The organism is Burkholderia sp. JKS000303, assembly GCF_002563755.1.
Classification (GTDB): Bacteria; Pseudomonadota; Gammaproteobacteria; order Burkholderiales; family Burkholderiaceae; genus Burkholderia; species Burkholderia anthina_B.
Map to the genome: position 1 here is coordinate 113,631 of NZ_PDBZ01000001.1, position 922,746 is coordinate 1,036,376.

The following is a 922,746-nucleotide window of genomic DNA, read 5'->3' on the forward strand; positions in this document are numbered from 1 at the left end:
GTCTGGTAGTCGTCCTTGATCGCCGAGCCGTCGAACGCGTGCATCGCGACCGGCGCGGCCGCGTTCGAGATCATCGGCGCGTCGGGCACGCCGAGATTGTCGTGCACGACCTGCAGGAAGTTGTCGAAGTGGCCATCGTGGTTCAGCAGCGACTGCACCGTGTAGCCGGCGGCCGCCAGCTGCGAGAACAGGTAGCACTGCTGCGGCGCGGGCTTGTACAGGTCCGCATGCGCTTCCTGGCCGCAGGTTGCGCGCAGCACGCGGATCGCGGCCGGGCCGCTGTAGCTCGCGGCCGTGCTGAAGTTGTTGAACAGGTAGTCGAAGTGGCTCAGCATCGGGTGGTTGCGCACCTTCGCGGCGTCGAGGTCGTCCCACGACAGCGAACAGATGTGCAGCACGATCACGTCGAACTGCGTGGACGGATCGTTGCCGAGATGGCCGAACGCGACCTGCCGCTGCGACTCCTGCGCGCGGAACGTCGCGAGCGCCGCGTTGTGATCCTCGGGCTGGTCGGAACGCCCGTCGTTGCCGTTGGCGAGCTGCTGCGCGGGCGGTGCGACGACGCGCGCCATCAGCCCGTTGCCGGCCTGCCACAGCGGCATCACGATCAGCACGGCGAGCACGAAGGTCGCGACGCGCAGCCAGCGGTTCACGATGAAATAGACGATCAGCACGCCCGCCACCGTCAGCACCAGCATCGGCGGCAACAGGCGCGGCAGCAGTTCCATCCAGTAGTCGAGGCGAAACGTGCTGACCTCGCGCGCGGCTTCGGCGAGCCGCGCGAGCGGCGGCGCGTGCAGCTCGCGCGCGAGCAGCGGCACCGCGATCGCGATCGCGACGAGCTGCCGCACGATGCGCCACACGCGCTGCCGGATCGGCGCGCTCGCGACGAGCACCAGTGCGAACGCGAGGTTCGCGAGCCACATCGGCTGCAGGTGGCCGGTCGCGAACAGCGCGAACTTCAGGATGAAATACAGATTCCAGAACGTCATCTAAACCACTCCGTCATGAGCGCCGCGTCAGTCGCGCGCCCGATCGAGCTTCGGCGCCAGCATGGTCTGCACGCTGCGCGCCGCACCCTTCCACATCCGGACGTACCCGTCCACGCCCACCTGCAGCACTTCCTTCAGCCCGCGCAGCGGCGTGTCGGGGCGAGCGCCCGCGTGCCAGTCGAGCCACGCGTCCGCGCGGCCGAACGTGCACTGCACGAGCTGGCGCTCCTGTTCGAGCGTGAGCGCCTCGAAGCTCACGCCGACGTGAGTCGGCGTCACGCGGCTCACGCGCACCGGGAACGGGAACGGCCGGTCGCCGCGCGACACGCACACCGTCAGCGTGTCGCCGACCGCGAGCGGCAGCCCCGGCACCGCTTCGAGGCCGAGCCCGCCCGTCGAGTAGTCGCTCGTGAAGCACGCGGCCGTCGAGCCGTCGGCGAGCAGCAGCGTCGCCGGCACGCGCATCGCGATCCGGTGCGTGACGCGCACCTGCTTCGTCTCGCGCGCCACCGCCAGCGCCGCGCCGAGCATCGCGAGGTTGTAGACGGTCCAGCCGAGCGTGATCAGGATCGTCGCCGCCTCGTCGCCCTGGTCGGCCACGAGCCGCCAGAGCCCGGCGACGATCGCGAGCACGTTCAGCGCGAACAGCACGAGATACGGCTTCGACGTCGACCAGTCGACGTAGCCTTCGTCGATCTTGCCGCCCTTGTCGGTCACGTTGAACTTGCCGTGCTTCGGGCTGAAGAACGCGACGGTGGTCGGCAGTGCGATGTACCACGCCAGCACCGATTCGTAGACCTCGGCCCAGAACGAATGGCGGTAGCGCCCCTGCATCCGCGAGTTCGCGACGTTCGCGAGCACCAGGTACGGGATCACGTAGCTCGCGAGCGCGACCGACGACGCATTGATGAAGTACAAGTGGAAGAACAGGTACGCGAGCGGAATCGACAGGAACACGAGCCGCTGAATCCCGTAGAAGAAGTGCAGCATCGCGTTGCCGTAGCAGATCCGCTGCACGAAGCCGAGCCCGCGCCCGAGGAACGGGTTGTCGATCCGGAAGATCTGCGCCATCCCGCGCGCCCAGCGGGTGCGCTGCTTCACGTGGCCCGCGAGGCTTTCCGTCGCGAGACCGGCCGCCTGCACGGTCGGCAGGTACGCCGACGTGTAGCCGCGGCGATGCAGCTTGAGCGCCGTGTGCGCATCCTCGGTCACGGTTTCGACCGCGACGCCGCCCACCTCCTCCAGCGCGCTGCGCTTGAGCACCGCGCACGAGCCGCAGAAGAACGTCGCGTTCCACAGGTCGTTGCCCGACTGCACGAGCCCGTAGAACAGGTTGCCCTCGTTCGGGATCTCGCGGAACGTGCCGAGGTTGCGCTCGAACGGATCGGGCGAGAAGAAATGGTGCGGCGTCTGCACCAGCGCGCACTTCGGGTCGCGCAGGAACACGCCCATCGTGGTCTGCAGGAACGAGCGCGTGGGCACGTGATCGCAGTCGAAGATCGCGATGTACTCGCCATGCGTCTTCGGCAGCGCACGGTTGATGTTGCCGGCCTTCGCGTGGCGGTTGTCGTCGCGCGTCAGGTAGCCGATGCCCGCCTCTTTCGCGAACGCCTCGAACTCGGGGCGCCGGCCGTCGTCGAGCAAATACACGCGCAGCTTGTCGGTGGGCCAGTCGATGCTCTGCGCGGCGAACGCGGTCGGCTTCACGACCGACAGCGGCTCGTTGTAGGTCGGGATGTAGAGGTCGACGCTCGGCCATTCGTCGGGATCGTCGGGCAGCGGCACGATCGGGCGATCGAGCGGCCACGCGGTCTGCACGAAGCCGAGCAGCAGGATCATCCACGTATAGGCTTCGGCGCCGTACAGCAGATAGCCGGCGACGGCCTCGACGGGGCCGCGGAAGTCGAGCGTCTGCGTCGTGCGCCACCACACGTAGCGCACCGTCGCGAGCAGCGCGAGCGACGCGAGCGCGAGGGTCGGCAGATGTCCGGGCAGGCGGCGCAGCGCGAGCGCGAGCACCGCGACGATCGCGAAGAACGCGAACTGCGCGTTGGGCATCAGCGGCGACATGCCGGCCGCGGCCCACATCACCGCGCCGGCGATCAGCAGCAGCGGCGCGAGCCAGCGGTGCCGGCCGACGCCGTTCGCGCGCGCATCGAGCCAGCCGCCCCAGCGCGCCCACGGCAGGCGCTCGAGCTGCGCATTGACGCGCTTCGCGAGCGCGCGCGCCGCAACGTAGACAGGCACGACGCAGGTGTCGAACCACGCGAGCGGATCGCGCGCGGGCCGGCCGTCGGCGCCGCGCGGCGCACGCACGATCGCGCGCCACAACCATTCGCGCGGGCTCAGCGGCTGCAGCACGCCCCAGTCGCGCGCGAGCCGCAGGAAGCCGGCGCGCACCCAGCGGCGCACGGGGTCGGGCCGCCCGGGCGGCGGCGCATGAAAGAACAGCCGCACGAGCCAGTCGAGCAGCGTGCGCTGCACCGGCAGCCCGATCCCGCGCGCGCACCAGTCCGTCACCCTGCGACGGGCCATGCCCCAGCGCGACGCGAAGGCGGCCTTCATCGCGACGCTCCCGTGCGGCCGGCCACCGCTGCCGAGAGCCACGCATCGACCCAGTTCGCGACGCCGCTCAGGTCGTGCGACGCCTGCGAATACGGCGCGTCGTCGAAGATCCAGCTACCGCGCGCCAGCGCTTCCGGCACGGCGGCATCGACGTGGATGCGTTGCTCGAGCATCGACGCCGGCCCCGCGACCGCGCGCAGCATCCCGAGCGCGTCGCGCTGCATGTCGCGCGCCGGGTTCAGCCGGTTCACGACGATCTGCAGTTCGCCGCCACCGGCGCGCAGCGCGTCGAGACGCGCGGCGACCGTCGCGCATGCCACCGGGTCGGGCGGCACGACGACGAGCGTCAGGTCCGCGCGGCGAATCGCCTGCTCGGCCTGCGGCGACGGATAGCGTGCGGTGTCGACCAGCACGACGCCGTCGACCGGCAGCGCGATCTCGTCGAGCGCACGCGACAGCCACGCGGGATCGGCCACGAGCCGCGCGTCGCACGCGGCGGCGCCCGCCGCGTCGACCTGCCCGTACGGCACGAACAGCACGCCGTCGGCATTGCGCCATGTCTGCGCGTGCCACGGCGCGGCATCGCCGAGCAGGCTGTGCGCGAGACCGTGTTCGGCCGGCGTGTCGAGCCCGAGCATCGCGCCCATCAGGTTCTGCGCGTCGAATTCGACGGCGACGACCGGCCGGCCGCGGCGCGCGAGCAGCACCGCGAGCGCGGCGGCGAGCGTCGTGCGGCCCGCGCCGCCCGTCGTCGACGTCATGGCGATCGTCTTCATCGGGTCGCCTCGCCGGTGCGGCCGGCATCGGGCAGCAGGCGCCCGCGCAGCGCGACCGGCACGAGCTCGCACGGCACCGCTTCGCGCCGGTTGATCCCGCGCGGCGCGTGGAAACCGCGGCCGATGCCCAGGTGCTGGGCGACGATCCACACCGGCACCGCGATCGCGAGGCCGACGATGAAACCGATGACGAGTTCGGCGATCATGCGCCCTCCGGCTTGCGCAGCGGCATCGCACTGCGAATGGCGCCGCGCGCACGCGCGGCGGGAAATACGGGAAGCTGCGCCGGGGCAGCGGCGGCCGGCACGGCGTCGGCGTCGGCGTCGGCATCGGCCGGCGCCGGTTGCGGCGTCGCATCGGTCAGCCGCGCGGCCGCGGCCGGCGCATCGCTCGCGGCACCCGGTTCCGTCCGTCGTGCAACGTTGCCTTCGCGTTGGGGCGGCACCTGCGCCGCCGCGAACAGGTCGCTGTAGTCGGCGATCGGCGCGCGCCGGTTCTCGGTCTTCAGCACATCGAGTTCCTTGTCGATGCTGTCGTGCCCGAGACACACGACGCGGTCCGACAGCGTATCGACCGGCACCTCGAAGATCCGCGCGAGCGCGTCGCCCGCATCGGCCGGCTCGCATGCGAACAGGAACACGTACAGGTGCCCGGCATCGGCCGTCACGACGTCGCCCGCGCGGCGCGGCCGGCAGTGCCGCAGCGCATCGACGTGCGACACGCCGGGCAACAGCGCGATCTTCGCGAGCGTGTGCGGCAGCGACAGCACGGCGCCGCGATCGAGCACCGCGCGGATGCGCAGGCAGAACGCGCCGACCGGCAGGTAGCCGAGCACCGAATCGCCGAGCGCGGCCGCGAGCGCCGCGCGATAGTCGGGCGCGACGGGCCGCGCATAGAGCTGCCCGCGCAGCGCGTGCACGGCGGCCTGCATGCGCGACACGGGCAGGTCGCGCGCGACGACGCGATTCGCGCCGACGCTCAGCAGCAGCATCTCGAACTGCTGGCGCAGCACTTCGTCACGCTCAACGACGGCGATCTTGAGTGCCCCCCCGCATTGCCGGCGCAGCGCATGAACCGCCGCGCACAGCGCTTCGAGCTGCGCATGCGAGCGGAATGCCAGTACCGCGGTCGCGGCCTGGGCGTGCGTGCAGGCGGCGACGACGGCCGCGTTGTCGTCGACGATTTCCCAGTCGGCGGGTACGCGGCTCGCGTCGTCGAGTATCGCGCGGCTGACGACGACACGGTCCTCGTCGGTCGCGAGCTTCATCCGGCGCGCGGGCTCGGTCGCGTCGCCATCCGCGATCGCGGCGAGCCGGCCGCTCGGCGCAAAGCGCAGCGGCCGCACTTCGCCGGCCGCGAGCATGTCGCCGGCGCGCCAGAAATCGACGACCCACAGCAGTTCGCCGTGCGTGCGCTGCAACTGCGCGACACCGGCGCACACGCCGTGGAATTCGCCGCGCGGCGCGCGGCTCGCGTCGCGCACGAGCGGCGGATCATCGGTGTTCGAATCGGCGCCGATGCGGGCGATCTCCGGGTCGAGCAGCAACACGAGCGCAATCCGGTGCGTGCGGCACCAGTCGGCGAGCGCATGCCCCTCTTCCGCGAGCGCGGCCGGATCGTCCCAGCTGAACCAGCGCTGCGCGCCTTCGATGAAATACACCGAGCGCGCCCGAAAACCGTAGCGCTTCATCGCGCGCAAGCCGCCCGTGAGCCGCGCGAACGGCCCGGGTGCCGTGCGGCGCGGTGCGTCCGGTTCCGTCGCGGCGGCGGCGTCCGCCGGCCCGGCGGCCGGCGGCATCGCCAGCACGTTCAGATTGCGCGGCCAGCCGGCCGGATGGGCGCCGCCCGCGAAACCGCGCGCCTGCATCTGCCCGGCGACTCGCGCGGCGTCCCGTGCGAGCACCACCGTCACGTCGCGCGTGCGGGATTGCCGCGCGCTTTCCCAGACGAGCGCGTCGCAGGCCGGCGTGCCGGCGGCCGCATACACGGCATACAGGCGGCCCGCTTCCAGCGGCGTCCAGGCATCGGGCAGCCCGTCGATCGCGAGCCGGCTCAGCGGGCCGGCGCGACCGCCGGCCGGACCCGTGCGCAGCAGCAGGCGCAGGCGGCCCAGCAGGCCGGCGGCGCCGAGCGCGGGACGAGTCGCATCGATTTCGGTATTCACGCGTTCCCCTAGTAATCCGAATAAAGCTGCACTGGCGTCGGCGTGACGAGCCAGTTGCGCTCGGCGCGCGCATCGAATGCGTAGCGCAGGTAGACAAGTGCCGAGCTCGGCGCATAGTCGTGCGACCGGTCGACATGCAGTTGCGCACCGACGCTCAGGTGCGGATTCACGCGATATTCGACGATGCCGTTCACGCCGTACGAGAACGATACGCCGGCCGTCGAACTGCCCGCGTAGACCAGGCCGGCCGCTTCCTGCAAGGCGCGCTGGTCCGCGAAGGTCGGGTAGAACAGCGAATCCTTCTCGTAGCTGTTCGAGATCCCGGCCGTGACGGTCAGATCCCACGACAGCGCGTCGCGCCGCCCTGCCCATTCGATCGGCACGCCCAGCGACAGGTAGCGCTGCGGGCTGTAATAGCCGCCTTGCCCGTACGTGTAGTAACGCAGGTTCTGCGCGTAGTGCCACGCGTTGCCGACGAGCCCGGTGCTGACCTTCATCGTCGCGCGTTCGTACACGGGCACCGTGAAGCCCGAGCGCAGCGTAACTTCCGCGTTACGCTCGACGTTGTTGCCGGACAGCACGCCCGCGCCGAGTTCGGCGAACAAGTTCACGCGGCCGATGTCGACCGACCCACGCAGGTTCACGCCGTCGCGGTGCACACCGCCCCACACCGCGCCGGTCCACGGGTCGCGCATCCCTGCATACGACAGCACGCTGCTCGTTTCCGGCCGCCGCGATGCATTCACGGTAAAGCTCGCCGGACCCGCATCGAAGCGATAGCGCACGCCGCCGACCAGGTAATGCACCGGGAAGCCGAGCGGCGACGTGCCGAGATCGAAGCGCCACGCGTCCGTACGATAACCGGCGCCGATCGCGACACCCGTCATCGGTTGATGCAGGTCGCCCTGCCGATTCGCGATCACCCCGGCGGCCAGTAGATTCCACGGAAACATCGACGATCCGGCCAGGGCGTTGAGCCCCCCGTAGGTCCCGAAGGTCTTCAACGAATACGCGTTCGGGTCGCTCGTATCGAGCGTGCCGGCGTCCAGATGCACGGTGTCGAGCTGCAGGAACGCGTGCCCGTCGTAACGCACCGGCATCTGCATGTAGATCGGCACCTGCTGCGCGCGGTATGCGGAAATCCCTTCGTCGCCCGACTTGTACGCGGGCAGCCAGCCGGTCTCGATCTCCGGGTTGCGCCGCTGTTCGAGATCCGCGAACGCGGCCTGCGCGGGCGTGCGGCCGTCGCGGCCCGGGCTCACGCCGCTCGTGCGCTCCTGCGACTGCGACAGCCGGTACAGCGACGCGGCATCGTCGTAGCGACCCTGCGCTTCGGCCACGCGCCCGGCCGCGACCGTCACGTCGGCGCGCGCCGGGTAGGCGGCCTGCAACGGGTCGGTCACCTGCGCGGCTTCGTCCGGGCGGCGCAGCGCGTTCAGGCGGCGCACGATCGACAGCCGCGTGTCGACGTCGTCGTCCGGTGTGCGGGCGAGCACGGCCTGCACGCGTGCGAGCGCGGCCGCGCGATGGCCGCTGTCCTCGTCGATCCGCGCGAGCGCGAGCTGCGTATCGGCATCGTCCGGCGTGCGCGCGACGACCGGCGCGAGTGCGTCGCGCGCCGCATCGTAGTGCCCCTGCGCGCGTTCGAGATCGGCCAGCTCGAGCGCGTAGCGCTTGTCCTCGCGGCCCGCCGGGCTCGCGCGGGAAAGCACCGTGCGGGCACGCGCATAGTCCTGTTGCGCGATCGCGTCGTCGGTCTGCCGCAGCACCAGCCGCAGCGACTGATCCTCGATCCGCGCGGTCTGCGCGGGCGTCAGCCCGGGTTCGCGGCGCAGCGTGTCGAGCCACGCGGCGAGCGCATCGTCGCTCCCCGCGCTGCCGAGCAGGTCGCCGTAGCGCAGCCGCACGTCCACATCGGCCTCCTGCGGATGCGCGGCGATCCAGTCGTGCAGCGGCGCGAGGCCGCGCCCGGGTTCGCCCGCGTCGATCCACTGCGCGCCGATCGCGGCGAGCATGTCGGGATCGTCCGGCGCGCTCGCCTGCGCATGCGCGAGCGACGCCGCAAACGCCGCGCGATCGCCGCGACCGAGCGCGCCGCGCGCGTCGGCCAGCGCGCTTTCGGCGTCGAGCTTGCGCGCGAGCGCACGCATGCCGTCGGTGCGCCGCGCATCGTCGACGCCGGCAAGCGCGGCCTGTGCGCCGGCGATGTCGTCGATCGAGTTGCGATACAGCGCGCCCGCATAGCGCATCTCGGGCGTATCGCCTTGCGCGAGCCCGTCGTCCATCACCGTGCGGCCGAGCTGCGGCAGCCCCATGTCGCGGTAGAGCCGCGCGAGCGCGAAGCGCGTCCACGCGGCGTCGGGCGCTGCACGCACCGCCGCTTCGTAGCGCTGCGCGGCCGGCCCGCGTTCGCCCTTGTCCGCCAGTGCCTTCGCCTGGCTCGCGAGCAGGTCGGCACGCAGGCCGTCGAGCGCGCGGCGATCGTCGCGGCCCGTCACGCGGCCTTGCAGCGCATCGAGCAGCGGGCCGATGCGGTCCGCACGGCCGGTGTTTTCATACAGCGTCGCGGTATCGCGCACGGCCGACAGGCTCGGCACGCGCGCGGCCAGCAATTCGCGCAGCAACGGCTCGGCATGGGTCCAGTCGCGCTGCGCGAGCAGCGCATCGGCGAGCTGCAGCTTCGCGTCCGGGCTGTCGGGCTGCATCGCGAGCGCGGCGCGCGCCGCCCGCTCGGCATCCTGCGCATGCCCGGCCGACGCTGCCGCGCGGCCTTGCGCAAGCAGCCCCCAGAACTGCGCGGTGCGCGCAAGGCTCTGCCATTTGCCGCGCTGGTCGGTCGCGAGCGTCGCCGCCCGCGCGAACAGCGCACGCGCTTCGTCGTGCCGGCCTTCGCGCAGACGCAGCATGCCCAGGCCGCCGACCGCCTCCGCGTCGTCGGCGCGCGCCCGCGCGGCACGCGCGAGCAGCGGGTCGGCCGCGGCCAGATCGCCGCGCGCGAGCGCCTGCAGCCCGCGCTGCTGCGCGATGTAGTCGGGATCGCGTTCGAGCCGGCGCTGCGCGTCGCGCTGCCGGTCGAGTTCGGCGACGCGGTCGCGAAACTCGGTGTCGTCCGGCACCAGCGCGAGATACGCATGCAACGCGTCGGCATACGCGGGATCGGTGCCGGCGGACTGCAGCACGCGCCGCCACACGGCCATCGCTTCGATGTGGTCGACGTCGGTGCGCTTCGCGAGCGACCACGCGATCCGGTTCGCCTCCACGCGCGTGTCCTCGCGCTGGTTCAGGAGCCGCGCGAGCGCCAGCGCCGCGCCGGTGTCCTGCGGGTCGGCCGCGACCGCACGGCGCAGCGCGGCGATCGCGGGCTCGCGCCCGCCCGGTGCATTCGCGACGATCTGGTAGTACTCCGCGCCGAGCGCGCCGGACGGCGCGCCGTTCGGAAACAGCGCGACGATGCGCTGCGCGGCTTCGTCCGCGCGGCCGCTGCGCGCGAGCAGGCGGATCTGCGCCATCTCGCCGCGGCCGCTCGTCGCGACGCGATACTCGTCGGCCGCGCGCCGCGTGTCCCGCGCGCTCGGCGCACTCGCCTGCAGCCGCGCAAGCGCGGCCTGCGCGCCTTTCGCATCGCCGAGCCGCAGCAGCACGCGCATCTGCTCCGCGAGCAGTTCGGGATCGTTCGGCGCGATCAGCAGCCCTTTGCGCACCGCATCGCGCGCAAGGTCGTCACGATGCTTGACGCCCCACATGCGCGCGGTCGCGAGCTGGCGTTGCGCGTCGGTGAGATCGGCCGGTGCCGGTGCCAGCGCGGCGTTCGGCGCAACGGCTTTCGGCGCCGCCGCGACGGCGGTCGCGGCCGGTGCGGCCACGCAGACCGACGACGCGAGCCATGCGAATCCGGCCATGCGCGGCGCGGCGCGCTTCATCGGGCCGCGCATGAACGGCCCTCCCAGCGCGCATCGAGCGAACCGTCCGCACCGAACCGGTAGCGGCCGTCGCGCCAGCCGAGGCCGAACAGCGTCAGCACGCTCGTGTAGTAGCCGGGCGCCGTCTGGCGCGCGAGCGTATCGACCCGGGCGGCCTGCGCATCGGCGAGCGCGTGCTGACCGCGGGCATCGAGGAACGGCACGGCCGCCGCGGAGAACCCGCCGTTGCCGTCGTTCGGCCCCGCGACGCCAGTCGTCGTGTCGACCTTCTCGGGTGGCGCGCCATGGGCGGCGATGTAATCGGCGAACGGCGCGAACCGCGCGAGCAGCGGCGCGGCAAGCGGATCGGTGCGATCGAGCATGCCGGCCCACAGGTACACGCGGATCGCGTTGTACGCGCTTTCCGCATGCGTCTGCGGATCGGGCCCGAAGCCCGTACCCGGCCGATACAGCGCCCAGTCCGGCGAGAAGCCCTTCGGCGCGGTGTCGAGCAGCACGCGGCCGGTGCTGGTCGCGAGCGCCGCCCAGCGGCGATCGTCGGGCAGCCGCGCGGCGAGCCCGCGTATCACTTGCGGCGGCGAATAGCTCGGGTTCACGCGGTACTGGCCGTCGGCCAGCTTGAAACCGACCGGCCCGGGCAGCAGCGTGATGCCGAGGCCCGGCACGCTCGCCGTCTCGTCGGCGAGCACCCGCTTCGCCAGCAGCGCGCCGCGCGCGGTGTAGCTGCGCTCGTGCCACAGCCGCCCGGCTTCCAGCAGCGTGTATGCGATCCACAGGTCGGCATCCGACGCCGCGTTCGCGTCGAGCACGCGCCACGTGCCGTCCGGCGCGCGGCCCCACAGCCACGCCGGCAGACGGGCACTCAGGTCGCCTTGCGCGAGGTTGTTCTCGGTCCATGCGAGGATCGTGTCGAACGCGTGCCGGTCGTTCGCGACCAGCGCGAAGAACAGTCCATACCCCTGCCCCTCCGATACCGTGCGCGAATCGGCCGAGCCGACGTCGATCACGCGGCCGTCGGTCGACACGAAGTCGCGCTTGAACGCATCCCAGCGCGGCCACGCCGCGCTGCATGGCGCATCGGCCGCGCCGCTTTGCGCCGCCCGCGCGTCACCGGCCGCACCGGCCGCCGCGCAGGCGGCCGTGACGGCCAGCAGGAGCGCCGTGCCGACGCGGCGCGCCGGCTGCGCGGCCCGTCGCCTTGCGATTGCCCGCGCCATCCGTTACATCCCCCGTCGACGCGCGGCGATTCTCTGCAGCACGCTGAACACGCCGAGCGCGAGCAACAGCCCCGCGACGACGCCGACCGCGCCGAGCATGACCGGGTGCCGCGCCGCGTGCGTCCACACGCGCGCATACCACGGCACGAAGCCGACCACGTACGGTTCGCCGACGCGCAGGCTGTCGACCTGCCCCGGTCTCACCAGCGCGAGGTCGCCCTGCAACTGCGACACGAGGCCGGGTTTCTGGAACACGTCGAGCAGATCGCCCAGGTGCGGCTGGTCCGTCGCCGTCAGCGCGACGACACTGCGGCCGTGGCTGCCCGGCAGCTCGAACCCGGCGAGCGCCGCGAGCGGGCCCGACTGTTCGATGTGCGCGCCGCCGTCGGCCAGCCCGACGCCGTTGCGCCAGCGCTCCTTCACCGAGAACGCGACCCGCGTCGCGCCCGCGCCGGCCTGCTCGTCGATCGCGAGCGGCAGCGACGCGCGCCACTGCGACAGCAGCGGCGACGCGGGCGAGCCGTCGATCACGAGCAGGTCTTTGCGGCCGGCCAGCGCGGCAACGTCGCCGGGGCGCGCGACCTGCACGCGCAGCGCCGGGAAACCCGTCCACTGCCCCATGTGGCCGAGCATCGTCAGATAGGCTTCGAGCTCCTGCGGCGACGGACGATCCGGCATCACGACGGCCGTCTGCGACAGGTCGGCGAAGCGCGTGAACGGAAAGCCGCTGTTCGCGAAGAACGCGAGGTTCGGCAATTGCGCGTAATGGACGAAGTGCGAGAAGTCGATCGTCGAATCGGGATCGATCGCCGCGCGCTGCGGTTCGCTCGCGGCGCTCGAGCAGAGCCCCGTCTTCTGCGAATCGAGCGTGAAGCGGAACTGCAGCTGGTTGCCGCTGCCGACGCGGAACGCCGGGATGTCGACGTCGCTCGTCACGCGCCCTTCCGGCACCGACAGCAGCGGCAGCTGCATGCGCCCGCGCGCGTCTTCCGCGTGCGCCGGCCCGAGCCGGTACGACTTCACGAGCTGATCGTTGATCTCGACGGCGAGCGTCGAGTTGTCCTGCACGGTCGGCGCCGTGTAGCGGTAACGCAGCGTAATCGGCACGCCCGAGCCGTTCCACGAATGGAGATCGGCCGGCACGCGCAGGTTCAGGCGGATCGCGTCGGGCGTCGTGCCGCGCACTTCGAGCTCGTGCGGGTCCGACACGAGCTCGCGGAACGTGATCGGCCGGTTCACCGGCAGCCAGCGCGGCGCGTCGTACGGCTTGCGCGGCGCACCGAGATCGACGTGCGCGACCGTCGCCGCCGGCCCCGACAGCGCCGCGCGGCCGAGCACGAGCGTCGCGACCGCGTCGTCGACTTCGGCCGCCGTGCGGCCCGTCAGCACCAGCAGCTTGCGGCCCGGCGCGGCCGGGTTGTCCGTGACGGCGAGCATCGGGCCGTTGACGGGCGGCAGCACGAGGCCGGCCGGCAACGTCGCGGCCGTGCCGACCACGACCGCCTGGTCGTCGGCCGGCAACGTCGATCCGACCGGAAAGCGCGCCTGCCGGTAGTCGGCCTGCGCGCCGAACCACGACGCGAGCACGCCGGCGCTGCGCAGCGTCGCCGAGTCGGGCGATGCCGGCAGCACGAACGGCAGCCGCAGCAGCCCGTTGTCGCGCCGGTCGAAGAACGGCGCGGGCAGCAGCGCGAGATCGTTCGGCAGGCGCACCGGCGATTCGTCGAGCAGCAGCTCGCTGGTCGGGCTCACATCGGCCCACAGCGCCGAGTTGGACGGATCCTCGCAATGATCGAGCGTGTAATGCGCGATCAGGCGCAGGCCGATCTGGTTGAAATCGGAGAAGTAGCGCGGATCGATCGGGATGTCCTGGGTGACCGTGCGGCCCGCGTGCGACGCATCGAACGGCACGGTCGCGACCACCTCGCCGTTCACCGACACCTTCAGGTGCGACATCGGGAACACGAGCGACGGCGAGTACGCGTAGGTCAGGCGCAGCCGCGCGCCGGTGACCACGCGATCGAGCCGCACGCCGGCGTTGATCGTGCGCGCATCGTCGGCACCGCGCAGGCGCAACGGATCGAACGCGCCGAGCGACGCGAACGGCAGGTGCACGGTCGTCGCCGGCAAGCCGGCCGACGCGGCACCGGCCGCGCTGGCCGCCGCAGGCGCGGCCGCGAGCACCGACGCATCCGCTACGGCGGCAGACGCCCCGGCGGCGGACGCCGGCACCGCCGGCATCGGCGCGGCCGACAACGCCGCCGCATGGAACGCGCCAAATGTGGCGACCGACAGGACGAACAACGACGCGGCGGGTTTCATGCGCCGCTCCCCATCGTTCCGATCATCCGGTCATCAAGCGCGTCGGCACCCGCGCACACCAAGCAGCCATGCCCATGAATGCACATCCCCACTGCTTCCCCTCACTTGTCTGGCCTGAACAGGCTGTATCGAAACGACGCGGCGAATTGCTCGATTGCCGATTCGCTCTACTCGTGCGCCTGGCACCGGCGCTCGCTCATTCGTCACACTATCTCAAAAATAGGACAAAACTTACCCCGATTCGCAACGATGAGGCAAAAAAGACTCGGTTCGGTCGGAAATGCTGAACACAACGATCGAGTGGCAAAAATTGCGTCGTTGCTGGCGGCCGGACCGACCGGCATACTGCCGGCGCGAATGGGACTGGCGGGACACCGCCGGCGGCCTGTTGCGGGCCGCCCGAAACGCGCTGTCGCGTGGGCGGCGCGTATGCTACCGCAAGCGCACGCGCAGCGCCGCCCTTTATTCATGGAAAACTGACTTGGATCAAATCGTCGACACTGCCACCCCGTCTCCCGCCACGCTGTTGCGCATCATCGCCACGCAAACCGAGATCGCGAAACTCGGCCTCGACCTCGGCAGCGTGATGGCCTATGTGACCGAGCAGGTGCCGCACCTGACGGGCGCGAGCGGCGCTGCGGTCGAGTTCGCCGAAGGCGACGACATGGTGTACCGCGCCGCATCGGGCTCCGCCGCCGGGATGCTCGGGCTGCGGTTGCGCCGCTCGGGCAGCCTGTCGGGCCTGTGCGTGACGCGCGGCGAATTGCTGCACTGCACGGATTCGGAAACCGACCCGCGCGTCGACCGCGATGCGTGCCGCCGTGTCGGGCTGCGCTCGATGCTCGTGATGCCGCTCATGCACGCGGACACGACGGTCGGCGTGCTGAAGGTGATGTCGCCGAACGTCGACGGGTTCTCGGCCGCCGATGCCGGCGCGCTGCGGCTCACGGCCGAACTGATCGCCGCCGCGATGTTCCATGCGGCACGCAACGAGGCCAACGAACTCTATCTGCGCGCGACGCACGACGCGCTCACCGGCCTGCCGAACCGCGCGCTGTTCTACGACCGTCTGCGCCAGTCGATGCACACCGCGCTGCGCGCGAACGGCCGGCTCGGCATCCTCAACATCGACATGGACGGGCTCAAGCCGATCAACGACGGCTACGGTCACCGCGCGGGCGACGCCGCGCTGCGCGAGATCGCCACGCGGATGCTGGGCGCCGTGCGGCGCTCCGATACGGTCGCGCGCGTCGGCGGCGACGAGTTCGCGGTGATCCTGCCGAACGTCGGCGGCCGCGACGATGTCGACGCGCGACGCATGCGGCTCGCGCAGCAGGTCGGCGAACCGTTCGAATTCGAAGGACGGCCGCTGGCGCTCGGCGTCAGTGTCGGCGTCGCGCTGCTGCCCGACGACGGCACCGACATGACGGCGCTGATCGAGCATGCGGACCAGGCGATGTATGAGGCGAAGCGGATGCGGGGGCCGCGCGCGGTCCGCGCATGACACATGACGCGCGGATAGCGGCCCGGCGCCGCAGACGCACCGCACCCGCCCCCTAACCGACTTGCGGCAGCGCGATCGCGATCCCGACCACGATCCACTGCACGATCGCGACCAGCACGCCGGCGCGGCACAGCCCGACCGCGCCGCGCACGCGCGCGTCCAGCGCCCGCCCGACCTTCCCTTCGTCGATCCAGCCGAGATCGGCGAGCGCCCGGTCGAGCGCGGCCAGCCCGTCGTCGACCGGTGCGTCACCCGACGCCGCGCGTGCCAGCGCGGCGAACAGCCGCCGGTCGATCTCGATGCGCACCGCGTACCACAGCGCGGCAATCCCCGTCCCGGTGCTGATCACGGCCAGCAATACACGCGCGATCGTCGCCGGCGCCCAGCCCGCCGCGATCCACCAGCCGGCGCCCGCCGCGGCCAGCGCGGCCGCGATCGCCCACGCGCCCGCATCGAGCGCGCCGCGCGCGGCGGCAATCCTGAAGGGGGCGGACGGGTCGCGCATCACACGCCTCCCGTGACGCGGCGGCGATCGATCCAGTCCTGCAGCACCGTCACGCCGTCGTCCGACCAGACCGCGTGCGGGCGCACCGCCCGCACCGCCGCGAGCGCTTCGCGCGCATCGCCGAACCCGCGCCGCGCCGCCAGCCACGCGGCCGCGCACAGCACGCTGCGCCCGTAGCCGAGCGCGCAGCAGACCAGCACGTCGCGCCCTTCGCGATGCAGCCGTTCGAGCGCCGCAACGGCCGCCGCGAGCTGCGCCGCGCTCGGCGCGACGAGGTCGAGTTGCGGCACCGCCGCATAGGCCAGCGACGCGTCGGCCGCGACCCAGCGCGGCATCTCCGCGGTCAGGTCGACGAGCGCCGTGAAGCCGTAGCGCCGCATGTCGCGCGTCGTCGGCGTACGGCCGATCGACACGCGCTCGTCGATCCGCACCGGCGCCGGCTGCCGGACGGTCCACAGCCGCGAATTGACGAATGCGCCGGCAATCGTCGGCGCGAACAGCCAGCGGATGAACACCGGGAAGCGGCCCGCGTCGTCCTTCTGGAACGCACCGGGCGCCCCGCGCCGGTAAATCCACGCGACGCACGCGAGCGCCAGCGCGCCCCATCCCGCCGCCAGCGCCCAGCCCGGCGCATGCGACACGCAGCCAAGCGCGACGAGCGCGGCCAGCCCCGCGCCGAGCGCATAGCGGCGCGCGAGCGCGCGACCGGCGCCGGACGGCGAACCTTCTGCGCCCGGCAAGCGGCCCGCGGCATCGCGCAACGGAAACAGGAACAACGCGAAACAGCCGACGGCCGCGCCGGTCGGCACGTCGATCGCATGATGCTGGTAAGTCGTGAGCACCGACACGCCGATCGCCGCGAACCACAGATGGAGCACGGCGCGCGCGGCCGTGCCGCGCAGATGCTTCGCGTAGACGGCCCACAGCACGACGAGCAGGCCGATATGCAGCGACGGCGCCTGGTTGTACGGCTTGTCGAAGCCCATCAGCAGCGTGAACAGCGCACCGGCCACACCGCCCGCTTCGGGCCGCTCGAAGCCGAAGCGCAACGGCCACGCGACGAAGCACGCGACCGACACGAGCTGCACGGTCAGCAGCCGCTTCACGTGATCGAGCAGGTCGTCGCGCCGCGTCCAGAACAGGAACGACAGCGCGTACAGCAGATCGATTGACCAGTACGGCACGATGGTCCACGGCACGAACGGGATCGCATGTTCCCAGCCGAACGCGAACGTCGGCACCGCGGCGCGCTGCGCGGCGAGCCAGTTCGCGAAGCCGTACGTGGAGAAGAACACCGCGCCCATCACCGCGAGCCAGCCGACGCGCAGCGCGAGCGACGCGTCGCGCGGGCCGGCCGCCGGCTTGGCCAGCGCGCCGCCCGCGCCGCCGCCGAGCGCGCTCATGATGCGTCGACCCGCTGCGCGAGGCTCACCGTGAAAATGCCCATCTCGTCGATCCGCTGGTCGAGCTTGCGGAACCCCGCGCGCGCGACGAGCTCGTCCATCTCGGCCTGCGACCGGCGGCGCATCACCCACGTCGCGTCGCCGCGATGGTTGTTCAGCGCCCGCGCGATGAATTCGAGCTGCGGATGCCACGGCTGCCCGGTGTAGACGAGATAGCCGCCGGGCGGCACCGCGTGCGCGAGCCCGCGCAGCGAGCGCTCGATCAGCGCGTTCTCGCCGAACAGTTCATACAGCCCGGACACGATAGCCAGCGTCGGGCGCGGCTCGAGCGTCGCAAGCGACGCTTCGTCGAACGCGTCGCCGCGCTCGAAACGCGCGATCGGATCGAGGCCGCGCTGCGCGATCAGCACGCGCCCGGCCTCGACGTTCGGCGGGCTGTAGTCGCGCAGCGTGATGTCGTCGGGCGCCGCGCCGTCGCGCTCGGCAGCCGTCGCGATCGCGTCGAGCACATAGCGCCCGTGGCCTGCCGCGATGTCGACGATCCGCACCGGTTCGCCATGGCCACGCAGCCGGCCGATCGCCGCGCCGATCAGCTCCTGCAGATGCACCTTGCGCTGGCGGATGCCGACCCAGCCCGGCGAATCGAGATACGTGCGGTCGATCAGCGCGCCGACGCCGAGCCGCCCCTGTGCGCGGTTGCGGTACACGTAGTCGAGCGTCGAGCCCGAATCGAAGCCGAGCCGCAGCCCGAGCGCGATGCCGTCGGACAGCGCGCCGCCGGCCTTCAGCCCGGCCCGCGTGATCGCCCAGTACGCACGCGCGAACGGATTCGCGGGCGGGCGGCCGAGCGCCGCGTATTCGTCGTGGAACGCGCCGCGCCGGTCGGCATCGGCGAGCGACACGCGCGGGCTCGGCGCATCGAACTCGCGCAGCACGAAGCTGCGCAGCGGCGCGAGCGCCTGCGCGCGATCGCGCTCGCCCAGCGTGTCGTGATAGAAGCCCGGCAGCACGATGCGCTCCTTGCGGGCGGCGCCGAGCCGCTCGAAGAAACGGTCCTGCGGGCCGCGATGCACGACCCAGTCGGCGCCCGAGATCAGCAACTGCGTCGGCACGGTGATCGCGGCCGCATCGGCGACGATCCGCTGCGCGGTGTCGTGCAGGTCGAGCAGCATGTTGACGGCGATCGGCCGCGTGATCAGCGGATCGGCCGCATAGCTCGCGATCCGTTCCGGGTCGTGCGTGAGGAATTTCGGCTTCACGTAGCTGTTCACGTAGAAGAGCCCGCGCAGCTTGTGCATCAGCCGCAGGCCCGGCCGCGCGAGCGGGACGTACAGCTTGATGTGGAACGCCGGCGACGCGACGACGAGGCAGCGGATCGGCGGTGCGTAATCGTGCGCCCAGGTGGCCGCGAGCACCGCGCCGACGCTCTGGCCGATCACGGCCATGTCCTCGATCGCGATGCCGTGGGTGTCGCGGATATGTTCGACGAAGGTCTGCAGGTCGCGCACCGATGCGGCCGCGCTCGGGCTGTAGCCGCGCGCGCCGGGCGAGCGGCCGTGGCCGCGCGCATCCCACGCGAAGAACGCGAAATCCGGCAGGTCGAGTTCGTCGACGAGGTGCGCGACGCGCGCCGAATGTTCGTGGCCGCGATGCAGCAGCACGATCGCGCCGCGGCAGCGCGGGGCCATCGCGGGCCAGTGGCGATAGAACAGCGTTTCGCCGTCGTGCGTGATGAAGTCGGCCTCGCGGGCCGTGCGTGCGCTCATGCGTTTCTCTCTCGTTTCATTATTCGAATCATGCGGCGCCGCCCTCCGGCGCCGGTCAACCTGCTGCCGTCAGCCGCCCGCTTCGGCGATGCCGGCCTGCACGCGCCGCACCGCCGTCACGATCGACAGCACGATCAGCAGCCGCCACAGCCACGCGGCGACGCCGCCGACCGGCAATCCGAAGCCGATCCACAGCGCGAATGCGCCGAGCGCGAGCGCGCGGTCACTCTTGCCGAACGGGCCGTCGTAGCGGCGCGTCGCACCGACGAGCGGCCCGATCAGGCCCGCGCATTCGACAATCACCGCCGTCAGCGCGAACAGCCAGACGTCTGCCGGCGCGAACGCGGGAATCGCGAGGAACGGCAGCACGAGCGCGATGTCGGACACGACGTCGCCAAGCTCGTTCAGGTACGCGCCGAGCGTGCTCTTCTGTCCGTGTTCGCGCGCGAGCATGCCGTCGATCGCGTTCAGCGCCATCCGTGCGAACAGCCAGATCGGAATCAGCAGGAACAGCACGCGCGCGAACACGCCGAGCCCGGCCAGCGCGCCGACGACGATCGAGCCGCCGGCCGCGAACAGCGTGACCTGGTTGGCCGTGACGCCGCGCTCGGCGAGTGAATCCGCGAACGGACGAAGACGGTTCTGGAATTTCGGTTTGAGTGCGTAGAGGCTCATCGTTTTATTGGTTCTGCACGTCCGGGCACGTTTGCAGCCGCCCTGCCCGGGCGGCGCAACCGCCGGCGGCGGGCTGTCGACAGGTGGTCGTATCGTCGCCGAGCGGCCCGGACGCGTCAAGCCGCACGCCGGCCGTGCCGCACCGGGCAATCTGGCGTTTTCGACGGAAACTCGCGATAATCCGCTGGCCCGCGCGCGCAGTCATCCGTTCGAACTGCAGACGGGCACTCGTGCAACAGCCGATTTTCACGCCGTCGACCGGCGCATTCGCCGCGCAGCAACCCGCGCCGGCGGATCGTCCGATTATCGCGGCCCTGCGACAGGCAGCCACGAATTTGAAAAAACTTAAACAATGGCCGTCCGGCGCGCATCCTGCCGCGCCGGCATTCCGGGATTCCGCCTGCCGCGCCTGCGCGGCCGCGCGGGCATGCACGCAGGAGGCGCCGCGCCGATGAACATCCTGAACGTCTGGCAGCGCGATTTCCTGCTGTCCATCGTGCGACTCGTCGCCGGCGCGTATCCGGTCTGGCATCAGGCGCCGCCGTCGCCGACGCAGAAGATCTACTTCTCGAACCATACGAGCCACATCGACACGCTCGCGATCCTCGCCGCGCTGCCGCGCGACGTGCGCGCGGTCGTGCGGCCCGTCGCGGCGCGCGACTACTGGGACAGCAGCGACCTGAAGCGCCACATCGCGCAGAAACTGCTGAACGTCGTGCTGATCGACCGTCACCGCGAAAACGGCGGCGATCCACTCGAACCGGTGCGCGATGCGCTGCGGCAAGGCCACTCGATCATCATCTTCCCGGAAGGCACCCGCGGCGCCGACGTGTTGCCGCAGCCGTTCAAGAGCGGGCTGTTCCACCTCGCGACCGAGTTTCCGAACGTCGCGCTGGCGCCCGTCTATCTCGAGAACCTGCAGCGCATCATGCCGAAGGGCGCGATCTGGCCCGTGCCGCTGATCTGCAAGGTGCACTTCGGCGCGAACGACGCGCTCGGTGCCGACGAAGACAAGCCGACCTTCCTCGCCCGCATGCACGACGCGATCGTCGCGCTCGCGCCGCCGCAGCGGCCGGCCGGCTGAACGCGCGCCCTCCTCTTCCTTTTCCGGATCTCCCCATGCGAACTCTCTTCTGGGAACTGGTCGCGGGCGTCACCGGCGTGCTGGTGATCGCGACCCTGATCGGCGCGATCCTCGGCGCGCGCAGCGGCGGCACCAGCGCGACGATCGTCAACCTGAACCAGCGCATCCGTGCGTGGTGGGCCATGATCGCGATCATGGTCATCGCGATCGGCCTCGGCAACAACGTCACGTATCTGGTGTTCGCGCTGCTGTCGTACCTGACGCTGCGCGAATTCATCACGCTCACGCCGACCACCGCGAGCGACCATACGACGCTCTTCATCGCGTTCTTCGTCGCCATTCCGGTGCAGTACCTGCTGCTCGGGATCAACTGGTACGGGATGTACTCGATCTTCGTGCCGGTGCACCTGTTCTTCGCGATGTCGCTGGTGTCGGCGCTCACGCAGGACACGCGCGAATTCCTGAGCCGCAACGCGAAGATCAACTGGGCGCTGATGGTGTGCGTGTACGGGCTGAGCCACGCGCCGGCCGTGCTGATTCTCGACATCCCGCACTACGCCGGGCAGAACGCGCTGCTGCTGTTCTTCTTCCTGTTCGTCGTGCAGATCAGCGACGTGCTGCAGTACGTGGTCGGCAAGCTGTTCGGACGGCGCAAGATCGCGCCGCGCCTGTCGCCGTCGAAGACGGTCGAAGGCTTCATCGGCGGCGGCCTGCTCGCGACGCTGTGCGGCGCGTCGCTGTATCGCGTGACGCCGTTCAGCTTCGGCGCGGCGTTCGGGATCTCGCTCGCGATCGTGATCGCGGGCTTCGTCGGCGGGCTCGTGCTGTCGGCCGTGAAGCGCTCGCTCGGCACGAAGGACTGGGGCTCGATGATCGCGGGCCACGGCGGGATGCTCGATCGCGTCGACTCGATCTGCTTCGCCGCGCCGGTGTTCTTCCACCTCGTGCGCTATCTGTACGTGTGATGCCCGGGCGGGCGCCGCGGGCAGCACCATGCTGCCCATTGCCTGCGCTCCCCGCTCAGTACCCTGCCCGCAGCGCCTTCGGCACCACGTAACGCCCGTGCGCCGCATCGAACTTCACCGTGTAGCGCGCATGGATGTCCTTGCCGCCGCGCTCGCCCGTCTCCGTGACCGTCAGCGGATAAACGTCGCCCGTGCCCGTCGTGTCCGGCACGATCGCGAACGTGCGGCTCTCGCAATGCGCCTTCGCGTTGTCACAATCGAGCGACCCGCTGTTGTCCATCGTTTCGTTGATGCGCGGCGCGGCGTCGACGATCGCGTTGCCGAGCGGCAGCCAGATCGACCGGCTCGCCTGCGTATAGCCCTGCAGCGTGATGCCGTCGCCGATCACGAAGCCGAACAGGTGCGGGCCGAGCCGCTCGATGCGCACGGTGCCGGGCTCGCCGCCCTTGCCCGACGCGATGTCCGTCTTCTTCACGACGGGTTCGAGCGTGCCGCCGTCCTGGCTCGGCTTCAGCACGTACAGGTCGATCGTGCCCGTCGTGCCGTCCGAATCCATGCCCGGCATCCCGTTCTGGACAGCCGCCTCGGTCTCGCCGCACATCGCGAGCAGCGTGCGCGGGCCGTCGGCCGTCGCGACGCGCAGCGAGCCGCACGACGAATAGATGAAGTCGCCCGCATCCGACTGCCAGCCCTTGCGATCGGCGCGCCACGTGCCGTACGTGTCGCGGATGAACGTCTGCAGCTGACGCTCGGGATGAATCGGCTCGGCCGCGTGGACCGGCGACACCGCGGCGAGCGCGGTGAACACCGCGAGCGCGGACAACACGGCGAGCGTGGCCGCGAATGGCTTGACGCGGGCTTTCGGGTTCTGGTCGTTCATGAGGGCGTTCGATTCGAGGGGAAAGGTCGATGCGGGCGGGCGATCAGGGTTGCCGCGGCGCGATGCCGGTGCCGTCGGGTTGCAGCCGCGCACGCGGCACCCAGCCGTCGGCCGTGCCGTGCGTGCGCGGGTTCAGATAGGTGATCGACGTGAACCGGCCGTATTCGGTCCGCGCGTCGACGTGATCGTGCTCGACGATGAACAGGCCGTCGATCCGGCACGCGTCGTCCGGCGCGGAAAAGAACGGCAGCCGGCCCTTGCCCGTCACGACGCGCCCGGCGTCGCTGCCCGTCACGTAGTCGCCCCGCGCCTGCGCGCGGCGGTTCAGCGCGTCGCAATCGACAGCGCCGTGCATGGCTGCGGCGGGATGGGCAGAGGCGGCCGGCGCCGCCACGCACGTCGATACGTAGCGCGCCAGCGCGTGCCGGTCGATCTTCAGCACGTCCGGCTGGTCGGGATCGCGCGTGATGTCGAGCGCGCGCAGCGCATGCGTGTCGAGCGTGACCCAGCCGATCGTCGCGTCACGGTTCGGCGTGCCCGGATGGTCGGGCGTCACGAACAGCCGGACGCCCTGCACGCCTTCCGGTTGACCAGTCAGCACCGCGGGCTCGGCATGGATCGCCCGTCGATCGAGCGCGGTGTGCCGCAGCGCCGGCACGATCAGCTGCGTGAGCCGTGCGTCGCACGACGCGGGCGACGCCGCGTGAGCCGCATGCGCGGCGGCCACCCCGACGCCCGCCAGCGCGACGCGCACGGCGAGCGCCGCGAGCCGGCGGCCGCGCCCGGCCTCGCCATTCGCGCCGGCCGGCGTTACGATCTCGTTCTTCATTCCTGGATCCGGTCGATGCGCGCGGCCCGTGCCGCACGCGCGGGCCAGTGCCCGCGAGCCCGTAGCGTACACGCTCGGTGCGGCATCGCAAGCGCGCAGCGCACCGGTCCGGCCCGACATGGACACACGCATGAACCTGAGCTTGCAGGACATCGCCTGGCACCGGTCGGTCGGCCGACTCGTCGAGTCGCTCGACCAGCCGGGTTTCTGGCTCGCGCTGATCCGGCTGATCGAGGAATACGTCGCGATCGACAGCTGGGTCGTGCTGATGTTCGGCGACGACCGCCCGCAGGTGTTCGCCGAATGTCCGTACGAAGGCGGCGGCCCCGACCCGCTCTTTCGCGACTACGTGCAGGGGCTGTACCAGCTCGATCCGTTCTATATCGCGAACCGCGATGCCCCGAAAAGCGGCCTGTTCCGGCTGTCCGACGTCGCGCCCGAATGCTTTCGCGACACCGAGTACTACACGCTGTACTTCACGCACAACGTCGTCGAGGACGAGGTGCAGGTCAACGTCGTGCTCGACGACACGCGCACGCTGTGCCTGTCGCTCGGCAGCAGGCGGCGCTTCAGCCCCGAACAGGTCGCGCTGCTCGACCTGATCCGTCCGTGGGTCGCCGGCCTGATGCGTCAGCGGCTCGCGTTCGAGCCGCCCCCCGCCGAGCCCAGCGAGCCCGCTACGCCGCGCCGGACCGACAGCGCGGCGCGCGGCGGTTTCGAACACGCGATGGCGCGGCTCGGCACGCCGCTCACCGCGCGCGAACTCGACGTGATCCGGCTGATTCTGAGCGGCCGCTCGAACAAGGAGGTCGCGAACAAGCTGTCGATTTCGGCGGAAACGGTCAAGGTGCACCGGCGCAATATCTACGCGAAACTCGACATCAATTCGCAGTCGGAACTGTTCTCGTTGTTCCTGCACGCGCAGGCCGGGACGTGACGCTCGGCGCGGCGACCGCAGCGGCCCGCCCCGTCACACGCCGTCGCGCCGATACGCGCTATCGGATGCGCCGTCTGTGCAAGCGCCGCCACCCTCTCTATCCTTGCGTCGTTCGATGCCGTCCGTCCGTTCGACACGGGCGGTAGATGGTGGCCTGGGTTCTGATAGCACTATCCTCGTCCATCAGGACCTCTTCGCCGGCCCTTGCAGAGGGGCCGGCGCTTTTTCCCGACCTTGCCGTTGCCCCCCGCAGCAGGACATCACGGCGCCGGGCGCCCCCGGCGCACGCCCGGCGGCCGGTGCAGAGATCAATACCCCCGACGGGTTAACGCGTCGGCGGGATGGGGAACCCGGCGCGTTCGGCGCATACTGGCGCTCATTCCCATCCGTTCCGCCGCCATCGCGACGGACCATCGCTACCGAACCCGCCCATGAAACTGAAGCTCGACATCGTCCAGCTCGCCGGCCGCGACGGCGACACGCGCTACAACCTGCAACGCACGCTCGATGCAATCGCGAGCTGCGCGCCCGGCACCGACCTCGTGATGTTTCCGGAAGCGCAGCTCACCGGCTTTCTCGATCCGTCGGAGCTCGAGCGCGTGGCCGAGCCGCTCGACGGCCCGAGCGTCGGCGCGGTGATCGCGGCCGCGCGGGCGCGCAACGTCGCGGTGGTGGTCGGGCTGATCGAGAACGACGGCGGGCGCTTTTACAACACGACCGTGTTCGTCACGCCGGACGGCATCGCGCTGCACTATCGCAAGACGCATCTGTGGGTATCGGAGCGCGGCGTCGTACTGCCCGGCGACCGCTACGCGACCGTCGAATGGCGCGGCGTACGGATCGGCCTGCTGATCTGCTACGACAGCGAATTCCCCGAAAGCGGCCGCGCGCTCGCGGCGCTCGGCGCGCAGTTGATCCTCGTGACCGACGGCAACATGGAGCCGTACCGCCAGGTCCACCGCACGTCGGTCTCGGCACGCGCGATGGAAAACCAGCTGTTCGCGGTCGTCGCGAACCGCGTCGGCGGCAGCACGCACGACGTCGTGTTCGCGGGCGGCAGCCTCGCGGCCGATCCGTTCGGGAACCTGATTTTCGAAGCCGGCACCGGCGAATCGCGCCACACGGTCGAACTCGATCTCGAGCAGGTCGCCGCGTCGCGCGCGGTCTACGACTATCGCGCCGACCAACGCCTGCCTATCGGCGGCGAGCGCATCGAGCACGCGGACGGACGGTGGGAGTGGCTGATTCCGTGAACGCCGGCACGGCCGCGCCGCATCATCACACCGGCACCGGCACGTCGATCGCCAGCAGCGCCGAGCTGACCGACTTGCCGTGCGCATCGAGCGCGAGCGAACGCGTGACGCCGCCGCCGAGCGCATCGCGCAACACGAAATTGAATGCGGCGAGCGCCGGCAATTCATGACGCACGACGTCGCCGTGCACGATGCCCGCGAGCCATGCCTTCACGGCCTGCGCATCGAGATGCGCGCGCAGATGGTCGTAATGACGCGGATCGCGGCAGATGACCGACACGTTCAGCGTATTGCCCTTGTCGCCGGTGCGCGCATGCGCGAGTTCACGCAGTTGCATCATGCCTCCACGAATGAAAACGACGGCGTCACGGCCGCACGCGGCAACAGCACCGACTGTACGGCGATCACCTCGCGCGTCGACTTGAAAGCGCCGCCGCCGCCGGCCGGCCCGTTCGTATAAAGCGTCTCGACTTCGTTGCCGATCCGCGCGGCCTCCGCCGCACTCGCCGCGCGGCCGGCCACCCGGATGCGGACCTCGGCCGGTTCGCCGCGCACCGCAGGCGTCGCCGTGCCGTACAGCGAATCGACGCCGATCAGGTCGAAACGCAATTCGGTCGCGGCCACGCCGGTCAGCGCGAGCCGTTCACGCACGATCTCGAGCGCGAGACGCGCGCGCGCCAGCGCACCGGGTCCGCCGTACGAGATCTGCCCTTCGCCGATATGACCGTCGACATACGCGACCGATACCTTCAGCGTGTCGGTGCGCGCCGTGCCGCGCCCGCCCGTCACGCGCACGCGGTCGGTCGCTTCCTCCGCGACGGCCACCCGCGTGAAATCCGCGACCACGTCGGGCTGCAGGTAGCGCGCCGGATCGTGAATCTCGTACAGCAACTGTTCCTTGCAGGTGGCCGCGCTCACGCGGCCGCCCGCGTGCGGCACCTTCGTGATCGTGACCGAGCCGTCGGCCTCGACCTCGCCGATCGGGAACCCGAGGCGCGCGAGATTCGGCACGTCCTTGTAACCCGGATCCGCGAAATAGCCGCCCGTCACCTGCCCCGCGCATTCGAGCAAATGGCCGACGACGGTTGCCTGTCCGAGCGTGTTCCAGTCATCCATCCGCCACCCGAACGCGTGGATCAGCGGCGCGACGAACAGCGACGGATCGGCGACGCGCCCGGTCAGCACGATGTCCGCGCCGGCCGCGAGCGCGTCGACGATCGGCGCGGCACCGAGATACGCGTTCGCGGACACGATGCGCTCGCGATACGCGGCAACCTCGTCGCCCGACTCCTCGAAGCGGAACGCGCCGCGCAGCACCACGTCGAGCACGTCGTCGCCCTCGACCGCCGCGACCTTCAGCCCCGCGAGGCCGAGCGACTGCGCGATCTGCGCGGTGCGCCGCGCCGCCGCGCGCGGATTCGCCGCGCCCATGTTCGACACGATACGCACGCCCCTGGCCGCGGCCACCGGCAGCACGGCGCGCATGCGCGCGTCGAGCAGCGGGTCGTAGCCGAGCGCCGGGTCCTTGCGGCGCGCCTGCTGCGCGATCGCGATCGTGCGCTCGGCCAGGCATTCGAAGACGAGATAGTCGAGCCGACCGTGTTCGGCCAGTTCGACCGCGGGCTCGATCCGGTCGCCCGAGTAGCCGGCGCCCGCGCCGATGCGCACGCGCGGTTGATATGAAGGCTTTGCTGTCATGTCCGTACCGTCGTCCGGCGCACGCGCGCCGGCAAAAATCAAAAGATGCCCAGCACGACGCACGCGATCGTCATCACGATCGAGGCGCCGAACAGCAGCGGGAACGTGAACTTCTGGTGCTCGGCCAGCTCGATCCCGCACAGGCCGACGACGAGAAACGTCGCGGGCGTCAGCGGGCTGACCGGGAACCCGGTCGTCATCTGGCCGAGCAGCGCGGCCTGGCCGACATGCACGGCCGGCACGCCGAGCTGGCCGGCCACTTCGGCGATCACCGGCAGCACGCCGAAGTAGAACGAATCGGGATCGAACAGCATGCTGAGCGGCATCGACGCGAAACCGAGCACGACCGGAATGTGGCCGGCCATCGACGGCGGCACGAAGCCGACCGCCGCCTGCGCCATCGCCTTCAGCATTCCGCTGCCCTGCATGATCCCGGTAAACACGCCGGCCGCGAGCAGAATGCCGGCCATCATCAGCGCCGCCCGCGCATGCGCGTCGATGCGCTTGCGCTGCATGTCGACGTCCGGGTAGTTCACCATCAGCGCGACGCACAGCCCGACCATGAACATGATCGCCGGCGGAATCTTCTCGCCCATCACGACCATCGTGCCGAGCACGACGAGCGTCAGCACCAGGTTGAACCAGAACAGGTGCGGGCGGCGCAGCGCCTGCTCGTCGGGCGTCAGCTCGCGTTTCGGCAGCGGGATCGACGCGTCGTTGCCCGACAGGCCGAGCCGCTTCTCCTCGCGCCGCCCGAGCCAGTACGCGACGCCGAACACGAACACGAGCCCGATCGCCTGCACCGGAATCAGCGGATTGAACAGCGCCGACACCGGCAGGTGCAGCGACGCCGAGGCGCGGATCATCGGCCCCGTCCACGGCAGGAAGTTGATCCCCGCGGCCATCGACACGGCCGCGGCCAGCACGCGGCGGTCCATCTTCAGCCGGTCGTACAGTGGCAGCACCGCCGGAATCGTCACGAGAAAGCAGACCGCGCCCGAGCCGTCGAGGTGGATCAGCAGCGCGAGCAGCGTCGTCCCCATCACGATGCGCGTGGGCCGCGTGCCGACCGCGCGCAGGATGCGGTCGATGATCGGGTCGAGCGTGCCGGCATCGGTGATGGTGCCGAAATAGAGGATCGCGAACACGAACATCCCGACGACGGGCGCGAGGCCCTTCAGCCCGTCGATCACGAACTTGCTCGTATGCAGCCCGAAGCCGCCGATCAGCGACGCCGCGATCGGCACGATGATCAGCGCGACGAGCGGCGACATGCGTTTGGACAGAATCGCGGCCAGCAGCACGACGATCGTGCCCAGCCCGAGTAACGGCAGCATCGGTGTCTCCTACCTTGTCTTTTGTTGGAGACGAGCGTAAGGTCGGCGCAGCGATAGCACAATTGAAATGATTTGATCGCAGCAATCACGAACCGTTATGGATCTGAACCTTCGCGACATCCGCGCGTTCGTCACCGTCGCGCACGCCGGCAACTTCACGCGCGCGGCCGCGCGGCTGCATCTGTCGCAGCCGGCGCTGACCGTGCAGATCAGGCGGCTCGAGGAAATCGTCGGCGCGCGGCTGTTCGACCGCAACAGCCGCAGCGTCGCGCTCACGCAGACCGGGCGCGAACTGCTGCCGCTGCTGCAACGCTCGCTCGACGACATGGAGCGCGTGCTGCGCGATGCGCGCGCGCTCGGCGAAGGCGCGAGCGGCACGGTGCGGCTCGCGTGCCTGCCGACCTTCGCGTCGAGCCTGCTGCCGGAGCTGATCCAGTCGTTCCGGCGCGACGTGCCGCGCGCGGGCTTCGAGATCCGCGACGGCGTCGCGAGCCTGGTCACCGCGCTGGTACGCAACGAGGAAGCCGATCTCGGCCTGACGGGCGGCGATGCGTTCGACGCGTCGCTCGACGTGCTGTATGCGGGCGCCGACCAGCTCGTCGCCGTGTGCCCGAAGGATCATCCGCTCGCGCGCAAGCGGCGCGTGCGCACCGCCGATGTCGCCGCCGTGCCGCTCGTGCTGACCGCGCAGGGCACGAGCGTGCGCAGCGTCGTCGATGCTGCGCTGGAAGCGGCCGGCTGCACGCCGGAGATCGCGTGCGAGCCGACCTACATGATGACGGCCGTCGCGATGGTGCGCGGCGGCCTCGGCGTGACGATCCTGCCCGCGACCGCGCGCGAGGTGCGCGCCGAACCCGACCTCGTCGCGAAGCCGATCGACGACCCGGCGTTCGTGCGGCCGATCGCGCTCGTCGCGAAGCGCGGACGCACGCTGCCGCGCGTCGCGCAGGCGTTCGCCGACGTCATGCTGGCGGAATTGAAAAAGCGCGCGTGAGCCGCGCGCTTCGGATGACGGAACAGTACTCCCGCGGCGCTTACTGCGGGTCCGTCGGGTCCGGGTCGACGTGCATCGATTCGCCGATCGCATAGAAGTTGCCGCCCGCGATGTAGTGCAGGCTGCGCAATGCCGGATCGGCCGATTCGAAATACCAGTGGCCGTCGCGGAACACGCGCGTGTCCGACCACGCCCCCACCACTTCGCCGATGAACAGGTCGTAGGCCTGCTGGTTGTGCGGCTCCGGAATCAGCTTGCACGCGAGCCAGCCCGAGCAGCCGGCGACGAACGGCAGATCGTGGCCTTCGACGTCGAACAGCGTGACGCCCGCTTCACGCAGCTTGTCGGGCCGCTCGGCAAGGCTGTGGCTGCCGACCACGTGCGTGAGCTTCAGTTGCGCGGCGGTTGGCACCTGGATCACGAACGTGCCGCTGCGCTCGACCAGCTCGCGCGTCTTCGCGGACTTGTCGAGCACGACGGTAAGCTTCGGCGGCAGGAAATCGAGCGCGCATGCCCACGCGGCGGCCATCACGTTGTCGACGCCGTCGTGGCGGGCCGACACGAGCACGGTCGGGCCGTGGTTGAGGAGGCGGTAGGCTTTCTTCAGCTCCACCGGAGCGATATGACTGTCCATGCGAATTCCCTGGAAAGCGGCGCGAAGCGCGCCGGCCGAAGACCGCATTCTCGCATTCAATGGCGGTCTTCGCTGGCCGTGCACGCAGGCGCGTGCCGCACACCGTCAGCGCCGTCCCGCCGCCCAGTCGATCGCCGCGTCGAACAACCCGACGCCGGCCGGCGACAGGTTCACGAACGTGTCGTTGTCGAGGAAAAACATCACGCGCCGCGCCGGCGCGATTGCTTCATAGTCCATCGTCGCGCCCTTCTCGTACGCGAAGATCGCGGCCTTGTCCGGCTGTCCGTACACGGTCGCGATCGTGATCGCGCCGAGCCCCGGCTTGCCCCAGCTCATCGGCGCCTGCTTGCCGTACACGTTGACCGCGCCCGCCGGCAGCCCGGCCGAGACCGGATGCGGCGCGTTGACGAGCCACAGATAGCGTTCCTTGCCCGTTTCGCCGAAGTCGACGTCGTGGCGCTTGCCCGTCATCGCGAGATCGTCGAGCAGGTCGTTCTCCCACGTGACGAGCGGCTTGTCGAGCATGCGCCAGCCGGGCCGCACGTTCTTCGACGACACCGTCGACGAGATCACGACGAGGTCGGCGTCGCGCGCCGCGTCGGGCGTCGCGCTTTCGTCGATCAGGCGCACCGCGTAGCCGCGCTCGCCGAGATGCTGGCCGATCCGTTCGTCGACCTTCAGGTTCGGGCCGTGCAACTGCACGAGCATCGCAACGCGCGTGACGGCCGGCGCTGCAACGGCGGCATCGGCGGCGAAAGCCGGGGCGCTTGCCGACAGGGACAGGCCCGCGCACAACGCCAGCGCCGCGCCGGCGAGCGAGCGCAATGCGCGACGCCGCGTGCCGGCGGCCACGGCGCGCACGGCGCCGGTCTTCATGTTCCGGTTCATCAGGGTCTTCTCCGAAGCCACGCGTCGTGATGCGCGACGCGCGGCGATTGTGTGAATCAGCGTGAATCGGGCGAATTGCGTGAATCGCCCGTTCAGAACTGCAGCGTGGTCAGCAACGACACCTGCCGCGCATCGCCGATCGCGACGAAATAGCGGTTCGCGCTCGACGGGTAGTACGTGCGGTTGAACAGGTTCTTCACGTTCAGCTGGAACGACAGCTTCTGCTTGCCGAGCCGCGTGTCGTAGGTCGCGAACGCGTCGGCGAGCACGTACGACGGCAGCGTGAAGCTGTTCGCCGAATCACCGGGCCGCGCGCCGACGTAACGCACGGCCGCGCCGATGCGCAGGTCGTCGCCGCCTGCCAGCGTGCCGACGTCGTAGACGGCCGCGAGCGACGCCGTGTGGCGCGCGACGTTCCACAGCCGGTTGCCCGCGTACAGCGGATCCTCGGTAGTCTTCGCGTCGATGTACGCATAGCTCGCGATCACGTTCACGCGCTCGCCGATCCTGCCCGACAGGTCGATCTCGACGCCGCGCGAGCGCGCCCTGCCCGACGTGCGCCAGTCGGTCAGCTTCGTCGTGTCGTTGAACTGCGACACGAGCACGTTCTTCTTGTCGATGTTGAACAGCGCAAGCGTGCCGGTCATCCCGCCCGGCAGGTCGAGCTTGCCGCCGAGTTCCCATGCGGTCGCTTCCTCGGGCGGCGTCGCGGCATCGATCACGTAGCCCGACGTCATCGGCGCGATCGACGACGACGGTTTCAGCGACTGCGAATAGCTGCCGTACAGCGAGAACGCATCGGTCCACTTGTAGACGACGCCCGCGCGCGGCAGCCACTTCGAGCCGCTGAGGTCGGTGTTCGCCTTGAACGGCCGGCCTCGCCCGGCAACCTGGTTGTACGTGATGTAACGCAACCCGCCGGACACGATCCACTTGTCGGTCAGGTGGATGCTGTCCTGGAAGAACACCGACGTATCGTGCAGCGTGTCGGTCTGGTCGCTGTCGCTCGCGGACACCGTGCTCGACGGCGGCAGCAGCCCGTACACCGGATCGATGTAGCTGAACGGCGTCTTCACGGCCTGGCGCAGCAGATCCTTGCGATAGATGCGGCGATACTCGGTGTCGACGCCCAGTTGCACGTCGTGACGCATCCCCGCGAGCGTCAGCTTGCCGTTCACGTAGCCGACGCCGTAGCTGTCGGTGCTGAGCGAGCCGTGCGTCGCGTCGTTGCTGCGCGACAGCGTGCCCGTCACCGGGTCGACGCCGGTCGTGCGCAGCTGGTTCGCGTCGTAAGTCTCGCGGTTGTAGCTGTAGCCGACATGCGCGCTCCAGTCCGCGTTGAACTGGTGATCGACGCTCAGCTGCGCAAGGTGCGATTCGCCGTCCATGTTGTTGAACGGCTCGTCGATGCGCCGCCGCGCCGGAATGTCGAGCGGCGCGTTGGTACGCGGATCGAGCGCGGTGCCGCGATCGAACGGCGAATGGAACGTCCGGTATTCGTAGAACACGACGACTTGCGTATCGCGGCCGTACCATGCGAGCGACGGCGCGACGAAGGTCTGCCGGTATTCGCCGAAGTTGCGCCAGTACTGCTCGTTCGACTGGTCGACGATCAGCCGGTACGCAAGCCGCGAATCGCCGATCGGGCCGGTCGAGTCGAAGGTCGCGCTGCCGCCGTTCCTGCCGTGCCCGAAGGTCGACGCGCCGAGCGAGATCGCGTTGTAGCGCGTCATCTGCGGCTGCTTGCTGACGACGTTCACCACACCGCCCGGATCCATCAGCCCGTACAGCAACGACGTCGGCCCCTTCAGCACCTCGACGGTATCGACCGCCGCGTTGAACGAACGCCCCTGCACGATCGGCATCCCGTTGTGCATGATCGAGCCGTCGCGGTTGTCGCCGAAGCCGCGCTTCATGATCGTGTCCTGCGTGCCCGCGAGCGTGTTGCCCTGCGTGATGCCGCTCACGTTGCCGAGCGCGTCGTCGAGGTTGCGCGGGCGCTGGTCGCGCAGTACCTGCGCCGGCACCACGTTGACGGCCTGCGCGGTGTCGAGCAGCGGAATCTCGGTGCGCAGCACGCCCGCTTCCTTCGGCGGCCGGTAGCTTTGCGCGCGCAGCGCGCTGTCGCGCACGGTGATGGTCGGCAGCTCGGGGGCCGCCTCGGTGCCGGCCGCCGCGGCCGGTGCAACCGCGCCGTTCGCGCGCATCAGCGTATAGCCGCCGCCCGGCTGGCGCAGCGCGACGAGCCCCGTGCCCGCCAGCAGGCGATCGAATGCGCCGTCGATGTCGAACCGGCCATGTACGCCGCCGCTCGTGCGGCCGGCGGCCAGTTCGGCGGGAAACGCGAGCAGGATGCCGGCATCGCGTCCGAACCGGTTCAACGTCGCTTCGAGCGGGCCGGCCGGAATGTCGAACGCGCGGCGCGATGCGCGTTGCGCGGCTGGCGCCGTGTCCGCGTCGGTATCGGTGTCGGCCAGCGCGGGCAGCGGCAGCAGCGCCGACAACAGGACGGCGCCGGCCAGACGGCGAGCCAGGTGGCGCGGCGTGGCGGGTGCGGCCGCGCGCGACGCGCACGGCAGATGACGGGCGGGCGCCGGGCGGCGCCGATGCGTGAGACGAATGGAAACCATGATCGAGGTGTCGGTGGACGATGGGCCAGTGCTGCTTTCACTACCCATGTCACGCGAACATCGAGAAACAGCTCAGCCGGATGAAAAATATTTTCGCGGTACTCATGAACGGGCCGGCACGACCGTCGCCCAGTGGCGCGTCACGTATTCGACGTCGATCGGCAGCGTCGCCTTCAGCGTGTCGAGCACGCGCGCGGGATCCTCGAGCGGATAAGTGCCCGACACGCGCAGGTCGGCCACGGCCGCATCGCAACGCAGACTGCCGCGCCGGTAGCGGTCGAGCTCGGCGACGAGATCCGCGAGCCGCATGCGCGACGCGACGAGCATCCCGGTCGTCCATGCCGATGCAAATGCATCGAGCGGCGCCGGCGCGCCGATCGCGTCGCGCGTGAAATCGGCGCCCTCGCCCGCCGCGATCACGCGCGTACCGGCCGTCGCGTCGACGGGCTGCACGCGCACGGCGCCCGCGAATACCTCGATGCGCGTCGCGCCGTCGCGCTGCCGCACCGCGAAGCGCGTGCCCAGCGGCCGCAGCTCGCCTTGCGCGGTCGCGACCGCCAGCGGCCGTGCCGGCGTGCGGTCGTCGTGGCCGCTCGTCACCATGATCGTGCCGCGCAGCAGGTGCAGGCGGCGGGTCGTGGCGTCGAAGTGCACGTCGAGCGCGGTATCGGTATCGAGCACGACGACCGTGCGATCCGCGAGCGTCACCGTGCGCCGCTCGCCGACCGCGGTGCGCAGGTCCGCCGGCCAGATCGCCGCGCGGCGCGCGGGCTCGGCCATCCATGCGGCGCCACCCGCGAACAGCAGCACGGCCAGCGCCTTCACGGCCGCGCGACGGCGCGGCGAACGACGCGGCAGCAGCGCCGCATGCGCGGCCTGTGAGTCGAGCCCGGCCGCGAGCCGGCCGATGCGCGCCTCCATCGTTTCGATATGACGCCACGCCGCGTCATGCGCCGGATCCTCGGCGCGCCAGCGCGCGAGTGCGCGCGCGAACGTATCGTCGGTGCGGCCGGCCTGCCGCTCGACCCACCATTCGACCGCGCGACGCGCGACCTGCGGCGGCACCGCCGGCGCTCCCGGGGCGGCCATCGGTCAGGCCGCCATCGCGAAGAAGCACTGCGTGCCGGCCTTCACGAGATAACGCTTCACCGTCGCGAGCGACACGCCGAGTTCGCGCGCGATCTCCACCTGTGTGAGCCCGTCGAGCTGCGCGAGCAGGAACGCGCGCTTCGCGGCGCTCGGCAACCCGTCGAGCAAGCGGTCGATCTCGACGAGCGTCTCGAGTACGACGGCCCGCTCCTCCGGCGACGGCGCATACGCTTCGGGGCGTTGCGCGAGCACGTCGAGATACGCGCGCTCGATCTGCTCGCGCCGCCAGTGATTCGACAGCACGCGCTGCGCGACCGTCGTCAGGAACGCGCGCGGCTCGTCGGCACCGATCGGCTCGTCGCGGGCCAGCAGCCGCACGAAGGTGTCGTGTGCAAGATCGGCCGCGCGATGCGCGCAACCGAGCCTGCGGCTCAGCCAGCCGCGCAGCCACGCATGATGGCCGGCATAGAGGGCGTCGATTTCTCGATGGAGGGACAGCTTGTCAGCGGACATGGCCGGGTTCCGGGGGCGCGCAGGCGGCAATTCTGTAAATGAGAATGATTATTATATACAAAACCAGGCACGCAACCCGCGGGATCGACGAGTCCACTTCGGGGCGACTCGCACAGCGCGCGCGATAACATGCCCACCCCGCATCGCACGAGCCAATTCATTAAATAATGATTTGATCAATCGGCGACGAATGCCCCGTCTCCGGAATTCAGCCGAAAATCCCGCGGAATTATCACGAATCCGGCAATACGCCGATCCGCAATCTCGAATACCAAACCGATTGATGCGCATTTCTCAATAATGCGAATCCCTCAATGGCCCTTTCCGAAGAATGCAACTGTCTGCTTTAGGTAACATCGGAGAATTTCATTTTTGTCGTTCGCGTGTGGCTCTGTAGTCTCCTGCCATTCCGGTTTACCGATGCCAGTCAATACGCAAGGAGATGACATGAAACGCACGACCCTCTCGCTGCTGTCGATCGCGTCGTTCGCGGCCATGCCCGCCGCGCAAGCACAGACGAGCGTCACGCTGTACGGCGTGGTCGACACGTCGATCACCTACGTGAATCATGCGCAGGGCAAGGACAGCGCGTGGATGCTGGGCAACAGCAGCGCGGGCAACCTCGCCGGCAGCCGCTGGGGCGTGAAAGGCACCGAGGATCTCGGCGGCGGCCTGAAGGCGCTGTTCCAGCTCGAGAACGGCTTCGACCCGAGCAACGGCCGCCTGGGCCAGAGTGGCCGCCTGTTCGGCCGGCAGGCGTTCGTCGGCCTGACGAGCGACCGTTACGGCACGCTCACGTTCGGCCGCCAGTACGATCCGCTCGTCGACCTCGTGCAGGGCATCACCGCCGACAACTATCTCGGCAGCGTGTTCGCGACGCCGGGCGACGTCGACAACTACGACAACAGCTTCCGCGTCGACAACGCCGTGAAGTACACGTCCGCGGTGTATTCGGGCCTGCAGTTCTCGGCGATGTATTCGTTCGGCGGGATCGCCGGCAGCACCGGCGCCGCGCAATCGTATTCGGCCGCCGTGACGTACAACAACGGGCCGTTCAGCGTCGCGGGCGGCTACTTCCACGCGACCAACAGCCCCGCATCGAACACGATCCGCGACGGCTGGAACAGCTCGTCGGACGGCACCTTCGACGGCCCGGTCAACAGCGGCTATGCAAGCGCGCACTCGATCGGCATCGCGCGGATCGCGGGCCAGTACGTCGCCGGCCCGTTCACGTTCGGTCTCGGCTACAGCAACGCGCAATACCGCCGCGACGCGAGCTCCGCCTTCAACTCGAACGAGCACTACAACACCGGGCAAGGCTTCGTGAACTACCAGGCGACGAATGCGCTGCTCGTGGGCGTCGGCTACAGCTACACGCGCTCGGGCGGCGACACGTCGGCGACCTATCACCAGGTGTCGGCCGGCGCGGACTACAACCTGTCGAAGCGCACCGACGTGTACCTGACCGCCGCGTACCAGCACGCGAGCGGCCGCACCGGCGACGGCACCGGCGGGTCGATGGCCGCGCAGGCGTCGATCGGGTCGTATGGCTATGCGGGCACGAGCTCGCAGACCCTCGTCAACCTCGGGCTGCGTCACCGCTTCTGATCGGCGGCGGCCGGCTGCGCATTGCACGATCGGCCGGCGCCCGATCGACGATCGACCGACACGGCGGCTTCGGCCGCCGTCGTCGTTTCCGGTGTGCGCATCGGTGGGCACTCGGCTCGCGATGCGCGTCGCTCATTGGCACCTTCGCACATTCGCGGCAAAACTGACGCACAGCGTCAGCTTCGCGACTGCCATCGCGTGAGGCAGCACGCACCCGGCAAGCAGTCCTTTTTACCGATTGCAGCGGGTCGCACCGACGCCGGCCGCGCTGAAAACACGCGCCGGACGGCCGCCAAATGCAAAGGAAAGTGTGATGCGAGCCATTTGTCTGCTCGCTATGGCACACTTCGCGTCTGCGTAATTTCCTTGCACCGGGCGGCCGGATTCCGCCCCATCCTGCCATGCCGCGTCAGACTGCCCGTTCGATCAGCCACACCACGCCGAAGATCGCCGCCACGCTCGCGATGTCGTGCGCGCTGCACGGCATCGCGCGCGCCGACTGCCTCGACGACGCGGCCACCTTCCAGAAGGTCAGCGTGAGCCTGCTGCGCGGCATCGCGCAGGTCGAATCGGGGATGAATCCGAGCGCCGTCAACGCCAACACGAACGGCACCGTCGACATCGGCCTGATGCAGATCAACAGCACGTGGCTGCCGACCCTCGCACGCGAAGGCATCACGCGCGAAAGCCTGTTCGATGCGTGCACCAATGCGTATGTCGGCGCGTGGATCCTGTCGCAGAACATCCGCCAGCTCGGTGCGAACTGGAACGCGATCGGCGCGTACAACGCCGCGTCGCCCGACAAGCGCCTCGCGTATGCGCGCAAGGTCTATGATGCAATCCGGACCATGCCGGATTCGCCGGATACTCCCATGCCCATCCTTCCACCGTCCTTTACGCCGCCGCAGCAGGTGCAGCCGTACAACCCGTTCGCGAGCCTGAGCGGATCGGCGCCGGCGATCACGCGGCCGCGCACGCTCGCGCCGGCCGCCCCGCCGCCGCAACCGCAAGGCGGCCCCGCCGGCCCGGCCGGCACGTACAACTTCGGCTGGACCGTCACGGGCGCCGACCAGGCCAAGCCGACCCAGGTGTTCGACGACGGGTCGCGGATCTACGTGCAGTTCAGCGACATGAAGCACGTGCCGGCGATCTTCACCGAAACGTCGTCGGGCCGCGTGCTGATGTCGTGGGAGCTGCAATTCCCGTATGCCGTTTTGACGCGTCCCGCGCAAACGTTAATCTTCCAGCTCGGGCCGTTCGAGGCGCGCGCGCAACGCGGCGGGGCCGGCACGGCGACGACGCAGGCAGGCGCCGGCGCGGCAGCGGGAACGCCGCGTTCAGGCGCGCCGGCGGCCGGGACGGCGACGGCCGGCACGGCGCCCGCGTCGAAGCACGGCGCGAATGCCGCAGCCAAGCGCACCGCATCGGCCGATGCGCTGTGGTACATCGACACGGCGTCCACGTCGGGTTCGGCCGCGCCGACCAGCACGGCGAACACCCCGCCGGCAGCGACCGCGACGACCACACCGGCGACGTGGCCCACCGCCGTGACGTCGAGCACGCCGCCGCCCGTGGCGACGCCTCAGGCCCCGGCCGCGACGACGCCGGCTCGACGCGTCAGCACCGACGCACTCTGGTACATCTCGAAGTAACGCACGAGACGGCGGAGCACTACCGGACGACCGTCGTGCCGGACGGCGTCGATACGGTCGACACCAGCGAGTGGTATACGTCCGCGACGCGGTCCAGGAACGATTTGTCGGGCGCGGTCGCGATTTTCTGCATCGCCCGCGTATTCATGTAGTTCTTGATCGACACGAGGTGGCTCCACACCGCCTCGATGTCGCTCTCGGCCATGCTGTCGTGCACGTGCTTCACGAACAGCGGATACATCGCCTCGACCTGCGGCAGGCGATCGCCCGGATTGCTCCAGAGCCAGAACAGCGCCTGCGCTTGCGGGTCGGTATTGAACATCGATGCCGGCAATTCGCCGTCGAGCTGCTTCATCGCCTGCTTCCGGTCGAACCCGTATCCCGGTTGCGTACCGTGGTGCTTCTGGTAGTCGATCTCGCGCACCAGCTTCTCGTAACGCCCGTACGCCAGCGGATTGGCCGCGCCGCCGAGCCAGCCCGGCTTGCGCGCGGCCGCGGCCGTGCGATTCTCGGCCTGGTCGTACCACATGCGCAGCCACTGGATATACACGACCATGTGGCCCTTCAGCTCGCCCTGGATGTCCTTCGGCAGGTCGGTCACGACGACCGGACGCGGCGGCGTCGGGTCGGGCACACGGCAACCGTCCGTCATGTCGGGCACGGGCTTCGGATTGAGGAAATCGAGCGGCCCGGTCGATGGTTTCGGCAGCGCCGACGGATAGCCGAGGCCAGCGCCCAGCGGCGTCAGCGGCGGAATCTCGCGGGTCGTCGCCACGAGCTTCTTGACGGCCATCCGGTAGTCGAGCTGGAAACTCTGGACCTCCTGCGGCGCGACGATCTGCTGATACAGCGCGCCGTCCTCGTTCGCCAGCGCGGTCAGGCTCGGCATCGGAATACCCGCGCCGTATGCGCGGTGGTACATCATCTCGAGCGGCAGGCGCGCCAGCTTGTCGGAAATACCGTCCTCGCCTTCGATCGCGCCGCCGCCAACATCCACCTGCGCACCGGGAAAGAGGCGCTCCTGGCGCCGGCCGCGCATGTCGGCCGGGTCGACACCGAGCATCGTCAACGGCTTGTACACGCGCAGTTCGTGCGCGGCCGCGTAGTGCACGCATTTCTCGATGTCCGGCGACAGGATCAGATCCGACGACACCGCGTTGCTCAGCGGGATGTAGCCCGTCAGCAGGTTGTCGTCGAAGCGGTTCGTCACGCAGTCGAACAGCCCCACGAACTTGATCTTGACCGATACGCCCTGGTACTTGCCGCCCTTGGCCACTTCGTCGAGCAGTTGCTTGGCAAACGCCAGCGCCAGGCCGCCGCCCATGTCGTAGCCGAAGATCGCGACATGAATCTTGTTCACCGTGCCGGCCTGCGTCGCACCGGCCACCGCCGCCTTGAAGTCCTCTTCGGCCGCCTTCAGGCGCGTATCCACCCCCGTATTGAACAGCGCGGCGCCGAGCTTCGTGTCGCGCGTGAGCTGGAACGACTCGGCCAGCGAACCCAGCGTTTCCTTGCCGACCTCCTTCAGCACCGCCTTCGGAAGCCGGTACGGATATTTGACGACGTCGCGCCAGAAGCCCTTCCACTCGTGACTCAGGTAACGCAGCGCGCGATTCTTTTCCGCCCCCGGCCGCTCGATCGCGCGCTCGACCCGCTTGCGCACGTCGCCCATCCCTTGCTTCGCCTTGCCGGTCAGCGTATCGAGCGTGTCGCTCACGCGGTTGCCGAGCGTCGGATTCTTGATCTTGCCGCTCTGCGTCCACGCGTCCTCGGCGACCTTCATCCCCTTTTCCTTGGCCTTGCCGACAGTCTGCTCCTCGAGCTTGGCGCCGGCCTTCTCGCTGGCGGTATCCGTCGCCTTGTCCTTCAGGAGCTTGCCCAGCACGCCGGCCTCGGGATCGAAATCCGCACCGAGACCCGGATAGTAGAAGCGCCGCATGTTCTTGTTCTTCTTGTCGTACGCGGCGTTGAACAGCTTCAGGATGTTGGTTCGCGGGCCGTCCTTCTCGCCGAAACCGAAGCCGTCGAAATAGAAGCTCACCCACAGCATGTGTTCGCACGCGGGACACATCTGCTCGGCCTCGGCCTTGACGCGGTCCGACTCCGCGGAGGCGGCGTCCTTCTTCAGGTTGATTTCGGCCATGGCGCTCATTTCTCCTGCGTCGGCTTGAGTTCGGGCGCGTTCATGTCGTCGACCCACTGCAACTCGGCGGTGCCGTTCTTGCGGAAATACACGCGCAGATAGCGCGACGTCGACGATTCCGGCTGCGGAATGGTCACGTCGATCGTCTTGCGCTCGGGCGGGATGCCGCGCTGAATGTCGTCCAGCGGCTGCGCGAATTCCCAGAACAGCTTCACCGTCTGCCCCGGCGTCACCTTGCAGCCGCACGCGAAGCCGCCGCCGCCGCCGAATGCCTCGCCGTCCTCGCGCGCCGACGGATTGCCGAAGCATCCCGACTTGTGCTCGTTGTCGAGCCAGAACTCGTGCAGCTTGCGGCCGTACTCGTTGTATCCGGTGACGCACACGTTATGCGGCTCCGCCGCCACGTCGACGCCGTGCTTGCTGCATGCGGCGAGCACACCGAGCCCGACCAGCGCCAAAACGTGCATCCCTGCTCTGAATTTCATCGATACCCTCGCAAACTTGCGTCGTTGTTGCCGTCACCGCGCAACGGCGGATCGAACCGGTTACAGGTGTCGTCGCCGCGGACGAATCCGTTCATCGCGATCGCGACGAACGCGCCGACGACCGGAACGGCATGGACGAGCGTCCACCATCCCGACTTGCCGATGTCGTGCCAGCGCCGTACCGACACCGCGACGAGCAGCCAGATCATCACGATCGCGAACGCCCATCCGGCCAGGTCGACGACCGTCTGCGCCCGCTGCGCGGCGGGCAGGTCGGCCAGCGTGTCGAACCCCGAGCCGGCGACGAGCAACGGCACGGTCACGCTCCACCATTGCATGCGCCCGGCCCGGCCGCGCCACGAAAACAATGCAGCCACGCTCATCGCCGCGCCTCCTGCTCCGTCCCGGCATCCGCAGCATCGTCATGTTCGAGCAGGCGCTCGAGCAACGCATCGCACAACGCATCGTGATCGTGCCGATGCGCGGCGATGCACTCGGCGACGCTCGCATCGTCGAGCCGCACGTGACCGACCATCGCCAGCGTCGCACCGATCCGGTACGCGAGCCGGTCATCATCGAGCCCCTGTGCATCCAGCACGCCGAACAGGTGACGCATGCGCGCGTAAGTCTCGAACGGATCCGCGTCGACGGGGATCCGGCCGTTGCGTCGCAATTCGGCGAGCACGGCGTCCGGCCGGCTGTCGCGACGCAATGCGTCGAGCTCCCGGGCGTCCATGCGCGCATAGAAGATCCGTTCGTGCCGGCGCGGATGCCGCACCGTCCCGACGGTGCCGTCGCGACGCACCCAGGTCCACGACACGCACGGCGACAACAGCGCCTGATAGCGCGACTCGGACAGCGCGGCCGCCAGCGTCTCGAACACCGCCGCGTCGTAAAACCGCAGCAGGCCGTCGCGATCGTCGGGCAGTGTCACGCGCGTCCTGACGCCGAGTTTCGGCGCGAGCGCGTCGAGCGGATACACGCTGACCAGCGACAGAAACGCGAACGGCCGCCGGGCGAGGTGCCGCTCGAGCAAGGCCGACACGTGCGGCGCATGATAGTCGCACACCAGCGCGCAGACCTCCGGATGGCTCGCCTCGGGCTGCCCCGCGAACACGTTGTGAACCCGCCCTTGCGCGATCAGCTCGCGCCACGGCGCCGCGTTGATCGGCAGTTGCGACGCATCGGCCAGCAGATAGCGATGGGCATCCGGAAACGCCGCATGCTCGGCGGCGGCCGTCGTGTCCCAGGTCTGAAGCAGCACGGTCATCGCCATCACCCGCGCGTGGCGATCGCTTCGTGGCGATGCGCGAGATCCCGCATGCATTCGACGCACGCGGGCTTGTTCATCGACGGCAACTGCACGTTCGCGAAACGCGGGCCGGTCAGCGTGTGCTGGGCCGCATGGAACGTTGCCTTGCCCGGCGCACCGATCACGATGTCGTTGCCTTCCATCTTCAGGAACGCGTTGGCGGCCGTCAGCAGCAGCCGCTTCGGCGACTGCAGCGCGACACTCGCCTGCGCGCTCGACACCGTCACCGCACGCTGCGCATTGGCGTCGAGCGTCCCGGCGTTCTGCGCCTGCACGGTGACGACACCCGTCGCCGCGTGCAGCGCGATCCCGACGGCGGACACCGGGCGGCTGCCGCCCGACATGCCGTGCGTGTACAGCGCGATGCCTTCCTTCGCGACGACGCTCGACTTGCCCTGGACCGTGACCTGCACGTCGCGTCCGGCGCTCAGCACGGTTTGCGTGCCCGACGTCCATACGTGACTTTGCGCCGTCAGCGCGGCGACACCGGCCGCGCCGTGCGCGACGAGATGCGGATGCTGCCACGCAACGGCACCGCCGCCGGCACCGCCCGCGCCATTGCCTGCACGCGTCGCACCGAGCGACGTCTGGCTTTGCTGCAGACCGTCGATCGCGGCAAGCGGCGGCGCAGCGGCCACCGTGGCGCCGCCGGCAGTCGCAGCACCGGCCTGCGCCGTGCCCGGCTCCGCGCCCTGCTTGCGCGCGAAATCCGCGAGCCCCTGCAGCATCTCGCGTTGCTGCACGAGCACCTGGCTCGCGGCGCTCGCGTCCATCTGGTTCACGCCCGGCGCGGTGCTGATCAGCAAGCCGGCGCCGGCGCGCAGCGCGCCGGCGGCCTGCGTCGACAGTTCGGCGCCGTAGCCGCGATCGGCCAGACGCTGGTTGTCCTGCACCTGCTTGATGTGCCCGAGCGTCAGGCCGCTGTCGTGATCGGTCGTCGACAGGCGCGCACTCGACTGGCCGGCCGTATCGTCGAGCATGAATTGGCGCGAGCCGCCCGCGCCGGTCTGGCTCGCGCTCAGGTCCTGCGTCTTGAAGCCGGTCAGCACCGCCGCATGCTCGTTGCCGGCAAACCAGGCCGCCGCATTGGCCGTGCTGCTGCTCGGGCCGCCCACGAGCGCATTGTGCTGCGCGTCCGCGTTGCCTTGCCCGTTGTACAGCGCGGCGACCGCAACCGGCCGGTCCGGCTGGCCTTCCAGCCACTCGGTCCAGACTTCCTGACCGACGCGCGGCACGCTCACCCCGCCCCAGTTGTCGCCGCCGACCGGCGTCACCATGCGCGTCCAGGTTCCCGCGCCGCGATCGGCCGGCGCGTTCGCCGCGCGCGGATGGTCGTCGCGACTCGCGGCATTCTGCCCGCGCTGCGCGTGATGCTGGATCCGGATCCGGTGATCGCGCTCGGTGTGGACCGGATCGCCCGCGCCGACCACGACGGTCGTCTGGGCGCCCGGCATCAGGGCGACCGGATGCACGCGCGCACCGTGTCCGTTCGGTGCCAGCGGCCGGTAGGCCTGGTCGAACGGCAGCGCGGAGAAGCGATTCCGGTAGACCTCGTCGCCATCCACGAGCGCGCCGCCGTCGTGCGTCGTGGCGTCGAATGCCGCGTGCAATGCCGGTGCGGCGCCCTGCTCGCCGGACGCGGCGCCGAGCATGGCCGGAATCGCGCCCAGCCGCTGCGCGATCGCGCCGTGCACGTCGGCGCCCACGTTCGCCTGCGCGTCATGCTCGACGCGCAGGCACACGAACGCGCGCGATGCATCGAGCGACGGATGTTGCGACATCGCGAAGTGCAGCCCCGGCCGCAGATCGCGACGCGTGCCGCTGCCTTCGGCCTGCAGCGCTGCCACGCGCTGCGCGTCGAGTTGCTGCTGCGCGCGCTGGTCGCCGATCGCGGTGGTCTGGAACGCGTACGGACCGGCGACGTCGCGATCCTCGCCCGGCGCGACCGCGCCGCTTGCGCGCATGCCGGACGGACGCGTCGACAGGCTTCGATGATCCCAGCTCGCGCGCGCGACGCTGCCGATGCGCCAGCGGCGCGCGTTCAGGAAGTGGCGGATGCCGCCGCGCGGATCGCCGTCGCTCGTCTGATGGAAGCCGACGATCTCCGCGTCGGCCGGCGCGAAATGCTGGTTCGTGTCCGCGAGGACGAGCGTGTGCTTGCCGAGGTTCGCCGACTGTGCGTCGCCTTCGTGTTCGAACCAGTAGAAGATGCCCTCTTCCGCCCACAGGCGTTCGAGAAACGCGAAGTCCGATTCCCCCGCCTGCGCGGTCAGGCTGCGGCTCGCGTATCTCGCCGGGTCGGCGAGCGCCCAGCGCCATGCCGGCGCGATCGCGCCGCGCGCGTAGTGCGCGAAGATCTGCTCGCTGATCTCGATCACGCTCGCGTTCACGAAGTTGTAGCTGTCGACGCGCTGCTGCAGCAGCGCGAGCCACGGTTCGACGACGAGCCTCACGCGCGCGAGCCCGCCGTTGTAGCCGACGAGCTCCGCCGCGATCACATGACCATGAAACGGGCGCCGGGCATCCTGCCCGTCCGCGACCTGCCATTCGAGGAGGATCGGCGCGCCGATCAGCTGGTCGAGCGGCACGTCGGGACGCTCGCTCAGCGCGGTGACCTGGAACCGGAAGCCGCCGCGATCGAGCGACTCCCATCCGTGCAGGCGCTCGGCGACGAGCTTGTCCGCGCCGAGCGGCGTGGTCAGCCACAGAAACCGGTCGTGCTGCGACCAGCCGCGGAAGAACGTCTGGATGAGGTCAGATTGGGTCGACATGATGTGTGGGTTCGGGGTTCGCGGGGCTATGTCTCAAATCCGGGCATGCGTGAGGCGGTACGCGTATTACGGCTCGGTCAACGCGACCGCAGGCAGTGTATCCATCCGGGTCAACACTTTTCCCTTCATTTCGCAAGATCGTGGAGAAACGCCAGCTTGTCGTTGATCTCATCGCTGGATCGATATTGCAGCTGGCCCTGGTAACGCGCTCCATTCCGATGGAACGAATACGCGAGGACCGATCCGATATTCCGGCCCGGGACCGAAGCGATCTCGCCATTGGCCGGCATCCGCCTCACCTGATCCAGCTCCGGCCGGTATTGATCGTTCAGTTCTGCCGTGTATTTTTCGATGCCTCTGTACTTCGCCGGCTGCATGATGTCCAGATCACGCGCTCGCGGAAAATAGGCAACATGCTTCGACGGCTTGATCGGGTCCGGGCTGTTGGGTATTCCAAAGTAGTCTCGGTCTTCTTCAGCCAATGTGGGCGCCGTCGTGCCGAACAGAAACACCGCCGCCAGAAAATACGACGCGTGTTGCGCGCATCGGCGCGTCCTGCTTTCGGCTCGACGGGCACCTATGCCGTTCCTGGTCGTCGGCGTCGCACGCAGCGAGTATTCAGTCTGCATCACGTCACTCCCGCGTCAAACCGACCGACGGAATCGGATCCGTCCATGTGAAGAACCTGCCGGACATCTCGTCCGGCTTGTCGACCTTGCCCTGCATCAGACCGGCAAAATCGTAGGTGCCGGTTTCCATGCGCTGAATCGGCGAATCGCTGTCGAACGACACTGCATCGTAGGGAACCGCGAACCCGAGCCGGGTCACGTCACCCGGCTTGACGGCGATTTCTCCGGCGTAGCGACGCGACGCATCGATCAGATACTTGCTGCCAAGGCGCACCTTGAAGTCGGCACCGGCGCTGTTGCTGCCCTGGACTTCGACATATTGCCGATTCGGGATCGCCAGATTGTCCGTCCAGGTATCCGGACCATCGATGATGACCTCGTGCCGGCCTGCGTTCGTGAATTCGAGTTCGACCAGCAAGCGATTCGAGTCGGAGCGAATCGACAATGCCGGACGAAGATTGATCTCCGGTTTTCCCTGACTCGGCAGTGCCTTCGCGAGCGAATACAACGCGACGATCTTCTCCTGTACCGGCTTTTCCGCCTGGTAGTTGAACGCGCCTTCGTAGTGATGTCCGTCCATGTCGAACGAATAGGACAAAACTGGTCCCGCGTTGACCGCGTCCCGGACCGCCGCATCCCGTTTGCTCAGCACGAGCCGGATTGCCGCGAGTTGTCGGGCATAGGCGCCGCTCGATTCGACCGTATATTTCCCGATGCCCAGATAACGCCCCTGCGAACTGTGATCGAGGTCCCTGCCGCGCGAATAGTAGGAAATCGTCTTGCCGTCATCGGTGATCACCAGGTCGGGCGCGGGATTGGTCTGCCCGGATCCGCTACGAATTTCGAAACGGCCGCGCTCGTCGTGCGCAGACGCGATGTCCGTCGCGCAGAGATTCAATGCCATCATCGCCAGGATCCATGTCACGCGCATCACGTCAGGATTACTTTCCAGTCAGTTTCACGTTGTCCAGCCGGTTCATCGGCGTAAAGATCCGCCCGTCCATTTCCTGCGGACGACGGATGTCGACGTTGACCGAGCCGACGAAGACATAGTTGCCGGCCTCGATACGCCGGATCGACGAGCGGGCGTTATAGGTCAGATCCGCGTACGGCACGCGAAATTCCACCGTTTCAGGCTGCCCCGGCTTCACGACGATTTCGTGCCGATAGTGACGGGACGTGTCACTCAGATATTTGCTGACAAGCCTGATGTCAAATTGAACGTTGTCGCTACCGCCACCGATCTGCACATATTGCAGATCGGGACTCGCCAGATCCGGCGACCAATGATCCGGGCCGTCGATCGTGACGTCCTGTCTTCCATCGTTCGAGAACGTCATCTCGACAACCAATAGCGCTTGCGCGGACCGCACCGAGAATTGCGGATGCAGATTGATCTCCGGCGTGCCGTGCGCCAGCAAATCATGGGCGAGGTCGTAAAGCACCGAGAGCTTGTCGTTGAATTGATCGTCGAACTGGTAGTTGTACGTCCCTTCGTAGCGATGGCCGCCCTTGTCGAACGAATAGACGAGCACGGACCCTGCATTGAATGCATGGAGCTGAGGGATCGTTCTGCTGCTCAACGCTGCCTTCACCGTCTCGACCTGTTTGCGAGAGGCGCCCGTCAGCTCGGCCGTATATTTCCCGATCCCGACGTAACGCGTCAGCGGCATCGGATCCAGATCCCGTCCACGCGAAAAATACGACACCGTTCGGCCGTCAGTCTTGAAAACGATCGGCGGCGACGGATTGACCTGCCCCTGTCCGCTACGAATTTCAAAATAGTCCGGGCGATCTTGTGCAAGCGCCATTTTCAACACTCCGAAAGAAATCATCGACATCGCAACAGCGACGAAAATCCGTTTCATTTCAGCACTTCCCAGTCGATTCCGGTTTTGCCGTTGAACCAGTCACGGAAGCCATACATGTAGTGCTTCGGAATTTCCGGCTTCTCCTTGAACATTCCGCGGCCCATCAAGTTCGTTTCGGTGGAGCGCTGCCAGTTGTCGTCAAGTTGCGCCATGGTCACGTCGACCAGATGCCTTGAGTTGATGTATTTCCCGAACACGGTGCCTGCGTCAATGAAGTACTCGTCCGGCCAACCGAAGAGATGCCCGCTCTCATGCGCGATCGCATTCTGGGTCGATACCGGGACATACCGCTGCTGCTGATCGTCCCACACGACTTGCACTTCGCCCCAATGCTTCGAGTTCGCCCGCGTCACCTGTGGAAAGAGATCGATCTCGGCATGGAATGCCCCGGTCTGAACGAGTTCGACTTCAAGTTTCACCTTGACCTTGCAGGTACATGCCTTGCCGAGCGGACACTCCTTCGGCTGCATCGAGTAGTTCCCGCGGTTCAATCCTTCCTCGATGCGCTTCTTGAATCCAGACACGGCAGCAAGACCACCGGGCCGGCCCACCGTCCTGATGATCCTGTCCTGCCGTATGCCGTCACTGTTGTACGGCACCGAAAACGGCTTGCCCGTCGACGGATCCATATAGACGCGCCCCTGGTTGATCCAGTATTGATCCTTCAAATGGACCTTGATACGGACGGTTGCCGTCACGGTCGCCGTCGCCGGGGCATAGCCGATATCGTACGTCCCGCTCGCTGCGGCAAATCGAAGCCAGTTGAGTTGCCCGTCCTTCAACTTGGGATTGCCATCCGCGTCCGTCTCATAATAGTCGGCGCTCCCCATGTTGACCGTATGCCGCTCCGGCTTGATAGCGGGAACGTGAAGGTTGCACGGTCCACTTTGCGCCGCCCGACCTTTTTTCGGCATGCCGTCCAGTTCACTGGAAACGGGTGGCGGAGTCGAATAACCGAGCGACGGGCCCCGCCCCGCATCGGCCGCTGTTGGTGCAGGGGCGGAGGGCGCGGGCAACGGCTGACCAGGCGCATATGAAAACGCCCGAGTCGCCACGCCCGCCCCACCCGCTCCCGATACCGCCGCGCCGGCCACCGAACTCGCCGCGCCCGTCACCGCCGCACCCGCCGCACTCACCCCCGACGCCACCGCCCCCCGTCCCGCCGGACTCGCCGCCAGCGCCTGCACGAGGAAGTCACACGGATCGCCCTGCGGCAACACCGGCAGCGCCGGCAGCTTCACGCTCGTCGCGCGCGGCCCCGGGAACGGATGCCCGCCCGACTTCACCGCGAACTGCCCCGGCGTCTCGACGATGATGTCGCCGCCCTTCAGCGTGATCCGGTTCGGTCCCTGCTGCAGCACGATCGCGTCCTGCGCAAGCACGTCGACCCGCTCGTCGGTCGACGTCACGCGCAAGGTCTGGTCCGCGAGAATCTCCATCGTCGACGCGTGCGCCTCGACGCTCACCGGCCCTTCGCCCGCGATTGCCTTGAGCCCGCCCGCCACGCTGTACAGGCTCGCCGCATCGCCCGTCGCCGCGGCCACGGTCGCGCCGGCACCGACGTGCGCATCGCCGAGCGACGTCACGTGAACATGCTTCGCCGCATACGACACCGCACTGTCCGGCGTCGTCACCACGATGTTCTCCGGCGACTCCATCAACACCGCGGGCGTCGCGAATCGCTCGACGGGGTCGCCGCCGTCGCGCTGCGTCCCGTTCGGCTTGGTCGCGCTCTGGCCGCCCGCGCTGCCCGCATACTTGCCGTCCTGCGCGGGGTCGATCGCCTTCAGGAAATCCGTCTGCGCCGCATTCGCGCTCAGGCCGACCGCCTGCGCGCCCGTGGCCGCCCGGTCGAGTTCCTGTGCCGTCTTGGCCGCATCCTTCAACTGCTCCACGCGTTCGGCGACATCCAGCTGCGTCGACGCACCGAGCTGGCGCGCGGTACTCGACATCAGCACGCCCGCGCCGGCCCGCACGACGCCCCAGCCCTGCGTCGCGAGTTCGAAGCCTTCGCCGCGATAGGCGCCGCGCATCGTGCCCTGCTGGTCGATCAGATAGCCCTGCGCGAGATGCGTGCCGGCCGTCGAATTGTTCAGCTCGTGGCGCAGCTGTCCGGCCGCATCGTCCATCACCCAGCGGCTGCCCGGCTGCCCGTCGAGCGTTTGCGTCTGCAATCCCGTCAGCGATCCTGAATGATTCGCATCGCTGCCCTCGCCGGCCGAGAACGGCGGCCGCACGCGGCCGCCATACACCTGGCCGAGCACGACGGGCGCGTCAATGTTGCCGGACTCGAAGCCGACCACGACCTCCGCCCCCACGCGCGGGACAAACGCATGGCCGAAATTCGGCCCGGCCGCCTGTTCGGCGACGCGAACGAGGATGCCCGACCGTTGATCGCCCGGCGCATGGCCGGCCGGATTGGACCGGCTCGCCGTATCGGTCAGCCCGCCCGGCAGCGGCGCGAGCCCGCGCATCCACGGAAACTGGATGCGGACCTGGTGATCGCGCGTGCTGCTGACGCGGCCGCCCGGCTCGCCGACCACGATCGCGGTCTGCACGCCGGACACGGTCGGCCGGTCGCGGAACGGCGGCACGATCGGCGTGCCTTCCGGCACCGCGACGAAGCGGTTGCGATAGTGCCCCTGCTCGAGCTCGCCGCGCCCGAACAGCTGCCCGATCTGCGCGCCGAGATTGTTGACGGCCTCGTGCTCGATCGACAGCGGTACGAACCGCACCGCGCCGCCCAGATAATCGTTCAGCGTATGCACGTGGCCGATCTCGAGCGTGCGCGACGTGCCGCCACCACGGTAGATCCGCTTCGCAAGCTGCAGCGCGTCGAGACGCTGTTCGGCATAACGCTGCGCATCGCCGCTCGTGTCGAACCGGCCGGCACGCTGGCCGTCGTAGATCTCCCGCACCGGCAGCAGCGGCGCATCGGCGTTGGCCGGTTGCTGCGCATGGCCGGCGAGCGCGTGGAGTTCGCTGGCCTTCCAGCTCGTCGCCACGACGCGATCCGACACGAGCTGACGCCGGTCCGAGAATTGCGTGATCACGCCGTCCGGATCGCCGACGTCCTGCGCATTGAACGCGATGGCGCTGCCGTCGGGCAACCGCGCATGGCGGTCGAACACGACGACGGCATGATCGCCCGATGGTGCGTTGCCCGCGTCCTGCCCGTGCTCGATGCGAAACGACAGCCCGGCTTCCGACAACTGTCGAAACACGAAATCGAGATCGGTTTCGCGATACTGGCCGCGCAGACGGAACGCACGCAGCGGCTCGACCAGCTCGTAGCGCCGATGCGCTTCCGGGTAATCGCCGAACACCTGTTCGCAGATCCCCTCGGCATCGAGATCGACGAAATACAGGCAATTGCGGCGCAGTTGCAGCAACGCGAGCCACGATTCCATCGTCAGCCGATAGCGCGTGAATTCGCCGTCGCTCTCCGCATACGCGGCATGCGTGACGTAACCGTTCCAGCAGCGTTCGCCCGCCGCCGTCGCGAGACGCAGCCGCATCGCACTGCCGATCAGCGGCGCCAGATCGAGAAACGGCTCGCTCGACAGCACGTCGATCTCGAACCGGAACGATTCGCTGATCCCTTCACGGCCGTGAAAGCGCTCGACCACGAATGCGCCCGGCATCGCGGTATCGATCTGGATATGGCGGGTCGCTTGCCCGTATCCCGTTAATGCGGCAACTAGATCCATGTCGTGTCTCGGCAATCGTGCGCGCGTGCGTATTGCGCCGGCTGGTTCGTATCGAAGCGGTTCTGCGGTGCGACGGCGGCCGGCCGCCGCACCGCGAAGGCAGTGCGTCGGGCCATCACGGAACGATCCCGTTCATGTCGATCTTGTACTTCAGCATCTGGCGCTGCGCCTCCATGTCTTCCTGCACGCTGGGCACGTACGGCGCATCCCAGCGCACGCCGTTTACGTAGACGGTACGCCAGCGCAGGTAACCCCACACGAACGAAAACTCGCGCCCCGAATCCTGCAGCGCGAGACCGCCCGTGACGTTCGGATCGGTCAGCACGGCACTGTCGGTCGGCGCATTCGCGTCCTTGGCTGCGCGCGCCTTCTGCGCGGCCTGCTGCGCGGCGTCGTAGCGTTTCAGGATGTCGGCCTGCTGCGCGCTCAACGGCGAACGCGGTTCGGGTTCCGGCACCGCGCTGACCCCGGGCCCGAGCCCGAGCGCGCTCGCGCCCATCACCTGCATGATCTGCGACGGCCCCGGCAAGCCGAGCTGCTGACGCTTCTGCCACGCCGCATGCTGGCGCTCGAATTCGGCCTGGCGGGTTTTCAGCGCCTTGATCTGGTTGTGGTTCCACACGTCGTCGTCGTCGCCGAGCGGCTTGAACCACGCGCGCGAGTCGTGCATGAAGTTGTCGTACAGCGCGCTGATCGGCGCCTCCGGCGGCCCCATGTTCCAGTCGCCCCGCACCTCGAGCCACTGCCGCCATTTCTCGTCGAGCTGCAGCTGGAAGAAATCCTCGGCGCGCTTCGCGCTCTGGCGCACCACCGGACCGACGAACGGAATCGAGGACTCCAGGCCCTGGATGATCGGCAGAACGGCCGGAGAAATGAAGGCTGCGGCTTTCGGGTTCTGCGTGAGCTTCTTGCTGATCGTGCTGCCTGCGTAACGGCTCACGGTCGAGCCGCCCTGCTTCTCGCAGTCGAGCAAGTCGCGCCACTCGAGCCGCAACTCCTCGTTCGCGCTGTCGAGATCGGCCGCATCCTGCGGATAGGCGGCCTTGGCGGCAATGAACGATGGTTGCGTACGCAAGTTGTCGAGCCGCATCCTGCGCCAGCGCAGATACAGCCCGTAGTGCGCGCGCATCAGGCCCGGCGTGCCGTGCTCCTTGGCATAGTAGTAGTTCGCGCTGGTGTTCACGTAGGCGGAAAACGCGCGCTTGAGCGCGGGCGAAATCGCGAACGCCGCGGCCGCTTCGGCGGCGACGCCCGGCCCCTTGATGTCGAGCGGCACGCCGGCCTTGCGCGCTTCGCGATACATGTCGAGCAGCGGCACCTGCGACAGCTTGTCCGCATCGCCGGTGCCGCGCCCTTGCTCACCCGGCCCGTAACCGCCGCCGACGTCCGAATGGACGCCCGGATAGACGATCTCCTCGCGGCCGTCCACCGACGCATTGATCAGGTCGAGCGGGAACGATCCGCGCGGCTCGTGCGCGGCGACCATGTGAACGCAGCGGCGGATGTAGTACGGCAGCCCCATCAGCTCCTTGCGCCCCCAGCCGCCGTGCCCGTCGAACAGCGTCGCGGCCGTACTTTGCGCGATGCCGACCGACGCCACCGTATCGAACAGGCCGAGAAAGTCGTACGACACGGGCACGCCGCACAGGCTGAAATCGGCGTCGAGCGCATCGTTCAGCCAGTTCGAGAACGTGCGGGCCTCGGCCGCGCCGCGCGAAAAACCGAACACGTACAGGCGGATGCGCTGCAGCTTCGGCTTGCCCTTGACCAGCAGATCGCCGACGCGCGCTTTCAACTCCGCGCAACGGGCCTGCAACGCGACGCGACGCTTGTCGTCCCACGCCCGCATCGTCGCGGTCCAGTTCGCCGTATCGACTTCGCGCTTGAGCTGCGCCCAGATCGTGTCGCGATCCCAGGTCAGTTCGATCCCGTTCTGCTCGGCCGCCATCAGCTTGAGCGCACCGGCGCTCGAACTGCCGCGCGCGTTGATGTCGCCCAGACTGCCCGGCTTCGGCGGCGTGCCGCCGAGGTCGATGCCCTTGAAGTTCAGGTCGACGCTGACGGCCTTCGCGAGCGCCTTGTCGCTCTTGCCGAGCGCCGCGGACAGCGAATTGCCGAGCGCGTGCGCATGCACGACGTTGTGGATCTGCAGCAGCGCCCAGTTGATGCGCCCCTCGCCGGCCCACCCGGTCGCGGCACCGGCCGCGGCCTGCAGCCCGACGCCCTGGTCGCCGATCTCGTCGACGAACGGCGTGCCGACGCCGGCTACGTAGATGGCGCTGTGATACTTGTCGCGGGGAAACACGTCGAACAGCCGCGCGACGTTGCTGTGCTTGCCGCCCGCGCGATCGCGATCGGCGTTGTTGCGCGTGCCGTCGAAGAAGACGCCGATATGCAGCGTCTTGCAGCAACTCATCCCGTCGTCGTCCTGCAGCCGGCGCATGATCGCGTCCTGCTCCTCCCGGGTGACGACCCCGACGTCCGGCCGGTCAGCGCTCGCGAAGCGGAAACTCATGGCGTGATCCTCTTGTCGGGATGCGGGCACTGCGGATCTCCGTTGCGCAACGTGAAGTGCCCCGGACACGCTTCGTCGGGCGCCTGGAGATTTTCGGGGAAGCCGCGGTAGCCGGGCATCCACTGCGACGCATAGACCTTGATCCGGTCGTGCGGAAAGAACAGGACCCACAGGAAGCCGTCCGAGAATGTGTCGTAGCGCTCGACCGGCACGACCCGGCTCGCGAGCGCCTTCGGATCCTTCCGGTACAGGGTGTCGTCACGCCACTGCAGGTTGACGGTCAGCCCGGGATGCCATTGCTTCGGCAACGCGACACAGCAGATGATCGCGCCGCCGCCGCTGCCGATGCGCGCCGGCACCGTCCCGCCCCAGGTGCCGTCGACGTAGAACGCGCCGATCGGAACATCGGTGTAGTTGAGGGCATTCAGCTTCAGCCCCATCGTGCCGGACGCGGCGGCCGCGCTCGCGACGCCCGACGCGCCGGACACACTCGACGCCGAAGACGGCACGTCGGTCGCGCGCGAACATCCGGCCGTCCCGAGCAGGATGGCCATGAACATCAGCAGCCGAGCGGCAAACGTCGTGGAACCGGCATTCAAACTCATCGCTTCATCCTCTTGTCCGACGCCGTCCGGCGCGGATCCTGTCAATTGCGTGTACCCCGTCGCCTGCTTCGCGGACACACCCGTGTCCCGCGCCGGCCCGCGAGCCCGGACCGTGCTACGCGGACGACGTCGCCGGCGCCAGTTCCGTCACCAGATATCCGGCCGCCACGAGCGCATCGAGCGCGGCCCGCGACGCTGCCGCGGGCGGCCCGTCGTGCCGTGCCCACGCCGCACTCACGCACGCATGGGCTTGCGACGGAGTGGCCACCAGACGGCCGAAACTCTCCGGACGCTGGCGGACATGAAACAGCAGCGTGTCGATCTTCGCGGCCTGCCGCAACTGCTCGATCTGATCCTCGTCGAGCACGTAGGGCTCGCCGTCGCGCCCGACCTCCGTGTCGTCGCCCGCCGCCTGGCTCGCGTGGTCCACCTCGAGCGCCGTGAGCGCTACAAGCGCCCCGGTGCGGTCGAACACGTGCCACGCGCCGATGCCGTCCGTGAAGCGGCGGCGCTGCGCGGGCGTGAGCGCCGCGAGCCAGGCGGGCAGGCAACGCGTATCGGCGAAACGCACCAGAAACGCTTCGCCGTCGGCCGCCGCGCTCGCCTCCATCTGTCCGCGCAGATGCACGGCGAGCGCGGCGGTATCGCGCGCACCGTGCAGCAGGCTCACCATCGGCCGGCCGGACGTCTCGCGCAGCACCGCCGCGAGCATCGCCGTGCGTGCCGCGGCGTCGGCCGGCAATGGCACGAGGCAAGGCGAAATCGTCAGCAGGTCGTCGCCGTCGTACACGCCTTCGTACAACACGACGACGGCATCGTCGCGGTCGACCGCGGGCAGCCGGTCGCGCAATGCCGGCGCGAAACCCATGTCGAGCAGCAGATGCCAGCGGCCGTCGGCCGGCGCGCGCCCGAACAGCGCATCCAGGCGGTCCGGCGTGTCGTCGGGATAGCGGTCGATCCAGTCGGGCGTGTCGATCGTCATGCTCAGATCGCCTTGCCCGCCAGCGCGCTGCCCGACTGCATCGCATGCAGCAGGCATTCGACGCAGACCTTCTCGGGAAACTGCGGCAACGGCGTATTCATTTGATCGGGGCCCACGAAGGAATGCTGCGCGGCATACACGACGAATTTGCCGGGGCAGCCGAACGTGACGTCGCCCCCCTCGATCGTCACGTGCGCACCACCGCTCACCGCGAGATGCACGGTCTGCTTCGCGGCGATCTCGACAGCCGCGCTCGCGGAGGCGAGCTTCACGTCGTCGCGCGCACGCAGGCCCAGCACGTCGCGCTGCGCCTGCAGCGTCAGCCCGTCCTTGCCGGCGATCAGGCTCATGCCGACACCGTCGGCGTGGCTCGCGCCAGCCAGCCAGCCGATGCCCTGTCCGCTGTGAATGCGCAGCTGCTGCGCGGCGGCGAGATTGAAGTCGGTGCCGCTGCCGAGCGACAGCGTTTCGCCGGCCGCCCATTGCAGCGCCTGTCCGGCGATCAGCCCGTGCCCGCCCCGTGCCTCGATGCCGAGCACGGCGTCGCCCGTATGCGGCAGTGCGTTGCCGGTCGATCGCTGCGCGGCGTCGGCCGACGCCTGCGCGTAGCCGTTCGCGCCGACCGTAGTCGCGAAGCTCTGCGCGAGCGCGTCGAGCGGTGCGGCGCTGCCGTTCAGCGACGACTGGCCTGCCTGCTCCACGCCGCGCTGCGCGGCGAACGGCAGCGTCCCGTGCGCATCGGCCGTCTTGTCGAACCGGCCGACCAGCGCGGTGTGCCGGGCGAGGAGCGCCTGCAGCGCGGAGGCATCGCCCGCGGGCTGCGCGGCACCGGCGGGAGCATAGCTCGACACCAGCAGGCCGCGCGTCGCACGCATCGCACCGTACGCATCCGAGCGCAATTCGACGCCCTGGCCGCGAAAACTGCCGAGATAGTTGTCCGACTGATGACGCAGATGACCGAGGTTCAGTTGCGTCGCCGCATGCGTGGTCGCCATCTGCAGGCGCCCCATGCCGTCGGAATCGTCCGTGACGAGCTGGTTGTGGCCTTGCCCGTCGAAGCCCTGGCTCTTGAAGCCCGACAGCGCACCGGCGTGATTGTGGCGATCGGTGCCGCCGCCCGCGCCGTGCCACGCGGGGCTGAGCCCGCTCGCGAGATTGCCCTGCGCGCTCGGCGCATGATCGCCCGCCTGCGTATAGATCGACGGGTCGAGCGGTTTTCCGGCCGCACCGCCTGGCGAAGGCGACTCGCCGCCTTCGCCACGGCCGTTGAACAGGCCGCCGAGCACGATCGGCCGGTGGATCAGCCCGTGGTGAAACTGCACGAGGACTTCATGGCCGATACGCGGCACCTGCTGAAGGCCGTGCCCGTCGCTCGCGAGCCGTTGAATGGCGCGCGTCGGGTACGTGCCCGCATCGTCTTCCGCCTGCCAGTGAAAGCGAACCCGCAACCGTCCCTGCGCATCGGCGTGCACCGGCCCGGTCGAACCGGGTTGCGCGCTGCCGGTCGGACCGACGACGATCGCCGTCTGCGCACCCAGCGCCGTCGCGACCGGATTGAGTCGCTGTCCGGTGCCATCCGCCAGCGAGGGCCGCCACACTTGCGTGCGCGGCACCGCGTCGAACCGGTTCGCGTAACCGCCGGCCTTCGCGTGCCGGAGCACGCGCGGATCGAGCGCCGTCGCCGGCAACGGTCCGAGCTGCCGTTCGATGGCTTCCATGACGGTCGCCGGAAGATTGTTGATCCCGATGTGCTCGACGTGCGTCAGCAGGAACGCCTCGGGCGCCGCGGCGCCGCGCACCGCTTGCCAGCCGGTATCGACGAGTCTCAGCGCGCGGCCGGCGCGCGCCGTGCGCAGCGTGCCGTAGCCGGTCCAGAAACTGGCGCGCGACACGATCGCGTCGGCCTGGCGCCGCGCCGTGTCTTCCGCGTCGCGCAGGGTGTCGAACGCCTCGGGCCCGACGTCGTCGTAGAGCTCGCGCGCGCCGTTCGGCCGCCCCAGATTCGTGCTCGCGGTGGTCGCGTGGTTCGCGCGGTAATCGCTGCTGATCAGTGTGATGCGGTCGGCCGTCAGCGACAGCGACTGCCCGATCCCCAGGACCACGTCGTCGGTGTCGGTCGCCGTCCCGCTCGCCCGCCGCGGCACCCCGCCGCGGCGCGCCGACGTATCGTCCTCGGCCAGTTGCGCGCTGTCGTCGAAGACCAGCATCGCATGCCCGGCCGGCGCGTCCTCGTCCTCGACGAAACAGAATCCGAAGCCGGCCTCGGCCAGCAGATGCTGAACGAATTCGTAGTGCGTATGCGTGCGGTACTGCACGCGGTACGCCACCGGCCCGAGCGCATCGAGACGCCGGCTCGCGTCCGGCGTGAGACGCCACCGCGCAATCCCGGCATACGGCGCGAACACCGTGTCGAGCACGTCGGCGAGCGTCTGGTTCACGAAGGTTCGCTCGTCGCGCGCATGCGTGAGCGCCGCGAGCCACGGCACGATCCGGAGATGGTAGCGGGCGAGGCCCGCGTCGTAACCGATGCACTCGGCGTCGGCGACGAGTCCGCTGCGCAGCGTCGTCGTGCCGTTCGCGAGCGTGGTGCGAATCGCGACACGCTGGCCGAGCATCGCGTCGAGATCCAGTGCCGGGTCCGTCGACAGCGCATCGACGTTCCATTGAAAGAGATCGGAGAGCGATTCGCGGCCGGTCCAGCGCTCGATTTGAAATGCGGCAAGCGCGCCGGAGCCGTCCAGCGAATACAGGCGATTGAATGCGCCGAAAAGAGACGCAAATTCCTTGATGACGCTCATGCGATTCCCGCTCTCTCAGGATTTGACGTTTTTAAATGCATATTACTGTGACGAACACGGGACGATGCACGCTTGCCGGCATCGCGATCACCATGGCGCACCGGCGGGAAACGCGCCCCCTTCAACACCGCCCGGCACGCGCGCCCTTCCGCCATCAGGCCGCCCCACGCCAGCGGGACCGAGCAATGCGACCCCTATTTGAAGCTTTCTATTTTAAATTACACCGTCAGGCTGCGCCATAGACAAACAAACCTAGATTTAAAAACGCAGGCCTTGACGTGCGGGCTTCACGCACGATAATGACTCCCTTCAGTTCGACAGGTATATTACAGCCCGACCGAAACAGGAAATTATTTCCGAAAGGTAATAAATACTGATTCGGTCGGTATTCATTCGAAAAGCGTTGCCGATAACAGCCGCGACTGCCTCCGCACCGAGCGGCCAGGTCACGATGCATCGACGATGATCCCGGCAAGGAGCCCATCCGGATGACCCAACCCTTCATCGTCCTTGGCGACAAGCACAGCCACGGCGGCACCGTGACCAGCGCGTCCACGCTGTCGTCGGTCGACGGTCGCGGCATCGCGCGCCGCAACGACACGGTGACGTGTCCGATCCACGGCCCGAATCACATCGTCGACGGCGACGACACGATGATCGTGCAAGGCGAAGGCGTCGCGCGCGACGGCTACAAGACGGCTTGCGGCGCCGTGCTGGTCGCGAGCCGGACGGCGGGCAGCGACGGCAGTTGACACGCAACGCCGGCAAGTCACGGGGAAATCGACGGAAATGATCACGGGGTTGCGCAAAACGGCGTTCGTCGCCGCGCTATTCGTTGCGGTGTGGGTCGCCATGCTCGTCTGGTGGAAAACGACCCACCATGCGCCGACCGCCAGGGAGTGGTTGCTGTGCGGACTCGTGCTGCCGGCATCGCTCGCCATCTGCGCGGCCTGGCTGCGCCAGGGACTCGGTCAGCGCCCGGCGCGCACGGCCGCCGCACCCGCGCGCTCGCCCGCATCGACGGCGGCCGCGGCCGCGCAGGATGGCGCGTCGCAAACAGGGTCGGCCCTGCTGCTCGACAGCAGCGTCAGGCTGCCGACCGGGGCGACGACGGCAGACATCGACGCGGCGGCCCGGGAAGAACGTCCGGTCGCGCTTCATGCCGAACTGCAACGTCCGGACGGAACCGGGGTATTCGCCAGTACCGTCGAATCCGTGTCGCTCGACCGGTTCGATACGAGCCTGCTCGAGCCCGGCACACACGACACGCTGCAGGACGAGCACTGGCGCGCGCTGCTGCTCGCCGCCGATGCGCTCGACGAATTGCGCGAACGCCACGCCGTGCTGTCCGGCGCAGACGCCGACGCGCCGCCGCTCAGGCTCCACCTGCTGATGCCGGAGCGCTGGCAACCGGTCGCCGCAACCCTCGCCGCATGGCTCGATGCCCACACGGCGCGCGAAGCAGTCGCGCCGGGCATCGTCCGCGCGCCACTGCGCATGATTGCCGATCCCGTACAGGCATGGACGGTCGTCGACGAACTGATCCAGGCGTTGCACCTGCAACCGTCCGGCGATCTGCACGTCGTCCTCGCATTCGATTCCACCGCGAGCCAGGACGCCGTCGACGCGCTGGATCGCGCCGGCCGGCTCTACGGCCGCGACCGGCCGAACGGCGTGATGCCCGGCGAAGGCGCATGCGCACTGCTGCTCGGTCATCCCGACGCGCCGCACGCGACGCCGGTGCCGTCGATCCATCGGCTCGTGTCAGCGCGCCGCGCGAGTTCCGCCGATCATGGCAAGGTCGAATCGGCGACGCTCGGGCAACTGCTCGCGACGGCGGGTGCGCACCTGTCGGCGTTGCGCCCCGACCTGACGGCGCCCGGATTCGTCACCGACGCCGATCAACGCAGCAGTCGTCGCACCGAAGTCGTGACGGTCGGCGAACAGACGTGGGGGAACGACGCCGCCGAACGCAGCCGCCATCTCGGGCTCGCCAACGGGGCCAGCGGCGCGGCACTCGCGCTGGCTACGCTGGCGGTCGCCGCCGATCACGCGACGGAGGAACAGCAAGCGGTACTGGCCACATCGGTCAGCGATCCGCTCGCACGCGGCGTGATGCTCGTCACGCCCGCGGCGGCGGCCGGCACGGCTGCGCCGGCGCTGCAATCCGGCAGCGTCGCCGCGTGACCGTACACGTCGGCCGGCACTTCCCTGCCGGCCTGACCCGTCACCCGCGCCGCACCCAGATCACCTTCCCGTCGCGAATGCCGAGGTCGCGGCGCTCCATCCGATAGTCCATCGTGCCCGGCAGCGACTGGCCGTCGCGCTCGAGCACGCGCCACAGGCAGCCGTCGAGCAGCGCGGCCGCATCGGCCTCGCGCTTGCCGATCAGCGCGTCGTCCGGCGCGGCATCCGTCTTGCACGCCTTCGCCGCGCCCGGCGGGACGCCGATCGGCGCGGCACCGCCGGCCGTGGCGTCGGGGTGTTTCGCATTCATGTCCGCACATCCTGCAAAGGTTGCGCTCGCAACGAGTGCTGCGAGCAGCGCGATCGTGTGCTTCATCGTTTTCTCCCTGTCGCGGCCCGGCGCAATGCCGGAGCCGCCTGCATGTTACCGCACGCGATTCGCGGCAATGGGGCATCGCTGGCGACATGCGCGCGCCGGCAGCCCGCTCAGAACTTGTAGGTCGCGCCGGCCATCCCGTAGTAGTTGCTGCGCGACTGGACGATCGGGCTGTCGCCGTAGCGTCCCAGCAGTCGCGTCACGCCGCCGGTCGCGAGTACCGACCAGTGCCGCGACACGTCCCAGTTCCACGCGACCGACATCGTCGCGCTGTCGATCCCGCCGCCCGTCGAATACGGCCTGAACCGGCTCGTCATCGATTGCGCATCGGTCACGCCGTAGAACGTCTGCATATAGCGTCCGGTGCCGCCATGCACGCTGCCCGTCACGATGATCTGGTGCTGCGCGGTCTTCAACACCGGCACCGCGAGATCGACGTGTCCCGACACGCCGTGCGACGTGTGCGTCACGGGCGTGTCGACCGAGACGCTCAGTTCGGCCGCGTTGAACAGCGTCACGCCCGCCCGCACGCCGACGAGCACCGAGCCCGGAATCCGGCCCATCCCCTTCAGGTAGTCCGAACCCGGCAGGTCGAAGCGGTTCTCGTCCGCGCGGCCCGGATCGTAGTTCACCGCCGCCGACACGAACACGCCGTGCGGCAGGTCCAGCCGGTAGCCGGCGCCCGACGTGCTGTCGATGAAGAAGCCGTTGCCGAACGCCGCCGAAAACAACGGCGCGACGACGCCACGATACTGGTTGCTCCCCTGGTAGCGCGGTGCGGCGCCGCCGCCGAGCGACAGCGAATACTGGTTTTCCGCGTGGGCGGCGGCGGCGAGGGTCAGGCTGGCGAGCGGCATGCAATAGCGATAGCGTCGAAGGGTTGGGCGCACAATATTCAGATGAAAGTGACGGAGCCCGAAGTCTAGGTGTCGCCGCGCGCCCGAACTGTCCGGAATCTGCGGGGAATCTGTGCTCAATTGTGTCGGATTGTTCGCGATTGTCGCGTCGTGGCCCCGGCTGCCGGAACGCCGGATAAAATTCGCGTGCCGCGCCGCACGCCTGCCCGGGTGTGGGACGACGCGCGCGTTTCGAAGAGACCATGAACGACAATCCGCTCAAATACCGTGTGCTGCTGATCGAGGACGACGACCGTCTCGCGCAACTCGTGCGCGAATACCTCGACAGCTATGAATTCTCCGTGACGGTCGTGCGGCGCGGCGACCTGGCCGTCGCCGCCGTGCGCGAGCACCAGCCGGCGCTGGTGATACTCGACCTGATGCTGCCGAATCTCGACGGGATGGAAGTGTGCCGGCGCATTCGCGCGTTCACCAACGTGCCGGTGCTGATCCTCACCGCGCGCGCGGACGTCTACGACCAGGTCGCGGGCCTCGAAACCGGCGCCGACGACTACGTGACCAAGCCGATCGAGCCGCGCGTGCTGGTGGCGCGCGCCCGCGCGCTGCTGCGCCGCGCGCAGCCGCCCGTTGCCGACCTGTCGGCCGCCGCACCCGAAGCGCTCGTGTTCGGCGAACTGACGATCTCGCCGCCGAACCGCACGGTCACGTGGCGCGGCGAACCCGTCGACCTGAAGACGGCCGAATTCAACCTGTTGCTGATCCTCGCGCGCGCGGCCGGCACCGTGCTGAGCCGCGACGACATCCTGAAACAGTTGCGCGGGATCGAATTCGACGGACTCGACCGCTCGGTCGACTCGGGCATCTCGAAGCTGCGCCGCCGTTTCGAGGATGCGTCGTCGGAGCCGCACAAGATCAAGACGATCTGGGGACGCGGCTACCTGTTCAGCCCTTCCGCGTGGGACGAATAAATGCTGCGCCCGTTGATCAGGCTGTACCTCATCGTGATCCTGTCCGGTGCCGTCTCGATCGCGTTCATTCAAATCGGCTTCGACCGGATCTTCTACGAGCGCGCGGCACAGGCGCAGCGTGAGTCGCTGACGACCTATGCGTTCGTGCTGAACGACTATCTGGAACGCCATCCCGGCGCGCAGCGTACGCTCGCGCTGCGCGAACTCGCGCAGCACGGCAACGAAGGATTCGACTTCCTGACGATGGCGAACGCGCGTGCGCAACTGCACGGCACGCCGCTGCGCGACCTCGAGAGCGGCCGGATCTCGATCAGCTACGACGGCAAGGATTACTACATGCCGCTCGCGGACGGCTCCGTGCTGCACGCGCGCCCGATCCAGCCGTTCGATCTCGACATCAAGATCTATGCGTACCTGCTGCTCGCGCTCGCCGCGCTGCTGGCGGTCGTGCTGTGGATCTCGTATCACTGGCGCGATCTGCGCAAGCTGCAGGAGGCCGCACGCGCGTTCGGCGCCGGGTACCTGTCGACGCGCGTGAAGCTGTCGGGCCGCTCGAACGTCTACGAGCTGTCGCAGCAGTTCAACGACATGGCCCAGCGCATCGAGGCGTCGATCAAGCAGCAGCGCGAAATGATGCACGGCATCTCGCACGAGCTGAAGACGCCGCTCGCGCGCCTCGAATTCGGGCTCGCGCTGCTTGCGGAAACGGACGAGGACGGCCGCACGCGCGAGCGCCGCGACGAGCTGCGACGCGACGTGCGCGAGCTCGACGATCTCGTCACCGAACTGCTGACGATCGGACGACTGGAACAAGGCGCGAGCGAACTCGCGCCGATGGAAGTCGTCGTCGATGCGCTGATCGACAGCGTCGCCGGCAACGTCGCGAACGATGTCGCCGATCGCGGCCTCGTGCTCGACGTGTCGACCGCCGGCACGCCGGCCGCCCACGTGTGCGATCCGAAGCTCGTCGCCCGCGCGCTGCTGAACCTGATCCGCAACGGCGCACGCTATGCGTCGCACACGGTGCGGCTGTCCGCGGCGAGCGATGCGTCCGGTGCACTGATCCTGAGCGTCGACGACGACGGCCCCGGCATTCCGGTCGCCGATCGCGCACGCGTGTTCGAACCGTTCCAGCGACTCGATTCGAGCCGCGACCGTCAGACCGGCGGGTTCGGTCTCGGCCTCGCGATCGTGCGGCGCGTCGCACTCGTGCACGGCGGCGATGTGCGGCTCGAGGATTCGCCGCTGGGTGGCGCGCGCTTCGTGATCACGCTGCCGGCGCGGACCTTGCCGGTGTTCCTGGGGTGACGCGCCGCCGACCCGTGCGGCGCATACGCGCCAACTCCCGTCGTCGCGGCCCGATGCCGGATAGCGCCGCTCGCCTCGCACCGGTCTGCTTCCGGTTCTCGTTACGTCGTATCGATCTTCTGGCTGCCGGCCGGCCCGCCCGGTACGGCCCCCGGCGAAAAGGTCAGACGATATGCAAATTTCAACCAGGCGTGTCGACCGCGCGGGCAGCAGCGGCCCGCATCTAGCCGTGATGCATCGCACGATCCATCAGATCCCGGCAGATCGCTCAGTACTCCAGCACACTTATCCCGAATGCGGTTGAGCCATCTCGCGACTGAACCGCTGCATTCGCGCACGTGACTTCGTCAGGCTCGATGCATGCGCAACCGTCCTGATGAATGATTTCGCAGCGATGCGCGATGCGCCGGCACCTGCCCGGCATGCGCGAGCCATTACGTATCGTTACCCCGCCGAACACACCGACAGCCGCTACCCGCACCGCGCGCCTTGGTTCGCGCGGCGAATGTGCCCGTCCGCCGCCCCTGCCGTCTGCGAGGTTTGCTTACACACCGCAAAGGCTTTTCATGATCCAACCCGTTAGCCTTGGATCACCGCTCGTACCCGCATTGGCATGCGACCCGTTCAACCTTCGATACGCCGGACGCTCATCATGAAACAGCCTGCTCTCCACTCCGCCACCGACAACCGCCGTCGCATCGCCACCGCTGCGGCCGCATGCGGCGTGCTCGCCGCCGCCTGGTTCGGCAACATCGCGCCGGCTTCCGCGCAGGTCATGGTGCTGGCGCCGCCGGCGCCCGTCTACGAAGCCGCGCCGGCGCCGCGCGTCGGCTATGCGTGGGAACGCGGCTACTGGGCGTGGCAGTATGGCCGCTATGTGTGGGTGCCCGGCCACTGGACCGGGATCGAACGGCGCGTGGTGGTCGCACCGCCGGCCCCGCCCGTCGCGCAGGTGATGCGTGTGTCGGCCGACGCGCTGTTCGCCTTCGATCGCGGCGACCTCGCCGACATCCTGCCCGGCGGCCGCGCGGACATCCGCGACATCGCGGCAAAGCTGAGCGCGTCGCGCTTCGCCCGCATCGAAGTGCGCGGCTATACCGACCGGCTCGGTTCGGCTCCGTACAACCTGCAACTGTCGCAGCGTCGTGCGAACGCGGTGAAGGCACTGCTGGTGCAGCACGGCATCCCCGCCGATCGGATCGACGCGCGCGGGCTCGGCGAACAGGATCCGATCACGCATTGCAGCGACAACCAGTCGCACGACAGTCTCGTTGCGTGCCTGCAGCCCGATCGCCGCGTCGAGATCGTGACCTTCGCACGCACGGACGACCGCTACGGCCCGCCGCAGCGGCCCTACCAACCGTACCAGTCGTACCGGCAGTAACGGCCGACGCTCACGATTCGGCCAGCGCGACCGTGCGCGCGAGTCGCGCCGGCGCGGTTTCCTTCAGCGCCAGCGCGACGATCAGGCCGAGCACCAGCGCCCCCATGCCGAGCTGCATGATGTACTGGATGCCGAAATGCTTCGCGACGTAGCCTGCGACCGACGGCGCGATACCGCCGCCGAAGATCTCGCCGACACCGATCACGAGCCCGGACGCCGTGGTCATCAGCTGCGCGGGCACGGCTTCCGCGCTGATCGGCCCGACCGTCAGCGTGATCATCGCGAACACGAAGAAGATCGTCGCCAGCAGCCCCGCGAACAGCGCGACCGGATTCGCGCCGGTGCGCGAGAACGCCCATAACGACACGAACGCGCCGATCACCGACAGCACCATCACGGGCCGGCGCCCGATCCGGTCGGACAGCGCGGGCATCGCGATCCCGCCGAGCGTGCCGCCGATACCGGTCGCGGACAGCACGAAGCCCATTTGCTGCAGGCCGAGATGCAGATAGTCGGTCAGGTAGTTCGGCAGCAGCGCGCTCAGCACGATCAGGCAGGTCAGCCAGCACAGCATCCCGACGAAACACAGCGGCACGTTCCGGTAGCGCAGCACGTCGCGCCACCGATGGCTGCCCGCGTCGCCCGCCTGCGTATGCGCGGCCGCGCGCTCGGCGCTGGTGTCGCGCAGCACCTTCCACGTCAGCACGCAGACGACGAGCCCCGGCAGCGCGACCATCGCGAAGATCCAGTGCCACGGCACGACGCGCATCAACTGCGTGACGACGATCGGCGCGATGCCGAGCCCGAGCAGCGGCAGCGCCGCCTGCTGGATGCCGACGTTGCGGCTGTGACGCGCCGGATCCGACGCATCGAGCGTGGCGGTGATACTCGACGGCGTGTACGCGCCTTCCGCGAAGCCCATCACCGCGCGGATCGCCATCAGGCTGCCGACGCCCCATGCGAGCCCGCTCGCGCAAGCCAGCAGCGAGAACGCGAGCATCGCGGGAATGATGACCTTGCGATGGCCGAAGCGATCGGACAGGTTGCCGGTCACGAGCGCGGATACGCCCCACGCGACCGACAGCGCCGCCGTGATGTGGCCGAGATCCTGATAGTCGAGATTGAGGTCCCGCATCATCACGGGAAAGAGCGGCATGATCATGAAACGGTCGACGCCGACGAGCCCGAATCCGAGCGCGAGCAGCGCGACGATCTTCCATTCGTACGAGGTGTCCCGACCGGACACGCGTGCGTTGTTCATCTGGTTTCTCCACGAGGTGCGCAGGGCTGCGCGGTCAGAACACGGTGTGCATGCCGATGCGTGCAATCGCCTGGCTGGCGCCGGACGATGCGCCGTCCGGGTCCAGCACGCCGTTGATCTGCGCCTGGGCGCCGCTGTTCGCGCGCTGCCACGCGCCGCTCGCATAGACCATCGTGCGCTTCGACAGGTGGTACTGGACGGTGGCCGTGAGCTGATGCGCATGGTTGTCGTCGAGCGTCGCGTTGCCCTTCATGTACATGTAGTCTGCGCCCAGCGTCATCGCGTTCGTCAGCGTCCACGTGCCGCCCAGCTCGCTCATCCACGCAGCGCCGCCCGACGCCGCGTTGCGCACCGTCGTGAACAGCGCGCTCAAGTTGACCGGGCCGAAGCCGTAACGCAGGCCGGCGCCCCAGTTGCGCACGCTGGTCGAAGCCGCGCCCGCCTGCGCGCCGTATTTCTCGTTCGTATAGGCGGCCGCCGCACCAAACGTTCCGATCGAATAGTCCGCGCCGACGCTCACCGTGTTGTTCGCGCCGATGCTGCCGGGCACGCCGCCGACGCCGTACAGCGCGCCGAATTTGAATCCGCCGATCACCGGGCTCACGTACTTCACCGCATTCGCGACGCGCTGGCTGCCGGCCATCCGGTCCCAGTCGAATGCGCCGGTCGGATTGCCCGGCAGCGCGAGCTTCTGGAACGGGCCGTTGCGCAGGTTGTACAGGCCGCCCACGTCGCGCGCCGCATCGACGCCGCCAAAGAACAGCGCATCGGCCATGAACTCGTACTGGTTGCCAAGCGTGATCGTGCCGTAGCGGTCGTTCTGCACGCCGACGAATGCGGTACGCGCGAACAGCCCGTCGCCGATCGTCGTGCCGGAGCCGATCGCGATCTGACTGACGAGCTGGAAAATCACGTGCGTGCCGCCACCGATGTCTTCGCTGCCGCGCAGCCCGACGAGGCTCGGCGTGAAAATCCCGTCGTCGAATTTGACGACGCCGTGACCGCCTTCATTGCTGACGTAGCTCACGCCCGCATCGAGCAAGCCGAACAGCGTGACGCTGCTCTGCGCGTTCGCCGTGCACGTATGCCCGAGCGCCAGCAGGCCGATTGCACAGGTCTTTTTGCCGACCATCCTGATCTCCAATGATGATTCGTTATACTGATTGATGTGATGAAAATGAAAATCCGGAACGCCGGACCGGGCGGTCCGGCGCAAGGCGCGCCGGCGCGAGCCGGCGGCATCTGATGACGGTCAGGCGGCTTCGGTGTTTTCGAAGAAGTAGTCCGGCACGTCCGGCCCCCAGAGATACAGCGAATCCTCCGGCGGGTGGTCGCCGACCGGCCACTCGACGCCCGCGCCGACATAGTCGATGTCGGCGGAGTATTCCCAGAACGACCCCCACGGATCGCGCACGTACTGGAAGTAGTTGGAGCCCAGCACATGACGCCCGACGCCCCAGCCTTCCACGTAACCGGCCCGCTGCATCTGCATCTTGCCGAGCCCGACGTCGTCTACGGCCGGCACGTCCCATGCACTGTGGTGCCAGCCCTTCGCGCTGCCCTGCGCGAACGCGACCAGATGATGGTCGCTGCCGTGGCGCGCATGCAGGAACGCGACGATGCCCGCGGCGCCGTCGGACAACGAGAGCCCCAGCGCCTGCTCGTAGAACGCGATCGCGCGACCGATGTCCGGCGTGAACATCAGCACGTGCGACAGCCGCGCCGGATGCACGACCGGCGCGTCGCCGCGAAACAGCGCGCCGCGCTGCGGCCGGATCCCGGTTGCGCGCGGCACCGCCGGCTTGCATCCCGGCGTCGTCTTCGCGCCCGCCTGCAGTTGCATCAGGTTTCCGTCGGGATCCTCGAACCAGAAGCCGTCGTCCGGCGCACGCCCTTCGGCCGGCGTCGCCGCACGGCCGCCCGCCTCGAGAATCTGCGCGCGCAGCGGCTCGAAATCGTCGGCAAAGCAGTTCAGCGACAGATACGCGAGCCGCTTGCGCGGCCCCTCGCACAGCGTCACCCAGACGTGGCCGCCGGCTTGCGTACGCAGCCGCAATTCGTGCCCGCTCGCCTCGACGTCGAAACCGAACGCCGTCACGAAGCGACGGGCATCCGTCAGGCTCGGCACCTCGAGTGCGAAATGGTCGATGCTATGGATACCGAACTGGGCCCGCTTCCTTGTCGCAATCGTCATTCCGACCTCCGTTACGCTTCGGCCAGTGCGGCCGCATCGACATTCGCGCGCGCCTGCGGCACGCCACCGAGAATCCGCGCGAGCACGCGCCGCAGCGCACCGGCCGGATCGTCCGCCAGCGCTTCCGAACGCCACGCGACGAAGCGGTCCGGCCGCACCAGCACGCAACCGTGATCCTCGATCTCGCGCTGTCGCGCCCAGTCGCCGTACACGTCGAAGGTCGACGTGCCCTGCTCGATCGCCACCGTGCGGATCGCGATGCCGAATTCGTCGCCGACCTGCTTCGCCGCATCGAGCCACGCGCGTCCGCCTGCGCCGGTCAGCACCGTGAACGCGCCGTTCCCGACGAGGTCGAGCGTCGACACCTGCGTGCCGTCGTGCTGGATCCACGCGTGCGGAATCGATGCGCCGGGCGTCGTCGTCGGATGATAGTAAAGCTCCGGGTCGCGCGACGGAATCGGGAATGTCGCGCCGTCGCGCACGATCGCGGACGACGTGTAGTGCTGCCCGAGCTCGACGCCGTGGCAGTTGAACTGATAGTTCTGCAGTTCGACCGCGTCTGCGAGCGCCTTGCGGCGCTTGCGGCCCGCGTCGTCCTCGGCGAACAGCCCGTCGAGCGACGCCCAGCCCTCTTCGATGCTCTGCCCCTCCGAGAAGCCGAGCGCCTTCGCGATCGGCAGCATCTCGCCGACCGATTTGATCGCACGATTGACGACCGCCTCGGCCACCGGCTGGCGTTCGTCCGAATACGTCTGCAGCAACGCAGGCGATGCCTGCCCCTTCACGATCATCGCGAGCTTCCACGCGAGGTTGAACGCGTCCTGCACCGACGTGTTCGAACCGAGCCCGTTCGCCGGCGGATGGCGGTGCGCGGCGTCGCCCGCAATCGCGACGCGCCCCTTCACCATGTTGCGCGCGACCATCCGGTTGATCGTCCATTTCGATACCGCCTTCACGCGGATCGGGATGTCGGGGTCGCCGATCGTCGCGCGCGCCCGCGCGATCACCGCGTCATGGCTCAGGTCGGGCTCGCCGTCCTTCGGGTTGTACATGAACAGCAGCACCCATTCGTTCCACGGCCGCACGCAGATGTACGTGCCGCTGCCGACCCAATAGTCGCTGCCCGGCTGGCTCATCCAGTACAGCACGCCCGGGCGGTGCGCGGTGTATTTCTCGAGGTCGACTTCGAGCCAGCAGTTCACCGCGCAGCCAAGCCCCATTTCGCCGTCCAGCTCAAAGCCCAGCTGCTTGACCACGAGGCTCTGCGCGCCGTCCGCGCCGATCGCATAGTCGGAGATCACTTCGATCTCCTCGCGCGTGACGACGTCGACGAGCTGCGCGATCACCGCATCTTCCGTCTGACGAATCGACACGAGCTCGGTGTTGAACAGGATGCGCGCGCCGTACTCGCGCGCCGCACCGAGAATCACCGGTTCGAGCAGGTGCTGCGGCGCATTGCACATCTGCGACGGGCTCGCCGCCTCGTAGTCGGCCTTGCGCCGCGTGCCGGTGCCCCAGGTCTGCAGCCGTGCGATCTCGCGATCGGCGAAGCTCGTCGCCCATACGTTGTTCGTCATCAGCTCGTTCGGCGTCGCGAGCGCACGTACGCGCGCCTCGATGCCCAGGTCGCGGAACACCTCGACCGTGCGCTGGTTCGTGATGTGCGCGCGCGGCGAATGCGCGGTGCCCGGATAACGCGTGATCGCCAGCACGTCGACGCCGTACTTCGCGAGTAGCGCCGCGCTCGTCAACCCGGCCGGCCCTGCGCCGACCACCAGTACCGGAACTCGAATCTGTCTCATGTCTTCCTCAGTCTCTTGATGGGTCCGTTCAGCGGCCGGCGTTCATTGCGCCGCGTCTTCGTCGCGCACCCGGTTACGCAGGATGCCGAGCCCTTCGATCTCGACCTCGCACACGTCGCCGTCGCGCATGATCAGCTTCGGTTCGCGCGCCCAGCCGATGCCGGCCGGCGTGCCGCTGACGATCACGTCGCCCGCCTCCAGCGTGATCGCCTCGCTGACGATCGCGATCAGCGTCGCGACGTCGAACAGCATGTCGCTGGTGTTCGCCGACTGCACGACCTTGCCGTTCAGCCGCGTTTGCAGCGGCAGGCCGGCGCCGCCGGCCGGCAACTCGTCCGCGGTGACGAGCGCGGGCCCGAATGCGCCGGTGCCGTCGAAGTTCTTGCCGACCGTCCATTGCGGCGCCTTGAACTGGTACTCGCGCACCGACCCGTCGTTGAACACCGAGTAGCCGGCCACGCAGTCGAGCGCGCGCGCCTTCGGCACATGACGGCCACCGCTCTTCAGCACGACGGCCAGCTCGCCTTCGAAGTCGAGCGAATCGGACACGCGCGGCCGGATCATCGGTGCGTCGTGCCCGATCAGGCTCGTCGTGAAGCGCGGGAACAGGGTCGGATAGGACGGCTGTTCATACGGACTTTCCTTCGTATGGTCGGCGTAGTTCAGGCCGACGCAGATGATCTTTCCGGGGCGGGCAAGCGGCGGCAGCCACGTCACTTCGTCGACGTGAAAGGTCGGGCCGGCCGACGCGTGGCGCTCGGCGAAGTCGACCAGATCGATACCGCTCGCGAGCAACTGCTCGAGCGTCGCGTCGCCGAGCGACACGATGGCCGAGCCGCGCTGCACGCCGAGCATCCGCTTGCGGCCATCGGCCGAAAAATTCACATAACGCATGACATCTCCAGTTCAAGGGGGTCGCCGCCGGGTTGGCCACGATTTAGATACAAATTTAGAAAATATATATATTTTCGTCTTTTGATGTTTACCCTAGGATGTGCATACGTCCCCATGTTCTGCATATAATTTGGCCATCAGGAGGGAAACATTCGTGGACATGACGTTTGACGACGCAACGGCCAGCGGCTCGCGCACCATGGCGTCGGTACTGGCCGACACCATCCTTCGCGACATCGTGTCGGGTGCGCTCGCGCCCGGCTCCAAGCTGAAGATCCGGGAACTGGCCGACCGCTATCAGGCCGGCGTGATCCCGCTGCGCGAGGCCGTGTCGCGGCTCGCGATGAGCGGTTTCGTCGATGCGGAGGACCAGCGCGGCTTTCGCGTCACGCCCGTCTCGCGCGCGGATCTGGAGGACATCACGTCCGTGCGGCAATGCATCGAGTCCGAAGCGCTGCGCGATGCGATCGGCAGCGGCAACCTCGAATGGGAAGCCTCGGTGCTCGCCGCGTTCCACCTGGTGAACAGCCTGCCGACCGTCGTCGACGAACCGCCGCGGATGAACCCGGACTGGGAACGCGCGCACGACCATTTCCACGCGACGCTGCTGGCCGGCTGCCGCTCGAAATGGCTCAAGCATTTCGCCGCGACGCTGCGCACCCAGACGGCCCGCTACCGCCATCAGTCGCTGCGCAGCCAGCATGCGGGCGAACGGGACGTCGGCCGCGAACACGAGGAAATCGTCAAGGCCGTGCTCGCGCGCGATGCCGATCGCGCGTGCGAACTGCTGCGCCGGCATTTCGCCGTCACCGCCCAGCTCGTGCTCGAAGACACCACGCCCGCCGACGGTGCACCGCCGGCCATGCGCATCGCCAGCAAGACGCGCGCGCGACGCTAGGCCGCGCGTACCGTTCATCACCCATCCGCACCACCGGATCGAGCGGCGCATTCGCGACGCCCGTCGCCTTCAAACCAATCAGTGATCCTTAACATACCGCCCATGTTATCGGTATGTTCGCCCGTTCGCGCGTGCATTCCGTTCGAAGAACGAGAACACTATGTTCTGTCCGCGCGCGCTACGCACCGCACCTTGAATCGCATAAGCTGACGACACTCGCCGGCACCCGAATCCGGCGAATCGCCAGGCGCGGGCCATGTCGATGTCGCGGTTGAACGTCGCGACCCGATCGTCGCGGCACCGCACCGCAGCAGAATCGCATCGCGCCCGCACGACGGGGCGGCGCGATCGTGATCCCCAGCCTCCCACCACCCTGATCTGGAGAGAACCATGGCAAGCGAACCGATTCGCGACCCCGCGAACGACCACCTGCTCACCCCGCAGAATGCGGCGTTCATAGTCATCGATTACCAGCCGGTCCAGGTGAACTCCATCGCGTCGATGGATCGCCAGCTGCTGATCAACAACATCGTCGGCGCGTCGAAAGCGGCCGTTGCGTACGGCCTGCCGATCGTCCACTCGACCGTCAACGTGAAGACCGGCCTGAACAAGCCGCCGATCCCGCAACTGCGCGCCGCGCTCGAAGGCTATCCGACCTACGATCGCACCAGCATCAACTCGTGGGAAGACGTCGAGTTCCGCAAGGCCGTCGAAGCCACCGGCCGCAAGAAACTCATCATGACCGCGCTGTGGACCGAAGCGTGCCTGACCTTCCCCGCACTCGACGCGCTGAAGGCCGGCTACGAGGTCTACGTGGTCGTCGATGCGGTCGGCGGCACGTCGGTGGCCGCGCACGAAGCCGCGCTGCGCCGCATCGAGCAGGCCGGCGGCCAGATGATCAGCGTCGCGCAGTTGTTCTGCGAACTGCAGCGCGACTGGGCACGCAGCGCGACCGTCCCCGCGTTCATCGACCTGTTCATCCAGACCGGCGGCACCGCCGGCATCCAGTTCTCGTACGACAAGAGCTGATTCGCGACGGCGAATGCCGTTGCCTGCCGCGGCTGCGCTCGTCCGTTCCGGGGCGAATGCAGCCGCGACGGGATGTTGCGTCGGCGCCCGACGCCGACGCCTTTCCTTCGACCGAAACCGAATACGAACGCGTCATGGACGACTATCTGCTGTTCGCAGGCCGCTTCTTCATCGCGCTGATGTTTGTGCTGAGCGGAATCAACAAATTCCTGTTCTTCCAGCACGGGCTCGACGAGGTCCGCGCGAAGAACCTGCCGCTACCGCGCGTCGCGCTCTCGAGCACGATCATCGTCCAGCTCGTCTGCGGCATCGCGATCATGGCCGGCTTCCAGACGACCCTTGCGTCGCTGCTGCTCGCGATCTTCACGCTCGCGACCGCGGTGGTGTTCTACGACTTCTGGAACCAGCAAGGCAACCAGCGCACGCTGATGCTGACCGGCTTTCTCGAGCACATCAGCATCATCGGCGGTTTCATCATCCTGATCGCCGCCGGCCCCGGACGCCTGGCCGCGCATGCATGAGCCGGTGTGCGCACCGCGGCCCTGCACGCGCACGCCATCGAGGAGAACGAAGATGACGACACTGCACATCGTCGCCGTGCTGTACGCGAAGGCCGGCCATGAGGCACGCCTGCGGACCCGGCTCGCGGAGCTCGTCGAGCCGTCCCGGCAGGAGCACGGCAACCTGCGCTACGAACTGCTGCTCGACGACGCCGACCCACGCCGCTTCGTGTTCGTCGAGATGTGGGAGAACGCGCAGTCCCATGCGCGCCACCACAACGAGGGGCCGCACATCCTCGCGTTCCAGGCCCGCGACTGGGACGCCGTCGAGAAGGTCGACGTCTATCGCCTCACGCAGATCGCCTGACGCGTCTGCGCACCGGCCAGCGCGCCGCCATCACGGCAGTGCGAAGCGATCGTTCCACACACGGAACACTGAGGACAATCCGGCCCGTCTATCGACACGTGACACCTTCCACTACGCTTGAAGCCGTCCCGACTTCCCACGGCATCAGGCACGCGTGAAGCACCCAGCTCCCGACCCGCCCGATCGTGTTGCGGCCGCCGCCGCACAGCGCGCTTTCGTCGCACGAATCGTGCGGACCGGGGTGACGGGGGCCGCGGCCTTTTCCGTCGAGCGCCGCCGGCAGCCTGGACGCAGCGCGTGCGGCCGCGCTCGACTCACGCCCAACGACATTCGGACTGCATCATGAAATCCCTGAACATAGACGATATCCAGGCCTTCCTGTTCGCCGTCGAGCGGCAGAGCATCACCGAATCCGCGCGCCGGCTCGGCCTGTCGAAATCCGTCGTCAGCAAGCGCATCAGCGACCTCGAGCGCACGCTCGGCGTCCAATTGCTGATGCGCTCCACGCGCAACGTGACGCCGACCGAAGCCGGCGTGACCTTCTATCGCGCCGCGTCGGAATCGATGCGCCGGCTCGTCGACGTCGCCGAGAAAATCGCCGAACGCTCGCACGGGCTGTGCGGCGAACTGCGCATCACGTCGCCGGCAAGCCTGACGCGCCGCTGGCTCGGGCCGGTGATCGCGAAGTTTGCCGCCGCGCATCCGCAGTTGCGCGTCACGCTCGAGACCGACGATCGCACGGTGAACCTCGAAGTCGAGCGCTTCGACGTCGCGCTGCGCTCCGCCCGGCTGCCCGACAGCGCGCTCATCGCGCGCCGCGTCGCCGCATGCGAGCGGGTGGTCGTCTGCAGTCCCGGCTATCTCGCGGCACACGGTGAGCCCGCGTCGATCGACGCGCTGCTCGAGCACCGGTGCGTGAACTACAGTCACACGGCGCCGTCGGCCACCTGGACGTTCGCCACGCCGGGCGGACTCGGCAAGCCGCGCACGATCAACCCGGGCAGCGTGTTCCTGTCGAACAACGGCGAAACGCTGCGCGATGCCGCGGTGCACGGCATCGGCATCGCGATGCTGCCGCGCTACATCGTCGACGAAGACCTGCGCGACGGCCGGCTGGTACGCGTGCTCGCCGACGACCCGCCGCAGGACGAAGTGATTTACGCGGTCTATCCGCGCAACCCGTATGCGAGCAACAAGCTGAAACTGTTCATCGAGCACGTGCGCATCGCGCTGCTCGATCGGCCGTGGTCGGCCGGCCCGGACGCCGCGCTGCCTGCCGAAACGCTGGCCACGAATTCGGCCTGACGCGATGCGCGCTTCCGTCGTCAGAACCGCGCGTTTCCCGTCGGCCCCGTCCCGCCGGAGCCGTCCGCTCGCCACGCCATGCCACCGACCAAGCGCATGCTGACGAAGCCATTCCGTGCGGCGCAACTCGCGCACACGCTGCTCGACATGAGCCGCGAATACGGACGCACCGACGGTGCGCGTCTGATCCATGTCGCGAAGACGGTCATCGCGGTCGTGCTCGCGATGGGCGTGTCGATGCGGCTGGAACTGACGGCGCCGCGCACCGCGATGGTGACCGTCGTGATCCTGATGATGCATCAGCACAGCGGGATGGTGATGGCGCGCGGCTTCTATCGCGGCGTCGGCATGCTGGTCGGCAACCTCGCCGCGATCGTGCTGATCGGCGCCTTCCCGCAGGAGCGCGTACTGTTCCTCGGCGTGCTCGTGCTGTGGATCGGCTGCTGCACATGGGGCGCCGCGTACTTCCGGAACTATCAGTCGTACGGCTTCGTGCTCGCCGGCTACGCAACCTGCATCGCCGCGATCCCGTCGATCGACCGGCCCTACGACATCATCGCCAACGTCGTCACCGGGCTAGGCGAGGTATCGATCGGCCTCCTGTCGGCCGGCGTCGTCAGCGCGCTGATCCTGCCGCGCCACGTCCGCGCGATGCTGATGAAGACCGGCGAAGACCACTATGCGGATTTCATCGGCTTCGTGCGCGCCGCGCTCACGCAGAACCTGCCGACCGACGAGCAGAGCCGCCGCTACCTGCGGCTGCTCGCCGCGCGCGCGCAACTCGAGAACCTGCGCAGCGCGGCGGTGTTCGAGGATCCCGACCTGCGCGCACGCAACGACATCATGACGCGCATGGCCGGACAATTCCTCGATGCCGGTGCGCGCTTTCATGCGCTACATCAGTATCGCGTACGCATCGCGCACGGCGACGATCGTCATGCGGCCGGCGTGCTGTCGGCCGCCTGCGACGACGTCGCGCGCGTGCTGCCGCCGGACGACCCCGCTCGCGCGTTCGACCTGCGGACCGTCGAACAGCTCGTCGACGCACTCGACCAGGCCGTCGCCCGACTGCCCGACGGCCACACGCCGGAACCGGCACCGGACGCACGCGACGCGCATCAGGCGCTCACCGGCCTGTCGCTGCTTCACCAGGCACTCGACAGCCTGCGCGCGTATCTCGCGGACTTCATCGCGATCCGCCGGCAGTCGCCGCCGGTCGCGGCTTCGGCCTCTTCTGCCGCTTCGTCCGATACGGCGCGAACCCGAGCCCCCGTGCGCATCGCCACTTCCGCGAACCGCATGGTGTCCGCGGCGGCGGGGCTGCGTGCGATCGTCGCTGTGTCTGCGGTGTCGCTGTTCTGGATCGCATCGGGCTGGACCGGCGCGGCCGGCGCCGTGGTATCCGCAACCATCGCTAGCGCGCTGTACTCGATCATGCCGGCGCCGGCGGCGGCGACCCGTCAGGTCGCGCTCGGCTGCACGGTCGCGTGGCTCGCGAGCATCGCGTTCAATTTCCTGCTGTTGCCCGACATGGACGGTTTCGCGCCGCTCGCCGCGGCGTTCGCGCTGTTCATCGCGATCGGCGCATACCTGAACTCGTTTCCGAAAACGGCCGCGTTCGGTCTCGGCTTCAACATCTACTTCTGCTTCCTGACCAACGTCACCAATCCCGGTGTCTATGCCCCCGCCACGACGCTCGATGCGGGCTTCTCGTCGATTCTCGGCATCGTGGCCGCGTCGCTCGCCTATTCGGTCGTCGCGCCGTATGCGGGCGACTGGGCGACGGGCCGCTATCTCGCCGCGCTGCGGCGTCTCGTGTCGGTCGATGCGTGCTTCGGCACGCTCGACGGCCTGATGGCGCGCTTCGACGCCGGCGTGCGCGACTTCACGCTGCAGATCGCCGCGCGCCCCGCAACCGGCCACCTCGGCCAGCAGGCGTTGTTCGCTTGGAGCTTCGCGTCGCTCGAGATCGGCCGCAGCATCGTCGACCTGCGCACGGCCGGCGCCGCCGAACCGCCCGGCGGCGCGTGGCGCACGCGTGAACACGCGCTGTGTGCGACGGTCTCGCACCTGTTCGACATGCCGTCACCCGCCACGCTGCACGACGCCGACCGCGCGGCCCGCGACGCGCTCGCCGTGCTAACCGCCGCACCTCCGCTGACGTCCGGCGCCGCGCAGCGGCTGGCCGACTGCGTCCGTTTCATTCTCGTGTCGCTGCAATGCAACCTCGTCCCGCTGCAACGCGGGCCGGCTTCGCCCACTCCACCCCGTGCGCCCAATGATGCCCGCGCGTAATCCCGAGCGCCGCACTGCGGCACGCTCGCTTCCTCCCCTCGCCGCGCGCGGCATCGCGGCGCTCGCCGCGCTGTGGCTCGGCGCGTGTGCGCACACCGGCGGCATCGCGCCGCGCGCGACGCTCGTCGATGCGGCCACGGTCGCGAACGGGCTGCCGGCATCCGCGTCGCAGGCGTCGTGGCCGCGCGACGACTGGTGGCGCGCGTGGCGCGATCCGCAGCTCGACACGCTCGTCACCGATGCCGTGACCGGCAGCCCCGCGCTGCGTGTCGCACAGGCGCGTATCGACCGCCACGCCGAGCTTGCGCGTATCGCCGGCGCGTCGCGCTACCCGAGCGTGTCCGCGAGCGGCGATTTCGGCCGCACGCGCTTTGCGCGGTTCGACAGCCCGAGCCCGCCCGGCGGCAACACGGTCTGGAACAATTCCGTCGGCGCCGACCTCGGCTATCCGCTCGACCTGTGGGGCAAGCATCGCGCGGAACGCGAAGGCGCGCTCGACAGCACGCTGGCAGCCGAAGCCGATGCGCGCGTCGCGCGCCTGACGCTCGAGACGGCGGTCGCGCGCACCTATGTCACGTTCGCGAAGACGTTCGATCAGCGCGACGTCGCGCTTGCGACGCTCAAGCGCCAGCAGGACGTCGTCGCCATCATCGAGCGCCGCTACCGGGCGGGGCTCGCGAGCCGCTTCGAGATCACGCAGGCGAACACGCCGGTCGCCACGACCCGCGCGCAGATCGAGGAACTCGACCGGCAGGTCGCGGTGCTGCGCAACGAACTGGCCGTCCTCACCGGACGCGGGCCGGGTGTCGGCGCGGCACTGACGCGCCCAGCGCTGCGGCTCGACGTGCCGGTCGCGCTACCCGCGAACCTGCCCGCCGAACTCGTCGGCCATCGGCCCGACATCAGCGCCGCGCGCTGGCGCGTCGAAGCGATGGCCAAGGGGATTCACGCGGCGCACGCCGACTTCTATCCGAACATCGACCTGATCGCGAGCGCAGGGCTCGCGTCCGCCGCCTTCGGCGGCTTCTTCACGTTCATCAACAACGATGCGATGACGCACGGCTTCGGCGCGGCCATTTCGCTGCCGATCTTCGACGGCGGCGTGCGCCAGGGCCGCTACGGCGTCGCGGTCGCCGATTACGACCTCGCGGTCGAGACGTACAACGAGGCCGTTCTCGCGGCGTTCCGCGACGTCGCCAACCAGGTCGTGTCGCTGCAGTCGCTCGCGCAACAGCAGGTCGACATCACTGCCGCGAATGCGTCCGCGCAACACGCGTTCGACTATGCGACGCAGGGCTATCGCGCGGGGCTCACGGACTACCTGAACGTGCTGTCGACCCAGACGGAGCTGCTGCAGGCGCAGCAGGCGCTCGCGAACGTGCGCGCCGCGCGTCTCGACGCCTGGGCGCAACTGATGATGGCGCTCGGCGGCGGCGTCGAACCGACGGGCGACGTCGCCGCCCGGCCACCGCAAGGAGCGCCCGATGTTCGCTGAATTTCCGTTCGCGTCGTTGCTGGTGCCCGGGCTGCTGCCCGCGCTCATCGGCTGTGCCGTCGCATTCCGGATCGTCGACCGCGTGCTCGCGCGCGCCGGGCTCTACCGGCACGTGTGGCATCCGGCGTTGTTCCGCGTGTCCGTGTTCGTGTGCCTGTTCTGCGGCGCCGGCCTGCTGCTGGCCGGCTGATGGATCACCCTGTTTCGTATCGAGTCAACATGCGTGCCCAAACCTCTTTCCGCGTGGCGGTCACCCTGCTGCTGTTCGTTGCCGCCGTGCTGCTCGCCCACGCGCTGTGGAATCGCTACATGTATGCGCCGTGGACGCGCGATGGACGCGTCCGCGCCAAGGTCGTCAATATTGCACCGGACGTGTCGGGCATCGTGACCGACGTGCTGGTCGCCGACAACCAGCAGGTCCACCGCGGCGACGTGCTGTTTCGCATCGATGCCGAGCGCTTTCGCTATGCGCTCGCGCAAGCCGATGCGCAGGTCGCGCTGCGCAAGGCCGAGCTCGACATGCGCCGGCAGCAGGCATCGCGTCGCGCGCGGCTCGACAGCGCGGTGATCTCGGCCGAAGTACGCGAGGACGCCGGGTCGGCCGCGCGGCAGGCGCAGGCCAACTACGACGCGGCGCTCGCCACGCGCGACGTCGCGCGCCTGAATCTCGCGCGCAGCGAAATCCGCGCGCCCGTCGACGGCTACATCACGAACCTGAACTTGTACCCGGGCGACTATGCGACCGCGGGTGTCGCGCGCCTCGCGCTGATCGACGCGCATTCGTACTGGGTCTACGGCTATTTCGAGGAAACCAAGCTGCCTCAGGTACACGTCGGCGATCCGGCGGAAATCCGGCTGCTCGCAGGCGGCCCGTCGCTGACCGGGCACGTCGAAAGCGTCGCGCGCGGCATCAGCGATCGCGACAACCCGGCCGGCTCGACGCTGCTCGCCGACGTCAATCCGATCTTCACGTGGGTGCGGCTCGCGCAGCGCGTGCCGGTCCGGATCCGGCTGGACGGCGCGCCGCCCGGCGGATTCCTTGCGGCGGGCACGACCTGCACGGTCACGCTGCGTCCGGCGCGGCACGCGGTGGCAAACAACGCGCCGCAGAATGGGCACCCATGACGGCGCCGCGCCCGCATGCATCCGTGTTCGATATCGGGCAACACCGTGTTCTGCGCGGCATGCCTTCCGGCCGCGATGCATGCGCTTTTACACTGGGCATTCCGGCGATCCGCGGCAGTCGTCCATTTCGACGCCCGTGCGTCAGCCGATCCCGTACCGGCCGTGTCATCGCACGGCCCCGATCAATCCCGACCGACGCGATCTTCGTTGGCCGGCAGGAGGCTCGCCATGGCATTCAGCGCAACTGATGATTCCCGGCGTCTCGCCGGACAGCCGACGCAGCACGGCTCGTTGCGGCGCGACGCAGATCGCTATCGCGTCGTTCGCGCCGGAGGCCACCCATCATGCTGACCGTCTCTTCCGTCGGCATTGCGCCGCGCGCATCGGCACCCGGGCGCAGCGTGATTCAGGTCACGCTGCTCGAGTGGTCGCGCGAATCGCTGCTCGTGCGCTGGGTCGAGAGCGGCCGCCTGCACTACGGCGAACAGAAATGGCGGCGCGCGCTCGCGCGACGCGACGGCCGATGCGCGTATTCGGGCCGCGCGATCGTTCAGGGCGAAGCCGTGTTTCGTCCGACCGGGCGCCCACGGCCCGCGAATCACCTCGCGATGATCGCGGTCGACGCGGTCGCGGCCCTCGATGCGTGACGGGTGGCGCCGTGCCGGCCAGGCGGAACGGCGCTTGCTTCACGCGCCCGTTTTGCGACAGGTCATCCGGAATCCGCACGCATCGCGACCGGATACGTTGCCCGGCAGGCGACAGTGCGTCACGCGCGGGCCGGCTTATCGTTCGATGCAATCGCGGGTATCTTCAACACAGGCTGTCTGATCCCGGCAGCTTCATCGGCATCGTGTCTCAACCGGCCGTTCGTGCCGTCACGATCCCCGCCGCCCAAAAAGGAAACCGATCATGGAATTCGTACTGGACCACTCGCTCGACGACGAGACCGCCCGCGCGGTCGAACATGAAATCTGGCGCGTCGACCCTGACGCAAAGATCGAGCTCGATCGCGCCACATCGCACGTGAAGGTCGAATCGTGGCTGTTCCCCGAGGAATTCATCGTCGCGTTCGAAGACGCGGGCTACAGCGTCAGGATCAAGGATCACTGACGCGTGCGGGCCGGCATCAACGCATGCCGGCAACCGCCACTCACTCGCCGCCCTTGAACGCCGGCAGTTGCTGCCCGAGCCGCGCGCCCATTTCGGCGCCGAGCGCCTGCAGCGCATTGAACGGGCGAATCATCACCTCGAACTCGACGATTCGCCCGTCGTCGTCGAAGCGGATCATGTCGATGCCCTTCAGCCGCTTGTCGCCGATCGTCGCGCTGAATTCGAGCACGACGCTCGTGCCATCGTCGTCGGCGAACTGGCGGTGGTATTCGAAGTTCTCGAGGATCGTGATCACCGTGCGCAGCGCCAACAGCAGCGCGGGCGCCGGTCCATACGGCTTGAATGCCATCGGCGAGCGGAACACGGCGTCCGGATGAACGATCGTGTGCAGCGCGCCGAAGTCCTTGTGTTCGATCATCGCGTGCCACGCATCGAGCGATTTCGCGACAGCGGGAGGCAGATGCGATAGGGGTTGCATGTTCAACGACTCCGGTAACGTCACGCAAAAGACATCGAATGCCGGCGGCACGCCATCAGGCTGCCGCCGCGCTCCTGCTGCAGCACGAATCACGCATCCGGCAGGATCACCACCTTGCCCTTGACCTGCCGGTTCGCGATCCGCGCGATCGCATCGGCCGCGCCCGACAGCGGCACGCGCTCGGTGATCGCGGGCCGGACCTTGCCGGCCGCGAACCATTGCGCGAGCTGGCGCATGTTCGCCATGTGCTGCGCCGGGTCGCGCCGCACCGCGTCGCCCCAGAACACGCCGAGGATGTCGCGCTCCTTGAGCAGCGCCAGGTTCAGCGCGATCTTCGGAATCTCGCCGGCCGCGAAACCGACCACGAGGAACCGGCCGCGCCACGCGGTCGCGCGTAGCGCCGCCTCGCTGTACGCGCCGCCAACCGGGTCGTAGACAACATCCGCGCCGCGCCCGCCGGTCAGTTCGTCGACGCGGCGCCGCAAGTCTTCCGTTGCATAGTCGATCGTGTCGTCGGCACCGGCTTCGCGGCACAACGCGAGTTTCTCCGCGCTCGACGCGGCCGCGATCACGCGCGCACCCAGCGCCTTCGCGATCTCGATCGCGGCCAGCCCGACGCCGCCCGCCGCGCCCAGCACGAGCAGCGTCTCACCCTGCTGCAGACGCGCACGCTGCTGCAGCGCATGCAGCGACGTGCCGTAGGCCAGCACGAGTGCCGCGCCCTGCTCGAACGTCATCCCCGGCGGCAGCGCCGCGATCTGGTGCATGTCGGCCACGCATTGCTCGGCGAAGCCGCCGTGCCCCGTGAATGCCACCACTTCGTCGCCGGGCCGCCACTGGCTCACGCCGTCGCCGACCGCGTCGATCACGCCCGCGAATTCCGCACCGGGCGAGAACGGCAGCGCCGGCTTCACCTGATACAGCCCCTGCACGATCAGCGCATCGGGAAAATTCAGCGACGCCGCCTTCACGCGAATCCGCACCTGGCCCGCGGCCGGTTCGGGAATCGCGACGTCGTCGATACGCAGGCGGTCGATCGGGCCGAACGCGGTACACAACAGGGCTTTCATGTTCTCGTCTCTCCTCGCGCGGCGTGGCCGCGCATCCATACGGCAGCGGGACGCACCCGCGCGATCGGCTCGCGACGCTGGCACAGCGGCCTGCATCGCGTTACCGTCATCCGTGCATCGCGACGCTCAGAACCACGCGTCGCGCATGTCGAGCGTCGTCGTGTCGACACTCGCCAGCAGATCGAGCTGCGCATCCACCTTCGGCAGCTCCCAGCGAAAGAAATAGCGCGCGGCCGCACGCTTGCCGTCGCGGAAATCGTCGTCGTGGCCGTGCGCCGCAAGCGTCACGTCGAGCCACAGCCACGCGACGACGAGATGACCGAACGCCTCGAGATAGACGCTCGCGTTCGCAAGCCGCACTTGCGGATCGCCGAGCGCGGCCAACGCACGCGTGACGTCGACGAGCCGCGCCCAGCGCTGCGCGAGCGCGTCGGCCTGCGTGCGCGTCTCGCCGCCGGCCGTCCGCGCGCGCGCGACGGTCGCGCCGATGCGCGCGTCGAGCGCAAGCAGCAGCGCCCCGTCGTCCTGCACGACCTTGCGGCCCAGCAGGTCGAGCGCCTGAATGCCGTGCGTGCCTTCGTGAATCGGGTTGAGACGATTGTCGCGATAGAGCCGCTCGACCGGATAGTCGCGCGTGTAGCCGTAGCCGCCGTGCACCTGGATCGCAAGATCGTTCGCAACAAGACACCACTGCGACGGCCAGCTTTTCGCGATCGGCGTCAGGATGTCGAGCAGCCGCGTGGCGTCGGCGCGCACTGCCGCGTCGGTGTGCGCGCGCGCTTCGTCGACCAGCCGCGCGCAGTACAGGATCAGCGCGAGAGCGCCCTCGACATACGCCTTCTGCGCGAGCAGCATGCGCCGCACGTCCGGATGCGCGACGATCGGCGCCTGCGGCGCGGCCGCGTCCTTGCCGGACGGTCCGAGCGGGCGACCCTGCGGCCGGTTGCGCGCATAGTCGAGCGCGTGCAGGTAACCGGTGTAGCCGAGCGCCACCGCGCCCGCGCCGACGCCGATGCGCGCCTCGTTCATCATGTGGAACATGCAGGCGAGACCGTGATTCGGCTTGCCGACCAGATAGCCGATCGCCCCGGCGCGCCCCTGCGGACGATGGCGCGTGCCTTCACCGAAGTTCAGCAGACAGTTGGTCGTGCCGCGATACCCCATCTTGTGGTTCAGCCCGGCGAGCACCACGTCGTTGTGCTCGCCGCGCGCAGCGCCATCGTCACCCGGCAGATACTTGGGGACGATGAACAGCGAAATGCCGCGCGTGCCGGGCTGGAGCCTGCCGTGTTCGTCGGGAATCTTCGCGAGCACAAGGTGAACGATGTTCTCGGCCAGTTCATGCTCGCCGCCGGAAATCCACATCTTGTTGCCGGTGATCCGGTAGCGCGGGCCGAGCGGCGTGTCGCATTCGAAATCCGCGCGCGTGACGATGTCGGACAGCGACGAACCGGCTTGCGGTTCGGACAGGCACATCGTGCCGAAGAAGCGCCCTTCCAGCTCGGGACGCGCGAACGCGTCGATCTGCGCGGGGCTGCCATGCGCGAGCAGCAGATTCGCGTTCGCGACGGTAAGAAAGGGATACGCGGCGGTCGCGATGTTCGCGGCCTGGAAGAACAGGAACGACGCGGCTTCGACGAGCTTCGGCAAGCGCATCCCGCCGAACGCTTCGTCCTGGCCGGCTGCGATCAGGCCGGCATCCGCGAAGGCCCGTACGGCCGGCGCGACTTCGGGAATCAGCGTCACGCGTTCACCGTCGAACTGCGGCTCCTCGCGGTCGCCGCGCGCCGCATGCGGCGCGAACAGGTCGGCGGCGATGCGCTCGCTCGTGTCGAGCACTGCATCGAACGTCTCGCGGCTGTGCTCCGCATAGCGCGGCAGCGCGGCGAGCGCGCCGGCATCGAGCCAGTCGTACAGCAGGAACGCGAGATCGCGTCGCGACATCAACAGGCTCATCGCGATGCCCTCCGCGTGACCCGCATCGCCCGCGTCGCCGACGGCCGCCCATGCGCCGTCCGGTCGATCCGCGTGCGCTCGATCGATGCATGCTCCATCACGTCTGTCTCCTGTCGACCAGCGCCAGCGCTTTAGCGCTTACGCTGGTCCCATGCTTCACGGTCGGGCGGCGCGCCGGCGCGCCCGTTGGCTCCGGTTGCCGGAACCGGATGATTGGGTCGGTGACTGCAAGTGCTGGCGGAAATTTAGCACGACCGTTCTAAAACGACAATGCGTGAACCTGCGCATCGACCGGCGCGCCGCGCGCACGCCGGAATCCGCGGCGTGCGCCGGGCCATGGCGGCCCGGCGCACGATCGCGCATCAGCCCGCTTTCGGTTTCGAAAGCTGCTCCGCGACCGGCAGGCTGCGGATGCGCGTGCCGGTCGCCGCGAAGATCGCGTTGGTCAGCGCCGGCGCGATCGGCGGCAGGCCCGGCTCGCCCACGCCGCCGAGCGGCGTCGCGTAGTCGTCCGGTGCGACCAGATGCACGTGGATTTCGCGCGGCGCCTCGTTCATCCGGAGCACCTGGAAGCCGTTGAAATTGCTCTGTTCCGGCTGCCCGTCCTTGAACGTGATCTCGCCGTGCAGCGCGAGGCCGAGCCCCATCACCACCGCACCTTCGAGCTGCGAGCGCACGCGCTCCGGGTTGACCTGCGGCCCGCAGTCGATCGCGATGTCGACACGCGGCACGACAATCGCGCCGTCCGCGCCGACCTGCACTTCGCACACGGCCGCCGTATACGACACGAAGCTGCGGTGCGCGGCGATCCCGAGCCCGTGCCCGCTGGGCAACTTGCGCCCCCAGCCGGCTTCGCGCGCGACCGTCTCGACCACGCGCCGCAAGCGCCCGGTGTCGACCGGATACAGCGCCGGATCCTCGCCGTAGTTCACGTTCTTCACCGTGATGTGCGGCTCGAAACGTCGTGCGGGGCCGATCAGCTCGAGCAGAAAATCCTTCGGGTCGCGACCCGCCGCGTGCGCGAGTTCCGACACGAAGCTCTGGATCCCGAATGCGTGCGGAATGTTGTACACCGAACGAAACCAGCCGATCCGCGTATGTGCTTGCGCGGCCGGGTTCTCGATCCGCACGTTCGGGATGGCAAACGGCAGGTCCGCGATGCCTTGCGCGAGTTCGCCCGGCTGCTCGTGCACGACGCCGGCCTTGAACGTCGACTGGATCGACGGCGCGACCGTGCGATGCTGCCACGCGACCACCTTCCCCGCCGCATCGAGACCGCCGTCGAACGCCTCCAGCGACACCGCATGGAAATAGTCGTGCGCGATGTCGTCCTCGCGCGTGAACGTCAGCTTGACCGGCGCACCCGTCGCCTTCGACAACAACGCCGCTTCCACCACGTAGTCCGGCTTCGACTTGCGACCGAAACCGCCGCCAAGCAGCGTCACGTTCACCGTCACGTGCTCGGTCGACAGGCCGAGCGCCTTCGCGATCTCGTCGCGTGTGGTCTGCGGCGCCTGCGTGCAGGTCCACACTTCGCAGCGCCCGTCGGCCACACGTGCGACGGCTGCCGGCGGCTCCATCGTCGCGTGCGCGAGATGCGGAATGTAGTACGTCGCGCGCACCCGTTTTGCGGCGCCTGCGAGCGCCGTGGCGGCATCGCCGTCGTTGCGGATCACGTCGCCCGGCTGCGCGGCGGCCGCTTCGAGCGTCTTGCGGTACGCGGCCGAATCGTAGCCCGCGTTCGGTCCGCGCTTCCAGTCGATCTTCAGTTGCGCGCGCGCCTGAATCGCCGTCCACGTGTCGCGCGCGATCACGGCCACGCCGCCGAGCGGCTGGAAGCCGGACGGCAGCGGCGTCGACGCGAGTTGCACGACCTTGACGACACCCGGCAGCTTCTCGGCGGCCGACGCATCGAACGACGCGACCGTATCGCCATACGCAGGCGGACGCGCGACGACCGCATACAGCATGCCGTCGAGCCGCGTGTCGATGCCGTAGTGCGCGCGGCCGCCGACGATGTCGCGACCGTCGATCAATGCCGTCGCGCCCTTGCCGATGTAGCGGAACTCCGCCTGCGCCTTCAACGGCACGGTTTTCGGATCGGGCACCGGCAGCGCCGCCGCTTTCGCGGCCAGTTCGCCGAAACCCAGTGTGCGGCCGCTCTTCGTATCGACGACCTCGTGCACCGTCGCCTTCACCTGACGCGCGTCGACGCCCCACGTCGCCGCGGCAGCCTGCTCGAGCATCGTGCGCGCCGCCGCACCCGCGCGACGCAGCGCGGCGAAGCTCTGGCGCAGGCTGCGCGAGCCGTCCGTGTTCTGATTGCCGTAGCGCGGCTCGTCGCCGACTGCCTGCGCGACCTTCACGCGCGCCCAGTCGGCGCCCAGTTCGTCGGCGACCACAAGCGCGACGCTCGTGCGCACGCCCTGCCCCATCTCCGAGCGGATGCAGGTCACCGTCACCGTGCCGTCCGGTGCGATCGCGACGAACAGGTGCGGATCGTCGCGCAATCCGTGCGGCATGCCCGCCCCGCCGTACTGCGGATTCGGGCTGACCGGCGGCTGAACCGCCGCGGCCGCATGCGCGAGCGACGGCACGCCGAAGGCGAGCAGCAGCCCGCCGGAGGCGAAGCCGAGCAGCAGCGCGCGCCGGCTTTCGTTGTGAACCGAGAGTTCCGGCGCATTCATGCGGCACCTCCACGGCGCACCGCCAGCCGGATCGCCGCGCGGATCCGCGTGTAGGTGCCGCAGCGGCAGATGTTGCCGGACATCGCGTCGTCGATGTCGGCATCGCTCGGATGCGGGTTCGTTTTCAGCAGCGATGCGGCCTGCATGATCTGGCCGGACTGGCAGTAGCCGCATTGCGCGACGTTCAGTTCCTGCCATGCTTGCTGCAGCGGATGGGTGAGATCGGTCGACAACCCTTCGATCGTCGTCACGCGCTTGCCGGATGCGGCCGCGACCGGCGTGATGCACGAGCGGATCGCCACGCCGTCGAGGTGCACCGTGCACGCGCCGCACAGCGCCATCCCGCAGCCGAACTTGGTGCCCGTGTCGCCGAGCACGTCGCGCAGATACCAGAGCAACGGCATGTCGGGATTGCCGTCGAAATGCTGTTCGCTACCGTTGACGGTCAGCGTGATCATCGTTCACCTCCTGTTTGCGGCGCCGCGTGGCGCGGGCGTCGGGTGGGGATTTGAACGGCGCTGGGCACATTCCGAACGACCAGGTGGGCCTGACGCCGTTTCGTTTCTCGATCGCGTCGGCTGACGACACGATCGGGGCGATGCCGTGAACGGATTCCGCCATCCGGTTGCTGGTGCGACGGTTCGGCGCAATGCCGGCGGTTTGCGCAGCGCGTTCGCGTGGCTCGCCGATCGCATTATCAGACGAATTCCGGTTTGTCGTCCGGTCGGGGGGATTCGGGGGTTGGGCGATCGGTGCGGCGGTTCGGCCGGGCCGCAAAATCGCCGTACGTATGCAGTGCGTTCAGCGTGCTGGCGTGTAGTGGAACGGATCTGCGGACGCGGCGACGTGGCATTCCTGTCGGACACGTTACGAGAATGATTGGCCCGCCCTACACGATTCGAACGTGTGACCTACGGCTTAGAAGGCCGTTGCTCTATCCAACTGAGCTAAGGGCGGTCGAGGAACAAAGACACGGCACACGACCCGGGCCGCATTTGACGCGCGAAGCTTGAAGCACCACCACAACCAACCGGTGCGAAGCCCCGAAACGAAACGGGCCCGGCATGAAGCCGAGCCCGAAATTATACCCGATCATCGCGCCACATCACGCGCGAGCGGTGCTGCAACCATCAAACCGGCTGCGCATGCAGCATGAACCACCCGAGACAGAACACCCCGGCGATCACGCAATACACGCCGAACGACGCCAGGCGCCCGCGCCCTTCGAAATAGCGCATCAGGAACCGCACGCTCAGGTAAGCGGCGATCGCCGTCAGCACGCCGCCGAGCAGCGCGTCCGCGAGCTGGCCCTGCGCATGGAACAGCTTCGGCAGCTCAAGCACGCCCGCCGCGAAAATGATCGGCGTGCCGAGCAGGAACGAAAACTCCGCGGCCTTCTCGGCCGTCAGCCCCGCCGCATTGCCGGCGATCATCGTCAGCCCGCTGCGCGAGAATCCCGGAATCAACGCGCCAACCTGCGCGAGACCCACCAAAAACGCCTGCTTGAACGTCATCTTCTCGGGCGGCTGATGCACACGGCTGCGCTGGATGCGGTCACCGACCCACAGCAGCACGCCGTTCACGATCAGCGCGATCGCAACGATGCGCAGATCGTGGAACACACGCTCGATGCGCTTCTCGAGCAGCAGACCGACGATCCCGGTCGGAATCGTGCCGATGATCAGCGCCCACATCAGGTGCCCGTCGTCGTTCTTGCGGCCGCCGAGCTGCGCGAAGAAACCGCTGATCAGCGCGATCCAGCGCGCGCGGAAATACCACAGCAGCGCAAGCGCGGTGCCCAGGTGCAGTGCAACAAGGAACGGCAGCAACTGCGGCGCGTGCTTGTCGATGTGCATGCCGAACAGCGCCGGCACGAGCAGCGTGTGGCCGAGGCTGCTGACGGGGAACAGCTCGGTGACGCCCTGCAGGACGCTCAGGAATACCAGAAACCAGAGACTCACGCGTCGGTCCTCTTAGTAGTGATCAATCGGGGAGAAAAGCGGACGGCGCGGGGCGCGTCCGAAAAAAGGCGCCCCGATTATGCCGAGCCAGGATTACCGCGCCAAGGCATTTACCCGGCTTTTGCGGCAATGCACACAAACGCTTGCAAATTGTAAGTGCGCAGAAAGCAAAAGGCCCGCCATTTGCATGGCGGGCCTTGCCAATCCGGAAGAACTTGCCGTCAGCGGCCTAGCTGGTAGAAAAATAGTACCGTGCTGCCGGTAAACATGCCGAACAGTGCGAGTCCCATTGCCATTGCCAGATCCATGGCCCCCTCCAGAAGTGTCATGACCCGGCAACATCACCGGTTTACAGGCATTATCCAGACCGTCGGCAATCTGAAAAACTCGCGATTTCCCGAGAAGGGTTTTCCCCGACCGCCGCGCGACCGATAATGGAGCGCGCCGTTGCGCACCCCGCCCACCCGTTCATACCGATTCGCCATGCCGATCTTCCAGCAGCACGACATTCATGAACTTCACGCCGGCCCGTCGCTCGTTCGGGTCGCCCCGCAATTCGGCGGCCGCCTGCTGTCGTGGCACGTCGACGGCGAACCGGTCATCTTCTGGCCGGAAACCGCCGACTGGAGCAATCTCGCACGCGTGCGCGGCGGCAACCCGCTGCTGTTCCCGTTCCTCGGCCGCCACCGCGTCGACGGCGAACTCGGCCGCTGGCGCGATGCCGCCGGCGTGGTTCGCGACCTGCCGATGCACGGCTTCGCGCGCGATCTGCCGTTCGCGGCACACCCGTCGGCCGACGGCGCCGCGCTGTCGATGACGCTCGAGGCGAACGACGCGCTGCACGCCAGCTATCCGTTCGACTTCCGCTTCGAAGCAACCTACCGGCTCGCCGACGCGCACACGCTCGACGTCGCGCTCACGACGACCAACCGCGGCGACACGCCGCTGCCGTACTACGCGGGCCACCACTTCTATTTCGCGCTGCCGCACGGCGAACGCGACGAAACCACGCTCGAGCTGCCGCCGACGCACCGCTGCCTGCAGCAAGCAGACGGCTCGATCAGTACCCCCGAACCCGGCGCGGCCTCGTACAGCCTCGGCGATCCGGACATCCTCGATCGCTTCCATTGCCTCGACGGCGCGTCGTCCGCCCCGGTACGCATCGTGATGCCGGGCCGCCGTCGCACGATCGAGATCGCGCTCGACGTGCCGGGCTCGATCCCGTGGTACGCGGTCACGAGCTGGACGGAAAAACCGGACTCGGACTTCTACTGCGTCGAGCCGTGGCTCGGCCTGCCGGACGCGATCCACAACGGCCTCGGGCTGCGCATGCTCGCACCGGGCGCGTCCGAAACGGCCGCATTGCGCATTCGCGTGCTGCCGCTCGCCGACTGACATCGCGCGCACCGGACCGGTGCGCGACGGTGCGGCCCGCGGCCCGAAACTGCGGTGCGCGGGTCGAACCCGTTAAAATCGGGCGTTTTGTGTTGCTTGCCGCGTTGCGCGCGGCAGGGTTTTTGCGAGGTTCAATGTTCGGAACAACAACGAAGCGGCTCTTCGCGGCCGCCTGCGCCGCGCTGCTCGTCGCGTGCGGCTCCGCCCCCGTCGGCCCGGGGTTCTATCGCGTCGAACGCGGCGACACGCTGTACAAGATCGCGCGCGCGAACCGCACGTCGATGCAAAACATCGTGCGCTGGAACCAGATCACGAACCCGGACGCGATCGAGGTCGACCAGGTGCTGCGCGTCGCGCCGCCGCCCGGCACGACGACCGCGTCGACCACCGGCACGGGCAGCGCGGGCCGCAGCCGCCCGGCACCTTCCGCACCGGTCGAGTCGGCGGTCAAGCCGGCCACGAGCATCGCACTGATCTGGCCGGCCGCCGGCAACGTGGTGCGCAGCTTCGACGGCTCGAACTCGAAGGGCATCGATATCGCGAACTCGGCGGGCACGCCGGTGATGGCCGCGGCACCCGGCGTCGTCGTCTACGCGGGCAACGGCTTGCGCGGCTACGGCAACCTGATCATCCTCAAGCACAACTCGGACTACCTGACGGCGTACGCGCACAACCGCGCGCTGCTCGTGAAGGAAGGCCAGTCGGTCACGCAGGGGCAGACGATCGCCGAGATGGGCAACAGCGACAGCGATCGCGTCGCGCTGCACTTCGAGCTGCGCTACAGCGGCCGCTCGATCGATCCGGCGCGCTACCTGCCGTCGCGCTGAGCACGCGACAGACGACATGCGGTGCCGGGTCGCATCGCGTGTCGTCGCAACAGATCGGAAAGGTTGTGTCAGCGTCGGCGCAGACGGCCGGTGAAACGGCCGGACAGCGGATCGACGCAGCTGGCGAACACCACCAGCGCCCCGATTCCGAACAGGCTGAACCCCGCAGCTATCAGAAGCAAATCCATGGTCACATTACTGTTTTGTCGTGATCTTATGCGTCATTGCGGAATCGTGCACTGAGCGGCCCTCGTCGCACGACCCCGAACATTCCCTATCTATCAGACGCCATTGTGGCTTCGATCGCGTGAAATGCCGATGTAACTCGTCGACGCAATCCGACGATCGCTGCCGAGGAGACATGTGATGCTGCCCGCTGCCGACCGCTACGAAGACCTGCTGTCCCGCTTCACGTGGGGCGTTCCGGCCCGCTACAACATCGGCGTGGATGTCTGCGACAAGTGGGCCGACGGCAGCGGACGGCTCGCGCTGATCCACGAAACGGCGCAAGGCGACGTGTCGCGCATCACGTTCGACGACCTGAAGAATGCTTCTAACCGGCTCGCGAACAGCTTCGCGCGCGCGGGCCTGCGACGCGGCGACCGGATCGGCATCTTCCTCGCGCAGGGCCCCGAGACGGCCATCGCCCACCTCGCCGCGTACAAGCTCGGTGCGATCGCGGTGCCGCTGTTTACGCTGTTCGGCGTCGACGCACTCGAATACCGGCTGGCAAACAGCGAAGCCGCCGCACTCGTCACCGACGCGGCCGGCTACGCGAAGATCGCGCCGCTACGCGCGCAACTGCCGGCGCTGCACACGTGCTACTGCATCGGCGACGATGCACCCGACGCGCCGGGCGTGCTGCGCTACGACGCCGCACTCGCCGCCGAATCGCCCGATTTCGTGCCGGCGGACACCGCCGCCGACGATCCGGCGGTGATCATCTATACGTCCGGAACGACCGGCAAGCCGAAAGGCGCGCTGCACGCGCATCGCGTGCTGCTCGGCCACCTGCCGGGCGTCGAGATGTCGCAGCAATGCTTCCCGCGCGACGCGCGCCTGTTCTGGACGCCCGCCGACTGGGCGTGGATCGGCGGCCTGCTCGACGTGCTGCTGCCGTCATGGCATCACGGCGTGCCCGTGCTCGCGCGCCGTTTCGAGAAATTCGACGGCGAGGCCGCGTTCGCGCTGATGGCGCGGCACGGCGTGACCCACGCATTCCTGCCGCCCACCGCGCTGAAGCTGATGCGCACGGTGCCGGCGCCGCGCGAACGCTACGCGCTGTCGCTGAAATCGGTCGCGAGCGGCGGGGAATCGCTCGGCACCGAGCTGACGGCGTGGGGACGCGAGGCGCTGGGCGTCACGATCAACGAGTTCTACGGGCAGACCGAATGCAACATGGTGCTGTCCTCGTGCGCGGCGCTGTTCGACGCGCAGCCGGGCGCGATCGGCAAGGCTGTGCCCGGCCACACGGTCGCGATCGTCGACGAACACGGCACGCCGCTGCCGCCGGGCGTCGAAGGGCGCATCGCGGTGCGCCGTCCCGATCCGGTGATGTTCCTCGAGTACTGGCGCAATCCGGACGCGACGCGCGACAAGTTCGCGGGCGACTACCTGCTCACGGGCGACACCGGCACGATCGACGCCGACGGTTTCGTGCGCTTCGTCGGCCGCGACGACGACGTGATCACGAGCGCCGGCTACCGGATCGGCCCGGGGCCGATCGAGGACTGCCTGCTCACGCATCCGGCGGTGCGGATGGCGGCCGTGGTCGGCGTACCCGATGCGACGCGCACCGAGATCGTCAAGGCGTTCGTCGTGCTGAACCCCGGCCATGTCGGCGACGATGCGCTGGTCCAGGCGCTGCAGGCACACGTGCGCACGCGCCTGGCCGCGCACGAGTATCCGCGCGCAATCGCGTTCGTCGACGGCCTGCCGATGACCGCCACCGGCAAGATCGTGCGCCGCGCACTGCGCGACGCGTGAGCAGCTTGCGGCCGGGCGGGCATCCGGCCGCCCGCCCGGATGGTTTATAGTGGCGCCACGCAGTCTTTCCAACGAACAACCGATGTCCTCCCACCAACACGATTCCGCCGCGGGCGCGTCGCACAGCCCGCTCTACGCCAAACTCCTCGGCGAAACCGCCAAGATCGACTGGTGCGATCTCGAACGCTTCTTCGCACAGGGCAAGTTGCTGTCGGTCGCGCGCGACCTCGATCTCGTCAGCGTCGCGGAAGCGATTGCCGACGACGCGTCGGAACAGGTCACGCGCTGGTTGTCCGCCGGCCTCGTCGCACGCATGCCAGCGGAAACCGCCGCCGACTACGCGGCGCGCAATCCGGAGCTGTGGGCGGTCGTCGTATCGCCATGGGTGTGCGTGCAGGAACGCGCCTGACGCGTCCGCCATGTCTGAATCCGCATTACCGCACGGGGCCGGCACCGGGCCGGCTGCCGGGTCGGTTGCCGTCTCGCACCGTCGCGTCCTCGCGCTCGCCTTCCCGATCGTCCTTGCGAACCTCACCCAGCCGATTCTCGGCGCGGTCGACACGGCCGTAGCCGGCCATCTCGACGGCGCGCAGTATCTCGGCGGCGTCGCGCTCGGCGGGCTGTTCTTCAATTTCGTGTTCTGGGGCTTCGGCTTCCTGCGCATGGGCACGACGGGCCTCGTCGCGCAGGCGCACGGCGCCGGCGACGCCGTCGGCATCCGCCTGAACGTGCTGCGCGCGCTGATCGTCGCATTCGCGCTCGGTGCGGCCGTGCTCGCCCTGCAAGTGCCGCTGCTGTCGTTCACGTTGACCGCGCTGGGCGGCAGCGACGCGGTTCGCGCGACGGCCCTCGCATACGGTCACGCCCGTATCTGGAGCGCCCCGTTCGCACTCGCGAACTACGTCGTGCTCGGCTATCTGCTCGGCGTGCAGCGCGTACGGCTCGCGCTCGTCGCACAGGTCTTCATCAACGCGGTGAACATCGGCGCGGTGTTGCTGTACGTGTACGGCTTCGGCTGGGGTATCGGCGGAATCGGCGCGGCGACCGCCACCGCAGACGCGTGCGGCTTCGCGCTCGGCGCCTGGATGCTGTGGCGGCTGCGGCCGCGCGGGCTGGCGCCGCTCGCCGCGCGCGACCTGATCGACCGCGCGGCACTCAAGCGGCTGATCGTGCTCAATCGCGACATCTTCCTGCGCACGCTGTGCCTACTCGGCGCATTCGGCTGGTTTGCACACCTCGGCGCGAAACAGGGTGACGCGACGCTCGCGGCCAACGCACTGCTGCTGAATTTCCAGACCTTCATGGCGTACGGGCTCGACGGCTTCGCACATGCGGCCGAGGCGCTCGTCGGCGCGGCGGCGGGTGCGCGCGATCGCGCCGCGCTCCGGCAAGCCGTGCGCGTCACGCTGCTGTGGTCCGTGCTCGGCGCGCTGCTGTTCGCACTCATCTATTGGGCGGCGGGCGGCTGGATCGTCGCACAGCTGACCGACCAGGCCGGGATCCGCGCAGTCGCGCTGCAATACCTGCCGTGGGCGGCGATCTCGCCGATCGTGTCCGTGTGGGGATTCCTGCTCGACGGCGTGTTCATCGGCGCGACGCAGACGCAATCGCTGATGCGCGCGATGGTCGCGTCGTTCGCAATCTTCATCGCTGCCACGCTGGCCGCCGTCGGCCCGTTCGGCAATCACGGGCTATGGTTCGCACTGCTGCTCTTCATGGTCGCGCGCGGCGCGACGCTCGCACGCTACCTGCCCGCGCTGATGCGCCGGATCGGCGCCGACGCGCCGGCTGCCGGCGCGTGACGGCCGCGCGGGCCGAGCATTATTTCGCCGGAGGCACCGACCCCGGCTCGCCGAGCATCGACGGCGGCGTCATGTCGGTCGGCACACCGTGATAATCGGCCGGGTCTTGCGGCGGATGGCCGCGACGGGCGTCACGGGGATCGCTGCTGCAGCCGGCAAGAATGGACGCGGCCAGCACGGCCAGCATGAAACGGGTCATCGAAAGCGCTCCGGAAAACGGCGCGCCCATCGCGCGCCAGAACCGGGCCGAGTCTAGCGGAATTCCGGGTTAGAGGTCGTCCCGCGCATGTTCTACTATGTACGCATGGCGCTGTGCCGTTGAAAGGAGGCTGCCATGACGTCTGAAGAAATCGCTGGCCTGATCGGCCTGTTCATCGGTCTGATGGTGCTCGTCGCCCTGTCCTACTTCGAGTCGCGCGAATACAAGCGCAGCCATGGCGGCGAAGGGATGATCCATCACTGGATGGCTGAACACCACCTGCTCGACTGGCGGCGCAAGCACTAGCAAGCCGCGCCGCCGTCCGGGCCGCCGCATGTGCGGCCCGCCTGCTGACGCACCCGCCCGGGCGCGCTGGAGAGCGGCGTACCGTCCGAATTAACGGGGTTCGATACCGTAGCATCGTCCGAATGGCCGAACGCCGTCGCGTGGCGGATTGCCAGGCGACGGCGTTCGCTTGCGCGCGCCGGACAGGCGCGCCGTGATCCGGACGATGCTCAGCCCAGGAAGTGCCGGGCGTAGCGTGCGTTGATATCCGACAGGCGGAACAGCGTGAGGAAATCCGCGCAATTGAAGTCGGGATCCCAGGCCGGCGCGCCGCAAATCTTCGCGCCGAGGCGCAGATAACCCTTGATCAGCGGCGGCGGCGCGACGGCCGTGCCCGTCTGCAGTTCGTCGACCGGCAACGCCGTATGCGGGAACGCGCGGTATTCCGGCGCCGTCAGCGAACCGGCCGACAGCGACTGATACAGGTTCGCCGCATAGTGGCCGCCGTCGGCCATCGACACGCTCGCGCAGCCGAGCATCGTTTCGTAGCCGTTCTGCATCATGTACGCGCCGAGGCCACCCCACAGCGCCATGATCACGGCGCCGCTGCGGTAATCGCTGTGCACGCACGAGCGACCGACCTCGACCATCTTGCCGCGCAGGTGCGTGAGACGCGACAGATCGAATTCGCCTTCCGCATACAGACGGCCGACACGCGCGGCCTGGTGCGGCGGCAGCACGCGGTACGTGCCGACCACCTTCAGCGTATCGAGATCGCGCACCAGCAGGTGGTCGCAATAGGCGTCGAACGGATCGACGTCGAGACCGGACGGACCGCTGAGCTGTGCGCCCATCTCCTCGGCGAATACGGTGTAACGCAGGCGCTGGGCTTCGCGCAGTTCATCTTCGGTACGCGCCCAGGCGGCGCGCAGACGGTATTCCGATGTGACGGTTTCAGCAGCGCGCGGCAGGTGGCGCCGCGTCGTGTCGAGGGGAAGCGAGGCAAAAGGGAGCGTAGGCGTCGGCAGTTCTCGCATTAGGCTTTCCTGGTCGTAAGGAAGAGGACGACATGCCAGCAATGTAGTAACCGGCCGTTACCGTTCTGTGGCACGACCGTGTCCTTTCAATGACGTGTCGCCGAACTGACTTTAGCAGAAAGCTTGCAAAACCGTATGATGAATGCCTTCAAGCCCTTTACACGAGGTCCGGGGTCAATACCGCGCGCAGCACGGCCTGCCGGCTGCCGTCGCGCGTGCGGCTCGCGAGCCACACGATGCCGCCCTTTTTGACGCTCCAGCTGTCGTCGCTGCCCGCGATCAGCTGCGCGGCGACGCTGCCGAGGGTCGGCTGGTGGCCGACGATCACGACCGTCGGTGCGATGCCTTCCGGCCAGCCGGCCGCCGTGAGCACGTCGTCGACGCTGCCGCCCGGCGCGAGCGCGTCGATCGTGCGGTACTGGTCGGTCAGCGCCTCGACCGTCTGCACCGTGCGGGCCGCCGGGCTCGCGAGGATCACGCTGCTCGATTCGAGCCGGCCGCGCAGCCATTTGGCCATGGCCTGCGCTTCCTTGCGCCCGCGGGTGGTCAACTGGCGCGCGAGGTCGCTTGCCGCGTAGTCCTCGGCTTCGGCGTGACGCCACAGGATCAGGTTCATCATGATTTCTCTCCATGCGTTGGCAACGATCCGGCCACACGTGCGTGCGCGGCGATCGCCATGCAAATTGTCGCCAATCGCGGCCGGCTCGGGATCACGTACCTCACATCATATGCATAACGTGATTGACTCCGTCACCGATTAGACGATATTATCTTTGGCTCGTCGGAGCGTAGCGCAGCCTGGTAGCGCATCTGATTTGGGATCAGAGGGTCGTAGGTTCGAATCCTATCGCTCCGACCACGATATACGACAAGGGTTGCAAGCCATCGCGCTTGCAACCCTTTTTCGTTTTTGTCGGCCATCACGAGCCGCGCGGCGCGCAACCCGCGCACGAATCTTGCGGGAACACGCGATAATGTCCGCGACCAACCCGCAACCGCGCATGAAAAAACACGCTATCAAGGCCGCCCTCTTCGGCGCGCTGCTCGCGCTCGGCGCGACCGGCACCGCGTCGGCCAAGTCGATCGACGGCGCGCTCGACTGCCACTCGAACGGCCACCAGTTCGTCGCACCGCTGCTCGCAGCCGGCGACATCCAGTCGGAGCCGATGCACGTCGAACCCAATTCGGTGAACGCGTTCCGCACGAACCATCCGCTGACCGCGTACGGCTTCGGCGTGTACGTCGTGCTCGGCTATCAGGCGAACGATCCGATTTTTCAGCCGGGCGACGGCACGCCGATCGGCGAGTGGGCGTACGGTGTCGTGGTACGCGGCACGAAAAACGCGGTCGAACAGGCCGTGCGCAAGGCCGGCAGCGACGCGACCGTCAAGCAGGCGTTTCCGTTCCTGACCGCGATCGTGTGCTCGGACTGAGCGCATCGCAACCCATGCAGGACCGCGGCAGCGCGCATCGGCGAGCCGCCACGCCCGCCTCACCGCGTCATTACGCGCCGGTATAGACGACGCGATACGGAATACCGACCTTCTCCCACTCCGCCGCTTCCTGGCTGAGGCTGTAGTCGGTCAGCGGGTTCTGCTCGACCCATGCGCTCGGCAGCCGCACTTCATAGCCACCCTTCTTCATCTGCGATACGGAGATGTTCGGCAGCCCCGCATCGGTCCGGCGCCGGCACAGCAGCGCCGCGAGCCGCAGGCAGAACAGCAGCGGCCATTCGACCTCGCGCGCCTGCGACAGCTTGCCGAGCTTGCCCGCATGACCGAGCACGAGCGCGGCGAGGCGCGCCTGGTCGGTCCGCGAGAAACCCGGCATGTCCGCGTTGCTCGCGATATAGGCCGAATGCTTGTGATACGCACTGTGCGAAATCGACAGACCGATCTCGTGCAACGCGGCGGCCCAGCCGAGGAACATCCGGCCTTCCTCGAGCGCTTCGTCGTCGGTTTCGTCGAGTTCGTCGTAGAACCGTGCCGCCAGCGCACCGATGCGCTCGGCCTGCGCGCGATCGACGCCATAGCGACGCGTGAAGCCCTCGACGGTCACCGCGCGCATGTCCTCGTGCTGGGTCCGGCCGAGCAGGTCGTACAGCACGCCCAGACGCAGCGCGCCGTCGGTCGTGTCGACGTAGTCGACGCCCAGTTCCTCGAACACCGCAAGCATGATCGCGAGGCCGCCGGCGAGCACCGGCACGCGATCGGGCTTCAGCGCAACCAGCTTCAGCCGGTTCACGTTCTCGGACTTGATCAGCGCGCGCTTCAGCCGTTCGAGGCCGCCGCGCGAAATACCGTGTGTGATGCCCGCGTCGTTGAAGCCGTTCGCCTCGACGAGTTCGGCGAGCGCACGCGCGGTACCGGACGAACCGATCGCCTGGTCCCACCCCGCCTTCTTGTACTCGCTGGAAATGATCTGGATCTCGCGCTTGGCCGCGAGTTCGGCCTGCCGCATCGTGTATTCGTCGACGTTGCCGGCCGGGAAGAATGCGCGGCTGTGACTCACGCAGCCGATATAGAGACTCTCCATCACGATCGGCGTGTAGTGCGAGCCGATGATGAATTCGGTCGAGCCGCCGCCGATGTCGACGACGAGCCGCTTGCCGGCACTCGCCGGCACCGAATGCGCGGCACCCGCATAGATCAGGCGCGCCTCTTCGCGGCCCGCGATCACTTCGATCGGGAAACCGAGCGCCGCTTCGGCCTCGCCGAGAAATTCGCCCGCGTTCTTCGCGACGCGCAGCGTGTTGGTCGCCACCGCGCGCACATGATCGGGATGGAAGTCGCGCAGGCGCTCGCCGAACCGCTTGAGTGCCTCCCAGCCACGCTCCTGCGACGCGCGATCGAGCATCTTGTCGCTCGACAGGCCCGCGGCCAGTCGCACGGGCTCACGCAGCGCATCGACGGGATAGATCTGGCTGCCCGCCGGCGTTTCCTCGATGCGTCCGACGATCAGCCGGAAGCTGTTCGAGCCGAGATCCACGGCAGCCAGCAAGTGGGGGGATGTAACCATCAGAAGGGGGCTCCGTGCGCGTTCCCCCGCAGTCGCCGGTCCGGGCACCGCAGGGCGATCAATCAAAGGCGACATTTTAAGCGTGGAACGCTTGCCGTTGCCACGCTTCACGGGCATGTACACCGGTAGATTGTATATGTCCGAAACATTTATGAGACAAAATGGTTCCAGCGTAGAATTTCCCGATATAAATACACCCTTGTCATCATCACGTCATCGTACCGTGAGAGTTTCCGAGCGTCCTTTCGAATCATCGCCCGAATCACCCCCTACTCTGCCGATGTCCGTCCGTTATCCACTTCTCAATCGTGAACTGGGCATCCTCGGTTTCAACGAGCGTGTACTGGCCCAGGCGGCCGACCCGCAAATTCCGTTGCTCGAGCGCTTGCGTTTCATCTGCATCACGAGCAGCAACCTCGACGAATTCTTCGAAGTCCGGATGGCGGGCCTTCAGGAACAGATTCGCGACAACCCCGGTGCACTGACGCCCGACGGCATGTCGTTACAGCATGCTTACGACCTCGTCGTCGAGCGCGCGCAGCGACTGGTCCACCGTCAGTACACGATGCTGCACGAAACCGTGCTGCCCGCGCTCGAGCAGGAAGGCATCTACTTCCATGCGAGCGAGACGTGGAACGACGCGCAGCTCGAATGGGCGCGCGGCTACTTCTTCGATGAACTGCTGCCGGTGCTCACGCCGATCGGCCTCGATCCCGCCCACCCGTTCCCGCGCGTGCTGAACAAGAGCCTGAACTTCGTCGTCGAGCTCGAAGGCCGCGACGCGTTCGGCCGCCAGGCCGTGATGGGCATCGTGCAGGCGCCGCGCGCGCTGCCGCGCGTCGTGCGCATGCCGCAGGCGCTGTCGGGCTTCGAGCACGGCTTCGTGTTGCTCAGCTCGTTCATGCAGCGCTTTGTCGGCGAACTGTTCCCGCAACTCGTCGTGAAGAGTTGCAACCAGTTCCGCATCACGCGCAACAGCGAGCTGTTCGTCGACGAGGACGAAATCACGAACCTGCGCGTCGCGCTGCAGGGCGAACTGCCCGCGCGCCACCTCGGCAACGCGGTGCGGCTCGAAGTGTCGGCCGACACGCCGTCGCACATCGTGCGACGCCTGCTCGAGGAAAGCCTGCTCGACGACAGGGACTGCTATCGCGTGGCCGGCTCGGTGAACCTCGTGCGCCTGATGCAGATTCCCGATCTCGTCGATCGCCCCAACCTGAAGTTCGCGCCGTTCACCGCATCGATTCCGCCCGCGATCACGAATGTGCCGACGATGTTCGACGCAATCGACAACGGCGACATCCTGCTGCACCACCCGTACGAGAGCTTCCAGCCGGTGCTCGAACTGCTGCAGCAGGCCGCGAAGGACCCGAGCGTCGTCGCGATCAAGCAGACGATCTACCGCACCGGCACCGATTCGCCGCTGATGGACGCGCTGATGGAAGCCGCGCGCAACGGCAAGGAAGTGACCGTCGTCGTCGAACTGCTCGCGCGCTTCGACGAGGAAACCAACATCAACTGGGCGTCGCAGCTCGAGGCCGTCGGCGCGCATGTCGTGTACGGCGTGGTCGGCCACAAGTGCCACGCGAAGATGATGCTGATCGTGCGGCGCGTCGTGCAGGGCGGCAAGGCATCGCTGCGCCGCTACGTGCACCTCGGCACCGGCAACTATCACCCGCGCACCGCCCGCCTCTACACGGACTTCGGGCTGATGACGGCCGACCAGAAGATCTGCGAGGACGTCCACCACGTGTTCCAGCAACTGACCGGGATCGGCGGCGAGCTGACGCTGCACGATCTGTGGCAGTCGCCGTTCACGCTGCATCCGCGCATCATCGAATCGATCCGCGCAGAAATCGACAACGCACGCGCCGGCAAGCGCGCGCGCGTGGTGGCGAAGATGAACGCGCTGCTGGAGCCGTCGGTGATCGCCGCGCTGTACGAAGCGTCGCAGGCGGGCGTCAAGGTCGACCTGATCGTGCGCGGCGTGTGCGCACTGAAGCCGGGTGTGCCGGGACTGTCGGAAAACATCACGGTGCGCTCGATCGTCGGCCGCTTCCTCGAACACCACCGCATCTACTATTTCCATGCGGGCGGCGCCGAAGATGTCTATCTGTCGAGCGCCGACTGGATGGATCGCAACCTGTTCCGCCGCGTCGAAGTCGCGTTCCCGATTCGCGAGCGCAAGCTGAAGCGCCGCGTGATCGCCGAAGGCTTGTCGGTCTGCCTCGGCGACAACCAGTCGGCATGGCTGATGCACAGCGACGGCCACTACCGCCGGCGCCGTGCGGGCAAGACGATCCGCAGTGCGCAGCTCGGCTTGCTCGCGAAGTTCTGCTCGTAGGAAGGCGACGCATCCGGCGCGCGCGTTCTGGCGCGCCGGGCAGCAAACGAAAAAGGCACAGCCCGCGGGCTGTGCCTTTTTCGTTTCAGGTCGCACGCGTGAACAACGCGCACGATCCGCATCAAGCCATCACATCTTCACGCCTCGAACGTGGCCGGCCGGATCGCGATGATTCGCGCGGCCGGGAAGCGCGCGGTAAACGTGCTGCCGCGCCCTTCCTCGCTCTGCACGTACAGGTGCGAGTCGTGCCGCTGCAGCACGTGCTTGACGATCGCGAGGCCGAGGCCCGTGCCGCCCGTATCGCGCGAGCGGCTGCGGTCGACGCGGTAGAAGCGCTCGGTGAGCCGCGGCAGGTCGGCGGCCGGAATGCCGAAGCCACTGTCGGTGACGGAGAACACGCCCTGCGCACCCTCGCGTCGCCACGTCACGCAGATCTTGCCGCCATCGGGCGTATAGCGGATCGCGTTGGTGACGAGATTCGCGAACGCGCTGAACACCTCGGTCTGCGCGCCCGTGACGCCGAGCGTCTCGTCGATCGTGAAGGCGATCTCGTGATGCCCGTTCGACAGCGTCTGCGCATCTTCCTTCAGATGGTCGAACACGGCACGCATGTCGATCGCGCGATCGGTCGGCGGCTTGCTCTCGCCCTCGAGCTTCGCGAGCACCAGCAGGTCGGTCACGATGTGCCGCATCCGCGAGGCCTGCTGCTCCATCATCTCGAGATAGCGCGCGCGATCTTCCTCGTTCAGCGGCAGCTCGCGCATCGTCTCGAGAAAGCCCGACAACACGGTAAGCGGCGTCTTCAACTCGTGCGACACGTTCGCGACGAAGTCGCGGCGCATCGCGTCGGTACGCTCGAGCTCGGTGATGTCCTGCGTGAGCAGCAGCTTGCGGTTCTCGCCGTACGGAAACACCTGCACGGCCAGCACGTTCTGCCGCGAGTCGCCCATCCCGCGCATCACGAGCGTCTCGTCGTAATGCTGCGCGTTCAGGTAGCGGACGAAATCCGGATGACGCACCAGGTTCGTGACGTGCTGGCGCAGGTCGCGCTTCGCATCGAGGCCGAAGTGCACCTCGGCGATCGCGTTGCACCACTCGATCTGGTCGTGGTCGTCGAGCATCGCGACGCCGTTCGGCGACGCCTGGATCGCCTGGATGAAGCGCGAATGCTGCTGTTCGACCTGCCGCACCTGCGCATGCCACTGCTTCGCGAGCTTGTGCAGCCGGTAGTAGATTTCGCCCCAGATGCCCGGTGCGCTCGGCACCTCGCCATAGACGGGCGCATCGAGCAGACGCCACAGGCGTTGCGTATGGAAGGTACTGAAGAAGCCCTGCGCGACCAGCATCACGACCGCGAACCCGAGGGCCGCGGTCGGGCCGGCGAACACGCCGACCAATACGCTGATCAGCACGAGCAGCACGAGCGACACGAGAAAGCGCGCCCAGATGATGTTCATGATTCAGCGCCCGAGAGAATGAACGGCATGCCGTGGCACACGGCATGTCCGGAACGATACGTTACGCGTGCTTGGCGAGCCGGTAGCCGCTGCCGCGCACGGTCTCGATCATCGCATCGCAGCCGGCCGGTTTCAAGGCCGCGCGCAATCGTTTGATGTGGACGTCGACGGTGCGCTCTTCGACGAACACGTGATCGCCCCAGACCTGATCGAGCAGTTGCGTGCGGCTGTGCACGCGCTCCGGGTGCGTCATGAAGAAATGCAGCAGGCGGAATTCGGTCGGACCGAGATCGAGCTTGATCTCGCTGCCGTCGCCGTGCGCGGCCACGCGATGCGTGGCCGGGTCGAGCCGCAGCCCGTTGATCGACACGACGTCCTCGGTCAGCTGCGGCGCACGGCGGCGCAGCACGGCCTTGATGCGCGCCATCAGTTCCTTCGGCGAGAACGGCTTGGTCACGTAGTCGTCCGCGCCGATTTCGAGGCCGAGCACCTTGTCCTGCTCGTCGCCGCGCGCGGTCAGCATGATGATCGGGATGTGCTTGGTCCGTTCGTTGTTGCGCAGGTCGCGCGCAAACGCGATACCGGACTTGCCCGGCAGCATCCAGTCGAGCAGCACGAGATCGGGCAGCACATCGCTGATCAGGTTCTGCGCCTGCTCCGCGTTGTACGCGCGGATCGGGCAGTGACCGGCATGCTGGAGATTCACCGAGATCAGTTCGGAAATCGCGGGCTCATCTTCAACGACGAGAATGTTGCTGGGCATCGGCACCTCTTTTTTTCCCTGTACGTAGACGCGTTAACTGTTGGCTTCGCGATCGAGCGTGTCGCGCGGCTGGTGCCGCACGTCGGTGCCCTTCACGATGTAGATGATGAACTCGGCGATGTTCTTCGCGTGGTCGCCGATCCGTTCGATCGCCTTCGCGATGAACAGGTATTCGAGACCGACCGAGATCGTGCGCGGATCTTCCTGCATGTACGACACGAGCTTGCGCACGAACGCACGGAATTCCTGGTCGATTTCCTTGTCGTCCTTGACGATCTGCGCGGCGGCCACCGTATCGAGGCGCGCGAACGCGTCGAGCGCGCGGCGCAGGATCGTCACGGCCATCTCGCCCGATATCTTGATCTCGGCGATGTTCACCGTGCGCGCGGCCGGTTCGTCGACCAGGCGACGCACGCGCTTCGCGATCTTCTCGGCCTCGTCGCCGGCGCGCTCGAGGTTCGTAATCGTTTTCGAAATCGACATCAGAAGACGCAGGTCACGCGCGGCAGGCTGTCTCCGCGCGATGATGTTGCCGCACTCCTGGTCGATCTCGACTTCCATCGCGTTCAGCGTTTCCTCGGCCGTGATCACGCGCTCGGCCGCGTCGCGGTCGAACTCGTTCAGCGCGTGCATCGCGCCGACGATCTGCGACTCGACGAGCCCGCCCATTTCCAGCACTTTCGACGACACGGCATTGAGATCCGCATCGAACTGGCTCGACAGATGTTTATCCGACATGGTTGTTGTTCTCCGTCATCAGCCGAAGCGGCCGGTGATGTAGTCTTCCGTTTCCTTGCGCACCGGCTTGATGAAGATCTTTTCGGTTTCGCCGAATTCGATCAGCTCGCCCAGGTACATGTAGGCCGTGAAGTCCGAGCAGCGCGCAGCCTGCTGCATGTTGTGCGTGACGATCACGACCGTGTAGTCGCTCTTCAGCTCCGCGATCAGCTCTTCGATGCGGCCCGTCGAGATCGGGTCGAGCGCCGAGCACGGCTCGTCGAGCAGCAGCACTTCCGGACGGATCGCGATGCCGCGCGCGATGCACAGACGCTGCTGCTGGCCGCCGGACAGACCATAGCCGCTCTGGTTCAGCTTGTCCTTCACTTCGTTCCACAGCGCGGCTTTCGTCAGCGCCCACTCGACGCGATCGTCCATCTCCGAGCGCGTGAGCTTTTCGAACATCTTCACGCCGAACGCGATGTTGTCGTAGATCGACATCGGGAACGGGGTCGGCTTCTGGAACACCATGCCGATCCGCGCGCGCAGCAGCGAAATGTCGCGCTTGGTGGTCAGCAGGTTCTCGCCGTCCATCATGATTTCGCCTTCGGCGCGCTGCTCCGGATAGAGCGCGTACATCTTGTTGAACGTGCGCAGCAGCGTCGACTTGCCGCAGCCCGACGGGCCGATGAACGCCGTCACCTTCCCTTCGGGAATGCGCAGGTTGATGTTCTTCAGCGCGTGGAACTTGTTGTAGAAGAAGTTGAGGTTGTTGACCTCGATCTTCGCGTTCAGCGGCTCCAGCGGACGGCCATGCGTCGCGTCTTGCGTGCCGGCGGGCGCTGCGGTGCGCTCGACGGGATTCAGGTGGCTCTCTGCCATATTCATCGGATTGCTCCGCCGTTACTTTTTCGAGAAGATCGAGCGCGCCAGGACGTTGAGTCCGAGCACCCCGAGCGTAATCAGGAACACGCCTGCCCATGCGAGCGACTGCCATTCCGCGAACGGGCTCATCGCGAACTTGTAGATCGTGACGGGCAGGTTGGCCATCGGCTGGCTCATGTCCCACGAGAAGAACTGGTTCGACAGGGCCGTGAACAGCAGCGGCGCCGTTTCGCCGGCGATCCGTGCGATCGCGAGCAGCACGCCCGTCACGATCCCGCCGACCGACGCGCGCAGCGTGATCTTCAGCACCATGCGCCACTTCGGCGTACCGAGCGCGACGGCCGCTTCGCGCAGCGCGTTCGGCACGAGCTTCAGCATGTTCTCGGTCGTGCGGATCACGATCGGAATCTGCAGCAGCGCGAGCGCGATGACGCCGGCCCAGCCCGAGAAGCGGCCGGACTTCGCGACCACGATCGCGTACACGAACAGGCCGATCACGATCGACGGTGCCGACAACAGGATGTCGTTGATGAAGCGGATCGTGCCTGCCAGCAGGTTCTTCTGGCCGTATTCGGCGAGATAGACGCCCGCGAGGATGCCGATCGGCGTGCCGATCAGCGTGCCGAAACCGCACAGCAGCAAGCTGCCGACGATCGCGTTCGCGAGACCGCCGCCCTCGGTGTTCGGTGCCGGCGTCGATTCGGTGAACAGCTGCAGCGACAGGCCGCCGATACCGAGGTGCACGGTCGTGTACAGGATCCACACGAGCCACAGCAGGCCGAATGCCATCGCGCCGAGCGACGCGGCGAGCGCGATCGCGTTGGTGACCTTGCGCTTGCGCTGCAGGCGGTTGCGCATCGCGTCGAGCATGGCGCCGTCCGGCCCCGGGAAATTCATGATGGGCTCGCTCATTTCTTGCCCTCTCCCTTCTCGAGACGCAGCAGCAGCAGTTTGGAGATGGACAGCACGATGAACGTGATCACGAACAGGATCAGGCCCAGTTCCATCAGGGCGGATGTATGCAGGCCGGGCTCCGCTTCCGCGAATTCGTTCGCGAGCGCCGACGTGATGCTGTTACCCGACGCGAACAGCGACACGCTGTCGAGCAGGTTCGTGTTGCCGATCACGAAGGTCACGGCCATCGTTTCGCCGAGTGCGCGGCCGAGGCCGAGCATCACGCCGCCGATCACGCCGGTCTTCGTATAGGGCAGCACGACCTTCCACATCACTTCCCACGTCGTGCAGCCGATCCCGTACGCCGATTCCTTCAGCAGCACGGGCGTGACTTCGAACACGTCGCGCATCACCGACGCGATGTACGGGATGATCATGATCGCGAGGATCACGCCGGCCGCGAGAATGCCGATGCCGATGGGCGGGCCTGCCGTCAGCGGGCCGAGCACCCACACGTCCTGGAACAGACGGCCGATCGGCTTCTGGAAATATTCGGCGAAGATGGGGGCGAACACGAGCAGGCCCCACATGCCGTACACGATCGACGGAATCGCGGCGAGCAGCTCGATCGCGATGCCGAGCGGGCGGCGCAGCCACACGGGCGACAGTTCGGTGAGGAAGAGCGCGATGCCGAAGCTGACCGGCACCGCGATGACGAGTGCAATGAGCGACGTCACGATCGTGCCGTAGATCGGCACGAGTGCGCCATAGACATCCGAGTTCGGATCCCACTCGGATTGCCACAGGAAGCCGAGGCCGAACTTCTCGATGGTCGGCAGCGACGCAATGATCAGGGAAACGATGATCCCGCCCAGCAGCAGCAGGGTCACGATCGCGGCAAGCCGTGCAAGGCCGCCGAAGATAACGTCGCCGAGACGGCTCGGCGCGCGCTGCGACGCGGCGTCGGCGGACCGGGAAGACGTATAGGAAATTTCAGACATGGGTGCCTGTTCTGGATCGCCGGGCGCCGTGACGCCCGGCCTTACCGCACACGCTACCCGGCCTGCACGGCCGGGCAGCGAACCGCTGTATTGCTTACTCCGCGGCGACCGGCTTGCCCGATGCGTCCGTGACCTTCACCTTCCACTGCTTGCGGATCTCGGCCGTGACTGCCGGCGGCAGCGAGATGTAGTCGAGGCTGTCGGCAGCCTTCTCGCCGTTCTTGAACGCCCAGTCGAAGAACTTCAGCGTTTCGGCGCCCTGGCCCGGCTTGTCCTGCTTCGCGTGCAGCAGCACGAACGTCGCGCCGACGACCGGCCATGCTTCCTTGCCCGGCTCGTCCGTCAGGATCTGGTAGAACGACTTCGACCAGTTCGCGCCTGCAGCCGCTGCCTTGAACGTTTCGGTCTTCGGCTCGACGACGGCACCCGACGTGTTCTTCAGCGCCGTGTACGTCATGTTGTTCTTCTTCGCGTACGCCCATTCGACGTAGCCGATTGCGCCCGGCAGACGCTGCACGAAGGCCGCAACGCCGTCGTTGCCCTTGCCGCCCGTGCCCGTCGGCCAGTTGACCGTCGTGCCTTCGCCGATCTTCGACTTCCAGTCGCTGTTGACCTTCGACAGGTAGTTCGTCCAGATGAAGCTCGTGCCCGAACCGTCAGCGCGGCGAACGACTGCGATGTCCGTATCCGGCAGCTTGACCTTCGGGTTCAGTGCAGCGATCGCCGGGTCGTTCCACTTCTTGATCTTGCCGAGGTAGATGTCGCCGAGCACCGGGCCCGACAGCGTCAGTTCACCGGCCTTCACGCCCGGCACGTTGACGACCGGCACCACGCCGCCGACCACCGTCGGGAACTGGAACAGGCCTTCCTTCTCGAGCTCGTCGTCCTTCAGCGGAGCGTCCGAACCGGCAAAATCGACCGTCTTCGCGTTGATCTGCTTCAGGCCGCCCGACGAACCGATACCTTGGTAGTTCACCTTCGCGCCGCCGGACTGCTGGTAGTCAGCAGCCCATTTCGTATAGATCGGCATCGCGAACGTGCTGCCTGCGCCCGTGATGTCGGCAGCTTGCGCGGCGACTGCGAAAAGCGCGCCAGCCAGGCCGGCAATCGCGGTTTGCATCAATTTCATGAGACCTCCAGTGTGTGAGCGGATGACTACGGCACCGCGAAGGTTAGGGGCTCCTCATGACGGTAATGTGACAATCAATGAAACTGGCGTGACAGTAACATGACCGGTTGAAAGGGTGTGGCGGGCGGTGCGCACGGGGTCGTGGAAGCCCCGCGCGGCGGGGATGGCGGCAAGAATTGCCGGTCCGGGAGAGGTGCCCGGACACCCGCTGACGGGAGGGATCAGCGAGTCGTGGCGCGGCGAAAACGGGGCCGGAAAGCCCCGTCGACGCATCGACACGATCAGGGTCGAGCCGCATCTTCCGTCAGACGAAATCCGCGTCGAAGGCGCCTTTCAGTTAGATCGCAAACCTTTGCGACCCACGAAAATGCGGCGCCCGAAGGCGCCGCTTGTCGATGCACCGAAGGGCGATGCGCACGCGGCCGGACCGTCGTACGCTCGCCGCTGCGGGTCAGGCCGTTGCTTCGCGCACCGCGTCGGCAATCGCCTCCGCGTGGCGGGTCGCGTCAGCCGCCAGCTGCGCCTCCACCATCACGCGCAGCACGGGCTCGGTGCCCGACGCGCGGATCAGCACGCGGCCGCGGTCGGCCAGCGCGCGCTCAGCCGCGTCGATCGCCGCGCGAATCGATGCGCTGCCCTTCCAGTCGGCATCCGGCTTCATCCGGACGTTGATCAGCTTCTGCGGGAACAGCGTGACGCCGTCGAGCATCTGCGCGAGCGTGCGGCCGCTGCGCTTGAGCGCGGCCAGCACGAGCAGCGCCGACACGATGCCGTCGCCGGTCGAATGCCGGTCGAGCGACAGGATGTGGCCCGAGCCTTCCGCGCCGAGCTGCCAGCCGTGCTCGCGCAACTGCTCGAGCACGTAGCGGTCGCCGACCGCCGCGCGCACGAACTTCACGCCTTCGCGCTGCAACGCGACTTCGACCGCGAGGTTCGTCATCAGCGTGCCGACTGCGCCGTCGACCTTGCCGTCGGTCGCGATGCGGTCCTTCACGAGCACGTAGAGCAGCTCGTCGCCGTTGAACAGCCGGCCCGTCGCATCGACGACCTGCAGGCGGTCCGCATCGCCGTCGAGCGCGATGCCGAGGTCCGCATGGTTCGCCCGCACCGCGCGCACCAGCGCGTCAGGCGCCGTCGCGCCGACGCCGTCGTTGATGTTGAAGCCGTTCGGCGCGACGCCAATCGGGATCACGTCCGCGCCGAGCTCGTGGAACACGTGCGGCGCGATCTGGTATGCCGCGCCGTGCGCGCAGTCGATCACGAGCTTCAGCCCGCGCAGGTCGAACGCGGCCGGGAACGTGCTCTTGCAGAACTCGATGTAGCGGCCGGCCGCGTCGTCTAGGCGGCGCGCCTTGCCGAGACCGTCCGACGCCGCACATTCGAGCGGCTTGTCGAGCCACGCTTCGATCGCGGCTTCGGTGTCGTCGGGCAGCTTGTTGCCGTCCGCGGAAAAGAACTTGATGCCGTTGTCGTGATACGGGTTGTGCGACGCGCTGATCACGACGCCGGCCGACAGGCGCAGCGCACGCGTCAGGTACGCGACGCCCGGCGTCGGCATTGGGCCGGCCAGCATCACGTCGACGCCGGCGGCCGAAAAGCCGGCCTCGAGCGCGGCCTCGAGCATGTAGCCCGACACGCGCGTGTCCTTGCCGATCAGCACCGTCGGGCGCGCACCCGCCGCGACGTCGGCCGAGCCGGCCAGTACCTTGCCGGCGGCATAACCGAGGCGCAACACGAAATCGGGCGTGATGGGCGCCTCGCCCACCGTGCCGCGAATGCCGTCCGTGCCGAAATATCGACGTCCCATGGCGAATCTTCCTCCTTCGTCTTCTTGACTTATCGTTGCCGCGCGGCTTCGCGCACGGCGTTCCATACCTTCAGCGCATCGACCGTCGCGGCGACGTCGTGCACGCGCACGATCGCCGCGCCCCGCCCGACCGCACACAACGCGGCCGCCACGCTCGCCGCGACGCGCTCCATCGGCGGCTTGCCGCCGATCACCGCGCCGAGCATCGACTTGCGCGACATGCCCGCGAGAATCGGATAAGCGCGCCCGTCGGGCCGCACGGGCGCCGTGTCCGGCAACGCGGCCAGCAGCGCGTAATTGTCGTCGACCACGGCCTTGCCGAACCCGAAGCCCGGATCGACACAGATCCGCTCCGGCGCGACGCCCGCATCGCGCAGCGCCTGCGCGCGTTCAGCGAGAAAATCGCGCACGTCGGTCACGACGTCGCCGTAGTCCGGCTCGCCGACCTGCATCGTCTGCGGCTCGCCGAGCATGTGCATCGCGCACAACCCGCTGTTGCCTTCGCGCACCGCGTCGATCGCTCCCGGCTGGCGGAATCCCCAGATGTCGTTGATCAGGTCCGCGCCGGCAGCGAGCGCCGCGCGCATCACGGCCGGCTTGTAGGTGTCGATCGACAGCGGCACGTTCAACGGCCGCAGCGCTTCGACCAGCGGGATCACACGCGCGAGCTCCTCGTCGAGCGGCACCGGCGGCGCACCAGGGCGCGTCGATTCGCCGCCGATATCGATCAGGTCGACCCCATCGGCGATCATCCGCTCGGCCTGGCGCAGCGCGTCGTCGCGCGCGAGGAAACGGCCGCCGTCGGAAAACGAATCGGGGGTCGCGTTGACGATGCCCATCACGAGCGGACGTTCGAACGTCAACGAGAAACGGCCGCACTGGAGCGGCGCGGGGGTGCAGGCAGGAACAGCGGGATCGGACACGGGCGGGAGGCGTTGATGAATGCAAAACGGGCCGGTGTGAAGCCACACCAGCCCGTGAACGGTGCTACAGCGAAGGTCAGACCGGCGAAGCAGGCGCCGGCGCGTTGCCGGGCTTCACTTCGGCGGTCGTGCCGCCACCCGACGAATCGCCGCCGACAGCCGGCGAACTCTTCGGCGAGCGCGGCGGACGCCCTTCCATGATGTCGTTGATCTGATCGGCGTCGATCGTTTCCCACTCCATCAGTGCGGCCGTCATCGCTTCGACCTTGTCGCGGTTCTCTTCGAGCAGGCGGCGAGCGAGGCCGTACTGTTCGTCGAGCACGCGGCGGATTTCGCCGTCGACCTTCTGCTGCGTCGCTTCCGAAATCGTGCGCGTGAAGCCGCGGCCGAACGGACCGTTGTCGCTCTCGTCGTCGACGTAGACCATCGGCCCGAGTGCGTCGGTCATGCCGAAACGGGCCACCATCGCACGCGCCGTCTGCGTCGCCTTGTTGAAGTCGTCCGATGCGCCGGTGCTGATCAGGTTCAGGAACAACTCCTCGGCCACGCGGCCGCCGAACAGGATCGCCAGGCGATCGAGCAGGTAGTCCTTCGAGTACGTTTCGTTGTCATGCTCCGGCAGCTGCCACGTGACACCCAGTGCGCGACCGCGCGGGATGATCGTGACCTTGTGCACCGGGTCGGCCTTCGGCAGCAGCTTCGCGATCACCGCGTGGCCCGACTCGTGGTAAGCCGTCGCGCGCTTCGCTTCTTCGCGAATCACGGCCGACTTGCGCTCCGGACCCATGAAGATCTTGTCCTTCGCGTCCTCGAAATCCTGCATCTCGACGATACGCTTGCCGCGACGGGCGGCGAAGAGTGCCGCTTCGTTCACGAGATTCGCAAGATCGGCGCCCGAGAAGCCCGGCGTGCCGCGTGCAATGACTGCCGCGTCGACGTCGTTCGAGATCGGCACCTTGCGCAGGTGCACTCGCATGATCTGCTCGCGGCCGCGGATGTCCGGCAGGCCGACGTAGACCTGGCGGTCGAAACGGCCCGGACGCAGCAGCGCCTTGTCGAGCACGTCGGAACGGTTGGTTGCCGCGATCACGATCACGCCCGAGTTCGCTTCGAAGCCGTCCATCTCGACCAGCATCTGGTTCAGCGTCTGCTCGCGCTCGTCGTTGCCGCCGCCCATGCCGGCGCCGCGATGGCGACCGACCGCGTCGATTTCGTCGATGAACACGATACACGGCGCATGCTTCTTCGCCTGCTCGAACATGTCGCGCACACGGGCCGCGCCAACGCCGACGAACATTTCGACGAAGTCCGAACCCGAGATGCTGAAGAACGGCACCTTCGCCTCACCGGCGATCGCGCGGGCGAGCAGCGTCTTGCCGGTACCCGGCGGGCCGACCAGCAGCACGCCGCGCGGAATGCGACCGCCCAGCTTCTGGAATTTCTGCGGATCACGCAGGAAGTCGACGAGCTCGGACACCTCTTCCTTCGCTTCGTCGCAGCCCGCGACGTCGGAGAAGTTCACCGCGTTGTTGTTCTCGTCGATCAGCCGCGCACGCGATTTCCCGAACGAGAATGCGCCGCCTTTGCCGCCCCCCTGCATCTGCCTCATCATGTAGAACCAGAACACGATGATCAGGATCGTCGGCCCGAGGTAGTACAGCGCGGACATCAGCGCATTCGGCTCGTCGTCGGCCTTGCCGCTGACCTGCACGCCATACTTCATCAGATCGCCGACCATCCAGATGTCGCCGGGCGACACGATCTGGTATTTCTGGCCATCAGCCGGAGTGACGGTGATGTTGCGCCCCTGCACGACGACATTCTTGACCTTGCCGGTCTTGGCGTCGTCCATGAACTGCGAATAGGACACACCTTCCTGGACGCGGGGCTTGTCGAACTGCTTGAACACCGTAAACAGCACCAGTGCAATCACCAGCCACACTGCTGCCTTCGAAAACATATTGTTGTTCAAAGCACCACTCCTTCACTCGTAGACGAGCGCCTACATTTTCCTTGCGGCGCTCCTCGGTCATTCTAATCCAGTCCGACCACCCTCGCCATAAGCATTGACAACCGCCGCGATAGCGATTCGCTTGTCAGGCAAGGGCCGGAGCCCGTTTGCGGCATCCTGCCCCACATTACCGCGGATGCTTCAGCTGCCGACCCAAAATGAACGTTTCGGACGATTTGTCGCGGGACGCCTTCGGCTTGCGCGGCGCGACGACCTTAAACTGCTGTTTGAACTTTTCAACGATCTGACTGTAACCGCTGCCGTGGAAACACTTCACCAGCAGCGCCCCGTCCGGCTTCAGGTGGTTCTGCGCGAATTCGAGCGCCAGATCGCACAGATGCTCGATGCGCGCCGCGTCCGCCGTCGCCACGCCGGAGAGGTTGGGGGCCATGTCGGAAATAACAAGGTCCACCGAGCGACCTTCGAGCACTTCTTCGAGTTGGTGGAGGACATCGTCCTCGCGGAAGTCGCCCTGCAGGAAGTGGACGTCGGCGATCGGCTCCATCGGCAGGATGTCGAGCGCAACGATCGTGCCGTCGATGCCGCCTTCGCGCGCCGCATCACGCTTCTTGCCCTGCGCGAGCTTGTTGCGGGCATACTGGCTCCAGCTGCCCGGCGTGGCGCCGAGGTCGACGATCACCTGGCCCGGACGGATCAGCTTGTCCTGCTCGTCGATTTCCTTCAGCTTGTACGCGGCGCGCGCGCGATAGCCCTCCCGCTGCGCCATTTTGACGTACGGGTCGTTGATGTGGTCGTGCAGCCAGTGCTGGTTAAAGCGGTTTTTTGCCATTCGAGAGAGAGATTGCTGCTATTTGCTTCGTGAAGCCGTGCTTTTGGCGGATAATACGCGTCTTCTTCGCGCGGCTGCGGCCCCTTTCAGGGCCCAAGCCGCGATTTTACGTGGTTTCGGCGCGCGGCTGACGTGGTAACTGTCCGCGATTCGCATCTGATGCAGCGCGCCCCTATTTAGATTTCGATATTTCCATGCCCGCCCTTTCGCTTTCCCCCGCCGAGCGCTCCGCGCTGCGCTCCCAGGCCCATGCGCTCAAGCCCGTCGTGCTGATCGGCGCCGAAGGGCTCACCGACGCCGTGCTGAAGGAAATCAAGGTGCACCTCGGCGCGCACCAGTTGATCAAGATCCGCGTGTTCGGCGACGAGCGCGACGCGCGCGTTGCCATTTACGACGAGATCTGCGATCGCCTGAGCGCGGCGCCGATCCAGCACATCGGCAAGCTGCTGGTGATCTGGAAGCCCGAGGCTGCCGAAGCGGCCCCGACCCGCGGTCGCCGTGCCGGCACGCTGCCGAGCGCAGCCGAAGCGATCGACGACCGGAAAGGTGGCGCACCGCGCACCGTCAAGGTCATCAAGGTATCGCCGAACGCGAGCCCCGTGCGTCGTCCGAAGCCGACGAAGGTCGTCGTGCGCGGCAACGAGCGCGTGACGGCAGGCGGTACGGTGAAACGTGCGAAAAAGCGTCAGGCCAGCACGAAGCGGCCGCACCAGGGCAAGTAAGCCTGCTGCGCGGCACGGGAACCCCCGTGCCGCCCTGCCCCCGCGACGCTCAGGCGTCGCGTGCGGGCAAACGCCAGATCAACATCAGACCCAGCACGCTCTCGACCAGATAGAACAGGCTCGAGACGCCGTGCAGCATCCCGAAGCGGCTCGCATACGGCGAGTTCGCAATATCGGTGCCCGCGTCCATCGCGGCCACCCGCAGCGCGTTCATGAACGGCTGCAGCGCGAAATACCCGACCAGCACGCACACGACCATCGCGGCGACGATCCAGCGCACGCGACGATAATCGCCGCTGCCGCGCCGTACCTGTTGATTCGACAATGCGAGCAGCAGCACGCCGCAGACGACACCGAGGATCGCCTCGATGCGAAACAGCTGGGCGGCGACCGTACCGGCCGTCATCCGCTCCAGCGTCTTGAACAGCACGGGCGCGACCGCATACCCGATCGTCAGCAGGCTGCCGACCCACACGGTCGACAGCAGACGGAACACGCGATGCGGCATCACGTCGCCCCGCTTCAGACGTAGCTGACCGAGATGATTTCGTATTCGCGCACGCCGCTCGGTGCCTGCACCGCCGCGACGTCGCCTTCGCTCTTGCCGATCAGTGCACGCGCGATCGGCGAGCTGACCGAGATCAGGCCATGATCGATATCGGCTTCGTCGTCGCCGACGATCTGGTACTTCACGGTGTTGCCCGACTCGAGATCCTCGAGTTCGACCGTCGCGGCAAACACGACGCGGCCATCGGCGTCGAGCACGGAGGGGTCGATGATTTGCGCGGCGGACAGCTTCGATTCGAGTTCCGCGATGCGGCCCTCGATGAAACCCTGCTTTTCTTTCGCTGCGTCGTATTCGGCGTTTTCGGACAGATCGCCCTGTGCGCGTGCCTCCGCGATCGCGTTGATCACGGCCGGCCGCTCGACGGACTTGAGGCGCTGCAATTCATCGCGCAGTTGCTCTGCGCCACGCTTTGTCAACGGAATGGTGCTCATAAACGGCTCAATCGCTAAAAACGGCTATAAAAAAAATCACCGCGATTAAGCGCGTTTCCGATGAACTGGAAACACCGCCTAATCGCGGCACGTGTTGCTTCGACAGGTAACTGACTACTTAGTTTAGGCGAGCGTGAAGACCTTGTAAATCATAGACTTCCAGATCCTTCAGGTAGCGCAAGCCTTCCACCGCCGCGCGCGCACCCGACATCGTCGTGTAGTACGTGACCTTGTGCGCCTGCGCGCTCATGCGGATCGAACGCGAATCGGCGATCGCCTGGCGCGTCTCGTCGACCGTCGTGAACACGAGTGCGATCTCGCCGTTCTTGATCATGTCGACGATGTGCGGACGGCCGTCCTTCACCTTGTTGACGACCTTCACCGGCACGCCGGCCGCTTCGATCGCGGCAGCCGTGCCCTTGGTCGCGACGATCGGGTAGCCGAGGTCGTGCAGCATGCGCGCGACTTCAACTGCCTTCGGCTTGTCGGCGTCCATCACGGTCAAGAGCACCGTGCCCGACTCCGGCAGGCGCGAACCGGCCGCGAGCTGCGACTTGAACAGCGCTTCGCCGAACGTCTGGCCGACACCCATCACTTCGCCGGTCGAACGCATTTCAGGCCCGAGGACCGGATCGACGGTCGGGAACTTGACGAACGGGAACACCGCTTCCTTCACGCTGAAGTACGGCGGCTCGACTTCCTTCGTCACGCCCTGCTGCACGAGCTTCTGGCCGACCATCGCGCGCGCCGCGATCTTCGCGAGCGGCAGGCTGGTTGCCTTCGACACGTACGGCACCGTGCGCGATGCGCGCGGGTTCACTTCCAGCACGTAGATCACGTCCTGCTTCGAACCGTCTGCCTGCGGCACCTGCTGGATCGCGAACTGCACGTTCATCAGGCCGACCACGTTCAGCGCCTTCGCCATCGCGCCCGTCTGGCGCTTCAGCTCGGCCACGGTTTCCTTCGACAGCGAGTACGGCGGCAGCGAGCATGCCGAGTCGCCCGAGTGGACGCCCGCCTGCTCGATGTGCTCCATCACGCCGCCGATGAACACCGCTTCGCCGTCGCAGATGCAGTCGACGTCGCATTCGATCGCGTCGTTCAGGAAGCGGTCGAGCAGCACCGGCGAATCGTTCGACACCTTCACGGCCTCGCGCATGTAGCGCTCGAGGTCGCGCGGCTCGTGGACGATTTCCATCGCGCGGCCGCCCAGCACGTACGACGGGCGCACGACGAGCGGGTAGCCGATTTCGGCTGCCAGCGCGAGCGCTTCTTCTTCGGCGCGCGCGGTACGGTTCGGCGGCTGGCGCAGGCCGAGGTCCTGCAGCAGCTTCTGGAAGCGTTCGCGATCTTCGGCCGCGTCGATCATGTCCGGCGACGTGCCGACGATCGGCACACCGTGCGCCTCGAGGTCGAGCGCGAGCTTCAGCGGCGTCTGGCCGCCGTACTGGACGATCACGCCGACCGGCTTTTCCTTGTCGACGATTTCGAGCACGTCTTCGAGCGTCAGCGGCTCGAAGTACAGGCGGTCGGACGTGTCATAGTCGGTCGACACCGTTTCCGGGTTGCAGTTGACCATGATCGTTTCGTAACCGTCCTCGCGCATCGCGAGCGCCGCGTGCACGCAGCAGTAGTCGAACTCGATACCCTGGCCGATCCGGTTCGGGCCGCCGCCCAGCACCATGATCTTCTTGTTGGTGGTCGGCTGCGCCTCGCACTCTTCCTCGTAAGTCGAGTACATGTACGCCGTTTTCGTCGCGAACTCGGCCGCGCAGGTGTCGACGCGCTTGTAGACCGGGCGCACGTTCAGTTCGACGCGACGCTTGCGGACGTCTTCCGGCGATGCGCCGAGCAGCTTCGCGAGGCGACGGTCGGAGAAACCGCTCTGCTTCACGTAGCGCAGCTCGTCGAACGTCAACGATGCGAGCGTGCGGCCCGACAGCGCCTTTTCCTTCAGGATGATCTGCTCGATCTGCGCGAGGAACCACGGGTCGATCGCCGTTTCCGCGAAGATCTCTTCGGCCGTCATGCCGATGCGGAACGCATCGCCGACGTACCAGATGCGGTCCGGGCCCGGCTCGTGGATCTCGATCGCGATCTCGTCGCGGTCTGTCGACTTCTCGTCGAGACCGTCGACGCCGACTTCGAGGCCGCGCAGCGCCTTCTGGAACGATTCCTGGAACGTGCGGCCGATTGCCATCACTTCACCGACCGACTTCATCTGCGTGGTCAGGCGCGAATCGGCTTCGCGGAACTTCTCGAACGCGAAACGCGGGATCTTCGTGACGACGTAGTCGATCGTCGGCTCGAACGAGGCCGGCGTCTGGCCGCCGGTGATTTCGTTCTTCAGCTCGTCGAGCGTGTAGCCGACCGCCAGCTTCGCCGCGACCTTCGCGATCGGGAAGCCGGTTGCCTTCGACGCGAGCGCCGACGAACGCGACACGCGCGGGTTCATTTCGATGACGACCATGCGGCCGTCCTTCGGGTTGATCGAGAACTGGACGTTCGAGCCGCCCGTGTCGACGCCGATCTCGCGCAGCACCGCGAGCGATGCGTTACGCAGGATCTGGTATTCCTTGTCGGTGAGCGTCTGCGCCGGCGCGACCGTGATCGAGTCGCCGGTGTGCACGCCCATCGGGTCGAGGTTTTCGATCGAGCACACGATGATGCAGTTGTCGGCGCGGTCGCGCACGACTTCCATCTCGTATTCCTTCCAGCCGAGCAGCGATTCCTCGATCAGCAGTTCGCGCGTCGGCGACAGGTCGAGGCCGCGCTTGCAGATCTCTTCGAACTCTTCGCGGTTGTACGCGATGCCGCCGCCCGAGCCGCCGAGCGTGAACGACGGACGGATCACGACCGGATAGCCGGGGCCGCCGGTGTACTCCATGATCTCGGCGTGCACCTTGGTCGCCTCTTCCATCGAGTGCGCGATGCCCGAGCGCGCGGAACCGAGACCGATCTTGGTCATCGCGTCCTTGAACTTCTGGCGGTCTTCCGCCTTGTCGATCGCTTCCGGCGACGCGCCGATCAGCTCGACGCCGAACTTCTCGAGCACGCCGTGGTGGTGCAGGTCGAGCGCGCAGTTCAGCGCGGTCTGGCCGCCCATCGTCGGCAGGATCGCATCCGGGCGCTCCTTCTCGATGATGCGCGCGACGACTTCCCACGTGATCGGCTCGATGTACGTGACGTCGGCCGTGTTCGGGTCGGTCATGATCGTCGCCGGGTTGCTGTTCACGAGGACGACCTTGTAGCCCTCTTCACGCAGCGCCTTGCAAGCCTGCGCGCCCGAATAGTCGAACTCGCAAGCCTGGCCGATGATGATCGGGCCGGCGCCGATGATGAGGATGCTTTTGATGTCTGTGCGTTTTGGCATGGCTTGTGAATTCAGTAAGTAATCTGTGTCGTGGCGTTGTCGCGGATCGGCGGCTGCGCTCAGCTCATGGTGGCGAGCGCCAGCTTCACCGAGAAACCGATGAACAGGCCGCCCACGCTGCTCGCCGCACCCGCCGCGAGCTTGCGGCGGCGACGGAAATGCTCGGCGAGCCGTGCACCCGCGAAGATCAGCGTGCTCAGGTACAGGAAGCTCGCGCATTGCGCGATCGCCCCGAGCACGACGAACGACAGCGCGGGATGCGGGAATGCCGGGTCGACGAACTGGATGAAGAACGAGATGAAGAACAGGATCGCCTTCGGATTCAGGAGGCTCACGACGAGCGCCTTGCGGAACGGCCGCTCGCCGTCGACCGTGCGCGGCGCGTCGGCCGGCGTACCGGCGGGCGTACGCAGCTTGTGCCACGCGCTGCGCAACATCCCCGCGCCGATGTACAGCAGGTATGCGGCGCCGCCGTACTTGACGACGGAGAACAGCAGCGGATTGGCCTTCAGCAGCGACGCGACGCCCGCGGCGGACAGCACCATCAGCACCGTGTCGCCGAGGAACACGCCGCAGGCCGCGCGATAGCCGGTCTTCACGCCGCGCTGCGCCGCAAGCGACAGCACGTACATCGAGTTCGGCCCCGGCAGCAGGATGATGAAGATCACGCCGAACACGTAGGTCCAGATATCCGTGATGCCGAGTGCGTGGCCGAACATGATGCGAATCTCCCGTTCTTCGGTTACGTCAGTTGCGTCAGGCGTTGCGCTGCTTCGCCGCGTCCATCAGTGCGGTGAAACGGTCGAACAGGTAGCCGATGTCGTGCGGGCCGGGCGACGCTTCCGGGTGGCCCTGGAAGCAGAATGCCGGCTTGTCGGTCAGCTCGAAGCCCTGCAGCGTGCCGTCGAACAGCGACACGTGCGTCACGCGCGCGTTGGCCGGCAGCGAATCCGCGTCGACCGCGAAGCCGTGGTTCTGCGACGTGATCACCACGCGACCGTCGCCGAGATCCTTCACCGGGTGGTTCGCGCCGTGGTGGCCCGTCTTCATCTTCAGTGTCTTGGCGCCGACCGCGAGGCCCATGATCTGGTGACCGAGGCAGATGCCGAAGGTCGGCACGCCGCGCTCGATGAACTGCTTCGTCGCCGCGATCGCGTAGTCGCACGGTTCCGGGTCGCCCGGGCCGTTCGACAGGAAGATGCCGTCCGGATTCAGCGCGAGCGCGTCAGCGGCGCTCGCCTCGGCCGGCAGCACCGTCACGTGGCAGCCGCGCTCCGCGAGCATGCGCAGGATGTTGTACTTGACGCCGAAGTCGTACGCGACGACGCGGTACTTCGGGGCTTCCTGCATCCCGTAGCCGCTGCCGAGGCGCCATTCGGTCTGCTTCCACTCGAACGGCTTGGTGGTCGACACGACCTTCGCGAGATCCATGCCCGCGAGGCCCGCGAACGAGCGCGCGAGCTCGATCGCCTTCGCCTCGTCGTCCGAGCCGGCCAGGATGCAGCCGCTCTGCGCGCCCTTGTCGCGCAGGATACGGGTCAGCTTGCGGGTGTCGATGCCGGCGATGGCGACGACGCCCTCGTCGCGCAGGTAGTCACCGAGCGTGCGGTCCATGCGGAAGTTCGATGCGAGCGTGGGCAGATCACGGATGATCAGGCCGGCGGCATGGACTTTCGTGGCTTCGACGTCTTCGGCGTTGACGCCGTAGTTGCCGATATGCGGGTAGGTGAGCGTGACGATCTGACGCGCGTAGCTCGGATCAGTCAGGATTTCCTGATAGCCGGTAATCGCGGTGTTGAACACGACTTCACCGATCGTGTGGCCTTCGGCCCCGATCGAATAACCACGAAAGACCGTGCCGTCGGCGAGTGCAAGCAAGGCGGGAGAAAAAGACGGCAACACGGGAGGCTCCTTGGGGAACACCCTGCTGCCGACCTGTTTATCCTGCCGCGCGAGCGCCGCGCTGCGTAGGCGCGCGGAGTCGCTTGCTGGACGCGACCTGCGTTGTCGAGACGCGAACCCGGCGCGTGGCGCACGAGGCTTCGCGGCATCGCCCGACAGGCGGCGTGCGGCGGATGAACGGGATGAGTGAGGTAGGCGCTAGGGTGCGAGGTTGATCAGCACAAACTTTCAAATTATAGCCCGAAAATGGCCTTATCTTCAATCGAGATATGGCCGTCCGATCGTACACGCCGTGCGCGCGACGCCCTGGCAGGCGCGCAGCACACGCTGCTGCGGCCCCGTTTTCGCGGCCGCCCTACCCGTCAGCGTACCGCCGGATCGGCGTGCTTGCCAGCGCGACGCGCGGGCCACACATACCAGACGGCGCTCGCAAGCTGCAGCGCGAGCAGCACGCTCCACGCGGTGACGTGCGCCGTGACCGGGTAATGGCCGTCGACGGCCGGCCAGTGCGACAGCACCGCGCCGATACCGATCTGGAACGCAAAGATCAGCACGAAGATCACCAGCGTGAGCGTCGTGTTCGCGCGCCCGATCAGTTGAGCCGGGAAGTGACCGGCCAGCACCGCATAGGTCAGGATCCCGACGCCGCCGAACATCCCGTAGGCTGCCCACAGCACGGCCGGCGGCAGCGGCACGCGCGCGATGATCGCGACCTGCGTGACGACGAACAGCGCCATGCCGACGCCGCAAAACGCCTGGACCGACACCCCGCGCCGCTCGAGCACGCGTGCGGCGGCGCCGAAGCCGACGCAGCCGGCCATCATCGCGAAGCCGAGCACCGACACGAGCCGCGCGGCGTGCTGCGCATCGAACCCCGCGACATCGCGCAGGTACGGCCCGACCCACAGCGACTGCATCGCGTAGAACACGCCCTGCGTGACGATCGAGAACGACGAGATCTTCCAGAACGCGCCGCTGCCGAGGATGTGCCATGTGCCCTTGAACTGGCTGACGAGCCCGCCCTGGTGGCGCGGCTGCTCGGCTTCCGGCGCACCGAGACCGATCGCGGCCGCGACGGCGATCGTCAGCACGGCCAGCCCGCCGCAGATCACGCGCCAGCTCGTCAAGCCGAGCAGCCAGGTGAGCGGCGAGCCGACCGCGACACCGCCCAGGCCGCCCACGGCCATCACGAGACCGTTGACGAGCGGCAGCCGGCCAACCGGGAAATGCTGCGCGAGCGCCTTGAACGCCGCGCCGAGGCACACCGACACGCCGACGCCGATCAGGAGCCGGCCGATCATCATCGTGCCGAGATCGTGCGCAACGCCGAATACCGCGGCGCCGGCCGCCGCGAACAGCAGCATGCCGGCTGTCACGCGGCGCGGGCCGAAGTGGTCGAGCAGCACGCCAGCCGGAATCTGCGCGCCCGCGAAGCCGAGGAAATAGAGACTGGTGAGCAGCCCGAGATCGGCCGCCGACAACCCGAGCTCGTGCGTGACGAACGGCGCAAAGCCGAGATTGACGCCGCGAAACACGTACGACACGAAATACCCGAGCGCAAACAGCGCGAGCACCCTCACCTGCACCGACGACATCCTCTCTCTCCCGTTGTTATTCCGGCCCCCGCACAGCAGCGGCGCGCGCCGCGCACAAACGAAAACGCCGTCACCTCGGTGACGGCGTTGCTTCGCGTTTCGTCGGATGACGGCGCGCGTCGCGCGGCCCGGCCGGACCGCCGCGATGCGATTGTATCGCGTTACTTCTTCTTGCCCTTGTGGGCAGCCGCCTTCGGTGCCACCTTGGCCGGCGCGGCCTTCGCGGGCGCCGCCTTGGTGCGTGCCGCCGGCTTCGCGGCGCCGTGCTTCGCACCGCGCTTGCCGCCGACCGCCAAGCTCGCACGCTCGATATGCGCGCCGCCGACCGACGTCGCGATCCGCTCCGGACCCGGCTCGGCCGGCACCGCACGGCCGACCGGCACGTGCAGCACGATCGCCTGACCCGGCATCACCAGATCGCGGTGCGTGCGGTTCCACGCCTTCAACTGACCGATCGACACGCCGTAGCGGCCGGCCAGCGCCGCCATCGACTGCTTGCGGCGCACGCGGATCAGCATCTTGCGCGTGTCGGGCACGTCGGGCTCCATCGCGAGCACGGCGTTTTCCGCCACGTCCGCACTGATGTCCTCGTCGTCGTCGTCGCTGCGCGGCACGACGATCGTCGAGCCCGGCTTCAGGCGCATGCCGGCCGGAATCTTGTTGACCGACATCAGCGTATCGGCGTCGACGCCGATCTTCTCGGCGATCGCGGCCGGGCGCGCACGCTCGCTGACCGTGTAGGTGGTCCACGACGACAGCTGGCCGTTGTACGCCTTCAGGTTCTTCTCGAACGCCGCCGCGTTGTCGAACGGCAGCAGGATCTGCGGCTCGGTCGCCCCCAGGATCACCGGCTTCGAGAACGACGGGTTCAGCGAGCGGAACTCGTCGAGCGACAGGTTCGCGAGCTTCGCGGCCACCGCGACGTCGATGTCGTGCGACGTGGTAACGGTCACGAAATACGGGTGGTTCGGAATGTCGGGCAGCGAAAGGCCGTACTGCTGCGGATTCGCGATGATGTTCTTCACCGCCTGCAGCTTCGGCACGTAGTTGCGCGTCTCGTTCGGCATCCGCAGGCTCTGGTAGTCGGTCGGCAAGCCGGCCGCCTGGTTGCGCGCGATCGCGCGCTGCACGTTGCCTTCGCCCCAGTTGTACGCGGCCAGCGCGAGATACCAGTCGCCGAACATGTCATGCAGGCGCGACAGATAGTCGAGTGCCGCGCTCGTCGACGCGAGCACGTCGCGTCGTTCGTCCTGCCACATGTTGCGCTTCAGGTTGTACGTGCGACCCGTGCCGGGCATGAACTGCCACATGCCGGCCGCCTTCGCGACCGACAGCGCCTGCGGGTTGTAGGCGGACTCGATGAACGGCAGCAGCGCGAGCTCGGTCGGCATGTGGCGCGCTTCGAGCTCCTCGACGATGTGGTACAGATATTTCTGCGAGCGCTCGGTCATGCGCTGCACGTAATCCGGGCGTTGCGTGTACCACGTCGTCTGCATGTCGACGAGGTCGCTCTGCAGGTCCGGCATCTGGAAGCCGCGACGAATGCGCGCCCAGAGATCGGTGTCTGCACTGGTCAGGTCGCCGACAGATTGCTTGTCGACGTCGACAGTTTCTTTGGCGGTGGCTGATTTACGGAGGTAGGTGGACGTCGCCTGCGAATCGGCGGCGTTGTTCGCGACAGGGCCCTGGCTCGCACAAGCGGCGAGTAGCAGAACCATCAGCGCGCTCAATATAAGTCGCATGAAAATCTCGGCTTCCGACGGCTGGAAATTGCAGGCGATACTACGGAAGTGCGTGCTTCACGTCAATAAAAACACCGAAAACTCAGCGAAATCCTACATTTGGAGCAATTTTTACAGGCACCACCTGAGCTTTGGAGTCCTCCGGAATGCCTCGGGAATGGGTCATCGGAAGCGGTTCTTCCACTCGCGCATCAGCGTGAAGGCCGTCAGGCGATCCGACACCGTTTCGTGAAGCTCGGCCTCGAGCGTCGCGCGAATGGCGCCGCTGTCGGACCGCATGAACGGGTTCACCGCGCGCTCGTGCGCGATCGTCGTGGGCAGGGTCGGCACGCCGCGCGCGCGCAGCGCCTGCGCATCGTCGCGCCAGGCGGCGAGTGCCGCATTGCCCGGCTCGCACGCAAGCGCGAAGCGGATGTTCAACAGTGTGTATTCGTGTGCGCAATGCACGCGCGTGTCGCCGGGCAGCGCCGCGAGCGCGTCGAGCGACGCGAGCATCTGCGCAGGCGTGCCTTCGAACAGGCGGCCGCAGCCGCACGAGAACAGCGTGTCGCCGCAGAACACGTGCGGGGTCGCGGCGCCCTGCCCGGCCGCCTGGAAGTACGCGATATGGCCGCGCGTGTGACCCGGCACGTCGAGCACGTCGAAGGCGAGCGCGGGCGCGTCGAGCGTCACGCGATCGCCGCCCGCGAGCGGGTGCGTGACCACGCCGATCGCTTCTGCCGCCGGGCCGTAAACGGTCAGCGGCACATTGTCCGGTTGGCTATCGCGCAGTGCCGCGACACCGCCGACATGGTCGGCGTGATGGTGCGTGAGTAAAATAGCGGTCAACCGCCAGCCGCGTTCGGCAAGAACCCGACGCACCGGCGCGGCTTCACCCGGATCGACGGCGATCGCATCGCGGCCGTCCGAGACGAGCCAGATATAGTTGTCTTCGAATGCCGGTACCGGCACGTATTCCAGCTCGTTCATGGGCGCGCAATCATCGTTATGTCTGACCGACAAATTATAGACTGGCCCGCCTGGACCGACTCGCCGCCCGGCCGCTACGTACTGGGCTGGGAGCAGGCGCAGCTCGACCGGATCGTGTCCGACGTCTTCGGATTTCACGCGCTGCAGCTCGGGCTGCCGCAGCTCGACGCGCTGCGCGAGAACCGCATGCCGTATCGCGGGCTCGTGCTCGATCCGGCCAGCGGCGCGAGCGCGCCGTACCAGTACCCGTGGGCGCGCGAAGCGCACGCACCGGAGCATGCGCCGGCCGATCGCAGCACGACCTGGAGCGACCTGCTCGACCTGCCGTTCGAGTCGCAGAGCGTCGACCTGATCGTGATGCCGCACACGCTCGAATTCACGTCCGACCCTCACCGCCTGCTGCGCGAGGCTGAGCGCGTGCTGATGCCGGAAGGCCAGCTCGTGATCACCGGCTTCAATTCGCTGAGCCTGTGGGGGATGCGGCAATCGTTCGGCCGGATGGCCAATCGACCGTTCGTGCCCGCCGCGCGCGACCAGATCGCGTTCATCCGGCTCAAGGACTGGATCAAGCTGCTCGGCTTCGATCTTGAGCGCGGCCGGTTCGGCTGTTACCGTCCGCCGCTCGTCACCGACAAATGGCTTGCCCGCTACGGCTTCATGGAAGCCGCCGGCGACCGCTGGTGGCCGATCTTCGGCGCCGTCTACATGGTCACGGCCGTCAAGCGCGTGCGCGGCATGCGCCTCGTCGGCCAGATCAGGAAGAAGAAGCCCGTGCTCGCGCCGGGCCTGACGCCGGCGGCCACCCCGACCTCTCATCAAGAACACTCATGACCACCGACACCATCGACATCTATACCGACGGCGCCTGCAAGGGCAATCCCGGCCCCGGCGGCTGGGGCGCGCTGCTGCGCTACGGCGACCGCGAAAAGGAACTGTTCGGCGGCGAGCCCAACACGACCAACAACCGCATGGAACTGATGGGCGTGATCGCCGCGCTCGAGGTGCTGAAGCGGCCGTGCCGCGTGATCGTCCATACCGACTCGCAATACGTGCAGAAAGGCATCAGCGAGTGGATCCACGGCTGGAAGAAGAAAGGCTGGGTCACCGCGGCGAAAACGCCGGTGAAGAACGCCGATCTGTGGAAGCGGCTCGACGCCCTCGTCGCCCAGCACGAGATCGAGTGGCGCTGGGTGAAGGGCCACGCCGGCCACCCCGAAAACGAACGCGCGGACGCGCTCGCGAATCGCGGCGTCGAATCGCTCGTGGCCTGAGCCCAGGCCGCCCTACTGTCTTTCCTGATTTATCCGACATGCGCCAGATCATTCTCGATACCGAAACCACCGGCCTGAATCCCCGCACGGGCGATCGCCTGATCGAAATCGGCTGCGTCGAGCTGCTGAACCGGCGGCTCACCGGCAACAACCTGCACATCTACGTGAACCCCGAGCGCGACAGCGATCCGGGCGCACTGGCGGTGCACGGCCTCACGACCGAATTCCTCAGCGACAAGCCGAAATTTGCCGAAGTCGCCGACCAGATCCGCGACTTCGTGAAGGACGCCGAGCTGATCATCCACAACGCGCCGTTCGACCTCGGGTTCCTCGACGCGGAATTCGCACGGCTCGGGCTGCCGCCGTTCACCGAGCATTGCGGCGACGTGATCGACACGCTCGTGCAAGCCAAGCAGATGTTCCCGGGCAAGCGCAACTCGCTCGACGCGCTGTGCGACCGCTTCGACATCAGCAACGCACACCGGACGCTGCACGGCGCACTGCTCGACTCGGAGCTGCTCGCCGAGGTCTATCTCGCGATGACGCGCGGCCAGGACAGCCTCGTGATCGACATGCTCGACGACGCGGACGCCGCCGGCGGCGCCGCGAATGGCCAGCGCATCTCGCTCGCGTCCCTCGACCTGCCCGTTCTCGCCGCGAGCGACGACGAGCTCGCCGCGCACCAGACCCAGCTCGACGAACTCGACAAGTCGGTCAAGGGCACCTGCGTGTGGCGCAAGAGCGCCGACGCGGACACCCCCGCAGCCGCCTGACGCGGCGCCTCGGCGGCCATAGCGGCCGAGCCTGCAGCCGCGCTCACACGCGCGGCTGCAGCGCGATGACGGCCATCCCGCCGAGCGCGAGCACCGCGCCGGCCACGTCCCAGCGGGTCAGCGCGACACCGTCGACGACCCGCAGCCAGATCAGCGCCACCGCGATGTACACGCCGCCGTACGCGGCATATGTGCGCCCCGCCGCGCTCGGATGCAGCGTCAGCAGCCACGCGAACACGGCCAGCGACAGCGCGGCCGGCACCAGCAGCCACACGGGCCGCCCGCCCTTCAGCACGAGCCACGGCAGGTAGCAGCCGACGATTTCGGCCAGCGCAGTGACCGCGAACAGCGCCGCGATCTTCATCAGTTCGGTCATCCGGTTCCTCGCAGATTCGGCCCACGTCCAGAGGGCGGCGCGACCCCGCCGCGCGCCGCCGATCATACCGGAACCGGTCCCGCCGGAAGCCCCGCCACACGGGGGATTCCGGGCAATTTGCACGATCGTCTGCCATCGTGCTATCATGTGGCCTGTTTCAACATTCAATCTCTGTCTATTCGATTTCGAAAGGAGTCCGTCCGCGCGTTGCGGGCCGGTGCTTCGACCGAAATTGCACCCACAGGAAAGCCCGCCCGACAGGCCCGCTTTTCTCGTTTCGTTGCCCCTCCGGGGCGCTTGCCGGAACGCCGGACACTGTGTCCGCACCGGCATCTGCCGCTCGCATCACGCGGCCCATTCTTCATGAGCGCACCGTCGCGACGGCCCATCGGGCCCGCGTCGAAGCAGTCCCTTGCAGCTTCTTGCCGCCCAATGTGCAGTAAGTGCTTAAAGGCTTGCCCCGACGCGCAGCACACGACATCGCGCTTGCCGGCAAACCGTGTCGGACGGCCCGCCCGTTCCGGCGCAGTCAAAGGAGTGCATGACCTTGACCGCAACACACGTCAGCCCGACCGCTGCTTCTTCCTCCCCGTCGTCCGCCGAGGCCCCGCTCGCCGCGGATGACATTACCGTCGTCGACCAGAGCCTGCTCAAGCGCGCCGTCAGCGCGATGGCCATCGGCAATGCGATGGAATGGTTCGACTTCGGCGTCTACAGCTACATCGCCGTCACGCTCGGCAAAGTGTTCTTCCCGTCCAGCAGCCCGTCCGCGCAGCTGCTCGCGACCTTCGGCACGTTCGCGGCCGCGTTCCTCGTGCGCCCGCTCGGCGGCATGGTGTTCGGCCCGCTCGGCGACCGCATCGGCCGCCAGCGCGTGCTCGCCGCCACCATGATCATGATGGCCGTCGGCACCTTCGCGATCGGCCTGATTCCGAGCTACGCGTCGATCGGCATCATGGCGCCCGTGCTGCTGCTGGTCGCCCGCCTCGTGCAGGGCTTCTCGACCGGCGGCGAATACGGCGGCGCCGCGACCTTCATCGCCGAATTCTCGACCGACAAGCGCCGCGGCTTCATGGGCAGCTTCCTCGAGTTCGGCACGCTGATCGGCTATGTGATGGGCGCTGGCGTCGTCGCGCTGCTCACCGCGTCGCTGTCGCAGGAAGCGCTGCTGTCGTGGGGCTGGCGTGTGCCGTTCCTGATCGCGGGCCCGCTCGGCCTGATCGGTCTGTACATCCGGATGAAGCTCGAGGAAACGCCCGCGTTCAAGCGCCAGGCCGAAGAGCGTGAAGCGCAGGACAAGGCCGTGCCGAAGACGCGTTTCCGCGAAACGCTGATGCGCAACTGGCGCGCGCTGCTGCTCTGCGTCGGCCTCGTGCTCATCTTCAACGTGACCGACTACATGGTGCTGTCGTACCTGCCGAGCTTCATGTCGTCGACGCTGCACCTCGACGAGTCGCACAGCCTCGTGCTCGTGCTGATCGTGATGGTGCTGATGATGCCGCTGACGCTCGCCGCCGGCCGCCTGTCGGACAAGGTCGGCCGCAAGCCGGTGATGCTCGCCGGCTGCGTGGGCCTGCTCGTGCTGTCGATCCCGTCGATGATGCTGATTCATGCGGGCACCACTGCATCGGTGTTCGCCGGCCTGCTGATCCTCGGCGTGCTGCTGTCGTGCTTCACCGGCGTGATGCCGTCGGCGCTGCCGGCGCTGTTCCCGACCGAGATCCGCTACGGTGCGCTCGCGATCGGCTTCAACGTGTCGGTGTCGCTGTTCGGCGGTACGACGCCGCTGATGACCGCGTGGCTCGTCGACGTCACCCACAACCTGATGATGCCCGCGTACTACATGATGGGCGCCGCCGTGATCGGCATCGTGTCGGTCGTCGCGCTCGCCGAAACCGCGCGCCAGCCGCTCAAGGGCTCGCCGCCGGCCGTCGCGTCGCGCCGCGAGGCACACCAGCTCGTGCGCCAGCTCCGCGAGGACGACGCCGCGGAAATCTACAGCGTCGGGACGCCCGCGCGTGCCTGAGCGTCGCCCATGAAAAAGCCCCGGCCGAAGCCGGGGCTCGATCGAATCCGATCCGCCCGACCGGCTTGCGCCAGTCGGGCTTTTTTTATGTGCGCGGCAGAGGCCCGCTCATGCGTGTGCTTCGCAGTGACGGCAGAAGATCAGCGCGCGCGAACGCGACACCGCAGCCTGCGCGCCACGCGCGGCGACGATCAACCCGACCTGGCTGAGATTGAAATCGCGCTCGACCATCAACTGCGTCAGCGCGGCAAGCGGCAACACGACGGACGGGTGGTACAGGCTCGATTCGATCAGCGCTCTCATCATCGGCTCCATCAGGCAATGCATATTCGATGGAGTGGATTCTAGGGACGGGACTCGTCCGGATAAACAGCGCGAATGCGAAGTCACTTGTCGGCGGCTGCGAACAATCGACGATTCCCTTGTCCGGCGGGGCCGAGCGGGCGACGCGTGGTCGGCTCGGTCGAGCAAAAGGATCGACGCAGCGCGAATTTCCGGAAGCGGCGTCGCATGAAAGCGTGGCGCCGCATGCCGGATGACGGTCAACGGGGCGATGCGTACCGGGTGGTGCCTGCACCGATCCCGCCGGGCTGCACGCCGATCTCACCGCTGCGGCGCACAGCCCCGCCCTCGCCGGCCGACACAATCGAGACGCCAGCGTCAGTCCAGCGGCGTCTCGACGAACGCCGGCAACGCCTCGGCACGCACTGAATGTGCAGCGAGCGCCGGATAACGGGCCGGATCGATTCGGCCGAGCGCCGGATATTCGGCGGCCATGTACTGCGTGAAGCGCCACGCGACCGCCACCGTCACGTCCGACTGCAGCAGGCGCGCGCCGCCGAGCCAGTCGTTCGCAGCTGCGACGAGCGGCTCGAGTTCGCCGTACGCAGCCTCCAGCTGGCTCAGCACGCGCTCGAGCCACGGCGCGTGCTGCTTGTCGGCCGGCCGCAGCGCCTGCTCGTACACGACCTGCACCGTCTTCTCGGCCGCCGCCAGCGCAAAGCCGACCGGCACGAGCGCGCGCAGCCGCGCATCGGCGGCGTCGGGCAGCAGGCGCCGCTCCGGCGCGACGCGATGGTCGAGGTAATCGACGATCAGCGACGAGTCGATCAGCTTCGTGCCATCGTCGGTCACGAGCGTCGGCGCCTTGACGACCGGGTTGATCGTCCGGAACCGGTCGAAGTGACGGAACACCGAGATCGACTCGTGTTCGAACGGCAGGTCGAGCAGCTTCGCCGAAATGGCGACACGGCGCACGAACGGGGAATCCAGCATGCCGATCAGCTTCATCGCAAACGCTCCACGTGAGGGAATGGGACCGACGACTGTAGCAGCGCCGCGCGACGCCGCCTAGCGCGACGACGCTTAACGCAGATCATTCGGTCACGTATCCGACACCCGCTGCGCGGCTGGAGTGACCATAATGCAGATTCACGCCCCTTCCGCGTCAAGGTTCTCCATGTGGTACGCCGTCGTCGAGCAGCAGCGGGAATGGATGCGCGCATGGCGCGCGGCGACGCGTCATGCGTTCGATGCGTGGCCGGCCACGACGCTGCCGCACGCCGCGTCGTCGTGCTACGACGACCTGTTCGAGCCGCTGCTCGGGCCGCCCGCCGGAGCGCCGCGCTTCGATATCCGGCGGCCGGCCGTCGACGAACGGCTGGTCGCGCGCACGCCGTTCTGCCACTTGCGGCGCTTCGCGCGCGAGAACGCGCAGCGCACGGTGCTGCTGTGCGCGCCGCTCGCCGGGCACGCGGCCGTGATGATGCGGGAGAGCGTCGAGACGCTGCTGGCCGACGGCGACGTGTGCGTGACCGACTGGGTCAATGCGCGCGACATCCCGGTCGCGTCGGGCCGCTTCGGGCTCGACGAGTACGTGGCGACGCTCGACGGCTTCGTCGATGCGCTCGTCCAGGATGACCGGCCGCTGCACGTCGTCGCCGTATGCCAGGCCACCGTGCCCGCGCTCGGCGCTCTCGCGCTGCGCGCCGCGCGCGGCCTGCCGCCGCCGGCGAGCATCACGCTGATCGGCGGCCCGCTCGACGCGCGCGTCAATCCGACATCGCTCGGCACCACTGCCGCATCCCGTTCGCTGACGTGGTGCCGCCGCCACCTGATCGACATCGTGCCGCCCTGCTTTCCCGGCCACGGCCGGCACGTGTTCCCGACCTATCTTCAGCAAGGCGAGATCGCGCTGCTGTATCCGCAGCGCTTCCTGCTGCTGATCGAAGACTACGCGCGCGCCGCGTCGCACTTCGACATGACGGGGCTGGCCGACGCGCGGCGCGCGCTGCGCGAATACACGGCGCTGCTCGACATGCCGGCCGAGTACTTCCTGGATACCGTCGATATCGTGTTCCAGCGGATGTGCCTGGCGAACGACACGTGGGCGGTGGGCGGCCGGCGCGTCGAGCCGGCCGCGCTGCGCGGCGTCGCGCTGCTGACCGTCGAAGGGGCGTGCGATGCCGTCACCGGCGCCGGGCAGACGCATGCCGCACTCGATATGTGCCGCGGCCTCGCGGCCGGCGAACGTCACCGCATCGACATCGCCGCATGCGATCACTACGGATTGTTCACGGGCGCGCGCTGGCACGGCGACGTCCATCCAGCGCTGCAGCGCGTGTTCGCGCTGGCCGAAGCCGAGCGCACCGGAACACGCCGGCGCAGGGTCAGGCGGACGTAGCGCTGTCGTCCCGGGCGCGGGCCGCGTCGAGCAGCGCGCGCACTTCGTCGTCCTCGGTCTGCTCGAAACGCGCGTAGAACTGGCTGATCCCGAAGAACCGCAGCGGTTGCGACACCGTCACGAACGCATCGGCGAGATCGTCGAACGCATGCCGGGTGCCGGCCGGTGCAACGGGCGCGGCGGCCACGATGTGCGCCGGATGACGCTCGCGCAGCGCCTGTAGCGCAACGCGCATCGATGCGCCGGTCGCGACGCCGTCGTCGACCACGATCGCGATTCGGCCGTCGACCGGCAACGGCGGCCGGGCGCCGCGATACAGCGCATCGCGACGCTGCAGTTCGTCGGTCTCGCGCGCGATCACGTCGGCAAGCTGTGCGCCGGTCACGCCCAGTGCACGAATCGCCGAGCGCTGCAGGTGGACTGCCCCGCCGGTCGCGATCGCACCCATCGCGAACTCGGGATCGGACGGCGCCCCGAGCTTGCGCACGACCAGCACGTCGAGCGGCGCGCGCAGCGCAACGGCGACCGGAAATGCGACCGGCACGCCGCCGCGCGGCAACGCGAGCACGACGACGTCGCGTCGCCCCGCATAGTCGTGCAGCGCGTCGGCCAACTGACGGCCCGCGTCCGCACGATCGGCAAAATACTCGGTCACGATCGGCTCCCTGCCGTGGCGCCGGATCCGCGCAGCCCGCACCGGCGCCTGTCCAACGAGCATGGTTCATCGGCCACGCCGATGCAAGCAGGGTCGCAACCGCACCGGCGAGAGGCCGGTTGGCGCGTTCACAGAAGGAAGGATGGCGCGCTGTTCGTTCGGGCCGGCGTGTGGGTCAGAGCCCGGCCGCCTGCCGATACAGCCGCCAGAACGACTGCGCATACGACTGCGCGAGTTCAGGGGCACGCTGGAACACGTTCACCGTTTCCGCATGCACCGCGGCGCCGTCGGACAGCGTCGTGAGCGCGACGCTGTCGTCGACGATCACGAAGCGCGGTGCCGGGTCGCCGTGCCGCGAGTCGATCGCCACGTCGACGCCGGCCGATTTCAGATAGCCTGCGCCGCTGTACTTGCCGGCTTGCGACGAGCGCACCAGCACGACACGCACTTCGACGCCACGCAAGCACGCCGCACGCAGCGCCGCCGCGACCGCGGGCGGCACATACGCGTAGCCGGCCAGCAGCACGCGGCGCTGGGCCTGCCCGATCAGGTCGACGGTCGCATCGGCCGCCGCATTGTCATACGAAAAGTATGCGCCGACCGAGGCGGCGTCGGACGGAATCGGGCTGGCGTGGGCGGTCGCGGCGCAGCCGAGCGCGGCGAAAAGGAAGGCGACGGGTCTCATGGCGGGCGCCATTGTAGCGACGCCAATTCGCGTGGCAAGCGCTCGCTGCAACGCTGCTGCGCCGGCGCAACACCCGACGTGCGACGGCCGGTCGCCGGGCTGTTTCGAGCCCGATTTCGGCGCCCGTTTCGCGGTGGATTGGCGAGGTTTTCGCGCGGCCGGCGTGCCGCCCGTCAGCCGGCCGACACGCGTGCGAGCCAGTTCGCGACGCCGTCGACGGAACGGAAATCCGCGACGCTGCGCGCCGGCAGTGCCGGATACGCGCCGCTCGCCATCTCGGCCAGCGCGCGGCCGGGGCCAAGTTCGAGAAACGCGGTCGCACCGGCCTCGACGCACGCGGCCAGGCAGGCCGCCCACTCGACCGGCTCCGCGATCTGCCGCGCGAGCTTGTCGAGCCCCGCATCGGCATCGAGCACCGACGCGCCGTCGATCCCCGAAAACAGCCGCGTGCCCGGCAGCGGCCGGCGCACGTTCACCGCCGCCAGCGACGCACGAAACACGGGCACCGCCGACGCGAGACGGCGGGTGTGCGACGCAATCCGCACGCAGACTGGCGCCACGCGCAGCGCACCGTCGCGCACCGCGTCGTCGGCCACCGCATCGACGTCGGCCTGGCGCCCGGCGACCACGAACGCGTCGCCGGGATTGGCGATCGCGATCGCCGCATCGCGGCCGTCGCACAGCTGCGCGAGCTGCGCGCGCGTCAGCCCGCGCACGAACGCCATCCGTTCATCGCCCCCGCTCGCGGCATCCATCGCTCGCGCACGCGCATCGGCCAGGTCGAGCGCGTCGCGCGGATCGATCATTCCCGCGACGCTCCACGACGCGACTTCGCCGACGCTGTAGCCGGCGACGCAGCGACGGCGCGGCCATACCGCATCGAGCAGCGCTGCCGCCGCGAGCGCCTGCACCGTGCAGAGAATCTGCGCGGCGCGGTTCTCGCGCAGCGCGTCCGGTGCGGCGGTCCGCACCCAGTTGCGCGGATCGTCGCCAAGGAGCCGGCCCGCGTGCGCGAACAGCGCATCGGCCTGCGGCGCCGTGCCGGTCAATTCGAACATGTCGGCGCGCTGCGCGCCTTGCCCCGAACACAGGATCGCCAGCGTCATCGCCCCTCCCCGTCCGCTTCGAGCGCATCGACGAACACGCTCATCGCCAGCAGGTCGGCCGCGCCGCCCGGGCTCAACCGGCGTGCGACGAACGCATGGTGCGCCGCGACCGCGTGCAACCGCCAGTCGCGGGCGCGGACGCCGCCGCGCGCGACGAACGCACGCGCGGTCGCCTGCGCGAAATCGAGGCCGGCCTGGCCGCCCCGGTGCAGCAGATTGGTATCGTCGAGCGCGGCGATCAGCGCGAAGCACGCGTCGACGCGCGCGGCATGTGCGTCGTCCGGCACGCTGTGCCGGGCGCGGCGCAGCGCCGGCAACCCGACGCGGTAAACGGTCGTGAAGCCGTCGGCCGCCTCGCGGCGTGCGCCGCCCACGCCATAGCGACGGCTCGCCCGCTCACCGTGGCTGTCGGGCAGCCGCGGGCCGCCGAGGATCTCGGTGCCCCAGCGCTGCGCGACGCATGCACCGAGCGTCATCGTGCGGGCCACGCGCGTCGGGCCGGGCGCCATGCGCCGGCCCGCGGCCGCACACAGCAGACCGAGCCCGAAAATCGCGCCGCGATGCGTATTGACGCCGCCGGTCGCGGCCAGCATCGCGTGTTCCGCACGCAGGCCGATCTTGCGCAGCACGGCCATGTCCGCGTCGCGTGCGCCGGCGTCGGCCAGCTCCGCGAAGTACGGCCGCAATACCGCCGCGCTGCGTTCGAACGTCGCGGCATCCATGTCCGCGTGGCTGCCGGTGTCGACGTGGCTGACGAGCCCCGGCTTCGGATAGGTCTCGATTTCCAGCACGAGGCTGCGCTCCGCCAGCTCGGCGATGCGCTCGGCATCGGACGGCGCCGCTACGCGGCAAGCAGCCCAGGCATTCATTGCGCGCCTCCCGTGAATGCGTCGGCCGACATCAATTCGACGGCGATCGCGGTCTTGACCGCGACTTCGGGCAGCCGCGCATGCAATTCGCGCCAGTTCACGCCCGCGCCGTCGCCGCGCAGCAGTTCGCCGTCGATGCGCATCGGCGCGCGCGCGTCGATGTCGGCCAGCCCGTCGAGCAGCGGCGCGAGCAAGGCGGCGTCCGGCAGCGGAACAACCATGTCGAGATCGGAGGATTCGCTCAGATAGCGCTCGCCCGTCAGCGCCTGCCACGCGAGGCTGCCGAACACGCGGCCCTGCACGCCGCAGCGCGCGGTGAGCGCATCCAGTTCACGTAGCGTCGCATGCCATGCATCGGGGGCGGCGGCGAGTACGTCGACCAGCGCAGGCAGCGGGCCGACCGACGCGAGCGCGTCGGCCGCGACGTTCAGCGCGACGCGCCGCTTGCCCGCGGCAGGCGGCAGCGGCAAGCCGAGCGGCACGCGACCGGCATCGGCCTCGTCGGGCGACGCGCGGCGCACGATGAGCGGCCAGCCGTGCGCAGCCCACGCCTGGACGAGCGCATCAGCCGCGAGCGCCGGATCGCGGGCACCCGCGTCACGCCACCCGTCCGCCGTCAGCGTGACGAGCGTGTGGCGGCGCAGCGGTGGGTCAGCGTGCGGCACGCGCAAGTGCCTCGACGCGCTGCGCGACGTCGGCCGCGACCGGCCGGCCGCGCGCCGCACGACCATCGACGCGCTCGGCCGGCATGCCGAGCCATGCGCCGACCTGCGTGTCGAGCGCGCGGGCCGGATCGAGCACGGCGTCGACGGCGCCCATCTTCACGAGGTTGTCGAGCCCCGGCGCGAACACCGGCGTCGAGCGCGCCATTTCCTTCAGCACGTCGATCGGCAGCTTCGTCACACGCGACATCGACGGCAGGTCCATCACTTCCGGCTCCGCGCCCGGCACCGCGAGCAGCGTGCGCGTCGCGAGCGCGGTCGCGATGAACGCGCCCGCGGCCGTATGGCCGTACAGCAGGCCGATCGTGCGGTGCCCGGCGAGCTCCGCGTGCATCAGGCATTTCGCGAGATGCGACAGGCATTCGTTCAGGCCGAGCAGTTCGTCGCGCTTGCTCATCCGCTGGCTGTCGCTGTCGACCAGCACGAGAATCGGCGTGTCGCCGCCGCGCTCGATCGTGTCGAGCACGTGCGACGCGAGCGTCACGGCTTCGTCGATGCCGAACGGCAAACGGTCGGCGACGCCGATCACGTCGACGCGCGTGCCGGCCAGTTCCGCGTGGCCCGTGAGCAAGCCGCCGGTTCGCGCGATCGAATGGCCGTTGGGGAACAGCGAGGTCAGTACTTCATCGAGCGTCATGCTGCGGCTCCTGCAATTGATCAGCCAGCTTCGCGAATTCGTCGTCGGGCATGCCGGGAATCGCTTCGGGCTTGTCCGCGCCGAGCGCCCGCCACACGTCGAGTGCATCCTTGCATGCGCCGAACCGTTCGACACGCGCTTCGAGACGCGCCTGCTCCGCGCGCAGCATCGCCGTGTCGAACGCCGGCGCACGACCGAGCAGTTCGAGCGCGGCGGCGCGAAACGCGCCGGGCGTGTCCGCGACGTAACGGTCCGCGCCGCCGATCAGCCGGCGGTGCTTGCCGCCCATCGTGCGCCAGATCAGCGCGCGGTCCTTCGCATCGAATTCCTCGACGCCGCGATTGGTCTCGATCACTTCAGGCCCCGACACGCTGATGCGGCCTTGCTCGGACACCGCGAGCGCCGAACAGCATGCGGCGAGCAGACCGCCGCCGCCGTAGCAACCCGCGCGCCCGCCGATCAGCCCGATCACCGGCACGCCGGCCGCGCGCGCTTCGACGAGCGCGCGCATGATCTCGGCGATCGCCAGCTCACCCGCGTTCGCTTCCTGCAGCCGCACGCCGCCCGTATCGAACAGGATCAGCACGGGCGTGCCGAGTTCGCGCGCCGCGCGCAGCAGCCCCGTGAGCTTCGCGCCGTGCACTTCGCCGAACGCGCCGCCCATGAAGCGGCCTTCCTGCGCGGCGACGAACACCGGCTGGCCGTCGAGCCGGCCGTGGCCGACCACCATCCCGTCGTCGAACTGCTGCGGCAGGTCGAACAGCGGCAGGTGCGGGCTCGTCACGCGCTCGCCCGGCCCGAGAAATTCGGTGAAGCTGCCCGCGTCGAGCAGCCCGTCGACGCGCTGGCGCGCCGACGCCTCGTACCAGCTCGCACCGTTCGCGACGAACGCCGGTGCATCGTGAATCACGTCGGTCATCATGCGTCCCCCTCGATCGCGCGCACGGCCTGCGCGAGCCGCAGCGACACCATGTCGGGCCGCGCGCCGCCGTCGTTGATCGACAGCTTCAGGCCGCCCGGCGTGCGCCGTTCGACGAAGTCCGACACGACGGCCTGCCATACCGCGCCGAAACCGACCGCCGCGGTGCGAATGTCGATCTCGCATTCATTGCCCGGCAGCACGCGCTCGACGAGCACTTCGAGATTGCCGGACGCGACCACGCCGACGAGCGCCGTAGCCAGCTCGCCCTTCGCGCGATCGCGCGCGGTGAAGCGGTAGTTCAACTGTTCCATGCCCTCTTCCTCACCAGTTGCGGAACCGGGCCGGCGGCGCGTACAGGCCGCCCGACCAGTGCACGAGATCCTTGATCGAGCGCGCGGCGAGCCAGCGGCGGTCGGCGTCGAGCGGATCGATGCCGAGATCCTCCGGGCGGCGGATCACGCCACGCTCGCGCAGGCGCTCGACCATCTTCCTGTCGCGGCCGCGGCCGATTTCCGTATAGCCGGCCACGCCGCGGATCGCATGCTCGCGCTCGTCCTTGTCTCGGCACATCAGCAGGTTCGCGATGCCTTCCTCGGTGACGATGTGCGTGACGTCGTCGCCGTAGACCATGATCGGCGCGAGATCGAGCTGCAGCTTGTCGGCGAGCTTCAGCGCGTCGAGGTTCTCGACGAACATCGGCACGTTCTTGTCGCCGAACGTCTCGCCGATCTGCACGACCAGCTTGCGGCCGCGCCGCAGCGCCGCCGGCGTGTCGGGGTCGGCTTCCGCGCCGGCCTTCAGCCACGGCTCGCTCGGATGGCGCCGGCCGCGCGCGTCGCTGCCCATGTTCGGCGCGCCGCCGAAGCCGGCGATCCGCTCGGCCGTGACCGTCGACGAATGACCGGACAGGTCGATCTGCAGCGTCGAGCCGATGAACATGTCGCATGCATAGAGGCCGGCGGTCTGGCAGAACGCGCGGTTCGAGCGCAGCGACCCGTCGGGGCCCGTGAACCACACGTCGGAGCGCGCGCGGATGTAGTCGTCCATCCCGACTTCGGAGCCGAAGCAGTGGATCTGCTCGACCCAGCCCGACTCGATCGCGGGAATCAGCGTCGGGTGCGGATTGAGCGCCCAGTGCGTGCAGACCTTGCCCTTCAGCCCGAGCTTCGCGCCGTAGGTCGGCAGCAGCAGCTCGATCGCGGCCGTGTTGAAGCCGATCCCGTGGTTCAGGCGCTTGATGCCGTACGGTTCGTAGATGCCCTTGATCGCGAGCATCGCGGTCAGGATCTGGGTCTCGGTGATCGCGGCCGGGTCGCGCGTGAACAGCGGCTCAACGTAGAACGGCCGGCCGGCCTCGACGATGAAATGCACGCGGTCGCCCGGAATGTCGACGCGCGGCACCTTGTCGACGATGCGGTCGACCTGCGCGATCACGATGCCGTCCTTGAACGCGGTGGCTTCGACGACGGTCGGCGTGTCTTCCGTGTTCGGGCCGGTGTACAGGTTGCCGTCGGCGTCGGCGCTGACCGCCGCGATCAGCGCGACCTGCGGCGTGAGGTCGATGAAGTAGCGCGCGAACAGCTCAAGATACGTATGCACCGCGCCGAGCGCGATCTTGCCGCCGAACAGCAGCTTCGCGATCCGCTGCGACTGCGGGCCGGAATACGCGAAATCGAGCCGCTTCGCGATCCCGCGCTCGAACACGTCGAGATGCTCGGGCAGCACGACGCCCGACTGCACCATGTGCAGATCGTGCACCTTCGCGCTGTCGACATCGGCGAGCGCCGTCGCGAGCAGGTCGGCCTGCTTCTGGTTGTCGCCTTCGAGGCAAACGCGGTCGCCAGGCCGCAGCACCGCTTCGAGCAACGCGACGGTGTCGCGCGCATCGACCCGCTTGCCCTGCGCGTACGCCGCACCGGCCGCGAGGCGTGCATCGCGCGCCTGCCGCGCGTGATTCCATCCCGTCATGAACAGTTCTCCCGCTTCGATGGTTCAGCGGCATTCTAAGCCTGGCGCCGCCGCCGATTGATGATGTTGACGAATGCGACTCAGAGGACGCCGCGATGGATGCTGCCCGCGACGGCCCGCGCCTGCCGGCTGCACGCGCGGGCCACCCGAATCGGACGTGGCGGCCGGCTACGCGCCGACCAGCGCACGCGTCGTGAAGAACAGCACCGACGGCCCGAGCAGGCAGCCGACGCCGGTATGGAACGTCGCGACCAGCGCGCCGTACGGTACGAGCCGGCGATCGGTCGCGGCAAGCCCGGCGCTCACACCGCTCACCGTGCCGGCCAGGCCGCCGAAGATCATCGCGGAGCGCGGCGTCTTCAGGCCCATGAAGTTGGCCGCAACCGGCGTGCCCACCATCACGATGATCGCCTTGACGAGCCCCGTCGCGATGCTGAGCGCGATCACGTCGGAACTCGCGCCGATCGCCGCGCCCGTCACGGGCCCGACGATGTAGGTGACGGCGCCCGCGCCGATGGTCGTCATGCTGACGGCATCGGTATAGCCGAACGCGCGCGCGATGCACGCGCCGACGATGAACGGCAGCACGGTGCCGAGCAGCAGCGATACGACGCCGACGAGGCCCGCCTTGCGCGCCTCGGTCGGCTGCACTTCGAACGCGGTCGCGACGATCGCGAAATCGCGCAGCATCGCACCGCCCATCAGCCCGACACCCGCAAACAGCGGCACGTCGGCCAGCCCCTTCTCGCCGCCGGTGAACGCGCCCCCGACGTAGGCGAGCGCAAGACCGATCACGATCGCGATCGCGGAGCCGTGTACGCGGCCGAACGTGAGCTTGCGCGACACGATCGACGACAGCCACATGATCAGGCCGACCAGTGCGAACGACGCGACGAGCCCGTTATGGGCGACGGTTTTTTCGAGCATCTGCAACATGGCGGCCTCCTTCACTGTTCGTCGAGTTGCGGCACGCCCGCGAAGGCCGTGTCGTCGCGCCCCATGCGCACGAGTACCGCGATGCAGCATGCGCAGATCGCGACCGCGCCGATGGCGGCGAGCAGCGCGACCGGGCCGCCCTTCAGCGCGGCGACGACGTTCTGGTTCGCGGCCATCGCGACGACGACCGGGATGTACATCGCGCCCCAGAAACCGACGCCGGCCTCGGTCTCCTTCGGCAACCAGCCGCGCCGGTGCAGCCATAAACGCAAGCAGATCAGCAGCAGCATCGCGATGCCGACGCCGCCGACGTTGGTCTTCACGCCGATCGCGGTGCCCAGCAGGTCGCCGAGGAACAGTCCGGCCAGATGGCAGAACGCCAGCAGCGCGGTTCCGTAGATGATCATGAGTCGTCTCCAGTCTCTTCGTGACGGGCGCCTGACGCGTGCAAGAGCCAGGGCCCGCACGCCGATCCCGCGCGCGGATGGTCTGTCTCCTGCGGCGGTGCGCCGCGGCCCGGCGGCTCGTCGTGCGAGCGCGTTCTCGGGCGGTCGATGGGATGATGCGGTTTCGGGCCGGACGCCGGATGCCTTAGACTGACCGAGGCAGCCGGCGGTGCGACACGTGCTGCGCGTCCGCTGCGCCCCGTTTGCACGAGCCGCACCGGGGCGTATCCGATACTAGCCCCGCAAAATCCGGCCATTTATGAAGTTGTCGAAACCGATTCAGTGGATTTAGCAATGCGTCCCTTACCGCCCGAGCTGCTGCGCAGCTTCGTCGCCGTCGCCCAGTCCGGCAGTTTCACCGCCGCGTCCGAGCGCGTGAGCCTGTCGCAGTCGACCGTCAGCCAGCACATCCGCCGCCTCGAGGAGCTGCTCGACCGGCCGCTGTTCGAGCGCGACACGCGCAACGTGCACCTGTCGCAGCACGGCGACGCGCTGTTCCGCTACGCGGTGCGCATCCTCGAGTTGATGGACGAGGCCGTCACGTCGGTGTGCGGGCCGCCGCTGTCGGGCAAGGTGCGGCTTGCGATGTCGGAGGATTTCGCGTCCGCGCACCTGACGGCGGCGCTCGCGAGCTTCGTGCAGCGCAATCCGGAAGTCGAGCTCGCGATCTCGACGGGGTTGTCGGGCGACCTGTTCGATGCGCTCGACGAAGGCCGTCACGATCTCGTGTTCGCGAAGCGGGTCGCGGGCAGCCGGCGCGGCCGCGTGATCCGCAGCGAACCGCTTTACTGGTGCACCGGCCCGGATTCGCGCATTACCGGCCACGAGGCCGTGCTGCCGCTCGCGATGCACCCGGAGCCGAGCGTGTCGCGTCGCCGCGTGCTGGAATCGCTCGAGGCGGTCGGCCGGCCTTACCGGATCGCCGTCGTGAGCAGCAGCATCGCGGTGCTGCGCGCGGCCGCGAGCGCGGGGCTCGGCGTCAGCGCGTTCGCCGGCTACGTGATTCCGGCCGGGCTCGCGCGGCTCGACGCCGGGCTGCCCGAACTCGGCGAACTCGAATACGTGATCGACCGGCCGGCGGCCGCGTCGCGCTCGACGCTCGCGCTCGAAGCGACGCTGATCGCGGCGGCAGCCGAGCTGTAATCGCACCGGTCGCGCGCGTCATCATGGAACCCACGGCGACGCCCTGCTGCGGCGTCGCGCGCAACTGACCGTCTTGCCCGGAACGCGTCAGCGTCTGCGCAGTGCCCGCTCGCGAGAATAGGACCCGTCGGAATGCACGGCAGCGTGCCGTGTGTCCGCTGTCCCGTCCCCTGATCGGAGCACACCATGAACGTCATGCGATTCGCCGTCGCGACCGCCGCAGCCGCGCTGTTGTCCCCCGCCTTTGCCCAAACCGGCGCGCCCGCCCCCGAGCAGGGCCTCACGCGCGCGGAAGTCCTCGCCCAGTTGAAGCAGGCCTATCTCGACGGCGAACTGCCGACCAACGACAGCAACTATCCGCCGAACGCCGCGACGCGCGCGCGCAATCGCGAACTGGTGCAGGCCGCGCGGCCCGCCTGGCTCGCGCAGACACCGCAGGCGCCGCAAACGAGCGTTCAGCAATAGCCGCCACGCCGCGTGGCACGGCGCGGCGACAGGCTCAAGGCAGGAAGCTGCGACGCCGCGCGTCGATCAGCTCGACGAGCAGCCGGTCGCGCTCGGCGGCGAGCGCCTGCATCGAGCGCTCGCCCTGGATCGCGCGCAGTTCGTCGTTCAGCTTGCGATCGACGTCCGGATCGAACGACGGCGTGCCGAGATCGTCCCACCACGTCGTGATCGGCCCCGACAGATGTTCCAGGAAGTGCGCGATCCCGCCCGCGCCGCCGCCGAGGTGATAGGTCAGGCACTGCCCCATCAGCCCCCAGCGCAAGCCCGGGCCCCACGCAACGGCCTTGTCCGCATCGGCGACGCTCACCACGCCTTCGCCGACGAGGTGATACACCTCGCGGAACAGCGCGGCCGCGAGCCGGTTCGCGACGTGGCCCGTCATTTCCTTGTTGAGCACGATCGTCTGCTTGCCGAGCGCGTCGTAGAACGCCTTCACGCGCGTGATCACGCCGGCGTCGGTCGCGTCGCCGCCCACCAGCTCGACGAGCGGAATCAGGTGCGGCGGGTTGAACGGATGCGCGATCAGGCAGCGCTCCGGATGCTTGTCGCACGCGGTCTGGATCTCGGACATCTTCAGGCCCGACGAGCTCGATGCGATCGGGACGTGCGCCGGCAGCACGTCGTCCATCTGACGATACAGCGCGCGCTTCAGGTCGAGCCGCTCGGGGCCGTTTTCCTGCACGAAGTCGACACCGTCGAGCGCGCGCACGAGATCGGCGTCGAACGACAGCCGTGCGGAAAGTTCGGCGGCCCGCTCGCCGAGAAACGCGGCAAGCGCGTCGCGCAGCCGTGCGTCGGCCTGCGGCGCGGGATCGGTCGCGACGACGTCGAAGCCCTTCGACAGATAGAAAGCCGCCCAGCTCGCGCCGATCACGCCGGCCCCGACGATCGCGATGCGTTGAATGTCCATGCTCTTCCCGTCTCCGTGGTCTGTGGATAGCGCGACGATTGTCGCATCGTTTCACATCGTCGCGCGTTGATGCAGATTGCAATGTCCCTCTTGAAAACCACCGAGGCGGACTCTAATTACCGGTTACCCGGCAGTGCCCGTCACGCGCACTGCCCCCGTTTCGACTCGGCGGAAAGCCGCGCATCGCAGTCGCCATCGGCGTCGCATCGTCGCGTCTTTCGCGTTTCATGTTCCGGAGGAATTTCATGAGCGGCATTCATCACGGCCACGACCTGTTCGACGAATTCGCCCGCGTGCAGCGGCAGATGGCAAGCCTGTTCGGCGAGCCGCCGACCGGCATCCGCGCGGTGCGTCCCGGCGCGTTTCCCGCGCTGAACGTCGGCACCACCGACGACGCGATCGAGATCGTCGCATTCGCGCCCGGCATGAGCGCGGCCGACTTCGACGTATCGATCGACAAGGACCTGCTGACGATCAGCGGCGAACGCAAACCCGCGCCGCGCGACGCCGGCGACGATGTGCGCAGCTATGCGCAGGAACGCTTTCACGGCACGTTCCGCCGCGTCGTCGAGCTGCCGCAGCATGCCGATGCCGACAACGTCAGCGCCCGCTACAAAAACGGCTGCCTGCTGATTCGCATCGGCCGGCGCGAGGCATCGAAGCCGCGTGCGATCACTGTTCAGTAACTTTCAGGAGAACGACATGAATACGAGCCAGACCCTGAGCGAACGCCAGAGCGGTGCCACGCATGCTGCCGCTGCCGCCACCGACGCCGCGCGCCGGCCCGCGATCACGCCGGCCGTCGACATCGTCGAGGACAAGCAGCGCGTCACACTGCGTGCCGACCTGCCCGGCGTGCCGCGCGAAAACCTCGACGTGAAGGTGCACGACAACACACTGACGATCGAAGCCGACACGCGTATCGACACGCCGGCCGAGCTGCGCGTCCGGCATGCCGAAGTGCGCGCGCCGCGCTATGCACGCACCTTCGTGCTGAGCCCCGATCTCGACACGTCGAGAATCGATGCGAACCTGCGCGACGGCGTGCTCACGCTGACGATTGCGCGTCGCGAAGAAACGCGCCCGCGCCGCATCGACGTGACGGCCGGCAACGCGTAAGCGCCGGCACACGTCGTCGCGCGACACGCATGTAAAAGCCCCGCCAGACGCGCTGCCTGACGGGGCTTTTTGCAATGTGCGTGCAATGTACGACGCGGTGTGCACGCACCGCCACGATCAATCGAAGTCGAACAGGTCGAACACCGATTTCTTGCGGCGCTGGCCGTCGCGCCGATAACGATCGTCGTGCGAACGACCGTCGCGGCCCCAGCCATCGTCGCGCGTGCGCGGTGGCTGCGCATCGTGCCGCATGGGCGCGTCGTCGCGGCGCGCCGGCGCATCGCCGGTTTCACGCGCAAGCAGCTTGTCGAGTTCGCCGCGATCGAGCCACACGCCGCGGCAGGTCGGACAGTAGTCGATCTCGATCGACTGGCGCTCGGCCATCAGCAGGTCGGGCGTCTTGCAGACCGGACATTTCATCGCGCTTCTCCTTGGGTTGCGAATTCCGTGTCGCGGGCAAGCCGGTCGAGGCCGGCCGCCCGCGCGCTGGCTCAGTCACTCAACGACCTTCGACGCGCGCCGCACGCTTGCCCTTCGCGCGCCGCGCCAGCATGTTCATGCCCTCGACGAACGCCGAGAACGCCATCGCCGCGTAGATATAGCCCTTCGGCACGTGCGAGCCGAAGCCTTCCGCGATCAGCGTCATGCCGATCACGACGAGGAACGACAGCGCGAGCATCACGACGGTCGGGTTGCGGTCGATGAAGCGCGCGAGCGGCTGGGCGGCGAACAGCATCACGGCCACCGCGACGATCACCGCGACGAACATGATCGGGATGTGCTCGGTCATGCCGATCGCGGTCACGATGCTGTCGATCGAGAACACGATATCGAGCATCACGATCTGGCCGATCGCCGCCCACATCGTCAGGCTGGCCGCGCCGCCGGACGCGCCGTCCGCGTCGCCGTCGCGCGACACGTGATGATGGATCTCGGTCGTCGCCTTCCACACGAGGAACAGGCCACCCGACAGCAGGATCAGGTCGCGCCACGAGAATGCGTGATCGAACAGCGTGAACACGGGCGTGGTGAGGCTCGCGATCCATGCGACGCTGCCGAGCAGCGCGAGGCGCATCACGAGCGCGAGCGCGATGCCGACGCGCTGCGTGCGGGCGCGCTGCGCTTCGGGCAGCTTGTTGCTGAGGATCGAGATGAAGATCAGGTTGTCGATGCCGAGCACGACTTCCATCACGACGAGCGTCAGGAGTGCCGCCCAGACGGCGGGATCGGCGGCAAGCGTCAGCAGGTAGTCCATGAAAAGGGCCGATACGAAAGTGGAAAGCCCGATGATAGGCCCCCCACGACTTCGTAAAAATCAGAGAAAATAGGATCTTTGGTTCGGTTTTTACGAAATAACGATCCGATGCTGAATTTTCGACATCTGTACTATTTCTGGGTCGTCGTGAAGGAAGGCGGCTTCGCGCGCGCCGCCGAGCGGCTCGACATGGCCGTGCAGACGATCAGCGCGCAGGTGCGCGAGCTCGAGAAGTCGCTCGGCCACCAGCTGCTGCGCCCGGCCGGGCGCGGCGTCGCGATGACCGACGCCGGGCAGGCCGCGTATGCGCGCGCGGAAGTCATCTTCGAGATGGGGCGGCTGATTCCCGACGACGTGCGCGCGGCGGCGAGCCAGCCGACCGTGCGGCTCGCGGTCGGTCTCGCGGACGGGATCTCGAAGCTGGCCGCCCATGCGCTCCTCGCGCCGGTGCTCGATACGCCCACGCTGCGGCTGCTGTGCCACGAAGGCGAACACGATGCGCTGCTCGCGGAGCTGGCGCTGCACCATCTCGATCTCGTGCTGGCCGGCCAGGGGGCGCCATCGGGGTCGAACCTGCGCGTGACGAGCGAGCGGCTCGTCGCGTCGCCGGTCGACTGGTACGGGCCCGCGGCACTCGTCACACCGGCCGCGCGACAGCACTTTCCGCAGTGCCTCGCCGAATTGCCGGTGCTGCTGCCGACCGCCCATTCGGCGCTGCGCGCGCGTCTGGACCTGTGGCTGGAGCGCGAACGGATCATCCCGCGCGTGGCCGGGGAATTCGAGGACAGCGCGCTGATGGCCGTGTTCGCCGCGCGCGGCCTCGGCGTATTTCCGCTCAGCGAACTCGGTGCGAACGATGCATCGCTGCTGCGCGGGCTGCGCCGGCTCGGCCGCGCGGGCGACGTGACCGAGGAAATCCACGCGATCCGCTCGCGGCGCGGCGAACACCATCCGCTGACATCGCAACTGCTCGCCGCCGCGCGGCCCGCGCCGGCCGGCTGAAGCGAGCGCGACATCAAACGAAACTATAATGACGCCCCGGCCATACGAGATTGCCCGCGGAAATTGCCCGCGCGCCGCGCAGGCACCGCCGCGGCGCGGCGTGCGCGCACGGCGCCCGCAGCCGCCGCACGGCATCTCGCCGAGCCTTTTGAAAGACGCCATGCACAACCGATTTCGCCTGTTTTCCGTTTCGTGCGCGCTCGCGGCCGCGACCGTGCTGGCGGCGTGCTCGTCGCCGCCCAAGCCGATCTACCAGCAGGAACAGTTCGACGCGACCAGCAGCCCGTATTCGCACACGTTCCACTCGAAATCCGACGCAGCCTGCGAAGCCGCGCGGCGCGCGCTGCTGAGCCAGGGCTATGTCGTGTCGTCGTCGCGCAACGATGCGGTCGACGGCAGCAAGAATTTCCAGCCCAGCAACGACATGCACGTCGTGATCGAGTTTCACGTCGTGTGCGCGGACGCGAACGCGGACGGCTCGTCGAGCATCGCATACGTGAACGCGGTGCAGGATCGTTACACACTGAAGAAGTCGAATACGTCGGCGAGCGTCGGGCTCAGCGTGTTCGGCTCGCTGTCGCTGCCGATCGGGTCGAGCGACGATGCGCTCGTGAAGACCGCGAGCGAAACGATTCCGGCCGGCGTGTTCTACGAGCGCTTCTTCAACCTCGTCGAGCACTTCCTGAAGATCGATCCGGCCCGCCGCGATCGGGCGGCCGTGAAGGCGGCCGAGAAGGAACCGGTCGCGCCGCTGCCCGAGCCCGCGCCGACGCCGCAGGGCGAGCCGATCAAGATGACGACGCCGGTCGTGCCGACGCCGCCCGCCGCGCCGGTGCCGCTTTCGGTGCCGAGCGTCGCGCCGGCGACGGGGACGTCGGTGGTGCCGGCCGTGCCCGGTGCTGCTTCGGCCGTGGTCGCGCCGGGGGCGATGCGGGCTGTTGTGCCGGGGGCGGGTTTGGTGCCTGCTTCGACCTCGGTTCCCGCTGCGGCCCCGGTGCCTGCTTCGGCTCCGGTTCCTGCTTCGGCCTCGGTTCCCGCTTCGGCGTCGGTTCCCACTTCGGCGTCGGCCCCCGCTTCGGCCTCGGCCCCCGCATCAACTTCGTCGCCAACCGCTACCCCGGCCCCCGCTCCCGGCCCGGTATCGACGCCTGCCGCTGCCGCCCCGGCATCGGCCGCCTCTGCGCCAGTGCCTGCGTCCGCGACACCCGCATCCGCACCCGCGTCGTCGAACACCCCGCCCGCAGCCGCCGATTCGGCCACATCGTCGACACCGGCCGGTGCAAGCGCACCAGCTGCCAACTAACGCGCGTTCCGCCGCCCTGCGCCGTGCCTCGCGAGGCGCGGCGCGATCGCCCTTCTCCGGCCCGTCCAACGACCTTCCGGGCCGCACGCCGGCAGCCCGTCACGCATCGTCGCTGCGCAGCGACTGACGATCAAGGTCGACGCGCCACGACAGCCCCGCGCGCCTTCCGCGCAAAACCTGCCGGAATGTCCCACAGCCTGGCCTTCCCGCCTTACCTCAGCGTCGCATTCAGCGTCTGCAGATACTCGACCGTCGCCGTCACGCCACCGCAGACGATCACCGCGATATTCGACGCCGTCTCAAGCACCGGCACCGACGCTTCAAGCGCGGCCAGCGCAGCGCCGCATGCGGGTTCGACGACGATCCGCTGCTCGTCCAGCAACCGCAGCGACGCGGCCACCGCTTGCGCATCGGACACGACGACCGGATGGATCGCGTGCCGCGTCGCCCATTCGACCGCCGCGTCGCAGGGCCGCTTCGCGCCGAGCGATGTCGCGATGCTCGTGATCGCCGGCAACTCGACCGGATGCCCCTGGGCGATCGAACGCGCATAACAGTCGGCCCCTTCCGTCTCGACCGCGACGACCGGCACGTCGTGCCAGCCGTTGCGCGCGAGCCCTTCGAGCACGCCGCACAGCAAACCGCCGCCGCCGACCGCCAGCACGACCGCGTCGGGCTTCGGGCCGCTCGCCGCCATCTCGTCGATCATCGTCGCGTGCCCCTGCCACAGCACGGGATCGTCGAACGGATGCACGAACGCGTCATGCGGGCCGACCACCGACAGCGCGAACGCATTCGCCTCGACCCAGCTCGCGCCGTGCACGACGACCTCCGCACCCTCGGCGCGGATCAGCTCGCGCGCGCGGGCCGACGCGCTTTCCGGCACGACGACGAGTACCGACACACCGAGCTCGCGCCCGCAGTACGCGACCGCGATGCCCGCATTACCACCCGACGACGATACGAACCGTCGCGCGCCGGCCGCATGCCGCGCCTCGCAGACGGCGCCGATCCCGCGCAACTTGAACGAACCGGACGGCTGCAGCGCATCGAGCTTGAGCAGGACGTTCGTGCCGAGCCGGCGCGACGCGATTTGCGAACGGATATACGGAGTCTGGATATGAAGCGGCATGGTGCGGGACAGGGTGAGGATGGTGTGACGGAAGGCGCGCGCCGACGGCAAGCCGGTGCGCCATGGAAACCATCGTACGGCACGCGCATCATGCTTTCCAATACCATTGAATGGCGTTTGCTATGCTTTGCAGGCATACCCCGTCAATCTGAACCGGAGCCCGCGCCGCATGCGCCAGATCGAACTGCGTCACCTGCGTTATTTCGTGGCGGTCGCGCAAGCCGGCAGCGTGATGGCCGGCGCCCGCGCGGCCGGCATCGTCCAGCCGGCGCTGTCGCGTCAGATTCGTGAGCTCGAGGAAGCGATCGGCACGCCGCTGCTGATCCGCCGCGCGACCGGCGTCACGCTCACGGCGGCCGGTGCGAGTTTCCTGCAGGACGCGACCGCCCTGCTCGCGACGCTGCACGACAGCCGCGAGCGCGCGTTGCGCAGCGCGGCCGGCCAGCTCGGCGAACTGCGGCTCGGCGCGCTGCCGAACTGCCTGCCGCTGCCGATCGTCGCAGACGTGCTGAAAGCGTTTCGCGACGCGTGCCCGGACGTGAAACTGTCGATCGCGCCGATGCTGTCGGCCGAGCAGGCGGCGGCGCTGACGCGCGGCCAGCTCGACGGCGGCATCATGGCGTGGCGTCGCGACGAGGCGCCGCACCTGTCGGGCGTGCGGCTGCTGAGCGACCGCTTCGTGCTCGCGATGCCCGCGCCGCCCGGCGAGCACCTTCACGCACCGCGCACGCTGGCCGACGTCGCACACGAGCCGTTCGTGTGGTTCGACGCGCAACGCTCCGCGGCGCACCACCGGTTCCTGATGGCGCAATGCGAGCGGGCCGGCTTCACGCCTCGCATCGCCCAGGTCGGCAGCGACATCCCGACGCTGATCGGCCTCGTCGCGGCCGGCATGGGCTGCGCGTTCGTGCCGGAAAGCGCGGCGCCGACGTGTCCGCACACGGTCCGGCTCATCGCGCTCGACGAACTCGCGAGCCGCTTCGACATCGAGTTCGTGTTCGACGGCGCGCCGGCGTCGGCGTCACCGATCGTCGCGCGGTTCGTCGAAGCCGTGCGCGAAGCGACCGGTGACGCGGCCTGACCCGAGACACCGCGGGATCGGCAGCCGGACCCTCCGCGACGGCCCTACCCGCCGCGGAGTGCGACGCCCTAAACGGCGGCGCAAATGCACGAAAAACCTTTCATATGGATGACAAACCATGCCACCGCGTCGGTATTTTTAAATTGACACCAAAAACGGTCGTTTAACGACACTTCGAATTGTTATGGACCGAAATATACTGCGCGCGCATCCAACCCTCGTGCCAAAGAGAGGATGCTTTTCCCACCCCGGTCACGGTCCCCCTGTGACCGGGGTTTTTTTGCTCTTGGGCCACGCCGGCAACGGGTTCGCGACGACGATGCGGCACGCCCGCGGCGCAACATGATGGTCGTGCGAGCATGTCGGCCGACCGCTTCGCCGAGGCCGCCTGCATTGCGTCGGAAAGCAGCCGTAGCCCCGGCCGCGCCCGTCAAGCCCGAGTGCGCCGCTACACCCGGCAACCCCGCTGCGCCGGCGCCGAAATCCAGTCGCACGGCACGGGCTCACTCGCGCACCCGGCCGTCGGTCACGCGCAAATCGCCGAAAGCCCCGCCCTGCGGGCCGCGCGCGCACGTCGACCACGCCCGCATTGTTGACATTAAATCAAGATAATTTCGCCTGCATGCGGCTTTTTCCGCAAAAGTAATGCAGGCACACTTCAGCCTGTCCACAACGGCGCGATGCCGTTGCCCAACGCTTACAGGAGCACTTCGCGTGAACACCACGACTTCTTCTCCTTCCCGCCCGGGCGGCAGCGCCGCGCTGCCGCTGCTGGCACTCGCCGCCGGTGCGTTCGGCATCGGCACGACCGAGTTCTCGCCGATGGGCTTGCTGCCCGTGATCGCCGACGGCGTGCACGTGTCGATTCCGAAGGCCGGCATGCTGATCAGCGCCTACGCGATCGGCGTGATGGTCGGCGCGCCGCTGATGACGCTGCTGCTCGCGCGCTGGTCGCGCCGCTCGGCGCTGATCGCGCTGATGTCGATCTTCACGATCGGCAACCTGCTGTCGGCCATCGCGCCGGACTACACGACGCTGCTGCTCGCCCGACTCGTCACGAGCCTGAACCACGGCGCGTTCTTCGGGCTCGGCTCGGTGGTCGCGGCGAGCCTCGTGCCGCGCGAGAAGCAGGCCAGTGCCGTCGCGACGATGTTCATGGGCCTCACGATCGCGAACGTCGGCGGCGTGCCGGCCGCGACGTGGCTGGGCCAGATCATCGGCTGGCGCATGTCGTTCGCGGCAACCGCGGGCCTCGGCATCATCGCGATCGCCGGCCTGTTCGCCGCGCTGCCGAAGGGCCAAGCCGGCAAGATGCCGAACCTGCGTGCCGAACTGTCGGTGCTGACGCGCCCCGTCGTGCTCGGCGCACTCGCCACTACGGTGCTCGGCGCCGGCGCGATGTTCACGCTGTATACGTACGTCGCCCCGACCCTCGAACACCTGACGGGCGCCACGCCCGGCTTCGTGACCGCGATGCTCGTGCTGATCGGCGTCGGCTTCTCGATCGGCAATATCGCCGGCGGCCGCCTGGCCGACCGCTCGCTCGACGGCACGCTGGTCGGTTTCCTGCTGCTGCTGATCGTGACGATGGCCGCGTTCCCGCTGCTCGCCAGCACGCATGTCGGTGCCGCGATCACGCTGCTGGTCTGGGGTGTCGCGACGTTCGCGGTGGTCCCGCCGCTGCAGATGCGCGTGATGCGTGCCGCACACGAAGCACCGGGCCTTGCATCGGCCGTGAACATCGGCGCGTTCAATCTCGGCAACGCGCTCGGCGCGGCAGCCGGCGGTGCGGCAATCTCGGCCGGCTTCAGCTACGCGGCAGTGCCGGTCGTCGGCGGGCTGATCGCCTCGGCAGGGCTCGCAGTCGTCGCGCTGCAAGTCGTCCAGCGCCGCCGCGCGCCGGCCGCCGCGAATTCCTGAACGCGCCCTCGCCGCCCCCGCGAATCGCGCGGGCAAACCGGACTTGAAGCATGCATGTCAACGGCCGCGCAATGCGGCCGTTTTTTCGCCCTTGAAAAACGCCAATTCAGCGCTTTCGGTATATTCGACCGCCAATTACCTCGATCACTGCGACGATGAGAATCAATTAATTGCACCAATGAAACCGGTTCGACACTCCGGATCTTAACCCCGCAACTTCGTCAATCATTTCGAATCGACAATTTCGCTCCATATCGCGAGCGCGATATTCAGCCTCTTGCACGCCACTTCCCTGGCCTGGCGCGGGACGCAGAAACGATTACCGACGAGCAGGAAAATTCTTCAGCCATTACCGTATTCACCACAAAAAATCGTAATTCTTTCCCGATTTATTCAACCATCGGAAACGCCATCGGCAACAGAATGTAACAAGCCAATAAATAGGATTGAAAGGCGGAGAAATTCGTACCAGCATTGATCCTGTCGCGGCACGAAATGCCCGATACACAATCCGATAGAAAAAACAATCAATGAGGGATCAGCGTGAAAGTCGCCATCGTTTCCACGACATTGTCGCTCGCACTGTCGATCGGCCTTTCGTCTGCCGCCGCAGATGCGGCCACCTATTCGAACGGCACCGCGACCGCAACCTTCAACGTGACGCTCACACTCCAGCCGAACTGCACGATCGCCGCGACCCCGCTCAGCTTCGGCACCAACGGGGTGCTCGCCACCGCGATCAACCAGCAGACGACCGTCAGCGTCACCTGTACCAACACGACGCCGTACAACGTCGGCCTCGATGCCGGCTCGGTTACGGGTTCGAGCGTCGCGAGCCGGCTGATGGCCGGCACGGCGACCGGCAACACGACGACGACCGTCGGCTTCCAGCTGTACCAGGATGCCGGCCACACGACGCTCTGGGGCAACACGCAAGGCACCAACACGGTGGCCGGCACCGGCACGGGCGCCGCGCAGTCGCTGACCGTCTACGGCCAGGTGCCCGCACAGGCGACGCCGAAGCCGGATACCTATCAGACGACGGTGACCGCGACGGTCTACTTCTGACGGGCGCCGCTTCGGATGACCGCGTTACGTCGAATGCTCGCCGCGCTGCTGTGCGCGGCCGGCGCCGCGCATGCCGCGTCGCTGCAGATTTCCCCCGTCACGATCGAGTTCGGCGCCGACGACACGGCGACCGGCGTCACGCTGCGCAATCCGGGCGAGCGGCCCGTGTACGGGCAGGTGCGCGTATTCCGCTGGGATCAGGCCGACGGCCACGACACGCTGACGCCGACGCAGGACCTCGTCGCAAGCCCGCCGCTGATCGAGATCGGCACCCAGTCGGAACAGCTGGTGCGCGTCGTGCGCGCGTCGCGCATCGCGTCCGGCACCGAGCAGAGCTACCGGCTGCTGATCGACGAGCTGCCGCAACCCGGCGAAACGCCGACCAACGGCGTCGCGATCCGGCTGCGCTACTCGATCCCGGTCTTCGTCGAGCCGGCGACCAACGGTGCGCCGCAACTCGCGTGGACGCTGCTGCACGACAGCGGCGGCTGGGTGCTGCGCGTGCGCAACGGCGGCGCCCGGCGCGCGCAGCTGGCGTCGGTCGAGCTCGTGGCCGCCGACGGCCATGCGTATCCGCTCACGCGCGGGCTGCTCGGCTATGCGCTCGCGGGCAGCACGAGCCAGTGGAGCGTGCCGCTGCCGCCCGGCATCGCGCTCGGCGGCAAGGTCACGGTGCGCGCGGCGGTGAATGCACAGCCGGCCAGCGCGGTCGTCTCGGTGGAGCCGCCGGGTTAGACCGCCGGTGCGCCGCCCGGCTTCCTCCCCTTCGCCCCGCGCCGCGACGTTGCCGGCCAGTGTGCCCGGAACGCGGCGGCATCCGCCGCGCGCCGCGCTCGCGGCCGTCGTGGCCGGCGCCCTGCTCGCCCTCGGCAGCGCTCGCGCGGCCGAGCCGTCGGCGCTCGTGATGGCCGACAGCACGCACGACGTGATCCTCGAAGTCAGCGTCAACGGCGAAAGCACGGCGCTGCTCGCGCACTTCAGCGAACACGACGGGCACCTGTCGGCGAGCGGCGCCGACCTGCGCACGATCGGCTTCGCGACCGAGCGGCTCGGGATCGCCGACGCGGCGACCGTCGACCTCGACACGATTCCGGGCCTGCGCTATCGCTACGACGTCGCGCACCAGAGCGTCGACCTGCAGATGCCCGACGACCTGCGTCGCCCGTACGCGGTCGACAGCCGCGCGCTGCCGGCCACGCACGCGGCCACGTCGGCGCGCGGTGTCGCGATCAACTACGAGGCGTACGCGCAGACGATCGGCGAACGGCAGTTCTCGCTCTATACCGACGTGCGCTACTTCGATCCGAACGGCGTGTTCGACAACACCGGCACCGCGTACTTCTACAACGGTCGCCGGCACTACACGCGCTTCGACACGTCGTGGAGCCGTTCGGACCCGGTGCGGCCGAGCACGACGCAGATCGGCGACGCGATCTCGGGATCGCTCGCATGGACGCGCTCGGTGCGCCTCGGCGGGTTCCAGTGGCGCAGCAACTTCGCGCTGCGGCCCGATCTCGTGACGTTCCCGATTCCATCGCTGTCGGGCTCCGCCGCGGTGCCGTCGGCGGTCGACCTGTACATCAACAACGTGCGCCAATACACGGGCAACGTGCCGAGCGGCCCGTTCATCATCCACGACGTGCCGGGCATCACCGGCGCCGGCCAGGCGACCGTCATCACGCGCGACGCCCTCGGGCGCACCGTCGCCACGTCCGTGCCGCTCTATGTCGATACGCGGATGCTGTCCGCCGGGCTGTCGAGCTATTCGTTCGAGGCCGGCTTCCTGCGCCGCAATTACGGACTGCAATCGTTCGACTACGACGCGCGGCCCGCGGTCAGCGGATCGATGCGGCATGGCGTCAGCGACACGCTGACCGTCGAAGGACACGCCGAGGCGACGGGCGGCCTCGTCAACGCCGGCGTCGGCGCGCTGCTGCGGCTGGGCAATGCGGGCGTCGTGAGCGGCGCGGTCGCGGGCAGCGCGGGGGGCTATCCGGGCACGCAACTGAGCGTCGGCTATCAGTTGATCCACCCGCGCTTCTCGATCAACGCGCAGACGATCCGGGCATTCGGCCGCTACGGCGATCTCGCGTCGCGCGACGGCGCGCCCGTGCCGTCGGCCACCGACCAGGTGACGCTCGCGCTGCCGTTCGTGTACCGCCAGACGCTGTCGCTCAGTTACATCGGCTACCGGCTGCCGCAGGGACCGAGCGCGCGGATCGGCACGGTGTCCTACACGCTCGGGCTCGGCGATCTCGCGTCGGTGAGCGTGAGCGCGTACCGCGATTTCTCGCAGCACGGCACGAGCGGCGCATTCGTCTCGCTGAACATCGGGCTCGGCCGCAACACGTCGATCAACGCGAGCGTCGGCCGTCAGCACGGTCAGTCGAACTACACGATCGATGCGAGCCGTCCGCCGGACTACGACGGCGGCTGGGGCTGGGGCGTACAGAACGGCGCCGCCGGCGCGGTGCCGTACCGGCAGGCGCAGTTGCGCTACCTCGGCCATGCCGGCGAAGTCATTGCAGCCGCGCAGAGTCTCGATCGCCAGACCGGCGCGTCGCTCGACGTCAACGGCGCGCTCGTGTTCATGGACCGCAGCGTGCAGCTGTCGCGCCGCATCGACGACGGCTTCGCGCTCGTGTCGACCGACGGCGTCGCGGGCATCCCCGTGCTGCACGAGAACCGCGTGATCGGCCGCACCGATCGCGCCGGCCACCTGCTCGTGCCCGACCTGAATGCATATCAGAACAACCAGATCGCGATCGACGCGATGAAGCTGCCGGCCGATGCGCGGATCGCGCGCACCTCGATGACGATCGTGCCGCAGGCGGAATCGGGCGTGATCGCGCATTTCGGCGTGTCGCGCTATCGCGCGGCATCGGTGAGCCTGCGCGACGACGCAGGGCAGCCCCTGCCGGCCGGCGCGCGCGTGCATCACGTCGAGAGCGGCGCGGACACGATCGTCGGCTACGACGGCCTCACCTTCATCGACGGACTCAAGGAGGACAACCATCTCGTGATCGATTACGGCACCCGGCACTGCACCGCGCAATTCTCGTTCACGGCCCCCGGCAACGGCACGCTGCCGACCGTCGGGCCGCTCACCTGTCACGCGACGCGATGAAGACCGTCCTGCTGCTCTTCATCGTATTCGCCGCGTGGTGCGGCATGCCGCGTCACGCGCAAGCCGAGACCTGCACGGCCACCGCATCGACGGTGAGCTTCGGTTCGGTCAGCCCGATCTCGCGCGCGGCGGTCGCCGCAACCGGCGCGCTCAGCGTCACCTGTACATGGTCGGCCATCACCCTGACGCCGAACGTGCTCGTGTGCCTGAGCCTTGGCGGCACGAGCCCGCGCAGCCTCGTCAACGGCAGCAATACGATGCAGTACGACCTGTATCTGGATGCCGGGCATACGACGGCGTGGGGCTCCGTGTATTCCGGCACGACGCCGGCCTCCGTCACGCTCACCAAGCCCGCGCTCGGCACGAGCGCGAGTGCGACGGTCACGATCTACGGGCAGATCGCGCCGAACCAGCCGACCGTGCCGACGACCGGCAACGCGAGCACGGTCTACTCGCAGCAGTTCGGCGGCAACACGACGTCGCTCAATGCGGGGTTCTATCTGCTCGGCGCGCCGACCTGCGCGTCGCTGACGACGTCGAACGGCACCTTCCCGTTCAGCGCGACGGCGACGGTGATCAACAACTGCAACATCAGCGCGACCAACGTCAGCTTCGGCACGTCGAGCGTGCTGTCGGCGACGCTCGCGGCAACCGGCTCGATCACCGCGCAGTGCACGAACGGCGACGCCTGGAAGATCGCCCTGAACGGCGGCGGCAGCGGCAACGTGACGGCGCGCCAGATGCAGCGCAGCGGCGGCGGCGGCGCGATCGGCTACGGGCTTTATCTCGATGCGGCACACTCGACCACGTGGGGCGACGGCACGGGCGGCAGCTCGACGGCCACCGGCGTGGGCACCGGCGCGTCGCAGGTCGTGACGGTGTACGGCGCGGTGCCGGCGCAAACGACGCCCGCGCCCGGCAACTACAGCGACACGATCACGGCGACGATCAGCTTCTAGCGCAACAGCGGCGCCGCGGACCAGTCAGAACGTGACGGTCCATGCGGGCGACGCGCCCGTGCCGAGGTCGGACGGCGATGCCGAATGCGGGCCGGATGGACGCGCGCGGCTGAGCATGAACGGGGTGCCGTGCTGGCAACGCACGCTCGGCACGCCGGCATCGGCCGCCCGGCGCGCACCCGTGCCAATCGAGCAGATCTCCGGAATGGTGAGACTGATCCGGAGCGGAATCGACGGCTCCACCGCGCTGCCGAGCGACACTGCGCCCAGCAGCGCGAGCGCCAGCGCGCCGCGTGCGATTCGGCCGATCGACTGCATCGCTCCGCTCTCCTTCAGGCATCCGTTGAACGTACTCAAGGAGTATCGGCGCGCGCATGGAAAACTTGAGCGCAACCCATGTGGTCCGGCCCCGCTTCGCGCGGCGAGCGGGTGGGGAATTCGCGGGACATCGCGCAGAAGCGGCCTGGCGACCGCACGATGAACGCAGCCGGCACGCATTCTCGACGGACGGACATAACCGCCCGAACACGCGGATACGAAAGAAGCGGGCGCCGGCCTGCCAGGCCCGGCGCCCGATGCTGCATCGGTCAGAACCGATGCACGATGCCGAGCTGCACGCCGCGGGCGTTCGCGCCCGGATAGGCGAGCGGCAGGCCCGGGTTCGCCGCACCGGCGAGCGTGTACCCCGCCTGGTTCCGGTTGCGCAGGTACGACAGCGCGCCATAGAAGCTCGTGCGCTTCGACAGGTCGTACTCGTACATCAGCCCGAACTGGTCCGCGTTGTCGCCCTGCGACGTCTGGTCGTGCAGGTACGCATAGCCGAGCGCGACGTAGTTCGCCGGGTTGAGCTGATACTTGACCGACAACCCGTACACGCGCGAATCGATCCCGAGGTCGTCCCACTTCACCGCGGAGAAGCCGCCGTACACGGTGGCCTTGCCGATCTCGTACGACGCACCGGCCATGATCGTGCGATCGGTCGTAGTCGCCGTCGTGTTCTTCAGCCACTGCCCCGCGACGAACGCCGCGAACGGCCCGTGCTCGTAGGTCAAGTCGAACTGCTGGCTGGAGCCCGCGGAACGCACGCCGCCCGCGTCGCCGAAGCCGAAGTACAGCCCGGCCTGGAACCCGGCGATCTCGGGGCTCTGGTACGACAGCGTATTGCTGGTGCGGAACGAGAACACGGTCAGGTTGTCCATGCCGGACGCCTGCGTGACGCCGCCGAACGCATCCTGTCCGCCCTGGTCGTTGAACAGCGGCGAATTCTGGCGGCCCGCGCGCACCTTGCCCCACTGCCCGGCGATGCCGACCCACGCCTGCCGGTTGAACATGCTGCCCGTGCTCGCGAGCGAACCGTCGTTCGGGTTGAAGCCGTTCTCGAGCGCGAACTCGATCTTCTGCCCGCCGCCGATATCCTCGCCGCCCTTCACGCCGAACCGGCTGCCCCACTGGCCGCCGGAGCCGATCGCCGCCGTATAGCCGTTGCCGGTGTTGACGTACTGCGCGAACTCGTCGATCACGCCGTACAGCGTGACGCCGTCCTGCGCGCAGGCCGCGCCCGAACCGGCGATGCATGCCGTCGCGACTGCGATGCGAAGACCGGCGTGCACCGGCCGCGCGCGGGAACGATTTCCTCGTGCGTTCATTTTCTTAGTCCTGCTATTCAATTGAAGGAGAATGAAACGATGCCGGGCACGGTGGTCTTGCCGTGCCGGCATCGCGTGTAATCAAGTGGGGATACGGTGCGGCCCATCGCGCAGCGCGCGAAGGGCCGCTCGGGCCGGCTGCATGCCGGCCCGGCGGGCGACGCGATGCGTCAGTGCTGAACTTCGCCGCGTTCGAGCGGCAGGATCAGGCGCTCGGGGATGCTGCGGCGCGATGCGCGCGCGCCGATGTAATACAGCACGGCCGGCACGATCAGGCCGAGGATCCACGAGATGTCGGTGCCGCCGAGCGCATCGACGAGCGGGCCCGTATAGATGTGCGTCGACATGAACGGCAGTTGCACCAGGATGCCGACCACGTAGATCGTGATCGCCATCACGTTCCAGCGGCCGTAGCGGCCGTCCGGATCGGACAGCGCCGGCACGTCGTAGCGCGAGCGCGTGAAGCAGTAGTAGTCGACGAGGTTGATCGCGCTCCACGGCGTGAAGAACGCGAGCAGGAACAGGATGAACGCGGTGAATTCCTTCAGGAACGAATGGCGGCCGGCGAGCGCGATCAGCGTCGACACGCAGATCATCCCGACGATGTACACCAGACGGCTGCGCGACGACACCGCGCCCTTGCCGCGAAAGCCGCTGACGATCGTCGCCATCGACATGAAGCTGCCGTACGCGTTCAGCGCGGTCACCGTCACCTTGCCGAATGAAATGCTGAAGTACAGCAGCGCAGCCACGGCGCCCGTCGAGCCGAGACCGACGATATACGACACCTCGTGGTGCGCGAACTGGCTGCCGGCGAGCGCGGCCGCGAACACGCCGAACACCATCGCCGCCTGCGCGCCGATCACCGAGCCGAGGCCGACCGCGAAAAACGTGGCGACCGACGACGTCAAGCGCGGCAGGTAGCGCGAATAGTCGGCGACGTACGGGCCGAACGCGATCTGCCACGACGCGGACAGCGACATCGACAGCAGGAAGCTCGCGAGCGAGAAGTGCTTGTTCGCGAGCAGCGCGCCGACGTCGTGATTCGCGAACAGCTGCGTGAACATGTAGACGAACGCGATGATGCCGATCACGCTCGCGATCCGGCCGACGAAATGGATCGCACGGTAGCCGAACACGGTCAGCACGACGATCACGGCCGCGAACAGCAGGATGCCGGCCGCGTCGTCGACGTGCAGCAGCTGCGCGACGGCCTGCCCGGCGAGCACCGAACCGCTGGCGGAAAAGCCGATATACATCAGGCACACGAGCACGATCGGGATCATCGCGCCGTACACGCCGAACTGCACGCGGCTCGAGATCATCTGCGGCAGCCCGAGCTGCGGGCCCTGCGCACCGTGCAGCGCCATCACGGCGCCGCCGACGAACTGGCCGAGCAGCAGCGCGACCAGCGACCAGAACACATCGCCGCCGAGCACGACCGCCAGTGCGCCCGTGACGATGGCCGTGATCTGCATGTTCGCCGACAGCCACAGCGTGAACTGGCTCAGCAGGCCGCCGTGGCGTTCGGTGTCGGGGATGAAGTCGATCGAACGGACCTCGATCAGGCCACCGGCTTTTCCACTGGGATTCGTTGACACGGGTAAATCTCCAAGATACTGAGGATCACAAATGGTTTGGACGAGACAGGAACCTGCCGAGCCGCCCTTTCGGCTCTTCGCGTGCGGTGCGCCGTGGATCGCCGGCATGCGCCACGCACGGTCTGCACGCTGGCGCGCAACCGGCACGACGTGTACCGACATTGCCAGCGGATGATCTTGTATATACAACTTGCGTGATATCGGTGATTACCCGGTATCGGGGCATTTTGGAAATCGTCCGAATAATCAGGACTTATCCGATCTTCACGGTCGCAAGTTGAGCGTTTGAAAAATGAAAGGTTTGGCGCCGGAAAGCGGTGCCGGATTTGAAGCGCGCGACGGGCGCGGCGTGGGTGGAGACGATCGGCATGAAGCGGCCGCGCGAATGCGCGGCGCGTGCAGCGGGGGTCTAATGCGATCGAATCGCGGGTGTGCTGCGCGATCCGCAGCGTCAGGATTTCATCGCCGGCATCGTCCAGTTGCCCGGTCGACGTCCAGCCGAGATGCCGGTAGAAACCGTACGAACGCGATGCCGGATCGGATCGTTCATCGTTCGATGTGTGGCGTTGCCGTCACCGCGCGCCGCGACGGCGCGATGCATGCAGGCAGATCAGTTCCAGCGCGATCGTCGCGCCGGCCAGCGACGTGATTTCCGCGTGATCGTACGGCGGCGACACTTCGACCACGTCCATCCCGACCAGGTTGATGCCGTTCAGATGACGCAGGATCTCGAGCGCCTGATGGCTCGACAGCCCGCCCGAAACCGGCGTACCGGTGCCCGGCGCGAACGCCGGATCGAGACAATCGATGTCGAACGTCAGGTAGACCGGATGATCGCCGACGCGTTCGCGAATGCGCGCGGCGACCGCCGCCGGCGTCGACGCGTGCACGCTGCGCGCATCCTGGATGTCGAATCCCATCGGTTCGTCGTTGGTCGTGCGAATGCCGATCTGCGCCGAGCGTTCGGGCGCGACCCACCCTTCGCGCGCCGCGTGATAGAACATCGTGCCGTGATCGATGCGCTTGACGTCGCGATCGGGCCACGTGTCGGTGTGCGCATCGAAGTGCACGAGCGACAGCGGGCCGTGCACCTTCGCATGCGCCTTCAGCAGCGGATACGTGATGAAGTGATCGCCGCCGAGCGTCAGCATCGCGCAGCCGCGCGACAGGATCGCCTCCGCGTGCCGCTCGATCGCGCCCGGCACCGACTCCGGCTGCCCCAGATCGAACGCGCAGTCGCCATAGTCGACCGCGGCCAGCACGTCGAACGGATCGAAGTCCCACGGCCACGGACGCTCCCACGCGATCCCGGTCGACGCGATGCGCAGCCCGCGCGGGCCGAAGCGCGTGCCCGGCCGGTGCGACGCGGCGGAATCGAACGGCACGCCGGTGATCGCGAGATCGACCCCGTCGAGATCGCGGCTGAAGCGCCGCCGCATGAAGCTCGTCGCCCCGGCGAAGCTGGGTTCGGCCTGCGTGCCGTAAAGGCTGTCGCGCGTGAACGCGAGATCGTTCTGGCTCATCGTCGGATTCCTGTCTGGTGGAGAGGCCGGTCGCACGAGCGACGACCCGATACCGATTCTGCCGCGATCGCTTCCAACGAAAAATATGAACTAACATAAGCCGACTTCACAAAACGCGATGTATTGCCATGCTGACCCGCTTGAGAGACCTGGATGTGCAGTTGCTGCGGCTCTTCGTCACGATCGTCGAGAGCGGCGGCTTCAGCGCGGCGCAAGGCACGCTCGGGATGGCGCCGTCGACCATCAGCACGCAGATGGCCAAGCTCGAGACGCGCGTCGGCTTCCGGCTGTGCGAGCGCGGCAAGCGCGGCTTCCGGCTGACGCCGAAAGGCGAACGCGTGCTGCAATCGACGCGGCGGTTGCTGCAGGCGATGGACGTATTCACGCGCGATACGCAGCATGTGTCGGGCACGTTGCTCGGCGAGCTGCGCATCGGGCTGTCCGAACGGCTCGCGCCGGACATCGCCGAATCGCTCGCAACGGCCGTCGGCCGCTTTCGCGAACAGGCGCCGGACGTGCTGATCGAGATGCTCGCGATGGCGCCCGACGAACTGGAGCGCAGGCTGCTGAAAGGCGAATTGCAGCTGGCGGTCGGCTACTTCTCCGGGCACCAGGCCGGGCTGCACTACGCACCGCTGTTCGTCGAGCAACAGTCGCTCTATTGCGGCGCCCGGCATCCGCTCGCCGCGAAAAAAGCCGTGTCGATGAACGATGTCGCGCAGGCGAGCAACGTCGCGCGGCTCTACAAGACCAACACGGCCGGCTCGGCGCTGCGCAACGCGCAGCCGACCGCGTTCTCCGAAAACGTCGATGCCGACGTGATCTTCATCCTGTCCGGCGCGCACGTCGGCTTCCTGCCGGACCATGTCGCGGCGCCCTGGGTCGCGGCCGGCAAGATGCGCAAGCTGCTCGCGAGCAGGCTGAGCCACACGGTCGAATTCCAGCTTGCGACGCCGAGGAACAGCGACGGCGGCGAAGCACTGGACGCGTTCGCCGATGCGCTTGCGGAACAGTTCGGGCTGCTCGACGGTTTCGCGCGCGGATAGCCGGCGCGGCAACGGCGGCCGCGCGCCGCCGGCTGCGGACGATCAGACGAGCCGATCCGACGCGACGACGTGTATGCCCGGTCGCGCATCGAGCGCGGCGTCGAGCAATGCGCGGGCGATCCGCGCTGCGGGATTCACGCGCCATTTCATCGGCAGCACGGGGCCGGCGAGGCTCAACGCAAGGACGAACAAGCGTTCGCCGAACCTGAATTCGTCGCGGCTGCCGCCGATCAGGCCGGGCCGCACGCAGGTGAGCGATGCGAACCCGACGCCCGCGAGCGCACGCTCGACCTCGCCCTTCACGCGGTTGTAGAAGATGCGCGACGCCGGATCCGCGCCGAGCGCGGAATTCAGCACGTAAGTCGGCGTGCCGTGCCGGTGCGCGAGGCGCGCCACCGCGAGCGGGTAGTCGTGATCGACACGCCGGAACGCAGCCTGCGAACCCGCGGTGCGCATCGTCGTGCCGAGCGTGCAGATCACCGCGTCGGCCTGCCACCAGTCGGCCGCCTCGGGCAGAGCGTCGAAATCGACTTCCCGCGCCTGCATCTTTGGATGCGGCGACAACGGCCGGCGCGCGACGACGACGACCTGGTCGACCCGCGCATCGGCGAGCGCGACTTCGAGGACGTGCCGCCCGACGAGTCCGGTCGCGCCGACGAGCAACAGTTTCATGTCAGGTTTTCCGTATGAGGCGTGCGCAGGTTCGCCGTAAGCAACCACGCGCGCCCGACAGCCCGCTGCCGCATCGCGATGCCCGACCCGCTCGCGGCCGATGAATCCGGCTGGATATCGACACGATGAACGGTTCGCGCGGGAGGGTCAACACCGACCTGCGGCATCCGCTATGCGCCGGTTGCCGCCTGCCGCGACACGCTCGGCGCCACGCCCGTCCAGCGCTTGTACGCCTGCGAGAACGACGACATGTCGCTGAACCCCAGCTCCTCCGCGATCTCCTTGATCGACAGCCGCCCTTCGGCGACCAGCGCCTGCGCGCGTGTCTTGCGCACCGTGTTCGAGATGTCGCGAAAGCATGCGCCCTCCTCCTGAAGCCGGCGCTTGAGCGTGCGCTCGCTCGTGTTGAGCAGCGTCGCGATGTCCTTCAGTTGCGGCGGCCGGTCGAACGGCCGCGTGGCCAGATATTCGTTGAGGAACGACACGAGATCGACGCGGGTGCGCCGGCGCGTGATCAGCTCCGCGCACATCCGCTCGCACATCGCGGCGGTCGCGGCATTGGCCTGCGGCAACGGTCGTTCGAGATGCGCATGCTCGAACGTGATCGCGTTGGCCGGCCGACCGGACCGGACCTGCGTGCCGAGCACCTGCGGCACGCCCGGCTCGGCGTCGTACGCGAGATCGAACGTCGCGAGCCCGAACGCGCTGCCGATCACGTCGCGCAGCACGCGGCAGGTGGCGCCCATCGCGCGTTCGACGAAGAAGCGCTGCAGCGGCGCGGACAGTTCGGGCGCCGCGTCGAACGCGATCGCATCGTGCCGCCCGGCCCGGCGGTAGGTCATCCCGACGAACGTGTAGGTCAGCGCCAGATAACGCCCCGCCAGCGCGACGGCGTCCATCCCGGTCGCGCTGCTGAGCAGCCCGTACCCGAGCAGTCCGTAAGCGGACAACTGGTACGACAGGCCCACCTTCAGGCCGACGCCCGGCTCGTCGCCGGTCTGCGCGAGCAAATTCGACGCTACCGCCAGCTCCTGCGCGGCCAGCACCGTGAAGTCCGGGTCGGCAAGCTGCTTGAGCGTGAGTTGCGAGCCTTTCAGCAGGGCCGCCGGCGCGATCCTGCGGTCGCGGCCGAACGCGATCATCAACAGGACCGAAGCCGGGCTGCGGGCAAAGTTCCAGACGTTCATCGGACGCCTCGTGACGAGTGTTGGCCTAGATTCTAAAGCGGTTGGCCCGCGCCAGCATGGTCGCCGCGCAGCCGCCGGATCATGATGGGATCCATCGAAACCGCCGTTTCAACCCAATCGACCGGAGTCCGCCGCCATGTCCAAGACCTACGCAGACCAGCCCGTCTGGCGCGCCATGCAAAGCTTCCTGCCGCCCGACTTCCAGTGGGCGGCCGATCACCAGCCGCACGAGGAATGGTGGCGCTGGAACGGTCATCGCCTCCATCTCGACACGTATCGCAATCCTCAGGCGAAAGTGAAGGCAATCCTGTTTCATGGCGTCGGCACCAACGGCCGGCAGATGTCGATGATCGTCGGCGAGCAGCTCGCGCGCCGCGGCTACGAGACGATCGCGGTCGACATGCCCGAGTACGGGATGACCGAGGTCGAGCGCGGCGCGCTGGTGCGCTACGACGACTGGGTGCGCGCCGGCAGCGACCTGATCGACGCGGAGCGCGCGAAGGACGATCGTCCGGTCGTGCTCTACGGGTTGAGCGCGGGCGGCATGCTGACCTACCACGTCGCCGCGCTGAACGGCAAAGTCGACGGCATCGTCGGCATGACGTTCCTCGACCAGCGCGTGCAGCAGGTGCGCGACGAAACCTCACGCAACCTGTTCATGAGCCGCGTCGGCGGCCCGATGACGCACTTCACCGCGAAGACGCCGCTGCGCGCGATGCGCATCCCGATGTCGCTCGCGAGCAAGATGCACGCGCTCGTGAACCGCGACGACGCGCTGAAGGTCTGGCTGTCGGACCGGACCTCGGCCGGCAACGCGATGACGATGGCCTTTCTCGATTCGTACATGTCGTATCGGCCGGTGGTCGAACCGGAGGATTTCCGCGTCTGCCCGATCCTGCTCACGCAACCGGCCGCGGACCGCTGGACGCCGCGACACCTGAGCGAGCCGTTCCTCGCGCGCATTCGCAACGTGCCGGTCAAGGTCGTGATGCTGGACAACGCCGGCCACTATCCGCTCGAACAGCCGGGGCTCGCGCAGATGGTCGATGCGATCGATGCGTTTTATCGGGATGTGACGGCACAGCCCGCGGCCAAGGTGCGGACGCTTTCGTGACCGGTTCTCGTTGGTGAGGTCCGGCAGGCCCGGCCCCCATTACCTGAAGCGCGCCGATCCTCCGGTTGCCGCTTCAGCGAGCCGGCTTGCCCGCCATCGCCACCGATCATTTGCAATCCGAAGAACCCGCTTTCTTCACGCCCCATCCCCCCTTTCCGCCACAAACAAAAAAGCCCCGCCGTAGCGGGGCTTCGCACTGTCGTACCTGCCGGCGCGAGAGTACGTCACACGTGCAACGCATGCCCCAACGCACGCAGCGCGGCCTCCTGCATCGCTTCGCCGAGCGTCGGATGCGCGTGGATCGTGCCGCCGATGTCTTCGAGCCGCGCCCCCATCTCCAGCGACTGCGAGAACGCCGCGGCCAGCTCCGACACGCCGCGCCCGACCGCCTGCCAGCCGACGATCAGGTGATTGTCGCGCCGCGCGACGACGCGCACGAACCCGTCGGTCACCTGCAGCGTCATCGCCCGCCCGTTCGCCGCGAACGGGAACGATGCGCTCAGGCAATCGACGCCGGCCGCGTGCGCATCGTTCGGCGACCAGCCGGCCGTCACGATCTCGGGATCGGTGAAGCACACGGCCGGGATCGATGCCGGCATGAACTGGCGGCGCCGGCCGGCAACCAGCTCGGCCACCATCTCGCCCTGCGCCATCGCACGATGCGCAAGCATCGGCTCGCCCGCGACATCGCCGATCGCCCAGACGTTGCGCATCGACGTCCGGCATTCGTCGTCGATCCGCAGCGCGCGGCCGTTGCGCTCGAGCATCAGCGACTCGAGCCCGAAGCCGTCGACACGCGGCCGGCGGCCAACGGCGACCAGCACGCGATCGGCCGGCAGCGTCTGCTCCGCGCCGTCGGCCGCCTGCACGCGCACCGCGCCGTGTTCCGCGAGCCCAAGCACCTTGTGGCCGAGCAACAGCCGCACGCCCAATCGCGCGAGCGAATCCGCGACCGGCCGCGCGAGTTCGGCATCGTACGCGGGCAACACGCGCTCGGCCGCTTCGACGACGCTGACGTCGACGCCGAGCTTGCGATAGACGGTCCCGAGTTCGAGCCCGATATACCCGGCCCCGACGACGACCAGCCGCTTCGGCAGCGTCGCGGGCGACAGTGCCTCGGTCGACGACACGACGTGTCCGCCGAACGGCATCGACGGCAGCGCGGCCGGCTCGGAACCGGTCGCGAGCAGCAGGTGTTCGCAACCAATCCGCACCGTATCGCCGCCGGTGACGACGTCGACCGTCTTGCCGTCGATCACGCGCGCGTCGCCGTGCAACACGCGCACGCCGTGCTTCTTCAGCAGCGCGCCGACGCCGCGCGTGAGCCGCTCGACGATGCCGTCCTTCCATGCGACGCTTTTCGCGATGTCGATCTCCGGCGTGCGCACGCGAATCCCGAGCGCCCCTTCGCCGGCCTGCCCGCATGCCTGCTCGAACGCGTCGGCGACGTGGATCAGCGCCTTCGACGGAATGCAGCCGATGTTCAGGCAGGTGCCGCCGAGCCGTTCACGCTCGACGAGCACCGTCGGAATGCCGAGCTGCCCCGCGCGAATCGCGGCGACGTAACCGCCCGGACCGCCGCCGATCACGAGCAACGTGGTGTGTTCGTTCTTCATTGCGCTCACTCCACGAACAGCAGCGCCGGGCGCTCGAGCAACCCGCGCACGGCCTGGATGAATTCGGCCGCATCCGCGCCGTCGACGACGCGATGGTCGAACGACGACGACAGGTTCATCATCTTGCGCGCGACGATCGCACCGTCGCGGATCATCGGCCGCTCGACCATTCGGTTCACGCCGACGATGCCGACTTCGGGATGGTTGATGACCGGCGTCGAGACGATGCCGCCGAGTGCGCCGAGGCTCGAGATCGTGATCGTCGATCCGCTGAGCTCGTCGCGTTGCGCACGGTTCGCGCGCACCGCGTCGGCCAGCCGCGCGATTTCGGCCGAGATCGACCACACGTCGCGCGCTTCCGCATGACGCAGCACCGGCACCGTGAGGCCGCCGTCCGTCTGCGTCGCGACGCCCATGTGCACCGCGCCGTAACGCGTGACGACACCGGCTTCGTCGTCGTAGCGCGCGTTGATCTGCGGGAAGTCGCGCAACGCAACCACCATCGCGCGAATCAGCAGCGGCAGCGGCGTGAGCCGGCCGCGCGTGTCGCCGTAGCGGCGGTTCAGTTCCGCGCGCAGCGATTCGAGCTCGGTGACGTCGATCTCCTCGACGTAGCTGAAGTGCGGGATGCGGCGCTTCGCTTCCTGCATCTTGCGCGCGATCGCGCGCCGCAGGCCGATCACCGGCACGTCGGTTTCGTCGTTGCGTTCGTCATAGCCGTGCGCTTGCGACGCACGCGCCGTGCCGCCGCCCGTGCGCGCATACGCATCGAGATCCGCATGCAGGATCCGCCCGGCTTCGCCGGTGCCGCGCACATAGCGCAGCTCGATGCCCATGTCCCATGCGCGCTGGCGTACCGCCGGCGATGCGAGCGGCCGCTCGCCGGGCGCGAGTGCGGCACGCGGCGACGCGGCGTGTTCGGCGCGACGCGGCTCGGCCGGCGCGCGATTCGTCGCTTGATGTGTTGCGTTCAACGACGCCGGTGCGTCGGAGGTTGCGGGCGCAGCCGATACTTCGGATGACTTGGCATGTACATCGGCCGCTTCAGCCGCGGCCGGACGCGGCGTCGCGTCCGTGCCGGCATCGCGCCCCTTCGCACCCAGCTTCAGGTTGCCGTCGCCTTCGACTTCCAGACGAATCAGCTCGCTGCCGACCGCCATCATCTCGCCGATCCGGCCACCGAGTTCCAGCACCTTGCCCGCGACCGGCGACGGAATTTCCACCGCCGCCTTGTCGGTCATCACGTCGGCGAGCGGCTGGTCTTCCGCGATCGTCTGCCCCGGTTGCACGTGCCAGGCCACCAGCTCGACCTCGGCAATCCCTTCGCCGATATCCGGCATCTTGATGACATGAATCCCCATCTCAGGCCTCCATCACGCGTCGCAACGCTTCGCCAACCCGGGCCGGGCCGGGGAAATACGCCCATTCCTGCGCGTGCGGATACGGCGTGTCCCACCCTGTGGTGCGCTCGACCGGCGCCTCCAGGTGGTAGAAACAGTGCTCCTGCACGAGCGACACCAGTTCCGCGCCATAGCCGCACGTGCGCGTCGCCTCGTGCACCACGACGCAGCGACCGGTCTTGCGCACCGACGCGACGATCGTGTCGAGATCGACGGGCCACAGCGTGCGCAGGTCGATCACTTCCGCGTCGATGCCGGTCTCCTCGGCGGCGGCGAGCGACACGTGAACGGTCGTGCCATACGTCAGCACCGTCACGTCGTTGCCGGGCCGCACCACGGCCGCCGTATCGAGCGGCACCGTGTAATAGCCTTCCGGCACCGCGCTGCCCGGATGCTTGAGCCACGACGTGACCGGACGCTCGTGATGGCCGTCGAACGGCCCGTTGTACAGCCGCTTCGGCTCGAGGAAGATCACTGGATCGTCGTTCTCGATCGACGCGATCAGGAGCCCCTTCGCGTCATACGGATTCGACGGCATCACCGTGCGCAATCCGCAGACCTGCGTGAACATCGCCTCCGGGCTCTGGCTGTGCGTCTGGCCGCCGTAGATGCCGCCACCGCACGGCATCCGGATCGTCATCGGCGCGATGAACTGGCCGGCCGAGCGATAGCGCAGCCGCGCGCCTTCCGACACGATCTGGTCGGACGCCGGGTAGAAGTAGTCCGCGAACTGGATTTCGCAGACCGGACGCAGGCCGTACGCCCCCATCCCGACCGCCGCGCCGACGATCCCGCCTTCCGAGATCGGCGCATCGAACACGCGCGACTTGCCGTACTTCGCCTGCAACCCTTCGGTGCAGCGGAACACGCCGCCGAAGTAGCCGACGTCCTGCCCGAACACCACCACGTCGCCGTCGCGCTCGAGCATCACGTCCATCGCCGAGCGCAACGCCTGGATCATCGTCATCGGCTGCGCGGTTGCCGTCGTCGTTTCATGTTGCGCCATGATCACGCTCCCAGTTCCTGGCGCTGGCGGCGCAGGTGCGCGGGCAGCTCCTTGTACACGTCGTCGAACATCGACGCCGGCGACGGAATCCGGTCGTCGGCCAGCGTCCCGAATTTCTCCGCTTCCTTCTGCGCGGCGATCACCTCCGCTTCGAGCTCGGCCGCGAGCGCGTCGTGCGCGCTGTCCGACCAGATGCCCTTCGCGATCAGATGCTGCTTGAAACGCGCGATCGGATCGCCGAGCGGGAAATGGGCCCAGTCGTCGCTCGGCCGGTATTTCGTCGGATCATCGGACGTCGAGTGCGCGCCCGCACGGTAGGTCACCCATTCGATCAGGGTCGGCCCGAGATTGCGGCGCGCGCGTTCGGCCGCCCAGGTGGATGCCGCGTAGATCGCGAGGAAGTCGTTGCCGTCAACGCGCAGCGAAGCAATGCCGCAGCCGACGCCGCGTCCGGCGAAGGTCGTGCCCTCGCCGCCCGCGATCGCCTGGAACGTCGAGATCGCCCACTGGTTGTTGACGACGTTCAGCACCACCGGCGCGCGATACACGTGCGCGAACGTCAGCGCGGTGTGGAAGTCGGCTTCGGCCGTCGCGCCGTCGCCGATCCATGCCGACGCGATCTTCGTGTCGCCCTTGATCGCCGACGCCATCGCCCAGCCGACCGCCTGGATGAACTGCGTCGCGAGGTTGCCGGAAATCGAGAAGAAGCCGGCTTCGCGGTCCGAATACATCACCGGAAGCTGACGCCCTTTCAGCGGGTCGCCTTCGTTCGACATCAGCTGGCAGATCATCCGGTCGAGCGGCACGTCGCGCGCGATCAGGATGCTTTGCTGGCGGTAGGTCGGGAAGCACATGTCGCCGTGACGCAGCGCCATCGCATGCGCGGCGCCGATCGCCTCTTCGCCGAGGCTCAACATGTAGAACGAGATTTTCTTCTGACGCTGCGCGATCATCATGCGCGCGTCGAAGATGCGGGTTTTCAGCATCGCGCGCATCCCGGCGATCAGGCGCGCATCGTCGAGATCGGGGGCCCACGGACCGACGGCTTCGCCGTGGTCGTCAAGCACGCGCACGAGGCTCCGTGCGAGATGGGCGGTATCTGCCGCGGCAACGTCGATCGGCGGGCGGCGAACCGCGCCGGCCGGCGATAGATGCAAATAGGAAAAATCCGTCTTGCAGCCCGGACGCCCGGTGGGCTCCGGCACATGCAGACGCAATGGCTCTGACAGGCTCATCGTGTCGTCTCCACGCTCGATTGTGTCTCACGCTGATAAAAACGCGCGGCCGGTTGCCGACTCACGCGCGGGCTGGCGTGCGGATAAGCACGCCAACCTTGGAAATCTATGCGTTAGCGCGCCGGACGTCGATGACCAAGGCGCTCGTTTGCCGTGAGCAGATTTGCCATGACGAATCGGAATGGGCGATCGGCGCCACCAGGGCGGCGAACGACGGGTGCGTGTGCTGCGATGCGTCAACGGCCGGTGAAGCCGCGATCGTGTCGGAGGGGGCAAAGCAAAAGACCCCGCGAAATCCTGGATCTCGGCGGGGTCCTGGTGCGTCCGGGCGCTTCAGCGTTCGCGCGCCCGGTCGCTCGGGTGCGCGACGAATTACGCGTCAGGGCGCGAAATGTCGAACCGGCTGTCGGGCTTCACGTGCACATAGGCCGACGGGCCGCCCGCACGCAGAATGATGCCCGCGCCGAACGTGTCGAAGATGCCGTCCTTCAGCAGGTCCTGGCGAATATGCACGGCGACGACTTCGCCGAGCACCAGCGTGGCCGGCGTGTCGACGCCGTGGTGATCGCGCAGCCGGAGCACCTCGGTCACCTTGCATTCGAAGTTGACGCCGCTTTCCGCCACGCGCGGCACGTTGACGAGGCGCGACGGAATCGCGGTCAGGCCGCCGAGGTCGAATTCGTTCACGTCGTACGGCACCGCGGCGCAGGTCTGGTTCATCTTTTCGGCGAGGTCGCGCGTCGCGAGGTTCCAGACGAATTCGCCGGTTTCCTGCACGTTGCGCAGGCTGTCCTTCGCGGCCGTGCTCGAAAATCCGATGATCGGCGGACGATAGTTGAACGCGTTGAAGAAGCTGTACGGTGCGAGGTTCAGCGTGCCGTCGCTGCCGCGCGACGAGATCCAGCCGATCGGGCGCGGGCCCACGATCGAGTTCAAAGGATCGTGCGGCAGGCCGTGGCCTTGCGACGGTTCGTAATAGTGGTAGCTCGAGTCGGTCATGGCGGGTGGTCTTGCAGGAAGCAAACTGCGTTGAAGACGATCGACGGAACGCATGGGCCGATGGCGGCGCAGGCGTTCGGTGCGACGCGCGCGCCAGTATCACATGACGTCGTGTTCGTCGCAGTGAAGCGCACCCGCGAGCCGTGCCGCAGTGTCGCCGTGTCGATGCCTGCGGCGCGCCCAATAAAAAACCCGCGAGCGCATCGCTTCTCGCGGGTTTTCAGACCTTCGTCGAATCGCATCGGGGCGATCGGTGGTGCCGGGGACCGGACTTGAACCGGCAAGCCAATTAAGGCGGCGGATTTTCGTCACACTGCTTCTTTCAAAGCCGGCGTCGTCGGAACGACATCGTTCGTGCGCTGGACTATGCCTTCGCCGTCGCGCGCGGGCGTGATCGCCGCCCGTGCGCCTTAGGCGCCCCCCGTCTAGTCTCTACACCTTCCACGCGGGCGTTGTACCGCGAGGCTTGGCTCGGCGTTGCCTCGATGCGCGCATCAGGGGTTTCACCGAATTTGAAGGGTTCTGCACCGGCCGTTTCCGACCGGGCACTCAATCTTTTAAGTCCGCTATGTTTACCAATTTCATCACCCCGGCAAAAGGGCGGACGCGATTCTACCATTGCTTGCGCATGCGTTCCCTGATTCGGACACATCGCATCGCGATGCCGCGTGCTTTCGTACGCCATCTGCACCGGATTCATATGCCGTAATCCATGCCGATGCGGCACGCATACCAATTTCCTCCCGCGCCGCAACATCCGCCGATACAATCGAAGCCCCCCTGCCCGACGGGCGCCAACCGTCTGATGTTTGTGTCGTGTTTTTTACGAAACAGACGTCATGCGCGTCATCGCGAAGTCACAAACGTTTTCGATAATTTCCCGGCCGAAAACGTTTACATCGCGTAATTTCATGACCCCGACCATCAAGGACGTTGCCGCGCTCGCCGGCTTCTCGATCGCCACCGTGTCGCGTGCGATCAACGCGCCGCATACCGTCAGTCCCGCCACGCTGGCGACGATCCGCTCCGCGATCGACGCGCTGCAGTTCCGCCCGAGCCCGCTCGGCCGGCAGTTGCGCGGCGAACGCACGCGGCTCGTCGGCGTCGTCGTGCCGACGCTGTCGAACCCGGTGTTCGCCGACTGCCTGCAAGGCATCGACGAACTCGCGACCGCGGCCGGCTTCAAGCTGATCCTGATGACGACCGAATACGACGCGGCGCGCGAGCGCCACGCGATCGAGACGCTGCGCGAGCAGCGCGTCGAAGGGCTGATCCTCACCGTCGCCGATGCCGATACGCATCCGCTGCTCGACATGCTCGACCGCGACGGCCCGCATTACGTGCTGATGCACAACGACACGCAACGCCGCCCGTCGGTGTCGGTCGACAACCGCAGCGCGGCCTACGACGGCGTGCGGATGCTCACCGCGCGCGGCCATCGCCGCGTGCTGATGCTGGCCGGCTCGCTCGCCGCATCGGATCGCGCGCGCCAGCGCCATCTCGGTTACGCGCAGGCGCTCGAGGAAAGCGGCGTCGCGACGCTGCCGCCCGTCGAAGTCGACTTCAACGCGCCCGAACTGCCCGATGCGGTGCTCGCGCATCTCACCGCGCAAGCCACGCGCCCGACCGCCCTCTTCTGCAGCAACGACCTGCTCGCGATGGTCGTGATGCGCGGCCTGCGCCGCGCGGGCTTCTCGATTCCGGACGACCTGTCGGTGCTCGGCTTCGACGGCATCGCGATCGGCGAGCTGCTCGCCCCGCCGCTGGCGAGCGTCGCGACGCCGAACCAGGACATCGGCCGCCATGCATGGCGCCGCCTCGTCGAATGCATCGGCGGCGCGACGATCGAGCGCGCATCGCTGATCCTGCCGCACACGGTGCGCGACGGCGCGACGGTCGCGCCGCCGTCCGCCGACCTTCAACTGCGCCACGCCTGAGCACGCGCGCCGCGCCATCGTGCGCGGCGCGACGACCTGCACCTACCCTCGTCCGGAGACCCGCCGTGTCCTTTCGCCTGACCTCGCTGCTGCGCGTGCTCGCCGCGCCCGTCGCGTGCGCCGCGCTCGTCGCGCTCGTCGCGCTCGCCCCTGTCGCCCACGCCGACGAAACCGCGATCTGCTACAACTGCCCGCCCGAATGGGCCGACTGGGCCGCGCAAATCGCGGCGATCAAGCAGAAGACCGGCATCCGCGTGCCGTTCGACAACAAGAACTCGGGCCAGGCAATCGCGCAACTGATCGCCGAGCAGAAGAGCCCGGTCGCGGACGTTGTCTATCTGGGCGTGTCGTCGGCGTTCCAGGCGAAGGACAAGGGCGTGATCGCGCCGTACAAGCCCGCGCACTGGAACGACATCCCCGCGAACCTGAAGGACCCGCAAGGCTACTGGTTCGCGATCCATTCGGGCACGCTCGGCTTCTTCGTGAACAAGGACGCACTCGACGGCAAGCCGGTGCCGCGTTCGTGGGCCGATCTGCTGAAGCCCGAATACAAGGGCATGGTCGGCTACCTCGATCCGTCGAGCGCGTTCGTCGGCTATGCGGGCGCGGTGGCCGTGAACCAGGCGCTCGGCGGCAGCCTCGACAACTTCAAGCCGGCACTCGACTGGTTCCGCAAGCTGAAGGCGAACGCGCCGATCGTACCGAAGCAGACCGCGTATGCGCGCGTGTTGTCCGGCGAGATTCCGATCCTGCTCGACTACGACTTCGACGCGTATCGCGCGAAGTACAAGGATCACGCGAACGTCGAATTCGTGATTCCGAAGGAAGGCACGATCGCGGTGCCGTATGTGATGGGCCTCGTGAAGGGCGCGCCGCACGATGCGAACGGCAAGAAGGTGCTCGACTTCGTGCTGTCCGACGAAGGCCAGAAGCTGTGGGCGAATGCGTACCTGCGGCCGGTGCGCGCGCAGACGCTCGGCGCGGACGTCGCATCGAAGTTCCTGCCGGCGAGCGAATACGCGCGTGCGAAGCCGGTCGACTTCGGCAAGATGGCAGCCGGCCAGCAGGCGTTCGGCCTGCAGTATCTGCAGGTGATGCAGTAAGCGGCCGGATTCACGCGATGCTCGACCTGACTTTCCCGCTGCGCTGGCGTGTCGCGCTCGTCGCGCCGGCGCTCGCGGTGTTCGCCGCGTTCTGGCTGCTGCCGATGGTGTCGCTCGTGCAGGTCTCGGCCGACGGCGCGTTCTTCACGCAATACGCCGCGCTGCTCGGCAATGCGCGCTACATGAAGAGCCTCGCCGAGACGATCGCGTTGTCGGCCGGCGTCACGCTCGCGACGCTCGCGCTATCGACGATCTCCGGCCTGCTGCTCGCGCGTCGCGAGTTCGCGGGCAAGCGCGTGCTGCTCGCGCTGCTCACCTTTCCGCTCGCGTTCCCGGGCGTCGTGGTCGGCTTCATGGTGATCATGCTCGCCGGCCGGCAGGGGTTGATCGGGATGCTGTCCGCGAAGCTCACCGGCGACAAGTGGGTGTTCGCGTATTCGGTGACCGGGCTGTTCGTCGGCTACCTGTACTTCTCGATTCCGCGCGTGATCGTCACCGTGATCGCGGCCGCGTCGAAACTCGACGCGTCGCTCGAGGAAGCCGCGCGCTCGCTCGGCGCGTCGCCGTGGCGCATCTTCATCGACATCGTGCTGCCGGCCCTCGCACCGGGCCTGATCGCGGCCGGCGCGATCTGCTTCGCGACCGCGATGGGCGCGTTCGGCACCGCGTTTACGCTCGCCACCGACCTGAACGTGCTGCCGATGACGATCTACACCGAGTTCACGCTGAACGCGAACATCGCGACGGCGGCCGGCCTGTCGATCGTGCTCGGCGTCGTCACGTGGATCGTGCTCGCGCTCGCGCGCCGGTTCACCGGCCACACCGCCGCCGCCGCGGCCTGAGGATTCCTCCATGCAATCGCTTTCCGGTTCCTCCGCGCCATCGCCGGCGCCCGCTCCGTCGCATGCGAACGGCGCCGCCCGACGTGCGCCGCGCGTCACGGGGGCGCGCACGATCGCCGCGCTGCAATGGGGCGTCACGCTGCTGCTGTGCGCGTTCCTGATCGTGCCCGTCGTGATGTCGGTGCTCGCGGGCCTCACCGTCAACTATTTCCGCGGATTGTCGAGCGGCCTCACGCTGCGCTGGCTCGAACAGGTGTGGCAGCAGTATCAGGGGTCGGTCGCGCTGTCGCTCGGCGTCGCGTTCGCGACGCTCGCGATCGTGCTCGCGGTCGGCGTACCGGCCGGCTATGCGCTCGCGCGCAGCAAGAGCCGCGTCGCCCGCGTGATCGAGGAAGCGCTCGTGCTGCCGGTCGCGCTGCCGGGCCTTGCGTCGGCGCTCGCGCTGCTGGTCGTATACGGCGGCTTCACCGCGTTCCGGATGAGCCTGTGGTTCATCGTCGTCGGCCACGTCGTGTTCACGCTGCCGTTCATGGTGCGCGCGGTCGCGGCCGTCGCGGCGGGTGCCGACCTGCGCACGCTCGAGGAAGGCGCGGCGAGCCTCGGCGCGTCGTTCGTCACGCGCTTCGTCACGATCGTGCTGCCGAACCTGCGCCCCGGCATCGTCGCCGGCGCGCTCGCGGTACTCACGCTGTCGATCGGCGAATTCAACCTGACGTGGATGCTGCATACGCCCGATACGAAAACGCTGCCGGTCGGGCTCGCCGACACCTATGCGTCGCTGCGTCTCGAAGTCGGCAGCGCCTACACGATCGTATTCCTGCTGATGACGCTGCCGCTGCTCGTCGCGATGCAATGGCTCGGCGTCGATCCGTCCGGCGCGCGCGCCGTGAAGCGCCGCCCGCGCTGAACCGCGCTGACTCTCCCGTTTCCATGAAACTCGATTCCACTTCCATCACCCTGACCCGCTGCGCGAAGACGTTCCGCGGCACGCGCGTGCTCGAACCGCTCGACCTGGCGATCGGCGCGGGCGAAACGCTGGTGCTGCTCGGCCCGTCGGGCTGCGGCAAGACGACGACGCTGCGGCTGATCGCGGGCCTCGACACGCCGGACGCCGGCGGCACGATCGCATTCGGCGCCGACGACGTGACCGCGCTGCCGATCGAGCGCCGCCAGGTCGGCATGGTGTTCCAGAACTACGCGCTGTTCCCGAACCTGACGGTGCGCGGCAACGTCGGCTACGGACTGAAGATTCGCAAGACCGAGCCGCGCGTGCTGCGCGAGCGCGTCGACGAACTGCTCGCGATGATGCGGCTCGACGCGCATGCGGACAAACCGGTCGATCAGCTGTCGGGCGGCCAGCGGCAGCGCGTGGCGCTCGCGCGTGCGCTTGCGGTGCGCCCGCGCGTGCTGCTGCTCGACGAGCCGCTGACCGCGCTCGACGCGAAGCTGCGCGACGTGCTGCGTCGCGAGATGAATGCGCTGCTGCGCGAGCTCGGCGTGACGACCGTGTACGTGACGCACGACCAGGCCGAAGCGATGGAGCTCGGCGACCGGATCGTCGTGATGGGCGCGGGCCGCATCGAGCAGATCGGCACGCCGCGCGACATCTACTACCGGCCGGCGAACCGCACGGTCGCGCAGTTCATCGGCACGCTGAACCGGCTTGCAGGACAATGGCGTGACGGCGCGCTCGTGACGACCGGCGGTTCGATCGTCACGCCGCATGCCGCCGACGAATGGTTCTTCCGCCCGGAGGACGCGCAGCTCGCCGATCCCGCGCATGCGCCGCTGCGTGGCGCGATCGGTGCGTGCGCGTTCCTCGGCGAGCGCACGCGGCTCACGATCGAGCACGCGGCGCCCGACGCGCTCGTGATCGACGTGCCGGGCCGCATCGAGCTTGCACGCGGCACGGCCGTCGGCATCGCGATCGCGGCGGAAGGCCTGATCGCGCTCGCCGCGTGATGCCGCCCCACGATAACCCCCTATTCCGAGGAACGACGATGCTGCTTGCTCAAATCAGCGATCTCCACATCAAGCGTCCGGGGCAACTCGCGTACCGGCGCGTCGACACGGCGGCCGCGCTCGCGCGCTGCATCGCGAAGCTGAACGCGCTCGTGCCGCGCCCCGACGCCGTGCTCGTCACCGGCGACCTGACCGACTTCGGCCACGACGACGAATACCGCCATCTGCGCGAGCTGCTCGCGCCGCTCGAGATTCCGTACTACCTGATGATCGGCAATCACGACGACCGTGCGGGACTGCGCCGCGCGTTCGGCGATCGCCCGGAATTGCACGACGGCGAATTCGTGCAGTACGCGCTCGATATCGGCGCGGTGCGCGTGCTCGCGCTCGACTCGCAGGTGCCCGGCTCGAGCCACGGCGACCTGTGCGACGCGCGGCTCGCGTGGCTCGCCGCGCAGCTCGATGCCGCGCGCGAGCAGCCGGTGATCGTCGCGCTGCACCACCCGCCGTTTGCATCGGGAATCGGCCACATGGACGCGCTGCGCCTCGCGCCCGCCGCCGCCGCGAAGCTCGATGCGCTGCTGCGCGCGCATCCGAACGTCGAGCGCGTGCTGTGCGGCCACGTGCACCGGACGATGTTCACGCGCTTCGGCGGCACGCTCGCGTCGGCCGTGCCCGCGCCCGCGCATCAGGTTGCGTTCGACCTGCGCGCGGATGCGCCGTCCGCGTTCCGGCTCGAACCGCCGGCGTTCGCCGTGCACCTCCATACGCCGGAAACGGGGATGACGTCCCATCATGTGTACGTGGACGAAGGCGACGGGCCCTATCCGTTCTACGAACCAAGCGGCGCACTGGTCGACTGAGCGCGCGTATCGCGCGCGACGACGGACGGCCGCGGCTGCGGCCATCGCCATGGCCGATCCGGCCCCGTAGTCGCCGATGGCCGGCCATCGGTGCGGGGACGACCGGCCTCGGGCTGCCCCCGGCCCGGCCGGCAGATTTCACGGTGCTCCGGTATGATCGGCACCCTCGATCGGCACCCGGCCGCCTGCGCAACCGACGCTGCGCCGCGGCGGGCCACCTCACTCCGTTCCGTTGCAATCATGTCTTCCGCTTCCACCGACCGTCCGACCGACGCCGCCTCGCCCCACTATTCGCGCAGCCTGCTGTTGCTGCTCGCAACGATCGCGGGCGTATCGGTCGCGAACATCTACTACAACCAGCCGCTGCTCGACAGCTTCCGCTCGGCCTTTCCGGACGGCGCGTCGTGGATCGGCGCGGTGCCGACCGCCACGCAGCTCGGCTATGCGGCCGGCATGTTCCTGCTCGCGCCGCTCGGCGACCGTTTCGACCGCCGCATGCTGATCCTGATGCAGATTGCCGGGCTGTCGATCGCGCTGATCGCGGCCGCGACTGCGCCGTCGCTGGCGGTGCTGGCCGCCGCCAGCCTCGCGATCGGCGTGCTCGCGACGATCGCGCAGCAGGCCGTGCCGTTCGCGGCCGAGATCGCGCCGGCTGCCGAGCGCGGGCATGCGGTCGGCACCGTGATGAGCGGCCTGCTGCTGGGCATCCTGCTCGCGCGGACGGCGGCCGGCTTCGTCGCCGAGTATTTCGGCTGGCGGGCGGTGTTCGGCGCATCGGTCGCGGCGCTCGTTGCGCTGGCCGCGGTGATCGTGCTGCGGCTGCCGCGCAGCTCGCCGACGTCGACGCTGCCGTACGGCAAGCTGCTCGGCTCGATGTGGCACCTGGCGGTCGAATTGCGCGGGCTGCGCGAGGCGTCGCTGACGGGCGCGGCGCTGTTCGCCGCGTTCAGCGCGTTCTGGCCGGTGCTCACGCTGCTGCTCGCCGGCGCGCCGTTCCACCTCGGCCCGCAGGCCGCGGGCCTCTTCGGGATCGTCGGTGCCGCGGGTGCGCTGGCCGCGCCGTACGCGGGCCGCTTCGCGGACAAGCGCGGCCCGCGCGCGATCATCTCGCTCGCGATCGCACTGCTGGCGGCATCGTTCGTGATCTTCGCGCTGTCGGGCACGAGCCTGGTCGGGCTCGTGATCGGTGTGATCGTGCTGGATGTCGGCGTGCAGGCCGCACAGATTTCGAACCAGTCGCGCATCTATGCGCTGAAGCCCGAAGCGCGCAGCCGCGTGAACACCGTGTACATGGTGTGCTACTTCATCGGCGGCGCGCTCGGCTCGTCGGCGGGCGTTGCCGCGTGGCACGCGTTCGGCTGGACCGGCATGTGCGCGGCCGGGCTGCTGTTTACCGCGCTCGCCGGCTGGTTCCACCATCGCGGCGCAAGCCGCGGCTAGGGCCTGTTCACCATCACGCGCTGGTGCGCGACTCGGCCGGTGCGGTGGCGGGCGGCGGCGTGAACGCCTGCGCCGGATCCATGACGACCGCGGGATCCACGACCGCCGCCGGGGCCGGCACGGCGAGCGTCACGGCCGACGGCGTCAGGATCGGTGCTTCATCCGGCACCGCGGCCTGATCGGGTGCGGGCGTGGCTTCGGCGGCGAATGCGGCTGCCGGTGCTGACGACATGTGCACGGCCGGTGCGGGCGCCCCGGGCGATGCCGCTGCAGCGGCAGCCGCGCGCGCAGCGGGCCGGCGTGCGGGATCGAACAGGAACGACAATCCGACGCTGCCGAGAATCGCGACCGTCGCGATCACGGTCGCCTTCGTCACCGGTTCGCCGAGCATCAGCGCGCCGAGCGCGACCGCGACGATCGGGTTCACGTACATGCAGCTGCTCGCGATGATCGGGCTCGTATGGCGAATCAGGTAGCCGTACGCGACATACGCCGCCATCGTGCAGAACACCATCAGGTACAGAAACGCGAACACGGGCACCGCCGCGACCTGCTCGATGCGCTCGCCGACCAGCCATGCGGCGAGCGTCGACATCAGCCCGCCCAGCCCGATCTGCAGCGAGGTCGACAGGAACAGGTCCGACGGCAGCTTGAGCCGCGTCGCCAGATGCGCGCCACCCGCCCAGAACAGCGCGCCGGCCAGCACGCAGATCGTGCCGAGCGCCGAGTTCGCGGCAGCCGCGCCGCCCGAGTTCAGCACGACGATACCGACCATCCCGAGCGCGACGGCCGCCCACTCACCCTTCGTCACCGGGCGCCCGGCGACCGCCGCGATCACGGTCGCGAACAGCGGCACCGTGGCGACCATCACCGCGGCCGAGCCGCTGCTGACCGTCCGCATGCCGAGCGCGATCGTGCCGGACGACAGCGCGACGAGCATCGTGCCGACGATCGCCGAGTTGCGGATCTCCAGCAGCGTCGGCCATTCCGGCTTGCGCCGCAGCGCGAAGATGAACAGGCCGATCCCGCCGATCAGGTTGCGCAGCCCCGACAGCATCAGCGGCGGGAACGACTCCAGCGCGAAATGCAGGCCGCTGTACGTCGAACCCCAGACGAAATAGATGAACACGAGCGCGAGTGCCACGCGGCCGCCGCGGCTTTGCGGCAGGCGGATGCGGAACGGCAGACGGGCGAGGAAATCGAGGAGGCGGTCGAGCGGTGTCATCGTTCAGCCTGCCCGCACGACGTGTCGCGTGCTCCGCTGAAAGACGCCGGAGATGCCGGCAAACGGCCCTGACGGGACCGGGAAGGCGGAGACGAACGTGCGGAACGACATGGCAGTGCGAACGGCGACGAATAAGAACCGGCAAGCGGCGGCAGAGGGACAAAAAAACGTGCGCAAACCGCTTCGGCTGCGCACGATCGGCATTATGGCATCAAGGATTCGAAAGCATCGTCGGACTCGTCTGAAAGGATAACGACTGATGTTTCGGCGCGACATTTTCGGGTCGCCGGACGCGCCGCATTCGGGGCCGGATGCGTGCTGCGCGGGTGTGGCGGACGCCCTGCGTGCCCCCCTTCCCGCACACCGCGATCGACACCCTGGCCTGATGGCCAGTCATGCGCTTCAGGTGTCGTCGCGCGCTTGTCGTGACGGTCTGCATGCCCGCGCGGCGACATTCCGTTCATTCGATACGCACATCACCCATACAAAATTTTGTATAATTCCACTATTCTTACGCCGAAACCGGTTGTCTTCGTCGGTGGTGCGCTGGACGCGCTGCGCGGCTTTCCGCTGCCGGCACGCCGCGAAGCCGGCCATCAGATCGACCAGGTGCAGCGCGGCATGGCGCCCGACGATTGGAAACCGATGCGCACCGTCGGCCCCGGCGTGCGGGAAATCCGGTTGCGCGATGCGAGCGGCGCATTCCGGATCGTCTACGTCGCGACCTTCGCCGACGCGATCTACGTGCTGCACTGCTTTCGCAAGCAATCGGCACGCACCTGCAAGGCCGATATCGAACTGGCCACCCGGCGCTATCGCGCGCTGACGATGGAGAGGAAACGATGAGCAACGAACGCTATTCGAATGTCTGGGATGCAATCGAGGGCCAGCCGGCCGAGGCCGAGAACATGAAGCTGCGCTCCGAGCTGATGATCGCGCTCAAGCAGCGCATCGCACGGCTCGAACTCAGCCAGGCCGAGGCCGCGAAACAGCTGGGCGTCACACAGCCGCGCGTCTCCGATCTGCTGCGCGGCAAGATCAACCTGTTCGGGCTCGACGCGCTCGTGAACATGGCCGCGGCGGTCGGCCTGCGCATCGATCTGCAGGTGCGCGAATCCGCGTGACGTGACACCCGCGATGGCCAGCGCATCGCGACATACGCATGCGCCGCCACCGCATGCCACGCACCGCTCACGATCCCCCGAACCAGTTGTACCCCTGGTCGACCCAGTAGCCGCCCGGAAACGTATCGGTCACGAAGATCTCCATGATGTGCTTCGGGTTCTTGTAGCCGAGCTTGGTCGGCATCCGCAGCTTCATCGGGAAGCCGAATTCCGGCGGCAGCCGGTGCCCGTCGTAATCGAACGCGAGCAGCGTCTGCGGATGCAGCGCGGTCGGCATGTCGATGCTCTCGTAGTAATCGTCGGCGCACTTGAAGCCGACGTACTTCGCCCGCGTATCGGCACCGGCGCGTGCGAGAAACGCGCCGAACGGCGTGCCGCCCCAGCGGCCGATCGCGCTCCACCCTTCCACGCAGATATGCCGCGTGATCTGTTCCGCATGCGGCAGCGCATACAGTTCGTCGAGCGTCCACACGCGCTTGCCCGTCACGCGACCGGACAGCACGAGCCGATACGTCGACGCATCGACGTGCGGCACGTCGTCGATCCCGTAGTACGCGTTGAACGGGAACGGTCGCGTGATGTCGGCTTCGGTGTAGGTCGGCGCGAGCCGCTCGCCGCTGAACAACCACGCCTGCACGCGGTCGTTCATGCGCGACACCGTCTCGAGGAACGTGTTGACCGACGCGTCGTCCTTCAGCGTGCAGCCGGTCAGCATCGTCAGGCCGCCGAGCGTCAGCACGCGCCGATTGAACAGCCGCCGCGACGGCATTTCGAGCGCGCGGCGCACGTCGAGCTCGAGCGACTTCCGGTCGAGCGTCCAGCGCGAACCGTCGCGCTTGTATTCGGATTCCGACATGATGATTTCCTCACCCGAAGTTGACGGGTCAGCGCCCGCGCAGCATCGCGAGCAGCGAGCGCGGCACCAGCAGCGCCATCGCGACGTGAACGACGACGAATGCGACGAGCAGCGACATCGCCCAGAAGTGCACGACCCGCGCGTTGTCGTAGCCGCCGAACACTTCGCGCAGCAGCGGGAATTGCACGGATTTCCAGATCGTGAGCCCCGACAGCACCAGCACGACGAGATCGACGATCGCGGTCAGGTAGGCGGCACGCTGCACCGCGTTGTAGACGCTCAGGTCGTCGTGCGACAGCCGCCCGCCCAGCGCGGCACGGATGTCGCGCCAGATCGATGCCGGCGTGACGGGCAGCATCTTGCGCGCGAGGCGCCCCGTCGCGATCGACATCGCGAGGTAGAACAGCCCGTTGCCGACCAGCAGCCACATTGCCGCGAAATGCCATTGCAGCGCGCCGCCGAGCCAGCCGCCCAGCGTGAGCCCATGCGGAAACACGAACGGCGGATAGATCGGCGACGCGTCGTAGATGCGCCAGCCGGACAGCACCATCAGGATCGCCGCGAGCGCGTTGAGCCAGTGGCTCGCGCGTACCCACAGCGGATGAATCGGGCGCGCGGGCGGCGTGGCGGCTGCGCGGCCGGTAGCGGGAACGGTTTGCATGATGAAGACTCCCAGAATGTGTCGGCGGGACGGGACGCGATGCGGGCGGGCGGCCGTCGTGCGACGCACGCGCCGGCCGCACCGCGTCCGCCTCCGTCAGTTCGACGGCGCCATCTTGTCGCCCGACGACTTGCCCATCTCGTCGTGCGACATCGCGTCTTTTTTCATCGCATGCTTCTTCATGCCGTTCTTCTTCATGGCATCGTGGCCCATCGCATCCTTGGCCATGGCGTCGTGGCCCATCGCGTCCTTCGACATCGACGAACCCGGCTGCGACATCGCGTCGTTCTGCGCATACGCGCCCGTGGCGATCGTGGCGAAGGCGGCGACGCAAGCGGCAATCAGTACTTTTTTCATGACATCTCTCCAAAACATGGGTTTAAGGAGCCGAATAGACGGACGACGTCGCGGGAAATGACAGCCGCTGCGAAAATTTTTTTGAGATTGCGCGAAAGCGCGTCATGCTGCACCGCTTCGCCGCTGCCGGCCAAGCCGTGGGGCCATGCGGCGGCGACACACGCTGCCATTTCGACGGGCCATCGTACTGCCCGCCATGCTGCGGCCGCACCGGGGCAGCCGATCCTGTCCCGGTTGAAACCGCCGCCAAGCCGGTGTATCGTGTGCGCTGCTAACGCGGGGGTCCTGCAATGCGCTCGGTCAAACAACCGGCATTGCGGGTGAGAAATACCCTTTGAACCTGATCTGGATAATGCCAGCGCAGGGAAGCGTACGGATTTCGCCGCCATCCTTCTGACGAAATCCGCCGCCTCACCAAACCTCGTCTCCTGCTTAGCTCGAGCCCCACATTCGTCAAGGGCTCCGGGCAAGCGCCGACGCGCCTGTCCGGCGCTCACACAGGAGATTGCATGAACGCCAATCCGAAGTTTCTGTCTGCCGACGCCCACGTCGACGCCGCTGCCGTCGCGCCGCTGCCCAACTCGCGCAAGGTTTATGTAACCGGCTCGCAGCCCGACATCCGCGTGCCGATGCGCGAAATCACGCAGGCCGACACACCGACCGGCTTCGGCGGCGAAAAGAATCCGCCGATCTACGTGTACGACACGTCGGGCCCCTACACCGATCCGGACGCGAAGATCGACATCCGCGCGGGCCTGCCCGCGCTGCGCCAGGGCTGGATCGAAGCACGCGGCGACACCGAAACGCTCGACGGCCTGTCGAGCCAGTACGGCCTCGAACGTGCCGCCGATTCGGCCACCGCCGACCTGCGTTTCCCGGGCCTGCATCGCAACCCGCGCCGCGCGCAAGCCGGCAAGAACGTCACGCAGATGCACTATGCGCGCCAAGGCATCATCACGCCGGAAATGGAATACATCGCGATCCGCGAGAACCAGCGCCGCGCCGAATACCTCGAGAGCCTGAAGTCGAGCGGCCCGAACGGTGCGAAGCTCGCCGCGATGATGGGCCGCCAGCATCCGGGCCAGGCGTTCGGCGCCGCGGCCTACGGTGCGAACGCGCTGGCCGAGATCACGCCGGAATTCGTGCGCTCGGAAGTGGCGTGCGGCCGCGCGATCATCCCCGCGAACATCAACCACCCGGAATCCGAGCCGATGATCATCGGCCGCAACTTCCTCGTGAAGATCAACGCGAACATCGGCAACTCGGCCGTCACGTCGTCGATCGGCGAGGAAGTCGACAAGATGACGTGGGCGATCCGCTGGGGCGGCGACACGGTGATGGACCTGTCGACCGGCAAGCACATCCATGAAACGCGCGAGTGGATCATCCGCAACAGCCCGGTGCCGATCGGCACGGTGCCGATCTACCAGGCGCTGGAAAAGGTCAACGGCAAGGCCGAGGACCTCACCTGGGAAATCTTCCGCGACACGCTGATCGAGCAGGCCGAGCAAGGCGTCGACTACTTCACGATCCACGCGGGCGTGCGCCTGCAATACGTGCCGCTCACCGCGAACCGGATGACGGGCATCGTGTCGCGCGGCGGCTCGATCATGGCGAAGTGGTGCCTCGCGCATCACAAGGAAAGCTTCCTGTACGAACACTTCGAAGACATCTGCGAGATCATGAAGGCGTACGATGTGAGCTTCTCGCTCGGCGACGGCCTGCGCCCCGGCTCGATCTACGACGCGAACGACGAAGCGCAGCTCGGTGAGCTGAAGACGCTCGGCGAACTCACGCAGATCGCATGGAAGCACGACGTGCAGGTGATGATCGAAGGCCCCGGCCACGTGCCGATGCAGCTGATCAAGGAGAACATGGATCTCCAGCTCGACTGGTGCAAGGAAGCGCCGTTCTACACGCTCGGGCCGCTGACCACCGACATCGCACCGGGCTACGACCACATCACGTCGGGCATCGGCGCCGCGATGATCGGCTGGTTCGGCACCGCGATGCTCTGCTACGTGACGCCGAAGGAACACCTCGGGCTGCCGAACAAGGACGACGTGAAGGAAGGGATCATCACGTACAAGCTCGCCGCGCACGCCGCCGACCTCGCCAAGGGCCACCCGGGCGCGCAGGTACGCGACAACGCGCTGTCGAAGGCGCGTTTCGAGTTCCGCTGGGAAGACCAGTTCAACATCGGTCTCGACCCGGACAAGGCTCGCGAATTCCACGACGAGACGCTGCCGAAGGATTCGGCGAAGGTCGCCCACTTCTGCTCGATGTGCGGCCCGCACTTCTGCTCAATGAAGATCACGCAGGACGTGCGCGAGTTCGCCGCGCAGCAAGGCGTGTCGGAAACCGAAGCGCTGAAGAAGGGGATGGAAGTCAAGGCGGTCGAGTTCGTGAAGACCGGCTCCGAGATCTATCACCGTCAGTAAGCGTTCGCGGCGGTCCGCACGGACCGCATCGCGCCGCACGAAGCCCGCTTTCGAGCGGGCTTTTTTGCGCCCCGGCGCCGCATGCCGCGTGCCTGCCGCCCCAGGCGAAACAAATGATTACGAAACCGCCGGAGGCTTAACAAGTCCTTACAGCGACGTCCGGAGACGGCGGGTAGATTGGGTTCATGCGCGGCCGCCAGCCGGTCGCGCGCCCTCCGTTCACTACCACAAGGACAACGATCATGAATACGATTCGGCGTTTTGGGGTATGCGCTCTGCTCGTCGCGACGGTGGCCAGCCTGTCGGCCTGCGATTCGATGTCACGACGTCAGCGCGATACGGCTGTCGGCGCGGGCGTCGGCGGCGTGGCCGGCGCGGCGATCGGCGGCAGTGCGCTGTCGACGCTGGGCGGTGCGGCGGCCGGCGGCATCATCGGTAACCAGATCGGCAAGTAACCGGCCCGGTATCGCGCCCCGTCGCCGCGCGACACGCGGCGCTTTTTCGGCAGACGGCGTTTCCGCAGTGCGGAAGCGCCGTTTTCGCATGGGGCGCCGTGCTTGCCCGGCGGCCATCGCCGGCGCGTGCGGAAATGATCCGTTACCGTTTTGCGCCCCGTGTCATCGCCGCGCGGCCTAAGCTTAAGCATCTGCCGATTGCCGGCCCCGCCGGAGAGAGATCATGACCAGGACCTTCGTCGCCGCGGCGCTCGCGTGCGCGACACTCGCCGGCTGCTACTACCCGTATGGCTACTATCCGCCCGGCTATTACGCAGCGGCGCCCGTCCAGCCGGCGCCCGCGTATGTGGACCCCGGCCCCGCGTACTACTATCCCGCACCTGCCTATGCACCGGCATGGGGCGGCTATTGGGGCCCGGCAATGTCGCTGAACTTCGGGTTCGGCGGACACGGCGGCTGGCACCATCACTGAGCGCGCCCGGCTCGCCTGCGCGGCCCGCGGCGAGCACTTCCGGTTTCTTGCCGTTTCATTCCGTCGTGAAACGACGGTGCGGTAACGCGGTGTAAGATTCATCGCATCCCGTCCCGTCGCCCTTCACGATCGATGTCGCCCAAGAACGCCTTTCTGCTCACCATCCTCGCCGCCCTGTGGGGCGCGTCGTTCCTGTTCATCCGGATCGGCGTCGCTGAATTCGGCGTCGCCCCGCTGATGGCACTGCGGGTCGGCATCGGCGCGCTGCTCCTGATCGGCCTCGCGCTGACCCGCTTCAAGCCGGCCGAACTCGCCGCCCGGCTGCGCCAGCACGCGGTGCCATTGTTCGTCGTCGGCGTACTGAATTCGGGTGCGCCGTTCTGCCTGTTCGCCTATGCCGAACTGACGCTGTCGGCCGGCGTGACGTCGGTGATCAACGCGACGGCCCCGCTGTGGGGCGCGCTCGTCGCGTATGTGTGGCTGAAGGACACACTGTCGCTGCCGCGCACGCTCGGCCTCGTGATCGGCTTTGCCGGCGTGCTCACGCTCGTGTGGAACCAGATCGCGAACGCGCACGGCAGCACCGGCGCCAGCGCCACCGCGCTCGCGGCCGCCGCCGCGCTGGGTGCGACACTGCTGTACGGGATCGCGGCCAACTACACGAAGCGCAAGCTCACCGGCGTCGATCCGCTCGTCAACGCGACCGGCAGCATGATCGGCTCGACCGTGCTGCTGCTGCCGTTCGCGATCGCGACCTGGCCGGCCGCGACGGTCAGCGCGCACGCCTGGGGCGCCGTGCTCGCGCTCGGCATCGCATGCACGGGTATCGCGTATTTCATCTACTTCTTCCTGATCTCGCATATCGGGCCGTCCCGCGCGATTACCGTCACGTTCGTGATTCCCGTGTTCGGCCTGCTGTGGGGCGCGCTGTTCCTCGGCGAGCGCGTGTCGGTCGTGATGATCGAAGGCTGCGCGATCGTGCTGGTCGGCACCGCGCTCGCGACCGGCGTGATCAAGCGGATTCCCGGCGTGCGCACGCGCGGCGGCAAGGCGGCCTGAGCCGCGCGACGGCGCCCCCGCTGTTGCTCGTCGGGTTTCCCGCGACCGGCGCGATCCGGCCGATGGCCGCGCACGGTCGCGCGGCCATCCGGCGTTCCGGCGCCCGCTTCGTTCGACTCGGTTGATCTCGCGCAATGGCGCCGGCACGGCGCCTGTTTAGCGTTTGCGTCTGGAGTTACCCTGATACGCGAGCCGCCTCGTTCCCGTTACACTCGGAATACTCATCCGCAGAAGGCGGTTACGATGCACCACGTTCTTTCGCGTCCACCTGCGCGTGCGACTGCTTCAGCGTGGCGGCACGATACCGCCCCCCCGTTCGCCGGGCACCGTTGACATGAAGCCCCTTCGCGACCTCTCGCTCAATTCCCTGCTCGAACGCCTCAAGCCAACCCCGAGCGGCTGGCTCGCCACCTATCGCAACACGACGCTGCGCAGCGTGTTTCAACCCGTGCTGTCGATCACGCACAAGCGCGTGGTCGGTTACGAAGCGCTGCTGCGCGTCGTGGATACGGACGGCACGCTGCTCTCGCCGATCGCGCTGTTCGACAGGACCCGCGCCGACGCCGACGCGCTGCTGCTCGACCGGCTCGCCCGCTGCCTGCATACGGCCAATTTCGTGTCGCAAGGCATCGGCGACGGCTGGCTGTTCCTGAACGTGACGCCGCGCGTGCTCGATTCGGGCCTCGTGCAGCGCGAATTCGTCGAGGCGCTGTGCCGGCATTTCGCGCTGCCGCCGAACCGCATCGTGCTGGAGGTCGTCGAACAGCCGGCACGCGACGAAGCCGCGCTCGCGCGCACGATCGACATGATCCAGCATCGCGACTTCCTGATCGCGATCGACGATTTCGGCACCGGATTCTCGAATTTCGACCGCGTGTGGCGCGCACGGCCCGATATCGTCAAGCTCGACCGTTCGCTCGTCGAGCGCGCGACGTGGTCGGCCGACGATCGCCGCATCATGCATCACCTCGTGTCGATGCTCCATCAGGCCGGCGCGATGGTGCTCGCCGAAGGTGTCGAAAGCGACGATGCGCTGCAGGCGCTGATGGAGGCCGACATTGATTTCGTCCAGGGCTTCCAGTTCGGCCAGCCCGATGCGTCGATCGCGCACGCGAGCGCCGCGGTGCCCGCGATGCTCGACGCCGCGTGGCAACGCTTCATCGCTCACCGGCATACGCCGGTCGTCGCCGAACAACCGGGCTTCGACGCGATCGAGCGGCTCGTGCTTGCCGGTGCGGCCACATTCGCGGCGAGCGGCAACCTGAACGATGCCGCGCAGCGCGTATTCGCCGTGCCGGCCGCGCGCCGCGTGTTCGTCACGGACGAGATCGGCGAGCAGTTCCTGCCGTCGATCGGCGCGCGCCCCGAGGACGGCCAACCGAGTGCTGCCCGCCTTTCGCCACTGTTTCCGGAAACCCACAGCAACTGGTCGCGGCGCCCGTACTTCCAGCGCGCGATCGCCGCGCCGGGGCGCGTCGCGCTGATGGGCCCGCACTTCTCGCTGACGGAAGGCCGCGACTGCTACACGGCGGCGGTCGCGATTCGCGCGCAGAACCGCCTCGTCGTGTTCTGCGTCGATTTCGTGCTCGACAGCGCGGGAACCGTGATGCGGTAACGGGGCGCGGCACGCTCTGCCGCGTGCCGCATCGACCGCGCTTTCGTCAGTCGACGATCTTCCCTCTTCCCGACTTCACCGCGCTGCGGCGCGACTTGTGTTCGAGCCGCCGTTCCTTCGATGCGCGCGTCGGCCGCGTCGCGACCCGGGCCCGCGGCGTGAACGCGACGCTGCCGATCAGCGCATCGAGCCGCGCGAGCGCCGCGTCGCGGTTTTTTTCCTGGGTACGGTACTCCTGCGACTTGATCACGACGATGCCGTCGCGCGTGATGCGCTGGTCGGACAGCGCGAGCAGCCGCTCCTTGATGACGGGCGGCAGCGACGACGCACGGATGTCGAACCGCAGGTGAATCGCGCTCGACACCTTGTTGACGTTCTGCCCGCCGGCACCCTGCGCGCGCACGGCCGTCCATTCGACTTCGGCCGGATCGAGCGTATAGCGGATCATCATCGCGACGTCTCCTTGCGGCGGTGCGCAAGCGCCTCGTCGACGCGCGCGGCGAGCCCCGAATCGCGCTGCGTGCGGGTTGCGACCGCCTGCGCCAGCACGCGCCGCGGGCCGATCACCTGCACGCGCGTACGGGCGCGCGTGACGGCCGTATAGACGAGTTCGCGCGTGAGCACGCGGCCGAACGACGCCGGCAGCACGAGCGCGGCCTCGTCGAATTCCGAGCCCTGCGATTTGTGGACGGTGAGCGCGAATGCCGTTTCGTGCGGCGGCAGCGCCGCAGGCGACACCGCGCGCACGGTGCCATCCGCGCGGCGGAACCACACACGCAGCACGCCATGCGCGTCCGGCAACGCGATGCCGATGTCGCCGTTGAACAATCCGAACGCATAGTCGTTGCGCGTCACCATGATCGGCCGCCCGGTAAACCAGTGCGCACCGACCGCAAGCGGCACGCGCGCCACGTGACGCACATGCGCGGCCACGAGTGCATTGACGTGCTCGGCGCCGCGCGAACCGGTGCGCGTCGCGCACAGGATCCGGAACCGGTTGAGCGCATCGAACAGCGGCAGCGGATCGGGCACCGGCGCCGCGAGCGCGACGCGCAACGCATCGAGGTACGCACCGAACCGGCGCGCGAGCCGTTCGACCGTCGACGCTGCAAGCATATCGCCCGCATCGTCGTGGAACGACGCGGCGGCCGTATCGTCCATCGGCAACGCGTCGAGCGCGGCCTGCACGTCGCCGCGGCGAATCGCCAGTGACAGCCGGCCGATCGGCGAATCGAGACCGAAGCGGTAATTGCGTTCGAGCCACACGACGCAATCTGCGAGCGGCGCCGGCGCGGGATGGGCGGCCGTGGTTTCGCCGGCTTGCGGTGCGACCGCGAACGCCCGCGCCGCATCCGCTGCCTCGCCCGCCTCGAACGGAGCAAGCTCGATCGCGTCGAGCCATGCGAGTTCGTCGGGTTCGATCCATGCGGGGCCGGGGCCGGACGCGCGGGCATCGGTCGCGGAGCGGGTGTCGCTCGACGCAACGTCTGCCGGCTGCGACGACGCAGCCGGTTGTGCGGCGTCGGTCGGGGACACCGCGTCGTCCTGCGGTTCGTCGTCGAACAGCGACGCCTGACGCGTATCCGGTTTCGTTCGCGACGCCGGCTTGCGCGTGGCCGTAAACGACGCCCGTATGGACGCCTGGACCTGCGCCGCGACTGCAGCGGCAGCCGTGTGCGCAGCCGCTCCCGTTTCGGCGGCCCCGTCGTCCGGCACCGGCAACGCCGCAACGAATGCGGCTTCGTCGATGCCGAGGGCCTGCGCGATGCGCGTGCGCGCCGCGGCGGTAAACGTCGGTCGCGCGCTCAGTTCGGCGAACACCGCGCCGGCCTCGACCGCGGCCAGCTGGTCCTTGTCGCCGAGCAGCACGAGCCGCGCACCCGGCGCGAGCGCGTCGAGCAGATGCGCGGCGAGCGCGACGTCGATCATCGACGCCTCGTCGACCACGATCAGGTCGTACGGCAACGGATTGTCGCGATGATGGCGGAAGCCCGCTGCCCCGCCGCCGCCCAGCAGGCGATGCAGCGTGTACGACGTGTCGGGCAGGCGCGCGGCGAGTTCCGGCGGCAGGTCGCCGGCCCGCGCGTGCAGCGCTTCCTGCATCCGCTGCGCGGCCTTGCCGGTGGGCGCCGCCAGCGCAATGCGCAACCCCGGATGCGCGTCGAGCAGGCACGCCAGCACGCCGACGACGGTCGTCGTCTTGCCGGTGCCGGGGCCGCCGCTGACGATCGTCACGCGCCCCGTCAGCGCGACGATCGCCGCGACGCGCTGCCAGTCCACATCGCCCGTCGCCGGCCCGAAGTAGCGCGCGAGACTGTCGCGCAACCGCTCGGGCGACAACGCATCGTCGGGTGCCGCCTCGCCGGCCTGCGCGACGAGCGCATCGGCGAGCCGCCGCTCGTAGTCGAAATAACGCGACAGATACAGATGGCCGTGCCGGTCGACGATCAGCGGCCTCTCGTCGCCGCGGGCAAGCGTGCCGAATGCCACCACGCCGCTCGCGGCAAGCGCGGCGCGCACGTCGTCGAGCGGTTCCTCGTAGCGCTGCGCGAGCGCGCCGAGCGACACGCACACGTGGCCGCCCGCCGTCGCCCGGCTCGTCGCGAATGCGGCACGCGCGGCCCAGCGCGCGGCCGCGGCCGGCGCGCCCGCGCGGCGCGACAGGTCGCCGATGCGGCGCGCGAATCCTTCCGCGAGTGCAATGCCGAAATCGGCCGGCTCGGGCAGCCGCGCAACCAGGCCGCCGGTGAATTCGAACGTATCGTCGGCAACGTTCATGCGCGGCCCCCTTCCATCATCCGGTCGAGCGCGTCGACGAGTTCGCGCGCGGGCCGCCGCGCATACACACCGGCCGGCTCGCCGCCACTGCGCCAGTCGGGCCGCACGCCGCGCACGAACAGGTACAGGTAGCCCGCGATATGCGTGTCGTAGTCGTAATCGGGCAGTCGCCCGCGCAGATAGCGATGCAGCGCGACCGTGTAGAGCAGCGCCTGCAGGTGATACGCATGATCAGCCATCGCGACGTCGAGCGCGCGCGGGCCGTAGGAGTCAGGCGTATTGCCGAGATGGTTCGACTTCCAGTCGACGATCCAGAACCGGCCGTCGTGTTCGACGATCATGTCGATGAAACCCTTGATGAAACCGGCGAGCATGCCCGCCTCCAGTGCAACGTCCGGATAGCCGTGCGCGACCAGCAGCCGGCGCAGCGCGCCCAGCTCGAGCGACGGCACCGGGAACAGGAACCCCATTTCGTCGAGCCGCTTCGCCGGATCGAGATCCGCAAGCCGCATGCCCGGCACGAGCTCCGTGCTGACGACGTCGCCGACGAGCCGCGCCATCATCGCCGGCAGCCGCACCCCGAGCTCGGGTTCGGCCTCGACCGGCCGGTCGTGCAGCGCGCCGAGCGCCGCTTGGTGCCATGAGTCGGGCGCCGTGAAGCGGCTCAGTTCGAACAGGCGGTGCAGGCACTCGCCGGCTGCCGCGCCGCGCGGAAACACGAGGATGTCGTCGTCCGGCGGCTCGGCCGCGACCGTGTCGGCCACGGCGAATTCGCCGCCCGGTGCGACCGCGGCAAGCGCATCGTGATCGGGCCGCAGCTCGTCGTCCGGCACGATCGCGACACCCGCCTCCTCGCGCGCCATCGACGCGGTCAACGAACTGAAGCTCGCCATCCGCCACGCATCGCGCAGCACGCGCGTCGCATGACGGGCCGCGAGCGTCTGCGACGCATCGTGCCCGGCCGCGAGGCGCTCGCGACGCGCGGGCACCGGCAACGGCGCGACACTCACGGGGCCGCCCGCCAGTGCTTGCCATGCGGCGTCGAGCGCCGCTTCGTCGGGCGGCTCGTCGAGCCACGCGTCGAACGCCTGACCGGCGCCCGCGACGAGCCAGTTGAGCACGCTGCGTCGCGCCTCGCGGGTCGACCGCGACGACAGATACGGCCCGGCGACGAGATAGCACCGATAGACCGCGCGCGTGAGCGCCACGTAGACGAGCCGCGCGCGTTCCGCCGCCTGCTCGCGCAACGCCTGACGCGCCGCGTGCGCAGCCGCTTCGTCGTCGCACCCGTAATGCAGCACCGCGTCGCCCGCGTCGTCGTGATACTCGCGCGCGTCGGGCAACCCCGATGCGGACGGTTCGCGCAGGCCGCCGTCGTTCAGGAACGGGCAGAACACGACCGCGTATTCGAGGCCCTTCGACTTGTGCACGGTCACGATCTGCACGAGGTTGCGATCGGATTCGAGACGCAATTGCGCTTCCTCGCCGCCGCCGTCGAGCCGTTGCGCGGCAAGCCAGCGCAACGTCGGTGCGATGCCCGGTTGCGCGGACGCGCGCGCCTGCGTCAGTTCGGCCAGGTGATTGATGTCGGTCACGCGGCGCTCGCCGTCCGCACCGGCCATCAGCCGCTCGGCGATACGCAGCTCGCGCGTGAACGTGCGCCACATCACCGCGAAGCCGCGTTCGCGCCACAGCAGCCGATAGCGCGAAAAACGCTCGACCCAGCTCATCGCATCGGCGCTGTCGGACGCTTCGCGTGATGCGTCGCCGTCACCCTGCTCCATGCGCCACAGCGCACCCGCATCGAGGCCGAACCAGTCGGCCGCGAGCGCCGCGCGCAAGCGCCGCAGATCGCCCGGCGCATCGATTGCCGCGAGCACGCGTTCGAGCTGCTCGGCGTCGCCGGTCGAAAACACCGACGCCTGCGCGAGCTCGACGCTGCCGATGCCCCAGGTGGCAAGCACGCGCTTCACGAGACTGCCCTGCCGGTGCGTCTGCACGAGCACCGCGATGTCGCCCGGTGACAGCGGCGTGTCGCCGAGCCGCGCGTGCCCTTCGCGCGCGCCGCGCATCAGTCGCGCGATCTCGGCCGCGCAGGCCTGGGCGGCCTGCGCCTGCGCATCGCGCTTGAGCAGCGTGCCGTCGCCGCCCGGCAGCGTCCAGATCCGGAAATCGCCGGCCGGGCCCGGGTCGGTGCCGTCGACGAACGGCGCACGCACCCGCGTGCCGGCCCGCACCGCGTAATAGTCGAGCCCGTCGAGCACGAACGCGCGCGGATTCGACATGAACAAGCGGTTGCACGCGTCGACGATCGCCGGCGTCGAGCGCTGGTTGACCGCGAGCGTATAGCACGCGCTCGCGCTTGCCCGCGCGGCCAGGTAGGTATGCAGATCCGCTGCACGGAAGCTGTAGATCGCCTGCTTCGGATCGCCGACGAGAAAGAGCGGCCCGCGCGGCGCGAAAATCCGGTCGAAGATCGCGAACTGCAGCGGGTCGGTATCCTGGAATTCGTCGATCAGCGCAGCCGGATAGCGTTCGCGCAGCGTCTCGGCGAGCCACGGATGCGTGTGCAGCGCGCGATACAGGTTCGCGAGCAGGTCGTCGAACGACACGACGCGGCGCGTACGCTTGCGCTCGGCCAGTTCGGCCGGCGCCATGTCGAGCCAGTCGGCGATCAGCGCGAGCCAGCGCGCCTGCTGCGTGGCCTCGGCCGCGGCCACCGCCGCGTCGAGCGCGTCGGCGACGTCGAAGAACGGGTGCTCCGGTGTCGCGCCGCCCTTTTTCGTCGCTTTCACGAGCGCGGTGCGCGTGAGCTTGAGCGCGGGCTTCGGCAGCGCGGCCGTCGCATTGCCCTGCGCGAAATGCGCGGACCACGCGCCGAGTGCATCGACAACCGCGTCGGGCTTGTGCGAGCGCTGGTTAAGCACGGGCTGCGCCGTGCGCAACAGCGCGTCGATCGCGTCGCGCTCATCAGCCCACATCCGTGCGGCCTCCTCGAAGCACGCGGCGGCGGCGGCCTCCGCCGATTCGTCCGGCTCGCCCACGCCATCCCAGCGCAGCGCGGCAAGCGGCTTCTTCAGCCGACGGGCGAGCTGCGCATCGAGCGCAGCCGGCCCCGCGCCCGAATCGACGAGCCACGTCGCGAAACCGGGCCAGCGTGCGGCCATCGGCTCGACCCGAGTGCGCCAGAAGTCCGCCGCGAGCTCGAAGCGCAGCGCCGCATCGTCGGCCTGCATGTCGAACGCGAACGGCATCGCGGCCGCGAACGGCGCTTCCTGCAACGCCCGCTGGCAGAACGCGTGGATCGTATGGATCGCCGCCTGGTCGAACGCGCGCAGCGCGCGCTGGATCCGCTTCGCGGCGATCTCGGGATCGAGCGCGCCGGCTTCGCCGAGCGTCGTCTCGAGCAGCCGTGCGACGAACGGATCGCCGCCGTCGTCGCCCGTCGCGAGCGCATGCGCGAGCTGCGCGAGCCGCCCGCGAATCCGCTCGTGCAGTTCGGCAGTCGCCGCCTTCGTGAAGGTCACGACGAGGATCTGGTCCGCGCCGAGATCCTTTTCGAGCAACAGGCGCACGTACAGCGCGCAGATGTTCCACGTCTTGCCGGTGCCGGCGGACGCCTCGATCTGGTTGACGCCGTCGAGCGGACACGCGAACACGTCGAGTTCGAGCGCCGCCTGCGGCTGGGATGCGGCGCTCATGCGACCTCCTTCAGGTGTGCGAGCATCGGCTCGAACACGAGCCGCGCGAGTGTGCCGAACGGCTCGTCGAGCGATGGGTGCGCGCCACGCCACGCGATCGCGATGGCCGGGTCGTCGGCTTCGCTCGCGACACGCTCGTTGACCCACACGCTCGCGGCCTTGGCCTCGCCGTCGGACACGCGCGCCCATGCGCTGCGCGGAAAGAACCGCAGCGGCATGCGCCGCCCCGCGCGAAACAGCGCGGCAAGCGGCGCGAGCTGCTCGAGCGGCGCCGCGACCGGCGTGAGTTCGAATGCGCCGCCGCTGCCGAACCACAGCGTGCGACGCGGACCGTCGGGCACCACCGCGCAGTAGACGAGGTGCACGAGCCACGCGGACAGATAGTCGCGCGCGCTCGGCCGGGCATAGCGATAGATGATCTGCCCTGCAGGCGTCAGCCGGTTCAGCGTGCCGTGCAACGCGAGCGGCTCGCTCACCGCGTCGCCGGCCAGCATCGCATCGTCGGCACCGAACAGCGCCTGCTCGGTGTCCGGCCATGCGGGCACGACTTCGAGCGTAAACGGCCGCCGCTCCATCCCGTCGGCGAGCGCGTGCCGTACATTCGATGCGAGCTGCGTCATCGAGCCGAGCGCCTGATCGCGCCAGACGGCGCCCGTCGCGCCGCCCGGCAGTTCCGGGCTGGCGTCCGCGATACGCTGCGCATGGTCGTGCACGCCGCCGTCGCCCGATTCGATCAGGAGCGGCAGCACGCGCTCGGCGAGCGCGTCGCTGCCGGCGAAATCGAGCGCGAACGGCTCCGTGTCGAGCAGTTCGGCCTGCGCGTCGGACAGCACGATGCCGAGCCGCGCGCGCAGCAACGCACGCGCCGGATGCCGCCAGAAACGTTCGAATTCGCTGAACGCGACGGGTTCGGCCGGCTCGGCCGGCAACGGCTGCGCGAAGAACGGCTGCTCGCGCGTCGCATCGCGCGACGCTTCGGCCGCGAGCAGCGCCGCAAGCGTCGCGCGCTCGGCGTCGTACGAAGCCAGTTCGCTGTCGGGCCGGAAATACGCAGCCGCGAATGGTTGCAGGGGATGCTCGACGACGAACGCGCGCCGCGCGGCATCGACCTCGTCCGGTGCGGCGTCGGGGCCGGCCGTGACGAGCGCAAGATGGTCGAGCAGTTCATCGACGAGCGCTGCGGGCGGCAACGGCGCGTTGTCGCGGATGCTGCGCCCCGTATAGGCGATCAGCAACCGGTCGCGCGCCGCGAGCAGCAGATCGAGAAACAGGTTGCGCTCGTCGTCGCGGCGCTGCCGGTCGCCGAGCTTCGGCAGCACGGCCATCAGGTCGAACTCGTCCGCGCGCGCGAGGCTCGGCAGCACGCCGTCGTCCATCCCGAGCAGGCAGACGACGCGATACGGCAACCCGCGCAGGCTCGTCAGCGACGAGAACGTGACGCCGCCCCACGGCACCCCGCCGCGCGCCGGATCGTCGAGCGCAGCAGCCAGCCCCGCGCGCACGACCGCCGCCGGCAACGCCTCGTCGGCCGCGCCTTCGATCATGGCGGCCAGCATCGCGTCGAGCGCGTCGCGCACGCCCGCGAGCGCGTCGGCATGCGCAGCACCGGAATCGAAGAAGCGCGCGAGCGTGTCGGCGAACAGTTCGCTCCAGGCACTCGGCGTATGCGCGTCGGCGAGCTGCCGCGCGAAGCCGTCGAGGTCGTCGGTGAAGCGCGCGAGCCGGCCGAGCAGTTCGGCCTCGCTGCCGGTGGCCGCCTCGATCGGCAGCCATGCACCGACCGGGGCCGCCCCTTCGGGCATCGCATAACCGAGGAAGAGCCGCGCGAGCGCATCGGAGAACGTATGGCGCGGCGCGGGCACCGCCACGTCGTCGCTCGTCGTCGGCGACAGCCCGCGCCGCGCGCCGGCGGCCGCAAGCCAGGTCTGCACCGTCTCGAGCGCGGCCGCGTCGATCCCGTAGCGGGCCGCCACCGCGTCGACGCGCAGCCATTCGACCAGCTCCGGCGCACCGACCTGCCGCTCCGGCAGCGCGAGCCATTCGAGCAGCACGCGCGCGACCGGGTTCGCCTGCGACGGCGGCAGGCCGGTGATCCGGTAAGGCACGCGCGCGCCGCCGGCGCCCGCCGTGCCGAATACGGCATCGATCAGCGGCCCGGCCGCCGCGAGATCGGCGACCGCCACCAGCACGTCGGACGGCTGCAGCGTCGCGTCGGCGTCGAACCACGCGAGCAGCCGGTCATGCAGCACCTCGAGCTGGCGCGCGAGGCTGTGGCACACGTGTACCTCGATGCCGCGTTCGGCCGGCGCATCGCCGAGTTCGGCCTCCGGCCGCAGGTCGAGGATCGCGTTCTGCACACGCGCGAGCCAGGTGGGCGCGGGATTCCCGACGAAACGCGACGCATCGCCTGACGCGGCGCTTTCGGTCAGCTCGTGCAGCATGTGCAGTTGCGCCTGCGTCTGCCGGCCCCACTCCGCGAGCAGCGGGTGGCCGACTTCCTGATAGTCGAGCCGCCCGGCCGCATCGAGCGCCTCGGCATGCGCGGCGGTGACGATGTCGAACCAGAATTCGCGGCACGGGTTGAGCGCATAGACACGCACGTCGATCCAGCGCGACAGCTCGCGCAGCAGCGCGACGTGCAGCGGCGGCATGGTCGGCAGCGCGAACACGCTGACCGACTCCGGCCAGTCGACGCGCGCGACGCTCTCGCGATCGAGGTTGCGCGCCTCGACGAGAAAGCGATGCGCGGGCGGCGTGCCGCTGTCGCTCAGCTCGGCGAGCAGCGCGCGCCACAACGCGGCCTGCCACTGCTCGTCGTCGCGCGTGGCGTCGCTGATGCCGCGCGGCGCGGCGTCGCCCGCGAGCACCGACTCGCCGGCCTGCCAGGCGGCCAGCCATTCGGGCCGATAGGTCAGGTAATGATCGAGCACGGCCGCGACGCGCTGCGCGAGCTCGTAGCGCATCGCATCGTCGGACGCGGACAGATACGCGGCGAGCCGCGGCGACGCGCGCCACGGCGCGTCGCCCGCGGCCTGCGCGAACAGCCGGTAGCAGCGCCACACGAGCCGGTCCGGTGCGAACGGCGAGCGCCTGGGGACCTCCATCACGCGGCCGATCTGCGCCCACAGCCATTGCGCGAGATACGTGAACTCGACGTTCGCGCACACGCCGTGGCGCGCGGCGATGTCGAGTTCGAGACGGCGGCGTAGCGCCGCGCTCGGCACGATGACCTGCTGCTGCGCCCACGGGCCGTTGCGGGCCGGGAACGCGGCCAGATCGTCGAGCAGCGCGTCGGCCAACGTTTCGTGACGGTTCGAATAGAAGAGATGGAGCATGAAGCGGATGTCGGTGCGTCGCGCCGGCCGGGCCGGGCGAACAGGAGCACCAAGGATAGCAAAAGGGCCGTCGCGGCGAAGCTCGTCCGAACGGCCAGGTTTTGCGGACCGCGAAATACGATAGACTCGTCGCCAGTCAATACGCCGCCCCGGGCGTCTTCGTCTGCCATTCAGCCCATCGATGCGCTATTCGGTCGAAATCAGAAAGTTTTTCTACAGCCAGTATTTTTTCGGCGGCCTGCGGATCGCGGTCGGCGTGTCGCTGCCGGCGGTACTGTGCCTGATCGTGTTTCACGACCGGGATCTCGGCTTCACGATCTCGACCGGCGCGCTCGGCGCGTGCGTCGTCGACATGCCCGGCCCGCTCAAGTACAAGCACAACGAAATGCTCGCGTGCAGCGTGATCGGCTTCCTGGCCGCGCTCGCGACCGGCCTCGCGACGCCGAACATCTTCGCGCTGTGGCTGACGATCGTGCCGCTCACGTTCGTGCTGTCGCTGATCGTCGTGTACGGCAACCGCTGGCCGCAGATCAGCTTCGCGACGCTGTTCATGATGGTGATGACGCTCGAGGAGAAGTTCACGCCGCTGCAGGCGTTCATCAACGCCGGCTGGATCCTCGCGGGCGGCCTCTGGTACACGTACTGGGCAACTCTCGTGTCGCAATGGCAGGCGCGCCGGATCGAGCAGCAGGCGCTCGCCGAAAGCCTGTTCGCGTGTGCCGACTACCTGCTCGCGCGCGCGCAGTTCTACGATCTCGAGGCCGATCTCGACGAGTGCTACCGCAATCTCGTCGCCAAGCAGATCTCGGCGGTCGAAACGCAGGAAACCGCGCGCGACATCGTGCTGCGCAACCTGCCGAAGCTGCGCCGCGGCAAGCTCGACCCCGGCCGCACGACGATGTACAACCTGTTCATCAACAGCGTCGACCTGCATGAGCTGTTCGTCGGCGCGCACACCGACTACCCGCTCGTGCGCAACACGTTCGGCGGCTCGGACCTGATCATTTTCTACCGCGACCTGATCCGCAAGGCAGCCGCCGATCTCGAGGAGATCGGCCTCGCGGTGCTCGAGAACCGCGCACCGCATTCGCGGATCAGCGTGAAGGCCGAGCTGCGCGCGATCGAGTACGAGATCGAGCTGATGCGCAAGAAAAACTTCGCGGCTAACAATCCGGAAGCGTACGCGGCGGTGCTCGCGACGTTCCGGCGCATCTGGAGCGCGACGCGCCTGATCGACCGGATGCGGCGCAACCTGTCCGGCCATGCCGACCCGCAGCAGACCGAACTGAAGATCGACAAGGCGCTCACGCGCTTCCTGCAGCGTCGCCGGATGTCGCCGCTGCTGATCTTCTCGAACCTGAACATGCGCTCGCCGAGCTTCCGCCACGCGCTGCGCGTGACGATCGCGGTGGCCGTCGGCTTCTGGCTCGGCCGGCTGCTGCCGCTCACGAACGCGTACTGGATCGTGATGACGAGCATCATCATCCTGAAACCCGGCTATTCGCTGACCAAGCAGCGCAACGCGCAGCGGATCATCGGCACGCTGATCGGCTGCGCGGCGAGCATCGCGCTGATCTACACGGTGAAGGAGCCGCACCTGCTGATCGCGATCATGTTCGGGTCGATGGTGATGAGCTACAGCCTGCTGCTGTTCAACTACACGGCGAGCGTCGTGTTCACGTCGTCGTACGTGCTGCTGATGTTCCACCTGCTCGCGCCGGGCAGCATGCGGATCATCGGCGAACGCGCGATCGACACCGTGGTCGGCTGCATGATCGCGATCGCCGCGAGCCGGCTGTTCCCGTACTGGGAATACCGGTTGATGGGCAAGCTCGTCACCGACATGCTCACGTCGACCCGCAAGTATTTCGAGGCCGCGTGGCGCGCCGGGCGCGGCGTGTCGTCGCCGCCCGTGCCGGTCGCCGACGGTGCGGCCGTCGTGCCGGGCGTCGCCGCGGCAATCGAAACGCCGGCCGCGAGCCTCGACGACGACTACCGGTACCGCCTCGCGCGCAAGGACGTGAACATCGCGTTCGCGAACCTCGGCCAGGCGTTCCAGCGGATGATGATCGAGCCGAAGGCGCACCAGCGCTTCGTGCCCGAGCTGAACGACCTGCTCGTGCAGACGCACGTGCTCGGCGCGCAGATCACGGCCGCGGCCCCGCTGATCCGCAGCGCGTGTGCGGCCGACGACAACTTCGTCCACGACGACGCGCTGCACCGCGGCCTGTCCGCCGTGCTCGACAACCTCGAAAAGGCGGAATCCGGCGAACCGCCGCCGGCCGACCAGCTCGACGCAACGAAGCAGATCACGCGCGAGCTCGACGCGATGGTCGTCTCCGCGGAAAAATCCGACGCGGTCGGCGCCGAACTCACGCACGACCTCAAGGTGCTCGCGCACCAGTGCAAGCAAATGCTTGCGTCATCGCTGCTGATCCGCAAGGACGCGAGCGTCATCCGCCTGCCCGCATGACGTCGTTCCGCCGGCGCTCGCCCCGCGCGCAGCGGGGCAGCCGCCGGCGCGCCCCGCTGCGGCCCGCCCCGCACGCGTGACCCTCCCGCTCCGCGCGGCGGCCCGCCGGCCGCGCGCTCGCGTGATCCCCGATTCCGCCGGTTGCGCCAGTCAGGGAATACCCGATTCCGGCCATCTGCCCGGCTTGTTATCATTCGTTCACATTTTAAGTTGTATAGACAACTTGAGCCAACCGGACCGGCCCGCTCGCCCGGTCCGTAGCACAACGATATCGGAGACTCGATGAAGAACTTGCAACGCCACCTGAGCGCGCGGCACATCCGCTTTCTCGCGCTGGGCTCGGCGATCGGCACCGGTCTGTTCTACGGTTCCGCGTCGGCGATCCAGCTCGCGGGCCCGGCGGTGATCCTGGCCTACATCCTGGGCGGCGCGGCCGTCTACATGGTGATGCGCGCGCTCGGCGAGATGGCCGTGCGCGAGCCCGTCGCCGGCTCGTTCGGCCACTACGCGACCGAAAACCTGGGCCCGTTCGCCGGTTTCGTCACCGGCTGGACCTACACGCTCGAAATGGTGATCGTCGCGATCGCCGACATCACCGCGTTCGGCATCTACATGGGCTTCTGGTTTCCGGACGTCCCGCAATGGATCTGGGTGCTCGGCGTCGTCGCAGTCATCTGCGGGCTGAACCTGTGCCATGTGAAGGTGTTCGGCGAGCTCGAATTCTGGTTGTCGATCATCAAGGTCGGCGCGATCGTCGCGATGATCGGCGGCGGCGTCGCGATCCTGCTGACCGGCATGCACTTCGGCCATTCGGCCGACGTGCCGACCTTCGCGAACCTGTGGAACCATGGTGGCTTCTTCCCGAACGGCGTCGGCGGCCTGATCGCGTCGCTGTCGGTCGTGATCTTCGCGTACGGCGGCATCGAGGTGATCGGGATGAGCGCCGGCGAGGCGAAGGATCCGGAGCGCGTGATTCCGCGCGCGATCAACGCGGTGCCGGCGCGTATCCTGCTGTTCTACGTGCTGACGATGGTCGTGTTGATGTCGATCAGCCCGTGGACGGGCGTCGGCAACGACGGCAGCCCGTTCGTGCAGATCTTCTCGGCGCTCGGCGTGAAGTCGGCCGCGACGATCCTCAACCTCGTGGTGATCAGCGCGGCGATCTCGGCAATCAACAGCGACATCTTCGGCGCGGGCCGGATGATGTTCGGGATGGCGCGGCAGGGCCAGGCGCCGCGCGTGCTGATGACGACGTCGCGGCACGGCGTGCCGTGGGTCACGGTGCTCGTGATGGCGGGCGCGCTGTTCGTCGGCGTGGTGCTCAACTACCTGATGCCGAAGGACGTGTTCCTGGTGGTCGCGGCGATCGCGACGTTCGCTACCGTGTGGGTGTGGCTGATGATCCTGCTGTCGCAGGTCGCGATGCGCCGTCGGCTGTCGAGCGCGGAAGTCGCCGCGCTGAAGTTCAAGGTGCCGCTGTGGCCGGTGGCGCCGGCGCTGACGATCGCGTTCATGGGTTTCGTGATCGTGATGCTCGGCTGGTTCGACGACACGCGCGTCGCGCTCTACGTCGGCGCGGCTTGGCTCGCGCTGCTCGCGGTCGTGTTCTACGCACGGATCCGCCCGAAGTTTGCCGCTGCGTCACGTTGACGCACGACTGATTTCCCCCGCGCGGGCGCCGGTTTCGGCGCCCGTTTTTCTTTCGGCACGGCGCGACGCAGCGCGTGTCGTCAGCCGCCCGTTCCGCGCGTCGCGGTGCCTGCCGCTGCCAGCCGCTGCCCGACCGCCAGGGTCCGGCAGCGCCCGCTCGTTCAGTGCGACGCGGCGCTCGCGCTCGCAGCCTCGGCCGGATGAGCCTCGTCGTATGCGCGCTTCTGCGACACCGCGTTGTACAGGATCGTCCCGATCACGAGCAGCACGGCCACGACGATCAGGATGCTCACGTTGCGGACAGGGTTCTTCTTGCGCTGATCGTTCATGGTCGGGGCGACTCCGTCAATTTTGTCGAAGCGGGCATTCTACGCGCTTGCGCACGTGCTGCGACGCCCCGTTTGCGTTCCGTCTCCCGCCCTTCTTCCGCTGTCCGCCGCAACCTTTCATTTGATAATCGTTCCCATTCCGATTTAGAATCCCAAATCTTTCGCTTTGTAATGTTTCGGGTTGCTCGGGCGGCAGGCACGCCCCGGAACGCTCCTTCGCCCGCCTGCCTCACCGGAGTCTCCATGTCGAATCCGCGCACCCGCCTGCTGCCGCTCGCCGGCGCCCTCGCCTTTGCCGCCGCCGCATTCGCGCCGCCGGCCCAGGCGGCCGAGGAAGTCAGCCTGTACACCACGCGCGAACCGAAGCTGATCCAGCCGCTGATCGACGCGTTCACGCAGCAGAGCGGCGTCAAGGTCAACACGGTGTTTGTGAAGGACGGCCTGCTCGAACGGGTGAAGGCCGAAGGCGCGCAGTCGCCCGCCGACGTGCTGATGACGGTCGATATCGGCAACCTGCTCGATCTCGTCGACGGCGGGCTCGCGCAACCGGTGCGCTCGAAGCTGCTCGACGACGCGATTCCGGCGAACCTGCGCGGCGCGCAAGGCGACTGGTATGCGCTGTCACTGCGCGATCGCGTGCTGTATGTGGAAAAGGACCTGAAAGTCGACGCGTTCCGCTACGAGGATCTCGCCGATCCGAAATGGAAGGGCAAGGTCTGCATCCGCTCGGGGCAGCATCCGTACAACACCGCGCTGGTCGCCGCGATGATCGCGCACGACGGCGAAGCCGCGACCGAAAAGTGGCTGCGCGGCGTGAAGGCGAACCTCGCGCGCAAGGCGACCGGCGGCGACCGCGACGTCGCGCGCGACATCCTCGGCGGCATCTGCGACGTCGGTCTCGCGAATGCGTACTACGTCGGCCACATGAAAAACGCGGAAGCCGGCACCGACGCGCGCAAGTGGGGCGACGCGATCAAGGTCGTGCGGCCGACGTTCGCGAACGCGAAGAGCGGCGGCACGCACGTGAACATCAGCGGCGCGACGGTCGCGAAGCACGCGCCGCACAAGGCCAACGCGGTGAAGCTGCTCGAGTATCTGGTGTCGCCGCAAGCGCAAGCGCTGTACGCGCAGGCGAACTACGAATACCCGGTGCGCGCGAACGTGAAGCTCGATCCGGTGATCGCGAGCTTCGGCACGCTGAAGGTCGACCCGCTGCCGCTGGCTGAAATCGCGAAACACCGCAAGGCGGCCAGCCAGCTCGTCGACAAGGTCGGCTTTGACAACTGATGCATCCATCGTCCGCGCGCGCCGCCAGCCGTTGCGCCCGCGCGCGGGCAGCCTGTCGCTGATCGCAGCCGTCGCGATCGCCGCAACGGTCGCGGCGCCGCTCGCGGTGCTGGTCGCCGCCGCATTCGGCGCCGATCTCGCGCACTGGCGGCATCTCGCCGAATTCGTGCTGCCGCAGGCGCTCGCCAATACACTGCTGCTGCTCGCGGGCGTCGGTGTCGTCGTCACGGTGATCGGCACCGGCTGCGCGTGGCTCGTCACCGCGTACGACTTCCCCGGCCGGCGAACGCTGACGTGGGCGCTACTGCTGCCGCTCGCGGTGCCGACCTATATCGTCGCGTTCGCGTACCTCGACCTGCTGCATCCGATCGGCCCGGTGCAAAGCGCGCTGCGCGCGCTGCTCGGCTTCGACAGCCCGCGCCAGTTCCGCCTGCCCGACCTGCGCTCGCTGCCCGGCGCGATCTTCGTGCTCGGCTTCGTGCTGTATCCGTATGTGTACCTGAGTACGCGCGCCATGTTCGTCACGCAGTCCGCGAGCCTGCTCGAAGCCGCGCGCACGCTCGGCGCAGGACGCATCGCGACGTTCTGGCGCGTCGTCGTGCCGCTCGCGCGCCCCGCGATCGCGGTCGGCGTGAGTCTCGCGCTGCTCGAAACGCTGAACGACATCGGCGCGTCGGAATTCCTCGGCGTGCAGACGCTGACCGTCTCGGTCTACACGACCTGGATCACGCGCTCCGACCTCGCCGGCGCCGCGCAGATCGCACTCGCGATGCTCGCGATCGTCGTCGGCATGATCGCGCTCGAACGTTACGGACGCCGCCGCCAGCGCTACGCACACGGCCGGCGTATGCGGCCGATCGCGCCGCGCCAGCTGACGGGCGCGGCCGCCTGGAGCGCCGCGGCGCTCTGCTGGCTGCCCGTGCTGCTCGGCTTCGGCGCGCCGGCCGCGTATCTCGCGGCCGAGACCGGCAAGCGGCTGCATCTCGTCGGCGGCGTATCCGCGCAACTGCTGACCGGGCTCGCGAACACGCTGACGATCGCCGCCGCCGCGACCGTCGCGACGCTCGTGTGCGGGCTCGTCGTGGCGTGGGCGGCGCGCGCGCAGCGCGACAGTGCGCGGGCGGGTCCGGCTCGCGCATGCGCGCGGATCGCGAGCCTCGGCTATGCGGTGCCGGGCACCGTGCTCGCGATCGGCCTGCTGATCCCGTTCGCGGCGGCCGACCGGCTGCTCGGCGCGGCGCTCGGCCGCAACGGGCTGCTGCTGATGGGCTCCGCAGCCGCGCTCGTGATCGCCTACGCGGTGCGCTTTCTCGCGATCTCGACCGGCAGCATCGAGGCCGGCCTCGCACGGATTCCGCCGTCGCTCGAACAGGCCGCGCGCTCGCTCGGCGAGACGGCCGGCGGCACGCTGCGCCGCGTGCACCTGCCGCTGCTGCGGCCCGCGCTCACGACGAGCGCGCTGCTCGTCTTCGTCGACGCGATGAAGGAGCTGCCGGCGACGCTGCTGCTGCGCCCGCTGAATTTCGACACGCTCGCGACCTGGCTGTATGCGGAAGCCGCGCGCGGCACCTATGAGGAAGGCGCGGTCGCCGCGCTCGCGATCGTGCTGGCCGGGCTCGTGCCGGTGATCCTGCTCGCGCGCACCCGCCACAAGATCGGAGCCTGACACCGTGAACCTGCTCGAACTCGACGACCTCTGCGTCGCCTACGACACGCCGCAAGGCCGCCGCACGGTGGTCGACGGGCTGAGCCTCGCGCTGCCGCGCGGCGACATCGGCTGCCTGCTCGGCGCGTCGGGTTGCGGAAAGACCACCGTGCTGCGCGCGATCGCCGGCTTCGAGCCGGTGCGCATGGGGCGCATCGTGCTGGACGGCACGCCCGTCGCGGCACCGGCGCTCGACGTGCCGCCCGAGCGGCGGCGCATCGGGATGATGTTCCAGGACTACGCGCTGTTCCCCCACCTGAGCGCGGCCGAGAACGTCGCGTTCGGCCTGCGCCGGCTGCCGAAGGCCGAACGGCGCGTGCGGGTCGCCGACATGCTCGATCTCGTCGGTCTCGCCGATTCGGGCGACGCCTATCCGCACGAACTGTCGGGCGGCCAGCAGCAACGCGTCGCCCTCGCCCGCGCGCTCGCGCCGTCGCCGGAACTGCTGCTGCTCGACGAACCGTTCTCCAATCTCGACGTCGATACGCGCGAACGGCTCGCGTTCGAACTGCGCGAGATCCTGAAGCGCACCGGGCACACGGCGATCCTGGTCACGCACAACCAGGCGGAAGCATTTGCGATCGCCGACCGGATCGGCGTGATGAAGGATGGCCAGCTCGCGCAATGGGACACGCCGTATGCGCTGCATCGCCATCCGGCCAGCCCGTTCGTCGCGGAGTTCGTGCGCCGCGACGCGCTGGCGGACGAACGCGCGCGCGCACTGGCACGGGGCCGCTGAGCGCGCGGTCACGGCGCATCGTGGTCGGGAGCGCACCCCCGCTCGCCCCCGCCGCAACTTGTCGCGGAATGCCGCCCCGATGCCCCCTACGCCGGCTCGGAAAGATCGCGCACGGGCAGCGCGGTCGAATACTTGATCTGCTCCATCGCGAACGACGAGCTGACGTCGAACAACGGCACCGTCCGGATCAGTTGCTTGTACACGCGATCGTAATCGTCGATGCCGGCCACCACGACGCGCAGCAAATAGTCGGTTTCGCCGCTCATCCGGTACACCTCGACGACCTCCGGCATGTCGCGCACGGCCTGCGTGAAGCGCTGCGCCCACTCTTCGGTGTGCTGGTTGGTGCGGATCGCGACGAACACGGTCGTGCCGACGCCGAGCTTGCGCGGATCGCACAGTGCGACCTGCGCGCGGATCGCGCCGGTTTCCTTGAGCCGCTGCACACGCTTCCAGCATGGCGTCTGCGACAGGTTCACCCGCTGCGCGAGCTCCGCGATCGGCAGTGTGGCATCTGCCTGCAACAGCTCCAGCAGCTTGCGATCGATGGCATCCATTTACCCGGTCCTTCTTCGATAGAAATTTTTTCTATGCATTCAGCATGACGGGGAACAATATGGAATCCGCCGCGCCGCGTCGACCGGGATAAATACCAATCGAGCGCGGGACGATCTGCGGTGCGCACTTCCGTTCGCACCGGCAGGCCCGAAATCAGCACGCCAAACGAAACAGGCGACTCCCCCCGTCAAGGGGGAGTCGCCTGGAATCACGACCCGTGGCGGGGCGGCGCCGCGCGCAATCCATGCCGCCGCTTACGCACCGCCCGCCGCGATACCGCTCAATACGCGACCGTCGCGATCTCGCGCACGAAGCTGTCCTGCTCGAGCGCATCGACGAACGCGACCGCGTAGTCTTCCGCCGAGATCTTGCTGTTACCCTGCGCGTCGGCGATCAGCTTGCCGGCGCCGGTACGGAACGTGCCCGTGCGCTCGCCCGGCGCGATCAGCGCGGCCGGCGCGAAGAACGTCCAGTCGAGATCGCTGACCGTTTCGAGGTAGCCGAGCGCATCGCGATGTGCGAGCGCGACCGCCTTGTATGCGTCCGGAAAACCTTCGGTGTCGACGAGCTGCTTGCCGGGCGCCACTTCGAGCGAACCGGCGCCGCCCACCACGACGAGCCGCTTCAGGCCCGCTTCGCGTGTGCCGGCAACCAGCGCCTTCGCCGCCACGACGACCTTCGCGGCATCGTCCTGTTTCGGGCCGTACGCGCTCGCGACGACGTCGTGCCCCGGCAGCGCGGCTGCAATGCTGGCCGCATCGAACAGATCGGCCGCCTTGGCGGTGATGCCGTCACCGGCCGCGCCCGGATGGCGCGACAGTGCGGTCACGCGATGGCCGCGACGCGCGGCTTCCGCGGCGATGCACGAGCCGATCATGCCGGTGGCGCCAAACAGGGCGATGTTCAAGGTACGTTGCGTCATGTCGATTCTCCAGAAATAAAAAGTAACTAAAGTAATTACATATAAGACCGAAAAAAACGGAGCAAACGCCCCGTCGCGCCGGTCGCCGCGCCTGCGCGCCGCCCGGCCTCCTGCCCTGCCGCTTCCATTGCCCGCGCTTACCCGCTCGCGCGCCCGGCCGCCCGGCCGCGCTGCTCCGATTCGAGCACGTCCGCCGTGACGTCGGCCAGCGTACGCGTGGCGAGCGATGCTTCCATCGCGCGCTGCGCGTCGCCGATATAGTCGATCAGCACGCCCTGGATGTGCCGCCCGACGAGGCACGCCGGATTCGGCGCCTCGCGGTGCAGCGCAAAGAGCTGCGCATCGTCGACCGCGCGATACACGTCGAGCAGCGTGATGTCGCCGGGCTCGCGCGCCAGCAGCGCACCGCCGCCGGCACCGAGCTGCGACGTGGTGAGCCCCGCGGCCGCCAGCATCGACAACAGCCGGCGGATCAACGCCGGATTCGTGTTCACGCTGCCCGCAATGATGTCGGACGACAGCGGCGCACCTTCCTGCATCGACAGCAAGGCAAGCACGTGAACGGCAAACGCGAACCGGCTGCTGGTATTCATTCCTCACTCACTCGGCTGGCGCCGGCCCGAACCGCGACCGGTGACAATGTGTAACCACTATAATTACATTTCACGGATTGTGCAAGCCCGCGTTCAGTTGCTGGCAGGCTTCGCGCCTGTCGCATTCTGCTGGCTCCATTGCTGGAGCTTCTTGCCGGCCTCCGCCATCTTCGCACCCGCTTCGGATGCCGCATGCGCGACGACCGACGAAGCTGCCGCATCGAACTGCGCCTGCGCGGCGGACGCGAGACCGCTCGCGGACAGCGGCGGCACGGCCGACGCCGCCGACGCGATGCCGGCCTTCGCGGCGTCGATCTGCTGGTTGACGGTGCTCGCCACCTGGTCGAGCGCCTTGGCCGCATTGTTCGCGGCATCGGCGGCCGCGCTCGCGGCCGTATCGGGTTGCGTGGCCGGCGTGCCGGACTTCTCGCAGCCTGCGAGCAACAACACGGCGCCCATCGTCGCGACCGCCAGCACGGCGCCGGGCGCGCGACGCGCCCGCCAAGTCTTCATCTTCATCAGCAATCTCCGGCCGTGCGTCGCACGGCCTGAATGGTTGAACCGACGTCGATGATACCGCCTGCAGAACGGGGCCAATGACGACGCACGATTAAAAATGCCTTTCAATTTCGGACTCGTCTGATTCAATCGCAGGCGAGACGACACTAAAGTGGGCAGGCTTCGATCCGCATCGTCCGTATCCGCTTCTTCATGGCTTTCCTCATCGACTGGTTCATCACGCTGGCTGCCGTACTCGCCACGACCCTGTTCCTGTGCCTGCGTTCGCCGTCCGCATACCGTCTGCGCGTCGCCGGGCACGCGCGCCGCGTCGCATCCGCGCGCCTGCTCGCGCAGGCCGTGATCGGCTTCTGGACGGCCGCGCTGATCGTCGCGCAAGGCATCCTCGGCCCCGGCGGCAACGGCCAGTCACCCGCGGGCGTCGCGGCGCTCGCGTTCGCCGCGCTCGGGCTGACGGCCGTGGCCACCTACTGGTCGGCGTGCGCGCTGCGGTTGCGCCGCGCGCGCACGCTGTTCGCGCGCCGCTGACGCGCCAGCGCGGTGCATCGCGGCGCACCACGCCGCACCGCGCCACGCGTCGCACGCACCAGTTCCGCCCGCCACGCACCACGCGCGTGCATCTGATGCGGCCCCTTGACCGTGCCTCGTCTGCCCCGCAATCGTGCACGCATCACCGGAATGCCGCACCGCCCGGCCTTCCGCACCAATTGCACGCAGCCGTTCACCAAGTTGGCTCGATACTTGCATTCGTTGCCCGTTTTTTGCGCAAGGAAGCCACGGCATGGATGGTCTGAAATCCGGCGTCGACACACTGTTCCTGTTGATCGGCGCCGTCATGGTGCTCGCGATGCACGCGGGCTTCGCATTTCTCGAGCTCGGCACGGTCCGCAAGAAGAACCAGGTCAACGCGCTCGTGAAGATCCTGGTCGACTTCTCCGTGTCGACGCTCGCGTACTTCTTCATCGGCTACACGATCGCGTACGGCGTCGAGTTCTTCGACGACATCGGCACGCTGTCGCAGCACAGCGGCTACGCACTCGTGCGCTTCTTCTTCCTGCTGACGTTCGCGGCGGCCATCCCCGCGATCGTGTCCGGCGGCATCGCCGAGCGCGCGAAATTCAATCCGCAGCTCGTCGCGACGCTGATCATCGTCGGCTTCATCTATCCGTTCTTCGAAGGGATCGCCTGGAACGGCCGCTTCGGCGTGCAGGACTGGCTCACGCATGCGTTCGGCGCGCCGTTCCACGATTTCGCCGGCTCGGTCGTCGTACACGCGTTCGGCGGCTGGGTCGCGCTGCCGGCCGTGCTGCTGCTCGGCGCGCGCCACGGCCGCTATGCGAAGGACGGCCGGATCGCCGCGCATCCGCCGTCGAACATCCCGTTCCTCGCGCTCGGCGCATGGGTGCTCGCAGTCGGCTGGTTCGGCTTCAACGTGATGAGCGCGCAGACGCTCGACAAGATCAGCGGCCTCGTCGCCGTGAATTCGCTGATGGCGATGGTCGGCGGCACGCTCGCCGCGTGGATGGCCGGCCGCAACGATCCGGGCTTCACGTACAACGGCCCGCTCGCGGGCCTCGTCGCGGTATGCGCGGGCTCCGACGTGATGCACCCGATCGGTGCGCTCGTCACGGGCGCCGTGGCCGGCGCGCTGTTCGTCGCGATGTTCACGTGCGTGCAGAACAAGTGGCGCATCGACGACGTGCTCGGTGTGTGGCCGCTGCACGGCATGTGCGGCGCGCTCGGCGGGCTCGCGGCCGGCGTGTTCGGGCAGCCCGCGCTGGGCGGCCTCGGCGGCGTGTCGTTCGTGTCGCAGCTGATCGGCACGCTCGGCGGCATTGCGATCGCGACTGCGGGCGGCACGCTCGTCTATGGCGCGCTGAAGGCGACCGTCGGCCTGCGCCTGGATCGCGAAGCCGAATTCGACGGCGCCGACCTGTCGATCCATCGCATCTCGGCCACGCCCGAGCGGGACTGAGTGCGATTACGCGCGACCGGGTGCGATCGAGCACGTTCGAGCGCGCGACGGGCATCCGGCAGCCTGCCTGACGGATGCCCGACACAACATTACGTTTTCAATTCAAAAAACTTTCATCCAGCACCCCTACACTTCCGTCCAGTTTTCAACTTGCCTTCGCGAAGCCTGCAAATAGCCTGCTTCGCGAAGCCGATTCTTCCAACAATCGAAACTGGACTCCACATGCCCGCGTTGCCCAATGCTTCCCGTCGTCAGGCCCTGAAGATCCTCGCCGGCGCGCCCATGCTGCCTCTCTCCGGCCTCGCGCTGCCGGCCCTGCTGACAGGTTGCGGCGGCGACGACAATCCCGCATCAGTGACGACGCCGGCAGCCGCCGCCTACACGTCGGCGGCATTCTCGGCGATGGCCGCCCCGACGCTCGACAACGCGGCCGCGATGGCCACGACGACGGTCGGCTCGACGCTGGCGGTGTCGTTCTCCGACGGCTCGTCGCGCAACTTCAAGCTCGCGTACCGGCCGTTCTTCGTGACGGGCGACATGGTGCCGGACGGCAAGGGCGGCACGACGCTCGCAGGCGGCTACTACGACATCAACAACCAGCCGATCATCGACCGCTCGGTCGCCGGCAAGGAGCGCCAGTTCTATTCGGACTGCCCGGACGGCAGCTCGCTGCTGACGGTGAAGAACGCGAACGTGGCCGGCGTGAAAGGCAACACGGTGTTCGCGGTCGTGCAGTTCGAATACACGACGCGCGACCAGGCCAGCGCATCGCAGTACGGCCAGCTGCCGTCGCCGATCGCGGTGATCACGCTCGACCAGGATCCGTCGAACGGCGCGCTGAAGGTCGTCAAGTATCACAACGTCGACACGTCGAAGGCGCACGGCCTGTGGATCACCTGCGGCGCGAGCCTGTCGCCGTGGGGCACGCACCTGTCGAGCGAGGAATACGAGCCGGACGCGACGAAGGCCGCGACCGACGCGCAGTTCAAGGCATTCAGCAAGAACACGTTCGGCGACGAGGCCAAGGCCAACCCGTATCACTACGGCCACCTGCCCGAGATCACGGTGAACCCGGACGGCACGGGCACGGTCAAGAAGCACTACTGCCTCGGCCGCATCTCGCACGAGCTGATCCAGGTCATGCCGGACCAGCGCACGGTGATGATGGGTGACGATGCCACCAACGGCGGCGTGTTCATGTTCGTCGCCGACAAGGCGGCCGACCTGTCGGCCGGCACGCTGTACGTCGCGAAGTGGGCGCAGACGTCGTCCGCCGGCGCCGGCAGCGCGACGCTGACGTGGATCAAGATCGGCCACGCGACGAGCAGCGAGATCGAGGCGCTCGCGAACAAGCTGAAGGCGTCGGACATCATGGACCTGACGACGACCGATCCGAGCGATGCGAGCTACACGAAGATCCACTTCGGCGGCAAGTTCAACTGGATGCGCATCAAGCCCGGGATGGAAAAGGCGGCCGCGTTCCTCGAGACGCACCGCTACGCGGCGCTCATCGGCGGCAGCATGGCATTCACGAAGCTCGAAGGCACGACGGTCAATGCGAAGGACAAGATCGTCTACACGGCGATGTCGCGGATCGAAACGTCGATGGTCCAGGGCAACGCGGTGTCGCGCGACGTCGCGGTCGACAAGAAGATCGCCGCGGGCGCCGTCTACGCGCTGAACCTGAAGGCCGGCCAGCGCGACACGTCGGGCGCCGCGATCGACAGCGAATGGGTGCCGGTCGACATGGGCGCGCCGGCCGCGCTCGTCGGCGAGGATCTCGCGACGGCGGATGCACTGGGCAACCTCGCGCACCCGGACAAGATCGCGAACCCCGACAACCTGAAGTTCTCCGAAAAGCTGCGCACCCTCTTCATCGGCGAAGACTCGGGCATGCACGTGAACAACTTCCTGTGGGCGTACCACGTCGACACGAAATCGCTCACGCGCGTGCTGTCGTGTCCGGCCGGCGCCGAATCGACGGGCCTGCACGCGGTCGACGAGATCAACGGCTGGACCTACATCATGAGCAACTTCCAGCACGCGGGCGACTGGGAGTCGCCGCTGCACGACAAGGTCAAGCCGACGCTCGATCCGCTCGTGCGCGCGAACTTCAAGGACCGGTTCGGCGCAAGCGTCGGCTACCTGACCGCGGAGCCGACCAGCATCAAGCTCGCGAAGGCCTGAGCACCGCGCGAGGGGCCGCAGGTCCGATCGGGCGCCCCTCGCCACCCCGCTTCTTCATCACGTTTCATTCGTCGGCGCTCCACGCCGGTTTATGCGCGATGCCCGTTCGGGCGTCGCGCTTTTTTTTGCGTGCGCCGCACGCACGCGCGAGCCGGGTCGAGCGGGTGTTTTCAAACGATCGGGGATAATACGGGCCTGACGCGTCCGGCGGACGGGCAAAAAAAAAGCGCCACGGAGACCGTGGCGCTAAAAAAGTTCTAGCCATTCCGAGGGCCGTGCTAGAACCTGAGAGACTGCGCGAAACACCGTTGCCGGTTAAACTCCTGAAACGATGTTTCGAAAACGTGAGACATTCTTTCCGTTTCCGCCTGACAAGTCAAGCGGTATTTGCACCGGTTTCTTCACTTTCCGGCAACGCCGCTTTGAACGTTTTCCTAATAAACCAAGGGTGAACCCGTAAAATCTCATCCAATGAACGATTCACCCCGGTAACGTGCATCTTTTGACAATTATCGTACGATACCAACAAAATTGAAATCGAGTTTCGGAAATAGAGAGAATCCCTCGTGTCGACATCTGTAACGCCTCCCGCACCCCGAGAACGCGAATCGTCGCCCGACGAGATCACTGCGCTCGCCCGCGGCCTCGCCGTGCTGCGCCGCATCGCAGCCGCCGACGCCCCGGTCAGCAACCGCGAGCTGACCGAACTGACCGGCATCCCGAAGCCGACCGTATCGCGCATCACGGCGACGCTCGTCAGCGCCGGCTTCCTGTTCCAGTTGCCCGACAGCGAGCGCTTCGTGCTGACCGCGTCGGTGCTCGAGCTGAGCCACGGCTTCCTGCGCAACTTCGACATCCGTGCGCGTTCACGGCCGTTCATGATCGAGCTCGCCGAGCGCACGTCGCTGTCCGTGCACCTCGCGGTGCGCGACCGGCTCGACATGGTCGCGATCGACGTGATCCGGCCGCGCTCGGCCGTGCTCGTCACGCGCCTCGAGATCGGCTCGCGGATGGACATCGCGCGCACCGCCGTCGGCCGCGCGTATCTCGCGGCGCTGGAGGACGAAGAACGTCGCGCGCTGCTCGACGCGCTGCGCACGACGGCCGGCGACGACTGGCCGCACGTGTCGGCTCGCCTGAACCCCGCGCTCGACGAGGCGATGCGCGAAGGCCATGCGATCGCGATCGGCGAATGGCGCGAAGGGCTGAACGCGGTCGCGGCCGGATTCGTCGGCCCGTCGGGCCAGCGCTACTCGGTGAATTGCGGCGGCGCGGCAAGCCAGTGCTCGCCCGAATGGCTGCAGGAACACGTGGTGCCGGCCCTACACGCATGCATCGCGAAAATCACCCGCGAGATCGGCGGCGCACCCGCCCGGCGGGTCGACCTGTAATGGATTCGTCATCGTTCTGTCGCGTTCTGTAACGAGAGTAACCCGTTGAAAGATAGACCACTGGACTCTAACGGGGACGGGACGTAGGATCATGCCCATCGTCGCGCCGCATTCGCGGTGCGCACCGCTCTTTTCTCGCGCGGATCGGAAGGGCCCGGACCGAGCCGGCCCGCCCGGCACCGCATGCCCACGCGCAGCTTCGCACCTGTTTCCCCGGCACGCCGCGCCGTCTTCCTGACAGAACACGATGGACAACCAACAAAAGCCCACGCCCCCTTCAAAAGATCCCGCCTCCCCCGCCGCTCGCCGTCCGCGTCGCGCGCGGGTGATCGGCACGCTTGCGGTCGTCGTCATCGGCGGCCTGCTGTGGTGGCATCCATGGAGCCGTACGCCGGCCAGCGCGCCGGCAGCGGGCGGCGCGGCGTCCGGCGCCGCGGCGGGCGGCGGCGGGGGTGGTCATCGTGGCCGCGGCGGCCCGGCGGCAATGGCGAACGTGCCGCAGCCCGTGTCGGTCGCGACCGCGACGCAAGGCGAGATGCCGATCGTGCTGTCCGCGCTCGGCACCGTGACGCCGCTCGCGAACGTGACGGTCAAGACGCAGTTGTCGGGCTATCTGCAGTCGGTCGCGTTCCAGGAAGGCCAGATCGTCAAGAAAGGCGACCTGCTCGCGCAGATCGACCCGCGTCCGTACCAGGTGTCGCTCGAGAACGCCGAAGGCACGCACGCACGCGACGAAGCGCTGCTCGCGACGGCACGCATCGACCTGAAGCGCTACCAGACGCTGCTGTCGCAGGACTCGATCGCGTCGCAGACGGTCGACACGCAGGCCTCGCTCGTCAAGCAATACGAAGGGGCGGTAAAGACCGACCAGGCGGCGATCGATTCCGCGAAGCTGAACCTCACGTACGCGCGCGTCACGGCGCCGGTGTCGGGCCGGGTCGGCCTGCGCCAGGTCGACCCGGGCAACTACGTGACGCCGGGCGATACGAACGGGATCGTCGTGATCACGCAGTTGCAGCCGATGAGCGTGATCTTCACGACGTCGGAAGACAACCTGCAGCAGATCCTCAAACAAGTGAACACGGGCCAGAAGCTGTCGGTCACCGCATACAACCGCGACAACACGGTGCCGCTCGAAACGGGTTCGCTCGCAACGGTCGACAACCAGATCGATACCAGCACCGGCACGGTCAAGCTGCGCGCGATGTTCGATAACAAGGGCGGCCTGCTGTTCCCGAATCAGTTCGTCAACACGCGGCTGCTCGTCGACGTGCTCCGCAATGCGACCATCGTGCCGACGTCCGCGGTGCTGACCGGCTCGATCGGCCAGTTCGTCTACATCGTGAAGCCCGACAACACGGTGACGGTGCGCAAGGTCACGGCCGGCCCGGTCGACGGCGAGCGCACCAGCATCGCGAGCGGCGTCGCGATCGGCGAGCGCGTCGTCACCGACGGCTCCGACCGGCTGCGCGAAGGCGCGAAGGTCTCGATCCCGGCCGACAAGCCGAAGGCCGCGTCCGGCGCGCATGGCGCCGCGGCGGCGTCGGGCGCCTCGGGTTCGGCCGGCCACCACGGCGGACACAAGCATGGCGCGTCGCAGGCTGCGGCCCCCGCGGCCCAGTAACGCGCGGGCCGCTCGATGAATCCATCCCGCCTCTTCATTCTCCGGCCGGTCGGCACCGCCCTCCTGATGGCGGCGATCATGCTGGCCGGTATCGTCGCGCTGCGCTTCCTGCCGCTCGCCGCCCTGCCCGAAGTCGACTACCCGACGATCCAGGTCCAGACCTTCTATCCGGGCGCGAGCCCGGAGGTGATGACGTCGTCGGTCACCGCGCCGCTGGAGCGGCAGTTCGGCCAGATGCCGTCGCTGAACCAGATGTCGTCGCAAAGCTCGGCCGGCGCGTCGGTGATCACGCTGCAGTTCTCGCTCGACCTGCCGCTCGACATCGCCGAACAGGAAGTGCAGGCCGCGATCAACGCGGCCGGCAACCTGCTGCCGTCCGACCTCCCGGCCCCGCCGATCTACGCGAAGGTCAACCCGGCCGACGCGCCGGTGCTGACGCTCGCGATCACGTCGAAGACCCTGCCGCTCACGCAGGTGCAGGACCTGACCGACACGCGTCTCGCGATGAAGATCTCGCAGATCGCGGGCGTCGGCCTCGTGAGCCTGTCGGGCGGTAACCGGCCGGCGGTGCGGATCCAGGCGAACCCGACCGCGCTCGCGCAGTACGGGATGAACCTCGACGACCTGCGCACGACGATCTCGAACCTGAACGTGAACACGCCGAAGGGCAACTTCGACGGCCCGACACGCGCGTACACGATCAATGCGAACGACCAGCTCACCAGCGCCGACCAGTACAACGACGCGGTAGTCGCGTACAAGAACGGCCGCCCGGTGATGCTGACCGACGTCGCGAAGGTCATCGCCGGCTCGGAGAACACCAAGCTCGGCGCATGGGTCGATTCGGAACCCGCGATCGTGCTGAACGTGCAGCGCCAGCCGGGCGCGAACGTGATCGCGACTGTCGACGCGATCAAGGCGCAGTTGCCGAAGCTGCAGGAAACGCTGCCCGCGGCGCTCGACGTGCAGATCGTCACCGACCGCACGACGATGATCCGCGCGGCCGTGCGCGACGTGCAGTTCGAACTGCTGCTCGCCGTCGCGCTGGTCGTGCTGGTGATGTACCTGTTCCTCGCGAACATCTACGCGACCATCATCCCGAGCCTGTCGGTGCCGCTGTCGCTGATCGGCACGCTCGCGGTGATGTACCTGGCCGGCTTCTCGCTGAACAACCTGTCGCTGATGGCACTCACCATCGCGACCGGCTTCGTCGTCGACGATGCGATCGTGATGATCGAGAACATCGCGCGCTACGTCGAGGAAGGCGACACCGGGCTCGAGGCCGCGCTGAAGGGCTCGAAGCAGATCGGCTTCACGATCATCTCGCTGACGGTGTCGCTGATCGCGGTGCTGATCCCGCTGCTGTTCATGGGCGACGTGGTCGGCCGCCTGTTCCACGAATTCGCGATTACGCTCGCGGTGACGATCGTGATCTCGGCGATCGTGTCGCTCACGCTCGTGCCGATGATGTGCGCGAAGCTGCTGCGCCATTCGCCGCCGCCCGAGAGCCACCGCTTCGAGGCGCGCGTGCACCGCGGGATCGACTGGGTGATCGCGCGCTACGCGGTCGCGCTCGAATGGGTGCTGAACCGCCGGCGCTCGACGCTCGTCGTCGCGCTGATCACGCTCGGGCTGACCGCCCTGCTCTACGTGTACGTGCCGAAGGGCTTCTTCCCCGCGCAGGATACCGGCGTGATCCAGGCGATCACGCAGGCGCCGCAGTCGATTTCGTACAGCGCGATGGCCGAACGCCAGCAGGCGCTCGCGGCCGAGATCCTGAAGGATCCGAACGTAGAGAGCCTCACGTCGTTCATCGGCGTCGACGGCAGCAACATCACGCTGAACAGCGGCCGGATGCTGATCAACCTGAAGGCGCGCGACGATCGCTCCGAAACCGCTGCGCAGATCATCCGCGACCTGCAGCAGCGCGTCGCGAACGTGACGGGCATCTCGCTGTTCATGCAGTCGGTGCAGGATCTGACGATCGACTCGACCGTGAGCCCGACGCAGTACCAGTTCATGCTGACGAGCCCGAACGAGGACGAGTTCGCGACCTGGGTGCCGAAGCTCGTCGCGCGGCTGCAGCAGGAGCCGTCGCTCGCCGACGTCGCGACCGACCTGCAGAGCAACGGCCAGTCGGTCTACATCGAGATCGACCGCGCGAGCGCCGCGCGCTTCGGCATCACGCCGGCGACCGTCGACAACGCGCTGTACGACGCGTTCGGCCAGCGTATCGTGTCGACCATCTTCACGCAGTCGAACCAGTACCGCGTGATTCTCGAGTCCGAGCCGAAGGAACAGCACTACGCGCAGTCGCTGAACGACATCTACCTGCCGTCCGCGGGCGGCGGCCAGGTGCCGCTGTCGTCGATCGCGTCGTTCCACGAACGGCCGTCGCCGCTGCTGGTCTCGCACCTGTCGCAGTTCCCGTCGACGACCATCTCGTTCAACCTCGCGCCGGGCGCGTCGCTCGGCGAGGCCGTGAAGGCGATCGACGCCGCGGAGAAGGACATCGCGCTGCCCGGCTCGTTCCAGACGCGCTTCCAGGGGGCGGCGCTCGCGTTCCAGGCGTCGCTGTCGAACCAGCTGTTCCTGATCCTCGCGGCCGTCATCACGATGTACATCGTGCTCGGCGTGCTGTACGAGAGCTACATCCACCCGATCACGATCCTGTCGACGCTGCCGTCGGCCGGCGTCGGCGCGCTGCTCGCGCTGATGATCACCGGCCACGACCTCGACATCATCGGGATCATCGGGATCGTGCTGCTGATCGGTATCGTGAAGAAGAACGCGATCATGATGATCGACTTCGCGCTCGAGGCCGAACGCGTCGAAGGCAAGCCGCCGCGCGAGGCAATCTATCAGGCGTGCCTGCTGCGGTTCCGGCCGATCCTGATGACGACGCTCGCCGCCCTGCTCGGCGCGGTGCCGCTGATCGTCGGCTCCGGCGCAGGTTCCGAGCTGCGCCAGCCGCTCGGGATCGCGATCGCCGGCGGCCTGGTCGTGTCGCAGGTGCTGACGCTGTTCACGACGCCGGTGATCTACCTCGGCTTCGACAGCCTCGCGCGTCGCGTGCGCGGCTGGTTCGAACGGCACGGCCCCGCCGCCGGCAAGCACACGGATGCGTAAGCGATGAACCTGTCGCGTCCCTTCATCACCCGCCCCGTCGCGACGACGCTGCTCGCGCTCGGCGTCGCGCTCGCGGGCCTGTTCGCGTTCATCAAGCTGCCGGTGTCGCCGCTGCCGCAGGTCGACTTCCCGACCATCTCGGTGCAGGCGTCGCTGCCCGGCGCGAGCCCGGAGACGGTCGCGACCAGCGTGACCAGCCCGCTCGAGCGGCACCTCGGCTCGATCGCCGACGTCACCGAAATGACGTCGACCAGCACCGTCGGCAACGCGCGGATCATCCTGCAGTTCGGGCTGAACCGCGACATCGACGGCGCCGCGCGCGACGTGCAGGCCGCGATCAATGCCGCGCGCGCCGACCTGCCCGCATCGCTGAAGAGCAACCCGACGTACCGCAAGGTCAACCCGGCCGATTCGCCGATCATGATCGTGTCGCTGACGTCGGAAACGTCGTCGCCCGCGAAGCTGTACGACGCCGCGTCGACCGTGCTGCAGCAGTCGCTGTCGCAGATCGACGGGATCGGCCAGGTGACGGTGAGCGGCTCCGCGAACCCGGCCGTGCGCGTCGAGCTCCAGCCGCAGGCGCTGTTCCACTACGGGATCGGCCTCGAGGACGTGCGCGCGGCGCTCTCGTCCGCCAACGCGAACAGCCCGAAGGGCGCGATCGAGTTCGGCCCGCAGCACTACCAGCTCTATACGAACGACCAGGCGTCGCAGGCATCGCAGTACAGCGATCTCGTCGTCGCGTACCGCAACGGCGCGGCCGTGCGGCTGTCGGATCTGTCCGACGTCGTCGATTCGGTCGAGGATCTGCGCAACCTCGGCCTGTCGAACGGCAAGCGCGCGGTGCTCGTGATCCTCTACCGCTCCCCCGGCGCGAACATCATCGACACGATCGACCGCGTGCGCGCGGCGCTGCCGCAGCTCACCGCGTCGCTGCCGGCCGACATCACGGTCACGCCGGTGCTCGACCGGTCGACCACCATTCGCGCGTCGCTGAAGGACACCGAGCACACGCTGCTGATCGCGATCAGCCTGGTCGTGATGGTCGTGTTCCTGTTCCTGCGCAACTGGCGCGCGACGCTGATCCCGAGCGTCGCGGTGCCGATCTCGATCATCGGCACGTTCGGCGCGATGTACCTGCTCGGCTTCTCGATCGACAACCTGTCGCTGATGGCGCTGATCGTCGCGACCGGCTTCGTCGTCGACGATGCGATCGTCGTGCTCGAGAACATCACGCGCCACATCGAGAACGGCAAGCCCAGGATGCAGGCGGCGTTCGACGGCGCGCGCGAGGTCGGCTTCACGGTGCTGTCGATGAGCCTCTCGCTCGTCGCGGTGTTCCTGCCGATCCTGCTGATGGGCGGCATCGTCGGGCGCCTGTTCCGCGAATTCGCGCTGACGCTGTCGCTCGCGATCGCCGTGTCGCTCGCGGTGTCGCTCACGGTCACGCCGATGATGTGCGCGCGCCTGCTGCGCGAGCCGCACGAGGTCGAGGACGAAGGCCGCTTCGGCCGTTTCCTCGAGCGCTTCTTCGCGCGGATGCAGCGCGGCTACGAGCGCTCGCTGTCGTGGGCGCTGCGCCGCCCGCTGCTGATCCTGCTGATCCTGTTCGCGACGATCGGCCTCAACGTCTACCTGTATATCGTCGTACCGAAGGGCTTCTTCCCGCAGCAGGACACCGGGCTGATGATCGGCGGCATTCGCGCCGACCAGTCCACGTCGTTCCAGGCGATGAAGCAGAAGTTCACCGAGATGATGCGGATCGTGCAGGCCAACCCGAACGTGGCGAGCGTGGCGGGCTTTACCGGCGGCACGCAGACCAACTCGGGCTTCATGTTCGTGATGCTGAAGGATCGCACCCAGCGCAAGCTGTCCGCCGACCAGGTGATCCAGCAACTGCGCAAGCCGCTGTCGGACGTCGCCGGCGCGAGCACGTTCCTGCAGGCCGCGCAGGACATTCGCGTGGGCGGCCGGCAGAGCAACGCGCAGTACCAGTTCACGCTGCTCGGCGATTCGAGCGCCGATCTGTACAAATGGGGGCCACTGCTGACCGAGGCGCTGCAAAAGCGCCCCGAGCTGACCGACGTGAACTCCGACCAGCAGCAAGGCGGCATGGAGGCCATGGTGACGATCGACCGCGCGACCGCCGCGCGGTTCGGCATCAAGCCCGCGCAGATCGACAACACGCTGTACGACGCGTTCGGCCAGCGCCAGGTCTCGACGATCTACAACCCGCTGAACCAGTACCACGTCGTGATGGAAGTCGCGCCGCAATACTGGCAGAGCCCGGAGATGCTGAACCAGGTGTGGATCAGCACGTCGGGCGGCAGCGCGAACGGCTCACAGACCACCAACGCCGCCGCCGGCACCTTCGTCGCGACGTCGGCCGGCACGTCGAGCGCCGGCACGGGCGCCACCAGTGCCGCGGCGATCGCATCCGATTCCGCGCGCAACCAGGCGCTGAACTCGATCGCGTCGAGCGGCAAGTCGAGCGCATCGTCTGGCGCATCGGTGTCGACGTCGAAGTCGACGATGATCCCGTTGTCGGCGATCGCGTCGTTCGGCCCGAGTACGACGCCGCTGTCGGTCAACCACCAGGGGCTGTTCGTCGCGACGACGATCTCGTTCAACCTGCCGCCGGGCGTGTCGCTGTCGCAGGCGACCCAGGTGATCTACCAGACGATGGCGCAGATCGGCGTGCCGCCGACGATCGTCGGCAGCTTCCAGGGCACCGCGCAGGCGTTCCAGCAGTCGCTGAACAACCAGCCGATCCTGATCCTCGCGGCGCTGCTGGCCGTCTACATCGTGCTCGGGATCCTGTACGAGAGCTACATCCACCCGATCACGATCCTGTCGACGCTGCCGTCGGCCGGCGTCGGCGCGCTGCTCGCGCTGCTGCTGTTCAAGACCGAGTTCAGCATCATCGCGCTGATCGGCGTGATCCTGCTGATCGGTATCGTGAAGAAGAACGCGATCATGATGGTCGACTTCGCGATCGACCAGACGCGCAGCGGCCACAAGTCGTCGTTCGATGCGATCCACGAGGCGTGTCTGCTGCGCTTCCGGCCGATCATGATGACGACGATGGCGGCGCTGCTCGGCGCGCTGCCGCTCGCGTTCGGTCACGGCGACGGCGCCGAGCTGCGCGCGCCGCTTGGGATCGCGATCGCAGGCGGCCTGGTCATGTCGCAGGTGCTGACGCTCTATACGACGCCGGTCGTCTACCTGTACATGGACCGCCTGCGCGTCTGGAGCGAGAAGCGCCGCAACCGTCGCGGCAATTCGGGCGGCCCGGCAGTGGCCGGCGAGTAATCCACGAGACGTGCACAAGCGGCCGCCCCCGGGCGGCCGCTCGCACGCTTGAACCCCGGTGGCGATCGGCTATCGTGTGTCCATGCGCACCCTCGCGCCCGTTCCCGGGGACACACCATGAATGTCCAGCTCAACCATACGATCGTCTGGTGCCGCGACAAGCACGCGTCGAGCCGCTTTCTCGTCGAGCTTCTGGAACTGCCGGCACCGACGCCTTTCGGCGCGATGCTGGTCGTCCCGCTCGACAACGGCGTGTCGCTCGATTTCTACGAAAAGCAGGGAGAGATTACGGCGCAGCACTACGCGTTCCTGACCGACGAGGCCGGCTTCGATCGCGTGTACGCGCGCATTCGCGAGCAGGGGTTGCCACACTGGGCCGATCCGGCGAAGCGGCAGCCTAATGACATCTACCGCCACAACGGTGGTCGCGGTGTGTATTTCGACGATCCGGACGGTCACTTCCTCGAAGTGATGACCCGCCCGTACGTGCTGAACGGATAACGGTGCCTCGACCGGCATTGCACCGGCCAGGGCGTCGGCGCGGGCGGTGCCCCGAATCGGGCACCGCACCGCCCGGCCGCCGTTACTCGGCCGCCGCCGCCGTCTTGCGCGGACGGCGCGCGCGCGGGGCCGTCTTGCGGGCCGGCTTCTTCGGCTTTGCATCGGCCGGCGCATCACCGGTCGATTCCTGGGCCGCGTCATCGCCCGATGCACGGGCCGACTCGACCGGCGCAGCAGCTTCATGCGACGGCTGCGCGGCTGCGCCCGACCCGGCGAACTCGCCCGCCGACGGCGTCACGTGCTTCGCCGCGGTGTGGCGATCGTCGCCGTGCCCGGCGTCGCGATGCGTCGCTTCGGCATGCTTGCCGTCCGCGTGCTTGTCGCTACCGTGCTTCGCACCGCCGTGCACTGCGTCGTCCGGCTTCGCCGCTGCTTGACGGCCTGCCCCCTTCGCGTCGCCGCCCTTCTTCGCGCCGGCCTTCTTCGCCGCGCTCTTGCGAGTGCGCTTGCGGCCGTCCTTCGCATCGCCGTGCGTCTCGGTCGCTTCGACCGCGCCGACCGCGCCGACCGCGTCAGGCGCATCGACCGCGCCAGCCACATCGGCCACTTCCGCACGCGGGTTCGCCGCTTCGGTCATCACGTCGACCACGGCCGTCTCCTGCGCGTCGACCTGCACGCTTTCCTGCACGACCGCGGCCGCCTTGCCCCGCTGGCCGCGACGCCGTGACTCGCGCGCGGCCGGTGCCGCTGCCGGCTCCGCATGACGCGCGCCCTGGCCGTGATGGCCGGCACCCGTGTCGCGCGCGACCGGCGCATGCTCGGCCGCTGCCGACTGGCGCGGCCGCGACACGAACGCGCCGGACTTGTCGTCGCGCCCCACTTCGAGCAGCCCGCGCGCCTGCGCTTCGTCGAGCAGGTTGCCAAACGCGCGGAAACCGTAATACGACTCGTTGAAGTCCGGCTTGCGACGCTTGATCGCGCTCTTGAGCACCGACGCCCAGATCTTGCCGACGTCGTCGCGCTCCGACGCGAGCGCATCGAACGTCTCGACCGCCAGCGCGATCGCCTCGGTCCGGCGCGCTTCGATCTCGGGCTTGCGCGACGGTTCGTCGGGCCGCTTCGCGCCGCCGTTGCCGGTGCGCTGCTGTTCGCGCTTCGCCAGCGCGCGCTGCTGCTCGCGCACCAGATCGTCGTAGAAAATGAATTCGTCGCAGTTCGCGACCAGCAGGTCCGACGTCGACTTCTTCACGCCGACCCCGATCACCTTCTTCGCGTTCTCGCGCAGCTTCGACACGAGCGGCGAAAAATCCGAGTCGCCGCTGATGATCACGAACGTATCGACGTGCGACTTCGTGTAGCAGAGATCGAGCGCATCGACCACGAGCCGGATGTCGGCCGAGTTCTTGCCCGACTGGCGCACGTGCGGGATCTCGATCAGCTCGAAGCTCGCCTCGTGCATCGACGCCTTGAAGCCCTTGTAGCGCTCCCAGTCGCAATAGGCCTTCTTCACGACGATGCTGCCCTTCAACAGCAGGCGTTCCAGCACGGGCGTGATGTCGAATTTCTCGTACTTCGCGTCGCGCACGCCGAGCGCGACGTTCTCGAAGTCGCAGAACACGGCCATGCTGATGTTGTCCAGGGGTAATGCCATGTGTACTCCAACCGGTTGGTCGCCGCGTTGTATTCACTAGCGGCGAAAAATGCATCGCGCACATGATAGCCGGTCGGCGGGTCGATCCCGCAATCCGTGCGCAATGACCGTGCCACGGCGGGCCTCGTCGGACCCCGCTTGCCGGCCGCATGCGGTGCGGCCCTTATTACCCGCGCGCCGCCCGCCCAAATCGACATACACTTGAATATCGGTCGTCCGTCCCCATCTGGAAGGATGACGCATCGAGCAAGGAGCGCTTTCATGACGACGAAGGTACTGCTGATTGGCGCAACGGGCCGCACCGGCCACGCGTGCGCGGATCTGCTGCTCAAGCAGCCGGAATTCGAGGTGACTGCGCTGGTGCGCCGGCACGGTTATGCGCTGCCGGGCGCGAAGGTCGTCGAGGCCGACCTGACGGGCGATTTCTCGCACGCGTTCCAGGGCATCACGCACGTGATCTACGCGGCCGGCTCGGCCGAGTCGGAAGGCGCTGCCGAAGAGGAGCAGATCGACCGAGACGCGGTCGCGCGCGCGGCCGAGCATGCGCTCGCCTACAACGTGCAGAAGCTGGTCGTGATCAGTTCGCTGAGCGCGTACTGGCCGGAGCGCAGCGGCGACGCGCTGCGCCACTATTCGCAGATGAAGCGCGAAGGCGACGAGCGCGTGATCGCGTCGGGCATCGACTACGTGATCCTGCGCCCCGGCCCGCTCGCGGACGGCCCGGGCGTCGGCAAGATCGCGCTGACCGAGGAGCCGCTCGACGCAGCGCCGCCCGTCTCGCGCCAGGATGTCGCATGGGCCGCGATCGAAACGATCAAGCTTGGCATCTCGCGCAAGGTCATCGGCTTCGTCGGCGGCAGCGTGCCGATCGAGCAGGCGTTGCGCGCGTAACGTGCTCCCGCGCCGCCGCCCGGCGGCGCGTTGCAGCCGGAATGCCCGACGGCCCGCGCAACGGGCCGCCTGGCTCGAGGCCCGCTCCGCTACGGGCCGCTTACTGCTTCGGATGCGCGTCGGCCCACGCCTTCACCGCGCCGAGCGTATTCTCGACGTGCTTGTCCGGCGACAGGCTCGTGTATTCGTAGATCACCTTCCCTTCCGGCGAAATCACGTAGGACACGCGGTTCGCGCGATCGAGCGCGGGCAGCTTCGCGTCGTATTCGCGGATGATCTTCGCGTCCGGGTCGGCCGCGACCGGGAACTTGCTGCGGCACTCGCTCACCGAGAACTTGGTCAGCGTGTCGATGTTGTCTGCGGATACGCCGATCACCGTCGCGCCGTAAGCCTTGTAACGATCGACCGCATCGGCAAACGCGTGCGCCTCGATCGTGCACCCCTTCGTGAATGCGGCCGGGTAGAAATACAGCACGACCGGCCCGTGCTTCAGCGCATCGGCGAGCGAGTACGTGTAAGTCTTGCCGCCCAGCGACGCCTGCGTCGTAAAGTCGGGCGCGGTGGCGCCCGGCTTCAGCTGCGCCTGCGCGACCAGCGCATGACCTGCCAACAGCAGCGCCGCCGAGGCGCCCACCAACAGTTTTCGCTTCATCTGCGTCCTCATTTCTTATAAAGTCAGCCTCGATGTAGGCCATCCGACCGTTCGCCTGTCGAACGTCGCCGTGTACAACCCGACCCAGCGGCAGCGCCAGCCGCGACCGGGTGGTTAAAGATTCCGCGCAGTCTGCCGTTATTCCTTCCGGACAACCGGTTCCAGCCCTTCACGTCAGCGAGACACATGGAAGCCAACAGGAAACAGACGCCACGCAAGGGCACCTGGCGCAGCGCCTTGCATACGCTGCGCCGCTTCGCGTGGTCGGGCGGCGCGCTGATGCCTGCACGCGCCGGCACGCCGCGCCGCGACGACACCGTGCGCGACTGGCTGGAACAGACGGTCGGCACGGTGGACTTCCTCGCCCATGTCGACCGCGAGCTGCGCTTTCTGTACGTGTCCGACGCGAGCCTGCGCTTCATCGGTTATCACCGCGACTACCTGCACACGCTGACGCTGCGCGACCTCATCGCGGAACAGGATACCGCGACGCTCGAAGGACTGCTCGCGCGCGCCGCGCGTTCCGGCCAGGTCGAGAAGGCGACGATGTGCATCGTGAAGTCGCTCACCTACCCGCTCGACGTCGAAGTCCGCGCGTTCAAGAGCCGCCACCACGGCGTCGACGGCTTCGCGATCGCGGCATTCGACGTGTCGGCATGGCGCGCACTCGAGGCCCGCCTGACGTACGAAATGCACCACGACCCGATGACGGGGCTCGACAACCTGTCCGCGCTCGTGCCCGCGCTGATGCGTGCGCAGCAGGCCGCCGACGAGGCCGGCACCTGCGCGGCGCTGCTGCTGCTCGATCTCGACGACTATCAACGCATCAACCGCGCGCTCGGCTACGACGCCGGCGACGCGCTGCTGCGCGAAACCGCGCGGCGGCTGCGGGCGCTCGTCACGCCCGGCGAACAGCTCGCGCGCGTCGCGAGCGACAAGTTCGCGGTCGTGTTCACCGCGTCGGATCGCTCGCGCGGCAGCGACGCGGCAGACGCGCTCGCGCGACGGCTGCAGGCCGCGGTGCGCGAACCTTACGTGTACCAGGGACAGACCGTGCACCTGTCGGCGAGCATCGGCATCGCGCTCTACCCCGACGAGCGCGCCGCGCCGCACCGCGCGCAGCACCACAGCCCGCTGCTGCGCCGTGCCGACCACGCGCTCACGCAGGCGAAGGCGTCGGGCGGCAATGCGCTCGCGTTTCACGCGCCCGTCGACGATCCGGCCGACGCCGAGCGGCTCAAGCTCGAAGCCGACCTGTACGACGGCGTGCGCAACGGCGAGTTCTCGCTCCATTTCCAGCCGATCACGCGCAGCCAGTCGGGCGCGGTGGTCGGCGTCGAGGCGCTGATCCGCTGGCGCCATCCGGTGCACGGGCTCGTGCCGCCGGCGACCTTCATTCCGCTTGCCGAATCGATCGGCCTGATCAACTATCTCGGCAACTGGGTGCTCAAGGCCGCGTGCATGCAGCTCGTCGCGTGGGATCGCCAGGGGCTCGCGCTGCAGTACGTGGCGGTCAACGTGTCGCCGCAGCAGTTCCGCGACCCGCGGTTCGCGCAGAGCGTGCGCGAGGCGATGACGCTGACGGGCATCGACCCGCACCGCATCGTGCTGGAAATCACCGAAAGCCTGCTGATGCACGACCCCTCGAAGGCGAAAGCGCTGCTCGAAGAGCTGACCGAGATGGGCATCCGCTTCGCGATCGACGATTTCGGCACCGGCTATTCGAGCCTCGCGTACCTGCAGCGCTTCCCGCTCGCGAAGCTGAAGATCGACCGCAGCTTCGTCGAGAACCTGCTGACCTCGCGCAACGATCGCGCGATCGTGTCGGCGGTGGTCGGCCTCGCGCAGACGCTCGACCTCGAACTCGTCGCGGAAGGCGTCGAGACGGAGGCGCAGCGCGCGCTGCTGACCGAGATGGGCTGCAACCACATCCAGGGCTGGCTCGTCTGCCAGGCCCTGCCGTCCGAGGAACTCGCGCGGCGCTTCGAGGCGCAACAACTGCGTCTGCACGCTGCCTGATACCCGGCGAACCGAACAGATCCGTATGTCAATCACCGCACACCTGCCCCGCACGGCACTGCTAGACAAGCTGTGGGCCCGGATGAACGAACGGGGCGACTTCCCGCTGCTGTCGGAATCGCTGCGCGCGACGATGGCCGCGATGAAGAACGACGACCTCGACTTCACCGCGCTCGTGCGCGTCGTGCTGTCGGACTTCGCCCTCACGCACAAGGTGCTGCGGCTCGCGAATTCCGCGATGTACATGGCGTTCGGCGGCAACATCACGACCGTCACGCGAGCGCTGATGGTGCTCGGCATGGACACGGTCGGCCATCTCGTCGTCGGGCTGAAACTCGTCGACCATTTCCATCACAGCACGCCGCGCCGCATCGACGCGAAGCTCGAGCTGAACCGCGCGCTGCTGTCTGGCTGCGTCGCCCGCAAGCTGACCGAGCATGCGCAGTTGCGCGGCGGCGAGGAAGCCGTCGTCTGCACGCTGATGCGCCAGGTCGGCAAGCTGCTCGTGGTCTGTTATCTCGACAGCGAATGGGATCGCATCCGCCGCCGCGCGGCCGAGCTGAACGGCGACGAAGCGGCTGCCTGCGTCGACGTGCTGGGCGTCGGCTTCGACGCGATCGGCCTCGAGGCCGCCGCGAGCTGGCGGCTGCCCGACGTGATCCGCGCCGGGATGGCCAACGACGACGCTTACGCGGCGCACGCCGACCTGCTCGCCGACGATGACGAAAGCGGCGCACGCGCCGACCGCCGGCGCACCGCGGACGTATCGGACGACGACGGCGCCGAGCACGTCCGCTGGCTGCGCGCGGTGAGCCGCTGCTCGACCGACGTCGCCGGCGCGCTTGCGATACCCGAGAGCCCGCAGCGCGACGCGCGCATCGCGGTGCTCGCGCAGCACTACGGCGCCGAGCTGCAAATCGAGTCCGGCGCGCTCGTCGAGATCGCCGACCGGCTCGCGCGCGAGGAAGCCAGCGACACCATGATGCGCGAGATCGTCGAGCTGCGCGCGAACGCCGATGCGATCGCGCGGGCGCAGGCCGAACCCGAGGCGTGCCTCGAAGCGGGCCTCGCGGACTTGCGCGCACTGCCGTCCGAACACGTGCTGACACCGGTGCTCGCGCTCGCGGCGGAAAGCCTGCTCGCGGGTCTCGCGTTCACGCGCACCGTGATGTTCGTACGCCACGACGACGGCACGTTCGCCGCGCGTCTCGGCTTCGGCCCCGGCGTCGATGCGGTGCTCGAGCGGCTGCGCTTCGACGAGCGCTTCGAGCCGGACGTCTTCCATCTCGCGATTACCAACTCGGTCGGCATCTTCATCGAGCAGGCGCAGGAGCCGAAGATGGTGAAGCGCCTGCCCGCGTGGTATCTCGACGCGCTGCCCGATACGCGCGCGTTCGTGCTGCTGCCGGTGCGCGTCGGCACGACGACCGTCGGGTTGCTGTACGGCGACTGGGCCGGCGCGCAACACGCGCGCAAGATCACGCAGCAGGAAATGGGCGTGCTCAACGAGCTCGCGCGGGAGCTGGCCCGCTTCTTCCCGTCGTAACGTCGGCCGCCGCCGGCACCGGCAACTTCGGACAACCGGGCCCCAAAAGCAAACCGGCCGCAAAAGCGGCCGGCTGCATCGTGCGACGAATCGAAACGCTTACTTGAGCGTCACGGGCACGCTGAAGTACTTCTTCGCGAGATTGTCGATCGTGCCGTCGGCCTTCAGTTCCTTCAGCGCCTGATCGAGCGCGGTCTTCAGCGCCGCGTCGTTCTTGCGCAGGCCGAAGCCGACGCCCGAGCCGAGGATCTCGGCATCGCTGACCGTACCGCCGGCGAACGCGAAGCCCTGGCCTTGCGGCTTCGACAGGAAGCCCTTCGAGCTGGCTTCCGAATCCTGGAACGTCGCGTCGAGGCGGCCCGACTTCAGGTCGGCGTACGCCAGGTCCTGCGTCTGGTACGGCACGACTTCGACGCCGGCCGGCGCCCACTTCTTCTTCGCGTACGCTTCCTGGATCGTGCCCTGCAGCACGCCGATGCGCTTGCCCTTCAGCGATTGCGGCGTCGGCTGCATGCCGCTGCCCTGCTTCGCGATCAGCTGGTTCGGGATCGTGTAGATCGGATCGGTGAACGCGATCGCATGCTTGCGCTGGTCCGTGATCGTCATGTCCGAGTTGATCGCATCGAACTTGCGCGCCTGCAGCGCGGGGATCAGGCCGTCGAAGTCGTTCTCGACCCACACGCACTTCGTCTTCAGCTTCGCGCACACCGCGTTGCCGATGTCGATGTCGAAGCCGGTCAGCTTGCCGTCGGGCGTCTTGTATTCGAACGGCGCATACGAGGCCTCGACGCCGAACCGGATCTCCTTCAGATCCGCGGCCATCGCGCTGCCTGCCGCCACGGCCGATGCCGCCACTACCGCGTGCGCGGCCACTTTACGCCAATCCAACTTCATCAGGTGTTCTCCTCGATACTCGAATGTTCCGGAACTACGGGCGCATGCATCATTGCAGGGTCGGATGACAACGACAACGCCGATGCCGCGCCTTGATGCGGCGCAACAGCCGCAAGGCCGCGATTGTACCAATCCGCGCGGCCCGATACGGCAAAGCGGCCGCCGATGCACGATGCTGCGCTGCGTGCACGGCGGCCGTCATGCAACCCGTCGAACTTGCAAGACGGTGTCGCAAATACGCAAGCGCGACGCGCGCGCCGTCTGCGCGGCATGCGGGCGTCGTCACAACAATGAATGGACTGCGGGCCGATGCGCTGGCCGCACGTCAATCAGACGAGTGCGGCCAGCGTGTCGCGCGTCGTATCGACGACGAGCAGGCCCGCGCGCAAACCCGGCTTCACGGTCGGGTTCGGAAACACGATGCGCTCCTCGTCGTGCTTCACCGTGTAGCGGTAGTCGCCGTCCTGCGCAAGCACGGTGCCGCGCGCGAACGCGGTGAAGTTCGCGACGTCGGCCGCGACGAACAGCTCGAGCGCGTCGCTCTGCTTCGTGATCTGGTCGATCACGGTGAACACGCGCGGCAACGGCGCGTCCCTGTCGCCGGGCGCCCCCGACACCAACTTGCGCACCGCCCGGTCGGCCGGCGCAAAGCGCGACAGGTCGTTCTGACCGAACGGCCGCACCTTGCCAAGCTCGAGCGTGCACGCGAGCGCGCCGCAATGCTCGGCCGTGAAATGCGAATACGTGTTGCCCTTCGCGGTGTGCAGCAGCACGGCCGCGATGCGCGCGTCGCCGAGCCATTCGATCATCGTGCGCGTCGGCGGCGTGCCCGTGTGCGGCAGCAGCGCGAACTGCTCGAACACCGATGCGCGAATCGCCGTGTGCATGTCGACATGCCAGCGCGCACTGCCTGCCGGTGCTGCCGCGAAGAATTCGGCAGCCGCCGTTTCGAGCTGCACCGCGCGCGGCGCTTCGCGGCTCGCGGGCACCTGCGCGTGACGACCGCCGAACAGGCGATTCAGGTCGTCGTCGAGATAGCGCTCGCCCGCCCGCATCGCCGGCACGTTGCCGAGCACGACGAGCAGCCGGCACGCGAGCGGCAACGCGCCGGCGGCAAGATCGCGCACCAGCATCGACAGCAGTTCGATCGGCGCGGTCTCGTCGCCATGCACGCCGGCCGATACGAGCACGCTCGCACGCGCCGCGTCGGCGGCATCGCCCGCCACCGGCTCCAGCGCGAGCAGTCCGTCGCCGCGCCAGTGCCAGCGCACCGCACCGCCCGCGCACGCGCCGGCCTTCACGTCCGGCGTGTCGCCCGTGAGCGTGAACGCGAGAAAGTCGTCGAGCAGCGCGGTGGCCGACATGCCGTGCTCAGCGCTGGAAGTCATACAGCGACCCGACGCGCAGGATCTGCGTGAGTTCGTCGAGCGCCGTGCGCGATTCGTCGAGCAGCGTCGGATCGGCGAGATCGTCCGGTGCGAGGCGATCGCGGTAGTGCTTTTCGATCCACGCGTCGAGCGACGCGAACAGCGTGTCGTTCATCCACACGTTCGACGTGACGGCCGCGCGCTCCGCGTCGTTCAGCACGACACGCAGGCGCAGGCAGGCGGGGCCGCCGCCGTTCTTCATGCTTTCGCGCAGGTCGAACACGAGCACGTCGCGGATCGGGCCGTTGCCGCTCGCGAGGTGGTCGAGATAAGCGGCGACGTTCGCGTTCTCGCGGCATTCCTGCGGCACGACGAGCACCTGCGAACCGTCGGCGCGCGACAGCAGCTGGCTGTTGAACAGATACGACGTGACCGCATCGTTCACGCTCACGGCCGCATCGGGCACCTCGATCACGTTCAGCCGCGCGCCGCGTGCGTCGAGCGTCGCCGTCAGCGTGTCGTAGATCGCCTGCCTGTTGACGAACGCGCGCTCGTGCGTGAACAGCGTGTCGCGGTTGCCGACCGAAATCACGTCGTTGTGGAACACGCCCGCGTCGATCACGTCCGGATCCTGCTGCGCGTAGACCGTCGCCGTTTCGGCCAGCCCGTGACGCTGCGCGATCGCGCGGCTCGCCTCGAAGGTCTGGCGCGCCGGGTAGCGCTTCGGCTCCGGGCCGCGGCGGTATTCCGAGCGGCCGTACACGAAGAATTCGACGCCCGGCTTGCCGTACTCGGCGCAAAAGCGCGTATGGTTCGCCGCGCCTTCGTCGCCGAGTGCCGGCGTGCCCGTCAGCGCCTCGTGCACCGCGAAGTGCGCGGGATCGGCGAACAGCGTCGACAGCGTGCGGCGCGTCGCGTCGTGCTCGATCGCACGATGCAGCTTGCTGCACAGGTTGGCCGGCGTGAAGTGCACGCGGCCGTCGCTCGTGTCGGCCGACGGGCTGACGGTGGCCGCGTTCGCGGTCCACATCGCCGACGCCGAGCTCGCCGCGGCGAGCAGCTCAGGCGCCTGCTTCGCGGCCTTCGCGATCACGTCCGCATCCTTGCCTGAGAAGCCGAGTTCGCGCAGCAGGCGCAACGACGGGCGCTCCTGCGGCGGCAGCACGCCTTGTGCGAAACCGAGATCCGCGAGCTGCTTCATCTTGCGCAGCCCCTGCTTCGCCGCGGCCTTCGGGTTCGCGGCCGATTTCTCGTTGTTGAGCGACGCCACGTTGCCGAACGACAGCCCGGCGTAGTTGTGGGTCGGGCCGACGAGTCCGTCGAAATTGGCTTCTTGTGCGTTCATCGTCGTTCCCTCGATCAGAAATGCAGGCCCGGCGACAGGCTCGCGGGCAAGGTCAGTTGGGTGCTCTCCACCGACGCCATCGGATACGCGCAATAGTCGGCGGCGTAGTACGCGCTCGGCCGATGGTTGCCCGAGCGGCCCGAGCCGCCGAACGGCGCGGCGGACGATGCGCCGTTGGTCGGACGGTTCCAGTTGACGATCCCCGCCCGGATCGTGCGGCGGAAGTGCGTCCATGCGTTCTCGTCGTCGGCGAGCAGGCCTGCGGACAGGCCGAACGCCGTGTCGTTCGCGCGCTCGATCGCTTCGTCGAACGTCGCGTAGCGGACGATCTGCGCGAGCGGGCCGAAGTGCTCTTCGTCGGGCAGGTTCGCCACGCCGGTCACGTCGATGATCGCTGCGTTGACGAAACCGAGGCGCGGGTCGCGCTGCGTCATCGCGATGACCGGCTTCGCACCCTGCTCGATCAGGCGCGACTGCGCGTCGACGAGTTTCGCGGCCGCGCGTGCCGAGATCACCGCGCCCATGAACGGCTGCGGATCGGCATCGAACACGTCGGCGGTGATCTTCGACGTGACGTCGGCAAAGCGTGCGAGGAAGCGGTCGCCGAACGCGCCCTGCGGCACGAAGATGCGGCGTGCGCACGTGCAGCGCTGGCCGGCCGACAGGAAGGCCGACTGGATCGTGTGATGCACGGCCGCGTCGATGTCCTCGACTTCGCCGATCACGAGCGGGTTGTTGCCGCCCATCTCGAGTGCGAGCACGATCTCCGGACGGCCGCCGAACTGCTTGTGCAGCAGCGTGCCGGTGTCCGAGCTGCCGGTGAAGAACAGCCCGTCGATCTGCCGATGGTTCGCGAGCGCGATGCCCGTGTCCTTCTCGCCCTGCACGAGGTTCAGCACACCGGCCGGCAGCCCGGCGTCGTGCCACACCTCGACCGTTGCGCGCGCGACGCCCGGTGCGAGCTCCGACGGCTTGAACACGACCGTGTTGCCGGCGATCAGCGCCGGCACGATATGGCCGTTCGGCAAGTGGCCGGGGAAGTTGTACGGACCGAACACCGCGACGACGCCGTGCGGGCGATGGCGCAGCACCGCGACGCCGTCGGCCATGTCCTGGCGCTTCTCGCCGGTGCGTTCCTGATAGGCCTGGATCGAGATGCCGACCTTCGCGGCCATCGCGGCGACTTCCGTGCGCGCTTCCCACAGCGGCTTGCCCGTCTCGCGGCCGATCGCGGTCGCGATCGCTTCCTTGCGCTCGGTGAGCTGCGCCGCGAAGCGCTTGACGATCTCGCAGCGGGCTTCGAAGTCGAGTGCCGACCAGCCGGCGAATGCGCGGCGTGCGCTCGCGACCGCGCGGTCGACGTCGGCCGCCGATGCGCTACCGCCCTGCCACGCGATGTCGTCGGTGCCGGGGTTGCGCGAAGCGAATGCGGGGCCCGAGCCTGCGACCCAGGCGCCGTCGATGAAGAGTTCCGTCATGATTCGTTTATCCCTGTTTGACTTTGAGCGGCAGCACGCGGACCGGATCGCCGGCCTTCACGCCGAGCGCGACGGCATCGTCGGCCGACAGCACGAACGAACCGTTCGCGACCACGCCCGGCGCGACGCCGACGCGGAAATCGTTCAGCGACGTGTTCGACACGAGCGACTTCGGCGGATGGCCGCCCTGTGTGCCCTCGCCTGCGTCCGGCACGCCGATCGCGACCGGCACCACGACACTCTCGCGCACCGTGCGCAGGTCGTTGACGTGGCATTCGAGCACCGGACCCGCGTCGAAGATGTCGACGTGGTTCTGGTAGCGCAGCCCTTCCGCTTCGAGCATCTTGCGCGCCGGCAGCGTGTCGCGGTGCGTGAGGCCGACCGCGTCCTGCGCGTCCTGCGGCAGCAGGTCGACGTACACCGGATAGCGCGGCATCAGTTCCGCGAGGAACGACTTGCGGCCGTGCGAGCTCAGGTAGTCCGCTGCGTTGAAATCGATCTGGTAGAAGTGCGAACCGACTGCGCGCCAGAACGGCGACGTGCCGTCTTCGTCGAAGTGGCCGCGCAGTTCCGCGCAGATGCGTTCCGGGAAGCGATCGCGGAACTGCGCGATGAACATGAAGCGCGAGCGCGACAGCAGGCCACCGACGCCGCCCGTGCGATAGCGCGGGCTCAGGAACAGCGAGCACACTTCCGCGTAGCCCGTCAGGTCGTGCGAGATGTTCAGCGCGGACATCCGCGTCCACACGCCGAGCTCCTGGCTCGCGTGCACGACGGTGCTCACGCGATAGTTGTAGAACGGCTGTTCGAGACCGACCTGCGTCTCGATTCCGCATACGCCCGCGATATCGCCCGTCGTCGATTCTTCCATCACGAAGAAGTAGCCGGCTTCGCCCGCCGCCGCGTTGCCTTCGAGCGTGCGGCGCGAGCGTTCGATGCGCGCGGCGAGCGCGTCGCGGTCGGGCTTGAACGTGGTCAGGCCCGGCCCGGTTTCCTTCGCGAGCGACACGAGCGCGTCGACGTCGCCCGTTTGTACGACCCGAACGACGATCATGCTGCGTCTCCCTTCAAATCTTCATCGTCGCGGCGGTGCAGCGGCACGCAGCGCACGACATCGCCATCCTTCACATCGAGTGCCGCGCGCACGTCGCCGGCCAGCGGCGCATGGGCCGTGTCGCCCGGCAGGTCGGCCAGCACGCAGCGGAACGATTCGCCGCTGCCGGTCGACACCATGTACGCCACGTCGCCCTGCTGATGCGCGGCTTCGCGCACCGTGCGCTCCGCGCCGTGCTTCACGCACGACGTGCGGTCGACCTGTGCGGTCAGCACCGGGCCTGCGTCGAAGATGTCGACGAAGCGGTCCGGCTCGAAGCCTTCCTCGAGGTGGATGTCGTACGCGAGCAGCGCCGTTTCGTTCGGCTCGCCGAGCACGCGCTGCGCGGCTTCCGGCAGCAGCGGCACGTAGAGCGGATACGCCGGCATCACTTCCGCGATGAACGTGCGGCTACGGCCGCCCGATGCGATATCGACATCGGTGAAATTGCGGCCGAAGAACTTGCGGCCCACCGCTTCCCAGAACGGCGATGCGCCCGTGTTGTCGCTCACGCCGAGCAGCAGCGTGAACACTTCCGGCGTGAAGCGGCGGCGGTGTGCGGCGATGTACATCATCCGCGCACGCGAGATCAGGTGCGCGGCCGCGTCGCCGCGCAGCGACGGATCGACGTAGAAGCCCGCCAGCCGGCTCTTGCCGGTCAGCTCGTGCGACATCGTGAGCGCGTGGATCTTGCGGTTCACGTGCAGCTCGCGCGACGCGTGGATCAGTGCGTCGTTGCGGAACGCGTAGAACGGTTCCGAATAGCCGGCCGCGGCCACGATGCTCGCCGTGCCGAGCAGCTTGCCCGTCGACGAATCCTCGAGCACGAAGAGATAGAACTCTTCGCCGGCGAAGTCGACGTCCGCGCGAAACGAATCTTCGGAGAGCGCCACGCGCGCTTCGAGCGCCGCGCGGTCGTGCGGCAGCGAGTGCAAGACTGGCTGCGCGGTGCGCGCCATGTGCGCGAGCGCATCGAGATCCGTGAGTTTGCCGGGGCGAACAAATAGCATCGTCGTTCCTGTTCTGCGGTGGATGCGCCGATCAGCGCGCGGTGGCTTCCTGGGCTGCGAGCACCTGTTCGACCGCCTTCTCGAAGCGCTTCATGCCTTCGTCGAGCAGGTCGAACGGAATCACGAGCGACGGCACGAAGCGCAGCACGTTCGGGCCGGCGATCAGCATGATCAGGCCGTGCTCGGCGGCGGCGGTGACGAAGTCCTTCGCGCGGCCGTCGAATGCGGCGGTGAGTTCCGCGCCGACCAGCAGGCCCTTGCCGCGGATGTCCTTGAAGATGCCGAAGCGTGCGTTGATGCGTTCGAGCGCGCCCTTCAGTCGCACGCTGCGTTCACGCACGCCTTCGAGCAGTGCCGGGTCGCCGATCAGTTCGACGACCTTGTCGGCGATCGCCGATGCGAGCGGGTTGCCGCCGTACGTCGTGCCGTGCACGCCGACCTTGAAGTGGGCGGCCAGTTCGTTCGTCGTCAGCATCGCGCCGATCGGGAAGCCGTTGCCGAGTGCCTTCGCGGTCGTCAGGATGTCCGGCGTGACGCCCGTGTCCATGTACGCGTAGAACTGGCCCGTGCGGCCGACGCCCGTTTGCACTTCGTCGAAAATCAGCAGTGCGCCGTTGGCGTCGCACGCTTCGCGCAGTGCCTTCAGGAAGGCCGGATCGGCCGGGATCACGCCGCCTTCGCCTTGCACCGGCTCGACGATCACCGCGCAGGTTTGCGGGCCGATTGCGGCCTTCGCGGCTTCGATGTCATTGAACGGCAGGTGCTTGATACCGCCCGGCACCGGGCCGAAGCCTTCCGAGTATTTCGGCTGGCCGCCGACGCTGACCGTGAAGAACGTGCGGCCGTGGAACGACTGCACGAACGACACGATTTCGTATTTATCGGCGCCGTGGCGGTCGAACGCGACGCGGCGTGCCAGCTTCAGTGCGGCTTCGTTCGCTTCCGCGCCCGAGTTCGCGAAGAATGCGCGGTCGGCGAAGGTCAGCGATTCGAGGCGCTTGGCGAGGCGCAGCACCGGCTCGTTCGTGTAGCCGTTGCCGATGTGCCAGAGCTTGCGGCTTTGTTCGTCCAGGACTTTCAGCAGTTCCGGGTGGCCGTGGCCCAGCGACGTCACTGCGATGCCGCAGGCGAAATCCACGTATTCGCGGCCGGCGGTGTCCCACACGCGGGAGCCCTCTGCACGGTCCGGCACGAACGGCGCGGGTGAGAATACCGGCACCATCACTTCGTCGAATGTCTGGCGGGTCACGGTCGAGGTCGTCATGGTCGTTCCTTTCGGTTTCGTAAGAGGGTTCAACAGGATCAAGTTTAGGTAAGGGTGACGCAAGCGTCTTGCAGAATTGCGACGGGTTCTATCGGAAGCGGATAGCGCGCTTAGGGTTTGCGTGGGACGCTCGGGTTTTTTCGTGAAGCACCTGTGATCGTGTCGGTCTATTAGTGTCGCCCCTGCGCGGGGCGGCGGTTACTTTTCTTTGTCTTGCCAAAGAAAAGTAACCAAAAGAAAGGCGCTCGGATAACGCAAGACCTCCCGGTGCCGTAGCCACCGGAGTGGCCCTCGCCTAAGTGTCCGCGCCAGTCGGGAACCCGGAGTGGTTCGAGCAATGGTTCTGACACCTCTCACCACCCCACGGAGCGGTATACCGCCCGCCAGCTCCATCCTCGCTTCGCTCGGCTGCAAGGTACTTCAGTCGCCGTTCATGCGCCCACGCACCATTGCCCCAGCCCCCATGATCGCAAAGGATACCGATTCATTTAGTGGATGCATGACCAATCGCGATTGCGTAAAACAATCGACCGGTAGCAATAGCGTCGAAAAGGGGCGCGGACGGATGGCCCCGTCGGCCGAGCGAAGCGAGGACGGAGCTAGCGGGCGGTATACCGCTCCGTGAGGTGGTGAGAGGTGTCAGAACCATTGCTCGAACCACTCCGGGTTCCCGACTGGCGCCGACACTTAGGCGGTGTCCACTCCGGCGACCATGGCACCGGGAAGTCTTGCGTTCTCACAGCGCCTTTCTTTTGGTTACTTTTCTTTGGCAAGACAAAGAAAAGTAACCGCCGCCCCGCGCAGGGGCGACGCTAATAGACCGACACGATCACAGGTGCTTCACGAAAAAAACGCGAGCGCAGCGCCAAACCCGAACGTCAATCCTTCCCGCGCTCGACGAGCGCCCCACCGCGAGGCTCGCTGCCACCGCCTGTCTGCTTCTCGAGCCACGCTCGCCGATCCTCCCGAGGCGTGACGCCAAACCGCTCGCGGTAAGCATTGGAAAAATGCGCAGCAGAAGAGAACCCGCAGGCGAGACTGACCTGCACCACCGACTTGCTGGTCCGCTGCAACTGAGTCCTTGCCTTGAGCAGCCGAAGATTGAGGTAGTACTTGGAGGGCATCGCCCCGAGATACTGTCGAAAGAGCCGCTCCAGTTGCCGGCGTGAAACGCCAACGAGCCCGGCAATCTCATCGGTCGTCAGAGGATCCTCGATATTGGCTTCCATCAAAAGCAAAGCATCATTCAACCGGGGATGCCGCTCACCGGGCGCGGTGACAAAAGGAATCCGTTGCCGCTCCTCGCCGCTGCGCAGCGTGCCGGCGCCAAGCGCATCGGCAATCCGCTCCGCGAGATCGACGCCATGTTCGCGGCCAATCATGGCCAGCATGAAATCCACGGTGGCCTGCCCACCGGCACAGGTCGCCCGATCGCGATCGATCTCGAAGATCTGCTGCGTGACGATCGAGCGCTCGAACTGCTCGGCGAACTGCTGATAGGTCTCCCAGTTCACGCTCACGCGATACCCGGAAAGCTGCCCGGCCATCGCGAGCCACCACACACCGTGGTGAATCCCGGTCACGACCGGCGTACGCTGCCCGACCCGCGCGAGACTCGCGAGAAACAACCGGTAATCGGCAAACTGCTGAAACCGCTCCGACACGACGATCAGCCAGTCGCACGCAATCGCATCGTTGAACGCCGCGTCGGCATGCCACTGCGCACCGCCGGCGAGCGGCACCGACCGCCCGTCCCACGAACACACCTGCCAGCGATACAGCAGCCGCCCGTCGATCTCGTTCGCGAGATTCAACGCATCGACGATCGGACCCACACCCGACATCGACACGGGCGGCAATGCAACAATCACCACCTGCGTCGTGCGGGTGGCGCTTGCGGGACGAGACACCGGTACCACGTATGACACCCGCCCTTCGCGTTACTTGAGACTGCCCGACAGGAACTGCTTCAGACGCTCGCTCTGCGGACGCACCAGCACCTCCTTCGGATCGCCCTCTTCCTCGGTTCGCCCCTGATGCAGGAACATCACGTGGTTCGACACGTTGCGCGCGAAACCCATCTCGTGCGTCACGACGATCATCGTGCGACCTTCCTCGGCCAGCTTCTGCATCACCTTCAGCACTTCGCCGACGAGTTCCGGATCGAGCGCCGACGTCGGCTCGTCGAACAGCATCACGTCGGGATTCATCGCCAGCGCACGCGCAATCGCGACACGCTGCTGCTGACCACCCGACAGATGCGACGGATACTGCTTCTCGACGCGCGGCGGCAAACCGACCTTCTCCAGGTACTCGCGCGCACGCTCCTCGGCTTCCTTCTTCGAAATGCCAAGCACGTGCACCGGCGCTTCCATCACGTTCTCGAGCACGTTCATGTGCGCCCACAGATTGAAGTGCTGGAACACCATCGCGAGCTTCGTGCGGATGCGCTGCAACTGCTTGTGATCCGCAACCTCCAGCGCACCGGCGCGGTCGGCCTTCGTGCGCACGGTCTCGCCGTCCACGACGATCTGCCCCGCATTCGGCCGCTCGAGAAAATTGATGCAACGCAGGAACGTGCTCTTGCCCGACCCGCTCGCGCCGATGATGCTGATGACGTCGCCGGCCTTCGCGTTCAGCGACACGCCCTTGAGCACCTCGTTATCGCCATAGCGCTTGTGAATGTCGACCGCGGCAAGCTTGGTGGAAGCGGACGCGCTCGTTTGAGTGATCTCGGCCAACTGGCTCTCCTCGAAGTGAAATCAATGACGGCCGGCCGCGAGATACGCGAGCCAGTGGCGCTCCGCCCGGCGAAATGCCGCGACGAGTGCGAACGATACCGCAAGATAGATCAGCGCGGCGATCCCGAACGACTGGAACGCCATGTAGGTCGCGGAATTGGCGTCGCGCGCGACCTTCAGGATGTCGGGCACGGTCGCCGTGAACGCGACGGTGGTCGCGTGCAGCATCAGGATCACCTCGTTGCTGTATAGCGGCAGCGCACGGCGCAGCGCCGACGGCAGGATCACGCGGCGATACATCGTGAACGGCGACATTCCGTAGGCACGGGCCGCCTCGACCTCGCCGTGCGGAATCGCACGAATCGCGCCGGCGAAGATCTCGGTCGTGTAAGCACAGGTGTTCAGCGCGAACGCGAGAATCGCGCAGTTGAAACCGCTGCGGAAAAACGCGTCGAGCAGCGAGTGCGAACGCACGAACTCGAGGCTGTACATGCCGGTGTACATCAGCAGCAGCTGCACGTAGAGCGGCGTGCCGCGGAACACGTACGTGTAGAAGCGCACCGGCATCGACACCCACTTCTTCTTCGATACGCGCGCGACCGCGAGCGGCACCGCACACACGAAGCCGAACGAAATCGACGCGACGAGCAGCCACAGCGTCACCGCAAGGCCGGAGAGGCGCTGGCCGTCCCAGTAAAGGAACGCCTGGCCGAATTCCTGGAGGATCTCGATCATAGTTCTGCGTGCCGCACGCCCGTGGAATAACGCTTCTCGAGCTGGATCAGCACGAGGTTGGAAACGGTGGTGATCGCCAGATAGATCAGCGCCGCGATGAGAATGAAGAAGAACATGTTGAACGTGCTCTTGCCGGCGTCCTGCGCGGCCTTCACGACGTCCGCGAGGCCGATGATCGACACCAGCGCGGTCGCCTTCACGAGCACCTGCCAGTTGTTGCCGATGCCCGGCAGCGCAAAGCGCATCATCTGCGGAAACATGATCCGCACGAACACGCGCAACCCGCTCATCCCGTAAGCGGCGCCCGCCTCGAGCTGGCCGCGCGGCACGGACAGGAATGCACCGCGGAACGTCTCGGTGAAGTACGCGCCGTAGATGAAGCCGAGCGTCAGGACGCCGGCGACGAACGGATCGATGTCGATCTGGTCCCAGCCGACGAGGTCGGTGAACTGGTTCAGCCAGATCTGGATGCTGTAGAACAACAGCAGCATCAGGACGAGGTCGGGTACCGAGCGGATCAGCGTCGTATAGCCGGTCGCGATCGCTCGCAGCACCCGGTTGTGCGACAGCTTCGCCACCGCGCCGATCAGCCCCAGCGCCACCGCAGCGGCGAGCGACAGCACCGACAGCTCGATGGTCTGCACGGTGCCGGCCCATAGGACAGGACCAAAGCCGTAAAGGAACACGCGCGTCTCCAGTGTTGATATGGATACCGGCGCGAATACCTGTCCCACGCCGGGCTGACGCGGATAGTCGCAAGCGAAATTGATTGCCTCAAATCACCGTGCGCGCCATTGCTGCGCCGCAGCAACTTGTCCCATCATTTGCAAGCACGGCCTACATCGCTGTTTCAAAAGGAAAAAAGCCGCCCCCTGACAGTCCGATAACAGGCAGAGAAGCGGGCTTTTTGCAATTTTCCGGTCGCTTTTTCGATATAGCGCCGAAGGCGGTATTTACCGCCCCTTCAGGATGTCGGAGCGCGAAGTCGTATAGACAAGTCCGTCCGGGCCGAAGTGGACATTGAAGAACGCGTCGGTGTTGACGCCGTCCTCGAGCCAGCGCCAGCTCCACACCGTCTCGGGTTTCAGCGGGTACTGCGCGATGTCGCCCGGCTTGCCGAGCAGGCGCCGCACCTCGTCTTCGTTCATCCCGGGGCGCACCTTCGCGAAATTCTCGGCGGTCAGCACCTGCGTCGCGCCGGTGTAGCGCCCGCTCGCGTCGAGATCGACGAACCACGTCTGGTTGCCCATCGGGCCGCGCGGATACTCGAGACGCTTCGAGCCGTCGGTGAATACGCGCTCGGTCTCGGGCTTGCCCATCGTGCCGCGCACGTCCTCTTCGGTCGATACGCCGACCTTCAGCCCCTTGAGCAGCAGCGACGCCGGCTTGATCGCGGTGAAAAAATCCCTGATACGTTGCACGTCGAGATGGCCTTGCTTGTCGTCGCAACCGGTCAGCGCCAGCGCAGCAGCCAGCATCGTCACGGAAAGCAGCCGGAAACGGAAATTCATCGGAGGAAATGCGCGTCGAGAAAACACGCGGCAAGGATACTCGCGCCACGCCAAAAGCGCGAGACGGGCGCGCGGCCCGTCTCGTGATCAATGCGTCGTTTCGGTCTGAGCCTCGGCCTCGCGAGCCGCCTGCGGGGTGCGCGGCGACGCCGCCAGCGCCCCGATACTGCGACGCGTGCGCACGAGTTCGGCCAACTGCCACGAACCGAGCGCGAGGCACCCGAACAGCACCTCGCGGCCGCGCTTGACCAGCGCGAGCGACAGCGCCGCCTCGCGATCGACGCCGAACATCTGCGCGAGCAGCACGACGGTGGCTTCCTGCACGCCGAGGCCGCCCGGCACCATGAACGCCGCATGCCGCACAGCCTGCGTCATCGCTTCGATCGCGATGGCGCCGCCGATCGACACCGGATGACCGAGCAGCGCGAGCGCCCAGTAGATTTCGAGCGAGCCGAGCACGTAGCCGGCCAGTTGCCAGAAGAAGGCGCTGAACAGCAGGCCCGTGCACGACATCAGCGCGTCGATGTCGCCATCGAGCCGCCGGCCGTCGACGCCCTGCAGCAACCGGTGCGAATCGCCGAGCAGACGCCCCGCGAACCGCTCGATCGCATGGAACACGCCGCCGCGACGCATCAGCACGACGCCGAGCACCGGCAGCGGCAACGTGAGCAGCAGCGCGAGGCCGATCGTGCCGCCGCCCATGTCGTGCGTGGTCGCCAGCAGCAGCACGAGGCCGAGCGCGGCGAACGCATACTGGACGACGATCGTCACCAGCACCTCGACGATCACCGACGCGGTCACGCGGCTCGCGTCCGGCACCTGCCAGCGCGCCATCCGGATTCCGACCAGCTCGCCGCCGATCCCGACCACGGGCAGCAGCCGGTTCACGGCCTCGCGCACGGTCGCGATCCACCACAGGAACGACAGCGACGCGCGACGATCGAGCAGTTGATGCCACGCGTACGCGTCGAGCAGCAGCGGCAGCGCGTGAAACGGCACGAGCCAGAGCAGCGCGTAACCCGCGTGCTCGAGCATCTGCGACACGTCGCCGATGCCCTCGTGCAGGCCCAGCGCGAGCAGGATCCCGATACCGATCGGCCAGCCGAGCCATTTGATCCACCGGGTCATGACGGCTGCGCCCCCGGTTCGCGCGACGTCCGCGCGCTGCGCTGCGCGGCCCCCTGGCCGAACACGTCGGCAAACCCGCCGGTCGCGACGCCGGCCGCCTTCAGCGCAGCCGCGACGCGCGGCGACAGCAGCGCGTCCAGCTCGTCGACCGGACGGTAACCGGCCATCGTCGGCGTGATCGGACCGTCGCCGGCCTCGGCCGGATGACAGTAGATCTCGCCGACACCGGGCGGCAGCGATGCGAGCGCGTCGAGCAGCACGCCCTCGTCCATCGCGCCCGTATGTTCGATCCCGACCACGTAGTCGTTGTGCGCGAGCCCGGCGCGGTCGAGCCGCGCGCGCACCAGCGCGATCCACGGCTTGAGCAGCGCGGGCGCGCTCGTCTCATACGGCAAGCGCACCGCTCGCAGCCCGTAGTCGCGGCCGATCTCGATGATCATCGACAGCACGGTCGGATGCAGGTGGAAATGCTTGTGCGCGTTCACGTGGTCGAGCGGCAGGCCGCTCGCCGCGAACGCGTCGAACTGCGCGCGGATCTCGCGGCGCAGCTGCGCACGCACGTGCGGCAGGAAGAAAAAGCGACAGCCGTCCTTCGCCATCGCATCGCCGAACCGCCCGTCGGGGCCGACGAGCGCGGGTATGTCATGCGCGGGCAGCGTGGCCGGCCCGTCCGCGAGCACCAGATGCAGGCCGAGCGCGAGCGACGGCAGCCGCCGCGCGCGTTCGATCGCATCCTGCGCGGCGGGCGCGCCGACCATCAGGCTCGCGGCGTTCAGCACGCCGTCGCGATGCGCGCGCTCGACCGCCGCATTCACGCGCGGATGCAGCCCGAAATCGTCCGCGGTGAAGATCAGCGCCCGCGCTGCCCGCTGTGCCGTCACGAATCAGGCCTCGTGTGCGCGCAGGAAGCGGAAGAACTCGACACCTTCGCGCAGACGGCGCTTCATCATGTCCCAGCTCATCAGCATCTCGCGGACAATTTCCCAGATCTTCGACGGACGGAAGTAGAACTGGCGATAGAACTGCTCGAGGTGGTGATAGATCTCGTCGCGCGACAGGTGCGCATAGCCGATCGCCGCGAGCTGCACGCCTTCCTTGCTCACCAGGTTGATGGTCTTGTTCTCTTCCATCCAGCCGTTTTCGACGGCCTGCTTGTACAGCGTCGTGCCCGGATACGGCGCGGCGAGCGACACCTGGATCGTGTGCGGATTGATTTCCTTCGCGTACTCGATCGTCTTCTTGATGGTTTCCTGCGTCTCGCCCGGCAGGCCGAGGATGAAGGTGCCGTGGATCTTGATGCCGAGCTTCTTGCAGTCCGCGCTGAAGCGGCGCGCGAAATCGGTGCGCACGCCCTTCTTGATGTTCACGAGGATCTGGTCGTCGCCGGATTCGAAGCCGACCAGCAGCAGGCGCAGGCCGTTTTCCTTCATGACCTTCAGCGTCTTGTACGGCACGTTCGCCTTCGCGTTGCACGACCACGTCATGCCGAGCTTGCCCAGGCCGATGGCGATGGCTTCGGCGCGCGGCAGGTCGTCGGTGAAAGTGTCGTCGTCGAACATCAGTTCCTTCACTTCCGGCATGTTGTCGCGGATCCACTTCGCTTCCGCGAGCACGTTCTCGACCGAGCGCGTGCGGTAGCGATGGCCGCTGACCGTCTGCGGCCACAGGCAGAACGTGCAGCGCGACTTGCAGCCGCGGCCCGTGTAGACCGATACGTACGGATAGTTCAGGTAGCCGATGAAGTAGTTGTCGATCTTCAGGTCGCGCTTGTAGACGGGCGCGACGAACGGCAGTTCGTCCATGTTCTCGAGGATCGGACGCGCTTCGTTGTGCTCGATCGAGCCGTCCTTCGCGCGCCAGCTCAAGCCCTTGATCTGCGGGAACGGCATGCCTTCGGCGATTTCCTTGCACGTGAAGTCGAATTCCTCGCGGCACACGAAATCGATTGCCTCGCTCGCCGTGAGCGAGTTATGCGGATCGACCATCACCTTCGCGCCCACCATGCCGACCAGCAGCGACGGCTTCATCTTCTTCAGGTCCTGCGCGAACATCGCGTCGGTCGGGAACGACGGCGTGCTCGTGTGGATGATCACGAGGTCGTAGTCGTTCGCGATCTTCAGCGTCTCTTCGACCGACAGGCCGTCGGCCGGTGCGTCGACGACACGGCTGCCCGGCACGAGCGCGGCCGGCTGAGCAAGCCACGTCGGGTACCAGAAGGAACGGATTTCGCGCTTCGCCTGGTAGCGCGAACCGGCTCCGCCGTCGAAGCCGTCATACGAAGGGGCCTGCAAGAACAGCGTTTTCATGATTGCTCCGGTAGCCTGCATAGTTCGATTCGTTTCAACGATTCAGTCAATCAACCGCGGGTCGCCCTGCCGGCGCCCGCCTCTCTGTCATGTCGCGTCGCGCGGCGTGGCCGCGCGGCGCGTCTCGGCCCTCGGGCCGGATTCGGTCGGCAGCGGGTTCGCCGCTGCTTCCTGAGGTCTCGCGCCGCCGACGCGCGTCAGCGGCCGTCGCCGCCTTCCACGGCCGCCGTGGCGCGCTCGCCGCCGACCACCGTCATCCTCGCGCCGCGCCACACGACGTGCGTGCCGAACGCGGCCGCGAGCCATTCGAGTGCGAGCAGCGTGTCGCGCACCGCGATGAGCGGCAAGTCGCGCCAGAACGCGCGCCAGCCGTCCTCGCCGCGGGCGTGCAGCACGAGCCGCCCGAACGCGCCCGCGATGGCCGCCCCGCCCGCCAGCGTGCCGGCGAAGGTGCCGTCGAGCCGCAGCGCGAGCGCCGCGCCGATCGCGAGCCACGGCGCGGTAAACGTGATGAACAGGAACGCGAAGCCGCCCGGGTTCAGCGAACGGATCGTGCGCAGCCAGCGCGTCTCGCGGTGCCAGAGCGGCCCGAACGACGGCTCGATCACGTCGGTTGCAACGTCGACCTCCGACAGCACGGTGCGCCGCCCGAGGCGGCGCGGCAGCTCGGCGAGCCAGAAATCGTCGGCCAGCTCGTCCTTCAGCGCGAGAAAGCCGCCGATCCGCTCGAGCGTGTCGCGCGTGAGCGCAAGCGTCGCGCCGAAACCGAAGCGGCTGGAGCGGCCGAGGTGCGTGATCCGTACCGACGGCGCGAACCACGCGTCGACGAACTGCGCGCCGATGCGCGTCCAGAACCCGCCGACGCTGCGCGCATGATACAGGCACGTGACGACGCCGACCGACGCATCGGCGAGCGGCGCCGTCACGCGTTCGAGGTAGTCCGGCTTCACGGCGATGTCGCTGTCCGCGATCACGATGCGGTCGTACTTCGCGCGCTCGGCCAGATTGATCAGGTTGCTCACCTTCAGGTTCTTGCCGTGCACGCGCGCGTCGATCACGAGCGTGATGTCGCATTCCGGATTGTCCGCCCGCAACCGCTCGACGACCGCGATGGCCGGATCGGCCGCCGACGCGACGCCGAACAGCACTTCATGACGCGGATGGCGCTGCTCGCAGAATGTGGCGAGGTTCTCGTACAGGTGCGGCTCCGCGCCGCACAGCGGCTTGAGCACACTGACCGGCTCGAAACCGTCGCGCGCGGCGGTGCGCGGCGTGCGCGGCCCCGGCGCGAATGCCGCGAGGAGCGCGTAGCCGGCCGCGGCCAGCGCGAACACGACGAGCAGCCAGTCGAGCAGTGTGGCGGTTGGCGTCATGCGCGACGCCTCCCGCCGGCCCCGGCGCCATGGCGGTCGAGCGAACCGGATTGAACGTGATTGGGTATTTCGACAGCAACGAACGCGGGCACGACCCGACTCCTTGTTCCAGCAGCGTCAATGTATTGGGGGTGGCACGCCCATTCCCCGAAAGCGGCCATGCCCGGCTTCGCGTCGCGCAACGCGCGGACGGGATACGGGAAGACTCGAATGGCAGCGTCGGCACAACATGGACAGGCGCCGGATTTTAGCAGCCCGCGCCCCCCCGCGCTTGGGCACCGCGTGAAACGGACTGATGCAATTCCGGCAAAGCTGCGCGACCGATCGGACCCTCCGGCGCGACCACGTTCACATTAGCGTAAGCGCTTTGCAGGCGTATTGCAGCCTTGGAAATCAAACGATTCGTGCAAATTTGTACGTCGATGCGAAGACATGTCCAATCGCCGTAAAGATTGGTAATTATTTGGAGATTAGTTCGATTTTTGCAACGATCCCATCAATCCGCCTTGCACCCCTGAAAGGCGCATGGGTATCTGTGCGTCGCCAGCGCGTTCCGGAACCCTTTGGCAAAATCGTCGCCATCTGTTGCGCTCGCGCATCACCGCGCCCCTCCCTTTCGAAGGCCACCCGATGACTCCGTTTTCCGTACTCGATCTTGCCCCCATTCCCGACGGCGCCGATGCCGCACTGGCTTTCCGCAACACCGTCGATCTCGCGCAGCACGCGGAGCGCCTTGGCTATCAACGCTACTGGCTGGCCGAGCATCACAACATGCCCGGCATCGCCAGCGCGGCGACCGCGGTCGTGATCGGCCACGTCGCCGGCGCCACCAAGACGATCCGCGTCGGCTCGGGCGGGATCATGCTGCCGAACCACGCGCCGCTCGTGATCGCCGAGCAGTTCGGTACGCTCGCATCGCTGTATCCGGGGCGCATCGACCTCGGCCTCGGCCGCGCGCCCGGCACCGACCAGACGACGTCGCGCGCGCTGCGCCGCGACCTGATCGGCAGCGCCGACTCGTTTCCGGACGACGTCGCCGAGCTGCAGCGTTACTTTGCCGAGCCGGTGTCCGGCCAGCGCGTGCGCGCGGTGCCCGGCGCGGGGCTCGACGTGCCCGTGTGGCTGCTGGGCTCGAGCCTCTTCAGCGCGCAGCTTGCCGCGATGCTGGGGCTGCCGTTCGCGTTCGCGTCGCACTTCGCGCCCGACTACCTGCTGCGCGCGCTCGAACTCTATCGCGCACAATACCGGCCGTCGGCCGCGTGGCCGAAGCCGCATGCGATGGTCGGGGTCAACGTGTTCGCAGCCAACACCGACGACGAGGCGCGGCGCCTGTTCACGTCGCTGCAGCAGCAGTTCATCAACCTGCGCCGCGGGACGCCCGGCAAGCTGCCGCCGCCTGTCGACGTGCTCGAGGCGAGCGAATTCGAACTCGCGAACGTCGCGCATGCGCTGTCGTTCGCGGCCGTCGGCTCGCGCGACACGGTGCGCGACAAGCTGCGCGACCGGATCGCGCAGACGGGCGCGGACGAGCTGATCATCACCGCGCAGATCTTCGATCACGCCGCGCGCGTGCGCTCGTTCGAGCTGGCCGCGCAGATTCGCGACGAACTCGCGAACGAAACCCGCTGAGCGGTCGGGCGCGCGGGTCGGCGCGCCCGCCGCTGCATCACAGCGGGTGCACGGCCTCCAGCCCGTCGAGCAGCGCCTTGTGGAACGCGTCCGGATCCTGGATCTGCGGCGCGTGTCCGAGCGCAGGGAATTCGACGAGCTGCGCGCCGGGGATCGCCGCCTGCGTGCGCTTCGCGAGTTCCGGGTAGTGGCCGAGCTTCGCGTGCACGTCGGGCGGCGCAACGTCCTTGCCGATCGCGGTCGTGTCCTTGTCGCCGATCAGCAGCAGCGTCGGCACGCGGATCGCGCCGAGTTCGTAGACCACCGGCTGCGTGAGGATCATGTCGTAGATCAGCGCGGAATTCCACGCGACCGCGTCGCGGCCCGGGCCGCGATACATGCCGGCGAGCATCTGCACCCAGCGCTCGTACGACGGCGACCACTTGCCCGCGTAATAGGTCGACTGCTCGTAGCGACGGATGCCGTCCGCCGTCGTCTTCTGTTCGCGCGCATACCAGTGGTCGACCGACAGCGGCGGCACGCCGAGCGCCTTCCAGTCTTCCAGGCCGATCGGGTTCACCAGCACGAGCTGGTCGGTCGCCTTCGGATACATCAGCGCATAGCGCATCGCGAGCATCCCGCCCGTCGAATGGCCGACGATCGTCGCCGATTTCACGCCGATCGACTCGAGCAACGCATGCGTGTTGTGCGCGAGCTGCTGGAAACTGTACTGGTAGCGATCGGGCTTCGACGACTTGCAGAAGCCGATCTGGTCCGGCGCGATCACGCGATAGCCGGCGCGGCTCAGCACGCCGATCGTGTCCTCCCAGGTCGCCGCGCAGAAGTTCTTCCCGTGCAGCAGCACGACGGTGCGGCCGTTCGGGTGGGCCGGCTGCACGTCCATGTACATCATCTCGAGGGTTTCGCGCTGCGACACGAACGCGTAGCGGTGCACCGGCTCCGGATACGTGAAGCCTTCCAGGCGCGGGCCGTACACCGGCCCGTCGTTGCCGACGCTCGCCGGAACGGTGGCTGCGACGGCAGTCGCGCATGCGGCGGCAACGCCCGCGCCGAACACGGCAGCGCGCACCAGGGACAACATCTTGTCAATCGAAAGCATGGCGATCAAGGTAAGGGGAAATGCACGCGGGCAGCCGGACGGCGCCGCGCCCCGCGATTCTACGCGGTCGGCTGACGACGGCGCGCAACACTCGATGGCCGCGCGACTTCCGCGCGCGCGATGAACTCGGGTATCGTGTGACGTGACCCTGAAACGCGTGCAGGCGAATACCCATGAAAAACGTCCTCAGCATTCAGTCGCACGTCATCTACGGACACGCCGGCAACAGCGCGGCCGTGTTCCCGATGCAGCGCCTCGGCGTCAACGTCTGGCCGCTCAATACCGTCCAGCTATCGAATCACATGCAGTATGGCCACTGGGCCGGCAGCGCGATCGACGCCGCGAAGATGGAACAGCTCGTCGACGGCGTCGCCGCGATCGGCGCGCTCAAGCGCTGCGACGCGGTACTGTCCGGCTTCGTCGGCTCGCCAGCGCAGGCGCGCGCAACGGTCGAAATCGTGCGCGCCGTGAAGGCGATGAACCCGAATGCGTGGTACTTCTGCGATCCGGCGATGGGCCAGACGGGCGGCATCCGGCCCGAGCCCGGCGTCGAGGAGTTCATCGTCCAGGAAATGCCGGCGCTCGCCGACGGCATGTCGCCGAATCACACCGAGCTGCAAAAGCTCGCCGGGCGGCGCATCGAAACCGTCGCGGAAGCCGTCGACGCGTGCCGCGCACTGATCCGCCGCGGCCCGAAGATCATCCTCGTCAAGCACCTGCACGACCGCAACAGTCCGGCCGACCGCTTCAACATGCTCGCCGTCACCGAAACCGAAGCGTGGATCGGCCAGCGTCCGCTGTATGCGTTTCCGCGGCATCCGGTCGGCGTCGGCGACCTCACCAGCGCGATCTTCGTCGCGCGCCGGCTGCGCGGCGACTCGGTGCGCGCCGCCTTCGAGCACACGCTGGCGGCCGTGCATGCGGTCGTGAAGGCGACCTACGACGCGCGCCGCTACGAGCTTGAACTCGTCGCCGCGCAGGACGAAATCGCGCGCCCGAGCGAGTGGTTCGGCGCGTGGGTGACCGACGCCTGACACGCCTGCTTCACCCGTTTCACCGGCGTGCGGCGCGCGCCGCCCCGCCTCTTCACCCTCTCCCCTTCTCAAGCACGCCCGTCGGCGCAACGCCGGCCGAGCATCGTCCGGACCGCGCATGCAAACGTTTCCGGACTTCACATGAATGACACCGAATCCTCGCTATGCTCGCGGCGGCACGACCGGCGCAGCCGCATCCTGCGCCCCGGACGCGCTCACATTCTTCGCATGTCCCGCCAATCGGCTCCCTCCTTTACCGCACGATAACGACCATGACCCGATCGAACCGTCGTGACTTCCTGCGCGTCGCCGCCGGCACCGCCGGCGCTGCCGCGCTGAACCTGTTCCCGCCCGTGATCCGCGATGCGCTCGCCATTCCCGCGAACCGCCGTACCGGCACGATCCGCGACATCGAACACATCGTGATCCTGATGCAGGAGAATCGCTCGTTCGACCATTACTTCGGCACGATGCGCGGTGTCCGCGGCTTCGGCGACCCGCGCCCGCTGCGTCTCGCGACCGGCAAGTCGGTGTTCCATCAGCCGGTCGGCCCGGCCGAACTCCTGCCGTTCCATCCGGGCGCGGACAAGCTCGGCCTGCAGTTCCTGCAGGACCTGCCGCACGGCTGGCAGGACATGCACGCCGCCTGGAACAAGGGCCGCTACGACCAGTGGGTGCCGAACAAGGGCACCACGACGATGGCATACCTGAAGCGCGACGACATCCCGTTCCACTACCAGCTCGCCGACGCGTTCACGATCTGCGACGCGTATCACTGCGCGATCCCGAGCTCGACCGATCCGAACCGCTACTACATGTGGACCGGCTACGTCGGCAACGACGGCACGGGCGGCGGCCCGGTGCTCGGCAACGAGGAAAAGGGCTACGGCTGGACGACCTATCCGGAAGTGCTCGAGCAGGCCGGCGTGTCGTGGAAGATCTACCAGGACGTCGGCACCGGGCTCGACGCGAATGGCTCGTGGGGCTGGACGCAGAACCCGTACATCGGCAACTACGGCGACAACTCGCTGCTGTACTTCAACCAGTACCGCAACGCGCTGCCCGGCACGCCGCTGTACGACAAGGCGCGCACCGGCACCAACATCAGCACTGGCGGCACGCTGTTCGACGTGCTGCAGCAGGACGTGAAGAACGGCACGCTGCCGCAGGTGTCGTGGATCTGCGCGCCGGAAGCGTACTCCGAGCACCCGAACTGGCCGGCGAACTACGGCGCGTGGTACATCGAGCAGGTGCTGCAGGTGCTCGTGTCGAACCCGGACGTGTGGAGCAAGACCGCGCTCTTCATCACCTACGACGAGAACGACGGTTTCTTCGACCACGTGCCGCCGCCGTTCGCGCCGCAATCGCGCGACAACGGGCTGTCGACGGTCGCGACCACCAACGAGGTGTTCGCCGGCGACGCAACGCACATGGCCGGCCCGTACGGGCTCGGGCCGCGCGTACCGATGCTCGTCGTGTCGCCGTGGACCAAGGGCGGCTGGGTCTGCTCGCAGACCTTCGATCACACGTCGCTGCTGCAATTCATCGAAGCGCGTTTCGGTGCGCAGTATCCGGTCACGGCCGCGAACGTGTCGCCGTGGCGCCGTGCGGTGTGCGGCGACCTGACGGCGGCCTTCGACTTCGCGACGTCCGACGCCGCCTGGCCGACACTGCCCGACACGGCCGGCTATGCGCCGCCCGACCGCGCACGCCACCCCGACTACATCCCGGTGCCGCCGGTGCTGCAGAAGCTGCCGAAACAGGAGGCCGGGCTGCGGCCGGCGCGCGCGCTGCCGTACGAGCTGTTCGTGCACGGTCGCGTCGAAGCCGCGAACGGCCAGTTCCGGCTGACCTTCGCGAACACGGGCCGCGCGGGCGCGTCGTTCCAGGTGCAGTCGCGCAACCGCCTCGACGGCCCGTGGACGTACACGGTCGAAGCCGGCAAGCGGATCGCCGACACGTGGAGTGCCGCGGCGTCGCTCGGCCTGTACGACCTCGACGTATACGGCCCGAACGGCTTCTACTGCCACTTCCGCGGCCCGTTCGCGACCGGCGTCGGCAGCGCGAGCGTGAATCCGGAGGTGATCTACGGCTACGACGTGGCGAACGGCAACGTCACGCTGCGCCTGATGAACCGCGGCCACAAGGCCGTCCGGCTCAAGGTGACGAACGCGTACGGCCACGGCGGCGCGCGCACGTTCGACCTCGCGCCGGGTGCGCAGATCGACGACTACTGGGATCTGCGCGGCAGCCACGGCTGGTACGACCTGACGGTCAGCGACGGCCGGCTGCTCGGCTTCGTGCGCCGCTTCGCGGGCCACGTCGAGACCGGCCGCCCGAGCATGAGCGACCCGCTGATCCGCACGAACGCGTCGCACGACGACCTCGAAGCCACGTCGGACGCCCTGTCCGACTGACGACGGCGCGGATGCGGCGCGGCCCTCGGCGGGCCGCGCCGCCCGCCCGCACGCCCCTCCCGTCCGTTCGTGACGGGAAACTCCCGATACCGGCCGCCCCCGCACGCGCGGAAGCTATGCGCAAATCCGCAGCGAATGCGCGGCAAATTGCCAAGACCCGCGCATATCGGCGACCTATATATCGAGGCGATCGGGGCTCCTCACGGGGCCTGACGGGAGATTCTTCCGGGAATCCATCATGCCGGTCTCCCCGCCCGATTCAGAGAAGCGGTCGAACCGCCCGCCCGTCGCACGCGCCCGGCCCGCCGGATGCGTGCGGTACCCACCCGCTGGTGTCGAACAAGAGGAAAGAACATGAAATTCCGTCATTCCCTGCTGTCGGTGTCGGTCGTATCCGCGCTTACCCTCCTCTCGCAGCAAGTCGCCCAGGCCGCCGACACGACCGACGTGAAGGTCGGCTTCGCCGCGCCGCTCACCGGCGTGAACGCCGGCTACGGCAAGGATCTCCAGAACGGCGTGCAGCTCGCGCTCGACGACGCCATCGCGCAGAAGGTGCAGATCGCCGGCAAGCCCGCGAAATTCAACCTCATCGTGCAGGACGACCAGGCCGACCCGCGCATCGGCGTGCAGGCCGCGCAGGCGCTCATCGACCAGAACGTGTCGGTGGTGATCGGCCACTTCAACTCGGGCACGACGATTCCGGCGTCGGTGGTGTACGACAAGGCCGGCATCCCCGTGATCGACCCGGCGGCGACCAACCCGACGCTCACGTCGCGCGGCCTCGCGAACATGTTCATGGTGATCGCGACCGACGGCCAGAACGCGGGCAACGCGGGCAAGTACGCGGTCGACGTGACGAAGGCGAAGCGCATCGCGATCATCGACGACCGGACCGCGTTCGGCCAGGGCGAGGCCGACGAGTTCGAGAAGGCCGTGAAGGCGGCGGGCGGCAACATCATCGACCGCGAGTTCACCAGCAACCAGGCGGTGGACTTCCGTGCGCAGATCACGAACCTGAAGGGGAAGAGTCCGGACCTGATCTTCTTCGGCGGCCTCGATTCGCTCGCCGCGAACTTCATCAAGCAGATGCGCCAGCTCGGGCTGAACGCGCAATTCGTCGGCGGCGGCGGCGTGAAGGACAACGAGTTCATCAAGATCGCCGGACCGGCGGCCGAAGGCGCGATGGCGTGGGAATACGGGCGTCCGCTCGACGAACTGCCGCAGGGCAAGGATTTCGAACAGCGTTTCAAGAAGCGCTTCGGCGTCGACGTGCTGTCGTACGCGCAGTTCGGCTACGACGCGACCTGGGCCGCGATCAAGGCGATGCAGGCCGCCAACTCGACCGATCCGAAGGTCTACCGCCCGGCGCTGAAGAAGATCGACTTCGAGGGCATCACCGGCCGCATCTCGTTCGCGAACGACGGCTCGCTGAAGAGCGGGATGTCGACGCTGTATCAGGTGAAGAACGGCGCGTGGAAGACCATCGTGACGAAGGGGGGCTGATCGGGCCCGCTCGGCGCACCGGGTGACCGGGGGCCGGCGGCGAGGCACGCCGTCCGGCCCCCTTCGCGGGCGGGTCATGAACCCGTGCACAAACGACACGCGTGCGGAAGGATCGGCGCATTCGCACCGATCTCATACGACGACTGATGTTTTGAGTGCCCGGCCGCAGCCTGCCGACCGCGGCCACACGCGCATCGCCGCGGGCCGCGCGGCCATGGGCGGCCGCGGGTCAGCTGGTCTGCGTGTCGCGTTCCGCCTCGGCCGCTTCGTGCGCGCGGCGCAGCCGTTCGCGGCTGTTGGTCAGGTGCGTGCGCATCGCGGCACGCGCGGCTTCCGGGTCGCGACGCGCGATCGCCTCGTAGATGTCCTCGTGCTCGTGATTGAGCCGGCCGACATAGCGCTCGAGGTCGTCGCCGGCGAAGCGCGCCGAATTCACGCGCGTGCGCGGGATGATCGATGCGCCGAGCTGCGTCATGATGTCGACGAAGTAGCGGTTGCCGGTGGACTGCGCGATCTGCAGATGGAACTGGAAGTCGAGCTGGGCCGTGTCGCGGCCGCCGCCCGCCCCCGACGCGATCGCGTCGAGCGCGCGCCGCAATGCGGCGAGGTCGGTGTCGTTCACGCGCTGCGCGGCGAGGCTCGCGCATTCGCTTTCGAGGCTGATGCGCAGCTCCAGCACGGCGAGCACGTCGCGCAGCGTCGTGATGGTCGCAGGGTCGATGCCGAGCGTCTGGCGACGCGACGGCTCGAGCACGAAGCTGCCGATGCCGTGGCGCGTCTCGATGAGGCAGCTCGCCTGCATCCGCGAGATTGCTTCGCGCACGACCGTGCGGCTGACGCCCTGCGCCGCCATGACTTCGGTCTCGGTCGGCAGCTTGTCACCGGGGCGCAGCGTGCCGTTCTCGATCTGCGCGGTCAGCGCGTCGACGACATCTTGTGCGAGGCTGCGTGCGCGACGGCGCGGCGCTGCGGGAAGCGTGGGCACGGACATGAGGCCGGTTCCTTTGAATATCGTAGTAATGTGAGCCGAGGGTTTACGCGGGGTTTGAGCGAACGCCGATGATTCATTATACTGCGTCACAAGTCATCCGACGACTGATGATCGCGACACGGATCTCCTGTGATCCAGTCCGGCGCAAGCGCCAGCCGGATCCCGTGTTCACGATCGGCCAGCGTTCGCGCCCGTGCGCGTCTGCCGGCTCCCGGTGTCGCGGTCGATCGAAGCGCGCATTCGCGCGTGGCTCCGATCCGTCGCAGCACCGGCATCGAGCGGGTCGCCCTCACCCTTTCGGGTTGCCGTCGACATGCGGGGCTTGCGCGCCGCGCACGTCGGTTGTCGAATGATCGCACCTCCCGCCGCGCGCGGCAAAGATTTTGCCGCACGGCATTGCCCACTCTTTTGCCATCGCCGCCATGAACGCCGTCAACGCCTCGACTTCCCACGACACGCCGCGCATCGTCGACCTGCAAGCCATCCCCGTCGCCGGTCACGACAGCATGCTGCTCAACCTGAGCGGCGCGCACGGCCCGTTCTTCACCCGCAACCTCGTGATCCTGAAAGACAGCGCGGGCCGGACCGGCGTCGGCGAGGTGCCGGGCGGCGAAAGCATCCGCCGCACGCTCGACGATGCGCGCGCGCTCGTCGTCGGCCAGCCGGTCGGCAACTACCATGCGGTGCTCAACGAGGTGCGCCGCACCTTTGCCGACCGCGACGCGAGCGGCCGCGGCCTGCAGACCTTCGACCTGCGCACCACGATTCATGCAGTCACCGCACTCGAGGCCGCGCTGCTCGACCTGCTCGGCCAGCACCTCGGCGTGCCCGTCGCCGCGCTGCTCGGCGAGGGGCAGCAGCGCGAGCACGTCGAAATGCTCGGCTACCTGTTCTACGTCGGCGACCGCACCAAGACCGCGCTGCCCTATCGCGACAACCGCGGCGCGACCGACGACTGGACGCGCGTGCGCGACGAAGCCGCGCTCACGCCCGAGGAAGTCGTGCGTCTCGCCGAAGCCGCGCATGCGCGCTACGGGTTCAACGACTTCAAGCTGAAGGGCGGCGTGTTCGAAGGCGCTCGCGAGGTCGAGGCCGTGACGGCGCTGGCAGAGCGCTTCCCCGACGCCCGCGTGACGCTCGATCCGAACGGCGCATGGTCGCTCGACGAAGCCGTGCGGCTGTGCCGCAACCTGCACCACGTGCTCGCGTACGCGGAAGACCCGTGCGGTGCGGAAAACGGCTACTCTGGCCGCGAAGTGATGGCCGAATTCCGCCGCGCGACCGGGCTGCCGACGGCAACCAACATGATCGCCACCGACTGGCGGCAGATGGGCCACGCGGTGCAATTGCAGGCCGTCGACATTCCGCTCGCCGACCCGCACTTCTGGACGATGCAAGGTTCGGTGCGGGTCGCGCAGATGTGCCGTGACTGGGGTCTCACGTGGGGCTCGCACTCGAACAACCACTTCGACGTGTCGCTCGCGATGTTCACGCACGTCGCCGCCGCGGCGCCTGGCCAGGTCACCGCGATCGACACGCACTGGATCTGGCAGGACGGCGAAGGGCTTACGCGCGAGCCGCTGAAGATCGAGAACGGGCTCGTGGAAGTGCCGAAGCAGCCGGGCCTGGGCGTCGACCTCGACATGGATGCGGTCGCGCGCGCACACGAGCTGTACAAGCAGCACGGGCTCGGCGCCCGCGACGACGCGGCGGCGATGCAGTATCTGATTCCGGGGTGGACGTTCAACAACAAGCGCCCCTGCCTCGTGCGCTGAGCGCGGGCCAAGCCGGGCGGCGGGTCCGCCCGGTCATGCATCGATGCGCGGATTCCCGCGCATATCGGCGGGCGTCGGGCGGAAATGCCCGGAAAGGATGAGACCGGCACGCTGCGGCCGGTTTCGGATCCGGCCGGCGACTTCCACCCGCCCAGCCCTACCCGCCTGCGCCAATCCCCCGCGCCATGCCCGCTGCGGCGAACACGATGACCATGATCAGCACGGCCTGCCAATGGCCGATGCGCACATAGGTCGGCGCGCGGCCGAGATCCGGCATCTGCTGTCGCCGCGCGGCGACGCGCCAGCGGATCAGCCCGAGCATCGGCACGATCTCGAGCAGCAGGATCAGCACGAGCGCGGTCATCTTGATGTGGAAAAGCGGCTCGTGAAGATAGTACGCAGTGCCTTTCTCAAAGCCGCCGAACGCCCGCGTGAGGCCCGTCGCGATCAGCACCAGCGCGGACACACCCCAGACGGCATCGGCCTTGAATACGCCCGGCAGGTCGGCCGCCTGCACCGACGCGATGACCCGGCGCAGCGCACGGTTGCGCGCCGCGATCGCGGCGAACGCGACGCCGAACGCCATCAGATGAACGGCTGCCAGCAACCAACGGACGATCATTACGCCTCCTTGTCGCCTGCGCGCCGCGCAGGCCGGGTCAGACGATCTGCTTGAGCGCTGCGTCGAGCGCGAGCACCGCGACGCGGTCGCCTTCGGTCGCGAGCGGCGCGCGCATCACGATCTGCCGGTTATGGCCGACGGCCGCCGGCGAATCCCACAGCAACTCGACCTTCGGCCGCCGGAACAGGCTGCCGCGACGCGGCGGCACGACCGCCGGCTGCGCACCCGGCTCGCCTGCGGCGAGCGCGGCCCGGCCGGGCCAGCGCACCGACAGCTCGCGCGCATCGTATTGGCCGACCTTGCGGCTTTCCATCCAGACGATCGCGGTACGCGTGAGCGTGTCGAGCGAAATCGCGTAGCGGCCGACCGCGAAGCGGCGCGCGGCCACGTTGGTGCGCCACAGCGGCCGTGGGCGGCACATCCAGACGATCGCCGCATAAAGTGCCGGCGCGGCGACAAGCCAGCCGTTGGTCGCCGTCACCGCATGCAGCGCGCCCTGCCAGCCGGCCGCCCACGCGAACGCGCCGATCGACCACACGGCAAACAGGAAACCGATCAGCGCGAACACGCGCAGCGCCTGACGCAGCCACTGCGGCAGCGGATGGAACGGCCGCTCGGCGCGCGCGACGGCGCCCGGCAGTGCGAGCAGCAGGAAGATCAGCACGAGGTAGACGAACGCCCAGGGCGACGACACCATCGCCGACAGCGACGCGCGATAGCCCATCTGGGACATCGAGAACAGCCAGCGCGCGAACAGCACGAGACCGATCGCGCGCAACGCGAAGATCACGCCGGCGCCGGGGGCCGGCGCTGCGCGCGTGGTTTTCGTTCTCGCCAAGACAGCTCTCCTCTCGATGTTCGTGCGGGGCCGGATTTCACGGCACGGCCATTATAGGGACATTACCGTCTGGACAGACGGCCGGATGGCGTGCCGAACCGCTTCCGGGGCCGTTCGTGGCGCCGGGCGCGGCGAGAATACAACAGATCCGCGCCGCAGATGTGACAACGCCCCGCCGGAAACCCGGACGGGGCGTCGGTGACGGCCGCGTATCGCAGCGGCCGGCAGCCTGGCATCAGCTTGCGTTGACTTCGCGCAGCACCGTGCGGCGCTTCTGGCGCAGCAGTTCTTCGTAGCCCTTCACGTAGTTCTGCGCCATCACCTTCGACGAGAAGCGTGCTTCGAACGCGGCGCGAACCTTCTCGCGCGGCAGCGTGTCGAGGCGCTTGACCGCAGCGACGGCCGACAGCTCGTCTTCGACGACGAAGCCCGACACGCCGTTTTCGATCACTTCCGGCACCGAACCGCGCTTGAACGCGATCACCGGCGTGCCGCATGCCATCGCTTCGATCATCACCAGGCCGAAAGGCTCCGGCCAGTCGATCGGGAACAGCAGCGCATGCGCATTGCCCAGGAATTCGGTCTTTTCCGACTCGCTGATTTCACCGATGTACTCGACGTGCGGCAGCGCGAACAGCGGCTTGATCTTCTCTTCGTAGTACGCGCGGTCAGCCTTGTCGAGCTTCGCGGCGATCTTGATCGGCAGGCCGGCCTGCTCGGCGATACGGATGGCCGTATCGACGCGCTTTTCCGGCGAGATGCGGCCGAGGAACGCGAGGTAGCTCGGCTTCACGTTCGGGATCGGCGTCAGCAGGTTTTCCGGCAGGCCGTGGTAGACGGTCGACAGCCAGTTCGCCTGCGGCAGCGGGATGCGCTGGTTGTCGGAGATCGACACGACCGGCACGTCGCTGAATGCGTTGAAGATCGGCTGCAGTTCCGGCAGGTCGAGACGGCCGTGCATTGTCGTCAGATGCGGGACCGGCTGGCGCGAGAACAGCGAGAACGGGTAGTAGTCGATGTGGCAGTGCAGGACGTCGAACTCTTCCGCGCGGCGGCGCACCTGCTCGAGGAGCAGCATGTGCGGGGCCATCACGTCGCGGATCGTCGGATCGAGGCGCAGCGCCTGCGGCCAGCACGCTTCGAGCTTCGCGGAAGTTTGCGAATCGCCGCTCGCGAAGAGCGTGACGTCATGCCCCATCTCGACAAGTGCTTCGGTCAGATAAGACACCACTCGCTCGGTACCACCGTACAGCTTCGGGGGAACCGCTTCGTGCAACGGAGCGATTTGGGCGATTCGCATGCGTAACTCCTAAAAAATCGGCTAAAAACCAGGTATGGGTCGGCAACCTGCGGCAGTCCGGGCTGGATGCATTTCATCCGATCATCGGACGAATCAGCCTGCCGGGAGCGTCGAAACCCGCGCTGCTCAAGGAGCGTCGGCGACGCGACAGGCATAGAACGTTTGAAACGAAGACCCGTTGACAGGGGTTCGTAAAAACCTGGAATCGAACCCGGAGCCGATTATCTAGGGTTAATCCCGATACGGCGCACAACATTTCAAACACTTTACTTTGTTACAAAGGCGCAACACTTTGCAACCCGCGGACTTGGGTGTCCGTTCTAGAGTGGAAGGCCTTTTTGGCGTTCCGAGTCATCTCGTCGCTGTCGGCATGCGATTCCGGCGTACGCGGCAGGACGGATGCCGGATTTTATCTCAAAATTGATCGCGCGCCCCTGACCAAGGCAAGATTCGCGCAGCGCAATGCACGGCCTTGTTTACAATGCCGGATTATTCAGTCCGGGCGATCGCCGGCTGCGATCCAGCCGCCACGCTCAATCACCGAATCACCGCACGCATATTTTGGAATCTCTCACCCCTGCCCAGCGCAACGCCCATAACGCGAAGCTGTCGAGCTACGCGCATCGGCCGATCGCGTTCCTGTTCCGCTACATCCGCCTGCATCCCGTCGCGCACCTCATCGTGCTCTGCAGCGTGCTGGCCGCCGTCGGCTGCGCACTCGGCTCGCAATACGCGATCAAGCACCTGATCGACGTGCTCGCGGCCGGGCGCCATCATCCGGGCCCGCTGTGGAGCGCCTTCGCGCTGCTCGTCGGGCTGATCGCGGCCGACAACCTGTTGTGGCGCGTCGGCGGCTGGGTCGCCGCGCACACCTTCGTCGCGGTCACCGGCGACCTGCGCCGCGACCTGTTCCAGTACCTGAGCGGCCATTCGCCCACGTACTACTCGGAAAAGCAGCCCGGCACGCTCGCGAGCCGTATTACCGCCACGTCGAACGCCGTCTATACGTCCGAGAACACGATGGCGTGGAACGTGCTGCCGCCGTGCATCGCGGTGATGGGCGCGATCCTGATGATCATCGTCGTGAACCCGCTGATGGCCGCCGGCCTGCTCGGCTGCTCGGCCGTGCTCGCCGTCGTGCTGTTCAAGCTCGCCGGGCGCGGCTCCGCGCGCCATCACGCGTTCGCGTCGAAGGCGGCCGCAGTCGACGGCGAGCTCGTCGACGTGATCGGCAACATGGGCCTCGTGCGCGCGTTCGGGATGACGCTGCGCGAACAGAAGCGCTTCGGTGCGACGGTCAAGGCCGAGATGGACGCGCGCCAGCAAAGCCTGCTCTATCTCGAGAAGCTGCGCCTGCTGCACGCGGTGATCACCGCGATGCTGTCGGCCGGCCTGCTCGGCTGGGCGCTGTGGCTGTGGGACCAGGGCCGCGCGACCTCCGGCGACATCGTGCTCGTCAGCTCGCTCGGCTTCACGATCCTGCACGGCACGCGCGACCTCGCGGTCGCGCTGGTCGACGTCACGCAGCACGTGGCGCGCCTGTCCGAAGCCGTGAAGACGCTGCTCGAGCCGCACGGGATGCCGGACCGCTCCGATGCGCAGCCGCTGTCGGCCAAGGGCGGGCGTGTCGACTTCGAACGCGTGACCTTCGCGTATCCGCACCGCCGCGCGATCCTCGACCACTTCGACCTGCATATCGAACCGGGCCAGCGCGTCGGCCTGATCGGCAAGTCGGGCGCCGGCAAGTCGACCGTGCTCGCGCTGCTGCAACGCTTCTACGACACGCAGGACGGCGCCGTGAAGGTCGACGGCCAGGACGTGAAGGGCATCACGCAGGACAGCCTGCGCCACGCGATCGCGCTCGTGCCGCAGGACATCTCGCTGCTGCACCGGACCATCTACGACAACATCGCATACGGCCGCCCCGAGGCGACCCGCGAGGAAGTGCTCGCCGCCGCGCGCGACGCGCGCTGCGCGGAATTCATCGACGCGATGCCGGAAGGCTACGACACGATCGTCGGCGACCGCGGCGTGAAGCTGTCGGGCGGCCAGCGCCAGCGCATCGCGATCGCGCGCGCGATCCTGAAGGACGCGCCGATCCTGCTGCTCGACGAAGCGACGTCGGCGCTCGACAGCGCGTCGGAAGAAGCGATCCAGGCCGCGCTCGACCGCCTGATGGTCGGCCGCACGGTGATCGCGATCGCGCACCGGCTGTCGACGCTGCGCAACTTCGACCGGATCATCGTGATGAACAACGGCAAGGTGATCGACGACGGCAGCCCCGACGTGCTGCGCAATCGTCCGGGCCTGTACCGCGACCTGCTCGCGAAGCAGCACGGCCGCCATCACGCGCCCGACGGCACCACGCCGACCGGCGAACGCGCGGCCTGACGCTTCGGCGCGCATCCGATAAAAAAGCCGCCGTGCTTCACGCACGGCGGCTTTTTTTCACGACAGCGCGCGAGACACGCAGCGTGCGGCTACACGCGCTGCAGGTCGCGCAGGAAGTTGTCGCGCCACACCGACACGTTGTTCTCGCGCAGTTGCGCGATCATGTCCGCGTAACGCGCGCGCCGTTCGACGAGCGGCATCGTCAGCGCCTGCGACAGCGCATCGGCCATCCCGCCGATATCGATCGGATTGACGATCAGCGCGCCCGTCAGCTCGCGTGCGGCACCCGCGAAGCGTGACAGCACGAGCACGCCCGGATCGTCCAGATTCTGCGCCGACACGTACTCCTTCGCGACGAGGTTCATCCCGTCGCGCAATGGCGTCACGAACCCCACGCGCGCCAGCCGGTACAGCGCGGCGAGCACCTGCCGGTCGTACTGGCGGTGAATGTAGAGGATCGGCGCCCAGTCGAGCTCCGCGTAGCGTCCGTTGATGCGGCCCGACTCCGCTTCGAGCTGCAGGCGGATGTCCTGGTACGCGCGCAGGTCGGCGCGCGTCGACGGCGCAATCTGCAGGAACGACACGCGGTTGCGAATCGACGTCTGGTGTTCCAGCAACTTCTCGAACGCGCGGAACCGCTCGACGAGCCCCTTCGAATAGTCGAGCCGGTCGACGCTCATGATCAGCTGGCGCCCGCGCAGCGACGTCGCCAGCGTGCGCACCGCCTTGCCATGCTCGCCCGCCTGCGCGAGCGATGCGATCTCGTCCGGATACACGCCGATCGGATAGGCTGCCGCTCGCAGCGTCTTGCCGAACGCGCTCACGCGCACCGTGCGCCCTTCCCGCGCCACTTCGCCGCCCGCCTCGAACTCGACGTAGTCGCAGAATGCGCGCAGGTCGGGTTCGGTCTGGAAGCCGAGCAGGTCGAACGCGCACAGCGATTCAACCAGCTCGCGATGCGGCGGCACGTTGACGAGCACTTGCGCGGCCGGAAACGGGATATGCAGGAAAAAGCCGATGCGGTTCTTCACGCCGGCGGCGCGCAGCGCACGCGCGAACGGGATCAGGTGATAGTCGTGCACCCAGATCACGTCGTCGTCCTGCAGCAGCGGCACGAGCTGCTGCGCGAGCCACACGTTCACGCGGCTGTAGCCGTCGAATTCGTGTCGATCGTACTGGATCAAATCCGCGCGATAGTGGAAGGCCGGCCACAGCGTCGCGTTCGAGAAGCCGCGGTAATACTGGTCGTAATCGCGGCGCGACAAACCGACGGTCGCGAACGTCACGGGCCCGCGCTCCTCGATGCGGATCTGCGGCGCCCCGGACGCGACCACCTCGCCGCTCCAGCCGAACCACATGCCGCCCGTCTCCTTCAGCGCGTCGTAGACGCCGATCGCGAGGCCGCCCGCCGCCGGTTCGCCTTCCGAAATCGGGGCGACGCGGTTTGAAACGATGATGAGTCGGCTCATGCGCCCGGCTGCTCCGCGTCGAGCCAGCGCGCGATCTGTGCATGCAGCGCGTCGACCGAGTCGAGCCGCGTCCGGGCCGACGTCTCGCCTGCACCGACCTTGATCGACAGGCCTCCACGCGCGTTGACCACCGCGAAGCCCTTCTCGTCGGTCAGGTCGTCGCCCGCGAACAGCGGCACGCGGCCCGCGAACGGCGGCTCGTCGAGAAAAGCGGCCAGCGCACGGCCCTTGTCGACGCCCTTCGGCTTGATCTCGAACACCATCTTGCCGGGCTGCAGCACATACGCATCGGCATATTCGGCAACGAGGCGCTCGGCCGCTTCACGTGCGACCGGCTCGCGCTCGGGCGCATTGCGGAAGTGCAGCGCGACGGCCGCGCCCTTGATTTCGAGCAGCATGCCCGGATGGCGGTCAACGACGGACGCGAGTTCGCGCTCGATGCGCAGCAGCCGTTCGTCATTGAAGCCGATGCGCTGCGTGTCGCCGTTCGCATCGCGCCGCTCGGCGCCGTGCAGGCCGGCGATCGGCAGGTCGGGCATGTTCAGGAACGTGTCGAGGTTGTCGATACCGCGACCCGACACGATCGCGACCGCGCCGTGCGAGCGGCGCCGCAGTTCTTCGAGCTGCGTCAGCAGTGACGGCGGCACATGGATGCTGTCGGGCGTCGGTGCCAGCTCGACGAGCGTGCCGTCGAAGTCGAAGAAGAACGCAGTATCAGTCAGGGACAGGGAAGCCGGAACGGATTGCATCGATTCGATAGTCTGAGGGGCGACCAGCAAACACTGGGCCGCCGCTGCGCGAATGGAATTGTGCGCATCTTACCGCGCCTGAGTACCGAGATGGGCGAAACCGCCGGATTGCGGGCCTTGCGCCGCTCGCCGCGGCGACTGCGACATATTGCCCCGCTCGCCTTCCCGTACGGGTTTCGAAAGGACGCCGGCGCGGGAATTGCGCTACAGTCGGCAACCGCCGGCCGCGCGACGCATGGCGCCGCGCCGGCCGACGACCATTCCATCCGATCGAGCCCCAGGATGTCGTCTGCCCGTTCCGCGCCGCCCCGGCGCCTCAACCGCTTCATCCGCACGGCCGCGGCGCTGGCCGCCACCGTCGCGCTCGCTGCCTGCACGCACGACGAGCCGAACTGGCACCTGACCAACGTCACCGGCCACCTGCCCGACCTGTCGTTCACGCTGACCGGCGGCGACGGCCATCCCGTTCACGCCAACGCATTTCGCGGCCACGTCGCGCTCGTGTACTTCGGCTACACGCACTGTCCGGACGTCTGCCCCGAAACGATGGCGCGGCTGATGGAAGTGCTCGCGAAGCTCGGCCCGCAGGCCAGCGGCGTGCGCATCCTATTCGTCTCGGTCGATCCGGCGCGCGACACGCCGCAGGCGATGCAGTCGTACGTCGCTGCGTTCGATGCCGCGCACGCACGCGGGCTGACCGGCACCGACGGCCAGATCGAATCGCTCGCGAAGCGCTATCGCGTCGCGTACCAGATGGAAAAGCGCGATCCGTCCGGCGGCTATGAAGTCACGCACAGCTCGGCCGTCTACATCTTCGACGCAAACGGCCGCGCGCGCCTGCTCGCGACCGACCGCGATTCGCCCGACGCCATCGCCGCCGATGTGCGCCGGATCATCGACACTGCCTCCACCACCTGAATTCCGACATGAAGACGACCCTCAAGACGTTCGCCCTCCTCGCCGCACTGTGTACCGGCGCGCACGCGTATGCCGCCGGCGCGATCACCGCGCAGAATGCGTGGGTACGCTGGCTGCCGAACCAGTTGCCCGCGGGCGGCTACGTGACGCTCGTCAACACGGGCGACAAGCCGGTCGATCTCGTCGACGTCGACAGCCCCGATTACGGGATGGCGATGCTGCACCAGACCGTGTCGAACGGCTCGACGCAGAAGATGGAAATGGTCGACAAGCTGACGATCCCCGCGCGCGGCAAGGTCGACATTGCGCCGGGCGGCTATCACTTCATGCTCGAGGAACCGAAGCACACGATCAAGCCGGGCGACACCGTGCACCTGCGCCTGAAGTTCTCCGACGGCGAAACGGTCGACACGCCGTTCGCCGTGAAGTCACCGGCCCAGGCAAAGTGATGCGCGCGCGATGAACGTCCTGTACTGGCTCGATCCGTGGGAACCGTCGCCGACCGTGGTCATCGCGGTGCTGACGGCCGCCGTGCTGTTCGCGCGTGGCGTGAAGAAGGCGAAGGTGACGCCGCTGCGGCAGTTCTCGTTCTGGTTCGGGCTGACGGCGCTCTACATCGCGCTGCATACGCGGCTCGACTATTTCTTCGAGCACGAATTCTTCATGCACCGCGCGCAGCACCTCGTGCTGCACCACCTCGGGCCGTTCTTCATCGCGCTCTCCTACCCGGGCGCGGCGATCCGCGCGGGCATCCCGTTTCGCTGGCGACAGCGCTTCGTGCGTCCCGCACTCGCGTGGGCGCCCGTGCGCGCGACGCTCGACGTGGTGTTCCATCCGGTCGTCGCGGTCGTGCTGTTCGTCGGGCTGATCTATTTCTGGCTGCTGTCGCCGATCCACTTCGTCGCGATGCTCGACTGGCGTCTGTATCGCGTGATGAACTGGAGCATGGTGATCGACGGGCTGCTGTTCTGGTGGCTCGTCGTGGATCCGCGCCCCGCGCCGCCCGCGCGGCTGTCGCCGGGCCGCCGGATCCTGATCGTCGTCGCGGCCATCCCGCCGCAGATCGCGCTCGGCGCGCTGATCTTCTTCACGCCGCACGAGCTGTATCCGATCTACTCGATCTGCGGACGCGCGTTCACATGGTTGAGCCCGCTGCGCGACCAGCAGATCGGCGGCCTGCTGCTGTGGATTCCCGGTTCGATGATGAGCGTGATCGGTGCGCTGATCGCGCTGCGGCACTGGATGCGGCTGTCGGCACGCGGCCGTTTGATCGACGAGCGGGCTGCCGCCCGGCATGCCGAGCGCCCGTCGGTGACACGCACCGCCCACTGACGGCGCGGCGCGCGGCGCGTCAGGCGCGCGCGCGGGTCATCCACACGTGCGGGATGCCGTCCTCGTCGTGCACGTCCGAGTTCGGCGTAAAGCCGAACGCCCCATAGAAACGCTGCAAGTGGGCCTGCGCATGCAGGCTCACCGGCGTGTCCGGCCATTGCGCACGGATGTGCTCGAGCGCGCGCGACAGCATCGCGTTGCCGAGGCCCGCACCACGAAACGGTGCGGTCGTCAGTACGCGGCCGATACGCACGTCGGTGTTCTGCGCATCCGGCAACAGCACGCGCAGGTAGCCGGCCACGCGCCCTTGCGCATCGTACGCAGCCAGGTGCCAAGCAGCCTGGTCCGCATCGTCGATGTCGCGATACACGCAGTTCTGCTCGACGACGAACACAGCGCTGCGCGCGTCGAGGATCGAATAGACTTCACGCGCCGTCAGCGCGTCGAAGGATTTCCAGCGCCAGTCGAGAGCGTCGGCGCGCGGGGAGGTGGCAGGGGCTGCAGCGTTCATGGTCGATCCGGATTCGGGCGCGCCGGCCGGCGCGCGTGCAACCGTTGATTATGCCTCGAAGCGCACGCGGCACACGACCACCGCTTTCATCCATGATAAAGGCCCCGCATTGCGCGGGGCCTGTCCGTCATGCCGGCATCTGGCCGAAGCGGCCGCTGTTGAAATCGTCGATCGCGGTCCGGATTTCCTCTTGCGAGTTCATCACGAACGGCCCGTAACCGACGACCGGTTCATCGATCGGCTCGCCGCTCAGGATCAGCAGCTTGACGTCGCCGTTCGCTTCGAGCTCGACGTCGCGGCCGTCGCGGCTCAGTTGCACGAACTGCGCTTCGCGGGCAACCGTCTCGCCGTTCACCAGCAACGTGCCGCTCAGCACGACCACCGCGAGCGTACGCCCTTCGGCGATCGGGAACCGCACACGACCGCCTGCTGCCAGCCGCACGTCCCACACGTCGATCGGCGTATGCGTGCGAGCCGGGCCGCGCCGTCCGTCGAATTCGCCGGCGATGATCCGCGCACGCCCTGCGCCGTCCGGCAGTTCGACCACCGGGATGTCGGTGTCCAGAATCGTCTGGTAGCCGGGCGCATTCATCTTGTCGGCGGCGGGCAGGTTCACCCACAACTGCACCATCTCGAGCGGACCGCCCCGCTTCGTGAACGCTTCGGAGTGGAATTCCTCGTGCAGGATCCCGCTCCCGGCCGTCATCCACTGCACGTCACCCGGGCCGATCGTGCCGCCTGCGCCGGTCGAGTCGCGGTGCGCGACTTCGCCGTCATAGACGATCGTCACCGTTTCGAAGCCGCGGTGCGGGTGCTGGCCCACGCCGCGCGGTGCCGAAGCCGGCTCGAAGTTCGCCGGGCCCGCGTAGTCGAGCAGCAGGAACGGGCTCAGATGCGCACCGTGAGACTGATAGCTGAACATCGAACGCACCGGGAAACCGTCACCGACCCAATGGCCGCGCGGCGCACTGTAGACACCCTGGATCTTCTTCATTTGCCTTCTCCGAATTGCGGCGAAACACGTGTTTCGCATCCTGAGTAGGAATATAGAGGTGGAACGATCGATCCGGTAGACTGCCAAAATCGCACTCAGCGTTCTATTTCATGAACGATAACGACCGGGATCTGAACGATCTCTATTACTTCGTGCAAGTCGTCGAGCACGGCGGTTTCGCGCCGGCCGGACGTGCGCTGAACATGCCGAAATCGAAGCTGAGCCGCCGTATCGCGCTGCTCGAGGCGCGGCTCGGGATGCGGCTGATCCAGCGTTCGACGCGCCGCTTCACGGTCACCGACGTCGGCCAGACCTACTACGCGCATTGTCGCGCAATGCTTGTCGAGGCAGATGCCGCCGACGAGGCGATCGCGCTGCTGCACGAGGAGCCGCGCGGCATCGTGCGCGTCAGTTGCCCGGTCGTGCTGCTCGACTCGCTGGTCGGCACGATGATCGCCGCGTTCATGGTCGCGTGCCCGCGCGTCGAAATTCATCTGGAGGCGACCAACCGGCGCGTCGACGTCGTCGGCGAAGGGATCGACGTCGCGATCCGCGTGCGCCCGCCGCCGCTGGAAGACAGCGATCTCGCGCTGCGCGTGCTGGCCGAGCGCGGCCAGTGCCTCGTCGCGAACCCCGCGTTGCTGCGCGAACACGGCGTGCCGGCCGTGCCCGCCGATCTCGCGCGCCTGCCCAGTCTCGATCACGGCGTGCCGCAGGCGTCGCACGTCTGGCGGCTGCGCGGCCCCGACGGCGCCCAGGCCGAAATCCACCACCAGCCGCGCCTCGTGACGGGCGGCATGCTGGCGCTGCGCGCGGCTGCCATCGCGGGCGTCGGCGTCGTGCAGTTGCCGACGATGATGGTGCGCGACGAAGTCGCGCGCGGCGAACTGGCGACCGTGCTGCCGGACTGGGCGCCGCGCCGCGAAATCGTGCATGCGGTGTTCGCATCGCGGCGCGGACTGCTGCCCGCCGTGCGCGCGCTGCTCGATTTCCTGGCGGAGCGGTTCGCCGAACTCGAACCCGATTGAGCGGCTTCGCGTCGGTCTGCGCCACCCTGGCTGCCATGCAATGGCAAACCGGACGCTGCAGACGGGCCGCGCGTGCCGTAGACTGCGGGACGCGCATCGCGCTTTTCACAACCCTTATTGCATTCCCGCCATGTTCACGCTGTCCAACGACCCTCACGCCTCCAAGGCCGAACTCTATGCGACGCTCGTCGAGCAGGCTCGCGCGCTCGTCGAATCGGAACGCGACCTGACCGCGAACGCCGCGAACTTCGCCGCGCTCGTCTATCACTCGCTCGATCGCCTGAACTGGGCCGGCTTCTATTTCTTCGACGGGACGGAACTCGTGGTCGGGCCGTTCCAGGGCAAGCCCGCGTGCGTGCGGATCGCGCTCGGCAAAGGCGTGTGCGGCACGGCTGCGCAGACCCGCGACACGCAGCTCGTGCGCGACGTGCATGAATTCCCGGGGCATATCGCATGCGATGCCGCGTCAGAATCGGAAATCGTCGTGCCGCTGGTCGCGGCCGACGGCACGCTGATCGGCGTGTGGGACGTCGACAGCCCCGTCGCCGCGCGTTTCGACGACGAGGACCGCAACGGGATGGAAGCGCTGTGCCGCGTGTTCGTCGAACACGCTTGGGAAAAGGCACGCGGTCGATAAACCAAGCGCTGCGCCGCCGGTCGCGACTCTCGCGCACAAAAGGCGCTGCGCGACCGCACATGCAAAAAGGGCCCCGTTCGGGGCCCCTTTTCGTTGCATCGCCGCTTCACGCGGCCTGCTACGCGTGTCAGGCCGCTTGCGAGCCGGACAGCGCCTCGGACGCCTGCGGCTTCACGTCGTCCGACAACACCTCGAAGCCCTGCTCCGTCACCACGACCATGTGCTCCCATTGCGCGGACAGCGAATGGTCCTTCGTGACAACCGTCCAGCCGTCGGCCAGCACGCGCGTATCGCGCTTGCCCGCATTCAGCATCGGCTCGATCGTGAAGATCATCCCCGGCTGCAGCGGCACGCCGGTGCCCGGACGGCCGTAGTGCAGCACCTGCGGCTCGTCGTGGTACACGTCGCCGATCCCGTGGCCGCAGTACTCGCGAACCACGCTGAACCCTTCGCGATGCGCGATCTGCTGGATCGCATAGCCGACGTCGCCGAGCGTCGCGCCCGGACGAACCGCGCGGATCCCCGCATGCATCGCCTCATAGGTCGCCGCGACGAGGCGCCGCGCGAGTTCGCCCGGCTCGCCGGCGAAGTACATGCGGCTCGTGTCGCCGAACCAGCCGTCCTTGATCACCGCGATGTCGAGGTTCACGATATCGCCATCGCGCAACGGCCGCGACGACGGGATGCCGTGGCAGACCACGTGATTGACCGACGTGCAGAGCGTCTTCGGATAGCCGTGGTAGCCGATGTTCGCCGGGATCGCACCGAGTTCGTCGACGATGTATTCGCGGCAGAGTACGTCCAGGTCGTCGGTGGTGACGCCCGGCTTCACGTGCTCGGTGATCATCGTCAGCACCTGGGACGCCAGCTTTGCAGCCTCGCGCGACTTGGCGATTTCTGCGGCGCCGCGGATCGGGATTTCGCGCTTCGCCATTACGCCACCTGCTCGATGCCGTGCGCCACCGACTCCGTCGGCCCGGTATCGCCACCGCGCGCTTCGGCCTCGATCAGCATCCGGCAGATGTCACCGTAGGACAGCGACGGATTGAGTTCCGACATCATCCCGACCCGCAGCCAGTGCTCCGCCTGCGCGTTGATCGACCGGCTCAGCGCCGTGCTGGTCGAGCGCAGCCGTTCGTGCATGTGCTCGGATATCTTGATGATTCCCATATGTCTCTAATTAAGCGAAATGTAGTCGTTTCATATATTACGCTCGACATCGCCGTGGGGCAAGCATCCGGGCACGATGAATTCCGTTGACATCAAATTCCAACTTGCTGGAAAATAAATCCATCATGCAAGAACAGACTGCCTCCCCTGCCGACGATACCGGCATCAACGAACGCATCGCCCGCCGCGTGCGCGACCTGCGCACCCTGAGAGGCTACACGCTCGATGCGCTCGCCGCGCGTTCCGGCGTCAGTCGTTCGATGATCTCGCTCATCGAGCGTGCGTCGGCCAGCCCGACGGCCGTCGTGCTCGACAAGCTCGCGGCGGGCCTCGGCGTGTCATTGGCCGGGCTGTTCGGCGGCGATCGCGACGACACGCCTGCCCAACCGCTGGTGCGACGCGCGCAGCAAGCGGAATGGCGCGATCCGGCGTCCGGCTATGTCCGGCGCAATGTGTCGCCGCCCGGCTGGCCGTCGCCGATTCAGCTCGTCGAGGTCGATTTCCCGGCTGGCGCGCGCGTCGCATACGACAGCGGCGGACGCGAAAGCGCGCTGCATCAGCAGGTATGGGTCGTTCACGGGCGCGTCGACGTCACGTTCGGCGACCAGCTTCACGAACTTCACGAAGGCGACTGCCTGGCCATGCGCCTCGATCAGCCGCCGATTTTCAGCAACCCGTCATCGCAGGCCGCGCGTTATGTCGTCGCGATCTGCGATGTATCCGCCGCCACCGGCGCGCGGAATGTGTAATCCGTCATTCGTTCAAAGCCGACAGGCGCAGGAGCCCGTATGAATTCCCCGAAACAGCGCGACGACGTGCGCCTGATCGATTGCAGCGAAGCCGAGCATGCAGCCGCCATCCTCGAGATCCTCAACGAGGCGATCGTGAACTCGACGGCGCTGTACGACTACAAGCCGCGTCCGCCGGAAGCGATGATCACGTGGTTCGCGACGAAGCGCGCGGGCGGTTTTCCGGTCGTCGGTGCGGTGGATGAAGCGGGCACGCTGGTCGGCTTCGCGAGCTGGGGCACGTTCCGCGCGTTCCCCGCGTTCAAGTACACGGTCGAACACAGCGTTTACGTGCATCGCGACCATCGCGGCCGCGGGCTCGGCGAGTTTCTGCTGCGCGAGTTGATCCGGCGTGCGCAGGAAGCCGGCGTGCACGTGCTGGTCGGCTGCATCGACGCGACCAACGGCGGCAGCGTCACCCTGCATACGCGGCTCGGTTTCGTGCACTCGGGCACGATCACGGAAGCGGGCTTCAAGTTCGGTCGCTGGCTCGATGCCGCGTTTTATCAGCTCAGGCTCGAAACGCCGGCGCAGCCGGTGGATGGTTGAGCGGCGCGTTCATGATGACGCGGGCGGCGTTGAAGGCCCGCCACCTGCGCAGCGACGATGCCGCCGCAAATGAGCAACAAGCATGGGGATCTGCGCGCGGAAAAAAGAAAAGCCCCGCCGAAGCGGGGCTTTTCTTTTCTTGCTGGAGGCGCGAGCCGGAGTCGAACCGGCCTAAACGGCTTTGCAGGCCGCCACTACTCCATAAAAATCAACTAGTTACTTATAATAACCACTCAAATAAACCGCCTACGTTTCACGATCACGCCCGGGTTTGCTCCGAGATCGTTGAGCAAACCATCGATGTTGACTATCTGTCCCCGAACAGTGCTCAGCAGATCCCAAAGAGGCGCTACTCCCGAGACGTCCCACAATACGCGCCCATCCTGATCGAGAACCGCGAGGCAAACACTCTCATTCCAGTACAGCGTGTCACGTTCACCGTCGTATGCTCGCGAACGAATCTGATAGATGCCATATCGCGTGCCCTTATGATTTGTCTCTAAATATAAGGGAACGACACAATCAGTCCCAGCGGTGATCGATGCCGGCGCTTGGTGTATCGCCCACTTAATCTCGCCAAGCGATGTCAGACGGTTTAGCTGTATGACCAACTGCAGAGATTTTTCGTCGGTAACCATAGCCCTGTTCACTTCCAGTTCAAATTCTTCATAATTTGCTCAAGACTCGCGATCGCCATCTGAAGATCCAAGTAGAAATCCCATGCCTCGTCCTGGTTGGTAACTCTCTCAGTCTTTCGAAACTTGCGGTGAATGCGCGATACCGTACCACCATCCGATCTCGACAAAAGCTTTCGCGCCACCCCCAACAACTCTATGGTGACTTTGATTTTCCCCACCACTTCGTTTCTGTTCTGGGGCCAGCTTGGAATCAGCGTGTTCAGCTCCGACCCCTTCGCGGCCAAATCCTTCGTCAGGTCAGGCAATCGACCTCGTGCGGCGTACTGCCGACGAATACTCCCAACCTGCCACGTTACATAAAGCGTCAACAGAAACCCGAGAAACGAAGCACCGGTGGTGACGTCCTGGGCCCATTGGGGAAATATGCTCCCTGCGGTTGCAACCCCTTGCGTTACTTCGGCCGCTGGTTGATCTCCTACAGCCCGCACTGGCTCTTCTCCATATTTTCAAAATTTTCTGGGGCGTCCACTAGTCGGCTACACCTACACATCGTGCGCCTGCTGAAATTGTACGAGACACAACGCGTCTGTGTAACATCAGCCACCTCAAACCTACTTTGGCCCAACCACCATCTCGTCGGTCGGATAGAGTTGCAGCATCGCGCGCGCGGCCTCGACGTTCGGTGCAGTCAACCACGCCTCCCAGTCGTCGGGCCGCAGAATCACGACGGAGCGCTTCTCATCGAACAGCTTGTGCATATGGGCCATGAGCGGATGCCCATCTGCGTTCACCGTGATCATCGACATCACGTGATGGTCAGCCCCGTCCTGATTTGTCAGCGTGCGCCAGATGCCGGCGACGCACATCATCGGCCGGTCGGCCACGCCGATCCTCTGCCACACATACGGCCCGAGCACCCAGTCGCCATTGGCTGCTTGGCGAGCGTCCGGATATGACGGCTCAACCACGGATCGCGCCGGAATCAGGCAACGCCTGCCGCCCCGCCACGTCGGGCCGTACAACGGAGATTTTCCAAGGTTGTCGTCGCGTACGTTCATCGTGCTGCGGATGATCGGCGGTTTTTTGCCCTGCTCCCTCGCCTTCTCGACGTTGGCCTTCTGGAGCGTACGCGGCCAGAAGCCGAAACCAGCGATCAGTGGCTTGAACTGCCCGTCGATGCTCGCGACGATCGGCGCGTCATAGTCCTGGTAGATCTCCGGTTTCCACGGCGTCCAGCGATAAAGGTCGCGGAAATTGTCGATCTTCAGCTCGCTCAAGCCCGGATCCTCGCCGGGCGCCACGTAGTTCGATGGGATGAACGCCGCTGCACACTGTTCATATCCTTCGCAGTCGACAAATGCTCGCTACACCGTCGTCATCGGTCTTGGCATATCACCCTCCCAGCCCCCTCGTTGCACCGCCGATCGGGATTCGGCTCCGCTCAATATCTGAGGCTTGACGGGACCATCATACAGCACGATAGACTGTATATCCATACAGCATCATATCGCATCATGAAACCGCGTTGGGCTTACATCTGGGAATACACGTGCCCGAATCAGGGCGTTCGTGTACGGACGTTCACTCAGTTGACCAAGGATGAATTCATCCGGCAACTGTCAGGGTTCTTTCCTGATGCAGACCCAGTGCCAATCGAGGAAACAAAGGTCGATCGCAACCTCGTTCCGTATCGCGAGCCTGGTCTTCGGCGAGTACGGCAGATGCCGGAATTCGATGCCCCAACTGATGTGGAGTTGCGACAACTATGGCGCACGCACCACGATCCGGAGGTTCGCCGGCTAATCCTCGAAATCGTGGCACTACGAAAATCGCTTTACGAGATCATGAACTGTTGGCAACGGATCGACAGAGTCACGGCCGATTACGGCGATCTCGGGGGTGCGTTTGGGCACTGGCGCAAGCTATTCTTGCTTGTGCGGGATGAGATGCGTCGCGCCGGAATATCTCTGTGATGCGACCACCGCACTCCACGCCGACCACAAATAGCGATCTCTAGTCCGCAGCACAAATTTCAAACCGTTCTAGGCCGGAGCGATTCGACCTAGTCTGTGCGGGTGTATAGTCTCGGGCGGTGGGGATCGACCGTGAATCCGAACAGCAGTCGATAGCAATGCCGGAGCCGAATTAGACCAAAGGAAAAAATATGGACTGGATGGAACTCATAAAATCAACGACACCTTTTCTCGTTTCACACCCAGACACTATCCTACTGACATTTGGCGCCGGAATATCTGCTGGATTTACGGTTGGGATACTCTCCGGAAAGTCCACGATTAACGGGCTAAGGGAGCAACTCACGGCACGAGACGAACGCATAACATCTTACAAAGATGCGAAAGACCACGCGCAAGCCGAAATTTCCAAATTGCAAGCCGAATTGCTTGATTTGAGAAAGCGTACTGGCATGGAGTTGCCCGGCCCTCACAAATATGCCGGGATGACAAACGCCGATCTACAAAAGTCTGTCAGCGTGATTGCAAGCCAGATTGACACTCTTGCCGCTGAGATCAAGAACTACTCAACCAACCGGACTTTCCAAGACAGAAGTGATATAACTCCCGAAAAGTTCATGGAGGAGTCACGAAAACAGTCTCTATTCTTTTCAGAGAAGATGCACCACTACAAAAAGATGCTTCGCGCCGATGCCATCCTTTTACGTGACGAAATGAACAATCGAGGTGTCACACCAACGCCCGCAGGGATGTACCCTCCGGAGATGGTCGATCACTCCTTCGACAACCCAGTAAATACCTTTGGGCTAGATTGCGTTTCCCGTGCCCTAAACACGATGGCGCAAAAGCTGTCGACTTAACGTGGAGCGGATAGCGATGGATTGCCAAGGACAAAGAACGCTCTACTTGAAGGCGAACGGCAATTTCGTTTGCGAAGACGACATCGGCGAGCAAGTTACTTTGGGCTCGATTCCCACTTCTGCGGATGTCGACATGGCAGCGCTGGTGGATGGATGGCACTTCAAACGCATGCGCGACAAGATGAGCGCTGACCGAGCCCCGTGGCCGCTGGTCTGCGAACGCTGCGCCTTCTTTCGCCCCGCAGATTCACTTCGTACTGGCGTTATCGACAGATCTATCGAGAAGATCCAGGTCGAGACCACTCTTGCTTGCAAACTTAAATGTCCTGGATGCAACGGCTTATGGCAGGCGAAGAATCTGCCGGGCCCCGCTGTTCTTTCTACGGAAAAATATCGAGCGATGCTCGAATCGTGCCAACGCTCAGGACTCGCCGTTGAATGGATTGAATACTGCGGCCAGGGAGAGCCACTTTCGCACAAAGAGTTTCCAAAGTTCATGGAGTGGACGCGGGACATACTACCCAACACCAAGCAGCGCGTCATCACGAACGGAAACTTCGATTTTGATAACCGCTTTCCCGAGATTCTTCCCGAACAACTGATCGTATCGTGCGACGGCGTGCATCAAGCGTCGTACGAGCAGTATCGAATCGGCGGGGACGTATCCCAAGTCATCGAGTTCATGCGGCGCGCATCTGCGCGTACGAAGGGCGATCCGACCAAGACCGTCGTCTGGAAGTACATCCTCTTCGCTCACAACGACGGGGACGATGAGATCATCGCCGCGCAAGAACTTGCTGAGGAAATAGGCGTCGACCGGCTCTTGTTTGTCATGACTCACACCCGCAATAAATCTCGGAGGTTTCGACCGGGCACGGGCGAGGAAATACCGCTGCGAGGCAAGATCGCTCGCTTCAACTCCACGCCCGTCTTATATCGAGACGACCTAGCTCGCGAAAGCGACGAACAAGACAACGGCAACGACGGACGCTTCATTCACGCGGTGATCGACGAAGTACGCAAAGTGGAGCGCGGGCAGCTCGTCCGCGGATGGGCAATTGGCGACTATGGAAAGGAGCCGTCACGTGTGTGGCTACGCGATTCAACCGGCATCGAATACGAACTAGCTGTCGCACAACATAGGCCAGACATCGCGCTTGCTGCTCCACAATGGGCAAATGAGAGGACCGGCTTCTCCGGCGTTGTAGAAGCAGAGAGCTTGGATATCGGTCGCTCAAGCTTATGGGCGACGATCGGTGGCCACGATCTTCGCATCGAACTTCCCGTTGCACTGCTCTCGAAGACTGACACCACGACTACATAGCGATTCGGCTAAACATCAAACTTGGCCGCACCAAGGACGCTCCCGACCCGCAGTGCTACCGCGGGCCGAGAGCGTCATCTACTTCGCTAGCGGTCTCCAACCACAAACCTTTGCGCCCGTACGATTGTGCTCGAGTACGGCACGGGCAGTCGAATCGGACAAGACATCCGTCTTTTCCAGATAGATCGGCTTTGTCCAGGAACAGGCGCTGTCGATAACCTTCGTATGTGTCTCGACCTGCGCCGGCGGCAATGCCGGTCCCGAGCACGTACCACAACCAGCCAGCGCTACGGCCACGCTAATTGCGGCGAGTCCAGGCTTGCAGTTCATCGCGGACCTCCTCGGCCGACATTCCGGTCAGATCGTTATTAATGCCGGTGCGCGCAGCTGCAGCATCGCTACCAGCCTGCATGGCCGTCGCTGAAGCCTGAGCCTCTGCCGTTTGCAATTGAGCGACCTGAGCGCTCGCCTCCGCAACCATCTTATCAGCTGCAGCTGAATCGACCTTCGCCCGTTGATGCCGGAACAGGCCAAACACAACGCCAGCCGCCGCAAGTAGCCACGGTCCGATTTTAAAAATGAGCGGAACGACAGAGATCATGACTGCACCTCCTTCACCGCTTGCTGGTGATAACCCGGCCAAGTCTCCGGATGCGGCTTACCTGGGCGCCATACACGCGTATATAGCGCCCACCCACCGTCGGCGTCATTCACGGCTGGCAGCACCTTCGGATCCGTAAACAGGCTCAGACGAGCGACACCCGCCGCCAGAACATCATCCGTTGCGAGCGCGCTGTAGATCGACGCGGGACTGAATGCAACGCCACGCACGCCACAAAGCATGCTCAACCAATACCGACTTGCCTCGTGGAGATAGACACCCCACACCCCACCGTGAGACTGCGCCGTTCCTTGCTCGAACTGCCAAAATCCACGCGCAGGGCCGCCCAGCTGCTGACGGTACGTGAAGCGTGATTCCTGAAGCCCGATCGACAACAGCATCACGCGCGCTTGCGGCGTATCCATCGCGGCCGGCAGGATTTTCAATGCGGGCGCCACCGCACTCCCGATAATCTGATCAAGCGTCATCGCTTTTACCCCCCCGATCCGCCGGGCAAGTACGACGCACGGCGGTATAACGAACGGCAACGATCGACGCGAACAAGATCGCGTACGCCATTGCCTGCTGAAAATGAGCCGGGATCACGGCCTTGAGGTCGTCCGGGACGCTATGCCATGCATCGCGGATCTCCGGGCCGAATGCGGAAATCGCCGCCAATGCAGACGAGAGGATGACCGTCCCCCTCTTGTGCAGATTCCGCCAGTCATCGGCCAAAGTTACTTTCCAAGTCATCGCGCCCACCTCCGCGTTTCTGGCCGATTGCCGGCTGAGCTGTAGATGATTTGCTGCGTCAGTTGATCCAGCTTCGCGTTCGTATCCTTCACGTCCTGGCCGATGCCGCGCAGTTGCTCTTTCACGTCGTTTCGCTGCTGATCAAGCGCGCGCTCCATTTGAGTGAAATGCGCCTCCTGCTGCTTGTCGTGCTCCTCCAGCGTTTGCACACGGCCAACGAGCGAGTACCACATCGCCGTAGCGCCGAGTGCGGCTGCGAGCGCCGAGAAAACCATCGACTGCACGTTGACGGTCATATCGACCGCTTTTCGACCGGTTGCCGGTGGCGTGCTCATGAGTTACCCCTGTTCTCATCGCAAATAAAAAAGCCGCCCTATGGGCGGCCCGTGTCGTTACTGAAACGGTCATCAGTTAGGTAGCGTTTGCCGATTTAGCCTCTCCCTCCAGAGCTGCAATGCGTGCCTCCATTTCGTCGCATCGAGAGTCAGATTTTTCGAGTCGCCAACGCAGATATGCGACCTCCATGGCGTGTGACTCTTCATATCGGATGCCATACAGATCTCCTGCAGCACGGATCAGTCGCTTACCAGCCGCGCGAGAAAGAATGCGCTGCGCTGGCTGCGTGATGATTGGGTCACCCAACCTGTCCACTAGATCCGACACGACGGCCGGAACGTCCTGGTATTCGTCGCCCCATTCCTCGTACTCGTCATCCCACACGTCATGACAAAGGAAGCCGAAGATCGTCGCATCGAGACCGCGCGCGGAAAATGCGGCGACGACCTGTTGGGCGACTACCCCGACGTGCCAACGCGCATCCTTACCCTTAACCTCGACCGAATCGATAAATCGAAAAACTGCATAGCGGACGTCAGCCCATGCCTCGAAGACCCGTTCGACCGAAGTCCCGTTGATCGAATTTTGAACGTCGGAGAGCAGCGTGACGCCATCCTTCGCACGCTGATCAGAAGTATTGATCGCCCCGTTTTTTGCGAAGATGGTACCGAGTCGATAACTCGCCACACCTAAATCGATAGTCCCGTCAGTGCTCGGCCGCAACGCGCCACTGAATACCGTCGTTGCGCTGGAGAGCGTGATCGATGATCCCGCGAGCAGCTGAAGGTTTCCCATGCCATTGGTAGCCGACCCGCCGCTTGAGATCATCCGAACATCGTAGTCGACCGGGAAACCGCCGGAATGAAGGTCTATAAACGAACTTCCTGCAGCAGTTGAACTGCCAACCTCGATTGATGCGCCAGGCGCCCCGAGCTGCAAGCTCTTATTGGTTAGACGCACATCGCCTGAGTCCAAAATGTACTCGTTGCATGGCACAAGCTTGATGCCACGGAGTACAGTTCCATCTTGCGACCCAGCCGAGATTACGGTGCTATCACTACCCAACGAATAGGCACCGTTCGCACTTGAGAACATCAAGCCGTTTCGCCAACGCAAGCCCGCAGCACCGCCTGTACAGTTGATTTGCGCATCAACTGCAATTCCCCGAACCCCGATACGCGACCCAATCTGGATGCCGGTGTGAATGTAGATCTCGTTGCCACCCGATGCGGTCGTGATGGTGTTGAATTCGCATGCCGTCACGTTCGTGATGAAGCGGCCGCCTTTGTGGTAGCCGACAAAGTTTGAGCCAAAGTACTGGCCCTTCCCCACCGGATCATCCGCTGTGCCGCCGTCGCCGGTTGAGGTAATACAGGAGCCAGCAATGCCAACATAATTGCGGTCTGGGTTGGCACTGCTTGTGACGGCATCCTGAATTGCAAACGCCTCAATTGCATGGCGACCGCCTTGTGCCGTTGCGCCGCCAAAGTGCAATTCCATGCAGTATCCGTCCACCTTGGCGGCGGCTTTGATGCGATCACCAGTGTTGATTTCCACCGAGTCTTAACCCACCGATTTCATCTAAATCTGACCCACCCTGAGACAGCGTAGTACATCTATTCCGGTGTGGATAACTCTTCGTTACCCGCTGGTTTTGCTGCTCTTTTTCTTGTTGTCTTTGCCTTGGCAGAACTGGTCCTGAAGCGCCACGATTCATTGCCCGTTTCGACGATGTGGCAGTGATGGGTGACGCGGTCCAGCAGCGCTGTCGTCATCTTTGCATCCCCGAACACGCTCGCCCACTCGCCGAAGCTGAGATTGGTCGTGATCGCGACGCTCGTGTGCTCGTAAAGCTTTGAGAGCAGATGGAACAGCAATGCACCGCCGGTCTGGCTGAACGGCAGATAGCCCAGCTCATCGAGAATCACCAGATCGACGTACATCAGCTTGTGGGCGATCTGGCCTTGTTTGCCGATGGACTTCTCCTGCTCCAGGGCGTTGGTCAGCTCGACGGTCGAGAAGTAGCGCACACGCTTGCCGTGGCGCTGTACGGCTTCGATTCCGATCGCTGAGGCGAGGTGCGTCTTGCCAGTGCCCGGACCACCGATGAACACGACGTTGTGCGCGCTTTCGAGGAACGACAGCTCGCTCAGTTCGCGCACCAGCGCTTCGTCGACGTGTGCCTGCGCGAAGTCGAAGCCCTTCAGGTCGCGGTGGGCCGGGAAGCGCGCAGCGGTCATTTGATAGGCGATCGAGCGCACCTGCCGTTCGGCGGTTTCAGCCATCAACAGCTGCTTCATGAAGCGCTCCGGCTCGAAGTCAGTGTGGCGCGACTGCGCGAGCAGCTCCGGCCACGTGCTCGCCATGCCGTGCAGTTTAAGACCCTTGAGCTGGGCCGCGATATCGTTAGACATGACGATCCTCCGGTGGGTTGGCGCGCAGCGTCTCGTAACGGCTCACGTCGGCCGCGGGCTCTTCCTTGAGCTGGAGTTTCGTCGTGGCGAGGCTGCCATTCGTGACGGGCGCCTTCAGCCGGCTCAGCACGTTCAGGACGTGCTCTGCGCTGGGGCGTCCTGAATCCAGCGCAGCCTGTACGGCGAGCAGCACCGCATCGAGCCCGTGTTCGCGCACCGCAGCGAGCACCTGCGTCATGACGCGATCGCCGCCCGGGTGTTTCAGCAGATGCCGCTGCAGCAGTTGCAGCGGCTGCGGCATCGTGATGAACGGTGCGCCGTTGCGCAGTGCGCCGGGTTTGCGCTCGACCAGCGTGACGTAGTGGCGCCAATCGTAGAAGGTCATGTGCCGCTCGAAGCTGCGTTCGTGGCGTGCGATCTCCTGGGCGTTGGCGACGACGCTGAGATATGCCGGATAGCAGCGCACGCTCACCAACTGGTTCGTGTACTCGGTGGGCACGCTGTAGCGGTTGCGTTGGAAGTGAATCAGGCTGGTCGACGAGACTCGCAGGGTCTGCTCGATGTAGCCGTCGAACGGCCGTGGATTGGGCATCAGCCGGGTACGCTCGTCCTGCAGCACATCCTCGACTGTCAGCTCAGGCCACTGCGGGTGCCGCATGTGCCACGCCTCACGACACTGACCAGCGACCCATTCGTTCAGGATCTCCAGCGTTTCCCAGCGCCGTAGCGCTGCTTCGTGCCAGATCTGACGTCGCCGGTCCTGAACGTTCTTCTCGACGATGCCTTTCTCCCAGCCTGCAGCCCGGTTGCAGAACTCCGGCTCGAACAGGTAGTGACTGCACATCGCTTCGAAGCGCGCGTTGACCGCACGCTCCTTGCCGCGGCCAACCTTGTCCACGGCGGTCTTCATGTTGTCGTAGATGCCGCGCCGCGGCACGCCGCCGAACGCGGCGAATGCGCGGGCGTGCGCATCGAACAGCATCTCGTGACTCTGTGTGGGATAGGCGACGAGCCAGAACGCGCGGCTGGAGTTAAGTTTGACGTGGGCGACCTCCAGGCGTCGCCGTAGCCCGCCAACAAACGCGTATTCGCAGCTCCAGTCAAACTGGAAGGCTTCGCCGGGTTCGAAGGCGAGCGGCACGAAGGCCTTCCTGCGAGGCGCCTCAGCCTGCTCCTCGTGCCAACGCCTCACGAACGCGCTTACGCGGCCGTAGCTGCCGGCGTAACCCTCGGCGCGGATCGCCTCGAACATGAACCGGGCGGTGCGCCGGTCACGCTTCGGGCGATGACTGTCGGCACGCAGCCAACCTGTCAGCTGTGCGGCCCAGTCGTCGATGACGCTCGGGCTGACGCGCTTCGGATACTTCGGCTCGACAGCATCAGTCTGCCGCAGCCAGCGGCGCACCGTGTTTCGGGACAGGCCCGTACGCCGCGCAATCTCGCGCAGTGGGACCTTCTCGCGGAAATACATCCGCCTGATCTTGGCCAATATGCCCACCGTGATCACCTTTGTATCCCCTGCTCAAAGATTGAGCAGGGCATTCAATCACGTGGGTCAAAATTCGATGAAAATTTTCAGCTCTAGTGGGTCAGTTCTGTGCGGACATCAACACCTGAAGATCGACCGCACAACCCTCCTCGACATAGTGCATCGCGGCGAGATTCTCGGCGCCAAGATTGGACGCGCATGGGTCTTTCTTGAGGATGACGTCGTCGCCTACCTGCGCGAGCAGGTACAGGCGCAAACTCAGAAACGAATTGAACAGATCATGTCGAGCTCGACTGTGATCAATCAAAAAGTCGACCGCGCGATTCGCAGGCAACTTTCAGCAACAGATCCTCGCCGCCCCGGGCGCAAGGCTAGGCCATTGCCACATCTACCTGATCCTGGCTGCATCGCCAGCGAATCAAGTATTTGACCTAATATGTCGTTGAACGCTTGGACATTGCCACACCCCGTGGAGTGTCCAACCTTCAGCTGTTATCAGTCGTCAAAAGTCATTCCGAAATAACCGATTTGGTAGCCGTCAACATCTCCCAGTTGTGCTGAGTCCCACCCCACAAAAGTTACTTTGACGTCGTCAGGATTAGCTATCCCCTCCAGTATCGGAACAATTCGGAATCCGGGCTTCATGCTCATTCCCAACTGAATCCCACCTCCAACATCTGCCCGTTGCTCACGCTTCAAAAGCTCCTTCATAGCACTAACAGGACTCACAAGCACTTGCCTTGCCTCGGATAGCTCAATATATACTGTTGCAAAGTCCTCCGCACCGCTCCCCATAATGCTGATGAACCTCTCAAAGATGACGAGATTTTCACATGTCATTTCAAATAAATCTGCGCGGCGCACTGGCTTAATTTTATATGCCTTAAGTTCATCGCTCACGGCACAGTGCCCAAATACCATTAATTCAAAATAAGCGGCATTGAAATCAGAATTACTACCCAACCTCATTGCGACATCAGTGAAATAGTGGTTTGCAACCTTCGCAAATAACTGCGCGACGGCCTCTACCGAGACAGCCCGCGCTTGCCCCTTACCTGCGCTCAGGCTCTGAGTGAAAACATTCGCGAGCGAATATGTGCTGATTGCTCCAAGAGTCGCACCGGAATATGCAAAGCCATAAGTGACCCGTCTTGCAATTGTCGGGACACCGACCGTTTCAGTCTCCTCATGACATACCACGGAAATAGGAAGAATTTTTGGACCACTATCCGTTGATACGGAATCGCCACGCGATATTCTCGTATCGGCCGCACAAAGTAATTTATCGTGCTTCTTGCTATACCACAGTACAACGATTGTCATTTTATCCCCGGTCGAGATTATTGTTCGAATGTACGTTACGCCAGCAGATGGATTTAATCATTCACGTTTACCATAACCGCATTGCGAGGTCGCTGCCGCGAAGATTCGCATACCGCATCAGCACCTTCGGGTTCGTGTGTCCAGTGATCTTCGCGATCTGGATGTCGCTCAGCGTGGTCCGCTCAAACAGCCGCGACGTCGCCTCATGTCGGAGATCATGGAACACAAGGTCCGAGCAGCCCGCCGCGTCGAAGATCCGCCCAAACTGAGCCGATAGTCGAGACGACACACGGGCGAGCACCTTTCTCCGCAGCAGTGGGGCGCCTTCCGCGCGCATCGATGCTTCCATGTCGCCCACCCATGGGAATAGCTGGCCGCCGTCAAAGGTGAAGCCGTCCATCGCGGGATCCTGGCCAGTCACTGCGGCGACGTAGCGCTCGTAAGCGGCAATCGCCACCGTCGTGAGCGGCACTGCACGCTTACTCCCGTTTTTTGTCCGCTCGAGCGCGGCCGTCCGGCGGCCGACGTCGAACTGGTCGATCGCGAGCGTATACATTTCCCGCATCCGCATCGCGGACTCTATACCCAGCTCAAAGAGAAACACCAGCGCCGGCCGGTACGGTAGTTCGAACGCGCGCTCGCGACCCTTTGGCTTGCCGCCACCCATCAACCGCCGAATCTCCACTAGCTCGTCATCGCTCAGTCGGCGATCTCGATGCACGTCCTCCTTCGCGTCGACGTCCTGTGCCTCAACCGCGACGCGGTCTTCTTCGGTATAGGTCGCGTAGCGCTTCGGGAGCAGCCGGATCGGGTTCGTCGCCAGCATCGGCGTGCCAGACCTCACTACCCAATCGAGGCAGCGAGCAAGCGCACCGACATAGTGACGAATCGTCGACGGGGAAAGATGGTCACGGCGCTTCATACTCGTGACCCATTGCTCAACCCATCTGTAGTCGAGCGTAGACAGCGCCTTCGCCTTTGTGGCCTCGCGGCCGAGCAGCGCATTCAGTACCTGGACGTCGGAGTCGGGGACGGAGACGCGACGCAAATAGGCCCGGATTGCGTCACCAGTGGTCGCGAGTGAGGCGTGCTGCTGCACGACCTCTTCCGGCACGATGCCGGCGTCGAGCAGCTGCTCGAGGCGGGCGACATACGCATCACCCTCTTCCTCGGTGTCGAACGTGAGCGAAAGTGGCTTTGGTAAAAGCTTCGCCCGTTTGATGGTGTATTCCCACGTGCCCGACGGCCGCTGTCGTTTGTTCGCCATGCCCTGGTCAACTCGCCTCGATTGCCAACTAGCCGATCTACGGGTGGTTGGCGTCGGTTTTTGGTTGGTTAGAGGCGACTTTTTACCACTCTTGGCGACGCATTTCCATCTTTGGAAATGTGCAGAAAAAAGAAAAGCCCTGACGAATCAGGGCTTTATCTCGTTCTACTTGGAGGCGCGAGCCGGAGTCGAACCGGCCTAAACGGCTTTGCAGGCCGCTGCATAACCGCTTTGCTATCGCGCCAAAAGCGGACTGTCCGGATGCCATGAAGACAACTGACAGATTTTTTATTCGAGGACCATCAGTCCATCAAATAAAAAGGGAAGCTTGGCTTCCCCATTACTTGGAGCGGGAGACGAGTCTCGAACTCGCGACCTCAACCTTGGCAAGGTTGCGCTCTACCAACTGAGCTACTCCCGCATTGTCCTGCACATGCAGCGTCTTGCCGTACAACACGCCGCCAGAAAATCTGGAGCGGGAGACGAGTCTCGAACTCGCGACCTCAACCTTGGCAAGGTTGCGCTCTACCAACTGAGCTACTCCCGCATGTGTCCTGCATCTGCAGCGCTTTGCCGTATAACACGCCGCCAGAAAAATCTGGAGCGGGAGACGAGTCTCGAACTCGCGACCTCAACCTTGGCAAGGTTGCGCTCTACCAACTGAGCTACTCCCGCGTATTGCTGCGCTACTGCTTCCCCGTCACACACTTACTTTGTCGTGCAGCGGAGAAGCGAGATTATGTCGAAGGCACATTCGTATGTCAAGGGCTTTTCCAGCCCTTTTTCCAAAAACCTGCTTGGTCGAATGGGTGTGCCCTCGTCACGCGCCGCCGCGCTCGCGAATCTGCGGCCATGCGAGCTTCATGTAGTACAGCATCGACCAGATCGTCAGCACCGCCGCGAGATACATCAGCCATTCGCCCCACCCGCGCGTGTCGATCGTCACGATGCCGAGCGGCAGCGGGCCGTAGTAAAGCAGCATCGGGATCGCGACCATCTGGCATGCGGTCTTGAACTTGCCGAGCTGGTTCACCGCGACGCTCTTCGACGCGCCGATCTGTGCCATCCACTCGCGCAGCGCGGAGATCGCAATCTCGCGGCCGACGATGACCAACGCGATCGCCGCATCGACCCGCGAAATCTGCACGAGGATCAAGAGCGCCGCCGTCACCATCAGCTTGTCCGCGACCGGATCGAGGAATGCACCGAACGACGACGTCTGGTTCCACTTGCGGGCGAGATACCCGTCGAACCAGTCGGTCAGCGCAGCGAGAATGAAGATCGCCGCCGCCGCGATATTGCGGTGCGCGCCGCCCATCACCGTGTCCGGCAGATAGAACACGCCGACGACGAGCGGGATCAGCACGATCCGTACCCACGTCAGGAAAATCGGGAAATTGAACGGCATGGCATGCGGGTCAGTAAAGGATTCGCAATTGTGCCGTGTCGACCGGCCCGCCACAAGAACGCCAAAACGCGCGCAGGGGCAACCGGCCGCACGGCCTGTCAGTGAAGCTGCTTGTAGATCTGCTCGGCCAGCGCGTGCGAGATGCCCTCGACACTCGCCAGCTCCTCGACGCTGGCCGCAACGACGCCGCGCAGCCCGCCAAACCGCGCGAGCAGCCGCTGCCGGCGTTTCGCGCCGACCCCTTCGAGCTCCTCGAGCCGCGAAGTCTGGCGCGCCTTCGCCCGCTTCGCACGCATCCCGGTGATCGCGAAACGGTGCGCCTCGTCGCGGATCTGCGCAACGAGCATCAACGCCGCACTCTCCTTGCCAAGCTCGAGCGGCGTACGGCCGTCCGCGAATACGAGCGTCTCGAGGCCAACCTTGCGCCCCTCGCCTTTCGCGACGCCAACCAGCATCGACGTGTCGAGCCCGAGCTCCGTGAACACCTGGCGGGCGATCTCGACCTGGCCCTTCCCGCCGTCGATCAACACGATGTTCGGCAGCAGGCTCGATGCCTCGGCCTGTCGCGTCGATTCGCCGTCGATGCCGGCCGCGTCGTCGGCCGCTGCCGCCTGTGCAGCCTGCTCGACCATCTTCTCGTAGCGGCGCGTGAGCACCTGCCGCATCGCCGCGTAATCGTCACCCGGCGTGATGCCGGTGATGTTGTAGCGACGGTATTCGCCGGACTGCATCTTGTGATGGTGGTAGACGACGCACGACGCCTGCGTCGCCTCGCCCATCGTATGGCTGATGTCGAAACACTCGATCCGCAGCGTCGCGAGATCGTCGCATTCGAAGCTGAGCGTCTCCGCGAGCGCACGCGTACGCGCCTGCTGCGAGCCCTGCTCGGACAGCAGCCGCGCGAGCGCGAGCCGCGCATTCTGTTCGGCCATCGACAGCCACGCGCGCCGCTGCCCCTGCGGCTGCCGCACCATCGACACCTTGTGGCCGGCCTGCTCGGACAGCAGCTCGAGCAGGTCGCGACTCGCGGGCGCGTGGCTGACGACCAGCACGGGCGGCACGCGATTGCCGAGATAGTGCTGCGCGATGAACGCATCGAGCACCTCGGCCTCCACCGACGGCGCTGCGCCACGCGTGCCAGCTGCTTCTTCTACTACCTCGACCGTCGCGTCTTCCGTCGGCAGGTCCGGCTGCGCGCCAGCCTCGCCCGCCAGCGCCTCGGCGTCGTCACCGAGACCGCCTTCGGCAAGCGTCAGCGCACTTTCGACATGCGTCGGGAAATAGGCCTTGTCACCGAGATGCCGCCCGCCGCGCACCATCGCGAGGTTCACGCACACGCGTCCGCCCAGCGCGACGACCGCCAGGATGTCGACGTCGCTGTCGCTGCCGACCTCGATCGCCTGCTGGTGCAGCACCGTCGCGAGCGAACTCATCTGGTTGCGCACGGCCGCCGCCTGCTCGAACTTCAGTTCGCCGGCGAACGCGTGCATCTTCTGCTCGAGCTCCTTCATCACTTCCGACTGCCGGCCGAGCAGGAAGCGCGCGGCATTCGACACGTCGATCGCGTAGTCGTCCGCCGAGATCGCGCCGACGCACGGCGCGGTGCAGCGCCCGATCTGGTGCAGCAGGCACGGCCGCGTGCGGTTGTTGAACACCGAGTCCTCGCAGGTGCGCAACTGGAACACGCGCTGCAGGATCTGGATGCTCTCGCGCACGGCCCACGCGCTCGGGAACGGCCCGAAATACTGGTTCTGCTTGTCGACCGAGCCGCGGTAATACGCCATGCGCGGGAAACGATGCGCGGTGAGCTTCAGGTACGGATACGACTTGTCGTCGCGAAACAGGATGTTGTAACGCGGCGCGAGCGCCTTGATCAGGTTGTTCTCGAGCAGCAGCGCCTCGGCCTCCGAGCGCGTGACGGTCGTCTCGATGCGCGCGATGCGCGTGACCATCATCGCGATGCGTGGCGACAACTGCGTCTTGGTGAAATAGCTCGATACGCGCTTCTTCAGGTCGCGCGCCTTGCCCACGTAGAGCACGGCGCCCGCTGCGTCGTAGTAGCGGTAGACGCCCGGCATGTGCGGCAATTGCGCGAGGATCTTCTTCGGTTCGAACGGAATGTCGGCGGCTTCTGGGGATGTCATGCGTGATCCGGGCACCTTGTGGCGCGGAACGGGTCCATTAGAATCGCCAGTTTAGAGCATTCACCGGCCCGCTTCGATGCCCCGCACCGCCCCCGCCTCCCCTTCGCCGCTCGCGCCCGACGAACCGATCGCCTGCGACCTCTTCTGCACCGTGATCGACAACTTCGGCGACATCGGCGTGTGCTGGCGCCTCGCCCGCCAGCTCGCGCACGAGCACGGCTGGCAGGTTCGCCTCTTGATCGACGACCTGGGCACGTTCGCGCGCCTGCTGCCGGGGGTCGATCCCGATGCCGGCCGCCAGACGCTCGACGGCATCGTCGTCGAACACTGGCATGCGGAAGTCGGCGACGCGCTGGATATCGCCGATGTCGTGATCGAGGCGTTTGCGTGCGAGCTGCCCGGCGCGTATCTCGCGGCGATGGCGCGCCGCGCGCGCCGCCCGGTGTGGATCAACCTCGAATACCTGAGTGCCGAGGACTGGGTCGCCGATTTCCATTTGCGCCCGTCGCCGCATCCGCGCTATCCGCTGCTGAAGACGTTCTTCTTTCCGGGACTGTCGGCCGGCACCGGCGGCGTGCTGAAGGAGCGCGACCTCGATGCGCGCCGCGCAGCCTTCGACTCCGATGCCGCGGCGTGCACCGCGTGGTGGCAGCGGACGACCGGCAGCGCACCGCCCGCGCCCGGCACGACGGTCGTCAGCCTGTTCGCGTACGAGAATCCGGCCGTCGACGCGCTGCTCGCGCAGTGGCGCGACGGCCCGTCACCCGTGGTCGCGCTCGTGCCGGCCGGTCGCATATCGCCCGCGCTGGCGCGCTTCTTCGGGGTCGAATCGTTCGGCGCCGGCGCGCGTGCAATTAGCGGCAACCTCACCGCATACGGGCTCGCGTTCGTCCCGCAGGCCGACTATGATCCGCTGCTGTGGGTGGCCGACGTGAATTTCGTGCGCGGCGAGGACTCGTTCGTTCGCGCGCAATGGGCACGCAAGCCGTTTGTATGGCACATCTACCCGCAGTCGGACGATGCGCATCTGCCGAAACTCGACGCGGCGCTCGCGCATGTGTCGGCGAGCCTTGCCGATGCGCCGCGCGCGGCGCTGGAACGCTTCTGGCATGCATGGAACAGCGCCGGCACGCCCGATTGGGCCGATTTGCTGCAATATCGCACCGAGCTGGACGCAAATGCAGCCCACTGGGCCGACGCGTTGGCGAGCGTCGGCGATCTTGCCGGAAAGCTGGCGGAATACGCAAAATCTCAGTTAAAATAAGCGGTTATCCGACGGCTGACCACGCAAGCGCTCGCGTTTGGGCTCTTGGCGCCCACCGGAACGCCCCGCCGCTTGCGCCGTCAGCCGTTGCGCAACGCTCAGGCACCTATTTATTTGATTGGATCAGGACAGTTTTTATGAAGACCGCACAGGAACTCCGCGTAGGCAACGTCGTGCAGATCGGCAGCGAAGCATGGGTCATCGCAAAGGCGGAATACAACAAGTCGGGCCGTAACTCCGCCGTCGTCAAGATGAAGATGAAGAACCTGCTGACGAACGCAGGTCAGGAATCGGTCTACAAGGCTGACGACAAGTTCGACGTCGTCGTGCTCGACCGCAAGGAAGTGACGTACTCGTACTTCGCCGACCCGATGTACGTGTTCATGGACGCCGACTACAACCAGTACGAAGTCGAAGCGGAAATGATGGGCGAAGCGCTGAACTACCTCGAAGACGGCATGGCTTGCGAAGTCGTATTCTACAACGAGAAGGCGATCTCGGTTGAACTGCCGACGATCCTGATTCGCGAAATCACCTACACGGAACCGGCCGTCAAGGGCGACACGTCGTCGGGCAAGGTGCTGAAGAACGCCAAGCTCGCAACGGGCTTCGAACTGCAAGTGCCGCTGTTCTGCAGCACCGGCGACAAGATCGAAATCGATACGCGTACGAACGAATACCGCAGCCGCGCGTAATCGGTCTGCGATTTCCGCATCGAACAAAGCGCCCTTCGGGGCGCTTTTTGTTTGTCCGGCGCCAACAGCGGCGTGCGCTGCCGCCAGAAGCAGCACAAAAGCCACCGGTAAAGATATTCAATTTGTATCATCGGTAACTGTTTTATAGCGCAGGAGAAATAATGCTCGTCACGCGTTCGGCGGGGCATAAAATCAGTTTTTAATCTGACATGCGGCTGCGGCCGGCTTGATGCCGACAGCCCGCCTCTCTTGACTCGACTCGCGTTCACCATGCCACACGCCCTGATTGTCGAAGACGATCCCAACAGTCTGTCCGGCCTCACCGCGCTGCTCGCCGCAGACGGCTTCTCGGTCGACACGGCCACGTCGCTCGCCGAAGCGCGCACGGCGCTCGGCCGCTCGATTCCCGATGTCGTCCTCGTCGACCTGAACCTGCCGGACGGCAGCGGATTCGACCTGCTCCAGCACCTGCCGCAACAGCAGCCGAACGGCTCGCTGCCGGTGATCGTGCTGACGGGCAATGCGACCGTCGAGAGCGCGATCGAAGGCCTGCGTCACGGCATCTGGGATTACCTGCTGAAGCCGATCAACATTCCGCGCCTGCGCAGCCTGCTCGCCCGAATTCCACGGCCCTACGAACTGATTGACGAAGTGCAGACGCTGCGCGCGTCGCTGCGTCACCTCGGCCGCTTCGGCGCCCTCGTCGGCCGCAGCGAACCGATGCAGCACGTGTACGACACGATCGAGCACAACGCGCGTACCGAAACGGCCGTGCTGTTCGCGGGCGAAGCCGGTACCGGCAAGAAGCTGGCCGCGCGCGCGCTGCACGACCTGAGCCGCCGCCGCAAGGGGCCGTTCGTCTCGTTCGACTGCCGCACGATCGCGCAGGCCGACCGTCACGGTACGTCGCTCGACAGCGTGCTGTTCGGCCACGAGCGCGGTGCATTCGACGGCGCCGAGCGGCGCGAATCGGGCCTGTTCGAACAGGCCGGCGGCGGCACGCTGTTCCTCGACGAGATCACCGCGCTGCCGCTCGTGCTGCAGGAAGCGTTGCTGCATGCGCTCGACTCGCAGAATTTCATGCGGATCGGCGGCACGAGTTCGATCGCCAGCGACTTCCGGCTGATCGCAACGACGCGCCGCCCTGCACGCGAAGCGGTCGCGAACGGCACGCTGCGCGAGGATCTGTGGCTGCGTCTCGATGCAGCGTCGATCACGATGCCACCGCTGCGCGAGCGCGACGGCGATGCGCTCGCGATCGCCGATGCGCTGATCGACGAACTGAACCGCGAAGCACGTGCCACGGGCCGCAGCACGACCGACAAGCGCGCGGCGCCGGGCTTCGTGCGTGAATGCCTGTCCTATGAATGGCCGGGCAACGTGCGCGAACTGCAGGAGCGCGTGCGCTTCGCGTACGACGCGTCGGGCGACTTCATCGAAACCCTGCGTGCGGGGGAGGCCAGCTTCGTGGCCGGTGCCGCGCTGAACGGCAGCAGCGTCCAGATCAAGGTCGGCACCCCGCTGTCCGACGTCGAGGATCTGCTGATCCGCGCCACGCTCGACGCGGTCGGCGGCACGCGCCACCGAGCAGCGACACTGCTCGGCATCAGCCCCAAGACGCTGTACAACAAACTACAGCGGATGAAGGTCAACTGAGCGCGCCGCAGTTGTCGGGGGTGTTGGTTGGGGCTGACGGTTAGTTGCGCAAAGAGGGATCGCTCCACACGTCGCCCCGATGAAAAGAAGCCGCGCATCAGCGCGGCTTCTTTGTTTCCGGCCACCGGGACGGCGCGGCGTCGTGCCGCCCTTCCCGCTTACGCCAGCGAGCTGCTCAGCAGCGCCTGCGCCTGCAGATATTCGGGCTGCACGATCAGCTTGTCCCATTTGAGCGCCTTGCCGCGCCCGCGCATCCGCTTGATGCGTCGCACCGACTCGGCCGACGCATGTGCCTTCAGCCCGTTCAGCACGACCTCGGCCGCGTCCGGCTGGTTGCACACGAGCACCATGTCGCAGCCGGCAGCAAGCGCCGCGTCGGCTGCCTGCGTGAGCGTGCCGCCTTCGCGCGCCGCTTCCATCGACAGGTCGTCGCTGAAGATCGCGCCGGTGAAACCCAGCCGCCCGCGCAGAATGTCCTGCAGCCACACGCGCGAGAAGCCCGCCGGCCGCTTGTCGACCTGCGTGTAGATCACGTGTGCAGGAATCACCGCGGACAGCGACAGGCCGAGCCAGTCGTACGGCGCGACATCCTGCTTGAGGATCGCGTCGAGCGAGCGGTCGTCGGTCGGCAACGCGACGTGCGAATCGGCCTCCGCGAAACCGTGCCCCGGAAAATGCTTGCCGCAGTTCGCCATGCCGGCGAGCGACAGCCCGTGGTTCAGGCTCTTCGCGAGCAGCGTGACGACGCGTGGATCGCGGTGGAACGCGCGATCGCCGATCACCTTCGAGTGCCCGTAGTCGAGATCGAGCACGGGCGTAAAGCTCATGTCGATTCCGCATGCGCGCAACTCGGCGGCCAGGATGTAGCCGACCGCCGTCGCGACCTTCATCGCGAGCAGCACGTCGCGGTCCCACAGGTCGCCGAGGCGACGCATCGCGGGCAAGACCGTGAAACCATCCGTGCGGAACCGCTGCACGCGGCCGCCCTCGTGATCGACGGCGATCAGGATGTCCTCGCGAACCGCGCGGATCGAATCGGTCAGCGCGGTCAGCTGCGCGCGGTTCTGGAAGTGCCGCGCGAACAGGATCACGCCGCCGGTGTTCGGATGCGCAAGGCGCCGCGCATCGTCGCGCGACAGGGCCGTGCCGACGACGTCGAGCATGACCGGGCCGGGAGTCGTTTTCATCGAATCGGGAAGTCCGTCAGGGAGTGGTTCGGGAAACAGGTACAGGCGGAGCGGCGTCCGTCTCGGCGACCACGAACGACACCGCATAGTCGCGTTCGTCGCTGACCGTCACGCGTGCCGTGATGCCGCGCGCGGCAAGCCAGTCGGCCAGTTCGCCCGACGCGACGACATACGGCTCGCCGCTGCGTTGATTGAGGGTCTGCAGCGCGCGCCACGTCATCGGCCAGTGCATGCCGAGGCCGATCGCCTTCGAGAACGCTTCCTTCGCGGAAAAGCGCGTCGCGAGAAACGCGATGCCGCGCGCCTCGGAACGCGCGCGGCGCGCGTGAAACACGCGCAGTTCGTCGGGGCCGAGCACCTTCTCGGCAAACCGGCCGCCCGTGCGTTCGAGCACGGCCGCGATGCGGCTCACCTGGACGATATCGGTGCCGATGCCGTAGATCGCCATGTCAACACCCGCCGTGTTGCATCGACGCTGCGGGATGACGAGCGAAGCGCGTGCGCACCGGCGTCATCGTCAGCGCGCGCCGCCGTGCAGTGCGGCGACACGCGCCGCGACCATGATCGCTTTCATCTCGCGCACCGCGTTGTCCCAGCCCGCGAAAATCGCGTGCGCGACAAGCGCGTGGCCGATGTTCAGCTCGACGATGCCATCGATCGCGGCGATCTGCTGCACGTTCGTGTAGTGCAGACCGTGACCGGCGTTGACCTTCAGGCCCAGTTGCGCGCCGACCTGCACGCCCGCGACGATGCGCTCGTACTCGCGCTGCTGCTCGGCTTCGTCGTGCGCCTCGGCATAGCGGCCCGTATGGAGCTCGACGACCGGCGCGCCGGCTTCGTGCGCCGCGCGGATCTGCGTCTCGTCCGGGTCGATGAACAGCGACACGCGCACGCCAGCGTCGGCAAGCTGCTTGCACGCCGCGCGCACGGCCTCGAAGCGGCCGGCGACGTCGAGACCGCCTTCGGTCGTCAGTTCCTCGCGCTTCTCGGGCACGAGGCATGCGTCGTGCGGACGCACTTCGCATGCGATGTCGAGCATCTCGGCCGTCACCGCACATTCGAGATTCATCCGCGTCTTCAGCAGCGGGCGCAGCTTGCGCACGTCCGCATCGACGATGTGACGGCGATCCTCGCGCAGGTGCAGCGTGATCGCGTCCGCGCCGGCCTCTTCGGCGGCGAGTGCCGCGCGGATCGGATCGGGATAGGTCGTGCCGCGCGCGTTGCGCAGCGTCGCGACGTGGTCGATGTTCACGCCGAGGTCGATGACGGTGGGCGTTGTCAGGAAGAAGCTCATAGATTTTGCAGGTCGATCAGGATCTGACGCGTGGCGAGCGGCGTACCGCCGAGATAAGTGTTCAGCAGGAAGCGCATCAGCGTCTTGCTTTGCGCGACCGTCTGGGCTCGATGGTAATCGTCCTGCTCCATGTCGAGCAACGTCTGTCCGGCAATCACCGGCCAGTGCGACGGTACGTCGTCGCCCGCATTGCGCACGCCGCGCTCGGGATCGAACACGTACCGGCCATCGGGCTCGACTGCACGGCGCGCGACCGTGCGGTTCAACGCCATCGCATAACCGGTCTCGCGCAGCAGCACGCGCTCGAACGAACGCAGCACCTGCACCGCGGGTTCGCCGTGCGCGAGACGCGTGAGCGTCAGCACGTAATGATTGAAGAGCGGCGGCTGAGGATCCTCGCGCGCGCAGAATTTGACGAGCAGTTCGTTCGCATAGAAGCCGCACAGCAGCCCTTCGCCGCCGAGCGGCAGCATGCCGCCCACCCACTCGGCGCCCGTCAGCGTACGGACTTCGGCTTTGCCCGACCACGACAGCAAGAGCGGCTGGAAGGTCTGCAGCACACCGCGCAGCGCGGAGTGCGGGCGCTTCGCGCCCTTCGCGACGAGTGCCAGCCGGCCGTGATCGCGCGTGAGCACGTCGATGATCAGGCTCGTTTCGCGGTACGGATAGCTGTGCAGCACGAACGCCGGCTGCTCGGCGACGCGGAAATCGGACGTGCGAGACGTCGCACGCCGCGCCTTGCGGCGCGGCGGTTCAGGCGGTGCCGGCAGCGGCGCGTCGTTCGCGCCGGCCGTCACCGCGTCTTCGGTCGACGTCAGCGCGTCATTCGTACCCATAGGCGCGCAGCCCCGCCTCGTTGTCGGCCCAGCCGCTCCTCACCTTCACGAAGGTCTCGAGGTACACCGGGCCGTCGAACAGCTTTTCCATGTCCATCCGCGCTTCGGTGTTGATCTGCTTGAGCTTCTCGCCCTTCTTGCCGATCACCATCGCCTTGTGCGAATCCCGCTCGACGAGGATCGTCGCGAAGATGCGCTTCAGACGCCCTTCCTCCTCGAACTTGTCGATCATGACGGTGCTCGTGTACGGCAATTCGTCGCCGGTCCAGCGGAACACCTTCTCGCGCAGGATTTCGGCCGCGAGGAAGCGCGAGCTGCGGTCGGTCAGCTCGTCCTCGCCGTAGATCGGCGCGCCTTCCGGCAAATACGGCTTGATCGTCTCCAGCAGGCGCTTGATGTCTTCCGGCTTCTGCGCGGACAGCGGCACGAGCTCGGCGAATTCGCGCAGCGCGCTCATCTTCTGCATGAACGGGAACAGCGACGCCTTGTCGGTCACGCGGTCGATCTTGTTCGTGATCAGCAGCGTCGGCATGCCGGGCGGGATCAGGTCGAGCACCTTCTGGTCGTCCGGCCCGAAACGGCCGGCCTCGATCACGAACAGGATCAGGTCGACCGACGTGAGCGTCGACGTGACCGCGCGGTTCAACGAGCGGTTCAGCGCGGTGCTGTGACGGGTCTGGAAACCCGGCGTGTCGACGAACACGAACTGCGCGTCGTCGAACGTGTTGATGCCGGTGATGCGGTGGCGGGTCGTCTGCGCCTTGCGCGACGTGATGCTGATCTTCTGGCCGACGAGTGCGTTCATCAACGTCGACTTGCCGACGTTCGGGCGGCCCACGATCGCGATCATGCCGCAACGGAAACCGGTAGGAGCGGGAGTGTTCATATCGTTTGGGAGACAGGTTCAGAACCGGCCGCGCGGCGCGCGGCACGATCGATGGGCAATTCAGTGGTCGGCATCGGCCACGCGCGCCTGCGCGGCGGCGAGGCTCGCGCCGCCCGGCGGCGTATCGGTGTCGGGCGACGCGGGATCGCGAACGCGCAACGTCGGACGCGAAGCGGGGTCGGAACCGGCCGGCTTGTCAGCGGACGGCGTCGCGGTATCGGTCGTCTGGCCCGCCTGCCCCGTCGGCTTGTCAGCAGCTCGGGGAGCGGCTTCCGCGGGGTTGTACACCGCGCGCGATCCGGCTTCGCCGCGATCGGCTGCCGGCTTCGCCGGCCGGTCGGTCTTGTCCGACGCCGTTTCCACGTGGGATGCGCGAATCGCCGCCATCGGCGCCTGGGCCGGACGCTCGGTCGACTCCGCGCCGGCCTCGACCGCCGTCTTCGTGTCGCGCGCGGCCGCGCGTTCCTTGCGCTCAGGCGAGCGCAGGTCGAGCGCTTCCTGCACGCCCTTCACGCCCGGCACGATTTCGGGCTCGACATGCTTGGAGCCGCGCGCGTTCTTCGAACGCTTCGGCTTCGACGCCAGCATCGGCGCGGCCGCCAGCACCTCGTCGAGGGCCTTCTTCGCGGCAGCCTGCTCGGCCGCACGCCGGCTCGCGCCGGAACCCGACACCTTCACGTCGAGCTTCGGCACCGTACATTCAACCTCGAACTGCTGATTGTGCGCCGCACCATGCGTGGCGACGACCGTATAGGTCGGCAGCGCGATCTTGTGCCCCTGCAGGTACTCCTGCAGCAGCGTCTTCGCGTCCTTGCCGAGCGTGCGCGGATCGATGTGGTCGAGAATCGGCACGTAGAGCCGCTTGATGACCCCTTGGGCGGCTTCGAAGCCGCCATCGAGGAATACGGCCCCGATGATGGCTTCGAATGCGTCCGCGAGGATCGACGGGCGACGGAAGCCGCCGCTGCGCAGTTCGCCCTCGCCCAACCGCAACCCTTCCGAAATATTCAGGGCCTGAGCGATTTCATACAGCGACTGCTGCTTGACGAGATTGGCGCGCACGCGCGACAGGTCACCTTCGTCCAGCTTGCTGAAACGCTGGAACAAAAGGGCGGCCACCGCGCAATTCAGAACGGAATCGCCGAGAAACTCGAGCCGTTCGTTGTGCGTGGCACTGTGACTACGATGGGTCAAAGCCTGGCGCAACAATTCCGCATTGCGAAATTCGTAGCGCAGCCGGCTTTCCAGCTGGGATAGGGGCATGACAGGAGTATAACGCGGGCGCCGGTCGGGCCGAAACGGCGCGGCCGGACGCGAAAAGGCGTGACGAGGCGGTGTTACCGCCGGTTCTTAAAGTAGTTCGGCAATACGCGACGCGGCCCGTGCATCGCGTATTGCGCATGAGTCGAAAAACGCGATCAGTGGAAAGTGCCGATGCGCTTCAGATCGCTGAAGTTCATCCAGATGAAGAACGCGCGACCGACGATGTTGTTGTCCGGCACGAAACCCCAGTAGCGGCTGTCCGCGCTGTTGTCGCGGTTGTCGCCCATCATGAAGTAGTGACCCGGCGGCACCTTGCAGATCACGCCGCGGCTGTTGTACGTGCAGTTGTCGCGATACGGATAATCGTAGGCGCCCATCACGAACGGCGGCACGGCGGGATTGTTCAGGATTGCGTTCTTCTTCGTGCCGATCGTTTCCTCGAACTGCTTCGCGTAACTCTGACGCTCGTCGTCGAAGAAATCGGGCAGCGGCGTTTCGGGCACCGGCTGGCCGTTGATCGTCAGTTGCTTGTCCTGGTAAGCAATCGTGTCGCCCGGCAGGCCGATCACGCGCTTGATGTAGTCGACCGACTCGTCCTTCGGATAGCGGAACACGACGACGTCGCCGCGCGACAGCGGGCTGCCCTGCGTGATCTTCGTGTTCGTGATCGGCAGACGCAGACCGTATTCGAACTTGTTCACCAGGATAAAGTCGCCGACGAGCAGCGTCGGCACCATCGAGCCCGACGGAATCTTGAACGGCTCGACGACGAACGAACGCACGACGAACACCGCGAGAATCACCGGGAAGAAGCTGGCCGTGTACTCGAGCCACCACGGCTGACGCAGCTTCTCGTCGCGCAGCTTCGAACGCGTCTGCACCGCATTTTCATCCGCGAAACGCTTGTCGACGCGAGACTGCTGACGATCGAACTCCTCGATCGCCACGTCGGCCGCCTTGCGTCGCCGCGGCAGAAACACCAGTTTGTCCAACACCCACGCCACGCCCGTCACGACGACGAGCACAAAAAGAATCAGCGCAAAATTCATAAAAGGATCAGTCCTGTTATTTGTCTTCGACGCGCAAGATCGCGAGGAACGCTTCCTGCGGGATCTCGACCGAACCCACCTGCTTCATGCGTTTCTTACCTTCTTTCTGCTTCTCGAGCAGTTTCTTCTTTCGCGAGATGTCGCCGCCATAGCACTTCGCGAGCACGTTCTTGCGCAGCGCCTTGATGTTCTCGCGTGCGACGATGTGCGCGCCGATCGCGGCCTGGATCGCCACGTCGTACATCTGGCGCGGGATGATCTCGCGCATCTTCGCGGCCACTTCGCGACCGCGATACTGCGACTGCGACCGGTGCACGATGATCGACAGCGCATCGACCTTGTCGCCGTTGATCAGCATGTCGACCTTCACGACGTCCGACGAACGGTATTCCTTGAACTCGTAGTCCATCGACGCATAGCCGCGCGACACCGACTTCAGGCGATCGAAGAAGTCGAGCACGATCTCGGCCATCGGGATTTCGTACGTGAGCTGCACCTGGCGGCCGTGATACTGCATGTTGATCTGCGAGCCGCGCTTCTGCTCGCACAGCGTGATCACGGAGCCGACATAGTCCTGCGGCATGTACAGGTTCACGGTGACGATCGGCTCGCGAACCTCCGCGATGCGGCCGGGCTCCGGCATCTTCGCCGGGTTCTCGACCATGATCGTCGAGCCGTCGCTCCGCACCACTTCATAGACGACCGTCGGTGCGGTCGTGATGAGGTCCATGTCGAACTCGCGCTCGAGCCGCTCCTGCACGATTTCCATGTGCAGCAGCCCGAGGAAGCCGCAGCGGAAACCGAAGCCGAGTGCCTGCGACACTTCCGGCTCGTACTGCAGCGATGCGTCGTTGAGCTTCAGCTTCTCGAGCGATTCGCGCAGCGCGTCGTACTGGTTCGCCTCGACCGGATAGAGGCCCGCGAACACCTGCGGCTTCACTTCCTTGAAGCCCGGCAGCGGCTCGGCGGCGGCCTTGGTCGCGTGCGTGACCGTATCGCCGACCTTCGCGGCCGTCAGCTCCTTGATGCCGGCGATGATGAAGCCCACCTGCCCGGCCGACAGCGAATCGAGATTGCGCGACTTCGGCGTGAACACGCCGACATGCTCGACCGGATACTGCGCGCCGGTCGCCATCATCTTGATCTTGTCCTTCGGACGCAGCGTGCCGTTGACGATACGCACGAGCATCACGACGCCGACGTAGTTGTCGAACCACGAGTCGATGATCAGCGCCTGCAGCGGCGCAGCCGGATCGCCCTTCGGCGGCGGCACCTTCGCGATCAGCGATTCGAGCACGTCCTCGACGCCGAGACCCGTCTTCGCGCTACAGCGCGTCGCGTCGGTCGCGTCGATGCCGATCACGTCCTCGATCTCCTCGATCGCATTCTCGGGGTTGGCGGCCGGCAGGTCGATCTTGTTCAGCACGGGCACGACTTCGACGCCGAGCTCGATCGCCGTGTAGCAGTTCGCGACCGTCTGCGCTTCGACGCCCTGGCTCGCGTCGACCACGAGCAGCGCGCCCTCGCACGCGGACAGCGAGCGGCTGACTTCGTACGAGAAGTCGACGTGCCCCGGCGTATCGATCAGGTTGAGGTTGTAGACCTTGCCGTCGCGGGCGCGATAGGACAATGCCGCCGTCTGCGCCTTGATCGTGATGCCGCGCTCGCGCTCGATATCCATCGAGTCGAGCACCTGCGCTTCCATTTCACGGTCGGCGAGGCCGCCGCATACCTGGATGATGCGATCCGCGAGTGTCGACTTGCCATGGTCGATGTGCGCGATGATCGAGAAATTGCGAATATGATCCATTCAGTGCCGATCAAGCGAAAAAGGCGCGCTCGACGACTGCGGAGCACGCCTTGTAAGTCGGTGAAAAAACGGCTTATTTTAGCCGAAAAGGCCTTTGCCGGGCGGTAATTTGGGACGCCGGGCGACGCGCGCCCGGTAACGGCTTCCCGGTGAGAGGCCAATGCTGCTGTCCTTCATAGCGAAAACGCGCCGCTCGAAGCAGTGCCACATCAGGCGATCGAGTCAGCTTCAGCGCCGGGCCGCGAGCGCGTCGCGCACCCTTTCCTCGTCGAAGCGATGCCGGCACACTTCCGTGCCGTCGAGCAGCAGCACGGGCACGTCCTCGTCATAGCGGGCAACGAGCGCCGGATCGGCGTCGATGTCGACATAGTCGACCGCGACGCCGAATTCGGCCGCGACCGGCGCCAGCGCGTCGCGCATGTCGTCGCACAAATGGCACCAGCCGCGGCCGTAAAGCGTGAACATCGGTGCGTTACTTCTGAGTCGGGCGCGGCCGCACCGGCACGAACTGCGTGTTGTCGCCGCGTCGCACGAGCACCGCGACCGCCTTCTGCGAATCGAGTTGCGCGGTCACTTCGGCGAACTGCTTCGCACTGGTGATGTCGGTGTCACCGACACGCAGCACGATGTCGCCACGCTGCAGGCCCGCACGGGCTGCCGGACCGTCGACGCCGTCGATCTGCACGCCGTTCTTCAGCTTCAGCGACTTCATCTGATCCGCCGAAATGTCGCTGACCGTCAAGCCGAGCGAGTTGGCCTGACGCGGCTTCTGCGGCGCGTTCTTGCGCTGTTCTGCCTTCGCCGTCGTCTCCGCCGGCGTCTCTGCGATCGTGATCGGCAGATCGCGCGCCTGACCCTTGCGCCACACGCTGACGGTCGCCTTGGTGCCCGGCTTCGTGTCGCCGACCATGCGCGGCAGATCCGACGCCGTATCGACCGACCGGCCGTTGAACTTCAGGATGATGTCGCCCGGCTGGATGCCCGCCTTGTCGGCCGGCCCGCCCGGCTCGACGCTGCTGACGAGCGCGCCTTCCGCCTTGGGCAGCCCGATCGAATCGGCCACGTCCTTCGTCACCTCGCCGATCGCTACCGCGATCCGGCCACGCGTGACCTTGCCCGTCGCCTTCAGCTGGTCGGCCACGCGCATCGCCTCGTCGATCGGAATCGCGAACGAAATGCCCATGAAACCGCCGGTACGGCTGTAGATCTGCGAGTTGATGCCGATCACTTCGCCCTGCATGTTGATCAGCGGGCCGCCCGAGTTGCCGGGGTTCACGGCGACATCGGTCTGGATGAACGGCAGGTAGTCGCCGGTGTTGCGGCTCTTCGAGCTGACGATGCCGGCCGTCACGGTGTTGTCGAGGCCGAACGGCGAACCGATCGCGACGACCCACTCGCCGACGCGCACCTTGTTCGAATCGCCGATCGCGACGATCGGCAGGTTCGATGCCTGGATCTTCACGACGGCGATGTCCGTGCGGTCGTCGACGCCGATCAGCTTCGCCTTGAATTCGCGCTTGTCGGTCAGCGTCACATAGATCGTGTCCGCATCGTCGACGACGTGCGCATTGGTCATCACGTAGCCGTCTGCCGACACGATGAAGCCGGAGCCGACGCCGCGATTCTGTTCGGCATCGGGCGGATTGTCGGGCGCCGGCGCATCTTTCGGGTTGCCGCTGCCGCTGCCGTTACCACTGCCGTTGCCGGGCGCCTGCGGCAACGGAATGCCGAAGAAGCGCCGGAAGAATTCCGACATGTCGCCGTTGTCGAAGCCGGGCGGGAGCGCGCCGCGCGGGCCGGCGATCGGCACGTTCGCGGTGGTCCGGATGTTCACGACGGCCGGACCGACCTTTTCGACCAGGTCGGCGAAGTCCGGAAGGCTGGCGGCCGGAGCCGTAGCCGCGACCGCGGTATGCGGGACGAGCGGCAGGCAGGCGCACAGCGCCGCCGCCGCGAGCCAGTTGCGCAGCGTGAGTTTCGTCATGTCGGAAGCCGAAGCGTTACTTGGAAGCCTTGTATTCTATGGCAGACACGAACTGCTGCAACGTAGCCGGCGGCACTTCGCCGAGCACGGTGATCCAGTAGTCGCCGCGGCGCTTCACGAGAACGTGCGTCGCGCCGGTGCTTCCCGCGCCTTCCTTGCGCGTGTTCTTCTCGGCCGGCTCGATGAAAACGGAGATCGTTGCGAGTCCGTCGGTGAAGACGGCCTGATCCACCGGAATCGGCGGATCGCCCGCGTCGCGCGCGGCCATCGGCCGGCGCACTTCGCGAATCTTCTGGAAGCCGGCGACGTTCGGTGCGATCTGCCAGCCCTGCGCTTCCATGTCGACCGTCGCGACCGGCGGACGGACGACCGTCCAGCCGCCCAGGTTGCGGATTCCGGCGGCGATCGACGACTTGTCGCCCGCCGTGCCGCCCGTCTGCACTTGCGAGAATGCGATCTGCTCGAGCACGTGGTCGCTCGCGTCGAGCGTCTGCGAGCGCAGCAACAGCCCGGTGCGGGCGTCGGCCCACAGCTTGTACGTGAAGCGGTATGCGTCCTTCGGCACGAGCTCGACGACCTGCGCGTCGATCCCTGCCACGCGGTCCTTGCCGAGCGGTTTCGCGTCGTAGACGGACATCACGTGTTCGCCGCTCGCGCCGAGCAGCGCCGGGAACGAGTCGCGCGTCTGGCGGCGCTCGACCACGCACAGCTTGCGCTCCGGCACGAACGTGTAGAGCTCGTCGTTATGCCGCAGGACCTTGCGCGGCTTGCCGTCGAGCGTTTCGATACGCTCGAACTCGCCGTCGCGGGACGAGACGTGCGCAATACGCGACGACTGCACATATCCGCCGCGCTGATAGACGAACGTCCCCTCGTAGTTCTGCTGCTGCGCCGCCTGCTGGATGCGGTCGAGCCAGTCCGCCGCACCCTTGCGGGTCGCGACGGGATCGTCCGGTTGCTGGGCGCTGGCAGGAAGGGATTGAACGGACAACAGGGCGGCTGCGCAAAGCAGGAGGGCCGGCAGCCGCTTCCATCCGGAGATGGCTTGATTCAACTGCAATGTCCGCATCGGGTTTATTGGCCTGGCGTGGTGGTCACGGCAGCGCGGATCAGCGGCATCGAACCCGTGACGACGGGTTGCTGCGCGAATTGCTGGTGCGCTTCAAGGTATTGGTCGAGCGTAGCGTCGCGGATGATGTTGACGTCCTGCAGGCCCGGCTGAGCCGATGCCTGCGCGACCGTCACGCGCTGCAGGTTGCCGTCCTGCGGCGCGCCGACCGACGCGACCTGAACGGCGCCCGGCGCACCGGCCGTCTGCATCTGCGGGACGACGATCCACGTCAGTGTGGCTGCAGCGGCCGCCACCGCGAACGCGGGCACGACACGCCGGCGCAGCGACAACAGCTTGCGCGCGACCGGCGCGGCGGCCGGCGCGAGCAGGTGCGGCTCGCTTTCGAGCGCGGCCGACATGCGCGCGGTGAACGCAACGCTCAGCGCGGGCGACAGCGCGAGCTCGTCCGAGCGCAGCGCATCGCCGATCAAGTGGTAATGGGCCCATGCCGCGCGATCCGCGCGGTCGAACTCAGCCAGAAACTGCCCGTGATCCAGGCCGTCGAACAGTTCACCGTCGACCAGAGCGGAAAGGCGCTCGCCGCGCGAGCACGTCTGCGACTGCGTATTGACCGACCCCATGATGCTCCCCATCTTGCACACACCCCGTCGTGATGCCACGACTCTATCCGTAACTAGACCCCGACCCGCGTCGATGCACCCATCGCGCTTACCAGCGCTTGCCTTCGGGCGTATCGAGCAGCGGACGCAATTTCGCAGCGATTGCCTCGCGTGCCCGGAAGATGCGCGACCGGACCGTCCCGATCGGACAGCCCATCATTTCCGCGATCTCTTCGTAGCTCAGGCCCTCGATCTCGCGCAGCGTAATCGCCTGGCGCAGTTCTTCGGGCAGGAGGGCCATTGCAGCGTTGACCGTCTCCGCAATCTGCTTGCTCATCAACATCGACTCAGGCGTGTTGATATCCCTTAGTTGGTCTGCGTCGGAGAAAGTTTCCGCTTCCTCTGCATCGGCCTCGGTCGACGTCGGTGCCCGACGGCCTTGCGTCGCAAGGTAGTTCTTCGCCGTATTGACGGCAATCCGGTACAACCACGTGTAAAACGCCGACTCGCCGCGAAATTGCGGCAGCGCACGATACGCCTTGATGAACGCGTCCTGGGCCACATCCTCGACCTCGGCGGGATCCCGCACGAGGCGCGAGATCAGCCGGATGATCTTGCGGTGGTATTTGGAGACCAGGAGTTCGAACGCTGCCTTGTCGCCTTTCTGTACGCGCTCGACCAGAGCCTGATCGATTTCTTTTTCACTCACCTGACAAATCCATTAACTAGGGATGCAACGCGGAGCGTTATTGTAGCGTTCCGGCGCCGGGCGCTGGTTACGGTCGGTAACTGCGCCGCCGTCATGCCCGCCCCGCCGTGCCCGCGGTTCGCGCCAGCACGGACAGCGCGCTGAACGACGCGGCGTCGAGCGCGTCGGCCGGAATCAGCAGCGGCCGTGCGCGTCGGGCACCCTGCCCGACCGACAGCACGAGCAGCAGACTGCTCCAGTGTGCATGACCCGTCACGCGACCGCGCGCCAGTAGCCGCCCACTGCGGCCAAAGGCCGCAATCTCCCCAAATGCATCGATCCGCAGCTCGGCCGGCAGCCGACGGGCGCAGGCCCGCGCAGCACACACGGCAAGCAGCGCGGCCGTCGCCGCGGATACGCATGCGCCTGCGGCAGCGCCCGCCCGCGGCGCCCAGAACAGGTACGCGGACGCGGCAGCCGCCGCGACGAACGCAGCCAGCACGACATACGAAACGGCCGAGGCCCGCAGCGCAAAACGCTGCGGACGCCCGGCCGGCGCATCGAATGGACTCGTCAAGCGATTCTGCTTCAGACGCGCTTGAACACCAGCGTGCCGTTGGTACCGCCGAAGCCGAAGTTGTTCTTCACGGCCACGTCGATCTTCATGTCACGCGCGGTGTTCGCGCAGTAATCGAGATCGCACTCGGGGTCCTGGTTGAAGATGTTGATGGTCGGCGGCGACACGTTGTTGTGCAGCGCCAGCACCGTGAACACCGATTCGAGGCCGCCCGCGCCACCCAGCAGGTGACCCGTCATCGACTTCGTCGAGTTCACGACGAGCTTGTACGCGTGCTCGCCGAAGGCCGCCTTCACCGCATCGGACTCGTTCTTGTCGCCGAGCGGCGTCGACGTGCCGTGCGCGTTCAGGTACTGGACCTCGTCCGCGTTCACGCCGGCGTCGCGCAGTGCCGCAACCATGCAGCGGCGCGGGCCGTCCATGTTCGGCGCGGTCATGTGGTACGCATCGCCCGTCATGCCGAAGCCCGAGACTTCCGCATAGATCTTCGCGCCGCGTGCCTTTGCCGCTTCGTACTCTTCCAGCACCATCACGCCCGAGCCTTCGCCCAGCACGAAGCCGTCGCGATCCTTGTCCCACGGACGCGATGCCGTCGCCGGATCGTCATTGCGGGTCGACAACGCACGCGCTGCCGCGAACCCGCCGATGCCGAGCGGCGACACCGTCGATTCGGCACCGCCCGCGACCATCACGTCGGCGTCGCCGGCCTGAATCAGCCGTGCAGCGAGACCGATGCTGTGCAGGCCGGTCGTGCAGGCCGTCACAGTCCCGAGGTTCGGGCCTTTCAGGCCAAACATGATACTCAGGTGGCCCGAGATCATATTGATGATCGAGCCTGGCACGAAGAACGGCGAAATCCGGCGCGCACCGCGATCGATGTAGGTCTGGTGCGTGTCTTCGATCATCGGCAAGCCGCCGATGCCGGAGCCGACCAGCACACCGATGCGTTCCGCATTGGCTTCGGTCACTTCCAGCCCGCTGTCCCGGATTGCCTGGACGCCGGCTGCGATGCCGTAATGGATGAACGTATCCATGTTGCGGGCTTCCTTCGCCGGGATGTACTCCTCGGCGCTGAAACCCTTCACCTCGCCCGCGAAATGCACGGCGAGGTTCGACGGATCGAACTTCGTGACGGTGGCGATGCCGGACTTGCCGGCGACGAGATTGGCCCAGCCGTCGGCAACATTATTGCCAACAGGCGAAATCAGCCCCAGGCCTGTAACGACAACACGACGGCGGCTCACGGTAACCTCTTTTCCATTGGATGACAAAAACAAAAGCCACAGTGGCCGCAGGAACCAGCCCTGCGAGCCCTGTGGCTGTTAGTCCGTCCGGCGCGGTTGCCGGCAGGATGGCGCGTCAAACGCGAAGATCGCGGCGACGTGGCAGACGAGCGCGAAGCGCGCTTACGCCTTGACGTTTGCGCGAGCGTAGTCGATCGCTTGCTGAACCGTCGTGATCTTCTCTGCTTCTTCGTCCGGGATTTCCATGCCGAACTCATCTTCCAGAGCCATCACCAGTTCAACGGTGTCGAGCGAGTCTGCGCCGAGGTCGTTCACGAACGAAGCTTCGTTCTTGATTTCGGCTTCTGCGACGCCCAGTTGCTCGGCGACGATCTTCTTGACACGTTGTTCGATGTTATCCATTACCCCTCCGAGGGAAAGTTCAGATTTACAAGTGCGCGCATTTTATCAGGTTTGCTGACGCCAAAACGCGCGTTGGCTTGATGGTCGATCAAGCGCCGATCCGCCTGAAAAACGGGATACGGCGCGGATGGTAAACGAAAACCGTTACGACATGTACATGCCGCCGTTCACGTGCAGCGTCGTGCCGGTGATGTAACCGGCTTGCGGCGATGCGAGGAACGCGACGGCATGGGCGATGTCTTCCGGGCTGCCGAGGCGGCCAAGCGGAATCTGGGTCTTGAGCGCGGCCTGCTGTTCTTCCGGCAGCGTCTTCGTCATGTCGGTGTCGATGAAGCCCGGCGCGACGCAGTTCACCGTGATGCCACGGCTGCCGATTTCGCGCGCCAGCGCGCGGGTCATGCCCGCGACGCCGGCCTTCGCGGCCGCGTAGTTGACCTGACCCGGGTTGCCGGCCGAGCCGACCACCGACGTGATGTTGATGATGCGGCCGCCGCGTGCCTTCATCATCGGGCGCAGCACTGCGCGCGACAGGCGGAACACCGACTTCAGGTTGGTGTCGATCACCGCGTCCCAGTCCTCGTCCTTCATCCGCATCGCGAGCTGATCCTGCGTGATCCCGGCGTTGTTGACGAGCACGTGGAGCGCGCCGAATTCCTTCACGGTCGCGTCGATCAGCGCCTCGGCTGCTGCCGCGTCGTTGACGTTCAGCACCGCGCCGCGGCCCGTCACGCCCGCTTCCGCGAACCCGGCGGTAATCGCGGCAGCGCCCGATTCGCTCGTCGCCGTGCCGATCACCGTCGCGCCCAGGCGCGCCAGTTCGATCGCAATCGCCCGGCCGATGCCGCGCGATGCGCCGGTCACGATCGCGACCTGTTTATCGAGAGTCTTTTCCATGAATCGAATATCCGTCTCTTGAGGAAAGGCGCCGCGTCAGGCGGCCGTCAGCTTGAGCGCTTCTTCGAGCGACGCCGGATCGAACACCGATGCGCCGACCAGGTTGCCGTCGATGCGCTTGGTCAGGCCTGCCAGCACCTTGCCCGGACCGCATTCGATCACGTGCGTGACGCCCGTACCCGCGATGTGCTGCACGCACTCGACCCAGCGCACCGGGCCTGCGGCCTGGCGCACCAGCGCGTCCTTGATCGCGGCCGGATCGCTGACCACCGCGACGTCGATGTTATTGACGACCGGAATCAGCGGCGCCTTCACGTCGACGTTCGCGAGATAGTCGCGCAGCTGATCCGACGCCGGCTTGAGCAGCGACGAATGGAACGGTGCCGAGACCGGCAGCGGCAGCGCGCGCTTCGCGCCCTTCGCCTTCGCGATCTCGCACGCCTTCTCGACGGCCGCCTTCGCGCCCGCGATCACGACTTGCGCCGGCGCGTTGAAGTTCACCGCTTCGACCACGCCCGCTGCCGCGGCTTCGGCGCACACCGCGCGCACCGTGTCGTCGTCGAGGCCGAGGATCGCGGCCATGCCGCCCTGGCCGACCGGCACGGCCGTCTGCATTGCCTGCGCACGGAAGCGCACCAGCGGCACCGCGTCCTTGAACGCGATCGCGCCGGCCGCGACGAGCGCCGTGTATTCGCCGAGGCTGTGGCCCGCGACGATCGACGGCGCCGGGCCGCCTGCCTGCTGCCATGCGCGGTAGCACGCGTACGCGGCCGTCAGCATCACGGGCTGCGTGTTGGTGGTCAGATTCAGTTCTTCGGCCGGACCTTCGGCGATCAGCTTGCCGAGATCCTGATTGAGTGCATCGGATGCTTCCTGGAGCGTCTCGCGCACGACGGCCAGATCGGCGAATGCGTTGAGCATGCCGACCGCCTGCGAGCCCTGCCCCGGAAAAACGAATGCAAATTTCATATCGTCCCCAATTGAATCGATTCGGACGGCGCGCGCGAACGGCGCGCCGGTTCGGGATCCGCGCGCAGCAAACGCGCGCTGCGGATCAGAAGCGGAAGACCGACGCGCCCCAGGTGAAGCCGCCGCCGACGCCCTCGATCAGCACGTGCTGACCGCGCTGGATGCGGCCGTCGCGCACCGCCGTGTCGAGCGCCAGCGGGATCGACGCAGCCGACGTATTGCCGTGCTGATCGACCGTCACGACCATGCGTTCCTGCGGCAGGCCGAGCTTGCGGCAGGTGCTGGTCATGATGCGGATGTTGGCCTGGTGCGGAATCAGCCAGTCGACTTGCTCGGGCGCGAGATTCGCCTTGGCGAGCGCCTCGATCGCGACCTTCTCGAGCACGTTGACCGCGAGCTTGAACACGGCCTGCCCGTCCATGTACAGGAACGCGCTGCCGTCGATCACGCCGCGATTGACGTTGCCCGGGGTGCAGAGGATGTGCGAATAGCTGCCGTCGGCGTGCAATGCGCTGCCGAGCACGCCCGGCTCTTCCGATGCGGACAGGATCACCGCGCCCGCGCCGTCGCCGAACAGCACGCAGGTCGTGCGGTCCTTGAAGTCGAGAATGCGCGAGAACGTCTCCGCGCCGATCACCAGCGCCGTACGGTGCTGGCCGCTGCGGATGAAGCTGTCGGCCGTCGCCATCGCATAGGCGAAACCGGAGCACACGGCCTGCACGTCGAACGCCGCGCCGCCGTTCTTGATCCCGAGCTTGTTCTGCAGCAGGCACGCCGTGCTGGGGAACACGAAATCGGGGGTCGAAGTCGCGACAATGATCAGATCGATCGACTGCGGATCGATGTCGGCCGCCGCGATCGCGCGCCGCGACGCTTCGAGCGCGAGATCGCTCGTCGTGACGTCCGGTGCGGCGAAATGGCGCGCATGGATGCCCGTGCGCGCAACGATCCACTCATCGCTCGTCTCGATGCCTTCCTTCGCGAGACGCTCGGCGAGCTGCTGGTTCGTGACGCGGTCGGGCGGCAGATAGCTACCCGTGCCGAGCACGCGGGAATAGAGAGTCGATTGGGCCATTTATGCTTTAGAGGATTGCGCAGCGGAAGGTTCAGCGTGATGGCCTGCTGCCGGGCTCGTCTGGCCCGCGCTGCCCGCGTCGTGTTCGCCGTCGCCGAGCGACACCGAATTGTCCGCCATCGCGCGCGTGAGGCGCTCCAGCACGCCGTTTTTGACGGCATCATACCCGCGTTTGATCGCCCACTCAAACGCGTAGGCATCGGCCGAACCGTGGCTTTTAATCACGAGACTCTTCAGCCCCAGGAGCGCCGCCCCGTTGTACTGGCGATGGTCGACGCGCTTCTTGAAGCGCATCAGCACCGGCAGCGCGAGCAGCGCCATGAACTTCGACATCAGCGAACGGCCGAACTCCTCGCGGATGATGTCGGACAGCATCTGCGCGAGCCCCTCGGACGTCTTCAGCGCGACGTTGCCGACGAAGCCGTCGCAGACGATCACGTCGACCGTACCCTTGTAGATGTCGTTGCCTTCGACGTTGCCGCGGAAATTCAGCGTACTGGCGCGCAGCAGTTCGCCTGCGCGCTTGATCGTCTCGTTGCCCTTGATGACCTCTTCGCCGATGTTCAGCAGGCCGATCGTCGGACGCTCCTTGCCTTCGAGCGCGGCGACGAGCGCATGCCCCATCTCCGCGAACTGCAGCAAGTGCTGCGGCTCGCAGTCGACGTTCGCACCAAGGTCCAGCATCATCGTGTAGCCGGTCGGGTTCGGCAAAGCGAACGCGATCGCAGGCCGCTCGATGCCGGGCAGCGTCTTGAGCACATAACGGGAAACGGCCATCAGCGCGCCGGTATTGCCGGCGGAGATACAGGCCTGGGCCGCGCCTTCCTTGACGTGGTTGAGCGCGACGCGCATCGAAGAATCTTTCTTCTTGCGCAGCGCCACTTCCACGGGATCGTCCATCGCCACGACTTCGGTGGCGGGCACGATGGTCAGCGCGGGATCGTCGAGGGCTTTCAGCTTTTTCAGCTGAGCGCGAATCGCGCTTTCGATGCCGACGAGCATCAGGTGCGCATCGGGATGCGCGCGGACGAACTTGACTGCCGCGGGAACGGTCACGGACGGGCCGTGGTCGCCTCCCATGCAATCGATTGTGAGCTTTACGGTCATGGAATGCGACGAATTTCAGGCACAAAAAAGCGGCAGTTGAATGCCGCCTTTTTGTTGCGCCAGGAAAGTGTCAAGCGAACCAGTTGTCACGCGAACGGCGAGCGTAGCGCGCAACGCGTGACTTGACGCTTAGTCGTTCTTCGTCTTGACGACTTTCTTGCCGCGATAGTAGCCGTTCGGGCTGACGTGGTGACGCAGATGCACTTCACCCGTGCTCGGCTCGACTGCCAGCGGCGACGCCGTCAGGAAATCGTGCGAACGATGCATGCCGCGCTTCGACGGCGACTTCTTGTTTTGCTGGACTGCCATGACTAACTCCTAAATAATTTTCCGGATTCTAACACAGCCCGATCCGGCGCTTAACTACCCTGGCCCAAAGCCCTACGCCTTCCCGCGCCACAACTGCTTAGTGTTTCTTGCTGCCGTCCCCGTCCTTCTTCAACGCTTCCAGCGCTGCGAACGGATTCGGCCGTTTGCCTTCGTCCCCGGCTTCCTCGGACTCTTCGTCCGCGTCTTCCAAAGGACCGCTCGCACCCGACACGAGGCTTTCGTGAACTGCCGGGCAAACCTCGTGCCTGGGCACGAGCGGCAACGAAAGCAGCAATTCCTCTTCGATCAAGTCGACGAGATCGAACTGGCGAGAGCCCACGATCACATCGGCTTCATCGTCGTCGAGCGGAAATTCTTCAGCTTCTTCTTCGGTCGCGACGACCCGGTACGTCATGTCGACGTCGAATGCCTGGTCGTACGGCGTCATGCAGCGCTGGCACGTGAGCCACGCCTGGCCGTGCACCGCAAGGCGCAGATACGGCTGCTGCCCATCGGCGCCGTCGTCCTGCAGTTCCTTCTGGGTGAACCCTTCGGCCTGCCACGTGAAGACCGTGTCGCGATCTGGCGCGTCCAGCGGCACTTCGTTTAACATGCGCGGCAGTTGCGAAAGACGCACCGCACCTGCTGCCTGACGCCCGCTGCGGGCGAATTCGAACAGGTCGACCGCGTGCGGATCAAGCGATGCCGCAGGCTTGCCAGAAGAAGTGTTCATATGCGCTCCTGCCTACAGGCTGACTTGCGGATCCGGCTTGGCACCGCGCCATACCGTCGCGCACGGTTCGTACTTTACTTCCGAAGACCCGGCAGGCGCCACCACAACGAAAGCCTGCCGACGAAAAGCGGGAAAGCATACCTGTTTTACCTTTTGCGGTCAATCACTTAAGCTTGCGTCCGCGCAACGCCGCGCCACACCTGACGACTTACCGACCCAACCCACCATGCCGGATACCGTTTGCCGCCCGCCGCGGCTGATTCTCGCCTCCAGTTCCCGATACCGCCGCGCGCTCCTCGAGCGCCTCGGCGTACCGTTCGACGTCGTGTCGCCCGACCTCGACGAAACCCCGCTCGCCGGCGAGACGCCGGCCGCGACCGCGTTGCGCCTCGCCGGTGCGAAGGCGCGCGCCGTCGCCGCGACGATCGACGCGCCGGACGGCGTGCTCGTGATCGGGTCGGACCAGGTCGCGACGTTCGACGGACTGCAGATCGGCAAGCCCGGCACGCATGAGCGCGCACTCGCGCAACTGATGTCGATGCAGGGCCGCGACGTCGAATTCCACAGCGCGCTCAGCCTGTACGACAGCCGCACCGGCGAGACGCAAACCGAGGACGTCGTCACGCACGTGCGCTTTCGCTCGCTGCCCGAAGCCGAACTCGATGCGTATCTCCGCGCGGAAACGCCGTACGACGTCGCCGGCAGCGCAAAATCCGAAGGGCTCGGCATCGCGCTGCTCGACGCGATCGACTCCGACGACCCCACCGCACTCGTCGGCCTGCCGCTGATCGCCCTCACGCGCATGCTGCGCGCCGCGGGCTACCCGTTGTTCGCCAACCATGGAGACCGCGCATGACCGCCGGCACGCTCTACCTCGTCCCGAACACCCTTGGCGAAGGCGATGAATCGATGCTCGCCGCCGTGCTGCCCGCAGCCGTGCAGGCCCGCGCCGGCACGCTCGGCTATTACATTGGCGAAAACGCGAAAACGACCCGCGCGTTCCTGAAGAAGATCGGCACGACGCGGCCGATCCAGGAAATCGAGATCCGCGAGCTGAACGTCAACACGCCGGGCGGCGAGATCGACCGGCTGCTCGCGCCCATCCTGGCCGGCGCAGACGCGGGGCTCGTGTCCGAGGCCGGCTGCCCTGCCGTGGCCGACCCCGGCGCACTGCTGGTGCGCCGCGCGCACGAGCGCGGCGTGAAGGTCGTGCCGCTCGTCGGACCGAGTTCGATCCTGCTCGCGCTAATGGCATCGGGCCTGAACGGCCAGAGTTTCGCGTTCAACGGCTATCTGCCGGTCGATGCGGCCGCGCGCGCGAAACGCCTGCGCGAGCTGGAACAACTGTCACGCAAGGGGCGCCAGACGCAGATCTTCATCGAGACGCCGTACCGGAACCACGCGATGCTCGACACGCTCGTCGCGACGTGCGCGCCGTCGACGCAGATCTGTGTCGCCGCCGATCTGACCCTCGAGACCGAGACGATCGCCAGCCGCTCGGTGGCGGACTGGAAAAAGGCGCCGGCACCAAATCTGCATAAGCGCCCTGCCATCTTCCTCCTGCTCGCCAACTGACGCGGGAAACCGGTGGCGGCACGGCACGGAGCGTATCGCCCCGTTCGCCACTCGCCGTTCAGCGCAGGCTGAACGACGTGCCGCCTGCGGTGAGCGCCTTCATCGCAGCACCGCCGACGGCCGCGCCAAACTTGCGTGCGACGCGGTTCGTCAGGCTTTCCTTCACCGTGTAGTCGACGAGGTCCGGCGCCTTCAGCACGTCGCGCGCGACCGTGTCCGTCGTGCCGTAGCCGTCCGCGAGCCCAAGCTCGACGCTCTTCTCGCCAGTCCAGAACAGCCCCGAGAACATGTCGGGGGTTTCATGCAGCCGCTTGCCGCGGCCATCCTTCACGGCCTTGATGAACTGCGCATGGACCTGGTCGAGCAGTTCCTGTGCGTGAGCGTCCATCTTCGGCGTCTCGGGCGAGAACGGATCGTAGAAGCCCTTGTTTTCGCCCGACGTATGCAGGCGCCGGTCGACGCCGAGCTTGCCCATCAGGCCCGTGAAGCCGAAACCGTCCATCAGCACGCCGATCGAGCCGACGATGCTCGCCTTGTCGACGAAAATCTTGTCGGCGGCCGACGCAATGTAATAGCCGCCCGATGCGCACATGTCGGTCACGACGACGTACAGCGGCTTGCTCGGATACTTCACGCGCAGCCGCCGGATCTCGTCGTAGACCATACCGGCCTGCACCGGGCTGCCGCCCGGGCTGTTGATCCGCAGCACGACGCCAGCCGTGCCGTCGTCGTCGAATGCCGCATCGAGCGCGGTATTGATGTCGTCGGCGTTTGCGTTGGTGCCGGCAGCGATCTCGCCGTCGATCGTCACGAGCGCCGTGTGCCGCCCGCTCGACGAAAACTTCGAATCGGTCGAGAAATCGATCAGCGCAAACGCGAACAGCACGAATACACCGAGGAACGCGAAGCGGAAGAAGATCTTCCAGCGCCGCGCCGCACGCTGCTCCTTCACGGCCGCGAGCGCGATCCGCTCGAGCGCGGCGCGCTCCCAGGTCGGTTCGCGGCTGTCGGGACGGGACGCGGAATCAGGGGAATTCGGGGAATTCGGTTGGTCGGCCATGCAGTGTTGTCGTCAGTCGGTCGTGGCGGGAGGAACCGGCGAGGCGGGATACAGGTCCGCATCGGGCACCCAGAATACCGCACGCCCGTCGGGCGTGTCGCGCTCGTCGACCTCGACCGGCCGCAGGCGGCCGCCGCGGCACGGGCCGCCAACGCATTTGCCGGTGTCCGGCGCATAGATCGCCCCGTGCGTCGCACACATCAGATAGAGGCCGGACGACTCGAAGAACTGTCCTTCGGCCCAGTCGAGCTCCATCGGCACGTGCGCGCAGCGGTTCAGGTAGCCGTACGCGCGACCGTCGTAGCGCACGAAGAATACGACAGCCTGCTCGCCGCGCAGCGTCGCATCGACACGCACGCCGGCGCCGCCGTCGGTCAGCGCGTCGGATGCACACACGCGCACGGCGTCGGGCGCCGTGCTCATGCGTGCTCCCGCAGCCACGCCGTCAGCGCGACGACGTCCGGCGCGACGAAACGCGGCGTCAGCGCAGCCAGCGCGTCGGCCGTGTGCGCGCCGTACGAAACGCCGATGCCCGCGGCCCCCGCGCTCGCGGCCATCTGCAGGTCGTGCGTCGTGTCGCCGATCATCACCGTACGCGCCAGATCCTGCCCCAGTTCGCGCGACAACTCGTGCAGCATCGCCGGATGCGGCTTCGAGAACGTCTCGTCCGCACAGCGCGTCGCATCGAACAGGCTCGTCAGCTTCGACTGGTCGAGTACGCGGTTCAGCCCGACTCGGCCCTTGCCGGTCGCGACCGCGAGCAGGTAACCCGTGTCGCGCAACTCCGCGAGCAGTTCGCGCACGCCGGCGAACAGCTCGATACGCTGGTCGTCCAGCAGATAGTGATAGCGATAGCGCTCGGCCAGCCGCGGATAGTCGGACTGATCGAGGGTCGGAGCGGTAATCTGCAGCGCATCGCGCAGACCGAGACCGATCACGTAACGGGACGCCTCGTCGGAAGGCGTGGGAAGACCGAGATCGCGGCAGGCGGCCTGGATGCTGTGCGCGATGTGCGCAGTCGAATCCATCAACGTGCCGTCCCAGTCGAAGACGATCAGATCAAATTGCTGTCGGGCCATGCGGTTCAGGCGGTATCGCGCAGAGCGCTGAGTTGATCGAGGAAGCGCCTGCATTCGTCCGGCAGCGGCGCGTCGAACTGCAGCGCCTCGCCGGTCAGCGGGTGAGCCAGCCGCAGCCGATGCGCATGCAGGAACATCCGTTTCAGCGACGGCTGCGCGTTCGCGCGCGCCAGCGCCTTGTTCAGTGCGAAATCGCCATACTTGGCGTCGCCGGCGATCGGCAGGCCGAGATGCGCGAGGTGCACACGAATCTGATGGGTCCGACCCGTTTTGAGTTCCGCCTCGACCAGCGCGTAGTCCGGCCAGCTATCGAGCAGGTTGAAGATGGTGTGCGACGGCAGGCCGTCGTCCTGCACGCGCACGCGCCGCTCCCCTTCCGGCGTCGAATACTTGAACAGCGGCGCCTTTACCGCGCGGCGACGGCCCCAGTCGGGCTGCCATTCGCCGTGTCCGCACGCGAAGTAGCGCTTGTCCATCCGGTTTTCGCGGATCTGTTCGTGCAGGCCGACGAGCGCGGTGCGCTTCTTTGCGAGCATCAGGATCCCGGACGTCTCGCGGTCGAGCCGGTGCACGAGTTCGAGGAATTTCGCGTGCGGGCGCGCCCGGCGCATCTGCTCGATCACGCCGAATGCGACGCCGCTGCCGCCATGCACCGCGACACCGGCCGGCTTGTTGATGACGAGCATCGCGTCGTCCTCGTACAGCACGTCGAACTGCGCGGGCGGCACGATCGGCGTGTCGGCGCGCGCGAGGTCGGCTGCCGCCACCCGCACCGGGGGCACGCGGACGACGTCGCCGAACGCGAGACGATACTGCGCATCGACCCGCCCCTTGTTTACCCGAACTTCCCCGCTGCGCAGGATTCGGTAAATATGGCTCTTGGGCACGCCTTTACAGACGCGCAACAGGAAGTTATCAATCCGCTGACCGGCCGAGTTTTCGTCGATCTGAATCATCGATACCTGGCCGCTTGCGACTGAATTCTGGGATATTTTGCCTAACTCATTCATACTGAATATAATTTTGCCCAGCCGGACGTTGAGGGTGGCCTGACAGGCCGGCCCCGACCGAGTCGGGCAAGGCGCAAGCGGAAACCGTTATTTTACTTGCGCCGGGGGTCTGCTGCTCACCCCTAATCAAAGAGATGCAGCAAGTTGCACGCACGGCGCAGCCCGTCGGCAAGGATCGCGCCCACAGGCGGATTCGGTCGGCACCGCGCCGCGGTAACGGAAAGTTGGTTGAAAAGAATTTGATCGGTAGCCCGACGACGCGAAGTGCGTTCGCAGGCTGCCGGTTGCGAAAATTACGGCGTTGCGCCCGATTTGGCCCCGCGAAGCGTGCGGGGCTTGGCGACGTCAAACCAGGGAAGTACACCCCAGGCGGGAAAGTCGGGCTGGATTCGATACTCCCCGCTGCGGCCCAAGCCGCAGCATCTGCCGCCCGTCGGCGCGCGCGACGCATTGCGCGCGCCCCGTGGCAATGCCGGTATCAGGCTTAGCGCGCTTTTGCAGCGTGCGGTGTGTGGACGCCGTGCTTTGAAGCCGTGTTCGCAGGTGCCCTATGGCCGCCGGCCCCGTCTTACGGGCCCAAGCGCCTCTTCAGGCAATTCTCCCCGCCATCCTTCCCGCTCCAGCGTGCTTGTGACAACACAACAAGGTGCGGCCTGCCGCCGTTTCCGCCCTCGCGACTGACAACCGCGAGGCGTCGGCAGCAGAGTCGCCTGGAGTCGTTCATGAAACGCATGCTGTTCAATGCGACGCAGCAGGAGGAGCTGCGCGTCGCCATCGTCGATGGGCAAAAGCTCATCGACATCGACATCGAGACCGCCGGGCGCGAACAACGCAAAGGCAATATCTACAAAGGTGTCATCACCCGTATCGAGCCGTCGCTCGAAGCGTGCTTCGTCAACTACGGCGAAGACCGCCACGGCTTCCTGCCGTTCAAGGAAGTCGCCCGCCAGTACTTCAAGGAAGGCATCGACATGCGCTCCGCGCGCATTCAGGATGCCCTGCGCGAAGGCCAGGAGCTGATCGTCCAGGTCGAGAAGGAAGAACGCGGCAACAAGGGCGCCGCCCTGACGACGTTCATCTCGCTCGCCGGCCGCTATCTGGTGCTGATGCCGAACAACCCGCGCGGCGGCGGCGTGTCGCGCCGGATCGAAGGCGACGAGCGCCAGGAGCTGCGCGAAACCATGGCGCAGCTGCAGATTCCGGACGGCATGAGCATGATCGCCCGTACCGCGGGCATCGGCCGTAGCGCCGAGGAACTGCAGTGGGACCTGAACTACCTGCTGCAACTGTGGCGCGCGATCGAAGCGGCGTCGCAAAGCGGTAATTCCGGCCAGCCGATGCTGATCTATCTGGAATCGAGCCTCGTGATCCGCGCGATCCGGGACTATTTCCAGCCCGATATCGGCGAAATCCTGATCGACACGACCGAGATCCACGATCAGGCCCGTGCGTTCATGGACATCGTGATGCCGGACAACGTGTCGAAGGTGAAGCGCTACCACGACGACGTGCCGCTGTTCTCGCGCTTCCAGATCGAACACCAGATCGAGACCGCGTACTCGCGCACGGTGCCGCTGCCGTCGGGCGGCGCGATCGTGATCGACCACACCGAAGCACTCGTCGCGATCGACGTGAACTCGGCGCGCGCGACCAAGGGCGCGGACATCGAGGAAACGGCGACCCGCACGAACCTCGAAGCGGCGGACGAAGTGGCCCGCCAGCTGCGCCTGCGTGACCTCGGCGGCCTGATCGTGATCGACTTCATCGACATGGAGTCGGCCAAGAGCCAGCGCGAAGTCGAGCAACGCCTGAAGGACGCGCTCAAGCATGACCGCGCCCGCGTGCAGATGGGCAAGATCTCGCGCTTCGGCCTGATGGAACTGTCGCGCCAGCGCCTGCGTCCGGCCCTGTCGGAAGGCAGCCATGTGACGTGCCCGCGCTGTAACGGCACCGGCCACATCCGCGACACCGAATCGTCCGCGCTGCAGGTCCTGCGGATCATTCAGGAAGAAGCGATGAAGGAAAACACCGCGGCGATCCACTGCCAGGTGCCGGTCGAGGTGACCGCCTTCCTGCTCAACGAAAAGCGTCAGGAAATCAACAAGATCGAGTCGCGCTTCAAGGTCGGCATCGTGCTGATCCCGAACAAGCACCTCGATACGCCGCACTACAAGCTCGAGCGCCTGCGCCATGACGACGCACGCCTCGACGATCCGCGCGCGTCCTGGAAGATGGCCGAGGAAGCCGCCCGCGAACTGGAGTCGGAAACCGGCTACAGCAAGCGCACAGCCGACGTGAAGCCGAAGCAGGAAGCAGCGGTCAAGGGCATCACGCCCGAGCGGCCGGCGCCGAGCCCGGCACCGCAGCGCCCGGTCGAGCCGGTTGCGGCCCCTGCCCCGGTCGCCGTGGCAAGCGGCGGCTTCGTCGGCTGGCTGAAGGGCCTGTTCGGCATGTCGCCTGCGCCGGCACCCGCGCCGGTTGCACCGGCACCGGTGAAGGAACAGGCTGCCCGCCCGGCCCGTGAACGGACCGAGAAGTCGGACCAGCGCGGCGGCGATCGCAACCGCAACCGTCGCGGCGGCACCCAGCAGGCTCAGGGTGGTCGCGACCAGGCTGCAGCAGGCCGTGGCCAGCCGCAACGTCAGGAACGCGAAGGCAAGGAAGTACGCGAGCAGCGTGAACCGCGCGAAGGTCGTGAACTGCGCGAAGGCCGTGAACCGCGTGAGGGTCGCGAGCCGCGCGAAGCTCGCGAACCGCGTGAAAACCGCGAGCCCCGTGAGGGCCGTGGTCCGCGTGAAGGCCGCGAACCGCGCGAGCCGCGTGAAAACCGTGAGCCGCGTGAACCGCGCGAGAACCGCGAGCCGCGCGAACGCGCCGAGCAGCCGGAAGCCGCCGACGCAGCCGGCCGTGGCGAGCGTCGCGAACGCGGCGAACGCCGCAAGCCGACGCAGCATGCTGCCACGCTCGAAACCGTCAACCGTGGCGAGAACCACCCGGAGTCGGAAGCCGACGAAGCAGCCGCAAACGCCCTGCCGGGCGCCGATGTGGCTGCCGATGCGGAAGCCGGCGCACGTGACGGCGAAGAACGTCGCCGCCGCCGCCGCGGCCGCCGTGGCGGTCGTCGCGAACGCGAGGACGAAGGCGCAGTCGTCGAACAGGGCCTGCACGGCGAAGCCGCCGAGCAGGCCGTGACGACGGAAGCGTCGCCCGCGATCGAGCCGACCCATACGGCCGCACCGGTCGCCGTTGCAGCCGTTGCCGCAGCAGGCGCCGCCGCTGCCGAAGCAGCAGTCGAGCAGCGTGCCGAACCGGTCGCACAGGTCGCGGTCGAGCCGCAGCCGGCACCGGTTCGCGTCGAAGCGACGCCGGTTGCGCCGGTCGAGCCCGCCGTGGTCGCGCAGGCCGCCGAACCGGCACCGGTCGCACCGGCCGCCGCTGAGGAAGCCGGCCCGGCCCCGGTCGCAGTTTCGCCGACCGACGCGTTCGAAGTGCCGGCCGCACCGGCTGCCGTCGAAGCGCCGCATTCCGCGCCCGTCGAGCAGCCCGCACCGGCACCGGTCGTTGCAACCGAAGTCGCTCCGGCAGTTGTCGAACCGGCGCACGTCGAACCGGTTCATGTCGAAGCCGCACCGGTCGAAGCGGTTGCCGCACCGGCCGCGACGCCTGCGCAACCGGCCGCAGCGCCCGCTTCGGCGAACCTCGACGTCGTGCTGGAACAAGCCGGCCTCGTGTGGGTGAACACGGACGCCGACAAGTTCCGCGCAGCGCAGGAAGCCGCGTCGCGTCTGCCGCGCACGGCTCGTGTGCCGCGTGAGCGCAAAACGCTGCCGCCGGTCGACTCGGCCCCGATGCAGCAGGTCGAGACGTCGCACCACTAAGCGGCACATCGCCCGCTCCGAAAAAGCCCGCCTCCGGCGGGCTTTTTCATTTTCGCGCTGCGGGTTTCCGCCCACCGGCCCGGCGAGCCGCTTGCGGCTAAAATAGAGGTCTGGCTCGCACTTCTTCCAACATGTCCCGACGCATCATTCCTCTCGCCGACGTCAGCGGGATGCCGGATATCTCCGGCGTCGCGCACACCCCTGACGGTGCCCTGGCCGACACGTTCGCCAGGCCGCTGCGCGATCTGCGCATTTCGGTGACGGATCGCTGCAACTTCCGCTGCGTGTACTGCATGCCGCGCGACGTGTTCGACAAGGACTACCCGTTCCTGCCGCACAGCGCGCTGCTCACGCATGAGGAGATCGAGCGCGTGGCGCGGCTCTTCGTCGCACATGGCGTCGAAAAGATCCGCATCACGGGCGGCGAGCCTCTGCTGCGCAAGAACCTCGAATTCCTGATCGAACGCCTCGCACGCCTGACGACCCACGACGGTCGCCCGCTCGACCTGACGCTGACGACCAACGGCTCGCTGCTCGCCCGCAAGGCGCGCGCGCTGAAGGACGCCGGGCTCACGCGCGTGACGGTCAGCCTCGACGCGCTCGACGACACGCTGTTCAAACGCATGAACGACGCCGACTTCGCGAGCGCCGACGTCCTCGACGGCATCTTCGCCGCGCAGGCCGCGGGCCTCGCGCCGGTGAAGGTCAACATGGTCGTGAAGCGCGGCACCAACGACGGCGAGATCCTGCCGATGGCCGAGCGCTTTCGCGGCACCGGCGTGATCCTGCGCTTCATCGAATACATGGATGTCGGCACCTCGAACGGCTGGAACATGACCGAAGTGCTGCCGTCCGCGGACGTCATCGCGCAGATCGCCGAACGATTCCCCCTGGTGCCGCTCGAGCCGCACACGGCGGCCGAAACCGCGCAGCGCTGGGGCTATGCGGACGGCAGCGGCGAGATCGGCGTGATCTCGAGCGTCACGCAGGCATTCTGCGGCGACTGCACGCGCGCGCGGCTGTCGACCGAAGGCAAGCTGTACCTGTGCCTGTTCGCGTCGGGAGGCCACGATCTGCGCGCACTGGTGCGCGGCGGCGCAAGCGACGCCGAGATCGCGACCGCGATTGCCCGGATCTGGCAGGCCCGCACCGACCGCTATTCGCAACTGCGCGGCAGCGCGGCCGGCGACATCGCACCCTACGGCGACGGCAAGCGCGTCGAAATGTCCTACATCGGCGGCTGAGCGCGCCGCCCGTCCCCGATTTTCCCGACGATGCCCGCTTCCGACTCGCCCTCCATCACCGGCCTGCTGCTCGCAGGCGGGCGCGCGACGCGCATGGACGGCGCCGACAAGGGCCTGCAGTTGCTCGACGGTACGCCGCTCGCGCTGCACGTGCTGCGCCGGCTGTCGCCGCAGGTCGACGAGACGCTGATCAGCGCCAATCGCAACGCCGATCGCTACGCCGAGCTCGGTGCGCCGTTCGACGCGCGCATCGTGCCGGACGCAACACCCGATTTCCCCGGCCCGCTCGCGGGCCTGCTTGCCGGCATGCGGGCCGCCCGCACGCCGCTCGTCGCGTGCTCGCCCTGCGACACGCCGTATTTGCCGGCCGACCTCGTCGCGCGGTTGCGCGCGGCGCTCGACGCGCAACAGGCCGACATCGCGATGGCGGTAACCGTCGACGCGCAGCAAACGCGCTCGCCGCAACCGACCTTCGCGCTGCTGCGCACGTCGCTCGCCGACGATCTTGCCGCCGGGCTCGCGGCCGGCGAGCGCAAGGTGCGTGCGTGGTACGCACGCCACAAGACGGTCGAAGTCGAGTTTCGCGACGAGCGTGCGTTTTACAATGCCAACTCTTGGCAGGAACTCGCCGCGCTCGCCCGCCGCTGACGGCACCGGTATCGTTCCCGCCCGCCGCATGCGCCTGCGCGCTCAGGCACCCTCTTCGCGCCACCGGCCACGAACCCGATACGCCTTGCGGCGCAGTCCGACTGATGATCAAGCCACCCCCGCCCGTTTCCCGAACCGCACCCGATTCCGATGCCCCGCTGTCGCTTGCCGACGCGCAGGCGCTCGCGTGCCGTTTCGCGGTACCGGTCGAGGCTTGCGACACGGTATCGCTGCACGCTGCGCTCGACCGCGTGCTCGCGGCCGACGTGAATGCGCCGTTCGACATTCCCGCGTACGACAACTCGGCGATGGACGGCTATGCGTTCGACGGCAGCGCAGGCGCGCCCGCATCGCCCGGCGACGTCACGCTGACGATCGCCGGCACCGCATTCGCCGGCCATCCGTTCGACGGCACCGCGGCGGCCGGGACGTGCATCCGGATCATGACCGGCGCGCCGATGCCGGCTGGATGCGACACGGTCATCCCACAGGAACGCGTCAAGGTCGACGGCGATGTCGTCCGCTTCGCCGCGCACGACGTCGCGCGCGGCGCAAACTGCCGCAAGGCCGGCGAGGACCTCGCGCGCGGCGCGTGCGCGCTCGCCGCCGGCCGCATCCTGCGTCCGTCCGATCTCGGCCTGCTTGCATCGTTCGGCCTGACCGAAGTCACGGTACGCCGCCGCGTGCGCGTCGCTGTGTTCTCGACCGGCGACGAACTGCGCGAACCCGGCGAACCGCTCGGCCGCGGCACGCTGTACGACAGCAATCGCGGGATGCTGGTCGCGATGCTCGAACGGCTGCACATCGATGCCGTCGATCTCGGGATCGTCCGCGACGATCCGGCCGCGCTCGAACGCGCGTTAAGCGACGCGGTCGCCGCACAGGCCGACGCGGTGATCACGTCGGGCGGCGTGTCGGTCGGCGAAGCCGACTTCACGCGCGACGTGATGGCACGCCTCGGCGACGTCACGTTCGCGAGCCTTGCGCTGCGGCCCGGCCGGCCGCTCGCGTGCGGTACGCTCGCGCGCGCGGCCGACGCCGCCGGCCACGTGCTGTTCTTCGGGCTGCCCGGCAATCCGGTCGCATCCGCCGTGACGTTCTACGCCATCGTGCGCCCCGCGCTGCTGACGCTGGCCGGTGCGCAGGCAACGCCGCCTGCGCTGTACCCGGCACTCAGCACCCAGGCACTGAAAAAGCGCCCGGGCCGCACCGAATACCTGCGGGCCATCGCGACGCGCGCCGCCGACGGCCAGTGGCACGTCGCGCCTGCCGGTTCGCAGAGCTCCGCGTCGCTGAGCGGCCTCGCGGCCGCCAACTGTTTCATCGTCCTGGGCCACGATACCGCGGCAGTCGACGCGGGCGCCCCGGTCGACATCCTGCCGCTCGACGGCCTGATCTGAATTCCAATCGGTATATCTCTACGGGGGCAATCCGCACATGAAAAAACAAATTTCGTCGATCGCCGCGGGGCAGACCGCAAAGGCGCTGATCCTCGTCTATCTGACGTTCAGCGTGCCGATCGTGCTGCTCGGCATCCTGGTCGCGTACATCCGCTACGGGATGGTCGAACTGAGCACGATCCTGAGCGCGTTGCTGCTGAACGCGATCCTCGGCTTCGTGCTGCTGTGGATCGCATGCCACGCGTACAACTGGGTCGCATCGCGCTTCGGCGGCATCGAGATCGTGCTGTCCGATCCGCCGGAGGAAGCATGAGCGGCACGCCGCTGATCCGGGCAGCCGACGCGCGTGATGTCGGCGCAATCCTCGCGCTGATGCGCGAGCTGGCCGACTTCGAGAAACTTGCGCACCTGTTCGTCGCGACCGACACCGACCTGGCCGACGCGCTGTTCGGCGAACGGCCCGCCGCCGAGGCGCTCGTCGCCGAGCGCGACGGCGCGATCGTCGCGTATGCGCTGTTCTTCCACAACTATTCGACGTTCCTCGGCCGTCGCGGCCTCTATCTCGAGGATCTGTACGTGCAGCCGTCGCAGCGCGGCACGGGGCTCGGTACCGCGATGCTGCGGCACCTCGCGGCGCTGGCCGTCGAGCGTGGCTGCGGTCGCTTCGAATGGTCGGTACTCGACTGGAACCAGCCGGCGATCGATTTCTACGAGAAGATGGGCGCGACCGTGCTGCCGGAATGGCGCATCGTGCGCGTGACGGGCGACGCACTGGACACGCTCGCCGGTAGCTGAGCACGGCCCGGCCAAGCCGGGCGACGTTACAAAAGAAAACGGGCGCCGCGGCGCCCGTTCTCGTTCCAGCCGGTTGCGGCCACGCACGTCATGCGTCGTCCGCATCTGCGCCGTCCGCGCCTTCCGCGCCGAGCAACCCGGCCGCCGTGTCGCCCGGCAACGCCTCGACCTGCTTCAGCTTGCGGTTCATCACGCGGGTGCGCTGCTCGGCCGCCTCGATCGAGCGCGTGACCGTTTCGAGCTGCGCCTTCGTGCGCGCGAGCACGTCGCCGAACTTGCCGAACTCCGTCTTCACCGCGCCGAGCACCTGCCACACTTCGCTCGAACGCTGCTCGATCGCGAGCGTGCGGAACCCCATCTGCAGACTGTTCAGCAGCGCGGTGAGTGTCGTCGGTCCGGCCACCGTCACGCGATAGTCGCGCTGCAGCAGGTCCGTGAGCCCCGGGCGACGCAGGATCTCCGCGTAGAGCCCCTCGGTCGGCAGGAACAGCAGCGCGAAATCGGTCGTATGCGGCGGCGCGACGTACTTCTCGGCAATCGTGCGCGCCTCCATCCGTACACGCGTTTCGAGCGCGCGTGCAGCCTCCTCGACCGCCGCCGAATCGGCGCGCTCCTGCGCATCGATCAGCCGCTCGTAATCCTCGCGCGGAAATTTCGCGTCGATCGGCAGCCACACCGGCGGCGCGTCACGCGTGCCGGCCTCGCGCCCCGGCAACCGGATCGCGAACTCGACGCGTTCGCTGCTCTTCGGCACCGTCGCGACATTTTTCGCGTACTGGTCCGGCGTAAGCATCTGTTCGAGCAGCGCCTCGAGCTGCACCTCGCCCCAGGTGCCGCGCGTCTTCACGTTGGTCAGCACCTTCTTCAGGTCGCCGACACCGGCCGCGAGCGTCTGCATCTCGCCGAGCCCGCGGTGCACCTGCTCGAGCCGGTCCGACACGAGCTTGAACGACTCGCCGAGCCGCTGTTCAAGCGTCGCATGCAGTTTCTCGTCGACAGTGCGCCGCATCTCCTCGAGCTTCGCCGCGTTGTTCGTCTCGATTTCCTTCAACCGCTGTTCGAGCGTCGCGCGCACTTCGCCGATCCGTCGGTCGTTTGCTTCGGTCAACTGCGTGAGCTGCCGGTTCAGCGTGTCGCCGAACAGTCGCAGCGCGACCGTCTGCTCTTCGCGCGCCTGCTGCGACTGACGCTGCACGCTTTCACGCATCGCGTCGAACTGCTGCGCGTTGCCGGCGACGAGCTTGCCGAGCTGCTGCGCGAACCCCTCGATCTGGTTGTTCTGCACGGTCGCGATGCTCGTCAGCTGCGTCGCGAGCGTCTGCTGAAGCTGCGAGAAATTGCCGGCCAGCTCGGTACGCGAGCCGCGCGCGTTCTCGACGATCTCGCCGCGCAACTCGCGTTCGAGCCGCTCGACCGCGCGCGCCTGCGCGTGCGCGGCATCCTCGATCTGGTCGCCGAGCACGGCGGCATCGTCGTGACTGCCGCCGCCGCGCACGATCACGACGACCGCCACCGCCAGCGCGACGGCCAGCACGACGACCGCCGCCAGCAACAACGTCGTCGTCATGCGCGCGGCTTCCCGATCATGTCCGGGTTGATCGGATTCGGCGGCCGCCCCGCACGCGGCCCTTCACCCAGTGCGGCAATCAGGTTGTCGGCGGCGAGGTTCGCCATCGCGCGACGCGTCTTTTCGGTCGCGCTCGCAATGTGCGGCGTCAGCACGACGTTCGGCACCTCGAGCAGCGCAGGATGCACGCTCGGCTCGCCTTCATACACGTCGAGGCCCGCCGCGGCGATCGTCCCGTCGCGCAGCGCAGCGGCCAGCGCCGCGTCGTCGACGATGCCGCCGCGCGCGATGTTGGTCAGCGTCGCGGTGGGCTTCATCTGTGCGAGTTCGGCCGCGCCGATCGTGTGATGGTTCTCCTTCGTATAAGGCAGCACCAGCACGACGTGATCGGCTCGCGACAGCAGCGCTTCCTTCGACACGTATTCGGCATTCAGTTCTGCCTCGATTTCGGGTGCGACCCGCGAGCGGTTGTGATAGATCACCTGCATCCCGAAACCGCGCGCACGGCGCGCGAGCGCCTGACCGATGCGCCCCATCCCGATGACACCCAGCGTCGACCCGTAAATGTCGCTGCCGAGGAAACCGTCGTACGCCCACTTCTGCCAGTGCCCGGCCCGCAGCCAGTGCTCGGATTCGGCGATTCGCCGCGCAGCGGCCATCATCAGCGCCCAGCCGAAATCCGCGGTCGATTCGTTCAGCACGTCGGGCGTGTTGGTGCCGAGCACGTTCGCGGCATTGAACGCGGCCATGTCGAAGTTGTTGTAACCGACCGCCATGTTCGACACGACGCGCAGGCGCGGCGCCGCCGCGAGCGTGGCCGCGCCGACCGGATCGCCGGCCGTGAGCGCGCCGTCCTTGTCGGCAAGACGCGCGGCGAGCACGTCGGCGGCGAGCGCGTCGCCGTTGTTCCAGTCGACTTCGAAATACTGCTTGAGCCGCTCGATCACGTCCGGAAAAATCGGACGTGCGACCAGGATCTTCTGCATCGTCATCTCCACATGCCGCAGCCGGAACGCGGCACGCCGTGTGCCGCCGGGACCGCCCGCGCTTGGTTGAAAATCGTCAGCCCTACGCCGTGAAAAAGATCCACGACGTCAGCAGAAACACCGGCGTCAGTACGACCAGCGACCAGCCGAGATACGCAAAGAAGCTCGGCATCTTCACGCCGCGCGATTCCGCGATCGCCTTCACCATGAAATTCGGCGCATTGCCGATGTAGCTGTTCGCGCCCATGAATACGGCCCCCGCGGAAATCGCGGCGAGCGTCGTCGCGCCGGTCGTCATCAGCGACTGCGCGTCGCCGCCCGCGAGATTGAAGAACACGAGGTAGGTCGGCGCGTTGTCGAGGAACGACGACAGCAGGCCCGTCGCCCAGAAGTACATCGCGTCGATCGGCTTGCCGTCGGGGCCCGTGACGAGATGGACGATCTGCGCGAACGCGCCGTCGGCACCCGCGCGCAGGATCACGATCACGGGCGCGATCGTCACGAAGATCCCCGCGAACAGCTTCGCGACCTCTTCGATCGGCGCCCAGTTGAACGCGTTGCCCTCGCGCGCCGAACGCGGCGTCAGCGCGAGCGACGCGAGCGCCACGATGACGAGCGCGATGTCGCGCACGAGGTTCTGCAGCGCGACGTGCGTGCCCCACACGTCGAACGTGACGCCGGGCTTCCAGATACCGCTCATCAGCACGAGGCCGATCACGGCCGCGAGCAGCACGAAGTTGATCTTGCCGTCGATCGACAGCGCCGCGCCGTCGGGCGTCGGGTCGAGCGCATCCGGCCGCTCCTCGCCGCCCTTCCGGTAGAAGTACGTGTCGAGCACGAAGAACAGCGTCAGCAGCACCGCGCAGATGAACAGCATCGGCAGCGCGAGATGCGTGGTCGTCCAGAAGAAGCTCACGCCGTTCAGAAACCCGAGGAACAGCGGCGGATCGCCGAGCGGCGACAGCGAGCCGCCCGCGTTCGCGACGAGAAAGATGAAGAAGATCACGACGTGCACGACATGCTTGCGGTTGTCGTTCGCGCGCAGCAGCGGCCGGATCAGCAGCATCGCGGCGCCCGTCGTGCCCATCACGCTCGCGAGCAGCGTGCCGAGCGCGAGGATCACCGTGTTCAGCTTCGGCGTGCCGTGCAGGTTGCCGTTCACGCAGATGCCCCCGGCCACCGTGTAAAGCGCGGTCAGCAGCACGATGAACGGGATGTATTCCTCGAGCAGCGCATGCACCAACGTACCGAACGCGGTGCCCGCGCCGAACGCGAGCGCGAACGGCGCCAGGAACGCGACGGCCCACGCGGCGGCGATCTTGCCGAAGTGGTGATGCCAGAACACCGGGGCGACGAGCGGGAACACGGCGATGGACAGCAGGATCCCGGCGAACGGGATACCCCAGAGCGCGGACAGCGTGGCACCGTCGAGCGTGGCGGCCGATGCGAGCGCGGGAGCGGCGCCAAGCGCGGCTCCCGACGCCATGCCCGCCCAGGCGGCATGTCGTTTCATGCAGAACTTCCTTGTACGAATGGCAGTGGGTACAGCGGACGCGTCACGCGCCCCGCACGACGATCGCGTGAACGCGGTACGGGCCGTGTGCGCCCAGCACGATGGTCTGCTCGATGTCGCCGGTGCGCGACGGGCCCGACACGAAATTGACCGCGCGCGGCAATTCGCCCCGCTCCGCGCGAATCAGCGCGAATGCGTCTTCATGGCCGGCGACGATCCGCGACGCCGGCACGATCGCGATGTGGGTTTCCGGCAGCAGGCCGGCCGACGCATAGGTGTCGGGGCCGGACAACAGCACCAGCGATCCCGTTTCGGCGGTCGCGCAGAAGCAGCCCGTCAGGCCGACGAGATCGCCGTCGCGCGGCTTGCGGCACTCGACCGACAGGCCGGCACCGGCCCAGTCGAGCTCGGACAGCGTGCGCCATGCGACGGCCTGCATCGGCAGGCCATGAGCGGAAAGATAGCGGGCAGCGGCAGCGGGCGCGTCGGCGAGCGTCGCGACTTCGTCGACCGTCGTCGACAGACGCGCGGCTTCGTCGACGAACGCGGCGGCGAGGTCGGCCGGCATCGGCGGACGCGGCCCCTCGGGATGACGGGCGAGATAGTCGGCGACGCCTTCGCGCTCCGTTGCATCGGGTTCGCCCGTGCGTCCCTGCGCCGCGCGAATGCGCGCGAGGATCTGGCGACGGGCAGCGGAAGTGTCCATGAACGGTCCTCGTGACGTTGGCGTGCGATACCGTCGAATTATACCGGCGGCCACCGCCGCGACGCACCTGCCCGTTCGGCCGATGCCTACTTCGACGCGTCGTCGTCGGCCGGCTGTGCGATGCCGAACACCTGGCGCAGATAGGCGAGATACGCCTTGTCGTCGCACATGCTCTTGCCCGGCGAATCCGACAGCTTGGCGACCGGCTGCCCGTTGCAGCGAACCATCTTGATCACGATCTGCAGCGGCACGTAGCCGAGATCGTTCGTGAGGTTGGTGCCGACGCCGAACGCGAGCTTGCAGCGGCTGCGGAACCGTTCGTACAGCTGCATGACCTTCGGGATGTCGAGCGCGTCGGAGAACACGAGCACCTTGGTGCGCGGGTCGCAGCGGTTCGCTTCGTAGTGATGCAGCATGCGCTCGCCCCAGTCGAACGGATCGCCCGAGTCGTGACGCGCGCCGTCGAACAGCTTGCAGAAGTACATGTCGAAGTCGTTCAGGAACGCATCCATCCCGTAGACGTCCGACAGCGCGATCCCGAGGTCGCCGCGGTATTCCTTCGCCCACATCTCGAAACCGTAGGTCTGCGAATCGCGCAGCCGCGGGCCGAGCGCCTGGCATGCCTGCAGGTATTCGTGCGCCATCGTGCCGAGCGGCGTCAGGTCGTGCTTCATCGCGTAGAACACGTTGCTCGTGCCCGCGAATTGCGGCCCGAGCCCGTCGCGCAGCGTCAGCGCGACCTCCTCGTGCCACACCTTCGAGAAGCGCCGGCGCGTGCCGTAGTCGGCGATCTTGCAGTCGGCGAACTCGGGTTTCGCGCCGAGCAGCTTGACCTTCTCGCGCAGCCGCTCGCGGCCTTCGCGATAGTCGGGCTCGCGCTGCGTGTTGCGGAAATAGACTTCGTTGACGATCGCCAGCACCGGGATCTCGAACAGGATCGTGTGCAGCCACGGCCCGACGATCTCGATGTCGATCTCGCCGTTGCCCTTCGGCGAAGGCGTGATCGAGATGTACTTCTCGTTCAGGTGGAACAGCGCCAGGAAGTCGACGAAGTCGCTCTTGATGAAGCGCATGCGCCGCAGGTAGTCGAGCTCGTCGTCGGTGAAGCGTAGCGAACAGAGGCCGCGCACCTCGTCGCGAATCTCGTCGATATACGGCACGAGATCGACGCCGGGCGTGCGGCACCGAAACCGGTATTCGACGTTTGCGGCAGGAAAGTGATGCAGGACGACCTGCATCATCGTGAACTTGTAGAGATCCGTGTCGAGCAGCGAAGTGATGATCATGATTGCGGTACCGCCAATATCGTGACCGGGCCCCGGCGCACCGCGCGCCGCCCGGTCTGTCGGCCATGTTACCCGAATGCGTGCCCGACCATCGTGAAACCCCTCCCCGCCCTCGTCGGGCTGCGCGCCGTCTGTCGCTGCCCGCCGCCGACGCCATAAACTAATCACGAAACGATATAAGCCGGAAAGCCGACCACGTCATGCGGGTTTTGCGCTTCAGTTACAATGCCGCTTTTGGCGCAAACGCCACCCCATATATACCGCCAAGCAGGAGCGTTTTAATGACTCACGTTGTGACCGAAGGCTGCATCAAGTGCAAATACACGGACTGCGTGGATGTGTGCCCGGTGGATTGCTTCCGTGAAGGTCCCAACTTTCTCGCCATCGATCCGGACGAGTGCATCGACTGCGCCGTGTGCGTCGCCGAGTGCCCGACCAATGCGATCTATGCCGAAGAAGACGTTCCGGGCGACCAGCAGCAGTTCACCGAACTGAACGCCGAGCTGGCGAAGGGCTGGCCGTCGATCACGAAGACCAAGCCGGCCCCGGCCGACGCGGACGAGTGGAAGGACGTGCAAGAGAAGCTGCACCTGCTCGAGCGCTGATCGCGCTGCGGCGCGGTGCCGAAAAATTTTTGAGCGCCTCCGCCCAAAAGTGTTGACAGGCTAGCGAACACCCCATACAATCTCGTTTCTCTGCTGTTGTTGTTTGTTCCCCGATAGCTCAGTCGGTAGAGCGCCGGACTGTTAATCCGTAGGTCCCTGGTTCGAGCCCAGGTCGGGGAGCCAAAAACATCAAGCCCGTTGAAAGTGGACGGGTTTTTTGTTGGAAACCCAACACGCAGATGTACCGATTTATTCCCCGATAGCTCAGTCGGTAGAGCGCCGGACTGTTAATCCGTAGGTCCCTGGTTCGAGCCCAGGTCGGGGAGCCAGACAATGAAAGGCCCGTCATTCGACGGGCCTTTTGTCTTTTCGGCGCCCGTCGGCCGCCGCCGCGCATGCTAGAGTCTTTGTCCCGCATTCGCACCCGGTTCCGTCGATGAAGCACCGCCTCCTTTCCGCCACGCCGTTCGCCCTGCTCTTTTCCGTCCTGACCGTCGCCCCGTTCGCGCACGCGGAGGAAGTCGGCAGCGTCAACACCCATTTCCGCGTGACGGGCTCCGATCGCGTGGTCGTCGAAGCGTACGACGATCCGCTCGTGAGCGGCGTGACCTGCTACGTGTCGCGCGCCCGCACCGGCGGGATCAAGGGCACGCTCGGCGTCGCGGAAGATCCCAGCGAAGCGTCGATCGCCTGCCGGCAGGTCGGCCCGCTCAGCTTCAAGGAACCGCTCAAGCAGCAGACCGAAGTGTTCAGCGAGCGCATGTCGTTCATCTTCAAGACGCTGCACGTCGTGCGCGTGGTCGACAAGAAGCGCAACACGCTCGTCTACCTGACCTACAGCGACCGCATCGTCAGCGGCAGCCCGAAGAACGCCGTCACCGCGGTGCCGATGCCGGCCGGCACGACGATTCCGGTCAAGTAAGCCCGCACCTGCCGGGCGCGCGAGCGATACACTGTCGATTCGACTGTTTCCGCGCCCGACCATGTCCGCCACCCGCCTTCCGGATTCCGCACGCTACTGGCGCACGCCGCTGCTGCCGGATGCGGACCTGCTCACGGCCACCTATCGCGACCATACGTTCGCGCCGCACTGGCACGACGCGTACACGATTCCGGTGATCCTCGAGGGCGCGGAGCGCTATACCTGCCGCGGCAGCGGCCATGTCGCCGAAACCGGCACCGTGCCGGTGATCAATCCCGGCGAAGTGCACACGGGCTCGCGCGCGACCGACGAGGGCTGGTGCTATCGCGTCAGCTACGTGCCGATCGACTATATCCGCGCACTCGCGAGCGCGATCGCCGGCCGCCCGCAAGATGCGCCATGGTTCCCGTCCGGCGTGATCCGGGACCCCGATCTCGCGGCGCGCCTCGCGCTCGCGCACCGGATGATGGAAGCCGGCAGCGAACCCATGCCGCCATCCGGCTTGCACGGGCCGGCGGCCGCCGACGCTCCCGCGCCCGGGACGCCGCGCGTGTACGACCCGCTCGCCGCCGAAACGGCGATGCTCGACGCACTGTCGACGCTGATCGCACGCCATGCCGACGCACGACTGCAGCCAGCGGTGCTCGCGGCAGACGAGCCGCGCGTCGACGCGATGCGCGAACGGCTCGCGGCCGATCTCACGTGCGCGGTGACGCTCGACGATGTCGCGCAGGCAGCCGGCCTGTCGTCGTTCCACGCAGCGCGCCTGTTCACCCGTACGACCGGGATGCCGCCGCATGCGTGGCGCAACCAGTTGCGGCTGCAGCGCGCGCTCGCGCCGTTGCGCGCGGGCGTGCCCGTCGCCGATGTCGCGGCGGCAAGCGGCTTCGTCGACCAGAGCCACTTCACGCGACACTTCAAACGGATGTTCGGGGTGCCGCCCGGGCGCTGGCAGGCGCGCTGACGCAGGGGTTTCGCGCCTGTGCCGGCGCGGGGAACCGTGTCCGCAGGTCGCGCCACCGACATCGGCGGGCGCAAGAACATACAAGCCGTCACGACGCCGGCCCGCTATCCTCCGACTCATGGAGAAGCGCCCCTTGAACCCCGTCCCCTCGACCCCACCCCGCCGTCCGCTGAACGAATGGCTCGACGGTGCACGCGACACGATTCCGATGATGATCGGCGCGGCGCCGTTCGGCGTGATCTTCGGCACACTCGTCGGCGGCGGCCCGCTCGCCGCCTGGCACGGCGCGCTGATGTCGCTTGCCGTGTTCGCCGGCTCCGCGCAATTCATCGCGCTCGGCCTGATCGCCGGCAGCGCGAGCTTCGTCGTCGTGCTCGCGACGACGCTGATCGTGAACCTGCGCCACCTGCTGTACAGCGCGACGCTCGCGCCGTATGTCGCGCACCTGCCGCTGCGCTGGCGCGCAACGCTCGGCGCGCTGATGACCGACGAGGTGTTCGCGGTCGCCTATGCGCACTACCGGCACTTCCCGCCCGGCGCGATCGGCCCATACTACTTCTTCGGCTCGGGCCTCGCGATGTACCTGAACTGGCAGGTCTGGACGCTTGCGGGCATCGGCTTCGGCGCCGCGTTCCCGGGCCTCCAGTCGCTCGGTCTCGATTTCGCGATGGCGGCAACCTTCATCGCGATCGTCGTCCCGCAACTCGGCACGCTGCGCTATTTCGCGGCCGCCGCGACGGCCGGCACGCTCGCGTACTTCTGGCAGGGCTGGCCGTACAAGCTCGGGCTGCTGGGCGCCGTGGCCGCCGGCGTGACGGTCGGCGTCGCGCTCACGCTGCTGCACGCGCGCTCGCGCACCGGTTCACGCACGGAGGCCGCATCGTGAGCTACGCGCTGCTGATCCTCGGGATGGCCGTCATCACCTATGCGATCCGGACGACGCTGTTCCTGTTCGGCGAGCGTCTGACCTTTCCGCCGCTCGTGCGGACCGCGCTCGGCTTCGTGCCCGTCACCGTGCTGACCGCGATCATCGTGCCGATGGTCGTCTCGCCGCACGGCGGCACGGCCGAGCTGACCTGGCGCAATCCGCAGCTCGTCGGCGCGCTCGCCGCCGTGCTCGTGTCGGCCACGACGCGCCGGCCGCTCCTGACGATCGCAGTCGGGCTCGCGGTGTTCTTCTGCTGGCAAGGGATCGTGATGCCGCACTGGCTACCGGCGTAAGCGCGCTTTGCGGGTCGCGCTCAAGTTTGCGTGCGGCGCGCCGATATAGGGAATGAAAACCCGCCATCGGCCTCGGCGCGAACCGGTCCGTCGACGCTGCGCCCGTCCTGGTGCGTGATGCCGGCGACCTGCCCGCGCGGGCCGCCATCGAGACGATTCATGGGCCAGATCACCCTTTCCATCAAGGACGACACCGTTGCGTCCCTGCGCAAAGACTACGATGCGTTCGTGCGCGTATCGCTGAAGCTCGACCCGCAGTTCGCGACGCCGTCGTTCGAGGATTTCCTGCGCGCCAAACTGCTCGACAACATGGTGCCGCTGACCGAGCACGCGGTGCAGCGCATGCTCGAGGGCGGCCAGTACGCGTGGGCAAAACGCACGCTCGACAAGGAGTTCCCGGACGTCGTCGCGATCCTGATGCGACAGGCCGGCGAATTCGGCTTCGGTTTCGCGTCGCGCTCCGAGTGGACGCCGGACGAGCTCGCGAAGGCATGCCGCGACTGGGCCAAGGCGATCGTCGCCGAAGCGCAGAGCGACGTCTCGCTCGTCGACCCGCTCGCCGCGCAGATCAAGAGCGCGGTGCACGATATCCAGACCCTCGAGGAGATGATGCAGACGCCCGCGTGGCGGCTTGCGGAGTCGCTGCGGCAGCGCATCTACGAGGCAAAGCTCGCGTGCGAGATGAGCGTCGGCAGCGCCGCGCGCGACAAGCTCGGCGAGCTGCGCGGGCTGCTGCGGCTCGGCCTCTCGCACGGCTCGTTCCAGAAACAGGAAGCGCAGCAGATCATGGAGTACATGCGGCTCCTGAAACCCGAGATCTTCGTCGACGAACCGTACGACGTGTTCGCGCGGCTTGCCGGATGGCTGCGCAGCATCTTTACGCCGGCCGCCGCCACGCGGCGTGCGCCCGGACCGGGGCCGGAACAGCGCCGGCCATGACGGAGCGCGCCGGCGCATGAAAAACGGCCCGGATCGCGCAATGCGAACCGGGCCGCCGGATTATCGCCCTCGCGACGCGCCGTCCGGGGCGAGCGTCGCGCGGCGATGGGGCATCGCTTACTGCGTGGCGCCCTGGGCCGCGGCACCGCCCTGCACGCCTGCCGATGCACCGCCTTCGGCCGCTGCGTCGCCCACCTTCGACTTGGCCGTACCGGCATGGTGCTTGGCCGACTTCGCCGCATGCTTCGCGTGCTTCTTGGTCGAGTGAACCGCCGACGAAGCCGTATCCTTCGCGCCGTCGGCCGCCGTGCCGAGCGCGTCGGTCGCGCCGCCCGCCGCATTGCCCGATGCGTTCGCGCCGGCACCGCCTTGCACGCCTGCACCGACATCCGCAGCCGGCGCCTGCGCCTGCATGCCGGCACCCGCGCTGCCCTGGGTCGCGACGCCCGTCTGCGCGAATGCGGCCGAAGTGGCGAACGCCGTCAGCGCGGCACCGATCAACATCGTACGAATCTTGGACATGACAGTCCTCCTCAAGAAGTTGTTGGCGCGGATCGCGTCGATGCGATCCGTCGCGTCCCCTGCCGCAACATGCAGCAGGTACGACGAAAGACCTGCGGGCCGCACGGCCGGTTCTCGAATCTCTCAGACTGTTACCCACCGTTTCATTTGCTGACGAATGGCTCACAGTCCTTAACAACTGCGAGCCGCAGCCGTGCGCGCTCGCGTGCCGGCCCGCGGTGCCGTATGATGCGGGGCGACTCCTCCCGCGCATTGCGCACCCCTTTCGTCATGCCCAACCTGGATTTCACGCTGACCGGCGAATACGTCGAGTTGCACAACCTTCTCAAGATCACCGGTCTCGCGGACAGCGGCGGCACCGCGAAGATGTTCGTCGCGTCCGGCGCGGTGAAAGTCGACGGTGCGGTCGAGCTGCGCAAGACCTGCAAGATCCGCGCAGGCCAGGTCGTGCTGTTCGGCGATACGCGGATCGCGGTCCACGACGCATAGCGGTTCCCCCTGACCCCGACATGGCCATCGGTGCGCGTTCGACACGGTTTCAATAAAGCCGTAAGCTAGCTGTCTCTCAAAATAAATACAGACAGCGCGGGCCCGCACCCGCGCGAGCGCCCATTCCATGTCGCATTCCGGTCTTACGCGGACGGCCGCCGCGCCGCCGTCCCTGTCCAGTCATGCCGTCGATACCGCGCGCCTCGCCGCGCCGCTCGCGATCGCACAACTCTCGCAGATGGCGATGAGCGTCACCGACACGGTGCTGCTCGGCTCGCTCGGCCCCGGTTCGCTCGCGGCCGGCGGCCTCGGCGCGAACTTCTTCTTCGTCATCGTGACCGTGCTGCAGGGCGTGCTGTCGTCGGTGAGCGTGAGCGTCGCGCATGCGCGCGGCGCGCAGGCCGAACACCGGGTGCCGCACATCTACTGGACCGGCTTCGTGCTGTCCGTGCTGCTCGCGATTCCGGCGATCGTCGCGCTGTCGCTGTCCGAACCGATCCTGCTGATGTTCCACGAGCCGCCGCTGCTCGCGCATCACGTCGGCGAATACACCGGCGTCCTGCGCTTCGCGGCGCTCGGCAGCCTGATCGGCGTCGGGCTGATGCGCGCGTTCCTGCCCGCGATCGGCGCCGCACGGCGGCTGCTGTGGGTGTCGATCGGCGGCGTCGGCATCAACGGCGTGCTGAACTACGGGCTGATCCACGGCGCCTTCGGGTTGCCGCGGCTGGGCTTCCTCGGTTCGGCCGTCGCGACGACGATCACGATCTGGCTCACGGCGCTCGCGCTGATCTGGCTGCTGCACGGCCGCCAGCGGTTCCGCCATTTCGTGATCGCGGCGCGCCCGAAGCTGCCCGTGATGGGCGAGCTGATCGGCATCGGCTGGCCGGTGGCGATCACGTACGGGGTCGAATCGACGCTCTTTCTCGCGACGGGCCTGACCATCGGCGTGCTCGGCGCGACCTCGCTCGCTGCGCACCAGATCGCGCTGAACGTTGCGTCAGTGGCGTTCATGGTGCCGCTCGCGATCGGCCAGGCTGCCAACGTACGGGTCGGCTACTGGGTCGGCGCCGGTGCGCCGGTCGCCGCGCGGCACGCGGGCTTCGTCGCGCTCGGCCTCGGCGTCGCGTTCATGTCGCTGTCCGGTCTCGTGCTGATCGTCGCGCCGCATGCGATCGTCGGCCTGTACCTGCACCTCGACGATCCGTCGAACGTCGGCACGGTGTCGCTCGCCGCGTCGCTGCTCGGCATCGCCGCGGTGTTCCAGATCGTCGACGGGATGCAGACCGTCGCATCCGGCGCATTGCGCGGACTGAAGGACACGCGCATCCCGATGCTCGCGGCGACCTTCGGCTACTGGGGAATCGGCTTCCCGACCGGCTACTGGCTGGCCTTCCACGCGGGCCTCGGCGCCCGCGGCCTGTGGTGGGGGCTCGCGGCCGGCCTCGCGAGCGTCGCCGTGCTGATGGCATGGCGCTTCCATCTGAAGAGCGCGTCGCTCATCGCCGCGACGCGCTGAACGCAACACGACGCGAAATCGCCGCCGGCGCTATCCTTGTCTGCTGAAGATCCAGAACGCCGCCGTCCAGGCGGCGCGACTGCCCCACGATACGCCAGACGCCGCGCGACGCGCGGCCTTTCCCCTTCCCAAGAGGAGTGCATCATGAACGAAGCAGTTCGGATGGAACGCGACACGTTCGGCGAGATCGCCGTGCCGGCCGACCGGCTCTGGGGCGCGCAGACCGAGCGCTCGCTGCAGAATTTCCGGATCTCGACGGAGAAGCAGTCGCCCGAGCTGATCCACGCGCTCGCGATCGTCAAGCGCGCGGCGGCCGCGGTGAACCAGTCGCTCGGCGTGCTCGCCGACGACAAGGCACGCGCGATCATCGACACGGCCGACGAAATCATCGCCGGCAAGCATCCGCGTGAATTCCCGCTCGCCGTCTGGCAGACGGGCTCCGGCACGCAGACCAACATGAACCTCAACGAGGTGATCGCGAACCGCGCGAGCGAGCTGATGGGCGGCGAGCGCGGCGAAGCGCGCAAGGTGCACCCGAACGACGACGTGAACCGCGGCCAGTCGTCGAACGACGTGTTCCCGACCGCGATGCACATCGCGGCCGCGTACGCGATCGTCAATCACCTGCTGCCCGCGCTACGCACGCTGCGCACGACGCTCGATGCGAAGTCGAAGGCATTCGCCGACATCGTGAAGATCGGCCGCACGCACCTGCAGGACGCGACGCCGCTCACGCTCGGCCAGGAATTTTCCGGCTACGTCGCGCAACTCGACCAGGGCATCCGGCACCTCGAATCGACGCTGCCGCACCTGTACGAACTCGCGCTGGGCGGCACCGCGGTCGGCACCGGGCTGAACGCGCATCCGGAATTCGCGGTGCGCGTCGCCGACGAGATCGGCCGGCTGACCAAGCTGCCGTTCGTGACGGCACCGAGCAAGTTCGAGGTGATGGCGGCCGCCGACGCTCTGGTGTTCGCGCACGGCGCGCTGAAGACCGTCGCGGCCAGCCTGATGAAGATCGCCAACGACGTCCGCTGGCTCGCGAGCGGGCCGCGCTGCGGGCTCGGCGAGCTGTCGATTCCGGAAAACGAGCCGGGCAGCTCGATCATGCCGGGCAAGGTGAATCCGACGCAGTCGGAAGCCGTGACGATGCTGTGCTGCCAGGTGTTCGGCAACGACGTCGCGGTCAACGTCGGCGGCGCAAGCGGCAATTTCGAGCTGAACGTGTTCCGGCCGATGATCGCGCACAACGTGCTGCAATCGGTGCGGCTGCTCGCCGACGGCGCGCAGAGCTTCAACGACCACTGCGCGGTGGGCATCGAGCCGAACCGCGCGCGCATCGACCTGCTGCTGAACGAATCGCTGATGCTGGTGACGGCGCTCAACCCGCACATCGGCTACGACAAGGCCGCGCAGATCGCGAAGAAGGCGCACAAGGAAGGCACGACGCTGAAGGCCGCCGCACTCGCGCTCGGCTACCTGACCGAGGCGGAATTCGATGCGTGGGTGCGACCCGAGCAGATGATCGGATCGCGGTAATCGCGCACTGACGGGCGCGGCGCGAACGCGCGGCGCCCGTGAGCGTCAGACCGTGCCCTTCGCCACTTCGTCGGGCTTCATCTCGACGATCTTGTCGAGCGCGGCACGCACGTCGGCCGCATATTTCGCGAGCACTCTCTGCTCGTCGGTCTCGGGCACGAACGGCGGCACCGGCACCGGGTTGCCGTTCTCGTCGACCGCGACGAACACGACGAGGCAGTCGGTCGTCTGGCGCAGCACGCCACCCTTCGGATCGCCCGCATGCACGGACACGTGGATGTGCATGCTGGTGCGGCCCGTTGCAACGACGCGCGCCTTCAGTTCGACCAGGTTGCCGACGAGGATCGGACGCTGGAAGCGGATGTTGCCAACGCTGACCGTCACGCAGTAGCGGCTCGACCAGACCGCCGCGCAGGCATACGCGACCTCGTCGATCCACTTCATCAGCGCGCCGCCATGCACCTTGCCGCCGAAATTCACGGACGACGGTTCGGCGAGGAAACGGAATACGGTTTCGGTGCGGTCGAGAGCGGCCGGTACGGGGGACGGTTGGGACATCTTGTTGGCTCCAGGCGGCGGGGGCGCTGCAATCGGCGCATTATACGTTGCACTGCGGCAATGCGTCGCCATGCGCGCGGCGCGGCGGGCACACCACGCGCAACCGTGCGCTGACGCGGAATGCCGCCGGAAACCGGTGCCCGTCAGCGGCGCACCGTGATTCCCTGATCGATCGTTCCGTACATCTCGAGGCTGCCGCCCCGCTCGCCGGCGGCACCCGCGCCGCCCTGCGCACAGGCCGCGCAGACCAGCGCGGCCGCCAACAGGCAGAAAATCGTCTTCATCGTTGCATCGTGTCGCATCCGGCGGCCCACTGCCGCCGCGTCCGGCCATTCTACGCGTGCCCGGCCGGCGGCCGCAGTCCGGCCCGCCGCGACGATGCCGGGCCGGCGCCGCCCCACCGCATTCGACATTTCATCCGAACACGAAACATCGAATGCGCGCAGCGCCTACACTGCAGTCATTCCGCCAGACGAGACACGACGATGAGCGATCAAGACGACCACCACTTTCCGGGCCTGAGCCGCATCGGCGCGCTGATCGCGGATCCGGGACGCGCCGCGATGCTGTGGGTGCTGATGGACGGCAGCGCACGGCCGGCCGGCGAACTGACGATGATCGCGGGGCTGTCGCCGTCCGCCGCGAGCGCGCACCTCGCCCGCCTGACCGAAGGCGGCCTGCTCGCGCTCGACGTGCGCGGCCGGCACCGCTATTACCGGCTCGCGTCGGCCGACATCGCGGCATCGCTCGAAGCGCTCGCGAACGTCGCCCGCGCCGCGGCCCCCAATCGCCCGGTTCCGCCGCCATCGCGCACGGTGCCGGCAGAGTTGCGCTATGCGCGCACCTGCTACGACCACATGGCCGGCGAACTCGCGGTCCGGATCTTCGACGGACTCACCGCGCGCGGCTGGCTGCAGGCACATGGCGACGAGATCGAGGCCACCGAACTCGGCACCCAGGCGCTCGCGCGCTGGGGCATCGACGTCGAGCAGCAACGCGCGCGCCGGCGCCGCTTCGCATGCGGCTGTCTCGACTGGAGCGAGCGCCGCGCACATCTGGGCGGCGCACTCGGTGCAGCGCTGCTCGACAGCTTCTGCACGCACGGCTGGATCGAGCGCACCGCGCGACCGCGCGTGCTGCGCGTCACCGTGCCGGGCCAGCAGATTTTCGACGGGTGGCTTACGTCCGTTTGACGCGCGCCTTGCGCTGCACGACCACGGCGCGCGATGGACAGGTTTTGTTACATCGCGAGCCATTCGACTTACAAAACACCGAGCACTGAAACAGGTCGAGCGGATATTGTGAACTGGACGGCACGAATCGACGCGCCGCGTCCACGACAAGACGCTCAACATGGCCTCCCTGTTCAAGCTGAAGCGAACCGCACGCTGCACCCTGCTCGCGTGCGTCGCGCTGGCGACCCTGCCCCCCGCATTCGCGCAATCGACCACAGCGGCGCCGTATGCGGCCGCTCCCCGGCAATCGGGCGGCGACCCGCCCGGCCGCGTCGCCCGGCTCAACTACCTGTCGGGCGCGGTGACGACGGAGCCCGCAGGCACCGATACGTGGTCGTACGCCGCCGTGAACCGGCCGCTGACCACCGGCGATCAATTGTGGAACGACGCCGACGCGCGTTCGGAACTGCACATCGGCTCGACGGCCGTGCGGCTCGGCGCATCGACGAGCCTGTCCGTGCTGAACCTGGACGACACGACGACACAGCTCAAGGTCGGCCTCGGCACGGTATCAACGCACGTGCGCGAACTGCCGTCCGGCGGCTCGTATGAAATCGACACCCCCAATCTCGCGCTCGGCATCGGCGGCCCCGGCGACTATCGCGTCGACGTCGCGCCGAACGGCACGAGCACGACGGTGACCGTGCGCAGCGGCACGGCGACCGTCTACGGCAGCAACGGGCAGTATCCGCTGTCGGCCGGGCAGCAGGTCGTGTTCACCGGCACCGACCTGCAGGTCGCGCAACAGTCAGCGGCACCCGACCCCGATGCGCTCGACCAGTGGGCCGCGAGCCGCGATGCGGCCGAGGAACGCTCGGTGTCGGCCCGCTATGTGTCGCGCGACATCCCCGGCTATCAGGATCTCGACGCGAACGGCACGTGGCGAGAAACCCCGAATTACGGCGCGGTCTGGGTGCCGAACGACACGTCGGCCGACTGGGCGCCCTATCACGACGGGCACTGGATCTGGCAGGCGCCGTGGGGCTGGACCTGGGTCGACGACGCGCCATGGGGCTTCGCGCCGTATCACTACGGCCGCTGGGCCTATGTCGACGACAGCTGGGCGTGGGTGCCCGGCGCGATGGCCGTCAGCCAGCCGCCTGTCTACGCGCCGGCACTCGTCGCGTTCGTGGGCGGTGGCGACGGCCCCGACTGGAGCGTCGCGCTGACGGTCGGCGGCGTCGCCGCGGCCGGCTGCGCATGGTTCGCGCTCGGCCCGGGTGAAGCGTGGCACCCGGGCTGGGGCGGCTGGAGCCCGCATTACTACGATCGCGTGAACCGGAACATCGTGGTGAACAACGTCACGGTGAACAGGACCGTCAACGTGACGAACATCACCAACATCAACAAGACGTACGTGAACTTCCGCGCGCCCCATGCGATCACGGCCGTGCCGGCGTCGGCGTTCGTGCACGGCCAGCCGGTCGCGCACTTCTCGCAGCACGTCGATCCGCGGCAATGGCGCAATGCGCACGTGATGCCCGGTACGCCCGGCATCGCGCCGGTCCGCCAGAGCTTTACCGGGGCGCTGCGCACCGCCAGCTTCCATCCGCCGGCGGCGATCGGACAGCACCCGTTCGTCGCGACCCGGAATCCGGCCGTACCGGCCGCCTATCGCGACCAGGCGGCCGCGCATCTCGCCCGGCAAGGCGAGCACGTGCCAGGTGCGGGCGCGCCGGTCGTGAGGACGACCGTGCCGCCGGACTATACGGCGCGCCAGGTCCACGTGCCGGGCAATCCGAAAGGCGGCGCCTGGGCGATGCGCAACGTGCAGCTCGTGAATCCGCACGGCCCCGTCGTGCAGCCGGCGCATGCGCCGCGCGAAGGCCAGCCGGCTCAGGCTCCGGCACCGGCCGCGCGGCCCGGTATGCCGATGCAGGCCATGGCGAACGTGGTGCGACCTGCGAACGGTGCGACGCCCGATGCCGCGCGTTTGGTCAACGACAGCACACCGCAACAGCCGGGCCGCGAGACCCTGCATCCGGCATTCGCCCCTGGCAACACCGTCCCGCACCCGCCGGCGGCCGGCAACGGTCCGGACGAACGCGGCACGCCGCATGCGGCCGCCACGTCGGCGCCCGTCTGGATGCAACCGCACGCGCCCATGGAACGTCAGCGCCCGACGCCGCCGACCGCGCTGCACGCGGCGGGACAGAACGCGCTGCCGCCCGTCCGCAGCGCGGCGCCGGTGCCGCATCCGGAAAACACACCGGGCACCCCACCCGGCATGCGCCAGGACATGCCGCGCGCATTGCCGCAACCGCGACTCGACACGACCGCGCAGCTTCCGCAGCCGCGACCGCGCCCTGATTTCGCGGTGCCGGCCCAGCATTCGCAACCGCGACCGGAACGCGCGGTCCCCGTACCGCAACCACGCCCCGAATTTGCGCAACCGGCGCCACGACACGAAGTCGCGCCGCCGCGCGTGAACGAGTACCGCCCGCCCGCGCCCGCCGCGCATCCGATGCCGCGACCGCAACCGCCGGCACCGCGCATGGAGCCGCGGCCGTCGATGCCCGCGCCGCACATGGAGCCGCGGCCGCAGCCGGCGCCGCACGTCGAAGCGCCGCACCGCAGCAGTCCGCCAGCGGGCGGTCACGAGGAACGACGCCGTCCGTAACCGTCGTCCGATAAAGCGAAAAGGCCCGGCCGGCTGACGCCGGTCGGGCCTTCATTCTGCTGCCGGGCGGGAATCGCGGGTTCCGCGCCGCCCGACCCTATGGGTCGTCAGACCGCCATCGGCGCGGTCAGCGGCTCATGGTGCCGATAGCCGACGAGCGAGAAATCGGATGGTTCGATCTGCTCGAGCCATTCAGGCGCATACACCCCCGTCTTCGCGTAGTCCGGCACGCGCTCGGCGATCTCGAGCCGCGGGCTCTCGTACGGCTCGCGTGTGAGCTGCTGCTGCAGCATGTCGAGCTGATTCTCGTAGATGTGCGCGTCGCCGATGAAATACGTGAACCAGCGCGGCGTGTAGCCCGTCAGCCGGCCGACCAGCGCCAGCAGAGCGGCTCCTTCGGTCAGGTTGAACGGCGTGCCGAGCCCGACGTCGTTGCTGCGGATGTACAGGCACAGCGAAATCTCGCGCTTCGTGACGTTCGGCAGGAACTGGTACAGCAGATGGCACGCGGGCAGCGCGATCTGATCGAGCACCGCAGGATTCCATGCATGAAACAGAATACGGCGGTCGGACGGGTTTTCCATGATCGTGTCGAGACACTGGCGCAACTGGTCGATCGCCTTGTACAGCAGCACCTTCGGCGCACCGTCCTCGTCGAAACGCGTGACGATCCGGAAACCGCGGCGCGTCGCGTCGGCGATCTGCGCGTCGGCGCCCGCATCGAGCACCTTGTAGCCGGGCCACTGGCGCCATTGCACGCCATACACGTCACCCAGGTCGTCGACGCCCTGGCGATACGGGTTCGCGAGCCACTGCGCATTGTCGTTCGCGTTCGCGTCCCACACCTTGCAGCCGAGCGCGCGGAAATCGGCCGCGCTACGCGACGCACGCAGGAAACCGACCAGTTCGCCGACCGCGGACTTGAACGCGAGCTTCTTGGTCGTGACGGCCGGGAAACCTTGCTGGAGGTCGAAACGCAGCATCGCACCGGGCATGCTGATGGTGCGGATGCCCGTGCGGTTCTCCTGCCAGGTGCCGGTGTCGAGGATGGTGCGAACGAGATCGAGGTACTGTTTCATGCGGGTTCCTTCGGCCGCGAGGGCGGCCGTACCCGCCAATTTTAGCAAGCGTGCCGCGGAACCTCCGGCAACGGTGCCGAAAACCCTGCCAGCGTATCGCCGCGATCCCGCATTCCATGTGCACACATCAGCCGGTAAAGCGTGACGCGCGACACGCCGAGCTCCCGTGCGGCATCGGCAAAACGGCCGCGATGGCGCAGCAGCGCCTGCTCGATCGCCTGCCGTTCGGCCGCCTCCCGCGCCTCCGTCAGCGACACGGGCGCGAGTATCGCGAACTCGTTCAGTTCGAGATCGGCCGCTGTGATCATCCGGCCCTCAGACATCACGATCGCCCGGCGCACGCGGTTGATCAGCTCGCGCACGTTGCCCGGCCACGAATAGCCGTACAGTGCGGCGATCGCATCCGGTGAAAAACCGCGCAGGCGGCGATGCGCGTCGCCCTTGAAGCGCTCGAGCATGTGGCGCGCCAGCACCTCGATATCCTTGCCGCGCGCGCGCAACGGCGGCTCCTCGATCTTCAGCACGCACAGGCGATGGAACAGGTCCTCGCGGAAACGCCCTTCGCGCAGCGCCACCTCCATGTCCACGTGGGTCGCGCAGATCACGCGCACGTCGACCGGCACCGATACGTGCGCGCCGAGCCGCTCGATCTTGCCTTCCTGCAGGAAGCGCAGCAGGCTCGCCTGGCTTTCGAGCGGCAGGTCGCCGATCTCGTCGAGAAACAGCGTGCCGCCATTGGCCGCTTCGACACGGCCGATCTTGCGCTGATTCGCCCCGGTAAACGCGCCGCGCTCATAGCCGAACAGTTCGGCCTGCAGCAGCGTCGACGGGATCGCACCGCAATTGATCGCGACGAACGGCGCGTGCGCACGCGACGAGCGCTCGTGAATCGCGACGGCCGTCAGTTCCTTGCCGGTGCCCGATTCGCCGGAAATAAATACCGGTGCATCGGTCGTCGCGACGCGCCGGATCGTCTTGAACAGTCCGAGCATCGCGTCGCAGGTGCCGACCATCTCGCCTTCGGCGCGCCCGGCGCCGACCGGCGCCGCCACCGGATCCGTCAGGGCAACCATCCCGTGCGCATGGCCGACCGTCTCGACGATGCGTGCGGTTTCGTACGGCATCGTCACGTAGTCGAAGCAATAATCACGAATCAGATGCCGCAGCGTGGCGTCCTGCAATTGGCCACGCCGGGTCGCGGCGATCCAGCCGATGTGCTGAATGCTCAGACACGCTTCGAGTTCGCGCAGGTCCGCGGGCCTGAAACCCGGTGAAAAATCGAGCAGGCCGGCGGATGCAACGCCGTGCTGCACGACGCGCCGCACGTCGCGTGCGGTCTCCGCAAGATCGACGCGCCATCCGCATTCGTCGAAATGCCCGCGCAACGCGTCGTTCGGTTCGCGCGAAAAATAGATTACATGCCTCTGCTCGGCTCCCATATGTACACCCCGTTCATCAACCGTCTAACGATTGCCGCGCACGCAAAATCACGTACGAAAGGGACCGAATCGGGTCAGCCGAAGCAGCTCGATTCGCCATATCCAAACGCGGCAATGACAAGCCTCGCTTGATGGCGCTTGTTTCGCGTCCAGTTATTTTTTGATCAAGACAGCTTAGTTATAGGCGCCGAATACGACAAACCAATTGCAGCGCACATGGGCGAGCGGCCGAATCGCTCAGCGGTCGATATAGGTCAATCCTCTGCACATAGCACATGGGCAGTGACACCTTCCCGCATCAACACACGCGCCGATTTTCATCCTTGCAGCGTGACGATTGAATCCGCAGTATTCCCGAGCCCCGTCGTTTCAAGCCTGAAACATTTTTCGGTGTTTTCGACCGCGATTCTCAATGCCCACGAGCGAGCCGCAGATGCGACAACGCTCCTCGCGCGATGGCATGCATTTCGCTGAATGGGTAACAGATCGGAGAGCTCGACCATGCGAAAAGCCCTTTTACTGTCTTTCGTTCCCGCTGCGATTGCGCTCGCAGCGGCCTGTCCGTTCATGCCGGCCTACGCGGACGAAAGCGTGACGCCCGATCATGCGATGCTGCTTGCCGAAAGCACCCTGAACGCACGGCAGGACGACGAGTTCGACGTCATGTTCGTCGCGGCGCCGCAACCGCTTTCCTCCAACAAATCCTCGGTAACGCTGTGGGACGAGATCACACCGCCCGCCCCGCTGCCGATGCCGATTCCTGCACCGCGCCCCGGCGACATGCAGCACGCGATGGCAGGCAGCGCAGGAAGCCCGCTACGTCAATGAGGCGTACGCGATTTCGCCTATTCGATACTCGATGAGGATTACATATCGATTGGTTTCGTGACGAACGATGTCGAATCGCGTCCCGCATCGTCGACGCAACTACGCGCACCTTTTTCGTGCCCGTCCCCCGGCGGGCACTCTTTTTGTTCGGCGCATCCTCGTCGCGGATGCCCGCAAGCGAACACCGCTGCCAGCCCGCTCCGAATCCGGCACAGGTCGCCGTTCCGGTAGAATCGGCGCCATCCCGATTCCCCCTTTCCCGACTCTCATGACGACGTTGACCCTGATCGTCGCGCGTGCCCGCAACGGCATCATCGGCCGCGACAACCAGTTGCCCTGGAAACTTCCCGAAGACCTCGCGTTCTTCAAGCGCACGACGATGGGTGCGCCGATCGTGATGGGCCGCAAGACCCACGAGTCGATCGGCCGGCCGCTGCCGGGCCGCCGCAACATCGTCGTCACCCGCGATGCAACGCGCCGCTTCGACGGCTGCGACACCGTGACGTCGCTCGCCGACGCGCTCGCGCTCGCCGCGCGCGACGGCGTACCCGAAGCATTCCTGATCGGCGGGGCCCAGCTCTATACGGAAGGTCTCGCGCTCGCGGACAAGCTGGTCGTCACCGAGATCGATGCGGATTTCGACGGCGACGCGTCGTTCCCGGCGCCCGATCCCGCGCACTGGCACGAAGTGTCGCGCGACCCGCACCAGGCTGCCGCGCCGAACACGTTCGGCTATGCATTCGTCGTCTACGCGCGCAAGCACGGCTGACCGGCAAAGCAACGCGACGTGCAATGAAAAAGCCCGACCGGCTCACGCCGGTCGGGCTTTTCGTTTTCCTGGCGGCCGATGCCGCTCGGCTTACTGGCCGGCGATCGTCATCTGCTCGATCAGCACCGAGCCCGTTTCCTTCGTGCCGCGCACGATCGAATCCGCGCCGATCGCGACGATATGCCGGAACATTTCCTGCAGCGTGCTCGCGACGGTGATTTCCTCGACCGGGTACTGGATCACGCCGTTCTCGACCCAGAAGCCCGCCGCGCCGCGCGAATAGTCGCCGGTCACGTAGTTCACGCCCTGCCCCATCAGTTCGGTCAGCAGCAGGCCCGTGCCGAGCTTCTTCAGCATCGCGTCGAAATCGTCGCCCGGTTGCGTGTTCGAGCTGCGCAGCGCGAGGTTGTGCGAGCCGCCTGCATTGCCGGTGGTCTGCGTGCCGAGCTTGCGTGCGGAATAGGTCGACAGGAAGTAGCCTTCGACGACACCGTCGCTGACCACGCTGCGCGCGCGCGTGCGCACGCCTTCCTCGTCGAACGGCGCGCTGCCCATTGCGCGCGGCACGTGCGGATCCTCGACGACCTGGACGTGCGGTGCGAACACCGGCTTGCCGAGGCTGTCGACGAGGAACGACGTCTTGCGGTACAGCGCGCCGCCGCTCACGGCCTGCACGAACGCACCGAGCAGGCCGGCCGCGAGCGGCGCCTCGAACAGCACGGGCACCTTGCGGGTGTCGAGACGGCGTGCCCCCATCCGCGCGAGCGCGCGTTCGGCCGCATAGCGCCCGACGGCTTCGGGTGCGGCGAGATCGACCGCGCTGCGCTTCGACGAATACCAGTCGTCGCGCTGCATGTGGCGGCCGCTGCCCGCGATCGGCGCGCACGCGATGTAGTGGCGCGAATACGGGTAGCCGGCGAGAAAGCCGCGCGACGTCGCGAGCACGAACTGCGAATGCTGCGCCGACACGCTCGCGCCTTCCGAGTTGCGGATCTGCGGGCTGACCGCGAACGCGGCATCTTCCGCGCGGCGGGCGAGCTCGACGGCCTCGTCGGCCGACAGCGCCCACGGGTGATACAGATCGAGGTCGCGCGGGTCGGTTTCGAGCAGTTCGGCCTCGGCGAGGCCGGCCGCGTCGTCTTCCGCCGTGAAGCGCGCGATGTTGTATGCGGCGGCAACGGTATCCTTGATCGCGGCCGGCGAGAAGTCGGACGTGCTCGCGTTGCCGCGCTTCTTGCCGATGAACACCGTCACGCCGACCATCTTGTCGCGGTTGTGTTCGATCGTCTCGACCTCGCCGCGGCGCACCGACACCGACAGGCCGTCACCTTCGGAGATTTCAGTCGCGGCGTCGCTCGCGCCGAGCGCCTTCGCATGGCGAAGGATGTCCGAGGCAATTTCTTTGAGCTGGTCCTGCGTGTGCGGGAAATAGCGCGCTTGTACGTCGAGATTGGCTGCCATCGTCTTGATATCCGGTGGCGGGCGGGCGCCCGCATGTTCAAAATGTTGCGTATCCCGCGATCATAGCAAGGTCCGGGGCCGGATACCGACAAGCTTGGGGTGTCCGCGCCGCGATACAATGCCGTCCATGACACGCAAAACCCGAATCCAGCCGATCGAACATGCCGTCGAAGAAGACGACAATGGCTACGATCGCCCCAGCAAATCCCAACTGAAGCGCGAAATGCACGAGCTGCAGGTGCTCGGCCAGGCGCTCGTGGATCTGCCGAAAGACGCGCTGAAGCGCATGCCGATGCCCGAAAGTCTCGCGGACGCCGTGCGCGAGGCGCGCCGGATCACCGATCACGAAGGCAAGCGCCGCCAGCTCCAGTACGTCGGCCGCGTGATGCGCTCGCTGACCGACGACGAAACGGCCGCGCTGCGCACCGCGCTCGACGCCCAGCGCGGCGTGAACAAGGCCGCAACCGCCCGCCTGCACTGGATCGAACGCACGCGCGAACAGCTGCTCGCGAACGATGACGCGCTGACCGAATTCCTCCGCCAGCATCCGGAAGCCGACATCCAGGAAGGCCGCACGCTGATCCGCAACGCGCGCAAGGAAGCGCAGCAAGGCAAGCCCCCGCGCTATTTCCGCGAGCTGTTCCAGTGGATCAAGACCGCGGGCAGCACCGGCGAGGCTGACGGCGACGAAACACCGGACGACGCCGGGGACGACCATGACGACGAAGCGTAACCACCCGGACGAGCTCGTGGTCGGCCTCGTGTCGATCAGCGACCGCGCGAGCACCGGCGTCTACGAGGACAAGGGTATTCCGGCGCTGCAGGAATGGCTCGCCGGCGCACTCACGTCACCGTGGCGCGCCGAAACCCGGCTGATCCAGGACGACGCACCGACGATCTCCGCCACGCTGGCCGAACTCGTCGACGTCGCCGGCTGCGATCTCGTGCTGACGACGGGCGGCACCGGCCCCGCGCGCCGCGACGTGACGCCGGAGGCCACGCTGGCCGCGGCGACGAAGGAAATGCCGGGATTCGGCGAACAGATGCGGCAGATCAGCCTGAATTTCGTGCCGACCGCGATCCTGTCGCGGCAGGTCGCGGTGATCCGCGAAACAGCAGACCACGCAGCGCTGATCATCAACCTGCCCGGCCAGCCGAAGTCGATCCGGGAAACGCTCGAAGGGCTGCGCGATGCCGACGGCAAGTCGACCGTGCCCGGCATCTTCGCCGCGGTGCCCTATTGCATCGACCTGATCGGCGGCCCGTACATCGAGACCGACGCCGCGGTGGTCGCGGCGTTCCGGCCGAAGAGCGCCCAGCGCGCGCCGCGCTGAGCGTGTGCCGGCCCGCTCAGGCGGCCGGCGCGGACTCGCCTGCCGGCGCCGCCGATGCGGCCGGAATCAGGAAATGCTGGCGGTAGTACTTGAGCTCGTCGATCGACTCGTGGATGTCCGCCAGCGCCGTATGCATCGCGCGCTTCTGGAAACCCTTGTAGATCGCGGGCTGCCAGCGGCGGCACAATTCCTTGAGCGTGCTGACGTCGAGGTTGCGGTAGTGGAAGAACCGCTCGAACTCCGGCATCCAGCGCGCCATGAAGCGGCGGTCCTGGCAGATCGAGTTGCCGCACATCGGCGACTTGCCGGGCGACACGTACTGCGCGAGGAACGCCTGCAGCTGCGCGGCGGCTTCCGCCTCGGTCACGGTCGACGCGCGCACGCGGTCGATCAGGCCCGAACGGCCGTGCGTCGACTTGTTCCAGTCGTCCATCTTCGCGAGCGTTTCGTCGCTCTGGTGGATCGCGAACACGGGGCCTTCCACGGCGATGTCGAGCGTGGAATTGGTCACGACGACCGCGATTTCGATGATGCGGTCGTTATCCGGGTCGAGGCCCGTCATCTCCATGTCGAGCCAGACGAGGTTCAACTCGTTGCGCACGAGCGTGGGCTGGCTGGCGGAAGCGGCGGTATCGGTCATGAGTCATCCTGGAAAATGGCGGACGGCGCGCAACGCCGCCCGGGCGGCCGGTATCGCATCAGCGGGCCCGGTCCGCAAGAACATATAATTCTCGCATAGAACCCTTTGGCGCCTTCGATGTCACCCTTTTCGTTCACCCTGCTGTTTGCGATCGCCGTGCTCGCGATGGTCGTCACCAAGCTATGGCTCGCGTCGCGGCAGATCCGCTTCGTCGCCGCGCATCGCAACGGCGTGCCCACGCAGTTCAGCGCCACCATTCCGCTGAGTGCCCACCAGCGCGCGGCCGACTACACGGTCGAGCGCACCCGGCTCGCGATGTTCGAGATCGTCGTCAGCGCGGCCGTGCTGGTCGGCCTCACGCTGCTCGGCGGCGTCGGCGCGCTCGACACGCTGTTCACCGGCTGGTTCGGGCGCGGCTACGGGCAGCAGGTCGCGCTCGTCGCCGCCGTGCTCGCGATCACGGGCGTGATCGACGTGCCGTTCGAGTACTACCGCCAGTTCGGGATCGAGCAGCGTTTCGGCTTCAACCGGATGACCAAACGGCTGTTCTTCACCGACATGCTGAAAAACACGCTGCTCGGCGCCGTGCTGGGCCTGCCGCTGCTGTTCGTCGTGCTGTGGCTGATGAACCAGGCCGGCAGCCTGTGGTGGCTGTGGACATGGATCGTCTGGGTCGCGTTCCAGATGCTCGTGCTGCTGATCTACCCGACCTTCATCGCGCCGATCTTCAACAAGTTCGAACCGCTGAAGGACGATGCGCTGCGCTCGCGCATCGAGTCGCTGATGAAGCGTTGCGGCTTCGCGGCGAAGGGCCTGTTCGTGATGGACGGCAGCCGCCGTTCCGCGCACGGCAACGCATACTTCACGGGCTTCGGCGCATCGAAGCGGATCGTGTTCTTCGACACACTGCTCGCGCGGCTGTCGGGCCAGGAAATCGAAGCCGTGCTCGCACACGAGCTCGGTCACTTCAAGCGCCGTCACGTGATGAAGCGGATGCTCGTGTCGTTCGTGCTGAGCCTCGTGCTGCTCGCCCTGCTCGGCTGGCTCGCACAACGCACATGGTTCTACACCGGCCTCGGCGTCACGCCGTCGCTCGACTCCAGCAACGCGGGCGCCGCGCTCGTGCTGTTCTTCCTCGCGATTCCCGTGTTCCTGTTCTTCGCGACGCCGTTCAGCAGCCTCACGTCGCGCAAGCACGAATTCGAGGCCGACGCGTTCGCGGCCAGCCAGACCGATGCACAGGATCTCGTCAGCGCGCTCGTGAAGCTCTATGAGGACAACGCGTCGACGCTGACGCCCGACCCCGTCTACACGGCCTTCTACTATTCGCATCCGCCCGCGTCGCAGCGGATCGACCGCCTGATGCAGCACGCATGAGCCGGCCGATCTCCCGCAAGCCGGCCGTGCGCGCCTCGGACGCGCCGCGAGTCGAAGGCCGCGTGATCGCGGCGCATGGCCGCCACTACATCGTCGCACCCGACGACGGCAGCCCCATGCTGCAATGCTTCCCGCGCGGCAAGAAGAGCGACATCGCGGTCGGCGACCGCGTCGTGTACGAACAGGCATCGGCCGACCAGGGCGTGATCGTCGAGATCGGCGAGCGGCGCAACCTGCTGTACCGCTCCGACCAGTTCAAGTCGAAGCTCTTCGCGGCCAACCTCGACCAGTTGCTGATCGTGCTCGCGACCGAGCCCTATTTCAGTGAGGACCTGCTCGGTCGCGCACTGATCGCGGCCGAGGCGAACGAACTGAAGCCGCTCGTCGTGCTGAACAAGATCGACGTCGAAGCCGCACTGCCGGTCGCCCGCGAGCGTCTCGCACCCTACCGCGCCCTCGGCTACGACGTGCTCGAGCTATCGGTGAAGGGCTCGCCCGACGATGCGCGCGCGCAGCTGATGCCGCACTTGGCCGGGCATTCGACGATCCTGCTCGGCCAGTCCGGGATGGGCAAGTCGACGCTCGTGAACCTGCTCGTGCCCGACGCCGAGGCGGCGACCCGCGAAATCTCGGCCGCGCTCAACAGCGGCCGTCACACGACGACGTTCACGCGCCTCTATCCGCTCGACGGCGGCGGTGCGCTGATCGATTCGCCGGGGTTCCAGGAATTCGGCCTGTATCACCTGACGGAAGGCCGCCTCGAGCGCGCATTTCCGGAGTTCCGCCCGCTGCTCGCGGACTGTCGTTTCTATAATTGTCATCATCTGCACGAGCCCGGCTGCGCGATTCTCGAAGCCGTCGCCGATGGCCGCATCGCGCCGTCGCGGCATGCGCTCTACGCGCAGCTCGTGCACGAGGCAAGCCAGATCGTCCGCTGATCGCGCGACGGGCAGAAGGCGGCCGGGCCGGTTCGGCGCGGCCCTCACCGACAGGAGCCGCGATGCGTTTCAAGGCACCCGATCTCGCGACTGCGCAGCATTGGGCCAATGTCCTGCAGGTGGCCGGCATCGGTTGCGAGCTGCATAACTGCTACGCGACCGGCGCGCTCGGCGGCCTGCCCGCCGACGCGTGCGGGCCCGAGCTGTGGCTCGACGACGAGCGCGACGATGCGCTGGCGCGGCGCCTCCTCGACGCCGCGTCGAACGGTCCGTCGGCCGGCGCTGCCCCATGGCGCTGTCGCCAGTGCGGCGAAGCGCTGGAGGCCCAGTTCACGGCCTGCTGGCAATGCGGCGCGGTGCGCGATCCGCTCGACGACTGAATGCGGCGAGCGAACCCACAGCAAAAAGGCCGGCATCAAGCCGGCCTTTTCATTTCATCGGGCGCTGCCCGCTCGCGTCACGACACCCAGACGGCAAGCGTCAGCATCAGCAGCAGGATCATCCACAGGATCACCGCGCGCCAGACCAGGCCGACGGCCGACTGCAGCGTGCGCGGCGTGCAATCGTCGCCGACTGTCAACGGGCCACTGTCGCCGACTGCGAGCGCGTCGAGACTCGACGGCTCCGCAAGCGGCCCCGCCAGACGCGCGCCGAGTGCGCCGCTACCGGCCGCGAGCAGCACGCCGTCGTTCGGATCCGGCCACTGACGCGTATGGTTGCGCCACGCGTAGATCGCATCCTCGAAGTTGCCGACGATCGCGAAGCCGAGCGCGGTCAGTCGCGACGGAATCCAGTCGATCACGAAGAACGCGCGCTGCGCGAACGTCGAGAATGCCGCCGTGCGATCGTCGCCCGGCGTCGACCACGTGCGCGCGAGATATTCGGAAATCCGATACAGCACGGCGCCGGCGGGGCCGATCGGCAGCACGTACCAGAAGAACACGCCGAACACATGGCGATGCGATGCGACGACCGCATGAATCAGCGTGTGGCGAACGATTTCGCCGACCGGCATGTCGACCGTATCGAGGCCCGTCCACTCGTGCAGGATTTCGCGCGCGCGCGGCACGTCGTCGTTATTGAGCGCGAGATGGATGTCGGTGAAGTAGTGGCTGAACTGACGGAACCCGAGCGTGAAATACACGACGACGACGTTCCAGATGAATGCGAGCACGAAGCTCACCTTGAAAAGCAGGAAATAGATCAGCGCGACGACCAGCACCCACGGCAGCACGACCGCGAGCCACGCGAGAACGCCATGCTTTTGCTTGCCGGCGTCGAGACCATGCGCGACGGTTTCCGCATGAAACTGGAACAGCGCGAACACGGGATTGCTCGGCGACAACGCGCGGACCTGTTCGATGATGAGAGCGAGGAGAACCGAAAAGAAAGTCATGCGTGGCGCCGTCTTCGGAGTTATGTCATTTTTTGCATAACGATAGCACAGCGTAAGCAGCACATGGCTGCCGGCGCGAACGCCCGGCAGACGGCCGCGCGCGCCGGATGCGGCAGGATGTCATCCGGCTGCCAAGAAGCGGTACAGATTGCGCAACATGCCGGCAGTTGCGCCCCAGATGAAGTAATGCCCGTCGGATCTGCCATTCGGATAGGGCATCGCAAAAAAACGACGCTCTCCGCCTTCCCAACGGAACACACGCACCTGGTGGTTCGCCGGGCTCATCAGGAACGCGAGCGGCACCTCGAAAATCTCGGCGACTTCAAACGTGTCGGCCTGCACGGTAAAGGGCGGATGCACGAGTCCCACGACGGGGGTGACACGAAAGCCGGTGCCCGTCAGGTAGTCGGGCAACGCACCGAGGATCTCGACCCGCTCGGCGGCCAGCCCGATTTCTTCCTTCGCCTCGCGCAACGCGGTCGCGGTCGTATCGCGATCGAACGGTTCGCGACGGCCGCCGGGGAAACTGATCTGCCCGGCGTGGTCGTTCAGATGGTCCGCGCGCTGCGTGAGCAACACGGTGAGGCCGGTGTCGCGAACGACGAGCGGCACGAGGACAGCCGCGTTACGTGGATCGACGCCCTCCTGCAGCCGCGCTTCGCCGGGTTCGACGCTCCATTCGAGCGTGCGCGCGAAACGCTCACGCAAGCCGGGCGGCGTCAGCAGACGGGTATCGATGGAGGGCAGGCCCGCGCCGGTGCCTTCGACCGGCAGGACTTCGGGATCAATGATGGGGCGACGATTCAATGGAGCGCTCATGGTCGTGTCGTATCGAGCATATTGTCGCGCCAGAATGAAAAAAGCACCCGGGTGGGTGCTTTTTCCTTACAGCTCTTACTCTTGGGAAGCTGCTGCGGTGCGATCCTTCGACACCAGCTTTTCCTTGATTCGAGCCGACTTGCCCGAACGCTCGCGCAGGTAGTACAGCTTTGCACGACGCACATCACCGCGACGCTTCACGACGATGCTCGCCAGCAGCGGCGAGTAGGTCTGGAACGTACGCTCGACGCCTTCGCCCGACGAAATCTTGCGGACGATGAAGTTCGAGTTCAGGCCACGGCTGCGAATCGCGATCACGACGCCTTCGTATGCCTGAACGCGCTTGCGGTTACCTTCAACCACGTTCACGTTCACGATCACCGTGTCGCCCGGGGCGAATTCGGGGATCGTCTTGCCGGCGAGCGCGCGCTCGATTTCTTCCTGCTCAAGTTTTGCAATCAGATTCATCACTGACTCCTAAAGCCATCTTGTCGGCGTTTGCACCCGCCTGCTTCCAGGCTTGGCCCCGATAGAGGATGGATTTACATCAGGCACCGCGCACGCATGCACGGTACCGCCATTTCCCGCCTGCGACGCCGCCTCAAGAGGCGTTCTTCGCTTCGCGTGCGAGGTTCGCAAGCCATGCCTCATCGGCACGGCTCAGCAATTTGTCGCGACGCGCCCGGGCGATCAGGTCCGGCCGCTTCTGCAACGTGTTCTTCAAGGCTTCCTGCCGCCGCCACCGCTCGATCTCGGCATGATGCCCGCCGAGCAGCACGTCCGGCACGCGCATCCCCTCGTATTCCTCGGGGCGCGTGTAATGCGGACAATCGAGCAGCCCGTCGGCGAAGCTGTCCTGCACCGCCGACTGCGCATCGTTCAGCACGCCGGGCAGCAAGCGCACGACGGCATCCATCATCGCCATCGCCGGGAGTTCGCCACCGGACAGAACGAAATCGCCGAGGCTGATTTCCTCGTCGACACAACGGTCGAGCAGACGCTGGTCGATCGCTTCGTAGCGACCGCACAGCACGATGACGCCCGGTTCCTGCGCCATGCGCATCGCACGTTCGTGCGTGAAAGGCGCGCCTTGCGGCGACATCATGACCACACGCGTACTCGCGACACCCTGCTCCGCCTGCGCTGCCTTCGCAGCGCCGATCGCAGCTTCGAGCGGCTTGGCCAGCATCACCATGCCCGGACCGCCGCCGTACGGACGATCGTCGACCGTGCGGTAGTTGTCCGTCGTGAAATCACGCGGGTTCCAGGTGCGCAACCCGAAGCGCTCCTGCTTCACGGCCCGGCTGGTGATTCCCCAGTCGGTCAGTGCGCGGAACATTTCGGGAAAGAGCGTGACGACATCGAACTGCACCGCGCTCTCCGTAACCGGGTTCATTTAGTAATCGGCTTCCCAATCGACGACGATGCGACGTGCCGCCTGATCCACCGTTTTGACGTATACGCCGACGAACGGAATCAGCCGTTCGGCGGTGTCCGGCTGACCGTCTTTGCCGACCACCGGATACGCGACGCGCATGATCGAATGCACGCCGTTGTCGATCATCCCGCTCACTGTCCCAAGCGCCACCGATTGCTCGTTGACGACCTCGAGACCGATCAGGTCGACCCAATAGAATTCGTCCGCGGCCAATGCCGGGAAATCTTCCCGGCGCACGAACACGCGAAAGCCGCGCAAAGCCAGTGCGGCATCGCGGTCGCTGACACCCGCGGTTTGCGCGACGACCGTGTCGCCGTGCGTCTTCGACTGCAGGATGCGAGCGGACAACCGCTCCCCACCCCGTTCCAGCCACCAGCAGCGCGCATTGAGCAGCGCATCGCCACCGCGACCGGCGTCGGCATGCGTTGCCACCTTGACCCAACCCTTCAGGCCATAGGCGTCGACCACTGCCCCGACCTCGACAGCATCGTCGGGCCAGGCTTGCACCGCCTCGAGGCTGCCCTGCTCGGCAGCCGTACCGGCGTCCGCGACAGCGTCGCGTGCAGCCGGCTTGCGGACGAATGCGCCAAACGACGCTCGCCCGCGCTTCGTGTTACCGGAATCGTGACCGGACATCAATGCTCCTTGCAGCCGGCACGACCGGCACACCGCGCCATGTTAGGCAGCCGGTTGCGCCTTTTGCGCTTCCTTCACGAGACGCTGGACGGTCGGCGACAGTTGCGCGCCAACACCTTGCCAGTACGTCAGACGATCCTGAGCGATACGCAGCGCTTCGCCCTTCGTAGCAACCGGGTTGTAGAAGCCAACGCGCTCGATGAAGCGGCCGTCACGACGGTTACGCGAATCGGTAGCAACGATGTTGTAGAACGGGCGCTTCTTCGAGCCGCCGCGAGCCAGACGGATGATAACCATATGAAATCCTTCGGGGAAACCGGGTTCGAAACTACTGAAACGTGCGATTATAGCCGGAAACTGAAGCCACAACAAACACTTACGCGCAAAAATTCCGCGGACGCCGCAACCACCGGGCATACAATCGTCGTGTCCACGACGCCTCCCGTAGCCATGCCGCTATTTCGCGCCACGTCGGTGCACCGCGCGCAGCACCCGCAGCACCGCCTCGCGGGCTTGCTGGCCGGCCTCGTCATCTGTCTCGCGTCCGCTGCGGCTTGCGCCGCACTGCCGGTGGGCGAACTTGTCGTGCCGCCCGGCTTTCACGTCGACGTGCTAACCGACGCCGTGCCGACCGCGCGAGAAATGGCGTGGTCGCCTCGCGGCATCCTGTATGTCGGCACGCGGGAAGGCCGTGTGCACGCGTTCGTGATGCACGAGGGCCGGATCGGCGCCCATTACGTGATAGCGTCGGGGCTCGACATGCCCGTCGGTGTCGCGTATCGCAACGGTGCGCTCTATATATCGGCCGTGTCGCGCATCCTGCGCCTGGACCACATCGACGACCGGCTCTCGAAGCCGCCCGCGCCGGTGGTCGTGACGGACGCGCTGCCGACCGAACATCATCACGGCTGGAAATTCATCGCGTTCGGCCCCGACGGCAAGCTGTATGTGCCGACCGGCGCACCGTGCAACGTGTGTCTCGTCGATCGCAGCCGGTACGCGATCATCGCACGGATGAACGCCGACGGCAGCGGGCGCGAGGTAGTTGCCCGCGGCGTGCGCAATACGGTCGGCTTCGCATGGCACCCCGATTCCGGCGAGCTATGGTTCACCGACAACGGGCGCGACATGATGGGCGACGACGTGCCCGATGACAAGCTGAACCGCGCACCGCGCGCGGGCCTCGACTTCGGCTTCCCGTACTGCCACGGCGGCGACACGCCCGACCCCGAATTCGGTAGCCCCGACGTGTGCCGCCGATACGTGCCGCCCGTGCTGAAACTCGGCGCGCACGTCGCAGCACTGGGCATGCGCTTCTATACGGGACCGATGTTTCCGGCGTCGTATCGCAATAACGTATTCATTGCCGAGCACGGCTCGTGGAACCGCAGCACGAAAGTCGGCTACCGCGTGATGCGCGCCGTCGTGTCGGCGGACGGCAGTCACGCACGCCAGACGCCGTTCATCACGGGCTGGTTGCGCGCGAACGGCACCGTGTGGGGCCGCCCGGCCGACGTGCTGCCGCTGCCGGACGGCTCGCTGCTCGTCAGCGACGACTACGCGGGCGCCATCTACCGCGTCACCTATGCGTCACCTTGACGCAGGCGAGGGGTGACCGGGTCCGACCGGGCGTCGTAGAATGCGTGCCGGGCCGTGCGCCCGCGCCGGCCTGTCGGCCGCCCATGCAACCGATCATCCGCCGCCACCCATGTCCAGCAGCACCGCACCGTCCCACCGCTTCCGCTCCAAGACGCTCACCGCCGCCCTCGCCTTCCTGTTCGGATCGCTCGGCGCGCACCGCTTCTACCTGTATGGCTTTCGCGACGTGTACGGCTGGGTGCACCTGCTCGCGACGATCGTCGGCATCCCCGGCTTCCTGCTGCTCGCTGCCACGCAGCGCAGCGCCAGCCTCGGCTGGTGGCTCGCGGTGCCCGGCGCGATCTCGCTGCTGGCCGCGTTCATCGCCGCGCTCGTCTACGGGCTGCGCCCCGACGAAAAATGGGACGCGCAATTCAATGCCGACACCGGCAAGCACAGCCGATCCGGCTGGACGGTAATCTTCATCGTGATCTTCTCGCTGCTGATCGGCGCGTTCCTGCTGATGACTGCGCTCGCGCTGTCGTTCCAGACGTATTTCGAGTCGCAAGTCGAAGCCGCCAGGCAGATCTCGCAGTAAGCGCCGACGCGCGGTTCAGAACAGGCTCAACTGCGCGTCGACACGCGCCTTCGCACCGGTTGCGCCCGCAACGAGGCGCTGCGCGGGCGCCACGCCCGCCAGGGCGCCGCGGAACTGCGACAGATCCAGGATGCCGTTCGTGCGTTCGTTCAATCCGAGCCGCTTGACGGTCTGACGGAAGCGCTGCCGCAACAGGTCGGCCCAGATCCCCTCCCCCTTCATCCGCTTCGAGAAATCCGAGTCGTAGTCTTTCCCGCCGCGCATGTCGCGCACGCGGTTCATGACGCGCTCCGCGCGATCGGGGAAATGCGCGGACAGCCAGTTCTTGAACAGCGGCGCGACCTCCCACGGCAGCCGCAGGATGATGTAGCTCGCGTGCGTCGCGCCGGCCTCCGCGCAGGCTTCGAGCACGCGCTCCAGGTCGGGCTCGGTGACGAACGGGATCATCGGCGCAATGCTCACGCCCACCGGCACGCCCGCGTCGCGCAGCGCGCGGATCGTGCGCAAGCGGCGCGCCGGGGTCGCCGCCCGCGGCTCCAGCGTGCGCGCGAGATCGGCGTCGAGCGTGGTGATCGTGACCGCCGCCATCACCTGTCCGCGCGCGGCCATCGGCGCGAGCAGGTCGAGATCGCGCTCGATCAGCGACGACTTCGTGATCGCGGCGAATGGCAGCCCGTGATCGTGCATCACCTGGATCACGCTGCGCGTGATGCGCAGATCGCGTTCGACCGGCTGGTATGCATCGGTGTTCACGCCGAGCGCGATGGGTTCGGGCACGTAGCGCTTGCGCGAAATCTCGCGTTCGAGCAATTCGGCCGCATTGACCTTCGCATAGATGCGGCTCTCGAAATCGAGCCCCGGCGACAAGCCGAGATAACTGTGCGTCGGCCGCGCAAAGCAATAGATGCAACCGTGCTCGCAGCCGCGATACGGATTGAGCGACACGCTGAACGGAATGTCCGGCGACTGGTTGTGCGTCAGGATGCTCTTGGCGTGCTCCTCGAACACCTGCGTGCGCAACGGCGCAGCCAGGTCGGCATCGTCCGATTCGTGCATCCAGCCGTCGTCGACGGCTTCGCGCTGCGCCGTTTCGTAACGGCCCTGCAGGTTGTCGACCGCACCGCGCCCCTTGCGGGGCGCGGGCGGCGCTATCGGAAATTCGTTGTCGGACAGACCGTCCATGCGCTCACCCATTCGCCAGCACCCAATACTGTATATTTATACAGTATTGGGTGCTGCGTGCCAAGGGCGAGATAAGGGGACCGACAGCAAGGACGACAGGCAGCCCGATGCCGGGCCGCCGCAGTGATCATTCGCCGACTGAAATCGTCAGCGTCTCCTTGATTTCCTCCATCACGACATAGCTCTTCGACTGCACCGCGCCGGGCAATTGCAGCAGGATGTCGCCCAGCAGCTTGCGATAATCGGCCATCTCGCCGATCCGCGCCTTGATCAGGTAGTCGAAATCACCCGACACGAGATGGCACTCCAGCACCTCGTCGATCTTCATCACTTCGCGACGGAACTGCTCGAACATGTTGCCGCCCTTGTGGCCGAGCGTAATCTCGACGAATACCAGCAGCGCCGCGCCGAGCTGGCACGGGTCGACGCGCGCGTGATAGCCGGTGATGACACCGTCCCGCTCCATGCGCCGCACGCGTTCGATGCACGGCGTCACGGTCAGTCCGACCTGTTCCGCGAGGTCCTTCATCGCCATCCGGCCGTCGTCCTGAAGCAGTTTCAGGATGCGCCGGTCGAGCTTGTCGAGGGAGCGTACTGGCTGGCGTTGCGTTCTCATTTGTTTCTTCTGAAAACCTGAAAAATACGATAACAAAACCTACACATTCGACAATACCATAGCGCAAAACACTAGATCAGCTAGAGGTTACACGGAGACGCAAGTGCGCCCGGCCTCGACCTGATCCCTTCCATCTGGAGCAGCTATGCGAGTCGTCATTCTGGGCAGCGGTGTGGTGGGCGTGGCAAGCGCGTATTACCTCGCCCGCGCCGGTCATGAAGTTACGGTGATCGACCGGGAGGCCGGCCCGGCGCTCGAGACGAGCTTCGCGAACGCGGGCCAGATTTCGCCGGGCTATGCGGCACCGTGGGCCGCTCCCGGCGTGCCGCTGAAGGCCGTCAAGTGGATGTTCGAGAAGCATGCGCCGCTCGCGATCCGCCTCGACGGCACGCGCTTCCAGCTGCAGTGGATGTGGCAGATGCTGCGCAACTGCACAGCCGAGCGCTATGCGGTCAACAAGGGCCGCATGGTCCGCCTCGCCGAATACAGCCGCGATTGCCTGCAAGCGCTGCGCGCCGACACCGGCATCCAGTACGAAGGTCGCACGGGCGGTACGCTGCAGCTGTTCCGCACGCAGCAGCAACTCGACGGCGCGGCGAAGGACATCGCAGTGCTGCAGGAAGCGAACGTGCCGTTCGAACTGCTGTCGCCGGCCGAACTGAAGCACGCCGAACCGGCGCTCGCCGCCGTGTCGCACAAGCTGACGGGCGGCCTGCGCCTGCCGGGCGACGAAACGGGCGACTGCCAGCTGTTCACGACGCGCCTCGCGGCGCTCGCCGAATCGCTCGGCGTGAAGTTCCGCTACAACACGCCGATCGACGCGCTCGCGATTGCCGGCGGCAAGATTGCCGGCGTGCAGTGCGGCAGCGAGACGGTGCGCGCGGATGCGTACGTCGTCGCGCTCGGCTCGTACTCGACCAGCTTCATCTCGAACCTGATGAAGATCCCGGTCTATCCGCTCAAGGGCTATTCGATCACCGCACCGATCATCAATGAAGCGGCTGCGCCCGTGTCGACGGTGCTCGACGAAACCTACAAGATCGCGATCACGCGTTTCGACCAGCGCATCCGCGTCGGCGGCATGGCGGAAATCGTCGGCTTCGACAAGAACCTGCGCGCAGCACGTCGCGAAACGCTCGAAATGTGCGTGAACGACCTGTTCCCGGGCGGCGGCGATACGTCGAACGCGACGTTCTGGACGGGCCTGCGCCCGATGACGCCGGACGGCACGCCGATCGTCGGCCGCACGCCGGTCTCGAACCTGTTCCTGAACACCGGCCATGGCACGCTCGGCTGGACGATGTCATGCGGCTCGGGCCAGCTGCTGGCCGACCTGATCTCGGGCAAGAAGCCGGCAATCCAGGCCGACGACCTGTCGGTACACCGCTACCTGAAGGACGTGGCCGGCCAGACGCGTCCGGCATACGCGTAAGTCCAGACGGCCCGCGACCATGCGGGCCGGCCGACATCGAAAGGAAAGGCGCCCCACGGGGCGCCTTTTTCGTTTCGGCGAACGGGTAGCCCGATCGCGTGCTTCGCACCGGGAACCTCCCCTTCTTCCGCTCGAAGCATAAAAAAAGGGGCGCTCATCGCGCCCCCTCATTTTGCTGCTTACCGTTGAAGCAGCACGCCGCTTCAGCCGAGCTCGGTCACGAGTTCCGGCACGAGCGCGAACAGATCACCGACGAGACCGTAGTCGGCCACGCTGAAAATCGGTGCTTCCGGATCCTTGTTGATCGCGACGATCACCTTCGAATCCTTCATGCCTGCCAGATGCTGAATCGCACCCGAGATGCCCACCGCGATGTACAGCTGCGGTGCGACGATCTTGCCGGTCTGGCCAACCTGATAGTCGTTCGGCACGTAGCCAGCGTCGACTGCCGCGCGTGACGCACCAAGCGCTGCCGACAGCTTGTCCGCCAGCGGCTCCAGCACCTTCGTGTAGTTCTCGCCGCTGCCCAGACCACGGCCGCCCGACACGATGATCTTCGCGCTGGTGAGTTCCGGACGGTCCAGCTTCGTCACTTCACGGCTCACGAATTGCGACTTGCCTGCGTCGGCCGCCGCTTCGATCTTCTCGACCGATGCGCTGCCGCCTTCCGCGGCAACCGGATCGAAACCCGTCGCACGCACCGTGATGACCTTGATCTGGTCGCTCGACTGCACCGTCGCGATCGCGTTGCCCGCGTAGATCGGACGCTCGAACGTGTCGGCCGAGTCCACTGCCGTGATGTCCGAGATCTGCGCGACGTCCAGCTTCGCGGCGATACGCGGCGCGATGTTCTTGCCGTAGGCCGTCGCCGGCGCGAGGATGTGCGAGTAGTCCTTCGCGATGTTCAGCGCCGTCGCTTCGACGTTTTCCGCCAGGCCTGCGGCCAGTTGCGGTGCGTCGGCCAGCAGCACCTTCGACACGCCTGCGATCTTTGCCGCTGCGTCCGCAGCCGCTTGCGCGTTGTGGCCCGCCACCAGCACGTGAATGTCACCACCGATCTTCGCTGCCGCTGCCACCGTGTTCAGCGTCGCGGCCTTGATCGACGCGTTGTCGTGTTCTGCAATCACCAGAATCGTCATTTCTTTCCGCTCCCTCTTACAGCACCTTGGCTTCGGTCTTCAGCTTCTCGACCAGCGTCTTCACGTCTGGCACCTTCACGCCGGCCGCCCGCTTCGGCGGCTCGACCACCTTCAGCGTCTTCAGACGCGGCGTCACATCCACACCGAGGTCTTCCGGCTTCACGTTTTCCAGCGGCTTCTTCTTCGCCTTCATGATGTTCGGCAACGTCACATAGCGCGGCTCGTTCAGGCGCAGGTCGGTCGTGACCACGGCCGGCAGCGTCAGCGACAGCGTTTCCGCACCACCGTCGACTTCCCGTGCAACGGTTGCCTTACCGTCGGCGATCGTCACCTTCGACGCAAACGTCGCTTGCGGCAGGCCAGCCAGCGCGGCCAGCATCTGCCCCGTCTGGTTCGAATCGTCGTCGATCGCCTGCTTGCCGAGGATCACCAGTTGCGGCTGCTCCTTGTCAACCAGCGCCTTCAGAATCTTCGCGACGGCCAGCGGCTCGACGCTGTCGTTCGATTCGACGAGGATCGCGCGATCCGCACCGATCGCGAGCGCCGTACGCAGCGTTTCCTGCGCTTGCGCAACGCCCACCGACACGGCGATCACTTCAGTCGCCACGCCCGCTTCCTTCAGGCGCACGGCTTCTTCCACCGCGATTTCGTCGAACGGGTTCATCGACATCTTCACGTTCGCGATGTCGACGCCCGTGTTGTCCGACTTCACGCGGACCTTCACGTTGTAATCGACCACTCTTTTCACTGGCACCAGGATTTTCATGCACACGCTCCAAAGTTACGAATACGACCAGAGGCCATTCTATAGCGAGGCCTCATGACTGCGCGGCCAAGCGGACCAATCCATCGCGACTATCGAGGATAGCGCTCCGCTTCGGCGCGCCGGCAATAGCGAACGGTCGTTCTATTTTAAAAGAGAAAAAACCCGGACGCAAAGCCCGGGTTTTCGATCATCGACTCTAATCGTCGCCGGGCGCGCCCAGTACTTCGTGTTACCAGGCAGCAATGACCGCGCCGCCGAACTTCTGCTCGATGTACTGCTTCACTTCCGCGGAATGATAGGCAGCGATCAGCTTCGCGACCCACGGCTTGCTGCGATCGGCCTCGCGAATCGCGAGAATGTTCGCGTACGGGCCGTTCGGACCCTCGATTGCGATCGCGTCCTGTTTCGGCCTCAGGCCCGCTTCCATCGCGTAGTTCGTATTGATTGCCGCCGCGTCGACGTCGCCGAGCGAGCGCGGAATCTGTGCCGCATCGAGCTCGACGATTTTCAGCTTGCGCGGATTGTCGACGACATCGAGCGGCGTCGCCTTCAGCCCCGCGTCCGCGCGCAGCTTCAGCAGCCCCTGCTTCTGCAGCAACAGCAGCGCGCGGCCACCGTTGGTCGGGTCGTTCGGCACCGCGATGCGCGCACCCGGCTTCAGCTCGGCCAGCGACTTCACCCGCTTCGAATAGATGCCCATCGGGAACGTAACGGTGTCCGCGACCTTGATCAGCTTGTAGCCGCGGTCCTTTACCTGCGCCTGCAGATACGGATCGTGCTGGTAGCTGTTCGCATCGAGATCGCCGGACGCGAGCGCCGCGTTCGGCTGCACGTAGTCGGAGAACTCGACGATGCGGATCTCAAGGCCGCTCTTCGCCGCGACCTTCTTCACCACTTCCATGATCTGCGCGTGCGGGCCGCCCGTCACGCCCACCTTGATGGTTTCCGCCTGCGCGTGCGCGCTCGTGAACAGCACGGCCGCGCCGAGTGCGACCGCGAATTTCAGCATGACGCGTCGTTGCATCGTCTCCCCCAACGGATGATTGTTGCTTTTACTTGTGGCTCAGCCGGCGCACCAGCCAGTCGCCGAACGATTGCGCGATCTGCACGAACACGATCAGGATCGCGACGACCGTCCACATCACTTCCGGCAGGTAGCGCTGATAGCCGTAGCGGATCCCGAGATCGCCGAGCCCGCCGCCGCCAATCGCGCCGGCCATCGCCGAATAGCCGACCAGCGACACGAACGTGATCGTCAGGCCCGCGACGATGCCCGGCAGCGATTCGGGCAGCAGCACCTTGAAGACGATCTGCGACGTCGTCGCACCCATCGACTGCGCGGCCTCGATCAGCCCGCGGTCGACTTCGCGCAGCGCGGTCTCGACCAGCCGCGCGACGAACGGCGCGGCCGCGAGCGTCAACGGCACGACCGCCGCGGCCGTGCCGATCGACGAACCCGTGACGAGCCGCGTGAACGGAATGACGGCGACCAGCAGGATGATGAACGGCGTCGAGCGCACCGCGTTCACGATGCCGCCGAGCACGCGGTTCACGCCGAGATTCTGCAGCACGCCCTGGCGGTCGGTCAGATAGAGCAGCACGCCGAGCGGCAGCCCGACGAGCGCGCCGACCGCCCCCGAGATGCCGACCATGATCAGCGTCTCCCAGAACGACTGCACGAACATATCGAACATCTCACTCAACATACGAAAGCTCCTCTACCACCACACCTTGCTCGCGCAGGAACGCAAGCGCTTCCCCGACCTTGCCCGGCTCGCCGCCCGCAAGCACCGCGAGCGACCCGAACGCCTGCCCTTGGATCTCGTCGATCTGGCCGTGCAGGATGTTGAAATCCAGTTCGTACCGGCGAATCGTCTCCGACAGGATCGGCTGGTCGACGCCCGAGCCGGTGAACGCGAGCCGCAGCAAATGCCCGCTGCCCGTCTTCAGTCGCTCGGCCACCCGCGCCTTCAGCGCCGGCGGCAGCTCCTGCGCGATCACGTCGCCGATCAGCGCGCGCGTCACTTCGTGATGCGGCTGCAGGAACACGTCGATCACGCGGCCCTCCTCGACCACGCGCCCCGCGTCGAGCACGGCGACGCGATCGCACACCTGCTTGATCACTTCCATCTGGTGCGTGATCAGCACGATCGTCAGGCCGAGCTCGCGGTTGATGCGCTTCAGCAGGTCGAGAATCGAACGGGTGGTCTCGGGATCGAGCGCCGACGTCGCTTCGTCCGACAGCAGCACCTTCGGCTTGCTCGCGAGCGCGCGGGCAATGCCGACGCGCTGCTTCTGGCCGCCGCTGATCTGCGCCGGATAGCGATCCTTCTGCGCGGACAGCCCGACGAGGTCGAGCAGCGGCAGCACGGCCGCCTCGATGTCGGCACGGCTTGCGCCGGCCAGCTCGAGCGGCAGCGCGACGTTCTCGAACACCGTACGCGACGACAGCAGGTTGAAGTGCTGGAAGATCATGCCGATTTCGCGGCGCGCTTCGCGCAGCGCACTGGCCGACAGCATCGTGAGATCGCGCCCGCCGACGACGACGTTGCCTTCCGTCGGCCGCGTGAGCAGGTTGATGGTGCGCACGAGCGTGCTCTTGCCGGCGCCGCTTCGGCCGATGATGCCGAACACTTCGCCCTGCGGGATCGTCAGGTTGACGTTGTGCAATGCGTCGACCCAGCCGGTCGGCCCGGGGAAACGCTGCGACAGATTGCGTAATTCGATCATGTAAACAAAACGGCGACCGCCTGGCGAAAAGGCCCGCCAGTCGGCCGCCGATGCATCTGGAATAACCGTCGATTTTACCGCAAACGCCTCATTCCCCTTAATAAGCGATTTCGATCTTTTCATAACCAAACGAAATTAGAGGGGTGCTGCGGGGCCGTGACGGGAATGCCGCGACTATGATCCGGAAACATCCATGCCAACAAAACAGGGGACACGCCAGATGACCGTCATCACCACGCCGGCAGCCGCATCCGCCACTGCTGCGCCGGGCTCGGCGGCGGCGTCCGCGCCGCGAATGGGCCGGCTGCGTACCGCGGACGGGCTCGAACTGGCGTCATACCGCTGGCCGGCCGGCGACGGCACCACACCGCCGCGCGCGACGATCGCGCTCGTGCACGGCCTCGCCGAACATGCGGGCCGCTACGCCGCGCTTGCCGCCAGACTGAACGCGGCCGGGATCGAGGTGCTGGCGATCGATCTACGCGGGCACGGCCAGTCACCCGGCAAGCGCGCATGGGTCGAGCGTTTCGACGGCTACCTGAACGATGCGGATGCGCTCGTCGCGCAAGCCGCCCGCGACAATACGCCGCTCTTCCTGATGGGTCACAGCATGGGCGGCGCCGTCGCGGCGCTGTATGCAATCGAGCGCGTGCCGGCACGCGGGTACGCGCTGACGGGGCTCGTGCTGTCGAGCCCGGCGCTGGCGCCGGGGCGCGACGTGCCGCGCTGGATGCTCGCGATGAGCCGCATCATCAGCCGTATCTGGCCGACCTTCCCTGCGATCAGGATCGATGCGGCGCTGCTGTCACGCGATCCGGCCATCGTCGCGGCCAATCGCGCCGATCCGCTCGTGCACCACGGCGCGGTGCCGGCACGCACCGGCGCGGAGATTCTCGATGCGATGGCGCGCATCGAGCGCGGCCGCGGGGCGCTGCACACGCCGGTGCTCGTCTACCACGGCACCGACGACAAGCTGACCGAGCCGGATGGTAGCCGCGCGTTCGGCGCCCGCGTCGGCTCGACCGATCGCACGCTGACGCTATACGAAGGCGGCTTCCACGAAACGATGAACGATCTCGAGCGCGATCGCGTGATCGACGCGCTGATCGCGTGGATTCACGCGCGCGCGCCGGCACGCTGAGCCCACGCGGCGGCCGCTCGCGTCAGATACCGGCCAGCACGCGCAGATGCGCGACGACGCTGCGTCCGAGCGCCGACAGGTTGTAGCCGCCCTCGAGGCAACTCACGATGCGGCCCTGCGCGTGCCGGCGCGCAACGTCGACGATCTGTGCGGTCAGCCATTCGAAATCGGCCTCGACGAGGCCGAGGTTGCCGATGTCGTCCTCGCGATGCGCGTCGAAGCCCGCCGATACGAACAGCATTTGCGGCTTGAACGCATCCAGACGCGGTAGCCAGAACATGTCGACCGCTTCGCGGATCGCCATCCCGTTGCTGCGCGCAGGCATCGGCAGGTTCACCATGTTCGGCGCCTGATGATCGGCGCCCGAGAACGGGTACAGCGGATGCTGGAAGAAACTGCACATCAGCACGCGCTCGTCGTTCGCGAACGCGGCTTCGGTGCCGTTGCCGTGGTGCACGTCGAAATCGATGATCGCGACGCGCTCGATACCGTGGACGTCGAGCGCATGCCGCGCGGCGATCGCGACGTTGTTGAAGAAGCAGAAGCCCATCGCACGCGCGGGTTCCGCGTGGTGGCCTGGCGGCCGGACGCTGCAGAACGCATTCGCGTAGCGGCCTTCGATCACCGCGTCGGTCGCCGCGATCGCGGCGCCGGCCGCACGCAACGCGGCCCGCCACGTGTCGCGGTTCATCAGCGTGTCCGGATCAATCTCGACATGGCCGTCGACGGGCGTCATGCTGCGGATGTAATCGATATGGGCCTGCGTATGCACGCGGCCCAGCGCGACCTCGCTCGCGAACGGCGCGGTTTCGTGCACGATCAGATCGTCGATGCGGCTCGCGATCAGCTGATCCTGGATCGCCGACAGTCGCGCCGGGCATTCCGGATGCCATTCCCCCATCTCGTGCAGCATGCAGTCGGGGTGCGTATAGAAGGCGGTTGCCATAAGCTGTCATCTGCGGCGCCGGGTGCGCCGCACGTCTCCATCAATGATGTCCATCGTCTGCCGCGAATTCGCCGCTAACTTACCACAACGGTGCGCTGCTTCGCCCCGATATGCGGGATGCGTCGGGTATACTGCGCCGAACCCCATCGCCTTGTCCGCCCGCTTCGACATGAATTCCAGCAAGCCTGCCGCCCTACTCTCCGCGCTGTTCCGTGTTCGCGCTCCGCTCGTTGCCGCTGCCGTCGTCGCCACGCTGGCCGCCGCGCCCGCCGTTGCGCAGACGCAGCCGGCCACGCCCGCCGGCGCGCAGGTCGCGCAGGCACAACCGCAACAGCCTGTACCGCAAGGTCAGACGTTCGAAGAGGAAATCGTCCCGCAGCGTTACGCGAACAACGCGCAGGTCGATGCGTTCATCGACGAGCTGGTGAGCCGCGACGGCTTCGACTCCACGAGCCTGCATGCGCTGTTCTCGCGCATCAGCTACTCGGCAACCGCCGTCAAGCTCGTGCGGCCCGCACCGACGCCGTCGATCAAGAACTGGCGCGTCTATCGCTCGCGCTTCATCGAGCCGATCCGCATCAATGCGGGCGTGAAATTCTGGAAAGCGAACCAGGCGACGCTGCAGCGCGCGTCCGAGCAATTCGGCGTGCCGCCCGAGGTGATCGTCGGGATCATCGGTGTCGAAACGATCTATGGCCGCTACATGGGCAACTTCCGCGTGCTCGACGCGCTGACGACGCTCACGTTCGACTATCCGGACACGCCGAATCGCGAGAGCCGCCAGGCGACCTTCCGCAAGAACCTCGAAGATTTCCTCGTCTGGACGCGCGACAACCAGCTCGACCCGACCACCGTGCTCGGCTCGTACACGGGCGCGATCGGCATCCCGCAGTTCCTGCCGAGCAGCATCCGCGAGTATGCGGTCGATTTCGACGGCACGGGCCACGTCGACCTGCGCAGCAGTCCTGCCGATGCGATCGGCAGCGTCGCGAACTACCTGAGACAGCACGGCTGGGAAACCGATCGTCCGGTGGTCTGGCGCATCACGCCCGACACGGGCAGCCTCGGCATCGCGCAAGCGGCGGCCGACGGTCAGCCCGAGCCGCACTGGGCACTGGCGCAACTGCTGCGCGCAGGCATGACGCTCAACGAGCCGATGGTCAACATCACCACCGAGGCCGGCACGCCGGTCACCGTGGTCGATCTGCCGTCGCCGGGACGCGCGACCGAATACATGCTCGGCCTCAAGAATTTCTACGTGCTGACGCGCTACAACCGCAGCTTCTTCTATGCACTCGCCGTGTATCAGCTCGGCGAAGCCGTGAAGGCGCAGATGGAAGCGAGCGGCGCGCTCCCGCTGCCCGCCGTGGACACGCAGGCGCAATAAGCGCAACCGCCCAAAGAAAAAGCGCCGCATCTGCGGCGCTTTTTTATTGCGTGCGTGGTGCGGGCTGCCTGGGCTCAGGCAGGGAACACGCCAGTCGACAGGTAGCGGTCGCCGCGATCGCAGACGATGAACACGATCGTAGCGTTCTCGACCTGACGCGCGATGCGCATCGCGACTTCACATGCACCGCCCGACGAAATGCCGGCGAAAATACCTTCGACGGACGCGAGCCGCCGCGCCATCGTTTCGGCCGCAGCCTGACTCACGTTCTCGACGCGATCGATACGGCTGCGATCGAAAATCGTCGGCATATAGGCTTCCGGCCACTTACGAATACCGGGAATACGCGAGCCGTCTTCCGGCTGCGCGCCGACGATCTCGATCGCCGAATTCTGTTCCTTCAGATAGCGCGACGTGCCCATGATCGTGCCCGTCGTGCCCATCGCCGACACGAAGTGCGTGACGCGGCCTTCGGTGTCGCGCCAGATCTCCGGGCCCGTCGTTTCGTAGTGCGCGACCGGATTGTCGGGGTTTCCGAACTGATCGAGGATCACGCCCTTGCCTTCGCGCTGCATCTGCTCCGCGAGGTCGCGTGCCAGCTCCATCCCGCCCTTCACCGGCGTAAGGATGATCTCGGCGCCGTAAGCGGCCATGCTCTGGCGGCGCTCGACCGACAGGTCTTCCGGCATGATCAGCACCATCTTGTAGCCGCGGATCGCCGCCGCCATCGCGAGCGCGATGCCCGTGTTGCCGCTCGTCGCCTCGATCAGCGTATCGCCCGGCTTGATCCGGCCACGCACCTCGGCCTTGCTGATCATCGACAACGCCGGACGATCCTTCACGGAGCCGGCCGGGTTGTTGCCTTCCAGCTTCGCGAGCACCACGTTGTTGCGTGCGCGAATCTCGTCGTCCGCCAGACGGACCAGTTGCACGAGCGGCGTGTTGCCGATCGTGTCTTCGATAGTTTTGTAAGCCATGGAGATACCGTGAGTACGAGGCCGATCAATCAATTGATTGTAAACCAGTGCCGGGGCTCACGCCGGCAACCCCATTGCGACGATGGAATAGACCCGTCGCACGATCCGCGATTGCACGCACGCGGCATCCACGCAAAAAGCCCGCGGCACGCCGCGGGAAACCGTCGCAACGACGGCGACTGAAGGAGCCTTTCGTCTGGTGCGCGTTACTTTTGTGCGGTGCGAGCCGGTGCCGCAGCGGGTTTCGCCGCAGCCGGTTTGCCGGTGGCAGGCGCCAGCGCCGCCGAACCCGCCGCGCCGATCGTCAGGCCTTCCTGCTGAAGGCGCTCGACCGTATGGCCGCCCATGCCTTTCACGCGCGACGCGAGATCGTCTGCATTCCTGAACGGGCCGCGTGCACCGCGCTCGTCGAGAATCGCCTTTGCCCGCGCAGGACCGATACCTTTGATGCCCACGAGCGCATCCTCGTTAGCAGTGTTGACGTCGACGGCTGCCGAGGCCGACGCGATCGCGCCGAGCATGGCAACTGCAGCAAACCATTTCCTGATCATGTGCGGGATCTCCGATGAAAACGGCCGGCGGCTGCCGACCGTGAGACCCAGTCTATCCATGCAACGCTTGCGTTTAAACCTGGCCGGACAGCCAACGTACGTAGCGATCGACACCTTCCTGCACGGTAAAGAACGGTGCGTCGTAGCCGGCCGCGCGCAGCTTCGTCTGGTCGGCCTGCGTGAAGCACTGGTACTTGCCGCGCAGCGCATCGGGGAACGGCACATATTCGATCAGGCCCTGCTCGACCTGCTGCGCGAGCGTCAGCGGCGGCAGGTTGTCGAGCGCGCGCAGTGTGTTCACGACCGACGACGCGATGTCGTTGAACGGTTGCGCACGGCCGGTGCCGAGATTGAAGATGCCCGACTTCTCCGGATGATCGAAGAAGAACAGGTTCACCTTCGCGACATCCTCGACCGACACGAAGTCGCGCGTCTGCTCGCCCGGCGCATAACCGTTGTACTCGCCGAACAGCTTGACCTTGCCTTCCGCGCGGAACTGGTTGAAGTTGTGGAACGCAACCGACGCCATACGGCCCTTGTGCGTCTCGCGCTGGCCGTACACGTTGAAATAGCGAAACCCGACGATCTGGCTCTTCGCGCTCGGCAGCACCCGGCGGATCACCTGGTCGAACAGGAACTTCGAATAGCCGTAGACGTTCAGCGGCGCCTCGACTTCACGCTCCTCGACGAACCGCGTCGAGCCACCATAGATCGCAGCCGACGATGCGTACAGGAATTGCGCGCCTTGCGCGAGGCATGCGTCGAGCACCGCGCGGCTGTAGCGGAAGTTGTTGTCCATCATGTAGCGACCGTCGGTTTCCATCGTGTCCGAACAGGCGCCTTCATGGAATACCGCGCGTACCTTGCCGAAATCGCCGCGCGCGAAGCGCTCGACGAATTCCGTCTTGTCGAGATAGTCGTCGATCTCGCAATCAACGAGGTTGCGGAACTTGTCCGCGCGCGTCAGATTGTCGACCGCGACGATGCGCGTCTCGCCGCGCTCGTTGAGCGCCTTGACGATGTTCGCGCCGATAAAACCGGCTGCGCCGGTAACGATAATGGTCATGACCGTCCTGCCTGAAAAGTGCGAGACATCCGGGCGGCGCACTGACGGCGCCGCCGAATGCACTCAGTGAAACAGTTCGTCGTAGTCGACGGTGGCCGTGCCGAGCTTGCCGACCACGATACCCGCCGCGCGATTCGCCAGCACGACGGCATCGACGAGCGGCACACCTGCGCCGAGCATCGTCGCGACCGTCGCGATCACGGTATCGCCCGCGCCGGATACGTCGTACACCTCGCGCGCAAGCGCCGGCGCATGCAGTTCGCCCGTGTCGGAAAAGAGCGTCATCCCCTCTTCCGAGCGCGTGAGCAGCAATGCATCGAGGTCGAGTTCCTCGCGCAGCCTGGCAACGCGCGCGCGCAGGTCGTCTTCCGATTTCCACTGACCGACGACTTCGCGTAACTCGGCGCGGTTCGGCGTGATCAGCGATGCGCCGCGATAGCGTGCCCAGTCGCCCCCCTTGGGATCGACGAGTACCGTCTTGCCGGCCGCGCGCGCCTTCTCGATCATCGTCGTCACATGGGTCAGACCGCCTTTCGCGTAGTCCGACATCAGCACGACGTCGTGCTGCGGCAGCAGCGCATCGAAATGCGCGAGCCCGGCAAGCAGCACCTCGTGCGTCGGCATCGCCTCGAAGTCGACGCGCAGCAGTTGCTGCTGGCGTGCGAGCACGCGCAGCTTGATCGTCGTCGGCAGCGCGGCGTCGCGTTCGAGATGGGGCGTCACGCCGCTGCTGGCGAGCAGCTCGACGATCCGCTCCCCGGGCTCGTCGCAGCCCACGACGCACAGCAACCCGGCCTGAGCGCCGAGCGTGACGACGTTGCGCGCGACGTTGGCCGCACCGCCGAGCCGCTCCTCCTGACGCTGCACATGCACGACCGGCACCGGCGCTTCCGGGGAAATACGGTCAACGTTGCCGAACCAGTAGCGGTCGAGCATCACATCACCGACGACGAGCACACGCGAACGCGCAAGCTGCTCGCGCGGTACCGGCACCACTTCGCGAAGAATAGTCATCGTGCGCTCATCCACGGGAGGAGGACTCGGGATCGACATGCGGGCGCCCGATCGCGTAGTAATCAATGCCGAGTTCGGCCATCGCATCCGGCTCGTACAGGTTGCGCCCGTCGAAAATCACCGGCGCCTTCAGTTCCGCCTTCAGACGCACGAAATCCGGGCTCCTGAATTCCTTCCACTCGGTGACGATCACGAGCGCGTCCGCTGCCGTCACGGCCGCGTCTTGCGTATCGACGAAATGCAGGCGCGCGAGCGCGTCGGACTTTTCGCCGAGGTCGAGCGCGAACACGCGGCGCGCCTCGTCAATCGCGACCGGGTCGTACGCACGGACGGTCGCGCCGCGCCCGAGCAATGCGGCGATCAGTCGGCGGCTCGGCGCCTCGCGCATGTCGTCCGTATTCGGCTTGAACGCGAGGCCCCAGACCGCGAATTCACGGCCGGTCAGATCCGCGCCGAAGCGCTGCTCGATCTTGCCGATCAGCACGTCCTTCTGCGCGGAGTTGGCCGCTTCGACGGCCTCCAGGATGCGCAGCGGCTGGCCATTCTCGCCGGCCGTGCGGATCAGCGCCTGCACGTCCTTCGGGAAGCACGAACCGCCGTAACCGACGCCCGCGTACAGGAAGTGATAGCCGATGCGCGGATCGGACCCGATCCCGCGGCGCACGGCTTCGATGTCGGCGCCGACCTTGTCGGCAAGATTCGACATCTCGTTCATGAACGAGATACGCGTTGCCAGCATTGCGTTCGCCGCATATTTCGCGAATTCCGCCGAACGCACATCCATGTAGATCGTGCGCTCGTGATTGCGGTTGAACGGCGCGTAGAGCTTCTTCATCTTTTCGCGCGCGACCGTGCCCGTCTCGTCGTCGTCGACGCCGATGATGATCCGGTCCGGACGCATGAAGTCCTCGACCGCCGCACCTTCCTTCAGGAACTCCGGATTCGACACGACCGAGAAGCGATGCGCGACGCTGCCCGCGAGCCCGCGTGCGCCAAGCGCCTCGTCGACCACGGCGCGCACGCGCTGCGCGGTGCCGACCGGCACCGTCGATTTGTCGACGATGACCTTGAAGCCCGTCATGTGACGGCCGATGTTGCGCGCTGCCTCGAGCACGTATTGCAGGTCGGCCGAACCGTCCTCGTCGGGCGGCGTGCCGACCGCGATGAACTGGATCTCGCCGTGCGCGACGCTCGCTTCGATATCGGTCGAGAACTGCAGGCGCCCCGCCGCGCGGTTGCGCGCAATGATGTCCTGCAGACCCGGTTCGTGAATCGGCATCCCGCCGTTGTTCAGGATGTCGATCTTGCGCGGATCGACGTCCAGACAGAAGACGTCGTGGCCGATCTCGGCGAGACAGGAACCCGTGACGAGGCCCACATAGCCGGTGCCGATGATGGTGATTTTCATAGATGCTCCGGTACTTCCCGGTAATTGACTAACTTGGCCGCCGGGCGGAGCCCGGCGGTAGCCGCTGTGCGTCGGCGCCGTACGCCGGAATCAGCCCGGCATCGCAGGTTCGACGCGGCGCGGCGCATAGGTTTCCCAACCGCTGCATCCCGGACACTGCCAGTAGAAGAGCCGTGCGCGGAAACCGCAATTCTGGCATGTATAGCGTGGCAGATTTTTGGTGCGCTGCCGGATCAGCGTGCGCATCATTTCAAGTTCCTTGCGGCGCGGCTCGTCGGCGGCCGCGATCTGCGCATCGAGCAGATGCAGCATGCCCGACAGGTTCGGCGCCTTCTCCATCTGCGCGCGCGCGAGCAAATGCGCCGCTTCCTGGCCACGCAGCCCTGCGATGTGCTGGTACGCAATATCGAGCAGGTCGTTCGACGGATAACGGTCGATGTAGTCCATCAGCAGCTCAGCACCTTCGACTGGCTTGCCGAGTGCGACGTAGGCCTTCATCAGCTTGTCGGCGACGAGCTGCAGATAAGCCGGATTCTGCTTTTCCACGCGCTTCCAGTGCTCGATCGCCGCCGCGGGGTCGCCCGCCGCTTCGGCTGCATCGCCGGACAGGATCGTCGCGCGCACGTTCTGGGAGTTCGCAACGAGCGCGAGCTTCAGCTGCTCGGCCGCAGCAGCCGCGTTCTTGCGCTGCAGCGCGTCCTGCGCAAGCTCGCAATGGAACTGCGCGATTTCGGTGCCGAGAGACTTCTCGCCCATCGACTCGATGCGCTTCGCGGTATCGATCGACTTGTTCCAGTCCTTCTCGATCTCGTAGATCGTCAGCAGCGCCCGCTGCGCACCCAGCGCGTAGTCGCCGTCGGCGAGCCGGTGGAATGCCTCCTCGGCGCGATCGAGCAGCCCGGCCTTCAGAAAATCCTGGCCGAGTTCGTACAGCGCGTGATCGCGTTCGTTGACCGGCAGGTCGGTGCGGCTCAGCAGGTTCTGGTGCACGCGGATCGCGCGGTCCGTTTCGCCGCGGCGGCGAAACAGGTTGCCGAGCGCGAAGTGCAGTTCGACCGTTTCCGGGTCGAGCTTCGCGACCTCGATGAACGCGTCGATCGCCTTGTCAGGTTGTTCGTTCAGCAGAAAATTCAGGCCGCGAAAATACGATCGCGGCAGGTTGGCGCTCTCCGACAGGAGATTCTTCAGGTCATAGCGTGACGCCGCCCAGCCGAGCGCAAACGCCACCGGAATCGCGAGCAACCACCAGAAATCCAGATCCATGCGAAATATCGAAGCAGAGACGACAACCGCGCGAGACTCGCGCGGCGTCCGTGTTAAATGACGGGCGGCATCGGCGGCTGGTCGACGACGGCCGGGGTTTCGCGCGCCGCGCGCAGATCGCGCTTCAGGCGCCCGTTCTCGAGACGCAGACGGAAGATCGCGGGCAGCGCGGACAGCAGGCCTGCCAGCAGCCCCACGGCGAAGAACGCGAGACCGATCAGGATCAGCGGCGCTTGCCATGTGTAGCCGGCAAGGAAATTCAGCGTCGCGGTTTGCGTATTGGCCAGTGCGAGCACCAGCAGCAGCACGAACACCAATACCCGGATCAGCCAGACGATAAACTTCATGAAGCCCTCTCTTGGTTGAGGTTTGCCGCGGCGCGCGACTCCCCTTCGCGGCGCCGAATCGACCCGTATTGTAAAGGAAGCGTTTCCGCGTCACTGCACATCCTGCGCGCGGGGGCGGTCATGCGGTCGCCGGAAATGAAAAAAGCGCCCACAGGGGGCGCTTTTTTCTTCAGCCTTCGCCGGATGGGTTCCGGGCACACCAAACGACGCTCAACGCTCGTCGTCAGGATCATCAGCTTTCAGCGGCTCACCGGCGCGGCCGTCGACGCGTTCACGCAACTCCTTGCCAGGCTTGAAGTGCGGCACGAACTTCTCGGGCACCTGCACTTTCTCCCCCGACTTCGGGTTGCGTCCGACGCGCGCCGGACGACGGTTGAGGCCGAAGCTGCCGAAACCCCGAATTTCAATGCGATGCCCTTTCGCCAGGGCGTCGGACATCGCATCGAGCATCGTTTTCACCGCGAAATCCGCATCCTTGAGGACAAGTTGCGGAAATCGCAATGCCAGCTGCGCGACCAACTCGGATTTGGTCATACTTCAGCAGACCTCGTGAGGCTTACTGGTTCTGGCCGTCGAGCTTCGCCTTCAGCAGCGCGCCGAGGTTGGTCGTACCGGTCGCAGCCGAGCTGGAGTCCGACTGCAGGCCGCGGATCGCTTCCTGTTGTTCAGCCGAATCCTTCGCCTTGATCGACAGGTTGATGCCACGCGACTTGCGATCGATGTTGATCACCATCGCGTTGACCTTGTCGCCTTCCTTCAGCACGTTGCGTGCATCTTCGACGCGATCCTGCGAGATTTCCGATGCGCGCAGGTAGCCTTCGATGTCGCCCGTCAGCGTGATGACCGCGCCCTTCGCATCGACCGACTTCACCACGCCGTCGACGATCGAGCCCTTGTCGTTCATTGCAACGTAGTTGCTGAACGGGTCGCCTTCGAGTTGCTTGATGCCGAGCGAAATGCGCTCCTTCTCGACGTCGATACCGAGCACGATTGCTTCGACTTCGTCGCCCTTCTTGTACTTGCGAACGGCTTCTTCGCCAGCTTCGCTCCACGACAGGTCCGACAGGTGGACCAGGCCGTCGATGCCGCCCGGCAGACCGATGAACACGCCGAAGTCGGTGATCGACTTGATTGCGCCCGTGATCTTGTCGCCCTTCTTGAAGTTGCGGCTGAAGTCATCCCACGGATTCGGCTTGCACTGCTTCATGCCGAGGCTGATACGACGACGGTCTTCGTCGATCTCGAGGACCATGACTTCGACTTCGTCGCCCAGCTGGACAACCTTCGACGGAGCAACGTTCTTGTTGGTCCAGTCCATTTCCGACACGTGAACCAGGCCTTCGATGCCCGATTCCACTTCGACGAATGCGCCGTAGTCGGTGATGTTCGTGACCTTGCCGAACAGGCGCGTGCCCGACGGGTAACGGCGCGAGATGCCTTCCCACGGATCGTCGCCCAGTTGCTTGATGCCCAGCGAGACGCGGTTCTTCTCTTGGTCGAACTTGAGGATCTTCGCGGTGACTTCCTGGCCAACCGACAGGACTTCGCTCGGGTGACGCACACGACGCCATGCGATGTCGGTGATGTGCAGCAGGCCGTCGATGCCGCCGAGGTCGACGAACGCGCCGTAGTCGGTGATGTTCTTGACCACGCCGTTGACGATCGCGCCTTCCTTCAGCGTCTCGAGCAGCTTCGCGCGCTCTTCGCCTTGCGTTGCTTCGATCACTGCACGACGCGACAGCACGACGTTGTTACGCTTGCGATCGAGCTTGATCACGCGGAACTCGAGCGTCTTGCCTTCGTACGGGGTCGTGTCCTTGACCGGACGCGTGTCGACCAGCGAACCCGGCAGGAACGCGCGGATGCCGTTGACCATCACGGTCATGCCGCCCTTCACCTTGCCGGTGATCGTGCCGGTGACGAGTTCGTTGTTGTCGAGGGCCTTTTCCAGCGACAGCCACGATGCAAGGCGCTTCGCCTTGTCGCGCGACAGGATCGTGTCGCCGTAGCCGTTTTCGAGTGCGTCGATTGCGACGGACACGAAATCGCCCGACTGCACCTCAACCTCGCCCTGATCGTTCAGGAATTCCTCGATCGGAATGTAAGCCTCGGACTTCAGGCCTGCATTGACGACCACGAAGTTGTGGTCGACGCGCACGACTTCGGCGGAAATCACTTCGCCGGCGCGCATGTCTTGGCGGGTCAGCGACTCTTCAAACAGAGCCGCAAAGGATTCAGTATTCGGGGTAGAGGTTTGCAGGTCGGACATAAAAATCTGATTGTGCATGGATCGCTGTGCCACGCCGGCCGGAATGGCAGGCTGAAAGGGCCAGATCGACGCCATACGGGGTTAAGGGTTTGAAACACGCTCCACGCTTACGGCGCGGAGCACCTACCGCTACCGGCCTTCTCAGGCCGGCTGACCGAGCACCCGGTACCACTGCAGCACCTGATCGACGGCTTCATCGACCGATAGCGCTGACGTATCGAGCAGCTTGGCATCTGCCGCGGGCTTCAGCGGCGCGGCGGCGCGATTGCTGTCGCGCGCGTCACGTTCACGTAGATCCCGGAGCAAGTCGTCTATATTAGCAGAAAAACCTTTTTGCATCAATTGCTTATGCCGTCTGGTCGCGCGTGCCTCGGCGCTGGCCGTCAGGAACACCTTCAGCACTGCATCCGGGAAGATCACGGTGCCCATGTCGCGCCCGTCGGCAACGAGGCCCGGCGTCTTGCGGAACGCGCGCTGGCGCGCGACGAGCGCGGTGCGCACCGGCCCGTGCACGGCAATGGCGGACGCGCGGTTGCCCACCGCTTCGGCGCGGATGTCGTTCGACACGTCGACGCCGTCGAGTTGCGCGCAGCCTTCGCGGAACGTGATGTGGAGATCGTCGATCAGTTTGACAAGCGCGTCGATGTCATCCGCCCCGATGCCGTAGCGCACGCTCGCGAGCGCCGCGAGACGGTACAGCGCACCGCTGTCGAGCAGGTGGAAGCCCAGATGGGCAGCGACGAGCGCCGCGACGGTGCCCTTGCCGGAAGCGGTCGGGCCGTCGATCGTGATGACGGGAGTCGGGTGAAAGGGTCGGGTCGATTTCATCGGGTCAGTCGGGTCAGGCTTTGGCGAGCGCGGCGAAGCGGTCGAAATAGTCGGGGAACGTCTTGCCGACGCACTTCGGGTCGTTGATCCGCACGGGTACACCGCCCAGGCTGACGAGCGAGAAGCACATCGCCATCCGGTGATCGTCGTACGTGTCGATCGCCGCGTTCGGCGTGAGCTGTTGCGGCGGCGTGACGACGAGATAGTCGGCGCCCTCCTCGACGATCGCACCGACCTTGCGCAGTTCGGTCGCCATCGCAGCGATGCGGTCGGTCTCCTTCACGCGCCAGCTCGCGATGTTGCGCAGCGTGCTCGTGCCGCTCGCGAACAGCGCCGCGACCGCAATGGTCATCGCGGCGTCTGGAATCAGGTTGAAGTCCATGTCGATCGGATCGAGCTTGCCGTGGTCGTGGCCGATGCCGCGCACCTCGATCCAGTCGTCGCCCATCGACACGTTCGCGCCCATCTGCATCAGCGCGTTCGCGAAGCCGACGTCGCCCTGGATGCTCGCGCGTCCTACGCCTTCGACACGCAGCGGGCCGCCGCCGAGCGCACCGGCCGCGAGGAAGTACGAGGCCGACGACGCATCGCCCTCGACCATGATCCGGCCCGGCGAACGATAGCGCACGCCAGCCGGCACGATGAAGCGCTGCCAGCCGTCGCGCTCGACGGTCACGCCGAAGCGCTCCATCAGCCGGATCGTGATGTCGATGTACGGCTTCGAGATCAGTTCACCGTCGACTTCGACGACGGTCTTGCCGTCCTTCGCCTTCACGAGCGGCAGCGTCATCAGCAGCGCAGTGAGGAACTGGCTGGACACGTCGCCGCGCACGCGGATCGGCGCGTCGACCGTGACGGTCGCGGGCTTGATCCGCAGCGGCGGGTAGCCTTCGTTCAGCTCGTAGTCGATCTGCGCGCCGATCTGCCGCAGGCCGTCGACGAGATCGCCGATCGGCCGCTCGTGCATGCGCGGCACGCCGTGCACGCGATAGTCGCCACCGTTGACCGCCAGGGCTGCCGTCAGCGGCCGCACGGCCGTGCCCGCATTGCCGAGGAACAGATCGGCCGTCTTCGCGGTGAATGCGCCGCGCGTGCCGGTGACGACACAGGTGTCGCCGTCGCGATCGAGCTTCACGCCGAGCTTGCCGAGCGCATCGAGCATCACGCGCGTGTCGTCGGAATCCAGCAGGTTGGTGATCGTCGTGTCGCCTTCGGCGAGCGCCGCGAGCAGCAGCACGCGGTTCGAGATGCTCTTCGAGCCGGGCAGGCGCACGGTGCCCGCTGCGCTGGAATACGGGCCGAGATCGAGATAGTTCATGGGAATCGTCCTGTTATTTCTTGACCGGTTCGGCAGCGGGCTGCGCACCGCGCTCCTGCCATGCCTTGCGTGCGGCGCGCGAGCGCGTGAACACGGCTTCGAGCGCCGCGCCGTCGCCGGCGTCGATCGCGTCACGCAGCCGTGCGAGCACGCGCGTATAGCCGTCGAGTTCGTCGAGCAGCGCCGCGCGGTTCGCGACGCACACGTCGCGCCACATTTCGGGGCTCGACGCCGCGATCCGCGTGAAATCGCGGAAACCGCCGGCCGCGTACGAGAATTTCAGCTCGGCATCCGCCTCGCCGAGGATCTGCTCGACGAGCGCGAACGACAGCACGTGCGGCAGATGGCTGATCGATGCAAACACGCGATCGTGCTGCGCCGTGCTCATCGTGCGCACGTCGGCGCCGGTTGCCCGCCACATCGCGTCGATCCGCGCAACCGATTCGCGCGCATTCTCCGGCAGCGGGCACAGCACGACGTTGCGGCCGACGTACAGATCCGGCAGCGCGGCTTCGACGCCGCTCGACTCGCGCCCGGCGATCGGATGCCCCGGTACGAACTGCGCGATCCGCTCGCCGAGCACGGCACGCGCGGCCTCGACGACGTCGGACTTGGTGCTGCCCGCGTCGGTCACGATCGTCGCTTCGCCAAGCCACGGCGCGATGCGCGCGAGCAGCGGCCCCGTTTGCGCGACGGGCGCGGCCAGTAACACGAGATCCGCACCGGCAAGCGCGTCGCGCAATTGCGCGTCATCGTCGAGTGCAGCCGCGCGATCGATCACGCCGAGCGCCAACGCGCGCTCGACCGACGCACGCGAGCGGCCGACACCGACGACCTCGCCCGCGCTGCCCGGCGTGCGCTCGCGCAATGCGCGAGCCAGCGACCCGCCGATCAGGCCGACGCCGAAGATGACCAGTTTGTTGAATGCAAAGCCTGACACGACAAGAGCCAAGTGACGCACGCGGAACGACGCCCCGCGCACGGAAGTCCAGATTCCGGGCAACGGGCCCATATCCGGCTCGACCGCGCCGGATACCGCCCGAACCCGCCTTCGGCAGCGCCGCCCGGCCTGCCTTGTCCGCTTCGCCGCGCCGCCTGCGCATGGCAGGCGACGGGCCGCTGCGCATCAGCGCGCGCGCGGATACGAACCGAGTATCTTCAGGAACGCGGCCTTCTGGCCGAGTTCCGCGAGCGCGGCGGCCACGGCCGCCTCGTCCCGGTGCCCTTCGATGTCGATGTAGAAGTAATACTCCCACGTGCCGACGCGTGCGGGACGCGACTCGAAGCGCGTCATCGACACGCCGTGCCGCGCGAGCGGTTCGAGCAGCTTGAATACGGCGCCCGGCTCGTTCTTCACCGACACGATCAACGACGTCTGGTCGTGACCGCTCTGCCCCGCCGGCTGCTTGCCGACGATCACGAAGCGCGTGCGATTGTGCGGATCGTCCTGAATCAGCGAGAACGCGATCTGCAGCCCGTAGTGCGCAGCCGCGCGATCGCCGGCGATCGCCGCAACGCTCGGGTCGGCCGCGGCGAGACGCGCGGCCTCGGCGTTGCTCGACACGGCCTGCCGCTCGAGTTGCGGCGCGTTCGCGGCCAGCCACTGCTGGCATTGCGCGAGCGCCTGCGCATGCGCGCAGACGCGCGTCACGCCTTCGAGCGTGCCGTTTTGCGTGAGCAGGTTGTGATGGATCGGCAATGCGAGCTCGCCGCTGATCAGCAACTGCGTCTGCAGCAGCAGGTCGAGCGTGCGCGACACGGCGCCTTCGGTCGAATTCTCGACCGGTGCGATGCCGAACGCGGACGCGCCGGCCTCGACCGAGCGGAAGACCTCGTCGATCGACGGACACGGGAGCCCTTCGATCGACTGGCCGAAATACTCGAACATCGCCTGCTCGCTGTACGTGCCGACGGGCCCGAGAAACGCGACGTGGATCGTCTGCTCGAGCGCGCGGCTTGCGGCCATGATCTCGCGCCAGATGGCGCTGATGTGCTCGCTCGCGAGCGGGCCCGCGCTCATGTCCTGCAGGCGCGCGATCACCTGCAGTTCGCGCTCCGGCCGGAACACCGGCGCGTTGAAATGCTTCTTGACCTCGCCCACCTCCAGCGCCACCGCGGCGCGCTGGTTGAGGAGCGCAATCAGCTGCGCGTCGATCGCGTCGATGCGATCGCGCAGCGGTTTCAAGCGGGAATTCAGTTCGTCGTCCATGCGTTTTGCCGTGCTGTTTGAACAGCGTCGCCGTCAGGCGCCGCGCTGCTCGAAGTCCTTCATGTACTCGACGAGCGCTTTCACGCCCTCGAGCGGCACCGCGTTGTAGATCGACGCCCGCATACCGCCGACGGACTTGTGGCCCTTCAGCTGCAGCAGCCCGCGCGCCTTTGCGCCGGCAAGGAAGTCTTCGTTGCGCGTTTCGTCGGCCAGGAAAAAGGGCACGTTCATCCGCGAACGCACCGCCGGCTCGACTTTGTTCAGATAGAAGCTGCTCCCGTCGATCGTGTCGTAGAGCAGCTTCGCCTTCTCGATATTGCGTGCCTCCATCGCCTCGAGGCCACCCTGCCGCTTCAGCCACTGGAACACGAGGCCCGCGATATAGATCGCATAGGTGGGCGGCGTGTTGTACAGCGAGTTGTTCGCGGCGACGGTCTTCCATTCGAATGCGGACGGGCAGATCGGTTGCGCGCGATCGAGCAGATCCTCGCGCACGATCAGCACCGTCACACCGGCCATCCCGATGTTCTTCTGCGCGCCGCCGAACAGCACGCCGTATTTCGCGACGTCCATCGGGCGCGACAGGATGTGCGACGACACATCCGCGACGAGCGGCACGTCGCCGAGATCCGGAATCTCGAACGTCTCTACGCCGTCGATCGTTTCGTTCGTGCACAGATGCACGTAGGCCGGATCGTCCGACAGCTGCCACTCGGCGCGGCCCGGCGCGCGCGTGAACCCGTCGGCCGTCTTGCCCGACGCGGCCAGATGCGGCGTGCCGTATTTCTTCGCCTCGTTGAACGACTTCTGCGACCACGAGCCCGTCACGACGAAGTCGGCCGTCTTGCGCGAGCCGAGCAGGTTCATCGGCACGATCGCGTTCTCGGCAATGCCGCCGCCCTGCAGGAACAGGATCCGGTGGCTCGCCGGCACGCCGAGCAGCTCGCGCAGGTCGGTCAGCGCCGCCTCATGGATCGACATGAATTCCTTGCCGCGATGGCTCATCTCCATCACGCTCATGCCGCTGCCGTGCCAGTCGAGCATTTCGTCGGCAGCCTGCCGCAGCACTTCCTCGGGCAGCGCCGCAGGGCCGGCGGAGAAATTAAAGACGCGCATCGTGAAAACCTCGGGAGGGACGCGACCGGCGGCTTGCCGCCGCATGTCAGTTGCAATTGGGCCGCGCCAGAAAAGGAATGGCCGCTTGCGCTCGCGCGCAAACGGCCATTATCGCACTGTCATCAGGCTCCCGCCAAACCCGGCCGAACAGCCGGGCGCGTGCCCGGACGGCTTACTTGCCCGGCTTGACTGCCGCGACTTCCTTGTCAGCCTGCGCGCGCGTTGCCTGGATCGCTTGCGGCATGTACTTCTGCATCAGGCCGTTGACCACGTCGCGGCCAACCTGGTCCTGAACCTGGATGAACTTGCGGCCCGTCGGGCTCTTGTAGAACGTCGTCAGATCCTTGATCTCCGACGTGCTGTAGTACTTCGCGTATGCGTCGTACTGAGCCGACATCGCGTCGTTCTGGAACTGCTGCGTACCGAACACCTTGCCTGCGCCGTCAACCAGCTTCGGCACTGCGTTCTTCTGCAGCGTCGGCACGGCAGCCTGCTTCTGCTTGTCGTTCAGCGTCTTGTTTTCCGACAGCGCGTCCGACAGGATTGCCGGAACGAGTTGCTTTGCCTGCATTTCGGCGCTGTTGCCGATAGCCGACACGAGCTTCGGCGCGTCGATCGCGTCGAGCAGATCCTTGATCGCCGCCTTCTTGTCGGCGTCGATCGGCGCAGCTGCTGCGGTTGCAGCCGGTGCGGAATTCGACAGCGCTTGCGCCATCGCGAACGTCGGCACCAGTGCAGCCAGCAGAACCAGTTGCTTGAATTGCTTTTGCATCATCACTCCCTCTTGGAAATATGAATGGTTGCTCGCCGACCGCGGCGTTTTACGCCTGCGGCGGCTCGAGTCTCATCCGTTCTCAGGCTTCGCCGTCCGACGCCTCGTCGGCCTCGCCATCGCCCTCTTCGGCTTCCGCGATCTGCTGCAGGCCGGAGAGCTTGGTACCCTCATCGAGACTGATGAGTGTAACACCTTGCGTAGCGCGGCCCATCTCGCGAACCTCGGACACACGGGTACGAATCAATACGCCGGCGGTCGTGATCAGCATGATCTGATCCTCGGCGTCGACGAGCGTCGCGGCGACGACCTTGCCGTTGCGCTCGGACGTCTGGATCGCGATCATCCCCTTCGTGCCGCGGCCATGACGCGTGTACTCGGTGATCGGCGTACGCTTGCCGTAGCCGTTCTCGGTCGCGGTGAGCACGGTCTGCTCTTCGCTGCCGGCGACCAGCAGCGCGATGACCTGCTGCCCGTCCTCGAGCTGCATGCCGCGCACGCCGCGCGCCTCGCGGCCCATCGGGCGAACGTCGTTCTCGTCGAAGCGCACGGCCTTGCCGGAGTCGGAGAACAGCATCACGTCGTGCGCACCGTCGGTGATCGATGCGCCGATCAGGTAGTCGCCCTCGTCGAGACCGACCGCGATGATGCCCTTCTTCATCGGACGGCTGAATGCCTCGAGCGGCGTCTTCTTCACGGTGCCGAGCGACGTCGCCATGAAGATGAACTTGTCGGCCGAGAATTCCTTGACCGGCAGCACGACGTTGATCTTCTCGCCTTCCTGCAGCGGGAACATGTTGACGATCGGGCGGCCGCGCGAGTTGCGCGAGCCCTGCGGCACTTCATAGACCTTGACCCAGTACACGCGACCGCGGTTCGAGAAGCACAGGATGTAGTCGTGCGTGTTCGCGATGAACAGCGTCTCGATCCAGTCGTCTTCCTTCATCTGCGTCGCCTGCTTGCCGCGACCGCCGCGCTTCTGCGCGCGATACTCGGACAGCGGCTGCGACTTCACGTAACCGGCGTGCGACATGGTGACGACCATGTCCTGCGGCGTGATCAGGTCTTCCGTATTCAGTTCGGTTGCATTCAGCTCGATCTTCGAGCGGCGCGCGTCGCCGAATTCGGCCTTCACCGACGTCAGCTCTTCGCCGATCATCGTCGTGATCCGCTCCGGGCGCGCGAGGATGTCCAGCAGGTCGGCGATCTGCGCCATCACTTCGCGGTACTCGCCGATGATCTTGTCCTGCTCGAGACCGGTCAGGCGTTGCAGACGCATCTGCAGGATTTCCTGCGCCTGCGTGTCGGACAGGCGATACAGCCCGTCGGTCTGCATTCCGAACGCGGGGTTCAGGCCTTCCGGACGATACGCGGAGCGACCGCCCGCTGCCGCGTTCTCGGCCTCGGCACGCGTGAGCATCTCGCGCACGAGCGACGAATCCCACGGCTTCGCCATCAACTCCTGCTTCGCGATCGGCGGCGTCGGCGCAGCCTTGATGATCGCGATGAATTCGTCGATGTTCGCGAGCGCGACCGCCAGACCTTCGAGCACGTGGCCGCGTTCGCGGGCCTTGCGCAGTTCGTAGATCGTGCGGCGCGTCAGCACTTCGCGTCGGTGCGACAGGAAGCACTGCAGGATTTCCTTCAGGTTCAGCAGCTTCGGCTGGCCGTCGACGAGCGCGACCATGTTCATGCCGAACGTGTCCTGCAGCTGCGTCGCCTTGTACAGGTTGTTCAGCACCACTTCCGGCACTTCGCCGCGCTTCAGCTCGATCACGACGCGCATGCCGCTCTTGTCGGACTCGTCGCGGATGTCGGAGATGCCTTCGAGCTTCTTCTCGTTGACGAGTTCGGCGATCCGCTCGAGCAGCGAGCGCTTGTTGACCTGGTACGGCAGCTCGTCGACGATGATCGCCATCCGCTGGCCGCGGTCGATCTCCTCGAAGTGCGTGGCCGCGCGCATCACGACGCGCCCGCGCCCGGTGCGGTAGCCGTCGCGCACGCCGGCGACGCCGTAGATGATGCCGGCCGTCGGGAAGTCCGGCGCCGGGATGATCTCGATCAGCTCGTCGATCGTCGCGTCGGGGTTGCCCAGCAGATGCTGGCACGCGTCGACGACTTCGTCCAGGTTGTGCGGCGGAATGTTGGTCGCCATGCCGACCGCGATGCCCGACGAGCCATTGATCAGCAGGTTCGGAATGCGCGACGGCAGGACCGACGGCTGCGTCTCGTTGCCGTCGTAGTTCGGCTCGAAGTCGACCGTTTCCTTGTCGATGTCGGCGAGCAGCTCGTGACCGATCTTCGCCATGCGAATTTCGGTGTAACGCATCGCCGCGGCATTGTCGCCGTCGATCGAGCCGAAGTTGCCCTGCCCGTCGATCAGCATGTAGCGCAGCGAGAAGTCCTGCGCCATCCGCACGATCGTGTCGTACACCGCGGTATCGCCGTGGGGGTGATACTTACCGATCACGTCACCGACGATACGCGCCGATTTCTTGTACGCGCGGTTCCAGTCGTTGTTCAGTTCGTGCATCGCGAACAGTACGCGCCGGTGCACGGGCTTCAGGCCATCGCGGACATCCGGAAGGGCACGTCCGACGATCACGCTCATCGCGTAATCGAGATACGAACGGCGCATTTCCTCCTCTAGGGAGGTGGGCAGGGTCTCTTTGGCGAATTGATCCATGTATCCGTATCGTTTCGGAGCGAAGACGGTGAACGCCTTTCGCGTGGGCGCTGCATGCGCAACGCAACGCGAGATTCTAACATGCGCCCATCAGCCGCCAATTCACCGGCCACACACTATATGTAAACAGCAAAAATCGCAGCCATGGCGATACGGGTCTGATCGATCGCGATCGCGCCCTTCAATGCGGATCAGGGTTGCACCGGATCCGCGTCACGCCCGCGTGTAAACCACTTGCCGACCTTCCCGCAATTTCGCGAGCCCGCTCTTGACAATCTCTAAAAGTTACGGCAGGCCGGTGTTGCGCATGCACCACAAACGTTGAGGCGATCTTAGGGTGGGGAGGATTTTTTTTCGTAGGAAGGGAACGATATGGCAAAATGCCAACGCACTGAAAGTTAGACGCTGCTCGAAGTCTACACAGAGCGGTGCCACGTTTTTTGTGCCGCACCAATGTTATACTTCGAGCAATGTATGACTTGTCACCGTCAACAGGCTCGCAGTAAACCTGCGGTAATCTCAATTTCGAGAGGAGAAATATGAATAAACTTTCAAAGCTCGCGTTCATTGCAGCTACCGCAGTTATGGCTGCATCCGCTTCGGCACAGTCGGTGCCGGCGTCGCGTCAAGCCGTCAACGACAACTGGGTGAACGGCACGGGCGAATGGGTGTGGATGAACGGCACGAACGAGCTCTGCTGGCGTGACGCGTTCTGGACGCCGGCCACCGCCAACGCAAAGTGCGATGGCGCACTGGTCGCCCAGGCACCGCAGCCGCCGGTCGCTCCGGTCGCTCCGGCCATCACGAGCCAGAAGATCACGTACCAAGCCGACGCACTGTTCGACTTCGACAAGGCAACGCTGAAGCCGCTCGGCAAGCAGAAGCTGGACGAACTGGCAGCGAAGATCGAAGGCATGAACACGGAAGTGGTCGTCGCGACGGGTTACACGGACCGCATCGGTTCGGACAAGTACAACGACCGTCTGTCGCTGCGCCGTGCGCAAGCAGTCAAGTCGTACCTGGTCAGCAAGGGCGTTCCGTCGAACAAGATCTACACGGAAGGCAAGGGCAAGCGCAACCCGGTTACGACTGGCTGCAACCAGAAGAACCGCAAGCAGCTGATCGCCTGCCTCGCACCGGACCGCCGCGTGGAAGTCGAAGTGGTTGGTACGCAAGAAGTCCAGAAGACGACCGTTCCGGCAAACTAAGCCGCGGTTTTCGACTGCTTCAAAGCCCCGCCCCGGCGGGGCTTTTTCTTTGATGCCCGTCCAGGCGCTCGCTGGCCTCGTTGTCCGCCCGCTTATATACTCGGGGCTGACGTACCGACGCACCGCCCTCCTTCCGTAGCCCGTTTGCCGACATGACCAACGCCGATCCGCACGAACTCCAGAAATTCAGCGACCTCGCCCATCGGTGGTGGGATCCGAATGCCGAATTCAAGCCTCTGCACGACCTGAACCCGGTCCGGCTCGGCTGGATCGACGCACATGCCCACCTGGCCGGCAAGCGCGCCCTCGATATCGGCTGCGGCGGCGGCATCCTGTCCGAATCGATGGCCGGACTCGGCGCGCAGGTGAAAGGCATCGACCTGTCGACCGAGGCGCTCGGCGTCGCCGACCTGCACAGCCTCGAAAGCGGCATCACGGTCGACTACGAGGCGATTGCCGCCGAAGCGATCGCCGAACGCGAGCCGAGCAGCTACGACGTGGTCACCTGCATGGAGATGCTGGAGCACGTGCCGTCGCCCGCCGGCGTGGTTTCCGCGTGCGCGACGCTCGTGAAACCGGGCGGCTGGGTGTTCTTCTCGACACTGAACCGCAACCTGAAGTCGTACCTGTTCGCCGTGATCGGCGCGGAATACATCGCACAAATGCTGCCCAAGGGCACCCACGACTACGCGCGCTTCATCCGCCCGTCGGAACTGGCCGGCTTCGTGCGCGCGACGGATCTGCACATCGTCGACATCAAGGGCATCACCTATCACCCGATCGGCAAGCGCTTCGCGCTGTCGAACGACACCGACATCAACTACCTCGTCGCGTGCCGCCGCGGCGCGTGACCTTCCGACCGGCATGACGACTCCTCTTTCGACCGCGCAGGCCGCCCTCGACGAGCCGCGCCTGCTGCACTGCGATGCGGTGCTGTTCGACCTCGACGGCACGCTCGCCGACACGGCCCCCGATCTCGCTGCAGCCGTCCACAAGATGCAGCGTGTGCGCGGCCTGCCGGAAACGCCGCTCGACGTGCTGCGGCCGCTGGCATCGGCCGGCGCGCGCGGCCTGCTCGGCGGCGCGTTCGGCATCAACCCGCACACGCCCGGCTACGAAGCGATGCGCGACGAGTTCCTGGTCAATTACGCGACGGACATCTGCGTGCACACGACACTGTTCCCCGGCATCGGCGACGTGCTCGACGCACTCGATGCGCGCGGCGTGCGCTGGGGCATCGTCACGAACAAGGTGATGCGCCTCACCACCCCGCTCGTCGAGTTGCTCGGCCTCGCGCAGCGCGCGGCCTGCGTCGTCGGCGGAGACACCACGCCGCACCCGAAGCCCCATCCGGCCCCGCTGCTGCATGCGGCCGAGCGTTTGTCGCTCGCGCCGGCGCGCATCGTCTATGTCGGCGACGATCTTCGCGACATCCAGGCCGGCAGCGCGGCAGGCATGGCGACGGTCGCGGCTGCGTACGGCTACTGCGGCGACGGCGCCGCGCCGGCCGACTGGCAAGCACACCATCTCGTCGGCACGACGCAGCAACTGCGCGAACTGCTGAGCGATGTTGGGATATAATGCTGGATCTTATCCGCGGGGGCGACCTGGTTTCGACAGGGGTTGTGAAGCGGCTAGGGCATGTCGAGGACCCGTCACCTCGTTAATCAATGGGAAAATCGTAACTGCAAACGACGATACGTTCGCACTGGCAGCCTAACGGCCGCCGTCCTCTGCCTAGTTCACTGACGGGCTAGTGTCGCAAGACCGGTAGCAATACCGCCAGAGGTCATTTACGTCAGTTAAGCCCTGTCGGCGTCGCGACGCCAGGGTCGAAAACCTAGCGAATCGCCGTAGTGCAGCGTGTTCGTCCGCGTCGCTGCGGTTAAATCAAATGACTGAACTAAACATGTAGAACTAGTCGTGGAGCGCTTCTGGACGCGGGTTCGATTCCCGCCGCCTCCACCAAATTCCGCGCTTGACGCACGAACCCCGCACGACGCAAGTCTGCGGGGTTTTTTGTTGCCTGCAAAACCATACGTCCCGCTCCTTCCGAAAAAGCGCCCAGCCACGGACGGGCCGGGCGGAATGCCGCCGGTATTCCGGCGACAGGAGGTGACGGATGTTGGGCGCCGCCCGGCACCGCAACCGGGGCGCGACGTGTCGTCGCACCCGGCACGCGATCTACCGGGCGATGCGCGACTTAGCTGCCGCGATACAGCGAATTCATTTCTTCAGTGCTGGCCGGACGCACGCCGATTGCGCGCGAACCCGATGCCGATGCACCTTGCGCTTGCGCGCCGTACCCGCTGGCGTCGGCGCCTTGTGCCTGGGCGAGGCGCTGCTGCTCCGCAACACGCGCGGTGGCAGCCTGGATGGCTTCCGGATAGTGCGGATCTTCGCCGCGGGCCGTGTTGTAACCGGCTTGCTGCAGTTGAACCAGTTCGGCGCGAACCTGTGCGCGGGTGAGTGCCGAGCCGGACTGCGCGAACGACACGACCGGGGCAACGAGAGCAGCAGCAACGACAACGGCTTGAACGAGCGACTTCATGATGACCTACCTCCACATTTGTCTGTTTTCGCGGTGGACACCTCGTTCACCGCTGACAAACCAAAGTTTATGTAGGTGAATGCTTAAGAATAAGGCAGGTTTGTGGAAGACATTCTTCCTGAATACAGGGTTAACCCTAGATTCACCCTCTTCCCTGTTCACCGCATTGCACGGCGACACGCCACAACGCACGAGCCCCGCGAAGCAGCAAGCTTCGCGGGGCTCGAAGAGAACCGCACGGCCCCCGTGCGGTTCTCAGTCAGACGCATGCCGGCAATCCGGCAGCGCGCCTGCGTCGGTCTTTACTGGCTATCCATCGGACACTTCAGGTTGCAGCCGTTCGGGTCACCCAGGTCACCCTTGCGACGCAGCGCCGACTTCTTGCCGGACTGGTATTTCTGCGACGGCGTCGATGCAGCGAACGGCATCTGCGGATGCTCGTTCAGGCGAAACTGGTCGCTCAGGATGCCGCCGGGAACGCCCGGCGAATTCTGCGCAAATGCAAACGGCGATACGGCGACCAGAAGCCCCGCGGTCAACGCTGCCGCGGAGAGGGGAACGGAAAGTTTCATGGCGGGATGACGCCTGAACGGCGTGCTTGTTGGAACGTTGATCAAGCGGCAAGCGTAGCGCAAATCCCCCACTGCTGCAGCGCGGTCCAATCCGGGCCTCGTTACCGTGCATTGCCGTCCGGCGCGGCCGCGCCGTCGCTGCCGGCCAGCCCCGTCGCGATGCCGGTCAGCATTCCGCATGCGGCCGGATCGTAGCCGTCGAGATGCGCGACGCGTTCGACGAAACGCGCATCGCGCAACAATGCCAGCACGCCGGCGAGCGGCCGCGAGTCGAGCCGCGCACGCTCGCACGCGAAGTAGTAGTCCTCGTCGACGACCGGGATGAAATCGAGCCCGAAGTGATGGGCGGCCGGCTCGACGCCGAAGCCGAGATCGGCCATTCCGCTCGCGACGAACGCCGCGATCGCCGAGTGCGTGAGCTCGGCCGACGCATAGCCGTCGATGCGCTCGGGATCGATGCCGATCGCGCGCAGCGCGAGATCCAGCAGCATCCGGGTGCCCGACCCCGGCTGCCGGTTGACGAAGCGAATGTCGTTGCGGGCGAGATCGGCGAGCCCGCGGACCTGCTTCGGATTGCCGCGCGGCACGAACAACCCTTGCTGGCGACGCGTCAGATGAATCAGTACGTGACGCGTATCGTCGAGCCACGGCCGGTAGATCTGCGCGCACTGCTCACGGAACGCGCCGCGCGGCAGATGGAAGCCGGCCAGTTCGCATTCGCCGCGCGCAAGCGCCTGTACGGCCTCGACGCTTTCCCGATACTTGATGTCGACGGCCGCCTGCGCATCGACGAGCGCGGAAACGAGGGTCGCGACCGCGTAGCCGTGCGACGCATGGATGCGCACGGCACCGTCGCGCTGCGCGAGCCGCCGGTTCAGGTCGCTCGCCACTTCGGCCGCCAGCGCGCGCAGGTTGCCGTCGAGACGACTGCGCGCGAGGCGCTGCGCGTCGACGATCGCCCGCCCGAGCTCCGACAGCGTCGAGCCCTTGCCGCGCGCGGTTTCGATCAACTCTGCGCCGACGCACGCCTCCAGCGCGCGCAGCATGCCCCACGCGTGCCGATACGACAGCCCTTTCGCCTGCGCGGCCTGCGCGATGCTGCCCGTGTCGGCCACGAGTTCCAGCAACGGCGCGACGTCCGACAGGCTGGCCGTGCGGCCCTCGGTGTCGCGCACGGTCAGATACGCGTCGCATTCGATTCGAATCAATTATGCACTCCGATTTCCTATTGCGACCGCGAAATCTTCCGCTTATCGTTGGTCAAAATCAATCAGAACGAAGTCCCGGTGCGCACTATATGAATTTCGAGCGCATATGAGACTTTGGAGGAGCATAACCGATGTCCCCGAATTCCCATGCGCCCGACGCGCTCGTCGAGCGCCATGCACGCGCCGGCCGCTCGCTCGTCGCGATCCTGCACGCGATCCAGGACGACGCGGGTTACGTGCCGGCGGGCTGCGTCGCGCCGCTCGCGAAGGCGCTGAACCTGTCGCGCGCGGAAGTCCACGGCGTGCTCACCTATTACCACCACTTCCGCACCGCGCCGCCCGCGCGCGTGACGATCCAGATGTGCCGCGCCGAAGCGTGCCGCAGCATGGGCTGCGAAACCCTGGCCGCGCACGCGGAAGCCCGCACGGGTTGCCGGTTCGACGCGGCACACGGCAACGGCGCCGATGCGCACGCACCGGATGCAGTCGCGCTCGAATCGGTCTACTGCCTCGGGCTGTGCGCGCAATCGCCGTCGATGACGGTCAACGGCGTGCTGCACGCAAGGGTCACGCCGGAGGAATTCGACGCACTGCTCGCCGACGCGGCCGCTCACACCCCGGAGGCCGCATGACGACCCGCATCTACGTTCCGCGCGATTCGTCCGCGCTGGCGCTCGGCGCCGACGCGCTGGCCAGCGCAATCGTCGCGGAAGCCGAGCGGCGCGGCATCGAGATCGAGCTGATCCGCAACGGCACGCGCGGGCTGCTCTGGCTCGAACCGCTCGTCGAGGTCGGTACGACCGCCGGCCGCGTCGGCTATGCGAACCTGTCGGCCACCGACGTGCCGGCCCTGTTCGACGCAAACTGGATCGACGGCGGTGCGCATCCGAGCAACGTCGGCCTCGTCGACGCATTGCCGTATCTCGCGCGCCAGCAGCGCCTGACCTTCGCGCGCATCGGCCTGACCGATCCGCTGTCGATCGACGACTATCTGAAACACGACGGCCTCGCCGGCCTGAAGAACGCACTCGCGCTCGACGGCGATGCCGCGTGCGAGACGCTGATCGAATCGGGGCTGCGCGGCCGCGGCGGCGCGGCCTTCCCGGCCGGCATCAAGTGGCGCACCGTCCGACAGGCCAGCGCCACGCAAAAGTACATCGTCTGCAACGCGGACGAAGGCGATTCGGGCACGTTCTCCGACCGCCTGATCATGGAAAGCGACCCGTACTGCCTGATCGAAGGGATGATCATCGCGGGCATCGCGACGGGCGCGACGCTCGGCTACATCTACGTACGCAGCGAATACCCGCACGCGATCGCAGCGCTCGAAACCGCGATCGAGCGCGCCCGTGCAGCCGGCTGGCTCGGAGAACACGTGCTCGGCTCGACGCATGCGTTCGACCTGCATGTCGCGAAAGGCGCGGGCTCGTACGTGTGCGGCGAGGAAACGGCGCTGCTCGAATCGCTCGAAGGCAAGCGCGGCGTCGTGCGCGCGAAGCCGCCGCTGCCTGCGCTCGCCGGCCTGTTCGGCCAGCCGACCGTGATCAACAACGTGATCACGCTCGCCACGGCGCCGGTGATCTTCGCGCGTGGCGCCGCGTTCTATCGCGACTACGGGATGGGCCGCTCGCGCGGCACGCTGCCGTTCCAGCTCGCGGGCAACATCCGTCACGGCGGGCTCGTCGAACTCGCATTCGGCGTCACGCTGCGCGAGCTGCTGTTCGACTACGGCGGCGGCACGGCAAGCGGCCGCCCCGCGCGCGCCGCGCAAGTGGGCGGCCCGCTCGGCACCTACCTGCCCGAACACCAGTGGGACGTGCCGCTCGACTACGAGGCATACACGGCGATCGGCGCGGTCGTCGGTCACGGCGGCATCGTGCTGCACGACGACACGTCGAATCTCGCCGAACTCGCCGAATACGCGATGAAGTTCTGCGCGATCGAATCGTGCGGCAAGTGCACGCCGTGCCGGATCGGATCGACGCGCGGCGTCGAGACGATCGCCCGCATCCGCCAGGGTGATACGTCGGAGCGGCAGGTCACGCTGCTGCGCGACCTGTGCGACACGATGCTCGCCGGTTCGCTGTGCGCGATGGGCGGGATGACGCCGTACCCGGTGCTGTCCGCGCTCGACCATTTCCCCGAAGATTTCGGGCTCGCCGACGGCAAGCAAGCCGCGTCGGGTCCGGTCAAGGCTGCGGCCTGACCCAGAAGGAGCCCTGCATGTCACTCGACACGAACAACGTCCGCCAAGGCGGCTGCGGCTCAGGCCAATGCGCGTGCAAGAGCGCCGCACAGGCGCGCGCGCTCGACCCGTTCGACGATACCGACTACGGCACGCCGCAACGCCATGCCGACACTGACGTCACGCTCGAAATCGACGGCCAGCCGGTCACGGTGCCGGCCGGCACATCGGTGATGCGCGCCGCGATCGAAGCCGGCGTCAACGTCCCGAAACTCTGTGCGACCGACTCGCTCGAGCCGTTCGGCTCGTGCCGTCTGTGCCTCGTCGAAATCGAAGGCCGGCGCGGCTACCCCGCGTCGTGCACGACCCCGGCCGAAGCCGGCATGAAGGTGCGCACGCAATCCGATCGGCTGCAGTCGCTGCGCCGTAACGTGATGGAGCTGTACATCTCCGATCACCCGCTCGACTGCCTGACCTGCCCCGCCAACGGCGACTGCGAGCTGCAGGACATGGCGGGCGTGGTCGGCCTGCGTGAAGTGCGCTACGGCTTCGATGGCGCGAACCACCTGCGCGAGCAGAAGGACGAATCAAATCCGTACTTCACGTACGATCCGTCGAAGTGCATCGTCTGCAACCGCTGCGTGCGCGCGTGCGAGGAAACGCAAGGTACGTTCGCGCTGACGATCGCCGCGCGCGGTTTCGAATCGCGCGTCGCCGCCGGCGAAAGCGAATCGTTCATGGCATCGGAATGCGTGTCGTGCGGCGCGTGCGTCGCCGCCTGCCCGACCGCCACGCTGCAGGAAAAGTCCGTCGTCCAGCTCGGCCAGGCCGAGCACTCGGTCGTCACGACCTGCGCGTACTGCGGTGTCGGCTGCTCGTTCAAGGCGGAGATGAAGGGCACGCAGGTCGTGCGCATGACGCCGCACAAGAACGGCCTCGCGAACGAAGGCCACGCATGCGTGAAGGGACGCTTCGCGTGGGGCTATGCGACGCACAAGGACCGCATCACGAAGCCGATGATCCGCGAGAAGATCACCGATCCGTGGCGCGAAGTCAGCTGGGAAGAGGCGCTCACCTACGCGGCGACGCAATTCCGCAAGCTGCAGCAGAAATACGGCCGCGATTCGATCGGCGGCATCACGTCGTCGCGCTGCACGAACGAGGAAACCTACCTCGTGCAGAAGCTCGTGCGCGCGGCGTTCGGCAACAACAACGTCGACACCTGCGCCCGCGTGTGCCATTCGCCGACCGGCTATGGCCTCAAGACGACGCTCGGCGAATCGGCCGGCACGCAGACCTTCGCATCGGTCAGCCACGCCGACGTGATCGTCGTGATGGGCGCGAACCCGACCGACGGCCACCCGGTGTTCGGCTCGCGCATGAAGCGACGCATCCGCGAAGGCGCGAAGCTGATCGTGATCGATCCGCGCCGCATCGACGTGGTCGACGGCCCGCACGTGAAGGCCACGCATCACCTGCAACTGCGCCCCGGCACCAACGTCGCGATAGTCAATGCGCTCGCGCACGTGATCGTCACCGAAGGGCTCGTCGCCGACGCATTCGTGGCCGAGCGCTGCGAGACGCGCGCGTTCGAGCAATGGCGCGAGTTCGTGTCGCGTGCCGAGAACTCGCCGGAAGCGACCGCGGACGTGACGGGCGTGCCGGCCGCACTGGTGCGCGAAGCCGCGCGCCTCTATGCGACGGGCGGCAACGCCGCGATCTACTACGGTCTCGGCGTGACCGAACACGCGCAAGGCTCGACGACGGTGATGGGCATCGCGAACCTCGCGATGGCGACCGGCAACATCGGCCGCGAAGGCGTCGGCGTCAATCCGCTGCGCGGCCAGAACAACGTGCAGGGTTCGTGCGACATGGGTTCGTTCCCGCACGAGCTGCCCGGCTATCGCCACATCGGCGACGAAGTCGTCCGCACGCAGTTCGAACAGGCATGGTCGGCCACGCTGCAACCGGAACCGGGGCTGCGCATTCCGAACATGTTCGACGCCGCGCTCGACGGCAGCTTCAAGGGGCTCTACTGCCAGGGCGAGGACATCGTCCAGTCGGACCCGAACACGCAGCATGTCGCCGCCGCGCTGTCGTCGATGGAATGCATCGTCGTGCAGGACATCTTCCTGAACGAAACCGCGAAATACGCGCACGTGCTGCTGCCGGGCTCGACGTTCCTCGAGAAAGACGGCACGTTCACGAACGCGGAGCGCCGCATTTCGCGCGTGCGCAAGGTGATGCCGCCGCTCGCCGGCTACGCGGACTGGGAAGTGACGCTGCTGCTGTCGCAGGCGCTTGGCTACGACATGCACTACACGCATCCGTCGGAAATCATGGACGAGATCGCCCGGCTCACGCCGACCTTCTCGGGCGTGTCGTACGAGAAGCTCGACGCGATGGGCAGCATTCAGTGGCCGTGCAACGAACAGGCGCCGGAAGGCACGCCGACGATGCACATCGACGAGTTCGTGCGCGGCAAGGGCCGGTTCGTGATCACGCAGTTCATCCCGACGCCGGAAAAGGTCACGCAGCGCTATCCGCTGATCCTGACGACGGGTCGCATCCTGTCGCAATACAACGTCGGCGCGCAGACCCGTCGCACCGAAAACGTCCAGTGGCACGAAGAGGACCGCCTCGAGATCCATCCGCACGACGCGGAGGATCGCGGGATCCGGACCGGCGACTGGGTCGGCATCGAATCGCGCGCCGGACATACGGTGCTGCGCGCGCTCGTAGCCGAGCGCATGCAGCCGGGGGTCGTGTACACGACGTTCCACTTCCCCGAATCGGGCGCGAACGTGATCACGACGGACAGTTCCGACTGGGCGACGAATTGCCCGGAATACAAGGTCACGGCCGTGCAGGTGATGCCGGTTGCGCAACCGTCCGACTGGCAGCGTGCGTATGCGCGCTTCAACTCGGAGCAGCTCGATCTGCTCGAGCGCCGCGCCGACGCGCAGGCTGTCGTGACGACGGGCAAGTGAGGACGCGATGGACAACGGACACCTGATCGACATGGCCAACCAGATCGGCGCTTTCTTCGAATCGATGCCCGATCGCGAAGAAGCGCTGACCGGAATCGCCGAGCATATCCGGCGCTTCTGGGAGCCGCGGATGCGCCGCGCGTTTCTCGCTGCGCTCGACGATCCGTCGGGCACGGCCGCACAACGCGCGGCACCGATCGTGCTCGCCGCGATCGCCGCGCACCGCGCTTCGCTCGTGCCGGCCGCCGCGCCGGCCTGAGCGCCCCGCTACTCGGGCTGCGACATGTCCGCGAACCAGCTTTCGCAATGACGCAGCAGCGCGTTCGCATCGGTTGCGGTGCGACCGCGCGCCGCGATGTAACCATCGGGCCGCAGCAGATAGAACGACGGCCGCGAGCGGCCGTATGCCTGCACGAGCCCGTCCGCCCCGTCGCTTTCTGCATCGGCGACGCGCCACGCACGCACGGCGCCGGGCATGATCCGCTCCAGCCCCTGCACGAGCGCCTGCGCATCCGCGGACATCGGCGGCACATCGGCCGTCTCGCCCGCATCGCCATGCACCGGCTCCTCGAGCAGCAGCAGCGTAAAGCTCGCCGGATCGTGCAGGTCGTATAACCGCGCGGTTCCGGGTGCCTGACCGAGCGGCCCATCGACGACGTGCACGAGCGCGTCGGGCGCACGCTCGCCGGCCCGCGGCCCGCCATCGAGCACGCGCTCGAGCGTGAGCGCGCTCTTTCTGTATTGCACGCCGAGCTCGCTGACCGTGAGCCGCACCGCGTCGCGCACCGGCCCGAACGACGCCAGCAGCGGCACGACATGATCGCGCAGCAGCTTCATCGCGCCGTGGTCGGCTTCGACGATCTGCGTGACGAGGCCGGTCTGCCGCAACACGTCGCGCTCGATCGGATGACGCTCCGCGTGATACGTGTCGAGCAGCCGCTCCGGCGCGCCCCCGCCGAGCACGCGCGCGAGCTTCCAGCCCAGATTGAACGCTTCCTGAATGCCCGTGTTCATGCCCTGCGCACCCGCCGGGCTGTGGACGTGCGCGGCATCGCCCGCGAAAAACACGCGCCCGTGACGCAGCCGATCGACCATCCGGCTATGCAGATGGAAATACGACGACCATGCGAGATCGCTCGGCGAGATCGACGCACCCACGCGCGCACGGATGATCGCCTCGCATTCCGCGAGCGACGGCGTCGACGTATCGGGCGATGCATCGCTGCCCGGCGGCCGGTCGGCGACGAGCCGGAAGCGGCCGCCGCCCATCGGGAACAGCCCCGCGATGCCGTTGGGCGTCGTGAACAGGTGAATCTCCTCTTCCGGCCAGTCGGGTATCGCCGCGAAATCGGCGAGCAGGAACGTCTGTTCGAACGCATGCCCGGCGAAGCCGAGGCCGAGCAGATGGCGCACCGTGCTGTGCGCGCCGTCGGCGGCGATCAGGTATGACGGCGCGAACGCCTGTTCGAGGCCGTCGGCGCCACGGATCTTCACGTCGAGCGACGTGCCGCCCGCTTCGCACGCGGTGAGCGCGACACCACGCTCGACCGTCACGCCAAGCCCGGCGAGATGCTCGACGAGCAGTCGCTCGGTGATGCTCTGGTCGAGAAACAGCAGATACGGATAGCGCGTTTGCAGCGGGTCGAAATCGAGCCGCGCGATCACGCGGCCATCCGCATGCAGCGCGGCCGCATGCGCGCGATGGCCCAGCGCGAGGAATGGTTCGACCGCGCGATGCTGCTCCAGCAATTCGAGCGTGCGCGCCTGGATGCCGATCGCGCGTGAATACGGCGCGGGCGTGACGAGCCGGTCGATGATGCGCACCGGCACGCGAGCCCGCGCGAGGCTCATTGCGGCGGCAAGGCCGGTCGGCCCGGCGCCGACGATCAGCACGGGCGGAATGTCGAGCAGTGTGTCAGCCATGAGAACCTCGATGACACGCGATCCTGCAAGTCTACGCCGCTCCGCGTGACGGGGCCATATGCCGACCGGCCGATCTGGGGTAGCCCCGCGCAGTGTGGGAAAATACGCGCTTTCCGTCAGTTTTCGCGTCATGGATTCCGCATTCGACCGAGCGTATGCCGCGCACCGCGCGGGCCACCTCGCCGAGGCCGAGCACGGCTACCGTGCCGCGCTCTCCACCAACCCGGCCGACGCCGACGCACTCCATCTGTTCGGCGTGCTGCGGCATCAGCAGGGTCAGCATGCCGAGGCGGCCGATCTCGTCGGGCGCGCGGTCGCGCTGCGCCCGGGCGACGCCGCACTGCAGCTCAACCTAGGCAACGCGCTGAAGGCACTCGGCCGGCTCGACGAAGCGATCGACCGCTTTCGCAACGCGCTGACGCTCGCGCCCGAATTTCCGCTCGCGCACTACAACCTCGGCAACGCGTATGCGGCGCTGCAACGCCACGAAGATGCCGTCGACGCATTCAGCCGCGCGCTTCGGCTCACGCCCGACGATGCCTCGATCCACAACAATCTCGGCAACGCGCTGAACGCGCTCGGCCGCCACGACGACGCGCTCGCCGCATTCCATCGCGCACTCGCGCTGCGGCCGGGACACGCCGGCGCGCACAACAATCTCGCGATGGCGCTGAACGCGATGGGCCGGGCCGACGACGCGATCGCGCACTTCCAGGCCGCGATCGCCGCGCAACCGCGTTTCGTCGCCGCGCATTTCAATCTCGGCAACACGTTCGAGGCGATCGGCCGGCACGTCGAAGCCGCCGCCGCGTTCGAAGCCGCGCTTGCACTGCACCCGCCGTTTCCGCTTGCACTCTTCGGGCTCGCGAACGCGCTGAGCGCGCAAGCGCGCCAGCGCGATGCGCTGCCCTACTACGAACGCGCGGTCGGCCTCGATCCGTCGTTCGGCCTCGCGTGGCTGAACCTCGGCAACGCGCATCACGCGCTCGGCGCACACGAAATGGCGCTGCGTGCATTCGACCAGGCGTTGCGCGTCGCGCCCGACCTGAAGCTCGCGCAACTGCACCGCGCAGTCACGCTGCTGACGCTGGGCGACTTCACCCGCGGCCTGCCCGCTTACGAAACGCGCCACGACACGCCGGGCGCACCGACGCTCGGCGCACTGCCGCGCTGGCAAGGCGAGCCGATCGCGTCGCGCACGCTGCTGATCCGCGCGGAACAGGGGTTCGGCGACACGCTGCAGTTCGTCCGCTTCGTGCCGCTGGCGCGTGCGCGCTGCGCCCGCGTGGTGCTCGAGGTGCAGCCGGAACTCGTCGCGCTGCTCGCGCCGGCCGCCGCGCACTGGCGCGTGACGCTCGTCGCACAGGGCGCCGCAAAGCTGCCGGCCGCAGACGTTGCATGCACGCTGATGAGCCTGCCGTTCCTGCTCGGTCTGCAGCCGGCCGAGATCGTCGCGGACACGCACTACCTCGGCGCGCCGGACAGCGCGCGCCGGCGCTTTCGCGGCTCACTCGGCGGGCAGTCGAAGCGCAAGTTCGGCCTCGCATGGTCGGGGCGGCGACAAGCGCAGGAAAACCGCTCGATGCCGTTCGACGCACTCGCGCCGCTGCTCGCGCTACCCGACATCGACTGGGTCGTGCTGCAGCCGGCACTCGACGACGATGAACGGGCACGCGTCGATGCGCACCCGCGCGTGCATCGTCTCGACGGCCGCCTGAACGATTTCGCCGACACGGCCGCGCTGATCGAACGGCTCGACGGCGTCGTCACAATCGATACGGCCGTCGCGCACCTTGCGGGCGCGCTCGGCAAGCCGCTGTGGATCATGCTGCCGTTCGCCGCCGACTGGCGGTGGTTCACTCGCCACGACTGCCCGTGGTATCCGCAGGCCACGCTCGCCCGTCAGCCTGCACCGGGCCAATGGTTCGACGTGGCGACGGCGGTCGCCACCGCGCTGCGCGACGGCTGAATGCCCCGGCGACCGAGCGCATACGAAAAAAGGGAGCGCACTGCGCTCCCTTTTTCATTCGACACGATACGCCGATGCGTCGCCTGCGGCGTCAAGCCGCCTTGTACTGATTGCGCGACTCGGGCGTGCGATACAGCACGAGCGTCGCGATCAGCCCGCAAATCGCTGCGACGCTCAGCCACAGCCCCGGCGCGGCCTTGTTGCCGGTCTGGTGAATCAGCAACGTCGAGATCGCCGGCGTGAAGCCGCCGATCGTCGTCGCAAGGCTGTAGGCGAGCGAGAAACCAGCGGTGCGCACGTCGGCCGGCATCACTTCGGTCAGCGCGACGACCATCGCGCCGTTGTACGAACCGTACAGGAACGACAGCCACAGCTCGACCGCGAGCAGCCGCAGGAACGACGGATCCGCGACGAGCCACTGTACCGCCGGATAAGCCGTCAGCAGCGTGAGCACCGTGAACGTGATCAGCACCGGGCGGCGGCCGATCCGGTCCGACAGCCCACCGGACAGCGGCAGCCAGACGAGATTGGACAGGCCGACGCAGACGGTCACGACGAGCGCGTCGAGCGACGACAGGTGCAGCACTTCCTTGCCGAACGTCGGCGTGTACGCTGTGATCATGTAGAACGACACCGTCGTCATGATCACCATCCCCATGCCGGCGATCACGACGCCCCAGTTCTCGAGCATCGACCGCATGATCTCGCCCATCGTCGGACGATGGCGCTTCGCGAGGAACTCGTCGGTCTCCTTCAGCGAACGCCGGATCAGGAACAGGAACGGCACGATCAGGCAGCCGATCAGGAACGGAATGCGCCAGCCCCACGCGGTCATGTCTTCGGCCGGCAATGCGCGGTTCAGCAGCACGCCGACGAACGCGGCGAACACGACGGCAACCTGCTGGCTGCCCGATTGCCACGACGTATAGAAGCCCTTGTGGCCCTTCGTCGCGATCTCCGACAGGTAGACCGACACGCCGCCAAGCTCGACACCCGCCGAAAAGCCCTGCAGCAGCCGGCCGAGCAGCACGAGCGCCGGTGCGAGCACGCCGATCGTCGCGTAGCCGGGCACCGCGGCGACGGTGAGCGTGCCGAGCGCCATCAGCCCGAGCGTCAGGATCAGCCCCTTGCGGCGGCCGTGATGGTCGATGTACGCACCGAGCACGATCGCGCCGACCGGCCGCATCAGGAAACCCGCACCGAACACCGACAGCGACAGCATCAGCGACGCGAACGCATTGCCGCTCGGAAAGTATGTTTTCGCGATGGCCGACGCGTAATACCCGTAGACCATGAAGTCGTACATTTCCAGGAAGTTGCCGCTGACGACCCGGAAAACCGTACGGACTTTCGATTCCTGCGCACCGGCGTGTGATGCTGTGGACATGTTTTTCTCTCAGCTCGGATGGCGCGACGTCCGCGCCGTGTGAATCCGGCGATGCGCATCGCGCCAGGCCGGCGCGCACGGGCATCACAGCCTGCTGGCGACACGTCGTGCCACGATGCGCACGCCGGCATGGTTCACAAATGATGCCACGCGAAACCGACAATTGCCTTGTAGCGGGCCTGCGGTTGCCATCGCCGCATTCTGCTCGTACTAATCGCCTCGAAAATACCGCCAAAATCAGATTGATCCGATCGACCGATCGCCGGCGTCTGACCACAATGGCACGACCAACGACGATATGCGCGCCACGCGCCGACATGGTTGCCCGTGTCGCGCAGCGCACCGCCCTCATGACCCCATCGCCCCTTGTTGCCGTCGAAGGCCGGCTCGCCCGCCCTCGCGTCACCCCGCTCGACGGCGTGCCGTCATTCGGCCGCGAGTGGACGTTCCGCGGCGTAGCCGGCGCCCGGCTCGGCAAGCACTGCCTCGCCACGCTGACGACGTCGTGCATCGACGTCGACGCCCCACATCGCACGTGTCGCTGGCTACCGCTGTCCGCGACGCGACCGTCGTCGGCCGACCTGCCGGCCACCCCGCCGACCCCGGCCATCCTCCCCCGCCCGGGCTACCGGCCGTATCCGAGACTGCATGACCGGCGTGCGATACATGCCGCCTGCTGGAGCATCGGCGCGCTCGGCATCATCGGCTGGCTGATCGTCGCGCACGAACCGTTCGCGGATTTCACGGCCGCGCCGGCGCTTCACACCACCGGCATCATTCTCGAGCACGCCACGCAATCCGCCGGTGAGGTGCGCATTGCCGCTGCGCCGCCTGTCGCGCCGCCCCTCGCCGCGGCACCGCACACCGCCCCCGTCGCGACGTCAGCCCGCACGTCATCGCCGCACGGCAAGGCACCGGACGCGCAGCGCGTCGCCAGCGCCTCGACGTCATCGCCGCATCGGCCGAACGGCCCGCGCACGACCACCGCACGCGTTCGCGCGGCCGTCTCTTCGCCCGCGGTTGATTCCCGGCTCGCCGCTCGCCCGCCGGTCACGCACCTCGCATCGCGTGCGCCGGTTCGCGCCTCCCTCGGCCCGCCGCCGCCCTCGCGCGCGTCGCACGACGACCCGCTCGACAATCCGCTCACGCTGATCGCACTGGCAAACACGCTGAATGCCGAACGCTCCGTGCGCGCGGCGAACGCACCCGCCGCCGGTTTCGACTGGACAGCGCAACTGTCCCACCGCCGCGTGACGGACACCTTCACCCGCTGACGCGCGCCCAACAAAAAACCCGGCGAAGCATGCTTCGCCGGGTTTCGTTCGTCCGCCGATCCTGCTGGACCGACGCGTCGTCACTTGCGCGCGGGCAACCCCGTTTCGGCCTGCCGCTCGAGTTGCCGCACCTGCTCCTGCAGATCGCGCAACTGCAGTTGCGCCGCCCGCTTCTCGACCTGCAGCGCCTGCGTCTGCTCCTGCGCCGACTGCTGTCGCTGCGCGACCTCGGCCTGCTGGCTGCGCGCGACGCTCAGGTCGGCCTCCAGTTGCTGCGCCCGGCTCGCCTGCAGCGCGATCACGCGCTCGAGAAACTGCTTCTGCGCCTGCAATTCGGTGCGATGGATCTCGACTTCCGAGAGCTGCACCGTCTGCTGCACGAAGTTCGCGTACACCATCTCCGCGCGGCCCTTCTCCTGCGACCTGATCACGCGCCACAGATGCTTGTCCTGGAACAGCGCGACGTAGTACGTCATCTCGCCCGGATCGAACATCAGGCTCGCGCCGTAGCTGCCGTTGTAGGTGGTGCGCATCTCGACGATCCGCCCGTCGTGGAGCATCTGCGTGAGCTCGGCGACGTTGCCTTGCGCGGCAGGATCCGTCGCCGACGAGGACGACGCCGATGCCGCGGGCGCCGCATCGCCGCTCAGGCTCGTGACCGCGGGACGGGTGCCCGCGACGGGCGCGGTCGCGTCGGCGGACCACGCCGCGCCTGCGTGCACGCAGGCGGCCATCGCAACGATCCACGTTGCGCATCGTGCAGGGGAAAAATCTCGGAAGGCCAACGTCAGACTCCGGCGAATGAATCGGGAGTCGCGATTATCAGTCAAAACGAAATGGCCGCATCTCGAATTTAACGGGATGCGGCCAGCCTGCCTGCGAGGCGCTGCAAACGCTTGCTACAGACGCGTTTCGCGTGCCGCGCGCAGGAATGCATCGAGCAGCGGCGTGCAGTCGAGCAGTTCGGCGCCGCCCGCGCGATGGAACTCCGGGTGCCATTGCACGCCGACCACGAACGGCGCACGCCGGTAGCGGATGCCCTCGATGATCCCGTCGCCGGCCGACACGGCCTCGATGTTCAGATCGCGGCCGAGATCGCGAATCGCCTGATGGTGGATCGAGTTGACGATCGCTTCGCTGCGCCCGGGGAACATGCTCGCGAGCGACGACGTGTCGGGGAAGCGGATCGCGTGGCGATGCTGGTCGTAATGCTCGCTCACGTGCGGATTCGCGGTCGGCACGTCGGTCGCGATGTCCTGGTACAGCGAGCCGCCGAACGCGACGTTGATCAGCTGGCAGCCGCGGCACACGCCGAGCACCGGCTTGCCGGACTCGACGAACTCGTGAAACAGCTCGAGCTCGTACATGTCGCGTACGCGGTCGCCCGGCCATTCGGGACGCGCATCCGACGCCGCGTAGGTTTGCGGCGACACGTCGGCTCCGCCTTGCAGCAGCAGGCCATCGAGATGTTTCGCGTAGTCGCGCAGACGGATGTTGCTCGGATGCAGCATGCCCTGATGCCCGACCGTCGGAATCATGAACACGAGCACGTCGCGCGACATCACCCAGTGCGCGATCGATTCCTCCAGATACTGCAGCGTCTTGCCGCGCAGCCCCTTCGCGCCGGGCTCCGGATGGAAGATCCGCGCCGACACGCCGATGCGCAGCGTGCGCTGCGTGATGCGCTGCCCGGCACGGTCGAACAGCCGGCGCGCGCGCGCCGCAATGATCCGGCCGAATACCGACCACGGCGTGTCGCTGTGCTTCAGGTAGGCCGGCGGCGCATTCTGCGCGCTCGCAGGCGGCGGCCGCGGCGTGTCGAAATCAGGCGGCGCGCCGAAGCCGGGCGGCGGTGCACCGGGTTTCGGCGATGCCGCGTTGCCATCAGCAGTGGCGACCGTCGCGCCGGGCGCGCCCGGCTCCGACGCCGCCGTGACCGGCGATGCGCCGTCCTCGGCAACGTTCTGCGCAGCAGCCTGCGCGTCGGGCGTTTTCGCCGGCTCGGAACGGGGGGAATCGGAAGAAGCGGAAGAGGTGCCGGGCAGACCGGCCGGGGGAGGCGTGGTTTCGCTCATGACGATGGTCTGGTACGTCGCTCGCGCGTATTGGATTGACGAGGATTCATTATGCTTCAGGGCACGATCGCGCGGTAAACCTGCAACATCCTGTCGATATTGTTGCAAGTCGTCGCATCCGACAGCAGGACCGCCCGACCCTTATTGGGCGGCGCCCGAACCCCTCCCCGCACGCACACTGGACATCAGTGATATATCACAATAATATTCACGAATCGTCCACGCTCCCGATTCCCGCGCCATGATCGCGCCCCGCCCGGCCGCCGCGCCGCCGTCCGCATGAACACCCTGACCGACGCACTCCGCGACCGGCCCGCCGCCTCGGCGGTCAGCCTCGCCGACCGCGCGTACGCGCTGATCCAGCGCGACATCATCACGATGCGACTGAAGCCGGGCGCCGCGCTCAACGAAGCCGATCTCGTCGCGCGTACCGGCATCGGACGCACGCCCGTGCACCAGGCCGTGCACCGGCTGGTGCTCGAGGGGCTGCTGTCGGTAATGCCGCGCAAGGGACTGCTGGTCCAGCCGCTGTCGCTCGACGACATCGTGTCGGTGATCGACGTGCGGCGCATCAACGAAGCGTACTGCGTCGAACTCGCGGCGCGCCACGCGACGCCCGACGATCTCGCGCGCATGGCCGCGCTGCTCGGCGACGGGCAGGCATGCGTCGACACGCACGACGTCGAAGGCATGATGGAGCTCGACCGCGCGTTTCATCAGGCGATTGCCGCGGCGGCCCGCAACACCGTCCTCGCAGAAGTGCTGCGCGCGCTGCACGAACGCTCGCTGCGCTTCTGGTTCGTCACGCTGTCCGAGCCGCACCATTTATCCGATGTCCAGCGCGAACACCGGGAACTGTTCGAGCGGCTGTCCACGCGCGACGCCGCCGGCGCACGCGCGGCCGTCGAACGCCATATCGATTCGTTTCGCGCCACCCTTGTCCAACATCTTCGCCCCTGAGCCGCTCATGACCACTTTCACGCCCTTCCCCCCGCTCGCCCAGCTCGCCGCCGACCTCGCCGCCGGCCGGACCACGAGCCGCGCGCTCGTCGACGTCGCGCTCGACCGAATCGCCGATCCGTCCGGCCAGGGCGCCGCCGTCTTCACCGAAGTCGACGCCGACAACGCGCGCGCGGCCGCCGATGCGCACGACCGCCTGCGCGCCGCCGGCACCGTGCTGTCGCCGCTCGCGGGCATCCCCGTGTCGGTCAAGGACCTGTTCGACGTCGAAGGCCAGGTGACCCGCGCCGGTTCGCGCGTGCTCGACGGCGCGCCGCCCGCGAAGGCCGATGCGATCGCCGTCGCGCGACTCAAGCGCGCGGGCGCGGTGCTGGTCGGCCGCACCAACATGAGCGAATTCGCATTCTCGGGGCTCGGGCTGAATCCGCACTTCGGCACGCCGCGCTCGCCGTACCATCGCGACGTGCCGGGCGATGCGCGCATTTCGGGCGGCTCGTCGTCCGGCGCGGCCGCATCGGTCGCGGACGGGATGGCCGCCGTCGCGCTCGGCACCGACACGGGCGGCTCGATCCGCATTCCGGCCGCGCTGTGCGGGCTCACCGGCTTCAAGCCGACCGCGAGCCGGATTCCGACGCAAGGCGGCGTGCCGCTGTCGACCACGCTCGACTCGTTCGGCCCGATCGGCCTGAGCGTTGCATGCTGCGCGCTCGTCGACCGGATGCTCGCCGGCCTCGAGCCGCACGTGCCGGCCGCTCGGCCGCTCGAAGGCGTCCGCCTCGGCGTGCTGACGAACTACGTGACGGATGGGGTCGATGCCGACGTCGCCGCCGCGCTCGACGCGTCGCTCAAGCACCTCGAAGCGGCCGGCGCAATCGTCACGGAAGTCCGCTTCCCGGCACTCGACCGCCTGGCGGAAATCAACCGCTTCGGCTTCTCGCCGATCGAGGCATACGCGTGGCATCGCCCGCTGCTCGCGCAGCATCGCGACCAGTACGACCCGCGCGTGCTGTCGCGCATCCTGAAGGGCGAACCCGCGAGCGCGGCCGACTATCTCGACCTGCTCGCCGCGCGCGCGGCCATGCTCGACGAAGCGGCGCATTCGGTCTGGTCGCGTTTCGACGCGCTCGTCGCGCCGACGGTGCCGGTCGTGCCGCCGCGCATCGCCGAGCTCGAAGCCGACGATGCCGAATTCACGCGCACCAACGCGCTGATCCTGCGCAATCCGAGCGCCTTCAACTTCCTCGACGCGTGCGCGCTGTCGCTGCCGTGCCATCCGCGCGACGCGGCGCCGGTCGGCCTGATGCTCGCCGCCGCGCCGCATCGCGACGACGCGCTGCTCGCGATCGGCCAGTCGGTCGAGGCCGTGCTGAACACGATCCGGTGACCTCGCAGGCTGCATGACGGCAGCCCCGGCGGCGCAAGCAGCACGTGCGGCGGGGTGCCGCACGTGCGCTGTCAGTTTCGTGCCAGATCGTTCGCGCTAAAATCGCGCGATTGATTGATCATCGGACCGACCAACGACAGGAATCCCGCCGACATGAACGACTACACGCTCGCCCTCCGCCGTGAACGCCGCTTGCTAATGCTGCTCGGATGGGTGTGCATCGCCCTGCTGGCCGGTGCGCTGTACCTGCAGTACGTGAAGAACGAAGACCCGTGCCCGCTGTGCATCATCCAGCGCTACTTCTTCGCGTCGATCGGGATCTTCGCGTTCCTGGCCGCCGGGATGCGCAACTGGCGCGGCATCTGGGTGCTCGAGCTGCTGATCGCGATCGCCGCGGCCGCCGGCGTCGGCACGGCCGCGCGGCATCTGTCGATCCAGATGAATCCGGGCTTCAGCTGCGGCTTCGACACGCTGCAGCCGATCGTCGACAGCCTGCCGCCCGCCCATTGGTTCCCCGGCATGTTCAAGGTCGCCGGCCTGTGCGAGACGGTCTACCCGCCGATTTTCGGCATCCTGCTGCCCGGCTGGGCGCTGATCGGCTTCGCGGTGATCCTGGTCGCCGTCGTGTCGAGCCTCTGGCGCCATCGCCGCAAGCTCGCAGGCTGACCCGCCGCGACGCGCGGCCCGTCCATCGACCGGCGCCGCGCAGCCGGCTCCCGCTCGCCCGGCCGTGCCGGCAGCGTCCCGAGCGGTGCGCATTCTGCGCGCCGCGCGTAAACACCTATCCCCGCCGCCGCCCGGATGTCCGGGCGAACGCGCATCACACGACATCGCGCTCACGCCCCGCCACACGTGCGTTTCGGCCCGATGCACACGCATCGAAGCCCCGATCCCGCGCGGCGGGCCTATGATCGACATGATCGCCGTCTGATAGCCCGGATCACCGTCCGGCGATGTTCCCGTCGCCTTGCGGTGCTATCTTCGCGACTGGATGGCGATCTACGTGCGCGAGGCCAGGCGGTCTCACCTCCTGCGTAACGCGCGCCCGATCCGCAATGTCGACTGGATTCATCATGACAACGCAAACCATCCGCATCCGTCACCCTCATGGCGTCCGCACGTCCCGCGGCGTCGTTCGCGCGCGCCCTCGGCGCACTGCCGCCGCACCGCATCAGCCGTGTGGCCGGCCCGCCCCGCTCCCGTCCGTTCTCGTTGCCGCCGCGTCCGCCAGCCCGCGCCGCGTGTCGTGCCACGTCGTCCCGCGCGGAGCATGCTGATGGAAGCGTGGCTCGGCGATCTGCAGCAATTGCTCGCACACGGCGAAGCGGCCGTGCTCGTGACGGTCGCGCACACCGACGGCTCCGCGCCGCGCGAGGCCGGCACCAAGATGCTCGTCACGCGCGACACGGCCCGCCATACGATCGGCGGCGGTCATCTGGAATGGAAGGCGATCGAGATCGCGCGACATCTGCTGAAGGATGGCGCGCATGTCCCCCACGCACGCCGGCTTGAACGGCTCGCGCTCGGCCCGAGTCTCGGCCAGTGCTGCGGCGGTGCGGTCGTGCTCGCGTTCGAGCGGCTCGACGTCGGCGATCTCGGCTGGATCATGTCGCTCGCGAAGCGTGTCGCGGCGGGCGCCGCGACCGTGCGTAGCGTATCATTCGGCCCCTCGCCGGGCGCGCCGCTGCTGAGCGAGCCCGAATCGCCGGCGGCGCGTGCCGATTGCCTGTTGTGGGAAACCGGCGGCGTGTCGCTGATGACCGAAACGATCGCACCGTATGCGTTCCCCGTCGTGCTGTTCGGCGCCGGACACATCGGCACCGCGCTCGTGAAAGTGCTGGCGACGCTGCCGTGCCACGTGCGCTGGATCGACGGACCCGATGCGGTGTTCCCGCCGGCCGACGCGCTCGCCGGCATCGGCAATCTCGCGATCGACGCGCTCGCTGCCCCGGCCGACGCCGTCGACGCAGCGCCGCCGCACGCGTACTTCGTCGTGATGACGCACGACCATGCACTCGATTTCGTGCTGGCCGAGCGCATCCTGCGACGCGGCGACTATGCGTACTTCGGGATGACCGGCTCGCACGCCAAGCGCGTGCAGTTCGATCATCGTCTCGCTGCGATCGGCATCGACCCGGCCCAGGTCGCGCGGATGCGCTGCCCGATCGGCGTCGAAGGCATCATCGACAAGGCGCCCGAAGTCATCGCGATCTCGGTGGCCGCGCAATTGCTGCAGGCCGTCGAGGCGAACGCGCCCGCGCAGGCTTCCCCTACATTCTGACCGACCAAGAACAACGCCATGACCCCGACATTCAAGGACAAGATTGCCCGCGCACCAAAGGCGGAGCTGCACATCCATATCGAAGGCTCGCTCGAGCCCGAACTGATTTTCGCGCTCGCGCAGCGCAACGGCGTGAAACTCGCATACGACTCGATCGACGCGCTGCGCGCCGCGTACGCGTTCACCGACCTGCAGTCGTTCCTCGACATCTACTACGCCGGCGCGAGCGTGCTGCTGACCGAGCAGGATTTCTACGACATGACGGCCGCGTACTGCGAGCGCGCGCTCGCCGACAACGTCGTCCACACCGAATTGTTCTTCGATCCGCAGACGCACACCGAACGCGGCGTGCCGATCGACACGGTCGTCGCGGGCATCGACCGCGCACTCGCCGATGCCGAGCAGCGCGGGCTGTCGAGCAAGCTGATCCTGTGTTTCCTGCGCCACCTGTCCGAAGACGACGCGCTCGCGACGTTCGAAGCCGCGTTGCCGCTGTTCGAGCGCTATCGCCATCGTCTGATCGGCGTGGGCCTCGACTCGTCCGAACTCGGCCATCCGCCGACGAAATTCGCGCGCGTGTTCGAGAAGGCGCGCGCACTCGGGTTGAAGCTCGTCGCGCATGCGGGCGAGGAAGGCCCGCCCGCCTACATCTACGAAGCGCTCGACGTGCTGAAGGTCGACCGGATCGACCACGGCGTGCGCAGCATCGAGGACGCGGCACTCGTCGAACGCCTCGCACGCACCCGCACGGCACTCACCGTGTGCCCGCTGTCGAACCTGAAGCTGTGCGTGTTCGACGACATGGCGAAACACACGCTGAAGGCGCTGCTCGATCGCGGCGTCGCGGTGACGATCAACTCGGACGATCCGGCCTATTTCGGCGGCTACGTCAACGATAACTACTTCGCCACCGTCGACGGGCTGCAACTGACGGACGCCGACGTGCACGCGGTGATCCGCAACGGCTTCGAGGCGTCGTTCGTCGACGCCGATCAGCGCGATGCGCTGATCGCGCGTCTCGATACGTACTGGCAGGCCGCGTAATGCGCCGGCATCGAGGTTCACCAGACAGATGAAACACCGCAACGACATCCGCTTCGCGACGACCGGCTCGGCACTGCGCCGCGCCGGTCGTGCACCGTGCGTGCTGGCGGGCACGGCATCCGTCGCCGGCATGGCGACGACGCTGTCCGCCGTCGCGCGCCAACGCCTGTCGTTGCGGCTCGTCGTGCCGTTCGTCGCCGTGCCGGTCACGCTTGCCACTGCAATCGCGGCGCTGCCGGCTGCCCTGGCCGCTGCGCTCGTGTGCGCCATCGCAGCCCGCAGCGCGTCACGCTTCGCGCCCGTGCCACGCGCGCATCGTCACCGCGTGCGGACGCCGGCTGCGCCGTCCACCCTGTCGCGCGCCCGGCGCCGACCGTTTTCTTCTGTTCGCCTTACCTTGATGCAGGATCATTCGTCATGACGCAAACCGCTTTCCGTTCCCAGCTGCTGACCTTCAACGGCGACCCGGCGCAGTCGAGCCAGGCCGCGAACTACGAGACCGACGGCCTCCTGATCGTCGACGACGGCAAGGTCGTCGCGGCCGGCCCCTATGCGAAGCTCGCCGCGACGCTCGCGCGCGATGCGATCGTCCACGATCTGCGCGACAAGCTGATCGTGCCCGGCTTCATCGACACGCACATCCACTATCCGCAGACGGACATGATCGCGTCGCCGGCGCCCGGCCTGCTGCCGTGGCTCGACAAGTACACGTTCCCGACCGAGCGCCAGTTCGGCGATCCGGAGCATGCGCGCGAAGTCGCCGATTTCTTCGTCGACGAACTGCTCGCGTGCGGCACGACGAGCGCGCTCGTCTACTGCACCGTGCACAAGCAGTCGGCCGACGCGCTGTTCGCGGCGAGCGACGCGCGCGACCTGCGGATGATCGCGGGCAAGGTGCTGATGGACCGCAACTGCCCCGAGTTCCTGCGCGACACCGCGCAATCGGGTTATGACGACAGCGCCGAGCTGATCGACCGCTGGCATGGCAACGGCCGCCAGATGTACGCGCTTACGCCGCGCTTTGCGCCGACTTCCACCGAAGCGCAGCTCGAGGCGTGCAGCGAACTCGCGCGCCGCCACCCGGACGTGTTCGTGCAGAGTCACGTCGCGGAAAACGTCGACGAAGTGAAATGGGTCGCCGAGCTGTTCCCCGGCCACCGCAGCTATCTCGACATCTACGACCGCTACGGGCTGCTGCGTCCGCGCGCCGTGTACGGCCACTGCATCCACCTCGACGACGAAGACCGTCGCCGGATGGCCGAAACGCGCACCGTCGTCGCACACTGCCCGACGTCGAACTTCTTCCTCGGCAGCGGGCTGTTCGACTTCGACAAGGCCGGCGAATACGACGTGCCGGTCACGCTCGCGACCGACGTCGGCGGCGGCACGTCGTTCTCGATGCTGCAGACGATGAACGAGGCGCACAAGGTCGCGCGGCTGTCGGGCCACCACCTGACCGCGACGCGGATGTTCTGGCTCGCGACGGCCGGCGCCGCGCAGGCACTCGATCTCGCCGACACCGTCGGCACGCTCGCGCCGCGCACCGAAGCCGACTTCGTCGTGCTCGACCCGCAGGCGACGCCGCTGCTCGCACGCCGCTCCAAGCGCGCGGACTCGCTCGAGGAATTGCTGTTCGCGTTCGCGCTGCTCGGCGACGACCGCGCCGTGTACCGCACGTACGCGGCCGGCCGGCTCGTGCACGAGCGCGGCGCGGCGCGCGGCGCCTCCGCGTAACGTCCCGTTTGCTCCACCCTGCTCCGGCGTACGCTGTCGCGCATGCCGGAGCCGCCGGATTCTCGCGGAACATCGCACGCGGCACGCGCCGTGCTAGAATTCGCCGCTCATTGGGGAGTAGCCGCTCCGCTCGATGTCCCGCGCCCCCGGCGCGCATCGTGACGGAGGCGTCCGTCAACAGACTTGGCCGTACGGCCATGGCGGACGCAGCCACCGAGGCCTGGCGAGACCGATGGTTCACTGCGCGCCGCTTCAGGGCCCGGCGCGCGGCGGATCGTCGCTCGCACGCACAACACCGGCCCGTGGAACCCCATACGTGTCCCAAGCCTTCCTGATCTCCACCGGCGCCGTCGCCCTCGCTGAAATCGGCGACAAGACCCAACTGCTGTCCCTCGTGCTGGCCGCGCGCTATCGCAAGCCCGTGCCGATCATTCTCGGCGTGCTCGTCGCGACGCTCGTCAACCACGGTTTCGCCGGTGCGCTCGGCGAATGGCTCGGCGTGCTCGTCACGCCGTCGATCATGCGCTGGGCGCTCGCGTTCTCGTTCATCGCGATGGGGTTGTGGATCCTCGTGCCGGACAAGCTCGATGCCGACGAAGCCAATGCGACGCGCTCGCGGCTCGGCGTGTTCGGCGCGACGCTCGTGGCGTTCTTCCTCGCGGAAATGGGCGACAAGACGCAGATCGCGACCGTCGCGCTGGCCGCGCGCTTCCAGGATTACATCGGCGTCGTGGCCGGCACGACGTTCGGGATGATGCTCGCGAACGTGCCCGCGATCCTGCTGGGCGACCGTTTCGCGCACCGCCTGCCGACGAAGCTCGTGCACGGCATCGCGGCCGTGCTGTTCGTCGTGCTCGGCGCACTGGCGTTGTTCGGCGTCGGGATCTGACGCCCGCGGGCGTGGCGCGGCCGGGCGGCCGCGCCGATATCGCGCGTTACTTCGCGACCGCCGCACCCGATGCCGGCGCGGCCGGCACCGCACGCTCGTTCGCCGCCGGCGGCACCGCCGGCCCGCCGTGCTTGTCGACCGGCAGCCGCACCGTGCGGATCGCGCCGTTCGCCAGCGGGAAATCGGCGAGCGCACTGCGCGCGAGGAACGGCATCGCATACATCAGCGCGCCGTTGTCGCCGGTGGTGCGCGCGGTCACGTTATAGACCTCCTTGCCGGTCGCGCGCTCGGTGATCCGGATGCCGAGCGTGTAGTCGAAGACCTGGTAGGTCTGCGCGACGTAGCCGGCCGGCACCGGCCCCCAGGGCCCCCACGGGCCCCACGGCCCGCCTCGCCAGTACGGCCCCGGCCCCATGAACCACGGGTCGTAGTAGACCGGCTGCGGCACCGTCACGAGATCGCTGCCGACCCCGTACGTGAGCCCGACCAGATAATGCGCCTGCACCGTCGGTACCTGCCGGAATGCATACGCGGACAACTCGTTCGCGACGATCGGCTCGTAGGTCGACTGCTCGATGCTGTGTTTCTGCGCATCGGTGCGCGTAAAGGCATAAGTGCGTGTCGCGTCGCTGCCGCTCCAGTCGGAGAAGGCCGTGACCTGCGTCGTCACGTAGCTCGTGCAGCCCGTCAGCAGCGCCACGCACAGCACCGCCGCCCAGCCCGCACCGCGTTGAATCCATTCGCGTTTCATGTCGATCCTCGTCGATCCGTCACCCGTTCGTCGCACCGTGCGAAGCGTACGGGATGCCGATAATACGCGGACAGCCGGAACCGGTAAAAAGTTCGCCCGGCACGCGGCCGCAAGCCTTTGTACAATGGGCCGATTCGCCCGGCCCGCGTGGCGGGCCCGATCCCCACTCCACCGATCTCGACGACCATGTCCGACAACGCTTCCTCCACCGTGATTCGCCGCGCCGACTACACGCCGCCGGCGTTCCTCATCGATTCCGTCGCCCTCGAATTCGATCTCGCACCGGCCCGTACGATCGTCAGGAATACGATGCGCGTGCGCCGCAATCCGGACGCGGCCCCTGCCCCGCATCTGGAACTGATGGGCGAAGCGCTCGAATTCCTCGGCGCGCATCTCGACGGCGCGCCGTACGGCGCGGTGCGTGCGCACGAACACGGGCTGACGGTCGAAAACGTGCCCGATGCATTCGAGCTGACGCTCGACAGCGCGTGCGCGCCGGACCAGAACACGACGCTGTCCGGTCTCTACGTGTCGAGCGGCAACTTCTTCACACAGTGCGAGGCCGAAGGCTTTCGCCGCATCACCTATTTCCTCGATCGCCCCGACGTGATGGCGTCGTACACCGTCACGCTGCGCGCCGACAAGACCGCGTATCCGGTGCTGCTGTCGAACGGCAACCTCGTCGATTCCGGTGAGCTGCCCGACGGCCGCCACTTCGCGAAGTGGGAAGACCCGTTCAGGAAGCCGAGCTACCTGTTCGCGCTCGTCGCGGGCAAGCTCGTCGCGATCGAGGAGAAGATCACGATCGGCTCCGGCAAGGAAAAGCTGCTGCAGGTCTGGGTCGAACCGGCCGATCTCGACAAGACCCGTCACGCGATGGATTCGCTGATCCACTCGATCCGCTGGGACGAGAAACGCTTCGGCCTCGAGCTCGATCTCGACCGCTTCATGATCGTCGCGGTCGGCGACTTCAACATGGGCGCGATGGAGAACAAGGGGCTCAACATCTTCAACACGAAGTACGTGCTGGCGAACCCCGAGACCGCGACCGACACCGATTTCGCGAACATCGAATCGGTGGTCGGCCACGAGTACTTCCACAACTGGACCGGCAATCGCGTGACCTGCCGCGACTGGTTCCAGCTGAGCCTGAAGGAAGGCCTGACCGTGTTCCGCGACCAGGAATTCTCGGCCGACATGGCCGCGGGCGACGCCGTCGAATCGGCGGCGCGCGCGGTCAAGCGCATCGAGGACGTACGCGTGCTGCGTCAGCTGCAGTTCGCCGAGGACGCGGGCCCGATGGCGCACCCGGTGCGCCCGGAAAGCTACGTCGAGATCAACAACTTCTACACGATGACCGTCTACGAAAAAGGCTCGGAAGTCGTGCGGATGTACCAGACGCTGTTCGGCCGCGACGGGTTCCGCAAGGGGATGGACCTCTACTTCCAGCGCCACGACGGCCACGCGGTGACCTGCGACGACTTCCGCCACGCGATGGCCGATGCGAACGGGCGCGACCTCGCGCAGTTCGAGCGCTGGTACAGCCAGGCCGGCACGCCGCGCGTGTCGGTGCGCACTGCGTACGACGCAGCCGCACGCCGCTATACGGTCACGCTCGCACAAGGCTACGGCGATGCGTCGGCCGCCGCGCGTGACACGCAGCAGGGGCCGCTGCTGATTCCGTTCGCGATCGGCCTGATCGGTCGCGACGGCCGCGACCTGCCGTTGCAGCTCGACGGTGAAGCGGCCGCAGCGGGCACGACGCGCGTGCTCGACTTCACCGATGCCGAGCAGACGTTCACGTTCGTCGACGTGCCGGAGCAGCCGCTGCCGTCGCTGCTGCGCAATTTCTCGGCACCCGTGATCGTCGAGTACGACTACAGCGACGACGACCTCGCGTTCCTGCTCGCGCACGACAGCGACCCGTTCAACCGCTGGGAAGCCGGCCAGCGCCTCGCGACGCGCGCGCTGCTGACGCTCGCCGCGCGCGCCGCCGCGAACGAGTCGCTCACGCTCGGCGAGAACTTCGTCGCCGCGTTCCGCCGCGTGCTGACCGACGCGAGCCTGTCGCCCGCGTTCCGCGAACTCGCGCTGACGCTGCCGTCGGAAACCTACCTGGCCGACCAGATGGCCGAAGCCGATCCGGCCGCCGTGCACCGCGCACGCCAGTTCGTGCGCCGCCAGCTCGCGACCGCGCTGCGCGCCGAGTGGCTCGCCGCGTACGAGCAGCAGCAGACGCCGGGCGCCTACGAGCCGACGCCCGAAGCGTCCGGCCGACGCGGGCTGAAGAACCTCGCGCTGGCGTATCTCGCCGAACTCGAGGATCCGGCCGACGGCGTGCGCATCGCGACCGCGCAGTACGACGACGCGAACAACATGACCGATCGCGCGGCCGCGCTCGGTGCGCTGCTGTCGGCGGCGGCCTCGGGCGCGAACGAGGCGGCCGAACATGCGCTGGCCGACTTCTACCGCCGCTTCGAGAAGGACGCGCTCGTGATCGACAAGTGGTTCGCGATGCAGGCCGCCCAGCGCGGCACGTCGGCCCAGCCGACGCTCGCGAAGGTCCGCAAGCTGATGGCGCATCCCGCGTTCAACCTGAAGAACCCGAACCGCGCACGCTCACTGATCTTCAGCTTCTGCGCGGCGAACCCCGCGCAATTCCACGCGGCAGACGGCTCCGGTTACGCGTTCTGGGCCGAACAGGTGCTCGCGCTCGACGCGATCAACCCGCAGGTCGCCGCGCGCCTCGCACGCTCGCTCGAACTGTGGCGCCGCTTCACGCCGGCGCTGCGCGACCGGATGCGCGAAGCGCTCGAGCAGGTCGCCGCCGGAGCGAAGTCGCGCGACGTGCGCGAAATCGTCGAGAAGGCGCTCGCGTAACGCGCCCTGTCGCGTCGCGTTGGCGCGCGACGAAGCCGGTGCCGCCCCGTTGCGGCGCCGGCTTTTTTATTGCTCGAATGATTGCGTAAGCGATTGCCCGGGCGCGGGCGGGGTCGGAGCCGGACACCGCTTCGGGCGCCCCGATTTCCCGCCGCCGCAGCGCGCATCCACAGCCTCATCCCCGCCGAAACCCGGCCGCTTCGGCCGCCCGGCCGTGTAACGGGACGAAAAAAGCCGGCGGGTCGGGAAGCACGACAGGTAAAATTGCGGCAATTCAAGGATTTTTGGCCTTTCGGAGTCAGTCATGTCCATTGCCCGCCGCACCACGCTGTCCAAGTTCCTGATCGAACAGCAACGTGAGACCAACAACCTCCCCGCCGACCTGCGCCTGCTGATCGAAGTGGTCGCCCGCGCGTGCAAGGCGATCAGCTACAACGTGTCGAAGGGCGCGCTCGGCGATGCGCTGGGCACCGCCGGCAGCGAAAACGTCCAGGGCGAAGTGCAGAAGAAGCTCGACATCCTGTCGAACGAGATCCTGCTCGACGCGAACGAATGGGGCGGCAACCTCGCCGCGATGGCATCGGAGGAAATGGAAACGTTCTTCCCGATCCCGGAGAACTACCCGCGCGGCGAATACCTGCTCGTGTTCGATCCGCTCGACGGCTCGTCGAACATCGACGTGAACGTGTCGATCGGCACGATCTTCTCGGTGCTGCGCTGCCCGGACGGCAAGCAGGCCACCGAGGAATCGTTCCTGCAGCCCGGCACGGAGCAGGTCGCGGCCGGCTACGCGGTGTACGGCCCGCAAACCGTGTTCGTGCTGACGACCGGCAACGGCGTGAACTGCTTCACGCTCGACCGCGAAGTCGGCTCGTGGGTGCTCACCCAGAGCAACATGCAGATCCCGGCCGAGACGCGCGAATACGCGATCAACGCATCGAATGCACGCCACTGGTACGAGCCGGTCCAGCGCTACGTCGACGAACTGAATGCCGGCAAGGAAGGCCCGCGCGGCGACAACTTCAACATGCGCTGGATCGCATCGATGGTGGCCGACGTGCACCGGATCCTGAACCGCGGTGGCATCTTCATGTACCCGGCCGACAAGCGCACGCCCGATCGTCCTGGCAAGCTGCGCCTGATGTACGAAGCGAATCCGATGTCGTTCATCGTCGAGCAGGCGGGCGGCGCCGCGACCACGGGCACGCAACGGATCATGGAAGTGCAGCCGACCGGCCTGCATCAGCGCGTGCCGGTGTTCCTCGGTTCGAAGAACGAAGTCGAGCGCGTGACCGGCTATCACACCGACAGCCAATAAATTTGCACTGCAGCACTAGACGAAGGTGCGAGACGTCAGTACAATCGCGCCTTCTCGATGTGGCCCTAACCGGCTGCATCACAGTGAAGTGAAAGCGGGAAGTCCGCCGGATCGATGGTTTCGCGAAGCAGCAGCAGCAAGCTGAAAAAAATTCGCAAAACCTATTGCCAAGATCTCGGATTTCACCATATAATTTCATTTCTCTGCTGCCGGTGTAGCTCAGTTGGTAGAGCAGCGCATTCGTAATGCGAAGGTCGTAGGTTCGACTCCTATCTCCGGCACCAAGATATAAAGGCCTGACAAGTGATGCTTGTCAGGCCTTTTCTCTTTTCTGACCACGTTTCTTCCAGCCACATTTCCGGCTGCGATTTCCGATACACGAAATCGTGCGCCCGTCCTCTCCCCGCCCACACCGCTTGCGGGCATCTCCCGACTCACGCGCCGCACGCCGCCGATTACAATCGCCGGACCACCCGCCCTTCCCGAGCATCATGCGCACCTGGCGTCTCGACCGACCGAACCTCAGCGGGCAACTGGATGTATCCCGCGCGACCGGTCTCGTCGCCGCGATCGGCGGCAGCGAGCCGAATGCATTCGCCGGCGAAGTCCTGAAGCTGTTCGACGATGCGCTGTCCGTCACGCAGTGCACGATCTTCGCGTACGAGTTCGGCAATCGGCCACGCACGATGTCGGTCGCCGATCATCGCGGCGGCCGCTACCTGCGCGATGTCGCCGACACCTATGCACGACATTTCTACGCGCTCGACGGCAATCAGAAGATCGTCTCGGCCGCACACCGCGGCACGCATCGCCGCGACGTGCTGCTGCATCAGCAGGCCAGCGACGAAATCGGTCACGACGCGTACCGCGCGGCCTGCTATCGCGGCCCCGACGTCTCCGACCGTCTCGCGCTGCTGATGCAGCCGAACGATTCGACCTGGCTGTCGATCAACCTGTATCGCGCGCATCGAAGCGGCGCATTCCAGCCGCGCGAGATCGCCGCCATCGAAACGCTCGCACCGCTGATCGTGCAGGCCGCACAGCATCACTACACGCTCGCGGGTTCGGCGCAGATCGGCATCCCGCAATTGATGCTTGCGCGACTGCGCGCCGCATGCCCGGCGCTGTCCAAGCGCGAACTCGACGTGCTGCGCGGCGTACTCGAAGGCCAGACCGCGCACGAGATCGGCGAGACGATCGGCGTGAAGGCATCGAGCGTCGTCACCTACCAGAAGCGCGCGTACCGGCGCCTCGGCATCTCGAGCCAGCGCCAGCTGTTTGCGCTGTGCCTGCAACCCTGAACACGACCAGCCGGCCCTGACCGTTATCGGGGTAAATCCCGGCCCGCCGACTGCCGTTCGCTGTACCCGGAATGGGGACAGCCGGGCCTGGCGCGGCTTCCATACTGCATCGACCTGCCGCACGCATCGCGCGATGGCGTGCGCGTTCGACCACCGCAACCTGGAAGCCAACGATGGCCATCGAATTCAAGCCATACCCGTTCGTCGCCGAGCTCTACCCTGCGCACCTGCCGGCCTGCAGCGACGGCGTCGAGACGCAACGACACCGCGTCGCGATCGTCGGCGGCGGCCCGGTCGGGCTCGCCGTCGCGCTCGGCCTCGCGAACCACAGCATTCGCAGCGTGCTGCTCGAAGCCGACGATTCGGTCTGCCATGGCAGCCGTGCGATCTGTATCTCGCGACGCAGCCTCGAGATCATCGAGCGGCTCGGTGCGCTCGACGACTTCCTGCGCGTCGGGCTGCCGTGGACCGGCGGGCGCAGCTTCTACCGTCACGACGAAGTGCTGCATTTCACGATGCCGCAGGACGAAAACCAGAAGCTGCCGCCGATGGTGAACCTCGCGCAATATCACATCGAGCAGTTCCTGCTCGACGCCGCGCTGCGCCGCCCCGAACTCATCGAGATCCGCTGGCAGACGAAGGTCGCGGGCGTGATGCAGCACCCGGACGGCGTGCATCTGGACGTCGCTACGCCGCTCGGCAGCTACGCACTCGAAGCGGACTGGATCGTCGCGAGCGACGGCGGCCGCAGCACGATGCGCGATGCGCTCGGCCTGTCGCTTCACGGCACGCGCTACGAAGGCCGCTACGTGATCGTCGACATCGCGCTCGACAGCGACCGGCCGACCGAACGGCTCGCGTACTTCGACCCGGCGTCGAACCCCGGCTCGACGGTGCTCGTCCACAAGCAGCCCGACAACGTCTGGCGCATCGACTACCAGTTGCGCGACGACGAGGATCCCGACGCCGCGGTGAAACCCGAGAACGTGATCCCGCGCGTGCAGAACCTGCTCGACATGATGGGCGAGCGCGGCGACTGGTCGCCGATCTGGATCACGATCTACAAGGCGAACGCACTGACGCTCGAGCGCTACCGGCACGATCGCGTGCTGTTCTGCGGCGACGCCGCGCATCTGGTGCCGATCTTCGGCGTGCGCGGCGCGAATTCGGGTATCGACGATGCCGACAACGTCGCGTGGAAACTGGCGTTCGTGATCCGCGGCCTCGCGTCGGACGCGCTGCTCGACAGCTATTCGGACGAACGCGTGTTCGCGACGCACGAGAACCTGCGCTACGGCACGAAAAGCACCGAGTTCATGGCGCCGCCTTCGTTCGCGTTCGACCTGATGCGCAAGGCCGTGCTGACGCTCGCGGTCCGGCATCCGGCGTTGCGTTCGCTGATCAATCCGCGCCAGACGTCCGCGATCGCGTATGCCGCGTCGCCGCTCAATGCGCACGAGCGCGATGCATTTTCGGCCGGGCCGGCGCCGGGCACGATACTCGCGGAATGTCCGCTGATGCTGCCGGCATCGCATGACGACGGCAACGACGCGGGCCCGACCCGCGGCCACCTGACCGATCTCGTCGGCCCGCGTTTCACCGCGCTCTGCTTCACGTCCGACGGCATGCCCTGCCCGTCGCTCGTCGACCTCGAACGGCGCCTGCAGGACGCCGGACTGCCGTTCTCGCTCGTCACGCTCGCGCGGCACGCCGCACCGCGACACCGCGCGTGCCGCGGCTACGATGCCGACGGCCGGTTGTTCGACCTGTACGGCGCACGCGAGGGCACCGTCTATCTCGTGCGGCCGGACGGTCACGTCCTCGGCCGCTGGCACGACGCACGCGCCGATGATCTCGGCAACGCACTCGAACACGCGCTCCACTCGCGCACGTCATCCGACCTTCAGGAGAACGCATGATGACCGACATCGAACGCGACACCCTCTATACCGATCTGTGCCGCACGATGACACGCATCGGCGAAACCGACACAGCGCTTTTTCTGGCCCGTTTTGCACTGCTCGCCATCGAAACGATCGGCGACGCCGCGACCGTCACCCAACTGATCGACGAGGCCGGCCACGGCCTGCCCGATGCAGCCGAACCGACGCCAGCATCCGGACGATGACGCACGACGCAATCGCACCGCTTCCGTCGCCCGTTCATTACAAATTCATTTCATCGCGTATCGCCTGCGCGTGCGCCGCGCCATAGCCAGACGAATCCCCTGGAAAAACCGGTTAAGGGTGCATAACATTACTTAACGATTCCGACCCGTCTATCGCGTTACATTGCGTGGGCGGCGCGGCAGTCGCAATGCCGCCCTCGCGTAGCTTGCGGCGAAACAGCCGACGTCCGGTCATTTCGACTCAACAAAGGAGAGGATCACCATGACTCATGGCTTGATTATGTGGCTCATCATCGGCGCCATCGCCGGCTGGCTGGCGGGCGTGCTCGTCAAGGGCGGCGGGTTCGGCCTGATCGTCGACATCATCGTCGGTATCGTCGGCGCAGTGATCGGCGGCTGGCTCGCCGGGCTGCTCGGCATCAGCATCGGCAGCGGCTTCATCGGCTCGGTGATCATCGCGGTCATCGGCGCCGTGATCCTGCTGTTCGTGATCCGGCTATTCAGGCGAGCGGCCTGACGATCTTCTCGCGCGCCTTCGGGCGCGTTTTTGCATCGGCGCGGCGCGCGGCATCGCCCGCGCGCCGCCGCCCGTTTCAGCGGCGCTTGCCGCGCTGCATCCAGCCGTCGAGCACGTCGGTCGTCAGCAAGCCGCTGCGCGCATCGCGTGCGCCATCGCGTCCGATCCACACGGTACGCGGCATCTCCCCTCGCCATCCCGCATCGAGCGCCGCGCGCAAACGCTCCGGCATCGGCTCCGCATTCGCATACTGCGCGACCTGCGGCGGCAGGTTCATTTGCGCCAGCGCCTGCGCGATGGTCGCGCCGTTGTCGTCGTACGCGTCCATCGCGACCATCGCGAGCTGCACGTCCGGATGCCGGTGCTGCCACGCGACGAGGTGCGCGGCATTCTCGCGACAGTAACCGCAATCGAGCGACCAGATCTCGACCGCGAGCGGCCGTGCGTGCGCGCTCGCATACAGCTTCGCCACGTCGGCCGCGTGCAGCGGCTGCAGTTCGCCGGCCCATGCCGGCACGCTGGCAAGCATCGCGCAGAGCAATCCAGTCAGCCGTTTCATTGCGTGCCCTCCACGGGAATCAGCCGATAGCCGTCGTTACGCGTACGCCACGACAGGTAGATGCGCCCGGCATCGTCGAGCAGTTGCGGATTGTCGCTCGCACCCGCCGTCGCCGCGATCACGCGCGGCGCCGACCAGTGCTCGCCGCGATCGTCCGAGCGGCGCAGCTTGATCTGCATCGCCTCACCGTCGAACGCCTTCCACGCGAGCCAGACGACATCGCCGTGCGCGACGAGCGCCGCATGCGACGCCTGCTCGGCCGGCACCGCGGGATTCTCGCCGAACGCCCACGGCGTGCCGAGCGGCCGGCCGTCGGCGCCGATGCGCGAATAGAACACGTCGGCGCGACCGTCGACGACGCCGAACCACGCAAGATGGCGCGTACCGTCCGGTGTGATCGCGAGTGCCGGCCCGTGCTCGGGGCACGCCTCGACATGCCAGTTCGAGAACGTCGCACGGACGGGCACGACGGGCGCCGACGCCGACACCGGCAACACCGCCAGCGCGTGGTCGCGAATCTGTCCCGGGAACACGTTGCGCCACACGGCTTCGATATGTCCGGCCGGGTCGATCGCCATCGCGATGCGGCAGCATTCGCACGTGTGGTCCGTCACCTTGCGCTCGGGCTCGAACGACGCGCCGCCGTCGCGCGACACCGCGTAGTACACGGCCGCGCCTTCATACGCCTGCCCCGCCGCTTTCGCCGCGACGAGATCGCGCTTGTCGATCCACGCGATCGCGATGTTGCCGGCCGGGTCGACCGCCATCATGTCGAAACGGTGCGTGATCGCCTGCCGGTCGTGATGGACGGTGACCGGCACGCTCCAGGTCGCGCCGCCGTCGAGCGAGCGCGAGAAGCGCACCATGCCGGTGTACGGCGCATCGAGCGGCATCGACCACGATACGTACACCGCGCGGCCGTCCGGGCTCGTCGCGACCTTCGGCCGGTTCTCCGCGCTCGTATAGATCGGCTCCGGCATCGCGTTGACGATCACGGGCGCGGACAACGTCCGGCCCGCATCGTCGGAATGCGCGGCGACGACGTGCGCGCCTTCGACCCATGCGACCCACAGCCGATGCCGCGCGTCGAACGCGGCGCCAGTCGCGAGCGGCTGCTTCTGTTGCGCCGGCGCGGCCTGCATGCTCATGTGTGCGGCGTGCGGATCGGCGGCCTTCGGCGCATCGTGCGCGCCGGCAGGCGACAGCGCCGCGAGCCACAGCGCGCAGCCTGCCGCGAACGATTTCACAGCGACCATTTCAATTCTCCATAGAAAGTGCGGCCCGGATACGGGTGGAACACGTAGTAGCGACGGTCCGTCAGGTTGTCGATGCCGACCGACGCGGTCCAGTGACGGTCGAACCGGTAACGCGCTTTCAGGTCCACGATCGTGAAGATGCTCGTGCCGCCGTAGACGTCCGGATTCACGTCGCTGTTGTCTAGCGTGTTGAACTGGCGGCCCGAATAGCGGACGCCGACGCTCGCGAGCCAGTGCTCGTCGAAGCGGTACGACGCGAGCAGGTTCGCGCGCATGCGCGGGATGCGCGGAAATCGCGAGCCGACGTACGCCGGGTTCGCGGCGTCGGCAAGGATCTGCGCATTGGTCGCCGAGACGTTCGCGTCGATGTCGAGCCCGCGCAGCCCGACGTTCTGGCCGCTGAACGCGAGTTCGACGCCGCGCGCACGCACCCGGTCGACGTTCGAGATGTTGGTGACGCTCGAGGCGCCCGACACCGTCGTCTGGCTGTAGATCGAGTCGCGCAGATCGCTCTGGAACACGCTCGCGCGCACGACGCCCACGCCCACGTCGCGCTCGGCCGTGAAGTCCCAGTCGATCGCCTTCTCGGGCCGCAGGTTCGGGTTGTTGTTGACGATCGCGTTGTTCGAGATCGTGCCCTGGAACAGCTCCCCGACCGTCGGGAAGCGCGTGCCGGTCGCGAACGACAGCCGGAAACGCCAGACGTCGGTCGCGTCCCATTGCACCGCGACCTTCGGCGACAGCGCGTTCGCGCCGCGATCCGCATAGCCGAACGCGCCGCTCGCGTTGCCGAGCGCGCCGCCGTACGCATCCCAGCGCTCGTAGCGCAGGCCCAGCGTCGCGAGCCAGCCAGGCGCGAATCGCCACGCATCCTGCGCGAACAGCGCCTGCGTACGCGTGTCACCCTGATAGACGTTCGCGACCGACGTGGTCGGCCCGGCCAGCCAGTCGGCCGTGTTGTACGTGATGTTGCGCAGGAAATAGTTGTCGTAGTGATAGCCGAACGTGAACGTGTGGCCCTTCACTTCCGGCGCCTCGGCCTTCAGGTCGAGCGTGCGCCAGCCCGTGCCGTCGCCCTGGAACAGCGTGCCCGCGCCGCCCTGCACCGTCGACGCCGCGCGCAGCACGTCGCGCGACACATCGTACGCCGACACCACGCCCGACAGCCGCCAGCCCGAATCGAGCCGGCCGTTCAGGCCGAGCGCGTACAGCCAGTTCTCCTGGTCGCCTTGCTGCGGCGCGAACGCGCTCGGCGCGACGGTCATGCTCTGACCGCCGATCGACACGTTGCCGCCGTAGACGGGATTGCCGGCCGCATCGCGCAGGAAGGTTTCGCCGTGCTGCCGGTAATGGTTCTCCCAGTGGCCGAGCGTCAGCGTCGCGTCGACGTGGTCGGTGAACGCGTAGCCCATCCGGACCGTCTCGTTGAGCTGCTCGGTCCGCTCGATGTTCTGCGCGCCGACGATCGTGCGCGGCTTGCCGTTGGGTCCGATGTCCGTCGCGGCGCCCGTCACCGGCACCGCGGCACCGAGCTTCGGGTTGTAGGCGGAATTGGGGCTCGCATACTGCGTCGGCTGACCGTCGTTCTCCAGCCGGTCGAGCGACAGCGAAAACCAGAACTTGCCGACGCGGTTCGCGATCCGGGCCGTCTGGTGGTTGCCGCCGAAGCTGTCCGCGAACCCGTAGCCGTCGTGGTAGCGCTGCGTGAAGAACTGCGTCGACAGCGACGCCTCGAGTTTTTCAGGGCGACGCGTCGTCAGCAGCACGGTCGAGCCGATCGCGTTGCCGGGATACAGCGCGGAAAAGGGGCCATAAAGCACGTCGACGCGTTCGATATCGTCGGGGGAAATCAGCGACCAGCGCGGCGGATACGCATAGCTCGAGCCGAGCAGGTTCGACAGCAGCAGACCGTCGGCGTAGACGAGCCCGCGTGCGCTCTGCAATTCGTTGAAGTCGCGGCCGGCGAACACGCTGTTGCGGTCGCCGATATAGCGCTTGCGGACCATCAGGTTCGGCGCGTACTTCAGCGCGTCCTCGGTGGTGACGTTGGTGTGCGCGTCGATCTGCTCGCGCGTGATCGACTCGACGACGGCCGGCGTATTCGGATCGACGGGTTGCCGCTGGGCGGTCACGCTGACGGCGGTCAGCGTGTCGCCCGTCGGCGCGGGTGCAACCGTGGCGGCCGTGGCGGCGCTGCGGGCCGGAGTGCCGGCGCCACCCGGCACCGGATCGGACGACGCGCCGTCGATCGAGGCTGCCTGCGCAGCCGGCCAGGCAAAAGCGGCCGCGCACGCCAGTGCGAGCCGACCGCGCGACGGCCGCGCGGCGAAGGTATACGACATGGATGAATTCCTGAAAACGTGACCGGACGCCGCCGTGCGCGAGTCGACGCACCGCGCACGGACGGCACGGCGCGCGGATCGGGCCGCGGGCGGCACGCGCGCCACCGGGGCGCGCGGACGATATCAATCAGATCGGGACGTTTTCAGGCGGGCCGCGCGGCTGCGCGAAACGGATGCTCTGACGCGGGAAATCGGGGACGGCCGGTGCGGCTGCCCGGTACGCGAACGCGCGCACGAAGCCCGGCAGCACGGGCAGGCTCGTGCCGAGCGCGACGTTCGCCGCGAAGCCGGGGCAGTACACGCAGTGCGGCACGCCGGCATGATCGAACGACGACGTGTCGCGATCGCTGCCGGACTGGGCCAGCACGACCTGGCGGGCGCCGGTCGCACTGCACAGGTCGAGCGTGAGCTCGCCGGAACCGCTCGACGCGAGACGCGCGTAGCCGACGACGGGCGACAGTACGTTCAGTACCAGCGCCAGCCATACGAGGCCGATCCATCGCGTCGTTCGTTTCATCGCGGTCCAGGAAAAAGTGCGCGCAAGTATAACAAGCGGTCGATTGTTGCTGATTCTGCCGAGCGCAATAGTCGGCATTGCACGGCGCGCAGCAGCGCATGTGCCGTTAATACAACAGAGACAAAATCTAACGATTCGCCACTGGCATAAATCCAAGGCCGAGGTTGATAATCATTGAACCTGCTGGAGAAATGACCATGGACGAAAGACCAACTCGCATGCCCCCGCCCGAGCAAGTGATGAGCCCGGATCCGGAACCCGTCGGCGTGGAATTCCTCGCCGAATTGCCCGAGCACGTCCGGGCATTCTTCGACGAGCAGCACAAGCTGTACTCGCCGAAGTGAACCTACGTTCCGTTCTGTAACCGCCACGTGTCGAACGATATCGTGCGGTTCATCGCTGCGTTTTCGGCGCAGATCACCTCGCACCCGGGTTGCAACGACCTGACGGTGCCGGATCAGCTCGCCCGCTGATTCTTCTGTCGCGACGCTCCGCCGCGCGACTGTCTTCGTCTATCCTTCTCGTTTTACACCTCGGGCCTTCCCGGCTCTCCCGATCGTTCCGATGAAGCAAGCCATTCGTGCCAGCCTCGCTGTCGCCGCGCTCGGCGTCGCCCTCTTCTCGTCCCCGCACGTCGCCCATGCGGACGGCGACGACACCGCACTCACCAACCTCGTCGCACTCGCCTCGCAGCGGCTCGCGCTCGCCGAACCCGTCGCGCGCTGGAAATGGGCGAATCACAAGGCGATCGAAGACCGGCCGCGCGAAGCGGCATTGCTGTCGTCGGTGGAAAGGCGTGCGGGACAGAGCGGCGTCGATCCGGCGTTCGCACGGGCCTTCTTCGAGGACCAGATCGCCGCGAGCAAGGAGGTGCAGGACGCGCTGTTCGCAACGTGGCGCGCGACGCGACCGCCCGAAGGCACACCGCCCGACCTCGCGACCAGCACGCGGCCGGCGCTCGACCAGTTGACGCAGAAGATGCTGGCGGGCCTCGCGCAGGTCGCGCCGCTGCGTGACGCACCCGATTGCCAGGCACGGCTCGCGCTCAGCATCGCGAACTGGAAAACGCTCACCCGCTACGACTCGACCAAGACGCAGGCGCTCGGCACCGCGCTGTCGCACGTGTGTGCCGGCGGCGGCGCCAGCGCGATCGGCTGACGACACCCGGCCACGGCGCCGCAACGCGCGGCACTCCGTGGCGTTCACATGGCACTCAGTCCGCGGGCGTGAGCAGCGCGAGCGGGATCAGTTGCAGGCCGCGCGCGAGCTGGGTCTGCAGCAGGCGATGGGTATGGGGCTCGAACGGGCCGTCCGCACCGTCGACCACGAGCTGCAGGGCCGCATCGAGCGATTCGGCCACGCCGAGGTAGCGCCAGCCGTCGATCACGTGAAAGAAGCGGCGCTCGCCGCTCGCTTCGAATGCAACCGGGCCGTCGAACGGCCAGGGCGTATTGCCGGCCCGCCCGGCATCGGCCGCCGGCCGGCGGTTGAACGTCGGCCGCAGCCGTGCGATCCACTGCGCTTCGGCGAGCATCGCGCCCAGTTCGTTGCCGGTCTCGCGCCACTCGACGCGGCGCACCTGCTGCGCCAGCCGCATTTCCTTCGACGACCGCCGCTCGCCCGTGAGCAGCGCACGCAAACGCTGGCGCACGCGCACGCTGCGGCCGACGTAAAGCGCCTCGTCGCCCTCCCCGAACAGCGCGTACGCGCCGCATCCAGCCGGCGCGGTATCGAGCCACGCTTCGGTCAGCTCCCCGCCGAGGCGGAAGTGGCGTGTCGTGCGCGCGATCTGGTCGCGCAGACGCTCGAGCGGCACGATCTCGTGCAACTGCCGCCAGAACTGCCACAGGAGATCGGCGTCGGCGAGCGCCCGGTGCCGCGCGGCGGGAACGAGGCCGTGCCGTTCGATCAGCGCATCGAGCCCATGCCGGGACTCGCGCGGAAACAGCGCGCGCGACAGCCGCACCGTGCACAGCACGTCGGGATTGAACGCAATGCCCGCACGCTCGAATTCGGTACGCAGGAAACCACGATCGAAGCTCGCGTTGTGCGCGACGAACAGCTTGCCGTCGAGCCGCTCGAACAGCGCGGGGGCGAGCGACGCGAACGACGGCGCGTCGCGCACCATCTCGTCCGAAATGCCCGTCAGTTGCTGGATGAACGGTGGAATCGACTGGCCGGGATTGACGAGGGTCGTCCACGTCGATACGCCGAGCGGCCCGATTTCGACCACGCCGATTTCGGTGATGCGGTGCTCGGCGGACGAGCCACCGGTGGTTTCAAGATCGACGAAGACGAGCGGCTGTTCGCTGGCGGGATCGGACGAAAGGGAATCGGACATGAAAAGACAGGGAAACGATGCTTCCGTGAGTATGCACCGGCATGCGTGTCCACGACCAGCATGAACCGGAATCAGGTGGCCGGCCGGCTGGATGCGTCCCCATCAAAGCAAAAAGCCCCCGCGATGCGGGGGCCGGACGTGATCGGCAATGCGTGGCGCGTCAGGCCGCCTGGATATTCGCTGCCTGCTTGCCTTTCGGCCCGACTTTCACGTCGAAGGAAACACGTTGGTTTTCCTTCAGCGTTTTGAAACCTTCCATCCGGATTTCGGAGAAGTGCGCAAACAAATCTTCCCCGCCATTGTCGGACGTAATAAAACCGAAACCTTTAGCATCGTTAAACCATTTTACGATACCGGTATCCATACCTTCGTTCCCCACTCGTTTAGATCAAGAAAAGCTACCGTTTATAGCCGCCTCCCGTAATCCCGCACCATTGCGCCGATACCCCCACCAGCGCTCCGCACGGGGACGGAGTGCTGACTTTATAAATTGGACAATCCGGATGCGTCAAGAAAATTTTTAGCGACTGATTTATCAAAAAAACATCAATGCCACTGGAATCGGTACAACGTCGTCTTTTATTAATTGATTCGCACCAAAAACCTGTCAATGTTACCGGGACCAGATCGCAGATAATCAATGGCGCGAAAAACCTACCGGGGACAAATCGACTCGGTAAAATCCTCGGGTTTTTTCCGGGTTGCGGAAAACGGGGGACGTTGCGATGCTGATGCAACGCCGACGGAAGGAGACGGTCATGTGGCTGGACGGAATCAAGCGCTTCGCGAGCCGGCTCGGACGCGTACGTCGCAAGTCCCGTGCGCTGGCCGAGTCCGCACGTGAAACGCCGTGCGACACCGAGTTCGACCCGACCTGGCATGGCGACCACTGGCAGAACCTGCTTGCGTCACCGCTGGATGCACGCCACTACGTGATGGAAGACTGGACGTATACGCCGTTGCAGGCCGACGCCGACGAGACGGAGCCGGCCACCAAGCGCAAGCGGCGCTCATACGCGCAGTAGCGATCGGAACGGCGGGGCAAAAAAAAAGCGCGACTGGGAAGTCGCGCCGACAAAGGTTTGGAGATCTTTTCCGTCAACGAAAAAGTCTGCTTCGGAAAGCAGAGATCGCAGTATAGCGAGAGAACATCCTTTCATTATCCATGGCTCGCACAAACCTCTATTGCCGATGTGTCAATAATCGGGCCAACGCCAGTTGCGCCCGACCGTGATCGTTTGTCGCGATCGCGCAACGCGCGCTATGGATTCCTGATCGCCACTTTCTCTTTCCGCATCGCCGCAAAGCCTTGACCAGCATGGCTTTCGGCGCTTCTGCCGATTCTTGCGCGATTCAAAATACAGTATTTCCCGAAGCGGTTTTCGTCTGTGTTCCGCGCGATCCGTACACTGCAAATGGATATTCGACAAGGGCAACCCGCCCCCCGCGCATCCGGCATCGCCGGGCTGCGCCGCCGCCAATGCCCGCAGCAGGTTCGATCGACATCATCCTGTTTGGAGACAGATCATGAAGAAGACCCTGATCGTCACCGCATTGGCTGGCGTGTGCACCACCGCCGCGCATGCGCAAAGCAGCGTCACGCTGTACGGCCTGATCGATGCGGGCATCACCTATACGAACAACCAGGGCGGTCACAGTGCGTGGCAGGAGACGAGCGGCTCGATCAACGGCAGCCGCTGGGGCCTGCGCGGTACCGAGGATCTCGGCGGCGGCCTGAAAGCGATCTTCACGCTGGAAAACGGCTTCGGCATCAACAACGGCACGCTCAAGCAGAACGGTCGCGAGTTCGGTCGCCAGGCGTTCGTCGGCCTTGCGCACGACAGTTACGGCTCGCTCACGCTCGGGCGCCAGTACGACAGCGTCGTCGACTTCCTCGGCCCGCTGTCGCTGACCGGCACCCAGTACGGCGGCACGCAGTTCGCTCATCCGTTCGACAACGACAACCTGAACAACTCGTTCCGGATCAACAACGCGGTCAAGTACCAGAGTGTGGACTACGGCGGCCTGAAGTTCGGCGCGCTGTACGGTTTCTCGAACTCGAGCGACTTCTCGAACAACCGGGCGTACAGCGTCGGCGCGTCGTACAGCTTCATGGGCTTCAACGTCGCGGCCGCGTACATGCAGCTGAACAACAACATCAACTCGCTGGCGCTCGCGACCAGCGATCCCGGCGCGGTGGCCGGCGACTGGACGTTCGCCGCGAGCCGTCAGCGCACGTGGGGTGCCGGCCTCAATTACGCGTTCGGGCCCGCGACGGCCGGATTCGTGTTTACGCAGACGCGCCTGACCGATTCGTCCGGCATCAGCGCCGGACAATCCGGCGTGTCGAACGGCATCCCGCTCGCCGGCGGCACGCGCTTCAACAACTACGAAATCAACGGCCGCTACGCGCTGACGCCGGCGTTCTCGCTGGCAGGCTCGTACACGTACACCGACAGCCGCCTCGACGGCCAGACGCCGAGCTGGCACCAGTTCAACCTGCAGGCCGACTACGCGCTGTCGAAGCGCACCGACCTGTACCTGCAGGGCGAATACCAGCGGGTGAATGCGGACGGCCTCGCGATCGGCGCGAACATCAACGGGCTCGGCACCGCATCGTCGACCAACAAGCAGATCGCCGTCACGGCCGGCATGCGCCACCGCTTCTGAACGATCGCCGCAGCCGTTCGACCTGGACCGCCATGACCAGGCGCCCTACCCGGAGCGCTTTTCGTTTCTGCGACGCGATGCGCCCCGGCACCGCTATGCCGACCGGGCGCTCACGCGTCGCTTCGCGCAGGATAGCGGACGTCGAGCACGTCGATCGGCTGCGGCCCCGCCGGCGTCATCAGCGTGACGGTGTCGCCGATCTTCGCCTTGATGAGCGCGCGCGCAACCGGCGAAATCCAGCTGACACAACCATGATCGAGATCGACCTCGTCGATCCCGACGATCGTGATCGTGTGATCTTCGCCGTCGGGCGTCGCGTAATCGACGGTCGCGCCGAAGAACACCTGGTCGACGCTCTCCTGCCGGCTCGCGTCGACGACCTCGGCGAGATCGAGCCGCTTCGTCAGGAAGCGAATGCGCCGATCGATTTCGCGAAGCCGCCGCTTGCCGTAGATATAGTCGCCGTTCTCCGACCGGTCACCATTCGACGCAGCCCATGACACGAGCCGCACGACCTCGGGACGCTCGACGTCGATGAGGTTCAGCAACTCGTCCCTGAGCCGCTTGTGACCGGCCGGCGTGATGTAGTTCTTCGCGCCCGCGGGAATCGCGGGCTGACTCGGGTCGAGATCGTCGTCGCCGTCCGACTCTTTGACAAACGCCTTGTTCATGATGCAGATTCAATACAGGGATGACTGATGCTTCAAGGGTACACGAAGGCGGCCCCGCAGGATCGGGTGACATATTTTGCGAATAAGGCTTCCCTTTTTATACAACCCTGCTATACTTCCGCTTCTGCGTGCGGCTGTAGCTCAGTTGGATAGAGTACTTGGCTACGAACCAAGGGGTCGTGGGTTCGAATCCTGCCAGCCGCGCCACCTTTTTCGAGGGCCTTCCGAACCGAAGGCCCTTTCAGTTCGATGTTGTCTGTTTTAGTTTTGCGTGCGGCTGTAGCTCAGTTGGATAGAGTACTTGGCTACGAACCAAGGGGTCGTGGGTTCGAATCCTGCCAGCCGCGCCACCTTTTTGGGGACCTTCCCACCGTAGAAGGTTCCGACAGTTGAAGTAGTACCGCTTTGCGTGCGGCTGTAGCTCAGTTGGATAGAGTACTTGGCTACGAACCAAGGGGTCGTGGGTTCGAATCCTGCCAGCCGCGCCACCTCAGAAGGGCCTTCCTCCGGGAAGGCCCTTTTTCTTTTTCCACTCCCCTTTTCTTACCTCTCGCCTTCGCGGCCACCGTCGCCTCCCGCTCGACGCAACGGGGCGCTGCAGTACGAATCCGTTTCGATCGCATCACAAACGAAAACGGCGGCCCGTGGCCGCCGTCGTCTTCCGCTGCAACGCCTCGCTTCGGGCGTCGCGCGTCAGGTCAGTAATCCTGCCGCTCTCGCTCGATACGCATGCCGCCGTCGTGGCGCGCATGAACGCTGTCGTCGGTCGAGCGTTCGCGCATGATCCGCATCACGTCCGGATTAGTCCGTACGCGCCGCATCACGTTCGCCAGATGCACGCGATCGCTGACCTGGATCACGAAGCGCAGCACCGTCGATTCGTGCGTCAGATCCTCGTCCATCGCGATATGCACGATGTTCGCGTCGGCCGACGTGATGTCCGCCGCGACGCGCGCGAAGATGCCCTTCGTGTTCTTCACCAGCGCCTTCACGGTGACGTCGAACAGACGGCCCGGCTGCGGCGCCCACTCGACGTCGATCCAGCGACCCGGATCGCGGCGGTGGATACGCTGCGCGACACGGCAATCGGTCGTATGAATCGCCATCCCGAGGCCGATGCCGATATAGCCCATGATCGCGTCGCCCGGAATCGGCCGGCAGCATGCCGACAGCTGCACGGACATCCCTTCCGTGCCGGTAATGACGACCGGCGGCGCATTGTGTGCGGGATGGCGCTCGGACTTCGGCAGGTCGTCGTCCGCATCGCGGCCGCTCATCAGCACCTCGATGCGCTTGGCCATCACTGCAGCGACGCGGCGGCCGAGGCCGATGTCCGCGAAGATTTCCTGGCGGCTCTTGTTGCCCGTCCACTGCACGAGCTTTTCCCACACTTCCGGCGCGACATCGGCCAGCGCAAGCCCGTAACCCTTCAGGCTCTGGTCGACGAGCCGCTCGCCGAGCTGCACGGACTCGTTCAGGCGCATCGTCTTCAGGTAGTGACGAATCGCCGAGCGCGCCTTGCCGGTGCGCACGAACCCGAGCCATGCGGGGTTCGGCTTCGAATACGGCGCGGTGATCACCTCGACGATGTCGCCGCTCTTCAGCTCGGTACGCAGCGGCAGCAACTCGTTGTTGATCTTCACCGCGACGCACTGGTTGCCGAGATCGCTGTGGATCGAATACGCGAAATCGAGTGCCGTCGCGCCGCGCGGCAGCGCCATGATCTTCGACTTCGGCGTGAACACGTAGACCGCATCCGGGAACAGGTCGATCTTCACGTGCTCGAGGAATTCGCTCGAATCGCCGGCTTCGCTCTGGATGTCGAGCAGCGACTTAAGCCACTGGTGCGCGCGCTTCTGCACGTCGTTCAGATCCGCGCCACCGTTCTTGTACAGCCAGTGCGCGGCCACGCCGGCCTCGGCGATCTCGTGCATCTTGCGCGTGCGCACCTGGAACTCGATCGGCGCGCCGAACGGGCCGACGAGCGTCGTGTGCAGCGACTGATAGCCGTTGATCTTCGGGATCGCGATGTAGTCCTTGAACTTGCCCGGCACGGGCTTGTACAGCGCGTGCAGCGCACCGATGCACGTGTAGCAGTCGAGCGGGCTCTCGACGACGACGCGAAAGCCATACACGTCGAGCACCTGCGAGAACGACAGCTGCTTGTCGCGCATCTTGCGATAGATGCTGTAGATCGTCTTTTCGCGGCCGGTGATCTCGGCGTCGATCTTCGCGTCGGTCATCGCGCGCTGCGCGGCCTCGAGGATCTTGCTGATCACTTCGCGGCGGTTGCCGCGCGCGGCCTTCACGGCCTTCTCGAGCGTCGCGTAACGATGCGGGTTGAAATTCGCGAAGCTCATGTCCTGCAGCTCGCGATACGTATTGTTCAACCCGAGGCGGTGCGCGATCGGCGCGTAGATGTCGAGCGTCTCGCGCGCGACGCGGCGGCGCTTCTCCATCGGCACCGCGCCGAGCGTGCGCATGTTGTGCAGACGGTCGGCCAGCTTGACGAGGATGACGCGCACGTCGCGTGCCATCGCGAGCAGCATCTTGCGGAAGTTTTCCGCCTGCGCTTCCTCGCGACTGCGGAACTCCATCTTGTCGAGCTTCGACAGGCCGTCGACCAGTTCGGCGACCTTCGGGCCGAACCGTTCGGCCAGCTCGCTCTTGGTCACGCCCTGGTCTTCCATCACGTCGTGCAACAGCGCGGCCATCACGGCTTGCGCGTCGAGCTTCCAGCCGGCGCAGATTTCCGCGACGGCGACGGGATGGGTGATGTAGGGTTCGCCGCTCTGGCGATATTGACCGAGGTGGGCTTCGTCACTGAAGTGGAACGCCGCCTTGACCTCTTTGATTTCATCCGGAGGGAGATACTCGGCAAGCGCGGCCGTCAGTTTCGCAATCGAAACGACGCCGTGCTTGCGCGGCTGCTCCGGCGTGGCGGTCGGCCCGAACAGATGCCGGAAGGACTGTTCGAGGACCGCGTCGATGTACAGGCGCGCAGGCGACTGGGCCGTGGCTTCGGTGGTCGAATCCGCGGAGGCGGACGATGGGGTGGTGCTCATATATCGCCTCCAGGTCGAGTCGTTGCGCGCGTGGGTTACATGGCTGGAACGGGCCGGATGCGCGTTACACCGGCACCTTCTTCAGCATTTCCACACCGACCTGGCCGGACGCGATCTCGCGCAGCGCGACGACGGTCGGCTTGTCGCGGCTTTCGATTTTCGGCGTATGGCCTTGCGCGAGCTGCCGCGCGCGGTAGGTGGCGGCGAGCGCCAGTTCGAAGCGATTGGGGATTTGCTTCAGGCAGTCTTCGACGGTAATGCGAGCCATGTTGGTAATTCCTTCTGAATATAGTCCTTATTCTACCTTATGTCCCTCTGCCCCCGCGTCATTCCGCGTGGGGCAGATGGATCCCGAGCTCGATGAACAGCTCCGTGTGTCGCGCGTACTGCGAAGCAAAGCGCAGGCGCGTCGCCGCGACGATGCACTCGAGCTCGGCCAGCGCGCGATCGAAATTCTCGTTGATCACGACGTATTCCGCTTCGGATGCATGCGCCATCTCGCTGCCCGCGGCGAGCAGGCGTCGCGTGATCACGTTCGGCTCGTCCTGGCCGCGCTTCTTCAGACGCTCTTCGAGCGCGTCGAGTGACGGCGGCAGAATGAAGATGCCGACCGCGTTGCGGAACTGCTTCTTCACTTGCTGCGCGCCCTGCCAGTCGATCTCGAGCAGCACGTCGTGGCCGTTCATCATCTGGTCTTCGATCCAGACGCGCGACGTGCCGTAGTAGTTGCCGTGCACTTCCGCGCTCTCGAGGAATTCGTGCGCGGCGTGGCGCGTGCGGAAATCCTCGACGGTCGTGAAGTGATAGTGCTGGCCGTCCTGCTCGCCCGGGCGCGGCTTGCGCGTCGTGTACGAAATCGACAGGCAGATGTCGCTGTCCTTCGACAGCAGCGCATTCACGAGCGTCGACTTGCCGGCCCCCGACGGTGCGATGACCATGAACAGGTTGCCGGGATAGACGCCGCCGTGCAGCGAATGCGACGCGTGCGCGTCGCGAGTGGATTCGGTCATGTTGCTTTACTCCAGGTTTTGCACTTGCTCACGCATCTGCTCGATCAACAGCTTGAGCGCCATCGATGCGTCGGCCAGCTCCTTCGCCGCCGCCTTCGAACCGAGCGTGTTTGCCTCGCGATTCAGTTCCTGCATCATGAAGTCGAGACGCTTGCCGACGCGGCCGCCCTTCTCGATCACGTGACGCGTTTCGTTCAGGTGCGCGGTGAGTCGCGACAGCTCTTCCGCGATGTCGATCCGGATGCCGTACATCGTCACTTCCTGACGAATGCGTTCCGCGGCTTCCTCGCGCGTGACGATCGGCGCGCTGCCTTCGGGTGCCGCGATGCCGAGCGCTTCCTGCAGCCGCTCGACGATCTTCTGCTGATGCTTCGCGATCAGCTCCGGCACGAGCGGCGTGATGCGCGCGACGATCGCTTCCATTTCGGTGACGTTCGACAGCAGCATCGTCGCCAGTTGCGCGCCTTCGCGCGAACGCACGACGACGAGCTCGCCGATCGCTTCCTTGCCGCTCGCGAGCACCGCGTCGCGGATCGCTTCCGCCGACACGCCGCTCTCGGCAAGCACGCCCGGCCAGCGCAGGATCTCGCCCGCGCGCAGGCGGCCGACGCCCGGGAACGAATCGAGCACCGAGCGCTCGAGCTCGGCGAGCTGGCCGAGCGCCGACTGGTTCAGCGCGCCCGCGCCGATGCTCTGCTCGCCGCGCTGCAGGTTGATGCGCACGTCGACCTTGCCGCGCGACAGCTTGTTCATCAGCATTTCGCGCAGCGCGGGTTCGCACGCGCGCACGTCGTCCGGCATGCGGAAATTCAGGTCAAGGAAACGCGAGTTCACGGTGCGCAGTTCGACCGACACGCTGGTGCCGCCGTTGCCGCCGGCCGTCACGAGTTCGCGCGTCGCGCTCGCATAGCCCGTCATGCTGTAGATCATGGTTCGTCTCGCCGTCTGGATGCCCTTGCGGGCGGAATATGTCGAGGCGCCCGGCGCGTCGCAAGGCGCGGGGCGGGAAGCGCGCATTATCCCATTTTTGCGCCCCACCCCGCCGGGCACGGATGCCGTTCGGCGCTAGAATCGGGGTTTCGTCCTCCGTCCACGATTTCCCCATGACGTCTTCCCTTTCCCGCCCGAGCGGCCGTCGCGCCGACGAACTGCGCAAGGTCGCCCTCACGCGCCACTACACGAAACACGCCGAAGGCTCCGTGCTGGTCGAATTCGGCGACACCAAGGTGATCTGCACCGCAAGCGTCGCCGAGCGCGTGCCCGAATTCCTGCGCGACCGCGGGCAAGGCTGGCTCACGGCGGAATACGGGATGCTGCCGCGCGCGACGCACACGCGCAGCGACCGTGAAGCCGCACGCGGCAAGCAGACGGGCCGTACGCAGGAAATTCAGCGCCTGATCGGCCGCGCGCTGCGCGCGGTGTTCGATCTGGAAGCGCTCGGCCCGCGCACGATCCACATCGACTGCGACGTGATCCAGGCCGACGGCGGCACCCGCACGGCGAGCATCACCGGCGCATTCGTCGCCGCGCACGACGCCGTGTCGAAGCTGATCGCCGCCGGCAAGCTCACGCGCTCGCCGATCACCGACCACGTCGCCGCGATCTCGGTCGGCGTGTACGAAGGCACCCCGTTGCTCGACCTCGATTACGCGGAAGACTCGCGCTGCGACACCGACATGAACGTCGTGATGACGGGCGCTGGCGGCTTCGTCGAAGTCCAGGGCACCGCCGAAGGCGTGCCGTTCTCGCGCGCCGAGATGAACGCGCTGCTCGACCTCGCGCAAAGCGGAATCGGCCAGCTCGTGCAGCTGCAGAAGGACGTGCTGGGCGCCGCCCATGTCTGACGATCGCACCGTCGCGCCGCTGTCGCACATCGTGCTTGCGTCGAACAACGCCGGCAAGCTGCGCGAATTCACCGCGCTGTTCTCGACGGTCGGCATCGAGATCGTGCCGCAGGGCGACCTGGCCGTGCCCGAGGCGGAAGAGCCGTTCGGCACGTTCATCGAGAATGCACTGACGAAAGCGCGCCATGCGTCGCGGCTCACCGGCCTGCCGGCGATCGCCGACGATTCGGGCCTGTGCGTGCGCGCGCTGCGCGGCGCACCCGGCGTCTATTCGGCGCGCTACGCGCAGCGCGCGGGCCGCGACAAGGGCGACGCAGCGAACAACGCGTACCTCGTCGAGCAGTTGCACGGCGTCGAGGATCGACGCGCATACTATTGCTGCGTGCTCGCGCTCGTGCGCCACGTGGACGATCCCGAGCCGCTGTTCGCCGAAGGGCGCTGGACGGGCGAGATCGTCGACACGCCGCGCGGCGAACACGGATTCGGCTACGACCCGTATTTCTACCTGCCGGCGCTCGGCGCGACGGCGGCCGAACTCGAACCTGCCGTCAAGAACACGCACAGCCATCGCGCGCTCGCGCTGAAGGCGCTGCTAGCGCGGCTCGCAGAGGAACCTGCATGACCGTCTTCGTCACGCATTCGCAGCCGGAGGCCGCATGAGCCAGGCCGCAGAAACCGGCGCGCGCGTCGTCGCGACGTTCACGTCGCCCGGGCAGGTGCGGCTCACGTCGCTGCCGCCGCTCGCGCTGTACGTGCATTTCCCGTGGTGCGTGCGCAAGTGCCCGTACTGCGACTTCAACTCGCACGAATGGAAAGGCGAGCGGTTTCCGGAAACCGAGTATCTCGACGCGCTGCGCGCCGACCTCGAGCAGGCGCTGCCGCTCGTGTGGGGGCGGCAGGTGCACACGGTGTTCATCGGGGGCGGGACGCCGAGCCTGCTGTCGGCAGCCGGCCTCGACCGGCTGCTGTCCGACGTGCGCGCGCTGCTGCCGCTCGATGCCGACGCCGAGATCACGCTCGAGGCGAACCCGGGCACGTTCGAAGCCGCGAAGTTCGCGCAGTTCCGCGCGAGCGGCGTGAACCGCCTGTCGGTCGGCATCCAGAGCTTCAACGAGGCCCATCTGAAGGCGCTCGGCCGCATTCACGACACCGCACAGGCGCGCGCGGCCGTCGAGATCGCGGCGAAGACGTTCGACAACTTCAACCTCGACCTGATGTTCGCGCTGCCGAACCAGACGCTCGACGAGTGCCGGACCGACATCGAGACCGCGCTGTCGTTCGCGCCTCCGCATCTGTCGCTGTATCACCTGACGCTCGAGCCGAACACGCTGTTCGCGAAGTTTCCGCCGACCGTGCCCGACGACGACGCATCGGCCGACATGCAGGAGTGGATTCACGAACGCACGACCGAGGCAGGTTACGGACGCTACGAAGTGTCCGCATACGCGAAGCCGAATCATCAGTGCAAGCACAACCTGAACTACTGGCGTTTCGGCGACTATCTCGGGATCGGCGCGGGCGCACACACGAAGCTGTCGTTCCCGAACCGGATCCTGCGGCAGGCTCGCTACAAGCATCCGGCGACCTTCATCGAACAGGCGATGGCCGGCACGCCGGTGCAGGAAGAACGTGAAGTGGGCCCACGCGACCTGCCGTTCGAGTTCATGCTGAACACGCTACGGCTCGCCGAGGGCTTCCCCGTGCACAGCTTCGTCGAACGCACCGGGCTGCCGATCGGCACGATCGAACCGGCGCTGCAGGAAGCGGAACGACGCGGACTGATCACGCGCGATTTCGCGCAGATCGCACCGACGCCGCTCGGCCAGCGTTTCCTCAACGACCTGCAGGAATTGTTCCTGCGCGACGATTGAAGAAAAAACGAGGCGGCATTTCGGTTACAATGCCGCCTCGTGTGGAAGCGTGGCCGAGCGGTTTAAGGCACCGGTCTTGAAAACCGGCGACGGGAAACTGTCCGTGAGTTCGAATCTCACCGCTTCCGCCAGATACCCCCTCTCTTCTCATCGGAATTGGTCGGATTCAATCGACCAAACGCCCGCTAGGCAAGGCTCTCACGCCTAACCCATCAAAAATTCCCATCGGATTCGGTTGCCTCCAGTCGGAGTAAATCGTAAAGCTTTTGGCGGGTTGAGAGTTGGAGAGGAAAACGATGCCGAAGATCGCGGCAGAACTGAGCGCTCTTGCAGTGTCGCGCTTATATCGAAGCCGGGCACGCATCCGGTAGGCCGTGTCGCCGGCCTTCAATTGCAGATCAGTCCGACCGGAACGAAGTCATGGTTGCTTCGAGCTATGGTCGGTGGACGACGCCGGGAAATCGGCCTTGGCGCATATCCAGCGGTATCGCTGAAAGAGGCCCACGTCAAAGCACCGGCAACGCGAGATGAGATTGCCAGCGGCATCGACCCTGTTCTTGCTCGCAAAAAGGCCGCGAGCCGGCTCCGAGCCAGTCAGGCATACGAGATCACTTTCGAGGAAGCCGCGAAGCGCTTCATCAAGGCCAAAGTCCCTGAGTGGAAGAACACAAAACACGGGGATCAGTGACGTAACACCCTCGCGGAGTATGCGTATCCCGAGCTCGGCAGTCTGATGGTTCGGCACGTCGCCCGGCCACACGTCATGGAAGTGCTGGAGCCAATCTGGACGACAAGGACGGAAACGGCATCGCGGCTACGCGGGCGGATCGAGGCCATGCTCGATTGGGCGCGCGTCAAAGGCTTCCGCGACGACGGCATCAACCCGGCTGCATGGCGCGGCAACCTCGACAAGCTGCTATCCACGCCAAAGAAAACCGAGCGCGTGCGCAATCACCCCGCCCTCCCCATCGAGCGTATGGCGGCATTCATGGCAACGCTGCGCGTAACGGAGGCCCGGCAGAGCGCGTTATTGGCTCACCGGCGTTCGTCGCACTTGCCCACATGGTGTTAGTTGCTGGCAAGGATGAAGCGGCCGAGCGGAGAATTCTGGCCCGCGCGAAATCGAATATTGCCGCGGACGATGGAAGTGTGTCGTATGCGCTCGAAATGACCGAAACGAACGGCATCACAGCAAGCCGGGTTGCATGGGGTGAATTGATCGACGGATCGTGTACACCACGAACGCCATAGAAAGTTTGAACATGCAGTTGCGCAAGATCATCAAGACCCGTGGTCACTTCCCGAATGACGAGGCGGCCATCACGCTGCTCCGGCTGGCGCTGCGCAACGTACTGGCCAAGACCGTCGGGCTGCGTTCGACTGGAAATCAGCGATGAACCCGTTTGCTATCCTGTTCGGAGAGCGATTTATGCAGCGCGCGGATTAACGTGCTGCTCAACCGCCTCGCCCACCAAAATGCGGACAGGTTCATTCGATACGGACGGCGCGCTCAATCGCTTCCGTATCCCATCGACCAAGACGCATTGCCTCTTCCAACATCCCGAGCGTAAGAGGGACCAACTCCGGATCGCGATACCTGGAAGAGAACAGCCCGAGGATCGACCGAACCACGTCAAGGGTATCGGGACCGAAGTAGCGCTTGTACGGGAAGTTCGTCACGTCGACGCCGAAGGTCTCGGCCCACTTGTCGATGAACTCGATTGCGTCGATTCCGGTGATGCGAAGGTCCTCTTCCATTCGGCTATCGCGTGTCAACTTCAGCGGACCGCCAAACATCGGCCGTCCTAGCTCTTCACGCGCGAACGCCTCAAGCTGCTCCCATGTCGTGTCTGTCATATCACAGCACCCTGTCTTCCGGCTTCACGATGCCGTTGTAGACCTGCACCGTGTTCCACATAACGATTGCCGCATCGGTCGCCAGCATGATGGTTCCGACCACCGGCACCGCGCGCCCCACAAACGCCCCGAGATTGCGCGTCATCGCGATTCGCAGTCCACCTACGCCAGCCTTTGTGATGGTTGGTAGCCGCATACCGATATTGAACGGCAAGAGTTTTCGCGCGGCCATCGAAACGACAGACGTACCGGCAACCGCGCCGCGCAGCTTGCCCGGCACCGGCACATCGTTTTGTCCTAGCAGGATGCCGGCAGCGGCCGCAAGATCGCTGAAGCCAAACCGCTTGCAAAGTTGGTCGGCCGCGACCCAGAAAAACAAATCGGCAGGCTGAAGATTGATATGCCCGTTGTACGAATAGCGATTGTCCGCCATGCGGCCCTCAATATTGTTTGAATGAGCGCCGAGATTACCAGAACCTCATCTCAGCCCCTCTTTCATCAATGGCGGGTTGTTTGGCGGGTTGAAAAATAACATCCCCCAAAACCCTTTATTTACATACATCCTAGGCGGACACCGCTTCCGCCGGAGCATCAAGGAATACGGGCCGCCTGGCCCGTTTTTCGTTTCTGCGATGAACGCGTCACTGTCGGGGCGACGCGCTCCGCAATGCGTAGATCGGCGGATCCTGATAGGTCGTGTCGATCGTGTACCCCTGCTTTTTCAGCGCCGCCTCGGTTGCAAGTCGTTCGGCGTGATACTTCTGCAGTTCCGGTGTGATCAACGCCTTCCAGTTGCGAATGTTCTCGGCCTCACCGGGAAAGTACCCGATCCCGTAGAACGCATACTCGTTGCTGATACTCACGGTCAGCAGATAAGTCGTCTTCCCGACGAAGCCGCCCATGTTGCTTTCCATGAGCGACACGTCAAGATAGATGCCGTCTGCATAGAACTCCCATCTCGGCATTTCCCTTACCGCGGCCCGCCACTCCGCTATGGTCGGTGTGTAGCTGGAATCCAGCGAGTAGATCGAATCGGTTCGCATGTAGTCCCACGCCTGCTTCCCGGTGAGTCGTGGATCCCCCGTATCGATGTATCGCACCCATCCTTTCGCACGCAGATCGGAAAACAGTTTCGTCATCCGCGCCAGGGCAGCTTCATGAGTGTCAGCCTGCTCGGGGCTGACGCCGAAATTCACGCTCCAGTCGTAGATGCCGCCCGGGACATCGTTGTCGCTGGCACCCAGTGTGGACAGCACGTTGTCGATCACGAAGCTGTGCTTTCCGTGTTCGATCCGGACGACGCCCAGATCGCCTCTGACCCAGTCGCGCTGGTAGAACTGCATTCCGGACGGATGCTTGTCGACCGACGCGCGTGCTCCGCGGACATCGGAATCCCTCGGCTCGCCGAGCCGGATCGGCGTAGGCAGCTTCGCGGCGTTGCCGTTGTCGGGCATCGGGCCGGGCTTCCAGACGTAGGCAGCCATCGCGACGGCAGCCAGCAGCAGCGTGGCGATCAGCGAGAGGAATAATGTTTTCTTCATTGTTCTGCGATACGCGCCGCGGAAAACATCGGCCCGCGTACGGCACGGCAATCGGCGCCAGAACCGAAACCTGTTTCGTTGTCGATCATCTTCTTTGGCTTTTTGCGGTCTGTTTCTCACCAGACGATGGCTGGCGCTCTCAGGCCGCGATTCTACAGTCGAATCTCCAGACAATTCCTTCAGCCCGATCGCCAGCCACCCGACGCGTCCCGCCGGATGCCGTTACAATCCGGCGCTCCGAATCGCGAAACGGGAAACCTACGTCATGAAGCCTTTCATCGCCTCGTCGCTCGTCGCCCTGCTGGCCGCCGTGAGCCTGTCCGCGATGGCCGCCGATCCCGCGGCCGCCAGCGACGCGCAAACGCCGTCGTGCGCGATCGCGTACGTGAAGGGCGTCGGCGGCTCGCCGCGCAGCCTGCGCGAATACCTCGCAAGCTCGACGCCGTACAACTACCTGAAAGACAACGAGATCCAGTGCAAGGTGTCGGATGACGGGCGCGCGTCGAACTGCACCGGCGTGACCTATATCCGCAACGAACAGGTCAGCGTGTACGACGACTCCGATCCGACGACGCTCACCGTCGTCGCCCCGGTGGAGCTCGATCACGGCGAGAAGTACCCCGTGATCCTCGTCGTGCAGCGCAAGGACGCACGCTGCACGCGGTAACGCGCGACACGGCACGCCCGACGTTGCCGCAGACGATGCGCGCAAGCCTCACGGGCCGCGCCGCCATCGCCTAAAATTCGATCAGCACGGCGACACGACCGCCGCCGCGTACTCGATGCCGCTCGCGCCATCCGTGCGGGCGGCACACGGAGATCGCCATGACCGAACTGTCGACCGCGACGGAACACGTCGATTACGAAGGTTTCGAGATCCATGTCGTGCCGAGCACCGCCCCCGGCAGCGACACGCGCTACACCTACACCGGCTACGTATGCCATCCGGGCGCGAATCCCGCGCTGCCCGGGCATGCGGTGCCGTTTCACGCGGACGGCGAGGAAAGCTTTGCGAGCATCGACGAAGCGGTCCACGAAGCCGTGCACCTCGGCAAGAGCATCATCGACGGCACGCATCCCGACCTGTCGGTGCTCGCACTCGTGACGCACGGCTACTGACCGGGCCGACCGCATGCACGCATCGACGGCGCGCGTCACGCCCGCACCGTCATATGTCGCGTCACATTGCAGCGCACGCCGGCTGCACCGGAGAGCGTCGTCATCAGCGATCGCGACGTTACCCGTCGGGCGTTATGCGTTTCTCCCGATATCGCGCGGCATCCGCGCGCCTATCATTTTTTTATAGTCACCCGCCGGCGATCATCCCATGCGCCCACTTCCCCGTTCGAACCCCGACCGGCTGCGTGTCGCCGTGCTGGTCGCCGCGGCGATGCTCGCCGCCTGCACGATTACCCCGCCGTCGCTGCACTCGATCCTGACGATTCCGTCGGTCACCCGCAGCGCGAGCATCGACCAGTATCGCGTGGAAGTCGCGCAGCGCGTCGCCGAGCGCAATCCGTCCGGCATCTCGCATGGCACACCCCAGGCGATGCTGCGCTCGCTCGTGGTCGTCGCGTTCACCATCGACCGCAGCGGCCGCCTCGTCAACGCATCCGTCTATCGCAGCAATGGCGACAGCGAAGCCGAAGCGCTCGCACTCGCGTCGCTGCGCCGCTCGGCACCGCTGCCGCCACCACCATCGAAACTGCTCGACGGCAACGGCCGGATCGAGATGATGGAAGGCTGGCTCTTCAACGACGACGGCCGGTTCCAGTTGCAGAGCACGGCGTCGGCGCAGGCGCAGTCGCTCGACTAACCCCTCGCTGGCCCGCGATTGCCGCTATGCGGCGGCGCTGGCTATAATTTTCCGCAATCGCGCGGTCATCCTGCCGCGCGCGCGTTCGCACGCCGCACCCGGCAAGCGAACCGACCACGCCGGCACCGGGCGGGGCGACCTATCCGTCTCCATCGTCGACCGGCGGGTGACGTCCGCGCCACGGCGCGCGTCCACGCCGCCACCGCTTCATCCGTTCGGCTGCTCCCGGCAGGCGCCCCGCCCGCTCGTGCGCATCAGCCGACCGCCCCAACGACAAAACGGAGACTTCCATGTCCGCATCCCCCCCGACCGTTGCGCACGCAACCGGTTCGGCCGGCGCCGTCAGCCACCGGCGCATCGTGTTCGCGAGCTTCATCGGCACCGCGATCGAGTTCTACGATTTCTACGTCTACGCAACCGCCGCGGCACTCGTCATCGGCCCCGTGTTCTTCCCGCACGGCTCCGCGACCGCACAGGCGCTGTCGGCGTTCGTCACGTTCGGCATCGCGTTCATCGCGCGGCCGATCGGCTCGTTCCTGTTCGGCCACTTCGGCGACCGCATCGGCCGCAAATCGACACTCGTCGCGTCGCTGCTGGTGATGGGCGTATCGACCACCGCGATCGGCTTCGTGCCGGGCTACGACACGATCGGCGCGCTCGCACCGGTGCTGCTGTGCGTGCTGCGCTTCGGCCAGGGGATCGGCCTCGGCGGCGAATGGGGCGGCGCAGCGCTGCTCGCGACCGAGCACGCGCCGCCAGGCAAGCGCGGCTGGTTCGGCATGTTCCCGCAACTGGGGCCGTCGGTCGGCTTCCTGATGTCGAACGGACTGTTCTTCGCACTCGCGCTGTCGCTGTCCGACGATCAATTCCGCAGCTGGGGCTGGCGCATCCCGTTCCTCGTCAGCGCGGTGCTCGTCGCGCTCGGCCTGTACGTGCGGCTGAAGATCACCGAGACGCCCGCCTTCCAGGCCACGCTCGATCGCAACGAACGGGTCCGCGTGCCGGTCGCGACGCTGATCTCGCAACACTGGCAGCCGACGCTGCTCGGCGCGCTCGCGATGGTCGTCTGCTACACGCTGTTCTATATCTCGACGGTGTTCTCGCTGTCGTACGGCGTGTCGGCGCTGCATATTCCGCGCCAGAGCTTCCTCGGCCTGCTGTGCCTCGCCGTCGTGTTCATGGGGCTCGCGACGCCGCTGTCGGCCTGGGCGTCCGACCGCTTCGGCCGCAAGCCGGTGCTGGTGGCGGGTGCAATCGCCGCGTTGCTGTCCGGTTTCGCGATGGAACCGCTGCTCGGCAGCGGCTCGATGCCGCTCGTCGCGCTGTTCCTGACGCTCGAACTGTTCCTGATGGGCGTGACGTTCGCGCCGATGGGCGCGCTGCTGCCGGAACTGTTCCCGACCAACGTCCGCTATACGGGCGCGGGCGTCGCGTACAACCTCGGCGGGATTCTCGGCGCGTCGATCGCGCCGTACATCGCGCAACTGCTCGCCGCGCGCGGCGGATTGTCGTGGGTGGGCGGCTACGTGTCGGTGGCTGCGGCGATCAGCCTGATCGGCGTGCTGCTGATGCGCGAAACCCGCGACTCGTCGCTGGTCTGAGCGTCGGGGACGACCCGGGTTGTGCCGCGGCCGGCGCTGCTTATACTCGATTCAGGGAGCGCCGCCGTGCGCTCCCGGGATCCCTTCCCGAAGGAGCCGCCGCGATGAATATCCGCCTCGACAACGCCGACCTCGTCCTGATCCTCGCGCTCGCGCTGGGTGGCGCGCTGCTGCTCGCGCTGCGCTTCCGGCCGAAAACCTGGCGCGGCCTGCTGTTCGAGGCGCTGCTGGCGAACGTGGCGGCCATCGCCGCGGTGATCACGGTCGAGGTACTGCTGGCCTGAACCGGGGCCGCCGGCTTCGTCAAGCCGTCAGCATGACGGGGCGCACACCGTAGGCCGGGCCAACCGCATCGATCGCGGCCAACGCCTGCGCAACGGACGGCACCGTGCCCGGCTCGCCGATCGACAGCGCATTCGGCGCGCCGCCGATTCCGCAATGGTGGCGCGACGTCGCGACGAAAATCATCACGGTCGGCCGCTGCAGCGCGTGCGCCATATGCACGAATCCGGTATCGACCCCCACCACGAGCGCGGCCCGGCCGATCGCCGCGCCCAGTTCACGCACCGACATCGCAGGCAGCACGACCGCCCCCGGGGCCCGAGCGACGATGTCCTGGGCATCGTCGTGTTCGGCGGACGAGCCCCACGGCACCAGCACGCGCACGCCGCGCGCCATCATCTGCATGGCGAGCGCGGCCCAGTGATCCGGCGGCCATTTCTTGTCCGGATTGGATGTCGCATGAAACAACAGCATGAACGGCGCGCCGTCGGTCACGGCGGCAGGCAGGCTCGCATCCTGCGGCGGGACGACGCCGTATGCAGCGATGCCTTCGGGGACATAACCCAGCGCCTCGCCGGCACTGACGCGCATGCCGTGCCACGCGTCGCAGTCCGGGCGCGGGCCGAAGCGATGCGAATACGCGAAACGCGCGCCCGTCTCGCCGAGATCCTGCGTCTGATAGCCGACCCGGCGCGCGGCCCGTGCGAACGTCGAAATGATCGCGCTCTTGTAGACGCCGTGCAGGTCGATGACCGCATCGTACCGGTGCGCGCGCAGCGCCCCGATCGACGCGGAAATCGCCTTCAGATCGCCGCGGTTCCGGCACTTCTTGAACCGCCGCAACGGCGCACAGAGCACGTTGCTTACGCCCGGGTGCCAGCGCACGACTTCGGCACACGACTCGTCCACGGCCCAGTCGACCGTCACGCCCGGAAAGGCCCGATGGAGATCCGCGACGACCGGCAGCGTCTGGACGACATCGCCGAGCGACGTCACTTTCACGATAAGGATGCGTTTCACGTTTCCTGTGGGGAAGAGCATGGCATTTCGGCATGCTAACGACGCAGTCGCCACAAAAGCATTACCCCCCCATTACATTTGCAACAAAGTGCGTCGATTTCTTGAAAGTTTGTCGAGCCCCGTGTGCATCCGGTTCTTTTTATAATGCATTCTTTGCCCGCCGGCCTGTCGCCGATGCCACGCCCCACCCTTCCTACCCTGTTTCCCGCCCTCACCCGCCGCTCGGTGCGGATCTGGCGCCAATACGGCGTGTTCTGGCTCGGCGCGATCGCCGTGGGTCTCGCGGCCGTGCTGTACGCGCGGCTGATCGACTGGGGCTACGACACGTTCCGCACGATGCGCGACCACGCCGCGTGGCTGCCGCTGGTGTTGACGCCGGCGATCGCCGCGGCGTCGGCCTGGCTCACGCGCCGCTTCTTTCGCGGCGCAGAAGGCAGCGGCATCCCGCAGGTCATCGCGACGCTGCATGCGCGCCCCGGCGCGTTCGGCGCACGCCTGCTGACGCTGCGCATCCTGTTCGGCAAGGTGCTGATCTCGTTCATGGGTATCCTCGGCGGCTTCACGATCGGCCGCGAAGGGCCGACCGTGCAGGTCGGTGCCGCGCTGATGTTCAACCTGAGGCGCTTCTACCCGCGCTCCAATGCGCAGATCGAGCGCCAGCTCGTGCTCGCCGGCGCGGCCGCCGGCCTGTCGGCCGCGTTCAATACGCCGCTGGCCGGGATCGTGTTCGCGATCGAAGAGCTGACCCGCAGCTTCTCCGCGCGCGCAAGCGGCGTGCTGATCACCGCGATCATCCTCGCCGGTGTCGTGGCGCTCGGCCTGAACGGCAACTACACGTACTTCGGCACGATCGACGCCGGCCAGCATTTTCCGAAGATGCTCGCCGTCGCCGTGCTCGTCACCGCGATCGTCACGGGGATCGCGGGCGGCCTCTTCAGCTGGCTGCTGCTCAATACGGGCCGCTGGCTGCCCGCACGCCTGCTTGGCCTGTATCGTGAGCGCCCGATCGCTTTCGCGGCGCTGTGCGGCTTCGTGATCGCCATCGTCGGCCTCGTGTCGGGCGGCACGACGTTCGGCAGTGGCTATGCCGAAGCGCGCGGCCTGCTCGACGGCCATGAGCAGCTTTCGGCGTTCTATCCGTTCCTGAAGATGGTGTCGATGGTCGCGTCGTATCTGCCGGGCATCCCGGGCGGGATCTTCGCGCCGTCGCTATCGATCGGCGCCGGCTTCGGCAACCTGCTGCACCTCGTGTTCGGCGACATGAGCCTGCCGATGCTGATCGCGCTCGCGATGGTCGGCTACCTCGCGGCGGTCACGCAGTCGCCGATCACGTCGTTCGTGATCGTGATGGAGATGATCAACGGCCACGCGCTCGTGATTTCGTTGATGGCAACCGCGCTGGTGTCGAGCCGTATGGCACGCTTTTTCGCGCCGCCGCTGTACGAAACGCTCGCGCAGCGCTATCTCGCACCGCCCGCGGCCGCTGCGCCAACCGCTACTGCTGAGGGAGCGCCGGCGGCGAGCAGCGTCACCGAACCGCAGGATACGGATGCGGCTCCCGCCGATCCGCTCGATACGCTGCGTGACGAAAGTGGCGGCGAGGCAGACGCCCGGGCAAGCGACAACGGCGCGGTGAACGCGCCTGCGACGCCGCACGACGACGAGCCGGTCGCGCCGGACGCGAACGGCCCGGCGCAACCGGGCCCGCGCGACGCTCAGTAGATCACCACCGGCGCCGGCCGGTAGTAGACGGGACGGGCCGGCACGACGATGCAGCCGGCCAGCGTGATCGCGACGAGCGCGATGGCGATTGCGGTTCGTTTCATCGCACGCCTCCGTCAGGCCCAGTGGCCACGCGTCCAGAACCAGTTCGGCCCGCGCTGATCCCAATGGCCCGGCACCCAGTGCATGCCGACGCGCTCGGCTTCCCAGTGGCCGGCGATCCATACGTAGCGGCCATGATCCCAGCGCCAGTGGCCACGCTCCCACACGTAGCCGACACGCGTAGCCGGCACGACCTCGTAGCGCACGGGCGGCGGCGCATTCGGCGCGACGATGACGACTTCCTCGGTGCGCAGGGCCACGGGCTCGGCGACGACCATCCGGGCCGGCTGCACCTGCACCGGTGCGCCGACGATGATCTCGTCCGCGCGTGCGGCGAGCGGTGCGGCAACGGCTGACAGGCCCGCGGCGAACAGCGCGAGCGAAACGATACGACGTTGAACAGTAGAGACAGCCATCACAACCTCCTGATTGAACAATTGACGCGGAGCGTATTCGTTCAATGCGGGAGGACGGCTGACGGCCGACAAGCACCGTGTTACGGCGTGCCCGAAAGTGCAACAGGGCGTAAGACGCGCACGGCGGCACATGCCGCCGTGCGGTGGGATACCTGCAAAGGGTCAGGCTTGCGGGATCTCGATCTTGACTTCGAGCACTTCGAGATCGTCCTGGCGCTCAAGGCTCACGCGGATGTCATCGTTCGAAATATGGACGTACTTCGAGATGACCGCGACCAGCTCCTTCTGCAGCGCCGGCAGATAATCGGCCGGCGGACGGCCGCCGACGCGCTCATGCGCGATGATGAGCTGCAGGCGCTCCTTCGCGACCGATGCGGACTTCTTCTTCTCGCCGAGGAGAAACGAAAGGATGGACATGGGCGGCCTCCGTTACTTGCTGCCGAAGAGGCGCTGCAGCAGGCCCGGCTTCTGGTAATCGGTGAAACGCAGCGGCTTGTCCTCGCCGAGGAAGCGAGCGACGACGTCCTTGTACGCTTCCGCAACGTCGGTGCCGTCGATATGCACGGCCGGCAAACCCTGGTTCGATGCGTGCAGCACGGCTTCAGACTCCGGCACCACGCCGATCAGCTTGATGCGCAGGATCTCGCTGATGTCCTCGAGCGACAGCATCTCGCCTTCGCTCACGCGCTTCGGGCTGTAACGCGTGATCAGCAGGTGTTCCTTGATCGGATCCTTGCCTTCGGTCGCGCGCTTGGTCTTCGACGACAGGATGCCGAGAATGCGGTCCGAGTCGCGCACCGACGACACTTCCGGGTTCGTGACGATCAGCGCCTCGTCCGCGAAGTACATCGCGTGCAGCGCGCCGGCCTCGATACCGGCCGGCGAATCGCAGACGATGTATTCGAAGTCCATCGCGACCAGGTCGTTCAGCACCTTCTCGACGCCATCACGCGTGAGCGCATCCTTGTCGCGCGTCTGCGACGCGGGCAGGATGAACAGGTTCTCGCACTTCTTGTCCTTGATCAGCGCCTGGTTCAGGTTCGCCTCGCCCTGGATCACGTTCACGAGGTCATACACGACACGACGCTCGCAGCCCATGATGAGGTCCAGGTTACGCAGGCCGACGTCGAAGTCGATCACGGCCGTCTTGTGGCCGCGCAGCGCGATACCGGACGCGAAGCTCGCGCTCGTCGTCGTCTTGCCCACGCCGCCCTTGCCCGAAGTCACCACGATGATTTTTGCCATTTACCCAATACCCTGTGTTCGTCAATGAGAGCCGATCGATCCGGAGCGTGCCGCGTGAATCACGTCAGGCGCAGCGGTTCGATCATCAGTTTTTCCTCTTCGAGCCGGATCTGCACCGATTTGCCCAGTATGTCAGCGGGCAACGGGTTCTCGGTTGTTCGATAGATACCCGCGATCGAAATCAGTTCCGGTTCGAGACACGTGCAGAAAATGCGCGCGTCGTGATTGCCGTGCACGCCCGCGAGTGCGCGGCCGCGCAACGGCGCGTAGATGTGGATATTGCCTTCCGCGATGATCTCCGCGCCGTGACTGACCGGCGCGAGCACCACGAGGTCTCCTTTCGCGTAAATCTGCTGTCCCGAACGCAGCGGCCGGTCGATCACCAGCGTCTGGCCGCCGGCCTGGATCGGCGTCGGAGCAGGCTCGGACGCCGATTCGGCTGCCGCCGCAGCAGCGGGTGCCTCGACGACGGGCGCCGGCTCCGCTTCCTCGGCCGGTTTCGCGGCCGACACGCGACGATCGCGCGCTTCGAGCAACGGCAGGCCGGCAATAGTCGCCCAGCCCTGCGTCGGCAGTGCGACGACGCCCACTGGGCGCATCCGCACGTCGTTCAGCATCTTGCGGATGTCCGCGAGCGCGACGCGTTCGCCGTCCGCGAGGCGGCGGACGTCGATCGCGACGACATCATCGGCGAAAAACTCGGGAGTCGCTTCGAAGCGCTTGACCAGTTCGGTACGCAACGCATCGAGATCGGTCGTCTTCACGGTGAACAACAACGTATCGACCGATCCGCTGCGCAGCTCGAAGAATGGCGATTTTTTAAGCGACATGGACACTCTGCAAAAAATTTTTGCGTATTTTACAGGCGTCCACGCGTGCAGCCATTATTTTTGGGACTTGGGTGGGGGCGAACACACCACCGGCAGGCGGGCCGGCGCACGGCGAGGCGTTCATCGCGCCGGGCGACCCGCACGTTCATCCATCAGGGTGTGTTGACCCGCGACACGAACAGCGACTTCATCGCGCCGGGCATCCGCGCGATCGGCGCATGCTCGCCGGTGTTGCCGAAACCCGCGCGCTCGTAGAAGCGGATCGCGTTGCGGTTTGCATCGGCGATCCATGCGTAGACGTCCTGCGCACCGCGTTCGACCAGCCACTCGGTGGCCGTTTCGAGCAGCAGCACGCCGCCGCGCAGATGGCGGACCGCGTGCGCGACCCACAGCTCGCTGACGAACGCGCGACGCTCGGGCGTATTGTCGAAATACGCGCCGATCATGCCGGCCGGATGGCCTTCGGTGTAAAGCAGGAAAGTCGTCGACTCGTCGGATGCGGCGCGCAGCGCGGCGATGGCCGTCGCCGCGTCGGAATCGACGTTCAGCAATTCGGCCTCCGGCGCTTCACCCGGCGCATAGGGCTCACGCAGCGATGCGGCGCGGAGTTCGCGATACACGCCACCCTGGTCGGCAGCGATACGACGAACGGTCAAGGTCGAACTCATGCAGGCACAGCCCCCTTCGGACAGCAAGTTATTAGCTTCAACCGAAAGCGGGGCATGAGTCAAATCGTTATTTTCAAATGGCCGCGCGGATCGAAAGACGGCATACACCGCGGCACGTACGGGTGTGCAGGTGCAGCATTCGCCCGTCGATCGGCTGCCAGGCGCGCGCGTCCGAAGTGCGATCCGAACGTGCCGCCCCGCTCGCCTTTGTCGTGCATGACATTCGCACGGCGAGCGTCCGGTATTTCGCCGGCCGCATAGTAATGACCCGTAATATATGTATCCGGCAGCGCGCTTCCGCAACGCGCTGCCGCGCGCCGATTATTGCATTGCAACATTCGTTGTGATGCGCGACGCCGGAATACGCGCGTGCATAGTCCACGTATTCGTCAGACCAGAGCGAAGGTCGTGCGAGCCGATCCGGCCCGTGCCGGGCTGTTTCAATCACCCCCTGCCGGCCTCTCCCCGCCTGCGTCCTGCGCAGCCCGCCGTTTGGAGTTTCACGCCTAGCGCCGGGGTTTGGAAAGCGTGCGCGACGGTCGTATAACTGGCACAACCGGACCACCGATCCGGGGCCGCGCGCAATGTCGCGCACCGACGACGATTCGAACGGCTACAGACATGCGGCCGCCCGGCGCCCGTGCGCACCGGAGGCGGTCCAAAGGACGGAGACAATGGCAATGACGGACGCATCAGCCTCGAGCTGGTCGGATGGCAAACGTTATCTGTGGCTCCTCGGCGCGCTGACGATCACGCTGCCGATCCTCGCGGCCCAGCTCGCGCTGGCGACGGGAATTCACGTGTTCTGGTGGTTCGGGCCGCTGTTCGCGTTCGGGGTGATTCCGGTCCTCGACACGCTGATCGGCGACGATCGCGACAACCCGCCCGAATCCGTCGTCCCGCAGCTCGAACGGGAGCGCTACTACCGCTTCATCGTCTACCTCGCGACGCTCGTCGAATACGTCGCGTTCTTCGCGTGCGTGTGGATCGTCGGCACGCATGCACTCATGTGGTACGACTACGTCGGCTTCGCGCTGTCGCTCGGCGCTGCGACGGGCATCTCGATCAACACCGCGCACGAACTCGGCCACAAGACCAACCGCTTCGAGCGCTGGCTCGCGAAGATCACCCTCGCGCCAGTCGCGTACGGGCACTTCTTCGTCGAACACAACCGCGGCCATCACGTGCGTGTCGCGACGGCGGAGGATCCGGCGAGCGCGCGCTACGGCGAGTCGTTCTGGGCGTTCCTGCCGCGCACGGTGACCGGCAGCATCCGCTCGGCGTGGCGACTCGAAAAGGCGCGCCTGGCGCGGCTCGGGCATTCGCCGTGGAGCTGGCGCAACGAGGTGCTGCACGCGTGGGCGATGACCGTCGTCGTGTGGGCCATCGCGATCGCGATGGCCGGCAGGATCGTGATCCCGTTCCTCGTGATCCAGGCCGTCTACGGCGCGTCGCTGCTCGAAGTCGTCAATTACGTCGAGCACTACGGCCTCGGCCGCCGCAAGCTGCCGAACGGCCGTTACGAGCGCTGCACGCCGCAGCATTCGTGGAACAGCAATCACGTCGTCACGAACCTGTTCCTGTATCAACTGCAGCGGCACGCCGATCATCACGCGAATCCGACGCGCTCGTATCAGGCGCTGCGCCACTTCGACGATTCGCCGCAACTGCCGGCCGGCTACGCAACGATGATCCTGTTCGCGTACGTGCCGCCGCTCTGGTATCGCGTGATGAATCCGCGCGTCGTCGCGCACTACGGCGGCGACATGGCGCAGTCGAACATCAAGCCGTCGATCCGCGACCGCGTGCTCGCGCAGTATCCGGCCGCGGCATAAGGCGACACGGCACAGCGAGGCTCCCGCACTCGCCGGCCATGCCGTTACGCGGCTTGCGGCAGCCTGAACACGGCGACCGCCTGCCGCAGCGCACTCGCCTGTTCGGCCAACGCCTGCGTCGCGGCCGACGCCTGCTCGACCAGCGCGGCGTTGCGCTGCGTCGCTTCATCCATCTGCGTGACCGCGATGTTCACCTGCTGGATGCCGCCGCTTTGCTCCTGCGATGCGGATGCGATCTCGCCGACGATCGTCGTGACTCGCCGCACCGCCCCGACGATCTCCCGTATCGATTCGCCCGCGCGGCCGATCAGTGCGGCGCCCGCATCGACGCGCTGCGTCGACTGCCCGATCAGCGCCTTGATCTCCTTCGCGGCAGCCGCGCTGCGCTGCGCGAGCGTGCGCACCTCGGCCGCGACGACCGCGAAGCCCCGCCCCTGTTGCCCGGCACGCGCCGCCTCGACGGCCGCGTTCAACGCGAGGAGGTTGGTCTGGAATGCGATGCCGTCGATCACCGCGACGATCTCGCCGACCTTCGCCGCGCTGTCTGCAATCCCGCTCATCGTATCGACCGCCAGCGCCATCACGCTGCCGCCCGCGGACGCCATGCCCGACGCATCGCGCGCGAGCTGCGCCGCATGCGTCGCGTGCTCGGCCGACTGGCGAACGACGCCGGTCAGCTCGGCCATGCTGGCCGCGGTTTCCTCGAGCGACGCAGCCTGCGCCTCGGTACGCGCCGACAGGTCGTGATTGCCCGACGCGATCTGTGCACTCGCCGTCGCGACGGACTCGGCATGCGAGCGCACTTCGTGCACGACGCCCGACAGGCTCGCCTGCATCGCCTGCAATGCGCGCAGCAGATCGGCGATCTCGTCACGGCCTGCGGCGTCGACGTCGCGCGTCAGGTCGCCGCCCGCCACCGCCTGCGCACAGGCAACCGCGCGATCGAGCGGCCGCAGGATCGCGCGACTGAACAGGACCGCACCGATCATCGCGACACCGAGCACGATCAGCATCAGCACGACACTCGCCGCGCTCGCGTGCTGCGCGTCGCGGCTCGCGTGAGCCGATACGGCGGCGCTCTCGTCGGCAATCGCCTTCGCGGCACGCTCGAGCAGCGCGGCCGGCGCGCGATCGACGCCCGCCACGGCCGCATCGCCTGCCGTCGGATCGAAGCCAGCTGCCTTGAACGCGTCGAAACCGCGGCGATAGCCGTCGCCCATCGCCGCATGCGCGCGCATGAACTGCTCGACGAGCGTGCGGCTCTCGCCGGGCGGCAACCGGTTGACGAGTTGCGCGGCGAGCGTATCGACCGCGCGCTCGCGCGTCTGGAATGCCTGCCAGTATGTGTCCAGTTTGTCGGGCTGCTTGCCGCGCAGCAGCGTGTCCTTCCATTCCTGAACCTGCAGCTTGAACTGCACGAGCGTCGCCGACACGAGCCGCTCGTCGGCAACGTGCGTCTGCACGTCGTTCGCGAACGTATCAATCGACCGGTTGAGGATGCGGATACCGTACAGCGCGCCGCACAACATCAGCAGCAACGCAACGGCGAATGCGAGGGGAATCTTGTAGCTCAGCTTCATGGGACCTTGAATCGACGAAAAACGGCGACGACGCAGGAAGGCGCCCGCCGCCGCCCCGTGTTAACGGCGCGCGATACGAAGGCTGAAGCTGTAGAAGTGATGGCGAATCGAGCGGCGCTCACGTCGGCCGAATGGCGATGCACGGCGGCTCCACCGAGCGGCCCAAACGAAAAACCCCGTGATCCTTTCGAATCACGGGGCTTCGTATTTTGGCGGAGAGGGTGGGATTCGAACCCACGGTACGGGGAAACCGTACGCCTGATTTCGAGTCAGGTACATTCGACCACTCTGCCACCTCTCCTTCCTTGCTGCTTCATTTCCCGGTTGGTCGTGTCCGGGAAAGAAAAGATTATAGAACGATCTCTTCGAAACTCACAAGTCCTTTTTGCAATTTTTTTGCCGGACCCTCGAAAGCCGATCGCTCGTCAATCTCACGACGCCTGTGCCGGCGCGTCGATGCGCTCCATGCCGCCCATGTACGGACGCAGCGCCTCCGGCACCGTGACCGAACCGTCGGCGTTCTGGTAGTTCTCCAGCACCGCGACGAGCGTGCGGCCGACCGCGAGGCCCGAACCGTTCAGCGTGTGCACGAGTTCCGGCTTGCCCTGCGCGTTGCGGAAACGTGCCTGCATCCGGCGCGCCTGGAACGCCTCGGTGTTCGAGCAGCTCGAGATCTCGCGATAGGTGTTCTGCGCGGGCAGCCACACTTCGAGGTCGAACGTCTTCGCAGCGGAGAAACCCATGTCGCCCGTGCACAGCGTGATCACGCGGTACGGCAAACCGAGCTTCTGCAAGATCGCTTCCGCGTGGCCGACCATCTCGTCGAGCGCCGCATACGATGCATCGGGTGCGACGACCTGAACCATTTCGACCTTGTCGAACTGGTGCTGGCGAATCATGCCTCGCGTGTCGCGGCCGTACGAGCCCGCTTCCGAGCGGAAGCACGGCGAATGCGCGGTGAGCTTGATCGGCAGCGCGGAGCCTTCGACGATCGATTCGCGCACGGTGTTCGTCAGCGAAATTTCCGACGTGGAGATCAGGTACTGCGTGATCGTATTTTCGCCGCCGCCCTTCTCGACACGGAACATGTCGTCCGCGAACTTCGGCAACTGGCCCGTGCCGTACAGGATCTCGGGATTCACGATGTACGGCGTGTACGTCTCGCTGTAGCCGTGCTGCAGCGTGTGCGTGTCGATCATGAACTGCGCGAGCGCGCGGTGCAGGCGTGCGATCGAGCCGCGCAGCATCGTGAAGCGCGCGCCGGCGAGCTTCGCGCCGGTTTCGAAATCGAGGCCGAGCGGCGTGCCGACGTCGACGTGATCCTTCACCTCGAAGTCGAACTGGCGCGGCGTGCCCCAGCGGCGCGCCTCGACGTTGTCGGCCTCGTCCTTGCCGACCGGCACGCTGTCGTGCGCGATGTTCGGCATGCCCAGCATCAGGTCGGACAGGCGCGTCTGGATTTCGCCGAGCTTGGCTTCGAACGCCTTCATCTCGTCGCCGATCCCGCCGACTTCGGCCATCACGGCCGACGTGTCCTCGCCCTTCCCCTTCATCGCGCCGATCTGCTTCGACAGGCTGTTGCGGCGCGCCTGGAGCTCTTCGGTACGGGTCTGGATCGCGCGGCGTTCCGCTTCGAGAGCGGAGAACGCGGCGACGTCGAGGGTGTAGCCGCGATCGGCGAGGCGCTTGGCGACGCCGTCGAGGTCTTTGCGCAGCAACTGGATGTCGAGCATGGGAGGACTTGGAAAATCGTTGTGTAGGACGGGAATTCTAACGCACCGCGGGGCCGCCACGGCACTGGCCGGACGGACAATGGCGCAAACAGGCAACCGGCGTGGCAGTATCGCGTGGCACGACCCGTGCGTCGGCGGCCGGCGGATCGGATCGCGCGGCGCCGCCGCGAAACGCACGACAGCCGCGCCGGCCCGGCGCAGTGCGGCGGGCAACGCATCCGCTTGCGCATCACCATCACCCGAGGGAACCCGATGGCCATCGAACTGGACAAGGATGTCCGCGACCGCGCAATCGCGTCGCTGCAACGCTATTTCACAGAAAACATGGATGAGCCGATCGGCAACATCCAGGCCGGCGCGCTGCTGCATTTCTTCGTCGAGGAAATCGCACCGGCGATCTACAACCTCGCGATCGCCGATGCGCAGGAGCGCCTGCACGCCCGGGTCGCCGAGCTCGACATCGAATGCCACGAGGAGCCGTTCGAGTACTGGAAGAAACAACCGGGCCGCAAGCGCTAGACGCGCGCCGGTCAGCCCTTCTTGCCGGCCTCGCGGTCGAGCTCGCGCAGCCACGCGAGCTTCTCGGCGATCTTCGACTCGAGCCCGCGCGGCACCGGCTTGTACCAGTGCGGCTCGCGCATGCCTTCCGGCAGATACGTCTCGCCGGCCGCATACGCGTTCGGTTCATCGTGCGCGTAGCGATACGCGTGGCCGTAGCCGAGTTCCTTCATCAGCTTGGTCGGCGCATTGCGCAGATGCACGGGCACCTCGCGCGACTTGTCCTGCTTCACGAACGCCATCGCCTGGTTGAATGCGTTGTAGCCCGCGTTGCTCTTCGCCGCGCATGCGAGATAGATCACCGCCTGCCCGAGCGCCAGCTCGCCTTCGGGCGAACCCAGCCGCTCGTAGGTCGCGGCCGCCTCGTTCGCCATCTGCAGCGCGCGCGGGTCGGCCAGGCCGATGTCTTCCCACGCCATCCGCACGATCCGCCGCGCGAGATATTTCGGATCCGCGCCGCCGTCGATCATCCGGCAGAACCAGTACAGCGCACCATCCGGGCTCGACCCGCGCACCGACTTGTGCAGCGCCGAGATCTGGTCGTAGAAATTGTCGCCGCCCTTGTCGAAGCGCCGCGCGTTCAGCGTCATCGCACTGCTGACGAAATCGGCGTCGATCGTCGTGACGCGGGCGGACGATGCGGCCGTCTGCGCCTGCTCGAGCAGGTTCAGGAAACGGCGTGCGTCGCCGTCCGCGTAGCCGATGAGCGTGTCGATCGCCTTGTCGTCGAATGCGAGGCCGTCGAGCGTGATTTCCTGTGCGCGCTTGAGCAGCTGGCGCATCTCGTCGTCGTTCAGCGACTGCAGCACATAGACCTGCGCCCGCGACAACAGCGCCGAGTTGACCTCGAAGCTCGGGTTCTCGGTCGTCGCGCCGATGAAGGTCACGAGCCCCGACTCGACGAACGGCAGCAACGCATCCTGCTGCCCCTTGTTGAAACGGTGAATCTCGTCGACGAACAGGATCGTGTGGCGGCCGGTGCGGTTCAGCGTGTCCTTCGCCTGCTCCATCGCCTCGCGGATGTCCTTCACGCCGCCGAGCACCGCGGACAGCGCGATGAATTCGCAGTCGAACGCGAGCGCGGTGAGGCGCGCGAGCGTCGTCTTGCCGACGCCGGGCGGCCCCCACAGGATCATCGAATGCGGCTTGCCGGATTCGAACGCGAGCCGCAGCGGCTTGCCTTCGCCCAGCAGATGCGTCTGGCCGATCACCTCGGCGAGCGTCTTCGGCCGCAACGCCTCGGCGAGCGGCCGGCGCGGCTCGACTTGAAACAGGTCGGACATGAACCCTCGCTCCACATCAAACAATGGCGGCCGAACGGGCCGCCGGACCCGACATTATGACAGCCGCGCGACCCCGCCGCCGCGCCTGATGCCCGCGCCCGGTGCCCGCGCCCGAAAGCGACAAGGGCCTGCCGTCGCCGGCAGGCCCTTGTCAGCGGAACGGCGCGGTGCCGGTCAGCCGGTGATCACGTCGGCGCCCTTCGGCACGACGAACTTGAACGTATCGCTCTTCAGCGGCGGATTCGTCTGGATGTTGGTGAACGTCAGCAGCGTGACGTTGCCGAACACGTCGTGCAGCTCCATCGCGGCGAGCGTGCCGTTGCGAAAACCGATGCCGATCCGCTGGAACTGCGTGTCCTGCGCCTTCGGCAACATCTCGAGCCACTCGATGCCGCCCTTCTCGCCGGCATCGTGCAGCGTGTAGTTCTTGTCGAGATCGTTGCTGCCGAACAGGATCGCGGCAGGGCTCGCGCCCAGTGCGCCGTTCAGCTTGCGCTCGGTGACCTGGTTCAGGTCGCGGTCGTACACGTAGAGCTTGTCGCCGTCGGCCTGCAGCACCTGCTGGTACGGCTTCTGGTACGTCCAGATGAACTTGCCCGGACGCGAGAACACGAACGTGCCGCTCGAATTGTCGTTCGGCTTCGGCATGGCCTGCGCGGCGCTCGCGGCATTCGTGGCCTTGCTCGGCGCCTTGACGATCTGCTGCGTGAAATCGCCCTTCGCCGCATGCACCTGCGACACGAAGGCCTTCAGTTGCTCGGTGCCGCCCGCGAACGCGTGCGTCGCCGCGAGCATCAGCGATGCGCCGGCGAACGCCGCGCCGAGCCAGCGGCGCGTCGAACGAAGGGAGGGGACGAACGAAAGTTGCTGCATGGTACGGTTTTCTCCGTGGGTGGCCGGCGCTGCGGGCGCCGCGGACTTATTCCGCGTCGCGCGCCGGCACAAGAATTTCGCGGTTGCCGCTCGACGACATCGCCGACACGAGCCCCGACTGTTCCATCTGTTCGAGCAGCCGCGCCGCGCGGTTGTAGCCGATCCGCAAATGGCGCTGCACGAGCGAAATCGACGCGCGGCGGTTCTTGATGACGATCTCGACCGCCTGGTCGTACAGCGGATCAGACTCGTCGCCGCCTTCGCCGGTTCCCGCGCCGGCCGAGCCCTCGTCGCCGTCGGCGGTGCCGCCTTCGAGCAGCCCTTCGACGTAGTTCGGCTCGCCCTGCTCCTTGAGCTTGTCGACGACGCGATGCACTTCGTCGTCGGCGACGAACGCGCCGTGCACGCGCACCGGCAACCCGGTGCCGGGCGCCAGGTACAGCATGTCGCCCATCCCGAGCAGCGACTCGGCGCCCATCTGGTCGAGAATCGTGCGCGAGTCGATCTTCGACGACACCTGGAACGCGATCCGCGTCGGCACGTTCGCCTTGATCAGGCCCGTGATCACGTCGACCGACGGACGCTGGGTCGCGAGGATCAGGTGGATGCCGGCCGCACGCGCCTTCTGCGCGATCCGCGCGATCAGCTCCTCGACCTTCTTGCCGACGACCATCATCAGGTCGGCCAACTCGTCGATCACCACGACGATGTTCGGCAGGCGGCCGAGCGGTTCCGGATCGTCCGGCGTCAGGCTGAACGGATTCGGAATCTTTTCCTCGCGCTTCGCCGCGTCGTCGATCTTGTTGTTGTAACCCGCGAGATTGCGCACGCCGAGCTTGCTCATCAGCTTGTAGCGGCGCTCCATCTCCGCGACCGTCCAGTTCAGCGCGTGGCCGGCCTGGCGCATGTCGGTGACGACCGGGCACAGCAGGTGCGGAATGCCTTCGTAGACGCTCATTTCGAGCATCTTCGGGTCGATCAGGATCAGGCGCACCTGTTCGGCGGTCGCCTTGTACAGCAACGACAGGATCATCGCGTTGATCCCGACGGACTTGCCCGAGCCGGTCGTGCCGGCCACCAGCAGGTGGGGCATCTTCGCGAGGTCCGCGCACACCGGCTTGCCGCCGATGTCCTTGCCGAGGCTCAGCGTGAGCGCCGACGACGCGGCCGCATAGACTTCCGAGCCGATGATCTCGGACAGGTGGACCGTCTGGCGGCGCTGATTCGGCAGCTCGAGCGCCATGTAGTTCTTGCCGGGGATCGTCTCCACCACGCGGATCGACACGAGCGACAGCGACCGCGCGAGATCCTTCGCGAGGTTCACGATCTGGCTGCCCTTCACGCCGGTGGCCGGCTCGATCTCGTAGCGCGTGACGACCGGGCCCGGATACGCGGCCACGACGCTCGCCTCGACGCCGAAGTCCTTCAGTTTCTTCTCGATCAGGCGCGACGTGAATTCGAGCGTGTCGGCGGAAATCGCTTCCTGCGTCTTCGGCGCGGGATCGAGCAGCGACACCGGCGGCAGCGTCGAATCGCCCGGCAGGTCGGTAAACAGCGGCACCTGGCGCTCGCGCTCGACGCGCTCGGACTTCGCTGGCGTGACGACCGGCGGCACGATGGTCACCGGTTCGTGATCCTCGATGCGCACGCGCTCCTCTTCGACCTTGCCTTCACGGCGCACGGCCGCGGCTTCGCCCAGCTTGCGATCGCGCTCGGCCTCGCGGCGCAGCTTCGCGACGGTGACGGCGGACAGGATCGCACCGCCGACGCGCTCGGACACCGACAGCCACGAGAAGCGGAAATACAGCGAAAGGCCGACCGCGAGCAGGATCAGCAGCAGCAGCGTGCCGCCGGTGAAGCCGAACGCATGCGACATCGCGCCCGCGACGGCCTCGCCGATCACGCCGCCCGGTGCGCGCGGCAGTTGCACCTTCAGCGACCACATCCGCATCGCCTCGATGCCGTCGCACGCGAGCACGACGAGCACGAACGACAGGATTTCGGTGAGCCAGCCGATCGGCCGCTCGGGCTCGTCGGCGACGGCCTCGTGACGCGTGATGCGCCGGTAGTTGACGGCGATGCGCCGCCCGAGCGGCACGATCAGCCAGTAGGCCGACAGGCCGAACAGCAGCAGGATGATGTCGGCCGTCCACGCGCCGACGCGCCCGGCCCAGTTCGAGATGTGGTCTACCTGTGCTGCGTGCGTCCAGCTTGGATCGCGCCGGCTGTAGCTCAACAGGGCCATCACCAGAAAGGCGCAGAGCGCAACCTGGAGAATCCAGCGGATCTCCGTGAGGAGCTTCGACATCCGGTGCGGCAACGCCTGTGCCTGGGCGGAATAAGGAGCTTTTGCCATGAATCCGTATAAAGAGGACGGGCTGCGTGCCCGCCTGTCGTTCGATCCCGCTTATTGTAAACGCTGCACCGGGCCGTCAAGTGTAAATGACGGTTACATAACGGGGCCCGGGTGCCGATACCGGCGCCGGGCACCCGGAACACACGGCGGCGGCGCCAGCCGGCCCACCCGCGCCGCTCGCGCGCCCCGCCGCGGCGCGCAGCCCGGCGGGGAAACGCTATCGCCACGATTGAAACTCTCGTTCGGCAGCGCAGCAAAGGGGCCTTTATAATGCGCGTCTGATACCCATCTATGACGGCATCCCGGTCAACCCAGACCGTCCGGCGCGTCTTACCCCGCCCGCCGCGGCCGCCTTTTACGGATTCGCACATGTCCACGCCCAAACACGCCAAAGTCCTGATTCTCGGTTCCGGCCCCGCCGGCTACACGGCTGCCGTCTACGCGGCACGCGCCAACCTGTCCCCGGTATTGATCACCGGCATCGCGCAGGGCGGCCAGCTGATGACGACGACCGACGTCGAAAACTGGCCGGCGGACGCAAAGGGCGTGCAAGGCCCTGAACTGATGGCGCGCTTCCAGGAGCACGCGGAGCGCTTCAACACCGAAATCGTATTCGACCACATCCACACCGCGAAACTGCACGAAACGCCGATCCGGCTGATCGGCGACTCGGGCGAATACACGTGCGACTCGCTGATCATCGCGACCGGCGCGTCCGCCCAGTATCTCGGCCTGGCTTCCGAGGAAGCGTTCATGGGCAAGGGCGTGTCGGCCTGCGCGACCTGCGACGGCTTCTTCTACCGCAACCAGGAAGTCGCGGTGATCGGCGGCGGCAACACGGCCGTCGAGGAAGCGCTCTACCTGACGGGCATCGCGAAGAAGGTCACGGTGATCCATCGCCGCGACAAGTTCCGCGCCGAGCCGATCCTGATCGACCGCCTGCTGGAGAAGGAAAAGGAAGGCGTCGTCGACATCAAGTGGGATCACGTGCTCGACGAAGTGACGGGCGAGGCTTCGGGCGTCACCGGCCTGCGCATCAAGAACGTGAAGACCGGCGAAAAGCAGGATCTGACCGTGCAGGGCGTGTTCGTCGCGATCGGCCACAAGCCGAACACCGACCTGTTCCAGGGCCAGCTCGAGATGAAGGACGGCTACATCCTGACGAAGAGCGGCCTGCAGGGCAACGCGACGTCGACGAGCGTACCGGGCGTGTTCGCCGCTGGCGACGTGCAGGACAACGTGTACCGCCAGGCGATCACCAGCGCCGGCACGGGCTGCATGGCCGCGCTCGACGCACAGCGCTACCTCGAAAGCCTGCACGACAAAAAGTAAGCCGCAAGCCTGCCGGCGCCGGGCGCTACAATGGCGTCCGCTGCCGCGAAGCGGGCCTTGCCGGACAAGCCGCTGCCGCCGCGCAGCGGCTTTTTTTATGTCCGCGCGCCCGAACGCGCCTGCCCTGTTACCGAATCATGGCGAAGAACCAGCCCCATCCGAGCGATCCCGCGAAGCGGCAGATCGCCGCCCGTCCCGCGAATCCCGCGCCCGCCGCGCCGCCGAGCGCGCCCGAGCCCGCCGCATTGCGCGGCCAGGGGCTCGCCGGCCTCGGCGCATTGCGCAAATCGCTGCAAGGCGAAGCCGACCGCCGCGAGCGCGAGCGCGTCGAAACCGTGAAGGCCACCCGTCAGGCGGAGGCCGACGCGAACCTGTTCCGCAACGAAATCGGCTCGATCCGGCCACTGAATGCGCCGCCGCGCGCGAAGTCCGGCCGCACGCCGCCCGATCCGGTGCCGAAGCAGACGCAGCGCGACGAAGAAGACGTGCTGAACGCGACGCTGTCCGACGAATTCGATCCCGAGACGCTGCTCGACAGCGACGAGTCGCTGTACTACCACCGCCCCGGCATCAGCCGCGACGTCGTGCGCAAGCTGCGAAGCGGCGCATGGATCGTGCAGGCGCAGCTCGACCTGCACGGGATGCGGCGCGACGAAGCGCGCGACGCGCTCGCGGAATTCATCCGCGAGGCCGGCAAGAAAGGGCTGCGCTGCCTGCGCGTGATCCACGGCAAGGGACTCGGTTCGATCGGCAAGGAACCCGTGCTGAAAGGCAAGGTGCGCGCATGGCTCGTGCAGAAGGAAGAAGTGATCGCGTTCTGCGAGGCGCGCAGCAACGACGGCGGCGCGGGCGCGGTGCTCGTGCTGCTGCAGCCGCTGGCGGCGCCCGCCGATCGGGGGCCGCGTGCCGCATCCTAGGCTGACGCTCGCGATCTCGATACTGGAGGCGATCGCGACGCTGGCCTTCGCAATCTCGGGCTTCATCGAGGCGCGCAAGAATCGTCTCGACTCGGTCGGCACGTTCGTCGTCGCACTCGCCACCGCGTTCGGCGGCGGCACGCTGCGCGACGTCCTGCTGGAGCGCCGGCCGTTCTACTGGGTCGTGCACGAGGACTACGTGATCGCGATCTTCGTGCTCGCGCTGTTCGCGCCGTTCCTGCTGCGGATGCTGTCGCGGCTGTCGGCCGAACGGATGCTGCTGGTCGCCGACGCGATCGGGCTCGGCATCTTCAGCATCTCCGGCACCGCGATCGCGCTCGAGGCCGAGATGCCGCGCTTCATCGCGGTGATGATGGGCGTGATCACCGGCGTGGTCGGCGGGATCATCCGCGACGTGCTGTGCAACGACATTCCGCTGATCCTGCGCGATTCGCGCCCGTATGCGACGTGCGCGTTCGTCGGCTGCTGGTTCTACCTGCTGCTCGTGTGGCTGCAGCTCGACCTGGTGTACAGCGTGCTGCTCGCGACCGGCTTCACCCTCGTCGCGCGACTCCTCACGTTCAAGTTCGACGTGCGCTTGCCGCACTGATGCCGACAGGCTGCACGGCGCAGCCGTCAACACTGCAAAACGAAAGGGGCCGTTCGCACGGCCCCTTTCGCTTCATTCAACGCAGGCGTCGCGTCACGCGATCCGCTCTTCCGACGCCGGATCGAACAGCACCGCCTTCGACACGTCGAACAGCAGCGACTGCGTCTGCCCCGGCTGCGGGTTCGCGGCCGGATGCACGCGGCTCACGATCCGCTTGCCGTTCACCTGCGCGAACACGTGCGTGTCCGGCCCGGTCGGCTCGGTCACGTCGACGCGCACGTCGACCGGCTGCAGGCTCGACGCCTCGCCGTTGTGTGCGCTGCGCGCATCGGTGATGCGCTCCGGACGCAGGCCGAGAATCACCTCGCGACCGACGTGCGACTTCAGCTTGGCCGTATCGAACGGCAGGTTCAGCGCGCTGCGCGCGAGCCCCGTGTCGATCTCCAGCGCGATCCCGCTGCCCTGCTCGACCAGCTTGCCGTTGATGAAGTTCATCGGCGGCGCGCCGATGAAGCCCGCGACGAACAGGTTCGACGGCGAGTCGTAGATCTCCTGCGGCGCGCCGAACTGCTGGACCACGCCGTCCTTCATCACCGCGATGCGGTCGCCGAGCGTCATCGCCTCGATCTGGTCGTGCGTCACGTAGACGATCGTCGTGCCGAGGCGCTGATGCAGCAGCTTGATTTCCGCACGCATCTCGATACGCAGCTTCGCGTCGAGGTTCGACAGCGGCTCGTCGAACAGGAACAGCGACGGGTCGCGTGCCAGCGCGCGGCCCATCGCGACGCGCTGGCGCTGGCCGCCCGACAACTGGCCCGGCTTGCGGTCGAGCAGATGCTGGATCTGCAGCATCGACGACACGCGCTCGACGATCTGCTGCTGTTCGCTCTTCGGCACCTTGCGGATGTTCAGGCCGAACGAGATGTTCTCGCGCACCGTCATCGACGGATACAACGCATACGACTGGAACACCATCGCGATGTCGCGATCCTTCGGCGACAGGTCGTTGACGACCTTGCCGTCGATGCAGATCTCGCCGCTCGTGACGGTCTCGAGCCCGGCGATCATGTTGAGCAGCGTCGACTTCCCGCAGCCCGACCCGCCGACCAGGATCAGGAACTGTCCGTCCTCGATCTCGATGTCGACACCCTTCAGGACCGGCACCCCGTTCGGGTAGGTCTTGTACACGTCACGGATGGAAAGGCTTGCCATGCTGTGAATCCTCTGTCTCGTCTCGCGCGGCGCACTGCGGCGCCGCGTCGGGTTCGTTTCGATGCGCCGCGCGTCGTGCGCGGCCGGTTCGTCGTATCGGATGAAGCCGCGCTTACCCCTTCACCGCGCCCGCCGTCAGGCCGCGCACGAAGTAGCGGCCGGCGATCACGTAGACCAGCAGCGTCGGCAGTGCGGCGATGATCGCGCCGGCCATGTCGACGTTGTATTCCTTCACGCCCGTCGACGTGTTGACGAGGTTGTTCAGCGCGACCGTGATCGGCATCGAGTCGACGCCGGAGAACACGATCCCGAACAGGAAGTCGTTCCAGATCTGCGTGAATTGCCAGATCAGGCACACCATGAAGATCGGCAGCGACACCGGCAGCAGGATCTTCGTGAAGATCGTGAAGAAGCCCGCGCCGTCGATGCGTGCCGCCTTCACGAGTTCGGCCGGCACGCTCACGTAGAAGTTGCGGAAGAACATCGTCGTGAACGCGATCCCGTACACGACGTGCACGAACACCAGGCCCGGAATCGTGTTCGCGAGGCCGAGCATCCCCTGCAGGCGCGCCATCGGCAGCAGGATCACCTGGAACGGAATGAAGCAGCCGACCAGCATCATCGTGAACAGCGCATCCGCGCCGCGAAAGCGCCAGTGCGTGAGCACGTAGCCGTTGAACGCGCCGATCAGCGACGAGATCAGCACCGCCGGAATCACCATCTGCAACGAGTTCAGGAAGAACGGCTTCATCCCGTCGCAGCGCACGCCGGTACACGCGCCGCTCCACGCCTTGATCCACGGATCGAAGGTCCAGTGCGTCGGCGGCGTCAGCAGGTTGCCGGTGCGCAGCTGGTCGAGATCCTTGAACGACGTCGACAGCATCACGTAAATCGGGAACAGGAAATACAGCGCGAACAGGATCAACGCCGCATAGATCACCGCCCGGCTGATCGTCATCTTAGGCTGCATTGCGGGTGCTCCTCGATTCCATATACATCAGCGGCACCAGCACCGCGACCACGGTCGCGAGCATCATCACCGACGACGCGGCACCCAGCCCGAGCTGGCCGCGGTTGAACGAAAACGTGTACATGAACATGGCCGGCAGCGACGACGACGTGCCGGGGCCGCCCGCCGTCAGCGCGACGACGAGGTCGAAGGTCTTGATCGTGATGTGGCAGAGGATCAGCAGCACCGAGAAGAACACCGGGCGCATGCTCGGAATCACAATCTTGCGGTAGATGGTCGGCAGCGTCGCGCCGTCGACCTGCGCGGCCTTGAAGATCTCGCCATCGACACCGCGCAGGCCTGCGAGGAACAGCGCCATCACGAAGCCGGTCGACTGCCACACGGCAGCGATCACGATACAGAAGATCGCCTTGTCCGGATCGTCGAGCCAGCCGAACGAGAAGCTCGTCCAGCCCCAGTCGTGCATCACCTTCTCGAGGCCGAGGCCCGGGTTCAGGATCCACTGCCACGCGGTGCCGGTCACGATGAACGACAGCGCCATCGGGTACAGGAAGATCGCGCGCAACGCGCCTTCGGTGCGGATCTTCTGGTCGAGCAGGATCGCGAGGAACAACCCGAGCGCGACGCAGATCACGATGAACGGAATCCCGAACCAGCCGAGGTTCGCGGCGGAAGTCCACCACACGTCGTTCTGGAACAGATCCGTGTAACGGCCGAAGCCGTCGAATTCGTAGTTCGGCAACAGCCGCGAGTTGGTCAGCGACAGATAACCGGTAATCAGGATGAAGCCGTAGATGAACACCACGGCGATCGCGATGCTCGGCGCAAGCACGAGCTTCGGAATCCAGCGATCGGCGAAGGCCGACATCGGCGACGTGCGCCGTGCGACGGCAGCGCCGGATCCGTTTCCGCTAAGAGGGGCAGCCACTTGATTCGACTCCTGGAACGAGGGCGACGCAGGCCGGGCCGGCGCCGGTACGGCGCGGGCCCGCGGGCGAGCCCGTTTGCTGCACATGCAAAAACGCCCGGCCGATCGTGCGTGTCCGGCCGGGCGTCTGTCGCGCTTTACTTCACCTTCGCGGCTTTCGCGAGCGCGGCGACCGCAGTCTTCGGATCTTCCTGCGAGTTCATGAACTTCGTCACGACGTCGGTGATCGCGCCGGCCGTCGCGTCGTTCTGCGCCATTCCGTGCGCGAGCGACGGCACGTAGCCGCCCGACTTGATCGCGACCTGCTCGTCGGCGTACGACTTCTTCGCACAATCGTCGAACTTGTCCATCTTCACGCCGAGGCGCACCGGGATCGAGCCCTTCAACAGGCTGAACTGCTCCTGGAAGTCCGGCGTCATGATCGTCTTCGCGAGTGCCAGCTGGCCCGGCGTCGCGGCCTTCTGGCCCTTCTGCTGGAAGAACACGAACGAGTCGACGTTGAACGTGTACGAATTCGCGGTGCCCGGCACCGGCGCGCAGATGTAGTCCTTGCCCGACTTCTTGCCGGCGTTCTCGAACTCGCCCTTCGCCCAGTCGCCCATGAACTGCATGCCGGCCTTGCCGTTGATCACCATCGCGGTCGCGAGGTTCCAGTCGCGGCCGTTACGGCCGGCGTCGAAGTAGCCCTGGATCTTGCGGACCGTCTCGAACACCGACAGCATCTGCGGCGACGTCAGCGTGGCCTGGTCGAGATCGACCAGCGCCTTCTTGTAGAACGCCGGGCCCTGCGACAGCACGACGTCTTCCCACAGCGTCAGGTCCTGCCACGGCTGGCCGCCCATCGCGACCGGCTGGATGCCGGCGGCTTTCAGCTTGTCGGCGACCGCGAAGAATTCAGGCCAGGTCGTCGGCACCTTCGCGCCGACCTTGTCGAGCGCGGCCTTGTTGATATAGAGCCAGTTGACGCGGTGCACCGAGAACGGCGCGGCGACGTAGTGGCCCTTGTACTGCATGATCTTGTCGATTTCCGGCGGCAGGTTCTTCTTCCAGTCGCCGGCGACGGAATCGATGTTGACGAGCACGCCCTGGTCGGCCCAGTCCTGGATCAGCGGACCCTTGATCTGCGCGGCCGACGGTGCGTCGCCGCTGATCACCTTGGTCTTCAGTGCGGTCATGGCCGCCGCGCCCGCGCCGCCCGCGACCGCGAAGTCCTTCCACACGTAGCCCTGCTTCTGGATGTCGTCCTTCAGCACGCCGACGGCTTTCGACTCGCCGCCCGAGGTCCACCAGTGCAGCACCGTAACGTTCTCGGCCGCCTGCGCCGCCACGGCGCCAGCCATCAGACCTGCCGCGCAGAGCGCGCCCATGATCGAGCGAACTTTCATTACTTATCTCCTCCAGACTGAATCAACTCGTGAAGTTCCCTGAACGGGAACCGGCTTCTTCATAAACGACGGGGAAATCGAGCCGCGGGACGCATGCAGCGTACGGGGCCGATGACCGGCCGGGCTCTTACAGAAAGCGTGAATCGAGATTCAACGGCGTGTCTCCTCTTTGTGTTTCTGGCCCGCCGCGATGCTGCGGCGCAAGGCCCGGGGTCGACGGCGCGCGGACGATGCGCTCCGTCAATGTCCGATAACATTCGGCACAAGGCGTTCCCGAAGGCGAAGCTCGCGCAGTTCGTCGACCGCACTTCTTTTTTTCTTCACCCAGGTGCTACCCCTTGCGGCGGATTGTAGTTAAACTACAATTCAGTGTCAAAAATATTTTTATCGCACTACGGATCGCTTCCCAGCACCCCAATCGGCGGAGACACATGCATACCGATTCCAGCTTTACCTTCGTACTTTTCGGCGGCACCGGCGACCTGTCGATGCGCAAGATCCTGCCCGCGCTGTTCGAAGCGCATCGCGGCAACATGCTCGCGGAAAGCGGCCGGATCGTGGCCGTCGCACGGCACGAATCGGATCGGGCCGGCTATCTCGAATGGGTCGATACGCACGTGAAGCCGCACGCGGTGAAGGCGGCCGGCAACGCATTCGACGAAAGCGCGTGGCAATCCTTCCTCGAGCGCATCGAATACGTGAAGCTCGACCTCGGCCGCGCGGAAGACTACGTCGTGCTGCGCGACGCGGTCGCGCAGTTGCCCGGCATCCGCGTGTTCTATCTCGCGACGGGGCCGTCGCTGTTCGTGCCGATCTGCAAGGCGCTCGCGTCGGTCGGCCTGAACGAAGGCGCGCGCATCGTGCTCGAGAAGCCGCTCGGCTACGACCTGAAGTCGTCGAATGCGATCAACGACGCGGTCGGCGAGATCTTCGCGGAAGGCCAGATCTACCGGATCGACCACTACCTCGGGAAAGAGCCGGTACAGAACCTGCTCGCGCTGCGCTTCGGCAATGCGCTGTTCGAGCCGCTGTGGCGCCGCGAATGGGTCGAGAGCATCCAGATCACGATCGCGGAAGAGCTCGGCGTCGAGGCGCGCGGCGATTTCTACGACAATACGGGCGCGCTGCGCGACATGGTGCAGAACCACCTGTTGCAGCTGCTGTCGATCGTCGCGATGGAGCCGCCGCACTCGATGGATTCCGACTCGGTGCGTGACGAGAAGCTGCGCGTGCTGCGCGCGCTGAAGCCCGTCGATCCGCGCGACATCGGCAAGGTCGCGGTGCGCGGCCAGTATCATGCGGGCGTGATCAAGGGCGCGCAGGTGCCGGCCTACGCAACCGAGCCGGGCGTGAAGCCCGACAGCCAGACCGAAACCTTCGTCGCGCTGAAGGTCGAGATCGAGAACTGGCGCTGGGCCGGCGTGCCGTTCTTCCTGCGCACCGGCAAGCGGCTGGCCGACCGCGTCGCGGAGATCGTCGTCAACTTCCGTCCGGTGCCGCACTCGGCGCTCGGCGCCTCCGCGCTGCGCGCCGGCGCGAACCGTCTCGTGATCCGGCTGCAGCCAAACGAGACGATTCGCCTGTACTGTCTCGCGAAGCAGCCCGGCGAAGGGATGAACCTCGCGAGCGTGCATCTCGACCTCGCGTTCGACCAGTTCTTCAAGGAAGGGCAGATGGAGGCGTACCAGCGCCTGCTGCTCGACGTGATCAACGGCCGTCTTGCGTTGTTCGTGCGTCGCGACGAGCAGGAAGCCGCGTGGCGCTGGGTTGAGCCGATCCTGAACGAATGGGCGCGCTCGCTGAAGCCGCCGAAGCCGTACGCGGCGGGCACGTGGGGGCCGGCCGCGGCAAGCGCGATGCTCGCGCAGCACGGCACCTGCTGGCTCGAAGAAGAAAACTGATGCAAACCGTTGCCGCGTGCGCGAACGCGCGCGGCAACGTGCCCCACGATTCGCACGAATTGAACAGACAAAGCAGTCCGGAGGAGATGTGATCGAGATCCACGCTTTCGACACCCAGGAAGCGCAAAGCGAAGCGCTCGCGCACGCCGTCGGCGATGCGCTGCGCGCCGCGCTCGCCGGCCCCGCGCGCCCCACGCTCGCGGTGTCCGGCGGCACGAGCCCGCGCCCGTTCCTGCACACGCTGTCGCATGCGGCGCTCGACTGGGCCGGTGTCGACGTCACGCTGGTCGACGACCGCTGGGTGCCGGAGGACGATGCGGCCAGCAATGCGCACCTCGTGCGCGACACGCTGCTGCAGCACGCCGCGGCCCCTGCCCGCTTCCTGCCGCTCGTCGACACGCGCGTGTCGCTCGACGCGCACGTCGCCGCACTCAACGCGAACGCCGACTACCGCGTGCCGAACGTCGCGGTACTCGGCATGGGCGAAGACGGCCATACCGCGTCGATCTTCGCGGATGCGCCCGAATGGGACCACGCGATCGCCACGCCCGAGCGCTTCGTCGCCGTGCATCCCGGCGCCGCGCCGCATGCGCGCGTGAGCTATTCACTCGATGCGCTGAAGCGCGTCGACCGGCTCTTCCTGCTGATCGCGGGCAGCCGCAAACGCGACGTGCTCGACGCCGCAGCCGCGTCGCTGCAAAAGAACGCGATTTCCCAACTGGCCAACGACAAGGGGACCCAGCTCGATGTCTACTGGTGCGCAAAGTAAGGCGGCCGTTGCGGGTCAGCATGCCGACGGCCCACGCCTGCTCGCGGACGTCGGCGGCACCAACGCGCGCTTCGCGCTGGAAACCGGCCCGGGCGAGATCACGCAGATTCGCGTGTACCCCGGCGCCGACTACCCGACGCTCACCGACGCGATCCGCAAGTATCTGAAGGACGTGAAGATCGCCCGCGTGAACCACGCGGCGATCGCGATCGCGAACCCGGTCGACGGCGATCAGATCACGATGACCAATCACGACTGGAGCTTCTCGATCGAGGCGACGCGCCGCGCACTCGGCTTCGACACGCTGCTCGTCGTCAACGACTTCACCGCGCTCGCGATGGCGCTGCCCGGCCTCACCGATGCACAGCGCGTGCAGATCGGCGGCGGCGCACGCCGCCAGAACAGCGTGATCGGGCTGCTCGGGCCCGGCACCGGGCTCGGCGTGTCGGGGCTGATTCCGGCCGACGACCGCTGGATCGCGCTCGGCAGCGAAGGCGGTCACGCGTCGTTCGCGCCGCAGGACGAGCGCGAGGATCTGGTGCTGCAGTACGCGCGCAAGAAGTTTCCGCACGTGTCGTTCGAGCGGGTGTGCGCCGGCCCCGGCATGGAGATCATCTATCGCGCGCTCGCCGCGCGCGACAAGAAGCGCGTCGCCGCGACCGTCGACACCGTCGAGATCGTCGAGCGCGCGCATACCGGCGACGCACTCGCGCTCGAGACGGTCGAATGCTTCTGCGGGATCCTCGGCGCGTTCGCGGGCAGCGTCGCGCTCACGCTCGGCGCGCTCGGCGGCGTCTATATCGGTGGCGGCGTCGCGCTGAAACTCGGCGAACTGTTCACGCGCTCGTCGTTCCGCGCGCGCTTCGAGGCGAAGGGTCGCTTCACGCACTATCTCGAGAACATCCCGACCTACCTGATCACCGCCGAATATCCGGCGTTCCTCGGCGTATCGGCGATTCTCGCGGAGCAGCTGTCGAACCGTTCGGGCGGCGCATCGTCGGCCGTGTTCGAGCGGATCCGGCAGATGCGCGACGCGCTGACGCCGGCCGAGCGCCGCGTCGCCGATCTCGCGCTGAACCATCCGCGCTCGATCATCAACGACCCGATCGTCGACATCGCACGCAAGGCGGACGTGAGCCAGCCGACGGTGATCCGCTTCTGCCGCTCGCTCGGCTGCCAGGGGCTGTCGGACTTCAAGCTGAAGCTCGCGACCGGCCTCACCGGCACGATCCCGATGAGCCACAGCCAGGTGCACCTCGGCGACACGGCCACCGACTTCGGCGCGAAGGTGCTCGACAACACGGTGTCCGCGATCCTGCAACTGCGCGAGCACCTGAATTTCGAGAACGTCGAGAACGCGATCGAGATCCTGAACAGTGCGCGCCGCATCGAGTTCTACGGGCTCGGCAACTCGAACATCGTCGCGCAGGACGCGCACTACAAGTTCTTCCGTTTCGGGATTCCGACGATCGCGTACGGCGACCTGTACATGCAGGCCGCGTCGGCCGCGCTGCTCGGCAAGGGCGACGTGATCGTCGCGGTGTCGAAGTCGGGACGCGCGCCCGAACTGCTGCGCGTGCTCGACGTCGCGATGCAGGCCGGCGCGAAGGTGATCGCGATCACGTCGAGCAACACGCCGCTCGCGAAGCGCGCGACCGTCGCGCTCGAAACCGACCACATCGAGATGCGCGAATCGCAGCTGTCGATGATCTCGCGGATCCTGCATCTGCTGATGATCGACATCCTCGCGGTCGGCGTCGCGATCCGCCGCGCGTCGACGAACGGCGAGCTGCCCGAGGCCGTCGCGCAGGCGCGGGCACGCGCGAGCGACGACGAAACGGCCGACGTGCTCGACTGGTTGAGCCACGGTGCGTCGCCGGGGGCGAAGGACGTCGCGCGGGATTGACTCCTCGGCGAAACACCATCGGTGCACGACACCCCGAACGCTGGATTCAGGCCCGGCGTTCGGGGTGTTTCGCATGAGCGGCACCACCGCAAACCACAGCGACTCGACAATCATCGACGCGCCTTCTGCCGATGGCTGCGCGTGACGTCATACGTTCGTACACACGTCCATTTTCGAACCAGTCCAATTGTCAGCAGTTGCCCAGGCTCGGTAACTTCCTTCACTCCGAGTGATGTCGCCATCTCGGTCCGACGCGAGAAATGATCCGTTTCTCAAAGACCCCGGATTGGCATCGACAGCATCACTTTCATCCAGTTTGCGGAGAGGGATATGCCGAGACCACGTTTTTCAGCCGCATGGGCAGCAGCAATGCGAATTTACGCCCCGATAAATTCTGCGGAGAAGGTTGCGCTGACGATTGGTGGCAACGTGGCCACCAATATCCAGCGATGGGGCAAAGCAGGGGTGATCAAATTCCCGCCTTCGCTGGGAGGCAGCACCCTGGACGATAAGCAGGGGATCGTTCTCTTCGTGGTTTCAGCCTCGCCGATAGCCTGAGAGAGGAATACTATAATGAACAACACCTATGACTTTGGTACACATCGAAATCTCACGCCGATGGAGCTGTTTTTCCTTGTCTTTATCGACGAGACATGCAAGGAGCTTGGTGTTGACGATGTAGCAGCAGTGGTTGCCATTGTGGCCGGTCAAAATTGGCTGCCAACACGAGCAAAGTCCTTTGGTACCACGCCGGGTACTTCTGTTGCGTCGATATTGAGTCGCAAGTATCTGGACTACGATTTGAAGAAGAAGATCCTCCCGACGCTGACCAACGCCAGCGTTAAGCGCTTGAGGTTCATTCTGGTAAGAAACATTGGGGTTTTCGTTGGGCGCGCGGTTCCTGTCGTTGGCTGGGTCATTGCTGCCAACGATGTCACGATGATCAGCATTCGTTCCGTGTCGCGCTATAACGCGCTTGTTAAGCCTGAGGACAAGGTGTTCTGATGAGCCAGTTTACATGGAACGAGTTTGAGGATTTTGTGAGAAGGGAGGCCGGTGTTAGTCCCAAAAAAATTCTCACAAAAGATCATGCCGTCGAGGGTGATTTGGATATCACTGGCGACGATGCGGTCGAGTTTATGGAGAGCTTCTTCGATAAATTTCCGGTGCAAGTTGGAGATTTTGAGTTCAATCGCTACTTCTCAGGAGAGGGCTTTAGCTTGATTGAAGTCGCACGGATGGCTTTCTCCAGAAAACGCCGAGAAAAATATGACAAAGTACCACTGACTCTAGGCATGCTCTATCAGGCTATTTTGGATGGAGAATGGAACCATCAGCGCTTGGAAAGTCTGCCGCGCTGATTGCACCTCGCCAAATAGACCGGTTTGTTTTTTAGGCGATGTGTTGGATCGGTGCACACCGCTGGAGTCTGCCATGAGACAAAATCCGCTGCTCCGGTGTGCGATGCTGGGGGCACTGACGTTAGCGGCGCAATCGGGCCATGCAACAGATACAACGTCGTCGCCGCAAGCCGGCGCCCGAACCTACGCGCAGAACTACAAGGACATGGTGCTCGCCGAATGCATCGCGACCGCTTATCGGAATGAACCGTCCGCGACGATGGACGCGGGAAGCAGCGCCAGTGCACTGATGGACTGGACCGACTTCGATCTGGAACGGAACCCCGACGCGGGCAAATCGCTGGTCAATCGTTTTCTTGCACGCGACTATCGCAATCCGATCGTCGAATCCGAAATCAAAGGCGTCAGGTTTGATTTCTTGAAATGCCTGGACCTGTACCACAGCCAGGAACTCGATGCCCAGGTCAAGCGGTTCGTGATCAACTCGAAGCGTAGCTATCGACTCGACAATCGCTCGTCAGACCGCGCCAAATAATGCGGACGTAAATCAAGCCCCGGCCGGCACGGGCCGCCCATGCCAGCGCAGCACCAGATAGCGGCCGACGAAGCACAGCACGCCCGCGATGCCGATCGTCACGCCCATCGCGAACGGCGTGCCGTCGGCCAGTACGCCGATCGCGACGCTCGCGAGCGCGCCGAGCGCGAGCTGCATCGCGCCGAACACGGCCGCCGACGCGCCCGCGTTGTGCGGATAGCGGTGCATCAGGTCAGTCGTGCAGTTCGCGGACAGGATCCCGACCACGCCGACCACGAAGAACAGGCACACGACGATCGACCACAGCCCGCCCCACCCCGTCAGCGCAACGAGCGCGACCGCGAGCGACGCAATGCAGCTCACGAGCGACGCGGCCGCGATGATGCGCAGCGAGCCGATGCGGCCGACGAGCCGCGTGTTCGCGAAGTTGCCGATCATGATCCCGACGACGTTCAGGCCGAACAGCAGCCCGTAGTGCTGCGGCGACACGTGGAAATACTCGATGTACACGAACGGCGTCGCGGTGATGTACGAGAACATCGACGCGAACGCCATCCCGCCGCACAGCATGTGCCCCCATGCGACCGGATCGGACAGGATCCGCCCGTACGATGCGAACGACGCGAGCACGGCCGCGCTCTTGCGGCGCTCCTTCGGCCAGGTTTCGGGCACGCGCAGGTACGCGGTCGCCGCGCACAGCGCGCCGAATACGGCCAACACGACGAACACGCCGCGCCAGCCGGCGAAGCGCAGGATCTGGCCGCCGATCAGCGGCGCGAGCAATGGCCCGACCGCGGTGACGATCGCGACCATCGACAGCACCTTCGCCGCATCGGTCGGCTCGTGCGCGTCGCGCGCGATCGCGCGGGCGAGCACCGACGCGGCGCCCGCGCCGAGCGCCTGCAGGAAGCGCACGAAGATCAGCATGTCGATCGAGCCCGACACGAAACAGCCGATGCTGGCGAGCGTAAACAGCGCGATGCCGCCGAGCAGCACCGGGCGACGGCCCACCGTATCGGACAGCGGGCCGTACAGCAGCATGCCGATCGAGAAGCCGGCCATGAAGCTCGTCAGCGTGCGCTGTGCGGCGCCGGGGCTCACGGAGAAGCCATCGGCAATCGACGGCAAGCTCGGCAGGTACATGTCGGTGGCGATCGGCCCGCAGGCGGCAAGCGCGCCGAGCAACAGGATCAGCCGGGCATCGGGCCGGCGCCGAACGACGTGGGACATGGGTATCCGGATTGGGAGCCCGCGCGCATCGGGGCACGCGTGGCGGTGAAGACGGGAGGCCGCGCCGCATGCGGCGCGCCCAGGCCCATGATTGTACGCGCAACTTTCTCGCATGCCGCCGGCCACCCTGCGGCGCAAGGCCGGCGAGCGCCGCGCATGCGGGTCGCGGACGGATTCGATTAAGCTTGCGACTCTGCCGCGCTCTCGTCTGACCTATTCAACCGCACGACCGAACCGATGACCGCTTTCCTGCTGATCTGGAGCCCCAAGAAATGGCCGTGGCCCGAACTGCCCGACGTCGCCGCGCGCGTGAAGGCCGGCGAGGCCGTGCACGACGTCTGGGGCTGCGGCTTCGCACGCGGCATCCTGCCGGGCGACCGCGTGTTCCTGCATCGCGTCGCGAAGGAGCCGAAGGGCGTGTTCGGTTCGGGCTACGTGACGCGCGCGCCCTATGAAGTGCCCGATCCGGCAACCAAACGCAGCTACCGGCTATGCATCGACTTCGTCTACGACTGGCTGGTCGACGCCCATCAGGACGTCGTGATTCCGCGCGACGCGCTGCGCGTGCATCCGTACTCGGTGCAGACCTGGGATGCGCAGACTTCAGGCACGTCGATCAAGCCGATGGTCGAAGGCCCGCTCGAGAAGCGCTGGGCCGAGCTGACCGGCAAGCGCAAGCCGCCACGATAAACGGGCCGGATCGACACGCCGCCCCGTTTCCCCACGCGCCGAAAGGCCGCAGACCCCGCCGCAGGCCGGCCGCGCGCGTCTCCGGTACAATCGAACGATCGCTCCGCCCAGGCGCCGCGGCCCGTGCACGAGGCCCCCGCGCCCTTCTCTCGCAGGTTTCGCTCATGTCCAACAATCAGATCCTTTTCGACCGCGCCCAGAAAACCATTCCGGGCGGCGTCAACTCGCCGGTACGCGCCTTCCGTTCGGTCGGCGGCACGCCGCGCTTCGTGTCGCGCGCGCAAGGCCCGTATTTCTGGGATGCCGACGGCAAGCAGTACATCGACTACATCGGCTCGTGGGGCCCGATGATCGTCGGCCACGTCCATCCGGAAGTGCTGTCGGCCGTGCAGAACGTGCTCGCCGACGGCTTCTCGTTCGGCGCGCCGACCGAGGCCGAGATCGTGATCGCCGAGGAAATCTGCAAGCTCGTACCGTCGATCGAGCAGGTACGGATGGTGTCGAGCGGCACCGAGGCCACGATGAGCGCGCTGCGTCTCGCGCGCGGCTTCACCGGCCGCAGCCGCATCGTCAAATTCGAGGGCTGCTACCACGGCCACGCGGACAGCCTGCTGGTGAAGGCCGGCTCGGGCCTGCTGACGTTCGGCAACCCGACGTCGGCCGGCGTGCCCGCCGACATCGCGAAGCACACGACCGTCCTCGAATACAACAACGTCGCCGCGCTGGAAGAAGCGTTCGGCGCGTTCGGCGACGAGATCGCCGCGGTGATCGTCGAGCCGGTCGCCGGCAACATGAACCTCGTGCGTGGCACCCCGGAATTCCTGAACGCGCTGCGCACGCTGTGCACGAAGCACGGCGCCGTGCTGATCTTCGACGAGGTGATGTGCGGTTTCCGCGTCGCGCTCGGCGGCGCGCAGGCGCACTACGGGATCACGGCCGACCTCACCTGCCTCGGCAAGGTGATCGGCGGCGGGATGCCGGCTGCCGCGTTCGGCGGCCGCCGCGACATCATGGCCCACCTCGCGCCGCTTGGCGGCGTGTACCAGGCCGGCACGCTGTCGGGCAACCCGATCGCGGTCGCCGCGGGCCTGAAGACGCTGCAACTGATCCAGGCGCCGGGTTTCTACGACGCGCTCACCGCGCAGACGAAGCGCCTCGCCGACGGCCTCGCGGCCGAAGCGCGCGCGGCCGGCGTGCCGTTCGCGGCCGACTCGATCGGCGCGATGTTCGGCCTGTACTTCGCCGAGCGCGTGCCGACCAGCTTCGCGGAAGTCACGAAGAGCGACATCGAGCGCTTCAACCGCTTCTTCCACCTGATGCTCGACGAAGGCGTGTACTTCGCGCCGTCCGCGTACGAGGCCGGCTTCGTGTCGAGCACGCACGACGATGCGGTGATCGACGCAACGCTCGCGGCCGCGCGCCGCGCGTTCGCGGCACTCGCCGCCTGACCCGGGTCCGCGCGCATGTTCTCGGATACCGATTTCGCCCACATGGAGCGTGCGCTCGCACTCGCGGCGCGCGGCATGTACACGACGGCGCCGAATCCGCGCGTCGGCTGCGTGATCGTCAAGGACGGCATCGTGATCGGCGAAGGCTTCACGCAGCCGGCCGGCCAGGACCACGCGGAAGTGCAAGCGCTGAAGGATGCGCGTGCGCGCGGCCATGACGTCGCCGGCTCCACCGTGTACGTGACGCTCGAGCCGTGCAGCCACTTCGGCCGCACGCCGCCGTGCGCGAACGCGCTGATCGAAGCGCGTGTCGCGAAGGTCGTCGCGGCGATGGAAGACCCGAACCCGCAGGTGTCGGGGCGCGGCCTCGGGATGCTGCGCGATGCGGGCGTCGACGTGCGCTGCGGGCTGCTTGCGAACGAAGCGGGCGAACTGAACATCGGCTTCGTGTCGCGGATGACGCGCGGCCGGCCGTGGGTACGGATGAAGACGGCCGCGTCGCTCGACGCCCGCACCGCGTTGCCGTCCGGCGAAAGCCAGTGGATCACCGGCGAGGCCGCGCGCCTCGACGGTCATGCGTGGCGCGCACGCGCGTGCGCGATCCTCACCGGCATCGGCACCGTGCGCGAGGACAACCCGCTCCTGACCGTGCGCGGCATCGACACGCCGCGCCAGCCGCAACGCGTGCTGGTCGACAGCCGCCTCGACCTGCCGCTCGATGCGCGCCTGCTCGAAGGCCCGCCGCTGCTGATCTTCTGCGGCCGACTCGATGCGGCCGGCGAAGTCCGCGCGAACGTGCTGAAGTCGCGCGGCGCGGAAATCGTGCCGCTCGCGAACGCACACGGCAAGGTCGACCTGCCGGCGCTGCTGGCGGCGCTCGGCGCACGTGGCGTGAACGAGCTGCACGTCGAGGCGGGCCACAAGCTGAACGGCTCACTGCTGCGCGAACAGTGCGTCGACGAGCTGCTCGTCTATCTCGCGCCGAGCCTGCTCGGCAGCGACGCGGCCGGCATGTTCGACCTCGCCGCGCCGGCGAGCCTCGATGCCCGGACGCGACTCGCGTTCCACAGCGTCGAGCGGATCGGCGACGATCTGCGGATCCTGGCGCGTATCGCGCCGCCCCCCGCCACTCACTGAACGGGATCGCCACGATGTTTACGGGAATTGTCGCGGCTGTCGGCCGCATCGAATCGATCAACCCGCTGGGCGCGTCGGCCGACGCTGGCGTGCGCCTGACCGTGCAGGCGGGCGGCCTCGATCTCGCCGATGTCGCGCTCGGCGACAGCATCGCGATCCAGGGCGCGTGCATGACGGTGATCGACAAGACCGAAACCGGCTTCGACGTCGACGTGTCGCGCGAAAGCCTGAACCGCACGGTCGGCCTCGCGCAACCGGGCGACGTGAACCTCGAGAAGGCGCTGCGCGCGCACGACCGGCTCGGCGGACACATCGTGTCGGGCCACGTCGACGGCCTCGGCACCGTGACGCGCTTCGCGCCGGTCGGCGAATCGCACGAATTGCGGATCGTCGCGCCGCGCGAGCTTGGCCGCTATCTCGCGTACAAGGGTTCGATCACGGTCAACGGCGTGAGCCTGACCGTCAACACGGTCGACGATCGCGCGGACGGCTGCGAGTTCTCGATCAACCTGATTCCGCATACGGTCGAAGTCACGACGCTGCGGCACGTGAAGGCCGGCGACAAAGTCAATCTCGAAATCGACATGATCGCGCGGTATGTCGAGCGGATGATGTCGGCGTCGCAGGGTGTGCATCAGGACTGACTGACCGGTTCCTGCCGGCAAGCAGAACGGCGGCGGGCAGTTCGGCCCGACGTTGCCCGGAGGGCGAGCGGAAACCGCCTCGCTTCGACCGTGTTGGACCATTCGCCGGCCGTCTGCGTCCGGCTCGCCCGGCTACCCTGATTCCGCCCGCGGCGTCCCTGCCTCGCGCCGTGCCGATCGCTCGGCGCCCATGCCCCGGTCCGTCCCCACACCTGGCCGAACGGCCAACGACGCGCACGGGTCATCGCGTCGCGCTAAGATGCAACGGCAGCGGTTTCGGCGCCGCGACACACGGCGCGCCGCGCACCGGCTGCCCCTCTTCCTCAAGGAGTCGTCCCCATGTCCATCTCGATGTCCCAGGCTTCGCTGCCCGTCCTGATCCGCGGTCTCACCAACCTGCAGCACATCCTCGGCAAGGCGCAGGCGCATGCGGCCGAGAAGCAGATCGACCCGTCGGTGTTCATCGGCGCACGCCTCTATCCGGACATGCTGCCGCTCGTCCGTCAGGTCTACATCGCGACCGACACGGCCAAGGGCTGCGCCGCGCGGCTCGCCGGCACCGACATCCCCAGCTTCCCCGACGTCGAGCAAACGTTCGACGAACTGCACGCGCGCATCCAGAAGACGATCGACTATCTGAAGGGTTTCGATGCCGCGCAGATCGACGGCAGCGAAACGCGCCAGATCGTGCTCAAGATGCGCGTCGGCCCGATCGAATTCACCGGCCAGTCGTACCTGCTGAACTTCGTGCTGCCCAACTTCTTCTTCCACGTGACGACCGCGTACGACATCCTGCGCCACAGCGGCGTCGAACTCGGCAAGCTGGACTATCTCGGCGGCCGCAACGAGCACGCGTGACGCACTGCCGGGGCCCGGCCCGGCGCGTGGCCGCCCGCTTGCGCGGGCAGGCCGCGGCAGCGCGAACGACGCCGTGCCGGAGGCCGGTTGCACCGCTTTGCGGCACACTTGCCGGCCGCGCGCAGCCGGTGCCAGCCGAAACGCGGTCCGGCTGGCGTAAAATACGCACTTTCCTCTTTCTCGCCCCCTTATGACGCTCGCCTCCACGCTCGACATCATCGCGGAGTTGAAAGCCGGCCGGATGGTGATCCTGGTCGACGAAGAAGACCGCGAAAACGAAGGCGATCTCGTGATCGCCGCCGAATTCGTCACGCCGGAAGCGATCAACTTCATGGCCAAGTACGGCCGCGGCCTGATTTGTCTGACGTTGACGCAGGAACGCTGCAAGCAGCTGCACCTGCCGCTGATGACCTATCGCAACGGCACCCAGTACGGCACCGCCTTTACGGTCAGCATCGAAGCGGCCGAAGGCGTGACGACCGGCATCTCGGCCGCCGACCGCGCGCACACGATCGCCACGGCGGTCGCGCACGACGTGCGCCCCGAGCACATCGTGCAGCCGGGCCACGTGTTCCCGATCATGGCGCAGCCGGGCGGGGTGCTGGTGCGCGCCGGCCACACCGAGGCCGGTTGCGACTTCACCGCGCTCGCCGGCCTCACGCCGGCCGCGGTGATCTGCGAGGTCATCAAGGACGACGGCACGATGGCGCGCCTGCCCGACCTGCTCGAGTTCGCGAAGGAGCACGATCTGAAGATCGGCACGATCGCGGACCTGATCCAGTACCGCAGCCGCACCGAATCGATCATCGAGCGGATCGCCGAGCGCACGATGCAGACCGCGCACGGCGAGTTCCGCGCGGTGCTGTACCGCGACCAGCCGAGCGGCTCGCCGCACATCGCGCTGGTGCGCGGCACGCCGTCGCCGGACGTCGATACCCCGGTGCGCGTGCACGAGCCGCTGTCGGTGCTCGATCTGCTCGAGACGAGCATCTCGACCCACTCGTGGACGCTCGACGCCGCGATGCGCGACATCGCGCAGCGCGACCTCGGCGTGATCGTGCTGCTCAACTGCGGCGACACGAAGGAACACCTGATCGACGTCTTCAAGGCGTTCGACGAGGAAGAAAAGGCCGCTGCGCTCAAGCGCCGGCCGGTGGATTTCAAGACGTTCGGCATCGGCGCGCAGATCCTGCGCGATGTCGGCGTCGGCAAGATGCAGGTGCTGTCGAATCCGCGCAAGCTGGGCAGCATGTCCGGCTACGGCCTCGAAGTCACGGGCTTCATTCCGATGCCCGGCGAAGAAGCCAAGTCTTGCCCGGCGTCCAACGCGTAACCCGCCACGGCGCTTTCGCCCTATAACCGTTCATCCACACTACGGACCAGATCATGGAAATCGGACAATACCAACCGAATCTCGAAGGCGACGGCCTGCGTATCGGCATCGTGCAATCCCGCTTCAACGAACCCGTCTGCAACGGCCTCGCCGATGCATGCGTCGAAGAACTCGAGCGCCTTGGCGTCTCCGGTGAAGACGTGCTGCTCGTGTCGGTGCCCGGCGCGCTGGAAATCCCGCTCGCGCTGCAAAAGCTCGCCGAAAGCGGCCAGTTCGACGCACTGATCGCGCTCGGCGCGGTGATCCGCGGCGAGACCTACCACTTCGAACTCGTGTCGAACGAAAGCGGCGCGGGCATCACCCGCATCGGCCTCGACTTCAACCTGCCGATCGCGAACGCGGTCCTGACGACCGAAAACGACGAGCAGGCCGTCGCGCGCATGACCGAAAAGGGTCGTGACGCCGCACGCGTCGCCGTCGAGATGGCCAACCTGACGATGGCCCTCGACCAACTCGGCGACGACGAGGACGAAGAAGAAGACGAAGACGACGAAGAGGAGCGCGCATGAAGAAGAGCGCCCGCCGACAATCGCGCGAGCTGGCGACGCAGGGCCTGTATCAGTGGCTGCTGTCGAACGCGTCCTCCGGTGAGATCGACGCGCAACTGCGCGGCGCGCTCGGTTACGACAAGGCCGACAAGGAGCTGCTCGACGCGATCCTGCACGGCGTGATTCGCGAGCATGCCACGCTCGTCGAAGCCCTCACGCCGTCGCTCGACCGCCCGGTCGACCAGTTGTCGCCGGTCGAACGCGCCGTGCTGCTGATCGCGACGTTCGAGCTCACGCACCATGTCGAAACGCCGTACCGCGTGATCATCAACGAAGCAGTCGAACTCGCGAAGACGTTCGGCGGCTCCGATGGCTACAAGTACGTCAACGGCGTGCTCGACAAGCTCGCCGCGAAGCTGCGCCCTGCCGAAACGCAGGCACGCCGCAACGGCTGATTCCGTAGTTGGACGGGCGCGCAAGCGCCCGTTTTTCGTTCTCCCTCCGCTCTCCGCCCCGCCCGCCCCATGAATACCACCGCCGATTCGCTCATCACGCTCGCCGCACGCGTCGACGCGATCCAGCCCTTCCATGTGATGGAACTGATGAAGGAGGCACAGCGACTCGAGTCCTCCGGGCGCGATGTTATCCACATGGGGATCGGCGAGCCGGACTTCACCGCGCCGGAGCCCGTCGTCGAGGCGGCCGCGGCCGCGCTGCGCCGCGGCGTCACGCAGTACACGAGCGCGCTCGGCATCGCGCCGCTGCGCGAAGCGATCGCCGCGCACTATGCACGCGCCTACGGCCTCACGATCAGCCCGGAGCGGATCGTCGTGACGGCCGGCGCGTCGGCCGCGCTGCTGCTCGCGTGCCTCGCGCTCGTCGGCCGCGACGACGAGGTGCTGATGCCCGACCCGTCGTATCCGTGCAACCGGCACTTCGTCGCGGCAGCCGAAGGCCGCCCGGTGCTCGTGCCGAGCGGCCCGGAAGCGCGCTTCCAGCTCACCGCGGACGACGTCCGCACGCGCTGGGGCAACCGCACGCGCGGTGTGCTGCTCGCATCGCCGTCGAACCCGACCGGCACGTCGCTCGAACCGGACGAGCTGAAGCGGATCGTCGAAGCCGTGCGCGCACGCGGCGGCTTCACGATCGTCGACGAGATCTACCAGGGGCTCAGCTACGACGCGGCGCCCGTGTCGGCGCTGTCGTACGGCGATGACGTCATCACCGTGAACAGCTTCTCGAAGTACTTCAGCATGACGGGCTGGCGGCTCGGCTGGCTGGTCGTGCCGCCGGCGCTCGTCGGCACGTTCGAAAAGCTGTCTCAGAACCTGTTCATCTGCCCTTCCGCGCTCGCGCAGCACGCGGCGCTCGCCTGCTTCGAACCGTCGACGCTCGAGATCTACGAAGCGCGCCGCCTCGAGTTCAAGCGTCGCCGCGATTTCATCGCGCCGGCGCTGGAACGGCTCGGCTTCACGGTGCCCGTGATGCCGGACGGCGCGTTCTATGTGTATGCGAACTGCGGCGGCGTCGCCCACCCGGCGGCCGGCGACAGCGCGGCGCTCACGCAGGCGATGCTGCACGACGCGAACGTCGTGCTGGTGCCCGGCATGGATTTCGGCGTGCATGCGCCGCGCGACTATATCCGGCTGTCCTATGCGACCGCGTACTCACGCCTCGAAGAGGCCGTCGAGCGGCTCGCGACGCTGTTCGGACAACGCTGACGCGGGGCCCGAAACCCGGCGCCCGGCCGTCGCGGCCGGCATGCCCTCCCGCAGCACCCGCAAAAAAGAAAAGGCACCCGAATCGGGTGCCTTTTTCCTGTGTCGTCCAGCCGGAACTGCCTGGCGTTACGCGCCCAGCTCCGAATGGTCGCCGTGCGCCTGCTTCACGGTGTCGACGCTCGCATCGTCCTGCTGCTGCGCGCCCTTCGGGGCAGCGGCGCCCTTCGCGGCGAGCGGCTGTGCCGAGTCGAGCGTCGCATGCACGCGCTTCGCGCCGCCTGCTGCTGCCGTCACGGCCGCGGTCACGATCGGCTTCGACGACTGGACCGGCGCCTGCGGCGCATTGAGCGGCACGCTGCGGCCGTGCGCCACGTCGCGCAGGCGACCGCGTTCGGCCATCACCTTCGCGCCGTATGCGGTGTCGTCCGGGTTGGTCGAACCGTTGTACATACGCAGGCCCGTCGCGAGCGAGCCGCCGCGTGCGATGCAGTCCTTCAGCACGAGCGCGCCGACCTGCAGGTTCGCGAGCGGCTGCAGGGCCGTATCGGTGCCGCCGAAATATTCGAACTTGTCGGAATGGACCTTCGACATCACCTGCATCAGGCCTTGTGCGCCGACGCCGCTTTCCGCGTACGGGTTGAAGCCCGATTCGATCGCCATCACGGACAGCAGCAGCAGCGGATCGAGGCCAACGTCGTGGCCGGTCTGGAATGCAGCCTTGACGAGCTGGCCGAGCGGCTCCTGGGCGACGCGATAACGGCGCGACAGGTAGGTCGCGACGAGCGCCTGTTCGCGGTTCGATGCGAGCGCACGATCGTCACGCGCATCGACCGGGACCCGCTGGGCCGGAATCAGCTTCGCGAGCGCGACGGGCGACGGGCCGTTGCGGGCCGGATCGGACGCATCGTTCTGCGCGGCGGGTTCCGGTGCAACGTCGAGGCCGACTGCGAGCGCATCCGTTTCGGGCGGATCGTCCTGCTGCGGCTGCGCGCCGGCAGGCGCGAAGTTCGGCAGCGGATGGCCGGTCAGCAGACGGGCCGGACCGGCCTGCACGGCCGCGGACACGACCGGCATCAGCTTCGCCGCGAACGAACCGCGCACGGTCGGCAGCAGCCACAGGGCAAGCGCAACCGCGACAGCGAAACAGCCGACAACGCTGAATAGATGGTGACTGACACGCGTCCCGCGACGCAGCACACCGCGCACGAACTGCGCATGCTGCTCACTAGGACGCCACGATAACCAAGCGTTCATTCAGATCATCTCCCATGAACATGACTCGTGCGGCTCGCTCAGCTCGGTGGCGAGACAGAATACGCGCCGCGGAATCACGACGCCGCACGCCTTGGTTGGGACGCGCAGGCATCGGAGAAACGGTATAAGACCGTTCGAGGCCAGGGTGTAAGAGGGCCGGCGCCTTCGCACAATGGGCGAGGCGGGCATACGCGATGGCACTCACGCAAAAAACCAGCGTCTGGTGGCGCTGGCTGGGACTACTACTCAGGCCGTCGATACGCCGTGCAGGTTTCGGCGGACGGTGACGCGCTGCGTCAAAGATCGGTGATTGGCGGCTCGAAGCCTTTTACCCTGCAACCAATGTGAGCGGATTCTAGCAGGGTTTTATAGATCGTCAACACTATAAAACATCGAAATCATAACAAAAAGTAATTTTGAATCGCCCTTCAGAACGTCAGCCCCCTGCCGTAGCGGCTTTGCGCGCGGTCAACTTTTTTCTCCGTCGGGCGTGCGCGCGGCGGCCCGGGTAAAATCGTCGGTCGATTCGGGGCCGCAGCCGGCCGCTGCGCCCGCCCATCGCTGCCCGTCCTGCGGGTGGCCCGGACCTTCCTCATGAAATACAAAGACTTACGCGATTTCATTCAGCGCCTCGAGGCGCTCGGCGAGCTGCGGCGCGTCACGCAACCGGTGTCGCCCGTGCTCGAAATGACCGAGCTGTGCGACCGCGTACTGCGCGCCGGCGGCCCCGCGCTGCTGTTCAACGCGCCGCCCGGCAACGCATTTCCGGTGCTCGGCAACCTGTTCGGCACGCCGCGCCGCGTCGCACTCGGGATGGGCGTCGATGCGGGCGACGATGCCGCGCTCGGCTCGCTGCGCGATCTCGGGCGGCTGCTGTCCGCGCTGAAGGAGCCGGATCCGCCCAAGAGCCTGAAGGACGCCGGCAAGCTGCTGTCGCTCGCGAAGGCGGTATGGGACATGGCGCCGAAATCGGTGTCGTCGCCGCCGTGCCAGGAGATCGTCTGGGAAGGCGCCGACGTCGACCTGAACAAGCTGCCGATCCAGACCTGCTGGCCGGGCGATGCAGGGCCGCTCGTCACGTGGGGGCTGACCGTCACGCGCGGACCGAACAAGTCCCGCCAGAACCTCGGCATCTACCGCCAGCAGTTGATCGGCCGCAACAAGCTGATCATGCGCTGGCTCGCGCATCGCGGCGGCGCGCTCGACTTCCGCGAATTCGCGCTGAAGAACCCGGGCAAGCCGTATCCGGTCGCGGTCGTGCTCGGCGCGGATCCGGCCACGACGCTGGGCGCCGTGACGCCGGTGCCCGATTCGCTGTCCGAGTATCAGTTCGCCGGCCTGCTGCGCGGCAGCCGCACCGAGCTCGCGAAGTGCCTGACGCCCGGCGTCGACACGCTGCAGGTGCCCGCACGCGCGGAGATCGTGCTCGAAGGCTTCATCCATCCGCAGGAAGGCACGCCCGCCCCTGCCCCGGCCGGCGCGCCGCCGCGTCCGGCCGGCAACGCGTCCGCCGCGTACGAACACGCGCTCGAAGGCCCGTACGGCGACCACACCGGCTATTACAACGAGCAGGAGTGGTTTCCGGTGTTCACCGTCGAGCGCATCACGATGCGCCGCGACGCGATCTATCACTCGACCTATACGGGCAAGCCGCCCGACGAGCCGGCCGTGCTCGGCGTCGCGCTCAACGAGGTATTCGTGCCGCTGCTGCAGAAGCAGTTCGCGGAGATCACCGACTTCTACCTGCCACCGGAAGGCTGCAGCTACCGGATGGCCATCGTCCAGATGAAGAAGAGCTACGCGGGCCACGCAAAGCGCGTGATGTTCGGCGTGTGGAGCTTCCTGCGGCAATTCATGTATACGAAGTTCATCGTGGTGGTCGACGAGGACGTGAATATCCGCGACTGGAACGAAGTGATCTGGGCGATCACGACGCGCGTCGACCCGGTGCGCGACACCGTGATGGTCGACAGCACGCCGATCGACTATCTCGATTTCGCATCGCCGGTCGCGGGCCTCGGCTCGAAGATGGGGCTCGACGCGACCAACAAGTGGCCCGGCGAGACGAACCGCGAATGGGGCCGCCCGATCGAGATGGACGCAGCCGTGAAGGCACGCGTCGACCGGCTCTGGCAGGAGATCGGCCTGTAAGCCCGCGTGGCCGGCGCTCGCCGGCCCGCGCATTGAACGCCCCAACAAGAACGACGATGAGCTTTCCCCCCGCCTCGATGCTGTCCGACGGGTTTTTCCTGTCGCTGTCGCTGTGTCTCGACATCGGTCTCGTCAACGTCGCGATGCTGTCGCTGACGCTGTCGCACGGCTTCCGGCCGGGCTTCTGGCTCGGCGTCGGCTCGTGCGTCGGCGATCTCGTCTACGCGGCGCTCGCGCTCGCCGGGATGGCCGTGCTGCTGCAGTTCGAAGCCGTGCGCTGGATCGTGTGGATCGGCGGCGGTGCGGTGCTGCTGTTCCTCACGTGGAAGATGGCGCGCGAAGCGCTCGCGCCGGCCGGCGCCGCCAACGACGGCGATGCGGACGACACGCCACAGCCGCGCGCCAGCGCCCGGCGCAGCTTCATGCGCGGGATGCTGCTCGCGATGTCGTCGCCGAGCGCGATCCTGTGGTTCGCAGCGGTCGGCGGCGCGCTGATCGCGAAAGCGGGCGCGACCACGCCGGCGACGGCGTCGGTGTTCCTGTCCGGCTTCTTCCTCGGCGGTCTCGCGTGGACGCTCTTCATGTGCACGCTCGCGAGCCAGGGCCGCAAGCGCGCGGGCGCGGGGCTGATGCGCGCGTGCCACGTCGCGTCGGCGCTGCTGTTCGCGTATTTCTCGTACAGCGTGATCGTCGGCGGCTATCGCGACCTGATCGCCCACGCGGTGTAACCGCGATGCGTCGGCCCGGCGCCAAACCGCGACCGCTGCCGCCGCCCCAATGAAAAACGGCGCAACGACCCGCGAGGGACGTTGCGCCGTTTTGCCGCGCGCGGTCAGGCCGCGCGGGACGGATCAGCGATGCCAGCCGTGATGGCCCCAGCCGCCGTAACCACGCCGCCAGTACGGACGACCGTAGTAGCCGCCGACGACCACGGGCGGTGCATAGTAGGCCGGTGCCGGTGCGTAATAGACCGGCGGAGGCGGCGGCGCGTAATACACCGGCGGCGGCGGTGCGTACACCGGATAAGCGGGTGCGACCGGGATACCGATGCCGACCCCGATCGACACGTGGGCCTGCGCGGCGCTTGCGGCACCCAGGCCCAGCGCGGCGGCGGCGATGAACGGAATGAGCTTTTTCACTTCGATTCTCCTGCTGGAGCGGTAATTTATGCGCTCCTGTCGGCAACGGCGGGCGTGCACGTCGCATGGATGCAATGTAGCGAAAACCCGCCCCTTGCGTATCGCGCATTTGTTGCAAATTGCAATTGCACGCGGTCGCCGCCACGCTGCGGCGCAGGCCTGCACATTCACTGCAACCCTTGCCGGTCGCGCGATTCCGTCCGACCGGCAAGATCGCGACACGCCGGACGGTCAGTCTTACCGAAACCGGTGCGTGTGGTGCGAGCGCTTCAGTAATGAACGATTACAAATTTGAGACAAGACGCCGACAATTCAAGAGGCGCGCGGACGCTGCGTCATTCCGGGCCGGATGAAAGGGCCTTCGTTCAGCCGTGATACCGACGTGCGAACCGCGCCGGAACGCGGCGTGCGAGCCGGCCCCGAGCCCCGCGCAGCGGCGCAGAAGTCTCCCTTTCGTGGTCGCGTCACATTCCTGCGATACTGGCGGCTGCCTCGTTTTCGCTTCGTGACCCGCCATGTCCCTCCCCGACACACCCCGTCTCGGTTTCATCGGCGCCGGCCGCCTCGCGCGCTGCGTTGCGCGACGTTTCGCGCAGGCCGGCTTTCCGGTCGTCGCGATCGCGAGCCGCACGGCCGGATCGGCTGCGGCGCTCGCCGCGGATCTCGACGGCTGCCGGGCAGTCGACACGCCGCAGCAGGTCGTCGACGCCGCCGACCTGATCTTCCTGACCGTTCCAGACGACCATCTCGCATCGACCGCCGCGACGCTGCATTTCGACGCGTCGCGCGCGGCCGGCCAGGCGCTCGTCCACTGCAGCGGCGCATCGGCGGTCAACCTGCTCGATCCGGCGAAACGGCAAGGCGCGGCCACCGGCGGCTTCCATCCGCTCTACCTGTTCGGTGGCACGGACGCCGACCTCGCCCGCATCGACGGCTGCTCGGTCACGATCGAAGCCGACGGCGCGCTGCACGCGACGCTGATGCGGCTTGCTGCCGCACTCGGCTGCCATCCGCTGTCGATTCCGGCCGGCGGCCGGATGCTCTATCACGCGGCCGCGCACTACGCGGCGAGCTTCGCGCTGTGCGGGCTGGCGGAAGCGGTCGAGCTGTGGCGCGGCGTCGGCTTCGACGAGCAGGCCGCGCTGCGCGCGCTGCTGCCGATGCTGGCCGGCACGATCGAGACTGCACGCGACAAGGGCCTCGCGGATGCACTCGCCGGCCCCGTCTCGCGCGGCGACACCGGCATCGTCGAACGCCAGCTCGCGCTGCTCGAGGCGCGCGGCGGCGATCACGCGACGCTGTATGCGCTGATGACCCGCCGCGCGGTCGCGCTCGCGGCGAAACGCGCCACGCCGCCGGCCGCGTTGCCGGCGCTCGCCGAGGCCGTCGAAACGTCGCTCGCGCGCACGACCGGGCACCCCTCCCCGTCGCGAGACGAGGCGTGATAAGGTGTCGGCCGATGCGCCGCCATCCGGCGTTGGCGGCCGCACGCTACTCGACTGTATAAAAAGGATGCCAACGATGTTCGGCGAGATCGCCCGTTTTCTGCTCAATACCCTCTTCACGCTGTTCGGCGCCGCGCTGATCCTGCGCGTCTGGATGCAGGCCGTCCGCGTACCGCCGTACAACCCCGTCACGCAGGCCGTGCTGCAGGCAACCAACTGGCTCGTGCTGCCGCTGCGCCGCGTAATCGCGGGCGTGCGCGGCATCGACTGGGCGAGCGTCGTCGCCGCACTGCTCACGGCGCTCGTCTATGTGGTGCTGATGGTCCTGATGGCCGGCTTCGATCCGGCCTCGGTGATTGCGACGCTCGTCGTGGTCGCGCTGCTCACCGTCGTGAAGTGGGCGCTCAATCTCGTGATCTGGATGACGATCCTGATGGCGCTGCTGTCATGGCTCAATCCGCGCTCGGCGGCGATGCCGATTCTCTATCAGCTCACCGCACCGTTCCTGAATCCGCTGCGCCGCATCATCCCGAATTTCGGCGGCATCGACCTGTCGCCGATCCTGCTGTTCGTGATCGTGCAGGTGCTGCTGATGATCGTCACGCGCGCCGCCGTGTCGCTGACGATGTTCGGCATCTGATGCCGTATTACGCCGCCGGCCCCTGCGCCGGCGGCGCGTCGAGCGTGTCGATCACGCCGAAGCGTGCCGGGATCACCGCGTAGCACACGCGCACCTTCTCCCGCGACAGCCGCTCGAGCAACCGCTGCGCTTCGTCTTCGGTGACGATGAATTCGACCTCGATCGCGAGTGACCCCTGCAGTTCGAAAAAACGGTCCTCGTGCAGCACGCGATGCCGGCCGAAGCCCGCCATCGCGCGAAACGCGGAACCGCCCGCGACCCCCATCCGGTTCGCTTCCTCGAGCAAGTATTCCCACAGCGGCTTCCAGTGCAGCCGATGGTGCTCATGCACGTAAAAGCGCAAGAAGACCCTGTCCATCGCCTCCTCCGGTGCCGGCGCGCTCAGGCGGCCGCGAACCACGCACGTGCGGTCCACATGCCGAGCGCCGTCAGCGTGAACGATCCAGTCAAGTGTAGGGCAGCCACCGCAAACGCCCATCCGAATTCGCCCTGCACCGCGTGCGTCATCACTTCGACCGAATAGGTCGAGAACGTCGTGAGCCCGCCGAGGAAACCGGTGATCACGAACAGCCGCCACTCGGGCGGCAGCCCGACGCGGGTCGTGAAGACGACGGCAGCGATGCCGATCACGTAGCCGCCGATCAGGTTCGCGGCGAGCGTGCCGAGCGGCACGGCAGGAAAGAACGCGTTGAGCGCGAGGCTCAGAAACCAGCGCAGCAATGCGCCGAGCCCGGCGCCGACGAAGATCGCGACGATCGAATAGAACACGGGCGCTCCCGGTCGGTCATGCGGCTGGGTTCAGCCGCCGGCCCCGGTCACCCGGGGGCAATGCCGGTTCCCGGACGCGCACGGCGCACGCACGGTTGGCACTGGCTGAACTGTATGCGGATTCGCGACACGCCTGCAACGACGGCGCGCGCAATGGCGCCCGCCAGGTTGCGTCGCGGGCCGGCTCATTCGCGCTGCCAGGCCGCATCGAGCGCAGCGAGCGTCGCGAGCGCGCCCCCCTTCAGCCCGATCACGTCAGCGCGGCGCGCATGGGCTTCGCGTGCGTTGATCCGGATCACGTCGGTGCCAAGACGCTCGCTCAGCATGCGCACCGTCGGAATCGCGGTGCCCGCGCCGATCTCGACGACGGCCACCCGCCCCGCCTGCGCGACCCAGCTCTCGAGCGCGCGCGCCTGCGCTTCATAGTGCGCGCCGAGCCAGCCCCGGTCGCCGAACATCAGGATGTTCGGCCGGGCGAGGCCGCCGCAACGCGGGCAATGCGGCAGTTCGCCGACCAGCCGGCACGTGGCGATGTCGACGTCCGGCGTAAACGACGCCGCGCTCCACGTGTCGTCCGAGCAAGGGCGCAGGCACTGCATCGCATGAATCGAACCGTGGATTTCGACGATCCGCGCCGGATCGAAACCGGCTTTCTGGAACTGACCGTCGACGTTGCTCGTCAGCACGAAGCCGCCATTGGGCATCGCATCCATCCAGCGCCGCAGGATCGCGAAGCCCGCGTGCGGCACGGTGTCCCGGTAAAGGCCGAGACGATGTCCATAGAATCCCCACGCGAGTTGCGGATGGGCACGGAACGCCTGCGGCGACGCGATCTCGTGAAACTCGAAACGCTCGTGACGCAGCGCCGGGTACGCACGCCAGAAGCCGTCCGTGCCGCGGAAGTCCGGCAGCCCGGAATCGACGCCGATGCCCGCGCCGGCCGTCACGAGCAGCGCATCGGCGCGTGCGAGCGCATCGACGGCGGACGCAACGCGCTCGGCAGGCAATGGCGTGGCGGCGCCGCCGTCGGTGAAAGCGCTGGAATGCGTGGAATCGGAAAGCGGCATGATGGAGCTGCGATAGCGTCGAACGGGGCGCGCGAATGGCGTCGCGCGATCATACGCCCGTTCGCGCGCCGTGCCGCGGCTTCGTCACACGGTCGCGGCGCGCCCGCCCGCGGACTCCCGCAGCGCGACGTACTGCAGCAGCATGATCGTCTTCGCGTCGACGATCTCGCCGCGCTCGACGGCATCCAGCGCCGCTCGCAGCGGCATCTCGACGACCTCGAGATCCTCGCCCTCCTCCGCGATGCCGCCCCCGTCGCCCGTACGCAACGACGCATCGTATTCGCCGACGAAGAAGTGCAGCTTCTCCGTGACCGAACCCGGGCTCATGAACGCCTCGAACACCTTGCGCACGCCGCGCACGCGATAGCCGGTTTCCTCTTCGGCCTCCACACGGATACGTGCGTCGGGCGTCGCATCGTCGAGCAGGCCGGCGGCGGCTTCGAGCAGCATCCCGTCGTGCCCGTTGACGAACGCCGGCATCCGGAACTGCCGCGTGAGCAGCACGTCGCCCGTCGCGGCGTTGCGCAGCAGGATGGTCGCGCCGTTGCCGCGATCGTAGGTTTCGCGGCTCAAGCGCTGCCACGTGCCGTCGCGGCGCAGGAAATCGAACGTCACCTTCTTCAGCACATACCAGTCATCGGACAGCACCGTCGTATCGACGATGCGGACGCGGTCCCGCGTTGCGGCCATGGCGGCCTCCCATTCGACAAGAGACGGATCGCATGGTAACGTGCATATTCGTGCAATTTCAAGAAATTTCGTGCAAACACGATGCTGACGACCCAACGCAAGAAGGTGATCCTCGATGCGCTCGCGCGCGATGGCCAGGTGCTGGCCGCCGAACTCAGCGCGCAATTCGGCGTGTCCGAAGACACGATCCGCCGCGACCTGCGCGAGCTGGCAGCCGAAGGCCTGCTGCAGCGCGTGCACGGCGGCGCGCTGCCGGCGTCGCCGGCCGTCGCGCCGTTCGCGCAGCGCGAGGCGCTCGAACCGGAGGAAAAGCGGCGCATCGCGCGCCGGGCCGCGCAGATGATCGCGCCCGGGCAGGTCGCGATCGTCGACGGCGGCACGACGTCGGCGCTGCTCGTCAGCCAGTTGCCGCCCGACCTGCGCGCGACGATCGTCACGCACAGCCCGAGCGTCGCCGTCGCGCTGGCCGCGCATCCGTCGATCGACGTGATCCTGATCGGCGGACGGCTGTACAAGCATTCGATCGTGTCGGTCGGCGCCGCGGCGATGGAAGGCATCGCGCGCATCCACGCGGACCTGTATTTCATGGGCGTCACCGGCGTGCATCCGGTCGCGGGGCTGAGCACCGGCGATTTCGAGGAAGCGGCGATCAAGCGTGCGCTCGCCGAGCGCGCGGCCGAGACGGTCGTGCTGGCCTCGCAGTCGAAACTGCGCGCGGCTTCGCAGTTCGTGATCGGCGAGCTTGCGCTCGCGCAGACTATCGTGGTCGAACGGGAAACCGACGCGGCGCTGACCGAGCCGATCGAAGCCGCGGGCGTGACGGTCGTGCGCGCCTAGGCTTGCGCTTGCGGCACGACAGCGTCGCGCGCCCCCCGATCGTTGCGCCGACAACCTCGCGGCGCCGATGTCAGCGTGCTGACAGGCGCCGCTTGCTACCATGGGCAATTGCCCAACCGTCGCGCCAGTCCGTCCGATGCTTCCGCCCGCCACCCCGACTTCGCCCGCGCCGCCCGACGGCGATCCGCCGTCGCCCGGCGTCCTCGCGCTGTTCATCGCATTCGCGCAGATCGGCCTGACCAGCTTCGGCGGCGGGCTGAGCGGGCGCATGATGCGCGACTTCGTGCACGAGCGGCGCTGGATCGACGAGGAAGCATTTCTCAACGGGCTCGCGCTGTCGCAGGCGCTGCCGGGCGTCAACGTGAAGAACCTCGCGATCTGGATCGGCTACCGGCTGGCCGGATGGCGCGGCGCGGTGGCCGGCTTCACCGGCATCATCGCGCCGCCGGCCGTGCTGATCGTGCTGTTCGGCGTCGCGTTCTCGACCCTCACGCGCTTCACGCTCACGCACGTCGCGCTCGCCGGCGCGGCCGCCGCGGCGATCGGGCTGTCGATCTCGATGGCGATCACCGCGGTGCGGCGGCTACCGCGCCGCGTGCTGCCGTTCGCGGTGATGACGCTCACGTTCGTGTCGGTGGCCGTGCTGCACTGGCCGCTCGTGTGGACCGTGCTGATCGGCGGCACGCTGAGCGTTGCGCTCGAATACCGTCGCGCGGCGTCCGCCTCGGCGGGGAGCGACGACCGATGAACGCTGCATCGCGCTACGCCGCCCTCTTCGGCGTGTTCGCACCGCTGTCGATCGCGACGATCGGCGGCGGGCAGGCGATCATCGCCGACATCCAGCGCCAGGTCGTCGACGTCCATCACTGGATGACGGCCACGCAGTTCGTGAACGACTTCGCGATCGCGCGGATGGCGCCGGGCCCCGGTTCGCTGCTCGCGACGCTGATCGGCTGGCAGGTCGCCGGCTTCTGGGGCGCGGTCATCGCGACACTCGCGCTGTTCGGGCCGACCGCGTTCCTGATCTACGGCGTCGCGCACCTGTGGCGACGGCATCAGGGCGCGCGCTGGCAGATCGCGCTCGAGACCGGGCTGCGGCCGGTCGCGGCCGGCATGATCCTCGCGTCAGTCTGGGTGCTGCTGCAGGCGCTCGACGGCGGCTGGCCCGCGAAGGCGATCGCGGTGGCATCGACGGTGTGCGTGATGGTCACGCGCATTCACGCGCTGCTGCTGATCGTCCTCGGCGCGTTGCTGCTGATCGGCGTACACGCACTCGGCTGACCGAAACAGCCCGCACATCGAGAGGCGATGCGCGACACGCGCCGACGCCGGCATGCGAGCCATGACGAAACGCGGCTTCGCCACCGCCCGCACCCATATGTCGCGCCGCCGCGTGACCTAGATACCGCGAAACACCGGCGCGCGCCGCTCCGCGAACGCGCGCAGGCCTTCGTCAAAATCCGCCCCGTCGCATGCCTGCCGACGCAGCTCGGCGATCCGCTCGAATGCATCGACCGGCATCGGCCGCGCGTCCTGCAGCACGCGCAACTGCTCCTTCACCGCGTGCACCGCGAGCGGCGCCTTCGCGGCGATCGTGCGGGCGACATCGAGCGCGGCATCGTCCACGCCGCCGGCTTCCGCGAGCCGGTTCACGAGCCCGTGATGGGCGGCGCGCTCGGCATCGAGCGGCTGCGCGCAAAAGAACATCTCCTTCAGCACGTGAATCGGCAGGTTGTCGTAAAAGCGCAGCAGGCCGCTCGTCGAATACGGCAGGCCGATGTTCGCGGGCGTCATCGCGAAACGCGCGCCGCGCGCCGCGACGACGATATCGCAGCTCATCACGAGATCGACCGCCCCGCCCCATGCCGAGCCGGCGACCGCCGCGATGACCGCGCCCGGATAGGTCCGGATCCGTCGCAGCGCACGTTCGAGCGGCTTGTCGTAGGCGAGCGGATCGCGGTCGTCGGCGAGCTCGCGCAGGTCGTGGCCTGCGCTCCACACGTCGCCGTTGCCGTCGTTCGACAGAATCACGATCGGCGCCGGGCGATGCGCGGCGAGCGCGTCGATGCACGTCACGAGCTGATCGAGCAGCGGTGCGTCGAGCGCGTGGCGCCGCGCGGGATTGGAGAACCGCACGCGCGCGATGCGCTCGCCGATCATGTCGACCGTCACGCCCGACGGCGCCGCCTGTTTCGTCACGTCCGTCATTGCACGGCCTCCGCTGCGGCTTCTGCCTGGAAGATCGCTCGCTCGTCCAGCAGCGCGTGGATCGCATCGTCGTCGTAGCCGGCTTCGCGCAACACGTCGACCGTATGTTCGCCGAGCAGCGGCGGCGCATGGCGCGTGCGCGGCGCCGGCCGGGCGTCGCTCATCGCGCCGAGCGGCGTCACGACCTGGCGCACCGTCCCGAGCGTCGGATGCGCGACCGGTTCGACGAGCCCGCAATGCGCGAGCTGCGGATCGGCGAACACCTCGTCGAGCGTGTTGATCGGTCCGGCCGGCAGCCCGGCCTCGACGAAACGCTGCGTCCATTCGCGTTTGCCGCGCGTGCGCAACCGGCTCTCCAGCAACACCTTCAACGCATCGCGGTTCGCGACGCGCGCATCGTTGGTCGCGAACCGCGGATCGTTCGGCAATTCGGGCAGCTCGAGCAACTGGCACAGCCGCAGCCACATGTCGGTCGTGATCGGCGCGAGGTTCAGCGGCCCGTCGGCCGTCTCGAACACGCCATACGGCGCGATCACCGCGTGCGCGTTGCCGGTGCGGCGCGGCACGTCGCCGAGGCTCAGGTAGCGCTGACCGTGCACGCTCAGCAGCGCGACCAGACTTTCGAGCAGCGACGTGCCGACGTGCTGGCCGCGCCCGGTTCGCTCGCGCTCGTACAGCGCGGCGATGACGCCCGTCGCCACCCACATCCCCGAACTCAGATCGCCGATCGCGGTCCCCGTGCGGGTCGGCTCGCCGTCCGGGAAGCCGGTGAGGCTCATCAGCCCCGCGTAACCCTGCGCGATCTGGTCGAAACCCGGCCAGTCACGCAGCGGGCCGCGCGGACCGAACGCGGTCACGCTGCCCATCACGAGCCGCGGATCATGCGCACTCAGCGCGTCGTAGCCGAGCCCCATCGCGTCCATCGTGCCGGCCTTGAAGTTCTCGATCACGACGTCGGCCTGCCCGATCAGCCGGCGCACGACGTCGATGCCGGCCGGCTGCCGGAAATCCACGCAGATGCCGCGCTTGTTGCGATTGCAGGACAGGTAGTACGTGCTCACGCCGCGATCGAACGGCCCCCATGCGCGGCTCATGTCGCCGTTCGGGCCCGACTCGACCTTGATCACGTCGGCGCCGAGATCGGAGAGCACCATCGAGCAGAACGGCCCCGACAGCGCGCGACTCAGATCGACGACCCTGATTCCTTGTAATGCCTGCATTCCGGACTCCTGATATTGATGACGAGATATTGCTGATAGCCGGGCGATGCCGGCGCGCCGTTCATTCCGGCAGTGTCTGGTGACGCGTTTCGACGGCGAACGGCAGGATCAGGATGCCGACGCCGAACACGGCCGCGGTCCACGCGACCGGCACGCCGAGCGAGCCGTAGCCGTGAATCGCGGCGCCGAGCACGAAGTTCACGCCGGCGCCGATGAAACGGCCGACCGATGCGTTGAACGCGAACGCGGTCGCCCGTACGCGGGTCGGGTACTGCTCAGGAAGCCACAACGAGAAGATCGCGAAATTGCCGCCGAAGAAGCCGAGGAACGCGAGCGAAACCATGAACGCCCCGAGCCCGTTCGGCTGATAGAACGCCCAGCCGAACGCGAACACGATCGCCGCGGCCATGCCCGCGAAATACACGCCGAGCGCCGAACGCCGGCCGATCCGTTCCGCAAGCCACGGCGCGACGAGGCAGCCGACGATCGTCGTGCACGACAGGATCGCCGCGCCAACCGATGCAAGCCGCATCGCACCGATGTGGTCGATGCCGGCGCGCGCCGCGAGCGTGCTGACCGCGCTCGCCTCGTAGACCGAACCGGCCCACAGCCCGACGATCGCGACACCGACCAGGCTCGCACTCGTCAACGTGCGGCGCAGGAACGCCGGCGCGAAGATTTCGCGCAGCGGATGCACGCGCTTCGCCTGCGTGACGTCGCCGTCGCGCACGTCGTGGCGGCGCCACTGCCCCGGCTCCTTCACGCGCATCACGGTGAAGACGGCGAGCAGCGCGGGAGCCAGCCCGCACAGGAACATCGCGCGCCAGCCGTAGGTCGCGCCGATCGTATAGTTCAGGCAGGCCGCGATGAAGAAGCCGAAGTAGTAGCCCGTCTGCAGGTAGCCGGCCCCCATCTTGCGGCGATCTTCCGGCCAGCTCTCGGCGACGTAGGTGCCCGCGAGCGCCCATTCACCACCGACGCCGATCCCGGCAAGCAACCGGCACGCGGCCAGCAACCATACGTCATGCACGAACGCGGCGGCGCCCGTGAACACCGAATAGATCAGGATGCTCGCGGCGAGCGTGCGCACGCGGCCGAAGCGGTCGGCGAGCGGCCCCCAGATGAACGACAGCCCCCAGCCGATCAGGAACAGCGCGAACAGGATCGAGCCGTACATCCCGAGATTCGCGGGCGTCGCCGCGATGCCGGACGCCGGCAGCAGTTCGGTCAGTGCGGGAATCAGCACGAGCGCATAGATCACCGAGTCCACGCCGTCGAGCACCCAGCCCGCGTACACGGCCCAGAAGCCCTTGACCTGCTCGCGCGTGAGCGGCGTGCGCCGCGGCTTCGCGCCGGCCGCCGGCGCGTCGATCGCCTTGAACATCTTCGTCTCCTTGCCGGCCCAGCCGGCTCCGGTACCGCGCCCGGTCCGGGATGGCCGGCCTGCGGACTCTTTTGTGAGACGAGTATAGAAATGTCAGCGATCGTCGAAAAATATGATATTCATCTTGCTCGATCGGATTGGCTTATGGCTTGAATCGGGAGGCAGCGGCAATGGACCTGAGGCAATTGCGCTATTTCGTGAAGGTCGTCGAATGCGGCAACGTCACGCATGCGAGCGAGGCGCTACACGTCGCGCAACCGGCGGTCAGCCAGCAGATGCGCAACCTCGAGCAGGATCTCGGGATGCAATTGCTCGAGCGCAGCGTGCGCGGCGTCGCGCCGACGGCCGCGGGCCGCACGCTGTACCGGCATGCGCTCGAACTGCTGCGCCAGGCCGACGGCACGCGCGAGCTGCTGCGCCGCGACGCCGATACGCCGCAAGGCCGCGTGACGGTCGGGATGCCGTCGAGCACCGCGCGCGTGCTGGCGATCCCGCTCGCGCGCGCCGTGCGCGATCGTTATCCGGGGATCATGCTGGAATTGATCGAGGCGCCGAGCGCCGATCTCGACACGCTGCTCGAACGCGCGCGGCTCGACCTCGCGATCGTCGTCGATGCGGTCGACACGCGCGGCATCGCGATTCACCGGCTGCTCACCGAAACGCTGTACCTGATCACGTGGCCCGACTTTCCAGTGCCGGACGATCCCGTTCCGCTCGATGTGATCGCCCGGTTGCCGCTCGTGCTGCCGAGCGCGCCGAACACGATCCGCAACCGCGTCGACTGGGCGATGCGCGAAGCCGGACTGTCGTACCAGATCGGTTTCGAGGCGAGTTCGACCGGGTTGCTGTTCGCGGCCGTCATGGCACAGCTCGGCGTGACCATCCTGCCGTGGACGGCCGCGCACGTCGAGATCGAGGAGCGCAAGCTCAAGCTGTCGACGGTTGCGCACCGGCTGTTCATGCGCGACCTGTCGCTGTGCTGGCACGACACGGCGCTCGTCAGCAATGCGGTGCAGAAGGTGAAGGCGGAGATCGTCGCGCTGTTCGACACGCTCGGGCGCCGGCCGGAATGGGCGGCAGGGAATGCCGGGCACGTGTAACGCGTGACGCGCAGCGTGCATCGCCCGCGCCTTGCGCAACGCCACCGCACGCACTAAGCTCCTGTCATCCTGGGTACCGCTGACACTACCCTTTTCCTCGCCGCTCGGTATAAGCGTCGGGGGAAGGAGTCCATTCGTGTCCCCGTTCCAGTCCGCCTGGCTTCTGCTGGGCATCAGCGTTGTCGCCGAAGTACTCGGCTCCGTCGGCCTGAAATGCTCCGCCGGCCTGTCCCGCCCGCTACCGTCCGCCATCACGATCGTCTGCTATGCGAGTGCCGTCTGGCTGATGGCGCTCGCGACGAAGCGCCTCGAAATGGGGCTCGCCTATGCGAGCTGGGCCGCCGCCAGCACGGCGGCTACCGCCGTCATCGGCATCGTCTGCTTCGATGAATCGGTGTCGTCGCTGAAGCTCGTCGGCATCGCGTTGACCCTCTGCGCCCTCGTCGCGCTCAATCTCGGCGACGCCGCCGCCGGCTGATCGCATCTGCGACGCTCGTCGCGGCGACAGGTGGGCGGTGGGCGCGTCGCTCGGCATGGCGCGCCGAACATTGACAACGCCCCCCGCCGCCCCTTAATGTGGGTCGCATCGTAATCATCACCGGTTCAGCTTAAGAGGTTGTCGGCCCGCTCGTGCTCGACACCTCTGCCTTCCTCGAAGGTCTGCTGCTTGGCGCCGGCCTGTTCACGTCGGTCGGCCCCAAGGACGCCTTCGTCATCATGCGCTCGATTGCGAGCCCCCATCTGCTCACCATTGCGATCGTCTGCGCAGGCAGCGACGCGCTGCTGATCGTGCTCGGCGCGCTCGGCTTGTCGTCGTTGCTGCTGCATCATCCGGCCATCGTATCCGCCGCGCTGTGGGCCGGCATCGCGTATCTCGCCGGTTACGGCCTGCTCTCGCTACGCTCCGCGATCCGGCGACGGCAGCCGGGCTACGTCGATGCCGATGGCGCCGGATACGGCGCGACACGCTCGCGTACGTTGCTCGCGACCGCGGCCGTCTCGCTGCTCAATCCGTATGCGTGGATCGACACCGTGCTGCTGATCGGCACCGTGATCGCGAACCACGCGGCATCCGCGCGCACGCCGTTCGCGCTCGGCGCGATGACGGCATCGCTCGCGTGGTTCCTGCTGCTCGCATATGGTGCGCGCGCCTGCCGCGCATGGTTCGTCCGCGTGCTGGCGTGGCGCGTGCTCGACCTGTTCGTCGCGGTGATGATGCTCGGCTTTGCCGTGCGCTTCGCGCTCGACGCGCGTTGAACACGACAGCACCGATCGGGTGCCCGATCGCGTGCATGACGTCCTGCGCGTACGCGACCGACACACCCTCGCGACATCACGCGGCATCGTTCGACGTCGCCCGAATCGGGCCGCACATCATCGGAGTCCCGACGAACATTGCATCGCACACAACGTGCAGCGAACCCATCGAATACGAGCACTGCCCCCCTGCAGAGCCGAGAATAAGATGGACTTCCGACACGAAGCGCGTATGATGAATTCGTCCGAGAACGCGTCATTTCACCGACCCCTCGCCCCGCCATCTGCGCCCCCGCTGCGTCGCGTCTTCATCCGCACGCATTGCTGCCCCTTTCGCCCCACCCGTCGCACCGCGCTGCGGTGATACCGGTCGGTTGCGTTCGTCCACGCGATTCGTCGCGATCGAACCCAGGAGTCCATCATGAGCATGCATCTGTATCGCGGCTTCGAGATTTATCCGCTGATTTATCCGCACGTTCCATCGCAGCACGGCAACCCGCACAACTACGAAAACGGGTTCGACGCAGCCGTGAAGATCTGTCTGCGCGGCACCGCCGACACGCTGACACGCAGCGAGACGTTCCGGTTGCTCGACAACGCGCCGTTCATCTCGGCGGGCGATGCACGCCGGGCGTCCCTTCGCTATGCGGAGGAAATCATCGACGGCAAGCAACCGCTCTTCGTCGACACGCACTGACGCTGCCTGTTTCGACCGCTCCCCCGACATTTAATCCGGAGCACGAAATGATTATTGATGAACTCATCGGCCTGGTCAGACGACGCGAAGTCACCTGGGCCGACGGCGTACCCTCCGACGGCCTCGACGGGTCGGCGCAGCGTCACCAACCCGAGTTGCAGATGTTCGCTGCGGTACGTGCGCTGTCGATCGGTGCCGGCTACTCGGAATTCGAATCCGACGAGATAGCGAGCGCCGTCATGACGCGGCTCGGCCAACCTCTTTCCTCAAGCAGTTTCAGAACAGGATCTACATGACCACCATCATCCTCAAGCCCAACGAACCTGTCGATGTCGCGCTGCGGCGCTTCCGTCGAGACATCGAGAAGACGGGCCTGATCCGGGAATTACGCAGTCGCACCGGCTATGAAAAACCCACGACCGAGCGCAAGCGAAAGAAAGCCAGTGCCGTCGCAAGACAACGCCTGCGAGCCAAACGGCTGCTGCCGCCTCGCAAGCTGTACTAGGAGAACGTCGTGTACCAGCCGCCCGTCGAAGACCCTGCATTTTTTCCGTTGACGAAATGCGAAGTCGATTTCGATCGACAGAACGATGCGGTCAGGCTGATTGCCGCGATCGAGAAAGCACTCGGCATCGCGCAGTGAACGTCTCCTTCGGCTGCAACCGGCTCCTCCCCTCTCCGATCATTCTTCTGCTGCCAAGGATCGCGTAACACGCGCTTCCCGGAGGAGCGTTCGCGGAGCGACCGCTCCTCCGGACGAAATCTGTCCGCGATCTCCACACGCGAATTTGAATCGCATCGGTCGCCGAATGCCCGGCCGGTCGATTCAAACCGTCATCCGGACGCTCGCCCATCCCCTCCGAAACCGGCAAATGTTGTCGACACCCGACAGCCGACAGCAGGCGCCACACCGCCGTCATCCGGTCGTTTCTCGCCCGCCGATCGGCGCGGCGCGTATCCGTGTCGTCACCGATCAACAGCGCGTCGCATTTGTTATTGGTGGCGGTCGGATATTTTCTAGATCGCGCCGTTTTGTGCCGAGAAGATACATGTCGCCAGGCTGGCAACAGCGTGCTGACGCGCCGCGTCGCCGTCCTGGACAGGCGCAGTTCACCGGAACGCAGGCCGGACAATAGAAATATGGATTGGAGGATGACATGAACGGTAGTCACACGGGCCTGGCAACAGGCCTGAAGCAACGCCACGTCACGATGCTGTCGATCGCGGGCGTGATCGGCGCGGGCCTGTTCGTCGGCTCCGGGCACGCCATCGCGGCGGCCGGACCGGCGGCGCTGATCGCCTACGCGCTGACGGGCGCGCTCGTCGTCCTCGTGATGCGCATGCTCGGCGAAATGGCCGTCGCGCATCCCGACAGCGGTTCGTTCTCCACCTACGCCGATCGCGCGATCGGCCACTGGGCCGGCTTCACGATCGGCTGGCTGTACTGGTGGTTCTGGGTGCTGGTGATCCCGATCGAGGCGACGGCCGCGGCCACCATCCTCAACGCGTGGTTCCCGAGCATCGCAACCTGGGTCTTCGCGCTCGGCGTCACGCTGCTGCTGACGGTGACCAATCTCTTCTCCGTGAAGAACTACGGCGAATTCGAGTTCTGGTTCGCGCTGATCAAGGTCGTCGCGATCGCCTTGTTCATCGCGATCGGCGGCGCGGCCGTGTTCGGGCTGCTGCCGGGCGGCCATGCATCGGGCTTCTCGAACCTGGTCAGTCACGGCGGCTTCATGCCGAACGGGATCGGCGCGGTGTTCGCGGGCATGCTGATGACGATGTTCTCGTTCGTCGGCACCGAGATCGTGACGATTGCCGCGGCCGAATCCGAGAACCCGGAACGCCAGATCGTGCGCGCGACGAATTCGGTCATCTGGCGCATCTCGCTGTTCTATCTCGGCTCGATCCTGTTCGTCACCGCGATCGTGCCGTGGAACGATCCGCTGCTGCCGGTGCACGGCTCCTACCAGCGCGTGATGGAACTGATCGGCGTGCCGCATGCGAAGGCGATCATCGACGTGATCGTGCTCGTCTCGGTCGCGAGCTGCCTGAATTCGGCGCTGTACACGGCATCGCGGATGATGTTCTCGCTGGCCAAGCGCAAGGACGCACCCGCGTTCCTGCAGCGCACCGATTCGACCGGCACGCCGCGTGCGGCCGTGCTCGCATCGACCGCGTTCGCGTTCCTGACCGTGATCGCGAACTACGTGGTGCCGGAGCAGGTGTTCAACGTGCTGATCGCAACGTCGGGCGCGATCGCGCTGCTCGTGTATCTGGTGATCGCGGTGTCGCAGTTGCGGATGCGCCGCATGCTCGAGGTGACCGGTGCCGCGCTGACGCTGCGGATGTGGCTGTTCCCGTGGCTCACGTGGGCGGTCATCCTGTTCATCTGCGGGACGCTCGTCACGATGCTGTTCCTCGATGGCCACCGGATGGAAGTTGCCGCGACCGGCGTGCTCGCCGTGTTCGTGGTGATCGCCGCGCGGCTGAACCAGCGTAGCCGCAACGCGCAAGCGAGCGTTGGCCGTCGCGGCGTGTCGTCGGCCTGACGCGCGGCCCGAGCGCGAACGCAGGCGCGGGAAACCGCGGCCTGCGCGTCGGTCGAATGCGCATTGCGCGCGTCGCCGACGCCCTCGGCGCAACGATGATTTTTTCGGCCCGGCCCGGACGATGACGTCCGGGCCGCGTCGTTCCCGGGGTGCGCGGAACCCCCAGTCGAAGTCCGCGGCCCGTGTTGGCCGGCCATCTGCGATTCATGCTGAATCGCGCTGGCGCCTTGTTCCGCTTCTGCGTCAGCAGTTACCCGATCAGTGCCTCGTCATGACTCACCCCACGCCCGTCGCAAGCCCGCCGGAACCCGCCCCACCGACGCGTATCCGGTTCGGCTTCATCCTGTTGCCGAATTTCACGCTGACGGCGTTCTCCGGCATGATCGACGTGCTGCGGCTCGCGGCCGATGAAGGCGACAACAGCCGGCCGGTCCGCTTGTCATGGACGATCCTCGGAGACATGGCCTCCCCCGTCCGCGCAAGTTGCGGCATTCAGATCCCCGCGTGGGAATCGTTGAGCGCGAATCAGGCATTCGACTACGTGGTCGTCGTCGGCGGGCTGCTGCATGCCCGCTCGGAACTCGACGCGGCCACGCTGGAATTCATTCGTGCGGCCGCGTCGGCGGGCGCGATGCTGGTCGGCATCTGCACCGGTGCGTTTGCGCTCGCACGCGCGGGCGTGATGGCCGGGCATCGCATCTGCATCAGCTGGTTTCACTACTGGGACTTCATCGAGCGGTTTCCGTCCGTCGACGCGAACCTGGTCGTGTCCGACCGCCTCTACGTGCTGGACGGCCGGCGCGTGACCTGCTCCGGCGGGCGCGCGTCGATCGACGTCGCCGCCGCGATCCTGGTTCGGCACATCGAGCCGTCGATCGTCTACAAGGCGCTTCGCATCCTGCTGGTCGACGGACGCGAGACGGTCAGCGCACCGCAACCGCATCCGCCCGGTGTCGCGCCCAACGCGCATCCGAAGGTGAAGCGCGCGATCCTGCTGATGGAGCAACACATCAGCCACTCGATTACGATCGACGAACTGGCGCGCAAGCTGGATCTTTCGGCGCGGCAGCTCGAACGCCTGTTCAGGGAGGCGACGGGCAGCGGGCCGGCCGCCTGCTATCGGGCGATCCGGATTCGCACGGCCGCGTGGATGCTGATGCATCTGGACAAGAATATTTCCGAAATCGCGGCGGGCTGCGGCTTTGCCGATGCGTCGCATCTGGGGCGCGAGTTTCGGCGGGCGTACGGGATGTCGCCGAGCGCGTATCGCGAGCGTCAGGCACCGGGAGTCCTGAGCGAGATATCGGACCCGGCGCAGCGTGCAACGTCACTGGGCGAGCTGTTCCCGAATCGCAACGAGTTTTATTGAGCGGGGGTCGCTGGCTTGGCATCCCGGTTCACGGGAACGGGAAAGCGGTGAAATCATCGAATCGTTCGATGCGTGCGCGGCCCCTACCGCACTTGCTGCATACAAGGGCCGGGACGAGAGACGCCGCGAATCGGGAGCGTATCCGGACCGCGGCGATATGCGTCAGTTGAACCCGTAAGGTCGCTCAGGCGAACACGAAGTACTTGCGCACCGTCTCCACCACTTCCCACGTGCCCTTCATGCCGGGTTCGATCACGAACACGTCGCCGGCCTTCAAATGCACCGCTTCCTCGCCTTCCGGCGTGATGATGCAGTAGCCGTCGAGGAAGTGGCAGTACTCCCATTTCTCGTAGTTCACCTCGAACTTGCCCGGCGTGCAGATCCAGGTGCCCATGATCTTGCTGCCGTCCTTCGAGAGGTACGCGTTGAGGTTCACGGTGTGCGGATCGCCGCCAATGCGCTTCCACTTGGTCGCGTCAAGGACCGGGGTCGGGCAGGTTTCGCGCAAGACGGTGATGAAATCGGACATGTCGGCTCCAGACAAACGATCGGATAAGAGATCTGTCACGTTAGTTCGAAAGCCAGACCCGGGCTTGTATGCTTCCGACACCGACTCGTCTAATTTCGACACGGTGTTGCGGGTGGGCGTGCCGCGGGCGCGTTCCGTTCGACGTTGATCGGATTCGCGTTCGCACCCCTGCGCCTCCTGTTACAGCCCCGCCCCGTTCGTGGCATCGGCGTGTTGGAATCGGCCGCCATCGGGGCACGCGAAGCCCGTTTGCAAGCAGCCAAAACGCCTCGCTTGCAACACGGCCGCCAAACCCTGTAGAATTACGCGTTCTGCGGGCGTCGTATAATGGCCATTACCTCAGCTTCCCAAGCTGATGACGTGGGTTCGATTCCCATCGCCCGCTCCACGTTTCCTCCGCGCTGATCCACCGGGTCGAGCGCCGGTCTCAAGAGCCGATCCGCAAGACCATCTCAGCGGTCTCCACCCGGTCGCTCAAGCAATCCCTCCCCTGTTGTCCCCGAAGCCGTACGCGCACCATCGCATCCGTTTCACAGCGCCTGTACGTCCGCAACTCGCCACTCCTGCCGCCGAATGCAAAAAGGACACCTTCTCCGTCACGCGGAAGAACGTGTCCAAAAACCGGTGCCAGGGAGTGCGCCGTTAGCGCCGGCACCGATCAACCCTGCGTCGTGCGAGCCCCGTCTCAGCCGGCCTGCACCGCTTGCCAGGCCTCGTACAGATCCTGCCCTTCATCGCGCGCACGGTGATAAACCAGCTTCATCTCGCGCGCCTCGAGCGGACGCGCAATCTCCACATAGCCGCGCGCGGCCGACAGGTCGTACGGCTCGCCGTCCTCGTTCGAGTACGCGTAATACACCTCGCTGACCCCCGCCAGATACATCGCCGACAGGCACATCGAACACGGATACCCGCTCGCATACATGACCGAGCCGCTCAGGTCCGTGCTGCCCAGCGCCTTGCTCGCGGCGCGCACCGCCTGCATCTCGGCATGCGCGCTCGGGTCGCACATCGCGTCGACTTCATTGACCGAACGGGCCAGCACCTTGCCGTCGCGCACGAGCACGGCGCCGAACGGCCAGGTCTTGCGCTCGCGCACGTTCTCCATCGCGAGACGGATCGAGTCGACGAGGTAAGTTTCCTTTTGAGACATGGGACTTCTCCATTCTGGTGGGTCAACTGCCGCGGTACGTCGAAAAGCACCACGGCGAGCAGATCAGCGGCACGTGATAGTGCTGTGCCGGATCGAATACGGTGAACCGCACCGGCACGACATCGGACAGCGCATTCGCATCCTTGAAGTGCGCGCCGATGCCGAAGCGCAGCTCGAACTGCCCGGCCTTCGCCGCCGCGCCGGGCAGCATCGGCGCGTCGGTGCGCCCGTCGGCGTTGCTGACCGTCCGGTTCAGCAGTCTGGGCGGCGAAACGCTCAGGTCATAGAGTTCGATCGGCACGCCGCTGATCGGCTTGCCGGTCGTCAGGTCGAGGACATGGGTGCTGATGCCAGCCATTCGCTTGCTCCAATTCGTGTCGAGAGATGCGGCGAGCAACCTCGCCGCTCAGCTGCCGCGGTAGTACGTGTAGTTCCACGGCCCGAACTGCACCGGCAGGTGCAGCCGCTCGGCGGCGCTCGTCACGCGAAAGCGGACGGGAACCTCCGACAGGAACGACGGCGAAGGCACCTGCGCCTCCTTCATCTGGAAGTAATCGCCGATCTGCAGCAGCACTTCGTAGTCGCCCGCCCGATACGCATCGCCGATCAGCAACGGTTCGTCGGTACGCCCGTTCCGGTTGATCACGACGTTGCGGATCAGCACAGGCTCGCCGTTCTCGACCTTCGAGAATCCGACCTTCAGGCCGGCCGCGGGCGCGCCGTGATAGGTGTCGAGCAGATGGATCGTCAGGCGTGGGCTCGCGCCATGCTGCGAGATCGGATCCGCCGCCTGCGCGGGCCGCAGCGCATCGCCCTGCCCCGCCGCCGACGCCGCCGCGTTCGCGCGACCGGCCAGCAGCACGCCGCCGGCTGCCGCCATCGACGCGATCACGAATTGCCGGCGCGCCGTTTTGATGATGTCGCTCATGCTCAGGACTCCTTCGATCGACGTGCATGCATGATGCCGGTGACGACGAGCACGGCGGACAGCAACTCGATCGCGGCAACGAGGTAGAGGCCCGGTGCGAGACTGCCGGTCGCGCTCTTCACGAGGCCGAGCACATAGGGCGCGCCGAAGCCGGCCAGGTTCGACACCGAATTGATCAACGCAACGCCGATCGCGGCGGCACTGCCGGCCAGGTACAGGTTCGGCAATTGCCAGAACACGGGGATCGCACTCATCGTCCCGGCCAGAGCGATGATCATCGCGGCGATCGTGAACGCGGGCGCCACGCCCGGCATCCCGAGCAGCACGGCCATCACCGCCATCGCGAGCGCGCCGCAGCCGGCCGGCACCGCGAAGTGCCAGCGCACTTCCTTGTTGCGGTCGGAACGCGCGCCGTTGAGGATCATCCCCGCCGCGCCGAACACGTAGGCGAGCGCGGCGATCCAGCCGATCACGACCGTCGCGCCGAAGCCCGAATCGCGGATGATGGTCGGAATCCAGAAGGTCAGCGCGGAGTTCGCGCACAGCAGGCAGAAGAAAATGCCGATCAGCAGCCACACCTTCGGATTGCGGAACAGCGCGCGCCAGTCGTGGCCGCGCTCGCCGAGGTCGCGCTTGTCCGCGTCAAGCACGTTGCGCACGACCTGCTGCTCGGCCACCGACAGCCACTTCGCCTGCTCGGGCCGGTCGGTCATGTAGAAGTACGTGACGATGCCGGCCAGCACGGACGGGATGCCCTCGATCACGAACAGCCATTGCCAGCCGTGGAAGCCGTGCGCGCCGTCGAACGACGTCATGATGGTGCCGGCCAGCGGCCCGCCGAGCACGCCCGCGATCGCGGACGCCGACATGAACGTGCCGAACGCCTTCGCGCGCCGCGAGCTCGGATACCAGTAGGTCAGGTACAGGATGATGCCGGGATAGAAGCCGGCCTCGAACGCACCGAGCAGGAAGCGCAGGACGTAGAACTGCGTCGGCGTCTTGACGAACGACTGCAGGATGCAGATGATCCCCCAGCCGATCGTGATGCGCATGATGGTCTTCTTCGCGCCGATCTTCTGCAGCAGCGCGTTCGACGGCACTTCGAAGAAGAAGTAGCCGAGGAAGAAGATCCCGGCGCCGAGACCGTAGACGGCGTCGCTGAACTTGAGCGTATCGAGCATCTGCAGCTTCGCGAACCCGATGTTCACGCGGTCCAGCCACGCCAGGACCCACAGCGCGGACAGGAACGGCAGAAGACGCCACGACACCTTGCGATAGACGCGCTCTTCAAGCGTCGGCTCGACCGACGAATAGACTGACGAATGCTGTTCTGTGACGGACACAGGTGTCTCCTGAAATAATTCGGCCTGCTTGGGCCGGCGACCCGAAACCGTCCGTCCGCACCTACGGCATGCAGCGCTCGGCTGCCGCATCGGCGACCCGCACGGTCGTGGTCTTGTCGTGAAGCCCGACCATATAGCAGGGGCCTGCGGGCAGACAGGCGCGGGTTGTTATAGGCCCCATAGCAAACGCCCGCGGAGGCCGGTTCCGTACCGCTTCGCGGCGGACGCTCCGGCGCGGCCGGCGAGCGTTCCGGCCGCGCCGGCAACGCGCAACCGGGTTCGGCAATCCCGTGCACGGAGCCAGCGCCGCGCGCCGCCAGCCGTTGACGCCGTCCGACACTCGGCGGCAAAGTGGAGCCGGTCAACGAATCCGGCGAACCCGAACTCCCCCATGCGCAACGACGATCCGCTGGACACCTACCTTCTTCGCGTCCTGTGCACGCTCGTCGAGGAACGCAGCGTGTCGCGCACGGCGATCCGCCTGAACCAGTCGCAACCGGCACTCAGCAGCGCGCTCAAGCGCCTGAGAAAGCTGTTCGACGATCCGCTGCTCACGCGCGAGAAGAACGAGATGGTGCCGACCGAGCGCGCGCTGCAGCTCACGCAGGACGCGCGGGTCGCGCTCAACGCGCTGGAGAAGATGTTCAGCGCCGACGACGCGTTCGATCCGCAACGCTCCGAGCGCACGTTCACGATCGCGATGCCCGACTACCTCGCGCCGCCGTTCTTCGCGGACCTGGCCCGGCGCTTTCGCCAGCACGCGCCGAACTCGAAGCTCGTCACGCTGCCGATGGGCGCCGAATACGACTACGAGAAGGCGCTGGCGGAAGGACACGTCGACGTCGTGCTCGGCAACTGGCCGGCGCCGCCCGAACACCTGCACATGAACGTGCTGCTGGAGGACGAGGTGGTGTGCCTGATGTCGATGGACAATCCGCTCGCGAAGCCCGGCCGGCTCACCGCGGAAAGCTATATCGACGCATCGCACCTGGTGCCGCTGCCCTATTCGAGCTCGCAGCGCGGCGTCGTGGAAAGTTCGCTCGCGACGTTGCGCCTGAGCCGCGGCCGGCAGATGTCGTGCCCGTACTTCAGCCTCGCGCCGTATCTGGTGAGCGAGTCCGACCTGATCCTGACGACCGCGCGGCATTTCGCGGCGTACTATGCGCGCCGCCTGCCGCTGCTGATCCGCCCGGCGCCGTTCAACTTCCCGCTGATGCGCTTCTACGTGCTCTGGCATCCGAACAAACATCGTTCGAAGGCGCACATGTGGCTGCGAGGGTTGCTGTCGGACAGCGGCGAGCGGCTGAAGGCGATTGTCGACACCGCATGACGCATGCGGCCGGATTTCGATGCGAATGCATCGACTGGTATACGGCCAATAGGCGTTGCCCCCTTTTGGTCGAGCCGGCCCGATTCCTATACTCGAAACCTCCATTCCCGCTCCAAGGTTCCGACTGACGATGCCCTCGACTCCACTCGACACCCCCAATCTCGCCGCGCTCAACACGATGGCGAAGGACCAGTTCGTTCACGCGCTCGGCGACATCTTCGAACACTCGCCGGACGTTGCCGAGGACGCGTGGAACGCGCGTCCGTTCGCGTCCGTCGACGCCCTGCACGACGCGATGATGGCCAGCATCCGCGTGCGCGGCATCGACGCGCGCAAGGCCTTCTTCGATCGCCACCCCGAGCTGTCCGCGCAAGCGGTGCGCGGCGGCGGCCTGACCCATGCGTCGGTCAGCGAACAGACGAGCGCCGGCCTCGACGCACTGACCGATGCGGAGGAAGCCCGCCTGCAGCAGATGAACCGGCAGTATCGCGAGCAGCACGGCTTCCCGTTCATCATCTGCGTGCGCCACTACACGAAGGCCGGGATCTTCTTCGAACTGGAAAGCCGCGTGGCCCGCGACACCGCGGTCGAGCTCGACTACGCGCTGAACCAGATCAAGGCGATTACGCGCCGCCGGCTCGACCAGCGCGTCGGCTGACGCGCGCCGCACCGCCGCGCGGCATCGCCACCAGCCGGGCCGCGGCGGGGTTCGCGCCGCCCCCGGGGTCATGCGTCCCTCCCAACCCGGAAGGTGCCGCCGCCGGCCGCGACCTTGCCAGTCGGGTCAAACCAGTCCATAATCCGGCTCTTTCCGGTTTGCCGAACGGGAAATCCTTCAGGATCAACGGCTTGACGGCATTTCGCCGCACCGTCCACGTTCCGCAACCGCGCGCCAGCCGCCTCGTCGAAGGCGGCTTTTTTGTACCGCGCCGGCGCGTCCCGCGCGCCCGATGCCCTCGCCCGAACCGAGCCTTTCTCTGTACCGATGATGCACGACGATCCGAACGAAGCCGGCCAGCCGCCGCACGATGCCGCCCTGCCCGACGAAGCCGCCGACGGCGCCGACGAAGTCAATCCGCTGCACCGCCGCCGCATCCGCAGCTTCGTGACGCGCGCCGGCCGCGTGTCGACAGGCCAGCGCCGCGCGCTCGACGATCTGGGCCCGCGCTTCGTGGTGCCGTACGCACCGGAAATCCCGGACTGGGACGCCGTATTCGGCCGCAGCGCGCCGCGCATCCTGGAGATCGGCTTCGGGATGGGCGCGTCGACCGCCGAAATCGCCGCACACCGACCGGGCGACGACTTCCTCGGCGTCGAAGTGCACGAGCCGGGCATCGGCGCGCTGCTGAAGCTGATCGGCGAGCAGGACCTGCCGAACATCCGCATCATCCAGCACGACGCGGTCGAAGTGCTCGAGCACATGCTCGCGCCTGAAAGCCTCGACGGCGTGCACATCTTCTTCCCCGATCCGTGGCACAAGGCGCGCCACCACAAGCGCCGGCTGATCCAGCCGCCGCTCGTCGCACACCTCGCGTCGCGCCTGAAGCCCGGCGCGTACCTGCATTGCGCGACCGACTGGCAGAACTACGCGGAACAGATGCTGGAAGTGCTCGGCGCCGATCCGTCGCTCGAAAACACGGCCGCCGACTACGCGCCGCGTCCCGACTACCGCCCCGTGACGAAGTTCGAACGGCGCGGGCTGCGGCTCGGCCACGGCGTGTGGGACCTGGTGTTCCGCAAGCGCGCGAGCTGAATCCCCGTCGCAACGGCGCATCGCACACGACGCGCCGCGCGCGCAATGAAAAACGGCCCGACCGGCATATGCCGATCGGGCCGTTTTCTATTGGCAGCGCCGCCGCCCCCGCTCCGGCGTCACGCCCAGTTCAGCCACCCGCTATAGCCGACGAGCAGCACGAACAGGCCGAACGCGATCCGGTACCACGCGAACACCGTGAAATCGTGCGTCGCGACGTAGCGCAGCAGCCAGCGCACGCAGACGAACGCACTGACGAACGCCGCGACGAGCCCGAGCGCGAACAGCCCGAGCGAGTCGACCGTGAACGCCTGCCAGTCCTTGACGGTTTCATAGAGCGTCGCGCCGAAGATGATCGGAATCGCGAGGAAGAACGAGAATTCGGTGGCGACGCGGCGGTCGAGGCCGAACAGCATCCCACCGATGATCGTCGAGCCCGAGCGCGACATGCCGGGCACCAGCGCGAAACATTGCGCGATGCCGACCTTCAGCGCATCGAGCGGCGTGAGCGCATCGACCGACTGCACGCGCGGCGGCTCGCTGCGCTCGCGCTGCCGCGCCTCGGCCCACAGGATGATCGCGCCGCCGACCACCAGCGCAAACGCGACCGGCACCGGCGAGAACAGCACGGCCTTGATCTTCTTCTCCAGCAGCAGGCCGAGCGCGATCGCGGGAATCGTCGCGATCACGACGTTCAGCGTGAAGCGACGCGCGTCGGGCCGGCTCGGCAGGCCGGACACGATCGAGGCGATCCGTTGCCGGTATTCCCAGCAGACGGCGAGGATCGCGCCGAACTGAATGACGACGTCGAAGGTTTTCGCGTGCGCGTCGTTGAAGTTCAGGAAGCTGCCGGCAACGATCAGGTGACCGGTACTCGATACCGGAAGGAATTCCGTCAGCCCCTCGACGACGCCGAGGATCAATGCCTTGCAGATCAGGATCCAGTCCATCCGTGGCCCAACTCCGAAGTGGTCGAAAGAAAGGGCCACATTACCGCCGCGGCCCACCCGGCCGCGCGCGGTGCATCGTCACTTTTCGACGATCGCCACGCGTATGCCGTTTGTAAGAATCGTAATTGTACCGGGTTCGTAGTTCACCCCGGCAAATTGCAGTTGTTCGGGCTTGAACGTGTAGATCGGATAGTTGGTCAGGACCTGCGTCGCGAGCAGGCCGGCCGCCGCGCCGACCTGTTGCGCATACATCTGCGCGTCGCCGTCGAGCACGAGGCTGTCGACGGCCGGCGCCTTCAGGACGACCGAGCGGCTCGGCGCGTCGTAAGCCAGCTGGCCCGACACGGTGAACTTGCCGCTCACGGGCTCGCGCAGGAACGGGCTCGCGAAATGGGCGTCGAGCTGCACGGCGACGCGATTCTGGTCGGGCAGCAGGTTGACGGCCGGATTCGCGAGCGACACGTCGACGACCTGCGCGACCGTCTTCTGGTACGGGAACTTGCGCGCAACGGCTTTCTGCACGTCGCCGCGCGAGAACGTGTAGTGATCGGGAATGAACGGGAACGTCGACGCGCAGGCGGCGAGCGATACCGACACGCCGATGGCGCCGGCGCAGACGGCGAGGAAACGGCGCCGGCCGGACGTGCAAGGTGCGGTCATGCTGGAAATCTCCTGTGTCGGGCGGAGCGGCAGGCGGGCTATCGGCTCCGGCCCGTGGCGGGGCAATGGACCCACGTTAGTGCGGCGGCGCGGGCTGGCGGTTCCATGCGTGCGCGGCCGGCTTCGAACGCAGTGGACGGCGGGCGTGGCGGCGGCGCGTTACCGCGTCGGGCGGGCGCCGCCGGACGGCTGCGTCGCGACCTCGAGGCGCGTGAGCCACGCGAGCGCGTCGTCGCGCGACGCGCCGCACATCTCGGCGGACGGCTGCAGCCCGGAACAGCAGGCGGGCCGCTCGGGGCGGCCGAAGATCCGGCAGCGCAGATCGTCGCCGAGCTGCACGCAGCGCACGCCGGCCGGCTTGCCGTCCGGCATGCCCGGAATCGGGCTGGAAATCGACGGGGCGATGCAGCACGCGCCGCAACCCTCGCGACACGCATGCGGCGGCGGGACATCGGCGGGCGCCGGGCGGACAGGCATTTCGACGGACACTCGGCTCTCTCGGACAGGCAACAAAAAACGGTGCGGCAACCGGACGCGGGGTGCGGCCGCCCACTGCGCATTGTGCCACCGCCGGCTGCGACGTTATTACACAATGCAGCCCGAACGCGCGTTTATATACTCGAAAGCATCTGGAAAGCGCGAGACCACCATGAGCTCCGGTTCTGCCGACACGATGTTCCGTCCCGATTTGCTTGCGAAATACGGCGCAAACGGGCCACGCTATACGTCGTACCCCACCGCGCTGCAGTTTCGCGACGATTTCGACCCGGCCGACTACGTGCGCGCCGCGAGCGATCCCGGTGCGTCGTCGAGCGAGCTGTCGCTGTACTTCCACATCCCGTTCTGCAACACGGCCTGTTTCTACTGCGGCTGCAACAAGATCGCGACCAACAACCACCGCCGCGCGCGTCCGTACCTCGACCAGTTGAAACGGGAAATGGCGCTGCAGGCCGCGCTGTTCGATCCCGCGCGCCCGGTCACGCAGCTCCATTGGGGCGGCGGCACCCCGACCTTCCTGTCCGACGCCGAAACGGCCGAGCTGATGGCCGCCACCCGCGAACACTTCACGCTCGCGCCGGACGCCGACGCCGAGTTCTCCATCGAGATCGACCCGCGCACGGTCACGCCCGCGACGCTCGTCCATTTGCGCACGATCGGCTTCAACCGGCTGAGCCTCGGCGTGCAGGACTTCGATCCGGTCGTGCAGCAGGCGATCAACCGGATCCAGCCGCTCGCGATGACGGCCGACCTGCTGCGCGCCGCGCGCGCGACGGGCTTCCATTCGGTCAGCGTCGACCTGATCTACGGGCTGCCGCACCAGACGGTCGCCGTGTTCGCGCGCACGCTCGAGACGATCATCGAGCTCGCGCCGGACCGGCTGTCGGTGTTCGGCTACGCGCACATGCCGAACCTGTTCAAGATGCAGCGGCAGATCGACGACGCAACGCTGCCGCCGCCCGCCACGCGCATCGCGCTACTCGGCCTCGCGATCGACATGCTGACGTCGGCCGGCTACGTGTACATCGGGATGGACCACTTCGCGCGGCCGTCCGACGAGCTGGTGCGCGCGCAGCGCAACGGCACGCTGCAGCGCAACTTCCAGGGCTACAGCACGCGGGCCGATACCGATCTCGTCGGCTTCGGCGTGTCGTCGATCGGCAAGGTCGGCGACGTCTACGCGCAAAACGCGAAGGACCTGCCGGCCTATGGCGCCGCGCTCGACGCGGGCCGGCTGCCGATCGCGCGCGGCGTGCGGCTCACGCCCGAGGACCGGCTGCGCCGCGACGTGATCACGCAGCTCATGTGCAACCTCGAGCTGCCGTTCTCGCACATCGAGGCCGCGCACGGCATCCGCTTCGCCGATCACTTCGCGCGCGAGCTCGACGCGCTGCGCCCGTTCGAGCGCGACGCGCTGCTGACGATCGCCGCCGACCGCCTGACGATCCATCCGGCCGGCCGGATGGTCGTGCGCAATATCGCGATGGCGTTCGACGCGTATCTCGGCCAGACACCGCGGCACAGCTATTCGCGCACCGTCTGACACCGCGCGGCCGCGGGCGGGTGGCCGGTTTGATACAGTTACGGGCTCGACGCCCCTGCAAGCACCCGCACCATGCGCACCACCAAAGCAACCAACGCAGTCGAACGCCTGAAAACCCGCTCCGGCAACCCGCAGTTCGCGGCCGTCGCGGTGGCCGGCGGCCTGTTCTATCTCGTCGACCGCTCCGGCGGCACCGCCGAGAAGCGCTGCGAGCCGCTGCCGCTCGACGATTTCGTCAAGTTCGTCGACGAATTTGGCCCCAAAAAGCCGCGCAAGGCGAGCAAGCTGGATCTCGCATTCGAAGCGCAAATCAAGAAGAGCAAAGGGTAAAGGTCTGTTGCAAGCGGCCGGCAGGCTTTGCCACCGCCCCGTTTGGTACAATCACGAAGTTTCTCTATCCCCGCTGACGGCCGACCTGGCTGCGTGACCACACCATGAATATCGAAAACGCGCGTTTCAATATGATCGAACAACAGATCCGGCCGTGGGACGTGCTGGATCTCGACGTCCTGGGTCTGCTGTCGATCGTCAAGCGTGAAAAATACGTTTCGCCCGAGCATCGCGATCTCGCGTTCGCCGACCTCGAGCTGCCGCTGCCCGGCGGCCGCGCGAAGATGCTGTTCCCGCGCGTCGAAGCACGCGTGCTGCAGGAACTGGCGGTCAAGAAGCACGAGAACGTGCTCGTGATCGGCGCGGGCTCCGGCTACCTGAGCGCGCTGTTCGCGCACCGCGCACGCCACGTGACGGCGGTCGAGATCGATCCGGCCATCGCGAAGTTCGCGGAAGAGAACCTGCGCAACGACGGCGTGACGAACGCGGAAGTCGTGCTCGGCGACGGTTCGCTCGGCTGGGCGGACAAGGCGCCGTACGACGTGATCTGTGTCGCCGGCGGCCTGCCGCTCGTGCCGCAGCAACTGCTCGAGCAGCTGAAGGTCGGTGGCCGCCTGTCGGCATTCGTCGGCGGCCGTCCGGTGATGAAGGCGCAGATCATCACGCGCATCGACGACAAGCAGTACCGTGTCGCCGACGTGTTCGAAACCTACGTCGACCACCTCGTGAACGCGATCGAACCGTCGCGTTTCAAGTTCTGAGCGGCGGCCCCATGCAGATCCTGACGCCCGCCATGCTCGCGGAATGGCTTCGCGATTCGGCACGTCCCGCGCCGATCGTGCTCGACGTGCGCGAGCCGTGGGAAATCTCGACCGCGCAGATCGCCGGCAGCGTGTCGATCCCGATGCAACAGATCCCCGCGCGCAGCGAGGAGCTCGACGACGAAGCCGAAATCGTCTGCGTGTGCCATCACGGGATGCGCAGCGCGCAAGTCGCGATGTTCCTCGAATCGCGCGGCTTCACGAAGCTGTACAACCTGCAAGGCGGGATCGACGCGTGGTCACGCGACGTCGATCCGTCCGTGCCGCGCTACTGAGCACCTGACCTTCCCGGCGGCGCATCGCGCGCCGCACCGTCGACCGGCACGCTGCTGCCGGCCGCACCGATCCGCCGAACGGGCGCGCATGGCGCGCCCGTTTCTGTTTCCGCCCTGCCCCGCTCCCCGCCCCCGTCGCACGCGACAGGCTCCGCCTCGCGCACGCCGTTCAGCCGGTGCTGCCCGCGCCCGAACACGAGCGCACGCCGTGCACCATTTGCGCCCGCCCGCGCGCACCGCAACGGATCGCGCATGCTGCACGACGCGTCATGCGCACCGCGACGACGCCCAACCCCCTCCCGCACAGGCACGCCCGGCGTGCATCCGCGCAACTGGCACATGCCTTGCGTTACCCCGATGCCAGCGCCGTCACGGCGCACGCCAATCCAACACGTCAAAGGGGAACCCGATGAAACGTCGCAGTCTGCTGAAGTTCGGTTCGATGGCCGGTGCGCTCGCGCTGGCGGGCAAGAGTCCGTTCGCGCAAGCGGCCGATGCGGGCACGGGCCCGATCAAGGTCGGCATCCTGCACTCGCTGTCGGGCACGATGGCGATCTCCGAAACGTCGCTGAAGGACACGGCGCTGATGACGATCGCCGACATCAACAAGAACGGCGGCGTAATGGGCCGCAAGCTCGAGCCGGTGGTCGTCGATCCCGCGTCGAACTGGCCGCTGTTCGCGGAGAAGGCGCGTCAGTTGCTCACGCAGGACAAGGTCGCGTGCGTGTTCGGCTGCTGGACGTCGGTGTCGCGCAAGTCGGTGCTGCCGGTATTCGAGGAGCTGAACGGCCTGCTCTACTACCCGGTGCAATATGAAGGCGAGGAAATGTCGCGCAACGTGTTCTACACGGGCGCCGCGCCGAACCAGCAGGCGATCCCGGCCGTCGAATACCTGATGGGCGCGGAAGGCGGCGGCGCGAAGCGCTTCTTCCTGCTCGGCACCGATTACGTGTATCCGCGCACGACCAACAAGATCCTGCGCGCGTTCCTGAAATCGAAGGGCGTGAAGGATGCCGACATTCAGGAGGTCTACACGCCGTTCGGCCACAGCGATTACCAGACCATCGTCGCGAGCATCAAGAACTTCGCGCAGGGCGGCAAGACGACCGTGGTTTCGACCATCAACGGCGATTCGAACGTGCCGTTCTACAAGGAGCTCGGCAACCAGGGGATCAAGGCGACCGACGTGCCGGTGGTCGCGTTCTCGGTCGGCGAGGAAGAGCTGCGCGGGATCGACACGAAGCCGCTGGTCGGCCACCTCGCCGCGTGGAACTACTTCATGTCGGTGAAGAACCCGACCAACACGAAGTTCAAGGACCAGTTCGCCGCGTGGGTGAAGGCGAACAACCTGCCGGGCGGCGCGAAGCGCGTGACCAACGATCCGATGGAGGCGACCTATGTGGGCATCCACATGTGGAAGCAGGCCGTCGAGAAGGCGAAGAGCACCGACGTCGACAAGGTACGCGTCGCGATGATCGGCCAGACGGTTGCCGCACCGTCGGGCTTCACGCTCGCGATGGACGGCAACCATCACCTGCACAAGCCGGTGATGATCGGCGAGATCCGCGGCGACGGGCAGTTCAACGTCGTGTGGAAGACGAAGACCGTGGTGCGCGCGCAGCCGTGGAGCCCGTTCATCGCGGGCAACCAGGGCAAGCCGGACATCGTCAGCTCGATTCCGGCATTCCTGCGCCGGCAGCGCGCCGCGCTGGCCTGAGGCGATGCGCCGCGCTGCACATCGGTGCGGCGCGACGCTCGCCCGCGTGCGAACGCCGGCACTCGCGGTGACGCGCCGCACGCGCGCACGCACCGACACCTGAATTCGCTTTCCTACGCCCGACAGGATCTTCCGATGCCTATACGCTTTCGCCGCGCCGCCGTCGCGGTCGTCGCCTGTGCCGCGCTGGCGGGCGCGCTGCCGCGTGCCGCATTCGCGCTGACGGCCGCCGATACCGCCGCGCTCGCGGGCGATGACTTCGACGCGAAAGCGGCCGCAGTCGATCGGCTCGCGACCGATACCGATCCACGCGCCGTCGCGCTGCTCAACGCACTGTCGACCGGCGACGCGCTCGCGACCGGCGACGGCCACCTGCTGATCCAGACCGGCGACAGCGCACACGATGCGCTCACGCAGGCCGCAACGCCGGCCGGCGACGCGCAGCCCGTGATGCTGAACAACCTGCTGCGCACGAAGATCGCCGGCGCGCTGTCGGGTCTCGCGCTCGCGTCGCCCGATGTCGCCGCGCGTCGCGACGCGATCGACGCATTGCTCAAGTCGCCCGACCCGGCGCTCAAGCCGATGATCGACCGCGCACGCGCGAAGGAAACCGATCCCGCGCTGAAGCGCCGCCTCGACGCACTGTGGGCGATCGCCGCGCTGCACGACGCCGATCCGGCAAAGCGTCTCGAAGCCGTGCAGGTGGTGGCCGCCCGCCACGATCTCGACATGATCGAGCAGCTGCGCCCGCTCGTCGCGAAGAACGCCGACGGTAGCTACACGGAGCCGGACGCACGCGTGCGCGACGCCGCGCAGCAAGGGCTCGATGCGTTGCACGCACTGCAGCGTCGCGGCGAGATCGCGGGCACCGTGTTCGCCGGCCTGTCGCTCGGCAGCGTGCTGCTGCTCGCCGCGCTCGGCCTCGCGATCACCTACGGGCTGATCGGCGTAATCAACATGGCGCACGGCGAATTCCTGATGATCGGTGCATACGCAACCTACGTCGTGCAGACGTTGATCCAGCGCTATGCGCCTGCCGCGTTCGACTGGTATCCGCTCGTCGCGGTGCCCGTGTCGTTTGCCGCGGCGGCGCTGGTCGGCATCGTGCTCGAACGGCTCGTGCTGCGGCACCTGTACGGCCGCCCGCTCGAGACGCTGCTCGCGACCTTCGGCGTGAGCCTGATCCTGATCCAGGCGACCCGCATGCTGTTCGGCGCGCAGAACGTGCAGGTCGTGAACCCGTCGTGGATGAGCGGCGGCGTGACCGTGATGCAGAACCTGATCCTGCCGTACAACCGGCTCGCGATCCTCGCGTTCGCGCTCGCGGTGGTGTGCGTCGCGTGGGGCGTGCTGACGAAGACGCGGCTCGGCCTGTTCGTGCGCGCGGTCACGCAGAACCGCCGGATGGCCGCGTGCGTCGGCGTGAAGACGGCGCGCGTCGATGCATATGCGTTCGCGTTCGGTGCCGGCATCGCGGGCCTCGGCGGTTGCGCGCTGTCGCAGATCGGCAACGTGGGCCCCGATCTCGGGCAGAACTACATCATCGATTCGTTCATGGCGGTCGTGCTCGGCGGCGTCGGACAGATCGCCGGCACGGTGCTCGGCGGCTTCGGGCTCGGTCTCGTCAGCAAGGCGATCGAGCCGTTCTGGGGCGCGGTGCTCGCGAAGATCGCGGTGCTCGTGATGATCGTGCTGTTCATCCAGAAACGTCCGCAGGGCATGTTCGCCCCGAAGGGACGCAGCGCGGAGGCATGACATGACGTCCTTCACCGATTCGTTGTCGAACCCGGTTGCCGACGCGCCGAAGCCTGCCGCCGCCGCACGCGCGGACGAACGCTTCGCGCTCGGCCTGCCGCCCCGCCCTGCGCTGCTGTCGCGCCGCGCGTGGCTCGCGCTCGTCGCGCTGTGCATCGCGATCGGCATCGGCGTGCCGCTCGCCGCGCTGGTCGCGCCAGAGTCGAGCGCGTTCCATCTGTCCGCGTATGCGATGACGCTCGCCGGCAAGCTGATGTGCTATGCGATCGCCGCGCTCGCGCTCGATCTCGTGTGGGGCTACTGCGGCATCCTGAGCCTCGGCCACGGGCTGTTCTTCGCGCTCGGCGGCTATGCGATCGGCATGTACCTGATGCGCGAGATCGGCCGCGACGGCAAGTACGGCAGCGACCTGCCCGACTTCATGGTGTTCCTCGACTGGCACCAACTCCCCTGGTATTGGAGCGGCACGCAGCATCTCGCGTGGGCGCTCGCGCTGGTCGTGCTCGTGCCGGCCGTGCTCGCCTGGGTGTTCGGCTTCTTCACGTTCCGCTCGCGCGTGAAGGGCGTGTACCTGTCGATCATCACGCAGGCGCTGACGTTCGCCGCGATGCTGCTGTTCTTTCGCAACGAGACGGGCTTCGGCGGCAACAACGGCTTCACCGACTTCAAGCGCATCGCCGGGTTTCCGGTTACATCGCCCGGCACGCGCACGGTGCTGTTGCTGCTGACCTTCGCGACGCTCGTGCTCGCGTTTCTCGTCGCGCGCGCGATCGTCACCAGCAAGCTCGGGCGCGTGGTCACTGCCGTGCGCGACGGCGAGACGCGGCTGATGTTCCTCGGCTACAGCCCGCTCGCGTACAAGCTGTTCGTGTGGACGCTGTCGGCCGTGCTGTGCGGCATCGCGGGCGCGCTGTACGTGCCGCAGGTCGGCATCATCAACCCCGGCGAGATGTCGCCCGGCAACTCGATCGAAATGGCGATCTGGGTCGCGGTGGGCGGGCGCGGCACGCTGATCGGGCCGATCATCGGCGCGTTCGCGGTGAACGGCGCGAAGAGCTTCTTCACCGCGTACTTCGCCGAATACTGGCTGTTCTTTCTGGGCCTGATCTTCGTGCTGGTGCCGCTCCTGCTGCCGCGCGGCATCATGGGTCTCGTCGACACGCTGCTCGCAAAGGGGAAACGCGGATGAACGGCACGGCGCTCTACCAGTTCACGCCACCGCCCGAGGACGAGTTGCTGGCCGTCAGCGGCACCGCATCGATGGGCCGCGTGGTGCCGCCCGGCATCGACACGTCGCACGGCACGATCCTCTATCTCGAGGACATCGAAGTGAGCTTCGACGGCTTTCGCGCGCTGAACAAGCTGTCGCTCGAGATCGACGCGGGCGAGCTGCGCTGCGTGATCGGCCCGAACGGCGCGGGCAAGACGACGATGATGGACGTGATCACCGGCAAGACGCGTCCCGATGCGGGCAAGGTGTTTCTCGGCCAGACCATCGACCTCGCACGCATGAACGAGCCGGAAATCGCGCGCGTGGGGATCGGCCGCAAGTTCCAGAAGCCGACCGTGTTCGAACAGCATCCGGTGTGGGAAAACCTCGAGCTGGCGATGCAGACCGACAAGGGCTGGCTCGCGTCACTGCGCGCGCGGCTCGATCGCGCGGCGCAGGCGAAGATCGAGGAGACGCTTGCGCTGATCGGCCTCGAAAGCGACGCGTATCGCGCGGCCGGCGAGCTGTCGCACGGGCAGAAGCAGCGGCTCGAGATCGGCATGCTGCTGATGCAGCGCCCGGCGCTCCTGCTGCTCGACGAACCCGCGGCCGGGATGACCGATCACGAGACGATGGAACTCGCCGCGCTGCTGAACACGCTGCGCGGCACCTGCTCGATGATGGTCGTCGAGCACGACATGGACTTCGTCGCGGCGCTCGCGGGCGACACGGGCCGCGTGACGGTGATGGCCGAAGGCGCGGTGCTCGCGCAAGGCACGCTCGATCAGGTCAAGCGCGACGACGCGGTGATCGAGTCTTACCTCGGACGATGATGCGATGCTGAAGATCGATGCACTGAACCAGTACTACGGCGGCAGCCATATCCTGCGCAACGTCACGCTTGCCGCCGACGACGGCAAGCTCACCGTGCTGCTCGGCCGCAACGGCGTCGGCAAGAGCACGCTGCTGCGCTGCCTGATGGGCGTCGTCGCCGCGAAAAGCGGCAGCGTGTCGTGGCGCGGCACGGCCCTCGGCACGCTGCCGCCGTATGCGCGCGTCGCGGCCGGGCTCGCGTACGTGCCGCAGGGCCGCGACATCTTTCCGCGACTCACCGTCGAGGAGAACCTGCTCGTCGGCGCGGCAAGCCGCCGCGCGCCGTCGAAGGTGCCCGACCGCATCTACGACCTGTTCCCGGTGCTGAAGGACATGCGCGCGCGGCGCGGCGGCGACCTGTCGGGCGGCCAGCAGCAACAGCTCGCGATCGGCCGCGCGCTGATGAGCGAGCCGCAACTGCTGATCCTCGACGAGCCGACCGAGGGCATCCAGCCGTCGATCATCCAGGACATCGGCCGCACGCTGCGCCAGCTCGTCGACGAATCGAAGATGACCGTGCTGCTCGTCGAGCAGTATTACGACTTCGCGCGCGCGATCGCGGATCGCTACTGGGTGATGAGCCGCGGCGAGATCGTCGCGGGCGGCGATGCGCGGGACATGGAAACGAACGGCGTGCGCGAGTTGATCGCCGTGTAGCGACGCGGGCGGCGCGGAACGAAGCCGGGCGGCAACGGTCCGTCGTTCGCCGACACGGCAAGCGTCGGCACGTCGGCGCTGCCGCCAGTCGTTCATGCCGCGTTCAGCCACGCGAAAGCTGATTCGTATAGTGTTGCGGTTGCATCCATGTCCACCGCGCCCACACCTGTTCCTCCGTCCGCCCGCTTCCCGCCGATGTCCGCTCTCGACTCCCACGCTCCGCTGTCCCGTCCCGCCATCGCCAAGTCGTGGCACGGCCGCCTGGAACTCGGCTTCGAACGGCACGGCGCGCGCACGACGCTCGCGCATCGGCGGCACGACGGCCCGCTGCGCGTGCAGCGGCCGCTGTATCCGGAAGGCGATGCGATCTGCCACGCAGTGATCCTCCATCCGCCGGGCGGCGTCGCGGGCGGCGACCGGCTCGACATCGACATCGCGCTCGGCGACGGCACGCATGCGGTGCTGACGACACCCGGCGCGACCAAGTGGTACAAGTCGAACGGGCTCGACGCGACCCAGCGCATCGGCATCACGCTCGGCGCGCACGCAACGCTCGACTGGCTGCCGCAGAACAACCTGTTCTTCAACGCGGCACATGCCGCGCTCGACTTCACGGTCACGCTCGGCGCGGGCGCGAGCGCGATCGGCTGGGACGCGACGCAGCTCGGCCGGCAAGCGGCCGGCGAAGCGTGGTCGGCAGGCCGCATCGTGTCCACGTCGGCACTGGTCGACGCCGCCGGCCGGCCGTTGTGGACCGAGCGCGCGCTGCTCGATGCGCGCGATCCGCTGCGCGGCGCGCTGCAGGGCCTCGCCGGCTTCCCCGTCTACGGCACGCTGTGGGCGACCGGCGCCGCGTGCGATGCCGCGCTCGCCGAAGCGCTCGCCGCGCGGCTGCCGTTCGACGACGCACTGCGCGCGGGCGCGACCTGCGTGACGCCCGGCGTCGTGCTGGTGCGCGCGCTGTCGACGTCGATGGAAACGCTGCAGCGCCTCTTCACCGACTGCTGGCTGCACCTGCGGCCGATCGTGCACGGCGTCGACGCGCGGCCGCTGCGAATCTGGCAAACCTGAGCGCGCCGCACACGGCGCGCACCGTTTCGGCGCAGCGCGGCGTCGGCGCTGCATGCGTTTCATGCATCGCGCACCACGAACGCGCATGGCCATGCGTCCCAGCGACATGGCACACACCTTGCTGCTTACATAACGGATACACGACGCACGAAAAATGGCGCGGTGCTACGATGACCCGCGCATTCGCCGGCACCCTGCGCACCGATAAAAATTACGTTTTCCTGAACGATTGCCTTCATGAAACTGACTCCCCGAGAAAAGGACAAGCTGCTGATCTTCACGGCAGCCCTTCTGGCCGAACGCCGCCGTGCGCGCGGACTGAAGCTCAACTATCCGGAAGCGGTCGCGTTCATCACCGCCGCGCTGATGGAAGCCGCGCGCGACGGCAAGACCGTCGCCGAGGTGATGCACTACGGCACGACGCTGCTCACGCGCGACGACGTGATGGAAGGCGTCCCCGAGATGATCCCCGACATCCAGGTCGAGGCGACCTTCCCCGACGGCACGAAGCTCGTCACCGTCCACCACCCGATTCCGTGACCGAGGCCCCCGCATGATCCCCGGCGAAATCCTCACCGACGACGGCGAACACGAACTGAACGCGGGCCGCGCGACGCTCGCGCTCGTCGTCGCGAACACCGGCGACCGCCCCGTGCAGGTCGGCTCGCATTACCACTTCTTCGAAGTCAACGACGCGCTGTCGTTCGACCGTGCGGCCGCGCGCGGCTTCCGGCTCAACATCGCGGCCGGCACGGCCGTGCGCTTCGAGCCGGGCCAGACGCGCACTGTCGAACTCGTCGCGCTGGCCGGCGAGCGCGTCGTCTACGGTTTTCAGGGCAAGGTGATGGGGCCGCTGTAAGCGCGCCCCGCTCTTCAGGAACAGCAACATGACACTACGCTTGAGCCGCCGCGCGTATGCGGAAATGTTCGGGCCGACGACGGGCGACCGCGTGCGGCTCGCCGATACCGAACTGCTGATCGAGATCGAACGCGACTACACGATCTACGGCGAGGAAGTGAAGTTCGGCGGCGGAAAAGTGATCCGCGACGGCATGGGCCAGTCGCAGCGCGTGGCCGCCGACGTGCCCGACACGATCATCACGAACGCGGTGATCCTCGATCACTGGGGCATCGTGAAAGCCGACATCGCGATCAAGCACGGCCGCATCGCCGCGATCGGCAAGGCCGGCAATCCCGACATCCAGCCAGGCGTGACGATCGCGATCGGCGCCGCGACCGAAGTGATCGCCGGCGAAGGGCTGATCGTGACGGCCGGCGGCATCGACACGCACATTCACTTCATCAGCCCGCAGCAGATCGACGAAGCGCTCGCATCGGGCGTCACGACGATGCTCGGCGGCGGCACGGGGCCGGCCACCGGCACCAACGCGACGACCTGCACGCCGGGCCCGTGGCACATGGAGCGGATGCTGCAGGCGGCCGACGGCTGGCCGATCAACCTCGGCTTTCTCGGCAAGGGCAACGCGAGCCTGCCGCAGCCGCTCGTCGAGCAGGTCGCGGCCGGCGCGATCGGCCTGAAGCTTCACGAAGACTGGGGCACGACGCCCGCCGCGATCGACAACTGCCTGTCGGTCGCCGACGACACCGACACGCAGGTCGCGATCCACACCGACACGCTGAACGAAGCCGGCTTCGTCGAATCGACGGTCGCCGCGTTCAAGGGCCGCACGATCCACACGTACCACACCGAAGGCGCGGGCGGCGGCCATGCGCCCGACATCCTGAAGGTGTGCGGCGAGGCGAACGTGCTGCCGTCGTCGACCAACCCGACGCGCCCGTACACGATCAACACGCTCGAGGAACATCTCGACATGCTGATGGTGTGCCACCACCTCGATCCGTCGATCGCCGAGGATCTCGCGTTCGCCGAATCGCGGATCCGCCACGAGACGATCGCGGCCGAGGACATCCTGCACGACCTCGGCGCGCTGTCGATGCTGTCGTCCGACTCGCAGGCGATGGGCCGCGTCGGCGAAGTGATCATCCGCACCTGGCAGACCGCGCACAAGATGAAGGTGCAGCGCGGCGCGCTGCCCGGGGACGGCACGCGCAACGACAACTTCCGCGCGAAACGCTATGTCGCGAAGTACACGATCAACCCGGCGATCACGCACGGGATCGCGCACGAAGTCGGCTCGATCGAGCCCGGCAAGTGGGCCGACCTCGTGCTGTGGGAGCCGGCGTTCTTCGGGATCAAGCCGTCGATGATCCTGAAGGGCGGAATGATCGCGGTCGCGCAGATGGGCGACCCGAACGGGTCGATCCCGATGCCGCAGCCGGTCCACTACCGCGAGATGTTCGCCACGCGCGGCGGCGCGCTCGCGCGCACGTCGCTGACCTTCGTGTCGCAGATGGCCGCCGATGCGGGCATCGCCGAACGCTACGGGCTCGCGAAGCGCGTCGTGCCGGTGCGCAACTGCCGCAACGTGACGAAAGCCGACATGATCCACAACGCGTGGCGGCCGTCGATCAGCGTCGATCCCGAAACCTACGACGTGATCGCCGACGGGCAACTGCTCACCTGCGAGCCGGCGTCGGTGCTGCCGATGGCGCAGCGCTATTTCCTGTTCTGATTTCCGGTTTTCGTTCCATGCGCACCCTCGACAAACGCATTGCCCCGAACGTGAAGCTCGCCGCGTCGCTCGTCGCGCGCGCGCCGACGCTCACGCTCGCCTATGACGCCCGCTGCAAGAGCCGCCTCGCGGCGACGCTCGACACCGGCGAGGACGTCGCGGTCCTGCTGCCGCGCGGCACCGTGCTGCGCGACGGCGACGTGCTGGTCGCCGACGACGGCGCGCTCGTGCGCATCGCCGCCGCCCCCGAAACGGTGCTGCGCGTGCGCGCGGGCGACACGCTGACGCTGATGCGCGCCGCGTATCACCTCGGCAACCGCCATACGCCGGTCGAGATCGGCGACGGTTACCTGAAGCTCGAAGCCGACCCGGTGCTCGCGGACATGCTGCGCCGGCTCGGCACGCAGGTCGAAGAGACGCACGCGCCGTTCCAGCCGGAAGCCGGCGCGTATGGCGGCGGTCACAAGCACGGGCACGATGCGACGTTCGCCGAAGACTATGCGCTCGCGCAGCAGGTATTCGGCGAGCACCACGGCCACGGCCACGCTCACTCGCACGATCACGATCACGATCACGATCACGATCACGATCATCAGCATGGTCCGGGCTGCACGCACGGCCACCACGGCCATGACCACCACTGAGCTCGTCGCGCTGCTGCATCTCGCGTCGCCCGCGTTGCCGATCGGCGCGTTCAGCTATTCGCAGGGACTCGAAGCCGCGCTCGACGCGAACCTGATCCGCGATGCCGATACCGCGCGCGACTGGATCGCGAGCGGGCTGACCGACGTGCTCGCGCACGGTGAGCTGCCGTTCCTCGCGCACCAGCTCGCACGCTGGCACGCGCACGATGCCGACGCGCTGGTACGCGAGAACGCGTGGTTCGTCGCGAGCCGCGAATCGGCCGAGTTGCGCCGCGAGACCGAACAGATGGGCTGGTCGCTCGCGCAGCTCTGCGCGTCGCTCGAATGGGGCGATGCCGCGCGTCGCGCGACGCTCGCATCGCTGTCGCCGATCGCGCTGCCGACCGCATTCGCCTATGCAGCCGCCGCACACGACGCCGGCGCCGACGCGGTGCTCGCCGCATACGCGTTCGGCTGGGTCGAAAACCAGACGTCGGCGGCACTGAAAGCGGTGCCGCTCGGCCAGCTCGCGGGCCAGCGCATCATCGTCGCGCTGCGCGGCGCAATCGACGCGGCCGTGCGCCGCGCGCTCGCCACGCCGCCCGACGCGATCAACACCTTTGCGCCGCAGCTCGGCATCCTGTCCGCCCGGCACGAAACCCAGTATTCGCGGTTGTTCCGCTCCTGAATCCGATACCCGCCATGAACGCATTCGCTCCCTCCTCCGCCCGCCGCACCAAGAAACTGCCGCCGCTGCGCGTCGGCATCGGCGGCCCGGTCGGCTCCGGCAAGACCACGCTGCTCGAAATGCTGTGCAAGGCGATGCGCGAGCGGTACGACCTCGTCGCGATCACGAACGACATCTATACGAAGGAAGACCAGCGCCTGCTGACGGTCGCGGGTGCGCTGCCCGAGGCGCGCATCATGGGGGTCGAGACGGGCGGCTGCCCGCACACGGCGATCCGCGAGGATGCGTCGATCAATCTCGAGGCCGTCGACCGGATGCTGTCGCGCTTTCCCGATGCCGACATCGTGTTCATCGAATCGGGCGGCGACAATCTCGCGGCGACCTTCAGCCCCGAGCTGTCGGACCTGACGATCTACGTGATCGACGTCGCGGGCGGCGAGAAGATTCCGCGCAAGGGCGGCCCCGGCATCACGAAGTCCGACCTGCTCGTGATCAACAAGACCGACCTCGCGCCGCTCGTCGGCGCGAACCTCGACGTGATGGCGTCCGACACAAAGAAGATGCGCGGCGAGCGCCCTTACGTGATGACGAACCTGAAGGCGCTCGAAGGCGTCGCGGACGTCGTCGCGTTCATCGAAAAGAAGGGATTGCTGACGGTCTGAGCGGCAAGGCGGCACCCGCGGCCGCCTCGCCTGCTCCGGCGGCATTGCGCCGCCTGCGTCTAGTCGTCGGACGCGTCCTGCGCGTCCTCTGTCACGCGCGTGCCGCGCTCCACCGGCGGCAGCAGCGCCGCGAGCACGTCGACCGAACGCGCGGTCGCGCCGCGATGGCGCGATGCGAACGCCGCGCCGGCCGCGCCCATCGCGATGCGTCGCGCGTTGTCGGCAAACAGCGCGTCGAGCACGTGCGCGAGATCGAGCGGATCGGCGACCTGCATCGCCGCACCGGCCGCGACCGCATCGGCGCTCGCCTGCGTGAAGTTGAACATGTGCGGCCCGATCAACACCGGCACACCGACCGCGCACGCTTCGATCAGGTTCTGCCCGCCGAGCGGCAGCAGGCTGCCGCCGATGAACGCGATGTCGGCCGCCGCGTAGTACGCGCCCAGCTCGCCCATCGAATCGCCGAGCAGCACGGCCACGTCGGCCGGCAGCGGTTCGGCCGCCGCGTGCCCGGCCGCGAGCGCCGCCATGTCGGCAGCCCACGCGGAGCGCCGCACGCACTTGAGCCCGCCGCGCTCGACCAGCGCCTCGACTTCGGCGAAACGCTGCGGATGACGCGGCACCAGAATCAGCAGCGCGCCAGGCGTGCGCATCGCGGCGAACGCCTGCAGCACCAGCGCTTCTTCGTTCTCGCGCGTGCTGGCCGCGACCCACACGGGCCGCGCACCGATCGCGTCGCGCCACGCGTGGCCGCGCGCCGCCAGCTCCGGCGGCGTCGTCATGTCGAACTTCAGGTTGCCGAGCACCGTCACGTTGCGCGCGCCGAGCGACGACAGCCGCTCCGCATCGGCCGGGCTCTGCGCGAGCACGCGCGAGAAGCCGCCGAACACGTCGCGCGTCGCCGCACCGAACTTCGCCGCGCGCCGGTGCGAGCGCGCGGACATCCGCGCATTGGTCAGCACGAGCGGCACGTCCGCGCGACGACACTCGTCGATCAGCGTCGGCCACACCTCGGTTTCCATCACGAGGCCGAGCGTCGGCCGCCACGCGCGCAGGAAGCGCCGTACCGCGCCGGGCATGTCGTACGGCAGGTAGCAGCGCAGCACGCGATCGCCGAAGATCTGCTCGCCGGTGGCGCGCCCGCTCGGCGTCATGTGCGTGAGCAGGATGCGCGCGTCGGGACGCGCACGCATCAGCGCATCGATCAGCGGTTGGGCGGCACGTGTCTCGCCGACCGACACCGCATGCACCCACACCAGCGGCGCGCGATCGTCCGGCGAGCGGCCCGCGCCGTGGCCGAAGCGCTCGCCGATATGCTCGCGATAGCCGCGCTCCCTGCGCGAACGCACCAAGAGCCGGATGACGGCGACCGGCGCGACGAGCCACCACAGCGCGCGATAGATCGCCCTCAGCATGCGCGGGCTCCGGAGCGGCGAATGCGGTGCGCGCTCAAACCAGCGCCCTGCCCTGCAGGCGCTCGAGAATGCCGAGCGGCGCGCATTCGCGGCGCACCATCGCATCGACCGGCAGGAAGAAGGTTTGCTCGAGCATGAACTGGCCGGACATCACAGCGTGCGAAGTCTGATCGGAGAAACATATCCACACGCTGCCCGGCGGAAACGGCATCGTCTGCTGCGGACAGGTTTTCTGGTAGTCGAGATCGGCCTTCATCCCGTCGTGCAGGTTCAGCATCAGGTGGTCGTATGCGCTGCGCGGCGACTTCGTCACGTGCAGCAGGTTCAGCAGCCATGCCGCGCCCGGCAACTGCGGCCGGATCGTCGGCAGGAAGCGCTTCGCGACGTCCTCGAACGGTTCGCCGACACGCCACACGCGCGGCTGGCCGGCCGGGTTCACGTTGGTGAACACGCGCAGGATCCGCTCGCCGTAGTTCGGCCGCGACGGAAACGCGTCGACGTGCAGCCGGCTGTCGTCCTTGCGCCACGACGTCTGGCGCGTCTCGACCTGCATCAGCCGCAGGCTCGTCGGCGCGACGCGCAGCTTGCCGCGGTATTCGGGAAAGAGGCCGTCGACGAGCGTGCCCGCCTGATGCTGGAAGCGCGCGACCAGCGCGCGTACGGCCGACTGCGTGACGCTGTCGCCGAGCACGCCGGCAAGCGCGCCGCCGTTCGGCGCGAGGCTGATGTTCTTGCGTTTCGGATCGGCAAGCGCCGGATCGAGCAGCGCTTCCTCGCCGCCTTCGATCGCGAAGCGCAGGTGCGGGAAATACAGCACCTTGCCTTCCTCGACCGCGGCCAGCAACTGCTCGCGCGGCGCCGACAGGTTGTGTCCGCTCCAGTCGGCGGACGGGACTTCGATGATCTGGGATTCGCTCATGGTCGATTCGCGTGCGTAACAGACAAGGCAGGCATGACGGGCATTACAGCAGACCGAAGCCCGCGAGCGCCGTCTTCACCTGCGCGATCGACGGCGGCTGCCCCGCCGTGCCGAGATTGACGACGTTCGGCGACCAGTAGCCGCCGGTACGCCAGGCCGTCGAGAAATTGTACAGTTCGACCGTCGGACGCTTCAGCGCGGCCGCGATATGAACCAGACCTGTATCAACCCCCACCGTCGCGGCGGCGCCGTCGATCAGGCCGACCACGGCCGGCAGCGACAGCTTCGGCGGCACGATCGCCGCCTCGCCGAACGCCTGAGCCAGCCGCTCGCTGGTCGCGCGCTCCGCGTCGTTGCCCCACGGCAGCACGAGCGACGCGCCGCGCCGCACGAGCGCCTGGCCGAGCTCGATCCACGCGGCGTCCGGCCATTGCTTGTCGGCGCGCGACGTCGCGTGCACGAACACCACGTACGGCACCGGCAGGTTCAGCCCGAGCGCCGCGACCGCGAGCGCGGCCGCACGCGTGTCGAGGCCGAAGTCGACCGGGTCGGCCGGCGTCGGCGCCGGGTCGCCCAGCGCGGCCGCGACGAGCTGGCGCGAACGCTCGACCACGTGCGTGCGCGGCGCGATCGGCACGCGCTTGCGATAGAAGAAGCGCACGGGCCACTCGTAGCCCGCGCCGTCGGTGCGGTTGCCGAGGCCGACGAGCGGGCCGTGCGCCCAGCTCGCGACCCAGGCCGTCTTGATGAGGCCCTGGCAGTCGATCACGAGGTCGTACTGCTCGGCCGCGAAGCGTTTGCGGAACGCGCGGATCTCGCGCCACGTCGCGCCCGACAACGGCTTCTTGCGCCAGCGGCGCAGCGAGAACGGCAGCACTTCACGCACGCCGTCGACGAGCCGCACGAGGTCGACGAAGCTCTCCTCGACGAGCCAGTCGATCTGCGCGTCGGGGTGGCGTCGCCGGATATCGGCGATCACCGGCATGTTGTGCACGACGTCGCCCAGCGACGACACGCGCACGATCAGGATCTTTTGCACGCTGAAAAAACGCCGGCGGACAGCCGGCGACAGGCATAAAGACGCGATTTTATCGCGCCCGGTGAACCACACAGGCAAAAAGCGGCGCACGCAGTACGCGTGCGCCGCTTTTTCGGAAATGGCGCGACGAATCGCCCGGCCGTCGGCCCGGGCGTCGCGCCGGTCGCGGCCCGCAGGCCGCGCGAACTCAGAACGGCAGCTTGACGTCCGGCTTCGCGGCCGTCAGCACGCGGCGGAAGTCCGCCTGGATGCGCTCGAGCCCTTCGCGCGTCTCCGCTTCGAACCGCATCACCACCACCGGCGTCGTGTTCGACGAACGCGCGAGGCCGAAGCCGTCCGGATACTCGACACGCAGCCCGTCGATCGTCACCACTTCGTCCGCGCCTTCGAACTTCGCTTCCTTCTGCAGCTTGTCGATCAGGCGGAAGTTCTCGCCTTCGTCGAGCCACAGCTGCAGTTCGGGCGTGCTCATCGCGTCCGGCAGGCCGTTGAGCAGCGCGCTCGGGTCGGCCGTCTTCGTGAGGATCTCCAGCAGGCGCGCGCCCGTGTAGAGGCCGTCGTCGAAGCCGTACCAGCGATCCTTGAAGAACACGTGGCCGCTCATCTCGCCCGCCAGCGGCGCTCCCGTCTCGCGCAGCTTCGCCTTCACGAGCGAGTGGCCCGTCTTCCACATCAGCGGCTCGCCGCCCTTCGCCTTCACCCATTGCGCGAGGTGACGCGTGCACTTCACGTCGTAGATGATCTGCGCGCCCGGGTTGCGCGACAGCACCTCCTCGGCGAACAGCATCAGTTGACGATCCGGATAGATGATCTGGCCGTCCTTCGTGACGACGCCCAGGCGGTCGCCGTCACCGTCGAACGCGAAGCCGAGTTCGGCGTCGGTGTCCTTCAGCGCCTGGATCACGTCCTGCAGGTTTTCCGGGTGGGCGGGATCCGGGTGGTGGTTCGGGAACGTGCCGTCGATGTCGGTGAAGCGCTCGACGAGCGTGCAGCCCAGTGCCTTGAACAGGCGCGTGGCGAGCGGGCCCGCGACGCCGTTGCCGCCGTCGACGACGAGCTTGATCGGGCGCGCGAGCTTCACGTCGCCGACGATGCGCTCGATGTACTGGTCGGCGACGTCGACCGCTTCGTACGAGCCGCTGCCCGTCTCGAAGCGCGCGTCGACGATGCGGCGATACAGCGCCTGGATCTGCTCGCCGTAGATCGCGGCGCCGCGCAGCACCATCTTGAAGCCGTTGTAGTCGGGCGGGTTGTGACTGCCCGTGACGACGATGCACGAATCGACGCGACGCTCGCCGCCCTTCAGCGCGAGCGGCACGCTCGCCGCGAAATAGCCGACCGGCGTGGGCACCATGCCGACGTCGACGACGTCGACGCCCGCCGCACGCAGGCCATCGGCGAGTGCGCCGATGAGCTCGGGCCCCGACAGGCGGCCGTCGCGCGCGACGACGACCGCGTCGCCGCCCTGGGCACGCACTTCGCTGCCGAAGGCCTGGCCGATCCCGCGCGCCGTGTCGGCGTCGAGCGTCTTGCCGACCACACCGCGAATGTCATATGCCTTGAAAATGGATTGGGAGATCATCGATTCTCTCTCGGTTGCGTGCATGAAAAGTAATCTGGCCGCCTCTTGCGTGTGCCCGGCATGATACATGCGGGCTCCGCGCAACGAGGAACGGGACGGCGGGAGCGGCCCCGATCCAACTTATAATCGCGGGTTTTGATGACGCGCATTGCGCCCATTTTAATGCCTAGCCGTTCCGCCGCCGCCAATCCGCCGCCCCCGGGCACCTTCCCGGCCGCTTCGCGCGCGTGCGGCTGTCCCGCATGCTGAAACGATTCGGCAACCCGGACGTCGCGAAGGCCGTCGCGAACCTCGTCTGGCTGGGGCTCGAACGGCTCACGCAGATCGGCGTCGCGATCGCGATCAGCGGTCTTCTGGCCCGTTATTTCGGGCCGGACGTGTTCGGCAAATGGCAGTATGCGAATACGCTTCTCCTCGTACTGGCGCCGCTCACCTGGGTGTGCGGCGCCGAAATCCTGGTTCCGACCATCGTCCAGCGCCCGCCGGCCCAGCTCGGCGCGGTGCTCGGCAGCGCATTCGCGCTGCGGATCGGCGTGTCCGCCCTCGCGCTGGTCGCGACCTGGATCGCGATCGGCGCGGGCGCGTTCGATCCGCTCGTCGGCGCGATGCTCGCCGGCCTCGCCGTCACGATGGTGTTTCGCGAGCCGTTCGTCGGCGTGATCAACGCGTGGCTGCAGAGCATGACCTACAGCAAGCCGCAGCTCGTGACCAGCATGGTCACGGCGCTGGCGAAGGCGCTGCTCGTCTGGCTGCTGGTGCGCGCGGCCGCCGGCCCGGCCCGCTTCGCGTGGCTGTGGGCGCTGGAGGCCGCCGTGATCGGCTTCGCGCTGCTGCTCTACTACCGCCATCGTAACGGCGGCGCGCTCGGCTGGACGTTCGACAAACCGCTGTTCAGGCACTTTGCGACCGCCGGCACCGTGTTCTGGCTCGGCCTGATCTGCATGTACCTGTTCCTGAAGCTCGACCGCCTGATGCTCGAGCGCCACGTGTCGTTCGCCGACCTCGGCCGCTACGCGGCGGCCCAGCAGCTCAACGAGAACTGGATCACGCTCGCGCTGATGCTCGCGCAGACCATCGCGCCGGCGTTCGTGTACCGCGTGCAGGACGTCGCGCGGCTACGCCGCAACATCGTCCGGCTGATCGCGATGACCGCCGCGCTGATGACGGCCGGCGCGCTGGTGCTGGACGCGGCCGCCCCGCTCATCGTCGGCAAGGTGTTCGGCCACGGCTACGAGGCGTCGGTCGACATCTTCCGCTGGGCCGTCTGGCTGTCCGTGCCGGCCGGCATCGAGGCGATAGGCAATCTTATCGTTCTCAAATATCAAGCAAAATTCGTGTTGCTGGCGAAATGGCTGCTCGCGCTCGCGATCGCCGCGCTCGTCAACGTGTTCGCCATCCCGCGGCTCGGCCTGTACGGCGCGCTCGTCGGGCTCGCGGCCGGCTATGTCGCCGCCGCCGCCGTTAATTTTTATTACATTCGTTTCAAGCTGCGCCCATGACGTCTCCCGATTGCCCGCTCCCGCTCGACGACGTGGCCGTGCTGATGCCGGCCTACAACGGGCACGACGACGTCGCCCGCACCCTCGCGTCGTTTCGCGAGGACGCGCCGGTTCACGTGCTGATCGTCGACGACGGCAGCACGCCGCCGATCGTCGCGCCGACGCTGCCCGGCCTCGAGATCGAGGTGCTGCGCATGCCGCAGAACGGCGGCATCGAGCGCGCGCTCCAGACCGGCATCGACGCGCTCGCCGCACGCGGTTTCCGCTATGCGGCCCGGATCGACGCGGGCGATCTCGCCGCGCCGATGCGCCTCGCGAAACAGCGCGCGTATCTCGACGCCCACCGGCGCGTGGCCTGCGTCGGCATGTGGACCCAGGTCGTGTCGCGCGCCGGCGAGCCGCTTTTCATGCTGACGCCGCCCGCCGATCCGCGCGCGCTGCGCCGCACGCGCTTCCTGCGCTCGCCGCTCGTGCATCCGTCGGTCATGCTGCGCATCGACGCCGTGCGCGAAGTCGGCAACTATCGCGCGAAGTACCGCGCGGCCGAGGATCTCGATCTTTTTTTACGGTTAATGCAACGCTACGATTGCGCGAACCTGCCGGAGCTCGGCCTTTACTACGAGCTCAATGAGGGCGGGATCAGCGCGACCAAGCGTCGCCGCCAGCTGATGTCGACCCTGTCGCTGCTGCTGCGCCACTTCAACGCGCTGAACCCGTACGACTGGGCCGGCCTCGCCAAGAACCTGCTGCATTTCGTGACGCCGTACCGGACGCTGCAGCGGATCAAGCAGGCGCTGTTCGCCGCGCGGCCGTCCGCGTAGCCGATATCCGGCATTTTCGACGCTTTATTTTTCCTTTTTTTCATGTCCGCTACCTCCCCGCTGCGCATCGCGCTCGTGTGCAACACGGCCTGGGCGATCTACACCTACCGCCAAGGGCTGATCCGGACGCTCGTCGCGCGCGGCGCCGAGGTCATCGTGATCGCACCGCACGACCGCACCGTGCCGCTGCTCGAGCAGATGGGCTGCCGCTACGTCGCGCTCGCCGTCGCGTCGAAAGGCACGAGCCCGCGCGAGGATCTCGGCACGCTGGCCGCGCTGGTGCGCCATTACCGCGCGCTCGCGCCCGATCTCGTGTTCCATTACACGATCAAGCCGAACATCTACGGGTCGGTCGCCGCGTGGCTCGCGCGCGTGCCGTCGATCGCGGTCACGACGGGGCTCGGTTACGTATTCATCCAGAAAAGCCGCGCGGCGAGCGTCGCGAAGCGCCTGTACCGGTTCGCGTTCCGCTTCCCGCGTGAAGTCTGGTTCCTGAACCGCGACGATCTCGCCACCTTCACCGACGAGAAACTGCTCGCCCACCCCGAGCGCGCGCGCCTGCTGCACGGCGAAGGCGTCGATCTCGAACAGTTCGCGCCGGTGCCGCTGCCGGCCGGCGCCGCGCCGGTATTCGTGCTGATCGGCCGGCTGCTGTGGGACAAGGGCGTGCGCGAATACGTCGAAGCCGCGCGCGTCGTGCGCCAGCGCTATCCGGCCGCGCGCTTCCAGCTGCTCGGGCCACTCGGTGTCGACAACCCGAGCGCGATCGGCCGCGCGGATGTCGACGCGTGGGTCGGCGAAGGCGTCGTCGACTATCTCGGCGAGGCGCACGACGTGCGCCCGCACATCGCGGCGGCCGACTGCGTCGTGCTGCCGTCGTACCGCGAGGGCGTGCCGCGCACGCTGATGGAGGCGTCCGCGATGGGCCGCCCGATTGTCGCGACCGACGTGCCGGGTTGCCGCGACGTCGTGGCCGATGGCGAAACGGGCTTCCTGTGCCGCGCGCGCGACAGCGCGAGCCTCGCGGAACAATTGATTCGCATGGTCGAGCTCGGCACGGCCGGGCGCGAAGCCATGGGTGCACGCGGCCGACAAAAAGTCGCGGCAGAATTCGACGAGCAGCACGTCGTCGAGCGTTACCGACAGACCATCCATTCGTTGACGGGCATCACACTTTGAAGGAGCGCATCAGCAATGACCGCTAAAGGCACCATCCTCGTCACCGGCGGCGCCGGCTACATCGGCTCGCACACGGCCGTCGAGCTGCTCGACAACGGCTACGATGTCGTGATCGTCGACAACCTCGTCAACAGCAAGGCCGAGTCCGTGCGGCGCATCGAGCGGATCACGGGCCGCACGCCCGCGTTCCACCAGATCGACGTGTGCGACGAAGCCGCGCTCGCGAAGGTGTTCGACGCGCATCCGATCACCGGCACGATCCATTTCGCGGCGCTCAAGGCGGTCGGCGAGTCGGTCGCGAAGCCGATCGAGTACTACCAGAACAACCTCGGCGGCCTGCTCGCCGTGCTCAAGGTCATGCGCGAGCGCAACGTCAGGCAGTTCGTGTTCAGCTCGTCGGCGACCGTGTACGGCGTGCCGGAGCGCTCGCCGATCGACGAATCGTTCCCGCTCTCCGCCACCAACCCGTACGGCCAGTCGAAGCTGATCGCCGAGCAGATCCTGCGCGATCTCGAGGTGTCCGACCCGTCGTGGCGGATCGCGACGCTGCGCTACTTCAACCCGGTCGGCGCGCATGCGAGCGGGCTGATCGGCGAGGATCCGGCCGGCATCCCGAACAACCTGATGCCGTACGTCGCGCAGGTCGCCGTCGGCAAGCTCGAGAGGCTGCGCGTGTTCGGCTCCGACTATCCGACGCCGGACGGCACCGGTGTGCGCGACTACATCCACGTCGTCGATCTCGCGAAGGGGCACATCGCCGCGCTCGACGCGCTCGCGACGCGCGATGCGAGCTTCGTCGTGAACCTCGGCACGGGCCAGGGCTACAGCGTGCTGGAAGTCGTGCGCGCGTTCGAAAAGGCGTCGGGCCGCGCGGTGCCGTACGAACTCGTCGCGCGCCGCCCGGGCGACATCGCCGAGTGCTACGCGAATCCGCAGGCCGCGGCCGACCTGATCGGCTGGCGTGCGACTCTCGGAATCGACGAGATGTGCGCCGATCACTGGAAATGGCAGGAGGGGAACCCCCGCGGTTTTGTATAATCCGCTGTCCATTTTTCGAGCGATCCCATGCTCAGCTTCGCGTCCGGCTTTATCGTCTCCCTGCTCGTCACGTTGTTCATCGTGCGCTACGCGCATTTGCACGAGAAATTCTCGATCGACAGCGACCTGGCCGGCGTGCAGAAATTCCATGTGCGGCCGGTGCCGCGCGTCGGCGGCATCGGGATCCTCACCGGGGTCGTCGCGTCGGCGCTACTGCTGACGCAGCGCTACCCGACGATCGCCGGCAGCATCCTCGGCATCGTCGCGTGCGGGATGCCGGCGTTCCTGTCGGGGCTCGTCGAGGACCTCACCAAGAAGGTGTCGCCACGCGCACGGCTGCTCTGCACGATGGCCGCCGCCGCGCTCGCGTTCTGGCTGCTGAACATCGCGGTCACGCGCATCAGCGTGCCGCCGCTCGACTTCCTGCTCCGCTACGTGGCCATTTCGGCATGCGTGACCGTGCTCGCGGTCGCGGCGCTGGCGAACGCGATCAACATCATCGACGGCTTCAACGGGCTCGCGTCGATGGTCAGTTTCATGATGTTCGCGTCGCTCGCGTACGTCGCGTTCGAGGTCGGCGACCCGGTCGTGATGTCCGCGTCGATCATCATGATGGGCGCGGTGCTCGGGTTCTTCCTGTGGAATTTCCCGGCCGGGCTGATCTTTCTCGGCGACGGCGGCGCCTATTTCATCGGCTTCATGCTCGCCGAACTCGCGATCATGCTCGTGATGCGCAACCGCGAAGTGTCCGCGTGGTACCCGGTGCTGCTGTTCATGTACCCGATCTTCGAGACCTGCTTCTCGATCTACCGGAAGAAATTCATTCGCGGGATGTCGCCCGGCATTCCGGACGGCGTGCACCTGCACATGCTGGTGTACAAGCGGCTGATGCGCTGGGCCGTCGGCACGAAGCACGCGCACGATCTCACGCGCCGCAACTCGCTGACGTCGCCGTACCTGTGGCTGCTGTGCCTGATCGCGGTGATTCCCGCGACCCTGTTCTGGCGGCATACCGTGCACCTGTTCGTGTTCGTCGTGCTGTTCGCGCTCACCTACGTGTGGCTGTACATCAGCATCGTGCGGTTCCGGGTGCCGCGCTGGATGGTCGTGCGCAAGGAAAAGCGCGGGCATTGAGCGATGCCGGGCGACGGTTGTCGCCGGCCAAAAAAAAACGCCCCGCGGGGCGTTTTTTTGTTTCGTGCGGCGGTGCGTTACTCGTTCGACACCGCGCGCACCGCCGGCACGCTTTGCAGCACCGGCGCAACCGTCGTCTGGTATTCCGGCACCCAGCGCCGCAGATCGCGCCGCACCTCGTCGTCGCTCAGCACGCGGTTCTGCATCAGCCACGGCAGCAGTTCGTCGAGCAGGCCGCCCGGCACTTCGCGCGCGCGGGCGATGCGCAGCTTCGGGTGCGGCGTGCGCGTCGTCGCCTCGTCGTCCGCGAGCAGTTCCTCGTAGAGTTTTTCGCCGGGGCGCAGCCCCGTGAACTCGATGCGGATCTGCCCTTCCGAGAAACCGTACAGGCGGATCAGGTCGCGCGCGAGATCGACGATCTTGACCGGTTCGCCCATGTCGAGGATGAAGATCTCGCCGCCGCGGCCCATGCTCGAGGCCTGCAGCACGAGCTGCGATGCCTCCGGAATCGTCATGAAGAAGCGCGTGATCTCGGGGTGCGTGACCGTCACCGGGCCGCCCTTCGAGATCTGCTGCTGGAACTTCGGAATCACGCTGCCCGCGCTGCCGAGCACGTTGCCGAAACGCACCGTCTCGAACTGGGTGTGCCCGCTCGTCTGCTGCAATGCCTGACAGGCCATTTCGGCCAGCCGCTTGCTCGCGCCCATCACGTTGGTCGGATTGACGGCCTTGTCGGTCGAGATCAACACGAAATGGCGCACGTCGTGGCGGATCGCCGCGCGCGCGACGCGGTACGTGCCGAGCACGTTGTTGCGCAGCGCCTGCCACGCGTTGTGCTCTTCCATCAGCGGCACGTGCTTGTATGCGGCCGCATGGAACACGATGTGCGGCGCATAGCGCGACATCACCTGGTCGAGCAGCAGCGAATCCTTCGCATCGCCGATGATCGGCAGCACCGGCTGGTCGGGGAAGCGCTCGCGCAGTTCCTCCGTGAGCCGGTACATCGCGTATTCGGAGAGATCGAACGCCACTAGTTGCGCCGGCTTGAAGCGGAGGATCTGCCGGCACAGCTCGGACCCGATCGAGCCGCCCGCCCCGGTCACCATCACCACGCGCCCGCGCAGCAGCGCCTCGACGTGCGGCGTGTCGATCGTCACCGCGTCGCGGCCGAGCAAATCCTCGAGGTCGATGTTCCGCACCTGCGACAGGAAGCCCTGCCCCGGCATCAGCGCGGTCAGCGACGGCAGCACCATCGCCTTGATGCCGGCGCGCACGCACAGCGTCGCGACGCGGCGCTGCGTTTCGACGGACGCCGACGGAATCGCGATGATCGCGTACTCGACCTTCATCGCGTCGGTCCAGTGCTGCAGGTCGTTGAACGAGCCGAGCACCTTGTAGCCGTAGATTTCGCGGCCCTGCTTGGTGACGTCGTCGTCGAGCAGGCCGACGAGACGCCACTCGCCCGAACGCGACAGCTCGCGCGCGAGGCTCGCGCCGGCCGTGCCCGCGCCGAGCACCAGTATCGGCTTGCCCTGCCCGACGAGTCCGCCGTACAGGTAGAACTCCTTGGTCGCGCGATACAGCGCACGCGCGCCGCCCATCGCGAGAAACAGCATCAGCGGCGACACGAGCAGCACCGAGCGCGGAATGATCGGCGACGGCTGGAACATCACGGCGCCGATCATCACGATCACGCCGCCGCCGATCACCGCCTTCGAGATCCGCACCAGATCGGGCAGGCTCGCGAACACCCACAGGCCGCGATAGAGGCCGAACACGTGGAACATCAGCGCATAGACCGGCAGCACCCAGAAGAGCGCGGTCGAGCCGCCGCTCAGGAAGTCAGGCGGGATACTGCCGTTGAAACGGACGAGATAGGCGAACAACCAGGCGGCTACAACCGCCATCAGGTCGAACAGGAAAGCACTCAGCGACAGCCACGATGCTTTGGATCGCAACATCGGCGGGAAACCTCACGAGTTGTTTTTGGCGGCCGACTGAAACCGGCGCCAACGCATGTCGACCACGACTCCGAGACATGCCAGGACGCCGTACCAAGCGACGAACGACAGCCATTGCTGCAGTTCAGGGCGGCCCTTTGCCCACACGGCGACGATTATGCCTGCGAGCATGATGAGGTACCAATAAAGAGCGGTACGACGGTGGCCAACCCCCGATCGCACCATCCTTTGATAATAATGCTCGCGGTGCGCTTGCCAGAACTTTTCTCCGCGTAACAGACGTCTCAAAAGTGTTACAGATGCGTCTGCGATAAAGGGCGAGAACACCAGTGCCGGAAACCAGATGGGCCACACATCCGTGCGCCAGCCCCAGTAGCCGAGCGCGCCGGCGAGAAAGCCGAGCGGAATCGAGCCGGCATCGCCGAGAAACAAGCGCGCCGGATGGAAATTCAGCAGAAGAAAGCCGAGCGCCGCGCCGGCAGCCGCCGCGCCGGCCACGACCAGGTCGGGCGACGGATTCGCGCCGCCCAGCGCCGCGACCGCATAGCCGCCGAAGCCGAACAGCGCCATCCCGCCCGCGAGACCGTCCGCGCCGTCCATGAAGTTGTACAGGTTCGTCAGCCAGACCATCACGAAGCCCACGCCGACCAGCAGCCACCACGGCGCAGCGGCCGGATAGACGGCAACCAGCGCGACGACTGCCGCGAGGTGCGCGGAGAACCGCACGCGCGCCGGCAGCCCGCGCCGGTCGTCGATCTGGGACAGCGCGGCGAGCCCCGCTGCCGCGGCCGCGATCAGCCCCAGCCGCGGCGCGAGCGCCAGCAGCGCGACGACGCACACGGGCACGATGCCCCAGCCGCCGACGCGCGGTGTCGGCAGCGTATGGAGCGAACGATCGTTTGGAATGTCGGTGGCCAGCCGCCATGCGAGACCGGTCGCAAGCAGCACGCGCAGGATGGCCGTCGATGCGACGGCTGCGGCCAGGGCCAGCGCGAGCGCGGCCGGCCACGTGGAGATCGGGAAAGACATGTCGGTTAGTTCTGGGTATCGCGCGAACGATACCATGCGGCGGTCGCCTCGAGACCCTGTCGGGTCGTATGGGGAGGTTGCCAGCCGAGCACGCGCCGGATGCGGCTCGTATCGAGCTGCAGGCCGCCGGTGAGGCGGTCGATCGCGGCGCGGCGGCCGGTCAGGCGACCCGCGAGCCGCAGCGCGGCGAGCGGCACCGGAAAGAGCCGCGCCGGCCGGCCGAGCGCGTCGCCGACCATGCGCAGAAGGCCGGCGACCGACGGCGCGTCGTCGTCGGCGACGTGGAAACATTCGCGCGCCGCGCGCGGGTCGCTCATGCAGCGCAGCAATGCGTCCACGAGATTGTCGATGCTGACGACACTGCGGCGCGCGGTGATTGCGCCGAGCGGCAGCGGCACGCCGCGCGACACGGTGTCCATCATTTTCAGGAAGTTCGCGCGGACCTCGGGGCCGTACACCAGCGGCGGCCGGACGATCACCGTCTCGAGGCCGGTGTCGTCGCCGAATTGCCGAAGCTGCACTTCGGCATCGCGCTTGGAACGGCCGTACGGATCTTCTGGGCGGGCCGGGCTGTCTTCGCGCAGCGGCTGGCCGCCGTCGGTTTCGGCGATGGCCTTGATGCTGCTCACGAACACGATGCGACGCACGCCATGCCGGTGCGCGGCGGCGGCCACGCGCAGCGTGCCATCGACGTTCATCGCGCGAAACGCGGCGTCCGGATCGGCAGCGGCGTCGTTCATGACGTGCACGCGCGCGGCGAGGTGCACGACGCAGTCGGCATCACGGGCCGAGGCCGGCCACTGCGTGTCGATATCGGCGAATTCGGGGCCGGTGTAGACCCACTCGTCGACGCCAGCCGGCGCGGTGCCGGCGCGGCGCACGAGGCCGGTCACCCGATGACCGTTCTCGACCAGGGTACGGCATAGAACGCGGCCCACGAAGCCGTTCGCCCCCGTTACCACGACATGCATCGGCGATGTTTCCAGGCAAAGCGGTTGAGAAAGCAGCATGGACGCGGCACGCGACAAGCTCGGCGGACATCCATGCCCATTCGATACATGAATGATGTTCGAATGCCTAATAGACCCGCAGTATACCGTTTAGGTCCCGGGTTTCGATCGCGCAGTTAGGACGCACTTCGGCACCCGCTCCCGGGGAACAGAACACGTGATGCGCGGCCCTCCGGACACTATCCCAAATTCACCGCAACACACATTCGACACGCACGCAAGAGGTTGAAATATCACGCTTTTTCCTGCATGATAGCGCCCGCCTAGAACGACGAAAACCGGTGCACGAACCGCTTGTGCGCCGGAATGCTTCATAGAACAAGTGAGACCAATGGGATCCATGTTGGACGCAAACGCAAAGCACCCGTCAACCCAAAATTCCATTGCTAAAAACCCCTGCCTGCTCGATCTGCTGATTTTCGGTGTCCTTGCGTTCGCGCTGCTGCTGATCAACTGGCCGTTGATCAACGTCAATCACATCGAGATTTCGGACTTCGCTGCCAACAGCCTGCTGATCCAGAAGGCGAAACACCTCGATCTGTTCGTCGGAAACTACTCGCGCGTCGGGTTCAACCATCCCGGCCCCGCGATCCTGTACGTGCAGGCATTCGGCGAGCTGTTCCTGTACGACTGGCTGCATGTCGTCGCATCGCCGTTTTCCGGCCAGATGGTCGCGTCGATCCTGTACAACGCAGCGTGGATCACGGTCGTGTTCCGGATGCTCCGGACCATCGTCGGATCCGTGCGCGGCGCCGGTCTCGTGACGGCCGCATTCCTCTGCATCGTCGCGTATCAGAACTTCCAGTTCTTCGCCGGCATGTGGTTTCCGGAGCTCTATTTCTTCCCGTTCGTGGCCGCGCTCGTCGCCGCGTCCCGGTTCGCGTCCGGGAAAGCCGACATGCTCATGCCGCTGGCACTGAGTGCGGGCTTCCTGATCAACGGGCACGTGTCGTTCCTGTCGACGCTCGGGATCATCTTCGTGCTGCTCGTGCTCTACAACGTGCTCGCGCATCGCAAGCTGCCCGCCGATCAGGTGATGTTCGGTCTGGAATACTGGCGAACGAACGCAGCGCGAATTGCCCGGGCCGTGGGCGTTCTGCTGCTGTTCTTCGTCCCGCTGGCAATCGAGACCATCCGCCATCCGCCGGGCCCGATAGCCGACTACATCTCGTTCGGCAAACAGCACCACGCCAATACGCTCGGCGAATCGCTTCAGTATGCCGCCCAATTCTGGGGTGGCAACGCGATCTTCATTGCGGCGATACTCGTCATCGGCGCGTTGTTCGTTCTTGGTCTGTCCAGCAAACGCCAAACGATGCCCGTCGAGATACTCGGCCTGCTGGCCACGCTGCTCGCCGCCACCGCGGCCATGATCGTCTACTCGAAGTTCGGGGTCGACATGCTCGACCAGAAATACATCGGGTACTTCTACTATGCGGTTCCCGCGCTGGCCGCCAGCCTGATCGTCGTGTGGATCATGCGTGCGTCGTCGCCCGCGTCGTTCGCGATGCTGGCGACAATCGCGATCCCCGTTCTGCTGATCGTCACCGCCCGGAAAATCGACCACACGCCGGCTTACGCCGATGCCTATACGCGCCCCGACGTCGTCGACCTGTACAACAAGCTGGAAAAGATCAAACCGGACGGGCGCATCGTCCTGAACCTCAACAACCAGTCGAACTGGGGCAAGGTATGGACGACGGTCGTCGGCCTGGAGGTCTATGCGAAGCACCGCGGGAACGATCTTTTCTGCATCCGGCAAAGCTGGCATATCCTGTTTACGAAGGATGCGCGGTGCACGCCGGATGAAATCGCGAATCACCCGCAATACGAGGTTTCCAGTGCAACGGCGGACAATCGCGCGCCGGCGGATATCGCAGCCGCGGGCCTGTTGATCAGAAAATATCCTGACGATTTTTCGGACGTCGGTTATCTGTCGGTCGCAAAGAACCCAGGCATCTTCGGCATCATTCTTGGCGACGGCTGGTCGTCCGTGGAACCGGAGTTCGTTTGGATGCAGGCAAACGAAGCCCACCTGCTGCTGAAGGTACACAACGGATACTCGGGCACCCTGCAACTGGATCTCGGCGCATTCCTGCCGCGCCCGAATTCCGCCCAGCATCTGACGATCTATGTGAACGACGCCCCGGCTTACCACGCCACGTTCAATGCCGGCACGCCGCGGCAGACGATTCGCATCCCGATCGAACGGGCGGTTCAGGGCCGGCTCGATATCCGCTTCGTCGATCCCGACATCGTGTCGCCCCAGTCCGTCGGCATGTCCGACGATCCGCGCACACTCGGCGTCTCGTTATACGGACTCGGCCTCGCCCATTGAGGCGAGCCTCGAAGGTACTTGCAACCGTCTGCTCATGCTGTTTGATTCGACCCGCCACTGCAGCACCTAACTATGATCGGCAGACCGCTCGTTGTTGACCTCGATGGCACCCTGCTTCGTTCGGACGTCCTGATCGAATCCGGGTTCTGTTACCTGAAGTCTTCGCCGCTTCGTTGCCACGCGCCGATCGCGTGGCTGCTCCGCGGCGGCAAGCCCGTGCTCAAGTCGCGGCTGGCCGCCGAGACCGATCTCGACGTCAGCGTGCTGCCGTTCGATCCGCAGATCGTCGAGTGGCTCAAGGACGAACGCGCGAACGGACGCACGATCGTGCTGGCCACCGCCAGCCACGAGAAGTACGCGCACGCGATCGCCGAGCATCTCGCGCTGTTCGACGAAGTCCTCGCGACCAACGACCAGGTCAACCTGTCCGCGCATCGGAAACGGGACCGGCTCGTCGCCCGCTTCGGCGAACATGGCTTCGACTATGCCGGCAACTCGCGCGACGATCTTCCGGTCTGGCAGGCAGCCGAGCGTGCGTACGTCGTCAACGCCCCGGCCGCCGTCAAGCGCGCGGCCGAAAAGGCCGGCAACGTCGAGCGTGTGTTCGAATCCCGTCCGCCGGCGCTGAAAACGTGGGCCCGGTCGCTGCGCATGCATCAGTGGCTGAAAAACCTGCTGATCTTCCTGCCGCTGCTTGCCGGACACATGCTGGGCTCGCCCCACCTGATCGTCAATGCGGCGTTGGCGTTCGTCGCCTTCGGCCTCTGCGCGTCGAGCGTCTACCTGCTCAACGACCTGCTCGATCTCGAGGACGACCGCCACCATCCGACCAAATGCCGGCGCCCGCTCGCATCGGGCGCGCTGCCGCTCGCGTGGGGCCTGGCCGCGTTTCCCGCGCTGCTCGTCGGCGCGTTCGCGCTCGCATACGTCGCACTGCCGTGGCGCTTCTCGGCGGTGCTGCTCGGCTACTACGCGCTGACGCTGGCCTACTCTGCCGTGCTCAAGCGCCTGGTGATGGTCGACGTCGTCGTGCTCGCGCTGCTCTATACCGTCCGGATCATTGCGGGCACAACGGCCATCGCGACGCATCTGACGTTCTGGCTGCTGGCCTTCTCGATGTTCATCTTCCTCAGCCTCGCGCTCGTCAAGCGCTACGCGGAACTGCTGTCGATGAAAAAGCGCGGGCTGACCCAGTCGCGCGGCCGCGGTTACGTCGCAAGCGATCTCGAACTGGTCTCGTCGCTGGGCAGCGCATCGGGCTATCTGTCGGTGCTCGTGCTGGCGATGTACATCCAGGATCCGAAGACCGCACACCTCTACCGTCACCCGCAACTGATCTGGCTCGCGTGTCCGCTACTGCTCTACTGGATCAGCCGGACCTGGATCCTCGCGCACCGCGGCCACATGCACGACGACCCGATCATCTTCGCGGTCCGCGACCGGTTGAGCCTGGTCGTGATCGGCTTGTGCGGCCTGGTCTTCTGGGCGGCGATCTGAACCATGCGCACGGTGCTTTCATGGGGACGCTACCCCGCCCACCCGCAAACCCCGCACGACGTTGCGTGGCGCAACGACCTGCCCGGCACCTGGGCAGGAGTCGTCGGTGCGCATGAAACCACGCTCGCCTACGGCAACGGCAGAAGCTACGGCGACAGTTGCCTGGCCGCGTCCGGCCACGTGCTGCGAACCCGCCCGCTGGACCGGCTGATCGGCGCGAACTGGGAAACGGGCGTGCTGCGCGCGGAGCCCGGCATCACGCTCGAGCAGATTCTGGAAGTCGCGATACCGCGCGGCTGGATGCTGCCCGTCACGCCCGGGACCAAATACGCGACGCTGGGCGGTGCCATCGCGAACGACGTGCACGGCAAGAACCATCACGTGCGCGGCACGTTCGGCCGTCATGTGCGCCGCTTCATGCTGGCCCGCAGCGACGGCACGATGGTCGAATGCGCGGAGGATACGAACGCGGCACTCCATGCCGCGACGATCGGCGGCCTGGGCCTGACCGGGTTGATCCAGTGGGCCGAGATCCAGTTGATGCCGATCCGGTCGAGCCGGATCGACGTGACCAGCATCCGCTTCGGCGATCTCGACGAGTTCTTCGCGCTGTCGGAAGCCTACGATCCCGTGCATGAATACAGCGTCGCGTGGGTGGATTGCCTCGGTCGGGGCGAGCAGCTCGGCCGCGGCATCTTCATGATCGGCGATCATGCAAACGAAGGGCCGCTGGAAGTCGACCGGCGCGGCAAACGCACGGTGCCGTTCACCTTTCCGGCGCCGATTTTCAACAAGGCGACCCTGCGCGCATTCAACGGCCTGTATTATCACCGCCAGCAGACCCGCGAAGTCCGCTCCACCGTCAGCTACGACCAGTACTTCTATCCATTGGACGGCCTGCTCGAGTGGAACCGGATCTACGGACGCCGCGGCTTCCAGCAATATCAATGCGTCGTGCCGCGCGCGGTGGCCCGCGACGCGACGCGCGACATGCTGCGCGCGATCGCCGACAGCGGAACCGGATCGTTTCTGGCCGTGTTGAAGCGTTGCGGCGACGTCCGGTCGCCCGGGCTGCTGTCGTTCCCGATGGAAGGCACGTCGCTCGCGCTCGACTTTCCGCAGCGCGATGAACAGAACCACCGGCTCTTTGCCGTCCTCGACACCATCGTCCGCGAGGCCGCGGGAAGAATCTATCCGGCGAAAGATGCCCATATGACGGGCCAGGACTTCCGGACGGCCTATCCGGACTGGGAACAGGTCGAAACCCTGCGCGATCCCGCGCTGCTTTCCCGTTTTTGGGATCGCGTCACCCGTACATGACCATGCAGAAAAAGATACTGATAGTAGGTGCGACCTCAGGCATTGCGATGGCCTGTGCACGCGTCTGGGCCGCTCAGGGCGCCCGGCTGTTCCTGGTCGCGCGCAACGCTGATCGCCTGCAGCAAGTGGCCGACGATCTGCTGGCCCGCGGCGCGACGCTCGCGGCCACGCACACGCTGGACATCAACAAACTGGAGCAGCACGCCGCGATGCTCGACGACTGCCGGCGCGCGTTCGACGGCGCGCCCGACATCGTGCTGGTCGCACCGGGCACGCTGCCCGACCAGGCGCTGTGCCAGGCCGACCCCGCCGTTGCCGTGCGCGAATTCAATACCAACGCGACGTCGGTGATCGCGTTGCTGACCACGATCGCGAACACGCTCGAGGCGGCACGAAGCGGCGCGATCGCGGTGATCGGCTCGGTCGCCGGCGACCGCGGCCGCCCGTCCAATTATCTGTACGGCAGCGCGAAAGCCGCGCTCGCGACGTTCTGCGAAGGCCTGCGCGCACGGCTCTACAAGGCCGGCGTCCACCTCGTCACGATCAAGCCCGGCTTCGTGGCCACCGCGATGACGGCGGGGCTGCCGCTGCCCGGCCCGCTCGTCGCGTCGCCGGAGAAGGTCGCGAAGGACATCACCCGGGCCATCGAGAAGAAGAAGAACGTGCTGTATACGCCGTGCTTCTGGTCGCTGATCATGCTGATCATCCGCTCGGTGCCGCAGTTCGTCTTCAAGCGCCTGTCCCTGTGACAACCGCGACGCGCCCGCCCCTCTCATGCAGACACCCGAAATCATGAATCAAACCCGTATCGTCCTCCCTGGCGGCGCCGGCCTGGTCGGTCAGAACCTCGTTGCCCGCCTGAAGCAGCAGGGCTACTCGAACATCGTCGTCCTCGACAAGCACGAAGCGAACCTGAACGTGCTGCGCCAGGTGCATCCGGATGTCACCGCCGTGTTCGCCGATCTCGCGGAGCCGGGCGACTGGGACAAGCATTTCGAACACGCGGACACGGTCGTCATGCTGCAGGCCCAGATCGGCGCGCCGACCCGCGAGCCGTTCGTGCGCAACAACATCACGTCGACGAAGCACGTGCTCGAGGTGATCAAGCGCTATGCCATTCCCCATACGGTGCACATCAGCTCGTCGGTGGTCAATTCCGTGGGGGACGACTGGTACACGGAAACCAAGCGCGAGCAGGAAGAGATCGTCGCCGCATCGGGCATCAACTGCGTGATCCTGCGTCCGACGCTGATGTTCGGCTGGTTCGACCGCAAGCACCTCGGCTGGCTGTCGCGCTTCATGCACCGCGTGCCGGTGTTCCCGATCCCGGGCAGCGGCCGCTACATGCGCCAGCCGCTCTACGTCGGCGATTTCTGCAACGTGATCATCAGCTGCATCCGCTCCGGAAAGGCGGGACAGGCCTTCAACATCACGGGGCTCGAGCGCGTCGACTACATCGACCTCATCCGCCAGATCAAGCGCGCGACCCACGCACGCTGCGCGATCGTGAAGATCCCGTACGGCCTGTTCTACGTGCTGCTGAAGATCTACGCGCTGTTCGACAGCAATCCGCCGTTCACCGCGGACCAGTTGAAGGCGCTCACCGCCGGCGACGAGTTCGAGGTGATCGACTGGGAAGGCATCTTCGGCATCCAGGCCACGCCGCTTGACAAGGCCATGACCGAAACCTTCAACGACCCGACCTACAGCCACATCGCACTAGAGTTCTAAAGCCATGAGCGCAGACCGTATTGCCGTCCTCGGTGCCGGCCCCATGGGGCTCGGCGTTGCCTACCAGCTCGTCAAGGACGGGCGCAAGCCCGTGATCTTCGAGGCAGACGACCGTGTCGGCGGCATGGCCGCATGCTTCGACTTCGGCGGACTCTCGATCGAGCGCTACTACCACTTCCACGCGATTTCCGATCACGCGTTCCTGAAGGTGCTGCAGGAACTCGGCCTCGAAGACAAGATGCACTGGCGCGAAACGAAGATGGGGTACTTCTACCAGGATCGCGTGCAGCCGTGGGGCAATCCGATCGCACTGCTGAAGTTCAAGGGGCTCGGCCTGACCGCGAAGATCCGCTACGGGCTGCACGCGTTTCTCTGCACGCGCCGCGACGACTGGAAGCCGCTCGACAAGCTCGAGGCGACCGGCTGGATTCGCCGCTGGGTGGGTGAAGAAGCGTGGGAAGTGCTGTGGCGCCGCCTGTTCGACTACAAGTTCTACGATCACGCGCGCAGCCTCTCCGCCGCGTGGATCTGGAGCCGCGTGCGCCGGATCGGCCGGTCGCGCTACAACCTCTTCAGGGAAAAGCTCGGCTACCTCGACGGCGGCTCGGATACGCTGCTCGAAGGCATGCGCCGCTACATCGAAGCAAACGGCGGCGAGTTCCGGCTCGGCACGCCGGTCAGCAAGGTGCTGATCGAGAACGGCAAGGTCGCCGGCGTCGAGGCGGGTGGCGAGTCGCTCGCGTTCGACAAGGTGATCAGCACCATTCCGCTGCCGTACGTGCCGCGCGTGATGCCCGATCTCCCGACCGACATCCTGGAAAAATTCGCGAGCGTGAAGAACGTCGCGGTGGTGTGCGTGATCGCCAAGCTGCGCAAGCCGGTCACCGAGAACTTCTGGCTCAACACCAACGATCCGGAGATGGACATTCCGGGGATCGTCGAATACACGAACCTGCGTCCGCTCGATGCGCACGTCGTGTACGTTCCGTTCTACGTGCCGGGCGAACACCCGGTCTACCAGCAGCCGGATACGGCCTTCATCGACAAGGTGAAGCGCTACCTGATGAAGATCAACCCCGCGATCACGCCCGACGATTTCATCGACGTGCGCGCGAGCCGCTACCGCTTCGCGCAACCGGTGTGCGAGCCGGGCTTCGCCGATCGCCTGCCGCCGATCCAGTTGCCCGTGCGGGGCCTGCTGGTCGCCGACACGTCGTATTACTACCCCGAAGACCGCGGCATCTCCGAAAGTATCGGGCTCGCGCGCGAAATGGCCAGAATGGTATGACCGACCTTGTCCGAACCGCGAAGCGCGGCCTCGTTTCCCGGGAATTCCTGCTGTTCCTGCTGACGGGCGGCTTCGCCGCGGCCGTCAACTGGAGCAGCCGGATTCTCTACAACCTGTGGATGCCCTACTCGGCCGCGATCGTCGTCGCCTACGTGACCGGCATGATCACGGCGTTCATCCTGGCCAAACTGTTCGTCTTCAAGAAAAGCACGCAGTCCACGGGGCGCTCGGCATTCTTCTTCACGCTGGTGAACCTGGTCGCGGTGTTGCAGACGTGGCTCGTCAGCGTCGGTCTTGCGTACTACGTCTTTCCGCGGCTCGGCCTGCACTGGCATGACCGGGACATCGCCCACCTGATCGGCGTGATCGTCCCGGTTTTCTCCAGCTACATCGGCCACAAGAAGTTCAGCTTCCGGCATCACGAAAGCTGAGCCGTCGCCCGGCTAACGCGCCGGGCCGGCAGCCAGCAGCGCGTCCACCCGCTCGACCAGCGCGCGGGTCATCTCGAGCCAGCCATGTTCGCGCTCAACGAACTGCCGCGCGTGACCGGCCATCTCCACTGCTTCCGACGGATGCGCGACGAGCCACTCGATGCGCTCGACGAACGCGTCGGGCGTATCGGCGATCAGCAGGTCCTGCCCGCTTTTCGCACCCAGCCCTTCGTGCCCCAGCGACGTCGTGACGACCGGCAGCCCGAGCGCCATGTATTCGAGGATCTTGTTCTGCACGCCGGCGCCGATCCGCATCGGGCACACGCCGATTGCGCCGTCGGCCGCGGCCTGCGCGACCGACTCAACGCGGCCGGTCACCTCGACGCCGTCGTACGCACGGAATTGCTCGGCCAGCGCGGGCGCGATGGAGCCGACGATCCGGAAACGATAGTCGGCACGCCGGCGCAGCAACGGCAGCACCGTTTCGGCGAAGTAGTGGCACATGTCCTGGTTCTGCACCGTGCGCATGTCGCCGATGAACACCAGCAAGCGGTTCGCCATGCTGCGCGCCGCATACGGCAGGCCGGAGAGATCCACGCCGTTCGAACACACCATCACCCGCTTGCCCGACTCGCCGGGAAACAGGTAGTCGCGATCGGTCTTCGACACGAGTACCGACAGATCGAAGTCGTCGACGATCGTGCGCTCGTAGTCGAGCAGGCGCTTCGCCTCGATGCCGAACACGCGCGACTTCAGCCCGCGTGCTTTCCTGAGCTGCTTGACGCGGCTGTAGTTGAGCGAGATCGCGTCGGTCATTTCGAGCACGCGCGGCTTGTCCGACTTGCGCACGTACTCCGCGCAGCGCACCAGATGCACGAACGCGCCGTCATGCGACGGCAGCAGCCGGGACACGGCCGCCGCAAACGCGCTGCTGCGGTAGTACGCGACCTGCAGCGGCGTGCGCGTCGGCAGCGCGAGCAGCGTATTGACGTACGAACGCGCCTTGGACAGAAAGACTCGTTCGACGCGATCGAACACGCCGTCGGCCGGCACTTCGGCATGCATGTCTTCCTGACTGTCGCACAAGCTCAGCAACGTCAGCGAGTAATGGCGCGACAGCATCCTGCAGAGGTGATAGATCCGCAGCTTGTCGCCGCCGATCACCGGGTACGGAAACCGCGGCGTCAGCACCAGCAGCTTCTTCTTGTTTTCGCTCATGACAGGCGCGCCCAGAAAGCCTCGATCTTCGGACGGACAGCGGATTCCGAAAAGGTGCGCGCACGGTCCATCCCGTCGCCGAACGCCACCTCGAAACGCGTGTCGTCGCACCATACCTGGCGGATCTGCTCCGCCATGTCTTCCACCGAATACGGATCGAACTGCAGGCCGCACGTGCCGACGATCTCGGGGATCGACGTCGTGTTGCTGCACGCGACGGGCGTGCCGGACGCCATCGCTTCCAGCGGCGGAATCCCGAATCCTTCGAACAGCGAAGCAAACACGAAAGCACGCGCACGCCGGTACTGCTCGCGCAGTTCGTCGCGCGACACGTAGCCGAGCAGTTCGACGTGGCGCGCAAGCCCGAGCGCATTCGCGCGCTCGAGAAAATGCGCGTGATGCTCGACCTTGATACCGGCGATCCGGAGCCGCGCGTCGTCGTCCAGCGCCGGCCGCGCGACCGCGAAGGCCTGCAGCAGCCGGTCGACGTTCTTGCTCGGCACCTCGCCCGCCACCGTAAACAGGTACGGCTCGCGCTCCGCGCGGCTCAGCGGCGGGGCGAACCAGTCGTCCGAAATCGCACACGGAATGACCTGCACGTCGGCCTCGCGCAGCCCGAACGTCTCCACCAGCTCACGCTGCGTGAATCGCGAAATGGTCAGCACGACGTCCGCCTGGCGCGCGAGCCGCGGCACCACATGCCGGCGATAAACGCGCCCGGCGGTCTGGTACAGCGATCTCGCCGGCGGCAGCACGCTCCACGGCTGCATGTAGATCAGGTCGTGAACGACCGCGATCAACCGCGTGTTGCCGATCGATCGCAGCGGCCCGGTGTTGTACGGGCACAGCAGGTAGTCGAGCTTCTGTTCCCGGCACAGGCGTGGCAACTCGACCTGCTCCCACCACGGGAAGAAACCGCGGCCGCCGCTCACGCACGGCCATTCGTCGGCGCTCACGCCGTCCGGCGCGAGGCCCAGGACCGACGCGCCGACCGGCGCCACCAGTTGCCGGGCGAACCGCCCCATGCCGCGGTAGTTGCCCACCATCCAGGTGATATCCACCCCCAACTTCACGCGGTACTCCTCGCAGCAAATTCACTCATGAACGACGCGTCCCGCGCAGGACGGTGTCGTAGACGGCCAGGGTCTGCGCCGCGCAGGCTGGCCAGTTCAGTTCGCGTGCACGCGCCAGCCCGGCTTCACGCAGCGCGGCGGCCTTGCCCGGCTGCTCGACGAGCGCGCGCATCCCGTCGGCGATGTCGCCGGTGCTGGCGGGGTCGACCAGGATCGCCGCGTCACCCGCGACTTCGGGAACCGACGTCGTATTCGATGCGATCACCGGCAGCCCCGACGCGAACGCCTCGACGACCGGCAGTCCGAAGCCCTCGCACAGCGACGCGAACACGAGCGCGCTGGCCGACTGCATCAATGCGCGCACGTCGTGGTCGGGCAGATACTGGAGCCAGCGCACGCTGCCGCTTTCGTCCGCGCCCAGGCGCGCGACGAGCTGATCGCAGCCCCATCCGGCGCGGCCGACGATCACCAGCGGGATGTCGCGGCGCAGCGCGGCCGGCAGGCTCGCGTGGGCGTCCACCACCCGCTCGAGGTTCTTGCGCGGCTGCAGGGTGCCGACGCACAGGAAGAACTGCTCGGGCAGGCCGAGCCGCTTCAGCACCGCGGCCCGCTCGTCCGAGTCGATCCGCTCGAAGAAGCGCGGGTGCACGCCCAGCGGAACGACCGAGATCCGGTCGGGCGCGATGCCGAAATGCTCGACGATTTCGCGCTTCGAATAATCGGAGATCGTGATCACATGATCGGCCCAATGCCCGGAACGCCGCAGCAGCCAGCGGCGCAGCGCGGCCAGGCGGACCGTCGTCCACTCCGGATGCGACAGCGGAATGGCATCCATCAGCGTCGCGATCACAGGCGTGCCCGACAGCTTCGGAATCAGGTGATCCGTCGCATGGAAAACGTCGACGCGCTCGGCGCGCAGCGCCTGCGTGTCGACCCAGGACCACGGCGTGACGGCGCCCAGCACCGTCGCGACCGCGTGCCCGCCCAGATTCACGGGCGGCCGGGCGCCCGGAAATGCATCGCCGCCGACGACCGCGCCGAAGCCGGCGGGAACCAGGTCGACCCCGCCGTGCGCCAGCAGCGCCCGCCCCAGTTCACGCGTATACGACCCGATGCCGTCGACACCGCCATGCGCGCTGCTGCGCGCGAGGGCGGTCGTGCCGAAACCGACTTTCACCCCCGCCCTCCGCCAAACATCCAGCGCAGCGTGCTTTCCAGCGGAATGTCCTCGAGCGGCCCGACGGCGGCCTGCAAGCGCGCACCGTCACCCTGCAGACGACGGACTTCGTTCGCCCGCACGAATGCCGGGTTGACGCGCACCTCGATCGAATAGCCGGCGATCTGTTCCATCATCGCGATCACCGCCTTCAGCGATACGGCACGGCCCGAGCATACGTTGAACACGCCGCCGGCCGGTGCCAGTTGAAGCAGGCGCCGATAGGCGTCCACCACGCGCCGAACGTCGGAAAAATCGCGCTCGACGTCGATATTGCCGAGCTCGATCACGCGCTCGCCGCGCTGGAAATGGCCGACGATCTTCGGCAGCAGGAATTGCGGCGACTGGCCGACACCCGTGTAGTTGAACGGACGCGCGACGACGATCGGCAGCTTGTCGCGCCAAAGACGCGCCATGTACTCCATCGCCAGCTTGCTGACCGCATAATCGTTCGCCGGATTCGGTTCGACCGATTCGTCGATGACCTCGACCGCCGCGTTACCGTAGATGTTGGCGCTGCTCGCCAGCAGGACCGCCTTCGGACGGTTCTCCAGGTTCGCAAGCGCCTCCAGCAGGTTGCGCGTGCCGACCACGTTGGTGCGATAGATTGCATCGGCGTCGCCGTGCGCGACGAACGCGATCGCGGCCAGATGCGCGACCACGTCCGGCTGCACGTCCGCGACGACTTGCGCGAGCGCGGCGCGGTCGCACAAGTCGACGCGGTACATGTCGGCGCCCGTCGCTTCGGCGCCGTGCGCGGTGCCGAACACGCGATAGCCGGCCGCACGCAGCGACTGCGCAAGATAATCGCCGGTAAAGCCGCCGAGCCCCGTCACCAGGGCGCGCGGGGCGTCAGAACGAGAAGCCGCGTTCATTTCGACGCAAATCCGCTTCGACCATCATCGCGCACAGCTCCTCGAGCGTCGTCTTCGGCTCCCAGCCGAGCTTCTGCTTCGCCTTCTCCGGGTTGCCGATCAGCAGATCGACCTCGGCCGGGCGATGGAACTTCGGATTGACGCGAACCACCGTCTTGCCGGTCGCGACATCGACGCCGATTTCATTCACGTCGCTGCCCTTGAATTCCAGGTCGACGCCGGTCGCCTTGAATGCCATGCGCACGAAATCGCGCACGGTTTCGGTCCGGTTCGTGGCCAGCACGTAGGTGTCCGGCTCGTCGGCCTGCAGCATGCGCCACATCCCTTCGACGTATTCCTTCGCGAAGCCCCAGTCGCGCTTCGCGTCCATGTTGCCCAGTTCGAGCACGTCGAGCTGGCCGAGCTTGATCTTCGCGACGGAGTCGGTGATCTTGCGCGTGACGAACTCGCGGCCGCGCAGCGGCGACTCGTGATTGAACAGGATCCCACTGCAGCCGAAGATGTCGTAGCTTTCGCGATAGTTCACCGTAATCCAGTGCGCATACAGCTTGGCCACGCCATACGGGCTGCGCGGATAGAACGGCGTCGACTCGATCTGCGGAATCGCCTGCACCTTGCCGAACATCTCGGACGTGCTCGCCTGGTAGAAGCGGATCTTCGGGTTGACGATGCGGATCGCCTCGAGCAGGTTCAGCGGGCCGATCCCGGTGATTTCCGCGGTGGTGACCGGCTGGTCGAACGACACGCCGACGAAGCTCTGCGCGGCGAGGTTGTAGACTTCCGTCGCGCCCGTGGTCTGCAGCAGACGAATGCTCGAAGACAGGTCGGTCAGGTCGTACTCGATCAGATGCAGGTTCGGGTGCTTGGCAATCCCGAGCTCCTCGATGCGCCAGAAGTTGACCGAGCTCGTGCGGCGATAGGTGCCGTAAACGGTATAGCCTTTCTCGAGCAGAATCTGCGCAAGGTAAGCACCGTCCTGACCGGTGATGCCGGTAATAATGGAAGTCTTCATCATCCCCTCAAACTCGTTTCAACATAACTATTCAATACGCAGGTCCGCATGCAGCCGGACCTTCGGACTCGCCCCGACCTATATTTTTTCGGTCAACATCGCCGCGCTCTGCCGCCACGACAGGAACGGCATTCCGGTCGACAACGGAATGGTGCCCGCCGCCTTTCCGGCCAGCCACGCGCGAATTGCGCCGGCCAGCGCGGACGCGTCGTGTGCCGTGAAATACGCTGCGTGCTCGCCGGCCACTTCGCGGAAAACCGGAAGGTCGCGGGCCAGGATCGGCACGCCGTGCTGAGCCGCCTCGATCAGCGGCAACCCGAACCCCTCGCCGGTGGACGCCGCGATCAGGCAACCGCTCGCGGCATACACCTTCTCGAGAAACTCGTCGCTGATGCTCTCCAGCCAGAACAGCCGACGATCCCGTTCCGTGTGGGACCGCAGCCGGTTCGCCAGATTGTCCATCATCCAGCCTTGCTTGCCGACAATCACGAGATTGGCGTCGACGCCGGCCGCCCACAACTGCTCGAAGGCCTCCAGCACCTGTGCGTGGCCCTTGCGCGGCTCCAGCGTGCCCACCATCAGGAAGCTGGCACGCGCCGCCAGCGCGTCGAGCACGCTCGCCGCGTTTTTCGGCATGCCGGTGGTCGGCACCGAGTTCGCGATATCGGAACCCAGATGGAACCAGTTCAACGCGAACGGACGCTGCCGCGCGATCTTGCGCCCGGCCATCCAGTCGTCGAATTCATCGGCGACCGCCTTCGAAATGCACAGCGCACCGTCGCTTTCGGCGACGACGTCCAGCCAGCGCACGAAGTGGTCGACGACGTGCTGCTCGAAATGGTTGTCCCGTAGCGGCAGCAGATCGTAGACCACGAACTTGACCCGCACGCCCTGCTCGCGCAGGTTCTGATAGAAGCCCGCGTAATGCGGCACGACGGCCGGCGCGAGATCGAGCCCGAGGAACACGTCGCCGGGACCGTATTCGATCGGATCGTCGGTCAGCGAATTGTCTTCCTTCCCGAGGAAGCGGGCCATATAAGTTCTCGCGTAGCGATACGGCTGGTCGGCAGTCGCATACACCGGCTCGATACGATAGCCGGCGGGCGGCTGCAGCACCCACTCGCGAAGAATGCTGCGCACGACGCGCTGGATGCCGCTGCGCGCATCGCGCTGCACCAGCTCGGAAATATCGACGAGCAACTGGCGCGTGTTCGATACGCCGTCCAGCAGCCGCGACGCGAGCAGCGCCGTGCTGTCTTCCCAGTTCAGCCACGAAATGCCGGTCGGCTTCGGATGCTGGCCGAGCCGGTACAGTTCGAGCCATGCCGCGAGCGCCGTGCTCAATTCTCCGGCCGAATTCCCGCCGAAATAATAGGCGCCATCGCCGGCTACCTCGCGGAACACGGGAATGTCCCGCGCGATGACGGGCAGCCCGTAGTACGCGGCTTCGATCAGCGACAGGCCAAAACCTTCGTTGACGCTGGCGGCGACCAGCCCGCTGGCCGCCTTGTACAGGCTGACCAGGTAGTTGTCGTCGACGCCGGCAAGCCAGAACAGACGCTTGCCGAACTCCGGATGCTTGCGCATCTTGTCCGCGAGCGCGTCCATCTTCCATCCCAGCCGCCCGACGAAGGTCAAGCAGACGTCCTGCCCTGCCGCCCACAACGCCTCGACCGCCTCCAGCACCTGTGCCTGGTTCTTGCGCGGCTCGATGGTCGACACGCACAGGAAGCTCGGGCAGCGCTGCATCGCGGCGATCACCGTCGCGGCGTCAGGCGGCAGCGCGCCTTCGACCACTTCCGGGAAATCGACGCCGATGTGCGCCCACGTGCTGCTGAAGTTCGGCGACGTCGGGATGTTCTTGTCGCGAATCCACGCAAGCAGCGCGTCGGACGTCGCCTTGGAAATGCAGATCGTGCCGTCCGTCGTGGCCATCACGGCCAGCAACCGTTCGTGCATCGTCTTCAGGTTCGCGTCGAAGAAATACTCCGGGAACTCGATGGGCAGCAGATCGTAGACCAGGAACTTCACGCCCACGCCCTGCTGCCGGAGCTTCTGGTAGAACGCCGCCTGCGCGATCTGCACGGAGTGCTGCATGTCCAGACCGAGGAACACGTCGCCGCGCTGCCATTGCACGTCGCTGTCGCGGATCGATTCGTCCACCGGCGCGCCGAGAAACTTCTGGGTAAAGCGGCGTGCATACCGATAGCCGTGAGCCAGCGTCGCATAGACGGGCTCGACGCGATACCCTGCCGGCGGCTGCTTGAGCAGGCAGTCGAGATAGTTTCGGACGACCCGCTGCACGCCGGTGCCCGCATCGTTCTGGCAGAACTCGGACACGTCGACCAGGATCTGCCGCACGTAGCCCGTCTTCTCGTTCTGCGCGAGGCATGCCGAGAGCGGAACCAGCATGTTGCGATCCGTCGACCAGGCAGCCTTGGCTGCCACCAGTTCGATCAGGCGCTCCTGCGAGCGGGACTGCTCGAGCCACGACGGCCGGGGCGGCGCGGCGAGCTTTTCCCATTCGGCGAACGCCCGGCGGCCCACCGCATCCCACGAGAATTTGCGGGACTGCACGAGGCCATGCTCGCGCAGTTTCTGGCGGAACGCCGGATCCTCCAGCACCTCGGCCAGTTTCCGCGACATCGCCGGCACGTCCATCGGATCAAACATCGCATCCTGCCAGCCCATGACTTCCGGCAGGCTGCCCGCATGCGCGCAGATGACCGGCGCACCGCACGCCATCGCCTCGAGCACCGGCAAACCGAACCCTTCGTGCCACGACGGGAAGACGAACGCGTCGCAGATCGCGTAGAGCGCGTGCAGATCCGCATCGCTGACGAAGCCCGTGAACTTCAGTTCGGACTCCCTGACGCCGAACTGTGCCGCGTGCTTGTAGAGCTCGGCCTTGACGGATTCCGGGATCTTGCCCACGAACACCAGCTGCACCTTCGCACGCAGCGTGCCGGACAGCTGCGAGTACGCCTCGATCAGTCGCGGCAGGTTCTTGCGCTCGTCCGCGCCGCCCGTATACAGCAGGAACGATGCGTTGATCCCGAATTGGCGGCGCAGGCGGTCGGCCTCGGCCGCATCGACGGAGATCGGCTTGAACGACTCCTCGATGGCCGACGACACCGCGATGATCCGCTCGGCCGGATAGTCCAGGTACTCGATGCCTTCCTGCCGCGAAAATTCGGAGTTCGCGAGCAGCAGCGCCGCCTTCTGCAGATAGCCGATCTTCCGGTAGTAGTGCCGCGAAGTGACCGGGTGCGGGTCGAGATACCGCTTGGCGTGCACGAGCGGAATCAGGTCGTGCAGCGTCACGCTGACCGGCGTCGCGCGATCGAGCTGGCCGACGCTGGACACGCCGTAGCCCGTCACGCCTTCGAACAGGCTGCCGACGTGCACGACGTCCGGCCGCAGGCTCGCGAGGAAGGATTCCCAGCTCAGTTCCGCGATTTCCCGGCGTGTGGCGTTGTCGTCGATCACTTCCTCGACCGGTCCGATCGCCTGCCAGACACGGATGTTTTCCTGGGGCAGCAACCCCTCGAACTCAGCGCGAATCGCTTCGATCGATTCGCTCAGCATGCCGTTCAGGACCAGAACGACCTCGTGCTCGCCGCGCACGCGCGCGACGCCCTTCGCAAAACCCAGTACGTAGCGGCCGATTCCGCGGAATCGGCTTTCTGTCTGCGCACCCTGCATGTCGATAACAATGCGCATCAGTTCTTCTCCTGCTTCAGCCGGTCGAATTCAGCGACCAGGCTCGCGTGAATGCGATTCGCATGCGCGTCCAGATTGTCGATACGAATATGCGTCGACGCAGTGCCGACGGGCTGACTGGCCGCTGCGGCCGCCACGTACGGCACGAGCCGCGCCTTCAGGCCCGGCACGCGATTGAGCACGGCCACCGTGAGCCGGCGCAGCACGGGCTGCCGGTACGCGTAGCGCACCACACGCTTCACCTGCTGCTTCACGCCCCGCTTGAGCGGCCCGAGCCCCTTGCCGCGCAGGCCGAGGCTCACCCACCGCAGCGGCGCGGTGACGCGCCACGACGTGCTCCCATAGACGGCCTGCAGATGCGCATACGTCTGCTGGGCCACGCCCTGCTCGTGCAGTGCACGCGCCTCGGCCTCGTGCAACTTGCTCTCGGCCAGCGCGAGCTGCGCCTCGAGCTGCCGGCACCGATCCTCGACATGCAGCAGCTGCGTATCGACGACCCGCGAGCTGGCCAGCCGGGCCAGTTCCTCGGCATGCTGCGCGCGCGCTTCGACCTCGCGCAGCACTTGCTCCCCGAGCACGCGCTGTTCTTCGGCGAACCGGCTGCGATCCTCGGCGAGCTGCAGCCGCCCTTCCGCGAGCCGCAGTTGACCTTCGATGGACTGAAGCCGCGTGCTCATCTGCTGCACGCGACCGCCGATCTGCGAAACGTTCGATGTCAGCCGGGTTTCGTAACGCTGGATCAGCGTATCGATCGTCAGCCCGTATTCCGCGCCGAATGCTTCGTCGAACGCACCCTCGGTCGATCCCACGTCCTTCTGCGCGACGATCGCATAGTCGGGGCTCGCGCCGCGCACGATGTCGAGGAACTGAACCGGCGTCTCGGTATCGCGCAGCTCCGGCGATTCCTGCAGACGGACCACCTTCACGCGATCGAAGCCCGCATGCTCGGCGACGAACGACAGCAACAGCGGCGGAATCGGCTTCTGGTGCGACGGATCCATGTAGAAATTGGTCGTCGCCACCGAGATGTTTTCCGGATTCGGCGTCTCGAGGATCAGCAGGCCGCCCGGCTTCAGCACGCGCAACGCTTCGCGGACGATCACGCCCAGTTGCTCGAAGCTTACGTGTTCGACGACGTGAAACGCCGAGATCAGCGCGTGGCTATCCGATTCGAGCGACGCGAGATACGCGATCGCATCGCCCTGCTGAACCGGCAGCCCGCGCTCGCGGCAGGCTTCCAGCATGTCCGCGTCGAGATCGACCCCCATCGGTTCGAACCCGGCCTCGACCATCAGCTCGAGCCACTCGCCGCGGCCGCACCCCAGGTCGAAGGTCTTCCCGCCCGGATAACGCGCCGCAAGCGGCTGAAAGAAGGGCGAGTAGTTCGTCAGTCGGTTTTTGATCAGCTTGCGCGATCCCCGATACCGATCTTCAAACGCACGATAAAAACTATCCACTATGGCAAGCTCCGCACCGTCGTCGGCAACCAGGCTACGCCGACAAAGTCTTGCATTTTGATGTTGACGACGTTGAACACCAGCGCGCGGTCGCGCCACTGGTAGTTGTTGGCAAGATGGGCGTCGCCCGTATGCAGCGCGACTGCGACCGAATAACTGCCGACGCCGAGATTCGCCGTGAATTCAAAGCGCAACTCGATCGCCTGTCCCGCGTCGAGACCGACCAGCACCTGCTTCAGGTGATACGTGTTCGTGCCGAACACCGTCTGCCCGAGCCGGTCCTTGATCATGTAGCCGACCACCAGCTCGGGGATCGCCTCCACGCACCGGACCCTGACGCGCAACGCGACCGGCTGCCCGACGCCCGCAACCTCGATAGGTTGACCGGATTCGTCCAGCAGCTCGACCGCGTCGATCACGGCCTCGCCGGTGCCGGACACGGTCTGCACCGCGCCGCTCTCGAGCTTCTCCTGCCGGACCTCGTGGTCCTTGCGGTCGGCCAGCATCGCGTTGTAGTAGTCCATGACCACTTCCGGCGGCCCTTCCATCTCCAGCCGCCCGGCATTCAGCAGGATCGCGTGATCGCAGATCGCCTGGATCGCAGCCTTGTCGTGCGCGACGATCAGCAGCGTCGTGCCCAGCTTGCGGAACTCGCGGATCCGGTCGAAGCTCTTGTGCTGGAAATACGCATCGCCGACCGACAGCGCCTCGTCGACGATCAGCACGTCGGGCCGGCGCGCGGTCGCGACGCTGAACGCGAGCCGCACCTGCATGCCGCTCGAATACACGCGTACCGGCTGGTCGATGTATTCGCCGATTTCGGCGAACGCCTCGATTTCCGGCATCAGCGCGAGCAGTTCGTCGACGGAATAGCCGAGCAGTTGCCCGGCCATCATCACGTTCTGGCGCCCGGTGAAATCCGGGTGGAAGCCCATCCCGAGTTCCAGCAGCGCGGCGACGCGGCCGGTCATGATCACGCTGCCGACGCTCGGCTGCGTGGTCCCGACGATCATCTTCAGCAGCGTGCTCTTGCCCGCGCCGTTGATGCCGATGATGCCCAACGCCTCGCCGGCCTTCACCGAGAAGCTCACGTCGCGCAACACCCAGTGCAGCGTGTGGTGCTGCTTGCGACGCGGGTCCATCCATTCGACGAGACGCGACCAGCGCGTCGGATACTGCTTGTAGGCCTTGCCCAGATTGGTAACGGTAATGGTGCCCATCAGAGTTCATCCACCATTTCGCCCGCATGCTTGCGGAACAGGCTGAAGCCGAGCAGGCACAGGCCGACGCCCAGCGCCGTCACGAACCAGAGCTGCGACCAGTCGGGCCACTTGGCCTGCATCATCACGACCTGGAACGACTCGACCAGCGATGCCATCGGGTTGAACTGCATCCCGGCCTGGATCCGCTTGGGCAGGATGTCGACCGAATAGACGATCGGCGTCAGCCAGAACCAGAAATTCAGCACGATGTTGAAGAACTGCCCGACGTCGCGGAAGAACACGTTCAGCACGCCGAGCGTGATCCCGAGGCCGATCGCGAACAGCGTCAGTACGATCAGCAGCGGAATGACGGCCACGAACACCACGCCGGGGAAGTTGCCGGTGACCAGCAGGAACACCACGAACAGCCCGAACACGATCGCGAAGTTGATCAGCGAGTTCGCCACCACGATCACCGGCAGGCACAGCCGGGGAAAGTTCAGCTTCTTGATCAGGTTGGCGTTCTCGATGAACGCGTTCTGCGCGCGGCTGACGATCTCGACGAACATCCCCCACGGCAGCACGCCCGCGCACAGATGAATGCTGTACGCGAAGCCGCTGTCGACGCCCGGCAGCCGGGCGTGCATCACCCGCGAAAAGATCACCGTATAGACGACGATCATCGCGAGCGGGTTGAGGACCGTCCACGCAGCGCCCAGCAGGGAATTACGGTACTTGGACTGGAATTCCCGCTTGACGCTTCCCAGGATGAAGCCGCGATACGCCCACAGGGCTCTCAGCATGCCCAGCATCAAGCCCGCCCGTATACATCTTGGAAACGAACGATGTCGTCTTCCCCGAGGTATTCGCCGCTCTGCACCTCGATCATCACGAGATCCAGCACGCCCGGATTCTCGAGGCGGTGCTTGTGCCCGGCCGGGATATAGGTCGACTCGTTGGTGCGCACGAAGATTTCACGGTCGCCGTTGACGACCTTGGCCATCCCCGACACGACGATCCAGTGCTCGCTGCGGTGATGGTGCATCTGCAGGCTCAGGCTCGCGCCCGGCTTGACCTCGATACGCTTGATCTTGAAGCGCGGCCCTTCCTCCAGCACCGTGTAGGTGCCCCACGGCCGGCTCACGGTGCGATGCAGCTTGTACGCATCGTGATTGCGCTTCTTCAGCCGGGCGACGACCTGCTTCACGTCCTGCGCGCGATCGGGATGCGCGACCAGCAACGCGTCCGGCGTATCAATGATCATCAGATCGGCCACGCCGACTGCCGCGACCACGCGATCCGGGCTTTGCACGTAGGTATTGTGGCTATCGACGAAGATCGCATCGCCGACGACACGGTTGCTGTCCTGATCCGGCGCGACCAGGTCGCGCACCGCGCCCCACGAGCCGATGTCGCTCCAGCCGAAGCTGGACGGCACCACCGCCACGTTCGACGAGCGCTCCATCACCGCGTAGTCGATCGAGATGTCGGGCATCTTCTGGAACGATTCGGCCGGGATCTCGAGCATCTGCGCGGTGGCCTTGTCGGCCTGCAGCGACGCCCAGCATGCTTCGGCGGCCGCCGCGACGTCCGGCGCGTGACGGGCCATCTCGTCGAGAATGGCGCCCGCCGCGAAGCAGAACATGCCGGAATTCCACAGATAATTGCCCGTCGCCAGGTATTCGGCGGCCTTCACCGCATCGGGCTTCTCGACGAAGCGCTGCACCACCCGGCCGTTGCCGATCTGCTCGCCGGCCTCGATGTAGCCGAAACCGGTATCCGGGCATGTCGGCACGATGCCGAACGTCACCAGCTTGCCCTGCTTCGCCAGGTCGACCGCGCTTGCAACGGCCGCGGAGAATCCTTGCTGATCCTGCACCAGATGATCGGCCGCAAGCACCAGCATCAGCGCATCGCGCCCGTACTTTTCCGCCACGTGGTGCGCCGCCATCGCGACGGCGGGCGCTGTGTTCCGGCCGGACGGCTCGAGCATGAATACGCCGGATTGCTGATCGCCGAGCGCCGCGCAGACGAACTCGTCCTTGCTCATGAAGTAGTAGTCGCGGTTCGTGACCGTCAGCAGCTCAGCACATGCGGACTCGGCATCTTGGCCAACCGCCGCGGCTGCCCGTCGGTACGTCTTCAGCAGCAGGCTCTCGCCGTCGGCAAGCTTCATGAACGGCTTGGGGTGCCCTTCGCGGGAGACGGGCCAAAGCCGCGTGCCAGCACCACCGGACAGGATGACGGGGATTAACATCACATTCACTCCAGATTTAGTATCCGCTGGCGAAGCAAATACCTTCGCCACTTACATCAAACCACCACCGGCGTGCCTGCCGGCCGGTCGCGACCGGCCGGACCAAGCAGGAATTATAGCCGGCGAACTGCCGCCTTCGGAACCGGTCGGGCGCCGGGAACCGCCGCCACGCAAGGCCCGGGCGCCCGTACCGGGCGATCGGGCGGCCCGGCTTGCGCCGGCTGCGACGAAAACATCGCACCCACCGCGCGGGCGTTACCGGACGGTCACCTCGACATCGCCGAAGGCGCCCGACTGACTGTCGTCGAACCAGGCGACGCCTTCCTGAACCAGGGTCAGTCGCAGCACGTAGCGACCGGGCGCGGCCGGCGCCACGACCGACACCTGCAGGTCCTGCGCCTCGCCCGGCATCATGGAGGCCGTCAGCCTCGTTCGTTCGCCGTCGAATACCACGACCTGCGAGCGCGTGCGGTCGAGCCAGTGATACGACGCGTGCACCGGCGTCGGCGCACGGCTGGCCAGCTGAAAGTTCGACCGGTTGGACAGGCGGACGCGCGCCGAAAACGACGCACCCGCCGCAACCGTCGACGGCGCGTCGAGCACCGCCACCTCGATTCCGGCCTTTGCCTGCGCCGAAAGCGGCGCATGCCAGGAATTCTTGCGCAACACGTCCGATTGCTCGAAACGCTCGATCAGCAACGCGCGAACCATATCGCCATGGCGCTCCTCGAACAGTGCGCAACCCCACGCATAGAGTTCCTGGTCGAGGGCGGTCAGTTCGTTGATCGCGTCGACTTCCTCGAACGACAGCGCGTGCATGACCGGCCGGTCCGACGACGTGTTGAGCCGCGGCGTCGCGAACCTCGGACAGAAGTTCATCGAATAGGCGAGCAGGTTCATCGAGTCGCGCATGCGCTCGGTGATGCCGAAGAACGCGAACGATTCGAGCCGTTGTTTCGCGCGGTCGAGCAACGTCCGGTCGTGCCGGCGCGATGCGTATTCCTTGACCGCCGCGCGACCGTAGCCGACCGGATCGCGCATCAGCTTCTCGTAGTCGAAATCGGCCGCAAGAAAGAGGGTCTGCGTATTGACGATGTCCCAGTTCGTTTCAGGATCCCGAATGAAATCCAGCAACGACCACTTCTCGTCGTTCATCCGCCGATGACGGTACGTATCGTCGTGGCGCTGCGCATGCAGATACCACGACACCGTGCGCTGCACCGGATCCCGCAGCATCGAAATGTGGGTCAGGTTTCGTCCGACGAACGACTCGATGCCGTGCCAGTGATGCCCGCGAAACAGCCGGTACCGGTCGACGGATTCCCGCGGCAGCGCGAACAGCTCTTCGAGGACCTGTGCCGGGCACACGTCCTCCCTGTCGTACTGATCCTCGAGGAAAGAAATGAGCGACGATCCTCCCGTTTTGGGAATATGAAGGAAATAAACCGGATCCGTATGCATTGTCACCAATCGAAAATGAGAGTCGCGGCAAAACCGCCCAGCCCGCGCCCCTCGTACACCCCCAACCCTTGAATCACCCGGCCAGACACAGTTGCAGCGCATCGCGCCAATCCGGCATCCGCAGACCGAACGTCGCGGTCAGCTTGTCCAGCGCCAGCCTCGAATTGGCCGGTCGCTTCGCCGGTGTCGGGTAGTCGCTCGACGCGATCGGCGCAACCGTCGGCGCGTGTCCGGCCATCGCGGTCGCGAAGATCGCGTCGGCAAAGCCGCACCACGAAGTCGCACCGGCCGACGTGAGGTGATAGATGCCCGTGCGATGCGCCCACCAGTGCGCGTCGGACGCCGCCGTGCCCTGCGCGACGATGTGTGCCGTAGCCGCGGCAATGGTGTTCGCCCAGGTCGGTGCACCGACCTGATCCGCGACGACGTTCAATGCCGGGCGCTCGGCGCCGAGCTTGAGCATCGTCTGCAGGAAATTCCTGCCGCGCCGGCCGTACACCCAGCTCGTGCGCAGAATCAGATGCGCGCAGCCGGCGGCCGCGATCGCCTGCTCGCCTTCCAGCTTCGTCGCGCCGTACGCGTTCACCGGATGCGTCGCGTCGCTTTCCGTGTACGGGCTCGCTTGCGTGCCGTCGAACACGTAATCGGTCGAGTAATGAATCAGCGTGCCGCCGATGCGCGCCAGTTCTTCCGCGAACACCCGCGGCACGTCGGCATTCAGCCGCCGCGCGGCGTCGACGTCGGTCTCGGCCTTGTCCACCGCGGTATACGCGGCCGGGTTCACGATCAGCGACGGCTTCAGCTCGCGCACTACGGCCCGCACGCGATCGAGATCGGACAGGTCGAGCATCGACCTGTCGCACGGCACCACGCGGCCGAGCCCCTGCAGCGTACGCAGCAGCTCGAATCCGACCTGGCCGTTCACCCCGGTCACGAGGATCGTCGGCTGACGATGGCTGCCGTCACGCATAGACTTCAGCCTCATTCAGTTGCTTGCCTGCCGCATCCTTCGCCGCGAGCAGCGGCTCGCCGTCGAGCGGCCAGTCGATGCCGATCGCGGCATCGTTCCACAGCAGGCTGCGCTCGTGTTCCGGGAACCAGTAGTCAGTCGTCTTGTACAGAAACTGCGCGGCCTCCGACAGCACCACGAAGCCGTGCGCGAAGCCCGGCGGCACCCACAGCTGGCGGTGGTTGTCGGCCGACAGCGTCACGCCGGCCCACTTGCCGAAATTCGGCGAACTGCGCCGGATGTCGACTGCGACGTCGAACACCTCGCCTTCGACCACGCGCACGAGTTTGCCCTGCGCATGTTCGATCTGGTAATGCAGCCCGCGCAGCACACCCTTCGCCGAACGCGAATGGTTGTCCTGAACGAATTCGACACCGGGCGCGACCTGCTCGGCGAATTCCCGCCCGTTGAAGCTCTCGTAGAAGTAGCCGCGCGCGTCGCCGAACACCTTCGGTTCGATGATCCTGACTTCAGGAAGCGCCGTTGCCGTTACCTGGATAGCCATGCGACCTGGTTCGTGAGAAGGTTCCGGAGATACTGCCCGTAAGCGTTCTTCGACAGCGGTTGCGCAAGCCTCAGCACCTGCTCCGCGTCGATCCAGCGCCGGCGGTATGCAATCTCCTCGGGACACGCGACCATGAGCCCTTGCCGCTTCTGCAGCGTCGCGATGAAGCTCGCCGCCTCGATCAGCGAATCGTGCGTGCCGGTGTCGAGCCACGCGTAACCGCGACCCATGATCTCGACGTTCAGCGCGCCGTCCGCGAGATAGCGCGAATTGACGTCGGTGATTTCAAGCTCGCCGCGCGGCGACGGCTTGATGTCGGCCGCGATGTCGCACACGCGGTTGTCGTAGAAGTAGAGACCGGTGACCGCGTAGTGCGAACGCGGTTTCGCCGGCTTCTCTTCGATCGACAGCGCGCGGAATGCCTGGTCGAACTCGACGACGCCATAGCGCTCGGGATCGTGCACGTGATACGCGAACACGGTCGCGCCGCTTTCCTGCGCATACGCACGTTCGAGCTGCTTCGCGAGATCGTGCCCGTAGAAGATGTTGTCGCCGAGGATCAACGCCGACGGATCGTTGCCGACGAAATCGCGGCCGATCGTGAACGCCTGCGCAAGACCATCCGGCGACGGTTGCACCGCGTACTGGATGTTCATCCCCCACTGGCTGCCGTCGCCGAGCATCGACTCGAAGCGCGGCGTGTCGTCCGGCGTCGAGATGATCAGCACGTCGCGGATGCCCGCGACCATCAGCGTCGACAGCGGGTAATAAATCATCGGCTTGTCGTACACCGGCAGCAGCTGCTTCGACACGGCGTGCGTGATCGGATACAGCCGGGTGCCGGAACCGCCCGCGAGAACGATGCCTTTACGTGCCATGACGTCAGTCCTCAAGCGCGTTGCGCATAGTTCGTCTCGACCCACTTCCGGTAGTCGCCGGACAAGACTTCGTCGACCCAGGCCTGGTTGCCGAGATACCAGTCGACCGTCTTCGCGAGGCCGGTCTCGAACGTTTCGGCGGGTTTCCAGCCGAGTTCGCGCTCGAGCTTGCGCGCGTCGATCGCATAACGGCGATCGTGACCGGGACGATCCGTCACATAGGTAATCTGGTCGCGATACGAACCGGCCGCCTTCGGGCGCGCCTGGTCGAGCAGGTCGCACAGCGTGTGCACGACCTCGAGGTTCTTCTTCTCGTTCCAGCCGCCGACGTTGTACGTTTCACCGGGTTCGCCGCGCGCGAGCACTTCGCGAATCGCGCTGCAATGGTCGCCGACATACAGCCAGTCGCGCACGTTCTGGCCGTCGCCATAGACCGGCAGCGGCTTGCCCGCGAGCGCATTCGCGATCATCAGCGGGATCAGCTTCTCGGGGAACTGGTACGGACCGTAGTTGTTCGAACAGTTCGTGGTCAGCGTCGGCAGCCCGTACGTGTGATGGTAGGCACGCACGAGATGATCGGAACCGGCCTTGGTCGCCGAGTACGGGCTGTTGGGCGCGTACGGCGTCGTTTCGGAGAATTGCGGATCGGTCGACGACAGCGAACCGAACACTTCGTCGGTGGACACGTGCAGGAAGCGGAACGCCCCCTTGCCCGCGGTATCGAGGTCGTTCCAGTACGCGCGGGCGGCTTCGAGCAGCGTGAACGTGCCGACGACGTTGGTCTGCACGAAATCGGCCGGGCCGTGGATCGAGCGATCGACATGACTCTCGGCGGCGAAATGCACGACGGCACGGGGCTTGTGTTCGTCGAACAGCGCGCGCAGCGCGGCGCCATCGCAAATGTCGACACGCGCGAACACATGCTTCGGACTCCCGTCGAGCGACTGCAGCGTGCGGAGGTTGCCCGCATAGGTCAACTTGTCGACATTGAGCACGGCTTCGTCGGATTGACGCAGCCAGTCGAGTACGAAGTTGGCACCGATAAAACCCGCGCCGCCCGTCACCAGGATCATGAGGCTCCCTTAAGTCATACACGGCAGGCCTCGAGCACGTGCCGCCACAGATTCGGAAAGCGACGACGCCAGCTTGCGCGTCACTTAAGGCGGGAATTCTAACTGTTCGTCGAGACTGTCAAAGTCATGAAATGCTAATTTTGTGAGGGAAGCAGCAATTATAGGAACCGGCATTTTGCAAAAGCCATGCCGCTAACAACTTGAAACAGTGCTCCGGACCCGCGAAGCCCCCAAAACTACTTGTCAAATCAATAGGTTAAACTGACAGCCAATGGCACCCGCGGCCGCGCTGCCGCCATGCCCGCTCCTCACTTGGCAATAGGTTTTGTAACAACTTTCCGCTCATGACCCGCACTCCAATCGCCATTGGCGACATTCAAGGCTGTCATTCTGCTTTCCACTCTCTGTTCGAACAGCTTTCAGCTCCGGCCGATACGCCTTTCTGGATCGCGGGCGACGTCGTCAATCGCGGACCGGACTCGCTCGCCGCACTGCGCGCGCTGGTCGAACTGGGCCCGCGCGCGACCGTCGTGCTCGGCAATCACGACCTGCATCTGCTCGCGGTGTCCGCAGGCATCCGGACCGAACGCCCGGGCGACACCATCGGCGAGATCCTCGACGCCCCCGATGCCGACGCGCTGCTCGACTGGATTCGTCATCGTCCGTTCGCGCACTTCGAGCACGACATGCTGATGGTTCATGCAGGCGTGCTGCCGCAATGGGACGCCACGCTCGCGCTCGAACTCGCGGACGAACTGCAGCGCGCGCTGCGCGCGCCCGACTGGCGCGACACGCTGCAGCAGCTGTACGGCAACGAGCCGAATCAATGGAGCCCGGATCTGAAGAAGCGCGACCGGATGCGCGTCGCCTTCAATGCGTTCACGCGCGTGCGATTCTGCACGTCGGACGGTGCGATGGAGTTCAAGGCGAATGGCGGCCCCGACAGTGCGCCGCCCGGCTACCTGCCGTGGTTCGACGTGCCGGGTCGCCGCACGCAGGACGTGACGGTCGTGTTCGGCCACTGGGCCGCACTCGGCCTGATGCTGCGCGACAACGTCGTCGCGCTGGATTCGGGATGCGTATGGGGGAATCAGTTGTCGGCGGTGCGACTGACGGCCGACCCGGCGCAGCGTACGGTCACGCAGGTACAGTGCGGCGCGTGCCGCTCGCCGGGCGGCGAGTAACCCGCGCAGCTCGCGCGGGCGCCACGATGCTTCAGCCCTCGCGCCCCGGCACCGGCTCGTCGGGCGCCGCCTCGTGCGACGCACCGGCGCCGACTTCGGTCGCCGGATAGGCGTGCGCGTCCAGCGCCGCGAGGGACTCGGGCGACGGCTTGCCGACCTTCGCCTGCAACGTTTCGAGCGCGGCGGCGATCGCCTCGCGCGCAGCGGCGGACGTGGTGCGACGATCGCCGCCCGGCGGGATCGGATCGCACACGTACAGATGCGCGATCAGCGGGCCGCCGCGCAACACCATGCCGAGCGACGTCCCGAGCGACAGGTCGCCCGTGTAGGCCGGCGCGACCGACTGCCGCTGCTGCGCGTCCTCGTACATCAGGCAGATCGGCTGCACGGCGCAGCCGGCCGACACCGCTGACTGGAACAGGTTCGCATGGAACGGCAGCAGCGCCTGACCGTCCGACGTCGTGCCTTCCGGGAACACGCACATCAAGCCGCCGTGGCGCAAACGCTCGGCCATCTCGTGCATGATCCGCATCGCTTCGGAGCGCTTTTCACGCTGCAGGAACACGGTATCGAGCTTCTCGGCGAGCCAGCCGACGACCGGCCACTGCCGCACCTCCGCCTTCGACACGAACGGCGTCGGCCGCCACGCATTGATCGCGTAGATGTCGAGCCACGACACGTGATTGCCGACCACGAGCGCGCTCGCGTCGAGCCGCGCGCCGTCGTTGTGGACGACGAGGCGCATCCCGCAGATCCGCAACATCTTGATCGACCAGCGACGCGTCATCTCGGCGCGCCGCGCGGGCGTCACGCGCGAAAAGCACAGCGCGACGGTCGCCATGCCGCGCAGCAGGTGAAAAACGAGACGCAGCTTGCGAAGAGCGGTCATGACGAAGATCCGGCGTGGTTCAGTGACGCTCGAACGCGACCTGCCCCGCCACGAGCGTCGCCCGCACGCAGCCGGGCAGTTCGTAGCCGAGGAACGGCGAGTTGTGGCCCTGGCTCTTCAGCGCGCGCGGCTCCACGCGCCAGTGCGCGCGCGGGTCGAACACGCACAGGTCGGCCGCGCCGCCTTCGGCGACACGGCCGGCCGGCAGTTGCAGCACGTCGGCCGGCGCGGCCGTGATGCGGCGCAGCGCCTGCGCGAGCGGCGTGCCGGTTTCGTCGGCCCACTTCACGGTGAGCGACAGCAGCAGTTCGAGGCCCGTTGCGCCAGGCGTCGCTTCGGCGAACGGCAGCAGCTTCTCGTCGTCGTCGACCGGCGTGTGATCGGAGCAGATCGCGTCGATCGTGCCGTCGGCGAGCGCCGCGCGGATCGCTTCGCGATCGCGCTCGCTGCGCAGCGGCGGGTCGAGCCGGAACTGCGAATCGAAGTAGCCGATATCGACGTCGATCAGATGCAGGTGATTCACGCCGACGTCGCACGTCACGGGCAGCCCCTCGGCCTTCGCGTCGCGCACGAGCGCGAGACCGGCCGCCGACGACAGGCGTGCGAGGTGCACGCGCGCGCCCGTCACGCGCATCAGTTCGAAGATGGTGTGCAACGCGATCGTCTCGGCGGCGACCGGCACGCCGGACAGCCCGAGCCGCGACGCGAGCGGGCCGCTCGCGGCAACGCCGCCGCGACCGATGAACGCATCGAGCGGGCGCAGCCAGGTCGTGTAGCCGTAGGTGCTCGCGTACTGCAGTGCGCGCAGCAGCACCTGCGTGTCGCGCACCGGCACGTTCGCCTGCGTGAAGCCGACGCAGCCCGATTCGGTCAGCGCGACCATCTCGGTGATCACGTCACCCTTGAGGCCGACGGTGAGCGCGCCGAGCGGATGCACGTTCGCCTGGCGCAGGTTGCGCGCGCGGAACTTGAGCATCTCGACGAGGCCCGGCTCGTCGAGCACGGGGTCGGTGTCCGGCGGGCACACAAGGGTCGTGACGCCGCCCGCGACGGCCGCGGCCATCTCGGACGCGAGCGTCGCCTTGTGCTCGTAGCCCGGCTCGCGCAGCCGCGCGCACAGGTCGACGAGGCCGGGGGCGACAATCAGCCCCGATGCGTCGATCGTCTTGTCCGCGTTGAAACCGGCCGGCGCAGCGCCGAGCGCGGCGATCTTGCCGTCCGCGACGAATACGTCGGCCTGCCGTTCGGTGCCGGCGACCGGGTCGATCAGCGTGCCGCCTTGGATATGAATCTTCATGCGCTGTCTGTGAATGCGTTGATTGCGTTGAATGCCTGAACAAGGATGCGCGAGAGCGGGCTCAGTCGCTGTTGCCGGCGACGATGCCCATCACCGCCATCCGCACGGCGATGCCGAACGTGACCTGGTTGAGGATCACCGATTGCGGGCCGTCGGCGACTTGCGAGTCGATCTCGACGCCGCGGTTCATCGGGCCCGGGTGCATCACGATCGCGTCGGGCGCGGCGAGCGCGAGGCGCTCGGGCGTCAGGCCCCAGGTCTTGAAATACTCCTGCGCGGACGGCAGCAGCGCGCCGCTCATCCGCTCGTTCTGCAGGCGCAGCATGATGATCACGTCGACGCCCTTCAGCCCTTCGTCGAGGTTGTGGAACACCTTCACGCCCATCTGCTCGAGACCGCCCGGCAGCAGCGTGCGCGGGCCGATCGCGCGCACTTCCGGCACGCCGAGCGTGGTGAGCGCGTGGATGTCGGAGCGCGCAACGCGCGAATGCAGGATGTCGCCGACGATCGCCACGCGCAGCTTCGTGAAATCGCGCTTGTAGTGGCGAATCGTGTACATGTCGAGCAGGCCCTGCGTCGGGTGCGCATGGCGGCCGTCGCCGGCGTTGATCACGTGCACGTGCGGCGCGCAGTGCTCGGCGATCAGGTACGGTGCGCCGCTCGACGCGTGACGCACGACGAACAGGTCGGCATGCATCGCCGACAGGTTGTTGATCGTGTCGAGCAGCGACTCGCCCTTGCTCGTCGACGATGCATTGATGTTCAGGTTCAGCACGTCGGCCGACAGGCGCGTCGCGGCGATCTCGAAGGTCGTGCGCGTGCGCGTCGAGTTCTCGAAGAACAGGTTGAACACCGACTTGCCGCGCAGCAGCGGCACCTTCTTCACCTCGCGGTCCGTCACGCTGACGAACTGCTCGGCCGTATCGAGAATATGGTTGACGATCGAGCGCGGCAGCCCCTCGATCGACAGCAGGTGTTTCAGCTCGCCGTTTTTCGTGAGCTGCGGGTTGCCCTTCAGGAAACCGTAGCGGAACCGCTCGGGGCTGGCGGCCGTCGCGGGATTGCCGGTGCGGCCAGTGGTGTCGGTGGTCATGGTGTGCGTGATTCCAACTATGCAAACGGGCCGCGGCATGAACCGGCGGCCCGGGATACGGTTGCGCGGTTCGCTCAGGCGCCGTGCGCCTCGATGCGTAGCGTGAGCTGCGCGGCTTCGTCGCGCGCGAGCACGAGCGTCGCATCGGCCGGCACGTCGAGCGTGCCGCCCGCGAAGCGCGCGGCAACCGGCAGCTCGCGGCCGCCGCGATCGGCGAGCACCGCCAGCTCGACCGCGGCCGGACGGCCGTAGTCGAACAGTTCGTTGAGCGCGGCGCGCACGGTACGGCCGGTGTACAGCACGTCGTCGACCAGCACGATGCGCGCGCCGTCGACCTCGAACGGCAGCGCCGTCGGGCTCGCCTGGCTGTGCAGCCCCTTCTTCGCGTAGTCGTCGCGATGCAGCGCGACGTTCACGACGCCGAACGCCGGCGCGCCGAGATCGCGCGCGAGGCGCTCGGCGAGCCATGCGCCGCCGCTGTAAATGCCGGCGAGGCGCGGGCCGCCCGGTTCGGCGAAAGCCGTGCCGTATGCGCCGCGGATCTGGTCGAGCAGGACGCGATAGAGCGCGTCGGCATCAATGGTGCTCATGGTCGGACAATTGATCGAGATACTGTTGAAGGATGACGCGCGCGGCTTCCGCATCGAGGATCTCGGCCCGTGCGCGGCCGCGCACGTTGCGCTCGCGCAGCCCGGCCTCGGCCTCGACCGACGAATAGCGTTCGTCGACCCACGTGACGGGCAGCCCGAAGCGGCCGTTCAGCTGGTTGCCGAAGCGCTTGGCCTGCTGCGTCATCTCGTGCGGCGTGCCGTCCGGATGCATCGGCAGCCCGACGACGAGCGCGTCCGGCCGCCATTCGGCCAGCAGTTCGCCGACCGCCTTGAAGCGGTGTTCACGATTCAGGTTGGGAATCACGACGAGCGCCCGGGCCGAGCGCGTCAGCGCATTGCCGATCGCGACGCCGATCCGTTTCTCGCCGTAGTCGAACGCCATGAGCGTCGCATCGCGCGCGCTCGCGCCACTCATGCGTGCCCTGCTTCGCCGGACAGCATCGACGAGCTGACGCCGAGCAGGCCGAGCGCGGCTTCGAAGCGCTCCTCGGCCGGCGTGTCGAACACGATGCGGGGATCGGCGGCGACCGTCAGCCAGCCGTTGCGGGAAATCTCTTCCTCGAGCTGCCCTGCGCCCCAGCCTGCATGGCCGAGCGTCAGCAGGAAGCGTTTCGGGCCGGTGCCCGTCGCGACCGCCTCGAGCACGTCCTTCGACGTCGTCATCTCCAGCCCGCCCTCGACCGACATCGACGAGTTGTAGTTCGCGCCCTCGACCGGCTCGTGCAGCACGAAGCCGCGCTCGGTCTGGACCGGGCCGCCGAAGTACACGGGAATGTGCAGCAGCGGCTCGATGTCGAGCTTCAGGTCGATGCGGTTGAACAGCGATTCGAGGTCGATATCGGTGGGACGATTGATGACGAGGCCGAGCGCACCGCGCTCGCTGTGATCGCAAAGATAGACCACCGTTCCCGAAAACGTCGGATCCGCCATGTTCGGCATGGCGATCAGGAACTGGTTGGTGAGATTGATGCGATCGGAAGGCTTTGACATGGTTTGAATTTTAGCAAAGACGCCGCGACCTGACCGGGCCGCGATCAACAAGCAACGCCGCGCGACGCTGGCAACGACGCGCGCGGATCACACGGCACTCTAACACGCGCGCGGGCGCTGTCGGCAGCGTGTTGCCGGCCCGCGCGACAAGGGCTGCCGCCGTGCAGGCGCCCCGTTGCGGGTCAGGCCCGGTCGAGCGCCGCGCCGAGCGCGCCGGACGCCGCGGTCAGGTCCGGCGGCGCGACGCCCGCCGCGATCTTCAGCAGCGCGGCGCGCAGCATGTCGGACGCGCGGGCGTGCGCGTCGAGCCCGCCGTCGGCGAGCGGCACGCCGTGTGCGGCGCGGCGCCACGCAAGCCCGAGCGTGTCGGCCAGCAGCGCCGCGTGGCCGAGCCCGAGCGCACACGCGGCCGTCCCGACCCGATAGGCGGCGGCCGATGCGCGCCATGCGGCGCCCGCGTCGGCCCCGGCCGGCGCGGCGGTGAGATCGGCCATCGACGCGTCGGCCGTCTGCAGGAAATCCTCATAGGCATGTGCGTTGACGGTCACGACCCCGAGCGTGCGGGTCGGCGCCGCCGCGACCGCGTCATGCTCGGCGCGGGCGGCATCGGCTTCCCACAGCGCCTCGGAGGCCGGCGTGCCGGCGACGTGCCAGTCCACCGTCAGCCCGTAGTCGTGCAGCACGTCGACGAGCGCGACGTCCTCGGCGGCCGCGCCGAACAACGCGAAATCGCGCCACAGCAGTGCGAGCGTCTCGCGCACGAGCCCGGGCGGCGCACTGCGCCGGCCCTGCGCGTGCTCGCCGAGCAGCAGGTTGGTCCGCGCGAGAAAACGTTTCAGTTCGGGAGCGCCGCTGGCGCGCAGCGCGCGCAGGCACGCGGCGGCAAGCCGCCAGAAGTCGTACGGCACGCCGTCGGCCAGCGCGGTCAGGGTCGCATCGAGCTCATCGAGCGCTGCGTCCGGCGTGCCTTGCGGCGTGCGCAGCACGGCGAGCAGCGCCTGTTCGTAGCGGGCGCGGGCGCGACTCGCGAAGGTGTCGGGCAACGCGCGCAGCGTCGCCGGCGGCACCGCGCGCCCGACGAGCGCGAGCGCGTCGAGCGGCGCACTCGCGTGCAGATCCGCCGCGCTTTGCGCACGCAACGCACGAAAATGTTCGAAGAGCACCGGCGAGCAGGCCAGCTCGCGCAGATTGTGACGCGCGACGGCCGCGCGGAAATCGTCGAGCGCGACGCGCCAGGCAGCAGACGCCGGCCCGTTGGCAACCAGCGGCGCGGCGGCCGACAACTGGCCCGCGAAACGGGCGGCCGGCAGCCAGCCGGCCTCCGCGAGCACCGCTGCGGCCGCCGCAAGCGGCGCTGTCGCGTCGTCGCGACGCGCAAATGCGTCGGCGGCCGCAGCGAGCGACGCGTCGGCCGCGCGCACCGCCCCGCCGCGCGGGTTGGGCAGTGCCTCAGGAAAGGGAACGTTCGCCGGATCGGCCGTCATGGACTCGCGCGCCTGTCATCGTCAAGTCGCTCGCGCCGGCCGCGGCGCGCGAGCGCCGGGCAACCGCGAGGCCGGAGCGGTATGTCCGTGGGGCCGGGGTCCGGTCAGATCTGGACCATCTCGAAGTCTTCCTTGCGAGCGCCGCACTCGGGACACGTCCAGTTGATCGGGACGTCTTCCCAGCGCGTGCCCGGGGCGATGCCCTCTTCGGGCAGCCCCGCTTCTTCGTCATAAATCCAGCCACAAATCAGGCACATCCAGCTCTTGTATTCCATCTTAAGCCGCGTCGGGAAAGTCGGTAAATTCGGGAGCCATGATGGTACCGTGTCGGGGCCGGACTGCCTAGCAATCGCGCTGGAGTACGGCGACTACGTTGCGCTGCGCTAAAAAATCCGTCGTGCGGGCCGGATTCCGCCGCATAATGGCTGCAAAGTGCGGCCTGCCGGGCAACACAGGGCCCAAAATGGCCCATTTCGCCTCGCCGTCCGCACCTCCGTCGCTTCTCCGTTTTTTTCTTGCCCCATTTTTACATGTCCAGCAACGCCCCTCCGATCGTCCTCACCTTCGGCCTGTCCGATCCCACCGGCGGCTCCGGCCTCCAAGCCGATCTGATGACCCTGGCGAGCATGGGCTGCCACGGCGTGTCCGTCCTGACGGGCTATACCGTGCGCGACTCGGCCGCCTGCGACGAAGTGACCGGCCTCGATCCCGATGTCGTCGCCGCCCAGGCGCGCATGCTGCTTGAAGACATGCCGGTCGCCGCGTTCAAGATCGGCGCGGCGACGCGCGCGGAAGTCGTGAGCGCGATCGCGGAAGTGGTCGCCGATTACGACGGCGTGCCGCTCGTGCTCGCGCCGGATTTCACGCTCGACGACGAGCACGTGCTCGCTGCAGACGACCTGCGCGAATCGATCGCCGACCTGCTCGCCCCGCAGACGACGCTGCTCGTGGCCGACTACGCGACGCTGATCGCACTCGCTCAGCCGGACGGCGATGCCGAGGCGCCGAACCTCGACGCGGCCGTATCGCACCTGCTCGCGCAGGGCTGCGAGTACATCCTGTCGTCGGAACCTGGCTCGCACCGGCTCGTCAACACGCTGTACGGCGAGGAGGGCCAGCTGCGCGAAGACATGTGGGATCGCTCGCCGCACCGGCTGATGGGCATCACCGACACGCTGGGCGCGGCGATCGCCGCGCTGCTCGCGAACGGCCAGGAGCCGCCCGAAGCGGTGCGCGAAGCGCAGGAGTATCTGTATCAGGCCGTGCGCGACGCGTTCCGGCCCGGCATGGGGGCCTACCTGCCCGACCGGTTCTTCTGGGCCCGCAGCAACGACGATGCGGACACGCCGCCGGCCGCGAAGGCCGATCCGGTACCGCGGACGTCGCACCGGCACTGACGCACGCACGGCGGCTGCGTGCCGCTGCACCGTCGAGCGCAGCACGCCGTCGTATCGGGGCGGCACGTCCGCCCCTTCCTTCGTGCGCGCAGCAAATACCACGCGACAAATAAAAAAAGACCCGCATCGCTGCGGGTCTTTTCTTTTGGCTGGAACGCGCATCGCTGCGCGCTCCGGACACCATCGACCGAAGTCGATTACATGTCCATGCCCATGCCACCCATGCCGCCCGGCATGCCGCCCGGCATCGGTGCATCTTCCTTCGGCAGTTCTGCGACAGCTGCGTCCGTCGTCAGCAGCAGGCCAGCAACCGAAGCTGCGTTCTGCAGTGCGGTGCGCGTGACCTTGGTCGGGTCGACGACGCCGGCTTCAACCATGTCGACGTACTCGCCCGTTGCTGCGTTGTAGCCGTAGTTGCCCTTGCCTGCAGCCACTGCCGCCACGACGACGCTGGCTTCTTCGCCACCGTTCGTGACGATCTGGCGCAGCGGCTCTTCCATTGCGCGCAGCACGATCTTGATGCCGGCGTTCTGGTCGGCGTTCAGGCCGGTCAGGCCTGCGATCGCGGTGCGAGCGCGGATCAGCGCGACGCCGCCACCTGCCACGATGCCTTCTTCCACAGCTGCGCGCGTTGCGTGCAGTGCGTCTTCGACACGTGCCTTCTTTTCCTTCATTTCGACTTCGGTCGCAGCACCGACCTTGATCACTGCCACGCCGCCGGCCAGCTTGGCCACGCGCTCTTGCAGCTTTTCACGGTCGTAGTCCGACGTCGCTTCTTCGATTTGCGTGCGAACTTGCTTGACGCGCGCTTCGATGTTCACGGCTTCGCCTGCGCCGTCGATGATCGTCGTGTTTTCCTTGCCCACTTCGATGCGCTTCGCCTGGCCCAGTTCTGCCAGCGTTGCCTTCTCGAGCGTCAGGCCGGTTTCTTCCGCGACGACTTGACCGCCGGTCAGGATCGCGATGTCTTCCAGCATGGCCTTGCGGCGATCGCCGAAGCCCGGCGCCTTGACCGCAACGGTCTTCAGGATGCCGCGGATGTTGTTGACGACCAGCGTTGCGAGTGCTTCGCCTTCGACGTCTTCAGCGATGATCAGCAGCGGACGGCCAGCCTTCGCGACTTGCTCGAGTACCGGCAGCAGATCACGGATGTTCGACACCTTCTTGTCGTGCAGCAGCACGAACGGGTTGTCGAGGACGGCGACTTGCTTGTCCGGGTTGTTGATGAAGTACGGCGACAGGTAGCCGCGGTCGAATTGCATACCTTCGACGACGTCGAGTTCGTCAGCCAGCGACTTGCCGTCTTCGACGGTGATCACGCCTTCCTTGCCGACCTTGTCCATCGCTTCAGCGATGCGATCGCCGATCGACGAGTCGCTGTTCGCCGAGATCGAGCCGACCTGTGCGATTTCCTTGTTCGTCGTGCACGGCTTGCTGATCTTCTTCAGCTCTTCGACAGCCGCTGCGACTGCCTTGTCGATGCCGCGCTTCAGGTCCATCGGGTTCATGCCCGATGCGACGTACTTCATGCCTTCGCGAACGATCGATTGCGCGAGGACGGTTGCCGTCGTCGTGCCGTCGCCTGCGTTGTCGCTGGTCTTGGAAGCCACTTCCTTGACCATTTGCGCGCCCATGTTCTGGAGCTTGTCCTTCAGCTCGATTTCCTTCGCGACCGACACACCATCCTTGGTGACCGTCGGGCCGCCGAAGCTGCGCTCGAGCACGACGTTACGGCCCTTCGGACCCAGCGTGACCTTGACTGCGTTGGCGAGAATGTTCACGCCTTCGACCATCTTCGAACGGGCGGAATCGCCGAATACGACGTCTTTAGCTGCCATCTTCTAACTCCTTGAATTCTTGGGAATATGTACCGTCAGTGGACGCTTACTTCGCGTTGACCACGGCCATGATGTCTTCTTCGCGCATGACCAGCAGTTCCTGGCCGTCGACCTTGACGGTCTGACCTGCGTACTTGCCGAACAGGACGCGATCGCCGACCTTCACGTCGAGCGCGATCAGTGCGCCCTTGTCGTCGCGCTTGCCCGGGCCGACCGCGAGGATCTCGCCTTGATCCGGCTTTTCAGCAGCTGCTTCGGGGATCACGATGCCCGAGGCGGTCTTGGTTTCCTGATCCAGGCGCTTGACGATCACGCGATCGTGCAAAGGACGAAGGTTCATATTCACTCCTCTCTTGACTGAGATTGAAGAACGCTTAGGGAATCTGCCCGGCGAATCGCCCGGCAGAGAATTGTTAGCACTCTCGTGCAGCGAGTGCTAATTATATGGACGGGTTTTGACAAATTCAAGAAGGGATGCCGGACGAATTTTCGGAACGGCAAAGCAGGCGGGAAAACGTACGAATACAACGAAAACCCCTTTTGAAACAAAAGCATGGGGAGCCCGCACCGGCAGGATCGGGGCATTCGGCTCACCCTAAAAATCGTTCAGCCCCGTTTGGACACCGGGTAAGCACGGAGTTCCTGCACCCGGCGGCATCGCATCAAAAAACCTGCACGGACGTCGATTCCATCCACCGCGACGCCCCGCCCGCGCACGCCGCCCGCCCGTTGCGCCCCTCTTCGGCGATACATCGGCCCGCATCGAACCATTCAATTGCATTACGCCGATATTTACGGTTTAGCACGGGACTAAACACGCGCGAAGCCCCATCCGTAAGCCCTCCCATTACATTCAGTAATTTGGATGCGAATCATTCTCGTTTACATTGACATTCCCATTTGACGCTCCTACGATGCGCCGCGTTGCGTTCATTTTCGTGCTCCGACCGACGGGCACCAAGCGTCCGGACAACGCCCGACCAGCAGAACTTCACACTAATTAGAACCAGGGATTTGATATGACGTTTGCGTCGTTCCATGGAGACCGCCTCCGCGCCCGGATGCGCCCCGCCGCCTGCGCGGCTCTCGTCGCCGGCGCGACGTTCGCCAGCATGGGCGCCTATGCGGACACGCCGGTCGATGCGCAGCCCGAGGCGCCCGAGGCCGACCTCTCGATCCAGGCGCAGCCGACCAACATGTGGACCGGCATCTGGACCCGCCAGAACCTGCTCGGCGACATGGGCGGCATCCGCCCGTGGCTCGGCAAGTACGGCGCGACGCTGCAGATCACCGAAACCAGCGAATACCTCGCGAACCTGCGCGGCGGCCTGAACCGCGGCGGCGCCTACGACGGCCTGACGACGGCCACCTTGACGGTCGACACGCAGAAGGCGATCGGCCTGCCCGGCGGCACCTTCAACGTCAGCGCGCTGCAGATCCACGGCACCAACCTGAGTGCGCGCAACCTCGGCACGCTCAACACCGCGAGCGGCATCGAGGCGCAGGACACGACCCGCCTCTGGGAGCTGTGGTACCAGCAGTCGTTCCTCGACAAGCGCGTCGACGTGAAGATCGGCCAGCAGAGCCTCGACCAGGAATTCATGGTCAGCACATACGCGAACACGTTCGTCAACACGATGTTCGGCTGGCCCGCGCTGCCGTCGTACGACTTGCCGAACGGCGGCCCCGCGTATCCGCTCGCGGGCCTGGGCGTGCGCGTGCGCGGCCAGATCACGCCGAAGCTCACCGCGCTCGCGGGCGTGTTCGACGGCGATCCGCTCGGCAACAACCCGAGCAACCTGAGCGGCACGAACTTCAACCTGCACAACGGCACGCTCTACATCGGCGAGCTGCAGTACGCGCTGAACCAGCCGGCCGACGGCGAGATGGACACCGGCCACTCGAACGGGCTGCCGGGCACCTACAAGATCGGCGTCTGGTATCACAACGGCCGCTTCGCCGATCAGAACGTCGGCACCGACGGGCTGTCGCTCGCGAGCACCGGATCGAACGGCATCGCGCAGCAGCATCACGGCGACTACAGCTTCTACGCGGTGGCCGACCAGATGATCTGGCGCCCGGACCCGACCGGCGCGAGGAGCCTCGGCGTGTTCGCACGCGTGATGGGCGCGCCGGGCGATCGCAACCTCGTGAGCTTCTCGGCCAACGCGGGCATCGTGCTGAAAGGGCCGTTCGAAGGCCGCGACAACGACAGCGTCGGCCTCGGCGTCACGTACATCCAGGTCGGCAGCCACGTGACCGATCTCGACCAGACCGCGCAGATGGCCGCGGCCGGCCCGTACGGCGTGCGCACCCGCGAAACGACCGTCGAGGCGACCTACCAGTACCAGGTGAACCCGTGGTGGGTGATCCAGGCCGATGCGCAGTACACGTTCAATGCCGGCGCCGGCCAGAACCCGAACGATGCGACCCAGCCGCTGCGCAACACGTTCGTGCTCGGCGCGCGGACGACCATCACGTTCTGAGCGCCGCCCACGTTTTTTCGCGCGCCGCCCGGGCGGCGCGCTCCCAGGAGAGACCCAGATGAATCAATCCGCCCTGCTTCGCCGCTTCGCGACGGGCGCACTGGCCGCCGCCGCGCTGACGGCCGCCACCGGCGCGCTCGCCGAGCCGCAAGGCTTCCTCGAAACATTGCATCGCCACGCGCTGCTCGTGAACACGGTGCCCGACAACGGCGACCAGAACCCGTATGCGATCGCGGTCGCGCCGGTGTCGGCCGGCACGGTCCAAGCGGGCGACGTGCTCGTCGACAACTTCAACAACTCGGCGAACCTGCAGGGTACCGGCAGCACGATCGTCGACTACCGTCCGTCGACCAAGCAGATGAGCGTGTTCGCGACGATCCCGCGCGACCTGAAGGCATGCCCGGGCGGCGTCGGCCTGTCGACCGCGATGACGATGCTGAAGTCCGGCTGGGTGATCGTCGGCAGCACGCCGAGCAACGACGGCACGACCAACACCAAGGGCGCCGGCTGCCTGATCGTGCTCGACCCGCAAGGCAAGGTCGCATCGACGTGGTCGAGCCCGAACATCAACGACCCGTGGGGCAACATGGCCGTGGTCGACCGCGGCGACAGCGCGACGCTGTTCGTCAGCATGGCCGGCTTCGGCGTCGGCGGCGCGGACGGCAACCCGCCCGTCTACAAGCAAGCGACCGTGCTGCGTCTTGACGTCGACGTGCCGGCCGGCAAGCCGCCCGCGATCAAGCAGGAAACGGTGATCGCGAGCGGCCTCGGCGCGCAGGCCGACAAGGGCGTGTTCCTGGTCGGCCCGACCGGCCTCGCGCTGTCGGGCGACCAGAAGAAGCTGTACGTGTCGGACGCGATCGGCAACCGGATCGTCGAGATCGACGATCCGCTCACGCGCGACACGAGTGCGGGCGTCGGCCGCCAGATCACGGCCGACGGCTTCCTGCGCCGCCCGCTCGCGCTCGCGACCGCGCCGAACGGCCACCTGCTCGCGACCAATGCGTTGAACGGCCAGGTCGTCGAGATCGACCCGGCCGCCGGCAAGCAGCTGTATGCGCGCTGGATCGACACCGACAAGGCGCAATCGCCGCCGGGCAACGGCGACCTGTTCGGGATCGCGATGACGCCCGAAGGCGACGGCTTCTATTACGTGCAGGACGACGTCAACACGCTGATGCTCGCGAAGTAACGGAACGAATCATGGCAGACGATCTGAACCCGCCGTCGCGCCCCACGCGCCGCGGCTTCCTGAAGGCCGGCGGCGCGGCGGTGGCCGCGGGCCTCGCCGCCGGCGCGATGCCGGCCGCGCGCGCGGCCGAAACGGCCACGCCGTCCCCGCACGCGCACGACGACGACATCGAGCCGTTCTACGGCAAGCACCAGAGCGGCATCGCGACGCCGCAGCAGCGCAATGCGTATTTCGCGGCGCTCGACCTCACGACGACCCAGCGCGCGGACGTGATCGCGCTGCTGAAGGCGTGGACCGACGCGGCCGCGCGCCTCGCGCGCGGCGAAACCGCGCTGCCGCTGCTGGCAAACGGCGTAGACGAGGCGCCGCCGGCCGACTCGGGCGACGCGCTCGGCATCGGCCCGTCGCGGCTGACCATCACGTTCGGCTTCGGGCCCGGCATGTTCACGCTCGCGGGCAAGGACCGCTACGGGCTCGAGAAGCAGCGCCCCGCCGCGCTGGTCGACCTGCCGCGCTTCAACGGCGACCAGCTGATCCCGGAAAAGACCGGCGGCGACCTGTTCATCCAGGCGTGCGCGAACGACGCGCAGGTCGCGTTCCACGCAGTGCGCCAGCTCGTGCGGCTCGGCGGCAAGACCGTGCAGATGCGCTGGGGCCAGGCCGGCTTCACGTCCGGCAAGCCGGGCGAGACGCCGCGCAACCTGATGGGCTTCAAGGACGGCACGATGAACCCGTCGAGCAAGGATCCGGGCTCGATGGACGAATTCGTGTGGGCCGGCGCCGAAGGCCCGGCATGGATGAACGGCGGCACCTACACGGTCGTGCGCCGCATCCGCATCACGCTCGAGCACTGGGACAACACCGAGCTCGGCTTCCAGGAGCAGGTGTTCGGCCGCAAGAAGTACAGCGGCGCGCCGCTCGGCGGCAAGGAAGAGTTCGAAGCGCTCGATCTCGACGCGGTCGACAAGGACGGCAACTCGGTGATCCCCGACAACGCGCATGCGCGTCTCGCGTCGCCGCAGATGAACAGCGGCGCGCAGATCCTGCGCCGCGCGTATTCGTACAACGACAGCACGAACTTCTACATCGAGCGCTGGCCGCCGTGGCGTCAGCAGACCGAGTACGACGCGGGGCTGATGTTCGTCGCGCACCAGCGCGACCCGCGCAAGGGCTTCATTCCGATCAACGAGAAGCTCGCAAAAATGGACATCATGAACCAGTTCACCACGCACGTCGGCAGCGCGATCTTCGCGTGCCCGCCGGGCGCGCAACCGGGTTCCTATATCGGCGCCGCACTGTTCGAAGCCTGACGGCGCGACGACGTACGACGCATTTCCTGCCGGCCCGTCCGGATGCAACCTACGACCACGACATGAACACTTCACCCGTTAGCCGCCCGCTGCGGCACCTGATCTCCGCGGCCGCGGCCGCGCTCATGCTGACCGGCGCGCTGCACGCGATGCCCGCGCACGCGGCCACGCTCACGCTGTACAACGCGCAGCACGAGCAGGTCGTCAACCAGCTCGTCAAGGACTTCGAAGCAGAGAGCGGCATCACCGTGCAGGTGCGCTCGGGCGAAGGCCCGGCACTCGCCGCGCAGCTCGTCGCGGAAGGCGACCGCACGCCGGCCGACGTGTACTTCACCGAGAACTCGCCGGAACTCGTGCTGCTCGATCACAAGGGCCTGCTCGCGAAGACCGACGCCGCCGCGCTGCAGGCAGTGCCCGCGCGCTTCAATCCGGCCGACGGCAACTGGGTCGGCGTGCTCGCGCGCGAAAACGTGCTCGTCTACAACACCGCGAAGATCCAGCCGCAGCAACTGCCCGCGTCGCTGCTCGACCTCGCGAAGCCCGAATGGAAGGGCAAGGTCGGCATCGCGCCGAGCGACGCCGACTTCCTGCCGGTCGTGAGCGCCGTGCTCGCGCTGCACGGTGAGGCCGCGACGCTGCAATGGCTGAAGGGCCTGAAGACCAACGCGCAGATCTTCGACGACGACGAAGGCGTGACGGCGGCCGTCAATCGCGGCGGCGTCCTGACCGGCGTGATCAACAACTACTACTGGGCACGTCTGCACGCGGAGCTCGGCGACAAGTCGACCAAGAGCACGATCCATCACTTCGCCAACGGCGACGTCGGGGCGGCCGTCAACGTGTCGGGCGCCGCGGTGCTGAAGGCATCGAAGCACCAGGCGGACGCGCAGAAGTTCGTCGCGTACCTGGTGAGCGCACGCGCGCAGAAACTGATGGCCGACGGTCATATCAGCTTCGAGTATCCGCTGCGCCCCGGCGTCGCGCCCGATCCGATCCTGAAGCCGTTCAATGAACTGCACCCGCCGGCACTGACGTTCGATCAGCTCGGCGACGACAGCCAGGCCGGCAAGCTGCTGCGCCAGGCCGGTCTCCTCTGACCATGAGCGACGCCGTGTCCAGCACGGCCCGCGCAACGCCCGACGGCGAACGCACCGCGACGCGGCGACGCCCGTCGCGTGCGCTCGTCGCGGCCGCCGCGTGCGGGCCGCTCGCCATCCTGCTGCCGCTCGGCTTCACGCTGTACCGCGCGGCGACCTTCGGCTTCGACGATGCGATCGACCTGCTGTGGCGGCCGCTCGTCGGCGAACTGCTCGTCAACACGCTGTCGATCACGCTGGCCGCGACGCTCGCGTGCGCGTTGCTCGGCACGGCGCTCGCGTGGTTCATCGAACGCACCGACCTGCCCGCGCGGCCCCTATGGACCGCGCTCGCCGCCGCGCCGCTCGCGGTGCCGCCGTTCATCACCAGCTACGCGTGGGTATCGCTGAGCCTCGACCTGCAGGATTTCACCGGCGCGCTGCTCGTGCTGACATCCGCGTACTTTCCGCTCGTCTACCTGCCGGTGGCGGCCGCGTTGCGCGAGCTCGATCCCGCGCTCGAGGAAAGCGCGCGCACCCTCGGCTGCTCGCCGTGGCATACCTTCTTTCGCGTCGTGCTGCCGCAGCTGCGCCCCGCGCTGTGCGGCGGCATGCTGCTGGTCGCGCTCGGCGTGCTGTCCGAGTTCGGCGCATTCCAGTTGCTGCGCTTTCGAACCTTCACGACCGAGATCTACGCGGAATACCGCACCGCGTTCGACGGCGGCGGCGCATCGCTGCTCGGCTGCGTGCTGATCGCGCTGTGCCTGCTGTGTCTCGCGATCGAGGCGCGGGCGCGCGGCCATGCACGCTACGGTCACACGCATCGCGCCGCCCGCCGCGTCGCGATGCGCTACCCGCTCGGCTGGCTGCGCGGCCCCGTCGTCGCGGTGTTCGCCGCCGTTGCAGCCGCCACGCTCGGCGTGCCGCTCGCGATGATCGGCTACTGGCTCACGCAACAGGGGGCGGCAGCCGTCACGCCGGCCGACGTGTCGCCCGAGCTGCTGTGGCAGACCACGCTCGCCTCGGCCGGCTACGGTCTCACGGCCGCGGCCGTCACGACGCTGCTCGCGCTGCCGCTCGCGTTCCTGCTGGTGCGCCACCCGGGCCGCGTCGCGACGCTGCTCGAACGCACGGCGATGACCGTGCAGGGCGTGCCGGGCATCGTCGTCGCGCTCGCGATCGTGTCGATCACGGTGCGGCTGTTGCAACCGCTGTACCAGAGCGCACCGGCGCTCGTCGCCGCCTACGCGATCCTGTTCCTGCCGCTCGCGATCGTGAGCGTGCGCGCGGCGCTGTCGCACGTCCAGGTGCGGCTCGAGGAAACCGCGCGCTCGCTCGGTCTCGGCTGGCGCGCGACGCTCACGCGCGTGGTGTTGCCGCTCGCGGCGCCGGGCCTCGGCGCCGCCGCGACGATGGTGTTCATCTCGGTCGTGACGGAGCTGAACGCGACGCTGCTGCTGTCGCCGATCGGCACCCGCACGCTCGCGACGCAGGTGTGGAGCGATACCGCGACGCTCGCGTTCGCGGCCGCGGCGCCGTATGCGGCGCTGCTGGTTGCGCTGTCGCTGGGCGCGTCGGGCCTGTTGTTCCTGCTGCTCGGCCGCGCGTCGGTGCGCCACTGAGCGCGCCGCCCTCTTTTCCCCGGAACCGCTCATGAGCGAATTACGCATCCACGGCCTGTCCAAATCGTTCGGATCGCATACCGTCCTGCACGACATCGACCTCACGGTACGGCGCGGCTCGCGGCTCGCGCTGCTCGGCCCGTCCGGCAGCGGCAAGACCACGCTGCTGCGCGTGCTGTGCGGCTTCGAGCACGCCGAGCGCGGCACCGTCGAGATCGACGGCCGGCGCGTGGCCGCGCCCGATCTTCATCTGCCGCCCGAGCAGCGCCGGATCGGCTACGTGCCGCAGGAAGGCGCGCTGTTCCCGCATCTGTCGGTGGCCGACAACATCGCGTTCGGACTGCCGCGCGCGGCACGTCGACGCCATCATCGCGTCGACGAACTGCTCGAGATGGTCGGGCTGCCCGCATCGTATGCGAGCCGCGTGCCGCAACAGTTGTCCGGCGGACAGCAGCAGCGCGTCGCGCTGGCGCGCGCACTCGCGCCCGAACCGTCGCTCGTGATCCTCGACGAGCCGTTCTCCGCACTCGATACGTCGCTGCGGCACGAAACGCGCACCGCGGTCGCCGATGCCCTCGCCGCCGCGGGCGCGACGTCGGTGCTCGTCACGCACGATCAGCCCGAAGCGATGACGCTCGGCGATGAAGTCGCGGTGATGTGGCAGGGGCGGCTCGTGCAGACCGCCGCGCCGCAGACGCTGTACCGGCAGCCCGTCACGCGCGACGTCGCGTCGTTCGTCGGGCAGGCCGTGCTGCTCGCGGGCCGCGTGCGCGACGGGCGCATCGTGTGCGTGCTCGGCGAGCTGCCGCTCGTCGCACCGCTGCCCGACGGGCCGGCCGATGCGATGCTGCGACCAGAGCAGATCGGCATCGTGCCCGCCGCGCAGGCCGGCACGGCGGGCGGTCATGCGGCGCGGGTCGAAGCCACGCAGTTCGCCGGGCAGGACGCCGACGTGCTGGTGCGGCTCGACGCCGATGCCGACACGCTCGTGCGTGTACGCGTGCCGGGACACCGGTGTCCGGCTATCGGCGCGCGCGTCGCGCTCGTCGTCGACGGTGCGGTGATGGCGTACGTGCGCTGACCGGCGCGCCGGGCTCACACGTCGGCGCAATCCGCGCCCGCGGCCGGCCGGAAGGTGCGGCCGTCCGCTTCGACTTCGGCGCCGAGCCGGCGCGCGAGGCCTTTCGCGCCTTCGCGCATCACCACGTCGTGATTCCATCTGAACAGCGGGCGGGCAACCGGCTCCAGCCAGTTCATCCAGCGCTCGCGAGTGCGGATGTGCCAGTCGTAGCGCACGACGGTGCGCGTGCCGTCGGCGCCGAACGACCAGCACCCGTCGCCTTCGATCGCGCCGCTCGCGCGGCCTTCGAGCACGCGCGGCGGCTCGATGCGCAGCACGCGCATGTCGAAGGTCAGCCGGTACGGCAACGCCCCCTTCCACGTATAGCGCTGCAGCGCGCCGACGCCGCGTGCGTCGCCATGCTCGATCTCGACGGTCCGCACGGCGCTCTTCCACCAGTCGGGCCAGCGGTCGACCTGGTAGATCGCTTCCCAGACGACCGCGAGCGGCGCATCCACGCGCCACGTCGTCGAAAACCGGTATTCCGCCATGCAGCCTCCGGCGTGTCGGGCACGCGCATGCAGCGCGATCAGGGCGCGAAAAAGCGTGCGGGAAACGCGACGTCGACCTCGACGTCGTCGAGCGTCACGGTTTCGAGCGGCTCGTCGTCGCCGTCCGCGAAACTGACGACCTTCAATGGGAAGCCGTCCTCGGTGTCGAGCCACAGCTCGTAGCGATGCACGCCGTGGATCGCATGCGCGGGCGCGCCTGTCACCGACACGCGCAACGCGGTGCGGCCGCCGACGGTTTCCTCGCTCCCGGTCACCGTCGCCCCGCCCTGCTGCAGCGCATGGACGTTGCGCAGCAGCGCGCCGACGTCCGAGTGGTCGACACGGTGGCCGCTGCGATCGCGCACGAGCGGATTGGACGGCGACAGCGTCAGCGCAGGCAGCGCGTGTTCGCCGAACGGACGCAGCCGGACCTTGCCCTCGCCGGGATCGTAGGCGAGCACCGCGCCGTGATGGGGCGACACGAAATCCATCCGGACGAAACCGGGTTTCAGGTAGGCGTAGTGAATCTCGGTGCGCTCGCCGCTTCTCCCCGACGCACGAATCGTCGCGCGGTACGACTGGACGTGGTCGAAATGCGCCTGCGCGACGGTCACGGGATCGGCTGTCATGCTCGCTCCTATCAGGCTCGCGGCCAGCAATGCGGCGATCATGGCGCCGCCTCGACGTCGAGCACGCCTTCCATCCCGCGCTCGCGATGGCTGCGCAAGAACAGCAGCCGATGCGTGCAATAGTAGGCGAAGCGGCCGGGCGCCGTCGGCGTGAAGCGGAAGGTGCGCGGCGTCGTGGTCAGTTTGGTGTGCATCGCGATGCCGGCCTGCGGCGCATCGATTTCGAAACTGTGCGGCACGAGACCCGGTTCGGCCGATACGGTCAGTTCGACCGGCACGTGCGCGCGGACGATCACGTGGTTCGGACGAAAGAAATAGCTGCCGCCGACGATGCTCACCCGCTGCACGCCATCGGCGTCGACCGGCACGCGAACCGGGGCGTCGCCGTCCGCCCGCACGAGCCCGGCGCCTGCCGCAAGTACCGCAACCGCCACCATCATCGCCGCCTTCACGTTCATTCCTTGCTCCCTGCCGATACCGCGCGCGTCATCCCTTCCATGCGTCCGTCGGCCCGCCGAGCGCGCCGCACGCGTCGATCGCAAGCTCACGCAGCCGCCGTTCGTCGCCTCGGCCGGACAGCGCATAACCCATGCCGCGATCCGACCAGAAATATGTGTAGCGGCCGTCCGCCGACATCGCCTGCGGCGCGAGGCGCCGCGCATCGTAGGCCGTCATGTACAGCGTCACGCGCGCGCCGTCCTCACGCTGATACATCAGTTGCGCTGCCGGCCCCGCGTCGCCCGGCAACAGCCGACCGCCCAGCAGGGCGTAGCCGTATTCGTCGAGCGAAGGCGCGTGCACGGGCCGGCCGAGACGTGCGGACAGCCATCCGGTCAGGCGCGCCGGATCGCGGGCGTCGATTTCGACCGGATGGTCGCGATCGGCCGCATAGACGGCATAGGCGACGTCCGCGCGCGCGGCAAACGCCGGTTCTACGCCGAACGCCGTCCATCCCGCATGCAGCGCGATGCCGATCACCAGCCCGGCCGCCAGCCCCGCGAACGCATACGCGACCCCGCGCCGGCGCGACGCGCGCCGCTGCACGAACAGCGCCGGTACGGCGGCCGGCAACGGGAACAGCGCGCGCAACGCGTCGCGCTGTGCGCCGTAATGCACGAATCGGTCAACTTCCCGCGGGTCGGCCTGCAGCCGCTCGAGCACCTCGCGGCGCTCCTCCCCGGACAATTCGCCGTCGAGCAGCGCGGACAGCAGTTGGGCCGATGCATCGGCGCTGTCGTCCCGATCGTTCGAAGGTTTGCGCGGATCGTCGTCCATCATGTCTTCCCGATCACCCTTAATACAGCCGCGCCGTGGGTAGGCAACTCGCCGGACAGCAGCGTACGCATCTGTTCGCGCGCCCGCGACAGCCGCGACATCACCGTTCCCACCGGCACGCCCAGCACCTGTGCGGCGTCGCGGTAGCTCAACTCCTCGAGCGCGACCAGCAGCAGCACCTCGCGCTGCTCGACCGGCAGCCGGTACAGCGCGCGCTGCACGTCGCGCAACATCAGGCCGTCGACCTCGTCGGCTGGTGCAGCCATCGTCTGCCAGGGCGCGGTCGCATCGTCGACCGCAATCTCGCGACGGGCGCGCAACTGGTCGATGAAGCGGTGGCGCAGCAGCGTCAGCAGCCACGCGCGCAGGTTGCCGCCATCGCGCGGCGGCCGGTTCAACGCGCGCTCGACCGTGTCCTGCACGAGGTCGTCCGCCCAGGCCCGGTCGCCCGTCAGCGCGCGCGCATACCGCGTGAGATGCGGCAGCCACACCAGCAGATCCGATTCGTAGCTCATCCGGATGCCTCGCACATCGCCGCGCCGTCGCTCCGTCAGTCGCTCCGTCAGTCGCTCCGTCAGTCGCTCAGGGACGCGCGACGTGCCACATGCCGCCGATCCCGTCGCCGCCCGCGTCGCCGGCCTTGCGGTCCATCTTCCAGCGATACAGCGGGCGGCCGTGATACGCCCATTGCTTCTTGCCGTCGTCGCGCGCGATGAGGCTCAGTGCGCCCGACGCCTTGTCGTAGCCGTCGGCGAGCGCCGGCGGCCAGTTGACCGCGCACGTGCCGGTACACGCGCTCTTGCCCGGCGCATCGTGGTCGAACACGTACAGCGTCATGTGATCTTCGTCGACCAGTTTCCCGTCGCCGGCCTGCGGCGGTTCCGCGGCGGCGGGCCGCGCGATCGCGGCCGTCAGCGCGACGGCGAACAGCATCGTCTTCATTCCCGTTCTCCTTGGCATGGCATTACGACGCGGCGCTGACGCACGGGACGGCCGACTTCGTCATGACCATTATCTCGCCGCTCGATCGCGCCGCGACTCGGTATGTAAACGGACGGGTCCGGCCGGTTATTCCATATCCCCCACAATGACTGGCGGCAAGCACGCACCGGTCATTCATCGGACGAAAAAATCGGGGATCCAACGAAAACGCGGCATGACATTGCTGTCATGCCGCGTGGCGCGACCCGGCTCGCGCGGCGGGCGATGCATCGCCGCCGCGCGTTCGGGCAGTTACTTCGGCAGTGCGCCCGTCACCGACTGAAGCAGCGTCGACACCGGTGCGAGCAGGTTGCTCGCCGAGCCGCTGCCCGAGTGCGACGCTCCCGACAGGCCCGGCACGGAACCGAGCGCCGTGCCCAGCGTCGTGCCGACCGTGTTGACGACCGCCGCCGTTGCGTTGGTGCCCGTCGACAGCAACGTGCCGGCCGCCTGCCCGAGCGTCGCCGGGCCGTTCGCGAGCGCCCCCGTCACCGAACCGAGCGCACCGGTCAGCGCGCCGGCCGGGTTGCCGCCACCCGCGCCCGACAGCGTACCGACGACCTGATTCACGACGCCTTGCACCGGCGCCAGCGCGTTCGAGCCGCCGAGATTGCCGAGCGCGCCCGTCACCGAGCTGACCGCGTTGCTCAACGCGCCCGCTGGATTGCCGCCGCCGAGCGTGCCGACCACCTGATTCACGACACCCTGCACCGGCGCGAGCGGGTTCGTGCCGCCGAGGTTGCCGAGCGTGCCCCTCACCGAGCCGAGCGCACCGGTGAGCGCGCCCGCCGCGTTGCCGCTCGTCGGCAGCGCGTTCTGCAGGCCGCTGACGAGGTTCGTGATCGGCGTGATCGGGCTGCCGCTGCCGGCGCCAGCACCGGACAGCGTGCCGACGACCTGATTCACGACACCCTGTACCGGCGCGAGCGGATCCGCTCCGCCAAGGTTGCCGAGCGTGCCGGTCAGCGAGTTCACCGCGCCCGTCAGTGCGCCTGCCGGGTTGTCGCTGCCCAGCGTTCCGGCGAGTTGCGTGACGGCGCCTTGCACCGGCGCGAGCGGATTCGATGTGCCGCCGGCGTTGCCGAGCGTCCCAGCGATCGTATTGACCGCGTTGCCCAGCGTACCGGCCGGGTTGCCGATGCCCAGCGTGCCCGTGACCTGGTCGACGACGCTCTGGATCGGCGCAATCGGGGTCGCGCTGCCGGCCGCGCCCAACGCGCCGGTGACGGTGCCCAGGACGCCGGTCAGTGCGTTTGCCGGGTTGCTGCCGACGAGGTTGCCCAATGCGCCGGTCAGCCCGCTTACCGGGTTGCCGCCGCCGAGCGGGCCCGTGACCTGATTCACCACACCTTGGAGCGGTGCGAGCGGATTCGCCGCGCCGCCGGCGTTACCCAGTGCGCCCGTTGCCGTGCCGAGTGCGTTGCTCAACGCACCCGCGCCGGTATTCAACGCGCCGCTCAATGCACCAGCCGGATTGCCGCCGCCGAGCGCACCCGTCAGCGCACTTGCCGCACCCGACAGCGCCTGACCGGGATTGCCGAGCGACGTCGGGGCCGAGCCCGATGCGCCCGTCACCACGGCAACCGAGCCGAGCGGCGACGTGGCCGTCGCGACCAGCCCGACGGAAACGTGGTTCGTCGGCGGATTGACGATCACTTGCGGCATCGGCAGCGCGCCGAGCGACTCGGCCATGGCCGCCCCCGGCGCGAGCCCCCCGAACGCCGTCGCGACCGACAACGCCATCCCCGTCAATTTGAGTTTTTGCCGCATCGTTACCCCGTCTCGGTTGGCACTTCGTTGATCAGGCATGGGGACCGATTGCACGAAGCGTGCCACTGCGACGAAGCAGATTCATTCATTGGCTCATTGCAAGCCGAGCACGGTTTTTTCAGGAATTTCCGGGCGAGCGGGCGCGCCGGGCCGCTCGAATCGTCCGATGAAAAAGATGTGCGGAACACCGATGTAACGTAACGTTTGCGAGGCTGCGGTAACGTGTTCCGGTACATGCCGGATTGCCCGGACGGACTTCCCGTTCCGCTTTTCATCGCAATGAAACTGCACGGATGAATCGCGATTTCCGGATTTTTCTATTTCGCGATGTCTTTCCGCCCGGTTACGCGGCGCGTCGTCGCGCGCGCGGCCATCCCGGCGACGCGCGATCCGGACGGCTCAACGAACCACCGCGGCAGCCGCACATGCGGCCGCCACGGTCCGGCACGCTCAACCGAAGCGCGCGGGGCGATACGGATGCGGATCAATGTAGGTCGGCGCGCCCGTCACCATTTCCGCGAGCAACCGTCCGGTTGCGGGGCCGAGCGTGAGCCCGTGGTGGCAATGGCCGAACGCGAACCACAGATGACGATGGCGCGGCGCAGGCCCGATCACCGGCCGCATGTCGGGCGTGCACGGCCGCATCCCGAGCCACGGTGCCGGGTCGAGACGCTCGCCGATGCCGAACGCGTCGCGCGCGAGCGGCTCCGCGCGCGCAAGCTGCACGCCGGTCGGCGGCGCGCCGCGCAGCGCGATCTCGACGCCGGTCGTGAGCCGCAGGCGGCCGCCTTCCATCGGCGCGACGACGAAGCCCTCCTCGGTATCGCATACCGGCACGTTCAGCGGCGTGCGCGTCGGCCGGTAGTGCATGTGATAGCCGCGCTTCGCGCGCAGCGGAATCCGGTAGCCGAGCGGCGCGAACACGTGATCGGACCACGGCCCGAGCGCGACCACGACCGACTTCGCCGACACCGGACCGTGCGCGGTATCGACCTGCCAGCCGTCGCGCACCTGCGCAAGCGTCGTCGCGTCGCCGGACAGGAACGTGCCGCCGTCGCGCTCGAACAGCCGCGCGTAGGCCTTCGTCAGCCCGCCCGGGCTCGACACGGTCTTCGGATCCTGCCAGTGGAAGGCGCCGCAGAAGGCGTCGCCGATGCCGGGTTCGCGATCGCGCAGCGCACGTGCGTCAAGCACACTCATGCGCAGCCCGTGCGCGTCGGCCACGCGCTGCTGCGCGCGGGTTTCCGCGTCGAACAGCGCAGGCGAACGGAATGCCTCGATCCATCCGCCGTCGTGCACGAGCGGCTGCGCGTCGGTGCGCGCGAGCAACGCGTCGTGCTCGACGACGCTCGCCGCCACCAGCGGCAGCATGTCGCGCGCGGCGGCCGCGAGCCGCTGCGGCGACGATTCGCGCCAGAAGCGCGCCAGCCAGCCCGCATACGCGGGCAATGCTTTGTAGTCCCAATAGAGATCGACCGAGCGGTTGCGCGCGTAGCGCAGCAGCGTGCCGAGCCGGCGCGGGAACGCATACGGCACGACCGACGAGCGCTCGATCAGCCCGGCATTGCCGTGGCTCGTTTCCTCGCCGGGCGCGCGCCGGTCGACGAGCGCGACACGCAGCCCGCGATCCTGCAGATGCAGCGCCGACGACACGCCGACGATGCCGGCCCCCAGAACGATGACGTCGAAATCCATGCTTTTCCGTACTGCGTCGAGATTCGGTGCGACGCGCACCGGCCCCGCGGCCGGCGCGCGGGGAGGCTTACTTCGCGACGATGTCGCGCTTGAAGTATTTCTGCGACAGCGCGCTGAGCGTGCCGTCCTTCTTCAGCGCATCGAGCGCGCCGACGATCTTCGCCTGCAGCGCCTTGTCGCCCTTGCGCATCCCGAAGCCGGTGCCTTCGCCGAGCGTCGCGGGATCCTTCAGCGGATCGCCGACGATCTGGAAATCGCGCCCGGCCGGCTTGTCGAGGAAACCGTCCTGCGCGGTCTGCGCTTCCTGCACGGCCGCGTCAAGACGGCCGGCGGCGAGATCCGCATAGATCTGGTCCTGATCCTGATACGACACGACGGCAACGCCCGCGTTGGCCCAGTGCGCCTTCAGGAAATCCTCCTGCGACGACCCCTGCAGCACGCCGACGTGCTTGCCGCGCAGGCTCGCCGCATCCGGCCGCAGCGGCGAGCCGCGGCGCGCGATCATCACGATCGGCACGACATAGATCGCCGGCGTGAAGTCGATGCTCTGCTTGCGCTTCGCGGTGATGTTCATCGCCGAATTGATCGCGTCGAACTTGCGCGCCTGCAACGCCGGGATCAGCCCGTCGAACGCGTTCTCGACCCACACGCACTTCATGTTCAGCTTCGCGCACACCGCATTGCCGATGTCGACGTCGAAACCCTGCAGCTGGCCGGCCGGCGTCTTGCTCTCGAACGGCGGATAGGCGGCTTCGATCCCGAAGCGCAGCGTGGTCTGTTCCGCGTGGGCCGTGACGGCCGCGCACGCGAGCGCCGCGACGGCGCAAAGGGAAAGCTTCCAGTTCATGACGGAGGTCCTTCGGTTCTGAATTGAGGCGATGCAGACCGGTCGCATGGCGCCGTGCGGCGGCACGCTGGTCTGCACGCCAAATATAGACTCTAAGTCTACTATAGACTATAGGGGATACGATAATCCGGGCCGCGGTGCTGTCTGCCAACATTCTGCAGATTGCGCAAAATGCCGTTGATTTATCGACGTTTTTCCGAAAACCGTCAGTACCACCCCGCTCCGGAAAGAAAAATTCACCCGACTTCTTTTGTCTATATTAGACTTTTAATCCACTACGAACACCGCTGGACGCCATCTTTCGAGACTGTGTCGTCCAGCTCCCGACCGGAGAAGCTCCATGACGCAACCCGCCCCGACCCTGCCGCTGACCGTCGATGAAGCCGCGGTGCGCGCAGCGCTGCCGTCGCTCGACGTGCTCGGCACGCTGCGCCGCATGTTCGCGTCGCTCGCGTCGGCCCGCGCGGTGCAGCCGCCGCAAACCCTCACGCTGTTCCCGGAACAGGCCGGCGACTTCATCACGTACCTCGGCGCGCTCGCCGACGAACAGGTGTTCGGCGCGAAGCTGTCGCCGTACGTCGTGGCCGGCGGCAAGCCCGACGGGAAACCGATCGTAACCGCATGGACCGCGCTGATGTCGATGCGCACCGGCCAGCCGCTGATGTGGTGCGACGCCGGGCTGCTGACGGTCGAGCGCACGGCCGGCACGACCGCGCTCGCGGTCGACTGCCTCGCGCCGCGCGATGCGCGCCGGCTCGCCGTGATCGGCACGGGCGCGGTCGGCCTCGCGCATCTGCGCCACACCGCGGGCTTGCGCGACTGGACTTCGATCAGCGTCCATTCGCCGGCGCTCGCCGACGACGCCGTGCTGCAGGCGGCGCTCGCACGGATCGATCCGCGCGCGCGGCCGGCCGCGAGCGTCGAGGCGTGCGTGCGCGACGCGGACGTCGTCATGCTCTGCACGTCGTCGGGTACGCCGGTGCTCGCCGACGGCATGCTCACGCGTCCCGCGCTCGTCACGTCGATCAGCACGAACGTCGCGCGCGCACACGAAATCCCGCCCGCCTGGCTGCCCGACATGGACGTGTACTGCGACTACCGGCAGACGACGCCCGCGAGCGCGGGCGAGATGCAGATCGCGGCGGCCGAGCACGGCTGGTCGCCCGAGCGGATCGTCGGCGACCTGCCGGCGCTCGTCGCAGGCAGCTGCGCGGCGCCGTCGCGCACGCGTCATGCGTTCTTCCGCTCGATCGGCCTCGGACTCGAGGACATCGCGATCGCGCACGCGCTGTACACGCATCTGACGCACGCATGAGCATCACGCGCACGCGGGGCCGATACAATGGCGCAACCGCCGCGGCGGCAGCGCGTGCGCGCACGGACATGCCGGCCAACGGCACGCCGGCGCGCCGCGCCGACGCACCGCCCGGCCCACGCTCACCCGAGATGGCGATTCCGATGCGCAAGAAGCACTCCCCCGTCAAAGACCTGCTGCTCACCCGCTACGCACCGATCGCCGACGGCATCGCGGCGCTGTTCTTCCCGTACGCGGAAGTCGTGATCCACGACCTGCACGACCAGACCGTGCTGTATCTGGCGAACAACCTGTCGAAGCGCGAGGTCGGCGACGACTCCGCGCTCGAGGAAATCGATCATTCGGCGCGCGAGCGCGTGATCGGCCCGTACGAGAAGCTGAACTGGGACGGCCGGCGCATGCGCTGCGTGAGCAACGTGCTGTTCGACGACGAAGGCCACCCGGCCGGGATGATGTGCATCAACTTCAACATCGCGGTGTTCGACGACGTCCGCACGACGCTCGACGTGTTCATCAAGGGCGCGGGCGTCGTCGCGCAACCTGACGAGCTGTTCCGCGACGACTGGCAGGAGCGCATCAACACGTTCCTGCACGGCTGGCTGCGCGAGCGGCAGGTCGGCCTGAACGGGCTCACGCGCGAGCACCGGCGCGAACTCGTCGAGGCACTGCATGCAGAAGGCGCATTCCGCGGCAAGAGCGCCGCGAACTATGTCGCGAACGTGCTCGGGATGGGGCGCGCAACCGTCTACAAGCACCTGAAGCATCTGAAGGAAACGCAGGACGACGCGTAAGCCGGCGCGCGCCGGATGCCGCCTGCCCGCGCGGGCCGTGCCGTGCGATGCGGCCGGGCAGTCCCGCCCGGCCGCCCAAAAGCATCGAAGCTGGAAAGTGATATAGTCTCGGTTACACTTTTTCTGCTGCCAGGAGTCCCGATGCCGACCACCGCTGCCCCGATCGCCCGCCCGACCCTGACCGTCGAAATCTGGTCCGACCTGATCTGTCCGTGGTGCTGGATCGGCAAGCGCCGCTTCGACGAGGCGCTCGCCGCGTTCGCGCACGCCGAGCAGGTCGAGGTCGTGCTGCGCGCGTACCGGCTGATGCCGGGCCATCCCGTCGAACCGGTCGAGGCGATGCTCGCGGGCAAGTACCGGATGTCGTCCGCGCAGGTCGACCAGATGCTGCGCCAGGTGACCGACGCGGCCGCGAGCGTCGGGCTGGACTACGACCTGCCCGACACGCTCGCCGGCGACACGTTCGACGCTCACCGGCTCGTGAAGCTCGCGGAAACGACGGGCCGCGCGCATGCGCTGACCGAGCGGCTGTACCGTGCGTATTTCTGCGAACACGGGTCGCTGTTCGACCACGCGGCACTGCTCGATTTCGCGGTCGAAACGGGGCTGGAGCACTCGGCGGCCGAAGCGGTACTGGGTAGCGACGCATACCACGACGAAGTCGAGGCCGACATCGCGCGCGCCGAGCAGATCGGCGGGCGCGGCGTGCCGCTGTTCGTGTTCGGCGGCCGCTACGCGGTATCGGGCGCGCAACCGGCCGACGTATTCGCGCAGGCGCTCGACCAGGCATGGCGCGACGGCGGCATCGTCGAGCTGAGCGGCGACGACGCGGCCGCCTGCGGCCCGGACGGCTGCGAACTGCCGCCGCGCGAATAACGCCCGGCGCCCGGCGCCCGCAGCGCGCCGCGCCGTCGTGCGCAGCGCCCGTCACTACGCGTCGCTGCTGCCACAAACCGGCAGGAAGCGCGCGCGAATGGCGTCTACAATTCAGCCTTTCAAATACCTATCGAAAGGCTGCAAGCCCATGACCCACGGGATTCACGGCGAGCAGCGCTGGTACGCGTTGATCGTCCTCTGCCTCGGCGTGCTGATGATCGTGCTCGACAGCACGATCGTGAACGTTGCGCTGCCGTCGATCAGCACCGATCTCCATTTCACCGAGACGGCCCTCGTGTGGGTCGTCAACGCGTACCTGCTGACGTTCGGCGGCTGCCTGCTGCTCGGCGGCCGGCTCGGCGACCTGTACGGCCAGCGGCGCATGTTCCTCGCGGGCCTCGTGGTGTTCACGCTCGCGTCGCTCGCCTGCGGCCTCGCGCAGTCGCAAACGATGCTGATCGCCGCGCGCGCGGTGCAGGGCTTCGGCGGCGCGATCGTGTCGGCCGTGTCGCTGTCGCTGATCATGAACCTGTTCACCGAGCCCGACGAACGGGCGCGCGCGATGGGCGTCTACGGCTTCGTGTGCGCGGGCGGCGGCAGCATCGGCGTGCTGCTCGGCGGGCTGCTGACGAGCACGCTGTCGTGGCACTGGATCTTCCTCGTCAACCTGCCGATCGGCATCGCGGTCTATGCGATGTGCGTCGCGCTGCTGCCGCGCATGCGCGCGCCGGCCGACGCCGCGCGGCTCGACGTCGCCGGCGCGATCACCGTCACCGCGTCGCTGATGCTCGCGGTCTACGGGATCGTCGGCGGCAACGAGGCCGGCTGGCTGTCGACGCAGACCGTCGTGCTGATCGGCGCGGCCGTCGTGCTGCTCGCGCTGTTCATCGCGATCGAGGCGCGCGTCGCGCATCCGCTGATGCCGCTCACGCTGTTCGCCGCGCGCAACGTCGCGCTCGCGAACGTGATCGGCGTGCTGTGGGCGGCCGCGATGTTCGCGTGGTTCTTCCTGTCCGCGCTCTACATGCAGCGCGTGCTCGGCTACGGGCCGCTGCAGGTCGGCCTCGCGTTCCTGCCGGCGAACCTGATCATGGCGGCGTTCTCGCTCGGGCTGTCCGCGCGGATCGTGATGCGCTTCGGCATCCGCGGCCCGATCGCCGCCGGCCTGCTGATCGCGGCGTGCGGCCTCGCGCTGTTCTCGCGCGCGCCAGCGGACGGCGGCTTCCTCTGGCACGTGCTGCCCGGCATGACGCTGCTCGGCATCGGCGCGGGCGTCGCGTTCAATCCGTTGCTGCTGGCCGCGATGAACGACGTCGATCCGGCCGATTCCGGGCTCGCGTCCGGCATCGTCAACACCGCGTTCATGATGGGCGGCGCGCTCGGCCTCGCGGTGCTGGCGAGCCTCGCGGCCGCGCGCAGCGATGCGCTGGCTGCCGCCCATGCCGCGCCGCTCGAGGCGCTGAACGGCGGCTATCACACCGCGTTCGCGGTCGGCGCGGCGTTCGCGGCCGCCGCCGGCCTGCTCGGCCTCGCGCTGCGCATCCGTCGCCAGGATGCGGTCGCCGGCGTCGGCCCCGCGATGCACTGACGGCCGGCCGGGGCACGCACCGCCGCGCCCCGGCCCCTCCCGCTTGCCCTTTTCCCGTGCGGCCCTGCCCCGCCGCCCGGCAGGCCGGCCGCGGCACGCGCGTCGCCTGCGTGGCCCAACACACGTTCAAACGATCGTTTCTCGCACGACGAACCGCCCGTCCGGCGGGCTTCTCCGGCCGATTTTTAACGTAGTCGTACACCGAAGCGCCACTTTTGCGACAATGGCAGACTTTGACGCGCGCGCAGCAGCCGCGCGCCGCCGCCGAACGCCGCATAACCGCCTGCTTCCGATGTCGCTTCCCCATATCGATCTGCTGTACTCCCTGTCCGGCCTGTTCGTCGGCATTCTCGTCGGCCTGACGGGCGTCGGCGGCGGTTCGCTGATGACGCCGATCCTCGTGCTGCTGTTCGGCGTTCATCCCGCGACGGCGGTCGGCACCGACCTGCTGTACGCGGCCGCGACCAAGGCCACCGGCACGCTCGTCCACGGGCTGAAAGGGTCGATCGACTGGCGCATCACCGGCCGGCTCGCGGCGGGTAGCGTCCCGGCCGCGGCCATCACGCTGTGGGCGATGCATACGCACGGAATGAATTCGCCGGGCACCGCGCGGGTGATCCAGCTGGTGCTCGGCGTCGCGCTGCTGCTCACGTCGCTCGCGCTGATCTTCCGGCCGCAGCTCACCGCGCTCGCCGCGCGCAATCCGTTCGCACCCAGCCCCGCGCGCACGCTGTGGTCGACCGTGCTGACCGGCGTCGTGCTCGGCGTGCTCGTGTCGATGACCTCGGTCGGCGCCGGCGCGATCGGCGTCACCGTGCTGCTGCTGCTGTACCCGACGCTCGCGACCACCCGCATCGTCGGGTCCGACATCGCGCACGCGGTGCCGCTCACGCTCGTCGCGGGCATGGGCCACTGGCTGCTCGGTTCGGTCGACTGGTCGATGCTGCTGTCGCTGCTGCTCGGTTCGTTGCCCGGCATCGTGCTCGGCAGCCTGCTGTCGGCGCGCGCGCCCGAGCGCCTGCTGCGCAACCTGCTCGCCGCGACGCTCGTCGCGGTCGGCGTGCGGCTCGTGCTCGCGTAAGCGGCCTCTGCCCTGACGCAACACGCCACCTCGGTGCGTGCGCCTGTCATCCTCTCCTAGACGGATTTCCAGCCGGGTCTCACGGCATACCGGTCAGCGTACGTGCAACTGGCAAATACTTCGCCAGGATGCTCAGCATGGTGGCGGCCTCTGCTTTCGACACCGGCGGAAATGGCGAAACGTACGACGTGCCGTTGCGTCGCTCGTGCGCCTTCGTGATGAAGGCGAACTCCGGAGCACTCACGCCCAATGAGGTCGATACACGCTGGATGGCCAGGTTGCGGCCTGCATCTTTGGTTCGCACCTCGTAGAACTCCAGGACGGCCTGTACCACCTGGAAGTAGCCTTCGTAGGCCAAGGTAAATACTTGCAAATGCCGGGCAGGATCCAGCTCGTCGGCAGTGGCCTTGTAATCGTCGGCATTGCGCAGGAAACCCGCAATTGCCCCGGGCGTCGGCGCAACGGCATCAAAGGCTTTCGTCTTGATGAGGTTTTCGTATTCAGTTGGGCGCTGCATCACAGAATCCTCAACGTGGGGCCTTGGGCAATCTGCGCCATGACAGGGTCAGTGTCTACCAACACGGTCCATTCGGCAGGCTCGTACAACGAGAAGTTGATGGGACGCAGCAGATTCTGCTCGGCCGCGTGCATGGCTTCGGATAGCTTGAGGAGCTGGACGTCGCCGATGACGATCAGATCGATGTCGCTGCGAGCGCTATCGGTCCCCTTCGCCACCGACCCAAACACGAAGGCCGTGGAAATATGCGAGGCGAAAGGCAACAAGGCTTCCCTCAAAGGCTCCGCCACGGCAAACGTCTTTCGTGCGATCTCGACCAATTCTGCATAGAGGATGAATTCCGTATTCGCGCGGATGCTCCGTTGTCGACCTCGCCGGGCATCCTCCTTGAGTACGCCGACTTCGATTAGCCGGTCCACCTGCTTCTGAGCGCTTCCACGCCCACTGTTTGCCAGATGCAGCAATTCCTGCAGCGTAAAACTGCGATCCGGTTGCAATAGCGCAGCACCCAGCACGCGTTGCATGCCCGGCGTGAAGAGAAAGTCGGCGAGGCCCACGAAAATCCTCAAATCAGGGGTGATCGTCCTCATTATGAGGATATTCAGATGAATCCTCAATAGAGGGCTTTCTATCCTTCTTTTGGGGATTACAAGACGCCGTACCGGTGACTTCCAGGGCGATGCACGCCCCCGGACGAGACGATGCCCCGAGAGTCCTCGACTCACGGGGCATCTTGAGGAACGGCAGAGGCCCATCAACGCACGCGACACGAAGCGCAGGGACGCATGAGCGGGTCAGATTTTTTCCCGCAGCGGCCGACGCGCGCCATCCGCCATGCTTACCGCCCCTGCTGCTGCAGTTGCTGCTGCTTGAGCTGCTGCGTGCGCGCCTGTAGCTTCAGCACGCGTTGCAGCGCGCTCCGGTTCGCGAGGATGCCGTCGTAGAAGCTGCCGAGATCGCCCTTCAGCGCGGTGCGCGACGCGTCGTTCAGATAGATCATGTGGCCCGACGGGTAGTTCTTGATCGTCAGGTTCTGCGCCTTGAGCGTCGGATCGAGCGGCATCTGCGCGAGCGTCAGCTCGGTCTGGTGGAACGGCGTGACCGCGTCGAAGTAGCCGTTCGCCGACATCACCTTCAGGTCCGGGTTCACGCTCATCGTCGCCGCCAGGTCGCCGGCCGTGTACAGCGTATTGCCGCCGCCCTTGTTCGCGCCGGTCGGGTCGGTGTGGCTGAAGTCCCAGTTGTTGAAGACCTGGTCGTTCAGGTCCACGAACGACGACGTCGACGTGTACTTGAGGTCGGTGTTGATATAGCTGTTCCACAGCACCGTGTACGCGCCACCGACGTTCGTGATCGACGGATCGTTGCTGCCCGAGTTCGGCAGGATGTACGGCGCGATGCCCTTGCCCGTGAAGTTCGCGCGACCGTCGTACTGGCCGATCTGCGTGCCCGGCACGAGTGTCAGGAAGAACGTGTACGGCGGGTTGTCGTCTGACGACGGCACGTTGCCGAGCGCGGCCGGGTTGCCGAAGGTCTGGATCAGCGACGTCGGATCGGTGCCGATGTACGACCCCATCTGCTGCGCGGTCTGCAGGTTCAGGTTCAGCCGCACGTTCACGAAGCCGCCGTCCTGCGGGTTCGGCTTCTGCGCGAGCGGCGCGAGCGTGTTGTCCGCGTAGTTGCGGGCCTGCACCATGTACGCGTCGAGATCGGTCGGCGTCGGGTTGAGCGTCGTCTTCTTCCAGTAGAACGCATCGGCCGCGAGCGTCGGGAACGTGCCCGGCGCGGACAGCGCATTCGCATAGTCGAGGATCGACGACTGCAGCGTGATCCCGTTCAGGTCAATGCCGTCCTCATGCAGCACCCACGACACGACCGCGCTGCGCGCCGTGCCGTACGACTCGCCGTACAGGAACTTCGGCGAGTTCCAGCGCGAGTACTTGGTCAGGTAGCGCTGGATGAAGCGGTCGATCGAGCGTGCGTCCTGGTCGGTGCCCCAGAAGTCCTTGTTCTTCGCCGGGGCGACCGCCGCCGAATAGCCGGTGCCGACCGGGTTGATGAACACGAGGTCAGTGCGGTCGAGCAGGCTGTCCGGGTTGTCGAGCAGCTTGTACGGGGCCGGCGGCGTGAAGTTCGGGAACGACGACTGCAGGCGCTTCGGCCCGAACGAACCGAGCAGCAGGTAGACCGACGACGAGCCAGGGCCGCCGTTGTAGAAGAACGTGACCGGGCGCGGCTTCGACGGATCCGGGTTGTCCTGCGTGTACGCGACGTAGAACATCTTCGCGTTCGGCGCCGACGTGGTCGGGTCGATGGTGGTCAGGTGGCCGGTGGTGGCCGTGTACTTGATGGTCTTGCCGCCGATCGTGACCTGGCGGTGCACGACCGCCGCGCCTTCGGTCGAATCCGTGACCGCATCGTCGGGCCCGGTGCCGTACACGTCGTTGTCGACGTACGGCTGGTCGGCTGCGGCCGCGGCCGCCGTTGCGTCGGCGCCGGCCGACGTGCTGCCGTTCGACGTCGTCGCGGCCGCCGCGGAGGTCGCAGCGGACGGCCCTGACCCGTCGTCGCCCCCGCACCCCGTGACGAGCAGCGCCGCCGCAGCAGCTGCGGCGAGCGGCACGCTCAGTGTCGTTCCAAATAGCGCGAAACCGTTTTTCAAGGACTTCAGTGTCGTCATTATTGCCTCTCGAACAGAACGATAAATACCGCCGGTCGCAAAGGATCATTTGCGCCGGCGCTCCGCACCGGAATGCATTCGTTATGCGACGCACTCCGAGTTTTTTACCGGGTCAGCGAATACCGACCGGCATGATTTACCCCACCCATATTTCGCGACTGCACAATGGAATCAATTCCATTGCGAACGACAATTCAATAATCCGCAGCAATGCGGATTCAGGCGACCACCCGTACTCGCCATCAAGCAAAAGGCAAAAGCTTCCCCCACAAGGCCCGCCAGACAAGGCAGCCTTGCTTCGAACAGACGAACGATCCCCGTCGACAAGACGGCCGGCCAAGCGCAAAATGCGCGACCAGTCGTTGCTCGAGCCGACTTAATAAAATCGAAAGGATCGGTTAATTATACGGAAAGGATTATTGTCTCTCGGTAATTTATTAAATTAAGTGAAAATATCGGCGCATATTAGATTCCGGGTTTTCGGCCGTAAAGTAATAATTTGTTACAGCGCAAGCCATTCGGAAAAAAGACAGCGAGGGACCGATTCCATACGCTGAAAAGAAAAAAGCCGGACGACTGTCCGGCTTCGGGCGTGCGGCGCAATGGGCGCCGTCAGAGCGGCACGTCGATCGTGCCGGCGCCGGCGGTGATTGCGTTCGCGCCGGGCGACGACGAGATCGGCGGCAGGTTGGCGCTTGTCAGCGCGGGCGCGGCGCCCGGCGCGCCGCCGCGCGGCACCGTGCGGATCACCTGCGACGGCGGCAGCGGCGCGCCGTTCTTCAGGTGCCGCCACATCAGGTTCAGCGCCTGCAGGTTGTAGTAGTGGACCGGCACGAAGCGCGTATCGAAGCCCACCACCGGCAGGAACGCGTCGAAGTGCTGGCCGTTCGTCACCTCGTAGAACACGAGCTGGCTGCGGCCGCCTTCGCTGATGCTGTTTTGCGCGACGTACGCGCGCGACGCATGGTTCACCGGCACGAGCGCATCGCTGCGGCCCTGCACGATGATCGCCGGCTTGCCCTGCAGGTTCGCGTTCACGCGCACCGCGTCGACGTTGGCCGGCATGTCGAGCATCCCGTTGGTCCACAGCTGGCGCAGGCACAGCGCGCCAGCGAAGCTCGCGTCGGGCGTCGCGAGCCGGTGGTCGACACCCGCCCCCGTGTTGAACACGAGGTCGATGCCGGCCGTCGGCGGCACGCCGTTGCCGAGGCCAAACACGGCCGGCATCGGCGACGCGGCGGGCGGCGCGACGGTGCCCGTCGCCGCTCGGGTGGTCGCGAAGCTGAAATTGCACAGGTTGTCGGTCACGCGCGAGCGCGTGTACGCGTTCGCATAGGTGACCGCGATCGCCGGAATCGCCTGCGAATCCCACATCGACGCGTGCAGCAGGTCGGAATCGGCGAGATAGCCGGCCGCGTGCAGTTGCGCGAGCGCGTCGGCGGCCTGGCCTGGCGTGTCGGCACCCGACACGAGCCCCGCCGCCGCGAGCGTCGCGCAGCGCTGCGTGCGGATCGACTGCGTGGTGGCGAGCGGCAGCGCGCTCAGGTACGGCTCGCCGGCGAGCGATGCCGATGCGGCCGCGCACGGCTGAAGCAGGTTCGCGAGCGTCGCGTAGTCGGCCAGCGGCCGGCCGAACGACGGCACCGGCTGGCCGCCCTCGCGCACGACCGCGTTGGCCGCCATCCGCACGTTGATCTGCGGCTCGCCGACCACGACCGCGGTGATCCAGCGGCGCGTGTCCTGTTCGGCCGCCGCGAGCGCGGCGCCACCGCCGTTGCTGACGGATGCGGCAATCGTCGTGATGTCGCCCGGATGGTAGCGCACGCCGTGATGCGTGCTGTCGAGCAGCGGCCCGAACCGTTCGTTGAGCGCCCAGTACGCGAATTCGACCGACTGCAGCGTCGCGTGGCCCCAGTCCTGCTCGGGATTTTGCTGCGAATGCGCGTGCTTGAACGCGTAGCGGTTCGGGAAGCGGCTGTTGTACGTGGCGAGGTCGCCGCTCGTCACGTTGGCGGTGAAGAGGCTGGCATTGCCGGCCAGCACCGCGTTGGCGAGCGTGCCGTCGATCAGCGTGATCGTGTCGGTGCCGAGCTCGTGCGCACCGTTGCCGCCGCCCTTGTCGGTGTATGCCACGGCGCAGCCGCGCTTGAGCCCCCATTCGCCGGCCGCGGAAATCGCGCCGTACACGCCGCGCGAGCCCGACGACGTCGCCGTGACGATGCACGGCTGCGCGGGATCGAAGCTCGCGGGCACCTGCACGAGCAGCGTCACGTTCTTGCGGCCGCTGCCGTCGTCGGAGTACGCGAGATATTCGGTGCCGGGGATCTTGCCTTCGCCGAGCGTGTCGTTGCCGTCGAGGTCGACGTTCGGCCCCCAGAAGCGGCCGTAGCCGCCGTTGGCGCTCATGTCGACGAGCGCGCGATAGTTCGACCAGATCGCGACCCGGCGCAGTTCGGCGCTCGTCGGCCGTGACGGATTCGCGAATGCCGGTGCGGTGGCGGCGGCGAGCCCCGTCTTGCCGAGGCCGGCCGTCAGCAGGTCGTCGCTCGTGCCGTCATAGCCGGTCGTGCGCACGCTGCCGGACACGAATCCGGGCAGCCGGTTGCGTTCGCCCGAATCGTCGCCGTTGCAGGCGCCGAGCATCGTCATCGCGGCCAGCGCCGCGACGAGAAGTATCCGACTGCCCCACCCGTGCGTCGTCATTGCCGCCCTCTCGATCTCGTTATGGGTCCGCCGCCACGTCGTGCGCGGCTCGCGGCCTTTGAAGCGCAAACGGGCCCCGGCATGCCGGGGCCCGCCTGAAAGCGGGTGCGGACGGCGCTTGCGCGCCGCCGCCCGGCATCATTGCTGCTGGACCGTCAGCTTGTTCGTGACCGACGTCACACCCTTCACGCCCTTGGCCGCGGCTTCCGCCTTGTCGATCTGTGCCTGCTCGGGCACCGTGCCCTCCAGCGTGATCGCCCCGCCCTTCGAACGGACGACGAGGTTCGACACGTTCACGCCGCCATCCTTCGTAATCGCCTTGCGCACCGCGTAGCCCAGCTTGCGGTTCGCCTTCTTCGCGGTCTTGGCTGCCGCCTTCGGCGAGCTCGTCGCTGCGGCCGGCGCTTCGGTGGCCGCCGCATCGCTCGACTGCGCGTATACGCTGCCCGTCAAACAGGCCGCCACGGCCGCAACACCCAACGCTCTCAACACGATCGACTTCATGCTATCTCCTTGTGACTCCGGAACGGCCATGCACAGTACGGCCGGAAACCCCCAAAAGCAGCCGGCCCGCGCGCAAACGGGCGGGACGGCCGATGATTTCCACGGCGATGCGAGAGAGGCGACACGGGCCGGCGACCGGCGCACGCAAATGCGGGCCGGCCGGGCCGGACAGCCGCCGGCCGGACGCGCCCGGTCTCATTGCGTGCCGGGTCGCGCGCGAATCGGGCGCGGCTGCGTCGCACAATGTAATCCAGCGCCCGCCGAAGCGCAAAGCTTTTGACGCGCGAGCGCCCGCCGACGTGGGCGCACAGCCGCGCCGCGGCGCCCGGCTCGCGCACCCGCGGCGAAACCGGGTACCATCGCCGCCAGAACGTGCACCGCGTGCATCGTCGGTGACGGCCGTCACCGATGCGTCACACCCGTGTCATCCGCCGATTCCATGAAGCCTGCCCGACCTCGCCCGCCACGCCGCATCCTCGCCCGCTTCGTCGCGGTGTCGTGGCGCGACCTCGCACTGTCGATCGGCCCGACCGTGCTGCTCGCCGCAGCGGCCGTCTGGCTCGCGGTCAAGCTGATCCAGCCCGCGCCGCCGTCCACCCTCGTGATTTCGTCCGGGCCGCCCGGCAGCACGTACTGGAACGCCGCGCAGAAATACAAGACGATCCTCGCGAAGAACGGCATCACGCTCGACGTCGAGTCGTCCGAAGGATCCGCGCAGAACCTCGCGCGGCTGTCGAACCCGAACGCGCCGGTCGACGTGGGCTTCGTGCAGAGCGGCATCGGCCCGAAGGAGCGCGACGAACACCTGGTGTCGCTCGGCAGCATCGGCTACGTGCCGCTCGCGATCATGTACCGCGGCCCGATCGTCGCGCGCCTGTCCGATTTCAAGGGCAAGCGGCTCGCGCTCGGCGCCGAGGGCAGCGGCGCGCGCGAGCTGAGCCTCGCGCTGCTGAAGATGAACGGCATCGTGCCGGGCGGCTCGACCGAGCTGCTGCCGACCGCCGGCGAAGACGCCGCGACCGAGCTGCTCGACGGCAAGATCGACGCCGCGTTCCTGTCCGGCGACTCGACGCAGATCCCGGTGATGGCGAAGCTGTTCCGCGCGCCCGGCGTGCACGTGTATTCGTTCACGCAGGCCGAAGCGTACGCGCGGCGCTTCCCGTACCTGACCGCGATCACGCTGCCGATGGGCGTCTACGATCTCGGCCGCAACCTGCCGCCCGCCGACATTCATACGGTCGCGCCGACGATCGAGCTGGTCGCGCGCGACACGCTGCATCCGGCGCTGTCCGACCTGCTGATCGAGGCCGCGCGCGAAGTGCACGGCCACGCGACGATCCTGCAGCACGCAGGCGAATTCCCGTCGCCGATCACGCGCGGCTTCCCGCTGTCGGACGACGCGGCGCGCTACTACAAGTCGGGCAAGACCTTCCTGTACCGGCGCCTGCCGTTCTGGGTCGCGAGTCTCGTCGACCGGCTGCTCGTCGTGGTGGTGCCGCTGATCGTCGTGCTGATTCCGGGGCTGCGGCTCGTGCCGTCGCTGTACGGCTGGCGCGTGCGTTCGCGCATCTACCGCTGGTACGGCGCGCTGATCGCGCTCGAGCGCAGCGCGCTCGGCGAGCATACGGCCGAGGAGCGCGTCGAGCTGCTCGACGAGCTCGACGACATCGAGGAAGCCGTGAACCGGATGAAGATGCCGCTCGCGTACGCAGGGCAGTTCTACGTGCTGCGCGAGCACATCGGCTTCGTGCGCGAGCGACTCACCGCGCACGACCGCGAAGCGGCGGCAGGCACGCCCGGCGCCGACACCGGTGACGCGTCGCCGCCGGCCGGCCCCCCCCCTCGGGCGACTCCCGGTTCCGCATGAGCGGACGATCCGCGATCATTGCTGCATCCGCGCGCCACCGCGTAACATGAAGGCCGCCGCCAGGCGCGCACGCCCCACCTCTGGAGATCCGCCATGACAACCGGCCTCGACACTGCCCAGCCTGCCTGGTTCTTCGACTTCGTGTCGCCGTTCTCCTACCTGCTGCTCGAACAACACGACAAGTGGCCGGACGTGCCGTTCGAACCCGTCGCCGTGTCGCTGCCCGACCTGCAGCGTCACTGGGGGCAGCGCTCGAGCTCGGACGTCCCGGCCAAACGCGTGTTCACGTACCGTCACGCGCTGTTTCGCGCCGAACAGCTCGGCATCCGCTTCAAGATGCCGCCCGCGCATCCGTTCGACTCCGACAAGGTGCTGCGCCTCGCGATCGCGCTGCGCGCCGACGTCGCCACCGTGCTCGAAATGTTCCGCTTCATCTGGCGCGACGGAAACGATCCGTCGACGCCGGACGGGTTCGCGGCGCTGTGCGAACGCGTCGGCGTCGGGCACGGCGACGCGCTGATCGAATTCGAGGAAACGACGGCGCAGCTGCGCCGCAACACCGACGATGCGATCGCGCTCGGTGTGTTCGGCGTGCCGACTTTCTGGATGAACAAGCAACTGTTCTGGGGCGAGGACGCGCTGCCGATGGTGCTGTACTGCGCACGCACGCCGAACTGGCTCGAATCGCGCGAGGTCAAGCGGATCAGCTCGCTGCCGAAGGGCCGCGCGTGATGGCCGGTATCACCCACGGCAACGCGTGGCTGCGGTAAGGTTACGCATCCCCGAATCGACCCGTACCGATGGAAGACGACGACCGTACCGCCTCGCTCGATATCTGGCTCGTGCGCGTATTGCGCACGCTGCTGCTCGAGCGCAGCGTCACGCAGGCCGCGCTGCGGCTGAACCAGACCCAGCCCGCGATCAGCACCGCGCTGCGCAAGCTGCGCGAAACGCTGAACGACCCGATTCTCGTGCGCGGCAAATCCGGGATGGTGCCGACCGAATACGGCGCATCGCTGCTCGGCGCGGCGTCGCGCGCGCTGCGCGAAGTCGACTTCATCGCGACGCCGCACGGCGACTTCGATCCGTCGTCCGCGCGGCGCACGTTCCGCGTCGCCGCGCCCGACTACCTGAACGACTTCTTCATGCCGACGCTGATCGAGCGCTTTCGCGACGCGGCGCCGCATGCGCACCTGGAAATCGATTCGCTGAATCCCGCGCTCGATCATGCGGGTGCGCTCGAATCGGGCGCGCTCGATCTCGTGATCGGCAACTGGCCGAAACCCGACCCGCACTTCGCGCGCCAGGACCTGTTCTCCGACACGATCGTGTGCCTGATGCGCGACGCGCATCCGCTCGCGCGCGCGCCGCTCACGCGCGAAGCGTACGCGTCGGCCGCGCACGTCGCGCCGACGCCGTACACCGGCGACAAGCGCAACGCGATCGAAATCGGCCTCGCGCGCGCCCGTCTCTCGCGACGGATCGTGACGACGCTGCCGTACTTCGGCATCGTGCCGCAGGTGCTGTTGCAGTCGGACCTGATCTTCACGACGACGCGCCGCTTCGCGACGCACTATGCGCAACTGCTGCCGCTCGTCGTCGTCACGCCGCCGGTGCCGTTTCCGCGCATCAAAAGCTACCTGCTCACGCATCCGCAGCCGGATCGCCCGACCGACATCGCGTGGCTGTGCGCGCTGATGCAGAGCGTGTCCGACGAACTGACGGCGCAGCGCGGCCGCAAGCGCTGACACGCGCGGCCACCCCGGCCTTCGGTTCGCGACGCTCACTCACGCCGCGCAGGTCGTTTCCTGCAGGTGGGTCCAGCGCACGACGCCTGCCGCGTCGCGCTCGAACACGGCCGTCGCGCGACGCGCGGGCAGTTCACCCGATGCCGCGTGCTGCGCCTCGAAATAGGTGAGCACCGCATGCGACGCATCGGCCGCCAGCACGCGGATTTCCGACAACGTGATGCGCAGCCCGGGCTTCACGCCGCCCAACTTCGCGAACAGTGCACGCGTGCCGTCGCGATCGAACGCGCGACCGTCGGTCATGATCATCGTGAAATCGTCGGAGAACGGCGCGATCAGCGCGTCGAGCGCGGCGGGTGAAGTGTCGACGCCGGATAGCCAGCGTTCGATGACGACGAGGCTCGTATCGAGCGCGTCGAGATAGACCTGATGATCGGACATGGAGCCTGCACGAAAAAAATGCGCGGCCCCATGCCGCGCAATCCGTGCAGTGTATGCAAAAACGCGTGCGTGCGCGTCGTGCATGCGGTCATCGCGCGCAGCTCACGTCGTCGCGCATGCGGCCTGCCGCGGCCGCCTTCGCATCGGCAACCGGCGTGCCAGAACGCGCCTGCAGCAGCTCCGCGCAGACCGCCACCGCGATCGCACCCGGCGCCTTGTCGACGATGCCCGCGACACCGATCGGGCACACCATCTCCGTGAGCCGGACCGGATCGACGCCGCGCGCCGCGAGCCGGCGCTCGAACTTCACGCGCTTGGTGCGCGAGCCGATCATCCCGAAGTACGCGAAGTCGCGCCGCCGCATGATCTGCGCGGCGAGCAAGAAGTCGAGCGCGTGGTTGTGCGTCATCACGAGGAAGTACGCGCCCGGCGGCGCCGCGTCGACGACGGCCTCCGGCGTGTCGGTCGGCTCCGGCTGCACGTTCGGCGGACATTCGTCCGGGAACAGCTCGTCGCGCGTGTCGACCCACTGCACGACGCACGGCAATGCGCCGAGCAGCGTGACAAGCGCGTGACCGACGTGTCCCGCGCCGAACAGCACGATGTGCATCGGCGGCGGCGCGGCGCTCGCGCGATTGCGCCGGCCGGTGCCTGGCGCGAACGCGTAGTCCGATGCGCCTGCACACGCGCCGTCGCATCCGGCGACGGGCGCATGCGACGCGGCACGCAGCGAGTGGGTGGGGCCGTTCATCTCAGCCTGCCCGGGCGGCGCTCGCCGCACGCACTGCACGCACCGCACGCAGGATCGACTCGCCGGTCGCCGGCGCGTCGAGCGGCGGATTCACCCGATAGTCGCCGACCGCGGCCACCGCATCGCGCACCGCGAAGAACACCGAGAACGGCAGCAGCAACGGCGGCTCGCCGACGGCCTTCGAACGGTGGATGCTGTCCTCGACGTTGCGGTTCTGGAACAACCGCACGTTGAATTCGGGCGGCGTGTCGTTCACCGTCGGGATCTTGTACGTGGACGGCGCATGCGTCATCAGCTTGCCGCCCGCGTTCCACCACAGCTCCTCGGTCGTGAGCCAGCCCATCCCCTGGATGAACGCGCCTTCGACCTGGCCGACGTCGAGCGCCGGGTTCAGCGACGCGCCGACGTCGTGCAGCGCATCGACGCGCAGCGTACGCATTTCGCCGGTCAGCGTGTCGATCACGACTTCCGACACGGCCGCGCCGTACGAGTAGTAGTAGAACGGCCGGCCTTGCAGCTTCGACTGATCCCAGTACAGCTTCGGCGTCGCGTAGAAGCCGTCCGACCACAACTGCACGCGCGCGAGATACGCCTTCGCGATCACCTCGCCGAACGGCACGCTCGCGCCGCCGACCCACACGAAGTCGTTGCCGAACTTCACGTCGGCCGCATCGACCTTGCCATCGCCGAACTGCTTCGCGGCGAACACCGCGAGGCGCTCGCGCAACTGGCGCGCCGCATCCTGCGCGGCCTTGCCGTTCAGGTCCGAGCCCGTCGACGCCGCCGTGGCGGACGTGTTGGCAACCTTGCTCGTGTCGGTCGCCGTCACGCGGATCCGGCCGAAGCGGATGCCGAGCTCGTGCGCGACGACCTGCGCGACCTTTGTGTTGAGCCCCTGCCCCATCTCCGTGCCGCCGTGGTTCACGAGCACCGAGCCGTCGGTATAGATGTGCACCAGCGCGCCGGCCTGGTTGAAGTGCGTGACGTTGAACGCGATGCCGAACTTCACCGGCGTGAGCGCGATGCCCTTCTTCAGCACCGTGTTGCGCGCGTTGAATTCGCGCACGCCCGCGCGCCGCGCGCGGTAGTCGCTCGTCGTTTCGAGTTCGCCGAGCAGTTCCTGCAGGACGTTGTCCTCGACGGTCTGGCCGTAAGGCGTCACGTTGCGCTCGGTCTTGCCGTACAGGTTCGCGTAGCGCACGTCGAGCGGATCGCGGTCGAGCGAACGCGCGACGTCGTCGAGGATGTACTCGATCGCGAACGCGCCCTGCGGGCCGCCGAAGCCGCGAAACGCGGTGTTCGACTGCGTGTTGGTCTTGCCGCAGTAGCCGGCGATGTCGACGTCGCCGAGCCAGTACGCGTTGTCGAAGTGGCACACCGCGCGCGTCATCACCGGGCCCGACAGGTCGGCCGAGAAACCGCAGCGCGACGTCATGTCGAGCGCGACGCCGTCGAGACGGCCGTCGTCGTCGTAGCCGACGTCGAAGCGGTAATGGAAGTCGTGCCGCTTGCCGGTGATCATCATGTCGTCGTCGCGGTCCGGACGCAGCTTCACCGGGCACAGCAGCTTCCACGCGGCGAGCGCCGCGCAGCACGCGAACAGGCCCGACTGCGATTCCTTGCCGCCGAACCCGCCGCCCATCCGGCGGCATTCGACCAGCACGTTGTGCGACGCGACGCCGAGCACGTGCGCGACGAGGTGCTGCATTTCGCTCGGGTGCTGCGTCGAGCAGTACACGTGCATCCCGTCGTCGTCCTTCGGCACCGCGTAGGCGATCTGCCCTTCCAGGTAGAACTGCTCCTGGCCGCCGAGCAGCATCTCGCCCGACTCGCGGTGCGGCGCGGCGGCCAGCCGCGCGGCCGCGTCGCCGCGCGCGAGCTTCAGCGGCGGGATCACGTAGGTTTCGGCCTTGCGCGCCTCTTGCGCGGTCAGGATCGCGGGCAGCTCTTCGTAGTCGACCTGCGCGCGGCGCGCGGCGAGCCGCGCGGTTTCGTGCGACGTCGCGACGACGATGAACATCGGCTGGCCGACGAACTGCACGATGCCCTTCGCGAGCACCGGATCGTCGTGGATGATCGGGCCGCAGTCGTTGACGCCGGGGATGTCGTCGGCCGTGAACACCGCGACCACGCCGGGCGTCGCGCGCACTGCGTCGAAGTTCATCGACACGATCTTCGCGTGCGGCTTCGCGGACAATCCGAGCGCCGCATGCAGCGTGCCGGCGACGATCGGAATGTCGTCGGTGTAGGTCGCGCGTCCGCTCACGTGCAGGTGGGCGGATTCGTGTGCGCGTGACACGTGCACCTGCGCGGCGTCTGCCTGCGGGTCGAGGGTGCTCAGGAACGGTTCTGCTTGCTGGTTCATGTTCGGTGTTCTCCCTCTTCAGACGCGCGCCGCGTCGTTGGCAACTTCGGCGGCCACTTCACGCACGTTCAGCGCCTGCGGCGGCAGCGGATCATGCGGGCGCGTCTCAAGCCAGAATCGGTACATCAGGTTCTTCGCGGTATCGAGGCGATACGCGCTCGTCGCACGCATGTCGGACAGCGGCTGGTAGTCGCGCTCGAGCGCCTGCATCGCGGCCTGCGCGGTGGCTTCGTGCCACTGCGCGCCGTCAAGCACGGCTTCCGTGTGGGTCGCGCGCTTCGGCGTGGCGGCCATCCCGCCGAACGCGATGCGCGGCTCGCGTACCAGATCGCCGTCCGCGATGAACGCGAACGCCGCGCACACGGCGGAGATATCGGAATCGAACCGCTTCGACAGCTTGTAGGTGCGGAACTGCAGCTTCGCGCGCGCGCCGGTGCGGGTCGGCACCTTCAGGCCAATGACGAATTCGTGCGGCGCCATGTCCTTTTGCTGATAGCCGGTGTAGAGCGCCTCGAGCGGCAGCTCGCGCACCGTGTCGCCGCCGCGCAGCACGACCCGCGCGCCGAGCGCGATCAGGCCCGGCATCGAGTCGCCGATCGGCGAGCCGTTCGCAACGTTGCCGCCGATCGTCCCCGCGTTGCGGATCGGCAGCGACGCGAAGCGCTTCCACATCTCGGTCAGCTCCGGATACGTGCCGGCAAGCGCCGCGTACGCTTTTTCGACCGTCACGCCCGCGCCGATCTCGATCCAGTCGCCGCGCTCCACGAGGCGCTGCAGTTCGGCGATCTGGCCGACGTAGATCAGGTCGTCGAGCCGGCGCATCTGCTTGGTGACCCACAGGCCGATGTCGGTGCTACCGGCCAGAATGCGCGCGTCGGGGCGCTCGGTCTTCAGTGCGGCCAACGCGTCGAGCGTGCGCGGCGCCGCGAAGCGCGCGCCGTTGATCGTCGTGTAGTCGAACGTATCGTCGCGCTTGAGCGACGCGAGCGTGCGAGCCAGCGCGGCCGTATCGACCGGCGCCGACGGCGCCGGTGCGTCGAACATCTGCACCGCCGCATCGACGATCGGACGATAGCCGGTGCAGCGGCACAGGTTGCCCGTCAGCGCATCGGCGATCTCGGTGCGCGTCGGCACGTCCTTCGCCTTCGCGCACGCGCTGCCGCAGCCTTCGTGGCCATGCTTCTCGTACAGCGCCCACATCGACATCACGAAGCCGGGCGTGCAGAACCCGCATTGCGAGCCGTGGCAGTCGACCATCGCCTGCTGCACCGGATGCAGCGAACCGTCCGGCTGGCGCAGGTCTTCCACCGTCAGCAGCGCACGGCCGTCGAGCGTCGGCAGGAACTGGATGCACGCGTTGACGGCCTTGAACGCGACCGCGCCCGTGTCGGTCAGCTCGCCGACGACGACCGTGCACGCGCCGCAGTCGCCTTCCGCGCAGCCTTCCTTGGTGCCGGTGCAGTGCGCGTCCTCGCGCAGATACTGCAGCACGGTGCGGGTGACGTCCGCGCCGCTGACTTCGCGGACCGCGTGACGATGGTAGAAGCGGATCGGCTCACTCATGTCTCTATCATTCTTCAAGTGGGGGCAAGGCGGCCTGCGCTTGGCGCTCGACCGACGTTTTTCTGACAGTTTGCACGCTATCACCATCAAATTCCGCAACCCATAGCCCATCACGCATGCGGCCCATATAACTGCCGCGATATGCGCGCCGGGGCCGCCCGGCACGCCCGCCGCGCGTTGCCCCGCCTGGTTTTCACGTGCGTCCGCATGGGTCCGCCAGCGATCTGTCGCCGATTAAAACGGACCTTCATTAACTAAACGGTACATGCAGCAAAACCGGTTCCATGGGAAAATCCCGATTCCGTTTTTCGCCGCCTTCCGTTTCGTTTCGCTCATTCGTTCAGACCCCATGTCCACCGATTCCGCCACACCGCCGCGCAGCGGGTTCGCCGTCACGCTGCAAATCGTGTCCGTCGTCTGCTTCACGTTCATCTGCTACCTGACCATCGGCCTGCCGCTCGCGGTGCTGCCGGGCTTCGTCCATGACGACCTCGGTTTTTCCGCGATCGTCGCGGGCGGCGCGATCAGCGTCCAGTATTTCGCGACGCTCGCGTCCCGGCCGCTCGCCGGGCGCTTCGCCGATACGCTCGGTCCGAAGCAGACGGTGTTGCGCGGGCTGATCGGCTGCGGCATCTCGGGCGTGCTGCTGCTCGTCGCGCTGCTGCTGGCGCACTGGCCGGTCGGGAGTCTCGTGCTGCTGGTCGCGAGCCGGCTCGTGCTCGGCGTCGGCGAGAGCCTGTGCGGCACCGGTGCGATCCTGTGGGGCATCGGCCGGGTCGGCGTCACACACAACGCGAAGGTGATCTCGTGGAACGGCATCGCCACCTATGGCGCGCTCGCGCTCGGCGCGCCGGTCGGCGTCGCGATCGCGCATTCGCTGAATCCGGCGCTGATCGGCGTGATCGTGATCGCGCTCGCCGCGATCGGCTTCTATCTCGCACGCCTGATCGATTCCGTGCCGCTCGTGCACGGCGAACGGATGTCGTATGCGAGCGTGTTCACCCGCGTGCTGCCGCACGGCCTCGGCCTCGCGCTCGGTTCGGCCGGCTTCGGCTCGATCGCGACCTTCGTCACGCTGTACTACGCGGCGCGCCACTGGCCGAACGCCGCGCTGTCGCTGACCGTGTTCGGCACGCTGTTCATCGGCGCGCGCCTGCTGTTCGCGAACACGATCAAGACTTACGGCGGCTTCCGCGTCGCGATCGTGTCGTTCGCATTCGAATGCTCGGGCCTCGTGCTGCTGTGGCTCGCGCCCGTGCCGCACGTCGCGCTCATCGGCGCCGCGCTGACCGGTTTCGGCTTCGCGCTGATCTTCCCGGCACTCGGCGTCGAGGCCGTCGCGCTGGTGCCGCCGGCGAGCCGCGGCGCGGCGCTGTCCGCGTATTCGGTGTTCCTCGACCTGTCGCTCGGCATCACGGGCCCGCTCGCCGGCTATGTCGCCGGCGCGTTCGGCTATCCGCAGGTGTTCCTGTTCGCGGCCGTGGCCGCGGCGGCCGGCGTGGCGCTGTCGATGGTGCTGTACCAGCGGCAGGCGCGGATCGAGGGGCGCGGCGCGGCGGCTTGAGTTGCGTCGCCATGGGAGCAATGCCGTTCAGCGCAGCAACACATTGAAGTCCTGCAACACACGGACGGCTTGCGGATGACGCCGGAACGGAACGGCGTCCTTGAGCGAGAGTTTGGGGGTGGCACGATCGAAAAGCACGAGTGCCTCCGACGTGTTGAGATGGCGCGACATGTATAGAAAGCCGTCGACCCGCTGGTCATGCCGATATACGGCAAGCGACCACTGCTGCGGAACGCCGTACGGCACGATGGTCGACAACGCACCGTCGCCGCCCAGGTTTTTCAGCGACAAACCGTGCAGGACGGCCACGGTCAACGGCGTACCGTCAAATGACAGCACGTAGCGGTCGAGTTCGGTCGTCACGAGCGGAAAGCCGCCCTGCTCCAGATCCGCAACTTCGTCTTGCAGCACCGTCTCGGCGAATGCGCAGTGCAGATCGAAACCGAAATAGCTGGTGCCGTACCGCCGCCGCTTGCGCGGATCGTCGAAGCGGTTGCCGCCTGACTTGCCGAAGTACGGCTCGCCGGTCGCGTATCGCGAAATGCGAACCAGCGCCGTCGGCGCCACCTCGCGGATCGCCAGCGTCGCACTCGCGAAATGTTCCCCCGGCACCGTCAGCAAATGCGCCTCCTAGCGTTCCGAGAACGCCGTGGCGGCACGCTCGACCTCCTCCACCTTCCCGCGGGACAGCGCTACCAGCGGCGTGACATTACCGAGGGACGCCTTGGGCGTCATGAAGAACTGCCATTTGCTCCATCCTGGCAAGCCACCGAGATGCCGGGTCACCCTCCCCAGCACCTTGCGGTCGATATCGCCCGCCAGATAGAACGCCGGATAGTACTGCGCGGTGCCGACATCGACCGTGAAAATTCGCCCCGATGCCACTGCCTTGCTGAGTGCCTGCCGCGTCATGCCGAGCCCGGCCCAGGTCTGCGCGGCCGGCAATAGCTTGCCGTCGACAACCAGCGCGTGGCGTTCGGCCTGCGCGCGCCGCTCCAGATCGGCGACGGCGACACCGGTGCGCGTATCCGTCGCGCCCTTCTTCCGGCCGGATGGCTTCCTGTCGCGCGTCGCGGCCGCCGCGATGCCGAACGTGATCGTGCCGGCCAGATCGATGACCTGCGCGATGCCCACCTTGAACAGGTGCCCCAGTTGCTCGTCCGACAACCTGAGCAGCGCACGGGCGCGATCGGGACCGAGCATGGTTGCGGCGCCTACGGCACTGCGCAGTGCCTCCTCGGTCTCGACATCGAGAATCGCATCCGCGCCTTCGAGCGCATGAACGTGCGTAACCATCCTCACCTCCTGACACAGCCGGAGGATCCAGCCTAGCCCCGAATCGAAACCAAGTCAACTGAGTCAACCATTTCGAATGACCCCGGGCCATGCCGTGCGGCAACCTGCGTCATGCCAGTTCAGGCCGCCCGCAGAAACAGCCGCCTCGTCAGATCGAACGCAACGAGATTGCCGGCCAGCACGAGCAGCAGCCCGACCACCGCGAGCGGCGACCACTGGTAGCCCTCGAACACCGTCGACACCGCCAGCGCGACGATCGGGAACAACACCGTGCAGTACGCGGCGCGCTCCGGCCCGATCCGGCCGACGAGCGTCAGGTACGCGGTGAAGCCGATCACCGAACCCGGCACGGCGAGATAGACGAGCGCACCGAGATAGCGCGGGCTCGGATCGATCATGAACGGCATTCCGGCCGCCGCGCTGCCGACGGTCAGGATCACCGCGCCGATCAGCATCGCCCAGCCGTTGGTCGCGAGCGGGTGCAGCCCCATCGACTGCATCCGGCTCGACAGCAGGTTGCCGACGGAGAAGCACATCGTGCCCGCGAATGCGATCGCGAGGCCGATCCAGGTCGCGTGATCGTCGAGGTGGCCGGCCATCTGCTGCCAGAAGAGGCACGCGATGCCGGTCAGCCCGAGCAAGGCACCGGCGATCGCGGACGGTCGCAGCGGGCGGCCCATGAACAGCCGGCCGTTGATCGAATTGAGCAGCGGCGCGGTCGAGAAGATCACCGCAACCAGCCCGCTCGGCACGACCTGCTCCGCGTAGTAGAAGCACAGGAAGTTCAGGCAGAACAACGCGAAGCCCTGCGCGACGAGGTAGCGCCACGCTTCGCGCGGCGGGCGGACCGGCCGGCGCATCACGCGCAGCAGCGCGAACAGCACGGCGGCCGCGAGCCAGAAGCGCCACGCGATCGAGACGGGCGGCGGCACTGAGCCCAGCTGCCACTTGATCGCGATCCAGGTGGTGCCCCAGATCAGCACGGTGACGAAATAAAGCGACAGGTTCATGGCGGCGATGAAGCGAAATCGAGTGAAACGGACGCCGACTATGCGGCCGCGCCGCCCGCGTGGATTGTCCGGAATTGCGGTCTTTTTCGGCCCGCCGCCCGGCGCGTCGCGCGCGCGCTTATACTCGGCGCATCATGAGTTCGCCCCTGCACGCCCCGCCCGTCGATCCCGCCGTCGCCCTTGCCGGCGGCGCGCTGCCGTTCGGCCTGCAGTCGGTGTGCCGTACGCTCGCCGAGGCGAACGCGACGCTCGAGCGCTTCGCGTGGCTCGGCGACCATCTCGCGATCGCCGAATGGACGCGCATCACCGACGAAAGCGAGACGATCTACGACCAGCCCGGCCATCACACGCTGTCGTGCTATCTCGACGGCGGCTACCGGACGGAGCGCCAGCGCGTGCAGCGCTACGGCGCGCCGAGCCTGCTGTGCGCGCTGCCGGGCGACCATGAATCGCGCTGGTGGGTGCGCGGCGAGATGCACTTCATCCACCTGTACTTCCTGCCCGAGCACTTCACGCAGCGCGCGATCCGCGAGCTCGATCGCGAGCCGCGCGAACTGAAGCTCGCCGATCGCACCTATTTCGAGGATGCACGCGTCGCGGCGCAGTTCCGGTCGCTCGCGCTGGAACGCTGGGACGATGCCGACGGGCGGCTGCGCGTCAACGAAGCCGCCCACGACGTGCTGAGCCTGCTGCTGCGCGACCAGAGCACGACGCGCACCGACGTGCCGTTCCGCGGCGGGCTCGCGCCGGCCGTGCGCCGCCGCGTGCGCGACTATATCGACAGCTACCTGTCGCAGCCGCTGACGCTCGGCGAACTGGCGAATGTCGCCGCGCTGTCCGAATACCATTTCTCACGGATGTTCCGGCTGTCGTTCGGCCGCGCACCGCATGCGTGGGTCGCCGAGCAGCGGCTCGCGCGGGCGCGCCTGCTGCTGCGCACGACGTCGCTGCCGCTCGCGCAGATCTCGGCCGAATGCGGCTATGCGAATGCCGGCCACTTCAGCCATCGTTTTCGCGACGCGCACGGCACGACGCCGAACGCGTATCGGCGCGCCATGCAGGGCGGCTGAGCGCCGCCCGCCGGCTCAACGGCCGGTTGCGCGCAGCGCACCCGGCACGCCCTTCTTCCCGCTTACGTACCGCGCCGCGACAGTTCCTGCTCGAGCGCCGCCACACCGGCCGGCAGGTCGACCGGCACCTTCAGGTCGACCATCGTGCGGCCGAACGCATGCAGCGTGCGGAACAGGTTGTGTTCGCGACACTGCTCGCCCATCTGGCCGATCCGCACGATCGGCAAACCAAACGAGCCCGAGATCTCGACCTGGTACTGCTTCGAGATATGGCCGCAGACCATCCCCGGCGTCAGCCCTTCCGGCGTCTCGATCCCGACCACCGAATTGAGCCGGCAGTCCTTCGGCGCATAGAGCGTGAGCCCCATCGCCTCGACGCCCGACTGCAGCGCGAGCGAGCAGCGCAGGTGGCGCGCGAAGCGGCTTTCGAGCGTCTCCGCGCAGACGAGCCGCAGCGCCTCGTGCAGCGCGAGCACGCCCGACACCGGCGCCGTGTAGTGATAGCCCGCGTTGTGCCAGAAGTTCTCCGCGAGCGCCATGTCGAGGCACCAGTGCGCGTTCGGCTCCGGACGATGCTTCATCCGCTCCCACGCGGCATCCGAAAACGCGATCAGCGACACGCCCGGGATCGACGACAGCCCCTTCTGACCGCCCGTGATCACCGCGTCGATGCCCCACGCGTCCATCTCGAGCGGCATCGTCGACAGCGTGCACACCGCATCGACGACGACCAGCGCGCCGGCCACCTTCGCGAGCGCCGCGATGTCGCGCAGGTCGCGGTTCCATACGGTGTTCGACGTCTCGCCCTGCACGATCGTGACGATCTCGGGCCGCTCGCGCGCGATCGCGTCGGCGATCTCGTCGAGGCTCGCGACCGCACGGTCGGCCACTTCGAGCGTCGCGACGTCGGCACCGACGCGCGTGGCCATCTCGGCCATCCGCGCGCTGAAGAAGCCGTTGCGGATCGACAGCACGCGCGTGCCGCGCCACGCGAGGTTCGAAATCGCCATTTCCATCGCGGCGGAACCGGGGCCGGCGACGCCGAGCACCCACTTCGTGCGGGTCTGGAACACGTAGCGCGCCATCTCCTTCACCTGCTCGATGATCTTCGCCATCGTCGCGCCGAGGTGGTTGATCACGATCGTGTTCGCCTTCGCGACGGCGGCCGGGATCGGGACCGGGCCGGCGCCCATCATCAGCAGCGGTTCTTCGGGCAGGATCGCGTCGAGCGGCACGACGACGGGACAGGGAATCGGCGAGTAATCGATGGACATGGCTGGCAAAAATGGAAGGAAGAAAACGCTGGGACGTCGCCCGCCGCACGGCACGGCGAACTGATTGATCATTCCGCGTTCCGCGGCGGCGCGCAAGAGGCACGCACGGCCGGACACCGTGACGCTGGCCCGGTCGACGGACCGGGCCAGCGGCCGCGCACATGCCGCGCGATTGCATTTCGCATTGGCCGGGAATCTCGGTCCGCATGCGAATCGGTTCCATCTGCGGTTCGATCCGTGCGATTTACTCCAGCAATATTGCGATGATTGCCCGATGTCGATCGTTGAGCACGGCACCTGCGCCCACTGCAATATCCGGCATCATGATAAAAATCACGCAGGGGCAATCGGTCTACAAAAACCGGGGGTGCTAAAAAACATCCATTATCACGGCATCTATTGGTTAACCATTTCGCCCATTACCGTGCCGGGCGCATGACATCTCATGCAACACACTGTTTTTAATGATTATTCTTCAGCACGCCAGCACCCGCACCCAATACATCGCATGCTCTCTTCATTGAGCCCGCACGGCCCCGCGTCGTTTAAGCGATACCTGCGAATCCGATTTTCCGCAACCCGCCCCTTTTCTCAGGTTGACGGATATCGCTTCCGTCATGAACAATTGTCTGCGGAATCAAAAAAACGATTTTTCGATACGAACGAGAACCGGAGTCGCGCGACGGTTTTCCAGGGCGGGCGACGAAAAATCACAACCATAAATCAATCAACCGGGCCAGAAATACGCGAGCCATGAACCAGATTCAGACCATGCGTGCATTCGTCTGCGTCGCCGAGCAGCAGAGCTTCCGGCGTGCGGCGCACCATCTAGGCGTGTCCAATGCGCTCGTCACGCGTTCGATCGCGATGCTCGAGTCGCACCTGAATACGCGGTTGATCCACCGCACCACGCGCAACCTGTCGCTGACCGAGGCGGGGCTGCGCTACCTCGACGGCTGCCGTGCGCTGCTCGAGGAATTCGATCACCTCGAGGCGTCGGTCGCGCATGCGGCGCGCGAGCCGGCCGGCACGCTGCGCGTCGTCGCGTCGGGCCTGCTGTCGCCGCTGGCGCTCACGCCGCTCGTCGGCAGCTTCCGGCACCGCTACCCCGAACTGCGCGTGCAGCTCACCGTCGCCGAAGGGCCGCTCGACGTGCTCGATTCGGGCTACGACGTGGGCATCGTCACGGGCAACCGGCTCGACGGCAACCCGACGCTGGTCGCTCATGCGCTCACGCCGAACCCGTTCGTCGCATGCGCGGCGCCCGCCTATCTCGAACGCCGCGGCGAGCCGCGCATCCCCGACGACCTGCCCGGCCACGACTGGGTCGCGCTCGCCCCGCATCAGCATGCGCCCGCGTGGCAGCTCGTTGGCCACGACGGCGTCACGCATTCGATCACGCTGCGCCCGACCTGCACGGTCAACCAGCTCGCGCTCGTGCAGGCGGCGGCCGTGGCCGGCTCGGGTATCGCGGTGCTGCCCGAATCGTGCGTCGCCGACGCACTGGCGAGTGGCACGCTCGTACGGCTGCTGCCCGGCTACCGGGTGGACGACCCGGACGCGCAACTGTCGCTCGTGTATCCCAATCGCCAGTACGTGCCGGCTCGCACGCGCAGCTTCGTCGAGCACGCGCTCGAGCATTTCGGCGTGCAGGCGGCGCGCGAGCGGACGAGCTACGACTTCCTGCGCACGCCGCGCGGCCCCGATCGCGCCGATATCGTCACGGGCCTGCAGTAAACTGCCCCCGACAGCCATCGGAGGTGCAGCATGCGCGTGATCCTGTTCAGCAGCCGGCAATACGACGACGAATCGTTTACCGCCGCCAACCGGCAGTTCGGCTATCGGCTGCACTTCCAGCCGTCGCACCTCGACGCGGAAACCGCGATCCTCGCGCATGGCTATGACGTCGTCTGCCCGTTCGTCAACGACACCGTCGACGCGGCCGTGCTCGAACGGCTCGCCGACGGCGGCACGCGCCTGATCGCGCTACGCTCGGCCGGCTTCAACCACGTCGACCTGGCGGCCGCCGAGCGGCTCGGCATCGCGGTCGTGCGCGTGCCCGCGTATTCGCCGCATGCGGTCGCCGAACACGCGGTCGCGCTGATCCTCGCGCTCAATCGCCGGCTGCCGCGCGCGGTGGCGCGCACCCGCGAAGGCGACTTCTCGCTGAACGGCCTGCTCGGCTTCGACCTGCACGGCAAGACCGTCGGCGTGATCGGCACCGGCCTGATCGGCCGCGTGTTCGCGAAGATCATGATGGGCTTCGGGATGCACGTGCTCGCACACTCGATGCCGCCGCACGACGAAGAACTGATCGCATTCGGCGCGCGCTACGTCGAGCTCGACGAACTGCTGCGCCATGCCGACATCGTCAGCCTGCACTGCCCGCTGCTGCCGTCGACGCACCATCTGATCAATGCGCAGACGCTCGCGCGGATGAAGCACGGCGCGATGCTGATCAATACCGGGCGCGGCGGCCTCGTCGACGCGCAGGCGCTGATCGATGCGCTCAAGAGCGGCCAGCTCGGCCATCTCGGGCTCGACGTGTACGAGGAGGAAAGCGGCCTCTTCTTCGAGGATCACTCCGACCTGCCGCTGCAGGACGACGTGCTCGCGCGCCTGCTGACGTTCCCGAACGTGATCGTCACGTCGCACCAGGCGTTCTTCACACGCGAGGCGCTCGCCGAAATTGCGCACACGACGCTGTTGAACATCGAGGCATGGCACGCGGGTACGCCGACCAACGTCGTTACGTCGGGCCGCTGACTGACGGCGCTCTGCGTCCGGTATATGCAATCCGTCAACGATCGGTCATTTTGTTTCGACTGAAGTAACGCCGCGCGCGCGGCGTCTGCTATCGTTGCGCGGATTTCCCCCTGCTTGCGCCGCCCATGCGTTTCGACGACTCCGCCATTGCCGCGGTCTACCGTGCCATCTTCGAACGGCGCGACATGCGCCACTTCACGCCGGCGCCGGTCGATCCGGCCACGCTCGCTCGGCTGCTGCGCGCCGCGCACCACGCGCCGAGCGTCGGCTTCATGCAGCCGTGGCGCTTCATCCGCATCACCGATCCCGCATTGCGCACCGCGATCCACGCGCTGGTCGACGCCGAGCGCCGCGCGACCGCCGACGCGCTCGGCGAACGACAGGACGAATTCATGCGGCTGAAGGTCGAAGGCGTGCGCGAATGCGGCGAGCTGCTGGTCGTCGCGCTGACCGACGACCGCGAGCGCCACGTGTTTGGCCGCCGCACGCTGCCGGAGATGGATCTCGCGTCCGCCGCGTGCGCGATCCAGAACATGTGGCTCGCCGCGCGCGCCGAAGGGCTCGGGATGGGTTGGGTGTCGCTGTTCGACGTCGATGCGCTGCGCACGCTGCTGGGCATGCCGACCGGCACGAAGCCGATCGCCGTGCTGTGCGTCGGCCACGTCGACGCGTTCTACGCGAAGCCGATGCTCGAAGAGGAACGCTGGGCTGCGCGGATGCCGATCGAAGCGTGCCTGTTCGAAAACGGCTGGGACGCGCCGGCGGCTTCCGCCCCCACCTCCGCCGATTGCGCGTCCACCACGTCCTCGGTCGTAGCCGGATCGTCATCGTCGCCCGGGATCGCCGCAGCAGACGAAGCCCCCGCCGCCGCACCGAGCGCGGCACTCCCCGACCGCTGACCGAGCGAACCGTTTGCAGCACGATCAAGCCCGACTCGCCGGTGTTGTTCCGACCCGACATACCCGGCCGATACACGCCTGAACCCGGCGAAATCCCACACTGTGGCGCACCGCAGCCGCCTTGCCGTCGCATGCCGGCAACATCCGGTTTGACCCCAAGCATAGGGGTTTTCACTGAAGTAGAATCGCGGCTGATGTCCTCCGCCCGCCCGTCCCGCGCATCCTGCGTCGGCCCCGGCAGCGGCTCTTTCCGTATCCCGCCACCGCGATGCCTTTACCTCTTTTCGCTCTTGCCGTCGCCGCTTTTGGAATCGGTACCACCGAGTTCGTGATCATGGGGCTGCTGCCCAACGTCGCCCGCGACCTCGGCGTGTCGATTCCGGCCGCCGGGATGCTCGTGTCGGGCTACGCGCTCGGCGTGACGATCGGCGCGCCGATCCTCGCGATCGTCACCGCGAAGATGCCGCGCAAGCGCGCGCTGATGGGGCTGATCGGCCTGTTCATCGCGGGCAACCTGTTCTGCGCGATCGCGCCCGGCTATACGGTGCTGATGGCCGCGCGCGTCGTCACCGCGTTCTGCCACGGCGCGTTCTTCGGGATCGGCTCGGTGGTCGCGAGCAACCTTGTCGCGCCGAACCGCCGCGCGCAGGCGATCGCGCTGATGTTCACCGGCCTCACGCTCGCGAACGTGCTCGGCGTGCCGCTCGGCACCGCACTCGGCCAGGCGTACGGCTGGCGCGCGACGTTCTGGGCCGTCACCGGCATCGGCATCGCCGCGGCCGCCGCGCTCGCAGTCTGCCTGCCGAAGAACCTCGCGATGCCCGACACCAGCATCACGCGCGAATTCAGCGTGCTCAAGCATCCGCAGGTGCTGATGGTGCTCGGCATCAGCGTGCTCGCGTCCGCGAGCCTGTTCAGCGTGTTCACCTACATCACGCCGATCCTCGAGGACGTGACCGGCTTCTCGCCGCATCAGGTCACCTACGTGCTGCTGCTGTTCGGCCTCGGCCTGACCGTCGGCGGGACGCTCGGCGGCAAGCTCGCCGACTGGCGCCGGATGCCGTCGCTGATCGCGACGCTCGCGCTGATCGGCGTCGTCCTCGCGCTGTTCGCCGGCACGATGCACATGCCGTTCGCGACGCTCGCGACGATCTTCGTGTGGGGCATCCTCGCGTTCGCGATCGTACCGCCGCTGCAGATCATGATCGTCGATCGCGCGAGCGACGCGCCGAATCTCGCGTCGACGCTGAACCAGGGCGCGTTCAACCTCGGCAACGCGACGGGCGCATGGCTCGGCGGGGTGGCGATCGGCTCCGGCGTGTCGCTCGTGAACCTGCCGTGGGTCGGCACCGCGATGGCCGTCGCCGCGCTTGCGCTCACGCTGTGGTCGGCCTCGCTCGAACGCCGCCCGGTGGCCGCGCCGACCGAATACATTTGATGCAAGGCGCCCCGCGCGCGCCGCGGCGTTCGTTGCGCGCGCAACACCATTCGATCCTGATGGCCTTCATGGACCTTTCAGGGCCCGCGGTGTAGCATCGCGGCCGATGAAAGCCATTCTCAATCGTGATTTCCTCGCGCTGATCCTGAGCGTCGCGGTCGTCGGTCTCGGGACCGGCGCCACGCTGCCGCTCACCGCGCTCGCGCTGACCGAGGCCGGACACGGCACCAACGTCGTCGGCATGCTGACCGCCGCGCAGGCGCTTGGCGGCCTCGCGATCGTCCCGTTCGTCACCGCGCTCGCGCGGCGGATCGGCGCGCGCCGTGCGATCGTCGTGTCGGTCGTGCTGCTCGCCGCCGCCACCGCGCTGATGCAGTTCACGTCGAACCTGATTCTGTGGGGCGTGCTGCGCGTGCTGTGCGGCGCCGCGCTGATGCTGCTGTTTACGATCGGCGAGGCGTGGGTCAACCAGCTCGCCGACGATTCGACGCGCGGTCGCGTGGTCGCGATCTACGCGACCAATTTCACGCTGTTCCAGATGGCGGGCCCCGTGCTCGTCAGCCAGATCGCCGGCGCGACGAGCATCCGCTTCGCGCTCTGCGGCGCGCTGTTCCTGCTCGCGCTGCCGACGCTCGCGACGATCCGGCGCGCGCCGCTCGCCGGCGACGATGCGCATCACGCCGCGCACGACAGCTGGCTCGCCGTGCTGCCGCGCATGCCCGCGCTGATCATCGGCACCGGCTTCTTCGCGCTGTTCGATACGCTCGCGCTGTCGCTGCTGCCGCTCTACGCGATGGATCACGGCGTCGCGAGCGCGACCGCCGTGCTGCTCGCGTCGATCATGCTGTTCGGCGACACCGCGATGCAATTCCCGATCGGCTGGCTCGCCGACAAGCTCGGGCGCGAACGCGTGCATCTCGGCGCCGGCTGGATCGTGCTCGCGGGCCTGCCGCTGCTGCCGTTGGTGATCGCGAATCCGTGGCTGTGCTGGCCGCTGCTGTTCGTGCTCGGCGCGGCGGCCGGCAGCATCTATACGCTGTCGCTCGTCGCATGCGGCGAACGCTTCCGCGGCTCGGCGCTCGTCACCGCGAGTTCGCTCGTGTCGGCATCGTGGAGCGCCGCAAGCTTCGGCGGTCCGCTGGTGGCGGGCGCGTTGATGGAGCAACTGGGCAGCAACGCGCTGGTCGGCGTGCTGGTCGTGTGCGTCGCCGCGTTCGTCGCGGCCGCGCTGTGGGAACGGCGCACCGCGCTGCGGCGCGCGGTCTGACGCCCGCGTAGGTTCGCGCGCGCCGGTCGGCGTATCGGCGTATCGCCACCGCCCGCCAACCAAACGAAAACGGCCCGCACAACGCGGGCCGCCCTGCTCCGGCGAATCACGCGCGACGTATCGCGCCGCTGCCGGTTACGCGCTACGCGCCGGCAGGATCTTGCCGGCACACGCACCGAAGCCGACGCGATAGCCGTCGCCCTGGCACCAGCCCGCGAGCGTCAGCTCGTCGCCGTCCTCGATGAACGCGCGACTGCCGCCGCCGTTCAGCGCGAGCGGCTCCTTGCCGTTCCACGTCAGTTCCAGCAGGCTGCCGAACGAATCCCTGGTCGGCCCGCTGATCGTGCCCGAACCCATCAGGTCACCCACGCGCGTGTTGCAGCCGGCAACCGTGTGATGCGCGAGCTGCTGCGCCATCGTCCAGTACATGTGCTTGAAGTTGGTGCGGCAGATCGACGTCGCTTCGGCGGCACCTTCCGCACGCAGCGTCACTTCCAGCGCGATGTCGAACGCATGCTTGCCCGCGTGCTGCAGATACGCGAGCGGCTGCGGCGACTGTTCGGGCTGCGCGACGCGGAACGGCTCGAGCGCGTCGAGCGTGACGATCCACGGCGAGATCGTCGTCGCGAAGGTCTTCGCGTTGAACGGGCCGAGCGGCACGTATTCCCACTGCTGGATGTCGCGCGCGCTCCAGTCGTTCAGCAGCACCATCCCGAAGATATGCGCTTCGGCATCCTCGCATGCGATCGGCTCGCCGAGCGCATTGCCCTGGCCGACGATGAAGCCCGTCTCCAGTTCGATGTCGAGCTTGCGGCACGCGCCGAACGCCGGACGCTCCTGGTCGGGCAGCTTCAGTTGCCCGTTCGGGCGCCGCACCGGCGTGCCGCTCACGACCACCGACGACGCGCGGCCGTTGTAGCCGATCGGCATTTCCGACCAGTTCGGCAGCAGCGCATTCTTCGGATCGCGGAACATCGAACCGACGTTGGTCGCATGCTCCTTCGACGAATAGAAATCGGTGTAGCCGGGAATGTCGACCGGCAGATGCTGCGTCGCGTCGTGCTGCGCGACGAGCACTTGCGCGCGCAGCGCGGCGTCGTCGCGCAGCCGTGCGTTGTCGCGCGAGAACAGGTCCGACAGCTGCACGCGCACGCTGCGCCATGCATCGCGGCCGAGCGCGATGAACGCGTTGAGCGTCGGCGCGGCGAACACGTCGGCGCCGGCCGGCAGCGTCACGAGGCCCGCATGCGCGAGCGCGGCGAGGTCGACGATCTGGTCGCCGAGCGCGACGCCCGCGCGGCGTGCCGCCTGTTTCGCATCGCTGAAGATCCCGAACGGCAGGTTCTGGATCGGGAAATCGCAGGCGGGATCGTTCGCCGTGTCGACCCAGCTCTTGCGGGCGGGGTCCAGCGTCGCGCGCCAGTCTTGGGTATCGCTCATCGTTGCTCCGGATTGAAGTGTTTCTTGATGCCTTGCCAGCATTCGAAGTAATCGGCCTGCAACTGCGCGGTGTCGAGCGCATAGCGCGTCGGGCGGATCAGCGTGCGGGTTTCGAACATGAACGCCATCGTCGCGTCGACCTTGTGCGGCTTCGACGTATCGCCCGCGGACGCCTTCTCGAACGTGTCCGCGTCCGGCCCGTGGCCCGACATGCAGTTGTGCAGGCTCGCGCCGCCCGGCACGAAGCCTTCGGCCTTCGCGTCGTACGCGCCGTGCACGAGCCCCATGAACTCGCTCGCGACGTTGCGGTGGAACCAGGGCGGGCGGAACGTATCCTCGGCCGCAAGCCAGCGCGGCGGGAAGATCACGAAGTCGATCGTGTCGACGCCCGGCGTGTCGCTCTGCGACTGCAGCACGAGGAAGATCGACGGATCCGGGTGATCGAAGCTGATCGAGCCGATCGTGTTGAACAGGCGCAGATCGTATTTGTACGGCGCGTAGTTGCCGTGCCACGCGACGACGTCGAACGGCGAATGGCCGATGTCCGCGCGCCACAGGCGCCCGTTCAGCTTGGCGACGAGCTCGAACGCGCCTTCGCGATCCTCGTACGCGGCCTGCGGCGTCAGGAAGTCGCGCGGGTTCGCGAGCCCGTTCGAGCCGATCGGGCCGAGGTCGGGCAGGCGCAGCAGCGCACCGAAGTTCTCGCAGATATAGCCGCGCGCATCGCCGTCCGGCAACGTGACGGAAAAACGCACGCCGCGCGGGATCACCGCGATCTCGAACGGTTCGACGTCGAGCCGGCCGAATTCCGTCGCGATGAAGAGCCGCCCCTGCTGCGGCACGATCAGCAGTTCGCCGTCGGCACTGTAGAAGAAGCGGTCCTGCATCGAGCGGTTCGCCGCGTACAGATGAATCGCGCAGCCGTTCATCGCGGCCGCCGAGCCGTTGCCGGCCATCGTCACGAGCCCTTCGACGAAATCGGTCGGCTCGACCGGCATCGGCAGCGGATCCCAGCGCAACTGGTTCGGCGGGGTCGGCGGCACGTCGGCCGAATCGCCGAACTCCGACACGAGCCGCTGCGGGCCCGTGAACGGCTCGAACGGCCGATGCACGGCCGCCGGCCGGATCCGGTACAACCACGAGCGGCGGTTGTGCCCGCGCGGCGCGGTAAACGCGGTGCCGGACAGTTGCTCCGCATACAGGCCGTACGGCGCACGCTGCGGCGAATTGCGGCCGTGCGGCAGCGCGCCGGGCAGCGCCTCGGTCGCGAATTCGTTCGCGAAACCGCTCAGGTAGCCGGCGATCGCCGGTTTCGACAGGTCAAACGTCATCGTTTCCTTTCTCCATCAATTCATGGCGGCGTTCGGCGCCTGCGCGCCGCTTCGCCGCGTTACGCCGGCCAGACCGAGGACGAACAGCGCCGAGCACAGCACCGGCACTGCGGCCGCATGGAACAGCGCGCCGTTGGTCCAGTTCAGCGCAATCAGTTGTCCGCCGACGAGCGGCCCGAGCACCGAGCCGATCCGGCCGATGCCGAGGCTCCAGCCGATGCCGGTCGAGCGCAGCGACGTCGGGTAATACTGGCCCGCGAGCGCGTTCACGGCCGGCTGCCCGCCGACCACGCAGAACCCGCCCGCAAACACGACGAGCAGCAGCCACGGCAGCGCATGCGCGACCGAGCCGATCAGCCCGACCGATACGGCCGCGCACGCGAAGCAGGCGAACAGCACGCGCACGAAGCCATAGCGTTCGATGAACCAGCCGAGCGACAGCGTGCCGACCACGCCGCCCGTCTGCAGCACCGTGCCGACGATCACGGCGGTGCCGGGCGAATAACCCGCGTCGCGCATCACGGTCGGCAGCCAGTTCGACAGGAAGTACAGATCGATCAGGTTCATGAAGCTGATCGCCCACAGCAGCAGCGTGACCGGCAGCCGGCCGTGGCGGAACAGCTCGGCGACCGGGGCGCCGCTCGCGGCGCGCTCGCGCACGACGAGCCGCGTGTTCGCGTCGATGCCGGCCTGCGGCGCGAAGCGTGCGAGCCATTCACGTGCCTGCACGTCGCGCCCTTTCAGCACCAGGAACTGCAGCGACTCGGGCAGCCGCGCGAGCATCGCGATCGTCAGCACGAACGGCACCGCGCCGCCGATGAAGAACACCGAGCGCCAGCCGAATGCCGGAATCAGCGCGGCACTGATGAAGCCGCCGATCGCAGCGCCGAGCGTGAAGCCGCACGACACGATCATCATCCGCTTCACGCGATGCGCGGCCGGGCTGAACTCGCCGACCAGCGCCATCGCGTTCGGCATGATGCAGCCGAGGCCGAGGCCCGTGACGAAGCGCAGCGCCATCAGCACCGGAATCGAACCGGCGAACGGCGTGGCGAGCATCGTCACCGCGAAGAACAGCGTCGAGCCGATCAGCACCGGGCGCCGCCCGATCCGGTCGGCCAGCACCGACAAGCCGAGCGCACCGAGCAGCATCCCGAACAGGCTCGCGCTGAACACGGGCCCGAGCGCCTGCTTCGGCACGCCCCATTCGGCGATCACGCTCGGCGCGACGTAACCCATCGCTTGCGCATCGAAGCCGTCGATCACGAGACACAGCCCGCATAGCACGAGCAGCATCCAGTGAAAGCCCGGGCGATGGGTCTCGTCGATCACGTGCTCGACTTCGAGCACGCGCGGGGCGGCCGGCGCCGCGCTCATTGCACGACCTCGGCAGCCGGATGCGCGGGCGGCGTCACGCCCTGGCGCGCGAGCGCCATCGCTTCGCGCAACACGTCGGCGTCGCCGATCTGGTTCGCGAGCAACAGGATCAGCTTCGCGTTGACGAGCTGGCTGTCCGCGTCGGACAGGTCGCGATGCATGTCGATCAGCGCTTCGTAGAATGCGTCCGGATCGGCCAGGCGCGGGCGGGTATCGAGTCGGGGCATGACGGGTGTCTCCGGTGTCGTTGTCGTGTTCGATGCAGTGCTCAGCATGCGCAGGTCGCGCGCGCCAGGGCGTCGGCGATCGCTTGGCGTTCGAGCGTGCGCGTCCGCGCACACACGTGCTGATCGGGGCGCAGCAGATAGAACGTGCCGGGCTGCGCGTCGTAGCGTTGCGCGGCAAAACCGTCGACGTCCTCCACCACGTCGACGCCGGGCACCGGTTGCGCGTGGCCGGCCGGCACCACCAGCACGGGCCGCACCGGCAGCGCGAGGCCGTCGAGCGCCTGCGCGAGCGCGGCGGCATCGTTCGGCAACCCGAACAGCACGCCCGCGAAGCCGTCGCCCAGATGCTGCAGCAGCCAGCCGGACGCGCCCTGCGCGCGCACCGGCGCATCGGCCGCCGCGGCGCCCGGGCGCATCGCGCACGCGAACGCGTCGCCGTTGCGATCCGGCGTGTTCAGCGGCGAATCGGCGAGCACGGCCGGCACCGACAGGCGGCCGCTGTTCACGAGCTTGCGTGCGAACTCGCAGTCGCGCGCGAGCTTCAGCGTCGCGTCGCGGAACACGCGCGACACCGCGCTCTTCGGCGTGATGAAATCGGTCGAGCGCGTCGAGTTGCGGATGTTCTCGTCGGCGGCGAATTCGCGCTCGCTTGCATAGGTGTCGAGCAGGCGGTCGTCCGAGCGGCCGTCGAGCACCAGCTTCAGCTTCCACGCGAGGTTGTCCGCGTCCTGCACGCCGCTGTTCGCGCCGCGCGCGCCGAACGGCGACACGCCGTGCGCGGAGTCGCCCGCGAACAGCACGCGGCCGTGACGGAACGTGTCCATCCGCTGGCAGCGGAACGTGTACACGCTCACCCATTCGAGCTCGAACTCGACCTCCGGTCCGAGCAGCGCGCGCACGCGCGGGATCACCCGCTCCGGCTGCTTCTCGGCGACCGGATCGGCGTCCCAGCCAAGCTGGAAGTCGATGCGCCACACGTTGTCGGGCTGGCGATGCAGCAGCACCGACTGGTTGCGGTGGAACGGCGGGTCGAACCAGAACCAGCGTTCGGTCGGGAATTCCGCCTTCATCTTCACGTCGGCGATCAGGAAACGGTCCTTGAACGTGCGGCCGTGGCTCTCCAGGCCCATCGCCGCGCGCATCGGGCTGCGCGAACCGTCGGCCGCGATCACGTACTGCGCGCGCAGCGTCTCGATGCCGTCCGGCGTCTCGACGGTCAGCGCCGCGTGTTCCGCCGACTGCGCGACGCCCGTCACCTTGTGCTTCCAGCGGATGTCGAGGTTCGGCAGCGCGAACGCGCGCTCGGCCAGATAGCCTTCGACGTAGTACTGCTGCAGGTTGATGAACGCGGGGCGCGCATGCCCTTCTTCGGGCAGCAGATCGAACGCATACAGCTGCTCGTCCTGCAGGAATACCTTGCCGACGTGCCAGCTCACGCCCTTGTCGACGAAGCGCTCGCCGCAGCCGAGCCGGTCGAAGATCTCGAGCGTGCGCTTCGCGAAGCAGATCGCGCGCGAGCCCGTCGACAGCGTGTCGTCGTCGTCGAGCAGCACGACCGGCACGCCCTGCTGCGCCAGATCGATCGCAGCCGACAGACCCACCGGGCCCGCGCCGACGATGATCACCGGGTGCACGGCCGCGTCCTCGCCGCCTGCCCGCGCCGCGCGCGTCCGGTATTCGAACCTCAGCGTCTGGTAATCAATGCTCATGGTCGCCATCCGCTCCTCAACCCTGCCGCGCGCGCGCCGGCGCACGCTTCACCGTCGCGCCCGGGTCCGTCCCGCGCCCCTGCCCGCCCTTCTGCGTCCACTTCCAGTCAACCGCCACGTCTCGCTCCTTGCTTCCTGTTGATTCGAATCGGAACGGCGCCATTCCGGGGCGCCCGAACGCCGCGTTTCCTGATCGGCGTCAAATCTTGAATTTACGAATAGTAAAACCAATTACGAATAGTGAAATAAACGTAAACCCTAGCCATCGGTCCAGGGACGGGATAACGATATGAGTGAAACGCCAAGCCGAGCGCGGCGCGCGCTGCTAATATCGACATATGAGGCGGCCCCTTTCGGCCGCCATTTTTCCTTTTCACGCCGATGATTCCGCCCACCATCCCCGAGCTGGTCGCCCGTGCCGGGCAACTGCCTTACCTACGGGAACACCTCGCGCTTGCCGACGGCGGCACCGCGTGCGCGAATCTGCCCGAGCGCACGCTCGCGAGCGCCTACGAGCCGATCTACGACGTGACGATGCCCGGTGCGCCGCAGTCGACGTCGTTCGCCGACGCGATCGAGCGCTACGGCGACGAACTCGGTTTCCAGGCCGTCACGCTGGTCACGGGTACGCCGCACGACCCGGTCGACTCGGCCGTCGAAGATCAGACGCTGGTCGCGATCGACCGGCTGTCGCGCGCGCTGCACGCCATCAACTTCTTCGGTGCGCAGCGCCACGGGTTGCTGTTCCTGCGCGTGCACGAGCGGCTGCTCAAGAGCGTGAAGTACGACCACGGCAAGCATTTCTCGTCGGTGCTGCAGCGCTTCGGGCTGCCGACCGAGCGGATCGTGATCGAGCTGCCGGCGGTCGCGGTCGCGCACAAAACCTTCCTCGGGTATCTCACCCGCAGCTACCAGCATCACGGCTTCAAGGTCGCGGACAAGCTGCCCGACCCGGGCCGGATCCTCGCGGTCGAATCGGAGATGGCGCGGCCCGACTACATCAAGATGGATGCAGGCATCGCGTTGCGCGACGGGATGGTCAAGGCGCTCGTCGCCTATGCGCAGCGCGTGCGGATTCCGCTGATTTTCGACGGCGTCGTCGACGAGACGCAGTGCGAACTGCTGCGCCAGCACGACGTGCGGTTCATGCAGGGGCCGGTGTTCGCGAAGGTCGTCACGGCCTGATTACGGGCTTGGCAGGCGCGCGCGTGAGGCGGCGGCGGGCCGGATTGAAGATTCGGTGGCTGAATCGCAGCGGCGCTCGGGGTGTCGGTGCGCTTCGTTGCGCGCGGCTCGATGCCGGCCGGTTCGTTGCCTGTCATGCGGAAACGTCGAACGCACGTCGAGCGCGTGCGCGCGCCGATGTTCCCTCGCGGCCACCTGATGACCGCTCGCTAGTCCCTTCCGCCATCGTCGTATTTCGGCAGATCGTCGTCGATCGCGATGCCCGGGAAACGATCTCCATACCAGACATGCCACGCCGGACGCAGCCGCGACGGCTCGTCGAGCGTCGCGTAATTGATTTCGACGGTCTGCGGCGCATCGGCCAGCCGGTATTCGAGCTGCGCGCCGCAGCGCCCGCAGAAGCGTCGCTCGCCCCACGCACTCGACGCATAGACCGTCGGCTCGCCCTGCAGGTATTCGAATGCATCAATCGGCACCGATGCCGACGCAACGACCGCCGCGCCGGTGGTGCGCTGGCAAAGCCGGCAATGGCAGAAGCCGGCGTCGGCCGGCATGCGCGCGATCCGGTAGCGGATCGCTCCGCATGCGCAACCGCCTTCCATCGTCTCGGGGTGGGACATCGCGAACCTCGTCGTCGGGATACGGACGAACGATGATGAGCGCGGTTCGCGCGCGATTCAACCCGCGCCGGCGCCCTCTGTCGTTTCCGCGGCTCTCCGCAGCTCAGGCCGTCGGACCGAGCCGCTGCGCGAGCGCCTTCAGCTTCGGCCCCACCTGCGTGCGGAACACGTCCTCGTCCATCGACGAGGCGGGCCCGCTGCAGCTGAGGATCAGCCAGCGCCCTTCGCGCGGCTCGCGAAACGGCACGGCCGCCGCATTCACGTCCATGTGCCACGCCCGGAACGAATAGCAGCACCCGCCTTCGGAGAACTCGGCCGCCGCTTGCTGCGCGGCCGCGACGAGCGCATCCGCGTCGGCCGCACCGCCGGCCGCCCGGTGCAGATCCGCATAGAGCGCGCGACGCACGTCTTCGGGCTGCACGGCCAGATACGCGCGGCCCATCGAGCTCGTCAGCATCGACAGCCGCGAACCGGGCGCAAGCCCGAGCGTGAGCGCCGTTTCGCTGCGGATCGTCTCCAGGTAGATCATGTCGAGCCCGTCGCGGCAACCCAGCGACACGGCTGCGCCGATCTCGCGCGCGAGTGCCTGCATGTGCGGCCGCGCGAGGTCGAGCGTCCCCGAGCCGGACAGCAGCGCGTAGCCGAGCGACAGCACGCCGGCGTCGAGCGCATACTTTCCGAGCGTCTCGTCGTAGCGCAGGTAGCCGAGCACGGTCAGCGTATAGGCGAGCCGGTTCACGGTCGCCTTCGGCAGCCCCGTGCGTTCCGCGAAGTCGCGGTTGCCGAGCATCGTCTCGCCGGGCCGGAATGCGCGCAGCAGGTCGAGCCCGCGCGCGAGTGCCACGACGAACTTGCGTTCGTCGATCATGGTTTCGTCGATGGTTGAAAGCGTCATCTGATGCTACACTGGGTTCGATTTGCAAAACATTGTTCCGCACAGCGGAACTCCAGTCAAGCAAACTTTAGAGATGGGGCCAGGCAGCGAAGCGCCACCCCGGGACCGACCGCAAAGCATGAAGCCAGCGTAAGCGCTGACGTACCGACTCTGACCGACTGCGAAGCATGGGGCCAGAGTAAGCGCTGAAGCGCCAACTCTGGCCGACAGGAGATGACACGATGAGTGCTGCAACTTTTCATTGGGACGATCCGCTGCTGCTCGACCAGCAACTGACCGAAGAAGAGCGGATGGTGCGCGATGCCGCGCATGCCTACGCGCAGGACAAGCTCGCGCCGCGCGTCACCGAGGCGTTCCGCCATGAACGCACCGACGCCGAAATCTTCCGCGAGATGGGCGAACTCGGCCTGCTCGGCCCGACGATTCCCGAGGAATACGGCGGCCCCGGCCTCAACTACGTGAGCTACGGGCTGATCGCGCGCGAAGTCGAGCGCGTCGACTCCGGCTACCGCTCGATGATGTCCGTGCAGTCGTCACTCGTGATGGTGCCGATCTTCGAATTCGGCTCGGACGCGCAAAAGCAGAAATACCTGCCGAAGCTCGCGACCGGCGAATGGATCGGCTGCTTCGGGCTGACCGAGCCGAACCACGGCTCCGACCCGGGCAGCATGGTCACGCGTGCGAAGAAGGTGCCCGGCGGCTATTCGCTGTCCGGCTCAAAGATGTGGATCACGAACTCGCCGATCGCCGACGTGTTCGTCGTGTGGGCAAAGCTCGAAGAAAACGGCAAGAACGCGATCCGCGGCTTCATCCTCGAGAAGGGCTGGAAAGGCCTGTCGGCGCCCGCGATCCACGGCAAGGTCGGACTGCGTGCGTCAATCACCGGCGAGATCGTCCTCGACGAAGTGTTCGTACCCGAAGAGAACCTGATGCCGAACGTGAGCGGCCTGCGCGGCCCGTTCACGTGCCTGAACTCGGCGCGCTACGGGATCGCGTGGGGTGCGCTCGGCGCGGCCGAGTCGTGCTGGCACACCGCGCGCCAGTACGTGCTCGATCGCCAGCAGTTCGGCCGGCCGCTCGCCGCGAACCAGCTGATCCAGAAGAAGCTCGCCGACATGCAGACCGAAATCACGCTCGGCCTGCAAGGCGTGCTGCGACTCGGCCGGATGAAGGACGAAGGCACCGCGGCCGTCGAGATCACGTCGATCATGAAGCGCAACTCGTGCGGCAAAGCGCTCGACATCGCGCGGCTCGCGCGCGACATGCTCGGCGGCAACGGCATCTCGGACGAGTTCGGCGTCGCGCGTCACCTCGTGAACCTCGAAGTGGTCAACACGTACGAAGGCACGCACGACATCCACGCGCTGATCCTCGGCCGCGCGCAGACGGGCATCCAGGCATTCTTCTGATCGATTGCGTGCGACACGCCGGCACCGCACCCCGCCGGCGCCGCATACGCTGAAAAAGACACGGCCCGCCCGGCATCGCTGCCGGGCGGGCCGTTTTCGTCGGCGCTCGCGCGTGTCACCCGCCGCCGATGCGGCTGCGCATGCTTATTTGTTCGGCTGCGGCGTGAGGCGCAGATACGGACGCACTGCGTTGAAGCCCTTCGGGAAACGCTTCTTCAACTCTTCCGGATCCTGCAGCGACGGCACGATCACGACGTCGTCGCCGTCCTTCCAGTTGCCGGGCGTCGCGACCTTGTAATTGTCGGTCAGTTGCAGCGAGTCGATCACGCGCAGCACTTCGTCGAAGTTGCGACCGGTGCTGGCCGGATACGTGATGATGAGCCGCACCTTCTTGTTCGGATCGATCACGAACAGCGAGCGCACCGTCAGCGTTTCGTTCGCGTTCGGGTGGATCATGTCGTACAGCTGCGAAACCTTGCGATCCCCATCCGCGATGATCGGGAAGCCGACGACCGTCGACTGCGTTTCGTTGATGTCGTTGATCCAGCCCTTGTGCGACTCGACGCCGTCCACCGACAGCGCGATCACCTTCACGTTGCGTTTCTCGAATTCGCCCTTCAGCTTCGCGGTCAGCCCGAGCTCGGTCGTGCACACCGGCGTGTAGTCGGCCGGGTGGGAGAACAGGACGCCCCAGCCGTCACCCAGCCACTCGTGAAACTTGATCGGGCCCAGGCTCGATTCCTGCTCGAAATCCGGTGCGATGTCGCCAAGACGCAGACTCATGATGTTCCCTCCTCGAACGATGCTGGTTGAAACCGCGCGGTGTCGGCGCGGGACAGTCCATCAGCTTACGGGAAGCAATGGGACATGCGAACGATTATTCCGTTTGATATTCATACTTTTTTGTCATTTTTGTGCGGTCTCGGAGCGCGGCGGACGGCGGCAAGGGAAACTTTTCACGTCGTTTGCGGCTCTGTTGATGATTACGAGTCGTTTACCATGTGGGCTGGCACTGCCGTCGTGCGTCTTCCCGGCTCGCCAGCAAGCAGGCGTTTCGCTACGATGTGAACCTGCAGCATGACAGCATGAAGGGAGTTGCAATGTCGGAAATCAACAAGGAGAAACTGATGTCGGATATCAAAACCGTTCTCGCGGACGCCGAAGACCTGCTCAAGCAAGCGGCGAGCAGCACGGGCGACCGTGCGGCCGAGCTGCGCGAGAAAGCCATGTCGCGCCTGAAGCAGGCCAAGGAAAAGGCAACCGACGTTCAGGTCGTGGTGGTCGAGAAAGGCAAGAAGGCCGCACGCGCGACCGACGATTACGTGCACGAGCATCCGTGGACGTCGATCAGCATCGCCGCTGGCGTCGGCGTGCTGGTCGGTCTGCTGATCAACCGCAAGTAACGCGCTCGATGCCGTTCCGCCCCGTGTGCCGCCCGGCGGCACATGGGCGCTGAAGCCAAGCCGGTGGTTCGCCACCGGCCGGCTTTGACTTAGCCGCTCACTGCGCGCGCAAGCGCCTCATCCATGACGACAGACACCAACCCGCAGCCGTCCGGCCAGGGGCCGCTGCGCCGCCTCGTCGGCTCCGCGATCGGCCTGCTGCAAACGCGCCTCGAACTGGTGGGCATCGAGCTCGCCGAGGAGAAGGAGCGCCTGATGGGCGTACTGTTCCTCGGGCTGGCCGCCATGATGCTCGCAACGATGGCGCTCATCAGCCTCACCGTGCTCATCGCGATCGCGTTCTGGGACACCTATCGCTGGCAGTCGCTTGCCGCGATCACCGCGGTGTATGCCGTCAGCGGCATCGCATGTGCGCTGAAGGCACGCGCCGGCCTGCGCGATGCACCGACCGTGTTCGAGGCGACGCTGCACGAACTCGAGAAAGACCGCGACATGTTCCGCAGCAAGCCGTGAACGCACCCGCGTTCGTCCCTCTCACCTACTTCGCCGACGCGCCATGAGCCAGAACGTTACGGGCAATTCACCCCGCTCCCATTCGTCGCGATCGAACTGGAGCGCATCGCAGCATCGCGCGCTGCGCAAGGAGTTGTTGATCCTGCGCTCCGAGGTCGAGCGGCTCGAGCTTGCCGAAGCCGCCGCCGACATGCGCCACGCCGTCACGCGCTTCAGTTGGCTGAAGGTATTCGTGCCTGGCCTGTCGACCAACAAGTTCAGCCAGTCCGCCAAGAACCTGAACGCGAGCCTCGGCCAACTCGTCAACCAGTATCCGATGCTGAGTTCGCTCGCATCGCTCGTGCTCGCGAAACCCGTGCGCTCGCTGCTGCGCGCGAGCGCCGGCCCCGCGTTGAAGTGGGGTACCGTCGGCTTCGCCGCATGGGAGGTCTACCGGATCTGGAAGCAGTCGCGCGACGAGCGCGGCAGCGCCGCGAACGACGACTGACACGCGACGACGCACGCGCATGCGTCGTCGCGCGCCTTCAGTGCGCGTTCAGCGTACGCCCCAGCATGCCCCATCCGGTCCATCGGCATTGCCGTCGTTCGATCCTGTATTCCCTTTCGTCCCGTCCGAGCGCAGCGTGAATGCGCCGCATCGGTCGTCGCGCATCAGGCCGTTGTCGAGCGGGCTCGCGACGAGTTCGTAGACCACCGGGGAATCGTCGTTGCCCGGACGGCGCAACGCCACGCGATAAACCGGCTGCCCGTCCGGCGGCGCATGCGCCAGCGTATCCGGCAACGCCTGTGGAGGCGCGCCATCGAGCGTCTCGAGATATTGAGCCGCGCGATACAGCGCGGCAATCGCGGACGCGCGATGCATGCGTGCGACATGCTCGCGATACGACGGGATACCCCATCCGGCCAGCACGGCGACGATCGCCAGCACGATCATCAGTTCGACCAGCGTGAATGCCGCCGATGGGCGCAAGAGCGTGCACCCTTTCATTGATGCATCGCCGCGACACGACGCCAGCGCTCGGCAACGATACGGCCGTCACGCAGCGCGACCTGGCTTTGCAGCCAGACCACGCTCGATGCATGGCTGCCGACGCCACGCGCAGTGACAAGGTATGCGCGACTCCCCGCCGGGCCCGCTCCACGCCACGCCTCGATCAAACATCGCGGCGGCTGCGCTGCCATCGGCCACGCAGCGAACGGCATGAATGCGTCGACGACGCCTAGCGCCGGCGTGCGCCGCCACGCGTCCGGCTCGGCATGCGATACGACTTCGTCGAGGTACGGCGCGGCACCGCGGAGCAATCGTGCGGTGCAGGCGGCCAGCGCCGCATCGGCCGCGTGGAAGGCGATCAACCGATCCGACAATGCACGCGCACGGCGCGACTCCGTCAGCGCGGATTCGAACCACGTGCCGGTCAGCGCCGCGACCGCCGCGCCGACCGCGATCACGGCAGGCAATGCGAGGCCAGCATCGCGGCGCCAGGCTCGGTGCGCCAATCGACAGCGTGTGCGCCATTCGCCGCAGCGCGTGCAGGTGCCGTCCGTCACGCATCGCTTGCCGCAAGCCACCGTTGTGCTTTCGCCGACATGTCCCGCCGCACCTCGCATCGCTGGTTCGCTCACACACTTGTTTGCACGGATCATCGGAACGCCTCGTAGGCACGCGCTGCATCACGGTCGCGCTCGGCCGTCGCGAACGCGGCGTTTCGCAAACCGACGATCCGATGCAGCACGAGACGCGCGCGACCATCCTGCGCGACGACCGCGCGCCCGTCGCAATCGACATGGCTGAGTGATTCACGCATCGGTTCGCCGCGTGCCCGCACGCATACATGCACGGCCACGACCTCATGCCAGTCGCCGGTGCGCATCGCATCTGCAGCGATGAACCGCACGTCTGCGTGACGCAGGTAGCGCAGGCGCAACTGGTCGATCCCGGCCACGACGGGCTGCGCCGTGCCCGGGTGCCCGCTTCCTTCGCAGTACAACTCCGGCTCACCCGTCGACGGACTCACGTGCGCGTCGAAGCGGTTTTCGACAAGCGGCCGCTCACCGGCCGCGCCGACACCCTGCCCGAGACAATCCGATACCTGGGCGCCGGTCGTCGGCCACGTCGACACGGTGTCGCCGACATACCGGATCAGCACCGCATCCGACGATGCGCGCACGGCCTCGCACCGCACCTGCGCGCCATCGCCTCGCACACGCGCCGCCGAACAGCCGAACACCGGCGACAACGATGGCGCCGCTTCGACATCGAGCGGGCGAAAGCCGGCCATCTGGAGCTGCTGGCCGATCAACGTCAGCGCGGTCGCCGCTGCATCGCGCATCCGGAAGCCGTCCTCGGCCCGCCGCTGTGCGACGCGCTGCGCGTGATACAGCGCGCCAGCAGCGGCAAGCACGAGCAGACCGACGGTCATCGCGACCAGCACTTCGAGCAGCGTATGCGCGCGGATGCGGCGATCAGCGTTCATCGGCATCGACCTCCCGAAACGGAATCCGCACGCACGACGGTGGCTTTGTCGTCACCCCCGCCGCTTCGCATCGCGTCGAAGCCCCCGCGTCCGCGTCGCGCCAGCCGACGATCGCGTACCGGACGTCGCCCGTGCCGCGATCGAGCGTCATCGTGCCGCCCGGCAACGATGCGGCCACGAGCGCCGCGACGCCATCGTCGGCCGTTGCCGCGGCGCGCAGGCGCTCGACCCGCGCGTCGGCGAGCCACAGCGCACGCTCACGCCAGATCGTCGCCCGCTGCATGCGCACCATCGCGAGCTGGCTGCCGGCCACCGCCAGCATCACGACCGCGAGCAACGCAACGGCCAGCACCGCTTCGAGCAGCGACGTGCCGCGTGTCGATTTGCGCACGCACTTCATGCCGCGCCTCATGCCGCATCGCATCGGCCGGCGACGACGCGCGCGCGACCGCCCGCCGCGATCCGGATACACCGCGACACGCGTGCCGCATCGTCTCCCGGCGACTCTCGCTGCGGACGCAATTCGAAACGACGGATGCCGCCGATCACCTGACCGGCAGGCGGTGCAAACGCGAGATCGTGCGCGGCGCCCGCGACGGCGATGTCAGCATCATGCGGATATCGCCGCAGCACGCGCGCCTGTCCGTCGAACTGCCCGCTGACGATCCACGCGCACGACCATTCCGCGGGGCCGCAACGCTCGCCCGAACGAACGCAGGCACCGTCGCCCCCGGCCCTGCACAGCGTAACGCGCACGCCGAGACGCGTGGCCTCCGTGCGCGCGAACGACAGCGCACCGAGCAGTGCGCTGGCACGCGCATCGACGCGTTCGCGCATGCGCCATTGATCGAAAGCCGGCGCCACGTAGAGCCCCATCCCGACCACGAGCGCGATCGCGACCATCAGCTCGACGAGCGTGAACCCGCCGCCGCATCGCCTGCCTTTTTCAACGACCTGCCGGTGCTGTTCCATCGCCATCGCCCTCCGCCAACGTGATGCGACGAATGTAGCGACGCGTGCGGACGCCCGCCATTTGCCGAACGGCCGACTGGCGACATGCGATCGCGACCGACACAATCGGCGCGAATCGAACCCACGGAGAAGACGATGGACGAACGCAGCGCGTCAGCGCTTACGCGGAGGCTTGGAGGGGGACGCGCGACGGAACTCTTCGATCACGTCGGCAAATTCGGAGACGTCCTCGAACCGGCGATATACCGATGCGAAACGGACATAGGCGATCGTATCGAGGCCGCGCAGCTCGTTCATCACGAGTTCGCCGAGCTTCTCGCTACGCACTTCACGCTCGCCGGTCGCGAGCAATTGATACTCGATACGGGCGACCGCCGCGTCGATCGCGTCAGCCGCAACCGGCCGCTTGCGCAGCGCGAGTTGCATGCTGGCGACGATCTTGCGACGGTCGAATTCCGTGCGGCTGCCGTCCTTCTTCACGACGGCGGGCAGGTTCAGTTCGACCCGCTCGTACGTCGTGAAACGCTTGTCGCAAGCCGAGCAGCGACGGCGCCGACGAATCGCGGCGCCATCTTCGGACACGCGCGAGTCGACGACCTGCGTGTCTTCATGCCGGCAGAACGGGCAGCGCATCGTCGATCAGCGATAGACCGGGAAACGCTTGGTCAGCTCGGCCACTTGCACGCGCACGCGCTCGATCGTCGCTGCGTCTTCCGGATTCTCGAGCACGTCGGCGATCAGGTTGCCGACCGTCTCGGCTTCCGCCGGGCCGAAGCCGCGCGTCGTCATGGCCGGCGAGCCCAGACGGACGCCGCTGGTGACGAACGGCTTTTCCGGATCGTTCGGGATCGCGTTCTTGTTCACCGTGATGTGCGCTGCGCCGAGCGCCGCTTCCGCTGCCTTGCCCGTGATGTTCTTCGCGCGCAGGTCGACCAGCATCACGTGGCTTTCCGTACGGCCCGACACGATGCGCAGCCCACGCTTGACCAGCGTTTCCGCCAGCACGCGTGCGTTCTCGACCACTTTTTGCTGGTATTCCTTGAATTCCGGCGACAGCGCTTCCTTGAACGCCACGGCCTTGCCCGCGATCACGTGCATCAGCGGGCCACCCTGGATGCCCGGGAAGATCGCCGAGTTGATCGGCTTCTCGTACTCGGCCTTCATCAGGATCACGCCGCCGCGCGGGCCGCGCAGGCTCTTGTGCGTGGTGGTCGTCACGAAGTCTGCGTGCGGCACCGGGTTCGGGTACACACCGGCTGCGATCAGGCCGGCGTAGTGCGCCATGTCGACCATCAGGTAGGCGCCGACCGACTTCGCGATCTTCGCCAGACGCTCGAAGTCGATCTTCAGCGCGAACGCCGATGCGCCCGCGACGATCAGCTTCGGCTTGTGTTCCTGCGCGAGCTTCTCGGCAGCTTCGTAGTCGATGTCTTCGTTTTCGTTCAGGCCGTAGCTGACGACGTTGAACCACTTGCCCGACATGTTCACCGGCGAGCCGTGCGTCAGGTGTCCACCGTGCGCGAGGCTCATGCCCATGATCGTGTCGCCCGGCTTCAGCATCGCGAAGAACACGCCCTGGTTCGCCTGCGAACCCGAGTTCGGCTGCACGTTCGCGGCTTCCGCGCCGAACAGTTGCTTCACGCGGTCGATCGCCAGTTGCTCGACGATGTCGACGTATTCGCAGCCGCCGTAGTAGCGCTTGCCCGGATAACCTTCCGCGTACTTGTTCGTGAGCTGCGAACCCTGGGCGGCCATCACGGCCGGGCTCGTGTAGTTTTCCGACGCGATCAGCTCGATGTGATCTTCCTGGCGGCGGTTTTCCTGCTCGATCGCTGCAAAGAGTTCGGGATCGACGTTCGCGATGGTGCTTTGGGCTCTGTCAAACATACGGTTTCCGTTAAGTGTGTACAGGTTGACCGGGGCGGCCGAGTACATTGCGCTGCTGGCGGGACCAGCTCGACGTGGCGGAAGAATCCGTATGACGCGAGACAGGACAGCCACCGGCGATGCACGCAACGGCGCACAACGGCTGCCCAGGCGAACGGCAAAAACGGTGCCCCGCGCTTCACGGTGGGATGCTCCACCTTGACCCCGAAGGGTTCTATCGCCAGTCACGCAGGGGTGATGAGCGCGTTAGTGTATTGGATGCGTCATGAATAGGCAACCGCGCGGCAGCCGCCCCGAAACAATAAGGGCCAGACTCTACGCACCCGTACCGGAACGCTTCGCCGCCTTGCCGCGGTGCGGCAATCTCAGTAGGCTTGCGGGATACTATCCGCCACTTTGTTACCGACCAGGAGCAGCAATGATCGTGTTCGTCACAGGCGCGTCCGCCGGCTTCGGCGCCGCCATCGCCCGTGCTTTCGTCAAGGGCGGCCATCGCGTCGTCGCAACCGCGCGCCGCAAGGATCGTCTCGATGCGCTCGCCGCAGAACTCGGCGACGCACTGCTGCCGTTCGAGCTCGACGTGCGCGACCGCGCGGCCGTCGAAGCCGTGCCGGCCGCCCTTCCCGCCGAATTCGCGGCGCTCGACGTGCTCGTCAACAACGCCGGCCTCGCGCTCGGCGTCGAACCGGCCCAGAAGGCCAGCCTCGACGAGTGGCAGACCATGATCGACACGAACTGCTCGGGCCTCGTGACCGTCACGCACACGCTGCTGCCCGGCATGATCGCCCGCGGTCGCGGCCACATCTTCAATCTCGGCTCGGTTGCCGGCATGTATCCGTATCCGGGCGGGAACGTCTACGGCGCGACCAAGGCTTTCGTCAGACAATTCAGCCTGAACCTGCGCGCCGACCTGATCGGCACGCCGTTGCGCGTAACCGACATCGAGCCGGGCCTCTGCGGCGGCACGGAATTCTCGAACGTCCGCTTCCGCGGTGACGATACGAAGGCGGCAAACGTCTACCAGAACGTCCAGCCGCTCACGCCCGAGGACATCGCCGACACGATCTACTGGATCGCGACGCGCCCCGCGCACGTCAACATCAACACGATCGAGATGATGCCGGTCGCGCAGGCGCCGGCGGGTCTCACGATCCATCGCGGCTGAAGCGCCGGATGCACCGCGGGCCCTGCCAGAGGCGGGCCCGCGGTGTGATACGGCGTACTACATTCCGTTACGAATCGGTTACGAATCCGGCCCCGCCCTTCCGGTAGAATGCGCGCCATGACTCAGCCTACCCGCTCCCCGGATGCGCCCTCCGGCTTTACCTGGCCGGTGCGCGTGTACTACGAGGATACCGATGCAGGCGGCATCGTTTTCTATGCCAACTACCTGAAATTCTTCGAACGCGCCCGCACCGAATGGCTGCGCGCGTGCGGCATCGACCAGCGTCGGCTCGCCGACGACACCGGCGCGATCTTCATCGTGCGCAGCACGTCGCTCGACTACCGCGCACCGGCGCGACTCGATGACGCACTGGCGATCACGAGCCGGCCCGGACGCATCGGCCGCGCATCGGTGGAATTCACGCAGGAAGCGTGGCGTGGCGACACGCTGCTCGTCGCTGGACATATCCGCCTCGGCTGCGTCGACCGTACCGGCATCCGGCCCGCGGCGATCCCGCCGGTCGTACTCGACGCGCTGCATCGCGGGCCCGTCATCGACGCCGGGCAGACTGTATTGTCAACGAAGCTCGCATGAGCACCGTTTAGACAATGCCCATGAACTTGCCTTCCTGAATCGATACTAAGCAAGGTTCGGCGCCAGGCTTGGCCGGCGCGCCGCGCCGCACGCATACCCGGCGCCCCGAAGGGACGTTACTCAAACCTCTATGAACACTTCTCAAGACCTGTCGATCATTTCCCTCGTCCTCAATGCGAGCGTGCTGGCCCAGGCTGTGATGGGGCTGCTGCTGCTGCTGTCGCTGATGTCGTGGACCTTCATCTTCCGCAAGTGGTTCGCGATCCGCCGCGCACGCGCGCAGACCGAGCGCTTCGAAAAGGACTTCTGGTCGGGCGGCGACCTGCAGGCGCTGTATCAGAGCGCGGCCAACAACCGCCATACGATCGGCGCGCTCGAGCGGATCTTCGAATCGGGGATGCGCGAATTCCTGAAGGCGAAGGAAAAACGCATCAGCGACCCGGGCCTCGTCCTCGACGGTGCGCGTCGCGCGATGCGCGCGTCGTTCCAGCGTGAAATGGACGTGCTCGAAGCGAACCTCGCGTTCCTCGCGTCGGTCGGCTCGGTCAGCCCGTACATCGGTCTGTTCGGCACGGTGTGGGGGATCATGAACTCGTTCCGCGGCCTCGCGAACGTGCAGCAGGCCACGCTCGCGAACGTCGCGCCGGGCATTGCGGAAGCGCTCGTCGCCACCGCAATCGGCCTGTTCGCCGCGATTCCGGCAGTCGTCGCGTACAACCGCTACGCGCACGACATCGACCGCCTCGCGATCCGCTTCGAGACCTTCATCGAAGAGTTCTCGAACATCCTGCAGCGTCAGGCCCAGTAAGGAGCACGCCATGGCAGGAAGCCCCATTCGATCCAGCATGCGCGGCGGCCGCGGGCGCCGTGCGATGGCCGACATCAACGTCGTGCCGTACATCGACGTGATGCTCGTGCTGCTCGTGATCTTCATGGTCACGGCACCGCTCGTCGCCCCGTCGATCATCAATCTGCCGACCGTCGGCAATGCCGCGCCGCAGGAACAGACGCCGCCCGTCGTCGTCAACATCAAGGCCGACCGTACGATGAGCGTCAAGTACAAGGGCGACTCCGGCGCGACGCAGGAAGACACGATGACCAAGGACGAGCTCGACAGCTTCATCTCGTCCCGTCAGGCCGACCATCCCGACCAGCCGGTCGTGATCGCGGCCGACAAGACCGTGCAGTACGATGCAGTCATGACCGTGATGTCGGATCTGAAGGCGCGCGGCGTCAAGCGCGTCGGCCTCCTCGTCAAATCGCAATGAACCGGCAGCAACCCACGCGCAGCAACGCCTACCCGCCTCAGCCTCCTCGTGAGCGCGGCACCTGGCGTGCGTTCGCGCTCGCCGCGCTGATGCACGTGCTGCTCGCGCTGTTTCTCTATCACGGCGTGCAGTGGCAGAACAGCACGCCGGCCGGCGCCGAAGCCGAGCTGTGGACCGAGGTGCCCGACGTCCCCACGCCGCGCCCCGTCGTGCCGCCGCCGCCCGCGAAGCTGGCCCCGCCCGCTCCGCCGGTCCGCGACGAGCAGGCCGACATCGCACTGCAGCAGAAGAAGCGGCAGCAGGAAGCGGCCGCGCGGGAAGCGCTGCTCGAGCAACAGCAGCGCCGCGCACAGCAGCTGAAGCAGCAGGAAGACGAAGCCCGGCGCGCGCAGCTCGCCGCCCAGCAGGCCGCCGCGCTCGCCGCACAAAAGGCCGCCGAGCGCGACAAGCAGAAGCAGGCGGACAAGCTGAAGCAACAGCAGCTCGTCGAGCAGCAGAAACTCGAACAGCAGAAGCTCGAGCAGCAGAAGCTTCAACAGCAGAAGCAGGCGCAGCTCGAAGCCCAGCAGGCAGCGAAGACCAAGGCCGATGCGGCCGCGAAGGCAAAGGCGGAAGCCCAGGCGCAGGCCAAAGCCAAGGCGAAGGCCGAAGCGACTGCCCGCGCGAAGGCCGATGCGGCATCGAAGGCGAAGCTCGACCAGGAACGGAACGCGCGCCTCGCGCAGATGCAGGGTCAGGCAGGCGCCGGCGAAGGCGGCGGCCAGGGCCTGGCGCACAGCGGCACCGGCACGGGTTCCGGTGGCAATGCTGCGTCGCCCGGTTATCCTGACAAGGTGCGTCGCCGCGTGAAGCCGAACATCGTCTGGGGCGGCGAGCGCGCTGGCCTGACGACCGTCGTCGCGATCCGCTGCACGCCGTCGGGCGACGTGCTGAGCGTTTCGATCCGCCGTTCGAGCGGAAATTCGGGGTGGGATCAAGCCGTGGTCAATGCGATCCAGGCATCGGTCCCGTTGCCACCCGATTCTAACGGTCGTACCCCATCAGACATTACGATTACCTTCAAGGCGGCGGAGTGAACGGAAATGCGCTTACACTCCGGGCGTCGCTGTCAGACGGGAACGAATCGGGTATTTTTACTGTCTCTGCGGATGCGCAGCGATTCAAGTCATACGGGAAGCAAGAAGCATGAGTTTGATGACGAAGCTAGGTTTCAGGGCACTCGTGGCCTCGTGTCTGATTGCCGCGGGCGGCACCGCTAATGCGCAGGTCAACGTGCTGATCACCGGCGTCGGTTCGACGCAGTTCCCCATCGCGACCGCGAACTTCGCGAACGAGGCGGGCCTGCCGCAGCAGGTCACGTCGATCGTCCGCGCCGACCTCGCCCGCAGCGGCAAATTCACCAATATCGACGCGGGCAGCACGCCCGTGCCCGAGACCGCATCGGTCGATCTCGGCGCATGGAAGGCCAAGGGCGCCAATGCGTTCGTCGCCGGCAGCGTGAACCGCGAAGCGAACGGCCAGTACAAGGTGAACTTCATCCTGTACGACACCGTGAAGCAGCAAAGCCTCGGCGGCCTGTCGCTGACGGCGAACGACAACACGCTGCGCACGGCCGGCCACAAGATCGCCGACTACATCTACCAGAAGCTGCTCGGCGTGCGCGGCGTGTTCGCCACGCGCCTGTCGTACGTGATCAAGACGGGCAACCGCTACCAGCTGCAGATCTCGGACTCCGACGGCCAGAACGCGCGCATCGCGCTATCGAGCACGGAGCCGATCATCTCGCCGGCGTGGTCGCCCAGCGGCACGAAGGTCGCGTACGTATCGTTCGAGCGCAAGAAGCCGATCGTCTACATCCACGACCTGCCGACCGGCCGCCGCTACATGGTCTCCGACCAGAAGGGCAACAACAGCGCGCCGGCGTGGTCGCCGGACGGCAACACGCTCGCGGTCGCGCTGTCGCTGACGGGCAATACGCAAATTTATACGGTCAATTCCAACGGCGGCGGCCTGCGTCGCCTCACGCAGAGCAGCTCGATCGACACCGAGCCGTTCTACTCGCCGGATGGCCACTGGATCTACTTCACGAGCGATCGCGGCGGTGCGCCGCAGATCTACCGGATGCCCGCGCAAGGCGAAAGCGCCGGCGCCGCGCAACGCGTGACTTTCACCGGCAGCTACAACACCAGTCCGCGCATCAGCCCGGACGGCAAGCTGCTTGCTTACATCTCCCGCACGGGCGGGGGCTTCAAGCTGTACGTTCAAGATCTGCAAACGGGCGCGGCGAACGCCATCACCAATACGAATCGCGACGAATCGCCGAGCTTCGCGGCAAACGGTCAGTACCTCCTCTACGCCACCCAGTCGGGCGGGCGCAACGTACTGGCCGCTGTGCCTTCCGACGGCAGCGCGCCGCCGCAGATCCTGTCCGTCCAGGGCGGCTCCGTTCGTGAGCCGTCGTGGGGGCCCTTCATGCAATGACCACAAGGAGAGTAACCATGATGTCGAAAAAAGTTCGTCTGGCCCTGGCCGTGATGATGATCGGCACGCTCGCAGCGTGTAAGTCGGGCGTGAAGCTCGACGACAAGGCCAACAACGCGGGTGCGATGAGCACGCAGCCGAGCGCCGACAACGTCGCACAAGTGAATGTCGATCCGCTGAACGATCCGAACAGCCCGCTCGCGAAACGCAGCATCTACTTCGACTTCGACAGCTATTCGGTGAAGGACGAGTACCAGCCGCTGATGCAGCAACACGCTCAGTACCTGAAGAGCCACCCGCAGCGTCACGTGCTGATCCAGGGCAACACCGACGAACGCGGCACGAGCGAGTACAACCTCGCGCTGGGCCAGAAGCGTGCGGAAGCTGTTCGCCGCGCGATGGCACTGCTCGGCGTGAACGACTCGCAGATGGAAGCCGTGAGCCTCGGCAAGGAAAAGCCGCAAGCAACGGGTCACGACGAAGCATCGTGGGCGCAGAACCGTCGCGCCGACCTCGTCTACCAACAGTAAGTAACGGAAGGTTCGCCGTATGACGCACCGTGTATCCTGGCTGCGAACTGCCGCAGCATTCTGTGTCGTTGGCGCGGCGTGGTCGGCCGCGCCGGCGCACGCCGGCATGTTCGACGACAACGAGGCGCGCCGCGCCGTGCTCGATCTGCGCACCAAGAGCGACAACCTGGCGAGCCAGTTGTCGGCCGCCCAGCGTACGATCCTCGATCAATCCGGCCGTCTCGACCAGCTGAACCAGCAGGTCGCAACGCTGCGCGGCGAGAACGAGGATCTGACGAACCGGCTGACGACGCTCGAACGGCAGCAGAAGGAGTACTACCAGGATCTCGACACGCGGCTTAAGAAGTTCGAGCCGCAACAGGCGACGATCGATGGTGTCGAGGGCACCGTGCAGCCGGGTGAAACGGATGCGCTCAGCGCGGCGCAACAGCAGTTCCGCAACGGTAACTTCAAGGCTGCTGCAGCGTCGTTCCGCAGCTTCATCGCGAAGTATCCGCAGAGCCCGTACCAGCCGACCGCGCAATACTGGCTCGGCAATGCACAATACGCGCTGCGCGACTATCGCGGCTCCACGGCGACGTGGCAAGCGATCGTGAGCAAGTATCCGCAGCATCCGCGCGCGGCCGACGCCCTCGTCGCAATCGGCACGAACCAGCTCGAACAAGGCCAGAAGGCGGCCGCGAAGAAGACGTACGAGCAGGTCGTGTCGCAGTACGCCGGGTCGAACGCTGCGCAGACGGCGCAAGGCAAGCTCGAAAGCATCAAATAATTATCGTGACGGGTTGTTGACAGCCCAACAACCCGTCGCTATAATCTTTTGCTCTTTGGGTCGCTTGCCAAGTTGCAGAAGCAACGAGCCAACAGAACAGGTTTCAAGAATGTGGGGTGGTAACTCAGTTGGTTAGAGTATCTGACTTTTAATCAGAGAGTCGAGGGTTCGAGTCCCTCCCACCCTACCAACTATCTTCGATAGTGCAAATAGCCTCCCTTGCGGAGGCTTTTTTGCGTCTGTTGCTTTTGTGCGGGCACGACGTCCGTTCCCTGACCGCAATGCCCCGTTAGGCGTGCGCACCAGTGACACTATGCTGCTCGCCAATCCATGTGCTGGAGCGCTATCGCAGCGACAGCTTGCACCATATCCGATCATCAAGACCGCGTTCGATCCCGATTCTCGCCTGTCGACACCGAGGATCGGTTGCAAGGAGGTCTACGATTGGATTCGCGCCAAGGCGGAATCCGATCGGAAGGGAGTCGATGCGGAAAGCTTCCCACCATTCAAGACCCGCTGATTCGCCAACGGCCCACGCACCATTGATGCACCATGTGCCGCAACGCAACGCAACGCCGCCGGCGTCGTCTCGTTCATTTCACGGCGCGAGGCCCAGCAAACTGAGCCGATCTACAGAACAGAGCCAAGCGAAGGAACCGTGGTGAGTAGCTTTGTTGTTATCTGAGCTCGGACGTTCGAAGACTTCCGGAAGCGGTCGGGCACCACGCCTCGCTGGACCTCCCATTGACGAGCGTAGTGCAGACGTGATGTGCGAGCCAATGGAGAAACTGCTTCGAGCATCTGCCGAACAGCGCTGTGCCGCGGTAACTGAGACATGCAATGCCTGAAGCGCCCTGCCGCTCCAAAAAATCGCGCTAAACCGCAAGCGACCGCTCGGATTACTCGGTAAACGCATCAATGAGCGCCAAAAGCGCCTCGCGCTTGCGCGCGTCGAGCGCGCGAAATCCAGAAACAACGCGTTGCTCATCGGGGTTCTCGAGGCGAGCCCCCTCTACTCCGGTAAGGACATAGCAGACATCCACACCTGCACCGGCGATTGCGCTCAGGTAATCGGAGTTCGGCCGACGCAAGCCCTTTTCGTACTGGTACTGCGCGTGCTGCTGGACCCCACCAAGATCTGCCAACTCGGTCTGATTCAGCCCTAAACGCAATCGCTCCCTTTTCAGGCGTGCCTCAAACTCATTCATTTGATATGATTTTCCCTTGAAAAAATATCAATAAGTCCTAAACTCAGATTCAGAAGCATCCGATTGCTAGCTTGTCGCGCCATTGCCAGGAAAAGCAGCATACCCCGCCGATCGCGACTCCTCGATGCGGAGGTTACATGTCATTCACATACGAAATCTGCGGTGCGCTGTCCGTTCTCGACAGCTTTCGCCACCAACACGCCCAGCGATTCGCCGAGAGTATTGCGAACCCCGCTGACGTCTATTTCGCCACCGACGCGGTCACTCATTCGCTCTTGATTCGCATTCGCGGCGTGCTCAATGACGATGAGGCTCGGTCCGTCGAGGAGGCGCTGGAGGAATTGTCCCAGAAATGGGCGCGTGCCGGCGCCATCTTCCGCCGTGTGCGATACGGTGAATCATCGTTTATTCCCGTCGGCCTTGCCCAATACGTCGAACTGCTTGAAGAACTCGCCGACGAGCACCCGCAACTGGAGGCCTTCCTGCAACGCCAGGCACGGATTCTGGAAAAGTTTCGGCCCTCCGCCGCTTCACGCGTGAGAGAACGCTGACAGACCGCAACACCATACGGCCTAGGATAACCGAAGCAACGGAGAAGACAATGGAAGAGCCAGCATGCTACGTCCTGTCAGGTGCGCTATCCGTCCAGGACGATTTGGAAGATGAACAGCTTGATCGGGTGTCTCGGCATTTGGGCGGCATAGCGACGGTGCACTTGAAGCACGACAAGGTGGCGCACACCGTCTCACTGCGCATCTCGGGCGAATTGATGCGCGACGACGTGCGCTACATTGAGCAGCGCGTCGAGCGCTTCGCCGAGGAGAATGCCCGGGCCGCCGCGATTCTGCTGAGCGAGTGGAAATGCGAGACGAGCGAACTCGTCGTCGGTATGAACTGGGACGCTCAATGCCTGATCCGGCTCGGTGCGGTACAAGAACAACTCGCAAAACTCACCGAACGGTATTTCGACTTTCTGCTGCGGCTCGAGCCTCCTGACGCTCCCGTGCACGGCCGCCCGCTTCTGTGCGTCGCGATTGAGACCGACGACGATCGACGGTTTGGCCAATGAGTGCGCTCCGCAGGTCTGGCAAGGCGACTCTAGCGAGTTTATCCGTGTGGCGCAGCGAAAGCGTCTCCGAAGACGCACCGTGCCACGCTCCCCTGTGCTGACGACACCGACCACCTGACAACGGAGCAATGTTCGGCATATGGCACCGGATCTCGATTGGATGGCGGCCGTGCTGCGCGCGCAGCGCCTTCGTGAACTACTCGCCGCCGCAGGACCGCCGGCGACCTGATCTGTCAGCGTGTACGGCCCAGTCCATCGTGAATACCGCCCGCCCAATGTGAACGAACAACCGATCGAACCGGCAAATTTCCGTACAGATTGACTTGACCGGCAATTTTCCGTACAGTTGCATCAGGAGGTAAACGACCATGGCTACTACTCGATTTGAAGCTCGCATTGAGACAGACGTGCATGCAGTGATCCGGCGCGCCGCCGAGATCCAAGGGCGCACCATGTCAGACTTCGTCGTGTCTGCCGCTCGCGAAGCGGCGCAACGTGCAATCGCCGACGCCGAAATTATCCGGCTGTCGGTGACGGACTCCGAACGTTTCGCGCAAGCAATTCTGTCGCCGGCAGAACCCGTCGACGCGCTGAAGCGTGCGCTCGAACGCCACGATCAACTCCTGCGTGACGAATGAGCCGTTCACCACTTGTTGTCGCTGCCCTGGGACCGATTCATAACCGATCGCAATTCGCTTGCGGAACGCCAGCGCTAGACCGTTATTTGCGAGAGCAAGTCACGCAGGACGTTCGCCGAAAGATTGCGGCCTGTTTCGTCATGCTCGACGGCAACGTCGTTGTCGGCTACTACACGCTGTCAGCCGCCAGTATCACCCTTGCAGACTTACCGCATGATCTGGCACGCAAGCTGCCGCGATATCCGGCGATTCCAGCCGTGCGCATGGGGCGGTTGGCTGTTGACCAGACTTACCGAGGCAGGGGATTCGGAGCGGCGCTGCTCGTGAATGCGCTACAGCGTGCCGCGAGATCAGAAATCGCCGCAGTAGCCCTCACGGTCGACGCGAAGAACGAGGCCGCCGCCACGTTCTATCGGCATTTCGGCTTTGAGCAACTGGCGACTGACCCATTAGCGTTGTTTTTGCCTTTGGCAACCGTGAAGTAAGGCATGCGCCCAAGATGGGCGAATGCCCGTATCGGAATATCGCGCACGCGCCTCGCGTGGAACACCGGTCACCGAGACTTCACCATACCAGCCAGCGCGCGAACCGGCTTGGCGAGCCGCCATAGCCCAGTGTCGTCAGCCAAAAAAATTTCAGCATTCAGCGGATTGGCTGAGAACAACACGGATGCATGCGCCCCCGATACCTCGGCATGCTCTCTTGTTTCCTCTGAAAAATCGACCTAGATTCAAGCCAATCCGGTCGGGTCAACCTGCATACGCAACCGAGCACGTGCTGGCCCACACCGTCACCTCGGTTCACTGGTCACGAACGCCCATCGTGCCGTTCGCGACGAGCCTGCATCTGAACACTTTTTGCGACCCTCGCCATCGGTTGCAGGTACACGGCATGCACGACCGACTGCATTTCTGTGTGCATCGGTCCCGGCCCTTGGGATGCGCTCCATGAGGAATGCCACCATGAAATTGCGCCCAATCATCACTCAACCGCTCAATGGACGGCAGTGCCGAGTGAAGCTTGACGCCTGTCCACGGCAAGGAAATCTTCGCCGAGTGTGGAATGGTAGCCAATCGGCTGACTATGAGCGCGTATCGCCCCGCCCGGTGTGGCTCGAGCGCCTTGTTATGCATACGGCGGAGCCGAAATTCGCCGACATTCGGCCCAGGCAACAAGACGCCACGCGCCGCCAGATTGATATTGCTTCGTCGATCGGTTCTTGCTCAATGCCCCGAGTAACGAGAGGCCTATTCGAAGGCACTCCCGATGCAATCCCCTCTGCCCCTTCAAAAGCAATTCCGCGCACCCGAGCAGGCCGTCACACGTGCGCCCGCCCCACTACCGATACCCAACCCGCGGCAGGTGAACCGTGAACGCACCCCGGGCGAGACTCAGCGTCGAACTTGGGCCGCTTAAAGCCGAATGGGAGGCGTGGTGCGCACAACGCGGCGTCACGCCCAGCGAGGGTTTGCGGCAGTTCGCAGCGAAGGCCATTGAACGGGCAGCCGACCGATCAGACACGCGAGCATCATTTCCCCCTCGAGATGGGCCCTGCGTACGCATCGGGATCGGGCTCACTCGCACTGAGCACGAATGCGTCAGGGCCGCGGCCTATGTTAGCGGTTTCACGGCCAACCGATGGATCGTCGCGCTGATTCGGGCGCACCTCACCGGTGAACCGCAGCTTGGGAACCGAGAGTTAACACTTCTCGCAGAGTCCAATCAACAACTTGCGGTAATCCGTAAGCTACTCGGTGAACTCGTCAGGAGTTCAGACACGAGCCCCTCTCGGCAGGGACCCGCTTGGGAGGACACTCGCGCAGCAATTGACGCGCACCTACGCGCCGCCGCGAAGCTCGTGCGAAGCAACCTGGATCGATGGAGCCGCTGACATGGCCTTTCCCAGAACCTACGTCGATGCTCTGCTGGTCAACTGGGGAGATCGACTGTTTCACGAACCGCTTCGGCATGCCCACGCTCAGCACCTATCGCATTGGACAATGCACCGACACGCCCTGCATTTGCGTGAGAAGCTGGTTGCAACGCTTGGGCGCGCTCCAGAGGTGATGGTCAAGATTAGCAACAAGGGGGGCGGCGCGCAGGGGATGGCCGTAGTCCGTCGTCACTTGCAGTACATCTCCCGCAACGGTGATGTCGAGTTGGAAGATCAGGACAGGCATGTGATCAACGGAAAGGCCGAGTTGAACGACCTCCTCGAGCAATGGCACTTGGGCGGCTGGGGAATTCCCCAAGAAAGCAGGCGTAGAGAAACCCTCAATGTGCTGCTTTCGATGCCTCCCGGTACAAATCGCCAAGCAGTTCGGGATGCGGCAAGCGCATTTGCGCACGAGACATTCGGCGATGGGCGTCCATACGTCTTCGCGGTACACGATGATGAAGCACATCCTCATGTACATCTAAGTATCCATACACGTGGTCCTGACGGCCAGCGACTCAATCCGCGCAAACAGGATTTGCAGCAGTGGCGAGAATCCTTCGCGCGGCACTTGCGAGAACATGGCGTCGACGCGAACGCGACACCCAGAATCGTGCGCGGCCAAACTCAACGCTTTCCGAAACAAGCCGCTATTTGGATGGCCGCACAAGGCATTCCTCTTCGCTTTTACTCGCCGGTGATCGACGAAGAGACCCGTCAGGTTCTATGGGAGGCACATCTCGACACCTTGAGCGCGTGGCACGAAATCGCACACGCACTAGCCCATTCCAACGTCCCCGAGGATAGGGCAATGGCAATCGACATCGCAAATTTTGTGTCACGAATGCCAATCCGAGCGTTGAGTCCCGCGCCCACCCCGCAACATCGTGGCCCCGCGCAACAGCCCGACCATTCAGTCAACCGAGCGCGCGCGACATACAGTCCGGATTTGCCATCCAATGAACGTGGCGCGCCATCGTTCGACATAGACCTCTAATATGCCCGTCGCGCAGTCCGCGACCAGCACGGTTCTCGAGCGGCAGGCCGAACGCCGCCGCGCGGCCGGCGGGGCTAAGCTCGGAGCTGTAGCTCGTCAGCCTGCGGCAATACTGCGCCGCTTGGCACGGACTCAGCGTGCTCGCCTCATAGGCCGCGATACCGTCGCGAAACAGTGCGACCAACGCGCCGGAACCCGGCTCGACGGCCAGGTCGCAGGCATCCACATCGGGAATCGTGCCGACCTAGGCACGCGTCTGCGTGTCGAATGCGTCGACACTGCTTGCCACACCGTTGGTGACGAACAAGCGCTGCCCATCGCGCGACAGGACCAGCGCCGCAGGCCGCCCGAACGGCTGGTTGCCTGCGTTCCCGCCGCCGACCGCAATGGCAGCGGGCGCATCGGCCTTCGCCGGTGCCGCCTGCGCGACGACGTCTGCGGCCAGCATCGCCAGGGTCACGGCACGCACCGCGCGATGCAGTACACGCGACTTGAAATCGACTCTCACTCTCTTGATTCCTCGAAGGCAGGGATCGTGCGCACGCTCACGTCGCGCAACACCGCCCCGTATCCTGCATACAGGTTGCCGCCGGGCAGCAACTGCTGTTGCACGAGTTGCCGATGCACGGCCGGCAGGTTATGGAATGGCATCCGCATGAACAGATGATGTTCGATGTGGAAATGAATCGCGTGCGGGCCGAACAGGAACGTCTGCCACGAACGCCGGCCGATCGTGCGCGCGTTGCGGCTTTGGTCCGCGCAAGCCGGCAATCCCGCATGCTCGAAGATCGCGCGCACCTGCCCGGCGAGCGGCAGCAGCGTGACCGACGGCACGATCCACAGGCCGACGTACAGCAACGGATGTCCGGCCGTCGCGAGCGCGGCGAACAGCACGCCGTTCGCGGCGAGCATCGACGCCAGCTCCCACGCCGCATACGCGCGCGACTTGCGGACCTTCGGCAACGCATGGGCGAACGCACCGCGCGCAAGCTTCACGACGCTCGTCACGTAGCCGATCCCGCACGCGTAAGCGAGCAGGCGGCCGGCCAGCCGCACGCGCGACACCGGATAGTCGTGAACGCCGAACAGCAGCGCGACGGGGTCGTCCGCCTGCATCGGCGCGCGATGATGTTTCAGATGACCGGCGCGATACGTGCGCAGCGACAGCCACAGCGGGCCCGCGGCGAACGCCTGGCCCAGCATGTCGTTGACGCGCGGGTTTCGGGCGAGCAGCCCGTGCGCGCCTTCGTGCATCATCACCGCGAGCGCGAGCTGGCTGCGCGCGATCACGATCGCAGCGCACACGTACACGAGCGGGTGCGCAAACGCGATCGCCGCCGCGAGCGCCGCAGCGATCAGCAGCCAGTCGCCCGCGAGCGCCGCGCAGACGCGCGACGGCTTCACGCGGAACAGCGCGGCGTCGGGCACGAAGCGCGCGAGCGCGGCATTCGACCCGGCATGCGGATTCACTTGCGCCATGCGAGCCTCCCGCGCACCGAGCGCCGCTCGACCCACATCGCGCTGCCCATCGCGAGCGCCACGCCGCCCAGCACGTCGGCGACCGTATGCTGCTTGAGCGTCAGCGTCGACGCGCAGATCAGCACGCCGATCGCGATCGGCACGGCCCGGCGCCGCTCCGTCAGCAGGCGGCACGCAAGACACGTGACGGCGACATGCAGGCTCGGAAAGCCGTTGGCCGCGAGATCGAGCTGCCACATCCGTGCGAGACGGTGGCGCACGAACGCATTGCCGATCTCCGTGACGTCGGGCCGCGGCACCGCTTCGGGAAACAGCAGGAAGCAGGCGATCCCCACGACGAAGGCGATCAGCACCGCGCCCCTGAACGCGACGAACGCCGGCGGCCGCGCGTAGGCGGCAAGCGCAATCACGAACGGAAAGAAACCGACGTAGACCAACCACGACCACGCGACGAACGGAATCCGCTCGTCGAGCGCCGTGGCGAACACGTAGCGCGGCGTGACGCCACGCTCGAGCAGGATGAAGACGGCAAGCCCCGCGACCATCCCGAATGCCGCGGCCAGCATCTGCCGCAGGTCGGGCCGGCGATCGATAGACGACAAGCTGTTCATCGCGATGCCGGCGCCTCGCGTTGCGTGTCGACATCGGCGTCGGCGTGCCGTGCGTTCGGCCGCAACGCGAGGATGCGCGACGTCCATCCGTCCACGCGCGCGCGCGCATGTTCGCGACCGTCGGCCGTTGCGGCATGCGTGCCGGCATCGCGCATCAGCGCGCTCGCCGCATGCGCGATGTCCTGCCGGAACGCCGCGGCATCGCCACGCCACGTGACGATACGATGCACGAGCTGCAACCGGGCGGCCCGCGCGGCGTTGCTCGCCTGCTCGGGCTGATCGGTCAGCACGAGCAGGATCGGCCTGCGATAGACGCGCGCGATCGACAGCGCAGCCATCCCCGGCGCCGAAACGATCAGCGGCGCATGCGCGGCGCGCGTCACCCAGTCCGCGTCGACGCCGGTCCAGCCGTCATGCGCGGCATAGCCTTCGCCGACCCGGTGCGTGGGCAGCCCCGCATCGTGCAGTCCCGCCGACAGCGCATCGGCCAGCGCGACGTCGCTGAAGTGCGGATTCAGATACACGGCTGCTGCGGCCGGCTCCGACACAGGCCATTCGCCGACGACCGGCACCGGTGTCGGCAACCGGTAGCGCATGCGCGAACCCTGCACGTCATCGGTCGCGTCGCACGCGAAGTCGTGCTCGATGCAACACAGTGCCGAATCGATCTGCCAGTCGACGATCCGGGAGAACGCACGCGCCAGCACGCGCGGCAGTCGTCCGTTGAAGTTCGCGGTCAGCGCGCCGCGCAGGCTGCCGCCATAGACGTGTACGATGCGGCCGCGCCAGCCGGGTACCGCGCCCATGAACAGCAGCGCCGGATGAAACGAGTCGTTGATCACGAGATCGGCGTCGCGGACGATCGCGTGCAGCCGCGCGATGTCGCGCAGCATCCGCGTCGGCCTGAATACGTAGTGCGCGACATTACGATCCGTCGCATCGCGCAGCATGTTCTGCCGCGTGTCGAACTGCACCGCATAGTGACGCGACAGCACGGCGGCCTCGATGCCGAATGCGGACAGGAATGCCTGCCCGGCATCGGACGTCGTCAGCACGTCGACCTGCGCGCCGGCCGCGCGCAGCGCATGCACGAGCAGTTGCGCACGCATCAGATGACCGCGCGCATCGGCGGTCGCGAGATAGACGATGCGCAACATCATGTGCGCGCCCCCGGTCGCCACGAATGAATCCATCCGGCCGCGTACATCGCCAGCGCGCCCGTCACGCCGAATCCGGCCTCGATTGCGCGGATCTCGTCGAGCAGCGCCGCGAGATGCACGATCTCGGCCGGCGCGACGATGCGGCGCAGCGTATCCGCGCAGAGTCGCACATGCCGCGTCTCGTCGGCCAGCACCCGAGCGAAGAGCGGATGCAGCGCATGCGCTTCGCCGAGCGTCGCGCAGTGGCGCGCGAGCACGCGCATCGCCATCTGCTCGGCACACAGGCCCGTCGCGTAGGTCGGCACCAGCGCGCCTTGTGCGAAGTGCGGCGCGTAGCGGCGCCCGAGCCGGCGCCACCGGATGATCTTGCGCCGGGTCACCCAGTCCGGTTCGCGCGGGCCCGCCGCGGCCGTCACGCCACGCACGCGCAGTGCGTCGGCGAACGCGGCCGCGTGGCGGCGCTCGTCCGCGAGATGCTGCTCGAGCCGCAGGGCGAGCCAGTCCGGCGGCTGCCCGGTCGATTCGTCATACAGTGCGCACTCGGTCGCCTCTTCGCCGATCAGGTACAGGCGCAGGATCCAGCGCTCGCCGTGCACGCTGCGATGCAGCCGCCGGATCGCCGCACGCTTGATCCGATCGACGAGATACGCGCGCATGCGCGCGACGCCACGCGGCACGCGCTGCTCGAGACACTCGAAGCCCTCGTCGGGCGCGACGTGCGGCGACGCCGACAGTTCGCCGGCCCGCGTCATGCCGGCATGCCCGGCGTGGAACGCGCGACCTTCGGCGCGACGGCCGACGCCGCCGCGGACGCCGCGGCCGGATCGCGATGCCAGCCGAGAATCAGGCCGACGAAGCTTTCCTGCAGGAACGCATGGGCGGATGCGGCGGCTCCGGCGAATGCCTCCTCGTGGCCGTTCACACGCAGATAGCCGTTGCCGTCGCGCGCGCCGAGTTCGATCCGGTCGTTCTTCGCGAAGCCGCGCTCGCGCAGCGTCTTCACGAGCGGGCTGCCGTCGAGCCCGAACAGGAACAGCTCACGCTGCGCCACCCACACCGGGATGTGGTCGCTCAGTACATCGAGACGGATCGCCCAGGTCCCGGACGCGAGCGCACCGGCGATATCGCCGTCGCGCGGTCCGTTCGACGTGAAGCTCGCGCGTGCGACCGACTTGGTCAGCTTGCCGACGCCGAGCGCGATCGTGATGTCGTCGTCGGCCGGCTGCTTCGGATCGGTCGCGCGCACCTTCACGAGATGCTGCGCGAGCCGCGACGCGAACGACGGATGCGCGAACAGCGCGCTCGTTTCATCCGGCGTGAGCACGTCGCGCTCGCCGCCACCCTCCTTCACGCGCACGCGATACGGATCGATCCGGACCTCGGTGAACTGGCCGTGCACCGGCGCATGAACGTATACGTCGCGGTCCCATTTCACGCCGTCACGACGCAACAGCACGTGCACGCTCAGCGGCACGCGCTGGCCGTCGCCGTCGACGCCCGTGCCCTGCAGCAACACGTCGCCGAGCACGTCCTTCGTGCGGCGGGCCGCATCGCTCGAAAAGACGATCGTATGCGTATCGGTATCGACGCTCGCATGCACGTCCGGCGCATCGAGCGCGACGCGATTGCAGTCCGTCGCCGTCGCACTCGCGAACGGGCAGCCGCTTTGCGATGCGAAGTGGTAGATCCCGCGCCCCGCATGATCGACCGGCGCGGCATGAGCGGCGGCGCTGGCGGCAAACAGGGCGAGGCAGGCAACACGGGTAGCGAATGAGGACATGGTCGTCTGGAGGAAGTCAGGTCGTGGTGGGCGCGCGGCGATGCATGGCGCGGCGTCGCTCAATGACGGTGATACGACAGCGCTTCGAGATCGCGCCGCGCCGACGCGCGCCTGGACAATCCGAAGCCGCGGGCGAGCGCGCCGAGCGTATCGACCGCCGACGCACCGATCGTCACGCCGACTGCCGCGACGTAACGCACGAAGCCGAGTCGCGGCAACTGCTGGCGATCGAGCGCGCGCAGGCTGCAGCCGAGCCGCATCACCATCACGCACAACGGGCCGAGCGGGCCGCTGCGGCCGAGCCACTGCCACGAACGCGGCAGATACGCATTCACGAGGTACGGTGTAAGCCCGACGCTGTCCTCGCCGCGCATCCAGCGCAGCTTCAGCGATTCGCGACGTGTGTCCGGCAGCCGGTGCTCGGTGTGCGCGCACGGCGCGAACTCGATCGCGATGCCGGCGGCCTGCATCCGCAGCCCCAGCACCTGGCAATGCGCGCGATATACGCCGTCGAGCGGCTCGTACCGATATCGGGTGAACACGTCGTGCCGGAACGCGACGTTGTTCGCGTAGAAGTTGCGCGTCGCGCCATCGCGCAGCGGGCTCGGGAAGTACATGAAGTCGATCGACGTCAGCGCGACGCCAAGCACGTTCGGCGCATAGCTGGTGCGCCCCGCCACTGCCACGGGCCGGCCGTCGCCGTGGCGCGCGAACGGCGCGAGCAGATGCTCGAGCCAGTCGTCGGCCGGCCGGCAATCGGCATCGCCGAACACGACGACGTCGCTGCGCGCCGCATCGACGCGGTCGAATCCCTGGTTCTTCGCATCGTAGTAGCCGGTGCTCGCGTCGATCTTGACGAAGTCGATCGGGCGGCCGGCAAGCGCGGCGATCTGCGCGCATGCGTCGGCGGGCAAGCCGTCGTGCGTGATGATCCATTGCGCGAGCGAAGCCGGCGGCACCGTCTGGTTCGACAACGCGGACACGAGGCGCTTCAGGCTGTCGACGGCCTGCGCGATGCCGGCGCCGCCGCGCAGGTTGTTGGTCTCCAGCACGAGCGCGGTGCGGCTCGCCACGGAACGGGCGGCCGCGCACGTGTCGTGCGTCGGTTGCATATCGTCTGGCATCCGGAGTGTCTCCATCGTCATGCGCGGCGGCACGGATGAATCGGGCGTACGGAAATCCGGCGGTGCGCCGGCGCCTGCTGCCCGCCGCGAGGTTCGTCGCGCGACGCGCGGCCGCCACGGCCGCCCGCCTCGCGCGCGGTCATTCCGTCACGGACGGCGTGGAATCTGCGTCGGTGAAACGCGGCTTCGCGCTCCGCATGTCGCGCGTATTCTTCTGCACGGTCACCGCGCCGAACAGCGCGAGCACGAACGACATCGCGTAGAAGCCTTTCTCGCTCAGCTGCAGCGTCGCGTTGATGAGACCGACGATCAGCAGCGCGATCGAGAGCAGCAGTGCGACCCAGCTCAGCCCGTAATAGATGCCGGTGACGGGAATGCCTTCCGCGCGGTCGCGCACGCTCTTTTGCAGCGAAATCGCCGCATAGAGGCCGAACACGAGCACGGTGAAGTAGTAGCCCTTCTCGTTGAGCTGCATGCCGGCGTTCCAGAGGCCGATCAGGAATGCGGCAAAACCGGCGATCAGCGCGGCCCACGACGCCGCGACGAATGCGAACGACGGCTGCTGGATGGTGGTCTGGTTCATTGCTGTTGCCCTCTCTCTTGTTGTTTCTTGTTTGGAAACGCGCTGTGCTGGAACGCGTTTCGCGCATGGTAGCAGCTTTGCCGCGCCGCACGGCGAGCTCGTTTGCCGTCTTACACACCGCGCTGCGCGCGCCGCCAGCGCCCCGGCGTCGTGCCGAGCACCGCGCGAAACGCCTTGCCGAAAGCCGCCTCCGACTGATAGCCGACGGCCTGTCCGATCTCCGCCTGTCCGCGCTGGGTATCCTGCAGCAGCGCGCACGCGTGCATCATCCGGATCTGCGCGACGAACGCGCCGACACTCATCCCGGCCTTCTCGCGGAAATGCCGCGCATAGGTCGCCCGCGACATTGCGGATGCCGCGCCGAGCGCTTCGACCGTCCACGGCTTCGCCGGCGCCTGCAGCACGGCCTGGACCGACGGGCCGAGCCGCGCGTCGGCGGCGAGCGCGAGCCAGCCAGCCGGCACGCTGGCATCGCGGCCGTATGCGCGCAGCGCGTAGGCGAGCAGCGCCTGCCCGAGTGCATTCACGATCGCGCGTGCGCCCGGTTGCGCATTCGACGCCTCGGCACGCAGCACGCTCGTCAGCAGTTGCAGCGGCGCAAGCCCCGATGCTTCACGCAGCCCGACGTGCAGCACGTGCGGCAACGTGCGCATCAGCAATTCGCCAGCGCCGCGCGCATAGACGAAGCGTCCGCACAGCAGGTCCACGCTCGCGCTGCCGGGTTCGGCGGGATCGAGATTCGACTTGACCGGCAGCACCGCGCCGCCCGCTGCACCCGGCTCGCGCAGCGGCGCAACCGACTTCGCCCGGCCGCCCCCGACATCGGACAGATCGTGCGCGTCGCCCGCGGGCAGCAGCACGAAGTCGCCGTCGGCCAGTTGCAGCGTGCGCCCGTCGGCGGTACGCATCCAGCACGTTCCGGCCAGCAACAGATGGAACGCCGCTTCACCCGGCGGCAGCGGGTCGTGCGGCATCGCGAACGGGCCGTCGAGCAGGCAGCGCACGTCGAGCTCGACATGGCTGCGGCCCAGCGACAACAGTTGGCTCAATGCATCCATGAGACGTTTGCGCTAAAAATTGACACTCTAGCGTATCGAAACCCTCAGCACGAACGATCAGAATAGCCCTGCATCGCCCGAGATCGCGGCAACCGCCGCCCCGCTCCACCACTTCTAAAGGACGCATCATGCTGAACTGGAACGAATACCGGAAGGAACTCTCGACGCGCGTCGGCGAAATCGCCAAGCTGTCGCCCGATACGCTGGCCGGCTACAAGGCGCTGTCCGGCGCCGGCGCCAAGACGGGTCATCTGGATGCGAAGACGCGCGAGCTGATCGCACTCGCGGTGGCCGTCACGACGCGCTGCGACGGCTGTATCGCGGTGCATACGGCAGAAGCCGCGAAGCTTGGCGCGACCAAGGAGGAAGTGGCGGAAGCGCTCGGCGTCGCGATCGCGCTGAATGCCGGCGCGGCGCTCGTGTACTCCGCGCGCGTGATGGACGCGCTCGGCGACTGACGATTGCAGCCGGGCGCAACCCGGCGCAACGCACCGCATAACGATCGCGGCGGCCCCGGCCGGTCGGCCGCCGCGGATCGCCTTCGGCTGCGCCGCGAAGTCGGCTACCATGCGCGAACGACTCTCCGCGAAGGAGCATGCCATGTGCCGCTGGCTCGCTTACACGGGTAACCCGATCCATCTCGAAACTGTGTTGTTTCGCGCGAAGCACTCGCTGATCGACCAGAGCCTGCATTCGGAGCTGGGCGCCACGACGACCAACGGCGACGGCTTCGGCATCGGCTGGTACGGCCATCCCGATGAACTCCCGTTTCGCTACCGCTCCGTGCATCCCGCCTGGAACGACCGCAACCTGCGCGAGGCCGCGCGCGCGATCCGCTCGCGGATGTTCATCGCGCACATCCGCGCGGCGACCGACACGCCCGTGCAGGAAACCAACTGCCACCCGTTCCGCCACGGCCGCTGGCTGTTCGCGCACAACGGGCTGATCCGCGATTTCCACAAGCTGCGCCGCGACCTGACGTTGAAGGTCGACCCCGCGCTGTTCCCGACGCTCGAAGGCTCGACCGACTCCGAGCTGATGTTCCGCCTCGCGCTGACGTACGGCCTCGAACAGACGCCGCTGCCGGCGCTCGAACGCATGGTCGGCGTGGTCGAGGAGACCGCTGCGCGGTATCGCGTCGCCGAGCCGCTCAACATGACGATCTGCGCAACGGACGGCGACCGGATCATCGCCGTGCGCTATTCGAGCGAACGGCAATCGCGCTCGCTGTTCCACAGCACGTCGTTCAAGCACCTGCACGAACTCTATCCGCACAATCCGCGTATTGCCGAAGCCGGCGACGACGCGTTCATGGTCGTGTCGGAGCCGCTCGTCGACCTGCGCGGCGCGTGGGAGGAAGTGCCGGAAAGCATGGCGATCGTCGCGCATGGCGCCGACGTCCAGCAGCGGCCGTTCAATCCGCGGCACAAATAGGCGGCAAGGCGCTCACGACGCCGGCCACATCGCACGAAACGCGTCCGGAGCGGGCCGGATTCAGCGCACCAGCCGGCGGGCGAAACCGCCGCGAACACATCGCGAAGGCCCATACCGGTAAAAAAAACACGGTCGTCTTAAATCACGACATAAACCGGACGACTCTCGTTCTGCCCGAATCGAGCATGCTATAGTTACCGCCGTTTTTTAGTATCGCAACAACCCCCGCCGAAATCGGTACCGAGTCCCGCCGCAGTTCCCTGCTGCAATCCTCGCAAATGTTTGCGTGCGATCGCACGTTCGGCGAGCCTCGGGAAATTCAATGGAAAGTAGCGATACGACGGGCACAACGGCACCATGCCGGGCGCCGCGGTATAGAGAATTAATAGTCTTGCAATGCGAATTGCGCAGACTGCGTAGTCTACACATGCGTCGCTATATGGGGGTGCCTCCCGAATACGCGGCGAGCAGGCGGCTCCCCCCACGCCAGGCGGGACCGCGCAGTTTTTTGCTATTCTTCGTCCCGCGTCAACCGAGGGCGATGTACACAACGAGAGCACGGCAGTATTGCCTGCCATTAACATAAAAAAGAGGCTACATGATATTGGTTACTGGTGGCGCCGGTTTTATCGGTGCCAACTTTGTGTTGGATTGGCTGCGTCAATCAGACGAATCGGTTCTTAACGTCGACAAACTGACCTACGCGGGCAATCTGGGAACGTTAAAATCGCTGCAGGGCAATCCGAAGCACGTGTTCGCGCAGGCGGATATTTGCGATCGCGCCGCACTCGACGCACTGTTCGCCGAGCACAAGCCACGCGCGGTTCTGCATTTCGCCGCAGAAAGCCACGTCGATCGCTCGATTCACGGTCCGGCCGATTTTGTTCAGACCAATGTCGTCGGCACCTTTACGCTGCTCGAAGCGGCGCGTCAGTACTGGAATACGCTGCCTGAAGCCGAAAAAGCCGCATTCCGGTTCCTGCACGTGTCCACCGACGAAGTATTCGGTTCGCTGTCGCCCACCGACCCGCAGTTCTCCGAAACGACGCCGTACGCGCCCAACAGCCCGTACTCAGCCACCAAGGCAGGTTCGGACCATCTCGTGCGCGCCTATCAGCATACGTACGGCATGCCCACGCTGACCACGAACTGCTCGAACAACTACGGCCCGTACCAGTTCCCCGAAAAACTGATCCCGCTGATGATCGCGAACGCGCTCGCCGACAAGTCGCTGCCCGTGTATGGCGACGGCCAGAACGTGCGCGACTGGCTGTACGTCGGCGACCATTGCTCGGCGATCCGCGAAGTCCTCGCCCGCGGCCGGATCGGCGAAACGTACAACGTCGGCGGCTGGAACGAGAAAACGAATCTGGAAGTCGTGCATACGCTGTGCGACCTGCTGGACCAGGCGCGCCCGAAGGCAGCCGGCTCGTATCGCGACCAGATCGCGTACGTCACCGACCGTCCCGGTCACGATCGCCGTTATGCGATCGACGCACGCAAGCTCGAGCGCGAACTCGGCTGGAAACCCGCCGAGACGTTCGAAACCGGCCTCGCGAAGACGGTGCGCTGGTATCTGGACAATCAGGAATGGGCCGACGAAGTCGCTTCGGGCGACTACCGGAAGTGGGTCGCAACGAACTACGCGCATCGCGCGTAAGGGCAACGGACATGGCACGCAAGGGCATTATTCTCGCCGGCGGATCCGGCACCCGGCTGTATCCGATCACGCATGCAGTGTCGAAGCAGCTGCTGCCGGTCTACGACAAGCCGATGATTTATTACCCGCTGTCGACGCTGATGGTCGCGGGGATTCGCGACGTCCTGATCATCTCGACGCCGCAGGACACGCCGCGCTTCGAATCGATGCTCGGCGACGGCAGCCAGTGGGGGATGAACATCCAGTACGCCGTGCAGCCGTCGCCTGACGGTCTTGCACAGGCATTCGTGATCGGCCGCGATTTCGTCGGCAACGATCCGTCGGCGCTGATCCTCGGCGACAACATCTTCTACGGTCACGACCTGGCGAAGCAGCTCGAGCGTGCGGACGCACAGGACGCGGGCGCAACGGTGTTCGCGTATCACGTGCACGATCCGGAACGTTACGGCGTCGTCGAGTTCGACAACGAATTCCGCGCGCTGTCGATCGAAGAAAAGCCGGCAAAACCGCGTTCGAACTACGCCGTCACCGGTCTCTACTTCTACGACAACCGCGTGTGCGACATCGCGGCCGACATCAAGCCGTCGCCGCGTGGCGAGTACGAAATCACCGACGTCAATTCGCGCTATCTTGCAGACGGCGCACTCAACGTCGAGATCATGGGACGCGGCTTCGCATGGCTCGACACCGGCACGCACGATTCGCTGATCGAAGCGGCAAGTTTCATCGCGACGCTGCAGAAGCGACAAGGCCTGGTCGTCGCCTGCCCCGAAGAAATCGCGTACCGCCAGCACTGGATCGATGCCGAGCAAGTGCAGACGCTCGCGCAACCGCTGTCGAAGAACGGCTACGGTAAATATCTGCTGAACATTCTTACGGATCAGGTCGCATGGCCATCACGGTAACTGCTACGGCACTCCCCGAAGTCAAGATCGTCGAGCCGAAGGTATTCGGCGATGCGCGCGGCTACTTCTACGAGAGCTTCAACGGCCGCGAATTCGCGGAACTCGTCGAGACCGGCGTCGAATTCGTGCAGGACAACCATTCGCGTTCGGCGAAGGGCGTGCTGCGCGGGCTGCACTACCAGATCGAACACGCGCAGGGCAAGCTCGTGCGCGTGGTCGAAGGCGAAGTGTTCGACGTCGCGGTCGACATCCGGCGCAGCTCGCCGAATTTCGGCAAGTGGGTCGGCGTGACGCTGTCGGCCGACAACCATCGTCAGCTGTGGGTGCCGCCGGGCTTCGCGCACGGCTTCGTGGTGCTGTCCGAGTCCGCGCAATTCCTGTACAAGACGACCGACTACTGGTTCCCGGAACACGAGCGCAGCCTGCTGTGGAACGATCCGGAGATCGGCATTCAATGGCCGTTCGACGGCGAGCCGGTGCTGGCGGCGAAGGACGCGGCGGGCAAGCGACTCGTCGAAGCCGAGTGCTACGCATGAGCGGCGCCATGCAATCCCCCGAACAGCGGACCATCCTGCTCACCGGCATCAACGGTCAGGTCGGGTTCGAGCTCGCGCGCAGCCTGCAGGGTCTCGGCAAGGTCGTCGCACTCGATCGCAGCCGGCTCGACCTGTCGAACCTCGATCAGGTGCGCGACGTCGTGCGCGAGGTCAAGCCGGACCTGATCGTCAACCCGGCCGCCTATACGGCCGTGGATCAGGCGCAGACCGAGGTCGCAATGGCGACGCGCCTGAATGCGGAAGCGCCCGCGGTACTCGCCGAAGAAGCCAAGCGCATCGGCGCGGCGCTGATTCACTTCTCGACGGACTACGTGTTTGCGGGCACGAAGGATGGCCCGTACGTCGAGGACGATCCCGTCGATCCGCAAAACGTCTACGGCGAAACCAAGCTCGCCGGCGAACAGGCGATCGCGGCATCGGGATGCGCGCACCTGATCTTCCGCACGAGCTGGGTGTATGGCACGCGCGGCAAGAACTTCCTGCTGACCATGCTGCGCCTGGGCGCGGAGCGCGACGAACTGAAGATCGTCGCCGACCAGATCGGCGCACCCACGTGGTCCAAGACGATCGCCACGTTGAGCGCAAACGTCGCCGCGCAGGCCATCGGTGCAGGCACGGCCGGTCGGGACGCATGGTGGCACACGCATTCCGGCGTCTATCACCTGTGCGCGGGCGGCTCGACGTCGTGGCACGGATTCGCGGAAGCGATCTTCCGCCTGTCGAATCTCCCGAAGAAGCCGTCGGTGGCACCGATCCCCGCCAGCGCCTATCCGACGCCCGCGGCACGTCCGGCCAATTCCCGCATGTCGAATGCGAAACTGGCCGAGCACTTCGGTCTCGGCGCACCGGATTGGGAAACCGCGCTCGAACTCTGCATGAAAGAGATTTAAAGCGCACCGCCAGCCGCTTTTCACTGAATTGCGGCTGGCGAATTATTTCGCATTATTACCGAATTCATATTCTGGCCATTCCGGTTGCAGCGTTGTCCGCCCGGGAATATCCGTGCACAGCATTCCGATTCAAATGTGCGTTGCGCCGCAAGCCTCAGCGCGGGCACCTCACCGCATCATCAGTCGGCAAAAAATACCCACACCAGCATCTCGGCCGCCTCTCTTGCGGCAAAATATTCCTCATTCCATGCGATCACGTATCAAACACCCGTTCGACGAGCGCCATTTGCACGACTGGCGGGAATCAATAACGAGATATTGATTAGGACTGTTTACATCCCCGTGCCGATCCGCCCCTTCAACCGCGACCGCGTTGCCGTACGCCATCCGACCTGTCGGCAAATTTAGAGACGTTCTAGGGTGAAACATAGTTTTCGAGATAAAATCGCGGGTCGCGTCCATGTCCAAAGCTGGCGGGCATGGTCAATCACTTCTCCCACCTGCCGTACAACCCCCGGGCCGCTTTGCTTTTCGCATGCAATAACAGGGAAATCACGCAGTCAGCCAGTAAGAAAGATACAAACTCATGAGCAAATGCGTTGCTTTAGTCGGATTGGCGTTTCGATTTCCTGGAACAGATAGTCGTCACTACTGGAACGACCTGCTCAACGGCAAGGACTGCGTCACCGAAGTCGAAGCCGGCAGATGGTCGAAAGACGCGTATCTGCATCCAGCCAAGGAGCACCCGGGTACCGCCTACACGTTCGCGGCAGGTTCGATCGGCGACGTCTCCGGCTTCGATGCGGACTTCTTCGGCATTTCGCCACGCGAAGCCGCACTGATGGATCCGCAGCAACGACTGTTGCTGGAACTGGGCTGGGAAAGCATCGAAAGCGCCGGCATCAAGCCTTCGTCGCTGCGCGGCAGCGACTGCGGCGTGTTCGTCGGCATCGCCAGCGCCGACTATTCGTACCGGATGGCAGACGACCTCGCGACGGTCGATGCGTCCATGGCGACCGGCAATACGGCCAGCATCGCGGCCAACCGCCTGTCCTACGTCTTCGACCTGCGCGGCCCGAGCCTGGCCGTCGATACCGCGTGCTCGTCGGCGATGGTGGCCTTCCACCTCGCCTGCCGCGCGATCGCCAACGGCGAAATCAGCCATGCGATCGCGGGCGGCGTCAGCCTGCACCTGCATCCGTACGGCTTCATCACGTTCTCGAAAGCGTCGATGCTGTCGCCCAACGGGCGCTGCAAGGCCTTCGACGCATCCGGCGACGGCTACGTGCGCTCGGAAGGCGGCGGCCTGTTCCTGCTGAAGGACTACGACCAGGCCGTGGCCGATGGCGACCGCATCCTCGCCGTCGTGGCCGGCACCGCGGTGAACACCGACGGCCGCAAGTCGGGCCTGACCGTGCCGAGCGTGGACGCCCAGAGCGCGCTGATGCGTCAGGTCTACGAGCAGGCCGGCATTCCGCCGAGCGCGATCGACTACCTGGAAGCCCACGGCACCGGCACGCCGGTCGGCGACCCGATCGAAACCCGCGCAATCGGGCAGGCACTCGGCCAGCGCCGTGCCGCCGATGCACCGCTGCCGATCGGGTCGGTCAAGAGCAACCTCGGCCACCTCGAAGCGGCCTCCGGCGTCGCCGGGCTCGTCAAGGCGATCTACAGCCTGCAGCATCGCGTGGTGCCGGGCACGATCGGCATCAAGGAATTCAATCCGAACATCCGCTTCGACGACTGGAACATCGAAGTCCTGACCAAGCCGTATCCGTTGCGCGAAACCGGCACGCTGACCATCGGCGTCAATTCGTTCGGTTTCGGCGGCGCCAACGCGCACGTGATCCTGCAGACGCCCGCCGAAGCGGCCGGCACGCCGGATGCGCGCGCGGCAGCGGTAACGACGGCCGCCGTGCCGATGATCGTCACCGGCCGCAGCAACGCGGCGCTGCAGGCCAACGCCCGCAAGCTCGCCGATACGCTGCGCGGCCCGGACGCGCCGGCGCTGTACGACGTCGCGCATGAAGCCGCGCTGCGTCGCGACTGGCACGAAAAGCGCGCGGTGGTGTTCGGCACCGACAGCGAACAGGTCGCGCAGTTGCTCGAGCAGCTCGGCGCCGACGATGCGGCGAACCCGTCGATCCACGAAGGTGTCGGCGTGCGCGACGCGCAAGGCCCGGTCTTCGTGTATTCCGGCAACGGCTCGCAATGGGCGGGGATGGGCGGCAAGCTGCTCGCGCATCCGGTCTTCAAGCAGACGATCGTCGAAATCGATCGCCTGTTCGCCGAACTCGCCGACTGGTCGCTCAACGCCTTGTTCGAACGCGACGCGCAGGACGGCATCTACGAGCGCACCGAAATCGCACAGCCCGCCCTGTTCGCGCTGCAGGTCGGCGTGACGCGCATGCTCGCCGAGCAAGGCGTGCGACCCACCGCCGTCGTCGGACACAGCGTCGGTGAAGTCGCCGCCGCGTGGGCATGCGGCGCGCTCTCGCTCGCCGATGCCGTCGCGGTCATCTATCACCGCAGCCAGCAGCAAGGGCTCACGAAGGGCAAGGGACGCATGGCGGCCGTCGGCATCGACGGCGTCGCCACCGCCGCGCTGCTCGACGAACTCGGCCTGCAGGACGTGCTGTGCGTCGCCGGCTACAACAGCGCCAAGGGCGCCACGCTGGCCGGCGCACCGCAGGCGCTGGAGCAGCTCGGCCACGTGCTCGCCGAGCGCCGCGTGTTCTACAAGCAGCTCGACCTCGATTACGCGTTCCACAGCAGTGCGATGGATCCGATCGAAGCCCCGCTCAAGCAGGCGCTGGCCCATATCCGGCCGCAGCGCGCGAGCGTGCCGTTCTTCTCGACCGTGGCCGGCGCCGAGCTCGACGGCACCGCGCTCGATGCCGACTACTGGTGGCGCAACATCCGCGTGCCGGTGCGCTTCGAGCAGGCGCTCGACAGTCTCGTCACGCAAGGCAGCAACGTGCTGATCGAAGTCGGCCCGGCGCCCGTGCTGCGCAACTACGTCAACGAGACGCTCAAGCAGCACGGCAAGACCGGTCACTGCATCCCGACCTGCCGCCGCACCGACGACGCACCCGAGCGCGTGGAGGCAACCGTCGCGCAGACGCTGATCAGCGGTGTACCGATCGACTGGACACGGTTCTTCCCGAGCGACGCGGCCCGTACCAAACTGCCTTCGTACGCGTGGCAACGCGAGCGCTACTGGCACCCGGTCACCACCGAGTCGATGAACCAGCTCGGCCGCCGCCGCGTTCACCCGCTGCTCGGCTACAAGATGACCCAGCAGACCCAGCCTGCATGGGAAAACCAGCTCGATACGCTGCTCCAGCCGTGGCTCGCCGACCACGTGGTCGGCCACGCGACCGTCTTCCCGGGCTCCGGCTTCGCGGAAATCGCGCTCGCCGCCGCGCTTCAATGGCACCCCGGCGACCACGCGGACATCGAGGAACTGGAGATTCATGCGCCGCTGCTGCTGTCCGCCGCGCCGAGCAAGATCACCCGGCTGTCGCTCGACGAAGGCGATGGCCGCTTCCGGCTGCGCAGCAAGCAGGTGGGCAGCACCGATCCGTGGACCGTACACGCCAGCGGGCGCCTGCTGTCGGGCGCGAACGCGCAGCAACTGGCTGAAACCGCGCCTGCGCTGCCCGAGCGCGAGCCCGACTTCACCGGCGCCACGCATCTCGCGCTGACACGCGCGGCCGAACTCGACTACGGCCCGGCCTTCCAGGCCGTGTCGCACGGCTGGCTCGAATCGCCGCGCAGCGTGGTGGCCGTGCTGCACGCGCCGCAAGCGCTGGCCGACAGCCTGCCTGACAGCCTGCTGCACCCTGCCCTGCTCGACTGCACGTTCCAGCTCATCATCCAGATGCTGAAGGACGATCCGTCGCTGGGACAAGGCATCGCGTTCGTGCCGACCCGTATCGGCCGGCTGCGCTGGCGCGCCGGGCAAGGCACGCCGCATCGCGTGCACGCGCGCCTGCTGAAGCGGGCACCGCATTCGCTCACCGCCGAATTCGCGATCTTCGACGAACACGGGCAGCAGATCGCGGCCGTCAGCGAAGCACGCTTTCGCAGCGTGCGCCTGGCGAAGGCGCACAGCGAGCCGCTCTCGTTCCTCGATTACGCCGCCACGCCGAGCCCGCATCCGCAGAGCCAGCAACCGGCGAACACCGCGCTGCGACGCAACGCGCTGCAGCCCGCGCTGCGTGCGACGGTCCGCTCCATCGTGACCGACGGCCTGCTCGAACGCTATGCGCAGGAAGTCGATCCGCTGCTGGAAACGTTGTGCGACCGCTACGCCGCCGACGCGCTGCTGACGCTGTCGACCGACGGCCGGCTGGATGCCGCCGCGCTCACCGCTTGTCGCGATGCCGCACCGCACGCCGCCCCGCTGCTCGACTGGGCACTCGGCCGCAGCGCACACCAGTTGCCGGATTCGCAGGACTGGCAGATCGACGTGCCGCAAGACGACGGCGCCAGCACCGGCGACATCTGGAACAGCCTGCTGCGCGAATACCCCGACTACTTCACGCTGGTTCACGCAACCGGCCGCGTCGGCCTGCATCTGCCGGCCCTGCTCGGCGGTGACGCCGCGTGGGCCAACGTCTGCCCGCGCGACGTCACGCCCGTGGAGCTCGCGCACTACGTGCTGGGCGCCGAGGCGAACCAGCGACTGTCCGACACGCTGAGCGCGCACCTCGAGAAGGCGCTGGTTGCCCGCGCGCCCGATCAGCGCGTCGGCATTCTGGAAATCGGCGCCGGCGCATCGCGCGTGACGGCCGACCTGTGCCGCCATCTCGATTTCGCCGTTGCCGACTTCAGCTACGCCAGCTCCGAAGACGCGGCGCTCGAACACGCGGAACGCCTGCGCGAGCACTGCCCGGAGCTGTTGGTCCAGCGGATCGACGCAAGCGCGACAGACCCGAGCCGCGACGCCGACCTGATCGTCTTCCATTGCGACTTCGCGAACCTGGATGCGGCCCGGCTGGCGCTGCAATACGGCGCGAACCGCCTGAAGCCTGGCGGCACGCTGCTGCTGCTGGGCACGCAGCCGGCCGCGTGGATGGACTTCATCTTCGGCGGCAACGCCACGTGGTGGGCCAAGCGTGCCGACGGCACGCCGGTCTCGCCGCAACGCACGGCCGCCTACTGGCAAACCGAGCTGGCGCAGCTCGGCCTGGAATGTGACGAGCCGCTGGAACTCGCGCCGGAAAGCGCATGCGGCCCGTATCTGCTCGCGGCCGGCTTGCCCGTCGAAGCGGCCGCCGTCGCGCAGCCGCAAGCACCTCAAGGCGGCTGGCTGATTCTCGCGGATGCGCATACGGCCGGCGAATCCGGCCCCGCACGCAAGCTCGCCGATCATCTGTCGAGCCGCCGCCGCTTGCCGGTGCGTGTCGAGACCGACGTCACGCCCGAGCATCTGGATGCGGTACTCCAGCGCGCGCAAGCCGAGCTCGGCGAAATTCGCGGCATCGTGCATCTCGCGGGCCTCGCATACGGTGCGAACCTCGTCGACGGCGACGACCCGCAACGCCTGCTGCAGGCCCAGGTGCAGCGCTGCGCGCTGGCCGCCGGGCTCGCGTCGGCGTGCGAACGCGCGGGCCTGAAGACCACGCTGTGGCTGCTGACGGCCGGTGCCGCGCCGTTCCTGCCGAGCGCGCCGAGCAGCCGCTACGCGACGCTGAACGATGCTTCGCTGTGGCTGTACGGCCGTACGATGATCAACGAGGCCGCCGGATTCGACGTTCGCCTCGTCGACCTGCCGCAAACCGAACCCGTGCCGCTCGACGCACTCGCGCTCGAGCTGCTGTGGCCGGACGGCGAACAGGAAGTTGCGCTCGGCGCAGCGGGCGAGCGCTATGCGCCGCGCCTGCGCAGGAATCCGCGCCCGCATTCCGCTGCGCCGGCGACGCCCGCTTCCGCGACCGATACCGCGCTGCGTCTAGGCTTCGAGGTACCCGGCCAGCTGCGCAACCTGCGCTGGGAAGCCCATACGCTGCCCGACGTGCGCGAGGACGAGCTGCAGATCCGCGTCGAAGCCACCGGCCTGAATTTCCGTGACGTGATGTACACGCTGGGCCTGCTATCCGACGAAGCGATCGAAAACGGCTTTGCCGGACCGACGCTCGGGCTTGAGTTCTCGGGCGTCGTCGAACGCGTCGGCCGCAAGGTCACCGGATACAAGCCGGGCGACGCCGTCGTCGGCTTCGGGCCGGCCAGCTTCGGCAACCGCGTCGTCACGCAGTCGAGCGCGCTGTCGCACATTCCGCGCAGCCTGTCGTTCGAAGCCGCGGCCACCATTCCGAGCACGTTCTTCACCGTCTACTACGCGTTCCATCACCTCGCCCGACTCGAACCCGGCGAGCGCGTGCTGATCCACGGCGCGGCCGGCGGTGTCGGCATCGCCGCGATCCAGTTCGCACAATGGATCGGCGCGGAGATTCACGCGAGCGCGGGCTCGGACGAGAAGCGCGACTTCCTGCGCCTGATGGGCGTGAAGCACATCTACGATTCGCGCTCGCTCGAATTCGCCGACGAGATCCTCGCCGCGACCGATGGCGAGGGCGTCGACGTCGTGCTCAACTCGCTCGCGGGCGAAGCCATCAATCGCAACCTGCGCGCGCTCAAGCCGTTCGGCCGCTTCCTGGAACTCGGCAAACGCGACTTCTACGAAAACACGCGCATCGGCCTGCGTCCGTTCCGCAACAACATCAGCTACTTCGGCATCGACGCCGACCAGCTGATGTCGAAGCGTCCGGACCTGACGCGACGCCTGTACGGCGAGATGATGGCGCTGTTCGAGGAGGGCGTGCTCCGTCCGCTTCCCTTTCATGCCTTCGACGCAAACGATATCGTCGACGCGTTCCGCCATATGCAACAGGCGCGCCAGATCGGCAAGATCGTCGTGACCTATCGTCGCGGCCTGCAGGCAAGTGCCGCAGCGCAAACCGCCGCACCCGCGGACGACCTGCGCTTGCGCGACGAGGCCAGCTATCTCGTCACCGGCGGCCTGTCCGGCTTCGGCCTGCGCACCGCGCAATGGCTGGCCGACAAGGGCGCGCGCCACCTCGTGCTCGTGAGCCGAAGCGGGCCCGCATCGGACGAGGCACAGGAAGCGATCGCCGCGCTGCGCGAACGCGGCGTGGACGTGCATGCCGCCGCGTGCGACGTCACCGATCGCGCGGCGCTCGCCGCGCTGCTCGCGCACGTCGACGCGCACATGCCGCCGCTGCGCGGCATCGTGCACGCTGCGATGGTCATCGACGACGGGCTCGTGCGTGGCGCAACCGCCGCGCAAATCGAACGCGTGATGGCGCCCAAGATCGTCGGTGCGCTGCATCTCGACGAACTCACCCGCGCGCTGCCGCTCGACTTCTTCGTGTTCCACTCGTCGGGCACGACGCTGTTCGGCAACCCGGGGCAATCGAACTACGTGGCCGCCAACGGCTGGCTTGAAGCACTGGCACGCCTGCGGCGCGCACGCGGGCTTCCCGCGACCAGCCCGCGCTGGGGCGCGATTGCCGATGCCGGCTTCCTCGCACGTAACCAGAAGGTCAAGGACGCGCTGCAAAACCGCATGGGCGGCAGCGCCCTGCCCGCCGCGACGGCGCTCGATGTGCTGGAAGACATGCTGCTGGGCAACGTCGGCGACCTGGGCGTGCTCGAACTCGACTGGCGTGCGCTGTCGCGCTTCCTGCCGAGCGCGCAGACACCCAAGTTCGCCTGGGTCGCGCGCGACGCGGCAACGTCGCACCAGGACGAGGACGGCAGCGACGACGTCGCCGAGTTGCTGGCCACGTTGAACGACGAGGAGCTGCACCCGGCCGTGGTCGACATGATCAAGCACGAAGTCAGCGAGATCCTGCGCGTGCCCGCGGACAAGATCGATCCCGATCGTTCGGTTTACGATATGGGCCTCGATTCGCTGATGGGTGTGGAGCTCGTGGTGGCGCTCGAAAGCCGCTTCGGCGTCCGGCTGCCCGTGATGGCGCTCTCCGAGAGCCCCACCATGACCAAGCTGGCCACGCGGTTGATCGAGGTGCTGCGCGGCGAAGAGCCGGCCGAGCCCGACACCGTCGCCCAGCAGGTTGCGCATGTCGTGGCCCAGCATACCGAGGATGTTTCCAGCGAAGCCATCGCCGAGTTCACCGACGAAATCAAGGCAGCACAAGAAGCCGGCCACAAGCCGCAACGCATGATCCGATAAGCGCGACATGAGCAAGACCAAAACCACCGGACTGCCGGGCCTCACCTCGGCCCTGAAGAACAAGCTCATCCAGCAGGCGCTCGAGCGCAAGCTGCGTGAAGCCGGGCGCGAGCAGCCCGCGGCCGCGCCGGCGGCGGGCCGCAGAACGGCGGCATCCGTGCCGGAAGCCTACACGCGCTTCGACCAGTACCCGGGCTATCGGCAGTTGCGCATCATGAGCGACGGCGCGGCGCGCCTTGGCTTACGCAGCCCGTTCTTCAAGCTGCATGATGGGACGGCCGGTGCGCAAACCCGCATTGGCGGTCATACGTACGTCAACTACGCCAGCTACAACTACCTCGACATGTCGGGCGACCCCGTCGTCTCGCAAGCCGCCAAGGATGCGATCGACCGCTACGGCACGTCGGTGTCCGCGAGCCGCCTGGTGTCGGGCGAACGGCCAATCCATCGCGAGCTCGAACGGGCGCTCGCCGACCTGTACGGCGTGGACGACGCCATCACGTTCGTGAGCGGCCATGCGGCCAACGTGACGACGATCGGCTACCTGTTCGGCCCGCGCGATCTCGTCATTCACGACGAGTTGATCCACAACAGCGTGCTGCAGGGGATCCAGTTGTCGGGCGCGAAGCGCTTTTCGTTCGCGCACAACGACGCCGATGCGCTCGAGCGGCTGCTGACGGAACAGCGGCATCAGTTCGAGCGTGTGCTGATCGTGCTGGAAGGCATCTACAGCATGGATGGCGACTACCCCGACCTGCCGCGCTTCGTCGACATCAAGCGCCGTCACCGGGCGTTCCTGATGGTGGACGAGGCCCATTCGCTGGGTGTGATGGGCAAGACCGGGCGCGGGATTCGCGAGCACTTCGGCCTGGCCGGCGATGCCGTCGACATCTGGATGGGCACGCTGAGCAAATCGCTGGCCGGCTGCGGCGGGTATATTGCCGGCGAGACGGCGCTCATCGAGCATTTGAAGTTTCTGGCGCCCGGATTCCTGTATAGCGTGGGGATGCCGCCGCCGGTCGCAGCCGCATCGCTCGCAGCGCTGCAGCGCATGCTGGAATTGCCCGAGCGCGTGGCGACGCTTCAGGCGCGCGGACAGTATTTTCTTGCGCAGGCCAAGGCAGCGGGAATCGATACGGGCAGCAGCGCGGGGATTGCTGTCGTTCCGGCGATTCTCGGCAGCTCGTTACGGGCGACCAAGTGGTCGGACGCCCTGTTCGAGCAAGGAATCAATGTGCAGCCCATTCTTTATCCGGCGGTGCCGGAGCAGTCGGCGCGGTTGAGGTTTTTCATCGCTTGCACGCATAGTGAAGCGCAGATCGACCAGACCGTGCAGGCAATGAAGGGTTTGCTCGAGAAACGATAGTCCCGGTACGTTGAGTACGCGGTCCATTCCAATTCCAAATCAATCAACGACTCATGAAAATCGCTATCGCCGGCACCGGCTACGTCGGGCTTTCCAACGGTATCCTGCTCGCTCAGCACCACGAAGTCGTCGCGCTGGACATCGTTCCCGAGAAAGTGGAGATGCTCAATCGCAAGCAGTCTCCGATCATCGATACCGAGATCGAGGATTATCTCGCGAACAAGCGCCTTAACTTCCGTGCAACGCTGGACAAGCACGAGGCCTATGAAGGCGCGGACTACGTCATCATCGCCACGCCGACGGACTACGATCCGGAGACCAACTACTTCAATACGCGCTCGATCGAAGCCGTGATCAAGGACGTGAAGGCGATCAATCCGCGCGCGGTGATGGTGATCAAGTCGACCGTGCCGGTCGGGTACACGGCGAAGGTTCGACAGGAGCTGGATTGCGATAACGTGATCTTCTCCCCCGAATTCCTGCGCGAAGGTCGCGCGCTGCACGATAACCTGCATCCGTCGCGTATCATCGTCGGCGAGCAATCGGAACGGGCCAAGGTGTTCGCCGAACTGCTCCAGGAAGGCGCGATCAAGAAGGACATCTCGGTGCTTTTTACCGACTCGACGGAAGCGGAAGCCATCAAGCTCTTCGCGAATACCTACCTCGCGATGCGTGTGTCGTACTTCAACGAACTCGACACCTACGCGGCAACGCACGGGCTGGATACGCGGCAGATCATCGACGGGGTTTGTCTTGATCCGCGGATTGGAAATCACTACAACAACCCGTCGTTTGGCTATGGTGGCTATTGTCTGCCCAAGGACACAAAGCAACTCCTCGCCAACTATAAATCCGTATCCCAGAACCTGATTCAGGCAATCGTTTCATCGAACACGACGCGCAAGGACTTCATCGCCGATGACGTGCTGCGCCGCAAGCCGAAGGTGGTCGGGATCTATCGCCTGATTATGAAGAGCGGTTCGGACAATTTCCGCGCATCAAGCATTCAAGGCGTGATGAAACGAATCAAAGCCAAGGGCGTTGAAGTCATCGTGTATGAGCCGGCGCTGAAGGAATCGGAATTCTTCCATTCTCGAGTCATCAACAATCTTGATGAGTTCAAAAAGGAGTCGGATGTGATTATCAGCAATCGCATCGCTACCGCATTGGAAGATGTAGCAGAAAAGGTTTATACGCGAGATCTTTTCGGGAATGATTAAACCTCGAAGCCACGGAAAGCATCGCAACGATATTTGCCCGCCCTTTTCGATTAATATCAATAAAAGTCTATATCCAAGATATTGACAGTAGAGTGGCGCCGAGTGATACGACAAGAATGACGTTTGGCACGATCGTCATTCCGCCAACGGCACGATATCTTTCAAATCACCATAACGCACTCTGACAAGTAAGCGATTTCGCATCAAGAAAAATTGGGATTTTAGGGAGAATGTCTAGCCGGCATCCTCCCTCTCTTCACTCAGCGCAAAAAATCATCTCAATTCGCGTTCTGTGCTAACCACAGTGCGACTCCCAGAATACTATCCTTGTTGTTGTCACTTCCAACTGCATTGACATATGCAGAATTTACTTTTGGATCGTAATTCTCAACAATCCAAGTCTTCGGAAGTGCATTACTTTTTGAAAGATAGTCTACCGTTCGCTTCGTGTCATCTAGAAATTTATCTCCTGAGCTCGCAGGGGAAACGATGAAAGTCGAATGCAATCCCATTTCATTTGCCCATTGCAACTCTTCCGCAACGAACCGTCGATAGCCCGGCGGTTGATGTAGAAAAAACTGGGGGGGCGAATCGGTAGTCAGTGCCCCGCCGAGTTTTGCCCCATCCCGTAGATAATTCCAGGACGGAGACGAAAACGGCGTTTCATCATATTGATGATGATTGGGTGAAAAGATTGGAGCAATTGTTTTCAAGCCGCACGCCTGTCCAGCCTTTACAAAACGGGGCCATACATCGGCACTCTGAGGATTGAACCCATTTACATGGGCATGCTTCGCGCGTACACCCGCATCCAAAAACTGAGGGCGATAATTATTTTCGAACCACTTTTCCGGGGTACTTACCATGCCCAGCTCGACGTCCATGGGTTGCCCTTCGAATGCGGACAAAATAGCCTTATGTTCCTCATCTCCGGTTCTGGCCCAAATATAGCCATGAATATAAAGACCGGCTCGGCAAGTTTGCCTCAGAGCCCTACTATGCATGGGATTTGCGAGCGAATCAAAACCGATCACACCTCCCACTAGAACAGTCGATTCGCCCGTTGCACACGTTTTTGAAAAAACCTGACTGGCCCAAGGAGCAAGGCTAACGGAGGCTCCAATTTTAAGAAATTCTCGCCGGTTAAATTTCATTTAAGCCTCATCAAGATTACAATTTTAATATTACGTGCTCGCAGCCCGACGCAATCGCAACGAAAGTTATTGCAATAGCAACCTCAATGTTCTCGTTGGGCACCAACCATGCTGTCGCCTCAGAGGCACACTAGATCCGCCACTCGCATCCAATACACATTTACATCACTCGCCCCACGAGACTAACACGCCTCCCATATTCCGTCCAACGTGAGACACAAAAAAACCATTGCCGCAGCAATGGTTTGATCAGAGAAACTCACCCTTCGCCTCAATAAATTAACACCTTAAGTTAAGCCATCCAAAATTTTTGGTGAGCCAGCACCGAAGAAAATTACACACACGAACAAAACACGCCAACGATCCCGAACAACGAAGACCACAAGATCAAATAGCAACCAAACCAGTTTCATTCGACTCATTATAAGATATCGAGAGGACACTAAAAAAACCCTCACACGACATCGGATCGAATCGGATGGTTCTCGCATTCCCACTTTCTTCGCGCCGCGTATCGAAGCGAACAACATTAACCCCGGCCTCAACCTTAAAATTCAGCGCGTCCGTCGCAGAAAATCTCTCCTCGGAACCCCTGGAATAAAATAAGTTACCCGAGGATGACGAGCTCGAATAAAACACCAAAATTCCTGATGCCGAATTTTCCGGAACATTTCTAAATACAACCTGAGGATCATTTCCCTTCGAAACGAACACCTGAGCCCGCTCGTCAAACGATTCAACATGAGAATTAACTCTAAATCGAATTTCGTTCGCACGGCGCGAGTACGAAAAATCAGCCTCACTTATTTTTCTCAATATCCGAGCAACAACACATTTTTTATAATAATCATAGAGCCATTTATTTCTCGATCGCTGAGCAAAAAAACCAAGCCGCTTCAGGTATGTGAATGAATTCCCCCTGTTCTCCCTAATCATCCTACGAAAATACCTTTCCTCAAATCCATTTTCGTTTTCAAAAAAACCCGAAATTGCCTTGGAAAGAAGACCCATTTCATTCAGCGCCGCCGGGATATTATGCGTCGCATATGGAATCTTGTACAAAACCACACGGTCTCGTCTCTCGACATACTTGACGTGACTAACATCGCTGGCGCCTTTATTGTCATAGATTACAGCCGCAGATTTTATTCCAACGAGTTCATCCAGAACATTATCTCTAATAATCGGAGATCGCCTGATATTCTCCAACCAGATTTCACCAATAGACGCCAGCTCAGGATTTATCGTTGTTTGCGGGGCCGTGACGACGGCTCGACTATTAAGTCGGCGTGCACAGAGAAGAGCACCGTACCCGCCCATGCTTTGACCATACGTAACTCGTATCTTGTGTCTTTTCGTGTGATGATTTGCAACATTAATGGCCTTGATAAGCTCTGGCGTCTGCCACCAATGGTTCTGAAGTGAGACGAAGAAAACGCCGCTGAATCCACATTTTTGTATGAAACCATCGCCGTAAAGGTTTTTCCCGGGTTCACCCTCATACCCTGTGAATGAAAAAACAACTTTAGACGAAGAGATATTATCCATATAGAGAATAATATCCTTTCCTTCATATATTATCTTTTTATTACCCATAATTTACTCCCCCTTTGTCATTGGCGTTTGCTCGTGAAGAATGTACCCGGATGCGTGGAAATATCATGAGCATCCGAAGCACACACCTTCACATCGACTCACGCTCTCAAAAGACTCGACTGCTGTCTAATAAGCAACACCATACTTTAACGCCTGCAGTCCTTCTCACAATCTTTGCACACTTGCAAGCAACATATGAGAAGGCGCCGTCGAATTGTTATGTACATCAAAGACCGATAGAGAAGTCTTCACGATCTTGAGACAAATGTCGACTGTAGTACGGATCATCTCCCAGCGCACCACCCCATCTCTCTTTCATGTATTGCACTTCACTGTTGAATCTCGCCACCTTCTCAGGGCGATCCTCTTTCCCCCGACTGATAGACTCATGGTGAAACAGCGCTGCATATGGCGACCAAATATTTCGATACCCTTGCTCTCTGACTCGGAGACAAAAATCCACGTCATTGAAGGCAACGGTCAAATCTGTCTCGTTCAATCCACCGACGGCCTCAAATATTTCTCGTCGGATCAAAAGACATGCTGCCGTTACCGCAGAGAAATTCTGCACCAGGGACAACCTGCCGAAATATCCAGCATGATCACCTGGATAATATTTGTGAGAGTGCCCAGCCACTCCTCCGATGCCCAAGATAACCCCGGCATGCTGCACCGTACCGTTGCTAAAGAACAATTTGGCGCCAACGCATCCGATTTCACTTCGCATTGCATGGCGAACCATTTCGGTAAGCCAATCTGGAGATATTACCTCAACATCGTTGTTTACCAATCCAAAAATCTGCCCTGACGCATGCATAGCGCCAAAATTATTAATTGCAGAGTAATTGAATGGATAAGGGTATCGAACAACCTTAACACGCAAACTTTCTTTCTGTATATCCTCAAAGAACTGCAGCGTTTCCGGTTCGACACTTTCGTTGTCGATAATTATTATCTCGTAGTTACTGTACGATGTTTTCTCCAGAATACTCCGCACCGCGACCTCGGTCACCTTCCGATAATCTCTAGTAGGAATAAGAAGACTAACCAAAGGCTGAGGCTCAACGATCGGCCATTTAACATGATACGAATTCGGAATGATGCCAGGCTCCACCTGCACATTCTTCACTCCGATTTCATCGAAGTGATCCTGCAAGGCCTTTATACCGGCCACTTCGGTGTACGACTTCTCACCTGCGGCCAATGCAGTCGAGCCAGGCAAGACACGCCAATGATACAAGATTCTAGGGACATGAATTATTTGATCTTTTTCAACATGAGGCAAACATCTCAACAGAAGATCATAATCTTGACTTCCCTCAACCCCGCGCCGGAAACCACCTATTTTAATTATGAGCGCACGCTCGTACACCCCGAGATGCGAGACATAGTTTTGAGAATAAAACAAATCCGGATTCCACTTTCCCTTGAAATGTGGGTCAAAGCGAAGGCCCAGAGTATTTATCTTATCTTCGTCGCTATATAGAATTCGAGCAAATTCATTTTTATTTATCGCCTCAACAACAAATAGCAAGGCGTGTTCCGCGAGTACATCATCGTGGTCCAACAGCGCGACATAATCACCAGATGCAATAGCGAGTGCACTGTTCGATGCAGCCGAGATGTGGCCGTTCTCCTCTCTGTATACGACCTTGATTCGGGAATCTTTTTCCTCATATTCGCTTAGCACTCGACGAACATCACTTTTTGGTGAAGCATCGTCAGCAATACAAAGCTCCCAGCGGGAGTAACTTTGATTGAGAACAGAGTCCAAACACTCTCGAAGGTAAACCTCATCGGTGTTATAAGTCGGGATTACAACCGAGATTAATGGATTACGCGTGAAACTCGAGAGAAGTTCATCCACCTCACTTTTCTGAGGAAGCGAAGGGAGTTCGATTTTCTCGATCCAATCGTCGTAATCGTCGGCCGAATTATCAACAAGAAAACTTTCCTCGTAGATATCGAAAACATCCGCTGCCGTCGGGTTACGTTGAAAATCGTTGGTCAGATTTTGCATCAACTCCGCTGCATCCTGCCCGACAAACTTCGGATGCGATGCCGATATTTTATCGAGAAGTCGATTCAGAGCCACGTCATCCGACACTTTTTCAATCCCTAGCCAATCCAGGGAGAATGCACCATCGCACTCCATCGGATCAAATCGCAAACCGATAACCGGTTTCGCGAGATAAATTAGTCTTTCAGATCTGACAGTTGATTTATACCGAATCGGGAGAACATCGTTTTCCGAAAAGCCACCGCCGAAATCCAAATAAAACTTAGCACAGTTCGAAATATTTGCTGAATTTATTTCGACGGAAAATCTATACCAACCAGGCTCCGACACAAAAGCCAGATCGTTCTCCGCGAACATAAAAGCCGGATCATTCCCAGACGAAATCCAGGAATTTTCCGAGATGTAATCTAATTCCTGACGGAAGCCCGTCGAAATAAGTAAATAGTTCCGGTTATCGATAACACTACTCGAGAACTCCGGGGATGCGTTCTCACCCTCTTCAACCCATTCCGCGCATGGCTTTCGATTGAGAAGCAATCCATATCGGCGAAAATGATCAACCGGCGACAAGCCGCTCAGTGCAACATCAGTGTATTGTTGCAAATACCACGCAGCATCCAAATGCTGCAATTTTTTTAGAAAAACACCCATCTCTCACTCTCCAGTTCTATTATTCCGAATTCCGACCTTCCAACATTCCGTGTCGGATGAAATGCAGAAAAGGAGGAATTCCTGACATGGCGACATCTGGGTATTTGTCCACATATCTATCACAGCTAAAATTCGGACCTGGATCGTGCCACTTTGTGAGACCATAATTCATAAAATACTGAATCGGCTCAATCTCACTTTCCACAACCTCTGGATGATGGCTAACGTACCAATCCGTGTCGAAATAAGACGATTTAGTGATCAGACTTTTTAAATAAAAAGCCGAATTCGCACTCTCCTTCGAATTCGAGAGATTTTTTACTGTTCTACTTATTGATCTAGCAACTCGCAAGGAAAATGAACGCAAAATCGCACTCATTTTTCCTTCAAGCGAAAGACACGCCGATGTTGCCAAGAAAACTTGATGATTCCGCGCCTCAAGCAGCTTAGTCAATGCGGCCAGCTCCGAGAATCGAGTTTCAATGTTATTCCTGCAACTAGCAACTTCTGCACGCAAGGCTTCGTTTTCAGCCTTCACCTGCCTGTATTGCTCGAGAAGGGTGTCATAATCTCCACACCCACCAGAATCTGCACTATTATTCACGCCGGCCCCAACGAATCACGGAATTAAAATACAAAAACAAGCACTCGAACTTCTCAGATGCTCGCAATCATTTAATCTTATTTGCAAGCGAGATAATGGCCCCCAAATTTTGCCGGCCAACGCCGACACAAAGCTCAATCATTGGAGTACCCCCTCGTCGTTTCACGTCGGTATCAATATCGAAAGTGCAAACAAACCCGTAACGATATTCTGGATCTAGCTTGTATGCTCTTGCGACGTCGAGACGAACCATACGGTCAACGCGTGTAGCGCGCATGACGCTCTTGTAATCGACCAGAATTTTAAAATCGAGACCCTCACATCCATCACCAACAATCCATCCTTTACACTCCACCTTCCCTACCGAGAGGCTTGCAGTGTCAACGCATATTTTTAGCGTTGGATTTTTTGCGGAAAAGAACAATTCATCATCGACCGGATTATCGACCGTGTAATCAACTTCGTGTGCGAGCATCGTGTAAATTCGCTCTTTCTCTTCACGCACGGACTCCGCAAACGTCAACGGGAATGCGTCGTCCTCGTCATTCATATCGTGCTGAGAGAAAAACTCGACCGGTCGCAACGATCCATTTGGTCGACCACGCGGCCGTTTTTTCGTGAAAAACTCACTTCTCGATTTCACGACATAATGATTGATTCTGAGAACGTCCCAGTTCACGTCATCCGTCAGCCCCCCGAGTTCACCGGGAAGTAATTCTTTACCCGCGGGGTCCGCGTAGACATAATCGTCGGTCAGCGTAAATACGTGCGGATTCGTCCCAACTTCCTTATACGCAGCGGTTCGGACAATAGTTTTATAATGCCGATTAACCCCTCTCTCACGCACGCCCCTTGCCACAAATCGTTCGATCACCGCCTTAGAATTTGCCGTCACCCAGTTCGATGAACCATATACGGCCCAATTAACTGCGATCGCGCCAATTTTCGGATTTGACAGGGCACCCTCGAGTGCGTCGACCAAGTTATTGTCGCAAATAGCCGGCCGCATAAACTCATCAGCATCAATAAAACTAAGCCAGTCGACCTGATCTTTGAACGTCTCCATCAACAACTGATAAGCTGCCAACTGCGGCTTTACGTCCGGCACGGTTTTATAATTTACGCACTGCACAAGACCGACATCGGACAATGCCTTCAGCAATTCGGAGGTACCGTCGTCACTCTCATTATCAGCAATAAAGAACTCAGATATGCCTAACACCCGATGATAAGCAAGCCATTCAACGATGAATGGGAATTCATTTTTAAAAACTGCTGCAACTCCAAGTTTATTTTGCCTCATAACGAGCCTCAAACAATCTTTATTTTAAACAGAGAAACTGACATCAGATAAACTTCCGTGATTACTATACTTTCTGATAAGCAGCAATTCCCTCTTCAACATCATCAAATACCGTGATCGCACCACCGTTGAGAAGCATGACTATGTCGCACAGTTTTCTGACTTGAGCCATTCCGTGCGTCACTAGAATCATATTTGCTCGACCAACGCGCCGTTTAAATTCCGCTTCGGCCTTTTCTCTGAAGTGCGCATCACCAACAGACATCGCCTCGTCGATCATATAGTAATCGAAGTCAAAGGCAAGACTCATTCCAAACCGTAGTCGCGAACCCATACCCGAAGAGTAGGTCTTGACCGGTTGATCGAAGTAATCCCCTAGCTCGGCAAATTCCTCGACATATTGGATCACTTTTTTCATCTCGTCCCCTTCGGCCCCGAGGGATCGGCAGATGAATTTAACGTTCTGCTTTCCGGTCAGAGAACCCTGGAACCCGCCACCCAAGCCGACCGGCCACGATATTCTCTTATCTGTGATGATTTTTCCACTATCGGGAATATCGGTTCCGCATAACAGACGCATTAGCGTACTCTTTCCTGCGCCATTCTTTCCAATCAGAGCGATATTCTTGTCTGGCGGAATAGCAAAAGAAAAATCACGGAAAACATATTTCCGCCCTTGCTTGGTCACATAAGATTTAGTTAACTTTGACAGTTCTATCATTTTACGGATTTGGCGTTCGCATAACTTGGCGCATACGTCTGTAAGCGACCATTACGAAAAAGGTAAGCGCTAGCGCGAAAAACAATGGATATCCAGAACTTAATCCCTTGGTGACCGGATAATTGTCAAACGTTGCAGCGCGAATGTTTTCAATAACTTCAGCATATGGATTCCAGGCAATCATGAATAACTTGTCTGCCGGCAAATTCCAAACAGGGAAAAATACACCAGCCGTCAGATACAGCGGAATGAAAGTCAACTTACATATCCGCCCTGAATTAGGAATCATACGGGCAATCATTCCAAATGCTATTCCAAGCGAGAAGGACACGAGCGTCCCTACAGCCAACGCCCAAACCCACATCAATGGATCGCTTATCGAAACATCACGTTGAAGCCAAAATCCCAGTGCAAAGCAAATAATAAGATACGCACAAGCATACGCGCAGAGCTCAACCATCAATCGAGCTACAAATGTATCGAACGGCATCAACTGACGATACGCAAACAACCCCTGATTCGCCTGCAGCGCATCAGTTAACCGCCATGCAATACTACGCAACATGTGAAACGGAACAATTCCGCTCACCATAAACATGATGAAATCCATGTTCTGCATCGGGCTCGCATGGATAAACACGTGAAACCCAAGAATGATCACCAGGATCGCCAACGGCTCCATAACAACCCATACGAAGCCCATTCGTCTAGCACCAAATCGAGTTTGCATTTCCCGCAAAAATAATGCAAACAGCACGGAACGAAATATCTTCCATGACGATCGGTTCGCCTTAAATGGAGACTCAAAATCTGACATGAGATCCCTTATCAGTATTCACTAACATCACGCCCCAAGAGCAACACCTGTACAATCGGCGTAATAATTTTTTGCATCTCGTATACCGCAGCGTTGGTTACGTAAACCGTATCATCCGGCTGCACCGAGAATTTCTTTGCCAAAAACATCGACACTGGCTCTCGCATATCTAGACGGAATACCTCCGCCTCCGGAGTACCGCTATTCGCATTATCGACCAAGCGAAATATGAATACTCCGCTCGGATTCGCGGTTCGTTCACTCAATCCTCCCACCGATCCCAGTACTTCCAAGAGACTCGGGGTGGCAGAAGGAAAATCGTGAAGGCCAGGTTTGGTAACAGCTCCCATTGCCACAAAACGCTTGCGGGCGCGCTCCAGAACGATCTCAGAATTCGGGGGGACGGAAACGTTACCCCCTGACAGAAGATCCTGGTAGTTGTAGCTCTGCGCTGTCTTTCCCGTACGAAGTGTCACGGTTGTCAGATAGGGCTCCAACACCGGTCCGCCGGCAAGATTAATCGCGTCCAGAATCGTCAAAGGTCCCTGCGATGCGGAAAAACGACCAGGGCTCTTGACGGCTCCTGCAACGAGGACGGAGCGAGATAGGTCACCTTGTAGTTCGACGTGCACCTGTGGCTCGATAGCGCGCCCCTTCAGCCCACGTCGGATGATATTTTCGGTCTCTGCCAAAGTGGCGCCACGCACACTCTCAGTCCCCAGATACGGAAGAGTGATTTTTCCTTTCGTATCGACTGGAACTTGCCCGAACACCGTACCGCCTTTTGCCAAAGGTGCGAATAGCGTGCTGTCTATTCCACTGTCATCCGAAATCATGACTTTGAGCACATCGCCAGGCATCAAGCGAACCTCAGGCTCTTCTGGCCGCGCAACACGGTTCAATAGAGCCGCCTCTGGCGGGCGCATATAGTGCTCGATATTGGTCGGTGAAAGCTCAATCAATTGATACGGGGAATCCGGATTCTGAGCGTTAGTCGCGGAAGTAACTTCACCCATCCGAGGACCCGCTCCCGAGAGTGCGCCACAGCCGCTCAAAAGCAAGAGACTCCCGAATAGCACTGCGCCGCAACTATAGCGCGCTCGTTTTCCGACATAGCCCGAACATGCGTTTTTTGTAAACATACGTAGCACTCTATACTCTTAGTCTCGATGATCGTTGATGGTCGCAATGACGAATTGAGCGATGCCATAAGTCAACAGCAACATAATCAAAATCGTCAGCAAGCTATATGCTCGACGAGGAAACAGAGCCTCATCCGGCATATTCGGACTCACAACAATTACTAGACTCCGTAGCTTTTTGGTCGCCTCAATTCGCGCGCTCTCCAATGCAGACACTGATGCCTTGTATGCATCCTGTGCGATACCCGCATTCAGCTCAAGACTTTGATAATTTGATGCGACCACGTTCAACTGATCGTCGGAATTCTTTGCGATGAGTTTCTGATTTTCGGCGGCAATTTGTTGTTGAATCGCCTCAATCTGGAATTTTTGCTGGCGGACCTGTGGAGTATCCTCTCTGAGACTTGCACGCAGAGCACGCAGGGTCGCTTGCGCTTTAGTCAAATCTGACTGCAACCCGGCAATCACGTCGTTGCGAGCCACCGCGGCCCGTTGCGCATCCAGCACATTGTTAGCACCCTGAAAATTCAACATCGCCTTCCGTTTGGCTTCGTAGTTGAGACGCGAACGCTCCAACTCGCCTTCGGCGAAACTGACCTGCTCTCGAGCCAATCGGTGCGATATCTCGTTTACGAAATTTTCACTTTCCGAAATAATTACGGAGACAGTGTCATCTGCAAACCTTCTATCAAATGCCTGCACAGATATAGTTAACAGTCCAGTGGTTGCATCAAATTGGGCCGTCACCATTTTCTGATAATACTTGAGCAACTCCTCACTTGTCGCATTGGGCGACAGATAATACGACGGATCACGCAGTTGACCCGAATAATGCTGACTCCAATGCATTTTTTTCTGCAAGACATTCAACATATCTTGAGAAATTACATATTCTCTAACGTAAAGAGTTTCCGCCGAATTGCCGCCCGACAACCCCCCGCCACCCATCAACGCTGCCAAACCAGGTATTGGCGAAGAATCACTAGCGCTTTCGGAGCCGACCTTATGAACCACCACTTGAGATGAACTCACATAGCGGTCACGTGCGAGAAAAACATAATACACAATTGCCACAATCATCGGCGCAACCACCATACCCCAAAACAGCCGATGCTTTTTTATGTTGCTAATAATCATTTTTTACAGTTCTATATATTATAACCGGATCAAAAACTTCTCTTCAGAACAACGCAAATACGCTCCTCCTCTGTCGAGATATTTTTAATCCATGTCCCACTACCCAAGGACGAAATACGATCGGCATTGCCGAGAGCAGAAAATCTGGCTGCAAATAATTTAAATTCGGATTGTAAAAAGGATCGTGGTGCATGATGTGCCGCCATCGATTGCGCATGTACTGAACCTCAGATCTAAACCGACGCCGCTGCGCAGGAATTTCATCTTTCCCACGCGAAACCGATTCATGGTGGTACAGCAATGCATGTGGAGTCCACACCACACGGAACCCCTGATCGCGCACGCGCAGACAATAATCCACGTCGTTAAACGCAACCTTCAGGTTGCGTTCGTTCAATCCACCCATGCGTTGATACAGGGATTTCTGGGTCAATAAGCACGCTGCCGTAACCGCCGACAAATCCTGCGCTACCAGCGCCCTACCCGCGTAACCTGGCTCGTCCGACCCGATCCCGCTATGCAAGTGATTCGCACATCCACCGGGCCCCACGGTATCGCCGGCATGCTGCACTGTGCCGTCGCCATACAGCAACTTTGCTCCGACAGCGCCTACGCCAGCACTCGACAACACGCCCACCATCTCACCCAACCAATCCGGCGAAATCACTTCCGTATCGTTGTTGAGCAGACACACCAGTTCGCCCTTCGCCTCGGCGATCGCCATGTTGTTGATGCGCGAGTAATTGAACGGCTCATCAAACGGCAACACCCGAACATTGGCTATCTGCTTCAAGCTCTGCAGGTAGGCCAGTGTGTCGGGTTCGATGCTTTGATTATCAACAACGAGGATTTCATACGGTCCATAGCGTGTCTTTTCCAGCACGCTTGAGATGCAACGGCGCAGATGCCCCAACTGATCGCGCGTAGGGATGACAATGCTGACCAACGGTGCCGGCGCGGCTACCCGATAGCGCACCCGGCAACGGCCCGGGCCCGTGCTCTCGACTTCTGCCAACACACCCATGCGCCGCAGATGCGCGGCCACTGCACGAACCGTCCCCGCGCCATCATCTTGTTCATCCCGGGGTGTCATATGCCAAAGCGGTGCAGGCACGTGGACCATCGGCGAGCCGAGTTCGCTCAGCGCCAACAGCAAAGCGTGCATCATCACGTTGGCATCTGTCACATCCACGCCGAATTCGCGCAACCGATCCGCGTGCCGGCTGTTCCAAACAAACGCGTCGCCGATATAGTTAGTGGAACGCAACAGTTCGGGAGACCAGTCCGGCTTGAAAACGGGATCACGCAACTGGCCATCCGCCCCCACGACATCGTGATCGGCATACGCTACAGCGGCATCGGGTGTTTTGATGACAGCATCCGCGAGGCAAAACAGCGCCTGCTCCGAGAGCGTCGCTCCAGCCCGGATAACGAGGTGCCAGGAATTCTCAGCGACCGGTGTCGAAATCAACCGGGTTAAATCATCTGAGAAATCGTCTCGAACCTCGACTTTAAAGTGTCGATACGTTTGCGCCTGCAAACTGGCGCGCGTCGCATCGATATCAGCCTGCGTAGTTTGCCGGCTCACCCGCAACGAAATATTAAATATTGGTGAATATTGCCAACGCTTCACGCGGCGGGCCATCAACGCGCGGTCCGCCGGGGTAATAGCATAGAACTCCTGATACCACCCTGCGTAACCTTCGCGATACACGTTCGCCCGAAAGCGACACGCCACGTCGTACGCATGATCAAGATCGCGGAAAAGCGTGACCGGCGTAAGTCCTGCCCGCATGCAACGCTGCAGGGGTTGCTTGTACAGCGTGTTCGCCGCCCGCCAGAACTGCCGCAAGCGGTACGCTGCGGAACTCAGACGACGATGCCGAAGGAATCGGACTTGAAGGGGGGTGACGCCGTTGTCCATGATCAAATGGACAGTCCGCACGACTGCGGGAGTCTTGACCAGCTCCTGGATATGGCCCTTACTGCTGATTAAGACTTTTAACGCGTGCGTGCGATCATCATGCATCGTCAGCACGACAGTCGCTACACATGCCTTGGCATTACCTACCACCTGGCCCTCTACAAGCCAGGCCGTGGCAGCACGCCAGCTCTCCTTATGAACGATTTTAGCCGCCACTTCTTCACTACCTGCCTTAACCATGTCGCAACTTTGGATCCGCGATTATAATTCACGGCCAGAGGAAGACTAGAAAAACCTAGAAGTATCAAACATGCGCAGATCCATACTATTTCTCCAGGGGCCTCCCTCGCTTTTCTGGCGTCAGTTGAGCGACCACTTCGATGCCGCACTCGTGCGCACGCATCGAATCAATCTTTCCCTGGGGGACTGGGCCTACTGGCGCAAACCGGGCGCGGTCAACTACCGCGGCCGCTTTAGCCGCTGGGCAGATTTTCTGCGCGATTATCTAGTGCGCCACGAGATCACCGACATCTTCTACTTTGCCGACCGCCTGCCCTATCATGCGGTCGCGCGCGAAGTCGCCGAGTCGCTCGGCATTCGCACGTACTCGATCGAATTCGGCTACTTGCGCCCCGACTGGCTCACCCTCGAGCGCGGCGGCATGGGCACGCTGTCGCACTTCCCCACCGACCCGAAGGCGATCCGCGCAATTGCCCGCCGTGTCGGACCGTTCAAGCCGGACACCAAGCACTACTCGCACAGTTTCGGGCAAGAAGCGTTCAACGAGGTGCTTTATAACCTCCTGACCTCGCTGGTGCCATATTTTTTCCCGCTCTATCGCACCGACAAGTATTACCTGCCATTACTGGACTATCTTCGCTGGCTGCCGCGCATGATCGGCCAGCGCCTGCATGAGCCCGCGCGGGTCGCCGCCGCCGACGTATTGCGCCACTCGGACGCTCGCTACTGGATGCTCGCGCTGCAAATGCAGGCCGATTACCAGCTGCGCGCCAATTCCGCGTACAGCGATCAGCGGCAAGTGATCGAGGAAGTCATTGCGTCGTTCGCGCAACACGCCCCGCAGGACGGCTCGCTGATCATCAAGCTGCATCCGCTCGACAATGGCATGGAGCGCTGGGAGAAATTCGTCGCGCGTACCGCAAAACACTACGACGTGGCGTCGCGCGTCATTGCCGTGACGGACTGCGACCTCAAGCGCACGATCAAGCACAGCAAGGGTGTCATTGCGGTGAATTCGACCGTGGGCCTGCATGCGTTGCGCGCCAATTGCCCGGTGAAAGTGCTCGGCATGGCGATGTACGACATCGCAGGGCTCACGCACCAGGGTTCGCTGGAAACGTTCTGGACCAAGCCCGAGCGCGTCAATAAACCATTGCTCAACGACTTCGTGGCGGCGATTGCCGCCACCGTCCAGATACATGGCTCGTTCTACAACCGCGCAGGCCGCGACGCAGCATGCGTCGAAATCGTGCGCCGCGTGATGAAAGACGAGGTCAACGGCCAGGGCGCCTTCGTCGACCCGCCCCCGCGGCTCGATCGCGCGCTGCGGTCGAACGTTCCGATCTTCGGTTCGTTGAAAGGCAGCGGCATCGAGCCGGCAGGTACGCGCCCGGTCGCTAAGCCTCCCGAAACAGCCGTGCAACCCAGTGCCGCCAGCGTGGCACCCGCGGCGTAGCACGCCATTCGACGAGTTCCTGCAGCGCACGCTCCGGCGTGGTAAAGCGTTTCGTCATTCGGCTGACATACGTGGGATACAGAATCAGCGCGGCGGCGACGAGTTCGTCGAGCGTCAGCACACGGTTGCGCCGCTGACGCACCGGTTCCGTCAAGCCCGCATCGTGCGACACACCCCAGCCCGCATAGAACGGCTGTCCGTAGGTGACCACCTTCACGCCGCGCAGCAGCGCTTCAAATCCGGCCAGCGACGTCAGCACATGGACTTCGTCCACGCTGCCGAGCAACTGATGAAACGACACTGAGCCAATCGTCTCGTCGCACCACTGCGCCGCGTCGTCCTCCCCTCGCCCCTCCTTGCGCAGGCCGGCCATCACGTCGGGGTGCGGCTTGTACAGCAGATACGCATCGGGATTGGCGGCACGCACGGCCTGCAACAGATCCATATTGCCGCGAATGCCGGACGCACCGAAACGGATCGAAGCATCGGTCTCCACCTGTCCGGGCACAAGAATCACGCGCCTGCCCTCCGGACGAACCCAGTTCGCGTGTCCGGCGAGGTTGTATTTGGTAATGCCCGCGTCGCAAATGGCCCGACGCAGACCGGCCGCGCGCTCGAGCAGTTCGGGCGTGAACACGGTTTGTGCGAGCAGCGTTTCCAGCCGCGAAGGCCGTGTGGCGTCGTAATAGATGCCGACGTCGTCCTGCACCCACGACAGCGGACGCGTCAGATCGGCCCCGAGGCCGACGGAGCGCACGAAGCCGTCCTCGACGCGGATGACCTTTTGCGTTGCGGACAGCGCGGGCACGAGGCGGTCGTCGAGCTTGCGCCCCCATGTGGCAACGGCGCCGTCGATCGCCCGCGGCACGCGCCAGCGAAAGCGAACGGCGCTCCCGCCGAAGAATTGACGCACGTAGTCCTTCTTCCAGCCGGAAAAACCGAGCGCGTCGATATCGACGGGGAATCGTTGTCGCATCCGGCGCTGCAACGCCAGCCATGCCAGCACGGTTTCGACCTCGCAGCGCTTGCCGGTTTCCGGATCGACATAGCGGCAGTAATCGATCAGCGCCGCGTGAACCAGTTGTTCCAGCGTGGCCGCACCGCGTCGCGCGGGCGCCGGCAACGCGTCCCGCGTCAGTCCCCAGCCCCCATAGAACGGCATGCCGAAGACGCGCACCGGCAGCCCCCACATCAGCGCCTCGAAGCCGAGTTGCGACGTGACGGTATACACCTCGTGCACCAGCGGCAGCAGGCTGGCCGGATGCACGTTGTCGTCCAGCACCTGCACGCGCGGCATCGCGCGCACCGCGTCGAGATCGAAGTGGCCATGCTTGCGGCCGGACACGACGTCGGGATGAACCTTGAGCAGGATCGTGCGATCGGGATGCTCGTGCAGCGCGGCCTCCAGCATCCGGTGGAAGCTGGCAGCATCGGCGAGACCGCAGGAGATCGATGCGTCGCCGCGCGTCTGGTCCACGACCAATACGCATCCATCGGGCAATGCCCTGCCCAGGTCGCGACCATGGTTGTACTTGGACACGCGGCCATCCCGCCACGCCGCGGCCAGTGCGCGAGCCCGCACGACCTGGTCGTCGCGCAGCGGCTGCGCAATCAGCGACTCGAGCCGCGACGGCTGGCTCGCATCGAGATAAAGCCCGATATCGTCGAAAATGATTGCGAGCGGCGGATCGTCCTTGCCGAGTCCGACGGAGCGCAAAAAGCCGTCTTCGATGTGATAGACGGCGAGGCCGTGCTTCTGCGCATAGCGCTGCGCGGCCAGTGCGCTCGGACGGCGCCCCCAGGCGAGCACACCCGCACCGGTCACCGGTTGGCCGACCGACCGGTAGTGCAGCTGAAAATCGTCGAGCAACGCGGCGAGCGTCGGGATGCGATTCACGCCCGGCGCCTGTGTATAGGCAATCGGCAGCGAACCCACCAACGCATCGGGCAGTGCCGGTCCGGCAACTTCACCCCGGGCAACAGAAAAATCAGTCAAAGACACGAGCCTCGACAAATATGGCCGCAAGCGCCCGCGCGATCAGGCAATTGCCGAAAGCGGAGGGTTTTGCCGCGAAGCCGGAATAATGGAATATCGGTGTGCTCATGGGGTTCTTCGTGTCGAGCGGGCAGGCGATGTATCGGTTCACGCAACCCGACGGCGGTGACGACGCTCATCGTGGACGCAATTTACGTGATCGCCGCGCATTTCCTCACGCTGCTGACGCAATCGCATTGTACTTGTCCACTTGTTCACCGTTACCCGGCCGGCTCGTGGCCGGTATTCTAACGGGCTGGCCGCTCGAATCCGCCGGAAATCCGATTTATTCGTTCAAGCGCCGCCTTCCCGCCGCCGGCCGGCCTCTGGAGGCACGCGCGACAGCCCGTCACACCCCATGCATAAACGCCGCTGGTTTGCGGATTTAAATCGTTACGAAGATGACCCCATATAAATTTGACATCATCGGTAACGCACGCACAATCAAATGTCTTTAGAATCCCCGAATCACCGAGAAATCAAAGTCGCCGCTCATGTCGAGACCGATTCCGCATGAGCTGCTACGACGCGCACCGCCCAACCACACGTATTTAATATCCTGATGTTGCGCAGGCTCCTATCCCGAAAATCGGCGCACGGCCCGTCTCACCTCCGTCACAACACGGCGGTGCAGCGCTGGCTGGTTTTGCATCAAGGCGAAAATCCGTCCACGGATTATTACGTGCTCCCGCGCCTGCAGGAGCTCGGGCTGCCGGTCGTCTACAAGAACCTGGACAGCGCCGTGCCGGAGCCGGGCGATCTCGCGCCGGGGACGGCGGTCATCATCATCCGCTACCTGAATGCGCGATGGGCGCGGGCACTGCGCATTCATCGCGTGCAACTGGCACGCATCGTCTATTTTATGGACGACGACCTGCTGCATCCGCGGTCGTGGAACGGCTTACCGCGGCCGTACGTGAAAAAACTCCGCAAGTACTGCCATGCGCATAACGCGGACATCCGCGACCTTGCGACGGAATACTGGTTTTCCACGCAGGCCCTGCGCGATCGCTATCCGGAACGCGCGGCAACCCTCGTGACACCGCGCGCGCTGCCCGAGGATGCGCGCACGCAGCGGGTGCGCAACGCACCGGCGGAATCGCCGATCCTCGTGTTCTATCACGGTAGCGCCGCCCACGAAGCCGAGATCGCGTGGCTGCAGCCGATCATGGCGCAAGTGCTCGCGCGCTGTTCGAACGTCCATTTCGAGCTGATCGGCGCGCATGCGGTGAACGTGCTGTATCGCGGCCTGCCGCGCACACGGGTGGTGCATCCGATGGACTGGGCCAACTACCGCGGTCATTGCCGTCTGCTCGACGGCCATATCGGCCTCGCCCCGCTGCTGCCGTCGGAATTCAACGCCGCCCGCGCGCATGTGAAGGCCTACGACATCGCCCGCTGCCGGGCCGTGGGGCTGTATGCTGCCACGGGCCCGTATCACGAGGTGATTCGGCACGACGAGAACGGCCTGCTGCTCGACAACGATCCGCAAAGCTGGGTGGAAGCGCTATGCGCGCTGGCCGGCGACCCGGCCCGCCTCCATGCGCTGCGCGTGGCCGCACAGACACTGCTGCAGCGGCCTGCCGCTCAGGCGACGCCGGTCGGGATCATCCACACCGCGCCCGAGCAAATCACGCTTACTCGTAACCCAGCCGGCTCAGGAACCAGCCGGACACGGCCGGATGTAGTCCTGCCAGCAGGAAACACCCGAGATTCAGCGGGAATGGAAAGCTGATCCGCGCACGATTGGTACTCAGGCCGACGCGAATCACGCGCGCCGCCTTCGGCGCTTTCCACAGAAACGGTTTCGGGCCCGGCATATCGAAGCACATCTGCGATTCCACGTAGCCCGGCATGATCACGTTGACCTTCACGCCTTCGGCCGCCAGCCCGTCGCGCATCGCCTCCCCGTACGCCTTCACCGCAGCCTTGCTCGCGCTGTAGCTCGGCGTCTCGGGCAATCCGCGCCATGCGGCGAGGGAACTGATCAGCGCGATCTGGCCGCCACGGCGCGCGCGCATCGCGGGCATCGCGGCATGAGCGGTGGCCATGCTGGCCTTGACGTTCACGTCCAGCAGACGGTGCATGTCGTCCCACGCTTCGCCTTGATGCCCGGGGCCGGTGTTGATATTGACCCCCGCATTGGCGATCACGAGATCGGGCGCTTCGGTCTGGCTCATCTCGCTGACCCAGTTACGCAACGTATCGTGGTCGCGCACGTCGAATGCGGCCGTGATGACGCGCGCGCCGAGCGCGGTGCACGCATCGCTCACTTGCTGCAGCAGCGCGGTATTGCGGCCGTGCAGAATCAGCACCGCCGTGCCGGCTCGCGCATATTCCTCCGCCAGCGCTGAACCGATGCCGCCCGTGGCACCCGTAATCAGCACGCAGCGCGGAACCCCGTTTTTTTGTGTCGCCATGATCGAGAAATAGGGCTTTGGATAGTGATAATTTCGGCAGCATTATCCGGCATGCACCACTGAACGCGCACACCGTTCATAGAATATTTTGCCCAAATACCCTGTCGACAATCGGGTAATCCGGGCTATTTCGCGACCGGTCTTTAACACTCTTTCATCATCGAGCGCCTTCTCTTCGGTTATAACCGTCCGTCGAAAAGCCGCCAGCCGGCCCCTTTCCCATTTAGGAGCTCCCATGCTGAACCTGGAAACCGCCCAGCAATTCCTGATGACCCGCGGCCTCGATTTCGGCCTGAACCTCCTCGCCGCGATCGTGCTGTGGTTCGTCGGCCGGTGGGCGATCCACCTCGCCACCCGACTGCTCGGCAAGGTCGTGCGCCGCAGCGGCAAGGTCGACCCGACGCTCACCGACTACCTGACCTCGGTCGTCGGCGTGCTGCTGACGGTCCTGCTGATCCTCGCGATCCTGCAGATCTTCGGCGTGCAGACCACGTCGTTCGCTGCACTGCTCGCCGGTCTCGGCCTCGCGATCGGCACCGCGTGGGGCGGCCTGCTCGCCCACTTCGCCGCCGGCGTGTTCATGCAGGTGCTGCGCCCGTTCAAGATCGGCGACGTGATCAGCGCAGGCGGCGTCACCGGCACGGTGAAGGAACTCGGCCTGTTCGGCACGACGATCATCACCGCCGACAACGTCGTGACGATCGTCGGCAACAACAAGATCTTCTCGGACAACATCGCGAACTACAGCGCGACGCCGCACCGCCGCGTCGACCTGACCGCGAAGATCGCGAACGGCGTCGATGCGGCCGATGCGATCAATCGCCTGAAGACGCAGATCCAGTCGATCCCGAACGTGATGAAAGTGCCGGCACCGGACGTCGGCGTGCTGCAGTTCACGCCGGAAGGCCCGCTGCTGTTCGTGCGCCCGTCGACGCAGCCGGAGAACTACTGGCAGGTGTACTGCGACACCAACCGCGTGATCCTCGAGACGTTCCGCGACGCGCAATATCCGACGCCAGAAACGCCGATCTCGCACCGCAACGCGTGACGGCACAGCCCACCGGCACTTGCCGGCATCGCGGGGATGAAAAAAAAGCGTGGCAACCGCCACGCTTTTTTATTGCGCCGAAGAGAAACGCGCCGCTTCAGCGGCCGCCCGTCTTCTGCGTACCGTCCGATTGACGCCCGCGCACCATCTTCCACAGCCCGCCGAGCACGACCGGCACGATCGCCGCGCCGATCCCCGCCAGCACGATCACGTTCAGGTACTGACGAATGAACGGGATATTGCCGAAGAAGTAGCCCAGCAGCACCAGCAGCAGCACCCAGAACACCGCGCCGAGCACGTTGAACAGCTGGAAGCGCGCGACGCTCATCGACGACGCCCCCGCGACGAACGGCGCGAACGTGCGCACGACCGGGATGAAGCGCGCGAGCACGATGGTCTTGCCGCCGTGCTTGTCGTAGAACGAGTGGGTTTTCTGCAGCGCGGCGCGATCGAGGAAGCGCTCGAGCACCGGGATATGGGTATTGAACACCTTCGGCCCGATCCAGCGGCCGATCAGGTAGTTCACGGTATTGCCGGAAATCGCCGCGACCAGCAGCAGCACGATCAGCGCGCCGACGTTCATGTCGCCCGTCGCCGCGAACGCGCCGCCGATGAACAGCAGCGAATCGCCCGGCAGGAACGGCAACACGACGAGCCCGGTCTCGCAGAACACGATCAGGAACAGCACCAGGTACACCCATGCGCCGTACTGCCGGATGAAATCGCCGAGGAACGCGTCGATGTGCAGGACCAGATTGACGAAATGAAGCAGCGTATCCAAATGCGAGTCCTCGAAGGCGAAAGGGCCGGAACGGCCGAAAAAGGCGGAAAGTGCCCGCCGCACAAGGCGGCGCGCGGAACGGAGTCATGATACCGAAACTACCTTAAGGCTCCGTGAAAAAACGTAACCGTCGGCGGCGCCGGCAGGCATCCGCCGCCTCGCTATAATTCGGCCATGTCCGAAATCACCGAAACGGCCGCGGGCGCCGCGCCCGCCCCTGCTCCGCGCCCGCTGCGCGCGATCCAGCCCCTGCCCGACCAGCTGATCAGCCAGATCGCCGCGGGCGAGGTCGTCGAACGCCCGGCGTCGGTCGTCAAGGAGCTGCTCGAGAACGCGATGGACGCCGGCGCGACGACGCTGCGCATCGTCCTCGAAGAAGGCGGCGTCAAGCGCATCTCGATCACCGACGACGGCTGCGGGATTCCGCCCGACGAGCTGCCGCTCGCATTGATGCGCCACGCGACCAGCAAGATCCGCTCGCTCGAGGAGCTCGAAGCGGTCGCCACGCTGGGCTTTCGCGGGGAAGCGCTCGCGTCGATCGCCTCGGTCGCCGAGATGTCGATCACGAGCCGCACGGCCGACGTCGCGCACGCGATGAAGATCGATGCGACCACCGGCGCGCTGTCGCCGGCGGCCGGCGCGGTCGGCACGACGATCGAGGTGCGCGAGCTGTACTTCAACACGCCCGCACGCCGCAAATTCCTGAAAAGCGAGCAGACCGAGTTCGGCCACTGCCTCGAAATGATCCGCCGCGCGGCGCTCGCGCGGCCGGACGTCGCGATCTCGGTACTGCACAACGGCAAGGCCGTCGAGCACTGGAACGCGACCGAGCCCGCACAGCGGGTCGCGAAGATCCTCGGCGACAGCTTCGCCACCGCGCACCTGCCGCTCGACGAGCAGGCCGGGCCGCTCGCCGTCTACGGCTGCGCGGGCCTGCCGACCGCGAGCCGCGGCCGCGCCGACCAGCAGTATTTCTTCGTCAACGGCCGCTTCGTGCGCGACAAGCTGCTCACGCACGCCGTGCGCGCGGCGTACGAAGACGTCCTCCACGGCGACCGCTACCCGTCGTACGTGCTGTTCCTCGACCTGCCGCCCGAAGCCGTCGACGTGAATGTGCACCCGTCGAAGATCGAAGTGCGGTTCCGCGATTCGCGCTCGATCCACCAATATGTATTCCACGCTGTGCAACGCGCACTGGCCCGCCATGCGGGCGCGTCGCCGGAAACCACCGCGGGCGGCCACGCCGCGCATCTCGAACCGGCACCTGCAGGCCCCGCGTCGTTCCTGAATACGCCGCTCGGCCAGGGTGCGGCCACCGGCACGGGCGGCAGCGGCTTCTCGTCGCCGTCATCGTCGACGGGCAACACGTGGATGCGCCAGGATCGCATGACGCAGGGCACGCTGCCCGTCGCGCAGCCGCTCGCGCTCTACGACGCGCTGTTCGGCCGCAAGGATACGGGCGCGGGCACGCCGGACGGCACGACCGGCGTCGCGCACGATTCGACAGGCGCGCCGGCCGCGCCGCTGCCGGGCTTCGCCGCATCGCCGATCGCCGCCAGCGCGCATGACGAGCAGCCGCTCGGCTTCGCGCTCGGCCAGATCCACGGCATCTATGTGCTCGCGCAGAACGCGCACGGCCTCGTGATCGTCGACATGCACGCGGCCCACGAGCGGATCCTGTACGAACAGTTCAAGAACGCGCTCGCCGACCGTTCGGTGGCCGTGCAGTCGCTGCTGCTGCCGATATCGATGACGGCGACGCCGGTCGAGATTGGCACGGTCGAGGAAGAACGCGACACGCTCGAATCGCTCGGTTTCGACCTCGCGGTGCTGTCGCCGACGACGCTCGCGATCCGTGCGGTGCCCGCGCTGCTAAAGGATGCGGACCTGCAGTCGCTCGCGCGCGCGGTGCTCGCCGACCTGCACGCATTCGGCGGCTCGCGCGTGCTCACCGAGCGCCAGCACGAACTGCTCGGCACGCTCGCCTGCCACCACGCGGTGCGCGCGAACCGGCGCCTGACGCTCGACGAGATGAACGCGCTGTTGCGCCAGATGGAAGCGACCGAACGCGCGGACCAGTGCAATCACGGCCGGCCGACGTGGTATCAGCTCACGCTGAACGATCTCGACCGCCTCTTCATGCGCGGCCAATGAGCGCTTCACCACAGACCCAACCGACGACGATCGCCTGCCTGCTCGGCCCCACCGCCTCGGGCAAGACGGCCGCGGCGCTGGCGCTCGCCGCGCGCCGCCCGATCGAGATCGTCAGCGTCGATTCGGCGCTCGTCTACCGCGACATGGATATCGGCACCGCGAAACCGACGCGCGACGAGCGCGCGAGCGTGCCGCACCATCTGATCGACATCATCGACCCGGCAGACGCGTATTCGGCGGCCAGTTTCCGCGCGGACACGCTGCGCCTGATCGGCGAGATCACCGCGCGCGGCCGCACGCCGCTGCTCGCGGGCGGCACGATGCTGTACTACAAGGCGCTGACGCAGGGGCTCAACGACCTGCCGACCGCCGATGCGGCCGTGCGCGCGGAACTCGATGCCGACGCCGCGCGCGACGGCTGGCCGGCGCTGCACGCGCGGCTCGCACAGGTCGACCCTGTGACCGCCGCGCGCCTCGCGCCGAACGATTCGCAGCGGATCCAGCGCGCGCTCGAAGTGTTCATGTTGAGCGGGCAACCGATGTCGGCGCTGCTCGCCGCGCCGCGCCCGGTGGATGATGCGGCCGCGGCTTACCGCTTCGTGCCGGTCGCGCTCGAACCGTCGGACCGCGCGGTACTGCACGCCCGCATCGCGCAACGCTTCGACGCGATGCTCGATGCAGGCTTCATCGACGAAGTCGAACGACTGCGCCGCCGCGAGGAGCTGCACCTGGGCCTGCCGTCGATGCGCTGCGTCGGCTACCGGCAGGCGTGGGAATTCCTCGACGGCGACACCGACTACCGGACCATGCGCGACAAGGGCATCTTCGCGACGCGCCAGCTGTGCAAACGGCAGATCACGTGGCTGCGTGCAATGCCCGAGCGCATTATGGTGGATTGTGTCGCTAAGGATTCGACCACGCTGGCGGTTGACGCGCTTGAGCGGGCATTGGATGGTCGGGCGCCTGCCTGAGAGCGGCACTGCGCCTCAAAAAATTCGCAGACGTGCTAGATCAGTTCCGCGGCCTCACGAATTCTCTGAGCGGTAGCGGGTAGACCGCCCTGCTCAAGTGCCCGGGCGAAGTTCTCCGGGGTGGCCGCCGGACTCTTCCAGCGAGCACGCATGCGCTTGAACGCAGCCATCGCAATCAGCGGATCCAGATCCCATTGGTTAATGATGAAGCGGTCAGGATCGACCACCTCGATACCATACGCATTGACGATTTCGGACGGGAAATCACGCAGGTTCGAGGTCACGATACAGTCGGCATGCCCGGCAACGGCGGCCGCGAGAACATGCCTGTCGTTCGGATCGGGAAGCTCATAACTCGAAACGAGCCGCGCCCAGGCATGTTCCGGAACCTCCCAGTCCGGTACGGCCTCTCGCATGCAGTCTCGTCGAAACCCGAGCTTGCCTTTTAGCTCCGGGCGTCGTGCTTCGAGCGCGGCCATCCATTCTTGCTCAATCTTTGTCGACCACTTGGCCGCAAACAGACCTGCGGCAGCCAGACTCATCAAAGAATCGGTCATCGCAATCGGGTAGAGCACGCACGCATCCAGCAGCGCTGTGTAACGTGCGTTGCCGGCCATCTCAGTAGTCCAATCCCAATTCGCGCGCGTTGTCGGCCATGCGCTCGAGCGCGCATGCCTGTTTCTCGCGCATCATATTCGCGTACGCAACCAGATCGTCAAACGCGACCCGTCGATGCGTACCCACCATGCGATGCGGCAGTCTCCCCTGTTCGATTTCTTTGATGACGAACGGCCGCGATACGTTAAGAAAATGGGCCGCCTCCACCGTGGTGAACTCCCGGTTTGCCGGCATAAGGGTGATCGACCGCCCCTCACTCATCGCCCCGAGTAGTTGGCCGATCAGTTTCAATGCCGCAGGCGGCACGTCAACACTCGGATGCTCTCCTTTATCGGTGGTGAGAGTAATCACCGCTGCGCGCGAATGATCCAGCGCCTCCATGATGCCGCGCTGCGCGACGCGAGCCATCTCGAGTTCGTGCTCGCTCATCGGCGGAGGAGTGACCTCGCGAATTCGGTCTGCCGTACGCATATCAGTGATCCCTTTGCTGAGCTTGGCTCGAATTTGCTACCCACCGATCAGCTACGCTTGCTTTCGTGTGTGAAAGCAAGCGTAGCTGATATTTGGATCAAGTGCAATATGTGCAATAAATGAAACGAGCGCCTTGGCATACCAAGCATCGGTCCCTCAATGCCAGCGCATCGTCGGAAAAGGTGCGCTACCGGCATTCGCTCAAGCAGCAATCACTGCGCACGCGTCACGAGATTCGCGTCGCGCACGAGCTGCCAACGGCCGCCCGCCTTGCGCAAGATCGTCAGCGTATGGCCCGAGCGGTGCACGGTGTCGCCACCCGGCGGCGTCACGTCGATCTCGAGGAAATTGCGAAGGTACGCCCAGTCGCCCGTCACGCGCAGCTCGTCGATCCGGTAACGGCCGTCGACCTTCGGCGCATTGCCGGCCGCCGCGTTCGCGTCGCGCGACGCGGCCGCAAACGCAGCCTTGTCGAACGGCGGCTTGCCGGCCACCATGAAAATCGCGTCGTCGGCGATCAGGTCGAGCACGGTCGCCAGATCGCCGCGCTGGCTCGACACGAACCAGGTTTCCACCAGCTCGCGAATCGCGCGTTCGTCCTCGCTCATCGTCGTCTCTCCTTCAGCGTCGCGCCACGCCCCGGTGCGACGCCCGAAAAAAAAGCCGCCCGGATCGACTCCGGGCGGCTTTCCCTGCTGCATGCATTGCGTGTTGCGTCAGACCACGACCGTCTGCGCCTCGCCTTCGCGGCTCGCACGCACGGTGCCGATCTTCCACACCTGTTCGCCGGCAGCCGTCAGGTCGGCGATCGCAGCGTCGGCATCGGCCGCCGCGACGATCACGGCCATGCCGATCCCGCAGTTGAACACACGGTGCATTTCCGCGTCGGCGACGCCGCCGTGCTCCTGCAGCCACTTGAACAGCGGCGGCAGCGGCCAGGCGTTCTGGTCGAGTTCGGCGGTGAGGCCTTCGCGCAGCACGCGCGGAATGTTCTCGACGAGGCCGCCGCCGGTGATGTGTGCCATGCCCTTGACCGACAGCTTCTGCATCAGCGCGAGCAGCGGCTTCACGTAGATGCGCGTGGGCGCCATCAGCGTGTCGGCCAGCGAGCGGCCGTGGAAATCGGCGGACAGATCCGGGTTCGCGCGCTCGATGATCTTGCGCACGAGCGAGAAGCCGTTCGAGTGGATGCCGCTCGATGCAAGGCCGAGCACCACGTCGCCTTCGGCGATCGTGCTGCCGTCGATGATCTTGCTCTTCTCGACCGCACCGACCGCGAAACCGGCCAGGTCGTATTCGCCGTCCGGGTACATGCCCGGCATTTCGGCCGTTTCACCGCCGATCAGCGCGCAGCCCGACAGTTCGCAGCCGTGCGCGATGCCCTTGACGACCGTTGCGGCCGTGTCGACGTCGAGCTTGCCGCACGCGAAGTAGTCGAGGAAGAACAGCGGCTCGGCACCCTGCACGAGGATGTCGTTCACGCTCATCGCGACCAGGTCCTGGCCGACGGTGTCGTGTTTGTTCAGATGAAAGGCGAGCTTGAGCTTGGTGCCGACGCCGTCGGTGCCCGACACGAGCACGGGCTCCTTGTACTTCTTCGGCACTTCGAACAGCGCGCCGAACCCGCCGATGCCGCCGAGCACGCCGTCGCGCAGGGTTTTCTTCGCAAAAGGCTTGATCTTGTCGATGAGCGCGTCGCCCGCGTCGATGTCGACGCCTGCGTCGCGGTAGGACAGACCCTGAGCGTCAGGAGCGGATTTCGGAGGATTCATGGGGGAATGCGAGAAGGTCGGTAAAATGCGATTTTACCCGAAGCCGGCCCGTTGGCCGGAATTCCCAGCACCGAATCGTCAGGGATTGCATCTTGGTCAACACGTCCCCGTTTTCCTCGCTACGCGAACCGCGCCGAAACGCGCGTGCCGCGGTGCGTGCGGCCGCGCGTGCTGACACCGGGACGGCATCCCTGCGCGCGTGCCCGGCGTACGGCACGCGTTTTTTCAACCGACCCGCATTGTGACTGTTGTGTCCCGTCAACTGACGCTCGATCTCGGCACGCCGCCGCCCGCCACGTTCGACAACTTCATCATGAATGAAGAGAACGACGAGCTGATCTCGCGGCTCCAGAAGCTCGACCTCGCGCTCGCGGCGGGGCCCGTGCCGGATCGGTCGTTCTACATCTGGGGCGAGCCCGGCAGCGGCCGCACCCACCTGCTGCAGGCGCTCGTGAGCGATGCGTCGTACGGCTACGCGCGCTATCTGACGCCGCAAAGCCCGCTCGGCGCGTTCACGTTCGACCCGCGCATCGGCATCTACGCGATCGACGACTGCGACCGGATGAGCGACGCGCAGCAGGTCGCGCTGTTCAACCTGTTCAACGAAGTCCGCGCGCACCCGTCGAGCGCGTTCGTCGCGGCAGGCCCCGCTGCGCCGCTCGCGCTCGACGTGCGCGAGGATCTGCGCACGCGTCTGGGCTGGGGGCTCGTGTTCCACCTGTCGCCGCCGTCGGACGCCGGCAAGATCGCCGTGCTCAAGCTCGCGGCGAAGGAGCGCGGAATCGTGCTCACCGACGACATCGCTGCCTATCTGCTCACCCATTTCCGCCGCGACATGCCAAGCCTGATGGCGCTGCTCGACGCGCTCGACCGCTTCTCGCTCGAGCAGAAACGCGCCGTCACGCTGCCGCTGCTGCGCCGGATGCTGGCCCGTCCCGGCGACGACATCGCACCACCGGGCACAGGCCCGAACCGCTTCGAGTAAAATGCGCTTCCATGACTAATCTGGCACTCTTTGACCTCGATCACACGCTGATCCCGACCGATAGCGACCACGAATGGGGTCGCTTCATGGTGAAGCTCGGCATCGTCGACGCGGAAAGCTTTTCGCGTCAGAACGATCAGTTCTTCGCCGACTACAAGGCCGGCCAGCTCGACATCCATGCGTACCTGTGCGCGATGCTCACGCCGCTCGCGAAGTATTCGCGCGCGCAGCTCGCGCAATGGCACGAGCAGTACATGCATGAAGTGATCCGGCCCGCAATGACGCCCGCCGCGCTTGAGCTCGTGCGCAAGCACCTCGACGCCGGCGATCTCTGTTGCGTCGTGACCGCGACCAACGAATTCATCACGCGTCCGATCGCCACCGCCTTCGGCGTCGACACGCTGATCGCATGCGAGGTCGAAACGACCGACGGGCATCCCGATTCGCCGTACACGGGCCGGCCCACCGGCACGCCGAGCTACCGCGAAGGCAAGATCGTGCGCACCGAAGCGTGGCTCGCGTCGCTCGGCAAGCACTGGAGCGACTTCGAACACAGCTACTTCTACAGCGACTCGCACAACGACATCCCGTTGCTCGAGAAAGTCACCGACCCGATCGCGACCAACCCCGACGACACGCTGCGTGCGCATGCAAGCGACCGCGGCTGGCGCATCCTCGATCTCTTCTGAACGTCGTGATCAAAAAATTCATCCGCAAGCTGCTCGGCCAGGACGGCACCGAACAAACGTCGCCCGCCGAGGCCCCCGCCGAAGAAACGGCGCCCGCTGCACGCCCCGCAAAAGGTAATCGCGGCGGCGCCGCGAAAAAACCGCGCAGCAATCACGAACCGACCGTCGTGCCGGCCAGCGTGCACGGCATCGACCCATCGCTGATCTCGAAGAACGCCGTACGCGTGACCGACACGCTGCAACAGGCGGGCTTTCGTGCCTTCATCGTCGGCGGCGCCGTCCGCGACCTGCTGTTCGGCATCGCACCGAAGGATTTCGACGTCGCGACCGACGCGACGCCGACCGAGGTGCAGCGCCTGTTCCGCCGCGCACGCCTGATCGGCCGCCGCTTCCAGATCGTCCACGTGCAGTTCGGCCAGGAGCTGATCGAAGTGTCGACGTTCCGCGCGCTGGTCGACGCGCCGCCCGAGGCGGCCGCGAGCGAGCCGCCGAAGCGGCTCAAGCGCGACGAGCTCGACCGCCGCACGCATGCGGTGGACGCGAGCGGCCGCGTGCTGCGCGACAACGTCTGGGGCGAACAGCACGAAGACGCTGCACGCCGCGACTTCACGATCAACGCGATGTACTACGACCCGTCGACGCAGACGGTGCTCGACTACCACGACGGGATGGCCGACATGCGCGCCCGTCTGCTGCGGATGATCGGCGATCCGGCCACGCGCTTCCGCGAGGATCCGGTGCGCATGCTGCGCGTCGTGCGCTTCGCGGCGAAGCTCGGCTTCGAGATCGAGCCACACACGCGCGAGCCGATCCACGCGCTCGCCGACCTGATCAACAACGTGCCGGCCGCGCGTCTGTTCGACGAAATGCTGAAGCTGCTGCTGTCGGGCCACGCGCTCGCGTGCCTGACGCGGTTGCGCAAGGAAGGCCTGCACCACGGGCTGCTGCCGCTGCTCGACGTCGTGCTCGAACAGCCGCAGGGCGAGAAGTTCATCACACTCGCGCTGAACAACACCGACGCGCGCGTGCGCGCCGGCAAGCCGGTGTCGCCGGGCTTCCTGTTCGCGACGCTGCTGTGGCACGACATGCGCCAGCGCTTCGAGCAATACACGGCCGAAGGCGAAATCCCGGTGCCGGCGCTCCATCGCGCGATGGACGACGTGCTCGACATGCAGACCGAGAAGCTCGCGATCCACAAGCGCTACTCGGCCGACATGCGCGAGATCTGGGGCCTGCAGTTGCGCCTCGAAAAACGCTCGGGCCGCAGCGCGATGCGGCTGCTGGAACACCAAAGGTTTAGAGCGGGGTATGATTTCCTCCTGTTACGCTGCGAATCCGGCGAGCTCGAAGCCGACGTCGGACAGTGGTGGACGGATTTCATCGAAGGCGACGCAGCCGCGCGCGAGGCACTCCTCACGCAGGGCGGCTCGAAGGAAAAATCGCCCCGCAAGCGGCGCCGCCGCGGCGGCGCGCGAAACCGCCAGCAGGGCGAAGGCGCAGCCGAGCAGGCGCCGGACACCGCAGGCGGTTCCGACGACTGACGCGCTCGCCGGCGAACGACGTAGGAAGTGATGCCATGACGGTTGCATATATCGGACTGGGGGCGAATCTCGGCGATGCGCGCCAGACCCTGAAGGACGCGGTGGTGTGCCTTGCGCAGCAGCGCACCATCTCGATCCTCGGCAAATCGAGCCTGTATCGCACGGCGCCCTTCGAAGCGGGCGGCGACGATTACTACAACTGCGTCGTCAAGCTCGACACGACGCTGTCGGCCCGGGAGCTGCTCGCGCTCTGCCAGAAGATCGAGCATCACTTCGGGCGCGAGCGCCCGTATCGCAACGCGCCGCGCACGCTGGACCTCGACATCCTGCTGTTCGGCGCCGATTCGATCGACGAACCCGATCTGATCGTCCCGCACCCGCGCCTCACCGATCGCGCCTTTGCACTCGTGCCGCTCGTCGAGATCGAGCCGGCGCTCGACATCCCCGCGCGCGGCCGCGCCGATGCGTATCTCGCTGCCGTCGCGGACCAGCGCGTCGAGAAGGTGCAGACCTGTCAATGCCTGATGCAGAAGGCCCTTGCCGCCGGCGCAGACGCCGACAAGAACCCCTGCCGATGAACCCGACTCCGCTGACCGTCACCGCGCCCGACCTGCGCGCCCCGCACCGCTACCTCGTGATCGAAGGCCCGATCGGCGTCGGCAAGACGACGCTCGCGCGCCTGCTGGCCGAGCGCTGGTCGATGCAGACGCTGCTCGAACGCCCGCAGGACAACCCGTTCCTCGAGCGCTTCTATCGCGACACCGCGCGCTACGCGCTGCCCGTGCAACTGTCGTTCGCGCTGCAGCGCGCGCAGCAGGCGCGCGAGCTGATCGGTGCGCTCGAAACGGGCCGCCCCGTCATCGCCGACTTCATGCCGCAGAAGAACGACATCTTCGCGCGCCTGAACCTGCCGGAAGACGAATGGCAGCTGTACCGGTCGATCGCGACGCACGTCGACGTGCCGCAGGCCCCCGCGCCCGATCTCGTCGTCTACCTGCAGGCGAGCCCCGAAGTGCTGTTCTCGCGCATCCAGAAGCGCGGGCTGCCGATGGAGCTGCAGATCAGCGATGCATACCTGCGCTCGCTCGTCGACGCGTATAACGAATTCTTCTATCACTACGACCGCACGCCGGTGCTGACGGTCGCAGCCGAACACCTGAACCCGCTGGATTCCCCCGAAGACCTCGCGCTGCTGATCGAGCGCATCGACACGATGCGCGGCCGCAAGGAATTCTTCGTCAAGGGCGAGACGACGCGCTGACGCGTCCTCGCCTGTCGTTTTTCACCTATCGAACCGGATTTCCCATGACCTATCTCCAGGAGTCGAGCCGGCCTGCCGTGACGGTGCCCAAACTGCAGGCAATGCGCGAGGCCGGCGAGAAGATCGCGATGCTCACCTGCTACGACGCGAGCTTTGCCGCGCTGCTCGACCGTGCGGGCACCGACGTGCTGCTGATCGGCGATTCGCTCGGCAACGTGCTGCAAGGCCATACGACGACGCTGCCGGTGTCGCTCGAAGACATCGCGTACCACACCGCGTGCGTCGCACGTGCGCAGCCGCGCGCGCTCGTCGTCGCCGACCTGCCGTTCGGCACGTACGGCACGCCCGCCGAAGCGTTCGCGAACTCGGTCGCGCTGATGCGTGCCGGCGCGCAGATGATCAAGCTCGAAGGCGGTGCATGGCTCGCCGACACGATCCGCTTCCTCGTCGAACGCTCGGTGCCGGTGTGCGCGCACGTCGGCCTCACGCCGCAGTCGGTGCATGCGTTCGGCGGCTTCAAGGTTCAGGGCCGCACGGAAGCCGGCGCCGCGCAGCTGCTGCACGATGCGCGCGCGATCGAGGATGCGGGCGCGCAGCTCGTCGTGCTCGAAGCGGTGCCGACGCTGGTCGCATCCGAAGTCACGCACATGCTGAAGATTCCGACGATCGGCATCGGCGCGGGCCTCGATTGCTCGGGCCAGGTGCTGGTGCTGCACGACATGCTCGGCATCTTCCCCGGCAAGCGTCCGCGCTTCGTGAAGGACTTCATGCAGGGCCAGCCGAACATCCAGGCGGCTGTCGAAGCTTACGTGGGTGCGGTGAAGGATGGGTCGTTCCCCGGCCCGGAACACTCGTTCTGATCGGACCGGCAGCGCCGTGACGCGCTGCCGTCGATCGCTGCGGCACACTCGCTGACGCGGCCGGCAACGCGGTACGCCGTTTCTCGTACCGCATTGCCGGACAACACGTACTTTCTAACTCGTCCGGTTTCCGAACAGTGGCGCTCACTCAAGGCCAAGCAATAACGCCGATGCATTTTCAGTCGTGAAATGACGATGTTCATCCGCCAAACACCGTATCGACTGCTCGCCATCGCCGCACTCGCATACAGTTCGCTCGTCACATTACCCGCGTCCGCTGCGACAGCAGATTGCCCCGCACGCCTCGCCGTTACCCAGCAGCTCGACGGTCAACCGCCCGATGGCTGGAAAAACTTCGATACGCAAAGCACCTATCCGCTTGCCAGCGTCACCTTCTGGTCAGGGCCGCCGGACCGGATGATGTCGTTGCGGCCGAACCGCTCGCGCTCCGAATCCAAAAGCGATATTTATACCTGGTCGCTCGCCGAAAACCATGAAGACTACTGGGTCTCGTGTGACTACGGCAATACGAGCGTCGTGATCGCACGGCCACTGGGCAAACAGGCACAGACTTGCGTCGCCCGCTACCGACGCGGGCACGCCATCGTACAAAGCTGGCAATGTACGCCGCGGAAGTAATCCGCGTTCAGGCCGGTGTGCAGCCGTGAATCAGCCGCGCTGCCATCGGCCCGCGCAACGCATTGCAGATCATCAACTCATCCGCGTTCAGCACATCGTCGAGCGTCAGCACACGCTCTTGTGCGCCTACTGCCGGATCGTCGAGCAGCACGCCACGCATCACGCCCGGCAACACACCGCATGACAACGGCGGTGTCACCCACACACCGCCAAGCTTCGCGAACACATTCGAGCGCCCGCCTTCGGTCAGCTCGCCGCGCTCGTTGACGAACAGCATGTCGAACCCGCCGAGCGCTTCGGCCGCCTGCCACGCGCGATCGTATTCGGCGCGGCGCGTCGTCTTGTGCAGCAGCAGCGCGTCGCCGGCGCAGGTCGGCGCGAAGCCGTGAGCCGACGCGAGCATCACGCCGACCGGCCCCGCGGGCAGCGGCTTCAGCGGCGCGGCGATGATCTCGACCGTGCCGTCCTTCGCGAGCGCGAGCTTCATCCGGTACGGGCCATCGCCGTCGAGCGCCGCGCAGCGTGCGTCGATCTCGCGGCGCAGCGCATCGGTGTCGACGCGGAAGCCGAACGCGTCCGCGCTGCGTTGCAGCCGCGCGAGATGACGTTCGAGATGACGGATGCCGTCCGCGCGCGTCGCGGCGGTCGTTTCGAACAGCTGGAAGCCGGGATCGGCATCGGTCAGGAAGCGTGCCTTCAATTCGCACTCCGCATATTCGTCGGCCGCGACACTGTCGAGCACGATGCCCGCGCCGACGCCCATCCTGCCGCGTCGCCGGCCTGCGTTGACAGTGGCCGTGCGGCCCGTGTCGTAGCCGGCCGGATCGAGCGTCAACGTCCGGATCGCCACCGACAGGCAGAAATCGCCGCAGCCGGCCGCGCCGCCGTGCAACGCGTCGAGCCAGCCGATCGCGCCCGTATAGAGCCCGCGCGGTGTCGACTCGATCGCATCGATCAGTTCCATCGTCTTGTGCTTCGGCGCACCGGTGATCGATCCGCACGGGAACAGCGCGCGCAGCATCTGCGCGAACGTCGTCCCGTCGCGCCAGCCGGCCTCGACCGTCGACGTCATCTGCCACACCGATGCATACGGCTCGACCGAGAACAGCGCCGGCACCTTGACCGTGCCCGTGCGCGCAATCCGCGACACGTCGTTGCGCAGCAGGTCGACGATCATCACGTTTTCCGCGCGGTTCTTCGGATCGCTCGCGAGGAACGCAGCGGCCGCCGCATCCTCGCGCGGATCGGCCGAACGCGGCGCGGTGCCCTTCATCGGCCGTGCGCGCAGCACGTCGCCGCGCTTCTCGACGAACAGCTCCGGCGAGCACGACACGACCCACGCGCCGTCGGGCAGCGCGATCAGCGCACCGTAGCGCACGGGCTGGCGCGCGCGCAGCCGCCGGTACAGCGCGGGCGGCGTGCCGAACATGTCGAAATTCAGCCGGTACGTGTAATTGATCTGGTACGAGTCGCCCGCGCGCAGCGCGTCGTGCACCGCGGCGATCGCGGCGTCGAACGCGTCGCGCGACACGCTCTTCGCGACATGCGCGACGCCCGCGATCGACGGTGCGCCGCCGCCGTCCTGCTGCGCGAGCCATGCGTCGACCTCGTCGCGCGACAGGCGCTCGCAGCGCGCATACAGCAAAAAGCGCAGCGGGGCATCGCCCGGCTGCGCTCTTTCCAGATTACGTCCGAATTCGTAATCGCCGACGACGACCGCATGCAGCCCGTCGCGCAAATCCTGCGCAACCGCCGCATCGAGTTCGTCGAGCCGCGCGGGATCCGTGCACACGCGTTCGCGCACGAAACCCGAATACAAACGACTCGACCGCGCGGACGCGGTCGAGTCGCAATCGTCCAAGAGCGCGAACGACGCGCTCTCGTTGCCTTCAGTCATGCCGTTACTCGAAGAAACTCTTCACGCGGTCGAACCAGCTCTTGCTCTGCGGGCTGTGACGCGCACCGCCCTCGGCCAGCGACTTCTCGAACTGCTTGAGCAGATCGCGCTGCTGGTCGGTCAGCTTCACGGGCGTCTCGACCTGCACGTGCACGTACAGATCGCCCGCGATGCTCGAACGCAGACCCTTGATACCCTTGCCGCGCAGACGGAACGTCTTGCCCGACTGCGTGCCTTCCGGCACCGGGAACGACGCACGGCCGGCCAGCGTCGGCACCTCGATCTCGCCACCGAGTGCGGCGGTCGTGAACGGGATCGGCATCTGGCAGTGCAGATCGTCGCCGTCGCGCTCGAACACCGAGTGCGGCTTGATATGGATCTCGACGTACAGGTCGCCCGGCGGCCCGCCGTTGATGCCCGGCTCGCCGTTGCCGGCCGAGCGGATCCGCATCCCGTCGTCGATGCCGGCGGGGATCTTCACTTCGAGCGTCTTGGTTTCCTTCACCTTGCCCGAGCCGTGGCAATGCGCGCATGGTTCAGGGATGTAGGTGCCGGTGCCGTGGCATTTCGGGCAGGTCTGCTGGATGCTGAAGAAGCCCTGCGACATGCGCACCGTGCCCTGACCGTGACAGGTCGGGCAGGTTTCGGGCTTCGTGCCGGGCTTCGCGCCCGACCCGTGACAGACTTCGCACGACACCCAGCTCGGCACGCGGATCTGCGTGTCGTAGCCGTGTGCGGCCTGCTCGAGCGTGATCTCCATGCTGTAGCGCAGGTCGGCACCGCGATACACCTGCGGGCCGCCACGGCCGCCGCGCGCGGCGCCGCCTGCAGCCTGGCCGAAGATGTCGCCGAAGATGTCGCCGAACGCATCCGCGAAGCCGCCGAAGCCTTGCCCGCCTGCACCGCCCATGTTCGGATCGACGCCCGCGTGGCCGTACTGATCGTACGCCGCGCGCTTCTGGTCGTCCGACAGCATTTCGTAGGCTTCCTTCACTTCCTTGAAATGCTCTTCCGCATCCTTGCTGTCCGGATTGCGGTCAGGGTGGTACTTCATCGCAAGCTTGCGATATGCCTTCTTGATTTCGTCGTCGCTCGCATTCTTTGCGACGCCCAGAACCTCGTAGTAATCCCGTTTCGCCATATCGATTCACTGTGCCGTCGCGCGTCACGCACGCGGCGGCTCCTTTCGCCCGCAGTAAAGTCTCTCGACTCGTCTGGCGCTGCGCCGTCCGCGGACGGCTCGCGCAGCACCCGCCAAAAAACAAATGTGCCCGGAGGGCCGCGAAGCCCGCCAGGCGTGGAGTCGATCCGGCCATCCGGAAGGAAAGACAGACCGCTGTTCAGCCGCGCCGCGCGCGTCTCGCGCGCGGCGTGCGGTGCCATCGCAACCCGGCTTAGTCCTTCTTCACTTCCTTGAACTCGGCGTCGACGACGTCGTCGGCAGCCTGCTGCGCACCGCCCTGGGCCGCGCCTTCCGCTGCACCTGCCGCGCCGGCCGCACCAGCCTGCTGTGCCTGCATGTCGGCGTACATCTTTTCGCCGAGCTTCTGCGAAGCCTGACCGAGTTCCTCGACCTTCGCGTCGATCGCCGCCTTGTCGGCCGACGTGTCCTTCAGGACTTCCTCGAGCGACTTCAGCGACGCTTCGATCTTTTCCTTCTCGCCCGCGTCCAGCTTGTCACCGTACTCGGTGAGCGCCTTCTTCGTGCTGTGGACCAGCGCGTCGCCCTGGTTGCGCGAATCGGCCAGCTCGCGCAGCTTGTGGTCTTCCGCTGCGTTCGCTTCCGCGTCCTTGATCATCTGGTCGATTTCAGCGTCGGACAGGCCCGAGTTCGCCTTGATCGTGATCTTGTTTTCCTTGCCGGTCGCCTTGTCCTTCGCGCCGACGTGCAGGATGCCGTTCGCGTCGATGTCGAAGGTCACTTCGATCTGCGGCACGCCGCGCGGCGACGGCGGGATGCCTTCGAGGTTGAACTCGCCCAGCAGCTTGTTGCCCGCTGCCATTTCGCGTTCGCCCTGGAACACCTTGATCGTCACGGCCGACTGGTTGTCGTCCGCCGTCGAATACACCTGTGCGTGCTTCGTCGGGATCGTCGTGTTCTTGTTGATCATCTTCGTCATCACGCCGCCGAGCGTCTCGATGCCGAGCGACAGCGGGGTCACGTCGAGCAGCAGCACGTCCTTGCGGTCGCCCGACAGCACCTGGCCCTGGATCGCCGCGCCGACTGCGACGGCTTCGTCCGGGTTCACGTCACGGCGCGGATCCTTGCCGAAGAACTCCTTCACCTTCTCCAGGACCTTCGGCATGCGGGTCTGGCCACCGACCAGAATCACGTCGTCGATGTCCGACACCTTGACGCCGGCGTCCTTGATCGCGATGCGGCACGGTTCGATCGTGCGCTCGACCAGATCCTCGACCAGCGCTTCCAGCTTCGCGCGGGTGATCTTCAGGTTCAAGTGCTTCGGGCCCGACGCATCTGCCGTGATGTACGGCAGGTTGATTTCGGTCTGCTGGCTCGACGACAGCTCGATCTTCGCCTTTTCAGCGGCTTCCTTCAGGCGCTGCAGCGCGAGCACGTCCTTCGACAGGTCGACGCCCTGCTCCTTCTTGAACTCGCCGATGATGTAATCGATGATGCGCTGGTCGAAGTCTTCGCCACCGAGGAACGTGTCGCCGTTGGTCGACAGCACTTCGAACTGCATTTCGCCGTCGACGTCCGCGATCTCGATGATCGACACGTCGAAGGTGCCGCCGCCGAGGTCATACACGGCGATCTTGCGGTCGCCCTTCTCGACCTTGTCGAGGCCGAACGCAAGCGCGGCTGCGGTCGGCTCGTTGATGATCCGCTTGACTTCGAGGCCCGCGATGCGGCCGGCGTCCTTGGTGGCCTGACGCTGGCTGTCGTTGAAGTACGCCGGCACCGTGATCACGGCTTCCGTGACCGGCTCGCCGAGGTAGTCTTCGGCCGTCTTCTTCATCTTGCGCAGCACTTCAGCCGACACCTGCGGCGGTGCGAGCTTCTCGCCGTGCGCTTCGACCCATGCGTCGCCGTTGTCAGCCTTGACGATCGCGTACGGCATCAGGCCGATGTCCTTCTGGACTTCCTTCTCTTCGAAGCGGCGGCCGATCAGGCGCTTCACCGCGAACAGCGTGTTCTTCGGGTTGGTCACCGACTGACGCTTGGCCGGCGCGCCGACGAGCACTTCGTTGTCGTCCATGTACGCGATGATCGACGGCGTCGTGCGCGTGCCTTCCGAGTTTTCGATGACCTTGACCTGGTTGCCTTCCATGATGGCGACGCACGAGTTCGTGGTGCCGAGGTCAATACCGATGATCTTTCCCATTTTTTCCTAATCTCCAGAAATGCTTGTTTGCTGCGCGAAACGCCACTTTTTTGGGCAGTTTCGCGCGCCAGAATTCAACTCTGTTCCCGAAATGCGTCCGGCCGATCCGTTTTCAAGACCCGGCAAGCGATGCGGGTATTAAATTTTTTCAATCGCCGCCGGCAGCCGGATCGAGCGGCGCGCCGGCCGCCGCGGCAACCTTCGCGCGCGCCGCCGCCACCGCGGCCTGGAACTGCGCGAGGCCATGCCAGCCGGTCGCGCGCCCGAGCCGCTTGCCGCGGTGAAAGAAGAACCACGTCGGCACGCCGTGCAGGCCGAAGCGGCGCCCCAGCTCATGGTGTTCGTACACGTTGCAATGGAACCACTTCAGGTCCAGCGCGCGGATCGCATCGGACTGCGCGAGCATCGCCTTCTTCGCGATCTCGCAGTTGAAGCAGTCGACGCCCCAGAAGAACACCACGGCGAGCCCATCCCCCAAGGGGACTTCCTGCGGGGCGTTGCCCGCACCGGCGATCGCTGCGTCGAACGTATCGGCGGTCAGCGCCTGCATGTCGAACGCTTCGAACGCGGCCGGATCGACGCCGGCGGGAACCATCGCGCCAGCCTTACTTCGGCTGGGCGACCGTGACGAGCGCCGGGCGCAGCACGCGGTCGGCGATCGTGTAACCCTTTTGCAGCACGGTGACGACGGTGTTCGGCTCCTGCTCGGCCGGCACCATCGAAATGGCCTGGTGCTGGTGCGGATCGAACTTCTCGCCGACCGGGTTGATCGCGACGACACGGCCCTTCTCGAGCGCGTTCGTCAGCTGGCGCAGCGTCAGTTCGACGCCTTCGCGCACCTTCGCGATGTCGCCGGACGTGTCGCTGACCGCTGCTTCGAGGCTGTCCAGCACGGGCAGCAGGTGCTCGGCGAAGCTCTCGATCGCAAACTTGTGCGCCTTCGAGACGTCGTCCTGCGCGCGGCGGCGGACGTTCTCGGTCTCGGCCTTCGCGCGCAGGAAGCTCTCCTGCAGCTCGGCGACCTTGGCTTGAGCCTCCGCGAGCGCCGCGTCGGCTGCTTCGGCGGCGGGTGCAGCGCCTTGCGCCGCCTGCTTCTCGCTGCCGATGTCTTCGGCCGATTGGGTAGCCGGGTTCTCTTGCGTGTTTTCCATGTCGCTGAAAGTCGATTAGAGGTTGAAGCCAAATCGGCAACCGCCGGATCGTATGCCGACGGCACCGCACATTGCCGGTGCAGATAGGGGCGAAAACTGCGATTTCAAGAGGGTTATTCGCGGGCATTCGCCACCACCGCGAAACAACCTCGCGACAAGACGCCAGATTGCACGTATTTGCCGCCAAATCGGACGAAACGGCCTGTAACAACCCTTACCTGGCAAGTACTGGCTGGGCACCGAGGGCTGCACTACACTGCACTCACGCGTCGGAAAAAGCGCGTTTACCCTAGCTGACCGCCGCCTGACATCCACCTGGCGCCGCAGTCACTGTCTTCTCGAGGCGAGTACCGTGAAACTGACCTTTGCCATATCGGTGGTCGCGCTGGTACTGATTGCCGGCACCACCACCATTTGCCTGTCCGGAGCCGTCACCGACCGCACGACCGAGTACGGAAGTGCGCTGGCGACGTTCGATCACATGTTCAGCGCTCACCAGAAAATCTGTCGATGATGCGCCGGTCGCGCTTGGTCGGGCGGCCGTGCAGCTCCGCCGCAGGCTCCCGATACGTGCGGCGCCGTTCGAGCTCGGCGAGCCGCGCCGTGCGCCCCGCTTCCGTTTCCTCGTAAAGCGTCTGCGCGACGCTGGCCGGCCCGCGCACGTCGCAGATGCCGCGCACGGCAATGTGCCAGACGACACCGTCGATCGCAATCTCGACCTCGTCGCCCACGCGCACTTCCTTCGCCGGCTTCACCGCCGCCCCGCCGATCTTCACGTGCCCCTTGTCGACCGCGTCGGACGCGAGCGAACGGGTCTTGAAGAAGCGGGCCGACCATAGCCATTTGTCGATGCGCAGCTTCGCGCCGGGTTCCGTCGAAATCCTGTAATTCATGTCAGCCTCCGCCGGGCCGCCCGCCCACGGCGTAGCAAACGCCGTGCGAGCCGCGGCCGGGCCATCATTTCAGTTCACCGCTTCGGGTTGCGCCGCCTTCACGGGCCAGCCCTGCAGATTCTCGGCGACGATCTCGCCGACCGCGCCGATCCACGCGGGCGCACCGTTCAGGCACGGAATCCGGTGAAACGCCTGGCCACCGCCCGCGATGAACTCGTCGCGCACTTCCATCCCGATCTCCTCGATCGTCTCCAGGCAATCGGCCGTAAAACCGGGGCAGAACACATCGACCCGCCGCACGCCGGCCTCGCCAAGCTCGCGCAACGTCGGCGCCGTGTACGGCTGCAGCCATTCGGCCTTGCCGAAGCGCGACTGGAAGGTCACTCGGCATTCGAGCGTCGACAGTCCGAGCGCGGCCATCAGCAGCGCGCCCGTCTGCTGGCACTGGTCGTGATAGGGGTCGCCGAGGTCGAGCGTGCGCTTGGGCACGCCGTGAAAGCTCAGCACGAGCTTGTCGCCGGCCGCGAAGTCGGGCCGGCCGTGCTGCGCCCAATACTGGCGCACCTGCTCGGCCAGTGCGTGGATATAGGCCGGATGGTCGGCGTAGTGCCGCACCGTGCGCACTTCCGGCTGGTTGCGCATCCGCGCGAGCGCCACGAACGCGGCATCGAACGCCGTCGCGGTGGTGGACGCGGAGTATTGCGGATACATCGGCATCAGCAGCACGCGCTCGACGCCCGCGCGCTTGAACTGCGCGAGCGCCTGCGCAATGTTCGGGCTGCCGTAGCGCATCGCGTAGTCGACCTTCACCTGGTAGCCGTTCGACGCCAGCAAATGCCGTACGCCTTCGGTCTGGCGCTCGGTGTACACGCGCAGCGGCGAGCCTTCGGGCATCCAGACGGCCGCGTATTTCTTCGCGGACGCGCGACCGCGCAGCGGCAGGATCAGCGTGCGCAGCAGCACCTGCCAGACGGCCTGCGGGATCTCGACGACCCGCGGGTCCGACAGGAATTCGGCCAGGTAGCGCCGCACCGCGCGCGGCGTCGGGGCGTCGGGCGTGCCGAGGTTGATCAGCAGCACGCCGATGCGATGGGCGGCCGCGGCATTCGAAGGCGGCTCAAGATCGAAACGCATGGGCAGGAACGTGCTCGGGGCACGCAGTCGGACGGCCCTCAATTATAGCGGGCCGTCTCGCCCCGGTCGGCTGGCCGTTCGGCCGACTGGCGGCGCGCACGGCGCCCCGGCACGATGGCGGGACGGGATCGGCGCCGGTTACTGCTGGCTCAGCGTGAGCGACAGCAGGCGCGCGGTGATGTCGACGATCGGGATCACGCGGTTGTACGCCATCCGGGTCGGCCCGATCACGCCGAGCGTGCCGACGATCTGGCCGTTCACCTCGTAAGGCGCGGTGACGACGCTCATTTCCTCGATCGGCACGAGCGTCGATTCGCCGCCGATGAAGATCTGCACGCCCTGAGCGTGGCTCGACACGTCGAGCAGTTGCAGGAGGCCCGTCTTTTGGTCGAACACGTCAAACAGCTTGCGCAGCCGCGCCATGTCGGACGACAGGTCCGCCACTTCGAGCAGGTTGCGCTCGCCGGAAATGAGCACGGTGTCCTCGGTATCGGGCACCTCGGTGCTGGCCGTCACGGCCGCATGCATCAGCGTGGTCATGTCGCCGCGCAGCTGGTCGATCTCGTCGCGCAGGCGGCGGCGCACCTCGTCGAACGACAGGCCGGCAAAGTGCGCGTTGATGTAGTTCGACGCCTCGGTGAGCTGCGACGGCGAATAATCGCGCGGCGTCGCGAGCATCCGGTTCTGCACGTCGCCCTCGGGGGTGACGATGATCAGCAGGATGCGCTTGTCCGACAGGCGCATGAACTCGATCTGCTTGAACACGTGGCTGCGGCGCGGTGTCAGCACGACACCCGCGAACTGCGACAGGTTCGACAGCACGCTCGCCGCGGCCGCCACCACCCGCTGCTGCGGCTCGCCGGCCTGCAGTGTGTTCTGCACCTGGCGCGCCACGGCCTCGGCGTCGATCGGCGCCTCGACCGTCAGCATCGTGTCGACGAACAGCCGGTAACCGCGTGGCGTCGGGATGCGGCCGGCCGACGTGTGCGGGCTCGACACGAGGCCGAGCTCCTCCAGGTCGGACATCACGTTGCGAATCGTTGCCGGGCTCAACTCGAGCCCCGAGTAACGGGACAACGTGCGCGAGCCGACCGGCTGACCGTCGGCGATATACCGTTCGATCAGGGTTTTCAGGAGGGTTCGTGCGCGAGGATCTAGCATGGTGGAAAATTTTAGCGCAACCGCGCGACCACGGCGAGTGGCCGCGGCCTGCGTCGAGCGGGCTGGCCCGATCCGGCCCCGCCGGCGCACAGCCGGTTCTTTTCGTCAACGAGCTATGGTGTAATGCCGGCATGAAAACCGGTAATCAGTTCAACACCGTCGCGCTCGTCGGCCGGAGCAACACGCCCGGCATCGCCGAGCCGCTCGCCACGCTGGCTGGCTGCATCGCGAAGCTGGGCTTCGAAGTCGTCTTCGAAGGCGAAACCGCGCGCGAAATCGGCATCTCCGGCTATCCGGCGCTCACCCCGGCCGAAATCGGGGCGCGCGCCGACGTGGCGGTCGTGCTGGGCGGCGACGGCACGATGCTCGGCATCGGCCGCCAGCTCGCGCCGTACAAGACGCCGTTGATCGGGATCAACCACGGGCGGCTCGGCTTCATCACGGACATCGCGGCTGCCGACATGCAGGCGCTCGTCCCGGTGATCCTGTCGGGCAAGTTCGAGCGCGAGGAGCGCTCGCTGCTCGAGGCGCGGATCATGCGCAACGGCGAACCGATCTACCACGCGATCGCGTTCAACGACGTCGTCGTCAACCGCAGCGGCTTCTCCGGGATGGTCGAGCTGCGCGCGTCGGTCGACGGCCGGTACATGTACAACCAGCGCTCGGACGGCCTGATCGTCGCGACGCCGACCGGCTCGACCGCCTACGCGCTGTCGTCGGCCGGCCCGATCCTGCATCCGCAGCTTCAAGGCATCGTGCTCGTACCGATCGCGCCACACGCGCTGTCGAACCGGCCGATCGTGCTGCCCGACGATTCGAAGATCGCGATCCAGATCGTCGGCGGCCGCGACGTCAACGTGAACTTCGACATGCAGTCGTTTACCGCACTCGAACTGAACGACACGATCGAGGTGCGCCGCTCGAAGCACACGGTGCCGTTCCTGCACCCGATCGGCTACAGCTACTACGCGACGCTGCGCAAGAAGCTGCACTGGAACGAACACGCATCGAACGAAGACGACAAGGCGTCCTGACACACTCACGCCCGACACCATGCTCCGCCACCTCTCGATTCGCGACTTCGTCATCGTCGCCGCGCTCGATCTCGAATTCGACAGCGGCTTTACCGTCTTTTCCGGCGAAACCGGCGCCGGGAAATCGATCCTGATCGACGCCCTTGCGCTCGCACTCGGCGAACGCGCCGACGCGAGCGTCGTGCGCGCCGGCTGCGGCCGCGCCGACATCACCGCCGAATTCACGCCGCACGACCGCGTCGCGCGCTGGCTCGACGAACACGCGTTCGACGCCGAGGACACCGTGATGCTGCGCCGCGTGATCGACGCGAACGGCCGCTCGCGCGCGTTCATCAACGGCACCAGCGCGACGCTCGCGCAGTTGCGCGAACTCGGCGAGATGCTGGTCGATATCCACGGCCAGCACGCGCACCAGTTGCTGATGCGCCCCGACGCGCAGCGCGAACTGTTCGACACGCACGCGGGGCTCGTCGCCGATGCCGCGAACGTCGCCCGCGCGTGGCGCGTCTGGCGCGACACGACGCAGGCGATCGACGCGGCGAAGGCGCATGAGCGCGAACTGCAGCTCGAACGCGAAAAGCTCGCGTGGCAGCTCGCCGAACTTGACAAGCTCGCGCCGCAACCGGGCGAATGGGACGAAGTCGGCAGCGAGCACAAGCGGCTGTCGCATTCGGCGAACCTGATCGCCGGCGTGCAGGGCGCGCTCAACGCGCTGTCGGAAGCCGACGACGCGATGCTGCCGCAGCTCGGCGCGATCGTGTCGAAGCTGCGCAGCCTCGCCGACTACGATACCGGGCTCGGCGATGCGCTCGCGTCGCTCGAACCGGCCGAGATCCAGCTGCAGGAAGCCGTCTATTCGCTGTCGCACTACGCGCAGCGCCTCGATCTCGACCCGGCCCGGCTCGCGCAGGTCGAAACGCGCCTCGATGCGCTGCACTCGACCGCCCGCAAGTTCCGCCTGCCGCCCGACACGCTGCACGAGGAACACGCGGCACGCCGATCGCAACTCGCCGCGCTCGACGCGGCGGCCGATCTCGGCGCGCTCGAAGCCGCGCAGGCCAAGGCCAGGGAAGCCTATCTCGACGACGCAAGGCAACTGTCGAAAGCGCGCACGCATGCAGCCAAGGCGCTCGGCACGGCGGTCACGGCCGGCATGCAGGAATTGTCGATGGCGGGCGGCAGCTTCGAAGTCTCGCTCGTCCCGCTCGCCGACGGCGGCCCGCACGGGCTCGAGCAGGTCGAATTCCGCGTCGCCGGGCACCCCGGCGTGCCGCTGCGGCCGCTCGGGAAAGTCGCATCCGGCGGCGAACTCGCGCGGATCAGCCTCGCGCTCGCGGTGATCGCAAGCGCGGCCAGCCCGACGCCGACGCTGATTTTCGACGAAGTCGACACGGGGATCGGCGGCGGCGTCGCCGAAGTGGTCGGGCGCCTGCTGCACCAGCTCGGGCGCGACCGCCAGGTGCTGTGCGTGACGCACCTGCCGCAGGTCGCCGCGCGCGGCGACCATCACTTCCAGGTCGCGAAGGGTGCCGACGACCGCGGCGGCACCGTGTCGTCGGTCATCCCGCTCGACAAGACGAGCCGCGTCGAGGAAGTCGCGCGGATGCTCGGCGGCCTCGAAATCACCGCGACGACGCGCAAGCACGCGAAGGAAATGCTGGCGGCCTGACACCGGCACCCATCGTCTGAATGCAAAAAGACCGGCGCATGCGCCGGTCTTTTTTTTACGGGAAGCGGCCGCTCGATCACGTCCGCCCTGCCCCGTCGATTCGAACGTCCGCCTCAAACACTCGACTCAAACGCCCGTTTCAACCGCGCCGAACACGCGCGCCCACAGCGCCGTCACGGCGGCACGCTCGTCGGCCACCACGACCGGATCGACCCGCGCCTTTTCCATCCCGTCGAGCCGCAGCTTGTGCTGCAGCTTCCGGTACTTGCGGTACGCCGCACCGACGCGCTCGGCCTCGTCCTCGCCCATCAGCCCGAAGCGCGCGACCTCGCGCAGCAGCGCGATGTTACCGGTGTTGCGGATCAGCTCGGCATCGCTCGACGCATGCAGCAGCACCCAGTACTGGACGATGAACTCGATGTCGACCATCCCGCCGCGATCGTGCTTCAAATCGAACAGCTCGGTCTGGTTCGGATGGCCGGCAAACACCTTGCCACGCATGTCGACGATTTCCTTCGCGAGCACGCCCCCGTCGCGCGGTGTCGTCAGCACCTGGTGGCGAATCGCCTCGAAGTCCGTGCCGATCTGCGCGTCGCCCGCGCTGTAGCGCGCACGCGTCAGCGCCTGGTGCTCCCACACCCACGCGGTGTTCGCCGCATCGCCCTCGCGCAACTGGTAGCGGCGGAACGCGTCGAGATCGGTGACGAGCAGCCCGGCCTCGCCGTTCGGTCGCAACCGCAGGTCGATGTCGAACAGCGCACCGGCACCGGTCGCCGTCGTGAGCCACGTGATCAGCCGGCGCGTGAACGTCGTGTAGACGTCCGCCGAGCGCTCGTCGGGGTCGTCGTACAGGAAGATCAGGTCGAGATCCGACGCGTAGCCGAGCTCCTTGCCGCCGAGCTTGCCGTACGCGATCGCCGCGAACTTCGGCACGTCACGGTGGCGCTTCGCGAGCTGCGACCAGACCACTTCAATCGTCACGTCGAGCACCGCATCGGCCAGCTCGGACAGGCGGTCGCTGACATGCTCGACCGACAACTGCCCGGCCAGGTCGATCAGCAGGATGCGGAACACCTCCGCGTGCTGCGCATGCCGCAACAGGTCCATCTGCTGCTCGGGGCCGTCGGCTGCCGCGAGGCGCGCACGCAGCGCATCCTTGAACGCGGGCCAGTCGAACGGGCTCGCGATCGCTTCGTCGTCGAGCAGTTCGTCGAGCAGCTGCGGATGGCGGATCAGGTAGCCGCCGCCCCAGCGCGTCGCGCCGAGCACGGACAGCACGCGATCGAGCGCAGCCGGATATTCGGTCAGCAGCGCCAGATAGACGCCACGCCGGCTGACCGTCTCGAGCAGGTCGAACAACCTGACGACGGTGTCGTCACGGCGCGCGGCATCGATCCGCGGCGCGGCGTCGAGCGCGCGCTGCGCGACGCTGTCGAAGCGCTGCCGGCTCTTTTCCGGCAGGCCCGCGTAGCGCGACGACTGCCAGATCGCGCGCAGCCGCGCGAGCACCGTGGCCGGATCGGCGAAGCCCAGCCCGCCGAGGCGGGCGAGCAGCGTGTCGTCCTCGCCGTCGTCGGCGAGCGCGCTGCTCCAGATCCACGCGGCCGCCGTATCTTCGCCCGCCGCGCACGGACCACCGCCGTTCACCTTGTCGGCGAATATCTGATCGAACTGCGCCTCGACGAACGTGCGATGGCCATCCAGCACGGTCATCAGCGCCGCATAGTCGGCAAAGCCGAGCGACGTGGCCAGCGCCGCGCGCTCGTCCGGGTCGACCGGCATCGCGTGCGTCTGTGCGTCGTCGCGGTATTGCAGCCGGTGCTCGAGCGCGCGCAGGAAGTTGTACGCATCGGTCAGGTGCTCACGCACGTCCTCGCCGATCAGCCCGCGCGCCTGCGCATGGCGCAGCACCGCGAGCGTCGGCCGCACGCGGAACTCCGCGTCCTGACCGCCGCGGATCAGCTGGAACACCTGCGCGCTGAATTCGATCTCGCGGATCCCGCCGCGCCCGAGCTTGATGTCGTCGGCCTTGTCGGGCCGCATCGACGCACGGCGCGCGGCTTCCTGGCGGATCTGCTGATGCAGCGACCGGATTGCGCCGATCACGCCGAAATCGAGGTAACGGCGGTACACGAACGGCTTGACGATCGCCTCGAGCTGCGACTCGAGCCGCTGCGCGGCGTCGCTGTCGCCTTCCGACACGAGCCGCCCCTTGATCCACGCGTAGCGCTCCCATTCGCGCCCCTGCACGTAGAAATATTCCTCGAGCATTCCGAGGCTGCAGACGAGCGGCCCCGAATCGCCGTTCGGGCGCAGCCGCATGTCCACGCGAAACACGTAGCCGTCGGCCGTGACCTCGGACAGCACGCCGATCACGCGCCGGCCGAGCCGCGTGAAGTATTCCTGCGTGGACAGCGGCGCGCGCGTGCCGCCGGTCGTCTCGCCGTCGTCCTCGTAGACGAAGATCAGGTCGATGTCCGACGACACGTTCAGCTCGCGCCCGCCGAGCTTGCCCATTCCGACCACGCCGAGCACCACGCGCTGGCCGTCGGCGCTGCGCGGCTCGCCGTACATCGCCTCGAGTTCATCCGACAGCAGCGCGAGCGAGCGCTGCACGGTCACTTCGGCGAGATCGGTCATCGCGCCCGTCACCTCGGCGACGTCCGCGACGCCGCGCAGGTCGCGCTCCGCGACCGCGCCGAACACCTCGGCACGCAACTGCCGCAGCGCGCGCTTCAGTTGCTCGTCGCTCGGCGCGGCCGAGCCGGCCGGCGGCACCAGCAGCTCGGTCAGGCGCGCGTCGAGCTGCGCGCGGCCGAGCGGCGCGGCGGCCCAGGCGGCGATCTGGTCGGACAGCGCGGGACGCGCGGCAGCCGCGCGGGCGATGTAGCGGGAATAGGACGGGCTGATCAGGGCGGAAGCGTCGGTCATCGAGAAACGGGCCTGGCGGTAAGGCCCGCCGCGCCGGGAAACGCGTGCGCGCTCCGCTGCCGACAGGCCCCATGGACTCGGCGCGGTGTCGCGCGGCGCACGTGCGCCGCCGCGAAACCGCGCGCCGGAAAGCCCGTGCCGAGCTGCCGCTACGGCCGCCGGCACGGACCCGTGTGATACATTTCAACGTCAGTCTGCAAAACTACCATATCGCCGCCCGTCCGCCGCATGTCCGACCGTCAGGAATCCGCCGTAGCTGCGCCCGAAGCGGGACCTCCGAAGCACGATCATCCGGTCCTGCGTCGCGTGTTCAGGGTGACGCTGGCAGTCGGGGTCGGCGCTTACTTCGTCGCGTCCGGCGCGTTCCTCGGGCTGCGCTACGTCCTGCTGCCGCGCATCGACGAATTCCGCCCGCGCATCGAGCGCGCGGTGTCCGACAAGCTCCACGCGCAGCTTTCGATCGGCAAACTGTCTCCGCACTGGTCCGGCATGCAGCCGGGCGTCGAAGTCACCAACCTCACCATCCGTGGCCGTGACGGCCAGATCGCGCTGTCGGTCCCGCATGCGACCGCCGCGCTGTCGTGGATGTCGCTGCTGCGGCTATCGCCCGCGCTGTCGAGCCTGATCGTCGACCACCCCGATCTGGTGATCGCGCGCGCGGCCGACGGCTCGCTGAGCGTCGCGGGCGTCGGCTTCGCAACCACTCACGGCGGCAACGATACCTTCGGCACCTGGCTGCTGAAGCAGGAAGCGATCGTGCTGCGCAACGGCACGCTGCGCTGGCGCGACGCGCAGCACAATGCGCCCGAACTCGCGCTGTCGGGCATCCGGCTCGCGGTGCTCAACGACGGCCGCATCCACAAGGCCGCGCTGCAGGCGCCCGCGAACGGCACGCTGCTGCTCGGCCCGCTCGATTTCCGCGCGCGCTTCAAGCACAAGCGGCTCGCGCCGATCGGCAAGCCGTCGAACTGGACCGGCGACGCGTATCTGTCGACGGGCCCCGTCGACCTGCAAACGCTCGGCCGCTATCTCGACCTGCCGCTGACGGCCCATGCGGGCCGGATCGACAACGCGATCTGGGCAACCTTCCAGGACGGCCACCTGCGCTCGGCAGGCGGCGACCTGCAAGGCGCCGACGTCGTGCTGCAGGTGCGGCCGACCCAGCCGCGCCTCGACGTGCCGACGGTCGGGTTCGGCTGGGACATGGCGCTCGACGCCGGCCGTGACTACACGCTGCACCTGACGCGCTTCAACGCGGAGCTCGGCCAGCCGCCGCTTCCAGACGGCACGCCGCTCGCCCGCTCGCTCGCGCTGTCGACGCTGACCGCCCGCTACCGCGTGCCGACCGTCGATCAGGGACAGTTGCTGAGCGTCGTCGGCGATCGCGTCGATCTGGGCATCCTCAGCGAGTTCATCCGCGGGCTGCCGCTGCCGGCGCGCCTGCGCAACGAGCTGATCAAGCTCGACCCGCGCGGGATGGTGTCGAACTATCAAATCGAGGTGGAACGCGCGAAACCGGCGCGGGCCGACCTCGCCGACGAAGAGCGGCGCACCGGCGCCGCGCCGATCGTGCGCTACCGCTTCCTCGGCGACCTGCAGGGCATCAGCGTCGCCGCGCAGGAACCGCCGCCGGGGCTGTCCCCACGCGGCCACCCGCGCGCCGGCTGGCCGGGCGTCGAGAACCTGTGGGGCCGCATCGACGCGAACGAGACGGGCGGCACCGCGCACTTCGACACGGTCAATGCGGCCGTCACGGTGCCCGGCGAATTCGACGAACCGCGCCTGACCTTCGACCGGCTGCGCGGCAACGCGAAATGGGTCGTCACGCCGGCGCCGGGCGACAAGCACGCGCGCGTCGACGTGACGCTGCCCGACCTGCTCGTGTCGAACCCCGATGCCGAGATCGCGGTATCCGGCTCGTACACGAACCCCGGCCACGGGCGCGGCTCGCTCGACCTGCGGGCGGATTTCGCGCGCGCGTCGGTGGCGCGCATTCCGCGCTACCTGCCGACCGGGATGTCCGATCACCTGCGCGACTATCTCGGCCATGCGTTGCAGGGCGGCCAGGTGACCAAGGGCGCGTCGATCGTCGCCCGTGGCCCGCTCGACAAATTCCCGTTCGAACACGAGCCGGATGCCGGCGTGTTCCACATCGTCGCGCCGTTCACCGGCGGGCGTTTCGAGCCGACGCCCTACCCGCCGCGCAAGCTCGCGAACGGCACGCCGAGCGTCTGGCCGGCGCTCGACGGGATCGACGGCGTGTTCGAGCTCGCGCAGAACAAGCTGCACTTCGACATCGCGCGCGCACACTACAAGCGCGTCGTGCTGACGAAGGTCATCGGCCGCATCGACGATCTCGGCAATCCGCCAAAGTCGCCGCTCATCATCGACGGCCACGCGCAAGGCCCGCTCGCCGACCTGATCGACTACGCGGACAACAGCTCGCTCGGCACGATGAGCGGACACATCGGCCAGCGGATCGACGCGCAGGGGCCGGCGTCGCTCGCGCTGAAGATCACGATTCCGCAGCACGTGCCGCATCCGCACACCCACATCGAAGGCGCGCTCGCGTTCGGCGGCAACACGCTGTCGACCGACGGCGTGCCGCCGCTGTCCGCGCTGCACGGCAGCGTGCGCTTCACCGAGGCCGGCGCATCGCTGCACGACCTGTCGGGGCGTTTCCTTGGCGGCCCGGTGCGGGCGAGCGGCAACTTCCAGTCGCATGGCCCGTATGCGGTGGACGTCGACGGCAAGCTCGCGCTCGACGCCGCGCGCGGGCTGAACCTGCGCGGCACGGCCGCGGCGCTGCTCGAGCACGTGGTCGGCGACGCGCCGTACCAGCTCGCCGTGCGCGGCGCGCCGGGCCGGCTGCCCGAAGTCACCGCGCACTCCGACCTGACGGGCGTCGCCCTGAACTTCCCTGCGCCATTCGCGAAGCCGGCCGGCACGCCGATGCCGTTCCACTTCACGCTGCAGCCGGCGGCCCAGACGGACGGCAAGCGCCTCGAACACGCCGACCTGACGCTCGGCCCGGTGTCCGCGAGCTACCTGCTCGACGCGACGCCCGGCGCGCCGTTGCGCGCGGTGCGCGGCGCGATGGGCATCCACCGGATGCCCGACATGCCGCAGGACGGTGTGAGCGCGGCCGTCGACGTCGACGAACTCGATGCCGACGCGTGGATCGCGCTGGCCCGCACGCTGCAGTCGGACGCGACGCGCACGCCGCAACCGCAGCCGCAAGACGCGCCGCACGTCGACTTCGCGAGCTTCACGCCCAAGCGCTTCGCGCTCCACTTCGGCACGCTGAAGCTGCTCAAGCGCAACTGGGAGAACGTGATCGTCGGCGCGTCGCACGTCGACGAGCTGTGGCAGGCGAACGTCGCGTCGAACCAGGTATCGGGCTATCTGTCGTGGGCGCCGGGCGGCGGCCACAACGGCGCGGGCGTGCTGAACGCGCGGCTCGCGAAGCTCGTGATTCCGCAAAGCGCGCAGCACGACCTCGTCGGCCGCGCGATGAACCTGCCGACGCCGACCGACCGCCCGATGCCGTCGGTCGACCTGATCGTCGACCAGGTCGTCGCGCGCGATCACGACATCGGCCGGCTCGTCGTCAACGCCCGCAACATCGACGAGGACGGCGCGCCGGTGTGGCAGCTCGACAAGCTCGAACTGGCGAACCCGGCCGCGAAGCTGACGGCAACCGGCAACTGGCGCACGTCGCGCCGCGCGCTGGCCCGCGGCGTCGACGAAACCGACGCGCCGCGCCGCAGCGTGTTCGACTTCAAGCTCGACATCGGCAATGCGGGCGCGCTGCTCGACCGCGTCGGCTTGCCGCGCACGCTGGCGGACGGCCACGGCACGATCACGGGCAAGGTCGGCTGGCGCGGCGGCCCGACCGCGGTCGACTTCCCGTCGTTCGGCGGCCAGGTCGCGCTCGACCTCGAGCACGGCCAGATCCTGAAGGTCGACCCGGGCGCCGCGAAACTGCTCGGCGTGCTGAGCCTGCAAAGCCTCGCCCGCTTCCTGACGCTGAATTTCCGCGACGTAGTCGGCAAGGGACTGCCGTTCGACAAGATCACGGGCACCGGCCGGATTTCGAACGGGATCGCGCGCACCGATGACTTCTCGATGACGACGGCGCCCGCCAACGTGACGGTGCGCGGCGCGGTCGACCTCGGTCACGAGACACAGGACCTGCACGCGCACGTCGCGCCGAAAATCGGCGCCGGCGCGGCGGCGATCGCGGCCGCGGTCATCAACCCACTGCTCGGCATCGGCGTGCTGGCCGCGAACTACGCGCTGTCGGAAACGCTGTCGCATGCGTTCGCGCTCGACTACTCGATCACGGGCTCGTGGGCGCATCCGCACATCGAGCGGGTGCAAGGCGATCAGGGTAAGATGAACCACGGGCCGGCCAATGCGGCGAGCCACTGATCCGCGCATGGTGCCGGGCCGCACCCCATTTATGACGCAATCGATCCTGCGATGACCGATCACACCCGTTCCGCCACGCCCTTGCGGGTCGCCGCGCTGCAGATGGTGAGCACGCCGGACGTCGCGAGCAATCTCGCCGAAGCCCGCCGCCTGATCGCGGAAGCCGCCGGCGAAGGCGCGCAGCTCGTGCTGCTACCCGAGTATTTCTGCTTCATGGGCCACCGCGACACCGACAAGCTCGCGCTCGCCGAGCCCTATCGCGACGGTCCGATCCAGCGCTTTCTTGCAGAAGCCGCGCAGCAACACGGCCTCTGGGTGATCGGCGGCACGTTGCCGCTGAAGGCGCCGGAGCCCGATCGCGTGCTGAACACCACGCTCGTGTTCGATCCGTCCGGCCACGAAGCGGCCCGCTACGACAAGATCCACCTGTTCAACTTCGAGAAAGGCGCCGAATCGTTCGACGAGGCGCGCACGATCCGCGCGGGTAACACCGTCGTCGCGTTCGACGCGCCGTTCGGGCGGGTCGGCCTGTCGGTCTGTTACGATCTGCGCTTTCCGGAGCTGTACCGCAGGATGGGCGACTGCGCGCTGATCGTCGTGCCGTCGGCGTTTACGTATACGACGGGCCGCGCGCATTGGGAAATGCTGCTGCGCGCGCGGGCCGTCGAGAATCAATGCTATGTGCTGGCAGCCGCCCAGGGCGGCAAGCACGAGAACGGCCGGCGCACCTGGGGCCACAGCATGCTGATCGACCCGTGGGGCGAGATCGTCGCGGTTCGCGACGAAGGCGCGAGCGTCGTGACCGGCGTCGTCGATCCGCAGCGCATCGCCGACGTGCGCCAGAGTCTGCCCGCGTGGCGGCATCGCGTGCTGGCCTGAACCGCCGAACCACCGCGGCGCTTGAAACGACGCCCGGCCAAACCCATCTGTCCAGAACGCACCCGACAACTTTTTGAGAACCCTCGATACCCGCATGAACATCATCGAACCCGGCATCCGCAACCTTGCGCTGGCGAAGGACATCCTCCTCACGCCGTACGGCCTCGACGAGAGCCTGCTCACGCGCACGATCGCCGACATCTTCACGCATCGCGTCGACTACGCTGACCTGTACTTCCAGGCAACCCGCAGCGAAGCGTGGAGCCTCGAGGAAGGCATCGTGAAGTCGGGCAGCTTCAGCATCGATCAGGGCGTCGGCGTGCGCGCAGTCGCTGGCGACCGCACCGCATTCGCCTACTCGGACGACCTGTCGCCGGAAGCCATCGCCCAGGCGGCCGCGGCCACCAAGGCGATCGCGGCGGCCGGCGGCGGCCGCCAGAAGATCAAGGCGGCCACGTCGCTGAAGGGCATCTCGGGCCGCGACCTGTACCTGCCGTCCGATCCGCTCGCGTCGCTCGACGCGACGGCCAAGGTCAAGCTGCTCGAGCGCATCGAGAAGATGGCGCGCGGCCGCGACCCGCGCGTCACGCAGGTGATGGCAGGCCTCGCCGGCGAATACGACGTCGTGCTGGTCGCGCGCAGCGACGGCGCGCTGGCCGCCGACATCCGCCCGCTCGTGCGCGTGTCGGTCACGGTGATCGCCGAGCAGAACGGCCGCCGAGAAATCGGCTCCGGCGGCGGCGGCGGCCGCTTCGACTACGGCTACTTCACCGACGAAGTGCTGTCGCGCTACGTCGACGACGCCGTGCACGCGGCGCTGGTCAACCTCGACGCCCGCCCCGCACCGGCCGGCGCGATGACGGTCGTGCTCGGGCCGGGCTGGCCGGGCGTGCTGCTGCACGAGGCGATCGGCCACGGCCTCGAAGGCGACTTCAACCGCAAGGGTTCGTCCGCGTTCGCCGGCCGGCTTGGCGAGCGGGTCGCCGCGAAGGGCGTGACAGTGGTCGACGACGGCACGCTGCCGAACCGCCGCGGCTCGCTGAACATCGACGACGAAGGCAACCCGACGCAGTGCACGACGCTGATCGAGGACGGCATCCTGAAGGGCTACATCCAGGACACGCTGAACGCACGCCTGATGAAGATGCCGGTCACCGGCAACGCACGCCGCGAGTCGTACGCGGCGCTGCCGATGCCGCGCATGACGAACACGTACATGCTGAACGGCGACAAGGATCCGCAGGAAATCATCGCGTCGGTGAAGAACGGCCTGTACGCGGTGAACTTCGGCGGCGGCCAGGTCGACATCACGAACGGCAAGTTCGTGTTCTCGGCGTCCGAGGCGTACATGATCGAGAACGGCAAGATCACCTACCCGGTGAAGGGCGCGACGCTGATCGGCAGTGGCCCGGAATCGCTGAAGGACGTGAGCATGATCGGCAATGACATGTCGCTCGACTCGGGTGTCGGCGTGTGTGGCAAGGAAGGCCAGAGCGTGCCGGTCGGCGTCGGCCAGCCGACCCTGCGGATCGACAGGATGACGGTCGGCGGTACGGCATAACCGCATCGCGGCGCAGACAATCCGCGCATTTTGAAGAAAACGCGCGGATTGTCCGCATTTTCGACTGACCCCGGTTGCCAGCCGCACGGCGACGGGGTATAAATTCCGAATCAACTTTTTTGACGAACCGAATCTCCGTCATGTCCGCCAAGTTTTATTTTTACTTTTTTTGGCATCTCAGACCGCTGGCGGATCGAGAGGGTTGATGGCGCGTAAAGCGCAACCGAAATTCCCGAAAAAACCGCCGGCGAACCCGGCGGTTTTTTTTCGCCCTTCGCCAGCCGGTCGCCGCCGCAACGGATCCGCGGCCCCGACCGAAACCACTGAATTGCCCGAATTGATGAATCTGCCGCACGCGCACTGACCGAACGGCGCCCGGAAAACCAGGAGAAACAGCATGCCCCCGCACAATACCGACGACGTCCGCATTCGCGAACTCAAGGAACTGACGCCGCCCGCCCACCTGATCCGTGAATTCGCGTGCTCCGAAGCCGCGTCCGAGCTGATCTACACCTCGCGCCAGTCGATGCACCGCATCCTGCACGGGATGGACGACCGGCTGATCGTCGTGGTCGGGCCGTGCTCGATCCACGATACGAAGGCGGCGATCGAGTACGCGGGTCGGCTCGTGAAGGAGCGCGACCGGTTCAAGGGCGAGCTGGAAATCGTGATGCGCGTGTACTTCGAGAAGCCGCGCACGACGGTCGGCTGGAAGGGGCTCATCAACGATCCGCACCTGGACAACAGCTTCAAGATCAACGAAGGGCTGCGCACCGCGCGCGAACTGCTGCTGCAGATCAACGAAATGGGGCTGCCGGCCGCGACCGAATACCTCGACATGATCAGCCCGCAGTACATCGCCGACCTGATCTCGTGGGGTGCGATCGGCGCGCGCACGACCGAGTCGCAGGTGCACCGCGAGCTGGCATCGGGGCTGTCGTGCCCGGTCGGCTTCAAGAACGGCACCGACGGCAACGTGAAGATCGCGGTCGACGCGATCAAGGCCGCGTCGCAGCCGCACCATTTCCTGTCGGTGACCAAGGGTGGCCACTCGGCGATCGTGTCGACGGCCGGCAACGAGGACTGCCACGTGATCCTGCGCGGCGGCAAGGCGCCGAACTACGACGCGGAAAGCGTGAACGCCGCATGCGCGGACATCGGCAAGGCCGGCCTCGCCGCGCGCCTGATGATCGACGCGAGCCACGCGAACAGCTCGAAGAAGCACGAGAACCAGATCCCCGTGTGTGCGGACATCGGCCGCCAGGTCGCGGCCGGCGACGCGCGCATCGTCGGCGTGATGATCGAGTCGCACCTGGTCGAGGGGCGTCAGGACCTGAAGGAAGGCTGCCCGCTGACCTACGGCCAGAGCATCACCGACGCGTGCATCGCGTGGGAAGACAGCGTGAAGGTGCTCGAAGGTCTCGCGGAATCGGTGAAGGCGCGCCGCGTGGCGCGCGGCAGCGGGAACTGACGGACGCAAACAGGTTGGCCGCCTGGCGGCGGATTGGCCATGCGGCCAGCCTGCAGTTGTCGTTTCGGCCTGCTAGACTAGCTAACATCATTTAGCTAACCAAGGGAGGCGATCATGCCGACCGTCAACATGCACGATGCCAAGTCACGGCTCTCGAGCCTCGTCGAAGCGCTTGAATCGGGGCGTGAATCCGAAGTCGTGATCGCCCGCAATGGTCATCCGGTTGCCCGGATCGTTCCTTATGCTGCGCCGAAGCGCATCGGTGCAGCCCGTCAGTTGCTTGCCGGGCTGAATATCCCGACCACCGTCGAGGCATTCAATACCGGCGACGAATCGATTGCCGCCGACTTCGATGCCAGTTCGGACCAGGGGCTCGCACCGTGAAGCTGCTGCTCGATACGCACATCGCGCTATGGGCGGCGGAGGGGGCGCCTCAACTTTCGGCGACCGCGGCAGCATTGATCGAACATCCCGAAAACACGCTGTACGTCAGCGCCGCGTCCATCTGGGAAATCACGATCAAGTACCGCAAAGGCAATCTGCCCGTTCATCCGCGCGATGCGCGTTCGGCATTCCGGCTCGCAGGTTTTGCGGAATTGCCGATCAGCAGCGATCACGTCGAAGGTGTCGCCGCACTACCCGATTTTCCGGATCATGCCGATCCGTTCGACCGCGTGATGGTCGCGCAGGCACTCCATGAAGGCATGCCGCTCGTCAGCGCCGATCCCAAAGTGTGGCGCTATCACGCCACGCTGATGCTGCGCGCCTGACGCCCTGCCCCCGACAAAAAGCCAAGCCCGGCTCGCGCCGGGCTTGGCTCATAGGCCGGAAAACAATCGTCAGGCCATCACTCGAGCGCGCCCGAGCCGAAGATCTCGGTGTTCACACGCTCCGGCGCGACGCCGAGCGCGACGAGCGCATCGCGTTGTGCCTTCATGAACGCGATCGGGCCGCAGATGTAGTAGTCGGCATCCGGCACCAGCGCGTATTGCTGCACGCGTTCCGGCGTCAGGCGCCCTTCCAGATCGTGATCGACGCCGACTCGGTCGTTCGGGCCGACCAGCTCGTACAGCACCGTGCGCTTGACGTTCGCGTGCTCGCGCGCCGTGTCGTTCAGCCAGTCGCGGAACGCATGCACCGCGCCCGAACGGCACGCGTGGACGAACCGCACTTCGCGCTTGCTGCCTTCGGCGATCAGCGTCGACGCCATCGACATCATCGGCGTGATGCCGACGCCGCCCGAGATCAGTACGACCGGCGTATCGACATCGCGCTTCAGCGAGAAATCGCCCATCGGCGCGGTCACTTCGACGATCGCGCCCTCTTCGACGCCGTCATGCATCAGCGTCGACACCTTGCCGGCCGGCACCGCTTCGGCCTTGCCCGATTCGCGCTTCACCGAGATGCGCAGCCACTTGCCGTGCGGCGCGTCGGACAGGCTGTACTGGCGCGGCTGGTCGACGCCCAGGTCGCCGACGAAGCGCTTCACCGAGATGTACTGGCCCGGTTCGAACTTCGGCGCGTCGCCGCCGTCGGCGGGCGTCAGGTAGAACGACGTGATCTCGTCGCTTTCACGCACCTTGCGCGCGACCTTGAACGGGCGGAAGCCGCTCCATGCCGCATTCGCGTACAGGTCGGCTTCGGCGCCGATCATGATCTGCGCGAGCTGGCCGTATGCGACGCGCCATGCTTCGAGCGTTTCCGCGTCGACCGCGTCGCCGAGCACTTCGACGATCGATGCGAGCAGGTTCTCGCCGACGATCGGGTAATGCTCCGGACGGATGTTCAGGCTCGCGTGCTTGTGCGAGATCCGCGACACCGCGCCGCCCAGCGCGCCGAGGTTGTCGATGTTCGCCGCATACGCGTAGACGGCCTTCGCGAGCGTTTCGGGCTGGCTGCCGGTCTTCTGGTGCGTCTGGTTGAACAGGTTCTTCAGTTCCGGATGACGCGCGAACATGCGCTGGTAGAAATGCTTCGTGATCGTCGCGCCGTGCTCGGCGAGGACGGGGGCGGTGGCCTTCACACGGGCCATCTGGTCAGCGGTGATGTGGGTCATGTTCGTTCTCCGTTAAACATGCATATACGATACATGTTTAAAAATCGACGTTCCTCGGGCAAATTGTCGCAGTGCGCAAAAACGACACCGCGCGTCAGCGCACCCGCCCGCGCTCCCACAGCACGTCCGAGCCGCCACCCGCGCGGTTCAGCACGCGCGCCAGCACGAACAGCAGATCCGACAGCCGGTTCACGTAACGCCGCGGCGCATCATTGAGCGCGTCGGTGCGACCGAGCGCGACGATCGAGCGCTCCGCGCGGCGGCACACCGTCCGGCACACGTGCGCGAGCGACGCCGCGCGCGAGCCGGCCGGCAGGATGAATTCCTTCAGCGGCGGCAGCGTCGCGTTGTAGTCGGCCAGCCACTGGTCGAGACGCGCGAGGTGCGTGTCGTCCAGCACCGTATGGCCGGGAATGCACAGCTCGCCGCCCAGATCGAACAGGTCGTGCTGGATCGTGACGAGCGCGGTGCGCACGTCGTCCGGCAGCGGCTCGGCGAGCAGCACGCCGAGGTTCGAGTTCAGTTCGTCGACGTCGCCGATCGCGGCGATCCGTGCGTCGTCCTTGCCGATGCGGCGTCCGTCGCCGAGGCCGGTGGTGCCATCGTCGCCCGTGCGCGTGGCGATCTTGCTCAAGCGGTTGCCCATGCGAATGTCCTCTCGTGCGCGGCCGCGACGCGGCCCGGTTGCGTTGGAACGCGATTATCGCAGCCCGCGGCGGCGGCCGCAGCGGACGTTGCAGCGTAGAATGAGCCGACGCCGCGTCGCTGCGGCATCCGTCAGACAAGCGGTCGATGTGCGGGATCGGGCAGGCGCGACGCGCCGGGTCCGGTCGATCGCGAAGCATGGGAGCGTGGCCGGCGCAACAGCGCCAACCGCGCCCCGCCAAGGAGACATACGTGAATCATCCCGCCACGCCGGCCACCACGCGCCGCCCCCTCCCGCCCGCGATGCTCGATGCGCTGCGCGCCGCCTTCGGCGAGCGCGTGTCGACCGCCGACGCCGTCCGCACCCATCACGGCCGCGACGAATCACCGTTCGATCCGCAACTGCCCGACGCCGTCGTGTTCGCGCACGACGCCGACGAAATCCGCCAGGTCGTGTCGCTGTGCGCGCTCTACAGCGTGCCGCTGATCCCGTACGGCGCCGGCTCGTCGCTCGAAGGCCACCTGCTCGCCGTGCGCGGCGGCGTGTCGCTCGACCTGTCGGAAATGCACCGCGTGCTGTCGATCAACGCAGAAGACCTGACCGTGACGGTCGAACCGGGCATCACGCGCAAGGCGCTCAACGACGCGCTACGCGACACCGGCCTGTTCTTCCCGATCGATCCGGGCGCCGACGCCAGCATCGGCGGGATGACCGCGACCCGCGCATCGGGCACCAACGCCGTGCGCTACGGGACGATGCGCGAGAACGTGCTCGGGCTGACCGCCGTGCTCGCCGACGGCCGCGTCGTGAAGACGGGTTCGCGTGCACGCAAGTCGTCGGCCGGCTACGACCTCACGCGCCTGTTCGTCGGCTCCGAAGGCACGCTCGGCGTGATCACCGAGATCACGCTGCGCCTGCATCCGCTGCCCGAAGCCGTGTCGGCCGCGATCTGCACGTTCCCGACGATGGGCGACGCGGTGCGCACCGTGATCGAGACGATCCAGATCGGCGTGCCGATCGCGCGCGTCGAATTCGTCGACGCGCTCGCCGTGCGCTCGATCAACCGCCACTCGAACCTCACGCTCACCGAAGCGCCGACGCTGTTCTTCGAATTCCACGGCACCGAAGCCGGCGTGAAGGAACAGGCCGAACTCGTGCAGGCGCTCGCGGGCCAAAACAGCGGCCAGGGCTTCGAATGGGCGACCCGCCCGGAAGATCGCACGCGGCTCTGGGCCGCGCGTCACAACGCGTATTTCGCGATGCTGCAGCTCAAACCCGGCTGCCGCGCGGTGACGACCGACGTGTGCGTGCCGATCTCGCAGCTCGCCGCGTGCGTCGAGGAAACCGAAGTCGACCTGCGCGCATCGTCGCTGCCCTGCCCGATCGTCGGCCACGTCGGCGACGGCAATTTCCACGTCGCGATCCTGATCGACCCCGACAAACCCGAGGAACTCGACGAAGCCGAGCGCATCAACGACCGGATCGTCGAGCGCGCGCTGCGGCTGGGCGGCACCTGCACCGGCGAACACGGCGTCGGGCTGCACAAGATGCGCTTCCTGCCGAAGGAGCACGGCGACAACGCGATCGACGTCATGCGCGCGATCAAGCTCGCGCTCGATCCGCGCAATCTGATGAATCCCGGCAAGATCTTCACGTGTTGAGACGGCAGCGCAGCCTAACGCTGCGCTTCCCGCAGGAGACCCCATGAACGCTTCCGTCGAACTGTCGAGCGCGACCCGTGCGCAGCGCCAGCGCGAAGTCGTGCAGGCGCTGATGGCCGTGCTGCCGACGCATTGCCTGCTGTATCGCGACGAAGACACCGCACCGTACGAATGCGACGGCCTGTCCGCCTACCGCCGGCTGCCGCTCGCGGTCGCGCTGCCGGAAACCGAATCGCAGGTGCAGCGGATCGTGCAGATCTGCCGCCGCATGGAAGTGCCGATCGTGCCGCGCGGCGCGGGCACGAGCCTGTCGGGCGGCGCGCTGCCGATCGCGAACGGCGTCGTGCTGTCGCTCGCGCGCTTCACCCGCATCGTCGAAGTCGACCCGTACGCGCGCACGGCGACCGTGCAGCCCGGCGTGCGCAATCTCGCGATTTCCGAAGCCTCCGCCCCTTACGGGCTGTACTACGCGCCCGACCCGTCGTCGCAGATCGCCTGCACGATCGGCGGCAACGTCGCGGAAAATTCCGGCGGCGTGCACTGCCTGAAATACGGGCTGACCGTGCACAACGTGATGCGCGTGCGCGCGGTCACGATCGACGGCGAGATCGTCGAATTCGGCTCGCTCGGGCTCGACATGCCGGGCCTCGACCTGCTTGCGGTGATGATCGGCAGCGAAGGGATGTTCGCGATCGTCACCGAAGTGACGGTGAAGCTGATCCCGAAGCCGCAGACCGCGCAGCTCGTGATGGCGAGCTTCGACGACGTCGTCAAGGGCGGCGAGGCGGTCGCCGCGATCATCGCGTCGGGCATCATCCCGGCCGGGCTCGAAATGATGGACAAGCCGGCCACCCAGGCCGTCGAGGCGTTCACGCACGCGGGCTACGACCTCGACGCGAAGGCGATCCTGCTGTGCGAATCGGACGGCACGCCGGAAGAAGTCGCCGAAGAGATCGTCCGCATGACGGCCGTGCTGCGCGAGCACGGCGCGACGCGCATCCAGGTGTCGCGCAACGAAAGCGAGCGGCTGCGCTACTGGTCGGGCCGCAAGAACGCGTTCCCGGCCGCCGGGCGCATTTCCGCCGACTATTACTGCATGGACGGCACCGTGCCGCGCCGCGCGATCGGGCCGCTGCTCGCGCGCATCGAACAGCTCGAAACGCGCTACGGGCTGCGCTGCATCAACGTGTTCCACGCGGGCGACGGCAACATGCATCCGCTGATCCTCTACAACGCGAACGACCCGGACGAGCTGCACCGCGCCGAGCAGTTCGGCGCCGAAATCCTCGAATGCTGCGTGGAATTCGGCGGCAGCGTGACGGGCGAGCACGGCGTCGGCATCGAGAAGCTCAATTCGATGTGCGTACAGTTCTCGCCACAGGAGCGCGACGCGTTCTTCGCGGTCAAGCGCGCGTTCGATCCGGCCGGGCTGCTCAATCCCGACAAGGGGATCCCGACCCGCGCGCGCTGTGCCGAATATGGGCGACAGCACGTGCGCGGCGGGCTGCTGCCGCATCCGGAGCTGCCGCGCTTCTGAGCGCCCCCGAACCAGTCGCTTCGCGCCAGCCCCCGCGAGTGGGTCATCCCCCACGAGGGCTGCCTTCGGGGCGGAAAACCTGGGGGCGCCCGGCGTTTTCTTGAGCGCGCTGCGCGGTGCGCGGCCCGAGCCGGCGCGCGGGCCGCGACGTACCGCCCTGCCCGCGCCGGCCGTGCGCGCAGCGGCGGCTGCATGCCTTCGTTATACGGAGCTTAGGGATAGTCGCGATGTGCATTCGCGCCACCCCGGTACAATCGACCGGACAACAACGAGGCAGCAACAGAACATGGAAGAGGACGACATCGTCGCCGGATGGGCCGAGCGCATCCGGGCGGCCAGTGCCGACGGCCGGCCGCTGCGGATTCGCGGTGGCGGCACCAAGGACTGGTACGGCCAGGCGCTGGACGGCGAAATACTCGATACGCGTGCATTTCAGGGCATCGTGTCGTACGACCCGGCCGAACTCGTCGTCACGGTCCGCGCGGGCACGCCGCTCGCGCAGCTTGAAACCGTCCTCGCCGAGTGCGGCCAGATGCTGCCGTTCGAGCCGCCGCACTTCGGTCGCGCGGCCACCGTCGGCGGCTGCGTCGCGGCCGGCCTCGCAGGCCCGCGCCGCGCGACCTGCGGCGCGCCGCGCGATTTCGTGCTCGGCGTCACGCTGCTGAACGGACGCGGCGAACTGCTGCGCTTCGGCGGGCAGGTCGTGAAGAACGTCGCCGGCTACGACGTATCGCGGCTGATGGCCGGCGCGCTCGGCACGCTCGGGCTGATGCTCGACCTGTCGATCAAGGTGCTGCCGGTGCCGGTCGCCGAAGTCACGCTGAAGTTCGAGATGACCGCGACCGACGCGGTGCGCAAGCTCAACGAATGGGGCGGCCATCCGCTGCCCGTGAGCGCGAGCGGCTGGCGCAACGGCACCCTCGTACTGCGCCTGTCGGGCGCCGAGGCCGCCGTGAAATCCGCGAAGACACTGCTCGGCGGCGAAGTCGTCGACGCGGTCGAGGCCGAGCGTTTCTGGGCCGGCCTGCGCGAACACACCGACCCGTTCTTCAACGGCATTCCGCCCGGCTACGCGCTGTGGCGCCTGTCGCTGCCGTCGATCACCGAACCGATGCACCTGCCCGGCACCCAGCTGATGGAATGGGGCGGCGCGCAGCGCTGGTGGATCACCGACGCCGACGCGCAGACGGTGCGCATGAGCGCGAAGCAGGCCGGCGGCCACGCGACGCTGTTTCGCGCCGGCGATTCGTATGACCGTAGCGCGGGCGTGTTCACGCCGCTGCCCGCACCGCTGATGAAAATCCACCGCGGGCTGAAGGCTGCATTCGATCCCGCACGCATCTTCAACCGCGGCCGGCTCTACCCCGATCTCTAAGATCTCCAAGATGCAAACCAACCTCGCCGATTTCATCCGCAACACGCCCGACGGCGACGAGGCCGACGCGATCCTGCGCAAGTGCGTGCATTGCGGCTTCTGCACCGCGACGTGCCCGACCTACCAGTTGCTCGGCGACGAACTCGACGGCCCGCGCGGCCGCATCTACCTGATCAAGCAGATGGTCGAAGGTGCGCCCGTCACGCGCAGCACGCAGCAGCACCTCGATCGCTGCCTCACGTGTCGCAGCTGCGAGACGACCTGCCCGTCGGGCGTCCAGTACGGCCGCCTCGTCGAGATCGGCCGCAAGCACGTCGAGGCGAAGGTCGAGCGCCCCGCGCAGCAGCGGCTCATGCGCCGCGTGCTTGCGAGCCTCGTGCCGAACGCGGCGCTGTTCTCCGCCGTGATGCGACTCGGCCAGCACGTGCGGCCGCTGCTGCCGAAACGGCTGCGCGACAAGGTGCCGCCGCGCACGCGGCTGCTCGAATGGCCGCAGCGCACGCATCCGCGCAAGATGGTGATGCTCGGCGGCTGCGTGCAGCCGTCGATGCTGCCGAACATCAACATCGCGACCGCGCGCGTGCTCGACGCGCTCGGCGTCGAGACGATCGTCGCGCCCGACGCGGGCTGCTGCGGCGCGATCCGCCTGCACCTGAACTATCACGACGAAGCGCTCGCCGACGCGCGCCGCAACATCGACGCGTGGTGGCCGCATGTCGAGCAAGGCGCCGAGGCGATCGTGATGAACGCATCGGGCTGCGGCGCGACGGTGCTCGAATACGCGCACCTGCTGCGCGACGATCCGGCCTACGCGGAGAAGGCGCAGCGCATCGTCGCCCTCACGCGCGACATCTCGGACGTGCTGCTGGCGTTCGAGGCCGAGATCGCGACGCTCGCGCGGCGCCGCGCGATCCATACCGTCGCGTACCACCCGCCGTGCACGCTGCAGCACGGCCAGCAGTCGCGCGGCAAGGTCGAGCGCCTGCTCGAGACGCTTGGCATCGACGTGCGGCTGCCGGCCGACAGCCATCTGTGCTGCGGGTCCGCCGGCACGTATTCGCTGACCCAGCCGTCGCTGTCGTACCGGCTGCGCAAGCAGAAACTGCTGAAACTGCAGGCGCTCGAGCCGCAGATGATCGTATCGGGCAACGTCGGCTGCATCGCGCACCTGCAAAGCGGCACGCAGATTCCGGTCGCGCACTGGATCCAGCTCGTCGAGCATCTGCTGTACGGCTGACGCGGACGGCCGGCCCCGCGCGACGCCCCGTCCGTATAATGGCCGGAACGATGCGGTGCGTGCCGTGCCGCATTCGCTTCCTGTGCCAGCTTCCGTGTCCGTCATGTCCGATTTCGCCGCCCGTCTCGAATCCGTTCATCGCCGCATCGCCGACGCCGCCCGCGCGGCCGGCCGCGATCCCGCCACCGTCTCGCTGCTCGCCGTATCGAAGACGTTTCCCGCCGACGACGTGCGCGCCGCGCATGCGGCCGGACAACGCGCGTTCGGCGAGAACTACGTGCAGGAATCGATCGACAAGATCGACGCGCTCGCCGACCTGCGCGCCGCGCTCGAATGGCATTTCATCGGGCCGCTGCAATCGAACAAGACGCGCCCGGTGGCCGAGCGCTTCGACTGGGTTCACTCGGTCGACCGGCTGAAGATCGCGCAGCGCCTCGCCGAACAACGCCCCGCTCACCTGCCGCCGCTGAACGTGTGCGTGCAGGTGAACATCAGCGGCGAGGCGTCGAAGAGCGGCGTCGCGCCGGCCGAGGTCGCCGACGTCGCGCGCGCGGTCGCGGCGCTGCCGACCCTGCGCCTGCGCGGCCTGATGGCGATTCCCGAACCGGCCGGTGACACCGACGCGCAACGCGCACCGCATCGCGCGCTGCGCGCACTGTTCGATACGCTGCGCGCCGACGGGTTGCCGCTCGACACGTTGTCGGTGGGGATGTCCGCCGATCTCGAAGCGGCCGTGCTCGAAGGCGCGACGATCGTGCGCGTCGGCACCGCGATCTTCGGCGCGCGCGACTATTCGCACTGAACCACGCACTCCTTTCCGTTCACCTACTCGCTAATCGACACCATGAAAATCGCATTCATCGGCGGCGGCAACATGGCCGCGGCCCTGATCGGCGGCCTGATCAAACGCGGCGTCGCCGCTGACGGCCTGTATGCCATCGACGTCAACGAGGACGTCCGTGCGCGCGCCGCGCAGCAATTCGGCATCCGCACCGGCGCGGCCATCGACGCGACGCTCGCGGCATACGACGCGATCGTGCTCGCGGTGAAGCCGCAGGTGCTGAAGGACGTCGCGCAGGCGCTCGCACCGCATCTGAAGTCGCAGCTCGTGATCAGCATCGCAGCCGGCATCCGCGCCACCGATCTCGCCCGCTGGCTCGGCGACTACGCACGCATCGTGCGCACGATGCCGAATACGCCCGCGCTGGTCGGCATGGGCGTGACGGGTCTCGCCGCGCTGCCGGGCGTCGACGCGGCCGGTCGCGAACTCGCATCGAACGTGCTCGGCGCGGTCGGCGAGCACGTATGGTTCGACGACGAAGCGCAACTCGACGCGGTCACGGCGATCTCGGGCAGCGGCCCCGCCTACGTGTTCTATTTCATCGAAGCGCTGCAGGAAGCCGCGCGCCGCCTCGGGATGAACGACGAACAGGGCCGCGCGCTCGCGGTCGCGACGTTCACGGGCGCCGCGCAACTCGCCGCGCAATCGGGCGAACCGGCGAGCGTGCTGCGCGAGCGCGTGACGTCGAAGGGCGGCACGACGGCCGCCGCGCTCGCATCGTTCGATGCGCAGGGCGTGAAGGAAGCGATCGTGCGCGGCGCGCTCGCAGCTGAAGCGCGCGCGAAGGAAATGGGCGACGAGCTCGGTCGCGCATAAGCGTCACGACGTGCGCCGGGTTTGCCCGGCAGCGGCAACAAAAAAAGCGGCCCACGGCCGCTTTTCTTGTTGGCTGCGCGCGCCAGCGCGCGACCGCGTCAGTTGCCCGCCATGCCCGCCAGCAGGTAATGCGCGGCGATCCCCGCGAACAGCACGCCGCCGAGCCAGTTGTTGTGCCGGAACGCCGCGAAGCACGGCATCCGCTCGCGGTCCTTGATCAGCGTGTAGTGATACAGCGCGCAACCGACCGCCGCGGCCCAGCCGGCCCAGTATGCGAGCCCGAAGCCGAGCGTCACGCCGATCCACACGTAGATGCCGAGCGTCACCGCGTAGCAGGCCATCACGGCCACGACGTCGAAACGGCCGAACGTCAGCGCGGACGTGCGAATGCCGATCTTGATGTCGTCGTCGCGATCGACCATCGCGTATTCGGTGTCGTACGCGACCGACCAGAAGATGTTCGCGATCAGCATCACCCAGGCCAGCGTGGGCACCGTGTCCTGCACGGCCGCGAACGCCATCGGGATGCCGAAGCCGAACGCGATGCCGAGATACGCCTGCGGAATCGCGAAGAAGCGCTTCATGAACGGATACGAGCCGGCGACGAACAGCGCGACCACCGACAACTCTTTCGTCAGCGTATTGAGGGGCAGGATCAGCAGGAACGCGATGAACGACAGCACCACCGCGATCGCGACGGCTTCCCATGCGCGGATCTTGCCCGACGTCAGCGGCCGGTCGGCCGTGCGCTTCACGTGGCGGTCGAACTCGCGGTCGGCGTAGTCGTTCATCGCGCAGCCGGCCGAGCGCATCAGCAGCGTGCCGAGCGCGAAGATCACGAGCAGCGGCCAGCGCGGATGGCCGTCCGACGCGATCCACAGTGCGTTGAGCGTCGGCCACAGCAGCAGCAGGCTGCCGATCGGCTTGTCCATCCGGACGAGCCGCAGGTACAGGGGAAAGCGGGCAAGCATGGCGAAGCACCGGGAAGATAACCCCGGCATTTTAGAGCCGAGCGGCGGTTCGCGTCATGTCGACGCGGCTCGGGCCCGGTCGCCGACCAGCCCGCATGCGCTGCCGGCGGCCCCGTCGGGCCCCTGGAAACCGCCGCGCGCAGGCCGGCGGCAGTATGGGGCGATCAAGGGACAGATCTGCCGCGACGCCGAGCGTGCGAATGCGCTCCGCCACCAGATCGACCGCGAGCCACAGTTCGTTGTACTGCCCTTCGAACATCCGGTGCAGCATGTTGAACATCGGACCCGTGACGTCCCAGTGAAAATTGTGGGTTTTCAGGTACAGCGAAACGTATCGGCCAGCAGGCGCGACAGGCCGTCCGCGATCTTCTTGCGGTCCTTGTCGCTGATGCCGATGTTGATCTGCGTTGCGTTGCCTTTCTTGGCCATCTTCGGGACGCCTCATTCGACATGTCGAACCGGCGAAAATGCGTCGAGCAATCCGCGTGCCGCGTCGCGCGGCATGCGTTCGCGACTTGCCAGTCCTGGCGCCGCCTCGCTTAACCGCCGGACAGCGGCGCAATCGCATGCAGCGCCTGCGCGACCAGCTCCGCGGCGCCGCCGATGACGATCGCGAAACCGACGATGCGCCGTGCAAGTTCGCCCGGCGATCGCAGGATGGGCGCCGCGGCTGCGGCACGCATGTTCAGCATCATTTGCGTCATGGTCGTCACTCCTTCAACGAAACAGTGGAAGAAAAAACGGCCGGTCGTCCGATCGGCCGTTTCACGTTACTACGTGACTGCACTACCGCATCGCGACGTTCACGCGAGGTCGAAGCGGTCGAGGTTCATCACCTTGTTCCAGGCCGCGACGAAATCGCGCACGAACTTCTCGTTCGCGTCCGCGCTGCCGTACACCTCGGCAAGCGCACGCAGCTGCGAGTGCGAGCCGAAGATCAGGTCGACACGCGTGCCGGTCCACTTCACCTGACCCGTCGCGCGGTCGCGCCCCTCGAACACGTCGTTCGCGGCCGACGCCGGCTTCCACTCCGTGCCCATGTCGAGCAGGTTCACGAAGAAGTCGTTGGTCAGCGCACCCGGACGATCGGTGAACACGCCATGCTTCGAATCGCCGACGTTCGCACCGAGCACACGCAGGCCACCGACGAGCACCGTCAGCTCCGGCCCGTTCAGCGTCAGCAACTGAGCCTTGTCGACCAGCAGCGCTTCGGCCGGCGTCTTGTACGCATGCTTCAGGTAGTTGCGGAAACCGTCCGCCACCGGCTCCAGCACGGCCATCGCCTCGACGTCGGTCTGCTCCTGCGACGCGTCCGTCCGGCCTGCCGCGAACGGCACCGTCACCGCAACGCCCGCGCTCTTGGCCGCCTGTTCGACACCGGCCGCACCGGCCAGCACGATCAGGTCGGCGAGCGACACCTTCTTGCCGCCCGTCTGCGCGTCGTTGAACGCCTTCTGCACGCCTTCGAGCGTCTGGAGCACCGTCGCGAGCGCAGCCGGCTGGTTCACTTCCCAGTCCTTCTGCGGCGCGAGGCGGATGCGCGCACCGTTCGCGCCGCCGCGCTTGTCCGAACCGCGAAACGTCGAGGCCGACGCCCATGCGGTCGACACGAGCTGCGACACGGTCAGCCCCGTCGCGAGAACCTGCGCCTTCAGCGCCGCGACGTCTGCGTCATCGATCAGCTTGTGATCGACGGCCGGGACCGGGTCTTGCCACAGCAGATGCTCGGCCGGCACTTCCGGGCCGAGATAGCGCGCACGCGGCCCCATGTCGCGGTGCGTGAGCTTGAACCAGGCGCGTGCGAACGCGTCGGCGAACTCGGTCGGGTTCTCGTAGAAGCGGCGCGAGATCTTCTCGTAGGCCGGATCGAATCGCAGCGACAGGTCGGTCGTCAGCATCGTCGGGCGGTGCTTCTTCGACGCATCGAACGCGTCCGGAATCACGTCGTCGGCGCCCTTCGCGACCCACTGGTGCGCACCGGCCGGGCTCTTCGTCAGTTCCCATTCGTAGCTGAACAGGTGCGTGAAGAAGTCGTTGCTCCACTTCGTCGGCGTCGACGTCCACGTAACTTCGAGGCCACTCGTGATCGCGTCCTTGCCCTTGCCCGTGCCAAACGTGCTCTTCCAGCCCAGCCCCTGCGCTTCCAGGCCTGCGGCTTCCGGCTCGGGGCCGACGTTCGATGCCGGGCCGGCGCCGTGCGTCTTGCCGAACGTATGACCGCCGGCGATCAGTGCGACCGTCTCTTCGTCGTTCATCGCCATCCGCGCGAACGTCTCGCGAATGTCGTGCGCGGCGGCGACCGGATCGGGGTTGCCGTCCGGGCCTTCCGGGTTCACGTAGATGAGGCCCATCTGTACGGCCGCGAGCGGGTTTTCGAGGTCACGCTTGCCCGAGTAGCGGCTGTTCGGGCCGCCGCTCAGTTCCAGCCAGATCTTTTCCGAGCCCCAGTAGACGTCGTCCGGTTCCCACGTGTCGACGCGGCCCCCCGCGTAACCGAAGGTCTTGAAGCCCATCGATTCGAGCGCGACGTTGCCGGTCAGGATCAGCAGGTCGGCCCACGAGATGTTGCGGCCGTACTTCTGCTTGATCGGCCACAGCAGCCGGCGCGCCTTGTCGAGGCTCACGTTGTCCGGCCAGCTGTTGAGCGGCGCGAAGCGCTGTTGCCCGCCGCCCGCGCCGCCGCGGCCGTCGGCGATCCGGTACGTGCCGGCGCTATGCCATGCCATGCGGACGAACAGGCCGCCGTAGTGGCCGAAGTCGGCCGGCCACCAGTCCTGCGACGTCGTCATCAGTGCCTGCAGATCGCGCTTCACCGCCGCGAGGTCGAGCTTCTTGAACGCCTCGGCGTAGTCGAAATCCTTGTCCATCGGGTCGGACAACGCCGAGTGCCGGTGCAGGATGTTCAGGTTCAGCTGATTCGGCCACCAGTCCTTGTTCGACGTGCCGCCGGCCGCCGTGTGGTTGAACGGACATTTCGATTCGGTCGACATGCTTTTTCTCCTTTACTTGCTCGTAGGCCCCCACGTGCCGGGCGCGGTCCGTGGAGCATTGCGGGGGGGGTGAAACGGAACAGGTTGGTCCTGTCGGGCTACGGGGTGTCGGGCGCGGCCTTCGGTGCGGGTTTCGTGACGTCGGACATGCAAGGCTCCCTCATGGCTGGACAGCAGGTGAATCGGGGGAACACGGCACCGGCGTGCGGCGGCGCTCATCCGCCATACGCACGATCCGCCAGGTACGCGAATGCAATCGGGCGCAGGCTGCGGGCCGCGGCCCTGGCTCGATTTACGACCTCGTCGCGCGACGGGATGTTCCGCTGCGCGTGCTGCAATACCGATCGCATCATGACATCCTCCTTTGACGCTTGCATCCAGTGTGCAGATCGCGCGTCGCTGCGACGCCGATCCATGAAGAAGATTCTATTTTCATCTATCGAATATTTGAATTTGATTAATTTTATCTATGCGATAGGAAAAAATAAACGGGGTCGCAAGACCCCGTTCATCGGCCGGTATCGGCATGCGCCGCGCGTGGTCAGTTCATCGTTGCCGGCATGTCGAGCTTCGCGACGCCCGGCAAATCGCAGGCGGCGATCGCCTCGCTGATCGCGTCGATCGCCGGCATCCGCGTGAAGCTCTTGCGCCACACCAGCACGACACGGCGATCGGGCACCGGTTCGTTGAACGGCACGTACGACAGCAGCTCGGCATCGGGGCCGTTCGCGCGCGGGCCGACCTCGGCGACCGACATGCGCGGCAGCACCGTGATGCCGACGCCGCTCGCGACCATGTGGCGAATCGTCTCGAGCGACGAGCCTTCGAAGGTCTTCTGGATGCCGTCGGCCGTCTGCGAGAAGCGCATCAGCTCCGGGCACACGCCGAGCACGTGATCGCGGAAGCAGTGGCCGTTGCCGAGCAGCAGCATGGTTTCCTGCTTCAGATCCTCGGCGTCGATCTCTTCGCGCTTCTCCCACGGGTGCCCTGCCGGCAGCGCGACGACGAACGGCTCGTCGTACAGCGGCCGCACCATCAGGCCGGTTTCGGGGAACGGCAGCGCCATGATCGCGGCGTCGATCTCGCCCTGCTTCAGCAGTTCGAGCAGCTTCAGCGTGTAGTTCTCCTGCAGCATCAACGGCATCTGCGGCACACGCTGGATCATCTGCTTGACGAGCGTCGGCAGCAGGTACGGCCCGATCGTATAGATCACGCCGAGACGGAACGGGCCGACGAGCGGGTCCTTGCCCTGCTTCGCAATCTCCTTGATCGCGAAGGTCTGCTCGAGCACGCGCTGCGCCTGGGTGACGATCTGGTCGCCGATCGGCGTCACGCTCACCTCGCTCGCGCCGCGCTCGAAAATCTGCACGTTGAGCTCGTCTTCCAGCTTCTTGATCGCCACCGACAGCGTCGGCTGGCTCACGAAGCATGCTTCGGCCGCGCGGCCGAAATGCCGCTCGCGCGCGACCGCGACGATGTATTTCAATTCAGTCAGCGTCATTGTGGGTCAATCAGGGATATACAGGCGATAGGTTTAATTTATACACCTACTGACACCGGTTCGCCAAGTTTCTCTGCATCGAGATACGCGCGCCGGCGGTTCGGCATCCGACCCTGAATGGGCGAATCAGGCCTTCAGATACTGCTCGCGCGCGCCGAGCCAGCGTGCGAGATGCTGCGTGACGATGTCGGGATACGCGTCAATCAGCCGCGACGCGGCGTCGCGCGCCGGGTCGATCAGCCAGCCATCGGTTTCGAGGTTCGCGAAACGCAGCATCGCCGCGCCCGACTGGCGCGCGCCCAGGAACTCGCCGGGGCCGCGGATTTCGAGGTCGCGCCGCGCGATCTCGAAGCCGTCGGTCGTCTCGCGCATCGTCTTCAGCCGTTCGCGGCCCGTGAGCGACAGCGGACCGGTGTACAGCAGCACGCACACCGACGCCGCGGTGCCGCGCCCGACACGGCCGCGCAACTGGTGCAGCTGCGCGAGGCCGAAGCGCTCCGCGTGCTCGATCACCATCAGCGACGCGTTCGGCACGTCGACGCCGACTTCGATCACGGTCGTCGCAACCAGCAGCTGGACCTCGTTGCGCGTGAACGCTTCCATCACGGCCGCCTTGTCGGCCGGCGACAAGCGGCCGTGCACGAGGCCGACCTTCAATTCGGGCAGCGTGGTGGCCAGCGTCTCGTAGGTCTCGACGGCGGTCTGCAACTGCAGCGTCTCGCTCTCCTCGATCAGCGGGCACACCCAGTACACCTGACGGCCGGTCAACGCGGCTTCGCGCACGCGGGCGATCACCTCTTCGCGCCGCGCGTCGCCGACGAGGCGCGTCAGCACCGGCGTGCGGCCCGGCGGCAGCTCGTCGATCGTCGACACCTCGAGATCCGCGTAATACGTCATCGCGAGCGTGCGCGGAATCGGCGTGGCCGACATCATCAGCTGGTGCGGCTGGAAGTCGCGTGCGCCGTTGGCCGCGTTCGCCGCCTTCGCGCGCAGCGCAAGACGCTGCTCGACGCCGAAACGGTGCTGCTCGTCGACGATCACGAGGCCGAGCCGCGCGAATTCGACGGTGTCCTGGATGATCGCGTGCGTGCCGATCACGAGCTGCGCGGTGCCGAGCGCCGCGGCCTCGATCGCCGCGCGCTTGTCCTTCGCCTTCAGGCTGCCCGCGAGCCACGCGACCGTCACGCCGAGCGGTTCGAGCCACGCGCGCAGCTTGCGCGCATGCTGCTCCGCGAGGATTTCGGTCGGCGCCATCAGCGCAGCCTGGTAGCCGGCATCGATCGCCTGCGTGGCGGCCAGCGCCGCGACGACCGTCTTGCCGCTGCCGACGTCGCCCTGCAGCAGCCGCTGCATCGGGTGCGCGAGCGTGAGGTCGTGCGCGATCTCGTCGACGACGCGCGCCTGCGCGCCCGTCAGCGTGAACGGCAACGCCGCGTAGAGGCGCGTGGTGAGCGCCTCGGCGTCGTTCGCGGTGCGGCGCGGCATCGCGGGCGCGGCGCGGGTGCGGCGCTCCTCGTGGGCGCGCTTGAGCGACAGCTGCTGCGCGAGCAGCTCCTCGAACTTGATGCGGGTCCAGGCCGGATGCGAGCCGTCCATCAGTGCGGCTTCGTCCGAATCGACACCGGGGTGATGCAGGATCCGCACGGCCTGTTCGAGCGACGGCACGCCGAGCGGCTTCAGGTAGTCGCGCACGATCTCGGGCGGCAGCAGCTCGGGCAGCGGCGTGCGCTCGACCGCATTCTCGATCGCCTTGCGCAGATACGCCTGCGACACGCCCGCCGTGCTCGGATAGACGGGCGTGAGCACCTGCGGCAACGGCGCATCGGCTTCGACCACGCGCACCGCCGGATGCACCATCTCCATCCCGAAGAAGCCGCCGCGCACGTCGCCACGCACGCGCAGCCGCTGGCCGACGGCCATTTGCTTGACCTGCGAGCCGTAGAAATTCAGGAAACGCAGCACGAGATGCTCGCCGTCGTCGTCCTGGATCTTCACGACGAGCTGGCGGCGCGGCCGGTACGCGACCTCGTTGTCGAACACGACGCCTTCGGCCTGCGCGATGCCGCCGGGCAACAGTTCGCCGATCGGCGTGAGCGTGGTTTCGTCCTCGTAGCGCATCGGCAGATGCAGCACGAGATCAATCGAGCGCGTGAGGCCGAGCTTCGCGAGCTTGTCGACGGTCTTCACCGGTTTGTCGGCGGCCGGCTTCTTCTTGCGTTTCGTGCCGGATCCGCCGGACGCGTCGGCGTCGGCTTCGTCGCTGCCCGCGCCCGGTTCGACGCCGGGCGCGGCGGCCGCCGGCTGCGCGAGCCGCCCGTCGGCGCCGCGCTTCGGGCCGGCGCGACGCGACGCCGCACCGCGTTCCGCGGAACCGCGCTCCAAGGAACCGCGCTCCCCCGCGCTTCGCGCGGGTGGTGCGGCATCCTCCGCGTCGAACGGATCGGCGGAATCGGTAACGGCGGCAGTGGAACGGCGTGGTGACACAGGCATCGGATCGTCTGGGTGCTTCGCAAGGCAAGTACAATAGCGGCTTTCACGTCGTCCGAACGAACGACGCCGGCCAGGCCGCGCATCCCGCCATCATAGCGGCTCGCGCGCCCCATTTACGCGTTTCCGCCCTGTCGGCGGCGCCCGCCGGCCGTTTCGAACCAGCCCGCATGTTCACGCTTTCCGATTTCGATTTCAATCTGCCGCCCGAGCTGATTGCGCAAACCGCGCTGCCCGATCGCACCGCAAGCCGCCTGCTCGAGGTGGATCGCACCGTCGAGCCCGCTCGCCTCGTCGACCGCCGGTTCGCCGAGCTGCCGTCGTGCATCTCGCCCGGCGACCTGCTCGTCTTCAACGATACCAAGGTGCTGAAGGCCCGCTTCTTCGGCCAGAAGGCCAGCGGCGGCAAGATCGAGGTGCTGATCGAGCGCGTGACCGGCACGCACACGGCGCTCGCGCAAATCCGCGCGAGCAAGTCGCCCGGCGCCGGCACGACGCTGCGCCTCGCCGATGCGTTCGACGTGACGGTCGGCGAGCGCGTCGAGCCGTTCTTCACGCTGCACTTCCCCGAGCCGTGCCTCACGCTGATCGAGCAGTACGGCCGCCTGCCGCTGCCGCCGTACATCGAGCACGACGCCGACGCGAACGACGAGACGCGCTACCAGACGGTGTATGCGAGCAACCCCGGCGCGGTCGCCGCGCCCACGGCCGGACTGCATTTCGACCAGCCGCTGCTGGCGAAGCTCGACGCGATGGGTGTCGAGCGCGCGACGCTCACGCTGCACGTTGGCGCCGGCACGTTCCAGCCGGTGCGCGTCGAGAACATCGCCGAGCACCGGATGCACAGCGAGTGGTACGACCTGCCGCAGTCGCTCGTCGACAAGATCGCCGCGACCCGTGCGCGCGGCGGCAACGTGATTGCGGTCGGCACGACGTCGATGCGCGCGCTCGAAGCCGCGGCGCGCAGCGCCGACGAAGCGGGCCGCCCGCTCGCGGCGACCCAGGCCGAGACCGACATCTTCATCACCCCCGGCTACCGTTTCCGCGTGGTCGACCGGCTCGTCACGAACTTCCACCTGCCGAAGTCGACGCTGCTGATGCTGGTGTCCGCGTTCGCGGGCGTCGAGACGATCCGCGCCGCCTACCAGCACGCGATCGACGAACGCTACCGCTTCTTCAGCTACGGCGACGCGATGCTGCTCACGCGACGCGACACGCCGGAAGCACCGGGCGCGTAAGCGCGCACGCGGGGCCGTTCGCGGTGCCGCACCCCGTCGCGCACCACGCCGGTGCGCACCCGTTTTTTTCACCGCCGCCGGTCGCCCGGCGGCGTTTCCAACATGCGCCGGACTGTTTTCCGGTAGCAAGGAGAATGACACGATGACCGAAGGTTCATCCCACGCTACGCACGCCCCCGAGCAGGACCGCCCCGCCAACGGGCTCGAATTCGAACTGCTGACGACCGACGGCCATGCGCGCCGCGGCCGCGTGAAGCTCAACCACGGCGTGGTCGAAACACCGATCTTCATGCCGGTCGGCACGTACGGCACCGTGAAGGCGATCCAGCCGCGCGAGCTGCACGAGATCAAGGCCCAGATCATCCTCGGCAACACGTTCCACCTGTGGCTGCGCCCGGGCCTCGACACGATCGACGCGCACGGCGGGCTGCACGGCTTCATGGGCTGGAACAAGCCGATCCTGACCGACTCGGGCGGCTTTCAGGTGTTCTCGCTCGGCGACCTGCGCAAGATCACCGAGGACGGCGTCACGTTCGCGTCGCCGATCAACGGCGACAAGCTGTTCCTGTCCCCCGAAGTGTCGATGCAGATCCAGAAGGTGCTGAACTCCGACATCGTGATGCAGTTCGACGAATGCACGCCGTATGCCACCAACGGCGTGCCGACGACGCACAAGGAAGCGGCCGACTCGATGCGCATGTCGCTGCGTTGGGCGAAGCGCTCGCTCGACGAGTTCGACCGGCTCGGCAACCCGAACGCACTGTTCGGGATCGTCCAGGGCGGGATGTTCGAGGACCTGCGCGACGAATCGCTCGCGGGCCTGTCGGAACTCGGCTTCCACGGCCTCGCGATCGGCGGGCTGTCGGTCGGCGAGCCGAAGGAAGACATGATGCGCGTGCTGCGGCACGTCGGCCCGAAGCTGCCGGCCAACAAGCCGCACTACCTGATGGGCGTCGGCACGCCGGAGGACCTGGTCGAGGGCGTCGCGAACGGCATCGACATGTTCGACTGCGTGATGCCGACCCGCAATGCGCGCAACGGCTGGCTGTTCACGCGCTTCGGCGACGTGAAGATCCGCAACGCGACGCACAAGAACTCGCTGAAGCCGCTCGATTCCACCTGCAGCTGCTACACGTGCCAGAACTTCTCGCGCGGCTACCTGCACCACCTGCACCGCGTCGGCGAAATCCTCGGCGCGCAGCTCAACACGATCCACAACCTGCACTACTACCTGCAGTTGATGAACGAAATCCGCGACGCGATCGAAACCCATACGTTCGACGCGTTCCGTCAGCGCTTCGCGGAGGATCGCGCGAGAGGGGTCGACTGACGGGCCGGCTGCCCGCGGCTCGCGCGGCGGCCCGTTACGTAGGACGCGTACTAAATAATGCGTTCCACGTGCCGGTTACGACCGCCAAATATTACAATCGCCTTTCTAAACGCGTCGCGACGGTGCCGGTTCGCGCTTTAACAGCTTGATCCGAAAGCGCATTTGCCACGCCGTTTGCACATGGGGCCGGTGGTAGAATAACCGGCTTATTTTTCGATCTTCCCCTACGGAGAGACCAACGTGCCGTTCATTTCCAATGCCTTCGCGCAAGGTGCCGGTGGCGCCGAATCGAGCCTGATGAGCTTCCTGCCGCTCATCCTGATGTTCGCGGTGCTGTACTTCATCATGATTCGTCCGCAGATGAAGCGCCAGAAGGAACACCGCAACATGCTGTCGGCCATGGCGAAGGGCGACGAAGTCGTCACGAGCGGCGGCCTCGTCGGCAAGGTGACGAAGGTCACCGAAGGCTACATCGGCGTCGAAATCGCCCAAGGCACCGAAATCACCGTGCAGAAGTCTGCTGTCACGACCATTCTGCCGAAGGGCACGATCAAGTCGCTGTAAGGCTTTCACCGAGCGTCCGGCTCCCCGCGCCGTGCCTGCCTGAGAGAGCAGGCCGTCGCGGCGCCGGACGCGACGCTTTCACGCCAACCACCCGTTCGGCCCCCTCATGAATCGTTATCCACTCTGGAAATATGTCGTGATGGTCGTGGCGCTCGCCATCGGCTTTCTGTACACATTGCCCAACTTCTTCGGCGAAGCGCCGGCGGTGCAGGTGTCGAGCGGCAAGGCCACGGTCAAGCTCGACTCGACCACGCTGACCCAGGTCGAATCCGCCCTCGCCTCCGCGCAAATCCAGCCGGACGACATCACGTTCGAGAACACCGCGTCCAACGCGAACATCCGCGTGCGCGTGAAGGACACCGATACGCAGATGCGCGTCAAGGATCTGCTGCAGAAGTCGCTGAACGCCGACCCGAACGATCCGCAGTACGTCGTCGCACTGAACCTGCAGAGCGCGTCGCCGCGCTGGCTGACCGCACTGCACGCGCTGCCGATGTATCTCGGCCTCGACCTGCGCGGCGGTGTGCACTTCCTGCTCCAGGTCGACATGACGGGCGCGCTCACGAAGAAGCTCGACTCCGACGCGTCCGACGCCCGCACGCTGCTGCGTGACAAGAATATCCGCGACGGTGGCGTGAGCCGCGTCGACCAGTCCGTCGTCGTCAACTTCAGCGACGCGCAAACGGCAGACGACGCCCGCAAGGTGCTCGCCGCATCGGTCACCGAACTCCAGTGGGCGACGCAGCCCGGCGGCGGCGGCACGCAAGTCGTCGGCACGTTCACGCCGGCCGTGCAGAAGGCCGTCGAAGACGCCGCGCTCAAGCAGAACCTGACGACGCTCCACAACCGCGTGAACGAACTCGGCGTGTCCGAGCCGATCCTGCAGCAGCAAGGCAACGACCGCATCGTCGTCGAACTGCCGGGCGTGCAGGACACCGCGAAGGCGAAGGACATCATCGGCCGCACGGCAACGCTCGAAGCGCGCCTCGCCGACCCGCTCAACACGCACCCGAACCCGAACGACCCGGTGCCGCCGGGCGACGAGCTGTTCACGCAGGGCAACCAGGTGCCCGTGCTGCTGAAGAAGGACGTGATCTTCACCGGCGACCGCATCATCGATGCGTCGGCCGGCTTCGACGAACACCAGCGTCCGTCGGTCAACATCCGCCTCGACTCGGCCGGTGGCCGCGCCGTGCGCTCGGTGTCGCGCGACAACATCGGCAAGCCGATGGCGATGGTGCTGTTCGAGAAGGGCAAGGGCGAAGTGCTGACGGTCGCGACGATCCAGTCGGAACTCGGCGACCGCTTCCAGATCACGGGCCAGCCGACGCCGCAGGCCGCCGCCGACCTCGCGCTGCTGCTGCGCGCCGGTTCGCTCGCCGCCCCGATGGACATCATCGAGGAACGCACGATCGGCCCGAGCCTCGGCGCGGACAACATCAAGATGGGCGTCCATTCGGTGATCTGGGGCTTCTGCGCGATCGCCGTGTTCATGATCGCGTACTACATGCTGTTCGGCGTGGTCTCGGTGATCGGCCTGTCGGTGAACCTGCTGCTGCTCGTCGCGGTGCTGTCGCTGATGCAGGCGACGCTGACGCTGCCGGGTATCGCGGCAATCGCACTCGCGCTCGGTATGGCGATCGACTCGAACGTGCTGATCAACGAGCGCGTGCGTGAAGAACTGCGCGCCGGCCAGCCGCCGCAGCTCGCGATCCAGGCCGGCTACGCGCATGCGTGGGCGACGATTCTCGACTCGAACGTCACGACGCTGATCGCCGGCCTCGCGCTGCTCGCATTCGGCTCGGGCCCGGTTCGCGCGTTCGCGATCGTGCACTGCCTCGGTATCCTGACGTCGATGTTCTCCGCTGTGTTCTTCTCGCGCGGGATCATCAACCTCTGGTACGGCGGCCGCAAGAAGCTGAAGTCGCTCGCGATCGGCCAGGTGTGGAAGCCGGAAGGCGCCACGGCCGGCGCATCGTTCGCCGCGGCGGACGAATCGACCGACACGGCACGCGCCGCGAAGCTCGCCGCGCCCGCGAAGGGCAACGCAGCGCGCGCCGGCAAGCCGCAGCTGCGCAACCGCGCGCAGCAAGGCGTGTCGCCGAAGAAACCGGGCTCGACCCAATAAGGCCCCGGAGAAGAAGCCATGGAATTTTTCCGCATCCGTAAAGACATTCCGTTCATGCGGCACGCGCTGGTGTTCAACGTGATCTCGCTGGTCACGTTCCTCGCCGCCGTGTTCTTCCTGTTCCACCGCGGGCTGCACCTGTCCGTCGAATTCACCGGCGGTACGGTGATCGAGGTGCAGTACCCGCAAGCCGCACAGCTCGAACCCGTGCGCGATACGCTCGGCAAGCTCGGCTACGCCGATGCGCAGGTGCAGAGCTTCGGCACGTCGCGCAACGTGCTGATCCGCCTGCAGCTGAAGCAGGGCCTGACGTCCGCGCAGCAGAGCGACCAGGTGATGAGCGCGCTGAAGGCGCAGAGCCCGGACGTCTCGCTGCAGCGTGTCGAGTTCGTCGGCCCGCAGGTCGGCAAGGAGCTCGCGACCGACGGCCTGCTCGCGCTCGCGTGCGTCGTGATCGGCATCGTCATCTACCTGTCGTTCCGCTTCGAATGGAAGTACGCGGTCGCCGGCGTGATCGCCAACCTGCACGACGTCGTGATCATTCTCGGCTTCTTCGCGTTCTTCCAGTGGGAGTTCTCGCTGGCGGTGCTCGCGGCGGTGCTTGCGGTGCTCGGCTACTCGGTCAACGAGTCGGTCGTCATCTTCGACCGGATCCGCGAAACGTTCCGCCGCGAACGCAAGATGAACGTGCAGGAAGTGATCAACCACGCGATCACGACCACGATGTCGCGTACGATCATCACGCACACGTCGACCGAAATGATGGTGCTGTCGATGTTCTTCTTCGGCGGCCCGACGCTGCACTACTTCGCACTCGCGCTGACGGTCGGCATCATGTTCGGTATCTACTCGTCGGTGTTCGTCGCGGGCTCGCTCGCGATGTGGCTCGGCATCAAGCGCGAAGACCTGTTGAAGGAAAAGAAGGCCGCGCACGATCCGGACGATCCGAACGCGGGCGCGCAGGTTTAAGCGCCGCGCCGTTTCGACGGATACCCGAAGGCCGGTCCCGCGTGGACCGGCTTTTTTTCATGCGCGCGCCGCGGCCGGCCGCCCCCGGCGCGACGGCACGGGCCGTCGGCTACAATCGGGTGACCATCCCGCCCCGCCACCCGTCAAAGCCGCGGTCCTCATGATGCCTGCCACGCGTGTCGTTCGTCGCATCGTCGCCTGGAGCACCGGTGCCGCCGCAGCGGCCGCGTTCGTTGCATGCGCATCGGCCGCCCGCGCGCAATCCGCGTCCGCCGCCACCACCACCCTGCCCCCCGCGTCCCCGCCTGCTGCCGCGTCGCAACCGTCACCCTGCCCGCCCGACTGGGAACCGCAGCTCTGCGAACTGAAGGCTGCCGTCGAAGTGCTGAAGAAGCAGCACCTGACCGACGTCGACATCGGCGCGTTGCTCAACGCCACCGTGCACGACGGGATCAAGACCCTGCCGTACGCGCGCTTCTTCAACGCGAAGGAGCGCCAGCAACAGCTCGACGACGAGCGCCGCGCACGCGACGGCACGCCGGGCATCGGCATCGTGTTCGAAACACGGCCCGACGGACTGCACATCATCGACGTGATCCCCGATGCGCCGGCCGAGCAGGCCGGTGTGCGGCCCGACGATCTCGTCGTCGCGATGAACGGCCAGAGCGTGGTCGGGATCGACAGCAGCGACGTCGTGAAACTCGCGAAGGGCGATGCGGGCGTGCCACTGAAGCTCACGGTCCGGCGCGGTCCGGACGCTGCCATGCTGACCTTCACGCCGGTGCGCGCGATCGTCCGGCCGCATCCGGCGACCGCGAAACGGCTCGACGGCGACATCCTCTATACGCGACTGTCGAGCTTCCCGGAACCCGCGGTCGGCAGCTACATCGACGCGGTACAGGCCGCGCGCCGCACGGGGCCGCCGGTGAAAGGCGTGATCCTCGACCTGCGCATCAACGGCGGCGGCGCGCTGAATGCGGCGATCGGCATCACCGCGCTGTTCGCCGGACGCGACCGCACCGCGATGGTGACGCTCGAACGCGACGGGACGAAACGCCGCCGCTTCACGACCAACTGGCCCGACTACGAACTGCCGGTGATGCACGGCCAGGATCCGCTCGCGCCGCTGCAGGCCGACGACTGGTGGCATACCGTGCCGCTCGTCGTGCTCGTCGACGGCCAGAGCGCATCGGCGGCCGAAGCGACCGCGGCAGCACTGAAGGATCTCGGCCGCGCGCGGCTGCTCGGGATGCCGACCTACGGGAAGGGGTTGGCGCAGACGGGCGTCGACTTGATCGACGGCACGCGGCTCAATTTCACGTTCGCGCGCAACCTGCGGCCGAACGGCTGCCCGATGGACGGCTACGGCGTCGTACCGGACTGGCTCGTGCCGCCGCGCCGCGACTCGGACGTCGACGGCGTGCTGCTGTGGTATCGGGAAGTCGATCTTGCCCGCGCGCCGTATGCGGACCGGCTGGCGCCCGATCCGTTCGCACAGGTACGCACCGCGCGGCAGAAGCTGCGCGACGCGCGCGCACGCGCGAAGGTCGATACGTCGAAGAGCGCGGCGTTGCCGCAACGCGCGTTCGGCACGGCCGCCGACTGGCAGTTGCGGCAGGCGCTCGATGCGCTCGCCGGCCGGCCCGTGCAAACCATCGACCCGCCCGCGCAACTGATGCCGGCGCGGCCGGTCTGCGAGCGCGACGACGGCTGACGCGCCGCCGCGCGCCCGATCAGCGGAACCCGAACCGCCGGCGCAGCACGATCAGCGCCGCGAGGCTCAGCACGGCCGCGAACATCAGGTAGAAGCTCGGCGCGGTCTTCATCCCGGTCGCGCGGATCAGCCACGCGATGATGAACGGCCCGAAGCCGCCGAAGATCGTCACCGCGACGTTATACGCGAGCGACATCCCGGTCGTGCGCGTCTGCACCGGGAACACCTCGGACAACAGGCCCGGCAGCGCCGCGAAATAGCCGGTCATCAGGAACGCGAGCAGCACCTGCAGCGCGATCAGCGTGCCGAAGCCCGGATGCGCGACCAGATACGCGAACGCCGGATAGATCAGCACGAGAATGCCGACCGCCGGCGCGAGCATCACGCGCACGCGGCCGTAACGATCCGACCAATGGCCGACGAGCGGCGCGAACGCCATCTGGATCACGCCGACGACGAGGATCGCCGCGAACGCGGCGGACGGCGCGAGGCCGAGCTGCTTCACGCCGTAGGTCGGCATGAACAGCACGAGATAGGTCGCGACGGTGCCGAGCACCACCACGCCCATCGCCGCGACGAGTCGCGCCTTGTGCGACGCGAACGTGTCGCGCAACGGGCTCGCGGTGCTTTCGGCCGCGAGGAATTCGGGCGTCTCGTCGACTTTCGAGCGGATGTAGTACGCGACCGGCCCGAGCAGCAGCCCGAAGAAGAACGGCACGCGCCAGCCCCACGCGGCCATCTGGTCGGCCGTGAGCTGCGCGTTCAGCACGGTGCCGAAGCCGGCGGCGAGCAGCGTCGTGAGCCCCTGGCTCGCGACCTGCCAGCTCGCGAAGAAGCCGCGCCGGCCCGGCACGTGCTCGGCGAGGAACGCGGTCGCGCTGCCGAACTCGCCGCCGGCCGAGAAGCCCTGCATCAGCCGCGCGGCGACCAGGATCAGCGGCGCCGCGACGCCGATCGTCCCGTAGGTCGGCAGCACCGCGATGACCAGCGTGCCCGCCATCATCAGCAAGATCGACAGCGTGAGCGCGGCCTTGCGGCCCGCGCGGTCGGCGTACGCGCCGAGCACGATCGCGCCGAGCGGGCGCATGAAGAACGACACGCCGAACGTGCCGAGCGTGAGCAGCAGCGACACGGTGTCGTTGCCGGACGGGAAGAACAGCTTCGAGATCGTGACCGCGAAGAAGCCGTAGACGACGAGATCGAACCACTCGAGCGCGTTGCCGATCGACGCTGCGACCACCGCGCGCCACACGCGCGGTGACGAAGCAACGGAGCTGGATTGCGTGACGGCGTGCATCGGCGATCTCCTTGTCGTTGTACGTTCCGTGCGACGCGCCCGTTGCCGCGCCGCGAACTGTGCCGACGATTATAGGCGCGCAAAAAAAAGCCGCCGCGCCCCCTGGAAGGGAGCGCGGCGGCTGGCACGCGACGGGTCGACGAACCGAAGCATCAACGCAACGGCCGGCCCGGTCGGGCGCGTTACTGCTGCTTGATCGCTTCTGCGGTGATCAGCAGCTTCGTCTTCATCTTGAAGCCGTACTGCTTGCCGTAGTCGAGGCCGAAATCGTCGCGGTTGAATTCGCCGACCGCGTCGACGCCGCACACTTCACGCTTGAGCATCGGATGCGGCATGCACTTGAGCGAATCGATATTCAGCGTCAGCGGCTTCGTGACGCCATGCAGCGTCAGGTTGCCGACCACCGCCACCGGCTTGTCGCCGTCGAACTTGATCGTGCCCTTGTAGTTCGCCTGCGGGTACTTGGCGGCGTCGAAGAAGTCGGCGGTCTGCAGGTGCTCGTCGAGCTTCGCGCTGCCGGTGTGGATCGATGCGATGTCGGTCGTCACGTCGACCGTGCCGGTCTTTGCCGCGCGGTCGAGCGTCACGGTGCCGCTCGACTTGTCGAACTTGCCGCGCCAGACCGACAGGCCGCCGAAGTGGTCGGCCTCAAAGCTCGGGTACGTATGGCTCGGATCGAACTGGTACGTCACGCTCTCTGCGAATGCCGAGAACGACAGCGAAGCAGCCAGCGCGCCCGCGGCGATGATCAGATGCTTTTTCAACTCTTTCTCCTTGAGACGGCGCCGCGCCCTCGCGCGGCATTCGGGTCATGCGGCACCTCGTCGCTTACTTCGTGGCGACGAGATGGAACTTGATCTGCACTTCGTCCGCGACAACCGACGTGTCCTTCCACTCGCCGGTGCCGACGTTGAACGTCGAACGCTTGATCGGCAGCACACCGTCGAAGGTCTGCGTCGCGCCGTTCTGCGTGACGGTGACGGGCACCGTGACGGTCTCGGCCTTGCCCTTGATCGTCAGCTTGCCGGTCACGTTGTACTTGTTGCCGCCCGCCGGCGCGATCGCCGACGATACGAAGGTGGCCTGCGGGTACGTCTTCGCGTCGAACCAGTCCTTGCCCGCGACCTGGTCGTTGTACATCTTGTCGCCGAGGTCGTAGCTGGCCACGTCGATCGTCATTTGCGCGCTGCCCTGCGCGGCCTTCGCCGGGTCGAACTTCACCTGCGCGGAGAACTTCTTGAACGCGCCTTCGGTCGGCACGTTCATCTGCTTCGACACGGCGGACACCTTGCTCTTCGCAAGATCGACATCGGCGTGCGCCGCGGCCGACGCGACAAGTGACACCGCGGCGAACGCGGTCAGCATGGAGCGGGAGAAAGACACTTTCATGAGATCCTTCATTTGGCAAAGGGAAGCATTCGCGACAGCAAGCCGTCGCGGTCCAACACCTGGTGCTTGATCGCCGCGAGCACGTGCAGCGAGACGAGCGCAAGCAAAATGTAATTCAAAGACACGTGAAGCGTCTTGAAGGTTTCCTTCAGCACCGGATCGGGATCGATCAGGCGCGGCAGCGGCACGATGCCGAGGTAGACGACCGGAATGTTCGCCGCCGAGCTGTACAGGTAGCCGGTGACCGGAATCACGAGCATCAGCACGTACAGCAGGATGTGCACGCCGTGCGACACGGCACGCTGCCACGCGGGCGTATTGCCCGGCAGCGGCGGCGCCGCATGCGTCGCGCGCCACAGCACGCGCACGACGGCCAGCGCGAACGCGGTCACGCCGATCCACTTGTGCCACGAGAAGTACTTCAGCTTGGTCGGCGTGAAACCGGGAATGTCCGTCATCACCCAGCCCAGCGCGAAGCCGCAGACGATCAGCAGCGCGATCAGCCAGTGCAACGCGATCGCGGTCTGCGTATAACGTGTCGGCTTGGCCGACAGCGGATTCGGTGCCATCTTGGATTCCTCAGTTGAGCGAACGGCTGCGTCGGAAAATGCGTCCGACGCTTGTCAAGGGCGCCATGCTACCGCAACCTTTTGAAAGGCGCGGACTCTGAGAACAGGCGTGTCAGCGGGCCGCCATGTTTACGCCATGTTACCGATCAGTCACCCGGTAACCGATCGTTGACACGCCGAAAAAGGCGTTTTGGTAAGATTGGCGCGGGTTCCGGCCCCGTCGACGCGTCCCCCCGCCCGTCGCACAACCGCTTCTCCCATGCAACGATACGACCTGATTGCCTGTCACGAATGCGACGCACTGTTGCATAAACCGCGTCTCAGCGGCCGTGAAATCGCGCGCTGTCCGCGCTGCGACGCACTGCTTTACCGCAACAGCGCCGCGCAACTCGAGCGCATCTGCGCACTGGCACTCGCGGCACTGATCACGTTCGTCATCGCGCAGACGTTTCCGATCCTCGAAATGGACGTGAACGGCAATCGCGTGCAGACGACGCTGATCGGCGCGATCGATTCGCTGTGGCGCCAGGACATGGCGATCGTCGGCGTGATGGTGTTCTGCTCGACCGTGCTGTTTCCGCTCGTCGAGATGGCCGCGCTGCTGTACCTGCTGCTGCCGATGCGCCGCGGCGTCGTGCCGCCCGGCTTCAATGCCGTGCTGCGCGCGATCCAGCTCGTGCGCCCGTGGGGGATGATCGAGGTGTTCATGCTCGGCATCCTCGTGACGATCGTCAAGATGGTGAGCCTCGCGCGCGTCGTGCCGGAAGCCGCGCTGTTCGCGTTCGGCGCGCTCACGCTGATGATCGCCGTCGTGCTGATGTTCGATCCGCGCACGTTGTGGGACATCGCCGACGACCTGCGCGCCGGCCGCTCGCCCGCCGCGCCCGACGATGCCGCGCCGCTGCCGGAAGCCGCCCGCCGATGACGACCCCTACCGCCGCCCGCGAGGGCTACGCCAGCTGCCATGTCTGCGGGCTCGTGCAGACGATCGACGCGCCGCACGCACACTGCGCGCGCTGCGGCTCCGCGCTCCATTTCCGCACGCCGAACAGCGTGATGCGCACGTGGGCGCTGCTGCTCGCGGCCGTGATCCTGTACATTCCCGCGAACCTGCTGCCGATCATGCGCACGTCGTCGATCGTCGGCTCGCAGGAAGACACGATCATGAGCGGCGTCGTGCTGTTCTGGACCACCGGCGACTGGCCGCTCGCGGTCGTCGTGTTCGTCGCCAGTATCCTCGTGCCGATGCTCAAGCTCGGCGTGCTGACGATCCTCGTGATCAGCGCGCAGCGACGTACCGCATGGCGGCCGCTGCAGCGCACGCGCCTGTACCGGATCGTCGAGCGCATCGGCCGCTGGTCGATGCTCGACATCTTCGTCGTGACGCTGACCGTCGCGCTCGTCCATTTCCGTTCGCTCGCCGTCATCACGGCCGGCCCCGGCGCGCTCGCGTTCGGCTCGGTCGTGATCCTGACGATGCTCGCGTCGATGCAGTTCGATCCCCGCCTGATCTGGGATCCAGTCGAAACCTCAGGGAAACACCATGAATAGTCCGCAAGGCCCGCAGAACGACGCGTCCCGGCCGCCCGATCCGACGATCTCGACGAAAAGCGGCTGGCTGCCGTCGCTCGTCTGGCTCGTGCCGCTGATCGCCGCGCTGATCGGCATCGGCCTCGTGATCAAGTCCGTGCGCGAGCGCGGTCCGGAAGTCTCGATCAGCTTCCACAGCGCCGAAGGGCTCGAGCCGGGCAAGACCCAGGTCAAGTACAAGGACGTCGAGATCGGCATGGTCAAGACGATCAAGCTGTCGAAAGACCTGTCGCGCGTGCTCGTCCAGGTGCAACTGAAGAAGGAAGCCGAGGACTTCGCGGTCAAGGGTTCGCGCTTCTGGATCGTGCGTCCGCGCGTCGGCGCGACCGGCGTGTCGGGGCTCGGCACGCTGCTGTCGGGCGCGTACATCGGCGTCGATGCCGGCCGCGGGCAGGACTCGCAGACCGACTTCACCGGCCTCGAAACCCCGCCGGCCGTGACGGGCGACCAGAAGGGCACGCAATACGTGCTGCGCGGCGACTCGCTCGGCTCGGTCGACATCGGCTCGCCGATCTACTACCGCCGCGTGCAGGTCGGCCAGGTGGTCGGCTTCTCGCTCGACAAGGACGGCACGGGCGTCACCTTCAACGTGTTCGTCAATGCGCCGTACGACCAGTACGTCGGCGTGAACTCGCGCTGGTGGCAGGCGAGCGGCGTCGACCTGCGGCTCGATTCGAGCGGGCTGAAGCTGAACACGCAGTCGCTCGCGACGGTGATCCTCGGCGGCATCGCGTTCCAGACGCCGCCGAACCAGAGCAGCGGCGCAACCGCGCCGAACAATACGACGTTCCGCCTCGGCTCCGACGAGACCGACGCGATGCGCGATCCGGACGGCCAGCCGCTGCAGGTCGTGATGAATTTCAACCAGTCGCTGCGCGGGCTCGGCGTCGGCGCGCCAGTCGACTTCCGCGGCATCGTGCTCGGCGAAGTGACGAACATCGGCATCGACTTCGATCCGAAGACCAAGAACTTCCTGATGCCGGTGACGATGAACGTGTATCCGGAGCGGCTTGGTCCGCGCTTCCGCGAAACGATCGAGAGCAAGGGCGAACCGGCCCGTCGCGAGATCGTCGAGCGCCTCGTCAGGCACGGGCTGCGCGGCCAGCTGCGCACCGGCAACCTGCTGACGAGCCAGCTCTACGTCGCGCTCGACTTCTTCCCGAAGGCACCGGCCGCGAAGATCGACATGACGCGCCAGCCGCTCGAGCTGCCGACCGTGCCGAACACGCTCGACGAGTTGCAGTTGCAGGTCGCCGACATCGCGAAGAAGCTCGACAAGGTGCCGTTCGACCAGATCGGCGCGAACCTGAACAGCGCGCTGTCGAACGCCGACAAGCTGTTCAAGCAGCTCGACACGCAGGTCGCGCCGGAAGCACGCGACACGCTGTCGGCCGCGAAGCAGACCTTCTCGACCGCCGAGGCGACGCTGCAGCAGGATTCGCCGCTGCAGTCCGACGTGCGCGGCGCGCTGAAGGAACTCACGCGCACGCTGCAATCGCTGAACGCGCTCGCCGACTATCTGGAGCGCCATCCCGAATCGCTGATCAAGGGCAAGCCAGGAGACCAACAATGACGACGACACGCGTGAACGCGCTCGCGAGCGGCGCGGCGGCAATCTGCGCCGCGCTCGCGCTCGCCGCCTGCAGCTCGCCGCCCGCGCGGTTCTATACGCTGAGCCCCGCCGACGCCACGGCGGCCGTGCGCACCGCCCCCGCCAATCCGGCGTTCCTGATCGAGGTGCCGTCCGTCAGCGTGCCCGAACAGGTCGCGAAGAACCAGCTCGTCGTGCAGAAAAACGCGGCGCAGGTCGACGTGCTCGAGCAGGAACGCTGGGCCGCGCAGCCCGCCGACGAGATTCGCCGCGCGCTGTCGGACGATCTCGCCGCGCAGCTCGGCACGATCGACGTCGCGAACGCCGCGTATCCGCCCGGCGTGCCCGTCTATCGCATCAGCGTGAACGTGCAGCGCTTCGAATCGTGGCCCGGCAAGCGGGCGGCGATCGATGCGGTGTGGAGCGTGCGTTCGCTCGCCACGCAGGCGGTGATGACGTGCCGCACGAGCGTCGCGGAACCCGTCGCCGACGGTTACGACGCACTCGTCGCCGGCCACCGGCGCGCGCTCGACGTGATTGCATCGCAGGCCGCGGCCGGCGTGCGCGCCATGGCGGCACAGCGCGGTACGGCGGCCGCATCCGGCAGCAAGAAGGCCACTGCACCCGTGGTGCCGTGCCCGGCCAACCCGACGGCCGGCGGCGACGCGGGCGCGACGGGCAAGTCCGGCGCATAGGCGCACGACGCACGGGCGAACGTGTGATGCGTTCGTCCGTGCGGCTGCCACAGCCTGGCGGCGTATCCGATAACAGGCATCGGCAGTCGCACGCGCGCGCCCTGCCCTCGGCGACACGATCGGCGTCGCCGCGCATGCATCGGCCGAACGGCCGCTTTGCATTGTTTGTCAAAATCTGCCGGAACCGGCGCCACGCCACACGGTCGGCTTGCGTTTTCGCGCCCGATTGACGATCCTACGCACGTTCAGGCTCGCGCCGCCCGTCCGTCGTGCGCGTCAGCCAGCGGCAATCGGGCCGTGTCCGGTCCGATCGTCGCGTCTCCCGGGGCTCGCACGCGTATCCGCGTGCACCGCATCGGGGCAGCCGCATCGCGGGTCGTCACGCATCGCCCGGCAACCCGACAGCCTCATCCGTTCTCCCCGGCGCCGCGCCGCCTTCCCGGCCGGCATCCCGAACCCGCCCGTCCAGGGCTTTCGCTATTCCGTTTATGTTTCGTTCCCTGACGACCCTGATCAAGAAGTGGCGCGCGTCGCGCAATGCGGGCCACCAGCTCGACGCCCTGCTCGCGCACGCCGACGCGGACGCGTCGTACGCCGAGCGCAGCGAATGGCTGATCGAGCTCGCGCACTGGCTGCGCCGCAACGGCGCGATGCAGGCCGCGCAGGATGCGCCCGACGAACGCGACGTCGGCAGCCGCGCATATCCGGCGCACGCGCGGCTGCGCTACCTGTTCCACGTGCTCGACCGCAATCCCGCGTGGAAGTCGCATGCCGGACGCATCGTGCGCGGCATCCTGCGCGAATGCGACGGCATCTCGCTGCTGTGCGACGCCGGCATGCCGGTGCACTCCGGTTTCTTCGGCGCGCTGTTCGAGCGGATCGACTCGTCGCTGATCCCGCCCGCGCCGAACCGCCGCGAGCTGACGGCGCTGTTCACGCTGATGTTCCCGACGCCGGAAGACGCGCAATGGATCGACGCGCTGCCCGACGACCTGCTCGCCCGCCTCGCCGAGCTGATCTCGTTCGACGTCACCGACGCAGAACGTCACGAGCCGGGCTCGTTCTCGCGCGACCTGCTGGCCGCGCTGCACAACCTGACCTGCCAGATCAGCTCGACCGGCCTGTCGCAGACGGTGCGCAGCCGCCTGTCCGACGACGACGCGCGCAAGCCGCTCGAAACGCAGCCGTTCTACCGCCTCACGCGTGCGATGCTCGCGGTCGAGACCACACACGCGGCCGTCGAGGACGGCGGCGACCCGAACAAGCTGCTGCACGAGGTGAACTACCTGCGCGTGCTGCTCGACGAATGCCGGATCGCGGTCGACGACGTGTTCGCGCATCTGTACCGCAACGGCGTGTCGGTCGACATCGTGTTCCAGGTCGAGCGCATGCGCATGCGGATCCAGCGCGCCGAGATGCTGCTCAACGCGTGGATGGCCCGCGACGACCTGCGCGGCATGGCGCGCCTGACCGCCGAGCTGGTCGACGCGAACCAGAACAGCCAGAGCGTGTCGCACCTCGTGCGCAGCAACTTCTCGCTGTTCGCGCGCAAGCTCGTCGAGACCAACGCGGACACCGGCGAGCACTACATCTCGCGCGGCCGCGCCGAGTATCTGAAGATGCTGCGCATGGCCGCGGGCGGCGGCCTCGTCACCGTCGCGACGGTCTGCGTGAAGTTCGCGATCACGGGCGCGCACCTGCAGTCGATGCTCGAAGGGCTGCTCGCCGGCGTCAACTATGCGGCGAGCTTCATGCTGATGCACTTCCTGCACTTCACGCTCGCGACCAAGCAACCCGCGATGACCGCGCCGACGCTCGCGCGCGAGCTCGACGACACCGGCCATGAGGAAGGCGTGAAGGCGTTCGTCGCGTCGGTGATCGCATTGATCCGCACGCAGGCCGCGGCGATCTCCGGCAACGTGCTCGTCGTGCTGCCCGTGTGCCTGCTCGTGCAGCTGTTCGCGGGCAACGTGCTGCACGCGAACCTGATCTCGCCGGAGAAGGCGCACGCGACGCTGCACTCGTTCTCGCTGGTGGGCCCGACGCCGTTCTATGCGGCGCTCACGGGCGTGCTGCTGTGGGCATCGAGCCTGCTCGCGGGCTGGGCCGACAACTGGTTCGTGCTGCACCGGGTCGGCGACGCGCTCGCGTACAACCGCCGGCTGCGGCTCACGCTCGGCGTGGCCGGCGCCGCGAAGCTCGCGCACTTCTGCCGCTCGAACGTCGCGGGCGTGGTCGCGAACGTCGGCCTCGGCCTGATGCTCGGCCTGATCCCGGCGATCGTCACGGTGTTCCTGTTCCCGTTCGAAGTGCGACACGTGACACTGTCGGCCGGCTCGATCGGCATCGCGCTCGGCGTGCTCGGCAAGGACGCGTTGAGCACGCCCGAGCTGTGGTGGGCATGCGCCGGCGTGCTGAGCATGGCGATCCTCAACGTGCTCGTGAGCTTCGCGCTCGCGTTCACGATGGCCGTGCGTTCGCGCAGCCTGCGTCGCACCAAGGTGCGCGCGCTGGTCGTCGCGATCGTCCGCACGATGCTGTCCAAGCCGTCCGCGCTGTTCTGGCCGGCCAGCGGCCCCGCCGCGCAGGCCGGCCAGCACGGCTCGCACTGAGCGCCCGACGCCCGCGCGGCGCCCCGCCGGGCCGGGACGCGCGGGCCACCCGGCGCGCGCATGCGGCCTGCTTCCCGGCGCCCTCGCCCCGAATCGGACGCAACGCCGGCTCCGGCCGCCCGCGCCGCGTACAATAGTGGACTTTTGCACGTCCTCACCCGCCTTATGTCCTCGCCCACCCTGTACGAATTCTTCGCTCCCTGCCCGCGCGGCCTCGAAGCGGCGCTTGCCGCCGAGCTGGCCGAGATCGCCGGCCGTCATCTGAACGGCGCGCCGTTCACCGCGGGCGCGCAGGTGCCGGGCGGCGTTCATTTCCGCGGCGGCTGGGCCGCCGGCATGGCCGCCAACCTCCATTCGCGGATCGCGAGCCGGATCCTGCTGAAGATCGCGCACGGCCCGTACCGCAACGAACAGGACGTCTACGCGCTCGCGCTCGAGCAGCCGTGGGAACGCTGGTTCGCGTCGACGCAGACGCTGCGCATCGACATCACCGCGATCAAGTCGCCGCTGAAAAGCCTCGAATTCACGACGCTGCGCGTGAAGGATGCGATCTGCGACCGGATGCGCGACAAGACCGGCTCGCGGCCGAGCATCGACACCGGTGCGCCGGACGTGCGCGTGTTCGCGTTCCTGACGGCCACCGAATGCACGCTGTACCTCGATACGTCGGGCGAGCCGCTGTTCAAGCGCGGCTGGCGTCTCGACAAGGGCGCGGCGCCGCTGCGCGAGAACCTCGCGGCCGGCATCCTGCGCCTGACGGGCTGGACGCCCGGCACGGCGCTGTACGACCCGATGTGCGGCAGCGGCACGTTCCTCGCGGAAGCCGCGCAGATCGCGCTCGGCGTGGCGCCGGGCGTCGAGCGCCGGTTCGGCTTCGAAAAGCTCAAGCAGTACGACATCACCGCATGGCAGGGCCTGAAGGTCCCGGCCCTCGACGCGAAGCGCGCGGCGCGCGGCAAGCGCGATGCGCTCGGCGTGTACGGCAGCGACATCTCCGGCGACATGCTCGAGAAGGCGCGCGCGAACCTCGAACGCGCGGGCGTGCCGTCGGTATGGCTCAAGCAGGTCGACGCGCGCGGGATGACGCCGCCGTGCGACGGCCCGGGCATCATCCTCGCGAACCCGCCGTACGGCGAGCGGATCGAAGTGCGCGGCCGCAGCGCACGCGGCGAAGTGCGCGAAACGGGCCGCAACCGCGGCAACGACGACGCCTTCCGCCGCACCCACACCGACGCGCCGGACAGCGAGTTCTTCAACTCGCTCGGCGATGCGCTCAAGCAACGCTTCACCGGCTGGCAGGCGTTCCTGCTGACGTCGGACCGTTCGCTGCCGGGCCAGTTGCGGCTGCGCGAATCGGCGAAGACGCCGCTGTTCAACGGCGCGCTCGAATGCCGGCTGTTCCGCTTCGACCTGATCGCGGGCAGCGTGAAGGCACGCCCGGCGGCCACGCCGGAAGGCGACGCATAACGCGCAAGATACGCACGACGGCCGCTGCGGCCGCCTGCTGACACCCTCACGACGCCCGGCACCCGCCGGGCGTTTTGCTTTGCGCGACGCCGATGCGCGCGGTGCCGCCCCTGGGCGCCCGCCAATCCGCCCGCCCGCGCGGCGCCACCCGGCCGGACGCCACCGCAACCGCCGATCGAAACCGCCTGGTGTCAGCACCGCGATGACTACTGACAGCACGCTGTCAGCAGCACGCGATCACACTGCAATCCCGGCGCAATGCAAGGCTGGTTTCCATCAAGAACGCGAACAACAAGGAGCTCGTCGTGACGTCCGCAACTGCAACTGCACCCGCAACCCTGGAACGCGCGATCGCGTGGTTCGATATTCCGTCCCTGGATTTCGATCGCGCGATCCGTTTTTACGAAACCGTGCTGCAAACCACGCTGCAGCGCGAAGTCATCGGCGGCGTGCCGATGGCCATGTTCGATCACGAAGCGTCGAGCACGGGCGGTAGCATCGTGTTCGATCCGCAGCAGATGAAGCCGAGCGCGAACGGCGTGCTCGTGTACCTGAACGCCGGCGAATCGGTCGTCGCGGCGCTCGAACGCGTGAAGCGCGCGGGCGGCATCGTGCAGGGCACGGTCGTCGAGCTGCCGAACAACTACGGTTACATCGGCTATCTGATCGATACCGAAGGCAACCGCGTCGGCCTGCACGCGCCGAAATGCCACTGAGCGCACCGACGATCGGGCCGGCGCAGCGCTATCATCGCGAAGTCCCCGTAGCCGTTGGAGTCGAGGTGCAGCCATGACGCGCCGTGCCGACCGTCTGTTCCAGATCGCCGAGCTGTTGCGCGGACGGCGTCTGACGACCGCGCAGCAGCTCGCCGACTGGCTGTCGGTGTCGCCGCGCACGGTCTATCGCGACGTGCGCGACCTGCAACTGTCAGGGGTGCCGATCGAAGGCGAAGCCGGCATCGGCTACCGGCTGAACCGCAACGCGAGCCTGCCGCCGCTCACGTTCACCGCCGAGGAGCTCGCGGCGCTCGCGGTGGGCGCGCGCATGCTCGAGACCTGGGGCGGCGCGCGCTTTGCGGGCGGCGCCCGCTCGGCGCTCGCGAAGATCGCGTCCGCGATGCCGGCCGACAAGCGCACGGCGCTCGATCGCCTGCCGGTGTTCGCGCCGTCGTTCCACATCGACGAGACGTTTTGCGGGAAGGTCGACGCGATCCACCAGGCGGTCGACACGCGTCACATCGTCAGCTTCGGCTACCGCGACCGGCTCGGCGCCCATACGCAACGCCGCGTGTGGCCGCTCGGGCTCGTCTACTGGGGCGGACGCTGGACGATCGGCGCGTGGTGCGAGCTGCGCGACGACTTCCGCACCTTCGACATCGCGCGGATGGGCGACATCACCGTGCACGAGCAGTTTCCCGACATGGAAGGACGGCGCATCGCCGACTACATGCGGATCGCGGAAGCGCCGATGCGCTGACGCGCGCCGCCGACATTCGTTCGCCGGGGCGTACGCGCCCCGGCAACACCGATCATTCCCCGAACACCACCGAACGCTTCGGCCGCTCGTCGACGTGCAGCGAAAACACGTCGGCGCGCGCATAGTGCCCCACCACGTCGAAGTCATAACGCGCACGCACCAGTTCGTCGGTATCGATGCGCGCGGTCACGAGCCCGGGCTCGCCGATCAGCGGCTCCGTCAGCAGGTCGCCGAGCGGCCCGACGATCACGCTGCCGCCGCGGATCAGCGGCCGTTCGGGATCCCAGCCCGGCACGTCGATGCCGAGCGCGCGCGGCGACGGCTGTACCTGGCATGCGCTCACGACGAAACAGCGTCCTTCGTGCGCGATGTGCCGCATCGAGCTTTGCCACAGATCGCGCTCGTCGACGGTCGGCGCGCACCAGATCTGCACGCCTTTCGCATACATCGCGCAGCGCAGGAGCGGCATGTGGTTCTCCCAGCAGATCGCGGCGCCCGCGCGGCCCGCCGCGGTGTCGACCACCGGCAGCGTCGAGCCGTCGCCCTGCCCCCAGATCAGCCGTTCGGTGCCGGTCGGCATCAGCTTGCGGTGCTTCGCGACGAGCCCGTCGCGCGGATCGAAAAAGAGCGCCGTGCAGTACAGCGTGCTGCCGCCGCGCTCGATCACGCCGACCACGAGGCTCGCGCCCGTGCGCTGCGACAGCGCGGCCAGTTCGTCGGTTTCCGGCCCCGGCACGTCGATCGCCTGCGCGGCGTAGCGTGCATACGCATCGCGCCCCTCGGGCAACCGGTAGCCGAGCCGCGTGCCGAAGATCTCGCCCTTCGGATAGCCGCCGAGCACGGCCTCGGGCAACACGACGAGCGATGCGCCGCTGTCGCGGATCGCGGCTTCGTAACCGAGGATCGTGTCGAGCGTGGCGCGCGTGCCGGCGGGCGATGCGCCGATCTGCAGCGCGGCGATGACTGAGGTGGACATGAGGGCGTCTCCGGGTGAATGGGCTGAGGGTGACGCCATCTTTATCGATATGATGTCATCTATCAAATCAATACAACGATATCTGACATGAATGTAAATGATATCTCCAACCTCGACCTGAACCTGCTGAAGGTGTTCGAGGCGCTGTACGAAGAAGGCGGCGCGAGCCGCGCGGCGCTGCGGCTCGGCCTCACGCAGTCCGCCGTCAGCGCGGCGCTCGCGCGGCTGCGCGTGATCTATGCCGATCCGCTGTTCGTGCGCACCGGCCGCGGCCTCGCGCCGACGCCGCGCGCGGACGAGCTGAAGCCGATCCTGTCCGATGCGCTCGACCGCTGCCGCGAAAGCCTCGCGATCGCAGCCGACGGCGGCGAGCGCGTCGGCCGCACGATCTCGATCGGGCTGTCGGACGACTTCGAGATCGCGCTCGGCCGTGCGCTGATCGACGCGGTCGCGCAGGACGCCGCGGGGATCCGGCTGATCTTCCGGCAGACGCACAGCGGCATCGCCGGCGACGCGCTGCTGCGGCACGGCGTCGATCTCGCGATCGCGTCGGGCGGGTTTTCGGCGAACGGGCTCAGCCGGCGCGCGGTCGCGACAGGCGGCTACGCGTGCCTGCTCGATCCGGCCGGCGGCGCTCGAGCGCCGCGCACGCTGGCGCTCGACGATTTCCTGCAGCGCGACCACCTGCTCGTGTCGTCCGGCGGCGTGATCGGAATCGTCGACGAGGCGCTGGCCGCGCTCGGTCACAAGCGGCGCGTCGCGGCGTCGACCACGCATTTCGCCGCGCTGCCGTACCTGCTCGCCGGCTCCGGTGCGGTGGCGACGATTCCGGCGCACGCCGCGCGCGCGATCGCGCAATCGACGTCGCTGCGCGCGCTCGCGTGCCCGGTCGAGCTGCCGCGCTACCCGGTGGAGATCGGCTGGCGCACGAGCACGCAGCGCGACCCGGCGATCGTCCGCGTGCGGGATACGATTGCCGCGTGCGTCGCCCGGATCGTCGCGCCGTGAAAAACGGGGCACGATTCAGCGATGATTGCGGGGCGCCCCGTCCCCGGCTCGCCGCTGCCACCGGCAGGCTGCGCCACCCATGTGCGACGCAGCGATGCGGGCGACTCGCCTGCGCCGGACGAACGCTCAGGGTCGGATTCGTCTAACCACATGGCCGGCAGCGTCCGGGCGCAACCGGTAAAATGCCGAACCATGAAACCCGAAATCTGGACCCCGCACGTGACCGTTGCAGCGCTGATCGAGCGCGCCGGCCGCTTTCTCGTGATCGAGGAAGAAACCTCGACGGGCCTGCGCATCAATCAGCCGGCCGGCCATCTCGAAGCCGGCGAGACGCTCGCCGACGCCGTGATCCGCGAGACGCTCGAGGAAACCGCGCATCCGTTCGTCCCCGACGCGCTCGTCGGCGTTTATCTCGCGCACTACGAGCGCCCCGGCACCGCCGGCGCGACCTATCTGCGCTTCACGTTCTGCGGCACGGTCGGCGAGCCGTTGCCGGGTCACGCGCTCGACGACGGCATCATCCGCACGCTGTGGATGAGCGCCGACGAACTGCGCGCCTGCAGCGAGCGGCACCGCTCGCCCGCGGTGATGCGCTGCGTCGACGACTATCTCGCCGGGCGGCGCATTCCGCTCGATTTCGTGCACACGCATTCGGTCGCGCCGCGTCCGGACACATTCGACCGTCAGGCGGTGAACAAATGAGCAAGCGCCGTGTAGTAGTGGGCATGTCGGGCGGCGTCGATTCGTCGGTGACCGCGTGGCTGTTGAAGGAACAGGGGTACGACGTGGTCGGCCTGTTCATGAAGAACTGGGAAGACGACGACGACGGCGAATACTGCTCGACGCGCCAGGACTGGATCGACGTCGTGTCGGTGGCCGACCTGATCGGCATCGACGTGGAAGCCGTGAACTTCGCGGCCGAATACAAGGACCGCGTGTTCGCCGAATTCCTGCGCGAATACTCGGCCGGCCGCACGCCGAACCCGGACGTGCTGTGCAACGCCGAGATCAAGTTCAAGGCGTTCCTCGATCACGCGATGTCGCTCGACGCGGAAATGATCGCGACGGGCCACTATGCGCGCGTGCGCGAGCGCGACGGTCGCTTCGAACTGCTGAAGGCGTTCGATCATACGAAAGACCAGTCGTACTTCCTGCACCGGCTGAACCAGGCGCAGTTGTCGAAGACGATGTTCCCGCTCGGCGAGATCCCGAAGACGAAGGTGCGCGAGATCGCCGCGCAGATCGGGCTGCCGAACGCGAAGAAGAAGGATTCGACCGGCATCTGCTTCATCGGCGAACGGCCGTTCCGCGACTTCCTGAACCGCTATCTTCCGACGAAACCCGGCCCGATGAAGACGGCGGACGGCAAGGTCATCGGCGAGCATATCGGCCTCGCGTTCTATACGTTCGGCCAGCGCAAGGGCATCGGCCTCGGCGGCAGCAAGGACGGCAGCGGCGAACCGTGGTTCGTCGCCGCGAAGGACATCGCGTCGAACACGCTGTACGTCGTGCAGGGCCACGACCATCCGTGGCTGCTGTCGCGGCAGCTCGTCGCCGGCAACGTGAGCTGGGTCGCGGGCGAACCGCCGGCCGCAGGCTTCTCGTGCGGCGCGAAGACCCGCTACCGGCAGGCCGATGCGGCATGCACATTCGGCGTCGCGGCCCCCGGCCCGGCAGGCGAAGCGCGCTTCTCGCTCGCGTTCGACGATGCGCAGTGGGCGGTCACGCCCGGCCAGTCGGCCGTGCTGTACGACGGCGAAATCTGCCTCGGCGGCGGCATCATCGAGTCCGCGGCCACCGGCCAGCCCGGTCAGGCCGCCCCCGAAGGCCACCTGCCGGCGCTCGCCGACGCACGCTGACATCCATTCGGTTTAGACTTGCGGCACGCCGCGCCCGGCGGAACACGATTCCGTCGCAGCCGGCGCGCCGCCTTCGCAGCGTACGCATGGCGGCATTTCAAGATTCTTACGGAGTCCCCCCCATGCTTTCTCGACGCTACCTCGCGATGTGGTGTGCCGTCCTGCTGCTCATCGCGGCGGCCGCACTCGCGTCGGCCCACATGCTTTCCTGGCTGTGGATCCTCATCCCCATCGCCCTCGTCGCGCTCGGCGTGTACGACCTGAATCAGGACCGTCACGCGATCCTGCGCAATTACCCGCTCTGGGGCCACTTCCGCTTCCTGTTCGAATTCATCCGACCTGAAATCCGCCAGTACTTCGTCGAGGACGACACCGACGAAAAGCCGTTCTCGCGCGCGCAGCGCAGTCTCGTCTACCAGCGCGCGAAGAACGTCGCGGACAACCGTCCGTACGGCACCGAGCTGAACGTGAAGGCCGTCGCGCACGAATGGATCAGCCATTCGCTCGCGCCGACGAAGCTGCCGAACCACGATTTCCGCATCCGCGTCGGTGCGAACCGCGCGCAGCCGTACGACATCTCGATCTTCAACATCTCGGCGATGAGCTTCGGCTCGCTGTCCGCGAACGCGATCCGCTCGCTGAACCTCGGCGCGAAGAAAGGCGGTTTCGCGCACGACACCGGCGAAGGCTCGCTGTCGAAGTACCACCGCGAAAACGGCGGCGACATCATCTGGGAAATCGCGTCGGGCTACTTCGGCTGCCGCAACGACGACGGCACGTTCAACCCGGACAAGTTCGCGAAGCAGGCCGCCGAGCCGCAGGTCAAGATGATCGAGATCAAGCTGTCGCAGGGCGCGAAGCCGGGTCACGGCGGCGTGCTGCCGGCCGCGAAGATCACGCCCGAGATCGCCGAGACGCGCGGCGTGCCGATGGGCAAGGACTGCATCTCGCCCGCCACGCACTCGGAATTCTCGACGCCGCGCGGGCTGCTCGAATTCGTCGAGCGGCTGCGCACGCTGTCGGGCGGCAAGCCGACCGGCTTCAAGCTGTGCATCGGCCATCCGTGGGAATTCTTCGGGATCGCGAAGGCGATGGTCGAAACCGGCATCGTGCCTGACTTCATCGTCGTCGACGGCGCGGAAGGCGGCACCGGCGCGGCGCCGCTCGAATTCACCGACCACGTCGGCGTGCCGCTGCAGGAAGGGCTGCTGCTGGTGCACAACACGCTCGTCGGGATCGGCGTGCGCGACCGCGTGAAGATCGGCGCGAGCGGCAAGATCATCACCGCGTTCGACATCGCGCGCACGCTCGCGATCGGCGCGGACTGGGTGAACTCGGCGCGCGGCTTCATGTTCGCGGTCGGTTGCATCCAGGCGCAGCACTGCCACACCGACCGCTGCCCGACCGGCGTCGCCACGCAGGACCCGGTGCGCCAACGCGCGCTCGTCGTGCCGGACAAGGCCGAGCGCGTATACAACTTCCACCGCAACACGCTGCATGCGCTGCAGGAGCTCGTGCAGGCGGCCGGCCTCGGCCATCCGTCCGAGCTGCGCGCGCATCACATCGTGCAGCGCGTCGCGCCGCACGAGGTGCGGCTGATGTCGCAGTTGCTGAAGTACCTGAAGCCGGGCGCGCTGCTCGACGGCCAGACCTGCGGCTATACGCTGTACGACAAGTGGTGGCCGATCTCGCGCAGCGATTCGTTCGTGCTCGGCGAGAGCGTCTACGCGTCGATCGAGTAACGTCGGATGCACAGGATCGCCAGTCGCCCGGGCGGTCCGCCAAAACAAAAGCGCCCCGCGGGGCGCTTTTTTTGTCTGCTCAATACGCAGCCGGCGGTGCTCAGCCCTGCGGCAGCGTGTCGGCGAACGTCTGACGCTGCGACAGCTTCGCGAAATGCTTGTCGAGGTTCGGGTGGTGATCGCGCCAGTTCAGCTCGGGCATCCGGAAGTCGAGGTAGCCGAGCGCGCAGCCGAGTGCGATGTCGGCGAGCGTGTAATGATTACCGACGCACCACGTCTTGCCGCCGAGGCCCTGCGACATCGCGACGAGACCATCGTCGATCTTGCGCTGCTGACGCGCGATCCAGCTCGCGCTGCGCTGCGCTTCGTCGCGCAGCGTGTATTCGAGACGGATCGCGACCGAGGCGTCGAGCACGCCGTCGCCCAGCGCTTCCCAGCAACGCACTTCGACGCGCTCGCGCCCCGACGGCGGAATCAGCTTGCCGACCGGCGACAGCGTATCGACGTATTCGCAAATCACGCGGGAATCGAACACCGCGGCACCATCCTCCATCACGAGACACGGGACCTTGCCGAGCGGATTCGATGCATGAATGTCCGTCTCCGGCGCCCACACGTTCTCGAGCTCCAGCTTGTAGTCGATCTTCTTTTCGGCGAGCACGATCCGCGCCTTTCGGACGTACGGGCTGCTGAGCGAACCGATTAATTTCATCATCTGCCTTTCTAAGGGAACCGCCGAGAGTATACGTTGTCGCCGATCATAACCGGCAGGCGTGGCCGGGTAGAAAATCGGCCGTCCGGCCTGTGGATGGTTTGCAACAGCCGCCGCCCGGCCCCTTCCGGCGCGGCTCTCGGCCGCCCCTTTCACGCGCCGCGTCCGGCGGCGCTACAATCGCACGATGAATGCGCCCCTCGATACCGCCATCGCCGTCGACGTCTACCGCCAGCGCCGTGAACGCGTGCTTGCCGCACTGCGTGCCGCCGGCGGCGGCGTCGCCATCGTCCCCACCGCACCGGAAATCCTGCGCAACCGCGATACGGCATTCCCGTACCGGTTCGACAGCTACTTCCATTACCTGACAGGATTCACCGAGCCCGATGCCGTGCTCGTGCTGAACGCCGCCGCGCCGCATGGCGCGCCGGAATCGATCCTGTTCTGCCGTGCGAAGAATGCCGATCGCGAGATCTGGGAAGGGTTCCATTACGGGCCCGAAGCCGCGCGCGACGCGTTCGGTTTCGACTCGGCCTACGCGGTCGACGTGATCGACACCGAGATACCGCGCCTGCTCGCCGACGCGGGCACCGTGCACTACCGGTTCGGCGCATCGGCCGACTTCGAGCGCCAGCTCGCCGGCTGGATCGACACGGTACGCGCACAGGCCCGCACGGGCGTCGCCGCGCCGGACGCGCTGCTCGACCTCACGCCGCTGCTCGACGACATGCGGCTCATGAAGGACGAGCACGAACTCGCGATCATGATGCGCGCCGCGCACATCTCCGCACTCGCGCATCGCCGCGCGATGCAGGCGTGCCGCCCGGGGATCCGCGAATACGAACTCGAGGCCGAGCTGCTGTATATGTTCCGCAAGCATGGCGCGCAGGCGCCCGCGTACGGCTCGATCGTCGCGGCCGGCGCGAATGCGTGCGTGCTGCACTACCCGGCCGGCAACGCGGCCGCGCAGGACGGCGACCTGATCCTGATCGACGCCGCGTGCGAACTCGACGGCTACGCGTCGGACATCACGCGCACGTTCCCGGCCAACGGGCGCTTCTCGCCCGCGCAGCGCACGCTGTACGACATCGTGCTCGCCGCGCAGCAGGCTGCGATCGACGCGACGCGCGCGGGCGTACCGTTCGAGGCACCGCACGACGCGGCCGTGCGCGTGCTGGCGCAGGGGCTGCTCGACACCGGCATCATTCCGAAAACGCGCTTCTCGAACGTCGACGACGTGATCGCGGAGCGCGCGTACGCGCGCTTCTACATGCACCGCACCGGCCACTGGCTCGGCATGGACGTGCACGATTGCGGCGACTACCGCGAGCGGCTCGCCGCGCGCGACGCGAACGGCATGCTGCCGTGGCGCACGCTGAAGCCCGGCATGACGCTCACCGTCGAACCGGGCCTGTACGTGCGCGCCGCCGACGACGTGCCGGCCGAATACTGGAACATCGGCATCCGCATCGAGGACGATGCGATCGTGCGCGAGCACGGCTGCGAGCTGATCACGCGCGACGTCCCCGTTGCGGCGGCCGAGATCGAGGCGCTGGTGCGCGCGGGCGCGGCGCACGGCGCATGAGCCGGCCGCTGCCCCTTCGTCGACCGGCAGCCGGCCGCCGTCGGCTGCCGTTGACCGTTACCCCGTTTCACGCACATTGATGACAACCGCTTCCTCCCCGGCCACGCCGGACTACGACCTCGCCATCGTCGGCGCGGGCCCCGTCGGGCTCGCGCTCGCCGGCTGGCTCGCACGGCGCAGCGCGACACGGCACGCGTCGATCGCGCTGATCGACGCGCGCGAACCGGCCGCGAGCGCGAACGATCCGCGCGCGATCGCCGTGTCGCACGGCAGCCGCGTGCTGCTCGACACGCTCGCGTGGCCCGGCGACGCGACGCCGATCGAACACATCCACGTTTCGCAGCGCGGCCATTTCGGCCGCACGCTGATCGACCGCGACGAGCACGACCTCGCCGCGCTCGGTTACGTCGTGCGCTACGGGTCGATCGTGCAGGCGCTCGCGGGCGCGGTGCACGGCACGCGCGTCGACTGGCTCACGTCGACCACCGCACGCGCACCGCAGCAGGACGCCGACGGCGTCACGCTGACGCTCGACGGCCCGCAAGGCGAGCGCACGCTGCGCACGCGCATCGTCATCAACGCCGAAGGCGGGCTGTTCCACGAACGGCAGGCCGATACCGGCAAACACCAGCGCGACTACGGACAAACCGCGATCGTCGGCACGGTCACGGTGTCGGCACCGCGCCCGCGCGTCGCATGGGAACGCTTCACGCACGAAGGCCCGCTCGCGCTGCTGCCGCTCGGCGGCCCGCGTCAGGCCGAATACTCGCTCGTGTGGTGCTGCACGCCCGACGAAGCGGCACGCCGCGCCGCGCTGCCCGACGACGCGTTCCTGCGCGAACTCGGCATGGCATTCGGCGAGCGCATGGGCCAGTTCGTCGCGGTCGCCGGGCGCGCGTCGTTCCCGCTCGGGTTGAACGCCGCGCAAACGCTCGTCAGCGGACGCATCGCGATCGTCGGCAACGCCGCGCAAACGCTGCATCCGGTCGCGGGCCAGGGGCTCAACCTCGGGTTGCGCGATGCGCATACGCTCGTCGATGCGCTGTCCGCGCAAGGCCTCGAAGCGACGGCGCTCGCCTCCTTCAACGCGCGGCGCGCGCTCGACCGCCGCTTCACGATCGGCGCAACCGACACGCTTGCGCGCCTGTTCACGGTCGATGCCGGCCCGCTTCCGCTGCTGCGCGGCGCGGCGCTCACCGCGCTCGAATTCGTGCCGCCGCTCAAGAAGGCCATCGCGCGCCAGATGATGTTCGGCCAGCGCAACTGACGCGCGCCGCGCCGCGCATTGCGCGCGGCCGGGCCACTCAAACCGGGTCAAATCGGCGGGGCATGGGAATACGGTAAAATGCGCGTTTTCCCTCCGCCCTTTTTGGCCCGCGACGCCCTGCGCTCGCGGGCGGTGCCATTGCGATGCCCGTTATCGGCTCTCACGTTTTGCGTAACAACCTGTTCGTCGCCCCGATGGCCGGCGTGACGGATCGTCCGTTCCGCCAGCTGTGCAAACGGCTGGGGGCCGGGTACGCCGTGTCCGAGATGGTCGCGTCCAACGCGCAGCTGTGGAAGAGCGCGAAGACGATGCGACGGGCGAACCACGAAGGCGAAGTCGAGCCGATCGCGGTGCAGATCGCGGGCGCCGATCCGGCGATGATGGCCGAAGCGGCCCGCTACAACGTCGACAACGGCGCGCAGATCATCGACATCAACATGGGCTGCCCGGCGAAGAAGGTCTGCAACGTCGCGGCCGGCTCCGCGCTGCTGCAGAACGAGCCGCTCGTGCAGCGGATCGTCGAGGCCGTCGTCGCGGCGGTCGGCACCGGGCCCGACGCGGTGCCCGTCACGCTGAAGATCCGCACCGGCTGGGATCGCGACCACAAGAACGCGATCACCGTCGCGCGCCTGGCCGAAGCCGCCGGCATCTCGATGCTGACCGTGCATGGCCGCACGCGCGCCGACCTCTACCGCGGCGACGCCGAGTACGACACGATCGCGGCCGTGAAGGCGGCTGTGCGCATTCCGGTCGTCGCGAACGGCGACATCACGTCGCCGGCCAAAGCGAAGGCCGTGCTCGACGCAACCGGCGCCGACGCGCTGATGATCGGTCGTGCCGCGCAAGGTCGGCCGTGGCTGTTCCGTGAAATCGATCATTTCCTGCAAACCGGCGAGTTGCTGCCCCCGCCGCGGATCGACGAGATCCAGCACGTGATGAACGAACACCTGGAAGACCACTACGCGTTCTACGGCGAATTCACGGGCGTCCGTACTGCGCGCAAGCACATCGGCTGGTACACTCGCGGCCTTTCCGGTGCCAATGGGTTCCGGCACCGAATGAACACGCTCGATTCCACCCGCGAGCAGCTCGCCGCCGTCAATGCATTCTTCGAGGCGCAAAAGGCGCTGTCGGACCACCTCGTCTACGTCGATGACGAAGAGGAAGACGGCCAGGGCGAGTCGGACGACCATAACCAGTTAGCAGCATGAGCAAGCACAACATCGAACAATGTGTCCGCGAGAGCCTGGACGTGTATTTCCGGGATCTAGACGGCTCCAATCCGCACGACGTCTATGAAATGGTGATGTCCTGCGTCGAAAAGCCGATGCTCGAGGTCGTGCTCGTACAGGCCGGCGGCAACCAGTCGCTCGCCGCGGAGTACCTCGGCATCAATCGCAATACGCTGCGCAAGAAGCTGCAGCAGCACGGCCTGCTGTAGGCAGCCGTCCCGTCCCCGTTTCCCTGGCTATTGGTGGTTCCATCATGATCAAGCAAGCGCTCATTTCCGTTTCCGACAAGACCGGCATCGTCGACTTCGCGAAGTCGCTGTCCGACCTCGGCGTCAAGCTGCTGTCGACGGGCGGCACCGCGAAACTCCTCGCCGACGCAGGTCTGCCCGTGACCGAAGTGGCTGACTACACGGGCTTCCCGGAAATGCTCGATGGGCGCGTGAAGACGCTGCACCCGAAGGTGCACGGCGGCATCCTGGCTCGCCGCGACCTGCCCGAGCACATGCAGGCACTGGAGCAGCACGGCATCCCGACGATCGACCTGCTGGTCGTGAACCTGTATCCGTTCGTCGCGACGATCGCGAAGGATGACTGCACGCTCGCCGACGCGATCGAAAACATCGACATCGGCGGCCCGACGATGCTGCGCTCGGCCGCGAAGAACCACCGCGACGTGACGGTCGTCGTCGACCCGGCCGACTACGCAGTCGTGCTCGACGAGATGAAGGCGAACGGCAACGCGATCGGCTACGCGACCAACTTCCGTCTCGCGACGAAGGTGTTTGCGCACACAGCGCAATACGACGGCGCGATCACGAACTACCTGACGAGCCTGACCGACGAACTGCAGCACGCGTCGCGCAGCGCCTACCCGGCCACGCTGAACATGGCGTTCGACAAGGTGCAGGACCTGCGCTACGGCGAAAACCCGCACCAGAGCGCCGCGTTCTACCGCGACCTCGCGACGCCGGCCGGCGCGCTGGCGAACTACCGCCAGCTGCAGGGCAAGGAACTGTCGTACAACAACATCGCCGATTCGGACGCGGCGTGGGAATGCGTGAAGACGTTCGACGCGCCGGCCTGCGTGATCATCAAGCATGCGAACCCGTGCGGCGTCGCGGTCGGCAACGACTCGGCCGATGCGTACGCGAAGGCGTTCCAGACCGACCCGACGTCGGCGTTCGGCGGCATCATCGCGTTCAACCGCGAAGTCGACGAAGCAGCTGCGCAGGCGGTGGCGAAGCAGTTCGTCGAAGTGCTGATCGCACCGTCGTTCTCGGATGCCGCAAAGCAGGTGTTCGCCGCGAAGCAGAACGTGCGCCTGCTCGAGATCGCACTCGGCGACGGCCATAACGCATTCGACCTGAAGCGCGTCGGTGGCGGCCTGCTCGTGCAATCGCTCGATTCGCGCAACGTGCAGCCGAGCGAGCTGCGCGTCGTCACGAAGCGCCAGCCGAGCGCGAAGGAAATGGACGACCTGCTGTTCGCATGGCGCGTCGCGAAGTACGTGAAGTCGAACGCGATCGTGTTCTGCGGTAACGGCATGACGCTCGGCGTCGGTGCCGGCCAGATGAGCCGCGTCGATTCCGCACGCATCGCGAGCATCAAGGCGCAGAACGCGGGCCTCACACTGACGGGTTCGGCCGTCGCGTCGGATGCGTTCTTCCCGTTCCGTGACGGCCTCGACGTCGTCGTGGCGGCAGGCGCGACCTGCGTGATCCAGCCGGGCGGCTCGATGCGCGACGACGAAGTGATCGCGGCGGCCGACGAGCACGGCATCGCGATGGTCCTGACGGGCGTGCGTCACTTCCGTCACTGATCGCACGCGGCCCGCGCGGCCTCGGCACGACAACCCGGCGGCATCGCACCCGCCGGGTTTTTTATTGCGCGGCGCCCGCGCACGCGGCCTTGCGGCCGGTGCGCCGCACCATTCGTTGTAGTATCGCTGCATCAGGTTTTTGTCCTCACTCATGCGAATTCTCGGCATCGACCCCGGCCTGCGCGTCACCGGCTTCGGCGTCATCGACGTCAGCGGCCACCGGCTCGCCTATGTCGCCAGCGGCGTGATCCGCACACCGACGGCCGACCTGGCCACCCGGCTCGGCACGATCTTCCAGGGCGTATCGACGCTCGTGCGCGAACACGCGCCCGACCAGGCGGCGATCGAACAGGTGTTCGTCAACGTGAACCCGCAGTCGACGCTGCTGCTCGGCCAGGCGCGCGGCGCCGCGATCTGCGGGCTCGTCGCCGGCGGCCTGCCGGTTGCGGAATACACGGCGCTGCAGTTGAAGCAGGCCGTCGTCGGCTACGGCCGCGCGACCAAGTCGCAGATGCAGGAGATGGTCACGCGGCTGCTCAACCTGTCCGGCCAGCCCGGCAGCGATGCGGCCGACGCGCTCGGCATGGCGATCTGCCACGCGCACAGCGGCAATACGCTCGGCACGATCAGCGGCCTCGCGCCGGCGCTCGCGAAGAAAGGGCTGCGCGTGCGGCGCGGCCGGCTCGTCGGCTGACGCCGCGACACGCAATCGCCCCATGCGACCCGCGGTGCCGCGCGTCGCACGGGCACCCGCCCGGCTCGCCCTGCCCGCTGTCGGCCCGCATCCCGCGCATCTGTCACACGGCACGGCGGCCTGACGGTCAATCCATCGGCATCGCGCCGCACCTGCGCTACACTCGCGCTTTCTTCCTCGCATCCCGCCATCCATGATCGGTCGCATCGCCGGCATCCTGCTCGAAAAGAATCCGCCTCACCTGCTCGTCGACTGCAACGGCGTCGGCTACGAAATCGACGTGCCGATGAGCACCTTCTACAACCTGCCGCAAACGGGCGAGCGCGTCGTGCTGCTCACGCAGCAGATCGTGCGCGAGGACGCGCACCTGCTGTACGGCTTCCTCACGCAGCAGGAGCGCACGACCTTCCGCGAACTGCTGAAGATCACCGGCATCGGCGCGCGCATGGCGCTCGCCGTGCTGTCCGGCATGAGCGTGCAGGAGCTCGCGCAAGCCGTGACGATGCAGGACGCCGCACGCCTCACGCGCCTGCCCGGCATCGGCAAGAAGACCGCCGAGCGCCTGCTGCTCGAGCTGAAGGGCAAGCTCGGCGCGGACCTCGGTGCGCTCGCCGGCGCCGCGTCGCCGTCCGACCACGCGACCGACATCCTCAACGCGCTGCTCGCGCTCGGCTACTCCGAAAAGGAAGGCCTCGCCGCGATCAAGAACGTGCCGGCCGGCACCGGCGTGTCCGAAGGCATCAAGCTCGCGCTCAAGGCGTTGTCGAAGGTGTAACGGCGGCCCGGGCACGCGCCCGAACGGGCTGTCGGAACCAGTGTCGCGCCGCCGTGCGGCGCGCGCCAGTCGGCCGTTCGGCCAGTTCGGCCGGGTGACGGCGCGCGGTACAATGGCCGCATGATTGAAACCGACAAACTCGCCACCGAGCGGATCATCGCCGCCACGCCCGCCTCGTCGCACGAGGAGGTGTTCGAACGCGCGCTGCGGCCGCGCCAGCTCGACGACTACGTCGGCCAGGAAAAGGTGCGCGGCCAGCTCGAGATCTTCATCGAAGCCGCGAAGCGCCGTTCCGAGCCGCTCGATCACGTGCTGCTGTTCGGGCCGCCGGGCCTCGGCAAGACCACGCTCGCGCACATCATCGCGCGCGAGATGGGCGTGAACCTGCGCCAGACGTCGGGCCCTGTGCTCGAGCGCGCGGGCGACCTCGCCGCGCTGCTGACCAACCTCGAAGCGAACGACGTGCTGTTCATCGACGAAATCCACCGGCTGTCGCCGGTCGTCGAGGAAATCCTGTACCCGGCGCTCGAGGATTACCAGATCGACATCATGATCGGCGAAGGGCCGGCCGCGCGCAGCGTGAAGCTCGACCTGCAGCCGTTCACGCTGGTCGGCGCGACCACGCGCGCGGGGATGCTGACCAACCCGCTGCGCGACCGTTTCGGGATCGTCGCGCGCCTCGAGTTCTACAATGCCGAGCAACTGTCGCGCATCGTACGGCGCTCGGCGTCGCTGCTGAACGCGCAGATCGATCCGAACGGCGCGCTGGAGATCGCCAAGCGCTCGCGCGGCACGCCGCGGATCGCGAACCGGCTGCTGCGCCGCGTGCGCGACTATGCGGAAGTGAAGGCCGACGGCCAGATCACGGCCGCCGTCGCCGACGCCGCGCTCGCGATGCTCGACGTCGATCCGGTCGGCTTCGACCTGATGGACCGCAAGCTGCTCGAGGCGATCCTGCACAAGTTCGACGGCGGCCCGGTCGGCATCGACAACCTCGCGGCGGCGATCGGCGAAGAGCGCGACACGATCGAAGACGTGCTCGAACCGTACCTGATCCAGCAGGGGTTCCTGCAGCGCACGCCGCGCGGACGCGTCGCGACGCTGCTCACCTACCGCCACTTCGGGCTTTCCGCGCCCGACGCCGGCAACAGCGAACGCGGGACGTGGGACACGCCCGCCGGCAAGTAACCGGCCGCCCCATCGCTCAGCCATGACCACGCCGCCCAGCCCTCACCCCGCCGCGCCCGCTCCGGGCCCGCGCTGCGTCGAACCGATCCGCAAGCGGGTCGCGGCCGGCATCACGCATCTGACCACCGGCAGCGGCCCGTCGCTCGATTATTCGTCGCCGCCGGGCGACCCGGGGCTGTTCGGCCCCGATGCCGTCTGCTGGCGCGTGCATGCGGATTTCGCGTCGATGATGACGGGCGGCGTCTCCGCGCTGCTGCTGCAGGCGCTCCACCCGCTCGCGCTCGCGGGCGTCTGGGATCACTCGTCGTTTCGCACCGACATCCTCGGCAGGCTGCGGCGCACCGCGACATTCATCTCCGGCACCACGTTCGGCAACCGCGCGGATGCGCTCGCGCTGATCGAGCGCGTGAAGGCGATTCATCTGCGCGTGTCCGGCACGGCACCCGACGGCCGAACGTACCGGGCCGACGACCCGGCGCTGCTCACGTGGGTTCACGTCGCCGAGGTGTCGAGCTTCCTGTCCGCGCACCTGCGCTATGTGAATCCGGCGCTGCCGGGCGAACTTCAGGATCGCTACTACGCGGAAACCGCGCAGATCGCCGATCAGCTCGGCGCGCTGGCCGTGCCGCGCTCGCGCGCGGAAGTCGCCGCCTACCTCGAGCGCATGCAGCCCGAACTCGAAGCGAGTCCCCGCACCTTCGAAGTCATGCGCATCCTGCTGAACGCCCCCGTCGCGAAGCCGGCGCTGCGGCCGGCTGCGACGCTGGTGATGCACGCCGGCATCGACCTGTTGCCGCCGTGGGCGCAACAGATGCTCGGCCTGTCGACGTTCGCTCCGCTGCGGCGCGTGCTGGTGCGGCCCGGCGTGCGGGCCGTCGCGCCGGTGCTGCGCTGGGCGCTCGTCAACGGCGTGTCGAAACGGGCGCGGCGCCGTGCGAGCGCCACGCCGCCCGACGGCAACCCGCCCGGCTGACGATTCTTTCCATTATTTCAATTTGCTGTCAAATACGTATGACAAGCTGACGGGCTCGCACCCGCGCACGGTCACACGTCCAGCACGTCAATCGTCCGCGCGGCGTTTCGCCAACCCGACCGATTCCCGATGCCCGCGATGTCACGCCTGCCGATCCGCTTTGCCTTAGCCGCCAGCCTGTCCACCCTTCTCGCGCTCGCCGCATGCGGAGGCGACGACGTTGCCGCCGTCGCGCACACGGACAGCCAAACGCCGTCCGACGGCAACACCACGCCGCCCGCCACCGTCACGCCTCAGCCGGGCAAATGGAAAACCGCGCGCACCGGCGACCTGGTCGACGTGACGCTCGGCGATCTGCACCCGACGCAAGGTGCGATCGGCTACGACCAGATCTACTACAAGCTCGGCCGCTACGAACTGCAGCCGGACAAGAAGTTCGACGACTTCTGCGCGGACGAAGGCCTCGGCGGCGTCGCATCGAGCGGCTACACGGCACAGTCGACGTTGCGCGACACGGCGAGCTACACGTGCACGACGACCGACGCGAACGCGCGCGACCGCTCGGTGCTGAACCCGGTCGTGATCGGCCCGAACGGCGATACGTTGTACCTGACCGACGGCCATCACGGCCTGTCGACCTACTACGAGACGCCCGATGGCGGTGCGGCGCTGCATGTGCACGTCGTCGTGAAGGACAACCTGAGCGACTACTCGGGCGATGCGTTCTGGCAGCAGATGCAAAGCCGCGGCTACGTGCGCCTGAAGGACGGCGAAGGCAAGTCGATCACGGCCGCGCAACTGCCGAGCGGCCTCGGCCTGAAGCTCGGGATGACGAACGACCGCTACCGCTCGCTCGTCTATTTCACGCGCGACATCGGCTACAGCAAGCCCGCGCAATCCACCGATTATCTCGAGTTCTACTGGGCCGACTGGCTGCGCGCGCAGCCGGGCACGTTCTCGCTCGCAAGCTACGACGTGACGCGCGCGGGCACGACCGATCCCGATCCGGCCAAGGCCGACCGCGGCTACCTGAACGCGGTCTGGAACGCGTCGACGCTGATGGTCGCGGCCACGGACCCGGTGATCGATGGCAAGACGGGCGCCGATCTCGGACGCGCCGATGCGATCAACGGCGGGAAGAAATACAACAAGGGGGAGTTCGACAAGCTGCGCCAGCCGATCACGACCGACAAGCCCGGCAAGATCGCGTATGCGCTCGACTACAAGACGCGCCACGCGCTGCCGCAGTAAGCACGGCGAGCAAGAGGCCCCGGCCGGCTGCGCCGGGCGGGGTCCGTGCGATCAGAGTACCTTGCGATACCCGTCGTCGTCGCTCTCGGCATCGAGATGCGACACGTCGGCCCACTGCACGACCTGCGCGCGGCCATCGACGTAATCGACGACGTTGATGCTCGTGTTCAGCAGTTGATAGCTGCGCGGCGCCGACAGGTCGAGACCGTTTGCAAATCGGTACACGCAATCGAGCACGCCGCCGTGCGCGACGCACGCGATCCGGCCGCCCGGATGCGCGGCGACGATCGGTTCGAGCGCATGCAGCACGCGGTGATAGAACTCGCGCTGCGACTCGCCGCCGTCGGGCGCGAAGCCCGGGTCGCGGGTCTGCCACGCGGCGTAGGCGTCCGGAAAGCGTGTCTCGATCTCGGTGCTGTCGTGGCCCTGGAACACGCCGTATGCGCGTTCGCGCAGCCCTTCGCGCAGCAACAGCGGCAACCCGAGCGCATCGGCAAAGGGTTGCGCGGTCTGCTGCGCACGCATCAGGTCGCTCGAATAAACCGCATCGAGCCGCTGGCCTTCGCGCGCTTCCCGCGCGAGCCGGGCGGCAAGCCGTTGCGCCTGGGCGAGCCCCGTGTCGGCCAGCGGGATGTCGATATGGCCCTGGATGCGCTTGATGCGGTTCCAGGCCGTCTCGCCGTGGCGAATGAACAGAATCTGCGTGGTGGCCATCGCGGCACGTCTCCGGGGAAGAATCAGGGCCGCACTTGCAGCCAGAATGTCACGGGGCCGTCGTTGACCAGCGACACCTGCATGTCGGCGCCGAACTCGCCCGTCTCGACGACCGGATGGCGCGCACGCGCGGCCGCGACGAAATAATCGAACAGGCGCGCGCCTTCGTCGGGCGGCGCAGCCGGCGTGAAGCTCGGCCGCAGCCCGCTGTTGGTATCGGCCGCGAGCGTGAACTGCGACACGAGCAGCAGCCCGCCTGCACCGCCCGCGCCGTCGAGGTTCGATACCGGCAGGTTCATCTTGCCGGCCGCGTCGCTGAACACGCGGTAGCCGAGCATCTTCGCGAGCAGCTTGTCAGCCGCGGCCTCGGTGTCGCCGCGCTCCGCGCAGACGAGCGCGAGCAGCCCCGCGCCGATCTCGCCCGTCGTGCGGTCGCCGACGCGCACGTCGGCGCGCTTCACGCGCTGGATCAGCGCGATCATGCGCTCAGCGTGACGCGTGCGAAGCGGCGCTTGCCGACCTGGACGACGAACTCGCCGGCCTCGACCTTCAGGCCCTTGTCGGACACGGTCGCACCGTCGATCTTCACGCCGCCCTGCTCGATGTTGCGCAGCGCTTCGCTGGTCGACGGCACGAGGCCCGCCTGCTTCAGCAACTGGCCGATCGCGAGCGGCGCGCCGGCGAGCGTGACCGACGGGATGTCGTCCGGCACGCCGCCCTTCGCGCGGTGGTTGAAGTCCTCCAGCGCACGCTCGGCATCGGCCTGCGAGTGGAAGCGCGCGACGATTTCCTGCGCGAGCAGCACCTTGAAGTCGCGCGGGTTGCGGCCGCCTTCGATGTCGCGCTTGAAACCGGCGATCTCGTCCAGGCCGCGGAACGACAGCAGCTCGAAGTAACGCCACATCAGCGTGTCCGAGATGCTCATCAGCTTGCCGAACATGTCGGTCGGCTTCTCGCTGATGCCGACGTAGTTGCCCTTCGACTTCGACATCTTCTCGACGCCGTCGAGGCCTTCGAGCAGCGGCATCGTCAGGATGCACTGCTGTTCCTGGCCGTACTGCTTCTGCAGTTCGCGACCGACGAGCAGGTTGAACTTCTGGTCGGTGCCGCCGAGTTCGAGATCGGCGTTCAGCGCGACCGAGTCGTAGCCCTGCATCAGCGGGTACAGGAATTCGTGGATCGAGATCGGCACGCCACCCTGGAAGCGCTTCGTGAAGTCCTCTCGCTCGAGAATCCGCGCAACGGTGTAGCGCGACGCGAGCTTGATCATCCCGTCCGCGCCGAGCGGCATCGACCATTCGCTGTTGTAGCGGATCTCGGTCTTTTCACGGTCGAGCACGAGCGCGGCCTGTTCGAAATAGGTCTTCGCGTTCGATTCGATCTGTTCGCGCGTGAGCGGCGGGCGCGTCGCGTTGCGGCCGGAAGGATCGCCGATCAGCGACGTGAAATCGCCGATCAGGAAGATCACCGTGTGGCCGAGATCCTGCAGCTGACGCATCTTGTTCAGCACGACCGTATGGCCGATGTGGATGTCGGGCGCGGTCGGATCGAGGCCGAGCTTGATACGAAGCGGCGTGCCGGTGGCCGCGCTGCGCGCGAGCTTCTGCGCGAACTCTTCCTCGATCAGCAGCTCGTCGACGCCGCGCTTCGTGACGGCGAGCGCATGCCGGACTTCGTCGGTGATCGGGAAAACAGGCTTGGAACTGGGTTCGGTGCTCATCGGTGCCAGGAAGAATGTCGCAAAAACAGGGATTTTCCCATAACTTGCACGCGCATCGCTTAACGACGCATCAGGTTGCGCGGATAATCGGGCGCAAGGCGCGCGGCATCGGCCCGCGCCGCACGATCCAGGAGAACCCAACGTGCCGCAACGACATCCGCAACCCGCCCATCCTGCCGACGGCATCTACTTCGGGTTGATGTCGGGAACCAGCATGGACGGCGTCGACGGCGTCGCCGTGCGTTTCGAGGCCGGCCGCGCGCCGGTCGTGCTCGCGGAAGCGTTCGTCGGCTTCGCGCAATCGCTGCGCGACGCGCTGTTCGCGCTGCAGCAGCCTGACGACAACGAGATCGACCGCGAATCGGTCGCGGCGAACGCGCTCGTCGCACGCTACGCGGTGTGCTGCCACGAGCTGCAGCGCACGGCCGGGCTGTCGCGCGACGAGATCCGCGCGATCGGCGTGCACGGCCAGACGGTGCGGCACCGGCCGGAGCGCGGCTACACGCGCCAGCTCAACAATCCGGCGCTGCTCGCCGAGCTCACCCGGATCGACGTGATCGCCGATTTCCGCAGCCGCGACGTGGCCGCCGGCGGCCATGGCGCACCGCTCGCCCCGGCATTCCATGCGACGGTGTTCGGCGCGCCGGGCGAGACGCGGGTCGTCTGCAATCTGGGCGGCATCAGCAACATCACGATCCTGCCCGGCGAAGGCGGCGACGTGCGCGGTTTCGACTGCGGGCCCGCCAATGCGCTGATCGACGCGTGGGCAACCCGTCACCTCGGCAAGGCGTACGACGACGGCGGCAAGTTCGCCGCGCGCGGCACCGTTCATGCGCCGCTGCTCGACGCGCTGCTCGACGAACCGTACTTCAGCGCACCGCCGCCGAAGAGCACCGGCCGCGACCTGTTCAATCCCGCGTGGCTGGACGCGAAGCTTGCGGGTTTTGCGCAGGTGGCGCCGGAGGATGTGCAGGCGACGCTGACGGCGCTCACCGCCGTCTCGGTCGCACGCGAGATCGCGCAGCACGCGGCAGGCTGCAAGGCCGTGTTCGTGTGCGGTGGCGGCGCCCGCAATCCGGTGCTGCTCGCGGCGCTCAGGGATGCGCTGCAGAAAGCCGGCGTACCGGCGACCGTCGACACGACGGCCGCGCTCGGCGTGCCGCCGCAACAGGTCGAGGCGCTCGCGTTCGCGTGGCTCGGGTACCGCTTCACCGCGCGCCAGCCCGGCAATCTCGCGAGCGTGACGGGTGCCGCCGGCGAGCGTGTGCTCGGCGCGCTGTATCCGCGCTAACGCACCCCGCGCGGTCACGCCGCGCATGGGCAAAAAGCACGGGCAAAAAAAACGGGGCATCAAGCCCCGTTTTTCATTCCGGCAAACCGGACAGGATCCGTCGTGCGCTCAGACCGAGAACGACGAGCCGCACCCGCAGGTGGTCGTTGCGTTCGGGTTCTTGATCACGAACTGCGCGCCGTTGATGTCGTCCTTGTAGTCGATCTCGGCGCCGACCAGGTACTGGTAGCTCATCGAGTCGATCAGGAGCTGGACACCGTTCTTGTTCATCACGGTGTCGTCCTCGTTGACTTCCTCGTCAAACGTGAAGCCATACTGGAAACCCGAGCAGCCGCCGCCCTGCACGAACACGCGCAGCTTCAGGTCGGGGTTGCCCTCTTCGTCGATCAGTTGCTTGACCTTGTCGGCCGCGGCGTCGGTGAAGACGAACGGCAGCGGCATATCGGTGGTCGTTGCTGCGGATTCGGTAACAGCGTTCATGCGAACTCTCCAAAAAGCTTTAGCCGCTATTGTAGGGCCGATCAGAAGATCGTGCTGATGTCCATGAAATCAATAGGTTCTTGTTGATCTCGATGCGCGGTGCCGCCCGTGGCGCGCCGCCGCGCGGACATAAAAAAACCGCCAGTGCGAAAGCTGGCGGTTTTTTCGGCGAACGCCGCCCGAAAGCGGCGCGGCCAGGAAGCGAAATTAACGCTTCGAGAACTGCTTTGCGCGACGTGCCTTGCGCAGACCAACCTTCTTACGCTCGACTTCACGCGCATCGCGCGTGACGAAACCAGCGCTCGACAGCGACGGCTTCAGCGTTGCATCGTAGTCGATCAGTGCACGGGTGATGCCGTGGCGCACTGCGCCTGCCTGGCCCGTTTCACCGCCGCCGTTGACGTTCACCTTGATGTCGAACGTCTGGCCGTGGTTCGTGAGTTCCAGCGGTTGACGCACGATCATCAGCGACGTTTCGCGCGAGAAGTAGTCAGCGATAGGCTTGCCGTTGACGATGATATCGCCCTTGCCAGCCTTGATGAAGACACGTGCGACTGCGCTCTTGCGGCGGCCCGTACCGTAGTTCCAGTTACCGATCATGTGGGTCCCCTTAGATCTCGAGCGCCTTCGGCTGTTGAGCCGAGTGCGGATGCGTCGCTTCTGCGTAGACCTTCAGCTTCTTGATCATCGCGTAGCCGAGCGGGCCCTTCGGCAGCATGCCCTTGACCGCCTTCTCGAGCGCACGGCCCGGGAAGCGTTCTTGCATCTTGCCGAACGTCGTTTCATAGATACCGCCCGGGTAGCCCGAGTGACGGTAGTACTTCTTGTCCAGCGTCTTGTTGCCCGTGACTTTCAGCTTGCTCGCGTTGACGATGATGATGAAATCACCAGTGTCGACGTGCGGAGTGAACTCAGGCTTGTGCTTGCCGCGCAGACGGCGTGCCACTTCGCTGGCAACACGGCCGAGAACCTTATCCGTCGCGTCAATCACGTACCATTCGCGCGTCACCTCATGGGCTTTTGCGGAAAACGTCTTCATGATCGATCCAAAAAAAATGCTTTGCCCGATGTGTTCGTCCTGCTTGTCTGTGTGCGCTTCGAGGCGCGGTGCAGGCTCTCCCTGTTCTTTTTCCGTGGGCATGAATGCGGAAAAGCCCTGAATTATAAAGGAAATACCGCAGCACGGTCAAAGAGAATCCACGCCCCGTGCCGACCGTGTGCGAAATGGGCCAGAATTCGATCGTGCCCCGACAAGCCAGGCGAACCGAGCGCCTGGCGGCGGCACCCATCGACGCGCGGCGCCGGACCATGCCGCGCGAGACCGGTCGACTCAGGAAAACAACAAACAAACATGATGAAACAACGACTTACGCCCTTTCTCGCGGCCGCGTTGCTGGCCGCCGCGGCGCCCGCCGTCGCCGCCCGCACCGGTTGCGAAGCCAAGCTCGACGCACTCGATGCGCGCATCGCCGACGCCCGCGGCGCGCATGCCGAAGATCGCATCGCCCGCCTGCGCGCCGTCCGCGAACGCGTGCGCCATTTCTGTGCGCGCGGCCATGGCCATGCGTCCGCCGCACACGCCCCCGCGCCGGCCGCCCGCCCCGGACGCGCAGCGCCCGACGCGGCGTCGCAGCCGGCCACACGACAACCCGCGTAACCGCTTCGCAGCGTGGTTTCGGCGCGCGCAAACTGCGCGCCGATGTTTGCATGGGACGAAAAAAAGCCCGAACGGCTGGTTCGGGCTTAATCCACCTTTGGAGGAGGGTGGAGGAGACATGCGGAAGTTGCCGCAGCGCGACAACCAATGAGGCTCATTATATGAATGCGTGGCCGACTTCACAAGAAAATTTGCATTACGAAATCGAACACCATAATGCGGAATTCCATAAATTCGTCGATCCGATTCATTTTCTTCTTTAAAATCAATCGCCCGAGCAACTCACGCTCGCTCGGGAATCGGTCCCATCTAGAGCAAAACCCCTAAAGATTGCAGGGAAATCGCCGTTCGGTGCCCCGCCGCGCGCCGCCGCCATCGGTGCGGCATTTCGCATCGTGCAGCGCATCAGCCGACCGTTGCGCAGCGGGCTACAATGCCGGATCGAATCCGAATCAGGCAACGCTGGAGTGCAAGCATGGAATGCAAAGTAAGCTGGATGGGTCAGGACGGCATGGCGTTTTCGGCCCAGACCGGAAGCGGCCATCTCGTCGCGATGGACGGCGCACCGGAAGGCGGCGGCCATAACCTCGCGCCGCGCCCGATGGAAATGGTGCTGGTCGGCACCGGCGGCTGCACCGCGTACGACGTCGTGCTGATCCTGAAGAAAAGCCGCCAGGAAGTGACCGGCTGCTCGGTCACGCTGAAGGCCGAGCGCGCGAGCGAAGATCCGAAGGTGTTCACCAAGGTCCACTTCCACTTCACCGTCACGGGCCGCAACCTGAACCCGGCCACGGTCGAGCGCGCGATCAACCTGTCGCACGACAAGTACTGCTCCGCGTCGATCATGATCGCGAAGACGGCCGAACTCACGCATTCGTTCGACATCGTCGCGGGCTGAACGCCCGGCGCGCGGACATGAAAAAGGGCCGGCGCTCCTCGCGGAGCGCCGGCCCTTTCGTATTCGAGCGGCAAAGCAGGCCGATAAGCCGGATTTTGTGCACGCTGCGCGCCGAAGCGCACTGCGCGTGGCAGCCATTCCTCTAGGCGCGCCATTGCTGACGCGCTCAAGCTTCCTACCCGCAGACGAGACGGGGGCCCCGTCCTGCATCCGAAAATGCGCGCCTGCCTACTTGGAATTGCTCCGGGTGGAGGTTACCGTGCCGGCGAACGTCGCCGTCGCCGCGGTGCGCTCTTACCGCACCGTTTCACCCTTACCTGATCCCGGCTTGCGCCGGGCCATCGGCGGTTTGCTTTCTGTTGCCCTGTTCCGCGTGTCGCCACGGATGGCCGTTAGCCATCACCCTGCCCTGTGGAGTCCGGACTTTCCTCGCCCCCGCCTGCCCGAAGGCGGCGAGGCCGCGACTGCCTGGCCTGCTTTGCGGTGCGCATTCTAGCACTGCGCGCCGCCGCCGGCAGCACGCGAGCGGCCGCTGCTGCGAAAAACGGCCGGATCGTCGTGGAACGCGGCCGCGGCATTCGCGTCGCACCAGCCCGGCACGCCGAGCCCCGGAAGCGGCGAAAAATCGCGGCGCGTCAAATGACGGGGCGCGCGTTCACCGTCGATCCGCGCAAAATCCGCCGCTCCGACGCCGGCCCTCAGGCCAGCCCCGCGCGGCGGCGCACCGCTCACGCAAACTTCCAGCCGATCGTTTCGCCGGCGCGCAACGGCACGACCGGCGTATCGCCCGCGAACACCTCGCGCGGCAGTTCCCAGTTCTCGCGACGCAGCGTGATCGTCTCGGTGCTGTGCGGCAACCCGTAGAAATCGGCACCGAAGCGGCTCGCGAAGTTTTCCAGCTTGTCGAGCGCGCCGGCCTGGTCGAACGCTTCCGCATACAGCTCGAGCGCGTGCAGCGCCGTGTAACAGCCTGCGCAGCCACACGCGGTTTCCTTCGCGTCGCGCGCATGCGGCGCACTGTCGGTGCCGAGGAAAAAGCGCGGGTTGCCCGACGTCGCGGCTTCGACGAGCGCGACGCGATGCGTCTCGCGCTTGAGCACCGGCAGACAGTAGTAATGCGGACGAATCCCGCCGACGAACAGCGCGTTGCGGCTGTACAGCATGTGCTGCGGCGTGATCGTCGCGCCGAGCAGGCCCGGCGCCGCATCGGCGTCGCGCACGTAGTCGGCCGCGTCCTTCGTCGTGATGTGTTCGAACACCACCTTCAGGCCGGGGAAATCGCGGCGCAGCGGCGTCATCACTCGGTCGATGAACACCTTCTCGCGATCGAACATGTCGATCGCCGGATCGGTCACCTCGCCGTGCACGAGCAGCGGCATGCCGGTTTCCTGCATCACTTCGAGCGTCTTCGCGCACTTCGCGAGATCGCTGACGCCGTGGTCCGAGTTCGTCGTCGCGCCGGCCGGATACAGCTTCACGCCGTGCACGAAGCCGCTGTCGCGCGCGCGGCGGATTTCGTCGGGCGCGGTGTTGTCGGTCAGGTACAGCGTCATCAGCGGCTCGAACGCCATGCCCGCCGGCAGCGCGGCCAGGATCCGCTCGCGATACGCGTGCGCGTGCTCGGTGGTCGTGACGGGCGGCTTCAGGTTCGGCATGACGATCGCACGCGCGAACTGGCGGGCGGTGTGCGGCAGCACCGCGGCCAGCATGTCGCCGTCGCGCAGGTGCAGGTGCAGGTCGTCGGGACGGGCGAGCGTGAGCGTCGCCGGGGAGGAAGCGTTCGAGGCAGTCATAGGAGGCGTCGTGAGGAACGGGCTGGCCATCTGCGGGGCCGGAACGCGCGTGCGCGGGCCGACTGACGGCAAACCGCAACACGAGGCCTTCGGCCGGCGGAATCCGCTTTTTACCGCTCCAGGCTCGGTGATATGCTAGAACCCGCATTGTACCGGGGTTCACCCGGTTCGTTACCCCGCTTCAGCCTCCCGCCCCCAAGTAAAATGTGCCAACTGCTAGGAATGAACTGCGCCGCACCGACGGACGTCACATTCTCCTTCACAGGTTTCGCGGCCCGGGGCGGGCTCACCGACCACCATGCCGACGGCTGGGGGATCGCGTTCTTCGAGGACAAGGCCTGCCGCCTGTTCATCGACCAGCAGGCGTCGGCCACCTCGCCGATCGCCGAAATGGTGAAGCGCTACCCGATCAAGTCCAAGAACACGATCGCGCACATCCGCAAGGCCACGCAGGGCCACATCCTGCTCGAGAACAGCCACCCGTTCATGCGCGAGCTGTGGGGGCGGCACTGGATCTTCGCGCATAACGGCGATTTGCAGGACTACGAACCCGACCTCGACGGCAGCGTCTACCACCCGGTCGGCACGACCGACAGCGAGAAGGCGTTTTGCGTGCTGATGCAGGGGCTGCGCGAAGCATTCCCCGGCGCGCAGCCGCCGCTGCCGGAGCTGTTCGAGCGCGTGGGCGAACTGACGCGCGGCATCACCGATCACGGCGTGTTCAACTTCCTGATGTCGAACGGCCAGGCGCTCTTCGCGCACTGCTCGACGCGGCTGCACTACCTCGTGCGCCGCTGGCCGTTCTCGACCGCGCACCTCGTCGACGAAGACCTGTCGATCGACTTCGCGAAATACACGACGCCGGAAGATCGCGTCGCGGTGATCGCCACCCAGCCGCTGACCGATGACGAAATCTGGACGTCGTTCGAGCCGGGCGAGCTGATCATGTTCCAGTGCGGCGACGTCGCCGCGCGGATGCAGATCCCGGTGCCCGAGCGCGTGCTCGAGAAACTCCGCAATCCGGCGCTCGACGCGTCGGCGTCCGCGCCGTGCGCGGCGCGTCGCGAAGCGCTCGCGGCCGGCGCCACGGACGACGCCGACGACTCGATCGACTTCTGAACGGCGCGCTCGCGCCCTTCCCTGCTCCCTGCCCACTTTCCCCGCCGCCGCGCGACGCGATAGTCGCGTGCGCGGTTTTCCGCGCCTCGCATCCAGCCACGCGCGCCGCCACGAAAAATCGCGTCGCCTGACCGAGTCCTTTTCGGCTTTCGTGTCATCCAAACCACAATCCGGCGCGCCGAATCGGTTTTGCACAACATTCACTTGATTTAATAATTTTTCAAGCGAAAATAATCCATATGCGAAACAAATAGAGTGCAGTGGTTTCAGATAAATAATCCGGAAACCCCACCTTAACTCAAAAAAATTTCGCGATCAGTGCGTCAGATCACCGATCAGGCCATTGGTGCAAAAACTGATAAAAATACACCAAACCCTTACCCACCAAGGCTTTCAGTTCGATTAACTACACAATTTAAAAATACACGGTTAAATCGGCATTATTGCCACATTCCTTATTTTTTTGATAATCACCCGCCATTTCGATTAGTAGACTCCGTCCATCCTCGGCGTAACGGATCACGACTGGCGCGAAATCGGCAATGGCCGCCGCACGCCCGTCCGGGCCATTTTTCGACCGCGGAATGCGCTTTCACCGCAGCGCGGTGAATATCACTTAAAAAAAGAAAGAGAGGCATGTCGTGAATCACTCATTTCGATCGATATGGAGCGAAACCGCCGGCTGCTGGATCGCGGTTGGGGAAACCGCACGGGCGCGCGGCAAGCGTTCAGGCAGCACATCGGGCACCTGTCGCGGCACCGGCCGCGCGGCAACCCGTCGCTCGCCGCTGCGCCTGGCCGCGCTCGGGGCCGCGCTGGCCGCGCTGTCGGCCGGCTCCGCGTACGCGTCGACCTGCGGCAACAATTCGACGGTCGCAAGCGGCGGCAACTGCACGCTCGACAGCTTCAGCCCGACCGTGAACAGCAACCTGGTCGGCGCCACGACGGTGTCGGGCGGCGACACGGTCGGCGTGAGCGGCGCCTGGACGGGCGCCGGCGGCGACCCCGGCTATACGCTTGCGCCGATCGGCAGCACGTCGATAGTGTCGGGCGACCCGAACCAGGCGCTGCTGTCGCTCGGCGGCAAGACGCAGAGCGTCAGCACGCCCGACTCGATCACGGGCACCCATACGTCGGTCGCGACCTACGACTCGTCCGCGTTCTCCGCGTCGACGGTCGGCACCACCAACGTGCCCGTCTACCACGACGTGAACGGCAACCAGTACGTGAACACGCGCATCGGCACCGTCGAAAGCTCCGGCGGTACGCTGAACGTATCCATCGGCAATCCGGCGAACGCGCCCGACGCGCCGGGCAACGCGATCTCGATCGCGCCGAAGCAGACGGACCTGACCTTCGCGGACGGCACCGGCACAACGCCCAGCGTCGTCAACTGGAACTCGCGCAACCAGATCTGGATGGGCACCGGCGACTATCTCGCGAGCGGCGGCCCCGTCGGCAACCTCCAGCTCGACGTGCCGGCCTATGCCGGCACCTTCACCGCGTTCGACGGCAGCACGTGGACCGTCACCGACGCCGCCTCGCTCGCCGCGTACAACGACTTCCTCGTACGCTCGGTCCAGAGCGGCGCGCTCGGTTCGCAGACCGCCTACGACACCGCGTTCGGCCAGGCCGTCACGTTCTCGCAGGAAACCTTCCAGTACGCGAACAACGTATCGGCCGGCGACAAGAACGCGCTGCCGATCGACCACCTGTCGGTGATGCACGGCACCGGCGCGAACGCGACGCTGCACATCGACAAGGACGGCCAGATCGACTTCCGCGGCACCAACACGATCGCATCCAGTTCGGCCGTCCTCGCGGAAAACGGCGCGCACTTCATCAACGACGGCCGCCTGTCGGGCGACTTCACGCTGGTGCGCCTGCTGAGCGGCGCGAGCGGCGTCAACAACGGCGTGATTTCGTCCGGATACGCGTCGGGCGAGAACGTCGACACCAGCAGCAGCACGCCGCCCGACAACTTCGGCTTCCACGCGTACACGGAAGGCAACGGCGTGTACGCGAGCGGCGCGGGCACCACGTTCGTGAACAACGGCGTGATGAACGTCGGCGCGTGGTCGCTCGACGGCGACCAGCCCGACCTGCAGAACTACGCGGTGGCCGTGACGAACGGCGCGAGCGCATCGAACGCGGGCACGATCAACGTCGGCGTGAACGCGACGACGCTCGACAGCCAGGTGATCGGCGGTTTCGCGGCCGGCGGCACCTTCACGAACGAGGCCGGCGGCACGATCTATCTCGGCCGCGCGGCGCAGTACGATCCCGCCGCCGCCGCGCGCGATGTCGCGTTGTCCGCGCACGGGTATGGCATCCTGCTCGGCGCATCGGGCACCGCGAGCAACCTCGGCACGATCGTCATCGGCTCGCAGACGCAAAACGGCGCGGGGATGGCGAGCATCGGCTCGTCGTCGGGCACGCTGCTCAACGCGGGCGCGATCGCCGTGAACGGCGCGGCGCCCGGCACGCCGCTCGCGAACGTCGGCATGCTCGCGGCGAACACCGCGGCGAGCGTGACGAACACCGGCACGATCACGCTGAACGGCGTCAACGGCATCGGCATCATGGTGGTCGGCACCGGCTCGGTCGCGACGGCGGCCACGTCGACCGGCACGATCAACGTCGCCGGCGCGCTCGATCCGGCATCGGACATGCGCAACTACGGCGTGTGGGCCGAAGGGCCGCTCGCCAAGGCCACGCTCGACGGCACGCTCAACCTGACCGGGAACGGTGCGATCGGCGTCCATGCGCGCTCGGGCGCGACGATCGACGTCGGCGCGAACGCGGTGCCCCATTTCATGTCGGGCACGAACCAGATCGGCTTCTACGCATATGGCGCGGGCTCGAACATCAACGTCGCCGCGCAGCGCCTGAGCGTCGATACCGACGACTCGACGCTGTTCCGGATCGCGGGCGGCGCCGCCTATACGGGCTCGTCGGCCGCCGGCACGCTGACGACCGACGTGAACGGCCAGCGCGCACGCGGCGTGCTGGCGACGGGCGCCGGCACCACGCTCGCGACCGGCGACGCCGTCTACAACGTCAACGGCGCGAACGGCATCGCGGTGACGCTCGAAGGCGGCGCACAGGGCACGATCGACGCGGGCGCGACGATCAACCTGAATGCGGGCGGCGCGATCGCGGGCGTCGTCGACGGCCAGGCGCACGACCTTACCGGCGCGAACGTCGATGCGCCGGTGGCGACGACGCTGACCAACGACGCGGCCGTCACGTCGTCGACGGCCGGCGTGACGGGCTTCGTCGCACAGAATCTCGGCACGCTCGAGAACCACAACACGGTGCTGTTGACCGGCGCCGGCTCGACGGGTGTCGTGGTCGGCACGCTCGGCACGGTGAACAACGGCTCGACGATTCGCGTATCGGACGGCACCGGCGCGCTCGTGCAGGGTGCGTCGGCGACGCTGACCAACGCCGGCACGATCGAAGCGGACGACGGCGTCGCGGGCGTGCACCTGACCGGCGCGGGCGCATCGGTCGCGCTGTCGGGCGCGGGCACCGTCGTCGCGAACGGCAGCGCCGACGGCGTGCTGATCGACTCGAGCGTGTCGGACGGCGGCATCGCGGCCGGCGCGACGTCGATCGCGGTGGGCGGCTCCGGCAAGGGCATCGACAACCTCGGCACCCGTTCGACGATCGTGTTGTCGGGCACGCAGATCGGCACGACCGGCAACGGCGCCGACGGGTTGTCGTCGACCGGCACGGGCGCGCGCATCGCGACCGATGCGGCGAGCGTCATCCGCACCGCCGGCGACGCCGCACGCGGCGTCTTCGTGTCGGGCGCGGATTCGACGCTCGCGGCCACCGGCACGACTGTCGCGACGATGGGTGCCGGCGCGCCCGCGATCGTCGCGGACACCGGCGCGACCGTGCTGCTGTCGGGCGCGAAGCTCTCCACGACGGGCGCGGCAGCCGATGGCCTGGTCGCGCAGAACGGCGGCCGCATCGGCGATACGGGTTCGTCGATCGCGAGCACGGCCGGCAACGGCGCGACCGTCGACGGCGGCGGCGTGCTCGCGCTCACCGGCACGACGCTCAAGGGCGCGACGGCCGGCGTGCTGAGCACCGATACGCTCGCCACCGGCGCAACGAGCTCGGTGCTCGTCGACGGCGGCAGCGTAGCCTCGGTCGCCGGGCCGGCGTTCGCCGCACGCGGCGGCACGGTCGACATCGCGGTGCGCAACGGCACGGTCGTGACGGCCGGCAACGGCACGCTGCTCGATCTCGCGAACGGCAGCAACGCGACCTTCAGCGCGGCGGCCGTGAACCTGACCGGCGACATCGTGTCCGACGCGTCGAGCACCGGCAACGTGTTCCTGACGAACGGCACGACGCTGACCGGCAAGATCGACCCGGTCGCGCTGAGCGTCGACCCCACCAGCACGTGGCACATGACCGACAGCTCGGTGCTGAGCAGCCTGAACAACGCGGGCCTGGTCGCATTCGCCGCGCCGTCCGGCGCGCCGACGGTGGCGGGCAGCTACCGGACGCTGACGACCGGCAGCTACGTCGGCAACGGCGGCACGATCGCGCTGAACACCTACCTCGGCGCCGACCACTCGCCGACCGACCAGCTGATCGTGAACGGCGGCGCCGCGAGCGGCACGACGGGCCTGAAGATCGCGAACACGGCCGGCAGCGGCGCGCAGACGCAGGGCGACGGGATTCAGGTGGTCGCCACGGCCAACGGCGGCACGACCGCTGCGTCGGCGTTCCATCTCGCGGGCCCGGTGCAGGCCGGCGCGTACGAATACCGGCTCTATCGCGGCGGGCAAAGCGACGCGAACGGCTGGTACCTGCGCTCGCAGCTCGATCCGACCGACCCGACCGATCCCGGCGACCCGGTCGATCCGAGCGGCACGGGCAACGGCAACGGCGGCAATCTCGCCTATCGTCCGGGTGTCGCGGGCTATGCGATGACGCCGCTGCTGAACGTCGACTACGGCTTCTCGACGCTCGGCAGACTGCACGAACGCGTCGGCGACATCTACAACCTCGAGAAGCAGGCGCCCGGCAACCGCGACGGCGTATGGGGCCGCATCGGCGGGCAGAGCCTCGATGCGAACGCGGGCCGCTTCGCGGCGGACGAACGCACGTTCTTCGCGCAGTTCGGCAAGGACTGGACGCTCGACCAGGCGAGCGCCGGCGGCAGCACGCACGCGGGCGTGACGGCGAGCATCGGCATCGCGAACGCGAGCTTCAGCGACATGGCGCGCGCCGATACGCAGGGCCTGTCGACGTCGACGGGCTCGGTCGAAATGCACGCACAGAGCATCGGCGGCTACTGGACGCGCTATCTGTCCGACGGCACGTACTTCGACAGCGTCGGCCAGGTGACGCACTACGGCAACCGCTACCGCGACAGCTACGGCAACGAGGCGTCGCAGAACGGCTTCGGCGTCGCGCTGTCGCAGGAAGTCGGCAAGCCGTTCGGGATCGGCGGCACGCCGATCGCCGTCGAGCCGCAGGCGCAGCTGATGTACCAGTACCTGAAGCTCAACGGGTTCAACGACAACGTGTCGGCCGTGTCGGGCACGACGACCAACGCGCTGCGCGGGCGCGTCGGCGTGCGCATCTTCCGGCCGAACCTCGACGCGAACGCGGGCGGCGGCGCCGCGACGCCGTACTTCACGGCCGACGTGCTGCACGACTTCCTGTCGCCGGGCCAGACCGTCGTCGGCGGCACGCCGTTCGCGACGCACCTGGGCCGCACGTGGTACGAGCTCGGCATCGGCGTGACCGCGGGCTTCGGCAAGTCGGGCGAGCTGTACGCGAACGCGAAGTACGCGCGCAACATCGGCGGCGATTACCGGCGCGGGATCACCGGCCAGGTCGGCTACCGCTACAGCTGGTAACGACCGACGGGCAACCGTCGAAAAAAAACCGCCTGGCGATTGGCCAGGCGGTTTTTTCATTGGCGCGCACCCGGCGCGCGTTGCGAACGCTCAGTGCAGGATCTTCGCGAGGAAGTCCTTCGCGCGCTCCGACTTCGGATTCGAGAAGAAATCGTCCTTGCGGTCGTCCTCGACGATGGCGCCCTTGTCCATGAAGATCACGCGATGGGCGACCTTCTTCGCGAAGCCCATTTCGTGCGTGACGACCATCATCGTCATCCCTTCCTGCGCGAGTTCGACCATCACGTCGAGCACTTCGTTGATCATCTCGGGATCGAGCGCGGACGTCGGTTCGTCGAACAGCATCGCGATCGGGTCCATCGACAGCGCGCGCGCAATCGCGACCCGCTGCTGCTGGCCGCCCGACAACTGGCCCGGAAACTTGTGCGCATGCGCCTTCAGGCCGACGCGATCGAGCAGCTTCATGCCCTTGTCGTTCGCCTCGTCCTTGCCGCGGCCGAGCACCTTGATCTGCGCGAGCGTCAGGTTCTCGGTGATCGACAGGTGCGGGAACAGCTCGAAATGCTGAAACACCATCCCGACCTTCGAGCGCAGCTTCGACAGGTTCGTCTTCTTGTCGCCGACCGACTGGCCGTTCACGAGGATCTCGCCTTGCTGGAACGGCTCGAGGCCATTCACGGTCTTGATCAGCGTCGACTTGCCCGACCCCGACGGACCGCACACGACGACCACCTCGCCTTTCTTGACCTCGGTCGTGCATTCGGTAAGGACCTGAAACTGGCCATACCACTTCGAAACGTTCTTGATGGAAATCATCTGGTGACCTTTTTCTGGAGACCCTTGACGAGAACAGACGCCAACGAGCAAATCACGAAATAGCATGCGCCCGCGAACAGGACCATCTCGACGGTCGTACCGTCGCGATCGCCGATGTTGGCGGCCGTGCGGAAGAAGTCCGCGAGACTGATCACGTACACGAGCGACGTATCCTGGAACAGGACGATCGCCTGCGTGAGCAGCAGCGGCACCATCGCGCGGAACGCCTGCGGCAGGATCACGAGGCGCATGGCCTGCGCGTAGTTCATGCCAAGCGCGAACGCGGCGTGCACCTGTCCGCGCGGCACCGCCTGGATGCCGGCACGGATGATCTCGGAATAATACGCGGCTTCGAACAGCGAGAACGCGACCATCGCCGATGCGAGGCGGATATCGATCGTCGGCGACAACCCGAGCACGCCCTGCAGCAGCTGCGGCACGATCAGGAAGAACCACAGCAGCACCATCACGAGCGGGATCGAGCGGAACACCGTCACGTACGCTTTCGCGAACCACGCGAGCGGCTTCACGCCGGACAGCCGCATCAGCGCCAGCAGCGTGCCCCACACGATGCCGACGACGATCGCGATCAGCGTGATCTTGAACGTGACGATCGCACCCGACCACAGCGTCGGTATCGCGCCGGGAATACTACTCCAGTCGAACTGATGCATCACTTGCCTCCGATGTAGCCGGGCAGCCGCGTGCGGCCTTCGATCCAGCGCATGAACGCCATCACCACGAGGTTGATGAGCACGTACGCGAGCGTGACCGCGATGAACGACTCGTAGGTCTGCGCGGTGTAGTCGACAAGCTGGCGCGCCTGCGCGGACAGATCGAGCAGGCCGATCGTCGACGCGACCGCCGAGTTCTTGAAGATGTTGAGGAACTCCGACGTGAGCGGCGGCACGATGATCCGGTACGCAACCGGCAGCAGCACGTAGCGATACGTCTGCCATTGCGTGAAGCCCATCGCGAGGCCGGCCGCGCGCTGCCCCTTCGGCAGCGCGTTGATGCCCGAGCGCACCTGTTCGCACACCCGCGCGCCCGTGAACAGGCCGAGACAGATGATCGACGCGGTAAAGAACTGCGTGGTCGGCGGCAACTGCTTGATCCAGGTGCCGATCGACGCAGGCAGCAGCTCGGGTATCACGAGATACCAGACGAAGAACTGCACGATCAGCGGAATGTTCCGGAAGATCGACACGTACACGGTGCCGATCGCGGCGAGCCATTTGTTCGGCACCGTGCGCAGCACGCCGAACAGCGACCCGACGATCAGCGCGATGACCCAGGCGGCGAGCGACACCTCGATCGTCACCCAGAAGCCGGACATCAGCCATCCGAAATAAGTCGTCGGCTCGCCGGTCGAGACGGGGCTCAGGAAGATGCCCCAGTTCCAGTGGTAAGACATGGGCAAGACTCCAGCAAAAAGAAACGGAAGAAGCATGGCCTCTTCCGTTTCAGTAGCGTCATTTCTGCATCAACGACCGCGTGGTCAGTCGAGCGCCTTGTCGTTCGGGTTCGCGTACAGCTTCTTCATCGAATCGGACAGCGGGAAGTTCAGGTTCAGCCCCTTCGGCGGAATCGGGCTTTCGAACCACTTCGTGTAGATCTTCGCGGCTTCGCCCGACTTCTCGACTTGCGAGATCGCGTCGTCGACGACCTTCTTGAAGTCGGCATCGCCCTTGCGCATCATGCAGCCGTATGCCTCTTCCGATTGCGGCGTGCCGACGATCACCCACTCGCCCGGCTGCTTCGCCTTCGCGCGCTCGCCCGCGAGCAGCGCGTCGTCCATCATGAACGCGACCGCGCGGCCCGATTCCAGCGTGTTGAACGAATCGCCGTGATCCTTCGCGCTGATGATGTTCATGCCCATCTGCTTCTCGTTGTTCATCTTGCGCAGCAGGCGCTCGGACGTCGTGCCGGCGGTGGTCACGACCGTCTTGCCCTTCAGGTCCGCGAAGTCCTTGATGCCCGAATCCTTCTTCGTCATCAGGCGCGTGCCGATCACGAAGATCGTGTCGGAGAACGCCGCTTGCTGCTGACGCTCGGCGTTGTTGGTGGTCGAGCCGCACTCGATGTCGACCGTGCCGTTCTGCACGAGCGGGATGCGGTTCTGCGACGTGATCGGGATGTTCTTGACCTGCAGGTTCGGCAGGTTCAGCTTCTTCTTCACCGCGTCCACGACCTTCATCTGGAATTCGCGCGAATAGCCGACGACCTGCTGGTTCTGGTCATAGTAAGAGAACGGGATCGACGATTCGCGGTGCCCCAGCGCGATTACGCCCGTGTCCTTGATCTTCTTCAGCGTGCCGGTCTCCTGTGCATGCGCGCCGCTCGCGAACGCGCACAGCGCCGCGACCATCAGGACTGCCTTGTGGTATTTCATTTTGGTCATCTCCTTGGCTAAAACCCGCGCCAGTGTATCAAAGTAATATTTTTGAAAGAACTGGTTGTTTACCGCACTACGAATCGCCCTGTGCGAAGCCGTCCTCCCGGCTTCGGGCGCCCCGAATGCGCGCGCGGGCGGTGCCGGATTCGGCACCGCCCGCGAGGGCTCATGCACGCAATCGGGTGGATTGCGTCATGCATTGATCGTAGTCAACCGATCGACGATCGGCAATGACGGATCAGGGATACAGGCCGCGCATTTCGCGCGCCATCAGGATGCGCTTGCACGCGACGATGAACGCCGCCGTACGCACGGTCACCTTGTGCTCTTCCGAAACCGCCCACACGCCGGCGAACGCTTCGCGCATCACGCGTTCGAGACGGTGGTTGATCTCGTCTTCCGTCCAGAAGAAGCTCGAGAAATCCTGCACCCATTCGAAGTACGACACGGTCACGCCACCCGCATTCGCGATCACGTCCGGGATCACGAGCACGCCGTTCGCGCTCAGGATGTCGTCGGCCGCCGTCGTCGTCGGGCCGTTTGCGCCTTCGACGATGATCTTCGTGCGGATCTTCGCTGCGTTCTTCTCGGTGATCTGGTTTTCCAGTGCCGCCGGGATCAGGATGTCGGTTTCGACGGTCCAGAATTCTTCGTTGGCCATCGGCTCGGCGCCTTCGAAGCCCGCGACGCCGCCCGTACGTGCCACGTGGTCGAGCAGCTTGTTCGAATCAAGGCCGGCCGGCTGGTAGATCGTGCCCGTGTGATCCTGCACCGCGATCACCTTCGAACCCGCTTCCTGGAACAGCTTCGCCGCGATGCCGCCGACGTTGCCGAAGCCCTGCACCGCAATGCGTGCGCCTTCGATTTCGAGGCCCTTCTTCTTCGCCGCTTCGCAGCCGACGACGAACACGCCGCGGCCCGTTGCTTCCTTGCGGCCGAGCGAACCGCCGAGCGCGATCGGCTTGCCGGTCACGACGCCGGTCGACGTCTGGCCCTGGTTCATCGAGTACGTGTCCATCATCCACGCCATCACCTGTTCGTTGGTGTTGACGTCCGGCGCCGGAATGTCGGTGTTCGGGCCGATGATGATGCCGATTTCGCTGGTGTAGCGGCGCGTCACGCGCTCGAGTTCACCGCGCGACAGCTTGCGCGGGTCGACGCGGATGCCGCCCTTCGCACCGCCGTACGGCACGTTCACGGCCGCGTTCTTCACCGACATCCACGCGGACAGTGCCATCACTTCCGACAGCGTCACATCCTGGTGGTAGCGCACGCCGCCCTTGCCCGGACCGCGCGACACGTTGTGCTGCACGCGATAGCCTTCGAAGTGCGCGACGGTGCCGTTGTCGAGCTCGATCGGGCAGTCGACGATCAGGATGCGCTTCGGACGCTTCAGCGTTTCAAGCCAGCGCGACAGCGAGCCGAGATACGGCGCGACGCGATCGACCTGCTGAAGATAGTTGCCCCACGGGCCGAGATCGTCGGCGTGAAGGTAGGACGGGATGGACTGCAGTTGCGAAGACATGGACGCTCCAACGTTCAACGGATTGCGCACATTGTCGAAAAACCCGTTTTTTTTATCCAATGCCGTTTGCTTATTCGATTATGCGTTTCTTGCATGATCGCGATTTTTCGCAAATCTGCGGTCGATTTGCGCAAGAACGCACGCGATCGGTCGTGCATCGCGTGCGTGAAAAATCATTCCGGAAATCCGTGGGGGGCCCACCGGACAGGCGTCCGACAGGTGTCGCAAGGTGGTCGTCAGCGAATCTGCGACCGGTTGCGGTCAATCCGTCGTTTCGCGCAGCTCGTCGCGCACGACTTCCCACAGCGCGCGCACGAGCTTCTGCCGCGGATCGTCGCCCTGCAGCGCGAGCTTGTCGCAGTAGAGCCGGATCTCCATCGTCAGCGTGAACGGATGCGTGCCACCGCGCGCGGAGCGGTCGAGCCGGATCAGGCGGCCGCCGGCCACCGCGTCCTCGACCGCGCTGTGCGGCAGGAACGCGACGCCGTGACCGGCGAGCGCCATCGCCTTCAGCCCTTCGGCCATGTCGGTTTCGTACACGCGATCGAGGAACAGCGACGTCGGTGCGTTCGCCACGATGACTTCGGTCATCCGGCCGAGGTACGCGTTCGGCGTATACGACAGGTACGGCACGCGCGCCTCGGCCGTGCCCGGCAGCGTGTAGCGCGGCCGGCCCGCGCGGCCCGGCGCGGAGAACGCGCTGATCGGCTCCGCGCCGAGCACCAGCATGTCGTAGCGGGCCGGGTCGAGCGCGACCGGGTGGCTCGGGTGGTGATAGCCCATCACCAGGTCGCAGCCGCCCTCGACGAGCGACAGCACCGCGTCGTGCACGTTCAGCGCGCGCAGCCGCGTGTGAACCTGCCCCATCTTCGCCTCGATCCGCTGCAGCCAGCGCGGGAAATACGTGAGCGACAGCGTGTGCGGCACCGCGAACTCGATGGTCGGCACCGGCGCGCCGACGTGGCCGCGCAGCAGCGTGCGCGCCTCGTGTGCCTGCGACAGCATCGTCAGCGCCTGCTCGTAGAAGATCTGGCCGGCCTGCGTGAGCCGCGTCGGATAGACGGAACGATCGATCAGTTCGGTCGCGAGCCACGCCTCGAGCGCCTGGATGCGCCGCGAGAACGCAGGCTGCGACACGTGCCGCAGTTCGGCGGACCGGCTAAAGCTGCGCGTTTCCGCGAGCGAGACGAAGTCTTCGAGCCATTTCAGTTCCATGCAGGCGGGCGCGGCAGCGGCGGTCGGGTAGAAGCCTGCATTCTACCGGCGGGCGGGCCCGGCCGACGGTGTTGTCCAGGGTTCGCTGCCCGCCGCCGCGCGGCCCGGCGACGCGGTTCGCCTGCCCCGCCGGGACGTCGTTCGGGCGCTGCCCACGGCCCGCCGGGGTGTCGAGCGCCCGTCGCGGCGGCGGCCGGCGCCGTTCGGCCGGGCTCGACCCGCGCCAATGGTAAAATGCCGGATTCTCCTCCCCCTCGTTCGCCCCGGCCCCAAGGCCCCGCCCGATCATGTCCGACACTCGTCCCGATACGCTTTTCGCCCTCACCGCGCTCTCGCCCATTGACGGCCGCTACGCCAGCAAGACCGAAGCGCTGCGCGACTGGCTCTCCGAAGCCGCTTTCATGCGCCACCGCGTCACCGTCGAGGTGCACTGGCTGATCGCGCTGTCGCGCGCCGGCTTCGCGGAAGTCCCGCGCTTCTCCGAAGCGTCCGAACAATTCCTGCTGCAGCTCGCCGAGCGCTTCACCGCGCACGACGCCGCGCGCATCAAGGAAATCGAGCGCGTGACGAACCACGACGTGAAGGCCGTCGAATACTGGCTGAAGGAATCGGTGAAGGGTCAGGCCGAACTCGAGAAGGCCAGCGAATTCATCCACTTCGCGTGCACGTCCGAAGACATCAACAACACGTCGCACGGGATGATGCTCGCCGGCGCGCGGGAGCACGTGATCGTGCCGGCGCTGCGCACGGTGTACCAGCGCCTCGTCGCGCTGTCGCACGCGCTGGCCGAACAGCCGATGCTGTCGCGCACGCACGGCCAGCCTGCCAGCCCGACGACGCTCGGCAAGGAACTCGCGAACGTCGCCGCGCGCCTCGCGCGCGCGATCACGCGCATCGAGAAGGTCGAGATCCTCGGCAAGATGAACGGCGCGGTCGGCAACTTCAACGCGCATCTCTCCGCGTATCCGGAATTCGACTGGGAAGCGTTCTCGCGCGACGTGATCGAAAACCGCCTGAAGCTCACGTTCAACCCGTACACGATCCAGATCGAGCCGCACGACTACATGGCCGAGCTGTTCGACGCGGTCGCCCGCGCGAACACGATCCTGCTCGACCTCGACCGCGACGTGTGGGGCTACATCTCGGTCGGCTACTTCAAGCAGAAGACGAAGGCCGGCGAAATCGGCTCGTCGACGATGCCGCACAAGGTCAACCCGATCGACTTCGAGAACTCGGAAGGCAACCTCGGCCTCGCGAACGCGACGCTGCGCCACCTCGCCGACAAGCTGCCGGTGTCGCGCTGGCAGCGTGACCTGACCGACTCGACGGTGCTGCGCAACATGGGCGTCGCGCTCGGCTACTCGCTGCTCGCGTACGACTCGCTGATCCGCGGCCTCGACAAGCTCGAAGTGAACCCGCAGCGCCTGAACGACGATCTCGACAACTGCTGGGAAGTGCTCGCGGAGCCGGTGCAGACGGTGATGCGCCGCTACGGCATCGAGAACCCGTACGAGCAGCTGAAGGAACTGACGCGCGGCAAGGGCATCACGCGCGAAGCGCTGCAGGAATTCGTCGGCACGCTGGCGATCCCGCAGGACGCGAAGGACCGCCTGCTCGCGATGACGCCTGCGTCGTACATCGGCAAGGCCGTCGAACTCGCGAAGCGGATCGCGTAAGCGCCGCCGTCGCCGGACGGAAAAAAGCCCGATGCGATCGCTCGCATCGGGCTTTTTTGTTGCTGTCGCAGTCCGGTCAGAACGAGATCATCCGCCCCGGATTCAGCGCACTCATCACGCTCATCGCCGCCTTCGCAGCGGGAATCGCGATCGGCGACAGTTGCCGGCCGAGCGGAATCTCGCGATGGTCGATGCCGGTCAGCATCGAGAAATCGTCGTTGCGGCCGACGAAATCGTCGCAGATCGCCTTGCCGATCCGCACCGTCTGCGCGACGCCGTGCCCGCTCCAGCCCTGCACCATGTACATCGGCACGCGGCCATCGGTCTTGCGGCTGTCGGTCGCGCCGTTCAGCGTGAAGTCGCTGACGCCGCTCCAGCAGTAGTCGAGCGCGAAACGGCCGTCGTGCTGCGGGAACACCGTGTTCAGCCGCGTCAGCAGATACGCGTTGACGTCGGGCTGCGCCCAGCAGGTGCCGGTGCCCTGCCCGCCGAACAGCAGGCGGTTGCCGCGCACCGGCCGGTAGTAGTCGATCTGGAACTGCGTGTCGTACACCGGCATGCCGGCCGGCATCAGCGTCGCGACGTCGACGTCGAGCGGCGCCGTCACGCTCACGTACGTGAAGAACGGCACGGTGGTCGCAGCGCCGTCGTCGAGCAGCCGGAACGTCGTGTTGTGCAGCGCGAGCACGACGCCCTTGCGCGCGGTGATCGTGCCGCCCGGCGTCGTCGCGACCACACCTTCGGGCGTTTCGTCGAGCTCGAGCACCTCGGTGCCTTCGTACAGTGCGCCGCCGTTCAGCCGGAAGCCGTGCACGAGACCGCGCACCAGCGCGAGCGGATGAATCTGCCCGCCGATCGCGTCGACCGCCGCGCCGTGATACAGCCCGGAGCGCACGTATTCGTCGTGCAGCTGGTGGCGGCCGACGAGCGTCACGCCGGCGTCGCCGAGATGGCGGCGGGCGTCCGCGCCGTCGAGCAGCGCGCTCATGTGGCCCGGGTGGACCGCCGCCGTCACGTGGCCGCGCTTGCGGTCGAGATCGAGTGCGTAACGCGCGCCGATCGCGTCGATCAGGTCCATCGACTCGGCCGACGCGAAGCGCCACAGCCGCTTCGCATCGTCGTGCGACAGGTGGTCGATCATGTCGGCCGCTTCCCAGCGCGCAAGGCCCGGCGTGAGCTGGCCGCCGTTGCGGCCCGACGCGGCCGATCCGACGTGATGCTTGTCGACGAGGATCGTGTCGACGCCCGCTTCCGCGAGATGCAGCGCGGCCGATGCGCCGAGCAACCCGGCGCCGATCACGAGCACGTCGCACACGGCGTCGTGCACGAGCGGCGCGCTGTTGTCATGGTGCGACAGCGATGCCTCGTACCAGTTGGCCGGACGGCCGCCGTCGTAGCGCGACGGATCGCACCAGTTCCAGTTGTCCTTCTCGATATTCAGTTGCGTCTGGTCGAAACGCGATTCGCCCTGGATCAGGGGTGTGTTGCTGGAAGTCATGATTGCACTTGCATGGTCTTGGGCCGCCTGTCGAAGAGCCGTGAGGCTTCGCGGGTGGGGCAGCCGGTTCCACTTGGGTGTCAACGAGATAAAGGGCGCAATGGCCCGTGTTGACGGCAGGCACGCTCGTGTCTGCCTGGATCCCGGACCGTGCAAAGCACGCATTGAAAGGTGCCGGGACACCCAATTTCTACACCGCAGAAATAATTCTACAGCGTAGAATACACTTTCGTCAAGATTACAGCTGCCCGCCTCGCCTTCCCCATGAAAGACAAACCCGCTCAAGGCCCGCGTGGCCTCGACAAGGACGCGATCGTCGCGGCCGCGCTCGCGCTGCTCGAAGAAGTCGGCGAAGCCGCATTCAGCGTGCGCAAGCTCGCGCTGTCGGTCGGCTGCGACCCGATGAGCGTGCTGTACCACTTCAAGTCGAAGGACGGCCTGAGCCGCGCGATCGCGAATGCGCTGTCGCGCTCGCTGGTGCCGGTCGACGATACCTTGCCGTGGCGCGAGCGGCTGCGCGATCTCGCGCGCCAGTACCGCGCGCTCGCGCTGCGCCATCCGGCCGCGTTCGCGCTGCTGCAGCGTCACATGAGCACCGGCCCGGCCGATCTCGCGCACATCGAGGCCGTGCATCGCGCGCTGGTCGACGCCGGCATTGCGCGCGCGGCGCTGCCGTCGGTATGCGTCGGCTGGTATGCGAGCGTGATCGGGCTCGCCGCCGCGGAAGCCGGCGGCCTCACGCGGCCGGCGAACGACGTCGAGCTCGCGGAGATGAATGCGCTGTCCGACGCCGAGCACCCGCTCGTCAAGTCGGCCGCGCCGCTGTATGCGCAGCTCGATCCGGCCGCCGTGTACGACACGATGGTCGACGTGCTGCTCAACGGCATCGCGCAGCACGCGTGCGCCGCCTGACCGGTTTGCTCGCCGCCAACGAAAAAGGCGCCCCGCAGGGCGCCTTTTTCAGTTTCGCGCGACGACTGCCGCGCACCGCGCTCAGTGCTGCTGCGCGAGGCCGATCTTCACCATCACTTCGTCAACGATCTGCTCGGGCGTCAACTCGATACTGACCACGATCGCTTCGTCCTCGCCCGGTTCCTCGAGCGTGTCGAGCTGGCTTTTCAGCAGCGACGGATCGAAGAAATGGCCGGTGCGGGTCTTCAGGCGCTCGTGCAACACCTCGAACGAACCCTTCAGATACACGAACCGCACGTCGGTGTCGGTGCCGCGCAGCACGTCGCGGTACGAACGCTTCAGCGACGAGCACGTGAACACGGCCGTCTCTCCGGCCTGCTGCTTTTCCTCGATGGCCGCGCGGATCGTGCGCAGCCACGGCCAGCGGTCGTCGTCGGTCAGCGGAATGCCCTGGTGCATCTTTTCCTTGTTCGCCGCGCTGTGAAACGCGTCGCCGTCGGTATAGCTGCACGCCAGGCGTTCCGCCAGCATTTCGCCGATTCGCGACTTGCCCGCGCCCGACACGCCCATTGCGATCAGAATCATTGACTACCCCTTGTTACAGAACGATGCTCAGCACCAACGTGAAGCCCAAACCCAGCAACGAGATGATGGTTTCGAGCAACGACCAGGTCTTGAACGTCTGACCGACCGTCATCCCGAAGTATTCCTTGATCAGCCAGAAGCCGCCGTCATTCACGTGCGAGAAGATCAGCGAACCCGAGCCGGTGGCGAGCACCAGCAGTTCCGGGCTGACCGTCGTGCCGGCCGCTGCGGCGATCGGTGCGACGATGCCGCAGGCCGTCGTCATCGCGACCGTGGCCGAGCCCGTGGCGAGACGCATCAGCGCCGCGACGAACCAGCCGAGCAGCAGCGGCGACAGGTGCGCGTGCTTCGCGGTCTCGACGATCTGCTGCGAGATCCCGCTGTCGCGCAGGACGCCGCCGAAGCCGCCGCCCGCGCCGACGATCAGCGTGATGCCGGCGATCGGCGCCAGACACTCGCCGCAGAACTTCTGGATCTGGTCGCGGTTGAAGCCTTGCAGCTTGCCGAACGTGAAGAAGCTCACCAGCACGGCGATCAGCAGCGCGACGTCGGAGTTGCCGGCAAAGCGCAGCAGGTTGTTCGGCAGCGACTTCGGTGCGAACACCAGGTCGGCCCAGCTGCCGACGAGCATCAGCACGACGGGCAGCAGGATCGTGAACAGCGTGATGCCGAAACCCGGCAGCTCGCGCGTGCGGCCGTTCGAGTGCGTATCGACGAACTGCGCCGCGAGCGGGTTGTTTTCCGGCAGCTTCACGAACTTCGAGATCGTCAGCGCGAACAGCGGGCCCGCGATGATCGCGGTCGGCACGCCGACGATCAGGCCGAACGCGATCGTCTTGCCGATATCGGCGCCGTATTGCTGGACGGCCAGCAGCGCGGCCGGGTGCGGCGGGATCAGCCCGTGCACGACCGACAGGCCGGCCACCATCGGCAGGCCGACGACGAGCAGCGATTTGCCGGTGCGTTTCGCAACGTTGAACGCGATCGGGATCAGCAGCACGAAGCCGACTTCGAAGAACACCGGCAGGCCGACGATGATCGCGACGAACATCATCGCCCAGTGGATGTTCTTTTCACCGAACCAGTCGATCAGCGTGGTCGCGATCCGCTCGGCGCCGCCCGATTCGGCCATCATCTTGCCGAGCATCGTGCCGAGGCCGACGACGATCGCAATGTGGCCGAGCGTGCCGCCGGTGCCCGCTTCGAACGACTTGACGATCTTGTCCATCGGCATGCCGACGGCGAGACCCAGGCCAAGCGAAACGATGATCAGCACCAGGAACGGGTAGATCTTGAAACGCGCGATCATCAGGATCAGCGCGGCGATCGCGATCAGCGTGAATATGAGCAGCATGCTGCCTTGGACAGCCCCCATGTGGCACTCCTCCTTGGATTGTTCGAACCGGGCGAGTTGTAGCGAGTATGCCCGGCTATACATGTCTCCGAAACACGGGGGGATACCCACCCCACCCCGTCAGGACGCTGAATTTTACTTATCTTTACGGTTCACGGATAGAACCGGTTCCATCAGCAAAAACCCTCGGTAAAACAAGCACTAAGGCACTTGTCTTCCGAGGGTCAGACTACCATGTCGTGCAAGACTTAACGGGGGAGCTGGCTCGCGGCTTGCGCGAGACGCGTGACTTCGGCCCAGTCCTGCGCGGCGAGCGCGGCCTTCGGCGTGAGCCACGAGCCGCCGACGCACACGACGTTCGGCAGCTTCAGGAAATTCGGCGCGCTCTCGACCGTGATGCCGCCGGTCGGGCAGAACTTCAGCGCCGGGAACGGACCGTGGAACGCCTGCAGCATCGGCACGCCGCCGGCTTGCTGCGCGGGGAAGAACTTGACGATCTCGTAGCCGAATTCGAGCGCCTGGATGATGTCGCTCGGCGTCATCACGCCCGGCAGCAGCGGCAGGTCCGCGTCGAGCGACGCGAGGTGCAGGTCCTTCGTGAGGCCCGGCGACACGCCGAACTTCGCGCCCGCGCGCTTCGCCTGAGCGCAGTGCTCGGGCTTCGTGATCGTGCCGACGCCGACCACGATGTCGTCCGCGAGCTGGCTCGCGCGCTGGATCGCCTCGAGGCCCGCCGGCGTGCGCAGCGTGATCTCGAGCACCTTGACGCCGCCCGCGTGCAACGCGCGCGACACGTGTTCGCCCTGCTCGACCGAGTCGAATGCGAGCACCGGAATGACCGGGCCCAGCTTCACGATTTCAGCAATCGTCTTCATTGATGTGGCTCCTTGAAATTCATGCGGCGACGTGGACGGCCGCTTCGCCGACCAGCGTCCCGAAAACCGATGCGCCCTGCTCGGCCGGCGCGGCAGCCGCGCGGAACACGCCGAACAGTTCACGCCCGAAACCCGTCTCGTTGTCGACCTGGTGCAGCGGCTGCGCGACCGGGCGCGCCTGCCATTCGGCTTCGTCGATCTCGACGTCGAGCACGCCCGCGTCCGCGTCGATCACGAGCGTGTCGCCCGTCTTCACCTTGCCGAGCGGGCCGGCCAGCAGCGCCTCCGGCGACACGTGGATCACGGCCGGCACCTTGCCCGATGCCCCCGACATGCGGCCGTCGGTGACCAGCGCGACGTGGAAGCCCTGATCCTGCAGCACGCCGAGCAGCGGCGTCAAACGGTGCAGCTCGGGCATCCCGTTCGCACGCGCGCCCTGGAAGCGCACCACGGCGACGAAGTCGCGCTTCAGTTCGCCGCGATCGAATGCCGCCTGCACGGCTTCCTGCGAATCGAACACGATCGCGGGCGCCGTCACCTTGCGGTGCTCGGGCGCGACCGCCGAAATCTTGATCACGCCGCGGCCGAGCCGGCCCTGCATCAGGCGCAGGCCGCCGTCCGGCTGGAACGGGTCGCGAATGCCGCGCAGCACCTTCGTGTCGTGGCTCTCGGCCGTGCCGTCGACCCACGTCAGCTTGCCGTCGATCAGCTTCGGCTCCTTCGTGTAGTGCGACAGCCCCTTGCCCGCGACCGTCGTCACGTCTTCGTGCAGCAGCCCGCCTTCGAGCAGGTTGCGCACCAGGAACGCGACGCCGCCTGCTGCGTGGAAGTGGTTCACGTCGGCCTTGCCGTTCGGGTAGATCTTCGCGAGCAGCGGCACGACGGCCGACAGTTCGTCGAAATCGTTCCAGTCGATCAGCACGCCGGCCGCGCGCGCGATCGCGACGAGGTGCAGCGTGTGATTGGTCGAGCCGCCCGTCGCGAGCAACGCGACGATCCCGTTGACGATCGCCTTCTCGTCGACCACATGGCCGATCGGCGTGTACTGGCCGCGCTCCACCGTCAGGTCGAGCACGCGGCGCGCGGCCTCGGCCGTCAGCGCGGTACGCAGCGGCGTGTGCGGATGGACGAACGCGGAGCCCGGCAGGTGCAGGCCCATCAGCTCCATCAGCATCTGGTTGCTGTTCGCGGTGCCGTAGAAGGTGCAGGTGCCGTGGCCGTGATACGCGGCCGATTCGGCTTCGAGCAGCGCGTCGCGGCCGACCTGGCCGGTCGCGAACTGCTGGCGGATCTTCGCCTTGTCGTCGTTCGACAGGCCGCTCGTCATCGGGCCGGCCGGCACGAAGATGGTCGGCAGGTGGCCGAACTGCAGCGCGCCGATCAGCAGGCCCGGCACGATCTTGTCGCAGATGCCGAGGCAGAGCGCCGCGTCGAACATGTTGTGGGTGAGCGCGATTGCCGTGCCCATCGCGATCGCTTCGCGCGAGAACAGCGACAGCTCCATCCCGGGGTTGCCCTGCGTGACGCCGTCGCACATCGCCGGCACGCCGCCGGCAAACTGCGCGACACCGCCGTTCTCGCGTGCGGCGGCCTTGATGATGTCGGGGAAATCCTTGTACGGCGCGTGCGCGGACAGCATCTCGTTGTACGAGGACACGATGCCGATGTTCGGCTCGCGAATCGCCTTGATCTGGAACTTGTCGCTGCCCTCGAGACCCGCGAAGCCGTGCGCGAGGTTCGCGCACGACAGCGCGCCGCGCGCCGGAAACTTGCCTTGCGCGCCGTCGATGCGCTGCAGATAGGCGGAACGGGTCGATTGGCTGCGGGCGATCACGCGTTCGGTGACTTTCGCCAGAGTGGGGTGCAGCGACGTCATGCTGGGCGCTCCTGTATGCCGGACGACACCGGCGGTTGGAATCGTGGGGACGGTCGAGTACGTCGAACGAACGAAGCCAGTCTAGTAGAAAAACTACAAGCACGCAATGCAGATCGACATGCGCGCAACCCTTATTCCCGCCACCAGCAAGGCTTTACCTAGTGAAAACCCTAATCAATCCCGCCATCCACTCGGAGAAAGGCCAGCGAAAGAACTAGTATTTTTATGTAGATTTTCTACAATTCGATTGCGATACACTCGCTCATCCGAACCCGATTTTCATCTGCCGTCCCATGCTGCCCCGCATTGAAGCGATCCGCGCCGAGTTGCGCCCGTCCGAGCGCAAGCTCGCCGACTACATCCTCGCCGCGCCGCGCGAGGTGCTCGACCTCGCGATGACCGAGCTGTCGACCCGCGCGGGCGTGAGCCAGCCGACCATCGCGCGCTTTTGCCAGGCGCTCGGCTGCAGCGGCTTTCGCGAATTCAAGATCCGGCTCGCGCAGAGCATCGCGCCCGGCGTGTCGTCGGTCTATCGCGACGTCGAACCGGACGAGCCCGCGCCCGGCATCATCGGCAAGGTGTTCGACCGCACGATCGGCGCGCTGATCGAGGTGCGCAACAGCCTGTCGGCCGGCAGCGTCGCCGACGCGATCGCGCTGCTGTCGAACGCATCGCGCATCGAGTTCTACGGCGCGGGCGGCTCGGGCATCGCCGCGCAGGACATCCAGCACAAGTTCTTCCGGCTCGGCGTGCCGAGCGTCGCGTATTCGGACCCGCACACGTTCTCGATGTCGTCGGCGCTGCTCGGGCCGCACGACGTCGTCGTCGCGATCTCGAACACCGGCCGCACGCGCGACATCGTCGAGGCCGCGCGCTCCGCGCTCGCGTGCGGCGCGAAGGTCGTCGCGATCACGCAAAGCCATTCGCCACTCGCGAAGCTTGCGACGGTGAGCCTCGCGTCGAACGTCGCCGAGGAAACCGACGTGTTCTCGCCGATGACGTCGCGGATGTCGCATCTCGCGATCGGCGACATCCTCGCGGTCGGCGTCGCGCTGTCGCGCGGGCCGGCGCTGATGGAGCGGGTCGGCCGCGCGAAGGAGGCGATCACGCGCCGTCGGCTCGACGACCCGGCGAAGGAATGAACGCGCGCAACGCGCAAATGAAAATGGCGCCCCGAGGGGCGCCATTTTTTGTGCATCAATCGCCGGCCGGAGCGACGGCGATGCGGTGCAACGCAATCAGAACGGCTTGATCACGACCAGCGCGACCGCCGCGAGCATGCCGAGCACCGGCAGCTCGTTGAACACGCGATACCACTTGTCGGTGCGGCGGTTCTCGCCGCGCTCGAACACCCGCAGCAGATGCCCGCAATACGCGTGGTAGATCACGAGCAGCAGCACCACCGTCACCTTCGCGTGAATCCAGCCCTGCCCCTGGCCGATGCCGATCGCAAGCCAGAGCCACAACCCGCACGCCAGCGCCGGCACCGCGATGAACGTCATGAAGCGGAACAGCTTGCGCGCCATCAGCAGCAGGCGCCGCACCGCGGCCGGATCGGTTTCCATCGCGAGATTCACGTAGATGCGCGGCAGGTAGAACAGCCCCGCGAACCACGCGGCGATCAGAACGATATGGAACGTCTTGACCCAGAGCATTGCCATTGGTTGTGCGCCTCGCTTGACGGATTACTGGCGGCCTTCGCCGTGCCCGAGCACGACGTACTTCAGCGACGTGAGCCCTTCCAGGCCGACGGGGCCACGTGCGTGCAGCTTGTCGTTCGAAATGCCGATTTCCGCGCCGAGGCCGAATTCGAAGCCGTCCGCGAAGCGTGTCGACGCGTTGACCATCACGCTCGCGGAATCGACTTCGCGCAGGAAGCGCATCGCGCGGTCGTGATCCTCGGTGACGATCGCATCCGTGTGGTGCGAGCCGTAATGGTTGATGTGCTCGATCGCCGCGTCGAGGCCGTCGACGACCTTGATCGCGAGCACCGGCGCGAGATATTCGGTGTGCCAGTCTTCTTCCGTCGCGTCGACGAGCGGACCGACGCCGGCATCGGCGAGCACCGCGCGCGCGGCCGCATCGACGCGCAGTTCGACCTGCTTGTCGCGATACAGCTTGCCGAGCGGCGGCAGCAGCGTCGCGGCGATGCCGCTCGACACCAGCAGCGTCTCCATCGTGTTGCAGGTGCCGTAGCGATGCGTCTTCGCGTTGTCGCACACCGTCAGCGCCTTCGCGAGATCGGCGCGATCGTCGACATACACGTGGCAGATGCCGTCGAGGTGCTTGATCATCGGCACGCGTGCCTCGTTGATCAGGCGCTCGATCAGGCTCTTGCCGCCGCGCGGCACGATCACGTCGACGTATTCGGTCATCGTGATCAGCTTGCCGACCGCCGCGCGATCGGCGGTCGCGACGACCTGCACCGCGTCCTGCGGCAGGCCGGCCGCTTCGAGCCCTTCGCCGATCAGCTTCGCGAGCGCCGCGTTCGACTCGAGCGCTTCGGAGCCGCCGCGCAGGATCGTCGCGTTGCCCGACTTCAGGCACAGCGCGGCCGCGTCGATCGTCACGTTCGGGCGCGACTCGTAGATGATGCCGATCACGCCGAGCGGCACGCGCATCTGGCCGACCTGGATTCCGCTCGGGCGGTACTTGAGGTTGCCGATCTCGCCGATCGGATCGGCCAGCGACGCGACCTGGCGCAGGCCTTCGATCATCGTGTTCAGCGCCTTGTCCGACAGCGTCAGGCGGTCGATGAACGCCGCATCGAGCCCCTTTTCGCGCGCGCGGGCGACGTCGCGTGCATTCGCATCCTTCAGTGCCTGCGCATCGCGCTCGATCGCGCGGGCCACGGCGTCGAGTGCCGCGTTCTTCGCGGCCGTGCTGGCGCGCGCCATCGCGCGGGAAGCGTGCCGGGCACGGCGGCCCAGGTCCGTCATGTACTGGTCGATATCCATCGTGTGACTCGAGAAGCGAGCCGCTTGGCGCGGCGTGAATTCGGGGAAAGCGTGCAGCGCGACCGCGGGAAGGGCCGCGCCGACTATCGAAATATTGTAAGCGGGTTGCGATGCGGGCGCTGACGGCCCCGCCGAGGCCAAGGGTCTAGACCCTAGCGCCGCACGCGACCCGCGGTCGGCGGTCGCTCGCCGCGCTCGCCTGCCACCGTCATCGCGAGCTGGAACAGGCCGTCCCACGGATCGGGCGGCGGATCGTCCTGGGTGCGCCGGCCCGGCGTGATGGCCGACAGCCCCTTGACCTGCCGGTCGAGCTTCGCGGCGAACGCGAGCGCCTTCTCGAGCATCGCTTCCGACACGCGGTTCAGCGCGGGGGCAATCAACCGCTCGCGCGGGCCCCACACGCGATTCTCGCGCAGCAGCGTGGCCAGCGGCTTGCCGGCCGTCGCGCCGCGCTTGATCCGCAGCAGCGTGCGCAATTCCTCGACGACGGCCCACATCACGAGCACGATCGCCTCGCCCTCGCCTTTCAGCCCGTCGATCATCCGCGCGAGCCGTGCGGCGTCGCCGGCGAGCATCGCTTCGTTCAGCTTGAAGACGTCGTAGCGCGCGACGTTCAGCACCGCGTCGTGCACCTGTTCGAACGCCAGCACGCCCTGCGGATACAGCAGCCCGAGCTTCTGGATTTCCTGGTGCGCGGCGAGCAGGTTGCCCTCGACGCGCTCCGCGATGAACTGCAGCGCGCGCCGGCCGTCGTCGCCGGGGGCGACGCGCTGGCCCTGCATCGACAGACGCTGGCCGATCCAGTTCGGCAGCTGCGCGCGGTCGACCGGATCGATCTTCAGCGCGACGCCGCCGTTCTGCAGCGCGGTGAACCAGGCGGATTTCTGCGTGGCCGCGTCGAGCCGCGGCAACGTGACGAGCATCAGCGCGTCGGGGTTGGGCGTCGCCGCGAGCGTCTTCAGCGCATCGGCGCCTTCCTTGCCCGGCTTGCCCGACGGAATGCGCAGCTCGATCAGCTGACGCTCGCCGAACAGCGACATCGCCTGGGTCGCGCCAAGCAGCACGCTCCAGTCGAAGCCGCGCTCGACCGTATGCACCGAACGCTCGGTGAAACCGGCCGCGCGCGCGGCCGCACGAATGCGGTCGCACGCTTCCTGCGCGAGCAGCGGCTCGTCGCCATACACGGTGTAGAGCCCGGCCATCCCCTTCGCGAGGTGCGGCTCCAGCGCATCAAGTCGCAATTGCATCGCTACGTGCGCCGGCGATCAGAGCGGCGGCGGCGGCAGCGGCGCGCCCGGCGCCACGCCCGGCACGACGTCCTGCGGCGCCGGCGTCAGCGAATGGACGATCGCGAGACGCCGCATCAGCTGGTCGACGGCATCGTTCTGCATGTCGGCGTACAGGATGTCGGATTCCTGCGCCTTCGCGTTCGTGTACTGGTCGCTGTACGTCATCGCGCGGTTCAGCGCGATCGCACTCGTCGGGATCAGCACCGTGCCGTCCTTGCTCGTCAGCGTGTAGTTCAGCGTGTAGTACAGCGCATACTCCTGCGCGGTACCGTACTTGTTCAGCGTCAGCGTGTTCTGCCCGCGCGATTCCCACATGCGCAGCACGGCATCGGCGTCGTCCGCCGACTTGACGATCTTCGTGTCGCTGCCGGCCTCGACGAGACGCGTGAGCCGCGCGCCGACAGCCGCCGGCGCGCCGGCGATCAGCAGCCGCTTGAACGCGTAGTCCTGCTGGCCGCGCAGCTGGAAACCGCATGCCGACAGCGCGACCGCGCTGCCGACGAGCACCAAAAACGATCTGCGGATCACCTTCGCTCCTTCTGTGTGCGCCCGACGGCCAGCGGCCGTCAGACGACGATGTTCACGAGACGGCCCGGCACGACGACGATCTTCTTCGCCGGCTTGCCGTCGCTGAACTTCGCGAACGCTTCGTCGGCCACCGCCGCGGCTTCGATCGCCTCGCGGCTCGCGTCCTTCGCGACCTTCAGCGCGCCGCGCACCTTGCCGTTCACCTGCAGCACGAGTTCGATCTCGGCCTGCTCGAGCGCGGCCTCGTCGACCTTCGGCCACGGTGCGTCGAGCAGCGGGCCGAATTCGTCCGCGTAGCCGAGCACTTTCCACAGCTCGAACGTGACGTGCGGCACGACAGGGTACAGCACGCGCAGCAGCACACCGTACGTCTCGCGCAGCACGGCCGGCGTCGCGCCCTTCGCGCCGTCGATCGCGTTCAGCATCTTCATCGCGGCCGACACGACCGTGTTGTACTGCAGACGCTGGTAGTCGAAATCGGCCTGCTTCAGCACGGTGTAGATCTCGCGGCGCAGCGCCTTGTCGGCATCGCCGAGCGTCGCTGCGTCGAAACCGGCGCGCACGGCGAGCGCTTCACGGTTGCCCGCGCCGAAGCTCCACACGCGGCGCAGGAAGCGGCTCGCGCCTTCGACGCCCGCACCCGACCACTCGAGCTGCTGCTCGGGCGGTGCGGCGAACATCGTGAACAGGCGCGCGGTGTCGGCGCCGTACTGGTCGATCAGCAGCTGCGGATCGACGCCGTTGTTCTTCGACTTCGACATCTTCTCGATACCGCCGAGCACGACCGGCTGGCCGTCCGCGTTCAGCGTCGCGCCGACCGGGCGCCCCTTGTCGTCGTGCGTGACCGTCACGTCGAGCGGGTTGTACCAGGTCTTCTTGCCCGATGCGTCTTCGCGATAGTACGTTTCGTTGAGCACCATCCCCTGCGTGAGCAGGTTCTTCGCCGGCTCGCCGAACTTCACGAGGCCGAGGTCGCGCATCACCTTGGTCCAGAAGCGCGAATACAGCAGGTGCAGGATCGCGTGCTCGATGCCGCCGATGTACTGATCCATCGGCATCCAGTAATCGGTGCGCGCGTCGACCATCGTGTCGGCGTCCGGCGCCGTGTAGCGCGAGAAGTACCACGACGAATCGACGAAGGTGTCCATCGTGTCGGTTTCGCGCTTCGCGGCCGCGCCGCACTTCGGGCACGCGCAGTTCAGGAACGCTTCGGACTTCGCGAGCGGGTTGCCCGAGCCGTCCGGCACGAGGTCTTCCGGCAGCACGACCGGCAGGTCCTGCTCCGGCACCGGCACGTCGCCGCACGACGGGCAGTGGATGATCGGGATCGGCGTGCCCCAGTAACGCTGGCGCGACACGCCCCAGTCGCGCAGGCGCCACGTGACCTGCTTGTCGCCGAAGCCGCCGGCCTTCAGGTCGGCCGCAACCGCGTCGACCGCCTCCGCATAGCGCAGGCCGTCGTACTTGCCGCTGTTCACGCAGACCGCGGTTTCCTTGTCGCCGTACCACTCCTGCCAGGCGTCGAGCGAGTAAGCCTGGCCTTCGCTCGCAATCACCTGCTTGATCGGCAGGTCGTATTTCTTCGCGAACGCGAAATCGCGCTCGTCATGGCCCGGCACGCCCATCACCGCGCCTTCGCCATAGCTCATCAGCACGTAGTTGCCGATCCAGACCTCGACCGGCTCGCCCGTCAGCGGGTGCGACACCGAGAAGCCCGTCGCGACGCCCTTCTTCTCCATCGTCGCGACGTCAGCCTCGGCGACACCGCCGCGCTTGCATTCGTCGATGAACGCCTGCAGTTCCGGCTTGCCCTGCGCGAGGCGCGTGGCGAGCGGATGCTCGGCCGCGATCGCGCAGAACGTGACGCCCATGACCGTGTCGGCACGCGTCGTGAACACGCGCAGCAGCGTCTTCTCGCCGTCGAGTTCGTACGGGAAGCCGAAGTTCACGCCGAAGCTCTTGCCGATCCAGTTCTGCTGCATGATCTTCACGCGCTCGGGCCAGCCGAGGCCGTCGAGGTCGTTCAGCAGCTCATCCGCGTACTGCGTGATGCGCAGGTAGTACATCGGGATCTCGCGCTTCTCGACGAGTGCGCCCGAACGCCAGCCGCGGCCGTCGATCACCTGCTCGTTCGCGAGCACGGTCTGGTCGACCGGATCCCAGTTCACGGTGCCCGTCTTCTTGTACGCGATGCCCTTCTCGAGCATCTTCAGGAACAGCCACTGGTTCCACTTGTAGTAGTCGGGCTTGCACGTCGCGATTTCGCGCGACCAGTCGATCGCGAGACCCATCGACTGCATCTGGCCCTTCATGTAGTCGATGTTGTCGTAGGTCCACTTCGCGGGCGGCACGCCGTTCGCCATCGCGGCGTTCTCGGCCGGCATCCCGAACGCGTCCCAGCCCATCGGCATCAGCGTGTTGTAGCCGTTCATCCGCAGATAGCGGTACATCACGTCGTTGATCGTGTAGTTGCGCACGTGACCCATGTGCAGCTTGCCGGACGGGTACGGCAGCATCGACACGCAATAGAACTTCGGTTTCTGCGAATCTTCCTTCGTCTTGTAGGCATCGGCTGCGCGCCAGTCGCCCTGGGCGGCGGCTTCGACGTCGGCGGGTACGTATCTCTCGTGCATGGTGTGGTTCGGACTAGGCTTTAAGCGGCGCGCCACGGGGCGGGCACGCGGATGTGGACGAAAATCGGGCAGCCCGGCGGCGCGAGCAGGCTCACGGTTCCCGGGCCTGCCTCATGGTCCGGATATTCGCCGGGTAACCAGGCGGGTCTCCTGGTTACCCGGCGAAACCCTGCCGACCGGGCGGAAACGACGATTATACCGTCCGTGGCGGGCGGTACGGCCGGTCTCGCGGGCCGGCACGCATTCTGGCCCGCGCCGGATGCGCAGGCGGCCGGCCGGTCAGCGTTTCGCGCCCGCTGCGGCCGGCGCGGCGGCGCCCGCCGGCGGCATGTCGGTGACGAAGCCGATGCGCGTGAGCCCCGCAGCCTGCGCGGCGCCCATCACCTGCGCGATCACGTCGTAGCGGGTCGCGCGCGACGCGCGCAGCCGCAGCTCCGGCGGCGTGGTGCCCGCGGCGGCGGCCCGGAAGCGCGCGGGCAGTGCGTCGAGCGCGACCGGCGTGTCGTCCCAGAACAGCTTGCCGGCGTCGTCGATCGACAGCGTGACCGATTGCGGCGTGTCGCGCGCGACGCTGGCCGCGACCTTCGGCAGGTCGAGCCGAATCGCATGCGTCATCAGCGGCGCGGTGATGATGAAGATGACGAGCAGCACGAGCATCACGTCGATCAGCGGGGTCATGTTGATCTCCGCCATCGGCGCGGACGTCTTGTGGTGCTCCAGTCCGCCGAATGCCATGGTCGTTCCTCCGGGCCGCGCGTCAGGCGCCCTGCGCGCACACGAACACGTGCAGGTCGCGCGCGAAGCCGTCGAGTTCCTCGGCGAGCTGCCGCACGAGCCGCCCGAGGATGTTGTACGCGAGCACCGCGGGAATCGCGACCACGAGCCCGAACGCGGTCATGATCAGCGCCTCGCCGACCGGCCCCGCGACGTTCTCGATCTGCGCCTGCCCGCTCGCGGCGATGCTGCCGAGCGCGTGATAGATGCCCCACACGGTGCCGAGCAGCCCGACGAAAGGCGCGGTGCTGCCGATCGACGCGAGCAGCACCTGGCCGAACTCGAGCCGGCGCTGCGAGCGCAGCATCGCATGACGCAGCGCGCGCAGCACGCGTTCGCTGCGCTCGACGCGCGCGGCCAGCGCGGCCGGGTCATGCTCATCGGCCGCGTCGCGCGCGGCTTCGGCGAGCGGCACGAACACGCGCTCGCGGTCGGCGCCGACGAGCGCGGCGATGCCCGCGTCAAGCGACGGCGCGCGCCAGAATGCGGCGAGCGCGCGCGGCCCCTGCCACTTCGCGCGGACCAGGAGCCAGGCTTTCATGAGGAGGAAGCACCAGCTGGCGACGGACATCGCCAGCAGTACGTAGGCGACGGCGTGCGTGATCGCATCGCCGCTATCGAGGTAGTGGACAACGCCGGTGGGAATGGCCATCGGAGTTTCCCCGTGAGGGTCAGCGCAGGCCGAGCACGTCCTGCATGTCGAACAGGCCGGCGCCACGCGCCGACAGGAAGTGGACCGCGCGCAGCGCGCCCTGCGCGTACGACACGCGGCTCGACGACTTGTGCGTGATCTCGATCCGTTCGCCGATCCCGGCGAACAGCACGGTGTGGTCGCCGACGATGTCGCCGCCGCGCACTGCCGCAAAGCCGATCGTCGACGGATCGCGTTCGCCCGTCACGCCCTGGCGGCCGTACACAGCGCAGTCGTCGAGCGAGCGCCCGAGCGCGCCGGCAACGGCCTCGCCCATCATCAGCGCGGTGCCCGACGGCGCATCGACCTTGTGACGGTGATGCGCCTCGATGATCTCGATGTCGTAGCCGTGCGCGAAATGCTTCGCCGCGAATTCGAGCAGCTTCAGCGTGACGTTCACGCCGACGCTCATGTTCGCCGCGAACACGATGCCGATCTTGCCTGCCGCGGCCTGCAGCTCCGCCTTCTGCTCGACGGTGAAGCCGGTCGTGCCGATCACGAGCTTCACGTCGTGGCGCAGCGCGGCCGCGACGTGCGCGATCGTGCCTTCCGGACGCGTGAAGTCGATCAGGTAGTCGGCCTGCGCGAACACGGCGTCGAGGTCGTCGGTCAGCTTGATTCCGGTTTCCTTGCCGAGGAACGCGCCCGCGTCCTGGCCGAGGAACGGCGAATCGGCGCGGTCGAGCGCGCCGACGAGCTGCGCGTCGGAATCGTTGAGAACGGCTTCGATCAGCATCCGGCCCATACGGCCCGATGCACCGGCAATCGCAATCTTCATGGCTTTCTACACGACAGGTCTAAAGGCGGGCGGCGCATGCCGCCCCGTTTCCGCACGCCGGCCGCTTACTGCGCCGGCGCGGTAAGCGGCTGGTTCTGCAGCGTGTCCGAGCCCTGCGGACCGACAGGCTGCGCCGTGTCGTTCGACACGTTCGGCTGCGGCGGACGATGGAACTGGAACTGCGGCTGGATCGCCGGCGCGACGCCCGGCGGCTGGCCGCCCGGCACCGGTGCGCCGCTCGAAACCTGCGTGGACGGCGTGAAGCGGCGCGCGGCCGTCCCCTGCCCCGATACCTGGTTGGTCGCGCGGTTCGCCGCACGTGCGGCCTGCGCGTTCGCGTCCTGGTCGACCGCCGCGCCGGATGCCGGCTCGGCAGCCGGGCTCGCGGCAGCGGTGGTCTCTGCGGCGCTCGCGGCAGCGGCTTCGGACGCCCTCTTCGCCGCGGCGGCGGCCTTCGCCTTCTTGCCGCCGCGATCGCCGTCGATATCGGCCAGCAGGTCGAGCTCGGAAGGCAGGTTCTCAGCACCCGACCAGCTCGCGAGGCGGTCGCCCGAGAACGTCAGCACGAGGTCGCGCTGCTGGACGACGGCCGTCGAGCCGCGCTTGAAGTAGAAGAGGTAATCCCAGCGGTCAGCATGGAACATGTCGGTCAGCAGCGGCGTGCCGAGCAACGCGCGGACCTGCTCGCGCGACATCCCGGCCTGCAGCTGTGCCGCCTTTTCCTGCGACACGAAGTTGCCCTGCACGACAGTGATCCGATAGGGCGTGATGCTCTGCGCGATGCGCTGCGTCACGCTGTCGTACGACGAACAACCAGCCAGCGCGGCAACGGCGGCGGCAGCGATGATGGCACTCCGCATGCGACTCCTCTGAAAGTGCGAAAGAGATTCTGGGATCATTTCCGTCACCGTGCTGGCCCGCGTCGCGAGCCGCGCGTGTTTCTGGAACGGCGAAAAGCCGGTAACATTGAAGCCCTGCATTGTACTCTAGGGATGCCTAGCCATGACCAATCCGACGGATCTCAAGAATATTGGGCTCAAGGCCACCCTACCGCGCCTCAAGATTCTCGAGATCTTCCAACAGAGCCCGGTGCGTCACCTGACGGCCGAAGACGTCTACCGGAACCTGCTCAACGAACAACTCGACATCGGGCTCGCCACGGTTTACCGCGTGCTGACGCAGTTCGAGCAGGCAGGCCTGCTCACGCGCAGCAACTTCGAATCCGGCAAGGCCGTGTTCGAACTGAACGAAGGTTCGCACCACGATCACCTCGTGTGCCTCGATTGCGGCCGCGTCGAAGAATTCTTCGACGCCGAGATCGAAAGCCGCCAGCAGGCGATCGCGAAGGAACGCGGCTTCCGGCTCCAGGAACACTCGCTCGCGATGTACGGTTCCTGCACGACCGAGAACTGCCCGCACCGCAAGCACTGATCCGCACCATTCGCGCATGCGCGACGGCCCGGCCGGCATCTCGCCGCCCGGGCCGTGTTGTTTTCGAGACAGGATTCATGCGACGAGGCCCGCGTGACACGCGGACCCGTCCGGAAACGTTTTCAGTCGTGCGGCTGCGCCGTGCGTCAGGCCGTGCTCGCGCAGGCCGGTTCGAACTCGAGCGCCCACGCGTCGTCGAGCGGGATCTCGTCGCAGTTCGGCTGCGGGCCGCCGCGATCGACGATCACGAAATCGCTGACCGCGTCGAGCGCGAGCAGCGGGTGATGCCACACGCCCTTCGCATAATTCACGCCCTGCCAGCCTTCGGCGAGGAACGCGCGCATCGCGTCGGGCCGGAATTCGCCGGCCGGCGCGACGACGATCGCGTAGCGCGACACGGCCGCCAGCGGGATGAATGCCTGGCTGCCGTGCGGATGACGCTCCATCAGCGTGATCGCGACCGGCAGCGTGCGCGGCTGCGCGCGGAACATGCTGACGAGCGGCCGGCCGCCGTCCGTGCAGACGTCGATCGTCGCGAGATCGTGGAAACGCTCGGTCGTCCCGCCGTTGATCGGGAAATGCCGCGCGCCTTCGAGCGCGATCACGTCGCCGAACGGCGCGAACGCTTCGCGGGTCAGCCGCTCGACGCGCAAGATATGGGGTCTGCTCATGCCATCACCCTCCGTCAAGCCGGCTCGCCCCACAGACGCAGGCGCGACACGCCGCCGTCCGGGAAGATGTTGAAGCGCACGTGCGTGACGGGGCCGAGCGCCGCGAGCTGATCGAACGTGTGCACGTGATCCATCTGCAGCTTCTGCTCGCCGAGCAGCTCGGCCCAGAACATCGCCTGCGTGACGAGCGAATCGTCGGTGCCGCCCGTGACGTGCGCGGCCTGCAGCGAACAGCGGTCGGGGAAGTTGCCCTTGAAAAAAGCGGTATCGACCTCGACGCGCCGGATGATGCCCGGGCGCGCCAGCGCGACGATCGCCCAGTCGTTGCCGGGCTCGCGGCGGCGCCGCGTTTCCCAGCCGTCGCCCATGTTCGCGCCGCGTCCCGGCATCAGCATCTGCGAAGCCGGCCCGAAGTGCTGGTTGTTCGCGGCCACCAGGTAGCCACCGTTCTCGATCGCCGCGAGATCGACGAGCTCGCCGGCCGGCACATGGCGCCAGTCGCGCTGCGGCTGGCCGTACACGCGCAGCCGCGCGAGCCCGCCGTCCGGATACAGGTTCACGCGCAGGTGCGTGACCGGCTGCGCGTCGTCGACGCTCACGTAGTGATGCGAATTACCCTGCAGCGTCGTCGCGGCCACGATCGTGCGCCATGCGGCGTCGTCCGGCGGCGTGTCGCCGTCCACCGCGCACGCCTCGATCGACGCGGCCGGCGGGAAGTTGCCGGTGAAGTGGCTCGTGTCGAGATCGACGCCATGGATCACGCCCGGCCGCGCGAGCCGGACCACGCAGAAGTCGTGGCCGGTGGTGCGCTTGCGGCGCGTTTCCCAGCCGTCCATCCACTTGCCGTGGTCGTCGTACTTGCCGGGAATGAAGACGGCCGGCTCGGGATTGAGCATGCGCTCCTTCGGCGCGAAGAACTCGTCGCTGGCGAAGAGCGCCTGCGCGCCCAGGCGCGGGTCGGCGAGGTTCATGTAGCGCCGCGTGAAAGCCGGCGCGTTCGGATCGAGGATGGGGGCTGCCATGTCGTCTCCAGTGTGTTTGGAAGCGCCGGCGCGTCGTCGCACCGGCTGCATGAAATTCACATCGCGCGGGGCAGCCGGGGCAGCCGCTCCGCGCGCACTCGCGCTCAGAGCGCGTGGGCCTGGTCGCCAGCGACCGGTGCGGCGCGGCCCTGTTCGTCGGCCGGCACGTAGCGCAGTTCGCGATTCAGCACGCGCTTCGCACGGGCCCGGTCGATGTCGTGCTCCCACACCGCGACGACGACCGTCGCGACGCAGTTGCCGATCAGGTTGGTCACTGCGCGAGCGATGCCGACGAACCAGTCGACCGGCAGGATCAGCACGAGGCCGAGCACCGGAATCGCGGGGATCGCCGACAGCGTCGCCGCGAGAATCACGATCGCCGAACCCGGAATCCCGTGCGCGCCCTTGGACGTGACGAGCGACACGAGCAGCACGACGATCAGGTCATGCGTCGACAGCGGCGTGTTGGTGGCCTGCGCGATGAACAGCACGGCGAGCGTCAGGTAGATCGAGAAGCCGTCGAGGTTGAACGAATAGCCGGTCGGAATCACGAGGCCGACCGTCGAATCCTTGATGCCCATGTATTCGAGCTTGCTCATCACCTGCGGCAGCACCGCGTCGGACGATGCGGTGCCGAGCACGATCGACAGTTCCTCGCGCAGGTAGCGGATCAGCTTGAACACCGAGAAGCCCGCGAGGCGCATCACCGCGCCGAGCACGACCGTGACGAACACGAAGCAGCTCAGGTAGAACACCGCGACGAGATAGCCGAGCTGCTTGAGCGATGCCACGCCGTACTTGCCGGTCGTGAACGCGATCGCGCCGAGCACGCCGAGCGGCGCGAGCTTGATGATGAAGCCGATGATGCGGAAGAACACGTGCGACAGTTCCTCGATCAGGCTGTTCACGCGTTGCGCCTTGTCACCGAGCAGCGACAGCGCGGAGCCGAACAGCACCGCGAACACGAGGATCTGCAGGATGTCACCCTTCGCGAACGCGTCGATCGCGGTCTCGGGGATGATCTTCATCAGGTAGCCGGCCGTGTCCTTCAGGCTTTCGGCGTTCTTCGCATACGACGCGAGCGATGCCGCGTCGAGCGAGCGCAGGTCGATGTTCATCCCGACGCCCGGACGCGTGAGCCATGCGAGCACGAGCCCGATGCCGAGCGCGATCGTCGTCATCACCTCGAAGTAGACGACCGCCTTCAGGCCGACCCGGCCGACCTTCTTCAGGTCGCCCGCATTGGCCATCCCGCTGACCACGACGCAGAACACGATCGGGCCGATGACCATCTTGATGAGCTTCAGGAAACCGTCGCCGAGCGGTCGCAGCGACTCGGCGAAATGCGGGAAGAACGCGCCGAGCGCGACCCCCAGTATCAATGCGATGACTACCCGGCCAAACAGCGAATTGAGGAATTTCGACACGGCGCTCTCCCGATCAAACGGTTGCAGTTTCGTCTGTTCATACTGGTAAGACCAGTGATGTTATGGTGGATAGTAGGAAGCCGATATAGTCGCGTCAAGGACGGATCAAATAGGGATTTCCCGCCCCTCGGCATGGGGTCGGAATGCACCGGATCGGGGCGGATCGTGGCTTTCCCGTAGGTCGCTCGTGCACCGCCTGCGTGCGGATTACAATGCTGGTCAGACCGGCCATCGCTCACATCATGAAGAACGTTCCACACACCGTGACCGACGCCGCCATCTCGACGATCCGCGACCGGATCGAGGCAGGCGTGTATCCGGTCGGCAGCCTGCTGCCGGCCCAGCGCCAGCTCTCCGAGGAGCTGGAAATCAGCCGCGCGTCGCTGCGCGAGGCACTGTCGACGCTCGAGGCGCTCGGGATGCTGCGCATCCGCGCCGGCAAGGGCGTCTATGTCGAAAGCGCGCAGGCAACCGCCGCCCACGCGTGGCGGTTCGCCGAGCAGTCGTCGCCGCCCGACACGTACCAGATGCGCTATGCGCTCGAAGGGTTCGCCGCGCGGATGGCCGCGCACGTCGTCACCGACGACGACATCGCCTGGTTCGAAAACAACCTCGCCGACCTGCACGTCGCGCTGACCGAGAGCGCGCTCGACGAGGCGTCGCGGCTCGACTTCGACTTCCACATGCGGATCATCCATCTCGCGGGCAACGCGGCGATCGAATCGGTGCTGCGCAGCAGCGCGGACATCATGAAGGAAAGCCAGCGCATGCCGTTCTACCGACGCGAGCTGCTGCTGTCGACGTGGCACGAACACCGTGCGATCGTCGATGCGCTGATCGCGCGCGATGCGGCGGCCGCCGGCACCGCGATCGAAACGCACATCGCCAACGCCGCGCAGCGCGCGGGCATCTTCTTCCCGACGCCGCGCACCTGAGCGCCAGCACGCGCGGCCGGCGCCGCAACCGGTCGCCGGCCATCCCGGTCATCCCCCCGACGGATCGCGATACGCGAGCGCGCGCTCGATGAAGGCGCGCGCCGCGACGCTGCGGTACGCGCCCTTGCGCGTGAGCAGCGCTGCCGTGCGCGCCGGCAGCGGCGGATCAATCTCCAGCGCGCACAGATCGCCGCTCTCTCGCGCGACCGCATCGGGCAGCACCGTCGCGAGCCGCCCGCAGCGCACGAGCTCCAGCACCGCGCTGACCGTGTTCGTCTCGATCGCGATCTTCGGCTGCGCGCCCTGCTCGATGAAATACCGGTCGATGCTTTCACGCGTCGCGAACGCGCGGCTCAGCAGCACCAGCGGCTCGCCGACGAGTTCGGCCGGACTCAGCGCGCGGCGACGGCGGGCCAGGCGATGCGTGCGGCCCGTCACGAGCGCGAGCGGTTCGTCCCACAGCGGCAGCGCGTCGATGTCGGGCGCGCGCGGCGGCATGAACGCGAAGCCTGCATCGAGCCGGTCGTCGGCCAGGAGCGCCTCGATGCGCTCCTGCGGCATCGCGTCGATCGTCAGCGCGACGTTCGGAAAATCCGCATGGAACGCGTCGATCAGCGAGCCGCTCAGGTAGGCCGCGAAGGTCGGCATCATCGCGAGCCGCAACGAACCGCTGCCGAGATCGGCGACGTCGTGCAGCGCGCGCTGCCCGGTATCGAGCTCGTGCAGTGCCGCGCGCGCGTGGCGCGCATAGACTTCGCCGAACTCGGTGAGCCGCACCGTGCGGCCCGAGCGGTCGAACAGCTGCACGCCGAGCATATCCTCGAGCTGGCGCACCTGCTGCGACAGCGTCGGCTGCGACACATGCAGCGCGTCGGCCGCGCGCGTGAAGCTGCGCTGCTCGGCGACGGCCAGGAAATAGCGGATGTGGCGAAGTAGCATGCGCGGCTCAAGTATTGGCTGCACCAATGAATACCATAGCGATCCAGTCTTGGACGCTATGATTCGATTCCCGCATCATACGCACTTCCGCTTCCGCGCATGGCGCCTGCCGCCGCACCGGAGCGGCACGCCCGGGCCCGCCCTGCCCCGTCCGCCGCACGACGATCCGCCGCCGCCCCACCCGGGCACCGGCCACGCTCCGCCCGGCGCGCATCGGCTCATCGCCGATCCGTTGACGCCGGCCCCGATTTCCGCAATCCCCGTGCAGCCGGCCGCCCCCGCGCCGCCGGCCGCCGCCGTTTTTCGCGACCATGGAACCGCATCACGACAACCATCCCCCACTGACCCGCGCCATGACGCTGCTGTTCGCCTGCGCGTGCGGCATCGTCATCGGCAACATCTATTACGCGCAGCCGCTGCTCGCCGCGATCGCGCGCAGCTTCGGCCGCCCGCCCGCCGAGCTCGGCTATCTCGTCACGCTGACGCAGCTCGGCTACGCAGCGAGCCTGCTGCTGATCGTGCCGCTCGGCGACGCGGTCAACCGCCACACGCTGATCGTGCGGCTGCTCGTACTCAACGTGATCGCGCTGGTGGCCGTCGCGTTCAGCACCAACTTCACGATGTTCGTCGTCGCGAACATCGCGCTCGGCTTCGTCACCTGCTCGACGCAGCTGCTCGTGCCGTTCGCCGCGTCGCTCGCCGACGCGCGCACGCGCGGCCGCGCGGTCGGCACCGTGATGAGCGGGCTGCTGCTCGGGATCCTGCTCGCGCGCGTCGCGGCCGGCGCAATCGCCGACGGCTTCGGCTGGCGCGCGGTGTACGGGATCGCCGCGGTGATGATCCTCGCGCTGACGGGCCTGCTCGCGGCGAAGCTGCCGAAGGATCGCCGCCACGCACGGCTCGACTACGCGGCGCTGATGAAGTCGCTCGTCGCGCTGGTGCGCGCGCAGCCGCTGATCGCGCTGCGCTCCACCTACGGCGCGCTCGTGTTCGCGTGCTTCAGCCTGCTGTGGACCGGCCTCACGTTCCTGCTGAGCCAGCCGCCGTACAACTACTCCGAAGGGCAGATCGGGCTGTTCGGCGTCGTCGGCGCGGTGGGCGCGCTCGCGGCGACCTCGGCCGGCCGGCTCGTCGACCGCGGCCACGGCAACGCGGCGACCGGCCTGTTCGCGGCGGCCGTGCTCGCCTCGTTCGCGCTGATCGCGACCGGCGCGCACTCGCTCGTCGCATTGATCGCGGGCATCCTGCTGCTCGATGTCGGCGTGCAGGGCATGCACATCTCGAACCAGAGCGTGATCTATGCGCTCGCCGGCAACGCACGCAGCCGCGTGACGACGATCTACCTGACGAGCTACTTCATCGGCGGCGCGTTCGGGTCGTTCGCGGCGAGCGTCGCGTACGGCGTCGACGGCTGGCGCGGCGTGTGCATCGCCGGCGCCGCGCTGTCCGGCGTGCTGATCGCCTTGTGGCTCGCATCGCAACGCGTCGGCGTGCGGCAAGTCACGCAGTAACCGGCTTTCGCACCGGCCAATAAAAAGGCACGCTCCGCGCATCGCGGGCGTGCCTTTTTTGCATGCGCGCCGTCGCGCGCCGTCAGCGAACGGTCATGCAGTCGCGTCCGCGAAATCGATCAGCACCTTCATCGCGCGCTGCCGGTCGCCGGCCAGCTCGAACGCATCGCTCGCTTCGCGCATCGGAAACACGCGCGTCACGGCCGGCGCGAGATCGACGCGCCCCGCATTGATCAACTGCACCGCAAGCGCGAACTCCGCGTGGAAGCGGAACGACCCGCAGATCGACAGCTCCTTCGCGACCACCACGTTCTGCGGCAGGCTGACGTCGCCGCCGAGCCCGAGCTGTACGACGACGCCGCGCGGCCGCATCACGTCGAGGCCGTCGCGCAGTGCGCGCGCATTGCCGGAACACTCGATCATCACGTCGAACGTCCCCTTGTCGGCACCGTAGCGCGCAACCCAGCCGCTATCGGTCGCCGCGTTGATCGTCTGGTCGGCGCCGAGCGCGCGCGCCACGTCGAGCGGCGCATCGACCACGTCGGTCGCGACGATCTCCGCCGCGCCGTGCACGCGCGCCGCCGCGACCGCCAGCACGCCGATCGGCCCGCATCCCGACACCAGCACGCGCCGGCCGATCAGCGGCCCCGCGCGCGACACCGCGTGCAGCCCGACCGCGAACGGCTCGGCAAGCGCCGCGAGCGACAGCGGCACGTGATCGGCCACTTTCACGCACTGCGCCGCGTCGCACACGAGCGCGTTGCGAAACGCGCCCTGCACGTGCGGCATGCGCATCGCGCTGCCGTAGAAGCGCATGTCGAGACACTGGTTCGGCAACCCTTCGAGACAGTAGCGGCACGCGCCGCACGGGCGGCTCGGATTGACCGCGACGCGATCGCCGACATTCACCGCCGACACGTCCGGCGCGACCGCCGCGACCGTGCCGGCCACTTCATGGCCGAGCACCATCGGCTGCTGCAGCCGGATCGCGCCGAAGCCGCCGTGCCGGAAGTAATGCAGGTCGGAGCCGCAGATGCCGCCCATCGCGACATCGACGCGCACCTGCCCCGGGCCGATCTCGCCGGCGTCCTGCTCTTCGAGCCGCAGGTCGTTCGGCCCGTGGATCACGACACACATGCAACGCATACGCATGACACCCCTCCTCAGACGACCGGCGTGAGCAGCGGCGCGCCGGCGAAGTGCGCGGAGAGGTTGTCGCGCACGAGCCAGCCCATCGCCTGACGCGTCTCGACGGTGCCGCTCGCATGATGCGGCTGCAGCAGCACGTTCTGCAACGCGAGGAAACGCGGGTCGATGTTCGGTTCGTTCCAGAACACGTCGAGCGCCGCGCCGGCGATCGCATCGCGCTCGAGCGCGTCGAGCAGTGCGGGTTCGTCGACGGTCGTGCCGCGCGACACGTTCACCAGATAGCCGCGCGGGCCGAGTGCGTCGAGCACGGCAGCGTCGACGAGATGGCGCGTCGACGCGCCGCCCGCGAGCGTGACGATCAGCACGTCGCACCAGTCGGCCAGCTCGGTCAACTGGCCGAAGAAACGATGCGGGCTGTCGGCGCGCGGCGCGACGTCGAAATAGCCGAGCTCGACGTCGAAGCCCGACAGCCGGCGCGCAAGCGTCGTGCCGATCCGGCCGAAGCCGACGATGCCGACGCGCTTGCCGTACAGGCGCGTGACGAGCGGCATGTCGCCGTCGCGCCATGCGCCAGAGCGCACGTACGCGTCGCCGGCACCGATCCGGCGCAGCAGCGCGAGCGTGAGCCCGACGCCGAGATCGGCGACGTCGCCGGTCAGCACGTCGGGCGTATTGGTCACGCGGATGCCGCGCTCGCGTGCCGCGGCGAGATCAATCGCGTCGGTGCCGACGCCGTAGCACGAGATGATCTCGAGCTGCGGCAGTGCGGCGATCAGCGCGGCATTGGCGCCGAGGTCGCCGCGCGTCGCGATCGCGCGCACGCCGGCGCCGTGTTCGGCGAGAAACGCCGCGCGGTCGGCGGCCTCCCACAGCCGGTGGACGTGGTAGCCGGTCGACAGCCATGCGTCGTCCCACGGCTGGTAGGGGCCCGTCATCAGCAGCTCGGGCCGCGGGGTCGAATCGTGCGCCATCTGCGCTTGCTCCTGTCGAAATAAGTTGAAATCGGACTGCGTGCCGGGCCGCGTCAGCCGCCCGGCAGCGCGCTCATGCATGCCGCGCGAGCGGTTCGGCTTCCGGGACCGGCTGCGCCTGCGCCGCGTCGAGCGGATCGTCGAGATCGCGGTTCAGCGTCTCCGGCATCCGCGCGGTGGTGAACAGCGTGATCAGCGTGAGCACCACCAGGTACGCGGCGATCGGCACCCAGGCGTGCACGCCGGCCGCGTGATCGCCGCCGTGCAGCGCGATCACGGTCGCGATCAGCATCGCGCCGATCAGCGGCGCGATTCCGCCGGCGAGCACGGCCGACACTTCACGCGCAAACGACACGCCCATGTAGCGATGCCGCGCGCCGAACAGTTCCGGCAGCAGCGCGGCCTGCGCGCCGAGCATCCCCCAGTTCGCGAAGCCTTGCGCGACCGAGATCGCGATCACGCTGGCCACCACGTTCCCCTGGCTGAAGATCCACCACACCGGGAACGCAAGCGCGAGCTGCAGCCACGCGAACGTGCGGTACACGCGCACCCGGCCGAAGCGGTCGCTCAGTCGCCCCGCGAGCGGCACCGTGCAGGCGCCGACGGTGGCCGCGCACACCAGCGCGAGCGCGCCGATCGGCCCCTTCATCCCGATCACGCCGGCGAGATAGCTGATTGCGAGCGCCTGGTAGATCGACGAGCCGCCGTTCTCCGCCATCCGCAGCCCGATGCCGATCAGCAACGTGCGCTTGGAGTGCTGCACGGCGCTCTTCAGCGGATTCGCAACCACCTGCGCGCGCTTCTCGAGCCGCACGAAGGTCGGCGATTCATGCAGCCGCGCCCGCATGTAGACCCCGACCGCGACGATCACCGCGCTGAACAGGAACGGCACGCGCCAGCCCCAGCCGTCCGTGACGTGGTCGAGGTTCGCGAGCAGCAGGAAATAGACGGCCGCCGCGAGCACCGTGCCGAGCTGGATCCCGAGAAACGGCAGCGACGCGTAGAAGCCGCGTTTGCCCGGCGGTGCGTATTCGGTCATCAGCACGGCCGCGCCGGCCTGCTCCGCGCCGGCGCCGAGGCCCTGCAGGATGCGCAGCAGCACGAGCAGCGCCGGCGCCCAGTAGCCGGCGCTCGCATAGGTCGGCAGGACGCCGATCAGCGTGCTGGCGATGCCCATCAGCAGCACCGTCGCGGTCAGCACGAACTTGCGGCCGATCCGGTCGCCGAGCACGCCGAAGATGACGCCGCCGAGCGGGCGCACCGCGAAGCCGACGAAATACGTGCCGAAGCTCGCGATCAGCCGCGTCTCGACGGTTTGGGACGGAAAGAACAGCGGTCCGAAGACCAGCGCCGACGCGAGCGTGTACAGCGCGAAATCGTAGTATTCGAGCGCGCTGCCGAGCGAGCAGGTCCATGCCGCGCGGTTTAGCTGCTTCTGGTCGACACCGTGTCGTTCGGCGGTGTCGGCCGGCGTGGCGGGCATTGCATCGCGCCTCGGGGAATTGCGGTCCATCGTTGTCTCCTGTCTCCTGCCTTCCATTCCGGAACCCGGCGCCAGATGCGCCGGACATCGGCCCGCTCATGCGGCGGGCTCTTCTGGGAATTCGGATGCCGGCCCGAACCGGCTCGACGGCGCTGCGCACACGGCGCAAGCACCGCCGCTCAGACGGCGCTGGTCAGGCCGCCGTCGACGAACAGCGTCTGGCCGTTCACGAAATCGGACGCAGCCGACGCGAGGAAAATCGCCGCGCCGCACAGCTCGTCGACCTGCCCCCAGCGGCCGGCCGGCGTGCGCTTGCACAACCAGTCCGAGAACGCCGCATCGTCGACCAGCGCGCGGTTCAGTTCGGTCTCGAAATAACCGGGCGCGAGGCCGTTCGCCTGGATGCCATGACGCGCCCAGTCGGCGCACATCCCTTTCGTCAGCATCCGCACCGCGCCCTTCGTCGCCGCATAGGGCGCGATCGTCGGCCGCGCGAGCTCGCTCTGCACCGAACAGATGTTGATGATCTTGCCGCGACCGCGCGCGATCATGTGGCGCGCCACCGCCTGCGCGGTGTTGAACACGCCGTCCAGATTCACGCGCATCAGCGCGTGCCAGTCGTCCGGGTCGAATGCGTCGAGCGGTGCGCGGCGCTGGATGCCCGCGTTGTTCACGAGGATGTCGATCGCGCCGACGCGCGACTCGAAATCGTCGACCGCCGCGCGCACCTGCCCGTGCTCGGCAACGTCGAACACCGCGTAATCGGCGGTGAACCCTTCTTCGCGGAAATGGCGCACGAGCGTCGTGGCCTTCTGTTCATTGCGATCGTTGATCACGATCGCCGCGCCGGCTTCGGCGAGCCCGCGAGCGAGCGTCAGTCCGATACCGCGTCCGGAACCGGTGATCAGTGCGCGGCGGCCGTCGAGGCGGAACCGGTCAAGCGCGTGGGTCATGCGTGTCTCCTCATACCCGGCGAGCCAACCGCCCGTCGCGGTCGGTCTCGCGTTGAGGCTATCTTCGGCGCTCGGCCGGGCATCGCGCCAATGGTCTTTTTTGATCCGGTTATCATGAAATCTGATTACCGTCCCTTGCCAGCCGCCGACCATGGAACTCAAGCAATTGCGCGCCTTCGTCACGCTCGCGGAAGAGCTGCATTTCGGGCGCGCCGCGCAGCGCCTGTTCATCGTCCAGTCCGCGCTGAGCATGCAGATCAAGGCGCTCGAGGACGAACTGGGCGCGCGCCTGTTCGAGCGCGACCGCCACAAGGTCGAACTCAGCGACACCGGGCGCGTCTTCCTGCCCGAAGCGCGGGCGACGCTGCAGCAGGCTGCGCGCGCCGAGCAGATGGCGCGGCTGTCGAGCCGCGGCGAGATCGGCACGCTGCGCATCGCGTTCGTGTCGTCGGTGCTGCCCGCGCTGCTGCCGGCCGTGCTGCGCACGATGCGCGAGCGCTACCCGCTGATCACGCTCGAACTGAAGGACATGCCGACGCCCGACCAGATCGCGGCGCTGCGCGACCGGCGCATCGATTTCGGGATGATCCGGCTGCCTGCCGCGTATGCGGGCATCGACACGCGCGTGGTGCTGGAGGAAGGTTTCGTCGTCGCGCTGCCGCTCGACCATCCGCTCGCCGCGCACGACGCGATCGCGCCGGCCGCGTTGCGCGGCCAGCCTGCATTCGTGCTCGCGCGCCGTTACGCGCCCGGCTTTCACGACGACATGCTGCTCGCGCTGAGCCGCGCCGGTACGACGCTCGAGATCGCGCAGGAGTTCGGCGAATTCACGACGATGCTCGCGCTCGTCGCCGCCGGAATGGGGATCGGGCTGATGCCGGCGGAAGCCGCGAGCGCGCTGCCGCCGAACGTGCTCGCGAGGCCGCTCGACCTCGCGGGCCACCGCACCGGCATCGGTCTCGCGTGGACCGACCTCGACAGCGCGATCAAGCGCGCGTTCGTCGACGCGGTCGAGCACGTGACGGCCGGCGCCGGGCCATGACGCCGGGCAAAAAAAAGCCCGGCCGGAAAACCGGCCGGGCTCGTTCGCCGCGCACGCCGCCGTGCGGCGGCCGCGCAACGTGCAGGATTACTTCGCGTTCGCGAATGCGACTGCCGTATCCAGCATGCGGTTCGAGAAGCCCCACTCGTTGTCGTACCAGCTCGACACCTTGACGAGGCGGCCCGACACCTTGGTCAGCGTTGCGTCGAACGTCGACGAAGCCGGGTTGTGGTTGAAGTCGATCGACACCAGCGGTGCATCGTTGTAGCCGAGGATGCCCTTCAGCGCGCCTTCCGATGCTTCCTTCATGATCGCGTTGACTTCTTCAACCGTCGTGTCGCGCTTCGCGATGAACGACAGGTCGACGACCGACACGTTGATCGTCGGGACGCGGATCGCGTAGCCGTCGAGCTTGCCGTTCAGTTCCGGCAGCACGAGGCCGACGGCCGAAGCAGCGCCCGTCTTCGTCGGGATCTGGCTGTGGGTAGCCGAACGCGCGCGACGCAGGTCTTCGTGATAGACGTCCGTCAGCACCTGGTCGTTCGTGTACGCGTGGATCGTCGTCATCAGGCCGGTTTCGAGGCCGATCTGGTCGTTCAGCGGCTTGACGAGCGGCGCGAGGCAGTTCGTCGTGCACGATGCGTTCGAGATGACCGTGTGCTCGGCCTTCAGCACGTTGTGGTTCACGCCGTAGACGATCGTCGCGTCGACGTCCTTGCCGCCCGGCGCCGAGATGATCACCTTCTTCGCGCCGCCCTTCAGGTGCGCGCTGGCCTTTTCCTTGGTCGTGAAGAAGCCCGTGCATTCCATCACGACGTCGACGCCCAGCTCGCCCCACGGCAGTTCTGCCGGGTTGCGGTTCGCCAGCACGCGGATCTTGTCGCCGTTCACGACGAGGTAGTCGCCGTCGACCGTCACTTCACCCGGGAACTTGCCGTGTGCGGTGTCGTACTGGGTCAGGTGCGCGTTGGTCTTCGCATCGCCCAGATCGTTGATGGCGACGATCTCGAGATCGTGCTTCTTGCCGTTTTCATAGAACGCGCGCAGCGTGTTGCGGCCGATGCGGCCGTAGCCGTTGATTGCGACGCGGATCGTCATGGTCTATCTCCTGATGGCTGAAAAAAATTCGTTGCGTGCAGCTTCACGGTGCGACGCGCGCAAGGGGAGGCGCGCGTCGCGAATGCTTTTAGGCCAGCACGGCCTTCGCGGTCTCGACGACGTGCTCGACGGTGAAACCGAAGTACTTGAACAGCACGCCGGCCGGTGCCGATTCGCCGAACGTGTCGATCCCGACGACGCCGCCCTCGAGGCCGACGTACTTGTGCCAGAACGCGGTCACGCCCGCTTCGATCGCGACGCGGCGCACGCCGTGCGGCAGCACGCGTTCGCGGTATTCGGCGTCCTGGCGGTCGAACACGTTGGTCGACGGCATCGACACGACGCGGGCCGCGATGCCCTGTTGCGCGAGCGGCTCGATCGCCTTCATCGCGAGTTCGACTTCCGAGCCCGTCGCGATCAGGATGATCTTGCGTGCGACGATCTCTTCGTCCCAGTCCTTCAGCACGTAACCGCCCTTCTCGATGTTCGCGATCTGCGAATCGGTACGCGGGTTGAACGCGAGGTTCTGGCGGCTGAAGATCAGGCTCGACGGACGGTCGGCAGCGATCGCGTGGGTCCATGCGACGGCCGTCTCGACCGTGTCGGCCGGACGCCACACGTCGTGGTTCGGGATCAGGCGCAGGCTCGACACGTGCTCGACCGACTGGTGCGTCGGACCGTCTTCGCCGAGGCCGATCGAATCGTGCGTGAACACGAAGATCGACGGAACCTTCATCAGCGCCGCGACGCGCAGTGCGTTGCGGCTGTAGTCGGAGAACGTCAGGAACGTGCCGCCGAACGGCTTGTGGCCGCCGTGCAGCGCGAGGCCGTTGATCGCGGCGCTCATGCCGAATTCGCGCACGCCGTAGTTGATGTGGTTGCCGAGCAGCACGCCCGGGCCTTCCGGATTCGCGCGCACCGCCTTCGATGCCTTCCAGTTCGTCAGGTTCGAACCGGTCAGGTCGGCCGAGCCGCCGAGCAGTTCGGGCAGCGCAGCGGCGAGGCCTTCGATCGCCTGTTGCGACGCCTTGCGGGTCGCCACCGTCTCGCCGCGCTCGTTCGCGCCGGCGATGATCGCCGCAGCCTTCTCGGCCCAGTCGGCCGGCAGCTGGTTGGCCATCCGGCGCTCGAACTCGGCGGCTTCTGCCGGGAATTTCGCGCGATAGGCGGCGAACGTCGCGTCCCATTCGGTTTCAGCGCGCTTGCCGGCTTCCTTCGCGTCCCATGCCGCATAGACTTCCTGCGGAATCACGAACGGCTCCCAGGTCCAGCCGAGTGCCGCGCGCGTCTTCGCGATTTCTTCCGCGCCGAGCGCCGCGCCGTGCACGTCGTGGCCGCCGGCCTTGGTCGCCGCGCCCTTGCCGATCACCGTCTTGCAGCAGATCATCGTCGGCTTGTCCGACAGCTTCGCCTTCGCGATTGCCGCGTCGACTGCGTCGACGTCATGACCGTTCACGTTCGGGATCACGTTCCAGCCGTATGCCTCGAAGCGCTTCGGCGTGTCGTCGTGGAACCAGTTCACGACGTCGCCGTCGATCGAGATGCCGTTGTCGTCGTACAGCGCGATCAGCTTGTTCAGCTTCAGCGTGCCGGCGAGCGAGCAGGCTTCGTGCGAGATGCCTTCCATCAGGCAGCCGTCGCCGAGGAACACGTACGTATGGTGATCGACGATCTTCGCGCCGTCACGGTTGAATTCGTCCGCCATCAGCGCTTCGCCGAGCGCCATGCCGACCGCGTTCGCGAGACCCTGGCCAAGCGGGCCGGTGGTCGTCTCGACGCCCGGCGTGATGCCGTATTCCGGGTGACCCGGCGTCTTCGAGTGCAGCTGGCGGAAGTTCTTCAGCTCTTCCATCGGCAGGTCGTAGCCGGTCAGGTGCAGCAGCGAGTACAGCAGCATCGAGCCATGGCCGTTCGACAGCACGAAACGGTCGCGGTCTGCCCAGTGCGGGTTGGTCGGGTTGTGCTTCAGGTGGCGCGACCAGAGCGCAACGCCGATTTCGGCCATGCCCATCGGCATGCCGGGGTGGCCGGAGTTCGCTTGCTGGACGGCGTCCATCGCGAGCGCACGGATCGCGTTGGCCATCAGGGTGGTGGAGGCGGGAGACGAAGTCGTCATGTCGAGTCCGGAGAACGAGTCGAGGAAACGGGGGCACGGCGGCATCCGAAAGCTCGAGCGTCAATCGTTCCGGGCGCGCAATGCGGCGCCTGACGGACGCGAAGCGGACGGAGCCTACGGACGGGGCTGCAAAGCTCGTCATTTTAACAGATGGGCCGACATTTCCCTTGTCGGCGCGCGTTGTTCCGGCACGCTTTTCCGTCGAACCGCACGCCTCCTATAATTCAGACGTCGGAACTGCCTGCCCTGAGCCGCCCCGCCCGTGAGCACGACCCTTCTTTTTCACCCCACGCCCGACGCCACCTACGGCTTCCCGAACGCCCGGCGGCTCGCGCACGTCGCGTCGCCGCACCAGCACATCGAGGTCTGGGAAACGCCGCAGCTCGGCCGCCTGTTCACGCTGGACGGCCGGCCGATGACGTCGGTCGGCGACGAGTACGTCTATCACGAGTGCATGACGCACCCGGCCGCGCTCGCGCATCCGTGCCCGAAGAAGGCGCTCGTGCTCGGCGGCGGCGACGGCGGCGCGGCGCGCCAGTTGCTCAAGCACGCGTGCATCGAGCGGATCGTCGTCGCCGAGCTCGACGACGAAGTGGTCGGCATGGCCCGCCGCTATCTCGACGACGTGCACCAGGGCGCGCTGGACGACCCGCGCGTGGAAGTCGTGATCGGCGACGCCGTGCATTTCGTCACGTCGACCGTCGAGCATTTCGACCTCGTCGTGTTCGATCTCACGCCGCCCGATTCGCCGGCGGCCGGCCTCTATACGCGCGCGTTCTATGCACGGCTCAAGCGGATCCTCACGCCGTGCGGCGCGATCTCGATGCACCTCGGCTCGCCCGTGTTCCACGCATCGCGGATCGCCGCGCTGCTCGACGACCTGCGGGCGTGCTTCGCGGTGGTCGATCCGCTGTCCGCGCACGTGCCGCTGTACGGCTCGCAATGGCTGATGGCGATCGCGAGCGACACGCTCGACGCGGCCGCGCTGTTCGCGCACGACGTCGACGAACGGCTCGCCGCGCACCGCGTGCACGGTTTGCGCTACTACGATGCGCGCCTGCATGCGTCCCTCTTTGCCCTCCCACGCGCGCTGCGCGATACACTGGGCGTTCGCCGCTGAGCTTCCGGGCGGCCGCATCGTCCCGCTTGCCAGCGCGCGCAAGCAGGCCCGGAACGCTACCGGAGGCCCGCCGAAGCACCCGCACTCCCCCGCTGTTCGTTCGACAGGAGATTTTCATGACCGATCCACGTCCGGCCGACGTGCCTTGGTTGACGCCTTACCTGGCTGTCCGCAATGCGCAGGCAGCCATCGAGTTCTTCAAGGCCGCATTCGGTTTCGCGCTGCGCGACGTGCTCGACGAGGATGGCGCGATCATGCACGTCGAGATGACCTACCGTGGCCAGTTGATCGTGATGTTCGCGCCCGAAGGCGCGTTCGGCTCGACCGCGCTCACGCCGAAGCGTGCGGACGCAACCGCGCCGCAGTCGTTCTATCTGTACGTCGACGACGTCGACGCCACCTGGCAGCGCGCGCTCGATGCGGGCGCAAAATCCCTGACCGCGCCGCAGGACCAGTTCTGGGGCGATCGCTTCGCCCAGATCGAGGATCTCGACGGCTACCGCTGGGCGCTCGCGCGCCGCCTGCGCACATGAGCGGAGCCGCACCACGCATGAGTGAAGCCACCACCACCGCGGCCGTGCCGCGCTTTTTCGTCGAAACCGCGCTGCGCGCCGATGCGACGCTGGCGCTGCCGGCCGACGTCGCACGCCACGCCCAGGTGCTGCGCCTGCAGCCCGGCGACGCGCTCGCGCTGTTCGACGGCAACGGCGGCCAGTACCGCGCGCGGCTCGTCGAGATCGACAAGCGCAGCGCGCTCGCGCAGATCGACGCATTCGACCCGACCGAAGCCGAGCCGCCCTATCGCGTGACGCTCGCGCAAGGCATCGCCGGCGGCGACAAGATGGACTGGGTGATCGAGAAAGCCGTCGAGCTCGGCGTCGCGGCGGTCGTGCCGCTGTCGACCGCGCGCGGCGTCGTGAAATTGTCGGGCGAGCGCGCGGACAAGCGCGTCGCGCACTGGCGCGGCGTCGTGCGCGCATCGTGCGAACAATGCGGGCGCAACCGCGTGCCCGACGTCGCCGACGTGCGCGGCTTCGGCGCGTGGCTCGATACACTGCCGGCCGCACCGGCCGACGGCGAGCTGCGGTTGCTGTTGTCGCCGCGTGCGAGCATCCCGTTCGCGTCGCTGCCCGACGCGCCACCTGCCGCGACCGTCACGCTGCTGATCGGGCCGGAAGGCGGGCTGTCGCCCGACGAAGAACAGGCGGCCCGCGCGCGCGGCTTCACCGCGCTGTCGCTCGGCCCGCGCGTGCTGCGCACCGAGACCGCCGGCGCGGCCGTGCTCGCGGCGCTGGCCGCGCGGTGGGGCGGATGGTGATGGGCCCCGGCGCCGCTCACGCGGCGCGCGCGGCCTGATTCCGGCGGGCCGCGGACGCAAAAAAGCCCGCGCGACGCGGGCTTTTTTTCGAATCGGCCGCGGGTGAGCGGCCAGCGGTTTCGCGCTTACGCGAACGAGTAGAAGACGCGGAACGCGACCTTGCGCTCGGCCCAGAACTCGGCGGCTTCGCGGAACACGTCGAGCAGCGTCTCGCGCCCTTCCTTGTCGAATTTCTGCGCGATCGGCAGTCCTTCGAGGACGATCACGAAACCGGGCTGCGCCCCCGCCTTCGCGACCAGGTCGGTCAGGCAGTCGTACAGCGCGTCGTAGTTCTTGCCGAAGTGCTTCGGAAACAGGAACGACGTCGCGATCGTCTCCATCACCTCCTGCTTCGACTGCGCGGCGCCGCAATACGCAAACAGGAAATGCTGGCCGAGCCGACCGGCTTCGTCGGCGAGATCCTGCACGCGAAACGCGCGGATCGACTGCACGAGGTTGGGTCGCACGGTCGTGAAAAGGCTCATAGGCTCCTCGTTCGATGAAAGCCCGGGCTCGGCTTCCTGTTGCGCCGGCGCGCCGCCAGCCTGTGCCGTCGCGTGTAATTGCATCACGCGCTGAAACAGATTGCCGTCGCCGGCTGCGAACAGTTCCGCCGCCGCCGTATCGTGCGCGTAGATGGAGTCGCTCATTCCGTTCATCCCGAAGTCATTCAACAATACGTTTAAAACTGTTGTAGTGGTCGTCCGTGTAATAACAGTTGTCGATCCGGCGCAACGGCCCGCCACAGACGATCCGGCGCGCACCGCGATTGCGTGCGCGCGGCGTCGGCACCGTGTACTCGTGATAGAAGCCGCGCTTCGCTTTCGGCAGGATCCGCTCGCGGTTGCCGAAGACGACGCCGTCTTTCTCGTACGGATAGGGGCCACCGGCGCCGATCAGGCCAAGCGTGGTCACGGCCTCGCGCGGCAGACGGCCGGTCGGGATCGTATCGAGCCCGCCGACGGCCATGTCGGCCGAAACGGCCTGCCGTGCGTAAGCGGCGGAAACCAGACTGCCCGTCGGTGTGCCGACGATACCCATCGCGAACATCGCGAAGACGGACGCGAGCGCGCCGTTGCGGAGCCACTTGCGTGCCATGAACCAGGGTTCCCGCTGTTAAATCAAGTAGTTGACGACCAACAAAGGCGTTAGCGTAGCGCTATTGTCCGCGCGAATCAATGTTCGTTTGGGAAATCGAAAGCCGTACGCCATACCGAACCAAGCATTTTTTACCCAAATTAGACTACATTTATCTTACACAGGGTAAAATGCAAACGGCATCTCTCGTATGGCGAGACTCTGCCTCCTTGCCACGCTCGTTACCCAGAGTGGAGAGATGCTGCTGTTGCTTGCGGGAAGCGCGTTCGCGCCCTGCCCGACGGCGTGCCCATTGCGGGCACGCCTCTTTTTGCTTTTGTTTACAATTTTTCCGGTCGCGCCGCACCGGTTCGACCGGCACGGCGCGTGCGCCCGGGTCAGCGCGCGGCGTTCACGTCGGCGACCAGCAGCGCCGCCATGTTGACGATGCGGCGAACGGTCGCCGATTCGGTCAGCACGTGAACCGGCTGGGCAGCGCCCAGCAGGATCGGCCCGATCGCGATGTTGTTGCCGGCGGCCGTCTTCAGCAGGTTGTACGCGATGTTCGCGGCGTCGATGTTCGGCAGGACCAGTACGTTCGCTTCGCCTTCCAGCGTCGATTCCGGCAGGATTTCCTTGCGCAGCGCCGCATCCAGCGCGACGTCGCCGTGCATTTCGCCGTCGACCTTCAGCTCCGGCGCGCGTTCCTGCAGGATCGCGAGCGTATCGCGCATCTTCTGCGCCGAAGGTGCGTTGCTCGTGCCGAAATTCGAGTGCGACAGCAGCGCGACCTTCGGCTCGATGCCGAAACGGCGCACTTCTTCCGCCGCCATGATCGTGATCTCGGCGAGCTGCTCCGGGGTCGGATCGACGTTCACGTGCGTGTCGACGAGGAAGATCTGACGGCCCGGCAGCACCAGCCCGTTCATCGCCGCGTACACGCTGCAGCCGGCGCGCTTGCCAATCACCTGGTCGATGAAGTGCAGGTGGCGGTGCGTGGTGCTGATCGTGCCGCAGATCATCCCGTCCGCTTCACCCTTCTTCACGAGCATCGAGCCGATCAGCGTCGTACGGCGGCGCATCTCGACGCGCGCGAGCTGCTCGCTGATGCCCCTGCGCGACATCATCTTGTAGTACGTCTGCCAGAAGTCGCGGTAGCGCTCGTCGTGCTCGGTGTTGACTACCGTGAAGTCGGTGCCGGGCGTGAGGCGCAGGCCGTAGCGCTGGATACGGTGCTCGATCACCGCCGGGCGGCCGATCAGGATCGGTTTCGCGAGTTTCTCGTCGACGATGATCTGAACGGCGCGCAACACGCGCTCTTCTTCGCCTTCCGCGAACACGACGCGCTTCTTCTCTTCCGACGCGGCGCGCGCGATCTGGAAGATCGGCTTCATCGTCGTGCCGCTGTGGTACACGAACTGCTGCAGATGCTGCTTGTACGCGTCCATGTCCTCGATCGGGCGCGTCGCGACGCCGCCGTCCATCGCGGCCTGCGCGACGGCCGGCGCGATCTTCACGATCAGGCGCGGATCGAACGGCTTCGGAATCAGGTAATCGGGCCCGAACGACAGATCCTGAATGCCATACGCGGTCGCGACGATGTCGCTCTGCTCGTGCTGTGCGAGTTCGGCGATCGCATTGACGGCCGCGATCTCCATTTCACGCGTGATCGTCGTCGCGCCGACGTCGAGTGCGCCGCGGAAGATGAACGGGAAGCACAGGACGTTGTTGACCTGGTTCGGGTAGTCGGTACGGCCGGTCGCGAGCACCGCGTCCGGGCGCACCTCGAGTGCGAGTTCCGGCAGGATTTCCGGGGTCGGGTTCGCGAGCGCGAGGATCAGCGGGCGCTCGGCCATGCCCTTCACCATCTCCGGCTTCAGCACGCCGGCGGCCGACAGGCCGAGGAAAATGTCCGCGCCGTCGATCACTTCGGCCAGCGTGCGCGCTTCGGTTTCGCGGGCGAAACGCTCCTTGTCCGGGTCCATCAGCTCGGTGCGGCCCTTGTAGACCACGCCGGCCAGGTCGGTCACCGTGATGTTCTCGAGCGGCAGGCCGATGTCGACCAGCAGATCCAGACACGCGAGGGCGGCCGCGCCCGCGCCCGACGCGACGAGCTTGACCTTCTTGATGTCCTTGCCGACGACCTTCAGGCCGTTCGTGACGGCCGCGGCCACGACGATCGCGGTGCCGTGCTGGTCGTCGTGGAACACCGGGATCTTCATCCGCTTGCGCGCTTCGCGCTCGACGATGAAGCAGTCCGGCGCCTTGATGTCTTCCAGGTTGATCCCGCCGAAGGTCGGCTCCAGCGCGGCGATCACGTCCACCAGCTTGTGCGGGTCCGACTCGTTCAGCTCGATGTCGAACACGTCGATGCCGGCGAACTTCTTGAACAGGACCGCCTTGCCTTCCATCACCGGCTTCGACGCGAGCGGGCCGATGTTGCCGAGGCCGAGCACCGCCGTGCCGTTCGTGACGACGCCGACCAGGTTGCTGCGCGCGGTGAAACGCGCGGCGTTCAGCGGGTTCTCGACGATTTCCTCACACGCATACGCGACGCCCGGCGAATACGCGAGCGCGAGATCGCGCTGGTTGATCATCTGCTTGGTGGGCGCGATCGCGATCTTCCCCGGGGTCGGGAATTCGTGATAATCGAGAGCGGCTTCGCGGAGCTTGGCTTTGGAGGAGGCTTGGGTCGACATGTGTCTTGGGGCGGGCGGATTAGAATGACTGCTCGACGGCATTGTAGCGCCAATCGAAGCCCGTCAGACCGGCGATTCGGGTGCAACAGCCGCGACAAAAATGTACTGAACGGTGCAGGAACGCCGCCGTTCGCCTCGTACAATGCCGTTCCCTCAACCGCTTCGGATCCCTCGCCGTGCCAGCCGCCCTTTCCGAGTTTTCGCTGATCGATCGCTTCTTCGCACGCCGTGCCGCCCGGGGGCCGCGCGCGGCGACGCTCGGCATCGGCGACGATTGCGCGCTGATCGCGCCTCGATCCGGAAAATTGCTGGCCATTTCGACGGACATGCTGGTCGAAGGCCGCCATTTCTTCCCCTCCGTCGCGCCCGACGCGCTCGGCCACAAGACGCTCGCGGTCAACTTGTCGGATCTCGCGGCGATGGGCGCCGAGCCGCGCGCGTTCACGCTCGCGTGCGCGCTGCCGCGCGCCGACGCGGCGTGGCTCGAGGCATTCAGCGACGGGCTGTTCGCGCTCGCCGAGCGGTTCGGCTGCGAGCTGATCGGCGGCGACACGACGAGCGGGCCGCTGAACCTGTGCGTGACCGTGTTCGGCGAAGTCGCGCCGGATGCCGCGCTGCGACGCGATGCCGCACGCGACGGCGACGACATCTGGGTGTCCGGCACGCTCGGCGACGCGCGCGCCGGGCTCGGGCTCGCGCGCGGCGAATGGGCCGCCGGTGCGGCCGAAGCCGCCGCGTTCCGGCAGGCGCTCGAGCGCCCCGAGCCGCGCATCGCGCTCGGTCTCGCGCTGGCCGGCGTCGCGCACGCGGCGCTCGACATCTCGGACGGCCTCGCCGGCGACCTGCGGCACATCCTGACTCGCTCGAACGTGCGCGCCGATATCGACGCCGACGCGGTGCCGCGCTCGGCCGCGCTCGCGACGCTGCCGCCCGCGGTGCAACGCCAATGCACGCTGGCCGGCGGAGACGACTACGAACTGTGCTTCACCGCGCCCGTCGCGGCCCGTGCGGCGGTCGACGCAGCCGGCGCCAGCGCCGGCGTTCGGGTCACGCGAGTCGGTACAATACGGGCGTTGTCGTCGCCGTCGGAGCAGCCCGCGATCGTGTGGCGCGATGCCGCCGGCACGCCCCTGACTCTCACGTTGCACGGTTTCGACCACTTCCATGCAGACTGACCCGACGACCGCGCCATCCGCGGCCGCGCCCGGCGCCGCGCGGAACGTGCAGCAGCGCGCCACCGCGCGCTTCATGCTGTCGCACCCGGCGCACCTCGTGTCGCTCGGCTTCGGCAGCGGGCTGGCGCCGTTCATGCCCGGCACGTTCGGCTCGCTGTTCGGCTGGCTGACGTTCGTCGTGCTGAACCGCTATCTGACGGTGCCCGAATGGTGGGCGCTGATCGCGCTCGGATTCGTCGGCGGCACGTGGATCACCGGCTTCACCGCACGCAGGATGGGCGCAACCGATCCGGGTCCGATCGTCTGGGACGAAATCGTCGCGGTCTGGCTCGTGATGCTGTTCGTCACGCCCGCGACCTTCGTCGGCCAGCTGTGGGCCTTCGTCGCGTTCCGCCTGTTCGACATGCTCAAGCCGCCGCCGGTCCGCTACTTCGACCGCCGCATGAGCGGCGGCTTCGGCATCATGATCGACGACCTGATCGCCGCCTTCATGACGCTGCTCGTGATTGCCGTGTGGCGCTCCGTCATCGGCTGACCGATTTCCCGACTTTCGTTTCCCGACGCGCATGCCAACCGATTCCGTCGTCCACCAGCTCGCGATCCGCGCAGGCAACAAGCTGCGTGACGAGCACCTGTCGCTCGCCACCGCCGAATCCTGCACGGGCGGCATGATCGCCGCCGCGATCACTGACATCTCCGGCAGCAGCCAGTGGTTCGAGCGCGGCTTCGTCACGTACTCGAACCAGGCCAAGAGCGAGATGATCGGCGTGCCGCCCGACCTGATCGAAAAACACGGCGCCGTCAGCGAGCCGGTCGCCCGCGCAATGGCCGAAGGCGCGCTGCGCAACAGCCGCGCGCAGGTCGCGCTGTCCGTCACCGGCATCGCCGGCCCGGCGGGCGGTAGCGAAAAGAAGCCGGTCGGCACCGTGTCGTTCGGCTGGAGCAACCGGCTGCATACCGACGTCGAGACGCTCGTGTTCAAGGGCGACCGCGAGCAGATCCGCACGCAGGCGGCCGCGCATGCGCTGCGCGGGCTGCTGAAGCTGCTCGACGAACGCGAAGGCTGATTCGTCCGGAACACGGCGGGGCGGCGAGCGCCCCTGCCCGCTTACTGGATCGCGTCGGGCTTCACGACGATCCAGTTCTTGTCCGCCGTGACCGGCAGGCCGAGCGCCTTCTGCTTCGCGGCCGATTCGTCCGACCACGCGCGGATCTGCGCCATCTGCTTGTCCTTCTTGTTCACCCACACGCGCACGCCGCCGCGCGCGACGTCCGTCGCATTCAGCAGCATGTAGCCGTCGGACGTCGGCGTGTCGCCCGCGACCAGCACCGGCTTCTTCCACTGGTCGATCCAGCCGACGATCGAGCCGAGCTTGCCCTCGTACCACGTCATCGGGTTCATCAGGAACGGCGTGATCACGAGCGTGCGGTTCGCGGCTTCGTCGTACTTGCCGGCCTTGATCTGCAGCCGCGACGTCGTCAGCGCGCCCGTGGCCGGGTTGCGCAGCAGCGTCGTCACGCCGATCACGTTCTGCGGCTTCACGTTGTAGCCGTACTTCGGATCGGACAGCACCAGCCGCGCGAGCTCCTCGTGCGCGGCCGTCATCACGTACACCTCGATCCCGTTCTCGCGCAGCACGTTGTACAGCTCCTGCATCCCGCGGAAGAAGCGCGGCGGGTTCGCCGCGCCGTCGACCACCTTGTCGCCCTGCCAGTAGCGGATCGGCACCGGCTTGCCGTCGGCGAGCATCGCGTCGATGTGGCGCTTCAGGTCGGCGAGCGACAGCCCCGCGAACGCCTGCGCGATCCACGGGTAGCAGACCAGGTCGTCGATCTCGCAGAGTCGGTAGTAGTAGCTCGTCAGCGACTCCTTGTAGTCGGCGGAATCCTTGAACGGGATCAGTTTCAGCGACGGGTCGAGCGAGTCGCGCGTGAGCACGCCGCGGTTCTCGAGATACGGCAGCAGCGATTCCTCGAGGTCGTAGCGGTAGGTCGTGTTGTCGGCGTCGAACACCGCGTAGTCGCCACGGTTCGCGTGCTCGGCGATCATCGCGTTCAGCGCCTTCGCGCTGTCCGCCGGCCAGTGCGACAAGTCCGCCGCGTGGGCGAACGACATGCACAACGACGCGGCAAGCGCGCTCAGGAGATGGCGGGACAGCTTGGGCATGGTGTCGCTCCCTTTGTTGACATTTTGGTTACGGATGGATGACAAACGGCAGCATCGCGCGACTAAATTGCCGACATGCGGTGTGGAAGCGACGGGAAGTTGTTCGCGTGCGCCAGGACGGCTCACGGCGGGAAAGCCGCGCGGGGCGCGGCACAAGGCCGCCCGGGCGGGCGGCCTGCGTGTCAGTGCTATTTCAGCGATGCGCGTTGATCGTATCGCGCGTCTTCTGCGCGGCGAGCGCCGCCGCTTCGGCAAAGTCCTCGCCCTTGCTCGCGTACAGGATCGCGCGCGACGAGTTGATCATCATCCCGGTGCCGTCGGCGGTGCGGCCCGCGTTGACGGTCGCCTGCACGTCGCCGCCCTGCGCGCCGATGCCGGGGATCAGGAGCGGCATGTCACCGACGATCCCGCGCACGATCTCGATTTCGTTCGGGAACGTCGCGCCGACCACGAGGCCGAGCTGGCCGTTCTTCGCGTTCCACTTGTTCGCCGCGAGATCGGCCACGACCTGGTACAGCGGCCGGCCGTTGGTGTCGAGAAACTGCAGATCCGAGCCGCCCGGGTTCGACGTGCGGCACAGCACGATCACGCCCTTGCCTTCATGCTCGAAGTACGGCTCGACCGAGTCGTAGCCCATGTACGGGTTCACGGTGACCGCGTCCGCGCGATAGCGCTCGAACGCTTCGCGCGCGTACTGCTCGGCCGTGCTGCCGATGTCACCGCGCTTCGCGTCGAGGATCACGGGCAGGCCCGGGTGCTGGAGGTGGATGTGCGCAATCAGGCGCTCGAGCTGATCTTCCGCGCGGTGCGCGGCGAAGTACGCGATCTGCGGCTTGAACGCGCTCGCATACTGCGCGGTCGCGTCGACGATCTGCCGGCAGAATTCGAAGATCGCATCGGGCTGGCCGTCGAATTGCACGGGAAAGCGCGACGGCTCGGGATCGAGGCCGACGCACAGCAGCGAATTCGTGCGCTGCCACGCGGCGCGCAGCGATTCGATGAAAGTAAGCGGGGAAGACATGGCGGATACTCGCGGCAAACCGTTGGTAGACCGCGTATTTTACCCGCGTCGCCGGCGTCCCTCGCGCGCGGCCGCATCGACGCGCGCATCGGTCCGCTCGACGGTGAACGAAAAACGCCGCGTGAGCCGCTCGCCCGGCGCGAGCAGCGTCATCCCGTGCGCGCCCCCGCCGCCCGGCAGGTTCACCGCATTGATCGGATGATCGACCGGCTCGAAGCAGAAGAAATCCTTGCCGGGCGGCGTAAAGAGCACGTACGCGTCGGCGTCGGCGGCCACCGTCATCGACAGCCCGCGGCGCGGCCAGCTCACCGTCGCGTGGCCGCCCCAGCCGGTAAACGCATGATTGACGAGCGTCGCCGGCAGCGGATACGCGACGCCGAACTGCCAGGCCGGCGGCACGCTCACGTGCCGCACCGGCAGGAAATCGGCGCCCGACAGCCACAGGCCGCCCGCCGCCGCGGCCAGCTCGGTCGCGTCGTCGCGCACCAGGAACGGATGCACGCCGAGCCCGAACGGCAGCCGCGCGCGCCCGGCGTTCTCGATGGTCAGCGCGATCGACAGCGTCGTATCGTCGAGCGCGAACGTCTGGATTGCGCGAAACGCATACGGCGCGCCGCTCGCGCGATCGAGCGACAGCCGCAGCGTCGTGTCGGTCGTGTCGTCCACCTGCCACGGTGCGAGCCAGCCGTCGCCGTGCAGCGGCAGCGACTCGTCGCGGCGGTTGCGCGGCACCGCCACGCTGCGACCGTCGCATTCGAAGCGGCCGTTGGCGATCCGGTTCGAGTACGGCAGCAGCGGATAGCACGCGAGCTCGTTCGGGTCCGCCGCGACTTCCGGGTGCTCGCAGCGACGAAACACCGGCACCAGCGCGCCGTTGTCGCCGCGCCAGTCGAAGCGCGCGATGCCGCCGCCCAGATGCGGCAGCACGTCGAGCCGCAGCGATGCGTTCGACAGCGTGACGGCCGCCGCATGCGCGGCGCCGACGCCCTGCGCGAACGCGGCGGTCTGCGGGCCGGCGCTGACCGGCTGCGCGGCGGCAGCCAGGCGCGCGCGGCGCGACTGGCTCGTGGACGACGATGCGCGCGAGGACGTGGCAGTCATGATGAGCTCCTTTCCTTCGTCGAAGAAACGATGCGGTTCGTTGCGGTTGCGGGATCGCGCGCGAACGCTCAGGCCCAGCCGCCGTCGACCACCACGTCCTGCGCAGTGATCATCCGGCTGTCGTCGGCCGCGAGGAACAGCGCCATCCGCGCGAGATCGTCCGGCAGCAGCTCGGCATCGAGGCACTGGCCGGCCTTGATCGCCGCGCGGCCCGCATCGTCGAGCCACAGCCGGCGCTGCTTGTCGGTCATCACCCAGCCCGGCACCAGCGAATTCACGCGGATACCGAACGGGCCGAGATCGCGCGCGAGCCCGCGCGTGAGCCCCTGCACGGCCGCCTTCGCCATCACGTAGACGGGATAGCCGCCGTTCTTCAGCATCCAGCTGATCGAGCCGAGATTGATGATCGCGCCGCCGCCGTGCTGCTTCATGTCGTCGATCACGGCCTGCGCCGCGAAGAACTGGTGACGCAGGTTCACCGCGATGCCCGCGTCGAACGACGCGGGCGTCACGTCGCCGATCGCGTGACGCACGTCGTTCGCCGCGTTGTTCACGAGCACCGCGATCGCGCCGATGCGTGCGCGGAGCGCGTCGATCGCATCGCGCAGCGCGTCGATGTCGGTCAGGTCGCACGCCAGGAACAGCGGCGCGTGGCGCACGTCAGGCATCTGCGCGACGCGTTCCGCCAGCGCCCGGCCCGCGTGCGCGTCGAGATCGACGAACGCGACGCGCGCGCCCTGCCGCGCGAAGTGCTCGACGAACGCCGCGCCGATGCCGGTCGCGCCGCCCGTGATCAGCACCGCGCGATCTTCGAGGCTCGGGTAGCGCGCGTAGCGTGCGTGGCTCGCGGCGTGCGGATCGTGCGCGGAAGTTTCGATGGTCATGCGGATCGTCTCCGTGGAATCGGTCAGTCGCGTACGCCGCGGTTCTTCAGCTGGTCGAGCAGCACGGCCGCGAGCAGGATCGCGCCGCGCACCAGGTACTGGTAGAACGCGTCGATGTTCAGCAGGTTCATCACGTTCTCGACGGTGCCCATGATCAGCACGCCGATCACGACGCCCGAGATCGTCGCGCGGCCGCCCATCAGCGACACGCCGCCGAGCACGCACGCGGAGATCACGTTCAGCTCGAAGCCCTGTGCGGCGTTCGGCTGGCCCGACGTGATGCGCGACGCGAGAATCACGCCGGCGAGCGCCGTCACCGCGCCCTGGATCAGGAAGATGTACACGCGCGTGCGTTCGACGTTGATCCCCGCGAGCCGCGACGCCTCGGGGTTGCCGCCGATCGCGAGCGTGTTGCGGCCGTACACGGTCTGGTTCAGCAGCACGCCGAACGCGATGAAGCACAGCAGCGTGACCCAGATCGGCAGCGATACGCCGAACATCGACAGCCCGCCGAGCGCGATGAACGTATCCGACGACACGCCGACCGCCTGCCCCTTCGACACGATGAAGCCGAGCCCGCGCACGATCTCCATCGTCGCGAGCGTCGTGATCAGCGCGTTGATGCGCAGATACGCGATCACCGCGCCGTTCACGAAGCCGATCGCCGCGCCGGCCGCGACCGCCGCGATGATCGCGACGAGCGTGTTGTCGGTCGCGTTCAGCACCATCGCGCACAGCACGCCGGAGAACGCGACGGTCGAACCGACCGACAGGTCGAAGTCGCGCGAGGCCAGACAGAACATCATCGTGCACGCGACCATCCCGATCTGCGAGATCGACAGCGCGAGGCCGAGCATGTTGTCGATCGAGAAGAAGTGATCGACCGTCAGCGACATCGTCAGGAACATCACCGCGAAGATCGCGATCAGGCTGTATTCGGTGAGGTGCTGCCACCACTTCTGGCGCTCGCTCTGCTGGGGCACCAGCGTGTCGGCCGACGGCTTCACGGCCGCGCTGGCGAGGTTTTCCCTGACTTGCATGATTGTGTCTCCTGCTTCGCGCGGCCCGCGCCGCGCGTGATCGATTCGAATGTCGTGTACCGCCCGGGGCGACCCGACGCCGCCCCGCGCGGCCTCAGGCCGCCTCGACGGCGCTCGTCTGCGGCAGCGCGAGGCTCAGCACCGAATGCTCGTTCGCCTGTGCGCGCGGCAGCTCGCCCGCGATGCGGCCTTCGCGCATCACGACGATGCGATCGGACACGCCGAGCACTTCCGGCAGTTCCGACGACACCATCACGATCGCGCAGCCACGTTCCGCGAGCCGGTAGATCACGTCGTAGATTTCGTGCTTCGCGCCGACGTCGATGCCGCGCGTGGGCTCGTCGAGGATCACGACCTTCAGGTCGGGCTCCGCGAGCCAGCGCGACAGGATCGCCTTCTGCTGGTTGCCGCCCGACAGGAAGCGGATCTTCTGCCGCCGGTTCGGCGTCTTGATCTTCAGCCGCTGGATGAAGCGGTCGGCCGTTTCGCTTTCCGCCTTGCGGTTGATGAAGAGCCCCGCGCGCAGCGAATGGCGGCGGCAACTGATGTTGATGTTCTCCGCGACCGACGCGATCGCGATGATCCCTTCTTCCTTGCGGTCCTCGGGGCACAGCACGATGCCGTGCCGGATCGCGTCGCCGGTGCGCTTCACGTCGATGCGCGCGCCGTCGAGCGTCAGCGCGCCCGCGCGTCGGCGGTCCGCGCCGTACACGAGCCGCATCAGTTCGCTGCGCCCCGCGCCGACCAGCCCGAAGAAGCCGACGATCTCGCCCGCGCGCACCGAGAAGCTCGCGGGTTCGCGCAGTGCCGGCCCGTCGACGCCTTCGGCGGAAAACCGCACGTCGCCGAGCGCGCGCGGCGCGTAATGGTAGATATCCGAAATTTCGCGCCCGACCATCTCGGCGACGATCCGCTCGCGCGGTACGTCGTCGAGCGACGCATGCGACGCGATCTTGCGTCCGTCGCGAAAGATCGTGCACGCATCGCACAACCGGTAGATCTCGTCCATCCGGTGCGAGATGTAGATCAGCGCACGGCCTTGCGCGCGCAGGTCGTCGACGAGCTTGAACAGCACCTCGGTCTCGCGATGCGACAGCGAACTCGTCGGTTCGTCGAGCGCGATCACGCGCGCGTTGCGCATCAGCGCCTTGCAGATCTCGACCATCTGCCGCTGCGCGATCGACAGCCGCCCGAGCTTCGCATCGGGATTCAGATCGACGCCCATCGCCGCGAGCCGCTCGCGCACGTGGCGCTTCGCCTCGCCCTTTTTCACCCAGCCGAGCGCATTCGGCAGGCGGCCGAGCAGCAGGTTCTCCGCGACCGTCAGGTCGGGCACGTACTGCAGCTCCTGGTGAATCACCGCAATGCCGGCCGCGATCGACGCTGCCGCGCTCGAAAAATGCACGGGCTGGCCGTCGACCAGCACGCTGCCCGCATCGGGCTGATATTCGCCGCCGAGAATCTTCAGCAGCGTCGACTTGCCCGCGCCGTTCTCGCCCATCAGGCCATGCACTTCACCCGCATGCACGTCGAACGAGATACCGTCGAGTGCGCGCACGCCGGGAAAGACCTTGCCGATATTGTCAAAACGCAGTGCCGCTGACACGTCGTCTCCCCACTTCCGGATCGATCGACCGCCGGCCGCCGCATCGCCGCGGCAGCCGGCGGACCGCTTACTTCGACGCGAGCCCCATCTCCTCGCGCACCTTCGACACGTTGTCGCGCGTCGCGAGCATGCCGGTCGTCAGCGTCAGCGGCGGCGGTGCCTTGCCCTGCGTGATCCACGTGTACATCAACTCGGAGGTTTCCTCGCCGTGGCGCTTCGGACTGATGATCACGGTGCCGTAGAAACCCGTCGGCTGCGGCTTCTTGAATTCGTTCAGCGCCGAGTCGGAACCGCCGATGCCGATCCCGATCATGTTGTCGGCCTTGAAGCCGCGCCCTTCCGCCGCACGCACCGCGCCGAGCACGGCCTCGTCGTTCAGGCCGTACGCGACCCAGTGTTTGAACTGCGGGTTCTTCGTGAGCGCGATGTTCGCTGCATTGAACGCGTTCTCGGTGTCGGTCTTTGCCTGCGGCGCCGCGATCACGTTCGCCTTCGGGAAGCCGGCGGCCACCAGCGCGTCGGTCGCGCCGCTCGTGCGGTCGTGCGCGGTCGGCAGCTGCTCGTACGTGATGTCGATCGCGCCGACGTCCTTCATGTCCCAGCCGCGCTTCTTGATCTCGGCCGCGATGCCGTCGCCGACCTGCTTGCCGATGTTGTAGGCGGAAATCCCCATGTGCGGCACCGATTCGATCGGCTTGCCCGCGCCGTCGACCAGGCGGTCGTCGACCGTCATCATCTTCAGGTTGTGCGACTTCGCCTTCGCGACGATGCCCGGCCCGAGCTTCACGTCAGGCGTGCAGATGATGAAGCCCTGCGCCTTCTGCGCGGCGAGGTTGTCGATCGCGCTCATGACCTTCTCGCCCGACGGCGCACCGATCTTCACGAGCGTGAAACCCTTGTCCTTCGCGGCGATCTCCGCGAACTTCCATTCGTCCTGGAACCACGGCTCTTCCGGCTGCTTGACCAGGAAGCCGATCTTGACCGGATCGGACGCGTGCGCAACCGGGCTGCCCATCACCACCGCGGCCGCAGCGGCCAGCGTTACGAACGTTCTGCGTTTCATCTCCAGTGTCTCCTTGTCTTCATCGAACAGGATGCAGCCGCTTGTTGGTTTCGACGCAGCGTGCGCGCGGCCGTCGCACGTGCGGTCTTTCGAATCGTTGCGTCAGTCGTGGTACAGCGCCGCACGCCCGCCGTCGACGGTGATGCATGCGGCATTGATGAACGGCGCCTCGTCGGACGCGAGGAACACGGCCGTCATCGCGACCTCTTCCGGTTTGCCGATCCGCTTCATCGGCTGCAATGCGAGCGTCTCGGCGCGCGCGGCGGCCGGGTCGGCCTGCGCGTCCCACCAGTCGCGCGTGAGCTGCGTCTCGATGTAGCCCGGCGCGATCGCGTTCACGCGCACGTTGCGCGCCGCGTATTCGATGCCGAGCGCACGCGTGAGGCCCAGCACGCCGTGCTTCGCGACCGGGTACGGAAAGCAGCCCGGGATGATCCGGAACGCATGCGTCGACGCGATGTTCACGATGCTGCCGCGGCCGCGTTCGACCATGCCCGGCAGCGCCGCGCGGCAGCCGTGCCACACGCCGTCGAGATCGACCGCGAAGCAGCGGCGCCAGTCGTCGTCCGTCATCGTCAGCGGATCGGCGAACACGTTGATGCCGGCGTTGTTCACGAGCACGTCGAGCGGACCGAACGCGGCTTCGGTCTGCGCGAGCGCGTCGCGCACCGACGCCTGCTGCGCGACGTCGGCATGCAGCGCGAGCACGCGTGCGCCGTCGATGTCGCGCGCGATCGCGGCGGCCGTGCGCTGCGCCTGCGGGAAATCGAGGTCGACGAGCGCGACGGCCGCGCCTTCGCGAGCGAACGCGTGCGCGATCGCGGCGCCGATCCCGCGGCCCGCGCCCGTCACCATCGCGACCTTGCCCGCGAGGCGTTCCATCATGCGGCTCCGCCGCGCGCGACGCGCAAGCCGGCCTGGAATGCGCGCGCGTTCGCCGCGGTCGCGTCCGCCGACTGACCGGGCCGGTACAGCGCCGAGCCGAGCCCGAAGCCGTTGGCGCCGGCCGCGAGGAACGGCTGCATGTTGTCCGGCGAGATCCCGCCGACCGGAATCAGCGGCACCGCGCGGTCGATCACCGCGCGCCACGCCTTCACGACCGGCACGCCGAGTTGCTCGGCCGGGAACATCTTCAGCACGTCGGCGCCGTTCGCGAGCGCGGCGAACGCTTCGGTCGGCGTGGCGACGCCCGGTGCGCTCGCAAGCCCGCGCTCGCGCGCGCGGCGAATCACGGCCGCGTCGCTGTGCGGCATCACGATCAGCGTGCCGCCCGCATCCTGCACGCGGTCGACAAATTCGGCGCGCAGCACGGTGCCCGCGCCGACGATCATGTCGTCCGGCAGCACGCGGCGCAGCGCCGCGATGCTGTCGAACGGATCGGGCGAATTGAGCGGCACCTCGACGATCCGGAAGCCGGCTTCGTACAGCGCGAGACCGTGGTCGGCCGCTTCGACGGGCGTGATGCCGCGCATGATCGCAATCAGCGGGCACGCGTCGAACGCGCGCATCAGTGCGGCGTGCGGGGTGTACGGCGCGGGCAGCGTAAGGTCGGACGACATCGGCAATTCCTCTTCAGTCAATTCATTGGTCCGCGCAGACGGGCTCGCCGTCCGCACGCACGAGCCCGGCACGCGATGCAATGCGCCACAGCCCGCGCTCGGTCGCCTGCGCGACGACGCGCGCATGCGTGCAGCCGAACACGCGCAGCGCATCCACGTAGCGCGCACATAATCCGTCGTCGCCGATCAGCAGCAGCGGCTGGTTCGCGAGCGCGACGCCGCGCTCCCCGAGCATCGCGTCGAGCGCGTTCAGTTCATGGCCGATCAGCAGGCCGGACAGGTAGTCGCCCTGCGCGTCGGGAGCGAGCCGGTCGGTCAGGCCGAGCGTGCGCGTGCTGAAGATCGTCGCGAGCAGCCCGGTGCGCTGCGCGCCGCGCGCCACCGTCACGCCGCGCGCGAACGCCGCGCGGTCGCCCGAGGCGCTCGCGCGCATCGTGCGGCCGAGGATCGTGTGGTCGCGCAGCGCGGCGAACAGTTCGCCCGTCATGAAGGTCTGGAAGCGCTCGATGAGCCCGTCCTTCACCCACGCCCACTTCGCATGCGTGCCCGGCAAGCCGATCAGTACCCCTGAACGATCGGCATCAAGCATGGGATCGTTCGCAAGTGCGCCGAATATCTGCGTTTCTTCGCCGCGCATCACGTCGGGCAGCTCGCCCGTCGCGATCACGCCCGGCACGATCGACACCGCGGTGCCGCGCGACGTCGTCACCGTGACGAGGCCCGCGACGAGCGCGTCGGCGCCGGCCGGCACCTCGACGTACGGCGCCTCGCGCCAGCCCTGCGCGCTGCCGACCATCCCGGCGGCCAGCACCGGCACGCCCGGTGCGCGGTCGAGCCAGTCGCCGCACGCCTCCTCGAACACGACGTCGAACGCGCGCGCGCCGCCGGCCGGCACGTGCATCACGCCCGCCGCGCGGCTGCGCGTGTCGATGAGTGCGCCGTGCGCGTCGAACAGATACGCGCGCAGCGACGTCGTGCCCCAGTCGAGCGCGATCAGCGACGGTGCGGCGGAACTGGCGTCCGGAATGGTCCGGGTCGAATTGGTCATCGTTTGATCCTGCGGGTACCCTGCGGCGGGCTCCAGCCCAGCTCCGCGGAAATCGCTCGCGCTTCGCGCTGCACGAGCGGAATCAGTTCGTCCATCCGGTCGTGCGGCATGTACGGAATCGTGCTCGCGACCGACACGGCCGCGACGATCGCGCCCGATGCGTCGCGAATCGGCGCGGCCACGCAGCGGATCGACGCCTCGTTTTCCTCGAGGTCGAACGTATAGCCGCCGGCCGCGTAGTGCGCCATGCGCTGCAGGAACGCGCTCGTTTCGGGCCGGTTGTCCGGCTTGAAATTGACGCCGGCCAGCGCGCGCCGCGCGGCCTCGAACAGCGAGCGCCACAGATCCGGATCGAGGTCGAGCATCATCGCCTTGCCGATGCCGGTCGATGCGAGCGGCATCCGGTGGCCGACGCGCGAGCGCATCTCGAGGCCGCGCGTGCCGGGAATCTTGTCGATGTACAGCACGTCGTCGCCGTCGCGCACGCCGAGGTGGATCGTGTCGAGCGTCGCTTCCGCGAGCGCTTCGAGGTGCGGGCGCGCCACCGCCGTGAGCGGCATCTGTTCGAGCGCGATCGTGCCGAGCTCGATCAGCTTCGGGCCGAGCAGGTAGCCGCCCTGCACCTGGCGCAGGTAGCGCGCCTGCACGAGGCTGCTGACGAGCCGGTGCGTCGTGCTGCGCGTCGTGCCGAGCGCGGCGCCGATCGCGCGCATGTCGCGCGCACCGTTGGCGATCGCCTCGAGGATCGCGAGACCGCGCAGCAGCGTCTGCGTGCCGGCCTGCTGCGCGGCGAGATCGAGCGGCGTGCTGGTGGCGCCGATGCTGTCCGTGAGCGGCGCATCGTCCGGCGTCGCGCGCCGGGCGTCGAGAGCAAGGGAGTCGGGCATCTTGGTCATGGAACAGGCTTCTTCAACGGAATCGGTGAAGCCGTTGTCGCAATGCCGGAACGGCGTCCGGCGACGCGGCAAGGCGGCGGTCGATGCACCGAGGAAAGCGCCCGGCGAACTTCATGGAAGGTGTCTCCGTATGCGTCGGGCGCCGCGCGATGCGTGGGTCCGAAGCTGTCGATGTGCTTCGGATTGTAGGAGCGCACGCATTCGTCTCCAATATTTGAATGCATTGTCCAGATAATGAGATAAGCGATGAAAAGCGCGCCGGTCGTCGCGAAACGGCCGTGCCATGTGCACGGGGGCGGAACCCGCCGCATCGCAGGTTCCGCCCCCGTTTGTTCATGCCCGGCGCGCTTACTGCTGGTTCGTGCTGCGCGCCTGCATGTAGTGCTGCACGTCGGAGAACGACACGCGGCCGCTGCCGCTCGAATCGATCTGCCGGAAGTGGTTCGCGACATAGCCGAGGCCGGCCGCGCGCGCCTGTGCCTGCGTGATCGACCCGGTGTTCTGCGTGTCGGCCGCGCCGAACTGCCGCGCGAGCTTGCGCACCACCTGCGCGTGCAAGGCGGCGCCGGTCGTCTGCGTGCCGGCGGTCGGCTTGCGCGCGGCCGGCGGCACGTACGGATCGCCGAGCTGCGCCTGGCGCGCACGCGCCGGGGCAACGGTGTCGCTCGCCTGCGCGAACGCGGACAGGGATACGGATGCAATGCCGCCGCATGCAAGCGCCGCGGCAACGACGATGAAACGTTTCTTCATGTCAGGCTCCAGTCTGGAATGAGGTCGTCGACGGCCGGCGAACGGCGCCGCCACGGGCGCGCGTCGCCAGGCCCGCACATCGCATCAGTGCGCGGCCGCGTTGTAGAAGGTCACGAGGTCGGCTTTCTCCTGCGGACGCGACGTGTCGTCGAGATAGACCATGTGTCCACCCTGATAGTCCTTGATCGTCAGGTTCGGTTGCGTTCCGAGTCGCGCGAGGTCGAGCTCGGTCTGGTAGAACGGCGTCGCGATGTCGTGATACCCGTTCAGCGACAGCACCTTCAGCGACGGATTGAGCGTGAGCGCCGCGGCGAGATCGGGGATCGTATCGGGCATCGCGAGGCCGTCGTGCGTCCAGTCCCACGTGTTGATCGCATTGCTGCTCAGCGAATACGCGGACTGCGCGCTGTACTTCAGCACGTTCGGCAGATAGGTGCCGATCGTGTCCGTGAACGGCTTCGTGATGTACGTGCTCGACGGATCGCCTTCCGCCGCGAGCGGGCTCGACGACGGCACGTTCACGCGTGCATCGTAGCGGCCGATCAGCGTGCCCGGGATCAGCGACACCTGGAAGCTGTTGTCGAAGAAGGTCGGGACCACGTTGAAGTCGGCGTTCCACAGCGCCTGCTTCACGCCGGTCGAATTCACCATCGTCGTGACGAGCGTCGGCGACGGCGGCGTGTGGCTCGCGAGATACGCGTTCACCGCCGGCGCGTAGCTGCCGGCCGTCAGCAGGCGCATCTGGTCCGCGTACTGCGGCAGGCTCGACGGATTCGGATTGTCGAGCTGATAGTACGCGCCGACGGTGCCGTAGGACGGCACGAAGCCCGCGCAGCTGACCGGGCTCGAGCCGTTGTTCGAGTTGCCGACATAGTCGCTCGCCATGTCGCAGTTGGCGTTGTAGTTCAGGATCGACGATTGCAGCACGATCCCGGCCAGGTTCACGCCGGCCGTCTCGAGCAGGTTCGCGAGCACGTCGGTGCGCGGCGTGCCGTACGACTCGCCGAACAGGTACTTCGGCGAATCGTTGCGCTGGTTCACCGCGAGGTAGCGCGTGACGAAGTCGCGGAACGCGCCGCCATCCTGGTCGACACCCCAGAACGTCTGGTTCGTGTTCGGCGCGATGGCTTCGGAGAAGCCGGTGCCGATCGCATCGACGAACACGAGGTCGGTCGTGTCGAGCAGGCTTTCCGCGTTGTCGACGAACGGGAATGTCGACGTGTTCGCGTTCGGGTCGCCAGTCTGGATCCGTTTCGGGCCGAACGAGCCGAGATGCAGCCACACCGACGCCGAGCCGGGGCCGCCGTTGTACAGGAACGTGACGGGCCGCTTCGCCGCGGGCTGGTTATCGGCCGTGTACGCGACGTAGAAGAACGATGCTTCGGGCGCGCCCGTCTGCGGATTGCGTGCGACGAGGTGGCCGGCCGTGGCCGTGTAGTGGATCGTCTTGCCGTTCAGCGTGATCGTGTGATGCGTGACGGCGGCCTTTTCGACCGCAACGGACGCATCGAGCGACGCGGTCGCACTCGACGAATAACTGTTCGGATCGTTGTACGGCTTGTCCACCTGAGCGGCGGGATCGGCTGAACTGTCGGTGCCTGTCGCAGCGGACGACGTCACGTCGTCGTTGCAGGCCGTCAGGATCAGCGAAGAGAACACAACCCCCAACAACAGCTTCGCTTTGCTCGCTGGCATCGTTGCTTTCCTTCTCTCGAATGTTTTTTGTGTCGAGCAGCCGGGTAAGCCGCCCCCCGCCTCGAGTGCGGCCGATAAGCCGAGGCGCTGGCCAATATACGCGAGCAGGTGGGCTTTGAAAAATTTGGAAATATTTGACCCGAAGCCGGTGCAGTGCACACCTTTCAACAATGCTTCGATTGGCGAACCATTCAATTTCATTCGCCTTTCATTGCATGCCGTGTTTATCGGGACGCACTAAAAATCCACGAATTTCGTGCCATATCGGCAAACAAAATCACGCGGCTGCCGGCATCGTTCAATCAAGCGAAATAGACGGATTCGTCTAATGGATGTGGCCCGAAATGCGGGCGACACGAATGCGCTGCAGCGCACCAATGCTGCGTCGGCGACGAAACGGATGATGCGGCGGCGCGAGCGCGCTGCTCACGGCATCACTGCTTCACTGCGATTGCGGGAGTTCGGCCGCGCCCATCCGGCGGGCAATGACGGCCGCGCGCTGCGCCTGGTAGGCCGAGCCGCGATGGGTGTCGAACCAGCGCGGCTTCGGCAGCATCACCGCGAGGCGCGCCGACTGCCATGCACCGAGCCGGCTTGCGGGAATCTTGTAGTAATAGCGTGCGGCGGCCTCGGCGCCGTACACGCCGCGCCCCCACTCGACCGAATTCAGGTAGATCTCGAAGATCCGCTCCTTGTCGAGCACCGTCTCGAGCATCCACGTGATGATGAGTTCCTGCCCCTTGCGGATGTAGCTCTTCTCGCGCGACAGGAAGAGGTTGCGCGCGAGTTGCTGCGTGATCGTCGAACCGCCCGCGACGATCCGGCCGCGCGCCTTGTTCTTCTCCCACGCCTGCAGGATCGCGTCGACGTCGTAGCCGTTGTTGGTCGCGAACGTCGAATCCTCGGAGGCGATCAGCGCGCGCTTCAGGTTGCGCGAGATCTGGTCGTACGGCACCCATTGGTGCCGGATCTGCGCGGGTGGATTCTCGCGCGACAGCCACCATGCGTCGGTACGCATGAACGCGGTCGAACCGGGATTGATGAACGACCACAGCGCGATCTGCACGAGATAGAACAGTTGCGTCGCGAGCCATGCGCCCGCGAACACCGAACCCGCATAGACGATCCAGCGGGCCGGGCTCACCGTCCGCGTGCGCTGCGCGTCGCTCACCGCCGCCACGTGCCGCTCGCCGCTCAGTTCGCGGCGAGCGCCTGGCGCAGCGCGGCGAGCACCGACGCGCCGTCCGGCCGCACGCCGCGCCAGATGAAGAACGATTCGGCAGCCTGCTCGACCAGCATCCCGAGGCCGTCGGCCGTGCGTGCGCCGAGCGACGCCGCATGCTGCATGAACACGGTCGGCTGCGCGCCGTACATCATGTCGTACGCGAGCGTGCCCGCGCCGAACGCGGCCGGGTCGCATTCCGGCAGCGCCGCATCGAGGCTGCCGGCCGTCGCGTTGACGATCACGTCGTACCGCTCCGCCCGCACTTCCTCCGGACCACCGCCCGACAGCACGCAACCCGCATCGTGCGCGGCCTGCGTGAACTGGCCGACCAGCGTCTCGGCCTTGCTCGCCGTGCGGTTCACGATCGTGATCGACAGCGGCGCGCGGTCGAGCATCGGCAGCACGACGCCGCGCGCCGCACCGCCCGCGCCGAGCAGCAGGATGCGTGCACCCGCCAGCGACACGCCGAGATTCAGTTCGATGTCGCGCACGAGGCCGACGCCATCGGTGTTGTCGCCGTGGATGTGGCCGTCGGCGTCGATGCGCAGCGTGTTCACCGCGCCCGCTGCTGCCGCGCGCGGCGACAGCGTGTCGGCGAGCGCATGCGCGTCGAGCTTGAACGGCACCGTCACGTTCGCGCCGCGGCCGCCTTCGGCGATGAACGCGCGCACGGCGGGCTCGAAGCCGTCGACCGGCGCGAGCCGGTGTTCGTAGACGATCGCCTCGCCCGTCTGCGCGGCGAACTGCGTGTGGATGAACGGCGACTTGCTGTGCGCCACCGGATTGCCGAACACGACATAGCGGTCGGCGCTGCCCGTCGATACGGCCGCGGTCATGATGCGCGCCCCTCTTCGCTGCCGTTACCGTTGCCGCTCGCGGCCTCGCCGCCTTCGGCCGCCGCGCCGTCCGCCTCGGCCAGCGCTTCGGCTTCGGTTTCGGCCGACGCGTCTTCCGCATCGACCAGCGTATCGTCGCCGCCTTCGGTCTCTTCCTCGTCGTCGGCCGCGTCACCGCTCGTCACGGTCGGCGCGTCGAGCACGTTCAGCAGTCGCACCGATGCCTCGATCGTCAGCTCGTCGAGCGACATCACGTCGAGCAGCACGCGGGTGCCGCGCGCATGCACGCCGAGCCCCGGCACGTGCAGCAGCAGCGGGATTTCCTCCAGACGCACGAGATCGCCCTTCACGACGCTCGCCACGACGTGCTTCTTCTGCTCCTGCTTGAGCCAGCGCAGGCACCAGAAGTACTCCATCCGGCGCTGGTAGTCGGCGTACGCGGTATAGGTGTCGTCGAAGCCCTGTACGACCGCGTACAGGTCGGCGTCCTTCGGCTTGAACGGCGCGGCGAGCTTCGCCGTGACGCCGTGCTGCACGCACGCGAGCAGCTGCCACTGGTTCACGAGGTCGACATAGCGGCGCAGCGGCGACGTGCTCCACGCGTACTGCGCGACGCCGAGGCCTTCGTGCGGCGCGGCCGTCGTCTGCATCCGCGTGCGCTTCGGGCCCGGCGCGCCGAAGCCGCGCTGCGAGCGGTAGATGCCCGGCACCGTGTGATCGTGCAGGAACGCGCCCCACGTCGAGTTCGCGAGGATCGCGAGCTCCGACACGATCAGGTCGAGCGGCGAGCCGCGGCGACGCGGCGTGATCGACACGTGCTCGCCTTCGACGTAGAAGTTGTAGTCGGTGTTGCGCTGCACTTCGCGCTTCAGGCCGTAGCCCGCGCGCGCGACCTGGCGCTTCTCGAACAGCGCCTGCGCGAGCGGCCACAGCACGGCGATGTCGTCCTTGTGCGGGTAGTCGCCGGTGCCGGCCGCGAGCGTCTCTTCGTTGACGAGTTCGTCGAGCGTGTTGTGACGCAGGTTGTTCTTCACGTACACGAGTTCGGCACGCGTCTCGTTCGCGACGATGTCCTGCGTTTCGCGATTGACGATGATGTACAGCGACAGCGCCGGGCGGTAGTCGCCCTCTTTCAGCGTGAACACGTCGACGACGTCGTCCGGCAGCATCGTGATCTTGTCGCCCGGCATGTAGACGGTCGACAGGCGCGCGCGCGCGATCGCGTCGACCGCGTCGCCGCGCACGATGCCGAGCGCCGGCGCCGCGATGTGCACGCCGATCCGCACGCGACCGTCGGACAGGTGCTCGACCGAGAACGCGTCGTCGATTTCGGTCGTCGTGATGTCGTCGATCGAGAATGCCTGGACGTCCGCTCGCGGCAGGTCGTCCGGCAGCGCGCCGACCGTGACGGCCGGGAAGCCCGTGCCGTGCGGGAAAAATTCCGCGAGGAAACGCGCTTCATGCAGCGCGCGCGCCGACTCGATGCCGCCGCAGTCGAGCATCAGCCGCGCCGGCGATACGCCGCGCGCACCGGCCGCGGCCTCGAGCGCCTTGTATTCGATCGCGTTCTTGTCCGGCCGCGTCAGCAGCCCGAGCACCTTGCCCACGAACGCTTCCGGCAGCTTGCCGGCCTTCAGCTCCTCTTCATACTGCACCTGGACGAGCGCCTGCTGGCGCTTGCGCTCGAGCGACGCGAGCGCCATCTTGAGCTGCTCTTCCGGCGCGCGCTGGTACTGGCCGCGCCCCTTGCGGCGGAAATAGACGGGCGAGCCGTGCAGGCGCAGCACGAGCGCCGCGCGCTCGACCGGGCCGTAGGTCGCACCGAAGTAATCCGCGGCCAGCGCCGTGTAGGCGAACTCGTCGGCCGGCGCGCATTCCCACAGGAAATCCAGGTCGATCTGCTGCGCGGCCGTATCGGCTTCCTGCATCAGCTCGCCTGCGGCCGGCTTCTCGAATTCGATCAGCACGTCCTTTGCGCGTACCTTCGCCCGCCGCCCGCCGGGCAACTCGACCTGAAATGCGTCGCCCTGGCGCGACAGCACGCTGCCCGCCTTGAAACTGCCCGATTCCTCGAAGAAAACGTTCACTCAGTACTCTCGTTCAGACTGCCGGGCGCCGCATCGGCGGCGCCGCATGATGATGGGAATTCGATCGGCATAACGCCGGGTTCATGACGTTCTGTCGTCGCAAAAAGCGAGAACGTCGTCGACATAGTCGGCAAATTCGCTGATTCCGTGATCGCTGCCGTCGATCACGCGCGTCTTCGCGCCCGGGTAATGGGCGAGCATCTCGCGGTAGTCGAGCACTTCGTCGCCGGTCGCCGCGAACAGATAGTAGCGTTCGGGCCGCGAAATCGCCGGCACGCGCAGCGCATCCAGCTCATGCAGATGCCGGCGCTCGACGACGATCGACCCGCCGCCGTGCCACAGCGGCTGTTCGCCCAGATAGTGTTCGAGATCGCGCTGCGGCACGATCGCCGGATTCAGCAGCACCGCCTTCCAGCCGTGCTTTTCCGCCAGCCAGGTCGCGTAGTAGCCGCCGAGCGAGCTGCCGACCACCGTCACGTCGCGCGCGCCGGCCACCTCGGCCTCCGCGACGGCGATCGCGTCGAGCGGCGACACCGACAGCGACGGACAACGCCATTCGCCCGTGCGGCCGAGTTCGGCCATGCGCGCGGCAAGCAGCCGCGACTTCTGCGACTCCGGCGACGAGCGGAATCCGTGCAGATACAGGATCACGCGCGGCTCCCGAGCGCGTCGAGCAGCTTCTGGTGCACGCCGCCGAAACCGCCGTTGCTCATCACGAGCACGTGGTCGCCCGGACGCGCGGCCTCGACGACCGACTTCACCAGCAGATGCAGGTCGTCGAACGCACGCGCCTTGTCGCCGAGCGGCGCGAGCGCGTCGCCCAGATTCCAGCCGAGCGCGTCGCGCCCGGTCGGCGCGCCGTAGCCGAACACCAGATCGGCGTCGGCGAGGCTCGCCGGCAGTTGCGCCTTCATCACGCCGAGCTTCATCGTGTTCGAGCGCGGCTCGAGCACGGCGAGGATGCGGGAGTTTTCGCGACCGATTCGCGCACGAAGGCCGGCGATCGTGGTGTCGATCGCGGTCGGGTGGTGCGCGAAGTCGTCGTAGACGGTCACGCCGTCGACGCTGCCGCGCACTTCCATGCGCCGCTTCACGTTGCGGAACGACGCGAGGGATTCGGCGGCCTGCGCGGGCGGCACGCCGACGTGGCGAGCGGCCGCGATCGCGGCGAGCGCGTTCATCCGGTTGTGATCGCCCTGCACCTGCCACGCGACTTCACCGACGCGTTCGGCTTGCGAGTACACCGCGAAGCGCTCGTCGACGGGCACGCCGTCCTCGGCCGGCAGCGCCTGCCAGCCGCCGTCCACGCCGAAGCGCTCGACTTCGCTCCAGCAGCCGCGCGTGAGCACGCGCTCGAGCGCGTCCGAGCGGCCGTTCGTGACGATCCGGCCGACGCCCGGCACGGTGCGCACGAGATGGTGGAATTGCGTTTCGATCGCGGCGAGATCCGGGAAGATGTCGGCGTGATCGAATTCGAGATTGTTGAGCACCGCGGTGCGCGGCCGGTAGTGGACGAACTTCGAGCGCTTGTCGAAGAACGCCGTGTCGTATTCGTCGGCCTCGATCACGAAGAAGCTCGAATCGGTCAGCCGGGCCGACACGCCGAAGTTCAGTGGCACGCCGCCGATCAGGAAACCCGGGTTCAGGCCCGCATCCTCCAGCAGCCACGCGAGCATCGACGACGTGGTCGTCTTGCCGTGCGTGCCCGCGACCGCCAGCACCCACTTGCCGGCCAATACGTGCTCGCCGAGCCATTGCGGGCCGGATACGTACGGCAGGCCGCGATCGAGGATCGCCTCCATCAGCGGATTGCCGCGCGTGACGACGTTGCCGATCACGAACAGGTCGGGCTTCAGGTCGATCTGCTCGGCGCCATAGCCCTCGATCAGCTTGATGCCCTGCGCCTCGAGCTGCGTGCTCATCGGCGGATAGACGCCCGCGTCGCAACCCGTCACCGTGTGGCCCGCCTCGCGCGCGAGCACGGCCAGACCGCCCATGAAGGTGCCGCAGATGCCAAGAATGTGGATATGCATAGATGAATGCTTTCGCGCCGCCGGGCGCCGTCGATTCGAAAGGAAGGTCTGCGGCACGCCGGACAGGCCGTTCGGCCGACGCCCGGTCAACGACTTTCGCCGCGACACAAAGACCGTCATTGTAACTGACGGCCTGCCGTGCCCGGCGGCCCGAACGATGGATGCGGGTGCCGGCCGGCACGGCGGGCGGCGTGCAGCCGCACCGCGTTCGGGCATGGCAGCGATCGAGTATGATTGCCGGATCATGTCTCGCAAACCCCTTGTCGACCCGCGGCGCGCCCGCGAGGAAATCGCCCAGTCCGCCGCCCGCCTGATCGCGGAAGACGGCCTCGATTACGCCAGCGCAAAACGCAAGGCCGCGCGCCAGCTGTTCGGCGACGTGCGCGTGACCGGCGAATGGTTGCCGGATAACGACCTGATCGAGGAAGAACTTCGCGAGTACCTCGCCCTGTTCCAGAGCGACACGCAACCGGACGAACTGCGCCGGCTGCGCGAAATCGCGCTCGACTGGATGCGCCGGCTCGCCGAGTTCAATCCCTATGTGACGGGCGCGGTGCTGAACGGCACCGCGAACGAGCATTCGGACATCCATTTGCAGATATTCACCGACAACCCGAAGGACGTCGCGATCTACCTGCTGAACCAGAACGTTCAGTACGACGTGTCGGAGACGCGGCATTTCGCCGGTCGCGCCGACGTCGAGACGCTCAGCTTCCTGTGGCGCCCGCGGCGCGATGTGGACGCGATCGGCATTCATGTCGCGCTCTACGCGAGCGACGACCTGCGCGGCGCGCTCAAGGCCGACGCGCGTGGCCGGGTCGCCCGCGCGGACGCCGCCGCATTGCGCGCGCTCGTCGAGGCAGGCAACGCCCCTTCCGAACCGGAATGATTCAACGATGATGATGAAACGCATGTTGGCGCTCGCGGTCGTCGCGGCTGCCGCCGTCGCCGGCGGAGTCGCCGCCGGCCATTGGTTCCACGGCGACAGCGCCGACGACGGCGTCGCCGTCGCAGCCCCCGCCGCGCAGGGCAGCCCGGTCGACCAGCTGTGGGCCGCGTCGCTCACCGGCGTCGACGGCAAGCCCGCGTCGCTCGCCTCCTTCAAGGGCCAGAAGGTCGTGGTCAATTTCTGGGCGTCGTGGTGCGGCCCGTGCGTCGAGGAGATGCCGGAGCTCGTCGCGCTGTCGCATCAATACAAGCAGAAAGGCATCCGCTTCATCGGGATCGGCGTCGATTCCGACCAGAACGTGAAGAACTTCCTGCAGAAAGTGAAGGTCGACTACCCGGTCTTCGTCAGCGGTTATGCGGGCGCCGATCTGGCCCGTAATTTCGGAAATACCGCCGGCGCGTTGCCGTTTACGGTCGTCATCGACGAAACCGGCAAGATTCGCGAGACAAAATTGGGACAAATCCAGCCGGCCGAGCTAAAAAAGACCCTCGACGCGTTGTGATCGTCCTGAACGGCCACCCGCACGTTGGCGGCGATTTGTGCGTCGATCGCCGCAATTTCACGTCAATTCGCCGATACTTTGCATCCGCACCGGTAATTCTTGCAGGTCCGGCGCGCTCGGCCGTTCGGCAAAACTAGACAAAATTCTCTAAATAGCGCTAAAGTTCGCGCAATTCCGCAGAAATAGAAGCGACCATGACACGATTGCTGGTGCTGCACGGCCCCAACCTGAACCTTCTCGGCACCCGGGAACCGGAGGTGTACGGCCACGTCACGCTGGCGCAGATCGATCAGGCGCTTGCCGCGCGTGCCCAGGAAGCGGGTGCCGAGCTGTCGTCGTTCCAGAGCAACCATGAAGGCGCGCTCGTCGACCGCATCCAGGCCGCACGGCAGGAACAAACCGACTTCATCCTGATCAATCCGGCCGCGTATACGCACACGAGCGTCGCGATCCGGGACGCGATCGCCGGCGTTGGCATCCCGTTCGTCGAGATTCATCTGTCGAACGTGCACCGCCGCGAAGCGTTCAGGCACCACTCCTACTTTTCCGACCAGGCTGAAGGCGTGATCTGCGGGCTGGGCTGGAAAGGTTATCTGTACGCGCTCGAGTACGCGCTGGACAAGCTGCAAGGCGCGTCGCGCGGCTGATTTCGCGATCTAGATTCAGCGCCGGTCCCACCCGGCGCTTTCACGTATTGAAAGGGGAATTCCCGATGGATCTTCGTAAGCTGAAAACTCTGATCGACCTCGTTTCCGAATCCGGCATCTCGGAACTGGAAGTGACAGAGGGCGAAGGCAAGGTGCGTATCGTCAAGAATGCGCCGCCGGTCTATGTCCAGCAGACGGCCGGATTTGCCCCGCAGGTCAGCGCACCGGCCCCGTCGGCCGCGCTGCCGACCGAAGGCGCGGCTGCGTCGGCAGGCGCGGCTGCGCCCGCCGTGCCGCAAGGCCACGTCGTGACGTCGCCGATGGTCGGCACGTTCTACCGCGCGCCGTCGCCGGGCGCGGATCCGTTCACCCAGGTCGGTGACACGGTCAAGGAAGGCCAGACCATCTGCATCATCGAAGCGATGAAGCTGCTCAACGAGATCGAGTCGGACAAAGCCGGCGTGATCAAGGAAATCCTCGTCGAGAACGGCCAGGCCGTCGAATACGGCCAACCGCTTTTCGTGATCGGCTAAGCCCGCTGCGCGGCCTCCCGGCCGCGCACCGCCGATGCTCGCCAGGCGCCGTTCGCGCGCCCCTCGAAGAGACGAATACTCGCTATGTTTGAAAAAATCCTCATTGCCAACCGCGGTGAAATCGCGCTGCGCATCCAGCGTGCGTGCCGCGAGCTCGGCGTCAAGACGGTGGTCGTCTACTCGGAAGCCGACAAGGAAGCCAAGTACGTACGCCTCGCGGACGAAGCCGTCTGTATCGGCCCGGCTCCGTCGAACCTGAGCTACCTGAACATGCCGGCGCTGATCAGCGCCGCGGAAGTCACCGATGCCGAAGCGATCCACCCCGGCTACGGCTTCCTGTCGGAGAACGCCGACTTCGCGGAACGCGTCGAGCAGTCGGGCTTCACGTTCATCGGCCCGCGCCCGGAAACGATCCGCATGATGGGTGACAAGGTCACCGCGAAGCAGACCATGATCAAGACCGGCGTGCCCTGCGTGCCGGGTTCGGAAGGCGCGTTGCCGGACGATCCGAAGGAGATCGTGAAGATTGCGCGCACGATCGGCTATCCGGTGATCATCAAGGCAGCAGGCGGCGGCGGTGGCCGCGGGATGCGTGTCGTGCACACCGAGGCGGCGCTCGTGAACGCGGTCAACATGACCCGCGAGGAAGCCGGCCGTGCGTTCGGCAACCCGCAGGTGTACATGGAGAAGTTCCTCGAGAACCCGCGCCACATCGAAATCCAGATCCTGTCCGATGCGCACAAGAACGCGATCTGGCTCGGTGAGCGCGACTGCTCGATGCAGCGTCGTCACCAGAAGGTGATCGAGGAAGCGCCGGCGCCCGGCATTCCGCGCCGCCTGATCGAACGCATCGGCGACCGCTGCGCGGACGCGTGCAAGAAGATGGGCTACCTCGGCGCGGGCACGTTCGAATTCCTGTACGAGAACAACGAGTTCTACTTCATCGAGATGAACACGCGCGTGCAGGTCGAGCACCCGGTATCGGAACTGATCACGGGCGTCGACATCGTGCAGGAACAGATCCGCATCGCGGCCGGCGAGAAGCTCGCGCTGCGCCAGCGCGACATCCAGTTCCGCGGCCATGCGATCGAATGCCGGATCAACGCGGAAGATCCGTTCAAGTTCACGCCGTCGCCGGGCCGGATCACGTCGTGGCATACGCCGGGCGGCCCCGGCGTGCGCGTCGACTCGCATGCCTACAATGGCTATTTCGTGCCGCCGAACTATGATTCGATGATCGGCAAGCTGATCACCTACGGCGCCACGCGCGACCAAGCGATCCGCCGGATGCGCATCGCGCTGTCGGAAATGGTCGTCGAAGGCATCCAGACCAACATCCCGCTGCACCGCGAGCTGATGATCGACTCAAAGTTCGTCGAAGGCGGCACCAGCATCCATTATCTCGAACACCGGCTCGCCCAGAAGCAGCAGGTCGCACCGGAAGAAGCGTAAAGCATGAGCTATCGCGAACTCGTCGTCGAACTGGCCCGTGAGCATGCGGAGGCGCTGTCCGACGCGCTGCTCGAACTGGGCGCGCTGTCGGTTTCCGTCGAGGACGCCGACGCCGACACGCCCGACGAACAGCCGCTCTTCGGCGAGCCGGGCCTCGTGCCGGACCGTACCGCGTGGCAGCACTCGCGCGTGATCGCGCTGCTGTCGCCCGATCACGAGCCGGCCGTGCTGCTCGCGGCGGCCGCAAACGAAATCGGCGTCGCCGAGACACCGAAGTTCGACGTTCGTGAAGTCGAGGAACAGGACTGGGTGCGGCTCACGCAGTCGCAATTCGAGCCGATCCCGATCGGCGAGCGAATCTGGGTCGTGCCGTCCTGGCACGACGCGCCTGATCCCGACGCGCTGATCCTCGAACTCGACCCCGGTCTCGCATTCGGCACCGGCAGCCACCCGACCACGCGTCTGTGCATGGAATGGCTCGAGCAGTCGGTGAAGCCCGGCCAGTCGGTGCTCGACTACGGTTGCGGCTCGGGCATTCTCGCGATCCTCGCGCAGAAATGCGGGGCGAACCCCGTCGTCGGCATCGACATCGACCCGCAAGCGGTCGAATCGGCGCGGCAGAACAGCGAGCGCAACCGTGCGGAAGTCACGTACGGGCTGCCCGACGCCTGCCCGGCCGGCGAGTTCGACATCGTTGTCGCGAACATCCTGTCGAACCCGCTGAAGCTGATGGCGTCGATGCTCGCATCGAAGGTGAAACCGGGTGGCCGCATCGCGCTGTCGGGCGTGCTCGCGCGCCAGGCGGACGAAGTCGCGGCCGTCTATGCGCGCTACGTCGACATCTCGGTATGGCGCGAACACGAAGGTTGGGTATGCCTCGCCGGAACCCGGCGGGAAAGCCATTAGAATAGCGCTGTCCCTCACTCTGGCCTGCAGGCCGCCCGGCTCGACATGCTTCTTGCGACGCGCTGCCCTCATTGCGAAACCGTCTTCCGGCTGCAGCAGGAACAGCTCTCGCTGCATGACGGGCTCGTGCGCTGCGGACACTGCCAGCAGGTCTTCAACGCATCGCAATCGCTCGTTCCCGAACTGGCGCAGCAGCCCGAGCCGGCGCTGAACGACGTGGCACCGGCCGCCGACACGCGGCACGACGCCGCGCCCGCGCGGCTCTTCACCGCCGCTGCGCCCGCCGAACCGGCCTCATCCGATGCCGACTACAAACCCGAAGGCTGGGACATGTGGGCGCCATGGCTCGACGCCGGCGTCGACCCGTCCTTGCAGCACACCGTGCAAACCGTGCGCACCGAACCGCTGGTGCCGCTGGCGCTGCCGGCCACGGAGGCCGGTGTCGTCCACTTGACCGGCACGCCCGCGCCGATCTCGCCCGCCCCTGCCGAACCGCACGCTTTCACGTCCACCGCCGAACCGGCCGAATCGACGCCGACTCCGTACCAAACCCGTGAGTCATCCACACCATCGGCCGAGCACGACCCGCGCGAACCGCGCTTCGTCGCCCACACGCCGTCGGATGCGGATGCACGCGTTGTCGCCGATGCAGCCGAACCCGTCGGCAGCACACGCTTCGCCGCGCCCGACGACGAACGCGCGCCGCGCGAACCGCGCTTCGCATTCACGCCGGTGCAAGCCGCGCCGGAACCGGACACCCACGCGGACGAACGCGCCGCTGCGCCGGCCGCGACCGCCGGCGAACCCGCTGAACCGTTCCCCGCCGCCCTGACCGACGACGACCGCCCGCATTTCGCCGTCACGCGCGAAACGCCCGCCCCGCGGCAACGCGGGGTGATCGGCGGCTTCTTCGGCGGCCTCGTCGCCGCCGCGCTCGCGGTGCTGCTCGTCGCGCAGCTCGCATGGTGGCAGCGTGAGGCGCTGATGATCCATTGGCCCGTCACGCAGGGCTGGTTCCGGCAAGCATGCGCGCCGCTAGGCTGCACGGTCGCGCCGCCGCGCGCGATCAACGGTTTGCGGCTCGACGCGACCGACCTGCGCCAGCTCGACGGCCCACGCGTGCTGGAATTGAAGGTGCCGCTGACGAACCGCTACCGCGTCGCGCTCGCGTACCCGTCGCTCGAGCTCACGCTGCTCGACGACACCAATCACGTGACCGTGCGCCGCGTGCTCGCGCCGCGCGACTACGTGCGCCCGGGCACGCCGATCGACGCCGGGTTGCCGGCCGGCACGACGCAGACGATGGTCGTGCGTCTCGACACGAACGGCGTGCCCGCATCGAATTTCCGCGTCCAGATCTTCTATCCGTGACGCACCGCGGCGCGCATGCGCGCCGTCTCAACCCGCGCGCCCGAAGGGCGCGCTATTTCGGAGCACGAACATGAGCAAAGTTACGCTGGGTGGCAACCCGATCGATCTCGCCGGCACGTTCCCGGCCGTCGGCTCGCAAGCCCCCGACTTCAAGCTGGTCGGCAAGGACCTCGCCGACGTGTCGCTCGCCAGCTTCGCCGGCAAGCGCAAGGTGCTGAACATCGTGCCGAGCCTCGACACGCCGACCTGCGCGACGTCGACCCGCAAGTTCAACGAAGCCGCATCGTCGCTCGACAACACGGTCGTGGTCGTCGTGTCGGGCGACCTGCCGTTCGCCGCTACGCGCTTCTGCACGACCGAAGGCCTGTCGAACGTCGTGACGGCTTCGACGTTCCGCGCCGGCCGCGCATTCGCGAACGCCTACGGCGTCGACGTGACGAGCGGCCCGCTGAACGGCCTGACCGCCCGTGCGGTCGTGGTGCTCGACGCGCAGGACAAGGTGATCCACGCGCAACTCGTCAGCGAGATCAAGGACGAGCCGAACTACGACGCAGCACTCGCCGCACTGAAGTAATCCGCTGCCGCCCGGCCCTGCCGCGCGAGGCCCGACGGGCCCTTCGCGCCGGCCGGGCGGCCGCCCCCTTTGCTCTCTACAGGAACGCACGCCTTGACTACGCTGATTTGCGGCTCGCTCGCCTACGACAACATCATGACCTTCGAAGGCCGGTTTCGCGAGCACATCCTGCCCGACCAGGTTCACCTTCTCAACGTGAGCTTCCTCGTGCCGACGATGCGTCGCGAATTCGGCGGTTGCGCGGGGAACATCGCTTACGCACTGCACATGCTCGGCGGCGATGCGCGCATCATGGCGACGGTCGGCGCGAACGACGCGGACCGCTATCTCGAGCGCCTCGACGCCCTCGGCCTGTCGAAGGCGAGCGTGCGCGTGGTGCCCGAAACGCACACCGCGCAGGCGATGATCACGACCGATCTCGACAACAACCAGATCACCGCATTCCACCCGGGCGCGATGATGCAGTCGCATCTGAACCGCGCGGACGAAGTGTCGGGCGTGAAGCTCGGCATCGTCGCACCGGACGGCTTCGACGGGATGGTCCAGCACGCCGAGCAATTCGCGAAGGCCGGCATCCCGTTCATCTTCGATCCGGGCCAGGGTCTGCCGCTGTTCGACGGTGCGACGCTGCGCCGCATCATTGAACTCGCGACCTTCGTCGCGGTCAACGACTACGAAGGCAAACTCGTCAGCGACAAGACGGGTTGGTCCGAACAGGAAATCGCCAGCCGGGTTCAGGCGTTGATCATCACGCGCGGCGAGCACGGCTCTACCATTCTTCACAAAAACGGCGAAGAACAGATTCCGGTCGTGCAAGCCGAGCGCGTCGTCGATCCGACCGGCTGCGGCGACGCCTTCCGGGGCGGCCTGCTGTACGGCATCGAGAATGGCCTCGACTGGGCAACCACGGGCCGCCTCGCGAGCCTGATGGGCTCGATCAAGATCGCCCACCAAGGGCCCCAGACTTACGCACTGACGCGCGCCGAAATCGATGCGCGCTTCGAGGCTGCCTTCGGTTACAGTCTCAAATGAATATTGTGGGAGAGCACAGATGTTGACGAAAAAAACCCTCACGCTCGCGGCCATGCTGACGGCCACGCTGACGCTGGCCGGCTGCTTCACGCCGCCGGGTTCGGCGGACGTCTATAGCGTCGGCCAGGCACAGCGCGAGCAGACGGTACGCATGGGCACGGTCGAAAGCATCCGTGCGGTGCGCATCCAGTCCGACAACGGCGGCAGCGCGATCGGCACGCTCGGCGGCGGTGCGCTCGGCGCAGTCGCGGGCAGCGCGATCGGCGGCGGCAAGGGGTCGATCCTGACGGCGATTGCGGGCGGTCTCGTCGGCGCGGTCGCGGGCAACGCGGTCGGCGAAAACCTCAGCACGGCGAACGGTGTTGAAATCACCGTGCGCCTCGACAACGGCGACCTGCGCTCGATCACGCAGGCAGCGAGCGGCGAAATGTTCCGCGCGGGCGACCGTGTGCGACTGCTGTCGAGCGGCGGCGTCACGCGCGTCACGCACTAACGAGCATCCTCAGCACGCGGCGCAAGCCGCGGTCGAACGCATGTGCGAAGCTGCACATGCGTTTTTTTTCGTCCGTACCCGCCGCGCCGGCCGGCACATGAGCGCAGAAATACGGACGAAAAAAATCCCGCCATCCAGGCCGGATGGCGGGACCGATTGAGTAGCGCTACTCAACCCGCGGACACCACGTGAGTGTCCGGGTAGTACTGGTCAGTCGCGATTACGGGCGGCTGCCGGTCGGGAACGGCCATGCCGCTGCCGGGTTGAGCGCGGTCTTCGCGCCCGATGCCGGCGCAACCGATGCGGTCGACGCGGTGGTTGCCGGTGCAGCCTTCTTCACGACGGCCTTCTTCGGAGCAGCAGCCTTCTTCGCCGGAGCGGCAGCCTTCGGAGCGGCAGCCTTCGGTGCAGCAGCAGCCTTCTTCGCAGGGGCAGCCTTCTTGGCGGGCGCAGCCTTCTTCGCAGCAGCCTTCTTCGCAGGCGCGGCCTTCTTGGCAGCAGCCTTCTTCGCAGGCGCAGCCTTCTTGGCAGCAGCCTTCTTCGCCGGTGCGGCCTTCTTCGCAGCTGCCTTCTTCGCCGGTGCGGCCTTCTTGGCTGCAACCTTCTTCACTGCGGCCTTCTTCGCCGGTGCTGCCTTCTTCGCGGCAACCTTCTTCACTGCGGCCTTCTTCGCCGGTGCTGCCTTCTTCGCGGCAACCTTCTTCACCGCGACCTTCTTCGCAGCAACCTTCTTCGCAGCTGCCTTCTTCGCCGGTGCTGCCTTCTTCGCGGCAACCTTCTTCACCGCGACCTTCTTCGCAGCAACCTTCTTCACTGCAGCGGCCTTCTTCGCCGGAGCTGCAGCCTTCTTCGCAACCGTCTTCTTGGCAGCAACCTTCTTAGCAGCCGGTTTCTTCTTGGCAGTAGCCATGTTGTTCTCCTTCAGGTTCAGATGAGAGTCAGTTCAAACTACACCCTTCGTCAAAACCCGCTTCCCGCGGACGCTGTTCAGGACGTGCGCTTCGAAGCGGGCTATTCATCGGCGTACGCGGATACCGCGCGCTTACGCTAATGAATACGGTATGGCGCGCGTGACCCCATGGCCTCGCGCGCCAAATCAAGTCGGTAGCCGGCGCGCCTCGCGCCGCCACCCCTAATCGCTTGATCAAGCGGACCGCCACACGGCCGTCCGCTTTTTCCGGAGGGAAGTTTGCCCATCCCACTGAAGGGTTCGCAAAGTGCCGATCATGTCGTTGGGCCGTTAAGGCACCGGGCATGCTTTGCATCAGGCGTTCTTGCTCCTAAACCTTGGGCCGGGGCCGAGAGGCCACCGGCTGCTCCATCATGTGACGAGTTCGCTGCTGCGGGTTATTCCCAGGACAGCGCGCCGCCCGTCTGATACTCGATCACTCGCGTCTCGAAGAAGTTGCGTTCCTTCTTCAGGTCGATCATTTCGCTCATCCACGGGAACGGGTTTTCCTCGTTCGGGTACAGCGGATCGAGGCCGATCTGCTGGCAACGGCGGTTGCTGATGAAGCGCAGATAGCTCTTGAACATCGACGCGTTCAGACCCAGTACGCCGCGCGGCATCGTGTCCTCGGCGTAGCGGTATTCGAGTTCGACAGCCTGCTTGAACAGCTCGCGGATCTCCGCGCGGAATTCCGCGGTCCAGAGATGCGGGTTCTCGAGCTTGATCTGGTTGATCAGGTCGATGCCGAAATTGCAATGCATCGACTCGTCGCGCAGGATGTACTGATATTGCTCTGCAGCACCCGTCATCTTGTTCTGGCGGCCGAGCGCGAGGATCTGCGTGAAGCCGACATAGAAGAACAGGCCTTCCATGATGCAGGCGAACACGATCAGCGACTTCAGCAGCTTCTGATCCGCTTCGAGCGTGCCGGTCTTGAAAGCCGGGTCCGTCAGCGTGTGGATGAACGGGATCAGGAATTCGTCCTTCGCGCGGATCGACGTGACCTCGTGGTACGCGTTGAAGATCTCGCCTTCGTCGAGACCGAGCGATTCGACAATGTATTGGTACGCGTGCGTGTGGATCGCCTCTTCGAACGCCTGGCGCAGCAGGAACTGCCGGCACTCGGGCGCCGTGATGTGGCGGTACGTGCCGAGCACGATGTTGTTCGCGGCGAGCGAATCGGCCGTCACGAAGAAGCCGAGGTTACGCTTGACGATGCGGCGCTCGTCCTCGGTCAGACCATTCGGGTCCTTCCACAGTGCGATGTCGCGGGACATGTTGATTTCCTGCGGCATCCAGTGGTTCGCGCAACCTGCCAGATACTTTTCCCACGCCCACTTGTACTTGAACGGCACCAGCTGATTGACGTCAGTCTGGCCGTTGATGATGCGCTTGTCGGCGACATTGACCCGCGCTTCGGAACCGCCAGCGGGAACAGCCGATGCTTGCGGCGGCACCGCAAGATCGCCTTCGAAAATGTCACGGACCTGATGGGCGGCAGGCGCTGCAGCCTGCATTCCGACAGCCATCCCGGCGGGGGTGCGCAACGCGTTTTGCTGCGCTCCGCTCGCGGGGGTTGCGGCAGTCTTCTCGTCATCCCAGTTGAGCATAAATTCTCACCATCAATTTAGAACGGTTTGTACCATCTTTTCCTGAGCGATAAAAGGGTTCGCTCACGAAAAATCCTTTTTTCGATTCGCGTTGCGACCTCGATACAACACTTTGAGCAACGCATCGTCGTTCATGCAGAGCGCGACGTGTGTCGCGCATGTATCGCGAGGTGCGCTCGACGCATCGAACGCTGATCGAAACGCGACGCTGTCGGGGATGTTTCGATCGCTTGCCGGTGACTGCAACGCAGATGTCGCGTTACAGATTCCTTATCATTTTTTTAGTTGAGAGCGGCGCACACTTCAACCTCGATCGGTTGTCATGCGCGCCGCTCGAACCTACTTCAGGTCAACGCGCGCCGCGTTACTGGCAAGCTTCGCACTCGTCGAAGCCCGGATCGCCCGGACGCATCGTGCACACCGGACCGTCTGCTTCGACCGGTGCAAGCGCCGGTGCCGCATTGACCGCACCCGACGATGCATCGCCACCTGCCGCACCGAAGCCGCCTGCTGCGCCTTGCGCGCCGCCGCTGCTCGAGCCACCGCCGCCCGCACCGCCCGTCGGCACTGCGTTCAGCGCGCCGTGTGCGACCGTCGACTTCTCGACGTGCGTCGCCGCCATCGTGCGGAGGTAGTAGGTCGTCTTCAGACCGCGCAGCCATGCGAGCTTGTAGGTCTCGTCGAGCTTCTTGCCCGACGCGCCGCCCATGTAGATGTTCAGCGACTGCGCCTGGTCGATCCACTTCTGACGACGCGATGCCGCTTCGACCAGCCACGTCGGATCGACTTCGAACGCGGTCGCGTAGATCGCACGCAGGTCGGCCGGGATGCGGTCGATGCGCGACAGCATGCCGTCGAAGTACTTCAGGTCGGCGACCATCACTTCGTCCCACAGGCCGCGTTCCTTCAGGTCGCGAACGAGGTACTCGTTCACCACCGTGAATTCGCCCGACAGGTTCGACTTCACGTACAGGTTCTGGAAGGTCGGCTCGATACATGCCGACACGCCGATGATGTTCGAGATCGTCGCCGTCGGCGCGATCGCGACGCAGTTCGAGTTGCGCATGCCGTGCGAGGCGATCCGCGAACGCAGCGTCGTCCAGTCGAGCGACTCCGACGTGTCGACCTCGACGTAGCCGCCACGCGCTTCCGTCAGCAGCTTCAGCGTGTCCTGCGGGAGGATGCCGCGATCCCACAGCGAGCCGCGGTAGCTCGAGTAGCGGCCGCGCTCTTCGGCCAGCTCGGTCGACGCGTAGTACGCGTAGTAGCAGACCGCTTCCATCGAACGATCGGCGAACTCGACCGCCGCGTCCGACGCGTACGGCGTGCGCAGCAGGTGCAGGCAGTCCTGGAAGCCCATGATGCCCATGCCGACCGGGCGGTGCTTCAGGTTCGAGTTACGCGCCTTCGGCACCGCGTAGTAGTTGATGTCGATCACGTTGTCGAGCATGCGCATCGCGACGCTGATCGTGCGCTTCAGCTTGTCGTGGTCGAGCACGTAGCTGCCGTCGGCCTGCTTCACCAGGTGGGCGACGAGGTTCACGGAACCGAGGTTGCACACCGCGATTTCGGTGTCGCTCGTGTTTAGCGTGATTTCCGTGCACAGGTTCGACGAGTGGACGACGCCGACGTGCTGCTGCGGCGAGCGGATGTTGCACGGATCCTTGAACGTGATCCACGGATGGCCCGTTTCGAACAGCATGCCGAGCATCTTGCGCCAGAGTTGCTGCGCCGGGATCTTCTTGAACAGCTTGATCTCGCCGCGCGCGACCTTGTCTTCGTAAGCCGTGTAAGCCGCCTCGAACTCCGCGCCGAACTTGTCGTGCAGATCCGGGCAGGTCGACGGCGAGAACAGCGTCCAGTCCTTGCCTTCCATCACGCGCTTCATGAACAGGTCGGGAATCCAGTTCGCCGTGTTCATGTCGTGCGTGCGGCGGCGATCGTCGCCGGTGTTCTTGCGCAGCTCGAGGAACTCCTCCATGTCCAGGTGCCACGATTCGAGGTACGCGCACACCGCGCCCTTGCGCTTGCCACCCTGGTTGACCGCGACGGCCGTGTCGTTGACGACCTTCAGGAACGGCACCACGCCTTGCGACTTGCCGTTCGTGCCCTTGATATGCGAGCCGAGTGCACGCACGCGCGTCCAGTCGTTGCCCAGGCCGCCGGCGAACTTCGACAGCAGCGCGTTTTCCTTCAACGCTTCATAGATGCCGTCGAGATCGTCCGCGACCGTCGTCAGGTAGCACGACGACAGCTGCGAGCGGTGCGTGCCGGAGTTGAACAGCGTCGGCGTCGAGCTCATGAAGTCGAAGCTCGACAGCACGTTGTAGAACTCGATCGCGCGCGTTTCGCGGTCGATCTCGTTCAGCGACAGGCCCATCGCGACGCGCATGAAGAATGCCTGCGGCATTTCGATGCGGCTGCCGTCGACGTGCAGGAAGTAGCGGTCGTACAGCGTCTGCAGGCCGAGGTAGCCGAACTGCAGGTCGCGGTTCGCGTCGAGCGCTGCGCCGAGACGCGTCAGGTCGAACTGCAGCAGCTTGTCGTCGAGCAGGCCGGCATCGACGCCGCGCTTCAGGAACTGCGGGAAATATTCCGCGTAGCGGGTCGACATCTCTGCCTGGACCACTTCCTCGCCGAGGATCTCGCGACGGATCGTGTGCAGCAGGATGCGGGCCGTGACCTGGCTGTATGCCGGATCCTTTTCGATCATCGTGCGCGCTGCGAGGATCGCCGAGTCGTAGACCTGGCTCATCGGCACGCCGTCGTACAGGTTCTTCACCGTCTCCGCGACGATCGGATCAGGGTTAACCGCAGCGCCGAGACCGTCGCATGCCGACACGATCAGTGCGCGCAGTGCGTTCAGGTCGAGCGGGCGCGTGACGCCGTTGTCGACGACGTTGATGCCGGTGTTCGATTCGCCGCCGACGACCGCGGCTTCCTCGCCCGCATGCTGACGCTCGAGGTGACGCTTCTCGCGATACAGCACGTACGCACGCGCGACGTTGTGCTCGCCACCGCGCATCAGCGCGAGTTCGACCTGGTCCTGGATGTCTTCGATATGGAACGTACCGCCGTTCGGACGGCTGCGCACGAGCGCGCGCACGACGTTGTGCGTCAGCTGCTCGACGAGTTCGCGCACGCGCGCCGATGCCGCGCCCTGCCCGCCATTGACGGCCAGGAAAGCCTTGGTCACCGCGATCGCGATCTTCGAAGGCTCGAACGACACCACGCTGCCGTTACGGCGGATCACCTTGTAGTCGGCGAACGTGGCTTGCGGCGCGAGGCCCTGCGCGCCCTGTTCGGTCCCGCCGAGCGGACGGCTCGAGGCGCTCTCGTACTGGGACGTCGCGTTGTCGGTGGTTTGCATATGCAAAGCTCCTGGTGTTGGATGGTGCGGAGAGAACCGCGGATTAAAACGAACGCTGCGCAATGCGGTGCGCAAGCGGTAAGAGGCGAGCGATGCGTCGGGGAAACCGGTGCGGCCGATGCGCGACAACCGATCCGGTCGTGTGCTTCGTCATGTGTACCCTGCCCCGTCGAAGTTCGCTGCGCTTGATCGCGACGCCCGGACTGTCCGGCCTGATGCGCCGCCTGAGAACCCTGTTCCGCCGGCGTTGCCCGCCGGCCGGTGCCGCTCGGGTTTCCCCTGCGACACACACTATATCTAGTACAGAACTACTCAACCGGCACCAAGTATAGTGGACATTCGGACGAGGTCAAAACGGATAATTTGCGCGAAAGGTATTGACATCACACCCACCCCCCGGACGGGTAGACGTGACAAGGCATTGGTCGGAAAAATTTTTTTCGCCGCCTCAAAAACCCTGCGCTCAGTGCTGACGGAAAGGAAAGTATTCGGCGGAAAAGCCCGCATCGCCCGCGAAGCGTTGCCAATCGAAGTGCGGCCCCGGGTCGGTCTTGCGGCCTGGCGCGATGTCGGAATGCCCGGCTACCGCATCGACCGGATAGCGCGCGGCAAGCGTGCGGGCGAGCACGCCGAGCGTAGCGTACTGCGCTGCGTCGAACGGCACGTCGTCCGCGCCTTCGAGCTCGATGCCGATCGAGAAGTCGTTGCAGCGCGGTCGGCCGAAGAACTCGGATGCGCCCGCATGCCACGCGCGCGCGTCGCACGACACGAACTGCACGAGTTCGCCGTCCCGGCGGATCAGGAAGTGCGCGGACACGCGCACGTCGCGCAGGTGACGCTGGTAATAGGGGTGCGCATCGCAATCGAGGCGATTCAGGAACAGCGCCTCGATCGCGTCGCCACCGAATTCGCCGGGCGGCAGGCTGATGTTGTGCACGACGACGAGCGTCGGCACCGCGCCCGCGGGCCGCGCCTCGAAATTCGGCGACGGCGCATGGCGCGCTTCGCGCACCCAGCCGTTCGCGTCGACCGACAGCCGCGGTGTGTCGCTCATCGCGCGTCGGAGCCGCTCGCGTGCGTGCGATGGCGCTGTGCGTGCTCGGCGCTGCAGAAATACTCGCCGTCCGACGCGACGGCTTCGCCCTTCGGCGCATGCACGCCGCATTCGGCGCAGCGCACCATCGGTTCGGGCAGCGAGCGCACATCGCCGTTCGGGCGGCCCGTGCCGGCGCCGCCGTGACCGGGCGCGCCATCGTAGCCGGCGCCGCGGCCGGTACGCGTCTGCGCGTGTTCCTGGGCCTGGCGCAGCTTGCGCGCGATCCACGAACCCGCGAAGAAGAGAATGATCAGGAGAAGAATCTGTCGCATCGGAAACCTGCGTTCAAACCACGGAGCGGTGCAGCAGCACCTCGAAAACGAACCGGCTGCCGACATACGCGAGCAGCAGCGCGGCAAACGACACGAGCACCCAGCGCGCGGCGCCGCGCCCGCGCCAGCCCGACGTCTTGTGCGCGACCAGCAGGCCGCCGAACATCAGCCACGACACCACCGCGAACACGGTCTTGTGGTCGAGCCGCAGCGCGCGCGCATCGACCTGCTCGCTGAACAGGATCCCCGATGCAAGCGTCAGCGTGAGCAGCACGAAGCCCGCGCCGATCAGCCGGAACAGCAGCTTCTCGAGCGTGAGGAGCGGCGGCAGCGTTTCGAGCCAGCTCGCGATCCAGCCGGTCGAGCCGCCGCGTCCGCCGCTTCGCAGCGACTGCAGACGCCGCTCGACCATCAGCATCAGGATCGCGTGCAGTGCGGCGATCGCGAAGAGGCCATACGCGATGTTCGCGATCAGGAAGTGCATCTTGAACAACGGTGCTGCGGCATAAGGCAGCACCCGCACGCCGCCGAACACGAGCGGCAGCAGCGACGCGATGCACGCGAGCGGCAGCACGAGCAGGCGCAGGCTGTCGAGCGGGAAGAAGAAGCTCTCGATCCAGTAGATGCCGGCGCCGAGCCAGAACATCGCGGACAGCGCGAACGCGAACCCGAAGATCATCGCGTCGTTCGGGAAGATCGTCATGTGCAGCAGCACGCCGTGCGCGACGAGCGCGGCAAACAGCAGCGCGCGGCCGGCCCCGCTCATCCCCGACGCGGCGGACGCGGGGACCGGCACGGCCGGCACGCTCGCGACGAGCGGCGTCGCGCCCTGGCGGTGGGTGCGCCAGCCTGCGACGGCGAGGCCGCCGTACAGGAATGCGGTGAGGGCATACAGTACAATATCCATGTTCGAAGTTTACACTAGGCCCCCTTCCCGCGACGGCTCCCTTTGTTCGGTTCCGTTGCGCCTTCGGGCCCCACTGTCCAACGCTCCCCATGCTCGACAATCTCACTCAACGGATGGCGCGCGTCGTCAAGACGCTGCGCGGCGAGGCCCGGCTTACCGAGGCGAACACCCAGGAGATGCTCCGCGAGGTGCGTCTCGCGCTGCTGGAGGCCGACGTCGCACTGCCCGTCGTCCGCGAATTCATCGCCAAGGTCAAGGAAAAGGCGCTCGGCGAGGAGGTGATCAGCAGCCTGTCGCCGGGCCAGGCGCTCGTCGGCGTGGTCCAGAAGGAACTGACCGCGGTGATCGGCGGCGACTACGAAGGCAAGGCCGCCGAGCTGAACCTCGCGGTCACGCCGCCCGCCGTGATCCTGATGGCCGGCCTGCAGGGCGCCGGCAAGACCACGACCGTCGGCAAGCTCGCGAAGCTGCTGCGCGAAAAGTACAAGAAGAAGGTGCTGACGGTGTCGTGCGACGTGTATCGCCCGGCCGCAATCATGCAGTTGAAAACGGTGACCGAACAGGTCGGCGCCGACTTCTTCCCGTCGACGCCGGACCAGAAGCCCGTCGACATCGCGGTTGCCGCCGTCGACTGGGCGAAGCGCCACTACCATGACGTGCTGCTCGTCGACACGGCCGGCCGTCTCGGTATCGACGAAGCGATGATGCAGGAAATCGCCGCGCTGCACGGCACGCTGAAGCCGGCCGAAACGCTGTTCGTCGTCGACGCGATGCTCGGCCAGGACGCGGTCAACACCGCGAAGGCGTTCAGCGACACGCTGCCGCTCACCGGCGTCGTGCTGACCAAGCTCGACGGCGATTCGCGCGGTGGCGCGGCGCTGTCGGTGCGTCACGTCACGGGCAAGCCGATCAAGTTCGTCGGCGTCGCCGAAAAGCTCGACGGCCTCGAGGTGTTCCACCCCGACCGGATGGCGAACCGGATCCTCGGCATGGGCGACATCCTCGCGCTCGTCGAGGAAGCGCAGCGCGGCGTCGACGTACAGGCCGCGCAGAAGCTCGCCGACAAGGTGAAGAAAGGCGGCGACTTCGACCTGAACGATTTCCGCGCGCAGATCTCGCAGATGAAGAACATGGGCGGCCTGTCGTCGCTGATGGACAAGCTGCCTGCGCAGTTCCAGCAGGCGGCGGCCGGTGCCGACATGGGCCAGGCCGAGAAATCGATCCGCCGGATGGAAGGCATCATCAGCTCGATGACGCCCGCCGAGCGCGCGAAACCCGAGATCATCAAGGCGACGCGCAAGCGCCGCATTGCAGCCGGCGCGGGCGTGCCGGTGCAGGAAGTCAACCGGATGCTGAACCAGTACGACCAGATGCGTACGATGATGAAGAAGCTGAAGGGCGGCAACATGCAGAAGATGATGCGCGGCCTGAAGGGCATGATGCCCGGCATGCGCTGATTTCGCCCGTCGGCCGGCGCGCGGGTTTTTGCCGTAGCGCGCGCCGCCCGTTCTGCTTCATTCTTATTTGTATACCGACTGTCCGCCAGAACACATGAACCGCGAAGAAGCCCTCCACATTTTCGACCACTCCGAAGAGATCGTCTCGGCCGAAGCCGTCAACGCTTCGATCTCCACGATGGCCGACGCGATCCGCGCCGAGATCGGCGACGCGTTCCCGCTCGTTCTCTCGGTGATGGGCGGCGCCGCGGTGTTTACCGGGATGCTGCTGCCGCATCTCGATTTCCCGCTGGAATTCGACTACATCCACCTGACCCGCTACCGCAACACGACGCAGGGCAGCCCGGAGATGCACTGGCGCGTCGCGCCGCGCGAATCGGTGAAGGACCGGATCGTGCTCGTGCTCGACGACATCCTCGACGAAGGCGAAACGATGGCCGCGATCCGCGACCGCATCCTCGACATGGGCGCGAAGCGCTTCATGTCCGCCGTGCTGTGCGAGAAGACGCTCGCGAAAGCGAAGCCGCTGCACCCCGATTTCTGCGGCTTCTCGGTGCCGGACCGCTACGTGTTCGGCTGCGGGATGGACGCGAAGGGCTACTGGCGCAACCTGCCGACGATCCGTGCGCTGACCGCGAACGTCTGATCGCCCTGCCCGTCATAAAGAAAAGCGGCGCTCCGGTTTCCCGGAGCGCCGCTTTTTTTCGTGGGTGTGCGCCGTGCGCTACAGCTGGTGCACGAACGCCCGGATACCGGCCAGCAGCATCTCGACCGAGATCGCGACGAGCACGAGGCCCATCAGCCGCTCGAACGCCGCGACGGTCCGCTCGCCGAGCCATTGCTGGATCCGTTCGGCCAATACCAGCGTGATCGCACAGACGATCATCGTGACCGTCAGCGCGCCGACCCACTCGAGCATCTTGCCCGGCGCCTGCGACGTCAGCAGCATCACGGTTGCGAGCGCCGACGGGCCTGCCAGCGCCGGAATCGCGAGCGGCACGATGAACGGTTCGCCGCCTGCGCGCGGATCGCTGCCGAGCGCGCCGTCCGGATGCGGGAAAATCATCCGCAGCGCGATCAGGAACAGGACGATCCCGCCGCCGAGTCGCAGCGACAGGTCGGTGAGGCTCATCATCCGCAGGAAGCGGTCGCCGACCACCATGAAGAACAGCAGGATCACGAACGCGATCCCCACTTCACGCAGGATCAGCTTCACGCGCCGCTCGCGCGGCACGTCCCGCATCGCCGAAATGAACAGCGGGATGTTACCGAGCGGATCCGTGATCAACACGAGGAGCACGGTGGCCGACAGGAAGGTGTATTCCACCGTGTCCCCCGATTGCCGCGATCAGCGCGCGAGCGCGGCGCGGATCTTCTCCGTCACCGTCGCCGCAGCCGTGTCGGCCGGCAGCAGCGTCGCTTCGGCATCGCGGCGGCCCTGGTACTCGATCTTGCCTTCCTTCAGGCCGCGCTCGCCGATCACCAGGCGATGCGGCACGCCGATCAGTTCCCAGTCGGCAAACATCACGCCCGGGCGCTCGCCGCGATCGTCGAGGATCACGTCGATGCCGGCTGCCGTCAGTTCCGCGTACAGCTTGTCGGCCGCCTCGCGCACCATGTCGCTGCGGTCATAGCCCATCGGGCACAGCACGATTTCGAACGGTGCGATCGACTCGGGCCAGATGATGCCCTTGTCGTCGAAGTTCTGTTCGATCGCCGCGCCCAGAATGCGCGTGACGCCGACGCCGTAGCAGCCCATCAGCATCGGCTGCGGCTTGCCCGACTCGTCGAGGAACGTCGCGCCCAGCGCTTCCGAGTACTTGGTGCCGAGCTGGAACACGTGGCCGACTTCGATGCCGCGGCAGATGTCGATCTCGCCCTTGCCGTCCGGCGACGGATCGCCCTTCTTCACGTTGCGCACGTCGGCGACGTCCGGCTCCGGCAGGTCGCGGCCCCAGTTCACGCCCGCGATGTGATAGTCGACCTCGTTCGCGCCGACGACGAAGTCGCTCATGTTCGCGACCGTGCGATCGGCGATCACCTTCACCGGCTTCTTCGTGCCGACCGGGCCGAGATAACCCGGCGGCGTGCCGAACCACTCGACGATTTCCTGTTCGGTCGCGAAGCGGTGGTTCTTCAGACCCGGCAGCTTCGACACCTTGATTTCGTTCAGGTCATGGTCGCCGCGCAGCATCACGAGCCAGATGGTCGGCTCGGCACCTTCGTTTTCGGTGGCCAGCACGATCGACTTGATCGTGCGCTCGAGCGGGATCGCCAGCAGCTCGGCGACGGCTTCGCACTTCGCCTTGCCGGGCGTCGCGACCTTCTCCATCGCTTCGGCCGGCGCCGCGCGCTGGGCGACCAGCGGCAGCGCTTCGGCCGCCTCGATGTTCGCCGCGAACTCGGACGTCGGGCAGTAAGCGATCGCGTCCTCGCCGGTATCGGCGATCACGTGGAACTCGTGCGAGAAGTTGCCGCCGATCGAGCCGCTGTCGGCCGCGACCGCACGGAACTCGAGACCCAGGCGCGTGAAGATGCGCACGTACGCGTCGTACATCTTGCGATACGACTCGTTCAGGCCGGCCGCGTCCTTGTCGAACGAATACGCGTCCTTCATGATGAATTCGCGGCCGCGCATCACGCCGAAGCGCGGACGGATCTCGTCGCGGAACTTCGTCTGGATCTGATAGAAGTTCACCGGCATCTGCCGGTAGCTCTTGATCTGGTTGCGCGCGATATCGGTGACGACTTCCTCGTGCGTCGGCCCGATCACGAAGTCGTTGTCCTTGCGGTCCTTGAAGCGCAGCAGCTCGGGGCCGTACTGCTCCCAGCGGCCCGATTCCTGCCACAGCTCGGCCGGTTGCACGGCCGGCATCAGCAGCTCGATGGCGCCCGCCCGGTTCATTTCCTCGCGCACGATCGCCTCGACCTTGCGAATCGAGCGCAAACCGACCGGCAGGTAGTTATAGATGCCGCCGGCGACACGACGGATCATGCCGGCGCGCACCATCAGCTTGTGGCTGACGATCTCTGCGTCGGCCGGTGCTTCTTTGAGGGTGCCGATAAAGAAACGGGAAGCTTTCATGCGGACGGTTCCAAATACGGCGCCCCAGGCGGGGCGCCCGAAAAAGTTTCAAGGTGAAAAAGCTGCGCGCGACGAACGGCGATGGCGCAGATGACATAGCAGACAAATCAGGGACACTTCAGCCGATGCACCCCGGGCGGATTCGCTCCGCCACGGTGCGCAGCGCCCGTTATCTGTTTATAATCAAAGCAATTTTAAAGGATTCGAAGGTGGTTGTATGCTGGATCGTGAAGGCTTTCGCCCGAACGTCGGCATCATCCTCTTGAACGCGCGCAACGAGGTGTTTTGGGGCAAGCGGATCCGCGAGCATTCCTGGCAGTTTCCTCAAGGTGGGATCAAGTATGGCGAGACCCCCATGCAGGCGATGTACCGGGAACTGCACGAGGAAACGGGCCTGCATCCGGAACACGTCAAGATAATCGGCCGCACACGCGACTGGTTGCGTTACGAGGTGCCTGACAAGTTCATCAAGCGTGAGGTACGCGGTCATTACCGCGGCCAGAAACAGATCTGGTTCCTGCTGCGGATGGTCGGACGCGATTGCGATATTTGCTTGCGCGCAACCGACCACCCGGAGTTCGATGCGTGGCGCTGGAACGAGTACTGGGTGCCGCTCGATGCGGTGATCGAGTTCAAGCGGGATGTCTATCAGTTGGCGCTGACGGAACTGTCGCGCTTCCTGCGCCGCCCGGCGCAGCGAGCCGACAAGCCGCGTGGGCCGCGTCCGTCGCGCTATCCGCGCGTAATCGGCACGCAGGTCCAGCAGACGCTGACGATTGTCGACACATCGGTGGTTTGTTCGGAGATCGAAATGGACGCGAGCACGCTCGACGAGCTGCCGCCCCAGGTGATCATCGGCAAGTGACGAGTCGGACTGCATGACCGGGCGCGACCTTGGTGTCGCGCCCTTTTTTTACGAGGATTGCATATTGAAAGCGATTGCTCTCGCGCTCGCATCGATCGCCGCAGCGGCTGCACTGGCCGGCTGCGCGAATTCGAAGACGCCGACCAACAAGGATGACAGCGCGTTCGTGTATCTGCTGGACCGCCAGGGCAACTGGAAGGAGAACCCGGTCGATACGCTGCCTGCGCTGCCGCAAGCCGGCGACCTGCTGCCGTTCAACGTGTCGCAGAACACGCCGCTCAAGTTCGCGATCGATGCGAAGTCGCTCGCGGTCGGCACCGACGGCGTCGTGCGCTATGCGGTCGTCATCACGAGCCCGGCCGGTGCACGCAACGTGAACTACGAAGGCATCCGCTGCGACACCTACGAATGGCGTCAGTATGCGGGCCTGAACTCGGATCACGACGGCTGGGACCGCACGGTCGAGAACGACTGGCGCCGCATCGAGAACGGCGAGCTGAATGCGTATCACGCAGCGCTCTACCAGGATTACTTCTGCGCGAACAAGATGCCGCAGGGCTCGACCCAGCAGATTCTGGAGAACGTCCGGTTCCACCGTACCGCGATGAGCCAGCTGCACTGACCGCGCGACACTGGCCATCCGGCCGCTGCCCGCCACAATGAAAAAGCCCGCGCAATGCGGGCTTTTTTTGTCGTTTGCCGGCGCAGGCCGGACGGTTACACCAGCACGAGGTTGTCGCGGTGAATCAGTTCGGGTTCCAGCATGTAGCCGAGGACCGTCTCGATCTCACCGCTCGGCTTGCGGTGAATCAGCTTCGTTTCCGCGCTGCTGTAGTTCGTGAGGCCACGCGCCACTTCGCGCCCGTCCGGGCCGACGCACGCAATCACCTCGCCTCGCGCAAACGCACCCTGCACGCCCGTCACGCCGATCGGCAGCAGGCTCTTGCCGCCACCGGTCAGCTTCTCGACCGCGCCCGCGTCGATCACGACGTGCCCGCGCACCTGCAGATGATCGGCCATCCACTGCTTGCGCGCCGCCATCCGCGCGGTGCGCGCGATCAGCTGCGTGCCGATCGCCTCACCTGCGGAGAGCCGCACCAGCACGTCGGGCTCCCGCCCGCTCGCGATCACGGTATTCGCGCCGCTGTGCGCCGCGCGCTTGGCCGCCAGGATCTTCGTGAGCATCCCGCCGCGGCCGAGGCTCGAGCCTGCGCCGCCCGCCATCGCTTCGAGTTCCGGCGCGCCGGCGCTGGCTTCCGCGACCAGCGTCGCGCTCGGATCCTTGCGCGGATCGGCGGTAAACAGCCCCGACTGGTCGGTCAGGATGATCAGCGCATCGCCTTCGATCAGGTTCGCGACCAGCGCACCGAGCGTGTCGTTGTCGCCGAACTTGATTTCATCGGTGACGACCGTGTCGTTCTCGTTGATGATCGGCACGACGCCGAGCCGCAGCAACGTGAGCAGCGTCGAACGTGCATTCAGGTAGCGTTCGCGATCTGCCAGGTCGGCGTGCGTGAGCAGGATCTGCGCGGTGCGGATATCGTGCTCGGTAAAGCGGCTCTCATAGACTTGCGCGAGCCCCATCTGGCCGACCGCGGCGGCGGCCTGCAGCTCGTCGATCTCGCGCGGACGCTTGCTCCACCCAAGCCGCTGCATCCCTTCGGCAATCGCGCCCGAACTGACGAGCACCACTTCCTTGCCCTGAGCGCGCAGCGCGGCGATCTGGGCAGCCCAGCGGCCGATTGCAGCATGATCGAGCCCCTTGCCGTCGTTGGTCACGAGGCTGGAGCCCACCTTCACCACCAGTCGCTTCGAATCCGCGATGATCGAACGCATCGTGCGCTGTCTCCTGTATCTGATGCGCGATTAAATTCCGGCATCGGGCCATGCGCCCGGTGCATGCCGGAGCCGCTCAGGCGTCGTCGCCGGGCGTCGTGCCGCCATCGGCGGGCGGCGCATCGCGGAACCGCACGTCCGCGGCCAGATCTTCTTCTTCCGCCACGCGATGCGCTTCCGAATGCTCGGCGAGGTAGTCGTAGATCGCGTAGCAGAGGGCTTCGCAGCCCTGGCCCGTGAGCGCCGAGATTTCGAATACCGGGCCGTCCCAGCCGAAACGCTCGAGGAAATCGGCGACGCGCGTCTTGCGCTCGTCTTCCGGCACCATGTCGAGCTTGTTCAGCACGAGCCACCGCGGCTTCTCGTAGAGCGCCTCGTCGTACTTGCGCAGCTCGCCGACGATCGCCGTCGCTTCCGCAACCGGATCGACGTTTTCATCGAACGGTGCCAGATCGACGAGGTGCAGCAGCACGCCGGTGCGCTGCAGGTGGCGCAGGAACTGGTGGCCGAGGCCCGCGCCTTCAGCCGCGCCCTCGATCAGCCCCGGGATATCGGCGATCACGAAGCTCTTGCTCGGACCGACCCGCACCACGCCGAGATTCGGCGCGAGCGTCGTGAACGGGTAATCGGCGATCTTCGGCTTCGCATTCGACACCGACGAGATGAACGTCGACTTGCCGGCGTTCGGCATGCCGAGCAGCCCGACGTCGGCGAGCACCTTCAGCTCCAGCCGCAGCATGCGTCGCTCGCCCGGCTTGCCGTCGGTCTTCTGACGCGGCGCACGGTTCGTGCTCGACTTGAAATGCAGGTTGCCGAGGCCGCCGGAACCGCCCTTCGCAAGCATCACCTGCTGGTCGTGCTCGGTCAGGTCGGCGATCAGTTCACCCGTGTCCATGTCGGTCACGACCGTGCCGACCGGCATGCGCAGCGTGATGTCGTCGCCGCCCTTGCCGTAGCAATCGGAACCGCGACCGTTTTCGCCGTTGCGCGCGAGATGCTTCTTCGCGTAACGGTAGTCGATCAGCGTGTTGATGTTGCGGTCGGCGATCGCGTAGACGTTGCCGCCCCGGCCGCCGTCGCCACCGTCCGGCCCGCCGAACGGAACGAATTTCTCGCGGCGCATCGACGCGCTGCCATCGCCTCCGTCGCCGGCGATGACTTCGATTCGTGCTTCGTCAATGAACTTCATTCGTTACTCCGACCAGTATTTCCGCTATTGTGCCGCGCGCCGGCGCGCTTGAACAATCTGCCGTTCGGCCGATTGCCCGCCGGTTCGGCGACAACCACCGGCGCGCACATGCGCCCGGCGGCCAAATAAAAAAAGGCCCCGCGAAGACTGCGGGGCCTTTCGGCTACGAAGCCCTTGGGTGCCTAAACTTAGGCAGCCGCCGGGACAACGATGACCAGATGCTTCTTGTCCGCGCCCTTGGTCGCGAACTTGACGTGACCGT

General features: G+C 66.7%; 848 protein-coding genes, 16 tRNA genes, 2 other RNA genes, 4 pseudogenes and 3 riboswitches (2 of these 873 running past the window's edge). Of the genes and pseudogenes, 390 read left to right on the forward strand and 480 right to left on the reverse strand.

All coding sequences use genetic code 11. The annotated features are described in order from the left end of the window. The 8 genes in view from bcsG to bcsB are tightly spaced (at most 27 nt apart) and all read right to left on the reverse strand, a layout consistent with a single transcriptional unit that may run on beyond the window. Positions 1–992, reverse strand: partial view of a cellulose biosynthesis protein BcsG gene (gene bcsG, locus BX604_RS00525; RefSeq protein WP_098549097.1) — the 5' portion only. 565 nt of this gene lie to the left of the window's left edge; only the first 992 of its 1,557 coding nucleotides appear in the window; the start codon lies at positions 990–992; its stop codon lies off the left edge, out of view. 27 nt (positions 993–1,019) lie between these two features. After that, positions 1,020–3,557, reverse strand: coding sequence for a UDP-forming cellulose synthase catalytic subunit (gene bcsA / locus BX604_RS00530; RefSeq protein ID WP_098552653.1), 2,538 nt, complete (start codon positions 3,555–3,557; stop codon positions 1,020–1,022). Continuing rightward, the gene (gene bcsQ / locus BX604_RS00535) at positions 3,554–4,333 is read right to left on the reverse strand and encodes a cellulose biosynthesis protein BcsQ (RefSeq protein ID WP_098549098.1); all 780 of its coding nucleotides are present in this window, start codon (positions 4,331–4,333) and stop codon (positions 3,554–3,556) included. The genes bcsA and bcsQ overlap by 4 nt, the downstream gene beginning before the upstream one ends. Next, positions 4,330–4,539, reverse strand: a complete 210-nt coding sequence (locus BX604_RS00540; RefSeq protein WP_098549099.1) for a hypothetical protein — start codon at positions 4,537–4,539, stop codon at positions 4,330–4,332. Before BX604_RS00540 ends, bcsQ begins: the two co-directional genes overlap by 4 nt. Then, positions 4,536–6,497, reverse strand: coding sequence for a cellulose biosynthesis protein BcsE (gene bcsE / locus BX604_RS00545; protein ID WP_098549100.1), 1,962 nt, complete (start codon positions 6,495–6,497; stop codon positions 4,536–4,538). Before bcsE ends, BX604_RS00540 begins: the two co-directional genes overlap by 4 nt. 8 nt (positions 6,498–6,505) lie before the next feature. Further along, positions 6,506–10,429: a cellulose synthase subunit BcsC-related outer membrane protein gene (locus BX604_RS00550; RefSeq protein WP_098549101.1), complete on the reverse strand. Its 3,924-nt coding sequence runs from the start codon at positions 10,427–10,429 to the stop codon at positions 6,506–6,508. Beyond that, positions 10,414–11,634 carry a cellulose synthase complex periplasmic endoglucanase BcsZ gene (bcsZ, locus tag BX604_RS39410; RefSeq protein ID WP_257146258.1) on the reverse strand — a complete coding sequence of 407 codons (1,221 nt, stop codon included), beginning with the start codon at positions 11,632–11,634 and terminating at the stop codon, positions 10,414–10,416. The genes BX604_RS00550 and bcsZ overlap by 16 nt, the downstream gene beginning before the upstream one ends. Before the next feature lie 3 nt (positions 11,635–11,637). Beyond that, positions 11,638–13,956, reverse strand: coding sequence for a cellulose biosynthesis cyclic di-GMP-binding regulatory protein BcsB (gene bcsB, locus BX604_RS00555; RefSeq protein WP_257146259.1), 2,319 nt, complete (start codon positions 13,954–13,956; stop codon positions 11,638–11,640). A gap of 481 nt (positions 13,957–14,437) precedes the next feature. On the opposite strand from bcsB, the gene BX604_RS00560 reads away from it, so the two are divergent. Further along, a complete protein-coding gene (locus tag BX604_RS00560) occupies positions 14,438–15,460 on the forward strand; it encodes a sensor domain-containing diguanylate cyclase (protein WP_098549102.1) in 1,023 nt (340 codons plus the stop codon). 52 nt (positions 15,461–15,512) lie between these two features. Here BX604_RS00560 and BX604_RS00565 read toward each other — a convergent pair whose 3' ends face one another. The 4 genes from BX604_RS00565 to BX604_RS00580 all read right to left on the reverse strand — a co-directional run bounded on the left by BX604_RS00565 (position 15,513) and on the right by BX604_RS00580 (position 19,809). Next, positions 15,513–15,965, reverse strand: a complete 453-nt coding sequence (locus BX604_RS00565; RefSeq protein ID WP_098549103.1) for a hypothetical protein — start codon at positions 15,963–15,965, stop codon at positions 15,513–15,515. Further along, entirely contained in the window at positions 15,965–17,368 is a 1,404-nt protein-coding gene (locus tag BX604_RS00570; RefSeq protein WP_098549104.1) for a phosphatase PAP2/dual specificity phosphatase family protein, read from the reverse strand. The genes BX604_RS00565 and BX604_RS00570 overlap by 1 nt, the downstream gene beginning before the upstream one ends. Next, complete coding sequence (locus tag BX604_RS00575; RefSeq protein ID WP_098549105.1) at positions 17,365–19,134, reverse strand: bifunctional alpha/beta hydrolase/class I SAM-dependent methyltransferase; 1,770 nt, start codon at positions 19,132–19,134, stop codon at positions 17,365–17,367. Before BX604_RS00575 ends, BX604_RS00570 begins: the two co-directional genes overlap by 4 nt. A 69-nt stretch (positions 19,135–19,203) precedes the next feature. Further along, entirely contained in the window at positions 19,204–19,809 is a 606-nt protein-coding gene (locus BX604_RS00580) for a CDP-alcohol phosphatidyltransferase family protein (RefSeq protein WP_098549106.1), read from the reverse strand. 7 nt (positions 19,810–19,816) lie between these two features. Here BX604_RS00580 and BX604_RS00585 point away from each other — a divergent pair, with 7 nt between their 5' ends. The 3 genes from BX604_RS00585 to BX604_RS00595 all read left to right on the forward strand — a co-directional run bounded on the left by BX604_RS00585 (position 19,817) and on the right by BX604_RS00595 (position 21,858). Next, positions 19,817–20,158 (forward strand): hypothetical protein, encoded by a 342-nt coding sequence (locus BX604_RS00585; protein WP_179894773.1) that lies wholly within the window; start codon positions 19,817–19,819, stop codon positions 20,156–20,158. Between the two features lie 102 nt (positions 20,159–20,260). Continuing rightward, complete coding sequence (locus BX604_RS00590; RefSeq protein WP_098552654.1) at positions 20,261–20,893, forward strand: lysophospholipid acyltransferase family protein; 633 nt, start codon at positions 20,261–20,263, stop codon at positions 20,891–20,893. A 35-nt stretch (positions 20,894–20,928) separates the two neighbouring features. Continuing rightward, positions 20,929–21,858, forward strand: coding sequence for a phosphatidate cytidylyltransferase (locus BX604_RS00595; protein WP_098549107.1), 930 nt, complete (start codon positions 20,929–20,931; stop codon positions 21,856–21,858). 55 nt (positions 21,859–21,913) lie between these two features. On the opposite strand, the gene BX604_RS00600 is transcribed toward BX604_RS00595, so the two are convergent. Further along, positions 21,914–22,738, reverse strand: a complete 825-nt coding sequence (locus BX604_RS00600) for a topoisomerase IV (protein WP_098549108.1) — start codon at positions 22,736–22,738, stop codon at positions 21,914–21,916. A gap of 43 nt (positions 22,739–22,781) precedes the next feature. Beyond that, a complete protein-coding gene (locus BX604_RS00605) occupies positions 22,782–23,567 on the reverse strand; it encodes a hypothetical protein (protein ID WP_257146260.1) in 786 nt (261 codons plus the stop codon). A 130-nt stretch (positions 23,568–23,697) separates the two neighbouring features. Between BX604_RS00605 and BX604_RS00610 the strand changes: the two genes are divergently transcribed. Further along, entirely contained in the window at positions 23,698–24,504 is an 807-nt protein-coding gene (locus BX604_RS00610; RefSeq protein WP_098552655.1) for a helix-turn-helix transcriptional regulator, read from the forward strand. A gap of 431 nt (positions 24,505–24,935) precedes the next feature. Beyond that, positions 24,936–25,757 carry a carbon-nitrogen hydrolase family protein gene (locus tag BX604_RS00615; protein ID WP_098549109.1) on the forward strand — a complete coding sequence of 274 codons (822 nt, stop codon included), beginning with the start codon at positions 24,936–24,938 and terminating at the stop codon, positions 25,755–25,757. Between the two features lie 25 nt (positions 25,758–25,782). Here BX604_RS00615 and BX604_RS00620 read toward each other — a convergent pair whose 3' ends face one another. From BX604_RS00620 to BX604_RS00630, 3 genes are read right to left on the reverse strand one after another with little or no spacing between them, the layout of a single operon-like run. Further along, positions 25,783–26,094: an AtuA-related protein gene (locus tag BX604_RS00620; protein WP_098552657.1), complete on the reverse strand. Its 312-nt coding sequence runs from the start codon at positions 26,092–26,094 to the stop codon at positions 25,783–25,785. Continuing rightward, positions 26,094–27,455: an acyclic terpene utilization AtuA family protein gene (locus BX604_RS00625; RefSeq protein WP_098552658.1), complete on the reverse strand. Its 1,362-nt coding sequence runs from the start codon at positions 27,453–27,455 to the stop codon at positions 26,094–26,096. The genes BX604_RS00620 and BX604_RS00625 overlap by 1 nt, the downstream gene beginning before the upstream one ends. Positions 27,456–27,493: 38 nt before the next feature. Further along, on the reverse strand, positions 27,494–28,792 hold the full coding sequence (locus tag BX604_RS00630; protein ID WP_098549110.1) for a CitMHS family transporter: 1,299 nt from the start codon (positions 28,790–28,792) through the stop codon (positions 27,494–27,496). A 97-nt stretch (positions 28,793–28,889) separates the two neighbouring features. Between BX604_RS00630 and BX604_RS00635 the strand changes: the two genes are divergently transcribed. Then, on the forward strand, positions 28,890–29,786 hold the full coding sequence (locus BX604_RS00635) for a LysR family transcriptional regulator (RefSeq protein ID WP_098549111.1): 897 nt from the start codon (positions 28,890–28,892) through the stop codon (positions 29,784–29,786). Positions 29,787–29,826: 40 nt separating this feature from the next. On the opposite strand, the gene BX604_RS00640 is transcribed toward BX604_RS00635, so the two are convergent. The 5 genes from BX604_RS00640 to BX604_RS00660 all read right to left on the reverse strand — a co-directional run bounded on the left by BX604_RS00640 (position 29,827) and on the right by BX604_RS00660 (position 35,540). Next, positions 29,827–30,420, reverse strand: coding sequence for a flavin reductase family protein (locus tag BX604_RS00640; RefSeq protein ID WP_098549112.1), 594 nt, complete (start codon positions 30,418–30,420; stop codon positions 29,827–29,829). 105 nt (positions 30,421–30,525) lie between these two features. Further along, positions 30,526–31,308 carry a hypothetical protein gene (locus BX604_RS00645; protein WP_098552659.1) on the reverse strand — a complete coding sequence of 261 codons (783 nt, stop codon included), beginning with the start codon at positions 31,306–31,308 and terminating at the stop codon, positions 30,526–30,528. Positions 31,309–31,400: 92 nt separating this feature from the next. Further along, positions 31,401–33,986: a TonB-dependent siderophore receptor gene (locus tag BX604_RS00650; protein ID WP_098549113.1), complete on the reverse strand. Its 2,586-nt coding sequence runs from the start codon at positions 33,984–33,986 to the stop codon at positions 31,401–31,403. A gap of 54 nt (positions 33,987–34,040) precedes the next feature. Beyond that, positions 34,041–35,027, reverse strand: a complete 987-nt coding sequence (locus tag BX604_RS00655) for a FecR domain-containing protein (RefSeq protein WP_098549114.1) — start codon at positions 35,025–35,027, stop codon at positions 34,041–34,043. A 3-nt stretch (positions 35,028–35,030) separates the two neighbouring features. Continuing rightward, positions 35,031–35,540 carry a sigma-70 family RNA polymerase sigma factor gene (locus tag BX604_RS00660; RefSeq protein ID WP_098549115.1) on the reverse strand — a complete coding sequence of 170 codons (510 nt, stop codon included), beginning with the start codon at positions 35,538–35,540 and terminating at the stop codon, positions 35,031–35,033. A gap of 447 nt (positions 35,541–35,987) precedes the next feature. Here BX604_RS00660 and BX604_RS00665 point away from each other — a divergent pair, with 447 nt between their 5' ends. Together BX604_RS00665 and BX604_RS00670 are read left to right on the forward strand one after the other, a co-directional pair. Next, a complete protein-coding gene (locus BX604_RS00665) occupies positions 35,988–37,148 on the forward strand; it encodes a porin (RefSeq protein ID WP_098549116.1) in 1,161 nt (386 codons plus the stop codon). A gap of 401 nt (positions 37,149–37,549) precedes the next feature. Then, positions 37,550–38,800 (forward strand): transglycosylase SLT domain-containing protein, encoded by a 1,251-nt coding sequence (locus BX604_RS00670; RefSeq protein WP_098549117.1) that lies wholly within the window; start codon positions 37,550–37,552, stop codon positions 38,798–38,800. A 19-nt stretch (positions 38,801–38,819) separates the two neighbouring features. Here the strand turns inward: BX604_RS00670 and BX604_RS00675 are convergent, their stop codons facing one another. The 13 genes from BX604_RS00675 to BX604_RS00735 all read right to left on the reverse strand — a co-directional run bounded on the left by BX604_RS00675 (position 38,820) and on the right by BX604_RS00735 (position 58,621). Beyond that, positions 38,820–40,943 (reverse strand): phospholipase effector Tle1 domain-containing protein, encoded by a 2,124-nt coding sequence (locus BX604_RS00675; RefSeq protein ID WP_098549118.1) that lies wholly within the window; start codon positions 40,941–40,943, stop codon positions 38,820–38,822. Between the two features lie 5 nt (positions 40,944–40,948). Beyond that, positions 40,949–41,428 (reverse strand): DUF3304 domain-containing protein, encoded by a 480-nt coding sequence (locus BX604_RS00680; protein ID WP_098549119.1) that lies wholly within the window; start codon positions 41,426–41,428, stop codon positions 40,949–40,951. Continuing rightward, positions 41,425–41,811 carry a DUF805 domain-containing protein gene (locus BX604_RS00685; RefSeq protein ID WP_098549120.1) on the reverse strand — a complete coding sequence of 129 codons (387 nt, stop codon included), beginning with the start codon at positions 41,809–41,811 and terminating at the stop codon, positions 41,425–41,427. The genes BX604_RS00680 and BX604_RS00685 overlap by 4 nt, the downstream gene beginning before the upstream one ends. Then, positions 41,808–42,698, reverse strand: coding sequence for a DUF4123 domain-containing protein (locus tag BX604_RS00690; RefSeq protein WP_257146261.1), 891 nt, complete (start codon positions 42,696–42,698; stop codon positions 41,808–41,810). Before BX604_RS00690 ends, BX604_RS00685 begins: the two co-directional genes overlap by 4 nt. A 5-nt stretch (positions 42,699–42,703) precedes the next feature. Continuing rightward, positions 42,704–45,511 (reverse strand): type VI secretion system Vgr family protein, encoded by a 2,808-nt coding sequence (locus BX604_RS00695; protein WP_098549122.1) that lies wholly within the window; start codon positions 45,509–45,511, stop codon positions 42,704–42,706. Between the two features lie 125 nt (positions 45,512–45,636). Further along, positions 45,637–46,140: a hypothetical protein gene (locus BX604_RS00700; protein WP_143747983.1), complete on the reverse strand. Its 504-nt coding sequence runs from the start codon at positions 46,138–46,140 to the stop codon at positions 45,637–45,639. 4 nt (positions 46,141–46,144) lie between these two features. Beyond that, positions 46,145–47,065, reverse strand: coding sequence for a hypothetical protein (locus BX604_RS00705; RefSeq protein WP_143747984.1), 921 nt, complete (start codon positions 47,063–47,065; stop codon positions 46,145–46,147). A gap of 16 nt (positions 47,066–47,081) precedes the next feature. Beyond that, positions 47,082–48,008: a hypothetical protein gene (locus BX604_RS00710; RefSeq protein ID WP_098549125.1), complete on the reverse strand. Its 927-nt coding sequence runs from the start codon at positions 48,006–48,008 to the stop codon at positions 47,082–47,084. Further along, positions 48,005–51,721 (reverse strand): type VI secretion system Vgr family protein, encoded by a 3,717-nt coding sequence (locus tag BX604_RS00715; protein WP_098549126.1) that lies wholly within the window; start codon positions 51,719–51,721, stop codon positions 48,005–48,007. The genes BX604_RS00710 and BX604_RS00715 overlap by 4 nt, the downstream gene beginning before the upstream one ends. Positions 51,722–51,836: 115 nt before the next feature. Beyond that, on the reverse strand, positions 51,837–54,236 hold the full coding sequence (locus BX604_RS00720) for a T6SS phospholipase effector Tle1-like catalytic domain-containing protein (RefSeq protein ID WP_098549127.1): 2,400 nt from the start codon (positions 54,234–54,236) through the stop codon (positions 51,837–51,839). Beyond that, on the reverse strand, positions 54,233–54,841 hold the full coding sequence (locus BX604_RS00725; protein WP_098549128.1) for a DUF3304 domain-containing protein: 609 nt from the start codon (positions 54,839–54,841) through the stop codon (positions 54,233–54,235). The genes BX604_RS00720 and BX604_RS00725 overlap by 4 nt, the downstream gene beginning before the upstream one ends. A gap of 115 nt (positions 54,842–54,956) precedes the next feature. Further along, positions 54,957–55,823: a DUF4123 domain-containing protein gene (locus tag BX604_RS00730; protein WP_098552660.1), complete on the reverse strand. Its 867-nt coding sequence runs from the start codon at positions 55,821–55,823 to the stop codon at positions 54,957–54,959. A gap of 2 nt (positions 55,824–55,825) precedes the next feature. Continuing rightward, a complete protein-coding gene (locus tag BX604_RS00735; protein WP_098549129.1) occupies positions 55,826–58,621 on the reverse strand; it encodes a type VI secretion system Vgr family protein in 2,796 nt (931 codons plus the stop codon). Positions 58,622–59,109: 488 nt separating this feature from the next. On the opposite strand from BX604_RS00735, the gene BX604_RS00740 reads away from it, so the two are divergent. Both BX604_RS00740 and BX604_RS00745 read left to right on the forward strand, forming a co-directional pair. Next, a complete protein-coding gene (locus BX604_RS00740) occupies positions 59,110–59,373 on the forward strand; it encodes a PAAR domain-containing protein (protein ID WP_098549130.1) in 264 nt (87 codons plus the stop codon). A 37-nt stretch (positions 59,374–59,410) separates the two neighbouring features. Then, positions 59,411–60,808 carry a hypothetical protein gene (locus BX604_RS00745; protein ID WP_098549131.1) on the forward strand — a complete coding sequence of 466 codons (1,398 nt, stop codon included), beginning with the start codon at positions 59,411–59,413 and terminating at the stop codon, positions 60,806–60,808. 40 nt (positions 60,809–60,848) lie between these two features. Here BX604_RS00745 and BX604_RS00750 read toward each other — a convergent pair whose 3' ends face one another. Both BX604_RS00750 and BX604_RS00755 read right to left on the reverse strand, forming a co-directional pair. Next, positions 60,849–61,184, reverse strand: coding sequence for a hypothetical protein (locus tag BX604_RS00750; protein WP_098549132.1), 336 nt, complete (start codon positions 61,182–61,184; stop codon positions 60,849–60,851). 110 nt (positions 61,185–61,294) lie between these two features. Then, positions 61,295–62,041, reverse strand: coding sequence for a MipA/OmpV family protein (locus tag BX604_RS00755; protein WP_098549133.1), 747 nt, complete (start codon positions 62,039–62,041; stop codon positions 61,295–61,297). 242 nt (positions 62,042–62,283) lie between these two features. On the opposite strand from BX604_RS00755, the gene BX604_RS00760 reads away from it, so the two are divergent. From BX604_RS00760 to BX604_RS00770, 3 genes are all read left to right on the forward strand, one after another. Next, positions 62,284–63,009, forward strand: a complete 726-nt coding sequence (locus BX604_RS00760) for a response regulator (protein WP_098549134.1) — start codon at positions 62,284–62,286, stop codon at positions 63,007–63,009. After that, positions 63,010–64,317: an ATP-binding protein gene (locus BX604_RS00765; RefSeq protein ID WP_098549135.1), complete on the forward strand. Its 1,308-nt coding sequence runs from the start codon at positions 63,010–63,012 to the stop codon at positions 64,315–64,317. A gap of 652 nt (positions 64,318–64,969) precedes the next feature. Beyond that, complete coding sequence (locus tag BX604_RS00770) at positions 64,970–65,701, forward strand: OmpA family protein (protein WP_179894774.1); 732 nt, start codon at positions 64,970–64,972, stop codon at positions 65,699–65,701. A gap of 10 nt (positions 65,702–65,711) precedes the next feature. Here the strand turns inward: BX604_RS00770 and BX604_RS00775 are convergent, their stop codons facing one another. The 5 genes from BX604_RS00775 to BX604_RS00795 all read right to left on the reverse strand — a co-directional run bounded on the left by BX604_RS00775 (position 65,712) and on the right by BX604_RS00795 (position 71,852). Then, a complete protein-coding gene (locus BX604_RS00775) occupies positions 65,712–66,962 on the reverse strand; it encodes an MFS transporter (RefSeq protein ID WP_098549137.1) in 1,251 nt (416 codons plus the stop codon). 34 nt (positions 66,963–66,996) lie between these two features. Then, entirely contained in the window at positions 66,997–68,094 is a 1,098-nt protein-coding gene (locus BX604_RS00780) for a porin (RefSeq protein WP_098549138.1), read from the reverse strand. Positions 68,095–68,214: 120 nt separating this feature from the next. Further along, positions 68,215–69,156: a VOC family protein gene (locus BX604_RS00785; RefSeq protein WP_098549139.1), complete on the reverse strand. Its 942-nt coding sequence runs from the start codon at positions 69,154–69,156 to the stop codon at positions 68,215–68,217. 11 nt (positions 69,157–69,167) lie between these two features. After that, complete coding sequence (locus BX604_RS00790; RefSeq protein ID WP_098549140.1) at positions 69,168–70,958, reverse strand: FAD-dependent monooxygenase; 1,791 nt, start codon at positions 70,956–70,958, stop codon at positions 69,168–69,170. A gap of 42 nt (positions 70,959–71,000) precedes the next feature. Beyond that, the gene (locus BX604_RS00795; protein WP_098549141.1) at positions 71,001–71,852 is read right to left on the reverse strand and encodes a fumarylacetoacetate hydrolase family protein; all 852 of its coding nucleotides are present in this window, start codon (positions 71,850–71,852) and stop codon (positions 71,001–71,003) included. A 160-nt stretch (positions 71,853–72,012) separates the two neighbouring features. Between BX604_RS00795 and BX604_RS00800 the strand changes: the two genes are divergently transcribed. From BX604_RS00800 to BX604_RS00850, 11 genes are all read left to right on the forward strand, one after another. Continuing rightward, the gene (locus BX604_RS00800; protein ID WP_208450385.1) at positions 72,013–72,750 is read left to right on the forward strand and encodes a GntR family transcriptional regulator; all 738 of its coding nucleotides are present in this window, start codon (positions 72,013–72,015) and stop codon (positions 72,748–72,750) included. Positions 72,751–73,140: 390 nt separating this feature from the next. Then, entirely contained in the window at positions 73,141–73,779 is a 639-nt protein-coding gene (locus tag BX604_RS00805; RefSeq protein WP_098549143.1) for a hydrolase, read from the forward strand. Between the two features lie 134 nt (positions 73,780–73,913). Next, a complete protein-coding gene (locus BX604_RS00810; RefSeq protein WP_098552661.1) occupies positions 73,914–74,300 on the forward strand; it encodes a DoxX family protein in 387 nt (128 codons plus the stop codon). Between the two features lie 52 nt (positions 74,301–74,352). Continuing rightward, positions 74,353–74,646 (forward strand): putative quinol monooxygenase, encoded by a 294-nt coding sequence (locus BX604_RS00815; RefSeq protein WP_098549144.1) that lies wholly within the window; start codon positions 74,353–74,355, stop codon positions 74,644–74,646. Between the two features lie 351 nt (positions 74,647–74,997). Next, positions 74,998–75,951 carry a LysR family transcriptional regulator gene (locus BX604_RS00820; RefSeq protein WP_098552662.1) on the forward strand — a complete coding sequence of 318 codons (954 nt, stop codon included), beginning with the start codon at positions 74,998–75,000 and terminating at the stop codon, positions 75,949–75,951. 96 nt (positions 75,952–76,047) lie between these two features. Further along, the gene (locus BX604_RS00825) at positions 76,048–78,246 is read left to right on the forward strand and encodes an FUSC family protein (protein ID WP_257146263.1); all 2,199 of its coding nucleotides are present in this window, start codon (positions 76,048–76,050) and stop codon (positions 78,244–78,246) included. Next, on the forward strand, positions 78,230–79,741 hold the full coding sequence (locus BX604_RS00830) for an efflux transporter outer membrane subunit (protein WP_257146264.1): 1,512 nt from the start codon (positions 78,230–78,232) through the stop codon (positions 79,739–79,741). The genes BX604_RS00825 and BX604_RS00830 overlap by 17 nt, the downstream gene beginning before the upstream one ends. Then, on the forward strand, positions 79,731–79,931 hold the full coding sequence (locus tag BX604_RS00835) for a DUF1656 domain-containing protein (protein ID WP_098549146.1): 201 nt from the start codon (positions 79,731–79,733) through the stop codon (positions 79,929–79,931). The genes BX604_RS00830 and BX604_RS00835 overlap by 11 nt, the downstream gene beginning before the upstream one ends. 29 nt (positions 79,932–79,960) lie before the next feature. Beyond that, entirely contained in the window at positions 79,961–80,866 is a 906-nt protein-coding gene (locus BX604_RS00840) for an efflux RND transporter periplasmic adaptor subunit (RefSeq protein ID WP_098549147.1), read from the forward strand. Positions 80,867–81,210: 344 nt separating this feature from the next. After that, positions 81,211–81,513 (forward strand): DUF3331 domain-containing protein, encoded by a 303-nt coding sequence (locus tag BX604_RS00845; RefSeq protein ID WP_098549148.1) that lies wholly within the window; start codon positions 81,211–81,213, stop codon positions 81,511–81,513. Positions 81,514–81,775: 262 nt separating this feature from the next. Continuing rightward, positions 81,776–81,976: a hypothetical protein gene (locus tag BX604_RS00850; protein WP_098549149.1), complete on the forward strand. Its 201-nt coding sequence runs from the start codon at positions 81,776–81,778 to the stop codon at positions 81,974–81,976. A gap of 40 nt (positions 81,977–82,016) precedes the next feature. Here BX604_RS00850 and BX604_RS00855 read toward each other — a convergent pair whose 3' ends face one another. From BX604_RS00855 to BX604_RS00885, 7 genes are all read right to left on the reverse strand, one after another. Then, positions 82,017–82,454 carry a nuclear transport factor 2 family protein gene (locus tag BX604_RS00855; RefSeq protein ID WP_098549150.1) on the reverse strand — a complete coding sequence of 146 codons (438 nt, stop codon included), beginning with the start codon at positions 82,452–82,454 and terminating at the stop codon, positions 82,017–82,019. An 89-nt stretch (positions 82,455–82,543) separates the two neighbouring features. Then, entirely contained in the window at positions 82,544–83,524 is a 981-nt protein-coding gene (locus tag BX604_RS00860) for an NADPH:quinone oxidoreductase family protein (RefSeq protein WP_098549151.1), read from the reverse strand. Between the two features lie 126 nt (positions 83,525–83,650). Further along, positions 83,651–85,480 carry an acyl-CoA dehydrogenase gene (locus tag BX604_RS00865; protein WP_098549152.1) on the reverse strand — a complete coding sequence of 610 codons (1,830 nt, stop codon included), beginning with the start codon at positions 85,478–85,480 and terminating at the stop codon, positions 83,651–83,653. Between the two features lie 362 nt (positions 85,481–85,842). After that, positions 85,843–88,167 (reverse strand): xanthine dehydrogenase family protein molybdopterin-binding subunit, encoded by a 2,325-nt coding sequence (locus BX604_RS00870; protein WP_098549153.1) that lies wholly within the window; start codon positions 88,165–88,167, stop codon positions 85,843–85,845. Continuing rightward, on the reverse strand, positions 88,164–88,625 hold the full coding sequence (locus tag BX604_RS00875) for a (2Fe-2S)-binding protein (RefSeq protein WP_098549154.1): 462 nt from the start codon (positions 88,623–88,625) through the stop codon (positions 88,164–88,166). Before BX604_RS00875 ends, BX604_RS00870 begins: the two co-directional genes overlap by 4 nt. Positions 88,626–89,047: 422 nt before the next feature. Beyond that, positions 89,048–89,124, reverse strand: a tRNA-Arg gene (locus tag BX604_RS00880). Between the two features lie 173 nt (positions 89,125–89,297). After that, positions 89,298–90,128, reverse strand: a complete 831-nt coding sequence (locus BX604_RS00885) for an undecaprenyl-diphosphate phosphatase (RefSeq protein ID WP_098549155.1) — start codon at positions 90,126–90,128, stop codon at positions 89,298–89,300. A gap of 483 nt (positions 90,129–90,611) precedes the next feature. On the opposite strand from BX604_RS00885, the gene BX604_RS00890 reads away from it, so the two are divergent. From BX604_RS00890 to BX604_RS00910, 5 genes are all read left to right on the forward strand, one after another. After that, entirely contained in the window at positions 90,612–91,523 is a 912-nt protein-coding gene (locus BX604_RS00890; RefSeq protein ID WP_098549156.1) for an aldose epimerase family protein, read from the forward strand. A 134-nt stretch (positions 91,524–91,657) separates the two neighbouring features. Then, positions 91,658–92,350, forward strand: coding sequence for a peptidoglycan DD-metalloendopeptidase family protein (locus tag BX604_RS00895; RefSeq protein ID WP_098549157.1), 693 nt, complete (start codon positions 91,658–91,660; stop codon positions 92,348–92,350). A gap of 366 nt (positions 92,351–92,716) precedes the next feature. Beyond that, a complete protein-coding gene (locus BX604_RS00900; RefSeq protein ID WP_098549158.1) occupies positions 92,717–94,336 on the forward strand; it encodes an acyl-CoA synthetase in 1,620 nt (539 codons plus the stop codon). 82 nt (positions 94,337–94,418) lie between these two features. Then, complete coding sequence (locus BX604_RS00905) at positions 94,419–94,745, forward strand: DUF2288 domain-containing protein (RefSeq protein ID WP_098549159.1); 327 nt, start codon at positions 94,419–94,421, stop codon at positions 94,743–94,745. Positions 94,746–94,755: 10 nt separating this feature from the next. Further along, positions 94,756–96,138, forward strand: a complete 1,383-nt coding sequence (locus BX604_RS00910; protein ID WP_098549160.1) for an MATE family efflux transporter — start codon at positions 94,756–94,758, stop codon at positions 96,136–96,138. Between the two features lie 19 nt (positions 96,139–96,157). On the opposite strand, the gene BX604_RS00915 is transcribed toward BX604_RS00910, so the two are convergent. Then, positions 96,158–96,337: a hypothetical protein gene (locus BX604_RS00915; RefSeq protein ID WP_098552664.1), complete on the reverse strand. Its 180-nt coding sequence runs from the start codon at positions 96,335–96,337 to the stop codon at positions 96,158–96,160. A 135-nt stretch (positions 96,338–96,472) separates the two neighbouring features. Here BX604_RS00915 and BX604_RS38860 point away from each other — a divergent pair, with 135 nt between their 5' ends. Continuing rightward, complete coding sequence (locus BX604_RS38860) at positions 96,473–96,643, forward strand: hypothetical protein (RefSeq protein ID WP_167357983.1); 171 nt, start codon at positions 96,473–96,475, stop codon at positions 96,641–96,643. Between the two features lie 209 nt (positions 96,644–96,852). Here BX604_RS38860 and BX604_RS00920 read toward each other — a convergent pair whose 3' ends face one another. Together BX604_RS00920 and sixA are read right to left on the reverse strand one after the other, a co-directional pair. Beyond that, complete coding sequence (locus BX604_RS00920) at positions 96,853–97,659, reverse strand: GNAT family N-acetyltransferase (RefSeq protein ID WP_098549161.1); 807 nt, start codon at positions 97,657–97,659, stop codon at positions 96,853–96,855. A gap of 157 nt (positions 97,660–97,816) precedes the next feature. After that, positions 97,817–98,278 carry a phosphohistidine phosphatase SixA gene (gene sixA, locus BX604_RS00925; RefSeq protein WP_098549162.1) on the reverse strand — a complete coding sequence of 154 codons (462 nt, stop codon included), beginning with the start codon at positions 98,276–98,278 and terminating at the stop codon, positions 97,817–97,819. A 163-nt stretch (positions 98,279–98,441) separates the two neighbouring features. On the opposite strand from sixA, the gene BX604_RS00930 reads away from it, so the two are divergent. Continuing rightward, a tRNA-Pro gene (locus BX604_RS00930) sits at positions 98,442–98,518 on the forward strand. Positions 98,519–98,660: 142 nt separating this feature from the next. Continuing rightward, positions 98,661–99,092: a hypothetical protein gene (locus BX604_RS00935; RefSeq protein WP_143747985.1), complete on the forward strand. Its 432-nt coding sequence runs from the start codon at positions 98,661–98,663 to the stop codon at positions 99,090–99,092. Positions 99,093–99,162: 70 nt separating this feature from the next. Here the strand turns inward: BX604_RS00935 and ppx are convergent, their stop codons facing one another. After that, positions 99,163–100,677, reverse strand: a complete 1,515-nt coding sequence (gene ppx, locus BX604_RS00940) for an exopolyphosphatase (RefSeq protein ID WP_098549164.1) — start codon at positions 100,675–100,677, stop codon at positions 99,163–99,165. A gap of 280 nt (positions 100,678–100,957) precedes the next feature. On the opposite strand from ppx, the gene ppk1 reads away from it, so the two are divergent. Then, complete coding sequence (ppk1, locus tag BX604_RS00945) at positions 100,958–103,021, forward strand: polyphosphate kinase 1 (protein ID WP_098549165.1); 2,064 nt, start codon at positions 100,958–100,960, stop codon at positions 103,019–103,021. A gap of 137 nt (positions 103,022–103,158) precedes the next feature. On the opposite strand, the gene phoR is transcribed toward ppk1, so the two are convergent. The 11 genes from phoR to BX604_RS01005 form a co-directional block, all read right to left on the reverse strand. Continuing rightward, entirely contained in the window at positions 103,159–104,478 is a 1,320-nt protein-coding gene (gene phoR, locus BX604_RS00950) for a phosphate regulon sensor histidine kinase PhoR (protein WP_098549166.1), read from the reverse strand. A 61-nt stretch (positions 104,479–104,539) separates the two neighbouring features. Beyond that, positions 104,540–105,241, reverse strand: a complete 702-nt coding sequence (phoB, locus tag BX604_RS00955) for a phosphate regulon transcriptional regulator PhoB (protein ID WP_006750313.1) — start codon at positions 105,239–105,241, stop codon at positions 104,540–104,542. A gap of 33 nt (positions 105,242–105,274) precedes the next feature. Beyond that, the gene (gene phoU, locus BX604_RS00960; RefSeq protein ID WP_098549167.1) at positions 105,275–105,979 is read right to left on the reverse strand and encodes a phosphate signaling complex protein PhoU; all 705 of its coding nucleotides are present in this window, start codon (positions 105,977–105,979) and stop codon (positions 105,275–105,277) included. 18 nt (positions 105,980–105,997) lie between these two features. Beyond that, positions 105,998–106,846: a phosphate ABC transporter ATP-binding protein PstB gene (pstB, locus tag BX604_RS00965; protein WP_098549168.1), complete on the reverse strand. Its 849-nt coding sequence runs from the start codon at positions 106,844–106,846 to the stop codon at positions 105,998–106,000. Between the two features lie 15 nt (positions 106,847–106,861). After that, positions 106,862–107,755 carry a phosphate ABC transporter permease PstA gene (gene pstA, locus BX604_RS00970; RefSeq protein WP_098549169.1) on the reverse strand — a complete coding sequence of 298 codons (894 nt, stop codon included), beginning with the start codon at positions 107,753–107,755 and terminating at the stop codon, positions 106,862–106,864. Beyond that, complete coding sequence (gene pstC, locus BX604_RS00975; RefSeq protein ID WP_098549170.1) at positions 107,752–108,738, reverse strand: phosphate ABC transporter permease PstC; 987 nt, start codon at positions 108,736–108,738, stop codon at positions 107,752–107,754. The genes pstA and pstC overlap by 4 nt, the downstream gene beginning before the upstream one ends. A gap of 94 nt (positions 108,739–108,832) precedes the next feature. Then, entirely contained in the window at positions 108,833–109,867 is a 1,035-nt protein-coding gene (gene pstS, locus BX604_RS00980; protein ID WP_098549171.1) for a phosphate ABC transporter substrate-binding protein PstS, read from the reverse strand. 451 nt (positions 109,868–110,318) lie between these two features. Then, positions 110,319–111,674, reverse strand: a complete 1,356-nt coding sequence (glmM, locus tag BX604_RS00990; RefSeq protein ID WP_098549172.1) for a phosphoglucosamine mutase — start codon at positions 111,672–111,674, stop codon at positions 110,319–110,321. A 29-nt stretch (positions 111,675–111,703) separates the two neighbouring features. Beyond that, positions 111,704–112,513, reverse strand: coding sequence for a dihydropteroate synthase (gene folP, locus BX604_RS00995; protein WP_396330539.1), 810 nt, complete (start codon positions 112,511–112,513; stop codon positions 111,704–111,706). Positions 112,514–112,673: 160 nt separating this feature from the next. Next, positions 112,674–114,569 carry an ATP-dependent zinc metalloprotease FtsH gene (gene ftsH / locus BX604_RS01000; protein WP_098549174.1) on the reverse strand — a complete coding sequence of 632 codons (1,896 nt, stop codon included), beginning with the start codon at positions 114,567–114,569 and terminating at the stop codon, positions 112,674–112,676. Positions 114,570–114,735: 166 nt separating this feature from the next. Continuing rightward, positions 114,736–115,398, reverse strand: coding sequence for an RlmE family RNA methyltransferase (locus tag BX604_RS01005; RefSeq protein ID WP_098549175.1), 663 nt, complete (start codon positions 115,396–115,398; stop codon positions 114,736–114,738). 194 nt (positions 115,399–115,592) lie between these two features. Between BX604_RS01005 and BX604_RS01010 the strand changes: the two genes are divergently transcribed. Next, on the forward strand, positions 115,593–116,120 hold the full coding sequence (locus BX604_RS01010; protein WP_098549176.1) for a YhbY family RNA-binding protein: 528 nt from the start codon (positions 115,593–115,595) through the stop codon (positions 116,118–116,120). A 49-nt stretch (positions 116,121–116,169) separates the two neighbouring features. Here the strand turns inward: BX604_RS01010 and BX604_RS01015 are convergent, their stop codons facing one another. The 8 genes from BX604_RS01015 to gloB all read right to left on the reverse strand — a co-directional run bounded on the left by BX604_RS01015 (position 116,170) and on the right by gloB (position 126,700). After that, positions 116,170–116,628, reverse strand: a complete 459-nt coding sequence (locus BX604_RS01015) for a DUF4149 domain-containing protein (RefSeq protein ID WP_098549177.1) — start codon at positions 116,626–116,628, stop codon at positions 116,170–116,172. A gap of 14 nt (positions 116,629–116,642) precedes the next feature. Continuing rightward, positions 116,643–117,119: a transcription elongation factor GreA gene (gene greA / locus BX604_RS01020; RefSeq protein WP_098549178.1), complete on the reverse strand. Its 477-nt coding sequence runs from the start codon at positions 117,117–117,119 to the stop codon at positions 116,643–116,645. A 118-nt stretch (positions 117,120–117,237) separates the two neighbouring features. Beyond that, positions 117,238–120,492 carry a carbamoyl-phosphate synthase large subunit gene (gene carB / locus BX604_RS01025; RefSeq protein ID WP_098549179.1) on the reverse strand — a complete coding sequence of 1,085 codons (3,255 nt, stop codon included), beginning with the start codon at positions 120,490–120,492 and terminating at the stop codon, positions 117,238–117,240. Between the two features lie 59 nt (positions 120,493–120,551). Then, the gene (gene leuE / locus BX604_RS01030) at positions 120,552–121,211 is read right to left on the reverse strand and encodes a leucine efflux protein LeuE (protein ID WP_098549180.1); all 660 of its coding nucleotides are present in this window, start codon (positions 121,209–121,211) and stop codon (positions 120,552–120,554) included. Positions 121,212–121,248: 37 nt separating this feature from the next. Further along, entirely contained in the window at positions 121,249–122,394 is a 1,146-nt protein-coding gene (gene carA / locus BX604_RS01035) for a glutamine-hydrolyzing carbamoyl-phosphate synthase small subunit (RefSeq protein WP_098549181.1), read from the reverse strand. Between the two features lie 362 nt (positions 122,395–122,756). Beyond that, positions 122,757–123,989, reverse strand: a complete 1,233-nt coding sequence (locus tag BX604_RS01045) for an MFS transporter (RefSeq protein WP_098549182.1) — start codon at positions 123,987–123,989, stop codon at positions 122,757–122,759. Positions 123,990–124,150: 161 nt separating this feature from the next. After that, positions 124,151–125,731, reverse strand: coding sequence for a transglycosylase SLT domain-containing protein (locus BX604_RS01050; RefSeq protein WP_098549183.1), 1,581 nt, complete (start codon positions 125,729–125,731; stop codon positions 124,151–124,153). A gap of 162 nt (positions 125,732–125,893) precedes the next feature. Further along, positions 125,894–126,700: a hydroxyacylglutathione hydrolase gene (gene gloB, locus BX604_RS01060; protein ID WP_098549185.1), complete on the reverse strand. Its 807-nt coding sequence runs from the start codon at positions 126,698–126,700 to the stop codon at positions 125,894–125,896. Between the two features lie 18 nt (positions 126,701–126,718). On the opposite strand from gloB, the gene BX604_RS01065 reads away from it, so the two are divergent. From BX604_RS01065 to dnaQ, 3 genes are read left to right on the forward strand one after another with little or no spacing between them, the layout of a single operon-like run. Then, positions 126,719–127,531: a class I SAM-dependent methyltransferase gene (locus tag BX604_RS01065; RefSeq protein ID WP_098549186.1), complete on the forward strand. Its 813-nt coding sequence runs from the start codon at positions 126,719–126,721 to the stop codon at positions 127,529–127,531. After that, complete coding sequence (rnhA, locus tag BX604_RS01070; protein ID WP_098549187.1) at positions 127,528–127,971, forward strand: ribonuclease HI; 444 nt, start codon at positions 127,528–127,530, stop codon at positions 127,969–127,971. The genes BX604_RS01065 and rnhA overlap by 4 nt, the downstream gene beginning before the upstream one ends. 38 nt (positions 127,972–128,009) lie before the next feature. Further along, positions 128,010–128,744 carry a DNA polymerase III subunit epsilon gene (gene dnaQ / locus BX604_RS01075; protein WP_098549188.1) on the forward strand — a complete coding sequence of 245 codons (735 nt, stop codon included), beginning with the start codon at positions 128,010–128,012 and terminating at the stop codon, positions 128,742–128,744. Between the two features lie 43 nt (positions 128,745–128,787). Here dnaQ and BX604_RS01080 read toward each other — a convergent pair whose 3' ends face one another. Continuing rightward, positions 128,788–129,120 (reverse strand): YnfA family protein, encoded by a 333-nt coding sequence (locus BX604_RS01080; RefSeq protein WP_098549189.1) that lies wholly within the window; start codon positions 129,118–129,120, stop codon positions 128,788–128,790. 541 nt (positions 129,121–129,661) lie between these two features. Between BX604_RS01080 and proP the strand changes: the two genes are divergently transcribed. Continuing rightward, entirely contained in the window at positions 129,662–131,146 is a 1,485-nt protein-coding gene (gene proP / locus BX604_RS01090; protein ID WP_098549190.1) for a glycine betaine/L-proline transporter ProP, read from the forward strand. A 108-nt stretch (positions 131,147–131,254) separates the two neighbouring features. On the opposite strand, the gene BX604_RS01095 is transcribed toward proP, so the two are convergent. Next, positions 131,255–131,452 carry a hypothetical protein gene (locus tag BX604_RS01095; RefSeq protein ID WP_096502972.1) on the reverse strand — a complete coding sequence of 66 codons (198 nt, stop codon included), beginning with the start codon at positions 131,450–131,452 and terminating at the stop codon, positions 131,255–131,257. A gap of 354 nt (positions 131,453–131,806) precedes the next feature. Beyond that, positions 131,807–132,436: a glutathione S-transferase family protein gene (locus tag BX604_RS01100; protein WP_098549191.1), complete on the reverse strand. Its 630-nt coding sequence runs from the start codon at positions 132,434–132,436 to the stop codon at positions 131,807–131,809. Positions 132,437–132,605: 169 nt separating this feature from the next. On the opposite strand from BX604_RS01100, the gene BX604_RS01105 reads away from it, so the two are divergent. Next, positions 132,606–133,829 carry a polyhydroxyalkanoate depolymerase gene (locus BX604_RS01105; protein WP_098549192.1) on the forward strand — a complete coding sequence of 408 codons (1,224 nt, stop codon included), beginning with the start codon at positions 132,606–132,608 and terminating at the stop codon, positions 133,827–133,829. On the opposite strand, the gene BX604_RS01110 is transcribed toward BX604_RS01105, so the two are convergent. The 11 genes from BX604_RS01110 to madL all read right to left on the reverse strand — a co-directional run bounded on the left by BX604_RS01110 (position 133,816) and on the right by madL (position 142,736). Beyond that, positions 133,816–134,484, reverse strand: coding sequence for a phosphoribosyltransferase (locus BX604_RS01110; protein WP_257146265.1), 669 nt, complete (start codon positions 134,482–134,484; stop codon positions 133,816–133,818). The genes BX604_RS01105 and BX604_RS01110 overlap by 14 nt on opposite strands. Positions 134,485–134,659: 175 nt before the next feature. Beyond that, positions 134,660–135,181: a phospholipase D-like domain-containing protein gene (locus tag BX604_RS01115; protein WP_098549194.1), complete on the reverse strand. Its 522-nt coding sequence runs from the start codon at positions 135,179–135,181 to the stop codon at positions 134,660–134,662. A 161-nt stretch (positions 135,182–135,342) separates the two neighbouring features. After that, entirely contained in the window at positions 135,343–136,275 is a 933-nt protein-coding gene (gene mdcH, locus BX604_RS01120; protein WP_098549195.1) for a malonate decarboxylase subunit epsilon, read from the reverse strand. Then, the gene (mdcB, locus tag BX604_RS01125; RefSeq protein WP_098549196.1) at positions 136,272–137,144 is read right to left on the reverse strand and encodes a triphosphoribosyl-dephospho-CoA synthase MdcB; all 873 of its coding nucleotides are present in this window, start codon (positions 137,142–137,144) and stop codon (positions 136,272–136,274) included. The genes mdcH and mdcB overlap by 4 nt, the downstream gene beginning before the upstream one ends. Further along, the gene (gene mdcG / locus BX604_RS01130) at positions 137,141–137,809 is read right to left on the reverse strand and encodes a malonate decarboxylase holo-[acyl-carrier-protein] synthase (protein ID WP_098552665.1); all 669 of its coding nucleotides are present in this window, start codon (positions 137,807–137,809) and stop codon (positions 137,141–137,143) included. Before mdcG ends, mdcB begins: the two co-directional genes overlap by 4 nt. Further along, the gene (gene mdcE / locus BX604_RS01135) at positions 137,796–138,503 is read right to left on the reverse strand and encodes a biotin-independent malonate decarboxylase subunit gamma (protein ID WP_098549197.1); all 708 of its coding nucleotides are present in this window, start codon (positions 138,501–138,503) and stop codon (positions 137,796–137,798) included. Before mdcE ends, mdcG begins: the two co-directional genes overlap by 14 nt. Then, a complete protein-coding gene (locus BX604_RS01140) occupies positions 138,490–139,425 on the reverse strand; it encodes a biotin-independent malonate decarboxylase subunit beta (protein WP_098549198.1) in 936 nt (311 codons plus the stop codon). Before BX604_RS01140 ends, mdcE begins: the two co-directional genes overlap by 14 nt. Beyond that, positions 139,422–139,736, reverse strand: coding sequence for a malonate decarboxylase acyl carrier protein (gene mdcC / locus BX604_RS01145; protein WP_098549199.1), 315 nt, complete (start codon positions 139,734–139,736; stop codon positions 139,422–139,424). The genes BX604_RS01140 and mdcC overlap by 4 nt, the downstream gene beginning before the upstream one ends. Before the next feature lie 10 nt (positions 139,737–139,746). Then, positions 139,747–141,393 carry a malonate decarboxylase subunit alpha gene (mdcA, locus tag BX604_RS01150; RefSeq protein WP_098549200.1) on the reverse strand — a complete coding sequence of 549 codons (1,647 nt, stop codon included), beginning with the start codon at positions 141,391–141,393 and terminating at the stop codon, positions 139,747–139,749. A gap of 168 nt (positions 141,394–141,561) precedes the next feature. Continuing rightward, the gene (gene madM / locus BX604_RS01155) at positions 141,562–142,329 is read right to left on the reverse strand and encodes a malonate transporter subunit MadM (protein ID WP_096502806.1); all 768 of its coding nucleotides are present in this window, start codon (positions 142,327–142,329) and stop codon (positions 141,562–141,564) included. An 11-nt stretch (positions 142,330–142,340) separates the two neighbouring features. Then, positions 142,341–142,736: a malonate transporter subunit MadL gene (gene madL, locus BX604_RS01160; protein ID WP_096502808.1), complete on the reverse strand. Its 396-nt coding sequence runs from the start codon at positions 142,734–142,736 to the stop codon at positions 142,341–142,343. Between the two features lie 333 nt (positions 142,737–143,069). Between madL and BX604_RS01165 the strand changes: the two genes are divergently transcribed. Together BX604_RS01165 and BX604_RS01170 are read left to right on the forward strand one after the other, a co-directional pair. Continuing rightward, on the forward strand, positions 143,070–143,918 hold the full coding sequence (locus BX604_RS01165) for a LysR substrate-binding domain-containing protein (RefSeq protein WP_039322076.1): 849 nt from the start codon (positions 143,070–143,072) through the stop codon (positions 143,916–143,918). Positions 143,919–144,104: 186 nt separating this feature from the next. Then, on the forward strand, positions 144,105–144,383 hold the full coding sequence (locus BX604_RS01170) for a DUF4148 domain-containing protein (protein ID WP_098549201.1): 279 nt from the start codon (positions 144,105–144,107) through the stop codon (positions 144,381–144,383). Positions 144,384–144,417: 34 nt separating this feature from the next. On the opposite strand, the gene BX604_RS01175 is transcribed toward BX604_RS01170, so the two are convergent. Next, the gene (locus BX604_RS01175) at positions 144,418–145,335 is read right to left on the reverse strand and encodes a 3-hydroxyacyl-CoA dehydrogenase NAD-binding domain-containing protein (protein WP_098549202.1); all 918 of its coding nucleotides are present in this window, start codon (positions 145,333–145,335) and stop codon (positions 144,418–144,420) included. A gap of 245 nt (positions 145,336–145,580) precedes the next feature. Here BX604_RS01175 and BX604_RS01180 point away from each other — a divergent pair, with 245 nt between their 5' ends. Beyond that, positions 145,581–146,021: an Hsp20/alpha crystallin family protein gene (locus BX604_RS01180; protein WP_098549203.1), complete on the forward strand. Its 441-nt coding sequence runs from the start codon at positions 145,581–145,583 to the stop codon at positions 146,019–146,021. 16 nt (positions 146,022–146,037) lie between these two features. Continuing rightward, positions 146,038–146,454, forward strand: a complete 417-nt coding sequence (locus BX604_RS01185; protein ID WP_098549204.1) for an Hsp20/alpha crystallin family protein — start codon at positions 146,038–146,040, stop codon at positions 146,452–146,454. A gap of 117 nt (positions 146,455–146,571) precedes the next feature. On the opposite strand, the gene BX604_RS01190 is transcribed toward BX604_RS01185, so the two are convergent. Both BX604_RS01190 and BX604_RS01195 read right to left on the reverse strand, forming a co-directional pair. Next, positions 146,572–146,874, reverse strand: coding sequence for a TFIIB-type zinc ribbon-containing protein (locus tag BX604_RS01190; protein WP_098549205.1), 303 nt, complete (start codon positions 146,872–146,874; stop codon positions 146,572–146,574). 79 nt (positions 146,875–146,953) lie between these two features. Beyond that, positions 146,954–147,709: a TerC family protein gene (locus BX604_RS01195; RefSeq protein ID WP_098549206.1), complete on the reverse strand. Its 756-nt coding sequence runs from the start codon at positions 147,707–147,709 to the stop codon at positions 146,954–146,956. Positions 147,710–147,817: 108 nt separating this feature from the next. Between BX604_RS01195 and BX604_RS01200 the strand changes: the two genes are divergently transcribed. Beyond that, a complete protein-coding gene (locus tag BX604_RS01200; protein ID WP_098549207.1) occupies positions 147,818–148,711 on the forward strand; it encodes a LysR family transcriptional regulator in 894 nt (297 codons plus the stop codon). A gap of 160 nt (positions 148,712–148,871) precedes the next feature. Next, entirely contained in the window at positions 148,872–150,014 is a 1,143-nt protein-coding gene (locus tag BX604_RS01205; protein WP_098549208.1) for a DUF2242 domain-containing protein, read from the forward strand. A 211-nt stretch (positions 150,015–150,225) separates the two neighbouring features. On the opposite strand, the gene BX604_RS01210 is transcribed toward BX604_RS01205, so the two are convergent. After that, positions 150,226–151,146, reverse strand: coding sequence for a pyridoxal-phosphate dependent enzyme (locus BX604_RS01210; RefSeq protein ID WP_098549209.1), 921 nt, complete (start codon positions 151,144–151,146; stop codon positions 150,226–150,228). Positions 151,147–151,315: 169 nt separating this feature from the next. Between BX604_RS01210 and BX604_RS01215 the strand changes: the two genes are divergently transcribed. From BX604_RS01215 to BX604_RS01240, 6 genes are all read left to right on the forward strand, one after another. Beyond that, positions 151,316–152,227 carry a LysR family transcriptional regulator gene (locus BX604_RS01215; RefSeq protein ID WP_098552666.1) on the forward strand — a complete coding sequence of 304 codons (912 nt, stop codon included), beginning with the start codon at positions 151,316–151,318 and terminating at the stop codon, positions 152,225–152,227. Between the two features lie 714 nt (positions 152,228–152,941). Next, positions 152,942–154,147 carry an MFS transporter gene (locus tag BX604_RS01220; protein WP_098549210.1) on the forward strand — a complete coding sequence of 402 codons (1,206 nt, stop codon included), beginning with the start codon at positions 152,942–152,944 and terminating at the stop codon, positions 154,145–154,147. Between the two features lie 582 nt (positions 154,148–154,729). Then, the gene (locus tag BX604_RS01225) at positions 154,730–155,215 is read left to right on the forward strand and encodes a Csu type fimbrial protein (RefSeq protein WP_244108945.1); all 486 of its coding nucleotides are present in this window, start codon (positions 154,730–154,732) and stop codon (positions 155,213–155,215) included. Between the two features lie 15 nt (positions 155,216–155,230). Further along, a complete protein-coding gene (locus tag BX604_RS01230; RefSeq protein WP_098549212.1) occupies positions 155,231–155,950 on the forward strand; it encodes a fimbrial biogenesis chaperone in 720 nt (239 codons plus the stop codon). Between the two features lie 109 nt (positions 155,951–156,059). Further along, complete coding sequence (locus BX604_RS01235; protein ID WP_373562409.1) at positions 156,060–158,342, forward strand: fimbria/pilus outer membrane usher protein; 2,283 nt, start codon at positions 156,060–156,062, stop codon at positions 158,340–158,342. Beyond that, complete coding sequence (locus tag BX604_RS01240) at positions 158,339–159,301, forward strand: Csu type fimbrial protein (RefSeq protein ID WP_098549214.1); 963 nt, start codon at positions 158,339–158,341, stop codon at positions 159,299–159,301. The genes BX604_RS01235 and BX604_RS01240 overlap by 4 nt, the downstream gene beginning before the upstream one ends. Before the next feature lie 24 nt (positions 159,302–159,325). On the opposite strand, the gene BX604_RS01245 is transcribed toward BX604_RS01240, so the two are convergent. From BX604_RS01245 to speB, 5 genes and pseudogenes are all read right to left on the reverse strand, one after another. Beyond that, positions 159,326–159,658 (reverse strand): hypothetical protein, encoded by a 333-nt coding sequence (locus BX604_RS01245; RefSeq protein ID WP_143747986.1) that lies wholly within the window; start codon positions 159,656–159,658, stop codon positions 159,326–159,328. 230 nt (positions 159,659–159,888) lie between these two features. Next, on the reverse strand, positions 159,889–160,947 hold the full coding sequence (locus BX604_RS01250; protein WP_098549216.1) for a porin: 1,059 nt from the start codon (positions 160,945–160,947) through the stop codon (positions 159,889–159,891). Positions 160,948–161,117: 170 nt separating this feature from the next. Next, positions 161,118–162,548: a purine-cytosine permease family protein gene (locus tag BX604_RS01255; RefSeq protein ID WP_098549217.1), complete on the reverse strand. Its 1,431-nt coding sequence runs from the start codon at positions 162,546–162,548 to the stop codon at positions 161,118–161,120. A gap of 434 nt (positions 162,549–162,982) precedes the next feature. Further along, positions 162,983–163,090: pseudogene (locus BX604_RS39415) on the reverse strand (GNAT family N-acetyltransferase); the annotation flags it as partial. Positions 163,091–163,120: 30 nt separating this feature from the next. Further along, positions 163,121–164,071, reverse strand: a complete 951-nt coding sequence (speB, locus tag BX604_RS01270) for an agmatinase (RefSeq protein ID WP_098549218.1) — start codon at positions 164,069–164,071, stop codon at positions 163,121–163,123. Positions 164,072–164,199: 128 nt separating this feature from the next. Between speB and BX604_RS01275 the strand changes: the two genes are divergently transcribed. Further along, on the forward strand, positions 164,200–165,117 hold the full coding sequence (locus BX604_RS01275; protein ID WP_098549219.1) for a LysR family transcriptional regulator: 918 nt from the start codon (positions 164,200–164,202) through the stop codon (positions 165,115–165,117). Positions 165,118–165,159: 42 nt separating this feature from the next. Here BX604_RS01275 and BX604_RS01280 read toward each other — a convergent pair whose 3' ends face one another. Continuing rightward, positions 165,160–165,789, reverse strand: coding sequence for an NAD(P)H-binding protein (locus tag BX604_RS01280; RefSeq protein WP_098549220.1), 630 nt, complete (start codon positions 165,787–165,789; stop codon positions 165,160–165,162). 170 nt (positions 165,790–165,959) lie between these two features. Continuing rightward, positions 165,960–166,976, reverse strand: coding sequence for an AraC family transcriptional regulator (locus BX604_RS01285; protein ID WP_098549221.1), 1,017 nt, complete (start codon positions 166,974–166,976; stop codon positions 165,960–165,962). 136 nt (positions 166,977–167,112) lie between these two features. Here BX604_RS01285 and BX604_RS01290 point away from each other — a divergent pair, with 136 nt between their 5' ends. After that, positions 167,113–168,090, forward strand: a complete 978-nt coding sequence (locus BX604_RS01290) for an alpha/beta hydrolase (protein WP_098549222.1) — start codon at positions 167,113–167,115, stop codon at positions 168,088–168,090. A 224-nt stretch (positions 168,091–168,314) separates the two neighbouring features. Here the strand turns inward: BX604_RS01290 and lpdA are convergent, their stop codons facing one another. The 6 genes from lpdA to BX604_RS38865 all read right to left on the reverse strand — a co-directional run bounded on the left by lpdA (position 168,315) and on the right by BX604_RS38865 (position 174,588). Beyond that, entirely contained in the window at positions 168,315–169,706 is a 1,392-nt protein-coding gene (gene lpdA / locus BX604_RS01295) for a dihydrolipoyl dehydrogenase (RefSeq protein ID WP_098549223.1), read from the reverse strand. Between the two features lie 5 nt (positions 169,707–169,711). After that, positions 169,712–171,067, reverse strand: a complete 1,356-nt coding sequence (locus tag BX604_RS01300; RefSeq protein ID WP_098549224.1) for a dihydrolipoamide acetyltransferase family protein — start codon at positions 171,065–171,067, stop codon at positions 169,712–169,714. Between the two features lies 1 nt (position 171,068). Then, positions 171,069–172,112, reverse strand: coding sequence for an alpha-ketoacid dehydrogenase subunit beta (locus BX604_RS01305; RefSeq protein ID WP_098549225.1), 1,044 nt, complete (start codon positions 172,110–172,112; stop codon positions 171,069–171,071). Positions 172,113–172,114: 2 nt separating this feature from the next. After that, entirely contained in the window at positions 172,115–173,347 is a 1,233-nt protein-coding gene (locus tag BX604_RS01310) for a 3-methyl-2-oxobutanoate dehydrogenase (2-methylpropanoyl-transferring) subunit alpha (protein WP_098549226.1), read from the reverse strand. 372 nt (positions 173,348–173,719) lie between these two features. After that, a complete protein-coding gene (locus BX604_RS01315) occupies positions 173,720–174,346 on the reverse strand; it encodes a flavin reductase family protein (RefSeq protein ID WP_098549227.1) in 627 nt (208 codons plus the stop codon). Further along, entirely contained in the window at positions 174,343–174,588 is a 246-nt protein-coding gene (locus BX604_RS38865; protein ID WP_179894775.1) for a hypothetical protein, read from the reverse strand. Before BX604_RS38865 ends, BX604_RS01315 begins: the two co-directional genes overlap by 4 nt. Before the next feature lie 669 nt (positions 174,589–175,257). Here BX604_RS38865 and BX604_RS01325 point away from each other — a divergent pair. The 7 genes from BX604_RS01325 to BX604_RS01355 all read left to right on the forward strand — a co-directional run bounded on the left by BX604_RS01325 (position 175,258) and on the right by BX604_RS01355 (position 182,493). After that, positions 175,258–176,283: a LacI family DNA-binding transcriptional regulator gene (locus BX604_RS01325; RefSeq protein WP_098549228.1), complete on the forward strand. Its 1,026-nt coding sequence runs from the start codon at positions 175,258–175,260 to the stop codon at positions 176,281–176,283. A 65-nt stretch (positions 176,284–176,348) separates the two neighbouring features. Then, positions 176,349–177,386: an ABC transporter substrate-binding protein gene (locus tag BX604_RS01330; RefSeq protein ID WP_098549229.1), complete on the forward strand. Its 1,038-nt coding sequence runs from the start codon at positions 176,349–176,351 to the stop codon at positions 177,384–177,386. Positions 177,387–177,403: 17 nt separating this feature from the next. Beyond that, a complete protein-coding gene (locus BX604_RS01335) occupies positions 177,404–178,228 on the forward strand; it encodes an ABC transporter permease (RefSeq protein WP_098549230.1) in 825 nt (274 codons plus the stop codon). 10 nt (positions 178,229–178,238) lie between these two features. Beyond that, complete coding sequence (locus tag BX604_RS01340; RefSeq protein ID WP_098549231.1) at positions 178,239–179,135, forward strand: ABC transporter permease; 897 nt, start codon at positions 178,239–178,241, stop codon at positions 179,133–179,135. 23 nt (positions 179,136–179,158) lie between these two features. Beyond that, the gene (locus BX604_RS01345; RefSeq protein ID WP_098549232.1) at positions 179,159–180,190 is read left to right on the forward strand and encodes an ABC transporter ATP-binding protein; all 1,032 of its coding nucleotides are present in this window, start codon (positions 179,159–179,161) and stop codon (positions 180,188–180,190) included. A gap of 38 nt (positions 180,191–180,228) precedes the next feature. Continuing rightward, positions 180,229–181,053, forward strand: coding sequence for a phosphodiesterase (locus tag BX604_RS01350; RefSeq protein WP_098549233.1), 825 nt, complete (start codon positions 180,229–180,231; stop codon positions 181,051–181,053). A 240-nt stretch (positions 181,054–181,293) separates the two neighbouring features. Beyond that, positions 181,294–182,493, forward strand: a complete 1,200-nt coding sequence (locus BX604_RS01355; protein ID WP_098552667.1) for an MFS transporter — start codon at positions 181,294–181,296, stop codon at positions 182,491–182,493. A 13-nt stretch (positions 182,494–182,506) separates the two neighbouring features. On the opposite strand, the gene BX604_RS01360 is transcribed toward BX604_RS01355, so the two are convergent. Further along, on the reverse strand, positions 182,507–183,718 hold the full coding sequence (locus BX604_RS01360; protein WP_098549234.1) for an EamA family transporter: 1,212 nt from the start codon (positions 183,716–183,718) through the stop codon (positions 182,507–182,509). 492 nt (positions 183,719–184,210) lie between these two features. Here BX604_RS01360 and BX604_RS01370 point away from each other — a divergent pair, with 492 nt between their 5' ends. After that, positions 184,211–184,564, forward strand: a complete 354-nt coding sequence (locus tag BX604_RS01370; RefSeq protein ID WP_098549235.1) for a type II toxin-antitoxin system RelE/ParE family toxin — start codon at positions 184,211–184,213, stop codon at positions 184,562–184,564. After that, positions 184,561–184,842: a helix-turn-helix domain-containing protein gene (locus BX604_RS01375; protein ID WP_098549236.1), complete on the forward strand. Its 282-nt coding sequence runs from the start codon at positions 184,561–184,563 to the stop codon at positions 184,840–184,842. The genes BX604_RS01370 and BX604_RS01375 overlap by 4 nt, the downstream gene beginning before the upstream one ends. Positions 184,843–184,909: 67 nt before the next feature. Here BX604_RS01375 and BX604_RS01380 read toward each other — a convergent pair whose 3' ends face one another. The 3 genes from BX604_RS01380 to BX604_RS01390 form a co-directional block, all read right to left on the reverse strand. Then, positions 184,910–185,698 carry a molybdopterin-dependent oxidoreductase gene (locus tag BX604_RS01380; protein WP_098549237.1) on the reverse strand — a complete coding sequence of 263 codons (789 nt, stop codon included), beginning with the start codon at positions 185,696–185,698 and terminating at the stop codon, positions 184,910–184,912. 28 nt (positions 185,699–185,726) lie between these two features. After that, entirely contained in the window at positions 185,727–186,359 is a 633-nt protein-coding gene (locus BX604_RS01385) for a cytochrome b/b6 domain-containing protein (protein WP_098549238.1), read from the reverse strand. Between the two features lie 96 nt (positions 186,360–186,455). Further along, on the reverse strand, positions 186,456–186,716 hold the full coding sequence (locus BX604_RS01390; protein WP_098549239.1) for a pentapeptide MXKDX repeat protein: 261 nt from the start codon (positions 186,714–186,716) through the stop codon (positions 186,456–186,458). A gap of 268 nt (positions 186,717–186,984) precedes the next feature. Further along, a riboswitch (TPP riboswitch) is annotated at positions 186,985–187,101 on the forward strand. A gap of 124 nt (positions 187,102–187,225) precedes the next feature. On the opposite strand from BX604_RS01390, the gene thiC reads away from it, so the two are divergent. The 5 genes from thiC to BX604_RS01415 all read left to right on the forward strand — a co-directional run bounded on the left by thiC (position 187,226) and on the right by BX604_RS01415 (position 192,758). Continuing rightward, positions 187,226–189,157 carry a phosphomethylpyrimidine synthase ThiC gene (gene thiC / locus BX604_RS01395; RefSeq protein WP_098549240.1) on the forward strand — a complete coding sequence of 644 codons (1,932 nt, stop codon included), beginning with the start codon at positions 187,226–187,228 and terminating at the stop codon, positions 189,155–189,157. 242 nt (positions 189,158–189,399) lie between these two features. Beyond that, complete coding sequence (locus BX604_RS01400; protein ID WP_098549241.1) at positions 189,400–189,612, forward strand: glycine zipper 2TM domain-containing protein; 213 nt, start codon at positions 189,400–189,402, stop codon at positions 189,610–189,612. Between the two features lie 223 nt (positions 189,613–189,835). Next, positions 189,836–190,084: a hypothetical protein gene (locus BX604_RS01405; protein ID WP_098549242.1), complete on the forward strand. Its 249-nt coding sequence runs from the start codon at positions 189,836–189,838 to the stop codon at positions 190,082–190,084. Positions 190,085–190,216: 132 nt separating this feature from the next. Then, positions 190,217–191,143 carry a DMT family transporter gene (locus BX604_RS01410; protein ID WP_098549243.1) on the forward strand — a complete coding sequence of 309 codons (927 nt, stop codon included), beginning with the start codon at positions 190,217–190,219 and terminating at the stop codon, positions 191,141–191,143. 334 nt (positions 191,144–191,477) lie between these two features. After that, positions 191,478–192,758, forward strand: a complete 1,281-nt coding sequence (locus BX604_RS01415; RefSeq protein ID WP_098549244.1) for a sensor domain-containing phosphodiesterase — start codon at positions 191,478–191,480, stop codon at positions 192,756–192,758. Positions 192,759–192,804: 46 nt separating this feature from the next. Here the strand turns inward: BX604_RS01415 and arfB are convergent, their stop codons facing one another. Genes arfB through recC form a run of 4 tightly spaced genes read right to left on the reverse strand, consistent with a single transcriptional unit; the run spans position 192,805 to position 202,572 of the window. After that, positions 192,805–193,209 carry an alternative ribosome rescue aminoacyl-tRNA hydrolase ArfB gene (arfB, locus tag BX604_RS01420; RefSeq protein ID WP_096502930.1) on the reverse strand — a complete coding sequence of 135 codons (405 nt, stop codon included), beginning with the start codon at positions 193,207–193,209 and terminating at the stop codon, positions 192,805–192,807. After that, on the reverse strand, positions 193,206–195,536 hold the full coding sequence (locus BX604_RS01425) for an AAA family ATPase (RefSeq protein ID WP_098549245.1): 2,331 nt from the start codon (positions 195,534–195,536) through the stop codon (positions 193,206–193,208). Before BX604_RS01425 ends, arfB begins: the two co-directional genes overlap by 4 nt. Next, the gene (gene recB, locus BX604_RS01430) at positions 195,533–199,237 is read right to left on the reverse strand and encodes an exodeoxyribonuclease V subunit beta (RefSeq protein WP_098549246.1); all 3,705 of its coding nucleotides are present in this window, start codon (positions 199,235–199,237) and stop codon (positions 195,533–195,535) included. The genes BX604_RS01425 and recB overlap by 4 nt, the downstream gene beginning before the upstream one ends. Then, positions 199,234–202,572, reverse strand: a complete 3,339-nt coding sequence (gene recC, locus BX604_RS01435) for an exodeoxyribonuclease V subunit gamma (protein ID WP_098549247.1) — start codon at positions 202,570–202,572, stop codon at positions 199,234–199,236. Before recC ends, recB begins: the two co-directional genes overlap by 4 nt. A 181-nt stretch (positions 202,573–202,753) precedes the next feature. Here recC and BX604_RS01440 point away from each other — a divergent pair, with 181 nt between their 5' ends. Continuing rightward, on the forward strand, positions 202,754–205,045 hold the full coding sequence (locus BX604_RS01440) for an FUSC family protein (RefSeq protein WP_098549248.1): 2,292 nt from the start codon (positions 202,754–202,756) through the stop codon (positions 205,043–205,045). Positions 205,046–205,327: 282 nt separating this feature from the next. Next, a complete protein-coding gene (locus tag BX604_RS01445) occupies positions 205,328–206,695 on the forward strand; it encodes an amino acid permease (protein ID WP_098549249.1) in 1,368 nt (455 codons plus the stop codon). Between the two features lie 161 nt (positions 206,696–206,856). Here the strand turns inward: BX604_RS01445 and BX604_RS01450 are convergent, their stop codons facing one another. Next, a complete protein-coding gene (locus BX604_RS01450) occupies positions 206,857–207,024 on the reverse strand; it encodes a hypothetical protein (RefSeq protein ID WP_096509015.1) in 168 nt (55 codons plus the stop codon). A 243-nt stretch (positions 207,025–207,267) separates the two neighbouring features. Here BX604_RS01450 and BX604_RS01455 point away from each other — a divergent pair, with 243 nt between their 5' ends. From BX604_RS01455 to BX604_RS01465, 3 genes are read left to right on the forward strand one after another with little or no spacing between them, the layout of a single operon-like run. Beyond that, on the forward strand, positions 207,268–208,311 hold the full coding sequence (locus BX604_RS01455; RefSeq protein WP_098549250.1) for a Fe(3+) ABC transporter substrate-binding protein: 1,044 nt from the start codon (positions 207,268–207,270) through the stop codon (positions 208,309–208,311). Next, complete coding sequence (locus BX604_RS01460; protein WP_098549251.1) at positions 208,301–209,977, forward strand: ABC transporter permease; 1,677 nt, start codon at positions 208,301–208,303, stop codon at positions 209,975–209,977. The genes BX604_RS01455 and BX604_RS01460 overlap by 11 nt, the downstream gene beginning before the upstream one ends. A 4-nt stretch (positions 209,978–209,981) precedes the next feature. After that, complete coding sequence (locus BX604_RS01465; protein WP_096509012.1) at positions 209,982–210,755, forward strand: ABC transporter ATP-binding protein; 774 nt, start codon at positions 209,982–209,984, stop codon at positions 210,753–210,755. A gap of 86 nt (positions 210,756–210,841) precedes the next feature. Here BX604_RS01465 and BX604_RS01470 read toward each other — a convergent pair whose 3' ends face one another. From BX604_RS01470 to BX604_RS01485, 4 genes are all read right to left on the reverse strand, one after another. Continuing rightward, entirely contained in the window at positions 210,842–211,312 is a 471-nt protein-coding gene (locus tag BX604_RS01470) for an Lrp/AsnC family transcriptional regulator (protein WP_096509011.1), read from the reverse strand. Positions 211,313–211,593: 281 nt separating this feature from the next. Next, entirely contained in the window at positions 211,594–212,235 is a 642-nt protein-coding gene (locus BX604_RS01475) for an NAD(P)-dependent oxidoreductase (protein WP_098549252.1), read from the reverse strand. Between the two features lie 137 nt (positions 212,236–212,372). Continuing rightward, entirely contained in the window at positions 212,373–212,828 is a 456-nt protein-coding gene (locus tag BX604_RS01480; protein WP_098549253.1) for an Rrf2 family transcriptional regulator, read from the reverse strand. A 93-nt stretch (positions 212,829–212,921) separates the two neighbouring features. Beyond that, positions 212,922–213,347 carry a hypothetical protein gene (locus tag BX604_RS01485; RefSeq protein WP_098552668.1) on the reverse strand — a complete coding sequence of 142 codons (426 nt, stop codon included), beginning with the start codon at positions 213,345–213,347 and terminating at the stop codon, positions 212,922–212,924. A gap of 192 nt (positions 213,348–213,539) precedes the next feature. On the opposite strand from BX604_RS01485, the gene BX604_RS01490 reads away from it, so the two are divergent. The 8 genes from BX604_RS01490 (at position 213,540) to BX604_RS01525 (ending at position 227,466) form a co-directional block, all read left to right on the forward strand. Then, positions 213,540–213,875 (forward strand): hypothetical protein, encoded by a 336-nt coding sequence (locus BX604_RS01490; RefSeq protein ID WP_098549254.1) that lies wholly within the window; start codon positions 213,540–213,542, stop codon positions 213,873–213,875. Between the two features lie 253 nt (positions 213,876–214,128). Further along, entirely contained in the window at positions 214,129–215,322 is a 1,194-nt protein-coding gene (locus tag BX604_RS01495) for an ammonium transporter (protein ID WP_098549255.1), read from the forward strand. 222 nt (positions 215,323–215,544) lie between these two features. Further along, positions 215,545–217,509: a PhoX family protein gene (locus BX604_RS01500; protein ID WP_098549256.1), complete on the forward strand. Its 1,965-nt coding sequence runs from the start codon at positions 215,545–215,547 to the stop codon at positions 217,507–217,509. A 566-nt stretch (positions 217,510–218,075) separates the two neighbouring features. Then, positions 218,076–218,900, forward strand: coding sequence for an IclR family transcriptional regulator (locus tag BX604_RS01505; protein ID WP_098549257.1), 825 nt, complete (start codon positions 218,076–218,078; stop codon positions 218,898–218,900). Positions 218,901–219,147: 247 nt separating this feature from the next. Then, on the forward strand, positions 219,148–220,524 hold the full coding sequence (locus BX604_RS01510; protein WP_098549258.1) for an MdtA/MuxA family multidrug efflux RND transporter periplasmic adaptor subunit: 1,377 nt from the start codon (positions 219,148–219,150) through the stop codon (positions 220,522–220,524). 15 nt (positions 220,525–220,539) lie between these two features. Then, the gene (locus BX604_RS01515; RefSeq protein WP_098549259.1) at positions 220,540–223,653 is read left to right on the forward strand and encodes an MdtB/MuxB family multidrug efflux RND transporter permease subunit; all 3,114 of its coding nucleotides are present in this window, start codon (positions 220,540–220,542) and stop codon (positions 223,651–223,653) included. Positions 223,654–223,656: 3 nt separating this feature from the next. Continuing rightward, positions 223,657–226,965, forward strand: coding sequence for an efflux RND transporter permease subunit (locus BX604_RS01520; RefSeq protein WP_098549260.1), 3,309 nt, complete (start codon positions 223,657–223,659; stop codon positions 226,963–226,965). Positions 226,966–227,082: 117 nt separating this feature from the next. Further along, positions 227,083–227,466, forward strand: a complete 384-nt coding sequence (locus tag BX604_RS01525; RefSeq protein ID WP_373562410.1) for a VOC family protein — start codon at positions 227,083–227,085, stop codon at positions 227,464–227,466. An 82-nt stretch (positions 227,467–227,548) separates the two neighbouring features. On the opposite strand, the gene BX604_RS01530 is transcribed toward BX604_RS01525, so the two are convergent. Next, a complete protein-coding gene (locus BX604_RS01530; protein WP_098549262.1) occupies positions 227,549–229,117 on the reverse strand; it encodes an NYN domain-containing protein in 1,569 nt (522 codons plus the stop codon). A gap of 261 nt (positions 229,118–229,378) precedes the next feature. Here BX604_RS01530 and BX604_RS01535 point away from each other — a divergent pair, with 261 nt between their 5' ends. Continuing rightward, the gene (locus tag BX604_RS01535) at positions 229,379–230,008 is read left to right on the forward strand and encodes an NAD(P)H-binding protein (RefSeq protein ID WP_098549263.1); all 630 of its coding nucleotides are present in this window, start codon (positions 229,379–229,381) and stop codon (positions 230,006–230,008) included. Positions 230,009–230,108: 100 nt separating this feature from the next. On the opposite strand, the gene BX604_RS01540 is transcribed toward BX604_RS01535, so the two are convergent. After that, the gene (locus BX604_RS01540; RefSeq protein ID WP_098549264.1) at positions 230,109–230,660 is read right to left on the reverse strand and encodes a peroxiredoxin; all 552 of its coding nucleotides are present in this window, start codon (positions 230,658–230,660) and stop codon (positions 230,109–230,111) included. A gap of 279 nt (positions 230,661–230,939) precedes the next feature. Here BX604_RS01540 and cdpA point away from each other — a divergent pair, with 279 nt between their 5' ends. Both cdpA and BX604_RS01550 read left to right on the forward strand, forming a co-directional pair. Further along, positions 230,940–232,679 carry a cyclic di-GMP phosphodiesterase CdpA gene (cdpA, locus tag BX604_RS01545; RefSeq protein WP_218926871.1) on the forward strand — a complete coding sequence of 580 codons (1,740 nt, stop codon included), beginning with the start codon at positions 230,940–230,942 and terminating at the stop codon, positions 232,677–232,679. A 25-nt stretch (positions 232,680–232,704) separates the two neighbouring features. Continuing rightward, on the forward strand, positions 232,705–234,225 hold the full coding sequence (locus BX604_RS01550; RefSeq protein ID WP_098549266.1) for an HDOD domain-containing protein: 1,521 nt from the start codon (positions 232,705–232,707) through the stop codon (positions 234,223–234,225). 99 nt (positions 234,226–234,324) lie between these two features. Here BX604_RS01550 and BX604_RS01555 read toward each other — a convergent pair whose 3' ends face one another. The 16 genes from BX604_RS01555 to hpnI all read right to left on the reverse strand — a co-directional run bounded on the left by BX604_RS01555 (position 234,325) and on the right by hpnI (position 252,470). Next, on the reverse strand, positions 234,325–235,119 hold the full coding sequence (locus BX604_RS01555) for an ABC transporter substrate-binding protein (protein ID WP_098549267.1): 795 nt from the start codon (positions 235,117–235,119) through the stop codon (positions 234,325–234,327). A 329-nt stretch (positions 235,120–235,448) separates the two neighbouring features. Then, positions 235,449–236,483 carry a succinylglutamate desuccinylase gene (gene astE, locus BX604_RS01565; RefSeq protein WP_175799407.1) on the reverse strand — a complete coding sequence of 345 codons (1,035 nt, stop codon included), beginning with the start codon at positions 236,481–236,483 and terminating at the stop codon, positions 235,449–235,451. Positions 236,484–236,490: 7 nt separating this feature from the next. Continuing rightward, complete coding sequence (astB, locus tag BX604_RS01570; RefSeq protein ID WP_098549269.1) at positions 236,491–237,831, reverse strand: N-succinylarginine dihydrolase; 1,341 nt, start codon at positions 237,829–237,831, stop codon at positions 236,491–236,493. Positions 237,832–237,845: 14 nt separating this feature from the next. Continuing rightward, positions 237,846–239,309 carry a succinylglutamate-semialdehyde dehydrogenase gene (astD, locus tag BX604_RS01575; RefSeq protein WP_098549270.1) on the reverse strand — a complete coding sequence of 488 codons (1,464 nt, stop codon included), beginning with the start codon at positions 239,307–239,309 and terminating at the stop codon, positions 237,846–237,848. A 7-nt stretch (positions 239,310–239,316) separates the two neighbouring features. Then, a complete protein-coding gene (astA, locus tag BX604_RS01580) occupies positions 239,317–240,363 on the reverse strand; it encodes an arginine N-succinyltransferase (RefSeq protein ID WP_098549271.1) in 1,047 nt (348 codons plus the stop codon). After that, a complete protein-coding gene (aruF, locus tag BX604_RS01585; RefSeq protein ID WP_098549272.1) occupies positions 240,360–241,412 on the reverse strand; it encodes an arginine/ornithine succinyltransferase subunit alpha in 1,053 nt (350 codons plus the stop codon). The genes astA and aruF overlap by 4 nt, the downstream gene beginning before the upstream one ends. A 31-nt stretch (positions 241,413–241,443) precedes the next feature. Beyond that, the gene (locus BX604_RS01590; RefSeq protein ID WP_098549273.1) at positions 241,444–242,676 is read right to left on the reverse strand and encodes an aspartate aminotransferase family protein; all 1,233 of its coding nucleotides are present in this window, start codon (positions 242,674–242,676) and stop codon (positions 241,444–241,446) included. Between the two features lie 878 nt (positions 242,677–243,554). After that, positions 243,555–244,595 carry a GlxA family transcriptional regulator gene (locus BX604_RS01600; RefSeq protein WP_098552669.1) on the reverse strand — a complete coding sequence of 347 codons (1,041 nt, stop codon included), beginning with the start codon at positions 244,593–244,595 and terminating at the stop codon, positions 243,555–243,557. Between the two features lie 21 nt (positions 244,596–244,616). Beyond that, positions 244,617–245,417, reverse strand: a complete 801-nt coding sequence (locus BX604_RS01605; protein WP_098549274.1) for an ABC transporter ATP-binding protein — start codon at positions 245,415–245,417, stop codon at positions 244,617–244,619. Positions 245,418–245,438: 21 nt separating this feature from the next. Continuing rightward, positions 245,439–246,152: an ABC transporter permease gene (locus BX604_RS01610; protein WP_098549275.1), complete on the reverse strand. Its 714-nt coding sequence runs from the start codon at positions 246,150–246,152 to the stop codon at positions 245,439–245,441. Then, positions 246,149–246,838 carry an ABC transporter permease gene (locus BX604_RS01615; protein WP_098549276.1) on the reverse strand — a complete coding sequence of 230 codons (690 nt, stop codon included), beginning with the start codon at positions 246,836–246,838 and terminating at the stop codon, positions 246,149–246,151. Before BX604_RS01615 ends, BX604_RS01610 begins: the two co-directional genes overlap by 4 nt. A 267-nt stretch (positions 246,839–247,105) precedes the next feature. After that, a complete protein-coding gene (locus BX604_RS01620; RefSeq protein ID WP_098549277.1) occupies positions 247,106–247,663 on the reverse strand; it encodes a hypothetical protein in 558 nt (185 codons plus the stop codon). An 87-nt stretch (positions 247,664–247,750) separates the two neighbouring features. Beyond that, on the reverse strand, positions 247,751–248,791 hold the full coding sequence (locus tag BX604_RS01625; protein ID WP_098549278.1) for a lysylphosphatidylglycerol synthase domain-containing protein: 1,041 nt from the start codon (positions 248,789–248,791) through the stop codon (positions 247,751–247,753). Further along, positions 248,788–249,672, reverse strand: coding sequence for a hopanoid biosynthesis-associated protein HpnK (gene hpnK / locus BX604_RS01630; RefSeq protein ID WP_098549279.1), 885 nt, complete (start codon positions 249,670–249,672; stop codon positions 248,788–248,790). The genes BX604_RS01625 and hpnK overlap by 4 nt, the downstream gene beginning before the upstream one ends. Positions 249,673–249,675: 3 nt before the next feature. Then, positions 249,676–251,097, reverse strand: coding sequence for a hopanoid biosynthesis associated radical SAM protein HpnJ (hpnJ, locus tag BX604_RS01635; protein ID WP_098549280.1), 1,422 nt, complete (start codon positions 251,095–251,097; stop codon positions 249,676–249,678). Between the two features lie 197 nt (positions 251,098–251,294). Then, positions 251,295–252,470: a bacteriohopanetetrol glucosamine biosynthesis glycosyltransferase HpnI gene (gene hpnI / locus BX604_RS01640; protein ID WP_098549281.1), complete on the reverse strand. Its 1,176-nt coding sequence runs from the start codon at positions 252,468–252,470 to the stop codon at positions 251,295–251,297. A gap of 630 nt (positions 252,471–253,100) precedes the next feature. Here hpnI and BX604_RS01645 point away from each other — a divergent pair. Then, positions 253,101–254,099 (forward strand): LLM class flavin-dependent oxidoreductase, encoded by a 999-nt coding sequence (locus BX604_RS01645; RefSeq protein ID WP_098549282.1) that lies wholly within the window; start codon positions 253,101–253,103, stop codon positions 254,097–254,099. A gap of 37 nt (positions 254,100–254,136) precedes the next feature. Here the strand turns inward: BX604_RS01645 and BX604_RS01650 are convergent, their stop codons facing one another. Further along, on the reverse strand, positions 254,137–255,198 hold the full coding sequence (locus tag BX604_RS01650; RefSeq protein ID WP_098549283.1) for an alpha/beta fold hydrolase: 1,062 nt from the start codon (positions 255,196–255,198) through the stop codon (positions 254,137–254,139). A gap of 173 nt (positions 255,199–255,371) precedes the next feature. On the opposite strand from BX604_RS01650, the gene pdxY reads away from it, so the two are divergent. The 3 genes from pdxY (at position 255,372) to BX604_RS01665 (ending at position 260,152) form a co-directional block, all read left to right on the forward strand. Next, positions 255,372–256,232: a pyridoxal kinase PdxY gene (gene pdxY / locus BX604_RS01655; RefSeq protein ID WP_098549284.1), complete on the forward strand. Its 861-nt coding sequence runs from the start codon at positions 255,372–255,374 to the stop codon at positions 256,230–256,232. A 272-nt stretch (positions 256,233–256,504) separates the two neighbouring features. After that, complete coding sequence (locus BX604_RS01660) at positions 256,505–258,649, forward strand: phosphocholine-specific phospholipase C (protein ID WP_098549285.1); 2,145 nt, start codon at positions 256,505–256,507, stop codon at positions 258,647–258,649. Positions 258,650–259,003: 354 nt separating this feature from the next. After that, on the forward strand, positions 259,004–260,152 hold the full coding sequence (locus BX604_RS01665) for a branched-chain amino acid ABC transporter substrate-binding protein (protein WP_098549286.1): 1,149 nt from the start codon (positions 259,004–259,006) through the stop codon (positions 260,150–260,152). Between the two features lie 229 nt (positions 260,153–260,381). On the opposite strand, the gene BX604_RS01670 is transcribed toward BX604_RS01665, so the two are convergent. Further along, positions 260,382–261,143, reverse strand: a complete 762-nt coding sequence (locus BX604_RS01670) for a FadR/GntR family transcriptional regulator (RefSeq protein ID WP_098549287.1) — start codon at positions 261,141–261,143, stop codon at positions 260,382–260,384. A gap of 422 nt (positions 261,144–261,565) precedes the next feature. On the opposite strand from BX604_RS01670, the gene gudD reads away from it, so the two are divergent. Further along, positions 261,566–262,918, forward strand: coding sequence for a glucarate dehydratase (gene gudD / locus BX604_RS01675; RefSeq protein ID WP_098549288.1), 1,353 nt, complete (start codon positions 261,566–261,568; stop codon positions 262,916–262,918). Positions 262,919–263,075: 157 nt separating this feature from the next. Here the strand turns inward: gudD and BX604_RS01680 are convergent, their stop codons facing one another. From BX604_RS01680 to BX604_RS01695, 3 genes are all read right to left on the reverse strand, one after another. Then, positions 263,076–263,540, reverse strand: coding sequence for a DUF2214 family protein (locus tag BX604_RS01680; RefSeq protein ID WP_098549289.1), 465 nt, complete (start codon positions 263,538–263,540; stop codon positions 263,076–263,078). A 37-nt stretch (positions 263,541–263,577) separates the two neighbouring features. After that, positions 263,578–264,378, reverse strand: coding sequence for a hypothetical protein (locus BX604_RS01685; RefSeq protein ID WP_098549290.1), 801 nt, complete (start codon positions 264,376–264,378; stop codon positions 263,578–263,580). Between the two features lie 235 nt (positions 264,379–264,613). After that, positions 264,614–265,678 carry a glycosyltransferase family 4 protein gene (locus tag BX604_RS01695; protein ID WP_098549292.1) on the reverse strand — a complete coding sequence of 355 codons (1,065 nt, stop codon included), beginning with the start codon at positions 265,676–265,678 and terminating at the stop codon, positions 264,614–264,616. A 561-nt stretch (positions 265,679–266,239) separates the two neighbouring features. Here BX604_RS01695 and BX604_RS01700 point away from each other — a divergent pair. Next, complete coding sequence (locus BX604_RS01700; RefSeq protein ID WP_098549293.1) at positions 266,240–268,069, forward strand: ABC transporter ATP-binding protein; 1,830 nt, start codon at positions 266,240–266,242, stop codon at positions 268,067–268,069. A gap of 89 nt (positions 268,070–268,158) precedes the next feature. On the opposite strand, the gene otsA is transcribed toward BX604_RS01700, so the two are convergent. Both otsA and otsB read right to left on the reverse strand, forming a co-directional pair. Further along, positions 268,159–269,538: an alpha,alpha-trehalose-phosphate synthase (UDP-forming) gene (gene otsA / locus BX604_RS01705; RefSeq protein ID WP_098549294.1), complete on the reverse strand. Its 1,380-nt coding sequence runs from the start codon at positions 269,536–269,538 to the stop codon at positions 268,159–268,161. Further along, positions 269,535–270,287, reverse strand: a complete 753-nt coding sequence (otsB, locus tag BX604_RS01710; RefSeq protein WP_098549295.1) for a trehalose-phosphatase — start codon at positions 270,285–270,287, stop codon at positions 269,535–269,537. Before otsB ends, otsA begins: the two co-directional genes overlap by 4 nt. A gap of 282 nt (positions 270,288–270,569) precedes the next feature. Between otsB and BX604_RS01715 the strand changes: the two genes are divergently transcribed. Genes BX604_RS01715 through BX604_RS01725 form a run of 3 tightly spaced genes read left to right on the forward strand, consistent with a single transcriptional unit; the run spans position 270,570 to position 272,537 of the window. Continuing rightward, positions 270,570–271,205, forward strand: a complete 636-nt coding sequence (locus BX604_RS01715) for an SCO family protein (RefSeq protein ID WP_098549296.1) — start codon at positions 270,570–270,572, stop codon at positions 271,203–271,205. 8 nt (positions 271,206–271,213) lie between these two features. Continuing rightward, a complete protein-coding gene (locus BX604_RS01720; RefSeq protein ID WP_098549297.1) occupies positions 271,214–271,654 on the forward strand; it encodes a copper chaperone PCu(A)C in 441 nt (146 codons plus the stop codon). Positions 271,655–271,664: 10 nt separating this feature from the next. Continuing rightward, positions 271,665–272,537 (forward strand): cytochrome c oxidase assembly protein, encoded by an 873-nt coding sequence (locus tag BX604_RS01725; RefSeq protein WP_098549298.1) that lies wholly within the window; start codon positions 271,665–271,667, stop codon positions 272,535–272,537. A gap of 19 nt (positions 272,538–272,556) precedes the next feature. Here the strand turns inward: BX604_RS01725 and BX604_RS01730 are convergent, their stop codons facing one another. Continuing rightward, positions 272,557–273,048, reverse strand: coding sequence for a GNAT family N-acetyltransferase (locus BX604_RS01730; RefSeq protein WP_098549299.1), 492 nt, complete (start codon positions 273,046–273,048; stop codon positions 272,557–272,559). A 127-nt stretch (positions 273,049–273,175) separates the two neighbouring features. Further along, a complete protein-coding gene (locus BX604_RS01735; RefSeq protein WP_098549300.1) occupies positions 273,176–274,042 on the reverse strand; it encodes a pirin family protein in 867 nt (288 codons plus the stop codon). A 110-nt stretch (positions 274,043–274,152) separates the two neighbouring features. Between BX604_RS01735 and BX604_RS01740 the strand changes: the two genes are divergently transcribed. Continuing rightward, positions 274,153–275,070, forward strand: coding sequence for a LysR family transcriptional regulator (locus BX604_RS01740; RefSeq protein ID WP_098549301.1), 918 nt, complete (start codon positions 274,153–274,155; stop codon positions 275,068–275,070). Between the two features lie 130 nt (positions 275,071–275,200). Further along, complete coding sequence (locus BX604_RS01745; protein ID WP_098549302.1) at positions 275,201–275,707, forward strand: GAF domain-containing protein; 507 nt, start codon at positions 275,201–275,203, stop codon at positions 275,705–275,707. Between the two features lie 127 nt (positions 275,708–275,834). Here BX604_RS01745 and map read toward each other — a convergent pair whose 3' ends face one another. After that, positions 275,835–276,641, reverse strand: coding sequence for a type I methionyl aminopeptidase (gene map / locus BX604_RS01750; protein ID WP_098549303.1), 807 nt, complete (start codon positions 276,639–276,641; stop codon positions 275,835–275,837). Further along, complete coding sequence (locus BX604_RS01755) at positions 276,641–276,877, reverse strand: ParD-like family protein (protein ID WP_098549304.1); 237 nt, start codon at positions 276,875–276,877, stop codon at positions 276,641–276,643. The genes map and BX604_RS01755 overlap by 1 nt, the downstream gene beginning before the upstream one ends. Positions 276,878–277,002: 125 nt before the next feature. Here BX604_RS01755 and BX604_RS01760 point away from each other — a divergent pair, with 125 nt between their 5' ends. Both BX604_RS01760 and BX604_RS01765 read left to right on the forward strand, forming a co-directional pair. Beyond that, positions 277,003–277,626 (forward strand): helix-turn-helix domain-containing protein, encoded by a 624-nt coding sequence (locus BX604_RS01760; protein WP_098549305.1) that lies wholly within the window; start codon positions 277,003–277,005, stop codon positions 277,624–277,626. A 39-nt stretch (positions 277,627–277,665) separates the two neighbouring features. Beyond that, complete coding sequence (locus BX604_RS01765; protein ID WP_098549306.1) at positions 277,666–278,214, forward strand: GNAT family N-acetyltransferase; 549 nt, start codon at positions 277,666–277,668, stop codon at positions 278,212–278,214. Between the two features lie 233 nt (positions 278,215–278,447). On the opposite strand, the gene BX604_RS01770 is transcribed toward BX604_RS01765, so the two are convergent. The 3 genes from BX604_RS01770 to BX604_RS01780 form a co-directional block, all read right to left on the reverse strand. After that, complete coding sequence (locus BX604_RS01770; protein ID WP_098549307.1) at positions 278,448–278,852, reverse strand: hypothetical protein; 405 nt, start codon at positions 278,850–278,852, stop codon at positions 278,448–278,450. Positions 278,853–278,860: 8 nt separating this feature from the next. After that, complete coding sequence (locus BX604_RS38205; protein ID WP_143747990.1) at positions 278,861–279,340, reverse strand: hypothetical protein; 480 nt, start codon at positions 279,338–279,340, stop codon at positions 278,861–278,863. Between the two features lie 123 nt (positions 279,341–279,463). Beyond that, on the reverse strand, positions 279,464–280,168 hold the full coding sequence (locus BX604_RS01780; protein ID WP_098549309.1) for an SOS response-associated peptidase family protein: 705 nt from the start codon (positions 280,166–280,168) through the stop codon (positions 279,464–279,466). A 273-nt stretch (positions 280,169–280,441) separates the two neighbouring features. Here BX604_RS01780 and BX604_RS01785 point away from each other — a divergent pair, with 273 nt between their 5' ends. The 3 genes from BX604_RS01785 (at position 280,442) to BX604_RS01795 (ending at position 283,009) form a co-directional block, all read left to right on the forward strand. Further along, positions 280,442–280,825, forward strand: coding sequence for a hypothetical protein (locus BX604_RS01785; protein WP_257146266.1), 384 nt, complete (start codon positions 280,442–280,444; stop codon positions 280,823–280,825). Positions 280,826–281,016: 191 nt separating this feature from the next. Beyond that, positions 281,017–281,685: a hypothetical protein gene (locus BX604_RS38210; protein WP_143747991.1), complete on the forward strand. Its 669-nt coding sequence runs from the start codon at positions 281,017–281,019 to the stop codon at positions 281,683–281,685. Between the two features lie 16 nt (positions 281,686–281,701). Next, positions 281,702–283,009 carry a radical SAM protein gene (locus tag BX604_RS01795; protein WP_143747992.1) on the forward strand — a complete coding sequence of 436 codons (1,308 nt, stop codon included), beginning with the start codon at positions 281,702–281,704 and terminating at the stop codon, positions 283,007–283,009. 298 nt (positions 283,010–283,307) lie between these two features. Here the strand turns inward: BX604_RS01795 and BX604_RS38215 are convergent, their stop codons facing one another. The 7 genes from BX604_RS38215 to istA all read right to left on the reverse strand — a co-directional run bounded on the left by BX604_RS38215 (position 283,308) and on the right by istA (position 288,584). Then, complete coding sequence (locus tag BX604_RS38215; RefSeq protein WP_143747993.1) at positions 283,308–283,610, reverse strand: hypothetical protein; 303 nt, start codon at positions 283,608–283,610, stop codon at positions 283,308–283,310. Beyond that, positions 283,607–284,098 carry a hypothetical protein gene (locus BX604_RS01805; protein WP_098549314.1) on the reverse strand — a complete coding sequence of 164 codons (492 nt, stop codon included), beginning with the start codon at positions 284,096–284,098 and terminating at the stop codon, positions 283,607–283,609. The genes BX604_RS38215 and BX604_RS01805 overlap by 4 nt, the downstream gene beginning before the upstream one ends. Next, on the reverse strand, positions 284,088–284,363 hold the full coding sequence (locus tag BX604_RS01810; RefSeq protein WP_098552670.1) for a DUF7940 domain-containing protein: 276 nt from the start codon (positions 284,361–284,363) through the stop codon (positions 284,088–284,090). The genes BX604_RS01805 and BX604_RS01810 overlap by 11 nt, the downstream gene beginning before the upstream one ends. Continuing rightward, positions 284,360–284,698 carry a hypothetical protein gene (locus BX604_RS01815; RefSeq protein ID WP_098549315.1) on the reverse strand — a complete coding sequence of 113 codons (339 nt, stop codon included), beginning with the start codon at positions 284,696–284,698 and terminating at the stop codon, positions 284,360–284,362. Before BX604_RS01815 ends, BX604_RS01810 begins: the two co-directional genes overlap by 4 nt. A 76-nt stretch (positions 284,699–284,774) precedes the next feature. Next, the gene (locus BX604_RS38220) at positions 284,775–286,256 is read right to left on the reverse strand and encodes a tail fiber domain-containing protein (protein WP_143747994.1); all 1,482 of its coding nucleotides are present in this window, start codon (positions 286,254–286,256) and stop codon (positions 284,775–284,777) included. 59 nt (positions 286,257–286,315) lie between these two features. Next, on the reverse strand, positions 286,316–287,113 hold the full coding sequence (gene istB / locus BX604_RS01825; RefSeq protein WP_060091270.1) for an IS21-like element helper ATPase IstB: 798 nt from the start codon (positions 287,111–287,113) through the stop codon (positions 286,316–286,318). After that, entirely contained in the window at positions 287,106–288,584 is a 1,479-nt protein-coding gene (gene istA, locus BX604_RS01830) for an IS21 family transposase (protein WP_217443306.1), read from the reverse strand. Before istA ends, istB begins: the two co-directional genes overlap by 8 nt. 94 nt (positions 288,585–288,678) lie before the next feature. Here istA and BX604_RS01835 point away from each other — a divergent pair, with 94 nt between their 5' ends. Continuing rightward, entirely contained in the window at positions 288,679–289,032 is a 354-nt protein-coding gene (locus tag BX604_RS01835; protein WP_098549317.1) for a helix-turn-helix domain-containing protein, read from the forward strand. A gap of 65 nt (positions 289,033–289,097) precedes the next feature. Here the strand turns inward: BX604_RS01835 and BX604_RS38225 are convergent, their stop codons facing one another. The 8 genes from BX604_RS38225 to uvrC form a co-directional block, all read right to left on the reverse strand. Continuing rightward, positions 289,098–289,925: a hypothetical protein gene (locus tag BX604_RS38225; RefSeq protein ID WP_143747995.1), complete on the reverse strand. Its 828-nt coding sequence runs from the start codon at positions 289,923–289,925 to the stop codon at positions 289,098–289,100. 67 nt (positions 289,926–289,992) lie between these two features. Beyond that, entirely contained in the window at positions 289,993–291,192 is a 1,200-nt protein-coding gene (locus tag BX604_RS01845; RefSeq protein WP_098549319.1) for a site-specific integrase, read from the reverse strand. Between the two features lie 170 nt (positions 291,193–291,362). Further along, positions 291,363–291,436, reverse strand: a tRNA-Cys gene (locus BX604_RS01850). A 101-nt stretch (positions 291,437–291,537) separates the two neighbouring features. Next, a tRNA-Gly gene (locus tag BX604_RS01855) sits at positions 291,538–291,613 on the reverse strand. A gap of 50 nt (positions 291,614–291,663) precedes the next feature. Next, positions 291,664–291,739: transfer RNA gene (locus tag BX604_RS01860), tRNA-Gly, on the reverse strand. Between the two features lie 52 nt (positions 291,740–291,791). Continuing rightward, positions 291,792–291,867: transfer RNA gene (locus tag BX604_RS01865), tRNA-Gly, on the reverse strand. A 145-nt stretch (positions 291,868–292,012) separates the two neighbouring features. Beyond that, the gene (gene pgsA / locus BX604_RS01870) at positions 292,013–292,600 is read right to left on the reverse strand and encodes a CDP-diacylglycerol--glycerol-3-phosphate 3-phosphatidyltransferase (protein ID WP_098549320.1); all 588 of its coding nucleotides are present in this window, start codon (positions 292,598–292,600) and stop codon (positions 292,013–292,015) included. Between the two features lie 98 nt (positions 292,601–292,698). Beyond that, entirely contained in the window at positions 292,699–294,744 is a 2,046-nt protein-coding gene (uvrC, locus tag BX604_RS01875; protein WP_098549321.1) for an excinuclease ABC subunit UvrC, read from the reverse strand. 76 nt (positions 294,745–294,820) lie between these two features. Here uvrC and earP point away from each other — a divergent pair, with 76 nt between their 5' ends. From earP to BX604_RS01890, 3 genes are all read left to right on the forward strand, one after another. Beyond that, complete coding sequence (gene earP, locus BX604_RS01880; protein ID WP_098549322.1) at positions 294,821–296,008, forward strand: elongation factor P maturation arginine rhamnosyltransferase EarP; 1,188 nt, start codon at positions 294,821–294,823, stop codon at positions 296,006–296,008. Positions 296,009–296,145: 137 nt separating this feature from the next. After that, positions 296,146–296,703 carry an elongation factor P gene (gene efp / locus BX604_RS01885; protein WP_098549323.1) on the forward strand — a complete coding sequence of 186 codons (558 nt, stop codon included), beginning with the start codon at positions 296,146–296,148 and terminating at the stop codon, positions 296,701–296,703. Between the two features lie 270 nt (positions 296,704–296,973). Next, on the forward strand, positions 296,974–298,359 hold the full coding sequence (locus tag BX604_RS01890; protein WP_098549324.1) for a sigma-54-dependent transcriptional regulator: 1,386 nt from the start codon (positions 296,974–296,976) through the stop codon (positions 298,357–298,359). Positions 298,360–298,517: 158 nt separating this feature from the next. Here the strand turns inward: BX604_RS01890 and nagZ are convergent, their stop codons facing one another. The 22 genes from nagZ to BX604_RS02000 all read right to left on the reverse strand — a co-directional run bounded on the left by nagZ (position 298,518) and on the right by BX604_RS02000 (position 318,337). Continuing rightward, positions 298,518–299,546 carry a beta-N-acetylhexosaminidase gene (nagZ, locus tag BX604_RS01895; protein ID WP_098549325.1) on the reverse strand — a complete coding sequence of 343 codons (1,029 nt, stop codon included), beginning with the start codon at positions 299,544–299,546 and terminating at the stop codon, positions 298,518–298,520. Between the two features lie 16 nt (positions 299,547–299,562). Then, positions 299,563–299,994 (reverse strand): holo-ACP synthase, encoded by a 432-nt coding sequence (gene acpS / locus BX604_RS01900; RefSeq protein ID WP_098549326.1) that lies wholly within the window; start codon positions 299,992–299,994, stop codon positions 299,563–299,565. Positions 299,995–300,063: 69 nt separating this feature from the next. Continuing rightward, positions 300,064–300,840 carry a pyridoxine 5'-phosphate synthase gene (pdxJ, locus tag BX604_RS01905; protein WP_098549327.1) on the reverse strand — a complete coding sequence of 259 codons (777 nt, stop codon included), beginning with the start codon at positions 300,838–300,840 and terminating at the stop codon, positions 300,064–300,066. Next, positions 300,837–301,676 carry a DNA repair protein RecO gene (gene recO, locus BX604_RS01910; RefSeq protein ID WP_098549328.1) on the reverse strand — a complete coding sequence of 280 codons (840 nt, stop codon included), beginning with the start codon at positions 301,674–301,676 and terminating at the stop codon, positions 300,837–300,839. Before recO ends, pdxJ begins: the two co-directional genes overlap by 4 nt. Then, entirely contained in the window at positions 301,663–302,562 is a 900-nt protein-coding gene (gene era / locus BX604_RS01915) for a GTPase Era (RefSeq protein ID WP_098549329.1), read from the reverse strand. The genes recO and era overlap by 14 nt, the downstream gene beginning before the upstream one ends. A 60-nt stretch (positions 302,563–302,622) precedes the next feature. Further along, positions 302,623–303,825: a ribonuclease III gene (gene rnc / locus BX604_RS01920; protein WP_098549330.1), complete on the reverse strand. Its 1,203-nt coding sequence runs from the start codon at positions 303,823–303,825 to the stop codon at positions 302,623–302,625. 155 nt (positions 303,826–303,980) lie between these two features. Beyond that, the gene (gene lepB / locus BX604_RS01925) at positions 303,981–304,874 is read right to left on the reverse strand and encodes a signal peptidase I (RefSeq protein WP_098549331.1); all 894 of its coding nucleotides are present in this window, start codon (positions 304,872–304,874) and stop codon (positions 303,981–303,983) included. 16 nt (positions 304,875–304,890) lie between these two features. Further along, the gene (gene lepA, locus BX604_RS01930) at positions 304,891–306,684 is read right to left on the reverse strand and encodes a translation elongation factor 4 (RefSeq protein WP_098549332.1); all 1,794 of its coding nucleotides are present in this window, start codon (positions 306,682–306,684) and stop codon (positions 304,891–304,893) included. 228 nt (positions 306,685–306,912) lie between these two features. Further along, a complete protein-coding gene (locus BX604_RS01935) occupies positions 306,913–307,149 on the reverse strand; it encodes a glutaredoxin family protein (protein WP_098549333.1) in 237 nt (78 codons plus the stop codon). Between the two features lie 7 nt (positions 307,150–307,156). After that, entirely contained in the window at positions 307,157–308,668 is a 1,512-nt protein-coding gene (locus BX604_RS01940) for a DegQ family serine endoprotease (RefSeq protein WP_098549334.1), read from the reverse strand. Between the two features lie 16 nt (positions 308,669–308,684). Next, positions 308,685–309,737 (reverse strand): MucB/RseB C-terminal domain-containing protein, encoded by a 1,053-nt coding sequence (locus BX604_RS01945; RefSeq protein WP_098549335.1) that lies wholly within the window; start codon positions 309,735–309,737, stop codon positions 308,685–308,687. 5 nt (positions 309,738–309,742) lie between these two features. After that, complete coding sequence (locus tag BX604_RS01950) at positions 309,743–310,360, reverse strand: sigma-E factor negative regulatory protein (protein WP_098549336.1); 618 nt, start codon at positions 310,358–310,360, stop codon at positions 309,743–309,745. Positions 310,361–310,448: 88 nt separating this feature from the next. Then, the gene (gene rpoE / locus BX604_RS01955) at positions 310,449–311,048 is read right to left on the reverse strand and encodes an RNA polymerase sigma factor RpoE (protein ID WP_006490873.1); all 600 of its coding nucleotides are present in this window, start codon (positions 311,046–311,048) and stop codon (positions 310,449–310,451) included. A gap of 91 nt (positions 311,049–311,139) precedes the next feature. Next, the gene (locus BX604_RS01960; protein ID WP_098549337.1) at positions 311,140–311,604 is read right to left on the reverse strand and encodes a protein YgfX; all 465 of its coding nucleotides are present in this window, start codon (positions 311,602–311,604) and stop codon (positions 311,140–311,142) included. Between the two features lie 11 nt (positions 311,605–311,615). Further along, positions 311,616–312,848, reverse strand: coding sequence for a beta-ketoacyl-ACP synthase II (gene fabF / locus BX604_RS01965; protein WP_098549338.1), 1,233 nt, complete (start codon positions 312,846–312,848; stop codon positions 311,616–311,618). Positions 312,849–313,010: 162 nt separating this feature from the next. Further along, positions 313,011–313,250 carry an acyl carrier protein gene (gene acpP / locus BX604_RS01970; protein ID WP_004197638.1) on the reverse strand — a complete coding sequence of 80 codons (240 nt, stop codon included), beginning with the start codon at positions 313,248–313,250 and terminating at the stop codon, positions 313,011–313,013. 144 nt (positions 313,251–313,394) lie between these two features. After that, a complete protein-coding gene (gene fabG, locus BX604_RS01975; protein ID WP_098549339.1) occupies positions 313,395–314,144 on the reverse strand; it encodes a 3-oxoacyl-ACP reductase FabG in 750 nt (249 codons plus the stop codon). Between the two features lie 36 nt (positions 314,145–314,180). Beyond that, complete coding sequence (fabD, locus tag BX604_RS01980) at positions 314,181–315,113, reverse strand: ACP S-malonyltransferase (protein ID WP_098549340.1); 933 nt, start codon at positions 315,111–315,113, stop codon at positions 314,181–314,183. 85 nt (positions 315,114–315,198) lie between these two features. Beyond that, positions 315,199–316,188: a beta-ketoacyl-ACP synthase III gene (locus BX604_RS01985; protein WP_098549341.1), complete on the reverse strand. Its 990-nt coding sequence runs from the start codon at positions 316,186–316,188 to the stop codon at positions 315,199–315,201. Further along, positions 316,189–317,295, reverse strand: a complete 1,107-nt coding sequence (gene plsX / locus BX604_RS01990; protein ID WP_098549342.1) for a phosphate acyltransferase PlsX — start codon at positions 317,293–317,295, stop codon at positions 316,189–316,191. Positions 317,296–317,424: 129 nt separating this feature from the next. Next, positions 317,425–317,604, reverse strand: a complete 180-nt coding sequence (gene rpmF, locus BX604_RS01995) for a 50S ribosomal protein L32 (RefSeq protein ID WP_047900174.1) — start codon at positions 317,602–317,604, stop codon at positions 317,425–317,427. Positions 317,605–317,701: 97 nt separating this feature from the next. After that, the gene (locus BX604_RS02000; protein ID WP_098549343.1) at positions 317,702–318,337 is read right to left on the reverse strand and encodes a DUF177 domain-containing protein; all 636 of its coding nucleotides are present in this window, start codon (positions 318,335–318,337) and stop codon (positions 317,702–317,704) included. A gap of 226 nt (positions 318,338–318,563) precedes the next feature. On the opposite strand from BX604_RS02000, the gene BX604_RS02005 reads away from it, so the two are divergent. Together BX604_RS02005 and BX604_RS02010 are read left to right on the forward strand one after the other, a co-directional pair. Next, positions 318,564–319,193 (forward strand): Maf-like protein, encoded by a 630-nt coding sequence (locus tag BX604_RS02005; protein WP_098549344.1) that lies wholly within the window; start codon positions 318,564–318,566, stop codon positions 319,191–319,193. Beyond that, positions 319,190–319,912 (forward strand): SAM-dependent methyltransferase, encoded by a 723-nt coding sequence (locus BX604_RS02010; RefSeq protein WP_098549345.1) that lies wholly within the window; start codon positions 319,190–319,192, stop codon positions 319,910–319,912. The genes BX604_RS02005 and BX604_RS02010 overlap by 4 nt, the downstream gene beginning before the upstream one ends. Before the next feature lie 58 nt (positions 319,913–319,970). On the opposite strand, the gene BX604_RS02015 is transcribed toward BX604_RS02010, so the two are convergent. From BX604_RS02015 to BX604_RS02030, 4 genes are read right to left on the reverse strand one after another with little or no spacing between them, the layout of a single operon-like run. Further along, entirely contained in the window at positions 319,971–320,972 is a 1,002-nt protein-coding gene (locus BX604_RS02015) for a S49 family peptidase (protein ID WP_098549346.1), read from the reverse strand. 12 nt (positions 320,973–320,984) lie between these two features. Next, positions 320,985–321,395 carry a Rieske (2Fe-2S) protein gene (locus BX604_RS02020; RefSeq protein WP_098549347.1) on the reverse strand — a complete coding sequence of 137 codons (411 nt, stop codon included), beginning with the start codon at positions 321,393–321,395 and terminating at the stop codon, positions 320,985–320,987. Continuing rightward, complete coding sequence (locus BX604_RS02025) at positions 321,392–322,051, reverse strand: HAD-IA family hydrolase (protein WP_098549348.1); 660 nt, start codon at positions 322,049–322,051, stop codon at positions 321,392–321,394. The genes BX604_RS02020 and BX604_RS02025 overlap by 4 nt, the downstream gene beginning before the upstream one ends. A gap of 5 nt (positions 322,052–322,056) precedes the next feature. Next, positions 322,057–323,061, reverse strand: a complete 1,005-nt coding sequence (locus BX604_RS02030) for an RluA family pseudouridine synthase (protein WP_098549349.1) — start codon at positions 323,059–323,061, stop codon at positions 322,057–322,059. 722 nt (positions 323,062–323,783) lie between these two features. Here BX604_RS02030 and BX604_RS02040 point away from each other — a divergent pair. From BX604_RS02040 to BX604_RS02065, 6 genes are all read left to right on the forward strand, one after another. Beyond that, the gene (locus BX604_RS02040) at positions 323,784–326,939 is read left to right on the forward strand and encodes an Rne/Rng family ribonuclease (protein ID WP_098549350.1); all 3,156 of its coding nucleotides are present in this window, start codon (positions 323,784–323,786) and stop codon (positions 326,937–326,939) included. A gap of 131 nt (positions 326,940–327,070) precedes the next feature. After that, positions 327,071–328,183 carry a GTP 3',8-cyclase MoaA gene (moaA, locus tag BX604_RS02045; RefSeq protein WP_098549351.1) on the forward strand — a complete coding sequence of 371 codons (1,113 nt, stop codon included), beginning with the start codon at positions 327,071–327,073 and terminating at the stop codon, positions 328,181–328,183. Between the two features lie 30 nt (positions 328,184–328,213). Then, the gene (gene mobA / locus BX604_RS02050; protein ID WP_098549352.1) at positions 328,214–328,831 is read left to right on the forward strand and encodes a molybdenum cofactor guanylyltransferase MobA; all 618 of its coding nucleotides are present in this window, start codon (positions 328,214–328,216) and stop codon (positions 328,829–328,831) included. A 104-nt stretch (positions 328,832–328,935) separates the two neighbouring features. Further along, positions 328,936–330,231 (forward strand): molybdopterin molybdotransferase MoeA, encoded by a 1,296-nt coding sequence (moeA, locus tag BX604_RS02055; RefSeq protein WP_098549353.1) that lies wholly within the window; start codon positions 328,936–328,938, stop codon positions 330,229–330,231. Positions 330,232–330,268: 37 nt separating this feature from the next. After that, on the forward strand, positions 330,269–330,544 hold the full coding sequence (locus BX604_RS02060; protein WP_006476519.1) for a hypothetical protein: 276 nt from the start codon (positions 330,269–330,271) through the stop codon (positions 330,542–330,544). Then, the gene (locus BX604_RS02065) at positions 330,541–331,026 is read left to right on the forward strand and encodes a GNAT family N-acetyltransferase (protein ID WP_098549354.1); all 486 of its coding nucleotides are present in this window, start codon (positions 330,541–330,543) and stop codon (positions 331,024–331,026) included. The genes BX604_RS02060 and BX604_RS02065 overlap by 4 nt, the downstream gene beginning before the upstream one ends. Before the next feature lie 88 nt (positions 331,027–331,114). Here BX604_RS02065 and BX604_RS02070 read toward each other — a convergent pair whose 3' ends face one another. The 5 genes from BX604_RS02070 to pncB form a co-directional block, all read right to left on the reverse strand. Next, complete coding sequence (locus BX604_RS02070) at positions 331,115–332,593, reverse strand: DNA recombination protein RmuC (RefSeq protein WP_098549355.1); 1,479 nt, start codon at positions 332,591–332,593, stop codon at positions 331,115–331,117. Then, the gene (locus BX604_RS02075) at positions 332,590–333,579 is read right to left on the reverse strand and encodes a 2-hydroxyacid dehydrogenase (RefSeq protein ID WP_098552672.1); all 990 of its coding nucleotides are present in this window, start codon (positions 333,577–333,579) and stop codon (positions 332,590–332,592) included. Before BX604_RS02075 ends, BX604_RS02070 begins: the two co-directional genes overlap by 4 nt. A gap of 82 nt (positions 333,580–333,661) precedes the next feature. Further along, positions 333,662–335,092, reverse strand: a complete 1,431-nt coding sequence (locus tag BX604_RS02080) for a sodium:proton antiporter (protein WP_098549356.1) — start codon at positions 335,090–335,092, stop codon at positions 333,662–333,664. Between the two features lie 43 nt (positions 335,093–335,135). Next, positions 335,136–335,798, reverse strand: a complete 663-nt coding sequence (locus BX604_RS02085) for a LutC/YkgG family protein (RefSeq protein ID WP_098549357.1) — start codon at positions 335,796–335,798, stop codon at positions 335,136–335,138. An 86-nt stretch (positions 335,799–335,884) separates the two neighbouring features. Beyond that, positions 335,885–337,084, reverse strand: coding sequence for a nicotinate phosphoribosyltransferase (gene pncB / locus BX604_RS02090; protein WP_098549358.1), 1,200 nt, complete (start codon positions 337,082–337,084; stop codon positions 335,885–335,887). 281 nt (positions 337,085–337,365) lie between these two features. On the opposite strand from pncB, the gene fdxA reads away from it, so the two are divergent. The 7 genes from fdxA to BX604_RS02130 all read left to right on the forward strand — a co-directional run bounded on the left by fdxA (position 337,366) and on the right by BX604_RS02130 (position 340,796). Beyond that, a complete protein-coding gene (gene fdxA, locus BX604_RS02100; protein ID WP_059235411.1) occupies positions 337,366–337,689 on the forward strand; it encodes a ferredoxin FdxA in 324 nt (107 codons plus the stop codon). Positions 337,690–337,796: 107 nt separating this feature from the next. Next, positions 337,797–337,872, forward strand: a tRNA-Asn gene (locus BX604_RS02105). 70 nt (positions 337,873–337,942) lie between these two features. Next, positions 337,943–338,018, forward strand: a tRNA-Asn gene (locus BX604_RS02110). A gap of 107 nt (positions 338,019–338,125) precedes the next feature. Next, entirely contained in the window at positions 338,126–338,611 is a 486-nt protein-coding gene (locus BX604_RS02115) for a CreA family protein (RefSeq protein ID WP_098549359.1), read from the forward strand. A 61-nt stretch (positions 338,612–338,672) separates the two neighbouring features. Then, positions 338,673–339,575 (forward strand): AraC family transcriptional regulator, encoded by a 903-nt coding sequence (locus tag BX604_RS02120; RefSeq protein WP_098549360.1) that lies wholly within the window; start codon positions 338,673–338,675, stop codon positions 339,573–339,575. 118 nt (positions 339,576–339,693) lie between these two features. Beyond that, positions 339,694–340,461 carry an AzlC family ABC transporter permease gene (locus BX604_RS02125; protein WP_098549361.1) on the forward strand — a complete coding sequence of 256 codons (768 nt, stop codon included), beginning with the start codon at positions 339,694–339,696 and terminating at the stop codon, positions 340,459–340,461. Continuing rightward, a complete protein-coding gene (locus tag BX604_RS02130; RefSeq protein ID WP_098549362.1) occupies positions 340,458–340,796 on the forward strand; it encodes an AzlD domain-containing protein in 339 nt (112 codons plus the stop codon). Before BX604_RS02125 ends, BX604_RS02130 begins: the two co-directional genes overlap by 4 nt. 20 nt (positions 340,797–340,816) lie before the next feature. On the opposite strand, the gene BX604_RS38870 is transcribed toward BX604_RS02130, so the two are convergent. Beyond that, positions 340,817–340,957: a hypothetical protein gene (locus tag BX604_RS38870; protein WP_175776578.1), complete on the reverse strand. Its 141-nt coding sequence runs from the start codon at positions 340,955–340,957 to the stop codon at positions 340,817–340,819. Here BX604_RS38870 and BX604_RS02135 point away from each other — a divergent pair. Continuing rightward, entirely contained in the window at positions 340,956–341,735 is a 780-nt protein-coding gene (locus BX604_RS02135; RefSeq protein WP_098549363.1) for a DUF4088 family protein, read from the forward strand. The genes BX604_RS38870 and BX604_RS02135 overlap by 2 nt on opposite strands. A gap of 117 nt (positions 341,736–341,852) precedes the next feature. Here the strand turns inward: BX604_RS02135 and BX604_RS02140 are convergent, their stop codons facing one another. Continuing rightward, the gene (locus tag BX604_RS02140) at positions 341,853–342,257 is read right to left on the reverse strand and encodes a hypothetical protein (RefSeq protein ID WP_098549364.1); all 405 of its coding nucleotides are present in this window, start codon (positions 342,255–342,257) and stop codon (positions 341,853–341,855) included. Between the two features lie 270 nt (positions 342,258–342,527). On the opposite strand from BX604_RS02140, the gene BX604_RS02145 reads away from it, so the two are divergent. The 3 genes from BX604_RS02145 to fumC all read left to right on the forward strand — a co-directional run bounded on the left by BX604_RS02145 (position 342,528) and on the right by fumC (position 345,801). After that, a complete protein-coding gene (locus BX604_RS02145) occupies positions 342,528–342,746 on the forward strand; it encodes an RNA-binding S4 domain-containing protein (RefSeq protein WP_014897685.1) in 219 nt (72 codons plus the stop codon). 127 nt (positions 342,747–342,873) lie between these two features. Beyond that, positions 342,874–344,262 carry a multidrug efflux MATE transporter NorM gene (gene norM / locus BX604_RS02150; protein ID WP_098549365.1) on the forward strand — a complete coding sequence of 463 codons (1,389 nt, stop codon included), beginning with the start codon at positions 342,874–342,876 and terminating at the stop codon, positions 344,260–344,262. A 144-nt stretch (positions 344,263–344,406) separates the two neighbouring features. Further along, positions 344,407–345,801, forward strand: a complete 1,395-nt coding sequence (gene fumC / locus BX604_RS02155) for a class II fumarate hydratase (protein ID WP_098549366.1) — start codon at positions 344,407–344,409, stop codon at positions 345,799–345,801. Positions 345,802–345,846: 45 nt separating this feature from the next. Here fumC and BX604_RS02160 read toward each other — a convergent pair whose 3' ends face one another. Together BX604_RS02160 and BX604_RS38875 are read right to left on the reverse strand one after the other, a co-directional pair. After that, positions 345,847–346,359, reverse strand: a complete 513-nt coding sequence (locus BX604_RS02160) for an acyl-CoA thioesterase (RefSeq protein WP_098549367.1) — start codon at positions 346,357–346,359, stop codon at positions 345,847–345,849. Positions 346,360–346,502: 143 nt separating this feature from the next. Further along, positions 346,503–346,643 (reverse strand): hypothetical protein, encoded by a 141-nt coding sequence (locus BX604_RS38875; RefSeq protein ID WP_006753078.1) that lies wholly within the window; start codon positions 346,641–346,643, stop codon positions 346,503–346,505. A gap of 201 nt (positions 346,644–346,844) precedes the next feature. Here BX604_RS38875 and BX604_RS02170 point away from each other — a divergent pair, with 201 nt between their 5' ends. After that, entirely contained in the window at positions 346,845–347,552 is a 708-nt protein-coding gene (locus BX604_RS02170; RefSeq protein WP_098549369.1) for an ArsR/SmtB family transcription factor, read from the forward strand. 160 nt (positions 347,553–347,712) lie between these two features. Beyond that, a complete protein-coding gene (locus BX604_RS02175) occupies positions 347,713–350,214 on the forward strand; it encodes a DUF6600 domain-containing protein (RefSeq protein ID WP_098549370.1) in 2,502 nt (833 codons plus the stop codon). Between the two features lie 107 nt (positions 350,215–350,321). Here the strand turns inward: BX604_RS02175 and BX604_RS02180 are convergent, their stop codons facing one another. Both BX604_RS02180 and BX604_RS02185 read right to left on the reverse strand, forming a co-directional pair. Next, positions 350,322–351,293: a thymidylate synthase gene (locus BX604_RS02180; protein ID WP_098552673.1), complete on the reverse strand. Its 972-nt coding sequence runs from the start codon at positions 351,291–351,293 to the stop codon at positions 350,322–350,324. Between the two features lie 41 nt (positions 351,294–351,334). Further along, positions 351,335–352,732, reverse strand: coding sequence for a sigma-54 dependent transcriptional regulator (locus tag BX604_RS02185; protein WP_098549371.1), 1,398 nt, complete (start codon positions 352,730–352,732; stop codon positions 351,335–351,337). Between the two features lie 501 nt (positions 352,733–353,233). On the opposite strand from BX604_RS02185, the gene BX604_RS02190 reads away from it, so the two are divergent. Beyond that, a complete protein-coding gene (locus tag BX604_RS02190; RefSeq protein ID WP_098549372.1) occupies positions 353,234–353,560 on the forward strand; it encodes a hypothetical protein in 327 nt (108 codons plus the stop codon). A gap of 268 nt (positions 353,561–353,828) precedes the next feature. Then, entirely contained in the window at positions 353,829–354,329 is a 501-nt protein-coding gene (locus BX604_RS02195) for a dihydrofolate reductase (RefSeq protein WP_098549373.1), read from the forward strand. 90 nt (positions 354,330–354,419) lie between these two features. Here BX604_RS02195 and pmbA read toward each other — a convergent pair whose 3' ends face one another. Next, on the reverse strand, positions 354,420–355,790 hold the full coding sequence (pmbA, locus tag BX604_RS02200; RefSeq protein WP_098549374.1) for a metalloprotease PmbA: 1,371 nt from the start codon (positions 355,788–355,790) through the stop codon (positions 354,420–354,422). Between the two features lie 127 nt (positions 355,791–355,917). Here pmbA and yjgA point away from each other — a divergent pair, with 127 nt between their 5' ends. Both yjgA and mog read left to right on the forward strand, forming a co-directional pair. Next, complete coding sequence (yjgA, locus tag BX604_RS02205; RefSeq protein WP_306668197.1) at positions 355,918–356,523, forward strand: ribosome biogenesis factor YjgA; 606 nt, start codon at positions 355,918–355,920, stop codon at positions 356,521–356,523. After that, on the forward strand, positions 356,507–357,124 hold the full coding sequence (mog, locus tag BX604_RS02210) for a molybdopterin adenylyltransferase (protein WP_098549376.1): 618 nt from the start codon (positions 356,507–356,509) through the stop codon (positions 357,122–357,124). The genes yjgA and mog overlap by 17 nt, the downstream gene beginning before the upstream one ends. 16 nt (positions 357,125–357,140) lie before the next feature. Here the strand turns inward: mog and orn are convergent, their stop codons facing one another. After that, positions 357,141–357,764 (reverse strand): oligoribonuclease, encoded by a 624-nt coding sequence (gene orn / locus BX604_RS02215; protein ID WP_098549377.1) that lies wholly within the window; start codon positions 357,762–357,764, stop codon positions 357,141–357,143. A gap of 117 nt (positions 357,765–357,881) precedes the next feature. On the opposite strand from orn, the gene BX604_RS02220 reads away from it, so the two are divergent. The 3 genes from BX604_RS02220 (at position 357,882) to BX604_RS02230 (ending at position 360,459) form a co-directional block, all read left to right on the forward strand. Continuing rightward, complete coding sequence (locus BX604_RS02220) at positions 357,882–359,141, forward strand: M48 family metallopeptidase (RefSeq protein WP_098549378.1); 1,260 nt, start codon at positions 357,882–357,884, stop codon at positions 359,139–359,141. Beyond that, on the forward strand, positions 359,138–360,079 hold the full coding sequence (rsgA, locus tag BX604_RS02225; RefSeq protein ID WP_098549379.1) for a ribosome small subunit-dependent GTPase A: 942 nt from the start codon (positions 359,138–359,140) through the stop codon (positions 360,077–360,079). The genes BX604_RS02220 and rsgA overlap by 4 nt, the downstream gene beginning before the upstream one ends. 62 nt (positions 360,080–360,141) lie before the next feature. Next, entirely contained in the window at positions 360,142–360,459 is a 318-nt protein-coding gene (locus BX604_RS02230) for a putative signal transducing protein (RefSeq protein ID WP_098549380.1), read from the forward strand. A 77-nt stretch (positions 360,460–360,536) separates the two neighbouring features. Here the strand turns inward: BX604_RS02230 and BX604_RS02235 are convergent, their stop codons facing one another. The 6 genes from BX604_RS02235 to rpsP all read right to left on the reverse strand — a co-directional run bounded on the left by BX604_RS02235 (position 360,537) and on the right by rpsP (position 364,665). Further along, positions 360,537–361,475 (reverse strand): CobD/CbiB family protein, encoded by a 939-nt coding sequence (locus BX604_RS02235; RefSeq protein WP_098549381.1) that lies wholly within the window; start codon positions 361,473–361,475, stop codon positions 360,537–360,539. Positions 361,476–361,595: 120 nt separating this feature from the next. Beyond that, positions 361,596–362,282 carry a CoA pyrophosphatase gene (locus BX604_RS02240; protein ID WP_098549382.1) on the reverse strand — a complete coding sequence of 229 codons (687 nt, stop codon included), beginning with the start codon at positions 362,280–362,282 and terminating at the stop codon, positions 361,596–361,598. A gap of 87 nt (positions 362,283–362,369) precedes the next feature. After that, on the reverse strand, positions 362,370–362,762 hold the full coding sequence (rplS, locus tag BX604_RS02245) for a 50S ribosomal protein L19 (RefSeq protein ID WP_011351359.1): 393 nt from the start codon (positions 362,760–362,762) through the stop codon (positions 362,370–362,372). Between the two features lie 133 nt (positions 362,763–362,895). Then, positions 362,896–363,690 (reverse strand): tRNA (guanosine(37)-N1)-methyltransferase TrmD, encoded by a 795-nt coding sequence (gene trmD, locus BX604_RS02250; protein WP_098549383.1) that lies wholly within the window; start codon positions 363,688–363,690, stop codon positions 362,896–362,898. Further along, entirely contained in the window at positions 363,691–364,368 is a 678-nt protein-coding gene (gene rimM, locus BX604_RS02255) for a ribosome maturation factor RimM (RefSeq protein WP_098549384.1), read from the reverse strand. It lies immediately after the preceding gene. 42 nt (positions 364,369–364,410) lie between these two features. Beyond that, complete coding sequence (rpsP, locus tag BX604_RS02260) at positions 364,411–364,665, reverse strand: 30S ribosomal protein S16 (RefSeq protein ID WP_006400702.1); 255 nt, start codon at positions 364,663–364,665, stop codon at positions 364,411–364,413. A 153-nt stretch (positions 364,666–364,818) separates the two neighbouring features. Between rpsP and BX604_RS02265 the strand changes: the two genes are divergently transcribed. Both BX604_RS02265 and BX604_RS02270 read left to right on the forward strand, forming a co-directional pair. Beyond that, entirely contained in the window at positions 364,819–365,967 is a 1,149-nt protein-coding gene (locus BX604_RS02265; protein WP_098549385.1) for a PQQ-dependent sugar dehydrogenase, read from the forward strand. A 109-nt stretch (positions 365,968–366,076) separates the two neighbouring features. Then, positions 366,077–366,544 carry an NINE protein gene (locus BX604_RS02270; RefSeq protein ID WP_098549386.1) on the forward strand — a complete coding sequence of 156 codons (468 nt, stop codon included), beginning with the start codon at positions 366,077–366,079 and terminating at the stop codon, positions 366,542–366,544. A gap of 15 nt (positions 366,545–366,559) precedes the next feature. Here the strand turns inward: BX604_RS02270 and BX604_RS02275 are convergent, their stop codons facing one another. Both BX604_RS02275 and BX604_RS02280 read right to left on the reverse strand, forming a co-directional pair. Further along, entirely contained in the window at positions 366,560–367,738 is a 1,179-nt protein-coding gene (locus BX604_RS02275; RefSeq protein WP_098549387.1) for a PA0069 family radical SAM protein, read from the reverse strand. A 115-nt stretch (positions 367,739–367,853) separates the two neighbouring features. After that, on the reverse strand, positions 367,854–368,342 hold the full coding sequence (locus BX604_RS02280) for an Lrp/AsnC ligand binding domain-containing protein (RefSeq protein ID WP_098549388.1): 489 nt from the start codon (positions 368,340–368,342) through the stop codon (positions 367,854–367,856). 145 nt (positions 368,343–368,487) lie between these two features. On the opposite strand from BX604_RS02280, the gene BX604_RS02285 reads away from it, so the two are divergent. Further along, a complete protein-coding gene (locus tag BX604_RS02285) occupies positions 368,488–369,774 on the forward strand; it encodes a D-amino acid dehydrogenase (RefSeq protein ID WP_098549389.1) in 1,287 nt (428 codons plus the stop codon). Positions 369,775–369,977: 203 nt separating this feature from the next. Here BX604_RS02285 and BX604_RS02290 read toward each other — a convergent pair whose 3' ends face one another. The 5 genes from BX604_RS02290 to BX604_RS02310 all read right to left on the reverse strand — a co-directional run bounded on the left by BX604_RS02290 (position 369,978) and on the right by BX604_RS02310 (position 374,409). Next, complete coding sequence (locus BX604_RS02290; RefSeq protein ID WP_098549390.1) at positions 369,978–370,913, reverse strand: electron transfer flavoprotein subunit alpha/FixB family protein; 936 nt, start codon at positions 370,911–370,913, stop codon at positions 369,978–369,980. A gap of 16 nt (positions 370,914–370,929) precedes the next feature. Continuing rightward, on the reverse strand, positions 370,930–371,679 hold the full coding sequence (locus tag BX604_RS02295) for an electron transfer flavoprotein subunit beta/FixA family protein (RefSeq protein WP_098549391.1): 750 nt from the start codon (positions 371,677–371,679) through the stop codon (positions 370,930–370,932). A 229-nt stretch (positions 371,680–371,908) separates the two neighbouring features. Beyond that, entirely contained in the window at positions 371,909–372,703 is a 795-nt protein-coding gene (locus BX604_RS02300; protein ID WP_098549392.1) for a MetQ/NlpA family ABC transporter substrate-binding protein, read from the reverse strand. Between the two features lie 28 nt (positions 372,704–372,731). Continuing rightward, positions 372,732–373,385 carry a methionine ABC transporter permease gene (locus tag BX604_RS02305; RefSeq protein WP_098549393.1) on the reverse strand — a complete coding sequence of 218 codons (654 nt, stop codon included), beginning with the start codon at positions 373,383–373,385 and terminating at the stop codon, positions 372,732–372,734. Beyond that, positions 373,375–374,409 carry a methionine ABC transporter ATP-binding protein gene (locus BX604_RS02310; RefSeq protein ID WP_098549394.1) on the reverse strand — a complete coding sequence of 345 codons (1,035 nt, stop codon included), beginning with the start codon at positions 374,407–374,409 and terminating at the stop codon, positions 373,375–373,377. The genes BX604_RS02305 and BX604_RS02310 overlap by 11 nt, the downstream gene beginning before the upstream one ends. A 220-nt stretch (positions 374,410–374,629) precedes the next feature. Between BX604_RS02310 and BX604_RS02315 the strand changes: the two genes are divergently transcribed. Then, positions 374,630–375,550, forward strand: coding sequence for an alpha/beta hydrolase (locus tag BX604_RS02315; RefSeq protein WP_098549395.1), 921 nt, complete (start codon positions 374,630–374,632; stop codon positions 375,548–375,550). A 22-nt stretch (positions 375,551–375,572) separates the two neighbouring features. Here the strand turns inward: BX604_RS02315 and BX604_RS02320 are convergent, their stop codons facing one another. Continuing rightward, positions 375,573–376,496: a histone deacetylase family protein gene (locus BX604_RS02320; protein WP_098549396.1), complete on the reverse strand. Its 924-nt coding sequence runs from the start codon at positions 376,494–376,496 to the stop codon at positions 375,573–375,575. A gap of 43 nt (positions 376,497–376,539) precedes the next feature. Here BX604_RS02320 and mltB point away from each other — a divergent pair, with 43 nt between their 5' ends. After that, a complete protein-coding gene (mltB, locus tag BX604_RS02325) occupies positions 376,540–377,883 on the forward strand; it encodes a lytic murein transglycosylase B (protein WP_098549397.1) in 1,344 nt (447 codons plus the stop codon). Between the two features lie 74 nt (positions 377,884–377,957). Here mltB and cysM read toward each other — a convergent pair whose 3' ends face one another. The 16 genes from cysM to gyrA form a co-directional block, all read right to left on the reverse strand. After that, the gene (gene cysM / locus BX604_RS02330; RefSeq protein ID WP_098549398.1) at positions 377,958–378,860 is read right to left on the reverse strand and encodes a cysteine synthase CysM; all 903 of its coding nucleotides are present in this window, start codon (positions 378,858–378,860) and stop codon (positions 377,958–377,960) included. Positions 378,861–379,066: 206 nt separating this feature from the next. Continuing rightward, positions 379,067–379,411, reverse strand: coding sequence for a ComEA family DNA-binding protein (locus BX604_RS02335; protein WP_098549399.1), 345 nt, complete (start codon positions 379,409–379,411; stop codon positions 379,067–379,069). A gap of 73 nt (positions 379,412–379,484) precedes the next feature. Then, positions 379,485–380,477, reverse strand: a complete 993-nt coding sequence (gene rfaD, locus BX604_RS02340) for an ADP-glyceromanno-heptose 6-epimerase (RefSeq protein WP_098549400.1) — start codon at positions 380,475–380,477, stop codon at positions 379,485–379,487. A gap of 63 nt (positions 380,478–380,540) precedes the next feature. Further along, on the reverse strand, positions 380,541–381,491 hold the full coding sequence (gene rfaE1 / locus BX604_RS02345; protein ID WP_175802658.1) for a D-glycero-beta-D-manno-heptose-7-phosphate kinase: 951 nt from the start codon (positions 381,489–381,491) through the stop codon (positions 380,541–380,543). A 7-nt stretch (positions 381,492–381,498) separates the two neighbouring features. After that, positions 381,499–382,899, reverse strand: a complete 1,401-nt coding sequence (locus BX604_RS02350; protein ID WP_098549402.1) for a UDP-glucose dehydrogenase family protein — start codon at positions 382,897–382,899, stop codon at positions 381,499–381,501. A gap of 90 nt (positions 382,900–382,989) precedes the next feature. Continuing rightward, positions 382,990–384,162: a lipopolysaccharide assembly protein LapB gene (gene lapB, locus BX604_RS02355; RefSeq protein ID WP_098549403.1), complete on the reverse strand. Its 1,173-nt coding sequence runs from the start codon at positions 384,160–384,162 to the stop codon at positions 382,990–382,992. Positions 384,163–384,215: 53 nt separating this feature from the next. Then, on the reverse strand, positions 384,216–384,509 hold the full coding sequence (locus BX604_RS02360; protein ID WP_098549404.1) for a lipopolysaccharide assembly protein LapA domain-containing protein: 294 nt from the start codon (positions 384,507–384,509) through the stop codon (positions 384,216–384,218). Positions 384,510–384,719: 210 nt separating this feature from the next. Continuing rightward, positions 384,720–385,043: an integration host factor subunit beta gene (locus BX604_RS02365; RefSeq protein ID WP_034187427.1), complete on the reverse strand. Its 324-nt coding sequence runs from the start codon at positions 385,041–385,043 to the stop codon at positions 384,720–384,722. A 22-nt stretch (positions 385,044–385,065) separates the two neighbouring features. Further along, entirely contained in the window at positions 385,066–386,778 is a 1,713-nt protein-coding gene (gene rpsA / locus BX604_RS02370) for a 30S ribosomal protein S1 (protein WP_098552674.1), read from the reverse strand. 141 nt (positions 386,779–386,919) lie between these two features. Then, positions 386,920–387,606: a (d)CMP kinase gene (cmk, locus tag BX604_RS02375; protein WP_098549405.1), complete on the reverse strand. Its 687-nt coding sequence runs from the start codon at positions 387,604–387,606 to the stop codon at positions 386,920–386,922. 13 nt (positions 387,607–387,619) lie between these two features. Further along, positions 387,620–388,924: a 3-phosphoshikimate 1-carboxyvinyltransferase gene (gene aroA / locus BX604_RS02380; protein ID WP_098549406.1), complete on the reverse strand. Its 1,305-nt coding sequence runs from the start codon at positions 388,922–388,924 to the stop codon at positions 387,620–387,622. A 13-nt stretch (positions 388,925–388,937) separates the two neighbouring features. After that, entirely contained in the window at positions 388,938–389,864 is a 927-nt protein-coding gene (locus BX604_RS02385; RefSeq protein ID WP_098549407.1) for a prephenate dehydrogenase, read from the reverse strand. 186 nt (positions 389,865–390,050) lie between these two features. Further along, complete coding sequence (pheA, locus tag BX604_RS02390) at positions 390,051–391,133, reverse strand: prephenate dehydratase (RefSeq protein ID WP_098549408.1); 1,083 nt, start codon at positions 391,131–391,133, stop codon at positions 390,051–390,053. 33 nt (positions 391,134–391,166) lie between these two features. Further along, on the reverse strand, positions 391,167–392,249 hold the full coding sequence (gene serC / locus BX604_RS02395; RefSeq protein ID WP_098549409.1) for a 3-phosphoserine/phosphohydroxythreonine transaminase: 1,083 nt from the start codon (positions 392,247–392,249) through the stop codon (positions 391,167–391,169). A 172-nt stretch (positions 392,250–392,421) separates the two neighbouring features. Beyond that, complete coding sequence (locus tag BX604_RS02400) at positions 392,422–393,021, reverse strand: DUF2059 domain-containing protein (RefSeq protein WP_040144902.1); 600 nt, start codon at positions 393,019–393,021, stop codon at positions 392,422–392,424. Positions 393,022–393,103: 82 nt separating this feature from the next. Then, positions 393,104–395,707, reverse strand: coding sequence for a DNA gyrase subunit A (gene gyrA / locus BX604_RS02405; RefSeq protein WP_098549410.1), 2,604 nt, complete (start codon positions 395,705–395,707; stop codon positions 393,104–393,106). Between the two features lie 539 nt (positions 395,708–396,246). On the opposite strand from gyrA, the gene ompA reads away from it, so the two are divergent. From ompA to ssrA, 4 genes are all read left to right on the forward strand, one after another. Then, positions 396,247–396,915 (forward strand): outer membrane protein OmpA, encoded by a 669-nt coding sequence (gene ompA, locus BX604_RS02410; protein WP_098549411.1) that lies wholly within the window; start codon positions 396,247–396,249, stop codon positions 396,913–396,915. A 152-nt stretch (positions 396,916–397,067) separates the two neighbouring features. Continuing rightward, on the forward strand, positions 397,068–397,766 hold the full coding sequence (ubiG, locus tag BX604_RS02415) for a bifunctional 2-polyprenyl-6-hydroxyphenol methylase/3-demethylubiquinol 3-O-methyltransferase UbiG (RefSeq protein ID WP_098549412.1): 699 nt from the start codon (positions 397,068–397,070) through the stop codon (positions 397,764–397,766). A gap of 13 nt (positions 397,767–397,779) precedes the next feature. After that, positions 397,780–398,496 carry a phosphoglycolate phosphatase gene (gene gph, locus BX604_RS02420; protein WP_098549413.1) on the forward strand — a complete coding sequence of 239 codons (717 nt, stop codon included), beginning with the start codon at positions 397,780–397,782 and terminating at the stop codon, positions 398,494–398,496. 17 nt (positions 398,497–398,513) lie between these two features. Next, positions 398,514–398,883: a transfer-messenger RNA gene (ssrA, locus tag BX604_RS02425) on the forward strand. A gap of 235 nt (positions 398,884–399,118) precedes the next feature. Here ssrA and BX604_RS02430 read toward each other — a convergent pair. The 3 genes from BX604_RS02430 to BX604_RS02440 form a co-directional block, all read right to left on the reverse strand. Further along, complete coding sequence (locus BX604_RS02430; protein WP_098549414.1) at positions 399,119–399,466, reverse strand: DUF4148 domain-containing protein; 348 nt, start codon at positions 399,464–399,466, stop codon at positions 399,119–399,121. Positions 399,467–399,768: 302 nt separating this feature from the next. After that, a complete protein-coding gene (locus BX604_RS02435) occupies positions 399,769–400,038 on the reverse strand; it encodes a hypothetical protein (protein WP_098549415.1) in 270 nt (89 codons plus the stop codon). Between the two features lie 101 nt (positions 400,039–400,139). Further along, positions 400,140–401,246 carry a substrate-binding domain-containing protein gene (locus BX604_RS02440; protein WP_098549416.1) on the reverse strand — a complete coding sequence of 369 codons (1,107 nt, stop codon included), beginning with the start codon at positions 401,244–401,246 and terminating at the stop codon, positions 400,140–400,142. Between the two features lie 131 nt (positions 401,247–401,377). Here BX604_RS02440 and BX604_RS02445 point away from each other — a divergent pair, with 131 nt between their 5' ends. The 4 genes from BX604_RS02445 to BX604_RS02460 are packed head-to-tail and all read left to right on the forward strand — an operon-like array spanning position 401,378 to position 406,680. After that, the gene (locus tag BX604_RS02445) at positions 401,378–401,878 is read left to right on the forward strand and encodes an NAD(P)H-dependent oxidoreductase subunit E (RefSeq protein ID WP_098549417.1); all 501 of its coding nucleotides are present in this window, start codon (positions 401,378–401,380) and stop codon (positions 401,876–401,878) included. After that, positions 401,875–403,452 carry a formate dehydrogenase beta subunit gene (locus tag BX604_RS02450; RefSeq protein ID WP_098549418.1) on the forward strand — a complete coding sequence of 526 codons (1,578 nt, stop codon included), beginning with the start codon at positions 401,875–401,877 and terminating at the stop codon, positions 403,450–403,452. The genes BX604_RS02445 and BX604_RS02450 overlap by 4 nt, the downstream gene beginning before the upstream one ends. 17 nt (positions 403,453–403,469) lie before the next feature. After that, the gene (gene fdhF / locus BX604_RS02455) at positions 403,470–406,421 is read left to right on the forward strand and encodes a formate dehydrogenase subunit alpha (RefSeq protein ID WP_098549419.1); all 2,952 of its coding nucleotides are present in this window, start codon (positions 403,470–403,472) and stop codon (positions 406,419–406,421) included. 7 nt (positions 406,422–406,428) lie between these two features. Continuing rightward, entirely contained in the window at positions 406,429–406,680 is a 252-nt protein-coding gene (locus BX604_RS02460) for a formate dehydrogenase subunit delta (RefSeq protein WP_098549420.1), read from the forward strand. Between the two features lie 8 nt (positions 406,681–406,688). Here the strand turns inward: BX604_RS02460 and BX604_RS02465 are convergent, their stop codons facing one another. Beyond that, positions 406,689–408,344, reverse strand: coding sequence for an FAD-dependent monooxygenase (locus BX604_RS02465; protein WP_098549421.1), 1,656 nt, complete (start codon positions 408,342–408,344; stop codon positions 406,689–406,691). A gap of 130 nt (positions 408,345–408,474) precedes the next feature. Between BX604_RS02465 and BX604_RS02470 the strand changes: the two genes are divergently transcribed. Beyond that, a complete protein-coding gene (locus tag BX604_RS02470; protein WP_441301357.1) occupies positions 408,475–410,313 on the forward strand; it encodes a tetratricopeptide repeat protein in 1,839 nt (612 codons plus the stop codon). Positions 410,314–410,404: 91 nt separating this feature from the next. Here the strand turns inward: BX604_RS02470 and BX604_RS02475 are convergent, their stop codons facing one another. Beyond that, positions 410,405–411,700, reverse strand: coding sequence for an MFS transporter (locus BX604_RS02475; protein ID WP_098549423.1), 1,296 nt, complete (start codon positions 411,698–411,700; stop codon positions 410,405–410,407). A gap of 317 nt (positions 411,701–412,017) precedes the next feature. Between BX604_RS02475 and BX604_RS02480 the strand changes: the two genes are divergently transcribed. After that, positions 412,018–412,974, forward strand: a complete 957-nt coding sequence (locus BX604_RS02480) for a hypothetical protein (RefSeq protein WP_257146267.1) — start codon at positions 412,018–412,020, stop codon at positions 412,972–412,974. Positions 412,975–413,054: 80 nt separating this feature from the next. On the opposite strand, the gene BX604_RS02485 is transcribed toward BX604_RS02480, so the two are convergent. Both BX604_RS02485 and BX604_RS02490 read right to left on the reverse strand, forming a co-directional pair. Next, positions 413,055–413,708, reverse strand: coding sequence for a DUF2968 domain-containing protein (locus BX604_RS02485; protein WP_098549425.1), 654 nt, complete (start codon positions 413,706–413,708; stop codon positions 413,055–413,057). Between the two features lie 165 nt (positions 413,709–413,873). Then, positions 413,874–415,049 (reverse strand): gamma-glutamyl-gamma-aminobutyrate hydrolase family protein, encoded by a 1,176-nt coding sequence (locus tag BX604_RS02490; protein WP_098549426.1) that lies wholly within the window; start codon positions 415,047–415,049, stop codon positions 413,874–413,876. A gap of 279 nt (positions 415,050–415,328) precedes the next feature. Between BX604_RS02490 and BX604_RS02495 the strand changes: the two genes are divergently transcribed. From BX604_RS02495 to BX604_RS02535, 8 genes are all read left to right on the forward strand, one after another. Next, entirely contained in the window at positions 415,329–416,009 is a 681-nt protein-coding gene (locus BX604_RS02495) for a GntR family transcriptional regulator (RefSeq protein ID WP_098549427.1), read from the forward strand. 7 nt (positions 416,010–416,016) lie between these two features. Next, positions 416,017–417,393 carry an amidase gene (locus tag BX604_RS02500; protein WP_098549428.1) on the forward strand — a complete coding sequence of 459 codons (1,377 nt, stop codon included), beginning with the start codon at positions 416,017–416,019 and terminating at the stop codon, positions 417,391–417,393. Between the two features lie 153 nt (positions 417,394–417,546). After that, positions 417,547–418,059 carry a disulfide bond formation protein B gene (locus BX604_RS02505; RefSeq protein ID WP_098552675.1) on the forward strand — a complete coding sequence of 171 codons (513 nt, stop codon included), beginning with the start codon at positions 417,547–417,549 and terminating at the stop codon, positions 418,057–418,059. Positions 418,060–418,669: 610 nt separating this feature from the next. Then, complete coding sequence (gene xdhC, locus BX604_RS02510) at positions 418,670–419,674, forward strand: xanthine dehydrogenase accessory protein XdhC (RefSeq protein WP_098552676.1); 1,005 nt, start codon at positions 418,670–418,672, stop codon at positions 419,672–419,674. 18 nt (positions 419,675–419,692) lie between these two features. After that, positions 419,693–420,718: an adenosine deaminase gene (locus tag BX604_RS02515; protein ID WP_098549429.1), complete on the forward strand. Its 1,026-nt coding sequence runs from the start codon at positions 419,693–419,695 to the stop codon at positions 420,716–420,718. Between the two features lie 130 nt (positions 420,719–420,848). Continuing rightward, entirely contained in the window at positions 420,849–421,139 is a 291-nt protein-coding gene (locus BX604_RS02520) for a hypothetical protein (RefSeq protein ID WP_257146268.1), read from the forward strand. Next, on the forward strand, positions 421,136–422,452 hold the full coding sequence (gene guaD, locus BX604_RS02525) for a guanine deaminase (protein ID WP_098549431.1): 1,317 nt from the start codon (positions 421,136–421,138) through the stop codon (positions 422,450–422,452). Before BX604_RS02520 ends, guaD begins: the two co-directional genes overlap by 4 nt. Positions 422,453–422,552: 100 nt before the next feature. Then, a riboswitch (yybP-ykoY riboswitch) is annotated at positions 422,553–422,690 on the forward strand. A 78-nt stretch (positions 422,691–422,768) separates the two neighbouring features. Beyond that, entirely contained in the window at positions 422,769–423,341 is a 573-nt protein-coding gene (locus BX604_RS02535) for a TMEM165/GDT1 family protein (RefSeq protein WP_098549432.1), read from the forward strand. A gap of 46 nt (positions 423,342–423,387) precedes the next feature. On the opposite strand, the gene BX604_RS02540 is transcribed toward BX604_RS02535, so the two are convergent. Continuing rightward, positions 423,388–424,092: a DUF4136 domain-containing protein gene (locus BX604_RS02540; protein ID WP_098549433.1), complete on the reverse strand. Its 705-nt coding sequence runs from the start codon at positions 424,090–424,092 to the stop codon at positions 423,388–423,390. 186 nt (positions 424,093–424,278) lie between these two features. On the opposite strand from BX604_RS02540, the gene pepN reads away from it, so the two are divergent. The 7 genes from pepN to BX604_RS02580 all read left to right on the forward strand — a co-directional run bounded on the left by pepN (position 424,279) and on the right by BX604_RS02580 (position 432,236). Next, on the forward strand, positions 424,279–426,972 hold the full coding sequence (gene pepN, locus BX604_RS02550) for an aminopeptidase N (protein ID WP_098549435.1): 2,694 nt from the start codon (positions 424,279–424,281) through the stop codon (positions 426,970–426,972). 304 nt (positions 426,973–427,276) lie between these two features. Beyond that, the gene (locus BX604_RS02555) at positions 427,277–428,290 is read left to right on the forward strand and encodes a class 1 fructose-bisphosphatase (protein ID WP_098549436.1); all 1,014 of its coding nucleotides are present in this window, start codon (positions 427,277–427,279) and stop codon (positions 428,288–428,290) included. Between the two features lie 208 nt (positions 428,291–428,498). After that, a tRNA-Thr gene (locus tag BX604_RS02560) sits at positions 428,499–428,574 on the forward strand. 207 nt (positions 428,575–428,781) lie between these two features. Next, positions 428,782–429,591 (forward strand): helix-turn-helix transcriptional regulator, encoded by an 810-nt coding sequence (locus BX604_RS02565; RefSeq protein WP_098549437.1) that lies wholly within the window; start codon positions 428,782–428,784, stop codon positions 429,589–429,591. 173 nt (positions 429,592–429,764) lie between these two features. After that, entirely contained in the window at positions 429,765–431,510 is a 1,746-nt protein-coding gene (locus BX604_RS02570; protein ID WP_098549438.1) for an FAD-dependent oxidoreductase, read from the forward strand. After that, on the forward strand, positions 431,507–431,719 hold the full coding sequence (locus BX604_RS02575) for a hypothetical protein (protein ID WP_098549439.1): 213 nt from the start codon (positions 431,507–431,509) through the stop codon (positions 431,717–431,719). The genes BX604_RS02570 and BX604_RS02575 overlap by 4 nt, the downstream gene beginning before the upstream one ends. Before the next feature lie 262 nt (positions 431,720–431,981). Next, complete coding sequence (locus BX604_RS02580) at positions 431,982–432,236, forward strand: GlsB/YeaQ/YmgE family stress response membrane protein (RefSeq protein WP_096503679.1); 255 nt, start codon at positions 431,982–431,984, stop codon at positions 432,234–432,236. A gap of 76 nt (positions 432,237–432,312) precedes the next feature. On the opposite strand, the gene BX604_RS02585 is transcribed toward BX604_RS02580, so the two are convergent. The 4 genes from BX604_RS02585 to BX604_RS02600 form a co-directional block, all read right to left on the reverse strand. Beyond that, positions 432,313–432,795 (reverse strand): thiol-disulfide isomerase, encoded by a 483-nt coding sequence (locus tag BX604_RS02585; RefSeq protein WP_098549440.1) that lies wholly within the window; start codon positions 432,793–432,795, stop codon positions 432,313–432,315. Further along, positions 432,792–434,051: a sialidase family protein gene (locus BX604_RS02590; RefSeq protein ID WP_098549441.1), complete on the reverse strand. Its 1,260-nt coding sequence runs from the start codon at positions 434,049–434,051 to the stop codon at positions 432,792–432,794. Before BX604_RS02590 ends, BX604_RS02585 begins: the two co-directional genes overlap by 4 nt. Then, the gene (locus tag BX604_RS02595; protein ID WP_098549442.1) at positions 434,039–436,393 is read right to left on the reverse strand and encodes a TonB-dependent receptor; all 2,355 of its coding nucleotides are present in this window, start codon (positions 436,391–436,393) and stop codon (positions 434,039–434,041) included. Before BX604_RS02595 ends, BX604_RS02590 begins: the two co-directional genes overlap by 13 nt. Positions 436,394–436,520: 127 nt before the next feature. Then, positions 436,521–436,910: a DUF2946 domain-containing protein gene (locus BX604_RS02600; protein WP_098549443.1), complete on the reverse strand. Its 390-nt coding sequence runs from the start codon at positions 436,908–436,910 to the stop codon at positions 436,521–436,523. Positions 436,911–437,107: 197 nt separating this feature from the next. Between BX604_RS02600 and BX604_RS38880 the strand changes: the two genes are divergently transcribed. Next, a complete protein-coding gene (locus tag BX604_RS38880; protein WP_009690993.1) occupies positions 437,108–437,254 on the forward strand; it encodes a hypothetical protein in 147 nt (48 codons plus the stop codon). Between the two features lie 220 nt (positions 437,255–437,474). After that, positions 437,475–438,068 carry a chorismate mutase gene (locus BX604_RS02605; protein ID WP_098549444.1) on the forward strand — a complete coding sequence of 198 codons (594 nt, stop codon included), beginning with the start codon at positions 437,475–437,477 and terminating at the stop codon, positions 438,066–438,068. A gap of 55 nt (positions 438,069–438,123) precedes the next feature. On the opposite strand, the gene BX604_RS02610 is transcribed toward BX604_RS02605, so the two are convergent. Both BX604_RS02610 and BX604_RS02615 read right to left on the reverse strand, forming a co-directional pair. After that, positions 438,124–439,251, reverse strand: coding sequence for an exonuclease domain-containing protein (locus tag BX604_RS02610; protein WP_098549445.1), 1,128 nt, complete (start codon positions 439,249–439,251; stop codon positions 438,124–438,126). Between the two features lie 160 nt (positions 439,252–439,411). Further along, positions 439,412–439,615, reverse strand: a complete 204-nt coding sequence (locus BX604_RS02615) for a cold-shock protein (protein ID WP_098549446.1) — start codon at positions 439,613–439,615, stop codon at positions 439,412–439,414. 394 nt (positions 439,616–440,009) lie between these two features. On the opposite strand from BX604_RS02615, the gene BX604_RS02620 reads away from it, so the two are divergent. Continuing rightward, positions 440,010–440,276 (forward strand): hypothetical protein, encoded by a 267-nt coding sequence (locus BX604_RS02620; RefSeq protein WP_098552677.1) that lies wholly within the window; start codon positions 440,010–440,012, stop codon positions 440,274–440,276. 502 nt (positions 440,277–440,778) lie between these two features. Beyond that, positions 440,779–441,921 carry a porin gene (locus BX604_RS02625; protein ID WP_098549447.1) on the forward strand — a complete coding sequence of 381 codons (1,143 nt, stop codon included), beginning with the start codon at positions 440,779–440,781 and terminating at the stop codon, positions 441,919–441,921. A gap of 110 nt (positions 441,922–442,031) precedes the next feature. Here BX604_RS02625 and greB read toward each other — a convergent pair whose 3' ends face one another. Beyond that, a complete protein-coding gene (gene greB / locus BX604_RS02630; protein WP_098549448.1) occupies positions 442,032–442,592 on the reverse strand; it encodes a transcription elongation factor GreB in 561 nt (186 codons plus the stop codon). 130 nt (positions 442,593–442,722) lie between these two features. Here greB and BX604_RS02635 point away from each other — a divergent pair. The 3 genes from BX604_RS02635 to BX604_RS02645 all read left to right on the forward strand — a co-directional run bounded on the left by BX604_RS02635 (position 442,723) and on the right by BX604_RS02645 (position 443,080). Continuing rightward, positions 442,723–442,799: transfer RNA gene (locus tag BX604_RS02635), tRNA-Arg, on the forward strand. 66 nt (positions 442,800–442,865) lie between these two features. Next, a tRNA-Arg gene (locus tag BX604_RS02640) sits at positions 442,866–442,942 on the forward strand. Between the two features lie 61 nt (positions 442,943–443,003). Then, positions 443,004–443,080 (forward strand) — tRNA-Arg (locus BX604_RS02645). Between the two features lie 210 nt (positions 443,081–443,290). Here the strand turns inward: BX604_RS02645 and BX604_RS02650 are convergent. From BX604_RS02650 to BX604_RS02665, 4 genes are all read right to left on the reverse strand, one after another. Further along, a complete protein-coding gene (locus tag BX604_RS02650; protein WP_098549449.1) occupies positions 443,291–445,657 on the reverse strand; it encodes a RelA/SpoT family protein in 2,367 nt (788 codons plus the stop codon). 64 nt (positions 445,658–445,721) lie between these two features. After that, complete coding sequence (gene rpoZ / locus BX604_RS02655) at positions 445,722–445,925, reverse strand: DNA-directed RNA polymerase subunit omega (RefSeq protein WP_044848533.1); 204 nt, start codon at positions 445,923–445,925, stop codon at positions 445,722–445,724. 58 nt (positions 445,926–445,983) lie between these two features. Beyond that, positions 445,984–446,667: a guanylate kinase gene (gene gmk, locus BX604_RS02660; RefSeq protein ID WP_098549450.1), complete on the reverse strand. Its 684-nt coding sequence runs from the start codon at positions 446,665–446,667 to the stop codon at positions 445,984–445,986. 6 nt (positions 446,668–446,673) lie between these two features. After that, entirely contained in the window at positions 446,674–447,597 is a 924-nt protein-coding gene (locus BX604_RS02665; RefSeq protein ID WP_098549451.1) for a YicC/YloC family endoribonuclease, read from the reverse strand. A 173-nt stretch (positions 447,598–447,770) separates the two neighbouring features. On the opposite strand from BX604_RS02665, the gene rph reads away from it, so the two are divergent. The 7 genes and pseudogenes from rph to BX604_RS02700 all read left to right on the forward strand — a co-directional run. Next, positions 447,771–448,511 (forward strand): ribonuclease PH, encoded by a 741-nt coding sequence (gene rph / locus BX604_RS02670; protein WP_098549452.1) that lies wholly within the window; start codon positions 447,771–447,773, stop codon positions 448,509–448,511. Further along, complete coding sequence (gene rdgB / locus BX604_RS02675) at positions 448,504–449,133, forward strand: RdgB/HAM1 family non-canonical purine NTP pyrophosphatase (RefSeq protein ID WP_098549453.1); 630 nt, start codon at positions 448,504–448,506, stop codon at positions 449,131–449,133. The genes rph and rdgB overlap by 8 nt, the downstream gene beginning before the upstream one ends. Before the next feature lie 34 nt (positions 449,134–449,167). Next, positions 449,168–450,382, forward strand: a complete 1,215-nt coding sequence (hemW, locus tag BX604_RS02680) for a radical SAM family heme chaperone HemW (RefSeq protein WP_098549454.1) — start codon at positions 449,168–449,170, stop codon at positions 450,380–450,382. Positions 450,383–450,425: 43 nt separating this feature from the next. Next, a tRNA-Ser gene (locus BX604_RS02685) sits at positions 450,426–450,513 on the forward strand. 293 nt (positions 450,514–450,806) lie between these two features. After that, positions 450,807–451,070, forward strand: coding sequence for an integrase arm-type DNA-binding domain-containing protein (locus tag BX604_RS39420; protein WP_373562411.1), 264 nt, complete (start codon positions 450,807–450,809; stop codon positions 451,068–451,070). 45 nt (positions 451,071–451,115) lie between these two features. Beyond that, positions 451,116–451,454 carry a phage integrase central domain-containing protein gene (locus BX604_RS39425; RefSeq protein ID WP_373562412.1) on the forward strand — a complete coding sequence of 113 codons (339 nt, stop codon included), beginning with the start codon at positions 451,116–451,118 and terminating at the stop codon, positions 451,452–451,454. A gap of 148 nt (positions 451,455–451,602) precedes the next feature. After that, positions 451,603–451,829: pseudogene (locus tag BX604_RS02700) on the forward strand (transposase); the annotation flags it as partial. Between the two features lie 41 nt (positions 451,830–451,870). Here BX604_RS02700 and BX604_RS02705 read toward each other — a convergent pair. From BX604_RS02705 to BX604_RS02715, 3 genes are all read right to left on the reverse strand, one after another. After that, positions 451,871–452,239, reverse strand: coding sequence for a DUF1493 family protein (locus BX604_RS02705; RefSeq protein ID WP_098549455.1), 369 nt, complete (start codon positions 452,237–452,239; stop codon positions 451,871–451,873). Between the two features lies 1 nt (position 452,240). Next, the gene (locus tag BX604_RS02710; protein WP_098549456.1) at positions 452,241–452,672 is read right to left on the reverse strand and encodes an STM2901 family protein; all 432 of its coding nucleotides are present in this window, start codon (positions 452,670–452,672) and stop codon (positions 452,241–452,243) included. A gap of 208 nt (positions 452,673–452,880) precedes the next feature. Next, positions 452,881–453,780 (reverse strand): hypothetical protein, encoded by a 900-nt coding sequence (locus BX604_RS02715; RefSeq protein ID WP_098549457.1) that lies wholly within the window; start codon positions 453,778–453,780, stop codon positions 452,881–452,883. Between the two features lie 265 nt (positions 453,781–454,045). Here BX604_RS02715 and BX604_RS02720 point away from each other — a divergent pair, with 265 nt between their 5' ends. From BX604_RS02720 to BX604_RS02745, 5 genes are all read left to right on the forward strand, one after another. Further along, the gene (locus BX604_RS02720) at positions 454,046–454,447 is read left to right on the forward strand and encodes a hypothetical protein (protein WP_098549458.1); all 402 of its coding nucleotides are present in this window, start codon (positions 454,046–454,048) and stop codon (positions 454,445–454,447) included. 158 nt (positions 454,448–454,605) lie between these two features. Continuing rightward, on the forward strand, positions 454,606–454,899 hold the full coding sequence (locus tag BX604_RS02725) for a hypothetical protein (protein ID WP_098549459.1): 294 nt from the start codon (positions 454,606–454,608) through the stop codon (positions 454,897–454,899). 208 nt (positions 454,900–455,107) lie between these two features. Continuing rightward, complete coding sequence (locus BX604_RS02730; protein WP_098549460.1) at positions 455,108–455,596, forward strand: energy transducer TonB family protein; 489 nt, start codon at positions 455,108–455,110, stop codon at positions 455,594–455,596. A 290-nt stretch (positions 455,597–455,886) separates the two neighbouring features. Then, positions 455,887–457,197: an MFS transporter gene (locus BX604_RS02740; RefSeq protein ID WP_098549461.1), complete on the forward strand. Its 1,311-nt coding sequence runs from the start codon at positions 455,887–455,889 to the stop codon at positions 457,195–457,197. A gap of 104 nt (positions 457,198–457,301) precedes the next feature. Then, positions 457,302–457,481, forward strand: a complete 180-nt coding sequence (locus BX604_RS02745) for a hypothetical protein (RefSeq protein WP_098549462.1) — start codon at positions 457,302–457,304, stop codon at positions 457,479–457,481. A 19-nt stretch (positions 457,482–457,500) separates the two neighbouring features. Here the strand turns inward: BX604_RS02745 and waaC (BX604_RS02750) are convergent, their stop codons facing one another. Next, the gene (gene waaC / locus BX604_RS02750) at positions 457,501–458,499 is read right to left on the reverse strand and encodes a lipopolysaccharide heptosyltransferase I (protein ID WP_098549463.1); all 999 of its coding nucleotides are present in this window, start codon (positions 458,497–458,499) and stop codon (positions 457,501–457,503) included. Between the two features lie 174 nt (positions 458,500–458,673). Here waaC (BX604_RS02750) and BX604_RS02755 point away from each other — a divergent pair, with 174 nt between their 5' ends. Continuing rightward, positions 458,674–460,221 (forward strand): chloride channel protein, encoded by a 1,548-nt coding sequence (locus BX604_RS02755; RefSeq protein ID WP_098552678.1) that lies wholly within the window; start codon positions 458,674–458,676, stop codon positions 460,219–460,221. Between the two features lie 116 nt (positions 460,222–460,337). Here the strand turns inward: BX604_RS02755 and BX604_RS02760 are convergent, their stop codons facing one another. From BX604_RS02760 to BX604_RS02780, 5 genes are all read right to left on the reverse strand, one after another. Continuing rightward, on the reverse strand, positions 460,338–460,739 hold the full coding sequence (locus tag BX604_RS02760) for a YXWGXW repeat-containing protein (RefSeq protein ID WP_098549464.1): 402 nt from the start codon (positions 460,737–460,739) through the stop codon (positions 460,338–460,340). A 162-nt stretch (positions 460,740–460,901) separates the two neighbouring features. After that, complete coding sequence (minE, locus tag BX604_RS02765) at positions 460,902–461,156, reverse strand: cell division topological specificity factor MinE (protein WP_006486661.1); 255 nt, start codon at positions 461,154–461,156, stop codon at positions 460,902–460,904. A gap of 12 nt (positions 461,157–461,168) precedes the next feature. Continuing rightward, positions 461,169–461,984: a septum site-determining protein MinD gene (minD, locus tag BX604_RS02770; RefSeq protein ID WP_034182973.1), complete on the reverse strand. Its 816-nt coding sequence runs from the start codon at positions 461,982–461,984 to the stop codon at positions 461,169–461,171. Positions 461,985–462,043: 59 nt separating this feature from the next. After that, complete coding sequence (minC, locus tag BX604_RS02775) at positions 462,044–462,814, reverse strand: septum site-determining protein MinC (RefSeq protein ID WP_098549465.1); 771 nt, start codon at positions 462,812–462,814, stop codon at positions 462,044–462,046. Between the two features lie 152 nt (positions 462,815–462,966). Further along, positions 462,967–463,482, reverse strand: a complete 516-nt coding sequence (locus BX604_RS02780; protein ID WP_175802688.1) for a GNAT family N-acetyltransferase — start codon at positions 463,480–463,482, stop codon at positions 462,967–462,969. A gap of 674 nt (positions 463,483–464,156) precedes the next feature. On the opposite strand from BX604_RS02780, the gene BX604_RS02785 reads away from it, so the two are divergent. Next, the gene (locus BX604_RS02785; RefSeq protein WP_098549467.1) at positions 464,157–465,317 is read left to right on the forward strand and encodes an alkane 1-monooxygenase; all 1,161 of its coding nucleotides are present in this window, start codon (positions 464,157–464,159) and stop codon (positions 465,315–465,317) included. Positions 465,318–465,361: 44 nt separating this feature from the next. Here BX604_RS02785 and BX604_RS02790 read toward each other — a convergent pair whose 3' ends face one another. The 3 genes from BX604_RS02790 to serS form a co-directional block, all read right to left on the reverse strand. Next, positions 465,362–466,897: a methyl-accepting chemotaxis protein gene (locus BX604_RS02790; RefSeq protein ID WP_098549468.1), complete on the reverse strand. Its 1,536-nt coding sequence runs from the start codon at positions 466,895–466,897 to the stop codon at positions 465,362–465,364. Positions 466,898–467,107: 210 nt separating this feature from the next. Next, positions 467,108–467,198, reverse strand: a tRNA-Ser gene (locus BX604_RS02795). Between the two features lie 130 nt (positions 467,199–467,328). Continuing rightward, entirely contained in the window at positions 467,329–468,630 is a 1,302-nt protein-coding gene (gene serS / locus BX604_RS02800) for a serine--tRNA ligase (protein WP_098549469.1), read from the reverse strand. Between the two features lie 252 nt (positions 468,631–468,882). On the opposite strand from serS, the gene BX604_RS02805 reads away from it, so the two are divergent. Then, positions 468,883–469,149, forward strand: coding sequence for a DUF2164 domain-containing protein (locus tag BX604_RS02805; protein WP_057928507.1), 267 nt, complete (start codon positions 468,883–468,885; stop codon positions 469,147–469,149). Positions 469,150–469,160: 11 nt separating this feature from the next. On the opposite strand, the gene BX604_RS02810 is transcribed toward BX604_RS02805, so the two are convergent. From BX604_RS02810 to BX604_RS02820, 3 genes are all read right to left on the reverse strand, one after another. Then, on the reverse strand, positions 469,161–470,471 hold the full coding sequence (locus BX604_RS02810) for a replication-associated recombination protein A (RefSeq protein WP_098549470.1): 1,311 nt from the start codon (positions 470,469–470,471) through the stop codon (positions 469,161–469,163). Positions 470,472–470,645: 174 nt separating this feature from the next. Next, positions 470,646–471,344, reverse strand: a complete 699-nt coding sequence (gene lolA / locus BX604_RS02815; protein WP_098549471.1) for an outer membrane lipoprotein chaperone LolA — start codon at positions 471,342–471,344, stop codon at positions 470,646–470,648. A 46-nt stretch (positions 471,345–471,390) separates the two neighbouring features. Further along, positions 471,391–473,700 carry a DNA translocase FtsK gene (locus BX604_RS02820; RefSeq protein ID WP_098549472.1) on the reverse strand — a complete coding sequence of 770 codons (2,310 nt, stop codon included), beginning with the start codon at positions 473,698–473,700 and terminating at the stop codon, positions 471,391–471,393. Positions 473,701–474,069: 369 nt separating this feature from the next. On the opposite strand from BX604_RS02820, the gene trxB reads away from it, so the two are divergent. The 3 genes from trxB (at position 474,070) to BX604_RS02835 (ending at position 476,559) form a co-directional block, all read left to right on the forward strand. Beyond that, positions 474,070–475,032 (forward strand): thioredoxin-disulfide reductase, encoded by a 963-nt coding sequence (gene trxB, locus BX604_RS02825; RefSeq protein WP_098549473.1) that lies wholly within the window; start codon positions 474,070–474,072, stop codon positions 475,030–475,032. Positions 475,033–475,169: 137 nt separating this feature from the next. Beyond that, positions 475,170–475,949 (forward strand): Smr/MutS family protein, encoded by a 780-nt coding sequence (locus BX604_RS02830; RefSeq protein ID WP_098549474.1) that lies wholly within the window; start codon positions 475,170–475,172, stop codon positions 475,947–475,949. Next, complete coding sequence (locus BX604_RS02835) at positions 475,936–476,559, forward strand: trimeric intracellular cation channel family protein (RefSeq protein WP_098549475.1); 624 nt, start codon at positions 475,936–475,938, stop codon at positions 476,557–476,559. The genes BX604_RS02830 and BX604_RS02835 overlap by 14 nt, the downstream gene beginning before the upstream one ends. A 93-nt stretch (positions 476,560–476,652) precedes the next feature. Here the strand turns inward: BX604_RS02835 and BX604_RS02840 are convergent, their stop codons facing one another. The 4 genes from BX604_RS02840 to BX604_RS02855 form a co-directional block, all read right to left on the reverse strand. Next, positions 476,653–477,771, reverse strand: coding sequence for an ABC transporter ATP-binding protein (locus tag BX604_RS02840; RefSeq protein ID WP_098549476.1), 1,119 nt, complete (start codon positions 477,769–477,771; stop codon positions 476,653–476,655). Positions 477,772–477,883: 112 nt separating this feature from the next. Beyond that, positions 477,884–478,741, reverse strand: coding sequence for a carbohydrate ABC transporter permease (locus tag BX604_RS02845; RefSeq protein ID WP_098549477.1), 858 nt, complete (start codon positions 478,739–478,741; stop codon positions 477,884–477,886). Continuing rightward, entirely contained in the window at positions 478,731–479,669 is a 939-nt protein-coding gene (locus BX604_RS02850) for a carbohydrate ABC transporter permease (protein WP_098549478.1), read from the reverse strand. The genes BX604_RS02845 and BX604_RS02850 overlap by 11 nt, the downstream gene beginning before the upstream one ends. A 137-nt stretch (positions 479,670–479,806) precedes the next feature. Further along, a complete protein-coding gene (locus BX604_RS02855) occupies positions 479,807–481,054 on the reverse strand; it encodes an ABC transporter substrate-binding protein (protein ID WP_098549479.1) in 1,248 nt (415 codons plus the stop codon). Positions 481,055–481,485: 431 nt separating this feature from the next. On the opposite strand from BX604_RS02855, the gene zwf reads away from it, so the two are divergent. The 7 genes from zwf to BX604_RS02890 all read left to right on the forward strand — a co-directional run bounded on the left by zwf (position 481,486) and on the right by BX604_RS02890 (position 487,526). Then, a complete protein-coding gene (zwf, locus tag BX604_RS02860) occupies positions 481,486–482,955 on the forward strand; it encodes a glucose-6-phosphate dehydrogenase (RefSeq protein WP_098549480.1) in 1,470 nt (489 codons plus the stop codon). Positions 482,956–483,043: 88 nt separating this feature from the next. Further along, entirely contained in the window at positions 483,044–483,724 is a 681-nt protein-coding gene (pgl, locus tag BX604_RS02865) for a 6-phosphogluconolactonase (RefSeq protein ID WP_098549481.1), read from the forward strand. Next, the gene (locus BX604_RS02870; protein ID WP_098549482.1) at positions 483,702–485,630 is read left to right on the forward strand and encodes a bifunctional transcriptional regulator/glucokinase; all 1,929 of its coding nucleotides are present in this window, start codon (positions 483,702–483,704) and stop codon (positions 485,628–485,630) included. Before pgl ends, BX604_RS02870 begins: the two co-directional genes overlap by 23 nt. A gap of 330 nt (positions 485,631–485,960) precedes the next feature. Continuing rightward, positions 485,961–486,188 (forward strand): hypothetical protein, encoded by a 228-nt coding sequence (locus tag BX604_RS02875; protein WP_143747997.1) that lies wholly within the window; start codon positions 485,961–485,963, stop codon positions 486,186–486,188. Positions 486,189–486,203: 15 nt separating this feature from the next. Continuing rightward, on the forward strand, positions 486,204–486,635 hold the full coding sequence (locus BX604_RS02880; RefSeq protein ID WP_098549484.1) for an STM2901 family protein: 432 nt from the start codon (positions 486,204–486,206) through the stop codon (positions 486,633–486,635). Then, positions 486,635–486,991, forward strand: coding sequence for a DUF1493 family protein (locus BX604_RS02885; RefSeq protein WP_098549485.1), 357 nt, complete (start codon positions 486,635–486,637; stop codon positions 486,989–486,991). The genes BX604_RS02880 and BX604_RS02885 overlap by 1 nt, the downstream gene beginning before the upstream one ends. Positions 486,992–487,064: 73 nt before the next feature. Continuing rightward, positions 487,065–487,526, forward strand: a complete 462-nt coding sequence (locus tag BX604_RS02890; protein ID WP_098549486.1) for a type VI secretion system amidase immunity protein Tai4 — start codon at positions 487,065–487,067, stop codon at positions 487,524–487,526. A gap of 12 nt (positions 487,527–487,538) precedes the next feature. Here BX604_RS02890 and BX604_RS02895 read toward each other — a convergent pair whose 3' ends face one another. Next, a complete protein-coding gene (locus tag BX604_RS02895; RefSeq protein ID WP_098549487.1) occupies positions 487,539–488,756 on the reverse strand; it encodes a Bcr/CflA family multidrug efflux MFS transporter in 1,218 nt (405 codons plus the stop codon). Between the two features lie 237 nt (positions 488,757–488,993). On the opposite strand from BX604_RS02895, the gene BX604_RS02905 reads away from it, so the two are divergent. From BX604_RS02905 to BX604_RS02945, 9 genes are all read left to right on the forward strand, one after another. Further along, positions 488,994–489,446: a hypothetical protein gene (locus BX604_RS02905; protein WP_098549488.1), complete on the forward strand. Its 453-nt coding sequence runs from the start codon at positions 488,994–488,996 to the stop codon at positions 489,444–489,446. A 164-nt stretch (positions 489,447–489,610) separates the two neighbouring features. Continuing rightward, positions 489,611–490,894 (forward strand): glutamate-1-semialdehyde 2,1-aminomutase, encoded by a 1,284-nt coding sequence (gene hemL / locus BX604_RS02910; RefSeq protein ID WP_098549489.1) that lies wholly within the window; start codon positions 489,611–489,613, stop codon positions 490,892–490,894. 15 nt (positions 490,895–490,909) lie between these two features. Continuing rightward, positions 490,910–492,031 carry a bifunctional diaminohydroxyphosphoribosylaminopyrimidine deaminase/5-amino-6-(5-phosphoribosylamino)uracil reductase RibD gene (gene ribD / locus BX604_RS02915; RefSeq protein WP_098549490.1) on the forward strand — a complete coding sequence of 374 codons (1,122 nt, stop codon included), beginning with the start codon at positions 490,910–490,912 and terminating at the stop codon, positions 492,029–492,031. A gap of 14 nt (positions 492,032–492,045) precedes the next feature. Then, entirely contained in the window at positions 492,046–492,675 is a 630-nt protein-coding gene (locus tag BX604_RS02920) for a riboflavin synthase (RefSeq protein ID WP_098549491.1), read from the forward strand. Positions 492,676–493,014: 339 nt separating this feature from the next. Next, entirely contained in the window at positions 493,015–493,533 is a 519-nt protein-coding gene (locus tag BX604_RS02925) for a DUF1993 domain-containing protein (RefSeq protein WP_098549492.1), read from the forward strand. A gap of 190 nt (positions 493,534–493,723) precedes the next feature. After that, positions 493,724–494,866, forward strand: coding sequence for a bifunctional 3,4-dihydroxy-2-butanone-4-phosphate synthase/GTP cyclohydrolase II (gene ribBA, locus BX604_RS02930; RefSeq protein WP_098549493.1), 1,143 nt, complete (start codon positions 493,724–493,726; stop codon positions 494,864–494,866). 53 nt (positions 494,867–494,919) lie between these two features. Then, positions 494,920–495,435: a 6,7-dimethyl-8-ribityllumazine synthase gene (gene ribH / locus BX604_RS02935; protein WP_040143614.1), complete on the forward strand. Its 516-nt coding sequence runs from the start codon at positions 494,920–494,922 to the stop codon at positions 495,433–495,435. Next, positions 495,432–495,869, forward strand: a complete 438-nt coding sequence (nusB, locus tag BX604_RS02940; protein ID WP_014897817.1) for a transcription antitermination factor NusB — start codon at positions 495,432–495,434, stop codon at positions 495,867–495,869. Before ribH ends, nusB begins: the two co-directional genes overlap by 4 nt. 69 nt (positions 495,870–495,938) lie before the next feature. After that, positions 495,939–497,135: a pyridoxal phosphate-dependent aminotransferase gene (locus BX604_RS02945; RefSeq protein WP_098549494.1), complete on the forward strand. Its 1,197-nt coding sequence runs from the start codon at positions 495,939–495,941 to the stop codon at positions 497,133–497,135. 126 nt (positions 497,136–497,261) lie between these two features. Here BX604_RS02945 and BX604_RS02950 read toward each other — a convergent pair whose 3' ends face one another. Next, a complete protein-coding gene (locus BX604_RS02950; RefSeq protein WP_098549495.1) occupies positions 497,262–498,389 on the reverse strand; it encodes a transglycosylase SLT domain-containing protein in 1,128 nt (375 codons plus the stop codon). Positions 498,390–498,983: 594 nt separating this feature from the next. Between BX604_RS02950 and BX604_RS02955 the strand changes: the two genes are divergently transcribed. Together BX604_RS02955 and BX604_RS02960 are read left to right on the forward strand one after the other, a co-directional pair. Further along, positions 498,984–500,540 carry a UbiD family decarboxylase gene (locus BX604_RS02955; RefSeq protein WP_098549496.1) on the forward strand — a complete coding sequence of 519 codons (1,557 nt, stop codon included), beginning with the start codon at positions 498,984–498,986 and terminating at the stop codon, positions 500,538–500,540. 56 nt (positions 500,541–500,596) lie between these two features. Beyond that, on the forward strand, positions 500,597–501,268 hold the full coding sequence (locus BX604_RS02960) for a LysE family translocator (RefSeq protein WP_098549497.1): 672 nt from the start codon (positions 500,597–500,599) through the stop codon (positions 501,266–501,268). Between the two features lie 123 nt (positions 501,269–501,391). On the opposite strand, the gene BX604_RS02965 is transcribed toward BX604_RS02960, so the two are convergent. Further along, positions 501,392–501,679 (reverse strand): hypothetical protein, encoded by a 288-nt coding sequence (locus BX604_RS02965; protein ID WP_098549498.1) that lies wholly within the window; start codon positions 501,677–501,679, stop codon positions 501,392–501,394. A 515-nt stretch (positions 501,680–502,194) separates the two neighbouring features. Between BX604_RS02965 and BX604_RS02975 the strand changes: the two genes are divergently transcribed. Next, a complete protein-coding gene (locus BX604_RS02975) occupies positions 502,195–503,124 on the forward strand; it encodes a Rossmann-like and DUF2520 domain-containing protein (protein WP_098549500.1) in 930 nt (309 codons plus the stop codon). Positions 503,125–503,200: 76 nt separating this feature from the next. Further along, complete coding sequence (locus BX604_RS02980; protein WP_098549501.1) at positions 503,201–503,764, forward strand: YggT family protein; 564 nt, start codon at positions 503,201–503,203, stop codon at positions 503,762–503,764. A 7-nt stretch (positions 503,765–503,771) separates the two neighbouring features. On the opposite strand, the gene BX604_RS02985 is transcribed toward BX604_RS02980, so the two are convergent. From BX604_RS02985 to BX604_RS03000, 4 genes are all read right to left on the reverse strand, one after another. Next, on the reverse strand, positions 503,772–504,122 hold the full coding sequence (locus BX604_RS02985) for a DUF190 domain-containing protein (protein WP_098552679.1): 351 nt from the start codon (positions 504,120–504,122) through the stop codon (positions 503,772–503,774). Positions 504,123–504,145: 23 nt separating this feature from the next. Continuing rightward, positions 504,146–504,532: a fluoride efflux transporter CrcB gene (crcB, locus tag BX604_RS02990; protein ID WP_098549502.1), complete on the reverse strand. Its 387-nt coding sequence runs from the start codon at positions 504,530–504,532 to the stop codon at positions 504,146–504,148. A gap of 185 nt (positions 504,533–504,717) precedes the next feature. Beyond that, the gene (locus tag BX604_RS02995; RefSeq protein ID WP_098549503.1) at positions 504,718–505,599 is read right to left on the reverse strand and encodes an SIR2 family NAD-dependent protein deacylase; all 882 of its coding nucleotides are present in this window, start codon (positions 505,597–505,599) and stop codon (positions 504,718–504,720) included. Between the two features lie 84 nt (positions 505,600–505,683). After that, complete coding sequence (locus tag BX604_RS03000; protein WP_098549504.1) at positions 505,684–506,289, reverse strand: NUDIX domain-containing protein; 606 nt, start codon at positions 506,287–506,289, stop codon at positions 505,684–505,686. An 81-nt stretch (positions 506,290–506,370) separates the two neighbouring features. Between BX604_RS03000 and BX604_RS03005 the strand changes: the two genes are divergently transcribed. The 3 genes from BX604_RS03005 (at position 506,371) to BX604_RS03015 (ending at position 508,407) form a co-directional block, all read left to right on the forward strand. After that, positions 506,371–507,126, forward strand: coding sequence for a DeoR/GlpR family DNA-binding transcription regulator (locus BX604_RS03005; protein WP_098549505.1), 756 nt, complete (start codon positions 506,371–506,373; stop codon positions 507,124–507,126). Between the two features lie 136 nt (positions 507,127–507,262). Continuing rightward, positions 507,263–507,874 (forward strand): chromate transporter, encoded by a 612-nt coding sequence (locus tag BX604_RS03010; protein ID WP_098549506.1) that lies wholly within the window; start codon positions 507,263–507,265, stop codon positions 507,872–507,874. Continuing rightward, entirely contained in the window at positions 507,871–508,407 is a 537-nt protein-coding gene (locus BX604_RS03015; RefSeq protein ID WP_098549507.1) for a chromate transporter, read from the forward strand. Before BX604_RS03010 ends, BX604_RS03015 begins: the two co-directional genes overlap by 4 nt. A 117-nt stretch (positions 508,408–508,524) precedes the next feature. Here BX604_RS03015 and scpB read toward each other — a convergent pair whose 3' ends face one another. From scpB to BX604_RS03030, 3 genes are all read right to left on the reverse strand, one after another. Then, positions 508,525–509,334, reverse strand: a complete 810-nt coding sequence (scpB, locus tag BX604_RS03020) for a methylmalonyl-CoA decarboxylase (protein ID WP_098549508.1) — start codon at positions 509,332–509,334, stop codon at positions 508,525–508,527. After that, positions 509,331–510,554 (reverse strand): CaiB/BaiF CoA transferase family protein, encoded by a 1,224-nt coding sequence (locus BX604_RS03025; protein WP_098549509.1) that lies wholly within the window; start codon positions 510,552–510,554, stop codon positions 509,331–509,333. The genes scpB and BX604_RS03025 overlap by 4 nt, the downstream gene beginning before the upstream one ends. A gap of 61 nt (positions 510,555–510,615) precedes the next feature. Further along, positions 510,616–511,938 (reverse strand): MFS transporter, encoded by a 1,323-nt coding sequence (locus BX604_RS03030; RefSeq protein ID WP_098549510.1) that lies wholly within the window; start codon positions 511,936–511,938, stop codon positions 510,616–510,618. Positions 511,939–512,108: 170 nt separating this feature from the next. On the opposite strand from BX604_RS03030, the gene BX604_RS03035 reads away from it, so the two are divergent. The 9 genes from BX604_RS03035 (at position 512,109) to BX604_RS03070 (ending at position 518,913) form a co-directional block, all read left to right on the forward strand. Beyond that, on the forward strand, positions 512,109–513,038 hold the full coding sequence (locus BX604_RS03035) for a LysR substrate-binding domain-containing protein (RefSeq protein WP_098549511.1): 930 nt from the start codon (positions 512,109–512,111) through the stop codon (positions 513,036–513,038). A gap of 136 nt (positions 513,039–513,174) precedes the next feature. Continuing rightward, positions 513,175–513,516: a DMT family transporter gene (locus BX604_RS03040; RefSeq protein WP_098549512.1), complete on the forward strand. Its 342-nt coding sequence runs from the start codon at positions 513,175–513,177 to the stop codon at positions 513,514–513,516. 152 nt (positions 513,517–513,668) lie between these two features. Then, positions 513,669–514,295 (forward strand): LysE/ArgO family amino acid transporter, encoded by a 627-nt coding sequence (locus BX604_RS03045; protein ID WP_098549513.1) that lies wholly within the window; start codon positions 513,669–513,671, stop codon positions 514,293–514,295. Between the two features lie 421 nt (positions 514,296–514,716). Next, complete coding sequence (locus BX604_RS03050) at positions 514,717–514,992, forward strand: hypothetical protein (protein ID WP_098549514.1); 276 nt, start codon at positions 514,717–514,719, stop codon at positions 514,990–514,992. A 47-nt stretch (positions 514,993–515,039) separates the two neighbouring features. Then, complete coding sequence (locus BX604_RS03055; RefSeq protein WP_098549515.1) at positions 515,040–515,288, forward strand: hypothetical protein; 249 nt, start codon at positions 515,040–515,042, stop codon at positions 515,286–515,288. Beyond that, entirely contained in the window at positions 515,285–515,497 is a 213-nt protein-coding gene (gene rpsU, locus BX604_RS03060; RefSeq protein ID WP_096503521.1) for a 30S ribosomal protein S21, read from the forward strand. The genes BX604_RS03055 and rpsU overlap by 4 nt, the downstream gene beginning before the upstream one ends. 9 nt (positions 515,498–515,506) lie before the next feature. Beyond that, positions 515,507–515,635, forward strand: coding sequence for a hypothetical protein (locus BX604_RS39430; RefSeq protein ID WP_257146270.1), 129 nt, complete (start codon positions 515,507–515,509; stop codon positions 515,633–515,635). Between the two features lie 514 nt (positions 515,636–516,149). Further along, positions 516,150–517,544, forward strand: coding sequence for a GABA permease (gabP, locus tag BX604_RS03065; RefSeq protein ID WP_098549516.1), 1,395 nt, complete (start codon positions 516,150–516,152; stop codon positions 517,542–517,544). Between the two features lie 271 nt (positions 517,545–517,815). Beyond that, the gene (locus tag BX604_RS03070) at positions 517,816–518,913 is read left to right on the forward strand and encodes a GlxA family transcriptional regulator (protein ID WP_098549517.1); all 1,098 of its coding nucleotides are present in this window, start codon (positions 517,816–517,818) and stop codon (positions 518,911–518,913) included. 184 nt (positions 518,914–519,097) lie between these two features. On the opposite strand, the gene BX604_RS03075 is transcribed toward BX604_RS03070, so the two are convergent. Further along, entirely contained in the window at positions 519,098–519,442 is a 345-nt protein-coding gene (locus BX604_RS03075; protein ID WP_006752094.1) for a cupin domain-containing protein, read from the reverse strand. 313 nt (positions 519,443–519,755) lie between these two features. Here BX604_RS03075 and BX604_RS03080 point away from each other — a divergent pair. Then, positions 519,756–519,830: transfer RNA gene (locus BX604_RS03080), tRNA-Gly, on the forward strand. A gap of 297 nt (positions 519,831–520,127) precedes the next feature. On the opposite strand, the gene BX604_RS03085 is transcribed toward BX604_RS03080, so the two are convergent. Genes BX604_RS03085 through BX604_RS03100 form a run of 4 tightly spaced genes read right to left on the reverse strand, consistent with a single transcriptional unit; the run spans position 520,128 to position 522,866 of the window. After that, on the reverse strand, positions 520,128–520,595 hold the full coding sequence (locus tag BX604_RS03085; protein ID WP_098549518.1) for a nucleoside deaminase: 468 nt from the start codon (positions 520,593–520,595) through the stop codon (positions 520,128–520,130). A 22-nt stretch (positions 520,596–520,617) separates the two neighbouring features. After that, complete coding sequence (gene uraH, locus BX604_RS03090) at positions 520,618–520,953, reverse strand: hydroxyisourate hydrolase (protein ID WP_098549519.1); 336 nt, start codon at positions 520,951–520,953, stop codon at positions 520,618–520,620. A gap of 48 nt (positions 520,954–521,001) precedes the next feature. Continuing rightward, the gene (gene uraH / locus BX604_RS03095; RefSeq protein WP_098549520.1) at positions 521,002–521,523 is read right to left on the reverse strand and encodes a hydroxyisourate hydrolase; all 522 of its coding nucleotides are present in this window, start codon (positions 521,521–521,523) and stop codon (positions 521,002–521,004) included. Between the two features lie 2 nt (positions 521,524–521,525). After that, on the reverse strand, positions 521,526–522,866 hold the full coding sequence (locus BX604_RS03100) for an MFS transporter (protein WP_098549521.1): 1,341 nt from the start codon (positions 522,864–522,866) through the stop codon (positions 521,526–521,528). A gap of 391 nt (positions 522,867–523,257) precedes the next feature. On the opposite strand from BX604_RS03100, the gene BX604_RS03105 reads away from it, so the two are divergent. The 3 genes from BX604_RS03105 to trmB all read left to right on the forward strand — a co-directional run bounded on the left by BX604_RS03105 (position 523,258) and on the right by trmB (position 525,949). Further along, positions 523,258–524,196: a LysR substrate-binding domain-containing protein gene (locus BX604_RS03105; RefSeq protein WP_098549522.1), complete on the forward strand. Its 939-nt coding sequence runs from the start codon at positions 523,258–523,260 to the stop codon at positions 524,194–524,196. Between the two features lie 130 nt (positions 524,197–524,326). After that, positions 524,327–524,854, forward strand: a complete 528-nt coding sequence (uraD, locus tag BX604_RS03110; protein ID WP_098549523.1) for a 2-oxo-4-hydroxy-4-carboxy-5-ureidoimidazoline decarboxylase — start codon at positions 524,327–524,329, stop codon at positions 524,852–524,854. A 327-nt stretch (positions 524,855–525,181) separates the two neighbouring features. Next, on the forward strand, positions 525,182–525,949 hold the full coding sequence (gene trmB, locus BX604_RS03115; RefSeq protein WP_098549524.1) for a tRNA (guanosine(46)-N7)-methyltransferase TrmB: 768 nt from the start codon (positions 525,182–525,184) through the stop codon (positions 525,947–525,949). Positions 525,950–526,068: 119 nt separating this feature from the next. On the opposite strand, the gene BX604_RS03120 is transcribed toward trmB, so the two are convergent. The 3 genes from BX604_RS03120 to BX604_RS03130 all read right to left on the reverse strand — a co-directional run bounded on the left by BX604_RS03120 (position 526,069) and on the right by BX604_RS03130 (position 528,036). Continuing rightward, a complete protein-coding gene (locus BX604_RS03120) occupies positions 526,069–526,899 on the reverse strand; it encodes an undecaprenyl-diphosphate phosphatase (protein WP_098549525.1) in 831 nt (276 codons plus the stop codon). 78 nt (positions 526,900–526,977) lie between these two features. Beyond that, entirely contained in the window at positions 526,978–527,559 is a 582-nt protein-coding gene (locus BX604_RS03125; protein WP_098549526.1) for a DUF1439 domain-containing protein, read from the reverse strand. 159 nt (positions 527,560–527,718) lie between these two features. Continuing rightward, a complete protein-coding gene (locus BX604_RS03130) occupies positions 527,719–528,036 on the reverse strand; it encodes a YkgJ family cysteine cluster protein (protein ID WP_098552680.1) in 318 nt (105 codons plus the stop codon). A gap of 172 nt (positions 528,037–528,208) precedes the next feature. On the opposite strand from BX604_RS03130, the gene hemN reads away from it, so the two are divergent. The 16 genes from hemN (at position 528,209) to ureG (ending at position 542,876) form a co-directional block, all read left to right on the forward strand. Further along, complete coding sequence (hemN, locus tag BX604_RS03135) at positions 528,209–529,600, forward strand: oxygen-independent coproporphyrinogen III oxidase (RefSeq protein WP_098549527.1); 1,392 nt, start codon at positions 528,209–528,211, stop codon at positions 529,598–529,600. 72 nt (positions 529,601–529,672) lie between these two features. Further along, positions 529,673–529,930: a hypothetical protein gene (locus BX604_RS03140; protein ID WP_098549528.1), complete on the forward strand. Its 258-nt coding sequence runs from the start codon at positions 529,673–529,675 to the stop codon at positions 529,928–529,930. Positions 529,931–530,034: 104 nt separating this feature from the next. Continuing rightward, positions 530,035–530,691 carry a protein-L-isoaspartate O-methyltransferase family protein gene (locus tag BX604_RS03145; protein WP_098549529.1) on the forward strand — a complete coding sequence of 219 codons (657 nt, stop codon included), beginning with the start codon at positions 530,035–530,037 and terminating at the stop codon, positions 530,689–530,691. An 11-nt stretch (positions 530,692–530,702) separates the two neighbouring features. Then, positions 530,703–531,026, forward strand: a complete 324-nt coding sequence (locus BX604_RS03150; protein ID WP_098549530.1) for a rhodanese-like domain-containing protein — start codon at positions 530,703–530,705, stop codon at positions 531,024–531,026. 409 nt (positions 531,027–531,435) lie between these two features. After that, positions 531,436–532,743 (forward strand): urea ABC transporter substrate-binding protein, encoded by a 1,308-nt coding sequence (gene urtA, locus BX604_RS03155; RefSeq protein ID WP_098549531.1) that lies wholly within the window; start codon positions 531,436–531,438, stop codon positions 532,741–532,743. Between the two features lie 135 nt (positions 532,744–532,878). Further along, positions 532,879–534,498, forward strand: coding sequence for an urea ABC transporter permease subunit UrtB (urtB, locus tag BX604_RS03160; protein ID WP_098549532.1), 1,620 nt, complete (start codon positions 532,879–532,881; stop codon positions 534,496–534,498). Position 534,499: 1 nt separating this feature from the next. Continuing rightward, positions 534,500–535,687, forward strand: coding sequence for an urea ABC transporter permease subunit UrtC (gene urtC, locus BX604_RS03165; RefSeq protein WP_098549533.1), 1,188 nt, complete (start codon positions 534,500–534,502; stop codon positions 535,685–535,687). Next, a complete protein-coding gene (gene urtD / locus BX604_RS03170; RefSeq protein ID WP_098549534.1) occupies positions 535,684–536,541 on the forward strand; it encodes an urea ABC transporter ATP-binding protein UrtD in 858 nt (285 codons plus the stop codon). Before urtC ends, urtD begins: the two co-directional genes overlap by 4 nt. 4 nt (positions 536,542–536,545) lie before the next feature. Continuing rightward, positions 536,546–537,238, forward strand: coding sequence for an urea ABC transporter ATP-binding subunit UrtE (gene urtE / locus BX604_RS03175; RefSeq protein WP_098549535.1), 693 nt, complete (start codon positions 536,546–536,548; stop codon positions 537,236–537,238). Positions 537,239–537,433: 195 nt separating this feature from the next. Then, entirely contained in the window at positions 537,434–538,309 is an 876-nt protein-coding gene (locus BX604_RS03180; RefSeq protein WP_098549536.1) for an urease accessory protein UreD, read from the forward strand. 237 nt (positions 538,310–538,546) lie between these two features. After that, complete coding sequence (gene ureA, locus BX604_RS03185) at positions 538,547–538,849, forward strand: urease subunit gamma (RefSeq protein ID WP_006048588.1); 303 nt, start codon at positions 538,547–538,549, stop codon at positions 538,847–538,849. Between the two features lie 13 nt (positions 538,850–538,862). Then, positions 538,863–539,168 carry an urease subunit beta gene (locus BX604_RS03190; protein ID WP_098549537.1) on the forward strand — a complete coding sequence of 102 codons (306 nt, stop codon included), beginning with the start codon at positions 538,863–538,865 and terminating at the stop codon, positions 539,166–539,168. 28 nt (positions 539,169–539,196) lie between these two features. Then, the gene (gene ureC, locus BX604_RS03195; RefSeq protein ID WP_098549538.1) at positions 539,197–540,903 is read left to right on the forward strand and encodes an urease subunit alpha; all 1,707 of its coding nucleotides are present in this window, start codon (positions 539,197–539,199) and stop codon (positions 540,901–540,903) included. A gap of 17 nt (positions 540,904–540,920) precedes the next feature. Continuing rightward, entirely contained in the window at positions 540,921–541,547 is a 627-nt protein-coding gene (gene ureE, locus BX604_RS03200) for an urease accessory protein UreE (protein WP_098549539.1), read from the forward strand. Next, positions 541,534–542,214 carry an urease accessory protein UreF gene (locus tag BX604_RS03205; protein WP_098549540.1) on the forward strand — a complete coding sequence of 227 codons (681 nt, stop codon included), beginning with the start codon at positions 541,534–541,536 and terminating at the stop codon, positions 542,212–542,214. The genes ureE and BX604_RS03205 overlap by 14 nt, the downstream gene beginning before the upstream one ends. A 14-nt stretch (positions 542,215–542,228) precedes the next feature. Then, positions 542,229–542,876 (forward strand): urease accessory protein UreG, encoded by a 648-nt coding sequence (ureG, locus tag BX604_RS03210; protein ID WP_098549541.1) that lies wholly within the window; start codon positions 542,229–542,231, stop codon positions 542,874–542,876. A gap of 59 nt (positions 542,877–542,935) precedes the next feature. Here the strand turns inward: ureG and waaA are convergent, their stop codons facing one another. The 4 genes from waaA to BX604_RS03230 form a co-directional block, all read right to left on the reverse strand. Next, positions 542,936–544,291, reverse strand: coding sequence for a lipid IV(A) 3-deoxy-D-manno-octulosonic acid transferase (gene waaA, locus BX604_RS03215; protein ID WP_098549542.1), 1,356 nt, complete (start codon positions 544,289–544,291; stop codon positions 542,936–542,938). Between the two features lie 34 nt (positions 544,292–544,325). Continuing rightward, positions 544,326–545,210: a Kdo hydroxylase family protein gene (locus BX604_RS03220; protein ID WP_098549543.1), complete on the reverse strand. Its 885-nt coding sequence runs from the start codon at positions 545,208–545,210 to the stop codon at positions 544,326–544,328. Between the two features lie 43 nt (positions 545,211–545,253). Then, positions 545,254–546,249, reverse strand: a complete 996-nt coding sequence (gene waaC, locus BX604_RS03225) for a lipopolysaccharide heptosyltransferase I (protein WP_098549544.1) — start codon at positions 546,247–546,249, stop codon at positions 545,254–545,256. A gap of 187 nt (positions 546,250–546,436) precedes the next feature. After that, the gene (locus BX604_RS03230; protein ID WP_098549545.1) at positions 546,437–547,831 is read right to left on the reverse strand and encodes a phosphomannomutase/phosphoglucomutase; all 1,395 of its coding nucleotides are present in this window, start codon (positions 547,829–547,831) and stop codon (positions 546,437–546,439) included. A gap of 242 nt (positions 547,832–548,073) precedes the next feature. On the opposite strand from BX604_RS03230, the gene BX604_RS03235 reads away from it, so the two are divergent. Genes BX604_RS03235 through BX604_RS03255 form a run of 5 tightly spaced genes read left to right on the forward strand, consistent with a single transcriptional unit; the run spans position 548,074 to position 553,502 of the window. After that, the gene (locus tag BX604_RS03235) at positions 548,074–549,330 is read left to right on the forward strand and encodes an oligosaccharide flippase family protein (RefSeq protein WP_098549546.1); all 1,257 of its coding nucleotides are present in this window, start codon (positions 548,074–548,076) and stop codon (positions 549,328–549,330) included. Then, positions 549,327–550,151 carry a glycosyltransferase gene (locus BX604_RS03240; RefSeq protein ID WP_098549547.1) on the forward strand — a complete coding sequence of 275 codons (825 nt, stop codon included), beginning with the start codon at positions 549,327–549,329 and terminating at the stop codon, positions 550,149–550,151. Before BX604_RS03235 ends, BX604_RS03240 begins: the two co-directional genes overlap by 4 nt. Before the next feature lie 42 nt (positions 550,152–550,193). Beyond that, positions 550,194–551,330, forward strand: coding sequence for a glycosyltransferase family 4 protein (locus BX604_RS03245; RefSeq protein ID WP_098549548.1), 1,137 nt, complete (start codon positions 550,194–550,196; stop codon positions 551,328–551,330). Positions 551,331–551,345: 15 nt separating this feature from the next. Beyond that, the gene (gene galE, locus BX604_RS03250; RefSeq protein ID WP_098549549.1) at positions 551,346–552,368 is read left to right on the forward strand and encodes a UDP-glucose 4-epimerase GalE; all 1,023 of its coding nucleotides are present in this window, start codon (positions 551,346–551,348) and stop codon (positions 552,366–552,368) included. Between the two features lie 27 nt (positions 552,369–552,395). Continuing rightward, complete coding sequence (locus BX604_RS03255; RefSeq protein ID WP_098549550.1) at positions 552,396–553,502, forward strand: MraY family glycosyltransferase; 1,107 nt, start codon at positions 552,396–552,398, stop codon at positions 553,500–553,502. A gap of 77 nt (positions 553,503–553,579) precedes the next feature. Here the strand turns inward: BX604_RS03255 and BX604_RS03260 are convergent, their stop codons facing one another. The 4 genes from BX604_RS03260 to BX604_RS38235 all read right to left on the reverse strand — a co-directional run bounded on the left by BX604_RS03260 (position 553,580) and on the right by BX604_RS38235 (position 558,142). Beyond that, positions 553,580–555,463 carry a polysaccharide biosynthesis protein gene (locus BX604_RS03260; protein WP_098549551.1) on the reverse strand — a complete coding sequence of 628 codons (1,884 nt, stop codon included), beginning with the start codon at positions 555,461–555,463 and terminating at the stop codon, positions 553,580–553,582. Between the two features lie 12 nt (positions 555,464–555,475). Next, the gene (locus tag BX604_RS03265; protein ID WP_244108459.1) at positions 555,476–556,492 is read right to left on the reverse strand and encodes an MraY family glycosyltransferase; all 1,017 of its coding nucleotides are present in this window, start codon (positions 556,490–556,492) and stop codon (positions 555,476–555,478) included. Between the two features lie 5 nt (positions 556,493–556,497). Beyond that, complete coding sequence (locus BX604_RS03270; RefSeq protein WP_098549553.1) at positions 556,498–557,463, reverse strand: UDP-glucose 4-epimerase family protein; 966 nt, start codon at positions 557,461–557,463, stop codon at positions 556,498–556,500. Positions 557,464–557,869: 406 nt separating this feature from the next. Continuing rightward, positions 557,870–558,142 (reverse strand): hypothetical protein, encoded by a 273-nt coding sequence (locus tag BX604_RS38235; protein ID WP_143747998.1) that lies wholly within the window; start codon positions 558,140–558,142, stop codon positions 557,870–557,872. Positions 558,143–558,262: 120 nt separating this feature from the next. Here BX604_RS38235 and BX604_RS03275 point away from each other — a divergent pair, with 120 nt between their 5' ends. From BX604_RS03275 to BX604_RS03305, 7 genes are all read left to right on the forward strand, one after another. Further along, positions 558,263–559,840 (forward strand): hypothetical protein, encoded by a 1,578-nt coding sequence (locus tag BX604_RS03275; protein WP_143747999.1) that lies wholly within the window; start codon positions 558,263–558,265, stop codon positions 559,838–559,840. A gap of 72 nt (positions 559,841–559,912) precedes the next feature. After that, the gene (locus tag BX604_RS03280; RefSeq protein ID WP_098549555.1) at positions 559,913–561,337 is read left to right on the forward strand and encodes a UbiA family prenyltransferase; all 1,425 of its coding nucleotides are present in this window, start codon (positions 559,913–559,915) and stop codon (positions 561,335–561,337) included. A 3-nt stretch (positions 561,338–561,340) separates the two neighbouring features. Beyond that, positions 561,341–562,657 carry an FAD-binding oxidoreductase gene (locus BX604_RS03285; protein ID WP_098549556.1) on the forward strand — a complete coding sequence of 439 codons (1,317 nt, stop codon included), beginning with the start codon at positions 561,341–561,343 and terminating at the stop codon, positions 562,655–562,657. Further along, on the forward strand, positions 562,654–563,406 hold the full coding sequence (locus BX604_RS03290) for an SDR family oxidoreductase (protein ID WP_098549557.1): 753 nt from the start codon (positions 562,654–562,656) through the stop codon (positions 563,404–563,406). Before BX604_RS03285 ends, BX604_RS03290 begins: the two co-directional genes overlap by 4 nt. A 43-nt stretch (positions 563,407–563,449) precedes the next feature. Continuing rightward, positions 563,450–564,388: an NAD-dependent epimerase/dehydratase family protein gene (locus BX604_RS03295; protein ID WP_098552681.1), complete on the forward strand. Its 939-nt coding sequence runs from the start codon at positions 563,450–563,452 to the stop codon at positions 564,386–564,388. A 4-nt stretch (positions 564,389–564,392) separates the two neighbouring features. Further along, a complete protein-coding gene (locus tag BX604_RS03300) occupies positions 564,393–565,676 on the forward strand; it encodes an NAD(P)/FAD-dependent oxidoreductase (protein ID WP_098549558.1) in 1,284 nt (427 codons plus the stop codon). After that, the gene (locus BX604_RS03305; protein ID WP_098549559.1) at positions 565,673–566,107 is read left to right on the forward strand and encodes a GtrA family protein; all 435 of its coding nucleotides are present in this window, start codon (positions 565,673–565,675) and stop codon (positions 566,105–566,107) included. Before BX604_RS03300 ends, BX604_RS03305 begins: the two co-directional genes overlap by 4 nt. Positions 566,108–566,119: 12 nt before the next feature. Here BX604_RS03305 and BX604_RS03310 read toward each other — a convergent pair whose 3' ends face one another. The 15 genes from BX604_RS03310 to rfbB (BX604_RS03380) all read right to left on the reverse strand — a co-directional run bounded on the left by BX604_RS03310 (position 566,120) and on the right by rfbB (BX604_RS03380) (position 585,066). After that, on the reverse strand, positions 566,120–567,325 hold the full coding sequence (locus tag BX604_RS03310) for a glycosyltransferase (RefSeq protein ID WP_098549560.1): 1,206 nt from the start codon (positions 567,323–567,325) through the stop codon (positions 566,120–566,122). Beyond that, positions 567,322–568,398 carry a glycosyltransferase family 4 protein gene (locus BX604_RS03315; protein ID WP_098549561.1) on the reverse strand — a complete coding sequence of 359 codons (1,077 nt, stop codon included), beginning with the start codon at positions 568,396–568,398 and terminating at the stop codon, positions 567,322–567,324. The genes BX604_RS03310 and BX604_RS03315 overlap by 4 nt, the downstream gene beginning before the upstream one ends. Positions 568,399–568,423: 25 nt before the next feature. Then, positions 568,424–569,575: a glycosyltransferase family 4 protein gene (locus BX604_RS03320; protein ID WP_098549562.1), complete on the reverse strand. Its 1,152-nt coding sequence runs from the start codon at positions 569,573–569,575 to the stop codon at positions 568,424–568,426. Then, positions 569,572–570,489 carry an NAD-dependent epimerase/dehydratase family protein gene (locus BX604_RS03325; RefSeq protein ID WP_096503411.1) on the reverse strand — a complete coding sequence of 306 codons (918 nt, stop codon included), beginning with the start codon at positions 570,487–570,489 and terminating at the stop codon, positions 569,572–569,574. The genes BX604_RS03320 and BX604_RS03325 overlap by 4 nt, the downstream gene beginning before the upstream one ends. Then, the gene (gene gmd, locus BX604_RS03330) at positions 570,467–571,501 is read right to left on the reverse strand and encodes a GDP-mannose 4,6-dehydratase (RefSeq protein ID WP_098552682.1); all 1,035 of its coding nucleotides are present in this window, start codon (positions 571,499–571,501) and stop codon (positions 570,467–570,469) included. The genes BX604_RS03325 and gmd overlap by 23 nt, the downstream gene beginning before the upstream one ends. A 78-nt stretch (positions 571,502–571,579) precedes the next feature. Beyond that, a complete protein-coding gene (locus BX604_RS03335) occupies positions 571,580–575,224 on the reverse strand; it encodes a glycosyltransferase family 4 protein (protein ID WP_098549563.1) in 3,645 nt (1,214 codons plus the stop codon). Continuing rightward, the gene (locus BX604_RS03340; RefSeq protein WP_098549564.1) at positions 575,224–576,681 is read right to left on the reverse strand and encodes a class I SAM-dependent methyltransferase; all 1,458 of its coding nucleotides are present in this window, start codon (positions 576,679–576,681) and stop codon (positions 575,224–575,226) included. Before BX604_RS03340 ends, BX604_RS03335 begins: the two co-directional genes overlap by 1 nt. Further along, a complete protein-coding gene (locus BX604_RS03345; RefSeq protein ID WP_098549565.1) occupies positions 576,681–577,901 on the reverse strand; it encodes an ABC transporter ATP-binding protein in 1,221 nt (406 codons plus the stop codon). The genes BX604_RS03340 and BX604_RS03345 overlap by 1 nt, the downstream gene beginning before the upstream one ends. Then, entirely contained in the window at positions 577,901–578,695 is a 795-nt protein-coding gene (locus BX604_RS03350) for an ABC transporter permease (protein ID WP_098549566.1), read from the reverse strand. Before BX604_RS03350 ends, BX604_RS03345 begins: the two co-directional genes overlap by 1 nt. Next, positions 578,695–580,140, reverse strand: coding sequence for a mannose-1-phosphate guanylyltransferase/mannose-6-phosphate isomerase (locus BX604_RS03355; RefSeq protein WP_098549567.1), 1,446 nt, complete (start codon positions 580,138–580,140; stop codon positions 578,695–578,697). Before BX604_RS03355 ends, BX604_RS03350 begins: the two co-directional genes overlap by 1 nt. Before the next feature lie 255 nt (positions 580,141–580,395). Beyond that, the gene (locus tag BX604_RS03360; RefSeq protein WP_179894776.1) at positions 580,396–581,601 is read right to left on the reverse strand and encodes a COG1470 family protein; all 1,206 of its coding nucleotides are present in this window, start codon (positions 581,599–581,601) and stop codon (positions 580,396–580,398) included. Positions 581,602–581,674: 73 nt separating this feature from the next. Then, a complete protein-coding gene (rfbD, locus tag BX604_RS03365) occupies positions 581,675–582,571 on the reverse strand; it encodes a dTDP-4-dehydrorhamnose reductase (protein ID WP_098549569.1) in 897 nt (298 codons plus the stop codon). Beyond that, positions 582,564–583,115, reverse strand: coding sequence for a dTDP-4-dehydrorhamnose 3,5-epimerase (rfbC, locus tag BX604_RS03370; protein WP_098549570.1), 552 nt, complete (start codon positions 583,113–583,115; stop codon positions 582,564–582,566). The genes rfbD (BX604_RS03365) and rfbC (BX604_RS03370) overlap by 8 nt, the downstream gene beginning before the upstream one ends. Next, the gene (gene rfbA / locus BX604_RS03375) at positions 583,100–583,993 is read right to left on the reverse strand and encodes a glucose-1-phosphate thymidylyltransferase RfbA (protein WP_098549571.1); all 894 of its coding nucleotides are present in this window, start codon (positions 583,991–583,993) and stop codon (positions 583,100–583,102) included. Before rfbA (BX604_RS03375) ends, rfbC (BX604_RS03370) begins: the two co-directional genes overlap by 16 nt. An 11-nt stretch (positions 583,994–584,004) precedes the next feature. Then, positions 584,005–585,066 carry a dTDP-glucose 4,6-dehydratase gene (gene rfbB, locus BX604_RS03380; RefSeq protein ID WP_098549572.1) on the reverse strand — a complete coding sequence of 354 codons (1,062 nt, stop codon included), beginning with the start codon at positions 585,064–585,066 and terminating at the stop codon, positions 584,005–584,007. A gap of 344 nt (positions 585,067–585,410) precedes the next feature. On the opposite strand from rfbB (BX604_RS03380), the gene BX604_RS03385 reads away from it, so the two are divergent. Next, complete coding sequence (locus tag BX604_RS03385; RefSeq protein ID WP_098549573.1) at positions 585,411–586,250, forward strand: symmetrical bis(5'-nucleosyl)-tetraphosphatase; 840 nt, start codon at positions 585,411–585,413, stop codon at positions 586,248–586,250. Positions 586,251–586,281: 31 nt separating this feature from the next. Here BX604_RS03385 and BX604_RS03390 read toward each other — a convergent pair whose 3' ends face one another. The 8 genes from BX604_RS03390 to BX604_RS03425 form a co-directional block, all read right to left on the reverse strand. Further along, positions 586,282–587,139, reverse strand: a complete 858-nt coding sequence (locus tag BX604_RS03390) for a lysophospholipid acyltransferase family protein (RefSeq protein ID WP_098549574.1) — start codon at positions 587,137–587,139, stop codon at positions 586,282–586,284. 19 nt (positions 587,140–587,158) lie between these two features. Further along, the gene (locus BX604_RS03395; RefSeq protein ID WP_098549575.1) at positions 587,159–588,436 is read right to left on the reverse strand and encodes a dihydroorotase; all 1,278 of its coding nucleotides are present in this window, start codon (positions 588,434–588,436) and stop codon (positions 587,159–587,161) included. 61 nt (positions 588,437–588,497) lie between these two features. Continuing rightward, the gene (locus tag BX604_RS03400) at positions 588,498–589,529 is read right to left on the reverse strand and encodes an aspartate carbamoyltransferase catalytic subunit (RefSeq protein ID WP_096503383.1); all 1,032 of its coding nucleotides are present in this window, start codon (positions 589,527–589,529) and stop codon (positions 588,498–588,500) included. A 74-nt stretch (positions 589,530–589,603) separates the two neighbouring features. After that, complete coding sequence (gene pyrR, locus BX604_RS03405) at positions 589,604–590,119, reverse strand: bifunctional pyr operon transcriptional regulator/uracil phosphoribosyltransferase PyrR (protein ID WP_098549576.1); 516 nt, start codon at positions 590,117–590,119, stop codon at positions 589,604–589,606. Further along, positions 590,106–590,555 carry a Holliday junction resolvase RuvX gene (ruvX, locus tag BX604_RS03410; RefSeq protein WP_098549577.1) on the reverse strand — a complete coding sequence of 150 codons (450 nt, stop codon included), beginning with the start codon at positions 590,553–590,555 and terminating at the stop codon, positions 590,106–590,108. The genes pyrR and ruvX overlap by 14 nt, the downstream gene beginning before the upstream one ends. Then, positions 590,552–591,130, reverse strand: a complete 579-nt coding sequence (locus BX604_RS03415) for a YqgE/AlgH family protein (protein WP_006751106.1) — start codon at positions 591,128–591,130, stop codon at positions 590,552–590,554. The genes ruvX and BX604_RS03415 overlap by 4 nt, the downstream gene beginning before the upstream one ends. A gap of 182 nt (positions 591,131–591,312) precedes the next feature. After that, positions 591,313–592,614, reverse strand: a complete 1,302-nt coding sequence (locus BX604_RS03420; protein ID WP_098549578.1) for a hypothetical protein — start codon at positions 592,612–592,614, stop codon at positions 591,313–591,315. A 104-nt stretch (positions 592,615–592,718) separates the two neighbouring features. Then, positions 592,719–592,889: a rubredoxin gene (locus BX604_RS03425; protein WP_004186709.1), complete on the reverse strand. Its 171-nt coding sequence runs from the start codon at positions 592,887–592,889 to the stop codon at positions 592,719–592,721. Positions 592,890–593,144: 255 nt separating this feature from the next. On the opposite strand from BX604_RS03425, the gene BX604_RS03430 reads away from it, so the two are divergent. Continuing rightward, complete coding sequence (locus BX604_RS03430; RefSeq protein ID WP_098549579.1) at positions 593,145–594,011, forward strand: hydroxymethylpyrimidine/phosphomethylpyrimidine kinase; 867 nt, start codon at positions 593,145–593,147, stop codon at positions 594,009–594,011. Positions 594,012–594,208: 197 nt separating this feature from the next. Here the strand turns inward: BX604_RS03430 and groL are convergent, their stop codons facing one another. Further along, entirely contained in the window at positions 594,209–595,849 is a 1,641-nt protein-coding gene (gene groL, locus BX604_RS03435) for a chaperonin GroEL (RefSeq protein WP_098549580.1), read from the reverse strand. 46 nt (positions 595,850–595,895) lie between these two features. Continuing rightward, positions 595,896–596,189, reverse strand: a complete 294-nt coding sequence (gene groES, locus BX604_RS03440; protein WP_069746035.1) for a co-chaperone GroES — start codon at positions 596,187–596,189, stop codon at positions 595,896–595,898. A gap of 679 nt (positions 596,190–596,868) precedes the next feature. Between groES and BX604_RS03445 the strand changes: the two genes are divergently transcribed. The 6 genes from BX604_RS03445 to BX604_RS03470 all read left to right on the forward strand — a co-directional run bounded on the left by BX604_RS03445 (position 596,869) and on the right by BX604_RS03470 (position 604,616). After that, positions 596,869–598,335, forward strand: a complete 1,467-nt coding sequence (locus BX604_RS03445; protein ID WP_098549581.1) for a carbohydrate porin — start codon at positions 596,869–596,871, stop codon at positions 598,333–598,335. A gap of 58 nt (positions 598,336–598,393) precedes the next feature. Then, on the forward strand, positions 598,394–599,527 hold the full coding sequence (locus BX604_RS03450) for a hypothetical protein (protein WP_098549582.1): 1,134 nt from the start codon (positions 598,394–598,396) through the stop codon (positions 599,525–599,527). 11 nt (positions 599,528–599,538) lie between these two features. After that, entirely contained in the window at positions 599,539–600,837 is a 1,299-nt protein-coding gene (gene efeB / locus BX604_RS03455; RefSeq protein ID WP_098549583.1) for an iron uptake transporter deferrochelatase/peroxidase subunit, read from the forward strand. Positions 600,838–600,899: 62 nt separating this feature from the next. Further along, on the forward strand, positions 600,900–601,934 hold the full coding sequence (locus BX604_RS03460) for an iron ABC transporter substrate-binding protein (protein ID WP_098549584.1): 1,035 nt from the start codon (positions 600,900–600,902) through the stop codon (positions 601,932–601,934). Between the two features lie 2 nt (positions 601,935–601,936). Then, positions 601,937–603,535, forward strand: a complete 1,599-nt coding sequence (locus BX604_RS03465) for an ABC transporter permease (RefSeq protein ID WP_098549585.1) — start codon at positions 601,937–601,939, stop codon at positions 603,533–603,535. 31 nt (positions 603,536–603,566) lie between these two features. Beyond that, positions 603,567–604,616, forward strand: a complete 1,050-nt coding sequence (locus BX604_RS03470) for an ABC transporter ATP-binding protein (RefSeq protein ID WP_098549586.1) — start codon at positions 603,567–603,569, stop codon at positions 604,614–604,616. A gap of 14 nt (positions 604,617–604,630) precedes the next feature. On the opposite strand, the gene BX604_RS03475 is transcribed toward BX604_RS03470, so the two are convergent. The 9 genes from BX604_RS03475 to BX604_RS03515 all read right to left on the reverse strand — a co-directional run bounded on the left by BX604_RS03475 (position 604,631) and on the right by BX604_RS03515 (position 612,343). After that, a complete protein-coding gene (locus BX604_RS03475; protein ID WP_098549587.1) occupies positions 604,631–605,146 on the reverse strand; it encodes an SRPBCC family protein in 516 nt (171 codons plus the stop codon). A 38-nt stretch (positions 605,147–605,184) separates the two neighbouring features. Then, entirely contained in the window at positions 605,185–605,817 is a 633-nt protein-coding gene (locus BX604_RS03480; RefSeq protein WP_098549588.1) for a LolA family protein, read from the reverse strand. After that, the gene (locus tag BX604_RS03485) at positions 605,814–606,233 is read right to left on the reverse strand and encodes a quinol oxidase (RefSeq protein ID WP_098549589.1); all 420 of its coding nucleotides are present in this window, start codon (positions 606,231–606,233) and stop codon (positions 605,814–605,816) included. The genes BX604_RS03480 and BX604_RS03485 overlap by 4 nt, the downstream gene beginning before the upstream one ends. Positions 606,234–606,261: 28 nt before the next feature. After that, positions 606,262–607,050, reverse strand: coding sequence for an anti-sigma factor family protein (locus BX604_RS03490; protein ID WP_098549590.1), 789 nt, complete (start codon positions 607,048–607,050; stop codon positions 606,262–606,264). Further along, positions 607,050–607,565 (reverse strand): sigma-70 family RNA polymerase sigma factor, encoded by a 516-nt coding sequence (locus tag BX604_RS03495; RefSeq protein ID WP_098549591.1) that lies wholly within the window; start codon positions 607,563–607,565, stop codon positions 607,050–607,052. The genes BX604_RS03490 and BX604_RS03495 overlap by 1 nt, the downstream gene beginning before the upstream one ends. Positions 607,566–607,632: 67 nt before the next feature. Then, positions 607,633–607,992: a COG4315 family predicted lipoprotein gene (locus BX604_RS03500; RefSeq protein ID WP_098549592.1), complete on the reverse strand. Its 360-nt coding sequence runs from the start codon at positions 607,990–607,992 to the stop codon at positions 607,633–607,635. 291 nt (positions 607,993–608,283) lie between these two features. Continuing rightward, positions 608,284–609,801 carry a beta strand repeat-containing protein gene (locus tag BX604_RS03505; protein ID WP_098549593.1) on the reverse strand — a complete coding sequence of 506 codons (1,518 nt, stop codon included), beginning with the start codon at positions 609,799–609,801 and terminating at the stop codon, positions 608,284–608,286. Between the two features lie 450 nt (positions 609,802–610,251). Next, a complete protein-coding gene (locus BX604_RS03510; RefSeq protein ID WP_098549594.1) occupies positions 610,252–611,496 on the reverse strand; it encodes an NAD(P)/FAD-dependent oxidoreductase in 1,245 nt (414 codons plus the stop codon). 67 nt (positions 611,497–611,563) lie between these two features. After that, a complete protein-coding gene (locus tag BX604_RS03515; protein WP_098549595.1) occupies positions 611,564–612,343 on the reverse strand; it encodes an ABC transporter substrate-binding protein in 780 nt (259 codons plus the stop codon). A 340-nt stretch (positions 612,344–612,683) separates the two neighbouring features. On the opposite strand from BX604_RS03515, the gene BX604_RS03520 reads away from it, so the two are divergent. The 5 genes from BX604_RS03520 (at position 612,684) to BX604_RS03540 (ending at position 617,994) form a co-directional block, all read left to right on the forward strand. Then, complete coding sequence (locus BX604_RS03520) at positions 612,684–613,658, forward strand: ornithine cyclodeaminase family protein (protein ID WP_098549596.1); 975 nt, start codon at positions 612,684–612,686, stop codon at positions 613,656–613,658. After that, entirely contained in the window at positions 613,655–614,449 is a 795-nt protein-coding gene (locus tag BX604_RS03525) for a helix-turn-helix transcriptional regulator (protein WP_098549597.1), read from the forward strand. Before BX604_RS03520 ends, BX604_RS03525 begins: the two co-directional genes overlap by 4 nt. 141 nt (positions 614,450–614,590) lie before the next feature. Beyond that, positions 614,591–615,325 carry a DsbA family oxidoreductase gene (locus BX604_RS03530; RefSeq protein ID WP_098549598.1) on the forward strand — a complete coding sequence of 245 codons (735 nt, stop codon included), beginning with the start codon at positions 614,591–614,593 and terminating at the stop codon, positions 615,323–615,325. 148 nt (positions 615,326–615,473) lie between these two features. Next, positions 615,474–616,913, forward strand: coding sequence for a DHA2 family efflux MFS transporter permease subunit (locus BX604_RS03535; RefSeq protein WP_098549599.1), 1,440 nt, complete (start codon positions 615,474–615,476; stop codon positions 616,911–616,913). Positions 616,914–617,205: 292 nt separating this feature from the next. Further along, positions 617,206–617,994 carry a sulfite exporter TauE/SafE family protein gene (locus BX604_RS03540; protein ID WP_098552683.1) on the forward strand — a complete coding sequence of 263 codons (789 nt, stop codon included), beginning with the start codon at positions 617,206–617,208 and terminating at the stop codon, positions 617,992–617,994. 79 nt (positions 617,995–618,073) lie between these two features. On the opposite strand, the gene BX604_RS03545 is transcribed toward BX604_RS03540, so the two are convergent. The 5 genes from BX604_RS03545 to BX604_RS03570 all read right to left on the reverse strand — a co-directional run bounded on the left by BX604_RS03545 (position 618,074) and on the right by BX604_RS03570 (position 624,398). Next, positions 618,074–618,511: a hypothetical protein gene (locus BX604_RS03545; RefSeq protein ID WP_098549600.1), complete on the reverse strand. Its 438-nt coding sequence runs from the start codon at positions 618,509–618,511 to the stop codon at positions 618,074–618,076. Beyond that, positions 618,511–619,101: a nucleotidyltransferase domain-containing protein gene (locus tag BX604_RS03550; protein ID WP_098549601.1), complete on the reverse strand. Its 591-nt coding sequence runs from the start codon at positions 619,099–619,101 to the stop codon at positions 618,511–618,513. The genes BX604_RS03545 and BX604_RS03550 overlap by 1 nt, the downstream gene beginning before the upstream one ends. A 248-nt stretch (positions 619,102–619,349) precedes the next feature. Then, a complete protein-coding gene (locus BX604_RS03555; protein WP_098549602.1) occupies positions 619,350–621,191 on the reverse strand; it encodes a S10 family peptidase in 1,842 nt (613 codons plus the stop codon). 612 nt (positions 621,192–621,803) lie between these two features. After that, positions 621,804–623,894, reverse strand: coding sequence for a D-(-)-3-hydroxybutyrate oligomer hydrolase (locus BX604_RS03565; protein WP_098549603.1), 2,091 nt, complete (start codon positions 623,892–623,894; stop codon positions 621,804–621,806). A 138-nt stretch (positions 623,895–624,032) separates the two neighbouring features. Continuing rightward, positions 624,033–624,398, reverse strand: a complete 366-nt coding sequence (locus BX604_RS03570) for a BON domain-containing protein (protein WP_098549604.1) — start codon at positions 624,396–624,398, stop codon at positions 624,033–624,035. A 439-nt stretch (positions 624,399–624,837) separates the two neighbouring features. Here BX604_RS03570 and BX604_RS03575 point away from each other — a divergent pair, with 439 nt between their 5' ends. The 3 genes from BX604_RS03575 (at position 624,838) to BX604_RS03585 (ending at position 628,013) form a co-directional block, all read left to right on the forward strand. Continuing rightward, the gene (locus BX604_RS03575) at positions 624,838–626,265 is read left to right on the forward strand and encodes a TAXI family TRAP transporter solute-binding subunit (protein WP_098549605.1); all 1,428 of its coding nucleotides are present in this window, start codon (positions 624,838–624,840) and stop codon (positions 626,263–626,265) included. 93 nt (positions 626,266–626,358) lie between these two features. Then, the gene (locus BX604_RS03580) at positions 626,359–626,997 is read left to right on the forward strand and encodes a 2-hydroxychromene-2-carboxylate isomerase (RefSeq protein WP_098549606.1); all 639 of its coding nucleotides are present in this window, start codon (positions 626,359–626,361) and stop codon (positions 626,995–626,997) included. A gap of 68 nt (positions 626,998–627,065) precedes the next feature. Further along, positions 627,066–628,013, forward strand: a complete 948-nt coding sequence (locus BX604_RS03585) for a LysR family transcriptional regulator (protein WP_098549607.1) — start codon at positions 627,066–627,068, stop codon at positions 628,011–628,013. 39 nt (positions 628,014–628,052) lie between these two features. Here the strand turns inward: BX604_RS03585 and BX604_RS03590 are convergent, their stop codons facing one another. The 4 genes from BX604_RS03590 to xdhA all read right to left on the reverse strand — a co-directional run bounded on the left by BX604_RS03590 (position 628,053) and on the right by xdhA (position 633,133). Next, positions 628,053–628,454 (reverse strand): nuclear transport factor 2 family protein, encoded by a 402-nt coding sequence (locus BX604_RS03590; RefSeq protein WP_098549608.1) that lies wholly within the window; start codon positions 628,452–628,454, stop codon positions 628,053–628,055. Between the two features lie 88 nt (positions 628,455–628,542). Next, positions 628,543–629,205 (reverse strand): xanthine dehydrogenase accessory protein XdhC, encoded by a 663-nt coding sequence (xdhC, locus tag BX604_RS03595; protein WP_098552684.1) that lies wholly within the window; start codon positions 629,203–629,205, stop codon positions 628,543–628,545. 1 nt (position 629,206) lies between these two features. Then, positions 629,207–631,570 (reverse strand): xanthine dehydrogenase molybdopterin binding subunit, encoded by a 2,364-nt coding sequence (gene xdhB / locus BX604_RS03600; protein WP_098549609.1) that lies wholly within the window; start codon positions 631,568–631,570, stop codon positions 629,207–629,209. 18 nt (positions 631,571–631,588) lie between these two features. Continuing rightward, complete coding sequence (gene xdhA, locus BX604_RS03605; protein WP_098549610.1) at positions 631,589–633,133, reverse strand: xanthine dehydrogenase small subunit; 1,545 nt, start codon at positions 633,131–633,133, stop codon at positions 631,589–631,591. 349 nt (positions 633,134–633,482) lie between these two features. Here xdhA and BX604_RS03610 point away from each other — a divergent pair, with 349 nt between their 5' ends. Next, a complete protein-coding gene (locus BX604_RS03610) occupies positions 633,483–634,697 on the forward strand; it encodes an MFS transporter (protein ID WP_098549611.1) in 1,215 nt (404 codons plus the stop codon). A gap of 27 nt (positions 634,698–634,724) precedes the next feature. Here BX604_RS03610 and BX604_RS03615 read toward each other — a convergent pair whose 3' ends face one another. The 3 genes from BX604_RS03615 to BX604_RS03625 form a co-directional block, all read right to left on the reverse strand. Continuing rightward, complete coding sequence (locus tag BX604_RS03615) at positions 634,725–635,309, reverse strand: RES family NAD+ phosphorylase (RefSeq protein ID WP_257146376.1); 585 nt, start codon at positions 635,307–635,309, stop codon at positions 634,725–634,727. 18 nt (positions 635,310–635,327) lie between these two features. Then, complete coding sequence (locus tag BX604_RS03620; RefSeq protein ID WP_098549613.1) at positions 635,328–635,993, reverse strand: hypothetical protein; 666 nt, start codon at positions 635,991–635,993, stop codon at positions 635,328–635,330. A 119-nt stretch (positions 635,994–636,112) separates the two neighbouring features. Further along, complete coding sequence (locus BX604_RS03625) at positions 636,113–637,003, reverse strand: DMT family transporter (RefSeq protein ID WP_098549614.1); 891 nt, start codon at positions 637,001–637,003, stop codon at positions 636,113–636,115. A gap of 134 nt (positions 637,004–637,137) precedes the next feature. Between BX604_RS03625 and BX604_RS03630 the strand changes: the two genes are divergently transcribed. Beyond that, positions 637,138–638,073, forward strand: a complete 936-nt coding sequence (locus BX604_RS03630; protein ID WP_098549615.1) for a helix-turn-helix domain-containing protein — start codon at positions 637,138–637,140, stop codon at positions 638,071–638,073. 62 nt (positions 638,074–638,135) lie between these two features. On the opposite strand, the gene BX604_RS03635 is transcribed toward BX604_RS03630, so the two are convergent. Next, positions 638,136–639,347 (reverse strand): pyridoxal-phosphate-dependent aminotransferase family protein, encoded by a 1,212-nt coding sequence (locus BX604_RS03635; protein WP_098549616.1) that lies wholly within the window; start codon positions 639,345–639,347, stop codon positions 638,136–638,138. Between the two features lie 64 nt (positions 639,348–639,411). Between BX604_RS03635 and BX604_RS38885 the strand changes: the two genes are divergently transcribed. The 6 genes from BX604_RS38885 (at position 639,412) to BX604_RS03660 (ending at position 645,717) form a co-directional block, all read left to right on the forward strand. After that, complete coding sequence (locus tag BX604_RS38885) at positions 639,412–639,786, forward strand: hypothetical protein (protein ID WP_179894777.1); 375 nt, start codon at positions 639,412–639,414, stop codon at positions 639,784–639,786. 314 nt (positions 639,787–640,100) lie between these two features. Then, a complete protein-coding gene (locus BX604_RS03640) occupies positions 640,101–641,084 on the forward strand; it encodes a LysR family transcriptional regulator (protein WP_098549617.1) in 984 nt (327 codons plus the stop codon). Positions 641,085–641,114: 30 nt separating this feature from the next. Beyond that, on the forward strand, positions 641,115–642,113 hold the full coding sequence (locus BX604_RS03645) for a 2-hydroxyacid dehydrogenase (RefSeq protein ID WP_098549618.1): 999 nt from the start codon (positions 641,115–641,117) through the stop codon (positions 642,111–642,113). Between the two features lie 125 nt (positions 642,114–642,238). After that, on the forward strand, positions 642,239–643,012 hold the full coding sequence (gene bluB, locus BX604_RS03650; protein WP_098549619.1) for a 5,6-dimethylbenzimidazole synthase: 774 nt from the start codon (positions 642,239–642,241) through the stop codon (positions 643,010–643,012). 268 nt (positions 643,013–643,280) lie between these two features. Further along, positions 643,281–644,450, forward strand: a complete 1,170-nt coding sequence (locus BX604_RS03655; protein WP_098549620.1) for an MFS transporter — start codon at positions 643,281–643,283, stop codon at positions 644,448–644,450. 106 nt (positions 644,451–644,556) lie between these two features. Then, positions 644,557–645,717, forward strand: coding sequence for an MFS transporter (locus BX604_RS03660; protein ID WP_098549621.1), 1,161 nt, complete (start codon positions 644,557–644,559; stop codon positions 645,715–645,717). Between the two features lie 135 nt (positions 645,718–645,852). On the opposite strand, the gene fahA is transcribed toward BX604_RS03660, so the two are convergent. Genes fahA through BX604_RS03685 form a run of 5 tightly spaced genes read right to left on the reverse strand, consistent with a single transcriptional unit; the run spans position 645,853 to position 651,810 of the window. Next, positions 645,853–647,157, reverse strand: a complete 1,305-nt coding sequence (fahA, locus tag BX604_RS03665) for a fumarylacetoacetase (RefSeq protein WP_098549622.1) — start codon at positions 647,155–647,157, stop codon at positions 645,853–645,855. Continuing rightward, positions 647,154–648,488 (reverse strand): homogentisate 1,2-dioxygenase, encoded by a 1,335-nt coding sequence (gene hmgA / locus BX604_RS03670; protein ID WP_098549623.1) that lies wholly within the window; start codon positions 648,486–648,488, stop codon positions 647,154–647,156. The genes fahA and hmgA overlap by 4 nt, the downstream gene beginning before the upstream one ends. Positions 648,489–648,503: 15 nt before the next feature. Next, positions 648,504–649,865, reverse strand: a complete 1,362-nt coding sequence (locus BX604_RS03675) for an MFS transporter (RefSeq protein WP_098549624.1) — start codon at positions 649,863–649,865, stop codon at positions 648,504–648,506. After that, the gene (locus BX604_RS03680) at positions 649,862–650,092 is read right to left on the reverse strand and encodes a DUF2783 domain-containing protein (protein ID WP_096504929.1); all 231 of its coding nucleotides are present in this window, start codon (positions 650,090–650,092) and stop codon (positions 649,862–649,864) included. The genes BX604_RS03675 and BX604_RS03680 overlap by 4 nt, the downstream gene beginning before the upstream one ends. Positions 650,093–650,133: 41 nt before the next feature. Further along, positions 650,134–651,810, reverse strand: a complete 1,677-nt coding sequence (locus tag BX604_RS03685) for an FAD-dependent oxidoreductase (RefSeq protein ID WP_098549625.1) — start codon at positions 651,808–651,810, stop codon at positions 650,134–650,136. Between the two features lie 372 nt (positions 651,811–652,182). Between BX604_RS03685 and BX604_RS03690 the strand changes: the two genes are divergently transcribed. Then, the gene (locus BX604_RS03690) at positions 652,183–652,986 is read left to right on the forward strand and encodes an EAL domain-containing protein (protein ID WP_098549626.1); all 804 of its coding nucleotides are present in this window, start codon (positions 652,183–652,185) and stop codon (positions 652,984–652,986) included. A gap of 209 nt (positions 652,987–653,195) precedes the next feature. Here the strand turns inward: BX604_RS03690 and BX604_RS03695 are convergent, their stop codons facing one another. Next, complete coding sequence (locus BX604_RS03695; protein WP_098549627.1) at positions 653,196–653,606, reverse strand: GFA family protein; 411 nt, start codon at positions 653,604–653,606, stop codon at positions 653,196–653,198. A gap of 103 nt (positions 653,607–653,709) precedes the next feature. After that, positions 653,710–654,501 (reverse strand): IclR family transcriptional regulator, encoded by a 792-nt coding sequence (locus BX604_RS03700; RefSeq protein WP_098549628.1) that lies wholly within the window; start codon positions 654,499–654,501, stop codon positions 653,710–653,712. Between the two features lie 221 nt (positions 654,502–654,722). On the opposite strand from BX604_RS03700, the gene BX604_RS03705 reads away from it, so the two are divergent. Then, the gene (locus BX604_RS03705) at positions 654,723–655,910 is read left to right on the forward strand and encodes an acyl-CoA dehydrogenase (protein ID WP_098549629.1); all 1,188 of its coding nucleotides are present in this window, start codon (positions 654,723–654,725) and stop codon (positions 655,908–655,910) included. 144 nt (positions 655,911–656,054) lie between these two features. Here the strand turns inward: BX604_RS03705 and BX604_RS03710 are convergent, their stop codons facing one another. Then, positions 656,055–656,693 (reverse strand): peroxiredoxin, encoded by a 639-nt coding sequence (locus BX604_RS03710; RefSeq protein ID WP_098549630.1) that lies wholly within the window; start codon positions 656,691–656,693, stop codon positions 656,055–656,057. A gap of 317 nt (positions 656,694–657,010) precedes the next feature. On the opposite strand from BX604_RS03710, the gene BX604_RS03715 reads away from it, so the two are divergent. The 3 genes from BX604_RS03715 to BX604_RS03725 all read left to right on the forward strand — a co-directional run bounded on the left by BX604_RS03715 (position 657,011) and on the right by BX604_RS03725 (position 658,313). After that, entirely contained in the window at positions 657,011–657,313 is a 303-nt protein-coding gene (locus tag BX604_RS03715; protein ID WP_098552685.1) for a DUF883 family protein, read from the forward strand. A 123-nt stretch (positions 657,314–657,436) separates the two neighbouring features. Continuing rightward, the gene (locus tag BX604_RS03720) at positions 657,437–657,826 is read left to right on the forward strand and encodes a phage holin family protein (protein WP_098549631.1); all 390 of its coding nucleotides are present in this window, start codon (positions 657,437–657,439) and stop codon (positions 657,824–657,826) included. Positions 657,827–657,869: 43 nt separating this feature from the next. Continuing rightward, positions 657,870–658,313 carry a DUF3318 domain-containing protein gene (locus BX604_RS03725; RefSeq protein WP_098549632.1) on the forward strand — a complete coding sequence of 148 codons (444 nt, stop codon included), beginning with the start codon at positions 657,870–657,872 and terminating at the stop codon, positions 658,311–658,313. A 48-nt stretch (positions 658,314–658,361) separates the two neighbouring features. On the opposite strand, the gene BX604_RS03730 is transcribed toward BX604_RS03725, so the two are convergent. The 7 genes from BX604_RS03730 to glyA all read right to left on the reverse strand — a co-directional run bounded on the left by BX604_RS03730 (position 658,362) and on the right by glyA (position 663,159). Further along, positions 658,362–658,814 carry a type IV pilin protein gene (locus BX604_RS03730; RefSeq protein WP_098549633.1) on the reverse strand — a complete coding sequence of 151 codons (453 nt, stop codon included), beginning with the start codon at positions 658,812–658,814 and terminating at the stop codon, positions 658,362–658,364. Further along, the gene (locus tag BX604_RS03735) at positions 658,811–659,272 is read right to left on the reverse strand and encodes a pilus assembly protein (RefSeq protein ID WP_257146377.1); all 462 of its coding nucleotides are present in this window, start codon (positions 659,270–659,272) and stop codon (positions 658,811–658,813) included. The genes BX604_RS03730 and BX604_RS03735 overlap by 4 nt, the downstream gene beginning before the upstream one ends. 194 nt (positions 659,273–659,466) lie before the next feature. Next, a complete protein-coding gene (locus BX604_RS03740) occupies positions 659,467–660,306 on the reverse strand; it encodes a PilW family protein (RefSeq protein WP_098549635.1) in 840 nt (279 codons plus the stop codon). After that, entirely contained in the window at positions 660,290–660,700 is a 411-nt protein-coding gene (locus BX604_RS03745) for a hypothetical protein (RefSeq protein ID WP_098552686.1), read from the reverse strand. The genes BX604_RS03740 and BX604_RS03745 overlap by 17 nt, the downstream gene beginning before the upstream one ends. Before the next feature lie 8 nt (positions 660,701–660,708). Beyond that, positions 660,709–661,272: a GspH/FimT family pseudopilin gene (locus BX604_RS03750; RefSeq protein ID WP_098552687.1), complete on the reverse strand. Its 564-nt coding sequence runs from the start codon at positions 661,270–661,272 to the stop codon at positions 660,709–660,711. Positions 661,273–661,425: 153 nt separating this feature from the next. Next, a complete protein-coding gene (gene nrdR / locus BX604_RS03755; RefSeq protein WP_006760615.1) occupies positions 661,426–661,905 on the reverse strand; it encodes a transcriptional regulator NrdR in 480 nt (159 codons plus the stop codon). 6 nt (positions 661,906–661,911) lie between these two features. Continuing rightward, complete coding sequence (gene glyA / locus BX604_RS03760) at positions 661,912–663,159, reverse strand: serine hydroxymethyltransferase (protein WP_098549636.1); 1,248 nt, start codon at positions 663,157–663,159, stop codon at positions 661,912–661,914. A 137-nt stretch (positions 663,160–663,296) separates the two neighbouring features. Continuing rightward, positions 663,297–663,397: riboswitch (ZMP/ZTP riboswitch) on the reverse strand. A 180-nt stretch (positions 663,398–663,577) separates the two neighbouring features. Between glyA and BX604_RS03770 the strand changes: the two genes are divergently transcribed. From BX604_RS03770 to BX604_RS03810, 9 genes are all read left to right on the forward strand, one after another. Next, positions 663,578–664,324 carry an SDR family oxidoreductase gene (locus BX604_RS03770; RefSeq protein ID WP_098549637.1) on the forward strand — a complete coding sequence of 249 codons (747 nt, stop codon included), beginning with the start codon at positions 663,578–663,580 and terminating at the stop codon, positions 664,322–664,324. Between the two features lie 108 nt (positions 664,325–664,432). Beyond that, entirely contained in the window at positions 664,433–664,918 is a 486-nt protein-coding gene (gene ybgC, locus BX604_RS03775; RefSeq protein ID WP_098549638.1) for a tol-pal system-associated acyl-CoA thioesterase, read from the forward strand. 130 nt (positions 664,919–665,048) lie between these two features. Then, on the forward strand, positions 665,049–665,726 hold the full coding sequence (tolQ, locus tag BX604_RS03780; protein WP_021157170.1) for a protein TolQ: 678 nt from the start codon (positions 665,049–665,051) through the stop codon (positions 665,724–665,726). A gap of 10 nt (positions 665,727–665,736) precedes the next feature. After that, the gene (tolR, locus tag BX604_RS03785) at positions 665,737–666,186 is read left to right on the forward strand and encodes a protein TolR (protein WP_098549639.1); all 450 of its coding nucleotides are present in this window, start codon (positions 665,737–665,739) and stop codon (positions 666,184–666,186) included. After that, the gene (tolA, locus tag BX604_RS03790) at positions 666,183–667,262 is read left to right on the forward strand and encodes a cell envelope integrity protein TolA (protein ID WP_098549640.1); all 1,080 of its coding nucleotides are present in this window, start codon (positions 666,183–666,185) and stop codon (positions 667,260–667,262) included. Before tolR ends, tolA begins: the two co-directional genes overlap by 4 nt. A gap of 109 nt (positions 667,263–667,371) precedes the next feature. Continuing rightward, complete coding sequence (gene tolB, locus BX604_RS03795; protein ID WP_098549641.1) at positions 667,372–668,667, forward strand: Tol-Pal system beta propeller repeat protein TolB; 1,296 nt, start codon at positions 667,372–667,374, stop codon at positions 668,665–668,667. Between the two features lie 17 nt (positions 668,668–668,684). Beyond that, a complete protein-coding gene (pal, locus tag BX604_RS03800; protein ID WP_098549642.1) occupies positions 668,685–669,197 on the forward strand; it encodes a peptidoglycan-associated lipoprotein Pal in 513 nt (170 codons plus the stop codon). 19 nt (positions 669,198–669,216) lie between these two features. After that, positions 669,217–669,966: a tol-pal system protein YbgF gene (gene ybgF / locus BX604_RS03805; protein ID WP_098549643.1), complete on the forward strand. Its 750-nt coding sequence runs from the start codon at positions 669,217–669,219 to the stop codon at positions 669,964–669,966. A 113-nt stretch (positions 669,967–670,079) separates the two neighbouring features. Next, positions 670,080–670,156: transfer RNA gene (locus tag BX604_RS03810), tRNA-Lys, on the forward strand. 709 nt (positions 670,157–670,865) lie between these two features. On the opposite strand, the gene BX604_RS03815 is transcribed toward BX604_RS03810, so the two are convergent. Beyond that, positions 670,866–671,174, reverse strand: a complete 309-nt coding sequence (locus tag BX604_RS03815; RefSeq protein WP_098549644.1) for a helix-turn-helix domain-containing protein — start codon at positions 671,172–671,174, stop codon at positions 670,866–670,868. Between the two features lie 137 nt (positions 671,175–671,311). On the opposite strand from BX604_RS03815, the gene BX604_RS03820 reads away from it, so the two are divergent. The 5 genes from BX604_RS03820 to BX604_RS03845 all read left to right on the forward strand — a co-directional run bounded on the left by BX604_RS03820 (position 671,312) and on the right by BX604_RS03845 (position 675,814). Further along, on the forward strand, positions 671,312–671,725 hold the full coding sequence (locus BX604_RS03820) for a hypothetical protein (RefSeq protein WP_098549645.1): 414 nt from the start codon (positions 671,312–671,314) through the stop codon (positions 671,723–671,725). A 50-nt stretch (positions 671,726–671,775) separates the two neighbouring features. After that, a complete protein-coding gene (locus tag BX604_RS03825) occupies positions 671,776–672,243 on the forward strand; it encodes a hypothetical protein (protein WP_098549646.1) in 468 nt (155 codons plus the stop codon). Between the two features lie 368 nt (positions 672,244–672,611). Next, a complete protein-coding gene (locus BX604_RS03830) occupies positions 672,612–672,881 on the forward strand; it encodes a type II toxin-antitoxin system TacA family antitoxin (RefSeq protein ID WP_098549647.1) in 270 nt (89 codons plus the stop codon). After that, positions 672,878–673,366 (forward strand): GNAT family N-acetyltransferase, encoded by a 489-nt coding sequence (locus BX604_RS03835; RefSeq protein ID WP_098549648.1) that lies wholly within the window; start codon positions 672,878–672,880, stop codon positions 673,364–673,366. Before BX604_RS03830 ends, BX604_RS03835 begins: the two co-directional genes overlap by 4 nt. A 1,407-nt stretch (positions 673,367–674,773) precedes the next feature. Beyond that, the gene (locus tag BX604_RS03845; protein ID WP_098549650.1) at positions 674,774–675,814 is read left to right on the forward strand and encodes a relaxase/mobilization nuclease domain-containing protein; all 1,041 of its coding nucleotides are present in this window, start codon (positions 674,774–674,776) and stop codon (positions 675,812–675,814) included. 244 nt (positions 675,815–676,058) lie between these two features. Here BX604_RS03845 and BX604_RS03850 read toward each other — a convergent pair whose 3' ends face one another. The 9 genes from BX604_RS03850 to BX604_RS03890 form a co-directional block, all read right to left on the reverse strand. After that, on the reverse strand, positions 676,059–676,322 hold the full coding sequence (locus BX604_RS03850) for a hypothetical protein (RefSeq protein WP_098549651.1): 264 nt from the start codon (positions 676,320–676,322) through the stop codon (positions 676,059–676,061). Continuing rightward, on the reverse strand, positions 676,319–677,293 hold the full coding sequence (locus tag BX604_RS03855; RefSeq protein ID WP_098549652.1) for a fatty acid desaturase family protein: 975 nt from the start codon (positions 677,291–677,293) through the stop codon (positions 676,319–676,321). The genes BX604_RS03850 and BX604_RS03855 overlap by 4 nt, the downstream gene beginning before the upstream one ends. Beyond that, positions 677,281–677,904 carry a phosphatase PAP2 family protein gene (locus BX604_RS03860; protein WP_098549653.1) on the reverse strand — a complete coding sequence of 208 codons (624 nt, stop codon included), beginning with the start codon at positions 677,902–677,904 and terminating at the stop codon, positions 677,281–677,283. Before BX604_RS03860 ends, BX604_RS03855 begins: the two co-directional genes overlap by 13 nt. Beyond that, a complete protein-coding gene (locus tag BX604_RS03865) occupies positions 677,901–679,064 on the reverse strand; it encodes a hypothetical protein (RefSeq protein ID WP_098552688.1) in 1,164 nt (387 codons plus the stop codon). The genes BX604_RS03860 and BX604_RS03865 overlap by 4 nt, the downstream gene beginning before the upstream one ends. Beyond that, positions 679,061–679,816 (reverse strand): hypothetical protein, encoded by a 756-nt coding sequence (locus BX604_RS03870; RefSeq protein WP_179894778.1) that lies wholly within the window; start codon positions 679,814–679,816, stop codon positions 679,061–679,063. Before BX604_RS03870 ends, BX604_RS03865 begins: the two co-directional genes overlap by 4 nt. Then, positions 679,813–680,844 (reverse strand): hypothetical protein, encoded by a 1,032-nt coding sequence (locus BX604_RS03875; RefSeq protein ID WP_098549654.1) that lies wholly within the window; start codon positions 680,842–680,844, stop codon positions 679,813–679,815. The genes BX604_RS03870 and BX604_RS03875 overlap by 4 nt, the downstream gene beginning before the upstream one ends. Before the next feature lie 59 nt (positions 680,845–680,903). Further along, complete coding sequence (locus BX604_RS03880; protein WP_098552690.1) at positions 680,904–681,968, reverse strand: glycosyltransferase; 1,065 nt, start codon at positions 681,966–681,968, stop codon at positions 680,904–680,906. Positions 681,969–682,107: 139 nt separating this feature from the next. Next, a complete protein-coding gene (yiaA, locus tag BX604_RS03885; protein ID WP_098549655.1) occupies positions 682,108–682,551 on the reverse strand; it encodes an inner membrane protein YiaA in 444 nt (147 codons plus the stop codon). A gap of 110 nt (positions 682,552–682,661) precedes the next feature. Next, positions 682,662–683,609: a cupin domain-containing protein gene (locus tag BX604_RS03890; protein WP_098549656.1), complete on the reverse strand. Its 948-nt coding sequence runs from the start codon at positions 683,607–683,609 to the stop codon at positions 682,662–682,664. A gap of 128 nt (positions 683,610–683,737) precedes the next feature. Between BX604_RS03890 and BX604_RS03895 the strand changes: the two genes are divergently transcribed. The 9 genes from BX604_RS03895 to BX604_RS03935 all read left to right on the forward strand — a co-directional run bounded on the left by BX604_RS03895 (position 683,738) and on the right by BX604_RS03935 (position 699,865). Next, entirely contained in the window at positions 683,738–684,067 is a 330-nt protein-coding gene (locus BX604_RS03895; protein ID WP_098549657.1) for a carboxymuconolactone decarboxylase family protein, read from the forward strand. Positions 684,068–684,209: 142 nt separating this feature from the next. Next, positions 684,210–685,043: a class II glutamine amidotransferase gene (locus BX604_RS03900; protein ID WP_098552691.1), complete on the forward strand. Its 834-nt coding sequence runs from the start codon at positions 684,210–684,212 to the stop codon at positions 685,041–685,043. Between the two features lie 598 nt (positions 685,044–685,641). Next, positions 685,642–686,703: a dTDP-glucose 4,6-dehydratase gene (gene rfbB / locus BX604_RS03905; RefSeq protein WP_098549658.1), complete on the forward strand. Its 1,062-nt coding sequence runs from the start codon at positions 685,642–685,644 to the stop codon at positions 686,701–686,703. An 11-nt stretch (positions 686,704–686,714) separates the two neighbouring features. Then, on the forward strand, positions 686,715–687,608 hold the full coding sequence (rfbA, locus tag BX604_RS03910; RefSeq protein WP_098549659.1) for a glucose-1-phosphate thymidylyltransferase RfbA: 894 nt from the start codon (positions 686,715–686,717) through the stop codon (positions 687,606–687,608). Continuing rightward, positions 687,593–688,144: a dTDP-4-dehydrorhamnose 3,5-epimerase gene (gene rfbC, locus BX604_RS03915; protein WP_098549660.1), complete on the forward strand. Its 552-nt coding sequence runs from the start codon at positions 687,593–687,595 to the stop codon at positions 688,142–688,144. The genes rfbA (BX604_RS03910) and rfbC (BX604_RS03915) overlap by 16 nt, the downstream gene beginning before the upstream one ends. 8 nt (positions 688,145–688,152) lie before the next feature. Continuing rightward, the gene (rfbD, locus tag BX604_RS03920; RefSeq protein WP_098552692.1) at positions 688,153–689,055 is read left to right on the forward strand and encodes a dTDP-4-dehydrorhamnose reductase; all 903 of its coding nucleotides are present in this window, start codon (positions 688,153–688,155) and stop codon (positions 689,053–689,055) included. 586 nt (positions 689,056–689,641) lie between these two features. Continuing rightward, on the forward strand, positions 689,642–697,279 hold the full coding sequence (locus BX604_RS03925; protein ID WP_098549661.1) for a type I polyketide synthase: 7,638 nt from the start codon (positions 689,642–689,644) through the stop codon (positions 697,277–697,279). Positions 697,280–697,286: 7 nt separating this feature from the next. Continuing rightward, a complete protein-coding gene (locus tag BX604_RS03930) occupies positions 697,287–698,645 on the forward strand; it encodes an aminotransferase class I/II-fold pyridoxal phosphate-dependent enzyme (RefSeq protein WP_098549662.1) in 1,359 nt (452 codons plus the stop codon). Between the two features lie 53 nt (positions 698,646–698,698). Next, positions 698,699–699,865: a nucleotide sugar dehydrogenase gene (locus BX604_RS03935; protein WP_098549663.1), complete on the forward strand. Its 1,167-nt coding sequence runs from the start codon at positions 698,699–698,701 to the stop codon at positions 699,863–699,865. A gap of 278 nt (positions 699,866–700,143) precedes the next feature. Here BX604_RS03935 and BX604_RS38240 read toward each other — a convergent pair whose 3' ends face one another. From BX604_RS38240 to BX604_RS03970, 10 genes are all read right to left on the reverse strand, one after another. Further along, entirely contained in the window at positions 700,144–701,019 is an 876-nt protein-coding gene (locus BX604_RS38240; RefSeq protein ID WP_143748000.1) for a hypothetical protein, read from the reverse strand. A 387-nt stretch (positions 701,020–701,406) separates the two neighbouring features. Next, entirely contained in the window at positions 701,407–702,615 is a 1,209-nt protein-coding gene (locus BX604_RS38245; RefSeq protein ID WP_143748001.1) for a hypothetical protein, read from the reverse strand. A gap of 226 nt (positions 702,616–702,841) precedes the next feature. Beyond that, positions 702,842–705,286 (reverse strand): glycosyltransferase family 2 protein, encoded by a 2,445-nt coding sequence (locus tag BX604_RS03940; protein ID WP_098549664.1) that lies wholly within the window; start codon positions 705,284–705,286, stop codon positions 702,842–702,844. A gap of 19 nt (positions 705,287–705,305) precedes the next feature. Next, complete coding sequence (locus BX604_RS38250; RefSeq protein WP_143748002.1) at positions 705,306–705,890, reverse strand: hypothetical protein; 585 nt, start codon at positions 705,888–705,890, stop codon at positions 705,306–705,308. A 67-nt stretch (positions 705,891–705,957) separates the two neighbouring features. Continuing rightward, the gene (locus BX604_RS03945; RefSeq protein WP_098549665.1) at positions 705,958–707,193 is read right to left on the reverse strand and encodes a glycosyltransferase family 2 protein; all 1,236 of its coding nucleotides are present in this window, start codon (positions 707,191–707,193) and stop codon (positions 705,958–705,960) included. Between the two features lie 64 nt (positions 707,194–707,257). Beyond that, the gene (locus tag BX604_RS03950; protein ID WP_098549666.1) at positions 707,258–707,914 is read right to left on the reverse strand and encodes an ABC transporter ATP-binding protein; all 657 of its coding nucleotides are present in this window, start codon (positions 707,912–707,914) and stop codon (positions 707,258–707,260) included. A gap of 1 nt (position 707,915) precedes the next feature. Then, complete coding sequence (locus BX604_RS03955) at positions 707,916–708,731, reverse strand: ABC transporter permease (protein WP_098549667.1); 816 nt, start codon at positions 708,729–708,731, stop codon at positions 707,916–707,918. Positions 708,732–708,742: 11 nt separating this feature from the next. Continuing rightward, positions 708,743–709,747 (reverse strand): polysaccharide biosynthesis/export family protein, encoded by a 1,005-nt coding sequence (locus BX604_RS03960; RefSeq protein ID WP_257146271.1) that lies wholly within the window; start codon positions 709,745–709,747, stop codon positions 708,743–708,745. Positions 709,748–709,891: 144 nt separating this feature from the next. Continuing rightward, entirely contained in the window at positions 709,892–711,010 is a 1,119-nt protein-coding gene (locus BX604_RS03965) for an ABC transporter permease (RefSeq protein ID WP_098549669.1), read from the reverse strand. Between the two features lie 43 nt (positions 711,011–711,053). Beyond that, positions 711,054–713,174 (reverse strand): glycosyltransferase family 2 protein, encoded by a 2,121-nt coding sequence (locus tag BX604_RS03970; protein ID WP_257146272.1) that lies wholly within the window; start codon positions 713,172–713,174, stop codon positions 711,054–711,056. Positions 713,175–713,298: 124 nt separating this feature from the next. On the opposite strand from BX604_RS03970, the gene BX604_RS03975 reads away from it, so the two are divergent. Further along, positions 713,299–714,630 (forward strand): capsule biosynthesis protein, encoded by a 1,332-nt coding sequence (locus tag BX604_RS03975; protein ID WP_257146273.1) that lies wholly within the window; start codon positions 713,299–713,301, stop codon positions 714,628–714,630. Here the strand turns inward: BX604_RS03975 and BX604_RS03980 are convergent. Further along, positions 714,572–716,527, reverse strand: coding sequence for a capsular polysaccharide biosynthesis protein (locus BX604_RS03980; protein WP_257146274.1), 1,956 nt, complete (start codon positions 716,525–716,527; stop codon positions 714,572–714,574). The genes BX604_RS03975 and BX604_RS03980 overlap by 59 nt on opposite strands. Before the next feature lie 766 nt (positions 716,528–717,293). Here BX604_RS03980 and BX604_RS03985 point away from each other — a divergent pair. Next, positions 717,294–718,400 carry a hypothetical protein gene (locus BX604_RS03985; protein WP_257146275.1) on the forward strand — a complete coding sequence of 369 codons (1,107 nt, stop codon included), beginning with the start codon at positions 717,294–717,296 and terminating at the stop codon, positions 718,398–718,400. On the opposite strand, the gene BX604_RS03990 is transcribed toward BX604_RS03985, so the two are convergent. Continuing rightward, complete coding sequence (locus tag BX604_RS03990; RefSeq protein WP_098549673.1) at positions 718,303–719,085, reverse strand: SDR family NAD(P)-dependent oxidoreductase; 783 nt, start codon at positions 719,083–719,085, stop codon at positions 718,303–718,305. The two genes, BX604_RS03985 and BX604_RS03990, sit on opposite strands and share 98 nt — an antisense overlap. Positions 719,086–719,320: 235 nt before the next feature. Between BX604_RS03990 and BX604_RS03995 the strand changes: the two genes are divergently transcribed. Next, positions 719,321–720,133, forward strand: coding sequence for a mechanosensitive ion channel family protein (locus BX604_RS03995; protein ID WP_098549674.1), 813 nt, complete (start codon positions 719,321–719,323; stop codon positions 720,131–720,133). Between the two features lie 97 nt (positions 720,134–720,230). Here the strand turns inward: BX604_RS03995 and BX604_RS04000 are convergent, their stop codons facing one another. After that, on the reverse strand, positions 720,231–720,914 hold the full coding sequence (locus tag BX604_RS04000; RefSeq protein WP_179894779.1) for a DedA family protein: 684 nt from the start codon (positions 720,912–720,914) through the stop codon (positions 720,231–720,233). 174 nt (positions 720,915–721,088) lie between these two features. On the opposite strand from BX604_RS04000, the gene mutL reads away from it, so the two are divergent. Together mutL and miaA are read left to right on the forward strand one after the other, a co-directional pair. Further along, complete coding sequence (mutL, locus tag BX604_RS04005) at positions 721,089–723,068, forward strand: DNA mismatch repair endonuclease MutL (protein WP_098549676.1); 1,980 nt, start codon at positions 721,089–721,091, stop codon at positions 723,066–723,068. Next, positions 723,065–724,039 (forward strand): tRNA (adenosine(37)-N6)-dimethylallyltransferase MiaA, encoded by a 975-nt coding sequence (gene miaA, locus BX604_RS04010; RefSeq protein ID WP_098549677.1) that lies wholly within the window; start codon positions 723,065–723,067, stop codon positions 724,037–724,039. The genes mutL and miaA overlap by 4 nt, the downstream gene beginning before the upstream one ends. Before the next feature lie 35 nt (positions 724,040–724,074). On the opposite strand, the gene BX604_RS04015 is transcribed toward miaA, so the two are convergent. The 4 genes from BX604_RS04015 to purM form a co-directional block, all read right to left on the reverse strand. Next, positions 724,075–724,656, reverse strand: a complete 582-nt coding sequence (locus BX604_RS04015) for a PIN domain-containing protein (RefSeq protein ID WP_098549678.1) — start codon at positions 724,654–724,656, stop codon at positions 724,075–724,077. A 1-nt stretch (position 724,657) separates the two neighbouring features. Beyond that, positions 724,658–725,128, reverse strand: coding sequence for an excisionase family DNA-binding protein (locus tag BX604_RS04020; RefSeq protein ID WP_098549679.1), 471 nt, complete (start codon positions 725,126–725,128; stop codon positions 724,658–724,660). A gap of 212 nt (positions 725,129–725,340) precedes the next feature. Beyond that, the gene (locus tag BX604_RS04025; protein ID WP_098552694.1) at positions 725,341–725,736 is read right to left on the reverse strand and encodes a YybH family protein; all 396 of its coding nucleotides are present in this window, start codon (positions 725,734–725,736) and stop codon (positions 725,341–725,343) included. Positions 725,737–725,844: 108 nt separating this feature from the next. Then, positions 725,845–726,900: a phosphoribosylformylglycinamidine cyclo-ligase gene (purM, locus tag BX604_RS04030; protein WP_059451336.1), complete on the reverse strand. Its 1,056-nt coding sequence runs from the start codon at positions 726,898–726,900 to the stop codon at positions 725,845–725,847. A gap of 250 nt (positions 726,901–727,150) precedes the next feature. On the opposite strand from purM, the gene hda reads away from it, so the two are divergent. The 7 genes from hda (at position 727,151) to BX604_RS38255 (ending at position 732,875) form a co-directional block, all read left to right on the forward strand. Further along, positions 727,151–727,885 (forward strand): DnaA regulatory inactivator Hda, encoded by a 735-nt coding sequence (gene hda / locus BX604_RS04035; RefSeq protein WP_218926862.1) that lies wholly within the window; start codon positions 727,151–727,153, stop codon positions 727,883–727,885. Between the two features lie 11 nt (positions 727,886–727,896). Then, the gene (locus BX604_RS04040; protein ID WP_098549681.1) at positions 727,897–728,574 is read left to right on the forward strand and encodes an HAD family hydrolase; all 678 of its coding nucleotides are present in this window, start codon (positions 727,897–727,899) and stop codon (positions 728,572–728,574) included. Positions 728,575–728,579: 5 nt separating this feature from the next. Further along, positions 728,580–730,115, forward strand: a complete 1,536-nt coding sequence (pcnB, locus tag BX604_RS04045; RefSeq protein WP_098549682.1) for a polynucleotide adenylyltransferase PcnB — start codon at positions 728,580–728,582, stop codon at positions 730,113–730,115. Positions 730,116–730,150: 35 nt separating this feature from the next. Continuing rightward, positions 730,151–730,693, forward strand: a complete 543-nt coding sequence (folK, locus tag BX604_RS04050) for a 2-amino-4-hydroxy-6-hydroxymethyldihydropteridine diphosphokinase (RefSeq protein WP_098549683.1) — start codon at positions 730,151–730,153, stop codon at positions 730,691–730,693. Further along, positions 730,690–731,376: a deoxynucleoside kinase gene (locus tag BX604_RS04055; RefSeq protein ID WP_098549684.1), complete on the forward strand. Its 687-nt coding sequence runs from the start codon at positions 730,690–730,692 to the stop codon at positions 731,374–731,376. Before folK ends, BX604_RS04055 begins: the two co-directional genes overlap by 4 nt. 44 nt (positions 731,377–731,420) lie before the next feature. Next, entirely contained in the window at positions 731,421–732,236 is an 816-nt protein-coding gene (gene panB, locus BX604_RS04060) for a 3-methyl-2-oxobutanoate hydroxymethyltransferase (RefSeq protein ID WP_098549685.1), read from the forward strand. Positions 732,237–732,425: 189 nt separating this feature from the next. Then, positions 732,426–732,875, forward strand: coding sequence for an STY0301 family protein (locus BX604_RS38255; RefSeq protein ID WP_143748003.1), 450 nt, complete (start codon positions 732,426–732,428; stop codon positions 732,873–732,875). A gap of 7 nt (positions 732,876–732,882) precedes the next feature. Here the strand turns inward: BX604_RS38255 and BX604_RS04065 are convergent, their stop codons facing one another. The 5 genes from BX604_RS04065 to grpE form a co-directional block, all read right to left on the reverse strand. Continuing rightward, positions 732,883–734,772 carry a chorismate-binding protein gene (locus BX604_RS04065; protein ID WP_098549686.1) on the reverse strand — a complete coding sequence of 630 codons (1,890 nt, stop codon included), beginning with the start codon at positions 734,770–734,772 and terminating at the stop codon, positions 732,883–732,885. A gap of 4 nt (positions 734,773–734,776) precedes the next feature. Continuing rightward, positions 734,777–735,913, reverse strand: a complete 1,137-nt coding sequence (dnaJ, locus tag BX604_RS04070) for a molecular chaperone DnaJ (protein ID WP_098549687.1) — start codon at positions 735,911–735,913, stop codon at positions 734,777–734,779. A gap of 253 nt (positions 735,914–736,166) precedes the next feature. Beyond that, a complete protein-coding gene (dnaK, locus tag BX604_RS04075) occupies positions 736,167–738,116 on the reverse strand; it encodes a molecular chaperone DnaK (protein WP_098549688.1) in 1,950 nt (649 codons plus the stop codon). A gap of 148 nt (positions 738,117–738,264) precedes the next feature. Further along, positions 738,265–738,711, reverse strand: a complete 447-nt coding sequence (locus BX604_RS04080) for a thioredoxin family protein (protein ID WP_098549689.1) — start codon at positions 738,709–738,711, stop codon at positions 738,265–738,267. A 10-nt stretch (positions 738,712–738,721) separates the two neighbouring features. Further along, the gene (grpE, locus tag BX604_RS04085; RefSeq protein ID WP_098549690.1) at positions 738,722–739,267 is read right to left on the reverse strand and encodes a nucleotide exchange factor GrpE; all 546 of its coding nucleotides are present in this window, start codon (positions 739,265–739,267) and stop codon (positions 738,722–738,724) included. Between the two features lie 352 nt (positions 739,268–739,619). Between grpE and BX604_RS38890 the strand changes: the two genes are divergently transcribed. Further along, the gene (locus BX604_RS38890) at positions 739,620–739,781 is read left to right on the forward strand and encodes a hypothetical protein (RefSeq protein WP_172441904.1); all 162 of its coding nucleotides are present in this window, start codon (positions 739,620–739,622) and stop codon (positions 739,779–739,781) included. On the opposite strand, the gene BX604_RS04095 is transcribed toward BX604_RS38890, so the two are convergent. The 3 genes from BX604_RS04095 to hrcA all read right to left on the reverse strand — a co-directional run bounded on the left by BX604_RS04095 (position 739,753) and on the right by hrcA (position 742,455). Next, the gene (locus tag BX604_RS04095) at positions 739,753–740,160 is read right to left on the reverse strand and encodes an RNA-binding S4 domain-containing protein (RefSeq protein ID WP_098549691.1); all 408 of its coding nucleotides are present in this window, start codon (positions 740,158–740,160) and stop codon (positions 739,753–739,755) included. The two genes, BX604_RS38890 and BX604_RS04095, sit on opposite strands and share 29 nt — an antisense overlap. A gap of 69 nt (positions 740,161–740,229) precedes the next feature. After that, the gene (gene hemH, locus BX604_RS04100) at positions 740,230–741,294 is read right to left on the reverse strand and encodes a ferrochelatase (RefSeq protein WP_098549692.1); all 1,065 of its coding nucleotides are present in this window, start codon (positions 741,292–741,294) and stop codon (positions 740,230–740,232) included. A gap of 138 nt (positions 741,295–741,432) precedes the next feature. Then, positions 741,433–742,455: a heat-inducible transcriptional repressor HrcA gene (gene hrcA, locus BX604_RS04105; RefSeq protein ID WP_027783618.1), complete on the reverse strand. Its 1,023-nt coding sequence runs from the start codon at positions 742,453–742,455 to the stop codon at positions 741,433–741,435. A 131-nt stretch (positions 742,456–742,586) separates the two neighbouring features. Here hrcA and BX604_RS04110 point away from each other — a divergent pair, with 131 nt between their 5' ends. Together BX604_RS04110 and recN are read left to right on the forward strand one after the other, a co-directional pair. After that, the gene (locus BX604_RS04110) at positions 742,587–743,489 is read left to right on the forward strand and encodes an NAD kinase (RefSeq protein WP_098549693.1); all 903 of its coding nucleotides are present in this window, start codon (positions 742,587–742,589) and stop codon (positions 743,487–743,489) included. Positions 743,490–743,508: 19 nt separating this feature from the next. Beyond that, positions 743,509–745,158, forward strand: a complete 1,650-nt coding sequence (gene recN, locus BX604_RS04115; protein WP_098549694.1) for a DNA repair protein RecN — start codon at positions 743,509–743,511, stop codon at positions 745,156–745,158. Positions 745,159–745,284: 126 nt separating this feature from the next. On the opposite strand, the gene glnE is transcribed toward recN, so the two are convergent. Further along, positions 745,285–748,089 (reverse strand): bifunctional [glutamate--ammonia ligase]-adenylyl-L-tyrosine phosphorylase/[glutamate--ammonia-ligase] adenylyltransferase, encoded by a 2,805-nt coding sequence (gene glnE, locus BX604_RS04120; protein WP_098549695.1) that lies wholly within the window; start codon positions 748,087–748,089, stop codon positions 745,285–745,287. Positions 748,090–748,317: 228 nt separating this feature from the next. Here glnE and BX604_RS04125 point away from each other — a divergent pair, with 228 nt between their 5' ends. The 6 genes from BX604_RS04125 to BX604_RS04150 all read left to right on the forward strand — a co-directional run bounded on the left by BX604_RS04125 (position 748,318) and on the right by BX604_RS04150 (position 757,204). After that, positions 748,318–752,523, forward strand: coding sequence for a YhdP family phospholipid transporter (locus BX604_RS04125; protein WP_098549696.1), 4,206 nt, complete (start codon positions 748,318–748,320; stop codon positions 752,521–752,523). Between the two features lie 51 nt (positions 752,524–752,574). Then, entirely contained in the window at positions 752,575–753,402 is an 828-nt protein-coding gene (locus tag BX604_RS04130) for a carbon-nitrogen hydrolase family protein (RefSeq protein WP_098549697.1), read from the forward strand. 94 nt (positions 753,403–753,496) lie between these two features. Next, positions 753,497–754,963, forward strand: coding sequence for a metalloprotease TldD (tldD, locus tag BX604_RS04135; protein WP_098549698.1), 1,467 nt, complete (start codon positions 753,497–753,499; stop codon positions 754,961–754,963). A gap of 397 nt (positions 754,964–755,360) precedes the next feature. After that, a complete protein-coding gene (gene aroG / locus BX604_RS04140; protein WP_098549699.1) occupies positions 755,361–756,434 on the forward strand; it encodes a 3-deoxy-7-phosphoheptulonate synthase AroG in 1,074 nt (357 codons plus the stop codon). Between the two features lie 114 nt (positions 756,435–756,548). Beyond that, on the forward strand, positions 756,549–756,818 hold the full coding sequence (locus tag BX604_RS04145; protein WP_098549700.1) for a type II toxin-antitoxin system Phd/YefM family antitoxin: 270 nt from the start codon (positions 756,549–756,551) through the stop codon (positions 756,816–756,818). Beyond that, on the forward strand, positions 756,815–757,204 hold the full coding sequence (locus tag BX604_RS04150) for a type II toxin-antitoxin system VapC family toxin (RefSeq protein ID WP_098549701.1): 390 nt from the start codon (positions 756,815–756,817) through the stop codon (positions 757,202–757,204). Before BX604_RS04145 ends, BX604_RS04150 begins: the two co-directional genes overlap by 4 nt. Positions 757,205–757,281: 77 nt before the next feature. On the opposite strand, the gene hmpA is transcribed toward BX604_RS04150, so the two are convergent. Then, positions 757,282–758,490: an NO-inducible flavohemoprotein gene (gene hmpA, locus BX604_RS04155; RefSeq protein WP_098549702.1), complete on the reverse strand. Its 1,209-nt coding sequence runs from the start codon at positions 758,488–758,490 to the stop codon at positions 757,282–757,284. A gap of 94 nt (positions 758,491–758,584) precedes the next feature. Further along, positions 758,585–759,136, reverse strand: coding sequence for a cob(I)yrinic acid a,c-diamide adenosyltransferase (locus BX604_RS04160; protein ID WP_098549703.1), 552 nt, complete (start codon positions 759,134–759,136; stop codon positions 758,585–758,587). A gap of 251 nt (positions 759,137–759,387) precedes the next feature. Here BX604_RS04160 and BX604_RS04165 point away from each other — a divergent pair, with 251 nt between their 5' ends. The 6 genes from BX604_RS04165 (at position 759,388) to proC (ending at position 766,603) form a co-directional block, all read left to right on the forward strand. After that, positions 759,388–760,797, forward strand: a complete 1,410-nt coding sequence (locus BX604_RS04165) for an FAD-binding oxidoreductase (protein ID WP_098552696.1) — start codon at positions 759,388–759,390, stop codon at positions 760,795–760,797. Between the two features lie 43 nt (positions 760,798–760,840). After that, complete coding sequence (locus BX604_RS04170; protein ID WP_098549704.1) at positions 760,841–762,334, forward strand: FAD-linked oxidase C-terminal domain-containing protein; 1,494 nt, start codon at positions 760,841–760,843, stop codon at positions 762,332–762,334. A 286-nt stretch (positions 762,335–762,620) separates the two neighbouring features. Continuing rightward, positions 762,621–763,709, forward strand: coding sequence for a glycolate oxidase subunit GlcE (glcE, locus tag BX604_RS04175; protein ID WP_098549705.1), 1,089 nt, complete (start codon positions 762,621–762,623; stop codon positions 763,707–763,709). A gap of 10 nt (positions 763,710–763,719) precedes the next feature. Continuing rightward, entirely contained in the window at positions 763,720–764,946 is a 1,227-nt protein-coding gene (glcF, locus tag BX604_RS04180; RefSeq protein WP_098549706.1) for a glycolate oxidase subunit GlcF, read from the forward strand. A 103-nt stretch (positions 764,947–765,049) separates the two neighbouring features. Beyond that, a complete protein-coding gene (locus BX604_RS04185) occupies positions 765,050–765,748 on the forward strand; it encodes a YggS family pyridoxal phosphate-dependent enzyme (RefSeq protein WP_098549707.1) in 699 nt (232 codons plus the stop codon). A 42-nt stretch (positions 765,749–765,790) separates the two neighbouring features. Continuing rightward, a complete protein-coding gene (gene proC, locus BX604_RS04190; RefSeq protein ID WP_098549708.1) occupies positions 765,791–766,603 on the forward strand; it encodes a pyrroline-5-carboxylate reductase in 813 nt (270 codons plus the stop codon). Positions 766,604–766,701: 98 nt separating this feature from the next. Here proC and ubiA read toward each other — a convergent pair whose 3' ends face one another. From ubiA to recG, 6 genes and pseudogenes are all read right to left on the reverse strand, one after another. After that, a complete protein-coding gene (gene ubiA / locus BX604_RS04195) occupies positions 766,702–767,574 on the reverse strand; it encodes a 4-hydroxybenzoate octaprenyltransferase (RefSeq protein WP_098549709.1) in 873 nt (290 codons plus the stop codon). A 178-nt stretch (positions 767,575–767,752) separates the two neighbouring features. Then, a pseudogene (locus tag BX604_RS04200) lies at positions 767,753–768,003 on the reverse strand (Dps family protein); the annotation flags it as partial. Between the two features lie 110 nt (positions 768,004–768,113). Beyond that, positions 768,114–768,278, reverse strand: a complete 165-nt coding sequence (locus BX604_RS38895) for a hypothetical protein (protein ID WP_175778199.1) — start codon at positions 768,276–768,278, stop codon at positions 768,114–768,116. A 99-nt stretch (positions 768,279–768,377) separates the two neighbouring features. Beyond that, positions 768,378–770,564 (reverse strand): catalase/peroxidase HPI, encoded by a 2,187-nt coding sequence (gene katG / locus BX604_RS04205; protein ID WP_098549710.1) that lies wholly within the window; start codon positions 770,562–770,564, stop codon positions 768,378–768,380. 541 nt (positions 770,565–771,105) lie between these two features. Continuing rightward, positions 771,106–772,065, reverse strand: a complete 960-nt coding sequence (locus tag BX604_RS04215; RefSeq protein WP_098549712.1) for a hydrogen peroxide-inducible genes activator — start codon at positions 772,063–772,065, stop codon at positions 771,106–771,108. A gap of 126 nt (positions 772,066–772,191) precedes the next feature. Then, entirely contained in the window at positions 772,192–774,555 is a 2,364-nt protein-coding gene (recG, locus tag BX604_RS04220; protein ID WP_098549713.1) for an ATP-dependent DNA helicase RecG, read from the reverse strand. 167 nt (positions 774,556–774,722) lie between these two features. Here recG and queA point away from each other — a divergent pair, with 167 nt between their 5' ends. The 6 genes from queA (at position 774,723) to BX604_RS04250 (ending at position 782,495) form a co-directional block, all read left to right on the forward strand. Then, positions 774,723–775,790 carry a tRNA preQ1(34) S-adenosylmethionine ribosyltransferase-isomerase QueA gene (gene queA, locus BX604_RS04225; RefSeq protein ID WP_098549714.1) on the forward strand — a complete coding sequence of 356 codons (1,068 nt, stop codon included), beginning with the start codon at positions 774,723–774,725 and terminating at the stop codon, positions 775,788–775,790. 142 nt (positions 775,791–775,932) lie between these two features. Next, positions 775,933–777,120: a tRNA guanosine(34) transglycosylase Tgt gene (gene tgt / locus BX604_RS04230; protein ID WP_098549715.1), complete on the forward strand. Its 1,188-nt coding sequence runs from the start codon at positions 775,933–775,935 to the stop codon at positions 777,118–777,120. 240 nt (positions 777,121–777,360) lie between these two features. After that, positions 777,361–777,684: a preprotein translocase subunit YajC gene (gene yajC, locus BX604_RS04235; protein ID WP_098549716.1), complete on the forward strand. Its 324-nt coding sequence runs from the start codon at positions 777,361–777,363 to the stop codon at positions 777,682–777,684. 106 nt (positions 777,685–777,790) lie between these two features. Next, positions 777,791–779,812 carry a protein translocase subunit SecD gene (gene secD, locus BX604_RS04240; RefSeq protein WP_098549717.1) on the forward strand — a complete coding sequence of 674 codons (2,022 nt, stop codon included), beginning with the start codon at positions 777,791–777,793 and terminating at the stop codon, positions 779,810–779,812. Positions 779,813–779,830: 18 nt separating this feature from the next. Further along, positions 779,831–780,781 (forward strand): protein translocase subunit SecF, encoded by a 951-nt coding sequence (gene secF / locus BX604_RS04245; RefSeq protein WP_098549718.1) that lies wholly within the window; start codon positions 779,831–779,833, stop codon positions 780,779–780,781. A 160-nt stretch (positions 780,782–780,941) separates the two neighbouring features. Beyond that, the gene (locus tag BX604_RS04250) at positions 780,942–782,495 is read left to right on the forward strand and encodes a S41 family peptidase (RefSeq protein WP_179894780.1); all 1,554 of its coding nucleotides are present in this window, start codon (positions 780,942–780,944) and stop codon (positions 782,493–782,495) included. 19 nt (positions 782,496–782,514) lie between these two features. Here the strand turns inward: BX604_RS04250 and BX604_RS04255 are convergent, their stop codons facing one another. The 4 genes from BX604_RS04255 to BX604_RS04270 form a co-directional block, all read right to left on the reverse strand. Next, positions 782,515–783,792 (reverse strand): MFS transporter, encoded by a 1,278-nt coding sequence (locus BX604_RS04255; protein WP_098549719.1) that lies wholly within the window; start codon positions 783,790–783,792, stop codon positions 782,515–782,517. 182 nt (positions 783,793–783,974) lie between these two features. Next, on the reverse strand, positions 783,975–784,556 hold the full coding sequence (locus BX604_RS04260) for a YceI family protein (protein ID WP_098549720.1): 582 nt from the start codon (positions 784,554–784,556) through the stop codon (positions 783,975–783,977). 64 nt (positions 784,557–784,620) lie between these two features. Further along, positions 784,621–785,181, reverse strand: coding sequence for a YceI family protein (locus BX604_RS04265; RefSeq protein WP_096505095.1), 561 nt, complete (start codon positions 785,179–785,181; stop codon positions 784,621–784,623). 8 nt (positions 785,182–785,189) lie between these two features. Beyond that, positions 785,190–785,750 carry a cytochrome b gene (locus tag BX604_RS04270; RefSeq protein ID WP_098549721.1) on the reverse strand — a complete coding sequence of 187 codons (561 nt, stop codon included), beginning with the start codon at positions 785,748–785,750 and terminating at the stop codon, positions 785,190–785,192. 259 nt (positions 785,751–786,009) lie between these two features. On the opposite strand from BX604_RS04270, the gene BX604_RS04275 reads away from it, so the two are divergent. The 8 genes from BX604_RS04275 (at position 786,010) to BX604_RS04310 (ending at position 795,181) form a co-directional block, all read left to right on the forward strand. Further along, positions 786,010–786,675, forward strand: coding sequence for a paraquat-inducible protein A (locus BX604_RS04275; RefSeq protein WP_098549722.1), 666 nt, complete (start codon positions 786,010–786,012; stop codon positions 786,673–786,675). Next, complete coding sequence (locus BX604_RS04280) at positions 786,672–787,301, forward strand: paraquat-inducible protein A (RefSeq protein ID WP_098549723.1); 630 nt, start codon at positions 786,672–786,674, stop codon at positions 787,299–787,301. The genes BX604_RS04275 and BX604_RS04280 overlap by 4 nt, the downstream gene beginning before the upstream one ends. Continuing rightward, positions 787,294–788,913, forward strand: coding sequence for a PqiB family protein (locus tag BX604_RS04285; protein WP_098549724.1), 1,620 nt, complete (start codon positions 787,294–787,296; stop codon positions 788,911–788,913). The genes BX604_RS04280 and BX604_RS04285 overlap by 8 nt, the downstream gene beginning before the upstream one ends. Further along, positions 788,910–789,626: a PqiC family protein gene (locus BX604_RS04290; protein ID WP_098549725.1), complete on the forward strand. Its 717-nt coding sequence runs from the start codon at positions 788,910–788,912 to the stop codon at positions 789,624–789,626. The genes BX604_RS04285 and BX604_RS04290 overlap by 4 nt, the downstream gene beginning before the upstream one ends. A gap of 488 nt (positions 789,627–790,114) precedes the next feature. After that, positions 790,115–792,238: a site-specific recombinase gene (locus BX604_RS04295; protein WP_098549726.1), complete on the forward strand. Its 2,124-nt coding sequence runs from the start codon at positions 790,115–790,117 to the stop codon at positions 792,236–792,238. Positions 792,239–792,403: 165 nt separating this feature from the next. Continuing rightward, the gene (locus BX604_RS04300; RefSeq protein ID WP_098549727.1) at positions 792,404–793,705 is read left to right on the forward strand and encodes a THUMP domain-containing class I SAM-dependent RNA methyltransferase; all 1,302 of its coding nucleotides are present in this window, start codon (positions 792,404–792,406) and stop codon (positions 793,703–793,705) included. Between the two features lie 305 nt (positions 793,706–794,010). After that, the gene (locus BX604_RS04305) at positions 794,011–794,421 is read left to right on the forward strand and encodes a VOC family protein (RefSeq protein WP_098549728.1); all 411 of its coding nucleotides are present in this window, start codon (positions 794,011–794,013) and stop codon (positions 794,419–794,421) included. A gap of 73 nt (positions 794,422–794,494) precedes the next feature. Continuing rightward, positions 794,495–795,181 (forward strand): helix-turn-helix transcriptional regulator, encoded by a 687-nt coding sequence (locus tag BX604_RS04310; RefSeq protein ID WP_098549729.1) that lies wholly within the window; start codon positions 794,495–794,497, stop codon positions 795,179–795,181. 52 nt (positions 795,182–795,233) lie between these two features. On the opposite strand, the gene BX604_RS04315 is transcribed toward BX604_RS04310, so the two are convergent. Beyond that, on the reverse strand, positions 795,234–796,157 hold the full coding sequence (locus BX604_RS04315) for a carbon-nitrogen hydrolase family protein (RefSeq protein ID WP_098549730.1): 924 nt from the start codon (positions 796,155–796,157) through the stop codon (positions 795,234–795,236). 87 nt (positions 796,158–796,244) lie between these two features. Between BX604_RS04315 and BX604_RS04320 the strand changes: the two genes are divergently transcribed. From BX604_RS04320 to BX604_RS04335, 4 genes are all read left to right on the forward strand, one after another. Continuing rightward, positions 796,245–797,165, forward strand: a complete 921-nt coding sequence (locus BX604_RS04320) for a LysR family transcriptional regulator (protein ID WP_098549731.1) — start codon at positions 796,245–796,247, stop codon at positions 797,163–797,165. Positions 797,166–797,357: 192 nt separating this feature from the next. Beyond that, positions 797,358–797,867: an NUDIX hydrolase gene (locus tag BX604_RS04325; RefSeq protein ID WP_098549732.1), complete on the forward strand. Its 510-nt coding sequence runs from the start codon at positions 797,358–797,360 to the stop codon at positions 797,865–797,867. Next, entirely contained in the window at positions 797,864–799,024 is a 1,161-nt protein-coding gene (gene mnmA / locus BX604_RS04330; RefSeq protein WP_098549733.1) for a tRNA 2-thiouridine(34) synthase MnmA, read from the forward strand. The genes BX604_RS04325 and mnmA overlap by 4 nt, the downstream gene beginning before the upstream one ends. Positions 799,025–799,146: 122 nt before the next feature. Beyond that, on the forward strand, positions 799,147–800,766 hold the full coding sequence (locus BX604_RS04335) for an FMN-binding glutamate synthase family protein (protein WP_098549734.1): 1,620 nt from the start codon (positions 799,147–799,149) through the stop codon (positions 800,764–800,766). A gap of 100 nt (positions 800,767–800,866) precedes the next feature. On the opposite strand, the gene BX604_RS04340 is transcribed toward BX604_RS04335, so the two are convergent. Next, positions 800,867–801,481 carry a glutathione S-transferase family protein gene (locus BX604_RS04340; protein WP_096506384.1) on the reverse strand — a complete coding sequence of 205 codons (615 nt, stop codon included), beginning with the start codon at positions 801,479–801,481 and terminating at the stop codon, positions 800,867–800,869. A 184-nt stretch (positions 801,482–801,665) separates the two neighbouring features. Here BX604_RS04340 and BX604_RS04345 point away from each other — a divergent pair, with 184 nt between their 5' ends. The 10 genes from BX604_RS04345 (at position 801,666) to BX604_RS04390 (ending at position 812,262) form a co-directional block, all read left to right on the forward strand. Continuing rightward, a complete protein-coding gene (locus BX604_RS04345) occupies positions 801,666–803,063 on the forward strand; it encodes an aminopeptidase P N-terminal domain-containing protein (protein ID WP_098549735.1) in 1,398 nt (465 codons plus the stop codon). 79 nt (positions 803,064–803,142) lie between these two features. Then, positions 803,143–804,330, forward strand: a complete 1,188-nt coding sequence (locus tag BX604_RS04350; protein WP_098549736.1) for a UbiH/UbiF/VisC/COQ6 family ubiquinone biosynthesis hydroxylase — start codon at positions 803,143–803,145, stop codon at positions 804,328–804,330. Between the two features lie 143 nt (positions 804,331–804,473). Then, positions 804,474–805,541, forward strand: coding sequence for a tRNA dihydrouridine synthase DusB (dusB, locus tag BX604_RS04355; RefSeq protein WP_098549737.1), 1,068 nt, complete (start codon positions 804,474–804,476; stop codon positions 805,539–805,541). Further along, a complete protein-coding gene (locus BX604_RS04360) occupies positions 805,538–805,771 on the forward strand; it encodes a Fis family transcriptional regulator (protein WP_006476892.1) in 234 nt (77 codons plus the stop codon). The genes dusB and BX604_RS04360 overlap by 4 nt, the downstream gene beginning before the upstream one ends. Before the next feature lie 44 nt (positions 805,772–805,815). Next, positions 805,816–807,381 carry a bifunctional phosphoribosylaminoimidazolecarboxamide formyltransferase/IMP cyclohydrolase gene (purH, locus tag BX604_RS04365; protein WP_098549738.1) on the forward strand — a complete coding sequence of 522 codons (1,566 nt, stop codon included), beginning with the start codon at positions 805,816–805,818 and terminating at the stop codon, positions 807,379–807,381. A 151-nt stretch (positions 807,382–807,532) separates the two neighbouring features. After that, on the forward strand, positions 807,533–808,075 hold the full coding sequence (ruvC, locus tag BX604_RS04370; protein ID WP_096506379.1) for a crossover junction endodeoxyribonuclease RuvC: 543 nt from the start codon (positions 807,533–807,535) through the stop codon (positions 808,073–808,075). 193 nt (positions 808,076–808,268) lie between these two features. Continuing rightward, positions 808,269–808,850, forward strand: coding sequence for a Holliday junction branch migration protein RuvA (gene ruvA, locus BX604_RS04375; protein WP_098549739.1), 582 nt, complete (start codon positions 808,269–808,271; stop codon positions 808,848–808,850). A 120-nt stretch (positions 808,851–808,970) separates the two neighbouring features. Next, positions 808,971–810,038 (forward strand): Holliday junction branch migration DNA helicase RuvB, encoded by a 1,068-nt coding sequence (ruvB, locus tag BX604_RS04380; RefSeq protein ID WP_098549740.1) that lies wholly within the window; start codon positions 808,971–808,973, stop codon positions 810,036–810,038. Positions 810,039–810,060: 22 nt separating this feature from the next. Continuing rightward, positions 810,061–811,011 carry an oxygenase MpaB family protein gene (locus tag BX604_RS04385; RefSeq protein WP_098549741.1) on the forward strand — a complete coding sequence of 317 codons (951 nt, stop codon included), beginning with the start codon at positions 810,061–810,063 and terminating at the stop codon, positions 811,009–811,011. A gap of 138 nt (positions 811,012–811,149) precedes the next feature. Further along, positions 811,150–812,262: a ParB/Srx family N-terminal domain-containing protein gene (locus tag BX604_RS04390; RefSeq protein ID WP_179894781.1), complete on the forward strand. Its 1,113-nt coding sequence runs from the start codon at positions 811,150–811,152 to the stop codon at positions 812,260–812,262. A gap of 51 nt (positions 812,263–812,313) precedes the next feature. Here BX604_RS04390 and BX604_RS04395 read toward each other — a convergent pair whose 3' ends face one another. From BX604_RS04395 to tyrS, 3 genes are read right to left on the reverse strand one after another with little or no spacing between them, the layout of a single operon-like run. Next, positions 812,314–812,976, reverse strand: a complete 663-nt coding sequence (locus BX604_RS04395) for a histidine phosphatase family protein (RefSeq protein WP_098549743.1) — start codon at positions 812,974–812,976, stop codon at positions 812,314–812,316. A gap of 23 nt (positions 812,977–812,999) precedes the next feature. Beyond that, complete coding sequence (gene dtd, locus BX604_RS04400) at positions 813,000–813,458, reverse strand: D-aminoacyl-tRNA deacylase (RefSeq protein ID WP_098549744.1); 459 nt, start codon at positions 813,456–813,458, stop codon at positions 813,000–813,002. Next, entirely contained in the window at positions 813,455–814,696 is a 1,242-nt protein-coding gene (gene tyrS / locus BX604_RS04405) for a tyrosine--tRNA ligase (RefSeq protein WP_098549745.1), read from the reverse strand. Before tyrS ends, dtd begins: the two co-directional genes overlap by 4 nt. 142 nt (positions 814,697–814,838) lie before the next feature. Between tyrS and BX604_RS04410 the strand changes: the two genes are divergently transcribed. Further along, positions 814,839–815,987: an anhydro-N-acetylmuramic acid kinase gene (locus tag BX604_RS04410; protein WP_098549746.1), complete on the forward strand. Its 1,149-nt coding sequence runs from the start codon at positions 814,839–814,841 to the stop codon at positions 815,985–815,987. 108 nt (positions 815,988–816,095) lie between these two features. Here BX604_RS04410 and erpA read toward each other — a convergent pair whose 3' ends face one another. The 3 genes from erpA to rplM form a co-directional block, all read right to left on the reverse strand. Then, positions 816,096–816,467, reverse strand: a complete 372-nt coding sequence (gene erpA / locus BX604_RS04415; protein ID WP_096506368.1) for an iron-sulfur cluster insertion protein ErpA — start codon at positions 816,465–816,467, stop codon at positions 816,096–816,098. A gap of 207 nt (positions 816,468–816,674) precedes the next feature. Further along, positions 816,675–817,067, reverse strand: coding sequence for a 30S ribosomal protein S9 (gene rpsI, locus BX604_RS04420; RefSeq protein WP_006476904.1), 393 nt, complete (start codon positions 817,065–817,067; stop codon positions 816,675–816,677). Positions 817,068–817,077: 10 nt separating this feature from the next. Continuing rightward, positions 817,078–817,506 carry a 50S ribosomal protein L13 gene (gene rplM / locus BX604_RS04425; protein ID WP_041490553.1) on the reverse strand — a complete coding sequence of 143 codons (429 nt, stop codon included), beginning with the start codon at positions 817,504–817,506 and terminating at the stop codon, positions 817,078–817,080. 312 nt (positions 817,507–817,818) lie between these two features. On the opposite strand from rplM, the gene BX604_RS39440 reads away from it, so the two are divergent. After that, positions 817,819–818,124 carry a DUF1090 family protein gene (locus BX604_RS39440; RefSeq protein ID WP_098549747.1) on the forward strand — a complete coding sequence of 102 codons (306 nt, stop codon included), beginning with the start codon at positions 817,819–817,821 and terminating at the stop codon, positions 818,122–818,124. Between the two features lie 433 nt (positions 818,125–818,557). Next, positions 818,558–819,022, forward strand: a complete 465-nt coding sequence (locus BX604_RS04435) for an OsmC family protein (protein WP_098549748.1) — start codon at positions 818,558–818,560, stop codon at positions 819,020–819,022. Positions 819,023–819,090: 68 nt separating this feature from the next. Here the strand turns inward: BX604_RS04435 and rnpB are convergent. From rnpB to pyrC, 3 genes and pseudogenes are all read right to left on the reverse strand, one after another. Next, positions 819,091–819,502: RNase P RNA component class A (gene rnpB, locus BX604_RS04440), an RNA gene on the reverse strand. 12 nt (positions 819,503–819,514) lie between these two features. Beyond that, positions 819,515–819,673: pseudogene (locus BX604_RS04445) on the reverse strand (DUF3025 domain-containing protein); the annotation flags it as partial. Positions 819,674–819,750: 77 nt separating this feature from the next. Next, positions 819,751–820,815, reverse strand: a complete 1,065-nt coding sequence (gene pyrC, locus BX604_RS04450) for a dihydroorotase (RefSeq protein ID WP_098549749.1) — start codon at positions 820,813–820,815, stop codon at positions 819,751–819,753. Between the two features lie 204 nt (positions 820,816–821,019). On the opposite strand from pyrC, the gene BX604_RS04455 reads away from it, so the two are divergent. Both BX604_RS04455 and BX604_RS04460 read left to right on the forward strand, forming a co-directional pair. Beyond that, entirely contained in the window at positions 821,020–821,934 is a 915-nt protein-coding gene (locus tag BX604_RS04455; protein ID WP_179894782.1) for a class II glutamine amidotransferase, read from the forward strand. Positions 821,935–822,575: 641 nt separating this feature from the next. Next, positions 822,576–827,825, forward strand: coding sequence for an autotransporter outer membrane beta-barrel domain-containing protein (locus BX604_RS04460; RefSeq protein ID WP_098549751.1), 5,250 nt, complete (start codon positions 822,576–822,578; stop codon positions 827,823–827,825). Positions 827,826–827,915: 90 nt separating this feature from the next. Here BX604_RS04460 and BX604_RS04465 read toward each other — a convergent pair whose 3' ends face one another. The 6 genes from BX604_RS04465 to BX604_RS04490 all read right to left on the reverse strand — a co-directional run bounded on the left by BX604_RS04465 (position 827,916) and on the right by BX604_RS04490 (position 833,776). Beyond that, a complete protein-coding gene (locus BX604_RS04465) occupies positions 827,916–828,641 on the reverse strand; it encodes an amino acid ABC transporter ATP-binding protein (protein ID WP_098549752.1) in 726 nt (241 codons plus the stop codon). After that, complete coding sequence (gene gltK, locus BX604_RS04470; RefSeq protein WP_098549753.1) at positions 828,638–829,315, reverse strand: glutamate/aspartate ABC transporter permease GltK; 678 nt, start codon at positions 829,313–829,315, stop codon at positions 828,638–828,640. Before gltK ends, BX604_RS04465 begins: the two co-directional genes overlap by 4 nt. Then, positions 829,315–830,055 carry an amino acid ABC transporter permease gene (locus BX604_RS04475; protein ID WP_096506356.1) on the reverse strand — a complete coding sequence of 247 codons (741 nt, stop codon included), beginning with the start codon at positions 830,053–830,055 and terminating at the stop codon, positions 829,315–829,317. Before BX604_RS04475 ends, gltK begins: the two co-directional genes overlap by 1 nt. 84 nt (positions 830,056–830,139) lie before the next feature. Continuing rightward, on the reverse strand, positions 830,140–831,033 hold the full coding sequence (locus tag BX604_RS04480; RefSeq protein WP_175801969.1) for a glutamate/aspartate ABC transporter substrate-binding protein: 894 nt from the start codon (positions 831,031–831,033) through the stop codon (positions 830,140–830,142). Positions 831,034–831,274: 241 nt separating this feature from the next. After that, positions 831,275–832,561 (reverse strand): Glu/Leu/Phe/Val family dehydrogenase, encoded by a 1,287-nt coding sequence (locus BX604_RS04485; RefSeq protein ID WP_098549755.1) that lies wholly within the window; start codon positions 832,559–832,561, stop codon positions 831,275–831,277. A gap of 261 nt (positions 832,562–832,822) precedes the next feature. After that, on the reverse strand, positions 832,823–833,776 hold the full coding sequence (locus BX604_RS04490) for a LysR substrate-binding domain-containing protein (protein ID WP_098549756.1): 954 nt from the start codon (positions 833,774–833,776) through the stop codon (positions 832,823–832,825). 287 nt (positions 833,777–834,063) lie between these two features. Between BX604_RS04490 and purB the strand changes: the two genes are divergently transcribed. After that, complete coding sequence (purB, locus tag BX604_RS04495; protein WP_098549757.1) at positions 834,064–835,452, forward strand: adenylosuccinate lyase; 1,389 nt, start codon at positions 834,064–834,066, stop codon at positions 835,450–835,452. A gap of 76 nt (positions 835,453–835,528) precedes the next feature. On the opposite strand, the gene BX604_RS04500 is transcribed toward purB, so the two are convergent. After that, positions 835,529–836,950 carry an NAD(P)/FAD-dependent oxidoreductase gene (locus BX604_RS04500; protein ID WP_098549758.1) on the reverse strand — a complete coding sequence of 474 codons (1,422 nt, stop codon included), beginning with the start codon at positions 836,948–836,950 and terminating at the stop codon, positions 835,529–835,531. Between the two features lie 264 nt (positions 836,951–837,214). Between BX604_RS04500 and BX604_RS04505 the strand changes: the two genes are divergently transcribed. Beyond that, positions 837,215–837,862, forward strand: a complete 648-nt coding sequence (locus BX604_RS04505; RefSeq protein ID WP_098549759.1) for a TetR/AcrR family transcriptional regulator — start codon at positions 837,215–837,217, stop codon at positions 837,860–837,862. 81 nt (positions 837,863–837,943) lie between these two features. On the opposite strand, the gene BX604_RS04510 is transcribed toward BX604_RS04505, so the two are convergent. From BX604_RS04510 to edd, 4 genes are all read right to left on the reverse strand, one after another. Next, positions 837,944–838,447: a gluconokinase gene (locus BX604_RS04510; RefSeq protein WP_098549760.1), complete on the reverse strand. Its 504-nt coding sequence runs from the start codon at positions 838,445–838,447 to the stop codon at positions 837,944–837,946. A gap of 13 nt (positions 838,448–838,460) precedes the next feature. Further along, positions 838,461–839,822: a GntP family permease gene (locus tag BX604_RS04515; RefSeq protein WP_098549761.1), complete on the reverse strand. Its 1,362-nt coding sequence runs from the start codon at positions 839,820–839,822 to the stop codon at positions 838,461–838,463. Positions 839,823–840,049: 227 nt separating this feature from the next. Beyond that, the gene (gene eda, locus BX604_RS04525; RefSeq protein WP_098549762.1) at positions 840,050–840,676 is read right to left on the reverse strand and encodes a bifunctional 4-hydroxy-2-oxoglutarate aldolase/2-dehydro-3-deoxy-phosphogluconate aldolase; all 627 of its coding nucleotides are present in this window, start codon (positions 840,674–840,676) and stop codon (positions 840,050–840,052) included. 19 nt (positions 840,677–840,695) lie between these two features. Next, entirely contained in the window at positions 840,696–842,552 is a 1,857-nt protein-coding gene (gene edd, locus BX604_RS04530) for a phosphogluconate dehydratase (protein WP_098549763.1), read from the reverse strand. A 293-nt stretch (positions 842,553–842,845) separates the two neighbouring features. Between edd and BX604_RS04535 the strand changes: the two genes are divergently transcribed. Then, the gene (locus BX604_RS04535; RefSeq protein ID WP_098549764.1) at positions 842,846–843,694 is read left to right on the forward strand and encodes a MurR/RpiR family transcriptional regulator; all 849 of its coding nucleotides are present in this window, start codon (positions 842,846–842,848) and stop codon (positions 843,692–843,694) included. A 96-nt stretch (positions 843,695–843,790) separates the two neighbouring features. Here the strand turns inward: BX604_RS04535 and BX604_RS04540 are convergent, their stop codons facing one another. The 9 genes from BX604_RS04540 to BX604_RS04580 form a co-directional block, all read right to left on the reverse strand. Then, entirely contained in the window at positions 843,791–844,213 is a 423-nt protein-coding gene (locus BX604_RS04540) for a CopD family protein (RefSeq protein WP_098549765.1), read from the reverse strand. 24 nt (positions 844,214–844,237) lie between these two features. Continuing rightward, positions 844,238–845,509: a glutamate-5-semialdehyde dehydrogenase gene (locus BX604_RS04545; RefSeq protein WP_098549766.1), complete on the reverse strand. Its 1,272-nt coding sequence runs from the start codon at positions 845,507–845,509 to the stop codon at positions 844,238–844,240. A 152-nt stretch (positions 845,510–845,661) separates the two neighbouring features. Continuing rightward, the gene (holA, locus tag BX604_RS04550) at positions 845,662–846,756 is read right to left on the reverse strand and encodes a DNA polymerase III subunit delta (protein WP_098549767.1); all 1,095 of its coding nucleotides are present in this window, start codon (positions 846,754–846,756) and stop codon (positions 845,662–845,664) included. Positions 846,757–846,774: 18 nt separating this feature from the next. After that, positions 846,775–847,326 carry an LPS-assembly lipoprotein LptE gene (locus tag BX604_RS04555; protein ID WP_098549768.1) on the reverse strand — a complete coding sequence of 184 codons (552 nt, stop codon included), beginning with the start codon at positions 847,324–847,326 and terminating at the stop codon, positions 846,775–846,777. A gap of 38 nt (positions 847,327–847,364) precedes the next feature. Beyond that, positions 847,365–849,959 carry a leucine--tRNA ligase gene (gene leuS, locus BX604_RS04560; RefSeq protein ID WP_098549769.1) on the reverse strand — a complete coding sequence of 865 codons (2,595 nt, stop codon included), beginning with the start codon at positions 849,957–849,959 and terminating at the stop codon, positions 847,365–847,367. Between the two features lie 279 nt (positions 849,960–850,238). Continuing rightward, positions 850,239–850,694, reverse strand: coding sequence for an ExbD/TolR family protein (locus BX604_RS04565; RefSeq protein WP_098549770.1), 456 nt, complete (start codon positions 850,692–850,694; stop codon positions 850,239–850,241). A gap of 22 nt (positions 850,695–850,716) precedes the next feature. Then, complete coding sequence (locus BX604_RS04570) at positions 850,717–851,385, reverse strand: MotA/TolQ/ExbB proton channel family protein (RefSeq protein WP_098549771.1); 669 nt, start codon at positions 851,383–851,385, stop codon at positions 850,717–850,719. A gap of 19 nt (positions 851,386–851,404) precedes the next feature. Next, the gene (gene dapB, locus BX604_RS04575) at positions 851,405–852,202 is read right to left on the reverse strand and encodes a 4-hydroxy-tetrahydrodipicolinate reductase (protein WP_098549772.1); all 798 of its coding nucleotides are present in this window, start codon (positions 852,200–852,202) and stop codon (positions 851,405–851,407) included. A gap of 65 nt (positions 852,203–852,267) precedes the next feature. After that, complete coding sequence (locus BX604_RS04580; protein WP_098549773.1) at positions 852,268–853,062, reverse strand: outer membrane protein assembly factor BamE; 795 nt, start codon at positions 853,060–853,062, stop codon at positions 852,268–852,270. A gap of 142 nt (positions 853,063–853,204) precedes the next feature. Between BX604_RS04580 and fur the strand changes: the two genes are divergently transcribed. Beyond that, positions 853,205–853,633, forward strand: a complete 429-nt coding sequence (gene fur, locus BX604_RS04585) for a ferric iron uptake transcriptional regulator (RefSeq protein ID WP_006753314.1) — start codon at positions 853,205–853,207, stop codon at positions 853,631–853,633. A gap of 146 nt (positions 853,634–853,779) precedes the next feature. Here fur and BX604_RS04590 read toward each other — a convergent pair whose 3' ends face one another. From BX604_RS04590 to BX604_RS04600, 3 genes are all read right to left on the reverse strand, one after another. Then, entirely contained in the window at positions 853,780–854,304 is a 525-nt protein-coding gene (locus tag BX604_RS04590; RefSeq protein ID WP_098549774.1) for an ureidoglycolate lyase, read from the reverse strand. Positions 854,305–854,318: 14 nt separating this feature from the next. Then, positions 854,319–855,326 (reverse strand): allantoicase, encoded by a 1,008-nt coding sequence (alc, locus tag BX604_RS04595; RefSeq protein WP_098549775.1) that lies wholly within the window; start codon positions 855,324–855,326, stop codon positions 854,319–854,321. A 104-nt stretch (positions 855,327–855,430) separates the two neighbouring features. Further along, the gene (locus BX604_RS04600; protein WP_098549776.1) at positions 855,431–856,753 is read right to left on the reverse strand and encodes a C4-dicarboxylate transporter DctA; all 1,323 of its coding nucleotides are present in this window, start codon (positions 856,751–856,753) and stop codon (positions 855,431–855,433) included. A 212-nt stretch (positions 856,754–856,965) separates the two neighbouring features. Here BX604_RS04600 and BX604_RS04605 point away from each other — a divergent pair, with 212 nt between their 5' ends. Beyond that, entirely contained in the window at positions 856,966–857,688 is a 723-nt protein-coding gene (locus BX604_RS04605) for a FadR/GntR family transcriptional regulator (RefSeq protein WP_098549777.1), read from the forward strand. A 48-nt stretch (positions 857,689–857,736) separates the two neighbouring features. Here the strand turns inward: BX604_RS04605 and cynR are convergent, their stop codons facing one another. Continuing rightward, complete coding sequence (cynR, locus tag BX604_RS04610) at positions 857,737–858,627, reverse strand: transcriptional regulator CynR (protein ID WP_096506308.1); 891 nt, start codon at positions 858,625–858,627, stop codon at positions 857,737–857,739. A gap of 311 nt (positions 858,628–858,938) precedes the next feature. Here cynR and BX604_RS04615 point away from each other — a divergent pair, with 311 nt between their 5' ends. Further along, positions 858,939–860,138, forward strand: a complete 1,200-nt coding sequence (locus BX604_RS04615; RefSeq protein WP_098549778.1) for an MFS transporter — start codon at positions 858,939–858,941, stop codon at positions 860,136–860,138. A gap of 93 nt (positions 860,139–860,231) precedes the next feature. On the opposite strand, the gene BX604_RS04620 is transcribed toward BX604_RS04615, so the two are convergent. The 4 genes from BX604_RS04620 to BX604_RS04635 form a co-directional block, all read right to left on the reverse strand. Beyond that, a complete protein-coding gene (locus BX604_RS04620; protein ID WP_098549779.1) occupies positions 860,232–861,290 on the reverse strand; it encodes an L-idonate 5-dehydrogenase in 1,059 nt (352 codons plus the stop codon). Between the two features lie 11 nt (positions 861,291–861,301). Further along, complete coding sequence (locus BX604_RS04625) at positions 861,302–862,258, reverse strand: 2-hydroxyacid dehydrogenase (protein WP_098549780.1); 957 nt, start codon at positions 862,256–862,258, stop codon at positions 861,302–861,304. Positions 862,259–862,331: 73 nt separating this feature from the next. After that, positions 862,332–863,771 (reverse strand): MFS transporter, encoded by a 1,440-nt coding sequence (locus BX604_RS04630; RefSeq protein WP_098549781.1) that lies wholly within the window; start codon positions 863,769–863,771, stop codon positions 862,332–862,334. A 149-nt stretch (positions 863,772–863,920) separates the two neighbouring features. Next, positions 863,921–864,694 (reverse strand): SDR family NAD(P)-dependent oxidoreductase, encoded by a 774-nt coding sequence (locus BX604_RS04635; protein ID WP_098549782.1) that lies wholly within the window; start codon positions 864,692–864,694, stop codon positions 863,921–863,923. A gap of 151 nt (positions 864,695–864,845) precedes the next feature. Between BX604_RS04635 and BX604_RS04640 the strand changes: the two genes are divergently transcribed. Next, positions 864,846–865,736 carry a LysR family transcriptional regulator gene (locus tag BX604_RS04640; protein ID WP_098549783.1) on the forward strand — a complete coding sequence of 297 codons (891 nt, stop codon included), beginning with the start codon at positions 864,846–864,848 and terminating at the stop codon, positions 865,734–865,736. Positions 865,737–865,823: 87 nt separating this feature from the next. On the opposite strand, the gene gap is transcribed toward BX604_RS04640, so the two are convergent. Continuing rightward, positions 865,824–866,834, reverse strand: coding sequence for a type I glyceraldehyde-3-phosphate dehydrogenase (gene gap / locus BX604_RS04645; RefSeq protein ID WP_098549784.1), 1,011 nt, complete (start codon positions 866,832–866,834; stop codon positions 865,824–865,826). Between the two features lie 88 nt (positions 866,835–866,922). After that, positions 866,923–868,995, reverse strand: coding sequence for a transketolase (gene tkt / locus BX604_RS04650; protein WP_098549785.1), 2,073 nt, complete (start codon positions 868,993–868,995; stop codon positions 866,923–866,925). 217 nt (positions 868,996–869,212) lie between these two features. Here tkt and speE point away from each other — a divergent pair, with 217 nt between their 5' ends. The 3 genes from speE to BX604_RS04665 all read left to right on the forward strand — a co-directional run bounded on the left by speE (position 869,213) and on the right by BX604_RS04665 (position 871,388). Continuing rightward, positions 869,213–870,070: a polyamine aminopropyltransferase gene (gene speE / locus BX604_RS04655; protein WP_098549786.1), complete on the forward strand. Its 858-nt coding sequence runs from the start codon at positions 869,213–869,215 to the stop codon at positions 870,068–870,070. Positions 870,071–870,186: 116 nt separating this feature from the next. Then, on the forward strand, positions 870,187–870,603 hold the full coding sequence (locus BX604_RS04660) for a VOC family protein (RefSeq protein ID WP_098549787.1): 417 nt from the start codon (positions 870,187–870,189) through the stop codon (positions 870,601–870,603). Positions 870,604–870,620: 17 nt separating this feature from the next. After that, a complete protein-coding gene (locus BX604_RS04665) occupies positions 870,621–871,388 on the forward strand; it encodes a 16S rRNA (uracil(1498)-N(3))-methyltransferase (RefSeq protein ID WP_098549788.1) in 768 nt (255 codons plus the stop codon). 125 nt (positions 871,389–871,513) lie between these two features. On the opposite strand, the gene BX604_RS04670 is transcribed toward BX604_RS04665, so the two are convergent. The 3 genes from BX604_RS04670 to BX604_RS04680 form a co-directional block, all read right to left on the reverse strand. Further along, a complete protein-coding gene (locus BX604_RS04670) occupies positions 871,514–872,077 on the reverse strand; it encodes a barstar family protein (RefSeq protein ID WP_098549789.1) in 564 nt (187 codons plus the stop codon). Between the two features lie 16 nt (positions 872,078–872,093). Continuing rightward, positions 872,094–872,525 carry a ribonuclease gene (locus BX604_RS04675; RefSeq protein ID WP_098549790.1) on the reverse strand — a complete coding sequence of 144 codons (432 nt, stop codon included), beginning with the start codon at positions 872,523–872,525 and terminating at the stop codon, positions 872,094–872,096. A 377-nt stretch (positions 872,526–872,902) separates the two neighbouring features. Further along, a complete protein-coding gene (locus BX604_RS04680; RefSeq protein ID WP_279609346.1) occupies positions 872,903–875,245 on the reverse strand; it encodes an NADP-dependent malic enzyme in 2,343 nt (780 codons plus the stop codon). Between the two features lie 134 nt (positions 875,246–875,379). Between BX604_RS04680 and thiL the strand changes: the two genes are divergently transcribed. From thiL to BX604_RS04700, 3 genes are read left to right on the forward strand one after another with little or no spacing between them, the layout of a single operon-like run. Next, on the forward strand, positions 875,380–876,378 hold the full coding sequence (gene thiL / locus BX604_RS04690; protein ID WP_098549793.1) for a thiamine-phosphate kinase: 999 nt from the start codon (positions 875,380–875,382) through the stop codon (positions 876,376–876,378). Further along, positions 876,368–876,913 (forward strand): phosphatidylglycerophosphatase A family protein, encoded by a 546-nt coding sequence (locus BX604_RS04695; protein ID WP_098549794.1) that lies wholly within the window; start codon positions 876,368–876,370, stop codon positions 876,911–876,913. The genes thiL and BX604_RS04695 overlap by 11 nt, the downstream gene beginning before the upstream one ends. Before the next feature lie 31 nt (positions 876,914–876,944). Next, entirely contained in the window at positions 876,945–877,445 is a 501-nt protein-coding gene (locus BX604_RS04700) for a CinA family protein (protein WP_098549795.1), read from the forward strand. A gap of 41 nt (positions 877,446–877,486) precedes the next feature. Here BX604_RS04700 and BX604_RS04705 read toward each other — a convergent pair whose 3' ends face one another. The 18 genes from BX604_RS04705 to mpl all read right to left on the reverse strand — a co-directional run bounded on the left by BX604_RS04705 (position 877,487) and on the right by mpl (position 897,389). Beyond that, a complete protein-coding gene (locus BX604_RS04705; RefSeq protein WP_098549796.1) occupies positions 877,487–878,545 on the reverse strand; it encodes a phosphorylcholine phosphatase in 1,059 nt (352 codons plus the stop codon). Between the two features lie 193 nt (positions 878,546–878,738). Then, positions 878,739–879,566, reverse strand: coding sequence for an orotidine-5'-phosphate decarboxylase (gene pyrF / locus BX604_RS04710; RefSeq protein ID WP_098549797.1), 828 nt, complete (start codon positions 879,564–879,566; stop codon positions 878,739–878,741). A 39-nt stretch (positions 879,567–879,605) separates the two neighbouring features. After that, complete coding sequence (locus tag BX604_RS04715) at positions 879,606–880,667, reverse strand: aldose 1-epimerase (protein ID WP_098549798.1); 1,062 nt, start codon at positions 880,665–880,667, stop codon at positions 879,606–879,608. Between the two features lie 68 nt (positions 880,668–880,735). Further along, a complete protein-coding gene (locus BX604_RS04720) occupies positions 880,736–881,551 on the reverse strand; it encodes an SDR family NAD(P)-dependent oxidoreductase (protein ID WP_098549799.1) in 816 nt (271 codons plus the stop codon). Positions 881,552–881,574: 23 nt separating this feature from the next. Continuing rightward, the gene (araH, locus tag BX604_RS04725; RefSeq protein ID WP_098549800.1) at positions 881,575–882,591 is read right to left on the reverse strand and encodes an L-arabinose ABC transporter permease AraH; all 1,017 of its coding nucleotides are present in this window, start codon (positions 882,589–882,591) and stop codon (positions 881,575–881,577) included. Between the two features lie 94 nt (positions 882,592–882,685). After that, complete coding sequence (araG, locus tag BX604_RS04730) at positions 882,686–884,197, reverse strand: L-arabinose ABC transporter ATP-binding protein AraG (protein WP_098549801.1); 1,512 nt, start codon at positions 884,195–884,197, stop codon at positions 882,686–882,688. A gap of 67 nt (positions 884,198–884,264) precedes the next feature. After that, complete coding sequence (locus BX604_RS04735; RefSeq protein ID WP_096506264.1) at positions 884,265–885,260, reverse strand: arabinose ABC transporter substrate-binding protein; 996 nt, start codon at positions 885,258–885,260, stop codon at positions 884,265–884,267. Between the two features lie 102 nt (positions 885,261–885,362). Beyond that, a complete protein-coding gene (locus BX604_RS04740; RefSeq protein WP_098552699.1) occupies positions 885,363–886,142 on the reverse strand; it encodes an SDR family oxidoreductase in 780 nt (259 codons plus the stop codon). Then, positions 886,142–886,819: a 2-dehydro-3-deoxy-6-phosphogalactonate aldolase gene (locus BX604_RS04745; protein WP_098549802.1), complete on the reverse strand. Its 678-nt coding sequence runs from the start codon at positions 886,817–886,819 to the stop codon at positions 886,142–886,144. Before BX604_RS04745 ends, BX604_RS04740 begins: the two co-directional genes overlap by 1 nt. Before the next feature lie 22 nt (positions 886,820–886,841). Next, on the reverse strand, positions 886,842–887,867 hold the full coding sequence (locus tag BX604_RS04750) for a 2-dehydro-3-deoxygalactonokinase (RefSeq protein WP_098549803.1): 1,026 nt from the start codon (positions 887,865–887,867) through the stop codon (positions 886,842–886,844). Further along, on the reverse strand, positions 887,864–888,763 hold the full coding sequence (locus tag BX604_RS04755) for an IclR family transcriptional regulator (RefSeq protein ID WP_098549804.1): 900 nt from the start codon (positions 888,761–888,763) through the stop codon (positions 887,864–887,866). Before BX604_RS04755 ends, BX604_RS04750 begins: the two co-directional genes overlap by 4 nt. A 348-nt stretch (positions 888,764–889,111) precedes the next feature. Then, positions 889,112–889,513: a hypothetical protein gene (locus BX604_RS04765; protein ID WP_098549805.1), complete on the reverse strand. Its 402-nt coding sequence runs from the start codon at positions 889,511–889,513 to the stop codon at positions 889,112–889,114. An 84-nt stretch (positions 889,514–889,597) separates the two neighbouring features. Then, the gene (locus BX604_RS04770; RefSeq protein WP_098549806.1) at positions 889,598–891,208 is read right to left on the reverse strand and encodes a S10 family peptidase; all 1,611 of its coding nucleotides are present in this window, start codon (positions 891,206–891,208) and stop codon (positions 889,598–889,600) included. 442 nt (positions 891,209–891,650) lie between these two features. Beyond that, positions 891,651–892,388 (reverse strand): monofunctional biosynthetic peptidoglycan transglycosylase, encoded by a 738-nt coding sequence (gene mtgA, locus BX604_RS04775; protein WP_098549807.1) that lies wholly within the window; start codon positions 892,386–892,388, stop codon positions 891,651–891,653. A 14-nt stretch (positions 892,389–892,402) separates the two neighbouring features. Beyond that, complete coding sequence (gene aroE, locus BX604_RS04780) at positions 892,403–893,269, reverse strand: shikimate dehydrogenase (protein WP_098549808.1); 867 nt, start codon at positions 893,267–893,269, stop codon at positions 892,403–892,405. Next, positions 893,266–895,356 carry an RNB domain-containing ribonuclease gene (locus BX604_RS04785; protein ID WP_098549809.1) on the reverse strand — a complete coding sequence of 697 codons (2,091 nt, stop codon included), beginning with the start codon at positions 895,354–895,356 and terminating at the stop codon, positions 893,266–893,268. Before BX604_RS04785 ends, aroE begins: the two co-directional genes overlap by 4 nt. An 81-nt stretch (positions 895,357–895,437) precedes the next feature. Next, positions 895,438–896,007 carry a YqiA/YcfP family alpha/beta fold hydrolase gene (locus tag BX604_RS04790; RefSeq protein WP_098549810.1) on the reverse strand — a complete coding sequence of 190 codons (570 nt, stop codon included), beginning with the start codon at positions 896,005–896,007 and terminating at the stop codon, positions 895,438–895,440. Continuing rightward, positions 896,004–897,389 carry a UDP-N-acetylmuramate:L-alanyl-gamma-D-glutamyl-meso-diaminopimelate ligase gene (gene mpl / locus BX604_RS04795; RefSeq protein ID WP_098549811.1) on the reverse strand — a complete coding sequence of 462 codons (1,386 nt, stop codon included), beginning with the start codon at positions 897,387–897,389 and terminating at the stop codon, positions 896,004–896,006. The genes BX604_RS04790 and mpl overlap by 4 nt, the downstream gene beginning before the upstream one ends. Positions 897,390–897,633: 244 nt before the next feature. On the opposite strand from mpl, the gene BX604_RS04800 reads away from it, so the two are divergent. The 10 genes from BX604_RS04800 (at position 897,634) to BX604_RS04845 (ending at position 905,848) form a co-directional block, all read left to right on the forward strand. After that, entirely contained in the window at positions 897,634–898,278 is a 645-nt protein-coding gene (locus BX604_RS04800; RefSeq protein ID WP_098552700.1) for a UDP-N-acetylmuramate--alanine ligase, read from the forward strand. A 7-nt stretch (positions 898,279–898,285) separates the two neighbouring features. Then, positions 898,286–898,840: a TlpA family protein disulfide reductase gene (locus BX604_RS04805; RefSeq protein ID WP_098549812.1), complete on the forward strand. Its 555-nt coding sequence runs from the start codon at positions 898,286–898,288 to the stop codon at positions 898,838–898,840. 194 nt (positions 898,841–899,034) lie between these two features. After that, positions 899,035–899,487, forward strand: coding sequence for a type II 3-dehydroquinate dehydratase (gene aroQ / locus BX604_RS04810; RefSeq protein WP_096506238.1), 453 nt, complete (start codon positions 899,035–899,037; stop codon positions 899,485–899,487). 65 nt (positions 899,488–899,552) lie between these two features. Next, a complete protein-coding gene (gene accB / locus BX604_RS04815; protein ID WP_098549813.1) occupies positions 899,553–900,020 on the forward strand; it encodes an acetyl-CoA carboxylase biotin carboxyl carrier protein in 468 nt (155 codons plus the stop codon). 84 nt (positions 900,021–900,104) lie between these two features. Continuing rightward, on the forward strand, positions 900,105–901,472 hold the full coding sequence (gene accC, locus BX604_RS04820; protein ID WP_098549814.1) for an acetyl-CoA carboxylase biotin carboxylase subunit: 1,368 nt from the start codon (positions 900,105–900,107) through the stop codon (positions 901,470–901,472). A gap of 3 nt (positions 901,473–901,475) precedes the next feature. Beyond that, complete coding sequence (gene prmA, locus BX604_RS04825) at positions 901,476–902,378, forward strand: 50S ribosomal protein L11 methyltransferase (protein ID WP_098549815.1); 903 nt, start codon at positions 901,476–901,478, stop codon at positions 902,376–902,378. 45 nt (positions 902,379–902,423) lie between these two features. Then, a complete protein-coding gene (locus tag BX604_RS04830; RefSeq protein ID WP_098549816.1) occupies positions 902,424–903,749 on the forward strand; it encodes a DUF3426 domain-containing protein in 1,326 nt (441 codons plus the stop codon). 70 nt (positions 903,750–903,819) lie between these two features. Then, positions 903,820–904,323, forward strand: a complete 504-nt coding sequence (gene tpx, locus BX604_RS04835) for a thiol peroxidase (RefSeq protein WP_098549817.1) — start codon at positions 903,820–903,822, stop codon at positions 904,321–904,323. Between the two features lie 93 nt (positions 904,324–904,416). Further along, entirely contained in the window at positions 904,417–905,355 is a 939-nt protein-coding gene (locus BX604_RS04840) for a carbohydrate kinase family protein (protein ID WP_098549818.1), read from the forward strand. Between the two features lie 19 nt (positions 905,356–905,374). Further along, a complete protein-coding gene (locus BX604_RS04845; protein ID WP_098549819.1) occupies positions 905,375–905,848 on the forward strand; it encodes a glycine zipper 2TM domain-containing protein in 474 nt (157 codons plus the stop codon). A 220-nt stretch (positions 905,849–906,068) separates the two neighbouring features. Here the strand turns inward: BX604_RS04845 and BX604_RS04850 are convergent, their stop codons facing one another. The 7 genes from BX604_RS04850 to BX604_RS04890 form a co-directional block, all read right to left on the reverse strand. Further along, positions 906,069–906,758 carry a histone H1-like DNA-binding protein gene (locus BX604_RS04850; protein WP_098549820.1) on the reverse strand — a complete coding sequence of 230 codons (690 nt, stop codon included), beginning with the start codon at positions 906,756–906,758 and terminating at the stop codon, positions 906,069–906,071. Positions 906,759–906,786: 28 nt separating this feature from the next. After that, complete coding sequence (locus BX604_RS04855) at positions 906,787–907,113, reverse strand: hypothetical protein (protein ID WP_081472821.1); 327 nt, start codon at positions 907,111–907,113, stop codon at positions 906,787–906,789. Positions 907,114–907,195: 82 nt separating this feature from the next. Beyond that, positions 907,196–908,407, reverse strand: coding sequence for a ribonucleotide-diphosphate reductase subunit beta (locus BX604_RS04860; protein WP_098549821.1), 1,212 nt, complete (start codon positions 908,405–908,407; stop codon positions 907,196–907,198). A 364-nt stretch (positions 908,408–908,771) separates the two neighbouring features. Continuing rightward, the gene (locus BX604_RS04870) at positions 908,772–911,777 is read right to left on the reverse strand and encodes a ribonucleoside-diphosphate reductase subunit alpha (protein ID WP_098549823.1); all 3,006 of its coding nucleotides are present in this window, start codon (positions 911,775–911,777) and stop codon (positions 908,772–908,774) included. Between the two features lie 463 nt (positions 911,778–912,240). Next, positions 912,241–912,831 (reverse strand): 1,6-anhydro-N-acetylmuramyl-L-alanine amidase AmpD, encoded by a 591-nt coding sequence (ampD, locus tag BX604_RS04880; RefSeq protein ID WP_098549825.1) that lies wholly within the window; start codon positions 912,829–912,831, stop codon positions 912,241–912,243. Continuing rightward, positions 912,828–913,145, reverse strand: coding sequence for a PP0621 family protein (locus tag BX604_RS04885; RefSeq protein ID WP_098549826.1), 318 nt, complete (start codon positions 913,143–913,145; stop codon positions 912,828–912,830). The genes ampD and BX604_RS04885 overlap by 4 nt, the downstream gene beginning before the upstream one ends. 13 nt (positions 913,146–913,158) lie before the next feature. Beyond that, the gene (locus BX604_RS04890; RefSeq protein ID WP_098549827.1) at positions 913,159–914,052 is read right to left on the reverse strand and encodes a cytochrome C assembly family protein; all 894 of its coding nucleotides are present in this window, start codon (positions 914,050–914,052) and stop codon (positions 913,159–913,161) included. Positions 914,053–914,141: 89 nt separating this feature from the next. Between BX604_RS04890 and ffh the strand changes: the two genes are divergently transcribed. Continuing rightward, positions 914,142–915,509, forward strand: a complete 1,368-nt coding sequence (ffh, locus tag BX604_RS04895) for a signal recognition particle protein (protein ID WP_096506206.1) — start codon at positions 914,142–914,144, stop codon at positions 915,507–915,509. 94 nt (positions 915,510–915,603) lie between these two features. Next, positions 915,604–916,155, forward strand: coding sequence for a hypoxanthine-guanine phosphoribosyltransferase (locus BX604_RS04900; RefSeq protein WP_098549828.1), 552 nt, complete (start codon positions 915,604–915,606; stop codon positions 916,153–916,155). Positions 916,156–916,233: 78 nt separating this feature from the next. On the opposite strand, the gene BX604_RS04905 is transcribed toward BX604_RS04900, so the two are convergent. Further along, on the reverse strand, positions 916,234–916,836 hold the full coding sequence (locus BX604_RS04905) for a MarC family protein (protein ID WP_048251148.1): 603 nt from the start codon (positions 916,834–916,836) through the stop codon (positions 916,234–916,236). Positions 916,837–916,857: 21 nt separating this feature from the next. Further along, the gene (locus tag BX604_RS04910; RefSeq protein WP_098549829.1) at positions 916,858–918,594 is read right to left on the reverse strand and encodes a proline--tRNA ligase; all 1,737 of its coding nucleotides are present in this window, start codon (positions 918,592–918,594) and stop codon (positions 916,858–916,860) included. A gap of 217 nt (positions 918,595–918,811) precedes the next feature. On the opposite strand from BX604_RS04910, the gene BX604_RS04920 reads away from it, so the two are divergent. Next, positions 918,812–919,459, forward strand: a complete 648-nt coding sequence (locus BX604_RS04920; RefSeq protein ID WP_098549831.1) for an RNA pyrophosphohydrolase — start codon at positions 918,812–918,814, stop codon at positions 919,457–919,459. A 13-nt stretch (positions 919,460–919,472) separates the two neighbouring features. After that, entirely contained in the window at positions 919,473–920,081 is a 609-nt protein-coding gene (locus tag BX604_RS04925) for a CNP1-like family protein (RefSeq protein ID WP_098549832.1), read from the forward strand. Positions 920,082–920,176: 95 nt separating this feature from the next. Here the strand turns inward: BX604_RS04925 and proB are convergent, their stop codons facing one another. The 3 genes from proB to rpmA form a co-directional block, all read right to left on the reverse strand. Further along, complete coding sequence (gene proB / locus BX604_RS04930; RefSeq protein ID WP_098549833.1) at positions 920,177–921,295, reverse strand: glutamate 5-kinase; 1,119 nt, start codon at positions 921,293–921,295, stop codon at positions 920,177–920,179. A 76-nt stretch (positions 921,296–921,371) separates the two neighbouring features. Beyond that, entirely contained in the window at positions 921,372–922,484 is a 1,113-nt protein-coding gene (gene obgE, locus BX604_RS04935; protein WP_098549834.1) for a GTPase ObgE, read from the reverse strand. Between the two features lie 188 nt (positions 922,485–922,672). Then, positions 922,673–922,746, reverse strand: the final stretch of a protein-coding gene (rpmA, locus tag BX604_RS04940) for a 50S ribosomal protein L27 (protein ID WP_006476999.1). 190 nt of this gene lie beyond the right edge of the window; the window shows 74 of its 264 coding nt (coding positions 191–264); its start codon lies beyond the right edge, outside the window; it ends in the stop codon at positions 922,673–922,675.

Coding starts and splice junctions, on each gene's coding strand:
- bcsA (WP_098552653.1), bottom strand. CDS start 3,557: ATGAAGGCCGCCTTCGCGTCGCGCTGGGGCATGGCCCGTCGCAGGGTG.
- bcsQ (WP_098549098.1), bottom strand. CDS start 4,333: ATGAAGACGATCGCCATGACGTCGACGACGGGCGGCGCGGGCCGCACG.
- BX604_RS00540 (WP_098549099.1), bottom strand. CDS start 4,539: ATGATCGCCGAACTCGTCATCGGTTTCATCGTCGGCCTCGCGATCGCG.
- BX604_RS00550 (WP_098549101.1), bottom strand. CDS start 10,429: ATGCGCGGCCCGATGAAGCGCGCCGCGCCGCGCATGGCCGGATTCGCA.
- bcsZ (WP_257146258.1), bottom strand. CDS start 11,634: ATGGCGCGGGCAATCGCAAGGCGACGGGCCGCGCAGCCGGCGCGCCGC.
- bcsB (WP_257146259.1), bottom strand. CDS start 13,956: ATGAAACCCGCCGCGTCGTTGTTCGTCCTGTCGGTCGCCACATTTGGC.
- BX604_RS00565 (WP_098549103.1), bottom strand. CDS start 15,965: ATGCGCGACCCGTCCGCCCCCTTCAGGATTGCCGCCGCGCGCGGCGCG.
- BX604_RS00570 (WP_098549104.1), bottom strand. CDS start 17,368: ATGAGCGCGCTCGGCGGCGGCGCGGGCGGCGCGCTGGCCAAGCCGGCG.
- BX604_RS00575 (WP_098549105.1), bottom strand. CDS start 19,134: ATGAGCGCACGCACGGCCCGCGAGGCCGACTTCATCACGCACGACGGC.
- BX604_RS00580 (WP_098549106.1), bottom strand. CDS start 19,809: ATGAGCCTCTACGCACTCAAACCGAAATTCCAGAACCGTCTTCGTCCG.
- BX604_RS00590 (WP_098552654.1), top strand. CDS start 20,261: ATGAACATCCTGAACGTCTGGCAGCGCGATTTCCTGCTGTCCATCGTG.
- BX604_RS00595 (WP_098549107.1), top strand. CDS start 20,929: ATGCGAACTCTCTTCTGGGAACTGGTCGCGGGCGTCACCGGCGTGCTG.
- BX604_RS00600 (WP_098549108.1), bottom strand. CDS start 22,738: ATGAACGACCAGAACCCGAAAGCCCGCGTCAAGCCATTCGCGGCCACG.
- BX604_RS00605 (WP_257146260.1), bottom strand. CDS start 23,567: ATGAAGAACGAGATCGTAACGCCGGCCGGCGCGAATGGCGAGGCCGGG.
- BX604_RS00610 (WP_098552655.1), top strand. CDS start 23,698: ATGAACCTGAGCTTGCAGGACATCGCCTGGCACCGGTCGGTCGGCCGA.
- BX604_RS00615 (WP_098549109.1), top strand. CDS start 24,936: ATGAAACTGAAGCTCGACATCGTCCAGCTCGCCGGCCGCGACGGCGAC.
- BX604_RS00620 (WP_098552657.1), bottom strand. CDS start 26,094: ATGCAACTGCGTGAACTCGCGCATGCGCGCACCGGCGACAAGGGCAAT.
- BX604_RS00625 (WP_098552658.1), bottom strand. CDS start 27,455: ATGACAGCAAAGCCTTCATATCAACCGCGCGTGCGCATCGGCGCGGGC.
- BX604_RS00630 (WP_098549110.1), bottom strand. CDS start 28,792: ATGCTGCCGTTACTCGGGCTGGGCACGATCGTCGTGCTGCTGGCCGCG.
- BX604_RS00635 (WP_098549111.1), top strand. CDS start 28,890: ATGGATCTGAACCTTCGCGACATCCGCGCGTTCGTCACCGTCGCGCAC.
- BX604_RS00640 (WP_098549112.1), bottom strand. CDS start 30,420: ATGGACAGTCATATCGCTCCGGTGGAGCTGAAGAAAGCCTACCGCCTC.
- BX604_RS00645 (WP_098552659.1), bottom strand. CDS start 31,308: ATGAACCGGAACATGAAGACCGGCGCCGTGCGCGCCGTGGCCGCCGGC.
- BX604_RS00650 (WP_098549113.1), bottom strand. CDS start 33,986: ATGGGTAGTGAAAGCAGCACTGGCCCATCGTCCACCGACACCTCGATC.
- BX604_RS00655 (WP_098549114.1), bottom strand. CDS start 35,027: ATGGCCGCCCCGGGAGCGCCGGCGGTGCCGCCGCAGGTCGCGCGTCGC.
- BX604_RS00660 (WP_098549115.1), bottom strand. CDS start 35,540: ATGTCCGCTGACAAGCTGTCCCTCCATCGAGAAATCGACGCCCTCTAT.
- BX604_RS00665 (WP_098549116.1), top strand. CDS start 35,988: ATGAAACGCACGACCCTCTCGCTGCTGTCGATCGCGTCGTTCGCGGCC.
- BX604_RS00670 (WP_098549117.1), top strand. CDS start 37,550: ATGCCGCGTCAGACTGCCCGTTCGATCAGCCACACCACGCCGAAGATC.
- BX604_RS00675 (WP_098549118.1), bottom strand. CDS start 40,943: ATGGCCGAAATCAACCTGAAGAAGGACGCCGCCTCCGCGGAGTCGGAC.
- BX604_RS00680 (WP_098549119.1), bottom strand. CDS start 41,428: ATGAAATTCAGAGCAGGGATGCACGTTTTGGCGCTGGTCGGGCTCGGT.
- BX604_RS00685 (WP_098549120.1), bottom strand. CDS start 41,811: ATGAGCGTGGCTGCATTGTTTTCGTGGCGCGGCCGGGCCGGGCGCATG.
- BX604_RS00690 (WP_257146261.1), bottom strand. CDS start 42,698: ATGACCGTGCTGCTTCAGACCTGGGACACGACGGCCGCCGCCGAGCAT.
- BX604_RS00695 (WP_098549122.1), bottom strand. CDS start 45,511: ATGTCGACCCAATCTGACCTCATCCAGACGTTCTTCCGCGGCTGGTCG.
- BX604_RS00700 (WP_143747983.1), bottom strand. CDS start 46,140: ATGCAGACTGAATACTCGCTGCGTGCGACGCCGACGACCAGGAACGGC.
- BX604_RS00710 (WP_098549125.1), bottom strand. CDS start 48,008: ATGAAACGGATTTTCGTCGCTGTTGCGATGTCGATGATTTCTTTCGGA.
- BX604_RS00715 (WP_098549126.1), bottom strand. CDS start 51,721: ATGGATCTAGTTGCCGCATTAACGGGATACGGGCAAGCGACCCGCCAT.
- BX604_RS00720 (WP_098549127.1), bottom strand. CDS start 54,236: ATGAGTTTCCGCTTCGCGAGCGCTGACCGGCCGGACGTCGGGGTCGTC.
- BX604_RS00725 (WP_098549128.1), bottom strand. CDS start 54,841: ATGAGTTTGAATGCCGGTTCCACGACGTTTGCCGCTCGGCTGCTGATG.
- BX604_RS00730 (WP_098552660.1), bottom strand. CDS start 55,823: ATGACGATCGACACGCCCGACTGGATCGACCGCTATCCCGACGACACG.
- BX604_RS00735 (WP_098549129.1), bottom strand. CDS start 58,621: ATGAGCGTCATCAAGGAATTTGCGTCTCTTTTCGGCGCATTCAATCGC.
- BX604_RS00740 (WP_098549130.1), top strand. CDS start 59,110: ATGACCCAACCCTTCATCGTCCTTGGCGACAAGCACAGCCACGGCGGC.
- BX604_RS00745 (WP_098549131.1), top strand. CDS start 59,411: ATGATCACGGGGTTGCGCAAAACGGCGTTCGTCGCCGCGCTATTCGTT.
- BX604_RS00750 (WP_098549132.1), bottom strand. CDS start 61,184: ATGAAGCACACGATCGCGCTGCTCGCAGCACTCGTTGCGAGCGCAACC.
- BX604_RS00755 (WP_098549133.1), bottom strand. CDS start 62,041: ATGCCGCTCGCCAGCCTGACCCTCGCCGCCGCCGCCCACGCGGAAAAC.
- BX604_RS00760 (WP_098549134.1), top strand. CDS start 62,284: ATGAACGACAATCCGCTCAAATACCGTGTGCTGCTGATCGAGGACGAC.
- BX604_RS00765 (WP_098549135.1), top strand. CDS start 63,010: ATGCTGCGCCCGTTGATCAGGCTGTACCTCATCGTGATCCTGTCCGGT.
- BX604_RS00770 (WP_179894774.1), top strand. CDS start 64,970: ATGAAACAGCCTGCTCTCCACTCCGCCACCGACAACCGCCGTCGCATC.
- BX604_RS00775 (WP_098549137.1), bottom strand. CDS start 66,962: ATGAACAACGCACGCGTGTCCGGTCGGGACACCTCGTACGAATGGAAG.
- BX604_RS00780 (WP_098549138.1), bottom strand. CDS start 68,094: ATGGTCGGCAAAAAGACCTGTGCAATCGGCCTGCTGGCGCTCGGGCAT.
- BX604_RS00785 (WP_098549139.1), bottom strand. CDS start 69,156: ATGACGATTGCGACAAGGAAGCGGGCCCAGTTCGGTATCCATAGCATC.
- BX604_RS00790 (WP_098549140.1), bottom strand. CDS start 70,958: ATGAGACAGATTCGAGTTCCGGTACTGGTGGTCGGCGCAGGGCCGGCC.
- BX604_RS00795 (WP_098549141.1), bottom strand. CDS start 71,852: ATGCGTTATGTGAATTTTTCGGCCGATGGCCGCAAGCGGATGCTCGGC.
- BX604_RS00800 (WP_208450385.1), top strand. CDS start 72,013: ATGACGTTTGACGACGCAACGGCCAGCGGCTCGCGCACCATGGCGTCG.
- BX604_RS00805 (WP_098549143.1), top strand. CDS start 73,141: ATGGCAAGCGAACCGATTCGCGACCCCGCGAACGACCACCTGCTCACC.
- BX604_RS00810 (WP_098552661.1), top strand. CDS start 73,914: ATGGACGACTATCTGCTGTTCGCAGGCCGCTTCTTCATCGCGCTGATG.
- BX604_RS00815 (WP_098549144.1), top strand. CDS start 74,353: ATGACGACACTGCACATCGTCGCCGTGCTGTACGCGAAGGCCGGCCAT.
- BX604_RS00825 (WP_257146263.1), top strand. CDS start 76,048: ATGCTGACGAAGCCATTCCGTGCGGCGCAACTCGCGCACACGCTGCTC.
- BX604_RS00830 (WP_257146264.1), top strand. CDS start 78,230: ATGATGCCCGCGCGTAATCCCGAGCGCCGCACTGCGGCACGCTCGCTT.
- BX604_RS00835 (WP_098549146.1), top strand. CDS start 79,731: ATGTTCGCTGAATTTCCGTTCGCGTCGTTGCTGGTGCCCGGGCTGCTG.
- BX604_RS00840 (WP_098549147.1), top strand. CDS start 79,961: ATGCGTGCCCAAACCTCTTTCCGCGTGGCGGTCACCCTGCTGCTGTTC.
- BX604_RS00845 (WP_098549148.1), top strand. CDS start 81,211: ATGCTGACCGTCTCTTCCGTCGGCATTGCGCCGCGCGCATCGGCACCC.
- BX604_RS00850 (WP_098549149.1), top strand. CDS start 81,776: ATGGAATTCGTACTGGACCACTCGCTCGACGACGAGACCGCCCGCGCG.
- BX604_RS00855 (WP_098549150.1), bottom strand. CDS start 82,454: ATGCAACCCCTATCGCATCTGCCTCCCGCTGTCGCGAAATCGCTCGAT.
- BX604_RS00860 (WP_098549151.1), bottom strand. CDS start 83,524: ATGAAAGCCCTGTTGTGTACCGCGTTCGGCCCGATCGACCGCCTGCGT.
- BX604_RS00865 (WP_098549152.1), bottom strand. CDS start 85,480: ATGAGCCTGTTGATGTCGCGACGCGATCTCGCGTTCCTGCTGTACGAC.
- BX604_RS00870 (WP_098549153.1), bottom strand. CDS start 88,167: ATGAATGCGCCGGAACTCTCGGTTCACAACGAAAGCCGGCGCGCGCTG.
- BX604_RS00875 (WP_098549154.1), bottom strand. CDS start 88,625: ATGATCACGCTGACCGTCAACGGTAGCGAACAGCATTTCGACGGCAAT.
- BX604_RS00890 (WP_098549156.1), top strand. CDS start 90,612: ATGCCGATCTTCCAGCAGCACGACATTCATGAACTTCACGCCGGCCCG.
- BX604_RS00895 (WP_098549157.1), top strand. CDS start 91,658: ATGTTCGGAACAACAACGAAGCGGCTCTTCGCGGCCGCCTGCGCCGCG.
- BX604_RS00900 (WP_098549158.1), top strand. CDS start 92,717: ATGCTGCCCGCTGCCGACCGCTACGAAGACCTGCTGTCCCGCTTCACG.
- BX604_RS00905 (WP_098549159.1), top strand. CDS start 94,419: ATGTCCTCCCACCAACACGATTCCGCCGCGGGCGCGTCGCACAGCCCG.
- BX604_RS00910 (WP_098549160.1), top strand. CDS start 94,756: ATGTCTGAATCCGCATTACCGCACGGGGCCGGCACCGGGCCGGCTGCC.
- BX604_RS00915 (WP_098552664.1), bottom strand. CDS start 96,337: ATGACCCGTTTCATGCTGGCCGTGCTGGCCGCGTCCATTCTTGCCGGC.
- BX604_RS38860 (WP_167357983.1), top strand. CDS start 96,473: ATGACGTCTGAAGAAATCGCTGGCCTGATCGGCCTGTTCATCGGTCTG.
- BX604_RS00920 (WP_098549161.1), bottom strand. CDS start 97,659: ATGCGAGAACTGCCGACGCCTACGCTCCCTTTTGCCTCGCTTCCCCTC.
- sixA (WP_098549162.1), bottom strand. CDS start 98,278: ATGATGAACCTGATCCTGTGGCGTCACGCCGAAGCCGAGGACTACGCG.
- BX604_RS00935 (WP_143747985.1), top strand. CDS start 98,661: ATGAAAAAACACGCTATCAAGGCCGCCCTCTTCGGCGCGCTGCTCGCG.
- ppx (WP_098549164.1), bottom strand. CDS start 100,677: ATGGTTACATCCCCCCACTTGCTGGCTGCCGTGGATCTCGGCTCGAAC.
- ppk1 (WP_098549165.1), top strand. CDS start 100,958: ATGTCCGTCCGTTATCCACTTCTCAATCGTGAACTGGGCATCCTCGGT.
- phoR (WP_098549166.1), bottom strand. CDS start 104,478: ATGAACATCATCTGGGCGCGCTTTCTCGTGTCGCTCGTGCTGCTCGTG.
- phoB (WP_006750313.1), bottom strand. CDS start 105,241: ATGCCCAGCAACATTCTCGTCGTTGAAGATGAGCCCGCGATTTCCGAA.
- phoU (WP_098549167.1), bottom strand. CDS start 105,979: ATGTCGGATAAACATCTGTCGAGCCAGTTCGATGCGGATCTCAATGCC.
- pstB (WP_098549168.1), bottom strand. CDS start 106,846: ATGAATATGGCAGAGAGCCACCTGAATCCCGTCGAGCGCACCGCAGCG.
- pstA (WP_098549169.1), bottom strand. CDS start 107,755: ATGAGCGAGCCCATCATGAATTTCCCGGGGCCGGACGGCGCCATGCTC.
- pstC (WP_098549170.1), bottom strand. CDS start 108,738: ATGTCTGAAATTTCCTATACGTCTTCCCGGTCCGCCGACGCCGCGTCG.
- pstS (WP_098549171.1), bottom strand. CDS start 109,867: ATGAAATTGATGCAAACCGCGATTGCCGGCCTGGCTGGCGCGCTTTTC.
- glmM (WP_098549172.1), bottom strand. CDS start 111,674: ATGGGACGTCGATATTTCGGCACGGACGGCATTCGCGGCACGGTGGGC.
- folP (WP_396330539.1), bottom strand. CDS start 112,513: ATGGGCATCGTCAACGCGACCCCCGATTCGTTTTCCGACGGCGGCCGT.
- BX604_RS01005 (WP_098549175.1), bottom strand. CDS start 115,398: ATGGCAAAAAACCGCTTTAACCAGCACTGGCTGCACGACCACATCAAC.
- BX604_RS01010 (WP_098549176.1), top strand. CDS start 115,593: ATGCCCGCCCTTTCGCTTTCCCCCGCCGAGCGCTCCGCGCTGCGCTCC.
- BX604_RS01015 (WP_098549177.1), bottom strand. CDS start 116,628: ATGCCGCATCGCGTGTTCCGTCTGCTGTCGACCGTGTGGGTCGGCAGC.
- greA (WP_098549178.1), bottom strand. CDS start 117,119: ATGAGCACCATTCCGTTGACAAAGCGTGGCGCAGAGCAACTGCGCGAT.
- carB (WP_098549179.1), bottom strand. CDS start 120,492: ATGCCAAAACGCACAGACATCAAAAGCATCCTCATCATCGGCGCCGGC.
- leuE (WP_098549180.1), bottom strand. CDS start 121,211: ATGTTCGGCCACGCACTCGGCATCACGGATATCTGGACCTACGTGTTC.
- BX604_RS01045 (WP_098549182.1), bottom strand. CDS start 123,989: ATGTCGTCGGTGCAGGTGAGGGTGCTCGCGCTGTTTGCGCTCGGGTAT.
- BX604_RS01050 (WP_098549183.1), bottom strand. CDS start 125,731: ATGCGACTTATATTGAGCGCGCTGATGGTTCTGCTACTCGCCGCTTGT.
- gloB (WP_098549185.1), bottom strand. CDS start 126,700: ATGAACGAGCTGGAATACGTGCCGGTACCGGCATTCGAAGACAACTAT.
- BX604_RS01065 (WP_098549186.1), top strand. CDS start 126,719: ATGTCTGACCGACAAATTATAGACTGGCCCGCCTGGACCGACTCGCCG.
- rnhA (WP_098549187.1), top strand. CDS start 127,528: ATGACCACCGACACCATCGACATCTATACCGACGGCGCCTGCAAGGGC.
- dnaQ (WP_098549188.1), top strand. CDS start 128,010: ATGCGCCAGATCATTCTCGATACCGAAACCACCGGCCTGAATCCCCGC.
- BX604_RS01080 (WP_098549189.1), bottom strand. CDS start 129,120: ATGACCGAACTGATGAAGATCGCGGCGCTGTTCGCGGTCACTGCGCTG.
- proP (WP_098549190.1), top strand. CDS start 129,662: ATGACCTTGACCGCAACACACGTCAGCCCGACCGCTGCTTCTTCCTCC.
- BX604_RS01095 (WP_096502972.1), bottom strand. CDS start 131,452: ATGATGAGAGCGCTGATCGAATCGAGCCTGTACCACCCGTCCGTCGTG.
- BX604_RS01100 (WP_098549191.1), bottom strand. CDS start 132,436: ATGAAGCTGATCGGCATGCTGGATTCCCCGTTCGTGCGCCGTGTCGCC.
- BX604_RS01105 (WP_098549192.1), top strand. CDS start 132,606: ATGTGGTACGCCGTCGTCGAGCAGCAGCGGGAATGGATGCGCGCATGG.
- BX604_RS01115 (WP_098549194.1), bottom strand. CDS start 135,181: ATGGCGCCCGCCATGAGACCCGTCGCCTTCCTTTTCGCCGCGCTCGGC.
- mdcH (WP_098549195.1), bottom strand. CDS start 136,275: ATGACGCTGGCGATCCTGTGTTCGGGGCAAGGCGCGCAGCGCGCCGAC.
- mdcB (WP_098549196.1), bottom strand. CDS start 137,144: ATGAATGCCTGGGCTGCTTGCCGCGTAGCGGCGCCGTCCGATGCCGAG.
- mdcE (WP_098549197.1), bottom strand. CDS start 138,503: ATGACGCTCGATGAAGTACTGACCTCGCTGTTCCCCAACGGCCATTCG.
- BX604_RS01140 (WP_098549198.1), bottom strand. CDS start 139,425: ATGATGACCGACGTGATTCACGATGCACCGGCGTTCGTCGCGAACGGT.
- mdcC (WP_098549199.1), bottom strand. CDS start 139,736: ATGGAACAGTTGAACTACCGCTTCACCGCGCGCGATCGCGCGAAGGGC.
- mdcA (WP_098549200.1), bottom strand. CDS start 141,393: ATGACGGGATGGAATCACGCGCGGCAGGCGCGCGATGCACGCCTCGCG.
- madM (WP_096502806.1), bottom strand. CDS start 142,329: ATGTTGCAGATGCTCGAAAAAACCGTCGCCCATAACGGGCTCGTCGCG.
- madL (WP_096502808.1), bottom strand. CDS start 142,736: ATGATCATCTACGGAACCGCGCTGCTGGCGTTCTGCCATCTGGCCGGA.
- BX604_RS01165 (WP_039322076.1), top strand. CDS start 143,070: ATGCGTCCCTTACCGCCCGAGCTGCTGCGCAGCTTCGTCGCCGTCGCC.
- BX604_RS01170 (WP_098549201.1), top strand. CDS start 144,105: ATGAACGTCATGCGATTCGCCGTCGCGACCGCCGCAGCCGCGCTGTTG.
- BX604_RS01175 (WP_098549202.1), bottom strand. CDS start 145,335: ATGGACATTCAACGCATCGCGATCGTCGGGGCCGGCGTGATCGGCGCG.
- BX604_RS01180 (WP_098549203.1), top strand. CDS start 145,581: ATGAGCGGCATTCATCACGGCCACGACCTGTTCGACGAATTCGCCCGC.
- BX604_RS01185 (WP_098549204.1), top strand. CDS start 146,038: ATGAATACGAGCCAGACCCTGAGCGAACGCCAGAGCGGTGCCACGCAT.
- BX604_RS01190 (WP_098549205.1), bottom strand. CDS start 146,874: ATGAAATGTCCGGTCTGCAAGACGCCCGACCTGCTGATGGCCGAGCGC.
- BX604_RS01195 (WP_098549206.1), bottom strand. CDS start 147,709: ATGGACTACCTGCTGACGCTTGCCGCCGATCCCGCCGTCTGGGCGGCA.
- BX604_RS01200 (WP_098549207.1), top strand. CDS start 147,818: ATGCTGAATTTTCGACATCTGTACTATTTCTGGGTCGTCGTGAAGGAA.
- BX604_RS01205 (WP_098549208.1), top strand. CDS start 148,872: ATGCACAACCGATTTCGCCTGTTTTCCGTTTCGTGCGCGCTCGCGGCC.
- BX604_RS01210 (WP_098549209.1), bottom strand. CDS start 151,146: ATGCCGCTTCATATCCAGACTCCGTATATCCGTTCGCAAATCGCGTCG.
- BX604_RS01215 (WP_098552666.1), top strand. CDS start 151,316: ATGCGCCAGATCGAACTGCGTCACCTGCGTTATTTCGTGGCGGTCGCG.
- BX604_RS01230 (WP_098549212.1), top strand. CDS start 155,231: ATGACCGCGTTACGTCGAATGCTCGCCGCGCTGCTGTGCGCGGCCGGC.
- BX604_RS01240 (WP_098549214.1), top strand. CDS start 158,339: ATGAAGACCGTCCTGCTGCTCTTCATCGTATTCGCCGCGTGGTGCGGC.
- BX604_RS01250 (WP_098549216.1), bottom strand. CDS start 160,947: ATGAACGCACGAGGAAATCGTTCCCGCGCGCGGCCGGTGCACGCCGGT.
- speB (WP_098549218.1), bottom strand. CDS start 164,071: ATGAGCCAGAACGATCTCGCGTTCACGCGCGACAGCCTTTACGGCACG.
- BX604_RS01275 (WP_098549219.1), top strand. CDS start 164,200: ATGCTGACCCGCTTGAGAGACCTGGATGTGCAGTTGCTGCGGCTCTTC.
- BX604_RS01280 (WP_098549220.1), bottom strand. CDS start 165,789: ATGAAACTGTTGCTCGTCGGCGCGACCGGACTCGTCGGGCGGCACGTC.
- BX604_RS01285 (WP_098549221.1), bottom strand. CDS start 166,976: ATGAACGTCTGGAACTTTGCCCGCAGCCCGGCTTCGGTCCTGTTGATG.
- BX604_RS01290 (WP_098549222.1), top strand. CDS start 167,113: ATGTCCAAGACCTACGCAGACCAGCCCGTCTGGCGCGCCATGCAAAGC.
- lpdA (WP_098549223.1), bottom strand. CDS start 169,706: ATGAAGAACGAACACACCACGTTGCTCGTGATCGGCGGCGGTCCGGGC.
- BX604_RS01300 (WP_098549224.1), bottom strand. CDS start 171,067: ATGGGGATTCATGTCATCAAGATGCCGGATATCGGCGAAGGGATTGCC.
- BX604_RS01305 (WP_098549225.1), bottom strand. CDS start 172,112: ATGGCGCAACATGAAACGACGACGGCAACCGCGCAGCCGATGACGATG.
- BX604_RS01310 (WP_098549226.1), bottom strand. CDS start 173,347: ATGAGCCTGTCAGAGCCATTGCGTCTGCATGTGCCGGAGCCCACCGGG.
- BX604_RS01315 (WP_098549227.1), bottom strand. CDS start 174,346: ATGACCGACTCGAGCTACCACTATTACGAACCGTCGCAAGGCCACGGC.
- BX604_RS38865 (WP_179894775.1), bottom strand. CDS start 174,588: ATGCGATTCGACGAAGGTCTGAAAACCCGCGAGAAGCGATGCGCTCGC.
- BX604_RS01325 (WP_098549228.1), top strand. CDS start 175,258: ATGACCCCGACCATCAAGGACGTTGCCGCGCTCGCCGGCTTCTCGATC.
- BX604_RS01335 (WP_098549230.1), top strand. CDS start 177,404: ATGCTCGACCTGACTTTCCCGCTGCGCTGGCGTGTCGCGCTCGTCGCG.
- BX604_RS01340 (WP_098549231.1), top strand. CDS start 178,239: ATGCAATCGCTTTCCGGTTCCTCCGCGCCATCGCCGGCGCCCGCTCCG.
- BX604_RS01345 (WP_098549232.1), top strand. CDS start 179,159: ATGAAACTCGATTCCACTTCCATCACCCTGACCCGCTGCGCGAAGACG.
- BX604_RS01350 (WP_098549233.1), top strand. CDS start 180,229: ATGCTGCTTGCTCAAATCAGCGATCTCCACATCAAGCGTCCGGGGCAA.
- BX604_RS01355 (WP_098552667.1), top strand. CDS start 181,294: ATGTCTTCCGCTTCCACCGACCGTCCGACCGACGCCGCCTCGCCCCAC.
- BX604_RS01360 (WP_098549234.1), bottom strand. CDS start 183,718: ATGACACCGCTCGACCGCCTCCTCGATTTCCTCGCCCGTCTGCCGTTC.
- BX604_RS01375 (WP_098549236.1), top strand. CDS start 184,561: ATGAGCAACGAACGCTATTCGAATGTCTGGGATGCAATCGAGGGCCAG.
- BX604_RS01380 (WP_098549237.1), bottom strand. CDS start 185,698: ATGTCGGAATCCGAATACAAGCGCGACGGTTCGCGCTGGACGCTCGAC.
- BX604_RS01385 (WP_098549238.1), bottom strand. CDS start 186,359: ATGCAAACCGTTCCCGCTACCGGCCGCGCAGCCGCCACGCCGCCCGCG.
- BX604_RS01390 (WP_098549239.1), bottom strand. CDS start 186,716: ATGAAAAAAGTACTGATTGCCGCTTGCGTCGCCGCCTTCGCCACGATC.
- thiC (WP_098549240.1), top strand. CDS start 187,226: ATGAACGCCAATCCGAAGTTTCTGTCTGCCGACGCCCACGTCGACGCC.
- BX604_RS01400 (WP_098549241.1), top strand. CDS start 189,400: ATGAATACGATTCGGCGTTTTGGGGTATGCGCTCTGCTCGTCGCGACG.
- BX604_RS01405 (WP_098549242.1), top strand. CDS start 189,836: ATGACCAGGACCTTCGTCGCCGCGGCGCTCGCGTGCGCGACACTCGCC.
- BX604_RS01410 (WP_098549243.1), top strand. CDS start 190,217: ATGTCGCCCAAGAACGCCTTTCTGCTCACCATCCTCGCCGCCCTGTGG.
- BX604_RS01415 (WP_098549244.1), top strand. CDS start 191,478: ATGAAGCCCCTTCGCGACCTCTCGCTCAATTCCCTGCTCGAACGCCTC.
- arfB (WP_096502930.1), bottom strand. CDS start 193,209: ATGATGATCCGCTATACGCTCGATCCGGCCGAAGTCGAATGGACGGCC.
- BX604_RS01425 (WP_098549245.1), bottom strand. CDS start 195,536: ATGAACGTTGCCGACGATACGTTCGAATTCACCGGCGGCCTGGTTGCG.
- recB (WP_098549246.1), bottom strand. CDS start 199,237: ATGAGCGCCGCATCCCAGCCGCAGGCGGCGCTCGAACTCGACGTGTTC.
- recC (WP_098549247.1), bottom strand. CDS start 202,572: ATGCTCCATCTCTTCTATTCGAACCGTCACGAAACGTTGGCCGACGCG.
- BX604_RS01440 (WP_098549248.1), top strand. CDS start 202,754: ATGCGCTATTCGGTCGAAATCAGAAAGTTTTTCTACAGCCAGTATTTT.
- BX604_RS01445 (WP_098549249.1), top strand. CDS start 205,328: ATGAAGAACTTGCAACGCCACCTGAGCGCGCGGCACATCCGCTTTCTC.
- BX604_RS01450 (WP_096509015.1), bottom strand. CDS start 207,024: ATGAACGATCAGCGCAAGAAGAACCCTGTCCGCAACGTGAGCATCCTG.
- BX604_RS01455 (WP_098549250.1), top strand. CDS start 207,268: ATGTCGAATCCGCGCACCCGCCTGCTGCCGCTCGCCGGCGCCCTCGCC.
- BX604_RS01470 (WP_096509011.1), bottom strand. CDS start 211,312: ATGGATGCCATCGATCGCAAGCTGCTGGAGCTGTTGCAGGCAGATGCC.
- BX604_RS01475 (WP_098549252.1), bottom strand. CDS start 212,235: ATGACGCAACGTACCTTGAACATCGCCCTGTTTGGCGCCACCGGCATG.
- BX604_RS01480 (WP_098549253.1), bottom strand. CDS start 212,828: ATGAATACCAGCAGCCGGTTCGCGTTTGCCGTTCACGTGCTTGCCTTG.
- BX604_RS01485 (WP_098552668.1), bottom strand. CDS start 213,347: ATGAAGATGAAGACTTGGCGGGCGCGTCGCGCGCCCGGCGCCGTGCTG.
- BX604_RS01490 (WP_098549254.1), top strand. CDS start 213,540: ATGGCTTTCCTCATCGACTGGTTCATCACGCTGGCTGCCGTACTCGCC.
- BX604_RS01495 (WP_098549255.1), top strand. CDS start 214,129: ATGGATGGTCTGAAATCCGGCGTCGACACACTGTTCCTGTTGATCGGC.
- BX604_RS01500 (WP_098549256.1), top strand. CDS start 215,545: ATGCCCGCGTTGCCCAATGCTTCCCGTCGTCAGGCCCTGAAGATCCTC.
- BX604_RS01510 (WP_098549258.1), top strand. CDS start 219,148: ATGGACAACCAACAAAAGCCCACGCCCCCTTCAAAAGATCCCGCCTCC.
- BX604_RS01515 (WP_098549259.1), top strand. CDS start 220,540: ATGAATCCATCCCGCCTCTTCATTCTCCGGCCGGTCGGCACCGCCCTC.
- BX604_RS01520 (WP_098549260.1), top strand. CDS start 223,657: ATGAACCTGTCGCGTCCCTTCATCACCCGCCCCGTCGCGACGACGCTG.
- BX604_RS01525 (WP_373562410.1), top strand. CDS start 227,083: ATGAATGTCCAGCTCAACCATACGATCGTCTGGTGCCGCGACAAGCAC.
- BX604_RS01530 (WP_098549262.1), bottom strand. CDS start 229,117: ATGGCATTACCCCTGGACAACATCAGCATGGCCGTGTTCTGCGACTTC.
- BX604_RS01535 (WP_098549263.1), top strand. CDS start 229,379: ATGACGACGAAGGTACTGCTGATTGGCGCAACGGGCCGCACCGGCCAC.
- BX604_RS01540 (WP_098549264.1), bottom strand. CDS start 230,660: ATGAAGCGAAAACTGTTGGTGGGCGCCTCGGCGGCGCTGCTGTTGGCA.
- cdpA (WP_218926871.1), top strand. CDS start 230,940: ATGCCTGCACGCGCCGGCACGCCGCGCCGCGACGACACCGTGCGCGAC.
- BX604_RS01550 (WP_098549266.1), top strand. CDS start 232,705: ATGTCAATCACCGCACACCTGCCCCGCACGGCACTGCTAGACAAGCTG.
- BX604_RS01555 (WP_098549267.1), bottom strand. CDS start 235,119: ATGAAGTTGGATTGGCGTAAAGTGGCCGCGCACGCGGTAGTGGCGGCA.
- astE (WP_175799407.1), bottom strand. CDS start 236,483: ATGTCGGCCACCGCGCTGCTCGACGACTTTCTCGCGTTCACGCTCACG.
- astB (WP_098549269.1), bottom strand. CDS start 237,831: ATGAACGCACAAGAAGCCAATTTCGACGGACTCGTCGGCCCGACCCAC.
- astD (WP_098549270.1), bottom strand. CDS start 239,309: ATGACGGAACTCTTCATCGACGGCGCCTGGGTCGCAGGCTCGGGCCCC.
- astA (WP_098549271.1), bottom strand. CDS start 240,363: ATGATCGTCGTTCGGGTCGTACAAACGGGCGACGTCGACGCGCTCGTG.
- aruF (WP_098549272.1), bottom strand. CDS start 241,412: ATGCTATTTGTTCGCCCCGGCAAACTCACGGATCTCGATGCGCTCGCG.
- BX604_RS01590 (WP_098549273.1), bottom strand. CDS start 242,676: ATGACGACCTCGACCGTGACCCGCCAGACATTCGACGAAGTGATGGTG.
- BX604_RS01610 (WP_098549275.1), bottom strand. CDS start 246,152: ATGATCGAGATCCTCCAGGAATTCGGCCAGGCGTTCCTTTACTGGGAC.
- BX604_RS01620 (WP_098549277.1), bottom strand. CDS start 247,663: ATGAATTTCCGTTTCCGGCTGCTTTCCGTGACGATGCTGGCTGCTGCG.
- BX604_RS01625 (WP_098549278.1), bottom strand. CDS start 248,791: ATGACCCGGTGGATCAAATGGCTCGGCTGGCCGATCGGTATCGGGATC.
- hpnJ (WP_098549280.1), bottom strand. CDS start 251,097: ATGAAAACGCTGTTCTTGCAGGCCCCTTCGTATGACGGCTTCGACGGC.
- hpnI (WP_098549281.1), bottom strand. CDS start 252,470: ATGACGCCAACCGCCACACTGCTCGACTGGCTGCTCGTCGTGTTCGCG.
- BX604_RS01645 (WP_098549282.1), top strand. CDS start 253,101: ATGACTCCGTTTTCCGTACTCGATCTTGCCCCCATTCCCGACGGCGCC.
- BX604_RS01650 (WP_098549283.1), bottom strand. CDS start 255,198: ATGCTTTCGATTGACAAGATGTTGTCCCTGGTGCGCGCTGCCGTGTTC.
- pdxY (WP_098549284.1), top strand. CDS start 255,372: ATGAAAAACGTCCTCAGCATTCAGTCGCACGTCATCTACGGACACGCC.
- BX604_RS01660 (WP_098549285.1), top strand. CDS start 256,505: ATGACCCGATCGAACCGTCGTGACTTCCTGCGCGTCGCCGCCGGCACC.
- BX604_RS01665 (WP_098549286.1), top strand. CDS start 259,004: ATGAAATTCCGTCATTCCCTGCTGTCGGTGTCGGTCGTATCCGCGCTT.
- BX604_RS01670 (WP_098549287.1), bottom strand. CDS start 261,143: ATGTCCGTGCCCACGCTTCCCGCAGCGCCGCGCCGTCGCGCACGCAGC.
- gudD (WP_098549288.1), top strand. CDS start 261,566: ATGAACGCCGTCAACGCCTCGACTTCCCACGACACGCCGCGCATCGTC.
- BX604_RS01680 (WP_098549289.1), bottom strand. CDS start 263,540: ATGATCGTCCGTTGGTTGCTGGCAGCCGTTCATCTGATGGCGTTCGGC.
- BX604_RS01695 (WP_098549292.1), bottom strand. CDS start 265,678: ATGCGAATCGCCCAAATCGCTCCGTTGCACGAAGCGGTTCCCCCGAAG.
- otsA (WP_098549294.1), bottom strand. CDS start 269,538: ATGAGCCGACTCATCATCGTTTCAAACCGCGTCGCCCCGATTTCGGAA.
- otsB (WP_098549295.1), bottom strand. CDS start 270,287: ATGCAATCCGTTCCGGCTTCCCTGTCCCTGACTGATACTGCGTTCTTC.
- BX604_RS01715 (WP_098549296.1), top strand. CDS start 270,570: ATGTCGTCTGCCCGTTCCGCGCCGCCCCGGCGCCTCAACCGCTTCATC.
- BX604_RS01720 (WP_098549297.1), top strand. CDS start 271,214: ATGAAGACGACCCTCAAGACGTTCGCCCTCCTCGCCGCACTGTGTACC.
- BX604_RS01725 (WP_098549298.1), top strand. CDS start 271,665: ATGAACGTCCTGTACTGGCTCGATCCGTGGGAACCGTCGCCGACCGTG.
- BX604_RS01730 (WP_098549299.1), bottom strand. CDS start 273,048: ATGAACGCTGCAGCCCCTGCCACCTCCCCGCGCGCCGACGCTCTCGAC.
- BX604_RS01735 (WP_098549300.1), bottom strand. CDS start 274,042: ATGAAGAAGATCCAGGGTGTCTACAGTGCGCCGCGCGGCCATTGGGTC.
- BX604_RS01740 (WP_098549301.1), top strand. CDS start 274,153: ATGAACGATAACGACCGGGATCTGAACGATCTCTATTACTTCGTGCAA.
- BX604_RS01745 (WP_098549302.1), top strand. CDS start 275,201: ATGTTCACGCTGTCCAACGACCCTCACGCCTCCAAGGCCGAACTCTAT.
- map (WP_098549303.1), bottom strand. CDS start 276,641: ATGGCGAAGCGCGAAATCCCGATCCGCGGCGCCGCAGAAATCGCCAAG.
- BX604_RS01755 (WP_098549304.1), bottom strand. CDS start 276,877: ATGGGAATCATCAAGATATCCGAGCACATGCACGAACGGCTGCGCTCG.
- BX604_RS01760 (WP_098549305.1), top strand. CDS start 277,003: ATGCAAGAACAGACTGCCTCCCCTGCCGACGATACCGGCATCAACGAA.
- BX604_RS01765 (WP_098549306.1), top strand. CDS start 277,666: ATGAATTCCCCGAAACAGCGCGACGACGTGCGCCTGATCGATTGCAGC.
- BX604_RS01770 (WP_098549307.1), bottom strand. CDS start 278,852: ATGGTTACCGACGAAAAATCTCTGCAGTTGGTCATACAGCTAAACCGT.
- BX604_RS38210 (WP_143747991.1), top strand. CDS start 281,017: ATGGACTGGATGGAACTCATAAAATCAACGACACCTTTTCTCGTTTCA.
- BX604_RS01795 (WP_143747992.1), top strand. CDS start 281,702: ATGGATTGCCAAGGACAAAGAACGCTCTACTTGAAGGCGAACGGCAAT.
- BX604_RS38215 (WP_143747993.1), bottom strand. CDS start 283,610: ATGATCTCTGTCGTTCCGCTCATTTTTAAAATCGGACCGTGGCTACTT.
- BX604_RS01805 (WP_098549314.1), bottom strand. CDS start 284,098: ATGACGCTTGATCAGATTATCGGGAGTGCGGTGGCGCCCGCATTGAAA.
- BX604_RS01810 (WP_098552670.1), bottom strand. CDS start 284,363: ATGACTTGGAAAGTAACTTTGGCCGATGACTGGCGGAATCTGCACAAG.
- BX604_RS01815 (WP_098549315.1), bottom strand. CDS start 284,698: ATGAGCACGCCACCGGCAACCGGTCGAAAAGCGGTCGATATGACCGTC.
- istB (WP_060091270.1), bottom strand. CDS start 287,113: ATGTCTAACGATATCGCGGCCCAGCTCAAGGGTCTTAAACTGCACGGC.
- istA (WP_217443306.1), bottom strand. CDS start 288,584: ATGTATTTCCGCGAGAAGGTCCCACTGCGCGAGATTGCGCGGCGTACG.
- BX604_RS01835 (WP_098549317.1), top strand. CDS start 288,679: ATGAAAATTTTCAGCTCTAGTGGGTCAGTTCTGTGCGGACATCAACAC.
- BX604_RS38225 (WP_143747995.1), bottom strand. CDS start 289,925: ATGACAATCGTTGTACTGTGGTATAGCAAGAAGCACGATAAATTACTT.
- BX604_RS01845 (WP_098549319.1), bottom strand. CDS start 291,192: ATGGCGAACAAACGACAGCGGCCGTCGGGCACGTGGGAATACACCATC.
- pgsA (WP_098549320.1), bottom strand. CDS start 292,600: ATGCCGTTCAATTTCCCGATTTTCCTGACGTGGGTACGGATCGTGCTG.
- uvrC (WP_098549321.1), bottom strand. CDS start 294,744: ATGACATCCCCAGAAGCCGCCGACATTCCGTTCGAACCGAAGAAGATC.
- earP (WP_098549322.1), top strand. CDS start 294,821: ATGCCCCGCACCGCCCCCGCCTCCCCTTCGCCGCTCGCGCCCGACGAA.
- efp (WP_098549323.1), top strand. CDS start 296,146: ATGAAGACCGCACAGGAACTCCGCGTAGGCAACGTCGTGCAGATCGGC.
- BX604_RS01890 (WP_098549324.1), top strand. CDS start 296,974: ATGCCACACGCCCTGATTGTCGAAGACGATCCCAACAGTCTGTCCGGC.
- nagZ (WP_098549325.1), bottom strand. CDS start 299,546: ATGAAAACGACTCCCGGCCCGGTCATGCTCGACGTCGTCGGCACGGCC.
- acpS (WP_098549326.1), bottom strand. CDS start 299,994: ATGGCGATCTACGGCATCGGCACCGATATCGTCCAGGTGAGCCGCATC.
- pdxJ (WP_098549327.1), bottom strand. CDS start 300,840: ATGAGCTTCTTCCTGACAACGCCCACCGTCATCGACCTCGGCGTGAAC.
- recO (WP_098549328.1), bottom strand. CDS start 301,676: ATGGGTACGAATGACGCGCTGACGTCGACCGAAGACGCGGTGACGGCC.
- era (WP_098549329.1), bottom strand. CDS start 302,562: ATGAACACTCCCGCTCCTACCGGTTTCCGTTGCGGCATGATCGCGATC.
- rnc (WP_098549330.1), bottom strand. CDS start 303,825: ATGCCCCTATCCCAGCTGGAAAGCCGGCTGCGCTACGAATTTCGCAAT.
- lepB (WP_098549331.1), bottom strand. CDS start 304,874: ATGAATTTTGCGCTGATTCTTTTTGTGCTCGTCGTCGTGACGGGCGTG.
- lepA (WP_098549332.1), bottom strand. CDS start 306,684: ATGGATCATATTCGCAATTTCTCGATCATCGCGCACATCGACCATGGC.
- BX604_RS01935 (WP_098549333.1), bottom strand. CDS start 307,149: ATGTTCACGCTTTACGGCCGCGGCTGGTGCCATTTGTGCGACGACATG.
- BX604_RS01940 (WP_098549334.1), bottom strand. CDS start 308,668: ATGACGAAACTCACGCTGCGCAACTGGCTCGCGGCGGCGGCGCTGTGC.
- BX604_RS01945 (WP_098549335.1), bottom strand. CDS start 309,737: ATGCGGACATTGCAGTTGAATCAAGCCATCTCCGGATGGAAGCGGCTG.
- BX604_RS01950 (WP_098549336.1), bottom strand. CDS start 310,360: ATGGGGTCGGTCAATACGCAGTCGCAGACGTGCTCGCGCGGCGAGCGC.
- acpP (WP_004197638.1), bottom strand. CDS start 313,250: ATGGATAACATCGAACAACGTGTCAAGAAGATCGTCGCCGAGCAACTG.
- fabG (WP_098549339.1), bottom strand. CDS start 314,144: ATGGAAAAGACTCTCGATAAACAGGTCGCGATCGTGACCGGCGCATCG.
- fabD (WP_098549340.1), bottom strand. CDS start 315,113: ATGAAATTTGCATTCGTTTTTCCGGGGCAGGGCTCGCAGGCGGTCGGC.
- BX604_RS01985 (WP_098549341.1), bottom strand. CDS start 316,188: ATGGCCCAATCGACTCTCTATTCCCGCGTGCTCGGCACGGGTAGCTAT.
- plsX (WP_098549342.1), bottom strand. CDS start 317,295: ATGACCGTAAAGCTCACAATCGATTGCATGGGAGGCGACCACGGCCCG.
- rpmF (WP_047900174.1), bottom strand. CDS start 317,604: ATGGCAGTCCAGCAAAACAAGAAGTCGCCGTCGAAGCGCGGCATGCAT.
- BX604_RS02000 (WP_098549343.1), bottom strand. CDS start 318,337: ATGAACACTTCTTCTGGCAAGCCTGCGGCATCGCTTGATCCGCACGCG.
- BX604_RS02005 (WP_098549344.1), top strand. CDS start 318,564: ATGCCGGATACCGTTTGCCGCCCGCCGCGGCTGATTCTCGCCTCCAGT.
- BX604_RS02010 (WP_098549345.1), top strand. CDS start 319,190: ATGACCGCCGGCACGCTCTACCTCGTCCCGAACACCCTTGGCGAAGGC.
- BX604_RS02015 (WP_098549346.1), bottom strand. CDS start 320,972: ATGGCCGACCAACCGAATTCCCCGAATTCCCCTGATTCCGCGTCCCGT.
- BX604_RS02020 (WP_098549347.1), bottom strand. CDS start 321,395: ATGAGCACGGCGCCCGACGCCGTGCGCGTGTGTGCATCCGACGCGCTG.
- BX604_RS02025 (WP_098549348.1), bottom strand. CDS start 322,051: ATGGCCCGACAGCAATTTGATCTGATCGTCTTCGACTGGGACGGCACG.
- BX604_RS02030 (WP_098549349.1), bottom strand. CDS start 323,061: ATGAATGAGTTAGGCAAAATATCCCAGAATTCAGTCGCAAGCGGCCAG.
- BX604_RS02040 (WP_098549350.1), top strand. CDS start 323,784: ATGAAACGCATGCTGTTCAATGCGACGCAGCAGGAGGAGCTGCGCGTC.
- moaA (WP_098549351.1), top strand. CDS start 327,071: ATGTCCCGACGCATCATTCCTCTCGCCGACGTCAGCGGGATGCCGGAT.
- mobA (WP_098549352.1), top strand. CDS start 328,214: ATGCCCGCTTCCGACTCGCCCTCCATCACCGGCCTGCTGCTCGCAGGC.
- moeA (WP_098549353.1), top strand. CDS start 328,936: ATGATCAAGCCACCCCCGCCCGTTTCCCGAACCGCACCCGATTCCGAT.
- BX604_RS02060 (WP_006476519.1), top strand. CDS start 330,269: ATGAAAAAACAAATTTCGTCGATCGCCGCGGGGCAGACCGCAAAGGCG.
- BX604_RS02065 (WP_098549354.1), top strand. CDS start 330,541: ATGAGCGGCACGCCGCTGATCCGGGCAGCCGACGCGCGTGATGTCGGC.
- BX604_RS02070 (WP_098549355.1), bottom strand. CDS start 332,593: ATGACGACGACGTTGTTGCTGGCGGCGGTCGTCGTGCTGGCCGTCGCG.
- BX604_RS02075 (WP_098552672.1), bottom strand. CDS start 333,579: ATGCAGAAGATCCTGGTCGCACGTCCGATTTTTCCGGACGTGATCGAG.
- BX604_RS02080 (WP_098549356.1), bottom strand. CDS start 335,092: ATGAAACGACATGCCGCCTGGGCGGGCATGGCGTCGGGAGCCGCGCTT.
- BX604_RS02085 (WP_098549357.1), bottom strand. CDS start 335,798: ATGGACACTTCCGCTGCCCGTCGCCAGATCCTCGCGCGCATTCGCGCG.
- pncB (WP_098549358.1), bottom strand. CDS start 337,084: ATGATCATCACTTCGCTGCTCGACACGGATCTCTACAAGTTCACGATG.
- fdxA (WP_059235411.1), top strand. CDS start 337,366: ATGACTCACGTTGTGACCGAAGGCTGCATCAAGTGCAAATACACGGAC.
- BX604_RS02115 (WP_098549359.1), top strand. CDS start 338,126: ATGAAGCACCGCCTCCTTTCCGCCACGCCGTTCGCCCTGCTCTTTTCC.
- BX604_RS02120 (WP_098549360.1), top strand. CDS start 338,673: ATGTCCGCCACCCGCCTTCCGGATTCCGCACGCTACTGGCGCACGCCG.
- BX604_RS02125 (WP_098549361.1), top strand. CDS start 339,694: ATGGAGAAGCGCCCCTTGAACCCCGTCCCCTCGACCCCACCCCGCCGT.
- BX604_RS02135 (WP_098549363.1), top strand. CDS start 340,956: ATGGGCCAGATCACCCTTTCCATCAAGGACGACACCGTTGCGTCCCTG.
- BX604_RS38870 (WP_175776578.1), bottom strand. CDS start 340,957: ATGAATCGTCTCGATGGCGGCCCGCGCGGGCAGGTCGCCGGCATCACG.
- BX604_RS02140 (WP_098549364.1), bottom strand. CDS start 342,257: ATGTCCAAGATTCGTACGATGTTGATCGGTGCCGCGCTGACGGCGTTC.
- BX604_RS02145 (WP_014897685.1), top strand. CDS start 342,528: ATGCCCAACCTGGATTTCACGCTGACCGGCGAATACGTCGAGTTGCAC.
- norM (WP_098549365.1), top strand. CDS start 342,874: ATGTCGCATTCCGGTCTTACGCGGACGGCCGCCGCGCCGCCGTCCCTG.
- fumC (WP_098549366.1), top strand. CDS start 344,407: ATGAACGAAGCAGTTCGGATGGAACGCGACACGTTCGGCGAGATCGCC.
- BX604_RS02160 (WP_098549367.1), bottom strand. CDS start 346,359: ATGTCCCAACCGTCCCCCGTACCGGCCGCTCTCGACCGCACCGAAACC.
- BX604_RS38875 (WP_006753078.1), bottom strand. CDS start 346,643: ATGAAGACGATTTTCTGCCTGTTGGCGGCCGCGCTGGTCTGCGCGGCC.
- BX604_RS02170 (WP_098549369.1), top strand. CDS start 346,845: ATGAGCGATCAAGACGACCACCACTTTCCGGGCCTGAGCCGCATCGGC.
- BX604_RS02175 (WP_098549370.1), top strand. CDS start 347,713: ATGGCCTCCCTGTTCAAGCTGAAGCGAACCGCACGCTGCACCCTGCTC.
- BX604_RS02180 (WP_098552673.1), bottom strand. CDS start 351,293: ATGAAACAGTACCTCGATCTCGTTCGCACCATCCTCGACACCGGCACC.
- BX604_RS02185 (WP_098549371.1), bottom strand. CDS start 352,732: ATGGGAGCCGAGCAGAGGCATGTAATCTATTTTTCGCGCGAACCGAAC.
- BX604_RS02190 (WP_098549372.1), top strand. CDS start 353,234: ATGCGAAAAGCCCTTTTACTGTCTTTCGTTCCCGCTGCGATTGCGCTC.
- BX604_RS02195 (WP_098549373.1), top strand. CDS start 353,829: ATGACGACGTTGACCCTGATCGTCGCGCGTGCCCGCAACGGCATCATC.
- pmbA (WP_098549374.1), bottom strand. CDS start 355,790: ATGGCAGCCAATCTCGACGTACAAGCGCGCTATTTCCCGCACACGCAG.
- yjgA (WP_306668197.1), top strand. CDS start 355,918: ATGACACGCAAAACCCGAATCCAGCCGATCGAACATGCCGTCGAAGAA.
- mog (WP_098549376.1), top strand. CDS start 356,507: ATGACGACGAAGCGTAACCACCCGGACGAGCTCGTGGTCGGCCTCGTG.
- orn (WP_098549377.1), bottom strand. CDS start 357,764: ATGACCGATACCGCCGCTTCCGCCAGCCAGCCCACGCTCGTGCGCAAC.
- BX604_RS02220 (WP_098549378.1), top strand. CDS start 357,882: ATGTCACCCTTTTCGTTCACCCTGCTGTTTGCGATCGCCGTGCTCGCG.
- rsgA (WP_098549379.1), top strand. CDS start 359,138: ATGAGCCGGCCGATCTCCCGCAAGCCGGCCGTGCGCGCCTCGGACGCG.
- BX604_RS02230 (WP_098549380.1), top strand. CDS start 360,142: ATGCGTTTCAAGGCACCCGATCTCGCGACTGCGCAGCATTGGGCCAAT.
- BX604_RS02235 (WP_098549381.1), bottom strand. CDS start 361,475: ATGACTTTCTTTTCGGTTCTCCTCGCTCTCATCATCGAACAGGTCCGC.
- rplS (WP_011351359.1), bottom strand. CDS start 362,762: ATGAATCTGATTGCAAAACTTGAGCAGGAAGAAATCGAGCGCGCGCTC.
- trmD (WP_098549383.1), bottom strand. CDS start 363,690: ATGAACCCGGTTACGGAGAGCGCGGTGCAGTTCGATGTCGTCACGCTC.
- rimM (WP_098549384.1), bottom strand. CDS start 364,368: ATGTCCGGTCACGATTCCGGTAACACGAAGCGCGGGCGAGCGTCGTTT.
- rpsP (WP_006400702.1), bottom strand. CDS start 364,665: ATGGTTATCATCCGTCTGGCTCGCGGCGGCTCGAAGAAGCGCCCGTTC.
- BX604_RS02265 (WP_098549385.1), top strand. CDS start 364,819: ATGCCGCTATTTCGCGCCACGTCGGTGCACCGCGCGCAGCACCCGCAG.
- BX604_RS02270 (WP_098549386.1), top strand. CDS start 366,077: ATGTCCAGCAGCACCGCACCGTCCCACCGCTTCCGCTCCAAGACGCTC.
- BX604_RS02275 (WP_098549387.1), bottom strand. CDS start 367,738: ATGGGTGAGCGCATGGACGGTCTGTCCGACAACGAATTTCCGATAGCG.
- BX604_RS02280 (WP_098549388.1), bottom strand. CDS start 368,342: ATGAGAACGCAACGCCAGCCAGTACGCTCCCTCGACAAGCTCGACCGG.
- BX604_RS02285 (WP_098549389.1), top strand. CDS start 368,488: ATGCGAGTCGTCATTCTGGGCAGCGGTGTGGTGGGCGTGGCAAGCGCG.
- BX604_RS02290 (WP_098549390.1), bottom strand. CDS start 370,913: ATGACGATTCTGGTGATTGCAGAACACGACAACGCGTCGATCAAGGCC.
- BX604_RS02295 (WP_098549391.1), bottom strand. CDS start 371,679: ATGAAAATCCTGGTGCCAGTGAAAAGAGTGGTCGATTACAACGTGAAG.
- BX604_RS02300 (WP_098549392.1), bottom strand. CDS start 372,703: ATGCAACGACGCGTCATGCTGAAATTCGCGGTCGCACTCGGCGCGGCC.
- BX604_RS02305 (WP_098549393.1), bottom strand. CDS start 373,385: ATGTTGAGTGAGATGTTCGATATGTTCGTGCAGTCGTTCTGGGAGACG.
- BX604_RS02310 (WP_098549394.1), bottom strand. CDS start 374,409: ATGATCGAATTACGCAATCTGTCGCAGCGTTTCCCCGGGCCGACCGGC.
- BX604_RS02315 (WP_098549395.1), top strand. CDS start 374,630: ATGACCGTCATCACCACGCCGGCAGCCGCATCCGCCACTGCTGCGCCG.
- BX604_RS02320 (WP_098549396.1), bottom strand. CDS start 376,496: ATGGCAACCGCCTTCTATACGCACCCCGACTGCATGCTGCACGAGATG.
- mltB (WP_098549397.1), top strand. CDS start 376,540: ATGATGTCCATCGTCTGCCGCGAATTCGCCGCTAACTTACCACAACGG.
- cysM (WP_098549398.1), bottom strand. CDS start 378,860: ATGGCTTACAAAACTATCGAAGACACGATCGGCAACACGCCGCTCGTG.
- BX604_RS02335 (WP_098549399.1), bottom strand. CDS start 379,411: ATGATCAGGAAATGGTTTGCTGCAGTTGCCATGCTCGGCGCGATCGCG.
- rfaD (WP_098549400.1), bottom strand. CDS start 380,477: ATGACCATTATCGTTACCGGCGCAGCCGGTTTTATCGGCGCGAACATC.
- rfaE1 (WP_175802658.1), bottom strand. CDS start 381,491: ATGACTATTCTTCGCGAAGTGGTGCCGGTACCGCGCGAGCAGCTTGCG.
- BX604_RS02350 (WP_098549402.1), bottom strand. CDS start 382,899: ATGAAAATCACCATCATCGGCACCGGCTATGTGGGCCTCGTCACGGGT.
- lapB (WP_098549403.1), bottom strand. CDS start 384,162: ATGGATCTGGATTTCTGGTGGTTGCTCGCGATTCCGGTGGCGTTTGCG.
- BX604_RS02360 (WP_098549404.1), bottom strand. CDS start 384,509: ATGAAGTTTATCGTCTGGCTGATCCGGGTATTGGTGTTCGTGCTGCTG.
- BX604_RS02365 (WP_034187427.1), bottom strand. CDS start 385,043: ATGACCAAATCCGAGTTGGTCGCGCAGCTGGCATTGCGATTTCCGCAA.
- rpsA (WP_098552674.1), bottom strand. CDS start 386,778: ATGTCCGACCTGCAAACCTCTACCCCGAATACTGAATCCTTTGCGGCT.
- cmk (WP_098549405.1), bottom strand. CDS start 387,606: ATGAAATCGACCCGACCCTTTCACCCGACTCCCGTCATCACGATCGAC.
- aroA (WP_098549406.1), bottom strand. CDS start 388,924: ATGAACTATCTCGATCTCGGCCCGTATTCCAGCGCAGCGGGCACCGTG.
- pheA (WP_098549408.1), bottom strand. CDS start 391,133: ATGGACGACGAACTGAATTCCCGCTTGAAACCGCTGCGCGATCGCATC.
- serC (WP_098549409.1), bottom strand. CDS start 392,249: ATGCGCGTCTTTAATTTCTCCGCCGGCCCTGCGGCGCTGCCCGAGGAA.
- BX604_RS02400 (WP_040144902.1), bottom strand. CDS start 393,021: ATGCAAAAGCAATTCAAGCAACTGGTTCTGCTGGCTGCACTGGTGCCG.
- gyrA (WP_098549410.1), bottom strand. CDS start 395,707: ATGGATCAATTCGCCAAAGAGACCCTGCCCACCTCCCTAGAGGAGGAA.
- ompA (WP_098549411.1), top strand. CDS start 396,247: ATGAATAAACTTTCAAAGCTCGCGTTCATTGCAGCTACCGCAGTTATG.
- ubiG (WP_098549412.1), top strand. CDS start 397,068: ATGACCAACGCCGATCCGCACGAACTCCAGAAATTCAGCGACCTCGCC.
- gph (WP_098549413.1), top strand. CDS start 397,780: ATGACGACTCCTCTTTCGACCGCGCAGGCCGCCCTCGACGAGCCGCGC.
- BX604_RS02430 (WP_098549414.1), bottom strand. CDS start 399,466: ATGAAGTCGCTCGTTCAAGCCGTTGTCGTTGCTGCTGCTCTCGTTGCC.
- BX604_RS02435 (WP_098549415.1), bottom strand. CDS start 400,038: ATGAAACTTTCCGTTCCCCTCTCCGCGGCAGCGTTGACCGCGGGGCTT.
- BX604_RS02445 (WP_098549417.1), top strand. CDS start 401,378: ATGTCCCCGAATTCCCATGCGCCCGACGCGCTCGTCGAGCGCCATGCA.
- BX604_RS02450 (WP_098549418.1), top strand. CDS start 401,875: ATGACGACCCGCATCTACGTTCCGCGCGATTCGTCCGCGCTGGCGCTC.
- fdhF (WP_098549419.1), top strand. CDS start 403,470: ATGTCACTCGACACGAACAACGTCCGCCAAGGCGGCTGCGGCTCAGGC.
- BX604_RS02460 (WP_098549420.1), top strand. CDS start 406,429: ATGGACAACGGACACCTGATCGACATGGCCAACCAGATCGGCGCTTTC.
- BX604_RS02465 (WP_098549421.1), bottom strand. CDS start 408,344: ATGGCTGACACACTGCTCGACATTCCGCCCGTGCTGATCGTCGGCGCC.
- BX604_RS02470 (WP_441301357.1), top strand. CDS start 408,475: ATGGATTCCGCATTCGACCGAGCGTATGCCGCGCACCGCGCGGGCCAC.
- BX604_RS02475 (WP_098549423.1), bottom strand. CDS start 411,700: ATGTCCACAGCATCACACGCCGGTGCGCAGGAATCGAAAGTCCGTACG.
- BX604_RS02480 (WP_257146267.1), top strand. CDS start 412,018: ATGGTTGCCCGTGTCGCGCAGCGCACCGCCCTCATGACCCCATCGCCC.
- BX604_RS02485 (WP_098549425.1), bottom strand. CDS start 413,708: ATGGCCGCCTGCGTGCACGCAGGCGCGGCGTGGTCCGCCGACGCGACC.
- BX604_RS02490 (WP_098549426.1), bottom strand. CDS start 415,049: ATGAGCGAAACCACGCCTCCCCCGGCCGGTCTGCCCGGCACCTCTTCC.
- BX604_RS02495 (WP_098549427.1), top strand. CDS start 415,329: ATGAACACCCTGACCGACGCACTCCGCGACCGGCCCGCCGCCTCGGCG.
- BX604_RS02500 (WP_098549428.1), top strand. CDS start 416,017: ATGACCACTTTCACGCCCTTCCCCCCGCTCGCCCAGCTCGCCGCCGAC.
- BX604_RS02505 (WP_098552675.1), top strand. CDS start 417,547: ATGAACGACTACACGCTCGCCCTCCGCCGTGAACGCCGCTTGCTAATG.
- xdhC (WP_098552676.1), top strand. CDS start 418,670: ATGGAAGCGTGGCTCGGCGATCTGCAGCAATTGCTCGCACACGGCGAA.
- BX604_RS02515 (WP_098549429.1), top strand. CDS start 419,693: ATGACCCCGACATTCAAGGACAAGATTGCCCGCGCACCAAAGGCGGAG.
- BX604_RS02520 (WP_257146268.1), top strand. CDS start 420,849: ATGGCGACGACGCTGTCCGCCGTCGCGCGCCAACGCCTGTCGTTGCGG.
- guaD (WP_098549431.1), top strand. CDS start 421,136: ATGACGCAAACCGCTTTCCGTTCCCAGCTGCTGACCTTCAACGGCGAC.
- BX604_RS02540 (WP_098549433.1), bottom strand. CDS start 424,092: ATGAAACGCGAATGGATTCAACGCGGTGCGGGCTGGGCGGCGGTGCTG.
- pepN (WP_098549435.1), top strand. CDS start 424,279: ATGTCCGACAACGCTTCCTCCACCGTGATTCGCCGCGCCGACTACACG.
- BX604_RS02555 (WP_098549436.1), top strand. CDS start 427,277: ATGTCCATTGCCCGCCGCACCACGCTGTCCAAGTTCCTGATCGAACAG.
- BX604_RS02565 (WP_098549437.1), top strand. CDS start 428,782: ATGCGCACCTGGCGTCTCGACCGACCGAACCTCAGCGGGCAACTGGAT.
- BX604_RS02570 (WP_098549438.1), top strand. CDS start 429,765: ATGGCCATCGAATTCAAGCCATACCCGTTCGTCGCCGAGCTCTACCCT.
- BX604_RS02575 (WP_098549439.1), top strand. CDS start 431,507: ATGATGACCGACATCGAACGCGACACCCTCTATACCGATCTGTGCCGC.
- BX604_RS02580 (WP_096503679.1), top strand. CDS start 431,982: ATGACTCATGGCTTGATTATGTGGCTCATCATCGGCGCCATCGCCGGC.
- BX604_RS02585 (WP_098549440.1), bottom strand. CDS start 432,795: ATGAAACGGCTGACTGGATTGCTCTGCGCGATGCTTGCCAGCGTGCCG.
- BX604_RS02590 (WP_098549441.1), bottom strand. CDS start 434,051: ATGGTCGCTGTGAAATCGTTCGCGGCAGGCTGCGCGCTGTGGCTCGCG.
- BX604_RS02595 (WP_098549442.1), bottom strand. CDS start 436,393: ATGTCGTATACCTTCGCCGCGCGGCCGTCGCGCGGTCGGCTCGCACTG.
- BX604_RS02600 (WP_098549443.1), bottom strand. CDS start 436,910: ATGAAACGAACGACGCGATGGATCGGCCTCGTATGGCTGGCGCTGGTA.
- BX604_RS38880 (WP_009690993.1), top strand. CDS start 437,108: ATGGACGAAAGACCAACTCGCATGCCCCCGCCCGAGCAAGTGATGAGC.
- BX604_RS02605 (WP_098549444.1), top strand. CDS start 437,475: ATGAAGCAAGCCATTCGTGCCAGCCTCGCTGTCGCCGCGCTCGGCGTC.
- BX604_RS02610 (WP_098549445.1), bottom strand. CDS start 439,251: ATGTCCGATTCCCTTTCGTCCGATCCCGCCAGCGAACAGCCGCTCGTC.
- BX604_RS02615 (WP_098549446.1), bottom strand. CDS start 439,615: ATGGATACCGGTATCGTAAAATGGTTTAACGATGCTAAAGGTTTCGGT.
- BX604_RS02620 (WP_098552677.1), top strand. CDS start 440,010: ATGTGGCTGGACGGAATCAAGCGCTTCGCGAGCCGGCTCGGACGCGTA.
- BX604_RS02625 (WP_098549447.1), top strand. CDS start 440,779: ATGAAGAAGACCCTGATCGTCACCGCATTGGCTGGCGTGTGCACCACC.
- greB (WP_098549448.1), bottom strand. CDS start 442,592: ATGAACAAGGCGTTTGTCAAAGAGTCGGACGGCGACGACGATCTCGAC.
- BX604_RS02650 (WP_098549449.1), bottom strand. CDS start 445,657: ATGAGCACCACCCCATCGTCCGCCTCCGCGGATTCGACCACCGAAGCC.
- rpoZ (WP_044848533.1), bottom strand. CDS start 445,925: ATGGCTCGCATTACCGTCGAAGACTGCCTGAAGCAAATCCCCAATCGC.
- gmk (WP_098549450.1), bottom strand. CDS start 446,667: ATGACCGAATCCACTCGCGACGCGCACGCGTCGCATTCGCTGCACGGC.
- BX604_RS02665 (WP_098549451.1), bottom strand. CDS start 447,597: ATGATCTACAGCATGACGGGCTATGCGAGCGCGACGCGCGAACTCGTG.
- rph (WP_098549452.1), top strand. CDS start 447,771: ATGACGTCTTCCCTTTCCCGCCCGAGCGGCCGTCGCGCCGACGAACTG.
- rdgB (WP_098549453.1), top strand. CDS start 448,504: ATGTCTGACGATCGCACCGTCGCGCCGCTGTCGCACATCGTGCTTGCG.
- hemW (WP_098549454.1), top strand. CDS start 449,168: ATGAGCCAGGCCGCAGAAACCGGCGCGCGCGTCGTCGCGACGTTCACG.
- BX604_RS39425 (WP_373562412.1), top strand. CDS start 451,116: ATGGTTCGGCACGTCGCCCGGCCACACGTCATGGAAGTGCTGGAGCCA.
- BX604_RS02705 (WP_098549455.1), bottom strand. CDS start 452,239: ATGACAGACACGACATGGGAGCAGCTTGAGGCGTTCGCGCGTGAAGAG.
- BX604_RS02710 (WP_098549456.1), bottom strand. CDS start 452,672: ATGGCGGACAATCGCTATTCGTACAACGGGCATATCAATCTTCAGCCT.
- BX604_RS02715 (WP_098549457.1), bottom strand. CDS start 453,780: ATGAAGAAAACATTATTCCTCTCGCTGATCGCCACGCTGCTGCTGGCT.
- BX604_RS02720 (WP_098549458.1), top strand. CDS start 454,046: ATGAAGCCTTTCATCGCCTCGTCGCTCGTCGCCCTGCTGGCCGCCGTG.
- BX604_RS02725 (WP_098549459.1), top strand. CDS start 454,606: ATGACCGAACTGTCGACCGCGACGGAACACGTCGATTACGAAGGTTTC.
- BX604_RS02730 (WP_098549460.1), top strand. CDS start 455,108: ATGCGCCCACTTCCCCGTTCGAACCCCGACCGGCTGCGTGTCGCCGTG.
- BX604_RS02740 (WP_098549461.1), top strand. CDS start 455,887: ATGTCCGCATCCCCCCCGACCGTTGCGCACGCAACCGGTTCGGCCGGC.
- BX604_RS02745 (WP_098549462.1), top strand. CDS start 457,302: ATGAATATCCGCCTCGACAACGCCGACCTCGTCCTGATCCTCGCGCTC.
- BX604_RS02755 (WP_098552678.1), top strand. CDS start 458,674: ATGCCACGCCCCACCCTTCCTACCCTGTTTCCCGCCCTCACCCGCCGC.
- BX604_RS02760 (WP_098549464.1), bottom strand. CDS start 460,739: ATGGCTGTCTCTACTGTTCAACGTCGTATCGTTTCGCTCGCGCTGTTC.
- minE (WP_006486661.1), bottom strand. CDS start 461,156: ATGTCCATCCTTTCGTTTCTCCTCGGCGAGAAGAAGAAGTCCGCATCG.
- minD (WP_034182973.1), bottom strand. CDS start 461,984: ATGGCAAAAATCATCGTGGTGACTTCGGGCAAGGGCGGCGTGGGCAAG.
- minC (WP_098549465.1), bottom strand. CDS start 462,814: ATGTCGCTTAAAAAATCGCCATTCTTCGAGCTGCGCAGCGGATCGGTC.
- BX604_RS02780 (WP_175802688.1), bottom strand. CDS start 463,482: ATGAGTTCGACCTTGACCGTTCGTCGTATCGCTGCCGACCAGGGTGGC.
- BX604_RS02785 (WP_098549467.1), top strand. CDS start 464,157: ATGGCAATGACGGACGCATCAGCCTCGAGCTGGTCGGATGGCAAACGT.
- BX604_RS02790 (WP_098549468.1), bottom strand. CDS start 466,897: ATGAAGCTGAGCTACAAGATTCCCCTCGCATTCGCCGTTGCGTTGCTG.
- serS (WP_098549469.1), bottom strand. CDS start 468,630: ATGCTCGACATCCAGTTGCTGCGCAAAGACCTCGACGGCGTCGCCAAG.
- BX604_RS02805 (WP_057928507.1), top strand. CDS start 468,883: ATGGCCATCGAACTGGACAAGGATGTCCGCGACCGCGCAATCGCGTCG.
- BX604_RS02810 (WP_098549470.1), bottom strand. CDS start 470,471: ATGTCCGACCTGTTTCAAGTCGAGCCGCGCCGGCCGCTCGCCGAGGCG.
- lolA (WP_098549471.1), bottom strand. CDS start 471,344: ATGCAGCAACTTTCGTTCGTCCCCTCCCTTCGTTCGACGCGCCGCTGG.
- BX604_RS02820 (WP_098549472.1), bottom strand. CDS start 473,700: ATGGCAAAAGCTCCTTATTCCGCCCAGGCACAGGCGTTGCCGCACCGG.
- trxB (WP_098549473.1), top strand. CDS start 474,070: ATGTCCACGCCCAAACACGCCAAAGTCCTGATTCTCGGTTCCGGCCCC.
- BX604_RS02830 (WP_098549474.1), top strand. CDS start 475,170: ATGGCGAAGAACCAGCCCCATCCGAGCGATCCCGCGAAGCGGCAGATC.
- BX604_RS02840 (WP_098549476.1), bottom strand. CDS start 477,771: ATGGCAAGCCTTTCCATCCGTGACGTGTACAAGACCTACCCGAACGGG.
- BX604_RS02845 (WP_098549477.1), bottom strand. CDS start 478,741: ATGCAGCCTAAGATGACGATCAGCCGGGCGGTGATCTATGCGGCGTTG.
- BX604_RS02855 (WP_098549479.1), bottom strand. CDS start 481,054: ATGAAAGTTCGCTCGATCATGGGCGCGCTCTGCGCGGCAGGTCTGATG.
- zwf (WP_098549480.1), top strand. CDS start 481,486: ATGCATACCGATTCCAGCTTTACCTTCGTACTTTTCGGCGGCACCGGC.
- BX604_RS02870 (WP_098549482.1), top strand. CDS start 483,702: ATGTCTACTGGTGCGCAAAGTAAGGCGGCCGTTGCGGGTCAGCATGCC.
- BX604_RS02875 (WP_143747997.1), top strand. CDS start 485,961: ATGCCGAGACCACGTTTTTCAGCCGCATGGGCAGCAGCAATGCGAATT.
- BX604_RS02880 (WP_098549484.1), top strand. CDS start 486,204: ATGAACAACACCTATGACTTTGGTACACATCGAAATCTCACGCCGATG.
- BX604_RS02885 (WP_098549485.1), top strand. CDS start 486,635: ATGAGCCAGTTTACATGGAACGAGTTTGAGGATTTTGTGAGAAGGGAG.
- BX604_RS02890 (WP_098549486.1), top strand. CDS start 487,065: ATGAGACAAAATCCGCTGCTCCGGTGTGCGATGCTGGGGGCACTGACG.
- BX604_RS02895 (WP_098549487.1), bottom strand. CDS start 488,756: ATGTCCCACGTCGTTCGGCGCCGGCCCGATGCCCGGCTGATCCTGTTG.
- BX604_RS02905 (WP_098549488.1), top strand. CDS start 488,994: ATGACCGCTTTCCTGCTGATCTGGAGCCCCAAGAAATGGCCGTGGCCC.
- hemL (WP_098549489.1), top strand. CDS start 489,611: ATGTCCAACAATCAGATCCTTTTCGACCGCGCCCAGAAAACCATTCCG.
- ribD (WP_098549490.1), top strand. CDS start 490,910: ATGTTCTCGGATACCGATTTCGCCCACATGGAGCGTGCGCTCGCACTC.
- BX604_RS02920 (WP_098549491.1), top strand. CDS start 492,046: ATGTTTACGGGAATTGTCGCGGCTGTCGGCCGCATCGAATCGATCAAC.
- BX604_RS02925 (WP_098549492.1), top strand. CDS start 493,015: ATGTCCATCTCGATGTCCCAGGCTTCGCTGCCCGTCCTGATCCGCGGT.
- ribBA (WP_098549493.1), top strand. CDS start 493,724: ATGACGCTCGCCTCCACGCTCGACATCATCGCGGAGTTGAAAGCCGGC.
- ribH (WP_040143614.1), top strand. CDS start 494,920: ATGGAAATCGGACAATACCAACCGAATCTCGAAGGCGACGGCCTGCGT.
- nusB (WP_014897817.1), top strand. CDS start 495,432: ATGAAGAAGAGCGCCCGCCGACAATCGCGCGAGCTGGCGACGCAGGGC.
- BX604_RS02945 (WP_098549494.1), top strand. CDS start 495,939: ATGAATACCACCGCCGATTCGCTCATCACGCTCGCCGCACGCGTCGAC.
- BX604_RS02950 (WP_098549495.1), bottom strand. CDS start 498,389: ATGAACGCTTGGTTATCGTGGCGTCCTAGTGAGCAGCATGCGCAGTTC.
- BX604_RS02955 (WP_098549496.1), top strand. CDS start 498,984: ATGAAATACAAAGACTTACGCGATTTCATTCAGCGCCTCGAGGCGCTC.
- BX604_RS02960 (WP_098549497.1), top strand. CDS start 500,597: ATGAGCTTTCCCCCCGCCTCGATGCTGTCCGACGGGTTTTTCCTGTCG.
- BX604_RS02975 (WP_098549500.1), top strand. CDS start 502,195: ATGTCCCTCCCCGACACACCCCGTCTCGGTTTCATCGGCGCCGGCCGC.
- BX604_RS02980 (WP_098549501.1), top strand. CDS start 503,201: ATGTTCGGCGAGATCGCCCGTTTTCTGCTCAATACCCTCTTCACGCTG.
- BX604_RS02985 (WP_098552679.1), bottom strand. CDS start 504,122: ATGGACAGGGTCTTCTTGCGCTTTTACGTGCATGAGCACCATCGGCTG.
- BX604_RS02995 (WP_098549503.1), bottom strand. CDS start 505,599: ATGCCGCTTTCCGATTCCACGCATTCCAGCGCTTTCACCGACGGCGGC.
- BX604_RS03000 (WP_098549504.1), bottom strand. CDS start 506,289: ATGGCCGCAACGCGGGACCGCGTCCGCATCGTCGATACGACGGTGCTG.
- BX604_RS03005 (WP_098549505.1), top strand. CDS start 506,371: ATGCTGACGACCCAACGCAAGAAGGTGATCCTCGATGCGCTCGCGCGC.
- BX604_RS03010 (WP_098549506.1), top strand. CDS start 507,263: ATGCTTCCGCCCGCCACCCCGACTTCGCCCGCGCCGCCCGACGGCGAT.
- BX604_RS03015 (WP_098549507.1), top strand. CDS start 507,871: ATGAACGCTGCATCGCGCTACGCCGCCCTCTTCGGCGTGTTCGCACCG.
- scpB (WP_098549508.1), bottom strand. CDS start 509,334: ATGACGGACGTGACGAAACAGGCGGCGCCGTCGGGCGTGACGGTCGAC.
- BX604_RS03025 (WP_098549509.1), bottom strand. CDS start 510,554: ATGCAGGCATTACAAGGAATCAGGGTCGTCGATCTGAGTCGCGCGCTG.
- BX604_RS03030 (WP_098549510.1), bottom strand. CDS start 511,938: ATGTTCAAGGCGATCGACGCGCCGGCGGCCGGCGCGAAGCCGCGGCGC.
- BX604_RS03035 (WP_098549511.1), top strand. CDS start 512,109: ATGGACCTGAGGCAATTGCGCTATTTCGTGAAGGTCGTCGAATGCGGC.
- BX604_RS03050 (WP_098549514.1), top strand. CDS start 514,717: ATGAGCATGCATCTGTATCGCGGCTTCGAGATTTATCCGCTGATTTAT.
- BX604_RS03055 (WP_098549515.1), top strand. CDS start 515,040: ATGATTATTGATGAACTCATCGGCCTGGTCAGACGACGCGAAGTCACC.
- rpsU (WP_096503521.1), top strand. CDS start 515,285: ATGACCACCATCATCCTCAAGCCCAACGAACCTGTCGATGTCGCGCTG.
- gabP (WP_098549516.1), top strand. CDS start 516,150: ATGAACGGTAGTCACACGGGCCTGGCAACAGGCCTGAAGCAACGCCAC.
- BX604_RS03070 (WP_098549517.1), top strand. CDS start 517,816: ATGACTCACCCCACGCCCGTCGCAAGCCCGCCGGAACCCGCCCCACCG.
- BX604_RS03075 (WP_006752094.1), bottom strand. CDS start 519,442: ATGTCCGATTTCATCACCGTCTTGCGCGAAACCTGCCCGACCCCGGTC.
- BX604_RS03085 (WP_098549518.1), bottom strand. CDS start 520,595: ATGTCTCAAAAGGAAACTTACCTCGTCGACTCGATCCGTCTCGCGATG.
- uraH (WP_098549519.1), bottom strand. CDS start 520,953: ATGGCTGGCATCAGCACCCATGTCCTCGACCTGACGACCGGCAAGCCG.
- uraH (WP_098549520.1), bottom strand. CDS start 521,523: ATGAGCGACATCATCAAAACGGCGCGCCGGCAATTCGTGATCGCGTCG.
- BX604_RS03105 (WP_098549522.1), top strand. CDS start 523,258: ATGCGCAACGACGATCCGCTGGACACCTACCTTCTTCGCGTCCTGTGC.
- uraD (WP_098549523.1), top strand. CDS start 524,327: ATGCCCTCGACTCCACTCGACACCCCCAATCTCGCCGCGCTCAACACG.
- trmB (WP_098549524.1), top strand. CDS start 525,182: ATGATGCACGACGATCCGAACGAAGCCGGCCAGCCGCCGCACGATGCC.
- BX604_RS03120 (WP_098549525.1), bottom strand. CDS start 526,899: ATGGACTGGATCCTGATCTGCAAGGCATTGATCCTCGGCGTCGTCGAG.
- BX604_RS03125 (WP_098549526.1), bottom strand. CDS start 527,559: ATGACCGCACCTTGCACGTCCGGCCGGCGCCGTTTCCTCGCCGTCTGC.
- BX604_RS03130 (WP_098552680.1), bottom strand. CDS start 528,036: ATGCCTGTCCGCCCGGCGCCCGCCGATGTCCCGCCGCCGCATGCGTGT.
- hemN (WP_098549527.1), top strand. CDS start 528,209: ATGAGCTCCGGTTCTGCCGACACGATGTTCCGTCCCGATTTGCTTGCG.
- BX604_RS03140 (WP_098549528.1), top strand. CDS start 529,673: ATGCGCACCACCAAAGCAACCAACGCAGTCGAACGCCTGAAAACCCGC.
- BX604_RS03145 (WP_098549529.1), top strand. CDS start 530,035: ATGAATATCGAAAACGCGCGTTTCAATATGATCGAACAACAGATCCGG.
- BX604_RS03150 (WP_098549530.1), top strand. CDS start 530,703: ATGCAGATCCTGACGCCCGCCATGCTCGCGGAATGGCTTCGCGATTCG.
- urtA (WP_098549531.1), top strand. CDS start 531,436: ATGAAACGTCGCAGTCTGCTGAAGTTCGGTTCGATGGCCGGTGCGCTC.
- urtB (WP_098549532.1), top strand. CDS start 532,879: ATGCCTATACGCTTTCGCCGCGCCGCCGTCGCGGTCGTCGCCTGTGCC.
- urtC (WP_098549533.1), top strand. CDS start 534,500: ATGACGTCCTTCACCGATTCGTTGTCGAACCCGGTTGCCGACGCGCCG.
- urtD (WP_098549534.1), top strand. CDS start 535,684: ATGAACGGCACGGCGCTCTACCAGTTCACGCCACCGCCCGAGGACGAG.
- urtE (WP_098549535.1), top strand. CDS start 536,546: ATGCTGAAGATCGATGCACTGAACCAGTACTACGGCGGCAGCCATATC.
- BX604_RS03180 (WP_098549536.1), top strand. CDS start 537,434: ATGTCCGCTCTCGACTCCCACGCTCCGCTGTCCCGTCCCGCCATCGCC.
- ureA (WP_006048588.1), top strand. CDS start 538,547: ATGAAACTGACTCCCCGAGAAAAGGACAAGCTGCTGATCTTCACGGCA.
- BX604_RS03190 (WP_098549537.1), top strand. CDS start 538,863: ATGATCCCCGGCGAAATCCTCACCGACGACGGCGAACACGAACTGAAC.
- ureC (WP_098549538.1), top strand. CDS start 539,197: ATGACACTACGCTTGAGCCGCCGCGCGTATGCGGAAATGTTCGGGCCG.
- ureE (WP_098549539.1), top strand. CDS start 540,921: ATGCGCACCCTCGACAAACGCATTGCCCCGAACGTGAAGCTCGCCGCG.
- BX604_RS03205 (WP_098549540.1), top strand. CDS start 541,534: ATGACCACCACTGAGCTCGTCGCGCTGCTGCATCTCGCGTCGCCCGCG.
- ureG (WP_098549541.1), top strand. CDS start 542,229: ATGAACGCATTCGCTCCCTCCTCCGCCCGCCGCACCAAGAAACTGCCG.
- waaA (WP_098549542.1), bottom strand. CDS start 544,291: ATGCTGAGGGCGATCTATCGCGCGCTGTGGTGGCTCGTCGCGCCGGTC.
- BX604_RS03220 (WP_098549543.1), bottom strand. CDS start 545,210: ATGAGCGAATCCCAGATCATCGAAGTCCCGTCCGCCGACTGGAGCGGA.
- BX604_RS03230 (WP_098549545.1), bottom strand. CDS start 547,831: ATGATCTCCCAATCCATTTTCAAGGCATATGACATTCGCGGTGTGGTC.
- BX604_RS03235 (WP_098549546.1), top strand. CDS start 548,074: ATGCTGAAACGATTCGGCAACCCGGACGTCGCGAAGGCCGTCGCGAAC.
- BX604_RS03240 (WP_098549547.1), top strand. CDS start 549,327: ATGACGTCTCCCGATTGCCCGCTCCCGCTCGACGACGTGGCCGTGCTG.
- BX604_RS03245 (WP_098549548.1), top strand. CDS start 550,194: ATGTCCGCTACCTCCCCGCTGCGCATCGCGCTCGTGTGCAACACGGCC.
- galE (WP_098549549.1), top strand. CDS start 551,346: ATGACCGCTAAAGGCACCATCCTCGTCACCGGCGGCGCCGGCTACATC.
- BX604_RS03255 (WP_098549550.1), top strand. CDS start 552,396: ATGCTCAGCTTCGCGTCCGGCTTTATCGTCTCCCTGCTCGTCACGTTG.
- BX604_RS03260 (WP_098549551.1), bottom strand. CDS start 555,463: ATGTTGCGATCCAAAGCATCGTGGCTGTCGCTGAGTGCTTTCCTGTTC.
- BX604_RS03265 (WP_244108459.1), bottom strand. CDS start 556,492: ATGTCTTTCCCGATCTCCACGTGGCCGGCCGCGCTCGCGCTGGCCCTG.
- BX604_RS03270 (WP_098549553.1), bottom strand. CDS start 557,463: ATGCATGTCGTGGTAACGGGGGCGAACGGCTTCGTGGGCCGCGTTCTA.
- BX604_RS38235 (WP_143747998.1), bottom strand. CDS start 558,142: ATGCAGCCAGTCGTACAGGAACAGCTCGCCGAATGCCTGCACGTACAG.
- BX604_RS03280 (WP_098549555.1), top strand. CDS start 559,913: ATGATCGGCAGACCGCTCGTTGTTGACCTCGATGGCACCCTGCTTCGT.
- BX604_RS03285 (WP_098549556.1), top strand. CDS start 561,341: ATGCGCACGGTGCTTTCATGGGGACGCTACCCCGCCCACCCGCAAACC.
- BX604_RS03290 (WP_098549557.1), top strand. CDS start 562,654: ATGACCATGCAGAAAAAGATACTGATAGTAGGTGCGACCTCAGGCATT.
- BX604_RS03295 (WP_098552681.1), top strand. CDS start 563,450: ATGAATCAAACCCGTATCGTCCTCCCTGGCGGCGCCGGCCTGGTCGGT.
- BX604_RS03300 (WP_098549558.1), top strand. CDS start 564,393: ATGAGCGCAGACCGTATTGCCGTCCTCGGTGCCGGCCCCATGGGGCTC.
- BX604_RS03305 (WP_098549559.1), top strand. CDS start 565,673: ATGACCGACCTTGTCCGAACCGCGAAGCGCGGCCTCGTTTCCCGGGAA.
- BX604_RS03310 (WP_098549560.1), bottom strand. CDS start 567,325: ATGAGCGAAAACAAGAAGAAGCTGCTGGTGCTGACGCCGCGGTTTCCG.
- BX604_RS03325 (WP_096503411.1), bottom strand. CDS start 570,489: ATGAACGCGGCTTCTCGTTCTGACGCCCCGCGCGCCCTGGTGACGGGG.
- gmd (WP_098552682.1), bottom strand. CDS start 571,501: ATGAAGACTTCCATTATTACCGGCATCACCGGTCAGGACGGTGCTTAC.
- BX604_RS03335 (WP_098549563.1), bottom strand. CDS start 575,224: ATGCGCATTGTTATCGACATGCAGGGTGCGCAGACAGAAAGCCGATTC.
- BX604_RS03345 (WP_098549565.1), bottom strand. CDS start 577,901: ATGGGCACCATTACCGTTACCAATCTGGGCAAGGCCTACAAGCAGTAT.
- BX604_RS03350 (WP_098549566.1), bottom strand. CDS start 578,695: ATGCTGGGCATGCTGAGAGCCCTGTGGGCGTATCGCGGCTTCATCCTG.
- BX604_RS03355 (WP_098549567.1), bottom strand. CDS start 580,140: ATGTTAATCCCCGTCATCCTGTCCGGTGGTGCTGGCACGCGGCTTTGG.
- BX604_RS03360 (WP_179894776.1), bottom strand. CDS start 581,601: ATGCATACGGATCCGGTTTATTTCCTTCATATTCCCAAAACGGGAGGA.
- rfbD (WP_098549569.1), bottom strand. CDS start 582,571: ATGCGTGACGGCAGCCATCGTCAGCCGACGATCCTCGTGACCGGGGTG.
- rfbC (WP_098549570.1), bottom strand. CDS start 583,115: ATGGCTATCCAGGTAACGGCAACGGCGCTTCCTGAAGTCAGGATCATC.
- rfbA (WP_098549571.1), bottom strand. CDS start 583,993: ATGGCACGTAAAGGCATCGTTCTCGCGGGCGGTTCCGGCACCCGGCTG.
- rfbB (WP_098549572.1), bottom strand. CDS start 585,066: ATGATCCTGGTGACGGGCGGCGCGGGTTTTATCGGTGCCAACTTCGTA.
- BX604_RS03385 (WP_098549573.1), top strand. CDS start 585,411: ATGACCCGCACTCCAATCGCCATTGGCGACATTCAAGGCTGTCATTCT.
- BX604_RS03390 (WP_098549574.1), bottom strand. CDS start 587,139: ATGACCGCTCTTCGCAAGCTGCGTCTCGTTTTTCACCTGCTGCGCGGC.
- BX604_RS03395 (WP_098549575.1), bottom strand. CDS start 588,436: ATGAAGATTCATATCCAAGGCGGCACGCTGATCGACCCGGTCGCCGGC.
- BX604_RS03400 (WP_096503383.1), bottom strand. CDS start 589,529: ATGACCACCGACACCACTGGCCGCACCGGCAATCCCGCGACGGCCGCC.
- pyrR (WP_098549576.1), bottom strand. CDS start 590,119: ATGAGCACCATTGATGCCGACGCGCTCTATCGCGTCCTGCTCGACCAG.
- ruvX (WP_098549577.1), bottom strand. CDS start 590,555: ATGAGTGGCGCGAGCGCGCGCGATGCGACGCTCATGGCGTTCGACTAC.
- BX604_RS03415 (WP_006751106.1), bottom strand. CDS start 591,130: ATGTCAAAGCCTTCCGATCGCATCAATCTCACCAACCAGTTCCTGATC.
- BX604_RS03420 (WP_098549578.1), bottom strand. CDS start 592,614: ATGACGGCCGATCCGGCGAACGTTCCCTTTCCTGAGGCACTGCCCAAC.
- BX604_RS03425 (WP_004186709.1), bottom strand. CDS start 592,889: ATGGAATACAAGAGCTGGATGTGCCTGATTTGTGGCTGGATTTATGAC.
- BX604_RS03430 (WP_098549579.1), top strand. CDS start 593,145: ATGTCCAGCAACGCCCCTCCGATCGTCCTCACCTTCGGCCTGTCCGAT.
- groL (WP_098549580.1), bottom strand. CDS start 595,849: ATGGCAGCTAAAGACGTCGTATTCGGCGATTCCGCCCGTTCGAAGATG.
- groES (WP_069746035.1), bottom strand. CDS start 596,189: ATGAACCTTCGTCCTTTGCACGATCGCGTGATCGTCAAGCGCCTGGAT.
- BX604_RS03445 (WP_098549581.1), top strand. CDS start 596,869: ATGACGTTTGCGTCGTTCCATGGAGACCGCCTCCGCGCCCGGATGCGC.
- BX604_RS03450 (WP_098549582.1), top strand. CDS start 598,394: ATGAATCAATCCGCCCTGCTTCGCCGCTTCGCGACGGGCGCACTGGCC.
- efeB (WP_098549583.1), top strand. CDS start 599,539: ATGGCAGACGATCTGAACCCGCCGTCGCGCCCCACGCGCCGCGGCTTC.
- BX604_RS03460 (WP_098549584.1), top strand. CDS start 600,900: ATGAACACTTCACCCGTTAGCCGCCCGCTGCGGCACCTGATCTCCGCG.
- BX604_RS03465 (WP_098549585.1), top strand. CDS start 601,937: ATGAGCGACGCCGTGTCCAGCACGGCCCGCGCAACGCCCGACGGCGAA.
- BX604_RS03470 (WP_098549586.1), top strand. CDS start 603,567: ATGAGCGAATTACGCATCCACGGCCTGTCCAAATCGTTCGGATCGCAT.
- BX604_RS03475 (WP_098549587.1), bottom strand. CDS start 605,146: ATGGCGGAATACCGGTTTTCGACGACGTGGCGCGTGGATGCGCCGCTC.
- BX604_RS03480 (WP_098549588.1), bottom strand. CDS start 605,817: ATGATCGCCGCATTGCTGGCCGCGAGCCTGATAGGAGCGAGCATGACA.
- BX604_RS03485 (WP_098549589.1), bottom strand. CDS start 606,233: ATGAACGTGAAGGCGGCGATGATGGTGGCGGTTGCGGTACTTGCGGCA.
- BX604_RS03490 (WP_098549590.1), bottom strand. CDS start 607,050: ATGGACGACGATCCGCGCAAACCTTCGAACGATCGGGACGACAGCGCC.
- BX604_RS03495 (WP_098549591.1), bottom strand. CDS start 607,565: ATGAGCTACGAATCGGATCTGCTGGTGTGGCTGCCGCATCTCACGCGG.
- BX604_RS03500 (WP_098549592.1), bottom strand. CDS start 607,992: ATGAAGACGATGCTGTTCGCCGTCGCGCTGACGGCCGCGATCGCGCGG.
- BX604_RS03505 (WP_098549593.1), bottom strand. CDS start 609,801: ATGCGGCAAAAACTCAAATTGACGGGGATGGCGTTGTCGGTCGCGACG.
- BX604_RS03510 (WP_098549594.1), bottom strand. CDS start 611,496: ATGGATTTCGACGTCATCGTTCTGGGGGCCGGCATCGTCGGCGTGTCG.
- BX604_RS03515 (WP_098549595.1), bottom strand. CDS start 612,343: ATGAACTGGAAGCTTTCCCTTTGCGCCGTCGCGGCGCTCGCGTGCGCG.
- BX604_RS03520 (WP_098549596.1), top strand. CDS start 612,684: ATGACGCAACCCGCCCCGACCCTGCCGCTGACCGTCGATGAAGCCGCG.
- BX604_RS03525 (WP_098549597.1), top strand. CDS start 613,655: ATGAGCATCACGCGCACGCGGGGCCGATACAATGGCGCAACCGCCGCG.
- BX604_RS03530 (WP_098549598.1), top strand. CDS start 614,591: ATGCCGACCACCGCTGCCCCGATCGCCCGCCCGACCCTGACCGTCGAA.
- BX604_RS03535 (WP_098549599.1), top strand. CDS start 615,474: ATGACCCACGGGATTCACGGCGAGCAGCGCTGGTACGCGTTGATCGTC.
- BX604_RS03540 (WP_098552683.1), top strand. CDS start 617,206: ATGTCGCTTCCCCATATCGATCTGCTGTACTCCCTGTCCGGCCTGTTC.
- BX604_RS03545 (WP_098549600.1), bottom strand. CDS start 618,511: ATGCAGCGCCCAACTGAATACGAAAACCTCATCAAGACGAAAGCCTTT.
- BX604_RS03550 (WP_098549601.1), bottom strand. CDS start 619,101: ATGAGGACGATCACCCCTGATTTGAGGATTTTCGTGGGCCTCGCCGAC.
- BX604_RS03555 (WP_098549602.1), bottom strand. CDS start 621,191: ATGACGACACTGAAGTCCTTGAAAAACGGTTTCGCGCTATTTGGAACG.
- BX604_RS03565 (WP_098549603.1), bottom strand. CDS start 623,894: ATGACGACGCACGGGTGGGGCAGTCGGATACTTCTCGTCGCGGCGCTG.
- BX604_RS03570 (WP_098549604.1), bottom strand. CDS start 624,398: ATGAAGTCGATCGTGTTGAGAGCGTTGGGTGTTGCGGCCGTGGCGGCC.
- BX604_RS03575 (WP_098549605.1), top strand. CDS start 624,838: ATGAAGCCTGCCCGACCTCGCCCGCCACGCCGCATCCTCGCCCGCTTC.
- BX604_RS03580 (WP_098549606.1), top strand. CDS start 626,359: ATGACAACCGGCCTCGACACTGCCCAGCCTGCCTGGTTCTTCGACTTC.
- BX604_RS03585 (WP_098549607.1), top strand. CDS start 627,066: ATGGAAGACGACGACCGTACCGCCTCGCTCGATATCTGGCTCGTGCGC.
- BX604_RS03590 (WP_098549608.1), bottom strand. CDS start 628,454: ATGTCCGATCATCAGGTCTATCTCGACGCGCTCGATACGAGCCTCGTC.
- xdhC (WP_098552684.1), bottom strand. CDS start 629,205: ATGAACGGCCCCACCCACTCGCTGCGTGCCGCGTCGCATGCGCCCGTC.
- xdhB (WP_098549609.1), bottom strand. CDS start 631,570: ATGAACCAGCAAGCAGAACCGTTCCTGAGCACCCTCGACCCGCAGGCA.
- xdhA (WP_098549610.1), bottom strand. CDS start 633,133: ATGAGTGAGCCGATCCGCTTCTACCATCGTCACGCGGTCCGCGAAGTC.
- BX604_RS03610 (WP_098549611.1), top strand. CDS start 633,483: ATGTCCACCGATTCCGCCACACCGCCGCGCAGCGGGTTCGCCGTCACG.
- BX604_RS03620 (WP_098549613.1), bottom strand. CDS start 635,993: ATGGTTACGCACGTTCATGCGCTCGAAGGCGCGGATGCGATTCTCGAT.
- BX604_RS03625 (WP_098549614.1), bottom strand. CDS start 637,003: ATGAACCTGTCGCTTTATTTCGTCACCGTGCTGATCTGGGGCACCACC.
- BX604_RS03630 (WP_098549615.1), top strand. CDS start 637,138: ATGAGTTCGCCCCTGCACGCCCCGCCCGTCGATCCCGCCGTCGCCCTT.
- BX604_RS03635 (WP_098549616.1), bottom strand. CDS start 639,347: ATGTCCATCGATTACTCGCCGATTCCCTGTCCCGTCGTCGTGCCGCTC.
- BX604_RS03640 (WP_098549617.1), top strand. CDS start 640,101: ATGAACCAGATTCAGACCATGCGTGCATTCGTCTGCGTCGCCGAGCAG.
- BX604_RS03645 (WP_098549618.1), top strand. CDS start 641,115: ATGCGCGTGATCCTGTTCAGCAGCCGGCAATACGACGACGAATCGTTT.
- bluB (WP_098549619.1), top strand. CDS start 642,239: ATGCGTTTCGACGACTCCGCCATTGCCGCGGTCTACCGTGCCATCTTC.
- BX604_RS03655 (WP_098549620.1), top strand. CDS start 643,281: ATGCCTTTACCTCTTTTCGCTCTTGCCGTCGCCGCTTTTGGAATCGGT.
- BX604_RS03660 (WP_098549621.1), top strand. CDS start 644,557: ATGAAAGCCATTCTCAATCGTGATTTCCTCGCGCTGATCCTGAGCGTC.
- fahA (WP_098549622.1), bottom strand. CDS start 647,157: ATGAGCGATACCCAAGACTGGCGCGCGACGCTGGACCCCGCCCGCAAG.
- hmgA (WP_098549623.1), bottom strand. CDS start 648,488: ATGACGTTTGACCTGTCGAAACCGGCGATCGCCGGCTACCTGAGCGGT.
- BX604_RS03675 (WP_098549624.1), bottom strand. CDS start 649,865: ATGAGCGCGGCGCCGGCCGCCCCGCGCGTGCTCGAAGTCGAGCACGTG.
- BX604_RS03680 (WP_096504929.1), bottom strand. CDS start 650,092: ATGCCCCGACTCGATACCCGCCCGCGCCTGGCCGATCCGGACGCATTC.
- BX604_RS03685 (WP_098549625.1), bottom strand. CDS start 651,810: ATGGCGACCATGAGCATTGATTACCAGACGCTGAGGTTCGAATACCGG.
- BX604_RS03690 (WP_098549626.1), top strand. CDS start 652,183: ATGATTCCGCCCACCATCCCCGAGCTGGTCGCCCGTGCCGGGCAACTG.
- BX604_RS03695 (WP_098549627.1), bottom strand. CDS start 653,606: ATGTCCCACCCCGAGACGATGGAAGGCGGTTGCGCATGCGGAGCGATC.
- BX604_RS03700 (WP_098549628.1), bottom strand. CDS start 654,501: ATGACGCTTTCAACCATCGACGAAACCATGATCGACGAACGCAAGTTC.
- BX604_RS03705 (WP_098549629.1), top strand. CDS start 654,723: ATGAGTGCTGCAACTTTTCATTGGGACGATCCGCTGCTGCTCGACCAG.
- BX604_RS03710 (WP_098549630.1), bottom strand. CDS start 656,693: ATGAGTCTGCGTCTTGGCGACATCGCACCGGATTTCGAGCAGGAATCG.
- BX604_RS03715 (WP_098552685.1), top strand. CDS start 657,011: ATGTCGGAAATCAACAAGGAGAAACTGATGTCGGATATCAAAACCGTT.
- BX604_RS03720 (WP_098549631.1), top strand. CDS start 657,437: ATGACGACAGACACCAACCCGCAGCCGTCCGGCCAGGGGCCGCTGCGC.
- BX604_RS03725 (WP_098549632.1), top strand. CDS start 657,870: ATGAGCCAGAACGTTACGGGCAATTCACCCCGCTCCCATTCGTCGCGA.
- BX604_RS03730 (WP_098549633.1), bottom strand. CDS start 658,814: ATGAAAGGGTGCACGCTCTTGCGCCCATCGGCGGCATTCACGCTGGTC.
- BX604_RS03740 (WP_098549635.1), bottom strand. CDS start 660,306: ATGCCGATGAACGCTGATCGCCGCATCCGCGCGCATACGCTGCTCGAA.
- BX604_RS03745 (WP_098552686.1), bottom strand. CDS start 660,700: ATGAAGTGCGTGCGCAAATCGACACGCGGCACGTCGCTGCTCGAAGCG.
- BX604_RS03750 (WP_098552687.1), bottom strand. CDS start 661,272: ATGGAACAGCACCGGCAGGTCGTTGAAAAAGGCAGGCGATGCGGCGGC.
- nrdR (WP_006760615.1), bottom strand. CDS start 661,905: ATGCGCTGCCCGTTCTGCCGGCATGAAGACACGCAGGTCGTCGACTCG.
- glyA (WP_098549636.1), bottom strand. CDS start 663,159: ATGTTTGACAGAGCCCAAAGCACCATCGCGAACGTCGATCCCGAACTC.
- BX604_RS03770 (WP_098549637.1), top strand. CDS start 663,578: ATGATCGTGTTCGTCACAGGCGCGTCCGCCGGCTTCGGCGCCGCCATC.
- ybgC (WP_098549638.1), top strand. CDS start 664,433: ATGCGCGCCATGACTCAGCCTACCCGCTCCCCGGATGCGCCCTCCGGC.
- tolQ (WP_021157170.1), top strand. CDS start 665,049: ATGAACACTTCTCAAGACCTGTCGATCATTTCCCTCGTCCTCAATGCG.
- tolR (WP_098549639.1), top strand. CDS start 665,737: ATGGCAGGAAGCCCCATTCGATCCAGCATGCGCGGCGGCCGCGGGCGC.
- tolA (WP_098549640.1), top strand. CDS start 666,183: ATGAACCGGCAGCAACCCACGCGCAGCAACGCCTACCCGCCTCAGCCT.
- tolB (WP_098549641.1), top strand. CDS start 667,372: ATGAGTTTGATGACGAAGCTAGGTTTCAGGGCACTCGTGGCCTCGTGT.
- pal (WP_098549642.1), top strand. CDS start 668,685: ATGATGTCGAAAAAAGTTCGTCTGGCCCTGGCCGTGATGATGATCGGC.
- ybgF (WP_098549643.1), top strand. CDS start 669,217: ATGACGCACCGTGTATCCTGGCTGCGAACTGCCGCAGCATTCTGTGTC.
- BX604_RS03815 (WP_098549644.1), bottom strand. CDS start 671,174: ATGAATGAGTTTGAGGCACGCCTGAAAAGGGAGCGATTGCGTTTAGGG.
- BX604_RS03820 (WP_098549645.1), top strand. CDS start 671,312: ATGTCATTCACATACGAAATCTGCGGTGCGCTGTCCGTTCTCGACAGC.
- BX604_RS03825 (WP_098549646.1), top strand. CDS start 671,776: ATGGAAGAGCCAGCATGCTACGTCCTGTCAGGTGCGCTATCCGTCCAG.
- BX604_RS03830 (WP_098549647.1), top strand. CDS start 672,612: ATGGCTACTACTCGATTTGAAGCTCGCATTGAGACAGACGTGCATGCA.
- BX604_RS03835 (WP_098549648.1), top strand. CDS start 672,878: ATGAGCCGTTCACCACTTGTTGTCGCTGCCCTGGGACCGATTCATAAC.
- BX604_RS03845 (WP_098549650.1), top strand. CDS start 674,774: ATGGCCTTTCCCAGAACCTACGTCGATGCTCTGCTGGTCAACTGGGGA.
- BX604_RS03855 (WP_098549652.1), bottom strand. CDS start 677,293: ATGGCGCAAGTGAATCCGCATGCCGGGTCGAATGCCGCGCTCGCGCGC.
- BX604_RS03860 (WP_098549653.1), bottom strand. CDS start 677,904: ATGAACAGCTTGTCGTCTATCGATCGCCGGCCCGACCTGCGGCAGATG.
- BX604_RS03865 (WP_098552688.1), bottom strand. CDS start 679,064: ATGATGTTGCGCATCGTCTATCTCGCGACCGCCGATGCGCGCGGTCAT.
- BX604_RS03870 (WP_179894778.1), bottom strand. CDS start 679,816: ATGACGCGGGCCGGCGAACTGTCGGCGTCGCCGCACGTCGCGCCCGAC.
- BX604_RS03875 (WP_098549654.1), bottom strand. CDS start 680,844: ATGTCCTCATTCGCTACCCGTGTTGCCTGCCTCGCCCTGTTTGCCGCC.
- BX604_RS03880 (WP_098552690.1), bottom strand. CDS start 681,968: ATGCCAGACGATATGCAACCGACGCACGACACGTGCGCGGCCGCCCGT.
- yiaA (WP_098549655.1), bottom strand. CDS start 682,551: ATGAACCAGACCACCATCCAGCAGCCGTCGTTCGCATTCGTCGCGGCG.
- BX604_RS03890 (WP_098549656.1), bottom strand. CDS start 683,609: ATGGATGCATTGAGCCAACTGTTGTCGCTGGGCCGCAGCCATGTCGAG.
- BX604_RS03895 (WP_098549657.1), top strand. CDS start 683,738: ATGCTGAACTGGAACGAATACCGGAAGGAACTCTCGACGCGCGTCGGC.
- BX604_RS03900 (WP_098552691.1), top strand. CDS start 684,210: ATGTGCCGCTGGCTCGCTTACACGGGTAACCCGATCCATCTCGAAACT.
- rfbB (WP_098549658.1), top strand. CDS start 685,642: ATGATATTGGTTACTGGTGGCGCCGGTTTTATCGGTGCCAACTTTGTG.
- rfbA (WP_098549659.1), top strand. CDS start 686,715: ATGGCACGCAAGGGCATTATTCTCGCCGGCGGATCCGGCACCCGGCTG.
- rfbC (WP_098549660.1), top strand. CDS start 687,593: ATGGCCATCACGGTAACTGCTACGGCACTCCCCGAAGTCAAGATCGTC.
- rfbD (WP_098552692.1), top strand. CDS start 688,153: ATGCAATCCCCCGAACAGCGGACCATCCTGCTCACCGGCATCAACGGT.
- BX604_RS03925 (WP_098549661.1), top strand. CDS start 689,642: ATGAGCAAATGCGTTGCTTTAGTCGGATTGGCGTTTCGATTTCCTGGA.
- BX604_RS03930 (WP_098549662.1), top strand. CDS start 697,287: ATGAGCAAGACCAAAACCACCGGACTGCCGGGCCTCACCTCGGCCCTG.
- BX604_RS03935 (WP_098549663.1), top strand. CDS start 698,699: ATGAAAATCGCTATCGCCGGCACCGGCTACGTCGGGCTTTCCAACGGT.
- BX604_RS38240 (WP_143748000.1), bottom strand. CDS start 701,019: ATGAAATTTAACCGGCGAGAATTTCTTAAAATTGGAGCCTCCGTTAGC.
- BX604_RS38245 (WP_143748001.1), bottom strand. CDS start 702,615: ATGGGTAATAAAAAGATAATATATGAAGGAAAGGATATTATTCTCTAT.
- BX604_RS03940 (WP_098549664.1), bottom strand. CDS start 705,286: ATGGGTGTTTTTCTAAAAAAATTGCAGCATTTGGATGCTGCGTGGTAT.
- BX604_RS03945 (WP_098549665.1), bottom strand. CDS start 707,193: ATGAGGCAAAATAAACTTGGAGTTGCAGCAGTTTTTAAAAATGAATTC.
- BX604_RS03950 (WP_098549666.1), bottom strand. CDS start 707,914: ATGATAGAACTGTCAAAGTTAACTAAATCTTATGTGACCAAGCAAGGG.
- BX604_RS03955 (WP_098549667.1), bottom strand. CDS start 708,731: ATGTCAGATTTTGAGTCTCCATTTAAGGCGAACCGATCGTCATGGAAG.
- BX604_RS03960 (WP_257146271.1), bottom strand. CDS start 709,747: ATGGGTGAAGTTACTTCCGCGACTAACGCTCAGAATCCGGATTCCCCG.
- BX604_RS03965 (WP_098549669.1), bottom strand. CDS start 711,010: ATGATTATTAGCAACATAAAAAAGCATCGGCTGTTTTGGGGTATGGTG.
- BX604_RS03970 (WP_257146272.1), bottom strand. CDS start 713,174: ATGGTTAAGGCAGGTAGTGAAGAAGTGGCGGCTAAAATCGTTCATAAG.
- BX604_RS03990 (WP_098549673.1), bottom strand. CDS start 719,085: ATGGCGACACAAAAAAACGGGGTTCCGCGCTGCGTGCTGATTACGGGT.
- BX604_RS03995 (WP_098549674.1), top strand. CDS start 719,321: ATGCTGAACCTGGAAACCGCCCAGCAATTCCTGATGACCCGCGGCCTC.
- mutL (WP_098549676.1), top strand. CDS start 721,089: ATGTCCGAAATCACCGAAACGGCCGCGGGCGCCGCGCCCGCCCCTGCT.
- miaA (WP_098549677.1), top strand. CDS start 723,065: ATGAGCGCTTCACCACAGACCCAACCGACGACGATCGCCTGCCTGCTC.
- BX604_RS04015 (WP_098549678.1), bottom strand. CDS start 724,656: ATGGCCGGCAACGCACGTTACACAGCGCTGCTGGATGCGTGCGTGCTC.
- BX604_RS04020 (WP_098549679.1), bottom strand. CDS start 725,128: ATGCGTACGGCAGACCGAATTCGCGAGGTCACTCCTCCGCCGATGAGC.
- BX604_RS04025 (WP_098552694.1), bottom strand. CDS start 725,736: ATGAGCGAGGACGAACGCGCGATTCGCGAGCTGGTGGAAACCTGGTTC.
- purM (WP_059451336.1), bottom strand. CDS start 726,900: ATGAATCCTCCGAAATCCGCTCCTGACGCTCAGGGTCTGTCCTACCGC.
- BX604_RS04040 (WP_098549681.1), top strand. CDS start 727,897: ATGACTAATCTGGCACTCTTTGACCTCGATCACACGCTGATCCCGACC.
- folK (WP_098549683.1), top strand. CDS start 730,151: ATGACGGTTGCATATATCGGACTGGGGGCGAATCTCGGCGATGCGCGC.
- BX604_RS04055 (WP_098549684.1), top strand. CDS start 730,690: ATGAACCCGACTCCGCTGACCGTCACCGCGCCCGACCTGCGCGCCCCG.
- panB (WP_098549685.1), top strand. CDS start 731,421: ATGACCTATCTCCAGGAGTCGAGCCGGCCTGCCGTGACGGTGCCCAAA.
- BX604_RS38255 (WP_143748003.1), top strand. CDS start 732,426: ATGACGATGTTCATCCGCCAAACACCGTATCGACTGCTCGCCATCGCC.
- BX604_RS04065 (WP_098549686.1), bottom strand. CDS start 734,772: ATGACTGAAGGCAACGAGAGCGCGTCGTTCGCGCTCTTGGACGATTGC.
- dnaJ (WP_098549687.1), bottom strand. CDS start 735,913: ATGGCGAAACGGGATTACTACGAGGTTCTGGGCGTCGCAAAGAATGCG.
- dnaK (WP_098549688.1), bottom strand. CDS start 738,116: ATGGGAAAGATCATCGGTATTGACCTCGGCACCACGAACTCGTGCGTC.
- BX604_RS04080 (WP_098549689.1), bottom strand. CDS start 738,711: ATGGTTCCCGCCGGCGTCGATCCGGCCGCGTTCGAAGCGTTCGACATG.
- grpE (WP_098549690.1), bottom strand. CDS start 739,267: ATGGAAAACACGCAAGAGAACCCGGCTACCCAATCGGCCGAAGACATC.
- BX604_RS04095 (WP_098549691.1), bottom strand. CDS start 740,160: ATGAATTACAGGATTTCGACGGAACCCGGCGCGAAGCTGCGCATCGAC.
- hemH (WP_098549692.1), bottom strand. CDS start 741,294: ATGCGTTTCGATCTTGAGCCGCCTTCGAATGCCGCGGCCGCCCATCGC.
- hrcA (WP_027783618.1), bottom strand. CDS start 742,455: ATGCTAGATCCTCGCGCACGAACCCTCCTGAAAACCCTGATCGAACGG.
- BX604_RS04110 (WP_098549693.1), top strand. CDS start 742,587: ATGAAAACCGGTAATCAGTTCAACACCGTCGCGCTCGTCGGCCGGAGC.
- recN (WP_098549694.1), top strand. CDS start 743,509: ATGCTCCGCCACCTCTCGATTCGCGACTTCGTCATCGTCGCCGCGCTC.
- glnE (WP_098549695.1), bottom strand. CDS start 748,089: ATGACCGACGCTTCCGCCCTGATCAGCCCGTCCTATTCCCGCTACATC.
- BX604_RS04125 (WP_098549696.1), top strand. CDS start 748,318: ATGTCCGACCGTCAGGAATCCGCCGTAGCTGCGCCCGAAGCGGGACCT.
- BX604_RS04130 (WP_098549697.1), top strand. CDS start 752,575: ATGACCGATCACACCCGTTCCGCCACGCCCTTGCGGGTCGCCGCGCTG.
- tldD (WP_098549698.1), top strand. CDS start 753,497: ATGAACATCATCGAACCCGGCATCCGCAACCTTGCGCTGGCGAAGGAC.
- aroG (WP_098549699.1), top strand. CDS start 755,361: ATGCCCCCGCACAATACCGACGACGTCCGCATTCGCGAACTCAAGGAA.
- BX604_RS04145 (WP_098549700.1), top strand. CDS start 756,549: ATGCCGACCGTCAACATGCACGATGCCAAGTCACGGCTCTCGAGCCTC.
- hmpA (WP_098549702.1), bottom strand. CDS start 758,490: ATGACCCACATCACCGCTGACCAGATGGCCCGTGTGAAGGCCACCGCC.
- BX604_RS04160 (WP_098549703.1), bottom strand. CDS start 759,136: ATGGGCAACCGCTTGAGCAAGATCGCCACGCGCACGGGCGACGATGGC.
- BX604_RS04170 (WP_098549704.1), top strand. CDS start 760,841: ATGAACGCTTCCGTCGAACTGTCGAGCGCGACCCGTGCGCAGCGCCAG.
- glcE (WP_098549705.1), top strand. CDS start 762,621: ATGGAAGAGGACGACATCGTCGCCGGATGGGCCGAGCGCATCCGGGCG.
- glcF (WP_098549706.1), top strand. CDS start 763,720: ATGCAAACCAACCTCGCCGATTTCATCCGCAACACGCCCGACGGCGAC.
- BX604_RS04185 (WP_098549707.1), top strand. CDS start 765,050: ATGTCCGATTTCGCCGCCCGTCTCGAATCCGTTCATCGCCGCATCGCC.
- proC (WP_098549708.1), top strand. CDS start 765,791: ATGAAAATCGCATTCATCGGCGGCGGCAACATGGCCGCGGCCCTGATC.
- ubiA (WP_098549709.1), bottom strand. CDS start 767,574: ATGCTTGCCCGCTTTCCCCTGTACCTGCGGCTCGTCCGGATGGACAAG.
- BX604_RS38895 (WP_175778199.1), bottom strand. CDS start 768,278: ATGACGCAAATGATGCTGAACATGCGTGCCGCAGCCGCGGCGCCCATC.
- katG (WP_098549710.1), bottom strand. CDS start 770,564: ATGTCGACCGAATCGAAATGTCCGTTCAACCACACGGCGGCCGGCGGC.
- BX604_RS04215 (WP_098549712.1), bottom strand. CDS start 772,065: ATGACGCTGACTGAATTGAAATACATCGTCGCGGTCGCGCGCGAGCGG.
- recG (WP_098549713.1), bottom strand. CDS start 774,555: ATGCCTGTGTCACCACGCCGTTCCACTGCCGCCGTTACCGATTCCGCC.
- queA (WP_098549714.1), top strand. CDS start 774,723: ATGTTCACGCTTTCCGATTTCGATTTCAATCTGCCGCCCGAGCTGATT.
- tgt (WP_098549715.1), top strand. CDS start 775,933: ATGACCGAAGGTTCATCCCACGCTACGCACGCCCCCGAGCAGGACCGC.
- secD (WP_098549717.1), top strand. CDS start 777,791: ATGAATCGTTATCCACTCTGGAAATATGTCGTGATGGTCGTGGCGCTC.
- secF (WP_098549718.1), top strand. CDS start 779,831: ATGGAATTTTTCCGCATCCGTAAAGACATTCCGTTCATGCGGCACGCG.
- BX604_RS04250 (WP_179894780.1), top strand. CDS start 780,942: ATGATGCCTGCCACGCGTGTCGTTCGTCGCATCGTCGCCTGGAGCACC.
- BX604_RS04255 (WP_098549719.1), bottom strand. CDS start 783,792: ATGCACGCCGTCACGCAATCCAGCTCCGTTGCTTCGTCACCGCGCGTG.
- BX604_RS04265 (WP_096505095.1), bottom strand. CDS start 785,181: ATGAAAGTGTCTTTCTCCCGCTCCATGCTGACCGCGTTCGCCGCGGTG.
- BX604_RS04270 (WP_098549721.1), bottom strand. CDS start 785,750: ATGGCACCGAATCCGCTGTCGGCCAAGCCGACACGTTATACGCAGACC.
- BX604_RS04275 (WP_098549722.1), top strand. CDS start 786,010: ATGCAACGATACGACCTGATTGCCTGTCACGAATGCGACGCACTGTTG.
- BX604_RS04280 (WP_098549723.1), top strand. CDS start 786,672: ATGACGACCCCTACCGCCGCCCGCGAGGGCTACGCCAGCTGCCATGTC.
- BX604_RS04285 (WP_098549724.1), top strand. CDS start 787,294: ATGAATAGTCCGCAAGGCCCGCAGAACGACGCGTCCCGGCCGCCCGAT.
- BX604_RS04290 (WP_098549725.1), top strand. CDS start 788,910: ATGACGACGACACGCGTGAACGCGCTCGCGAGCGGCGCGGCGGCAATC.
- BX604_RS04295 (WP_098549726.1), top strand. CDS start 790,115: ATGTTTCGTTCCCTGACGACCCTGATCAAGAAGTGGCGCGCGTCGCGC.
- BX604_RS04300 (WP_098549727.1), top strand. CDS start 792,404: ATGTCCTCGCCCACCCTGTACGAATTCTTCGCTCCCTGCCCGCGCGGC.
- BX604_RS04310 (WP_098549729.1), top strand. CDS start 794,495: ATGACGCGCCGTGCCGACCGTCTGTTCCAGATCGCCGAGCTGTTGCGC.
- BX604_RS04315 (WP_098549730.1), bottom strand. CDS start 796,157: ATGTCCACCTCAGTCATCGCCGCGCTGCAGATCGGCGCATCGCCCGCC.
- BX604_RS04320 (WP_098549731.1), top strand. CDS start 796,245: ATGAATGTAAATGATATCTCCAACCTCGACCTGAACCTGCTGAAGGTG.
- BX604_RS04325 (WP_098549732.1), top strand. CDS start 797,358: ATGAAACCCGAAATCTGGACCCCGCACGTGACCGTTGCAGCGCTGATC.
- mnmA (WP_098549733.1), top strand. CDS start 797,864: ATGAGCAAGCGCCGTGTAGTAGTGGGCATGTCGGGCGGCGTCGATTCG.
- BX604_RS04335 (WP_098549734.1), top strand. CDS start 799,147: ATGCTTTCTCGACGCTACCTCGCGATGTGGTGTGCCGTCCTGCTGCTC.
- BX604_RS04340 (WP_096506384.1), bottom strand. CDS start 801,481: ATGATGAAATTAATCGGTTCGCTCAGCAGCCCGTACGTCCGAAAGGCG.
- BX604_RS04345 (WP_098549735.1), top strand. CDS start 801,666: ATGAATGCGCCCCTCGATACCGCCATCGCCGTCGACGTCTACCGCCAG.
- BX604_RS04350 (WP_098549736.1), top strand. CDS start 803,143: ATGACAACCGCTTCCTCCCCGGCCACGCCGGACTACGACCTCGCCATC.
- dusB (WP_098549737.1), top strand. CDS start 804,474: ATGCCCGTTATCGGCTCTCACGTTTTGCGTAACAACCTGTTCGTCGCC.
- BX604_RS04360 (WP_006476892.1), top strand. CDS start 805,538: ATGAGCAAGCACAACATCGAACAATGTGTCCGCGAGAGCCTGGACGTG.
- purH (WP_098549738.1), top strand. CDS start 805,816: ATGATCAAGCAAGCGCTCATTTCCGTTTCCGACAAGACCGGCATCGTC.
- ruvC (WP_096506379.1), top strand. CDS start 807,533: ATGCGAATTCTCGGCATCGACCCCGGCCTGCGCGTCACCGGCTTCGGC.
- ruvA (WP_098549739.1), top strand. CDS start 808,269: ATGATCGGTCGCATCGCCGGCATCCTGCTCGAAAAGAATCCGCCTCAC.
- ruvB (WP_098549740.1), top strand. CDS start 808,971: ATGATTGAAACCGACAAACTCGCCACCGAGCGGATCATCGCCGCCACG.
- BX604_RS04385 (WP_098549741.1), top strand. CDS start 810,061: ATGACCACGCCGCCCAGCCCTCACCCCGCCGCGCCCGCTCCGGGCCCG.
- BX604_RS04390 (WP_179894781.1), top strand. CDS start 811,150: ATGTCACGCCTGCCGATCCGCTTTGCCTTAGCCGCCAGCCTGTCCACC.
- BX604_RS04395 (WP_098549743.1), bottom strand. CDS start 812,976: ATGGCCACCACGCAGATTCTGTTCATTCGCCACGGCGAGACGGCCTGG.
- dtd (WP_098549744.1), bottom strand. CDS start 813,458: ATGATCGCGCTGATCCAGCGCGTGAAGCGCGCCGACGTGCGCGTCGGC.
- tyrS (WP_098549745.1), bottom strand. CDS start 814,696: ATGAGCACCGAACCCAGTTCCAAGCCTGTTTTCCCGATCACCGACGAA.
- erpA (WP_096506368.1), bottom strand. CDS start 816,467: ATGAACGCTGTTACCGAATCCGCAGCAACGACCACCGATATGCCGCTG.
- rpsI (WP_006476904.1), bottom strand. CDS start 817,067: ATGATCGGTAACTGGAACTACGGTACGGGCCGCCGCAAGAGCGCAGTC.
- rplM (WP_041490553.1), bottom strand. CDS start 817,506: ATGAAGACGTTTTCCGCAAAAGCCCATGAGGTGACGCGCGAATGGTAC.
- BX604_RS39440 (WP_098549747.1), top strand. CDS start 817,819: ATGATGAAACAACGACTTACGCCCTTTCTCGCGGCCGCGTTGCTGGCC.
- BX604_RS04435 (WP_098549748.1), top strand. CDS start 818,558: ATGCCGGATCGAATCCGAATCAGGCAACGCTGGAGTGCAAGCATGGAA.
- pyrC (WP_098549749.1), bottom strand. CDS start 820,815: ATGACTGCCTCGAACGCTTCCTCCCCGGCGACGCTCACGCTCGCCCGT.
- BX604_RS04455 (WP_179894782.1), top strand. CDS start 821,020: ATGTGCCAACTGCTAGGAATGAACTGCGCCGCACCGACGGACGTCACA.
- BX604_RS04465 (WP_098549752.1), bottom strand. CDS start 828,641: ATGATTTCCATCAAGAACGTTTCGAAGTGGTATGGCCAGTTTCAGGTC.
- gltK (WP_098549753.1), bottom strand. CDS start 829,315: ATGCATCAGTTCGACTGGAGTAGTATTCCCGGCGCGATACCGACGCTG.
- BX604_RS04475 (WP_096506356.1), bottom strand. CDS start 830,055: ATGTCTTACCACTGGAACTGGGGCATCTTCCTGAGCCCCGTCTCGACC.
- BX604_RS04480 (WP_175801969.1), bottom strand. CDS start 831,033: ATGAAATACCACAAGGCAGTCCTGATGGTCGCGGCGCTGTGCGCGTTC.
- BX604_RS04485 (WP_098549755.1), bottom strand. CDS start 832,561: ATGTCTTCGCAACTGCAGTCCATCCCGTCCTACCTTCACGCCGACGAT.
- BX604_RS04490 (WP_098549756.1), bottom strand. CDS start 833,776: ATGGAACTGAAATGGCTCGAAGACTTCGTCTCGCTCGCGGAAACGCGC.
- purB (WP_098549757.1), top strand. CDS start 834,064: ATGTCCGACACTCGTCCCGATACGCTTTTCGCCCTCACCGCGCTCTCG.
- BX604_RS04500 (WP_098549758.1), bottom strand. CDS start 836,950: ATGACTTCCAGCAACACACCCCTGATCCAGGGCGAATCGCGTTTCGAC.
- BX604_RS04505 (WP_098549759.1), top strand. CDS start 837,215: ATGAAAGACAAACCCGCTCAAGGCCCGCGTGGCCTCGACAAGGACGCG.
- BX604_RS04510 (WP_098549760.1), bottom strand. CDS start 838,447: ATGATTCTGATCGCAATGGGCGTGTCGGGCGCGGGCAAGTCGCGAATC.
- BX604_RS04515 (WP_098549761.1), bottom strand. CDS start 839,822: ATGGGGGCTGTCCAAGGCAGCATGCTGCTCATATTCACGCTGATCGCG.
- eda (WP_098549762.1), bottom strand. CDS start 840,676: ATGAAGACGATTGCTGAAATCGTGAAGCTGGGCCCGGTCATTCCGGTG.
- edd (WP_098549763.1), bottom strand. CDS start 842,552: ATGACGTCGCTGCACCCCACTCTGGCGAAAGTCACCGAACGCGTGATC.
- BX604_RS04535 (WP_098549764.1), top strand. CDS start 842,846: ATGCTGCCCCGCATTGAAGCGATCCGCGCCGAGTTGCGCCCGTCCGAG.
- BX604_RS04540 (WP_098549765.1), bottom strand. CDS start 844,213: ATGGCAATGCTCTGGGTCAAGACGTTCCATATCGTTCTGATCGCCGCG.
- BX604_RS04545 (WP_098549766.1), bottom strand. CDS start 845,509: ATGGATATCGACCAGTACATGACGGACCTGGGCCGCCGTGCCCGGCAC.
- holA (WP_098549767.1), bottom strand. CDS start 846,756: ATGCAATTGCGACTTGATGCGCTGGAGCCGCACCTCGCGAAGGGGATG.
- leuS (WP_098549769.1), bottom strand. CDS start 849,959: ATGCACGAGAGATACGTACCCGCCGACGTCGAAGCCGCCGCCCAGGGC.
- BX604_RS04565 (WP_098549770.1), bottom strand. CDS start 850,694: ATGGCATTCGGCGGACTGGAGCACCACAAGACGTCCGCGCCGATGGCG.
- BX604_RS04570 (WP_098549771.1), bottom strand. CDS start 851,385: ATGGCCATTCCCACCGGCGTTGTCCACTACCTCGATAGCGGCGATGCG.
- dapB (WP_098549772.1), bottom strand. CDS start 852,202: ATGAAGATTGCGATTGCCGGTGCATCGGGCCGTATGGGCCGGATGCTG.
- BX604_RS04580 (WP_098549773.1), bottom strand. CDS start 853,062: ATGCGGAGTGCCATCATCGCTGCCGCCGCCGTTGCCGCGCTGGCTGGT.
- fur (WP_006753314.1), top strand. CDS start 853,205: ATGACCAATCCGACGGATCTCAAGAATATTGGGCTCAAGGCCACCCTA.
- BX604_RS04590 (WP_098549774.1), bottom strand. CDS start 854,304: ATGAGCAGACCCCATATCTTGCGCGTCGAGCGGCTGACCCGCGAAGCG.
- alc (WP_098549775.1), bottom strand. CDS start 855,326: ATGGCAGCCCCCATCCTCGATCCGAACGCGCCGGCTTTCACGCGGCGC.
- BX604_RS04605 (WP_098549777.1), top strand. CDS start 856,966: ATGCTGGTCAGACCGGCCATCGCTCACATCATGAAGAACGTTCCACAC.
- cynR (WP_096506308.1), bottom strand. CDS start 858,627: ATGCTACTTCGCCACATCCGCTATTTCCTGGCCGTCGCCGAGCAGCGC.
- BX604_RS04615 (WP_098549778.1), top strand. CDS start 858,939: ATGGAACCGCATCACGACAACCATCCCCCACTGACCCGCGCCATGACG.
- BX604_RS04620 (WP_098549779.1), bottom strand. CDS start 861,290: ATGCGTATGCGTTGCATGTGTGTCGTGATCCACGGGCCGAACGACCTG.
- BX604_RS04625 (WP_098549780.1), bottom strand. CDS start 862,258: ATGGCGCACGATTCGACCCCGCGGCCCGAGCTGCTGATGACGGGCCCC.
- BX604_RS04630 (WP_098549781.1), bottom strand. CDS start 863,771: ATGGACCGCAATTCCCCGAGGCGCGATGCAATGCCCGCCACGCCGGCC.
- BX604_RS04635 (WP_098549782.1), bottom strand. CDS start 864,694: ATGACCCACGCGCTTGACCGGTTCCGCCTCGACGGCCGCCGCGCACTG.
- BX604_RS04640 (WP_098549783.1), top strand. CDS start 864,846: ATGGAACTCAAGCAATTGCGCGCCTTCGTCACGCTCGCGGAAGAGCTG.
- gap (WP_098549784.1), bottom strand. CDS start 866,834: ATGACGATCCGCGTCGCAATCAACGGCTACGGCCGCATCGGCCGCAAC.
- tkt (WP_098549785.1), bottom strand. CDS start 868,995: ATGCCGCCGTGCCCCCGTTTCCTCGACTCGTTCTCCGGACTCGACATG.
- BX604_RS04660 (WP_098549787.1), top strand. CDS start 870,187: ATGACCGATCCACGTCCGGCCGACGTGCCTTGGTTGACGCCTTACCTG.
- BX604_RS04665 (WP_098549788.1), top strand. CDS start 870,621: ATGAGTGAAGCCACCACCACCGCGGCCGTGCCGCGCTTTTTCGTCGAA.
- BX604_RS04670 (WP_098549789.1), bottom strand. CDS start 872,077: ATGAGCGACTCCATCTACGCGCACGATACGGCGGCGGCGGAACTGTTC.
- BX604_RS04675 (WP_098549790.1), bottom strand. CDS start 872,525: ATGGCACGCAAGTGGCTCCGCAACGGCGCGCTCGCGTCCGTCTTCGCG.
- BX604_RS04680 (WP_279609346.1), bottom strand. CDS start 875,245: ATGCCGTCGAGCAGTCATTCTAATCCGCCCGCCCCAAGACACATGTCG.
- BX604_RS04695 (WP_098549794.1), top strand. CDS start 876,368: ATGCAGACTGACCCGACGACCGCGCCATCCGCGGCCGCGCCCGGCGCC.
- BX604_RS04700 (WP_098549795.1), top strand. CDS start 876,945: ATGCCAACCGATTCCGTCGTCCACCAGCTCGCGATCCGCGCAGGCAAC.
- BX604_RS04705 (WP_098549796.1), bottom strand. CDS start 878,545: ATGCCCAAGCTGTCCCGCCATCTCCTGAGCGCGCTTGCCGCGTCGTTG.
- pyrF (WP_098549797.1), bottom strand. CDS start 879,566: ATGTCTTCCCCGCTTACTTTCATCGAATCGCTGCGCGCCGCGTGGCAG.
- BX604_RS04715 (WP_098549798.1), bottom strand. CDS start 880,667: ATGACTGCCACGTCCTCGCGCGCATCGTCGTCCACGAGCCAGTCGCGC.
- BX604_RS04720 (WP_098549799.1), bottom strand. CDS start 881,551: ATGACCATCGAAACTTCCGCGCACGATCCGCACGCCGCGAGCCACGCA.
- araH (WP_098549800.1), bottom strand. CDS start 882,591: ATGCAAGTCAGGGAAAACCTCGCCAGCGCGGCCGTGAAGCCGTCGGCC.
- BX604_RS04735 (WP_096506264.1), bottom strand. CDS start 885,260: ATGAAACGCAGAACGTTCGTAACGCTGGCCGCTGCGGCCGCGGTGGTG.
- BX604_RS04740 (WP_098552699.1), bottom strand. CDS start 886,142: ATGGAACGCCTCGCGGGCAAGGTCGCGATGGTGACGGGCGCGGGCCGC.
- BX604_RS04745 (WP_098549802.1), bottom strand. CDS start 886,819: ATGTCGTCCGACCTTACGCTGCCCGCGCCGTACACCCCGCACGCCGCA.
- BX604_RS04750 (WP_098549803.1), bottom strand. CDS start 887,867: ATGACCAATTCGACCCGGACCATTCCGGACGCCAGTTCCGCCGCACCG.
- BX604_RS04755 (WP_098549804.1), bottom strand. CDS start 888,763: ATGACCAAGATGCCCGACTCCCTTGCTCTCGACGCCCGGCGCGCGACG.
- BX604_RS04765 (WP_098549805.1), bottom strand. CDS start 889,513: ATGAAGAAACGTTTCATCGTCGTTGCCGCGGCGCTTGCATGCGGCGGC.
- BX604_RS04770 (WP_098549806.1), bottom strand. CDS start 891,208: ATGCCAGCGAGCAAAGCGAAGCTGTTGTTGGGGGTTGTGTTCTCTTCG.
- aroE (WP_098549808.1), bottom strand. CDS start 893,269: ATGACCGCGGCCGTATCGACGGGCAGCGCCGACCGCTATGTCGTGTTC.
- mpl (WP_098549811.1), bottom strand. CDS start 897,389: ATGCATATCCACATTCTTGGCATCTGCGGCACCTTCATGGGCGGTCTG.
- BX604_RS04800 (WP_098552700.1), top strand. CDS start 897,634: ATGTCTCGCAAACCCCTTGTCGACCCGCGGCGCGCCCGCGAGGAAATC.
- BX604_RS04805 (WP_098549812.1), top strand. CDS start 898,286: ATGATGATGAAACGCATGTTGGCGCTCGCGGTCGTCGCGGCTGCCGCC.
- aroQ (WP_096506238.1), top strand. CDS start 899,035: ATGACACGATTGCTGGTGCTGCACGGCCCCAACCTGAACCTTCTCGGC.
- accB (WP_098549813.1), top strand. CDS start 899,553: ATGGATCTTCGTAAGCTGAAAACTCTGATCGACCTCGTTTCCGAATCC.
- accC (WP_098549814.1), top strand. CDS start 900,105: ATGTTTGAAAAAATCCTCATTGCCAACCGCGGTGAAATCGCGCTGCGC.
- prmA (WP_098549815.1), top strand. CDS start 901,476: ATGAGCTATCGCGAACTCGTCGTCGAACTGGCCCGTGAGCATGCGGAG.
- BX604_RS04830 (WP_098549816.1), top strand. CDS start 902,424: ATGCTTCTTGCGACGCGCTGCCCTCATTGCGAAACCGTCTTCCGGCTG.
- tpx (WP_098549817.1), top strand. CDS start 903,820: ATGAGCAAAGTTACGCTGGGTGGCAACCCGATCGATCTCGCCGGCACG.
- BX604_RS04845 (WP_098549819.1), top strand. CDS start 905,375: ATGTTGACGAAAAAAACCCTCACGCTCGCGGCCATGCTGACGGCCACG.
- BX604_RS04850 (WP_098549820.1), bottom strand. CDS start 906,758: ATGGCTACTGCCAAGAAGAAACCGGCTGCTAAGAAGGTTGCTGCCAAG.
- BX604_RS04855 (WP_081472821.1), bottom strand. CDS start 907,113: ATGCAAAGCATGCCCGGTGCCTTAACGGCCCAACGACATGATCGGCAC.
- BX604_RS04860 (WP_098549821.1), bottom strand. CDS start 908,407: ATGCTCAACTGGGATGACGAGAAGACTGCCGCAACCCCCGCGAGCGGA.
- BX604_RS04870 (WP_098549823.1), bottom strand. CDS start 911,777: ATGCAAACCACCGACAACGCGACGTCCCAGTACGAGAGCGCCTCGAGC.
- ampD (WP_098549825.1), bottom strand. CDS start 912,831: ATGAGCGACACACCGCGGCTGTCGGTCGACGCGAACGGCTGGGTGCGC.
- BX604_RS04885 (WP_098549826.1), bottom strand. CDS start 913,145: ATGCGACAGATTCTTCTCCTGATCATTCTCTTCTTCGCGGGTTCGTGG.
- BX604_RS04890 (WP_098549827.1), bottom strand. CDS start 914,052: ATGGATATTGTACTGTATGCCCTCACCGCATTCCTGTACGGCGGCCTC.
- ffh (WP_096506206.1), top strand. CDS start 914,142: ATGCTCGACAATCTCACTCAACGGATGGCGCGCGTCGTCAAGACGCTG.
- BX604_RS04900 (WP_098549828.1), top strand. CDS start 915,604: ATGAACCGCGAAGAAGCCCTCCACATTTTCGACCACTCCGAAGAGATC.
- BX604_RS04910 (WP_098549829.1), bottom strand. CDS start 918,594: ATGAAAGCTTCCCGTTTCTTTATCGGCACCCTCAAAGAAGCACCGGCC.
- BX604_RS04920 (WP_098549831.1), top strand. CDS start 918,812: ATGCTGGATCGTGAAGGCTTTCGCCCGAACGTCGGCATCATCCTCTTG.
- BX604_RS04925 (WP_098549832.1), top strand. CDS start 919,473: ATGACCGGGCGCGACCTTGGTGTCGCGCCCTTTTTTTACGAGGATTGC.
- proB (WP_098549833.1), bottom strand. CDS start 921,295: ATGCGTTCGATCATCGCGGATTCGAAGCGACTGGTGGTGAAGGTGGGC.
- obgE (WP_098549834.1), bottom strand. CDS start 922,484: ATGAAGTTCATTGACGAAGCACGAATCGAAGTCATCGCCGGCGACGGA.